Origin of the sequence: Paramixta manurensis (assembly GCF_013285385.1) — a bacterium.
In the GTDB taxonomy this organism is placed as follows: domain Bacteria; phylum Pseudomonadota; class Gammaproteobacteria; order Enterobacterales; family Enterobacteriaceae; genus Paramixta; species Paramixta manurensis.
The window spans coordinates 3,668,573-4,591,318 of record NZ_CP054212.1; the positions used below are offsets into that span (position 1 = coordinate 3,668,573).

Here is a 922,746-nt window from a genome sequence, read left to right on the forward strand (position 1 = left end):
GCGGTTAAATCCACATGCAGCGCGGTGACGGAAACATAGCCCTCATCAACGGCGGAGAAATCGGTATCAGGACCGGCATCCAACTTATCGCCCGGTGGCCCTATCCAATACAGAGTATTACCGCGCGGATCCTGCTGCGGAATAACCTGATCGGAAGGATGACGACTACCGCAACGGGTCACCCGGATGCCCTTGATCTCTTCCAGCGGCAGATCGGGAACATTAATATTCAAAATCCGCCCGGTTCGCAACGGCTCACGCTCCAGGGCGCGGAGCAGCGCACAGGTTACCGCCGCCGCGGTTGCATAATGTTGATGACCGTCAAGCGAAACCGCCAACGCCGGTAAACCTAAATGTCGCCCTTCCATCGCGGCGGCAACGGTGCCGGAGTAGATCACATCATCGCCTAAATTAGGCCCGGCATTAATCCCGGAAACCACAATATCCGGCTTAGGGCGCATCAATGCATTGACGCCGAGATAGACACAATCGGTTGGCGTGCCCATTTGTACCGCAATATCCCCGTTCGGCCAGGTAAAGGTACGCAGCGGTGTTTCCAGCGTCAGTGAATTCGATGCGCCGCTACGATTGCGATCGGGCGCCACCACCTGCACCTCGGCAAATTCGCGCAACGCAGTTGCCAGCACCTGAATACCCGGCGCCTGAATTCCATCATCATTACTTAACAATATTCTCATCGGATTTTTAATGGCATTCTTATGAAAAAGTGAAGCATTCCTTCAGCTTGCGCGTGAATTCCACGCCACACTAAACCTGTGGGGAAAATAGTACTATACAATCCAGGCTGCGCTAAATCATCCTCATCCGTCAATCCTGCCGTTTACCCACTCGCCCCCCTCGCCAGAGGCAGGTAGATTACTCCTTAGTTGGTACGCAAAAGGGTGCCATTTCATTAAAAAATAACAAATTTTTCTCACATTGATCTAACGCAACAGTCCGTTCTGCCAACTTGCTAAGGTCACCCCACATAAAAAGGACAATGACGGGTGAGCAATGAGCATGATCAAGACCAATCGAAGAGGTTTTTTTAAAATTTGCGCGGGAGGAATGGCGGGAACCACCCTGGCCGCGCTAGGTTTTGCCCCCGGCTACGCCTTAGCCGAGACCCGCAGCTATAAATTAATTAAAGCGAAAGAAACACGTAACAACTGTACCTACTGCGCGGTCGGCTGCGGCGTACTGCTTTACAGCATGGGTGATGGCGCGAAAAACGCCAGCGACACTATTTTTCACGTCGAGGGCGATCCGGACCATCCGGTCAGCCGGGGTTCACTGTGCCCGAAAGGCGCCGGGCTGTTGGACTATATTCACAGCAAAAATCGCCTCCACTACCCGCAATACCGCGCGCCTGGCTCCGATAAATGGCAGCGCATTAGTTGGGATGAAGCCATCGAACGCATCGCCCGGCTGATGAAAGCTGACCGTGATGCCAATTTTCAGCATAAAAATCAGCAAGGCACGATAGTAAACCGTTGGACCACGACCGGCATGCTGTGCTCCTCCGCCGCCAGTAACGAAACCGGGCTACTGGATTACAAGTTCAGCCGTTCGCTGGGTATGTTGGCGGTTGATAACCAGGCGCGCCTGTGCCATGGCCCAACTGTCGCCGCGCTCGCCCCCAGTTTTGGTCGTGGCGCGATGACCAATAACTGGGTCGATATTAAAAATGCCGATGTGATAATCATCATGGGCGGCAATGCGGCGGAAGCCCATCCGGTCGGGTTTAAGTGGGTTATTGAAGCCAAAAAACAGCGGAATGCCCGGCTGATCGTGGTCGATCCGCGTTTTAATCGCTCGGCGGCGGTGGCCGATCACTACGCGCCGATTCGCCCCGGCAGCGATGCCGCGTTTTTGTTAGGTGTGGTGCGTTATCTGATTGAAAAAGATGCCATTCAGCACGCCTATGTGAAAGCGTATACCAACGCCGCGCTGATCATTAATGAAAAGTATGACTTTCATGAAGGTCTGTTCAGCGGCTTTGATCACACCACCGGCGCTTATGACACCGCCAGTTGGCAATATGAATTCGATGAGCAAGGCTATGCCCGCCGTGATGAAACACTGGCGCACCCACGCTGCGTATGGAATCTGCTGAAACAGCATGTCGCCCGTTACACGCCGGAATGCGTGGAAAATATCTGTGGTACCCCACAAAGCGACTTTTTGACAGTCTGTGAAATGCTGGCGACCACCAGCGCACAAAATAAAACCACCAGTTTTCTGTATGCGCTTGGCTGGACGCACCACACCATTGGCGGGCAGATTATCCGCGGCGCGGCGATTATCCAGTTGCTATTAGGCAATATCGGGATGCCCGGCGGCGGCATCAACGCCCTACGCGGCCACTCCAATGTGCAAGGTTATACCGACTTGGGTTTGCTCTCACAGAGCTTACCGGGTTATATGCCGCTGCCCTCTGAAAAACAAACCTCTCTGGCCAGTTATCTCAAAGCCGTGACGCCGACGACTCTGCGCGCGGGCGAAGTGAATTATTGGCAAAATACGCCGAAATTCTTTATTAGCCTGATGAAGAGTTTGTACGGCGACAACGCGACGGTCGATAACCACTGGGGTTACGATTGGTTGCCGAAGTGGGATAAGAGCTACGACGTGACCACGCAAGCCGAGCTCATGCTGGATGGCAAGATGAACGGCTATATTGTCCAGGGGTTTAACCCGCTGGCCGCTTTCCCTGACAAAAACAAAGCGTCGCGCGCCTTCTCCAGCCTGAAATATATGGTGGTCATCGATCCGTTGGCGACCGAAAGCGCCTGTTTCTGGCAAAACGAAGGCGAGTTCAACGACGTTAACAGCGCCGAAATTCAAACCGAGGTCTTCCGTCTTCCCTCTTCCTGCTTCGCCGAAGAGAATGGTTCGATCGCTAACTCTTCACGTTGGCTACAGTGGCACCAGGCGGCGGCTAATCCGCCGGGCGAAGCTTTGCATGATTCAAAAATTCTTGGTCGCTTGTTTGTGCGTTTACGCCAGCTTTATCAACAAGAAGGCGGCGCGACGCCAGAACCACTGTTGAACACTCACTGGCCCTATCTCGATCCCGCCGATCCGCTGCCGGAAGAGGTCGCCCGCGAATCGAATGGCTACGCCTTGCAGGATCTCCATGATGAGCAAGGCAACCTGGTGCTGAAAAAAGGCCAGCAACTCAGCAGCTTTGCGCAGTTACGCGATGACGGTAGTACTGCCAGCTTCTGCTGGATTTATGCCGGTAGCTGGACTGAGCAAGGTAATCAGATGGCGTTACGCGACAATGCCGACCCTTCCGGGCTGGGCGCCGTCTCCGGCTGGGCATGGGCATGGCCCGCTAATCGGCGCATCCTCTATAACCGCGCCTCTGCCGATCCGCAAGGCAAAGCCTGGGATCCGCAGCGCAAACTGATTGAGTGGAATGGTTCCGCCTGGCAGGGTTTGGACGTCCCGGATTTCCCGGTCAACAGCGCGCCGGAACAACAGGTTTCGCCGTTCATTATGTTACCGGATGGCGTCGGACATCTGTTCTCGCTGAACAAAATGGTTGATGGCCCTTTTCCGGAACATTATGAGCCGATGGAGTCACCTATTGGCACTAATCCACTGCACCCGGCGGTCGTTTCTAGCCCGGTAGTCCGCGTTTTTGCCCGTGACAAAAAAGCGCTGGGCAGCGCCCGCGAGTTTCCCTATGTCGCCACCACCTATTCCATCACCGAGTTATTCCGCCACTGGACTAAGCACGCCTTGCTGAATGCGATTGCTCAACCGGAGCAATTCGTTGAAATCAGTGAACAATTAGCGCAAGCCAAAACCATTCAGGCCGGCGATATGATCAAGGTCTCCTCGGGCCGGGGCTATATCAAAGCCAGAGCGGTGGTCACCGCGCGTTTGCAGCCGCTCACCATTAACGGTAAGCAGGTCGAAACCATCGGCATCCCATGCCATTGGGGTTTTAAGGGCGCAACGCACAAAGGCTTCCTCGCCAATACGCTGACACACAGTATTGGGGAAGCCAACTCGCAAACGCCGGAATATAAGGCGTTTCTGGTGAATGTGGAAAAGGTGTAAGGGACCATTATGTCTATGCAATCTCAAGATATTATTAAACGCTCGGCCACCAACGGTTTTACACCGCCGCCACGGGCTCGTGACCATAAACTGGAAGTGGCGAAACTGATCGATGTTTCAACCTGCATCGGCTGTAAAGGCTGCCAGGTCGCCTGTTCCGAATGGAACGACATCCGCGCCGAGGTCGGGCACAACATCGGAGTTTACGATAACCCGACCGATCTTAGCGCCAAGGCCTGGACGGTGATGCGTTTTAGCGAAGTAAAAAGTGCGCAAAATAAGCTGGAGTGGCTGATCCGTAAGGATGGCTGTATGCACTGTAGCGATCCGGGCTGCCTCAAAGCCTGTCCATCCGCTGGCGCTATCATCCAGTACCAAAACGGTATTGTTGATTTTCAGTCCGAGCACTGCATTGGCTGCGGTTACTGCATTGCGGGCTGCCCATTCAATATCCCACGCCTGAACCCGCAGGATAACCGGGCGTACAAATGCACGCTTTGCGTTGACCGAGTGAATGTGGGTCAGGAACCGGCGTGCGTTAAAACCTGCCCAACCGGCGCGCTACATTTCGGCAGTAAGCAGGAGATGCTGGCGCTGGCTGAAGAGCGAATTACCGATCTGAAAGCGCGCGGTTTTAGCCACGCCGGGCTGTACGATCCGCAAGGCGTCGGCGGCACACATGTGATGTATGTGCTTCACCACGCCGATAAACCCACGCTCTATCACGGTTTGCCGCAAGATCCGGCAATTTCAACGCCGATTAATTTGTGGAAAGGCATTCTCAAACCGGTCGCGGCCTTGGGCTTTATCGCCACCTTTGCCAGCCTGATTTTCCACTACGTGGGTATTGGCCCCAATACCGAGGAATTAGAAAAAACTGAGGACGATATTCATGAATAAACCGCAGGCTGAAATTTTACGCACCCGCTTCATCGACCGTGCCTGCCACTGGTGCGTGGTGATCAGCTTTTTTCTGGTCGCGCTATCCGGCATTGCAATGTTCTTTCCCACATTGCAATGGCTTACCGAAACGTTTGGAACGCCACAAATGGGGCGTATTTTGCACCCGGTGTTTGGCGTACTGATTTTTTGTCTGTTGGTGTTTATGTTCTTCCGCTTTGTGAAACACAACATCCCGGAGCGGGAAGATCTGCCATGGATCAAAAATATCATTGAAGTTTTGAAGGGCAATGAACACCATGTTGCCGAGGTGGGGAAATATAACGCCGGTCAGAAAATGATGTTTTGGTCGATCATGTCGCTGATTTTGGTGTTGTTAGTCAGTGGCATCATTATTTGGCGTCCGCTATTTGCCCACTGGTTTCCTATCCCTTTAATCCGCCTTTGCCTGCTGATTCATGCCACCGCCGCCATCGTGCTCATTCATGCGATTTTAATCCATATGTATATGGCGTTCTGGGTGAAAGGCTCGATTCGCGGCATGGTGGAAGGAAGGGTAAGCCAGAAATGGGCGCAAAAGCACCATCCGCGCTGGTATCGTAAGCTGATGTCAAAACAGACTAAGTAGCCGTCGATCGCACTCCGCCGGGCGGAGTGCGCTTAACTATTCGTCAATCTGCTGCGCATCGCTATCGGTCTGGAGCAATTCACGCACCAGGCTGGTGGCGAAACTCCCGGCGGGTAGCCAGAATGACAGCTCCAGCGTCACATCATCCCACCAGTTCCAGTGCAAATCGCGCGGCACCACTAACATCGCGCGCCGCGCCGCATCGACGCGCTCCCGTTCCAGCAGCGCAATCAAGTCGGCTTCGGACGCTAAAGCCTGTTGTTCAAAGCACAACGCCTGGTCGCGACTGCCCCACTCACCCCGTCCCGGTAGCGGTGCGGTAATGCGCAACTCATGTTGTTCCACCCGCTGTTGTAATGCCTCTCGTTCGGCCTGGTCGGCAACAAACCAACTGCCGCGCCCGGTCAACTGCAAAGCATCGCCCACCCGCACTTGCATCAGTCCGTCTGGCTGCGCCAGACGATCGCTTACCACTTGGTTAAACAGAGCGCTACGCGCGGCGGAGAGTAAGAAACTGCGTTTGCTACGCTCACGCACAGTAATCTCATTATTCGCCCAACGTTGGGCCTGGATGAGGTTATTGCCGCCACGACCAAAACGCTGCTCGCCAAAATAGTTTGGTACACCGCCGTGACTGATTTTCTCCAGCCGATGTTCAACCTCGGCGCGGTCATCAATTTGGCGCAAAATCAGCTTGAACGCATTCCCCGCTAACGCCCCGGTTCGCAGCTTTCGCCGGTGCCGCGCCGTCTCCAACACTTCACAGCCTTCCAGCGCGAAGGCGGAAAAATCAGGCGCGTCTTTACCCGCCAAACGCAAACAAAACGTTTGTTCAGTGACCGCATGGCGATCTTTCATGCCAGCAAAGCTCACTTCACGGGCATGAATTCCGGCAAATTTCGCCAACGCATCGGCAACAAAACGCGTATTGCAGCCATTTTTACGCAACCGTACCAGCAGGTGCTCACCTTCGCCATCGGCCGCGTATCCCAGATCTTCGACCACCACAAAGTCTTCCGGATTGGCCTTCAGCTTGCCGGTGGCGGCAGGTTTACCGTATAGCCACTCCAGGTTTGCCATATCCATCATACGTCTGCCTTAAAAATTAGCGCCACCGCCTCGCAAGCAATCCCTTCGCCACGCCCGGTAAAGCCCAATTTCTCGGTAGTGGTGGCCTTCACATTGACCTCATCCATATGACAACCAAGATCTTCGGCAATATTGACCCGCATCTGTGGCACATGCGGCAGCATTTTAGGCGCCTGAGCAATAATCGTGACATCAACGTTACCCAGGCGATAACCTTTAGCCTGAATACGCCGCCAGGCTTCGCGCAACAAACCCCGGCTGTCTGCGCCTTTATACGCCGGGTCGGTATCCGGAAAAAGTTTACCAATATCGCCGAGCGCCGCCGCGCCGAGTAGCGCATCGGTTAACGCATGTAACGCAACATCGCCATCCGAGTGGGCGATAAAGCCTTGATCATAAGGAATGCGCACGCCGCCAATCACCAGCGGGCCTTCTCCGCCAAATGCGTGTACATCAAAACCGTGACCAATACGCATTATGCGCTCTCCTTACCGGTTAATTGGGTCAGATAAAAGGCCGCCAGGGCTAAATCTTCCGGGCGGGTTACCTTGATATTATCGCTGCGACCGGCAACCAATTGTGGATGATAGCCGCAATATTCCAACGCTGACGCCTCATCGGTAATGTTGGCGCCTTCAGCCAATGCGCGATGTAAACAATCGTGCAGTAGTTCCAGCGGGAAAAGCTGTGGTGTGAGAGCGTGCCAGAGGTCTTCGCGCTCAACGGTGTGCGCAATTGCCGGTTTGCCCGGCTCGCCGCGTTTCATGGTATCGCGCACTGGCGCGGCAAGGATGCCGCCAACCCGACTAGTGTGGGTTAACGCCAACAGCTTCGCCAGATCACCCGCGTCAAGGCAGGGGCGCGCCGCATCATGGACCAATACCCACTCCGCTTGCCGCGCCGCCTTCAACCCGGCTAATACCGAATCAGCGCGAAGTTTCCCACCAATCACCGCGGTTACGCGCGCATCTTGCGCCAAAGGAAGCTGCTGAAACTGCGTATCGTCCGGACTTAACGCCACAATGACGCGAGAAATAGCGGGATGCGCGAACAGGCGCGCGACACTGTGTTCAAGGAGAGTCTGTTGACCGATTTTGAGATACTGCTTGGGACACTCCGACAGCATACGGCTGCCGATACCCGCCGCGGGTACCACGGCGATAATGTCAGGAAAGGAACCTGCGCTGTTGCTCATGCTTTATCGTTGTTGGTTAGGTGCCTGCTGCGCATTTCGTTTGTTTTGATCTGGCACCAGGCGATAGAAAGTCTCGCCGGGTTTAATCATCCCCAGCTCGTTACGTGCGCGCTCCTCGATCGCTTCCGAACCGCCATTCAAATCATCGATTTCGGCAAACAACCGATCGTTACGCGCTTTTAGCTTGGCGTTATTCGCCTGCTGTACCGCAACGTCATCACTGACGCGCGTATAATCGTGAATGCCGTTCTTGCCGAGCCAGAGCGAATATTGCAGCCAGCCCAATAGCGCAAGTAACAGCAGAGTCAGTTTTCCCATCCCCGCCCCCTGAAAAACGGCTCAATCATCCCATAACTTTCCGCTCGACTCCACTCTACAAACGAAATTGAACCGTCAGACTTGTAAGCTGACGCAAAACAACCATAAACAAAACTTGCCAGCCACCGCCTCAAAATGTATTTTTATGCACTTAAAATGCATAAATCAAGAAAACACCACTTCACCGGGAGAGAGTATGTTGAGAGGAATCGCACTACTGACTGCGGCGTTATCGCTGTTTGCCGCGAGCGTGCAGGCAGAAACCTATATTGTCGGTTCAGGCGGTACTTACCGTCCGTTTGAATATGAAAATAGTCAGAAACAACTGGAAGGTTTCGATATCGACATCATCAAAGCCATCGCTAAAGCGGAGAACTTTGAAGTCAAATTGGTCAATACGCCGTGGGAAGGTATTTTCGCCACCCTTAACTCCGGCGATCGCGACATTATCATTTCCGGCATTACGATTACCGATAAGCGCCAGAAAATGGTTGATTTCTCCACGCCGTATTTCCCGGCAGAGCAAGCCATCGTAGTACCTTCAACCTCAACTATCGCCTCTCTTGCCGCGCTGAAGACCCAAAAAGTGGGCGTGGTCAACTCCAGCACCGGCGATATTGTGGTGTCAGACGAGTTAGGGAAAAGCAGCACGGCAATTAAACGGTTTGATAATACGCCGCTGATGCTGCAAGAGCTGTATGAGGATGGTATTGGCGCAGCGGTCGGTGATGTCGGCGTGGTGAAGTACTACATCAAAACCCACCCAGAGAAACAATTTAAGCTGGTGTCGGATGCGAAATTCGAGCGGCAATATTTTGGGATTGCGGTGGCAAAAGGGAACGACGCATTACGTAATAAGATTAATGCCGGTTTGAAGCAGATCGTCGCCGACGGAACCTACGCCAAAATCTATCGCACCTGGTTCGATAACAACGTGCCGACGCTGCCCGCCCAATAAGTTTGGCGCCGCCGCAAGCGGCGTCTCTTTCACAGGATTGTTGTATGTCAGGGTTTCGCTGGGAAATCATTCAGGAATATTTGCCGTTATTTATCGACGGCGCGCTTATGACGCTCAAGTGCACGGTTATTTGCGTCATTACCGGTACGCTCTGGGGCTTAACACTGGGGCTTGGGCGTCTGGCACAAGCGCCGCATGGCCCATGGAAGCAGGTGCTGCGCTTTGCAGTACAGTGGCCGGTTCGGATCTATATCAGCGCATTTCGCGGTACGCCGTTGTTTGTACAAATTATGGTGGTGCATTTCGCACTGATCCCACTGTTTATTAACCCGCGTGACGGCATTTTGGTCAGCGGCGGCATTATGTCTGCCGACGTTGCCCGTTCATTACGCGCGGATTACGGTGCCTTTCTCTCTTGCATCGTCGCTATCACGCTTAATGCCGGCGCCTACGTTTCGGAAATTTTTCGTGCCGGCATCCAATCCATCGATCGTGGGCAGATGGAAGCGTCACGCTCGTTAGGGATGACGTGGGGCCGCACCATGCGCAAGGTGATCTTGCCGCAGGCATTTCGCCGTATGCTGCCACCGTTAGGCAATAATGCCATTGCCATCGTGAAAGACTCTTCGCTGGCCTCTGCCATTGGCCTGGCGGACCTCGCGTACGCGGCGCGTACCGTCTCCGGCGCCTACGCCACCTATTGGGAACCCTATCTGGTGATTTCCCTGGTGTACTGGGTGTTTACCTTCCTGCTGTCGCTGATGGTTCAATTACTGGAAAAGAGGTTTGGCAAAAGTGATTCACGTTGAGAATTTGCAGAAAAACTTTGGCGATACCCATGTTCTGCGCGGAATAAGTTGCGAGATTAATCCGCAGGAAGTGATTTGCGTCATTGGCCCTTCCGGTTCCGGCAAAAGTACCTTTTTACGCTGTCTGAATGGGTTAGAGAGTATTGAAGGAGGCCGGGCCGAGGTTAATGGTTTCGCGCTGCAAGATCCGAAGACCAACATTAATAAATTGCGCGAATCGGTCGGTATGGTGTTCCAGCGCTTTAACCTGTTCCCGCATATGACGGTGATGGAGAACCTGATGATGGCACCGATGGAGGTGCTGAAATTGTCGCGGCGTGCCGCTCAAGAGCGCGCCACGGCGTTACTGGAGAAAGTCGGGCTGGGCGATAAGCTCACTGCGTGGCCCAACAGCCTCTCCGGCGGACAGCAGCAGCGGGTCGCCATTGCTCGCGCATTGGCGATGCAGCCGAAGATCATGTTGTTCGACGAACCGACCTCGGCGCTCGACCCGGAACTGGTCGGTGAAGTATTAGCGGTGATGAAAACGTTGGCGCAAGAGGGGATGACGATGATTATTGTTACCCATGAGATGGCTTTCGCACGCGAAGTGAGCGATCGAGTGATGTTTATCGATCAGGGTGTCATTCAGGAAATGGGGCCGCCGGAGCAGTTGTTTAGCGCGCCGCAAAATCCACGTACCGCCGCCTTTCTAAGTAAAGTTTTGTAACGCCCGGTCGCACTCTGTCGTCTGGTTGCGGGGGTGATGTGTATGAAACCGCTACCGGATGGCAGGGTGCCCCTACCGTAACCCGCCGCGTCCGACCAACTCCATCACCAGCCGGTCAAAAACGAGAACAGCAGCCAGAACAGGCAAATCACCACCAGCAGGGTGGTAACCGTCGTCCACACTAAATGACCGCGCAACAACAGACTGAAGGTAATGCCAATCAGCACCGAAACCGGCAGCAGCGCGAGAAAGAAAGGCCACGTATAGAGGAAGAAAAACAGCGTATTTGAACCGTACAGCAGAAAAGGGATCGCCAGCGCGAGCCAGTATGAAGCAAAACCAATGACGCCGCCGGGAAAAGACCAGGCGTGGTCGTCCTGGTCACTGTCCTTTTTGCGTGCCAGCATGGGAGTGATATTCTGCATAAGTATCCTGTTGACGCGGTTTACGGCCCCGCGTCTTCGGCGGTTTGCCGCTGCTATCTCAGCAGTTGATAATATCGCGCCCACGCAGCAGGTCTAACAATTGCACCGTCAATTTTGTTACGAATTGTTCGCCATCAAGATGAATTTCAGGCCGGGTCGGCGCCTCATAAACCGCATCAATACCGGTAAAGTTCGCCAGCTCGCCAGCACGCGCTTTCTTATACAATCCTTTCGGATCGCGCGCCTCGCAGATGTCGAGCGGCGTGTCGACAAAGACCTCAATAAAACGCCCTTCCCCCAACATCTCGCGCACCATTTGCCGCTCCGCGCGATGCGGTGAAATGAAGGCGGTTAACACCACTAAACCGGCATCCACCATCAGCTTCGCCACTTCTCCCACGCGGCGAATATTCTCTTTACGATCGGCATCGCTAAAACCCAGATCGCGGCACAAACCGTGGCGAACATTGTCACCATCCAGCAAATAGGTGTTCACCCCTTGCTGGTGTAACGCCTGCTCTAATGCCCCCGCGACGGTAGACTTCCCGGAGCCCGAAAGCCCGGTAAACCACAGTACGACTCCGCGATGACCGTGTTGGCGCTCACGGTCATCACGATTTATCGCATGCGGATGCCAGATGACGTTTTCATCATGTTCCGCCGCCATCTCACTGCCCGCCTAATAGATCGCGAAGGTCACGCGCGCCCCAGTGCGGGAAGTGACGACGCACCAAGGCATTAAGTTCCAGTTCAAAGGCGCTGAAATCCCCTTGCGGCAACGGCTGGGTATCGCTCAGCGGCTGCGCGATCATGCCCGCGCCAACCGTCACATTGCTTAGTCTGTCGATAAAAATCATCCCGCCGGTGACCGGGTTTTGCTGATAGGCATCCAGCACCATCGGCTCGTCAAAAGTCACTTCAACCAGCCCGATGCCATTTAACGGCAGGCTTTCCGCCGCACGCTGCTGCAGGCTGTTAATTTCGACCTGGTACGCAACTTTTTCGACGCGCGCGCGGCTCTTCTTACCGGCGATTTTTACGTCGAAGCTCTGACCAGCCAGCAAAGGCTGTTCCGCCATCCACACCACATTCACCGTCGCGCTCTGCACCGGCTTCAGCGTCTCTTCCGCCGCCACCAGCAGATCGCCACGGCTAATATCAATTTCATCTTTCAGCACCAGCGTCAGTGCTTCTCCCGCGCCCGCTTCATCCAGGTCGCCGTCAAACGTCACAATACGCGCGATGCTGGACTCGACGCCGGAGGGCAGTACTTTAACCCGTTGCCCGACGCGCACCACACCGGAAGCCAGCGTACCGGCATACCCACGGAAATCCAGATTCGGGCGGTTAACGTACTGCACCGGGAAACGCATCGGCTGCTGTTCCACCACGCGCTTTACTTCCACGGTTTCCAGCACATCCAGCAGCGTCGGGCCGCTATACCAGTTCATCTGCTGGCTTGGCGAAGCAACATTTTCCCCTTCCAGCGCCGATAACGGCACGAAACGAATATCCAGATCGCTCGGCAGTTGTTCGGCAAAATCCAGGTAATCTTGTTTGATCTGCTCAAATATCTCTTGCCGGTATTCCACCAGATCCATTTTATTGATCGCTACCACCAGATGCTTGATCCCCAACAGCGTGGAAATAAAGCTGTGGCGGCGGGTTTGATCAAGCACGCCTTTACGCGCATCAATCAGCAAAATCGCCAAATCACAGGTCGAGGCGCCGGTTGCCATATTACGGGTATACTGCTCGTGGCCCGGGGTATCGGCGATGATGAATTTCCGCTTCTCGGTAGAAAAATAGCGATAAGCCACATCAATGGTGATGCCCTGCTCACGTTCGGCCTGCAAGCCATCGACTAACAGCGCCAAATCGAGTTTCTCACCCTGCGTACCGTGACGTTTGCTGTCATTGTGCAGCGAAGAGAGCTGATCTTCGTATATTTGGCGGGTGTCATGCAGCAAACGGCCAATTAAGGTACTTTTGCCATCATCGACGCTGCCGCAGGTTAAGAAACGTAGCAGGCTCTTATGTTGCTGCGCGTGCAACCAGGCTTCAACGCCGCCCTGATCGGCAATTTGTTGTGCAATAACGGTATTCATCGTGGCGGCTCCTTAGAAATAACCCTGACGTTTCTTCAGCTCCATCGAGCCGGCCTGATCGCGGTCTATCACCCGCCCCTGACGTTCACTGGTGGTCGACACCAACATCTCTTCAATAATCGCCGGTAAGGTGCTGGCTTGTGACTCTACCGCACCAGTCAACGGCCAACAGCCCAAGGTACGGAAACGCACCATGCGCGGCTTAATCACTTCACCCGGCTGTAGATCAATACGGTCGTCATCGACCATCATTAGCATCCCGTCGCGCTCCAATACCGGGCGCTCTGCGGCGAGATACAACGGCACAATCTCAATATTTTCCAAAAAGATGTATTGCCAAATATCCAGTTCAGTCCAGTTTGATAGCGGGAATACGCGGATACTTTCGCCTTTATTAATTTGGCCGTTATAGTTGTGCCACAGTTCCGGGCGCTGGTTTTTCGGATCCCAGCGATGGAAACGGTCACGGAACGAGTAAATACGCTCTTTGGCGCGGGATTTCTCCTCATCGCGCCGCGCGCCGCCGAAGGCGGCATCAAAGCCGTACTTATTCAGCGCCTGTTTTAACCCTTCGGTTTTCATAATGTCGGTATGCTTCGCGCTACCGTGCACAAAGGGGTTAATCCCCATCGCCACCCCTTCCGGGTTACGGTGCACCAGTAATTCGGCGCCAATCTCTTTTACCGTCCGGTCGCGAAACTGATACATTTCACGAAATTTCCAGCCAGTATCAACATGCAGCAACGGAAACGGGAGCGTCCCCGGATAGAAGGCTTTACGCGCCAGGTGCAGCATCACGGAAGAGTCTTTCCCGATCGAGTACATCATCACCGGGTTGCCAAATTCCGCTGCCACCTCACGGATGATATGAATACTCTCCGCTTCCAGTTGGCGCAGATGAGTGAGTCGATTTTGATCCATTACCTTTCCTCAAGCCAAATTCACAACGGCAGACTCGCGAGTCGCCGACTGTGCTGAATGTTGAAACCAGGCCAGTTGCGCATGCAGATTGACCACTTCGCCAATCACCAGCAATGCTGGCGTCGGGGCGCTGAGCGCCAGTTGTTCGAGATTCGCCAGCGAGCCGGTCAGTACCTGCTGATCCTGTCGCGTACCACGCCCAATCACCGCGACCGGTGTATCGGCGCCACGACCATGGGCGATCAATTCCCGGCTAATTTCCGCCGCTTTTACCGTGCCCATATAGATAGCCAGCGTCTGCCGCGCACGCGCCAGCGAAGGCCAGTCAATCCCCGCGCCGTCCGTTCGGCAGTGGCCGGTGATAAACAGAACGCTTTGCGCATAATCACGGTGGGTGAGTGGAATTCCGGCATAGGCGGTGGCACCTGCCGCCGCAGTTACGCCCGGCACCACCTGAAAGGGAATACCGGCGGCAGCGGCGGCCTGTAGCTCCTCGCCGCCGCGTCCAAAAATAAACGGATCGCCCCCTTTCAGGCGCACAACCCGCTTGCCTTTTGCGGCGAGGGAAACCAGTAGTTGATTAGTCTCTTCTTGTGCGACGGAATGCGCGCCAGCGCGTTTGCCGACGCAAATTTTGTCGGCGTCGCGACGGGCCAATTCCAGTATCTCCTCGCTCACCAAATGGTCGTACAGCACCACATCGGCCTGTTGCATGACCTGTAATCCACGCAGCGTTAACAAGCCGCTATCGCCCGGCCCGGCACCGACTAAAATAATTTCGCCTTGCCCGCGCTGCGGGTGATCAAGACTGGCATCCAGAGTGCGTTTCGCCCCGTACTCATCGCCGGCTGCGACCTGGCTGGCAAACTGACCATTAAACGCCGTTTCCCAGAAGCGGCGGCGCTCTGACATTTTGCCGAAACGCTGTTTAACTTTATCGCGCCACTGTCCGGCGATCTCCGCCATCTGCCCAAGCCTGGCAGGCAGTAACGCTTCCAGTTTTTCACGCAGTAAACGCGCCAGTACCGGGGCGGTGCCGCCGGAAGAGATCGCCACTACCAGCGGAGAGCGATCAACAATAGAGGGGAAGATAAATGAACATTTCGGCTGGTCATCCACCACATTTACCAACAAGTAGCGCTGGGTGGCGGCATCAAACACACGTGCATTCAGCGCGGCATCGTCGGTAGCGGCGATCACCAGAAAAACCCTCTCAAGCTGCGTTTCGGTAAAGGCCTCCGCCAGCCATGTCACCTCATCACTTTCGACCAGGCGCGCAAGCTCATCGCACAACTCACGAGCGGCAATACGCACGCGGGCGCCCGCGCGACGCAGTAATTCAATTTTACGCGCTGCCACATCGCCGCCGCCGACCACCAGCACCGGTTTCTGTTTCAGATCGGCAAAAAGAGGGAGATAGTTCACATCGACCCTATATAAATAACAAAAAGTTAACGCGACTATACGACCCCGCGCTGAGCGAGATGAAATTACGAATTGGAATGAGTAGTTACCGAATGGAATAACGCTCCAGCTAAGCTGAGAACATTTTGTGCTTAGCGAATGATATTTCGGCAGTTTAGGAACAAATAAAATTGTGTAACCGCCATCACAATTTCATACTATCCGCGCAATTTTTTTCGTGCACGCGTCAGAGGATGACGCATAAGGACATGGGTATGCTTTCCACATTGCGCGCGGCCGCGTGGGTTATATTAGCCGCACTGCCTGCCGAGGTTATCGCTTCATCGGCGCTTCCCGCCGCTCACCCCTACGGCCAGATGGCCGAAGAACAGATTCGCCATATCGCCACTTGGTTTCCGGGGCGCATGGCCGGTAGCCCCGCCGAAATGCTCACAGCTGATTACTTGCGGCAGCAGTTTGAACAAATGGGGTACCACAGCGATACGCGGGATTTCAAAACCCGTTATGCCTGGCATGAGAGTAACGGGCAAACGGTTTGGCATCATGTCACCGCACGTTCCACAATTGCGGCGCGAACCGGCGAAGCGCCTCAAGAGATTGTGATCGTCGCGCATCTGGATACCTGGACACCGCAAAGCGATGCTGATAATCAGAAAAACCTCGGCGGGCTGCGGCTGCAGGGCGTGGATGATAACGCGTCCGGGTTAGGCGTCATGTTAGAGTTGGCCCAACGGCTTCAACCACTTTCGCTCCATTATAGCCTGCGCTTTGTGGCGATTAGCGGCGAGGAGATTGGGCAGCGCGGCACTAGCGACTATATTGCGCGTATGACGGCGCAGGAAAAGAAAAATGTGTTATTGGTGATCGATCTGGATAGCCTGATTGTCGGTGACCGTCTCTATTTTGATAGCGGGCGCACCACACCGGCACCGGTCGTGAAACAGACCCGTGACCGGGCGTTGGCTATCGCGCATCGTTATGGTATCAAAGCCACCCGCCGTCCGGATAATGCGCGCGATGGCTTTCCCGCTAATCCGTTTGAACAAGCAGGTTTTCCACTGCTGTTGGTGCGCGCCACCAACTGGGCGTTAGGCAATCAAGACGGTTTACAGCAACGCGCCGTGTCGCCGCATTTTCCCCACGGCACCACCCGCTATCAAACTGAGTATGATAATCTGCTGTGGATCGATCACTGGCTGCCGGGACGCATTACTGCGCGTGCCCGTAATAGTGTGCGTATTCTGCTGCCGTTAATTATCGAACTCGCTAATCCGGGTAAGAAGGAGGTGAAATAATGTATATCGTTAGCCTGAGTTATCACCGACCCACAGAAGAAGTCGACGCGTTGTTAGCGCCGCATATCGAATGGTTGGATCGTTATTTCGCCGCCGGGGTGTTTATTGCTGCCGGTCGAAAAGATCCGCGTACCGGCGGGATTGTGTTGGTCGATGATATTGGAAGCGATCGGTTGAATACGATTTTGGCGGAAGATCCGTTTGTCGCTGTGGCCGATTATGAGGTGACTAAGGTGAATATTACCCGCGCCAGCGAGGCGTTTAGCCAGTTGGTTAAGGGGTAGGGTTGCCTCTGCCGGGGCTGTCTCTGTGATGTCTCACTGATCTAGCTTTGCTAAAAGCAGCAAAATCAACGGCGTTTCTCTCGCCTGAAGGGCGAGCGAGTTAAGGGCCATAAGCGTGGCCCTTAACAATCCGCGCTTACGGCAGGCGCACCGCCCGCTGCGCGGGTGCCTTCGCCATCGCCGTTTTCCAACGGACCGGTTCAGTCTCAGCGGCGCTAATGCCTCTGGAAGGTCAACACCCACGCTTTAGCACCAGAGTTAAGGTGAGCACCCTGTGTCCGCCATCCGCAGCGCCGAAGGTTGAGTGAAGGCCAGGATGGGGCGGCAGGGAAGCCGCCACAAGGCCGGGCGGGACAGGACGTCACGTCCCGGGCGGTCCGGCAGGCCGGAGTGAAACCTGAGGGGACCGCGCAACGCGCGGCGTGAGGACCAGCGGCACGCGGGATTGTTAAGGGGAAAGGTGCGTTTCCCCTTAACCCGTCCGACGCGGAGCGGTGGCCGGAACGCCGTTGACCTTAATGGAAATTGACGTTCCCTTGCTTATTGAAGCCGGAAAATCAACGGTGTTTCTCTCACCTAAATGGCGAACGAATTAGAGCGTTTCCCCTACTCATGCAACCCACACTCACGCTTCAGCCCGAAGAAACGCGTCTCCTCTTCCGCCATTCCCGGCTCCCACTTCCGGGTAGTATGCGTATCCCCGACCGAAAGATACCCCTCATCCCACAACGGATGGTAGCTGAGACCATTTTGCTGCAAATATTGGTAAACCTGACGGTTATCCCAATCAATAATCGGCAGAATTTTAAAAACGCCACGCTGTACCGCCAGCACCGGCAAGTTAGCGCGGCTACCGGATTGATCGCGCCGCAGTCCGGCGAACCAACTCTGCGCGCCCAGCGTTTCCAGCGCCCGGTTCATCGGTTCAACCTTATTGAGCTGATTATAACGTTCAATGCCTTCTACGCCCTGCTCCCACAGTTTGCCATAGCGTGCCTCTTGCCAGGCGGGAGAGTGCTCGGCGCGAAATACCTTCAGGTTCAGGTTCAACTGTTCGGTCAACGCATCAATAAACTGATAGGTTTCGGGAAACAAATAACCGGTATCAGTCAAAATAACCGGAATATCTGGCCGCTGGCGTGTCACCAAATGCAATGACACCGCCGCCTGAATCCCGAAACTGGAAGAGAGGACAAACTCACCCGGCAGATGTTCCAGCGCCCACGCCACCCTCTGCTGGGCGGAGAGTTTTTCCAGTTGCGTATTAATTTCCGCCAGCGCCATGACACGCTCGACTTTAGGTAACGCATTCAGTTCAGCGAGATTGAGTACAGACATCATCCCCTCCGTTATTGCCAAAAATCACGCGCCGGATCGAGAACCGGGTTAACAATTTGCGCCCGGATAGTGAAATCGCCAAACCCTTCATCAGCTTCGCGCTCTTTCGCCCAGCGACCAATGAGTTCATCAAGATTGGTGAGGATTTCATCTTCAGTGATATTTTCGCGATACATACGCGGAATCCGGGTACCAATTCGGTTACCGCCAATATGCAGGTTATAGCGTCCCGGCGCTTTCCCCACTAAACCTATCTCCGCCAGCATGGCACGCCCGCATCCGTTCGGACAACCGGTAACGCGTAACACTATGTGCTCTTCTCCCACACCGTGCCGCGACATCACTTCCTCCACCCGTGTGACAAACGCTGGTAAGAAGCGTTCAGCTTCCGCCATTGCCAACGGGCAGGTTGGAAACGAGACGCACGCCATCGAGTTTTCGCGCTGCATGGTGACATTTTCCATCAGGCCATGTTGGCGTGCGAGTTGCTCAATTTTTTCCTTTTGGCTTTCCGGCACGCCCGCCACGATCAAGTTCTGGTTCGCGGTCAGCCGGAAATCCCCTTGATGGATCTTCGCGATCGCCGCAACACCGCTTTTTAATGCGCGATCCGGGTAATCCAACAGACGCCCATTTTCGATAAACAGGGTTAAATGCCACTGTTTATCAATCCCTTTCACCCAGCCGAAACGATCGCCACGGGTGGTAAACTCATAGGGACGGATCGGCTCAAATTTAATACCGGCACGTTTTTCCACCTCGGCTTTAAAGGTTTCTACGCCGACGCGCTCAAGGGTATATTTGGTTTTGGCGTTTTTACGATCGGTACGGTTACCCCAATCGCGCTGCGTGGTCACCACCGCTTCGGCGACCGCTAAGGTTTTATCCAGCGGTAAATAACCAAACTCGCTGGCCGTACGCGCATAGGTCGCTTTATTACCGTGCTCAATAGATAACCCGCCGCCAACCAATAGGTTAAAACCGACTAATTTGCCCTTTTCGGCAATCGCCACGAAATTTAAGTCATTCGCATGCAGATCCACATCATTATGCGGCGGCACCACTACCGTGGTTTTAAACTTACGCGGCAGATAGGTTTCACCCAGAATTGGCTCTTTATCGGTGGTGGCAACCTTTTCCTGATCCAGCCAAATCTCAGCATAGGCGCGCGTCTGCGGCAGCAAATGCTCGGAGATTTTCTTCGCCCATTGGTACGCTTCCTGATGCAGTTCCGATTCCACCGGGTTAGAGCTACAGAGCACGTTACGGTTAACGTCATTGGCGGTGGCTAACGCGTCCAGCCCCACTTCGTGCAACATCTGATGCGCCGGTTTGACATTTTTCTTTAAAATGCCGTGAAACTGGAATGTTTGACGGTTAGTCAAACGAATGCTGCCATATAGCGTGTTATCTGCGGCGAATTTATCAATCGCCAGCCACTGCTTCGGAGTAATAATCCCGCCCGGCAGACGGCAACGCAACATCATGGCATGGCGCGGCTCCAACTTCTGCTCGGCGCGCTCGGCGCGAATATCGCGGTCATCTTGTTGGTACATGCCATGAAAGCGGATCAACAGGAAATTGTCGCCATTGAAGCCGCCGGTTAGGCCTTCATTCAAATCTTCGGCGATGGTGCCGCGCAGATAGTTACTCTCTTTTTTCAGGCGTTCCGCATCGGCTAATTTCCCTTCAACCACCAGCGGTCCCGGATGTTTATCGCTCATTAATATACGTCTCGCTGATAACGGCGCTCAATGCGCAGCTCACTTAAAAATTCGTCCGCCGTTTCGGAGTCCATACCCCCGTATTCGGCCACCACGTCCAGTAATGCCTGCTCAACATCTTTCGCCATTCGATTGGCGTCGCCGCAGACATAGATGTGCGCGCCCTGCTCAATCCAGCGCCACACTTCCGCCCCTTTCTCGCGGATTCGATCTTGTACGTATATTTTATGCTGCTGGTCACGGGACCAGGCTAAATCAATATGGGTCAACAACCCCTGTTTAACATATTTCTGCCATTCGACCTGATACAGAAAATCTTCCGTAAAGTGTGGGTTGCCGAAAAATAACCAGTTTTGCCCCTCGGCACCGTCATTCTCACGCTGCTGCATAAAGGCGCGGAAAGGCGCAATACCGGTACCCGGCCCGATCATGATCACCGGCGTGGCCGGATTAGCAGGCAGACGGAAATTATCGTTATGTTCGATAAAGATCCGCACTTCGCCATCTTCTTCCAACCGGTCGGCGAGGAAGCTTGATGCGCCGCCCGCACGTGGTCGGCCATCAATTTCATACCGTACCGCGCTGACGGTGATATGTACTTCGTTTTCGGTTTCCGCCTGCGAAGAGGCAATCGAGTAGAGGCGCGGCGTTAACGGGCGTAACAAGGCCACCAACTGGTCCGCATGCAGTTCAGTCGGGGCCTGACGCGCCATATCGACAATCGGCGTGCTCTGCGCATACTGCTGCAGTTTCGCCTTATCAGCCACCAGCGCTAGCAGGGCTTCATTGCGCGACAAGTGAGCAAACTTTTCGACAATCTGCGGCGTATTCACCGTCAGTTCAAAGTGCTGTTGTAGCGCCTCGGTCAATGACAGCGTTACGCCGTTAACCTCAACCTGTTCATCGCCTTTCAGCCACACTAATTCAACCAATTCCTGAACCAGCGCCGGATCGTTCTCGAACCATACACCTAATGCGTCGCCCGGTTGATAGCGTAGACCGGAGTCGCCAAGATCGATCTCAATATGGCGCACATCTTTATCAGAGTTGCGACCGGTAATTTTCTGGTTAACTGCCAGGCTGGCGGTGAGCGGCTGCTCTTTGGTCCAGGGGCTGCTAAACACTTCATCGACGCTGCCTGCAGCGGTCACCGCCGCCACCGCCGGCGTTTCCGCTGGCAGACGTTTTTTCAGTAACTCGACTACCTGCTTACGCCACTGCGCCGCCACTTCAGCGTATTCCACATCGGCATCAACGCGATCCAGTAAACGCTCGCCGCCGAGTTCCGCCAATTTGGTGTCGAAATCCTTCCCGGCCTGACTAAAGAATTCGTATGAAGTATCACCCAAACCAAATACCGCGAAGGCGGTGTCATTCAGCTTCGGCGCTTTTTTCGACAGTAAAAATTTATGCAGCGCCACGGCTTCTTCCGGCGGCTCGCCTTCGCCCTGGGTCGACGTCACCACCAGTAACAGCTTTTCTTGGGCGATTTGCTTAAATTTATAGTCACCTGCATTCACCAGGTTCACATTCAGCTTTGCCGCCAACAGGTCATCACGCAACTGTTCCGCCAGGCGACGCGCATTACCGGTTTGGGAAGCCGAAAGGATAGTTACGCTGGCGACCGATGCCGGGGCTGGCGCGCTAACGGTGGCGCTGCCCGGCGTTTGATTGAGCATCCCCCAAAAGTAGCCTGAAAGCCAGGCCAACTGCGTTGTGGAGAAATCCTGAGTCGCCGCCTGTAAGCGCGCGAGTTGTTCCGGATTAAGCGGAAGCAGAGAACTTGGGGGAGCCTGAGTCGTCATTGCGTTGAAAATTCCAGTATCAGTAGTCCGGGCCGTTAAACAGACGGAAGAAAGGGTAGGTTACCGAGTCGCATAATAACGACTAAATAAAGGTTAGAAATAATAAATAACCAAAATGCCTAAGCGTTTTTAGGGGTAAGGGATAGCGGTTTAACTGGTTAGTGATTGGGTTTTTAATCAATGAGTTATCTATTGAAACCATCCTCACCGCTTCTTTGACGGCGGTTTTTATGAGAAACGGGTGCGAAAAAAGGGCTTTTCCGGTAGACTTCGCCGGTTTTTTGCAAGATTGAGACCGCAATTATGGCTACCACGCTTTTTAAAGATTTCCAGTTCGAAGCCGCACACTACCTGCCACACGTACCCGCAGGGCATAAGTGCGGGCGCCTGCACGGGCACTCCTTTATGGTTCGGCTGGAAATTACCGGCGAAGTGGATGCACACACCGGCTGGGTGATGGATTTCGCTGAACTGAAAGCGGCCTTCCAGCCGCTGTATGATCAGCTTGACCACCATTATCTCAATGAGATCCCCGGGCTGGAAAACCCAACCAGCGAAGTGCTGGCGCAGTGGATTTGGCAACGCATGAAACCACTGCTGCCTGAACTCAGCGCCGTGCTGGTTAAAGAGACCTGTACCGCAGGCTGCGTGTACAAAGGCTGATGCTTCCGCGGCGCTCTGCCGCGGTGAGACGATTAACGGGCGAAGTGCCCCACTTCATCAGTCATAATCCCTTTTAATAGCTCCACCAGTTCCTCGCGGTTCTCCACTGCTCGGGCGCGCTCCGGCCCGGTGCAGTGTTCAGCCCAAAATGCCGCGCTTTCCACACCATAGTAATCGTAGTAACTTCGGTAGGCGATGTAATAAAACGCCACTTCTTCCGCTTTCGTCTGCGGGCGGGCAAGTACCCCTTGCTCGATTTTCTGACAGAGCTGGTGCCGCCGTAACAAATTATCCGTTACCTGGTTACCACCGTAATCAGTGCCATCCGATATAATAATAAAAACCTTACGTCGGTTGACGCCTTTCATCATCTCCGGCACCGCCCGCACCAGACCCATAGCGATAAACGCCCCTCCTCCTACTCCTGTCATCTGCTGAAGTTGATTCACGCTATCCGGTTGGTTCGTCAACCCGATCAGCCAGGCACGTAGTATCGGAGCCTCAATAGGATTACGACTCGGCGGTCGGTCATAATTCCAGCCAGCTTGACGACACATGTTGTCAAAAAGACGGTGGCCGAGGTCATGTCCGGGTGGCAGATCAATAAAGGTCCACGGTAAGGGAAAGCTGATAAGCGCTTCATCAGTAAACATTTTTTCTAGCGTGGCTTCATAATCTATCGCCTCATCATGTAACAGGGAGTGATAACGCTCATGCTGCGCATGAACCCGCAGCGCGCGGTCATACTCACCGCGAATAATCGCTTGAGAATCGGCGGAAAAAATATCTGACCAGGGTTTATCTTCGGTTTTACAGGTATATTTCCAGCGCCCGTGCGATTCATTAAACGTAATGTCTCCGTTATTAATACACCACCTGTTTACCATCGTGAAATAGTCCATGCCCGGAAAACCGTTTCTAACGAAACTGTTGTAGTACGAGAAACGTCCACGATCCATATAAAACATCCTGGCATTATGCCGGCTTGCCTCATCAAGGCCATTGTATTGATCGGTAATCTGCTTATCGGCCCAGAATCCATAATTAATCGCGTACTCTTTTTTCGGTACTACCAGCATTGAACAATCAAACTCCTGGCCGCCAGCCTCATTACGCCGGTCAGTCCGCAGCGGCACCCCATTGGCGTAGGGTACAATAGCGATTTTATTTTGGTCATTATTAATTAGCACCGACTCACTAATTTCTTTGACTATTGGTCGCACCTCCCGCAGGTCTTCTGAGAAGTTAATCACAAACACATAATCGGCAGGTTTCATACTGTATTTTCTGGCATGAGACGGGCCGGTACTAATATCCAGTTCCCGGCTTAGCCCGGCAATAACGCCAACATCAAACAATAGCGGCACCTTAACCGTCGCGGCTAACTGGTAGTCAATATATTCCAAACCGTTAGTCAGTTCCTTTATTTCTTCAGTATGAATATCTAGTTGCGGCCGCGACAGAATGGAGGGCAGATAGTAGCGAATATAGGCCTCGGTCAGCGCCTGCGCCTCTTCCCGTTCGTTTTCCGTCATGACCTTTTTTCCGTTGGCAGAAATCGCCAACGACGCTTCGCCCACCGCATTGATTAAGCGCGCTTTCTGCGCCAGCGCATTCGCGCTATCGATACCCAGCATCATCATGGCTAAAATAGCCGGGATAATAATCGCGAAAGCAGGCATTATCGCGCCATGCTCAGCCAAAAGTCGTTGTTTAATCTTTTTAATTATTAAAGGCATCGCCTTATCTCCCAGGGCTTTTCAATTTTTTTATACATCGCTTTCCCATTCTTTATGCAGATCAGCGCAGGTATTTCTGACGGGCGATACTTTTCCGTCCACACCCCATTGTTATCCTGTAAGTAATGCGCCGGGCCGTTAAATATTTCGCCAGCGCGATGAATATCAATAAAAGTAACGGTAATCTTTTTCTGTAACTGTTGGCTAAAATAGAGTTGACGGCTAATGTCACGCACCAGGCGGCTTTGCGCCGGGATAGCGGAATCAATAAACACGATGGCTTCAACGTTTTTTTTCGATGTATTTTTCCGCGCGGTTGCCGGGTATGCCGTGAGTAGCAGAAGAAATAACATTATCAGATAGCGTTTGATCGCCATTTCGTCATCCTCCTGATATTAACGACGTACTGCAACCGCAGAAACCACCACCCGCTCTGGTAATATTCTCGCGCCCTGTAGCAGCCGATTAAGCGATCCTTTGGGTACCGGCACGCTAAGCGTAACCTGGTACAACGGCAACCAACGCGCGCGGCTGGTCCACGGCGATAGCGCGACCAGAGTATCAAGCGGTTTAACCGGCGAGAGTTGGCAACCCGCCATGCCGCCGGAGAAGAGCGAATAATTTTCGACCTGTTTCTGCTCTCCGGTGCTAAAAGAGACCATTTCAACCGTCAGGCAAAAGGTCTGTGCGGCGTTATCGGCCAACATGGTTTTTGCCAGTTGAGTGAGTTGTTCCACGTCCATACGGCTGAGCGGGTCAACACCGTTATACAGTGCGCTGCGCTCGCGTATCACCGAAACCAATGAATGACTGACCGCCTCAGTTCTTCCTTTAAAAGCAAGAAAGAACCCATATTCAACCAGTGCCATACACAGAGTTATCAGAACAGTAAAAACCAATGCGGCCTCAATGGTTACCGAGCCGGTACGGCACGCCGCCACACGCCGTACCCTGCGATAGTAATGCTCAATCATCCTTAAATTTCTCATTGAGTTCATACTCCTGAATATAAATCAGTCGACGTGACAGCGAAGCGCGTAACGCGCTAGCAAAGGCTTTAGTGCCGGGAATAACATCGATAAATAACAAGGGGCGGTAATCGTAATCGACCTGATAAAACGCCAGCTTTTTGCGCGTTGAGTCCGCATCGCACGCGCCGTCCACCGCTTGTGCAACGTCTTCGCAAAAACTGACCTTTGCGCTAAGTTTTTTGGGATCAATAAAACCGGCCCATAGGCGGGATTCATGGTCAAGCGTTTGCTGAAAAATCACGTTATAATCGACGCCACGCTTGGCGCTAAACGCACTATTACGCGCCGAGGTGGACAAACTGAGATCGATGGTCGATGAAATAACCATATAACGGCCTATTTCAAAGGCAAAAAATACAAAGAAGAAGAAAATAACCACCACAAACGAAAACTCAATGGTCACCACACCCTGGCGACAATATATTTGCCGAACCCCTGCCTTAAAAAATAACAATAGCCTTGCCATAAACGCTCCCTGTAATTAACACCGCTTAATAACGCACTAAATGGATGCCAGATTGCTCTCTATTTCAAAAAGGGATGAAACTAACGTATCCGGATAATGCGTGAGATTTTCGCGTTTAATCATCTCCTTCGCGTACCGTAAATCACCACTTTTTACCAACGCAAAAATAAGATTATGTGTCATATGATTGTCACGATAGCCGCGTAAATAGAGCGGTAGTAAGAGCTGAATCGCCTGCGTGTAACGCCGCTCAGCAATGTGTACTAACGCCATATTGTTCAATATCTTCTCTTCAGGATAGAAAGCATTACGCGCCTGCTCAAACGCTTTTAGCGCGCTTTTTAACTCACCCTTTTCTGCCAGCACAATACCACGCAAATTTAACCCTTCGGCATTATTAGGTTCACGCTCAATCGCCATGTTTACAAACTTAAGCGCCGAGTCATAATTTTTCTGCGCCACCAAGTTTTTACTTTGCAGAAGATACACCTTAACGGGCGGTCTGTTTTTTAGCAGCGGCGTAAGATAATGCAGCGACGAGTTAAAGTTACCGACCAGATAATAATATTCCGATAGCCGAAAACGAACCTCAGGATCCTCTTTTTTCTGTAGGGACTCGCGATTAAGCGTAATAAGACTCTCATAATTTCGCGTCTTTAACAGTACCCGCTCTTTCTCGGCGCTATTTCGATTGTCCACCCCTGTGGCACCATCAACGCGATAGTTTTGTTGCGTACAACCGGCATTAAAAAATAGCGTGACTAACAGCAACAGATAAGAGAGTAGATTACCGCTTTTCATCATTAAAATATCCTCATTACGCCAGGTGCGGCGACCACAATGACCACGGGGAACATGAAGAATAAAATCAGCGGTACACTCATCTTGGCGCCCAAACTGCCGACTTTCTCTTCCAGAGTCAGTAATTGTACCTCGCGAATATCTCGTGCCAGGGTGATCAGTTGATCATAAACCGAAGAACCATATTGCAGGCTCTGCGCAAGCGTTGCGCACAGCATCCGGTTCTCCATTGACGGGAGTTCCTGATAAAAACGTCGTAATCCGTCCGCCAACCCGCTCACTTCGCTACGCTTTACCAGCCGCTCCATAAAAGGGGCAAAATCAGGATTGATGCCCACCATCTTTTGGCTAAGAAAAACAAATGCCGCTTCCAGACTCATACCGCATTGCACACAAATCGCTAACAGATCCACCAGCCACGGAATCTCACTACTCATTTTTTTTACCCGCCGGTTTACCATCCAACTGCGTAATTTACCCGGCAGTATAATGGCGACCACCAGGGTCAGAGCGCCGGCCATCATTTGCTGGTTTTGGCTCAGTTCAAGTCTGAACAGGTAATTTGCCGCCAGGGCGGAGAAGAATAACAACACCATGAGACCAACTTTATAGATGATACTGGCATCTAACTTACGAAAATAACTGAGCATCCGGTTCTTCTTTTCCAGAATCAGCTCGGCCTCGTGATTATTTTTTAATTGTTGCAACCGTTTTTCTGCGGGATCTTTGGCTAACAACGTAATCATTGCCGAAAGGCGACGCACGCGTTGTCGGCGATGAACCATCAACCAGACCATGCCAGTGCCGGACAGTAACAGGATAATCATCAGTGCTCTTATGAGCATAATTACATTCCCCTCATCAAAAACTTAATAATCATCATGCCGATCAACTCGCTACCAATCAGGTAATACAAAATGACCTGTCCCCTTTCCTCATGCAGAATAAAGTCAAAATTCTCCGGGCTAATAAACTTCAGTAGCAATAAAAAAACAAAAGGTATTGCGCCGGTGATTTTAGCCGCCATACGCATCTCTGACGTCATCGATAACATTTTCTTTTCCATTGCGACCCCGGTAGAAATCGATTTTTGTAGTTTCGTCAACACCTCTTTTAAGCGACCGCCATTCCGTATATTCAGAATGATGGCAACAATGAAAAAGTAATACTCTCGATAGGGATAACGTCGCCATGAATCGTAGAAAACCTGTTCAGGATTATCGCCAAGGTTTAAACGCCGTCCGATAGTACCAAACTCTTTACCCAGTTTTGTCTCGCTGACTAATGCATAATCCGTCATTGCCTGCAGAAACGTGCGCCCCGATGAAATAGCGCCAGTGATCGTGGTCAGCGCTTCATTGAAATTGAGATTAAAATTTTTTCGCTTCCGTTTCTTTAATACTGAATAAAAGAGAAAAAAGGTCATTATTATCACTATGGGCGCGACCCATTGTCTGGGTAATCCGATATAAAGCTGATTAGCCATTATCACCATGCCGCTGATTAACAGTGGCATGAGCATATTGCGTAGAAACCGTTTTTTATCATCCGGTTCAAATACGCTAGCTATCACATAGATCCGCCCGACCAGCAATAAGGTTATTTTTTGCCCAAGCGTCTCGCCAACGGTGCTTTGATGTTGGCCCATTAATACTTTAAGTGAGCGGATACGTCGACCGCGGAAACCGGTGGCGCGGTTGGTCATTAAACGACGTTGTATCAGCACCCAAAAACAGATGAAGGCGAACAAAATCAGGACAATAAATAGACCACGCATAAGGATTATCCAAATAGGGTTTTGAGATACTTTTCACAGCCGTGCGCCATCGCTTTGCGATAAACCGCAGACCGGCTGGAAAGCCCCGGGCTGGCAAAGGCACCGCTAACCTTATCGGCATGAGACGCGCTATCGACCTCGAAGGTAAAAATATCCTGTAATACGATGGTTTCGCCTTCCTGCCCCATCACTTCGCTAATGTGCGTGATCTTTCTTGAGCCATCATGCAGACGCGAAACCTGCACAATGAGGTTGACGGCCGAACTGATATTGCGACGGATCGCCTCAATCGGTAAATTTAACCCCGCCATCATCACCATATTTTCGATACGTGCCAGCGCATCGCGGGGTGTATTGGCATGCAGCGTGGTCATCGAGCCATCGTGGCCGGTATTCATCGCCTGTAGCATTTCGAAAGTTTCACCGCCGCGGCACTCGCCGACAATAATACGGTCAGGACGCATACGTAACGTATTAACCATCAAATCCCGCATTGTGACCTGGCCACTTTGTTCTGCGCCCGCCATGCGTGTTTCCAGCCGCACCACATGCGGCTGTTGAAGCTTTAATTCCGCCGCATCTTCCAGGGTGATGATGCGTTCATCGCTGCCGATATGCTGCGAGAGGGCATTAAGCAAGGTGGTTTTCCCGGCGCCAGTACCACCGGAAATCACAATATTGACCTGACATCTGGCGGCAATACTCAGGAAGTTCGCCATTCGCTCATCCATCGCTCCCCAGTTGACCAGGTCAAGAAAGGTGCGTGAAACCTTACTAAACTTACGAATCGAAATCGCCGTGCCGTCCAGGGCAATCGGCCCGATAACCACGTTCAGGCGGCTACCGTCGCTCATCCGTGCGTCAACCAGCGGCTGCGACTCATCAATACGCCGACCAACGCGGCTCACCAGCCGTTTCGCAATTTCAGTCAGTTGATGATTATCAATAAAGCGTCGGTTGGTTTTCACCAGCTTACCGCCGGTTTCGATAAAGATGCGGTCCGGGCCATTCACCAAAATATCGCTAATACTGCTGTCTTCCATTAACTCACGTAGAGGCCCCACGCCGGCAATTTCATCCGCAATAGCGGCAGCCAGCATTTGCGTCTCTTCAGTCGGTAAATAGCGATTGGTTTCCAGCCCGATCTGCTGGATCACACTGACAACTTCTTTTATCAGCGCTATTCTGTCAGCCATCAACCGCTCAATAACATCCAGATCCAATCGCGGCAATACCGCGTTGCGCATAGTGCGCATTAACTCATCGTAAGTATGATTCATGGTTATTGCTTCCTGGCCGTCAACCCAAACCAATTAAACGCTTTCCCTGCTTCGCTAGACGGTGAATTTCGCCCAAGGGTTAAATTCGTCAACTGCTGTAATATCGCGTTATGCTTGCCGCTAAAACTGAGTGGATTCGCCGGATCGCCATTTCCTTTAATGAAAGGAATCACAATATCCACCGGGCGCCCCAACAGGCTGGCGACCTCTTCCTGATTAATCGCCCCACTCATCATTGGCTGATTTTGGTTAAAACAAATAACGATCTTTCTTACCCGACTCAGGCTGCCTTGCGCGTGTTGGTGATAATCAATTAATTTCTTCGCATTGCGAATGGCGGCCAAATCATGATTACACACTAAAATCACACAATTAGAGTGCTGTAATGCATTTTCAAGCTCGCTGGTTTCGGCGTTATACAGCGTATGGTCAAATAACACGAAATCGTAACCGTCATATAACGGCAGCGAAAACGCCCAACGATGTTCACGCTGTTCATATAAGGCATACAGGTTTTCCTGTAGCTTAGTCACTTCGCTCCCGATCTCTTTTTTCGCAATCAGGTCAAGGTTTAGCGTGCCGCCCAATCCCTGAACCAGTAACAGCGTACTATTACGTTGCTTCACCAGGTTGCTGGCCAGATGGTAACTCAGTGATGAGTTACCGACGCCGCCCTTACATCCCAACACGCTAATTTTGATTGCGCTGCGCGCGGTTTTCAGGATGCCGGTTTCATTATCAAAAATAGCTCCGAGGGCGGAAAATTGTTCCGGATGATAATAAATATAATGAATACCGGCAGCGTGGCATTTACTGGCAAACACTAACGAGTCATGATTACCAATGGCGATGCAAACAGTACTACGCGAGATGAGCAGCTCAATTTTATTAAAAAACCGGTCGCTCTCCGCCTCACTTTCAATATCAAAAATAAAATAGTTAATATTCCCTTGCAGAGTAGCCACATCAAAGGTATTGGGATGGACCGCATAGCGCTCGACCGTAGTGGTTCCTCTAATTTCAAGTTGGCTGCAAATTGCCTCCATCACCTCACTGCGTGCGGATACCACAACTGATATAGATGTATCCCTGGCGACTTTTCCGGGAGTGTGTTGAAAAAGTAGCATGACAAAACGACCTCAACTGAAGATTAAAAAAGCGCCTTATCTTTATTTACTAAAGACATATAAAGATTATTATCAATTGCGCAGCCGATTTTATCCTTATCGTTCAAAGCATAGTTTTGTTGATGATAATGACAAAAGCGGGGAAATTGATGAGGCTCAATCGCCAGCGTTATTAATGCATTGGCACCTTTATTCGCCATCAGCTTATCCATAACAATATCGCTTACCCCGACACCCATCCCGATGAGTCGGGTTTTAAATTGCGTGGCAAGTTCATCAACATCATTGCGCTGCCAGGATAAACGTATCCGCCCACCGAGCAGTTGATAGTGGCTAATTAACTCCGCCAGCACAATTTCTTGATCAACCGTATTACGGCTATTCAGCGGATATTCCCGCCCCAAAGCCGAAAACGCGGGCGCAGAAAAAATCAGCATAAGGAATAAAAAGGTTACTTTCATCATGTCTTTTCCCTGTCAGTAAATAAAGCCGCTCTGTTCCATAAACGCGATGGCTTCACGTCGGGCTTTATCTTTATGCACGCCATTGAGATTAAAAAACCGTGATAATAAGCTGCTGCTACTCACCGAGGGATACATAATATTACGCGGCGATACCGGGCGAACCAGATTAACCGTCGCCACCATAACCAGCTCGGTACGCTCACGCTGCGTGGTCGTATGGCGAAATAGCGCCCCTAAAATCGGCACATCGCCAATAAAGGGGATTTTCGCTAACGCTTCTCTTTCGGTTTCGTTTAATAAGCCGCCCAGCACAAAGCTTTCACCATCGGCAAGTTCAATCGTGGTACGCGCCTTACGGGATTTTAATCGCGGAATCGATAAGACCTCACCGTCTACCGAACTCACCTCTTGCGCCAGGGTCAACCTGACCTTTTGGCTGTTTTCGACTTTTGCCGCGACAAACATTTTGATGCCAAACTCTTTATAAGACACCTCCGTGCCGTCAAAAGAGCGCGTCACAATCGGCATTTCGCCGCCGACCAGAAAGTTCGCGGTTTCACCCGATAACACCGAAATGTTGGGTTCAGCAAGAATACGCGCCACCGACTCATTCCCCAGTGCCTGGATGATGGCAGTCAGTTTTTTGGCATCAAACTTAAACTGGTTAAGGACAAATTCCCCCATTTGCGAGGCCGAACTCCAGTCGATACCCAGGCTGTCGGCGTAGGTTTTATTCACCTCCACCAGCGTAATTTTTACGTTGACTTGGTTCGCCATCGGCAACGTCATGCGGTTTTGTAAATTCTTAAAGCTGACATAGTTCAGCGAGCGCAGGCTGATCTCGCCGACGGAAACCATATCATCATTATTATTGTCGCTCAGTTTGGTGGCGATCACTTCACGCTCTAATCCTAAGGCTTCGCCAACCAATTGATGTATTGAGTCGCGGCTCTCTTCATCTGCCGCCAGCCCGGAAAGAATGTAACTCCCACCAACTTTTTTCAGCTCAATGCGGCTACCGGGAAACTCATCCTGCACCTGCTGAGCCAGCCGCCCGATCAACGGATCAACCAATACCGTGACGCTACGCGTTTTGCCGCCCTGCACCAACAGAACCTCGCCGCGACCATTGGTTAGGCCATAAATCACCACCTCACGATCGCCAATGACCTGGTAATCCACCACATCCGGGCTAGAGGTAAATACGGTGTCGATGGTTTCATTCATTTTCAGCGTACGCGCGGCGCCTTTTTCCAGATAAATGGTTTCCGCACGCACCTGAACCGCGGGCAAAACCAATAAAAAACTGAGGAAAGCAAGGGCTATCGCACCAGCGGTTATCGTTCTCATCGTCCTCCCCTCCCTCTCAGTTCGGTCACCATTCCCGGCACCAATGTCCGCGACTGCCCCACTTTCAGCGGTGAGTTTGCCGACACCACCATCCACTCGCCTAAATGACTAACCGCCTGAATTTTCTCCATATCGGCATTTTCAATTTCCAGGTTATAGAACGGCAACCTCGCTTTCTCATTGAGGACTTTACCAACGCCTTCTAAAGGTTTAACCAGAGAAAAGAAACGCCGCTCGCTCAATACCTTGACGTATTTCACCATCGTTTTATCGACCGTCTGCCCCTGTCGATTGACCAGTTTATAATGGCTATTCATCGGCTCTTTTTGCGCGACAAAATAGCGCAACCAGACGTCGACCTTTTCCCCTTTCGCCAAACTCTCTAACCGAGAAACCTCCTCTGGCTGAACCGGAAACGCGTAGAGGAAAAAATCTTTTTGCACAGAGACCGTCTCTTTGGGTATCTGTTGAATATCCTGACGCGTAACCAGGGTACCCGCTTCAAGATCGCGAACGGCCTGATAGTGGCTTAAGTCAGCCGGCATCGGTTCACTAACCACACTTTCTTGCCCTTCCACCTGATGCGTTTGCTTACTGAAACTTTCCGCGGTTAGCCGTTCGCCGGTTTTAATCGTTTTCTGTGCGGTATAACGCTCTACCGTGGAAAATTTCGGTGTTTCTTCACCTCCAGTGAGGAGTAACCCTGCCCCACCTACTGCTAATAGCATCACGGCAATAATAACCAGCAGCCGTTGGTTCATACTGATACCCTTAATAAAACGACGGTGGCTAAATAGCCAAGGCCGATCGCTACGCCATACGGGACACTTTTTTTCCTGGTCGATTGTGATTTACCCAATGCCGCCAGGCGGACGCATAAAATAATTAACGCTATCGGTAAACCTGCCAGAGAAGTGATAAAGAGAAAAAAAAGGGTGCCGTCACGACTTAATGAAAGCGATAACGCCGCTAACAGTTTACTGTCGCCGGCCCCCATAATATTAAACACACTAAGTAAAAAGCCAATCACAAGGATGTATAACGCAGGTACAACGGTAATATTCCCTAATGTTGTATATCCAAGCGCTGCAGCGAGTACCCCGACCGCCAGTACCGTTTTATTTCCTATGATCCTGTAACGAATATCGGTATAACAGACAAACCCTAACAGCACACATAGCAAACCCACGATCAATGGCATTCAACGTCTCCGCCACACGCTAATCATTACTGGTTAACGGTATTGTTGATATTATCCGTCAATACCGAGAACTTATCGGTAATCGATTTAATGAAACTGCCATCTTCGCTACCAAACACCACCATCAACATACCGCTAATCGCCACGGCAATTACTGCATATTCAATCGCCGTTACGCCATCTTGCCGCTTTACAAACTCTGCCGCTTTATTTCGTAACGTCACCATGTTATTAGTTAATTTAACCGAAGTTAATAATATAACGTTTTTCATTTATTACTCTCGCCTTACAATTAAGATGAAATTTATTCTTACGTGCCACGATGCAAATCAACACTCCCCCAAAGGGTTGATTCGCAATATAGGTTAATCCTGCTCAGGAATAAAGTGACAGAAAGAGATAATTTTTCTGACAGAAAAGAAAAGTCATAAAAATATCATTACGCCTTACCCATTTATTTCCCCTATAATTAATAAAGCACATCAGGGAGAATTAAATAAAATCATTACAGGATTAGTTTAAAGCTCCACGTTAATATTAGTCGCTATAAAAATCGCTAATTAAATATTGCGTTCTGTTTATTTATCCGGGAGGGGTTATGTCCATTATCACACCGCCAATAAGAGGCAGCCTCCGGCATCATCTTATTGAACAGGTGATTGACCTAATATCCAGCGGCGCGCTACAGCCTGGCGATCGTCTTCCCTCAATACGAACGGTCAGTGAACGCGACGGCATCTCTCGCGGTACGGTGGTAGTCGCCTACAAAGATCTGGAAAGCCTGGGATATATCGAGGGTAAAGAGAGAAGTGGTTATGTGGTTAAGGAAGGCGTGATACGCCAGGATTCAGGTAGTGTGGGGGGCACAAAATGCCGTGATAACGCGCTTTTTGCCGAGGACGAATTAGGCGCGCTATGCCGCCGTTTTGCCGTTGCTAACCGACTACAGAGCCATGACACTGCTACGCTTTCAGCACATTTTATTCGTAAAACCATCAACCACTTTTATGCGCATATCGAAAGTAATGCGCGGCCGGAGAGTGGCGCAGCCCTTCAGCATGATTTAAAAAAGCAGCTTGCCCGTTACGCGAAACTCACTCGCGGTATTAGCTGCCAGACTGACAGTATGGTCGTCATGGCCTCCCAACAACAGGCACTCAGCTTAATTGCGCACTATGGTAAAACGCGTAATGCCAACCCAAGTATTATTTTGGAAGACCCCTGCTCTCCACATGTGGTGCACCTTTTCACCTCGCTGGGGTATGAGATTATTAATGTCAGCATCGGTGACAATGGCCTGGACGTCGCGGCTTTTCCTGACCGTCCGGTGGATTTTATCTACACGGCGCCGTCGTACAATTTCCCCTCCGGCATCGCCATCAGCCACGCGAATCGTGTACGGTTGCGGCAATGGAGCGAGCAACAGCATGCCCTGATTATTGAAGATGACGCCTGTTGTATGCCGCAGAACGGGCAGGTGGTTACACCACCGCTACAGCCTGTTTATCCAGCCCACCCTCTTTTCTATCTCCATCCGCTCGGTGAGTTAATCGGTAACAGTATCGATCTGAGTTTACTGGTCGCGCCGCCTGACCTTATTCAGCCGTTACGGCAGTTAAACGCGCTGAATGGCGGGCCAACAGCAATGATTAACCATCAGTTAGCGGCGGTCTTTCTGGGTTCCCATTATTTGATACGGTGTTGGGAGAAAATGCTGAAGGTGCGGCGCCGTAAATTTTGGCTGGCGGTGGAAGGGCTACGGCAATATGATCCGCAGCTTGAGTATCGCGGGTCGCCGCATGCGGCTTTTTTCAGTTTTACGCTCAGTTCCGGCCCTCTGCCTGCTGCGGTCGCCGAAGTTGTCTATCCGCTGGCGCTGTTTTGCCGTAATCCTTCACCCATCGACACGCCGCCGCGTTACGTTTATCCGATCGGCGCGTTAAGCATCAATGAGATTATAAAAATTAACGCCGGGCTGGCACCGCGCTGACCCGGCGCCGACGCCTCAGGCAATATTCAGGTATTTATGGGTCTGCATCGATAAACGCCAGTTACGCGCAATGCAGGTTTCAATACACAACCGCGTCGCCTCCTGTTTCTGGCTAATCGGCTGCAGGGCGATAATGCGCGATTTATCGTCGCTCAAGGTTGCCAGTAAGGCATCTAGCGCATCAACATCGCGCTGGCGTGCAACCGGATGCTTAATTTCATCGGCGCGGGTCAGCGCCTGCTGCAACACATCATAGCCACCACGCATATTGACCTTCGGCGAGACCGTCACCCACGTCTGCGCGCTACAGCGCACTTCATGGGTACCGCTGGTTTCTATCTGGCAACTGAAACCTTGTTGTTCTAACGCGAGGGTCAGCGGGGTTAAGTCATGAATCGCCGGTTCGCCGCCGGTGATCACCACATGGCGCGCGGTCCAGCCATGCTGACGGATAGTTTCGATCAGCATGAGCGCATCGGCGGCGCCCCAGGCGTCACTCTCCACGGTTTTAACCAGGATCTCAGAAAGCCGCGTTTCCCGATTAGCCAGCTTATCCCAGGTATGTTTAGTATCGCACCAGCTACAACCGACCGGGCATCCCTGTAGACGGATAAAGATTGCCGGGACGCCGGTATAAAAACCTTCGCCCTGCAATGTCTGGAACATTTCATTAATCGGGTACTGCATTATTCATTCACCGTGGGGAAAAACAGGGCGCAGATTATGGCAGATAGCGACAATTGCGCCAAATTTAGCGGTAAAAAACCGCACAAAGCGGTTATGGCTCAGCATAACGCTTGCCACTGTGGCGAGTTGGCGAACCAGTCGGCAAGAAAGTCAATCAACGCGCGCAACGCCGGTAATAGCTGGCGCCGTGAGCTATAAATGCCATAGATTCCCATATTGTCTAGTTGGTACTCTGGCAAAATCGGTACCAGTTCCCCGCGCGCCAGCCATTCCGCCGCCGAATGGAGTGGCTGCATACTGATTCCCGCGCCGGTCAATGTCGCGCTAAGCAAAAAGAAGGAGTCGTTAGCGCTGAGATTCCCGCTGACCGCGACAGCGGTTTGCCACTCGTCACGGGTAAAATGCCACAAGCTTTTACCAAAGTTGGAATAGGTCAGGCAATTATGGTGGCGTAAATCATCCGGCGACAGCGGTTGCCCATGTTGCGCCACCCACGCTGGCGAAGCGCATAATACTGAGCGACAAACGCCCAGCGGGCGCGCGATCAGGTTGGGTTCCAGTTCGCTGGCAATACGGAGCGCCAGATCGATGCGCTCTTCAACCAGATTAATACGCTGGTTGCTAATCTGCATATCGATCTGTACGCCGGGATGGCGTTGTTGGAATTCAGTTAGCGCGACCGAGATAGCACTCCAGGCAAGCGAAAATGAACAAGAGACACGTAACACCCCGGTAAGCTCTTGGCTATGATGCAACTGGTCTTGTTCTATCTCCTCCGCCAGCGCCAACAAATCCCGGCAGCGTGCCAACGCACGTTCGCCTGGCGCCGTCAGGCTTAGGCGACGAGTGGTCCGGTGCAATAATCGCGCCCCGGCCCACTCTTCCATTTGCGCCAAATAGCGCGTCACCATGCCGCGTGACATCATCAACGCTTCCGCCGCCGCTGACAGGCTTTTACGCTCAACAATGGTGACAAAGACTTTACTGGCGATCAGCCTATCCATTCTATATGTCCGATTCATTCAACAATCTGTTGCAGATTATCGTGTTTTTCTTTGCATCTGTTCAAATTAGTATACATATCGTATTTTGTTACCGGAAAAAGAAGATGAGACTGCTCCCTTTACTCGCATTAGGTCTGCTGGCCGCTAGTGGTTCTTCCGCCTTATTCGCTGCCGAGACGCTGACTGTCGATGTCTATAACCCTGGCGCGGATAGCCTGTTTCCGGTGAGTTCGGAAATTGTCTCCGGGCCGCATGAAGTGGCGCTGATTGACGCACAATTCCAGCGTAACGACGCGCAAGAGTTGGTTAAACGCATTAAAACCAGCGGGAAAAAGCTGACCACGGTGTTTATTAGCCAGTCCGACCCGGATTTTTATTTCGGGCTTGAAACCATCAAAGCGGCGTTCCCCCAAGCGAAAATTCTCGCCACGCCGCAAACCGTTGAACAAATCAAAAAGACGCAGCAAATTAAGCTGAGTTACTGGGGGCCGCAGCTAAAAGAGAATGCGCCCACCGCCGTGGTTATTCCTGAGCCGTTAAAGGGCAACCACTTTACCGTTGATGGCATGCGCGTTGAGGTGAAAGGCTTAACAGGGCCCAATGCCGCACATAGCTGGCTCTGGGTGCCGTCGCTTAAAACGGTAATGGGCGGAGTGGTGGTTACTGGCGATAATATGCATGTCTGGCTAGCCGATGCGCAGACCAAACAGGCGCGGGCGGCGTGGTTACAAACGCTTGACGCCATTCGGGCGCTGAAACCGGCACGCGTTATCCCCGGCCATTTTCTACCGGGCGCGGATGAAAGCATTCGCTCGGTGAACTTTACGCGCGATTATATCCGGAACGTGGAGCGCGCTTTACCCGGCAGCGCCAACGCCGCCGCGTTGATTAACACCATCAAAACCCGCTATCCCGATCTGAAGGATGAGTCGAGCCTGGCGTTAAGCGCAAAGGTGTTGAAAGGAGAGATGTCCTGGCCCTAGCCGCCATTATTAACGCCCCGGCGGGGGCGTTATCACGCTGGCGCTACATTAACCCATCATGATGGATTTGTTGCAGAGCGGCTTGCGCCACATCGTTGGCGCCGCTTAAGGTAAAGTGACCATAGTCGAAAGCGCTGGGTTGCCCATTACTTGCCAGTGGATGACAGACATCGTGCGGGCAAACAATTTGGTACACCGAAATGTATTCGACTTGCTCACGCCTCATCGCCTGGCGCAATGCAACATCGGTCTGCTTAATCTCTTTATTGATCGATTTCGCCACCAGATCCTTACGCCCATCCTGCTGGTAAGCCAGCAAATCCGGTAATGCTTCGGCATACTCAATGGTTGGCCCCATGACAATAATGTTCTGTGTAACGCCTTTTAACGCCTGTATCGAAGCATGTAAGGCGGCGAAATCGTTATGTAACCAACGTGCGGAAATAATCACGCCATCCACCCGATGCGCGGGCAACCATGATTGATAAACGTAATCCATTAACTCACTGCATTTATTATGCACCGATTGACGCATAACCGGCTTGCATCCCGCCGCCGTCGCTTGCATTAGGTTGATCTCTTTACCGGCTTTATTACTCAACGCCCGCCATAAATGCGCGCCGTGGCTGTCGCCAATTAACAGGTAGTTTTTCGCCTTACCGGACATTTTCAGGCAGCGATCGCGTTGATAACTGCCTTTCGCCTCATTATTGCCGTCAAAGAAGCAAACGCCATTGCGAAATTGATAGTGGTACTCGTCGGTGCCGTGATACTGGGAAAACTGCGCCACGGTTAATGCTTCGTGGGAGAATTGCCCGGCATTATTGTTAAAATGGCCGATATAGAGCGTCCCTAGCGCCAACGCCACTACGCCCCCCGCCGATGCGCTGACAATGCCGCCAGGGCGCAAGGCAGAAAGCTTGTAGCGGAACGGAATCTCAATCAGATAACGTGAAGCAACCGCCAGCCCAAAGGTCGCGGCAATAATCGCCAAGTCGCGCGTACCGTCGCCAAAATTAAAGAACATTTTGCTATAGACGATAATCGGCCAGTGCCAGAGATACAGACAATAAGAGATCATGCCGATATAGACTACCGGCTTTAACGCTAACAGGCGGTTCACCAGCGCTTCACGCCCGGCAAGAATAATCAGGAAGCTGCCTACGCAAGGCCATAATGCATTCCAGGAGGGAAACGGTTTATCGGTATTGAGCCACACAAAACCGAACACAATTAGCGCCAGCCCCACCAGACTGAGGGCATGTTTGGCGCCTTGCCTCACTCTTACCATACTGCTTTCCAGCCCGGAGACCGAGATAATGCCGCCCAGCGCCAGCTCCCAGGCACGAGTGGGTAACAGGTAGAAGGTAAAGTCAGGTCGCTTTAATACCCCGACAATACTCAATAGAAACGATCCGGCAATAATCAGCAGCATTACGTGGGTAAGGCGGTGGCGAAACCAACGCATCGCCAGCAAGAGAACTACCGGGAACACAATATAGAACTGCTCTTCTACCGCCAACGACCACGTGTGTAGCAGCGGTTTTAGCTCAGCGGGCCCGGCGAAATAACCGGTTTGCTGCCAGAAATAGAGATTGGAAGAAAACAGCGTAGCGGCCAGCGCGCTGTTACTAAGCTCGGTAAATTGGGACGGTAAAAGATGGTGATAACCAAATAACAACGTGGCAAACAGCACCACAAACAGTGGCGGCAGAATACGCAGGCAACGCCGCTTATAAAACTCAAGGTAAGAGAATGAATCACGGCTGGCATTTTGATAAATGATACCGCAGATGAGGTAACCCGAAATCACGAAAAAAATATCAACGCCGGTAAACCCACCCGGTAGCGCTTGCAGGCCCATATGGTAAGCAATCACCGGTAACACCGCCAGCGCGCGCAGACCATCTATGTCAGCACGGTATTTCATTTTTACCTCACGTAACAAATACAAAACATTACATAAGGTTTACATACATTAGCGAAAAGGTAACCCTCTGTGGGCATAATTCGGAGATTACTGAGGGTACCAGGATGGTGGGCGCATTCTAACCAGCAAAAAAAAACCCCGTAAATTCACGGGGTTTCATCAAAATAGCCGACGGAAGCACCAGATTCCGCGGTTAAAAAGCCAGAATTACTGACCTTTTACTTCTTTCAGACCGTTAAACGGCGCTTTAGCACCCAGCGCTTCTTCGATACGAATCAACTGGTTGTATTTAGCAACGCGATCGGAACGGCTCATAGAACCGGTTTTGATCTGGCCCGCTGCAGTACCCACAGCCAGATCGGCAATGGTAGCGTCTTCGGTTTCACCGGAACGGTGAGAAATAACCGCCGTGTAACCTGCATCTTTCGCCATTTTGATGGCAGCCAGCGTTTCAGTCAGAGAACCGATCTGGTTGAACTTGATCAGAATGGAGTTCGCAATGCCTTTCTCAATCCCTTCTTTCAGGATTTTGGTGTTGGTTACGAACAGATCGTCGCCCACCAACTGGATTTTGTCGCCCAGCACTTTAGTCTGATACGCGAAACCAGCCCAGTCAGACTCATCCAAACCATCTTCGATAGAAACGATCGGATATTGCTTGGTCAGATCTTCCAGGAAGTGAGTGAACTCTTCAGAGGTAAAGGCTTTGTTACCTTCGCCAGCCAGCACGTATTTGCCGTCTTTGTAGAACTCAGAGGCCGCACAGTCCATCGCCAGAGTAACGTCTTTGCCCAGCTCGTAGCCTGCAGCTTTTACCGCTTCAGCGATAACCGCCAGCGCTTCAGCGTTAGAGCCAAGGTTAGGCGCGTAGCCGCCTTCGTCGCCAACCGCGGTGTTCATGCCTTTAGACTTCAGCACTTTCGCCAGGTTGTGGAACACTTCAGAACCGATACGTACCGCTTCTTTCAGCGTTTTTGCGCCAACTGGCTGAATCATAAACTCTTGAATATCAACGTTGTTATCCGCGTGCTCACCACCATTGATGATGTTCATCATCGGCAACGGCATAGAGAATTTACCCGGCGTACCGTTCAGTTCAGCAATGTGCTCATACAGCGGCATGCCTTTAGCCGCCGCGGCCGCTTTTGCCGCCGCCAGAGAAACCGCCAGAATAGCGTTAGCGCCGAATTTAGATTTGTTCTCAGTACCGTCCAGGTCGATCATGATCTTATCGATGTTCGCCTGATCTTTCGCATCTTTACCTTTTACCGCGTCAGCGATCGGGCCGTTAACCGCAGCAACCGCTTTAGTTACGCCTTTACCCATGAAGCGAGATTTGTCGCCATCACGCAGTTCCAGCGCTTCGCGTGAACCGGTTGAAGCACCTGACGGCGCGGCTGCCAAACCAACAAAGCCGCCTTCCAGGTGTACTTCAGCTTCAACGGTCGGATTTCCGCGGGAGTCGATGATTTCGCGACCGATGACTTTAACGATTTTGGACATTAGGTTTTCCTCAGTACAAGTTACGAAACTTAAGACAAACAACGCCCGAAAAGTTCGGGCGCCATTATGAAAACGTTACTTCGCCTGACGCTTTTGATACTCATTAGCCGCTTTAACAAAACCGGCAAACAGCGGATGACCATCACGCGGCGTCGAGGTAAATTCCGGATGGAACTGACACGCGACAAACCATGGGTGGTTAGGAAGCTCAATAATCTCCACCAGTTGGTCATCACCGGAGCGGCCTGCTACCCGCAGACCGGCGGCTTCAATCTGCTTCAACAGCATATTGTTCACTTCATAACGGTGGCGATGACGTTCCACAATGGTCTCAGCGCCGTACAGTTGGCGCGCCAGGCTACCATCCGCCAACTGGCACTGCTGGCTGCCGAGACGCATGGTGCCGCCCAAGTCGCTATGCTCGCTGCGCTGCTCCACATTGCCATTTTCATCACGCCATTCGGTGATTAACGCCACCACCGGGTACTTACAGTCTGGCACAAATTCCGTCGAATTGGCGTCCGGCATATGGGCAACGTGACGCGCGAAATCCATCAGCGCAACCTGCATACCCAGACAAATGCCGAGATAAGGAATGTTGTTCTCACGCGCGTATTGCGCGGTCATCACTTTCCCTTCTACGCCGCGATAACCAAAACCACCCGGGATCAGGATCGCATCTAACTCTTTCAGCACTTCAACGCCGCGCGTTTCAACATCTTGCGAATCGATAAGCTTGATGTTCACCGTCACGCGATTTTTCAGGCCGCCGTGTTTCAGCGCTTCAATCACTGATTTATAGGCATCTGGCAGCTCAACATACTTGCCCACCATGCCAATGGTGACTTCACCGCCCGGATTGGCCTCTTCATAGATGACCTGTTCCCATTCCGCGAGGTTCGCTTCCGGCACATTCAGGCTGAATCGTTTACAAATATAATCGTCCAACCCCTGAGATTTCAACAGGCCAGGGATTTTATAGATAGAATCAACATCTTTTAGGGAAATAACCGCTTTTTCCGGCACGTTACAGAACAGGGCGATTTTCGCACGTTCATTAGCCGGAACCGCACGGTCAGAGCGGCAAATCAGCACGTCAGGCTGAATACCAATTGACAGTAACTCTTTCACTGAGTGCTGCGTCGGTTTAGTTTTCACTTCGCCCGCCGCCGCCATATAGGGCACCAACGTCAGGTGCATATACATGGTGTGTTCACGGCCAACGTCGACCGCCATCTGGCGAATCGCTTCGAGGAACGGCAGTGATTCAATGTCACCCACCGTGCCGCCGATTTCGACCAACACCACATCGTGGCCTTCGCCACCTTCGATGATGCGCTCTTTGATAGCGTTAGTAATGTGCGGAATCACCTGAATGGTCGCGCCCAGATAGTCGCCACGGCGTTCTTTGCGCAGCACTTCTGAATAGATACGGCCAGTGGTGAAGTTATTGCGACGGGACATTTTGGTGCGAATGAAGCGCTCGTAGTGGCCCAAATCAAGATCGGTTTCTGCGCCATCATCAGTGACAAAAACTTCACCGTGTTGCGTCGGGCTCATGGTGCCCGGATCAACGTTGATATACGGGTCCAGCTTCATAATGGTCACGTTTAGACCACGTGCTTCGAGAATGGCTGCGAGGGAGGCTGCGGCAATGCCTTTACCCAGAGAGGATACGACCCCGCCGGTCACAAAAATATAGTTCGTTGTCATGCTGAACCTGAGAGTTTAGGTTTAAAGACGATGGAATAACCAAGACGGGAAAACAGTATACCGGATTCCCCAATCAGCCACAATTGATCATTCACTTGTCTGCCCGTCGCCACATTATGGGCATCAACATACCCTATCTCTACCGACGTAGGTTTGATTTTAGTCATAGCGGCAGCAAAAGCTGAATCGTGTTAGCCTGGGCGCTTAGCGCCGCGCCGCCTACTCTCCGGCTTTCACTGTCTGCCAGGCCGCTTCCATCTGTTCCGGCGAGGCTTCCGGCATGGTTAATCCCTGCGCGGCGATGATCTGCTCCACCTGACGAAAGCGACGTTCGAATTTAACATTGGCTTTTTGCAGCGCGGTTTCTGCTTTCTTCCCCAGATGACGTGAAAGGTTCACCGTCGCAAACAGCAGATCGCCCATCTCCTCCTCCAGCTTGTCTTCATCTATCACCGCTTGCTGCGCTTCGAACATGACCTCTTCGATCTCTTCATGCACTTTGTCCACCACCGGCCCGAGAGAAGTCCAGTCAAAACCAACATTGCTACAACGCTTTTGGATTTTCTGCGCGCGCATCAAGGCCGGTAACGCCAGTGGGATGTCATCCAGCGCCGAATGCTGCGCTTTATCCGCTCGCTCCGCGCTCTTAATCTGTTCCCAGTTGCGCAGAACTTCCTCACTGTCTGCGACGCTGACCGCGCCGAAAATATGGGGGTGACGGCGCTCTAACTTGTCGCTAATCGAACGACAAATATCGTCGAAAGTAAACCGCCCTTCTTCGCTGCCCATTTGCGCGTAGAACACCACCTGAAAGAGCAGATCCCCGAGTTCATCGCGCAGCGCGGTAAAATCTTCGCGTTGAATCGCATCCAACACCTCATAGGTTTCTTCCAGCGTATAAGGCGCAATCGTATGCCAGGTTTGTTCACGATCCCACGGGCAGCCGTTTTGCGGGGAACGGAGGGTTTTCATGATGCCTAACAGGCGATCGAGAGAAGTCATAAGCGGAACCTTATTGAATGAATTCAGGTAAAACGAGGAGAAGCTTGCGGCGGCATAATCGCGCGCCGCAAGGCAGGCAGGAACGCGTTAGTGTAGACGTTTAGCGTCGATAATATCCGGCACCTGATTTAAACGCGCCAGCACTCGGCTCAGCACCTGCTGGTTATAAATTTCGATATCCATATCGATGGTTGCCAACTGTTTTTTGGTGTCACTCCTGCTGGACACGCCCAGCACGTTCACCTTCTCATTGGCCAAAATGGTGGTGATATCACGCAGTAAACCGCTACGATCATTAGCGGTAACCCGCACCACCAGCGAATAGCCGCTGGAATAGCTTTCGCCCCATACCGCATCGACAATACGCTCAGGGGCGTGCGAGATCAGTTCCGCGAGTTGATCACAGTCGGCGCGATGAATGGAGATACCTCGCCCCTGCGTGATAAACCCGACAATATCGTCGCCTGGGATCGGCTGGCAGCAACGCGCAATGTGATGCATCAAATTGCCCACGCCTTCGACCACCACCCGACCGCTCTCTTTGCCGCTACGCGCCGAAGAAGCGTGGGATTTTTGTGTCAACTGGCGCAAGGCTTCACGATCTTCCTCTTCCGCGCTCGGCTTATTAAGCTGCGACTGAAGGAAATTCACCATCTGGTTGAGGCGAATATCGCCGCCGCCAATCGCCGCCAGTAACTCGTCCAGGGTGCCGAAGTTGTAACGCGGCAACAGTAATTTTTCCGCTTCTTTACTGCTAATATCGAGCTGATTCAGCTCATTATCGAGGATCTGGCGCCCGGCAACGATGTTTTTATCGCGGTCCTGTTTACGGAACCAGGCGTGGATTTTCGAACGCCCCCGGCTGGTGGTTACGTAACCGAGATTGGGGTTTAACCAATCGCGGCTTGGGTTCGGCTGTTTTTGCGTAATGATGTCAACCTGGTCGCCCATCTGCAATTGATAGGTAAACGGTACTATACGACCACCAATTTTCGCCCCAATGCAGCGGTGACCAATATCGCTGTGAATATGGTAAGCGAAATCCAGCGGCGTTGAACCTGCCGGCAAATCAACCACATCCCCTTTCGGCGTAAACACATACACCCGGTCATCAAAGACCTGGCTACGCACTTCATCGAGCATTTCGCCCGAATCCGCCATCTCTTCTTGCCAGGCAATCAGCTTGCGTAACCATGCAATGCGCTCTTCATGACCAGAAGCGCCGCGCGCGCTACTGCTGCCCGGCCCTTCTTTGTATTTCCAGTGCGCCGCCACGCCAAGCTCGGCATCTTCATGCATTTGCCGGGTACGGATTTGAATTTCTACCGTTTTCCCTTGCGGGCCAAGCACCACGGTATGAATCGATTGGTAGCCGTTTGGTTTCGGGTTGGCGACATAGTCGTCAAACTCGTTGGGCAAATGGCGATACAACGTATGCACAATACCCAGCGCGCCATAACAATCCTGTAGGCGTTCAGCCACGATACGCACCGCCCGCACATCAAATAGCTCATCGAACGCTAACGCTTTTTTCTGCATTTTGCGCCAGATGCTATAGATATGCTTTGGACGCCCGTACACTTCGGCCTTTACGCCCTCGGTGGCCATCTCTTTGCGCAGGTTTTCCACAAAACTATCAATATACTGCTCACGATCGATGCGGCGCTCATGCAGCAATTTCGCGATGCGTTTATATTCATCCGGGTGCAGATAGCGGAAACAGAAGTCCTCCAGTTCCCACTTCAGTTGCCCGATACCGAGGCGGTTGGCCAGCGGTGCATAGATATTGGTGCACTCTTTGGCCGCCAACACACGTTCGTCTTCCGGCGCGTCTTTCACCTCACGCAGGTGTGCAATACGCTCCGCCAGCTTAATCACCACGCAGCGGAAATCTTCCACCATCGCCAACAACATCCGGCGGACATTATCCACCTGCTCGGAAGCCATTGAGTCGTTATGGGTAGCTTTTAGTTGGCGGATGGCGTCCATATCGCGCACACCGTGGACTAATGACACAATTCCTTTGCCAAACGCTTCTTCCAGCGTCTCTTCCGACACCACATTGGCGTTGACCAGCGGGAACAGCAGCGCGGCGCGCAAGCTGTCATTATCCATACTCAACATCGAAAGGATTTCCACCATTTCAATGCCGCGCCACAACAACTGCGCTTGCTCAGGATGGTTTTGCGTGGCGGCTTCGCAATAGCGCCAGGCCTCGGCCAGTCGTTCACATGACTGCGGGTTTGCGATCGCCAAACTGGTGATCCATTGGTCGAGCGCAAACTCGCCAGCCGTATTCAAATGTGCACTTCTTACCGCAACCATAACCTCTCCTGGCAAAATAACTATTCAGGCACTTATGCTTTACTAAACAGCACCATGGATTCGAGATGCCCGGTATGCGGGAACATATCGAGCATCGCGACCCTTTCCAATTGGTAACCGGCAGCCAGCAAGGTCTGACTGTCCCGGGCAAGTGTAGTCGGATTACAGGAAACGTAGACAACACGATGCGGTGCGAGTTTGGTAATGTGTTGCATTACACCCGCCGCGCCCGCGCGAGCTGGATCCAATAACACTTTGGTAAATCCCTGCGCTGCCCAAGGCTGGCGCGTCACATCTTCTTCCAGATTGGCGTGAAAAAAAGCAACGTTTTTAAGATAATTCACACCCGCATTATACGCACCCTTATTTACTAAAGCTGTAACGCCCTCCACACCGACAACATTTTGCGCTCGTTTTGCCAACGGCAGAGTAAAGTTCCCCATACCGCAGAACAGATCCAGTATACGGTCGTCGGATTGGATATCGAGCCAGGCCAGCGCTTTCGCCACCATTTGCTGGTTAACCGCCTCATTAACTTGGATAAAATCCCGTGGACTGAACGTCAGCCGGAGATCGTCGACCTGGTAAAAGGGCATCTCGCCGTTAACCTGCTCCAGCGTTTCGCTATCCGGCGCTAAAAACAGGGCCACGCGATGCTGATGCGAAAATCGTTCCAGTTTTTGCCGATCTTCAGCATGCAATGCATCAAGATGGCGTAATACCAGTAGCGGGCCATTATCCGCCTGCACCAGCTCCACATGCCCCAACCGCCGCACTGCGCGCAACTCGGATAAGCAGGCGCGTAAGGGCATGAGTAATGCGTTAAGTTCGGGCTTCAAAATGGGGCATTGCGTGATATCCACCAACTCGGCGGAAGCGGCCTGACGGAAGCCCATTTGTAAGCGGCGGCTTTTGGCCTGGTAGTTCAAGCCGAGACGGGCGCGGCGGCGATATTGCCAGGCACCGTCACTAAGTACTTCATCAATCGGCACTTCCCGTCCGGTTTCGCGGCTTAATAAATGTGCCAGCCAACGCGCTTTACTACGCTGTTGCAAAGCCTGCGAAGCGTGTTGCTGCTGGCAGCCGCCGCAGACGCTAAAATGGGGGCACAATGGCGTGACACGTTCCGGGCTCTGATTCAGCAGCCGGCGAGTTTTGGCACGCGCATATTGACGCTTATCCTCCACGATCTCGACTTCAGCCTGCTCTCCTGGCAATGCGCCGCTGACAAACAAGGCTTTCCCTTGATGACGCGCGACGCCCTGGCCGAACACATCCAGTTCATCAATCGTCACAGTAATCGTTTGTCGGGTCGTCACACGCCGTTTTGCAGAGTAGAATTGCGCCATAATGGAGTCGGTTTCCGGGAATGGTTAAAAACGTGCGTAGCCTACCCTGGAGGGCAAATTAATTCGACCCGTGTCGTGTATTCTGTTAGTAAATTTCCGCATAAGGTTTGCGTGCCGAGGCCAAATGGAATCACACGGCAAAAATACCTGCTGATATTAGGAATGAGGGTGATGGTTCGCCCGCACAGGAAGCTTATGACCAAATATAGCCTGCGGGCACGAATGATGATCCTTATCCTGGCGCCCACGTTGATGATTGGCCTGCTGCTGAGCACCTTCTTCGTGGTGCATCGGTATAACGAACTTCAGCATCAGTTAATTGATGCTGGCGCCAATATCATCGAACCGCTGGCGGTTTCCAGCGAATATGGCATGACCTTTCATAGCCGCGAATCGGTGCGCGAACTGGTTAGTTTGTTACATCGGCGTCATTCCGATATTGTTCGCGCCATCACGGTATTTGACGATCAAAACCAGGTTTTCGTCACCTCCAACTACCATCTTAATCCCGATTTATTGCGTACCCCGGATACCACCAAACTGTTGCCGGGCATTGCCATTGAACGCAGTGGCAATGCCATGATTTTGCGCACGCCGATTGTGTCAGAAAGCTACTATCCGGATGAGTCGCCGGGTCAGGACGCTAAACCTACCGGCAATCCGTTAGGCTATGTCGCCATTGAATTAGATCTACAATCGGTGCGTTTGCAGCAATATAAAGAAGTGTTTGTTTCCACCCTATTGCTGCTGTTTTGCCTCTGCATCGCAATGCTTTTCGCCTACCGTCTGATGCGGGATGTCACCGGGCCGATTCGGAACATGGTCAGTACCGTTGACCGTATCCGCCGCGGGCAGTTGGATAGCCGCGTAGAAGGTTACATGCTCGGCGAGTTAGATATGTTGAAAAACGGCATCAACTCAATGGCCATGTCGCTCACCGCTTATCACGAAGAGATGCAGCAAAATATCGATCAGGCGACCTATGACCTGCGTGAAACGCTGGAGCAGATGGAAATTCAGAACGTCGAACTGGATCTGGCGAAAAAGCGCGCCCAGGAAGCGGCACGTATCAAATCTGAATTCCTCGCCAATATGTCGCATGAGTTACGTACTCCGCTTAACGGCGTGATTGGTTTCACGCGGCAAACGCTTAAAACGCCGCTCAGCGGCACGCAGCGCGATTATTTACATACCATTGAACGCTCGGCGAATAACCTGTTAAGCATCATTAATGACGTGTTGGATTTCTCTAAGCTGGAAGCCGGGCGGCTGATTCTGGAATCGATCCCGTTCCCGCTGCGCACGACGCTGGATGAAACGTTGGTACTGCTGGCGCCCTCAGCGCACGAAAAAGGTCTGGAACTGACCATTCATATTCAAAATGATGTGCCGGACAACGCGATTGGCGATCCGCTGCGCTTGCAGCAGATCATTACCAATCTGATAGGCAATGCGATCAAGTTTACCGAGCGTGGGAACATCGATATTCGGGTAGAAAAACGCTCGCAGAGTACCGGCAAAATGGAGCTGGAAGTCCAAGTGCATGATACCGGCATCGGTATTTCCGAGAAACAACAGTCACAACTGTTTCAAGCCTTCCGCCAGGCTGATGCTAGCATCTCGCGCCGTCATGGCGGCACCGGCCTGGGGCTGGTGATTACCCAGCGGTTGGTGAATGAAATGGGCGGCGAAATCTCCTTTCATAGCCGCCTCAATCATGGCTCTACATTTTGGTTCCACATTAGTCTGGAACTCAACCCGAACGCCGCCAGCGATCCGCGCGCGTTAGCCTGCCTGGAAGGGAAGCGTTTCGCTTACGTAGAAGCCAACCCGGCGGCAGCGGCAGCTACCCTGGATATGCTTAGCACCACGCCAATGCATATCAGCTATAGCACCAATATTAACGGCCTGTCAGAGCCGCATTACGACATCCTGCTGTTAGGGATACCGGTTTCGCAGCGCCATAACCATGACATGTCGCAGGAGCTGATTAATGCGTTGTTGGCGCGCGCCGATTGCGTGATGGTGGCAGTGCCAAGTCAAATGCAGTTGTACGCCGAAGAGTTGAAAGCGCGCGGTATCGGCGTCTGTTTAACCAAGCCAGTTAGCCTAACGCGCCTCTTGCCGGCGGTGCTCGAACTCCACGCGCGCAAAATTTACGATCTGCCCGAACGGCATCGCTTACCGCTTACCGTCATGGCGGTAGATGATAACCCGGCGAATCTCAAGCTGATTGGCGCCCTACTGGAGGAGCAGGTAGAGACAATTTTGCTGTGCGACAGTGGCGAGAAGGCACTATTGCTGGCTCGGGAAAATGCGTTGGACATCATCCTGATGGATATTCAAATGCCTGAAATTGATGGGTTGCGCGCCAGCGAGATGATCCGCCAATTGCCACAGCATGCCAATACGCCGATTGTTGCGGTTACCGCGCATGCGATTGACGGCGAACGCGAACAACTGATGAAAGCGGGCATGAATGATTTTCTTGCCAAACCGATTGACGAAGTAAAATTGAGCCACCTACTGGCGCGTTACGCGCCGGGTATTCAACCCACGCTTCCGGCGGCGCTGCCCGCGGTTTTGCCGTCGCTCGATTGGCAGTTGGCGCTCAGGCAGGCGGCAAATAAGCCAGCGCTCGCTCGCGATCTCTTGCAAATGCTGCTCGATTTTTTACCTGAGGTACGCCAGTTGGTTGAGCAACGTTTGGCGGAAAATAGTGCGCAGGGGCTGGGTGAAATGATCCATAAGTTGCACGGTAGCGCCAGCTATAGCGGCGTGCCGCGTATGAAACAGCTTTGTCAGCACCTGGAGCACAGTTTGCGCCAGGGAAGCGCTCTGGCCGAGCTGGAGCCTGAACTGCTGGAGTTGCTGGATGAGATGGAGAATGTTGAAAGCCTGGCGAAAGCGCATTTACAAGAGGGCGAGGAGCCGGTGTAAGCATCGCGTGAATTGGGCGGGACGTAATGTCCGGCAAGGTTATTGATGACTCTCCGCCAGGCCCATCGCCAGCGTGGCGGCGACATTACGCGCCGTCATACGCAAATTCTCCGCCGCCTGCTCTAGCGCCTCTTCCAGCGAACAAACACGGGAGACAACGCTAAATACCGCGTCCAGCCCATGTTGATGGACTACCGCTACATCGTTAGACAGACTCCCGGCAATACCAATCACCGGCTTGTGATAGCGTTTAGCGACTTTCGCCACGCCGACCGGCACTTTACCCTGTAGGGTCTGGCTATCAATACGCCCTTCGCCGGTAATCACCCACGTTGCCTCTTTCACCAACGCATCCAATCCCAACGCGTCGGTAACGATCTCAATACCCCGGCGCAGGTCTGCCTGACAAAAAGCATGTAACGCGGCGCCCATACCGCCTGCCGCCCCGCCGCCGGGAATGGTCAGAACATCAATCCCTAAATCACGTTGAATAACGCAGGCGTAGTGCGCTAACGCCGCATCTAACTGTTTAACGCGCTCCGGCGTGGCGCCTTTTTGCGGCCCAAAAATCGCCGATGCGCCCTCCTCGCCGGTTAATGGATTGGTGACATCGCACGCCACTTCAAAACGGCAGTGCTTAATACGTGCATCAAGCGCGCTAATATCAATATGCGCTAAGTCTAATAACGCCCCACCGCCAAACCCAAGCGCTTCGCCGCGCGCATTCAACAAACGCGCGCCCAACGCCTGTACCATACCGGCGCCGCCATCGTTAGTGGCGCTGCCGCCGATACCAATAATAAAATGTTTGACGCCGTTATCCAGCGCATCGCGAATCAATTCGCCGGTACCGTATGAGGTGGTGACCCACGGATCGCGTCGGCTGGAGGGCACGCGTTCCAGCCCGCTTGCCGCCGCCATCTCAATAAACGCGCAGCGCTCATCGCCTGACACCCCGTAAAAAGCCGCAACCGGTTCGCCCAATGGCCCGGTGACGTCAAGGTTGATAATACGCCCGTTGGTCGCCGCCACCATTGCTTCTACCGTCCCTTCACCGCCATCCGCCAGCGGCAGCTTTACGTACTCAGCGGTGGGAAAGATCTCACGAAACCCCGCCTCGATCGCCGAAGCCACCTGTAGAGCGGATAAACTCTCTTTCCACGAATCCGGCGCAATGACGATTTTCATCATAAACTCTCAGCCCAGGTTTCAACCCACGGTGAAGTAACGCTCTCTGGTTCAGGATCTTCGCTGGCATCGACGGTTAACACCTCGCCAATACGCGTTGCGCCCTGCTCTTGCAGCAAAGCGTCAAAATTTTTCCCGGCGCCGCAAAAATGATCATAACTACTATCGCCTAGTGCGATCACGCCATAGCGTAATTGTGGTTGATGACCCAGTTGGTCTTTGATCGCCTGAAACAGGTCGGCGATGCTATCGGGAAAATCACCCTGCCCGGTGGTCGAGGTCACTACCAACGCCACTTTATCGCTATAGCGCTGCCAATCACTCAACGAGGGATCTTCAAAAATGGTTACCTCATGGCCCTGCTGCTGCAAAATGGGTTCCGCTTCTTCTGCCACCAACAACGCATTGCCATACACCGTTCCAACGAAAATACCCACCTGCGCCATAATGCTCTCCTTAATCTAATGCTCTATCCTGACGCGCCGACGAGGCAAACTCAACCCCGGCGAGATCAGGGAAACAGCTTTGCCAGCCGAATTGCGCCATCGCTTGTCGCCAGACATCATCCAACCCGGCGCGCAGCGTTAACGGTTCGCCGGTCACTGGATGAGTTAACGCCAGACTGCTGGCATGCAGCATCAAACGATTACAGCCAAAATGCTGCGCCGCGCCACGGTTTTGCCGCAAATCGCCATGCGAGCTGTCGCCGATAATCGGGTGGCGTAAATGGGCCATATGACGACGAAGCTGATGTTTACGCCCGGTTTTCGGCTCCAACTCCACCAAGCTGTAGCGCGCGCAATCATAGCGCCCGATCGCGACCGGCATTTCCGTTATTGCCAGCGAGCGATAGTGGCTAATCGCTGGCTGCGGCGCTTTATCCGCACTGGAAAATTTGTCGGCAATCTTGTCAAGCTCTTCAGTGAGCGGGTAATCCAACTCGGCGGCGCCTTCCAGCCAACCACGCACCACCGCATGATAAGTTTTACGGATTTGGTGTTGTTCGAACTGCTGCGCCAATAAGCGCCCCACCTCGCTGGAAAGCCCCATTAACAGCACGCCGGAGGTAGGCCGATCAAGGCGATGCACGGTAAAAACGTGTTGACCAATCTGGTCGCGTACCGTTTGCATCACCACCACTTTTTCTTTGCGATCGAGCCAACTGCGATGTACTAACCAGCCAGCCGGTTTATTCACCGCCACCAGCCAGGGGTCTTGATACAGTATTTCCAGCATTAGTCGGCCTGCCGGGTGAAAAGCGCATCCAGCGCGGTAAGGCGCACTAATAGCGCGATTCGCCCCGGCAACGCTGCTTCCAACGCCATTTCGTAATACGGTGTGATGGCAAAATTTTGCGGCAACGACGCACCTGCATCCAGTAGCGCCCACATCCGGGGAAGCAATACCCATTGCAGCCACTCAAGCGGCTGCATGGTGTCAACGCAAAAGGGTTCAGTGCTGCTAAATGCCTGGCTTTCCGGCGCGTGGCTTTGCCACAGTTGGTGGGTCTTTAGAACTTGCTCAACGTCCAGCAATGCCTGACGCACCTGTTGTTCGTGGTTCATCCACCACCTCATTGACGGAATCAAAAACGGGCGGCAAGCATAACATTCGTTGCTGAAGGGGTAAAAAAATCCATAGAAAAAGGGAGCACTGTAATAACAGTGCTCCCCGGTTCGTTTGCAACATTCCCGCTGCGATTATGCTCCCTGCTCATCCATGAAAACTTTTCCTGCGCGCCATCCTGACACAGTAGCCGTCATGGCAAACAATCCATTAGCGTCCTGGCCCGCCACCTTTCCCTCAAGTGGCTCTCATTCTCCGTCCTGGAGGTGTCCGTTATCTCTTTCCTGAGATTTTACCGCTCGTCATGAGCCTTCCCAAACACACCATCCTGATGCTGTCCATTCCACGACGTCCTTTTCAATGTGGAGTAGTTTGCCTTACCGACATCATTTAGCAAGACACCTAAATGGACGACAAATGTACTGGTTCAGATGCAAATACCCCTTTAATCACTAAGCGTATGAATTATGGTTGTTTAACGCAATAAAGGGTATTTCGTCCCACAGCTTTAATATTGATCTCGCACAAGCAATGTAAGAGATCACTTACATACCATGCGGCAGATCTCTTTAGTTGCTTACAAAACAGGATCCAATACGTCGAGAAAATGAGGTAAATCAGGCGCCAACGTCTTTCGCTTCGCGGTACCGAGTTGCTCAAGGATGACTTCTCCACTGAGATTACACAGCGAAATCACCTCTAACTCAGAGGAGGTGGTGGCAATAAATAGCGTTGGTGAATGTTTTAAACGCCGTTTCATCACCAAATGCCCAATCAAGTTCTCCTGAACGCGAACAAAATCTTCCTCGCTCCATACCTGAATCAACGTCATGGTGGTTTCGTCCAGCCGCGCCTGCATATCTCCGGCAAATTGCGTGGTGTACCACGCGGTTAATGCCGGCTGGATACGTAAATCCAATGCGCGTTCTACCGCCTCAAGATTTTGCGCCAGGCTAAACGGCACCGGCTGCCAGTAAACTTCATCGCCGCGCGTTTCGGTCACGCAAGGCGATGCCACGCCGTACAGCTCCTCGCTGGCCGGGAGATGGCCATGTTGTTGCTGCCATTGCTGGCAATAGCGCCGGGTAAATTCCCGCAACGCGGCGGAGGTCTCTTCTGTCATTCTCTTTCTCACAGTTAGCTGGCTACGTTACACTTACAGCCTTTAGATGGGCCATAAGGTAATTTTATGTCTTCTCACGAACGGCACCAGGCGCTTGAAGGCCTGAGTTTAGGCAAACCGACGGCGTATCACGACCATTATGACGCCAGTTTGTTACAGGCGGTTCCCCGCAGTATGAACCGGGAACCGCTCGGCCTTTATCCCGATAACCTGCCCTTTCACGGCGCGGATATTTGGACATTGTATGAACTCTCCTGGTTGAACGCCAAAGGCGTCCCGCAAGTTGCGGTGGGAGAAGTAATCCTGCAGGCCAACAGTATTAACCTGATTGAATCAAAAAGCTTCAAGCTTTATCTCAACAGTTTCAATCAGACCAAATTTGCCGATTGGGGCCAGGTACGTCAAACGCTGGAGCGTGACCTTAGCGCTTGCGCGCAGGGCGAGGTCAGCGTTGCGCTCTTCCGCTTACAGGAAGTAGAAGGCCAACCTATCGGCCATTTTGACGGCTACTGTATTGATGAGCAGGATATTGAGATAGAGCGCTATCAGTTCAACGCTGACTATCTCGCGAACGCCACCCATACGGATAGGGTTGAAGAGACACTGGTAAGCCACCTGTTAAAATCTAACTGCCTGATCACGCATCAGCCCGATTGGGGCTCGGTACAAATTCGCTATCGCGGCCCGCGCATTTCACGCGAGGCATTGTTGCGTTATCTGGTGTCTTTCCGTCATCACAATGAATTCCATGAACAGTGTGTTGAGCGTATTTTCAACGACCTGATGCATTATTGCCAACCGGAATACCTTGCGGTGTACGCGCGCTACACGCGGCGCGGCGGTCTGGATATTAATCCCTGGCGTGCCAATGGCGATTTTACCCCCACCCATTCACGCCTGGTTCGCCAGTAATTGCGAAATATCTCGCAGGCCGCATTTCTGGCAAAGGAATCAGGTTGAGAAACGGTAGCAGACAAGGCTACTCTGGATACCGGCGGCGGCTTCATGCCTCTGCCCAGGGATTTTTTCGGCTCTGCGTCGTGCTGGTTATCTTGGTGCGGGCTGGGCTATCAGTCACCCTGGCGGGTGTAAAGGAGTTATCTTGATTACACATATCAGCCCTCTCGGCTCGATGGATTTGCTTTCGCAATTAGAGGTCGACATGCTGAAGCGTACGGCCAGCAGCGATCTCTATCAATTGTTTCGTAACTGCTCGCTCGCCGTACTCAACTCCGGAAGTCAAACCGACAGCAGCCATGAACTGCTCTCCCGCTTCGAAAACTTTGATATTAATGTGCTGCGGCGCGAACGCGGCGTTAAGTTGGAATTGATTAATCCACCGGAAGAAGCTTTTGTCGACGGGCGTATTATTCGTTCTTTACAAGCCAACCTGTTCGCGGTGCTGCGCGATATTCTGTTTGTAAACGGCCAGATCGTGAATGCCGGACGTTTTCAGCATTTGGATACCGAAAACGCTGTCCATATTACCAATTTAGTGTTTTCGATTTTGCGTAACGCCCGCGCGCTGCATGTTGGCGAGTTCCCGAATACCGTGGTGTGCTGGGGCGGTCACTCGATTAATGCCATCGAATATCAGTACTGCCGCAACGTTGGCACCCAGCTCGGCTTACGCGAACTCAACATTTGTACCGGTTGCGGCCCCGGCGTAATGGAAGCGCCAATGAAAGGCGCGGCGGTCGGTCACGCCCAACAGCGCTATAAAGAAGGGCGTTTTATCGGCTTGACCGAGCCATCGATCATCGCCGCCGAGCCGCCTAACCCGCTGGTCAACGAATTGATCATCATGCCGGATATTGAAAAACGTCTGGAGGCGTTTGTCCGTATTGCACATGGTATCGTCATCTTCCCCGGCGGCGTAGGCACCGCGGAAGAGTTGCTGTATCTGCTGGGTATTTTGATGAATCCGGCCAACCACGATCAAGTGCTGCCGCTGATTTTGACCGGCCCGAAAGAGAGCGCGGATTACTTCCACGTGCTGGATGAGTTTATCGTTAGCACGCTCGGTGAGCAGGCGCGTCGTCACTACACCATCATCATTGACGATGCCGCCGAAGTTGCGCGGTTGATGAAAAAAGCGATGCCGCGCGTGAAAGAGAACCGGCGCGAAACGGGTGATGCCTACAGCTTTAACTGGTCGATTCGTATTGCGCCAGATCTCCAGATGCCGTTCCTGCCCACCCATGAAAATATGGCGAACCTTAATTTGTACCCAAATCAACCACCGGAGCAGTTAGCCGCTGCGTTGCGCCGCGCGTTTTCCGGTATTGTCGCCGGTAACGTTAAAGAAATGGGGATACGTGAGATTCGGGAGAAAGGCCCTTACAAGCTCCACGGCGATGCCGACATCATGCATCGTATGGATGATTTGTTGCAGGGCTTTGTCGCACAGCATCGTATGAAGCTGCCCGGCACCGCCTATATCCCATGCTATGAAATCATTAAGTAACCACACTCGGGCGGCGTTGGCGCTGCCCGCATCTGGCCTATGACTATTCATCTTTTAATTGTCGATGCGCTAAACCTTATCCGCCGTATCCACGCGGTGCAGGGTTCACCCTGCCAGGAGGCCTGCGTCAATGCGCTACGTCAGTTGATTGGGCATGCGCAACCCACTCACGCAGTGGCGGTGTTTGATGATGACGCGCGTAATGACAGTTGGCGCCACCGCCTGCTGCCTGACTATAAAGCCGGACGGCCGCCAATGCCGGAAGACTTGCGTGCCGAAATGCCCGCGCTGCGAGAAGCGTTTAGCCGGGCAGGCGTCGCCTGCCGGGTAGCGATAGATAATGAAGCGGATGACCTGGCGGCAACGCTGGCGGTAAAAGTCGCCAACAGCGGCCATCAGGCGACCATTGTTTCAACCGATAAAGGGTATTGCCAGTTGCTGGCGCCCGGAATTCGTATTCGGGATTATTTTCAGAAACGCTGGCTGGACGTGCCATTTATTGAACACGAATTTGCCGTCTCACCACAGCAACTGACCGATTACTGGGCTCTGACCGGTATCAGCAGCAGTAAAATTCCTGGCGTTGCGGGGATTGGCCCGAAAAGCGCCGGTCAGCTACTGCGCCAATTTGGCTCGTTAGATGCAATCTATCAGCGGCTGGAGGAGGTACCGGAGAAGTGGCGCAATAAACTGGAACGCCAGCAGGAAATGGCGCTGATTTGCCGGCAGGTTGCCACCTTACAAACCGACTTAGTGCTGGATGGCAACCTGAAAGAATTGCGGTTATCGTAGCGGCGGCCGCTAGCCGCTAATCATTAGCGCTCATCGCGCCGTCCGGGCACCGCTCCCCAAATACGCCGTATATGCACGGTCACTTCTTCACGGTCGTGATAGAGCTGACGCGCGCGAATCTGTGCATTGATGCCGTTCGCTTTTAGTTTCTCATCAATCATCGCGAGGTTTTGCGACACCTCTTCATAGCGTTTCTTCATCGGCAACTTGAGGTTAAAAATCGTTTCCCGACACCAACCATTAAGCAACCAATCCGCCATTAAATTGGCCACGCGCACCGGTTTTTCCACCATATCGCACACCAGCCAGTAAATATTGGAGCGCGTCGGACGAAATCTAAAACCATCCTCACGGTGGTGCGTCACCTGCCCGCTATCCATTAATGCCGGCGCCATCGGCCCATTATCCACCGCATGAACCATCATGCTGCGCTTAACCAATTGATACGTCCAGCCTCCCGGACAAGCGCCTAAATCAACTGCAAACATGCCGCTTGCCAGGCGCTCATCCCACTCATCCGCCGGGATAAAAACATGGAAGGCTTCTTCCAGTTTCAAGGTCGAACGGCTTGGCGCATCGGCAGGAAACTTCAGGCGAGGAATCCCCATAAAGAAGGGTGAGTTATTGGTCGGGAAAGAGTACCCAACATAGCAATGGCCGGGAGCAATAAAGAATACGTGAACTACCGGGCGCTTCGCGCTCTCATAGTTGAGCAGAATCTTCTCTGCCCGCAGGCTGGCGCGCAGCGGCACGGTAAATTTACGGCAAAATTTTAGTAGCTCTTTTGCTTCATTGGTATCCGGTACTTCCACCCGTAACTCACCGCCCTTCTCTACCGCGCCGGTCAGCATACCGACAATCGGCGTAATACGGTCTTCCGGCGGTAAATCACGCAGTAACTCTCCCACCACCACCATCTGGCGAGCAAAAATCAGCTCATCAAACGGCTGTTCGCGCAGCAGCCTTTCGGCATCTTCGGTTTGATAGCATTCAAACAAAACGTAACCGGCATCCTCTTTTACCCGCGCAAAACCAAAGATTTCACGGCGTGCCGCTTTATCGGTAATTTCCGCCGCGCACTCTTTTTCAAAACCCTGACGGCAGTACAACAAGACTTTATTCATGGCTACCCGCCTTCCTCTTCAGACGCAGTGCGCCAATTAACATCAAAATCCAGCCGATCAAGAAACAGGTGCCGCCTACCGGCGTAACAAATACCCATAAAGTAAGATGAGACAGAGCCAGGCAATACAAACTGCCGCTAAATAACACCGTGCCCAGCGCCAGAAATGCACTGCTCCAGTAAAACCAGATGTTCGCCCGGCGTAACATGGCCGCGCCGAGCCCTAAAATCGCCAACGTATGCCAGGCTTGATAATCAAGCCCGGTATGGATCCACGCCATTTCAGCTTCGCCCAGCGATTTACTTAATACATGGGCGCCAAATGCGCCAAACGCCACCAGAACAAAGCCGCTGAGCGCGGCAAAAATCAGCATTGCACGACTGGACATCAAACAATCCTCAACAGGGTACGCGCCGTGTTAACACCACGCGCAAAATTATGAGTGGTCATAACGAAAGCGAAATTTTTCTTGTTCACTCGCGGCTTTGGCTATTATCCACTGACGAAAGGCGGCTATTTTACCCAGTTCTGCCTGACTGTCATGACAAACCAGATAAAAAGCATTTTTACTCACTAAAACGTCGTTAAACGGGCAGACCAAACGCCCGGCCTCAATTTCGGTCTGCGCCATAACATTATTCGCCAGGGCCACACCTTGCCCGTGTATCGCCGCTTGCAGCACCATCGCGCTGTGGCTAAAAATCGGCCCTTGTTGCACATTAATATGCTGCAAACCTAGCTGGCGAGTATAGGCCTGCCAATCGCGACGCGATGCATCGTGCAACAACGTAAAATGCCCCAAGTCAGCCGGTGATTTTAACGGCACATTGCCGGTAAGCAGCGCCGGAGAACAGACAGGCAATAAGTATTCTGCATAGAGCTTTTCTACCCGCAGCCCCGGCCAGTTGCCACGCCCATAAAAAATAGCCACATCCACATCGTCGGCTAATTTCTCTTCATCGCGGTCAACCGCCTGGATACGCACGTCGATTCCCGGATAAGCTGAATTAAAGCTAGAGAGACGCGGAACCAGCCACTGGATGGCAAAACTGGGCAGTAAACTCACCGTCAATGCGCCTTTCGCGCTGCGCGCCTGTAATTTACGCGTCGCATCATTCAGCGCGGAGAAGATCTCCTTTATATCCAGATAGTAGCTTTGCCCTTCTTCGGTCAGCAAAAGCGAACGATTCCGCCGCCGAAATAGCTTTAACCCCAGAAAATCCTCTAAAGATTTGATCTGATGGCTGACAGCCGCCTGGGTAACGAAAAGCTCCTCAGCCGCTTTGGTAAAACTAAGATGACGCGCGGCGGCATCAAAAACCCGTAGCGCATTCAGTGGGGGAAGACGTTTTGACATGGTTTCCAGCGACTTTTCTGTAACAACCTGACGCAACCGGTAGAGTTGCGTTACCTATTAGATTTTTTTATCCGAGACATTATAAATTGTCCGTTGAGTAAGCTCCAGCAAATACCTATAGTTGCCGCACTTCCTGAGCCGGAACGAAAAGTTGTTTAAGCTGGCGCGAGAAATCGCGAGGTGATGAAGGACTTTTGGCTTGTGGTCGTGATGTTGTGTTTGCAATTGGTCTGACGTTTTTCAGATCGGGTAGCAAAGCTACCATTTAATTCCTGTAGATTTATCCTGTCTGTCCATAGTGATATTAATAGCACCGCAAATTGCGGTGCTTTTTTTTACCTGAAGCGTTTACTGCCCCATTTCTACCATTTCTTTGACATCAGAACGGTTGATTTGCTGCTTATTGCCATTAGCATCTTTGTAGCTGATCATACCGGTTTCATCGTCTACCATAGGTTTGCCATCGGCAACAATGGTGCGTCCATCATTGGTGTGCATTACATAATTACTGGAACAGGCAGCTAAAGCAAAAGTCATGGCCCCAGCGGCCAGTACTGCGGCGAGTTTTTTCATCTTCTATCTCCTTGCAGATAATATTGCGATAAACCACCCGCACAAACGTATTCGCTGGCGTACTGGCATGAATACCAGTCCAGGAAGCAGCTCTTATGCGGGTAATAGTTTAAACCATGCACTATTTAGCTTAACGCGAATTTGCAGCTTTGCCAGTACGATATATCGCTTTCGTCCTGTTCCGAATCCAGAATTAACTACGAGATCGTTATGATGTCATTCAATCCCGCCCTGTTCCGCCAACAATTTCCGGCGCTCTCCGACGCTGGCGTCTATTTGGATAGCGCGGCGACCACGCTGAAGCCTCAAACGGTGATTGACGCCACGCAACAGTTTTATAGCCTGAGCGCCGGTACCGTGCATCGCAGCCAATTCTCCGCCGCGCGTAAGCTGACCGAGCGTTATGAGAACGCGCGCGCTCAGGTAGCCAGCTTATTAAACGCCCACGATGCGCATCAGATTGTTTGGACTCGCGGAACCACCGAAGCCATCAACCTTGTGGCGCAAAGTTGGCTACGTCCACGTTTACGGGCCGGTGATGAGATTGTCGTCAGCGAAGCTGAACACCATGCCAACCTGGTGCCGTGGCTGATGCTGGCGCAGCAAACCGGCGCTCGGGTGGTAAAACTTCCGCTGGCCAGTGACAGGCTGCCGGATATCGATCAACTCGCCACCCTGCTGAATGACAAGACGCGGCTGCTGGCGTTAGGACAAATGTCAAACGTCACTGGCGGCTGCCCCGACCTTCAGCGGGCAATCACTCTGGCGCATGCGGTCGATGCAAAAGTGATGATTGATGGCGCACAAGGCGTCGTGCATTACCCACCGGACGTACAGGCACTAGATATTGATTTTTATGCCTTTTCCGCCCACAAGCTCTACGGCCCAATGGGGATTGGCGCACTGTATGGCAAAAGTGAGTTACTGGCAGACATGCAACCGTGGCAAGGCGGCGGCAAAATGTTAACTGAAGTCAATTTCGAGGGCTTCATACCCCAGCCGGTTCCCTGGCGTTTCGAGGCCGGCACGCCAAATGTGGCAGGCGTGATTGGGTTAAGCGCGGCGCTGGAGTGGCTGGCGCAACTGGATGTTCAGGCGGCAGAACGTTGGAGCTGTAGTCTGGCGACGCTGGCGGAGCAGCAGTTATCAGCGCTGCCCGGTTTCCGTAGCTACCGCTGCGGCGATTCCAGCCTGCTCGCATTTGACATACAGGGCATCCATCATAATGATGTGGTGACGTTACTGGCGGAAAGTGGTATTTCGCTACGCGCCGGTCAGCACTGCGCCCAACCGTTAATGGCGGCGCTTGGCGTCGGCGGCACGTTACGCGCCTCATTCGCCCCCTATAATACGTTGCAGGACGTCGAGGCGCTGACGCGCGCGATGCACACGGCAATGACTCTACTGGCAGATTAATCATGACAACAGCCCTACCCGGCCCCCATCCCTTCGGCAGTTTAATCACTCAGCATAGCCTGCGTGAGAAATTTGCCGCGTTTCAGCACTGGGAAGATCGCTACCGCCAACTGATTCTGTTAGGTAAACAGCTTCCGCCCTTACCCGAGACGCTAAAGACGGACGATATTGAGCTAAGCGGCTGTGAAAACCGTGTCTGGCTCGGCCATCAGCGCCTGCCGAATGGCAGTCTACATTTTTACGGCGAGAGCGAAGGGCGTATTGTGCGTGGCCTGCTGGCGGTTCTGCTGACGGCCATTGAAGGAGAAACAGCCGCCGCGCTGCGTGGCAAAGATCCGCTGCGGCTATTTGATGAACTCGGTCTGCGCGATCAACTCAGCGCTTCGCGCAGCAGCGGCTTACAGGCGCTGGCCGATGCGGTGGCGCGGGCGGTACAGGAATAACGCGGTTTCGGAACCGCGATGCCAGCGTCTTACTGACGCGCCGCCTTCGCCATCATCTTTTTCAACACATGTGAGACGGCAACAAAGCCAAAGGTCGCGGTGACCATTGTCGCCGCGCCAAAGCCGGCCGAACAATCCATCCGTTTTGGCCCCTCCGCTGTGCTACGTGAGGCGCAGACTGAACCATCTGGCTGCGGGTAAACCAGCGCTTCGGTCGAAAACACGCAGTCGATCCCCAATTTCCCTTTACTGTTTTTCACCACGCCAAAATCATGTTTTAGGCGTTCGCGTAGCTTCGCCGCCAGCGGATCCTGAATGGTTTTAGCTAAATCGGCGACTTGGATCTGCGTAGGATCGATTTGCCCACCCGCGCCGCCGGTGGTCACTAACGGGATCTTATTACGACGACACCAAGCCAGTAACGCCGCCTTGGGCCGCACGCTATCGATCGCATCTATCACATAGTCAAAACCGGCGCTCATCAGCTCCGAGGTATTGTCCGGCGTAATAAAGTCATCAACGCAAATCACCCGGCATTCAGGATTAATCGCCAGCAAACGCTCGGCCATCACCTCCGTTTTCGCCTTCCCCACGTTTTCCCGCAACGCATGAACTTGCCGATTGGTATTGGTGACGCAAACATCATCCATATCAATCAACGTGAGCGTGCCAATACCAGTACGCGCCAGCGCTTCCGCCGCCCAAGAGCCCACGCCGCCAATACCAATTACACAGACATGCGCATTGGCGAACAAATGTAACGCGTCCTGGCCATATAAACGCGCGGTACCGCCAAAGCGTTGCAGCCAGGCGTCTGAAAGAACAGTCATGAAAAAACCTTAGCTTGGGAAAAACAGAAAACAGCAAGCGGGCCAGAAACGGCCCGCTGAAGGGACAGTCTAACGGCTGGCGCTCATTAACATTGAACTATTATGGTCGTCTTTCACATTACTGAACAGCGTGGTTCCGGCGCCGGGTGCGGCACGCAATACCCAAACGCGTCCATAATGATTAAAGAAGCCCGCCATATGTCCGGCCTCCGGGCCAATGCCCTGATAAATGTCAAAATGCTGGCCCTTAATTGCGCCGCCGACATCCAGCGCCACCATCACCCGCATTTCATATTTGCCGGTAAATTTGCCGTTATTATCCAGCAAAGGGACTTCGGCAAGCAACACCGTACCCGGCGGAATTAGCGAACGATCGGCGGCTACCGCCGCTTTTGCAATCAGCGGCACCGCGCTGGCGCCGCGCACCGGTGCGAAATCCTCCGGTTTGAAGAACACAAAAGAGTCATTGGTTTCCAGCAGTTCACGCACTTCCTGTGGGCTATGTTCATCGGCCCATTTGCGAATGGCCTGCATCGACATATCTTCACGCTTCACTTCGCCGCGATCGATCAATACCTTACCGATACTGCGATAAGACCAACCGTTTTTTCCGCCATAACCGAAAAACATCAGCGGACGCCCATCGCCATAATCGACATAGCCGCTCCCCTGCACATCCATCAGGAAGTTATCCATTAATGAGTTGCTGTACGCGACGGCGTAGCGCTCATCAAGCGCACCACTATATATCTGCGCGCGATTCGGCAACTTACGCCCTTTGCCACGCGGCGGCATACGATACAGCGGATACTGGAACTCCCCCTGACGGGTATAACGGGCCTGGATCACCGGCGTGTAGTAGCCGGTAAACTGCACATTACCGTAATTATCAACCCCTTCCATTTGGTAAGCATCCAGACCGAACTGGCGCAGTTGGCGCGTGTCACCGCCCGCGATGAGCCAATTTTCCAGCGCGCTATAGGTACTGCTATTACGGGCGTACAAATTCAACGAGGCAAACTTGATTTCGCTGACCTGGTCGCCAAAATCTTTGCCATTCACCGGTCGTCCTTTGGCGTTGGGCTGGTTTACCAGGGCGAGCGGTTGTTCCAGTTTGCCATCAATATACTGTTGCCCACGGTCGGTAGGCTTTGAGGAACATCCTGCCAGTAGCGCGATAAATGCGCCGGTTACTGCATATTTTGCCCAACATCCTTTCATTGCTGTTTATTACCTCTTGTGGTTGCAGGCCGAAGATAACAAAGGCCAAATGAGATTGAAATGCATCAAAGGAAAAAGAGCGACGGGCATTGCACAACAAATAATCAGATGGCGGAGAAATTCAACAACAGGCGGAAAATTAATAACTTTACGGCAAAAAAGGGTTGCATCATCAGCCACTGAGAGTATAGTGCGCTTCCACGGACGCGGGATGGAGCAGCCTGGTAGCTCGTCGGGCTCATAACCCGAAGGTCGTCGGTTCAAATCCGGCTCCCGCAACCAATCACCGTTTAGCGGTGGTGACAAGAAGTATGTCGCGACGGAAGCGACAAAAGACGGACGCGGGGTGGAGCAGCCTGGTAGCTCGTCGGGCTCATAACCCGAAGGTCGTCGGTTCAAATCCGGCCCCCGCAACCAATCAATAAAGCACCTGTAAGGGTGTTTTTTTGTTTCTGGCGTTTGCCAGCCTCCTTGCTGTCTTACTGTATCTTCACTTAAATGCCTCCGCCCGCGCACTGCGGACGAAATAGCATTCACTTATGCGCCAACGCCGCGCCGCTGGCAAAGTAGGCTTTTATACCCGCCAGGATTGACTCTGCGACCTGCTGCTGAAAACGTGGCGTGCGCAACTTACGCTCCTCATCCATATTACTGATAAAGGCCGTCTCCACCAGAATCGAAGGAATGTCCGGCGCCTTAAGTACCGCGAACCCAGCCTGATCGACGCTACGCTTATGCAAATGGTTGACGCGCCCGAGTCTTGACAGCACCTCTTTACCGAATTTCAGGCTGTCGCTGATGGTTTGCCGCTGCACCATATCGAACATGGTATGGTCAAGATAGCGATCGCCGCTCATACTCACGCCGCCAATCAGATCCGACTCGTTTTGCGTTTGCGCTAAAAAGCGCGCCGCCGCCGAAGTTGCACCTTTGGTCGATAACGCAAACACCGATGAGCCGCGCGCGGCGCGACTTGTAAACGCATCGGCATGAATCGAGACAAAGAGATCGGCGCGTTGCCTACGCGCTTTGGCAACCCGCACTTTAAGCGGGATAAACACATCTTCATTCCGCGTCATATAAGCGCGCATCGCGGGCTCTTTATCAATCAACGCCTTCAGCTTACGCCCAATCTTGAGCACAATATCTTTTTCACGCGTGCGCATTTTACCGTGCGCACCGGGATCTTCACCGCCATGCCCCGGATCGATCATGATAACGATCGGACGATCGCGCCCTGCTTTTCCCGGTAGCGGCGCGGGCCCCGGCTGTGATTGCTCTAAATCGCCCTTGTTATAGTCTTCCAGCAGCGCTAATAACGGGTCGCCTTCGACACTGTTTTTTGCCGGATAGAGATCAACCACCAGACGATTTTTGATGCCCGCCACCGGATCAAGGGTAAACAGCTTCGGCGTGACGCTCTGCTTTAACTCCAGCACAATCCGTACCGTATTCGCATCAAACTGCCCTACGCGCGCGCTTTTTATATAGGGATCGTCTTTGCGTACCAGGTCATGCATTCCTTTCAACACCTGGTTCAGATGAAGATGCTCAATATCAATCACCACCCGTTCCGGGTTGCTGAGTGCGAACTGCTTGTATTTTAGCGGTACGCTGGATTCGAGCGTTAACCGTGAATAGGTGGATGAAGGCCAGATACGCGCGGCAACCACATGGCTGCCGGCTGCGAAACCGACCCGGCTTACGCTAAGTAACCAGACCGCACCGACGCCCTGCAATAACCGGCGACGGTTGAGATAAGGATTAGATTCGGACATGCCGCTCCAACAATACTGTGATATGTCTAAAAAAACGCCAAGTATAAAAATATGCCGAAAACTTTAACCAATACGCGTATTCATGTCACCCCAAAAAAGTTAGAAAATGCAGCGTATTAGGGTGGACCGCGCGATTTTTTCTGGTGAAAGCGCCGCTAATTGCCACTTGCATCATTGACAATAAAAGAATAAAAATACAGAAATTACGAATAAAAATGCAATGAGGGTTAGCCGTGAAGGAACGTAGTACCGAATTGGTTCAGGGATTCCGCCATACCGTCCCCTACATCAACGCTCACCGAGGTAAAACGTTTGTCATCATGCTAGGCGGCGAAGCCATTGAGCATGAAAACTTCTCCGGTATCGTGAATGATATTGGCTTATTGCACAGCCTGGGTATCCGCCTGGTCGTGGTGTATGGCGCTCGTCCACAAATTGATAGCAGCCTTGCCGAACACCAACTCGAACCGATTTACCATAAACATACGCGCGTGACCGACGCCCAATCTTTAGAGCTGGTGAAACAGGCGGCTGGCCGTTTACAACTGGATATTACCGCCCGCCTCTCAATGAGCCTGAACAATACGCCGTTGCAAGGCGCGCATATTAATGTGGTTAGCGGTAACTTTATTATCGCTCAGCCGCTCGGCGTCGATGATGGCGTCGATTACTGCCACAGCGGGCGCATTCGCCGTATTGATGAAGAAGCGATCCATCGTCAACTGGATAGCGGCGCGATTGTTCTGCTCGGGCCGGTTGCCGTTTCGGTTACTGGCGAAAGTTTTAATCTCACCTCTGAAGAGGTCGCCACCCAACTTGCCATCAAGCTGAAAGCCGAGAAAATGATCGGTTTCTGCTCCGAACAGGGTGTGATCAACGATGAAGGTGCGATTATTTCCGAACTGTTGCCCAATGAAGCGCAAACCCGGATTGAAGCGCTGGAAGCGCGTGGCGACTATCTCTCCGGCACCGTTCGCTTTCTACGCGGCGCGGTCAAAGCCTGCCGCAGCGGAATACGTCGCAGCCATTTAATCAGTTATCAGGAAGATGGCGCGCTGTTACAAGAGCTATTCTCGCGTGATGGTATTGGTACGCAGATCGTGATGGAATCAGCCGAGCAGGTTCGTCGGGCAACCATTAATGATATTGGCGGCATCCTTGAGCTTATCCGCCCGCTAGAACAGCAAGGCATTTTGGTGCGGCGCTCACGCGAACAGTTGGAGATGGAGATTGATAAATTCACCATCATTGAGCGCGATAATCTGACCATTGCCTGCGCCGCGTTATACCCTTTCCCGGAAGAACAGATAGGCGAAATGGCCTGCGTGGCGGTGCACCCGGACTATCGTAGTTCTTCCCGTGGCGAAATGCTGTTGCAACGCGTTGCGCTTCAGGCACGCCAGATGGGGCTGAAAAAGCTGTTTGTGCTGACGACCCGCAGCATCCACTGGTTCCAGGAGCGCGGCTTTACGCCCGTCGATATTGAAGTGCTGCCAGAGAGCAAAAAGCAGATGTATAATTATCAGCGTCGCTCAAAAGTGTTGATGGCTGACCTGAAATAACCGCGCTTTCGCGCGGTTTATGACAACCGCGCCAGTAACCCGCTGCGACGCTGCGTGCGCGCTCTAACCGCACGGGCAAATACCGCGTCGTCGGCATACAGCGTTAAACGCTGGCGCGCGCGCGTGATAGCGGTGTAGACCAATTCTCGCGTTAACACCGGTAAAAAGTGGTTCGGCAGCACCAGCGCCGTGTGCTCAAACTCCGAACCCTGCGATTTATGTACCGTCATCGCCCATGCGGTGTCATGCACCGGTAAGCGGCTAGGTTGTACCGCTTTGATACTGCCATCCGGCAGCGAAAAAAAGACTTTTATCTCTCCTTCACCATCAGGCATGGCAATACCAATATCGCCATTAAATAACCCAAGCGCGCTATCATTACGGGCAATCATTACCGGGCGCCCGCTATACCACTTGGTCGGCCCCAGCGGGCGCTGAATCAGGTGGTGCCTTGCCAGCGCGCGCTCAATACTGCCATTTAACCCGGCGACGCCAAACGGCCCCTCACGTAATGCGCAGAGTAGTTGATAGCGATTAAAAGCATTGAGAACTTCACGCGGCGGCGCGCCCTCTTTAATCAGCCGGAGCCAGGTGCCGTAGCCTGCTACGCTATCATCCAGCAACTGCTGCCACGCATCGGCACTATTCAGCGAAACACGTGAAATATCAGCAAACCCGGCGTTAAACGTCTGATTAACCCGCGCCACATCACCGGCATTGACCGCCAGCGCCAGTTGGCCGATGCCGGAGTGCTCATCGAAACGGTAACTTTTGCGTAGCAAACAGATACTATCGCGGACGTGGCTTACGCCTTCGCTATCGGTGCCCTCAACCCGGCAGCCGGTCAATTGCGACAGTTGTGCCGCCCACGCCACGCTATAACCGGCCTCCGCGCAGCGGCAAATATCGCCGAGCACCGCACCCGCTTCTACTGACGCCAATTGGTCACGGTCACCAAGGAAGATCACCCGCGCGTGAGCAGGTAGCGCTGAGATCAAATTCGCCATCATCGGCAAATCCACCATCGAGGCTTCATCCACCACCAAGACATCCAGATGCAACGGATTACCGGCATGATAGCGCATGCGCTGACTATTCGGCTGTGCGCCAAGCAAGCGGTGTAAGGTGGTTGCCTCTGCCGGAAATTTCGCCAGTTCACCCTCTTCCAGCGCCAGCGCCCGGAGCGCTTTGCCTAACGACTCGGTTAAACGCGCTGCCGCCTTACCGGTGGGCGCCGCCAGTTGGATACGCAGCGGCGTTGGCGTCAGGCGAATCAACGCCGCCAGTAACTTCGCTACCGTGGTGGTTTTCCCGGTTCCGGGCCCGCCGGAGATCACTGAAACTTTGCGGCTAATCGCCACCGCTGCGGCAATTTTTTGCCAATCTTCCGGTTGTTGCCCGAATAAGGTATCCAGCACACTTCTGAGTGCCGGATAGTCATTGGTGGGCTCCCTCGCTGCCGTGCTGATGAAATCTGCAACGCGCCCCTCGCTATGCCACATACGATTGAGGTAAAGATTTCCCTGCGCCAACACCAGCGGCGTTGCCTGCGTGCCATCGCTGACGGCATGACTACCCAACAATATTTGCGCCCAGGCCGTCGGCGCGCCCGCAGCCTGCCACAGAGCGGATGCCAATGCTGGCTGACGCCCGGCAAAAAGTTGCGCTTCGGTTAAGGCTTCCAGCGGCAGGCAAACATGCCCTTCGCCGGCTTCGGCGCTCAGCCAGGCGGCGGCCAGCATTAAGGCTGGCTGCGTCTCATCCGCCAGCATATGGGCGAATTGCAGATCGAGTGGCCGTATTAGCCGTTTGTCTACCGCTTCACGCAGCAGCCCACTCACACCGGTCATGACACCTCTCCCTGGCCTGCGAACAACCTATCTAACGCCGTCACAAAGGCGACATCTGGCCGCGTGTAAAACACGCCATTTTGCCCTTCCCCTGGCTGTATGCCGCGCAGGAACAGATAAAATACGCCGCCAAAATGGCGCTCGTAATCGTAATCCGCCAGACGATGACCTAAATAGCGGTGTAGCGCCAGCGTGTACAGTTGGTATTGCAAATCATAGCGATGATCAACCATCGCCTGCGCCATGGCCTGTGGCGTGTAGGCCGCCGATTCGCCGCCAAGCCAATTGGATTTATAATCCAGCAGGTAATATTTCCCTTGCCAGCAAAACACTAAATCAATAAAGCCTTTTAGCATCCCCTGAACTTGGTGGAAGTTAAGCGCCGGGGCTTGAGCGGAAAGCGAATCAAAATCACGCATTAACCGATCGAGAGACGGCGCGGTCAACATTTGGCTGAGCGGCAGATAAAACTCCAGTTCAGCTTTACACTGCGACGGCGTCAACTGATTCAGACTGACGCCGTCATCATTCAATGGCGCGCTCAAAATCTGTTGTAGCCACGCCATCAATATCGGTTGCCACTCCAGACTGAACCCGGCCCGCTGTAACTGTTCTGCCAGCCAGGTTTCATCAGGCGGCTGGGTAAAATCCAGGGTTTCAAACAAACTATGCAAAAAGGTACCTGGCGAAGCGCCACGCGGAAAGCTGTGGGGAGTGAGCATGGGCTCACTTACTGCCGCCGACTCGCCGACCGCATCCACATCAAATCGCGGTTGCATATCCACCAGGTTACCGGAACTGTGTTGCTGCAATCCCGAATAACTGGTGACACGCCAATCGTCATTCAAACGTCGCGATAGCACCGAACTACTCAGCCGGGAACCTGGCGCAGTTTGCGGTCGCCACGGCGCGCTATCCGGCTCACGGTTCGCCGCCAGCGCAATGGCTTCATTGGTCATCTCTGCCAGGGTTTGGGCCAGGTCGGCGGCGTTCATCGCCTCACCGCGTTGGATCAGAAACCCCAACGCACTCTTATGCAGATCGCTTTCGCCCTGTTTTTTGCGATTGCCTTTGACCAGCGGAGCAATACCGACGCTGCAGTGCCAAACCGAACGGGTTAGCGCTACATAGAGCAGACGCAAATCCTCCGCTAAGCGTTCCTGTTCGGCCAGTTGACGACTCTCTTCATCGTCTTGCAAATCCAACAACGCCTCATAGGTATCACGGTGGTGATAAATACCTTGCGACGCTTCGCGGAAGTTGGCGGCAAACGGCAGCCAGACCAGCGGATATTGCAGACCTTTCGATTTATGGATGGTAACGATTTGAACCAGATGACGGTCGCTTTCCAGACGCAGTTGCTGATTTGCCGCCTGGTTATTCGGTTGTGCGATTTGCTGCGCCAGCCAACGCACCAGCGCATGTTCGCTATCAAGCTGCGCCGACGCCTCCTGTAATAGTTCACCCAAGTGCAGCACATCGGTCAAACGCCGTTCGCCGCTTTCAGATGCCAGCAGATTTTCCGCAATATGCCGGTTCACCATTAAGTCACGCAGCATGGGTAACACGCCACGCTTTAGCCAGACCTGACGATAGCGGTCAAATTCATCGACCAACCGATCCCACGAGGGTTCATGCTGGCTGAGCGCATCAATAGCGGCAGCATCCAGCCCCATAATACTGGTTGCCAATGCGCTGCGTAGCGCGCGCTCCTGTTCCGGCGCCAAAACCGCCTGTAACAGCCAGAGCAACTCACGCGCCTCGGGCGTGGTGAACACGCTGTCACGATTCGAAAGGTAAACCGACGGGATCGCTAACCCATTCAGCGCTTCGCGCATTACCGCCGCTTCTCCACGACTACGCACCAGTATCGTGATATCCGATGCGCGCACCGGACGGCGTTGCTGCTGGTTGCCAATCAGCGCCGTACCCTGCTGACCGGCACGCAGCCAGTCGCGGATTTCCCCCGCGCACTGCCTCGCCATCCATTGTTGGTACTCACTAACACCAACGCCGTCGCCCGGCTGTAGCCACAGGCGCAGCGCAGGTTGTTGTTTGTCGTTGAGAGTAAAACTCAGCGAACTGTTCGGCGTGGCTGCCTGTACCGGCAGAAAGGGAATATCGCTAAACAGAAACGAATTATCCAGCCGGGAAAAAAGCTGATTAACGCTCGCCACCATCGCCGGAGAGGAACGCCAGTTTGTCTCCAGCGTGTAGTGTGCGCTAACTTCAGAACGCGCGCGCATATAGGTAAAAATATCCGCGCCGCGGAAAGCGTAAATGGCCTGTTTAGGGTCGCCAATCAGTAGCAGTGCGCAGCCTGGCTGGCGCAAATAGAGCGTGCTGAAAATGCGATACTGTTGAGGATCGGTATCCTGGAACTCATCAATCAGTGCCGCCGGATAGCGTTGCCGAATAGCGGCGGCCAGCGCCACACCGCCCGGCTGATGCAGCGCTTCATCCAGCCGGCTGAGTAAATCATCAAACCCCAGTTGCGCGCGTAACTGTTTTTCCTTGCGCGTAGCGAAACGAATTTCCGCCAGCGCACGGGCAATCACCAAATCGCGCAGCGTAAGCGGCTCCGCCAGAAAGTGCTCAATCACCTCAAAGAGCGGATGCTCAGGTGCGGCGCCTTTTTTGGTTTTCTCCCGCAAGATGCTTTGCGTAAACCGCTCCAGCTCTTTCGGCACGCTGTAATCATCGGTTTCTTGCTGCGCCCAGAGGGTTATTTTCTCCAGCCAGGTTGGCAGATGTTTTTTGCTGTAACTGCGTTTATCAACGTCGCTGCCGTCAATAATGCTGTATACATCCTGCGCAGCGCCCAGCCAGGCCGCTTTGAGTTGCTCAATACGCGCCAGCAGTTTTTCATGGCGCTGTTCAATGGTTTCATCACTCGGGGGAGGATATTTTAGCGTCGGTGACTCACCTTGCAGCCACGGCGAAAGCGTAGTGAGTAATTGCTCAGGCCCGCTCCACTGTTCCGCGATAACCCGCGCAACCGTTAACGGTAACGGATAACAGTGACGCCGCCAAAAATCAGCCGCCGCCTGACGCCGTAGCGCGTACTCATCCTCAATCAATTGCTGTTCAAACAGCATGCCAGATTCAAATGCATTTAGATTGAGCATGCGCTGGCAAAAACCATGAATGGTAAAAATAGCGGCTTCATCCATTTGCCGTTCGGCCGCCAGTAACAGTGAAGCGGCCTGAGGCAAATCATCAATGTCATTCAGCAGCGCAGCAAGCATGACGTTGTTACTGCCGCCACGTACACAAGCCAGCCGCAAGTCATGAATATTCTGACGAATACGCCCACGTAACTCTGCGGTGGCGGCTTCGGTAAAGGTCACCACCAGAATCTCTTCGACCGACAGCGGGCGAGAAAACGCGTGCGGCCCGCCAAGGCCGAGCAGTAGCCGTAGGTACAGCAAGCCGATGGTAAATGTTTTTCCGGTACCGGCTGACGCCTCAATCAACCGGTCGCCAAACAACGGCAAGGTAAGCGGATCAAGGCGCTGCGCGCCAGGATTACTTATCGTTGCCATTTTTTACCGGCAAAGAGCGTTGTAAAGAAGAGATGTTTTTCCATGTTTTCCACCCTTTAAGCGGCGCATAATCCGCTTTGCCATGATGGCTACCGGAGATTTGCGACACCAGGGCCAAGCCTTGTTGCGACATAACCGCCTGATGGAAGAAATTCGCCAGGCTTTCCGGCGTTAACTGTTGCACTTGTGCGATGACCTTTTCACGCGTATCAAACTGATAATTCTCCCGATCAAAGTCCTTACCAAAGCGGCTCGCCTCATCATCGAGGGTTTGTGGACGCTGTTTGAGCTCATTGATCAGCGCCTGCTGATACTGCGCGAAATCTTCGCGGCTCATCGCTCGCAGACGTTTTTCCGCCGTGGGGTAAAACGCCTGGTAGCGGGTTAACAGGTAAGCAGGCTGTTTACTGTTGCTTTGTAGCAGGAAACCAATCCCCCACTGCCGCCCTACCGACATCTGGAAAGCAAACACCGCATAGCCCAATTGTTCTTCGGTTCTGAGTTGATTATAAAACCATGGTTGAATAATTTGGCTCAGCATCGCGCTGTTAGCAATACCGGCATATTCACTGTAGCCAGTTGGAATATACACCGCCGCCAGCGCTGAATCGGTACTGCTGCCTGCCTTCGCGATATTGGCTTTCTGCGATTTTTCAATGGAGACATACTGACTGTGCCACCAGTTATCACCGCTGCAATTGAGTTGCTTTTTCACCTCGCGCGCCAGCGCCACCACGTTATCCGGCGCCATATTGCCCACCACCATTAACTCTGGCGTAGCCTGTTGCAGCAGCATCTTGCGGTAATCATTCAGTTCCTTCAGGGTAATGGATGGCAGCAAGTTACGCCGTGCCTTACGTTCGGTATACGGCAGTTGCGAAAGCATCTGTACCGGTTGGATCGCCAACTCAAACGCTTTCCCTTTCTCGGCGGAATCAAGCTGTTCTAAATACCAGGATTTTGCCTGCGCAAGCTGCGCATCGGTCGGCGTGAAATTCGCGTATCCTTGTAGCAGCGACGTTAACAGCTTAGGCAAACGTTGCGTAAAACCGCTGGCGTTGATCGTGACCCCATCATCTTCACTGCTGGAAAAGCTAATACCGCCCACCGAGGCTTGCGAATTAAGCTCATCGAGCGCCACGCCTGCCAGATAATCATTCAGCGCAAACAGTACTTGGTTACGCGCGGTGCTCATGGCCGCTTTATTACGCAGCGCCAGCGTAATGTTTGCTTTCGGATCGTCGGCATAGTATTGGCTGGGCATATAGAATACCCGCAGCCCTTGCTCGTTGACCAACTCTTGCGGATGCGTATATTTTTTGCCATCGGATGGGATCAGACTAAAGTCATCCGGAATGTAGGGGTTCAACAACGGCCAAGCCAGTTTGATCTCCGCTGCCTGCTTATGCCACGCCGCAAAGCGATCTGGTTTGATGCGATCAACCTGATAGGCCGCATTAACAAAGTAGGCTTCTTTGTTGTGCGGTTCATTGGGGCTGATATACCAAATGCGTGCGTTTTCCGGCGTCATACCATCAAGCCGTGCCTGAATTGCCGCCGGGTCATAACGGTCGGCGAGGTAGGGAGCATCCAGCGTATGTTCAACCGGCACCCGCAGCATGGTATCCGCCAACCACTCGATATAATCCATATCACGCGTAATCGACGGATAGCGATAGTCCAGATCGAGTACATGGGAAACTTCATCAAAATAGCGCTTATCAATGCCGCCTTTGCGCAGCATATCAATGTAGCTAAATACTGCCGCGACCACCCGATCGCGCTGCGCTAAACCTTTATCGGTCAGCGAAACGGAGACGGCAAATACCCCACCGTTGCGATCGATCATCGGATCGGCACCCGCATTAATGGAATCTGCCAACCCCTGGCTCTGTAACCAATCAGAAAGAGTATTTTTACTGCGATTACCGATCAAATAACCAATTAGCGTATCGGTTTTACTGCGAAACTTATCGCTGTTGTTATCAATACGAAACTCAATTTTAATCTGCTTACGCGGTTGTGCCGGGATGTAATGGATAATGATGCCTTTCTGCTTCGCGGTAACCACCGGCTGCGTAATAGCAGGCACCGTCGCATCATGGTTTTTTACCCGGCCAAAGGTATCGGCGGCGATTTTCGCCATCTCAGGCAACGGCTTGTTGCTGTAAATAACCGCTTTCATCAGGTTGGCGGAGTAATGCTGCTGATAAAATTGCTTCAGCGCATCATGCAGCTTACTGCCCGGTTTATCGCGTAACGTATCCAGATTACCGCCGGAGAAGCGAGCGCTGGGATGGGCAGGGTTCAGCGTCTCCGCGCCAACCTGCGCCATGCGCAAACCATCACGGGAACGCGCCATCGTTAGCTCGGCATTTACCGCATGCCGCTCGCGATCGGCATTCACCGGGTCAAGCAATGGCTCAGCGATGGCATCCGCCAGCCGGTCCACCGCCGGTTCCAGCGCGTCATTCTCCACTTCAAGGTAAAACGCCGTGCGGTAGGAAGCGGTGCTGGCATTATGGCTGCCGCCATGCTTTTTGAGGAATTCGGCCAAATTATCCGGCTGTGGGTAACGTACCGATCCCATCAGCGACATATGCTCCAAATAGTGCGCCAGGCCCAGTTGTGAATTAGGATCATCCAGCGAACCGATAGGAAGCGTAATCGCGGCGAGGGATTTCGGCGCAACCTGATCGGAGACCAGTAACACTGTCATGCCGTTATCCAACCGGATCGCCTGATACTGACGAGGATCTTTTTCGCTTTTATTAATGGTCTCTTTAATCGGCTGCCAGCCCATATCGGCTAAGGCTAACGTATTAAAAAAACCGGTAAAAATAACCAGACCTGCTACCCAGAGAGCGTATTTACGCATTCAAACCCCTCAACTCTTTCCCCTTATCTTCACGCAACGCGTTAAACGCGGGCGGAGTAAGTACAACAAATAATCAAAGATGTTCTATACCCGTCATACTTCAAGCTGCATCTGCATTAGCGACGTTCGTTCACCCAAATCACTGCCCTAACAGCTCATCGGTATTCCCTCTGTTGCCGCCTTCCTGCAACTCGAATTATTGAGGGTAAAAAAAATCACACTACAGGATGCGACAGGCACTGTCCGGCACTGTTTTTTAATTTATCGCTATTCATCACTTTTCTCTGCCGCGCAATTAAAACGCAATAGCGGCAATAACCACTTTTCGGCCTCATAGATAATCTCGGTGACCCGTTCTTCATCCAGCGTACGGAATAAACGTTGCAACCAGGGATCGCTCCCTTCGCCTTCTAGCTGGTAATTTCCCTGCCATGCACTTAACAACTTTCCGCGCGCAGTAATTTGCGTGGCCTCATCCCACTGCAATTGGTCGCTTTGGCGATCATAGCTGGCCGCAAGCCATGCGCCGCCGCTTTTTGCTAATAATAATAACGGCGTACGCATCCCCTGTTGATAACCGGCGATAAACTCAGCCAGTTGCGCCAACGCCTCATCACGGTTGATGGCGGCAAAACACCATTGGCTCTCTTTGCGCCCCAACATGCGACTGTGGCCTTTGCCGCCCATCGCGCAATAGAGTAGATGTTCCAGCCACAACGTTAGACCATCAGTAAAATTAAGCACGCCGGGGCGCCAACGTAATAACCCTTCCGTTTGCACCTGCGGCAGCCAACCGCTGAGATGAACGCCCCCCACTTGCAGCGAAACTTCAAGGTTATCGCTCTCACCACGGTATTCACGCACGCGTAGCGCCAATGCCGACATTTCCTCTTCTTGCTGTTGCCAAAAAAGCTCGCCAAAAGCACCGTAAGGTAATGCACCCGCCGACCGGTAAAACTGAAACAGCCGTTCCGTTGTCTCACCATTGATCAGCGCATTTAACAAACGCGTATTCACCTGATAGCGATCCAGCGCATCCAGCACAAAAGGCTCTGCGTCAGGCAACTCCATGTCTTCAAGCGTAAAGGCCACGCCCAGCCGCAAGGTAAAAAACGCCCGCACCGGATGGCGCCAGAAACCGATCAACCGTTCAACGTTCAACTCGGTCATCTCAAGCGGCGGCAACGCCTGCATAAAAGGCGGATGTGGCTGCCCTTCCGCGCGGGCGGCGGGTAACCATTCCGCAGCAAAACTGCGGAACTCGCTCTCATCACTAAAATTATCGGCATCAAACGGCATGCGCGAATGCTGATGATGTAAGTGCGCAAGCACATGCTGCGCGCTGCTATCGACGTCTTGCGCTTCATCGCCCGGCAAACAAAAACTTTGCCCGATATACTCCACTAATTCACTGACCAGCACCGACGGATAACGTTCCGTATTATCCTGGATTGAGCGCCCAATATAGCTAATATACAGTTGCTGTTGCGCGGAGATGATCGCCTCCAAAAACAAGTAACGGTCATCATCGCGGCGGCTGCGATCGCCCTTTTTCGGTTTCTGGCTCATCAAGTCAAACCCCAGCGGCGGTAAGGTGCGCGGATAGACCCCGTCATTCATCCCCAGCAGGCATACCACTTTAAAGGGGATTGAACGCATCGGCATCAGCGTACAGAAATTGACCGGGCCGGCAAGAAAGCGCTGACTAATCCGTTGCTGGTCAAGCCTTGAGGCCAACTCATCGCGCAACAGAGTGATGGGCACCGTTTGGTGATAGGCCGCTTCCATACCGTAGCTAATCACCTGTTGCCACTGCTCTTCAATCAGCGCCAGCGCGGCTTCGGTATCGGCATCCGCGCTAAAAAAGGCCTCCAACAGCGAACGGCAAAGCGGCAACCACGCTTCCAGCGTGCGCGGTTGCGCCAGCGTGTGCCGCCATTGATTAAGCTGCATCAGTAATTCCGCCAGATTGCCCGCCAGTTCGGCAATCAACCCGCTGGATTCGTCATAGGGCAAAATGCCTTGCCAGTCGCCGCTCTCGCTCTCCATTGCATAGCCAAGCAGCATGCGTGTAATACCAAAATGCCAGGTATGTTGCCCGGTTGCCGGTAGCGCCAACGCCCGCACCGCCTCATCATCCAGCCCCCAGCGAATACCGGCTTCACTGACCCAATGACGTAAACGACGCAGCCCTTCCTCATCTATCGCAAAACGCGCGGCAACGGCCGGGACCTCCAGCAGTGCTAGTATCTCCTCACTGGCGAAACGACTGTCTGGCAGGCTTAACAAATTAATAAAGGCCAGTAAGGCAGGATGCGCATGGCTGGCGCGCCGATCGGAAATCGCAAACGGCAGGTAACGCTCGGCAGGAGCATTGCCAAACACCGCCTGAATAAACGGCGTATAGGCATCAATATCGGCCACCATCACGATGATATCTCGCGCCGTGAGTTGCGGATCGGCCTCCATCATGGCCAGCAAACGATCCTGTAACACTTCGACCTCACGCTGTGGGCTATGGCACACATGCACAGAGATTGAACGGTCTTGCGGGTCGAGAAGACGCTTTGTCCGGCTACTGGAGAGCGTTTCCGCCGTCAGGCCAATAACCGCGTTATCCTCTAACTCCAGCAGGTCATGCTGCACGCTGTGTAGCAGGTTATCCGCCGGGATCTCGACAAAAGCATCAATTTCGCGCGCTTCCATTTGCGCCAATAGCCAGAGATTATCCCGCCCCAGTTTGCCCCATGATGCCAATAGTGGGTTGGTCAGTTGCTGTTCGCCGTCGGCATTAAACAGTGATGGCGCCTGCGCGGGCTCACGAAACAATGCACTTTCACCCGCCGATTGATGATGCTGGCGACGGCGGCTTTGCAGCTTCGCGAGAAACGCATAATCCTGAATGTCTCCCCAGTAATGGCGGCAAGGATTAGTAAACAGAAGATGAATATCAATATGTTTACCCAGCGCCTGAAGAGCCTGTAAATAAACCGGCGGTAGTGCGGAAATACCGCAAATAAATACCCGGTCAGGCAACCCTGGCGGGCGTTGCGTAGCGGAATCCAGCCGTTGAATAAAACGCGAATACAGATTGGCGCGATGCCATTGCGGTTGGTCAAGCTGGCGGGTGTAGTCAACCAACGCCGCCCAGAGAGGTGCCTGCCATTGCTGCGCGTCGCCAATATCTGCAACCAACTCCCCCTTTTCCCAGCGGTTTAGCCACTCCGGCCGATAGACCAGATATTGGTCGAACAGGTCCGCAACACGCGAAGAAAGTTGGAACAGTTTGCGCTGATCCTGATCATCCGCCAGGTAGTGCCGCAATGCGGAGAATTCAGGTCGATCCAGCATGGCTGGCAGCAACGACATCAGTTTCCAGCTCATAGCAGCTTTGGTAAACGCACTCTCTTCCGGGATATCCGCCAGGACACGCACAAACATATCCCAGATAAAACTGGCCGGTAGCGGAAAAGCAATATTGGCTGCAATACCGAATTGCTGCGCCAGTGACATTTGTAACCATTGCGCCATCCCCGGGCTTTGCACCAGCACCACTTCAGGCTGGAAAGGATCGCGTAACGGCTCATTTTCAATGAGATACGCTGCCAGCGTTTTCAGTACATCAAGCTGATTAGAATGATAAACCGTAAACATTATTACTCCCTTTCCACCTGATAAATAGGTCACTACTGCGCCGACACTGTACCCGCTAAAGAAGACGATGCAAATGCAATCTCCCGATTATTGCAGGTGCGTTAGCGGCGTGCGCTCACAATACAGCGAATCCAGCCGCGCCTCACGACCGCGCGGTGAAATGACCCGCACGGTTACTAACCGACACGCCGCAATTCTGCCGCTCTCACTCAACAGAGTGCGCCACCCCGCCGGCTCATAGCCCTCAAGACGAAGCGCGGCATAACGCCACGCCTGCCGTTGCTGCCATTGCATGAGAAACCCGGCGGTCAACGCCTGGTTATAATGCAATAACGCCACCAAACCGATAGAAAACAGCAGTAACGAGAGCAATATTTCCGGCAGGCTAAAGCCGCTCTGACGAGGTGGTTTCCGCCTCACATCTCTCCTCCTCGCTGAGCGGACAGAAATCAACCCACCCGCCTTTCGCTGCCTGGATACCCCCTTGCGCCGTAGGGATTACCCAGTGAAATAACGCCAGCGTCGCCTCCCCCTGCGTGGGTTGCTCTGCGCGCAATAGCCCGCGATTAGCCTGCGGCCTCAATAAGCACGCCCGCCAGTTATATTGTGCCTGATATTGGCACTGCCATCCTGGCAGCGCCGCCCAACGCAACGTTAGCCCCCAAGTTAATGCGGACTGAGCTTGCCGGAAACCGATAATCGCCTGACGTTCATCCGCCACCAGCGCTAATGAGGCGTTTAACTGCTGCCGGCTGGCATTGAGTAACGCTGTACCAAGCAATAAAATCAGCATAATCATTCCCGGCACTACGCCGCCTTGTTGCCGCCTCATGGCAAGTTCATTCCACTCACCCAAGCTTCCACCACTCGTTTCCGTTGGGGAAACGCCACGGCATACCCTTCTAAACGAATTTTTATTTGTGCTCCGCTGCGCGCGAAGGTTAACCCCGAGATAGCCAGTGTCGAAGGATCGGAAAGGTGTTCCCAACCACTGCCCTCACAGCTATCCACCCCCCGTTGCATTTCAAGGCTGCGTTCCCGGCGCCGGTAGCCGTAAAACTCGCTGTTCTCTCGCCCGCGCCCTTCCCACTTTCCATTACTGTTTTCATCCCACTTAACCAGTAAACAACTACCCTGTTGTCCGCCGATCTGCAGCGGTTCGCCCTGGCACTCGCCGTTGCAATACCCCGCCCGCCGCACAGCTTTCTCAAGGACCATGATCAGTTGTTGTAGCGCCTCCTGTAGCTGAACATCGGCAATTAGTTGTAACGTCTGCCGTTGTAAGAAGGGCAAAATACGTGCGGCGCCGGCGAGCAAAATGCTGCTTACGGCCAGCGCAATTAACATTTCAGCCAGGCTAAACCCACGGATGTTCACAGACACGATTCCTGCTCCGTTTTACATAACCTGATACGACCACGTGATGAGATAACCACGCGCCACGTGACGTGCCCATCGCTAAAGACGATGCTGCCCGGCCTGGCGACATCCCGCAGGCCGAAGAAGCCCGGCTCGCCGATAACCGCGGTAATCTTCACCGTAGGGTGGGGAGCAACCAGTTGCAGACGCCGTCCGGGTTCACATCTGTTTTCAGGCATCATCCCGCTGCCAAGGCACCAACGCGTGCCTTGTTTCAGCCACAGGCGCTGTGCAGTGTTATGCCAACTGGCAAAGATGCGCACACCATGCAAGAAACGCTGAAGTTGCCGGGCGGTGTCATTTAAACGTTGCCGTTGTTGCCAGCTCTGCCAACCGGCCAAGCTGCCGATGCTCAATAGCCCGGCGATGGTCAGCACGATTAGCAACTCGATTAAGGTATATCCTTGCGCAGAGTTAATTTTCATCCCATCAGCTTCGGTTTTTATCGGATTGGTCGCCAGTGGCAGTACGGTGTTTTGCGCAATGCTTTCCACACTTTTCGCTCTCTTCCAGCGTTGGCAATGAGTTTTTGCGGGATATGCCGCATAAGGCAGAGAAAGCATGGCGCCTCGGATTAATCAGATGGATAGTGTGATGCAGGGTCGGATAGAATCGACTCATTGGTGATCAAATAGGTGTAGGCCATGAGCAGTGAAGTTGAGTTAGTCGATATTGCGGTGTCATTCCCGCAAATTCATATTGATTTGAAATATGCCACGCCGGATAACATCACTGGCCGAACACTGTATAGCGAGGCGCGTTGTCTGCTTCATCCGGATGCCGCCCGTGCATTGGCGCGCAGTGTAGAGATTGCCCGCATGGCGGGGTTAATCATGGTAGTTTATGATGCCTGGCGGCCGCAAAAAGCGCAGGAACTCTTGTGGCAAGCCTGTCCGGACCCGCAGTATGTGGTGGCGGCATCGCTGGGTTCTAACCACAGCCGCGGCACGGCGGTTGATGTCACGCTGATGGATGCGCATCAGCAGGTTTTAGATATGGGAACCGGTTTCGACGAAATGACCCCGCGCTCGCACCCCTATCACCCCGGCGTTGCGCCGGAAGCACAGCGCAACCGCTTATTATTAAACGCGATTATGGCGGCCGGTGGGTTTGTCGGTATCAAAAGCGAGTGGTGGCACTTCGAACTGCCCGACTCCTCTCGTTATCCGTTATTAAGCGATCGTTTCGGCTGTCTAACCGTGCCGACGCAACCCACCGCCGATTCGGTTTAAAACCGTACCAGAAAACTCTGTGGGTCAGAATCATGCCCACCGTCGGCAGCCTCACAGCGCTACCGGCGGTGAAAGGCTAACATTATTCGTGATAAAGCTGGCTGCGCCCACCATCCATCACAATATCGGTGGCATTAATAAACCGTGCTTCATCGGAAGCGAGGAACAGTGCGGTATAAGCCACCTCCACCGGTTCGCCAATCCGTTTACAGGGCAAAATATCCGTTTGCCGCTGGCGCTCCGCCGTCGGATCGTCACAGCTTTCCAGCCAGGCTTCCGCCGCTGGCGTCATAATCAATCCGGGCGAAATACTATTGATACGAATTCCCTGGCTGGCGTACTCCACGCCCAGCGAACGCGTCAGGCCAATTAACCCGTGTTTCGCTACCGGATAAGGAAACGCGCCGGGAATAATTTTATGCCCGTGTACCGAGGCAATATTGACAATATGCCCGTATTGACGAGCGACCATGCCGGGCAATACCGCGCGGATACCATTCCACGGCCCTTTTAAATTCACCGCAAGGCAACGCTGCCAGTCCGCATCTTCCATAGTGAGCGGATCGCGAAAGACATTAATCCCCGCACAGTTGATTAAAATATCCACCGGCCCCAGCCGTTCTTCCGTTTCCGCCACGCAACGTTTTAACGCGGCCTCGTCCGTCACATCAGCCTGTAGCGCAATACAGCGTAAACCGGTTTCCCGTTGCAAGGTTTCGGCAAGCGGCTGACTGGCATCCAAATTCAGGTCGATAAGCGCCAACTGCGCGCCCTGCTGAGCAAACAACGTGGCAATCGCGCTACCAATGCCGCTGCCGCCGCCGGTAACAATGGCGGTCTTTCCTTTTAATCGTTCAGACATCTGTTTCTTTCCCGTTTTACAAAACTACACCACCAACCAGTCGGCGAATTCCCGACGCGCTTCACCACGCGTTAGCGTCATCATCGGCCAGTTCCCGGTCCGCGTCAGCCAACTCAATCCCTCGGTGGTCAGTAAGGCGGTATCTTCGCTTTTTACGCCGCTGAGCGTTGGGTTCCAGGCCAACGCCTGATTAACGTGCAACGCCCCTTCGCTCTCCGGCGTCACAATAAAATCCCGGCAACCATAACCGGCAGGACCGCCTTGATGATGAACCTGCCAACCTTCAGCATGCCCATGACGCGCATAGGCCGCCTGAACATCGGTAAAAATGGCCTGCCAACTGCGTTCTGCGCGCGAGGCGACCATAATGTCGGCATGAATTTCCGCCACCGCGCGTAGACGCTGACGTGCCTGCTCACTGGGTTCACCAATATGAACCATGCGCGTCAGGCTGACATTTAACCCCTGCCGCTCCGCGCCTAGCGTAATCAGTAATTGCTGACGTAGGCGCGTTGGGCCTGGCGTTGGGTGCTTGTAAGCGGCGATCCGTTCATCAACGGCAATTAAGGTACATACCGGACGAATCGCGCGTGCCAGGCAATCATGTAAGATACGCGCTTCAATCTCTTGTTCGCTAACCCCCGCGCTAACGCCGCGTGCGATCGCTTCAACTATTTCTGCGGTTTCTCGCCCTAGTTCGGCAAAACGTTGCCTTTCATTTTTATTCAAACCACAGCGAGCGATAACCATTGCCGGTTCGAGATCTTTCGCGCCAGGCAACGGTGTATCGCTACCCAGGCGTGGAATAGCAAGTGACGCCATGGTCTGCTGACGCGAGACATACCAGGGATAACTCAGCGTTTTTGCCGCAAAGGGCAACGGTTCTTCGGCTAAAATCCGCGGTAATTCGTTGTCTGGCGCAATCAGTGTCACCGCATCAGCGGTAATCAGAAGGCTGGCTACGCCTGACTCGGCCCGTTCAACTACGTAATAGCTCGCCCCTTCGGTTAACCAGGCAATATTGTCACGGCGTGTTAATAGCAATGCATCAACTTGCCAATCGGCCAGCGCCTGTTGCAAACGCTTCAACTTTTCCGTCATGCGACTTCTCCTTCCGGTTGTCCGGCGGCAATGTTATCCACCACCTCAAAATTCATAATGAAGTCTGCGGCGCGGTGCGCCACCGCCATCACGATAGCGTTAGTATTGCCACTAATAATGTTTGGCATCATTGAGGCATCCACCACCCGCAACCCGCGTATGCCGCGTACCCGCAGGTCGGCGGTCAGTACCGCCATCGGATCGTCGTCGCTCCCCATACGGCAGGTACCCACCGGGTGATAACCGGTTTTCACCATGCGTTTGCAATGCGCGGCGATCGCTTCATCAGATAGCGTTTCTTCGCCAGGAAAGATCTCTTTTTCGATCATTTCATGCAGCGGCAACGCGTTAACAACCTGGCGGGCAAAACGAAATCCGGCGATTGTCCGCGCCAGATCGTCAGGATGACCAAAGATTTGTGTATCGACATGCGGAAGATCTGCCGGATCGCGCGAGCGCAACCAAACTCGTCCGGTCGCTTTAGGCCGCAGCAACAATGAGTTGACCGTCACGCCATGACCGGGGTCTTGCCCCATCACATCGCGATCAAGGTACACCGTTGGGACACAAAACATTTGAATGGTCGGCGTCGCGTTAAAATCCAGCGGATCGAAGAAAGCACAAGTTTCGACGCCAGTGGTGGTCACCGGGCCGGATTTAAACAGCATATACTGCAAGCCCGCTTTCACCATTGGCCACCCTTTGTCCTGGCCATAATAGCCAAAGGCGCCGTTAGTGGTCGCCACCACCGGGACCTCGTAGTGATCCTGCAAATTCTGCCCGACGCCGGGTAAATCTAAACGCACCGTGATGCCTTGCTCTTCCAGATGCTGCTTCGGCCCGATACCGGAAAGCATCAGGATTTTTGGCGTCTGATAGGCACCCGCCGACAGAATAACCTCGCGCGTAGCGCGGGCAGACTCACTAACGCCCTTACGCTGATAACGCACGCCAACTGCGCGATCGCCCTCAAAGAGGATTTCTTCAACCTGCGCATTGGTCTCAATAAACAAATTAACGTCGTCCCGCAACGGCTCAATAAATGCATCCACCACGCTGCAACGCTTGCGGGTTTTCCAGTCAATGGTGTGCTGCATAAAGCCGACCCCAAACGGGTTTCCGGTGTTGAAGTCTGGGGTATACGGGATCCCTAAGCCCTGCATCGTTTTGACATACGCGCGGCTTAGTGGGCTAAAATGGCCGAGGTGCGAGACCTTCATTGGCCCGCCAACACCGTGATTGGGCGCGCCAAGATGGTCATTATCTTCAATGGCGGTAAAATGCGGCAGCAAGGTTTGCCATGACCAATCAATACCGCTGCCAGCAACGTGCGCATTCCAGTCGTCATAATCCTGAGTATGTCCACGCATATACACCATGGCATTAACCGTGCTGCCGCCACCTAACACTTTTGCCTGCGGAACAATAACGCCGCGCCCATCCAGTTGCGGCTGTGGTTCGGTCTGGTGCATGGTCAGGTAAGCGTCACTGGCCAAATATTTCATATAGCCCGCCGGCATTTTCAGTACCGGATTATAGTGGCCGCTGCCGGCTTCCAGCAGCAGCACGCGCGCGCGTTGCTCCCGAACCAGCCTGGCGGCGACGATGCAACCGGAGCTACCGCCGCCGACAATGATGTAGTCATATTCTTTCATGTACCACCTTAATCCATTATTTTGAAGGAACGGAATCCAGAATGCGTACCCGCAAAGCCGCCGGGTTATTTTGCTCGCCGGGGTCGAGCGGGCTGAGCAGGAAGAACCACGAGAGCAACGCGCTGACGATATACAGCGAAGCGTAAACCCACACCACGCCATTGGTGCCGAACAGTGTATTGAGAATGCCGTACAGTGCCGGTCCGAAAAAGGTCGATAACCCAGCCGCAAAGCAGTAGATCGCCATCGAGTTGCCTTTATCTTTGGTGTCGCACAGGGAGGAAAACAGCGCGGCGGCAGGAACATAACCGCAGAGCGTAATGCCATACAGGCAAGCGAACACCACGCACAGGAAGAAATTGCCATGTGTCCACTGCGGAACAAAATACATCAGCAACATGGAAATCGCCGAGCCAATGCCGCCGAAAAAGGTCAGCACACGGCGCCAGCCAATACGGTCGCTCAGCTTGCCGATAACCGGGTTAAAGCTCATGCCGACCAGCCCCATAATGGTAATTAGCGACAGGTATTCGGTTTGGCTAAACCCAATTTTGTCGGTGAAAAAGCCGGGCAGGAAAATAAAGAAGCCGAAATAAGGCGTGGTGTTGATGATGCGTACCACCGCCGCAGCGGCAATACGCGGACGACGCCACAAAATATCAATACCGCCCATCAGAATGCGCACGGTGCTCTTATCGCGATGCGCTTCATCCAGTAACGGCGCGTAGCCGCTGCGTTCTTTCACCGCCACCAGCATAATTACCACGCCGCAGGCTACTAATCCCAACGACAGCCAGAAAGTAGCGTATTCCCCCATGACACCGATTGAAAAAATCGCCACCAGTGACCCCAGTGTTGGTAGGCCGCCGGTAAAGGAGAGCCAAAACCAGCCGGTGGCGGAGCCGCGCATATCGGTCGGCGCCGCTGCCTGAATCCAAACCAGAAACGCATAGGCAAACATTGGATAGGCCACGCCACGCAAACCGTAGGTCAGTAGCGTGAGGGTAAGGTTTTTGTTAGGTAGCGCAATGCTGAGGAACAGCGCCTCAAAGATCACCCAAATCAGGCCGCCCACCAGCATGACGCGGCGCGGACCAATTAGCGTTGATAGCGAACCCGCCAGCCAGGAACCGATGGTGACAGTAATGCCATAAAAAGCGATGATCGTCGCCGCAATATCCAGCGTGAAGCCATTTTTACTCAGGTAAGGCGCCAGGTAATTTGATTCAACGCCATCGCCAATCATAAAGATCAAGACAGCAATATACCCCCAGGCGAGAGCCGGTGGGATGCCGAGTTTATTCAGCAGGGGATGTTGATTCAGGTCTGATGTTTTCATAATCGCAGGTGTATCCATCATTTATTTATAATATTCAGACAGGCCTGGGACGACATTCAGTTACCCGTCTTGGTGTTTTTTGGGTAATACAGCGCCCTGACGATGCAGGTAAGCACCGCCCTTGCGTAGGATTTTGGTATTCGCGTGCCTTACTTCATGTAGATAAAGCGTTCGCCCGGCATCATCAAATGGAATTTCTCCCCCGGATAATGCGACATCATATAGTCGACGAAATAGCTGGGGTTATCGCTATTGCAGGTAAAGAGATCGAAGTGAAATGGTAATAACAGATCGCTCTGTAGCAGGTGATTTAAATCAGCCGCATCGCGAAAACTCATATTCGGCATAATGCCACGCGCGCCACGTGCATAATCGCCACCGTTAATTGGCAATGCCGCGATGTCGGGCGCTAACTGACTTAGCTCTTGCTGTAATAGATCGGTGACCAGCGTATCGCCGCTGAAATAGAAACCTATGCCATCGCACTGAATGAAATAGCCTAAATAGCGATCGTGTCCTGCGGCATTTTTTTCATATTCGCTGTGCGCGGCAGCAATCGGCTTAATGGAAAACTGACCAACCTGAAAACGTTCGCCGGTTATTGCCAGGCGAACGTTCCTTTCCACCGCGGCATTATCACGGCGCAGCGTTTCTGCATCTGGCGAAGGAATATAAAACGGTAGTGACGCGTTAGCCTCAGCTAACGGTTCCAGCGTCCCCATATCCATATGGTCATCGTGGAAGTGGGAGATCAGTACCGCGTCACACACCGCCAGTGCCTGCGGCGGCAATACCGGCGGGAAACTGCGGGTAAACTCGGTACCGGGGTGATTTTCTTCAATCGCATAACTGAGATAGGGGTCAATCGCTAGCAGGTCACCGGCGGTATTTTTGAGTACCATCCCGGCCTGGCCCAGGCTCCAGATAGCCAACGCGCCCGCAGGAACCTGCGTCTGCTGTAATTCCTGCGCCAGTTGCTGCTGGCTGCGTAGTGAATATGTCATGAATGTTCCCCAGTTTTACCGATGAATGCGACCGGCAAAAATAAATCTCTTCAGACAAGAAATGTAGTGCAAAGGGAAACCGGGGTGTTACAGACGTATCACAAAACATACTAAGCGAAGTTTAGTGAAGGGATCGGGCGATGCACGTATCGCCCGACGGCCATTACACCGCAACCGGAGCTTTAATCGCCGGATGGGGATCGTAACCTTCAATTTCGAAATCATCGAAACAGTAATCAAACAGTGAAGCGGGTTTACATTTAATTTTCAACGTCGGTAATGGACGTGGCTCACGGCTAAGCTGTAAATGGGTCTGTTCAAGGTGGTTACTGTACAGATGCGTATCGCCGCCGGTCCACACAAAATCCCCCACTGCCAAATCACACTGCTGCGCCACCATATGGACTAACAAGGCATAACTGGCAATATTAAACGGCAGGCCGAGGAACACATCGCACGAGCGCTGATAAAGCTGGCAAGAGAGTTTTCCATCGGCGACATAGAACTGGAAGAACGCATGGCACGGCGCCAACGCCATGCTATCCAACTCGCCCACGTTCCACGAGGAGACGATAATACGGCGCGAATCCGGATCGTTTTTCAACTGCTCCAGCACCTTACTCAGTTGATCGATCTGACGGCCATCCGCCGCGCCCCACGCCCGCCATTGCTTACCATAAACCGGGCCAAGATCGCCCTGCTCATCTGCCCACTCATCCCAAATCGACACGTTGTTCTGTTTGAGGTAACCAATATTGGTGTCGCCCTTCAGGAACCACAGCAATTCATGAATAATCGAGCGGAGATGGCAACGTTTGGTGGTAACCAGCGGAAAACCATCTTGTAGGTTGAAACGCATCTGATGGCCAAAAATCGACAGCGTGCCCGTGCCGGTACGGTCATTCTTTGGCGTGCCTTCATCCAGCACTTTGCGCATTAAATCCAGATACTGTTTCATTTTCCCCTCACGAAAGTTGCTGCTGCGGGCGTCGACGATAGGCCCAAATCATCATAATTACACCGGCCAAAATCATCGGCAGCGACAAAATCTGCCCCATACTGATCACGCCATCAAACAAACCTAGCTGCGCATCCGGTTGCCGGAAAAATTCGACAATAATACGGAAAGCGCCGTAGCCAATCAGGAACAAGCCAGACACGCTCCCCATCGGGCGCGGTTTGCGAATAAACAGGTTGAGAATAATAAACAGCACCACGCCCTCTAACAACAACTCATACAGTTGTGAAGGATGACGCGGCAACACGCCGTAGGTGTTCAACAGTGATTGCCACTGCGGATGAGTGGCAATCAGCGCTACATCTTCGCTACGCGAGCCGGGGAACAGCATCGCCCACGGCAGGTCCGGCGCAACGCGGCCCCACAATTCGCCATTAATAAAGTTACCCAGACGCCCCGCGCCGAGCCCAAACGGAATCAGCGGCGCAATAAAATCGGACACTTGAAAGAAGGTACGTTTGGTGCGGTGCGCAAACCAAAACATGACGAGGATAACGCCAATCAGACCGCCGTGGAATGACATTCCGCCATCCCAGACTTTAAATAAATACAGTGGATTATCAAGAAATAGCGGCAAGTTATAAAACAGAACGTAGCCAATACGACCGCCGAGAAATACGCCAAGGAAACCGGCATACAGCAGGTTTTCCACTTCTTCTTTTTTCCAGCCGCTGCCCGGTTTATTCGCGCGCCGTACCGCCAGCCACATCGCGAACAGAAAGCCGACTAAGTACATCAAACCGTACCAGTGTAAAGAAATAGGCCCGATGGAGAAAATTACCGGGTCAAATTGGGGGAAAGCCAGATAGCCGTTATTCATCTTTCACCATATTTATTACCCGTCCAGTCACCGGACGGCTCTGTCGTTCTGCCCACAAAACACCCACCAACACCGCGATGGAAGCCGGGAAACCTCCTCCCATTGATCATGGGAGGCGCAAGGCCGGGCATCATAACACAGGGTTGGTCGCGCGGGTTTGCGGAAATGTAAAAGTCAATGCACGCTTAACGGCCGCCGCGAATCAAGCCGCCCAACCCACGACGCTCCATAAACGCCGCCACCTGTAACCTCACTTCAGCGGCGGTGTGCGCTTGTAAACCACGCTCGGCTAAGGTTATTGCCTCTGCTTTATCAATATGGCGCAACAGATATTTCACGCGCGGCACGTTTTTACCGTTCATGCTCAGGTGGTGATACCCCATGCCAATTAACATCGCCACGCACATCGGATCGCCCGCCATCTCTCCACACAGGCAGAGTTCAATATTGGCGCGCTCAGCTTCAATGGCAATGTTTTTTAGCGCGTGCAGCATCGCCGGATGCAACGAATCATACAGGCTTGCCACGCGGGTATTGTTGCGATCCACCGCTAACAGATATTGCGTTAAATCATTGGTACCCACCGAAACAAAATCAACGCGTGATGCCAGATGCGGCATCATAAACAGCATCGACGGAACCTCAATCATGACGCCAATGCGCGGCGCCGGGATCGGATACCCTAACACTTCTTCCACTTCACGCCCGGCGCGATCGATCAGCCGCCTGGCGTCATCAATCTCGTCAATGCTGGTGATCATTGGCAACAAAATACTGAGGTTACCGGTTGCCACATTGGCGCGTAGCATGGCGCGCACTTGCACCAAAAAGATCTCCGGCTGATCGAGCGTTAACCGGATACCACGCCAGCCGAGGCAAGGGTTTTCTTCGCTGATCGGCATATAGGGAAGTTGTTTATCGGCGCCAATGTCCAGCGTGCGGAGTGTCACCGGCTTATTGAGAAACAACTGCAACATACCTTGATATTGTGCGACTTGCTCCTCTTCCGAGGGGAAACCGCTTTGCAGCATAAACGGGATTTCGGTGCGGTACAGGCCAATGCCATCAACCCAACTGCCCTGTGCCTGTTCATGTTCGGCGCTCAAACCGGCATTCAACATCACCTGCACCCGCTCGCCGCTTTTCAACTCCGCGCGTTGCTCGACGACATCTTCCGCCATCTTGCTCAGCTCGTTCTCTTCGCTGATTAACCGCTGATACTCTTGAACCAATACCGGCTCGGGGTCGACCAACAACTCACCGCGATAGCCATCAACAATCAGCAGACGTTTATTCAGCAGTTCGGGGCGAATATCGGCACCCATCACCGTTGGGATCCCCATCGCCCGCGTAAGGATCGCTGCATGTGAGTTTGATGCGCCGTCGCGTACTACCACGCCGGCGAGGCGATCTTGCGGAAGTTCGGCCAAGGTGGTGGCGGTTAACTCATCGGCAACCAAGATAAAACGCTCCGGCCACGTGTTAGTGCCTTGCTGCGTATCATCAAGATGGAATAACAAACGTTGGCCAAGCACGCGGAGATCGCCCGCGCGTTCACGCAAATAGCTATCCTGAAGGCTGGCGAACTGCGCCGCGAACTTTTCGACAATCTTCTTTACCGCCCACTCGGCAACAGAGCCGGTGTCAATCTCGTCAAAGAGATCTTTTTTGAGCCGCGCATCGCTGATCAGGTGTGAGTAGAGATCGAAAATTGCCGCGCTCTCTTTCTGCACGCTCGCCGAAAAACGTTTACTAAAGCGCCGAAACTCACTGGCGGCCTCAGCCATTGCCAGACTCAGTCGTTCACGTTCGCGCTGTACATCAAGCGTCGAGGCGGCAGAGACCTGGTCAAGCGAAGGTTGCGAGGCATCAACCCAGCCCGGCGCGACCGCCACGCCTGGCGAAGCCGCGATTGCCCGAACACGGGTCTGGCGGAATTGCCCGAAGAGTTGATTAAGCTGTGATTGGGAAAGTAGCGCCGCTAACTGCGTCGCTAAAGTGACCAGAAAAGATTCTTCGCTTTCATCAAACTGACGGTGCTCGCGCTGTTGCACTACCAGCACGCCCAACAGTTGGCGGCGGTTAATGATCGGGACGCCGAGGAAGGAGCGGAAGCGCTCCTCTTTAACCGAAGGAATATATTTGAAACTCGGATGGCTTTGCGCATCGGCGAGGTTAATCGGTTCGGCCCGGCGTCCAACCAGACCGACGATCCCTTCGTCAAACGCCAGCGCGACGCTTTTACCGCGCGGTTTTTTCAAGCCGCGCGTGGCCATCAGGTAATAACAACGACGATCGTGATCGGCGAGGTAGATCGAGCACACCTCGGTATCCATCGCGAAGCAAATCTCATTGACCAGTATTTCCAGTGCTTCATTCAGACGCGGTGCGCCTGCCACCTTCTCTACTATTTCGCGCAACTGAGTGAGCATAATCTACGTGGCTTAACCTCTTTTCCGTCGCCAGGAAGGCGTATTGCGCTGCACAACACTCTCCTGCAATGGCATTACCACGCCAGAAAACTCCTTCATTACACGGCGGTATACATCGCGCTTAAAGGAAACCACCTGACGTACCGGGTACCAAAAGCTCACCCAGCGCCAGCCGTCAAACTCCGGCGTGCTGCTGGTTTGCATATTAATATCCGCCTCGTTGCACATTAATTGCAGGAGAAACCACTTCTGTTTCTGGCCGATACAAACCGGCTTTGTGTCCCAACGCACCAAACGTTTTGGTAACTTATAACGTAACCAGTTACGGGTAGAAGCAAGAATACGGACGTCTTTCCGGTGTAAACCAACCTCTTCGAAAAGTTCGCGGTACATCGCCTGTTCCGCCGTTTCGCCAGGATTAATGCCTCCCTGGGGAAACTGCCAGGAGTGTTGTCCAAAGCGCCTCGCCCACAACACTTGTCCCTGCCTGTTACAGATTACGATACCAACATTCGGGCGGTAGCCATCATCATCGATCACCGGACTACCTCAAACTAAAAATTCAGATAGTCTGATTGTTTCATACTCCTTACAGACGGTAAACCACTGCTTGCGCCTGTAGCAGACGAATAACAATGGGATAACTCACAGATATCATCTGAGTTATAAACAGAAGACGATCAAAAAGCGCGATCTTATTCACGTTTTCTGTGGATAGCTTTGTGCAGAACTTGGTAAATCCGCGAATAACACTAGAAAAACCCACCGATACGCAAATAGTCATTTTTGTGATCAGTCGATTAAAATCAGCAAGATAAAATATATTTACGGTGTTTAAAAACGCGCGATCGCCGCGTGGTTAACGGTTTAGCCCATTGGCTGGTGAAAGATCGAGCGCCGCCGTTTTTATCCACAGAATATGCCAGTAAGTTACGCACAAAATGGGCTAATTCGGCAAAATCGGCGCGCGTCAAGGCTGTAAATCAAAACAGTATTGAGTAAAAAGTCGAGTTATCCCAGTTTTCTGTGGATAACCTGGTGTAAGATCCTGTTCATTGTCGATGACAACATGGGAAAACCCGGTTTTGTTCCATCAGCCCGCGCCGCAAGCGCCGCTAAAAAAGCATGATTTATCATGCTATTATTATGTTTCTGCATGGCGGTCTTCGCTAAAATTTATTCATTGCGCAATGCTGTTTGTTTTTTAACCCCTTTTCAGGATGCATCATGTCAGTTGATTCGCCGCTTGTTACGCCACCGGAAGATGAAGCGACCTTATTGGCCCGCGCACAAGCACTGGCGGGGTATACGCTGGGCGAATTGGCGCTACGGGCAGGGCTAGCTATCCCGGCGGATCTGCGGCGTGATAAAGGATGGGTTGGAACGTTGCTGGAGTTACACCTTGGCGCCAGCGCCGGCAGTAAACCCGAACAAGACTTCGCCCATCTTGGCGTGGAGCTAAAAACCATTCCGGTTGATAGTCAGGGCCGCCCGCTAGAAACCACCTTTGTCTGCGTCGCGCCGCTAACCGGCAACACCGGCGTGGTATGGGAAACCAGTCACGTGCGGCATAAACTGGCGCGAGTGTTGTGGATACCGGTGGAGGGCGACCGGGCCCTTCCGTTGGCTGAACGTCGGGTGGGCGCGCCGTTACTCTGGAGCCCAAGCCCGGAGGAGGAGCATCAGTTGCGTTGTGATTGGGAAGAATTGATGGATCTGATCGTGCTGGGCCAAGTGGAACGGATTACTGCTCGTCACGGCGAAGTGCTACAAATTCGCCCCAAAGCGGCCAATAGCCGGGCGTTAACCGAAGGCATTGGAGAAAACGGGCAGCCGATTATGACGCTGCCGCGCGGCTTCTATTTAAAGAAAACCTTTACCGCCCCGCTGCTGGCGCGCCACTTTTTGCTGTAGCGTTTTCAGTCTTGCCTGACCATGCGTATAATCTTCGTTTACTTTTCGTTTAGGATGCGACGTTAGCATGTTTGACTGGATTGCCGATCCCAATGCCTGGCTGGCACTTGGCACGCTGACCATTTTGGAAATCGTTCTGGGTATTGATAATATTATTTTTCTCTCGTTGGTTGTCGCTAAACTCCCGAAGAATCAACAAAATAGTGCGCGACGCTTGGGGCTAATGGGCGCAATGTTAATGCGTCTCGGGCTGTTGGCCTGTATCGCCTGGGTGGTCAGGCTCACTCATCCTCTGTTTTCCGTTATGGATCATCCCTTTTCCGCGCGCGATCTGATTTTGCTCGGCGGCGGTTTGTTCCTGCTGTGGAAATCCAGTATGGAAATTCACGAGAGCATTGAGGGTGGTAATGAAGAGCATAAAACCAATGTGCATTCATTTGCCGGCGCTATTATTCAAATTATGTTGCTGGATATTATCTTCAGCCTTGATTCCGTCATTACGGCAGTAGGGCTTTCCGATCACCTGTTTATTATGATGGCGGCAGTGGTGATTGCGGTAGGAATGATGATGTTTGCGGCAAAAGCGATTGGTGAATTTGTCGACAATCATCCGTCGGTGAAAATGCTGGCGCTCGCCTTTTTGATTCTGGTGGGTTTCACGCTAATTCTGGAGAGTTTTCAGGTACATGTACCGAAAGGATATATTTACTTCGCTATGTTCTTCTCAATGGCAGTAGAGAGCCTGAATCTTATTCGTAATAAGAAGAACGCCGATTGAAATGATCACGGTCGGGCAACTCCGACCGGAAATAATGCCGAACCGATGTGATAAGTTATGCGTAGATCCCACAAAAACGCTTTTGTCCTTTTATTTTCGGACCCCACCGATTAAAACAACAGAAGGAACGGTTTATTACTACACTCATAGGTTACATCAGTTAGAAGGGAGAAGAAGTGGATGAAGTGGATGTTTAGCGCCGGTGCAATCGCACTCTGCCTGGTATTAAGCGGTTGTAGCAGTGATTATGTCATGGCGACCAAAGATGGCCGTATGATAATGACCGATGGTAAACCGGTGATCGATAAAGAAACCGGCTTGGTGAAGTACACCGATCAACGAGGGCACGAGTTGCAAATTAACGGCGATGAGGTTTCCACCATCATCGAACGCTGATAGCCCTGTTTCACTCTGCCGCGACGGCATTTTCCCGCGGCAGGTGCTCTGACCGCATTTCCCGCACATTCCCCTCTTCCCCCGCCTCCCGACGACGGTTATAGTCGAAAAGGGACTGAATAACGCTTTACTCTTTCCATAAAGAAAAAAAAGGAAGACGGCAAATGCAATATCACCGTATCCCCCATAGTACGCTGGAAGTCAGCCAGTTGGGGTTAGGAACCATGACGTTTGGTGAGCAAAACAGCGAAGCCGATGCGCATGAACAACTGGATTTGGCTGTTCGTTCCGGTATCACACTGATTGATACCGCAGAAATGTATCCGGTGCCGCCGCGCCCGGAAACCCAGGGATTAACCGAAAGTTATATTGGTAGCTGGCTAAAATCACGCGGTAACCGCGATAAGATCGTGCTGGCCTCAAAAGTTGCCGGCCCGTCACGCGGTAATGATGCCTCTATCCGTCCACAGCAAGCATTGGATCGCAAGAACATCCGTGAGGCGCTGGAAGCCAGCCTGAAACGCCTCAACACCGATTATATCGATCTGTATCAACTCCACTGGCCGCAACGCCAAACTAACTGCTTTGGCAAACTGGGTTATCAATATACCGATAACAGCGCGCCGGTGACGTTACTCGAAACGCTGGAAGCGCTTAATGAGCAGGTACGTGCCGGTAAAATTCGCTATATCGGCGTGTCGAACGAAACGCCGTGGGGCGTGATGCGTTACCTGCAATTGGCGGAAAAACATGAGTTGCCGCGCATCGTAACCATCCAGAACCCCTACAGCCTGTTGAACCGCAGTTTTGAAGTGGGCCTGGCGGAAATTAGCCAGCACGAAGGCCTCGAACTTCTGGCTTACTCTAGCCTCGCTTTCGGTACCCTGAGCGGTAAATATCTCAATGGCGCACGACCCGAAGGCGCGCGTAACACGCTATTTAGCCGCTTTACTCGTTATAGCGGCGAGCAGTCACAGCTGGCCATCGCCGCCTATGTTGACCTGGCGCGTCAGCACGGGCTTGACCCATCGCAGATGGCGCTGGCTTACGTGCGTCAGCAACCGTTTGTCGCCAGTACTTTATTAGGCGCAACCACGGTTGAGCAGCTACAGGTCAATATTGACAGCTTTAACCTCACCCTTGATGCCGAGGTGCTGGAGGCGCTGGAAGCCATTCACCGCCGTTACACCTACCCGGCGCCGTAATACCGTAATCACAAAGAATAAACGCCCAGTGATGGGCGTTTTTTTCTGTCCGGCCTATGCGCCGCGCTTCTGTTTACGCTGCCATCCCCACAGCACCGCAATCGCCACGGCAAATAACACGCCAAAACCAACGCCGGTCGCCACTGCCGGAGCGCCCAGCTTAATTGCCAGCGAGTAGAGTCCTAACATCAGCAACATTGCGCCGTTCTCGCCGAAATTTTGCACCGCAATGGCGTTGCCTGCGCCCACCGAGTGTTTCCCTTTCTCCTGTAGCAAGGCGTTGAGCGGCACCACAAAAAATCCGCCGAGTACCCCAATCAACACCAAGAGAACATAGGCGTTCAGCAGGTGATGCTGTAGAGAGAAGAGCGCCACCGCCGCACCAATCAGGATCCCGGCGGGCATGCAACGCCCGACAGTTTTTAGCGTCACCAGTTTGGCCGCCGCCGCCGCGCCAAACACAATCCCAATCGCCACCATCGCATTAAGCAACGTGGGGGTTTTATTGTCGCTAATGCCGAGCGCGACCGGCACCCATAACACCAGCAGAAAACGTAATGTCACGCCAGCGCCCCAAAACAGGCTAGTCCCGACCAGCGAGAAACGTGTTTCTCCATCACGCCATAACACCCGGCAAGCGCTGAAAAACTGCCGCGACATCGTGCGTGGCCGCCAGCTCTGGCCCGGACGCGCGGCGGCCAGTTTTGGAATCAAAACATTAGCCGCTACCGCCAACCCATAGGCCAGCACGCAGGCGAACAGCGCTGCCAGCAGGCTCCAGTCGGCCAAAACTCCGCCAATGACCGAGCCCAACAAAATCGCCACAATGGTGGAAGATTCAATCAAACCATTGGCTTTCACCAATTTTTCGCCGCTGGTAATCTCCCCCAAAATGCCGTATTTGGCCGGTGAGTAAGCCGCCGCGCCAATCCCCACCAGGCTGTAACCGAGGAAGGGATTGATGCTGAAACAGATTGCTAACGCGCCGAGTAGTTTCAGAGCATTGGCAAACATCATCACCCGCCCTTTAGCGAAACTGTCGGCAACTTGCCCGACAAACGGCGCCAGAATGATATAGGTCGCGACGAAAACCATCTGTAATACCGGTTGGCTCCAATCGGGATAGTGCTGATTTTTGAGCACCGCCAGCGTCGCGAATAACAACGCATTATCGCCAAAGGCCGAAAAAAATTGCGCGATAATTACCGCCAACATGGGGCGCGACATCAACGATGCCTGGCGCTGAGCAGAAAGCGTCATGCTGATTCCACCTCTTCTTCCGCCATTTTTTTCAGCGTGACGAAATCCGGCTTCCCGCTGCCTAACAGCGGCAACTGTTTCAGAAAACGAATATCGCGTGGTATCGCCAGTTCGGCGCTGCCTCGTTCACGCGCCGCGCGTTGCAACTGTTCGCGCGTCAGCGCCTCGTCGGTGGTAAATAACACCAATGCCTCGCCACGGTTACCATCGGGTTTAACCGAGGCGGCGTGCTGTTTCTCCGGCGATGCCGCCAGCGCAATTTGCTCCACGCTTTCCAGCGAGACCATTTCACCGGCAATTTTCGCAAACCGCTTAACCCGCCCCTGAATCTGGCAGAACCCGCCTTCATCGAAGCTGACAATATCGCCGGTGTCGTACCAGCCAGCCTCCATTTCACCTTCGCCGTTATCCGCCACCGGCGCTTCGAGTACGCCGGGATGCTCAACGCGCAGATAGCCATTCATGATATTCGGGCCGCGCAACTGTAGCCGTCCGCCCTGCTCAATACCCGGTACTGAAATCAGACGCGAATCCATGCCCGGCAAAATGCGCCCGACGGTATGGACTTTGGCCGCCATCGGCACATTAATGGCGACCACCGGCGCGCACTCGGTGACGCCATACCCCTCAAGAATGCGGATACCAAAACGGTCCTGCCAGAGTTGGCGCGTGCCTTCCTGTAACTTCTCAGCGCCCGCCACCACATAACGCAAGCGCGCAAAGTCGTAGGGGTTGGCGAAACGCGCGTAATTCCCGAGGAAAGTAGAGGTACCGAATAGAACCGTGCAATTACGGTCGTAAACCAGTTCCGGTACGATGCGATAATGGAGCGGGCTGGGATAAAGGAATACCTGCGCACCGGTAAGCAATGGCGTAAACAAGCCAACCGTCAGCCCAAAGGCATGAAACAGCGGCAAAGCCGACATAAAACGATCGCGCGGCGTGAAATCCGCCACGGTACGAATCTGCTCTACGTTTGCCAACAGGCTCTTATGCGAGTGCACCACGCCTTTCGGGTTCCCTTCCGAACCGGAGGTAAACAGAACCATCGCCGCGTTTTCCGGGCGTTGTGGCAGCATCGCCGCACGCGGGAACACCAGATGGCCCAACACCCAGAGCTTGTCTTTCAGGGTGACGGTGCCTTTCAAATCCTCCAGATAAATCCACTTCACCTGGTCGAGCGCCTCCGGTAAGTGCCACAGATTGCCCTTATCGAGAAACTGACGTGAAGTGAAGACGGTTTTGATTTGCGCCGCCGTTAACGCGCTGGTTAACCCATTCACCCCGGCGGTGTAATTCAGCATGGCAGGAATACGCGCGCGCAGCGTGGCGCCGAGAATGGCTGCCGCAGTTACCGTGGTATTCGGCAACAGCAGGCCGATATTTTCCCCCGGTTGCGTATAACGCTCAAGGATTCGCCCGACGCCAAGGCTCTTTTTCAGTAGGCCGTTGTAGCTATCTGGCGCAAAGTTAATGTCCTCAATACAGGGTTTAAACCGGCCATAACGCGTGGCGGCGCTCAGGAACGCTTCATACAACGTTTCACGCGGACGCACCGCCATGCGCGCTTCCATCATGACATGATGTAAATGCTCGCCGGCCAGCACGCGGCGATCTCGCGCACGCGGCGCCTCTGGCATTGGGATAGTGGTTGGTGGCAGCACCGTCAGTGTAATGCGCGGAAACAGGCGACGTTTTACCACCCCGCCCAGCCGACCAAATGGCGTATATTCCGCCCCTTCAATACGTAGCGGTACCACCGTCGCCTGCGATTTCGCCGCCACAAACCCGGCCCCGCTATAAATTTTCATTAGCGAGCCGGTCACGGTAATGCGCCCTTCCGGGAAGATCACCACCGGCCTTCCTTCGCCAATCAAGCGGACCAAATGCTTAATTGACATTGGCCGGGTGGGATCAAGCGGCACAAAGTCAATAAAGGGTTTGAGATAGCGCATGAACCACTTTTCACCGATTGACGAATACACCGCAAACACGGGCTTAATCGGTAAAAACAGGGCTAGCAGAATGCCATCGAGAAATGACATATGGTTTGGCGTAATCAGCACCTTTTCCTTGTATAGCCCTGAAAGATCGCCACGTAATGTTACCCGCCATAATAGCCGGAACAGAAAACGAAAAAGGGTAAACAGCATGCCCGCTCCTTAGCAGCAAAAAAGATTATGCGTACCATGCAGGATATAGGGGCGTAACTCAATAAAAGAGCATGAAAAACGGGCAAAAAAAACCCACGCATCCGCGTGGGTTGGTGCAACTGAACTGAGTGTCAATCTACCGGGATAGATTGCTATTCACCAATCAATACCTCTGGGATCACCATCCTCTCAGGCCGCGCATATCGAGGCCAGCGACAAAACGCAAAAGATTTTCCGTAAGTGAAACCAGGTGTGTAAATCGGGCAGAAAGCGTTACTGACGCCGCGCCCGCAGGCGCGACGAAGTGGATTAACCTTGATTAGTACCAGGGTTGGGACTCGGATTAGGGCTATTCAACGCGTCGGGCGCAATGTTCATATGTTTCAGTACCGGCCCGATAATATTGCCGAACACCGGGGCGGCAACCGAACCACCAAAGTGGTTATCTCCGGTCGGATGGTTAATCATAATCACCAGCGCCACCTGCGGGTTACTGGCTGGCGCGACGCCTGCAGTGTAGTTGATGTAGCCGCCGTCATATTTCCCACTGGCGCCCATTTTCTCGGCGGTACCGGTTTTTATCGCCAACCGATACCCCGGCACGGCGGCGCGCACCCCGGAGCCGCCCGGCAAGGCATCACTTTCCATCATATGGATAATCGATTGCACGGTATTCGCATTCGCTACCCGTGTTCCCAATACCGGCGGCGTGACTTTGGTAATCGACAAGGGACGGTAGAGGCCATATGAGCCGAGCGTGGCATATTCGCGCGCAATTTGCAGCGGTGTTACGCGTAGGCCATAGCCAAAGGAGAAGGTGGCGCGCTCAATATCCGCCCACCGTTCGCGATGCAACGGAAAATAGCCGACACTTTCGCCGGTTAAGCCCAGCCCGGTCGGTTTACCCAGCCCAAAGGCGTGATAGGTATTAACCAGCACTTCCGCCGGCATCGCCAATGCAATGTGCGAGACGCCGATGTCGCTCGATTTTTGCAAAATACCAGTCATGGTCAGACGCGACCAGTGCCCCACATCGCGGATTAAATGCCCGTTAACGCGGTAAGGCGTAGTATCCAACACCGAATCTGGCCGCACCAACTTACGCTCCAGACCTTCCATCACCACTAACGGTTTCACCGTTGAGCCGGGCTCGTAGCTGTCATTAATCGCGGCGTTACGCATCTGGCTCGGCGACACATCCGCGTAATTATTCGGGTTAAATGAAGGATAAGAAGCCATACCGAGAATTTCGCCGGTATCGATTTTCACCAGTACCGCCGCGCCGGAGTCGGCTTTATTTAGCAATACGCCATCGCGTAGTTTGGTATACAGCGTGTACTGGTCGAATTTATCAATACTCAACTGAACCGTTGGCGGCTGTTTCGGCGGATCATAGCTCAGCATTGAGATGATGTTACCATCGCCATCCTGACGATAAACCTCTTTCCCCGGCTCGCCCTGCAACAGCTTATCGTAGCCGTGCTCCAACCCGTTTAGCCCGGTATTATCCGCCCCGACAATGCCGATCAACGGTGCGGCGGCTTCACTCATTGGATAGAAACGGCTGTCGTCATACACGGTACTGATGCCTTTGAGATGCAGTTGGCTGATATCTTTCGCGATACCCAGTTCAACCTTGCGGCCCAGATAGAGAAAGCGACGATGCGGATTAGCGGTGATTTGTTGCTGAAGCTGTTCCGGACGCTCATTTAGCGCGTTGGCGAGATACACCCATTTGGCGCTGGTAAATTCCGGATTGGCTTCCAGCACCCGTTGCGGATCGGCAATAATATCGCGCGACGGAACGCTCAGCGCCAACGCTTCGCCGTTGCGGTCAAGCAACGTCCCGCGGTTGGTTGGAATCGTCACGGTGCGCAGCGAGCGTTGATCGGCTTCATGCTCCAGCATCGGATGATTGATTAACTGTAAATCGGCCACCCGTGCCAGTAACAAGCCCATACAAGCCAGTACGCCAAGGCAAATCAACCGATAGCGGAAGGGATTGAAAGGGGCTTTAATCTGATCTTTACCCAGAAATTTGTTTATGCGGGGCATGCTCGTCAACTGAATCGGTGATGATAACTAGCTGGAAGTTATAAAGAATCCGTTGCCAGGTTAACAGCAAAACTGTGTTTCAGTTCGTTATCGAACGCGCAAATTTCCGGTTCGCTAACAGAATCTTTCGCAAAATCAGCCGATTAAATCAGAAATTTTCAGTAAAAAAAACCTGCGCATCTGCGCAGGTTGGTGTAATCAACTAAAAACGTTTTGATGTTCACCCATCAATACCTCTGGGACTTAAAATTTAACAAGTCCGGGGGATCTCTCGCTATCACAGATTCGCAACAGTTACTCGCAAAGTGTAACCAGCCATGTGATTTTTAGGCAGTTTTGCAAACAAGATGCTTTTTAATCTCCACCAGGCATGACATGGCATTGGGGCCTTGGGTTAATGACGAGGTGCCAATATCCAGCGTTAACACATTGGGATTACCGGCACTATCGTAAGGTCGCCAGGTTTTGCCAAACCCCGGATCAAACCATGCGCCGGTGGCGATAACCACCACGCCAGGCGTCAGGCCATCGGTTAAACGCGCGCCCGCCAGCATGACGCCACGCGCGTTGCTGACCTCGATCTCCTCTCCATCGGCAATATCTCGTAAGCGTGCATCGTGCGGATGCATCCATAAGGTTTCACGTCCGGCGGTTTTATTTCCCTGCACCGTGGCGGTCGCATCAAGCTGGCTATGCAAACGATCCTTCGGCTGGACCGAGATCATATGCAGCGCTGAACGCGCGTTCGGCGCCACGCCCAGCCACTCACGCGGTTCACGCCATTCGGGATGCCCGCTCATATCATCAAGCTGGAAGCCAGCGAGCGTCGCGCTAAACAGTTCGATCTTGCCACTGGCGGTATTCAGCGGATGGCGCTGCGGGTCGGCGCGAAAATCTGCCATAAAAATCCAGTCTCTGTCGGTCGCCGGAATCTCCGCATAACCTTGCTGCCAGAAGGTTTCAAAATCCGGCCAAGTGACACCCTGTCGGGCATGCGCGGTGGCGCCCTGTTGGTACAGATGCTGAATCCACTGCATTTCATTACGTCGCTCGGTAAACGCGTCGCGATAGCCGAGGCGCTCCGCCAGATCGGCAAAAATATCAAAATCATTACGTGCCTGATGTTGTGGCTCGATCGCCTGATGCATCGCTAACAGGTAACGATCACGCGAGGAGCCGCCAAGATCGTTACGTTCCAGCGTAGTGGTGACCGGCAGCACAATGTCCGCCATGCGCGCGGCGGGCGTCCAGACAATATCCTGCACAATCACCGTATCCGGACGTTGCCAGCCTGCCACCAGCCGGTTTAACTGCTGATGATGGTGGAATGGATTGCCGCCAGCCCAGTGCACCAGATGAATATCGGGATAGTGATGCGTTGCGCCCTGAAACGCATACGGTTGACCCGGGTTCAGTAACATATCGCTAATGCGCGCCACCGGAATAGCGAGGTTCGCCGGATTGGCGCCGGTTGCGATACCGGGCACCGGCGTATCAATCCTCGGATTGCCCACGCCATTCATTGACCCATGACCAAACCCGAACCCACCACCCGGCAACCCCGGCTGCCCTAACATTGCCGACAGCGCGATCACCATCCAGTACGGCTGTTCGCCGCGATGCGCGCGCTGCACAGCCCAGGAACAGGTGAGATAACTGCGTTTGCCGATCATCTGTTGCGCGAGCTGGCGAATACGCGTTGCCGGAATGCCGGTAATTTCGCTGGCCCAGGCAGCGGTTTTGGCGATGCCATCCTCTTCACCTAGCAGGTAAGCGCGTAGACGGGCATAGCCCACGCAATGGGTATCGACAAAGTCTTTATCCACCGCGTTTTGCCGCTCAATCTCATAGCCCAGCGCCAGCATCAGCGCGACATCGGTATTCGGACGAATAGGGATCCATTCGGCATTGAGAAACGCCGGGCAATCATCACGCATCGGGCTGATATTAATCACCGGTGTCCCTTTTGCCGCCAGTTGTTGTAGCGCGGGCGCCAGCGTATGTTCCGCCGCGCCGCCTGAGGCGACTTGGGCGTTTTTCAGCGCCAGCCCGCCGAAGGCAATAAAAATATCGGTATGCTCGACAATGTTAGGCCAATCGGTCACGCGTCCGGTGAGCGGTGAGTAGTCGCCAATAATGTAGGGCAGGAAAAACTGTGCGCTACCCCAGCTATAGTTGCCTTGCTGATCGACCCCGCCGCCGCCGCTAAAATAGAAACGACGGATCAGCGTGCGGGCGTGGTTTACCCGCCCGGCGGAAGACCAGCCATAAGATCCGGTAAAGATGCCCGCCGCGCCATAGCGTTCGCGCACCCGGCGGTTTTCCTCCGCCACCAGATCAAGCGCGGTTTCCCAATCGACGGCCACAAAATCTTCCCGGCCCCGCAAGGTGCGGTCACTGTTTTCACGTTTTTTCAGCCAGGAGCGGCGTACCATCGGTTGACGAATACGTTTATCGGAATAGACCAGTTCGGGGATGGTGTTTAGCATCGGCGACGGGTTGCTGTCGGCGAAAAAGGGTTCGCAGCGCGTTAGCCTGCCGTGTTCGGTGATGGCGGTGAAGGCGCCCCAATGGGCAAGGTGCGGCGCTTTTTTGATGGTCATACAGAACCTGGCGGACGAGGGGAATTTGGGTGCCGAGTATAGCATTTTTGCGCATGACGGTACCCGTGGAACGGAAAACCGGTTCCGCGGGCAGTGCATCAATTTCAATCGCCCTTCCCCTGACAAGTAAAAACCGTTATTCCCCAATGAACGCCAGCGAGACAGACCAGAGGCGTTCAGCCTGCTCACGATCGATTGCCCAGCGGCGCACTCCGCTAACATCGGGGCTATCGTCAGCCACTACCGATGAAATATCGCAGTCAGCGCAATACACGCCGCCTTTTCCCGCAAGCTGCGGGCTGGTGGCGGCCCACAGGCTGGTTGAGGCGCCTTGTGCAACCGTCTTTAGAGGCGACGGCACAAAATCCGGGCCGACGTTCGCCGACTGCGCGATTGCCGCCTTCTGCTCGTCGGACATAAAACGGCTCAGATGGGTATCCGGGATCCGGCCCGGATGTACCGCGAAAGCACGGATACCGGACGCCTGCCCCAACTTATCCAGTTGTACGGCAAACAGGGCGTTAGCGGTTTTAGACTGACCGTAGGCTCTCCACGGATCATAGGGGCGCTGCTCATAGTTAATGTCATCAAAATGAACCGGCGAGTAACGATGACCGAGCGATGATAAAGCCACCACGCGTGCCTCGCCGGAAGCGGCCAGCGCGCTCCAGAGCCGCAGGGTCAGTTGAAAATGACCAAGATGATTAGCGGAAAACTGAGATTCGTATCCACGCGCATCGCGTGCCAACGGCGGAGCCATGATACCGGCATTGTTAATAAGAATATCGACGGTGTCGGTTTCAGAAAGTACCTGTTTAGCAAAATTGTCGATAGATTCCGGGTCCAGCAAATCCATGTGTAGCAGCGTTACATCCGGCATACCTGCCAGTGAAACGCGCGCTCTTGCCCTGTCGCGCGCTGGCACAAACACCCGGGCGCCTGCGGCTCGTAACGCACTAACGGTTTCAAGGCCGATGCCTGAGTGGCCGCCGGTAACAATCGCACACTTTCCTTTTAGGAAGGTGCCCTGCATCACCTCCTCCGGCGTGGAGGTAGCGCTGAAACCAGAACCCATCGGGGATTGTGAAGTAAACATACTTATGCTCCAGGACGAATGACTTAAGAGCATGGTAGACTGATGATAACGTACTAAAAAGGTGTTTAAGTTCAATTTTTATGCGCGATAGTTCAATTTTATCTCCCGACCCGCTTTCAGACCTGCTCGATTTCCTACAAGTGAATTGCGACTTGTCGGGACGTATTATCGCAGGCGGCAGTTGGGCACGCCGCTTCGCTAATCTGGATTCGGTTAAGTTTTGCGCCGTCACCAAAGGGAACTGTTGGTATACCGTGGCTGGCAAACCTGAGCCTAGGGAAGTGAAAGCCGGTGATGTGCTGATTACCAATGGTACGCGCACGTTGGTGCTGGCGAGCGAGCGCTCCCTGCTTGCTGGCGCCATCACCCAGCCGCTTGCCCAGGATGATGACGACAATTATCGGTTTGGCGAGGGGGATGATTTCCGGATGCTTGGGGGAATTGTCAGGATTGATGCCGACCGGCACGCACTGCTGTTACAAGGATTGCCGTCGCTAATCCATGTACACGGTACCACCGAGGAGGCCGAGCCTATTTCCTGGCTGCTTAAGCAGTTAGTGATAGAAATGGAAAGCGCCAGGCCGGGAAGATCGGTGGCAATCGCAGGATTAACACAGCTTTTATTTACTCAGACCTTACGCGCTTATTTGGCTCACGCACCGGCTGGTGATGAGGGATGGCTAAAAGGTTTTGGTGATGCGCGATTAGCCATTGTGCTCGGCAGCATTCATGGCGATCCCGCACGGGATTGGGGCCTGGAAGAGCTGGCACGTAAAGCCGGGATGTCCAGAACATCTCTGGCGGTTCGTTTTCGTGAAATGATGGGAGTCCCTCCTCTCACTTACCTGACCCAGTGGCGGATGTATATCGCAAGGCGCGAACTGCTGGCGGGGGCGTCGATTTCCGAGGCTGCCGCTGCGGTGGGTTATTACTCTGAAAGCGCCTTTAGCAAAGCCTTTAAGCGTGTGATGGCGGTAGCGCCCGGACAATACCGCCGAACGGCACGAACTGGCGAAACGCGGTAAAATAATCCGTCGAGGTTGGCGGTTTATTTTACCGGGCTGAACATCTCTTTTCGCCAGTGCCGCCATTTTTGCTGAAGTTCGCGCCTCGGAAGCGTGATTTTCTCTTCCAGCACGGCGAGCCGGACGATGCGATCGACGCGAAAATGACGAAAATCGCCTTTAGACTCGCACCAGGCAATAAGCAGGCAATGGTGTTGGTCATAACCCAGCACCACCGGCCAGATAATCCTGCTGGAGAGCTCACCACTGGCGGCGTGATAGTGCAATAACAGCTTTTTTCCCTGCCGAATCGCCATTCTGATTGGGCGCGTATCGGGTTTGTTATCGCTGCACGGTTCCGGTTTTACCGCGACCGCCGATTCCGTCACCGCACCGATCAGTTTCGCCGGCAACGCCGATAAAATTTTCGTCAGTACGTCGCTGGCATTATTTGCCAGGGTGGCGTCCGGCAATTGGCGCACGAGTTCGACCCCCAGCCAGATAGCCTCAAGTTCTTCGGCTGTAAACATCAGCGGGGGCATATCATAGTCGGCGCTGAGGGTGTATCCGGCACCGGCTGTTCCCTCAACCGGCACTCGCTGACCCGCCAAATCTGCAATATCTCGGTAAACCGTGCGCTTTGAGACCTCTAGCTCTTCGGCCAACCGCGCGGCGGTTACCGGACGGTTTGAGCGCCTAAGTATTTGGATCAGTTGAAATAACCTGTCTGCTCGCCGCATTTTTTATCCTGTTGCCACCACGTTGTCAGCATACCTGGAGGATGATGCTATCAGAAGCGGCGCGGTTCGCCGCCATAATGGAGCCCATCGATGAAATTTGTTTCGGTACGTCTTATTGTTCAAAACCTACCAGCAATGGTTCAGTTTTATGAAAAGGTCACCGGCGTGCGTGCTGAATGGCTGGCACCGGTTTTTGCAGAAATTATCACCTCTGCCGGGGTTATCGCACTGGGCAGCGTTGAGACGGTCGCGTTGTTTAAAGAGGGGAGCGCCCAAGCTTGCTATAACCGGTCGGTTATTCTTGAATTTATGGTGCAAAATGTCGACGCGGAATTTATGCGTTTAAAAGACCATGTCGATCTGGTGCATGCGCCAAAAGAGATGCCGTGGGGGAATAGAACGTTACAGTTTCGGGATCCGGAAGGCTCGCTGGTGTCTCTGTATACCCCAGTGAGCGAGGCGGCAAAAAAGCGTTTTGCGCGTTAAGCGTGCGTTTGGCGTAAAGTGTGGGGCTTCATGATGGCCCCTTTTTATCGGTGCTGGTTCTATTAGAGGTATCATCCTGTAGTGAAACGATAGCCGGATACTTTTTTATTTTAATCTTTCTGCTTAATCAATTTTCCATTTGCTTCTTCAATATAGGACCCCTCTCCTATTTTATATTGTAATCTTCCTTTTCTATTATCTTCTATTGTCATAACCCAGTTTTTATCAATGCAATTTTCCTTTTTTTTCATATCATCAAAACAGAGGCGATCATATTTTTCAACTTCCTTGTAACCCTCTGCAAAATCCCAAATAGAGATATAAAACCTTCCTTCCGCATTCGGAGAGGGAATATTATATTTGTTTTTAAGGAAAGCTTCATTTTTTTGCCACCAGGTAATTTTACCCGCATCTGTTAAGGGTGGATTACTGATAAGCACAATACTCATGTGGTCCACTTTACCCACTTTATGGATAGCAACTAAGGTAGTCGGATATGAATATTGATACCCAATCCAGCCCGCACCGGCTGAGATTAGAATTAATATAGCTATAACTAGATGCTTTTTCATTTTAATCCTTTTGCTTGATAAAACCCCCATTCTGCTCAATATAAGATGTTTCATCTACATCATATTTTATTTTACCATTACGAGACTTGCTTATTGTCATTAGCCAATTTTTATCGATACAGTTTTTACTAGTTTTCATATCATTAAAACAAAGGCGATCATATTTCTCTACTTCTTTGTAGCCATCAGAAAAATCCCATATATAAATGGAAAATCTTCCATCTGGGCGTGGTGTAGGGACGGCGTATTTCTCTTTAAACATTTCCTGATTTGCTTTCCACCATGCCAGTTTTCCTTTATCAGTAAAAGGTGGGTTTTTAATAAGCACATCTGTGAAATCGTTGTCATCAGTATCTTTATGGATAGCCACTATTGTTGTAGGATGCATCTTCTGGTATCCAACCCAGCTCGCACCGGCTGAGATTAGAATTAATATAGCTATAACTAGATGCTTTTTCATTTTAATCTTCCTGCTTAATCAATTTCCCATTTTCTCCTTCAACATATGACACTTCTCCGATATCATATTGCATCCCTCCACCTCTGGTATTTTCTATAGTCATCACCCAATTTTTATCAATGCAATTTTTCTTTGTTTTCATATCATCGAAACAAAGCCGATCATATTTTTCCAGTTCTTTATATCCATCAGCAAAATCCCATATCTTAATATAAAAGAACCCTTTTACGTTTGAGTCCGGGACATTATATTTTTCGCGAAACTTATCAGCATTCTGCTTCCACCAGTTAATTTTACCTTTATCAGTAAGTGGCGGATTCTTGATAAGTACGTTGCTTATAAAACCGTCTCTCCCCATATTATGAGTAGCAACAAGAATAGTTGGATATGTTTTTTGATACCAGATACAACCGGCAACAGCAACAATAATAACCAAAAAGAAAACTGCCAAATATTTTTTCATACTCTCTCTCCCTCAATCTCAATCGTCGCTTCCATATTGGTAAAAAATGGTCGGTGCCCCAGCTTTTCATAGCGTTGCAGAATAAACCAGATGCGGAAGAAGTGAAACTGGTGGAACTGTTTTTTCATCATATCATGGTGATCGAGACCAAAATGGTCCTGTACCTTATAATGTACCACCGCTCGATAACGATTATTTTCAACGTGTAGTGACCGGAGCGTGATATGTGTCGCCCAGGTATCATGCACGCTAATTCCTAAGCCATTAATACTATCCCAGAGACTAATAAATTTAGGCAACACACTAGTTTTCACCCCGTCTTCAAACTGAGTAAAGTTAAAGGCTGGAAAATAGCCACGTTCCCAGTCTATCTCCTTAGCCAAAGTTTTTTTTATTGTTCGTAACGAACTATCTTTGGTCTTATCATTAACTATCTGTTCCCGCAGTGCCAAATCCAGCCAACCATCACGAAACGGCGCGCCATTATTATATTGCATATGGGTAATCATACGATCAATCACCGTACGATAAGGCCCCCAAAACGAAAATAGCCTGGCCTTCACGCGCATCTCGTCAAACAGAATACGTGCGCACTCCTGACGCGTTATCTTTGCGCCACTGCCCGGCGGACGCGAACCGTGAAAGCGTGATTGCGGCAGTTGAAATGGGGTAAGACGCGTTAACGTCCAGGGATCGACCTGCGATGAAACCATCTCCAATAGAAAATGTCGCCGCAGTTGGGTTTCGGTTAAATCTCCGTAGCGCATGTCAACTGCGCCGTGATCATCCATCCACTTTTGCGATCTAAAAATCACACAGGGTAACTGTAATGCTGGCATTGCTTACCTCCTTGTAATAAAAGCGAATTACGCTTTCAACTCATTCCAGTTGGCCGTTTTTCCATCAGGCCGAATCCATTCTAACCATCCGGTTATTCTGCGCAATACCGAAACCACTAACCCAAGCCATTTTGGCTGCACGTTCTACGTTTTTTCCTGTTTGTTCATCCACTTTGCGACGCTGCTGGCATTCTGACAACTTGAAGTCACCGGGCTTTTCCGTAACACTGACTGCATGTGTAAACGCTTACCTGGGAAGAATTCAAGCCGATGGCTACCATAAAGGATGTCGCCAAACTCGCCGGAGTTTCCGTTGCAACGGTTTCCCGCGTGATTAATAACTCACCGAAGGCCAGCGAAAGCTCGCGCCAGGCCGTCACCAGCGCCATGCTTCAATTGCAATATCATCCTAACGCCAATGCGCGTGCGCTGGCGCAGCAATCCACTGAAACCATTGGTCTGGTGGTGGGCGATGTGTCCGATCCCTTTTTCGGCGCAATGGTGAAGGCGGTGGATGAAATTGCCTGGCAGACCGGCAACTTTTTGCTGATTGGTAACGGCTACCACAATGAGCAAAAAGAGCATCAGGCGATTGAGCAACTGTTGCGTCACCGTTGCGCGGCGCTGGTGGTACACGCGAAAAAAATCCCCGATGAAGAGCTGGCTCCGCTAATGATGCAGGTTCCGGGTATGGTGTTACTCAACCGTATGCTGCCGGGCTTTGAAAAGCGCTGCATCGCGCTGGATGATCGCTACGGCGCATGGCTGGCGACCCGGCATTTGATCCAGCAAGGGCATCAGAACATTGCCTTTATTTGTTCTACTCACGCCATTTCCGATGCTGAAGATCGCTTGCAGGGATATTACGATGCGTTAAAAGAACATCACCTGCCGTGCAACGATCGGCTGGTAGCATTTGGCGAACCGGATGAGGTTGGCGGCGAGCAGGCGATGACGGAATTATTGGGACGCGGCAAAAATTTTACCGCCGTTGCCTGTTATAACGATTCGATGGCCGCCGGGGCGCTGGCGGTGCTCAGCGATAATGGCTTAACGGTGCCGGAGTCGATGTCGCTGATGGGGTTTGATGATGTATTGGTTTCGCGTTACGTGCGCCCGCGCCTAACCACTATTCGCTATCCGATTATTACCATGGCGCAGCAGGCGGCCAGCCTGGCCTTAGCGCTAGCGAATAATCAGCCATTGCCGGAAGTGACCAATATGTTTAGCCCAACGCTGGTACGTCGCCACTCGGTTTCCGCGCCGGGCGGCTAATCCGCCGCCAGCGAGCGGTGATACACCCGTACCGGTTTATCCGGGTACTCCAACGCCTCGCCGATATAGCGCCAGCCGAAGCGCTCATAATAATCGGCGAAGGTGGCCCAGAGATGCAGTTGCCGGTAGCCACGCGCACGGCACCATGACATCACATGCTGTTGTAACGCTTCACTCAAGCCCTGCCCGCGCCACGGGTTATCGATATACAGCGCCGCCAGCCACGGAAACAGATCCTGGCGGCTAATTAAATCGCAACGCCAGGCGCCGACTGTCGCCACCGCGCGCTCCCCCACCAGCGCCACAAAAGTCTGCGGAAGATCCGCCTGTTGCAGGCTGCTGTGGATCACGCTGGCGAAAAAAGCGCGGCTGTTCTCACTGCCAAATGCTTGCCACAGCCAGTCAGTCACCTGTTCCGCATGCTGCGGCGCTTCATCAAGCGGCACAATACGCCAGCCGGGCGTAGTCATGGTTATAACTCCAGCGCCAGCAACTGCTGGATAGTTTGGCGGCGACGAATCTCACGCGGCTGACCGTTTTCAAACAATACTTCCGGAATTAGCGGGCGGCTATTGTAGTTGGATGACATTGACGCGCCATAGGCGCCGGTATCGTGAAACACCAGATAATCTCCTGGCCGGGCCACCGGCAGCGCGCGGGTTTCCACCTTGCCGCCCTCCTGCTGGGTAAACACATCGCCCGATTCACACAGCGGCCCGGCGACTACGCACTCGACGGTTTTCTGCGTGTCAATGTGACGCGCATCGCCCGCCAACAGTGAAATATGGTGATAGCTGCCGTACATCGCCGGGCGCATCAAGTCACTGAAGCCGGCATCAACCAAGACGAAGTGGCGGCTACCCATCGCTTTCACCGCCCGCACTTGTGAGACCAGTACGCCAGCCTCCGCCACCAGAAAGCGCCCAGGCTCGATTTCCAACCTAATCGGATGCCCGAAATGCGCCGCAATACGTTCACGCGCCGCGTTCCACAACCCAAAATAGTGTTCGGTATCAATCGCCTCTTCGCCTTGATGGTAAGGAATTGATAAGCCGCCGCCAGCGGAAATCGCCGCAATATCCGCGCCGAAGTGAATCACTTGGTTGACCATTGCATCACACACCTGTTCAAGGTGGCCATAGTCCACCCCGGAGCCGATATGCATATGAATGCCAACCAGTTGGAGATCGTAACGCCGAATGGCCTGTAGCGCCTGCGGCAAATCACTATGCCAAATACCGTGTTTGCTGTTTTCACCGCCGGTATTGGTTTTCTGGCTATGCCCATGCCCAAACCCAGGGTTCACCCGCAGCCATACGCGATGGCCGGGAGAAACGGCGCCAAGTTGATGTAGCATATCGACCGACCCGGCATTGACCGGCACCGCCAGTTCGGCGACTCGCGCCAACGTGGGCGCATCGATCACATCGGCGGTAAACACCATCTCTTCGCCGCCCGGTTCAAACCCGGCCACCAACGCGCGCTCAATCTCACCGAGGGAAACCGAATCCACCTTTACGCCTTCGGCGCGCATCAGGCGCAAAATATGAATATTTGAACAGGCCTTTTGTGCGAAACGGATGGTATCGAACTGGCGTAGCTGTTGAATACGTTGACGAATGATTTCTGCATCATAGGCCCAAAATGGCCCGTCATAATGGCGCGCCAGCGGCAGCAGGTTTTGCGCAGTCAGCGCGGTTTCGGTGTTATCGAGTGAACGTGGCATAACAATCTCCCTGGTAGTCCGTCTATTACGCCATAATCGAGGATTATCGAAAAATATCTGTTTTGAGCCATGCTATGCAAATATGATATAGCTCTGATTAGGGAGAACCTCTTATGGCGGCGATTAATTTACGACATATCGAAATCTTTCATGCGGTAATGACCAGCGGTAATCTGACTGAGGCGGCGGCCATGTTGCACACTTCTCAGCCGACGGTCAGCCGTGAACTGGCGCGTTTTGAAAAGCTGATTGGCCTGCAACTGTTTGAACGTGTACGCGGGCGGCTGCACCCGACCGTACAGGGGTTGCGCTTGTTTGAAGAGGTGCAACGCTCGTGGTACGGCCTTGATCGCATTATTAACGCCGCAGAAGGCTTGCGTCAGTTTCGCCAGGGCGAACTTTCCATTGCCTGTCTACCGGTTTTTTCTCAGTCGCTGTTGCCGCTGCTGTGCCAGCCGTTTTTGCAACGTTATCCTGACCTGAGTCTGAATATCATTCCGCAAGAGTCACCACTGTTGGAAGAGTGGCTGTCAGCGCAACGCCACGATTTAGGTTTAACCGAAAATCTGCAGACACCCGCGGGTACCGATCGCATAGAATTACTGACGCTGAATGAGGTGTGTGTCCTCCCGCAGCAGCACCCTTTAGCCAGCCGGGAGCAGTTAACGCCGCAAGATTTTGCCGCAGAGAATTATATTAGCTTGTCGCGGAGCGATAGTTACCGACAGTTGCTGGATGCGTTGTTTCATGAACAAGGCGTTCAACGCAGAATGGTGATGGAAACGCATAGCGCAGCATCGGTGTGCGCGATGGTAAAAGCAGGGATTGGCATTTCGGTGGTTAATCCACTGACGGCTCTGGATTATGCCGATAGCGGCGTGGCAATCAGGCGTTTCAGCGTGGCGGTTCCCTTCACCGTCAGCCTGATTCGCCCACGCCATCGCCCGGCCTCGGCGCTGGTAGAAGCCTTCAGCCGCCATCTACAGCAGCATTGTGGGCTATTCCGCCAGCGCCTGGAGCATTTATTGCATTAAGCGCGTACCGTCTGAGCCTGCCCGCCAGCACGGCGGAACGTGATGAGACAAATCACCAGCCCCATCGCCGCCAATACCGCAGCAGCCACCGGCACCGTGGTTAAACCTAACCCTTTGCCAATAACCGCGCCGCCAACCCAAGCGCCCAGCGCATTTCCGATATTAAAGGCGGAAATGTTAAGGGTAGAGACCAGATTCGGCGCCTCTTTGCCATGGCGCACCACGTTAATTTGCAAACCTGGTACGGTCGCAAATGTCGCCATCGCCCACAGGAACAAGGTGATTTCTGCCAACCACAGCGCATGGCTGGTCCAACTGAAAATCAACGAGAAAATGGCAATCAGCGAAAAGCTCAACATCAGGCTAAGGGAAACTTTTCTATCCGCCAGCTTACCGCCAAGGATATTCCCCACGGTCAAACCGCCGCCAATCAGGAACAGTGTCCAGCTCACGCCACGATCGCTGATGCCGGTCACCTGCAACAACATCGGCGCGATGTAGCTAAACAACGCAAACATCGAGCCAGCGAAAAATACCGTCATCAGTAGCGATAACCACAGTTTACCGTTTGCCAGCGCGCTAATTTCACTGCCCAGATGGACGGGTTTTTCATTGTTGTTGTTCGGCAGGCTGACAATCAAGGCGATAAACGCCAACACGCCAATGACCGAGACGCCCCAGAAAGTGGCGCGCCAGCCGAAGAGTTGCCCGAACCAGGTGCCTAAAGGAACGCCCAGCACGTTAGCCAACGTTAAACCAGTAAACATCAGCGCGACCGCCGAAGCCTGACGACCCGGCGCCACCAAACTGGCGGCGACCACCGCGCCAATACCGAAGAAAGCGCCGTGACACAGTGCGGTAATCACGCGGGCCAGCATCAGTAAGTTATAGCTATATGCCATTGCACACAGCACATTCCCGATAATGAATATCGCCATCAGCAGCATCAGCGTGCGCTTACGCGGCAGTTTTGCCGTTAACAACGCCATAATTGGCGCGCCGATCGCCACACCTAACGCATAGCCGCTAATCAACCAGCCCGCGGAAGGTATTGAAACCTGGAGGTCTTTCGCCACCTCTGGCAACAATCCCATAATGACAAACTCGGTGGTGCCAATAGCGAACGCGCTTAGCGCTAACGCCAGTAATGAAACAGGCATGTCTCACTCTCCAAAACAGATAATTGCACACGTCAGGCAGGGCTTTTCTCACCGGAAAAGCGGTTTGGGTGACGGATTATAAACGTCACTATAATTTGATCTTCGTCACATTTGCTATTTAACCATAGCCCATCTTTGGCTTACAGCCCGCCCAACGCAAGGGTCTGTTGCTTCTCGCGCAATAATCGCGCCGTTACGGCGATTTTTAGCACGCTTTAGGATGATTCCGCCCGTAACACAGCGTTCGTTTCGCTAAGATTAACGCTGTTTCTCGCCACACGGAGCATGGTTGCACGCTTTTCTCCTGCCCGGCGACCGTCTAAAGATTAGCCGTTTACTGCCGATACCTCGTCAATGGATTCACCAAGCGAAAAGCGGTGCTTGATAATCAATCTCGAGGAGAGAAGATGCGACTTATAGTGGCCTCCCTGGCCTTAATCCTGACCGGATGCTCCGTTGGAAAGTACGAGTACAGTAAGGAAGCACAACAGCGTGTAGACATGACTGTCACCGGTATCCCCACGGTACTTGGGTTGGGGACGTTGGGCACCACCATTCCCTTAACGCCGGAATATAGCCTTACGGCGGCGCATGTCGCCAAATTCTCGCTCTACAAGGTGAAGGCGTATCACCCGGAGTGCGACCTGGCGATTGTCTACCATAAAAATGATGAACAAAATCTGCCGCCGCATTTTCGTAACGGACATATGGGCGACAAGATTAACCTCTATGGTTACAGCTTCTACTCAGCCATGCCTGTCGCCTCGACCGGGACTAATTTGGTCAATACCCATATGCAAAACGAATGGAATAAGATGGGCTGCGTGGTGGTGGCGGCGAACGCTGGGGTCGTGAAGGGCATGTCAGGCGGCGCGGTATATAACGCCACCGATGACAGCATCGGCGGCGTTATTGTGGGTTATACCAGTAAAATCAATGATAAATCCGGGAAGACGCTCTATAAAGATGTGGCGTTATACGTCCCCTACGCACGTTTTAAAGACTGGCTGGATGAGAACATTAAATCGTAAACTACTCCGCCAGCATAAATTCAACGGCGCTGTGTGCATGAATCGCAGTGATATCAAAAACCGGTACCGGGCAGTCATCGGCATGCAATAGCAGGCCAATCTCGGTACAGCCGAATATCACGCCTTGCGCGCCCTGCTCAACCAGCGTAGCGATAACCTGCTGGTAATAGCGTTTCGATGCCTCAGTGATGATTCCCTGACAAAGTTCATCAAAAATAATCGCATTCACTTTCTGCCGGGCGGCCTCATCCGGCACGCAGGTTTCAATCGCAAACTCTTGCGCCAGCCGGCCCCGATAAAAATCCTGCTCCATGGTGTAACGGGTTCCCAGTAACGCCACACGGGCCATACCGCTGGCTTTAATCGCCGCCGCCGTGCCGTCGACGATATGTAGAAAAGGCAACCCACTCTGTGCCACAATCGGTGCCGCGACCTTATGCATGGTATTGGTACAGAGTACAATACCTTGCGCGCCCGCCTGTTTGAGCGCCAGCGCGGCATCCGCCAGCAACTGCCCGGCTTTATCCCATTCCCCGCTGCGCTGGTATGCTTCCACCTCATGAAAATCCACGCTGTAGAGAATCAGTTTGGCGGAGTGCAATCCTCCAAGGCGCTGCTTTACGCCTTGGTTAATCAGACGATAATAAGGCACCGTCGATTCCCAACTCATTCCCCCCAATAACCCCAGCGTTTTCATATGTTTTTTCCTTATTGGTTGCAGGAAGATGGATTTTGGCCGTCAAATTCAGCTTAGCTTTTTTTGCGCCCGGAAACATCTGGCTTTACCGTATGGCAATAATGAAACGGGGCGGATAAACCGCCCCGCGGGAAAGGAATAATTCAGCGAATACCGAATTAGCGACCGGAAGGACGCAGCGCCGGGAACAGGATCACATCACGGATGGTGTGGCTGTTGGTGAACAGCATGACCATACGGTCAATACCAATGCCCAGTCCGGCGGTCGGCGGTAAACCGTGTTCAAGTGCGGTAACGTAATCCTCATCATAGAACATCGCTTCATCATCACCGGCATCTTTGGCGTTAACCTGTTGCTGGAAACGCTCGGCCTGATCTTCCGCATCATTCAGTTCCGAGAAACCATTACCAATTTCACGCCCGCCGATAAAGAACTCAAAGCGATCGGTAATTTCCGGGTTAAGGTCATTACGACGCGCCAGCGGTGAAACCTCTGCCGGGTATTCGGTAATAAACGTCGGTTGGATCAGATGGCTTTCCGCCGTCTCTTCGAAGATCTCAGTGACGACACGCCCCAGGCCCCAGCTCTTTTCAACTTTAATGCCGATTGACTGAGCAATGGCAACCGCTTTCTCAAAGTCATCCAAATCCGCCAGGTTGGTTTCCGGACGATATTTCAGAATGGCTTCTTTCATCGTCAGTTTTTCAAATGGCTTACCGAAGTCAAAAGTTTGCTCGCCATAAGGCACCACCGTGGTGCCTAACACCTCTTGCGCCAGGGTACGGAACAGACTCTCGGTTAACTCAATCAGATCCCGATAATCCGCATAGGCCATATAGAGTTCCATCATGGTGAACTCCGGATTATGGCGCGGCGAAATCCCTTCGTTACGGAAGTTACGGTTGATTTCGAAAACGCGGTCAAACCCGCCAACCACCAGACGCTTAAGATAGAGCTCCGGCGCAATACGCAGATACATATCAATATCCAGCGCATTGTGATGGGTGATAAACGGACGGGCGGAAGCGCCGCCTGGGATCACCTGCATCATCGGCGTTTCAACTTCCATAAAGTCGCGACCAACCATAAAGCGGCGAATGCCCGCCATGATTTTGGAGCGCACTTTAAAGGTCTGACGCGATTCATCATTAGCAATCAGATCGAGATAACGCTGGCGATAACGCGTTTCCTGATCGGCCAAACCGTGGAATTTATCCGGCAGCGGACGCAATGCTTTGGTCAGTAAGCGCAGTTCGGTACAGTGGATCGACAGCTCACCGGTTTTGGTTTTAAACAACTTACCGCGCGCGCCGAGAATATCGCCCAGATCCCACTTTTTAAATTGCTCGTTATAAATGCCTTCCGGCAGATCGTCACGCGCCACGTAGAGCTGGATACGGCCGCCGACATCCTGCAATGTCACGAAGGAGGCTTTCCCCATAATGCGGCGTGTCATCATACGGCCCGCCACGCTGACCTCAATATTCAGCGCTTCCAGCTCTTCATTCTCTTTGCCGTCATACTTCTCATGCAGCACGTCGGCGGTAGTATCGCGGCGAAAATCGTTCGGAAACGCCACGCCATTTTCACGCAACGCGCTAAGTTTTTCGCGACGCGCTTTCAGTTCATTGTTAAGCTCAAGCGCGGCGTCAGCGCCCTGCGGTTGTTGTTCAGACATGTCGGTTCCTTATAACCCTGCTTTCAAACTTGCTTCAATAAATCGATCCAGGGCGCCGTCCAGCACCGCCTGCGTGTTGCGCGTTTCAACGCCGGTACGCAGATCTTTAATGCGAGAGTCATCCAGCACATATGAGCGGATCTGGCTGCCCCAACCGATATCGGATTTATTATCTTCCAGCGCCTGCTTCTCGGCATTTTTCTTTTGCATCTCAAGCTCGTACAGCTTTGCCTTCATCTGCTTCATCGCTTGATCTTTGTTTTTATGCTGCGAGCGATCATTCTGACACTGGGTGACGGTATTGGTAGGAATATGGGTAATACGCACAGCCGATTCGGTGCGGTTAACGTGCTGACCACCGGCGCCTGAGGCACGATAAACGTCAATCCGCAAATCTGCCGGGTTAATCTCAATATCAATATCGTCATCCACTTCCGGGTAGACAAACGCCGAACTGAATGAGGTATGGCGACGACCGCCGGAATCAAACGGGCTTTTCCGTACCAAACGGTGCACGCCGGTTTCTGTCCGCAACCAGCCAAAGGCATACTCACCCGCAATACGGATAGTGGCTGATTTAATGCCTGCGACTTCGCCTTCTGACTCTTCAATAACTTCGGTTTTGAAACCTTTGTCTTCCGCCCAACGCAGGTACATACGTAACAGCATGCTGGCCCAGTCTTGCGCTTCGGTTCCGCCGGAACCGGCCTGCAGGTCAATATAGCAATCGGCGCTGTCGTACTCGCCGGAGAACATGCGGCGGAATTCCAGTTCGCCGAGCTTTTTCTCCAGGCCATCCAGTTCGACGATGGTTTCGTTAAAGGTATCTTCATCGTCAGCTTCGACCGCGAGTTCTAGCAGGCCGGAGACGTCTTCCAGACCCTGGGTCATCTGGTCAAGCGTATCGACTATCGCTTCGAGCGAGGAACGTTCTTTACCCAGCGCTTGCGCGCGCTCAGGTTCATTCCACACGTCAGGTTGTTCTAGTTCTGCGTTAACCTCTTCCAGGCGCTCTTTTTTTGAATCATAGTCAAAGATACCCCCTAAGAACGTCGCTACGCTCCGTCAGGTCCTGGATACGGTTTTTTACCGGATTAATTTCAAACATGGTGTCCAAATCTATTTAAGAAGGAATGACTAAAATTTAATTAGTCAGTTTAACTGAAATAGCAGACGGTTTGTAGAGGATGGGCAGCGCCGCTGATGACATTTTCAGCGCGCTACCGCTCCAGGCTCAGTACCGGGGTTATTTCATTTCGGTCACGGTTAGAGTGGCCATAGATGCTCGATGATCAATTGCACGCTACGGTTGCCGCGGTACTCATTAATATCCAGCTTATACGCCAGTTCAACCTGACGAACGCTAGCATCTGGCCATTGAGTCGTATCAATATTAAACGCGATGCCATCCAGCAGCGGGCCGCCGCCGAGCGGCTCGACCATCACTTTTAAGTGGCGTTCGCCCACCAGCCGCTGCTGTAACAATGTAAACTTACCGTCGAACAGCGGCTCGGGAAATGCCTGCCCCCACGGCCCCGCCTCACGCAGTAACTCCGCAGTGGGGAGCGCCAGTTCCTGACCCGCCAGCTCACCATCAGACCAGATCACGCCCTGCAACGCATCACTGTCCAGCCATTCACCCACTAAGTCGGCAAAACGCTGGCGAAACGCATCGAATTTCGCCGCCTCCAGCGAGAGGCCTGCGGCCATCGCATGGCCGCCGAACTTCAACATCAACCCCGGATTTAGCGTATCTAACCGTTCCAGGGCATCACGCATATGTAGCCCGGCAATAGAGCGCCCGGAACCTTTTAGCGTGCCATCACCGGCGGGCGCAAAAGCAATCACCGGGCGGTGAAAACGCTCTTTTAAGCGTGAAGCTAAAATGCCCACCACCCCTTGATGCCACTCCGGGTGGTACATGGCGATGCCTAGCGGCAACGTTTCGCTGGCGCTCTCCAGTTGCTGACACAGCGCCAGCGCCTCGGCCTGCATCCCCTGCTCAATCTCTTTTCGCGTTTGGTTGAGGGCATCCAGTTCACTCGCCAGCATCCGCGCCTGCCCGAGGTCTTCACTCAGCAACAGCGCTACGCCGACCGACATATCATCCAGCCGCCCCGCCGCATTCAGGCGCGGGCCAAGCGCAAAACCCAGATCGCTGGCCGCTACCTGGCGAGCATCGCGATTCGCCACTTCCAGCAACGCACGGATACCCGGGCGACATTTACCGGCGCGGATACGGCCCAAACCTTGCCACACCAAAATGCGGTTATTCGCATCCAGCGGAACCACATCGGCTACCGTGCCTAACGCCACTAAGTCAAGCAACTCAGCGAGGTTGGGAACCGCGATCCCCTGCTCAAACCAACCCTGCTCACGTAAATGCGCCCGCAGCGCCAGCATCAGATAAAACGCTACGCCGACACCGGCCAGCGAGCGGGAAGGAAACTGACAATCTGCCAGGTTCGGATTAACGATCGCGTCCGCCTCTGGCAACGTTTCGCCCGGCAGATGATGGTCGGTAATCAGGACCGGAATCCCTTTTTGATGAGCGCAGGTTACGCCGGCATGGGACGAAATCCCATTGTCCACCGTAACGATCATTTCCGCGCCGCGCGCCGCCGCCTGCTCAACCACTTCAGGGCTCAGGCCGTAGCCATCTTCGAAACGGTTTGGCACCAGATATTCGATATTGCGCCCGCCCATACGGCGCAAGGCCAGTACGGCAAGCGCGGTACTGGTGGCACCGTCGGCATCGAAATCGCCAACGATCATGATGCGCCGCTGATCCGCCAAGGCCTGATGTAATAGCTCGACGGCCGCCTGAATACCGCTAAGGGATTGGTATGAAAGTAAATTCTTCGCACTGCGATCCAGCTCGCGGTCCTGACAGACTCCGCGCTGTGCGTACAACCGGCGCAATAAAGGGTGCAGTTCTGCTGACAGAATGACATTCGCCGCCGCCTCGCGGCGACGGAGTTGAGTTGACTTATTCACTAAAACTTAGCCACCGCTTTTCTGGCTATCAAGCATCTGTTTCATCTCTTGCGGCCCTTGATAGCCAGGGATCATGGTGCCGTTTTGCAACAGGATAGCGGGCGTGCCCTGAATACCGAACAGAATACCGAGCTTATAGTGCGCGGTAAGATCGATTTTACAATCGATCGGCGAAACGTCATCGCCCTTCATCGCGGCATCAAACGCTTTATTACGATCGGCAGCACACCAGATGGACTTCATCTCTTTTTCCACCTGCCCGTTCAGCCCTTCACGCGGGAAAGCCAGATAACGTACCGTAATCCCCAGCGCATTATAGTCAGCCATTTGCTGATGCAACTTACGGCAATAGCCACAGGTAATGTCGGTAAATACCGTAATCACATGCTGCTCTTTCGGCGCTTTATACACGATCATCTCGTTGCTAAGCGCATCCACTTTCTTTTGCAGCAGTTGGTTAGTCACGTTTACCGGACGTGCGCCGCTAACATCATACAGCGGCCCCTGAATGAAGTTTTTACCGTCTTCCGAAACATACAACACGCCGCTTTCCGTCAACACCGTTTTCATACCCGGTAGCGGTGACGGTTGGATTTCCGCTTGTTGCAAACCCAACTTTTTCAGCGATTGCTGAATAGCCGCATCATCGGCATGGGCGAAACCGGCGAACGCAGCCAGTAGTGAAAACATCGCAAAATGCTTTTTCATCTTATTTCCTTATACTCCGCCGCTCAGGCGCGCGGATGGTGCTGTTGGTGTAACTGTCGCAGGCGCTCGGTGGCAACATGCGTGTAAATTTGCGTGGTCGACAGGTCGCTATGACCTAATAGCATCTGTACGGCACGTAAGTCCGCCCCATGGTTCAAAAGGTGTGTGGCAAATGCGTGACGTAACACATGCGGCGACAGCTTTTCGCTATCAATACCTGCCAGCGTGGCATAATGTTTAATGCGATGCCAGAAGGTTTGTCGTGTCATTTGTTGCGCGCGGTTACTGGGAAACAGCACATCCAGCGCCTGACCATTCATCAACCACGGACGACCATACTCGATAAACTGCTCCAGCCAGTACACCGCCTCTTCACCCAGCGGTACCAACCGTTCTTTATTCCCTTTACCAATCACCCGCACCACACCCTGGCGTAAACTCACATCGCTGACCGTTAACCCAACCAGTTCAGAAACGCGCAAGCCCGTCGCATACAAGAGTTCCAGCATCGCTTTATCGCGTAACTCGATCGGCTGTTCAACGCCAGGCGCCTGTAACAACCTGCTCACTTGCGCTTCGCTCAGATCTTTCGGCAGCCGCTGCGGCAGTTTGGGAGAGGACAACAGCGCGCTGGGATCATCATCACGCAGTTTCTCGCGGTACAGATACTGAAACAGGCGGCGCATCGCACTCAATAAGCGTGCCGAACTGGTGGCTTTGTAGCCGCCCTCCAGCCGCTCGCCAAGAAAGCGTTGCAAACCATCGGCATCGACCTGTTGCAAAGACAACTGATGGTGTCTTAACCACTCGGTCAGCGTTTGCAGATCCTGACGATAGGATGACAGCGTGTTTTGCGCCAGGTTGCGCTCTATCCATAGCGCATCAAGAAACTGTTCAATAAGTTCGCTATCTTGCACGGCTCCCCTCGCAACCTCTGGGTGTGAATTCGTGCTCATTATGCCTGATTACAGCCTCATTCTGATACAATGACGCGATCTGCACTGGAAATGAGCTCTCCCCGTATGAAAATTGGCCTATTTTACGGCTCCAGCACCTGCTACACCGAGATGGCGGCAGAAAAAATCCGCGATTTTATCGGCGAAGATTTAGTGACCTTACACAACCTGAAAGATGACTCGCCTACGCTGATGGAGCAGTACGATATGCTCATTCTCGGCATTCCAACCTGGGACTTCGGCGAATTGCAGGAAGACTGGGAAGCCATTTGGACCGAGATTCCGGCGCTAAATTTGCGCAACAAAGTCGTGGCGCTATACGGCATGGGCGACCAGCTCGGCTACGGTGAGTGGTTCCTTGATGCGTTAGGCATGCTACATGACTTACTGACGCCAATGGGCGTTAAATTTGTCGGCTACTGGCCGATTGATGGCTATGAGTTTACCAGCCCCAAACCGCTGGCGGCGGATGGCAAACACTTTGTTGGCCTCGCGCTGGATGAAGTAAACCAGTTTGACCTCAGCGAAGAGCGCACCGACCGGTGGTGCGAGCAGATTCTGACCGAGATGGCGGCACTGCTGTAACCTCGCCGTTTAATACGGAATAGACGGCGCGTAACGCGCGCCAACTGCCTTCATCCAGACTGTCACGCATCAGCCACAACCGCTCACGCTGGCCGCGCGTATCTTCCAGGGTAACCAACATGCCCAGGGAAACCAGCCAGGGACGACGCACCATTAACCAGCGCCGCCCTCGCCATTCCCACGCATTTCCGGAGTTCACCGACACCGCCCCGACCCGTAAGCCCACCCGACGCAGACTACGCCGACACTCCAGCGCTACCGTCACCACTAACGCCGCATCAATCAAAGGCGCGCCGGTATCCAGGCACAGCAGCAACCCGCCCATCACGCCGCCATGCAACAATAGCGAGAGCCAGTAAGCATGCCGGGAGGCACGTAACTCAGCGCGCCACCGGCCCACGTTGCTGATTACGTGTTTGGATCAGTTTTACCATCCGCTTCAACTCCGCATCGGCGGGCTCGCCATGATTCATCATCCAATTAAACAAATCGGGATCGTCACTGGTCAACAGACGTACAAACAGCGCCTTATCGCGATCGTCCAGCGAATCATACTCATATTCGAAAAACGGCATAATTGAGATATCCAGCTCCAGCATGCCGCGGCGGCAAGCCCAGTGAATACGCGATTTATCATTGATATCCATCTGCTCAATCCATCAGTAAAACGTGGCCGCTAGTGTAGCGCTTTTTACCTGGGCTGTAGAAAGCAAATTACCGCCTTGCGAAACCCCTCGCATAACATCGTCATTAGAGACAGGGTTATCACGCGTTTTGTGCGTCGTTTTCAGGAAACAGGTTGCAAAGCCGCGATGCTCTTTTAACATGAAGGGATTATTGCTACATCAAGATGCAGGATATCAACATGCCAACCTTTACTTTACCTCCTCGCCAGCCTGCTGCGTCCGCACGTTTGCCGCTGACGCTGATCTCGCTGGAAGAGTGGGCGCTCGTCAGCGTACAGGGAGCCGACAGTACCGCTTATTTGCAAGGCCAGGTGACGCTGGATGTTGCCGCGTTAGCAGACCACCAGCATCGCCTTTGCGCCCATTGCGATGCCAAAGGGAAAATGTGGAGCAATCTGCGGCTGTTTCATCGTGGTGAAGGTTACGCTTATATCGTGCGTCGTAGCCTGCGCGATACACAAGTAACCGAGCTTAAGAAATACGCGGTGTTCTCCAAAGTAAACATTGTGCCGGATGAAGATGCCGTTCTGCTGGGCGTGGCTGGCTTTCAGGCGCGGGCCGCGCTGACTAAACTGTTTGACCGTTTGCCCGATGCAGAAACGCCGGTGGTGGTGCAGGAGGACCAAACGCTGCTGTGGTTTGCCGAACCGGCCGAGCGTTTCTTACTGGTTACCACCGAACAAAAGGCGCATGCGCTGCAACAACAGTTGGCGGGAGAAGCGCAGTTGAATGACAGCCAACAGTGGCTGGCGCTAAATATTGAGGCTGGTTTACCGGTTATTGATGATAAAACCAGCGCGCAGTTTATTCCGCAGGCCACCAATCTTCAGGCGCTGGAGGCCATCAGCTTTAAAAAAGGCTGTTATACCGGTCAGGAAATGGTCGCCCGCGCCAAATTCCGTGGGGCGAACAAACGGGCGCTTTACTGGCTGGCTGGCCAGGCGAGCCTGGTGCCGCAAGCGTCAGATTCACTCGAACTGCAAATGGGTGAGAATTGGCGCCGTACCGGCACTATCCTCAGCGCAGTGCGGCTGGATGATGGGGAAGTATGGCTACAAGCGGTACTAAATAATGACCTTGAACCAGATAGCGTGTTGCGGGTTCAGGGCGATGAAACCGGTAAATTAGCCATTCAGCCACTGCCCTACTCGCTGGAAGAGTGATTATCGACAGGCCGCATAAACGCGGCCTTGTTTCATCACGATACGTAAAAATAGATCGCCAGAAAGTGGCAAACACTGCCGCCCAGTACAAACCCGTGCCAAATGGCATGGTTATAGGGGATACGCTTCGAAGCGTAAAAGATCACCCCAAGCGAATAGATTATCCCGCCAATGGCCAGCAGCCAGATACCGCCCGGTGAGAGCTTAATTGCCAACTGGTAAATCACCACCAGCGATAACCACCCCATGAGCAGATAAGTCACCAGTGAAAACGCCTCAAAACGGTGTGAAAACGCCAGCTTAAAGATCACGCCGGCCAGCGCCAGGCTCCAAATGACCACCATCAAACCATGCGCCAATGGCGATTTTAACCCCACCAGCAAAAATGGCGTGTAGGTACCGGCGATTAACAAGTAAATCGCACAGTGATCGAATTTTTTTAGCCAGTATTTCGCCCGTTCGTGGGGAATGGCGTGGTACAGCGTGGAAGCCAGAAACAGCAAAATCATGCTACCGCCGTAGAGGCTATAGCTGGTAATTGCGGTTGTCCCTGCCCGCATGTCTACTGCCTGGGTCAGCAGTAAAACCAAGCCAATGATACCAAAAACACAGCCAATCCCGTGGCTGATGCTGTTAGCAATTTCCTCCGCCAGTGAATATCCTTGCGCCAGTAAGCCTTTACCAGACATAAGACTGGCCTGCGGGGCGGTTAATCATCATATTGCGCATAGCGTTCCTCATTTTCGGTGGAATTACCGTCAATAACAGCACGAATAGCGTAACTGAGAACAATTTCAGTGTACACATGTACGCTTAAATATTCTGTGATCCCATGTAACAGACACGCGCGAACATCGGAACCAGAGCGAAAATCTGCTATGGTAACGCTCCGATTTTTAGCAGCTTACGGAAACGGCCATGTTTACACACACTACCATTGCGAATCTCAACGGGCTGGAATTAATGGTGTACAACTTTGTGATCAAAAATCACGACAAAGTAATGTATATGACCATCCGTGAGTTGGCCGATGCGGCGGGTGTGTCAACCACTACGGTGCTGCGCTTTTGTCGAAAAATGCACTGTGATGGCTATTCTGAATTTCGTATCCGTTTTAAATTGTATCTTGAACAGGAACAGCAGCGCCCGGTTAATTATGGCGTGAACGAAATTGTCAGCTTTTTTAAAAGCATCAACAATGATGATTTTGAAAAGCTGATTACGGAAGCCGTTGAGCATATTATTGCTGCCGAGCGAATTATATTTGTCGGTGCCGGGACATCCGGCACATTAGGAAAATATGGCGCACGTTTTTTCTCCAACGTCGGAAAATTTAGCAGCTATATTGACGATCCCTATTACCCGGTCAGTAGTGATATGTATAAAGATGCGGTAGCGATTATTTTGTCGGTTTCGGGTGAAACCAGTGAAATATTACGCTTAGCCAGCCAGTTTAGTTTGCATCGTTGTAAAATTATTACCATTACCAATAGCGAAAACTCTTCTCTCGCCCGTATGGCAGACTTTAATCTCTCCTACCACATGCCGCAAATTCGCATGTCCGGTGAATATGATATTACGACTCAAGTGCCGGTTATTTATATTTTGGAAACTATCGGCAGGAAATTAGCCAGTCAACTGCCGGAATAAAACACCCTGTTTTACCCAAGTAACAAATTACATCTTGATAGATTTGTTATATCGTGACTTTCTTTTTCGCTTTGTTAAACTCGCCAGTAGATAATAAAGAAAGCCCTACGGAGAATGCTTCTAGAGCATGTTCTCACGGAGGGTTCGTACCCTGGCGAGGAGATAACAGATGGCGATAAATTACGCCCAATCGGCGGTAGAAATTATCGAATTAATTGGTGGCAGTGAAAACGTGATTAATGTCACACATTGCGCCACAAGATTACGTTTTATATTAAAAGACCGGTCAATGGTTGATAAAGAACAATTAAACCGCGTGCAAGGCGTCATTACCGTTATTGAGGCGGGCGGCCAGATGCAGGTGGTAATTGGCAACCATGTCGGCGATGCTTACCGTGAAGTGATAAAACGGGTCAATATTGATGAAAGCGCCGCGATGGCCGCGCCTAACGTCGGTTTGGTTAGCCGTCTAATGGATATTATTTCCAGTATCTTCGCCCCTTTCCTTTATCCACTGGCGGCCTGTGGTGTTCTACAAGGCATTATCTCTTTACTCGCCACGCTCGGTTGGATGGATCCGGCAAGCGGCGCTTACCGGATACTCAACTTTGTCTCCTGGACCGGCTTTACCTTCCTGCCGGTAATGGTGGCGTTTACCGCCGCGAAAAAATTTGGCGTTAACCCCTTTACCGCCGTGATCGCCGCTTGCGCGTTGGTTAGCCCTGACTATATGAACATGTTGACCGCCAACAAGATTGTCCTGGCGAACTCCGCCGATCCGGCGATGCAGCAATTAATGAAAGAAGCCATCAGCAATCCGGAGATTGCCAAAGTGCTGGCCGAGGTAGCCGGCATTCCAATTAATGCGCCGTCGCTGGACTTTTTCGGCATTCCGGTGAAATACCTCAGCTATACCGCTGCGGTGATCCCGATCATTTTAATGGTGTGGATAATGTCTTACGTCCAGCGCTTCTTTGAACGTATTCTGCCGCTGGTGATTCGTAATTTGTTCACGCCGATGTTTTGTATCGCGATTATGGTGCCATTGACCCTGCTCGCTTTCGGCCCAATCGGTAACGCGATTGGCGGCGCGATTGGCGGCGTCTATAACACGCTGTATCACCTTAGCCCTTCGATTGCCGGTTTCGTGGTTGGCGCATTATGGATGCCGCTGGTCACGCTTGGCGTTCACTGGGGGATCACGCCTGTGACTGTCGGCAACTATGCCTCTCTGGGTTATGACACCTTTACCGGCTTGCAGGCTTCACCGGTGTTTGCCATGGCGGGCGCGACCTTTGGCGTATGGTTGAAAGCAAAAGATATGGAGATGAAGCGTATTGCTCTTTCGGCAGGAATGACCGCGCTGTTTGGCATTACCGAACCGGCTATTTATGGCGTGGCGCTGCGTCTTAAACGCCCAATGATTTGCGGCTGCCTGGCAGGGGCAATTGGCGGCTCAATCGCTGGCGCATTTCAGGCTGTTTCCTGGAGCTATTGTCTGCCGGGGATTGCCGTGCTGCCGGTGTTTTTCAAACAGGGACATATGCCGCAATTCCTTGGCTTTCTGCTCTCAATTTGCGTTGCCTTTGTGTTAGGCGCGCTGTTTACCTGGATTGCTGGCTTCAAGGAACAGCCGGGCGTAAAACTTCCGGTTGCCGCAGCGACGCCAGCTTGATTGTTCGGCGGAGTACGCTCCGCCTCTTGGTTAAAAATAGTAAGGACAGTATTGATGAGTACACATCAGCAGTTACCAGCAGGCTTCTTATGGGGCGGCGCAGTGGCGGCGCACCAGGTTGAAGGCGGATGGGATCAAGGTGGAAAAGGCGTTAGCATCGCCGATGTGCTTTCCGGCGGCGCCCACGGCGTAGATCGTGTGATGACCGACGGGGTACAACCTGGCTATAGCTACCCTAATCACCAGGCGGTGGAGTTCTACTCACACTACCAACAGGACATTGCGCTGTTTGCCGAAATGGGTTTCAAGTGCTTCCGTACCTCTATCGCCTGGACGCGTATTTTCCCCAACGGAGATGAAGCGGAACCGAATGAAGCAGGCCTGCAATTTTACGATGACCTGTTTGATGAATTGCTGAAGCATAATATTGAGCCGGTCATTACACTGTCTCATTTTGAGATGCCGTATCACCTGGTAAAAGAGTATGGCGGCTGGCTAAACCGCAAGGTGGTGGATTTTTTTGTTCGCTACAGCGAAGTCGTGATGCAGCGCTATCGCCACAAAGTGAAGTATTGGATGACCTTTAACGAGATCAACAATCAACGTAACTGGAAATATCCACTGTTTGGCTACTGCTGCTCAGGCGTGGTGTTTACCGATCAGCCCGAACCTGAACAGGCAATGTATCAGGTTCTGCACCATCAGTTTGTCGCCAGCGCCAAAGTGGTTGCGCTGGGCCATCGCATTAATCCCGCGTTTAAAATTGGTTGCATGATCGCGATGGTGCCGCTGTATCCCTACTCTTGCCATCCTGATGATGTCATGTACGCGCAAGAGGCAATGCGCGAGCGTTATCTGTTTGGCGACGTGCATATACGCGGTTACTACCCGTCATATATTCTCAATGAATGGGCGCGTAAAGGCTATCACATTGCAATGCATGATGACGATGCGCAAACGCTGCGCGATGGGTGCGCCGATTATATCGGCCTCAGTTATTACATGAGTAACGCGGTACAGGCCAACGCGCCGGGTAGCGGTAGCGCGGTTGCCGGGTTCGAAGGCAGCGTGCCCAACCCACATGTGAAAGCATCCGACTGGGGCTGGCAGATAGATCCGGTCGGCCTGCGTTACACCCTTGCCGCGCTGTATGAGCGTTATCAGAAGCCACTGTTTATCGTGGAAAATGGTTTTGGCGCGATTGATAAGCCTAATCAGCACGGGGTAATTGAGGATGATTACCGTATCGCTTATCTGCAGGCGCATATCGAGCAGATGAAAAAAGCGGTGTTTTATGACGGGGTTGAGCTGATGGGCTACACGCCGTGGGGCTGTATTGACTGTGTGTCATTCACCACCGGGCAGTACAGTAAACGTTATGGATTTATCCATGTTGATAAACACGATGACGGCAGTGGTACGCTGGCGCGGAGTAAGAAAAAGAGCTTTGCCTGGTATCAGCAGGTGATCGCCAGCAACGGCGAACAGCTTTAATCACCCGCCGCAGGCAGTTAATTGTCTGCGGCGATGCAATAACCGCCCGATTATCGGCCGCCGGAAACGTCAATAAAGCTGCCGGTGACGTAGGACGCCGCCTCACTGAGTAGCCAGGCGACAGCTTCCGCAATCTCTGCCGGTTGACCGCCACGCTGCATGGGTACCGCCGGAGCTACTCGATCAACGCGCCCCGGCTCACCGCCATCGGCATGCATTTCGGTGTAAATTACGCCTGGCCGTACGCCATTAACCCGGATACCTTGCGTCGCTACTTCCAGCGCCAGCCCTCTGGTTAAGGTATCTACCGCACCTTTGGAGGCCGCATAATCGACATACTCCCCCGGTGAACCCACCCGCGCCGCGACCGAGGAGATGTTGACAATCGCCCCGCCTTTACCGCCATGTTGTAAGGCCATGCGTTTTACCGCCTCGCGGCAGCAAATAAAAGTACCGGTGACATTGGTTGCAAACACTTTATTAATGCGGCTGGCGCTAAGTTCTTCAACCCGTGTTTGCGAAAACAGAATCCCGGCATTATTAACCAACGCGTCCGGCGCACCAAACTCGGCATCAACGCGCTGAAACAGGCTGACAATTTGCGCTTCATCGGCCAGATCGGCTTGTATTGCTATTGCCCGCCCTCCCGCACGCTGAATTTCGTCCACCACGTCCTGAGCGGTTTGCTGGCGTTGATGATAATTCACCACCACCTGGTAACCACGTTGTGCCAGCAGTAAGGCGGTCGCCCGCCCGATTCCCCGGCCTGCGCCGGTAATAATCACCGTTTTCATTTTCTCTCCTGCCAGTAAAAAGGGCCGATAAAATATCGGCCCTTCAATTTATCGCATCAAATTATAGACTACTGATATTCGCTCATCGGCACACAAGAACAGAACAGGTTACGATCGCCGAACACATCGTCGAGACGTTTCACCGTTGGCCAATACTTATTGTCGCTACCCGCCGGGAATACCGCCAGATCGCGGCTATAGGGATGGTTCCATTCCCCGACGATTTCCATCTGAGTATGCGGCGCATTAACCAATGGGTTATCGTCGGCAGGCCACTCACCTTGGGTCACACGATCGATCTCGATCCGGATAGCGAGCATCGCATCAATAAAGCGGTCCAGCTCAATTTTGCTTTCCGACTCGGTCGGCTCCACCATTAACGTTCCGGCAACCGGGAACGACATGGTCGGCGCGTGGAAACCGTAATCGATCAGGCGCTTGGCAATATCCAACTCGCTGATACCGGTCTGCTCTTTTAACGGACGAATATCCAGAATACATTCATGCGCCACACGACCATCGCGCCCGGTATACAGGATTGGATAGGCTGACGCCAGGCGACTGGCGATATAGTTGGCATTAAGGATGGCGACCGAACTGGCCTGTTTCAGCCCTTCGGCGCCCATCATGCGAATATACATCCAACTAATCGGCAGGATCGAGGCGCTACCGAAAGGTGCGGCGGAAACCGCGCCTTGCTGAGTCAGCACACCATTAATCTGCACCACGCTATGACCCGGCACAAACGGCGCCAGATGCGCTTTCACACCAATCGGCCCCATGCCTGGCCCGCCGCCGCCGTGCGGAATGCAGAACGTTTTATGTAAGTTGAGATGCGAAACGTCCGCACCAATGTAACCTGGAGTGGTAATACCCACCTGTGCGTTCATATTGGCACCGTCAAGATACACCTGGCCGCCGAACTGATGCACAATCTGGCACACTTCACGGATAGTCTCTTCATACACGCCGTGGGTGGAGGGATAGGTCACCATAATACAGGAGAGCGCCTCTCCCGCTTGTTCGGCTTTCTGACGCAAATCGTGTAGATCGATATTGCCCTGTTTATCACAGGCCACGACCACCACCGACATACCGGCCATCTGGGCTGAAGCCGGGTTAGTGCCGTGCGCAGAACTGGGGATCAGGCAGATATGGCGCCCGCCCTCATTACGGCTTTCGTGGTAGCGACGAATCGCCAGCAGCCCGGCGTATTCACCCTGAGCGCCGGAGTTCGGCTGCATGCAGAGCGCGTCATAACCGGTAAGCTGCACCAGCCACTGCGATAACTGATCGATCATCTGCAAATAACCCGCCGCCTGATCCGCCGGACAGAACGGATGCAGTTCGGCGAACTCTGGCCAGGTAATCGGGATCATTTCCGCCGCCGCATTCAGCTTCATGGTGCACGACCCCAGCGGAATCATCGCCTGGTTGAGCGCCAAATCCTTTTTCTCCAGGCTGTGCATGTAACGCATCATCTCAGTTTCACTGTGATGACGGTTAAATACCGGATGGCTCAGAATCGGTTCCTCACGCAGTAATGCCGCCGGAATAGAAGCTTCCCCTGCCGCAACATCGGCATCCAGCGCATCAATATCTTGCGCGTGCTCATCGCCCAACAAAATCGCGAACAGTGTGGCAACGTCTTCCCGGCTAGTGGTTTCATCCAGCATAATACCCACCGCGTGGTGGATGTCGTTGCGCAGATTAACGCCAAAGCTATGGGCGCGTGCCAGTACCGCTGCTTTATCATCCACTTCAACGGTGAGGGTATCAAACCAAGTCGCGTGACGTAGCGTTAACCCGCCTTTTTTCAGCCCCGCCGCCAAAATATCGGTTAAACGATGAATACGGCTGGCAATACGTTTTAAGCCAACCGGCCCGTGATAAACCGCATACAGGCTGGCGATATTGGCTAACAGCACCTGTGAGGTACAAATATTGGAGTTAGCTTTTTCGCGACGAATATGTTGCTCACGCGTTTGCATCGCCATACGCAGCGCTGTGTTGCCCGCCGCATCGCGCGATACGCCGATAATACGCCCCGGCATTGAGCGCTTATGCTCATCGCGCGCGGCGAAGAAAGCCGCATGCGGCCCACCGTAGCCCATCGGCACCCCAAAACGTTGCGCCGAACCAAACACAATATCCGCGCCCTGCTTGCCCGGCGCCGTCAGCAGCACCAGCGCCATAAAGTCTGCGGCGACGCTGACCACGATTTTTCGCGCTTTAAGTTGTTCAATTAACGCGCTGTAATCATGCGCTTCGCCAGTGGTACCCACCTGTTGGAGTAGAACACCAAAAATCCCCTCGTGGTCGAGCACCTTATCCGCTTTATCCACCAACACTTCAAAACCGAAGGTTTCCGCGCGGGTGCGTACCACATCCAGGGTTTGTGGATGAACATCATCCGCGACAAAAAATTTGTTGGCATCCTTAAGCTTACTGACGCGTTTAGCCATCGCCATCGCTTCAGCGGCAGCCGTGGCTTCATCTAAGAGCGAAGCGGAGGCAATATCCAACCCGGTTAAATCCAGCGTCACCTGCTGGAAGTTTAACAAAGCTTCCAGACGCCCTTGAGAAACCTCGGGTTGATACGGTGTATAGGCGGTATACCAGCCTGGATTTTCCAGCATATTCCGCAGGATGACCGGCGGGGTAAGCACCGCTGAGTATCCCATCCCGATCCAGGATTTATAACGCTGATTGCGGCTGGCGATCGCTTTTAACTCAGCCAGCGCCTGATGTTCCGTGGCCGCTTCGCCCACCGCCGGTGGACCGGGCAGTTGGATATCAGCGGGCACAATCGAGGCAATAAGGGCAGAAAGGGATTCGGCGCCAATTGCCGCCAGCATCGTTTCTTGCTGCTGCGACGAGGGGCCGATGTGGCGTTCAATAAAAGCGCCGGTATGTTCAAGCTGGCTGAGCGTCTGGGTCATTAGCGTTCTACTCTTTCTACTTCAGGGAACTCGGTTACTCGTCAATCGCGGCTTTGTAGGCATCCGCATCAAGCAGAGAATCCAACTCGGACTCATCGCTGGCTTTGATTTTGAACAGCCAGCCATCGGCGTAAGGCGCACTGTTGACTAACTCTGGTGAGCCATCCAGCGCATCGTTAACCGAGACGATTTCGCCGCTCAGCGGCGCATAAATATCGGAGGCGGCTTTTACCGACTCGGCGACCGCGCAATCATCGCCAACGGCAAAAGTGGCGCCCACTTCTGGCAAGTCGACGAAAACCATATCGCCCAACAATTCTTGCGCATGCTCGGTAATACCGACGGTATAAGTACCATCAGCCTCTTTGCGCACCCATTCATGGCTTTCACGGTACTTCAATTCATTTGGCACATTGCTCATCGCCACACTCTCCTAAAAGAAAAAAGTTACTGAGCGACCGGTTTACCGGCGCGAACAAAAATCGGTTTGGTCACTTTCACCGGCATTTCCCGGTTACGAATCAACACAATGGCCTGATCGCCAATGCCGGCCGACACGCGGGCCAGCGCGATGCTGCACCCCAAAGTGGGGGAAAAGGAGCCGCTAGTGATCACCCCTTCCTGTTGGTTGCCTTCCGCGTCGGTGAAATGAACTGGCAGCGCGTTACGCAGTACGCCTTTTTCCGTCATCAGCAGACCTACCAGTTTTTCGGTGCCCTTCTCGCGCTGCGCTTCCAGCGCTTCGCGACCAATGAATTGCCGGTCGCCGGGTTCCCAACTAATGGTCCAGCCCATATTGGCCGCCAGCGGAGAGACACTCTCATCCATCTCTTGGCCATACAGGTTCATGCCAGCTTCCAGCCGAAGCGTGTCACGCGCGCCGAGACCGGCTGGTTTCACGCCTGCAGCGAGCAGTTGTTGCCATAAGGCAGCCGCCTGCGCCACCGGCAAAGCAATCTCATAACCGGCTTCTCCGGTATAACCGGTAGTGGCAATAAAGAGATCGTCCGCCTGTACGCCAAAGAAAGGTTTCATCCCGCTGACGGCCTGACGTTGCACGTCGCTAAATAGCGTTTGCGCTTTCTGCTGCGCGTTTGGCCCCTGTACCGCAATTAACGCCAAGTCATCGCGTTCGGTTAGCGTGACGCCAAAGGGCTCGGCGTGCTGATTAATCCACGCCAGATCCTTCTCCCGGGTAGCGGAGTTCACCACCAGACGGAACCAATCCTCACGCATAAAGTACACAATCAGATCGTCAATTACGCCTGCCGATGCATTCAGCATTGCGGTGTAGAGCGCCTTGCCAGGCTGGGTCAGTTTGGCGACATCATTCGCCACCAAATAACGCAGAAACTCGCGGGTTCGCGCGCCATGCAGGTCAACAATCGTCATATGAGAAACGTCAAACATACCCGCATCGGTACGAACAGCATGGTGCTCGTCCATTTGCGAACCGTAGTGCAACGGCATCATCCAGCCATGAAAATCGACCATACGCGCGCCGCAGGCCTGGTGCTGTTCAAACAAGGGTGTCTGCTGAGTCATATCATTCCTGTACTGAGAGCAAGTCTGAAGTTAGACGCCTGCCGGAAAAATCGCCTGACGCAAACGTTACCTTTCCCTCGACGTTATCACCGAATGCGGCGATTAACCATAAGCCCTACGAGGGCGAATTTTTATCTGCTATGGAAAAGTGCTCAATAGTGTGCAGAGTTTTCATCTAAAAAACTGCGTTACATAACACATAACCAACAACAAAATGGTAATAACGCAGAGTAATAATAAAGATTGCTACGCCAGCAGATAAAAAATAACTTCTGCTTAAAACGTCATGGATAAGAAAAAGTAATGCGAAACTCCAGGTAAAATTAGAATAATTCAAATGAGGGTCAAAGATGGGGCAGATGCATCAAGATGGGGCAAACGGAGAAAAATGGACCAGAAACCTAACAGAGGGCAACACCGGGGACGATGCAGGCATCGGCCCCGGCTGCGGGGGAGGATCAGTTCAACCTAACGTAACCAGTGCGGCAAATCGTTCAATCCCATTGCCTGCTTCAATAAACGAGGCTTCACGCCTGGCAGATTATCGGCCAGCGTCAGACCAATATCTCGCAGCAATTTTTTCGCCGGGTTCTCACCGGCAAACAGTTGGCGGAAACCCTGCATACCTGCCAGCATCAACGCCGCGCTGTGCTTGCGCTCACGCTCGTAACGGCGCAAATAAAGATGTTGCCCAATATCTTTGCCCTGTTGATGCAGCCGTTTTATCTCGCCGATTAAAGTGGCAGCATCCATAAACCCGAGGTTGACGCCCTGTCCGGCCAGCGGATGGATGGTATGCGCGGCATCGCCGACCAGCGCCAGGCGATGCCCGGCAAACTGACGTGCATACCGCGCCATCAGTGGGAAGGTTTCACGTTCACTTTCTACCCGGCATAAACCGAGACGCATATCGAATGCCACCGACAACTGTTGATTAAACAACGCCTCTGGCATTGAACGCAGCCGGTCAGCTTCTTGTGGCGGTAGCGACCATACGATCGAACTGAGGTGCGGGTCGCTAAGCGGAAGGAATGCCAAAATACCATCGCCGTGAAACACCTGGCGCGCTACCGCGTCATGTGGCTGTTCGGTACGAATATTGGCGACTAAAGCATGGTGTTCGTAATCCCAAAACGTTAAGGGGATATCGGCTTTTTGTCGCAGCCATGAATGCGCGCCATCTGCCGCAATCATCAAACGCGCGCTCATCATATTGCCATCGGCAAGCGTGATAAAAGCTTCGTTCTCGCCAAACGCGACCTGTTGTAACTCGGCTGGCGCGCGAAGCGTTACGTCATCCAACCCGGCGGCGCGTTGCCATAATGCCTGGTGAATCACCTGATTTTCAACGATATGCCCAAGGTGAGTTAGCGCCTGCTGCTCAGCATCAAATGCGATATGCCCAAAACTATCCCGATCCCAGACCTCCATCGCATGGTAACGGCTGGCGCGCCAGGCAAGAATCGATGACCAGGCGTCAAGATGCTGCAGTAAACGTTCGCTGGCAGCGTTAATTGCCGAGACGCGTAAGGCGGGCGCGGCATCCTGCGCAATCGGGCGCGGTTCAGCCTTTTCCAGCACCACCACCCGCAGCCCACTACCATGCAGGCCACACGCCACCGCCAGCCCTACCATCCCGCCGCCGGCGATCGCTACATCAAATGTTTGCATTAACCATCCTCTCTTAACGCTTTACCCAGCCGAGCGTACGCTCAGCCAGCCTGGTACGCAGAATCGGGAGCTTATCCATCGCCATCAATCCTAAATTTCGCCCGACGACTAACGGGGCGTAGTGATTGGCAAACAGGCGCACCAAACCATCGGTCACGCCGATCGTCGCCTGTTGATCGGCCTGCCGACGCTGCGCATAGCGCTGTAACACAGCGAAGCTGCCGCTATCTTGCTGCTGGCGCCAGGCGGCGGCAACCGTCTCCGCCAGGGACATTACATCGCGCAGCCCCAAGTTGAACCCCTGACCGGCAATCGGATGCAAAGTTTGCTGTGCATTCCCTACTAATGCCAGACGGTGAGAAACATGCCGGGTCGCCGTCTGTAGAGATAACGGATAGCTATAACGCTGCCCGACATGGGTAAAACGCCCCAAACGCCAGCCAAACGCCCGCTGTAACTCTGCCAGAAAACGCGCATCGTCCCAGCTATCCACCGTGGCTTTCATTGCCCGCGCATGGCTCCAGACCAACGAACAACGCCCGGCTGACATCGGTAACAACGCCAGCGGCCCGTGCTCAGTAAAACGCTCAAATGCACGGCCCTGATGAGGGATCTGGGTTGACACATTGGCGATCACCGCAATCTGCTGATAATCCTCAACATGCCATTCCATCCCGCAGGAGGCGGCAATCGGTGAGCGCGTTCCGTCCGCCGCTACCAGCAGTTGCGCGGCCATCCGCTCACCATTTTGTAGCGTGACGCTCACCTTCTCCTGCGTACGCTCAACGTTGGCGACCGTAGCCGGACAACGTAGCGTGACGCCCGGCGCTTTTTTCAGCCGTTGATACAACCTCTCACCGACTTCATGCAGTTCAACGACCTGCCCTAAAGCCGGGATACCGTAATCCCCCGCCGCCATCGACACCGCGCCCGCGTGACCACGATCGCTGACGTGGACGTGGACAATTGGCGTTGCGCAATCTCGCAAGTATGGCCACAGATTGATCGCCGCCAGTTGCTGGCAGGTTCCCTGCGCCAGCGCAATCGCGCGCCCATCATAGCCAGGATGATGGCGTGCGCCAGGCTCGCTGGCTTCGATTAAGGTAATTGGCAGGCGCCCCTCACACAGCGCAGAGAGCGCTAAGGCTAAAGTGGCGCCGGTCATCCCGCCGCCTGCAATGATAATGCTCATGCTTGTTTCGCTGCCGCCATAAAGGCTTCAATCGCATCGGCGTCTTTTACCACGCTATCGGTGAGGTTTTCGTTACCGGTTTCGGTAATTAAAATATCGTCCTCAATACGGATACCAATTCCACGATACTCCGGCGGAACATCGGCATCCGGCGCAATATACAGGCCGGGTTCGACGGTTAACACCATACCGGGCTCCAGCGAGCGCCCGCGATCGGCGGTACCGTAATGACCCACATCATGGACATCCAACCCCAGCCAGTGGCTTAGACCATGCATATAAAATTGACGGTGCGCAGACTCGGCAATCAGTTGCTCAACCTCGCCCTGCATAACACCGAGATCGACCAAACCGGTCACCATCACGCGTACAACTTCTTCGTTGACTTCACGGATACTGGTACCCGGACGAAATAAGGACAGCGCTTTATACAATGATGCCAGGACAATATCGTACACCGCGCGTTGCGCCGGGCTAAACCGCCCGTTAACCGGGAAAGTGCGGGTAATATCACCTGCGTAACCATGGAACTCACAGCCCGCATCGATCAACACTAAATCGCCATCGCGCAGTTCGCTCTCATTTTCGGTGTAATGCAGGATGCAGCCATTATCGCCGCCGCCCACAATAGTACTGTAGGAAGGATAGCGCGCACCGTGGCGATTAAACTCATGCAGGATTTCGCCTTCCAACTGGTACTCAAACAGACCGGGACGGCATTTCTCCATGGCTCTGGCGTGCGCCAATGCACTGATCTTCCCGGCACGGCGTAAAATTTCCAACTCTTCCGGCCCTTTAAATAGACGCATCTCATGCACCCACGGCCGCCAATCGGTCAGCGTATTCGGCGCACTGAGCCCTTGCCGGAAACCACCACGCAAGGTTTCCAACGCGCTAAATACGATGCGATCTGCTTCAGAATACAGCCCCTGCGCGTGGTAAACCACGTCCAGCCCGTTGAGCAGCAGATGAAGCTGTGATGCTATATCATCCCATGGTAACGCGCGATCAACACCGAGTTTCTCCGGCGCCGCCTCTTGACCTAAACGGCGACCAAACCAGATTTCGGCGCTTTTATCGCGCACCCGGTTAAACAACACGCTGTGATTATGCGTCTCATCGCTTTTAATCAGCACTAACACCGCTTCCGGTTCATTGAGGCCGGTGAAGTACCAAAAGTCGCTATTCTGACGGTAAGGGTATTCGCTGTCCGCGCTACGGGTAACCTCCGGCGCGGCAAAAAAGAGCGCCGCGCTGGCTGGCGCCATCTGCGCAAGCAGAGCCTGGCGGCGCTGTAAAAAAGTATCCAGAGTAATCATATTATCTCCCTGTCGCGTCGAACGGACGATGCCGCTCCCGGGCGCCGTGGACAAGTTTCCGCTTCGCCTGACTCGCTCACGTTTAATGTAAGGTTGGTTTTTTCACTTCCGGCGCCGTCGGCGTCACGATATGCGTGAACGTGTCGTGACACAGCAACGCGGCGACACGTACATATTCAATGATCTCTTCCAGCGACTGCTCCAGCTCATCCTGGTCTTCATCTTCATCATAGCCGAGCTGCGCGATAGTACGTAGATCATCAATCGCTTCGCCGGTTTCGCCTTTGACTTTATCCAGCTTCGGCTGTGAGACGCCCAACCCCAGTAAGAAGTGGTTAACCCAGCCCGCCAGCGCATCGGCGCGGTCAAACACGGTGATATCGTCATCATCCGGCAGATAAAGCTGAAACAAAAAACCTTCATCTTCCAGGGTATCAAGAATGTGCTGATGCAACGCTTGCAGGGGCTGAGACAACGTTTGTGAAAAAGCCATCCCTTCGTTGGTTAAATCATGCACCAGCGTTTTCCAACTGTGGTCCAGATTGCCTCCACACACGATGCCGCTGATTAAACCGTGCATTTCTGCCGGCGTCATTCCCACGCCTTGCTGCGTAAGAACCGATGCCAGCGCATCATAGCTTGGTTGTGTATTCTGTATTGACATAGCATTCATCGTCGTTGGCGGAATAAGTTCGTGTTATGCTACCACCAGGTGCCTCAATGATTCCAGAAAGGGCTTGTTTCTTCTCTCAGGGGTATATATAGTGGCGCCCCTCCCAAGCCTTTGAGCGCTAAGGGTGAATGCGGGCGCAGTAATCAGTCAGGAAGGTCGTATGTCTGCACAACCAGTAGATATTCAAATTTTTGGCCGTTCGTTGCGAGTGAATTGTCCACCAGAACAGCAAGATGCGCTGAACCTGGCTGCCGAAGACCTCAATCAGCGGTTGCAAGATTTAAAAGTTCGCACTAGAGTCACAAATACTGAGCAACTGGTGTTCATTGCAGCGTTGAACATTTGCCATGAGTTGGCGCAGGAAAAGGGTAAGACCCGAGACTATGCAGCTAACATGGAGCAACGCATTCGCATGTTACAGCAGACCATTGAGCAAGCATTACTTGAGCAAGGTCGCATAACTGAACGTCAGGGTACAAAGTTCGAATAACACTTCATGGTTGGCTGTGATACAGTAACGGTGAAGTCAATTTTCTCTGAGATGTTTGCAAGCGGGCCAGTCCCCTGAGCCGATATTTCAAACCAACAGAATGCGGTGCTCCGTAACCTGTGAGCATGCTCGGTTCGTCCGAGAAGCCTGATGGTTGCGACGGCGCATTCACCTTGAACCAAGGGTTCAAGGGTTACAGCCCGCGGCGGCATCTCGGAGATTCCCCTTTCTTATCGGTTCCTTCTCCCCTTGTGGGGTACTTTTTCCACTCCGTGCGGTTCTCTTATTAACCTGTGGTGTTATCCTAAAGTAAATATTACGCGGGGCTCGCCATGTCACTATCGCTATTGGATCGCCAGGATCTTCGTACCCATGTTCGTCATCTGCGCCGCGAATTGAGCGACAGCCAGCAAGAACTGGCCGCTGATTTAGTCGCCGAACACGCGTTAAATTTTGCGCCAATTGATCAGGCCCGCCATATCGCACTGTTCCTCTCTTTTGATGGTGAGCTAAATACCCGTCCGTTAATTGCCAAACTCTGGCAGCGCCAGAAACAGGTGTACCTCCCGGTACTTCACCCCTTCTCCGCCGGACAATTGCTATTTATTCGCTATACGCCCGATACCGTTTTGTCGCCCAATCGCCTACGTATCCCTGAGCCGCCATTGGATATTCGGCAGCTCATTCCGCTCGATCGTCTGGATGTGATCATGGTTCCGCTGGTCGCTTTTGATGCCCAAGGGCAACGTCTGGGGATGGGAGGCGGCTTTTACGATCGTACATTACAGAATTGGCAGCAGCATGGGTTGTTACCGATCGGGCTGGCGCATGATTGCCAGCAGGTAAACAGGCTGCCAGCAGCCGAGTGGGACGTACCGCTACCGGCGATTCTGACGCCTTCGCGGCTGTGGCAATGGTAACGCGATAATAACGTCCGCCGGAACGACGGACGCCTGAGGACATTTAGTACAGCAAACGGGCACGGATGGTACCCGGAATGGCTTTCATCAGTTGCAACGCTTTATTTGCTGCTTCCTGCTCCGCATCAATATCAATCACCACATAGCCAATTTGCGGCGAAGTCTGCAGATATTGCGCCGAAATATTGATGCTCTGTTCGGCGAAAATTTGGTTAATCGCGGTTAACACACCTGGACGGTTTTCATGGATATGCAGCAGACGGCTGGCCTGGTCGCTATGCATCGGCAACGAGGCTTCAGGGAAGTTCACCGCAGAGAGCGTAGAGCCGTTATCTGAATATTTCGCCAGCTTACCGGCCACTTCGATACCAATATTTTCCTGCGCTTCCTGCGTAGAACCGCCGATATGCGGTGTCAGGATCACATTATCGAACTCACACAGCGGTGAGTTAAATGGATCGCTATTGGTTGCCGGTTCCACCGGGAACACATCAATCGCTGCACCCGCCAGATGCTTATTAGCCAGCACGTGACAAAGCGCCGGAATATCCACCACCGTGCCGCGTGACGCATTAATCAGCAAGGAACCCGGCTTCATTAACGCCAGCTCCTCGGCGCCCATCATATTTTGCGTCGACGGGGTTTCCGGTACGTGCAGGCTAACAATATCGCTCATATTCAGCAGATCGGACAGATGCCTAACCTGAGTCGCATTACCCAATGGCAGCTTGTTTTCAATATCGTAGAAAAACACATGCATGCCGAGGCTTTCCGCCAGCACGCCTAACTGCATACCGATATGACCATAGCCAATGATACCCAGCTTTTTCCCACGCGCTTCATAGGAGCCGACCGCCAGCTTGTTCCAAATACCACGGTGTGCTTTGGCATTCGCTTCAGGAATGCCGCGCAGTAATAGCAGCAGTTCGCCAATAACCAGCTCGGCCACGGATCGGGTGTTGGAGAATGGCGCGTTGAAGACCGGAATACCGCGTTTTGCCGCCGCATCCAGGTTAACCTGATTAGTACCAATACAGAAACAGCCAACCGCCACCAGCTTCTCCGCTGCGGCGAAAATATCTTCGGTTAACTGCGTACGCGAGCGAATCCCAACAAAGTGCGCGTCGCGAATCGACGCCTTTAACGCATCGCTATCCAGCGCGCCTTTATGAAACTCAATATTGGTATAACCCGCCGCGCGCAAGTTTTCTAATGCGCTCTGGTGAACCCCTTCCACCAGCAAAAACTTAATCTTATCTTTCTCCAGCGATACCTTTGCCATTTCCCGACCCTATTTAGCAGACTTCAGATGAGGCTGAGCGATAAGTCAGCCTTCTGTCAAAATAACAAAAATTACGCTGGCGGCAATACAAACGATTGCACAGCCCCCGGTGTGGAGGAGAGTTTCAATCGAACATTACCGCACAATATAGCGGCCCAGCCGGGCGCTTTAGAACGATAGCGTTACTGAAGAAACTTATGTGACATAAGTCACTAAATTTCCTCTATCGTGGAGAGGGCTTTTTTTAGCGGAAATTTTTCAACGGCGTGCAGCTTGCCCACGCCGTTAACGATCATTTTTCTATCGTTTTCACGCCGGAGGAGGTGCCAATCAACGCCACATCGGCGCCGCGTGCGGCAAACAGCCCCACGGTGACGACGCCCGGTAATGCATTGATGCTTTTTTCCAGGGCGCCGGGATCGAGAATCTGTAAATTACGCACATCAAGGATGACGTTACCGTTATCAGTCACCACATGCTGGCGATATTCCGGCACCCCACCCAGTTTAACCAGTTCACGCGCCACGTAAGAGCGGGCCATCGGAATCACTTCCACCGGCAGCGGAAATTTACCCAAAATATCCACCTGCTTAGATTCATCGGCAATACAGATAAACCGTTTAGCTACCGCCGCAACAATCTTCTCACGAGTGAGCGCCGCGCCGCCGCCTTTGATCATTTGCAGATGGCCGTTAATTTCATCAGCGCCATCGACATAGACCGACAGTGAATCAACCTCATTCAAGTCGAACACCGGAATACCGAGCGCCTTCAACCTCTGGGTTGAGGCCTCCGAACTGGACACCGCACCATCAATTTGATGTTTAATCGTGCCCAGTGCGTCAATGAAATGCGCGGCGGTCGACCCGGTTCCCACGCCAACAATGGTGCCGGGTTTCACGTACTCCAGCGCCGCCCATCCTACTGCTTTTTTCAGTTCATCCTGCGTCATGGTATGTTTAAAACCTGTGCTAATGGTGTGCGCGTAGTATAAATCAAGCGGCGGTCAAAATACGTAACCGATCGGTTTTGATTGACAGGTTTGGAAGACAGCCCACAAAGTGATTGATTCATATGGACAGGGCAAATGCCAAATTTTATGGCATAGTGCTGACTCCACCCCTGAAGGAGAAACCATCCCCCATGAAACGCCCGGATTATCGCACGCTTCAGGCGCTGGATGCTGTGATTCGTGAACGCGGCTTCGAACGCGCGGCGCAAAAACTGTGTATTACCCAATCAGCGGTTTCACAGCGCATTAAGCAACTGGAAAATATGTTTGGCCAGCCATTATTGGTACGTACCATCCCGCCGCGCCCAACGGAACAGGGTCAAAAATTGCTGGCGCTGCTGCATCAGGTGGAATTGCTGGAAGAAGAGTGGTTGGGCGATGAGAATACCGGAACCACGCCCCTGCTGCTTTCGCTGGCGGTTAACGCCGACAGTTTGGCGACCTGGCTCTTACCCGCCTTGAAAACCGTGCTGACCGACTCGCCGGTACGGCTTAATTTGCAGGTTGAAGATGAAACCCGTACCCAGGAAAGGCTACGTCGCGGTGAAGTAGTTGGCGCAGTCAGTATTCAGCCACAGCCATTACCAAGCTGCCTGGTCGATCAATTGGGCGCGTTAGATTATCTGTTTGTTGGTTCGCGTGAGTTTGCCGAGCGTTATTTCCCGAATGGCGTTACCCGCTCCGCTTTGCTAAAAGCGCCGGCGGTTGCCTTTGACCATCTTGACGATATGCACCAGGCCTTTTTACAGCAAAATTTCGACCTCTCGCCGGGCAGCGTGCCCTGCCATATCGTGAACTCATCGGAAGCCTTCGTACAACTGGCGCGTCAGGGGTCGACCTGCTGTATGATTCCGCATCTGCAAATTGAACGAGAGCTGGAAAGCGGTGAGTTGATTGACTTAACGCCTGGGTTATTTCAGCGCCGGATGCTGTACTGGCACCGCTTCGCACCGGAAAGCCGCTTGATGCGGCGCGTCACCGATGCCTTGCTGGCGCATGGGCGCCGCGTACTGCGTCAGAATGATCTCCCCGCGCGATGACGGGGAACAGGACTCAGGGTGGCGCAACCGCCCCCCTGACAGACTTACTGATTGTGTTGCAGTTCAAACACCACGTCGACCTGGTCGTCAAAATGAATGCTCTGCTGCTCATAGGTTTGAGCCGCTGAATTCATTGGCGCGGCATCCGCCGCTTTATACATCCGCGCCATCGGCATCGGTTGATAATTTGAGACATGATAGCGAATGCTATAGACCGGCCCCAGTTTGGCATTAAAACCTTGTGCCAATGCGGCAGCCTGTTTGGTGGCATTCTCAATTGCAGCCTGACGCGCTTTGTCTTTATAGGCATCCGGATTAGCAACGCCCAATTCAACCGAGCGAATTTCATTCAGGCCGGATTTCAACGCGCCATCCAATAAATCATTTAGCTTGTCTAACTTACGTAGCGTCACCTGTACCTGGCGTACCGCCCGGTAGCCTTTCAGAACCGATTTCCCGTCTTTGGTATAATCGTACTCCGGCTGCGTCCGCAGGTTAGCAGCATCGATATCTTTCTTTTCTATGCCATTTTTCTGCAAGAAATCAAAATATTGCGCTACGCGATCGTCAGCCTGTTTTTTCGCTTCCGCCGCGTCCTTCGAAGAGACATTGACTTCAATCGCCAGCGTAGCGATATCCGGTGTGGCATCCACGCTCGCCTGACCAGAAGTGACAACATGCGGGCCATTTGGCAACTCATCCGCCTGTGCGGCCAAGGGTAGCGTTCCTAATCCCATCATTGCGGCTAAAGCCAGCGCTTTTAATTTCACGAAAGGTCCTCCATGAAGACAAATTAACGGTTCTGTGATGCCAACGCGAAATGCGGGGGAGCAGTATCATCTCTCCTCGCTATCTGAGACTGATCGCGTTAGCACGACATATTGTCACACCGACAGGAATGCCAATATGCGTGATGTTCTGAGTGTTCATTTTGGCAAAAGTTTCTTTTTTTTGCCGCTTTTTACCTTACTTTTCATTCAGGATGGCAAAAATCAGGTTAACCCCTGATGCGCCAAATTGAACGCAATTCCCCACATAATAAGACCAACAATCAAATTGATCATCCGCTGCGCTTTGGCGGTACGCAACGCCGGCGAGAGCCAGGCCGCCAGTAAAGCCAGGCCAAAAAACCAGATAAACGAAGCGCTGACCGTTCCCAGCGCAAACCAACGGCGGGCTTCAGTCGGTAACTGACCGCCAAGACTCCCCAACACAACAAAGGTATCCAGATAGACATGTGGATTAAGCCAAGTCACCGCCATCATGGTCGCGATAATGCGCCAGCGCCCCTGCTTCAGCGTTTCTGCTGACGCTAACGCCACGTCACCGCTGAACGCCGTACGCAACGCGCCCCAGCCATACCACAGCAAGAAGACCACCCCACCCCAAGTGACCAGGCTGAGCAATAATGGCGACTGATTCAACAACGCGCTGCCACCAAAGACACCGGCACAAATCAGCACTACATCGCTCAATGTACACAGGGCGGCAGTCATTAAATGATACTGGCGGCGAACGCCTTGATTCATCACGAAAGCATTTTGTGGACCCAGCGGTAAAATTAGCGCTGCGCCTAGCGCAAACCCTTGAAAATAAAAAGCCAACACAGAATATCTTCCCATCAGAGGTAACAATGCGAAGCAGTGTATAGCGTGCCGGTTATTAGCGGAAATGGAAAAATTTAATCAGCCATCAGTAAAGCTAATTAAAAGAAGGTGTGGGTTAACATTCCCCCGGCCAGGCAAGCCGGGGGACGAGCGTTATTGTCCCGGCAGTACCGGCGGCTGAGTTTCCGGTTGTGGTTCCTGTTTATCTAACGCAGTCTGATGCAGGTGCACATCCATCTGTGGATAAGGAATACCAATCCCCGCCTCATCAAGGGCACCTTTAAAGTTTTTCATCAAATCCCAGAAAACATTTTGCAGGTCGCCGCTGTTACTCCAGCAACGCACCACAAAATTGAGCGACGAGGGCGCCATGGCATTAAGCCCTATCTGTATCCCGCGATCTTGCAGCACGCGTGAATCAGCCTCTACCACTTTACGCAGTAAGCTAATTACCTGTTCGACGTCGGCATCATAGGACACACCGATCACAAACTCATTCTGCCGCACCGGTTCGCGTGAAAAGTTAATGATGTTCCCGGCGATAATTTTACCATTCGGCACCACCACCATTTTGCCGTCTGAACTGCGTAGCGTGGTGGAAAAAATCTGCACCTGCAGTACCGTACCGGTCACGCCGCCCAGATCGACAAACTCTCCGGCGCGGAAGGGACGGAAGGTTACCAGCAGCACCCCGGCCGCAAGGTTAGAAAGCGAGCCCTGCAACGCCAAACCAATGGCCAAACCGGCAGCACCCAATACGGCAATCACCGATGCGGTTTGAACCCCGACACGCCCCAGCGCGGCAATCAACGTAAAAGCGATGACACCATAACGCACCAACGCGGAAAGGAAGTCGGCAACCGTGGCATCAATATGGCGGGCCCGTAGTAACCTGTTTACCCCGTTAGAAATCACGCGCGCGACGATCATACCAACGATAATAATAGCGATAGCGGCGATGATATTTACCGCATAGCTGAGCAATAGCGCCTGGTTACGTACCAGCCAGCCGCCCGCGTGGTTAATACTATTGACGACGTTTAAATCTTCCATTTATTGATCCCGTGTTGATCCCAAATGGGGAAATGACAACCATTGCCGACCAGATGTCGACAATCCGTTAACAAAGCGTAATCAACAATCACGGGCTCTGCCAAATAAGCGGCGAAATTGCTTAACCTTTTTCCGAAAAGCCGCATAAAAAAAGGCCCCGCAGGGCCTTAAATTTTATTTCGTGATATTACAGAACGTCGATAGCGTTCAATTCTTTGAACGCTTGTTCCAGACGCACAATCATTGAAGATTGAGCGGAGCGCAGCCAAACACGCGGATCGTAATATTTCTTGTTCGGCTTATCTTCGCCTTCCGGGTTGCCCAACTGGGCTTGCAGATAGCCTTCATTCTTTTTGTAGTACTGCAGGATACCGTCCCAGGTCGCCCATTGGGTGTCGGTATCAATGTTCATTTTGATTACGCCGTAGCTGATAGACTCTTCGATTTCGGCTGCGGAAGAACCTGAACCGCCGTGGAATACAAAATCCAGCGCGTTATGCGGCAGATTATGTTTTTTGCTCACGAATTCTTGGGAGTTTTTCAGGATTTTCGGCGTCAGTTGAACGTTACCCGGTTTGTATACGCCGTGAACGTTACCGAAAGAGGCCGCGATGGTGAAACGCGGGCTGATAGCGTTCAGTTTTTCATAGGCATAATCGACATCTTCCGGCTGAGTGTACAGCGCGGAGCTATCCATATGGCTGTTGTCCACGCCATCTTCTTCACCGCCGGTGCAACCCAGTTCGATTTCCAGCGTCATATTGAGCTTGGACATACGAGTCAGGTATTTGCTGCAAATTTCGATGTTTTCTTCCAGTGACTCTTCAGACAGGTCAATCATGTGGGAAGAGAACAGCGGCTTACCGGTTTTCGCAAAGTGCGCTTCGCCCGCATCCAGCAAACCATCAATCCACGGCAGCAATTTTTTCGCGCAGTGGTCAGTATGCAGAATAACCGGCACACCATAATGTTCCGCCATTTGGTGAACATGGTGCGCACCAGAAATCGCGCCCAGAATGGCCGCTGCCTGCGGTTTATCAGATTTCAGGCCTTTACCGGCGATAAACGCCGCGCCACCGTTGGAGAACTGGATAATAACCGGCGCTTTTACTTTTGCTGCGGTTTCCAGTACCGCGTTAATTGAGTCGGTACCGACGCAGTTAACCGCTGGCAGAGCGAATTTGTTTTCTTTCGCTACTTTAAAAATTTTCTGTACGTCATCACCGGTGACAACGCCAGGTTTTACGAAATCAAAAATTTTAGACATGTTTGTTGTCCTGTTTCGTGACTCTATAAAGGTTCTGCACCCAAAAGATGGGCAATACATTTAGGCAGGGAACTCGCCCTGCCCTAAAGATTTACTGCTTAGCACGCTCTTCCAGCATGGCAACGGCTGGCAGTTTTTTACCTTCCACGAATTCGAGGAACGCACCGCCACCGGTTGAAATGTAGGAAATTTTGTCTTCAATGCCAAACAGGTCGATAGCCGCCAGCGTATCACCGCCGCCGGCGATAGAGAACGCATCGCTATCAGCGATAGCTTTCGCCACGATCTCGGTACCTTTGCGGAAGTTCGGAAACTCGAACACGCCAACCGGGCCGTTCCATAGAATGGTTTTCGCTTCTTTCAGCAGCTTCGCCATGGCCTGGGCAGTTTCATCACCGAAGTCCATAATCTCTTCATTATCCGCTACTTCAGTCACTTTTTTCACTGTAGAAGGCGCGGTTTCAGAGAACTCTGTACCAACGCGAGAATCAGTTGGCACTGGAATTTTATACTCATCACGCAGTTTTTTCGCCGCATCAACAAAATCTGGCTCGTAAAGCGATTTCCCGACATTGTTATCAATCGCCACAAACGTGTTAGCAATGCCGCCGCCAACAATCACGGTATCCGCGATTTTAACCAGTGAATTCAACACGTCGAACTTGGTAGACACTTTAGAACCACCCACTACTGCCACCATCGGACGAGCAGGCTCTTTCAGCGCTTTACCCAATGCTTCCAGTTCTGCGGCCAGTAATGGGCCAGCACAAGCGATTGGCGCAAATTTACCGACGCCATGCGTTGATGCCTGGGCGCGGTGAGCGGTTCCGAACGCATCCATCACGAACACATCGCACAGCGCGGCGTATTTTTTGGAGAGGGCTTCGTCGTCTTTCTTCTCGCCCTTGTTGAACCGCACGTTTTCAAGCACCACCAGTTCGCCCGCATTCAGCTCCAGACCATCAAGGTACTCTTTCGCCAGGGTAACTTTAGTGCCGTTCAGTTTTTCTTTCAGATGGTTAACAACGGGTAACAGAGAGAACTCTTCGTTGTACTCGCCTTCGGTCGGACGCCCCAGGTGCGAAGTAACCATCACTTTCGCGCCCTGTTTCAGAGCCGCTTCAATGGTAGGCAGAGAAGCACGAATACGTGCATCAGACGTCACTTTCCCTTCTTTAACCGGTACGTTCAGATCGGCGCGGATCAGTACGCGCTTACCAGCCAGATCCAGATCGGTCATCTTAATTACAGACATAGTGAACCCTCTCGTTGATTCTCATAAGTTTTGCCAGACGCAAACCCGCGTCTTACCTGAAACCACTGGCGGCCATTGCTAACGTCGTATCAAGCATTCGGTTAGCAAAGCCCCATTCGTTGTCGCACCAGACCAGAGTCTTAATCAGATGCCTGCCACTGACCCGCGTTTGCGTACCGTCCACAATGGCGCTGTGCGGATCATGGTTAAAATCTATCGAGACTAACGGCAATTCCGTATAGTCAACTATACCACTAAATGCCCCCTCTGAGGCATTTCGCAGTAAGGCATTCACCTCACATGCGCTCACCGCATCGCGTACGCTAACGCTTAAATCTATCGCCGTAACGTTAATCGTCGGCACGCGTACTGCAATGGCTTCAAAGCGATCATTAAATTTAGGGAAAATACGTGTAATCCCCGCAGCCAGACGGGTGTCTACCGGAATAATTGACTGGCTGGCGGCGCGCGTACGGCGCAAATCTGAATGATAAGCATCGATCACTTGTTGATCGTGCATCGCTGAGTGAATAGTGGTTACCGTGCCGGACTCAATGCCCCAGGCATCATCCAATAATTTGATAATCGGAATAATACAATTGGTGGTGCAGGAGGCGTTGGAAACCAGACGATCGGTAGGTTTTAGCTCATGTTGGTTGACGCCGAACACCACCGTCGCATCCAGATCGCTCTCGCCGGGATGGGAAAACAACACTTTCTTCGCGCCAGCGCGTAGATGCGCCTCGCCATCTGCACGTCGGCCATATACGCCGGTACAATCAAGCACTACATCCACGTTAAGCGCTGACCATCCCAGTTCATCAATTTCGGCGTGATGGAAAATACGAATGGTATCTTCGCCGACATGGAGCAGATCTCGCTCCTGACGCACTTCCCAGCCAAAGCGCCCGTGGCTGGTATCATACTTCAGCAAATGCGCCATACCGGCGGCATCTGCCAGTTCGTTGATGGCAACCACGGTGATTTCTGCCCGGCGACCAGTCTCGTACAAGGCGCGCAATACATTACGCCCGATACGCCCGAAGCCGTTGATAGCAATGCGAACGGTCATATCACTCCTGCATCAGAACCCACATAATAACTTGCCGATAGCCTGAGCCAGCCGCCATCATTTGTACAGGGAATTATCCCCGTCATACTTCAAGCTGCCGGTGCGTTAGCCGCGTTCGCTCACCCGAACCACTTACTGTAGTAAGCTCATCGGGATTCCCTCGCTTGCCGCGTGATTCGGCCTTAAGGCCTCACCCCTTCGGGGCCAGCGCAGACGCTGTTCAAAACGGCGAACCGTTTTGTCCCGCAACCCGAATTATTTAGGGCATATTCTACGCCACATATCAGCGCTAAAGCCCGTCGACCGAAAACCTGAAACGGTTCAGCCAGAATAATAGTAATCAGGAATAACTGGAATGACAGGGATCAATAACCAAGCGCAAGATTAGATCTACGTCACAAAAATGAAAAAAGTATCGGCTACTGTAGCGCCTCAATCGTATCTCACGGCCCCTTGTCGCGAGTGAAGATGGTCGCCAGGAGTGCGGCCAACCTGCACAACACACGTTATCAGGAAAGAATCGGAGTAATAAGCCAATAATTAATTGAATATATATTGATAAATACAAAGCTTGATATAAGTTTTTTATTTTAATAAGTATTCAACACGCTAATCTCTTAACTAAAAAATAACTTTCCATCTTAAAAATAACGCTAAAATCCTTCAATTAGGCAATGCTGTTAGGCATTAACTTAACTTGTGATTATTTCAAACAAAATTATCTTTTAACGGCACTCAGCTATTGAAAAAAAACGCCATATTGTTTAAAAACAAACAAAGGGAATATTTTATTTTGCCGATCGGTGGGTTTCGATAACAGAACAGCTAATCCCCGCCTCGTCAGAAAACAGGGGGTTATAAAATTCACCCACGCCAGGGATGCGCGTTGAAAGAGGTTATCACGCCCTTCCCCCTGGCTTTATTCAGTGCCGGGATATGAATTACAACTTACTTTGGTTGATTTGGATTATATGGGCGGGATTATTGGCCGTTTATTTGCTGCATCAAGAGAGCCTGCTGACGTTGGCGCATCTTATCTGGCAACCGCCAGTGGTTTTAGTCCCATTAATTATCGCAGCTTACCTCTACCGAAAAAGTCTATTTAACAAGGGAATGAATATGTTTAAACGTAAAGAACTGCCGGTCAAAACATCTGATACCCCGTCGCTCGCAGCAATGGCGTCAGCGGCAAGCGCGCCGCAAGCGCTAACCAAAGAACCGGAGAATAATAATGTCGCGCCACTACCTGGTCCCGCCGATGCCACCACCATCCCGGCGAATTGCGTCATTATCGGAGAAATCAGCGCCTCGGGCGATATTCATGTCAACGGCACGGTTGAGGGCAAAGTCCGCTCTGACCAGACGATTTTTCTACTCAGTCAGGGAAAGGTTTCAGGTGAGGTCAACGCCGATAAGATTGTGGTCAATGGTGTACTGACCGGGCTTTGCAGCGGGCGGGAGGTGGAAATCAACGCCAGTGGTTTGCTGGATGGAACCCTTGAGTGCGATACGCTTTCCATCAATAAGAAAGGGCGTTTTTACGGTATTTCTCGCCCCTTGTCCGGCGGGGATGAAAGCGACATTAAAAAGCCCGTGGACACGCTATCCACGGGCTCATTAACACATATACCGGAGAGCTTTCTTAAGCCAAAAGAGCCGTCAACGGCGCAAGAAAGCTGATTCCGCGAGCCCGCCGAGTAGCGGGCTCAGGCTTACAACAATGCTTGTGCGCGGGCAACGACGTTTTCAACGGTGAAGCCGAACTCTTTAAACAACAACTCAGCCGGGGCTGACTCGCCAAAAGAAGTCATCCCCACTACCGCGCCATTCAGACCAGTGTATTTGAACCAGTAATCGGCAATGCCCGCTTCAATTGCCACGCGTGCGGAAACGGCTTTCGGCAACACAGATTCACGGTATGCCGCGTCTTGCTTGTCAAACGCATCGGTTGACGGCATCGACACCACACGGACTTTATGGCCTGCGGAGGTCAGTTTGTCATACGCGCCAACCGCCAGTTCAACTTCTGAACCGGTGGCGATCAGGATCAGCTCAGGCTGACCGTTGCAATCTTTCAGCACGTACGCGCCACGCGCCACGTTCGCCAACTGTTCGGCGGTACGATCTTGCTGCGCAAGGTTTTGACGCGAGAAGATCAGCGCGGTGGGGCCATCATGGCGCTCAATCGCATATTTCCATGCAACCGCTGACTCTACCTGGTCACACGGGCGCCAGGTACTCATATTTGGCGTTACACGCAGGCTAGCGAGTTGCTCTACCGGTTGGTGCGTCGGGCCATCTTCACCTAGGCCAATAGAGTCGTGGGTATAAACCATCACCTGACGGATTTTCATCAGCGCGGCCATACGCACCGCATTGCGCGCGTATTCAACAAACATCAGGAAGGTCGAGGTGTACGGCAGGAACCCCCCGTGCAACGAAATCCCGTTAGCGATCGCGGTCATACCGAATTCGCGCACGCCATAATGGATATAGTTACCCGCGTTATCTTCGTTGATCGCTTTCGAGCCAGACCACATGGTCAGGTTGCTCGGCGCCAGGTCGGCAGAACCGCCCAGATATTCCGGTAACAATTTGCCAAAGGCTTCCAGCGTGTTTTGCGACGCTTTGCGGCTGGCGATTTTGGCCGGGTTAGCCTGCAGTTGCTCAATGAACTTCTGCGATTCTGCCTGCCAGTTATCCGGCAGATCATTGTTCATGCGACGTTTAAACTCAGCGGCCAGTTCAGGATGTGCCTGCGCATAAGCAGCGAACTTCTCGTTCCATGCGGCTTCTTTTGCCTGACCCGCTTCTTTTGCATCCCACTGTGCGTAAATATCCTGTGGAATTTCAAACGGCGGATAGTTCCAGCCAAGCTGTTTGCGTGTCAGCGCAACTTCATCATCACCCAGCGGCGCGCCATGCGAATCATGTGTACCAGCTTTGTTCGGCGAACCGAAACCAATCACGGTTTTACACATCAGCAGCGTCGGCTTATCGGTCACTGTTTTCGCTTCTTCGATCGCGGCTTTAATTGCATCAGCATTATGGCCATCAACACCACGCACCACATGCCAGCCGTAGGCTTCAAAACGCTTCGCCGTATCATCGGTAAACCAGCCTTCAACGTGACCATCAATAGAGATGCCGTTGTCGTCATAGAACGCGATCAGCTTGCCTAATTTCAGCGTGCCGGCCAGTGAGCAAACCTCATGCGAAATGCCTTCCATCATGCAACCATCGCCCATGAACACATAGGTATGGTGGTCAACAATGTCATGGCCCGGACGGTTAAACTGCGCCGCCAACGTACGTTCTGCAATCGCAAAACCTACCGCGTTAGCGATGCCCTGCCCCAGCGGACCGGTAGTGGTCTCTACGCCTGCCGTATAGCCATATTCCGGGTGGCCTGGCGTTTTAGAGTGCAGTTGACGGAAGTTTTCCAGTTCTGACATCGGCAGATCGTAGCCGGTGAGATGCAGCAGGCTATAAATCAGCATCGAACCGTGGCCATTCGACAGAATAAAACGGTCGCGATCGGCCCATTTCGGGTTGGTCGGGTTGTGGTTCAAATAGTCACGCCACAACACTTCAGCGATATCAGCCATCCCCATCGGGGCACCCGGATGACCGGATTTGGCTTTCTGCACCGCATCCATACTTAATGCGCGAATCGCGTTGGCAAGCTCTTTACGAGAAGACATTTTCTACTCCAGGTCCGATTTTATGCTTCGCCGTCCCTAACCTATTGTAATTAATCAGTTATCAGGCAAAGCCGAAAGAAAGTCGACAATCAATGTACATGAAAACCCGATAAAAAGCACATGGCGCAAGAGGCAAAAAAGGCGGCGCGGCCCGCTGGCTTTCGGAGTACAGGCACCAGACATTTCAGGGTGAAACCGGTATAAAGAGCTGCGCCCGCGAAAACGCGCGCCACGAATTGGTTGTTATCAATGTGTTATTTGAATGGGATAAAATGGAATGAAAATCCGTACCTCTGTGCTGGCGTTGACTACCGCCGCTCTTCTCTCCGGCTGTCAAAATATTGATAGCGCTTCTTTAATGCAATCCGGCGCCCAAGCGTATCAAGCCTATACGCTGAGCGACGATCAAGTAAAAGAACTGAGCAACAAATCATGCCAGCAAATGGACAGCGAAGCGCAGATCGCACCGGCGAACAGTGAATACCAACAGCGTTTGAATAAAATCGCCACCGCGCTGGGTGATAACATCAATGGCACGCCAGCCAACTACAAGGTTTATCAGACCAAAGACGTTAACGCCTGGGCCATGGCCAACGGCTGCATCCGGGTCTATAGCGGCTTAATGGATATGATGACTGATAACGAAGTCGAAGCGGTACTGGGCCATGAGATGGGCCACGTCGCGTTGGGGCACACGCGGAAAGCGATGCAGGTCGCGTTGACCGCTACCGCAGCGCGAACCGCGGCATCTTCAGCGGGTGGTATCATCGCTTCGCTGTCACAATCGCAACTCGGCGATGTCGGCGAAAAGCTGGTTAACTCGCAATTCTCGCAAACTCAAGAGTCGCAGGCGGATGATTACTCTTACGACCTGCTGAAAAAACGCGGTATCGACCCGAGTGGATTAGCCACCAGTTTCGAAAAGCTCGCGAAGCTGGAAGCGGACCATCAAAGCTCAATGTTTGACGATCACCCCGCTTCCGCTGCCCGCGCACAGCACATTCGCGATCGTATGGCTGCTGACGGGATTAAGTAATTCAATTTTCGCGCCTTCCCGCTGCTCGGAAGGCGCCATCTTCAGTTAGCCTTTATTAACTGCCTGCACATGCAGCATATCCAGCGCGATAGTCGCGGCGGCCAACGAAGTTAGATCGGATTGGTCGTAACCTGGCGCGACCTCGACCAGATCCATACCCACAATGTTTAATCCTTGCAGGCCGCGAATCAGCTTCAGCGCTTTATCAGTGGTTAAGCCGCCAATAACCGGCGTACCGGTACCTGGCGCATGCGCCGGATCTAAACAATCGATATCAAAGGTGAGATAAACCGGTAAATCGCCGACAATCTGCTTCACCTGCGCCAAAATATCATCCACGCCGCGATCATTGACCTGCGCCGCGTCCAGCACCTTATAACCGAGGTTTTTATCAAACTCAGTGCGGATACCGATCTGCACCGAATGATCAGGATCGATCAACCCTTCTTGTGGCGCGTGGTGGAACATGGTGCCGTGATCGAACTTGGCGCCATTGGAGTAAGTGTCGGTATGCGCGTCGAAATGCACCAGCGCCATTTTGCCAAAATATTTGGCATGCGCGCGCAGTAGCGGCAGAGAGATATAGTGGTCGCCACCAAACGTCAGCAGCCGTTTGCCATTGGCAAGCAGCTTCTCCGCATGGGCCTGTAATTTATCGGTCAAATCTTGTGAATCCCCGAAGGCATACACCAAGTCACCGCAATCAATCACGTTCAGGCGCTGGCGCAGATCAAAATCCCATGGCCAGCGACAGCCTTCCCACGCCAGGTTAGTTGAGATTTGACGGATAGCGCCAGGGCCAAGCCGGCTGCCAGGACGACCAGACGTTGCGGCGTCAAACGGCACCCCGGTAATCACCCACTCGGCATCGCTGTCGTAAGGCTGGAAATTCACCGGGAAACGCATAAAACCAAAGGCGTTAGAAACCAGTGAGTTATCGTACTGATGGCCTAAGGTATTATTTTTCATAGCTTGTCCTCTTTAGAGTGGGCCGACAGATAGCCCGAAACGTCTCTATGGTTGAGATGAAAAAAAATCCCTTCCGCGTCGTTAAACCCGACGGGGAAGGGATCAGTAGTCTGCCATTTTGCTGCGCTGATTATCGCCGTATCGGCCGCTAACGACAATGTCATTTTGTTGAAATTGCCCGCTGACCAAAACATAAAACCGACATCAGCCTGTCATCTTTTCTCGCCAGCATACGGCATAATCTCTGCTGATGAGGATCAATCCCATGTCGCTCGCCGCCGTTAACCGCCCCAAATTGCAACACACCTTTATCGACGCCAGCGTGCGTATGCGCGAAACACAGATTGGCAAACAGTGTGAAATTCTGGCTCATAGTTACCTTGAATATAGCACGCTGGGTGATTTCTCGTACGCGGGCGAACATTGCTGCTTCGCCGACTGCACGATTGGGAAATTTACCGCCATTGCCAATTACGTGCGTATCGGCGCGCCCAACCATCCGATGGAACGCCCCTCGCAACATCGCTTTACCTACTGCCCGGAGTATTATCAGAACGATGTTGAGCGCGATCGTGATTTTTTTACCGAACGCCGCGCCGCGCAGGTCACTATCGGCAATGATGTCTGGATTGGTCATGGGGTGATTGTCTTGCCTGGCGTTACCGTCGGAGATGGTGCAGTACTGGCGGCAGGGGCGGTGGTCAGTAAAGATGTTGCGCCTTACACCATTGTCGGCGGCGTACCGGCAAAACTCATTCGCCCGCGCTTTCCCGCCGAGATTGCGCGTAGCCTGCAACGTATCGCATGGTGGCACTGGCCGCTGGAAAAACTGATGGCGCATCTTGATCAGTTTCAATCGGGAGATGTGGCCGGGTTTTGCACCCGTTGGGATAGCTAAAAACGCATCAATAATCACGCGTTACAGGTTCTTCTAACCCATTGATAATAATTAATTTACTATTGTTTTCTTACGCCAGATACGTTAAAGATCCCCAACGGTTATCTTTACTATCAGGGATGAGATGAATAGCGTATTTTTGAAAATTGACGGTGTCAGCGGCGAGTCAAAGGATGCGATGCATCAGGGCTGGATTGATGCAGACACCTGGTCATGGGGTACTCAGCATAATGATACCCAAGCCGGGCCGGGTAAATCCCATTTCAGTAACCTTGTTGTTCACTGCCGTGTAGACAAAGCGACCGCCGGTCTGTTGCTCTATTCCGCCAATGGAACTAAACGTCGAAAAGTTGAGATTTCCGCCTGTAAAGCCGGAGATGGGCAGCAAGAGTATTACCGGATAACGCTGGAGAACGTTATGATTACTGATGTGGGTCTGCGCGACAACGGAATGCAGGCCGACGTAACCTATGAATTTCAGGGTGACCGGGTAAAATTCCAGTATTGGGAACAAGCCGACGCAGGCGGCAAAGCGGCAGAAACCCGTATGGGATGGGATATTAAAAATTCATCTTCCTGTTTCTAACCTGATTGAGCAACCCGACATTACAGGATAAATACATATGGATGTTGACGAGGATAGATTATTGCTCTCCGGCTTTAGCTACGAAGAATTGCAACTGATGAAGTATAATGCAGCGTGCTATGACGAAACCTTAGGCGAAGTTGTTCAGCTTTTGGCAAACCGTTTTCGCGCGCTTATTTTGGTCTACTCCGGGTGCCTGCTGGTTTTTCTATCTCTTCTGTTATTTTCGGTAAGAGAAACGATTATCGGTGGTGGTATATCTCTGTTTATCGCTGTCGTAATCGTCTTTTTTATGCAACCGCCAGTCCTTTCTTATAAGGCCTGGCGGTACTGGCGGGCCAATCGCCGTTAGTTAACCTTATCGGTATCCAACAGGTCAAAAATGACTTTCGCTTTTATACCGTAGCCAACAATTTTCAACGTTAACGCAGATCGGTTTATTGTCTCAACCTTGCGGTAATAGTCGTGGCGCAGAGAGTGAAACAAGCGCCACGAGGTTGCTTTTCTCGTCAGCCCGACCAGGCCGTAAACGCTGGCGCTTAGCGTAACGGCTTTATAAGCGGCAAGTCCGGTTTCAGGTGTAAACCCCATATACTGGACAGCTTTACTGACTCCATCGGCAAAAAAGCCTTCAGTTTGGTGATATTCATCATATAGCCGGGGAATAAACTCTTTCGACATTCCATTAATTCCATCGATCACCAGAATCGCGCCCGCTAAAGCGCCGATGGGCGGCATGGTCGCAATCATCAACGCTCCGCCTATCACGGCCAGACCAGAAACAACAACATGCACGGCTGAAATAACGTAACCCACAATTTGGTTATTTTCCCGCACAAACTCGACCTTTGCATAAAGCTGCGCCGCGCGCATTCTCAGCAGCCGATCCTGTTCCCGCAGATTTTCATTTTCCGCGCGCAGCACCTTAATACATTGCAGACGATCTTCGTCGGTTATCGCCTTTCGCGCCTGCGCGAATTGCTCGCCAACCAGCCGCTTAATTTCGCCCATAAAATGGATTCGGGTTAATCCATCATTTAAATGCCCGGCGGAAACCTTATTGGCGGTATTGATTAAGCTGCGCGCTTCGAGATTAATCATGGTCTCGGCCCATGCACTATTCCGGTTACCTGACAGGAATGCTCTATCCATCTATTTTTCCTCCATGAAAATGACTGTCTAATTTTCACTCAACGCGGATACAAACACAATACGGCCAGGAGGCAAATCATCGCGCGGCGCATTAATCAGCGTCGAGACGTAATGGCAAAGCATGGAAGGAGAGAGGAATAGATGAAATGGCAGGAGTAAGTCGGGCACGTTTGCCGCGCCCGACCTTTATTACCGCTTACTCGTCTTCGAGATAGGTATAGCCGTACAGGCCGGACTCGAACTCTTCGAGGAACTGCGCGCGTAGCTCCTCATCCAGATCGGTCTGTTTCACCTGATTGTGGAAATGCGTCAGCAACTCTTTCGGATCAAGCTGCACATATTGCAGCATATCCGCCACGGTATCCCCTTCGTCGGACAACTGCACTTCAACACTGCCATCGGCAAAAGCAAACACATCAACCGCCTCGGTATCACCGAACAGGTTATGCATATTACCGAGGATCTCCTGATAGGCGCCTACCATAAAGAAGCCTAACATCGGTGGGTTTTCCACATCGTATTGCGGCATCGGCATGGTGGTAGCAATACCGTCGCCATCAACATAGTGGTCAATCGTCCCATCCGAATCACAGGTAATATCCAATAGCACCGCACGACGTTCCGGTGATTTATTCAACCCTTCCAGCGGCAGAACCGGGAACAACTGATCGATCCCCCACGCATCCGGCATTGACTGGAACAGTGAGAAGTTGACGTAAATTTTATCCGCCATCCGCTCCTGCAACTCATCAATAATTGGGCGATGCGCGCGGTTGCTTGGATCAAGATGCTGCTGAATATAGTGGCAAATACTCAGATAGAGCTGCTCAGCCCAGGCGCGCTGCGTAAGATCGTAAGTACCCTGTGAGTAACCGGTATGAATATCGAACAGATCCATTTGGCTGTCATGCAACCATTCACGCAACGAACGGCGGTTATTCGGTTCATGCATCTCTTGCCAAGTATCCCACATGCTGACAATTGGGCGCGGCGCATCGTTATCCGGCGCAACCGGGGTGCTGAACTCATTACGCTCGACGCCGATGATGTTAGAAACCAGCACCGTATGGTGCGCAGTCACCGCCCGGCCAGATTCGGTAATCACCGTTGGATGCGGCAACCCATGCTCTTCGCACGCATCGCCAATTGCCCAAATCACGTTGTTAGCGTACTCATTCAAGCCATAGTTCACCGAACAATCCGACTGCGAACGGGTTCCTTCATAATCCACACCCAAGCCGCCGCCAACATCGAAACACTGGATATTAACGCCCAGTTTCGCCAACTCAACGTAAAAGCGTGCTGATTCGCGTACCCCGGTGGCGATATCGCGAATATTCGCCATCTGCGACCCAAGATGGAAATGCAGCAGTTGCAGGCTATCCAAACGCCCTGCGCTGCGCATAATTTCTACCAGCTTTAATACTTGCGTGGCCGACAGGCCGAATTTCGATTTTTCGCCGCCGCTTGACTGCCATTTACCGGAGCCCTGTGAAGCCAGACGCGCACGGATACCTAAACGCGGCACCACATTCAGACGCTCAGCCTCTTCCAGCACCAGCTTCACTTCGGTCATCTTCTCGATCACCAGGTACACTTTGTGCCCCAGTTTTTCGCCGATCAACGCCAGACGAATATATTCCCGATCTTTATACCCGTTACACACGATCACCGAACGCGTCATGCCAGCGTGCGCTAATACCGCCATTAACTCAGCTTTCGAACCGGCCTCAAGGCCCAGCGGCTCGCCAGAATTAATCAGCGACTCAATCACGCGTTTATGCTGGTTGACCTTAATGGGATACACCAGGAAGTAATCACCCTTGTAACCATAAGATTCGCGGGCACGCTTAAAGGCGGCGTTAATTGAACGCAGACGATGCTGTAAAATTTGCGGAAAACAGAATAGAGCCGGTAAACGCTGACCGTCAGCCTCGCGCTCTTTTACCAACTTGGCTAGATCCACACGCGCTTCCGGCACATCCGGATCGGGGCAGACGCTAATATGACCCAGTTCATTGACGTCATAGTAGTTATTGCCCCACCAGGCAATATTGTAGGTGCGCAGCATCTTGCTGGCATCTTGATCGCTCATCGCTACCTCCTGCATGGAGCGTAACCCACCCTGTTCGCCTGCTGACGAACCCTTAATTGTCTTCATGTCGTCAGACATCGCGAACCTCAACTGTCAGTAATGATGCGAAATAGTTAACTACTATCGCAGGACGTTCCTGCGAGAACAACCCATTAGTCGCCGCCGAGGCCAGCATAAAATGCCGTTGGTTCCTCAAAACAGGCTGCGGTAAAGATGCAGTGTAAAACACGTCGCCGAACTCCGTGTTACGGGTCAGAAAAAGCGAAAGCCATCCCTCAGAAAACTGAGCGATCCCCTTTAAAATGTAGCAAAGGTTAACCTGCGCTCGTGTCGTGATGATTACCGAAACGAATAAAACTTCGGCGAGAAAGGTTATGAGAAGAACAGACGGAAAGGAGCTGAAGCACGCCAGAGCAGCGCAGCGAACCGTGAGAAGAAGCGAAAGCCTGGTTCATTACTCGTATCACCTCCACACATGCTGATGGCACGCGGAAATACAGGTCGAGGGTGAAAATCAGATACCAGCGTATCTGACGGGCCTGGCGCAAACGGGCGGCGCCATCCTTTTTTGTGCTGCAAACAGCAGCGGCGTTTTATACAGCCGTCGGGTAAAAAATGCAAAAAATAATTATGCTAAATGCGGCAATCATCAGGAAAAACTTCCACCTGCCGGTGTTGCTGAAAATGCGAAACGCCAAAAAGGGCTGGCAATTCGCTTATTGAGTAACCTAGAATAGCCATCCAGATGTTAATCCGTCTAAACTGGTTAATTTCTCTACGCAGTCGTTTTCAAACCGTTTTAGTAAGGTAAAGAATAAAATGGCTAAACACCTTTTTACGTCCGAGTCCGTATCAGAGGGACATCCTGATAAAATCGCCGATCAGATTTCCGATGCCGTTCTTGATGCAATCCTAACGCAGGATCCGAAAGCACGTGTCGCGTGTGAGACCTACGTTAAAACCGGCATGGTGTTGGTGGGCGGTGAAATCACCACCAGCGCATGGGTTGATATCGAAGAGATTACCCGCAACACCGTACGCGATATCGGTTATGTTCATTCCGATATGGGCTTTGACGCCAATTCTTGTGCTGTACTGAGCGCGATAGGCAAACAGTCGCCGGATATTAACCAGGGCGTCGATCGTACCGACCCACTGGAACAAGGTGCTGGTGACCAGGGCTTGATGTTCGGTTATGCCACCAATGAAACCGATGTGTTGATGCCCGCGCCGGTGACCTATGCACACCGTCTGGTGCAGCGTCAGTCTGAAGTGCGTAAAGATGGCAGCCTGCCGTGGTTGCGCCCAGACGCAAAAAGCCAAGTCACCTTCCAGTATGATGGCGACAAAATCGTCGGTATTGATGCCGTGGTGCTTTCCACCCAACATTCCGAAGATATTTCGCAGAAAGATCTGCAAGAAGCGGTGATGGAAACCATCATCAAACCGGTTTTGCCAACCGAGTGGCTGACGGCCAGCACCAAATATTTCATCAACCCAACCGGCCGTTTTGTCATCGGCGGGCCAATGGGGGATTGCGGTCTAACCGGGCGTAAAATCATCGTCGATACCTACGGCGGTATGGCACGTCACGGCGGCGGCGCATTCTCGGGTAAGGATCCGTCGAAGGTTGACCGTTCCGCAGCCTATGCCGCGCGTTACGTCGCGAAAAATATCGTTGCCGCCGGTCTGGCCGATCGTTGCGAAATCCAGGTTTCTTACGCGATTGGCGTCGCAGAACCGACTTCGATCATGGTGGAAACTTTCGGCACCGAAAAAATCGCCACGGAACAATTGACGCTGCTGGTGCGTGAATTTTTCGACTTGCGCCCATACGGCCTGATCCAGATGCTGGATCTGCTACAGCCGATCTATCGCGAAACGGCGGCCTACGGTCACTTTGGCCGTGAACACTTCCCGTGGGAAAAAACCGACAAAGCTGAGCAATTACGCGACGCAGCCGGGCTCTAATCTCACCTACGCCGCGATTACGTTAGCGCGCGTTCAAAACCTCAGGGCGAATCTACTTCGCCCTTTTTTTATGATTCTTATCCCCCTTCTTACTGCCAATTTTTTTTCTCCGTCTACACTTCATAAGCATTGCAGTGCATTTCAGTGATAACGATTACAATTTGAAACGCTTTATTTATCCGTTAGTTATATTTTTCACCCCTGAAACATCACGAAAAAAATGCGTTATTTTCAGCCTCGTCTGATAGCCATTAATTAGAGGCATGTCAGAAACTTAGCAACTGCAATAGCCAACTGGTTATTTGGCTTTGACCGAGTGATAAATGCTGACTTTGCCAGCAGACACAAGTGTAAGCGATTACACTCCTGTGATCTGTCTCACTTTTTACCTGGCACAGGTCTTCTAACATTTCATAACAACAACGATGGATACTATGCGGAGGCAAAATGCCTGGTAATACACACAACAGCAGAACGTCAAACAAGATGATGACGTTTTTTGTCTGCTTCCTGGCCGCTCTGGCTGGCCTGCTGTTCGGTTTAGATATTGGCGTCATCGCCGGGGCGCTACCGTTTATTGCTAAAGACTTTAACGTCACCAGCCATCAACAAGAGTGGATCGTTAGCTCAATGATGTTTGGCGCGGCAATCGGCGCAATCGGCAGTGGCTGGATGTCTTCTCGTTTGGGGCGTAAAAAGAGCTTGATGGCGGGCGCGATTCTGTTCGTTATTGGTTCACTGCTCTCAGCTACCGCCTCAAACCCGGAAATGCTGATCGTGGCGCGCGTTATTCTCGGCCTGGCCGTTGGTGTTGCCTCCTACACCGCGCCGCTGTACCTCTCTGAGATCGCGCCGGAAAAAATTCGCGGCAGTATGATCTCGCTGTATCAGTTAATGATCACCATCGGGATTCTGGCCGCCTACCTTTCCGATACCGCTTTCAGCTTTACCGGCAACTGGCGCTGGATGCTGGGCGTCATTACTATCCCGGCGATTTTACTGCTGATTGGCGTTTTCTTCCTGCCTAATAGCCCACGCTGGCTGGCGGCGAAAGGTAACTTCCGCGATGCGCAACGCGTCCTTGATCGCCTGCGCGATACCAGCGAACAAGCCAAACGAGAACTGGATGAGATTCGCGAAAGTCTGAAAATTAAGCAAAGCGGCTGGGGGCTATTCCAAAGCAATAGCAATTTCCGCCGTGCGGTGTTCCTTGGCGTGTTGTTACAGGTTATGCAACAGTTCACCGGCATGAATGTCATCATGTACTATGCGCCGAAAATTTTTGAAATCGCCGGTTTTACCAATACCACCGAACAGATGTGGGGAACCGTCATCGTTGGGCTGGTGAACGTGTTGGCAACCTTTATCGCGATCGGCTTGGTTGACCGTTGGGGTCGTAAACCAACACTGACGCTGGGCTTCCTGGTAATGGCAGCCGGTATGGGGATCCTCGGTACCATGTTGCATATGGGCATTCAGTCGCCGGGCGCGCAATATTTTGCGATTGCCATGCTGCTGATGTTTATTGTCGGCTTCGCAATGAGCGCCGGCCCGCTGATCTGGGTGCTGTGTTCTGAAATCCAGCCGCTTAAAGGGCGTGATTTCGGTATCACGGTCTCCACCGCAACCAACTGGATTGCGAACATGATTGTCGGCGCTACCTTCCTGACGATGCTGAGTTCGCTGGGTAACGCCAATACCTTCTGGGTATACGCGGGTCTGAATATCTTCTTTATTCTGCTGACGCTGTGGCTGATTCCTGAAACCAAAGGTATTTCGCTGGAGCATATCGAGCGTAACCTGATGTCCGGTAAAGCTTTGCGTAATATCGGCGCACGCGATTAATCCCTTTCGGGGCGGGAGAAGTGCTTCCCGCCCCGAACAGTATTGTTTTCTCCCTACTAGCGCCGTATTCTCCTTGCCATGAAATCCCCTCGCCTTCCCATTGCTGTACAGCAAGCTGTGATGCGTACGCTGCGTGAAAAATTGCAGCAGGCCAACCAGCGCCTTGAACGACACTATCCTGAGCCCGCCCTTGTCTATCAACAGCGGGGAACCGCTGCAGGCACCGCGTGGCTGGAGCGCTGGGAAATTCGCCTCAATCCGGTGTTGTTAATGGAAAATCAGCAGGCATTTATTGACGAGGTGGTTCCTCATGAATTGGCCCACCTGCTGGTGTGGAAACATTTTGGCCGCGTCGCGCCGCACGGTAAAGAGTGGAAATGGATGATGGAGAGCGTGCTGGGGATCCCGGCGCGCCGTACCCACCAGTTTGAAGTCCACTCGGTACGGAGCCGGACTTTTCCCTATCGTTGCCGCTGCCAGCAACACCACCTCACGGTTCGTCGTCATAACCGAGTGATGCGCGGCGAAACCGAATATCGCTGCCTACAGTGTGGCGATATTTTACAGCCGGGCGAAAAGTGATGCCGTGTCCTCAAGGCGGTCGATAAGATTCGTGCCTGCCTTTTCAATCTGTTACCCTGCGCGCTGATTTAAAAACCGCACTAAAGTTGGAATATGACTCGCAACATTGTAACGCTACTGTCCGGTCTGCTACTGCTCTCCCCGCTCACCGCTTACAGCCTTAATTTGAATAACTACCATCAGAATAGCTTCCAGCAGGCTAAAACCTTTGCGGCAAACATTAATGCCGATGCGCCGGGCTCTTTCTACTGTGGATGTAAAATTAGCTGGCATGGTAAGAAAGGCGTGCCGAATCTGGCCTCGTGCGGCTATCAGGTACGTAAAAATGCCAACCGCGCCCACCGTATTGAGTGGGAACATGTCGTGCCGGCCTGGCAATTTGGTCATCAACGCCAGTGTTGGCAAAACGGAGGGCGGAAAAAGTGTGCCAAAGATGCCGGTTATCGCCGTATTGAGAGTGACTTGCACAACCTCCAACCGGCGATTGGTGAAGTGAATGGCGATCGCGATAACTTTATGTATGGGCAGTGGAATGGCGGCGGCGGACAATACGGCCAGTGCGCGATGAAGGTGGACTTTAAAGCCAAGCGCGCCGAACCGCCAGCGCGCGCACGCGGTGCGATTGCCCGCATCTATTTCTATATGCGCGACCGCTACCAGTTAACGCTCTCCAGGCAACAGACGCAGTTGATGACCGCCTGGAACCGCCAGTATCCGGTCTCTGCCTGGGAATGCGAACGTGATAACCGCATCGCCCGCGTTCAAGGGAATCATAACCCGTATGTTCAGCAAGCTTGCCAGCGCTAAAATCCCTGCCCTACACTAGGCATCTCTATTTTGCCGCACGGTAGCGCCGTGCGGCGGTTATCGATCAGGACTCGCATGCGAATACCCCGCATTTATCATCCCGAACCGTTACAGGTGGGAAGTGAAACCGCGCTAAGCGAAGAGGCCGCCAATCACGTGGGCCGTGTGCTGCGTATGGCCAGCGGTGACACGCTGGAGCTGTTTAATGGCACTAATCTGACTTTTAGCGCTGAAATTGTGCACGCCGACAAAAAGCGCGTTATGGTAAAAATCCTCGCCAGCCACGCCGATGATCGCGAGTCACCGCTACATTTGCATCTGGGTCAGGTCATGTCGCGCGGCGAGAAGATGGAGTTTACCATCCAAAAATCTATCGAGTTGGGAGTCAATGTCATTACGCCCTTATTTTCCGAGCGTTGTGGCGTGAAGCTGGATGAAGAACGCCTGGCGAAAAAGATTCAGCAATGGCAGAAGATTGCTATCTCCGCGTGCGAACAGTGCGGACGCAATGTGGTGCCGTCCATTCGCCCGGCAATGACGCTGGCGGCCTGGTGTGCGGAAGAAGAGAGCGGGTTAAAACTCAATCTCCATCCGCGCGCGCAGCAGAGCATTAACACGCTACCGCAGCCGCTAGAGCGGGTTCGCTTATTAATTGGCCCCGAAGGGGGCTTATCGGCGGAAGAGATCGCCATGACGGCGACCAAAGGGTTTACCGATATTCTGTTAGGGCCGCGCGTGTTACGCACTGAAACCACGGCGTTAACCGCCATTACCGCCCTACAGGTACGGTTCGGCGATTTAGGATGAGGAATTAACATCCTCATTCAACCCGTTGCGTTAAACGGCAACGCTAAATTTATGCGAATCTGCGGCACCAGGACACCGATACTGTCCTGACGAGGAGAATAAAATGATCAAGCTTGGCATCGTAATGGATCCCATTACCTCAATTAACATTAAAAAAGACTCCAGCTTCGCCATGTTGCTGGAAGCACAGCGCCGCGGTTATGAAATTCACTATATCGAGATGGGCGATCTCTACCTGCGGCAAGGCGAAGCGCGCGCGCGTACGCGTCTGTTGAGCGTGGAGCAGAACTATGAACAGTGGTTTACCTTCAACGGGGAGCAGGACATCGCACTGGCCGATCTCGACACGATTTTGATGCGTAAGGATCCCCCGTTCGACACCGAATATATTTACTCCACTTACATTCTGGAACGTGCCGAAGAACAAGGCGTATTGTTGGTTAACAAACCGCAAAGCCTGCGTGATTGTAATGAAAAACTGTATACCGCCTGGTTCCCGGAACTCACCCCGGATACGCTGGTAACGCGCAGCGCGCAGCGTATTCGCGAGTTCTGGAAACAGCATGGCGACATTATTCTCAAACCGCTGGATGGCATGGGCGGCTCTTCAATTTTCCGTGTGAAACAAGACGATCCCAATATCGCGGTGATTATCGAGTCGTTGACCAATCACGGTCGCTTTTACTGCATGGCGCAAAACTTCATTCCGGCAATTAAAGAGGGCGATAAGCGTGTGCTGGTGGTGGATGGCGAGCCGGTGCCCTATTGTCTGGCGCGTATCCCCCAATCGGGAGAAACACGCGGTAACCTGGCGGCCGGCGGCCGGGGCGAAGCGCGTCCACTGACGGAGAGTGACCTGGCCATTGCTCGCCGTGTTGGCCCGGCGCTGAAAGCAAAAGGGTTAATCTTTGTCGGTCTCGACATTATCGGTGATAAACTGACCGAAATTAACGTAACCAGCCCGACTTGCATCCGTGAAATCGAGGCGGCTTTCCCGGTCTCGATTACCGGTATGTTAATGGATGCGATTGAAAAACGCCTGGCCCGTTAGAGTATTCACGGCCTAAAGAGCGCGCGGCGGAGCAAAACGTTGGCGCGCGCCGGTGGCAATAACGTTTAACAACCTATTGCCGCCGGTTATAACCCGCAGACAGAACGAGTGACAATGAATTTACAGCACCATTTTTTGATTGCTATGCCGGCACTACAAGATCCCTTCTTTAAACGATCGGTGGTGTATATCTGTGAGCATAATGATGAAGGCGCAATGGGCCTTATCGTCAATAAGCCGATGGAGAACTTAACCGTGGATGGCATTCTCAAGAAACTGAAAATTTCACCCACGTCACGCGATCCGGAGCAAAAACTGGATAAACCGGTTTTCGCCGGTGGCCCACTGGCGGAAGACCGCGGTTTTATCCTTCATTCCGCGCAACGAACATTTAATTCCAGTATTCGTATTTCCGATAACACAGTCATCACCACCTCGCGCGATGTGCTTGAATCGCTCGGTACTGATGAACAACCACAGCATGTGCTGGTCGCGCTGGGCTATTGCGCATGGGAAAAGGATCAGCTGGAAGGCGAATTGCTGGAGAATGCCTGGCTTACCACGCCCGCCAATAGCAATATTCTGTTCCATACGCCTATCGCCGAGCGCTGGCGCGAAGCGGCGAAAAGTATTGGTATTGATATCCACAATATTACCAGCGAAGCGGGTCACGCCTGATGAATATGACGTTACTGGCTTTCGATTACGGCACCAAAAGTATTGGCGTGGCCATTGGCCAGCAACTCACCGGTACCGCTCGCCCACTTGCTGCGCTCAAAGCACAGGATGGCACGCCGGACTGGCAGCAAATTGAGCGCCTGTTAGCCGAGTGGCAACCTAACCGCGTGGTGGTTGGCCTGCCGCTGAATATGGACGGCACTGAGCAACCTCTCACCGCCAGGGCACGTAAATTCGCCAACCGTCTGCATGGCCGTTTTGGCGTACAAGTTGAGTTGCAGGATGAGCGGCTCAGTACCGTGGAAGCACGGGCAGACTTGTTCGCGCGCGGCGGTTATAAAGCGTTAAATAAGGGCAGCGTTGATTCATTATCCGCAGTGATTATCCTTGAAAGCTGGTTTGAAAATAGCGGGCTACCGCACTCCTCGTAAACCCAATGCAGGCATCGTTCCGGGCGCTGTTTACACCTCTTCCGCCACCAACCCCGCCGAGACTCGCTCACGCAAACACTGTTCGAAACTCTGCATTCCCGCCTGCGCGCCGGTTTGCAGCACTGCCGGTAACTGGTGACTTTTCCCTTCGCGAATCAAATTCGCCACCGCAGGCGTATTCAGCAACAGTTCGAACAATGCCACGCGCCCACCTTGCCTCGCCGGGACTAAACGCTGGGCGATAACCGCTTTCAGGCTCCCCGCCAATTGGCTGCGCACCGCGCTCTTTTCTTCGCCGGGAAAGACATCCACCAACCGCTCAACCGCCTGCGTCGCGCCACGGGTATGTAAGGTGGTTAATACCAGATGGCCGGTTTCCGCCGCGGTCAGCGCCAGACGAATGGTTTCAATATCGCGTAATTCACCAAGCAAAATCACGTCAGGATCCGCGCGTAGCGCAGCACGCAAACCCTGCTGATACGAGCAACAATGCTGCCCAATCTCACGCTGCTGAATCAATGAATGCTGACTGTGATGGACAAACTCAATCGGATCCTCGAGGGTTAAAATATGCCGGGCGCCACGCTGGTTCAGCGCCGCCACCATTGCCGCCAGCGTGGAGGATTTGCCGCTCCCGGTCGCGCCAGTCACCAAAATTAAGCCGTCACGCTCTCTTAATAATTTCTCAATCATCTTTGGCGCCTGCAAAGCCTCAAGAGCCATAGGCGTGCTGGCGATCAGCCGTAGCGCCAACGACAACCCGGCGCGCTGCTCAAACAGGCTGGCGCGCACACGCGCCCCCTCTGCGGCGGAAAAAGCGAAATCCACCTGACCGCTTGATTCAAAGCAAGCCTGCTGTGCCGCAGTCAACCAGCGGCGAGCCCATGATTCCAGCAACGCGCCATCAACTACCGTTTGCCCGGGAACCGCCTCCAGCACGCCATCACGCCGCCATTGTGGTAAATGTCCGCTGCAAAGATGCAGATCGGCGGCATTATGCTTTACACTAAGGGCCAAGATTTCTTCTATATCCATACAATTTCTCCTGACTATGACCTCAATTCAGCACAACTTACAGGAAACGCGCCAGCGCATCGCTGCGATAGCTGAACGCTGCGGCCGTTCTCCACAGGAAATTACTCTGCTTGCAGTCAGTAAAACTAAACCTGCGAGCGCCGTCGCAGAGGCTGCCGATGCCGGGCAAATCGCCTTCGGCGAAAATTATGTTCAGGAAGGGGTGGAAAAAATTCAGGCGTTGAGCGAGCGCAGCCCGCTGGAGTGGCACTTTATCGGCCCGCTGCAATCCAATAAGAGCCGTCAGGTCGCGGAGCATTTTGCCTGGTGCCATACCGTTGATCGAATACGGATCGCCAGCCGCCTTAGTGAGCAACGTCCGGCGCATTTACCACCGTTAAACGTGCTGATCCAAATAAACATCAGCGATGAGCACAGCAAATCTGGCATCATGCTGGAGGAATTGCCAGCGTTGGCGCAGGCGGTTGCCGCGCTACCTAACCTGCGCTTACGCGGATTAATGGCGATCCCGGCGCCGGAAAATGATTATCAGCGCCAACTTACGGTAGCTAAAAAGATGGCCGATGCGCTCGCCACGCTAAAACAAAAACACCCATTCGTCGATACGCTTTCTCTGGGAATGAGCGACGATATGGAGGCCGCGATTACGGCCGGTAGCACCATGGTGCGCATTGGCACCGCCATTTTTGGCGCGCGAAGTTATGCCGCGACCACTCACAACAAGAACTGAGGAACTACATGCTAACGCTGACTTTTTTGGTCAAAACCCTGATCGATCTCTACGTCATGGTGTTGTTACTGCGCATTTGGATGCAGTGGTCACGCTGTGATTTCTATAACCCGCTGTCGCAATTTATTGTCAAGGTCACTCAGCCGATCCTCAAACCGCTGCGCCGCATCATCCCGGCCATCGGGCCGGTGGATACCGCCTCGCTGCTGTTAGCGTTTGTGTTAACGACGTTAAAGTACCCTATTTTGCTGTTGATTCAGGTTGGCGCGCTTTCCGTCGACCCAATGAATCTACTGGTCGGCCTGTTATCATTGATTAAGTCCGCTGGTTATCTGGTGTTTTGGGTCATCATTATCCGCTCGTTAATGAGCTGGGTCAGCCAGGGCCGCAGCCCGATTGATTATGTGTTAATTCAACTGACCGAACCGCTGATGGCGCCGATTCGTCGCATTTTACCGGCGATGGGCGGCATCGATTTTTCAGCGATGATCGTCGTATTAATCCTGTATATGCTTAACTACCTCGGCATGGATCTGTTCCCAGGCCTGTGGTACCTGCTGTAACGCGCAAAGAGAATTTATTGTTATGCAAAAAGTAGTGCTGGCGACCGGCAATCCGGGCAAAGTGCGTGAAATGGCCGATTTGCTGTCGGCCTTTGGCCTGGATATTGTGGCGCAAACCGACCTTGGCGTGGAATCCGCCGAGGAGACCGGTTTAACCTTTATCGAAAATGCCATCCTCAAGGCGCGTCATGCGGCGCAGATTACCGGTTTGCCGGCTATCGCCGATGACTCCGGCCTTGCCGTGGACGTTCTTGGCGGCGCGCCGGGCATTTACTCCGCGCGTTATGCTGGCGTCGACGCCAGCGATCGGCAGAATCTGGAAAAGCTGCTGGATGCATTAAAAACGGTGCCGGATGGTCAACGTCAGGCACAGTTCCACTGCGTCTTGGTTTACGTTCGTCATGCCGAAGATCCGGTGCCGCTGGTGTTTCACGGTAGCTGGAGCGGCGAAATTGCGCGTGCTGAAGCCGGTGCGGGTGGTTTTGGCTACGATCCAATTTTTTATATCCCGTCGCTGGGGAAAACTGCCGGGGAATTAAGCAAAGAGGAAAAACGCGCCGTTTCCCATCGCGGGAAAGCGCTAACGTTGCTGCTGGATGCCTTACGCAATGCTTAATCTGCCTCCGCTTAGCCTGTATATCCATATTCCGTGGTGCGTACAGAAATGCCCTTATTGCGATTTTAATTCGCACGCGCTGAAGGGCGAAGTGCCGCATGAGGAGTACGTGCAGCACCTACTGGCGGATCTTGAACAGGATTTGCCGCTCACCGCCGGGCGCACGGTACAGACGATATTTATCGGCGGCGGAACGCCAAGTTTGCTCAGTAGCGAAGCAATGAGCCAATTGCTGGATGGCGTGCGCGCTCGGTTACCGCTGGCGCCTGATGCCGAAATTACGATGGAAGCAAATCCAGGTACCGTCGAGGCCGACCGCTTTAGCGCGTACCAGCGAGCGGGCGTTAACCGTATTTCGATTGGCGTGCAGAGTTTTAGCCCGGAAAAGTTAACGCGTCTTGGGCGTATTCACGGCCCGCAAGAGGCTAAACGCGCAGCGCACCTGGCCGCCGATTTGGGCTTGCGGAGTTTTAACCTGGATTTGATGCATGGTTTGCCTGACCAGTCGATAGAACAGGCGTTGGATGATTTACGTCAGGCTATTGCGCTTAACCCACCGCATCTCTCTTGGTACCAACTCACCATTGAGCCGAATACGCTGTTCGCTTCGCGTCCGCCGGTGCTACCGGATGATGATGCGCTCTGGGATATTTTTGAGCAGGGTGATAAGTTGCTGACCGCTGCCGGTTATCAGCAATATGAAACCTCGGCGTACGCTAAAGCTGGCTATCGCTGTGAACATAACCTCAACTATTGGCGCTTTGGCGATTATCTCGGTATTGGCTGTGGCGCACACGGTAAGTTGACCCAGGCCGACGGGCGGATTATCCGTAGCGCGAAAACCCGCCATCCACGTGGTTTTATGGCTGGAAATTATCTTGATAAACAGCATGAAGTTGCCAACAGCGATAAGCCGTTCGAGTTTTTTATGAACCGTTTTCGTCTGCTGGAAGCAGCGCCACGTGTGGAGTTTAGCCGTTATACCGGGCTGGATGAATCGGTTATTCGTGCGCCGCTGGACGAAGCGTTGCAGCAAGGCTATCTGACGGAGACCCCGGAAACCTGGCAGGTTACCGAGAAGGGTAAGCTGTTTTTGAATTCGTTGCTGGAGCTGTTTTTGGCGGAATAAATTGGGCGGGATGGGCCTCCCCATCCCTGCACAGAGCCTGGCAGGGCTAAAATTTGAATACGAGGTGAAGCCCGGTTAGTGGTTTCGGTATTGCGCAAAAATCCCACAAGATTAAAATGGCTTTTACCCGATGGAGGGGCACAACATAATGGATTAACTAAAAGCGTAATGCGCTTTTATGACAAGGAAGGTAGCCATGTCGGCATTAAAACTCCCCTGCGTTATATTCAGGTCGCAAAAATGGATGGATGACTACGGCGCTGCAGATATGCGCTGTGGGGATTTAACCGAAACACAATTACGCCGCTGTTTCTTACTTAATAGCGTCTCTTCGCAGGTTGATCCTTATACGCTGACGCGTATTACCCCGTTTCAACTACCGCAATCGCGTTTTCACGGTTCACGTCCGCCGGGCAGTGGCGCCAGTTTAACCCGCCAGCAATGTGCCCGCATTCTGTTTGATGAAATGCGTGTAAGGGCGAAACTGTTTTCATTTTGGGGGCCGTATCGTCATGTTATTGATCGGATGATTACCCATATGCAGTACAGTAATGGGATGCCGTTTCACGATCCGTGGTTAAATAGGGCCTTGCGGGAACAGATAATTAATGACAAGAAAGATGAAAGTTCGCTCCTGATAATAAAAGATGTCTTAGATAAAAAAATTGACTGGAATACTTATACCTTTTCTCAGGATAATTTTAAAATAATTCAAAAAGCATTAAGTTCCAGTATCTTACCAAAGTTCATTCGCTTCCATGATCAGATTAATGGTTTAGGTATCAGTGTACATGATACCTGGTCAACGCAGATCACACTAAGGTCGCTTCAAATTAAAGATAGTGGCTACCAAGCTATTATTCATTATAAAGTACAGGATCACTTCGGCTTGGATCATCATGATATGCTTAAGCAGCAGTTCCACCAGTTCTACTTCTTTCGTATCTGGTTTATTCTGCAACGCTATGAAAAACTGGCTCACCGACCATTTATGACCAATATGGAAGCGACGATAGTGATAGAAGGAAGAAAAGGATGAAAAAATATCTGTTAGTCGCGATATTGATCGCTGCCACAATTGGCTGGTGGGGATATCTTAAGTCGCATCCGACAACGTTAGTTGCCACCCATAAGATGGGAGAAAAGGGCTTTATCAGCGTGGTCCTGATCAAAAACCCGCCCTTAACAGATAGTGGAAAAATAACCTGGTGGAAGGATAATGCAAAATATTTTCGGGATAAGTATGACATCCCAAGCTCTGCCATAAACGATTATTTTTATATAAAGATATGGGATTTCGCCGATGGCTATAAACCTTTGGAAAAATATGATCGACTCTGCTTTGAAGAGATGAAAACCCAATATAACTGTATCGATAAAAACTGGGTAATGACCATCTCTAATACCCGAAACGGGGAGTTGAGATACAGCATGGGTGAATCCGCCTGGCTGGAACAGAAAGACGGCTCGTTGGTGAAAGTAAAATAACCTCAGCCACAGTAGGGGCGATGCACCCACCGCCCACCACCACAGATTATTTCAAACCGGCCTGCAGAGCCTTACGCTGCGCTTCCAGACTGGTCACGCGGTTACACACTTCATGACCAAAGTTTTGGAAATCCTGCTCCTGCTTGTTCCACTCGGTCTGGATAGATTGCTGTAACCCGCCCAGGTTGCCCATAATCGCCTGTAATGGATTATCACTCTTACCAGCTTGCTTCGTCCCCATCTCATTCAGGCTATCCTGCACCACGCCGCCGAGCGCGTTTTGCACCAAGCGCTCGCCATCCTGACGCACCTGATCGATCGCCTGATGGTGAAAGGTCAAACCATCGCTACGATGTTCAATAATGCGGTTCATCTGCTGTTTGAGTTGTTCATCAAGCTTGGTTAGACGGTTACGCACATTACTGTCGGAACCAAGCTTCTGCACGATCACGTTATCCAACGCCGCCCGCCCCTTTTCCAGACGCTGCGAAGCGCCCTGATCGACCCACGGCAAATCGCGACGTAACGCGGTTTGATAATCGATCGCTTTCTGGCGCGTGGCATTATCGACATCGATCTTTTTGCCGTTGTACTCAACATCACCTTGCGGAGAAATCACCAGATTACCGCTGGCCCCCACCACCTGCACGCTTTGTGGCGCAATTACCACATCATCCTGCGGTTTTACGCTACATTCATAAGCGGCCTGTGCCTGCACGGCAACCAGCAATAACGTCCCTGCCAGAGTTTTACCAATCATGATGACTCCTGAATAAAAAAGCGGTATCCCGCGACGCTACTGCTTAGTCCCACCAAACGTCGAACAGTTCAGTAACGGTGACATTTTCCAGATTACGCGCTTCAAGCCACTGGCGAACCTGTTCACGCTGTTCGTCAGTACATTTACCGGTTTTTTGCAAACAAATCAGGCCTTCCCATTGCAGATAACCGCTACCGTCAAACGCCAACCCGTTCGGCTCAATGACCTCATTAATTAACGCATCAACCCCGGCGTCAATATCATCAGTACTGGTACCTTGTGGGAAGCTCCAACTAACGGAAAACCCCAACTCCTGGAACTCATCAATATGCATTTTTTTACGCAAACGACGACTACGTTGTGTGGCCATTATTTCACCCTCTCAAACATTAGATCCCAAACGCCATGCCCCAAACGCTGGCCGCGTTGTTCAAACTTCGTTAATGGACGCGATTCCGGACGCGGCACGTAATCGTGATTTTCCGACAGGTTTTTGAACCCTTGCACGCTATTCATTACTTCCAGCATATGCTCTGCATAGGCTTGCCAGTCGGTCGCCATATGGAACACACCGCCCAACTTCAGCTTACTTAGCACCAGCTCAACAAACGGTAACTGAACAATGCGGCGTTTATTATGGCGCGCTTTATGCCACGGATCGGGGAAGAACAACTGCACCATACGCAGAGAGTTATCCGGGATCATATTTTCCAGCACTTCAACCGCATCGTGACACATGACGCGCAGGTTACTCACGCCGGCCTCTTCCGCCGCGCTGAGACACGCGCCCACGCCTGGCGCATGCACTTCAATCCCCAAAAAGTTTTGATGCGGATTACCGCTAGCCATCGCTACCAGCGAAGCGCCCATACCAAAACCAATCTCTAACACCACAGGCCCATCGCGACCAAATAGCGTGGCTAAATCGAGCGGCATGGGCTGGTATTCCACGCCCATAACCGGCCACAGGGTATCCAGCGCCGCCTGTTGGCCCTTAGTCAACCGACCCTGCCGACGCACAAAACTGCGGATACGGCGCAGCGGGCGGCCATTTTCATCGAACTCAGGGGTAATGACGTCGTTTATCATGTCTCTGCCTGCCTGTGTGCATATTCAGCAAAACGGGCATTATGCAAAGTTATCGCCTGGAAGCAAGCCTTTGCAAAGTTCCGGTTTACACCATTCCGCGACTGTGCTGGAATTCCTGCCTGAGTGTAGAGTAATCACGGAAAATTTCCTTCAAATGATGCAAGCGCAACAGTTCGCGCAACAGGTGCTGGACTGGTATCAGCGCTTCGGACGCAAAACCCTGCCCTGGCAGCAGGAAAAAACGCCCTATAAAGTCTGGCTTTCCGAAGTCATGCTTCAACAAACTCAAGTGGCTACCGTCATCCCCTATTTTGAGCGGTTTATGGCACGTTTCCCCACGGTGGCGGATTTAGCCGCCGCGCCGCTGGATGAAGTGCTTCATTTGTGGACCGGTCTTGGCTACTACGCGCGGGCGCGCAACCTGCATAAAGCGGCGAAAACCGTGGTCGATAAACACCAAGGCATCTTCCCGGAAAACTTTGACGATGTGGCCGCATTGCCCGGCGTTGGCCGTTCAACCGCCGGCGCGATTCTTTCCCTCTCTCTTGGTCAGCACTTTCCCATTCTGGACGGTAACGTGAAACGTGTGTTGGCGCGCTGCTATGCTATTGGCGGCTGGCCGGGCAAGAAAGAGGTTGAAAAACAACTCTGGCAACGCAGCGAAGAGGTAACGCCTGCGGTTGGCGTTAGCCAATTTAATCAGGCGATGATGGATTTAGGCGCGCTGGTCTGTACGCGTTCGAAGCCAAAATGCGAAATTTGCCCGCTCAGCGTCGGATGCGTTGCCCATGCTCACGGCAGCCAAGCGCTCTATCCGGGCAAAAAACCCAAACAAACTTTGCCGGAACGCACTGGCTGGCTGCTACTGATGCAGCGCGGTGACGGCGTCTGGCTGGAACAACGTCCGCCGGTAGGGTTATGGGGCGGTCTATTTTGTTTCCCGCAATTTGTCACCGAGGCAGAATTGCGCCACTGGTTGCAGGCGCGCGGCATTGATGCCACCGCGCTCCACCAGATGACCGCCTTTCGTCATACTTTTAGCCATTTCCATCTGGATATTGTACCAATGTGGCTGGAGCTGCCTTCCGGCGGCGCGGCAATGGATGATGGCGCGGGTCTCTGGTATAACTTAGCGCAACCACCGTCAGTGGGGTTGGCCGCGCCGGTAGAGCGTTTACTGCGTGAATTACGCCAGCCGCGCCAAATGACGCTGCATACCCGCGAGATTGAAGAGGAAGAGTAATGAGTCGTACTATTTTCTGTACATTTCTACAACGCGAGGCTGAAGGCCAGGACTTTCAGCTATATCCCGGCGAACTGGGCAAACGTATCTATAACGAAATCTCGAAAGAAGCCTGGCAACAGTGGATGTCGAAGCAGACCATGCTGATTAATGAGAAAAAACTCAGCATGATGAACCCGGACGACCGCAAACAATTAGAGCAGGAAATGGTTAAGTTCCTGTTTGAAGGACACGATGTCCATATCGAAGGCTACACCCCGCCAGAGGAATAACGCGTTGGGCCTCTCTTGAGGCCCCCATTTGGGACCAGGCACAAACGACGATGAAAAAACTTATTGCCTTGCTAGTGATAGCACCGCTGTTGGTTTCTTGCTCAAGTAATAAAAAGCAGCCATTTCATGAAGAGTGGGTCAAGGATACCAACGGGTTTGACATTTTAATGGGCCAATTTGCCCATAACATCGAAAATATCTGGGGGATCAATGAAGTTCTGATCGCCGGCCCGAAGGACTATGTAAAATATAGCGATCAATACTATACCCGTAGCCACATCAACTTCGATGCCGGTACCATTACCATCGAAACCATCTCCGGTACCGATCCGATGGCGAGCCTGCGCCAGGCGATTATTACCACGCTGTTGATCGGCGATGATCCGGGTAATGTCGATCTTTATTCCGACGCTAATGACATTCAGATCAGTAAAGAACCGTTACTATATGGTCAGGTGCTGGATAACACCGGCCAACCGATCCGCTGGCAGGGGCGCGCGGCGAACTTTGCTGATTACCTGATTCAGAACAAGCTACAACGCCGCGCCTCTGGCTTACACGTCATCTGGTCGGTAACCATTCCAATGGTGCCAAACCATCTGGATAAACGCGCCCATAAATATCTGCCGCTGGTACGTAAAGCGTCAGAAAAATATGGCGTTGATCAGTCATTAATCCTGGCGATTATGCAGATCGAATCGAGCTTTAACCCTTATGCGGTCAGTAATTCAGATGCGCTTGGTCTGATGCAGGTGGTGCAACATACCGCAGGCGTCGACGTGTTTAGAATGAAAGGCAAATGGGGCAAGCCAAGCCGTAGCTATCTGTTCGATCCGGAAAACAATATTGATACCGGCACCGCTTATCTATCGCTTCTGCAGGGGAGTTATCTCGCCGGTATCACTAACCCAACCTCGCGTCGCTATGCGGTGATCACCGCCTATAACGGCGGTGCGGGCAGCGTGTTACGGGTGTTCTCCAGCGATAAGAATAAAGCCTTCTCGCTGATTAACGCCATGTCGACCGATCAGGTCTACGATACGCTGATCAACCAGCACCCTTCTGCAGAGTCGCGTCGTTACCTGTACAAAGTGAGTAACGCGCAACGCAGCTACCATCGTTATTGAGTCATAGCCAAAGAAAAACGGCGAGCCGAAGCTCGCCGTTTTGGTCTTTCCCTGGGTTAGCAAAAATATTAACGCTGAATAGTTTTGAATTGTTTCGTGGTCGCGGTTAACGCAACTTCGGTCGGCAAACGCTCCATTGAACTGGCGCCGTAAAACCCATCGCACTGCGGGCAGTGGTTCAATATGTACTGAGCATCTGCCGGGGAAGAGATCGGGCCGCCGTGGCACAAAACAATCACCTCTTCGCGTACCGCTTTCGCCGCCTGCGCCCATTGATTGATCAACGGGACGCAATCTTCCAGCTTCAGCGCGGTTTCCGCACCAATCTGACCGCCAGTGGTTAACCCCATATGCGGTACGATAATATCCGCTCCGGCTTCGGTCATCGCCACCGCGTCTTCGGCGCTGAACACGTAAGGCGTGGTCAGCAGATCTTTTTGATGCGCCAAACGGATCATCTCGACTTCCAGAGCGTATCCCATGCCGGTTTCTTCCAGATTGGCGCGAAAGTTCCCATCAATCAGGCCGACGGTCGGGAAATTTTGCACGCCGGAGAAGCCCAGCGCTTTCAGGTCATCAAGGAATTTATCGAAATTGCAGAACGGATCGGTGCCGTTGACACCAGCCAGCACCGGCGTTTTCTTCACCACCGGCAGCACCTCTTTCGCCATATCCACCACAATGTCATTGGCGTTGCCGTAAGCCAGTAACCCGGCCAGCGAACCGCGCCCCGCCATGCGGTAACGACCGGAGTTATAAATCACAATCAAATCAATCCCGCCCGCTTCTTCGCAACGGGCGGAAAGCCCGGTTCCTGCGCCACCGCCGATAATCGGCTCACGGCGAGCAATCATGTCGCGAAAGCGCGTTAATAACGCCTGTCGACTATACGCTGGCATTAGCATTCTCCCTGGTGTTGGTATCAATACCGCGAAAAGCGGCAACCGCTGCTGCGGCAAATAAAGGATCGTTGATATTAAAAGGGAGGCGAATGATTTTACGTTGCGCGGTTTGCAGCAACTCGGCCTCCAGTGTGGTAATAAATGCCTGGTTAGCCTCTGGTGACCAGAAGGGGTTGCCCGGCGCATCCAGCGCGGAAAAGCCGCCTTCCGGGATGAGAAAACGCACTTCCCCGGTGCACTGATTAAGTTTGGCGGCAATCCATTTCGCCATCGCGACATTCTCTGCCGGCGTGGTACGCATTAGCGTGACCTGCGCGTTGTGGTGATAAAACAGCCGGTCGGCATAGTGCGCCGGTACGGTGGAAGGATGACCAAAGTTCACCATATCCAACGCGCCACAGGAGATCACCGCCGGAATCCCGGCACGCGCAATCGCCTCAAAACGATCTTCCGCGCAAGCTAATACGCCGCCCGCCAGCAAGTCACACACTTCGGTGGTGGTGAGATCCAACACGCCAGACAACATGCCGCTTTCAGCCAGCTTCTCCATCGCCTTACCGCCGCTACCGGTGGCGTGAAATACCAGGCAATCATATTCATTTTCCAGCGCCTGGCTGACCGCCTGGATACACGGCGTCGTAACGCCAAACATCGTTAGCCCGAGCGCCGGTTTATCCGCCGCATTGTCCGGCACGGAGAACAATACCGCCCCGGCAATCTGGTGCGCCGCGTTGCCGAGCACCCGACGCGAGATGCGGTTAAGCCCGGCAACATCAGTCACGGAATAGAGCATGCTAATATCACTGGCGCCGATGTAACCGGAAATATCCCCGGAAGCCATGGTGGAAACCATCAATTTTGGCACGCCAACCGGTAACGCCTGCATGGCTGGCGTGATTAATGCAGTACCGCCCGAACCGCCCAGCCCGATAATGCCGACGATATCGTCACACTGACTGAGAAAATGCGTAAACGCCTGCGCCATGGCATCAATGGATTTCCCGCGATCGCCACAAAAAACCGCTGAGGCACCAGCCGGATGAAACCCGGCGACCTGTTCACGCGAAACATCCGCCGACGAAGCGCCATTGAGAGGTTGGGTTGAGAGGTCAACCGTTTTAACCGGCACCCCGGCGGCCATGATTAAATCACGCACATAAAACAGTTCTCTTCCTTTAGTATCTTCCGTTGCAACTGCGTAGATGTAGCCGGTGTTCTCTTTCATTTCTGTTACTCAATCCTGTTATTATTGACAATAAAGACTTGATAAAACTGAAATAAAAACCAAACTTTCCATGGCGAGAGTAATAATTCTTTTATTTGAGACAACAGTATCACCTGGCTTATTGATAAATCAAGCAAATGATACCGCCGTCTCATTGTGTTTTTATTTCGCCGTCAAACGGCGGCCCGGCGGCGACATTTGTTATAGTAAAGAACATGCGCTCATCAACGCGCGCACCGACGAAAATGCGATGAGGTCATTGTGGTTCAAAGGGATACCTTGCAAAACATGTCATTAACATCGACTCGCGCACGCACGCGCCAGCTACTGATTGAAACCGCGATGCAAATGTTTGATAGCGGCGCTTTTCCTTCCATCACCGAAGTGGCACATGCCGCACAATTATCACGCGCCACCGCTTATCGCTATTTCCCGACGCAAAGTGCGTTGGTATCGGCGGTGGTGGCTGAAACGCTCAGCCCAATGCGTCACTTTCAGCCCACCCGCCAAGAGGCCACCGAGCGTATTGATGAGTTATTAACCTTCGCCTTTCCCAAAATGTTGCAACATGAAGGTACTTTACGAGCGGCGCTGCATCTCTCACTGACCCAATGGGCGCAGTCACAGTCGGAGGAGACGGTGTTAGTCAAAGAGAAGCTGGTACGCGGTAATCGAAAAAACTTGCTGCAAACCGTGGCAGAACCGCTGGTAGATGAACTGCCGCCTGAGCTTTTTCAGCGGGTGATCCATGCGCTTTCCGTGGTCTATGGCTCGGAGATTTTTCTGGTGATGAAAGATATTTGGGGCTGCGACAACCAGACGCTACAAGATGTCGCTAAATGGATGGCGAAAGCGATAGTGCGCCAGGCGCGCGAAGATGCGCAAAAGCCGCCTGTTGCCGGATAAACGGCGCAGCGGCATCGCCGCGCCGTAGGCTTGTCTTCAGACTTCAGAACCTATCCGCTTTCACCATATGGCCGTACAACCGCTTCACGCCAGCCGCATCGGTCTCGGTATAGACGCCCTGTAATTCAGGGGAGAAGCCGGGCAGTAGATTAATGCCCTCTTCCAGCGCCAGAAAATAACGCTGTACCGCCCCGCCCCACACTTCGCCTGGCACCACACATAGCACGCCGGGCGGATAAGGTAGCGCGCCCTCAGCGGCTATCCGTCCTTCCGCTTTAGCAATCGGCACCAGTTCGGTTTCGCCGCGAATATAAGCGGCGTGCGCATCCTGCGGATTCATTACCATTTTGGGCAGGCTCTGTTGGCGGAACATCGCTTTTTGCAGATCTTTTACGCCATAACTCACGTAGAGATCGTGCATTTCCTGGCACAGACGACGCAATGTGTACCCGTGATAGCGCTGCGCGTTTTTCCGATACACCGTTGGCAACACTTCGCTCAAGAGCGCATCCTGCTTAATATGCTGTTCAAACTGCGCCAGCATCGCCACCAGATGCGCCATTTTCTCTGCGCTTTCCGCAGGCGTGAGGAGAAACAGAATCGAATTCAGATCGCACTTTTCCGGCACCACGCCATTTTCACGCAGGTAGTTTGCCAGTATCGTCGCCGGAATCCCGAAAGCGGCGTATTGACCGCTGGCGGCATCAATGCCCGGCGTGGTCAACAACAGCTTGCAGGGGTCAATCAGGTACTGCCCCTGGGCATAACCATCAAAACCATGCCAACGGGCGCCGGGCGCAAAGCTAAAATAACGCGCATCACGCGCGATGGCCTCGGTTGGCGCATCTTGCCAGGGCTTACCGTCAACGGTATCCGGCAGGAAAGGCTGAATCATTTCGCAGCGCGCTAAAATCGCTTTCCGCGCTTCAATGCCCAGCGTAACGCAGTCATGCCATAAACGGCGGCCCGCGTCTCCCTGATGCATTTTGGCATTCACATCTAACGCGGCAAATAGCGGATAAAACGGGCTGGTCGATGCATGGAGCATAAAGGCGTTGTTCAAGCGTTTATGCGGACAAAAACGCTGCTGACCACGGATGTGATTATCCTTTTTATGGATTTGCGAGGTCTGCGAAAAACCGGCCTGTTGTTTATGCACTGACTGCGTAACAAAAATCCCCGGATCGTTTTCATTCAAATCCAGTAATAATGGCGAACCGGCCGCCATCACCGGAATAAATTGTTCGTAGCCGACCCACGCGGAATCAAACAGGATGTAATCGCAAAGATGCCCAATGCGATCAATCACCTGGCGAGCGTTATACACCGTGCCATCATAGGTGCCGAGCTGAATCACCGCCAGCCGGAACGGACGCGCTTCATCCGCGCGTTGCGGCGCGACCTGTTTAATTTGCTGCCGCAGATAACGTTCATCAAAGCAGTGCGCATCAATACCGCCAATAAAACCAAAAGGATTGCGCGCGGTTTCCAGATAAACCGGCGTAGCGCCAGCCTGAATCAGCGCGCCATGATGGTTAGATTTATGGTTATTACGGTCAAACAGCACCAGATCGCCGCGCGTTAGTAACGCGTTGGTCACCACTTTATTGGCGGCTGAGGTGCCGTTAAGCACGAAATAGGTTTTATCGGCATTAAAGACTTTCGCAGCAAATTTTTGCGCGTGTTTGGCCGACCCTTCATGAATCAGCAAATCACCTAATTTGACATCGGCATTGCACATATCGGAGCGGAAAATATTCTCGCCGTAGAACTCATAAAAGCGTCGACCCGCCGGATGCCGTTTAAAGAACGCGCCGCCCTGATGCCCCGGACAGGCAAAAGTGCTGTTATTCATCGCCACATATTTAGTGAGAGTATCAAAGAACGGCGGCAGCAAATCGGCCTCATACTGTGCGGCGGCACTCTCCAGGCGGACAGCATCCTGTTCGTCGCCATACAGCAAACCGGTGACCTCCGGCAAAGCCGTTGCCTCGTCATCACTCGCCAGCGCGATAAAAACCGGCAGCGCAAAACCGGTATGCCGCAATAGCGCCAACATGCCGCTACGCGAATCGGCCAGCGAGACGACAACCGCCGCGACATCGGTAAAATCAGTATTATCCAGCGTCACAATATCGCGTGTGGTCTGGAGCGTCGGCGCCACCGCAGCGCTGGCGGCAATTTTTAATGGTGTCATAACACAAATCCCCAACGGTCAAGGATGAGTGGGTGCCAAAGGCACGGCAATGGGAAGAGCGTTCCCGGCGAAACGTGTCAGAAAAGGGCGTAGCAGAGTAGGTTCCAGCTTCGACCGATAGACATCAGTAAAATCAGATAAGCTCTGTTTTTACTCATGCCCAACAGTAAGCTTCAGATAGCCTCACCGCATGGTGAGAAGAGGTAACGAAAAGGTGTAACCGATAAGCGTTCGCGCGCGCAGCGACATCGGAAGATGGCGGGTAACAGTGCTCGTTTTCAGCATTGAACCGTTCATGGCGGCGACCTTAATGGAATGGGATGACGCCAGGCGTCGAAAGTGGCGCAATAATGTCACTTTTTTTTCGCCGAGACAACCGCAAAAAGTGAATTAATCACCAAATGCCACCAAGAAGCAACCTATTGATTTATAGTATTTTTTATCATCTGGTAAAATTAAAAACGTTTTATTATCCGAAAGTTATGCAAAGTTATGCACTTACCATAAAAACTTATCAAAATATTGCTGGATCGGTAGCGGACGGATAAACCGTCCGCCAGCAAAGGAGCAGAATGGCAAGTCTATCCGGCCACCAGCACGCTCACGCCCGCTGGCAGAGATTTCACCAGCGACATATTTTCAGCCTTGCTGGTGACGACGTAATTAATATTTTCCCAGCCGGAAACTAAAGTGGTGGCATGACTATTTATTTTATGCCCGTCCGCCAGCACCACGGTATAATTACTGTTCGCCATCATTTTCCGCGCCACCGCCGCTTCATTAATATCCTGATCCATAATACCAATATCCGCATGTACCGCACCGGCGCCAATTACCGCGTAATCAGCAAAAAAGCGCCCTATATTATCCAGTGCGATGGCCCCCACGCATTCAAATTTAGAGTTAATAAATTCACCACCAATCAGAATGACTTTAATCGAGGCATTTTCATGAAAAACACTGGCAATCAGCGGGGAGTTAACAATAACGGTTAAATCATTAATTGCCACCAACTGGCGCGCGAACTCAAGCGTGGTGGTGCCAAAGTCAATAAACAGTGAATCACCGGGTTTGAACAGTGTAGCGGCGCGGATGGCGATAGCTTTTTTCTCATCGGCTGCCAGCTTAGCACGCTGATTAAACTCCATCTCAAAACCAAATTGGCTACTTATCGCCCCGCCGTGGACTTTTTTAATCAAACGTTGTTCTTCAAGTTTATTGAGATCGCGGCGAATGGTTTCTTGCGAAACCTGGAATAATTCCGCCAGTTCATTCACGAAGACTTGTCCATTATCTTTCAATTTATCCAGAATGATTGTTCTTCGTTCTGAAGAGTTCGCCACTTCTGTGCTCATATGATGGTCCTGACCCTAATTTATTGCGCCGAAAATCGCCCGTTGGGAAATATCCTGCATCTTTACCAGCCTGTCAATCTTACCGGCCAGCCCGTTACGCGCTCTGAGCGCCCTGCTCCTCATCGCCAGTCATGGTCACATTATGCTGCATAACAAAAAAGTATGATGTCGGTCACACCTAAATATCATACTGTGTCTTTTATGTTGCTTTATCGTGTTTTATTTGTGATAAACCACACACTAACCACAATAACACCACACACCAGAGTGAGGCTGACATGCTGAACCAGCGCTATGCGGCAATTGACCAGGGCACCACCGGCACGCGCGTAGTGGTCTTTTCTGAAGACGGAAAACACCATTCGCCAGCCAGCCTTTCCCACAAGCAGATTACCCCAAACCCGGGTTGGGTTGAGCATGACCCAATGGAGATACTGCGTAATATCCGCAGTTGTCTGGGTAGTTGTAACGTGGTGGATGCGATTGGTCTTGCCCATCAGGGCGAAAGCATCGTGGCATGGGATGCTCGTAGCGGCCTGCCCCTGTATAACGCCATCATCTGGCAGGATCAGCGTACAGAAAGCGTTATTCGCGGCCTGAAACAAGACGGCGTTGAAGAGATGGTGAAAGCGCGCAGCGGCTTGCCGCTGGACACCTATTTTTCTGCCAGCAAATTGGGTTGGGTAATGCGTAACGTCCCCGGCGCCGAGCAACTTTCGCGGCAAGGTCGCCTACGCCTCGGTACCATGGATGCCTTTTTCCTGTTCCACCTCTGCGGCGAGCACGTTACCGACTATAACTCGGCGTCCAGAACCTCGCTGTTTAACATCCACACCTTAGAGTGGGATGAAGAGTTGTGTCGTCTGTTCGGCGTCCCGATTAATGCGTTACCCCAGGTTAAAGATAACGTGGGTCACTTCGGCGATGTCGAGCTAAACAGCAATAAGATGCCGCTTACCGCCTGTATCGTTGACCAATTCGCCGGAACATACGGCCATGGCTGCCTGCAAGCGGGGCAGATGAAGATCACCTTCGGCACTGGCGCTTTTTTGCAATCCATTGCCGGTCATACGGTGCCGGACGCCGCCGATTCAGGGTTACTTCCAACGCTGTGCTGGAAAATGCCCGGAGAGCAACCGGTCTACGGGCTAGATGGCGGGGTATATAACGCCGCCTCGGCGATTAATTGGGCGCGTAAAATTGGCCTGTTTACCGATCTCGAAGAGTTCAGCGACTTTCCCGACCAGCCAGCGATAGCGCGCGGGTTAGCCTTTGTCCCGGCGCTTTCCGGGTTAGGTTGCCCCTACTGGGACCGTTCCGCCGCGGGCTTATGGGCCGGTTTGTCACTGGAAACCGAACGTAAAGACATGCTGCAATCAATCCTGGAAGGGATCGCCATTCGTTCCGCCGAAGTGATTGCGGCGATGGAGAAAATTAGCCCAGTGGGGGATGCCATTTCCGTCGATGGCGGTCTTTCGTCAAACACCTATTTTCGGCAGTTTTTAGCCAACCTGATTAAAAAACGGGTGGTGGTGCCGGATAACCGCGAAATGACGGCGCAAGGCGTTGCCCTGCTGGCGCGTAAAGGCCTGGGGATTGAACGGCCATTGAAACTCAATGCCCATCATGAAACTACGCACCCCACCGCGAGCGATCTGTCGCCTTTTTACACCAAATATCAGGATATTATCGCGCGCTCCCGTAATCTGCGCGATCAATAAGCGCGCCAATTAACCGGTAGAAACCTTTCTGCCTGACTAAACGTGAGTATTGTATGAGAAAGATTTTTCTTGCCTGCCCTTATAGCCATGCCGACCAGGAAGTGGTGAACGCACGCTTTGTAGCCTGTAATGAAGTTGCCGCCACGATTATTGAATCCGGTAACCTTGTTTTTAGCCAGGTCACGATGTCGCACCCAATTAACCTGGCGTTTACCCACACCGAAAAGAGCCAGGTCGGTAAACGCTGGGCGCCAGTCGACGCGGTATTTATGGCGGCGATGGAGGAGTTAATTATTGTTGATCTGCCTGGATGGGATCAAAGCGCCGGGATTCAGCGCGAAATTGAGTTTTTTAAAGCCCGCAATCAGCGGGTGAGCTTATGGTCAGACGTTAAAGACGAATTTCCGCTACAGGCGTAATATTCGCTGGGGGCCAGTTTTTGTTGACCACTTCAGACTGAAGACAACGAAAAGTAAAGGGGCATTACGCCCCTCTGGTATTAGGCTTGTTTCTTCTCGTTCCACGCATCAGAGTGAAGAATGTTACCGTCTTTATACAGATGGGTGATTTTCTCATAGCTCAAGGAAACCTCTTCCATGTGCCCTGTACCGGTTACGTTTCGGGTATCGTGCATCAGTGGACTATGACTAACACGCCCATGAACATCACAAGATCCCATAATCTGGGAACCGCCATCATCATTTAAGATTAGGTGAACAGGTACCGCCATTTCTTTAGCTCCTTGCGTTAGTCGTATAACCATTTCCCGGCTTTAGCTGAATCGATCAGCATACCGATAGTGAAATCTGGAACGGGGATCGGGGAAAATTTCTTGAACGGATTCCATGAAAAAGGCTCGTCAGGGTAGTATGTTTCAATCTTAAAGTGGCCCCGTTCAACCCGGAACGCTTTGAAGAATTCATCCATCAAATCTTCGGCTTCGCCAACATCCAACTGCATATCAGTATCAAAGTCAGTTTCCAGTGTTAGCCGCTTTTGCTTTTTGTCGTTATTAAACAAATAAACACCGTTATAGCGCCTTGCCAACGCAAATACACGTTGCTCAATGTCATCTACCATAATTTATCGTTACCCCGTGCTACGCGGTTATAGTCACGTATAGCGCAGTAGGTGATCTGTGAGCCGTATTGAAAATAAACACCATGAAAAAGAGTTCAGAGGCGGTAAGATTCGATTTTCCCGCATAGAAGTATGTTCCGTTTAGTTCTTCTACTGTATCCATCAGTAACTCTGTAATCTCTAATGTAATCTCTAATGATTTGCTCGCTTATCGTACACCTTGAGTAATCAGATAGGGGGAAAAATATTTCGGGGAAATTCTGGTTTTAGATGGTAGGGGCCAAACCAGCCCCCACCGCTCTCACCCTTCAAAACTAATCCGCAATGCGCCCGGCGTCATGACTTCCGTTAGATCAACATGCTTCAGCAAAATACGCCGTTCGGGCATACAGTGATGGCGGCGGCGATAGAGCACCTTGTCGCCATTACGTACCACGATATAGCCGTTACCCGGATGCTCGACGCGCAGATTAAATGTCACGTCGTCTAGCGCGCCTGCGCGGCGGATGACGCTGGGAGCGGAGATACGAAAAATATCATCATGCTGTACCGGAATGAGCGAACCCGCTTCCTGCGTCTCATGCAAAACGTCAGCAATATAGCGCCCAACACGCCTCCCTTCCTGGTAACACTGATCGCCCATATCCGCCGGATGCGTCATATTGCCGACCGCAAAATAATGCGGATCGGAACAGCAGCCGTGCTGATCGAACAGCGGACGCCCGGTTGAGCTATCACTCGCTAAATGGCTTTTACGGATCAAGGTATATTCCCCGGTAAATTTACCGGTAAAAATGACGCTATCACAGCGCAGAGTCTTCACTTCACCGGCTTGATTGGTTATCTCAATTCCCTGTACCCGTTCACCTCCCTGTATCGCACTCAGGTGATGACCGAGATAAACCGGTACTCGCAGCAGTTTGGCAAACCACAAGCTTGGCCGCCATGCGGTCGGGCGCGGATTATCATCCACCATCGCCACCGGTCGAATTCCGGCGTTACGCAGCGTCCATAGCGCTGAGAAGCTCACCAGTTCGGTTCCTACAATGACTGGTTGCTCGCCCGGTCTCAAGCCGCGTAGATAAACAAATTGCTGCAAGGCGCCTGCGGTTAACACCCCCTGTGGCCTGACTCCGCTGACCAAACGCGCATGACGCGGCGTTTCACGCACGCCGGTGGCCAATACCACTTTACGCGCCTGCAAGGTTTCCATACCGTTATCAGAAGTTATCTCAATCACGCCGCCGGGTTTCAGCGCGGTCACCGTAGTGTTGGTACGAACCGGATATGCAACGCGTTTAACCAACTTTTCGGCCCACACATGCCCACTCATTGGGCGATGAAATGTTTGCAGGCCAAAAGTGGGATGACGGCAATGTCTCGGCACGCCGCCGGCCTGATTTTCACGCTCCAGCAGCAGAACATCTTTAATGCCCGCTTCATTTAATGCATGAGCGACCGCCAGCCCTGAGGGCCCGGCGCCAATAATAATCACCTCATAAATTCTGCTCATGTTACCTTCCCGGTGACCAGCGTGTTCTCAAAGCGGCCATTGATAATTTCAGCCACGTTGTTACTACAAAAAAAGCCATTACAGCGCCCCATCATGACGCGCGTTCTGCGCCGCAGGCCGCCAATACACTCGGGCGGAACGGCGGAATCAAACGCCGCCTCAATCTCACGCCGGGTCACCAACTCACAGTGGCAGACAATGCCGCCGTTACCGGCACAGGTATAGTCGCGCGCGGAATATTCAGAAAGCATCGGCATCTGCGGCCATGTCAACTCAGCGGGCGGCGCAAGCGCAAACAGCGCCGGGAAGCGCTCGCGATACAGCGTTTCAAGGTGTGCCGCGATCCCTAACGCCGCAGTTAGGCCGGTCGAGCGGATACCGCCCACCGTGATCCATTGGTTTTCGGGATAATCGAAAATGCGATACGCTTTTTTCTCGGTGGCGGGGCGCAGCCCGGCATAGGTGGCGGTAACGCTGTAATCGGTTAGAGCCGGTAAAATACGCTGTCCCTTTTCCACCAACTGGTGCAATACCGTTTCATTCACTTCCGCCTTATCGCGCTCTGGCTGCTCCTCAGCGGTTGGGCCTAATAATAAATTGCCAAAGATGGTTTTTGATAACAGCACGCCTTTGGTGGTCGGCGTTGGTACCGGCAGAATAATCGCCTCAATTTTCTCAGCCGCCGGTTTGTCGAATACCAGAAATTGCCCTTTACGCGGTTTGATCTGAAACTCAGGGTGGCGCCACAACCCATCAATCAGATCGCCATAATTACCCGCACAGTTAATTACCAGTTTGGCGCGATACTCGCCGTCCGAAGTGCTTAACCGCCAGCCATCGTCGACGAAAGTCGCCGCCTGTACTTCACAGTTAAAACGGTATTGGCCGCCATGTTTCACCGCCTGCGTCATATAAGCCAGCGGTGCGCTCCAGGGATCAATCACGCTTTCCCCCGGTACCCACACCCCGCCTAGCGCGCCGGATGCGAGGTTTTTCTCACGCTGATAAACCTCTGACGCATTAATTTGCCGTACATCCGTCACGCCATTTTGGTGCGCCTGGTGAACAATCGCGGGTAACTCAGCCAGTTGCTCCTCGTTCCACGCCACCACGATGGCGCCGGTTTTTAGTAACGGCAGATTCATTTTGGTGTGGATATCCACATACTCGCGGTAACCGGCCTGCATACAATCCAACTCAAGGCTATCGGGCGGCGCATCAAAGCCGGTATGTAAAATCGCGCTATTGGCCTTACTGGCGCCGGAAAGAATATCGCCGCCCTTCTCCAATAATAACGTGCGCGCGCCCATGAGCGTGAAGCGGCGAAAGGCGGCGCAGCCCACCACGCCACCGCCAATGATAATCACATCAACATTGTTGCTCTGCTGTGCCATAAGGATTTACTCACGTTCGGAAGATGCGATAATAACAACATAAAGCCACACTAAAAACAACTAACAACAACACAAAAACCACACAAACAAAACACAATTTGTTTATCTCGCTAACAAAAAAACCGGGTGTGCAAAGCACACCCGGTTTTCCTCACCTCACCCGCGATTTATCAGGCGCCGGGCGCTCGGCGGTAAAATCTCATAGGGAGCAATATAGCCATCGGGGTCAAGACACCAGCCTTGCTGTTGTACCGCGTCCACAATCGCTTTATCCCACACCACCCGCTTACGACCGTCACCACGGGTGGTCACCGTCACTTCACACGCTTCATCCAGCGCGCGATAGCGGCGCCAACTGTTTTCCGGTATGGAGACAACGGAACGCGGCGGTGCGGTTATCGTCACCTCTTCGCCTGCGCGATTGAAAGTGATCTCCAGCGTGCCGCTAAACACCATCAATACCTGAACTTGCTCGCAGCAGTGTGCGCCAACCTGTCCGTCCGCCGGGATTTTTAACCACTCGACCGAAAAGCCATGTGGACGCACGATACGCGGATGCATATCACGATCCTGGCTGATGCCATAACCAATTACTGGCGCCAGTTGTGCGCCGTGTCCCGGCAACACCGCATCGAGGAGCGCGCGTGATGACCAGGCGCGTTGCTCGCCAGTGACGGCAAACTCTGCCATTTGCTGCGGCGAATACTCTTTTAGTTCAGCAATATACTCTGCCGACAGCGGCGGCATCAGATCCGCTTCTTGCGGGATCGCATCGCCGTTATGGGTATCAATCAGCATATTATCGCGGCTGAGATACATACCATATTCTGCCGACGCCTCCAGCACCGAAGGGTGCCAAATAATGCCGCCGGTGTTATCGCCGCCCAACACGGTAAATACCCAGCCGTCGGTTTCCTGCGCGGAAACGTTGGTAAAGCCGCGGAAGATCCAGGTTGGGATAGTTAAAATGGCGGGCGCGCTAAATTCCGCTTCATGCTCGCCCTGCGCGCCCCAACGGAACCGCCAGCTCCCTTCATGGATCAGGAACACTTCAGCGGTAAAGTGCAAATGGAGGTTATTCGTCACGCCTTTCGGCATCGCGGCGGCGCCAATATTAAAGCCGTGCGGCTGTGGGATATTAACCACCTGGCTTGAGGATTGCGTCACGCCAGGTCCAATAAAGGAGTAGTTCTGTTTTAAATCGGAACCGGGCAGACGGCAGTCAATAAACGCCACGCTGCATGACACCATATCATCCGGGGTGACCAGCCGCCGACGCGCTTCTTGTTGGGTCAGGATGTTATCAGTCATAAAACCTCCATTAGTAACCTGAGCCGGAACGGGCCGGGAGTGCCTCACCGCGTGCGTGCGCCACCGCCTCTCGTCCAGCCTGTATCAGTTGCATCACGTCGTTAGCGGGCGTGACAAAATGAAACCCCTGTGCAATACGCTCCGCCGCCGCGCGGCCAGAAGTACAAAAGATTCCGGCGATTTTCCCCGCCGCGCGCGTCTGTGTCAGGACCCGCTCTACTGCCGCCAACATCTGTGGATGTTGCGATTCCGCCGCCGCGCTGCCGGTTAACACCAGCGAAAGATCATTTGGCCCGATGAAAATGCCATCCAGACCGTCAACCGCAATAATCTCTTCGAGGTTTTCTAAACCTTCCTGCGTTTCGATCATCGCCAGGGTAAGAATCTGTTGATTAGCATGCTGCGGATAATCTTTTCCGCCATATAACAAACCGCGCGCCGGGCCAAATGAACGGTTGCCGAGCGGAGGATAACGACAAGCGGCGACAAAGCGCCGGGCTTGTTCGGCGTTCGAGATCATCGGGCAGATAATGCCGTACGCACCGGCATCTAACAGGCGCATGATCTGTGCCGGATCGTTGTGCGGAACGCGCGCCAGCGGGATCGCCGGTGTGGAAGAGAGCGCCTGTAACATGGTCAGCGCGTCGCTGAAACCAATCATGCCGTGTTGCAGATCAACGGTCACTGCGTCATATCCCTGATGACCGACAATTTCTGCGCTATAGCCGGAGGGGATCGCCAGCCAGCCATTGATAATCGGTTTATCGTGGTGCTTTAGCGGGTTAAGTCGCATCTTTGAGCCTCATTAATCCAGTGTTGTAGGGCCGCCGCCGTCAATTCAGGTTCTTCAAGCGGCACAAAATGACCGCAGGCGGGAAAGGTAAGCCAGCGCGCGTCGGGCGCGGCCTGCGCCACCGCCTGGTGGTGCCAGGGCGTACAAATGGGGTCTTCCGCGCCATTCAGTAACGTTATCGGCACGCGCAACTGCCCGAGCGCCGAACGCTGGTCGTGGCGATGCATGGCGATGTCGGTCTGTTCAGCAAACACCGCCAACCCACAGCGTTCCGCCATCGCGGTAATCGTCTGGCACAGCGCAACGTCATCTAGCCGATGCGCCGCGACATAACGCGGCCAGAGCGCCTCGGTAAGGTAAGCGGTCAACCCTACGCTTCGCGCCTCTGCTAACGCACGCCGACGCGGCGCTATATTTTCTGGCGAGTCGACCAACGGGTTCACCGAAATCAACGCCAGTCCGGCCAGCCGCTGCGGCGCAGTCGCCATGATATGTAACGCGACAATCGCGCCGAGAGAAAAGCCGGCCAGTAAAAAACGGGGTGGCAAGGTTTCCAGCAGCACATCGGCCATGCTTTGTGCGGAATGCGCGCCCTGTAACGGAATGCAGCGAATATCGCTCACGGTTAATTTATCGCTTACCGCTTGCCACAAAGCGGCATCGCATAGCGTGCCGCCCAGCAGGATCAGCGGTAAGCCCTCAGAGTCAGGCAACTTCATGTTGCACAGCCTGTGGTTCGCGACGTGCTTCAACCATCCGCATCACATGGCTCACCAATACCACCGACAGGATGGAGATCAGGCCGATCACCATAAAACCCTGAGTCATCGCGAAGTAATATTTGATATAGCCCACCAGCACCGGGCCGAAGAAAATACCGGCAGAGTAGATGCTTTGGTACAACCCGACGCGTGTCGATTGCTGCCAAGGTGGCGTGTGCGTCACAATCAGCGAATTAAGCACGGTAGAGATCATGCCGAACGAGGCGCCCGCTAATGCCTGTAAGCCATACAGTACCCAAATATTGGGCGACCACGGCATCGCAATGGCCACTACGCCCTGCAAAATACCGCCGACCACCGCCGTTTTCCCAAGACCGAAACGGCGGTAAAACACCGGGGCGCACAGCGCCGTGGCTAAGGCATAAAAACCGAGATGGATGCTACTCAACGCCGCCAACGAACTGGCCGCCATGCCAAACCCTTCGGCCAGTAAGGGGGTTAAAGTATCGCGGGTCGCGAAGGGCACCATCATTACCACCGCACACAGGCCGCCGAGATACCATGCCGAACGGTCAGTAAGCTGTAGACGAACCGCAGAGACTCGCTCCTCCTCTTTTACTCGCGCCGGACGCCGTTCGCGAATAAAAAAGGTCAGGACCAATGCCAGGGTCGCGGAGCTGGAAGCGACCAGGAAACTGGATTGCGGGCCAAAATGACGCGCCATAAATCCGGCCAGCGTGATACCGATAAATGTCCCTACCGGCGAGGTGACGCTCAGTAATGCGATAGCGGCAGCGGCTTCCAGCGGCGGGAAAAAGGCGACAAACATTACGTTATAAATCACCCAGGTCGCACTGGTGACGCCATCGGCTAGCTTGGCAATAAACAGCGTTTCCGGCGTCGGGTGCATAAACACTACCGGCCAGGCGAAAATGGTGAATAACAGGCCAATCTGGATGATGCGCTTACGGTTATGAAAGCGGTCAGAAAGGATGCCGGTCGGAAACCGCAGCAGCATTGACGCCAGCCCGGTAGCGCCAATGATCACGCCCATTGAGCGCGCTTCAACATTTAATGAAGTGATATAAGGCGCCAGAAACGGGTCGAAAGCATGGATGCTAACGAAGAACAGCAGGCTGATAATAAAAAACAGCAGCACATCACGACGCAGTAAATGTACGTTCATCGTTTTCTCCAGGTTTAGGTTGCAGTCCAGCCGCCATCCACCAGCAGCGAAGTGCCGGTAATCAATGCGGCAGCGGGTGAAGCGAGAAACACCACCGGCCCCATAATGTCTTCCGGCTCGCCCAGGCGGCCGAGTTTGATGCTACGCATCACATGCTGATGGAAAGCCGGGTCGGCCAGCGAATCACGCGAGAGTTCGGTACGTATAAAGGTGGGGCAAACGGTGTTCACACGAATGCCATCGGTCCCCAGTTCGGTCGCCATGGCGCGGGTTAATCCTTCAAGCGCAAACTTCGAAGCGCAATACACGCTGCGTAGTTCGCCGCCGACATGCCCCATCTGCGATGAAATATGGATAATCGACCCACCGCGCCCGGTCTCGCGCATTCCCCGGGCAATGTATTGGGAAACAAAAAACGTTGCGCGCAGGTTTACCGCCATCACCGCATCATAATTTTCCGGCGTCACCTCAACAAAAGGCTGATGGCGGGCCAGGCCAGCGCTATTAACCAAAATGTCTTGTGCGGGCAGCGTGGAGAGAACCTCCTCGGCTACCGACGTAGCGGTAATATCCAGCACCAGCGAATGGAGGGTCAGCCCCGCCCCGGCGGCATCCGTGACGGCGTTCTGTAATTGTGCCGCATCGCGGGCGGCGATGGTCACCTCGGCGCCCGCCTCGGCCAACGCCAGCGCGGCGGCGAAACCAATACCGCGCGAGCCGCCAGTGACTAGCGCTTTTTTGCCGTCCAGCCGAAAGGTGGGGGTGGAGGGCAACGTTCGCTGCCGGTTATCTGCAAAATGAGCCATGATCGTTTTACCTGCAACAGCGGATGACGGAGAGGTGTATTGGGCGGCTTACCGCCCAATACTTTCGTTTAGGAAACCAGTTGAGTAATCACGCCAAACTCGTTAAAGATTGACCACTCTTGCTGGATCAATCCATCCTGAATACGGAACTGGCTAATGCCCACCAATTTGATCTCTTTACCGGTCGGTTTGCCGTATACGCCATTACCTAAATGCGTACCCTGCGCGCTCCAGCGCGCCGAAACCAGGAAGCCGCTGGCGTCATTCCCCATCCAGTAAATATCGTCAACCGAGAAAGTCAGATCCGGGAACATCGACAGTAATGAAAGAATCCAGGATTTATAATTGCCCAGCCCCTGATAGGTGCGCTCTGTCGGCCCCTGATAAAGGATATTTTCCGAGCAAAAATCGGTTAGCGAACGCAGCATGCGGCGATTCCACACATTCTGATAGAACGCTTTAATAAACTGACGAATATCCAGTTTGGCGCCCTTTTCCAACGCCAACATTGCCGGTTTACCTTGCCCAGGAACGCGGAAAGGCTCGCTGGAGATGAAATCACGCGGTAGCTTGTCAGCGCCGTGTTTTTCCATGGTTTCACGCGCCACATCGAACACGTTGAAACCAAGCTGTTGAATCAGGCTGGCGGTGTTATGCATGACGTGTTCATAAAAGATTTCGTTTTCCAACATCACGCAGTTGGCGATGCACATGAAACGTACTGGCTTATTGGTGGCCGGGCCAAACTCACTGAAACCGGTATTGGTGCCCATAATGTAGCTACGATGCGAAGAGTGGAAACCGACATTTTCATCACCGGCCCAAATCACCTCATCGCCTAAAATTCGCAGGTCCGGATAGGCATTCAACGTACGCGCGGTGCCTGCCACTACCCGGTCACGCCCCACATGCAATCCCACATCATCCCACACGTTACAGTCATGGCTGTAGGTGTCGTAGATATAGCCAATATCGCCCTCTTCCCAAATGCGGTGGGTAATGCGGATAATGTAATCAATAATGTTGACGTATTCGTCCTCAAACCCCTTCATGGAATGGCCTTTGAGGTGCGCCGGTTTTTGCGACAGGAAATGGTCGGTGCCGCCGCGCTTGTAGCTATCCCATGAGATGCTAAAGTCTTTTGGCATGTGGCTATCATCCAACTGACGCGGTAAGCGGTTTGCTGACGGGGTGGCGCTCTTATCTTGCTCGGCAGCGCGCGGGGTTACCGGCTTTTGCTCCCCTTTGTCCTTGCTTTCAACCAGTTCATTCAAAACGTGTGGCTTATTCATTTGTCGCTCCCGTCGTCGCTATGGCGATTAATTGATTGATCAATAAACTAAAAAAACCTGACGCTCGATATTATCAGCGAGAGTTCTTTTGTTGTAATGATGTTGTTTATGTGTTGATTAATCAATTTTATCGCCTTTAATACACACCAAATCAACACAATTATTACAAACAACGCCGATTTAGTGATCAATATCACAACCCTATCTTTTCCTTGGTTACTGTCCATTTGCATTCGAATGCAATTGAGTTGAAATTAAGCCCACCTACTGCTGGCGTCAATCACTCCGCAACAAAAAATTAACGTTCAGTGATACAGCACACATTTTATCCACCAGGCTTGCTGTCCGACGCTGCGCTTCGCATTCCGCCCGGCATCTTCAGGCAAAACCGCAGACGTTGCCAATCTGTGTTATGTGTGGTTTTAATGTGGTTATTGTCAAATAAAATGAAAATTAGTGTTGCTTTTTGTTGTTTTTTTATTGAGGGTAGCCACAGGAAAATGGCCGGGAAGGATCACGTCCGTCTGACAAAGCGCCGTAGCCGGAAATAACACACCAGATAATTTAACCAGGATATGCCTATGTTTAAGCAACTATTTACCCGGAAAGAGACGTGTCTTTTTTTTATTATGAGCCTGCTCTTTTTTATCTGTATTAATGGCTACGACGCGTTTCTCTCATCATTTATGATGAAACGCAATTTCGACCCGGAAATGATCGGGCTGATCATGGGTGCTACCGGGTTAGCGACGGTATTTCTGCGTTTCCCGTTAAGTGTGGTGTCTGGTGTGTTGCATAATCGGAAATTCTTTATGCAAATTAGCCTGATATTACCGATGGTGTTGTGGCCAATTGCCTTTTTTTATACCAATGACGCCACGCTCTATATAGCAAAAACCGCCTCCGGCATCGCGTCGGCAACCTGGGTGCTATATAACATCATGTTTATTCGTTATTTCAGCGCCAAAGAAGCGCCCTCTGCCGTCGCGGTATTAGCGCTGGCTAGCCCGGTCGGCGTCTTTATCGGTAACACTATCTGTAGTTTCATTACGCAAAATTTGAACCCGATGTTTGGTTTTTGGGTTCCTGCCGTTGCCGCACTGCTGGCCTTAGCGATTTCGCTGTTACTTAAAGAGAGCGAGAGCCATCTGGAAAAACCAAAGCTGGATACCTGCCTGCGTAGCGCCTGGGAGCAGTTAACCGATAAAACCATTTGGTTTGTCGGCATCTTATGCGCCACGGTATTGATTGTGCCGTTCGCCACGCGCGATACGTTAACCCCAATCTATATCGTTAAATTAGGCGGCAGCAGTATTACTATCGGGATGTTAAGTAATCTGCATTTATTGTTCTATGCCCTGGCGGTGGCGTTATGTAGCTCACTGTTTTACCCACGTCTGGGCATGGTAAAAACGGCGGTCGTTGGCTCCATTTTGCAAGCCATTGCCGCGTTGGGCGTTTCAATGTCGGAAAGCTATCCGGTTATCTTCTTTTTCCAGGCGCTGGCCGGTTTTTCCTTTGGGATGGCTTTTGCGGTCATGATGTCGTTGAGCGTGTTAAATACCTCACCGGAAGAGCAAACCGCACGCATGGGCTTGTTCCAAACCATTTACTCAACCGGGATGTTCTGGGGGCCGGTATTAATGGGATTGATGCTGAAATATTTTACCATTCACGCCGGTTATCAACTGATTGCCGGGTTAGCCTGCATCGCTGCGGTACTTACCGCACTGGCGGCGAAACTGATTCAGCACCGCAGCCAGCGCTGTGAAATCGGCCTCAGCACCGAGCTAACCAAATAACCTCGTAGGCCGCGCAACGAATACCGCGCGGCCTAAATAACCGCACCTAAAATCGCTACACTTTTACCAGACCATGTTTCTGCCCGGGAACGTGTAAGTATCCTTGTAAAACAACCAATAAACGATCGACTTCCTAAAATAAATTGTCAAAAACTATCAATAAACCATTATCGATCTTTTGCATTAATTGATTAATGCCTAATGGAGCTCATCGGATTGTCACAATCAGCGTGCTTTGTTTAGATGACCGAAAGGTTAAGAAGTGAAGCAGCACATAGGCAGAATGTGAATTACTTAATAATGTTATCAAAGACAATAAAAAAACTGAAAATGTCGCACCCCTACAGAGATATATTATAAAACTTGCTCAGTTAGGCAGATATTTAGCCAGAGCCAACGATCCGCCTCCAGGAAACACAGTGCTTTGGCGAGGACTACGTCGGCTTAATGGCATTCTTTATGGTTTTGAAATTTCGAGAGAATAGATGTGGGTAATTGCAAGTCTCACAGTACGCTTACCGTCATAATCACTGTCTCCTGATATTTATGCAGTGATTATAGTTGCAATATTTGAAATAATTAACAAAATTATCGCAGTCAATGAAATGATTGATATTTCAGCAGGATCGACGTTATTAATGATGCGCCCTTTCAGACGAGGGGGGCACGAGAGTATTACCGGCTTTCTTCATCTCTCAGGGCATAACTCACTTTATCCCTCACCAGTTGAAGAAATTCAGCGGGCGTCGTGCCCCACAGTTCAGGATCAAATTCGTCTCCATATCGTTCCATGAACTCAGCGCCCAGATCATCACTTTCATCTGTTAGCAGATCGATATCAGCAAGCAGACCATACAGATTGGCTCTGTGTGATTCCTGTAAAAAAGCGTCAATCTTCGGTTCTATTTCATCGCTATCGTCAATAAGGTCGTAATCTTGGCCAAAGTATATGGTGATGAAGCAACCCAGCTCATTAAGGTTTAACCTTTTCATTACTATTCCTTTGGAAACGCAGTCAGAACGAAATACGGCTTACCATGCCAGTGTTCAAAGCGTAAGACAACCCGCACTCTGTAGCAGGCTTTGACCTGTGTTGAACCTCTGGACACGAGAATACCCGTCTGGCCAGAGAAGACTCTCTCCAGTTCCATTTTGGCATTCATTCCTGGCGGAAGGTGCTTCACCCACATCTGAATCTGGTTCCGGTTATCGGCGACGACTTTAGATATAAGCTGTTCTGCTTCTCGCAGACTCTTGAAACTGCTGGTTGCTGGTAATGAGGGTCTTCGCTCCAGCCTCGTAAACAGTTCTTCTGGCGTTTTACCAATGTGCCGCTCCAGCGTGTGGCCGCCCCCCGTACGTACTGTCATGGCCTCATGTTCAGCCAGTTTTATACGTCCGCTACGAATAGCCGCTACGCGAACCGCACCGACGGCAATTGCAAAACCAACCGGGATTGCCAGATCTACAGTCAGACCAACTTTCATGGCCGTGTTTCTGTCAGCACCCAGTGATTCGGCAAGAGCGACAGCAGAATTATAGGTATCAGTGTCAGTCTTTCTCCCCGTCCATACCTGACGTACAGATGCCTGGATAACGTCGAGGCTGTGAGTACCGACAAAGACACATCCGGCCTTTGTCAACATGGTAGGTTCAGGCACGACACACATAGCACCAGCACCGAACATTTCAACAACCCCACCGGCTAGACCGAGGCCACCGAATAGCCTGTTACTCAGTGTTTCACCTTCGCTAATGCTCTTATCTGAAAGTACCGCTGCCATCTGGACAGGGGAGAGGGCAATCACCAACCCATTATCATTATCCATAAGCCAATCCATTGCTGTTGAACATGTGCGAAATAATAGCAGCAAAATGAATTTACCCCCCCTGTAAATCTTTTTGCGGTTGCTGTCGGTCTACCCGTCTACCTTTGCGCTATAAATCTCTTCAAAGCCTGTAACTACCCTGAATAACTAAAAATCGCGTTGCCAGCGCGATACCAACCTGGTGATGGCGGCGATGGCAACGCTAAAAAAATGCAGCAATGCTACTCGCACCAGCGATTATGTATATTCTCCAGCATTTCCGTGGTATTAACCGTCATGCGCTCGCTCATAATTGGGCTGGTTAATAAACCCTGGTCGAGGCATTGATGGATATGTTCCACTTCATACGTCAATTCATATTGGCAAGGGAAGCTGAGCACTTCCGTTTCGCCATTATAGTAGCGAATTATCGCTTCGCGCGCTTTCCAGTAATCAGCGATTTCGATATAACCTAACTCGCCATAGATAAAAGCTTTATTAATTGCATTAACCCGCGTCGAGATCTTACTGACCACTAATGTGTCATCACCGACGGTTAAATTAATTACGCACTGCACATCGGCTCCGCCTTCCGCCTTAATCGCGGTACCGGCGCGATAGACCGGCATACGGTCAAACAACCAGGCCAGCATCTGAATGGAATAACTGGCATTGCCGTACAAGCAACCACCGCCTGCTTCCAGCGAACTCAGCCAGTTGTTATAGGTCGCCTCACAGGAGCTGGTGAGATCGATTAAATGCACCTTCCCCAGTTTCCCGGCTTGTAAGCGCGCCTTAATGGCCGCCATCACCGGCAAAAACACCACCTTTTGCGCTTCCATAATAAATAGCTGGCGTTCCTGCGCGAGGCGAAATAGCGTTTCCGCTTGCTGTTTCTTGAGTGCAAACGGTTTTTCGCAAATAACGTGCTTACCATGCTCAAGCGCCATCAAACAGTTGGCGTAATGTTCACTATTAATGGTGGCGACATAAATAATGTTCACCTGCTCATCTTCCATTAATTCTTGATAGCTACCGTAATAACGCCCGATCCCTAATTGAGCCGCCTTTTCTTGCGCTTTATCTAATGAGCGCGAGGCAATAGCAACAATATCCCCCTCGCCGCTATTACGCACCGCATTAACAAAGCGAGGAACAATTGAGGCGGTACTTAAAATGCCGTAATGCTTTTCCATACTTCGCTCCTATTTGGTTATTATCCTTTGGCGATTTTAACCGCCTGATGCGTTTCTAAACTGATGTGAACGGCATCGGCAATTTTTTCCGCTTCCAGGCCATCCTGGGCGGTGGCGATAAATGGCTTATCGTGAATGAGACAATCAATAAAATCATTAATTGGCTCAATACCAAATCCGAACGGACGGCCATTATTATCGATAATAAAATAGGAGTTTGGCGTGCGGCATTTATGCGCATTGTAGAACTCAACGCCACGATTTTGTGAATCGGCTTTTAATAGAGCATGCTCGGTCAGAATTTGTGTGCGGCCATCATTGGCTTTTGGAAAGCCTGACGGGAAGATCCACGAGTTTTCTACCGTCCAGTAACAGCCGTTTTCGAATTTCAAAAATGCCTGCACGGTATCGTATGTATCAATCCCCCTTTCTTTTAAGACAGTTTTACTGCCCACGGCATACACTTCCTCAACCTCGCAGCCCATATACCAGCGAATTTGGTCGTAACAGTGAGTACCCAGAAAGTGAACCGGCGAGGAGTGATGTGCCCAATCAAACCACTTGGTCGGCACATCAATCACGTCATCCATACTCATATAGCCGCGAATTGGCCTACCGGTCGTTGATAACCGTAATTCATTGCGCAGGTTAATTGCCGCTGGGTCCCAGCGTTTATGGTAATCCACCGCGACCCGAACGTTATGCTGTTCGGCAGCGGCAATGATTTTGCGCGCGTCTTCAATGGTGGTCGCTAACGGCTTCTCAATCAGGACATGCTTACCTTGCATAATCGCCGCCAACGCGGGTTCAAGATGGTATGCATCCGGCGTCGCGATGGAGACGGCATCAAGGTTCTCTTGCGCCAGCATCTGGTTAACATCGGTATAGGTATTGACGCCAAATTTTTCCGCAACGGCAGCTAAACGCTCGGGTTTAAAATCACACACCGCGACCAGTTCAACATCTCGATTCCAGGCATAAGCCTGAATGTGATTGGCGCCGTAAATCCCGGCGCCAACAACGGCTACGCGTACTTTATTCATGGTATTACGTCCCTTTTCAGCAATCAGAATGACTTAATCGCAGTCTTCCATAGAATTTTCCGGGCAAATAATGAACAATAAAAAGAAACTGTTCAGGGTTTAACCATGAATACTATTCAACGTTTAGCGCAGTATCAAAAACTCTACAGCGAAGTGGGCGACCGTCCCTGTGGCATTACCGCACGGCGTCTGGCAGAAATTTTTTGCTGTAGCGAAAGACATGTACGCACCATTATTCGCCACTTTGAACAGCAGAGATGGATTACCTGGCAGGCACACTCCGGGCGCGGTAAACAGGCGCAATTACAGTGCCTGCATAATCCGGAAACGTTGAAGCAGCAGTTTATTCAGCAGATGTTGCGGCAAGGTTCACCTCAGTCAGCGCTACGCCTCGCGCATCTTGATACCGATGATTTACAACACCTGCTGATGCCGCATATGGGCGGGCAGTGGCAAGCCGAATCTCCGACGCTGCGTATTCCCTTTTACCGTGAATTAACCAGCCTGTATCCACTCAATATTCGCGGGCGGGCGGAAAAACATCTGGCGCACAATATCTATGCTGGTTTGACCCGTTTCGTCACCGATAACCCTTATCCGCAGCCGGATCTGGCCCATCACTGGACGCATGATGCACACGGAACACGCTGGGATTTTATGCTGCATACCGGTCTGCACTGGCATAACGGCCAGCCAATGAGCACCGAGCAAATTTTACAAATTTTGCGCCAATTAGCCGACGATGCCCGCAGTAAATCGCACTTTCACAGCGTGAAACAGATCTCTTCGCCGCACCCGTTATGTATTCGCTTCGAACTCCATCGCGCCGATTACTGGCTGCCCTATCGGCTGGCGAAAATGCAGTGCTTACTTACCCACCCGCGCCATCCGGAAATGGGCGCCGGTCCGTTTAAGCTGAGCCTGTTTACCTCGCGATTGCTGCGTCTGGAGAAGCACCCTTATTATCATTTGCGCCATCCTTATCTGAACACCATTGAGTGTTGGATCGATCCGCTGCAAAGTAGCGGCGAAAATGAGGAAAACGGTAGCGAATCGGCGCGTATTTTGATTGGTAAACCACCGCGTCATTCACCGGCTCAACCTATTCAGCGTCAAACCAGCCTCGGGTTTTGCTATTTGGCGGTTAACCTCAAACGAAAATGGCTGCGGGCAACGCAAGCGCAACAGTTGCAGCACTTTATTCATCACTCAGGTATTACCTCACGTTTGCCGGTTGAACACGGTATTATCAGCCCAACGGATTCCCTGCTGCCCGGCTGGCCGCTTCCAGCGCCAGCACCGGCTGACCTGGCGCTCCCTCAACGGTTAACGCTACTCTATCCGCCGCAGCCCGAACTCAAAATGATGGCCTTTCAGCTCCGGCGTGAACTGGAAGCACACGGATACCAACTACGTTTACTCGCCGTGCGGCATGGGCACCAGCAAGCACAACTGGCGCAGGCCGATTTACTGTTGGGCGATCGTCTGGTGGGCGATGCGCCGGAGGCCACGCTGGAAAGCTGGCTACGTCAGGACATGATGTGGCCTGCTTTTCTGGCGGAACAGGATGCCGTACCGCTCTATGCCGCATTAGATCATCTACAAGGAAATAGCGATCCTCAGTGGCGCAATCAACAGTTAAAAACGCTCTATTTGCAGTTAATGCAGCAGGGTTATTTAACTCCGCTATTCAACTATCAGTACCAGGTCAGCACGCCGAATCGCGTAAACGATATTAAGCTCACCGCTTACGGCTGGTTTGATTTTTGCCAGGCGTGGGTTCCGCCAGTCATCGAAAACTAGTTGGTCCTGTTACGCTGAAATGATTGATATAAATCAAATTAATAGCAGAATCATCGACAAAAGACTGGTATAGGTCATACCTCGCAAGTAAGAATGCAAATGATAATTAATTGCATTATTACTTTTGGTGATGATAGTGGCCTCTCGAAAATACCTCTTCTCCCTCTTACCTCTATTTGCTGGCGGTGATGCCATCGCCAGCACCGAGTCATCGGCTGAAGAAAAGAGCATAGTAGTGACCGCCAGCCGGTCCGCCGCCTCGCTGTGGGACAGTTCGGCTTCGGTACAAGTAATTAACGCTGAAACGATAGAAAACAGCGGTGCCAACACCATCGCCGATCTGTTACGTGATATTCCCGGCGTGGAGGTGAGCGATGACGGGCTCGCGGGACGCAAGCAAATTCGTATTCGTGGCGAAGCCTCGTCACGCGTATTGGTACTGATCGATGGTCAGGAGGTCACTTACCAGCGTGCCGGGATGGGGTCCGGTCCAGGTCTGTTGATTGATGACTCTGCGCTCGAACGCATTGAGGTAGTAAAAGGCCCCTGGTCCGTACTGTATGGATCGCAGGCGATCGGCGGCGTGGTGAACTTTATCACGCGTAAAGGCGGCGATGCTCCGCTCGCCGGAAGCGTCCGGGCAGTTTATGACAGCGCAACTAACGGTTGGCGCGAATCTGCCGCTGCATGGGGCAGTCTCGGTCAGTTCGATTACCGCATTAATGGCAGCTACGCCGATCATGGCGATCGTCATACACCTGACGGGCGCTTATCCGATACCCATTTCAGTAACAACGCACAGGGACTGTGGTTAGGTTATACGGTTAACCAACACAAATTCGGCCTTTCGCTGGACCGTTATAAATTGGCGACGCAAACCTGGAGTGATGCGGCAGACCTCGCAGAATTCAGTGTTCGTCTGCCAAAACTGGCACGCGAAAAGGTCGGCCTGTTTTACGACTACGCCGCGGAAGGACGCTATCTCCGTAAAGTGCATCTGGATGCTTATCAACAGGTATTAGAGCGTAAGTTTGATAACCGCGTCACGGTGATCACGCCCAGCGGCAGCCCCCTGATTGGCGATCTTACTATCGCCAACCGCACGCAAACTCATGACAAACAAAATACACGTGGCTTAACGCTACAAAGCGATTTTGCGCTACCGGGTGATAATGCGCTGATTGTCGGCACGCAATACCAGCAAGACCGCGTCGCGCAAACCGCCAACACTAATACCGCATCTGGCAGTAGTACTGGCTTCCCCGGCGCGGTTAACTATCAACGCCAGGGCCTGTCGCATAATCATTGGGAACAAAGTAGCCTGGCATTATTTGGTCAAAATGAGTGGGCCATTAACGATAACTGGCGTTGGACGCTGGGCGCACGGCAATATTGGCTGGAATCCAAATCACTGGGCGGCAATGAGCATGTGACGCACTCGCTACAAGGCGAATCCGATGCGCAATACGGCAACCAAACCACCCATGATAAAGCGCTGGTCGCCGCGACCAGCCTGCGCTATTCCGGTTTTAATCACACCTTGCTGCGTATGGGCTTTGCTCAGGGTTACGTTTACCCCACCATTACGCACCTGTTTGGCATCACTTCCGCTGGCGGCGGCGTCACCTATGGTAACCCTGACCTGGAAGCCGAACATTCGAATAACCTTGAATTCGGCGCCCGCTATAACGGCAACCAATGGTTTATTGATAGCGCCCTGTTTTACTCAACCGCCCGCAACTATATCGCTACCCTCTCCTGCTCCGGCCAGGCGGTTTGTCAGGGGAACCGTGCCTCCTCACGTAGCAACTACCAATATTACGCCAACGTCGATCAGGCAAAAACCTGGGGTATGGAACTACATGCCGAATATAACGGCTGGCCGGTTTCTCCTTATCTGAGCGGCACGCTACTGCGGCGTGAACTGACGGGAGACAAGGTTAATACCAGGCACACCGGCGAACCCACTTTAACCGGACGTTTGGGCGTAAAGCATACCCGCCTGTTTAGCCATTTCGATTTAAGCAGCGATCTGTTTTTACGCGCCGCCTCGGCTGCAACAGACGACACCGGCGCAACGCGCATTCGCAATCCAGGCTGGTCTACGCTCAATGCAACGTTGAGCAGTCGGTTCGGGGCGGAAGATCGCTATCAGCTCAGTTTGGATCTGAATAACCTCACCAATCAACGCTATCGAACCGCGCATGAAAGCCTGCCCGCCGCCGGTTTTAACGTGGCAGTCGGCTTTGGCGTGACGTTCTGAGGCTCACGATGAAGACGCTATTTCTCAGCTTATGGCTCAGCTTCGTCTGCGGCCTGGCACACGCACAGGAGCGCGTGGTGGTGATCGGTGGTTCGCTGACGGAAATTGTTTATGCATTAGGCGCGGGCGAACGCGTGGTTGGCGTAGATGAAACCTCCCTTTATCCACCGCCAACTGAGGCTTTACCCCACGTCGGTATCTGGAAGCAGCTCAGCGTTGAAAGTGTGCTCTCACTGCGCCCCACGTTGTTGATTACCTGGCAAGATGCCGAACCGCGCCAGGCGCTGGATACCCTCGCCGGGCTTGGCGTGCGAGTGGTTACCTTGCCGCGCACGCCCGCCACGCCCGATCGCCTGCTGGAAAACATCCGTACGGTGGCCGAAGCGCTTGCGCTACGCCCGCGCGGGGAAGCGTTAGCGGCGGATATTGAGCAACGGCTCGCGCAGGTTGCGCAGCGCATCGCCACAGTGAAAACGCCGGTCAGAGTGCTGTTTTTACTTGCGCCAGGCGGAGGTTCGGCTCAGGTGGCGGGGACCGAGAGTGTAGCGGATGGCATATTGCGGCTGGCAGGCGGTCACAATGTCGCCTCACAAAAGCAATACGCCAGCTGGGGCGGTGAAGCGATGATCGCCGCCGATCCGCAGGTCATTGTAGTAACACAACAAAGCCCGCAAACCGCCGCTCTCGATAGCCTGCCCGGTATTCGCCACACCAGCGCCTGGCGCAACGGACGTATCGTCAGCATCGATCAAGCGCTGATTTTAGGTATGGGACCGCGCGTTGCAGATGCGGTGGAACAGCTTAATCAACGCTTTTATCCGACCTTTCGCGATTAAAACAGAGACCTTTTTATGACATCACCTGCGATCGATTTAACTGCCTGGTATGCCAAAACCGGCGCGCAACCTTTTAGCGAACGCCGGGCAACGATGCCGTGGCGCAGCGCGGTTCCGGTTCCGGCCGAGTCCGTTCAGGAACGCTGGCAGCAACTACTCGCTACGCCCGCCCCACCGCGTAAGAGACTGGTTTATCTGCACATTCCTTTTTGCGCGACCCACTGTACCTTTTGCGGCTTTTATCAAAATAGCTACCGCGCCGAGGCTTGCGCCCGCTATACGGACTATCTGCTGCGCGAGCTGGAATTAGAAGCCCACAGTGCATTGCATCAATCGGCCCCGATCCACGCGATCTATTTTGGCGGCGGCACGCCTTCCGCGCTGGCAGCCAGCGATTTGTATCGCATTATTAGCCAGTTACGTCAGACGCTGCCATTAGCGCCGGATTGTGAAATAACCCTGGAAGGACGGGTAATGCATTTCGATGAGGAACGCATTTGCGCCAGTCTTGATGCGGGTGCCAACCGGTTTTCTGTCGGTATTCAAACCTTTAACAGCGCTATTCGTCAACGAATGGGGCGCACTTCCGATGGGGAGCAAGCGCGGCGTTTTATGGAAAGCCTGGTGCGGCATGACCGCGCCTCGGTGGTGTGTGACTTGATGTTTGGCCTGCCGGGCCAAGATGCGCAGAGTTGGCAACAGGATCTGGCGATAGTGAAGGAGATTGGGTTGGACGGCGTTGACTTATACGCCCTCAATCTGTTGCCTTCCACGCCACTCGGCAAAGCGGTCGCCAACCAACGCGTCACCTTGCCCGATCATCTCGAGCGACGCGATCTCTATCTGATGGGGTGTGAGGTCTTAGCCGACGCCGGATGGAACCACATCAGCAATAGCCACTGGGCGCGTACCACCCGCGAGCGTAATTTATATAACTTGTTGATTAAACAGGGAGCTGATTGTCTGGCGCTAGGCTCGGGCGCAGGCGGCTCACTCAATGGCTATGCATGGATGGTTGAACGTAATCTGGAGCGCTACTACCAGGCAATCGACCAACAACAGAAGCCGCTGATGATGCTGATGGAAAGCCCCGGCAATGACAGCCGCTGGCACCACCAGTTGCAGGCCGGTATTGAAGTAGGACGCGTCCCTCTCAACCAACTCACCGACCATGCCGCGACGTTGCAGCCACTGTTAGATCAGTGGCACCACGCCGGTCTAACGCGCGATACCTCGCACTGTCTGCGGCTAACCCGTGAAGGGCGTTACTGGGCCAGTAATCTTCTGCAGGCGTTGCAACAGTTAATCCCGCTTTTAAACACCAAATAATGTTAATTATTAACCTATTACAAGGAACAAGCCGATGACCGCTTTATCACTCTCTGACCTGATGCAAACGCAGCCGGATGGCACCCTGGAAAGTATCGCCCAACGTTACCAAACCTCATTGCTGGAAGTGGTCAAACTGGTTCCCGACCATACGCTGGTCCCCGGCAGCCGGTTCGATACCGTTTGGGATGCGATTACCACCTGGGGACAAGTGACAACATTGGTGCATACTGCCGATGTGATCCTTGAGTTTAGCGGCGAGTTGCCCAGCGGTTTTCATCGTCACGGTTTTTTTAACTTACGCGGTAAAAACGGCCTTAGCGGGCACATTAAAGCGGAAAATTGCCACGCGATCGCGCTGATCGAGCGTAAGTTTATGGGAATGGATACCGCCTCGGCGCTGTTTTTTAACGCGGCGGGCGAAGCGATGTTCAAGATTTTTATCGGGCGCGATAGCCATCGGCAACTATTAGGCGATCAACTCGCGGCGTTTAGAGCGCTCAGCGCCCAGCTAAAAGAGGAATAATATGCAAACCTGGTTACTGTTTGGCGCCGGCGGTCAAGGCGTTGGCGCTTGCGTGTTGGAACTGGCGCAACAGGAGGCACGCCCGGTGGTCGCGCTGGTACGGAATACTGAGGCGGTGCAACGCCTCAGCGCACGCGGCGTTAAGGTGATACAAGGCGATGCCTGCGATCCCGCCGCTGTTGAACGTGTCTGTCAGTTGGCCGGTTCAGCAGCGGCAATAATATCTACGCTCGGCGGTACAGACGATTATTTGGCGCATCGCACAGTGATTGATAGTGCGGTTAATCACGCTATCTCACGGATGGTTATGGTGACCTCACTGGGCTGCGGAGATAGCTGGCCCACCTTATCGCCACGCGCGAAAGCGGCGTTTGGCGCAGCGGTGCGCGAAAAGTCATTGGCGGAAGTCTGGCTACAAACCAGCCCATTAGACTATGCCATTTTGCGCCCCGGCGGTTTACTTAACGGCGAGAGCAGCGGTAATGCGCGTTGTTATCAACAGCAGGAAGTTCATGGAATGGTCAATCGCCAAGATGTTGCGCTGACTATTCAGGCGTTGCTTGAACAGCCGCGGCTGAATAATCAGGTTTATAGTCTGGTTGATCCTACGCTGTGATGCATTGAAGGGGCCACACTGATGGCCCTTAACCCGCTCGCCGGTAGAATGTAAGAAACGCCGTTGCATTACAGGCATCAAAAAGAACAGAAAGCGCTCATCTATTAATCATAACCTTCCACGCCCCAGAGAAATATCCTTTCCACACGCAAATAAATAATAATATTTTTTAGCGATCGCCATCACACTTAATTTTCCAAGCGGTTATTTTCACTTACCGATATTTATTTTCAGCTACTCCATACCCTCTGAAATTTATTTACTTCTTTACTTTCTTATTCGCAAAAGAATAACGTTTAATAAATTCACTCTTTTTAAAAGGACCACAATATGAAACTGGGTTTTATTGGCCTGGGCAAGATGGGCGGCGCGATGGTTTTACGTTTAAAACAGGCCGGTCACGAAGTCATCGCAATTGATCGCGAACCTGGCGCGCTGGCGGAGGCGCAAAATCAAGGCATTAATGTCGCGTCCAGTATCGAAGAGGCTATCGCGCTATTGCCCGCGCCGCGCACGCTGTGGGTAATGACGCCGCCCGGGCAAGCCACTGAAAACGTCATGCTCTCCCTGCAGTCACTACTCAGTGCCGGTGATACCGTCATTGACGGCGGTAACTCCGATTTTCGCGATACGGTTCGCCGGGCAAAAAACCTAAATGAACAAGGTATTACGCTGGTAGACGCCGGAGTAAGTGGTGGTACACAGGGCGCACGCGAAGGTTGTGGTCTGCTGGTTGGCGCCACGCCTGAAGTATTTGAGCGCTTAACGCCTTTGTTTACCGCGCTGGCCGCGCCTAATGCCTGGGCTCGGGTGGGCAATAGCGCCGCCGGTCACTTTACCAAAGCGGTACATAACGGTGTCGAATACGCGTTGATGCAAGCCTACGGTGAAGGCTATGAACTATTGATGGCGTCGGATATTGAGGTCGACGTGCTAGCAACGCTGGAAGCCTGGCAGAACGGCTGCTCAATTCGCTCCCATCTGTTGGAGAAACTGGTGGAAGCGTTAAAACCCGATGCCACGCTAACCGGTATTAAAGGTTACGCCGCCGATTCAGGCATGGGCCGCTGGACAGTAGAAGAAGCCATCCGGCTACGTGTCCCTACGCCTGCGATTAGCGCCGCGCTACAAGCCCGTTTCAGCTCACAACAAGAAGACTCGCCAACCCTGAAAAGCATCGCCGCCCTGCGCGGTGTGATTGGCGGACACGCCGTGAAACGCAGCGGAGGGCAGTAAAATGACCGCGTTAAATGTTAAACCGCAATTAACCCGCGTAGTGGAGGAATTATCGGCCATGGCCGAGGCGTTGGATGCCACCCAATTGGCAACGCTGGCGGAAAATATTGACCGCGCGCCCCGGCTGTTCTTTAGCGGACAGGGGCGTTCGGGGCTGATGATTAAAGCTATCACCATCCGCCTGATGCATATCGGATTACAGGTCTACGTTGCCGGTGAGAGCAATACGCCAGCGATTGGTCACGGCGATCTCCTGGTTGCGGTCTCCTCTTCCGCCAAAACGCAAACCACGCTGTCCCATATTCGGGCAGCGCGCCAGGCCGGTGCCAAAGTGGCGTTAATCAGCGCCAAACCGGCGCCTGAAGTGGAGACCGATATCGCGCTTTATCTTCCGGCACGCGTTAGCGTCATGACCGATCAGCATGCCGGTTCGTTATTTGAACAAACTCTTTTGATTATCGGCGATGCAATCGCCCGCTTAATTCAACAACGGCGCGGTGAGACTGACGCCAATCTGGATAAACGCCACGCGAATTTGCAGTAACTTTTTTTACCCTACAGCCGAACGCGCCAGCGTTCGGTCATCATTACTTCAATAATAAAATACCAGAGGAAGTTATGAACCAGACACTCTCGCACAATATGTCAGGTGACGATGTTCACAGCATTGAACACTCGACGATTAAAAAAATGCGCTGGAAACTTATTCCCTTTCTATTAATTTTGTATGCCATCGCCTATTTAGATCGTACCAATATTAGCTATGCCGCATTACAAATGAATAGCGAGTTAGGTATTGCCCCCGGTCAATTTGGCATGATCGCCAGTATCTTCTTTATTGGTTATTTTATTTTTGAAGTGCCCAGCAATATCGCACTGCATCGCTTCGGCGCACGTAAATGGATTGCCCGCATCCTGATTACATGGGGCGCGGTAGCGGTGGCAACGGCTTTTGTCACCAGCATTACGCATATCTATATTTTACGTTTCTTATTGGGAGCGGCAGAAGCCGGGTTCTTTCCAGGCATCGCTTTTTATCTGACGTTTTGGTTCCCGCGACGCCACCGCGCAGGCGCAATGGCGACCTTTTTCCTCGCACAAATTGCCTGTAACTGCATTGGCGCGCCATTAAGCGGCTTGATCATGGATCATGTGAGCGGTTTTGGCTTTTCTGGCTGGCGTTGGATGATCTTACTGGAAGGCTTACCGGCTATCCTGTTAGGTATCGCCACGCTGTTTGTCCTGCGTGATAGCCCGCAAGATGTAGCCTGGCTGAACGCCGATGAGAAGAAGTGGATAAAAGAAGACCTGGAACAAGAAACCAAAAATTCGCCGCCCACCGAATTACGTTGGTGGAAGATTTTAGCCAATAAACATGTGTTGTATTTAGCCATTACCTATGTCTGGATCGTCATGGCGATTTACGGCATTACCTTCTGGATGCCGACGTTGATTAAAGGTTTTCAGAATCACTTTTCGAATACGGTCATCGGCTTTCTGGTGGTGATCCCCACTTTAGTGGGCGGCGTAGCGATGCTGGTTAACGGCTGGCACTCTGATAAAACCATGGAGCGTAAATGGCATGTCGTCACCGTGGTATTAATTGGCGCGTTGGGGATGTTTTTACTGGCAATGACCACGAACACTTGGCTTTCAATGCTCTGGCTGTGCCTGATCTCGGTCGCCGCGTATGGCTATATTGCGGTGTGGTGGACCATTCCAACCGCTTTCCTGACCGGCCTCTCTGCGGCGGTTGGCCTCGCGGCAATTAACTCGGTCGGCAATCTGGGCGGTTTCTTCGGCCCGTGGATTGTCGGTATGCTGGTTGACTGGACCGGTACGCCACGCGCGGGCTTATTGTTCCTTTGCGCCTCATTTTTAATTGGCGCAGTGATGCTGGCTCTATTCCGTGCCCCCACTAAAAACCAAGGCGTGTAGATGTCTGAGTCATTAACAGTACTGGCGATTGATATAGGTTCTTCCTCGCTGCGCGCGGCGCTTTTCGACCAACAAGGGCAGCAGCAAGGCCACTGCGCGCGGCGAACCTATCAGTTGGATACCGATGCCAGTGGGAAAGCGACCTTATCGCCGGAAAGCCTGTTTGACGACCTGTTTTCCGCATTGGATGAAGTGGTGGCGACAATCCCGGCAAAAATGACCATCAGCGCCGTGGGCATCAGTACCTTCTGGCATAGCCTGATCGGTATTGATGAGCATCAACATCCGACCCTGCCGGTAATAACCTGGGCTGATGGGCGCGCCGCCCATCAGGCCGCCGCGCTGAAGTATTCCGGGCTGGGACGTGATTTACATGCCATAACCGGCTGCCCGATCCACTCCAGCTTCTGGCCAGCGCGTTTGCGCTGGCTGGCTGAGCATCACGCGGAGGCTTTCCGCCAAACGCGTCAGTGGCTTTCGCTGGCCGACCTGTTATTTCTGCGACTGTTTGGTTGTTTATCAACCTCATTATCGATGGCGTCCGGCAGCGGTTTACTGGATACCAACCGCTGCGTCTGGTCACCTTTAGCGCTCTCTCTGGCGCGTATTGTACCGGAACAGTTACCAGAGATTTCCGATCAGCCACGCCAGGGGCTGCTATCCACTTGGGCGGCGCGCTGGCCGCAACTGGCGGAGGTGCCGTGGTATCCGGCATGGGGCGATGGCGCCTGTTCAAATATCGGCGCCGGTGCTCACGATCAAAATGCGCTGGTACTGATGTTAGGCACCAGCGGTTCGATGCGCCGGGTATGGGCGGCGGAAAAGATGACGCTGCCCGATCCCGGTTTATGGTGCTATCGGGTGGATGCCACACGCTTTGCCGGTGGCATGGCGATGTCTGAAGGCGGCAATACAGCCGCCTGGGCACGGCAACTGATGGCTAACGTCACGCAACCGGAAATTGATGCCCGCATTGCCAACCGTGAGCCAACCGCACACGGGCTGACGGTGCTTCCCTATTTCTTGGGCGCGCGCAGCCCGGAATGGTCGGAAGGTCGTAGCGGCGCGATCCTCGGCATTACCGCCGCCACCGCGCCGGAAGATATTTACCGCGCCGCGCTGGAAAGCGTTGGCTTACGCTTCGCCTTTCTCAAACAGCGATTAGATAGCGCATGGCCCGGCGAACGAAGAATTATCGCGACTGGTGCCGGTTTCTTACGCTCGTCGCTGTGGGCGCAGATTGTCGCCGACTGTATTGGCGAACCGTTGCAACTTTCCGATACCGAAGAGGGCTCGCTACGCGGTGCCGCTTTGCTGGTGCTGGAAAAATATCGCACTATCGATAATCTCGACTTTCCCATTACACGGGTTATCACCCCGGATTTGGCAGCGCATAATAAATACCGTGCGGCACAGGCACGACAGGCGGATTACGATAGCGTGATGATTGCCACCTTAAAACGGCGGCTGGAGGAGTTGGGCGATTAAAGGCGTTTTAGGTATTAATTCTACGCTTGCTGGCCTGCGTATCGGCTTTTTGCGCGAAGGAGGCTGCCCGCTCAAAGTGCGAATAGCCAATAACGGTATACAGAATATCGGCAATCATCAGTTGCGACATCCGGCCGGTCATTGAGTCGCTGGAGAAAACCGTGGTGCGCGCGGAGTAGTTAATGGTCAACGCACTATTTTTCGCCAGCGGCGATAACGGGTCATGGGTTAAGGCCAGCGTCTGCGCGCCCGACTGGCCCGCGTTACTTAGCGCGGCAACCACCGGCTCCGTTCTGCCGGTGTGGCTAATACCAATCGCCAAATCACCAGGTTTCAGCGCGGTCGACGAAATCATCATTAAGTCATTATCGGCGTAGGCCGCGGCGGGAAAACCCAGTTTCAGTAACTTATGGCGCAGATCGATCGCTACCGTTGAACTGCCGCCAATACCATAAATATCGATCCGTCCGGCCCCGGCAATCATTTCCGCCGCGCGCAGTAGCGCGTCAATATTAATCATCGCCCGGGTATCCTGCAGCGATTGCGTCGTGGCGGTAACTAATTTATCGCAAATTACGCTTACTTCATCGCTGACTTTAAGCTCTTCACCACTGGCTGCCGCCGGGATCAGCGCCATATCTTTCGCCAGCAGTACGCGTAGTTGCGCATAGCCGCTATACCCTCCGCTTTGCGCCAGCCGGGTGACAGTGGCGATGCTGACCTCAGCAACGCGCGCCAATTCAGAGATGGTATGGTGAATCACCGTATCGGCATGGTGCAGGATAAACGTCGCCAGTTTTTTTTCGGTCGGCGTCAGAGACGAACGTACTGCTTCCAGACGTAAACGGACCTTTTCCAGAGGAACGGTGATGTCAGCCATAAGCGTTTACCCGTAGGATAATGAGAATATTGATTTTATCCTATTTAGGAAACTATTGCGCCAAAGGCGCAAAGGGAGACGTCATTAATCGGGCAGCCAGGCCGCGTCGCCCTGATACGCTGCTGCCGCCCGACGCAGACGAAAACCGATACGTGGAAAATGTACCACCACCCGCCCGGCGATCGGATCATCACGCTCCAGCGCCACCTGATGCGTCGTGAGCGTCACCAGGCGGCCAACCACCGGATTTCGCCCATAATCATCCGGTGTCACTTCAACCACCTCTCCTGCCATTAAACCTGATGCATCGGTGGAATCAACGCCCTCCGCGGGCGCCGGGCGATGGTTACGCGCAATCGCATGCGCTTCTTGCGCCGAGATTTCGCTACGCTGCCCGTGTCCAATCGCCCCCACTCGCGCTTCCCAGGCGTTCACCTGCGGGAAACTATCCAGCATGGCGCCAAGCTGAGGGACATGCATTCGCGCGGTCCAAATCTCTACCCACGCGTGGAAATCGGCAAGCCCGACATTATCACCAAAGAAAAAGAGGCGACCATCCGCCAATTGTTGTTGCAGCAAGTCAATATGCGCCCGCAATTGAGTGGTGAGGTGCACAATATCGGCATCTAAATGCTTAACGTCGAGAAAATCACCAAAATAGGCTTCGCGGTCGCGCATCAGATCGGCGGGGAACTGATGTTTGTTGACACCAATCGCCAGACCGGAGCTGGCAATATGCAAATCCCGGTCGCTCCAGGATGACAAGGCGAGCGTCACCCCACGGCTGGCGTCTGGGAAGAGGGTCGGTTCCGGGTAACGCTTTTCAAGCTCCAGCGCAATAAGGCGAGAGTCGCAATAAATATCTGCGCCAATCTGCATTACCGGCGTTTTACGATATCCGCCGGTTAAGGCGGTGAGTTTCGGCTTTGGCATGATCAGTTCCGCCTGTACCGAGCGCCACGTCACGTCTTTCAGGCCAAAAACCAACCGCAGCTTTTCAGCAAACGGTGAAGCGTCAAAATGATGCAAAATGATTACCGACATACTCTCCTCCTGTTGCAGGCAACGCGCCATTAGATGAAACGGGCATGAATTAATAAAAGACCGCCTAAGCACTCATTTAATAAATATAAAAAAAAGCGCGTTATTCTGCGCGAATAGCACGCCAAAAGTTCTCCCAGCCAAGTTGGCTGAATTGCATGCTTTGTTGCGGCGTTTGGCGCGAAAGTTCCAGTACCATATTGGCGATGGCATCAATCAGTTCGCCGAGAAAACTTTTGGGCTGTACTCGCAGTAACCGCTGTTGAAAACCCGCCTTTACCAGCGCATCGAATTCGGGAAACAGCGCCCATGCCTGTTGGCGGGTCTGCTCAGTGAGCTTATCCCACGCGTTAAGCGCCCGCGTCGCCTTATACTGGTTGGGAAAAGTGATTCCCCAGTTGATATAACGATCCCAAAACTGATGTAGTTGCGTTTCCACGTCGCCATTCGCCACCGGCTGCAAAGCAGCCCGCAGATCGCACTTGATATGCAAATAAAGTTGGTTAAACAACACCTCTTTATTGGCAAAGTAGACAAACAGTGTTCCATCGCCCACGCCCGCGTCACGGGCGATTTTCGCCGTGGGCGCCGCCACGCCGAGTTCCGCCACCGCAGCGACCGCCGCATTCAGAATTGCAACGCGCTTTTCTTCACTTAAAGGTCTGGCCATGGTTGTTTTTTAGTTGAGTGACTAGGCGGGCATTATATAACAAAATAACCGGGCGGCGCCAGACCGCAGAGGAAACGCAACGGGAGAGAAAGAGAGTGGAGCGGAGAGCTTGCGTTTAGTGCTTCGACGTACCGTCAGGCGGGCCATCGTTAGTGAACATATGAATGACATTATCCCCATCACGCACTTCCTGACCAACCGGTTGAGTCTCTTTAGGCGTGGAGGCGCTATTTCTTACCGCACCGATGGCACGCAAGCAGGCTTTACGGCGCTCTTGATCCACTTCCACCGCCGCCATTGCCTGTAACTGCCGAAGTACCGTTGCATTGGAAATAGGCGTATCGGTGCGCATGATCGCCAAAATAGCCTCACCGAGCAGTGTGTCGGTTAATCTGTCATCTTTGTTTCTATTCATACCAGCTTCTCTGAATCAGTTTGCATCCACCTCTTATACTGTGGGCCGTGAGTGTGCGTGCGAATACTGCATTGCAGATGTTTGCGGGCCGTATTGCGGCAAACCACCGTCCCGGGAGGTCGATACGGCTAAAGAGGTTGTGCTACGCGAGCGGAGCGAACTTTAGCCGTTAAAACATGCGGGTTTATCACCCGAAAACCTAGTCTTCGCGACCAAATAACATGGCGATAAGCTCATGATAATGCTTTTCCATTTCCTCATCTGCCGCTTGTTCAAGGCGTACCAATAGCTTTGAGCAAATGGTCTTGCGATTCACGCTTTTACCGGCACGCAGAATCTCCATTACGACCTGTCCCAGCGTATCTTCTTTGCCGGGAACGCCGTTTTCCGCCTGACTGAAATACAGCGCAATCTCGCGCTCTGTTTTAGGATTAAAATTACCCTGCCGCATGATCAGGTCCTCAAAATGAATAAAAAACGCACAGGTTAAGTTATACAACCAAGCCAGCTTTGTACAGGATTCTGTTCAGGTCGTGAAAGACATTTTTGACAAAAAATGCTACCTCAATGTAAACAATGTGTTACATCGAGCCCTCGCGTACCCACGCCGCCGCAACGTCACGCAGAACACACGAGTGAGTTATACATAGGGCTTATTGCTTTTTATCAGGCTGTATAACATTTTATTTCTCAGCAAATAGCCATAAAGTTTGTTGAAGTTATTGAAGCCGAATTTTTTGACGATATTGTTGCGGTGTGAATACACTGCTTTCTCACTACATTGATAAATCTCAGCAATACGGTGTACCGACAGCCCTTTCATTGAAAGATACAGAACATATTTTTCCCGTGGCGTAAGCTGAACATCGTTAAAGTCCGAAAGCGCGACCGTATCGACAGAATGTAGGATGGCATCATAAATTCGGCTGATCTCTCCTTTAAAAATCCCCATCTCTTGATGTGCATCAATTAAAAAACGCCGTGCTCGCCCGGAAGGCGTAGTGCTCCCTGTCGATAAATTTATCAGTACCGGATACATCTGTGCGTAAATAGCGTTGTAAATGTGCGCCCAAAGATCAATAAAATGCCGGGGAAACCGACTATCAATAAAGAAAATCAGACGCCCATTAGCTCCAGACGCAGGCGATACCAATGGATCATCATCCACCTTTATCAGAGAGAGAGACTGCGCGATATTATCCAGGCCACTGTGTAAGTAAAGGTCCTTCGACAGAAGGATATAACTACATCCTTGCATTCTACCTTCCCTATTAATATTCACCGTAATAGAAACACGCCTACTCACTGTTTCCTAACATTTCTTACCCTGTCAGTTATACTAAAAAACCACCTGACCAACACGAAAAAAAACCGTTACGAAAGGAAAAGTAATAACTTTGAGAGAAGATGAACCAGAAATCAGGCACCTAAAAAGCCCCTCTCTATTGAACCGCTAAGAAAATTCCCACACACCAGCCTAAAATGCTACTCAGCATGGCAATTAAGCAAGGTAAGATAATAGCGAGAAGGAGGCGATGCGTCTTTCCGATACGCGAAGTGGGCTTTAATTTTTATCCCCGACCAACTTCTCCATAAAACAACAGAAGCACAACAAATCATTAACCAAAAAATTATCATATCAAACAAGCCTAAAAATTTATTTATGCAGTCAGCGTAATTATCTGCTGCGGTTCAACATCTTCTCCCGACAGTAATGATAAAAGAAAAGAATCATCCGATCTTTTTTAATCTTATTATTTTTCATATAACCTCATCTGGCGACACAGCCTTATCACTACCCACTATTTTTTTAAATTAATCTTACTTATAACTTACCCCAAATACAACTATATGAAATAGCTAAAAATTTATCAGATCATAATTTTAACCCTCTGTTTTTAAAAACATAAGAGTAGATAAATTGCAAAAAATAGCGATCAAACCACCCCGTTCATCCATCACATAACCTTCACTATTGAGAGAAAAAATGATGAAAATTAAAGCACCTAAGATTTATCAATGATTTGATTGTTTGTAATGCCCAGGTATAATGCGGAGAAATTACGTTGATTTTTAACCACCGCAATTTGTTATACGATATGAATAAATCATAAATAACAAAACCGGAGTTCATTCATGGATGTTAAAGAGAGATTTATATTTACTCTCGACAAGGGAGTTGTATTCTTCCCTGAAAAGCGTTGCTTAGTTGCCCGGGATAGCACAACGGTGGAGTTATCAGAAAACAGTTATCGTTTTCTCCTTTTATTATTAAAGGGGGAGACAGACAAGCAGAGTCTGATTAATCAAGTTTGGGCCGAACAAAGAGGTTCGGTCAGTGAAAGTAGTTACTATGGACAACTGTATCTATTAAGAAGAGCTTTTAACCAAGTAGGGTTGCCACACTCGTTGATTAAAACCATACCCCGTAAGGGCGTTAAATATATTGGGCAGGCAACCCAAAGCCCGTATCACGAAATGGTTGAGCCAGAGGAAGAGTGCACCACATTGCCTGTTCCACCCGAAATGGCGATCGTCGAGAAAATGGCGCCGCCGCCCTCAGAAGCGGCGCCAAAGGATGAGGGTTCATCACCGTTGCCTAAAACGGTGTTAAAAGAGTGGTACCACTCAAATAGTTGGAACATTTTTGTTTCCGCCTTATCTGTTTTGGCGGTGTGCTGGCTTACCACGTTAATTTTAGCCGTTTTATTCTTTTGGAAAGGCTAAGTAAGAGAATAAAACACCTAATAACAACTTTTGAGAATTTCATTAAGGACTTATAGCAATCATGTCGTGTTAGATAAGCGGGTCGCATCGGTAATGCTGATTTAATTTCCCCGTTATGGAAAACGATAAAGTACGCAACTGATGTTCGATACACCATCTATTTAATACTAATTGCCCGGTAAGCGAACCTCGGGAACATGATAAGGTAATACTATGAACAACTTTTTAATCAAATACTATGCCATTGCTCAAACCAATGTTGAGCATTTCATGAAAAACCAACGCGGCGTGACAGCGATTGAATATGCGCTGATCGGCGTGGCAATGGCAACATTACTGGCATTAATTTTTGGCGACCAAAACAGCGGATTCCTTGGCGCGATCGCAACGGCATTCCAGAAAATCGAAGACGCGATTACCAGCGTAACCTTCAGCAAATAAATCAGCCTATTTCGCCACCGTGGCTTATCACCGCCACGGTGGTCAAGATGCACATAAACAGAACACTACCTTTACAGAGCTTACAGGGAAATAACATGGCGTGGCTGATAACAGCGAACTATATCGTGGTTGTTTTACTGTTACTGGTCATCTCTGTGCAGGATATTACCTCACGCTTAATTAGCAACCAGCTGGTGATCATCGTAGGAATCGCCTGCTGTTCGTTAGCTTTGTTAACCGGCCATACGCCCAATCTACTTCTTTTTGCTGCCGTGTTGGTTCCCGGCTTTTTCCTCTGCATCGGCAATATCATCGGTGGCGGTGACGTCAAGCTGATGTCAATGCTGGCGCTGCTGTTTACCCCGTCTCTTTTCTCTCATTTCTTAATCCTTACGGCATTATGTGGCGGCGTTATTGCAGTAGTGGGTTTGATATTTTTTTATAAAAAAACCAGGCAACACGGCATTCCTTATGGTGTAGCCATTTCACTGGCCTTCATTTTTTCTTATTCCACCAATTAAACCATCTTCTGTAGAAAGGAATCGTTGATGAATCACAGAGTGCTTTTTTTTCTCTCAATTATGGCAATCGGCGTGGGTGTCGCCGGTATTTTTTTGCAACAACAAAAAAATAGCCAGATTGAGCATAAAGAAGAAGTAAAACATGAGGATGCTCCTCATTCGATTTTAGTCGCAAAAGCCACGCGCGATCTGCGCTCGGGCGACATATTAGCGCCCCAAGATTATGAGGTTACCTCCTTAAAATCATCATCAACTGTTACCGACCCTCGCGATATCTCAAGTGCTCCTGGTGGAAATATTCGCGGCTATTTGGTGACCAATAACACCCAAAAAGGCAGTGAGCTTACTCTGTCAATGCTGTTGTCACCAAGCCATCCGGACTACGCAAGACGCAGTTTAGGCGTTAATGAAATGCCTTATTCTTTCCCAATTACTTCTACAGATAATTATTTACTCTCGTCAACCAAGGCCGGAGATAAGTTAGCGCTCTACATCAGAATAAGAGAGGTTGAAAAAGGGAAAACAGAAATGGTGGGGCTGGCCGATGAAGGCGCCTCCTCTCTCTCCAGCTCGCACACGCCGAAGTACGTCGTGAGCCGCATCTTTGAGCAGGTCACCGTGCTGGATAGCAAGCGTTTCGAAACGGCTAAAGAGAGTGAGTCTCGCTACGCCCAGGAAAACAAACCTATCGGCATGATCGTGTTACGTCTAAACCAGAAACAACTGGCGATATTAAGAACCATTGAGAAATCAGGCCAACTGTTTCTGCTGCCCGACAGTACCGCCCGGCAAGGCGTTAAACGCATTGGTATGGATGATGTTCTTCCTCAATTACGTTCAGTCAAAGAACTACGAGGGAAAAAGTGACTTTTCAACACTTAACACAGGGAAAGAAAATGGATAAGGCATTTTACCGCGCGCTGATCGGTATGCTTTTGAGTCTGATAACGTTTTATGTGGCGGCGGCGGAAACTTACCTGATGCCGGGGGATTCTCAGGTCATTCAGGTTAAAGAAAATATCGATACGGTATTTATCTCCTCGCCGGATGTTGCCGACTATGAGCTGATTGGCGATAAAAGTCTGGTCGCCTATGCCAGAGAGGAAGGTCGGGCCGACCTGATCGCGTTTGATAAGAACGGCGACCAGGTATTAAAAACCACCTTAGTGGTGGATGCGGTTTTAAGTAGCGTGCACAAACGGGTTAACCAGGAGTTTCCGGATAGTAGCGTGAATATCCAGAAAATGGGTAAGACCTACATTATTTCCGGCACCGCGCCGACTGAAGAAGCCAAAAACCGTATTTATCAAATCGTCGGTGAAGGCATTGGCGCGAAAAGCGTGGTGAACCAAAAGAAAGTGAAGGACAGCGCCACCGATAATAGCGGCAATGATTCCGACAACAATAGCCCGTGGCTGGATGAAGTCGTCTATCAAGGCGTGATTAATAAGCTAGAGCTACCAATAACCAACCAGGTAAACGTCAAACTTTCGGTGGTGGAAGTTAGCCGCGAGTTTATTGACAACGTTGGATTGGATTGGGGCACCGCAGCGGCAGGCAGTGCCATTACGCCCGGTACCTTTCATTTTATTCGTTTTAACGCTGATACATTGAGCAGCATGGTACATGCCATTAGCAATGACTCTGTCGCGCGCGTGCTGGCTGAACCTAACCTATCAGTTCTTTCCGGTGAAACGGCCGAATTTTTGGTCGGCGGCGAAGTCCCGATCGTGACCTCCTCGCAAAATGGTACCAATCTGACCTATAAAGAGTTCGGCATTAAGTTGAACATCGGCGCCAAAGTCAGCAGTAGTAAACAAATTCGCTTATTGTTAGGTGAAGAGGTCAGCAACATTGATGACACCTTCTCCGATCGTGCCGGGAATAGTTTCCCTGCCCTGCAAACCCGTCGCGCACGTACTACGGTCGAGCTGGCTGACGGCGAGAGTTTCTTACTTGGCGGCTTAATCAGTAACCGTGAGCGCGAAGCATTAAGAAAAGTGCCGTTTATCGGCGACGTGCCGATTCTCGGCGCCCTATTCCGTAACGCCTCCACACAGCGTAATCGCACTGAACTGGTGGTGGTTGCCACCGTTAACCTGGTCAAACCGATCGCCTCACGCGATGTGGTTCTGCCGGACTTTAAACGAACTTCTACCGTTGCCCGCTTTTTTAACTTTGACGGCATTAATGAACGTCGCGATCGGACTCGCGCGCAAGAATTTATCGAACAGGGAGGCTTTATCAAATGAATCTGACGGGCGTAAAACTGATTATTTTCATGGTGTTGATGATCCCCGGTTCGCTACTGGCCTCGCACGATAACTACGCCATTGAACCGCAAACCGGCGTCATGCAATTCACTCTCGCCACGCCAGATACCATTAGCCGTGAAGTGGTCACCGGCAAAATATTGGCGCAGGTCTCAAACGATTTTAATGGCGAGATCGAACTGATTTGGACCAATGAGCGCTTTGCCAATAGTGTTCAACTCCTGCGTAGCGCACTCATTTCCCACGGCGTCGCGCCTTACCGTATCAAACTGACGCACGATATTGGCGGTTATCGCGAACAGGGCAGCGATGGCATACAGATTGTGGTTCAGCAATTTAAGCAACGGCTACCCGAATGTAGTGATAAAGGACAAAGCTACCGTTTGGATATTCATGACGATTTAGGCTGCGCGGTAAATAACATCCGTAGCCGGGCATTAGTCAACCCATATCAATACCGTTTTTAGGGAAGAAACATGTTGCTATTCCAACAAAAAGATCGCGCCAGCACTGAGACCAGCGTACGAAAATTTTACGTTTTTTCGGCACGAACGGCAGTCAATGAGCAACTTTGCCAGCAGTTTCGCCTGGCCGGTTTCAATGCCGTCGAAGGTATCGAACAGGATATTACACAATTATCTCATTTTACGATTCCTGATAATGCCAGCGGGGTGGTGGTCGATATCGGCAGTAGCACGGAAGTGATGGAGATGGTGAATACGCTGCAAATGCAGGTGCCGCGTAAAGTATGGTGCTGTGTGGTGGGAGAGAGCGACTCAATCACGCTGGCACAAACCTTCGCACACAATAACGTGGGGTATTTCAATCTCCACATGCAGCAAGATCTGATGGTTCAGGCGGCACTCGGTGGTATTGAACTACGTAATAATCGCTCTGCGGTGAACATCAGCGTGCTTGGCTGCAAAGGCGGCGTTGGCTGCACCACTATTGCCTGGCAGTTGGCCGGCGAAATTACGCGCCTGAAACAACTCCCGACCTTGTTTATTCAGGGCGGTTGTGGCTCACGCGATCTTGATTTATATGCTGGTAAAAAACTGTCGCAGGAAATCACCTCACTGCAAAAAAACCTCGACATTATGAGCAGCGCTGGCGGCGCCTGGCCTGAATTACCGTCAGACATCGCTCAACACTATAATTTCGTGGTCTTTGAACAATCGATCACCACCGCAGATAAAGAACTGATGCGTCAGCTTGCGGAAAAATCACGTTGTCTGGTGCTGGTGATTGAGCGTTCACTGGCTTCCGTTCGCGTCGCGCGCGGCATGATCGAAAATATTGAACTGCTGCGCCGTAGCAGCCATACGCCACGGCGATTATTTGTCTGCCTCAACGATACGCGACCGGTCGCTTTAGATGCCCTGAGTCTGATGGATATTAAAACCTTATTGGGCCATCCCATCGATATCGCCTTTACCTACAACCGTCGTCAGTCACCCCCTAAACAGGCGAAAAAGCGGCTGATTCACTCTCCGCTCGACCGGCTAACCAGCGCAGTATTGGGCGGTGAATCGGCGCGTAAAAAAAGCCGAATTAATCGCCTCTTTTCGCATCTGCGCCGGGGTAACTAATGGATATCGCCATTGAATTACAGGAAAGCCTGCGTGACGCAGTATTGAAAAATATTGAGATTCATAAGATCGAGCATTTAACGACCGATCGCACTTTGCTGATCGCTGAGATGAATCGTCTGCTGGAGCGCGTAACCGACCGGCAAAATATTTATCTGGCAGCGCAGGCCCAATGGCAAATGGCAGAGTTAATGGCCGATGAAATTATCGGCTTCGGCCCGCTACGCGCCCTGCTGGAGGATGATACGGTCAGCGATATTTTAGTTAATGGGCCAGAGCATATTTTTATCGAACGTTTCGGTAAGCTTGAGCTCACCCAGTGTCGGTTCATCAACAATAACCAGTTAACCGATATCGCGAAACGTTTGGTACAGCGTGTGGGAAGACGGCTGGATGAAGGAAGCCCGCTGGTTGATGCCCGTCTGCCGGACGGTAGCCGTTTGAATGTCGCCATCCCGCCAATTGCGTTGGACGGTACCTCTATCTCCATCCGTAAATTCGGTAAACATAACTTACAGCTTACTCATCTGATCGAGGCTGGCGCACTGACACCGCAAATCGCCAATTTTCTGGCGATTGCCGCACGCTGCCGCATCAATATTTTGATTTCAGGCGGAACCGGCTCGGGTAAAACCACCCTGCTTAACGCCCTCTCAAAATATATTGATGAGAATGAACGCATTATCACGATGGAAGATGCTGCCGAGTTACGTCTGATGCAACCTCATGTTTTGCGGATGGAAACCCGACTCGCCGGGGTGGAAAACACCGGGCAAATCACCATGCGTGCCCTATTAATCAACTCATTACGTATGCGACCGGATCGTATTATTGTCGGCGAATGCCGTAGCGAAGAGGCCTTCGAAATGCTGCAAGCCATGAATACCGGGCATGACGGTTCCATGTCGACCCTGCACGCCAATAATCCGCGTGATGCGGTCTCCCGCCTTGAAAACATGGTCATGATGGCGGGGATGAATATTCCCATCGAATCCATCCGCCGTAATATCGCTTCGGCTATCAACCTCATTATTCAGGTGTCGAGATTAAATGATGGTTCGCGAAAAATAATGAATATTAGTGAGATCATGGGAATAGAAGGCGATCGTATTATTTTACAGGACATCTTTTCTTTCCAGAGCCAAAACGATCGGGACGAGAACGGGAAAATAAAAGGCCGTTTTCTTTGCGAGGGGTTATTGATGCGTTCCACCGTGATGCGCAACGCCACTCTGTTTGGTCTGGAAACCGAACTCAAACAGATTTTTAATATGGAGTAAGGTATGGCGTATCTTATTCTGCTCGCAGGCGTGGTGTTGTTGGGCATCAATATTGTTAGCTGGAAGCGTCTAACCCGCTCCATCACCCAAGATGCGCATCGTGCGGCAACCCCTAACATCCCACGCGAGTACCTGCGCGCAATAGTACAAGAGTGGCGTACCTATGCGCTAGGCGATGGCAGTTGGCGTGGACGACGCGGCTTAATCATCGCGTTGCTGACGTTATTGGCGATGTTGTTCATTAATGCCTGGTGGCTCAAGTTCACGTTAGGGTTCTTTTTACCCACCATGCTGGTCATCCTCTTCGTGGCTCAAATTCGTATTGGTCGCAGCCTGCACCATAAAGCATTTGAAGCCACCTTCCCTGAGGTGTTGTCGGTCGTGGGCTCGGCGGTATCGGCTGGCAATAGTATCCATCAGGCTCTACATCGCTGCGGCGAGGACGTTGCCGGTGAGTTGGGCGAGACATTTAACCGCATTGATCGGCGGCTCAACCTTGGCGAAGAGCCAGACCGCGTGTTTCTTGATGCCTGGCGCCGCTATCCTTACCGCGAATTCTATTTCTTTGTGATGGTGATACAAATCAGCATTCAGCGCGGAGGGCAATTACGCACGCTGATTAACCGTCTGGCTCGCATTATTAATAACAGTAAGAAAATGGCTAAACGTAAAAAGGCCATGACCTCCGAGGCCAGGACCTCGGCTAAAATCGTGGCCGCAATGCCGATACTGTTTTTATTTGGTATGAAATACCTTAACCCGGAGAATTTTGACTTTGTTATTCACGACCCGGTCGGGCGGCTTATTCTATATTACGTTATAGGGAGCGAAATTATTGGCATGCTAATAATTTGGCTTCTGTTGAAAAGGGCGACCTAATGAATCTGGTTTATCTTATTCTGTTGGCTTTAGGGATCTATACCATTGCCATTAGTGTATTGCAGCAGCAAAAGGTTCTACGGCAAAAAAAGATCCTTGAACCCCTGAATCATCAATCCGGTAAAAAAGTGGTAGCCACCATCGATTACCACACGCTGATTATAAAAAATAGCCGTTGGCTAAGCCTGCTCGACCGGCTGGATAAACAGTTGCCGCTTAAGTTGCAAATCTTTTGCGGCGTGGCGGGCGTGATTGTCTTAATCAATCTCTTGGGTCTGCTGAGCTTGTCGATGCAAGGGCTGGGCATGCTATTGATGCTGGGCATGGTGCTGGTGATTGTATTACCGGGGATATTGCTGAAACCGTCGATCAAGGGCCGGGTTAAATTGATGATGGATGCACTGCCCTACCTGGTGGACTTGGTGGCGGTGTGCGTTCAGTCGGGTATGACGGTGGAGAGCGCCCTGAAATTTGTTAGCGAACGCTTTCAGCACTTGGATAAGAACCTTGCCAGTTTAATGGCGGTATTAGTGAAGCGAGCAGAAGTCAGCGGCATGGAAGAAGCGCTCTCGGAGTTATATCACTCAATGGAGATGACCGAAATCCGTATGTTCACCGCCACCCTACAGCAAAGCGTCCATTATGGCACCTCGCTGTATGAGCATTTAATTGAGCTTTCGCAGGATATTCGTGAATTACAACTATTAATCACCGAAGAAAAGGTGGGCAGCCTATCGGCCAAGATGAGTGTGCCACTAATTATTTTCATTATGTTTCCCATCACCATATTAATCGTAGCACCAGGTATTCTAAGGATAGTGAAGAATGGCATGTTTTAAACAAACGGCGGTGTTTCTGGTTTGTCTACTGACGCTCGGTGGTTGTGTCGCTCCGCAACCCAAAACCAGCGCGGATTTAAATACCCAGGAAGATATTTTACTGAAGTCGAAAAATTATACCGGGTTAATTAATTTGTATCGGGGATGGTTAAAAGATAAAGATGAACCCGGTATCCGACTGAAACTTTCCCGCTATTACTACCAGGCGGGTGATTACAAGTCATCGCTCTATTATTTGCAGCCGTTATCGACCAAAGCCGATCTGAATGTTTACACCCTGCAAGCACAAAATATGATTGCGCTGGGCGACTATAGCCAGGCAATACGGGTTACTGACCGTATGTTGCAACACGATTCGCAAAATGCGGAAGCCTGGAACCTACGCGGTATCGCCCTTGCCCTTTCCGGTAAATTGCAGGAAGGAGGGCAAGCCATTCAAAAATCACGCGATCTGTTTATTGCCGATGATGTCGCGATTAATAACCTCGCGATGGTCGCACTGCTAGACCGGCGTTACCAGGATGCCGTTAGCCTATTGCTACCGCAGTATTTACGCGGACGCCGCCAGCCGCGCCTGTTGCATAACCTGGTGCTGGCGCTGGTGAAGGTCGGCGATACGCGTTATGCGCGCGATATTATTCAAAGCGAGAGTTTGTCTGACTACCCGAACGAACTGATTGATGCACTGGAGCGAACCGGGCCACTACAAAAAGGAGTCGCCTGATGCGCGGGCTGGGTCGTTTTTACCGTGAACAGCGTGGGGTAGCCACGATTGAGTTTGCGCTCACCGTGGTGCTGTTTCTGTTTATGGTGCTGTTTATCGCCGAAATGTCACGTATGGCATATGTCTCTTCGGTGATCGATTTAGCCATTTCAGAAGCGGCTAAAGAGGGGAAAAACGCACCGGAGGAAAATGGCGGATACCAACGGCGTTTTCGCAATACCTTAACCGAGCAAGGCGGATCGCTGTGGTTTTTCCTCACCAATGAAGATGCGGTCGAGATGTCGATCCATTACGCCAACTCCGTCACAGAAATGGCTGACACCGGCGGAACCGAAGGCCAAGCCCACACCCGTGGTAATGCCCTGGCACGTTACCACTTGCTGTATCACTACCATCCGATGTTTTTCCCCTTCCCCACCAATTGGGCAAGCTCGTTATTTAATCGTGAGGTGATTTTTGTTCAGGAATATGAACGTTCACAGTTTATGGACTGACCGGCGTGGTTCGGTCGCGGTGGAATTCTCCATCATTTCCGTGGTGCTGGTGATTTTTATGTTTTTCCTTGCGGATTTAGTGCTGCGGCAAGCCACGGTAGGCAAGCTGGATCGGCTCTCCTACTCTATTGCCGGCGTGCTGCGCGAACGTATTCAGCTTTACGATAGCCGGGAGGAGTTGAATAGCGATGACGTGACCAAAATCTATCATCTGGCGCAACGTATGGTGCGGGATATGAACCCAACGGCAGACGTTGATGCGCTGAAAATCCGCGTCCAGTCGCTATTTTTTGCCCCACGCGTCGATCTCACGGATAACCAAAAACATCTTATCCCGCAGAAAGAGTGGCTTTTTCATATTCAGGGTAACGAGTGTTATCCGCCCAAACCAATCGAGCAGTTAAAAGAGCTGGCGCCGCGTGGCAGCTATGGTCGCTGGGTGCCGCTTTACCAAGTCACGCTGTGTTTACCGACCGAGAGTTGGTACACCCGCCTGACTTCCGGGAAAGGCAAACAGCCATTACTGTCCTCCTCTTCTGTCGTGATGTTGCGCTAATCCGATGAAAATATTGATATTGATTATGACCGTGCTCTTTGCGCCGCGACCTCTTTTGGCAGCGACGCAGGCGACGCTGTTTATCGATTCAGCCGAACCGCAACAGGCCGCGTTGGCGGCAGAAATTAACCAAGCGTTGTTTTACAGCCCAACGTTGCGCGCAGCGCTAACAGTGACGGTGTTTGATATTAATCCCAACGCCCATCCCTTTAACGGGGAAGTGATTTACCACATCGATAGCGACGGAAAAGCGGTAGCGCAGTACCGTCCGGGGCGGCTGCCCTATCTGTTTTGTCAGGCGGACGGAAAAACAAGGACACACTTTACGGTGAGTAATAAGGATCAACTATGTTTATGCATCAACCTTGGCTAGCGCTGGTGCGGCGTTTCCTCGCCGATAGCCGCGGCGCTTTCGCCATCAGCCTGGCGCTTTTGGGGGCGTTTTTATTAAGCATGGCGGCGCTTGGTCTCGAAGGGTCGCGCTATGTGATGGAACAAGCTCGCCTGTCGGATGCCATGGAGCAGGCGGCGTTAGCGTTAACCGCCGAAGATAATGGTGAAGGCGCGGAGCGCAACTATGCGCTCTCCAGCGATTGGCTGGCTGCCTACATGAATCATGCCGAGAAGGTGGAGAGGCCGGTGATTCGGGTGCTGCATGGCGTCGCCAACAGCGCACACCATTTAGCTTGGGTTGAGTATCGGTTGAGTAGCCATGTTCTACAAAGTTCTTGGTTCTCCTCAGCTTTTTTCCCCTCCTTTAATAAACAGGTCAACGTGGGTAATAACGGGGCGGCGCGTAAATTTCGCTCGAATATAGACGTTGCGTTTGTGGTCGACTTTTCGGGTTCGATGCGCCAATCAATTGATAAGGAGATTGGTAATAAATCCAAACCGTGGAAAATGGATGTTGCTAAACAGATCACCGTGAAACTGGCACGGCAACTCGCCGAGTATGATATTGACAATAAAGTCGCCTTTATTCCTTTTGGTTGGGGAACGCGTAAAGGGAATGTCTGCGCGCCGCAATTTGTTCTCAACGCGCCGATTCCGCCGGAGTTATTCAGTAAAAATGATGCCGGCACTATCGCAAAACTTTATGACTATATTGACTATCCGGCCACCATTAATGCCATTCCTCACCAAGTGAATGATATTCGCATTAATATTAATCAGGTTGATGAACTCCTGTGCCTATCATTTCATAGCCCGGAATCGATAGAAGAGGGTTTAACCATGACGCAGGCTGAAACCATTCCCCTCACCGCCGATCCGGAACAACTTAATAAAGCCATCATTAATATGTCGGCCAGCGATCGTACGCTGGTAAGTTCCGGGATGTTAGAAGGCACCCAAGTGTTAGCCAAAGGTTCGGCGTCGCGTAAGGTACTGGTCATTGTTTCTGATGGACAAGACTGGCCGATGCAGAATGAAGGCATTACGCAACGATTACTGGATAATGGCCTGTGTGAAAAAATCAGAAGTGTATTAACCACGCCACATGCGGTTGGCAAAATTGCTTTTATCGCGCTCAAATATAATCCCACCTCTGACTGGGAAAAATGCGTCGGCTCAAACAACTTTTATACTGCGCAAAACTTTCAGGAATTTGAAGATGCAATGACCCGCGCGGTCTATGAAGAGGTTGGGCACAATACGCTTAAGGATTAATGATCTTTCATTACCCTTATCAAGGGTAATATGAATAACTAATCAGAATTAATAAGGGCCCAAATAAGGATTCACGGCGTGGCACGCGCTACTCTTTTTCGCGCCGTTACTCTCCAGGCCATACGCGGTTACCGTGGGCCTGCGTGTATATCCGTATGACATCGGAGAGTAATTGCATCGCTACCGTTTAAAGGATGTTTCTCTTTATACGGCATGCATGGAAATTAACGTGTTTATCATAGGATTGATATTGAATGAAAACTAAAGTAGCTCTTTCTGTTCTGGCTGGTCTGGCCTTTTCTGCCTCTGCTCTGGCTGATACGCCGGCAAGCTATGACACTAAATTCAACGTTAGCGCTAACGTACCGGACAGCGCTCACATCACCGATCCAAGCGGCAAACCAATCACCGATCTGGATGTAGTATTAACCCCGGCAGCCTCCGGTTTTATGGAAGCCACTACGCCAGTGCTGAAGCTGTGGAACAACGATGTGAGCAAACTGGAAGTGACGCTGATCATGGATGACAGCCAGGCAGCTACCGGTAGCAACTTCACCCTGTACAGCACGCAGGGCGGTGCGCTGAACGACATGACCTACAAAATCAATGCCATCACTTCAGCAGGCAGCAAGCAATTTGCCGCCTCTGGCGCGACCCAGGACTATACCTTGGTGGCTAACGGCACCCACGGCGAACTGCCAATCACCTTTAACTTCGTTTCCGACAAGCAATATACCGACCTTGGCCAGGGTAACTACACCGGCGTGGTCTATGCCAACGTTAACGCTAAAGCATAATTCCTCTAATTAAAGTCCAGGGCCAGTATTCATCACTGGCCCTGTTTGGACCCTCATGATGAAATCTAAATGCGTTCTTCTTGCTCTGCTAACGTTAATGCTGCCCGGGAGCGGCAGCGCACAAACGTCTGGTAGCTCGGTCAGCCTGGATGTCGGCGCTGAATCTGTTGCGCGTGTGGTGGTGTATTACCATGACGTACCCGTAACGGGTAATAATATTAATTTCCCACTACCGATTAACGGCCTTTCACAACATTTTGAACGCGTCTCCGATTTTTTCTATGTCGTGGGCAATGTTGAGCAGGCGGATGTGGTCTTTTCCGATAGCAGCTTTGTGTTGTATTCAACCAGTGGCGCAAATCGAAAAATAAACCTTTCCGGTGAGTTTATTTTTCAGAACAGCCCTTCAAGCGCGCTTAAACCTCTACACGTTCCGGTACTAAAAAATATTAGTGAGGCCACGGTAGCTACAGGATTTAAGGTGCACTTTACGTCGGAATTTTTAGCCGGTAATTACACCCAAGATACCTATGCCAACTCTTTTACGCTGTTAGTTAAACCTATTCCTTAAATAAAAAGCAGGGACGCATGAACAGTAAATTTGCCTTTAGCGCCATTTGCTTAGGATGTGCTATTTCTATGGAGCCTTCATCAGTGGGAGCTTCAGGCGTTGCCTTACCTCCCGGGTTCGAAGATATTTTTAGCGCACGTCAAAATGGTATATTTGATATTGTCTATGGTGAAGCGTCTATCGGCTCGCTGAGTATTGAGTATGACCGTACCAGCGTGTCGCTAAGCTCGCCGCAAACCGTGGTGGAGCAGATAACCGCCGTCGATATGCCCGCGCTCACGCTCAGTAATGCGCAATTGCTAAAAGAACTCTCCCAACCGCTCAGGCGCATTAGTAAGCAGGGATTCACTCACGATAAGATCGCCGCCTGGATTAATGAGTCCGATGCCACGCTGCATTTGATTTTCCCCGCTTCCCTATTTAAAGAACCGAATGCGGCGAATGATCGCACCTATATTCTGCATAAAAGTAAACCCGGTTTTGTGCATAGCCATAACCTTAACTTCTTGTCAGACAGCTATAACGACAGCTTTACGCTGGCCTCAAACGATACGCTTAATCTTACCGGAAATAGCTATATTCGCAGTATCTGGAGCTATTCAGACGATATTAATTTTAATCTGGAAGAGCTGGCGCTCTATTTGGAGCACGGTAACAACCGCTTTAAAGGCGGCCGCCAGCGTTTAGGCGATAACTTTACTTATAGTACGCCCTCGCTTACCTATAGCTTCTTCAACCCGGTCAGCTTTGATGGCGTTTCACTCGGCTATATGACCGATAACTATTTACGCCCCACCGAAGGGGCCTCGTCACCGGTAACGGTCTACATGCCGCAGGCCGGTACGGTAGAAGTCTACCGCAACGGACGGCTGATCGATTTACAACAGTTCCCGGCCGGGATGCAGCAGTTAAACACTAATAGCTGGCCGAGCGGCGGTTACGATGTGAAATTAGTCCTGAAATTAGCTAACGGTAGCCGGGAAGAGAAAATCCAGCCGTTCTTTAAACGCAACGGCATGTTCCGTTCCGGCGATCTGGAGTACAGCTTCCAGCTTGGTCGCTATGATCAGCGCCAGGGCCATTTGCGCTCCAAAGAGGATTACCGCTGTTTTAGCAGCGACTGCGATCCTCGTAGCCAACGCGTTGACAATAATAATCTCGCCAGCGCGACCTTAGGCTACACCACGCAGTCGGCTATCTCCCTCGGCGGCGGCGCGCTGCTGGATGATAACCATCTTTATTACAACGCCAGTATTGATATACCGGTTAACTTTTTGCTGGCCGAACGCCTCTACAGCGACACTTTACTCGGCAACGATGGCAGTTATGGTTACCAGCTTGGCGTCAGTAAGAGCTTATATAACATGGGCTTTAACCTGAGCTATCGTGATAACCGCTATAAAGGCGAGGAGCGCGATTATCGCCGTTTCGGCGTGGTTTCCGCCTATGACTTTAATTATCTCCAGTTCAGTACCAGCCTGTTTCTACCCTATAATATTGGGCTCTCCGCAATCTATAGCATGAATACCCTCTATCAGGATTACGGGCGTCAGGATAAGACCAACTATAAAACCTGGGATCTTAGCCTGAACCGTGACTTTACCTTAAACGACAACCTGAATTTACGCGTCGACCTCGGCTATCATCACGGTAAAAATGAATATATTAGTAGCCGTGATAAGAATAATGCGCGTAATGAAAACACCGATAACCGCGTATTTGCACAATTTACGCTGGGGATGCGTGAGCGCAGCTATAACCATTATCAATCATTATATTTACGCTCAAAACTGAGTGATAAGGGCGCTGACGATAATATCTATACCGCTGACTATGCGCTTGATTTAGAAAACCCGGAATTTGATCGCGGCGGGAAATACTCCGTCAATGCCAGCCTTGGCAACGGACCGGATTATCAAACCACCAGCGGTCTGGGCGCCACCGTCGATAACCGGCTGGGCTACACCTCTGTCGGCGTGAACAAATCCTACGGCAATAATAGCTACCGGCAATATTACCTGTCGCAACGCAGCGGCTTTGCGGTCGGTGATGGCGACATCGCTTACGGCAAAATGGACAATAACGCCGCGCTGATTGTTGATGCGACGGATCTGCCGAAAGATCAATACTTTGAAGTACGTAACCGTGACGCGTCTTCAGTGCTGGTTAAAGGCGGCCAGAAAACAACGCTGTCAGTCCCTGCTTACCAGAAGGTCTCTCCAACGATAGAACAAGTCTATACCGGCGATACGAACGCGTTTTATAACCTGTCCACCAAATCGACCTCCACTTGGGCGATGCCAGGGCAGGCATATAGCGTCAAAGTGAGCGCCACGAAAAACCAAACCGTGACCGGTCGCATCTATTATCAGGGCGCACCAATGGCTAATGCGCGCGTGGTCGGCGGTAACACGCTTACCGATGAGGAAGGGTTATTCGTCGGTGATTTCACTCTCGGTATTGAGAGCAAATTAACCACCCTGTCGGTGAAGAAAGACGGCAGAAACTATGTTTGCCCACTGCGTGACAGCAATATCAAGCAGACTCAGGGCGTGATGCAAATTCGTGAGGTTGAATGTGAAATTGAATAAAACCAAGTCGGCGATATTAACGCTGGGTCTGTCATTAACGCTTACTGCCCATATTGCGCAGGGCATTGAAGTGTTTCCGATTGTCAAAGAAGTAAAAAGTGAAACGCCTCGTGAAAACTACGTGACGGTTAAATCGATGTTTCAAGCCAAAGACAGCATAAAGGAAGATAAAGCTGAAACACAGCAATATGAATTCGTCACGCTGGAGTTATTTGAGGTAAAAAACCCTGGCGCCGATAAAGAGATTTTTGAAAAAGAACTCGGTAAAAAAGATCCGACATTAATGTTCTCCCCTACCCGTCTGATTATTCCCTACGGCGAGGAGAAGAAAGTCCGTCTGTTGCCTTTAAAGCCCGTCAGTCGTGAAAAGGTGTATCGCTTACGCATCCGTCCAAGCTACCCCGAACAGGCGCTGGAGAAAGATAAGATCCGTTTTGCTATCGGCTATGACGTTTTGCTGCGTTACCTGCCGGAAGGGAAACGGACGCAAGGCATTGAGCTACGTTGCCAAAACAATCAATGGACAATAACCGCCACCGGCACCGTGCGTAGCGAAATGCGTAACCTGGTTATCGACGGACGTAAAAATAAAATGCTGTTCAACGTTTATCCCGATTTCCCGCGCACCCTGACGGTAAACCGCCAGTTGGCTTTTGAAATGGATAAAAAAACCTACGTCTACGATCAATGCCAATTAAAGGAGTAATGCATGAAACGTACTGTGCTACTGGCCCTGCTGGCGCTCAATATCGGCCCGGCCAGCGCCGGAGATTGGATCTTCCGGCCGGTCGCCAATGGTCGCTTACAAATATCGCAACAGGGCGGTGCGGAACAGGGTCCGGATATGCTGGTACAACGCCAAGCAGAGCAAGCGTCGCTCACGTTGCAAGTCATGCCTGCCGGTATGGGACATTGTGAGAATGGTGTTTTAACCGGTAGCGGTCCGCTCTCGTCGATTCGTATTCCGCTGGTACCGGTGATTCGTAGCATTGCCCAGCCCGGCCTTAGCGCGCAGTGCGGCGAATCGCTGCAGTTTGATGCGCCCGCGCAAAGCCAACTGGTCGGCGTCAAAGCGGCGCCGCGCAACGAACGTATCGCCACGGCCGCAATCCCGGCGGCCTTGAGCGGGCAGCGTATTTTGCTGGGGTATGTCAACTTTATCCAGGCGAATAGCCAGATGGCATCCAATGCGATCTATCTCGACCTGAGCACCCTGAGCGGCGGCGTTCCATCGTTGCAGGCGGCGTTTGATAAGCCATCCCTGCGCTTTGGCGAAGTTAACGTTCTAAAAAATAGCCTGTACAACGCGAAATTAACCATTCGCAAAACGGCAGAAGCAGGCGATGCCGCGGTACCGTATGAACTGACATTCGAATCACGACAGCAGCGGGAGAACAGCTTCCAACTCAAGGATACGCGCGGTGAGATTTTCGTGCCGTATCAAATCAAAATCGGTAGCTATCAGATGACACCGGGCGCGATTTACACCGGTTTAATTCCGGCGGGCAGCGCCACTGCCGACATTATTGGCATCAATTTTTCTCTGTCCGGTAAAAATATCAGCGGGTTAGCCGCCGGTACGCGATTGACCGACACGCTGACGGCAGTCATTACGCCAACTTCTTAATAAGGAAAGGTAAATATATGGAGCGAAGCAATATCCGTGTCCCGCTGGCTTTAGCATTGCTGTTTAACGCCACGGCGGCGCTTGCGGTACCGGTGACCACCACCATTGATGTAGAGGCGGAAATCAGTACCAGCGTGCGCGTTTATGTCGATGGTAAAGACGTCACCAACGGCAATGTTAGCGTTAAGCTGGACAATCAAGGCGGTTATATGCGGGGCATTACGCCGAAATTTGTGTTTATTGGCAATGCTAGCGTGGTGTCATTAAGGCTCACCCCACCGCCGAATAAAGCGTTGGTTTCTGGCGAGAATACAATGCCAATCAACACCGCCTGGATCCTCGACGGTAATGATAACGGTATTGGCGTAACCACCGGCTCACCGGTCAATAACCGCCCGGTTTATCCCACGCTCGCCGACGTACCGCCGAACGATGTGGGCGTAAAATTACGCTTTGTCTCCGCACAGCGAGCAGAGACCTATCCACTAGGAAAATACAGCGGTACCTATACGGTCATGGTCACGCCTTCTTCTTAACACCGTTTTTTTGCCCAGACCAGAGCGATTCTCTGGCTCTTTGTTTTGCGGGAATGGTCGATTTTCGGCCATCTTTCCCGCTTTTTTTTGTTTCGCCCCCACCCAACAATGAGCATGCCCGCACGCCAGCAAAATAAAATCATTGGCGATCGGAGCATGCTGATTTATTTTACTTATTGTTAACATTAAAATAACCATCGCTTCCTCCAGCAAATCGGCCAGGTTTTCCGCGCAGGAGTTTCCCGATATCCAGAACAATCCCGGTAAGGAGTGGGTGATGGCTAATTACACCTTGCGCCAGCTAAAGTATTTCGTCACCACGGTGGAGTGCGGTAGCGTCGCTGAAACCTCGCGTAAGCTGTATATTGCGCAACCCTCCATTTCCAACGCGATAAAAAGTCTGGAAGAGAGCTTTGGCGTACAGCTTTTTATTCGCCACCATGCGCAAGGTGTCTCATTAACGCCCTCTGGCGCGCGTTTTTACAGTAAGGCGCAGAAGCTGCTACGCATGGCGCATGAGTTTGAGCAAAATGCGTTGGCGGATAACGATATGGTGGCGGGCCAAATTGATATTGGCTGTTTTGAAACCGTCGCGCCGCTGATTTTGCCTAAGCTGATCCGCGGCTTTAAGTCGCTATATCCCGGCGTGGAAATCATCATTCGCGATGGCGAGCAGCATGAACTGGTGCAGGGACTAACCGCCGGTAGCTTTGATTTAGCGTTGCTATACGACCACGACCTCGATAGCAGTATCAAAACCGATCCACTGGTCGCGCCGAGAAAACCCTATATTTTGCTGCCGGAAGATCACCGTTTTGCTCAACAAGCGCAAGTCTCGCTGGCAGACCTGGCGACAGAACCGATGATTTTGTTAGACGTCTTACCAAGCCGCAACTATTTCGTTAACTTGTTTACCCGCGCCGGGATTACACCGAATATCATTTTTAGCTCCCCCTCGATTGAGATGGTGCGTGGGATGGTGGGACAGGGATTTGGCTTTGCGATTTTGGTCACCCGCCCCTATGGAGATCACAGTTATGACGGCCAGCGCCTGGTGACGGTGGCGCTGAAAGATGCGGTGGAAGGCTCCGGCCTCACCGCCGCATGGTTAGCCCGCAGCCAACTCACCAAACCGGCGCAACTGTTCGTTGAGTTTTGTAAGCAGCAACTGGCGCAGGCTCTGTAGCCAATCCGCCTCGGCCCGATTAATGCGTTGCCGTCATCCAGTGCCGCAACCGGCTTAACATTGCCATGCAGCGCTCCAATTGATCGACACTCACATATTCGTCGGGCTTATGCCCTTGGTCCATACTGCCTGGCCCGCAAATCAACGTTGCCACGCCAACCTCGTCAAACAATCCGCCTTCGGTGCCGAAAGCGACGGTGGAAAACGTTTCGCTATCGCACCATTGCGCCAGCCAACCGGCGAAATCCGATTGCGCATCGGTTAATAACCCCGGATACCGGCTGAGCGGCTCAAAGGTAATCTGGCTCTCCGGCGCCACAGCCTGCATGGCGGGCAACAAGGTGCTGGCATACTGCTGCAACGCCTCAACCACCTCATCAACTTTTGCATCCGGTAAATGGCGGATTTCAAAATCGAACCGACAATCCTGCGGCACAATATTGAGCGCCGAACCGCCCTGAATGGTTCCCACCTGTAGCGTGCTGTAAGGCGGATCAAAACGGGCGTCTTGTACCACCGCCAATTGTTCGCCGAGCGTGTCCAGTTTGGCGATCAATTTTGCCGCGTAGGTAATGGCATTAACGCCCTGCGGCGCGTAAGCCGAGTGGCAGGCCTTCCCGCGCAACTGGCAACGCATCGCCAGCTTCCCTTTATGGCCGTACACCGGGCGCATCTCGCTGGGTTCGCCAATGATGCACATCGCCGGTTTGTCCTGCGAGGCGTTGAGGTGCGCCACTAAACTCCGTACCCCGAGGCAGCCGACCTCTTCATCGTAAGAAAAAGCCAGATGCAACGGCATCCGCAAGCGCCGGGCGGCAAAATCCGGCACTGAAGCTAATACGCAGGCGAGGAACCCTTTCATGTCGGCGCTACCGCGCCCGTAATAGCGCCCGTCACGCGCGGTTAGCTCAAACGGTGGCACCGTCCACTGCTGCCCATCCACCGGTACCACATCGGTATGCCCGGAAAGCATCACCCCGCCGTCTCCCGCTGGCCCAAGGCGGGCATACAGATTCGCTTTACTGCCGCTCTGGTTATAAAACCGTTGCGAGGAGATACCCCATTCATCGAGCCAGGACTGGATAAAATCAATCAATTCAAGATTCGATTCGCGGCTGGTGGTATCAAACGCCACCAGCTTCGCCAACATGTCCCGCACGCGGTCACTCATCGCCCGGCACTCCATAGCCCGGTGCCTGACGGGGATCAATGGCACGCGTAATGTAGTCTTGCATCTGTGGCTGGTAAGCCTGCCACAGCCCGGCCAGTTCGCCGATCGGATCGCTAACGGCCCAATCCACCCGCAGATCAACAATCGGCCAGGGGTGATCGCCAACCACTTTGACCGCCGCCGAATGAACCGGCCCGGCTTCGCCGCCCCGCGCCACGCCCGCTTGCAATGCCGCCACTAAACGTTCGGCTAATGGCCCCGCCGTCTGTTCAAATACCTGCACCATCGCGTTGATCACTGCTTTATCCGCCAACATATTGCCCGCCGCAACGCACTCCTCGCCCTGCACCGCATGGTAAGTCCCCAGCGATTTTGCGCCGCTAAATACCGCGGTGGCGCCGTGGCTGTCAATCACCGTCACCTGGCGATATTCGCTAAAGCCGTGGCTGGATAATACGCTCTCCAGCGCGGCATCCGGTGTCATGCCCTTTTCCAGTTCGCCAAGTATCTTCGGCCCTAATACCGGTAAGGTAATGTTCTGGCTGGAAACAGCGCCAATCCCCGGCAATAACCACGGACAGCGTGCGCCCACGGCAATGCTGGAAGAGCTGATGGCAATTCCGAGTTGCCCGCTTTCCGCGCAGCGCGCGGCAATTGAAAAGGTCATGATCCCTCCCGGGCGGCGTCCTCATCAGGGATCACCGCAATAATATCGATTTCCATCAGCCACTGCGGTTGCGCCAACGCCGAAACCACAATGCCGGTAGAGATCGGAAACACGCCCTTCAGCCATTTCCCCACTTCCTGATATACCGGCTCGCGATAACGCGGATCGATAATATAGGTCGTCGTTTTCACAATGTGCGACAGGTCGCTACCGGCTTCTTCCAGCAACTGCTTCACGTTTTTCATCGCCTGCTCGGCCTGCGCACGCGGATCGCCGAGGCCAACCAGGTTGCCGTCAAAATCGGTGCCAACCTGCCCACGGACATACACCGTGTTACCGGCACGCACCGCCTGGCACAGGTCGTTATCCAGCGATTGATTCGGATAGGTGACCTTGGTATTAAACATGCGAATACGGGTGTGGGTCGGTTTACTCATGAACAACTCCTTGAAAGCGAAAAGAGAAGCCTGCGTTAACAGGCGTTCGGCTGACGGCGACGGTAAGCGCTATCGCGGCTCGCCAACCAGTAATAGAGCGGTGATGTCACCAGCAGACCAATCAACCAGGAGAGATCGGCGCCGTTGATATGGGCAGAGATTGGCCCTACGTAGAGAGGCGTATTCATAAACGGGATCTGCACCAAAATCCCGATCGCATAGGCTAACAACGCCTGCGGGTTGTAACGGCCATAGATGCCGCCATCAACGCGGAAAATGGAGGTAATATCGTAGTGGCCTTTATGGATAGCGTAGAAATCGATCAAGTTAATCGCAGTCCACGGCACCAGTACCACCAGCAGCGCTAAGACCAAATCAACAAAATGGCCAATGAAGTCTTCCGAAGCGCCAATTGCCGCAATACAGCAACAGGTCAGCACGATGACCGAGATCGCCGCACGACTTCTGCCGGTGGGGATCCAGCGCCAAACGAAGGTCTGTACCAGCGTAATCAGCGATAGCACCGCGCCGTACAGATTTAGTGCGTTATGGCTAATCACGCTCAACAAGAACAGTATCAGCATCAGCGGCCCAATCGAACCGGTCGCCAGTTTGACCGCTTCCATGGTGTCCATACCAATCGGTGTCGCCAGTACCGCCACGGCGCCAAAAATAAACGCCAGGCTGGAGCCCAGCACCGAACCCAGCCAGGTGGCCCAGAAGGTGGCCGCCACCGGAACATTTTCCGGTAGATAGCGTGAATAGTCGGAAACATAGGGGGCAAAGGCAATTTGCCACAGAGCGGCAAGCGAAACGGTTGCCAGCCAGCCAGAGAGGGTAAAGCCGCCGCGCGTCAGAAAATCGGCGGTATGAATATGGCTAAAGATATAGCCAAAGCCAACCACGATCCCAATCCCTAATACCCAGGTTCCGATGCGGTTCAGGATATGGATAAAACGGTAACCGATAATGCCGATGATCCCGGAACCAATCGCGCCGACCACAATGCCAACCGGCACCGGCACGCTAGCCGCCACGCCATGTAATGACTTACCGGCCAGCACAATATTCGAAGCGAAGAACCCGATATACATAATCCCGGCGATCGCCACCACCAGCAGTGACCCGAGCGAGCCGAACTGGGCGCGGCTTTGGATCATTTGCGGGATACCCATTTGCGGCCCCTGCGCCGAGTGCAACGCCATTAACACGCCGCCGATCAAATGGCCAACAAGGATCGCGACAATGCCCCAGACCAGGTTCAGGTGAAACAGTTGCACGCCAAGCGCGCCAGTCACAATCGGTAATGGCGCAATGTTGCCGCCAAACCACAACGTAAAGAGATCCCTGACTTTTCCGTGACGATCTTCCGGCGGCACGTATCCGATAGTGTGCTTCTCAATAATCGGTGGCGATGATTCAATATTGGGCATGGTGAACTCCCGGCAAAAAGGTCGTTAAAATACCGCCAGATACCTTTAATAATTTGAATGGCGTACCCTCTGGCGGCTATAACCGGCGCGAACGCCGGGGTGACTTATCCGGCTACCAGGAAGTGTGACGCCGCTGCGTCGCGTCCTGGTAATCGAGATATTTGTGTTGGGTGGCGATATGGTCGGCAATGTATTTCGCGTCGTGCCATACCCCCCAAATAAAGGTTGAGCCGCGCCGCGAAAGCCACGGCAATCCGAGAAAATAGATACCGGGTTCACTGGATACGCCACGCTGATGTTGCGGTCTACCCGCCTCATCAACGGCATTGACCTGTAGCCAGCTATAATCCACCGCATAACCGGTCGCCCACACGATAGAGGTAATCCCCGCTTCGGCGAAATTCAACCGCCGGATCGGGTTGGTGAGACACGCTGGATCGGGCAGGATATGGCGCGCTTCCGGTTCTTCCGGCAGATCCAGACCGTTACGGGCAATATACGCATCGGCGGCGTCCAGCAATGCCAGATAGTTAGCATCGCCACGGGCAATGTTCTCGGCCAGGTCATTGGCAAAGGTCACTTCTCCCTCTCGGAACGACTGGGTTAATCCCACCAGGTTGACGCCCTGATGCGCCAGCGCGCGGAAATCAACGGTATGGCCGCCACGCGCGCCGCTCACCGCAATGGTCACGTGTTCTTTACCCGGCTGGCTGGCGGCATCCCACAGCCCCAACACCCCCAGCCACCAACAGAAATCCCGCTGCCGATAGGCGCGCGGTGGGCGGTCGTGCGCGCCAACCGACAGGTAAACCGTCTTACCGGCACGCTGAAGCTCATCGGCGATCTGCACCCCGGATGACCCGGCACCGACCACCAGCACGCCGCCGTCAGGTAGTTGCTGTGGATTACGGTAGTGCGCCGAATGGATCTGCGTCAGGCTGCGATCGGCGGGCGCAATCGGTGGGATCACCGGGCGCTGGAAAGGACCGGTTGCCGCCACCACATGCCGGGCATGGATTACCCCCGCAGAGGTTTCTACCCGAAAACCCGGCTGGCGGTGATTGCGCTCAAGACGTTTCACTTCCACGCCGGTACGGATCGGCGCATTGAACTTGTCGGCATACGCCACGAAATAATCGGCAATCTGCTCTTTGGGAACAAAATCATCAGGATCAACGCCGGGAAAAGTCATTCCAGGGAAACGGTCGTGCCAGGCAGGGCCATTCGCTACCAGCGAATCCCAGCGTCCGCTGCGCCAGGCTTCGGCAATACGGTTTTTTTCCAGTACCAAATGGGGAATACCCAGTTGGGTTAAGTGCTCACTCATTGCTACGCCCGCCTGACCGGCGCCGATCACCAGCGTATCGATTTCTTCTATTTCTCGCGTCATCTCTGCATCCTTAATCTGGCCTTGCGCCTCGTTGCCGCCAGACTAGGGGAAGCGATAAACCACGGTAAAATAGTATTAAGCTAATGACTAAGCATAAAAAAACGAGGTAGCCGCGCTTTTCGGCACCTCAACAGGTTCCTTGTTGATCCTCCTCTCATCGACCAATAGTTGATTTTGTGTCCTCCATCAAATAATCCCACTCCCTCGTTTGACGAAAAAAGCATCGGCACGTTATAGCTATATTGTTTTAAATATAAAACACTGTCTGAAATTTCAGACATATAACAATAAGGGGGGTAAGATGGAGTCACGCATATCGATTGAGCGCACCGGGGAACACGCGCGCTCCGCAGGCCACAAAGTCAAATACCTGGTCCTTCTGATTACGTCATTAGTGCTATTACTGAATTACGCCGATCGCGCCGCGTTAGGCGTGGCCGGTTCAGAGATCATCCACGAATTTAAACTTACCAATACCGAGTTTGGCCTGATCTCCAGTGTCTTTTTCGTCGGTTACGCGCCGTTTTGCTTTGTTGGCGGCTGGCTATCAGATAAATACGGCCCACGCTCCATCATGGCTATCGCGGGCTGTTGGTGGAGCATCTTTACGGCCTTAACCGCCGCAGGCACGGGGTTTCTCAGCTTTATGGTGGTGCGCTTTTTGTTTGGGTTTGGCGAAGGGCCGCAAGGCGCGATTACCGTCAAAACCATGAGCAACTGGTTCCCACAACGCCAAATGGGTATGGCGGTTGGCATCAGCCAGGGCGCGACGCCGCTTGGCGGCGCGCTGGGCACGCCGCTGGTCGCAGCGTTAATCGCCTCGACCGGCGACTGGCGCATCCCGTTTATTGTTCTCGGCGTGTTAGGAGTACTGATGATGATTGGCTGGTGGGTGATTGTGCGCGATACGCCGCACGTTCACCCGTGGGTTGGCCGCCCGGACCAGCTTGAACCGGCGGTGGCGGAGAAAAAACCCACCGAAGAGGAAAATAACCAACCGGCGCGCCCGTTAAGCTGGTATCTGCGCCAGCCGCTGGTATTAGCCACTTCTGCCGCCTTTTTCGCCTACGCTTGGGTACTGTATACCTTTTTGTCGTGGTTCCCGGTCTACCTGGTAGAGGACCGTGGCATCAACCTTAAAGCGTTCGCCTTTGCTGGCGCGCTCCCGTGGCTGCTTGGGATGGTTGGCTACATGGCTGGCGGCGTCATCACCGATAAAATCGCCCTCCGCACCGGTAAACCAGCTGCCGCGCGTCGCGGCATGATCATCTTTGGCCTGCTTGGCACTGCGGCGCTAATGGCGCTATTAGGTAACGTTTCTTCCGCCTGGAGCGCGGTCGCGGTGATGTCGGCGGTGGTGATGCTGCTGTACCTGACCGGTAGCCAATACTTTTTAATTATTTCCGATACCATTCCCGGCAAACGGCTTGGTGGTGTGGTTGGGTTCGTCCATTTTATCGCTAACAGTTCCGGCATTTTGGCGCCGCTGCTGGTCGGGATGCTGGTGGATTACACCAAATCCTGGCCGCTGACCTTTGGTCTGTGCGCGGCAATTTGTCTGCTGGGCGCGCTGGTGATTTTAATTTGGGGCAAACCCCGGAATCTCTCTTAATCATCTATACGGAACGAGGAGTACGCTATGCCGGGCTGGAGTTATGCGGAACGTTATTTTGAAGATTACCAACTGGGCGAGCGCGAACCCGAAAGACGCCGGACGCTCGACCAGGCGGACATTAGCCAATTTGCCGGGTTAACGCTGGATTTCCATCCCGCGCACATTGACAGTACCTATGCCGATCCACGCTATGGCGGTCGGCTGGTACATGGCATGCTGACGTTCTCGCTGGTCACCGGGTTGAACGTCGAATACAACCTGTTGGCTATTTCGTATGGCTACGAAAAAGTACGCTTTCCCAATCCGCTACGCGCCGGTGACACGTTGATCGCCAGCGCCGAAGTGGTGGCATTGACGCCGCATCGCAAACCACATATTGGCTTAGTGACCAAGCAGTACACCGGGAAAAATCAGCACGGCGAAGTGGTATTTAGTTGCCAGCATATCCTGGCGGTTGAGCGACGGGGGGCGGCGGCATGAACCCCTTCTTAGCCGAATACCGTGGCAGTGGGCCGTTGCGCGATATTACCGTGCTTGATTTCACGCAAATGATGATGGGCCCGGTTGCCAGCCAATTATTAGGCGATTTAGGTGCCGTGGTGATCAAAGTCGAGCGGCCGGAGAGTGGCGAATGGGAACGCAGCTACTTGCCACGCGGGCGTCGTATTGAAGGGGAATCGCCCTATTTCCTTGCCATGAACCGCAACAAACTGGCGATCACCGCCGATCTAACCAATGCAGAGGATCTGGCGCTGATTAAATCGCTGGTCGCGCGCTGTGATGTGGTGATGGAAAATTTCCGCCCCGGCGTGATGGAACGGCTCGGCCTCGGCTATCAAGACCTGCTGGCGCTCAACCCGCGTTTGGTATATGCCTCCGGTTCAGGATTCGGCCCCAAAGGGCCGCTGGTCAAAAACCCGGGGCAGGATATGTTAGTACAGGCGATGAGCGGCCTGGCGGCAAACACCGGCGCCGCCGATGGCCCGCCGGTACCGCTGGCGGCGCCAGTATTGGATGCCTCAACCGCTTTTTTGCTCGCCTTCTCAATTGTCTCAGCGGTGATGGATGCGCGTGAGAACGGTACGCCGCACCATGTGCAAGCCAGTTTGCTCGGCACCTCGTTGCTTATCCAGTGCCAAGAGGCTCTAGTGGCGATGAATACCGATCTTACCTGGCAACGTAGCGATACCGGTATCGCCGCGCCCTGGACCGATGCCCCCTACGGTGTGTACCGCACGCAGGATGGTTTCATCGCCATGTCAATGACGCCGCGCGCGCGATTAGCTGCCCTGTTCGACCTGCCCGCCACGCTGGTTGAGTGCAGCGATGAACAGTGGTTTCTGCGGCGTGACGAGGTCAACCTGGTGCTCAAGGAAAAGATGGCGCAAAAAACCAGCCAAAGCTGGCTGGAGATTTTAACCGCAGGCGGGATGTGGGTGGCGCCGGTCAATACGGTAGATGACATCGTTACCCATCCTCAGGTGGCGGAAAACCACTATGTTGAAGAGATTGATGTACCGGGCGGAAAACGGATTAAAGCCGTTGGGTTACCGTTTAGCATCAGCGGCGTCACGCAAGCGAACCGTTTACCGGTGCCGGAAATTGGTCAGCATAACCAGATCATTCGCGCGGCATTAAAAAACGTTTAAATATCGTCAGTAAAACAACAGGAACCGGTATGACAACCTCGGTAACACTGAAAGGCATGACCTGGAGTCACCCACGCGGGCTGGCGCCATTAATGGCGCTGACGAAGGATTTTGCCGAACAAGGCATTGATATTGTCTGGGATGCGCGCTCATTACAGGGGTTTGAAGAGCACCCGATCGCTGAGCTAGCGCAACATTACGACCTGATTGCCATCGATCACCCGTTTATGGGCACCGCATTCTCGCAAGCGGCGTTACAACCGGTGGATGCTTTACTCGACCCCGCGTTTTTACACGAGCTACAACACGCATCGGTTGGCCCGAGTTTTGAGAGTTATTGCTGGCAGGATGCTTTATGGGCGGTACCGATTGATGCAGCCGCACAGGTAGCGGCAACGCGGTGGGATCTGTTGTCACGCCACACCAATGCGATCCCAACGCAGTGGGAAGCGGTTTTCCAGTTAGCAGAGCGTTTACCGGCCGGTAGCATCTCCATTCCGGCTAATGGCACCCATTTACTGTTAACCCTGCTCACCCTCTGCCAGGCCGCCGCGCGAACGCTTAACGGCCATCAGGATATTTGGCCGACGTGGTGGCGTGATGAGGGGCTCGATCACCCGGTCGCCCTTGCCGCGCTGGCCATGTTACGCCGATTAATGGCGAACGCGCACCCGCTGTCGTGGGAGAGCGACCCGATCATGATGTTTGAACATATGGCACGCCACGACGATATTCTCTACGTGCCGGTGGCGTTTGGTTACTCCAATTATGCCCGTCCGCAACAAGGCGAACATGCGCTAACCTTTAGCGGCGTGCCTGGCGTTGCAGGCGACATCGGCAGCGGAATGTTGGGTGGCGTGGGGCTGGCGGTATCGCGTCAATGTCAGCATCGCGACGCGGTCGCGCAGGTGTTGCATGGCATCGCGAATGCCGCAACGCAGCAAGGTATTTATCTGACCTCTGGCGGCCAACCCGCTCATCGTGACGCCTGGCTCAGCCCGCACACGCCGCAGATTTGCCCCGGCTTTTTTGATACTACGCTCACCGCGCTAGACCATGCATTTGTGCGCCCACGCTCAGCAGGCTACCCGCTGTTTCAGAAATTAGGCGGCGAACAACTCCATACTCTCTTCCGGACGCCTGGCGTCAGCGATGAGGAGATTGTGCAAGCGTTGAATGCGCTATGGCAACAGTGCCAGCAGCAGGCGTCAAAACCATGAATAGCGCAGATTTCACCGCCGGGGCAGACGCAAGCTGGGCCGCCTTGTTATGGCAGGCACACCGCCAATATGCCTTACAACCGGCGGTGCGCTGGCCGGGCGGCGGGTGGAGTTGGGACGAGGTCATGACACATGCACGTGGCGTTGCCGCCTGGTTACATCATCTGGGCGTGCGCAAGGGCGACCGGGTGGTGATTGCGCTGGAAAACCGCCCTGAAGTGGTGTGCATTGAACGGGCACTGGCACTGTGGGGCGCGGTACGGGTGGCTACTGGCGCACGTCTGCATCCCCACGAAATCAGCTACATTGCACAAGATTGCAACGCGCGAGTGACCATTGTGGAGAACCGCTTACTTCCCTCGCTGAACGTGCCGGGCGCAATAATTGCCGCCGAACCTTGCGCAGAAGCCGCCTACTCGCTGCCGGAACTGTTTAGCACAGCGCCTCTCCCCTGCCCGCCGACCCCAAAGATTGTTGGTAGCGATCTCTGCTCCTTAATGTACACCTCCGGTACTACCGGGCGTCCTAAAGGGGCGATGAATAGCCACCGCGCCTGGCACGCTATGGCGACGCAATTACGTGCGCTACTGCCGTCGCCGGGGCCTGGCGATGTGCTGTTGCACGCCGCGCCCATGAGCCATTTCAGCGGTTCGGTCGCTGCGGGCTATATTGCGGCGGGCGCGGCGCTGGCGACATTACGCCAGTGGCAACCGGCACAGCTGGCAGCTGACGCTGATGCGGTGGGCGCCACTTGCGTGCCGCTGGTTCCCACCATGCTCCATGACTTACTTGACGCCTTGCGCCACGGTGCGCCTGCGCCGCAGTTGCGTGTACTGCCCTACGGCGGTTCACCGGTATCGGCACGCTTGCTCACCGAGGCCCATGCCCGGCTGGGTGCGGTATTACAACAATTTTATGGCGCCAGTGAAGCGTTAATCCCGCTCACCTCGCTCTCCATAGCGGAACATACAATTAACGATGCGCGTTTAACCAGCGCCGGGCAGCCTCATGCCGGCGTCGAGATTATGCTGCTGACCCCCCGCGATTCTGGTGGTGAAATTTGCGTGCGCGGCGCCAATGTCATGCTGGGTTACTGGAATAACCCGGCGGCAACGGCAGCGGCCATTGATGCCGAAGGCTGGTATCACACCGGCGATATCGGCCGTTTTGACGCGCAAGGACGCCTGCATATTGTGGGCCGTCAACGCGAGATGCTGATCTCCGGCGGGTTTAATATCTATCCGGCGGAACTGGAACGGGTGATCGCCAATCTGCCCGGCGTAGCGAAGGTGTGCGTACTTGGTATTCCTCACCCGCGCTGGGGAGAGGCGGTAAAAGCAATCATTGTCCCCGAACCAGGCTATTGCCTGAGTGAGGAGGAGATCATTAACGGTTGTACGGCGGAATTGGCGCGCTATAAGAAACCACAACAGATTGAATTTGTTAGCGAACTGCCCCTTACCGGAACCGGAAAGGTGGATAAAGTCCGTTTATTGGCGCGGGAAAACGCGTCGCATTCAGAACTACAGGAGAAGGAACGATGAGAATTGTCCCGGCGCTGGATCGCGGATTAAAAATCTTGTCGCTGATCGCGGCGAGCGAAAAAAGGCTGAAGGTTGCGGAAATCGCTAAACAGTTAGGCATTCCGCGTAGCGCAACCTATGAACTGATTTTTACCCTCGCGCAGCATGGCGCGGTGCAGCAGTTCGACAATGGCGAAGTGGCCCTCGGCCATCAGGTGCTGATTATCGGCAACGCCTATAACAGCCGCCTCGACTTTGAACAGTGCGCGCGCAGCGTAGCAGAGACGGTGATGCAAGCCTGTAACGAAACGGTGCAGGTCGGCATTCTGGAAGAGCGCCAGGTGCTGTACATCGCCAAGGCCGACTCAACGCAACGTGTGCGGCTGGTATCCAGCATCGGCGCCCGGTTACCCGCGCACTGTACAGCGCTGGGGAAAGCGTTGCTCGCCTGGCTGCCGGACGCGCAGTGGCAACACTATCTGGCAGCCGGGCCGCTGGAGGCATTGACCGCGCACTCCATTACCGATCCACAGCAGCTTGACCAACAGCGGCGCGATATTGTTGCACACGGCGTGGCCTGGGAGCGTTGCGAGTCAAACCCGGACGTTGCCTGCGTAGCGGCGCCGGTCTGGAACGCCGCCGGAGAAAATATTGCCGCCATGAGTATCTCGGTTCCCATCACGCGGATGTCGGAGACACGTTTTACCGAGCTACAAGCGGTAGTTATTGCTGGCGCGTTGCAGCTTTCCGCACAGTTGGGCTATCGCGGCCTGGCACAAAACAACGCAACCATGCAGGTGGTTTCACCAACCTGATTTTTAGCTAATGGGTGGGATTTAATGATGGATAAGCAAATGCAAAATAACGCCAACCATGCGCCACGCTATGAAGGTGTCTTTCCGGTGGTGCCGACCATTTTTCACCAGAACGGCGCGTTAGATTTAGCCGGGCAACGTCGTTGCGTTGACTTTATGATCGACGCCGGCTCCGACGGGCTGTGTATCCTCGCCAACTACTCGGAGCAATTTTCGCTGACCGATGCGGAACGCGAGCAGCTGATCGCCACGGTGATGAAACAGGTTGATGGGCGCGTACCGGTGATTGTGACCACCACACACTTCTCAGCGCAAGCCTGTGCAGAACGGAGCCTGAAAGCACAACAGGCCGGGGCGGCAATGGTGATGGTGATGCCGCCCTATCACGGCGCGACGATCCGCATCAACGAAGCGGGAATTTATGATTTTTTTCGTACCGTGAGCGAACCGCTCTCTATTCCGGTCATGATTCAGGATGCGCCGGTTGCCGGGACGCCGCTCTCCGCGCGTTTCCTCGCACAGATGGCGAACGAGATCGAGGCGATCTCCTACTTTAAAATTGAGGTGCCGCAGGCGGCGGAAAAATTGCGCCAACTGATTCAGTTAGGCGGCGAAGCGATTATTGGCCCGTGGGATGGCGAAGAGGCGATTACGTTAATGGCCGATCTGAATGCCGGCGCGACCGGGGCGATGACCGGCGGCGGCTACCCGGATGGCATCCAGCAAGTGATGCGTGCCTGGCGTGCCGGCGACCGCGCCGCTGCGCAGGCGGCTTACGCCAAATGGCTGCCACTGATTAACTACGAAAACCGTCAGTGTGGGCTGGCGGCATGCAAAATTTTGATGAAAGAAGGCGGCATTATCGCCTCCGACTACGTTCGCAGCCCGCTGGCGGCGGTACACCCTTCCACGCGTGACGGTTTAATTGAAATCGCACGTCAGCTCGATCCGCTGGTGCTGAACTGGGGACGTTAACGCAAGCTGAACACTATGCTGTCGAAAGGAGACACCATGACACTGATCCGTGGCGAAATGATTATTGGGTTTGATTCTGTAACCGGCCATCAGGGCCAGTTACGCGCGCTAAATCCGGCGACCGGCCAGCAAATCGAACCGGCGTTTAGCCTTGGCGGCACCGCTGAGGTAGAAAAAGCCGCTCAACTGGCAAGCGCGGCTTTCGATACCTACCGCCGAACCACACCGGAGCAACGCGCCCGCTTTCTGGAAACCATCGCCGATGAAATTGTCGCGCTGGGCGACGAGTTACTGACGCGGGCGCAGGCGGAAACCGCCCTGCCGCTGGCACGTTTGCAAGGCGAGCGCGGGCGTACCGTCGGTCAACTACGTCTGTTTGCCCGTGTGCTGCGCGATGGGTTATTCCATGACGCTACCATTGACGTAGCCCAACCCGCACGTCAACCCCTGCCGCGCGCCGATTTACGTATGACGAAAATCGCGCTGGGGCCAGTGGCAGTGTTTGGCGCCAGTAACTTTCCCTTCGCCTTTTCGGTGGCGGGAGGCGATACCGCGTCCGCGCTGGCGGCAGGCGCGCCGGTAATTGTCAAAGCCCATAATGCGCACCCTGGCGTCTCCGAACTGGTCGGGCGCGCCATCCAGCAGGCGGCCCGCGTCTGCGCGATGCCGGAAGGGGTTTTCTCACTGCTGTTTGGCGAAGGCAATGCGATTGGCGAAGCGCTGGTGTCACATCCGGCGATTAAGGCCGTGGGTTTTACCGGCTCGCGCCAAGGCGGCATGGCGCTATTGCGCATTGCCAATGCGCGATCAGAGCCCATCCCGCTGTATGCCGAGATGAGCAGCGTGAACCCGGTCTTCCTGCTGCCCGCCGCGCTGGCAGCGCGCGGCCAGACGATCGCGGAAGAGTTTGCCGCCTCGCTAACGCTGGGTGCCGGTCAATTCTGTACGAATCCCGGTCTGGTAGTGGCGCTGGATACGCCACCGCTGGAGGCCTTTATTACCGCTGCCGCCCAGGCGCTCAACGCGAAACCCGCCACTACCATGTTAACACCGGCTATTTTCGAGGCTTATCAAACTCATGCGGAGAGGTTGGCCGGTCAGCACGGTATCACGGCGGTCGCCAAAGGCGTTGCCCGCGATGCAGAGCAACATAATGCCGCTCAGGCCCAACTGTACCAAGTCGACGCCAGCCAGTTTTTACGCAATCGCGCGCTGCAGGAGGAGGTTTTCGGCCCGGCGGCACTGCTTATTCGTGCGCAAAATCAACAGGAATTGCATGCCGTAGCAGAAGCCCTCGAAGGCCAGCTCACCGCTACCTTACAACTCGATCAGGACGATTATCCCTTGGCGGAAAACCTGCTACCGATTCTTGAACGTAAGGCCGGGCGCATTTTAGCGAATGGTTTCCCAACCGGGGTAGAAGTTTGCCATGCGATGGTACATGGCGGGCCGTGGCCGTCGACCTCTAACGCGATGTACACCTCGGTAGGCGCGGCGGCGATTGCGCGTTTCTTGCGCCCGGTCTGTTACCAGGACCTGCCCGATGCGCTATTGCCCCCTGCGCTACGTGAGGGCAATCCGCTCGACATTCCGCGCGTGGTAGAAGGCGAGCTTCAGCGCTAAGTCATTACTCTGCCCCTCCCTCAACAAGGGGCAGCCGTACTATTTACTCAGGCGACAGGTTCGTCAGGCGCGTCGAAAGCGTCAAACTGACCGCCGGTAAAACGCTGCCGGGTAGCAGGGTCGTTAAGTATGGTGTAAGGGAACACCGGCGCGAGCGCGCTAACATCGTCAAGACGCGTAAGCTGATCGGCCGACAACGTCAGTTTGGCGGCGGCGAGGTTATTCTCTAACTGCGCCAAGCTACGCGGACCGATGATCGGCAGCGATCCCTTCGCGGCTACCCAGGCGATGGCAATTTCACCCGGCGTGACGCCGGTTTCGTCGGCAATCGCGATTAAGGTATCAAGGATTGCGGTACGCTGCGGTGAATTCTCCGGCTGAAAGACTTTACCGCCGAATCCCTCGGCGCGCCCCTTCTCGCCCCGGCGATATTTGCCGGTCAGCATACCGCCGCCAAGCGGTGACCACGCGACCACGCCGAGGCCGAGCGCATGGCCGGCAGGCAGCAACTCCTGCTCGGTGGTGCGCTCCACCAGGCTATGCTCAACCTGCAAACCGGCAATCGGCGCTACGCCGCGTAATTCTGCCAGTGTCGCCGCCCGCGCCACGCGCCAGGCGGGGAAATCCGAAAGCCCGGCATACAGAATTTTACCGGCGCGAACCAGATCCTCGAACCCGCGCACAATCTCCTCCATGGGCGTTACGCTATCCGCCACATGCGCCCAATAGAGATCAATACGATCGGTTTTTAACCGTTTTAGACTGGCTTCAACCGAGGAGATCATCGCCCGTCGGCTGTTACCGGTCACCAGAATATTGGCGTCCGGCCCCGCGCCCATGGTGAACTTGGTGGCCAATACAAACTCATTACGTCGTCCGGTAAGTAGATCGCCAAGAATCTCTTCTGACTGCCCAAACTGGTAGCCATCTGCCGTGTCGATAAAGTTGCCGCCCGCCTCCGCATAGGCCTCGAAAATACGCCGGGCTTCCTGCGGCTCAGCGCCGTGCCCCCAACGCGTGCCAAAATTCCCTGCCCCTAATACCAGTTCTGAAACCCGTAGGCCGGTATGTTTACCAAACAATTTATAGCGCATGTTTTTCTCCCGATTGATCTGGAATGACCGATAGCTTAAACGCGATATGATGAATATCATATATGATGATTATCATATATACGCACTTTGTGCTAACAGTGGGTTGCGCTGGCACGCCACAGGAATATAGATAAAAATTTTTGGTATTTGTCTGCGGCCTCGACCTATGCTCTGATTACCGCAGATAACACAAAAAGGTATAACTTATGTTTGCAAGGAAAATAGTGGCAGGCGCGGTGTTGGCTGCCACGTTACCAATGGGCGCGGCCTGGGCGGCGGCAAATGACACGCTGATTTATTGCACCGTGGCCTCACCGGAATCCTTTAATCCACAGTTAGCCAGTTCCGGCCCCACCTTTATCGCAACCTCACAAATGCTCTATAACCGTTTGGTGATTTTGAAGGACAGTGATAAAACCGCCGCGCCATCGCTGGCGACCGCCTGGGACATTAGCCCGGATGGGAAAACCTACACCTTTACCCTCCGTAAAGGGGTGAAATTTAATAGCAATAAATACTTTACGCCGACGCGCGATTTTAATGCTGATGACGTGATCTTTACCGTGATGCGGCAAAAAGATAGCAATAACCCGTATTACAAAGTGTCTGGCGGCAGTTATGAATACTTCCACGATTTGGGGCTCGGCGAGCTGATCAAAGACGTGAAAAAGATCGATGACTATCACGTCCAGTTTGTGCTGAATAAGCCTAATGCCGCCTTCCTCAACGATTGGTCGATGGATTTCGCCTCTATTTTGTCGAAAGAGTATGCGGATGCCATGCTGAAAAAAGGCACGCCGGAAAACGTCGATAACTGGCCAATCGGTACCGGTCCGTATGCCTTGCAGCAATACAAGGTGGATTCGCTAATCCGGTACGTCGCTAACCCGCACTACTGGAAGAACCCGGTGGTCACTAAGCACGTGATTTTCTCTATCGTGCCGGATGTGCAAACTCGCCTGGCGAAACTGCAGAAAAATGAGTGCCAAATTATCCCGGCGCCGGTTCCTACCCAGTTTGACACCATCAAGCAGGATAAAGATCTCGCGCTGCACAATATTGATGGATTGAATGTCGGCTATCTGGCGTTTAATACTGAGAAAAAGCCGTTTGATAATCCGAAAGTACGCCAGGCGTTAAATTACGCGGTGGATAAGAAAGCGATTATTAATGCCGTCTTTATGGGAACCGGCACGCCGGCAAAATCGATGTTACCGCCAGCGATGTTGGGCTATAACCAGGATGTGAAGGATTACGATTACGATCCGCAGAAAGCAAAAGCATTGCTGAAGCAGGCTGGGCTGGAAAACGGCTTTGAAACCGATTTATGGTCAATGCCAGTGCAGCGTCCTTACAACCCGAACTCACGCCGGGTTGCCGAGATGATCCAAAGCGATTGGGCGAAAGTGGGCGTGAAGGCCAAAATCGTTAGCTACGAATGGGGCGAGTATTTGGTTGGCCTACGCAAAGGCGAGCACAGTACCGCGCTGTATGGCTGGATCTCCGATAATGGCGATCCGGATAATTTTGCCAATGTGCTGTTAAGCTGTGATGCGATTAAGAGCGGTTCCAACGCAGCGCGCTGGTGCAACAGTGATTACGATGCGCTGGTCAACAAAGCGTTGTTAACCACGACGCCCGCCAGCCGTGCGAAGCTGTATCAACAAGCGCAGGTTATTTTCCATAACGATGCGCCCTGGATCCCGCTGGCAAATGGTAAAATCTTTTACGCGACCCGTAGCAGCGTAAAAGGTTATGTGGTGGATGTTAACGGCAGCGATTTCTCGCAGGCTCGTTGGTAAAACCGTTGGCCGGACGTTGATAATGTCCGGCCCGTTTCACTGGGTTCTTGTGAGCGATTATCCGTTATGAGTCGACCTTCCGGCCCGCAGGTTTCTTCGCGGAAACAGCCTAAACAGACGCGTTCCACCGAATTGGTCGCAGCTATTCTTGAAGCGGCCATGCAGGTGCTGGCGAATGAAGGCGCCAGCCGTTTCACCACCGCGCGCGTCGCCGAAAGAGCCGGAGTCAGTATCGGTTCGGTGTATCAGTACTTTCCCAATAAAGCGGCAATTCTGTTTCGGCTACAAAGCGATGAGTGGCGGCAAACCAGCGAAATGTTGCGTCATATCCTTGCCGATCGGCACACCGCGCCGCCTGAACGGTTGCGTAAGCTGGTTCACGCTTTTGTTCGCTCCGAGTGGGAAGAGGCGGAGGTTCGCCTCGCGTTAGATGATGCCGCGCCGCTGTATCGTGATACGCCGGAAGCGAAGGAGGCGCGTTCATCGGCCGAACAAATCATGGGGGCGTTTATGCGGGATGCGCTGCCCGCCGCATCGGATGCAACGCGCCAGCGCACCGGCGATTTAATCACACTAACGCTCAGTAGCGTTGGCAAGCGGATTTCCGCCACTGCGCAAACCGGCGATGAAATCGAACGCCAGGCTGAGGCGATGGCCGATATGTTTTGCGCCTGGCTGCAAGAGATCACACGCCGTGAGTCGCCTTAATTTCTTCCGTATTTCAGGCTACCAATCACGGCAAAACCATCGTCATTACGTACGATCTGTTCTGGCTCAAAGAAGTGTCCTGGGGCCAGCAAGATCTCATCTTCTGAATTTAAACGGCTCTCATCCTGACCAGGATTCGCCGCCCGCTGCGTTGCGTTTACGCTGATTCCCGCGACATTATCGGTTTTGAAATAAAACAATATTGATCCTGCCGCGCACTCTCCCCGATCCAGAGCGCGTAATGTTTCCCGCCGTAGAATTTCCGACTCTGTACTATCGCTAGTTAAATCAACGGTATACATCGCGTTTCCTAAGCCGGTTTGACTCATTTTACCGCTGAATTCTAGCGCAGACTTATAACTTGAAGTGGTGCTCAAAAATCCGTTGAAATTAAGCGCTTGCCCATCAAGCATGGCACGTAGCGTTTTGCCGCCATCCAGTTGCGTGGTTACCGGATTATCTCCGCCCGTTGCGCCTTTAAGTAGTGGAACGCCTGAAATCCGTGGGCTGGTATGGATAAAATTACTCAGTACTTGCGCAGGTTCGGTCAGCCGATCTTCCAGGCGTGTGCGCAACTCCTCAATCTCTTCCTCTTCATCCATCATGCCGGTGATGCCGCCATAACGATAGCCAAATTCGCCGATGAACTCATTGACCTCTTCGGCATCGTTAAATATCGGGTCGCGCGCCTGCAGATAACTCTCAATGGTCGGGTATCCCATCGCGCTAATATTCATCAGGAAGTTATCGCCATATGCACCCTGATAATCATCAATCGCTTCTGAGATTTGATCGATTTGATGCGGCGTAAATTGCTGCACATGCTGTTGGCTCATTGCGTGCAAAATCTCACTGGTGGCGGGAAATTGGTTTAACACCAATTGCTCGATAGCCTGCATATCATTTTTAGCTCGTTCTGCCAGCCCTGCTTGCTGGCTCATTACGTGGTGATGGTGCGTGGGTGCAACCGGAAGATTAGCGCGTTGCGCCAGCCTTCCAGTCCGGGATGTTGAAAAAGCCGAGGTAAAGCCGGACTGATTCATCGCTGTCATGGCTACCGGCTGGCCATGGACTCGCGCCACGCCATTACCGGGTGTGGCGGCAACCGTTTGAGAAGCAAGCTGGGTTGTGTCTTGCCGCACCGCGCCGGATAGCGGGTGAGAGACTGGCATCAGATTATTGTGCGGGAAGTTAGAGATAGAATTAGGCATAGCACCCCCGTGGGCAAATGTAACCAATGGTTAATTTCATTCAGTGCCATTTAACGCCCGCGGGTTCCTTATGCAGAAAAGTAATTTTAATTTTACGTTCTAGGTCAAAAAGACGCGCCGAAAACGAGCATACAACACCGCTTGCAGCACAAAAAACAGCATATGCGCCGCCGCGAACCACCACATCCCCGCCAGCGTGAGATGCCGGCTACCGGCAAACCCTTCGCCGGTGGCAGGTAACACAATCAGCGCATTCGCCAACCATGCGAACACGCCGTAGTACGCGCCACGTCGCCATGCCGGGCCGGACATACGCGGCTCTAATAGCCAGGCGTAAAATAGCGCCATCGCTAAACCCACCACACCATGAAAAAAAAGCTGAAACGCGCTACCTGATGGCACCTTCAGCGCGCCGCCCGATAACATCACCAACAGGCGTAATAACCCACCATGCGCCGTCGCCAGCGGCACCCAATCTGCCGCCGCCAGTGCCGCCGAGTTCAGGACAATCGCTACCCCACCGGCCAGTAATGCCGCCCCTACTTTTGACATATATCCTCTCAGCGTTAAATAGAGCCATCGCGATACAGACGCAGAGACAGCGCCTTTTATTCCGGGCAGCGGTATTTTTTACTATGACCATTAGCCAAGGGCGGATGAGAAAGGGATGCAACGGGGTTATCGTAAACCGCAATGCGCCGGAACAGTCGCGGCGCATATTTTGCGCGGCGAAGGTTAATGCTGCATTTGCTGCAATATCCATTCCCGTAATTGCCTGACATCCGCCCGCTGCGCGCTATCTTCCAGCGTAAGAAATAAATAACGGGCGCCGGGAAGCGGAGCATCAAACGGGGTAATCAACATTCCGCGCCGCAATAGATCACCCGCCAGTAACTCGCTGGCGATAACCACCCCTTGCCCGGCTACCGCCGCCTGTAAGGCATGTGTTTCGTCGCTAAAACGCACACCTTTATTGACATCAAGCCGGTCGGGCCCATACCGTTTTTTCCAGTTCGCCCAATCCGGCGACTCGGCGGGAACATGTCGATTTTCAACATGGAATAGCGGAACATCCAGCAAATCCGACGGTTGTGTTAAGCCAAGCGCCGGGCTCGCGACCACCAGAAACCGATCTTCAAATAACAGGGTGTTGTGCAACCCCGCCTCCTCGGTTTCCCGATAGCGAATAGCAATGTTCACCGTCCTTTGGGTTAAATCCACCCGCTCAACACTGGTATGTAACCGTAAATCAATGGCGGGAAACTGCGTTTTAAAATCAGCCAGACGGGGAATTAACCAGTTAGTTAAAAAGTTCGAAGTGGTCGTAATGGTCAATGCTGGCGATTGTTGGCGATGATTTATTTGCGCCATGGTCTCCTCAAGCGCGGTAAAGGCCTGTTTGGTTCCGGCATATAAAATATTTCCGGTTTCGGTCAGGCTGACTCCTCGCGCGTTGCGCTCGAAAACCCGGCAGTTTAGCGTGCTCTCCAGTAAACGAATCTGATGGCTTACCGCCGTCGCGCTCACATTGAGCTGCTCAGCCGCATGTTTAAAACTCAGCGAACCGGCAACCATATGGAAGGCCCGTAAAGCACCCAGAGGGGGAAGTGACACTTTTTTCATGATGAGTTATTTTCACCTAACAATGAAAACGATGACTTTGAATGCATTGTACACAAAGAATAATATGCGTTCATCGCATCCGGAAGGATGAATTTTAGCCATCATAAAAGATAACCAGTCTGGAGAAGATGATGACCCATTTCCCCTTTCGGCAAGAGACACAAACTGAGATTCAGGCAGGTGGCAGCGCTGAGGTATTAACGTGGAGCGTGCTGACGGCAGAAACGGCATTACTGAGCATGCTTTGTTCGGGCCGAACATTATTATTTAGCGTCAGCCTATTAATACTTCTGGGCTGTGCTGTGGCAGCTGGTTTTATGAGTGGCCGTAACCGAGTGTTCAGCCAAATAAACCCGCTCAGACAGAGCTATTGGGGATTTATTCTCAGCGCCGCTGGCATATTGTTGATAATGCTCTCCCGCCAGGCGTTCACAAGCGAGGAATTACTCTGGTTAGGCGTAGTGATTTCAGGCGTAGGAATAGGAAGCGTTTACCCGGTCGTCTCATTGTGTGGCATCGGTAATCGCCACCCTCGTTTACGACGCCGGGTGCGGATCATTTTATCGGGTCTGGTTACCCTGTCGCTGGTGCTATTCATCCGGTATAAGTGTGGCGGAGTAAGCGGGTTTTCACTGGCAGCCGCGATTAGCGTGGATATTGCTTTGCTGGGCGCGATATTGAGCAAAATCACACTGGATGATCTGCCATGTAACGGTTAAGCGGCGAATGAAATGTGCGCCAGGCAAACCGGGTATTACTGAGAATAACCTGAATATCAGACATGCTGATGCGTGCCTTTATTAGAAGAGTAAGCACGTAATACACTGGGCACAGGTACTCTGTAGAATGAGAAAATTGACGGCTTATCTTCTTTGCGCTGCCAGATGGATCACATTTCGCTTCCATCCAGCTATAGAGTCCGCTATGAGCGAAAAGCGGAAGTACGAATACGAAATTGTGCATATGATTATGGGGCTTTACGCGTAGTGCTCTTCTCCAAGAACATAATCAGTCATGTCGGAAGGTCTCTAAAGTGAATGTAGCGGATTTCAGGGGGACTCTACAACGCCCCCCGGTACCACAACGTCTGCAGGAGCCGTTTACCGTGGTGGTTTTGGATAGCAAAAATCTCGAAGAGATATTGGGGCCTGCATAGTCCCAACTGAGATTTTAGCGTTTTTTTGGAGGAGGATTTTCAACTTGATTTGGTTGGCTTTGGCGTGGAGGCTGGTAACCATTGTTGACTGGTGCCCGAGGAATTTCAGTTGTTCTTGGCGGCTGCCAGCCATCTTGAGCAATTCCTTTACCGACTTTATCTGACATAATTTCTCCGTTTTCTATGGTGTCACTGGTGTACTGGTTATCTCGATAAACTCTATACTTTCGATCTCACTAGTCAAAATGATAATACCAAGTGTATCGCTTAATTTATGATCAAGATCACCATCGACATCTAAAGCCCAATGTTGTTCAAGGTAAATTTGTTCAGGTTCGGGAGAACTTGATGCAAAAGACTCTGAATCATATCGGCCGCCGTATTTCTTCCCGCTTTTAAGCGTCACTATCACCCAACATTTTTTACCTTGCCTAAAATAATAATCCCATGGCCTACCAGTTGGGTGAGGCATATAATGCGTAAACCAACGCCGAGTCCTAATAAGGATCAACAACAATGGCAGCGCAATAGGAAGAATAAAGAAAGTAAACAAATAAAAAAGATAGTAATAGACAGGGTGGTTAACCATCACTGACGAAGTTTCTACGTAGTAGATAGGTATTAATAAAAAAGAGTAGTTTATACAACTATATGCGACAACATCAATTAGTGTTTTAGAATAGTCCTGCCCCGGTCTAGACTGAAACACATCATATATTTTCATACTAATAAACCCAGGCATTACAAACAGTACAAAAATAAGAAGTTTACTTTTTTCCCATATATCCATTTTTATCCCTGCTAGCTAACTTGCAGTTAAGGCCTAGATGAGGCTATGAAGTAGAGTATCTGCACAATATCGAGGTACAGCGGATTGTCAGTAGCACCAAAGCACGCTAGAGTCAGGCAGCTTGTAGTCTTTTTCGCCAAGATTTACAGTCTCTGCGTGCCACAAGTTTAGTTTCACAGGCGCCTACCTCAAACTCAGATACCCGATTATGTACTAGTTTTAAATTGGGATTGCAACTGCAAAAGGCGGATAACTCTGGGTAAACTAAACAGACAACGCTATGAAAAATACCGAAATGGACAAATGAGTATAGTGTGTATGAAACGATGATGTGGGGTCTATCTAGTATACCATGTCCACCCTTGGTTAAAAGTTATCAGAGTTGTCTGCCATGAGCGAAGAGCTGACAACTATAGGGCAGGATCGTCTACCTGTAAGTATCCCGCATAATCGTGCCATTCACATTTAGAGATCATCCGGCATAATCAATCTGCCAACGAAGGAGATCGCTATGCGTAAAGCCCGTTTTACTGAGCATCAGATCATCGCTGTGATTAAGTCGGTTGAAGCCGGACGAACCGGTAAGCTACGCCGAACCGCCAGAAGCTGCGTTTCGGGCTTGGTGGCTCGGATCTGAAGGCTAATGCACGGTTCATTCACGTGGCGATTAGCCTGTGTGCTTTAAAGGACTTGAGCTGGGAGGGCTCATCGCCGGTATGAGCAGAGATTAGACATTGATTGAAGAACATGCGCAAAAGAGAAAAAAGCCGTGGACATCGACCGCAACTTCTGCCGTTAAATACATGTTAGCCTCTTTAAATTTACGCGGGTCCAAAACTAATTATTTCGCCGATCGCTGATCCAACCGGAGGTGCTGTTACTCCTTTTCTCAAATCGATTCTCATCACCATGTCATTACCCTGAGTTTTTCCATTAATGAGATCAATTAAAGTCAATAGGTCCTCATGAAACTCACTAATAGTTTTCGGTTTATTGGGTATTTTTACACTGCTGTGCTCCATGGTAAGCAGGTTAACTTTTGGAAATGTCATTCCATTAGGTAAATTTAGGCTTCTCATTTTCAGAGCGGTTTTACCGTGCTCAAGGAATGGATGTAATTTTAATGCAGCTAGCAGCGCAATTATTTCTATAGGCAATTTTGTGGCATATTTGTTCAGGAAGTCATCGATTCCAGAACTGAATTTTGAGTTTTCCTGATCGATGTAGTTCCCCCATAACATCCTCCCTTTCCCGTATCTCGTTTCATCAGATAAAAAATCTTGCCTGCAAATTTGGTCATAGTAACTTTGATTGAACAGTTCCCGAGGATTAGCGACCAGAGTATCACCATGCTGTGTTGTCGTGACCTTATAGGTTTCAGCAAGGATCCCAAGAAATTCAATGACCACTGGCTTAAGAATCGTTAGCAGTTTAGAAAGGTTCTTCTCTTCAGTTTCTTTCTCTTCTTCTTGTCTGGCAAAGTCCTTCCTGTCACTTAATTGGTGGGAGATGGCATTCAAAAATAGGCCAATAAATACAACACCAAAAACCACCTGTGCTGATATAGTGAGAAGTAATGGAGATGCGTCTAATTTTGGTGTGATATCACCATATCCTAAAGTTGTGATGGTCACGATGCTAAAATATAATGACTGCACGAAACTGATGGGTGAATGGTCAAAGTCGTTTTTAAAACAAAAAGAGTATATAAAAGTGAATACGATAATGTTGATAAGATAAAAAATTGTATATACCAATGGTGAAAAAGAGGTTAATCCAGATCTTTTACCCCGGTTAGCTTTTTTCTCCACGATGCCGTCATGATTCATATCAGTTTCTGTCCTTCGTTTTTTCAACAGACGGAAGGCCTGATTAACAGGCCTGCCGTAGTTAGTGATAGTTTAAACCTGAACACTCTTACACTCGGGTCGATTATTCCTAGCGAACTAGGCCACTACAGGGTCGCCAGCTCGGCGATTTTGGACGCGACAACGGCCATGGTGTCTTCGCCCGTGTCTAAGCCACTACGTGAAGCAAGCAAAGGGCTCACATTACGAAGTTCTTCATAGGTTGTGTTATGCACGATGGGCACAAGTTGGTTACCCGCTAAAAGTGCTGATAGCTCCTTGTCCGCAACGCCTTCTTTGGGAAGCCTGTTGAGCAGCGCCGGCGTTACCAACACAAGTCCGATCCGCGAATTTGCCAGTCCCTTATCGATGGCCCGCATCATCGGTACCCCTAGTCCGAGATCTTTCTCACTGAACCAGACTTTTACGCCAGCTGCTTCAAGTAAGTCATGTAATTCCTTTGCCGCGCCTTGCCTGTCATCCCATGCGTGGCATAGAAAGACGTCGCGAAGATCGGGTTGCTGTGCTGCTCGTGTCTCAACGGTTTCACGTATCGGAGTAAGAGAGCGGATCTCGTTTGGTGTGTATAACACGGATGAACCTGCCGGAGACCAGCGAGGTTTACTTCTGCTGAGTCCGGAAGAGTTACTTCCACCGCCTCCTCCATTGCCTCCGGCAGGAGAATAGGAAGTGGTGGAATAGGAGCGGTAGCTGCTAAAGCGACTTCCGCATGCTGGGCAATTTGCTCGTGCGCTTGCAGAGCGGTGCCCTTGTCTTGGCGCTGTGCATCTGGACATACCTTAATGTTTCCATATGTAATTATAGGATTCATTAAGTTACCTTCATGGTGCCCAATTTTCAATCAATCCATCTCTTTTAATTGAATGGCCAGATGTCTGGGTAATATTAATAACTCTTTTTTATCAAGTTGTTATATTTGAATATATTCTTTTTTTTGCAGGTGATAAGGTGAGGAATGGTCCTGATTACTCAAGTATCAGCCACTTTGCTTAGAGCAAAATGCGCTCAAACCAGTCGCATCGTCAGTTAACAAGAAATAACTTATTCAGATGAGGGTTGCCGAATCCACTGCCCACAATGTGGAGTTCAGCGGCAGTCCTGACGTCGTGCTTTGCTGAGGATTCCATTGAGCGGATACATCGCTGTTTCCTGAAGGTTCTGGGATTTAAGAAGGCGTACCCTGTTGATCAGCTCCCCCCCAACTAAATGTTATTAGCTACTTCCGCTCCTGGCACGGAACGGACAATCCTACTGCCAGCCAGGTCCGCTCTGAGCGAACAGCGGAGGTATAGCCACAAACTAATGCGTTAGTTTTCCTGAAAACAACAATATAAGCAGAAGAGAATGGCTTATATAATCCTCAGTTAGCGGATGGTTAGAATTTCCCGCCTCTACCTCTTTGAAAAAGTAGTGTCAGTCTGGCCTTGATATTAATGACAAAAAACCAAATGCACTTTATATCGGTTCTTTACAGGCTAAGCGGCAACAGGAATAAATTTTCCTTGTTAATTAATAACCTGCCTGACTCCTAACAGCATAATCAACCCACCGCACAGCCTATCAATGACTTTTTTGGCCCGCTGGTAAGCAGAGGAAATGCGAGATTGAGAAAGCGTGATGGCCACAGACCCGTACCAGAGTGATGCAATGATGCCAACCACGCCGAGCATAGCAATAAATGTGCCCGCAGATACGTGCGCCGGAGCGGCAGTGGAAAAGATGGCTGCGTAAAAAGCCATAGATTTCGGATTACCGATATTAGTAACCACTCCCTGGGTAAAGGATTGACGAAAACTTCCTGACAATACTGTATTTTCGTTCGCAGCAGGCTGGCTTCCCGCATTGAGGATTAACCGTAAGCCAAACCACAGCAGATACCCTGCCCCTAATATTTTTACCACCAACGCAACCCACGGGAATGCGGCAAATACCAAACCTATTCCGCCGATGGCACAACCTGCCCAGAATAGGTTAACCACCACAATACCGGCGACCAGCGCAAGGGCGGCCGAGCGCGTAGAAGCGACCGCTTTATGTACCACAGCGACAAAATTTGGCCCTGGTATCACCACGCCAGCGAGATAAATCAGCAGCACGGTAAGAACTGCGTGTGTATCAATCATGTAACCTCCTTATAACTCACTGACGTTAAAAGATTTTAAACGCATCTTCAACCACTGACCACCCATTATGCCATGACATCTCCCGTTGAATGGCATCCACATACTTCGCTGAATATTTCATCCCACGATTAGCCGCTCTAACCCCCACAACCTTCCGGGGTGAACCCTACGGAAATCGTCTTCAGCAGCCACGCCGTTGCCGGGCGCACGCCTCATCATGAAGATGACTCATGTTCAATGAAATTAAATCACTTTTACTCACCCAACGAGTCAGGCATAAAAGATGCATTGTTATTAACTATAGATATATAAAGCCTGCTAAATGAGAGTATCAGAAAACAAATCCTGAAAATCGTGAATAGCAAGCAATAAAACCAGATTTATATCAGAAGTTAGGATACCAGATTACGATGAATAATAAATTTTCCTTCACTATTAAGAGCATTCGTTTCGACGAAAATTATAACCCTTCTCAAAATACGCGTATTACCACCAACTTTGCTAATTTAGCCAGAGGTGAGCAACGCCAGCAGAACTTGCGCAACGCCTTAGTGATGATTGACAATCGTTTCAATGCGTTAGCGCATTGGGATAACCCTAAGGGAGACCGTTACTCAGTCGAACTGGAAATTATTTCCGCTGAATTAAGTATCGATATTGAAGACAACCGTGGCACATTCCCGGTGATTGAAATATTGAAAACGAATATCGTTGATAAGCAAACCAACGAGCGTATTGAAGGTATTGTAGGGAATAATTTCTCCTCTTACGTGCGTGATTATGATTTTAGCGTCTTACTGCCGGATCATAATAAAAACACCGCCCAATTTAGCATTCCTGATAATTTTGGTGTGTTACATGGCAATATATTTAAATATTTTATCGATTCAGAGGCCTACAGAGAGAATTTTAATAAAACGCCGGTTATTTGCTTAAGTGTTTCAAGCAAAAACATCTATTACAGAACGGGCAATGAGCATCCTGTATTAGGCATCGAATATCAGCAAGATGAACCTTCATTGACCGATGCATACTTTAATAAAATGGGGTTACGTGCTCGCTACTTTATGCCACCCAATAGTGTTGCGCCTTTGGCTTTTTATTTTAATGGCGACCTACTGAGCGATTACACCAATCTTGAGCTGATTAGTACCATCAGCACGATGGAGACTTTCCAAAAGATTTACCGGCCTGAGATTTATAATGCTAACTCTGTGGCAGCACAATGCTATCAACCAAGCCTGAATCAACAGGATTATTCTTTAACTCGAATTGTTTATGATCGAGAAGAACGTAGCCAGTTAGCGATTGAGCAAGGGAAGTTTACTGAAGAGAAATTCATTAAACCCTACCAAACCATTCTCGAACAATGGTCTGCTAATTGCGTTCTTTGATTAACCCAAACACAGGGGCATCTCGTATGAAAAAGTTATTACCAACGTCGACTGCTGGCAGTTTACCTAAGCCCTCCTGGCTGGCACAACCTGAGACACTGTGGTCACCGTGGAAGTTGCAAGACCAGGAATTAATTGACGGCAAACATGATGCTCTCCGTTTGTGCCTGGAAGATCAACAGCAGGCAGGTATTGATATTGTCAGTGACGGTGAGCAAACGCGCCAACATTTTGTCACTACGTTTATTGAGCACCTCAACGGCGTTGATTTTGAGAAACGTGAGATCGTTAAAATTCGTAATCGCTATGAGGCAAGTGTACCGACAGTCGTCGGCCCGGTTAGCCGCCAAAAAGCGGTTTTTGTTGAGGATGCCAAATTTTTACGTCAGCAAACCGACCGCCCGATTAAATGGGCTCTACCCGGCCCGATGACGATGATTGATACGCTATATGATAACCACTATAAAAGCCGCGAAAAACTCGCCTGGGAATTTGCTAAAATTCTGAATGAAGAAGCCAAAGAATTAGAGGCCGTAGGCGTTGATATTATCCAGTTTGATGAACCCGCATTTAATGTGTTCTTTGATGAGGTGAACGAGTGGGGAATAGCCACTCTAGAAAGAGCCATTGAAGGGCTTAAATGTGAAACGGCGGTACACATTTGCTACGGTTATGGCATTAAAGCCAATACAGACTGGAAAAAGACGCTGGGCTCAGAATGGAGGCAGTATGAAGAGATTTTTCCAAAACTACAAAAATCTAATATCGATATCATCTCACTGGAATGTCACAACTCGCATGTTCCGATGGAGTTAATGGAACTTATTCGCGGTAAAAAGGTAATGGTTGGGGCCATTGATGTGGCGACCAGTACCATTGAAACACCGGAGGAAGTTGCCGCGACTTTGCGAAAAGCCCTGCAGTTTGTCGACGCCGATAAGCTTTATCCTTGTACTAACTGCGGCATGATTCCGTTGCCGCGTGGCGTCGCCAGAGGCAAGCTGGATGCTTTAAGCGCTGGCGCAGAAATCGTCCGAAAAGAACTGTTGGCTAAATAACGCCGCCAACGATGAGATGAAGGGAACTCAGCCTACGGAGGAGTTGCATGGATGCAACGAACCATCGAACCAAGTTCGATGAAGGGTCCGTATCTCCAAAAACAAAAAACCCGCCTTTATGGAGTGCCCCCGAGTCCGTAGACAAATCTGCTCTATAGTTGGAGTTAGGTCCACATATAGTGGATGGAACCCCACATATAACGGCGTGAAAAACATACCAGCCTCGTCCGCAGAATGTTGATTTACCCCCCGGGATTGAGCTTTAAGTTGATATGTCGGATTAGGCACTTTTAAGATAATATTTGACGACATTGATTATTATTTATTGAATTATATAAATATTTTCCTCTCTTTTTGAAGTGTGGCTATGAGGTTGTTGAGATAACCAAACATCATGGCCCAATTTAATCCCTCAGAACCAGAGCTAAAGATACTGCTCCAAAACCCCCTCTAACTTGCTTACCGCCGCCGCATACTTGGCCGGATTCTTATCATTCAGCACTGCCAGGTTACGCAGTTTCCATCGAATAGCCGGCAAGTGTTGAATTTCAGGATAGCGATACAGCGACCAGTCGGGGCTATTTTGCTTACAACTGAGTAAAAATTGGCGATCTCGATCCGTAAGGTGCGACTTCAACGCCTGCGGCAGCAAAGTGGTTACTGACAAAAGGGATTCCAGCGACGTTTCCTGCTGTGTCATCCCGGAAAATTCCTGTGCATACAACGTAGCAATCTGCGCTGTATTCCAGTTTGGTGCCAGCAGCTCGGCAATGGGTCGGGGATGCCCTGCCAGATAGCAAAGAAAACCGTCAAAGATCTCGCGCGTCATGCCCGGATTCTCCAGCATATTCAGCACATCAAACAGATCACGCGGATGCTGGCGGTCGAGCGCGGCGCAGATTTTTCCGCCGTAAAGATCTGCCAGCGAGACGACATTCATGATGGTGAAGCCATACTCCATTTCCACCTGTTCACATACCGGCATTTCTGTTGATGGCAACAGTAGCCCCCGCCAGACTGGACTAACCTCAATCTTTATCTTTGCGTCATCGGTGTTAACGATGATGCGCTTTTCATCCGCTTTATTCTCCTGCCGGATCGCAGTCATCCCCTCTCTACCGTTCAGCGATTCAGTAATACGCATCAGTGCATCGTTGATAGCCGCCAGATCGGTATCGCGATCCGCATAGGTCTTGTACGCCAGATCGATATCCACCGACAGGCGAGGGAAATCCTGCACAAATAAATTGATTGCCGTGCCGCCTTTCAGGGCGAAGCAGGATTCTTTTGCCACATGCGGCAGAGCAGTCATTAATAGCCTGACCTGTCGGGCATAAATATCACGCAGAGCCATCTTCGACTCCTTCTGGTTTAAATGTGCGGGGAACGGTGATTTGATAATCCGGCTCCAGCCAACCGCCAGGGACGATTTGCCGCTTTCCCGTGCCTGTTTCTATACCGCTGTGATCGAGATACTGAAAATAAGGATGTGCATTGCGTTGGGTAAGATAAAGCATCACCCGGTTGGTTTTAACCGAATGACTGGCGCAGAGCAGTGCCTGTAATTTACGCGGGCTAAGAAGGTTCATTCCCTGAAACAGAGCGTCGGCATGTTCGAACGAGATCAATGTCGGAACGCCGCAGGCGATCTCGTAGGCGGCCAGTTCTGGAACACTGGTCGCTAATTGCCGGTCGCCGATACTAAGTTTTGTCGTGAATTGCGTTATATCGACGGTGAGGCCGGTTGTATATAGCGTGACAAACGTCGCGGATTGTTCAAAGGTGGTAAACCATTCTGGCAGTTTGACGTAAGCAGGAAGCACGAGCCAGATTTGTTGTCTGCCCGGTTGGGTATAGTGAGCAAGGCCCTGTAGCGCAAGGCTGGACAGCCCTGCCACGCGAACTGGTTTTCCCCACTGTGTTTGCAGGCAATAAACAGCGTCCACCCAGTCCGGCTCACGCCCCGTCCGGCAGTATACACCGTGCGCGATCCGCCTGAGCCAGCCATTTTGGACATAGAGGTAGGAGAGCTTACGATCTATGCCGTTGCGGGCGAGCCATGACTGAAGCAATACCTGACCGGGGAGGGTGTTTTGCATCAGCCAGTTTAGATAGTTTGGCAAGTGTCGCCCCTTGGTGGACATATCAGTTAAAATTTAAACTAATTATAATGCTTTAATGAGAAATAATATAGATAGGTGAAGATTGTTTTTTAGTGAATGGGGAGAATTCGTTATCTATGGAAATCATGTGGTTACTATTATAACATGTGTGGAAACTATACCTCTTAGATGGATTTCCAAGGAGAGTTTATGGCTCAATTGCATGTCAGACATATCAAACAAGCAGTATTAAAAGATTTTAATCACTTACTTGCTCAGGATGACTTGAAAAATAAGAGTGATTCAGATAAAGAAGATGCCATATTAACCAGAGCCCAAATGGCCTATGTTCTATCATTTATTTCTGGTTGTGATAATGAGCAAGCAGCAAATTCTATTACTGACGGTTATCTGGATAATGGTATTGACTCTATTTTTTATAGCCGTGTCAATCAGGTTTTGTATTTCGGTCAATCGAAATGGAGAAATAATGGCAATGGAAGCATTGATGTTGGTAGCGTAAGGAAATTTCTTTCTGGTATCAATAAGATAATAAACTCAAACTATTCCAGAGTAAGTGATAAGATTAAAGAGAAACAAGTTGAAATTGAAGACGCACTTGATAATGTAAATATTAAAATTGTTTTTTTGCTTTGTTATACTGGAAATGATAAAGCGTCAGATGATGTTATTGAAGCCTTAGATGATTTTGTTGAAAATTTGAACGATTCATCAGACATATTTAGCTATAAGATCATTAAGCAGCAAGATATTCATAATTCAGTTTCGGCAGGTAAAAAGAAGAAGATAGATTTAGAGGTACTTTTAAGTCATTGGGGAAGCGTAAAAAACCCATATCTTTCTTTTTATGGGCAGGTAGCAGCATCTGATCTTGCACAGTGGTATAAATCACATCAGGAGAATTTATTTTCGCCAAATATAAGAATGTTTCTCGGGTCAACAGAGGTGAATAATAGTATTATAAGCACATTAAAAAGCGAACCTGAGAAATTCTGGTATTTTAACAATGGTATTACAGCATTGTGCGATAAGATCGTAAAAAAAGCTATCGGTGGAGGAACTAAAGAACATGGCCAATTTTGTTGTTATGGCTTAACTATCGTCAATGGTGCTCAAACTGTTGGTTCTATTGCTAGCGCAAATCAGGATATTCCAGAAAAAGTTGAGCACGCAAAAGTACCATTAAGAATAATATCACTGGAATCTTGCCCACCTCAACTTGAAGTTGAAATAACTAAGAAGAACAATACTCAGAATAAAATAGAAAAGCGAGATTTTGTCTCTCTTGACTCAAATCAAGAGCGTTTAAGAGTCGAAATGCTTATGGACGATAAAGAATATAAATACAAGTCTGGTGATGTAGTAAGTAATCCAGAAAATCAATGTGGGTTAGAAGAAGCAACGATTGCCAGGGCATGTGCACAAAGTGATATTAGTCTAGTTGTTGATGCTAAAAGTGGAATTGGTCGCCTTTGGGATGATATCGGTAAAGCTCCTTATACAATACTTTTTAATAAGTCATTGACAGGCCCTCAATTATGGCGATTGATTCAAGTCTATAGATATATAGAAATAAGACTGACTCATCTGAAGAAGACAATTGAGGGAAAAGAAAGAGCTATTTCTGTTCATGGCAATAGATTTATTACTCATATTGTAATGCAGTCGGCTACTTTTGATATATCCAATGGCTCTGAAAAGATTAGTCATAGTGAGATCGAAGAAATCTACAAATTATGTAGCTTTGCTGTTACAACTACGCATAAAAAATTAAATCGCAAATATCCTGATTCATATGTTGCAAATGTATTTAAAAATCAGATGAAAAGCGCTGATCTTAAAGAGTTAGTATTAAAAGACATAATAAAGGAAATGAATAAAAAGAAAAATTAAAAAAATTGTATATATAGTATATGTATCAGTGGTAGGTATGATTATATTAATATTTACTATCGATTCTTTATTTTCGCACATATTAAAATATCCTGGCCGTTATGTTTATATTTATAAATACTGACCCTGTATATATATTTTTAGAAAAAAAACGCTTTGCCATCGCTACAAACCGCAGTATGTTTTACTTGCACCTGCAAAATCAGATGCCGGAATTGGAACCCTGAGAAATGTTAAAGGCGACATATGACGCGTCCGCGTCTTTTTTATATTGTGCGTCTGGCTATACCTCAATGGTGGGCGGGGTGGTCCACATTGAGCCATTCAGATCGATCTCCGTCTAGCGGTCAAAACGCAGCTCGCTAGAGTGAATAAAAATCAGCAGGTAAAGACCTTGCGCGTCACTGAGCTTGTAAGGCTTATCGAGCGGCTTTACATTACGGAGGCGATATCGGTGAGGGACACTGTGGGGATCCAGAGTTTATCTAACCAATAAGTCCAATTAAGCCCAAAAACTCTGGATATCAAAAAACCTGACAAAACTTTTCAGCACCATCATTTTTATTTAACTTACTGATTTTTAATGATTAAAAACTTATAGAAACCCCAGAAAGCAAAAAACCCGCCTTTAGAGCGGGTTTCTTCATAGATGGTGCCCGGACTCGGAATCGAACCAAGGACACGGGGATTTTCAATCCCCTGCTCTACCGACTGAGCTATCCGGGCAACGGGGCGCATTAAACCGTAAAGGCGGAATGTCGTCAAATGCTTTTCAGTGGAAAACCGATCGATTGCACTCTTTTCCATCAGTTGCGCCGCCTGGTCGCTAAAAATGCGCTTATCCAGCGCCTGCGGTTTGCACCGCCGCTGCCGGAGGAGGAGGCGGTGGCAAGAAGATATGGTCGAGAATTTGCCGCACCACCGGTGCAGCCACCACCCCATCGCTACCGCCGTTTTCGAGAATAAATGCCATCGCAACTTTAGGGTCGTTAAACGGCGCAAACGCGGTATAAAACACGTGATCGCGCAACCGAATCGGAATCATTTTAGCGTTATAGGTCTGGTTTTGTTTCAGGCTAAAGACCTGTGAAGTTCCACTCTTAGCGGCAATGCCGTAAGGTGCGGTATGGAAAAACTTATAGCCAGTACCATTCGGCGCATTCGCCATGCCAAACATCGCATGCCGCACTAAGCTCCAGTAAGGCGATTTCGGATCGGCAATTTGCTGCTGCGTCGCTTGCCGATAATACGTCACGCTCTTACCGCGCGACGCGGCATACAGTAAATGTGGCGTCACCACATGCCCGTTATTAATCAGCGCGTCGAGCGCCTTCACCATTTGAATCGGCGTGGCGATCCAGTACCCCTGCCCAATGCCGACCGAGACCGTATCCCCCTGATACCACCCTTTTTTATGCACTTTCTGCTTCCAGTCACGGCTGGGCAGCAACCCGCTGTATTCTTCGTTAAGATCGATACCGGTTGGCCTGCCGTAACCAAACTCACTTAACATCCGATGGATACGATCGATACCCATCTCAAACGCTACCTGATAGAAAAAGGTATCTGCCGACTCTTCAATCGCGCGGGTCACATCTAGCAGGCCGTGGCCGGTTTTCTTCCAGTCACGATAGCGCCGATCGGTGCCCGGTAGCGTCCAGGTCGACGCGCCAAAAAAGGTGGTTTGCGGTGTGATAACGCCGGTCAATAACGCAGACATCGCCATATAGGGCTTCACCGTCGACGCTGGCGGATAGAGTCCCTGGGTAACGCGGTTGATGAGCGGCAGGTTTTTATCGGACAGCAGTTGCTTATACGCTTTGTAGCTGATCCCCTTCACAAACGGGTTGGGGTCATAGCTGGGGCTGGAAACCATCGCCAGTACGCCGCCATCACGCGGGTTCTCGATTAATACCGCCGCGCGTTGCCCCTGAACCAGGCTTTCAACATATTGTTGCAAATGAAGATCCAGCGTCAGGGTGATATTTTTCCCGGCGACCGGCGGCACCTCTTTGAGCACCCGAATAATGCGACCGTGGTTATCCACCTCCACTTCTTGATAGCCGGTTTTACCGTGCAACACCGATTCGTAGTAACCCTCAATACCTTGTTTACCAATGTTATGGTCTGCGGCATAGTTCTCGGCAATCCCCGCCTCGCTCAGCCGTTTCTCATCACCATCGTTGATTTTGGAAACATAGCCAATGACATGCGCCAAATCTGCGCCATAGGGATATTGTCGATCCTGATAGGGCTCGATGGTCACGCCGGTAAATTTGAACTGGTTCACCGCAAAACGGGCGACCTCTTCTTCACTCAATTCCGTTTTTAACACCACCGGCTTATAGCGGCTGTTCTGCTTCAGCGCATGATAAAAGTTATCAATATCTTCCGGCGTTAAATCGACAATCGGCGTTAAGGCGCTGAGGGTCTGCTTCATATCCTCAATGCGATAGGGCGTGATGGTAATGTCATACCAAGTGACATTTTTAACCAGTGGAATGCCATTACGATCAAAGATAATCCCACGCGTTGGCGCAACCGGGATCATTTTAATATCGTTCTGGTTAGATCGTGTTTGGTAGTATTTGTGTTGGCGCACCTGCAAGCGATAAAGGTTGAACACCAAAATCCCAAAACAGATCGTCACCACGCCAAACGCGACAATCGCGCGGCGGATAAAAAGTTTTTCTTCAATTTCAAAATTTCTGAATTTCATTACCTGAACTATCACAACATTTTTTTAATCATTCTGTTGCGTAATGATAGAGCGAATCCCCACCGCGACTACCAAAAAGATGCGTGCGCCGAAGGTAAAGTGTGTCATTTGTTGACGAATGTAACAGAATTGATGCAGAGCGCTGCCGGAAAAAGCGCAAGTTAAATCCGAGGAAAAATAAGAATCAATTGCATTCAATAAGTGAATTAATTCTATTTAAAATCAATGAAATAGATTGTAATTTTTGTTAAAAAAACGTTCCTCTTTGAGGGCAAGTGATGCATAATTCGCCACACTAAATCGACGAATTTCCACCTGCCGGAAAAAAGGAATTGCTATGCTAACCAACGAAATGACCGCCAAATTGAATGACCAGCTTAACCTGGAGTTCTTTTCCGCTAACCTCTATCTGCAAATGAGCGCCTGGTGCAGCGATAAGGGTTTTGAAGGCGCCGCCGCGTTTTTAAAACAGCACTCGCGTGAAGAGATGGAACACATGCAGCGTCTGTTTGATTATTTAAGCGATACCGGCGCAATGCCAGTGCTGGGCAGCATTGCCGCGCCGCCGGTTGCCTTTAACTCTCTGAGTGAAGTGTTTCAGCAAACTTACGAACATGAGCAGCTGATTACCCGTAAAATTAATGAGTTAGCGCATGCCGCAATGACGTCGCAAGATTATTCCACCTTCCATTTCCTGCAATGGTATGTGGCAGAACAGCATGAAGAAGAGAAATTGTTCAAATCGGTGCTGGATAAACTGGCGTTGGTGGGTAACAGCGGTAACAGCTTGTTCTTTATTGATAAAGACCTGGCGAAAATGAATACCGAAAACCACGGCCCATCAGCCTAAGTTTTACCGATTAAAATCCGGGCCGTGAGGCCCGGAGAGTTGCTTAAGCCTCTGCCTTACGCTGGCTCAACCCGTAAACCAGCACCACCACAAAACAGATTACCGGCAACGTGTAAGCAATTGCGGTGCCAAAACGATCGGCCAACGCGCCCATACACCACGGCATAATCGCTCCGCCAACAATCGACATGATCATGATAGAGCTGGCGCGTTTGGTTTGCGCCCCCATATTTTTCACCCCCATCGCAAAGATGGTTGGGAACATGATCGACATAAAGAAGAACACCGCAATCAGCGCCGGTACCGCCACACCGGGTATGCCCGCCACCACCAGTACACAGAGCACGATATTAATTAACGCATAGGCGCTTAGCAGCGTAGCCGGGCGAATGCGGCCCATCAGCCAGGTACTGACAAAGCGTCCAACCATAAAACAAATCAACCCCACCGACAGTAAATAAGAGGCGTAAGCGTTGCTGATGTTCTGCCAGTGTTCCGTCACGTAGTTAATAAAGAAGGCGCCCACGCCGACCTGTGCGGCAATGTAGAAGAACTGAGCGATAACCCCGCCGGTAAAGTGCTTATGCTGCCAAAGCGGACGCGTTACGCCGCGCTCAATATCGCGCGCGTCGCCCTGCTCACGAATATCCGGCATGTTGGTGCGGTAAAACAGGAAGGCGATCAACAACACCAATACCGCGATCCCGACATAGGTAAATTTGACCGAGTCCTGTGCGCTACTGGTCTGTTGCCCGGCGGTAAAGAACAACGAGCCGCCAATCATCGGGCCGAGAAACTGTCCGAGCCCATTGAAAGATTGCGCCAGGTTCAGACGGCGTTCCGCGCCAGACGAGTCGCCCAATACCGTCGCAAACGGGTTGGCGGCGGTTTCAAGGCAGCCAAGGCCAGAGGCGATGACAAACAAGGCAAACAGGAACAGCGCAAAACTGTTCGCCGCCGCTGCCGGGATAAACAGCAACGCGCCCACCGCATAGCACAGCAGGCCAAGGATAATCCCGGCGCGATAGCCACGCTTATCCATAAAGAAACCCGCCGGTAATGCCACGATAAAATAGGCACCGAAATAGGCCGCCTGTAACAAACCGGACTGCGCTTTGTTAACGTGTAGCGTCAATTGGAAGTGCTTATTCAGCACATCCAGCAGGCCATACGATAACCCCCACATAAAAAACAGACTGGTCACCAGCATAAACGGCCAGCGATAACTGATTGGCGCCGACTTTTCCGGTTGGCCGGTCAGCGTATTTTTTCCTGCAAACATCGGGTTTCTCCTCACTCGGTGAAATCATTCCGGTTGTTCGCTGAGGGCGAAAATGCGCCGCATCGGCGCCCATTTCTCTCCGTCAGCCGTCCAGGGTGTCGGGCGCTGATATTTCCACATCAGCGCCTCCCACGCCTGAATCTCCGCAACCTGTTGGCAATGCTCTGCATACTGCTGCCCGTTAAACTGCTGATTAACCTCGACCACCATAAATAACCGGTTACCGAGGCGGTAAATTTCCATATCGACAATACCGAACTGGCGCATCGCCGCCGCTACCGCCGGCCAGATGCGCTGATGGTGCGCTTCGTATTCGGCGATTAATTGCGGATCGTCGACCAGATCGAGCGCCTGACAGAAACGCCGACTCATTCGCCAATCGCCCGATCAAGGTGCACATAGCCGCCGTCAACAAACAGCCATTGTCCGGTGGTATGCGAAGCGCGTGGCGAGAGGGCGAACACCACCGTATTGGCAATCTCTTCCGGCGTGGTCATACGCTGGCCCAGCGGGATCCGCGCGGTAATTTGCGCCAATTTCTCCTCCGGCTGGCTGAAGGTGGCGATCCAACTTTCATACAGCGGCGTCATCACTTCCGCCGGGATCACCGCATTCACCCGGATTCCATCGCTGAGTAACGAAGCCGCCCACTCGCGAGTCAGCGCCAGAATGGCGCCTTTCGACGCGCTATACCCACTGGTGTTCCCCTGCCCGGTTAGCGCGGTTTTCGAGCTGATATTCACAATCGCGCCACGGCTTTTACGTAACGCATCAAGGCTGTAATGCACCATTTGGTAGTAATGGATCAGGTTTTTCTCCAGCGAGCCGACGAAGGCTTCGCGCCCCTCTTCCAGGCCGATACCATCGTTGACGCCAGCGTTATTCACCAAACCGTCAATACGTCCGAAGCGTTTAAGAACCTCATCAACCGCCTGCTGGCACTGGCGCTCATCGCTGAGTTCAGCGGCGATAAACCACGCCTGTGGCTGGCGTTCCTGTAGCTGCGCCATAAAACGTGCGTCGGGGGTTTTATTGGCAACGATAACTGGCGTTGCGCCCTCTTCCGCCAGTTGCAGGCTGATAGCGGCACCAATACCGGAACCGCCGCCGGTGACAATCACCACCTTGTTATCCAAAAACAAATTCATTTAAACCTCCAGTTGATAGATGCGGCTCGCGGTTCCGCCGCGAATGGCGTCCTGTTCATCTGCCGACAGCCCGCCGATCGCCTGTTCGCATAGCGAGTGAACCTGCGCGTAGTCGCCCGCCAGCCGACACACTGGCCAATCGGAGCCAAACATCAGGCGCTCCGGCCCAAACAGCGATAACGCCGCATCAATAAACGGTAATAACGTCTCGGGTTGCCATCCTTGCCCGGCTTCGGTAATCAGGCCGGATAATTTGCACGCCACATGCGGTAACGCCGCCAGCGGAGCAACCTGTTCTGCCCAGTGCCGCGCGCCGCGGGCAATATCCGGCTTGCCACAGTGATCCAGCACCAACCAGTGCGCATCATGCCGACCTGCAAACTCAGCCGCGGCGTTTAAGTCGCGCCAGGTGACCAAGAGATCCCAACAATAGCCTGCGCGCTGGAGCTGGTTGATCCCCCGCGCCACCTCTGGCCGCGCCAGCCAGCCCGCCGGATCGATTTCATCCTGTACCAGGTGGCGAAAACCGCATAACGCAGGCTGTGACCAGCGCGCCAGCCGCTCCGTCAGTTGCGGTGATGTGACATCCACCCACCCCACCACGCCTTTAATGCGCGTCTCCTGTTCGGCGAGCGTTAACAGCCAGTCGGTTTCCGGCTCGCAGGGGCGCGCTTGTACCGCAATGCTGCCGTCGATCGCGTGGGCATCCAGCAAGGGCGTCAATTGCGGCGGCATAAAATCGCGCGCCAGACGCGGGGAGTCGATCCACGGGAAGGCCTCCGGCTGGTAATGCCAGAAATGCTGATGCGCATCGATCCGCGGCAGACGGCTCATGCCTGGCGCCCCCGGAAGCGATATTGCTCAATTGAGGCCGGATACATTTCGATCGAGAAGCCCGGCGCCTGCGGCGGCATATAGGCCGCGCCTTTAATCTCACAGGGATGTTTAAAGTGTTCATGCAGGTGATCGACGTATTCAATGACTCGTCCTTCGTGGCTACCGGCAATCACCAGATAATCGATCATCGACAGATGCTGGACGTATTCACACAACCCCACGCCGCCCGCGTGTGGGCACACCGGCAAGTTGTATTTCGCCGCCATTAACATCACCGCCAGCACTTCGTTGACGCCCCCCAGACGACACGCGTCGATCTGTACAACATCGATTGCACCGCGCATGATTAACTGTTTGAAAATTATGCGGTTTTGGCACATTTCGCCAGTGGCGACTTTGACCGGGTGTACCCCTTCACGGATTTTGCGATGGCCTTCAATATCATCCGGGCTGGTCGGCTCTTCAATAAACCACGGCTTAGCGAAGGCCAATGAATTCACCCAGCGGATCGCATCGTCCACTTCCCAGACTTGATTGGCATCGATCATTAACTGACGATCCGGGCCAATCACTTCACGCGCAATGCGCACACGACGAATGTCATCTTCCAGGTCGTGGCCCACTTTCAGTTTGATATGCGAGAAACCGGCATCGATGGCTTGCTGGCACAGACGGCGGAGTTTCTGGTCGTCATAGCCCAGCCAACCAGCGGAGGTGGTGTAGCACGGGTAACCATGCGCGGCTAATGCCTCCCGGCGCTGTGCTTTGCCTTCGGCGCGTTTTTGCAACAATTGCAGCGCTTCTTGCGGCGTAATACAGTCGGTCAGGTAGCGGAAATCAATACACCGGACTAGCTCTTCAGGCGTCATATCCGCCACCAATTGCCACACCGGTTTACCTTCCGAACGGGCCCACAGATCCCACACCGCATTGACCACCGCGCCGGTTGCCAGATGGATCGCGCCCTTATCCGGCCCGATCCAACGTAATTGGCTGTCGCCCGTGATTTCACGCCAAAAGCGCCCCATATCAGCCGCGATGGATTCCAGCGAACGCCCCACCACCAGCGCCGACAGCGCTTCGATCGCCGCACAACAGATTTCATTGCCGCGACCAATAGTAAACGTCAGACCATAACCGCTCAGGTCTGGACTGTCGGTTTCCAGAATGACGTAGGCTGCCGAATAATCCGGATCGGGGTTCATCGCATCGGATCCATCAAGATGAGCCGATGTTGGAAAGCGCACATCTTCAACGCGCAATTGCGTAATAACGGTCATGGTTACCTCATGTCATGTCACAATTTCGGCCTTAAGGTTCAGCCGACAATAACGGAAGCGACGGTGGCGGCTTTCCTTCTCTGCATGGCCTAATGGTCAGGCCATTGAGTGAGTAAAAAAGCGCTCGTTATTCACCAGCGATAGCGGTACAAAGGTCAGGCCATCAACGGCGTTTTTATGCAGCGTTCTGGTCTAAGCTTTGTTACCATGAAATCTGTCGCACCACTTTTCCTTAACCAAGTAATTACATAAAAACAACAAAAGCACCAAACGATGTCGTCGTAAAATGCAGGCTGAATCGCTTAAACAACTCAAAGGATGGTCGCCGTCATGCCGATAACCAGACTGGAAAACCCAAGAATTTACAGGCAAATAGCCGATCAATTGCGGGATTTAATCGAACAAGGCGAATTTCCGCCCGGCAGCCGGTTACCGGCAGAGCGCGAATTGGCTCGTCAGTTACAGGTGAGCCGCGCTTCGGTGCGAGAGGCGTTAATTGCGCTCGAAGTGGTGGGTTTGGTAGATGTCAAAGTAGGTAACGGCGTGGTGGTCAAGGCTCGGCCTACCGGCAGCGCCCGGCAACAACCCTCGCCTAATTCCGGGCAAGAAGTGGACAATGAGCTAGGCATTGATATTGATTTTAATGCCGAGCTACCGCCCTTTTCACTGTTGCAGGCGCGCCGGTTAATTGAGCCGGAAGCCGCCGCGTTGGCGGCGCGTAACGCCAGTGAAGAACACCTCACCTTGATTCGCGCCGCGTGGGAACAGAACCGCGCCGACAATCTCGCCGGTTCGCACACGCATCCCGGCGATCGCCTGTTCCATATCCGTATCGCTCAGGCCAGCGGCAACCAAACCTATGCGTTTATCATCGCGCATCTCCTCGGGCACCGGTACGGCACCATGTTTCGCATGCTACAACGCCGTTACACGCCACAGGATATGCCGCACCGTTCGGAGATCGAACATCTGGCGATCCTTGAGGCGCTGGAAGCGCGCGATGCGCGGCGTGCGCGCAGCGCAATGAAAAACCACCTCGATCAGGTGATCGCGATTTTTTCGCGTGAATAGCGCCCGCTGGCGCTTAACGCGTGATTACAGGCTGGTTAAGCGCGTCTCCGCCGGTTGCGGGCGGCCAAACAGATAGCCCTGAAAGAGGGTACATCCCTCTTCTCGCAGCTTCGCAAACTGCTCGGCGCTCTCGACCCCTTCGGCGGTAATCTGAATATCCAGACTGCGGCTCATACCGGTAATCGCCCGGATAATCGCTAACGCTTCCCGGCTGTCGGCCATATCGTTAATAAATGACTTATCAATTTTAATTTTATCAAACGGGAACGACCGTAAATAACTCAGCGAGGAGTAACCGGTACCGAAATCATCCAGCGCAATCAATACCCCCAGCGCTTTCAGGCTTTGTAGGGTACGGATATTGCCTAACGTATCATCCAGCAACACCGACTCGGTAATCTCCACTTCCAGCCGGGATGGCGGCAAGCCGGACTCTTGTAACGCCCCTTCAACGATCGAGATTAACCCACTGTTTTTAAACTGTATCGGCGACAAGTTGACCGATACCGTTTGTTCTCCCGTCCAACTTTTGGCTTCACGACACGCTTCATACAACGCATAGGCGCCAAGACTGTGGATTAAGCCCGTCTCCTCCGCAATTGGAATAAAATCGCCGGGCAGAATGATCCCGCGCTGCGGATGGTGCCAACGCATCAGCGCTTCGTAACCGAGGATGGTTTTCAATTCTCCATCGGTGATCGGTTGGTAGTAGAGACGCAATTGGCGTCCTGAAATGGCATCACGCAGATCATTCTCAATGGTTCGGCGCATACGCGCCATCTCATCCATCGCGGCGGTAAAATACTCAAACCGATTACGTCCATTGCGTTTCGCTTCGTACAGCGCCATATCGGCGCAACGCAGCAGATGTTCGGGCGTGGCGAGCTTCCCTTCCGCCAGCGCAATCCCAACGCTCAGCCCAACCGAGAGATGGTGCCCTTCAATATTGACCGGCGGGTGAACCGCTTCAATTAAACGGTTGGCGATAGCATCCACCTCGGCATTCTCCGTTAGCCCCGGTAACACAATCGCAAATTCATCGCCGCCAATACGTGCCAGCGTATCCTGCTCACGCAATACCGCCCGCAAGCGTCGCCCGATTGAGCGCAGTAATTCGTCGCCGATTTGATGCCCTAAAGCGTCGTTAACGTTTTTAAAATTATCCAGATCAAGGCACAGCGTCGCCGTCCGCTTCGCATTGGCGCCGTCCTGACGTAACGCATCGCTCAGGCGCTGCCGGAATAATACGCGGTTGGGTAAACTGGTGAGATTATCGTGATGCGCCATATGATGGATACGCGCATCCGCTTCGCGCTGATCGGTCACGTCATCAACAATCAACATCACATAATGGGTACGCGCATCTCCGCCGTGAATCATCGCGGCACGCGTATGTAATACGCGTTCGCCGTGCGCGGTGAGCAGTTGCTGCTCGCTTTTATGAATGCCTTCGCTGCGTAACGCGGTATCGGCCAGCGCATTAAAATAATCGCTTAATTCCGGCGTCATACACTCATGCGGCTTTTTGCCCTGCATGCTGCTTTTCACCGTCCCGAACAGATGTTCAGCTTTGCGGTTAACCAGCAGAATTTTTCGGGTGATCGCATCTTCCACAATCACACAGGAGGGAATGTTACCGATCACGGTGTCAAGGAAACGCGAAATCGAGGTGACGCTTTCGCTTTGCGCAACGGCTAAATCACGTGCGCGGGTAATCTGCTGCTCGTATTCGCGGCGTTCAGTAATGTCGTGGGTGACCTTGGCAAACCCCAGCAGCCGACGCTGTTCATCATAGATGGCATCGATCACGACATGCGCCCAGAACGCGCTGCCATCTTTGCGATAACGCCACCCTTCGCCTTCATAGCGCCCGGTTTTTAAAGCAATCCCTAAATTGGCATCCGCCGCTTTATTTAACCGCTCTTCATGACTGTAAAACAGGGAAAAATGTTTCCCCAGCACCTCCTCCTCGCGGTAGCCTTTGGCGCGTTGCGCGCCGGTATTCCAGTTGGCGACCGTACCGTCCGTGTTAAGCATATAAATGGCGTAGTCGACCACGCTTTGCACCAGCAAGCGATACATTACATCGGAATTATTATTCATAGTTTGCGCCCGGTTGCGGCTTAGATGTCACCCGTCTCCGCACGCCTGGCTCCGCCGGGCGGATATCAGGAATACGGCGTCTCTATGCGGTTATCGGCGGCGCATGGCAGATATTCAGCGGGAAAAAGATGAATTAGGCTTAACAGTACGCCCTATGTGAGATTCCCGCGCACAAGCACTACGCGGGAACCCGGAGAGATCCGTTAGCGGTGCGCGGACATCGCCGCATCGTGCAGGTTTAGACGCTGCCAGAAGTTTTGTTCACCGACGCCGCCGGAAAGTGGATAACCATCGGCTAACGCGGTGCGTACCATTAACTGGCGACGTTGCGCCGCGCTGAGTTGCGGTAGCGGCCCTTCCAGTAACACTTCCGCGCCATCCGGCACACGAACAGCGGCGCTGGTTGCCGCAATGCGCGGTAAATTGTAGGTCATGGTGAACTGGTAGAAAGTCTTCATTGATGGGTCGCGATACGGATCGTCAGTCGCCGAGCTGGCCGCGCACTGCGCTAAGCGCATACCGCACTCTTTTTCCAGCGCGGCGCGCAGTTCGCTTTTCGCCTGTTCGAACAGTGGACGATAGTGGGCATCATTAAGGTAATGTGCCACGTTGCGTTCAGCCACCATTCGCGAGCCGATCACATCCAGCGGATAATGGACGCCGAGTACAATGCGTGAGTAGCCATAGCGCGCGCCGCGATCGATCAATGGTACGAAGCGTTCCGGGATCATTTCAGCTAACAGTAACGCATCGGTGTAGCCGGTGTTGGTATGTCCGCTCGGAAATGCGCCGCCATCGGCGCCGTAGGGAACATTATCTTTTACCACTACATTGTCCGGTACTGAATGAATGGTATTGCCCGGTTGCAGGAAGGGACGTGGATAGTTGAAATGTTTTTTCGCCGCATTGGTGCTGACTTCCGTTGCCTTAATTAGAGCGGCCGCCTTACGCAATTCGCCCTTGTTATAGGCACGCAAAAAAGCCTGGCCCAGCGTCGGGCCTAAGGCATCGGCAAGGAAATAGAGGTGGTTAATGCCTTCCGCATCCGCCAGCGCCTGCTCACGAGTGCTTTGCGTCGCATCGCGATTAATGGCGGTGACCGTTGCTTCACTTTGCGCTTTGGTTGAGGCCGGCAGCGTGTTAAACGACTCCAGTAGCGCAATGCCGGCCTGCTGCTGGCTTGGGTAGTTAAAATCATAGCCGCTGGCTTTTAACCACGCTTTATCCGCCAGTTGCGAACTTTGGCTGGCTTTTGCAAGCTGGTCGCGCGTGAGGGTCGGCGCGCTGCCGCGTAGCGCGCTACGCAAATCGCTCAGGATCTCGGCTTCCAGCGCGATAAATGACGGGCTATCGCTGGCTGGCGTGGTGTTATCGACAATCGCGGCGACGCGTGCCGGGTCAATCGGCTGCGCAACGGCCAGTTGGCTAATCAGCAACGAACCGGCAATGCATGAAAGAGTGAAACGCATATAACCCCTTATAAAAAAATAAACCTGGCTGAGCCAGGTTAAAGCGTTGTGATGACGTTTTTATTGCAATCACGCTATTTCCGCGCCAAAAAAGGGTGTGCTTGTTTGATTAAGCGCGAGGCGCGGGTCAACAAGGGGCGATAAAGATAAACCGGGCTTTACCGCTGCTGGCGGGCAATAGGATGCCAGATTTCTACTAACGCGCCCTCCCCACCGCTAATCGGGTCAGTTTGCGGCAACGGAACCTGTTTAATCTGCCCGATGGCCTGCGTCAGCTTAGTTTTATCATCACGCCAGGTTTGCGGCTCCATACCGGCCGGATAGGCGCCCACCGAGAAAAAATCATCGCTGGCGGAAATTTGTCGATGCCCAACCCCCGCCGGAATAAGTACCGCATCACCGGCGCGTAATGTCACCATACGCCCGCTTTCGCCGCCAAACAGTATCTCTGCCCAGCCAGCGCTAACACCGAGCAGTTCATGTGTATTGGGGTGATAATGGGTATACGGAAATACCGGATAGCGCCAACGCGGCGGCCAATCATGGCTGGCAAACAGCGCCTCAAACCAGGCGGCAAAATCCTCCGTCTCCTCTGGCACCACTTGCGGATAAATGATCAGCGGTAATGGATTGTTCGGGACACCATTGGAGGGCGCAGCCAACATCAGGTGCTGGGGATTGTTTGAGGTGCCGGAAAAAAAGGTACCGGCAGCAAAAGACATGGTCGCCATCAGTAAACGGTTTGCGGGAAACATAGCGCGTATCCTGGTGAGGAATATTGTTATTGTTAGTGTGGCATCAATTAACAGACAAGCAACAAAATCATTGCAGCCATCTTTACAAAAGTCTTTAAGCAGAATGAGTTAAGTCAAATTACTCCCGGCATACCGCAAACTGTTATAGCTAAACCGGTGCCATCTGTGTCTGCCATAATCGTTAAAAGCATGCTCTACTGTAAACTGGCTATGCGTTCCTGATCGAGGTAAAAAATGGATGCTATTAAACAAATCCTGCTGCGCGAAATCGACACCTTAAATCGCGAGGAGTTACGCGACAATAAACCGCGTTTCAGCTTTAACTTCCTCAAAACGCATCCGGGCTTATGGCTCACCATGTACGTTTGCTACGCGCTGTGCGTGGCATTGATTTTTACCACCGAATTTCTTGGCTGGCCCGCGTTTTGGGGCGCGACGGTGTTTGTCCTGCTGATGAGTTTTTTAATGCTGCTGGACATTAATCCCAAATACCGTTTTGAGGATATTGACACCCTTGACCTGCGGGTTTGTTATAACGGCGAATGGTATTATGTCCGCACGCTGTCCGATGAGGCGGTTAGCGAGATCCTTAACCATCCCACTACGCCAGATAACGTGAAAGAAGGCGTTAAAAAATTACTTTCGCTCAAAGGCGAAGTGGATTTTTATGACGTCTATTCCCTCACGTGGGGCCATGCGCGCGCCGCGTCGGTTTAATTCCTCACATCATGGCGGCAATCAGGCCGCCTAAAATGGCTACCGCCGCTTCTTGCGCGTCATCCCATGCCCAGGCAGCATTAAACCGAAAATAGTTAGCGTACTGCTGCCCGGAGGAGAACATACTGCCGGGCGCGATGCTGATGTTATGCTCCAGCGCGCGGTAATAGAGTTCGGTGGCATTCACCTGCTTCGGTAATTCAATCCATAAAAAATAACCGCCGCGTGAATCATTAATCCGCGCGCCATACGGAAGGTGCCGCTTCAAAGACTGGCGCGCCAAATTTTTGCGTTGTTCCAGTATCTGCCGCAATTTGCGTAGGTGGCTATCATAGCTGCGCGTACCGAGATAATTGGCTAACGCCAACTGCATTGGCGCACTGGTGGACAACGTGCTCATTAATTGCAAACGCTGGATACGCTGCGCCTGTTTCCCCGCCGCCACCCAGCCGACGCGGAACCCGGCGACCAGATTTTTCGAAAAAGACGAGCAGTGCAGCACGTTGCCTTGCTGATCGAAGGCTTTTGCCGGTAGCGGCTTTTCTCCGCCAAAATAGAGCTCGTTGTAGACATCATCTTCAATCAGCGCCACGTGGTGCGACTCCAGCAGCGCCACCAGTTGTTGCTTTTTCGCCTTACTTAAGGTGAACCCGACCGGGTTTTGTTGGTTGGTCATCAGCCAGCAGGCCTTGATCGGCCAGCGTGTTAACGCCTGTTGTAACTCCTCTAAATCCATCCCATGCTGTGGGTCGGTAGCAATCGCCACCACTTTCAACTTCAGCCGCTCAATGGCCTGTAACGCACCATAAAATGCCGGGTTTTCGATCACCACCCAGTCGCCCGGCTCGGTCACCGCTTGCAGACTCAGGTTGAGCGCCTCCATCGCGCCATTGGTAATCACTATCTCATCTGGCGATACCGTCACGCCTTGTTGCGCATAACGCTGGGCCAGCGTTTTACGTAACGCCTCATTACCCGGCGGCAGGTTATGAATAGCATCACCTGGCGTCAGATTGTGCGACACACTGTTCAGCGAGCGCATTAATTGGCGCTGTGGGAACAATTCAGGGTCGGGGAATGCCGATCCGAATGGGATAATCAGCGGGTCGCGGCAGGCTTGTAACACATCAAAAATAAACGCATTAATATCCACCGCTTCCGCCAATTGTACTTTTTGGTGGGAAACCGGTTGGCTAAGAAACTCGGCGCGCGGCGCGACGTAGTAACCTGACTGCGGGCGTGAAGCAATCCACCCCTGACTCTCCAGCACTTGATACGCGTGCATCACCGTCATTAGGCTTAAGCCGCTCAGGCTTACCTGTTCACGTAGTGAAGGGAGTTTTTCGCCCGGTTGCCAAACTTCCGCTTCAATTTGCGCGCGGATTTGATGCACCAGTTGTTGGTATTTTGCCACGGCTGTTACAGGTCAAATGAGGGAGTCAGGAAACTATTATAGGTTTATTTAACGGGTCTGATAAGCCGATGTTGGAAAAAACATCGGCTATTAGTATGTTGCCGTTGCGCGCGGCTACATCGCGGTCACCGGCGCGGTTGCATGGCGTGCGTGGTATTGCTTAATCAACCGCTTAATCACTAACGTCCCAATCAGGCCGCAGATGGCGGAGAACGTCAGCCAAACGCCAGGCATAGCTTTATCACCGGTGGCATGAATCAAGTAGCTGGATACCGCAGGGGTAAACCCGCCAAACAACGCGGTTGCCAGACTGTACGCCATTGAGAAACCGGACGCGCGAACCTCAACCGGCATCACCTCTGCCAAATACACCACCATCGCCCCGTTATAGCTGGCGTACAGGAAGGAGAGCCACAGCTCCGCCTCCAGCAAATGCATCAGCGTAGGCGACCCCACCAACCAGTGCAGCACCGGCCAGGCGGTTAACACGATCAGGATGGTAAACAGAATCAGCAAGGGCCGCCGCCCTACCCGATCGGACAACGCGCCCATTACCGGCAGCCAGAACAGGTTGGAAATGCCGACGCACAGCGTTACCAGAAAACTCGCCTTATCACTCATCATCAAGACGGTTTTACCAAAGGTTGGCGTAAAGGCGGTGATCATATAAAACATCACCGTAGTGGTTACCACCATCAGCATCCCGGCCAGCACCAGCGCCCAGTTACTGGCCACCGAGCGCATAATTTCACTCATCGATGGATGGTGTTTACGTTGGCTAAACGCCTCGGTTTCTTCCAGCATACGCCGGACCCAGAACAGAAAAGGCACAATCATGCAGCCAATCACAAACGGGATACGCCAGCCCCATTCGGTGACCTGGTCTTTTTCCAACACATGGTTCAGCAACAACCCCAACAGCGCGGCGAAGATAACCGCCACCTGCTGGCTACCGGATTGCCAACTAACATAAAAACCTTTACGCCCTTTCGGGGCGACTTCGGACAGGTAAACCGAGACGCCGCCCAGCTCAACGCCAGCAGAAAAGCCCTGCAATAAGCGCCCCAGCAAAATCAGGATCGGCGCCGCCGCGCCCAGCGTCGCATAGCCAGGCACGCAAGCGATAGTCAGCGTACCTACCGCCATCAATCCCAGGGTCACTAACAACCCTTTACGCCGCCCATGATGGTCAATATAGGCGCCAAGCACAATCGCGCCCAAAGGGCGCATCAAAAAGCCGGCGCCAAAGGTCATCAGCGTCAGCATTAGTGAGGCGAAGGGATCGTCTCCCGGAAAGAAGGTTTTGGAAATGGCGGAGGCATAGTAGCCAAACACCATAAAGTCATACATCTCAAGAAAATTACCGCTGGTAACGCTAAAGATGGTTTTCGCACCGCTTTGCGATGTTTTTGATGCAGAGGTCATTGAATATATCCCGGCTTCCTTGTGTTTTTCCCTTTTAGCCTGAGAAGCACGGTTTTAACGTGACGAAAGTCACCATTGTGATTTACAAAAATACCAATTTTAGTAACTAAAAATTAACAAATATGTGGCTAATGGCCTGAAGGGAAAAGAAGAAAAACGAAGCGGGATAAAAAAAACGCCGGAAATATCCGGCGCTTAGTTATTTGTTGGCGGTTTCCATACCCATCAAACCAATTTTTAAATAACCGGCCTGACGCAAAGAATCCATCACATTCATTAAGGTTTCATAATCTACGGTTTTATCCGCCTGGAAGAAAATGGTGGTGTCCTTTTTCCCTTCCGTTTCGCCATTCAGCGTTTCCACCAGGTTCTCTTTGGTGACCGCCTGATTGCCGATATACAGTTGCTTATCGGCTTTAATTGACAGATAGACCGGCTTTTCAGGACGCGGTTGCGGCGCACTGGTTGAAGCGGGCAAATTAACGCGGACGTCCACCGTCGCCAACGGCGCTGCAACCATGAAGATGATTAACAACACCAACATCACGTCGATAAATGGCGTGACGTTGATCTCATGCATTTCACCATCAGTATCCAGATCGTCATTCAATCGCATTGCCATAATGCTTAACCTACCCGCAGTTTCTGGGCGGCATGTACGCGTTGCGACTCGCTTTCGCCGCTGCTGGCGAGATCTAAATCCCGGCTTTGCAATAACAGAACCTGGGCGGCGACATCCCCTAACGATGCCTTATAGCTGGCGATCATACGGGCGAAAATATTGTAAATCACCACCGCCGGGATCGCCGCCACCAGACCAATCGCGGTTGCTAACAACGCCTCGGCAATACCGGGCGCTACGACAGCCAGGTTGGTGGTTTGCGTTTTGGCGATGCCGATGAAGCTGTTCATAATGCCCCACACGGTACCGAACAAACCGATGAATGGCGCAATGGCGCCGATGGTGGCGAGGAAACCGTTACCGCGCCCGGCATAACGGCTAAAGGCCGCCACCCGGCGCTCCAGACGGAAACCGGTACGTTCTTTAATCCCATCGTTATCAGCAGAGCCGGCAGAGAGCTCAAGCTCATTCTGCGCTTCTTTGAGGAGTTGCGTGCTTAAGCTGCGCGGTGAAAAACCGCCGCAGGTTTCCGCTGCCTGACGCAGAGAACGCGCGTCAGACAACGCCAGTTGTTCACGTTTAATGCGGCGCTTTGCCGACGTTAACTCGGCGAATTTACTGAAGAAAATGGCCCAGGTGACAACGGATGCCAACAACAATCCAATCATTACCGTCTTTACCACGATATCCGCATGCTGGTACATGCCCCAAACGGAAAGGTCCGTTTGCATCAAATCACTGGCTACCACGCTGTTTCTCCAACCTTAATTAAGCATTATCAGAACCAGCGCGGATCATACCAAATTAGGCGTGAATTGATAGTAGTTCTCATTATTATTTACAAACATTACGACGCGTCGGCGCGTTTTCGCCGCGCGCAGGTAATGGATATTCAGGACATGTTTTGCTTTTGTGATGCTACATGGAAAATTATTAAAACAACGTTTCAATAATGTGATGAGACTCATCCAATTGACATGAAGCCAATTTTTAACCAGCGCAATTTCTCTATATTAAATCAGCCCTCGTGGCATCAGACCTCATACCTCTACTAACGCTATGGCAAAAAATAGATTCTCATCACGCGCTGGAGAACATTTAATGATGATGAAAAAAAAGCTACTCGCGATTTCCCTGGCTTCCGCCGCTCTGATGGCATCCATGACCTCGGTTGCGGGCGCGGCAACGGTATTTAAAGTTGCCGAAGTACAACCTGCAGGTTACCCCACCGTGGTGGCCTTACAACATATGGGCGAAAAACTAAAAAAAGCCACCGATGGGCGTCTGGCAATGAATGTTTTCGCCGGTGGCGTGCTGGGTGATGAAGACCAGACGCTGCAACAAGTACAAATTGGCGCGGTCGATATGATTCGCGTCTCATTAGCGCCGGTAACTACCATTGCGCCAGAGACCAGCGTGCTGACGCTGCCGTATGTGTTCCGCGATGAAGATCATATGCATAAGGTGCTGGATGGCGCGGTGGGCAAAGAGATTACTGACGCTTTCGATAAAGACCCGAATACCCGCATGGTGTTCCTTGGCTGGACCGATGCCGGGGTGCGGAACATGATCACCAAAAAACCGGTACAGAAACCGGAAGATCTAAAAGGGATGAAAATCCGCGTACAGAATAGCCCCATCTCACTGGCGACCCTGAAAGCAATGGGTACTAACCCCGTCGCGATGGGCGTCAGCGAAGTGTTTAGCGCCATGCAAACCGGCGTGGTTGACGGCACCGAAAATAACCCGCCGACCTTTGTGGCGCATAACTACATGCCGGTCACCAAATATTACACCTTAACCGGCCACTTCATTCAGCCGGAAATGATCCTGTTCTCGAAAAAGTCGTGGGATAAATTGTCTGCCGACGATCAGGCGCTGATGAAGAAATTGGGTAAAGAGGCGCAGGATGAAGAGCGGGTTTTATGGGCGAAATATAACGATGAATCAGTGGCGAAAATGAAAGCGGGCGGCGTCACCTTCCAAAAAGTTGATCGTGACTACTTTGTCAAAGCCACCCAATCGGTGCGCGATCAATATGGCGCTAACTATAAGGATCTGATGAAAAAGATCGCTGACGTTAAATAACCGTTTCCGCGCCGGATTCGCTTCCGGCGCGCCCTGGTCAGGAAAATCGCTATGTCTGCTTATTCACGTCTGATGGATGTGTTGTATTTGTTGTGCATGGTTGTCGCGGCGATTGCGCTGATGATCATGGTCACTGTTATTCCTATCGGTATTTTCGCACGCTACGCGCTGGACAGCGCCCTTTCCTGGCCCGAACCGGTGTCCATTGTCTGCGTGATTATCTTTACCTTTATCGGCGCGCCGGTCGGTTTCCGCGCCGGTACGCATATTTGCGTTTCCATGGTGACCGATCGCTTGCCGCCGCGTGCGCGCCGCGTTGCTGAGATCGTCTGCGATCTGATGATGATCGCCGTCTGCATCATTATTTTCCAGGCAAGCTATAGCCTGTGCCAAGACATGTGGCTCCAGCCGCAGGCCTCGCTGCCCGACGTAACATTTGGCGAAATGTATCTCCCGATTCCGGTAGGCGCGATTTTTACGCTGTTGTTTGTGGTAGAGCGTCTGTTCTGCGGCGAGCAGACCCAGCGTCGTTTGGTTTTACTCGGCGGCACACACTGATTCGGAGTTCATCATGGATGCATTAATTTTAATTGGCAGCCTGTTAGTTCTGTTAGCCTTCGGCTTTCCGGTGGCCTTCGCCGTGGGTTTCAGCGCCTTTATCGGCGCCTGGTGGATCGATCTGCCACTCGAAGCGGTGATCATCCAGATCACCAACGGCATCAATAAATTTTCTCTGTTGACCATTCCGTTCTTTATCCTCGCCGGCGCGATTATGGCTGAAGGCGGCATTGCCCGCCGTTTGGTTAATTTTGCCTATATTTTTGTCGGCTTTATCCGCGGCGGCCTGTCGCTGGTGAATATCGTTGCCTCCACCTTTTTTGGCGCGATTTCGGGTTCATCAATCGCCGACACCGCCTCAATCGGTTCGGTAATGATTCCGGAAATGGAAGCAAAAGGTTATCCGCGCGATTTTGCTACCGCGGTCACCGCCAGCGGTTCGGTCCAGGCGGTGTTAACGCCACCCAGCCATAACTCCGTAATTTACTCGCTGGCGACCGGCGGCGTCGTCACTATCTCCTCGCTGTTTGTCGCCGGTATTTTTCCCGGCTTGTTGCTCGGCTTATGTTTAATGATCATGTGTGTCGGCTTCGCCCGTAAGCGCGGCTACCCCAAAGGCGAACGCGTTCCTTTCAAGGAAGCAGTGAAGATTTTCTTTAACGCCTTCTGGGGCCTGTTCACGATTGTGATTATTTTGGGCGGGATCCTTTCCGGCGTGTTTACCGCCACCGAGTCAGCGGCGATTGCTTGCCTGTGGGCATTTTTCGTCACGATGTTTATTTATCGCGATTTCAAATGGAACCAACTGCATATTTTGCTGTTTCGCACCATTAAAACCGTGACCATTGTGATGGTGTTAATTGCCTTCGCCGCCGGGTTTGGCGCGGTGATGACCTTTATGCAGTTACCACAAATCATTACCGAGTTCTTTACCAGCATTTCGAGCAATAAATATGTCATTCTGATGTGCATCAACATCCTGCTGCTGCTGATTGGCACGCTGATGGATATGGCGCCGATCATTTTGATTTTGACGCCGGTGTTATTGCCGGTCACCACCGCGCTGGGTGTCGATCCGGTTCATTTCGGTATGATTATGATGCTGAACCTCGGTACCGGTTTAATTACTCCGCCGGTTGGCTCGGTGCTGTTTGTCGCCAGCGCGGTCGGCAAACAGAAGATTGAGCAGGTGGTGAGAGCGATGTTGCCGTTCTATTGCCTGCTGTTCGCTGTGCTGATGTTGATTACCTATATTCCGGCTATCTCGCTGTGGCTACCCCATGTGATGGGGGTGATGTAGGCCAAGAGAGGATGATTGCGTCCGAAACGGCGTTCCTGTAACGCCGTTTCGGGCCGGTTACTATTTTTGGCGGCAGATTCCGATAATGAAAAATACCAATGAAACCCCGTTGGTTAAACGTGGTAAGTTACTTAACACGAGTATTCAGGGTTTGGCAGGACGTTTGGCATGTCGACAAAAAAAATCGAGACCACGCTGATAGGCGCGGGTCGTGCAAAAAAATTTACCCAGGGTTCGGTTAACAGCGTTATTCAACGCGCCTCTTCCTTAGTTTTCGATACCGTTGCCGATAAACAGCGCGCGACCGCGGGTCGTGCCGATGGCGCACTGTTTTATGGCCGTCGCGGCACCTTAACCCACTTTTCCCTCCAGGAAGCGATGGTTGAACTGGAAGGCGGCGCGGGCTGTGCGCTCTATCCTTGTGGCGCGGCAGCGGTTTCTAATGCGATTCTCTCCTTCGTGGAGGCGGGCGACCATGTGTTAATCAGTGGCGCAGTGTATGAACCTACCCAGGACTTTTGTACCAAGATCCTCAGCAAGCTAAACGTTTCCACCACCTTTTTTGATCACAGCATCGGTGCGGAGATCGCCGAACAGGTGCAGCCCAACACTAGGGTGGTGTTCCTTGAATCCCCCGCGTCCATCACCATGGAAGTGCAGGACGTTCCCGCCATCGTTGCCGCCGTTCGCAGCAAAGCGCCTGAGGCGATTATCATGTTGGATAATACCTGGGCCGCCGGCGTTCTGTTTCGCCCGCTGGATTTCGGCGTGGATATCTCGATTCAAGCCGGAACCAAATACCTGGTGGGGCACTCTGATGCGATGATTGGCACCGCCGTTGCCAATGCACGCTGCTGGGCGCAACTGCGGGAAAACTCCTACCTAATGGGGCAAATGGTTGATGCCGACACCGCCTATGTCACCAGCCGCGGGCTGCGTACGCTGGCGGTACGGTTACGCCAACATGAAGAGAGCGCGTTGCAGGTTGCCCACTGGCTGGAACAGCGGCCAGAAGTTGCCAGAGTAAATCATCCGGCGCTGGAGCAGTGTCCCGGACATACTTTCTGGAAACGGGATTTTAGCGGCAGTAGCGGCCTGTTCTCCTTCGTGCTCAAGGAGAAGCTTAGCCCATATCAGTTGTCACAGTATCTCGATAACTTCCATCACTTCAGCATGGCCTATTCATGGGGCGGTTTTGAGTCGTTGATTCTGGCTAATCAACCGGAAGAGCTGGCAGCCATCCGTCCGGTTGCCGGGGTGGATTTTACCGGCACACTGGTGCGGCTGCATATCGGGCTGGAGCATGTCGACGATCTGATTGATGATCTAGCCGCCGGGTTTGCCCGTATTAAGGAAGCTGGCGGTCGCTGAGAACGCTTAAAAGTTAACCAAAACCTCAACCTCGCGGCAACGTCATCATACAGATCAAAGTGCCGCCGGGGATTTGCGGTTACACTTGGCCCGAGCCTTACGCGTTTACAGCGCAAGATGAAGTGGAATGGGATACAACATGGGTGTATTACATGAGATTGTTCAGGCGCTCTGGCATCAAGATTTTGCCGCACTGGCCAATCCTGATGTGGTTTGGGTCGTTTACTGTGTAATGTTTATTACTCTCTTTCTGGAGAATGGCTTACTGCCAGCCTCTTTTTTACCGGGCGATAGCTTGTTGTTGTTGGCAGGCGCGATGATTGCCAAAGGCGTGATGGATTTTGTTCCCACCATGGTTATTCTTACCACCGCCGCCAGCCTCGGCTGTTGGTTAAGTTATCTTCAGGGGCGATGGCTGGGTAATACACAAATCGTTAAAAGCTGGTTGATGCATTTACCGGCGCAATATCATCAACGCGCCTGGCATCTGTTTAACCGCCACGGCTTGATGGCGTTGCTGGTTGGCCGTTTTCTGGCTTTCGTCCGTACATTATTGCCCACCATGGCGGGTATCTCCGGCCTGAAAAACAGCCGTTTTCAGATCTTTAACTGGCTGAGCGGGTTTTTGTGGGTCTCGATTGTGGTGACGTTTGGTTACGGCATCAGCCAGGTCCCGTTTATTAAGCGCCATGAAGACCAGGTCATGGCGGTGCTGATTATCCTGCCAGTTGCCTTGCTGTTTATCGGCTTAGCCGGCAGCGTTGCGCTGATCTGGAAAAAGAAACGGCGGCGCGCCTGAGCGCGTGCCGCAGGTTAACCGCTTAGCCGGTTAATCGCATCCGTGTCATCTCTTCCCCCGGCGTAACGCCGAAATAGCGCTTAAATTCACGCGAGAATTGTGAAGCGCTCTCATACCCCACCTTCATCGCGGCGGCGCTCGCCTTCAACCCGCCTTGCAACATCATAATGCGTGCCTGATGCAGACGGTACGTTTTCAGATATTGCAGCGGCGAAGTGCTGGTCACCGCCTTAAAGTTATGGTGAAACGCGGAAACACTCATATTCACTTCAGCGGCCAGCAACTCTACGCTGAGGTTATCGGTGTAATGGTTTTCGATACGTTTTAGCGCGCGGGAAATTTGGCTAAATTGCGTATGACGACTCACCAACGATAACAATGCGCCGCCGCAAGGGCCGGTTAACACGTAGTAGAGGATCTCGCGAATAATATTCGGCCCCAGCACTCGGGCATCGCGCGCGGTCACCATCGCATCCAGCAAGCGTTCCGTGGCGCACAGCATCTCTTCGGTCAAAAATGAGGAGTGAATTCCTTGTGTTTGCGGCTTCGGATGAAAACTGTCGTCCTCGCCTAACTCAATCAACAAATCTTGCAGCCGCAGCATATCCACATGAATCGTCATCCCGGCCAGCGGATCTTCCGGTGAAGCGAAGGTCTCACACTCAAACGGCAGCGGAATGGTCAACATCAGGTATTTGGTGGCGTCGTAATTAAAGGTAGTGGTGCCGATATACCCGACTTTGCTGCCCTGAAATAAAATCACAATCCCCGGCTTGTACATTACTGGAGTACGTCCGCCGGGCGTATCGCCATACAGCAGTGTGACATCGGGCAGTTCAGGAAGCGATGAGCGGCCAGCGTTACGTAAAGCGATAACTTGCTGCGCCAGTCTGGCACAGATAGCGTCACGATCCATTTTCGTCTCTCGTTGTAGATGATATGCAGAAATATTGCCTTTTTACTGCGCAATTCTCCAGCCTTACGCAGAAACAGGCAAGATTCATGCAGAAATGAGCATTGAGGCGCCAGGTCATTATCCTGACAATGGTGTCCAACAAAACCCATCGCTGCCAGATCAAAAGGATAACCACGATGAATAATTTTACCCTCCACACCCCCACCCGTATTTTGTTTGGCGAAGGCCAAATCGTGAATTTAAGCCATGAAATTCCGGCGGGAAGCAAAGTGTTAATCACCTTTGGCGGCGGCAGTGTGAAGAGCAACGGCGTGATGGATCAGGTGTATACCGCGCTGAAAGATTTTGATGTGCAAGAGTTCGGCGGGATTGAACCCAATCCAACCTATGAAACGTTAATGAAAGCGGTTGAGGTGGTCAAAGCAGAAAAGATCGATTTCCTGCTGGCGGTTGGCGGCGGTTCCGTGCTGGACGGCACCAAATTTATTGCCGCCGCCGCTTTCTATACCGATGAGCCCTGGAACATTTTGAAAACGCGTGGCGCAGAAATTAAGCAAGCGCTGCCGATGGGTTCGGTACTGACTCTTCCGGCGACCGGATCTGAATCTAACAGCGGCGCGGTGATTACTCGCCGTGCAACTCACGACAAGCAAGCGTTCCATTCGCCGCACTGCCAGCCAGTGTTCGCAATTCTCGATCCGGTTTACACCTATACGCTGCCGCCGCGCCAGATTGCCAACGGCGTGGTCGATGCTTTCGTCCACACCATTGAGCAATATCTGACTTATCCGGTGAATGCCAAAGTGCAGGATCGTTTCGCTGAAGGCTTATTACTGACGCTGGTTGAAGAAGGCCCGAAAGCGTTGCAGGAACCGGAAAACTATGGCGTGCGCGCTAATGTCATGTGGAGCGCCACCATGGCGTTGAACGGCCTGATTGGCGCCGGCGTGCCGCAGGATTGGGCAACGCATATGCTCGGCCATGAGTTAACCGCGCTACACGGTCTGGATCATGCGCAAACCCTCGCCGTGGTGCTCCCTTCGCTGATGAATATTAAACGTGTGGAAAAACGCGAAAAACTGTTGCAGTACGCGGAACGCGTTTGGGGTATCACCGACGGTGATGATAACGCGCGGATTGATGCGGCCATTGCGGCAACTCGAGGCTTTTTCGAAACCATGGGCGTACCAACCCGCCTGCAAGATTACCAGCTTGACGGCAGCTCGATTCCAACGTTGTTGACCAAGCTGGAGGAGAAAGGTCTGACACAACTGGGCGAGCATAGCGACATTACCCTCGACGTCAGCCGTCAGATTTATCAGGACGCGTGCTAAGCATTCTCACGGATAGAGACATCTCGACTAGACTTAACCTCATCGTTCAACCGATACCGTCGGGTATCGGTTAACCTGCAGAAAGGAGAAGTTATGGCAGATCAACCTATTATCAAACTTCATGATGGCAATATGATGCCGCAGTTCGGCCTCGGCGTTTGGCAAGCCAGTATTGAAGACGCACGCAAAGCAGCGGTAAAAGCCCTCGATGTTGGCTATCGTTCCATTGATACCGCTGCCATTTACAAAAATGAAGAAGCGATTGGTCAGGCGTTGCAAGAAACCGACGTCCCGCGCGATGACATTTTTATCACCACCAAATTGTGGAACGAGGATCAGCTTAATAGCCAGCAGGCGATGGAGACCAGCCTGAAGAAACTCCAGCTTGAGCAGGTCGATCTTTATCTAATGCACTGGCCGTGCCCGGAAAAAGATAACTTTGTTGAAGCCTGGAAAGGCATGATTGAGCTGCAAAAGCAGGGGCTGACAAAAAGTATCGGCGTGTGTAATTTCCAGCAGGCGCATTTGAAACGGCTGATCGATGAAACTGGCGTGGTGCCGGTCGTTAACCAGATTGAGCTGCACCCAATGCTGCAACAGCGTGAACTGCACGCCTGGAACGCGATGCATCAGATTCAGACCGAATCATGGAGCCCGTTGGCGCAAGGCGGGAAAGGGGTTTTCGATCAGGAAATTATCAAAAACCTGGCGAAGAAATACGGTAAAACACCGGCGCAGATTGTGATTCGCTGGCATCTTGATAGCGGTTTGGTGGTGATCCCGAAATCCGTTACGCCGGCCCGTATTGAAGAGAACTTTAAGGTGTTTGATTTCCGTCTGGAGAAACCGGAAATCAGTGAAATTGCCAAGTTGGATAAAGGCCAGCGCCTGGGGCCAGATCCGGACGAGTTTAATTAATCGCTTTTGGCCGGGCATGCCCGGCCAACTCACGGTATCGGCTGCACCAATAATTGACCGGCGCTACCGCGATCCGCCATCTCCAGCGCCTGGCTGTAATAGACAAACGGAAAGTGATCGGACGAAGGTTGAGTAAAAGAAACCAATAGCTCAACATCGCCATCGACCCAAACGGTATCCTTCCAACCGCGATCTTCTCCCATCGGCGACGCGCCATTCACACTCTTAATCAGAAACATCACGCCCTGAATATGCAACGGTTGCGGCATATCCGCATGAATGATCCAACGCTCCCATGTCCCCTGCTGCGCCTGTGTATCAATCCGTGACATATCCCATAACGCGCCGTTAATCCCCGGCAGAGAATCGCCCAGACGGAATTCACGAATGCGGCTTGGGGTACCATCAATTAATTGATCGGCCAATAAACGCATCGGCAAATTATCGGTCACCAAAGGCAACAAGCCAGTAGGACGCAGCGTCAACACCAGCGTGGAGGTCAGGATACTGGAGGGCTCAAACAAACCGCGCAGCCGATCCATAATCCCTGCCGCCGCGCCCGCGGTAATCGACACTTCGTCGCCCTGCGACATATCGATCAAGACTTCACGCCGTTCGCCCGGCGCCAGCGAAAGTTGCTGTACCGCAACCGGTGCCGGGAGAAAGCCCTGATCGCTGGCAATTACGTTAAAGGGGCGATTGTCACTCAGGCTTAACGCATAGCGTCGGGCGTTGGAGGCGTTTAATAAACGTAGGCGCACCCAGCCGCGTGACACCTCGACATAGGGATTCTGTACGCCATTAACCAGCAGCGTATCGCCCACCATGCCGCCATTGTCCGGCGGGTTATAAACCGGGGTACCAAAATTATCGAGCCGTTTATCTTGAATAATCAGCGGAAAGTCATCCACACCGTAATGATTCGGCAACGGTAAGGCTTTACTCACCTCATCTTCAATCAGCCACATGCCCGCCAGCCCATTGTAAACATGCGGCGCCATGCGATTGGGCGTATTAGCATGATACCAACAGGTTGCGGCAGCCTGGCGGATCGGCAACACTGGCGACCAGTCAACGCCTGGCGACATCAGCCGTGGCGCGCCGCCCATCAATGCGCCGGGCACCTGTAACCCGCTGACGGTCATCGCCACCGGTTCGTTCAACCGATTACTGTAAATCAGTTTGACGTCATCCCCACTCCAGACACGTACCGTTGGGCCTAAATACATGCCATTAACCCCCCACACCGGGGCTTTATTACTGTCGCCGGAAAAAGACCAGTGGCTGCGCTGTAGCGTCAAAAATAGCGGCTGACCGCGACGTGACTCCAGCAACGGCGGAACCGGCAACGCCGTCTCTCCTCCTGCCGCCAGAGCGCGAAACGGCACAGCGCTTGCGCACAGGGCAAGACCCGATGCCTGAATAAATTGACGTCGACTGAAAGACATAACGACTCCGTACCCGTAAGCGTGGCGAATAACTCGCCGTCCATTTTTCTGATTATGTGGGAATGCCGCGTCGGTACCAGAAAATACCCGTCATACTGCAAGCTGCCTGTGCGTAGCCGCGTTCCTGCAACCCGAATTATGTAGGGTAAAGTACCTTGATTGTTAGTGACCGATCAGCCCCGGCAATAGAATGCGCCTTCACTGACCGGCCACGATTACTTAAAGCTTACCGCTGGCCTCACGTTCAGCCACTTCTGCGTTTAATTCATCAATCTTCGCCGCCATTAATTCACGGCAATGGGTCGCCAGTTTGCGCACTGATTGATTTTCAAATTGTTTGATATCCACCGGCGGCAGCATTTCAACAATCACTAACCCGTTTTTCCAGCGGTTTAATTTAATTTTGTCATGCGTATTTGAAACCACCACCGGAATAACCGGCACGCCGGCCGCCATTGCCGCATGAAAGGCGCCGGTTTTAAACGGTAACAGACCACGTCCACGACTACGCGTCCCTTCCGGGAACATCCAGAAAGAGATTTTCTTCCGTTTAAACTGATCGATCAGCTCGCCAATGGTACCGTGCGCTTTCGCCCGATTATCGCGATCAATTAACAAATTACCGGTCAACCAGTAGAGTTGACCAAAAAAGGGAACCCATAACAGACTTTTCTTGCCGACGGTTACCGTGGTTGGCTGCACAATATTCGCCGCGGTAATCATATCGTAATTGTTCTGGTGGTTAGCAATATAGATAGCATTACCAAATTGCTCAGCGTTTTCCGGTTTACGCAGTTCGACTTTTACGCCAAAAATGGTAGAAAGACGACCAAAAGCGTGACCAAAAGTCGCGACATGGCGAGGATTGCGCGGCGAAAACAGACAATAAATACAACCAAAAACACAAACCAGTATCGAATAAATAACCACGAAAATGGTACGTAAAATTAACAGCATAGCCACCTCATATTAGCTTCCGTCTCAGTATACCGACTTTCATCCATACCCGTCATACTTCAAGTTGCCTGTGCGTTGCCGCCTTCCTGCCACTCAAATTATTGAGGGTCTAAAACTCGCCGGTATTGTGCCGAACGGCCACGACGCTCTGCGTTACCGTTCAGCAACTTCCTTAGGTAGGTTACTCTTCGCTATCAACCGCGATCGGACGCGCTGGCGCATCCACATCAACCCGATCAATACGCTGCAAACCGCGTGGCAACAGCGTACCGCGACGTCCACGCTCGGCGCGGAACTTCTGCAACTCTTCCGCCCGTAGCGTCAGTTTCCGTTTACCAACGTGCAGGGTAATCGCGCTCCCCGTCGGTAACAACAACAGCCAGGCAACTTTATCCTCGCCCTTCGCCGCCTGCGCCGACGGAATAGAGATAATCTTGTTGCCTTTACCTTTCGATAACTGCGGCAAATCGCCAACCGGGAACATCAACATCCGGCCTGCGGCGGTGATCGCCAACAGCATATCCTCATCACTGTGCACCGCCATTGGTGTAATCACTTTGGCATTATCCGGCAACGTCAGCAGCGCTTTACCGGCACGATTACGCGAGATCAGATCGCTAAAGGTACACACAAAGCCATAACCGGCGTCTGAAGCCATCAACAGTTTCTGCTCATCTGGCTCCATCAGAACCTGTTCGACAACCGCACCTGGCGGCGGGGTCAGCTTACCGGTCAAGGGTTCGCCCTGCCCGCGCGCCGATGGCAAGGTAGAAGGATCGAGCGTGTAACTGCGCCCGGTCGAGTCAAGGAACGCCACCGGCTGATTACTTTTACCACGCGCTGCCGCACGGAAACTGTCTCCGGCTTTATAACTCAACCCGGCGGGATCGATATCATGCCCTTTGGCGCTACGCACCCACCCCATCTGCGACAAAACAATGGTGACCGGTTCAGACGGCACCAATTCATGTTCACTGATCGCTTTCGCTTCTTCACGCTCGCGCAGCGGAGAACGACGATCATCGCCGTACTTATCGCTATCGGCCTGCAGTTCTTTTTTCAGCAGCGTGTTCATCTTACGCTCAGATGCCAGAATGCCCTGCAGTTGATCGCGCTCTTTTTCCAGCTCGCTCTGTTCGCCGCGAATCTTCATCTCTTCAAGTTTGGCGAGGTGGCGTAATTTCAGCTCAAGGATGGCTTCCGCCTGCGTCTCGCTAATACCGAAACGCGACATCAGCACCGGCTTCGGTTCATCCTCACTGCGAATAATATGAATCACTTCATCAATATTGAGGAACGCAACCAGCAAGCCTTCCAAAATATGCAGGCGCTTCAGCACCTTCTCTAACCGGTAATTCAGGCGACGGCGCACCGTATCGCGACGGAATACCAGCCATTCGGAGAGAATTTCCAGCAGGTTTTTTACCGCCGGGCGATTGTCCAACCCGATCATATTCAGGTTAATGCGGTAGCTTTTCTCCAGGTCGGTGGTGGCAAACAGATGGTTCATCACCTGTTCGAGATCGACGCGGTTCGAGCGTGGCACAATGACTAAACGGGTTGGATTCTCATGATCGGACTCGTCGCGTAGATCCTCCACCATCGGCAGTTTTTTGTTACGCATTTGCGCGGCAATCTGCTCCAACACGCGCGCGCCGGATACCTGGTGCGGCAAGGCGGTAATCACCACATCGCCATCTTCTTTTTTCCATACCGCACGCTGGCGCACCGATCCGCGCCCGTTTTGGTAGATTTTGCGGATCTCTTCACGCGGCGTGATGATCTCGGCTTCGGTGGGGAAATCCGGCCCCTGCACAATCTCTAACAGATCGTCCAGCGTGGCTTTCGGATTATCGATCAGAGAAATGGTCGCACGGGCCACTTCACGTAAGTTATGCGGTGGAATATCGGTCGCCATCCCCACCGCAATGCCGGTGGTGCCGTTCAGCAGAATGTTAGGCAGACGAGCCGGCAACATTTTCGGCTCTTGCAGGGTACCGTCAAAGTTCGGCACATAATCCACCGTCCCCTGCCCTAATTCGCCCAGCAACAACTCGGCATAGTTAGACAGGCGCGATTCGGTATAACGCATCGCCGCAAAGGATTTGGGATCGTCAGGCGCGCCCCAGTTCCCTTGACCATCCACCAACGGATAACGATACGAGAATGGCTGCGCCATCAGCACCATCGCTTCATAGCAGGCGCTATCACCATGCGGATGGTATTTACCCAGCACGTCACCCACGGTACGCGCCGATTTTTTGAACTTGGCGCTGGCGTTCAGCCCCAACTCCGACATGGCATAGACAATACGACGCTGAACCGGCTTTAAGCCATCGCCAATGTAGGGCAGCGCCCGGTCCATGATGACGTACATGGAGTAGTTGAGGTAAGCATTTTCCGTAAACTTATGCAGAGCAAGCCGCTCCGCACCATCCTGCGTCAAATCACTCATTGGTTTCATTTCCTCACATTACGACGCGATAACCCACCACTGCGACGCGCCGCATAGCGGTATATTTGGCGAGGATAGTACCTTATCTCGCCGGGTTCTGTCACAGAGAACCGCTCGGCAGCCGTGCAGGACCGTTTTTCGACAGTGAGGCGCTAAGCAGAACGTACCCGTTCTTTAAATCAGCAATTATTGCGATTAACGCAAAAGTGTTGTGATCAATCACTCATTTTTCCCCAGACTTCGCGCGCGTACACTGACGCAAATTTTGTAACGGAGTAAAAGAGATGAGCAAGATTCTGATTATTGATGCGGGTAAAAGCTTTGCCCACTCAAAAGGCGAGTTAAACCATACCCTCGCTAATGTAGCGGCCACCTTCCTGCGCGATAACGGGCACCAAGTCGAGGTTACCGTGGTGGATAACGGGTATAACGTCGCCGATGAGATCCAAAAATATCTCGCGTCTGACGTTGTCATTTATCAAATGCCTGGCTGGTGGATGGGTGAACCGTGGATCCTGAAAAAATATATTGATGAAGTGTTTACAGAAGGTCACGGCGCTCTGTACGCCAGCGATGGTCGCACGCGTTCTGATGCCAGTAAAAAATATGGCTCCGGCGGCCTGATTCAGGGCAAAAAATATATGCTCTCTCTGACGTGGAACGCCCCGCTAGAAGCCTTTACCGATCCGGAGCAGTTCTTTGAAGGCGTCGGCGTGGATGGGTTGTACCTGCATTTCCATAAAGCCAACCAGTTCTTAGGCATGGAAGGTTTGCCGACCTTTATCTGTAACGATGTGATCAAACAACCGGATATTCCGAACGATATTGCCCGTTATCGTGAGCATCTTAGCCAAATTTTTGCTTAACTTATTCTTCTCTGTATCCATAAAGGAAACGCTATGCTGACCGTGATTGCCGAAATTTGTGTGAAACCGGGTCGTCGTGATGACGTGGTGGCGGCGATTGCCGAATTGACGCCACTGGTATTAAAAGAAGAGGGCTGCGGCTCTTACCAAACATTGGTTGATCATCAGGCACAGTTGCCGTGGAAGAAAAACTCGCCGGACTCCATTTTTATGCTGGAACATTGGGAGTCTCTGCGTTTACTTGAACAGCATTTACAACAACCGCATATGGAAACGCACCGCGCCCGTATCAAAGATGATGTGGTTGATGTGAAGATTCAGGTATTAGAACCAGCCTAAGCGCCGGGTTTGTCGAGCGTCCGGGCGCGGGGTAATGCGGCCGGACTGCTAACAAAGTGAGTCAGAACAGTTGGTATTGCGTGATTTTGTCGCGTAAAAAATCAAGAAAACAGGTAATACGTACCGATAGCGTACTGTTGCGATAATAGACTGCATTGACCGGATGGCGCATTTCCCGCGTTTCCGCTGGCAATACTTCTACCAACCGTCCGCTCTCACGGTCTTTGCGGCTGACAAAGTCTGAGATGCGCGCAATCCCCTGCCCGGCTACCGCCAATTGACGAATAGTTTCACCGCTGGAGGCCGCAAGATCGGGCTTCACCTGCAAAAACTCCCCTTCACTTTGCCAGACCGGCCAGATGTTATGCCGTTCCAGTTGCGTAAAACCAATCAATCGATGATCGGCCAAATCAGCCACGCTTTGCGGCTGCCCGCGCTGCGCCAAATAGTCCGGGCTGGCTAACAAACGCAGTTTACTACTGCCTAAAGCCCGCGCGTGAATGGTTGAATCACGCAGTTCACCGATCCGAATCGCGATGTCGGTTTGCTGTTCCAGCAAATCGATCACTACATCATCGGTATTCAGTTCTAACTGAATTAAGGGGAAGCGCTGGCTAAATTCGCCCACCAGCGGCACGATCACATGCAGCATAAAGGGCGTGGCGGCATTAATGCGTAACCGCCCGGACGGGAGCTCGCGGCGGCGGGCAATTTGCTCTTCAGCATTCTCCACCGAGGCCAAAATATCGCGCGCATGTTCGAGGAAGATTTGCCCCTCCTCGGTTAATGCCAGGCGTCGCGTAGTGCGGTGCAAGAGGGTGGTTTGCAGCTTGCTCTCTAACCGACTCAGGGCGCGACTAATCCCTGAACTGGTTTGATTCAGTTGCTCTGCCGCGGCGGTAATCGAACCGGTATCGACCACCACCACCCAGGCACGTAGTTCTTCCAGCGTAATTTTCACCGTGATACCGCCATTGGTATGCCGGGCAACTTACACCTCGATCTCGGCAGTATCACCCTTCTCTTGCAGCCAGTTACGGCGGTCTTCCGAGCGTTTTTTGGCCAGCAGCATATCCATCATCGCTAAGGTTTGCTCGATATCCTGTTCATCAACGGTTAACTGCACCAAACGACGCGTATTGGGATCGAGCGTGGTTTCACGCAATTGTAGCGGATTCATCTCACCCAAGCCTTTAAAGCGCTGAACGTTAGGTTTACCCCGCTTCCGCTTCAGTTGTTCCAGCACGCCCTCTTTCTCTTCTTCATCCAGCGCGTAATACACCTCTTTGCCTAGATCGATACGGTACAACGGCGGCATGGCGACATACACATGGCCGCCTTTGACCAGCGAACGGAAATGGCGCACAAACAGAGCGCACAGCAGCGTGGCGATATGCAACCCATCGGAGTCCGCATCGGCGAGGATACAAATCTTGCCATAACGGAGCTGTGACAGGTCTTCGCTATCGGGATCGATACCGATAGCCACGGAAATGTCATGAACTTCCTGCGAAGCCAACACCTCATCGGAAGACACTTCCCAGGTATTCAGGATCTTACCTTTGAGCGGCATAATCGCCTGGTACTCACGGTCACGCGCCTGTTTAGCCGAACCGCCTGCGGAATCCCCTTCCACAAGAAATAGCTCGGTTTTATTTAAATCCTGCGCAGTACAGTCAGCTAATTTACCCGGCAACGCTGGCCCGCTGGTCAGCTTTTTGCGCACCACTTTTTTCGCGGCGCGCATACGGCGCTGTGCGCTGGAAATGGCCAATTCGGCGAGCTGCTCCGCCGCCTGCACATTCTGATTCAGCCACAGGCTAAAGGCATCTTTCACCACGCCAGAGACGAAAGCCGCGCACTGACGCGAGGAGAGACGCTCTTTGGTCTGCCCGGCAAATTGTGGGTCCTGCATTTTTACCGACAGAACGTAAGCACAGCGATCCCAAATATCTTCTGCGGAGAGTTTCACGCCGCGCGGCAGAATATTGCGGTATTCACAAAATTCGCGCATCGCATCCAACAGCCCCTGCCGCAGGCCATTAACATGCGTACCGCCCTGCATGGTAGGAATCAAGTTAACGTAGCTTTCCGTTAACAACTCACCACCTTCCGGCAGCCAGAGCAGCGCCCAATCCACGGCTTCAACATCTCCGGCAAAGGCGCCGACAAAAGGTATTTCCGGCAGGGTAATCAACCCATTGACCGCTTCGCTCAGGTAATCCGTCAGGCCATCTTCATAGCACCAGCGCTGCTCGGTGTTATTTACCTGGTCTTTAAACAGGATTTCAACGCCGGGGCACAGTACCGCCTTGGCTTTTAGCAGATGGGTTAACCGTGAAACGGAAAAGCGCGGGCTATCAAAAAAGGAGGCATCAGGCCAAAAGTGTACGCGCGTGCCGGTATTGCGTTTCCCCACCGTGCCGCTTACGGTGAGATCCTGCACTTTATCGCCATTTTCAAAGGCCATATCGTACACTTCGCCGTTACGGCGCACCGTCACTTCAACCCGTTTCGACAACGCGTTGACGACCGAAATGCCCACGCCGTGCAAGCCGCCGGAGAACTGATAGTTTTTATTGGAGAATTTACCGCCGGCATGCAACCGACATAGAATTAACTCAACCGCCGGGACACCCTCTTCCGGATGAATATCCACCGGCATCCCGCGACCGTCATCGATCACTTCCAGAGATTGATCGGCATGCAGGACAACCTCCACGCGCTTAGCATGGCCCGCCAATGCTTCATCAATACTGTTATCGATTACTTCTTGCCCTAAGTGATTCGGGCGCGAGGTGTCGGTATACATTCCCGGACGACGACGAACGGGTTCGAGGCCGCTGAGTACCTCAATGGCATCAGCGTTATAGCTGGATTGAGTCATCGTATAAATCTGATTGGTGGTAAAAAAGGTTAAGCTTTTTCAGGCGTGATTCAGACCAATAAAGTCAAGAATCTGCGGGAAAAAGCGTTCGAATCCGACAAAGGCATGGTTACCGCCCTCTTCCACCGCCTGACGGCAGGCATTGTAATAATCCAGCGCCTGGCGGTAATCGAGCACTTCATCACCCGTTTGCTGTAGCAACCAAACTAAATCCGGCGACTCCAGTGGGTCAATCTGCATGACTTTCAGATCGTAAATGTGGCGTGACTCTAACACATATTGCTGCCCGGTGTACGGGTTCTCGTTTTCGCCGAGAAAGCCCATTAACAGTTCGAAAGGACGCACCGCCGGGTTGATGACCACCGCAGGTAGCGTAAAGCATTGTGAAAGCCAGGTTGCATAATACCCGCCCAGTGACGAACCGACTAACCCCAGCGGCTCTCCGGCCCGCTCCATCACCATATTCTCCAATAGCGCCGCCGCCTCGGCAGGATAGGCCGGCAGTTGCGGCACCAGCATTTCAATTGTCGGGTGATGTTCCGACAACCATTGGTGTAATTGGGTCGCTTTGGCCGAGCGAGGAGAGCTGTTAAAGCCATGCAAATAGAGCAAGGTCGCCATCAATCAATAACCTTCTGAATCCAAATCCGGGCTGAATGCCGCGGTTTTCAGACGGCATACCGTGGTTTCGACCCGGCCATCGTCAAACAGATCAAACCAGCGCCAGCCTGGCGGCACTGAGTCAATGGTGAAGTTGGTGCAGTGTGGTTTGAACTGAACGCAGGTGGATGGCGTTGCCAGTAAGCGGCGACCATTCCAGTCAAGATCAAGCTCTTGATGTATATGCCCGCAAATTAACGTTTTCGCCAAGGGGTAATGTTGCAGGATGGCGTCCAGCGCGTGCGGATTACGCAAGCTGTGTTGATCCAGCCAACTGCAGCCGGAAGCCAGTGGATGATGGTGCAGTAACACCAGCGTATGTCGTTCTGGCTCGGCGGCCAGCACGCTCTCCAGCCACTCCAGTTGATAATCGCTCAACATCCCATGCGGCACGCCAAAGACCTGGCTATCAAGTAATACCAGTTGCCAATGTTCACCAAGGAACACGCATTTCTGGTCGGCAATGCTGGTGTTGCCTAGCGTCTCAAACATCGCTGGCTGAAAATCATGATTACCCGGTAACCAAACGCATGGCGCAGGAAGGCGCGCAATGCCCTCAGCGAAATGCTGATAGGCTTCAACGCTGTGATCTTGCGCCAGATCGCCTGTCGCGATAATCAGATCATAGTCTTGCCGTTCGGTCTCAATCGCACTCAATACCGCCTGATAACTGGCCCAGGTATTCACGCCCAGCAGCGTTTCATTTTTACCGGCGAAAAGGTGGGTATCCGTGATTTGTAAAATCCTGAAGTGGGTCCCACTCGCCACAGGAAGTTTTAACAGGCTATCCAAAGAGTTTCCTTAATCTCCACGCCATTTCAGGGACAGATCTCGCGCTGTTAGCCGACCGGGACGGCCATCGCACCATACGCTAAACAGTAGCGCAACCAGTCTGCAAGGAACTGGTTAATCTGATGCTTTTCATCACGCTGATGCAATCTTTTGTTGGGATAATCATAGCGCGCTTTGAAGCGATAGATCTGCTGTGTTGAACACACTTCGGCAACCATCGCATCGTGATAGAGCCTGACCGACATTGACGGCAGACTCCAGTAGCTCACCGCAGGCGCAGTTTGCCGGATTTCGACCAACGTGGTGTAACGCGTCGACTCTTCGATAGTAATGCGATAGCAAGCGCCGTTAACCTGATAACTCACCGTCGCGCCTGCGGTATCATCACGCGGCAGCAAACGACGCAACTGTGCGAAATTCGTTTCGCACAGACGCATCATTTCGGGAAAATCAGGGACATAGCGCTTTATCATTTCGGATTCCACTCTTCTCGTAAGGCTTCATGGTGCAGTGCCAGCCATTGCAAAGCAATGACAGACGCGGCGTTATCAATTTTCCCCTCTTCCACCCACTGGTAGGCCTGTTGGCGGCTAACCACATGGACAAGAATATCCTCATTCTCTTCCTCCAGACCGTGGCATCCCTGTGCCACGCTGGCATCCACTTCACCAACGAATACCGATAGCCGTTCGCTAGTACCGCCCGGACTCGCCAGGTAGTTAATCATCGGTTTGATGCGCCCAACCTCCAGGCCTGTCTCTTCCTGCGCTTCACGCCGCGCCACCTGCTCAGGGCTTTCGCCTGGTTCAATGATACCGGCAACCATTTCCAGCAACCAAGGGGTAGCGCTGGTTTCAATCGCCGGTAGACGAATCTGCTCAATCAGCACCACTTCGTCTCGCTGCGGATCATAGGGTAACAAGACTGCGGCGTGGCCACGCTCAAAAATTTCGCGTACCACCTCTTTGCTCATCTGGCCGTTAAACAAGCGATGACGAAAACGATAGCGGACCAGGGAAAAAAAACCCTCATACAGCGGCTCTCGTGCAATAATTTCTACATCGTTTTTTGTGAAAGTCACCGGGTATTTTTTTTCAGCGCCCATTGTTGAGCCTCCTGTGAGATGGGGGACGAAACCGGGAAATTCAAACTGAATGCCCTGGAAGTGTGGTTCTTTCTGAATTATTTACGTAAATTACGGGAGATGGCACGTTCAGCCAACTTCCTCTCACGGCAGACTCTGCTAGAATCGGCGATTATTTTTTGGCTTATGTCAGCGCTACCATAGCAATATTGCTGCACTACAAGGAATGCAAATGAAGAAACTGCTCCCATTACTTATCGGCCTGAGCCTGGGCGGCTTCAGCGTAGCAAGTCAGGCGGAGAACCTGCTGCAGATTTATCAGCAGGCGCGATTGACGAACCCAGATTTACGCAGCTCCGCGGCCGATCGTGACGCGGCATTCGAAAAGATTAACGAAGCGCGTAGCCCGTTACTACCGCAATTAGGCTTAGGTGCGGATTATACCTACAGCAACGGTTTCCGTGACAATAGTGGTTTGCACTCCAATACGACCAGTGGCTCACTGCAATTAACGCAGACCCTTTTCGATATGTCAAAGTGGCGCGCATTAACCCTGCAAGAAAAAACTGCGGGTATTCAAGATGTTACTTACCAAACCGCGCAACAAAATTTAATGTTGAACACCGCAACAGCCTATTTTAACGTGCTGCGTGCGATTGATTCGCTTTCATTTACTGAAGCCCAGAAACAATCTATCTACCGCCAGTTAGATCAAACCACCCAACGTTTTAACGTCGGTCTGGTCGCGATTACTGACGTACAAAACGCCCGGGCGCAATATGACAGCGTGCTGGCGAATGAAGTGACCGCGCGCAATAATCTTGATAACGCGGTTGAAACCCTGCGTCAGGTAACCGGTAACTACTATCCGACGCTGGCTTCACTGAATATCGATCGTTTCCAGACGGATAAGCCCGACGCGGTGAGCGCGCTGCTGAAAGAGGCGGAAAGCCGCAACCTGAACCTGTTGTCAGCGCGTTTGTCGCAAGATTTGGCTCGTGAACAAATCCGTTTAGCGGAAACTGGCCACCTGCCAACGCTGGATTTAACCGCCTCTACCGGTCTGTCTAATAACAAATATGGCGGTAGCCGCGCGAATCAGAGTACCTCAAGTAGCGACAATATCAGCGGTAACAACCAGGTGGGCCTGAGTTTCACGCTGCCGTTGTATAGCGGCGGTTCGGTGACTTCACAGGTTAAACAAGCGCAGTATGCATTTGTTTCCGCCAGTGAGCAGCTGGAAAGCGCGCACCGTAGCGCGGTTCAAACCGTTCGCTCATCCTTCAACAACATCAATGCGTCAATCAGCAGCATCAACGCCTTTAAACAGGCCGTAGTGTCGGCGCAAAGCTCTTTGGATGCGTCTGAAGCGGGCTATCAGGTTGGTACGCGTACCATTGTTGACGTGTTGGATGCGACCTCTACGCTGTATAGCGCTAAGCAACAGCTTTCCGATGCGCGTTACGACTACATGATTAACCAACTGAACATTAAATCTGCGCTCGGCACGCTGAACGAGCAGGATTTGATGGCGCTAAATGGTCGTCTGGGCAAAGAGATTCCAACCTCACCGGAAACGGTCGCGCCGGAAAATCCACAGCAAGATGCTTCTGCCGATAACGGTGCTCAAACCAATGCGTCGTCTGCGCCGCGAGCTTCCGCGCAGGCAACACCTGCGGCGGCATCACGTCCGGCAGCACGTTCCACCGGCAACCCGTTCCGTCACTAAGTTTACCGGGGCAGCATTCGCTGCCCCTTTCACAATCAAACGTATAGCTACGTAAAGATCCCTGTCGCCGCTCCCCGCATCGCTTCAATTTTCACCATCGATCCCCTATCCTATGCACTACCTTTGGGCACAGGACAGAATGTGATGAAACGGACTAAAAATATTAATCATGCTTCCTTTCGTAAAAGCTGGCGTGCGCGCCATTTAACCCCGGTCGCACTGGCCGTCACCACCGTTTTCCTGTTAGCAGGTTGCGAACAATCAGATGAAACGGTTTCTCTGTATCAAAACGCCGATGACTGTACGAAAGCCAATCCGGGCCAAAGCGCCCAATGTACCACTGCTTACAACAATGCGCTGACAGAGGCCGGGAAAACCGCGCCTAAATACGCCACGCGCGAAGATTGTGTGGCGGAGTTCGGTGAAAACCAGTGCCAACAGGCTCCGGCACAGGCAGGCGTAGGCAATGCGCAGGCGCAACAAAGCGGCAGCTTCTGGATGCCATTAATGGCCGGTTATATGATGGGCCGTATGATGAGCGGCGGTGCCGGCTTCGCCTCGCAACCGCTGTTTACCTCGCGCAATCCGGCCAGCCCGGCGAATGGTAAATTTGTCGATGCCAGCGGTCGTAGCTACGGTAACGCTACCTCCGGCCGTTCGGTAAACGTACCGAAAACCGCGCTGGCGCCAAAACCCGCCACCACCAGTACGGTGACACGCGGTGGCTTTGGTGAAACGGTGGTGAAGCAAACCTCCATGCAACGTAGTAGCGCGATGGGCTCCAGTCGCTCAATGGGAGGCTAATCTCCGCCATGAAGCGTATAGCGATTACGGAACGCCCGGATTGGCAGGAGAAGGCCACTGAATATGGTTTTCGTTTTCACACCATGCACGGTGAACCGTACTGGTGTGAGGATGCATACTATCAGTTCACGCTGCCGCAGATCGATTATCTGGAGGACACGACACAGGAATTGCATCAAATGTGTCTACAGGTAGTGGAGAAAGTGGTGGAAAGCGAAGCGTTGCTGACCAAATTCCGCATCCCCAAACATACTTGGGATTTCGTGCGTAACGCGTGGAAAACGTCGCAACCTTCACTCTATTCACGTCTTGATCTGGCGTGGGATGGTCAGGGGAATGCGCGTTTGCTGGAAAACAATGCAGATACGCCAACCTCTTTATATGAAGCCGCTTTCTTCCAGTGGATCTGGCTGGAGGATCAGCTAAAAGCGGGGAATTTGCCCGTTGGTAGCGATCAGTTCAATAGCCTGCAGGAGAAGCTCATTGAACGCTTTACCGCGCTTCATCAGCAACACGGCTTTAGCTGGCTGCACTTTGCCTGCTGCCGTGATACCGATGAGGACAAAGGCACGGTGCAATATTTGCAGGATTGCGCCACCGAAGCCGGTCTACCGAGCGAGTTTCTGTACATCGACGAAATTGGTTTAGGCGAGAAAGGGCAGTTTACCGACATTCACGACCAGGTCATCAGCAACCTGTTTAAGCTCTATCCGTGGGAGTTTATGTTACGCGAGATGTTTTCCACCAAGCTGGAAGATGCGGGCGTTCGGTGGCTGGAACCAGCGTGGAAAAGCATTTTGTCCAATAAAGCGCTGCTGCCGCTGCTGTGGCAGATGTTCCCCAACCACCCTAACCTGCTGCCGGCATATTTTGCTGAAGATAACCCGCCCTCAATGGATAAATATGTGGTTAAGCCATTGTTTTCCCGCGAAGGCGCCAATATTAGCATTGTCGAAAATGGGCAGAAAATCGCCCATGTCGATGGCCCGTACGGGGAAGAAGGCTATATCGTGCAGCAGTTTCATCCGCTGCCTAAGTTTGGCGACAGTTATACCCTGATTGGCAGTTGGCTGATTGACGATCGTCCGGCGGGTATCGGCCTGCGTGAAGATCGTGACCTGATTACCCAAGACCTTTCTCGTTTCTATCCTCACACCTTTATTGAGTAGCTTAACTGCTTCTGGCCGACGATTAGCGGCAGAAGCAGTCCCTCGCGCAAACAAAATTAACAGGTAAACTTGCAAGTTTACCTGTTAATCGTTATGTTCATGGTCATGAAAAAAACCAAAGAACTCGAAGCGGCGGTGACTGATTTATTGCTGGTAACCGGACAGCTTACGCGCCGCTTGCGCGCGGTATCAAACACGCGGGAACTGACCTGGTCGCAGGTTGCGATTATGGCGCGCCTGGACGAGGTTGGCGCGATGACCACCGCTGACCTTGCCCGCGCCGAAGCCGTCAAACCGCAATCAATGGGCGGCACGCTGGCGGCAATGGAAGAAGAAGGGCTGGTAGAACGCCGAGCGCATCCTAATGATGGCCGACAAGTCCTGTTCGCGCTAACCGCAATGGGACGCGAAGCACGCCAGCAGGTTTCGCTGGCTAAACGCGAATGGCTGATGGCGGCCATGAGTAAGCTCTCCACCACAGAGCGCGAAACGTTAATCGCCGCCGTCGATCTCATCCGTCGGCTGGAAGATTGATGAAAAGGTCGCTGGCGGTAAAAACCCCTCTTTCCTCGCAGGCGCCTTTCGGTTTCCGGTTTGTCACGCCGCTCGCGTTGGGGTCAACGCTAAACCCGATTAATTCCACCATGATCTCAACGGCACTGGTGCCGATTGCGACGGATTTACATGCCAGCGTGGCGGAGACCGGGTGGCTAATCGCCGGGCTCTATCTCGCCAGCGCGATTGCCCAACCGACGATGGGGCGGCTAGCTGACCTGCTCGGCCCTCGCCGCGTATATCTGTTTTCTCTCGTATTGATCGCCATTGCCGGTTTACTCGGTCAGTTTATTCCTTCTCTGACGGGGCTGGTTTTAGTGCGCGTATTACTGGGGATTGGCACTTCCGGGGCTTATCCTTCCGCCATGCGCCTGTTTCGCCAGCGTACAGATAAACTCGGCAGCCCGCCGCCGCGCATGGCAATGGGGGTGCTTTCAATGAGTGGCGTATCAATGTCCGCGGTCGGGCCATTTTTAGGGGGTGTCTTAACCGCCGCCTTTGGCTGGCATGCCATCTTTACCGTCAATGTACCACTCGCGCTCGGCACGATTGTGTTGGTGCTACTATGGATTCCGCGTGATGAGCGACCGGCGGCAACGTTCAAACAGTTGCTGAGCGAAGTCGATCTGTGGGGGATTATTTTATTCAGCGGCTTTCTTCTCAATCTGATGATATTTCTGCTGGCACTCAACAAACCTAACTTACTGGCACTTGCGCTGTCCGTCGCCTTTTGCGCCGCACTCATTTTCCACTCCCAACGCCGCTCCCAGCCGTTTATCGATACGCGTATGTTGGTTAATAACCGTGCGCTTTCGGTCACCTATTTACGCGCCGGATTGGTGTTGATGATGGTCTATTGCGTGTTGTACGGTTTTGCACAATGGCTGGAAAGCGCCGCCGGTTTCAGTGAAGAACAGGCGGGGCTGATTACCATGCCGATGTCGATTATTGCCGCGCTCTCTTCGTTGATGGGGACGCGAACAAAGAGTATCCGCACGCCGTTTCTGATCAGTATTGGCTCCGCGCTGGCAGGCTGTATCTGCCTACTGTTTTTGCACGGCGAAACCGCGGCTTGGGTGATTGCATTGGCCGTCACTTTTTTCGCCGCGCCGCAAGGTATGTTTTCTACCGCCACCCAAGCCGCCGTCTACCTGCAAGCGCCTGCGCAGGAAATGGGTACCGCCGCCGGTCTACAACGCACGGCGCAATATATCGGAGCGATCGCGGCAACCAGCCTGCTTGGCCTGGTCTACGGTCAACACGCTACCGATCATGGTTTGCACACTTTAGCTTGGGTGATGGCCACGCTGAGCGTTTTGCTGTTTATCGCCACCTTATTTGATCGGACCTTACGAAATCCGGTCGAGATGCCTTCCGCCACTGATTGAAAGGAGTACTTATGCCACTTTCCACCCTTGATAACCTGCCTGCGCTGATCGTTGTTGATATGCAAAAAGGCATCGTCGGTCTACCCTTGGCACACCCCACCGAATCGATCATTGATAACAATGCGAAGTTAGCGCAGGCTTTTCGCGCCCGGGGTTTACCGGTTGTGCTGGTTAATGTCACTAGCGGCGCGCCGGGACGCGTTGAGATGGCTCACGACTTCACTCCGCCTGCGGATTGGGCTGAGTTAATCCCGGAACTGGGAGAACATCCTGACGATCACAAAGTCACCAAGCTGCAGTGGGGATCTTTTCACGGCACCTCGCTCGATCTGTATCTTCGCCGTCGCGGCGTCACTCAAGTTATCATCACCGGGATCGCGACCAGTATTGGCGTCGAGTCCACCGCCCGTCACGCTCATGAGCTTGGCTACCATGTTGTGCTGGTGACCGATGCGATGACTGACCTTGAATTGGTCTCTCATCAGCACAGCATTGAAAAAATCTTCCCGCGCCTTGGGGAAAGAGTCACCACCGATGCGTTGCTGCAGTTGCTCGACGAGAAATAAAACAGGCCGCCAGCAACGGCGGCCCATAGACACTGCGGTCTGGGTCTACCCTACCTGGACCGAAAGCATACTGATGGCCCCTAATGTATCGCCATCCACCGGCACGGAAACCGGTTCATCTTTAGCGCGTGCGCCTAGCACATACAATAGCGGCAGAAAGTGTTCCGGCGTTGGGTTGGAGAGCGCAGCGCCTTCATGATCCATAAAGTTGACCAGCGGATGCTGCTCTGTCGGCCCCTGCCAATCCAAATTATCTCGAACAAACTGACTGAACGAAATTGCCCACGGATACGGTTCAGCATTCTCCTGACGACGCATCATCCGTAAGTTATGTACCACGTTACCGCTGGCGACAATCATCACGCCCTGTTCACGTAGCGCGGCCAGTTTGCGCCCCAATTCAAAATGCCAGGCAGGAGGTTTCGTGCCGTCCACGCTGAGTTGCACTACCGGAATATCGGCCTCCGGGTACATTTTTATCAGCACGCCCCAGGAACCGTGATCCAACCCCCACTCTTCGTCGAGATGAACCGGTAACGGAGCCAGCAATTCCGCCACCTGACGCGCTAATTCAGGCGAGCCGGGGGCGCGATAATGGGTATCAAACAACGCCTGCGGGAAGCCGCCGAAATCATGAATAGTACGCGGGTTTTCCATTGCCGTTACCGCAGTGCCGCGCGTGTACCAATGCGCGGAAACCGCCAAAATCGCTTTCGGGCGCGGTAATTGCTCGCCAAGGCTACGCCAGGCGGCGGTAAAGTGGTTTTCTTCCAGTACATTCATCGGGCTGCCGTGACCGAGAAACAGCGCTGGCATACGAGTATGGTTCATGATTAATCCCCAGTCAGAAATGTATTATCTAAGGATTACCTTACGCTGATTTCGCAGGTGATGAACTCGGATAAGCATGATGAAGATTATCAATAAATTTGAACAGGAAGTGGCGGTATTACGCAGAGAGTGGAACCAACGAGCCGATGATCTCGGCTCGTTGCATACGAGCGATTAACTCGCCTGGCGCGTTTCGCGGTGACGGCGATACGCCACCAAATCTTCAATAGTGACGACCGGCATAGCGTGTTGCTTAGCAAACTCCACGGCTTCTGGCGCGTGCGCCATCGTGCCGTCATCATTCGTTAGCTCACACAGTACGCCGTAGGGTTTAAAGCCCGCCAGACTCACCAAATCAATGGTCGCTTCCGTGTGGCCGCCACGCGTCAACACGCCGCCTTCACGCGCCCGCAGGGGAAACACGTGGCCTGGACGGCTTAAATCGGTCGGTTTAGCGTCATCAGCAATGGCAGTGCGAATGGTAGTGATACGATCCTGGGCAGAAACACCCGTGGTGACCCCTTGCGCCGCTTCAATGGTTACCGTGAAGCCGGTGCCGAATGAGCTGGTATTATTCTCCACCATCATTGGCAGATCCAGTTGTTGGCGACGTTCTTCGGTAATGCACAGGCAGACAATACCGCTACCATGACGAATGGTCAGTGCCATTTGTTCAACGGTCATGGTTTCTGCCGCGAAAATCATATCACCTTCGTTCTCACGATCCTCGCTGTCCAACACCATTACGCCTGCGCCTGCGCGCAGCGCAGCGAGAGCACGTTCTACACGCTGTTCAGGCGTGCCAAATTCAGAAAGTAGCGTCTGATTCATGGTAAATAAACCTTATAAAAATGTATGGGTTACCAGAATCAGGGCGATCTTGAGGAGTGTCATGCAGTGACAAAAAGATAACGCATGGCGAGCAAAATACACATCACGTTCACGAACAGCGGGCTATTTACCTGCCGAACCGAAAACCTGTTGGGTATAAAACCCGGCAAGAACCGTTACTCTCTCCCATCCGGACTTTAACCGTCGGCTCTGGAATCTCACCAGATCTGCTGACCTTCTGGCCCAATGGACCTGAAGCGCTCGCGGGCTTTCAGCATATGCTGATTTACCGCCGGTGGGGAATTTCGCCCCGCCCTGAGAATAAGCGAATTAACTATAGCGCCAAAAAAATGCCGGGGCAACGAACAATACCAGCAAATTGTTATGCATTTTACTTCGATACGGTTTTCAGGTTTATCCTTTTGCTTTCTGGCATTACACTTAACCTTTACCCGTTACGATCAGGAAAACGCCATGATTGACCCAAAAAAAATTGAACAACTCGCCCGTCAGGTTCATGAGTCAATGCCGAAAGGCATTCGTGAATTTGGGGATGATGTTGAGAAGAAGATCCGTCAGGTGTTGCAAGCTCAATTAACACGGATGGATTTGGTAAATCGTGAAGAATTTGATGTACAAACCCAAGTGCTGCTTCGTACCCGGGAAAAGCTGGCGGCATTAGAACAACGCCTCGCCGCGCTGGAAAGTGGCTCCGGAAGCAGCGCCAGGCAGCCAACAGAGCAGGCCATCATGCAGACCGAAGATCCGCAATAACGCCGGTTAATTAACCGTCGGATGAGGGAGGCGAAAAACCTCCCTGTGGCCGGTACGAAATCAGGCGGGCCGAACGCCTTAACCCCGGTCGCCGCGTATGGTTTTAATGATATTGGTGGTGGAAATACCATCTTCAAAGTTCAGCACCCGCACCTCACCACCGTTGGCCCACACCTCTGTGCTACCGGCAATCTCTTCCGGCTTGTAATCGCCGCCTTTCACCAGCAAATCAGGCAAAACGCTGGCAATCAAACGCTGCGGCGTATCTTCCTCAAATGGCACCACCCAATCCACTGACTCTAACGCGCCCAAAACAATCATGCGATTAATCAATGAGTTGACCGGGCGACTTTCTCCTTTGAGCCGTTTAGTGGAAGCATCGCTATTGACCGCCACAATAAGGCGGTCGCCGAGTTTGCGAGCGTTGGCGAGATAAGAAACATGCCCGGCGTGCAAAATGTCAAAACAGCCGTTGGTCATCACTACTTTTTCGCCACGTTGGCGCGCTTGCTCAACCGCTTCTTTTAACTGTGCTTCATCCATCACGCCGAAACCGCTCTCCGGACGGGCATGAATCGCATTCTCCAGTTCGACCGTCGTCACCGTCGAGGTTCCTAATTTACCCACCACGACACCAGCCGCCGCGTTGGCGAGGAAGCAGGCTTCTTCCAGTGAATCCCCCGCCGCCAGCGCCGCCGCCAGTACGCCAATCACCGTATCACCGGCACCGGTCACGTCATACACTTCTTGCGCTTGCGTCGGCAAATGTAAAGGGGCTTTGCCCGGTTGCAACAGTGTCATCCCATTTTCGGAACGGGTCACCAACAGGGCGGAAAACGCAAAGTCCGTAATCAGTTTCATGCCGCGTTCAACTAACTGTGCGTCATCCTGACATTTCCCGACTACCGCTTCAAACTCGGACAAATTAGGCGTTAACAAGGTCGCGCCGCGATAGCGCTCGAAATCGGTCCCCTTCGGATCGACCAACACCGGCACCTTCGCTTCCCGCGCCAGCGCAATCATCGTCTGTACGCTGGCTAACGCGCCTTTAGCGTAATCAGACAGCACCAGCGCACCAGCCTGCGGCAACGCAGCAGCAATGCGCTGATGCAACGGGCCAGGATCAACGCCTTCAAACCCTTCTTCAAAATCAAGACGGATCAACTGCTGATTGCGCGACAAAATACGCAACTTGGTAATGGTTGGATGAGTCGGTACGGCAACGAAATCACACTGTACGTTGACGCCGCTCAGCGTGGTGCCCAGTGCAACGGCGGCATCATCCGCACCGGTCAGCCCCACCAGACGTGATGCGGCACCCAGCGCGGCGATATTCATTGCCACGTTGGCGGCGCCGCCAGGACGCTCTTCAATGGTATCCACTTTAACCACCGGCACCGGCGCCTCGGGTGAAATACGGCTGGTTGGGCCGTACCAGTAGCGATCTAACATCACATCACCGACTACCAGCACCCCTGCACGGTTAAAATCGGGCAGCGTTACTTTCATTCCAGACACTCCAGACTACGGTAAAAAATAGTGCGCGGGATAATAGCATAATTGCGCAAAACTCTACTGCTCCCGCGCCTGCCAACGCTGGCCTACTCACCCAGCCAACGTTGCCAACTTTGATTAACACACGCGCGCTCTGCCGCGAAAGCTTGCTCATCAACATGCCCCGGCAACGCTTGCAACGCCAGGTGATGTAACTCATCGCGTAACGTAACGTAGGCCGCCGTGAGCATTTTCGCCTCATCTTCAGGCAGCTTATCGTAACTGGCTAACAGTTCGAGGATGCGCACGTTATCTGACCAACGGGTAAGTTTAGGCGTTTGCGCGGCATAGCGTAGGACGAGATATTGCGTAATAAACTCAATATCCGTAATCCCGCCCTGATCGGCCTTAATATCCCAGCGCCCTTTATGTTTATTGCTTAAATGCGCACGCATTTTCTCACGCATCTCTCGCACCTCGGTTCGCAAAGTATTCACCTCGCGCGGCACGCACAGAATACGGCGGCGGATATCATCAAAACGTTGGCTTAACGCCGACTCACCGAACACGATGCGTGCGCGTACTAGCGCCTGATGTTCCCATGTCCAGGCCTCATCACGTTGATACTCCTCGAACGCCTCGAAGGTGCTGACTAGCATCCCCGCCGCGCCGGAAGGCCGCAGACGGGCATCAACCTCATACAAAATGCCGGATGTGGTGCGCGTACTAAAGAGATGCATCACCCGCTGGGCAAGCCGTAAGTAGAACTGGCGACCATCAATACTGCGCTCGCCATCCGTCACGGCTTCTACCGGGCAATCATGCAAAAAGACCAGATCAAGATCAGAACTGTACCCCAGTTCCCATCCGCCTAACTTTCCGTACCCCACCACCGCAAAGCCGCGCTCGCCCTCTTTCGTCAGGTGCGACGGCGCGCCATAGCGCTGCACCATCATATGCCAGGCTTGTTGTACCACCGATTCAATAATGGCTTCCGCCAGCCAGGTTAAGTGATCGCTCACTTTCATGACCGGCAGGGTTTCCGCAATATCCGCAGCGGCAATGCGGAGCTGCTGCGCCTGCTTAAACTGACGCAATGCTTCCAGTTGCTGCTCTTCATCCTCTTCGGGGATTCGTAGCAAGTACTGGCGCAACTCATCTCGATAGGCATCGGTGGCAGTGGGTTGATAAAGCGTAGCGGGATCAAGCAATTCATCCAGCAACAGCGGATAGCGAGCCAACCGGTCGGCAATCATTGGCGATGCCGCACACAGACGAATCAGATGCTTTAACGCACCATGAAACTCTGTTAGCAACTCCAGATAGGTCGTACGAGTAACCACGCCCAATAGCAGCGGCGTCAAGCGGCTCAACGTGATAGCGGCATCCTCACGCGGGCACACCTCGCTTAATAGCCGTGGCATTAGCTGGTCTAAAGCCAAACGCCCACGTGGGCCGATGGTGCGTTTATCCACGTCTTGACGGAAATCAGTCAGCCCGCGTAACAATGACTGGCGGGCGGCTTCGTCAAGATGCGGCACCAAAGGCGCCAGCTCGCTCTCTTCCAGTTTATCCTGCCACAACACGCCATATTCGGCGGTTTCCTGATTCTCGCCAACTTCCGGCGTATCATCGCCAATCAGTTCATCAAAAATCGCCCGCACGTGAGCCATATGCCGCTCCAGCGCCTGATGCAACGCCTGCCAGTCGGCAAACCCCATGGCCCACGCAAGCCGCGCGCGGTTCAACGCATCGGCAGGCAGCGTTTGCGTCTGCTCATCATTGATACTTTGCAGCAAATTTTCCAACCGGCGTAAAAACAGATAGGCGTGATGTAACTGCTCGATCTGTTCCGGCGGCAGTAAGTTCAGTTCGCCAATCGCCTGCAACCCCGGCAACAGTGAACGCCCCTGTAGAGCACGTTCCCGACCACCACGAATTAACTGGAATACCTGTACGATAAACTCAGTCTCGCGAATCCCGCCTGCGCCCAGCTTAATATTGTCAGTAAGCCCACGCCGCCGCACTTCACGCGCAATCATACTTTTCATATTACGCAGCGATTGGATCACGCTGAAGTCGATATAACGGCGGAACACAAAAGGCCGCAGCATTTGCCGCAACTCCTGGCTCCAGCGATCGCCGGCATCCCCCATTAACCGCGCTTTTACCATCGCATAGCGCTCCCAATCGCGCCCTTGCTCTTGGTAATAATCCTCCAGCGCGGCAAAACTCAACACCAGCGGGCCGCTATCGCCAAACGGGCGCAAACGCATATCGACGCGGTAGACAAAGCCGTCAACGGTTGGCTGATCGAGTACTTTAATTAGCCGCTGCCCCAGACGGGTGAAGAACTGCGCATTATCCAGCTCTCGTCGCCCGCCGCGCGTGACGCCATTTTCCGGCCAGGTAAAAATCAGATCGATATCCGAAGAGAAGTTGAGTTCACCGCCGCCCAATTTCCCCATGCCAAGGATCAGCAACGGCTGCGGCTCCCCCTCAGCATTACACGGTGTGCCAAAGTCATTGCAACAAGCCTGCCACAGCCAGTCACGCGCCGCGACAATCAATGTTTCCGCCAATACGCTCAACTGCTGTAGCGACTGCTCGGTAGTGCTTCGCCCCAAAGTCTGCATCCAGGCAATGCGCGTCAACATATGACGGCGGAACAGACGGAGCTCACGCATTAAGCTGGCTTCGTCATTAACGTGGGTTAACTGCGCCTGTAGCCAGGCAGCGTAATGCTGCCATTCGTCAAAGTGAGGGGCATGCTGCTGTATCTGCTGGCGCCATTGATCATGCTGAGCGAGATTTTCACTCACGAAGTCGCTAAAAGCGAAGACGGCCTGTTCGTCAGGCGTTAAGGGTGAGGATAATTGCGTAAACCGTTCAGCCGCCTTCTCTGCCTGGGCTTGCAGAAGCGACGGCAGTGGCTGAGTTAACAAAGGCAACATAGACACTCCCTGACATGAGTTTAAAACCGGGGACAGGCCAGTTTTCAGACCGGCAGCCCTCCCGCGATGCCGCTCAAACGCTACCGTTAAGCCAGAACACCGGTTGCTTCAATGCCTGGCGGCAAAGGGAATCCAACCGATAATGCTGCTGTTCACGAACCGCCTGCAACAAGTGTTCCCAGCCTTCCAGCCAATTGGTAACCGCCGCGCTGTCATAAGCGCCGGCCAGTAAATGCACCGCCAGTAGCTGCCGCAACAAGCGGGTGGATTTATCCTGATACTCATTCAACTGATGTACCGTACTGAAGGTCTCCCTCAGATCGGCGGCAATGCGCCCCAACATAATATCCGCGAAACGTTTAAAGGAGCCTTGCAACCGAGCATCCGCTTTTTGATCAATAAACTGCCGCCAGCGGGAAGCCACCAGCCAGTTAGTAAGCGCTAACTGGGTATCTAACCAGACCGGGCTATAGCAAAAAGATTCAGCTTCAAGCGCTTCATCATTTAACGCTTCTTCCAGCACCGTAAGCTTTTGCCGCAACTGATGGCTAGCTTTACGCGGCACCAACGCACCAAACAGCGAAAACACCTGCCGCAACGTGTCCAACGCCTCACGAATTGCCGCCAGGGCGCCGGGTTCGCCACGCAGCCACAACTCCTCATGATACTGCCAATGCTCAAGGGCCAGCATAAACGCGGCGCGCATTCCCTCTTCTACCGTTGCTTTAGCCGGTACCATCATTACCGGCACAGGCCGAACTACGCGCGGTGGATTCCCCTGCGCTAAATGGTAGCCACGCGCCGCCTTACTTAGGCTACCCAGGCGCACGCCTTCCATCTTGCTCAATTCAGCCGCGAAGGCCAGCAGATCTTCCCGTTCGCCCTGCTGTAACTCCAGCTCAATTTCACACAGCGGCTCGCTGAACTCCCCGGCGGAAATGTCACCCTGGTCGCAAGCCACTTCAATTTCACTCTGACGGTAACTCACTCGCCACGTTTCACGCCGGAAGTGTGTGCTAAATAGCGGCTTTAGCCGCTGCTGCAACTCGTCCGGCTGGCAGCCTGCCGGCCATATCTGCGCAGGCAGCAAACTCAAATCAAGCTCAGGCTTAGTGAGTGCAATATTGTATTCCGGGCGTTGATGTAAACCGCCAATAGTCTGACCGGCGGTTTTCAGCGTCATTTCATAGCTATCGCCACGGCCACGAATCCGTAGCCCCATATCAAGACGACGTAATTGCTTATCTTCCGTTTCAAAATAGATGTTTGTCAGAGGCAAAGCAGGCTGATGCCGATGGGGCCAGGCAACGAGCCACGTTGCAAGTTGGGCAACGGTATCTGGCTTTGCAATGAACTTTAGTTCGATTTCAATGGTCATAATTTTTCATTCAATTATTCACTGGCGCATGTCACTGAGATAAGGCGAAGAGTAATGCAGATAACCCTCTGCTGTCTCTGCTTTCTTTACGCTTTCGCGAGCAGTCTCCGGATGAAGAGGAGACCAGGATAGTTCTCATTCAGATTTTTGCGAAGCCTATCCAGACTGTGCCCTTAATTTTCCGGATCACATGCAAAAACGACATCTAATGAAAAAATCGACCCTAATTGGCCTGACTTTGCTGGCTTTCAGCGTTACCGTTCCTGCCCACGCCGAAGAGAAGCGCTATATTTCCGACGAACTCTCCACTTGGGTGCGTAGTGGCCCGGGCGACCAGTATCGTTTAGTCGGCAAACTCAATGCCGGTGAAGAGGTGACTCTGTTAAGCACTAATGACAGTACTCACTACGGGCAAATTCGTGATAGCGAAGGGCACACGACCTGGATTCCGCTAGGGCAACTCAGCACCGATCCGAGCCTGCGCACGCGTGTTCCGCAACTGGAGCAGCAGGTAAAAGATCTGACCGATAAACTGGCCAATATTGATGGCAGTTGGAACCAGCGTACCGCCGAAATGCAAAAGAAAGTTGCCGGTAGCGATAGCGTGATCAATGGCCTGAAACAAGAAAATCAGAATCTGAAAAACCAGTTGGTTGTCGCGCAGAAAAAAGTGAGCGCGGCCAATGTTCAGTTGGATGATAAACAGCGCACCATCATTATGCAGTGGTTCATGTACGGCGGCGGCGTCGCAGGCGTGGGTCTGCTGCTCGGTCTATTGCTGCCGCATATGATCCCGCGTCGCAAGAAAAATGATCGCTGGATGAATTAACTTTATTGGTTATTCCCGCTCGCGCCGGGCATCATTAGATGCCCCTTTGCCATGCCCGCAATTTACCCATTTTGTGCGACAATAAGGCTTTAATGATTTTATTGGCGTCAGTTCTGGAGATCCGTAGTGAAAACTTACCTTGTCGGTGGCGCGGTACGCGATGGTTTGCTAGACCTGCCGGTCAAAGACAAAGATTGGGTAGTGGTTGGCGCCACGCCGGAGATGATGCTGAAACAAGGTTATCAGCAGGTTGGGCGTGATTTTCCGGTGTTTCTCCATCCCAAAAGTCGCGAAGAGTATGCGCTTGCCCGCACCGAACGGAAAACCGGTCAAGGTTATACCGGTTTCAGCACCTGGTTTGCGCCGGATGTCACGCTGGAACAAGATCTACAACGCCGCGATCTCACCATCAATGCTATCGCTCAGGATGAAGCCGGGCACTATATCGATCCCTGGAATGGCCGTGAAGACCTTGCGCAACGCGTCTTACGCCACATTTCCGATGCTTTTCGGGAGGATCCATTACGGGTTCTGCGCGTGGCTCGCTTTGCCGCGCGTTATGCCCATCTCGGCTTTCGTATTGCAGGAGAAACTCAGGCGCTGATGAAACAGATGGTCGACAGCGGTGAATTGGCTTTTCTTACCGCTGAGCGGGTCTGGAAAGAGACGGAAAACGCTCTTCGCGCGCCTGACCCACAGGTTTATTTTCAGGTACTGCGCGATTGCGGCGCGCTGGCGGTGTTATTTCCCGAAATCGACTGTTTATATGGCGTTCCGGCCCCGGCAAAGTGGCATCCGGAAATCGATACCGGCATTCATACGCTGATGACACTGGCAATGGCCGCCCGACTAACGCCGGAAATTGATGTCCGTTTCGCCACCCTATTGCATGACGTCGGCAAAGGCCTCACCCCGAGGGAGAAATGGCCCAGCCATCCTGGCCACGGCGCGGCGGGCGTACCGTTAGTAGCCGCGATTTGCCAGCGCCTGCATGTCCCGAACCAATTACGTGATTTAGCGATGTTAGTGGCCGAATTCCATGATGTTATTCACACCATTGAAAAGCAGCCTGCGGAAAATATCATCACTCTGTTTGACCGTCTGGATGGTTGGCGCAAACCCCAACGCATTGAGCAATTGGCGCTCACCAGTGAAGCCGACGCGCGCGGGCGTGCGGGTTTAGAAGAGAACCCCTATCCGCAAGGAGATTATTTACGTGCCGCGTTTGGCGTGGCGCAAAGCGTACCAACCAGTGCGGTCATTGCGGCGGGATTTAAAGGCGCGGCGGTGCGGGAAGAGCTGGCACGCCGACGGGTTGCCGCACTAAACCACTGGCGTGTTGACCACTAAAGCAACACGGGTGAGGAACGTGGCCCTCTCCCGTGTTGCCGGCATCATTACATAAATACCAAGTAAACCGCTGCCGCCACAATGAAACGGTAGATGGCGAACGGAATAAACGAAATACGTTTAATGATGTGCAAAAAGAATTTAATTGCAATCAATGCCACGATGAACGCTGTAATGAAACCTACGCCGAACAAGGGCAAATCAGCCATGGTCAGAAAACCGATGCTTTTATAGAGATCAAGCCCGGTTGCGCCGATCATCATCGGCACCGCAAGGATAAAGGAGAACTCCGATGCGGCATAACGGCTCACGCCCATCAACATCCCGCCAGAGATAGTGGCGCCTGAGCGCGAGAACCCCGGCCACAGCGCCAGGCACTGAAAACACCCGATAATAAACGCCTGGCGATAAGAAATATCATCAATCCCAACCGCTTTTGGCTGCTTTGGTTTCAGCATCTCTGCGGCAATCAACAGCACGCCGCCAACCACTAACGCATACATCACATTGATCGGGTTAAATAAGGTCTTAATTTGATCGTGAAACACCAACCCCACAACCACCGCGGGCACCATCCCTAACAAGATATGAATCAGGGTTAAATGCCCGCTACCGACACCCTCGTGTTTGACTTCGCCAAAATGGATACCGATCAAACCAAACAGGCGGCGCCAAAACATCACAACGACGGCCAGAATGGAACCTAACTGAATCACAACCTCAAACGTTTCTGCCGTATCGCCTTCAAATCCCAACAGATGGCCAACGATGATCATATGTCCGGTGGAAGAGACCGGAAGAAACTCCGTCAATCCTTCGACAATCCCCAAGATTGCCGCCACCCAAAGCTGATGAATATCTGCCATCAAATGTCCTCTACCCTAATATTGAACTCACTAAAAAGGCGGACGCCGCAACGTTACCGCCAGAAAAAAGGCCACAAAGCGTTTAACAGGCTCTATGACAAACAATAATGTGGTTTGGTTTCATTGTGATGGCAATCACATTAGGTTTATTTCGGAATTGTCCCGCGCTGGATGATAACCCCAACCTGCGCGGCTTGCGCCACCGCGCCCGGTTTGCTGACTTTGATGCGCACCCACGGCGAAGCGAAACGGGATAACAGCAGCCCGGCGACCTCTTCCGCCACGCGTTCAACCAGCGCAAACCGCCCATTTTCCACATGCGCAATAATTGCCTCAGACACCTCGGCATAACTCAGGCAATCCTGCACATCATCGCTGGCGGCCGCTTTTTGGTTATCCCACGCCATTTCGACATCGAACACCAGCTTCTGTTGAATGGTCTGTTCCCAGTCATAAACGCCAATGGTGGTGATCACCGTTAACTGCTCAATAAATACAATATCCATGATAACCGTCTTTAGTTTTTACGTTAGCCGGATACCACTTCCGGCGGATTATGCGTATTATCCACAGATGATGAGAATAAAACGACCCTTACAAAACGGAACGGTGTTATGAGTGCTATCGCGCTTGGTATGATTATTTTCGCGTATCTGTGCGGCTCCATCTCCAGCGCGATTTTGGTTTGTCGTCTCGCGGGCTTGCCCGATCCGCGTCAGAACGGCTCCGGTAACCCCGGTGCAACCAATGTGTTGCGCATCGGCGGCAAAGGCGCCGCCATTGCGGTGCTGTTGTTTGATGTTTTCAAAGGAATGCTACCGGTATGGCTGGCATATGCACTCGGCGTCTCACCGGTTTACCTTGGCCTGACGGCTATTGCCGCTTGCCTCGGGCACATCTACCCGGTATTTTTCCGCTTTAAGGGCGGCAAAGGCGTCGCTACCGCATTCGGTGCCATTGCCCCAATTGGCTGGGATCTCACCGGCCTCGTCAGCGGGACCTGGCTGCTTACCGTACTGCTTAGCGGTTACTCATCTCTCGGCGCTATTGTTAGCGCATTGATCGCCCCCTTCTATGTCTGGTGGTTTAAGCCACAATTTACGTTTCCGGTCGCCATGCTGTCATGCCTGATTTTACTGCGGCATCATGACAATATTCAGCGTTTATGGCGTGGGCAGGAAACGCGGCTCTGGAAAAGAAAAAAGAAAAAATCTTAAGCGGCTCCGCTTTTATACACCGTTACTTTCCCCTTCCCGAATCGCGCCAATGATTGACGCTCTATTTGCTTGCTCATACAATAAACAAGCGTAACTATAACTATAGTTACCTTTACTATTGGTAATCAAAAAACAGTAATAAGGATATTGCAAATGAGAGAACTGACCGTGACAGAGTTATCCCACATCGGTGGGGCTGGCTTTATTCAAGATATCAGCGAAAATATTGGCGGCTTTATCGGAAACGGATTATTCCAACTGGTAGAGGGTATCGGCATCGATGTTCCCTTGTTGGGAAGGATTGATTTAAAAACTATTTATCCCGGTTTGGGCAAAGATATTGGTACCTCCATCGGTGGAAGCATCGGCGGTACGATTGAGGGGTTAATTGCAGGAACCCCGGTGCTCGGCAATCTGCTGGACAAACTTCTGGGTAACTGATTGTTATCATACCTGGATTGCGTTAATGCCGGCCGTTGAATGACCGGCATTTTTATTCAATCGATTAATTGCCGGGCGCAATCCTCGGTAGCTCCGCCAGCGGCCAACGCGGGCGAACACTAACGCCAAGCTCACCAAGGGTTCCGCCTTTTAACCGAACCATGCCCGCATACGCAATCATCGCGCCGTTATCGGTACAAAACTCAGGACGCGCATAAAAAACTTCACCGCCGCGCGCCTGCATCATCTCCGCCAGGCGGCTACGTAAGGTACGGTTGGCGCTCACGCCGCCAGCAATCACTAAACGTTTAAACCCGGTCTGTTCGAGCGCACGTTTACACTTAATCGCCAACGTATCCACCACCGCATCTTCGAACGCGCGCGCAATATCCGCGCGGGTTTGTTCATCGCCTTCCGCATGTTCTCGAATGGTGTTAGCTGCAAAGGTTTTTAGCCCGGAGAAACTAAAATCCAGCCCAGGTCGATCAGTCATCGGACGTGGAAAAGTAAAACGCCCCGCAGCGCCTTGCTGCGCCATTTTCGACAACATCGGCCCTCCGGGATAATCCAGCCCCAGTAATTTCGCGGTTTTATCGAATGCTTCCCCCGCCGCGTCATCAATGGACTCGCCCAATAGCACATATTCGCCAATGCCGGTGACGCTAATTAACTGCGTATGCCCGCCGGAAACCAGCAGCGCAACAAATGGAAAGTCAGGCGGGTTATCTTCCAGCATCGGGGCTAATAGATGACCTTCCATGTGATGTACCGGCACCGCCGGAACGTCCCAGGCGAACGCGAGCGCCCGACCCACCGTCGCGCCGACTAATAATGCGCCCACTAATCCCGGCCCGGCGGTATATGCCACTGCATCGATATCCTGCGCCTGTAGCCCGGCTTCGCGCAGCGCGGCCTGGATTAAAGGCACCGTTTTACGCACATGATCGCGCGAGGCCAGCTCTGGCACCACGCCGCCGTAATCAGCATGCAGCTTCACTTGACTATAAAGTTGATTGGCCAGCAAACCGGCGGCATCGTCATAAATTGCGATGCCGGTTTCATCGCAGGACGTTTCGATTCCCAGTACACGCATGTTTTTTACCTCATTCTTGCGGCGCGCAGTGTAACACAGCCCATTTGCTTCCCGGCGCTATTTTCAGCCGCTTCCGCTTATCCATTGAACAATAAGTAAAAAATAATCACGCCTAATGTTGCCGTTTAATGTATACTCAACGCCCTGAAAAAACCGGCAGCCGCACAGGCGCTTCTGTTGGTTTCCTTCTTCTATGGTGCTTTACAACGCAGCCTGTGTTGGAGTAGAATTCCGCACCATTTTGAAATGAGCTGGCACTGACGTCAGCCGCAAAACCGAATTTTATCGAGGTGAGAGTTACATGCCGGTAATTAAAGTACGTGAAAACGAGCCGTTCGACGTAGCACTGCGTCGCTTCAAGCGTTCCTGTGAGAAAGCAGGCGTTCTGGCCGAAGTTCGTCGTCGTGAGTTCTATGAAAAACCGACTACCGAACGTAAGCGCGCAAAAGCTTCAGCAGTTAAACGCCACGCGAAGAAACTGGCTCGCGAAAACGCACGCCGCACTCGTCTGTACTAATTTCCTCCGGAGGTTATCCTCCAGCGCGTGTTAAGCGCAGACAGAGTCATGTTAAGAGGCCGTGCTTTCCGAAAGGAAGCGCGGCTTGTTGTCGTTTATGAGCTGAACAACCGGGGCTTATGGCTGGACGAATTCCACGCGTATTTATCAATGACTTGCTTGCTCGCACGGACATCGTGGATCTGATCGATGTTCGGGTGAAATTAAAAAAGCAGGGCAAAAACTATCACGCATGTTGTCCCTTCCATAACGAAAAAACCCCCTCTTTCACCGTCAATGGTGAAAAGCAGTTTTATCACTGTTTCGGCTGTGGCGCCCACGGCAATGCTATTGATTTCCTGATGAATTACGATCGTCTGGAATTCGTTGAAAGCATTGAAGAGCTCGCGACGCTTTACGGGCTGGAAGTGCCGTATGAAAGCGGTAGCGGCCCAAGCCAACTGGAGCGTCATCAGCGCCAAAGTCTGTATCAGTTAATGAGCGGGCTAAGTACCTTTTATCAACAGGCGCTAACGCAGAGCAGCGCGGCCCAGGCCAGAGAGTATCTGGCAAAACGCGGTTTGAGCGATGAAGTCGTCGAACATTTTGCGATTGGTTTCGCGCCCGCCGGCTGGGACAATGCGCTGAAGCGGTTTGGTCGTAATCAGGAAGATCGCCAATCGTTGATTGATGCCGGAATGTTAGTGACCAACGATCAAGGGCGCAGTTACGATCGTTTTCGTGAACGCGTGATGTTTCCCATTCGCGATAAACGCGGGCGTGTAATTGGCTTTGGCGGTCGCGTATTAGGCGATGGTACGCCAAAATATCTGAACTCGCCGGAAACCGATATTTTTCATAAAGGCCGTCAGCTCTATGGCCTATATGAAGCGCAAAAAAACCATCCTGAACCAACGCGGCTGCTGGTGGTGGAAGGATATATGGATGTGGTGGCGCTGGCGCAATTTGGTATTGATTATGCCGTAGCCTCGCTAGGCACTTCGACCACCGCCGATCATATTCAGCTTCTTTTTCGCAGCACGGATAATGTGATTTGCTGTTATGACGGCGATCGGGCTGGCCGCGAAGCAGCATGGCGCGCTCTGGAAACAGCATTACCTTACATGAATGACGGTCGTCAGCTACGCTTTATGTTTCTACCTGATGGCGAAGACCCCGATACGTTGGTACGTAAAGAGGGTAAAGCAGCCTTCGAAGCGCGGATGGAACAGGCGATGCCGCTCTCAACTTTCCTGTTTGACTCGCTGTTGCCGCAGGTGGATTTGAGTTCACGCGACGGGCGTACGCGTCTTAGCACGCTGGCGCTACCGCTGATTAGTCAGATCCCTGGCGACACGTTACGTATCTATCTTCGTCAGGAGTTGGGTAACAAGCTGGGGATTTTGGATGACAGCCAGTTGGAAAAACTGCTGCCAAAACAGATTGAGAAGAACGCGCCTGCCGCGCCGCCGCAGCTAAAACGCACCACCATGCGTATACTGGTTGGCTTGCTGGTGCAAAATCCGCGTCTCGCAGCGATGGTGCCTTCATTGCAAGGGCTGGAGTTATCGGGGATGGCAGGGCTGCCGCTTTTTGTGGAGTTAGTAAATACTTGCATCGCCAATCCTGGCCTGACAACCGGACAGCTACTAGAGTTATATCGCGGAACAAAATTTAGCCAGCACCTTGAAACCCTGGCAACATGGAACCACATGATAGTAGATGAAGAAGTCGACATCATGTTTCAGGACGCGCTGGCCAGCATGTACAACGCCGCGCTGGAGCAGCGTCAGGAAGAGTTGATCGCCCGTGACCGCACCCAGGGGCTAAATGCCGATGAACGGCGTGAGTTGTGGTCGCTTAATCAGGCGCTGGCGAAGAAGTAACGACATGATTATGCCAGCAGGCGTTAGCCTGTGAAGCAACAGAATTCAGCGGCTTAAGTGCCGATTATCATTCAGGTATTGAACCTGAAAGCCGCAACGAAGGCAGCGGCAATAACCTAAAAGCCTTCAACTGTTATTGTTGGCTGAGAATGGCCGACCGACACCTAACAAATTAACAGAAGTGTGGATACCGTCTTATGGAGCAAAACCCGCAGTCACAGCTGAAGCTACTTGTCACCCGTGGTAAGGAGCAAGGCTATCTGACCTATGCCGAGGTCAATGACCATCTGCCGGAAGATATCGTCGACTCCGATCAGATCGAAGACATCATCCAGATGATCAACGACATGGGTATTCAGGTGGTGGAAGAAGCCCCTGATGCCGATGATCTGATGCTAAACGAAAACAGCGCTGATACGGACGAAGATGCGGCTGAAGCGGCAGCTCAGGTGTTATCCAGCGTAGAATCTGAAATTGGGCGCACCACCGACCCGGTTCGCATGTACATGCGCGAAATGGGTACCGTAGAACTGTTGACGCGTGAGGGCGAAATCGACATCGCTAAGCGTATCGAAGACGGTATCAATCAGGTTCAATGCTCCGTTGCTGAATACCCAGAAGCCATCACCTATCTGCTTGAACAGTATGATCGCGTTGAGGCAGGTGAAACACGCCTTTCCGATCTGATTACCGGCTTTGTCGATCCGAACGCTGAAGAGGATATGGCGCCTACCGCCACGCACGTAGGTTCCGAGCTCTCTGCCGAAGAGCGCGACGATGACGATGAGGAAGATGAAGATAGCGATGACGACAGCTCTGACGATGATAACAGTATCGATCCAGAGTTAGCGCGCGAGAAATTCGTCGAGCTGCGCGATCAGTACGAAACCACTCGTACGGTGATTAAAGCGAAAGGCCGCAGCCATGCTGATGCGCTGGCTGAGATCCAGAACCTGTCTGATGTTTTCAAACAGTTCCGTCTGGTGCCGAAGCAGTTTGATTATCTGGTCAACAATATGCGTGCCATGATGGATCGCGTTCGTACCCAAGAACGCATCATTATGAAACTCTGTGTTGAACTGTGCAAAATGCCGAAGAAAAACTTCATTACGCTGTTTACCGGTAATGAAACCAGCGAAACTTGGTTCCAGGCCGCGCTGGCGATGAATAAACCGTGGTCGGAAAAACTGCATGAAGTGGCCGATGACGTTCAACGTAGCCGCCAGAAACTGTTGCAGATTGAAGAAGAGACCGGTTTGACCATCGAGCAGGTCAAAGACATCAACCGTCGCATGTCAATCGGCGAAGCGAAAGCGCGCCGGGCGAAGAAAGAGATGGTGGAAGCGAACTTACGTTTGGTGATTTCGATCGCGAAGAAATATACCAACCGTGGCTTGCAGTTCCTCGACCTGATTCAGGAAGGTAACATTGGCCTGATGAAAGCGGTGGATAAGTTTGAATACCGTCGCGGCTATAAGTTCTCCACCTATGCCACTTGGTGGATTCGTCAGGCGATCACGCGTTCTATCGCTGACCAGGCGCGTACCATCCGTATTCCGGTGCATATGATTGAGACGATTAATAAACTCAACCGTATTTCACGCCAGATGCTGCAAGAAATGGGACGTGAGCCGACGCCGGAAGAGTTGGCCGAGCGGATGCTGATGCCGGAAGATAAGATCCGCAAGGTGCTGAAAATCGCTAAAGAGCCCATCTCTATGGAGACGCCGATTGGTGATGATGAAGATTCACATCTGGGTGATTTTATTGAAGACACCACGCTGGAACTGCCGCTGGATTCCGCCACCTCGGAAAGCCTACGTTCTGCGACGCATGATGTGTTAGCCGGTTTAACCGCGCGTGAAGCGAAGGTGCTGCGTATGCGCTTTGGTATTGATATGAATACCGACCATACGCTGGAAGAAGTCGGTAAGCAGTTTGATGTTACCCGTGAGCGTATTCGCCAGATTGAAGCGAAAGCGTTGCGTAAACTGCGTCACCCGAGCCGTTCGGAAGTATTGCGTAGCTTCCTCGACGACTAATCGCCTTCCGCAGTTGCATAAAAGGCTTCCCTCTGGAAGCCTTTTTTATTATCAAACGCTAGCGCCCACGCACTGCCAGTGCGGTATCCAACTGACGGTATGCCGCTGCCATCTCTTCTAAAGAGGCGCGATTCAGGCCGCTCGGATTGGGCAACACCCATACTTCCGTAGCGCCAAGGGTCACTGGCTGTTTGCCCCACTCCACCCGGCGTTGACCAAAAGCCCGTTTAAATGCCTCCTTGCCCAAAATAGCCAGCGCTTGCGGTTGATAGCGTTCTATTTTTTCTATCAATACCTTGCCGCCAGTGCGTAACTCTTCTGAAGTCAACTCCGTTGCTTGCTGGGTTGGACGCTCGACCAGCATCGTGATCCCACAACCGGTATCTAACAGCGCCATTTCTTCTTCCGGCTTCAGCAAGCGCGTGGTAAACCCGGCCAGCCAAATGGTTTTCCAGAAACGGTTACCGGGATGAGCGAAATGAAACCCTTTATGGGCCGATGATTTACCCGGATTGATGCCACAAAATACCACCCGCAAGCCGGGTGCGAGAATATCGGTAATCGCGTTATCGCTGTGATTTTCCATCTTATCCTGCCGTGATATTTTCGCCGAGGCCAACACGGTGTTTAATGCTCTGACGCGACACCAACAATATATGCTCCGCATGTTGCTCATGCGGGCAAGCGCGGGCTAACGCCATTGCGCCAATCATTTCCGACAACATTGAGACCGCCAGTACGTCGGGCTGCGGTAATCTCAGCGTAGTTAGGCATTTAGCTAATAGCGCCTGCATTTGTGTTACGCCATTGGCAAAATTATCGCGAGCGGTTCTGGATAAACGCGCGGCCTCGCCAGATAACGCCGGGAGCGGGCAACTCTCACCCGGCGCATTACGAACTGCCATTGAGAGGTAAGCATCAATAAACTGGCTGAGCCCTTCTGCGGTATCCGATTGCAGGCTGCTGCGAAGTTTTTCCAGCGTCTGCTCAAAGATATACGCAATGACATTCGCCACTAAATCATCGCGCGAGGCAAAGTGAGCATAAAAACCGCCGTGCGTTAGGCCAGCCCGCTTCATTAACGCCGCAACACCAATTCCCTCGGTTCCCTGTTCACGCATTGCGACGGCGGCTTCTGCCAGAATACGTTGCCGGGTGCGAGCTTTATGATTAAGTGCTTCCATTATTTTCTCCACGCCGCGCGTCTTCTTCGACATTACGGCCTTATTGACAGCTTTTACCCATCATAATTATTACAACCATCATATTCAAAGCCTGATACAGAGGAAAATGGCGGTTTTGCACCTGTGCTCACCTAAGTTGGCGCAAATGTGCAAAATAAGCCGCCTCCACTGGCAGCTTGAATCAGCGCTATTCGATAATGCTTTAGGATTCAGAGGGTTTCGCCATCGGGCAATTGCTTTAAAAAGCATCAACCGGTCGCGTATTGCTGGATTGAAACGGCGAGTTCCTTTATAATCCCGCCCCGCAGGCCCCTTAGCTCAGTGGTTAGAGCAGGCGACTCATAATCGCTTGGTCGCTGGTTCAAGTCCAGCAGGGGCCACCAAATCTTAAAAAAAAGAAGGCACAACCCATTATATCTATTGACTTTTTTAGCCATTGATAGTAGGTGTCTCAGTAAGAAACTTTTTTTGGCTGGAGGTTAAATAAGATTTTTTGTGAACTTATCGACTGTGTTCGTTATTTGTACAAAATAAATAGCTTGGTTAGGCCAGTTACAGTAGATTAAGTGTTCCAGCCTTCACTTATAGTAAGATTCCTAAAATAGCAATGTTAACTGTTAAGTTTGTAACGACTTCTCTATACGCCACTAAAAGGGGGTATTAAGAGAGGCTTCCACCTTAGTTTAGAAAGTACATTCATAAACGTCTACATGAGACATAACATAACTCTGATAGTTTATCTTTTACTGTAAACTCAACTTACTAGCTCTGATTTATAAAATGAAACTAACAAATATTCAAATCGGAAGGGGAATAGCGGCAATATTGGTTGTTTTCCATCATTTATACATACCTCAATTAAAAAGCATCTATCCCGAATCCTTTATATTTAAACACCTTAACACATCATTTATTGGTGATTTTTCAGTATACTTCTTCTTCTGCATTAGTGGGTATGTAATGATGTTATCATGCCACAGAGGAGACAAAACACCTCTACATTTTATTAAAGATAGAATTAGCAGAATCTATCCAATATATATTTTTTGGACCTTGTTTTTTATTTTATTTTACTTTCTAACTAAAAGCTCATTTCCTTGGTTAATACGACTTAATTATATACCAAAAAATAGCCTAGAATATATACATGCATTTTCTCTTATACCACCACTATTTAATGGTGAAAATTTTGCCACCCCCTTGGCTACTGCATGGAGTTTAGTTTATGAAGTTTTTTTCTATATCATTTTCGCGCTGTTATTAGTTTTCATAGAAGTAAGAAAAATACCCACTTTCTTAATAGTTTTATTTTTTATCTCATTTTTAACGATAAATTCATTATTTGGACCAGGAAGGCACAGATGGGTTTTTCTTCCCTATATAGTATCTGATCTAATAAATATATGTTTTGCGGTAGGTGCTTCATTATTTTACGTGCGAAAAATAAACATAGATTCTAACCTTAAAAAGTACTGCCCTTACATTATTTTTTTGATATTAATTGGGTTAAGCTTATTAAAAAACATTTATAATGAAAAGGTTAGCCTTATCGTATTGACATGTGTAACTTTTTATCTTCTGCTTAACACTGATTTCAAAGATTCTCCGCTTCAGCGTTTTTTTAGCTACTTAGGAGATGCTTCTTACAGTATATATTTAACGCATATCGCATTTTCATCTCTTAGCTGGATTGCAATAAAAAAAGGGTGGGAGTTTGGGCTGATACTTACACTCAGCTCTATAGTTTTCGGTTGTGCGTCTTTTAAATATATCGAGAAGCCACTAACAAAATTTATAAGAAAATTATTTCTCCAACGTACAAATAACATTCCCTATAACACAAACTAGTTAGCGCTAATAGTTAGCTAATGGAACTAGCTAACTATTACTGTACCTAACTCGAAATCGTTTGCCATTAAGAAACAGAATGCTGACACGATACGCCACCAGTGCTACTGTGGCCTGCAGAAAGAAAGCAGTGATCAGATAATCGGTTGCCGTTGAGCTTCCTGGTAATTAGCCGATGAGATACCACGAGGACATAATGAAGATTGAGTCATTACTCAGCCTATCAGAAAGCCATGATCAATTAGTCGCCTTATTAAATGATTGCGTGGAAAGTGGTGCATCCGTTGGTTTTCTTGCGCCACTGGAAGCCGGGGAAGCGGAACGTTACTGGCAAGGTATGGCAGCCGATCTGGCAGAGGGCACTCGTACATTATTGGTCGCGCGTGAAACGGGACGTATCGCAGGTGCCGTGCAGATTAGCTATTGCCCGAAGAAAAACGGCAGTCACCGTGCCGAAGTGGAAAAACTGATGGTGCATACGGCCTTTCGTCAGCGCGGCATTGCTCAGCAATTAATGGCAGAAGTCGAACGTCAGGCGCTGGCTAATCAGCGCACCCTATTGGTATTGGATACGCGCACCGGCGACACGGCATCTATTTTGTATCGGAAAGCGGGTTATCAGGAAGCAGGCCAGATCCCACAGTTCGCCCGCAGTTCGGCAGGAACATTGGACGGCACGACTTTCTTTTACAAGTTGTTATGAAGCCCTTAGGTGAAAGGTAAGTTATTGATGAATATAATTAAAACCCCACTCACCAGAGTCAGCTTAAGATGGCTCTTTTGCTAAATTAAACTCATATTTTGACAAGCACTTACCTCCCCCAAACTCGTTCACAACGTTGTTTGCCTGCTGTTATTCAAAGCGTGATTCTGTACCCTTCACTCCCCCTTATCCACACTCATCGCCACTGCCCGGTTTTCTTCAAGAACATCTAAGCGGGTATTTAATGCCGCGCGAATTGAGTGGTACGCCTTGCTGCCCAAAGCCAGACGGAAAGGCGGCGCATCTGCATCTGTTGCGGTAATGATCGCCTCCACTGTTTTAGCGGCATCACCATTAATAGCAATACTTCCATTTGCCAGCCCTCTGCGCACTTCACCGGCAGGCGTGTTGTCATAACAGGCCATCGGTTCGGCCATATCTACTCCACTAGCGAAATTAGTTTCCGTCGGCCCTGGTTCGGCGATCAAAAAATCAATGCCAAATGGCGCAACTTCCTGGGCAACAGACTCAATAAATCCTTCAATACCCCATTTGGTGGCATGATACAGGCTGAAATTTGGCCACGCCATCTGCCCGCCTTCAGATGAGATCTGAACAATACGCCCTCCTCCCTGCTGACGCAGATAGGGCAATGCTGCGCGAATAAGCTGGATCGGGCCGGTAAGATTGGTCGCAATTTGGCGGTCAATCTGCGCATCGCTAACCTCTTCCGAGGCGCCGAACAACCCGTATCCGGCGTTACTGACCAGCACATCAATACGCATGGCGTGCCCGAACGCCTGCTGTACGACACGGCGTAGAGAGGCCGTATCCGTCATGTCGAGTAACAGGACATGCAATTGCTCACCATATTGCGCTATCAAACTATCCAACGCGCCGGGCTTACGCAAGGTGGCGATCACGTTATCGCCGCGCGCCAGCAGACGCTCCGTCATCAATCGCCCGAGGCCGGTCGAGGTACCGGTAATAAACCACGTTTTGTTGCTCATCATTGTTCTCCACGAAAGGAATTAACCACTCACATAGGTTATGGCACTATGATTGGTATGATAAGGCGCAACAAATTGCATAAAGAGGTGAAATGAAATCACCAATTAAAAGTCCAACGCTTTCTGATCTAAAAGCGTTTATGGCGGTGGCGCAGCAACGCAGTTTTCGCCGCGCAGCCGATTTGTCTGGCGTTACCCGGTCTACGCTAAGCCATGCCATTCGTGGGCTGGAGGCGCGTCTGGGCGTTCGCTTATTGCATCGCACGACGCGCAGCGTGGCCCTGACCGAAGCCGGTGAAGAATTATTACGCCGTATTTCACCCCATCTGAGTGGCCTTGAGCAGGCGCTGGAGGAAGTTGCGGATACGCAAGGACAATTGCTTGGCACGCTACGAATTAATGGCGGCGAAGAAGCCATTCACCAATTGCTACACACCATTGTGCCGGGCTATATGGCGCGTTATCCAGGCGTGGCGCTGGACTTGGTAGTGGATGGCAAACTGGTCGATATTGTCGCCGAGGGATTTGATGCGGGTATCCGGCTGGCAGAAGATGTGCCTGCCGATATGGTGGCGGTGCGTTTTGGCGAGGATGTACGCTTCCTAACAGTCGCTGCTCCATCGTATCTGGCGCGCCATCCAGCCCCCAACGTGCCAGACGATCTGGCGCAGCATCAATGCATTCGCCAACGTCTACCCAGCGGCAAACGTTACCGCTGGGAGTTTTCCCGTCATGGGCAAAGCATCACGCTGGATGTTCCCGGAACCTTGACGTTGAACAGTTCACCATTGATGGTAGACGCAGCGATTAAAGGGCTCGGAATCGCTTATATACCAGCCGTTCATGCCCGGGCCGCGCTAAATGATGGCCGTCTGGTCACCGTTCTGGAACCCTGGTGTCCCCCCATTCCCGGCCTGTGTCTTTGGTTTCCGGCTAACCGCCATATGCCTGCCAGTTTGCGTGCGCTGATCGATATGATTAGAGAAAAATCATGAATCAAAATCCCATTTGCTGATTATTTATCAGCGGCAAATACCAATACCCAACTCTATAAAAGAATGGGTTGGGTACCCATTACGCTATTTTAGCCATGGACCATGGCTGATTAATGATCGCGTTATTGTCCACGATGAGAGTTACCTTGAGCCGCGTTTGAAACCTCAGCCCATTTATCCCATGTTGCTAAACGCTCTGCATAAACTTCACGAATGATAGGCAAAGACATCGACCCCAATAACAAACGAAGAGGAGGATTAGGGGAATCCACCACGGCTAAAATAGCTTCAGAAGTCGCGTTAGGATCGCCAAACACCTCGGGAGTGAACAGCGTATATAAACTTTCACGCAATGCATCGTAATGCGTGATTGGCACCGCATGTTTGATCGACGCGTCACTCATAAAGTCAGTGGTAAATGCGCCGGGCTCAATCAGGGTAACATTGATACCAAAACTACCCACTTCCGAAGCCAGCGTCTCAGCCATACCTTCCACGGCATACTTAGATGCCTGATATAATCCGACAGTCGGGAAAGTAACCACTCCCCCGATACTCGAAACCGGGAGTATATGGCCTCCTCCCTGGAGACGTAATAATGGCAGCGCGGCCTGAATAACGGATAATGTGCCAAAAACATTGGTCTCAAAATTCGCTCTTACATCCTCAAGTGATACTTCTTCAACCGCACCTATAAGCCCATATCCCGCATTACTCAAAATGACGTCTAATCGACCAAAATGCTTATGTGCTTGATTAACGACTTTAAAAACTTCACCACGGTCCGTCACGTCAAGCTGCAGGGCCAAAACAGCGTCCCCATAACTTTCGACCAATCCCGCTAAAGATTTTATATTACGTGCGGTTGCGACAACTTTATCACCACGCTGTAATGCTGCTTCGGCCCAAACGCGGCCAAATCCACGCGATGAACCGGTGATAAACCATACTTTTTGCTTAGTCATTGCAGAATCCTTGTGAATAAAGGGTGGGATGAGCAAACTAGAGCAGTAAGATTTTATGGAAACAAAAATACTGCAGTCACTGCATAAATATATTGCAGTGACTGCAAAAATACAAGGTATGATCTATGGCACGAACCTCTAACACTGAACCAGAACAGCCCCGCAAAGAAGGTCTTCGTGAACGAAAACGACGCGAAACGCTACAGCGTATTGCCGAAACGGGCCTAAAACTGTTCCTGGAACTGGGCTACGACGCCACCACGCTGGAAGCGATAGCCGCCGCTTCAGGTATCTCTCCGCGCACCTTTTTTCATTATTTCAAGACCAAGGATGAAATTTTACAGTACTGGCAAGGTGAAGAATTTTTTGAGGCTTTACGCCCATTGATGTTAGAAGAATCAACACAACAAGCTCCGTTAGATGCTGCGTTTAATTGTCTTTTGAAGCTTACCGAGTTGTACGAAGATGAGCGTTCAATCATGGTCGATCGCATCATGCAATCAAGCAATACGCTCAAGCTACGCAAGCAAACCCTGTTTGTTGAAATGGAAGAAGGGGTATTTACCGCCCTTATTGAATTATGGCCCGAGCCAGGTTCTCGCCCCGCGTTGAAAATAGCGGCGATGGTGGCAATTGGCACGATGCGTTTAGCGGTGGAGGAATGGCGGAGAGAAAGTGGTCAGCGCCCTCTGGCTTACCACTTCAGGGCCACATTTGCGCTATTGAATCGTGTTGGTATTGCCGCGATCTAAATCCGTTTCGTTCTTCGCTGATACAACTTGGCCCATACAAAATACCCGTTTTTGGCTCTATTACCTTAGTCCATTAGGCGACATTATCGAACGCGAACAGGAAGTTTACGGCGGGCGATCGCCAGAAGTCATCACGTGCAGGCGCGGAATGCGGCCCGTTTGGTTCTCTCAATAAGGTAAATAACATGAGTCAACGTCTGGATTATTTTAAAGTTTCCCCGGCACTGGCAAAAAAATATCTCGATTTCAGCACCTCATTGCGCACGGTGCCGGTGATTAGCGAAGTGTCTGATTTAGTGACTATCCGCGCCTCACAAATCAATGGCTGCGGCTTCTGTCTGGATATGCATGTAAAGGAAGCGAAGATTCACGGGGAGCGTGAACTGCGTTTGCACCATATCGCGATCTGGCGCGAATCCACACTGTTTTCCCCGCGTGAACGCGCGGCGCTCGCCTGGACCGAAGCGCTCACCACGCTTTCACCACATGGCGTTTCCGATGCGGTGTATACCCAGGTACGTGAACAATTCACCGAGCGCGAGATTTCCGATCTCACCTTCCTGGTGGTGGGGATTAATGGCTGGAACCGTCTGAGCGTCGCCTTTCAGACCGTTCCAGGATCCTCTGATGCCGCGTTTGGCCTTGATAAAGCCGGGCTAAATTAAGCCGCGCTGCAATCATCCTGCTGCCAGGCCGATACTTACAGTGAAGTTGGCGGCGAGAATTATTTGCCATCCCAGGCTTTTAAGTTCGCCGCGCGCGTTTGTAATTTCTGTTGCGACGAGAGTTTGTTATACCCATCGGCAAGGCCGCTTTCCCAATCACCATACAACGGGTTAGGCAATATAATAAATTGGGTGCCAAACAACCGATGGTTCTGACTTACAAAGCTGCGGCGCTGCGGGTTGCCTTGGTGCCAGGTCGCGCCGCCGAAATCATTCAGGTTATCGCCGATATACAGCACAACGTTGTAGCCTTCGGCCTTAATCGCGTCAAAGCGCGTCTGCTTATTGGAACTGTCGCTACTCAGACGTACGGTTTTCTGATTAACGCCCGGAAAGCCAAGGCGCTGTAGGTTCTCAACCGTGGCGGCGTAATCGTTTTTACTACGATTCGAAACATAGAACATGGTACCGCCGTGGCTATTAACATATTGCGCGAAACTGACAGCGCCGGGGATCGCCGTCGCCTGACGCGCCTGCGTCCAACGAGACCAGGTATCATCCGCAAACGGCTTACCGGCTTTGACTTGCCACGCGCTATAGGCACTGTTATCAATCATGGTTTCATCCAGATCGACCACCACCGCTTTCGGTTTCCCGGTCAGCGATGGCGCGTTATCGAAGGCGAGCGTGGCAAAGTTAAACGCCTGATATGCCAGCGCCTGATATTCGCCCGATTGTTGGAACCAGTTTAACGCCATCACCGATTGTTGATTGAGCTGGTCGGTTGCCTGCTGCTCAGCATTTTGCGCACAACCAGCCAGCGTCAACAGCATCACTACCGATGCGCCACAGAGCGAAACTTTGTTCATTTTTTTCATCCTTTTTGCTCTCAACGGAAAGGGAAAAGCATTGTCACAATGACGCCGCCACAAAAAGCTTTAAAAATGTAGCATTTAACGCGTAACGTATCGGGAACAAATCGTCAGAAATGCGTGTTGGGAGAAAAAATGTATGCATAGCGCGACACATTCACGCTCTTCTGCCCTGCTGGACTCGTTAGGTTGGGTAGAACATGCGTTTTTACCGGCAGGTGAAAGACCGGCGGAACACACCGCCTTTGCGCATCAACGCCACACCGCTACCGTGGTACTCGATGCCGAAGCCTTCCCGCCCAAAAGTCATGAAGCCGATGGCGTCATTAGCATCACCACACGCCCGGTCGCGGTGTATACCGCCGATTGTCTGCCCATTTTAATTGCCGATACGCGTCAACGTCACGTCGCGGCAGTACATGCCGGACTGAAAGGCGCACTGGCTGGCGTGATAGGTAGCGCGGTGGAGCGTCTGCTCACGCTTGGCGCCACCGCAGATAGCCTATACGCGGCGATCGGCCCGGCAATCGGGCCATGCTGTTACGAATTAGGCCGCGATGTGCTGGATAAGATGCAGGAGAATCCACGGGTGATCACGCCAACGTGGCAGGAGATGCAGCCGCTTAATCCACACGCGGTTCGTCCACAGGCCTGCGGCAATAATAGCGGTGTTTGGTTTGATTTAGCCGGGCTAGGTCGACAAATGCTGCAACAGGCCGGTATTCCTGCCCGGCAAATTGATGTCCTTGAGGTTTGTACCTATTGCATGGCGGAACCCAATGCCAGCTACCGGCGCAATACGCATTTTAACCACGGTTATGCATCGCGTTTTTCTTGGATTGGACGGCGAGATTAAGTGAAAGAAGCTGGGGCCGGTGAAACCCGGCCCCCGCTGTTTTGATTAGTGAATTATCACGTTGAGGATCAATACACCTGCCAGGCCAAGGAAAGAGATCAAGGTTTCCAGCACCGTCCAGGTTTTCAGCGTATCAACCACGCTTAGATTGAAATACCCTTTGAACAGCCAGAACCCCGGATCGTTAACGTGTGACGCGATCACACTCCCCGAGCCGACCGCCAGCACCATCAACGCCGGATCGGTATGGGTCACGGCGATAATCGGCGTGACAATCCCGGCAGTAGTAATGGCGGCAACCGTTGCCGAGCCCAACGCCACACGCAGCATCGCCGCTACCGTCCAGCACATCAATAAGGGCGACAGCGAAGAGCCTTTCATCATATCCGCGATATAGTTGCCAACGCCGCTATCCACCAGCACCTGTTTAAAGGCACCGCCGCCGGCGATAATAAACACGATCATCGCGATCGCGCCAATTGAATCACCGCAGATGTCCATCACTTCGTCCATCTTACGACCATTACGCAGCCCGAGGGTAAACACCGCCACCACAATCGCAATAAACAGCGCAACCGCCGGGTTCCCGACAAACTCGAAGAATTGGCGTACGGCATTTTCTTTCGGCATCGTCAGTTCGCACACGGCCGAAATTGCCATCAGGATCACCGGGATTATTGCCGCGAAGATACTGATCCAGAAGCCCGGCATCTCCTCTTCTTTGAAGATGGTCGGATTGAATAACCCTTCCGGCGGCTTTCTTTCAAAGCTTTTCAAAAAGCGCGAGAAGATCGGCCCGGCGATGATCACCGTAGGAATGGTAATGATCATGCCATACAGCAAGGTGGTGCCGAGGTTAGCGTTAAAGATGGTGGCAATCGCCGTTGGGCCGGGATGCGGCGGCAGGAAGCAGTGTGTCACCGACAGGGCTGCAACCATAGGTACGCCGACATACAGCAACGGCATTTGTGCCGCCGCCACGATGGTAAACACCAGCGGAAGCAATAGAACAAAACCGACTTCATAAAACATGGCCAGACCAACAATCAAGCCGGTTAACACCAATGCCCATTGCAGATGTTTTTTACCAAATGCGGCAATCAGCGTTGTGGCGACGCGCTGCGCCGCGCCAGTGTCTGAGACCAGTCTTCCAAGCATGGCGCCAAAACCCAAGATCATCGCCAGCCCGCCCAGCGTACTGCCAATGCCTTTCTGGATCGAGGCCACCACTTCCAACGGCGTCATACCTTCGGCCACCCCGACAATCGCCGAGACGAAGACCAGAGCAATAAAACCGTTGACCTTGAAGACAATCATCAACACCAGTAATAACACGACGCCTATCGCTATTATTGTAATTGGCATGTTGGTTTCCTTTTAGGATGTACAGGTGATAAAAAATCTAGTTGTTTACACGGCAACACGCATGCCGCCATCGACAAAAAGCAGGTGGCCGTTCACAAAATCAGCCGCTTTTGAGGCCAGAAACACCGCCGCGCCAATCAATTCCTGTGGATCGCCCCAACGAGCGGCGGGCGTCCGTTTGGTGAGCCAGGCAGTAAAGTCGGCATCATCGGCCAGCGCCTGGGTCATCTCCGTTTTGAAATAACCCGGCGCAATACCATTGACTTGGATATTGTGACGCGCCAATTCGACGCACATGCCGCGAGTCAGCATCGTGACTGCGCCTTTCGAGGCTGCATAGGGCGTGATAGTGTCGCGGCCTAGCTCGCTTTGCATTGAGCCGATATTGATAATTTTCCCTTGCTTGCGCGCCACCATTTTGCGTGCCACGGCCTGCGAGACGAGGAACACCGCGGTTTGATTGACGGCGATGACCTCATTCCAGTCTTGTTCCGGAAACTCTAAAAATGGCCGACGGCGCTGAATACCAGCGTTGTTCACCAAAATATCAATGGCGCCAATCTCTTCCTCAATACGTTCGACCGCCGCCTGCACCGCCGATGATTGCGTCACATCAAACGCCAGCGCATGCGCACGATGCCCGTCATCACGCAGTTGCGCCGCCGCCCGTTCCGCGCCCTGTTGAGTAGTGGCATTAATAATTACTTCTGCGCCAGCTTCCGCCAGCCCGCGCGCCAGTAAAAAACCGATACCACGACCGGATCCGGTTACCAGCGCACGTTTATTCTCTAACGAAAAAAGAGCACTCATTTGTTTGTCATCCTCAGAACGTCAACTGCACTTTGGCGGCCTGTTGCTTATCGCCGGCAAAAACCAGCGCCGCATCAATATCCTGCCAATGGTACTCACCGCTAAATAGCGGTAACGGGTTCACCGTGCCGTTGCCCAACCACTCGACGGCGGTATTGAATTCATGGGTAAAACGGAAAGATCCCACCAGCTTGATCTCTTTGGCGATCAGCGTCATTAGCGGAAATGCAGGAACCGCGCCGCCCATGCCAACCTGAACTAATGTCCCTCTGGCGCGAGTGACCTCCAGGCAACGCTGGAGTGATGCCGGGTGCCCCGATGCCTCAAACGCCACGTCAAAATAGCCTTTCTCGGCCAGATAAGGCGAAAAATCACCGCTGGCGGCGTGCAATGTCGCGGTAGCGCCCATCTGCTTCGCCAGATCAAGCGCTCGCTCGCTCAGGTCAGTACAGATGATTTCGCGCGCGCCGTGGGCTTTTGCCGCTGCCGCGATCAGGCAACCAATTGGCCCAACGCCCGAGATGAACACCGTCTTATCGCGCAGTTCGCCCGCCTGGTTGGCGGCGTGAATACAAACCGCCAGCGGCTCGGCGAAAACCATCACCTTGTCATCCGCTTCGCTGGCAAAAGGAATGCATTGATTACTGGCAACCACTTTATATTGCGTAAACCCCCCATCGACGTGCGGGGTGTACATTGCGCTGCCAAAAAAGCGCATGGTGGTACATTGGTTCTCTTCGCCCGCCAGGCAATATTTACACTGACCGCAGGGTTTCGAGGGATTGATGGCGACTTTTTGCTCGGGTTTCAGCGCCGGATCGTCGCTTTTCACCACATAGCCAATCACTTCATGGCCGAGGATCATCGGCATTTTCACTTCATAGCTTCCGACCTTACCTTCCTGGTAATAGTGCAAATCGGAACCACAAATACCGCCGCGCGTAATTCGCACCAGGGTGCCGGTGCCATCGTAGTCGAGCTGCTGGGTAATGACCTCGACCTCTTCTTTTCCCTTAATCATGCAGGATTGCGTTTCAACGTTCATGACGATGATAACCTCGTAGCGTTACAGTCTGTGGCACATGAAACCGTTTTCGCCACTATTAAAATGTGAAACAGATCACCGAAATTAGAGTTACAGAGCAATGTTACCGATAACGTTAGCGCCATAAACATTACAGACTCGCCGAACGGAAATCTTGGCTTTGATGCACTTTTATGACCCGCCTCACAGCTTATTCGCTCTCCCCTTTCTTTCTTTATCCCAACGGCTACAGTCAACTCATCCGACCACATAACATTTTTATTACATTCACGGTGAGCAGTATGTCGCGTTCCACGCCTTCTCTGTTTGACCCGCTGGACTTGGGGTTTACCCGGCTCAAAAATCGCGTATTGATGGGCTCAATGCATACCGGGCTGGAAGAACATTCCGATGGCCCGGCGCGGCTGGCGGCCTTTTATGCCGAACGTGCGCGCGCTGGCGTAGCGCTGATTGTCACCGGTGGAATTGCCCCTTCACCGGAAGGTGTGGTGATCGCTGGCGGCTCGGTCCTTAATCATGAGCGTCAATTAGCGGGTCATCGGACGGTCACCGACGCGGTACACCAGGCGGAGGGAAAAATCGCCCTGCAAATTCTGCACGCAGGCCGCTATAGCTATCAGCCGGGGCTGGTTGCGCCCTCAGCGCTCCAGGCGCCGATCAACCCTTTTCAACCGCACGCGTTGACGCACGATCAAATCCTCACGCTGATTAGCGATTTCGCGCGTTGTGCGAAATTAGCGCAGCAAGCGGGCTATGACGGCGTAGAAATTATGGGGTCGGAGGGCTATTTAATTAACCAGTTCCTTACTCCACGCACCAATCGACGGGAGGATGAATGGGGCGGCGATTTTTCGCGTCGTATGCGCTTCGCCGTTGATATTGTGCGCGCGGTCCGCCAGGCGGTTGGTGGTGATTTTATTATTATCTATCGCCTGTCAATGATCGACTTAGTGGACGAGGGCAACACGTTGGCGGAGACCATCACCCTCGCCCGCGCCATTGAAGAGGCGGGCGCGACGTTAATTAATAGCGGCATCGGCTGGCATGAGGCGCGCATCCCCACCATTGCCACCTCAGTGCCACGTGCGGCCTTTGGCTGGGTGACACGTGAGCTACGCCAGCATCTCTCTCTACCGTTGATCGCCACCAACCGCATCAACCACCCGGCCGTCGCGCAGACGCTGCTGGATGAGGGTTGTGCCGATATGGTTTCCATGGCGCGCCCGCTACTGGCCGATGCCGAATTCGTGCGTAAAGCTCAGGAAGGTCGCGTCGATGAGATCAATACCTGCATTGGGTGTAACCAGGCCTGCCTTGACCAGATTTTTGCCGGAAAAGTGACCTCCTGCCTGGTGAACCCCCGCGCCTGCCATGAAACCCTGATGCCGATACAACCGGCGCAACAGGCCAAATCGTTGGCGGTAATCGGCGCAGGCCCGGCCGGAATGGCCTTCGCGGTTAACGCCGCGCAGCGCGGTCATCACGTCACACTATTTGATGCCGCCAGCGAGATCGGCGGTCAGTTCAATATTGCCCGGCAAATCCCCGGCAAGGAGGAGTTCAACGAAACGCTACGCTATTTTCGGCGCCAGATGGTGCTACACGGCGTGACGCTACGTCTAAATCAATGGGTGGAGAGCGAAATGTTAGCGGCATTTGATGAAGTGATTCTTGCCAGCGGCATTTTGCCCCGCCTCCCGGCGATTGAAGGTATCGATCATCCTAAAGTGCTGAGCTATCTTGACGTGCTGCGTGATAAGCAGCCGGTCGGCAAGCGCGTGGCGATTATTGGCGCAGGCGGCATTGGTTTTGATACCGCTGAATATCTGTGTCAGGCACCGCGTGACGGCCAACAAGCAGTGGCTGAGTTTTGTGCCGAATGGGGAATTGATACCACCTTACAACACCGTGGCGGCCTAACGCACCCGCGCCTTCCCGCCAGCCAGCGGCAAATTTGGTTACTTCAGCGTAAAGCGGGCAAACCCGGCGCGACATTAGGCAAAACTACCGGTTGGATCCATCGCGCCAGCCTGCAGGCGCACGGCGTGAAAATGTGGGGCGGCATACACTACCAGCGCATCGATGATGAAGGTTTGCATCTGCTGCGCGATGGCGAACCGCTGGTATTAGCGGTGGATAATGTGGTGATTTGCGCCGGTCAGGAGCCCAACCGTACCTTGGTTGAAGCGTTACGCCAGCAAGGTAAGCCGCTGCATATTATTGGCGGGGCCGACGTGGCGCTGGAGCTTGACGCCCGCCGGGCGATTGCGCAAGGCACTGAGTTGGCATTAAACCTTGGCTAAGCGGAGCCGAACAAGGTTCCGCAGCACGATTAACGCAGTTTCACCGAGCGTAAAATCACAAACTTCTGGTTACTTGCCACCGTGGTACAGTTGCCGAAGAGTTTTTTCATTTTGCGATAATAATCGAGATGACGATTACCGACGATACGTAACTCGCCGCCATATTGCAGGCAACGGCGCGCATCGCGCAACATCTGCCAGGCAATATGGTCAGTCAGGGCATGTTGTTGATGAAACGGCGGATTACACAATACAGCATGGAGCCGGTCTGGTGGAAAACCGCTTAACGCATTGTTGACGCTGAAATGGCTGCGTGCCAAATCGGCCGGGCGGTTGGTTTCAACATTGATACGACTGGAGGCGACCGCCATCCACGACTCATCCACAAAATGCACTTCCGCCTGCGGATTTTTCTCCAGCGCCAGCAGGCCGATGATGCCGTTTCCGCAACCCAAATCGACAATTTCTCCGGCAATATTTTCCGGTAGATGTTGCATAAAAAAACGTGCGCCAATATCCAACCCGCTGCGCGAAAAAACGTTGGCGTGATTATGGATCTGATAGGCGCTACCTTCCAATGGCCAGACCAGCGTTTCCGCCTGTGATGTTAGCGCCGGCGCGCTAAAGTGACTATATACCAGACGCGACTTTTTCCACGCCAGCGAGGTTTTGGTCTCACCCAGAATCGTTTCAAACAGTTGCAAGGTCGAACGGTGCACGTCTTTCGCCTTGGCTCCGGCGATAATCACCGTATCCGGCGTCACCACTTCACGCAATGCGCGTAACTGCTGCTCTAACAGCGCCAGCGTTTTAGGAATTTTAATTAAGACACAACCGGGCGCCTGCGGTAACGCGGCCAGGCTATCAAGCTGCGTTACATTATCCTCATTTAGCCCGTTAAGACGCAGGTTTTGGCGCGTCGCCTGTTGGCTAATCCATGAGTCGCTAACGCTGAACAACGGACGTTCGCTTAACGCGCAGGCCAACGCGCCGAAGCTGTCATTAAAAACCAGCAACGGGCCGCGATCGACGGCTGGCAGCGTTTGTTGCAAGAGATATTCATCTGTCGCGTCCCAGGCCTGTAATGGGCTCTCTTCATTCATTGCTGGGAAGCGCTGCAACGTTAGCGTGCGGTTGCTCAGTTCAAGTTGGCTCATGGAATCTCCGGCGTGGTACACTTTCTGCGTCTCTGCTCCCGCAAACGGGGACGCAAGTATACCCTAAATAGTTCGAGTTGCCGGGGATAATGCTCTTTTTGCCAGGGTCACCCAATGTCGTCATTAATTTATCTACAAGGCTATCCGGAAACGCTGCTCACGCAGGTGCAAGTTCTGATCGACCAACAACGTTTGGGCGAAGTGCTGCAAAAGCGCTATCCCGACACGCATGCAATTAACAGCGATAAAGCCTTATATGCGTATGCGCTTGACCTGAAGAACCGTCACCTACGCAATGCCGCGCCGCTGAACAAGGTCGCTTACGACAACAAAATTAAAGTGATGAAGCATGCGCTAGGGCTCCACACCGCGGTCTCACGCGTGCAAGGCGGCAAGCTCAAAGCCAAGGCGGAGATTCGCGTAGCGACCATTTTTAAACAGGCGCCGGAAGCTTTTCTGCGTATGATTGTGGTTCATGAATTGGCGCATATAAAAGAGAAACAGCATAACAAAGCGTTTTATCAGCTCTGTTGTCACATGGAGCCACACTATCATCAGCTCGAATTTGATACGCGCCTGTGGCTAACCGAGCAGGCGCTGCACGGAAATGTCGGGTAGCGTTCCTCTTTTCCTTATCCTCTATCAAGATAGCTAACAGCTATCACAATATTCATCCGTTACGATTATCGATCCGTCGCTAAACTTCTTAAGATTGCAGGGTTATTTAACGCCGAAAACTGTATCCGACATTTTAAAAATACGGTTCGGTACAATGTCACGAGCCCGACGACATCCTTTCATCACTCCATGCCAGCGGCGATTCCGGACGGTGGATATCCGGTAAGGCAAGGCATATTGAGCACAGGTAGCGACGTATGAGCACTGAAAGCAAATGCCCTTTTTCCGGCAACGGAAATAAACCGACCTCACCAAGCGGCACCACTAATCGTGATTGGTGGCCAAACCAACTCAGCCTAAAAATTCTGCATCAGCACTCTTCCCTTTCCGATCCAATGGAAGCGGGCTTTAACTATGCTGAGGCATTTAATAGCCTTGATTTGGCAGCGGTGAAAAAAGATTTGCACGCGCTGATGACCGATTCTCAATCCTGGTGGCCGGCAGACTTTGGTCACTATGGCCCGTTGTTCATTCGTATGGCCTGGCACAGCGCCGGGACTTATCGTACCGGTGATGGCCGTGGCGGCGCTGGAGCGGGTCAGCAACGCTTTGCTCCGCTTAACAGTTGGCCTGATAACGTTAACCTTGATAAGGCGCGCCGCCTGTTATGGCCGATCAAGCAAAAATATGGCCGTAAGATTTCTTGGGCCGACCTGATGATCCTGACCGGTAACGTGGCTCTGGAATCCATGGGGTTCAAGACCTTTGGCTTCGCCGGTGGACGTGCCGATGTCTGGGAGCCGGAAGAGGATGTCTATTGGGGAACCGAAACCACCTGGCTGGGCGGCGACAAACGTTATTCTGGCGAGCGCGATCTGGAAAAACCGCTGGCGGCGGTACAAATGGGGCTGATCTACGTTAACCCCGAAGGGCCGAACGGCAATCCCGACCCAATTGCCGCCGCGCGTGATATTCGTGACACTTTCGCCCGTATGGCGATGAACGACGAAGAAACCGTGGCGCTAATCGCAGGTGGCCATACTTTTGGTAAGACGCACGGCGCGGGTGATGCAGCGTTGGTTGGTGTCGAACCGGAAGCAGCCGGTATTGAACAACAGGGTTTAGGCTGGAAAAGCGCCTTTGGCAGCGGTCATAGCGGCGATACGATTGGTAGCGGCCTGGAAGTGACCTGGACGCAAACGCCGACGCAGTGGAGTAATTACTTTTTCCAGAACCTGTTCGGCTACGAATGGGAACTGACCAAAAGCCCGGCGGGCGCCCATCAATGGCAGCCGAAAGATGGCGCCGGCGCCGGTGAAATCCCGGACGCGCATGACACAACTAAACGCCATGTGCCGACCATGCTCACCACCGACCTTTCGCTGCGGTTTGATCCGGCCTATGAAAAAATCTCACGCCGCTTCTATGAAAACCCGCAAGAGTTTGCGGATGCTTTTGCCCGTGCATGGTTTAAGCTGACTCACCGTGATATGGGCCCGCGTGCGCTGTATCTCGGCCCGGAAGTGCCGACGGAAGAGCTGATTTGGCAAGATCCGATTCCAGCGGTCGACCATGTGTTGATTGATGAATTAGACATTGAGAGTCTGAAGAGCAAAATTCTGGCAACCGGTTTACCTGGTTCGCAGTTAGTGGCGACGGCCTGGGCTTCTGCTTCTACCTTCCGCGGTTCTGATAAACGCGGCGGGGCAAACGGCGCTCGCATACGTTTGGCGCCGCAGAAAGACTGGGAAGTTAACCAACCGGCACAGTTGGCGCAAGTATTACAAAGCCTTGAAAACATCCGCACGGCATTTAACGCCGCGCAACCCGGCAACAAAAAGGTTTCACTGGCCGACCTGATTGTTCTGGCGGGTTGTGCTGGCGTGGAAGAAGCGGCGCGCAATGCCGGGCATCCGGTTCAGGTTCCGTTTACACCGGGCCGTATGGATGCCTCGCAAGAGCAAACCGACGTTGACTCTTTTGAGGTTATGGAACCGATCGCCGATGGCTTTCGTAACTATCAGAAAGGGAACTACAGCCTGGCGCCTGAAGCATTACTGGTGGATAAAGCGCAACAGCTTACTCTGAGCGCGCCAGAAATGACGGTGCTGTTAGGCGGCCTGCGCGTGCTGGATGTTAATGTGGGTCAAAGCCGTCATGGCGTATTCACCCAGCATCCGCAGGCGCTGACTAACGACTTCTTCGTCAATCTGCTGGATATGGGTACCGAGTGGAAACCGGCGGGTAACGGCGTGTTTGAAGGGCGCGATCGCAACTCCGGCGAACTGAAATGGACGGCAACGCGTGTCGATCTGATTTTCGGTTCTCATTCACAACTGCGCGCCTTAGCCGAAGTGTATGGCAGCGTAGATGCCCGGGCGAGCTTCGTGCGTGATTTTGTCGCCGTCTGGAACAAAGTGATGAACCTGGATCGTTTTGACCTGGCGTAAACCAGCCCAGAGCAGCTAGCCTGCCACCTACGCCACTCTTCGGCCCCCGGAGAGTGGCGTGACTCGCGCCGATGATCACCATTAAATAAACGCTTTCGCCTGTTGAATAAGGCTGGTTTTGGTCAACGCGCCCATAAATTTACGCTCCTGAGGGTTGTTCAACACGGGCAGGCGCTCCAGCGTGACCTGCGCAAATGCCTCCCAGCCTTCGCGAATGGTTTGATACTGATATACACAGGGGAAGTTTTCATCCATGACCTGGCTAACTGGCGAGTCCAGCGTCAGTTCATGCTCAAGAATTTTGTGTGAAATATCGTGGATCGAGACCACACCAAGAAATTGCTCCTGCGCATTGATGATGTAAACGAAGCGTTCGCGTTTTAAGGAGCTGACTGCCAACGCCTTACCCACCGATTCATGCGGTTGTAATGCCGCGCCGGAGACGATGAACTGCGCGATAATGCCATTATCAAAATCAACCCAGGCATCGGCACGGCTAAAGTGACGAGTGACAACCGGATAGCTACTGGTGGTCTGCAGGCGGTAAACCACCATTGCGGCAAGCACGGCGGCAATCATTACCGGAAATAACAGACTGCTGTTCAGCGTCATTTCCAGCACCATCAACATCGCCATTAATGGCGCCTGGCTCACCGCCGCCAACACCGCCGCCATGCCAACGGCGGCAAATAACAACGCATTACCTACCGGCATCCCTAACAACCCGGCGACGGTGGCAACCGATACGCCGAGTAACGCCCCAATCAGCAGTGAAGGGGTAAATAGCCCCCCAACCGCATTGGAACCCACCGAAAGCGCGGTGGCGAGCAGTTTTAGCACCAGCAACAACAGCAAAGCTTTAAGCAACACGCCACCCGCCATCACCGTCACAATGACTTCGTAGCCGTTACCCAAAATATCCGTTGACGCAATAGCCAGTATCCCAACGGCAAAACCCCCAATCCCCAACCGCAGCGGAAGGTTGTTAATCCGCGAGAATAACTGCTTGCTGCGGCCAATCAGGAAAATAATCAGCCAGCCGGTTACGCCCGCTAATACTCCCACCAGCAGAGTGACCGCCAGTGTCGCCGGGCTTAACTGAAATTGCGCTTCGGCAAACGGGTAGATAGCCGAACGAAATCCTAATGACCACATGGTCATTACCGCGACGGCGGAAGAGATGATCAGTGGAATCAGGCGCTGCAAGGCGGAAATACCAAAAGCGATTTCCGCGACAAAAATCGCCGATGCCAGCGGTGCATGATAAACCGACGCCAGCCCGGCGGCGGCGGCCATCGCCACCACGTCGCTATTTTTGAGCGCCAACGACTTGAAACAGTAACGCCCCATCATGCTGCCGCACAGCGCGGCCAGTTGAACCATTGGCCCCTCTTTCCCTACCGAGGCGCCGCTGCCGATACTGGCGATGGAAGAGAGCGCACGAAATAGTGAGGTTTTCGTTGGCACCGCATCCAACCGGGCGTTGATCACTTCGAGATAATCAGTTTTCAGCGTCGCGCTACGCTCAAGAGTGGTGGCATAGTTCAGAAAGAAACCGGCAATCACGCCGCCTAAGCCGACAATCAGCGGCCAGCAAAACCACGGCCATACCGTCATCGCTTGGGTGATCTCTTGTCCACTATGGAACAACAGGTGGTTAATCAACTCAATAACGCCACGGAACCCCAGCGTCACCAGCGAGGCGGCGCAGCCGACAGGAACGGCGACCATTACGCTGGTCCAATTCAGTGCATGTTTAGCGACGCTCACATTCCTTCCTTTCAATGGGTCCGTTACGGAAACTTTTCTGCCAGGCAGTATCATATTGGAATGCCGATCGCAGGATCAAATTCCGGCACATTTTACTCATTGCTCTGATTAATCTGCGTGATACTCTGCCCTTTCCGTTCAGGTTCTGGAGCCAGAAAAAACATATGATTCGCTTCGCTATTGTAGGTACAAACTGGATTACCCGACAGTTTGTCGATGCCGCGCATGAGACCGGCAAAATGAAGCTGACCGCCATCTATTCTCGCACGCTGGAACAGGCTCAAACCTTTAGTAAGGATTATCCGGTCGAACATCTGTTTGTTTCCCTCGAACAGATGGCGGCATCCGATGCGATTGATGCGGTTTATATTGCCAGCCCCAATTCTCTGCACTGCCCGCAGGCGCAACTGTTTTTACGCCATAAAAAACATGTGATTTGCGAAAAGCCGCTGGCGTCTAATCTTGATGAAGTTGAGCAGATGATCGCCTGCGCGCGTGAAAATCAGGTCATTCTGTTCGAAGCGTTTAAGACCGCCGCGCTGCCGAATTTTCTCACGTTACAACAGGCGCTGCCCAAAGTGGGTAAATTGCGCAAAGCGTTGTTCAATTATTGCCAATACTCCTCACGTTACCAGCGTTATCTTGACGGGGAAAACCCCAACACCTTTAACCCCGCCTGGTCTAATGGTTCGATTATGGACATCGGCTATTATTGCCTTGCCGCCACGGTTAGCCTGTGGGGAGAACCTTACCGCGTTCAGGCGCAGGCCGCATTATTGGATAGCGGCGTGGACGCTCACGGCTCGGTGTTGATGGATTACGGTGACTTCGATGTCACTTTGCTGCACTCAAAAGTGAGTGATTCGTTGGTGCCAAGCGAAATTCAGGGCGAGGCCGGTTCGCTGGTGATTGAAAAGCTATCCGAATGTCAGCGCGTTACCTTTACGCCACGCGGCAGTAAAGCGCAGGATCTTAGCCAACCGCAGCATATCAATACGATGTTGTATGAGGCCGCGTTATTTGCTCGTCTGGTGGAAGAGAACGAAGTTAATCATGCCGGGTTGGCGACCTCACGCAGCACCGCCCGGTTATTAACTGAAATACGTCGTCAGACTGGCGTGGTCTTTCCGGCGGATAACCCACATTCGTCAGCGGCTGTGTAAATATTTCTAAATATTACTGCCGCACGTTGCTTCCCGTCTCGGCTGAACGTATCTTAGCGTTCAGCAAAGGGGAGTAACTCTTTAAGCCGAATGATCGTCATTACGGTGCTGACGCACCCGGTCTTCGGGCAATCCGGATCTTATTCCGCGTTGTGAGTGAGACCTTGCCAGAAGGCAAGGTTTTGCTGTTGCGCGATAACACGGCAGCCGTCTTCTGAATCTCAACCGTGTTTGTATACCCTAAAGACTTCGGGCAGCAAAAGTGTGGATTCCGATGAGCTTACTGCTGGTCAGTAACTCGGGTGAGCGAACGCTGCGAAACGCCAGTTTGAAGTATGACGGGTATTACTGGATAAGATTATGCATACCATCGGCACACCGCTTCTCTGGGGCAGCTTCGCTGTCGTTGTACTCATTATGCTGGCGATCGACCTTTTGTTACAGGGGCGGCGCGGCGCACACACCATGTCACTCCGTCAGGCGGCAATCTGGTCGCTGGTTTGGATCACCCTCTCCCTGTTGTTCAGCGCCGCATTTTGGTGGTACCTCGATGGCAGCCTCGGGCGCGCAACGGCAAATACGCAAACGCTGGCCTTTTTGACCGGCTATATTCTGGAAAAGGCCTTAGCGGTTGATAACGTTTTTGTCTGGCTGATGCTGTTCAGCTACTTCTCCGTGCCGGCAAACCTACAACGTCGCGTATTAATTTACGGTGTGCTGGGTGCCATTGTGCTGCGCACCCTCATGATCTTCGCCGGTAGCTGGCTGGTGACACAGTTTAGTTGGATCCTCTACCTGTTTGGCGCGTTCCTGTTATTTACCGGCATCAAAATGGCGCTGGCGAAAGAAGGTCATCAATCTCCGGGCGACAAGCCGGTGGTGCGCTGGTTGCGCCGCCATCTGCGGATGACTGACCGGTTAGAGGGGGAGAAGTTTTTTGTGCGCAAAAATGGCCTCTTATTCGCCACGCCTCTGTTATTGGTACTGGTAATGGTGGAATTGAGCGATGTGATTTTCGCCGTAGACAGTATTCCGGCAATTTTTGCCGTCACCACCGATCCGTTCATCGTGCTCACCTCGAATCTGTTTGCCATTCTCGGCTTACGTGCCATGTACTTCCTGCTGGCGAATGTGGCAGAGCGTTTCTCCATGTTGAAATATGGCCTGGCGATTGTGCTGATATTTATCGGCTTCAAGATGTTAATTATCGACATCTGGCACATCCCGGTTTCCATTTCCCTCAGTGTGATTGGCGCTATTTTAACGCTCACTCTGCTGATTAATGCGTGGGTTAACCACAGGAATGACCGCCGCAGCCAGAGAAAATAATCCACCAGCGGGGCGCCCTTAGCCCCGTTTTTTATTCCGTCAATACGCCAATTATCCCGACGCTAGCGCTGTCACAAAACCCTAAGCCGAAGCTTATAAAAGTTGATCATGCTATCAATGGCAGAATTTACTCTTTTTCTGGCGGCTTAATTCCTTATACTCCACCAGGCAAACGCAACATCCCCTCACTAGGGCTTTAAAAAAACAATTAAGGATTTCGACAAACGATGGATAAAAACCCCTCTGGATTGGCTGCCCGTTTATTACGCGGTAGCCTGGTAAAGCAGATTATTATTGGGTTGATTGCCGGTATCGCGCTGGCTTGGTTTTCGAAAGATGCCGCGCTGACGGTTGGGCTGTTAGGGTCACTGTTTGTTAGCGCGCTGAAAGCCGTTGCGCCGCTGCTGGTATTAGTCTTGGTGATCGCCTCAATCGCTAACCATAAGCACGGACAAAAAACCAGTATTCGCCCTATCGTAATGCTCTACTTGCTCAGCACCTTCTTTGCCGCTGTCGTGGCGGTCGTTATGAGCCATCTGGTGCCGCAAACGCTGACGCTAAGCGCCGCTCAAACCGACATTACGCCACCTTCCGGGATTGCCGAAGTGCTGCATGGGTTGTTGATGAGCATGGTCGCCAACCCGATCGAGGCGCTGATGCACGCCAACTATATCGGCATTTTGGTCTGGGCGATTGGTCTTGGTATCGCCTTTCGTCATAGCAGCGAAACCACGAAGCAAATATTGAATGATGCCTCCCACGCGGTAACCTATGTGGTGCGGGTAGTGATTCGCTGTGCGCCAATCGGTATTTTCGGGCTGGTGGCCTCGATCCTTGCTTCCACTGGTTTTTCCGCATTATGGAACTATGCGCATCTGCTGGCGCTGCTAATTGGTTGTATGCTGCTGATGGCGTTGGTGTTTAACCCTCTGCTGGTGTACTGGAAGCTTCGTCGTAACCCTTATCCGCTGGTGTTTACCTGTTTGCGAGAAAGTGGCGTCACCGCCTTCTTTACCCGTAGCTCGGCGGCAAATATCCCGGTCAATATGGCATTAGCAAAACGGTTAAAGCTGGATGAAGACACCTATTCTGTTTCCATTCCGCTTGGCGCCACCATCAGTATGGCGGGCGCGTCAATCACCATTACCGTGTTAACGCTGGCGGCGGTCAATACATTAGGTATCAACGTCGATGTTCCGACCGCTATCCTTCTCAGCGTGGTCGCCTCACTGTGTGCCTGCGGCGCATCCGGCGTCGCGGGCGGATCGCTTCTGCTGATCCCGGTGGCCTGCAATATGTTTGGTATTCCCAATGAGGTGGCAATGCAGGTGGTGGCGGTTGGCTTTATTATCGGCGTGTTGCAGGATTCAGCGGAAACCGCACTCAACTCTTCGACCGATATTCTGTTCACCGCCGCGGTCTGTCAGGCTGAGGAAGCGCGTGAGATGCAAAAAGCGTAATCAGGATACGCCGGGGCGACATGTTCGCCCCTTACAACGTGACGCCGCTTTTGAAAATGGCGAGTTCACGAAAATCATTTCGCTCATTACAGGTTGCCTCTCCATTGGCAACCGCCACCAGATAATCGACAAACTCATTTAATAACGTCGCCATACTGACGCCATGAATTAAACGCCCGGCATCGAAATCAATCCAGTGAGGTTTCTTCTGCGCCAGCTCGCTATTAGTGGCGATTTTAACCGTCGGCACAAACCCACCATAGGGCGTGCCGCGCCCGGTACTAAATAACACCATCTGGCAGCCGGCGGCGGCTAGCGCGCTGGTGGCAACCGCATCATTACCGGGCGCACTCAACAAATTCAGGCCGCGTGACCGCAACCGCGCGCCATATTCCAGCACATCCATCACTTGGCTTTGCCCCGCTTTCTGGGTACAGCCGAGGGATTTCTCTTCCAGCGTCGTAATCCCGCCAGCCTTATTGCCCGGTGAGGGATTTTCGTAAATCGGTTGATGGTGGTCGATGAAATAGCGCTTAAAGTCATTGATCATCGCCACGGTTTTCCCGAAGGTTTCCTCATCCTGGCAGCGGCTCATCAGCAGGTGCTCCGCGCCAAACATCTCCGGAACTTCGGTTAACACCGTGGTTCCTCCATTAGCAATAACATAATCGGAAAAACGCCCTAACAGTGGATTAGCGGTAATCCCGGACAGGCCGTCCGAGCCGCCACACTCAAGACCAAACCTTAGCTCGCTCAGCCAACCGGGTTGACGCTTATCATGGCGCATTGCCTGATATAGCCGCTGGAGGTGCTCTACACCGGCGGCAACTTCATCGTCCTGTTGTTGGCACACCATAAAGCTCACCCGTTGCCGATCGAATTCGCCCAACGTGTCACGGAACATCTCAACCTGATTGTTTTCGCACCCCAGCCCAATCACCAGTACCGCACCAGCATTCGGATGGTGCACCATGTTTTGCAATAACCGGCGAGTATTTTCGTGATCCTGACCAAGCTGCGAACAACCGAAGGGATGGCTAAACAGATACGCGCCATCAATCTCCGGCGCGCCATCACTCTGTTGTAAAAAACGTTGTAAGACCTGACGAGCGATGCCATTAACGCAGCCCACCGTCGGTAAGATCCAGAGCTCATTGCGGATCCCTGGCGCCCCGTTCGCGCGGCGATAAAGTTGCACCTCGCGATCGACCGCCTGCGGCGGAAGGCATATCTTTTCAGGCTGGTAGCGGTACTCATCGAGGTCGCTGAGATTAGTGCGCAGGTTATCGGTATGCACCCCCTCACCCGCCGCAATAGCGCGTCTGGCATGGCCAATGGGGACGCCGTATTTGATCACTAATGCCTCGGCAGGTATCGCCTGCAAGGCAAACTTATGGCCGCGTTCCACTGGCTGCGTTAGCGTAACCGTTCCCGGCGCAAACGTAACCACTTCTCCGACAGCCAGGTCGCGTAGCGCCACCGCCACATTATCGCCCGGCGCTATTTGTATCGCTGGTCGCATCGCTGTTCTCTCCGCTGGTTTTCGGGTTTACAGCTCAATCGCAAAGTAATCGCGCGCATTATTAAAGCAGATGTTTTTCACCATCGTACCGAGCAGTTCAATATCTGCTGGCGCTTCACCGGCATCAACCCAACCGCCAATCATTTGGCACAGCAACCGACGAAAATACTCGTGGCGGGTATAAGAGAGGAAACTGCGACTATCGGTGAGCATGCCAACAAAGCGACTGAGCAAACCAATTTGCGCTAACTGTGTGATTTGACGTTGCATACCATCCAGTTGATCGTTAAACCACCATGCGGAGCCAAACTGCATTTTGCCTGCCGCGCCCTCGCCCTGAAAATTGCCCGCCATCGTGGCGATCACCTCGTTATCGCGCGGATTGAGGCAGTAAAGGATAGTTTTGGGCAGTGCATTATCGCGATTTTGTGCATCAAGCAGCCGCGATAGCGGCTCCGCCAATGGGCGATCGTTAATGGAGTCGAACCCGACATCTGCGCCAATCAAATTAAACTGGCGGCGATTGTTATTACGCAGCGCGCCAATATGATATTGCTGCACCCAACCGCGGCGGGCGTACTCACTGCCCAGCCAAACCAATACGGCGGTTTTAAACTGCGCCACCTCCTGCTCTGAAGGCGCGTTGCCGGCTAAACGTCGCGCGAGAATCGCATCCAGCGTGGCCTCATCCGCCTCGGCGAACAGCACCACGTCCAACGCATGGTCGGAGACCTTACAACCATGGGCCGCGAAGTGATCAAGCCGACGGCTTAACGCCTGGCGAAGATCCCCGAAGCGCTCGATCGCCACATCGGCAACCGCAGAAAGCGCCTGCATATACTCCGGGAACCCCTCAGCCGCAAGGTTAAAGGCTTTGTCAGGCCGCCAACTGGGCAAGACTTTGACGCCAAAACTGGCATCCTGCGCTAAGGCATGGTGATGGCGTAAATCATCAATCGGATCGTCGGTCGTACCGACCATTTTTACCTTCATCTGGGTCATAATACCGCGGGCGCTAAACGCACCCTGCGTTAATAACGCGTTACACCGATCCCAAATGTGATCGGCGGTTTTCTCTGATAACAAGACATTGGTGATACCAAATGGCCGCCGCAACTCCAGATGCGTCCAGTGGTACAGCGGGTTACCGATGGTATGCGGCACCGTCGCCGCCCAGGCATCAAATTTTTGCCGGTCGCTGGCATCGCCGGTACAGAAAGCTTCCGCAACGCCATTCGCTCGCATCGCGCGCCATTTATAGTGGTCACCTTTTAGCCATATATCGTATAGGTTTTTAAAACGGTAATTTTCGGCGATTTGTTGCGGCGGGAGGTGGCAATGATAATCAAAAATAGGCTGGTCGGCGGCGTAATCATGAAACAGACGACGGGCAAATTCGCCATTAAGTAAAAAATCTTCAGTCATAAAACCAGACATATCAGCTTCCTCTCACCAGATATTTGAATAGCACGTCAACACCTGACATGCCCTAACGCTAAGATGACCATCGCTGGAATAGGGATGTGCGGAACCGCTATCTTGTTACAAAAATGTAAATTAATAGCCTGGCAGTATTTCATATTGTGCCGCCGGGTTTTGTGATGTTATTCAACAGTGGAAAACGCCAGCGGTTAAAAATCGTTTTTTCGACGTTTATCGCCCATACTGAGTCAGAAAAGTTACATTAGTGTCAGCCTGTGTAAAGCTCCTTCCAGAGCGTGCCTTTCAACGGTAAAACTCCCTGTCGACGAACAGTTTCCCCTGTCTCCCTAAAGGGAATTTTGTTACAGTTATCTGCCTTTTCTTACCTTTTGAGGCGCCAGAAAGACGCCGCGCCGGTTTTAAGCGCCTAAAGGCGGACAAATCCTTTTCAGGCAGCGGGCGGAGCCGGGAACAATAATCAAATAGAACCCATCGGCCTTCGCCTCTGCGTATAAACCACAATCCGGTAAGACATTGAAGTTCAGGAACACTTAATGGATATTTTGAAAGCGTTGTTACACGCCTTGTGGCAACAAGATTTTGAAACCCTGGCCGATCCGACGCTGGTCTGGGCGATCTACGGCCTGCTGTTTATGATTCTGTTTCTTGAAAATGGCCTGCTGCCCGCCGCATTTTTGCCCGGCGATAGTTTATTAATTTTAGTCGGCGTGTTGATTGCAAAAGGCACGATGAATTTTCCTTTAACGCTATTTATTTTGACCACTGCCGCCAGCCTGGGGTGCTGGGTCAGCTACATACAAGGAAAGTGGCTGGGTAATACCGCTACGGTGCAAAACTGGCTATCGCATTTACCGGCGCAATATCACCAGCGCGCACATCGTTTGTTTCACCGGCATGGTCTTTCCGCGCTATTAATGGGGCGCTTTATCGCCTTCGTGCGCACTCTGTTGCCCACAATCGCTGGCCTGTCCGGCCTGGATAATACGCGTTTCCAGTTTTTTAACTGGATGAGCGGTTTCCTGTGGGTATTTATTTTGACCGTTTTCGGTTTCGCGTTGGGTAAAACCCCGATTTTCCGCCGTTATGAAGATGAACTGATGTTCTGTTTAATGCTGCTGCCACTGGTATTGCTGGTGTTTGGCCTGTTCGGATCGCTGTACGTGCTGTGGCGTAAAAAACGTAGCGTTAGCCATGATAAGGGGCAGAACTGATGCGCCAGCATACTTTCCGCCACCGCACGTTGCCGTGGTTACTGTTTGGCGTAGCGTTGCTACTGGTGGTCGCGCTGACGCCACGGTTGTTGCGTGATGAAAGCGCACTGCAAATCAGGGTTTCAAGCCAGGGCGTAACTTTGCCTGATGGTTTCTATGTGTATCAGCGATTAAATGCGCAAGGTATACAAATTAAAAGTATTACTCCCTCTGGCGATACGCTGGTAATCCATTTCGACTCCAGCGAAGAGAGTCAGGCGGCGCAAAAAGCGTTGCATGAAATCTTCCCCTACGGTTTTGTCATCGCCCAGATTGAGTCCGGCGCAGACAGACACTGGCTGAGTAAAATTCGTTTCCACTCGTTATGGGTCGGCTAATCGGCCATGTCGTCGCCCACGTTGCGGCGGCGTAGGCGCCATCTTCTTGCTGCTTCCACTTTGAGCTTTAAGCAATTACTGACTATTCTTAACTGACGTTACCCACATTATGGTTCGCCTGATACGGGCATTAACGCTATCACTACCGTTCAAAGGGAACGGGCGGCAACCCAACAAAGGAAGGTCACAATCCAATGAAGCCTCGCTACATGCTCTGTTCCGTTCTTCTCGTCCTCCCGGGCCTGGCACAGGCCGCAGAAACGCTCTGTATGCAGAAAGAGAAGGACATTCAACATGAAATTCAGATGGCGCAACAGCACGATAATCAGCGCCGCGTTAACGGGCTGGAGCGTGCGTTGACCGAGGTGCGTGCCAGTTGTACCGATGCCAAGCTAAAAGCCGCGCATCAGGAGAGGATTGAGGCGAAACAGAAAGAGGTTGCTGAACGCGAGCAGGACCTCAAAGAGGCCAAAGAAAAAGGCGATAAAGACAAAATTGCCAAACGAGAAAGAAAATTACAGGAAGAACGTGACGAGTTAAAGCAACTACAAGCCGCTCCCTGGTAACGTTCTAATCGAGTCATTTAGTTGATTTTAAAGGAGTATAACATGTCAAAAGATACTACATCTGAACACCTTCGCGCTGAATTAAAGAATCTGGCTGATACGTTGGAGGAGGTGCTTAGCACCTCTACCGATAAATCCAAATCTGAGCTGGATAAGCTGCGCAATAAAGCGCGTAATGCGTTGGATGCTTCACGCGAGCGTCTCGGTGAATCGGGTGATCGTATCGCCCAAACCACGCGCGAAGCGGCGGGCCTCGCCGATGATTATGTGCGTGAAAATCCGTGGCATGGCGTGGGTATTGGCGCCGCCATTGGCGTGGTGTTAGGCGTCTTGCTGACACGTCGTTAATGATGGCTGATCCACAGCAAAGCCACGGCCCAGGCAAAGGGGTCATAAACATAGGACAGCGCATCGTTACCACGCTGGTGGGCATGGTGGAAACCCGTGTACGGCTGGCAGTGGTTGAGCTGGAAGAAGAGAAAGCCAATCTCATTCAGATGCTGATGATGGTTGGCCTGACGATGCTGTTTACCGCTTTTGGGCTGATGAGCTTAATGGTATTGATTATTTGGGCGGTGGATGCCCAATATCGTCTAATGGCTATCGGCATCACCACTGGCGTACTGTTCTTATTGGCAATCATTTTTGGTTTATGGAGTTTGCGGAAATCGCGTCAATCCACGTTGTTACGCCATACGCGTAAGGAGCTGGAAACCGATCGTAAGCTGCTGGAGGATGATCACTCATGAGCCGTGCCGAGCGTGAGCAACGTAAAGCGGAGCTACTGGGAGTAATACAGCAGCAACGCCTCGATCTCAGCGCCGCCCGTCGTGATTGGTTACTCGGTACCGCTCATTATGATCGCGGGTGGCTGGCGTTTCTTAACCTGCGCCGCTACCTGGCGATTGGCAGCGGCGCACTGGCGATTTGGTCGGTACGTAATCCTAACTTCTTGCTGCGCTGGGCAAAACGCGGGCTGGGCGCCTGGAGCACCTGGCGCTTGATCCGTAAAAACCTCCCCCATCGTTAACCGCGTAAAGCCATGCATTCACCGCATGGCTTTTCCTCTTCAGAAATATTGATAAAGTTGTGCAGTTAAACTTGCTTACAACCTTTCCTGTTCCTGATTATTATCATCCCCACCGAAGCGCTTCCATGCCGTAAACAGCATGAAGCCTGTAATTTACTGTTCGACAGGCAATGGCCTGCAGACCAATCTTATTGGGGTTGATGATGAAAAAATTAGAAAATATCGTTTTCCTGGTGGCACGTATTCTGATGCCAATTCTGTTTATTACCGCAGGTTGGGGCAAACTGACCGGTTATGCCGGTACACAGCAATATATGCAATCAATGGGCGTGCCGGGTTTCTTCCTGCCGTTGGTGATTCTGCTGGAACTGGGCGGTGGTCTGGCGATTCTGTTCGGTTTCCTGACACGCTTCACATCATGGTTTATCGCTGGGTTTACATTGTTGACCGCGCTGATTTTCCACAGCGACTTCTCCAATGAAGTTAACCAGATCATGTTTATGAAAAACCTGACCATTATTGGCGGTTTTCTCATGTTGGCGGTAACCGGCCCGGGTGCGTTCAGTATTGACCGCTTGCTTGGAAAAAAATGGTAATGCATTGCCTATACTCTACATAATTCGAGCGGCAGAAAGGCGGTAACGCACAGCAACCTGAAATATGACGGGTATAGACTAACTAAATGCGATTAGGGCGAGGGCCACCATCCCTCGCCCAATCTATTTTGGAGGAGTTATGGGACAATTGATTGATGGCGTTTGGCACGATACCTGGTACGACACAAAATCGACCGGCGGGCGATTTAAACGTTCGGAATCGGCCTGGCGCAACTGGATAACTCCCGACGGCAGCGCCGGTCCAACCGGTAAAAGCGGTTTTGGCGCCGAACGCGATCGCTATCATCTGTATGTCTCGCTCGCTTGCCCGTGGGCGCACCGCACACTGCTAATGCGCAAACTGAAAGGGCTGGAAACGTTGATACCGGTTTCGGTGGTGCATCCGTTAATGCTGGAGAACGGCTGGACATTTGGTGATGATTTCCCCGCCGCGACCGGCGACGATCTGTATCAAAATGAATTCCTCTATCAGCTCTACCTGCATGCCGATGACCATTACACCGGACGTGTTACCGTCCCGGTATTGTGGGATAAACATCAGCAAACCATCGTCAGCAATGAGTCTGCCGATATTATCCGTATGTTTAATTCCGCTTTCGATGCGTTGGGCGCGCGTGCCGGGGATTATTATCCGCCGGAATTACGCGACCGTATTGATGAGGTGAATAGCTGGGTTTATGACACCGTCAATAACGGCGTGTATAAAGCCGGGTTCGCCACCACCCAGGCGGCTTACGACGACGCGGTGACCGCGCTATTTGCCTCGCTGGAGCGCCTGGAGCAGATACTTGGACAACATCGTTATTTAACCGGCAGCCGTCTCACCGAGGCCGACCTACGCCTGTGGACGACGCTGGTGCGGTTCGATCCGGTATATGTCACTCACTTTAAGTGCGACAAACAGCGTATTGGCGATTATCTCAATCTCAGCGGCTTCTTACGTGATATTTGGCAGATGCCGGGCATCGCCGCAACGGTCGATTTAGCGCATATTCGCCATCACTACTATTGCAGCCATAAAACCATCAATCCACACGGCGTAATTTCGATTGGGCCGGATTTTGACCTGGATGAACCACACGGCCGCGACGAACGTTTTAGATAACGTTTCCGCTCGGATGGGAGCCTGTATGGCTCCCGCTAATTTTATTGCTGTTTTAAAAACAGACGCGGGATTTCACGCAGGCACCACGCCTTCGCCTCACCCATGCTATCGCGCCGCCAGGCCATAATAATATCGATCTCGCGGGTATTCTCCGCGCTGACTACGCGCAAACGGCCTTCGGCAATATCTTGTTCCACCATTGGCCACGGCATCGTCGCCACGCCTAATCCTGCCAGCAATGCACGACGCTTATCATCCATTGAGCTCACGGTCAGCCGTTGCTGTTTATCCAGCAATTGTACGGTCAGCACCGGCCGCTCACGCGCGGTATCCGCAACCGCGATACCACGGTATTTTATACGCGTGGTTTCTGACAAGGGTTCCGGCTCTTGATGGATTGGATGGTCCGAACTGGCAACGTACACGCTTCTCATGGTGTACAGCTTGCGAGTGTTGATTTCGGTTGAGGCACGAAAATGCATATCCGGCGCGATAACAATGTCTGCCCGCCCCTGCTCCAGGCGTTCCCATGCGCCCGCCAATACTTCGGTCATCAACGAAATTTGCGTATTCGCCTTCGCCGCCAGCTTGACCACCAGCGGAAACAGTAATTCGGTCGGCACCAACGCCTCGATAGCGATGGTCAGATGCGTTTCCCAGCCGCGAGCCAACGCTTCGGCATCGGTGGTGAGTTTGTCAGCGGCTTCCAGCAGAATCCTCCCGCGCTCCAGCAACATTCGGCCTACGTTAGTAAATTTCGTGCGGTGCCCGGAACGGTCAAACAGCACCACATCCAGCTCCTCCTCCAGCTTCTGCATGGTATAGCTCAGCGCGGAGGGAACGCGCCCTAACTCATCGGCAGCGGCGGCAAAACTGCCGCGTCGGTCAATCGCATCCATTACGCGTAGCGCTTCTAATGTTAAGGCCCGGTCTTTCGCCATCGTGGTTCTCTGTCAGGAAATTTGAATATGCCTGGCAGATTAACTGGCTAACAATCCGCCGTCCAGATATTTACCATGGAAAGATAAACCGCGTCCCGCCAGCCCTGGCGAGACGGCAGTAAGAGGCCGAATAATCATGATCACATCTCGTACCGCGCAGGCGTGCGGCAAAGCGGACTACGGCTGGCTTCAGGCACGATATACCTTCTCTTTTGGACACTATTTTGATCCAAACTTATTAGGCTACGCGTCACTACGCGTCCTGAACCAGGAAGTCCTGGCGCCTAGCGCCGCTTTTCAACCCCGTACCTATCCCAAAGTGGATATTCTTAATCTTATCCTGCAAGGCGAGGCGGGATACCGCGATAGCGAGGGGAATTATACCCAAGCCAGCGCGGGTGAAGCACTGCTGCTGGCGACCCAGCCAGGCGTAAGTTATAGCGAACAAAACTTGAGCAAAGAGACACCGCTAACCCGGATACAGCTATGGCTGAACGCTTGCCCGCAACGTGAAAATGCAGCAATTCAGTCGGTCAAGATGCATGAATGCCAGCCCTACACGTTATTGGCTTCGCCCGACGGCGAACAAGGTAGCCTACAGTTGCGTCAACAAGTGTGGGTACATCATCTCAGGCTGGAAGCGGGAGAGCGCCGTACGCTCGCGCTACGCGGCGCGCGTGCCTGGCTGCAATCTATTCATGGCGGTTACCATGCGCTAACGCCTGACGGGGGCGGTGAAACGCTGGCCTGCGGCGATGGCGCGTTTATTCGCGATGAATCACAAATCACGCTAGAAGCGCGTACATCATTGCGTGCATTGGTGATTGATTTAGCGGAGTAAAGTAAAAAAACCGGACGATAAACATCGCCCGGTTTAGCCAGTTATTTCAGAATGGTAAAAGCGGTGGTGACGTGTTGGACACCGCTCACCTGGCTGGCGATATCCGCTGCCGCTTTCGCTTCACTATCCGTGACCAGCCCCAACAAGAACACTTCGCCATTCTCGGTGGTTACCTTCACATTCGACGATTTCACCTGGTCGCTTGAAAGCAGTTGCGAACGCACTTTGGTCGTAATCCAGGTATCGGACGACGCGGTGCCCAGGCTCACTTTCGGCCCCTGGCGGATCTCGTTATACACTTCAGTCGCGCCATCTACACCCATAGTAATTTGTTTCGCCCGCGCGGCAATATCGCTACTGGGCGCCTGGCCAGTTAACAATACTTTACCCTGATAGGCGGTAGCGACAATGTGCGCATCATTTTTGATCTGCTGATCTTTCGACAGCGCGTTGCTGACGCGCAGCTCCAGCGTGCTATCGTCAACCTGCGTGCCGACGGTACGCGGATCGGTTGCGGTTTTGGTCGCCACGGCTGCGCTGCCTACCACCACCGCTGCACAACCCTGTAACATCAGTGCGGTAAGAACCACTGCAAATGCAGATAATGCCTTCATTTATGCTCCTTCAATTATTCCTGGTGGGGAAACAAGGTGTTATCTATCAAATCACACAGACAGTTCACGGTAAGCATATGCATTTCCTGAATACGTGAACTACGGTGCGAAGGAATGCGGATTTCCACATCCTGTGGGCCTAATAAACCGGCAAGCTCGCCGCCATCATAGCCCGTCAGTGCAATAATACTCATATCGCGCGTGACCGCCGCTTCCACCGCTTTCACGATATCGCGGCTATTACCACGCGTAGAGATGGCGAGTAAAATATCGCCCGTTTGCCCAAGCGCACGCACCTGCTTAGCGTAAACTTCGTCATGCAAGCGATCATTACCAATCGCGGTCAACAACACGTTATCCGCGCTGAGCGCCAGGGCTGGCAAGCTGGGGCGCTCAGTTTCAAAGCGATTAATCATACTGGCGGCAAAGTGTTGAGCATTGGCGGCAGAAGTGCCGTTACCACAACTCAGAATTTTATTGCCGTTCAGTAGCGACTGCACCATCGTCATCGCCGCGCGTGAAATCGCGTCTGGCAGCGCTTCCGCCGCCGCAATCTGGGTTTGGATGCTCTCAGTAAAACACGCTTTAATTCTTTCCAGCACGATACCACCTGGTTCTATACATCTGCATTAAACGCATCGGGCAGCCACTCAAGCCGATCGCCGGTAATGGCAACCACGTCAAAGCGACAATCCGTCGTTTCAAAACTGGCGTTACGCGACGCCAGCCAAAGCGCCGCCGCACGCAACAATTTCCGCTGCTTGCGCCACGTTACGCTGGCGGGCGCGCCGCCAAACTCTCCGCTGCGACGGTAACGCACTTCGACAAACACCCAACGTGCTTCTTCGCGCATGACAAGGTCAATCTCACCAACACGATAGCGCACATTGGCCGCCACAAACGTTAAACCCGCCTGTTCCAGATGGCGACGCGCGATGGACTCATAGCGCGCGCCCGTCTGCTGATGGCTCAGGAGGCCGGAACGATTTGCCCTTGGCGATACTGGCTCCATGTCAACTTCCTGTTGATCACACAATCCTGCGTGGCGCTCAGCTTGCCGGTGCTCCCATCAATCTGGAAACCGGGAAGCTGCCGCGCTTCGCTAAAGTGGTTAGCCAGCGTCCAGGCATCAATGCCCATCGCGTAGAGGCGCACCAACGAATAATCATTATTAAAGGCCCGTGCCGCCTGCTGCATCAGGCCCGGATTCGCCCCGGAGAGCAGCGGCATATCGCTGAACTGTAGACCTTCCATCTCCAGACGGAAATCTGGCCCCGCGCCAGCCTGGAAGCTGCGTGAGCTGGCATACAGTGCGATGTTATCGCGGCTGCTGATACGCATCGCAATCATCGGCTTAATCAACTGCAACTCATCCTGCGTGGCCACAATATACACCGCATCCACATTCCCGCCGGAAGAGGACGCCGCCGGTGCTGTATCGCTCGGCGGCGACGGGATAGTTAACCCGGCAATCGTCACGCCCTGTTGTTGCGCAGGCTGCACATTAACCGGTGATCCACTCAGGCGAATGCCCGCCCCGCTATTGATCCCCTGCTTCAACTCTGAGGTCGAACCAAACTGTTGCAACAGTACGGTTCCGCCTCCCAGGGTTTGCCACTCTTGGGTAAAGGCTTTACTCACACGGTCACCCAACGCGCTGCGTGGCACCAGCAACAACGGCGTGCGCTTGCCCTGCTCCCATACATGATGCGCGGCATCGCGCGCTTCGTCTTCAGGAGAAAGCGCAAAGTAGCACATATTCGGACGGTTCTGGATGGTGCCGGGTTCGTTTAACGCCAGCACATTCAGCGAGGTTTGACTGTTTGCCAGTGCTTCAACATTGTTTTTCAGCAGCGGGCCGACGACTAATGTTGCGCCATCTTGCTGTACCTGGGTCAGCAACTGCGGTAGCGGCTGCGTTGAAGTATCGTACACTTTGACCTGGGCGTTACTGGCGGGAGCCGCAGGCGCGGGTGCTGTAGCAGGCGCAGCGGCCGCCGAGGGTTGCGCATCCGCATCGCTGTCGGTGCCGGTATTCGCCGCCGAAGGGCTAACCACCGCATTCGGATCGTCGGACGCCTGCACAGGCTGGGCATTATCCGCAGGCTGAGCAGCCGGTGCGCTGGCAGGCGCTGGCGGCGGCGCGGCGGCGGCCAACACACCGTTGCGCGCATCATCAAACCCTTTCTGAATGGCGTTAGCGAAGATTTGCGCCTGGCCGCTTAATGGCAATAACAGGGCAATTTTTTCGGTTGATGATTGCTGGAAATGTTGCACCTGGCTTAGCGCGCTCGGCAACGTTTTCGCCGCCGGGTTCTGCGGATAGCGGCTTTGCCAATCACTGATCCCTGCCTTCAACATATCAGGGTCGTTGCGATTCGCGCTGTAAACGCCAAGCAAATCAATCCAGCCCTGCAACGTATTTTCATCGGCGTTAATCACCAGGCTATTCGCCTGCGCCGATGACATTTGCGTTAATGCCTGCCAGGTTGCATCAATATTTTTCTGGTGGGCATCGCCCTGCAGTAGCGGCTCTTGAGCAATATACGCGCGTAGCAACGCAAGCGACGGATGCCCCTGACTGGCGGCAATTTCTAAACCGTAGTAACGCGCCTGTTGATCTTTAGAGAGCGAAGAAGGATCAAGCTTGTCTAAAATACCCTGCGCATTATTCACATCTTGCGTACCAATCCGCAATTGTGCGGTCAGCAACTGTAGCTCTTGCCGTTGTGTATCGCTAAGCTGTTGCGGCAGTTGCGACATCTGCTGATTCGCCTGCGGGTATTTCCCCTCGTTTAATAAGGCACGTATAGCGAGTAATTGCCAGTCAGCCTTGTTATCATCCGGGCTTTGCTGCACTTGCTGCAAATAGTAGTCGGAAGTGCCTGTAGCGGGTCCCTGAATATTCACCGACGGTGTTTCAGGCGCCTGACCGGAACATGCGGCAAGGATTAGCGCGGCCAGGAGAACAGGCACGAAGCGTCCTGCTTTATTACGAACGACTTTTGAAGGAAGCATACTGTATCCAGTGATGTTTTTTTCAAGATGCTCAATATTAAATCGGCAATTCGGATGAAACAATGAAACAACTCGATCGGGCAGAGATTTCTGCCAGTACGCTCTACATCGTTCCCACGCCGATTGGTAACCTGGGTGATATCACCCAGCGTGCGCTGACGGTGCTCACGAGCGTCGATCTTGTCGCTGCGGAAGATACACGTCATACCGGGCTGTTGCTACAACATTTCGCCATCAATGCGCGCCTCTTCGCATTGCACGACCATAATGAGCAGCAAAAAGCCGAGCTATTGTTGGCGAAGCTGCAGGAAGGCCAAAGTATTGCTCTGGTTTCCGATGCCGGCACGCCACTAATTAACGATCCCGGCTACCATCTGGTGCACCGCTGCCGGGAAGCGGGTATTCGCGTGGTGCCGTTACCCGGCGCTTGCGCGGCGATTACAGCATTAAGCGCAGCGGGGTTACCGTCCGATCGTTTCTGTTACGAAGGGTTTCTTCCCGCCAAGCACAAAGGCCGTAGCGACCGTTTACGTGCGCTGGTCAATGAACCCCGTACGCTGATTTTTTACGAATCCACCCATCGTCTGCTCGATAGTTTACAGGATATTGCCACTGAATTGGGCGGCGATCGTTATGTGGTGTTGGCGCGTGAGCTCACCAAAACCTGGGAGTCGATTCAGGGCGCGCCGGTCGCCGAACTGCTGGCTTGGGTGCTGGAGGATGAAAATCGCCGTAAAGGTGAAATGGTGTTAATTGTCGAAGGCTTTAAAGCGCCGGATGATGATGCCCTGCCCGCCGAGGCGTTGCGGACTTTGGCGTTGCTACAAAGTGAGCTGCCGTTGAAAAAGGCCGCCGCGCTGGCCGCCGAGATCCATGGGGTGAAGAAAAACGCGCTCTATAAGTACGCGCTTAGCCAGCAAGAAGAGTGACAAATAGGGTAAAACGCTTTACACTCCGCGCCGAAGCTGACCAGACAGTCGCCGCTTTGTCGTCGTCCCCTTTGGGGGAGACGGGCAGAGGGGAGGAAAGTCCGGGCTCCATAGGGCAGGGTGCCAGGTAACGCCTGGGAGGCGAAAGCCTACGACTAGTGCAACAGAGAGCAAACCGCCGATGGCCCGTGTAAACGGGATCAGGTAAGGGTGAAAGGGTGCGGTAAGAGCGCACCGCGCGGCTGGCAACAGTTCGTGGCACGGTAAACTCCACCCGGAGCAAGGCCAAATAGGGGTTCACATGGTACGGCCCGTACTGAACCCGGGTAGGCTGCTTGAGCCAGTGAGCGATTGCTGGCCTAGATGAATGATTGTCCACGACAGAACCCGGCTTACCGGTCAGCTTCAACTTCATTCTAAAAGATCCCGCTGCGGCGGGATTTTTGCTTTGTAAGCCACGATATGAGTTTGACTCATCCGTAATTCAAAAAATGAAAGCGATGGCGTAGATTACCCAACCTCGTCCACCAACGGCTGTGCCAGCCACTGTTCCAATTTCTCAGCCTGGGTCGCAAAACGCTCAAACAATCGTTTCAGCGCTGGCCGATCGAGTAAGATAAAAGGCTGGCGTGACCACATTAAAATCTGTTGTTCTTCAATCAGCGCTCCTACCAAAATAGGTGGATGCTCAAGACCCAACAAATTGGTTTGCAGCAGCACGGCCAGCGTACCCCAATCGTAAAAACGTTCCTCCGGCGCATTAAGCAGACAACTCACGGTCATATGGTCCGCCGGAGATTCCTCAATTTCGACACTGAGCGTCTCACTTAAACTAAGCACATAGCCCTCTGAGGTTTCCGGTAACTCACCCTCTTCAACCAAGTTAGTTAATAGTTGAAACAATCGCGATGAACCCGCCATTGGCGCCTCCTTAGTTAAAATTAGCCGCCAAACAGACGCCGTACTGCGTCAAATACCGATGTCGAACGCGCGCGTGGACGAGTAGAGTTTGTTGATTCACCTCGCGGCTGCCTTCCCCTTCTCTCTTCGGTACGACCCCGTTCATCAACTCGCACATGACGGTGATGCCGATGCGGTTCACGCGCTTCCACCTCACCCCGCGCTTCGCGCCGAGCCCTACCGGAAACACGCGCCGGCGTCGAAGCCTCAACCTCCATGGCGATACGACGCCCCAAGCCCGGCGAGCCGTCCTGCAGCGTACGCACCCCCAGCGGCCCTTCCATACGGCGTAAGAATTGTTCTTCTGATAAGGTTTGATCCGCTTCGGTTGTTATGCCCGCAGAATCTGTCGCATAGTAAGCCGCACCGAGGTTATAAGAGGTATGACGCTGTTCATACATCTTCTGGCGTTTAACCAGATGGGTAGTCAGTTGCCCCGGATCAAGCTGGGCCAGCGCTGGCGCTGCACGCCCAAACTCCTCATTCACTCTTCTCTGACTATATTTTCGCCCGCGCAACAGGGATTCACGTTCGCGGAGATCCGCGCGCGGCGCATAGCGTTGTACCACATCGTACTGATCGGCAAACTGAAACTCTTTTTTACGCATCGCACGACCAAACTCGGGCCACGCATCAACAATGATGGTTCTGTTCCTCTCACGCGCATCGCCAACCTCGACAAAAGCATGGTCAACATTACGGTTCGCCACCATCGCTACCGGTTGGTTTTGATGGGGATCGGTGGCCAGTAATAACGCACTAACCGCTGCCATCTGATAACAGTTACCGGCGCGATAGCGTGCTGCATCGCGGGCCACCGTAGCGATGTCTTGTCCTTTAGTCTTTTGGTAGGTTAATAGCGTGCGCCGGTAGGATTCGCCCTGTGTCGACAGGACATGCTGGCGCTGATTAGCCGATCCGATATCCAAAATGCGCCAGGTATCATCAATCGCCCGGTTACCGAGGCGTAATGCGTTCATTTCCTTCACGGAAACTTCGACCTGGCGTTCACGGTGTGCCCGATTGGTGCCTTCCAGGGCAATCCGCATTGAAACACGGCGGGTCGGATTATTGGTCTGAAAATTGCGCGACTCCAAAGGCCGTAATCTATTCTCGCTAACCGTGGTTAATGGCATGCCCTCTCCTTCCCGTTCGCACAATATCAAATTGTTATCTTACGACAGAAATAACCTGCGTATTTCTGTGGCGAAGAGGAAGAGAAAAGTTCCCTGTAGATTAGGCGGCCTATTGCTTGATTTTGTCGTTCATTCTTCCGATAACGCACTAAAAGCTCTGTCTATCAGTGGCTTAAATAAATAATTCAATAGTGTACGCGAGCCGGTTTTAATAAACAGTTCCACCGGCATACCCGGCTTAAGTTTGTCGCCTGGCGCCCCGTTTATCCCTTCCTGCGTCACGGCAACCTCCAGCCGATAATAAGTCTCACCGCTGTACCGATCCGTCAAGCTATCGGCGGAAACCAACTTAACCACGCCCGGAACCCGTGGCGTGGTGCTTTGATTAAAAGAAACAAACAGTAAACTCACCGGCAAACCTTCAGAAACCTTGTCCGCCAAATCAGTTCTCAACCTCGCTTCCACCACCAAACCATTATCCTCCGGCACCACATCCAACAGCTTTTCACCGACACGCACCACCGAACCCGGCGTAAATACGCCCTGCTCAACCACCCTACCGGCGACAGGCGCGAAAACCGACGTATTGCGATGTTCCTGTTCCACCTGCGTGATCTGGCTAGAGATGTCGGCAAGATCCAACTGTGTTTGCGCCAGTTGGCTATCCACTTCTTGCCGGTACTCAGCCTGACGCAACACGATACGCTGCAACATCTCCTGCCGCTGCTTTTCTAGCTGACTCAGACGCCCGCTCATCTCTGCCGTGCTGCTTTTAACTTCGGCAAGCTGCCGCTGGGTATCCAGCAAGCGATTGCGTGATAAATAGCCCTGTTCCGCGAGAGATTGCATATTTTGGGTTTGTTCACCCAGCACACTAAGCTGCAATCGTTTATTTTTAAGCGCCTGCTTTATCGCCGTGTACTCAGCCAATAAGCCATGAGATTGCTGCTGATAACTCTGTATTTCATTATTAAGGGCTTGCCGACGTGAGTAAAAGAGTTGGCGCTGAGACTCCAGCAGAACATCCCCATGTGCTACCCCTTTTGTTACCGTCAGACGAGGTGAAAAGGTGATTTCGTTGTTACCTCTCTTCTCCGCCTGCAAGCGCTCTTCGATTGCCTGCATGGTCAAATATTTCTCTCGTAGCGCAGTAAGCCGGGCTGCGCTGTGCGTCTGTTCCAACTGTATCAATAATTGTCCGGCAACAACTTTATCCCCTTCCTTTATCAGAACCTGTTCCACCTTACCGTTGTCAGGTGCTTGTACAGTTTTACGGTGGCCCGCGACTATCACCGAACCGGTGGCGGCAACCCCTTTGTCAAGCGGTGCCAGCGCTGCCCACAGAATCAGCCCGAAGAGACCGGCGATAACGATCCAGTACCCCCATTGAACATAGCGTTGTGCATCCTGCGGAACGGCAGGTTCAGCCGGATTTTCTTTTCTGGTCATTTACGTTCCTTCGTCAACGCTTGTAATACCTGTTTCGTCTCACCATAGGCTGTCAGCAAACCATTATTCAGCACCAATAATTTATCCGTCATCATTAACTGAGCGGGTCGGTGGGTAACCAACAAGACGGTTTTATTTCTTTGTTTGAATTGCAAAATGGCTTCGCCGAGCGCTCGCTCTCCGGCATCGTCCAGATTGGAGTTAGGTTCATCCAGTACTAACAATGGCGGCGAGCCAAACAGCGCGCGAGCCAGCCCAATGCGTTGTTTTTGCCCTCCGGATAGCCCTGCACCGCGATGGCCAATTACCGTGTCATATCCCTGTGGAAGCCGCAGAATCAACTCATGCACCCCAGCCATACGGGCGGCCTCAATGATTTTTTCAGCCTCCGCATCGCTAAAACGGGCAATATTTTCTGCTATCGTGCCAGCAAACAACTCAATGTCCTGCGGCAAATAGCCAACAAAGGCGCCCAGCGCTTCCCTGTTCCATTGAGTAATATCGGCCCCGTCTAAGCGCACAACACCCTGATTTGTTGGACAAACTCCGGCAACCACCCGCGCCAGGGTGGATTTCCCGGCGGCGCTGGGGCCGATGATGCCAACCACTTCGCCGGGGCGCACACTAAAGCTAATGTCATTTAACCCAGGTGATACGCTAACTTTCTCTACATGAATAGAACCGCTCGGAGCCGGTAGAGCAAGGCGATCCTCAGGCCGGGGAAACGCATTAAGCAAACTGACCAGCCGTTGCCAGGCCAAACTTGCTGCACGCCAGCTCTTCCAGGCACCAATCGCTTGCTCAATCGGTGCCAATACCCGTCCCATCAGAATAGATCCTGCCACCATCATACCGGGCGTAATCGCCCCCTCGATCGCTAACCAGCCACCCAATCCCAATATTAGCGACTGTAACGTCAGGCGAACGCATTTAGTCAGCGCGGTAATCAACGCGGCGCGTTCACTGGCGCGACACTGACTGGCAAGAAATCCCTGATGTAGATGCAACCAACGTCGCCGCAAATTACTCAGCATTCCCATGGCTTCAATCACTTCTGCATTCCGCAAGTTGGTGTTCGCTAACTGCGTCGAGGCGATCGCCAGTTGGTTAGCCTGCAACAAGGGTCTGCGCGACCAGCGTTCATTGAACATCGCCAGTAGAATGAGTAGCACCGCGCCCACGAATGCAAAGACGCCCATCGAGATATTAAACAGGAAAATAACCAACAAATAGATGGGAAACCACGGCGCATCAAAGAGAGTAAACAAGCCGTTTCCGGTGATAAACTGCCGCAGAGTGGTGAGATCGCCCAGCGCCTGACCGGCCTTATCTGTCGGCCCCTCTTTCAATCCGGCTCTGAAAGCAGCGGTATATACCCGTGTATTTAGCTGCCTATCTATATCATTACTGATGCAGATAACCACCATGCTGCGGATGTACTCCAGTAGCCCCATGATCGCATACATCCCAAGCACCATCAGCGTTAGCATCAGCAGTGTCATACTATTGGCCGAGGGAAGAACACGATCGTAAACCTGTAGCATATAAATCGAGGGAGCCAACATCAGCATATTGATTAATGCTGTAAATATCCCAACCGCACGAAAAAGTGATTTTTTGGTCCGGAGAATATCCAGAATTTCGTTATTTTTACTCACTGAGAAATTGACCGCTTTGGTACCATCATTAAAACATCCTCATATCGTTACCATATTGGAATAGTATTATCTCCTATGAAAAAATATGGCACGCCTTCGAAGGAAGACGTGCCATTTCTTTATGCCAGAACGATATGGCTATTATTTAATTGTGACGCTTCAACCCCCACCAGGGTCACACTGCTTTCACCAAAGTTCAATACCAGGTTATCTCCTTCCGTAGAGAGAAAATCACGATAATTTCCGGTTAAGGCGCCTTCCACACCCATAAAAATCAAGGTATCCGATTGGTCAAAGTGATACAGCGTATCGTGACCAAAGCGTCCACTGAACAAGTAAGTATTATTTTTTCCTGCGCCCTGCAGCTCATCATTTCCGGCGCCGCCCACAAAGGTATTATTGCCTGAACCCATCAGGACATCATCACCATCCTGACCGAACAACCACGCCCCTGTTTCCCCTGTTAAGGTATTATTATTCGCATCGCCATGTACCGACGTCGCGTAAGCGGTATATCCTTTTGATGAAAGCAGCCCGTATTCGCTCACCTTATGATCTACTCGTTGGTTAAATACCCACATGAAGGATTCTTTACTGCGAATGGTATCAATATCGCTGGCAATAGTTATCCCGCCAGATTGATCGCGTAAATAAAGCGTATCGCCATCTTTAGCAATTTCACTGGCGTTCAACGCATGTTGTAAATCCAGGGTATTATGCCCGTCACCGCCAAGGATAATATTAAACCCACCCTCATCGCGGAAAATATCGTTGCCACCACGACCTTCTAAATAGTCATTACCTTTACCGCCTTTAATCAGATCATCTTTATCGCTTCCCAAAATAAAGGTCGGCCCCTCGTGCTTTTGCGCATCACGATTAAGATCTGTCACCCACGTAGAACCCCGTTTCGCATCTGAAAGTGCGGAAACAATTACCGTCGAGTCTTTTTCCGTCAAGGGATAGAACGCCGACTCCATTATCGACGTGACACCTTGCTCATATAAAAAGGGTAAATGAGTAAGCCAAGAGGGAAGATTAAATAGCCCAAACGGCAGTAAATTCCAGACACCCGAGGCATAATAATCATTAAAACTGACGATATTATCGGTAGTTGATTCGTAATTTTTATCATGAGTCAGTAGTGTCGATAACTTAAAGTCGGTTCCATCCAACGTTCTAAATACCGGATCGTTTTCGAAACCAATATTAAGTACCTTCTGACCAACTTCATACTCAATTGGCGTGGCAAAGGAGATATAGTGGGCATCAGAAAAAAAGCCCCCCCACAGGCTTTCGCTTTGTGACGCCACGCTATTGACCATCATCCCGCCAAGGCTATGGCCACTGAACAGAACGTCCTGACCGTTTAAACCATTGGCGGCGGCAAAGCTTGCTACGCTCTCCAGCAGGTTACCAAAGGCGTTTTCCACAAAATGGCTGGAGTAGGACTCTGCGCGAAAAGTTATGCCTAAAATATGTTTAATATCACCTAGCGTATCGCCCAATAGTATTTCGCGTGGCGCACTGGTGCCACGGAAAGCGATCCCTATCTGGATTAACTTTCCGCTATCGTCATACTTACCTATAACTTCAGCTTGCGCGCTTTCGTATCCCTTGCTTTCGCCAAAAAAGGTGCCGTGGCGGTCAACTTTTCCATCGTATCCTAATGCTTCAGCACCGATCACCGTCCAGCCAGCCTGACCGAGTTGTTCCTTTGCCAATGCTTCCGAATCAGGATTCCAAGGGAGCCCCGGCACCACACCTTGAGCGTGCGTGTTGCCCAATAAAGCGTTTGAAATCGTTATTGGCAACCCTGCGCCGATGCCATGTTTTTGGTAGCCATAGGCAAAACCCTGGTCAAGGTTATGATAGGTATAGGTAGTGATAGCAATGGCATCAGATACCAGTGATTGCGACTGGTTCTCCGGGAGGCCGGTAATAGAGAATATTCCCATGATAAGTCCCTTTTATACTTCAACGAAACATTTTTCCGATGAGAAGAATAAACGATTCTATAGGGGATATTAGGAACTAATAATAGAAATGTATTTATTTTAAACTCAAAAAAAAGCCAAAAGTGGCTCTTAAATTGTTGCCAGTTTCCCGAACCGACGTTCCTCCTAATAATAGGATTGTATTTCCCTCTGGGGTAAAAGCGAATATAGGCTGCCGGTTGCCTATACTGCTCTGAAACAGCCTTATAAACGGCTCAAACAATCCATAGCCACCGCTTTAAAACTGGCAAAATCCTGGCTGTCGCGTAGGCGCGTCATCGCCCTTTCACGCATAAAAGTGACGAATAAATCGTAAATAGCCATCGCCTCTTCATACTCGGTCTTGCTGATCGCCAACAGAAAAATCACATAGGCAGTTTCTTCGCCCCAGGCAATACCTTGCGGCGCTAAGACGGTATACACCACCGTTTTCTTCGCCAACAGCCCCAGCGAGTGCGGCAACGCAATACCCTCGCCCAGCATGGTGCTCACAATCGCCTCACGCTCTTCTACCGAAGGATAGAAAGTGGCATCCACAAACCCTTCTTGCTCCAGGCGATCGCAAAGCTTTTGAAAAAGCGCCGAGCGATCCATCGGTTGGTCAATAATGCAGAAGTGCTGCTGGTCAAAAAACTTCTCCAGCATATAGGGCTTAGTGCGATCCACCAGCACCAGTTTCCCAATCTGTTCCAGTTGATAATCGGTTGGAAACGGTGACATTACCACCACCGGTTTGTCTTTCTCGCTGAGACGCGCGGTCGAGATAACAAAATCCTCATCAATGCTGGCCCGCTCTTCATATTCTCGTAGCGAGATGCTGTTCTTCACCACCACCTGCGGATAACGGCGTAACAGCATGGCCTGAATCATACGTACCGTCGAATTACCGGTATCGCAAACCAGTAACACGCGAGGATGGCGCTGATAGCCTACGTTGTAGTGGCGCTCCAGCCCAACGCCGATATGTAACACCAGAAAGCCAATTTCATTTTCATTGATCACGTAGGGCGTATATTTTCCCCAACTGGATACCGCCGCCAGCGTCACGTCATAAGCCATCGGGTAGTGCTGTTTAATATTCGTCAGCAGCGGGTTAGGAATATTAATCTGGTAACGCACGCGGGTAATCATGGTCTTGATATGCGTCAGCAGATCGGCACGCAACTGTGGGTCATTTTGCAGATTAAAATTGTAGTGGGTATTAATGTAATTGAGGATGTAATCCACCAGCGAGTCGCCATCATCGGCGTTAATCGCGCTGGGAGCGATTTCCTGCACGCGTCGTGCGGCAATATTGAGCCGCAACCACGCCTCTTCCGAGGTCGAAATTACTTTACCGGCAATCGGGCGCATAAAGTTGATGATATGGCGCGCGGCATCGCGGGCATCATCATCCACCTCTTCCGCGCTAAAGTCTGACAGCGGGTACCCTTCGCTAATGCGCCGAACCGCCACCGCACAATAGAGCCGCAGCCACAGTTCAGCCTCATCGGTCATACGGATATTAAAACGAGTAAAGCATTGTTGTAGCAGCGGTTCCAGCGTAACCAGCATGCCACTATTGAGCGCCTCCAGGTTTAGCAGCGGGCTCTCATTCGATTCTTGCGCGATTTGGTACAGTAAATCCGTCAGGCAGGTACGAATCGCCACTTCGCTGCCAAACAACTTCATGCCATAACGCGGCTTGGTTTCGATGGCGAGTTGGTAACGATTTAGCCATTCCCTTACTTCAGCCATATCGCTTTGCAGCGTGGCGCGGCTGACAAACCATTCATCCGCTAAGTCTTCCAGTTTTAAGGAGAAAGCTGAAGTGAGAAAACGCGTTAACAGATAATGTACCCGTTCCGCCGAGGTACGTGGAATGCGTAAATGGGCGGGAGAGGATTGTAATAACTGGCCGTAACGAACCGGGTCGAGAATATTGAGCTGATAGCCCTCCCCCCGATTAAGCACCAAGTGAGCGCCATGTTCGGCCAGGATTTCATTTAGCGCAGTAATATCGGTGCGTACCGTGCGCGTCGATACCGCAAAACGGCGCGCCAGTTCATCCTGCGGCAGCGTTTCATTTTGCAAAACATCAAACAGTTGTGCCAGTCGTTGGTTAGGAAATCTCACCGTTACATCCATCGTTGGGTCTATATGCCGGGCAGAACTTCGCCCCGGACCGCGTGCCGGGGCGGCATATGATTAAGGTGTTATCACCATTTGCGACGGCGCCCCAACCGCCACGTATTCATCGCTAAAGGAGAGCGTTCCGTTGGCGTTATCCACGTTGAAACGGGTGACATTATCACTGCGCTGATTCATGGCATACAGCGAATGCCCATCCGGCGATAATGTCAGCGTACGAGGATAATCGCCGCGCGTCCAGATATCGTCTTTGTGCGTCAACGTACCGTTAGCTTCAATAGCGAAGTGGGTGATGCTGTTATGTAACCGATTGGCAACATACAGGTTTTTTCCGGATTTATCCATTACCAACCCGGCCGCGAAACTGGTTCCCTTAAAGCCTGCGGGCAAGGTTGAAACCGTAGCGCCTTCCGTCAACGTTCCCTGATGGGCGTTAAAGGTATAACGCGTTAATGTCGAAGCCTCTTCGTTAACCAGATAAACCGTTTTGCCATTTGGATGGAAGACAAAATGTCGCGGCCCGGCACCGGCCGATGACGCCGGGATCCACGCCGGTGAATTTGGCGTCAGTTTGCCGTCATCGCTCAAACGGTATTGGTAAATACGATCCAGGCCGAGATCGGTATTAAACAAGAATTTACCGCTCGGGTCGGTAGAGATCATGTGCGCGTGAGGTCCGTTATGATCGCTAATCGCGAAACTTCCCTCGACGGCAGCGGCGGGTTTGCCTGCGCCTGCCGGTCCCTGATCCTGCTTGCTATCGCTGGCTTGCGCCAGGCTACCATCGGTATTCACCGGTAACACCGCGATGGTGCCGCTCACATAGTTTGCCACCAGCAAATGTTTACCGTTCGGCGTCAATGTTAAATAGACCGGGCCAGATCCCTGCGAGCTGACTTGGTTAATCAGCGTTAAACCGCCATCATCGCCGATGCGGTAGGCCGCAATCATGCCCTTTTCGCTTTCGCTCCCGACATACAGTACCTTGCCCTGCGCATTTAACGTCATCTGCGCGGCGTTAGGTAAGGTGCTGACCAATGTTTTACCGGTTAGCGCCCCGTTCGGCGCCACCTGAAAACGATAAACCCCTTCGCCGTTCGGATTATAGGTACCGACATAAGCATACTGCGCCTGGGCGGCAAATGGCGCAGCGGCCATCAACCCCAAAGTGAGAACCGAGAATAACGATTTACGCATCATACTTTCCTCATCGGGGCCGAAGCGTGCGAGGCCTGGCCCGTTATTATTACGCCACGAGTTTTTGGGTTATCGCCAGCAAAGTACGCACGTCTTCCGGGCGCGTATTGCCAGAGTCTTTATCAATAATCGAGCTGTAGATATGCGGAATGATTTTGCTCACGCCTGCATCCAGCGCGATTTGGAGAATGGCTTCATAGTTGTCGAGATCGATCCCACCGGTCGGCTCCAGCCAAAAATCGTGTTTGGCGCAAGCTGCGGCAACCGCGCGGAATTCATCAACCGCTTTCAGGCCGCCCATTGGGAAATATTTGATTGAGCTACCGCCCATATCCTTCAGCAACGCAATCGCGGTTTCTACCGGCACAATGCCGTCCGGCGCGCCAGAACTCAGCGGCCCGGTAGAGATTTTTACCTGCCCAACGATACCGGTTGGCGAAACCAAGCCGTTGACCACGGTTTGGTTTTGTCCCAGTAGCGCACGGCTGGTTGCCACGCCGGTAAACACCTGGTTAACGTGCTGCGGCTGTACCTGACGGGAAATTTCACTCACCATGGCCGATTGATTCGGATCGCCCGCTCCGAGGCCAACCGATAGCGCGTTATCAATCAGCGCGGCGTACTCGCGCATGTCGGCAACCGCCGCATCTACGCTGGCATAGTTTTTCGACAGTACCCCAACCAGTACATGGCCTTCAGCCGCCTGCCAAATGTCACGCGCATTCTGTTTTGAACCGGCCAATACATTGAGGCAAACCCGATCCTGATAAAATTTTGGTGTTAGCGTCATGCTTATTTCTCTCCTGCCAGCAAAGCTTTAATACAAACAAAAATGGTGTTCAGTTGGTCGGCGGATACGCTGCGTACATCCGCTTCAATAATGCCTTCATTGGCTTTGTAGCCCCGGAAATAGATAGCGGGTTCGCCGGTTTTCAATGCCTGAACCACGTCCCCGGTGGTGCGACCAATTACTGACTCGTCAAAATGGATTTCGCTACGGGCAATATCACGCCCTGCCGCATCCCACACCACGCGGGCGCTAATCCCATTCAGTGCATTTAGGTTGTCGATAAACGGCGTCATCTTTTCTACCATCTGCGCGCCGGTGGCTTTTTCCTGAGTGAGATAGTTTTCAATCGCCTGTGTCAGGCCAAGGATGCCCTCCTTGCCGACTTTCATCGCCCGGCCAATGCCCGCCGACTGGCGTTTGACCCACTCCACATACTGACGTTTACCAACCACCAACCCGCTGGTTGGGCCTTCAATCGCTTTCGCGCCGCTGTAAATCACTAAATCGGCGCCGAACTGGTAGTAACACTGCAAGTCCTCTTCCGCCGCCGCATCCACAATCAGCGGCACGCCATGTTTGCGCGCCACTACCGCCGCCTGCTCAACGCTAAGGTGGCTTTTCTGCACGCAATGGTGTGATTTGATATACAGAATGGCGGCCGTCTGCGGCGTAATGGCGGCAGACAGTTGTTCTGGTGAGCATTCATTGGCATAACCGGCCTCAACCAAGCGCCCGCCGCCCATCGTCACCATGGTGCCAACCGGCGCGCCAAAATTGACGTTATGCCCTTTGGGAACCACGATGTCATGCGGCACCGTTAGCGGCGCGGCATGCAGATTTTCCAGCAGCCAGTCGTTATCTTTTACAATCACCGCCGCCACTGACTGCGCGATGCCCGCCGAGGCGCAGGACACCACCACCGCGTCTTCTGCGTTCAGTAATTTGGCGATATAGGCGCCGGTCTTATTCACCAGATCCTTTATTTCGAAGTAATGGTTCAGGCCATATTTGACCGTATCAACTACCTCTGCGCTCGGCGTCGATACCCCGAGAATAGTCATTCGTCCTGATGCGTTAATTACCTGTTTCAGGCCATATTTTTCATAAATCGAAGACATGATTCGCTTTCCCTTCATCGGTCACAATCCACTGGCCAGCGACCACCGCCACCAACGGAACCAAATGTTTCTCGCCCTGCACCTCTACGCCTTCCGAATCAATAAACGGACGGCTTTCCTCTGTGACGGTAAAAATCGTCAGATCGGCGTCAAAACCGGGTTCAAGACGCCCTTTACTGGTTAGCCTCAAGCCCTCGGCCGCTTTGTGGGTGACGCAATCAATCACTTGCGGCAGGGTCATCCCGACACTAAAGAATTTCGACATAACATGGGCGAGGTTATGTACCGGGCCGTTCATCCGGTTACGGCAATAAATATCCGAACTGATGGTGTCTGGCAGAATGCCCTGAGCGATAGCCACTCGCGCCACGTCAAAGCTAAAACTGGCGCTACCGTGCCCGACATCCATTCGCACGCCACGCTGAATCGCTTGCTTAATGGAGGCGCGTAGCTCGCCGGAGGGGGTTAAAACGCGGTTGGGTTTGCCATTAAAACAGTGGGTGATAATGTCGCCGGAAGAGAGCAACTGCGCGATCTCATCAAGATCCGGCGGGTTATTACCGATATGCACCATCAACGGTAAACCGCCAATTTCCTGCTGAATTTCTTTTGCGCGCTCAAGCGGCTTAATGCCGTTTTTGCCCACCACACTGCTACTCATGCGTGCCTTAATGCCGACAATAAAGCCCGGTAGACGTTGTACCGCCTCCCGCACGCCAACTTTGTCGATTTGCGCCATATCCGCCAGTTCGTTTTGGGTCACGATGCCGGTACGGGCAATGTTAAGTAAGGCGTACACGTGGGTTGCGGCCTGACGTGTGAGAGCATAAAAATCATCAACGTCGTCGGCGCCGGTGCTGCCGGCATCTACCACGGTCGTCACGCCGGTGGCAACGCCAATCCGATCGGCTTCGTCATGATAAATCGGCGATTTGGGGTAACAATGTACGTGAGAATCAATCCAGCCAGCGCTGAGATAATAGCGTCCGGCCAAATCCTCCTCACGTTTCGCCTCGCCCTCAACCACGCCCACCGCAGCAATTTTGCCGTCGCGCAGCGCGATATCGACCAGGCGTTCATCGGTCAGACGCGCGCGGCGAATAATGAGATCGAACATGACTCTACTCCTTGAAAGACAGCTTGCCTGCGAACAGACAAGCCGGGAGACAACTTAACTAATGGCAACCGGGAAGATAGCGCCAAGCACCATGGCGCCGAGAATTGCGCCGCCGGTAATCGGCTTATTCCACAGGTAAAACAGTAAGGCGCCGACCAATGAACCCAGACCGATAGGAATCGAGGCCGCCATTGCCGAGAGGATGATCAACGGCCCGAGGAAACGCCCGGACGCGTTACCAGCGCCCATCATCACATCCGCCCCGTAGGTAGAATCGCTCTGATTGATGGTAAATTTACGCGCCAGAATGATGATGTAACCGATCGCGACACCGATAATCAGGCCGGTCGCCAGCGAAGCGGCAAAGTTAGTGACCGGGAAAGCGATTCCGGCGCCAAGGAACAGCGCAGGTACGCCAAGACCGATACCGGTTTGAATCGCGCCGCCGATATCCAAAATCCCCACCAACGAACCTTCGATAATGCGCGCGAACAGGAAACTGGCGCCAAAGGCCGCGACTGCGCCATATACACCGGTATCCATACCTGAGCGCAGCATCGACACAAACGCCACTTCGTTAAACGCACCGATACCATACAGGTAGTACATATGGGTTCCGGCAAACACCCCGGCGGAGAGCAGACCGACGAAGATTGGGAAAGACCAATCGGCATACCAGAAACCGCTTTTTGACTCGTCCATTTATAGGCTCCTCGTTACTTTCCGCTCAGGGAGTTGTGGATCATATCCAGCCAGCCCGGGACACCCAGTTGGAAGGATTTCAACAGCGACATATCGAAACCGCGGAAGAAAGCGCTGAGAACAAACAGCAACACGATGACCGACATCATGACTTTGGTCACTTTGTTCCAGCCGCTCTCTTCAACGCCTTTACCGATCAGAATACCCAGCACTAAGCCCGGTACCGCGTTCCCCATGATCATTTGCGCCAGTCCGCCAAAAATGGTGGCCCAAAAGCCTGATTTTCGACCGGCATCAATCGCCGCCAACCAGAAAATGACCGGCATCACGGTGTTGACCAACAGGTTTGCCGCCGGGACCAATACTTTAACTGCCGTCACCTGCAACGCGGCCGGTACCGCAGAAGCGGTTGAGTTAAGAAACGCCACCACGATCATGCCGATGATGCCGCAAGCAATCGCCATGCGTTTCGGGTTATGTAGCGTCTCGGCCAGGTTGCGATTTTTCACCATCAGTGCCGCCGCGCCCCAGTTCGGGATGATGCGGTGATCGACATCTTGGGTGAAAGAACCCGCCGCCACGGAAGAGGCCCAGGCATTGAAGAAGAACCCCAAGCCGAAGGAGAAGTGTGAAGCCGGATCGCCCTCACAGGAATTCAGTTCACCCAGTGTACGAAATGCGCCCATCCCTTGCGTTGTCGGTGCGTGAAACATGCGTGCGGCCCCCGCGCCGACGCCCACCCCGACTAATCCGCCAATGATTAACGACTTAAACAAAATAATTAAAAACATTAGTTTTTCCTTTCGTCTTATCGCCCAACGTTTTTAGTTCGTGTCAAATTGCACCTGATCGGTATCAATGACTGTCATGTTGACGGTAATCTCCAGCTCCACGCTAAAGGTCCGCCTTTCGCGCGCCAAAAAGAAGAACAAAAATTTCTCCGTTTTGACACTCTCCCGCGCATGAATGACGGCCACATCCTGTGGTTCAATGCGCAGCAGAATTTTATTAGTGGAACGTAATACCGTGCTCTGTACGCGGCTTAGCGCATCAGAGAAAGCTTTGGCTTTGGTGTCGCCTTTACCGCTAACCCGCACTGTGGTGGTGGCTTGCTGCTTCATCATTAGCCGCCGTATTTTTTATTCCAGGCCTGTACCAATTTTTCGCCCAGTTCCTCTTTATCCATAAAGCCAAATCCCAGCACCGTGACGCCTTCATTAATCGCCGTTACGCCTTCGTCAACCGAGCGCATGCCGTATTTGGCTTTATAGCCATATTTGTTTTGCGCGGTGATCGCACCAGCGCCGCCGCTGCCGCAGAAAGAGATACCGAAATCGGCGTTTTCCGCTTTCATTACATCGCCCAACTTCATGTCCGCCGCGACGCCCGGCACCACCACGGCACGTCCACCGGCTTTCTCCACACCTGCTGCTACTTTCTGTCCTTTACCTAAACGATCGCCAATGACTACGGTTACCATGATGAATTCCTTAAATAGAGTGGTTCAAAACAAAGGTTATCTACCGACCATCGCCGCCAATAACCTGGTACGAGAATGCTTCCACATCCGGTCACACGCCACATGAACATGGCTATTACGGATTTTCTTTCGCTACCTCAAAGTGCACTGACAACAACCAAGCCTCTTCAACCGGTAAATTACCGAAGATATCCACTACCTGTTGCGCCAGTTCCGTGGATTCCACAGAGATGTCTTCAAACAATTCGGCCTCCACCTCCGGCAAGGATTCGCCGGTTAATGAACGCAGCGCCATTGCCCGTACATGGGAGGACAACATTTGTTGCTGCACCGCGTTAGGATGGATATTACGCGCGGCAAACAGTTCGCCGATTTGCGTCATAACGTTATCGGCCAACGCCTGTATCTCTTCGGGACTTGCCGCATTGTTCACCTGTACCGCTCCGCTATTCACCTTGCTACTCCTGTTCCCGTTACGGACAAATCACATTCATATCGCGTTGAAAATAAGGTAGCGCCCCCGCCACAAGGTTTGTAGAACGACTTTTTCCACTTTGAAACGGAAATCGCGCCGATCGGCGTGAGCGATGTCGCAAAAAAATAAAAAGTCATTCGGTGTAAAGTTTAAAATATTTAACAAAATAGAATGGCAGCAAGTCAGCATATTCTGCTGGCTGATAGACAGGAAATTGCCGTAACACCATCTGGCATAGGAAAAAGTTATTGCTAACGCCGGGTTATTTACCGCCGATGAAGAGAGAAGAAAGCAACCGCATCGCTCAATGGCTGCCATTAGCTGCGCAACAAATAATGACGACTTTTACTATTTCTTTTAACAAGTAAATCAAAATGTCAGACGTTGTTACCTGATAATAATAGGGCTTAAGCCGATAGTTTTCGCTCAGCAAGGTTAAATTCTCTTTGTTTCATGCAAATTAAGCTTAAATTAAGGTTCAGAACTTATTATCATCTGCATCAATTTTCCTCCTCAGACAGAAGCAAGTTTAAAACATGAGTCATCAAACCACCGAGAACCGGGCATTTAGCTGGAAAGCATTGCTCTGGATGTTGCTTTTTATATGGTTTTTCTCCAGCGTGGTGCAGGTACTAATTATTTGCACTGGTTTCAGCGGTACTAACGGCCTACGTGATTCCCTGCTTTACAGCTCGCTATGGCTGATTCCAATGTTGCTCTTCCCGTCACGGACACGCATCATCGCCGCCGTATTAGGCGTAGTGCTATGGGCCACCTCAATTACCGCGCTCGCGTATTACGTCATTTATCATCAAGAGTTTTCGCAAAGCGTTCTGTTTGTAATGTTTGAAACCAATGCGGGCGAGGCTGGAGAGTACTTAGGGCAGTATTTCAGTCTGAAGGTCTTGCTGCCGTTACTGGCGTACACCGTGGTGGCGATTCTTCTCTGGACGCGGTTGCGTCCGGTCTATATTCGTAACCCTTGGCGTTGGCTGATCTCCGCCGCGCTGCTTTATGGGCTGGTACTGAACCCATTAGCTTACACGCTGATTATCAAAAAGTATGATCTGCCAAAATCCTTCGCACGCTTAACGTCGCGCATGGAACCGGCCGCGCCATGGCAGTTGGCCGTCGGTTATTTTCAGTATCGTCATCAGTTAGGTAATATGGAAAAACTGCTGCACGCCAATAATGCGTTACCGCCACTGGCTAATTTACGCGACGCCAATGGTGAAATGCCGCGCACGTTGGTGTTGGTCATTGGGGAGTCAACGCAGCGTGAGCGGATGAGTTTGTATGGTTATGCGCGTAAAACGACGCCAAATCTCGACGCAATGAGCAAAACCGACCCAAACCTCACGGTGTTTAATGATGTGGTCACTTCACGGCCCTACACCATTGAGATCCTGCAACAAGCGCTGACCTTTGCTGACGAGCAGGCGCCTGACCTCTATCTCACCCAGCCATCGCTGATGAACATGATGAAACAGGCCGGTTATAAAACCTTCTGGATCACCAATCAGCAAACCATCACCGAACGTAACACCATGCTGACCGTGTTCTCCAAACAAACGGATGAGCAGTTCTATATGAACCAGCAACGCACGCAGAGCGCGCGTGAATACGATGCCAACGTGCTAAAACCGTTCCAGCAGGTGCTAAACGATCCGGCGCCGAAGAAATTTATTATTGTGCATCTGTTAGGAACGCATATTCGTTATGAGTTCCGTTACCCGGAGTCTTACGATAAGTTTCAGGGCAATGATCATGTTCCTGCTGGTTTAAGTCAGGATGAAGTGGCTACCTATAATCAATATGATAACGCCGAGTTGTATAATGACTTTGTGGTATCTAGCCTGATTAAAGACTACGCCAAAACTAATCCGAACGGCTTCCTGCTCTATTTTTCAGATCACGGCGAGGAAGTGTATGACACGCCGCCGCATAATATTCAGGGGCGTAATGAAGAGGCGCCGACACGGCCGATGTACAATATTCCGTTTATGATTTGGACATCGCCGCAATGGAAACAGGCGCATCCGCGTGATTTCTCTGGCATGGTAAACCGCCCATATAGCAGCGCTGAGTTAATTCATACATGGTCTGACCTTGCCGGTTTGTCGTATGACATGTACCAACCGCAAAGAAGCCTGGTTAGCCCGCAGTTCGTGCCAATGACCCGTTGGATTGGTAACCCGTATAAGAAAAAGGCGCTGCACGCCTACGACAAGCTGCCCTTTGGGCCGACGAAGTAGGTTCAACGCTAATACACTATAAAAAAAAAGAGGGCTGAAATAATTTCAGCCCTCTTCATATTGATTGGTTAACTGCAATTAGCGAAACTTTTTGTGGTTCTCATTACGGATATCAGCCAGCTTTTTAGCAGCATCTTTTGCTTCATCCACTTTACCGGCTTTCGCCAGCGCCATTGAGGTATCGATCTGACCAATCAGCGTGTCTAATCCAGCCTGATAATCCTTCAGTTTCGGGCTATCTTTCGGCTCACTTTCCAGTTTTTCCGGCGTCGCTTGCTTCGCATCAGTCGCTGCATCACGCATCACCTGTAGCGCCTTAGTCAACTCACCCGCATCGGTGGTTTTATTCACCGTTTTATAATTACTGGCAATAATATCCATATCATCGCCCAAATCACGGGCCAGCGCGCTCACGCTGGTACACAACAGGGAAACAGACAACATTGCAATCACATGCTTACGCATCGGTTAGTTCCTTTTTTGTTATGGAAGAGACAGAGCAAACGGGCAGCGCTCTTTGTCGCTACCCGTGATACAGCGCAATACCACTAAAAATCTACCCTATTGACCGGCTATTTTCATTTCAGGTAATAAAACGGAGCCACATTGAATGTTACTACGTGTTTCAATATCGTCTCCGACGGTGACAATGTTACGCCACATCTCTTTCAAATTACCGGCGATAGTAATTTCGCTTACCGGATACTGAATTTCACCGTTCTCGACCCAGAAACCCGCCGCGCCGCGCGAATAATCGCCGGTAATGCCGCTGACGCCCTGGCCCATTAACTCGGTGACCACCAAACCGGTGCCCATTTGCCGCAGCATTTCACGGAAACCAAGCCCTTGCCCGGCAATACGCCAGTTATGAATGCCGCCGGCGTGACCAGTACTGTGTAGGCCCAGCTTACGCGCCGAATAGCTGGTTAGCAGCCACGTTTGTAACACGCCATCTTTAACGATCTCACGCGGTGATGTCCGCACACCTTCGCTATCAAACGGTGTAGAAGCCAACCCTTTAAGCAAATGCGGCTGCTCTTCAATGGTGAGCCACTCTGGCAGAATTTGCGTGCCCATCGCGTCTAATAAAAAGGTCGATTTGCGATACACGCTGCCACCGCTAATTGCCCCAACCAGATGGCCGAATAACCCGGTAGCCACCTCTGGAGCGAAGATAACCGGCGCTTTCATGGTGGCTAACTTACGCGGCGACAGGCGGGATAAGGTACGGCGCGCGCACTCCTGGCCAACCCATTCTGGCGTTTCGAGGTCTTCAATCGCCCGCCCAATTGAGTAAGCATAATCGCGCTCCATATCGCCGTTTTCTTCGGCAATCACGCAGCTTGAAAGAGAGTGGCGGCTGGTGTTGTAGCTTTGTAGCATGCCGTGGCTGTTACCGAACACTTTGGTACCGATATGGCTATTAAAGCTGCCGCCTTCGGTGTTATTGATGCGCTTATCCACTTGCAGCGCGGCCTGCTCTGCCCGCGAGGCCAGTTCAATGGCTCGATCGGGATCGATTTCCCAGGGATGGAACAGGGAAAGATCCGGCGCCTCAAACGCTAACAGGTCGCGCTCTGCTGGCGCCGCATACGGATCGGGAGAGGTATAGCGCGCAATATCGATCGCCGCCTGTACGGTGCGTTTAATCGCTTCCGGGCTCAGATCGGTGGAGGAGGCGCTGCCTTTACGGTTTTGGTGATAAACCGTAATTCCGAGCGCGCCGTCGCTATTAAACTCGACGTTTTCCACTTCACCATATCGGGTACTGACGCTGATACCGGTGGTTTTGCTCACCGCGACTTCCGCGCCATCAGTAGCGCCTTTGGCGTGATCAAGCGCCTGGGCGACCGCTTGCTCAAGCACTTTACGTTGTTCTGCAACCTGAGTGAGTAATTTCATTTACCTACCATACTATGATGAGAGTCAATGTGATGTAGCGATGAGATCCGGCCCCGCGTAAAGCCGGGCCAGAGGTTGAAACCACTACGAAAAACAACGCTCTGGTGATAAGGATGATTTTGAGTCTAACAGACTCAGAGAACAATTTCGCAGTAGCCTAAATTTCCTGATAGCATTAGCCTCTTTTTCTGGAGCCTAACCATGAACAAACAGCCCGAAGACTGGCTCGATGATGTCCCCGATAACCATGAAGAAGAAGATGAAGAGATTATCTGGGTCAGTAAAAGTGAAATTAAACGTGATGCCGAAGAATTAAAACGTCTTGGTGCAGAACTGGTCGATCTGGGTAAAAACTCGCTGGATAAGATCCCGCTGGATGACGACCTGCGCGCCGCGATTGAATTGGCGCAGAAGATTAAAAAAGAGGGGCGTCGCCGCCAGCTACAGCTCATCGGTAAGATGCTACGCTCACGCGATGAGGAACCGATTCGTCTGGCGCTGGATAAACTGAAAAACCGCCATAACCAGCAAGTGGCGCTGTTTCATAAACTGGAAGCGCTACGCGATCGGTTAGTGGAACAGGGTGATGAGGCGATGTCGGAAGTGTTAAATCTCTATCCCGATGCCGATCGTCAGCAATTACGTAGCATGATCCGTAACGCCCAAAAAGAGAAAGCGGCCAATAAGCCGCCGAAAGCTTCCCGCCAAATATTCCAGTATTTGCGCGAACTGGCGGAAGCGTGATGCTACCGGCGGGCTGGCTTATTGCCGCCCGCCGTAGTCAATTACTGCCCTAATCGGGTGAGTAATTTCTGGTGAATACCGCCAAACCCGCCATTGCTCATCACCAGCACGTAATCACCCGGCTGCGCGGCCTTCGCCACCATTTCCACCAACGCATCCACATCGGCGCTCCAGTGCGCAGGCTGCATACAGGCTTCGGCAACTTCAGAAACCTGCCACGGAATATGGTGCGGCTGAAATAAGAACACTTCATCGGCGCGCCCCAGAGAAGGTGCCAGATCATCTTTACTCACGCCCATCTTCATGGTGTTGGAGCGAGGTTCCAGCACGGCCAGAATACGTGCCGTTCCGCCAACCTTGCTGCGCAAAGCCGCCAGCGTAGCCAGAATCGCCGTCGGATGGTGAGCAAAGTCGTCATACACTTTTACGCCACCGGCCTCGCCACGTAATTCCAGCCGACGACGCGCGTTAACAAAATCATTCAACGCCCGCCCGGCGTCTTCCGGCTTCACGCCAACGTGCCGCGCGGCGGCGATCGCCATCAAACCATTATGCATGTTGTGCTCACCTACTAGCGACCAGTTCACTTCGCCAACCGGTTCGCCGTCCAGCAACACTTCCCAATGGGAGGCATCCGGCGTGCGTTTTTTCGCTTGCCAGCGCCCATTTTCACCCGCCGTTTCCTGCTCGCTCCAACATCCCATCGCCATCACCTGCTTCAGGTTGGCATCGTGCTCCGGCAATAAAATTTTGCCCTGACCCGGAACGATACGGACTAAATGGTGGAACTGTTTTTGAATCGCGCGCAGGTCGTCAAAAATATCCGCGTGGTCGAACTCCAGATTATTCAAAATCAAGGTGCGCGGGCAGTAATGCACAAACTTCGAGCGCTTATCGAAAAACGCGCAGTCATACTCATCGGCTTCAATCACGAAGAATGGGCTTTTTCCTAAAGTTGCCGAGACGTCAAAGTTCCCCGGCACACCACCGATCACGAAGCCCGGTTCCAGCCCGCAAGCCTGTAAAATCCACGCGACCATCCCGGCGGTAGTGGTTTTCCCGTGCGTACCGGCAACCGCAACGACCCAACGGTCACGCAGGACAAAATCATGTAGCCACTGTGGGCCGGAGAGGTACGGAATGTTCCGTTCCAGCACCGCTTCAACACACGCGTTACCGCGCGTCATCGCATTGCCGATAATGACCAAATCAGGCGCGGGTTCGAGCTGGCTGGCATCATATCCCTGAATAAGATCAATACCTTGCTTCTCAAGTAGCGTGCTCATCGGCGGATAAACGTTGGCATCTGAGCCTGTCACTTCGTGCCCCAGCGCACGCGCCAGCATTGCTAAACCGCCCATAAAAGTGCCGCAGATACCAAGAATATGAATACGCATAAAGGATCCGTTACTAAAAAAGTTCGGCGCACAGTGTAGCGCCGACTGACGACGGAAGAAACGGATTTGGACTATGGTCTTTGTGCTTCATTCGGCTAAACTGCGTACGCAAACGTTGGCGACATGTAAAGCATGCAGCCATTCCATCGCAGATTCAGGGATTGTGTTATGAAAACGTTAGGCGAATTTATCGTCGAGAAGCAACATGACTTTCCTCACGCCACAGGTGAACTGACGGCGCTCCTTTCCGCTATCAAGCTGGGTGCGAAAATCATCCATCGTGATATTAATAAAGCAGGTTTGGTTGATATTCTGGGCGCCAACGGCGTTGAAAATGTGCAGGGCGAGCAGCAGATGAAACTGGATCTGTTCGCCAATGAAAAGCTGAAAGCCGCGCTGAAAGCGCGTGGTATTGTCGCCGGCATCGCCTCAGAAGAAGAAGATGAGTTTGTTATCTTCGAAGGTGCGGAAAACGGTAAGTATGTGGTCTTGATGGACCCACTGGATGGCTCATCAAATATTGATGTTAACGTTTCGGTCGGGACCATTTTTTCAATTTATCGTCGCATCACGCCGCCCGGCACGCCGGTGACCGATGAAGATTTCATGCAGCCGGGTAATAAGCAAGTTGCCGCCGGTTATGTCGTCTACGGCTCCTCAACCATGCTGGTTTACACCACCGGTTGCGGGGTTCACGCCTTCACTTACGATCCATCGCTCGGCGTGTTCTGTTTAAGCCAGGAGCGCATGACGTTCCCGGCGGCGGGTTATACCTATTCGATTAACGAAGGTAACTACATCCGTTTCCCGCAAGGGGTGAAGAAATACATTAAATTCTGCCAAGAAGAGGATAAGGCAACCCGTCGCCCTTACACCTCGCGCTATATTGGTTCGTTGGTGGCCGATTTTCACCGTAACTTGCTGAAAGGTGGCATCTACCTCTACCCCAGCACCGCTAGCCATCCACAAGGCAAGTTGCGTTTGCTGTATGAGTGCAACCCGATGGCGTTCCTCGCCGAACAGGCGGGCGGCAAAGCCAGCGATGGCAAAAACCGTATTCTTGACCTACAACCTGAAACGCTGCATCAGCGTTGCCCGTTCTTCGTCGGGAACAACGCGATGGTTGATGATGTTGAGCGCTTTATGCGTGAGTTTCCGGACGACGCCTCAGCATCGTAATCTGATCGTGGGATGGGCTCGCCCGTCCCCTCATTCATACCGCCACGCGGAAAGCAGACATGCTCTCGACCAACTGTTTCGACTGTTCCTCCAGCGATTGCGTCGCTGCGGTTGCTTGTTCCACCAGCGCGGCGTTCTGCTGAGCCACCTCATCCATCTGCGTCACCGCCAGGTTAACCTGCTCAATCCCCCGGCTTTGCTCCTGTGAAGCGCTGGAGATCTCTTTCATCAACGAGGTAACGCGCATGATCTCCTCGGAAATTTCATCCATGGTTTCACCCGCGCGGGTCGCCATTTCACTCCCCTCGCCAACCCGACTCTGCGATTCACCGATCAGGGTTCTGATCTCTTTCGCCGCGTTACCACTGCGTTGCGCCAGGTTACGCACCTCACTGGCGACCACCGCAAACCCTCGCCCTTGTTCACCGGCTCGCGCGGCTTCCACCGAGGCGTTCAGCGCCAGAATATTAGTCTGAAAGGCAATACCATCAATCACGCCAAGAATATCGGCAATCCGCGCCGAACTGGCGGAAATTTCCTGCATTTTCTCCATCACATAGCAGACCACCTCAGCGCCGCGATCGGCGGTGTCCGACACGCTACGTGCTAGTTGATGTGCCTGATGGGCATTATCCGCATTCAGTTTTACCGTCGCGGTAAGCTGCTCCATACTGGCGGCGGTTTGTTCCAGCGAAGCGGCGGACTCTTCCGTGCGCTGCGATAAATTGAGATTGCCCGCCGCCAGTTCGCGGCTACCGACATCAATTTGCAAACTGGCATCGCGTACCCGGCTAACCGAAAGTTGCAGCGCTTGCTGCATCATGCTCAGCGCGTTATTCAGACGCCCTAACTCATTCTCTCCGCCCGGCGGTACCGGATGCGTGAGGTCACCATCAGCAACATGTTCGAGGTGCGCGATTGCCAAATTCAGCGGCTTCAGCAACATTAAGCGCAGCGTAAACCAGGCCAACACCACCAGTGCTATCGCCAGCAGGCAACTGACCGCGATCAGCATTTTCATTCGGGTTTCATTACCGGTCGCCCGCTTGAGTTGCGCATCGCTCACTTTTTCGGCATACAGGCTAAAATCACTCACCGCTTGCGAAAAGGTGGCGGAAAGCACGGAAATATCGCCTTCCAGCACCGCGTAATAATCGTCCGGGCTCTGCTTATCCAGCGCCGCCATCATTGGCGTAATGCCTTTATCAAGGTATTGCTTGTAACGGACAGCGATAGCATCCGCCAGCACTTTTCCTTGTGCGGTAACCGTACCTGCTGCCGTAAACCGTGCCAGTTCCTGTTGCGACTGCTTAATGAACATTTCCGACTGTTTGGTACTCGCGGCGCCTTCATCCATCAAACCAATTTCCATTTTGCGTACCGCTAACGCAGCGGTTGAACGCGCCCGCAACAAGTCACCATTACTCCGGTAAAGACTATTCAGTTCAATGCCCTGAATGCGGTTAATCGCATCCAGCGACTGATTGCCTTTATTGATGGCGATAATTCCCATTACGCTGACCAACAAAAGTAACAGCGTAAGCAACGTCAATAACGCCAGTAACCCGGTGCGCAGAGAGAGTTTTTTTATCATAGTGGTTTCCGATATCAGTGAAGGCCAACCCTTCTCGAGCCTTACAGCGCATCAAGTATCGGCAGTTCAGTGGAGAAACTTTAGATTTATTCCCACGGCGCATTGACCTCGACTCCCCCCTTCACCACGCTTACTATCGCTGTGCATTTTATTCCTCTGGAGAATCCCATGAAGAACCCCTTACTCATGCTATGCCTGTTATTGCCGCTGAGTGTCAGCGCGGCGGAAAAACAGCGCCCCATTGATAACGCGCTGGATAGCTGTATGAATAAAACATCCACTACGCTTGGTATGACACAGTGCTATGACGCGGCTTATCATGCCTGGGATAAAGAGATGAACGCCGCGTATCAGGCGGCGCTGGCAAAACGCGATGCCACGCAAAAACAACAATTACGCACCGCGCAGCGAAACTGGTTAACTTATCGCGCTAGCTGGATGACGGCCGCTAAGGGATATGTGTTAAAACAGCAGGGCACCATGGCGGGCCTGACGCTTGGCGCGCAGAATGTTGAACTGGTCAAGCAACAGGCATTGATGCTGAAGTCGTTAAATAGCGCCTGCGGCAACCCGGATGATTGCTAAACACTGTCAATAAATCGCCGGTATGGAGCATTCCGAAACCCCAAAAAGGGGGAATACTTTCGCTGTCAGTTGGCTATAATAGCCGTCACTCGACTTAAGACTAATGAAGGAATGCGAGATGAGTTTGAACCAGGTGCCTGCGGGTAAAGACCTGCCAGAAGATATCTACGTCATTATTGAAATTCCGGCCAATGCCGATCCAATCAAATATGAAGTGGATAAAGAGTCTGGCGCGTTATTTGTTGACCGTTTTATGTCAACGGCGATGTTTTATCCGTGCAACTACGGCTACATCAACCATACGCTGTCTCTGGATGGCGACCCGGTTGACGTGCTGGTGCCAACCCCGTATCCGCTACAGCCGGGTTCGGTCATTCGTTGCCGTCCGGTTGGCGTGTTGAAAATGACCGATGAGTCAGGCGAAGACGCGAAACTGGTGGCGGTTCCGCATACCAAACTGTCGAAAGAGTATGATCACATTAAAGATGTGAACGATCTGCCGGAACTTCTGCGCGCGCAGATTACCCACTTCTTCGAACACTATAAAGACCTGGAAAAAGGTAAGTGGGTGAAGGTTGAAGGTTGGGATAACGCTGAAGCCGCTAAAGCTGAAATCGTCAGTTCTTTCGAGCGCGCGGCGAAGAAGTAACTCTCTTCTTTGCCCGGCCATCAGACAAAAACACCGCTCCTGTGAGCGGTGTTTTTTTATTACTCATGCTGTTCCCGGCGTTACTCGCCGCGCAGCAACCAATCGCCGCTTTCAATACGGCGACGGCCTGCCACTGAGCGTTGATAAACATAGAGCCAGGCACTGCCGTACGGCGTCTGAACCAGTTGGCGTTTATATTCGCCGCCTTTGGTTCGGAGCGCGTCAAGCTCGCCCAGCGTCGCGGCGTCAATGCGATAAACCTCGCAATGAACTTGCCCCTCCCCTGTTATCACGCCGGGATAATGACCAAGGCTGTAAAGCTCGTAGCCGTCGATCTCATGATCGCCAAGCCACTGCGCATTGGTCATCCAGTGACTGTTTCCCTGTTCGCGTCGTAAACTGCCATAGACAATTATTCGCATTGCTAAAACTCAAACTGATAGAGCAAATCCAGTGCCTGATCGATACCTGACACTGCTTCCAAATAGAGTTTGGGCATCAGACGATAACGTAAGGTTAAGGTCGCCAATGAGTCAAAAATACCCACTCCATATTTTACTTGTAGACCCGGCAACACATAGCCACTGACCTGAACCTGTTGGCTATCGCCAACGCCGGTGGTATCAAGCGCAAGGTTACTGACGCCGAACGTCTCGCCGATTTTACCCATAACCTGACCACTTTGTGCAACCCCCAAACCAACCAAAGCTGAAGTTAACGCATTACTGTCACCATCGCTGTTCAGCCCCTGCCCACGTAACAGGTAAGAAAGGGCTTCTTGTTGCGACATCGCCGGATCGGAGAAGACCTCGACTTTTGGCTCGTCGGCGAGGCCGGTGACGCGTAATCCCGCCGTGACATCATCCTCTGTCGCTTCCGGGTTACGAATCGCCTCAAGGTTTAGATAAGGCTGGTCCGGCGGCCCGGCAAACTGCAACTCACCTTTGCGTACCAACAGATCCTGCCCATAAGCATGGAAGCGACCGGACGGAATATTGATTTGCCCATTCAGCCCCAGCCCACGCTTATCCTGCACCAGTTTCAAATCACCATTCAGCTTCGCTTTCAGCCCAAACGCGCTGAGTCGTACATCATCGCCAACGTGAATCACCAGGTTGCTATTAATTGGAATGGCGGCGGTTTTCGGTGCCACGGGTTGTAAGTTTTCATCCAGAATAACTTCATCAGAAGAGACCCCGGTGGCGCTTTCTGGCACCTCTTGCACCGTAATCCGCGCCCACGGAATATCGACACGTCCATCCAGATTAAAGGCGGCGGGCGACGCTTCAAACACCAAATCGGGTGAAACGTCCATACGAACCATCGGCGGCACGGTAACCCGCACTTTGTCGCCTTTGGCCGCCACGCGGGCGCGCCAATTATCCAGTTGGCTCCAATCCGCGTTACCGTTTAGAGCGATTTGGCCTTGCGCGGTCTGAATTAAGCCTTCCAGCGTAGAACTCATGCCGTTGAAGACCATATTGAGGTTGGCGGCGGTGAGATCCACCGGCATGAAGTTACCGTCAATATCAACGTTGTGCAGCCCAAGCTGCCCAAACACTTGCGGGCGCTGAAGATCACCGCCCAATCGCAAGTTACTGTTAAGCATACCGGCCACTTTTTCACCCTGCATCAACGCCGGGTTAAACATCGCCAGCGACAGGTTGGCAATATTTACATTGCCCGAAAGTAGACGGCGGTGCTGCGGGTCGGCGATTTGGATATTGCCATCTAGCTGCCCGTTATGCGCAATTCGGATCAGCCAATCGAGTTGCGCGCGACCATTACGCATTGCAGCGTTAAGGTTCAAAGTATCGAACGCGATCGGCAGGGTATTGCCCTGCACATCTTGTTCAACTTTTACGCCATTACCTTTCAGCGCAACGCGTCCGGTTGGCAACGCGCCGTCTGCCGTCCAGTTCACTTCCGCATCGCCAGTGAAAACGCCGCTCAACTTGGTTTCATCGCCCAGGAACGGCTTAATCATCGCTAAATCAAACCGGTTCAACGTCACTCGGGCATGACCATTTGGCCCGGCTTCAATCGGCTGCGGTACGCAAAGCTGCGCGTTCGGGTTCTGCCAGCAGTGCGCGCCGATGGTGGCGGTCTGTTTGCTATTCAGGTAATCAATGGCCATTGCGCGCGTTAAACGCCACTCGCCAACCGGCGTATCGAAACGGGTATTGTTCAATACCCCTTTCCAGTGTTGTGTCGCCCGATCAAAGCTGCCGCTCAACGCCAATTGGCCTGATACTGGCTCGCCCTGAATATTGAGCTTCAACTGATGCTGCTTTTCATTACCGTCTGCGTTCAGGGTCAGCAAATTGATCGCCAACGTATCCTGTTTCAATTGCTCTACCCGAACCGCCAGCTTACCGGCGATTTGCTCGGCGGAACGCACATCGCCTTCCACTTTCACCCGCCCAATATGCATTTCTTGCCAACGCAGACCGGTAGCGGTTAAATCCGCCAACAACTGCGGCGCCTTCAGGTTGCCGCGCGCACGCAGAGTGCCTTTCGCCACACCGCCCAGCCCCGGTAATGCATTATCCAGATGCTGCGCGTCAATATCAGCGTCCAGATTTAGCGTATCGCCCAACGAACCTTTGACATTAAGATTGTTGCGGCCCAACACCAGTTTGATGCCTGGAATGTTCCACTGGTTATAGCTATTGCCGTACAGCGTACCCTGGGCGGAAACCTCGTTCTGTTTCACATTGCCGTTAAGCTGAAGCTCTGGCACCCGCAACTGCCAACTGCCGCCATACAGACTGCCGCGCGTGGTGATTTTCCCCGCCAGCTTGGCGGGCCAGTCAGGGTACTGTTTGGCGGTGTTGATGCCTGCCAGCGTTAGCTCGCTGCGCCAACTGATCGCTTTGCTCCAATCCACCAGCGCCGTCAGGTCAATATTGCCCTGCAAAGCGGCAATCCGGAGTTTATCGAGGCTGAACTGTTCAATATTGCCTTTGCCATTCAACGTCAGCCCGGCAGGCGGAATCGCATCCCCTTTCAGCGCTGCCTCTAGCGACATCACATAATCGGTGGCTTTCCCATTGAACTGAAAATTAACCTTATCTACTTGATACTGCGTGGCACCAGTTAACGGCCAGCGCAATTGCGGACTAGTGAGATCGATGTGCAGCGGTAACCCCACGGTGGCTGGTTCGGTCTGCACATTTAACTGCGCCGCCAGCGGCCCGGAGAGATTGAGCGCCAGCTTCAGCCGATCGCGCATGCCGCCGCCCAAGGTCATATTGACCTTCTCGCCTTTCAACGGATCGAGGTTGAGTGCGCCATGTAAGGTGAGGTTCACCGGCCAGTTATCGGCCAGCAGCGCCTGCCCGGAAGCATTCAGCTGCCCCATGGAGGAGTCGACCGCCAACGTTTCTAACTGTAGCCGGCGATCTTGGGTATGCGCCTTCACCTGCAGCCGGTTAATCAACACATCAGTATCGCCGGTCAGCCGCAGTTGTTGTCCGGTAATATCCTCAATATTCACATCCAGCGGTAACTGGAAATCCGGCAAGTCAGGGAGCAATGGTTTGGCAAATAGCGCTTTCAGGCTTTCACCCAGTGGTTGCTCGTCTGCCGAGGGTTTTTCAATCTTTGGTTCAACCACTTGCTCATTTGCCACCTGCGCGGCCTTTGGCAACGCAATTAGCAAGCTTTGAATGTGGGTAGGCGTGAGGGTTAGCGACCGGCCCTGCCACTGCATGCCGGTAGAAAAATCTGCCAGCGAAATCGCGGTATTATCAATCTTGACGCTAACATTCTGGATCCCAAGATGGCGCAACGTAATCGGATAAGGCGTACTGATTTCGCCGCCGGAAGACGTCTCAGGTTCTGGCTGGGTTGCCGTGGCTGGCGGTAGTTTTTTACTGTCGACCACCACGTTAATCCCTTTCAGGCTGAGGTCATTCACGCAAAACGCCGAATGTTTCAGACAACCTAATCCAACCGCCAGATGTAATTCATCCGCATTCACACTCACGCCGGGCATTTGGTACTGCACCCCTTTCAGGGTCAGATTACGCCAGCCGCCGTCAACCTGCTTGATGTCCAGCCCCGGTACCCAACGTGCGGCGCCATTCAACACCAGATGCAACCCCGTCGTGGTACCAATCAGGAACCCTACCGCGCCCAATAGCAGCAGCAGAAAAATCAAAATGCCAATCAGGACCTTTTTCCAACGACTCATAGCTCTGGCCCCAACCCAATGTAGAACTGTAATCCATGTTTTTCGTCATCACCCACTGGCCGGGCAATATCGAACTTAATCGGCCCAACCGGTGACTGCCAGCGCACGCCAAAACCGGCGCCGGTTTTAATATCGCTTTGTTTGATGTCATTCACCGCTTCGCCAGAGTCAACAAACACCGCCCCCCACCATTTACCGGTCACATTGTATTGGTATTCCAGCGAACCGGTCGCCAATTTAGAGGCACCGGTCAGTTTGCCGTCGCTATCGCGCGGTGAAATATCTTTGTATTTGTAACCCCGAATGCTGCGATCGCCACCGGCAAAGAAGCGCAGGTCCGGCGGTACACGCTCAAAATCATTGGTTTCAATCCAGCCAAGATTACCGCGCGCCACGAAGCGGTGTTTCTCCGCCACGGTACGGATCCAGACGTTTTGCGCCTGTAACACCAGGAAATCAACGTCAGAGCCCCATGTGGTGTCAGAAATATCAGCGGAGTAGCGCTGCGAATCTCCCCAGGTTGGCATCAGTCCGCCGCGTGAACGCGTGCGGTTGATGCTGACGCCCGGATACAGCAGCATAGTGGTGTTGGTCACGCTACCTTGGGTAAAGTGGTCAAGACTCCAGCGTAGATTGATCGCTTTCTGCCAGCCGCTGCTATTGTCCCAATAACGGGAAACGGCAAGCGTGGTGGAGTCTGCTTTGGTGTCATTAAGATCGGTGCGCTTCAACCCGCCCTGGAACAGATAATATTGCTCCAGCGGGCTTTTCAGTAACGGAACCTTATAGCTAAAATCAAGCTGCTGCTCCGGCGCGGAGAGGTTGGCGCTGGTAGTGAAGCTGTGACCGCGTGAGTTGATCCACGGTTTTTTCCACGTCGCTTTAACCCGTGGCCCAACATCGGTTGAATAGCCGACGCCGGTTTCAATAGTGTTTTCGGTGCGCGGTGAAACGACGCCGGTCAGCGGCAGAACTTTTTGGGTACTCGCTTTCTTGAAATCTGGCGCGACGACCACCGAATTAAACCAGCCGGTAGCCGACAACCGCCGATTGAGCTCCGCCAAGTCGCGCGAGCTGTAATAGTCGCCTTCTTTAAATGGCACCAGATTCTGCAAATACGCTTCACGGATTTGCGAGCCGGCGAAGCTTACGTGGCCAAAGCGATAACGCTGCCCGCTATCGTAATCAATATCCCAGAATGCTTCTCGCCGGGCAGGCGACACGCCCAATTGGCTCTTTTTAAATTCACCATCGAAGTAGCCATTACGTAGCGCAAGGTTGGTAAAGCCATTCTTAAAGCTGTCGTATTTACCGTGATTCAGGATGGTCCCGTTTTTAGGCTTACCCTGTTTTATCCAGTTTTGGTAATCGTGATCGTTACGCGCTTCACCGCGCACAATAATGGTACTCCCGGCGATACGTACCGGCTCGCCAGGCTTCACATGCGCGATCAATACCGGGCGCCCACCTTGTGGCGGAGCCGGGCGGGACTCAAAATCGATGGTGGGATCGTAATAGCCCAGAGCTTTCAGCCCCTCTTTGATCGCCTCCGAAACCCGCGCGCGGAAGCGCCCATCCGCAGAAACTTCATCACCGCTAATGGTGGAAAGACGCGCTCTAACGTTCTTCTGTAGTTCCCCGGATAAGCCATCAAGTTGCAAGCGGATATTCGCGGCCTGTACGGCAGGCGCGGCTATCAGCAGACAGTACATGCAATAAACACGAATTCGTGGCACGCTTACTCCTGTTACTGTTGCCAATCCCTAATCCAGAGGGATAAATGGTTTCTTGAATAGCAAGCCACTGCACGCGATGGATTTTCAGACCCAAAAAGCATAGCGGTTTTTGTCCAATTCTGACTGCTTTTAACTATTCGTAATGCATTAACATAGTTTGCCGACTATTGTCGGCAAAGAAGCTACACGATACAACCCCGATACAACCCGTAATCGCGATCGAAGTAAACAGGAGTATATGCAGGTGACGTCATTCGACAAAACGCAAACTATCGCCCAGGCCGAGGCGCTACCAGGCCGCACAACCCCCATGCCGGTGGCGACCACACATGTGGTCACCGAACGTTCGATGACGCACGTTCCTGACGGAATGGAGGTCGCCATCGTCGCCATGGGCTGTTTCTGGGGCGTTGAGCGGCTGTTTTGGCAGCAGCCCGGCGTGTATAGCACGGCAGCAGGCTACTGCGGCGGCTACACGCCCAATCCCACCTATCGCGAAGTCTGTAGCGGGCAAACCGGCCATGCGGAAGCGGTACGTATCGTTTACGATCCGGCGCAGCTTAGCTATCAGCAGATTTTGGCGTTGTTCTGGGAAAATCACGATCCGGCGCAAGGGATGCGTCAGGGCGGCGACGTCGGCACTCAGTATCGCTCCGCGCTGTATCCCCTGAATGAGGCACAGGCCACGGCTGCGCAGGCAAGCCTGACGCGCTTTAAACAGGCCATGACTGATGCAGGCGATCGGCGTGAAATCACCACCGAAATCATTGAGGCTCCGCTGTTCTATTACGCGGAGGATGAACATCAGCAATATCTGTATAAAAACCCGGAAGGATACTGTGGCTTAGGCGGCACCGGTATTTGTTTACCACCGCAACTACAGAGCTAGCGGCCCGATTGAGGCTACTGCTATAATCCCCCGCACAGGCCGTGACATTTTCGGATTTTTACCGTATGGCGCGGCCTTTTAGAAAGCTTTCTGCCCCGACGTGTTTCACTTTGTCGAACTGGCGCAGACATTTTTGGCACGGATAGCCCAGCAATACTGGTGTGGATACCGATAAACGCGTGTCGCCACCCGCGCTGCCCAGGCCAAAAATGACAAGTACTTAACCCAACGGAAACTTTATGTTAGATAGCTTGCTTGTCATACTCGTGTTGATTGCGGTCAGCTCTTTTTTCTCCCTTTCGGAAATTTCACTGGCCGCCGCGCGAAAAATCAAACTTAAACTGCTGGCCGATGAAGGCAATATCAACGCGCAGCGCGTGCTGAAAATGCAAGAAACGCCGGGCATGTTCTTTACCGTGGTGCAAATTGGCCTCAACGCAGTGGCGATTCTCGGCGGTATCGTCGGGGATTCAGCGTTTTCTCCCGCCTTTCGCTCCCTGTTTGAACACGTTGTGGAGCCGGAACTGGCGGAACAACTCAGCTTTATTTGCTCATTCACCCTCGTCACCAGCCTGTTTATTCTGTTTGCCGATTTGACGCCTAAACGTATCGGGATGATCGCGCCGGAAACCATTGCACTACGGATCATTAATCCGATGCGGTTCTGCCTGTTTATCTTTCGTCCGCTGGTCTGGTTCTTTAACGGCATGGCGAATATGATCTTTCGTCTCTTCAAAATCCCGATGGTGCGCAAGGACGATATCACTTCCGACGATATTTACGCGGTGGTGGAAGCGGGCGCACTGGCTGGCGTGTTGCGTAAACAAGAGCATGAGTTAATCGAAAACGTCTTTGAGCTGGAGTCACGTACCGTTCCCTCCTCCATGACGTCGCGCGAAAATATCGTTTGGTTTGACCTGCACGAAGATGAGACCTCGCTAAAAGAGAAAATTGCGCGGCATCCGCATTCAAAGTTTCTGGTTTGTAATGAAGATATTGACCATATCGTGGGTTATGTGGATTCAAAAGAGTTGCTGTTGCGCGTGCTGGGCAACCAGAGTCTGACGCTTAGTAGCGGTGTGCAGATCCGCTCAGCGCTGATTGTGCCGGATACCTTAACGCTGTCCGAAGCGCTGGAAAGCTTTAAAACTGCCGGTGAAGATTTTGCGGTCATCATGAATGAGTACGCGTTGGTGGTCGGCATTATTACGCTAAATGACGTGATGACCACGTTAATGGGCGACTTGGTTGGTCAAGGGCTGGAAGAGCAGATTGTTGCGCGTGATGAGAATTCATGGCTGGTTGAAGGCGGCACGCCAATTGATGATGTAATGCGCGTGTTGGATATTGATGACTTTCCGCAGTCTGGCAACTATGAAACCATCGGCGGCTTTATGATGTATATGCTGCGTAAGATTCCGAAACGTACTGATTTTGTGAAGTTTGCCGGGTACAAATTTGAGGTGGTGGATATTGATAGTTACCGTATCGACCAGCTTCTGGTCACACGGATTGATGAACGTCCTGTGGCGCTGACCGTGCCAAAAACGACAGAAGAGAACAGCTAGAAACAACAAGGGCGCGGTAACCGCGCCCTGCTCACCTCAATTGAATTCCGTTTGCAAACGAAGCACTTGGCGGTTGACCTCTGACATCACGCTCAAATGCTGCTTGTCCTTCACGCGTGGGATAAGAATTTTCCCTTTATCGAACTCAAACGCGCCAACATCCTTGATATACAACCTTCCTCTAAACAATGTCTTAACGTACTTAGCAACCTGTAGAGGGTTGTAACGTTGGAAGATTTTCATTCTGCTTTTACTCCTAAAAATGAACTACGCCCCGTCGTTGCCAAATTCGGTACGAACTGATGAAGCGCAAATTGCTGATAAACTATAGAACATGATTTCTTTCCTGTGTTCCGAAAATCCTGCTTTTTTACTGAATTGACAGAACATTACAGAATACTCTGTTAACACGATCACATATCGCAGTATAAACCTTCAATCTACATGGATTTGTGCTGTCCGCCGCAAAGCGAGAAACCGGCAGCGACAGACGCATCATCCGTGCTTATTATTTCAGGAACATGACCAAGTGGTCGGATCACCTGCAAAAATGGAGTTCTTATGATAACAACTCGCTCACTCGCCCTCGCACTCGCTTTGTTGTTGCCGCTCGCCGCCAACGCCCATAATTTTGTTGAAGGCCAGCGCGTTGCGCCGGTCGGTGTCGCCGACAAAGGTGAGCTACTCTGGCAACACGATGAGTTTAGCTACCAAAGCTGGAATAGCGCGCAACTGGCGGGAAAAGTGCGGGTGATACAACATATTGCCGGTCGCTCATCGGCAAAAGAAAAAAATGCGCCGCTGATTGAAGCGATAAAAGCCGCACAGTTGCCGCACGATCGCTATCAAACGACCACGATTGTCAATACCGATGACGCTATTCCCGGTACCGGCATGTTTGTGCGCAGCAGTATTGAAAGCAATAAGAAGCAGTACCCGTGGTCACAGTTTATTGTCGACAGCAATGGCGTGGTGAAAAAAAGTTGGAAGTTAGAAGACGGCGGCTCAGCGATCGTAGTGCTGGATAAACTGGGTGAGGTCCGTTTCGCTAAAGATGGCGCGCTGACGCAAGATGAGGTGCAACAGGTGATGGGTTTGCTGCATCAGTTACTGAAAACATCACCTAACTAATTCGAGCCGCAGGGAGACACATCCATCTCCCTGCAAACTGGCTAAAAAATAGAGACACGAAACCCCGGATTCAGGAAGGATTCACGCGGTGCATAATCCAGCGTTTTCCCCTGCCAGTCATGGACATGCGCGCCAGCGGCAATCGCAACGGCATGCCCGGCGCCGGTATCCCAAATATTGGTTGGCCCAAAACGTGGGTAAAGCTGCGCTTTCCCTTCCGCCACCAGACAAAACTTAAGCGAGGAACCAATTGCCGTGGTTTGGTGCTCGCCCATCTGATTTAAATACTCTTTCAACTCTTCATCGCTAGCGGCATGAGAACGGCTAATCACCACCAGCGGCGGACGTGCGTCGCGGATATGGATTTGTTCTTTATTACCGCCCTCTTCCTTCCAGGCTTTACCTTCCGCTGCCGAATACAGGATGCCGAGCGCCGGGGCATACACCACTCCCAGCGTGGGTTTACCTTGTTCGATGAGCGCGATATTCACGGTAAATTCGCCATTGCGCTTCAGAAACTCTTTGGTGCCATCCAGCGGATCAACCAACCAGTAACGCTGCCAATGCTGGCGTACGTCCCAGCCGGGCGGATCTTCTTCTGACAGTACCGGTAACTCTGGCGTAAGCGCTGCCAATCCTTCAGCGATAACGGCATGTGCCGCAAGATCGGCAGCCGTTACCGGAGAATCATCCGATTTGTGAGAAACGTTAAGCGGAGCCTCGCCATCGTAAACCTTCATAATGGCATCGCCCGCCTTGCGCGCCAGTTGGCAAATTTGCTCTAACATTTGTCACCTCGTTATCGATTAACGGCATGTAATATTGATGGTGTCATTACTCGCTATGTAGACGCAAGTATGAGGATAGCAGTTCAGTTATGCGAATCCCCTGACATCTCATTTTTTGCTATAGAACTTTTTAATATCAATAGCATACTCCACTTCCTCGCGCCACGCTATGCCATGCTCCCGGCGATGATCTGCCGCCATCACGGCAACTCAATTTCTGTCACACATCACAATTTTATGAATTAAAAAGTAACATTTGCAGATTATTTTGCGATGTTTGTTGTATTTCAGGATGAATAAAACGGAGAGATACCATGTTTAAGCCCTGCATCACGCTACTGGCGCTGGCGATAACCACCGCAACCTCAGCCGCCACGGTGGACCTACGTCTAATGGAAACCACCGACCTACACAGTAACATGATGGACTTTGATTATTATAAGGATACGCCCACCGAAAAATTTGGGCTGGTTCGTACCGCAACGCTGATCGAAGCCGCACGTAATGAGGTAAAAAATAGCCTGTTAGTTGATAACGGCGACGTTATTCAGGGCAGCCCGCTGGGTGATTACATGGCGGCGAAAGGTTTAAGCAAAGGCGAAATTCATCCGGTCTATAAGGCGATGAATACGCTGGATTATACGGTGGGAAACCTTGGCAATCATGAATTTAATTATGGGCTGGAATACTTACATCAGGCGATTAATGGTGCCCGTTTTCCTTATATTAATGCCAATATCATCTCGCTAAAAACCGGTAAGCCACTGTTTACACCCTATTTGATTAAACCGGTGACGGTCACCGATCGCGACGGTCAGCCCCATACGCTGAAAATTGGTTACATCGGTTTTGTCCCACCACAAATTATGGTCTGGGATAAACCTCGCTTGCAGGGCAAGGTTACCGTGAATGATATTACGGAAACCGCGAAAAAATGGGTGCCGGAGATGCGTAAACAGGGCGCTGACCTGGTGGTCGCCATCCCCCATTCTGGCCTTTCCAGCGAACCCTGGCACGCACTGGCCGAAAACTCGGTGTATTACTTAAGCCAAGTTCCAGGTATTGACGCCATTATGTTTGGGCATGCGCATGCGGTTTTTCCTGGCGAAGATTTTGCCAACATCAAAGGGGCGGATATCGCTCAGGGAACGCTAAACGGTATTCCGGCGGTGATGCCCGGCATGTGGGGCGATCATCTCGGGGTGATTGATCTGGTACTGGCTGAAAATAAAGGCCACTGGCAGGTAAGCTCGGCGAAAGCGGAAGCGCGCCCAATTTATGACAGCGTAGGCAAACGCTCCCTGGCAGCAGAAGATCCGGCGTTGGTGAAAGTGCTGGCTGCCGATCACCAGGCGACGCGTGCCTTTGTGGCAAAGCCCATCGGCAAAGCGGCGGATGTCATGTATAGCTATCTGGCGTTGGTACAGGATGATCCCACGGTACAAATCGTCAACAACGCCCAACGTGACTATGTGAAACACTTTATTCAGGGCGATCCTGACTTGGCCAATTTGCCGGTCTTGTCTGCCGCCGCACCGTTTAAAGTGGGCGGCCGGAAAAACGATCCCGCCAGCTATGTGGAAGTAGAAAAAGGTGAGATGACCTTCCGTAACGCGGCAGATCTCTACCTGTATCCCAACACGCTGGTCGTGATGAAAGTGAGTGGTAAAGAGGTCAGAGAATGGCTGGAGTGCTCCGCCGGTCAGTTCCGGCAAATTGATATTCATTCTCGCCAGCCGCAATCGCTGATTAATTGGGATTTTCGGACCTATAATTTCGATGTTATTGATGGGGTAAATTATCAAATCGATGTGACCCAACCGGCACGTTACGATGCCGAATGCGGGCTGATTGATCGCCAGGCTTTCCGAATTAAGCACTTAACGTATCAAGGGAAACCTATCGATGAGCACGCGACCTTCCTAGTTGCGACCAATAACTATCGCGCCTATGGCGGAAAGTTTGCCGGTACTGGCGATAAGCATATCGCTTTTGCCTCTCCTGATGAAAACCGCGCCATTGTTGCGGCCTACATTAGCGCGCAAACCAAAGCGCAGGGCGAAGTACAGCCACAAGCGGATAATAACTGGCGCCTGGCGCCAATAGCCAGCCAGACGGCGTTGGATATTCGCTTTGAAACCGCACCGACGAAGAAGGCAGACGCATTTATTCAGCGCTATGCGCAATATCCTCTTGAAAAACAAGGAACCGATAAGATCGGCTTTCAAATTTATCGGCTCAATCTCCAGTCATCACGCTAAGCGAATGTCGGCCCGCGCTCGCGGGCCGATCGTTAAGGCGCACATTTAAACACGCAATCGACAAAATTGTGCTGGTCGCCAACAAAAGATGCATTTAAAATACATCTTATAAATGACATCTCAGAGGTATCAACACATGGCAGCACTACGTACAACATCGTTAGGACAATTGGCAATTGAGATCCCCGGCTCGACCGCGCTGTTTCGTAAATATGAGCTGGATTTTTGTTGCGGCGGGAAAAAGACGCTGGAACAACTCGCCAACCAGCGCTCGCTGGATATTGATGTAATTGAAAGCGAACTGGCGGCGCTGTCGCAGGATGAAAACGGCGCGCGTGACTGGCGCACGGCAACGTTAACCGAATTGATCGCACACATTTTAGTGCGTTTCCATCAGCGTCATCGCGAACAATTGCCGGAACTGATCCTGATGGCAGAGAAAGTGGAACGCGTGCATGGTGAGAAGGCCGCTTGTCCGAAAGGGTTGAGCCGCGTGCTGAACCAGGTTTATCAACATCTCAGCGACCATATGATGAAAGAAGAGCGGGTCTTATTTCCGTTAATTGAGCAAGGACAGGGCGCACAAGCAGCCGGTCCAATCTCAGTAATGGAATTTGAGCACAATGAAGCCGGTGAACAATTAGAGGTGATTAAGATGCTCACCAATAATCTTACGCCACCCGCCGGAGCCTGCACGACCTGGCGCGCCTTATACAGTGGAACAAGCGAGTTTATTGAGGATTTGATGCAACATATTCATCTGGAAAATAATTTATTATTCCCACGCGCGTTACGCGGAGAATAATTTTTCAAACGGTAAAATAAAAGCCAGCGCCGTAGACTATCCCGGCGCTGGCTTATTAATACCCAATTTATTGGATATTAACGGCTTTTGAACCAGTCAACGATGCCGCGAATACCTTCGCTCATTTCACGAACAGCGCCAACGACATTCAATTCAATGATGTAGCCAATGCCTTTACCTAATTGCGCGGCGGCCGCACTAACGTCTTCGCTAACCGCATTACCAATTGACAATCCGATTTTTTCGCCGATGTTAGCGATAAAGAACCCACCTGAAATATTTGCAACTTCTTTATTATTTAATTCACGCATTTTATTGTCTCCATGAAGAAATTAGATTTAACCGCTGCTTTCCAATAAAGCGGCAGGGACAATTACACCTAAAATCCGGAAACATATAAATAGTAATCTCTTGATTTTTCTGGAGTGATTTCATTTATAAAAATGAAAAAGCATCCAGAAAAAGGTATAGCATTGCGATTATGCTATACCTCACGTTTACTCCGCGCCGGTATTTACAGAATTTCCAGTAACTCAACTTCAAATATTAGCGTGCTGAACGGCGGAATCGACGCGCCAGCGCCACGCTCACCATAAGCCAAGTTATGCGGAATAGTCAGTTCCCATTTAGACCCGACCGGCATCAGCGTTAATGCCTCAATCCAACCGGCGATGACACCGCTAACCGGAAACTCAGCCGGTTCACCACGCGCCACGGAACTGTCAAACACCGTACCGTCAATCAATTTTCCGGTGTAATGCACCCGCACGCGATCCTGACGCGAAGGGATTTCGCCCTCGCCCTGCTTAATCACGCTGAACTGTAGGCCAGATTCAGTGCTGCTTACACCTTCACGTTTGATGTTCTCATCAAGGTATTTCTGACCTTCAGAGGCCATTTCTTGCTGACGTTCTCGGCGAACGGCATCAGCACGTTCGTGTACTTCACGCAGCGCACGGTGTACAACATCCACCGGCACCGCTGGCGCATTCCCTTCCAACGCATCACGCAGGCCCGCCAGCAGCGCTTCAGGCTGTAGCCCTTGCAAACCCGACTCCAGCAATTGCTGGCCAACCTGTAAACCAATACCGTAACTTGCTTGCGCTTCGACGCTATCAAAAGAAGGGGTGGTCATACTTTTTCCTTTCATGATGGATAAACAACAGAATGGCGCAGCATAACAGCGCTGGCTGCGTGGGTAAAATCGGGTTTAAGGGGGAGATGACTTTTTGTCCGGAAAAGGAAACAATAGCGTTAATGACTTTTGTGAATGTGGGCAGGCACTTCGCGCCAGATTTGCGCATACTAAAGTCACATGTCGTGGTAACGCGACGCGCTAGTTTATGACCGTTCACACTGAGAGAAGAAATATGGGCCAGATAGCCCCAAGACGACGCGGGAAGCGCCTGCCATTTTACCATCCGGTTTTAAAAATGTGGATGGCGAGCCGCCCATCCAGCGCGCGACAAAGGCGCGAGGAGGAGGAAGTTATGCATAAGGAATCTTCGTCACGCGCCATGCCATGGTTCCATAAACTCTGGCATGGTCTGGATAATATTCGCTGGATGGATCCTCTGCCGGCACCACATCGTCGCGGTATTTTGCTCGCGCTGGTGATTATGCTGTTGGCCTTCCTATGGCCTTCTGCTACGCCGCAATATCCGGTAGAAAGGCCGGTTTCCGCGCAGCAGAATAACAGTGATAATCGTGCGCCGATACAGGCGAATCTCGATGATCGCTCCTCGCCAGACCATAATAATAGCCAAGCTCCGGCTTCTCCTCCCGCCCAGCCAGCCGATCGAGGGCAATGGCGTAACTTCCAGATAGCTTCCGGGCAGACGCTGGCGCAGCTATTTCGCGATAATAATCTTCAGGTGAGTGATGTGTTTGCTATGGCACAGGTTGAGGGTGATGATAAACCGCTCAGCAACCTGCACAGTGGGCAGCAAGTGAAAGTTCGCCAGGATGCCCAAGGCGTAGTAACCGGATTGACGATTGATACGGATAACGGGCCGGTGTTATTTACCCGCCAGCCGGATGGCTCATTTATCCGCGCGCAATAATCTCCACCAAGAAATTACGCAGGACTATACACACGTTGTAGGTGGCAACCAGGCTTCATAACGGCGTCCTGTCGATGCGTTACTGCCCGATCATACGCGTGAGCGTCAAAAACAAAAACGCCGGCACAAGGCCGGCGTTTTCATCGGGTAACTAACAGCGATTAAGCTTCAGTAACCACGTTTACAGTCAGCTTAGCGAAGACTTCGCTGTGAACCTGGAAGTCCACTTCGTGCTCACCAGTTGTGCGCAGAACACCGTTCGGCAGGCGAACTTCGCTCTTAGCAACTTCAACGCCAGCCGCGGTAACCGCGTCAGCGATATCGCGAGTACCAATAGAACCGAACAGTTTGCCTTCGTCGCCTGCTTTAGACGCGATGGTAACGGTGCCCAGTGCATTGATTTTCTCAGCGCGAGCATTAGCCGCAGCCAGAACGTCAGCCAGTTTAGCTTCCAGTTCAGCACGACGCGCTTCGAAATACTCAACGTTTTTCTTGGTAGCAGGAACCGCTTTACCCTGTGGAACCAGGAAGTTACGCGCATAACCCGCTTTAACATTAACCTGATCGCCCAGGCTACCCAGGTTTGCTACTTTATCAAGCAGAATAACTTGCATTACCTTATCCTCTTAAAGTCGTTAAATGACAGCAGCCGATTACTGATGACGATCAGTGTACGGCAGCAGAGACAGGTAACGCGCGCGCTTGATAGCACGAGCCAGCTGACGCTGGTATTTTGCGCGAGTACCGGTGATACGGCTCGGTACAATCTTACCGCTTTCAGTGATGTAGTTTTTCAGCGTTGCGATATCTTTATAATCGATCTCTTGAACGCCTTCCGCGGTGAAACGGCAGAACTTGCGACGACGGAAATAACGTGCCATTTGGCTAGTCTCCAGAATCTATCAAATCAATCTGCTCGGCATGCAACACAATTTTGCTCAGGCCATTGCGCCCTTGATGGCAGCTAATGAAACCTTCAACGGTAAGTTGCGTGCCGACCGTTATATGTTGAGTAATGACCTGATGGTCGGCGCCACTAATAATAATGGGCATACGACACCAGGCTTGCCGGGTGAAACCGGCCTCTTCCTGCTGCGAGCGGTGCTCAAGCACAAACTGGCAGTGCGGAATACCTGACGGACTCACTTTTCGAACCGGTGTCTTGCACACAGTGCCAGACAAGCGCAGCCGATTTGCCGTCACGGTTGATTACTCTTCAGAATCCCCAGCATCTGCATCATCAGAGGTTTCGTTGGCAAAATCTTCACGACGCTCACGGCGCTCATCTTTCGCTTTAACCATTGGAGATGCTTCAGTTACCGCGTGCTTAACGCGCATAACCATGCTACGGATAACGGCGTCGTTGAAGCGGAAGTTAGTTTCCAGCTCATCGATCACTTCCTGCGGCGCTTCAACGTTCAGCAGAACGTAGTGTGCTTTGTGCAGTTTGTTGATCGGGTAAGCTAACTGACGGCGGCCCCAGTCTTCCAGACGGTGAATCGTGCCCTGAGCACCAGTGATAGCACCAGTGTAACGCTCGATCATGCCCGGAACCTGTTCGCTTTGGTCAGGATGAACCATAAATACGATTTCGTAATGACGCATCGAATTTGCTCCTTACGGATTATTCAGCCTCCTGTCAGGGTCAACCGCGGCCCATGGAAGCAAGGAACGTTTTTGAAGTGCGGCTGAAAAATTGACGCGTAATCATACTGGCGTAGGTCAGGAAACTCAAGCAATGAAAGGAATTAAATCGCGCTCTGCGCTACACTATTTAAAGACGTCAATAAAGCGGCCTTTCTTGCTTCACGACGTCACAGCGTAATACCTTGCATCGTGGGGTCGATTATGAAAATTATCGCCATCGCCACTTTACTCGGTCTCTTCCTGTCTACGTCCGCCCTCGCCAGCTCCGCTGACTGTGCGCAGCAGATTAGAAGTAACGGCAGCAAAGCGGCTTCAACTTATGTTTATGTCAACCGTATCGCAACGCCTGTCGGTAACCATCACCGCGAAAAACAGTTCGTTGCGCGTGGGTTATCGCAGCAGTTGTGATCGCCAGAACCATGGGCCGGAATACACTTCCGGCCCATGGTCCATCCTACAAATGGTGACGGAAAAACGCGACCAATGCGTTAAGCGCAGGCGGAGTGATGCGATGACCAATGCCTGTCTCGGTCAGCCATGTCAGGTTTTTATCCAGCCCGGCCGCCTGTAACGCGTGCTGCAAACGGACACTTTCAGCCGCAGGCACCACATCATCAGCGTCACCATGCCAAAGTAGCAAGGGACGATCGGCCAAATTAGCCAGTTGCTGACTCGGGTCGTAAGGTTCAAGCGGCGCCATTCGCGCCGCAAAGGTCTCTTTTTGCTCCGGCGTATGGGCCACCAGCGGCGGAAACAGCGTCTGGCTGAGCGACATAAAATAGCCAGAGCCCATCAGACACGCCACGCTATTAATCTGCGGATAACGCGCCATCGCCCCTAATGCGGTCATCCCACCCATCGATGCGCCAGCAACCGCGAAACGCCCGATCGCCACCAGTGAGCGCGCGTGCAGCGCCGCTTCAATCTGCGGAACTTCATCAATATTGCGTTTCAGAATGTCCCAAAAATGGGTTAAGCGATGCTCTGTATCGCCGTTATAGCGGGAACCATGTAAATCCGCATCTGGCAACACGACGCGAAACCCGGCCTGCGCCAGCGCCACGGCGGCCCAAGAATACACCTCTTTAGAAGAGGTGAAACCGTGATAAAACACCACGGTTGGCAGCGCCGTTTGACGTTGACCTGTGGGCGCCGCATGCAGACATTCAATTCCAGCCAACGTTTCCGTAGTAATCTCTATCATATCGGCTCCGGTTAAAAGCGGGCTAAAAGTGAAAAAATAGCATGACTGAGTTTACGATAATAAAAAAACCGGCGGTAAATCAGGGCACGATTAGTGCAATGGCGAGGATACACGCAGCGCGTGGATGGCGTACACTTTACTCCATCCCGACAACGAGGAATGATCATGCGTCCGATACTTTCGCTGGTACTTATACTCTTCCTTAGCGCCTGTAGCGCGCTGAAAACCATGCCTAAACCGCCGCCAGCTCCCACACAGCAGGCACAGGAAATTGATCGGGCGCAGAGTCTCAACCTGCCGAAACTCGGCACCATTAGCGCAGCACAGCGCGGCTCACCGGATGATGTACAACGTACCATCGCCGCCCGGGCTAATGCGGCTGGCGCTACGTACTATCAAATTGTGTCCTTGAGTGAAAGCATCGTGCCCGGCCAGTGGTATGCCAATGCGATATTGTATGGTCCCTCAACTGCCGGTAGCACGCAAAAATAAGCGTTCACTAATTGCGGCGGTCACCGACGCGCCGCCACGCGGGTCTAAAAACTGGCGGCACCAGGCATCCGCTAATGACGGCTCAAGCCGTTTCATGACCTGGACCGCCATCATCAAATGCAACAGACTGGTGGTGATTTCCCGGGCCTCGACTTCCCGCAGATGACGCAAGCGTAATTTTAACTGCCGCCAACGGCTATCGAAGTGGCGGTTTACCCCTTTTACCGACTCAAACTCGCGTGCTAGCATTTCTGCAGCCCCGGACTGCCGGGCCAGGACGCGTAGAACATCCAGACACATCACATTCCCCGATCCTTCCCAGATGCTATTCACCGGCATTTCACGATACAGCCGCGCCAGTTCACTCTCTTCGCAATAACCGATGCCGCCGACCACCTCCATCGACTCGGCAACAAATGAAATACCGCTTTTACACAGGCCATATTTTGCCGCTGGCGTAAACAGGCGGGCAAACGCACGCTCATGCTCATCATGCGGCATCGACCAGGCGCGCGCCAGCCGCATTAACAACGCGGTTTGGCCTTCTAATTGAAGCGCCTGAGCACTGAGTACCTGACGCATTAGAGGTTGATCGACTAAATTTTTTCCCATTATTTGCCGTTGATGAGCGTGATACAGTGCAACTGAGAACGCGCGACGCATCAAGCCATGGCTGCCCAGCGCACAATCAAAACGCGTATAACCGCCCATTTTAAGGATTTGCCGCACGCCTTCGCCTTCATCACCGATCAACCAACCGGTCGCATCGCAAAACTCCACTTCGCTACTGGCATTAGAACGGTTGCCAAGCTTGTCCTTAAGCCGCTCAATACGTACCGCGTTGCGGGTACCATCCGGTAAAAAACGTGGCAGAAAAAAACAACTTAACCCTCCTTTAGTCTGCGCGAGAATCAGATGCGCATCGCTCTGTGGCACCGAGAAAAACCACTTATGGCCGGTGATGCGATACGCTTCGCCGCTGTGTCGCGCATCCAGGGGTTCGGCACGGGTTGTATTGCTAAGCACATCGGTACCGCCCTGCTTTTCCGTCATGCCCATGCCTATTAGCAGGCCGCGTTTCTGATCGCCTGGCTGCAAGTGCGCGTCATAGCGATCGGAAAGTAGCGCGGGTAACCAACGGGTAAACACCTGCGGCAAGGTAGCTTGCAAGAGTGGGGTGGCGCCGAACGTCATGGTGATTGGACACAAGGTACCGGCCTCAACCTGCGCATGCAGGATAAAGCGTGCGGCACGCGCCACAAAAACGCCAGGACGCGCATCTTTAAGCCACGGAAGGTTATGTACCCGATTGGCGAATAGCCCTTGCATTAACAGATGCCAGGCCGGATGGAAGCGAAGATCGTCAAGGCGTTCGCCGCGCGTATCGTAACGTAATAGTTCCGGCGGATGTGCATTAGCCAGCCGCCCCAATTCAAGCGATTCTGCGCTGCCAAGCTGCTGCCCAACCGAGGAGAGTAATTCCACATCCCAGTCAGCGCCTTCACGTATTACCGCTTCACGCAGCGGCGTATCGGAAAGGAACAAGTTGCTATTGCTCAGCGGGCGCGGTTGATTAAAAACGGTGTGAGTTTTCCAGGACATATCCATTCCCTCTCTGCATCAGCATAAGTATGGAATCTCAGCACAGAACTGCCCATTTACCCCCTGGTTTTGTGGCGACGATCACGAGGCATTATTGGGTCGCTGAGGATGAAAGCGCTTGCTAAGATAATTAATCACTACCAACCAGGGAGAAGGAAATGACGATACGTTGTGCCCCACCACTGCAACCTGGCGATACCATCGCCCTATTTTCCCCCTCGTCACCCGCCACCGCTTTCGCCCCCAATCGATATACCCGCGCCAAACACTTTATTCACGCGCAGGGTTATCAAATTAAAGAAGGGAAATTAACCGGGAAAAGCGCGGGCTGGCGTTCAGGAACCATTAAACAGCGCGCCGATGAGTTCAACCAACTACTGCACGATCCGAATGTTAGATGCATTATGTCGACCATCGGTGGTAACAATACCAATGCGATACTGCCTTATATTGACTACCAACAGTTAGTAGCCGATCCCAAAATAATCGTTGGCTATTCAGACGTCACCGCCTTGCTACTGGCTATTTATCAAAAAACCGGATTAATCACTTTTTATGGCCCGGCGATGGTGGCGTCTTTTGGCGAGCTGCCGCCGCTGGTCGATTGGACTTACGATTATTTTTCATCCCTCGTTAACGGGAAAGCGACACCGCCTTTCCCGTTGGAGACTCCCCAACAATGGGCAGAGGAACGGCTTGATTGGGAAACGCAGTCACGCGCCAAAACATTGCTGCCAAATACTTGTCGCTTTTACGGAGCGGGAAAGGTTACCGGACGGCTGATCGGCGGCAATCTCAATACGCTCTATGGGATTTGGGGCTCAGAATATATGCCAGAAATTGTAGCCGGCGATATTCTGCTGATTGAAGACAGTTTGAAAGATGTCGCAGAGCTGGAAAGGGAATATGCCCACCTGGCTCTCTGTGGTGTGTTTGACAAAGTTTCTGCCATTATTCTCGGCAAGCATGAATTGTTTGATGACTTGGCAAGCGGGCAAACGCAACTGGAGACGTTACGCGAAGTGTTGGATGGCAGGAATATCCCTATCGTCGCGGATTATGACTGCGGCCATACGCATCCAATGATAACGCTGCCGTTGGGCGTAACCGCTGAGATTGATTTTACCGCCGAGCGTGTTTCATTAATCTCACCCTGGCTGGCGTAGAACGTTACCGGTTCAGGTCAAACCAACCTGAACCGGTCGCCTTACAATCCGCGCTGCCTGACGGCCTCAAACAAGCAGATACCCGTCGCCACCGACACATTCAGTGAGGAGACGCTGCCAGCCATTGGAATGCTGATTAGCTCATCACAGTGTTCACGGGTCAACCGACGCATCCCTTCCCCTTCTGCGCCCATCACCAGCGCCATCGGGCCGGTCATTTTGCTGTGGTAAAGGTCATGATCGGCCTCGCCTGCGGTCCCGACGATCCAGACATTGGCTTCTTGCAACAGACGCATAGTGCGCGCCAGATTGGTCACCCGAATCAGCGGCACGTTTTCCGCCGCGCCGCTGGCGACTTTTTTCGCCGTGGCGTTCAACTGCGCGGAACGATCACGCGGGACAATCACCGCATGCACGCCCGCGGCATCAGCGCTGCGCAGGCAAGCACCCAAGTTATGCGGATCGGTGACGCCATCCAGGATCAGCAGAAAAGGCTGCTCCACGCTGGTCAACAGATCTGGCAGATCGTTTTCCTGGTACTGACGGCCTGGTTTCACGCGCGCGACGATCCCTTGATGCACCGCGCCCTCTACTTTGCTATCCAGCCATTGCCGATTCGCAACCTGGATCACGATCCCTTGCGCCTCCAGTGCCGCTATCAGCGGTTGCAGGCGACGATCGTCGCGCCCTTTGAGGATAAACACCTCTAAGAAACGTTGCGGATCGCGCTCTAACAGCGCCTTAACGGCATGGATACCAAAAATAATTTCACTCATGTTTTAACCCAATGATTATCTATGCCGTAGTGTCTTTTTTCTTCTTCGTTGCGCGTTTGGCTTTGGTTGCCGCGGCGATTTTACGGGTTTTCTCCGAGACTTTTTTGGCTTTTTTCTCTTTTTTTACCGCCGGCGCGTTTGCGCCGCTGCGGAATGCCGCGTCCGGTTCAAAATTGGCTTTTTTTCCGGCGTCGCGGCGACGTTTACCGGCATTTTTCGCTGGCCCTTTTTTCGTCCGTTCACGCTCAGTTTTACCGGCACCGCGCGGTTTACGCTGGCTTGAGATTAACGCAAAATCAATTTTACGCTCATCCATATGCACGGCATCGACCCGCACTTCTACCGTATCGCCAAGACGATAAGTATGCCCGCCCGATTCACCAATCAAACGCTGCCCCACCGCATCAAAACGATAGTAATCGTTATCCAGCGTGGAAACATGCACCAGCCCGTCGATAAACAGATCGTTCAAACGGACAAAGAAACCGAAGCCGGTTACGCTAGAAATCACCCCGGTAAAGGTATTACCGACCTGGTCCTGCATAAAATCGCACTTCAGCCAATCTGCCACATCACGCGTTGCTTCATCGGCACGGCGCTCCGCCATTGAGCAGTGCTGGCCCAATTGCAGCATCTGATTGAGCTCGTAATGGTAGCCACCGGTTGCGGTTCCATTACCGGTTAGCGTGCCTTGCTCTTTTGCCAACAAATACTTAATGGCACGATGCAGCAGCAAATCCGGATAGCGACGAATCGGCGAAGTAAAATGCGCATAGGATGCCAGCGCCAGGCCAAAGTGCCCGCGGTTCTCCGGGTCGTAAACCGCCTGTTTCATGGAACGCAGCAGCATGGTTTGCAGCATCTCGTGATCGGGACGATCGGCAATTTGTTCCAGTAACGCCGCGTAATCAATTGGCTGCGGCTTACTCCCGCCCGGTAACGTAAGGCCAAGTTCATTCAGCACCGAGCGGAAACTGGTAATGCTATCGTCGCTTGGGCGATCATGATCGCGGAACAGGGCCGGCTCGTTGTTTTTCTCGACAAAACGCGCCGAGGCAATGTTTGCCAGAATCATGCACTCTTCAATTAGCTTATGCGCGTCATTACGTACCGTTTGTTCTACGCGTTCAATACGGCGTTCAGCGTTAAAAATAAATTTCGCTTCTTCGGTTTCGAAAGAGATACCGCCACGCTGTTCGCGCGCCTGTTCCAGCACCTGATACATTCGGTGTAACTCTTCCAGATCCTTCACCAACGGACGATACTGTTCACGCAGTTCTTCGTTGCCCTGCAGGATGTTCCATACCTTGGTATAAGTCAGCCGCGCATGGGAATTCATCACCGCTTCATAGTGCTTATAACCGGTTAATTTACCGCCGGAGGAAATGGTCATCTCACAGACCATACACAACCTATCAACCTGCGGATTCAAAGAACATAAACCGTTTGATAACACTTCCGGTAGCATCGGTACCACCTGCGACGGAAAGTAGACCGAAGTACCGCGATTATGCGCTTCGTTATCCAGCGCGGTGCCGGGGCGGACATAATAGCTAACGTCAGCAATCGCGACCCATAGACGCCAGCCGCCACCGCGTTTCTTCTCGCAGTAAACCGCATCATCAAAGTCGCGAGCGTCTTCACCATCAATGGTGACCAACGGCAGTTTACGTAGATCCACCCGCCCCTGCTTCGCCGCTTCCGGCACCTCTTCGCTAAGCTTCGCTATCTGTTTTTCTACTTCTGGTGGCCAAACATGCGGTATCTCATGGGTACGCAATGCCATGTCCACCGCCAACCCGGTGCCCATATTGTCGCCAAGCACCTCGGTCACTTTACCAATCGCTTTGGTACGGCGGGTTGGGCGCTGAGTCAATTCAACCACCACCACCGAGCCCATACGCGCGCCCATCACCGCTTCTGGCGGGATCAGGATGTCAAAACTCAGACGGCTATCGTCAGGCACCACAAACCCGACGCCCGCGTCGGTAAAATAACGCCCGACGATTTGGCTATTCCGCGGCTCCAGCACGCGAACGACACGCGCCTCGCGGCGGCCCCGACGATCGGCACCCATCGGTTGAGCAAGAATCACATCGCCATGCATACACAGTTTCATCTGCTCGGCTGAAAGGTAAAGATCATCTTTCTGCCCTTCGATGCGCAAGAAACCATAGCCATCGCGGTGGCCAATCACTTTGCCGCGCAGTAAATCAAGGCGTTCAGGTAGGGCATAACATTGACGGCGGGTAAATACTAATTGACCGTCGCGCTCCATGGCCCGCAAACGACGGCGTAGCGCTTCCAGTTGTTCTTCGCCGCTAATCGCCAGCTCATTTGCCAGCTCTTCGCGACTGGCAGGTTTTTCGCGTTTATCTAAGTGAGCCAGGATAAATTCCCGGCTGGGAATCGGGTTTTCGTATTTTTCAGCTTCTCGTTCCTGAAAAGGATCTTTTGACATAGCGGTTCCTCCGTTGTCATCTGCCGTTGCGCACGGGGCTATCAATCAGCAGTAAGGTATAAAGCGGATGGTTATCTTCCACCAGGTCGGCGAGGGTATAGTTATCGAGTTCCTGAAGAAAATGTTGTATGGCCTTGCTTAACGCTATTTTCAGACGACAGGCAGGCGTAATCGAACATTGGTCACAATTAACCAGTTGCAGCGGTTCCATATCACGAACCACTTGGCCCACTATGATTTCTTCCGCCGGTTTTCCAAGGCGGATACCGCCATTTTTTCCGCGCACCGCAGCGATATACCCGAGGCGGCTTAGTTGGTTAATAATTTTCACCATATGATTACGCGATACGCCATAGGTTTCAGTGACCTCGGTAATACTGGTCATTTTCCCGGCGGGTAGTGACGCCATATAGATCAGCGCGCGTAAGCCATAATCGGTAAAACTTGTCAGCTGCACATTAACCTCAGGTGAATATCCGGAGCATTTCATCCGCTTAGATGAATGTTATTGGTAATGATGATAAACCAGCCAGCCTGGCTGGGGGGATTTTTTTCAATCGGCAATCGGTTTGAAGCAGGAAAGGCGGGTTTGGCGAGATAACAGCGCGGATAAACAAAGGCCGGACAATTTCCGGCCAACGATGTTTACGCGTCAAACGGGTCGCGTAAGATCATGGTTTCACTACGGTCCGGCCCGGTAGAAATAATATCGACCGGTACACCCGTGACTTCCTCTACTCGCTTAATATAATCACGCGCAGCCTGCGGCAAACCCTCCAGCGTTTTCACGCCAAAAGTACTTTCACTCCAGCCCGGCAGGGTTTCATAAATTGGCTCAATGCCTTCCCATCCTTCTGCCGCCAGCGGCGTGGTGGTGACTTCACGACCATCCGGCATGCGATAGGCGACACAGATTTTAACTTCTTGCAGACCGTCCAACACATCTAACTTGGTCATGCAAAAACCGGATAAGGAGTTGATTTGCACCGCACGGCGGACCGCTACGGCATCCAGCCAGCCAGTACGACGACGACGCCCGGTGGTTGCGCCAAACTCGTTACCTTTCGAGCATAAGAACTCGCCGGTTTCATCAAACAACTCGGTCGGGAACGGCCCTGCGCCAACGCGGGTTGAGTAAGCCTTCACAATACCCAACACATAGTCAACATAACGCGGCCCTAAACCTGAACCGGTCGCCACGCCACCCGCGGTGGTGTTAGAGGAGGTCACGTACGGATAAGTCCCATGGTCGATATCCAGCAACGTTCCTTGCGCACCTTCGAACATCACCAGATCACCACGCTTACGCGCGCCGTCCAGCAGGTCCGAAACATCAACCACCATCCCGATCAGGATATCTGCGATATCCATAACGTCTTTGAGTACGGTATCGTAATCCACCGCCTCTTCTTTGTAGTAGTGCACCAACTGAAAGTTGTAGAAATCCACAATCTCTTTCAGCTTAACGGCGAAAGTCTCTTTATTAAACAAATCCCCTACGCGCAGACCGCGACGGGCGACTTTATCTTCATAAGCCGGGCCAATGCCACGACCCGTGGTGCCGATGGCTTTCGCGCCGCGCGCTTTTTCACGCGCCAAATCCATTGCGACATGATATTGCAGGATCAACGGGCAAGCTTCAGAGAGCAACAAACGTTCACGTACCGGGATACCACGCTCTTCCAACCCCGTCATTTCTTTCATCAGCGCTGCCGGAGACAGCACCACACCGTTACCGATGATACTGATGACGTTTTCACGCAGGATACCTGAAGGAATTAAGTGGAGGACGGTTTTTTCACCGTTGATAACTAGCGTATGGCCCGCATTGTGGCCACCTTGATAGCGCACAACGTATTTAGCGCGCTCAGTCAGAAGGTCAACAATCTTACCTTTACCTTCGTCACCCCATTGGGTGCCCAGTACGACGACGTTCTTACCCATTTCTCAAAATCACCGATTGCTTAAAAATGGATTCTACCATCGTCATTTGTGTCTTTCAGCACTTTTAGCGTACGTTTGCCGAGTTTTTTTGCTGTTTTAAGCAGCGCCGGAACCTCGGTCTGGTCGGCAGAAAGTGCCGCATGCCATATATTCCCTAACTGCCGCTATGCGCACTCAACATGTAGTAAATCACCACCCCGGCGACCACCAGACCGCCGCCAAAACGGTGAAGTAACTTATCCGGCAGTTGCGCCATCGAAAGGATCATTCGACGCCAGATACGCGGCAATAGCATCGGCCCTAAGCCTTCAAGCACTAACACTAATGCCAACGCCATCAAGATGGTTGTATTCATTAAATTATCCAACAAAAAAGGGCCGGAATGATTTCCGGCCCAGTAAGCGTGATACCTGTCCCTTAACGCGAAGCGTTAGTCGGCGTTTTCATATAGCGGAAAAAATCGCTATCCGGGCTTAATACCATCACATCCTGACCAGATTTGAAGCTGTTCTCGTAGGCACGCAGACTACGAATGAATGCATAGAAATCCGGATCTTGGCTAAAGGCATCGGCAAACAGTTTGGCAGATTCCGCATCGCCTTCACCGCGCGTAATCAACGCCTGACGCTGAGCCTCCGCCAGGGTACGGGTTACTTCGTAATCCGCTGAGGCGCGCAGTTTTTCCGCTTCCTCCTGCCCCTGAGAACGCTGGCTACGGGCCACCGCTTCACGCTCAGCGCGCATACGATTATAAATCGCATCCGACACTTCAGTTGGCAGGTTGATCTGCTTAATCCGCACATCCACGACCTGAATACCTAATGCCGCCATGCTGTTTGGATTTGGCGCCGGTTCGCTACTGTTGGTTTCACGCTCAACACGTGCCGCTGCGCTGGCGATAGCATCATCCGCTGCCGGTGTTTCCACTTCGTCGTCACGACCGGCGCTACCGGTATTCAATGCATCGCGAACATCGGTCGTTAAACGACCGCGCGAATCGGTCACAATATCCTTCACATCCAAACGGCCAATTTCAGAACGCAGACGGTCACTGAATTTGCGTTTCAGCAGCACTTCTGCCTGAGAAACATCGCCGCCGCCGGTCGCCAAATAATAACGACTAAAATCGCTGATACGCCATTTGATATACGAATCCACGATCAGGTCTTTTTTCTCTTTGGTGACAAAGCGATCGGCCTGGTTATCCATAGTTTGGATACGGGCATCCAGTGTCTTCACCGACTCCAGAAAAGGGATTTTGAAGTGCAGGCCTGGCGCATACACTAACGGCTTATTTTCATCGTCGCGCAGCACTTTACCGAAACGCAGCACAATTCCACGCTGCCCTTCTTGCACCACAAATAACGACGTGTAAAGCCCCACCAGCACCACAATTAATAATACGATTAATGGCTTACGCATCGTTTACTCTCTCCCTTCGCGCTGAGTGTCATTGCGCTGAGCATTCGCCCGACGCTGGTCCATAATGTCATCCGGACTGAATGACGAACTACTGCTGGCGTTAGAGTTGCTGGCGGAAGACGGCGGTAAACGCATTAAGTCATCATTCCCGCTATTATCCTGCGCATTGCGCGCGGAAGCCGTCGGTTTACTGCTACGCAGCAACTGATCCAGCGGCAATACCATCAGATTGTTACTCTTATCATTAACCAGGACTTTACGTGTATGGCTCAACACGCGCTCCATGGTTTCGATATACAGACGCTCACGGGTAATTTCCGGCGCGGCTTTATATTCAGGCAGGATTTTGGCGAAACGCGCAACCTCACCTTGCGCTTCCAGCACCGTGCGGGCTTTATACGCACGGCTCTCTTCCAAAATACGCTGGGCCTGACCGTTAGCACGTGGCTGGACTTCGTTAGCGTAGGCTTCCGCTTCGCGCACGTACTGCTCGCGGTTTTCTCGCGCGGCAATCGCGTCATCAAAGGCGGCTTTTACCTCTTCCGGCGGCCGGGCAGCCTGGAAGTTGACGTCCAGCACGGTAATCCCCATATCATACGGACGGATGGTGCTTTCAATCTCACGCTGGGTTTCGCTACGAATAACGGTACGCCCTTCGGTTAAAATACGATCCATGCTGGAGCGACCAATGACACCGCGCAACGCGCTGTCGGTGGCCTGGCTCAGACTATCGTCGGCGCTGGTCACGGCAAACAAGTAGCGTGCCGGATCGGTCACGCGGTACTGCACGTTCATTTCGACACGCACCACGTTCTCATCCGAAGTCAGCATCACACCGCTGGCGGCTAATTCGCGCACCGCTTCAACGTTCACCGCACGAACTCTATCAATGAAAGTCGGCTTCCAGTTCAGACCAGGCTCAACCAAATGGCTAAATTTCCCAAAGCGGGTTACCACGCCGCGCTCGGCCTCTTTAATGGTGTAAAAACCGCTCGCTGCCCAAATTACTACCGCAGCAACCACCACAATACCTGCCAGTTTGCCACCGGTGCCGGATGAGCGCTGACCGCCATTGTTATCGTTATTCTTGCCACCGCCCAGTCCGCCAAGTTTTTTACTCAGCTTACGGAAGATATCATCAAGATCCGGAGGTCCCTGATCACGGCCTCCTTTATTTCCCCCAGAGTTGCCGCCTTGATTATTGCTGCTTCCCCACGGGTCGCGGTCCTGTCCGTTCTTGCCGGGCTGATTCCACGCCATGTTTATACTCCATTAATTGTGTGTGCGGTGGTATCCCACGCCGGGATACACGTTCAGGCAACATCAGTCAAACTACCCCGTACCTCTCCAGGCTGCAGCAATATTGTTTATGCCGCACCCCAAATTATTTCGGGTAGATATAATCCACCAGCGCCGGTTCCTGTTTACACAAACGGCGCCAGTCAACAACCGGCATACGCACGTGTAACCCTACGCTGCCATCTTCTTCATTCCACTCTTGCTCTATCGCCTGAAGCTGATAAAAACGGCTGCGAAGCCGCCCCGCTTCAGGCGGTAGACGTAAATCATACTGCGCAATTTCGCCCGCTAAACGTTCGGTTAATGCCTGGTATAACAGCGACACACCGAGACCAGTTTGTGCAGAAAGCCAGACGCGAACCGGCAAATTTTCATCATTGCGATCAATACGCGGCTCAAACCCTTCCAACATATCAATCTTATTCATCACCAACAGCGTCGGAATCTCATCGGCCTCGATCTCTTCCAACACGCTATCTACCGCTTCGATATTTTCATCAACGCGCAGATCGGCGGCATCAATCACATGCAATAGCAGCGTTGCTTGCCGCGTTTCTTGTAACGTGGCTTTAAACGCCGCCACTAAATCATGCGGCAAGTGACGGATAAAACCGACCGTATCGGCCAACACCACTTCCCCCACATCCGCCACATCCAGACGACGTAGCGTGGGGTCAAGAGTTGCAAACAGTTGGTCAGCCGCATAAACATCCGCAGCGGTAATACAGTTAAACAGCGTGGATTTACCGGCGTTGGTATAACCAACCAGCGATACCGTAGGGACATCAGCCTTAGCTCGCGCCTGCCGTCCCTGATCGCGCTGTTTTTCAACGCGCTCCAGGCGGGAAAGAATTTGGCTGATACGGTTACGCAGTAAGCGGCGATCCGTTTCAAGCTGCGTTTCGCCGGGGCCGCGTAAACCAATACCGCCTTTTTGACGTTCCAGGTGCGTCCATCCGCGCACCAGGCGCGTAGCAAGATGGCGCAACTGTGCCAGCTCGACCTGTAATTTACCCTCGTGGGTACGGGCGCGCTGAGCGAAAATATCAAGGATAAGTCCGGTGCGATCAATCACCCGGCACTCGCACAGACGCTCAAGATTACGCTCTTGAGCCGGGGTTAAGGCGTGATCAAATAACACCACCGATGCGCCGCTGGATTTTACCGCATCGGCAATTTCAACTGCCTTTCCTTCACCGACAAAATATTTGGGATGTGGCGCTTTGCGGCTTCCTGTGACTACGCGCAGCGCTTCGACGCCAGCGGATGAGACCAGCGCTTCAAACTCTTGCAGGTCTTCCGTATCTTTGTCTTGCGAGAAATAGATGTGTACCAGTACGGCCTGCTCACCGGCATCATAACGGTCAAACAAGCTTCAACCTCTCTAAAATAGACACCATAACGAGGAAAAAGCAGTTGCTATCCCTCGTTATGGCTGTGCGGTCATGGCGCTTATTCAGCGTTATCACCGTCTTGTTGCGGCTGCGATGACGCTGCCGGGTTAGTACCGCCGTGATGATAGTTATTGCTACCGCCACCCGCATTATTGCTATGGTGGGAGACAGGACGGGACGGAACCACGGTCGAGATCGCGTGCTTATACACCATCTGGCTAACCGTGTTTTTCAACAAAATGACAAACTGATCGAAAGACTCAATCTGACCCTGCAGTTTGATACCATTCACCAAATAAATCGAAACCGGAACACGTTCACGACGCAGCGCGTTCAAGAACGGATCTTGTAATGATTGCCCCTTAGCCATTCTATCTTTTCCTTATATGCTTGTTGTTTATTACTTAAGAACCCTGCGGCTCTGAAATACAGCGTAAAAAATTTGCGCACGATAACGGATCAATTGTACACAATCACCCATGCTTCGCACTAAGAACCTGTAATACCGCATCACGCGCTAAATCAGGACGTTCGGCGTCAAGCCAGTGAACATTCTGCCAACCGCGTAACCAGGTAATCTGGCGTTTAGCAAGCTGCCGGGTCGCGCAAATTCCTCGATAAACCATTTCATCGTAATCAATCTCGCCGGACAAATATGACCACATCTGGCGATAACCAACACAGCGAATGGAAGGCAAATCCGTATGCAAATCACCCCGAGCAAACAGGCTCCGGGCCTCCGTTTCAAAACCTGACGCTAACATTTGTTCAAAACGAAGCGCAATGCGCTGATGTAACAGTTCACGACTCGCCGGAGCGATAGCAAATTGGTACACCTCGTAGGGCAGTGCTTCGCCCGAAGTTTTAGTCAGTTCTGTTAAAGTTTTACCTGAAATGAAAAAAACTTCCAGTGCTCGCGAAAGTCTCTGCGGATCATTCGGATGAATACGACTCCCCGCAGTGGGATCTATTTCACATAACTGACGGTGAAGCGCTTCCCACCCCTTTTCAGACGCCATTTGCTCAATACGCTGACGCACCTGTGGATCGGCCGAGGGCAACGGCGACAACCCTTCAAGTAACGCCTTGTAGTAGAGCATCGTTCCACCAACAAGCAACGGAATTCGCCCTGAACGGGTGATTTCCGCCATTTCTGCCAACGCATCCCGTCGAAACTCCGCCGCTGAATAAGCTTCAGAAGGATCGCGGATGTCCAGCAAACGATGGGGAGCCTGCGCTAACTCCTGTGCAGAGGGTTTAGCGGTGCCAATATCCATTCCCCGATAAATGAGGGCGGAATCAACACTTATCAACTCAACCGGCAAAATTTTACGCAACGCAATCGCCAACGCGGTTTTACCGGAGGCCGTCGGCCCCATCAAGAAAATTGCCTTAGGCCGGCTCGCCGTCGTACTTTCACTCATGCTTCAGGGCGCCCAACGCCATCTCAATATCAATCGGTTGCAACAGACCGGAAGGCGGCATTTTCAACAACTGCGGACAAAGGCGTTCAACCTCCGCCAGCACTGTGATCGCCTGCGAGTGACTCCAACGCGGATGCTGAACTGCCGTATGGCACGCCAGCCACTGTGCTAGCTGGGTTGGCGAGACATCCTGCTGCCGGGCGAGATAGCCTAACAGTTCTGGAATCAAGATTTGTAAATTTTGTTGGCGCAATGGTAAAGGAACCGCGCGTAACGTCACATGCTGAGCATCTGCCTGTACATCAATGCCCATTAACGCCAGTAGATCCGCATAGCGATTGATCGCTTCGCGTTCTGACTTTTCAATTTTTAGCCGTACCGGGATTAATAGCGGCTGCGGCTTCAATCCATCGTTACCGGGCACCAGTTGCGCCTGCATTAACCAACGTTCCGCGACCGGGAGCGCCAACAGCGCCAACCCCTCTCCTCGCTCCAGCACCGCATAATGTTCATGCACCACGGTCAACACCCGACCAAAGCTTTGCGTATGGCCGCGTAACGGCGCTTCCTGCGGCATAGCGGGCTTTGGCGGTGCCTCTTTCTTTACCGACGGCAACTCGCGCTCGCGCGCTGGCGAGGGCGGCGTTTGCAGCAGTTGTTGATAAACCGCGCCTTCCCGCTTCTGATAACCGGTGTCCTGACGTGACCAGCCCGCCGTACCGCCTGAAGCTTTCACCGCCGGGGCCGAGAACTGGTTACTGCCCGCCGCCTGGCGGTTCTCCGGTTGCCAGCGAGGCGCCGACATCGTAGTTAACGGCAGGCTTTCTTTACCGCTCTCTTGTAACACGCTCACCACGCCCTGATAGATAAAATCATGCACCAGCCGCGACTGGTGAAAACGGACTTCATGTTTAGCCGGATGCACATTCACATCCACTTGATGCGGATCGATCTCAAGGTAGAGCACATAGGCCGGTTGCTGTTCATCGCCCAACTTATCCTGATAAGCCTGGCGGATAGCATGGTTGATCAGCTTGTCGCGCATCATGCGCCCATTGACGTAGCAGCATTGCAGGTCATTCACCTGGCGAGAACCCGCCGGATCGGCCACCCAACCACGCAAGGTCAAATCGCCATGTTGCCACTCAATCGCTAACGCATGCTCCATAAACGGGGTGCCACATATCGCTCCCAGGCGACGCAGACGCTGATTTTCATCGGTCGCGCCGCGATACTGACGCACCAGTTTGCCGTTGTGAGTGAGTGAAATCGCTACATCAAAACGCGCCAGCGCAATGCGCCGAATCACTTCATCAATATGGGTAAATTCGGTTTTTTCAGTGCGCATAAATTTGCGGCGCGCGGGGGTATTGTAAAACAGATCCAGCACCTCTAGCGTGGTACCGGTCGGATGCGCGGCGGGTTTTACCGTTACCGCCATCTCACGCCCTTCGGCGTAAGCTTGCCAGGCTTCACTCTGTTCGGCAGTGCGCGAAGTGAGGGTTAAACGCGAGACAGAACTAATACTGGCCAACGCCTCACCGCGAAAGCCAAGGCTCATGATCGCTTCAAGATCGTCAAGCGAAGCGATTTTACTGGTTGCATGACGCGCCAGCGCCATGGCCAATTCGTCTTTCTGAATACCACAACCGTTGTCGCGGATACGAATCAGCTTAGCGCCGCCCTTTTCGATATCAATCTCTATTCGCGTCGCGCCTGCGTCAAGGCTGTTTTCCACCAGTTCTTTCACTACCGACGCCGGACGCTCAACCACCTCGCCAGCGGCGATCTGGTTAGCTAACTGTGGCGGCAAAACCTGAATGGGCATGAGTGAATTTCCTCACGATGCCGGGATTTTCAGGGTTTGTCCCAACATCACATTAGACGATTTCATATTATTGGCCTGCATAATCGCTTTCGGGCTGACGCCATAGTGCGCGGCGATGGCGGTTAAAGAATCGCCGCGCACCACTTTATGCCGGGCCGGACGTTTTGCCGCGCTGGCGGTACTACTGGCACTGGCGCTGGCCGGCACCTTGAGCCGTTGCCCTACCCAGACGCCCGGCTTCTTCAGCTTATTGAGCGAAACCAGCGTGTTCACCGAAACGCCATATTTGGCGGCAATGCCGGAGAGCGTTTCTCCACGGGCCACTACGTGACGCTGGGTAGCGCCACTATAAGTGGAGGCTGCCGGAGCATCGTGGGTAATTGGGTTAACCGCCGCCGTGGACTCGAGCGGTCGGTTTTCCTCCTTTGGGACAGATTGTAACGGATGCGCCAGGAAGTAGTTACGCAGTCCTTTATAAATCGACTGGGCAATCTTCTCCTGATACGCGCTGCTGCCGAGCAGCCGCTCCTCCGAAGGGTTACTGATAAAACCGGTTTCCACCAACAGCGAGGGAATATCCGGCGAGCGCAAGACGCCCAGGCTGGCATGTTCAGGCAAGCGTTTATGTAGTGCGCCAACAATTTGAAGCTGTTGAATAACTTTGACCGCCACATCATAGCCCACACGCTGCGAGTGACCGAACTGTAAATCCAATACCGCCTGGCTCAGGTAAGGATCGGCCTGGCTGTTAGCCAGCAAATCACCGGCGCCGCCCAGCAGTTCAGACTGTTTCTCATGCTGCTCCAGCCAGTTAGCCATTTCGCTATTAGCCCGCCGGTTAGATAACACCCATACCGAGGCGCCGCGCGCGCTACGGTTAGGCGCCGCATCGGCGTGAATCGAAACCAGTACGTTGGCATTCTGCTTACGCGCCACTTCAGAACGCCCCATTACCGAAATAAAATAGTCGCCGTCACGCGTCAGTACGCCTTTGAACATCGGGTCATTATTCAGCAGCGTTTTAAGCTTCCGGGCGATGGCGATAGTGACGTTCTTCTCTTTCAGCCCATTCATTCCGCTCGCGCCGGGATCTTGACCGCCGTGTCCGGCATCAACCGCCACAATGACGGTATCCGTCGAGGTCGTCACTCGCCCGCCCGGCGCAACGCGCGTATTACCGCTACTGACCGAGGTAACTTGGTTAGCATCAAACGGATTACGAGCCGGTGCGGAAGAGGTAGACGCCGTGGAAGAGGAGGTAACCGGATTGCGCGTTACGGTTGATGACCGCGAGGTAGTGGTGCGTTGCGCCGTCTGCGTGCCGGTGATGGTAAACACCACCTGATAATTGTTGCCGTTACGCTGCGTCGAGGCGCGGGTTTTCCCCGGCTGCGTCAACTCGAACACCAGGCGAATACTCTGGCTATCTTTCGGCTGGCTATTGCGGATACGCTTCACCATATTATTGCCATTAAACGTCAATGGCAGCCCCTGAATGACCCCGGATTGGCGAATATCCAATACCACGCGCTCCGGGTTATGGAGGGGAAAGAAACCATAAATCGGCTGGCCGCTAAAACTCAGTGTCACCGTGGCTTTACTGTCGCCATTAGCCACTTTGATATCCGACAAATTTGCCGCGAAAGCAGAACTGGAAACCAGACAAAGCGCCACTAACAGCCATGTTTTAAACCGCGCAATCATGAACTTTCCTTGTTAGCATTAAGTTGCTGCAACATATCCGCTCCTGCCGGGGAAAGCGCTTCAATCTCCGCCTGCCGTGCATGACCAACATAGCTAAGCGTTAAAGCCAGATCGGGCGGCGGCAACATGCCGGCCCCTTTTTGCGGCCACTCAACCAGACACAACGCCTCGCCGGAAAAGTAATCCCGAATCCCCATAAACTCCAGTTCTTCCGGGTCCGCCAAGCGATACAGGTCGAAATGATAAACCTGATGCCTTGCCAGTTGGTAAGGTTCCACCAAAGTATACGTTGGGCTTTTCACGTTGCCATCATGGCCCAGCGCCTGTAAAAAACCGCGGCTGAAAGTGGTTTTTCCCGCGCCTAAATCGCCATAAAGATAAATGACCGCCGCGCGGCTGCAAACGCGGGCCAGTTGGGCGCCCAATGCCAGAGTGGCCTGCTCATCAATTAATGCGATAACACTGGTTTTCATGCTTTATTATTCGACATCTCAGGATTAACAAATAGATATAGGTTGGAAAACAGATCGGTCGCCAGCATACCACGGGTGCCATAACGTGCAGCAACCGCATCGGCCGTTGCGCCGTGAATCACACAGCCCGCGCAGGCAGCATCATACAGCGAGAGCTTCTGACCTAACAGCCCGCCGATAATGCCGGACAGCACATCGCCCATGCCGCCCGACGCCATACCGGCATTACCGACATCTGCAAAAGCCATTTCATCCGCCTGACTGGCAATAATGGTTCCCGCGCCCTTCAGTACCACCACGCCGCCATAGCGTTTCACCAAGCGTCGGGCTGCATGTAAGCGGTCACTTTCAATTTCAGCGGTTTTAACATTAAGCAAGCGTGCCGCTTCACCAGGATGTGGTGTAATAACGCGATTTTGACGTTTATCCGGGCTGATTGCCAGCAGGTTAAGCGCATCCGCATCCCAAAGCATCGGTTTCTGCGCATTTTCGACACTTTTCAGCGCCTTCTTACTCCAGTCGGTCTGCCCTAAGCCCGGCCCGACCACAATAACATCCGCCCATTCAATCCCATCACGCACCGTCTGCGTAGTGAGCTCCTGCACCATCAACTCTGGGCGCGCCGTAAGTAAAGGGCCAATATTGTCTTTGTGAGTGAGTACTCGCACTAAACCAGCGCCAGTGCGTAATGCAGCTTCGGCGGCCATCCGAATCGCGCCTGCGGTACCATGATCGCCACCAATGACCACCAGACGACCATGATCGCCTTTATGCGCGGTCGGCTTACGCGGTTTCAACCAGCGGCCAAGCGCAGCCGCATCGAAACGCGCCATCGGCGCGGTTTGCCCATTGAGCCAACTTTCCAGCCCAAGAGCATGGTAATGAAGCTGTCCCACCACATCACGCGCTTTGCCGGTAATTAAGCCGGGTTTTAAGGCAATAAATGTCAGCGTATGCGCTGCGTTAACCACCTCGCCGGGAGTGGTGCCATTCGACGCCACTAACCCGGAGGGGATATCCACCGCAAACACCGGCGCGGCGTGCTGATTTGCCAACTGGATTAACGGGGCATATGGCGCCTTCGGCGGACGATTTAAACCGGTTCCCAGCAGCGCATCAATAATAACGTCGACATGTTCGGGCCAGGCAGCATCAGCAGCGTGAATGACACCACCAGCCTCCAGCCAGCTATCGCGAGCGGTTTGTGCCTCTTCCGGCAGCGGTTTACTCCCTTCGCAGGCCAACAGCGTCACCTCAAATCCGGCGGCCTGCGCCAGCCGCGCTATGACATAACCATCACCGCCATTATTTCCGTGACCACACAGAATGAGCCAGTGCCGCGCTTCCGGCCAAAGCTGGCGTACCTGCTCAAACGCTGCGCCGCCCGCACGTAACATCAGCTCATACAACGTGATGCCAAGACTATCCGCGCCCTCATTTTCTAACTGACTCAGCGCCTCCGCAGGCCAGACAGAGTGTGGTAAACTATGCAGGTTTTCTCTCTCTTTATGGTCAGTCATGTCACACCCTCTCGATCTCAATCAACTTGCTCTGGATATAAAACAGTGGGGATTGTCGCTCGGCTTCCAGCAGGTCGGTATCAGCGATACCGATTTAAGCGCTGAAGAGCCGCGTCTCCAGGCATGGCTAGATAAACAATACCACGGCGAGATGGAATGGATGGTGCGCCACGGGATGATGCGTGCCCGCCCTCACGAACTGCAACCGGGCACCTTACGCGTCATCAGCGTTCGTATGAACTATCTGCCGGCGAAAGCCGCATTTGCCAGCACATTAAAAAATCCTCATCTCGGCTACGTCAGCCGCTATGCCCTTGGCCGCGACTACCACAAAGTATTGCGCAATCGCCTGAAAAAGCTTGGCGATATGATTCGAGAACGTTGCACCACCGTCAACTATCGCCCCTTTGTCGACTCGGCGCCGGTGCTTGAACGACCGTTGGCGGTCAAGGCCGGGCTGGGTTGGACCGGTAAACACTCTTTAGTGCTCAATCGCGAGGCGGGTTCGTGGTTTTTTCTCGGTGAGCTACTGATCGACCTGCCGTTGCCGACCGATCAGCCGCAGGCAGAACAGTGCGGGCGCTGTGTCGCGTGTATCACCACGTGCCCAACCGGCGCAATTGTGGAGCCCTACGTTGTTGATGCCCGACGCTGCATTTCCTATCTCACTATTGAGCTGGAAGGCGCTATCCCGACAGAGTTTCGCCCGCTGATTGGCAACCGAATTTATGGCTGCGATGACTGCCAACTCATTTGTCCATGGAACCGCTTTGGTCAATTAACCGATGAAGATGACTTTAGTCCACGCGCGGTACTGCATGCGCCGCCGTTGACCACGCTTTTCGCCTGGGATGAACCCACTTTTTTGCGCGTCACCGAAGGTTCAGCTATCCGTCGCATCGGGCATCTACGCTGGTTACGTAATGTGGCGGTCGCGCTGGGCAATGCGCCATGGAGCCAAGAAAATATTCTGGCGCTTGAACAGCGACAGGGCCAGCACCCGATGTTGGATGAACATATTGAGTGGGCTATTGCGCAACAAAAACTGAAGCGTCAGGCTAATGCGCTCGAGGTTCAGCGCCCGCAGCAAAAACGACTGGTGCGCGCCATTGAAAAGGGTTTACCGCGCGATGCCTAACCGCCCACTGTCCGATCAATCAGACACAAATGACTTTTCCACACGTTGTGAATAAAAATAAAAAATCGTTGTCATTCAAGTGTCATAGAAAGCACAAGTGATCTGCCTAACAAATTGAAATAATATTATAACTATAAGAATCATGGAGTTATAAAAAATCTGTAACAAGGCATGCTTTCGAATGAGAACGGTTATCCGGTATTCATCTGTGGATAAGTCTGTTCAAAAGTTTTTGATGAGGCGGCGAACAAGCGCAGCGTAAGAGCAAACCAGTGTGGATAAAGTAAAAATGAGAAGGGTAAATTTGGAGCGGGAAACGAGACTCGAACTCGCGACCCCGACCTTGGCAAGGTCGTGCTCTACCAACTGAGCTATTCCCGCATAATCGTTGTCTTTCAGGCTACCAGCGTACGGCGTCCTGAAATTCATTGACCAAGATGGCCTGTGCTTAACAGCACGTTCAAATTTTGGAGCGGGAAACGAGACTCGAACTCGCGACCCCGACCTTGGCAAGGTCGTGCTCTACCAACTGAGCTATTCCCGCATAACCATTACCTTGCAAGCTACCACGGAGCGGCAACCTGAAACGCGTTGATTAGGATGGCCGGTACTTAACAGCACCGTTTAAACTTTGGAGCGGGAAACGAGACTCGAACTCGCGACCCCGACCTTGGCAAGGTCGTGCTCTACCAACTGAGCTATTCCCGCTCTACAATACCGACAAATTTCTTCACCGGTACGGGGTGCGCATTATACGAGAATTCCGCGCCTCCGCAAGCCTCACAAAGCAAAATTTTACGCTTTTGGCGCGATTGCTGATTAAAGCGTCAGAATGGCGATTTAATCAACATTGCGCCGTGAGCGGCGACCGTGCCGCTCTCCCATGACGGCTTTCAGGTTAGCATTGAATAAAGTGTTCGCGGTAATAGGCTAACTCAGCCACTGACTCACGAATATCATCCAACGCCTGATGGCTTCCCTGTTTTTTGAAGCCCGACAAAATTTCCGGCTTCCAACGCCGCGCCAACTCCTTCAACGTACTGACATCCAGATAGCGATAATGGAAATAGGCCTCTAGCTCAGGCATATATTTAAACAGGAAGCGGCGATCTTGCCCGATACTGTTGCCGCAGATCGGCGAAGTATTGGCAGGAACCCACTGCTGTAAAAAAGCGATAGTCGCCTGCTCTGCCGCGCGGTCATCATGCTGGCTCGCCTTTACCCGCTCCACTAAACCGCTGGCGGTATGGGTGCGGACATTCCAGTCATCCATCAGCGCCAATTGCGCATCGGACTGATGTACCGCTAGCACCGGCCCCTCAGCCAGAATATTTAAATTCGCATCGGTGACCAAGGTGGCAATTTCAATAATGCGATCGCGCTCCGGGTCGAGGCCGGTCATTTCAAGGTCGATCCAAATCAGATTGTTTTCATTTCCCGTCATGGTTTATCCCGTCGTTAACTGCGTCATCGAATTAAGGTGTATCATAGACGTTTTGCCCGGCGAGGCGAAACGGTCCGAATACTGGTGAGGTAGAGTGAGTAAAAATAAACTGTCCAAAGGTCAGCAACGTCGCGTTAGCGCTAACCATCAACGACGCCTGAAACGACACGAAGAGAAGCCGGAACCGGATGATAGCCTGTTCGGCGAGGCGCGTGATGGCGTAGTGATTAGCCGTTTCGGTATGCATGCCGACGTCGAAGATACGGACGGTTCAGTACACCGCTGCAATATTCGCCGCACCATTCGCTCGCTGGTTACCGGCGATCGCGTAGTCTGGCGTCCGGGGCAAGAAGGCGGCGCGACGGTGAAAGGGATCGTGGAGGCGGTGCATCAGCGTACCTCGGTATTGACGCGCCCCGACTTTTACGATGGCGTGAAACCGATAGCCGCCAATATCGATCAGATCGTTATCGTCTCGGCTATCTTGCCTGAACTCTCGCTCAATATTATTGACCGCTATCTGGTCGCCAGCGAAACCCTTGATGTTGAGCCTTTATTAGTGCTCAACAAAACCGATCTGTTGGATGCCGAGGCCCGGGCGTTTGTTGAAGAGCAGATGGAGATTTATCGCCATATCGGTTACCGGGTACTGATGGTTTCCAGCTATGAGAAAGCCGGGCTAAAACAGTTAGAAGCAGCCTTAACCGGGCGGGTTAGTATTTTCGCCGGTCAATCCGGCGTGGGTAAATCCAGCTTGTTGAACGCCCTGCTCGGCCTCGATTTGGGCGAAAATGAAATTCTCACCAATGATGTTTCCGATGGCTCCGGCTTGGGCCAACACACCACCACCGCCGCTCGCCTTTATCACTTTCCGCATGGGGGCGACGTGATTGATTCGCCGGGCGTGCGCGAATTTGGCCTCTGGCATCTGGACCCCGAGCAAATTACGCAAGGTTTTGTCGAATTCCGTGCATTTTTAGGCGCCTGTAAATTCCGCGACTGTAAGCATGATACCGATCCCGGTTGCGCAATTCGCGAAGCGGTAGAAAATGGCATTATTGATGCTTCCCGCTTTGAGAACTACCATCGGATTTTGGAAAGTATGTCGCAGGTAAAACTGCGTAAAAACTTTGGCACAGACGAAGAGTCATACCCTAAATAACGCGAGTGGCTCGAAGCCAGCAATACACTGGCAACTTGCAGTATGACCGGTATATAACCGACAATCAGCGCTGGCGGACGCCGTAGCCTAATCGTTTCGGCGCTGGTACAATTCGCCCCCTTTTTCTTCAACGTCGTGTGATTAAGCCAGGAGGCTAAACGTGTTGGATCGTATAAAACTCGGCCTGAATTATCTGCTCCCAAAAAAATGGCTAACCGAATTAGCCGGATGGGGCGCCAGTAAACGTGCGGGATGGCTGACTAAAGCCGTGATCGACGTGTTTGTCTGGTTCTATAAGGTCGACATGTCCGAAGCGCAAAAACCGGACACCGCGACCTATCGCACCTTTAACGACTTTTTCGTACGTCCCCTGCGCGATGACGCGCGCCCCATCGAAACCGATCCCAACTTACTGGTGTTGCCTGCTGACGGCGCCATCAGCCAACTCGGTCATATCGAGGGTGACAGCATTTTTCAGGCCAAAGGCCATACTTATTCGTTAGAAGCATTGCTGGCGGGTAATTATCAAATGGCTGGACAATTCCGCAACGGCGAGTTTGTTACCACTTACCTCGCTCCACGCGATTATCATCGGGTGCATATGCCGTGCAATGGCATCCTGCGTGAAATGATCTACGTACCGGGTGACCTGTATTCAGTGAATCCCCTCACCGCGCAGAATGTTCCCAATCTGTTTGCACGTAATGAGCGCGTGATTTGTTACTTCGAGACTGAATTTGGCCCGATGGCTCAGATCCTGGTCGGCGCCACCATTGTTGGCAGCATCGAAACCGTCTGGTCAGGTACCGTCACGCCGCCGCGTGACGGCGTGATTAAGCGCTGGACGTGGCCCGGCGCTGATGATGAAGGCGCAGTGGCGCTGCTGAAAGGTCAGGAGATGGGTCGCTTTAAACTGGGTTCGACGGTGATCAACCTGTTCGCCCCTGGCAAAGTGAAGTTGGCTGAAAGCCTGGAAGCGGAAAGTAAAACTCGCCTTGGTCAACCGTTGGCCATTGCACAGGCGCCTGTCGTCGAGGCGGCAACGCCCGTTTCTCTCCAGCCAGAGTAACGCATGATGCGCCTGCTCCTCTCTTTGCTACTGAGCGGCTGTTTATGCTTGCCGGTAATGGCCGCCAGCGCCCCGGACGCCGCGCAGGTTAGACAAGAGCTGGAACAGGCGAAATCGACCAAAAGCACGCCAGCTCAGGCCGAACTGGTGCAAACGCTGGAATCCGCGCTGAATTTCCTTGATGAACGTCAGGAATCGCTTGAGCGCACCCGGCAATATCAACAAGTCATTGATGACTTTCCGAAACTGGCGCGTGACCTGCGCCAGCAGATCGCCTCCCTTACCGATAGCACCAAACCGGTGCGCAGTAATATGAGCAGCGCCGAGCTGGAACAAGAGATCCTGCAAGTTAGCAGCCAATTACTGGAAGAAGGGCGTCAGGCGCAACAAGAACAAGACCGCGCACGCGAAATTAGCGATTCGCTCTCTCAGCTTCCCCAGCAACAAACCGACGCGCGCCGGGCGATGAGTGAAAGCGACCGGCGCTTGCAGGGGCAACCCGCTGCCGCCTCAACGCCACAAGCACAAGCGCAAATTTATGCGCGTCAGGCGGAATCCGCCGCGCAGAAAGCTCGCGTAGATGAACTCGAACTGGCACAACTCTCGGCCAATAACCGACAAGAGCTGGCGCGTATGCGCGCCGAAGTCCATCAGCGCAAATCGACCCAGTTAGATAATTATCTGCAGGCGTTACGTAACCAACTGAACAATCTGCGCCAACGCGAAGCGGAAATGGCGCTGGAACGCACCGAACAGTTAGCGGAAAACAGCGGTAACTTACCGCCCAATATTACCGAACAGTTCCATGTAAACCGTGAACTTTCCGCTGCGCTCAACCAACAAGCGCAACGAATGGATTTGGTCGCCTCCCAACAACGCCAGGCTACCAATCAAACTATCCAGGTACGCCAGGCACTCAGCACCATTCGCGAACAGTCGCAATGGCTTGGCGCGTCGAACCTATTGGGCGAAGCGCTACGTGCGCAGGTTGCCCGGTTGCCGGACATGCCGAAAACCCAGCAGTTGGACGGCGAAATGGGGCAACTGCGCGTTCAGCGTTTGCACTACGAAGATTTGCTCGGGCGTCAACAACAGTTAAAACAACAACATCAACAAGACGGCCAGCCGCTCACTAACGAACAGTCACGCATTCTGGAAGCTCAACTCAAAACGCAGCGCGAACTATTAGGGTCGCTGATTTCCGGCTGCGACACGTTGATTTTGGAAGTGACCAAACTGAAGGTGGCTAACGGGCAATTAGAGGATGCGTTAAAAGAAATTAAGGACGCCACGCACCGCTATCTGTTTTGGACCGCTGATGTCAGCTCGGTCAGTTTTAGTTATCCGTTGGATGTCGCGCACGATCTGACCCGCTTGCTATCGCTGGATACACTTGGGCAGATGGGCGGTGCGTTAATTATGATGTTTACCAGCCGCGAAACCGTGCTACCTATCCTCGGCGCCGTGCTGTTGGTCGGCCTTAGCATTAGCTCACGCCGTCACTACAACGCATTTATGGAGCGTGCCTCCAGCCGGGTGGGGAAAGTCACGCAAGATCACTTTAGCCTGACGCTACGCACGGTTTTCTGGTCGATCCTCGTCGCATTGCCGCTACCGGTGTTGTGGGCGGCGCTGGGCTATGGCCTGCAACACGCCTGGCCCTACCCGATTGCCGTGGCGATAGGCGACGGGGTTACCGCCACGCTGCCATTATTGTGGGCGTTTATGATTAGCGCAGCTTTCGCGCGTCCTAATGGCTTGTTTGTGGTGCACTTCCGCTGGCCACAGCGGCGCGTGGCGCGCGCTATGCGTTATTACACCCTGAGTATCGGTTTCATTGTCCCGTTAATTATGCTGTTGATTGGCTTTGATAACCTGGAAGACCGCGAATTCTCCGCCACGCTGGGGCGGCTCTGTTTTATCTTGATTTGCGGGGCGCTGAGCCTTGTCACCGTTAGCCTGAAACGCGCCGGTATCCCACTCTATCTGGATAAAGAGGGGAATGGCGAAAATGTGGTTAACCGCATTTTGTGGAATCTGATGATCTGTATTCCATTGATCGCCGCGCTGGCCTCCTGCATCGGCTACCTTGCTACCGCGCAGGCGCTGCTGGCCCGGCTGGAAACCTCGGTGGCGATTTGGTTTCTGCTGCTGGTTATTTACCATATTATTCGCCGCTGGATGCTTATTCAGCGGCGTCGGATCGCGTTTGATCGTGCGCGCCAACGGCGTGCCGATATGTTGGCGCACCGCGCGCGTGGCGAAGAGGAAAACACTAACCAGAGTACCGACAGCGTGGAGATCGATGAACCGGTTATCGATCTGGATGCCATCAGCGCGCAGTCATTACGGCTGGTACGTTCGATCCTGACGCTGATCGCGCTGGTTTCTTTGATCGTGCTGTGGTCGGAGATCCATTCGGCTTTCTCTTTTCTCGAAAATATTACGCTGTGGGATGCCAGCACCACGGTGCAGGGCATTGAGAGTATTCAACCCATCACGCTAGGCTCCTTATTGATTGCGATCCTGGTGTTGATCATTACCACGCAGTTGGTCCGCAATATGCCCGCCCTACTGGAACTGGCGCTGTTACAACATCTGAACCTTACGCCAGGTACCGGTTACGCCATTACGACCATGACCAAATATCTGCTGCTGCTGATTGGCGGCCTGGTCGGTTTCTCTATGATTGGTATCGAATGGGCGAAATTACAGTGGCTAGTGGCGGCACTCGGTGTCGGTGTCGGGATTGGTTTACAGGAGATCTTTGCTAACTTTTTCTCCGGCTTAATTATTCTGTTTGAAAAGCCGATCCGCATTGGCGATACCGTTACCATTCGCGATCTTACCGGTAGTATCACGCGCATCAATACCCGCGCCACCACCATTACCGACTGGGATCGCAAAGAGATCATTGTGCCGAACAAGGCGTTTATCACCGAACAGTTTGTTAACTGGTCGCTGTCTGATTCGGTCACCCGTGTGGTATTGACCATTCCCGCGCCGGTTAGCGTGAATAGTGAAGAGGTGACCAATGTGCTGAAGCAGGCGGCAGAGCGCTGTACTTGGGTGCTGGATACGCCACAGCCGGAGGCGTATCTTGTCGATCTTCAGCAAGGGATACAGTTATTTGAGTTGCGTATTCACGCGGCGGAAATGGGTCACCGGATGCCGTTACGCCACGAATTACATCAGTTGATTCTGCGTGGTTTCCAGGAACATGGCATTGAAATGCCGTTCCCGCCATTCCAGGTGCGGGTCGACACCGTGGAATCCAAAATGGCATCAAACCCAAATCGGCGTATTTTTAAATCCGGCGGCCTGTAACGGCCTCCCGCACCGTCAGGCGCGGGCAACCTTTTGATGGCGAACTAGCAGCGGTCTACCGGGAAAGCGATCACTTCTTGTAGCGACTGTGCTTTCAACGCCAGCATCACTAACCGATCCACCCCGAGCGCCACGCCGGAACACTCCGGCATACCGTGCGCTAACGCATCCAACAGGCGTGTATCTACCGGTTGCTGAGGTAATCCGCGTGCCTCACGGCGCCGATTATCCTGCTCAAACCGTTGACGCTGTTCACGGCTATCGGTCAGTTCACGGAAACCATTACACAGCTCAATGCCTTTAAAATAGACTTCAAAACGTTCGGCAACGCGGTGATCTTCGGTGCTGATTTCCGCCAGCGCCGCTTGGGTCGCCGGAAAGTGATAAATAAAGGTAGGTTTTTCCTGCCCAATTTTGGGTTCAACGCCGAGCATAAACAGCAGTTGCAACAGCGTGTCGCGATCCTCTTCGGCGTTGGCTAAACTCCCAGCGCCCAGTTTATCGGCCACTTCGCGCAATTGTGTTTTATCGGCGGACAAAGGATCGATCTCCAGATGGCGGATAAAGGCCTGTTGGTAGGAGAGGCTTTCCGCACTGCCGCACTCCAAAACCTGTTGCAGCAAATCATCCACTTCATTCATCAGGCGATACATATCGTAATGCGGACGATACCACTCCAGCATGGTGAACTCAGGATTGTGATGACGCCCGGCTTCTTCATTACGGAAACTACGGCACAGTTGATAGATCGGGCCGCTGCCCGCCGCCAGTAGGCGCTTCATATGGTATTCCGGGCTGGTCATCAAATACAGATCCAGCCCATTCGCCGCGCCCGGCCCGACAAAATGCGTCTGAAACGGAAACAGATGGATATCGGTCACCGTCGCCTGACTCATCGCTGGCGTTTCGACCTCTAGCACGCCACGATCGGCAAAGAAACGGCGGATCTCGTTCATGATCGTTGCCCGTTTCAACAAATTGGCAATGGGTGCGCTCGGCTGCCAGCTTGCCGTTTCGCTCATGGTGTACACTCCTCAGTCAGACAGGGGGATGAAGTCTACCCGTATCGCGGTTATCAGACAAATATCCGCACACAAAACGGCCCTGTTTTTACTTTACGCATTGTCCTGTTTTTTTCCAGTGGGTAAAAAAACGTCGAGATCCCCACATTTTTGCCGCTTTTTTCCGCCTCAAATACCCGAACACATCAAAATTTCAGCCCGATCGCCGCCGTATACTTCTAACCACAAATAGGTATCAGAAGAGGCGGTTATCGCTATTCGTCGGCCACCTCTCTTCATCAGAAACCGATTAGCACGACCTAGAAGGGAGGAAACCGTGCAAACCTTTAATTCCGATTTGGTCATTGTCGGCGCAGGAGGCGCCGGGCTTCGCGCCGCGATCGCCGCCGCAGAGGCCAACCCGCGTTTAAACATCGCGCTGGTATCGAAAGTCTATCCAATGCGTAGCCATACGGTAGCTGCTGAAGGCGGCTCCGCTGCCGTCACCCAGCCACACGATAGTGATGATTTCCATTTTCACGATACGGTGGCAGGCGGTGACTGGCTCTGTGAGCAAGATGTGGTGGACTACTTTGTGCGCCACTGTCCACAAGAGATGATCCAACTGGAGCAGTGGGGTTGTCCCTGGAGCCGCAAACCCGATGGTTCGGTTAACGTACGGCGTTTCGGCGGCATGAAGATTGAACGGACTTGGTTTGCCGCCGATAAGACCGGCTTCCATATGCTACACACCCTGTTTCAGACCTCGCTGAAATATCCGCAAATCCACCGCTTTGATGAGCATTTTGTTCTCGACCTGTTGGTTGACGAGGGCCGGGCGCGCGGCATTGTCGCGATGGATATGATGGAAGGTCAACTGATACAGATCCGCGCGAATGCTGTGGTGCTGGCAACTGGCGGCGCCGGGCGGGTTTATCGTTACAATACAAACGGCGGGATTGTTACTGGCGATGGCATGGGGATGGCTTTTCGCCACGGCGTACCGCTGCGTGATATGGAGTTTGTGCAATATCATCCAACCGGCCTGCCCGGTTCCGGCATTTTAATGACCGAGGGTTGCCGTGGCGAAGGCGGCATTTTGGTGAATAAAGACGGTTACCGCTACTTGCAGGATTACGGCATGGGGCCGGAAACGCCGCTTGGCGAGCCGCGTAATAAATATATGGAGCTGGGCCCGCGCGATAAAGTTTCGCAAGCGTTTTGGCATGAGTGGCGGGCCGGGCGCACCATCGCCACTCCGCGCGGTGACGTGGTTTATCTTGATTTGCGCCACCTCGGCGAGAAAAAGCTGCGTGAGCGTCTGCCATTTATTTGTGAACTCAGCAAAGCCTATGTCGGCGTTGACCCGGTAACCGCCCCTATTCCGGTGCGTCCAACCGCGCACTACACCATGGGTGGGATTGAAACCAATACGCAATGTGAAACGCGCATCGAGGGGCTTTTCGCGGTGGGTGAATGCTCCTCCGTTGGTCTACACGGCGCCAACCGGCTGGGCTCCAACTCCCTGGCCGAACTGGTGGTTTTTGGTCGCCTCGCCGGAGAACAAGCCGCGCTACGCGCACAAACGGCATCGGTTGCCAACGCCAGCCTGCTTGATGCACAAGCGCAAGATGTCGAACGTCGGCTACGGGCGCTCGCCAACCAACAAGGTACCGAGAGCGTTGCCACGCTGCGTGATGAAATGGGGCGTTCAATGGAAGAAGGGTGCGGTATTTATCGTACCCCCGAACTGATGCAAGGCACCATTGATAAACTGGCGGAACTCAAATCTCGCTTTCAACATGTTCGTATCAGCGATACCTCAAGCGTGTTTAACACTGAGTTGCTCTACGCCCAAGAGTTAGCGCACAGCCTTGAAGTGGCAGAATGTATGGCGCATTCGGCTTTCCAGCGTAAAGAGTCGCGCGGCGCACATCAGCGTCTTGATGCGGGCTGCACCGAGCGTGACGACGTTAACTACCTCAAACATACGCTGACCTTTTATGCCGCGGATAGCGTACCGCGCGTGGATTATTCGCCGGTGAACATAACCCGTCTTCCGCCTGCCAAACGCGTTTATGGCGCGGAGGCCGAAGCCGATGAGCACAAGGAGCCGCGTCATGTCTGAAATGAAAAGGTTAACCGTTGAAATCCAGCGTTATAACCCGGAGCGCGATGTTGCACCGTACCGTGAGAGTTACGAGGTTCCTTATGATGAGCAAACCTCATTACTCGACGCTTTAGGTTATATCAAAGACCACCTGGCGTTCGATTTAGCCTGGCGCTGGTCTTGCCGTATGGCGATTTGCGGCTCATGCGGCATGATGGTCAACGGCGTGCCCAAACTGGCCTGCAAAACGTTTTTGCGCGAGTATCCCACTGGCATAAAGGTTGAAGCGCTGGCTAATTTTCCTATCGAACGCGATTTAGTGGTCGATATGACGCGCTTTATTGAAAGCCTGGAAGCGATTAAGCCCTATATCATTGGTAACACACGCACACCGGAGCAGGGAGCGCACCGCCAAACGCCGGCGCAAATGGCGAAATACCATCAATTCTCCGGCTGTATCAATTGCGGTCTTTGCTATGCCGCCTGCCCGCAATTTGGTCTTAACCCTGAGTTTATCGGCCCGGCAGCCATCACGCTGGCACACCGTTATAACCTGGATAATCGTGACCACGGCAAAGCACAACGTATGCCGGTACTGAACGGCGATAACGGCGTCTGGCCCTGTACGTTTGTTGGTTACTGCTCGCAGGTTTGCCCGAAACATGTCGATCCGGCGGCAGCCATCCAACAAAGCAAGGTTGAGAGCGCGAAAGATTTCATTATCGCGATGCTCTCGCCACGATAAGGAACCAACCATGATCAGCAAACGTAACGCCTACGTTCGCCCGGTATCGGCAACCTGGTGGAAAAAGCTCGGCTTTTATCGTTTTTATATGTTGCGCGAGGGAACAGCCATTCCGGCCTTGTGGTTCTCTCTGGAGTTAATTTTTGGTCTGTATGCGCTTAAACATGGCGCGGAGAACTGGGCGACATTCGTGGCTTTTCTTCAAAATCCGCTGATGATTATTCTCAACATTGTGGCGTTATTGGCTGCCCTGCTCCACACCAAAACCTGGTTTGAGCTAGCGCCTAAAGCGGCCATCCTGATTGTTAAAGACGAAAAAATGAGCGAAAAACCCATCATAGCGGCACTCCACATCGTAACGGCGCTCGTTACGCTGGGGCTGTTGTTGCTCGCGCTATGGAGGTAAGGAGAACAGCATGAAGCATGATTCGCAACGCTCTAATGAGCCAATTTTCTGGGGGCTATTCGGCGCAGGTGGAATGTGGTCGGCGATTATTTCACCGGTCGTTATTCTGCTCTTTGGTCTGTTATTACCGCTGGGGCTCTATCCTGATGATGCTCTAAGTTACGGCAGAATCCTGGCCATCGCACAATCCTGGCTGGGGCGTCTGTTTATCCTGTTAGCCATTGTGCTGCCGCTTTGGTGCGCTTTACACCGGCTGCATCACGGCATGCATGATATCAAACTCCACCTGCCAGCCAGCCAGTGGCTGTTTTATGGGTTGGCAATGATTCTAACGGTGGTAACCGTTATTGGCGTGGTCACGCTGTAAGTCGGGCATGTGGGCAGGAGCCAGAACCACGGTGCGGAACAGCGTTCCGCACCCTAGATCAGTTGGCGCTTTTCTGAATCGCCTGGCCGCCAGCTTCAACGTCCTCACCCACGCCGCGGGTGGTGTTGCAGGCAGAAAGCAGAGAAGAGAGCACTAAAACGGAAAAAATAGCGACAATACTTTTCTTTAACATGGCAATTTCCTTTTTGGTTGCAGTAAAAGTACAGCGTTTTAAGCATAGCCTGTATTTGGCTTGCCGCTTATACCACGCTGTGAAAAGGAAATATTTCAGAAAAGAAAAGCTATTTTGCTGCGCGCGAGATGGCTCCGCCAAGATGCGAAACGTCTTCACCAAAACCGTGGAAGGTATTACAGGCGCTTAATGCATGGGCCATTAATAACGTAACCGTGATAAAGATAACGCGTTTTCTCATCATCCGGATCTCACTAAAAAGAAACAAGGCGTACCGCCGTTACGATACGCCCGTCAGAAAGTTATTTCACGCGGGAAACGTATTCGCCGGAGCGTGTATCCACTTTGATCACTTCGCCAATCTGCACGAATAACGGCACTTTTACCACGGCGCCGGTGCTCAGTTTCGCTGGCTTACCGCCGGTACCTGCGGTATCCCCTTTCAGGCCAGGATCGGTATCAATAATTTCCAGTTCAACGAAGTTAGGCGGGGTCACGGCGATAGGTTGACCGTTCCACAGCGTCACGATACATTCCGCCTGGTCCAACAGCCACTTGGCGTTATCGCCAATTGCTTTCTCATCTGCCGCTAACTGCTCGAACGTTTCGTTATTCATGAAGTGGTAGAACTCACCGTCGTTGTACAGATAAGTCAGGTTCATATCCACTACATCTGCGCCTTCGGCGGAATCGGTCGATTTAAACGTTTTCTCAACGCGGCTGCCGGTCAGCAAGCGACGCATTTTAACGCGAGCGAAAGCCTGGCCTTTACCCGGCTTAACAAACTCGCTGGACTCGATGGCATAAGGCTCGCCTTCGAACATGATTTTAAGACCGGAACGGAAATCGTTGCTAGAATAAGTCGCCATAAAGGCCCTCTACAATTTAATACTGGTACTTAGCCAAAAAAATGGCACACATTGTAACCCTAAATGCACCAATCAGAGAAGATTGGTTACAGCAACTTGCGGACGTAATCACCGAACCCGATGAATTATTGCAGCTTTTAGCGCTAGATTCCCATCCGGATCTGGCGGCGGGCGGCGATGCGCGACGCCTTTTCGCCCTGCGCGTTCCGCGATCTTTCGCCCAACGGATGCGTAAAGGCGATCCGCATGACCCTTTGCTGCGACAAGTATTGACCGCTAGCCAGGAATTTAACGATGCGCCTGGCTACAGTACTGACCCGCTGGATGAACAGAGTAGCGTGGTGCCGGGTCTGCTCCATAAATACCGCAACCGTGCGCTGCTGTTAGTGAAAGGCGGCTGCGCGGTAAACTGCCGTTACTGCTTCCGCCGCCATTTTCCTTATCAGGATAATCAGGGGAATAAGCGCAACTGGCAACGTGCGCTGGACTATATCAATCAGCATCCGGAACTGGACGAAATTATCTTTTCCGGCGGCGACCCGCTGATGGCAAAAGATCATGAGCTTGCCTGGTTGATCGGCCAGTTAGAAACGATTCCGCATCTGAAGCGGCTACGCATCCATAGCCGCCTGCCGGTCGTGATCCCGGCCCGCATCACCGATCAACTCTGCCAGCGTTTGGCCGCCTCACGTCTACAAGTGTTGTTGGTTACGCATATTAACCATGCGCAAGAAATTGATAATGCGCTATGTCAAAGTATGCAGAGACTCAAAATGGCGGGCGTTACGCTACTCAACCAAAGCGTCCTGTTACGCGGCGTTAACGACAATGCCGCCACGCTGGCAGCGCTCAGTAATGCATTATTCGACGTCGGCATTTTGCCATACTATCTCCACGTGCTGGATAAGGTGCAGGGCGCGGCGCATTTTTATGTTTCTGATGACGAAGCACGCAAAATTATGCGTGAATTACTCACTCAGGTTTCTGGTTATATGGTGCCCAAATTAGCGCGTGAAATTGGCGGCGAACCGAGTAAGACACCGCTGGATTTGCAATTACGCCAGCAATAACCTTAGCCATATAGCATTCGCGACATGGGGTTGCGAGGAGTTACAAGGACGTAATATGCCTGTCATTCTTATCGTTGACGATCATCCGGCAATCTGTTTCGCTCTGAAAGCCACACTAGAAACGGAAGAGCACTTTCACGTCACCACCACTACCGATGGTGGTCAGGTTATGGCGTTAACTCGAGAATTGAATCCCGACCTGGTCATTCTTGATATTGCTCTACTGAAACTGGATGGCCTCGACCTGCTCTCTCGTATTAAACATGCTTATCCCGCCACTCGCGTATTGATTCTTACCGGGCAACCGCCTGAACTGTATGCCGCACGTAGCCGTCAGGCCGGCGCGGATGGCTTCCTCAGTAAACAGCATTTGCTCACCTCAATCGGCGCGGTTTGCCGTCTATTGCTGGATGGCTATTGCTGCTTCCCTTCTCACAGCGTGGATTTACGCCAGCAACCCACCCACCTCAATGGCGAGCAACTACTGGCGCGGATGTCCGATCGGGAAGTCACCGTATTACGCTACCTGGCCGCCGGGAAATCGAATAAAGAGATCGGTGAACTACTGCTACTCAGTAATAAAACCATTAGCACCTATAAGGCACGCATCCTGGAAAAAAGCGGTGCAGAAACGCTGAGCGAACTGTTGGCGCGGCTGGATATTGTTGGGGACGAGGAGTGAGTATGCGCTGGATAACCTTGTTATTGTTACTGGTTTTATGCGGTGGATGCTGGTCAGAAACCGTCACGCCTCCTAACACGCTACAACTACTGCCGCATAGCCAGGCGATCTTGTCGGACTTAGTGCTCAATGACGATGAATGGCGCTGGCTGCGTAAAAACCACCAGCTCCGTGTCGCCACCTGGTCACCGAATGTACCGCCCTATTTCATGAGTGCCGGGCATCATGACTATGTGGGTATTTCTGCCGACTATCTCGGCCTGATTGCCGCCAATCTCAACATTACGCTAGAAATTATTAGCTATACCGATGAACAAGCCGCCTTCGATGCAGTCAACGCAGGCGAGGCCGATCTGATTGCCTGGGCCGATGATAAAGCGCGTAACGCCGGGTTCCTGTTAAGCGAACCCTATATCAAAAAAATTCCGGCGGAAGTGGTTAACTTAAATGCTCTCGCAGCGAATGACGGCACGGTGAGGATGGCGATTGATCCTGCCTGGAAAAACCTCGATGCCTTCCGCAATGCCTGGCCGCAGGCAAACATTGTCTCTTTTAACTCCGCGCGCCATGCACTGGAGGCGCTATCCTTTCACCAGATCGATTTGTTTATCGGCGATGCTACCTCGACGCAGTACTTAATCAATGAGTCGAACCTGAGCGATTTGAAAATGCGTCATCTGCGCGATGTACAAGTCACCGGGTTTTCGTTCGCCGCTCGGCCCGAAAAACAGCGCTTAATCAGCATCATCAATAATATCCTTGGCACCATACCTGATAATATTCATGAGGATATTCGGCGACGCTGGAGCGGCGGCGTGCCGCTGGTGCTCAGCGAACGCCATCTCTATTTCACCCCGCTGGAACAAAAGTGGATTGAAGATAACCCGGAAATCCGCGTCACGGTTCTGAAAGGAAGCGCTCCGCTCAGCTTCTTCGATAACCATAAGCTACAGGGTATTACCGCCGATATTCTCAAATCCATCAGCTTACGCAGCGGTTTGAAGTTCCAGATCCACGCTGAAGATAACCTGGAGAAGATGCTGACCTCGGTCCGTACCGGGCAAAGCGATATGATCGCCAGTATCAATCTCGACAGCGCCAGTTCGGCTAATTTACTCACCACCCGTTCTTATCTGTTTAACTCATGGGTGCTGATTGGCCGCCGCGATGGCACGACACAGAAGTCGGCCAACCGTTTGGTGATGGTTAACGGCGATGCCATTGAAGGCGCGCTCAAACACGCCATGCCTGATATGCAGATTCAGTACGCTAGCACGCTCTCCGCCGGGCTGGATAGCGTGGCCGGAGGGCGGGCGGATTTTATGGTGCTGCCCTTAATTAACGCCAGCTTCTATATCAACCGGGCTTACCGCGACAGCCTGAAAATTATCAGCAGCGTCGAAATCGACCCGGCGCGTTTTTCGTTGGCGGTTGCCGCCAATAACTATCCGTTGGCGACTATTCTGGACAAAGCCTTACTCAACATTCCACCAGAAGACCTGCACGCCATCACCCGCAATTGGTATAGCAACGCGCGCTTTCCTGATAGCACGCAAAATTCAACCAGCAGCCCTACAGCGGAATCGTTGCTGAGTTGGGTTCTGGCCATTTTGCTGGGGTCGGCGACGGTTTGCACTGGGCTATTATTGCTGCAACGCCGTGTCTATCGCCGTTCTCCGCCGCTACAAAACCTTATTGATGCTATTCCGACTCCGCTGTTTATTACTGATTTAAACGGCCAATTAAAAATGGCGAATCGCGCTTTTGCTGAAGCCCTGGCGATCAATGTGGCGGCGAATCGCGGTAAGCCGTTGCAAAAACTACTCACGGCGGCCGGATTGCAAAGCGATACGACTAATGGCCGGGAAATCAAACAGTGGCAAACCCTGTTGCAAATCAACGCGTTGGGATATGGCTATGTCGGCGGCTGGCAGGACATTACCGAGAGCCAGCAAACATTACGTGAATTACAGCATGCCCGGCGCGAAGCAGAAAAAGCCAACCGCGTGAAAACCACCTTTCTTACCACCATGAGCCACGAGCTTCGCACGCCGATCAGCGCCATTATCGGCATGTTAGACTTAATGCTACGTCGCAAAGCCGACTTACCCGCCGATCGCGGCTCGTTGCATATCGCCTGGGAAACCGCGCAATCATTGCTGGCGTTGATTGGCGACATTATTGATGTGGCGCGCATTGAGTCCGGGCGGTTAATTTTGCGCCCGGAGCGTGCTTCAATTCGTACGTTGATCGAATCAGCCGCGACCATGATGGATGGGCTGGCGCGGCAGAAAGAGTTGGCCTTTGTACTTGAAATCGATGCAGAACTGGATGGCGATGTACTGATCGATCCCATCAGGTTCAAACAAATTCTCACTAATATCCTTGGCAATGCCATCAAGTTCACCACGCACGGTCGCGTGGTGCTACAGGCACTGCTGGAGAAAGAAGAAGGCACCCAACTCCATCTGCTGGTCGTGGTGCAAGATAGCGGGCCGGGTATTGACGCCGCTACCCAGGCGCGTCTGTTCAAACCTTTTGAACAGGGCGAAAACCAGCAAAGCATTCAGGGCAGTGGTCTGGGGCTGTTTATCTGTCAGACATTAGTAACCATGATGGGCGGCGAGATCGCGCTGGAAAGCCAACCTGGCATTGGCACCGAGGTGAGCGTACGCCTGCGGTTGCCGCGCATGGCGAAACAAAATACGCCGACTCTCGCCGCGCCAGCCCGGCTAAATAGTGTGGCACCGCGCCGCATTTTAGTGGTGGATGACCATCCCGCCAGCCGTCATCTGTTGGTGCAACAACTGCAATATTTAGGGCATCACGCCATCAGCGCAGCCAGCGGTCAGCAAGCGCTGGCGCTGATCGCAGCCCAGCCGCCCGACGTGATGATTACCGATTGTAATATGCCGGGCATGGATGGTTTTACGCTCGCCCGCACGGTGCGCCGGGAAAATAGCCGTCTGGTCATTTGGGGCGCGACCGCTAACGCTCAAACCGCTGTGCGCGAGGCGTGCCTAAGCGCTGGCATGAATAGCTGCCTGTTTAAACCGATTACGCTACCAGCGCTTCAGGAACGCCTTGCCGCCCTGCCGCCTGGCGCCACTTCCCAACCCGATATGGCCGTATCGTTGCCCGCAGGGCTTGCTTCGCCGCAAAACCAACGCCGCTTTATTGAACTACAACTCATCACCCTGGATGAGGCGTTGGAAAGTATCCGGCGTTGGCAACAGCAACCTACCCCTGAGATAAAAATGGCGCTGCATAAATTGCGTGGTGGACTGATGTTACTCGGCATCCACACGTTGACTGCTCGCTGCGAGGAGTTGGAGCAATGCCCTGATAACGCTGGTTTGCAGGCTTTGGCCGATGGCTTACAGGCCTTGCGCCGCACCCTGCAGGAGCGTTTATCCTAAGCGGACTACAGCCACGTCATCCCGTCCTACAGCCACGCCAGGAAACCCTGCTCTTGTTAGGGATACCAGAAACCCTTATCTTAGCCCCCGCAATAAGGCGTGTCAGAGGTTGGCTCGCGTGTATGTTCGTATTACGTATAAGGAGTTACGATGAAAAAGTTAGCTATTCTTCCGATGGTCATGCTGATGGGTTTCGGTGCCTCTACTTTGGCACATGCGGGTAATCAGGATTGCGCCTCTAAACGCGCAGCGCTGGAAAAAGAGATCCGTATCGCACAGCAATTCGGCAATACCGCAAAAGTAAACGGTCTGAAACAGGCGCTGGCGGAAGTCAAAGCCCATTGTACCAGCGCCAGCGTGATTGCTGATGCACAGAAAGACGTGCGTAAGCTGGAGAAAAAACTGTCTGAGAAGCAGGGTGATATCCGCGAAGTGCAGGCCGACCTGCGCAAAGCTCAGGCAAAAGGCGACCGTCAGAAAATTGAAAAATATCAGCGTAAGCTGAGTGAAAAACAGGCCGATCTGCGTGACATCCAACGCGATCTGGATAAAGCGCGTGCCGAGCTGGCTGCGTTACAGAAATAAGATTTAGCCTCCGCACGATTTTTAACGGAAGTGAAAGCTTCCGTTTTTTCCTTCCGTCGATCTTACCGTGCCGCATGTTGCCTCGTTCACTGCTCCTCCTGTTAGCATTATTGCTCCTCCCTTTCTCACTGGCGCAGGCACAGACGCAACACGTTTTAGTCATCGTCAATAACGCCTGGAAGGGGAATATTTCGCTGGATTTCCAACACGATTTCCCCTGCCTGGGCCGCCCGCTGCTGGAAGAATGGGGGGTTAAATTACGCCACTTTGCCGCCGATGCCTGGAGTCCACAAGGCTGCCTCAGCGAGATCGAACTGCAACGCCATCACATCCGTCTGTGGTACCAGCCAGAGGGTAAACTGCTTACGCTACTCTTTCCACCTGGCAGTATGAACCCACAGCAAAATGGCGTCAGTACCAGCCGTTGGGATGATGGTATCAACGCGGCTTTCGTCAATTATCGGGTGGATTATGACTGGCATCGACCTGAGTATGCTGGCGACGAACGCGGCGCCAACCTGGAGGTTCAACTCGATAACGGACTCAACTATGGCCCGTGGCGTTTGCGCTATCAGAATACACTCTGGAAGGATCGGCAGGGCCAGCACGGTTCTTACACCCGTTCGGCGAGTTTATGGCGGGCTATTCGCCCGCTACGTTCACAGCTACTATTTGGCGATAGCACCACCTCGGATACCTTCTTTGCCGGGATGCCGTTTCGCGGCGTCACGCTGGCGACTGACGAGGCGATGTTTCCCGATAGCTGGCGGCCCTTCTCGCCATGGATCAATGGGTTTGCCAAAACCCAAGCGGAAGTGACCATTCAGCAAAACGGCGAAACGGTCTATCGCATTAATGTCCCGCCCGGCCCATTTACCATCCGCGACTTCTACCCGCCCAATCCGGACGGCTCATTGCAACTCACGATTACCGAGAGCGATGGTACCGAACATGAGCGTGACTTGCCCTACGCCGCGATGCCGGCCTTGGTTCATGAGGATAATCTCAGTTATGAGCTGGTAGGCGGACGTTATCGCACCTGGCATGGCGTCGATAGCGCTACGCCAGGCTTTTTCCAGGCCACGCTCGCTCGCGGTATCGCGCCTCTTTTTACTCTGTATGGCGGTGTTCAGCACGCAGATTCCTATCTGGGTTCCTTAGCGGGCGTCGGCGTTAATCTTAAAGCTTTTGGCGCGCTTTCGGCTGACGTGACTCGGTCTGACTACATTTCATGGCAGGAAACGTTTCGCGGCTCAATGTGGCGCATGCGTTACGCGAAGGCATTTTTTTCCACCGAAACCAGCTTTAGCGCCATGCTGCGTTACTACCCAGCCGGACAAAATTATCGTTCTTTAGAGGAGAAAATTACGCAACCGGCGCCGGGCGATACCTGGCTGTCTGATGAGAGCCAGGCCCGCAAATTAAGTCAGGAACTGTGGCTTAACCAAACGCTGAGTGAAAACAGCAGCCTGAGCCTGAGCTACGCGCAACATAGCTGGCGTTCACCCGATAAACACACGCGGAGTTTTAGCCTCAGCTACGCCAACTCGTTTGATGATATTGATATCAGCATTTGGCTCGAACGCAGCCGCAGCCAATGGGGCGGCCCCGAAACGACGCTCGCCTTCACTATCGGCATTACCCTTCCTGATGCCATCGCCGGCTCGTCTCCTGCCATTAGCTACACCAATAATCTCGCCAGCCATGCCGCGGCGAAACATGGCGTTAACCTGTATGGCACCGCATTGAGCGATTACAGCCTACGGTATGACATTACCGCGGAACATACTGAACATGGCAACGATGCGCTGAATGCCTCAATGGGTTACCAATATAACGGGGGAGAAATGAATAGCAGCCTGGTGCGCTCAGGTAAGCAGCGCGATTACCATGCCGATGTGAGCGGTAGCCTGTTGTTGCATGCCGGTGGGATTACGCCCGGGCAAACCATGAGCGATACCATGGCGCTATTGGTCGTTCCCGACTCGCCGGGAATTGCCAGCTATAACCAGTTTGGCGTAACCACTAACGCGCGCGGCGAAGCATTAGTGGGCTATCTAACGCCGTGGCGCGTTAATCGATTAACGCTGGATAGCTGGAACCTGCCGGATGGCATCACGCTACCGGTAAGTGAACTGGAAACCGTACCAACCAAAGGTGCCATCATCAAGGCAACCTTTCCCCCAACAGAGAAAGCGCCGGGCTCTTAGCACTAGCTGCTCTCTCCCGCTAGCAGAAAAAAGGCGCCCATTTGGGCGCCTTATTCATCAGGCTTGCGGACATTTATAAACCTGACCGGTCATTTTACTGTCCAGCGGGGCGAAGCTGGACCAGAAGTTTTGCGTTGGACTGGTGGCGCCGTAAATCACGTTACCGCCCATTTGTGCCGCGCGATTACGCAAATCGTTTGCCGCGCCGCGTAATGAACTCCCTTCGCCGCCGGAACCACTCAACCAGTTACTCTGTGAACCGGTGATTTCACCCAGAAGTTGACACTCTTTAGCTGGCTGCTGATCGGTAAAGGTGACGCGTTGCCCCGCGGCGTCAAGCTCATTGGTGGAACTACAACCTGCCAGCAGCATAGAAGCGACAAAAAGTCCCGGCAAAACGTTAATCCGCATTTTATTCCCCATTTATTATCATCAGAGTCTGGCAGAAGCGTACCAGAAAACCGCGCGTTTTCTTAAACATCCCTTGCCACGTAACCCATTCAGCCTGGTCTGTTATGCCATTCCGGGCTGGTCGGGCATACCCGAGCACTACTTATACTATTTTCACCGCTAAAAGAAAAACCCCCCGCCATTTCTGACGAGGGGTTTTAAGATTAAGACGTTAGGGCAATTACATCATGCCGCCCATTCCGCCCATGCCACCCATACCACCGGCAGCACCTAAATCTGCTTTATCTTCTTTCGGCAGATCGGTCACCATACATTCGGTGGTGATCATCAGGCCGGCAACCGAAGCCGCATACTGCAATGCAGAACGGGTTACTTTGGTTGGGTCCAGAATACCGAAATCGATCATGTTGCCGTACTCTTCCGTCTGCGCGTTGTAGCCGTAGTTACCTTCGCCACCTTTCACGGTGTTAGCAACGACAGACGGCTCTTCGCCGGCGTTGGAAACGATTTGACGCAACGGCGCTTCCATCGCGCGCAGCGCAACTTTAATTCCGACGTTTTGATCTTCGTTTTGGCCACGCAGCTCGGTCAGTTTAGCGGCAACGCGCACCAGCGCCACGCCACCACCAGCAACCACGCCTTCTTCTACCGCAGCACGGGTCGCGTGCAGGGCATCTTCAACGCGGGCTTTCTTCTCTTTCATTTCAACTTCAGTTGCCGCGCCTACTTTCAGTACGGCTACGCCGCCTGCCAGTTTCGCTACGCGCTCCTGCAGTTTTTCTTTGTCGTAATCAGACGTCGCTTCTTCAATCTGCTGACGAATCTGCGTTACACGACCAGAGATAGCGGTTTCTTCACCCACACCGTCGATGATGGTGGTGGTGTCTTTATTGATCACCACGCGTTTCGCCTGGCCCAGATCTTCCAGAGCGGCTTTCTCCAGCTCCATACCGATCTCTTCAGAGATGACGGTACCGCCAGTCAGAATCGCGATATCTTGCAGCATGGCTTTACGACGATCGCCGAAGCCAGGCGCTTTAACCGCTGCAACTTTCACGATGCCGCGCATGGTGTTAACCACCAGCGTCGCCAGCGCTTCGCCTTCAACATCTTCAGCGATAATCAGCAGTGGTTTGCTGGCTTTCGCTACCGCTTCCAGTACCGGCAGCAATTCGCGAATGTTGGATACTTTTTTATCAACCAGCAGAATGAACGGGCTGTCGAGCTCAATGGCGCCGGTTTCTGGCTTGTTGATGAAGTAAGGAGACAGGTAACCGCGGTCAAACTGCATACCTTCAACCACGTCCAGCTCGTCTTGCAGGCCGGTACCTTCTTCAACGGTGATCACACCTTCTTTACCCACTTTTTCCATCGCTTGCGCGATCAGGGTACCGACGCTCTCATCGGAGTTAGCGGAGATGGTGCCAACCTGAGCAATTGCTTTAGAGTCAGAGCAAGGCACTGACAGCGCTTTCAGTTCTTCAACGGCTGCGATCACCGCTTTGTCGATACCGCGCTTCAGATCCATCGGGTTCATGCCCGCAGCCACGGCTTTCAGACCTTCGTTAACGATAGACTGAGCCAGTACGGTTGCGGTGGTGGTGCCGTCGCCTGCTGCGTCATTCGCTTTAGAGGCCACTTCTTTCACCATCTGCGCGCCCATGTTTTCGAACTTGTCTTCCAGTTCGATTTCACGCGCGACCGAGACGCCATCTTTAGTGATGGACGGTGCACCAAAAGATTTATCCAGAACCACGTTACGGCCTTTCGGGCCCAGGGTAACTTTTACTGCATCTGCCAGTACGTTTACGCCGCGCAGCATTTTCACACGGGCGTCATTACCGAATTTTACGTCTTTAGCTGCCATTTGGAATTTCCCTTAAATTCGTTTCGTTCAGTGAATACCGCGTAAATTACGCTTCGACAATTGCCAGAATGTCGCTTTCAGAGATGATCAGCACTTCTTCGTTGTCGATTTTTTCAGTTTTCGCGCCGTAACCTTCGTTGAAAATGACCACATCGCCCACTTTTACATCCAGCGGTTTTACGTCGCCACTTTCAAGAATGCGGCCATTGCCTACCGCCAGCACTTCGCCACGGGTAGATTTGCCCGCCGCGGAGCCGGTCAGAACGATGCCGCCAGCAGATTTGGATTCAACTTCTTTACGCTTGACGATAACGCGATCGTGCAATGGACGAATTTTCATGTGATAGCTCTCCTTTGAGAAGTCCAATCAGTTTTTTGGGGATGAACGCCGGGCTTTTGGCTTCCGGCCTCGTGACGAATGAGATGGAGACAGGGTGAAAACCTTTCAAGGGGGAAATGAAAAAAAATTTTTAACCGGCGAGAAAAACAACGGGGCAATCAATGATTGCCCCGTACAGAAGAAAAATGCGTACTATTTAAGCTGATCGCGGCGATAACCGCCCTGCCGCTCTAACATCCACTGCGGATATTCCGTTGGTAGCGCGCTAACCTTATCCAACTGCGCCAACTCCTGTTCGGAAAGCTGTACCTGCGTTGCGGCGATATTGTCGGTCAATTGTTCCAGACGTTTCGCGCCAATAATCACGCTGCTCACTACCGGTTGATGTAACAGCCACGCCAGCGCAATCTGCGCCACCGAAACCTGATGCCGTTCGGCGATTTCACGCATCACATCCACGCAGTCCCATGCGCGGTCTTTATTGACCGGCGGGAAATCAAACTCCAAACGGCGGCTGCCCGCTTCGGCCTCCATTTCACGGCTATATTTCCCGCTCAGCAAACCACCCGCCAGCGGGCTCCAAACCATCAGCCCAATCTTCTCGCTCTGCAACATTGGCACCAGCTCACGCTCAAGATCGCGGCCCGCCAGAGTGTAATAGGCCTGTAGCGAACTAAAGCGGCTCAGACCGAGACGCTCGGCGGTGCCTTGCGCTTTCACGATTTGCCACGCTGCCCAGTTAGAGACGCCGATGTAACGTACATGCCCATGCTGCACCAAGGTATCCAACGCCCGCAGAGTCTCTTCAATCGGCGTCGCCGGATCAAAGCCATGCAACTGATACAGGTCAATATGGTCAAGCTGTAAACGCTTCAGGCTGGCTTTCACCGCTTCCATGATATGAAAGCGTGAAGAACCACGCGAGTTAGCAGAAGCGGTGCCCGACTCGCCAAAAACTTTGGTCGCCACTACCACGTTTTCGCGTGGGACGTTCAGGTTTTTTAACGCCTGACCGGTCATGATCTCAGAGCGTCCGCCCGCATAAACGTTAGCCGTATCAATAAAATTGATCCCTTCATCCAACGCTTTCCCTACTACGGTATCGACTTCATTCTGTTGTAACGAACCAATTTTTCCCCACATTCCCTCTTCACCGCCGAAGGTCATGGTACCGAGGCAAAGTTCAGAAACAAACAGACCGGTGTCGCCCAATTTTCTATTACGCATGCGTCTTGTCCTCATAGGGTTAGAGTAACCAACCTTTGGATTATGGCGCGGTTAAGCACACGATAACTGCGTAATCCTACGCGATTATTGCCTGATTCTCCGAAAGGGGGGATGATGCGAACTGCGGTGGACTATCCTGGAGAACTTGCATGTCTTCTGTCGAATTGCTAGAAACAGCCGGGCAACAACGCTTCCTGTTGGCACGCGAAGCGCTAATCGCCACGCTAGATCGCCTCACGCGTTTTATCGTACGAGGCAGTGAAACCGCCATTCCGGGTTTGTGGCTCCATCGGCTTCCTCATCCCGGAGAGAAGCGGCACGCGTTACAAAAACCGGCCTTCGCGTTAATTGCCCAGGGCTCCAAACGCTTACAGATTGGCGACCAAACCTATCATTACGACTCACTTAACTACTTAGTTTCCGCGGTGGATTTGCCGGTCAGCGGTCAAGTTGTCGAGGCGAGTTTTAGCCAGCCTTATTTAGGTATGCGGCTGGATTTTACGCCAAACGAAATCAGCGAACTGCTGCACGACAGCGCAATGCCGCCTCTGCCGAAAGAGAGCCATCAGCGTGGTTTGTACATCTCTCCTCTCGATCCCCATATCGTCGAACTGGCGCTCAGGTTATTAAATCTGCTGGATAATCCAACCGATATTCCGATCTTACTGCCGCAGCTGAAACGCGAAATTCTGTATCGTTTACTGATGAGCCCACAAGGTGGCCCGTTGCGCGCGCTGGCGTTGGAAGATAGCCATACTCAACGCATCGCACGGGCGATTCATCTGTTACGTAATAATCTAACGCAGCCGCTACGCGTCGAGTCACTGGCGAAAGAAGCCTTTATGAGCGTATCGACCTTCCATTATCACTTCAAACAGGTGACGACTCTCAGTCCGCTCCGCTACCAAAAACAGTTGCGGTTGCAGGAGGCAAGGCGTCTGGTCTTCGCGTCAGATGCCGATGTCGCGCAGGTGGCGAATGCGGTGGGATATAAAAGTGTGTCGCAATTCAGCCGGGAATACAGCGCTCTATTCGGCCAGCCGCCACTACGCGACCGCCGCCGTGCACAACCCATTTCCCGGCCTTGATTTGCCATTAATGATCGTGGCGATCGTCATGCTCAATACGGTCGCTCTCTTTACGCTCAAACTCCCCCTCAACGGTGAAGCCGCTATCCGGCCCGGCGCCTGGCCCACGCCAAACGCGTAGCCACGGCATCAGCTTCATGGTCAAATGCTTTTGTACCGGCGGCAACAGCAATAACAGGCCAATGAAATCGGTAAAAAAGCCGGGTAACAACAATAAGAAGCCCGCCAAAATCAGCGAGACGCTCTTAATCATTTCCACCGCCGGACTTTCACCCTTCTCCAGCTTCTGCTGCATCAGCATAAAGTTTTTCACCCCCTGGTTTTTAACCAGCGAGACGCCAATACAAGAGGTGAAAATCACCAACAGCATGGTTAGCAACACACCCAGAACATGAGCGACCTGAATAAACAGGCTTATCTCAATCCAGGCGAGAAGAAAAAACACCAATAACGGTAACCAACGCACCGTACTCTCCTTTTTGGTCAGGCCGCCTCGCTTCATGCGCGACAGCAAAATAAATTGATCGCCAGGCCAACGAAACAACGTTGTTACCCGCTCATTCAAACAGAGATGGGATTGCAGCGCCCCTTTTTCAACCAGCACGCTGAAATTAACCCAGGAACCAATTTGCGACTAAGATCACACATTGTTAATGCCGTTTCGTCAGCAAATGGCCGGAAAGTGATCTACGTTGCTGCTTTTCTCTGGCGACAGAATATGATCGTGCTCGTCAGTGCGATATTGGATAAAATGTCGGCATTGGCATTCCACGACAAAATAAACATACACAAAATCATCACCTGTGTTGTAAACCGGTAGTTATAACAAGAAGGTTCCCATGGCAAATAACATTCGTATCGAAGAAGACCTGCTAGGCATACGGGAAGTTCCGGCAGATGCCTATTATGGTGTTCATACTCTACGTGCGATTGAGAATTTCTACATTAGTAATAGCAAAATCAGTGACATCCCTGAGTTTGTTCGCGGCATGGTAATGGTAAAAAAAGCCGCAGCGATGGCCAATAAAGAACTACAGACCATCCCGCGTAATGTTGCCAATGCCATCATTCAGGCTTGTGACGAAGTGCTGAACAATGGCAAATGTATGGATCAGTTCCCGGTTGATGTTTATCAAGGCGGCGCCGGCACTTCCGTGAATATGAACACCAACGAAGTGTTAGCCAATATCGGCCTTGAGTTGATGGGTCACCAAAAAGGGGAATATCAGTATCTGAACCCTAACGATCACGTCAACAAATGCCAATCCACCAATGATGCCTATCCCACCGGCTTCCGTATTGCGGTTTACAGTTCAATTCTGAAATTGCTGGATGCGATTGGGCAGTTGGGCGAAGGTTTCCAGCGTAAAGCGGTTGAGTTTGAAAATATCCTGAAAATGGGGCGGACTCAGTTGCAAGACGCGGTTCCAATGTCGCTCGGGCAAGAATTCCACGCCTTTAGTGTGCTGCTAAATGAAGAGATCAAAAGCATTCTACGTACCGGCGAGTTGCTGCTGGAGGTTAACCTCGGCGCGACAGCGATCGGTACCCGGTTAAATACGCCGGAAGGTTACCAACAGTTGGCGGTGCAGCGCCTGGCGGAAGTCAGTAATTTGCCATGCGTACCGGCGGAAGACCTGATTGAAGCCACTTCTGACTGCGGTGCCTATGTGATGGTGCACTCTTCACTGAAGCGTTTGGCGGTGAAACTGTCGAAAATCTGTAATGACTTACGCTTACTCTCTTCTGGCCCGCGCGCCGGGCTGAATGAAATCAATCTGCCAGAACTGCAGGCCGGTTCATCGATTATGCCAGCCAAGGTTAATCCGGTAGTGCCGGAAGTCGTGAATCAGGTCTGTTTCAAAGTGATCGGTAATGATACGACGGTTACCATGGCATCCGAAGCGGGTCAGTTACAGTTGAATGTGATGGAGCCGGTGATCGGTCAGGCACTGTTTGAATCTATCCATATTTTGACCAACGCCTGTTATAATCTGCTGGAAAAATGCGTTAATGGCATTACCGCCAACCAAGCGGTCTGCGAAGCCTACGTGTTTAACTCTATTGGTATCGTGACGTATCTCAACCCTTATATTGGCCACCATAATGGCGATATTGTTGGGAAGATCTGTGCGGAAACCGGTAAGAGCGTGCGAGAAGTGGTACTGGAGCGCGGTCTGCTGACGGAAGCCGAACTGGATGATATTTTCTCGATTCAGAACCTGATGCACCCGGCTTATAAGGCCAAACGCTATACTGATGAAAACGAACAATAACGTCTTACGCCGTTAAACATTAAGGCACGTCAGTTCTCCGAACGACGTGCCTTTTTCATTGGTGCTAAATACAACTTACTAACAGTCCATTAGCAATTTTTTTCAAGGAGCACTTTATGATCGGCATTGAACTGATCATTGTCTTATTGGCGATTTATCTCGGCGCAAGAATGGGCGGGATCGGGATCGGTTTTGCCGGTGGGCTGGGCGTATTAGTCCTGACATTGGGATGCCAAATTAACCCAGGCGCCATCCCGTTTGATGTGATTGAAATTATCATGGCGGTTATTGCCGCTATCGCCGCCATGCAGGTGGCGGGCGGTATGGATTATCTGGTGAGTCTGGCAGAGCGCTTGCTGCGCAAACATCCGCGCTACGTAACGTTTTTAGCGCCGCTGGTAACCTACCTGATGACGCTGTTGGCCGGCACCGGTCATACCGCGTTTTCAACCCTGCCGGTTATTGCCGAGGTGGCGAAAGAGCAAGGGGTTCGCCCTTCCCGCCCGCTGTCGATTGCGGTGGTCGCCTCACAAATTGCCATTACCGCTTCGCCGCTTTCGGCGGCGGTAGTGTTTTTCGCCGGCATTTTGGAGCCAAAAGGCGTCAGTTATCTTGGGTTACTGGCAGTGGCGGTTCCATCAACCATGGTCGCTATTTTTATCGCCGCGCTGATCACCAACTTTCTCGGTAAGGAACTGAAAGAGGATGAGATCTATCAAACACGCTTGGCAAAGGGAGAGGTGACGCTACGCGGCGCCAGTGTGTTTGAGGAGAAACCGGGCGCCAAACGCTCATTGGTGCTGTTTCTGATTGGGATTGTGGCGGTGGTACTGTACGCCACCGCCATTAGCGATGCGGTTGGGTTGATAGCCAACCCGGTGCTGCCGCGTAATGAAGCGATTGTGGTCTTTATGTTGACCATCGCTACATTAATTTGCCTGACCTGTAAGGTCGATACCGGCGAGATCCTCTCCGCCAGTACCTTTAAATCGGGAATGAGCGCCTGTATTTGCGTCATGGGCGTCGCCTGGCTGGGCGATACTTTCGTGAAGGCACATATTACTGACATACAAACCCTGGCTGGCGAGTTGCTGCAGAGCTACCCGTGGATGCTGGCGGTGGTGCTATTTTTTGCCTCGACGCTCCTCTATTCACAGGCGGCGACCACCAAGGCATTAATGCCTGCCGCTTTGATGCTCGGTGTATCGCCAATTACTGCCGTGGCTTCTTTTGCGGCGGTGTCGGCGCTATTTGTGTTGCCGACTTATCCTACGCTACTGGCGGCGGTAGAAATGGATGATACCGGTTCAACGCGGATTGGGAAGTTTGTGTTTAACCACTCTTTTCTGCTTCCCGGCGTTATCGCCATTGCTCTTTCGGTGCTATTTGGGTTTATCTTCGGGCATCTGTTTTTATAGTTTCACCTGCTCTTCATACCCACGGCGGGATGGCGGCAACGCACAGGCCGCCTGAAATCCCATCGCTCTGGCGGTCGCCACACGGCGGCCGCACGCCATTTCAGTCCTTCCCTCCGGCATGCTATTATCCGAGCCTTATTACACGGCTAAACCGCGGATTCAGGCGGTTCAACAAGGAGAGAGTGATCCCCCGCCATGGCTCAGCGCATCACCAGGTTAATCTTTAGCGGGCTGTTGATTCTGTTCAGTCTGTCCGTCCACGCCGCACTTTTCGGCCAAAACACCAGCCAGTTTGTGCCGGTGAATCAGGCGTTTGCCTTTGATTTTAATCAGCAAGCCGATCGGCTGACATTAAGCTGGCAAGTGAAACCCGGCTACTATCTGTATCGGCAACAAATAAAAGTCGTGGCGCACCATGCCCGGTTAGCAACGGTGGCGTTACCCGCCGGCCAGCCGCACGAAGATGAGTTCTATGGCAAAACGGAGATCTATCCAGATAACCTCAGTTTGCCGATCGTGATTAAGCAGGCGGATCAGGGCGCCAGCATTACCCTCACTTACCAGGGTTGCGCCGCCGCAGGTTTTTGCTATCCGCCCGAAACGCGTGATATTCCGCTGACGGCAGTGGCCAGTAGCCACACTTCCGCCCCTGCCGCTACGCCGGTAACCATTCAGCCTTCGCCGGTGAACAGCCTGCCATTTTCTCCCTTGTGGGCGCTGCTGATTGGGATTGGCGTTGCTTTTACACCTTGCGTGTTACCGATGTACCCCCTTATTTCCGGCATTATTTTGGGCGGGTCACGTCAATTATCGTTTGGGCGATTATTCGCGCTGGCGATGAGCTACGTACAGGGAATGGCGGTTACCTACACCTTGATGGGGATGCTGGTCGCCGCCGCCGGGTTGCGTTTTCAGGCCGCCTTACAGCATCCGTATGTATTAATCGGCTTATCGGCGCTGTTTATCTTGCTGGCGCTCTCAATGTTTGGGCTGTTCACGTTACAGCTTCCCTCCGCACTACAAACGCGGCTAACACTGTTAAGCAACCGTCAGCAAGGCGGTTCATTACCCGGCGTGCTACTGATGGGCGCGTTAGCCGGTCTAATCTGCTCTCCCTGCACCACCGCGCCGTTAAGCGCCATTCTGCTCTATATCGCGCAGAGCGGAAATATGTGGGCGGGCGGCGGTACGCTGTATCTTTATGCCCTCGGCATGGGCTTGCCATTGATTGCCGTGACCTTATTTGGCAATAAATTCTTGCCGAAGAGCGGCCCATGGATGCAAACGGTAAAGGAAGGGTTTGGTTTTGTGATTCTGGCATTACCGGTTTTTCTGCTGGAGCGCGTGGTGGGCGATACTCTCGGCCTGCGGTTGTGGAGTTTACTTGGCGTCGCCTTTTGTAGCTGGGCGTTTATCATCAGCCTACGCTCAACCAAAGGGCGTGTTCGTGTGCTGCAAATTATTTTCCTTGCCGCCGCACTGGTTGCCGCTCGTCCGTTGCAAGATTGGGCATTTGGCAACCCGGCGCAACCCGCACAGCAGCACACACTCACCTTCGCGCACGTCACTACCTCACAGGATCTGACGCAGGCGCTGCAAAATGCACAGGGCAAAGTGACCATGCTCGACCTGTACGCCGATTGGTGCGTCGCCTGTAAAGAGTTTGAGAAATACACCTTTAGCGATGCTCAGGTGCAAAGTGCGCTGACCGCTATTCAGTTGCTACAGGCTAACGTTACGGCAAATAATGCACAGGATCAGGCATTGCTACAGCATCTGGAGGTGCTCGGCCTGCCCACTATTCTGTTTTTCGATGCCAACGGCAAAGAGATTCCCGGCTCCAGAGTAACCGGCTTTATGGACGGTAAGGCGTTCGCCGCACATTTGCAGAAATTGGCGCAGTAAACGACACTGGTTGCAGACAGAGCTAAAAAATGGCTATCGCGCCGATGTTCAAAAGGAGTCTCACTTGCTACGTGAACAAGTACTCGAGCATGCGCTGAACGTGCTTGAGCAAGATGGTCTGGCCGCGACGACCTCGTTAGAAAAGCTGGCTGGAAAAGTGGAAATACCGTTTGATCAACTGCAACGTTTTTGGCCCGATCGTGATGCGTTATTGTACGACGCGCTGCGTTTTCACGGGGAACAAATTGATACCTGGCGGCGTCAGTTGCTGTTGGATGAAACCCTTACGGCAGAGCAAAAGTTACTGGCGCGTTATCAGGTGCTGGAAACCTCGGTGTCGAATGGACGTTTTCCCGGCTGTTTGTTTATCGCCGCCTGTAGTTTTTATCCGCAGAACGATAACCCTATTCACCAACTGGCTGAACAACAAAAACGCGCCTCGTGGCACTACACTCACGACTTGCTGAGCCAACTGGAAACCGATAACCCAACGCTGGTCGCCGACCAGATGGAATTGATTCTGGAGGGTTGCCTGAGCAAGCTGTTGGTAAAACGTCAGGTGCAGGATGTGGTGACTGCCCGCCAGTTAGCGGAGGATGTATTGCGTTTTGCCCTGTGTAGAAAGAACGGTGCGCTGACCTGAAGGCGCACTTCTGATTGAAAAGCAGCCAGTCAGGCGGGCTTTCGCGTTTTTTTGGCAGAAAGCCGTTGACGGAGTTCAGCCTTTACGGTTTAATGCGCCCCGTTGCCCGGATAGCTCAGTCGGTAGAGCAGGGGATTGAAAATCCCCGTGTCCTTGGTTCGATTCCGAGTCCGGGCACCATAATTTAGAAAAACCAGCCTTAGGGCTGGTTTTTTGCTTTCCGGGGTTCCGGTAGCTTTCAGGTCGCGATGACCGCTGATGTCGCTGCTTTACTTCTTCCATCCAGCCTAAACATTTCTTCTAAGTGGCAACCCCCCTCTGGTCGCGGTAGCCTTGTCTGTCAGACTTCAAATCCCCAATAGACACTATATTTCACATGAGTACCCGGCTGACGGATTCATTTCTGCAAGGCCACATCCGGTCTTTGTCCGGTCGGAAGCCAAACGCAAACCACCAGCACTAACTCTACCTCCCAGCTATCAACAACAACCCCTATATCAAACCGAACATTTTTCACTCCGATTGATTTAGCTTTAGTCATCTTTTGGGTATTATGCCTACGATATCAATATGATTCATGAGGGATTATGACCAGAGCACTGGTAAGGCTTGGAGACAAAACCACGAGCGGCGGTGAAGTGATTTCAGCTTCCTCGACGATTATTGAAGAACGGAATATTGCCCTGAATGGCGATATGGCATGGTGCCCAAAAGAAACCTGCAACGGGCCATTTCAGATCAATGGCACTGCGTATTACTTCGCTGAAGACAAACCCTGCGTAGCCACAGGCGATCGGGTACTTTGTAACTGCAAAAACAATCAGGTGCTGGGCAGTACGACAATTTGGGTGGAAGATAGTCCGAGCGATCCTTTTAAGGAGCATCGCAAGCGGGCAGCGGAATGGCCCATTAACAAAGTAGCTGCCGCCGCTATAATCGCTATCCCGGTGTTCGCAAAGTCTGTCCTGCGTGGTACTGGTAATACCGATGCCGGGGAGTCAGAAGAGCCACAAAGCAACATCGGCGAAATGAGTTTCTATCAGTCACAACCCACTCAGCCAGACCCTGAGCCAGAACAACACGCACAGGCCGCAAAGAAGAAAAATGCACCGCCACCAGAGCCACCGAAGAAATCACTCTTCGATAAAGTCACAGGCTTTTTCTTTGGTGAAGCTGAAGCGATGCCCCTCCCCCCGCCGCCAGTCATTAGTGGGACCGCCGAAGCCGGGATGGCTGCCTCTGCCGGAGGAGCAACAGCTAAAGCCAGTCAGGACGCCGCTACAGCATTAACCCACTCCATGAAACGCCTCTCCGGCCCCGAAGTCTGGAACGGACGGCTGGCGATGAATCTGCCGTTCGTGGTCATGGGTGCCATCATTCAGTCGAATCTCAAAGGCGAGCAGAGCGACCTGCTGACGCCTCAGAACCTGCTGGAAGTGGCTCACAGCAAGGGTACCGTCCCTACCCGCGTCCGTTATAACTGGATCACTGACGACGATAGCGGGAGGCTGAAAGCGGTTGGCTATCACACAACTGCCGCCAGTGGTCGTGATCAGGTGCGAGTCAGAATGCTGGAGAGGCAGACCGATGGCAGCTATGAATTCTGGGGCGACGAGCGAAGTGATAAATCATTAATCACATGGACACCAGCGAACACGCCGGGGTCACAGAACGGCTGGAATACAGGGAATAACAACCCACAGGCAGGAACCGTCACGATACCGGGGCTTGAGCACCCGGATATTCAGAATGTGACCATCACCACCACGCCACTGCCAGAGGAAAAGGACTTCCGAGATTACATTCTGGTGTTTCCGGGCAACGTCCATCCGCCAATTTACATCTATCTCAGCAAGCCTCCAGTAGAACTGCTGGAAGTTGAGCTTTATATCGACTTCAATGGCCGCTCGCGGCAGGGCGAATACGAAGCTGACCACATGCCATCCGCAGCAGCCGTTAGATTGTATTATCAGCGGCTTTACCCCGATGCTGACGAAAAGGAATTAGAAATGTTAGCGAAAGAAGTTGCTGCAATAGTGATTCCAAAGGGTGTGCATAGGAAAATAAGTGAAACCTATGGGGGCCGTAACAGGGAGCCGGGAAGAGTGGAGCGTGATTCCCGAGACCTTCGAGCGGCTGCTGATCGAAACTTTGACGTGATAAAGCCCGCCTTGAAAGAATCTGGTATCACCGAGGAAAAACTGGAAGCAGCAAGGGCCAAAATACACGAGTTGAATGAGAGCGTGGAGCTATATAAAAAATGACAGTCAATGTAGAAAGTCTGATCCGTAACCTCGGGAAAACTTACGAGCAACTCTTTGATGCTGGGTTGATTCCATACAAATCTAAGCCTACAGGCTTCTCTGGTTCTGATGTTGTTACTCTTGATATGGCAAAAGAGGGTGTCTTTTTAGCCTTCCATCGCGACTCCAACACATTGAAAGAAATCACATTAACATTGCTGGACCAAGAAAAGAAGAATTGGGTGTTCCCGAATACGCTACCGACGCCACTGGAGCCTGTGATGGCTCGTCCTTGGGTTCATAATCAGCTAGGTGAACCAGATAAAGCTCTTCCTCCTAGAAAAAGGGGAAGGCGTGAGATTGGCTGGACAGAAAGATTTACGTTACTCGACTTTCATATTCCGCTCACTTTACAGGTTGACTATGAGCTGAACGATTACGCTAGAAAGATAACCTTTCTCCCAACATCAGAACTCCGCTGGTAATTGTCATAGTGGCACCTTTCGGGGTGCCATTTCCAGTGACCCTGCTTTTTCCATCCAGCATGAGCATTTCCTCTAAGTGGCTACCAACCCCTATGGTCGCTGTAGCCTTGTCTGTCAGGTTTCAAAGTACCAATAAACACTATTCCCATCATGTGTAATGAAAAGCCTTTCCACGCGGAGGCCTCACTCATTAAATAATCTATTGCATCATCGGTTCATCTACCGTTACTCAGTCGAGTTTAACCCGCCTCGCCATAATAAACATTAATAAATAATATGAAGTTCACATTAGCTTCACTTTTAATTTTCAACGAGATTTATATTAGTTTTACAGTAAAAACCAATCCATTAATTTATATACTTTGACATTAATTTAACAAAAGAATGAGATTAAGATCGAATATTTACTTAAGATAAATACCGGCAATCTGAACAGATGGTTGGGTGCTTGTCGTTGGTTACAAAAGGCTTACCGTATCCTTGCAAAAGGATAACCATAGTTGCTCAGATAATAATGCCTTTGATATATAGAGTAAGAAGGTTAGGAATTAAATAAAATAAGGATGATTTGACCATGGAATTAAAAATAGCAGCCATTGCATTATCTACACTTATCGGAATGAGTACCGCTCAGGCCGCTGATGCGACTTCTCAAGCAATCGCTACTTGGTCTGCAGTTGCCAAAAAAGATACTACCAGTAAATTGGTCGTCACTCCGTTGGGCAGCCTCACTTTCCAATATGCTGAAGGAATTAAAGGGTTTAACTCACAGAAAGGCCTGTTTGATGTCACTATCGCCGGTGATACGACGGCCACCGCATTTAAGTTGACCTCTCGGCTGGTTGCAAACACCCTGACTCAGTTGGACACTTCCGGCTCAACGCTCGAGGTTGGGGTTAAATACAACGGCGCTCCAATAGAAAAGACTACCGATACCATCATGGTCAACACCGCTTCAGGCATCTTAGGTGGTAATCTCAGCGCACTGTCAGCAGGCTATAAAACGGCGGACCGTACATACGCACAGGACGCCTTCACCTTCTTTATTACTGGCGGGACTGCTGATGGTACGACAGCGATAACGGACTTCAGCAAGTTGCCGGATGGCGTTTGGAGCGGCGATGTCAGCGTACGCTTCGATGCGACCTGGACCCTCTGATTTTCCCTAAGCGCTTGGCAGGGGGAGATTCCTCCTGCTTCCTTTCATGGACCGAACTCTTATGAAAAAACGCATTCTGGCGATTGGCCTGTTGCTCAGCGGAATAACGCCAGCCCTGGCGCTGGATGTCGGTGATATCTCTTCATTTATGTACAGCAATAACACAGTCCTTAGTAAAGAGATTAAAAATACCACCGACAGTGGTCGCTTAATTAATATTCGCATGGAGCGTATTTCTTCACCGCTTGACGACGGCAAAGTCATTCCGATGGATAAACGGGATGAAATCTTATTGACCCCCGCGAGCCTACTGTTACCGGCAAAATCCAGCGATGTCATTCGTTTTTTTTATAAAGGGCCGGAGGACGATAAAGAGCGCTATTACCGTATTGTTTGGTTTGATCAAGCATTGAGCGACCTTCAGCGCGATAGTTCGATCCGTAGCGCGGTAGCAACAGCTTCAGCTCATATCGGTACGATTCTGGTCGTCGCCCCGAGAAAGGTGAATTATCGCTATCGGTATGCCAGCGGCACACTCATTAATACAGGTAACGCTACATTGCGCATCCTGGCCTATGGTCCATGTCTAAAACCAGCAGAGGGCAAAGAATGCAAAGAAAACTACTTCCTTATGCCAGGAAAAGAACGCCGCTTTACACAGGTTAACACTGCTGCAAAAACAGGACGTATTGCGCTTTGGCAGGGCGCGCAATTTGTTCCCGTCAAATAGGCATTTGCACTAATGGATTAAGTCTATGTCTGCACGACGAATTACTTCAGGACTGAAAACGTTCCTTGCCTCCGGCATGGTCTCTTTATCTGTTTCACTTAGCGTTACTGCCGCATCTGATAAAGTACAGCAAATTGGTGGCGTTATTATCCCTCAAGCCTTTAGCAAAGCCCTGCATGATGGGATGAGCATTCCTGTATTTATCCACCTCGAGAACAGTACCGACACGCAGAATGATCAGCGGATCGGCAACGCCTTCATCTGGCTGGATGATGGCATCCTGCGCGTACGGCGACTTCAGTTGGAAGAAAATAGCAACAACGCTACCGTGAGCGAGCCGCTCCGCAAACAGATAACCTCGCTGGCGAATGAATCCTTCAGTAAAGACCTTAAAATTACGTTGACCAACCACGCGCAATTGCAACTTAGCCTGCGTCAGTTACTGCTGCAACTGGTAGTAAAGCGGGAAGCGTTAGGCACAGTGTTGCGTTCGCGCAGCGAGGATATTGGTCACTCCAGCGTTGATGGTATTAGCAGTAGCCTGAATTATAACCTGGGTGTTTATAACAACCAGATGCGCAACGGCGGCAGTAACACCTCCAGCTATATCTCACTGAATAATGTCATCGCGCTACGCGAGCATCACGTGGTGCTGGATGGCTCGCTGTACGGCATGGGTTCCGGCAGCCAAGACAATGAGATGTATAAGGCGATGTACGAGCGTGATTTTGCCGGATATCGCTTTGCTGCCGGGATGTTAGACACCTGGAATCTACAGTCGCTTGGCCCGATGACCGCTGTTTCAGCCGGGAAAATCTACGGTGCCTCTTGGGGAAATCAGGCCAATTCAACCGTGTTCGATAACACGCAGTCGGCCACCCCCATCATCGCCTTTTTACCTGCCGCCGGAGAGGTTCACCTGACTCGCGACGGGCGCTTAATGAGCGTACAGAATTTCGCGATGGGCAATCACGAAGTGGACACCCGTGGTTTGCCCTATGGGATTTACGATATTGAGGTTGAAGTGATCGTCAATGGACGGACGGTCGGCAAACAAACGCAGCGGGTGAATAAACTCTTCAGCCAAGGACGAGGAGTCGGTGCGCCGCTTGCCTGGCAGTTTTGGGCTGGCAGTTTCCATATGGACCGCTGGACCGAGAGTGGCAAAAAGACGTTACCAGCTAAAGATAGCTGGGTAGCCGGCGCTTCGGCTTCCGGTTCGGTGAGCGCCATCAACTGGGCGGCGACCGGTTACAGTTACGATAATAACGCGATAGGCGAGACCCGGCTGACACTGCCGTTAGCTAAATACGTCAACGTGAACCTGCAAAACATGTTAGCCAGTGACAGCTCCTGGAGCAGCATTGGCAGTATCAACACCGCACTACCCGGCGGCTTCAGCTCGGTGTGGGTCAACCATGAGAAAACCCATATCAGCAATAAGTTACGACGTAGTAGCGCCGATAATCGGGCCATCGGCGGTACGCTGAACTTGAATTCGCTGTGGTCGAAACTGGGAACCTTCAATATTAGCTATAACATCGATCGTCGCTATAACAGTCACTACTACACCGCAGATTACTACCAGACGCTTTACGCTTGGGCAGGAGGTTCGTTGGGAATGCGGACCGGCATTCAGCGTTTCAATAACGGCGACAGCAGGGCGAATACCGGTAAATACATCGCGTTCGACTTTTCTCTGCCACTCGGCAACTGGTTTAGTACCGGGATGACGCACCAGAACGGTTACACCATGGCTAACCTGGCGGCGCGTAAACAGTTTAATGAAGGTAGTATCCGTACCCTCGGCGCAAATATTTCGCGCGCGATTTCCGGCGATACCCGCGGAGACAAAACACTCAGCGGCGGCGCCTACGCCCGATTTGATAGCCGCTACTCCTCCGGCACGCTGAACATGAATAGTGGGGCCGATGGCTACGTAAATACTAACTTGACCGCCAACGGTAGCATCGGCTGGCAGGGGAAAAATATCGCCGCCAGCGGACGGACCGACGGTAACGCCGGGGTGATTTTCAAAACCGGGCTTGAGGGTGACAGTAAGCTGAGCGCCAAGGTAAATGGCCGGGTCTTCCCGCTCTCCGGCAAGCGCAGCTATTTACCTTTGTCGCCGTACAGTCGTTATGAAATCGAACTGCAAAACAGCAAAGACTCGCTCGACAGCTACAACATTGTTACCGGACGCAAGAGCCAACTCACCCTCTATCCAGGCAATGTCGCGGTGATTGAGCCGGAAGTCACCCAGTTGGTTACTGTTTCTGGTCGTCTCTATGCCGAAGATGGCACCACGCTAGCCAATGCCGTGATTAATAACCACATTGGACGCACGCGTACCGATGATAACGGCGAGTTTGTCATGGATATTGATAAAAAATACCCAACCATCAATTTCAGTCACGGTAAAAACCAGCGCTGCGAAGCGGTGCTAGAACTCGGCCCGGCGCACGGTGCGATATGGATGGGCGATGTGATCTGCCGTGGTCTTGCCTCCTATGCCAGCATACAACCGACAGGGGAAGAGAGTGAAAGCTAAATGGCTAGTCCGCTTTGCAATATTGGCTGCGGTGTTGTGTGCGTTGCGTGTCAGTGCGGAGGTAAACAAAACCATTCGACCGGATGCGCCAGACAGGCCATTCGTGTTTGTTGAAAATAACGCGGATAATAATTTCTTCGTTACCCCAGGCGGTGCACTGGATCCACGGATTACCGGGGCAAATCGCTGGACCGGGCTGAAATATAACGGTTCAGGCACTATCTATCAGCAGAGCCTGGGCTATATCGACAATGGTTATAACACCCCGTTGCGCGCCAATTGGCAGTTCGATATGTGGCTGGAAAACTCACCTGCATCCTATCCGTTACTCGGTTTGCGCTGTATCAACTGGTATTCAGGTTGCGACATGACAACCAGTCTAATACAGCCACAAATCATCGATGCCAATGGTTTTTATGGCGCGACGGTAACCAGCGGCGGGCAAAAATGGATGCACGGTATGATGTCCGATTCGTTCTACCAATATTTGCAATCCATGCCGGTGGGCGGCAGTTTTTCTATGGTCATTAACACCTGCATGACCTCCATCAGCTATGACGCCAGCAGCGGCGAGCGCTGTAAAGATCAGAACTCAGGAAACTGGTACGTGCGTAATGTTACCCATACTAAAGCCGCTCACCTGAGGTTAATGAATACCAACGCGCTGGCAGAAGTGTTTATTAACACCGACGGCGTGCCAACCATGGGCGAAGGAAGTGCCGACTGCCAGACGCAAACTATTGGGAGCCGTACCGGCCTGGCGTGTAAAATGGTCAACTACAACCTGCAAACAGATGGTCTGGACGCTTCCTCCATCCATATCTTTCCGTCGCTCAACCACGCCTCGCTATCCTCGGCGATTGGTTCCTATGATATGCAGTTTAGTCTCGATGGAAATTCGTGGAAACGCGTCAGTGGCACCACTTACTATTACTCGTTTAATGATATGAAGGCGGCAAATTCCATTTATATTTTCCTCTCCAGTAACTTCTTTAAACAGATGGTGGCATTAGGGATCAGCGACATTAATACTAAGGACCTGTTTAACTTCCGCTTTAATAATACCAAGTCACCAGAGTCGGGTTGGTATGAGTTTTCTAGCTCTAATACGCTGATTATTAAACCACGAGATTTCAGCGTCAGCATTATCTCCGATGAGTACACCACCGTTCCAACTCATGAAGGCCATGTTGGCAATGACCAACCATCGCTGGATTTTGGCTATGTCGTCACCACCAGCGGCAAAACCGCCGCTGATGAAGTGCTGATTAAAGTGACGGGGCCGGCGCAGACCATTGGAGGACGTTCATATTGTATTTTTAGCTCGCCGGACGGAGCGTCCAGAGTACCGTTCCCGGCCACCCTGGCGTTTACCGCCCAAGATGGGGCGATCAAAACCTACGACGCGGGGTGTGACGATAATTGGCACGATATTACTAACGCATTATGGCTGCATACGCCATGGGACAATATTTCCGGTGAGACCGGAGTGATGAACAAAACGACAGTAAAGTTTTCAATTGCCATGGATAACGCTATATCGCTGCAAACGGTAGAACAAACCGGCTGGTTTGGCGAAGTGAGTACATCAGGAGAGATTCATGTCCGTGCGACGTGGCGTAACATCAATTAATTTATTGAGAGCGATCCTTTGCCTGCTGGCACTGTGGTTACCGTCGGCGACACAGGCCATTGCGGTGGGCAACTTAACGTTTTCACTGGCGGCGGAAGATAATTTCGCGGCTAAGCGCGTGGTTAACAATAATAAAAGCGCCCGTCTGTATCAGGTTTCGATCGTGGCTATTGACCGTCCCGGCGGCAAAGAGGCGCGCTTTCGCCCGGCGGACGGCGAACTGCTGTTTACGCCACGTCAGCTAACGTTGCAGGGAGGAGAGAGCGAGTATTTCAAATTTTACTACCACGGCCCCAAAGATACGCGTGAGCGCTATTACCGGGTTTCATTCCGTGAAATTTCGCCCCGCAATTACGTGATGCGCCATGCCAGAGGTACGGAGGTCAGTATGGATCCGGTGGTGGTAATCGAAACGATTTTAGTGGTGCGTCCACGGCAGGTGCACTTTAAGTGGGCATTTGACCGTGCGGCTGGCGTGGTTAGCAATACAGGTAACACTTGGTTTAAGTTGCTCATCAAACCAGGGTGTGGTGCGGCAGAACACGAGGGTGATGCCTGGTATTTACGACCTGGCGACGTTGTCCGTCACGCGGCGCTGCGCAAACCAGGTAATCATTATATTGTTTATAATGATAGATTTATTAAAATTTCTGAATCTTGCCATGACGCGACAGCGATCAAATAAGTGACGTTTTTCACCGGCCATGGCAAGCCATCATTTGGTGTTTACTTCAGGCCGTTCAAAACCACTCTGTTCATCATGGAATACTGTCGTCCACCTCCATGGCGCATACGGCTAAGTTTAGCTACCGTGATTTGCTACACTGAAAATCCAAACGCTTCACTTCACGTAAGATATTTTTAACCAAAAGGCGGAAAAATATCATGTCAGAACAGAATTATCAGCCTCCAAAAGTCTGGACCTGGAATCAACAAGACGGTGGAAATTGGTCCAAAATAAACCGGCCGATTGCCGGCCCAACCCATGACGTTACCCTCCCGATCGGCAAACATCCTCTTCAGCTTTACTCTCTGGGAACACCAAACGGCCAAAAAGTAACAATTTTGCTGGAGGAGCTGTTGGCGCTGGGCGAAAGTGGCGCGGAATATGACGCGCATTTAATCCGCATCAACGAGGGGGACCAATTCTCCAGCGGGTTCGTTGACGTGAACCCGAACTCGAAAATCCCCGCGCTGCTGGATCGTTCCGTGACCCCGGCAGTTCGGGTGTTTGAATCCGGCGCAATCTTGCTCTATCTGGCGGATAAGTTCGGTCATTTTCTGCCAAAAGATCTTGCCGCGCGCACGGAAGCCCTAAACTGGTTGTTTTGGCTGCAAGGCTCAGCACCGTATCTTGGGGGCGGTTTCGGTCATTTCTATGCTTACGCGCCGGTCAAAATTGAATACGCGATTAATCGCTTTGCCATGGAAGCCAAGCGCCAGCTTGACGTACTGGATCGCCAGTTGGCTCAGCACCGCTTTATTGCTGGCGAAGAGTACACCATCGCTGATATTGCTATCTGGCCGTGGTACGGCAACCTGAAAAAAGGCGGCCTGTATGATGCAGCGGAGTTTTTAGATGTTGAGTCGTATAAAAACTTTACGCGCTGGGCGCAAGAAATCAGCGAACGTCCGGCAGTGAAACGTGGACGCATTGTTAATCGTACCTGGGGCGAACCCGGTGAACAGTTACCGGAACGTCACGACGCTTCAGATTTCGATAAACTTGCATAACCCGCCTCCTTTATGAGAACGCCCGACGGTAACCTGTCGGGCTTTTTTGATTTTTACACTGCGCTAACCACGATCGATAAAATTTTCTGCCAGAAAAAATCACAACGTTTCACGATTCTTCATATAAAATTTAACGCAAAAGGAACAGTAGACTCAAAGGAAGAGCACTCCCGGGAACACCATACATCATTCGTACTTTATGTCTGACCAATGGCCTATAGGGCTGTTTACCTAGTTTATGGCAACAAAATAGAGGACAACATTATGGGGAAAGACTCCTCAGCCTTGCGCGTTATACGGTTTCTAACCGTCTTGTTCGCAGTGTTATGCGGCGCGTATCTTCTGATTGGCGGTGCCTGGCTCACCGCTGTTGGCGGCAGTTGGTATTATGTAATCAGCGGTATTGTGATGCTGATTACCGCCTTTTTAATTTGGCGGCGCAGTACCGTTGCGCTGATTATTTATGCGCTGTTACTGCTGGCAACCATGGCATGGGCGGTTTGGGAAGTCGGTTTTGACTTCTGGGCGCTGGCGCCCCGCTCCGACGTGTGGGTTATTTTTGGCATTTGGCTTCTGCTCCCCTTCGTTTATCGTGGTTTCAACGCGACCAGTAAAGGTGCGGCCTCACTGCTGGGGTTGAGCATCATTATTAGCGCTGCGGTACTGGCTTATGCCGTGTTTAACGATCCGCAGGAAATTAACGGAACCTTGCCAACGGCACAGCAACCCGCGCCAGCCGGTGCTTCCGCCATTCCTGACGCCGATTGGCCAGCCTATGGTCGCGATCAGGCCGGAACACGTTATTCTCCGCTGAAGCAAATCACCGATCAGAACGTGAAAAACCTTCAGGTCGCGTGGAGTTTCCAAACCGGTGACCTGAAAACCGCTAACGATCCGGGCGAAATTACCAATGAAGTGACGCCGATTAAAGTTCGCGACACGCTGTATCTCTGTACACCGCACCAAATCCTGTTCGCGCTGGATGCCGTCACCGGTAAACAGAAATGGAAGTTCGATCCGGGTCTAAAACCGAACCCGACTTTCCAGCATGTGACCTGTCGCGGTGTCTCTTATCATGAAGACCCGGCGGCGGTAAGCGCGGCTCAAGGTAACGCATCACCGGCCTTGTGCGCACGCCGCATTCTTCTGCCGGTAAACGATGGCCGTCTGTTCGCGCTGGATGCTGACAGTGGTAAGCGTTGCCCGGATTTCGCCAATAACGGTGAGCTGGATCTTCAGCATAAGCAACCGGTTACCACGCCGGGCGCCTACGAACCAACTTCTCCGCCCATCGTGACCAATAATGTGATCGTGATTGCCGGGGCGGTTACCGATAACTACTCAACCCGTGAGCCTTCTGGCGTGATCCGCGGATTTGACGTCAACAGCGGCAAACTGCTGTGGGCCTTCGATCCGGGCGCTAAAGATCCGAATGCGATTCCGGAAGATGAACATCACTACACGCTGAACTCGCCAAACTCTTGGGCGCCGGCGGCGTATGATGCGAAGCTGGATTTGGTTTACCTCCCAATGGGCGTTACCACGCCGGATATTTGGGGCGGCCACCGCACGCCGGAACAAGAGCGTTATGCTAGCGGCTTGCTGGCGCTGAATGCCTCAACCGGTAAACTGGCTTGGTTCTATCAGACTGTGCATCACGATCTGTGGGATATGGACCTACCGGCACAGCCGACGCTAGCGGATATTACCGATAAAGACGGTAACACCGTTCCGGTCGTGTACGCGCCGGCGAAAACCGGTAACATTTTCGTGCTGGATCGTCGTACCGGTAAAACGGTAGTGCCTGCGCCGGAAACGCCGGTTCCGCAAGGCCCGGCGAAAGGTGACCGCCTGTCGCCCACCCAGCCCTATTCCGAGCTGACGTTCCGTCCGAAGAATAACCTGAGCGGTAAAGATATGTGGGGCGCCACCATGTTTGACCAACTGGTGTGTCGCGTCATTTTCCACAAACTGCGCTACGAAGGGCCCTTCACCCCGCCATCTGAGCAGGGGACGCTGGTGTTCCCTGGCAACCTCGGTATGTTCGAATGGGGCGGTATTGCGGTGGATACCCATCGTCAGATCGCCATCGCCAACCCAATGGCGCTGCCGTTTGTCTCTAAACTGATCCCACGCGGTCCGGGCAACCCGATCGAGCCACCGGCAGACGGTTCAGGCGGTTCTGGTACCGAATCTGGCATTCAGCCGCAGTATGGCGTGCCGTATGGCGTTGAACTGAACCCGTTCCTGTCGCCGTTTGGTCTGCCGTGTAAACAGCCGGCCTGGGGTTATGTCTCGGCGGTCGATCTGAAAACCAATCAGATCGTCTGGAAAAAACGCATTGGTACGGTTCGCGATAGCTCGCCAATCCCGTTACCGTTCAAAATGGGTATGCCGATGTTGGGCGGCCCGGTAACTACCGCGGGTAACGTGTTCTTTATTGGCGCAACCGCCGATAACTACCTGCGTGCCTTCAGCACCAATACCGGTGAGAAGCTGTGGGAAGCGCGTCTGCCAGCGGGTGGTCAGGCAACGCCAATGACCTATGAGGTCAATGGTAAACAGTACGTGGTTATCGCCGCAGGCGGCCATGGTTCGTTCGGTACTAAGCTTGGTGATTACATCATTGCTTACGCACTGCCGGACCAGAAGTAACCGTTAATTAACCGGGGTGTCGCCTCGGTCAATGATCCCCCTTCGGTGCTACTGCACGGAGGGGTTCTTTTATTGCCCTCGCGCGGCTATTGCGCCAACGCCTGCAACCAAGCCAACATTTCACGACCGGCCGGCTTGTTCAGCGTTCGCTTAGGCCAAACAACAAAATAGGGCTTGCTCAGCGGCAAGACCTGCTCATCGATCGCCACTAACCTGCCTTCCGCCAGTTCACGCTGAATTAACCTCCGCTGCCCCAGCAGCATGCCGCATCCCTGTAGCGCAGCATCAATCGCTAGCGAAGTGAGATTGAATGTCAAACCCTTCAATGCCAGCGGTGCCGTTTCCCCTTTCATTTGAAACCACTCCTGCCAGCCAGGTAGAAAACGCCCGTCATTTCCCCAATCAAGATGAATCAGCGGATAATCCGCCGGGTCGGTTGACTCGCCCAAAAGAGACGGGCTACAAACCGCCAGGACTTCATCATGAAATAGCGGCATTCTCTCAAGCTGCGGGTAGTGATGGTCGCCAAAACACAACGCAAAATCAGCGGGCGTTGAAGAAAAATCCACCCGCGCATGGGTCGCGTGCAGGGTAAGGTCACAATCGGGATGCTGCCGCTGCCACGCGCCGATGGCGGGCGTAAGCCATTTGGTCGCCAGCGCTGGTAACGAATACAGCGTGAGTTGGGGCCGGGTCGACTGAGGCTGTAAATTTTGTTGCGCGCGTTGTAACAAGCCAAATGCCTCTCGCACATACCGCAGATAAGCTTTCCCTTCCTCGGTAAGCCGGACGCCGGTTTGCGTACGCAGGAACAGCACCGTTCCCAGTTGCTCCTCAAGCTGGCGGATCTGCTGGCTGACCGCCGCAGGCGTCAAGGCAAGCTGCGTCGCCGCCTTTGCCAGGCTCCCGGCTTCCGCAGCAATACTGAATGCCGCAATGGCATTTAAGCGGGGTAATTTCGTCTGCCTGAGCGACATTAACGCCTCCTGTCGACCGCATTAAATTTTTATTGCTACAGCCTGCCCTCATCGCGCCTGTACAGTAAAGCCATCTTCCTGTTACGCGAGAACATCATGGACACGCTAAGCCCGATTATTCAGCTTGCCCTACACCGTTTAGACGATGCCGACTACCTTGCCGATTGCAAACGGCAGCTTGATGCGCATGGCGCGTTGGTGCTACGCAACTTTCTTACGCCCGCGGCGCTACAATGTATTAAGCACGAGGGAGAAGCAAACCGCCATCGTGCCTTTTACGCCGCCAGCCGCCATAACGTGTATTTGCAACCGCCGGATGAGACCTTGCCGCCCCTACATGCGCGTAACCGTCAGGTGCTCTCTTCGAAGGGCTGTATTACCGACGAGGAGGTACCGTCGGATTCGCCATTACGTCAGCTTTATAACGCTCCTCTGTTCACGCGTTTTCTCTGCACGGTACTGGACGAACAGCATCTCTACCCCTACGCCGATACACTGTCATCGATCAACCTCCATTACGCGCACACCGGTCAAGAGCTTGGCTGGCACTTTGACAACTCCTCTTTCGCCATTACGCTGCTGGTGCAAAAACCGCAGGCAGGCGGCGTATTTGAGTATGTGAGTAACCTACGCGATGCCGACGCGGGCGAAATGAATTTTGATGGCGTACGGGCGGTGTTGGATGGCGAGCGCGCGGTGGAAAAACTGGCGATCGAAGCGGGCGATCTGGTGTTATTTCGCGGGCGCAATGCGCTCCATCGCGTGACACCCACCGAAGGCGAGACGACGCGAATGCTGGTGGTGCTGGCGTATAATGCGCAGCCGAACATCGCCCTGTCGGAAACCGCACGCATGACCTTTTACGGGCGCCTATAGCGCCCTCTGACATAACGCCTGCAATGCGCGAGTAAAAATCTGCCCGGTACGTAAGGCCACCAGCGCCCGCCAGTCAGGATCGGCCGGATAAAAGCTTTCATACAACGCCTGTTTGATCCGTTGCCCTTGTGGTGAATCCGGCTGACCGTACAAATGTAGCCAGTGATCATCACGCACCCGTTGGTGCACGATTTCGCCCGCGTACGTCCCGCACTCAATCACCAGCTGCAGCAGCCGGGCACCAGGTAAATTATCCAACATAAACTGCGATAAGTAGCCGGTCGCCGTAGCGGTAACGCCCGTTTCGCTGTCGCGGTTCGCCCCGGTAATCAACACCGTCAGCCACGCGCCGAATAACGCCTGCGCATCCTCCAGCGCCGGATACGCCCGCTCGGCAATCGCCATCAGCATCGGGTGGCCATAGGCACCCGCTCCGGTATGCAAATCAAACGCAATGATATTGCTGGCGTGGCATAAATGGCGTTGCACAATTTGTTGTAAGGTCTGGTGCGACCAACTGGCCTTCTGCCCGCCATAAAAAATACCGTCAGCAAATTGATACTGCCCAGCCTCAACCACGCGCTTTACCGCAACCCATCCCTGTTCTGCACAGTGTTGGCGGAGCAGAGCATCGGCACGCTGGCGTTGCGGCCCATCGATATCGCGGCAGGTGTAGATTTCATGCAAAGCCGGATAGGCGAGATTAACCGGCGGCGACCGGCTGAAATCAATAAAGTTACGGTTAAGGTCGGCATTATCCTCATTCACCCGCCGCACGTGCGCAGCCCCCCACGGATTGATTAAATGGATTAACACCACGGCACAATGCGCCGGCAAACTCCCTGCCGGGTACGCTTCCAGCCACGCGATTTGGCTATCGGAACCATAATAGCCTTCAACGCCATGCGTGCCGGATATCACCACCATCAGGTTTGCCGCCGACGGGTTCCCGATAACCGCCACATCCGTTGCCAGCGCCTCGCCTTTTGGCCCGCAGAGCGGGTGCGGCCATGAGGTCAGTTGACCGCCCGCGCGTTCTACCGCCGTAATAAACCGCGCGCGCTGCGTGGCATAATCAGGCAACGCCATCATTGCTGTCCCGTCTGTTGGTAAATGCTGAAACTAAAGTAGTTTTTCGCCAGACGATCAAAAGTACCGTTCTGATGTAGCTCCGCCAGCGCCTGATTAATCCGCTTCAGATTGGTGGTGTCATCTTTACGCAGGCCAATCCCAACGCCTTCGCCAAAGTATTGCTGATCAAATAAGGTCTTGCCGTTGATGGCATATTCCTGCCCCTGCGGTGACTTAAGAAAACCAGTAGCCGCAGATGCCGCACTGGTCAGCGTCGCATCAATCCGCCCCGAAACCAGATCGGGGTAGATCTCATCCTGATTCGGGTAGGAGATGACCTGGACGCCCTGTTTTTCCCACAACGCTTTCGCATAGGTTTCCTGCGTGGTGCCCTGCGCTACGCCAACGGTTTTACCTTTTAGTGAGTTCAGTTCGGGTTTCAGCCCGCTATTTTTCCGCGCCACTAACGCGCTCGGCGTGTTGTACAGCATGTTAGTAAAAGCGACCTGCTGACGCCGCTTGGGCGTCATCGCCATGGCCGACAAAATCGCATCAAACTTACGTGCATGTAGCGCCGGGATAGCCGCGTCAAAACCGATTTGCACCCATTCACATTTCACTTTTGCCTGCTGACAAATCGCATTGCCGATATCAATATCAAAACCCTGTAAAGTGCCATCCGTCGCTTTCGACTCAAACGGCGGAAAAGTGGGGTCAACGCCAAAACGCAACACCTCTTCCGCCAGCGCGGAAACGCTAAAACCGCACAACAATACACTGATGGATAAGACAAACTTTTTCATCGCGGATTCTCCCTGGAAAGGCTTCCAACCATAATGTGAAACAAACAATTTGGATAACAGGATTTATCTATGATGAGAGCCCGCTAGCGTTTTGCCGCCGCGCTTTCATCGCTTACCTCAATAATGTGACACGTAACCGTTTGCGTGCACAATTGGCCGCTCTTTTTCCCTGTACTTAGCTTTTCCTGCCTTTATTGGCGGATAAATTGTGATAAGAATCACAAAACAGTTGAATCAAAATGAAACAAACTTTGACAAATGTGAGCAATATCTATTTTCTATCGGCTGGATAAAGGCACCCTACGCGGGCACTTGAATAGGGGCAGTTCGCTTTTCGGATCGGCAAAAAAATTTACCTTCCCGTTCCGCCGGGAAGAGCTCATTAAAAGACCATCGTCCACAGGATAAAATGGTCATCTGGCATGTGGTTATAAAATGAAAACTAAAGTGTTGATGGCTGGCGCACTGCTGGCAGCGTCATACAGCGTCTCTTCGTTCGCAGAGTCGAACAACTCACAATATCTTTCTGACTGGTGGCATCAGAGCGTGAACGTGGTAGGCAGCTATCACACCCGTTTCGGACCACAGTTGAACAATGACCTTTACCTGGAATATGAGGCGTTTGCCCATAAAGACTGGTTTGATTTCTATGGTTATGTCGATGTACCGAAGTTCTTCGGCACCGGTAACCACAATGATAAAGGCATCTGGGACGACGGCTCCCCGTTGTTTATGGAAATCGAACCGCGTTTCTCAATTGATAAATTAACCGGTACCGACCTGAGCTTCGGTCCGTTTAAAGAGTGGTATTTCGCCAACAACTATATCTACGATATGGGTGATAATGCCGCCGGTCGCCAGAACACCTGGTACATGGGTCTCGGTACCGACATTGATACGCATACCAAAATGGCGCTGTCGCTGAACGTATATGCCAAGTATCAATGGGAAAACTACGGCGCGCCGAACGAAAACAGTTGGGATGGCTATCGCTTCAAGGTGAAGTACTTCCTGCCGTTAACCCAACTGTGGGGCGGTAACCTAAGCTACGTTGGCTTTACCAACTTTGACTGGGGTTCCGACCTGAATGATAAGGCTGGGCCGTCTCGTAGCAGCAACTCTATCGCTTCCAGCCATATTCTCTCGCTGGGCTACGATCACTGGCACTACTCGCTGGTAGCGCGTTATTTCCATAACGGTGGTCAGTGGACCGACGGTACCGAGCTGAATTTCGGCAACGGTCCGTTTGAAGTGAAATCGACCGGCTGGGGCTACTACCTGGTGGTGGGTTACAGCTTCTAAGTCGCTACTGCCCGGTTTACATCGCAAGGCCGCCTCATCGCGGCCTTCTTTTTATCCGTTGTAATTAAAATAAAAACCACGCGCTCAGTAACAGCATTTTTCCCTCTGATTCTTATTTTCCCGGAGCTTTATGCTTAATTTTCTTTAGCGGTTAATAATTTAAAAATTTAACTCCGCTCATCAAACATTAGCATGGAAAGGTTAACATGATGTTACTGAGGAAAATAATAAAATGCATTCCACCTGCCCGATAGAAAATGCTTCCCCCACCTATACACACAATAAAAACAATGGATTAGCCGAACGCATTGATGCACTACCTTCATCGAAAGGGCTATGGCTGTTTATTACACTTTTGGCGTTGGGCGGTTTTTTTGAGCTCTATGATTTATTTGAAACCGGATATATTAGTTCAGGACTGGTGGCGGAAAACCTATTTCATCTGGGAAGTGAAGGTGTATTTGGTATATCCGATCAGGCGGCCTTCGCTTCAGCAACATTTTTAGGATTATTTATTGGCGCCAGCTTATTGGCGCCAAATGCCGATCGCTTCGGCCGCCGTATCACTTTTATGTTCGCGCTGGCTTGGTACGGGGTGTTTTCATTACTGATGGCGTTTCAACATCAGGCGGAGTGGATAATCTTCCTGCGCTTTTTAGTTGGCGTTGGTCTCGGCATTGAGCTGGTAACCATCGATACCTATCTAACCGAATGGGTGCCGTCGCATCTGCGCAGCCGCGCGTTTGCCTTCTCATTCTTCGTCCAATTCCTTTCCGTTCCGGCGGTTGCGCTACTCTCCTGGTGGCTGGTGCCACAAACCATCTTCGGTTTATCTGGCTGGCGCTATGTGGTGATCGCCGGTGCGCTTTGCTCATTAGTGATCTGGCTGATTCGTAAAAACTTACCGGAATCGGCGCGCTGGCTGGCGCAACAAGGGCGCCATCAGGAAGCGCACCAGGTACTACGCCGGATGGAGGTTCGTTGTGGCATTACACCCGGCGCGGATTTTCCTTCGGACGATGCGGCGGCACAACTTCCCAAGCGCGGGACGTTCCGGGAAATTTGGGCGCCGGAATATCGCCAACGCACCATCATGCTGGCGGTGATGAACTTTTTCCAGGCCATCGGCTTTTTTGGTTTTGGTAACTGGTTGCCAGCGCTGCTTTCCGGCAAAGGCGCCACCGTCACTCACAGTTTGTTGTATGCCTTTTTCATCACCCTCGCCTATCCATTGGGTTCACTGTTTTGCAGCCGCTACGCCGACAAGATTGAGAATAAGTGGCAAATTGTTCTTTCTTCGTTGATGACGGTGGTGTTCGGTACGTTATTTGCGTTGCAAAGTAACCCACTGCTGCTGATTGCCTGCGGTTTCCTGATCACCTATTCCAACGCCTGGCTGACTTTCAGCTATCACGCTTATCAAACGGAAGTTTTCCCAACGCATATACGCGCGCGCGCAGTGGGTTTTTGTTACTCGTTCAGTCGCTTATCGACAGTGTTCAGTAGCATTCTTATTGGCTTGATTTTGCAATATGCCGGCACCCAAGGTGTGATTGCCTTTATTGTCATCAGTATGCTGATTGTGATGCTGTCGGTGGGGATTTACGGGCCAAAAACCCGTGGGCTGGATTTAGAGAAGATTTAAACGCAAACGGGGCGAGCACTCTCGCCCCGTCGCCACAGAGCGCTTAGGCAATAAGCTCGCGCACAAATGCTTCGATAGTTTTATCCTGGCCGTGCTCAAACAAACATTGTTGGAAACGCGGGCCGCTCACGGCAGTTTTAACCAGTTCAGGATCGATGGCGCGTAAGGTATCCAGATAGTTATCTTTTACTACCGCCGCTTTAACCTGATTGAGGATGCCGGCATTACGGACCTGCGGTTCTTTACGCTCCGGCGGATAACCCTGGCCTTTCGCGCCGCTAAACGCCTTCTCAAAGATAAAGCGCAGGTTCAGTTCCGCGCCCCAACCAAACCCTTTGGCAAAAGGTAGCGCCAGCGCGTTGCCGTTATTAATTTGCGCAAACAGATACGCATCCGCCGGATCAATACAATAGCCACAGGCGACGCCGGGATGAATGTTCAACGACATTAACGCGCCCTGCCCGGTTCCGCAGCCGGCAACCACGAAATCCACCGCTTTGGCATTCAGCAGAATGCTGGCCATGATCCCAAGGTGAATATAGGTTAGGTGATGGTCCTGCTCATCGCTCATGCCTACGTTGAAAACAGAATGCTCCAGCGCACCGGCCACCTGTTGTAGTTCTTTTAGCACGATGGCATTTTTCGCCGCCTGGCTGTTCTCCATCATCAGAGCAATTTTCATGATATACCTGTCAGTTTTTAATGAAACGTCGTTTCATTTTAGCGAAAAGCGGCTATTGTGCCTCTCTGAATTGTGCAAAATGATGTGAATCGATTCACAAAACGGTGGGTTAACCTGGCATTAGCCTGCGTTGTCCGGACGGTGATAATTAACGGGAGGCACTATGTTTATCTTTAAGCAAACAACCACTCTGCAAGATCTGGGTAATGGCGTCACGCGGCGAATTCTGGCACACGGCGGTGGGATGATGGCGGTAGAGGTTAACTTTGAGAAAGACGCGGTCGGGCCGCTGCACCATCATCCCCACGAGCAGTTAACCTACGTCCTTTCCGGACGGTTTGCCTTCACCATTGATGGCGTAACGAAAGAGGTTGGGCCGGGCGATACCTTATATAAAGCACCGAATGTGGTGCACGGTTGTGTGTGTCTGGAGCCGGGTACGTTGTTGGATACTTTTACGCCGCAGCGGGATGATTTTTTGTCGTAAAGGTTTGGCCCCCTCTCTCTGTTACCGGCGGATAACCCGCCGCCACTTTCTGGCTCCTTTGGAGCCACAAAATCCGCTTGATGGGGAGGCCATGCATTTCTGCCTTCCTGCAACTCGAATGATTTCAGGTAGTTATTTGCTAATTATATTCGAATATATAATTAGCATATTAATAAGCCGATATTGATTATCAAAAATAATCTTACCGCATTCCGTTATAGAAACAGTTAATAAATAATCTCAATGCCTACTAATTTTTTATTAGATATTTTTTAGCATGAGAAATTGAGATAATAAAATAGAGACAACTATTCAAAAATAAATTAATCTACTTTCAATATGGAGTCGCAAGCAAGGAATTGCAATGAGTAAACGCGAAGATATTATTGATCCAATTGCCTATAAGTTTGATAGTGGAATTCGTAATGGGCTGATATACACGGAGAATCTTGGCTGGATAGATTTAGGCCATGCCAGAGGTGATGACATCATTAACACCTTGAATTTGATGAGTGTTGGTGAAGCAAGCGCTTCTTCTTATTATTTAATCCGCTATGAACAAACCATGTCGTATGGGCGTATTTCTACAGGCCGCTACGTTCGCTGGAATATAAAACGCGGACGGTCTTTATCAGAACGCCATAGCATCATGCTGGCAATGCTGATGCAAACCGCGCGCGCATTCGAAAATTGGCAAGATATGTCTTTTTTTAGCTGGTTCACCGATAGTGGCTTCAGTGGCGAGGAGCTTGTTTCCGATCTTTTGGGTTTTTATAAAGCAATCCGTCCGGGTAATTACTGGAATTTTTTAAAACCTGTTAGCCGTGAAGCGGCGCTCAGACGCTGGGACTATTATGGTCCAATCGGTAGCTTTAAAAATAGAGGTTTCAGACCATTACTATTTCCCGATCCATTAAATAAAACTAGTAGGCATGTACCTTATAAAGGGCAACTTCCGCAATTTATGACCACCGTTACCCCCTTTAATGACTTTAACTCTGGTATTGTTCAGGTAATTGATCGTGCCAGTGTGGTCAACAAATTTGGCGGAGTGACTCTGGATTGAAAAGCTTTAAACGCATAACGCTGCTATGCATCGTGGGTTTCATTAGCTTTATGTTGATTGATTGCAGCATGCAGCGTGTCGCTGAGAAACGCTCGGGTTTCCAGAAGAGCAACCTGTGGGCGTACTACTTTTATACTGACGCGGATATTCGCAACGCACCGCGAGTTACGGATGACGTGTATTTTCTGTTTCAGGCACAGGATGGCGGAAAGCCCCAAATCAGCAGTATTGTCTATTCCGGTCATCCCGACCCTGCTTTACTGAGGAAATATCTCCAGACGCTTGGTTACCGCCCCGTCTCTATCGTTGACGGAGAAGAACGCTGGGAAAAACCTGGCGTGGTAACGCCCGCTTTTTATCTGGGACGTGATGAAACCAATAATCACCTTGTCCTGAGTAAAACGGGGTATCGATGAAAAAATCGTACCGGAGGCAGCAGGACAGATGTTGTCCTGCCTAAGGCTTTAATCAACCCGCTTGATGGGGAGGCCCGGTATAACCGGCCATCCCCACGTACCTGGCTTCAACGCCCGGCGGATAACGTCTCAATATCCACACTACCCTGCTTATCAGCCACCTGCTTACGCACCTCGGCAACCTGCTTCGCCGTCACGCTTTTCGCCGCGCTATTTCCCCAACTGGTACGGATAAAATTCACCACATCCGCCACCTGACGATCATTCATCCGCCAGCCAAACCCTGGCATAGTGATCGCGGTTGGCGCGCCTTTCACGCCCGGCAAAGTTGCCCCGGTCAGCACGATATGAATCAACGAAGTCGGATCGTCCGCCAATACCACCGGGTTACCACGCAGCGCCGGGAAGAAACGCGTATAACCGCTGCCGTCGGTTTTATGGCAGGCCGCGCAGCTATCAACATACCCTGCCGCGCCCGCTTTGCTATCGTCTCCTGCCCATAACGCTTTCGCGACTTTATCATCTGCGCTAAAGCCAGTCTGATCAGGATCTTTCGCACCCAGCGATTTCAGATACGCCGCAATCGCTTTAATATCCTCCTCACTCAGATGCTGCAAACTGTGTTCGACCACGTCGCTCATACCGCCAAATACTGCGGTATTTTTATTGCGACCGGTACGCAGAAATTGCGCCAGATCGTCTTCACTCCAACGCCCCAGCCCATCACGACTATCGCCACGTAGATTGTTCGCCGTCCAGCCATCGACCGGGGCGCTACTGCCCGCGAGAAAATCGCTGCCTTGATCATCATTGAGCGCCTTCTCCTGTAGCGTAATGCTACGTGGCGTATGGCATGCGCCACAGTGGCCTAGACCCTCCACCAAATAACGGCCGCGCGCTAACTGCGGATCTTCACCAGAATGCGGCGTAAAGGCCTGCACGTCCGGAGCAAACACCCCGCGCCAGATAGCCAGCGGCCAACGCATGGATAACGGCCAGGGAATATCGCTATCGCGATTCGGATGCACGACCGGTTGCACACCATGCATAAAATAGGCGTACAGCGCGTGCATATCCTCATCACTCACCACCGCATACGAGGGATAAGGCATCGCCGGATAGAGCGTATCGCCGTTTTTTGCCACGCCGTGGCGCACCGCCTTCTGGAAATCATCGTAGCTATAATCCCCAATACCGGTTTGCTTATCCGGCGTGATATTGGTGCTATACACGGTGCCAATCGGCGTCGCCATCGGCAAACCGCCAGCAAAGGCTTGCCCGGATGGCGCGGTGTGGCAAGCCACACAATCTCCCGCCCGTGCTAAGTATTCGCCGCGCTGAATTAACGCCGCGCCAGTGTGATCCTCCGCCGAGGCATAACCGGCGACGACGCTCAGTAGCAAGGCCAATAATCCTTGTTTCATGGGTATTCTCCTTATGCCTGTACCAGCGGGCCGGGGTTTTTCAGGTAGCGCTCGCGAATGGCCTTCGCCGACCAAAAGGTTAGCGCCGCCACCATCCCGGTCGGGTTGTAGCCCAGCCCCTGCGGGAATGCCGATGCGCCGGGTACAAATACGTTCGGCACATCCCAGCTTTGCAAATAGCGGTTTATCGCACTGGTTTTCGGATCTTCGCCCATGATCGCGCCACCGTTCATATGGGTGGTCTGGTAAACGGTGGTATCAAAATGCGTTCCCGCCTGTTTTGGCGCGCCAGAGATCAGCTTCGGGTTCATCGCTTCGGCGATTTTATGCATTTTCTGATGCATAAATTGCGACATTTTGATGTCGTTCTCCTGCCAGTCGAAAGTCATCCGTAACAGCGGCTGGCCATAAACATCTTTATAGTTCGGATCGAGATCGAGGTAGTTGGCGCGATAAGATTGATGCGCGCCATGCGCATCCATCGACACATGGTGGGTATAACTGTCGGCGATTGCCGCTTTCCATTGGCTGCCCCACTTCGGCGTGCCTGGCGCGGTCGGCAGGCCGGAAATCGGTTTCACACCCGCCTGGTTTACCCAAAACGGCGAGCCGCCGACAAAGCCGTATTTACCGTGGTCAAAGTTATCGGCATTGAAATCATCCACGCCAACACCTGCGCCGCCCGCGCCAATAAAGGGATTAGTAAAGACGTCTTTATCAAAAAACGCCTTGATGGTGGAGATGTTCTGGTAGGCGAAATTACGCCCCACCACGCCTTCATTGGTGACCGGGTTATACGGCTGGCCGATGCCGGATAACAGCATCAGATGCACATTATGGAACTGGAATGCCGACAAAATCACCAAATCCGCTGGCTGTTCAAGCTGCCGCCCTTGCGCATCGACATAGGTGACGCCGGTCGCGCGTTTTTTATCCTCGGTCAGATTCACCCGCAACACATGCGCATTATCGCGCAGTTCGAATTTGGGTTCCTGACGCAGCGCCGGCCAAATATTCACGTTTGGCGAGGCTTTGGAGTACATGTAACAGGCGTAACCGCTACAGTAGCCGCAGAAGTTACACGGCCCCATTTGTGCGCCATAGGGGTTGGTATAAGGGCCAGAGGTATTCGCCGACGGTAAATCGTAAGGATGGTAGCCAACCGATTCGGCGGCGCTGGCAAAGAGCTGGGCGGAGAAGGTGCGTTTTTGCGCCGGGAGCAGGAAATCATGCGAGCGATCCGGCGCGAACGGGTTACCTTTCCCTTCGCCAACCACCTTACCGTTAATGCTCCAGGCCGAGCCAGAAGTACCAAATACCTTCTCCGCCTGATCAAAGAACGGCTCCAGCTCGGCGTAGCTCACGCCGAAGTCCTGAATGGTCATTCCTTCGGGGATAAATTTTTTGCCGTAACGCTCTTCATAATGGCTACGCATCCGTAGCTCAATCGGGTCGACGCGAAAATGCACGCCAGACCAGTGCAGCCCGGCGCCGCCGGTTCCGGTACCCGGTAAAAAGGCGGCAAGTTGCCGATAAGGCTGTGCGGTTTGCGCAGCGTTGTGGCGGATGGTCACGGTGCTTTTTGACAGATCCTGGAACAGCTTTTTGCGGATGTTATAGGTCAATTCATCAATCACCTGCGGATACGCGCCATCCGGGTAAGTATCGCGATGCGGCCCACGTTCCAGCGCCACCACATTCAAACCGGCCTCGGTCAACTCTTTAGCCATGATCGAACCGGCCCAGCCGAACCCCACAATAACCGCATCGACTTTTTTCATTACCTTCGCCATGGTTACGCCCTCTCCCCACGAATTGATACCGGCGGGAACGGATACCGTTCTCCCCGCTCTACCCAATCCATAAAATCAGCGCGCGCGCCGGGGAAGCCAATCAGCTTCCAGCCCACCATGTTCTGGTTACCGCCATGCAATGGATCGCTGAAAAAACCCTCACGGGTGTTTTGCAACAGAAAGGCGAAAAACACTGCCGCAGGTAACTGCCTAAACGTCACGCTCCCCTTCTCCATCGCCGTCAGCAGGGTATCTTGCTGCTCGCCGGTCAGGGCGGCGAAAGCTTTGCCATGTTGCTGTTGCGCAATGCTGTCTGCCTCAGCAATCCCCAAACGATAAATTTGTTGGGGAACTAACGGCAATTGATAGCCCAGTTCGGCCATCGCATCGGGATCGAAGGGGCCTTGCATATACCAGTTGGCGCCGGTGGCGTATGGCGTATTCATTTGACGATCGATAAACTCCGGCACGCCGGCTTCCAGCGCGCCTGGCCCACGTTCATCGGCGGGAATCAGCCGTGCGCTGGCGGCTTGCAGAAAGGCAAACTCTTCGGCGGTAAACCAGGTGGGTTGGTAATCCCGCGCCGCTTGCGCCTCTGCCAATGGATGTTCTGCCGCTTGCGCGGGTCGGGAGACGGCCAGCGAGCCGAGGCCCGCGCCGCTTAACGCCACAGCGGGCGCCAGAGTGATGGTTTTCAGCAGAAAATCTCTGCGTGAGTTGCCCGTTTTTTCAGTCGACATTGCCTTGCCTTAACGCGCGTACTGCCGGTGCGCGAAATCAGATGAGAATAGCGTTGGGTGATCACCGGCGATAATGATGGTTACAGAGTTTGTTACCGGTAACTTTTTCCGGCATTGTAACAGCAATCAGCGGAAATATTTAGCGTGCCAAAACAAAACCACACTAATTCCTTAACAATTATCTAACCAGCCCGGCGGGCGACTTTGTAACGCCCGGACACATCACACCACAGACTAGAAACAGTTATTAGCGCTATATATGAAGGATAATGACAGCGGAGTGCCTATGTTTACGTCTTTCTTTCCCCGTCCCGGGTTATTTTTCAGCACGGCAGCTATCTGGAGCCTTATCGCAATACTGTTCTGGTTTGGCGCAGGCAGTGGGTTAATTTTCCATTTTCACAGCCTGGCGGCCTATGCCAACAAACCCTTGCCGACTAACGCCTGGCGCTTTATTCAGCCTTCCGAGTTGTGGTTTTACGCTTACTTTGCGCTGACCGTTGCGTTGTTTGCCACCGCCTGGTTTACGTTAAGCCCGCATCCGTGGCAGCGTTGGTCGGTGTTAGGCTCAGCGTTAATTGTGTTTGTCACTTGGTTTGATGTGCATGTCGGCGTGGCGATCAATGCCTGGTACGGCCCGTTTTACGATCTCATCCAGCGCGCGCTGACCAAAGCAGGTTCGGTGAAGATCGAGGTGTTTTATCAACAAGTGTTGGCGTTTCTTGGCATTGCGGTGATCGCGGTGGTGATTGGCGTGTTGAACGCTTTTTTTATCAGCCACTGGGTTTTCCGCTGGCGTACCGCCATGAACAACTATTACATGGCACACTGGCAGCGTTTGCGTAACGTTGAGGGCGCGGCACAGCGTGTGCAGGAAGATACCATGCGTTTTTCCAGCACGCTGGAAGATTGGGGCGTTAGCCTAATTCAAGCGATTATGACCTTAGTTGCGTTTTTACCGGTCTTAATCGCCTTGTCGAAACATGTCCAAAGCGTGCCGATCCTCGGCAATATTCCTTATGCGTTAGTGATTGCCGCGCTGCTTTGGTCGTTATTTGGTACCGCGTTATTGGCCATGGTGGGGATAAAATTACCCGGTCTTGAGTTCCGCAATCAGCGTGTCGAAGCGGCCTATCGTAAAGAGCTGGTGTATGGCGAAGATAACGCCCATCGCGCCGAACCGGTGACGGTGGCGGAACTGTTTCACCGCGTGCGGTTTAACTATTTTCGCCTCTATTTCCACTACCTTTATTTCAATATCACCCGCATTCTCTATTTGCAGGTCGATAATGTTTTCGGCCTGTTTGTCCTGTTTCCATCGATTATCGCCGGTACTATCACGCTGGGCCTGCTCCAGCAGATCACCAATGTATTTGATCAAGTCCGCGGCTCCTTCCAGTACCTGATTTCGTCATGGTCAACGTTAGTGGAATTGATGTCTATCTACAAACGTCTACGCAGTTTTGAGCAAATCTTAAATACTGAACCGCAAGAGGCGTCGATCGTGGAATAACGCAACTTCCCCGCCAGAGCGGGCGGGGAAGAGAGCTTATTTCAGGTGGGCAAAAACCTGCTCAACCGCATACGCGCCGGGATCTTTCACGCCATCAAGGCTTTGCTGATTCAAATAGGACGAGCGCCCGGCTTTCGCCGCTGTCATCGCGGCGGTCGCTTCCGCGCCGTGTCGCGCGGCGTCTGCTGCTGCCGCCAATCCCTTACCTTCAGTTAACGCCGTCAGCGCCGGTTCCAGCGCGTCAATCATGGTCCGATCGCCTGGCTGCGCGCCGCCGTAATGCTTCATGCGCTCCAGGCCGTACCGCAAGGCCTGCGGTAACGCCTCACCGTCAGCCAGCTTTTGTCCGGCGGAGGTAAACAAAATCGACATCAATACACCGCTGGAGCCGCCCATCACCACCGCCAGCCGTTCGCCCACTAAAGTCAGAAGCCGATCGAGTTGGTTCAGCGGCAGTTTTTTCGCTTGGTTTTCCGCGAGAATTTTGCGCGCGCCTGCCGCGAATGTTGAACCGGTATCGCCATCGCCCACCTTCGCATCCAGCTTATTCAACTCGCCTTCGAGGTCGATCAAGGTCTGACACACCGTATCGACCACCTGCCCGACCTGCGGATTGGCTGAAGGCTCAGCCGCTGGCGTTTGCGCAGCCTTTTCGCCTTTGCGCCGCGACAGCGGTTTAATCTCCACCAATGGTTGCCAACCGCTCGCCTCCACCGGGGCCTGTAGCGCGCGGATAAACGTCTCATTCAGGACTAATGTGGAAAGCGAAAAGCCCTTCATATCCAGCGCGCTGACCAATGTCGCCGGGCCAATAAGGTGGCTAAGGTTTTTACCCAGCGGCGAATCCAGCGTTTCGCGCGTTAACACCGCCATCTCCAGCATCGAAAAGCCACCGAGGTTATTCACCAGCAGCGCGGCTTTTTTACCGTTGGGTAGCTGCTGATGTAATTTTTTCGACAAGATCTCAACGATTTCGCGACTGTTTTGCGTTGGGAGCGTCGAGGCGCCCGGTTCGCCATGAATGCCCATCCCCAGTTCGCTGTGCCCGTCAGCCACCCGATCGTCACGCGTTTCGCCGGGAATATGGCAGGTAGAGAAAGCAAGGCCGATACTGGCGGTCGCCTCAATCGCCTGCTGCGCCAATTGCGCCACCTCTTCCAATGCGTTGCCCTGTTCCGCCGCATAACCGGCAATTTTATGCACCAGCGCGGTACCGGCAATGCCGCGCGGCTGTGGGTTATCCGGCAGGGCAATATCATCCTGCACCGTGACCAGTTCTACTTTCAGACCGCGCTGTTTCGCTTTTTCCGCCGCCAGACCAAAATTGAGCCGATCGCCGGTATAGTTTTTCACAATCAGCAGGCAACCCGCTTCGCCGGTAACATTGATAATCGCTGTCAGTACCGCATCGACACTCGGCGAGGCGAAAATATCGCCGCAGACCGCCGCCGTCAGCATCCCCTTCCCGACAAACCCAACATGCGCCGGTTCATGGCCGGAACCGCCGCCGGAAATCAGCGCCACCTTACTTTTGTCTTGATCATTACGCACCACGACCCGCACGCCTGCCTCGGCCTCCAACAGGCTCAGGTTATGGTACGGCGTACTCAATAGCGCCCCTTCTATCGCCTCATTCACCAGGTCGTGTTTTTGATTCATAAAAAACTGGCTCATGTTCATCCTCGTTTCGGTGTTATTTGCGCCATAACGCGGCGGAAAAATTAACTGTAGCCGAAATTGTTGGCGAACATGAGCCATCGACTAACCGGCTGCGAGTTAATCAACCAACCGTTCACCGCTTTGCGCGTCAAACAGATGGATCTTCTCCGCACGAACCGCCAGCGCCAGCCGGGCGCCGGGCTGGGTATCAACCCGCCCAACGGTTTGCACATGCAGCGCATCACCCTGCCAATCCACATGCAGTAAGGTCGATTCACCGGTCACCTCAAGCACATTAACCGTGGCCTGCATCCCCTCTTCCGCCAGCAGAATATCGTGTGGACGCAGCCCCATCGTTACCGGACGCTCGCCCTGCGCTTGCGCTGCCGTCTGCCACTTATCCGGTAATGCAAACCACTGCTGGTGGCACAGTACACCAAACTGACCGTCGCGCGATTCGATCCGCCCCGCTAACAGGTTCATCGGCGGCGAACCGATAAACCGCGCCACAAAAGTGTTGGCGGGCCGGTCATAAATCGCTAACGGCGCGCCTTGCTGCACAATCACGCCATCGCGCATCACCACAATTTTGTCCGCCAGCGTCATCGCTTCCACCTGATCGTGCGTGACATACACCATGGTGGTTTTAAAACGCTGGTGTAGTGACTTAATCTCCGCCCGCAGTTCCATGCGCAGTTGCGCATCAAGGTTAGAGAGCGGTTCATCGAACAGGAAAACCTGCGGATTACGCACCATCGCGCGCCCCATTGCCACGCGCTGCCGCTGGCCGCCAGAGAGCGCACGCGGATAGCGATTCAGCAGCTTATCAATGCCGAGAATGCCGGCAATGCGCGCAATTTTGCTTTGCTGCTCTTCGCGCTTCACCTTTTTGACCTGCATATGAAACGCGAGGTTTTCCGCCACCGTAAGATGGGGATACAGCGCATAGCTTTGAAACACCATCGCAATATCACGATCCGCCGGGTCGAGATTATTAATTGCCTTTTTATCCAGCAGGATTTCGCCTTCTGACAGGCTTTCTAAACCGGCCAGTAAGCGCAACAGGGTGGATTTACCACAGCCAGACGGGCCGACCAACACGGTAAAGCTGCCGTCGGGAATGGTGAGATCCAACGGTTGCAGTACCGTTTGTTTGCCATAGCGCTTGGCTACCTTAATCAGTTCTACGCTGGCCATGGCTCAGCTCTCCTGTATACGTTGTTGTAATGTTTGCCAGTCAGGATAGCGACGCGGCGAGCTACTGATCGCGTGCGCGGCGACTTCAATCCCCCATTGCAACGCCGCATCATGCGATTCGCCGCACAGCACTGCGCTAAGGAAACCGGCGTTAAAACTGTCGCCAGCACCGATAGTGTCGATCACCTCAATATTGCGCGCCGCCGCGTGAAGTTGGCGTTGACGCGTCCAGAAATGCGCCCCTTGCTCGCCGCACTTAACGACACAGCCGCCGCGCCCGCTTAACCGTTCCGCCAGCCACGCCGCCGAGGCATCCAGCGTGGGTTGGTCGGCGAAGCCTAGCGTTTCGACCTGGTTTAATAACAGATAATCGCAATGCGGTAGCCAGACCATCAGTTGTTGCCGCAGCGTGGCGCTCCAGCCTTGCGGCGGCCAGCCGGTATCCACCGCCACGAGAAAACCGCGTTGTTGCAAGGTAGCTAACAGGTGCGGATAGGCGGCAAACAGCGTGGTACAAAGGAAGGTGCCGCACAACAGAACGATGTCGCCGGGCTGTGCGGCGGCGGGAAGTTGATGAAGGACATCCTCGGCGGTCAGGCGCACAATATGCCCCTGATTGCTGATGAATGAACGCTCTTTATCGGGGTGCGTAACGCCAACCGTCAGCGAGCTTTCACAAGCATAACGCGGCCAGGCTGCCGCACTATGCGGAAAGTAACCGGCCAGCCAGTCAGTAAAACCATCACTTCCCTGATTCGCCACCGCGCGGTGCGGCACATGCATCGCCGCCAGCGCCAGCGCACAGTTCCCCGCCGAGCCGCCGGGGCGCAGTTCGCTATGCTCAAGCATGGTTTCAGTACCCGGCTGCGGCCAATGCGCGAGTGTACTCATAATCAGATCGACATTAATGTTGCCCGCCACGTACAGCGTGGCGTTAAGGATTCTGTCCATGCTTATCCCTTACTGCCGCCACTGGCGAGCCCGCTGACCAGCGTTTTCTGCAACCAGATGGCGATAAAGAGCGGTGGAACGGAAGCGAGAATACCCACCGCGGCGATTAATCCGTCATCGGTGGCGCGTCCGGCGGTGAAACCGGCAATGGTCACCGGTAAGGTTTGTGCCTCGATGTTGCTGGTGAACAGCAGCGCGTAGAAAAACTCATCCCATGCCAGCAACCAGCCAAACAGCGCCGAGGCGCCCAGCATGGGTTTCGCGAGCGGTAACGTGATACGCAGCAGCACCTGCCAGAAGCGCAGCCCGTCAAGACGCGCCGCCTGTTCAATATCACGCGGCAGAGCGTCAAACTGGTTTTTCAGCATCCAGGTGAGAAACGGCAAAATCAGCGAGCAATACACCAGCACCAGGCCGAGATGGGTGTTCAACAAGCCCACCTGCTGCAAAACAAAATACAGCGGCAGCACAAACGCGACTGGCGGCACCATGTAGATAGCCAGGCTGCCGAATAGCCAGCCGTCGCGCCCCGGATAACGCGAGAAGCTGAATGCCGCCGGAATCGCTAGCAGTAACGAAATGAGCGTGGCGCCGCAGGCGACCAGTACGCTGTTCCACAAGGCATGCAAAAACAGTGCGCCGGGCTCATCCGGCTGGAGAGAAACCAAGCGCAGGTAGCGGCTGAAATCCCACTGACGCGGTAGCCACTCTAACGGCACGCGGGTTAAATCGCTGGTCGAACTGACGCTCATTAAAAATAGCCACAGCATCGGTCCGAGGATACTGGCCGCCACCAGCAGCGCGGCGGCATACCGCAGCACAGTACGAAGGTTACGTTTCATTGGCGGTACTCCGTCGACGCTGGCGCAGCAGCATAATCATATACAGCGTGATTAATACCCCGCACATTAGCGCCATCAAAATGGCGTAAGCGGCGCCGCTACCGGCGCGTAAATAGCTGAATGACTCTTGATAGACAAAAAAGCTCAGCGTTTTCGTGCTATCCACCGGGCCGCCGCGCGTCATCACATAAATGATGTCGAAAATTTTAAACGCATCGATGGTGCGTAGCACTAACGCCACGCTGAGCGGTGCGACAATCGCCGGAAAAGTGATGGCGCGGAAACGTCGCCAGGCCGAGGCGCCATCCAGCCGCGCAGCTTCAAACAGATCGTCCGGAATCGACTGTAACGCCGCCAGCACCAACAGGGTCACTAACGGATAGTTTTTCCAAATATCCGCCAACATGACGGCATTAAGCGCGGAGTCGGGCGAGCCGAGCCAGCTTCGATAACCGTCAATAATCCCTAATTGCGTCAACAGGGCGTTAACGCTGCCGTAATCCGGATTGAAGTTAAGCCGCCACATCATGGCGTTCACGATGGTCGGCAGCGCCCACGGCAAAATCACCAACACCCGCAGGATATTGCGGCCATAGAAACGTTGATTAAGCAGCAGAGCCACCAGTACACCAATCACCCCTTCTATCGCGACCGAGACCACGGTAAACCACAAGGTGCGCAGAATAGAGGCCTGAAAATCAGGATCGGTTAGCGCATAGAGATAGTTTTCCAGCCCAACGTAACCCGGCGCGCCGCCGCTACCAATTAGCGCGGCATCGGTGAAACTTAGCCAGATAGTGCGGCCCAACGGCCAGGCGGTCAGCAGAAACATCACCACCAGCATGGGTGCTAATAGCACCCATGCCTGTCGATGCTCGCGTTGTTGCAAACTCAGCATCGCTATTCCTTAACGCAGGCGCGCCGCGCTCTTATCCGCCGCCTGTAAACCGGCTTCCGGCGTCTCCTGCCCCTGCAGAATCTGCTGAAGCTGTTGCTGCAACGTATTCGACAAGCGCGAATAGTCAGCGGTTTCCGGCCGGGAGAGCATCACATCCAACGATTTTTTCGCCGCAGCCAGTAAGGATTCCTGCCCTTTCGACACCGCCGGATCGTCATAAGAGGATTTCCAGATCGGCAAGCTCAGTTTGGCGTACTTATTCTGTACCGGCTGCGAGGTCATATAACTGATATATTGCCAGGACTGTTCAGCGTGCTGGCTAGTTTTGGCGATACCCAACCCCATTGAACCATTGACCGCGCCCACTTTGCCCGGCGCGTCGCCCGGTGCCGGAACGATACCGACATCGCCTGCCACTTTGCTCTGTTTCGGATCGTTAGCCATGTTGTACATATAGGTCCAGTTCAGGGCAAAGGCCGCGTCGCCATTAGAGAACGCTTTGCGCACATCCTCCTCAAGATATTCGCGGGAAGCCGGATTAGTGAGCCCTTTGTCCAACGAGGTCTTCATCAGCGTGACCGCATTCAGCGAAGCGGGGTTAGTGAAGTTGAGCTTACCGTTTTGGTAGAACTGCCCGCCATTACCGGAAACTAGCGTGGTGTAATCGCAAATCAACGCCTCTGATTGCGACCAGCTCCACACCAGTGGATACTTCACAATATTTTTGGCCTTAATTTGCTGGGCATCATCCAATACCTGTTGCCAGGTTTGCGGCGGCTGGCTGATACCGGCTTTTTGCAGCATGGCTTTGTTGTAGTAGAGATACTTGGTGTCGAGGATCCACGGCATGCCCAGCGTTTTACCCTGGTAAACCACCGTCTTTAGCGCGCCGGGGAAAATTTTAGCGCGTTCCTCTTTGGCAATGCGGCTTGAGACATCTTGTAGCAGATCGAACTTAGTAAACTCGGCCGGCCAGATAGCATCAAACAGCACCACGTCATAGCCATTACTGCCCGCGCCGCGCGCCGCAACAATCTTGTCGTGCAGCGCCTCATACGGTACAAACTCCAGGTTAACGCTAATATCAGGATGCTGTTTTTCGAAGTCGCTGGTCATGGCGCGGATATCATTTTCGCTATAGGCCGCCTGGGTCATAAACAGCGCATTGATCTGTGTCTTAGCGGCCGAAGCCGAGCCAGCGGCGGCTATCAGGGCGATAAGGCCGACGCTAAGGCGTAGGGTGAATCGACTTTTCATTGTTTCTCTCCAGTAACGCTGCGATGATTTTTGCGATTTATTAAATCAATTTGATTGATTTAATGGAGGTCAAACTAAGGCCTAACTAAAATCCGGACACGGCCGGTGCAGGAAGTAAAGCAAGCCGCGTGCCAGAGAAACGTCAATCAGATAGCGACCGACGATTTTCACTCTGACCGATGGGGGAAATTTGCACAACGCCAGAAGACAGAATTGGGCGGGGGATCAAAGAATTCGTTTGATCGACCGTAAGCGCGATCACATACTGAGTCGTCCGTCGTCAGGGAATTCAACAATGAGAACCTCGGGAACTAACCTGGAACACGCGCGCGCCCATAACCGTCGGGTGATCATTGAGGCCATTCGCCTACACGGCGAGTTAACACGCGCCGAGCTGGCGCGCCTGACGGCGTTGACGCCGCAAACCGTCTCCAACATTGTGGCGGAATTACAACAGGCCGATATTCTCTCCTCACATTTGCCACGCAAGGCGAGCGGGCGCGGGCAACCGGCCATCCCGATTACGCTCAATCCCGCCAGCGCCTGGTCGATCGGGATCCATCTCGATCACCAGACGTTGTTAATTGTGTTGGTCGATCTCACCGGCGAGATTCATTTTCGGCGCCTGATGATGGTGCAAAAGCCCCAGCCGGGTGCAACCCTGAAACTGATCGTCGCGGTGGTCGATGAGATCAAACAACAACTCGGCGCCCAGTGGCGCAAAGTGCTGGGGATTGGCGTGGTCATGCCCGGCCCGTTTGGCGTTGAGGGTATTTCATCAGAAGGCCCGACCACGCTGCATGGCTGGGAACACATTGATGTAGAAGCGCATCTGACGCAGGCCACCGGGTTGCCGGTTACGCTGGAAAACGATGCGACCGTGGCGGCGATTGGCGAACGTTTTCACGGCATCGCCCGCCAGCTTAACTCGTTTATTTATCTCTATATCGGCACCGGTCTCGGGGCGGGTATTTTTACCGACGGCCATATTTATACCGGGCATGCGCACAATGCCGGTGAAGTCGGCCATGTGGTGGTACAGCCTAACGGGCGCCCTTGCTATTGCGGTAATCATGGTTGCCTGGAACGCTATGTTTCGCTGCAAGCCGCCTATGAACACTGCGGTTTAGATCCGATGACGGCACTGCCGGACGATCTATTGCGGATTGATCCGCTGCTGTTCGACAGTTGGATCGAGACGATGCTACCGCCGCTACGCCAGGCGATTAATATGCTGGAGTGCATTTTTGACGCCGAAATGGTGGTGATTGGCGGCATGATTCCGCAGCCGCTGCTGGAAAAAATCCTCCGCCGTTTAGCGCCGCTGCACCAGTCGGTACGTGGGCGCTATCTTGATGATATGCGAGTAAAAATTGGCATGACCGGCAGCGATACCGCGGCGCTGGGTGCCGCCGCGCTGCCGATTTTCGACGAGTTTAATCCCCAATACCAAGTGCTGCTGAAGTAGCGCCGGGCGATTAGCGGAAGACGCTGATCGCTTCGACCAACCGGGTTGCCTGCCGCGCCATTCTCCCCGAGGCTTCGGCCCCTTCCTGCACCCTGGCGGCATTTTGCTGGGTAATCTCATCCAGATTTTCCACCGCTTTGCTCACATCACCTAACGCGCTGGCCTGTTCGGCGGTAGCGGAGCTAATCTGCGCGATTAACGCGGTCACACTCTGCACCTGGGAAACAATCTCCCCCATGGTTCGCCCGGCGCCATTCACTTGGTCGCTGCCGGACTGCACCCGCGCCGCGCTGGTTTCCACCAACGTTTTAATTTCACTGGCCGCCGTGGCGCTACGCTGAGCCAGGTTACGCACTTCTCCGGCGACCACCGCAAACCCTTTGCCTTGCTCTCCCGCCCGTGCCGCCTCTACCGCCGCGTTCAGTGCCAGGATATTGGTTTGAAAAGCAATTCCGTCGATTACACCGGTAATATTGGCGATTTTCTGCGAACTGTCGGCAATTTCCGCCATCATCGCCACCATATCCGCCATCACCTCGCCCCCTTTAACCGCCGAACCGCTGGTGGCTTTCGACAGCGTATCGGCTTCGGCGGCGGTTTCGGTGTTACTGTTCACCGTCGCCGTCATTTGGTTCATGGTGGCCGCGGTTTGCTGCACGTTCGCTGCCGCTTGTTCGGTGCGGCGGCTCAGATCGGTATTGCTGTGGGCGATCGCGTCGCTGGCGCTTAACACATTGATCGCCTGCCCGCTTACATCGTCAACCAGCCAGCGAAACATCAAACCTAACTGCCCGATAGCGCGTAGTGTCATCCCAACTTCGTCGATCCGATCCATCTGCTCAACCTTATGGCTGGCACCGGTTGCCACACTCAATGCCTGCTGACACACCCGCTCAATAGGGCGTGAAATTTGCTGTTCCAGCCAGCAACTGGCGAGAAACAAAAGCAGCGCCATCCCGAGAGTAAAACTGCCTACTGCGGCATGGCTCAGGCCCAATAGCCACACGCCAAGTACGCTTAACGGTAGCAGCGATAACAAAGTGCCACGGATTCGCCAGCGTAACGGTAACGTTTTGAACAATGAGCGCCAGCTTAGCCAACCGGCATAGACCACTAACCCTTTGTGAAAACGGCGATTTTTTTGCTTCCCTTCGCGAAAGCGCCGGTACAGCATTTCCGTTTGCCGCACCTCTTCTTGCGTGGGTTTGGTGCGTACCGACATATATCCCTGCACGCTTCCGGCCCGCACCACCGGAATAGCATTGGCACGCACCCAGTAATGATCGCCATTTTTACGCCGGTTCTTCACTAGCGCGCTCCACGGTTCACCCTGTTTTAGCGTTGACCACATATCGGCAAATGCCTGTGCCGGCATATCCGGGTGGCGCACCATATTATGCGGTTGACCGTTTATCTCTTCAGGCGAAAAGCCGCTGACCTCAATAAATGCATCATTGGCGTAGGTGATGTAGCTATTCAGGTCGGTGGTCGACATCAGGGTGGCGTGTTGATCAAACGAGTACTCTTGCTGGGTGACCGGCTGGTTATTGCGCATGAGTTAATGTCCTTGAAGTGCAGGCAGCGTTTGCGGGGGTAACAGGTTAGCTTTATTTATATTTTCGGCGGCAGAGTGAGGAACTTTAGCGTCGCGCTAACCGATTTTGTGATCGCAGTAACGTTTAAAAACAATCAGATTATAAAAAAGAGGTGCTAACCCCCAGCCGACAGTGCACGGCGGTTGGTTAACTATTTATTTATAATAAACAGAAGGGATGTTTTGAAATAACCCGTTGTTCAGGGGCGAGCCGGTCGCCCCCGCCTGCCATTAGCTTAGATCGACGGTTTTGCTACCAAATAACCAAGTCAGGATAAACCCTGCCAGCCAAGCAACCAGCAAACCCGCGCCATAAACCGCCATACCGGCAAGCATGCCATGGTCGGAAGTCATTAACGGCAATGTCACCAGCCCCGACGGGCCAAACACGGTATTTAGCCCAACCGGTAACCCGAGCCAGGCAACCAGCCCAATAAAGAAGCCGCCAATCGCCCCGCCGCAACAGGCGGTAATAAACGGTTTGACCCGGGGTAACGTCACGCCATAAATCAGCGGTTCGCCAACGCCGAGCAGGCCCGGAATAATCGCGCCTTTAATTTGATTGCGTAGCAGTGAATTGGGCTGCGCCCGCGCCCAGAGCGCCAGCGCGGCGCCCACCTGCCCGCCGCCAGCCATCGCCAAAATGGGGAATAGAGAGTTAAATCCTTGCGCATCCATTAACGCAAAGTAAACCGGGATAAAGCCTTGATGAATGCCAAACATCACCGCAATCAAAAACAGCCCGGCCAGTAGCGCACAACCGAACGGGTTACCGTTCAGATGCATAAACAGCCACGACATTCCTTTAAACAATTCGCCGCCGATCGGCATGATGACCACAAATGTAACTGCGCCGGTAACCAGCAGCGTGACCAGCGAAGTCAGCAACATATCGAGGTTATCCGGCATCACTTTGCGTACCTGCTTCTCAACCCAGGCGCCGAAAATCGCCGCCAGCAATACGCCAATAATATTGCCGCGCGGGTCGATAGCCATGCCAAAGAAGTTATCAATACCACTGTAATACCCCACTTTTGCCGCAGGCGCATAGCCAAGCAGGAACAGTGAAGCAATGATTGCGCCGTTAACGCCTGAGCCGCCAAACGCTTTTTGCGCATTGTAGCCAATCAGGATACTGAGGAAGGTGAACAGCCCTTTGCTAAAAATTTTCATGTAGCCCACGGCATGCAGCAACAGCGCATTATGCTCGCCGGGCGCGGTCAGCTGAAAAATTTGCTCCAGTAAGGTCGCCACGCCAAGCAGCAGGCCAGCGGCGATAAAGCCTGGAATCAAAGGGGTAAAAATGGTCGCAAAACGCGCCAGGAACTGATGCGCGCCACTGGTCTGTTTCGCTTTTAATTGCTGCTTCTTCTGTTGTGCAACCGCCTCTAGCGCGGGATTTTCCGGCGCATCATCGGCGTGCTGCGCCAACAATAGATTCATTTTTTCCGCTGCGGTTTGCGCTTTACCCGGCCCAAGGATCACCTGTAGCTGCTCGTCGCCGCTAACCACACCCATGACTCCCGCCAGCGATTTCAGCCGTTGGTGCTGTACGCGTGTGTCATCCCTGAGCGTAAGGCGCAGACGTGTCATGCAGTTACCGCACACCGCCACATTATTGCGCCCGCCGACCGCCTGCAAAATGTCCATGATTAATGCATCGGTGATCTTCGCCATTACTGTGCTCCCGCCTGTTGTAGCGCCTGACGAATAAAGCCCTGATTATTGGCCAGTAGTGCTTTCGCTTCTGCGGCCTGAAGCTGGCCTAACACCATGACAATGGCGGTTTTACAATGCCCGTCACAGGCAGCCAGTGCCGTTTTTGCCTCTTCCTCCGCGCATTCGGTCGCCTGCATCACAATATTCACCTGGCGCTGAACCAGCTTTTGGTTGGTGGCTTCCACATCCACCATCAGGTTGCCATACACTTTGCCGGTACGAATCATCGCGCCGGTGGTGAGCATATTTAGCACCAGCTTCTGGGCGGTACCCGCTTTCATGCGTGACGAACCGGTCACCACCTCCGGGCCTACCAGCGGCGTGAGAGGAATATCAACGATTTTTGCCATTGCGCTGTCAGGATTGCAGGTCAGCGCGGCGGTCACCGCGCCACATTCACGCGCATAGTCCAGTGCGGCAACCACATACGGTGTACGGCCGCTGGCGGCGATGCCAACCAATACATCCTGCGCGTTAAAACCAATCGATTTGAGATCGTTCACGCCCATTTCACGATTGTCTTCCGCGTTCTCCACCGCCTGCAAAATGGCCGTGTGACCGCCAGCGATCAGCCCGATAACCTGTTCACGCGGCGTTCCGTAAGTAGGTGGGCATTCACTGGCATCAAGAATGCCCAATCGCCCCGAGGTTCCTGCCCCGCAATAGACTAAGCGACCGCCCTGCATAAACGCGGCGGCAATCGCATCTACCGCGCGGGTAATCTCCGGCAAAATGGCCTCCACCGCCAGCGCGACCTTTTTATCTTCGTTATTGATCACCCGCAGCATGTCGGCGGTTGAAAGCTGATCAATGTTTTCACTGGCCGGGTTACGTCCTTCAGTCACCATGGCGTTAAGGTCAAGCTTCATATGGTCTCCAGCGCGATAAGGAGTGGCGTAATGCCTTTCCTGTTTTGTTGTCTTACTCGGTTTCGGCCTGTCGGCCAATTGATACGCTATATTGCGCAACCAGAGGGCGAAACAAAAGGAATAATTTATTCTTTTAATTAATTTGTGTCTGGAATCAAAAATTCCTTTAGATGAAATAAAAAACCCATCCGAAGATGGGTTTTTCAGCATCAAGTCGCGCCGAATCAGGAGACGGCTTCAGCGCGTAACTGCCGCTCATAAGCCTGCGCTTGCTGAGCATCGAACTGGTTTTCCCATTTGGCGACCACCAGCACCGCCAGCGCGTTACCCACCACGTTAAGCGCGGTACGCGCCATATCCATGATACGGTCAACCCCGGCGATAAATGCCAGCCCTTCCAGTGGGATCCCCACGCTGCCCAGCGTCGCCAGCAGCACCACAAAAGAGACGCCCGGCACGCCAGCAATCCCTTTTGACGTCACCATCAGCGTCAGCACCAGGATAATTTCATCGCCTAACGACAGATTAATACCGTACAACTGGGCGATAAAAATAGCCGCGATGCTCTGGTAAAGGGTCGAGCCATCAAGATTAAACGAGTAGCCGGTGGGCACCACAAAACTGGTGATTGATTTCGGCGCGCCGTAAGCCTCCATCTTCTCCATAATACGCGGCAGCACCGTTTCTGAACTGGAGGTTGAATAAGCGAGGATCAACTCATCTTTCAGGATGCGCATCAGCGTGGTAATACGCAGTTTACATGCGCGCGCCACCGCACCCAGCACCACAAAAGCAAAGAATAGAATGGCGGCATAAACCAGAATCACCAACTTCGCTAACGGCCACAGCGAGGAGAAACCAAAATTCGCCAACGTCACTGAAATCAACGCGAAGACCCCTACCGGCGCGTAGCGCATAATCATATGCGTGACTTTGAACATGGTTTCAGAGGTAGAGCGAAATACCTTCACCAACGGATCGCGATGTTCTGCCGGAAGTGAAGACAACCCCAGACCAAACAGCACCGAAAAGAAAATCACCGGCAACATGTCGCCTTTGGCTATCGCCGCGAAGATATTTTGCGGGATCAGCGACAAAATAGTGGTGACCAGGCCATGCGGGCCGTTCTGAACCTGCTGCGTCGTCGCTTCATATTTAGAGATATCCACCGTTGCCAGCGTCGACATATCAATGCCGTTGCCAGGTTGGAACACATTGGCCAGGGTAATGCCTACCACGATGGCAATGGTGGTAATCACTTCAAAATAAATAATGGTCTTAACGCCGATACGCCCCAGTTTTTTCGCATCCCCCACTCCGGCAATGCCGACAATCAGGGTTGAAATAACAATCGGAACGACGATCATCTTGATCAGATGGATAAAAATATCACCGGCTGGCGTCAGGATATTGGTAATGAGCCAGTCACGATTGTCTGGCTGGTTATGCAGCACCGTACCCACCACAACGCCGAGAACCAGAGCAATCAGTATTTGCCACGCAAGGCTGATTTTAAAACCTTTCATAACGCTTAATTCCTTAACAAAACCCCGCATCCGCACACAAGCTTCGGACGCTTTCGCACACAAGGGAGGTGGACAATGTCCAGTAAAAATCGAGGGTTATAGATGGTTGAACCTGAAGTCAGGCGGTTGATTAAGTACCATTTTAACCGGGGCAAAAGCAACCATCATGGGTAGGCTTTTGCGGCAAAAAGTTCCGCCGTTTTAAATTACTTTTAGTTATTTATTATATAACTTACTGTTATAAAAAGTAATATATCGTAAGTCCACACACCAAGTGCGCCATTGACGATTTTTGTTTATTTCATCCGTTTGCTGCTTTTTTCATCGCTTATCTCGCCTTTTACTGCACTTCACGCGCCATAAACCGGCGAATCGCTGCCGGTCAAATCAATAAAAAGCGGTAAATTTCATGATATTCATCATTCTCGTGATCTATAGCGCAAAAAAGAAACAAAGCGCGGCTACCTCTCTTTAATCAACCTTTGGTTGACATATTATTAACATCTTCAAGGAGGCCAGCTATGAGCCAGATAATGAAACATCCCGTTCCCGCGTCTATTGCGGAAAATACCCTGATTAATGAACAACAGTACCAGTCGATGTATCAGCAGTCGGTACAAGATCCCGAGGCTTTTTGGGGAGAGCAAGGAAAAATTCTCGACTGGATCAAACCTTACGAAAAGGTAAAAAACACCTCGTTTTCACCGGGCAACATTACTATTCGCTGGTATGAAGATGGCACGCTGAACCTTGCCGCGAACTGTCTTGACCGCCATTTGCATGAGCGCGGCGACCATCCGGCGATTATTTGGGAAGGCGACGACGCCAGTGAAAGTAAGACATTGAGCTTCCGCGACTTACACCGTGAAGTTTGCCGCTTTGCCAACGTCCTGAAAGAGCTAAACGTGAATAAAGGCGACGTGGTCGCCATTTATATGCCAATGGTGCCAGAAGCCGCCATCGCCATGCTGGCTTGCGCACGCATTGGCGCGGTGCATTCGGTTATTTTCGGCGGCTTTTCGCCGGAAGCCGTCGCCGGGCGGATTGTTGACTCCAGCGCGAAACTGGTAGTCACCGCCGATGAAGGTATCCGCGCCGGACGCGCGATTCCGTTGAAGAAGAATGTGGATGACGCACTCAAAAATCCTAATGTGACCTCCGTCGGCAATGTCGTGGTCTTCCGCCGTACCGGTAAAGAAACCGGTTGGGAGAATGGGCGCGACCTGTGGTGGCATGAACTGATGAACAGCGCCAGCGCCCATCATCAACCGGAAGAAATGAACGCTGAAGATCCGCTGTTTATTCTGTATACCTCCGGCTCAACCGGTAAACCGAAGGGGGTACTGCACACCACCGGCGGTTATCTGGTCTATGCCGCGACAACCTTTAAATATGTGTTTGATTACCACCCGGAAGACGTTTACTGGTGTACCGCCGATGTCGGCTGGATTACCGGGCACAGCTATCTGCTTTATGGTCCGCTGGCCTGCGGCGCAACCACGCTAATGTTTGAAGGGGTGCCGAACTGGCCGAAACCCAGCCGAATGGCGGAAGTGGTTGATAAACATAAAGTGACGTTGCTGTACACCGCGCCTACCGCTATTCGCGCGCTAATGGCGGAAGGGGATAAGGCGATTGAAGGGACTGACCGTTCTTCCCTGCGGATTATGGGCTCGGTGGGTGAACCGATTAACCCGGAAGCCTGGGAATGGTACTACCGCAAGATTGGCGATAGCCGCTGTCCGATTGTTGATACCTGGTGGCAAACCGAAACCGGGGGGTTCATGATTACGCCGTTGCCGGGCGCCACTGAACTGAAAGCCGGTTCCGCCACGCGGCCCTTCTTCGGCGTACAACCGGCGCTGGTGGATAACGAAGGCCATCTGCAAGAAGGCGCCTGTGAAGGCAACCTGGTAATTGTCGATTCCTGGCCCGGTCAGGCGCGCACCTTATTCGGCGATCACGATCGTTTCGAACAAACCTATTTCTCCACCTTTAAAAATATGTACTTCAGCGGCGATGGCGCACGTCGCGATGAAGACGGTTACTACTGGATTACCGGCCGTGTGGATGATGTGCTGAACGTTTCAGGGCACCGTCTTGGTACGGCGGAAATTGAATCCGCATTGGTTTCACATCCTAAGATCGCCGAAGCCGCAGTGGTTGGGATTCCGCATGCGATTAAGGGGCAGGCGATTTATGCCTATATCACGCTGAATCATGGTGAAGAACCGACGCCGGAGTTGTATAGCGAAGTGCGCAACTGGGTACGTAAGGAGATTGGCCCGATTGCCACGCCGGATGTGTTGCACTGGACCGATTCGTTGCCGAAGACGCGCTCAGGCAAAATTATGCGCCGTATTCTGCGCAAAATCGCCGCGGGCGATACCAGCAATTTAGGTGATACCTCTACGCTTGCCGATCCGGGCGTGGTTGAGAAACTACTTGAGGAGAAACAGGCGATTAAACTGCCGTAACCGTAGCGAGAGTTCCACATTTTTTTGTTTATCACCTGTCCTGGAGCGGTGCCTTGCCGCTCCGGATTTTACCGCCCGACCACTACAACAAAGTAACGCTATTTTACTGAAAATTATATGGATAATCCGCCAAATGGACGGCTTTTCCTTACCTCTGGAGTGTCTGTGATGAATGATATTTATCAACGGATAGAAAATAGTGCGCGCTTTAAACAGCTGGTTCACAAGCGTCAAGCGTTCGCAACTCTACTTTCCCTCATTATGCTGGTTCTGTATGTCGGTTTTATTTTGCTGATCGCCTTCGCTCCCGGTTGGCTGGGTACGCCGTTGCATGAAGGTACCAATGTCACACGCGGGATCCCGCTCGGCATTGGCCTGATTGTCATCTCGTTCTTGCTAACTGGCGTCTATGTCTGGCGCGCTAACGGCGAGTTTGATCGTCTGACAAAACAGATTATTGATGAGGCAAAATAATGAGCATACGCAACCCTACGCTGGCGGCGATGGTCGTGCTGCCTCTTCCGGCTATTGCCGCTGATGCAATTACCGGTGCGGTACAAAAACAGGCGACCAATTATCAGGCAATTATTATGTTTTTGCTGTTCGTGGCCTTCACATTAGGTATTACTTGGTGGGCTTCGAAACGTACCCGTTCACGTAACGATTATTATACCGCCGGCGGTAATATTACCGGCCTGCAAAACGGCCTGGCGATGGCGGGAGACTTTATGTCGGCCGCTTCGTTTCTTGGTATTTCCGCGCTGGTGTATACCTCTGGCTACGACGGGTTAATTTATTCGCTCGGCTTCCTGGTCGGCTGGCCGATTATTCTGTTTTTAATCGCCGAGCGGCTACGTAACCTGGGGCGCTACACCTTTGCCGATGTGGCGTCATATCGTCTGCAACAAAAACCCATCCGCACGCTATCGGCCTGTGGCTCGCTGGTGGTGGTTGCGCTGTACCTGATTGCGCAGATGGTCGGTGCCGGGAAATTAATTCAGTTGCTGTTCGGGCTAAATTATCACGTTGCGGTGGTGTTGGTTGGCATTCTCATGGTGCTGTATGTGTTGTTTGGCGGCATGTTGGCGACCACCTGGGTGCAGATTATTAAGGCGGTGCTGTTGTTATTCGGCGCGACTTTTATGGCGGTCATGGTCATGAAAGCGGTCGGTTTTAGCTTCAATACCCTGTTTACCGAGGCGATGAAGGTGCATCCCAAAGGGCCAGAGATTATGCGGCCTGGCGGGCTGGTACATGACCCTATCTCCGCGTTGTCGTTAGGGCTGGGCCTGATGTTCGGTACTGCCGGATTGCCGCATATTTTAATGCGTTTCTTTACCGTGAGCGATGCGCGTGAGGCACGTAAGAGTGTGTTTTATGCCACCGGCTTTATGGGCTATTTCTATTTCCTGACCTTTATTATCGGTTTTGGCGCCATCTTGCTGGTCGGCGCTAACCCGGCATTTAAGGATGCGTCCGGCGTGTTAATCGGCGGGAATAATATGGCGGCGGTGCATTTAGCCAATGCGGTAGGCGGCAGTACGTTCCTCGGTTTTATTTCTGCGGTGGCGTTCGCCACCATTTTGGCGGTGGTAGCCGGTCTGACGTTAGCCGGGGCCTCTGCCGTTTCACACGATCTGTATGCCAGCGTGATTCGTAAAGGTCAGGCAACCGAGCGCGAAGAGCTAAAAGTGTCGAAAATTACCGTGCTGATACTGGGGGTGGTGGCGATTGCGCTGGGGATTTTGTTTGAGAATCAAAACATCGCCTTTATGGTTGGCTTAGCGTTCTCGATTGCCGCTAGCTGTAATTTCCCGATTATTTTGCTCTCCATGTATTGGTCGAAGCTGACTACTCGTGGTGCGATGATTGGCGGCTGGCTCGGCTTGTTAACCGCGGTAATTTTGATGGTTCTTGGCCCGACCATTTGGGTGCAGGTACTCGGTCACGCCACGCCGATTTATCCTTACGAGTATCCGGCGCTGTTTTCAATGTTGGTTGCGTTTATCGGTACCTGGCTGTTTTCCATTACCGACAGTTCGGCGGAAGGCGAGCAGGAGCGCCTGCGTTTTCGCGCTCAGTTTGTGCGCTCACAAACCGGAATCGGTATTGAGCAGGGGAAAGCGCATTAGCAAACGCTACGTGAAGGAGAAGCGTGTGACCGTCGGGTGCCAGGGATGGCGCCGTTAAGAAGTCAGGTGGTTATTATCGGCGTGGTTTATTCTTTTAGCTTAATAAAGAATACTCATAAAACCGTCCTCCCCTATTTTATGGGTATCTATCAACGTTGTCGGATGTGCCTTCAGATACCAGCCCCAGCCAGCGGCGGCGGTAACGGCAATTAACATCGCGATAAGTAGATATTTTTTCATGCTGTGATCTCTTCAACATGCACTATTATTTTATTTTTATATTTTCTTTTATCTTAATAAATTCCCCATTCTTTTCAATAAATAAACCCGACTCAACTCTGTACCATACTTCACCCTCTACTGAATTTCTTATAGTCATTATTCCTTTTTTTTCAACACAATTTTTAGTCGTTTTCATATCATCAAAACAGAGGCGATCGTATTTTTCCAGTTCTTTATAGCCATCAGAAAAATCAAAAACATCAATTATAAAAGTACCATATGATTTTGAAGGTGTAGGGATACCATATTTTTCTTTAATCATCGCGGCATTACGCCTCCACCAGTCTAACTTTCCCTTATCTGTCAGAGGCGGATTTTTAATAAGAATAATACTTATAAAGCCGTCTTCCCCCATTTTATGGGTAGCAACCAACGTTGTCGGATGTGAATTCAGATACCAACTCCAGCCAGCGGCGGCGGTAACAACAATTAATATCACGATAAGCAGGTATTTTTTCATGCTGTTCTCCCTTCAACATGTGCTGTTACTTTATTTTGATTTTTTCTTTTACCTTAATAAACTTTCCGTTTTTCTCGATATAGGTGCTTTCATCCACGTTATACCATACTTTACCACTTCTTGAGCTTCTGATGGTCATTAGCCAGTTTTTATCGATGCAGTTTTTACTGGTCTTTATCTCATCAAAACAGAGACGATCATATCTTTCCAGTTCTTTATAACCGTCAGCAAAGTCAAAAACATCAATAACAAAATATCCAGTACGTCCTGGAGGACTAGGTATGTTATATTTTTCTTTAAACATCGTGGCATTATTCATCCACCAGTCTAATTTTCCCTTATTAGTAAGAGGAGGGTTTTTAATAAGGATTATACTCATAAAATTATCTGTCCCTTCCTGATGAGTAGAAACGAGTGTAGTAGGATGTGTTTTTAAATACCATCCCCAACCAGCGGAGGCTGAAACAAAAATTAATATCGCTGTAAGCAGGTATTTTTTCATGCTGTTCTCCCTTCAACATGTGCTGTTACTTTATTTTAATTTTTTCTTTTACCTCAAGGAACTTTCCGTTCTTCTCGATATAGGTGCTTTCGTCAACATCGTACCATATTTTACCGTTCACAGAGCTTCTAATAGTCATTACCCAGTTTTTATCGATGCAGTTTTTACTGGTCTTCATCTTATCAAAACAGAGACGATCGTATTTTCCCAGTTCTTTATAACCATCGGAAAAATCAAAAACATCAATAATAAAATATTCGTTGGACTTTAACGGAGCAGGTATATTATACTTTTCTTTAAACATCGCGGCATTACGCACCCACCAGTCTAACTTTCCCTTATCTGTCAGAGGCGGATTTTTAATAAGGATAATACTCATAAAACCGTCTTCCCCCATTTTATGGGTAGCAACCAACGTTGTCGGATGTGCCTTCAGATACCAGCCCCAGCCAGCGGCGGCGGTAACGGCAATTAACATCGCGATAAGTAGATATTTTTTCATGCTGTTCTCCCTTCAACATGCATTATTATTTTATTTTTATATTTTCTTTTATCTTAATAAATTCTCCATTCTTTTCAATAAATAAACCCGACTCAACTCTGTACCATACTTCACCCTCTACTGAGTTTCTTATAGTCATTACGCCTTTTTTTTCAACACAATTTTTAGTCGTCTTCATATCATCAAAACAGAGGCGATCGTGCCGTCCTAACTTCTTATAACCCTCAAAAAAATCAAAAATCTCCACAACAAAATCTTCGTTGGGCTCTGCTTGAGCGGGTATATTATACTTTTCTTTAAACATCGCGGCATTCCGCATCCACCAGTCTAACTTTCCCTTATCTGTCAGAGGCGGATTTTTAATAAGAATAATACTTATAAAGCCATCTTTCCCCATTTTATGGGTAGCAACCAGCGTTGTCGGATGTGAATTCAGATACCAACTCCAGCCAGCGGCGGCGGTAACGGCAATTAACATCGCGATAAGTAGATATTTTTTCATGCTGTGATCCCTTCAACATGCACTATTATTTTATTTTGATTTTTTCTTTTACCTCAAGAAACTTTCCGTTTTTCTCGATATAGGTGCTTTCGTCAACATCGTACCATATTTTACCGTTCACAGAGCTTCTAATAGTCATTACCCAGTTTTTATCGATGCAGTTTTTACTGGTCTTCATCTTATCAAAACAGAGACGATCGTATTTTTCCAGTTCTTTATAACCATCGGAAAAATCAAAAACATCAATAATAAAATATTTGTTGGACTTTAACGGAGCAGGTATATTATACCTTTCTTTAAATATTGTGGCGTTACGCATCCACCAGTCTAACTTTCCCTTATCTGTCAGAGGCGGATTTTTAATAAGTATAATACTGATAAAATCATTTTCTCCTCTCTTATGTATATCTACCAACGTTGTCGGATGTGTTTTCAGATACCAGTCCCAACCAGCAGCGACAGAAACAACAATTAATATCACGATAAGCAGGTATTTTTTCATGCTGTTCTCCCTTCAACATGCATTATTATTTTATTTTTATATTTTCTTGTACCCTAAGGAACTTGCCGTTTTTTTCAACATATAGTCTTTGACTAACACTGTACCATACCTCACCTTCCACGGAGCTTCTTATGGTCATTATTCCTTTTTTTTCAACACAGTTTCTGGTCGTTTTCATATCGTCAAAACAGAGGCGATCGTGCCGCCCTAATTTCTTATAGCCATCTAAAAAATCCCAAATTTTTATAACAAAATATCCATTAGTTTTTTGCAAGTCAGGTATATCATACTTTTCTTTAATCATCGCGGCATTACGCTTCCACCAGTCTAACTTTCCCTTATCTGTTAGAGGCGGGTTTTTAATAAGGATAATACTCATAAAACCGTCTTCCCCCATTTTATGGGTAGCAACCAGCGTTGTCGGATGTGCCTTCAGATACCAGCCCCAGCCAGCGGCGGCGGTAACGGCAATTAACATCGCGATAAGCAGGTATTTTTTCATTTTCTTTCTCCCTCAATCTCGATCGTGGCTTCCATATTAGTAAAAAATGGTCGGTGCGCCAGATGTTCATAACGTTGCAGAATAAACCAGATGCGAAAAAAGTGGAACTGATGGAACTGCTTTTTCATCATATCGTGATGGTCCAGGCCAAAGTGATCCTGGATTTTATAGTGAACCACCGCCTGATAACGGTTATTTTCAACCCGTAACGCTCTTAAAGTGATCTGCGTAGCCCAGGTATCATGCACGCTAATACCCAAACCATTAATACTATCCCAATAGCTTATAAATTTTGGCAATACACTGGTATTTAAATCTCTTTTGAATTTATCCAACGAAGCTGTAAGAAAGGTGTCATTATCCCATAAACGAGATTTTTTCAATACTTCCTTTATTAGAAACAATGAACTCTCTTCACTATTATCATTTATTATCTGTTGCCGTAACGCCAAATCCAGCCACGGATCGCGGAACGGCGCGCCATTATTATATTGCATATGGGTAATCATGCGGTCGATAACGGTGCGGTACGGCCCCCAAAACGAAAACAGCTTCGCCTTTACGCGCATCTCATCAAACAGAATCCGGGCACATTCTCGCCGGGTAAGCTTTGCCCCGCCGCCCGGCGGGCGCGAACCATGAAAACGTGATTGCGGGAGTTGAAACGGAGTAAGACGCGTCAGCGTCCAGGGATCGACCTGCGAAGAAACCTGGTCGAGTAAAAAATGGCGTCGTAACTGCGTTTCGGTTAAATCGCCACAGCGCATATCGTCAGCGCTGTAATCATCCATCCATTTTTGCGTTCTGAATATCACGCAGGGGAATTGTAGTGCTGGCATAGCGACACTCCTTGTCGTGAAAGCGCATTACACTTTCGATTAATCCATTATTCGCTGCCCCTCCATCGGGTAATGACCATTCTAACCATGCGGAAATTTTGCGCAATATCGAAACCACTAACGGGCCTGTTGCGCGTGCGGGTTTGCTGACGCGATGCTATGCACTCACCCACATGATATGACCAATCATCGGTGCTAATACCACCGTCACCACGCCGGACAGCATCATCACCAGGCTAGAAACCACGCCCTCCTGCTGACCAAGCTCATAAGCACGCGCGGTTCCGGCACCGTGCGAAGCGGCGCCAAAGCCTGCGCCTTTCGCCATACCTTGCTGCACCGCCAAACGTAAAAACAACACATCCCCGACCGCCATACCAAACACGCCGGTGATCACCACAAACAGCGCCACCAAATCGGGCTGACCGCCTACCTGCTTCGCCGCAGCCAACGCGAAAGGCGTGGTAATCGAGCGAACCGCTAAACTACGCTGAATCTCTTCCGGTAGCGTTAGCAAACGCGCCAGCCACACTGAACTGCTTACCGAAACCGCCGTCGCGGTAATCACCCCGGCGCTTAGCGACATCCAGTGGCGTTTAATAATCGCCATGTTTTCATACACTGGCACCGCAAACGCCAACGTAGCCGGACCCAGTAGCCACAGTAGCCAGTGGCTTTCGCCAATATAGTCCTGCCAGGAAATATGGGTAACCACCAAGATGATTACCAGCACCAACGGCGTCATCACCAGCGGCATCAGCGGTAATTTATGCCACCGCCGATAGAGGCGTTTATTGAGGAAATAAATCAGTAACGTCGCCGCCAGACAAAGGAGACTCAGGATAAGATCATTCATGGCGTGCCTGCTTACGTTGTGCCAGCCGAATTTCAAACCGGTATACTCTGTCCACCACTAAGGCGGTCGCCGCTAGTACTAACAAGGTACTGATCGCAATCACCAGACAGATGCGCCAGCCCTGAACCATCAGCAACTGAGAGTAATTCACTACCGCCACCACCGCCGGAACAAAGAACAGCAACATTTCCGCCAGCAGCCATTTAGAACCGGCCTTCACCCAACTCAGCGGGATGATGCGCAGCATAATCAGCGCCAACAGCAGCAGCATGCCGATAATATTGGCGGGCAAAGGCAGATGTAGCCATGTGACCAACTGCTCTGATAGCACAAACAGACCGGCATACAGCGCCACCTGCAATGGCACCTGTAAAAGCTGTAATTGCCCCGCTCTGCGTGGACTTAACGCCAGTGCCATGATCTCTTTCCCCCTCGGTTTATCGCTGCGAATAGTATAAAGCGGTAACTATGCGTGAAAAAAATGAATTAAAATCATTCAAACTATGCCAGTAAGGAATACTTATGGACGTACGCGCATTACGCTATTTTGTTGAAGTAGTACGCCAGCAAAGTTTTACCCGTGCGGCGGAAAAACTCTTTGTCACTCAGCCCACCATCAGCAAGATGCTGCGCCAGTTGGAAGAAGAGTTGGGGAGTACGTTGCTCATGCGCGATGGGCGTAAATTGCACCTGACCGATAGCGGCCAGGCGGTTTACCAGCGTGGGCTGGCTATCTTGCAAGAGTTCAAGCAGTTAGAAGCCGAAATTGATGATATTAATCAGCTTAAAACCGGCGAACTGCGGTTGGGTATTCCTCCAATGGTAGGTATGCAAATTGCCGGTTCGGTTTCCGCCTTTCGCCAACGCTATCCTGGTATTGAATTAAAAATCGCTGAGTTTGGCGGCCTTACCGTACAGCAGGCGGTACTCTCCGGTAGCCTCGATTTAGCGATCACCGCACTGCCGGTAGCCGAGGATCTGCCGCTTAATACACTCACGTTAATGAGCCATCCGCTCTGTGTACTGGTACAACGCAGCTCGCACTGGCTAACGCGTACCAGCATCTCACTCAGCGAGTTAGCGGAGCATCCTCTGTTAATTTTCAACGAAGAGTTCTCCCTAAACCGGCAACTGGTACAGGCTTTTCATCGTCACGGCGTGACGCCGCACATTGCGGTGCGCAGCGGGCAGTGGGATTTTCTGGCGGCGATGGTTCAGGCGGAGATGGGGGTCGCCATTTTGCCGGAGCCGATTTGCCAACGATTAGATAAACAATCGTTACTCTGGCTACCGCTGGAATCAGAACTGGAGTGGAAATTAGGGATGATTTGGCGTGAGGGCAGCTATCTGTCGCGTAGCGCGCAGGCGTGGATTGCCTGCTGCCGCGAATTCTGGCCCGGAGCCGCACCCACGCTCTCGGTTTAGCACGGTGCGGCTCGGGTGGCAGAGACCTCGCGGCTACTCTTCTTTACCGACCAGTAGCGCTTCCAGCAAATCGAGATCATGCAAGATTTTTTGCATCGTCTCATTACTGATCTGCTGGGTGGCGCGCAAATGGTATAGCTCGCCGCGTTCAGCACGCAGCCCGGTTAACCGGAAACGGCGCTCAAGATCTTCCGCTAACTGCGCGCGCTCAATATCCTCTTTCCCATCAACGCGACGACGCAAGTTACCAATCACACGCGAACTGACCTCTTTCAGCAATTCGGTATCAATGTTCTCTTCCGTGTCCTGCGTTAGCCGCTCTTCCATCTTATACAGGCTCTCGATCGCTACCCCTGCCATTACCGCCCGGGCGCGCTGGATTTCACGCCGATTGCCCGCTTTATCGACACCTTCAATACCGCGCAGCAGCATCGGTAACAGAATAACGCCAACAAATAGCGAGAAAAGAATGACCCCGGTGGCGATAAATACCAGTTCGTAGCGCGCCGGAAAGATATCGCCATTAGTCAGATAGAGCGGAATCGAAAGCACACCCGCTAGCGTTATCGCACCACGCACGCCGGCAAACGAGGCGATGAGCAACTCGCGCATGCTGTAATTACTGAACTCCATCGGTTTTTTCTTCAGCAAGCGTACGCTAATGCGCTGCATACCATACAGCCAGCCGAAACGTACAATCATTAGCGCCACGTAAACCAGAATAATGTCGGTAAACAGCATCCATAACTCGACGTTTGGATCGGCATTCGCCTGAATAATCGAGGTTTCCAGAATGCCCGGCAACTGTAGCCCCAGCATCAGGAACACCATGCCGTTAAACACAAACTCCAGCATTTGCCACACGCTATTAGCACGCAAACGCATCGCCAACGGCGCCTGACGAATGATCCCGGAACGCGCGATGGTCATCCCGGCGGCGACCGATGCCAGAATGCCGGAGACGCCAAGATGCTCAGCAATCAGATAGGAAGCAAAAGGCAGCAGTAACAGCAGCACCGTTTGCGTGGCCGGATCGTCCCCGCTTAACCGGCTAAACAGACGCAGGGATTTACCGTACAGCCAACAGACGGCAATACCCGCCAGCAGGCCGCCAATCGCGACTTTAAAAAACTCGACCGTCGCGCCAGAGACGGTAAACACCATGGTACCCATGGCAACCGCCACGGCAAATTTGAGCGAGACCAAGCCAGAAGCGTCGTTCATCAACGCTTCACCTTGCAGTATCGACATGATTTTTTTCGGGATGCGGCCTTCGCCGACAATGCCTGATAATGCCACCGCATCGGTCGGCGACAGCACCGCCGCCAGCGCAAAAGCAGGGATCAACGGGATACCGGGCACCATCCAGTAAATCAGGTAGCCGATACCGACCACAGTAATTAATACCAACACCAGCGCCAAACCGATAATCTCGCGCCCGTGATGCAAAAACTCGCTGGTTGGCGTTTTCCAGCCGTCGGCAAACAGTAACGGTGGAATAAACAGCACTAAAAACAGTTCAGGGTCAAAATCAACATGTAGACCGAAAGTGGGCCAGGCGAGCAAGGCGCCTGCCGCAATTTGCACCAGCGGTAGGGGTATCTGAAAGGGAATAATACGTGCGGCGACGCCGGAGAGCGACACCACCAGAGTCATAATGAGTATTGTAAAAAAAATTTCCATGCTGTCCTTGAAGCCTCTTCCAACAGGCGCGGTAATCATTAACTGAATCGCATAGCAATACGATCCCTGACCGGCAGTGTAAAACAAAACGCTCTATGGTTTAAAAACAGGATGTGCGTTTAGGAAAATTATGGATGAATCTGTCGAAAAACCCGACAAAGGCAGCCGAATTAATTCGAAAAACAGTTAACAGTAACAGCGACATAAATGAAATAACCCGGCGCGCTTGCCGCGCCGGCGTTTTTCCTTACAGCGCCCAGCCACCGGCGTAAAACGCCACCAGCGCCAGGGCGATAATCACGGTACCCACATTTAGCTTGCGCCATTCGCCGGCAAAAATTCGACCAATCACTAATGCGCCAAAACCCAACATAATGCCCGTAACGATATTGCAGGTTAGAACAATAAAAACCGCAGCCAGCAAGCCCGACATCGCATCGACAAAATCGCTAAAATCGATTTTCGACACATTGCTCAACATCAATAGGCCAACGTACATCAACGCCGGGGCAGTGGCATACGCCGGAACCAACCAGGCTAACGGCGACATAAACAAAATCAGCATAAACAACACACCAACCACAATGGCGGTGAGGCCGGTTTTCCCGCCGGCTGCGGTTCCCGCTGCCGATTCGATATACACCGCCGCCGGTGAAGCGCCAACCAAACCGGCAAAAATACTGCTCACCGAATCGGTAGTCAGTGCTTTACCGCCGCTGATGATCTGCCCATCCTTATCCAATAGATTCGCCTGCCCGGCTACCGCGCGAATAGTACCGGTGGCGTCAAACACCGCCGTCATGACTAACGCCAGTACGCTGGGAAGTACCGCTGGCTTTAACGCGCCTAAAATATCGAGGCTAAACATCAGCGAATGACCGCTATCATCTTTCAGGCTTGGCATAGCAAACAGCCCCTGGAAACGTACCGCCGGATCGAAAATCAACCCCAATAGTGAGATCACGATAATCGTCAGCAAAATACCGCCCGGTACGCGCAGTTTTTCCAGGCCAAAAATGACCGCCAGCCCCACCAATGCCATCATGACCGGGAAAGAGGTAAAGTGCCCTAATGCTACCGGCAAGCCCGGCGCCGGGTTTTTGATCACCAGCCCTACGCTGTCAGCGGCGATTAATAGCAGGAACAGGCCGATCCCTACCCCGGTACCATGCGCAACGCCCATCGGTAAATTACGTAAAATCCAGGCGCGTATACCGGTAGCGGAAATCAGCGTAAACAAGACCCCCATCAGAAACACTGCGCCCAGTGCCACCGGCACGCTAATATGCTGCCCCAGCACCAAGCTAAAGGCCGTGAACGCTGTCAGGGAAATCGCACAGCCAATCGCCATCGGCAAGTTGGCCCAGAGCCCCATAATCAGCGAGCCAAAACTGGCGACCAGACAGGTCGAGACGAATACCGCAGTCGGGGGGAAACCGGCTTTGCCTAGCATTCCCGGCACCACGATCACCGAGTAAACCATGGCGAGAAAGGTGGTCAGCCCGGCAAGAACCTCTTGTCGTACGCTACTGCCGCGTGCAGAGATAGAAAACCAAGCATCCAACGCGCCACCGGCCGGTTTGGATTGTATCGACATAAAAAATAACCCCTGAAATTTCTTATCATGTATCAATGCGCAGGTATTGCATGAGACGCAAACGTTTACTTCACTGCACGCAAGTACCGTTCAAAACGGCATAGAAACCCGCAAAAATTCGTCATCTGGCGAAAGTCTGCGCGCCACGCCCCTGGATGCGTTAAAAAAAGCAAACGATTATCCTGCCTTTGACCAAGTCTTTTCAACTGCTGTTTACCGGGAAATTTACCGATTGATTGATCCAGGTGGGTATGATGACCTTGCGCGGGGAGCGCCGCGAACGGCGCCTGGAAAGCAAAGTGGGCATGGCGGGCAGCGCCCGCACTACTCGCCGGTAAGATCCAGTTCACCGCCCTGCCCGATCGCCCGCTGCCAGGCCGGACGCTGAGTTATCTTTTCCAGCCATTGTTGCGTAGCGGGTTGCTGCGCCAGCCCGCCACGCGCGACGAGCGCCTGCACCGGAAAACTCATTTGAATATCCGCGAGACTGAAATTCGCCCCGGCAAACCACGGGTGCTGCGCCAGATGTTGCTCAATAAACTGCTTATGGGTTGCCAGTTGTTTATCCAAATAGCCTTTCTGCACGCCCTTACCTAACACCGCGCCAACCGGGCGCAGTAACCACGGTACCGGCGCTTTGCCCAGGCGGCTAAACAGCAGTTTCATTACCAAGAGCGGCATTAACGAACCTTCCGCATAGTGCAGCCAATAACGGGCCTGAAGCCGTTCTTCTTCATCGTTTAATGTCAGGCGATATTCGCTGTCATAGCGTTCCGCAAGGTACTCAAGGATCGCCCCCGATTCAGCCACGACGCGATTACCGTCGGTAATAATTGGGGATTTTCCCAACGGATGGATTTTTTTCAGCGCCGCCGGCGCCAGCATTGTGCTCTCGCGCTGATAATGTTTAATCTGATAAGGCGTCTCTAACTCTTCCAACAACCAGAGCACGCGCTGTGAACGGGAATTATTCAGGTGGTGAACGGTGATCATGCGGCTTCTCTTTATGGTGGCAGACACCAGCCAGTATAGACGTTAAGCCTCTTCATCGTTTTCCGGGTTAAGCAAAATCGCGCCGGTTCCCTGCTGAGCAAGCCGATCGCCGGGGTTACGTAATGGGCAATCACGCATCGACAGGCAGCCACAGCCGATACAGCCATCTAGGTCATCCCGTAATCGCGTCAACGTTTCAATACGTTTATTCAGTTCAGCGCGCCACTGCGCGGTTAACGCATTCCACTCTTTAACCGACATTCTTTTATCTGTCGGCATTCCTGCAAGGCTGTCTCCCACGGTTGCCAAGGGAATCCCAATCCGCTGGGCGATTTTAATAATTGCCACCCGGCGCAACACATCGCGGCCATAGCGCCGCTGATTCCCGGCATTACGCGTGCTGGCAATCAGCCCTTTCGACTCATAAAAATGCAGCGCGGAGACCGCCACGCCGCTACGTTTTGCCACCTCGCCTGGTGAAAGCACCGGTTTAGGGTAGTTGCGATCTTTTTTCATTTGGCTCTTTACCTCAAGTTAACTTGAGGAATTATACTCCTCCTCCATCAGAACGCGATATTAAAAACCTCACGATGAAGGATGTGGTCATGATGCATAACGAAATTATTCATTCTCTGACTGACTGGATTGAAGACAACCTGGATAAAACGTTGTCGATTGATGAAGTCGCCGCTAAATCCGGCTATTCGAAGTGGCATTTACAGCGGATGTTCCGCGCAGTAACCCGGCAGACGCTGGGCGGCTATATTCGCGAACGCCGTTTAACACTGGCGGCAGAAGCATTGCGCCAGACACAGCGCCCGGTGTTCGATATTGCCATGCAGTATGGGTACGATTCGCAGCAAACTTTTTCGCGCGTATTCCGCCGCCAGTTTTCGCAAACACCCACCGCTTATCGTCACACCATGCGCCGTCAGACTTTACAGCGCCAGCGGGTTAACTTCGATTGTAGCGACAATCTCACCAGCTATGCGCAACGCACCACTGGCGAATGCTGTCCGCTTATCTAGTATTGGGGGCGGCGATTTCGCCCCGTTACGCACTCTCACTGGCCTGCAGGGAAGAGGTCGATAAATATCCTCCCCCTCCGCGCGCTTTGATACTGTACATTGCGGCATCCGCCTGTGCTAACAGCGCCTGAGGCGAATGGTGGTTTTTCGCCAACGCCACACCAATGCTCAGTGTTTGGAAATGCGCTTCTCCGCCAGGTAATAAAATCGGTTCTCTCATTGCGAGAATTAAGTGATGCGCCGCTTGCGCGGCCTGCTCCGCGCGATCGATATTGTGCAGTAACACTGCGAACTCATCGCCACCGAGCCGGGCCACCAAATCACTGGCCCGCAAATTGGCACGCAGACGCCGGGCCGTCTCGACCAGAACGTCATCTCCCGCCGCATGGCCATAAGTGTCATTCACCTGTTTAAACCGGTCGCCATCAATAAATAGCACCGCCGCGCGCCTGCGCAGACTGGGATCGCTGAGTAAACGTTTTAATTCGCGCTCGAAGAACAATCGATTAGGCAACCGAGTCAGCGCATCGTGAGAGGCCTGGAAAGCCAGCGAGTCATGTTGGCGTTTCATTTGCTGCTGCCACTTCGCCATTTCATCCAGCAAGCCATTAAAATCACTACTGAGTTTGTTCAGTTCAGCAATGTCGGAACCGGGAACGCGTTGCGTAAATATCCGCCTGGCCCGCACATCATGCGCCACGCTGGCAATGTTCTGTAGCCCACGCAAGATGCCCTGATGCATACGGTGCGAAAGTATTGAAGCGAATAATGCGGTGAATAACAGGCTGCCCATCAGCCAACTGATGACCAGGTAGATATAGCGAATAATGGTTTCCGCATTACCGGTTAACCAAACGCGCCCAATCTCTTGATTATGATGCGTTATCGCCACCGAGACCGGGTGCGGAAAAAACCATGAGGCAATAAAACGATGGGCTTTATTTTGCTCAAGAAACCGGCGCGAATGCCAGGCGGCTAACGGATTATTTTGCTGGCGATAAATTTTACCCTGCGCGAATTCGCCATGTTGCCCAAGACCTTGCAAAATATCCTGCGCCGCTTGCTGGTCGTTGGCCAGGACCGCGCCTTTTACTGCATAACTGACGGTTGAAGCCACCAGTTGTAAATTGCTTTCGGCGTAACTACGTAGTGCAAACAGTGAGAGTACTGACAGCGACACACCCGACACCGATAGCGAAACCAAGATAATAATCAAATGGATACGTTGCAATGACTGACGCAATGTCGGCAACGAATGCGGCAACGCAGAAACGAAAGAGTTATGCCGGACCATAGTGGTTACCTGCCCCGTCAACCCTGAAAGAAAACATGAGGCCAGCCGGTGCGGAATAAAAATAGCGCGGTGTATTACGTGGTTTGTGCATTGTTATCATCCTTATGAAACGCAGCTCAAAACCCTCTTTCTCATTACCCTTAATGCTTGATTACGTAATGAGATAGAGGGTTACCTGAAAAAATTCGCTATTTCTCAGGACCCTGTCAAAAGCGGCAAAAAAACTACCATACCAGGCTTAAATTTTGTTCAAATTTTAAAATCCAGTGATATAATGTGAGCCAAGTCACATTACTGCCGTGTCAGTTCATGGGTTGAGAGGGTTCCCTGGCTTCCTCACAACACCTCAGGTGATGCCAATAACCAACGTCAGGGCAGACATCTTCAGAGGTTTTTTACATGGCTACCTTGACCACCGGTCTTATTGTAATGCGCTGGGAATTACTGAGCGCAATCATGATGTTTTTCGCCAGCACTTTTAAAATTAAATGCCGCCAGAGCAGCCATAACCTGATGGCGTTTGTGTTTAGCGGCGTTGGCATTGGCATGTCTTGTTGGTTTGTCACCGGCCTGCTTGGCATTACCCTTAGCATGGAAAACTTCAACAACTTTTTGGACATTTCCAAACATGCCTTTGTGGATATCATGAGCCAGGCTCCTGCCAACTGGCCAATGCCTTAAGCCTGCTCTCCGCCTGCTTTCGCTTCCGGTTGTCATACTTTTTTCAACATTTCCGGAAGCGAAATATCCTCAGACTTTGCGTCAGATTGCGGCACTCGGGTGCGGTCCTGAATCCACATGTCGCCCATGATTTTATCCAGCCCCTGTTCCAGGCCGGTCACCAAACCTGCTCCTGGCGTAAAGGTTAACTCGCCAAAGTAGATCTGATCCCCATGGATGTACCAATCGACACGCACGTAGTCGAACGCACACGCCAGTGTTTTACTCAGTTCCAGCGCCTTTGCTAACTTGTCTTGCTTATCTGCCATATCCAGCCCGGTATCGCGGATACGATGGAAAACCTTGCTCAGATTGTTCACATAAAACTGCATCGATAACGCCGGGCCGCCGCGGTTATAGATCACCTGCAATACATATTCAAAGTTGCCGTCCCGCTTGTTGAACATATGAAACTTGTAGTCCACGGCGGCGCTTTCCCCGTCACCGATATAGCGCTCAACCAAGATATGCGGCTTGATGTAGCGATAGTGAATTTCCCGTACTTCGTTGGAGTAATCTTTTTTCAACCACTCCTGGCAACGGTTAACCAAACGTTGACGACCTTCGGTATCCGGCTCCTCAAGCAAAATCTCCACCATGTTGGAACCGTGGTTTGATTTAATCACCGTATTTCTTAACGACGCCACATTAAGCAATGTTGCGGGGTCGCTGGTTTCATGCACCAACGGGATCAAGTACTGATCGCCAATAATATTGGCAATATAACCACGCACTAAAAACTTATCGGACAACCGTCCGTAACACAGATGATCGCCATTGATGAATTTGCGGTACAGCACCTTTTCATTGAACAGCTTAGGCTCGCGTATGTTCGGTAAGTGTTTAAATTTATAAAAATAGTGCACTCGATCCTGATAGACCCACGGCATTTTTTTAACAAAATAGAGAACGCTTCTTCTCAATTCATTCTTAAAATTCAACATCTTTTACCTCATTTGTAGGTCTTGTAGTTCAGTGAGGAAATTTGCATTTTTATAATGACGCCGTTTTTAAAGAAGTAATTCATTACGGTCAGCGACAATAACTCAATGATAAAAACGCTCCATGCCGCGCCAGATAAACCAAAGCCGTGGATCAAGCCATACGACAGGGGTAAACCAATCAGCATTAAACAGACGATTTTTATCAACAAATAATTAAAGCCACCCTCTTTAACAATGTAACGGTATGCCACCGTTCCCATTGCGGAGAGGCTGGTTGCCACTGAGAGCAACGTAACGAGACTTCCTGATTGTGTGTAGTGGTGCCCGTATAACATTACGATAATCTTCTCGCCATACAGAAAGATGAAAAGAAGCATTAATAGCGAGACGATCATGACATAGCCATTCAACTTTGCCGTTAATTTCAAGGCTACATCCGGCCGCTCTCTAAAAATTTCAGTAAAACTTGATGTAATAAGAGCCAAAGGAATAAATATCCATGAGGCTGAAATGGTGTTTGCAGCAGCGAACAGGCCGAGATCCTGTGCCGAACCAACACCAACTAAGAAAAACTGTGCCATTTTTACCTGTATCGATATAAAAATACTGGATATTGCCAACGGCAAGCCGGCATACAGTAAATAACGCAAATAGAGGCTGCGTTTTCTTCCGGAGACCGCTAATTCACGATTCCCCCGATAAAAGGTATAACGCTTAATTAAATAAGGAACTAACGTTACTGAAATAATAGACAGCGTCAGCCATGACGGATTAAGCCGCCACCAGGCGATAGAGAAGCTGATAGCAAAACTGAGCAGCATACCAACCGAGTTTGCTACCGTATTCAGTCGCGATGCCAGTCGGGCGTTATTGTAGACGCTAAAAGTATCTTGGGTAACAAACAACGCTGAAAAAAATGAGGCCAGCGAAAACAAAAGGAAATTCTGCTTCATGCTATATCCTACCCATGCTAATACGGGTAGCGACAGCGCCAGCAAAATTGTCATACGCATTTTTTTTGCAACGCTCATCAAGCGAATGCCTTTGTGTGCGCTTTTACTTAAGTGCTTAAAAAGTATGGTTTCAGTACCAAAAATCGCTACCGTTTGAACCACCGAAAAAACCGATGCAGAAAAAGCGATCTGGCCAAAGATGGATGGCCCGAAGGATTTTGCCACGTATGAAGTAACAAAAACTACGCCAAAAACAGAGACAATCTTTTCTGACATCATCCACGCAGCATTAGACATTACACTGTATTTCATCGACGCATCCTTTGTGTTTTCTACTACATGCCGCTTTACAGACATCCTTGTTTACTACTGAAAACTGTGCACTATGAGCGCAGGTAAAAATTGAGATAATTTCTCTTTCGGCCAGGTTAACTTGATTAATTATTGGTTTTAACTCTGGCCACTTTGTGGGGAATTAAGACAACCGCCCCTTGTTTTTATCGGACAAACAGCGTCAACGTTAATAATTTGAATTAAACATGGCACGAAACGACTATTTTGTAAAAAACCGCACCCGGGCCATTTTTGAGTCGTGACGTTATCTATCGTTACTGTCTATCGAATCTATAACAAAAACCTACATTGAGAAAGTCAACCCAACCCAAACCAAACAAAATAAGACAAATCTCATCACACTATTTCACCAGTATAATTTAACTTATCTCGTGCAATTTAAAACCAGCACTTAAACACATTGAATAAATATTCCACTTTTACAGTGCCAAATATTATCACAGTGTTTCTCATCCATTCATTGATTAGAAAGGTAAGAGCTTTTATGAGGAAGTCACGATATAGCGAAGAGCAAATCACCAGTGCGATTAAAGCTTCAGAATGTGGCGTTAAAGTGAAGGAGATCTGCGATGAACTAGGGATATCAGAGGCAACATTCTATAGCTGGAAAAAGAAATACTCGGGCTTATCTTCAGAAGAAGGAAGGAAAATCAAAGCATTAGAGGAGAAAGTACAATCATTATTGCGCGAACTACAATCGTTAAATGATGATAAAGAGATGCTGCAAAGCGTGCTTAAAACCTTTTTCACTACCGATGATAAACGCCAAGCCGTTAATTTTCTGCAAAATACATACGACATTGGCACGCGCAGGAGTTGCCGATTAGTGGCGATTAGCCGCAGTGTTTATCACTATCCCGATCAGGTGGATAAACAATAGGCTGTTTTTTTACACGGTATAAATAAGATTATTCCTTGTGATTAACGATGTGCGTTTTTAATTAAAGATCCGGTGAATTAACATAAAATATAATTATGCTCTGATGTTTTAACCATTGAGTTTCGCCCCTCTTTGTCATTAACTGCAGCACACACTTTTAAATTCCGTAAATATCAAACCATTCGCGACACACTTACTCGGTTAAACGAGTAAGTGCCGTCGATCCTTAGTTTACCTTAGTTTAACCTTCAGGCTCTGGCGCGTAAAAACGCGTTAGCAAAGGTGAACAGTCAGTTTGGCCAGCTTATCAGACTGGCGTGGCAAATGAGATTCAAAAAGCCTTCCCGGCGGAACCTTGCCGTTCGACCACAGTGTTAGCATCATTAACGAAACCCGCTTAAATAAACCCTTTAGTATTGCTTACCACTTACCGTGCTTCATACGCAAACGGCTGGCTTCAAACCGCCTCATAGTTGTCAGTGATTTAACTATTCGCCATCTCACTGGCGGTTTACCCTCATTGGGGAGGCCGGTAACTTTATCTAATCCTGGCTCATGTCCCCAACAAATATGCAGGTTTATCGCCAAGCCTATTCAGTAGCGTCGGTTGACCTTCCGCGTGCAGTGCAGGATTCGATAAGCGCCCTTTGTTGGCGACGGCGGGAGGAGAGAGATGACAAACATCGTTAAACATCCAGTCAAAACAATAAGGCCCCGCGAGTGCGAGGCCTTATCTTCAAACGTCAAACATTCCAGCGATACCTGAGGCGAACCTTAGAACGGAATGTCGTCATCAAAATCCATCGGGGGTTCATTATTCGCCGGGGCGCTTGGTTGCTGCTGCTGCGGACGAGACTGCGCGCCGCCGCTGAACTGGTTACCGCCCTGCTGCTGCGGCTGCTGCGGTTGGCCCCAACCGTTATTATTGTTCTGACCGCCGCCCGCCGGTGCGCCACCGCCCTGACGGCCGCCCAGCATCTGCATGGTGCCGCCAACGTTGACCACCACTTCAGTGGTGTAACGTTCCTGGCCACTCTGATCCTGCCACTTACGCGTTTGCAGAGCGCCTTCAATATATACCTGAGAGCCTTTACGCAGGTACTCGCCCGCCACTTCCGCCAGCTTGCCGAACAACACCACGCGGTGCCATTCCGTTTTCTCTTTGGTTTCGCCGGTTTGCTTGTCACGCCAGCTTTCGGAGGTGGCCAGAGTAATGTTGGCAACCGCACCGCCATTCGGCATGTAACGGACTTCCGGATCCTGACCCAGATTTCCGACAAGAATCACTTTGTTAACGCCCCTGCTGGCCATGTTCATGTCTCCCGATGAGTATTTACTAAAAGTCTAAACGGCGAATTCTAACACGCCACCGTGTTGGATCATACTTTCGTTCTGGCTCTCACTAATGATCCGCTGCTTGCAGAGTTGCAATCAGGTACTGGATATTCATTCAGGTTTTTTTATGCCATAATGACATGTTTCGTTCTGGCCATGCCGGGCACAGGCATGGTGAGGTCTGCGTTAATCCGGGAAATGTGAATGGATAAGATCGAAGTCCGGGGTGCCCGCACCCATAATTTGAAAAATATCAACCTGATCATCCCTCGCGACAAACTGATCGTTGTTACCGGATTGTCAGGTTCCGGTAAATCCTCGCTGGCGTTTGACACGCTGTATGCTGAAGGGCAGCGCCGTTACGTGGAATCGCTCTCCGCTTATGCGCGCCAATTTCTCTCCTTAATGGAGAAACCGGATGTCGACCACATTGAAGGCTTGTCACCGGCAATCTCAATCGAGCAGAAATCGACCTCGCACAATCCGCGTTCTACCGTTGGGACCATTACTGAAATCCACGACTATTTGCGTCTGTTATTCGCACGCGTGGGTGAGCCGCGTTGCCCGGATCATGATGTCCCTCTCGCGGCGCAGACCGTCAGCCAAATGGTGGATAATGTGCTGGCGCAGCCAGAAGGCGCGCGTTTAATGCTGCTAGCGCCGGTGGTTAAAGAACGTAAAGGCGAACATACCAAAACGCTAGAAAATCTGGCGACGCAGGGCTATATCCGCGCGCGTATTGATGGCGAAGTTTGCGATCTGTCCGATCCACCGAAGTTAGAGCTACAGAAAAAGCACACCATTGAAGTGGTGGTGGATCGCTTTAAGGTACGTGAAGATTTGGCGACCCGTCTCGCCGAGTCGTTCGAAACCGCGCTGGAGCTCTCCGGCGGCACCGCGATTGTCGCCGATATGGATGACGACAAAGCGGAGGAGCTGTTGTTCTCAGCGAACTTCGCCTGCCCGATCTGTGGCTACAGTATGAGTGAGTTAGAACCACGGTTGTTTTCATTTAACAACCCGGCAGGCGCCTGCCCAACCTGCGACGGCTTAGGCGTACAGCAATATTTCGATCCGGATCGGGTGGTGCAAAACCCCGAGTTATCGCTGGCTGGCGGCGCGATCCGCGGTTGGGATCGGCGCAACTTCTACTACTTCCAGATGCTACGCTCGCTGGCGGATCATCTCGATTTTGATATCGAAGCGCCGTTCAATTCGATCGATGAGAAAGCTCGTAACGTGATCCTCTATGGTTCCGGCAAAGAAACTATCGAGTTCAAATACATTAACGATCGCGGCGATACCTCGATCCGCCGTCATCCATTTGAAGGCGTGCTGCACAATATGGAACGCCGCTATAAAGAAACGGAGTCGTCGGCGGTACGAGAAGATCTGGCGAAATTTATCAGTAACCGCGCCTGCGCGAGCTGCGAAGGGACGCGTTTGCGTCGCGAAGCGCGCCATGTGTTTGTCGAGAACACCACGCTGCCGACCATTTCGGATATGAGCATCGGCCATGCGATGGATTTCTTTCATAACCTGAAACTCAGCGGTCAGCGGGCGAAAATTGCCGAAAAGGTGCTGAAAGAGATTGGCGATCGCCTGAAGTTCCTGGTTAACGTTGGTCTAAATTATCTGTCCATGTCACGCTCCGCCGAAACGCTTTCCGGCGGTGAGGCGCAGCGTATTCGCCTGGCTAGCCAAATCGGCGCCGGCCTGGTGGGCGTAATGTACGTATTGGATGAACCATCAATCGGCTTGCACCAGCGCGATAACGAACGTCTGCTAGAGACGTTAGTCCATCTGCGCGATCTCGGTAATACGGTGATTGTGGTCGAACATGATGAGGATGCGATTCGCGCCGCCGACCATGTTATTGATATTGGTCCCGGCGCTGGCGTACACGGTGGTCAGATTGTCGCCGAAGGCACCATTGACGATATTATGGCGCAGCCCGATTCGTTAACCGGCCAATACCTGAGCGGTAAACGTGAAATCGCGATTCCACCACAGCGTGTACCTGCCGATCCGAATAAAGTGCTGAAGCTGACCGGCGCGCGCGGTAATAATCTGAAGGATGTGACTTTAACGCTACCGGTGGGTCTGTTTAGCTGCATCACCGGCGTCTCCGGCTCCGGTAAATCGACCCTGATTAACGATACGCTGTTTCCCCTTGCTCAGCGTCAATTGAATGGGGCGACCATTGCCGAACCGGCGCCTTATCGCGATATCAGCGGGATGGAACATTTCGATAAAGTGATCGATATCGATCAGAGCCCGATCGGGCGTACGCCGCGTTCCAACCCTGCCACCTATACCGGCATTTTTACCCCGGTACGCGAACTGTTTGCTGGCGTTCCCGAAGCGCGTTCACGCGGATATAACCCCGGCCGCTTCAGCTTCAACGTGCGCGGCGGGCGTTGTGAAGCCTGCCAGGGCGATGGCGTGATTAAAGTTGAAATGCACTTTTTGCCGGATATTTATGTGCCGTGCGATCAGTGTAAAGGTAAGCGCTATAACCGCGAAACGCTGGAGATTAAGTACAAAGGCAAAAGCATTCACGAAGTGTTGGAGATGACCATTGAGGAAGCACGCGAGTTTTTCGATGCGGTGCCGGCGCTGGCGCGTAAACTGCAAACGCTGATGGATGTTGGTCTATCCTATATCCGCTTAGGGCAGTCAGCGACCACGCTTTCCGGCGGTGAAGCCCAGCGTGTGAAGCTGGCGCGTGAACTCTCGAAGCGCGGTACCGGTCAGACGCTCTATATTCTGGATGAGCCCACCACCGGGCTACACTTTGCCGATATTCAGCAGCTTCTGGAAGTTTTGCATCAGTTACGCGATCAGGGTAATACCATCGTGGTGATTGAACACAACCTGGACGTGATTAAGACCGCAGACTGGATAGTCGATCTCGGCCCCGAAGGGGGAAGCGGCGGCGGTGAGATACTGGTTTCAGGCACCCCTGAAACGGTAGCTCAGTGTGAGCAATCACATACCGCGCGTTTCCTTAAACCTCTACTGACACGATAGGTCTCTTTCCGTGCCCTGCGCCGTTCAGCCTTATCAATGAAGGTTGAACGGCGTGCTCGCCCGCGACGGGTTTTGCAGACAAACTTGCAGAAACAGGCAAGATTTATACACATTCAGGCATACACGCCGCGCCATTCACTGTCTATTCTTAATGTTCCACATTTCTGCTTCTTCCGTTTTCTAACGGAGAGGCTGTCAGGGAAAAGTCCGGCGTTTGCCGCCACTGACTTTGTCCATTTTTTAGCGTTTATTTCACGACACATTCTAACTGGAGTCACCATGAATATTACGCATGCCTATGCGGCACAAGATGCGAAATCTAAACTTGCGCCATTCGACTATAAGCCGCGCGAACTGCGCGAGCATGATGTACAGCTTGAAGTCTTATTCTGCGGCGTTTGCCACTCTGACCTTCACCAGGCACGCAATGAATGGAAAAACACCGTGTTCCCGGTGGTACCCGGTCATGAAATTGTCGGCCGAGTCACTGCCGTGGGCGCGCATACCCACAAATACAAAGTCGGCGATCTGGTAGGCGTAGGCTGTATGGTCGATTCCTGCCGTTCTTGTCCAAGCTGTGACGAAGGGCTGGAGCAGTATTGTGAAAATGGTTTCACCGGTACGTATAACGGTGAAGATCGTCAAACCGGCGCCATTACTTATGGCGGTTATTCAACCGACATGATAGTGCATGAAGATTTTGTCCTGCGCGTACCGGAAAACCTCGACCCGGCAGGCGTTGCGCCACTGCTGTGCGCCGGGATCACGACTTACTCGCCGCTGCGTCATTGGGGCGTCGGCCCAGGCAAAAAGGTCGGCATCGTTGGCCTTGGCGGCTTGGGACATATGGGCGTAAAACTGGCCCATGCGATGGGTGCGCATGTGGTGCTGTTCACCACCTCGCCATCCAAAATTGAAGATGGCAAACGTCTGGGCGCGGATGAAGTGGTGATTTCTAAAGATGCCGATCAAATGGCGCAGCATGCTAATAGCTTCGACTTCATTCTGAATACCGTCGCGGCGCAGCACGACCTGAACCCGTTTATTAACCTGCTGAAACGCGATGGTAATATGACACTGGTCGGCGCGCCGGAACATGATCATCCGTCACCGCACGTCTTTGACCTGATTTTCAAACGCCGTAGCGTCGCGGGTTCACTGATTGGCGGCATCGCCGAAACGCAGGAAATGCTCGATTTCTGCGGCAAGCACAACATTGTTTCCGACATTGAACTGATCGATATGAATCAGATCAATGATGCTTACGAGCGTATGCTGAAGAGCGATGTGAAATATCGCTTTGTGATTGATATCGATAGCCTGCGCCAGGAAGCGGCAGCCTAACGGTTACCTCGCTACGGGCGCTTCGCCCGTAGCACTCTTTACCCGGTTACCGATCGTGGTTAACGCCCGGATGATGGGTATCCAACGCCTGCTGTAACGAAGCATCCACCAAATAATAGATCTGCGAATCCTTCAGCGTGCCGTCAAGGTAGAGTGTGCTCCAGTGCGATTTATTCAGATGCTCGCCAGGAGAGACATCGCGATGCTGTTCACGCAACAAATCCGCCAGCGTCGGCGTGGTTTTAAGCGAAACCGCCGGGCGCCCTTTCACCTCATGCACCATAGCGAATAGTACGTCATCCACCTTAATTTGCGTGGCTTTCCAGTCACTGTGAACATACTGTTCAGCGCCAGGTTTACTCATGCAGTAGGATAATAAATCTGAGGTTTTCATCGTTATTCCCCTTGTAATGTTGCCACGATCCGACGTGAGCCGCCGCGAACCCGGTGCTCTCCCAGCCAAATCCCTTGCCACGTGCCTAACACCAGACGCCCATGGTTCACCGGCAGCAATAGTGAAACGCCCAGCAACGACGATTTAATGTGGGCCGGCATGTCATCCGCGCCTTCATAATCATGCTGATAAGGCGCATTTTCCGGAACTTGCCGCAAAAAGTGTTGTTCCATATCGTGACGCACCGTCTCATCGCAGTTTTCATTTAGCGTTAATGAGGCAGATGTATGTTGCAACAGCAAATGTAGCAAACCGGTGCCAACCTCGCGTATAGCAGGCAGCCCGTTAACCACTTCATCGGTTATCAGGTGGAAACCGCGCGGCTTCGCGCTCAGCGAGAGTGTGTGTTGAGACCACATGCAAACTCCTTTGAATAAATCATAAGGCTTAAGTGTGCGACATTTGGCGGCAAACCGGCAAAAAAAAAGCAGCGGAAAAGCCGCTGCTTAATGATTTTTACAGAATGGCTTACATAACCGCGGCGAAAGCCTCTGCGACTTGGTGAACGTTATTGCTATTCAGCCCGGCAACACACATGCGACCGCTGGCGATTAGATAGACACCAAACTCATCGCGCAGACGATCAACTTGCTGCTCACTGAGGCCGGTATAGCTAAACATGCCGCGCTGTTTCAGCAGGTAATCAAAGCTTTTCCCCGGCACCGCCGCGCTCAGCGCGGCGACCAGTGCCTGACGCATCTCCAGAATGCGTAAACGCATTGATTCCACTTCTGCCAGCCAGCTTGCCTTTAATGCCTCATCATTCAGCACGCAAGACACCAGCCGCGCGCCGTAGCCCGGCGGGTTAGAGTAGATGCGGCGTATCGATGCTTTCAGTTGGCCTAATACGCGAGCGGCTTCTTCCGCGCTGTCACAGACGATAGAGAGGCCGCCAACACGCTCACCATACAGTGAAAAGATTTTTGAGAAAGAGTTGCTCACCAGTGCCGGTAAACCCGCAGCGGCAATGGCCCGAATGGCGTAGGCATCCTCTTCCATACTGGCGCCAAAGCCCTGGTAGGCGATATCAAGGAACGGCACCAGTTCTTGCGCTTTCAATACTTCAACGGTTTGATCCCACTGCGCTGGGGTTAAATCCGCGCCGGTTGGGTTATGGCAGCACGGGTGCAGCAGAACAATGCTTTGTTTTGGCAAGGTTTTCAGCGTAGCGAGAAATGCATCGAATTTAACGCCGTTGGTTTCCTCGTCATACCACGGGTAGGTATGCACCTCGAAGCCGGAACCGGCAAAAATCGCCACATGGTTTTCCCATGTCGGATCGCTCACCCATACGGCTGAGTGCGGGAAGTAGCGTTTCAGAAAATCGGCGCCGACCTTCAGCGCGCCCGACCCGCCCAGGGTTTGGATGGTAGCCACGCGCCCCGCCGCCAATACCGGATGATCGGCGCCGAACAGTAACGGTGTAATCGCGCTACGGTAATCCGGCAGCCCTTCCATCGGCAGATAGAGTAATGCGCCGTGGGGTTGCTGTTGCAAACGCTGTTCGGCGGCAACCACCGCTTGTAATTGGGGAATGATGCCCTGTTCGTTGTAATACAGACCGATACTCAGGTTCACCTTATGCGGACGCGGGTCTTGCTTAAAGGTTTCCATCAGCGAAAGTATCGGATCGCCGCCATAGGCATCAACGTTTTGAAACACGGTGCAGATCTCCATGAGTGGTATGTTGTAGGGTTAGGCACCCTTACCATAACTATCCTGCCGTCATCACGCCAGCAGATTGACCGACGCCTGCTAAAAAAGGTTATTCGTCGTCGTATTGCGGACCGGCGTAATTATCAAAACGCGACCATTGTCCGTTAAAGGTTAGCCGTACCGTACCAATCGGGCCGTTACGCTGCTTACCCAGGATGATTTCAGCGACCCCTTTAAGATCGCTATTTTCGTGATAAACCTCATCGCGATAGATAAACATAATCAGGTCGGCATCCTGCTCAATGGAGCCGGACTCACGCAAATCCGAGTTGACCGGGCGCTTATCGGCGCGTTGCTCCAGCGAGCGGTTAAGCTGCGACAGCGCGACAACCGGCACCTGTAACTCTTTTGCCAACGCCTTCAGCGAGCGCGATATTTCGGCAATTTCCAGAGTTCGGTTATCAGATAACGACGGGACACGCATTAATTGCAGGTAGTCGATCATGATCATGCTCAGCCCGTCGTTTTCACGGTAGATTCGCCGCGCGCGCGAACGAACCTCGGTTGGCGTTAGGCCGGAAGAATCATCGATATACATGTTTTTCTTCTCCAGCAGAATACCCATCGTGCCGGAGATACGCGCCCAGTCTTCATCATCTAACTGGCCGGTACGAATGCGCGTTTGGTCGACGCGTGAGAGTGATGCCAGCATACGCATCATGATCTGTTCGCCGGGCATCTCAAGGCTAAAAATCAGCACCGGCTTGTCATGCAGCATCGCCGCGTTTTCGCACAGGTTCATAGCGAAGGTGGTTTTACCCATTGAGGGACGTGCCGCGACAATGATCAGGTCCGAACGCTGCAAACCGGCGGTTTTTTTATTCAGATCCTGATAACCGGTATCCACCCCGGTCACGCCGTCATGCGGGGTTTGATACAGCGATTCAATACGCGATACCGTCGCCTCAAGGATTTGCTCGATATTTTTTGGCCCTTCGTCTTTATTCGCGCGTTTTTCGGCGATTTTAAACACGTTGGATTCCGCGTAATCAAGCAGATCCTCGCTGCTACGCCCTTGCGGATCGTAACCGGCGTCGGCAATCTCATTGGCGACAGAGATCATCTCTCGAACCACCGCTCGTTCGCGCACAATATCGGCATATGCGCCAATGTTGGCGGCGCTGGGGGTATTTTTCGACAACTCCGCCAGATAAGCGAACCCGCCCGCCATTTCCAGTTCGCCCTTTTGCTCCAGCGATTCAGACAACGTAATCAGATCAATCGGCTTACCGGCTTCCAGCAAATGCTGCATTTCACTGAAAATCAGCCGATGCGGGCGGCTAAAAAAATCCTCCGCCACCACGCGTTCGGAGACATTATCCCAGCGCTCATTGTCCAGCATTAGCCCTCCCAACACCGACTGCTCCGCTTCCAGTGAGTGAGGAGGTAGTTTTAGCCCCTCAACCTGGCGATCGCGGGGTTCGTTCGATTTGTTGGTGGGTTTATTTCCTGCCATAGTGAATGCAATACCGAAAATCAGTTGGGAGACGCGCAAGTATACCCGTTTGGCCCGGGCGCGTCCTCTCATCTCTTCTCTAACAGTAACAGGAGTGACAATGGCAAAGCGTGTGCAGTTTCGCCAGCATGGCGGCCCCGAAGTGTTAGAAGTTGTCGAATTTGAACCGAACGCTCCGGCAGAAAATGAGGTACAGGTTGAAAATAAAGCGATAGGTATCAACTACATTGATACTTATGTCCGCGGTGGGCTGTATCCAGTCGCCACCCTTCCCAGCGGCTTAGGTACGGAAGCTGCTGGCATCGTAAAACAGGTTGGCGCGAACGTGACCGCCGTGAAACCGGGCGATCGCGTGGTTTATGCGCATGGCGCGCTGGGTGCCTACAGCACCTTACATAATGTGCCGGTGGATAAAATCGCGCCTCTCCCGGATGCGATCTCTTTTGAACAAGCGGCTGCTTCTTTCCTGAAAGGGCTTACGGTGCACTATTTATTGCGCCAAACCTATGAAATTCAGCCAGATGAGGTGTTTCTGTTCCATGCCGCCGCAGGCGGCGTAGGCCTGATTGCCTGCCAGTGGGCGAAAGCGCTGGGCGCACACTTGATCGGCACCGTCGGCTCTGACGAAAAAGCGGCGATCGCCAAGAGCCACGGCGCGTGGGCGACGATTAACTATCGCCAGGAAAATATTGCGCAGCGCGTTAGCGAGTTGACCGGCGGCAAAAAAGTACGCGTCGTCTATGACTCGGTGGGGAAAGATACCTGGGAAGCGTCGCTGGACTGTTTACAACGGCGGGGGTTAATGGTCAGCTTTGGGAACTCATCCGGGCCGGTTAACGGGGTGAATTTAGCCATTTTGAACCAGAAAGGCTCACTCTATGTCACTCGTCCATCGCTGCAGGGCTATGTCACCACCCGCGAAGAGCTGGCTCACGCCAGTAATGAACTCTTCTCAATGCTCGCCAGTGGAGCAATTAAAGTGGACGTTCCCCGCCAACAGATCTTCGCGTTAGATGAGGTACAACAAGCGCATAAGACGCTGGAAAGCCGCATCACGCAAGGCTCATGCCTGCTCATTCCGTAACGCTAACTATGCGAAAGGGCTTCCCGTAGGAAGCCCTTTTTCTTTTTTATTTATTGTTCGCGCTGTTGTAGGGTCAGCGGCGGTGAACAGGTTTCGACTCAACGAAAACTATCCTGGCAGAAAACATAAGTAAAAAATATGTTTAAATGCGAAAAACAGCTAAGCAATAGTTGAGAGTGTGATCGATTCCACAAAATCATTTTAATAAAAAAACAACCCTTTGATTTTTAAATTATTTTACTATCGACAACAATAAATTTAAGGCGCTAAAAGCACGTGGATAAACCCATTCCGTTTGGTGCCTCACCTTAAAATTAACACGTTAATAACAAACTATGCTGTTACTGCAGCGGGTAATTTATCTGCGACCAGCGCCAACGCCTGCTCGACGACACGCACATCAGCGCCGGGTTTATGGGCATTTTCACTCAGATGACGTCGCCACTGACGAGCGCCTGGAATCCCCTGGAATAACCCCAGCATATGGCGGGTAATATGGCCCAGGTAAGTTCCGAGTGAGAGTTCCCGTTCAATATACGGATACATCGCCCGTACCACCGAAACCGGATCGCACGTCGGTAAAGCGCTGCCGAACAGTTGGCGATCAACTTGCGTCAAAATGCCGGGGTTTTGATAGGCTTCACGCCCCATCATGACGCCGTCGAGATGCTGCAAATGCTGTTGCGCTTCCGCCAGCGTTTTTACGCCGCCGTTAATCGCCATGGTCAGATGGGGAAAATCACGCTTTAGCTGATAAACCCGCGCGTAATCCAGCGGTGGAATTTCGCGGTTCTCCTTCGGGCTTAGCCCGGAAAGCCACGCTTTGCGCGCGTGAATAATAAAGGTGTCGCACTCGCCCTGCTGTGCGACGGTGCTGATGAAGTCGCACAAAAATTCATAGCTGTCCTGCTCATCAATACCAATGCGGGTTTTTACCGTTACCGGTATTGAGACCACATCGCGCATCGCCTTGATGCAGTCCGCTACCAGCGCGGCCTCACCCATCAGGCAGGCGCCGAAACGCCCGTTTTGTACCCGATCAGACGGGCAGCCAACATTAAGATTGATTTCATCGTAGCCACGCTGCTCCGCCAGTTTGGCACATTGGGCCAGCGCCGCCGGATCGCTACCGCCCAGTTGCAGCGCTACCGGGTGCTCTTCTTCGCTGTAAGCCAGATAGTCGCCTTTGCCATGAATAATTGCGCCGGTTGTGACCATTTCGGTGTATAGCAGCGTGTTGCGAGTGAGTTGCCGATGGAAATAACGGCAGTGGCGATCGGTCCAGTCGAGCATCGGCGCCACCGAAAAACGCTGCGCGGAGAAGTGTTGGGTCATGGAAAAAGTAACTCTGTACGATAAGCAAATGACGATATTGTGAGCGATGATAACACAGAGTGGCGCAGGCCCGCGACCATCCAGAACGCAGAGACAGCACTGGATTTCAGGATGAGACGACGCGGGCCTGCCGCGCCGCGCCACCTTGATTAAAAGTTAAAACCAAGCTGCGCCATTGCGCCCCAGGTTTTGTCATTCCCCACCGAGCCACCGAGATCGAGGTGTACGCGATTACTAAACGGTGAAAAACCTAAACCCGCAGTTACCACATTGGCATCGTTTGACTTCATGTCGGCGCGATAACCGCCGCGCAGTTGCAACCAGTCAAGCACACGATACTCCACGCCAACGCCCGCATATTGGCTATCATCTTGTGATTTAAACCGCTTGGTTTGTGTCGCATCAACATCCAGACTGGTGGTTAAACGTTCGGTATGCCAGGATGCGCCCGCCGTGACCAATGGTCGAATTTGGTAGGTATCGTGAAAACCATTGACCGTTTTGGTATCCAAATCGCGTGAAATCAAGTTTTGCCCGCTCAAACCAAACGTCCAGTTTTCTCCCACATCGGTCGACAGACCGGCATCAATGTTGAAACCGGTCTTACTGTTCCTGAACTGGCTATCGGTTACCGAATTTTTATCGAAGTTATAGACGGCAGCGCGATAGTTATACAGATAAGTTTGCTGCAATTTTGGTGTAACACCCAGCGAGACCGGATGCCCGCCAACGCTGAATTGGTGTGCAACCGCGATACCATAATCGGAAACCAGCGCGGCTACGCCGGTTGCGGTAGAGCGCAGACGGTTTTGGTCGCCGGGTAATGGGATAACCGTCCCATCGGCGACGCCTTGCAGATAATCGATGTCGCTTTGCGCCACATTGGTTCGCAAATGTGCGGTGCCATAGGCTTTGGCGACAAACGCAAAGGGTAGCGTTTGATTGGGGATAGTGACCGTAATTGCCGCCCCGGCGGTACCGTTGGCCTTCGCGCCACGTAGTTCGCGTAGCCGGTGCGCCAAGTCGCCCGAGGCCGAGCGTAACTGTTGGAAATCGCCCGGTGACAGATTGGTCAGATCGACGTTATTAATCGCTCGTCGATAATCATCCACGGTGTCACTAATATCATCGATCTTATCCACCATTTTATCTTTATCAGTAAGTTGCACGCCAACCGACGGCAACACAACGCTGACATCATCATCCGGCTGTGCTTTGGTCAACAACGCCGGGTTAGCCAGCGCCGCAGTACCGTAAGTGGAAGAAGCCACCCCGGTGCCGCCCATAGCGTCATTACGCGCATCAAAGTAATTACCGGCAGCAACAGAACTGAATGAGGTTAGCACCAGCGCGGAACAGAATGCAGGCCCAGTGAGCCTGTGAAAGCGATAAATGTATTTTGCCATTTGCCTGACGCCATCCCAATAATCGAGGTTAAAAGAAAACAGGTTAAAAACCACTGTCTGAATCATGCCTGCACAACAGAACTTTCTTTGCTGTGAATTCACTCAATATCATGTGGCTTATCTATAGATTGGCGTTTTTATAATCTGTTATTGGTTACTAATGATGAGAGATGCGATTGTATTGGCGTTGAAAAAAATTGACTCGCTAAGCCTAAGACAAACCTTAGACGGTTATTTTTAGCGCTGCAAACCGGAAAGATTAGGAATTGTACGATTTTTGCCCACGGCAAAGCGGGAGAGATTCAATAAAAAAAATTTATGCGTGGTTTCCGCCTGTCCTGGCTGACGTAGAATTTGGTTTCAGACCTTGCCCTCAAGTGCAGTGTTTTGCCCGATCTGTGATAACATAACATTTCATCAGCGTCCGGAGAGTTATCATGAGCACCAGCCAACCCGAACAGATCCTGCTGCAGGCCGAAAAGCTGTGCCAGCAACGTAATGTGCGTCTAACGCCGCAACGGCTGGAAGTGCTACGTTTGATGTCCGAGCAGAACGGGGCGATTAGCGCCTATGATTTGCTCGATCTGTTACGCGTTTCTGAGCCGCAGGCCAAACCGCCAACCGTCTATCGCGCGCTGGATTTTTTGTTGGAACAAGGGTTTATACATCGCGTGGAGTCAAACAACAGCTATGTGATGTGCCTCCATTTCGACGAGCCGCAACATACTTCAGCCATGTTGATTTGCGATCGTTGTGGGTCAGTTGATGAGCGTCATGCAGAAGGGGTTGAGAAGATATTGCAAAGTCTGGCGGGACAATCTGGCTTCGCGTTACGCCATAGCGTTATTGAAGCTCACGGGCTGTGTGTTTCCTGCTCCGATGTCGAAGCCTGTCAACATCCGGAGAATTGCCAGCACGATCATAATCTGGCAACCAAAAAGCGCGGGCGATAAGCAGCAGGGTTATGGGCGGCACGTTCCATGTGCCAGGGTAGGAGCCTGCCTCTTCCTGAAGAGCGATAATCCAATTTTTTACCAGCGATAATCGCGATTATTCGCTTCCCAATCGCTTACTTCTTTTTCTGCCTGGTCTTTCGCGTATCCGTAACGTTCCTGAATTTTACCGACGAGCTGATCGCGTTTACCTTCTACCACAGTAAGGTCATCATCGGTCAACTTGCCCCATTTTTCCTTCATTTTACCTTTAAACTGTTTCCAGTTACCGCCGGCTTCATCTCTGTTCATAATCGTTTCCTTTAGCTTTTGGGTGATAACAGCTTTGGCTTGTTCCTGTCAGCAACGCTTCGCTGCAAAATAAAACGCTATTTTCTTGCTGACGATAACTTTAACTATAGTGCAAATTACCAACCCTGCCTTAAAATCCAGTTTTTCCATCCAGAAAAGCAGAGAAAGCGGCAGATAAAATTATAAAATAAGAGAAATATCAGTAGGTAAGAGAAGAGTGTGAGGGCGGTAAGAAAATATGTCAGGCATTAAACCAGGTGCCGTGCTGCCAGTGGCGGCGTAACACCCAGCCGAGGGTCAGGCCTCGTAGCGCAAGAAACACCGCTACTGCGAGCCATAAACCATGGTTACCCAGCCACGGCAACGTCAATAATGATAGCCCATACCCGAGCGCCGCCAGGGCCATGCTGTTACGCATTTCACGCCCGCGCGTAGCGCCAATAAACATCCCATCCAACAGGTAACACCAGACCCCAACCAGCGGCAATACCACCTGCCAGACTAGGTAACGGTCCGCCATTACCCGTAATTCAGGTATTGAGGTGAGTAAGGCGACAATCGCACTGCCAAAACAGGCATATATCACTGCGAACAGGCAAGCGACTACGCCCGCTTGCCGGCAGGCAGCTCGCCACACATTGATTAATTGCTTACCGTTGCGAGCGCCCCATGCCTCACCAGAAAAGGCCTCCACTGCATAAGCAAAACCATCCAATGCGTAGGCGGTAAAAGTCAGAAACATCAGCAACACCGCATTAATCGCCACCACATCACTACTAATACGCGCGCCGAGCACCGTCAGCGAGGCGAAGCAAAGTTGTAGTAATAGTGAACGCAGCATAATGTCGCGGTTGAGGCGCAGCAGCCGACGAAAATCCCCTTTCCATCCTTGCCTTAACTGCCTAAGCGTCACGCCACGCAGGCGTAACACATGAATCACCATCAGCACGCCAACCGCCAGTGTGACATATTCCGCAATCGCGGTAGCCGCCGCCGCGCCCTGCACGCCCCACTTCAACCCGATAACAAACCACAAGTCGAGCAAAATGTTCACCAGGTTACCGACAATCAGCAGAATGACTGGCGCACGCGCGTACTGAACGCCAAGTAGCCACCCGAGGATAACCAGATTTGCCAGCGTTGCCGGTGCGCTTAACCAACGAATAGAGATGAATAAATGTGCTTGTTCCAGTACCGCAGGGCTACCGCCAACAATACCGGTCGCTAACTGGCTGAGAGGATTGCGTAATAAGACGAAGAAAAGACCGGCAACCACGGCAATCAGCAAAGGTTGCATCAGGGCGCGCGCCAGTGCGGTTGTGTTGCCCGCGCCAAACGCCTGGGCGGTTAAACCGGTGGTGCTCATGCGTAAGAACAACAGCAACATGAACAGGAAACTGGTCGTCGTAGTGCCAACCGCGACGCCGCCAAGATAAACCGGGCTGTCGAGATGACCAATCACCGCCGTATCAACCAACCCCAGCAGCGGAACGGTGACATTGGAAAGGATCATTGGCAGCGCCAGCCGCCAGAGCTGTTTATCCGTCGCGGTAAAAAGTTGCATTATCGTTTAGAGGCAATGCTCCCGCGGCAGAAACCGGCGAGGAGAGAGGATCAATGCGTCGGCGGCAAAGACCGACGCGTTATCAGATGGCGGTTACAGCCAGTCGCTATTACGGATCACGCCCACCGCCAAACCTTCAATGGTCAGGTTCTGTTGACGCAAGTCGACCACAATAGGCTCAAACTCATTATTTTCCGGCAGCAACTGTACAATGTTACCCTGTTTTTTTAGGCGTTTAACGGTAACTTCATCATCGATACGCGCCACCACCACCTGGCCGTTGCGCACATCCTGCGTTTTATGCACCGCTAACAAATCGCCGTCAATAATACCGATGTCTTTCATTGACATACCGCTAACGCGCAGTAAAAAATCCGCATTGGGTTTAAATAGCGACGGATCAACCTGAAAGCGGCTTTCAATATGCTCTTGCGCCAGCAGAGGTTCACCGGCGGCGACGCGCCCAATCAGCGGTAGCCCCTCTTCCTCTTCCGCCATTAAGCGAATACCGCGCGAAGCGCCGGAAACAATCTCAATCACGCCCTTACGCGCCAGCGCTTTCAGATGCTCTTCTGCCGCATTCGGGGAACGAAAACCCAGTTGGGAGGCGATTTCAGCACGCGTCGGTGGCATACCGGTTTGATTAATATGGTCACGAATCAGGTCATAAACCTGCTGCTGCCTTGCCGTTAACGCTTTCATCCCGCCCCCTGGTTGTTTATACAGTCGCTGTGAGTATATACAGGTATTTACGGATTGAAAACCTAAACGTGGGTAAAAAACAGCGGTTTGTGCATTTTTGGAAGCCTCATCCCAAATGATGCGGCCACAGCAGCATCACCCATACGAAGACCGCCAACAGAATACTCAGCAAGACCGCCGCCGACCCCATATCTTTCGCGCGCCCCGCCAGCGGGTGAATTTCACTGCCAATCCGGTCTACAACCGCTTCAATTGCACTGTTCAATACTTCAATAATAATCACCAGAAATACCGACCCGATGAGCAAGACGCGGGTAATGGCATCAACATCCAGCCAACATGCCACCACGATCGCCACCAGCGCCGCTATCGATTCCTGCCGAAACGCCGCTTCATTTTGCCACGCGGCTCGTAATCCTTTCCAAGAATAACCTGCCGCTTTTATGATTCGCGTCATGCCGGTTACGTTATTTGCCATAATCAGGGAACCCTTTGGAATGTTTAACGTCAATGTGAAGGTGTCGCACACCGTGCAACACAACAGATATTCGAAGCGCTTTCTGGTATGCTTGCGGCGCTTTGCTAACAAGAGGCTTCATGTTGTCTATGTCAGGTTGGCGTAAAATCTATTATAAGTTGTTGAATTTACCACTTACTTTTCTGGTGAAAAGCAAGGCGATCCCATCACACCCGATCGCCGAATTGGGGCTCGATACGTCGCGCCCTATTATGTATGTATTGCCTTATGATTCAAAGGCCGATCTCCTTGCTTTGCGCATGCAATGCCGCCGTTATGATCTTCCCGATCCGCTGGAACCGCTGGAGATTGACGGGACGCTGCTGCCGCGCCATGTGTTTATCCATGACGGCCCGCGTGTTTTCCCCTATTTCGTGCCTAACTTGCAATCGGTCAAACTGTTCCACGACTATCTGGACCTGCACCGCAGTAACGCTGAGTTAGATGTGCAGATGGTGCCGGTTTCGGTGATGTTCGGTCGCGCGCCGGGTCGTGAAATCCAGGGCGAATCGGCACCCCATTTGCGAGTTTTGAATGGCGTACAGAAATTCTTCGCCGTGCTGTGGCTGGGGCGCGATAGCTTTGTACGCTTCTCGCCAACGGTTTCGCTACGCCGTATGGCGACCGAGCACGGCACAGATAAAACCATTGCGCAAAAACTGGCGCGCGTGGCGCGGATGCATTTTGCCCGCCAACGCCTGGCGGCAGTTGGTCCAAGCTTACCGGCGCGTCAGGATTTGTTTAACCGCCTGTTGCAGTCCAAAGCTATCGCGAAAGCGGTAGAAGACGAAGCGCGTAGCAAAAAAATCTCGCACGAGAAAGCACAACAAAACGCCATTGAACTCATGGAAGAGATTGCCGCTGATTTCTCCTACGAGGCCATTCGTCTGACCGATCGCGTGATGGGTTGGACATGGAGCAAGCTCTATCAGGGGATTAATGTCAGCGGCGGTGAGCGCGTTCGTCAACTCGCGCAGGACGGGCACGAAATTGTCTATGTTCCCTGCCATCGCAGCCATATGGATTACTTACTGCTCTCCTACGTGCTTTATCATCAAGGGCTGGTCCCACCGCATATTGCCGCAGGAATTAACCTGAACTTCTGGCCTGCCGGGCCGATTTTCCGCCGTCTGGGCGCCTTCTTTATCCGCCGAACCTTCAAAGGGAATAAACTCTACTCGACCGTGTTTCGTGAGTATCTCGGCGAACTGTTTACCCGCGGCTACTCGGTGGAATATTTCGTTGAAGGCGGTCGTTCACGTACCGGTCGCTTGCTTGATCCGAAGACCGGCACGCTTTCGATGACTATCCAGGCGATGCTGCGCGGCGGTAATCGCCCCATCACATTAGTGCCGATTTATATTGGTTACGAGCATGTAATTGAGGTTGGCACCTACGCGAAAGAGTTGCGCGGCGCGGCGAAGGAGAAAGAAGGGTTCCTGCAAATGGTGCGCGGCCTGCGTAAACTACGCAACCTCGGGCAGGGCTACGTTAACTTTGGCGAACCGTTACCGCTGATCAATTATCTGAACCAACGGGTGCCGGAGTGGCGCGAGGCTATCGATCCGATTGAGGCACAACGCCCGAACTGGTTAACCCCGGCGGTCAATGATATTGCCCAAAAGGTGATGGTACGGATCAATAATGCCGGTGCCGCGAATGCCATGAACCTGTGCGTGACCGCGTTATTAGCTTCGCGCCAGCGTTCGCTCACGCGCGAGCAGTTAATTGAACAGTTGGATTGCTACCTGCAATTACTGCGTAATGTCCCCTACTCGCCGGAATCCACCGTACCGGATGTTACGCCGGAAGCCCTGTTAAACCACGCGTTGGGAATGAATAAGTTCGAAACCGAGCAGGACAGTATCGGTGAAATTATTGTACTGCCGCGTGAGCAAGCGGTGCTGATGACGTATTACCGTAACAATGTGCATCATATGTTGGTGATCCCGTCGCTTATTGCCGCCATCGTGCAACAACATCGGGAAATTTCACATGCCGAATTGCTGCATCAGGTCACCACGCTTTACCCAATGTTGAAAAGCGAGTTGTTCCTCCGCTGGCGCAAAGAGGAGTTAGCGCAAGTGCTGAGCGATCTCACCGCCGAACTAGCACGCCAGGGGCTGGTAGTCAGCGATGAAAACTCGCTGCGTATTAATCCGCCACGCCTACGCTCCTTGCAACTGTTGGCGGCTGGCGTGCGTGAAACATTACAGCGCTACACCATTACCTTCTCCATTTTGAGCGCGAATCCAACCATTAACCGCGGTTCGCTGGAGAAAGAGAGCCGAACCATGGCACAACGCCTGTCGGTGTTGCACGGTATTAATGCGCCGGAGTTTTTCGATAAGGCGGTATTCGCATCGCTGGTTCTAACATTACGCGATGAAGGCTATATCAGTGATACCGGCGACGCGCAGTTAGACGAGACATTACGCGTGTATCATCTGCTGGCCGATTTGATTACCCATGATGTGCGGTTGACCATTGAGAGCGCTGCGGCGCACGAATAGCCGCCGTCGTTGATAATGGTGATAAAAAGGGCGAATGATGAACATTCGCCCTTTTTTATTTCCAACTTAAAACCACGTCCTATGGACGTGGTTATCGCCTCGGTTCTGGCTCTGCCTGTAAAAACCGGCCCATGTCAAACTCCTCATCTGTTGTCCCCACAACTGATAAGGAAATTCAACATGAGCAGGTTTCAAAAAGCTTCCCACGTGCTGTGGCATTGTCAATACCATATAGTCTGGACGCCAAAGTGTCGCTTCAGGATATTAAAAGGAAATGTTGGTAAAGAGGTTTATCGGCAAATCTGGATTTTAAGCGAACAGCTTAAAATCCAGATAGTTGAGTTAAATGTGCAGTTAGATCATGTGCATCTGCTGGTAAATATTCCACCGAAGTTATCAGTATCAGAAGTAATGGGCCATCTGAAAGGCAGAACAGCAATCAGGTTGTTCAACAAGTTCCCCTACCTGCGCAAGCACAAGTTATGGGGCAATCACTTTTGGGCCAAAGGATACTGCGTGGATACAGTGGGCGTGAATGCTGAAATGATCCGTAAATATGTAAAATATCAAGAGAAGCATGAAGTTGAAGATAAACAACTGTCGCTTCATGAGGTGTGAAGAGAGGGCTCTAAGAGTCCGAACTTAGTACGCCCCTATGGGGCGAAAAACAAAGCCGCCTTCTATGAAGGCGGATTTTTACTTCCCGCGCCCTCGCATCAAACCAGGCGGGTAAACGGTGAGGTGTTTAACAATACGCCGATAAAAATCACTAAACCGACGTAATTATTATTCAAAAACGCCTGGAAACAGCGTGCCCGATCCCGCCTGGCAATCAGCTTCTGCTGGTGAAAAAACAGCGTCGCCGCCAACAATAACGCCCAATAAAATGCGCCATTCAGATGCATCAAAATACCGACGATGGTCAACATCGCCAGCGCAGCCATTTGCAATAGGCCGATAATCAGCTTATCAAAACGACCAAACAGAATGGCCGTCGATTTGACGCCAATCCTTAAATCATCATCACGGTCAACCATCGCATATTCGGTATCGTAGGCCACTGTCCAACACATGTAGGCGGCAAATACTAACCAACAGGTTAGCGGTAACGCTTCACTTACCGCCGCCCAGGCCATCGGGATCGACCAGCCAAACGCCGCGCCTAATACCACCTGCGGCAGGTTGGTATAACGTTTCATAAAGGGATAGATAAACGCCAAGGCCAGCCCGGCAAACGAGAGCCAAATGGTCATCGCATTCATGGTTAACACCAGCGCAAATGAGATCAGAACCAGGATAACGAACAACCCTTTCGCTTCTTTCTCGCTCACCATTCCGCTAGGTAACGGACGCCCACGCGTACGTTTTACGTGCCCGTCGATCTTACGGTCAGCAAAATCATTCACTACGCAGCCCGCCGCGCGCATAAAGAACACGCCAAGTACGAAGACTAATAGCACGCCCAGCGGCGGCACCGCCATCCCGGAAAGCCATAGCGACCACAGCGTAGGCCACAGCAATAACAACGAACCAATCGGCTTATCAATGCGCATCAGGCGGCTATACGCCTGAAATTTACTCACTTGCAAACTTGTTTCCACGTCAATCCATCCCTTCTGGCGAATGGCTAAGGTATAACGGCGCCGCAGGCAAAAAAAGTTCGGTCAACAGCAATGGCTTGCCCGACAGACGCAAACGCGAACGCCGCGCCCAGAGTGATGACACCGTGCCGGGCTCGATAAAATCCCGTGTCAGTGTGGAGGTTGAAAACAGATAACGCCCGAGCGGACGCGTACCTAGCTCACGCAGCATGGTTTCCGGCCCGTTCAGCGTCGATTCCGGCACCAGAGTTCTACCCGCCAGCCAAGGCACGCCATCGCCAAACAAGATGACTTCACGCAACCAGTAACGCGTTTCAGTTGGCAGAAATTGAAGGTCATCACCCACTTCTTCAGCAGAAATAAAGCCTTCCCGAATGGGCTCAACGGTCACTTTCCCGCAGTGGCGCTCAAATCGCCTGGTCATCGAATCCTCCTCCATTAACCAACCCAGCAACGCTGGCGATAAAGAGGGGGATGAAGTAGGCAGCCATTCAATTGCTCGTAGCAGGCTAAGCGCGTTATTCGGCATACGGCATCTCCGATAGAAAATCAGGAGCCATAGTGTAGCGCAGTGCATCGCACAGAACACGCAGTGCGGCGGAAAATCCGCATCGGCGAAAGTAAAAAGGGTGCGTCAAATGACGCACCAATCATCCAGCAAGATCAGCAATATGGGGATGAAATCATCCCTTGCCTTTCACACTACTGATAAATGTCGCGCGAGCCGAGGTTGAACCTAAACGTTCAGCTTCATTCATCAGCTTCAGCGCTTTATCAATATCACCGGCTTTAACGGCCTTTTTAATACCATTATTAAAGTAGTTTTCCGTGTCGTTCAGTACCGGCTCGGCTTTTGCCGCCGGGGCAGAAGTGGCAGGCGCTGCCATTGGCGCGGCGGCCGGCGCCGAAGGTGCGGTATTGGCAGCGGCGGCGGTGCTACCGATCACTACCGGTTTAGGGTCTGAGGCGCCAAACAATTTACCGATCATGATGTTGCCGCTGTTCTGTTCGGTTTTAACCTTCAGTGTTAACGTGCCTTGGGTGGTATGTTGTGCAATCGGATCGGCGACGTCAGGAATCGCGTTACTGGCACCTTCCGCATACAACTTGGCGGGGTTAATCACCGTGGTGGTTTCCGCTAAATCACGCGTGGTGGTGTAAACCAGTAAATAGATCTGTCGCTGCCCCAATACTGGCGTCAGCTTCATGGTGTTTTCCAACCGGTTACCCGACATTACGCCCGGCTTTTCATACGGGAAATAGCTGCTCGGGAAAAAGGCGGCGGGCTGCATTTGCTCATCCAGCACCAACACGTTAGGCGCATACACATGCAAATCTTTGATAATGCTCGACAGGGTAATTTCTAGCGATCCCTGATCGGCAGGCAGGGCGATAGCCGCTACGCCGCCGGTGATATTCCCTAAATTAATCCCCACCGAGGAGGCATTCAGAACAATGTCCTGGCTGACCGGCGGCGTGAGGGCCATCCACGGCAGGTTTTGTAACTTATCCTGTGGGATGGTTGGCGCGGTAGCGACATTCTGTGGGTTAACCGTCGCGGCGTAGGCGCCGGGCAGCAGCGAAAGGCTGAGTACCGGGAACAGGCACAGCGCCAGAAGATGTTTTTTCATTTTTTTATCCTCAGGGTCAAGCCCCGTATCCTTCAGGCAAAGAGGATACGGGCTAATTATGATGCTGGCGGACGCTAAGCGTCCGCACAGACTGCTGGTTTACCACCAGGCTTCCATCTGAATACCGAAGGAAACTTCGTCGTCATTACCACGGCTAAAGGTGTGGGTCGCGTTATCGCTATACGCCAGACCAGCCGTCGTACCGGCGATATCGAAGTTACGATCGCCTTCCTGAGAAGAGGCGTAGCCCCATTTCTCATCCCATTTGGCATAGGTTGCGAACAGACGAATGGCCGGACGTGACCAAATGCTGTTACCGGCTTGCCATTGCTGCGCCAGGGTAATTTTGTATTGGTTGTTGGTATCATCGGTACGCTGTGACTTCACGTTGTCATAACCGGCTTCCAACAAGGTGCTCATGGTTTCCGTCCATTTGTACATTGGACGCACGCCCACCGTGTACCAGGTGGTACCGTTGTTATTGTCGCGATCAACGTCCTGATACATACCAACGTACATCAGGCTCCAGGTATCGTTAAAGTCGATGGCGCCGTGGTCGATCACACGAATCATATGGCCGTCACGGTTTTCAGCCGTGTTCGGACGTCCGCTGGTTTCCGTCATTGCATCGGTCGCGTACTGCACCACAAATTTGTTCAGACTAGTGCCGTAGAAGGTCTGGGTGTGTTCTAACGTCGCCATCCAGCCATCTTTGGTATTATCATCCGAGGAGGCCCTGAAACCGTCGGTTTCGTTGGCGCGACCATAGTCAAAGCCCAGTTCCAGCGAACCGCCCGGGTTAACTTGCATCTGCGCTAAACGCACGTCGAAAATATCGTTGGAAAGCGGCTTGGTGTCACGGGGATCAAGTCGTCTATCAATAAAGCCTTCTGAACCGCCGGCTTCGCTGTTACGCGTTGCCGCCAGAGACAGTTTACCGAAGCCAAGATCAACGTTTTCCAGACCGCCGCCAGGACCAGAAACGTCCCAGTAGTAGAAGTCGATCATGTGTACATCGTGACGCTGGTAGTAACGCTTACCGGCCCAAATATTGGCGCCCGGTAATGCGTCGATCAGGTTTTTACCCACCACGTTCATCTGACGTACGCTAGGGCTGGTGGATTCGTCATCGTTAAGCTGACTTACCGCATAACCGATCATGGTATCAACGTAGAAGCTTTTATCGCCCTCTTTCCACGCTTCCTGCCCTAATTCCACTTCAGCGTAAGTTTCACATTCGTTACCCAGACGATATTTTGAATCGGCGCCAGTCGCCTTAAAGCATTGCTGTTCACCGCCGCTCCCGGTCCAGCCAATACCGGAACGTGCGTAGCCTTTAAAATCAACCGCACCGGCTTGCGAAGCCATCAGCGTCGCCGCTGTCGCCACCGCCACGGCCAGAGGATATTTACGCAGCATTATCATCATTGTTCTCCTGTTATCATTGCTATTGCTGTCGTGCTTCAACGCCCGGCTCTTGATGCAGCCGGCGACAGGCGCGACCATCTTCACGGAAGAGATGGCAACGTTGAGGCGGCAGGCCGATGGCGTAATGGGCACTTTCTTCTACCAACACCACGTCGTTCTGGCGGAACACCAGGTTTTGACGCAGCGCGGGGATTTGAATATGGATTTGCGTTTCGTGACCAAGCTGCTCAACCACTTGAACCACGCCGGAAAGCGTGACGTCAGCAACATCGCTGGGCAGCAGATGCTCAGGGCGAATACCGAGCGACATATTGGCGCCGACCTGCACATCGGTGCTGTCAACCGGCAGCCAAATTTGCTGTTGGTTCGGTAGCTCAACCTGGACCTGATCAATGGCGGTACCGGTGACCTTAACCGGCAGGAAATTCATTTTCGGCGAGCCGATAAACCCGGCGACAAAGCGGTTGGCGGGATAGTGGTACAGCTCCAACGGCGCGCCAATCTGCGCGATATGTCCCTTCTCCAGCACCACAATCTTGTCGGCCAGCGTCATCGCTTCGACCTGATCATGGGTGACGTAAATCATGGTGCGTTGTAAGCGCTTGTGCAGACGCGAGATTTCAATACGCATCTGCACACGCAGTGCCGCATCGAGATTAGAAAGTGGTTCGTCTAGCAAGAATACTTGCGGCTCCGCCACCAGTGTGCGGCCAATTGCCACGCGCTGACGCTGCCCGCCGGACAACGCTTTCGGCTGCCGATCAAGCAGGTGCGCCAGTTGCAGGATTTCCGCTACTTGGTTGACGCGTTGCTGGATCTCCGCTTTTGCGGTGCCCGCCAGCTTGAGGCCGAAAGACATATTTTCCGCCACCGAGAGGTGGGGATACAGCGCATAGGACTGGAACACCATGCCGACGCCACGCTCGGCGGGCGGCACTTCATTCATGCGGCGATTATCAATCAGTAGCTCGCCAGAGGTGATCTCTTCCAGACCGGCGATCATGCGTAATAGGGTTGATTTGCCGCAGCCCGACGGGCCGACAAACACCACAAACTCACCGTCAGCGATAGCAAGATTGATATCTTCTGATACCACAACGTCACCCCAGGCTTTGGTGACATTCTTCAGCACAACGCTTGCCATTCGCCTCTCCCGATCGCTCACAACCATTTGAATGGCTGCGAGTGTGCAAGAAGTCTGACGGCGGCGACTCCTCCGCCTTGCGCTTTTTTATGGGGGAGGAGAAAGGAGGATGAAGAGGATGGTTGCCGGGTGAATCCTGAATTCTTCGGCAGATTTTCGTGATCGAATTGGCAAAAAAGCGGGGCTTTTTTTGCGGGGCACTACACAGAAATGGAGGAAATAGCTAGAGCGATCACACTTCGTTAATCGGGGGCGTAGACGTGGGGATGATGAGTCAGCAATCGCTTATCCGCAGACTGCGTGCGTAACAGTCGACCGCTCATGATTAGAGGTAAGAGACATGTCAAAGTTCAAACTGAATGCCAAAACGTTGCTGTTGTGTACGCTCACTACCGCGCTGTTACCGGGTGCTGCGTTAGCAAAAATCGAAGAAGGTAAGCTGGTTATCTGGATTAACGGAGACAAGGGCTACAACGGGCTGGCGGAAGTCGGCAAGAAGTTTGAGCAAGATACCGGCATCAAAGTCACGGTCGAACATCCCGATAAGTTGGAAGAGAAATACCCACAGGTCGCCGCAACCGGCGATGGCCCGGATATTATTTTTTGGGCGCACGATCGCTTCGGCGGCTATGCGCAATCCGGCCTGCTGGCCGAAATTTCGCCCGACAAAGCGTTACAGGATAAGATCTACCCCTTTACCTGGGACGCGGTACGCTATAACGGTAAGCTGATTGGCTACCCCATCGCGGTAGAGTCGCTGGCGCTGATCTACAACAAAGACCTGCTGCCAACCCCGCCGAAGACCTGGGAAGAGATTCCGGCGCTTGATAAGCAACTGCGCGCCAAAGGGAAAAGCGCGCTGATGTTTAACCTGCAAGAACCCTACTTCACTTGGCCAATTACCGCCGCCAATGGTGGTTACGCGTTTAAGAAAGAAGCCAATGGCAGTTATAACCTGAAAGACGTTGGCGTGGCGAATAAGGGCTCACAGGAAGGTCTGCAATTCCTCGTCGATCTGATTAAAAACAAGCACCTCAATGCCGATACCGATTATGCGATTGCCGAGGCCGCTTTTAATAAAGGCGAAACGGCGATGACCATCAACGGCCCGTGGGCATGGGGTAATATCGATAGCGCCAAAATCCATTATGGCGTCACGCTGCTGCCAACCTTTAAAGGACAACCGTCTAAACCTTTTGTTGGGGTGCTGAGCGCCGGGATTAATGCCGCCAGCCCAAATAAAGAGTTGGCGAAAGAGTTTCTGGAAAACTATTTGCTGACCGATGACGGTCTGGCAAAAGTTAACGCCGATAAACCGCTGGGCGCCGTTGCGCTGAAATCCTACCAAGAGAAGCTGGCGAAAGATCCGAAGATCGCCGCCACCATGAATAACGCGCAAAAAGGGGAAATCATGCCAAACGTCGCGCAAATGGCGGCCTTCTGGTATGCAGAGCGTAGCGCGATACAGAATGCATTGAGCGGGCGTCAAACCGTACCGGCGGCGTTGAAAGACGCGCAAACCCGGATCACTAAATAGGCCAATCAGGCCACGGTTAGGCGAACAGGCACAAGGAATTTACCATGGCAAAACCCGCATCGCGGTGGCATAACGCCCTGAAGTGGCTGATGATTGCTTTGTGTACCCTCTTCACCGCCTGGTTGGTGATGTTGATGTACGCCCAGGGAGAGTATCTGTTCGCCATCGTCACGCTGGTGCTGCTTGGCACTGGTCTGGCGATTTTTTCCCGCCACCGCACTTCCGCCTGGCGTTATGTGTATCCGGGCTTGGCCGGGATGGGGCTGTTTGTTCTCTTCCCGCTGGTCTGTACCATCGCCATCGCCTTTACCAATTACAGCAGCACTAACCAGTTGACGTTCGAGCGCGCGCAACAGGTGTTATTGCAAAGCCAATACCAATCGGGAGAGGGTTATACCTTTAGCCTGTATCCACGAGGAAACGCATGGGTGTTGGCGCTGGCGGGAGACAACAGCACGCAATTTGTCTCAGCGCCGTTTACGTTTAACCCAAACGCGCAGCAAACCCTCACGCTCAGCGCCTCAGCTACGCCACCCTCCGGAGAAAAGGCGCTATTGCGTGTCATCACCCAGAATCGCCAGGCGCTGGGGCAACTGACCGCTGTCTTACCGAACGGTTCGCAGGTTCGCATGAGTTCGTTACGTCAGTTTTCCGGTACGCAACCGTTGTATGCGCTTGGCGCTGACCAGCGTTTGACCGATAAGCAAAGCGGCAAGGTGTGGTACCCCAATAATGCCAGCGGTTTTTATCAAACCAAAACCGCAGATGGCCAGTGGAGTAACGAAAAGTTAAGCCCCGGGTATACCGTCACCATTGGCTGGAAAAATTTCCTGCGCGTCTTCACCGATCAAGGGATTCAAAAACCCTTTATTGCGATCTTTTTCTGGACCATCGCCTTCTCCGCGCTAACCGTGGTGTTAACCGTCGCGGTTGGTATGGTACTGGCCTGCCTCATGCAGTGGGAGGCGTTGAAAGGACGTGCGGTTTACCGCCTGCTGCTGATCCTGCCATATGCGGTACCCGCGTTTATCTCGATACTGATTTTCAAAGGGCTTTTTAACCAAAGCTTTGGGGAAATCAATATCATGCTGGCTAGCCTGTTTGGAGTGAAACCGGCGTGGTTTAGCGACCCTTTAATGACGCGCAGCATGCTGATTATTGTCAATACCTGGCTGGGCTACCCTTATATGATGATTCTATGCATGGGGATGTTAAAAGCCATTCCGGAGGATCTGTATGAGGCCTCGGCGCTGGACGGCGCCACGCCACGCCAAAACTTCTTTCGCATTACCTTGCCGTTGTTAATCAAACCGCTAACGCCGCTGATGATCGCCAGTTTTGCGTTTAACTTTAATAACTTCGTGCTCATCCAGTTGTTAACTAACGGCGGGCCGGATCGCCTCGGCACCACCACACCGGCGGGCTATACCGACTTACTGGTGAGTTACACGTGGCGCATCGCCTTTGAAGGCGGCGGCGGGCAGGATTTCGGCCTCGCGGCGGCCATCGCCACACTGATTTTCCTATTGGTTGGCGCGTTAGCGATCCTGAACCTAAAAGCCACACGAATGAAGATTGAGTGAGGGAAAAAGCATGGCTATCGTTCAACCTAAATCCCAAAAGCTGCGTTTATTCCTCACCCATTTGTTATTACTCGGCTTTATTGTCCTGATTATGTACCCGTTACTGATGGTGGTCGCCATCTCCCTGCGCCCGGGTAACTACGCCATTGGCAGCCTGCTCCCGGACCAGATTTCCTGGGATCACTGGAAACTGGCGCTCGGCTTTTCGGTTACGCATGACAACGGTAGCGTCACACCACCACCTTTTCCGGTGCTGTTGTGGCTATGGAATTCAGTGAAAGTGGCGGCAATTACCGCCGTCGGGATAGTGGCGCTTTCCACCACCTGTGCCTATGCTTTTGCACGATTACGTTTTCGCGGTAAAGCCAGCTTGCTGAAAGCCATGCTGATTTTCCAAATGTTTCCGGCGGTGCTTTCACTGGTGGCGCTGTATGCGTTGTTTGATCGGCTCGGGCAATATCTGCCCTTTATCGGTTTGAATACCCATGCGGGCCTGGTGTTTGCGTATTTAGGCGGGATTGCGTTGCATGTCTGGACGATTAAGGGCTATTTCGAAACCATCGACTCCTCGCTGGAGGAGGCCGCTGCGCTGGATGGCGCGACACCGTGGCAGGCATTTCGCTTAATTCTGCTGCCGCTGTCAGTGCCTATTCTGGCGGTGGTGTTCATTTTGTCATTTATTGCGGCGGTAACGGAAGTCCCGGTCGCTTCGTTGTTATTACGTGATGTAAACAGTTATACGCTGGCGGTCGGCATGCAGCAGTACCTCAATCCGCAGAACTATCTGTGGGGTGATTTCGCCGCTGCGGCTGTGCTCTCCGCGTTACCGATTACGTTAGTGTTCCTGCTTGCGCAACGCTGGCTAGTTAATGGCCTGACTGCCGGAGGGGTAAAAGGTTAAGTTTCATTGTTGTTGTTGTTTGCCACTGCTTGTTGTTTATTGCCACTGCGAGATAGACCTGTGTTCATTAGGCGGCCATTCGGCCGCCCTTTTTTTCTCTTAGCGGTAATGAATATCGCGATCGGTAGTCATGTCATACAACTGATACTTCCGACCCAACATCTGCCCGCCATCGCGGGTGAGCGGCGTCCAGTTGATCTGAGCGCGGCCCCGTACCGGCGATACGCTAAACAGATCCAACGGAATGGAAACGTAGAAGCCCTTAGTGAACGAGCCTTCACCATAATCCGCTGCGGAAACGTTGGTTAAGGTAGCGTAGGCGCCAACGGTGATCCCGCTATTAAAGCGTTTCGAAATATCCAGCGTTCCGCCCTTATCTTTCGCCAGATATTGGCCGACGCTCATTTTTACCAATACATCATCGGCAAACCACGGTTGCCAGTAGGCGGTCAGGTTACCGGTTGGCGCTTTGTAATCGGTAAACTTCATCATATTGTCCCAATCACGCTGCTTCACATAGTTTGCATCGAGACCGAATGCCCAGGCAGAATCGACCGGACGATAAAGGATTTCCGCCCCCACGCCGCCATACATGGTTTCCAGATAACCACCGTAAACCTGTCCGTAGAAGTTATTGCCTAAATACTGGAAATAGTTGGCTTGTAAGTTGTTAACATAAAAGTCGTTTTGAACGTACTCTCGGATGTGGGTACGTACACGCGGCAGCGTAGAACCGCTGTTACCAGCTTCAAACTTAAATTTATTGTAGTTGTTCGCCACATTACCAAACAGGCCGCCAGCGACCACCAGATGATCGGTCAGCCAGTAATCGGCGGTACCCAATACGCCAATCTGATACAGGTAGAAATCATCCGGGCCGCCGAGAGATTGGTTTAATACCGGCGCCAGATTGTAATTCAGGCGGCCTTTTTCAATGTAATAACCCTGTTCGGTTTTACCCGGATCGACCGGGTTAACCCGTTGCTGATCCAGCGGTTGCTCATGCCCAAGTGGGTAACCTTCCAGCTGCTGACGCAGACTATCGACACGGGTTTCTGTGGTGACTTGCGGCAGATTGTTACGCGTCTGCGTCACGCGCAGCGTATCAATATTTTCCGGCAGATCATTCATCAGAATCACATTGGCGCGATCTACCCCTTCCTGGGTGTTGTTATATTTGTACTGCTCGCCGGTAACATACATCGTGTTACCTTTCACCTGTAGGTTCGGCGCATCAAACCCGGCATTGTATTTCAGATCGGTCAACTGCTTCGCCGCCACGGTATGCTGCAAAATCGGCGACTGTGGCTGTGGGTTATACTCAGGTTTCGGGCTATCCCGATGCTCAGTATGCAGATCGTTAAAGTTGGTACGCAATGTCACACCAAACATAAAGGTGTTGCCGCGCTCGTAGCTGGCGTTAATATCCGCCCAATCGGTCAGGCGATAAATCGCCCCAACGTTCACTTTGCTACTCTGCTCCAACCTACCGGCAAAATCGTCCTCGTAATCATTCCCTTCATATTCCAGCTTCAGGCGCAGCGGCTGCCAGGGCGTTTGATACTCAATACCGCCAAACAGCGCGGCAGGCCCGCGGAAAAACTGGTTGCCATTGACCGAACCAGAGCGGCGCACGCCGTTCGGACGGCTACAGAATTTATCATCGGCTTCACAGAATGGGTTCTTAATATTGCCGCTGTTACCGAGATAGCCCCATCCCATGCCAAGCGTGAAGTCAAACGGCCCCCAGGCTTTACTCGCCACCAGATATTCACTGTCAAATAGGCCGGACCCGCCAATATCGCGAGAGCCTACCGCCACTTGCGGTAACCAATAGCCCTCTTCCCACAGACGTAATTTGACGTCGAACGCTTTATCTTTAAAGGTCTGATCGCCACTGAAGCTCTCTACGCTACTAAATTGACGCGTACGCACATCGGTATAGCGAATGGTGGCTTCCAGCCAGGGAAACAGCGTGGTTGACGCGGAGTAAAAACGATATTGATCGTTATCTCGATAGTTCAGGTTGAACTCCCCCGCCCGGGCAAAGCGTGCGGTGGGCACCTGCATCAAGCCAACGCCACCAAAATCCGATTGTGATGGCCCGATCGGATCGGGATACGTTGCTGCCTGTGCCTGACAAGCGTAGGCAACGGAGAGAGATAACAGGCTGAGCAGATAGCGTTTTTTCATCAGTCAGGGATCCGGTGTGTCAAAACAGAAATAATGTGTTGATTGAGGTCTTGGTATTCGCCCGGCAGCGCCCAGGAGGAGAAACCCACATAAATAATGCTGCCCGGCTCCGCTTCAACGTGACGGTGGTTCCAGTACGCTATCGGTGCCTCTTTCACTTCGCCATTCGGGGCAATCACCACCGCAATACTGCGCTCTGCGCCCGTCAGCCGGTCATGCCCTTCAAGATAGTCGCGAATATCACGCCCCGGTTGCCATGGCGTTTTGCCCGGATTACCGATCGCTCCGACCAATGTAACGCTGTCAGGTTGCTGCAACGTGTAGACGCTGTACTCCCCCTCCAGACGACGATTCGCCTCCGGACGGAGCCGTATCCAGTCGGGATCGAGAGAGGTGAATTGACGCCCCGTCACCTTTATCGCCGACAATTGCGTGATGACTTGGTTAATCGCCGAGGCTTGGTCGCCCTCTTCGGTCGCGGCCCACGCTCTCAAACGCGCCAGCGTTTGCTGATAGTGTTGTTGCGCGACGACGGTCGCCATTTTTTCCGCAATGACCGTTCCCGGCCACCAAGAGCGATTGGTCAACGCGGGGCTGGCTAACAGTTGCGCGAGATTTTGCGCATGGCTCACCTGCGCGGTTTCGCTGGTTCCCGGGTAGTACACCGTCACCTGGCTATCCGCGCAGGCATTAAACGACAAACCAAGCGCCGCCCCGAGCAATAAGTGGGTTATTTTTTTCATGATTTCGCGGGTTTCAGGATAGTGATATCAAGAGGCAGCGTATCCGCGCCCAACATTTGTCGGCTTTGACGAACCTGACCGGTGAGCGCATCAACCCAGAAGGTGTTTTCCCAAGAGGTGCCGGTCGCATCAATATTGACCTCCTCGTGATAAACACGGCAGGCTACTTTAGTACCGGCAAGTTCTAACACCGCATCTTTATCGCGAGTAAAGGTCGACACGGCAGTGCCCGAACGCAACTGGCCATTTTCCGTCCAGCTCAGCGTGCGCGTCCAGCGTGCGCCATCCTGTATATGCAGGGCATCCGCCAGCGGATCCTGCGACAGGTTATTGACCTGTAACAAGTTATCTTTCAGACCCAGCGTTTTCACCAGGCGACCACGTTGTGTCACCAGCATCACTTTGTCGCGGGTTACCCACTTCTGCTGGTCATTCTCGTCATAGCCTAAGACGACGAAAATACGCTGGCCGTTATCAATACGCAGATACATGCTGGCATAGGGCAGGCTCTGGATTTGTTCGTTGGTCAGCGTGACGTCATCCGTCCCCATGACCGCTAACTTGATGCTTTCGCCAAGGCCCAGTTGTGAAGGAGAACACGCTTGTAGTAGCAAGCACAGAAGCAGCAATGGTATGTGGCGCACCGATATATCCCTGTGTAAATTCTGCCAGATCAAAAAATAACCACACGAACGTGTGGTTATGATTAATTAAGTCGACTTAACGCGTCGTGCCAGTGGTGGTCGTGGTAGTTGTTCCGGTATTAGAACCGTCACCGCCGCCAGAAGCGGTCAGTGCAACCCCCAGTAACGCACCTACTGCGCCAACGCCAACAGCCGTAGAAGTGCCGGAAGACATGGTCTCCGCATTGGCACCCGCTGCTTCACCTGCATCTCCCGGCGCGGCGAACGCGGCGGAGGCTGCGGCGAAATACAGCACGGCTGCAGTCGCACATAGGACTTTTTTCATACTTACTTTCCCTTCATTAGATGAATGGATTGCCTGCCAGGATGGAATCAGGCCAGTTCAGTATAGGGCAACAAATTACCAGAAATCAGAGCATGCGCGCGGGTGAGGAAAGACAACAATAATTAGTTTAAAACTCTTAAAGTTAACAATAAAAGCAAATAAAAAACTAAATAAAATAATTATATAAATTTAAATAATAGAATTTAGAAAATTACCAGAACAATCGCAAAAATGAGCATGTATAAGCGGTAACCGCCATAAAAATAGCGATTATGCAAACACCATAGTTGAAAAACATATTACTATCAATTAATTAACTGACAAAACAATACAAAACAACGGCTTTAAAATGGGAAGGTGATTCAGATTAATCTTGCGTTAAAACATGGCCCTGAGCGAATTTTTAGGAAAAAACCTAAGACAGATTACGCAATTTTTCCAGTTGAGGCGTCTAAAAATGCGCCCACGATCGCGAAAATAAAACCGGGCGAGGTTAACCCCGCCCGGTTCTCATTTAACCACTTACTCCTGCGCCGCAGGATTAACGCCAGCTTTTATAGCGGTTAATCAACCCATTGGTTGAACTGTCATGGCTGGTTACTTTCTCGTCGCCGCCTAACTCCGGCAGAATACGGTTAGCCAGTTGTTTGCCCAACTCCACGCCCCATTGGTCGAAAGTGAAGATGTTCAAAATTGCGCCCTGAGTAAAGATTTTGTGCTCATACAGCGCAATCAGCGCGCCCAGGCTGTAAGGCGTAATGTCGCGTAGCAAAATCGAGTTCGTTGGACGATTCCCCTGGAACACTTTAAACGGCACGATGTGCTCAACCGACTTCGCGTCTTTACCTGCATCGGTGAACTCTTTTTCCACCACTTCACGCGATTTACCAAATGCCAGCGCTTCGGTTTGCGCAAAGAAATTCGACAGCAGTTTCTGATGATGATCGCCCAGTTTATTATGGGTAATCGCCGGTGCGATAAAGTCACACGGAACAAGCTTAGTCCCTTGGTGAATCAACTGATAAAACGCGTGCTGACCATTGGTGCCTGGCTCGCCCCAAATAATCGGGCCAGTTTGATAAGACACCGCCGCGCCGGTACGGTCCACATATTTACCGTTTGACTCCATATTGCCCTGTTGGAAATAGGCGGCAAAACGGTGCATATATTGGTCATACGGCAGGATTGCTTCAGTTTCTGCGCCAAAGAAGTTGTTGTACCAAATACCAATCAACGCCAACAAAATCGGCAGGTTCTTCTCCGCCGGGGTTGTTGAGAAGTGTTTATCCATCGCGTGCGCGCCGCTCAGTAACTTCTCGAAGTTATCAAAACCGATCGACAGAATGATAGAGAGACCGATAGCCGACCACAGTGAATAACGGCCGCCTACCCAGTCCCAGAATTCGAACATGTTGTTGGTATCAATACCGAAATCACCTACCGCTTTAGCATTGGTCGACAACGCGGCAAAATGTTTCGCCACATGCTGCTCGTCGCCTGCGCTTGCCAGGAACCAGTCACGCGCGCTGTGGGCGTTGGTCATCGTTTCCTGGGTGGTAAAGGTTTTTGACGCCACCAGGAACAAGGTGGTTTCCGGGCTCACATTTTTCAGCGTTTCGGCAATGTGCGTACCATCCACGTTGGAGACAAAGTGCATAGTAAGATGGTTTTTATAAGGACGTAGCGCCTCGGTCACCATAAACGGGCCAAGATCGGAGCCGCCGATACCGATGTTCACCACGTCAGTGATCGGTTTACCGGTGTACCCTTTCCATTCTCCGCTAATGATACGTTCGGAAAAGGCCTTCATCTTCGCCAGCACCGCATTGACTTCTGGCATCACGTCTTTACCGTCGACCACAATCGGCGTGTTGCTACGATTACGCAACGCGACGTGCAGGACCGCGCGATCTTCAGTACGGTTAATTTTCTCGCCAGAGAACATGGACTTAATCGCGCCCGCTAAATCGGTCTCTTTTGCCAGCGCCTGTAATTTATCCAGCGTTTCCGCAGTAATGCGGTTTTTAGAGAAATCCACCAGCATCTGATCGTCGAAGGTGGCGGAGAACTTAGCGAAACGGTCGCTATCTTTAGCAAAAAGATCGGCGATTTCAACGTCTTTCATCTGTTCGAAATGCTGCTGCAACGCCTGCCAGGCAGCGGTTTGTGTCGGATTGATATTTTTCATAACAACACTCTTTTTTATTTGAGAACCGTAATTCTGACCGGGCGCCATGTTACCTGGTACAAAGCAAAATCACTCCTTTTCCTGCAACAGGTTACGACTATCGTTCGGGTGGATTGGTTCCACCATTTGCCCGGGGCTAATTATAATTCAGCTGGCGGATAAGATGCCCGCCCAGCGTTTCAGTATGACTACTCTTGCAGTCTAAAGGAAAAATTTTATGACGCTTTCTCCTCCCCTGCTATTGGTGATTATCGGGCTAAGTTCTTTAGCCGCACAGTGGCGAAGGCGCACTGACTTTACGCTTTGATGAAATTCGCGGGCCTGCCGCCGCTGGCCAGTGCCGTGACCGTGGTACTGGCCCAGCGGTTATCGCTGCCTATCTTTATCCTTTTGGTTTTTGAATTCATTGTGCTGCATCAGCAAGCTGAATCGTTAAACCTTTTGTTCTGGACTTTAGGCGTTACGGTCGTGCCCGGTTTGATCATCGGTGCGCTTGACGCAATGCGTAGAGAAAGCGCGCCATCGTTGCCTTGTACTCTGATTGCGCTAGTACAAAATGAAAATTACTCAAACGGCAATCGTTGACAGCGAAGCGATTAACCGATATTTCTAATCCGCTACTTGCGTACCTGTACGCAAGCCAGAAGAGGCGCGTCGCCCAGGTAGTGTGTTGGAGGAGCCGTATCCGGTGAAAACACATAAGGGGGTGCGACGCCGAGGCGGGAGACACGCGGCGTGTTAACCGTCGACCGCAGGGGCTGAATCCCCTGGGTTGTCACCAAGATTGTTCGGCAGTCGGACAATCTATATCCCGCAGTGCTGGCGTTAAAAAAGGCGTCAGCATCGGGGTATACAAGGTGGGGCGCTTCTGGGTGACTCGTAGTAAGCTAACACTGTTCTACGTCTGCCCCGTTTCTGCTCTTCCCTTGTGCCAAGGCTGATGGAATAAAACCTGACACGGGGTACTTTTTTGCATGTCTCAAACTAATCTTATCGTGGCGAAATTCGGCGGCACCAGCGTAGCCGATTTTGATGCTATGAACCGTAGTGCCGATGTGGTGCTGACCAATCGCGACGTTCGTTTGGTGGTGCTCTCCGCCTCCGCCGGGGTGACTAATTTACTGGTCACGCTGGCGGAAGGCCTGGAGCAGCAGCCGCGCGCTTATCTGCTGGATGAAATTCGCCGTATCCAATACGGCATTATCGATCGCTTACAACAGCCAGACGTCATTCGCGACGAAATCGACCGCATGCTGGAGAACATTACCATGTTGTCGGAAGCGGCAGCGCTAGCCACTTCCACAGCGCTGACCGACGAGTTGGTCAGTCACGGCGAACTGATGTCCTCGTTACTGTTCGTGGAAATATTGCGTGAACGCCAGGTTGCCGCCGAGTGGTTTGACGTGCGTAAAGTCATGCGCACCAGCGATCGTTTTGGCCGCGCTGAGCCGGAGATCGCCATTCTGGCGGAACTGACCACCACACAGCTCAAACCACGCCTGCAAGACGCGATCATTATTACTCAAGGGTTTATCGGCAGCGAAGGGAAAGGACGCACCACCACATTAGGCCGTGGCGGCAGTGATTATACCGCCGCCCTGCTGGGCGAGGCGTTACACGCGAAACAGATTGATATCTGGACGGATGTGCCGGGGATTTATACCACCGATCCACGCGTCGTCGCCTCCGCTCATCGCATTGATGAAATCACGTTTGAAGAAGCGGCGGAGATGGCGACCTTCGGTGCCAAAGTTCTACATCCCGCGACCTTATTACCGGCAGTGCGTAGCGATATTCCGGTGTTTGTCGGCTCCAGTAAAGATCCATCGGCAGGCGGCACGTTAGTGTGTAATAAAACGCAGAATCCTCCGTTGTTCCGTGCGTTGGCGCTACGCCGTAAACAAACGCTACTGACCTTGCACAGCCTGAATATGTTACATGCGCGCGGTTTTCTTGCCGAAGTGTTTAACATTCTGGCGCGCCACAATATTTCGGTCGATTTGATTACCACCTCCGAAGTCAGCGTGGCGTTAACGCTGGATACGACAGGCTCAACTTCTACCGGCGACAGCCTTCTGACGCAAGCGTTGCTAACCGAACTCTCTTCCTTATGTCGGGTCGAGGTGGAAGAAAATCTGGCACTGGTGGCGCTTATCGGGAATAAACTTTCACAAGCGTGCGGCGTAGGGAAAGAAGTGTTTGGCGTACTTGAACCGTTTAACCTGCGTTTGATTTGCTATGGTGCCAGCAGCTATAACCTCTGCTTTTTGGTGCCGGGTAACGACGCCGAGCAAGTGGTTCGGGCGTTACACCATAACCTGTTTGAATAATCTTGCAAGCGGGCCGCCCGGCCCGCTGTTTTAGCACGCCTCTTCTCGGTTTTACCCTAAAAAAAATCCTAAAAGCATCCATTTACCGGCAATTCCCGACAAAATATTTGACGAGATATTATTCAAATTCTGATAATCACGCGCACAAAATTTTACTTAAGTAAGGATACATTGATGCACAAGAAACTTTTCGCCGAGCTATTAGGCACATTTGTACTGGTGTTTGGTGGCTGTGGCAGCGCAGTACTCGCCGCGACTTTTCCGCAATTAGGGATTGGTTTTGCCGGCGTCGCGCTGGCGTTTGGTTTAACCGTGTTAACCATGGCTTACGCGGTGGGACATATCTCGGGTGGTCATTTTAATCCGGCTGTCACGCTGGGTTTATGGGTGGGTGGACGAATTAAATTTTGCCAGGTAATCCCCTATATCATCGCGCAGGTGATTGGCGGTCTGCTGGCGGGTGCGGTGTTGTACGTCATCGCCAGTGGTCATGCCGGGTTTGATGCCAGCGCCGGGTTTGCTTCAAACGGCTACGGCGAACACTCTCCGGGCGGTTATTCGCTAATGGCGGGCGCGGTGATTGAAATCGTCCTGACGGCGGTATTCCTGATTGTGATTCATGGCGCGACCGATAAACGTGCGCCAGCCGGGTTTGCGCCACTGGCGATCGGCCTGGCGCTGACGCTGATTCATCTGATCAGTATTCCGGTGACCAACACCTCAGTGAACCCGGCACGCAGTACCGCGGTGGCGCTGTTCCAGGGAAGCTGGGCGCTGGAACAGCTATGGATGTTCTGGGTAATGCCGCTGATCGGCGCCATTATCGGCGGCGTGATTTATCGTTTCCTGTTGGAAGAAAAAGCGTAAACCGTTTCTTGCCTGACTAAGCCCTGCATTTTGCAGGGCTTTTTTATTTCTCCTTCGCCGATTTCTCGCGGGTTTTCACGCCTTTTTTTGATGATATAGTCTAAGCGCGTCTTCCTCGTTCCGGACGACGACATTGTCTATTGGCAAACACAACCTTCACACTATTCTAATAAGGAAGTCTGGCCATGCTCGCCAAAATTACCCGACTGTTCCCTTTATGGGCGGTTTTGCTCTCCCTTGCCGCTTATTACTCTCCAGGTACCTTTCTGCCGATCGGCCCTTGGGTAACCTATCTGCTGATGCTGATTATGTTTGGCATGGGCGTGACCCTGAATATCGACGATTTTAAACGTGTGCTGGTACGTCCGGCACCAGTGATCGCCGGGACTTTTTTGCACTATCTGGTGATGCCGCTGGCGGCATGGGGGCTGGCGAAACTGTTTCATATGCCACCTGATCTGGCTGCCGGGATGATTCTGGTCGGCAGCGTTGCCAGCGGCACCGCCTCTAATGTGATGATTTATCTGGCGAAAGGTGATGTTGCCCTGTCGGTTACCATCTCCTCCGTATCGGCACTGGTTGGCGTATTTGCTACGCCATTACTCACCAAATTGTATGTCGATACCCATATTCAGGTCGATGTCATTGGCATGCTGTTAAGCATCGTGCAGATTGTAGTGGTGCCCATTGGCCTCGGGCTGATTATCCATCACGCCTTCAATCGGCTGGTGAAACGTGTTGAACCTTGGTTACCGGCGTTTTCGATGCTGTGTATTTTACTGATCATCAGCGCCGTGGTGGCGGGCAGCCAAGGCTTTATTGGTTCGGTCGGCCTGGTGGTGATTGCGGCAGTGATTTTACACAATGCCATCGGGTTACTCGGCGGTTATTGGGGCGGGAAACTGTTTGGGTTTGATGAATCCACTTGTCGTACGCTGGCGCTGGAGGTGGGGATGCAGAACTCTGGTCTGGCGGCGACATTGGGCAAAATTTATTTCAGCCCATTAGCGGCACTGCCCGGCGCGCTGTTTTCTGTGTGGCACAACCTCTCCGGTTCGTTGCTGGCCGGTTACTGGTCTGGTAAATCGGTGAAAAAATAGCGGGATTAGTCAAGAAATGATCGGGTGGCGAGGCGGGTTCCGCTTCGCCACCAAACCAGCTTAACACCGTTACGATTTTTCATCCGCTTCATCGTCGTCCGGTTGCTCCAGCACGCTATAAGCCACCGCGCAAAACAGAGAATTTAAGCGCTTCATATCCCCCAGCAGGCCGAGGTGCAGCGAACTGGTTTCAATACTTTGTACGTTCTGCTGATGCAGGCGATCAACATGCGCATGGGAGAAACGCCGATCGGTGAGGCGGAAACGATGCTTGGCGCGGCGCAGGCGGCGGGCGCTGATGGTATCTCGTGATAAAAAGACCGATAACCCCAGGCGCAAATTGTTTAACAGCAACTCGAGCAGCGTCTCCAGCTCTTTCAGCCCCTCTGGTGAAAAGGCGCGGCGTGCCGCCAGCGATTTGTCCGCCACATCCCCGCTCATACGTTCGATGATATCGCCCGCTTGCTCAAGATTAAGCGCCATTTCAATGATCTCCGCCCAACGGCGTGAGTCCTCTTCCGGTAAATCTTCTTTCGGCATACGTGCCAGATAGAGTTTGATCGCGGTGTACAACACATCAACGTCATCGTCCATACGGCGAACTTCACGTTCTTGCCGCGGTTCACCATGCACGACTTTGCTAAAGGTCATCAGCATTTGCTCTAAAACATCGCCGATGCGCAACGTTTCCCGCGAGGCATTTGCCAGCGCCAACGCCGGTGTGTCTAGCGCGCTACTATCAAGGTGCCGGGGTTTGAGCCGGGTATCGGTTTCCTGATCGTCGCGGATGAGGCGTTTGCACAATCTGGCCATCGGCTCGGCAAACGGCACCATCACCAGGCAGCGGATCAGGTTGTAAAAGACATGGAAAAAGATCACCAACTCTTCTGAATTAACCGGCAGCTTACTTAACCCACTGGCGATAACGTTAATCAACGGTAATACCGCCAGGCTACCGATAAATTTAAACAACAAGCTACCCAGCGCAACCCGCTTACCCGCAGCATTTGAGGTACTGTTATTTAGCATTGCCAGTAAACCGCTGCCAAGATTAGCGCCGATCACCAGACAGAGCGCGACCTTGAAAGAGATCACGCCGGTGGCGGTCAAGGTAGCGGTAATCAACACCGCAGCCAGACTCGAATAACTGATAATCGCAAACACCGCGCCAATCAGCGCATCCAACATAATGTCGCCGGTCAGCGAAGAGAAAATAACCTGAACGCCAGACGCTTCGGTAATCGGCCTTGCCGCTTCTACTATCAGTTGGAGCGCCAGCAAAATCAGCCCCAGCCCAATGCTGGCCCTGCCGAGTTGACCTGCACGGGTCTGCTTACGCCCGAGGAAAAACACCACGCCAAAGAAAATAAATAACGGCGACAGCCATGACAGGTCAAAAGTCAGGATCCGCGCCATAATGGCGGTCCCCACATCGGCGCCCAAAATCACCACTAGCGCAGGCGTCAGACCCACCAGGTTCTGCGCCACGAAGGAGGTAACCAGCAGCGTGGTGGCATTACTACTTTGTACCAGCGTGGTGACGCCGATACCGGCCAGAAACGCCATTGGTTTCTTTTCTACGCTGCGGCTTAATACGCGGCGCAAATCCGCGCCATAGACACGCATGATGCCAGTACGCACAATATGCGTGCCCCACACCAGCAGGGCGACGGCAGAGAGTAAATTAAGCAGAGTTAACACCGATATGCGCTCCTTTTGCGTCAGGCTATAACATTATCCACTGCCAGCCTGACGCACAGGAGCAGCCAACAACCTCGTTGCCGACCATGCGCGCCATATAAGAGTTTTTTGCTTATTTTTCAGGCTACTTCACGCAAGGTCGCCATATCTAACTGTAGACCAATCATCTGCCCGTTAGCGTGAAGATCGTCAACAGAACGGTTTAAGACATCGACGGAAAGCTCAACATCGTGCGCATTCACCCGATAACGAATAACGTTTCCCAACAAGCTGTGACTGACTATTTGCGCGGCGACACCCTGTTCAGGCGCACACAGACGAATAGATTCCGGCCGAACGGCAACTTGACCGCTAAATGGCACGCCAGTCAGCCGCGTCGCCTGTTCCGCCGTCAACAAATTGTAATTACCAATAAAGCCAGCGGAAAAGAGATCGACGGGCTGAGTGTACAACGTTTCCGCATTGCCCTGTTGCACAATCTTTCCCCGGTTCATCAACACAATACGGTCAGAAAGCGTGAGCGCCTCTTCCTGATCGTGGGTAACGAAAATGGTGGTGAGATTAAGCTCTTGCTGAATTCGGCGAATTTGATCGCGTAGATGACGGCGTATACGCGCATCCAACGCAGAGAGCGGTTCATCAAGTAACAACAAGCGTGGACGAGTCACCAATGAACGCGCTAACGCTACACGCTGACACTGGCCGCCGGAGAGCTGATGCGGATAACGGCGGGCATATTCATTGAGTTCAACCAGCGCCAGGACCTCTCCAACGCGCTGGCGAATCTCAGCAGCGGTGTGTTTTTGCATCTTCAAACCAAAGGCAACGTTCCCTTCCACCGTCATATTGGGAAACAACGCATAGCTTTGAAACACCATGCCGATCGCACGCTTTTGCGGCGTCAGCGGTACAATATCTTGCCCCTGTAGAATGATTTCACCGTCATCCACCGAGGTGAGCCCCGCTAAACAGCGTAGCAGCGTTGATTTACCGCAGCCGCTCGGCCCCAGCAGCGTCACAAACTCCCCTTCATTTGCTGTGAAATCAATCTGTTGGAAAATTTGCGTTGGGCCGTAACTTTTATTCAGTTGTTTTACATTCAGATAAGACATGCTTAGCCTCGCTCACGATTCAGGGCATTCGCCAGCCAAGTGACCACCAGTACAACAAAGAAATAGGAGATCACCAACGCGCTGGTGAAATGCCCGCTTCCATTGCGCATGTTGTACAGATAAACCTGTAGCGTTTCATAGCTGGTGCCGACTAGCAGGTTAGCAAACACAAACTCACCAATCAGAAAAGAGAAAGATAACAGGACGGCAATGGTCGCGCCTTTACGTAAATTAGGCAGCACCACGAGCCAGGCGGCCTGCCAGGTGCTGGCGCCGAGCAAATGCGCCGCATCGATTAACTCTCTGAGATTAATCGCCTGCATATTGTTGGCGATGGCACGATAGATAAACGGCAACGCGATAGTGAAGTAACAGCCAATCAAAATCCACGGCGTACCGGTCAACGCCAGCGGCTCGGAGGAATAAAGCTGTAATAAACCGACGGAGGAAACCACCGGAGGGATGGCGAACGGTAGCAAAATAAGGATATTCATGACCGCATCTAGTTTTGGAAAATAGTAAGCGATTACAAACATCGCAGGCAGCACCAGTACTAGTGAGAACAGTAACGAACCAAAACAAATAAGTAACGAATGCCAGAGCGCGGTCAGAAAGCGCGGATCGCTCCACAACGCCGTCATCCACTTCAGCGTAAAGCCATCCGGAACAATGGTTGCGCCCCATTCTGTCGCCAGCGCATACAGTAGTGTCACCGCTAAAGGTACAGCCAGAATCAGAAACACCAGCCACACGATGATTCGGTGATAGATTTTTTCAGCGTATCGCATCGCCGCCTCCTGTCATCGCGGGGTTATTGCGCATTGAGATAACTCCGCCTGACCAACCATTGATGAATGACGGTGATTATTGCCATCAGAACCACCAGCAACATCGCCAAGGCGCTGCCGGTATTCGGGTCTAACGAAATATCACCTGATACCAGCGCCGCGATACGTACCGGAATCACGTTAAAATTGCCGGTGGTTAACGCGTAAATGGTGGCATACGCACCCAACGCATTCGCCAGCAGGATAACGAAGGTGCCAATCAGCGCCGGAGACAAAATCGGTAAACCAATGTGCCACCAATAGCGCCAGCGGCTGGCGCCCAGCAACTCTGCCGACTCTTGCCACTCTTTTTTCAAACCATCAAACGCCGGATAAAGCAGTAAAATCCCCAGCGGGATCTGGAACCAGGTGTAGACCACCACCATCCCATCACGCGAAAACAGCCGAAAACCATCCATTACGCCATATTTGCGCATCAGAAGTGTCAAACAACCGTTTAATCCCAGCAAAATAACGAAGGCAAAAGCCAGCGGTACACCGGCAAAATTACTGGTCATATTGGTGAAAGACATAAAAAAACGGTGTAAACGCCCGTTCCCTAATTGATGCAGGGAATAGCCGCCAAGCAGCGCAATGAGCAAACCGTACAGGCTCGACCACAGAGAGATATCCAGCGAGAGACGTATCGCCTGTTGATAAAAAGGAGAAGTGAGAATGTCACTGTAATTATCCCATCCCCACGCTTGGTTAACATCGCTCCAGAAGCTGTTTATCGCAATCCATACCAATGGCGCTATCTGAAAAGCGAGATAAAACAGAACGAAAGGTAACAGACACAGTAGCGCTATACCTTTTCCTCTCATAGGCCTGGCTCCCGTTTTGGTGCCAGTAGCTCACGGCAAACCGGCTTATCGTGCGCTACGCCCAGTACTTCACATAGCGTACCGCACAGCTCAGTCTGCTTCGGTGTCAGATCGGGTTGCAGTGAAAAAGCGGCGCCAAAGACAAATAGCGGCACGCCGGTTTCCTCCGGCAAAATGCCGCCGTGACTGCGATCATCATTCATGCCGTGATCGGCGGTAACCACCACTTGATAACCTGCCGCCAGCCAACCCGGCATCCACTGCGACAGATAGCCGTCGGCCATCCGTGCTTTGTTGCGGTAAGGCGTGGAGGAGAGGCCATGACGATGACCGGCATCATCAATATTCATCGGGTGGATCAGCAAAAAGTCCGGGTGGTGCCGCAGCCGCAAACTTTCCGCATCCTCAAACAGATGAGAGTCCGGATAGGTATCGTCATGATAAAAATGAGCGTGCTGAATCGGCAGAGAGGGCTCATCAGTATGGCGATCGCGTGCCGCGACAAACGGCGAGCGGTTATACAGTTCGCTGACCCAGTGATAAGCCGCCGCCGCTGTGGTTAACCCCGCCTCGCGCGCATAATGGAACAGGCTGCGTTCTTGGCTTAACCGACTGACGCCATTATGAATAATGCCGCTTTTCACCGGCGTAACGCCGGTGAGAATGCATTCATAGAGCGGACGGGAAAGCGAGGGCAGTTCGCAGGTCATGGCGTAGTAGTACCCGTTTCCCTGCGCACACTCCGCGTGCAGATAACCCATCGCAAACTGTGCAACCTGATTGCTTAGGCCATCCAACACCACCAGAATCGTTTTCATCGCCACCTCTTATTGCTGCATATTGATCATCACGTTTTCTTGCCACAGGCGCGGCAGTATTTTTGACGTTTTATCCCATGCTGCCTGGTCGGCTATTGGACGCGCGCTTTTATATTCCGCCGCTGGCAGCAATTTCGCCTGCACATCGGCCGGTAGCGTCAAGTGCTCAGCGCGAATCGGACGAGCATAGCCCTTCGCGAGGTTGGTTTGACCGGCATCAGAGAAGATGTATTCGCGCGCCAGCTTGGCGGCGTTCGGATGCTTCGCGTATTTGTTGATAATAGTGGTATAGCCGGAGGTGATTGAACCATCCGACGGGATCAGCACTTCGAAGCGGCTCTTATCAATCTGATCGCGGTAATTCAGACCGTTAAAGTCCCAGACCACCGCGACGGCGATCTCCCCTTTTTCGATATTAGAGATGACCGGATCGGTCACGCCCAGACGCCCTTCTTTCGCCAGCTGGCCAAAAAACGCCAATGCCGGTTTAAGGTTCTTTTCATCACCGCCGAGCGCGTAGTTAGCCGCCAGCACGCCGTTTGCAGCCTGTGCGGCAATGCCGACGTCACCGATAGTGACCACATACTTCCCTTTTTTCAGGTCAGCCCAGCTATGCGGAATATCCTTCACCAGTTGTTTATTCACTAAAAAGGCGATGGTCCCGGTGTAGGCTAGCGCCCAGTGACCGTCTTTATCTTTTGCCCAATCGGGAATTTGGTCCCAAGTGGTAGGTTTATACGGCTGGGTCACGCCCTTTTGCATCGCGATGGGGCCAAAGGCGGCGCCTACATCGCCAATGTCCGCACTGGCATTGCCTTTTTCCGCCGCGAATTTAGCAATTTCCTGCGCGGAAGACATGTCGGTATCGCTGTGTTTCAGGCCATATTTGCTGCTGATGTCGTTCCAGGTATCTTTCCAGTTTGCCCAACTGTCCGGCATACCGACGCTGTTGATTTGCCCTTCGCTTTTCGCCGCTTTTTCCAGCGCAGAAAGGTCAGGATCTGCGGCATGCGCCGCCGGGAGAGCGAGAAGAATGGCACTGGCTAACACAGATGCGAACAAAGGTTTCATAACTGATGCTCCAGATGATAAGTTGAATGGCCTTCTGGACTAGTCCAGCAAGATCCGAGCCAATCTAGCCTGGCGGTATGACAGTTTTATGTCAGCCGGTGGGTTTGCCGTCTGGTCCAACATCTCTGATAGCATTGGAAATGGCTTTTCGCGCTCTTTTCGATCTGTTTATGTGCAGCTTCGCACCAAATTGAGGCTTTGATGTGATGAAAGCATTAACCGTCGATGTCATTTGCCAGACCATCGCCGCCTGGATTCGTCAGGGGGATTTCGCGGGAAGTGGACGTTTGCCCTCTGAGCGCAACCTAAGCGAGCAGTTCTCCACCACCCGTATTACGTTACGTGAAGCGCTTGGGCAACTGGAGTCGCAGGGATTGATTTACCGTGAGCTACGGCGCGGCTGGTTTATCTCACCGCCACGGCTGGTGTATAACCCGCTACATCGCAGCCATTTTCACGCCATGGCGCAGCGTCAGGGCCGGGCGGCACAGACCGAGGTGCTGGATGCGCAACGGGTGAATGCAAGCCGTAAGCTGGCGGAAAACTTAGGCATTGCCGAGGGAAGCGACGTGTTTCGCATTCGGCGTTTGCGGCGTATTGATGGCCGCGCGGTGCTGTATGTTGAGCACTATTTGAACCCGGCCTGGTTTCCCGGCTTGCTGGAGTTTGACTTAACCCAGTCGCTGACCGATCTCTACGTCAATCATTACAATATTCGTTATGGGCGGGTGCGGTTTACCATGCTACCGGGGCCGCTACCGGCGTTTGCGGCGCCCACGCTCAAAGTCGCCGCCGGAAGCCCGGCGCTGTTTATTACCCGTATTAACCGCGATCAGCATGACAGGATTATTGATTGCGATTATGAGTACTGGCGTTATGACGCGTTGTGTGTCGATGTGGAGGCGTGACGGCGCGGCAAGCCGCGCCCAATAACTCAATCGGCATCATAGCCCAGGTTCGGCGCTAACCAGCGCTCAACTTCGCTCACGCTCATCCCTTTACGCGCAGCGTAATCCTCAATTTGGTCGCGCTGCAGCTGCGCCACGGCGAAATAACGGCTATCCGGATGACTGAAATACCAGCCGGAAACCGCCGCGCCCGGCCACATAGCGAAGGATTCGGTCAGCTTCATGCCGGTATTCGCTTCCACATCCAGCAAGGCCCAGATGGTGGCTTTCTCGGTATGTTCCGGGCATGCCGGATAACCCGGCGCCGGGCGAATGCCCTGATAATTTTCGCGAATCAGTTCTTCATTGCTCAGATTTTCATTGGCGGCGTAGCCCCAAATCACTTTACGTACCCGCTCATGCAGATATTCAGCAAAGGCTTCCGCCAGGCGATCGGCAATCGCTTTAACCATAATCTTGTTATAGTCATCATGCTGACGATCCCAGGCTTCCGCCAGCGCATCCTCTTCCAAACCGCCGGTAACAGCAAACGCGCCAAGATAGTCGGCTTTACCACTGGCCTTCGGTGCCACGAAATCCGCCAGGCAATAGTTAGCAAACCCCGTCTTTTCAGTCTGCTGGCGTAAGTGATGACTTACTTGCAAAATATGCGACCGCGATTCGTCTTGGTAAATTTCAATGTCATCGCCAACCCGGTTAGCCGGGAAAATCCCCACTACGCCGCGCGGCGTGAGCGTTTTTTCGGCACTCAGCTTATCCAGCATCGCATTGGCGTCGGCAAACAGACGTTTCGCCTCTTCGCCTACCACCTCATCTTCCAAAATTCGCGGATATTTCCCCGCTAATGACCAGGTCATAAAAAAGGGCGTCCAGTCGATGTAATTGCGCAGCGTATCGATGCTGGCTTCTACCTGGCTGACGCCTAAACGATGCGCAGGTGGCGGCGTATAGCTATCCCAATCGAACGCCAGGTCATTATCGCGGGCGACCTGTAGCGACACCGGCGGCGTGCGCGGTTTTTTGCGACCATGCTGGATGCGCACCGTTTCGTACTCTTTTCGGGTGCGTGCCACAAATTCCTCTTTCTGCGTTGCGGAAAGCAGCGAAGACACCACGCCAACGGTGCGCGAGGCGTTCTGCACGTATACCGTTGGCCCACTATAGTTTTGCTCAATTTTTACTGCGGTGTGTGCTTTCGAGGTCGTCGCGCCGCCAATCAGCAGCGGCAGCGTAAAGCCCTGACGCTCCATCTCTTTTGCCACGTTCACCATCTCATCCAGCGAAGGGGTGATCAGGCCGGACAGCCCAATAATATCCGCCTGTTCCTCACGTGCCGTTTTGAGGATTTTATCGCCCGGCACCATCACGCCGAGATCGATAATTTCGTAGTTATTACACTGCAATACCACGCCGACGATATTTTTACCGATGTCGTGAACATCGCCTTTAACCGTCGCCAGCACGATTTTACCGTTGCTGCTGCCCTTCTCTTTACTCGCTTCAATAAACGGTTCGAGATACGCCACCGCCTGTTTCATCACGCGGGCGGATTTCACCACCTGCGGCAGGAACATTTTCCCTTCGCCAAACAGGTCGCCAACCACGTTCATACCGGCCATCAACGGCCCTTCAATCACTTCAATCGGGCGGGAAACGTTCTGCCGCGCGGCTTCGGTATCCTGCTCAATAAATTCGGTAATCCCTTTCACCAGCGAGTATTCCAGCCGTTTTTCTACCGGCCAACTCCGCCATTCGGCCTGTTGCTTGGTACTCTCGTCGTCACTTTTACTGCCACGATATTTTTCCGCCAGCTCCAGCAAACGTTCGGTGCCGTCATCACGACGGTTACGGATGACATCCTCCACCGCCTCACGCAGTTCGGCAGGCAAGTCGTCATAAATCGCCAACTGTCCGGCGTTGACGATGCCCATATCCATACCGTTACGAATCGCGTAGTAGAGGAACACCGCGTGAATGGCCTCACGCACCGGATCGTTACCACGGAAGGAGAAGGAGACGTTGGACACGCCGCCGGAGATCATGGCGTGAGGGAGTTCGCGCTTAATATCTTCGCAAGCGCCGATGAAATCCATCGCGTAGTTATTGTGCTCTTCAATGCCCGTCGCGACGGCGAAAATATTCGGGTCGAAAATAATATCTTCCGGCGGAAACCCAACCTCTTCGGTCAAAATTTTATAGGCGCGGCGACAAATTTCGATTTTACGTTCGCGTGTATCCGCCTGGCCGACTTCATCAAACGCCATCACCACCATCGCGGCGCCATAGCGACGAACCAAACGTGCATGATGAATAAACGGCTCGACGCCCTCTTTCATCGAAATCGAGTTAACAATCCCTTTTCCCTGGATGCACTTGAGCCCTTTTTCAATCACCTCCCACTTGGAGGAGTCAATCATAATTGGCACGCGGGAAATATCTGGCTCACCGGCAATTAGATTGAGGAAACGCACCATGGCGGCTTCCGCATCCAGCATCCCTTCATCCATATTGATATCAATGATCTGTGCGCCGCTCTCTACCTGTTGGCGCGCAACATCCAGCGCTTCATTATATTTTTCTTCTTTGATCAAACGCTTAAACTTCGCCGACCCGGTAACGTTGGTTCGTTCGCCCACGTTAACAAACAGCGAGTCGGCACTGATGTTGAGCGGTTCCAGACCCGATAACCGACAGGCCACCGGCACTTCCGGAAGTTGGCGTGGCCTTACGCCGTCAACCACCCGTGCAATGGCGGCAATATGTTGCGGCGTGGTGCCGCAGCAACCACCGACAATGTTCAGGAAGCCTGCGCGCGCCCACTCGCCAATCTGTTCCGCCATAATGTCGGCATCCAGATCATACTCACCAAAAGCATTGGGCAGGCCAGCGTTTGGATGCGCGGTCACATAGCATTCGGCAATGCGCGACAATTCCGCCACATACTGCCGTAACTCATCCGGCCCCAGCGCGCAGTTCAAACCGAAGGAGAGAGGTTGTGCATGGCGCAGCGAGTTATAGAATGCTTCAGTGGTTTGACCGGAGAGCGTACGACCTGACGCATCGGTAATGGTGCCGGAGATCATAATCGGCAGCGCGATCCCCATCGCCTCGAACTCGGTTTGTACCGCGAAGATCGCCGCTTTAGCGTTTAACGTATCAAAGACGGTTTCGATCATGATCAGATCTGCACCGCCCTCCACCAGCGCGCGCGCGGACTCACGATAGGCCTCAACCAGTTGATCAAAGGTAATGTTACGGAAGGCGGGATCGTTAACGTCAGGCGAAATAGAACAGGTGCGGTTAGTTGGGCCTAATACGCCAGCAACATAGCGCGGACGATCCGGCGTTTTCTGCGACCACTCATCGGCGCAAGCGCGTGCCAGCTTCGCGGCAGCGAAATTGATTTCCGCCGAGAGCGCTTCCATATGGTAATCCGCCATCGCGATCGAAGTGGCGTTAAAGGTGTTGGTTTCCAGAATATCCGCGCCGGCTTCGAGGTAAGCGTAATGGATTTCGCTAATCACCTCGGGTTTAGTGAGCACCAGCAGGTCATTATTACCTTGTAGATCACTTTGCCAGTCGGCAAAACGTTCTCCGCGAAAATCACGCTCGGTTAGCTTATAGCTTTGGATCATGGTACCCATACCGCCATCCAATACCATAATGCGTTGCGCGAGCTGCCGTTGCAGCGCTTCTATTCTGTTACTCACTCTTGCCTCATCCGCGTCATTAGGTTGGCAGAAATGCCAGCGAAACAGTCTGGCATAACTTTTGAAACGGTAAAAGGCATGCCGGATGAGACATTTTCAGTTTATGTCGACTGCTCCGACCAGAAAAGCATGCGTTGCAATATTGCTCAATAAAACGAAAATGATTTCCATCAGGTGAAAATAAGGAGTGAGGTATGGCGACACCGGTTACCGCAAAGCGCGGAAAAAAACCTCGTGGCACTGCGGCTCAAGCCGCTCAGCCGGTTGGTCAGGTGCAATCTCTGACGCGTGGATTAAAGTTGCTTGAATCCATCGCCGAGTCCCACGGCAGTATTGCGTTAACCGAATTGGCGCAGCAGGCCGGGTTACCTAATTCAACCACCCACCGTTTATTAACCACCATGCAGCAGTTGGGTTTTGTTCGCCAAGTGGGCGACCTCGGCTATTGGACAATTGGCGCACACGCCTTTGTGGTGGGTAGCAGCTTTATGCAAAGCCGTAACCTGTTGGCAATGGTGCATCCATGGTTGCGTAAGCTGATGGAAACCTCCGGCGAAACGGTCAACCTGGCGGTGCTGGATTTAAGCGACCATCAGGCGGTGATCATCGATCAAGTGCAATGTACGCAGTTGATGCGTATGTCCGCGCCTATCGGCGGCAAGTTGCCGATGCATGCTTCCGGCGCGGGCAAAGCCTTTCTGGCGAATTTGAGCGAGGAGCAAGTAACCGAGCTGTTACATCGTAAAGGGCTGCATAACTACACGCCCAAGACGCTGATGTCACCGCAGAGTTTAAAGGCCGACCTCGCGCAGGTGCGTAAGACCGGCTATTCCTTTGATGATGAAGAACACGCATTGGGGTTGCGTTGCGTTGCGGCCTGTATTTATGACGAGCACCACCAGCCGTTTGCCGCGCTCTCGATCTCAGGCCCGATATCGCGCGTGACCGATGACCGGGTGACTGAGTTAGGGGCGTTGGTGATTAAAGCCGCGAAAGAGATCACCCGTGAATATGGCGGTAGTCATTGATGACGCTGGTTTTGCGCTAAGTCGGGCGCATAGCGTTGGCAAAAGCGCTGGCGGCGGCGGTAAGCAAAAACATCTTCAATATGACCGTGCCGAATTCGTTGTTGCAACGCACGCCAGTAATCGGCGCAAAACAGTTCGCCATGCATCTCATCAAACAGTGCCGCAATCGCCGGGTCGGTACAGAGATAATGGCGAAACTCTTCCGGGAAAACATCTTCCGGCGCCACGCTGTACCACGGTTCAAGGCTTAACTCATCTTCCGGGTAGCGAGCTGGCGGAATGGTGCGAAAATTCATCTCAGTCATGTAATTGATTTCGTCATAATCGTAAAACACCACCCGTCCGTGGCGTGTGACGCCAAAGTTTTTAAACAGCATATCGCCCGGGAAAATATTCGCTGCCGCCAGTTGCTTGATTGCATTGCCATACTCCTCAATCGCTTCACGCCGCTGTGGCTCTGTCGCCTGCTCTAACCAGAGGTTAAGCGGCGTCATACGCCTTTCCAGATAGAGATGCTGAATGACAATCTTATCGCCCTCTTCGCACAGTTTTTCCGGTATCTCCTTGCGTAAAGCAGCCAGTAATTCGGCGCTAATCCGCGCCTTCTCAATGGTAAAGTTTTCAAACTCTTGCGTATCCGCCATTCGCCCCACGCGGTCATGCTCCTTTACCAGTTGATAGCATTGGCGCACACGTTGCGCCGTTACCTCTTTTTGCGGAGCAAAGCGGTCTTTAATCACTTTAAATACGCGATCAAAACCCGGCAGAGTAAACACCAACATCACCATGCCCGGTACACCGGGGGCGATCACAAATTGCTCGGTGGTACGCGCCATGTAATAGAGATATTCACGATAACTTTCCGTTTTACCGTGCTTTTGGCAACCAATCGCCATATACAATTCGGCGGTGGTTTTACCCGGCAGAATTTCACGTAGCCACTCCACCAACGCACCCGGTAGCGGCGCGTAAACCATAAAGTAGGAGCGCGCGAAACCAAACACGATGCTGGCTTCGCTTTTGCGCGTTAGGCAAGTATCAATCCACAATGTGCCCTCATCACTACGGTGGATCGGCACCAAGAAAGCGTAAACGCCGGTGGGCAGACGAAGTTTTGCCACCAGCCAGGCGGCTTTGTTACGATAGAACAACTCGTTTGCTACCTGTAGCCGTGCCTGTGAAAGCGCCTGCGCGCTGAAATTTTCCTGAAGGTGCGCGATGATCCAGCCAATATCCCGCGTGAGATCCTGCCACGGCAGGCGTAGCGGTAAGTCGTTGAGCAGACGGCGTAACAGTTCAGGCCAGCCTTCCGTGGCGCTGAAAGTGCGCGTCAGTGGGCGAGAGAGCGTGCGCAAACGGCGTTCAGGCTGAGAGCTAAAGATAAATAGACGCTCCGGCAACAGCGCCCGATGACCGAATAAGCGGCAATAGACCGAGTTAAAGAAGCTTTCTGCGATCTCAAAACGGGGGTAATCCGGCAACAGATCGGTATAGATCTGTTTAACCCGCGCCAGAAAAGCGTCCTCAAAAGTCTGCCCGCCGGTAATACAGCGTAATTGCTCAACCACCAATCCGACATGGTGATCATACAGATGAATGCGCGCCTTCATCGCCTGTTGTACCGCCGGCCAGTCAGCCTGTTCAAAGCGCTGCTGGGCACCGGCGGTAATCTCCAGGAAGCGACCATATTGCGCGTCAAAGCCCTGTAGGATGGTGTGCGCAATTAGCGTATCCAGTTCCGCCATCTCTCATCTCACTTACGGCTCGAATTAACCAAACTGCTGCTCTTCGGTCGACCCGGTTAATGCCGTGACCGAGGAGACGCCGCCCTGAATAATGGTGGTGACGTTATCAAAGTAGCCGGTTCCGACTTCTTGTTGATGTGAGGAGAAGGTATATCCCTGTTTAATAGCGGCGAACTCCGGTTGCTGCACTTTCTCCACGTAGTGCCTCATACCTTCGCCCTGCGCATACGCGTGCGCCAGGTCGAACATGTTGAACCACATGCTATGGATACCGGCCAGCGTGATGAATTGGTATTTGTACCCCATATCTGCCAGTGTCTGCTGAAAGTGAGCGATGGTGGCGTCGTCGAGGTTCTTCTTCCAGTTGAAGGAAGGGGAACAGTTATACGCCAGTAATTTGCCGGGAAAACGCGCGTGGATCGCCTCGGCAAACCGTCGTGCCTGCTGTAAATCTGGCGTAGAGGTTTCACACCACAGAACATCGGCGTAGGGTGCATAAGCCAATCCACGGCTGATCGCCTGCTCTACCCCGGAACGGGTGCGGAAGAAGCCCTCTGGCGTGCGTTCTCCGGTGATAAACGGGCGATCGTACTCGTCGCAATCTGAAGTCAGTAAATCCGCCGCATCGGCATCGGTGCGGGCAATCAGCACCGTGGGAACCTCCATCACATCTGCCGCCAGACGCGCCGCCACCAGTTTTTGGATTGCCTCTTGCGTTGGCACCAGCACTTTGCCGCCCATATGACCGCACTTCTTCACCGAGGCCAGTTGGTCCTCAAAATGGACGCCTGCCGCCCCTGCCTGGATCATCGCTTTCATTAATTCGAAGGCGTTGAGAATGCCGCCAAAGCCTGCTTCGGCATCGGCCACAATCGGTAGAAAATAATCGACATAGCGTGTATCGCCGGGTTCAATCTGATTGGCCCACTGAATCTGGTCGGCGCGCTGGAAGCTGTTGTTAATGCGCTCGACAACGGATGGCACCGAGTTAGCCGGATACAGCGACTGATCCGGGTACATGCTGGCCGCCAGGTTGGCATCAGCCGCAACCTGCCAGCCGGAGAGATAAATCGCCTCAATGCCGGCTTTTGCCTGTTGTAAAGCCTGGCCGCCGGTTAACGCGCCCAAACTATTAACATAATCTTTTTTCGCGCCACCGTTTAATAGCGCCCAGAGTTTTTCCGCGCCGCGCTGAGCAAGCGTATTAACCGGGTTTATCGATCCGCGTAATTTCACTACCTCGGCGGCGCTATAGGGACGTGTAATGCCTTCCCAGCGTGCATGGCGCCAGGATTGTTCCGTTTGCTGGATTTGTTGGGTACGTGAGGTCATGGCAAATGCTCCTTTTTTCTCAAGGAATCAAGCGGTAGCCCGGCAGAGTTAAAAACTCAACCAGCTCGGGTTCGGTGGTAATACGTTCCATCAGGCGCGCGGCTTCATCGAATCGTCCCTGACAGAACCGCTGGTCGCCCAACTCTTCCTGGATCACCCGAATTTCTTCGGCCAGCAGGTCGCGAAATAGGGCTTGCGTGACAACCTGCCCGTTATCCAGCGTTTTTTCGTGGCGGATCCATTGCCAGATCGAGGTACGAGAAATTTCCGCCGTAGCGGCATCCTCCATCAGGCCGTAAATCGGCACACAACCGTTACCTGAGATCCAGGCTTCGATGTATTGCAGCGCCACGCGGATGTTGGCGCGCATGCCCGCTTCGGTGCGAGCGCCGCGACAAGGTTCCAGCAATTGTGCCGCAGTAATGGGCGCGTCTTCTTCACGCAACACATCGAGCTGATTAGGCTTTTCACCCAACGCACGGTCAAATACCGCCATTACTGTATCCGCAAGACCAGGGTGGGCCACCCAAGTGCCATCGTGACCATTCGCCGCTTCGCGTTCTTTATCCGCCTTCACTTTTTGTAGAACTTGAGCGTTCCGTTCCGGATCTTTACTGGGTATAAACGCCGCCATGCCGCCCATCGCAAACGCGCCGCGGCGATGGCAGGTTTTGATCAATAAGCGCGAGTAAGCATCAAGAAATGCTTGATCCATGGTGACAGATTGGCGATCGGGCAGGACGCGATCGGGATGGTTTTTCAGCGTTTTGATGTAGCTGAAGATATAATCCCAGCGCCCGCAATTCAGCCCAACAATGTGATCGCGCAGATGAAAAAGGATCTCATCCATTTGAAACACAGCCGGTAAGGTTTCGATCAATAACGTTGCTTTAATGGTGCCGCGCGGTAGCGAGAAGCGATCTTCGGTAAAGCTGAACACTTCACCCCACCAAGCCGCCTCTTGCCAGGATTGGGTTTTCGGCAAGTAGAAGTAAGGCCCACTGCCTTTTTGTCGCAGAGCTTTCACGTTGTGAAAGAAGTAGAGCGCGAAATCAAACAAGCCGGCCGGGATCGGCTCATCGCGCCATGTCACATGCTTTTCTGGTAGGTGCAAGCCGCGTACACGGCAGATCAATACCGCCGGATTGGGGTTAAGTTGGTAACGTTTTCCCGCTTCGTTGGTATAGCTGATGGTGCCGTTTACCGCATCGCGCAGATTGATCTGACCGTCAATCACCTTTTCCCAGGTTGGCGATAAAGAGTCTTCAAAATCGGCCATAAATACGTTCACGTTAGCGTTCAGCGCATTGATTACCATCTTGCGTTCTACCGGCCCGGTAATTTCTACCCGGCGGTTTTGCAGATCGAGCGGAATGCCACGAATTTTCCACTCTCGATTTCTAATGGAATAGGTTTCCGAAATAAAATTCGGTAAGGTTCCGGCATCAATTTGCCGTTGCTCCATGGTGCGAGTGGCTAATAAGGCGTTGCGCTTTGCGGTGAAACGCGTCGCCAGTTCGCTAAGGAACGCGATAGCTTCCGGTGTCAGGATCTCTTTTTCTTGTGCGCCAAAGGGTTGTTTAAAGGCCAGTTCAGCGTTAACGGTGGATTGTGTCATTACGGTGCTCCTCTCGATCTTATCTGGTTTGTACTGCCTGATGTGGATCGCGCGCGGCTGTGCAATTTTCATGCGACAAGATCAAGACTACGTTCAGTTATTTATAAAATCAAAAACAATTTCCATTTTTAAATATAAACACACATACATTATTGATAAACAAAGAGTTAAAGGCAGGTTTATGCAGGAAGGAATTTTCATAATAAAAAAGGCGCCATTTGGCGCCGTTGATCGAAGAGAGTGTTATTGAAGGGAAACTTAGTCGAGAGTCGGGTTCATATGCCGTAGATCGAAAGGTGTGATTTGATAGACGTAGTAGTTTAACCAGTTTGAAAACAGCAAATTACCGTGGCTACGCCAGCTCGCGCGTGGCGGGTTTTGTGGATCGTTATTTGGGAAGTAGTTATAGGGAACATCCGGGCTCAGCCCGGCTTCAATATCGCGGAAATATTCGCCTGAGAGTGTAAGCGGATCATATTCCGGATGTCCGGTAACAAACGCCAAGCGTTTATCTTTGCTGGCGAATAAGTAAGCACCGGTTTGGTCAGACTCAGCAAACAACTCCAGATCGGTATAGTCGCGCAGTAATTCAGTCGGGAAGTCGGCATAGCGTGAATGTGGCGCCAGGAAGGTGTCATCAAAGCCGCGTGTCAGCAGAGCGTGCGGATGTAAGATCTGATGTTCGTAGACGCCTGATAGTTTTTTTTCTCGCGTTTGTTTTGGAATGCCATACAAAATGTTGAGTGCCGCCTGTACCGCCCAACAGACAAAAAGCGTTGAGGTGACATGTTCTTTTGCCCAGTGGAGTACCCGCTGAATTTGCGGCCAGTAGGCGACATCATTGAACTCCACTAATCCCAGCGGCGCACCGGTCACGATCAAGCCGTCAAAGTTATCGTGCTGGATGTCTGTAAAGTTACAGTAGAAGTTATTCAGGTGTTCCATCGGCGTATTGCGTGATTCACGGCTATCAATACGCAATAGTTGGATATCGATCTGTAAGGGTGAGTTTGAGAGCAGGCGTAAGAACTGGTTTTCCGTCTCAATTTTTTTGGGCATTAAGTTAAGTACCAACACTTTTAACGGGCGAATTTCCTGCGTGCTGGCGCGTGAAGACGTCATGACAAAGACGTTTTCATTGCGCAAAAAATTGACGGCGGGTAATTCATCGGGAACCCTGATTGGCATAACCTGCTTTCCTCACAACATACGTTTATACGTTTAGACATCCAGATAGCTGAAGATACCTTGAGCACGGGCAAATGTCGAGACTTCATCCGATAGTTGAAAATGTTTCAACACCTTAGGGATAAGGAGGGATTGGCATGTAGATTGAAGCAGGTGTTTATGCTGCCTGATGGCGGTTTATATCGCGTTTTATTATGTGGATGGGGATGGGTAACGCAAACGAAAAAAGCCCCGTACGTCAGTACGGGGCCTCGTTCTTGATATAATGCCTGGCAGTTCCCTACTCTCGCATGGGGAGACCCCACACTACCATCGGCGCTACGGCGTTTCACTTCTGAGTTCGGCATGGGGTCAGGTGGGACCACCGCGCTAGTGCCGCCAGGCAAATTCTTGCTGCACGGAACGAATATAACGCTCTGCTGCTGCGTTGCCTGCGCTTGCAAAGTCAGTCACATACCTTATGTATGCTCCCTCCTTTCCTGCGCTGGTCGCCTTGCTTCAGCACGTTCTCTTTCGTTCCCGCAAATGCTTTTATCCGGTAAACTCGCTGAAAATCAAAACCGCGTCTCTCAAGAACGCCTCTGGCGTTGTAAGGTTAAGCCTCACGGGTCATTAGTACCGGTTAGCTCAACGCATCGCTGCGCTTACACATCCGGCCTATCAACGTCGTCGTCTTCAACGTCCCTTCAGGACCCTCAAGGGGTCAGGGAGAACTCATCTCGGGGCAAGTTTCGCGCTTAGATGCTTTCAGCGCTTATCTCTTCCGCATTTAGCTACCGGGCAGTGCCATTGGCATGACAACCCGAACACCAGTGATGCGTCCACTCCGGTCCTCTCGTACTAGGAGCAGCCCCCCTCAGTTCTCCAGCGCCCACGGCAGATAGGGACCGAACTGTCTCACGACGTTCTAAACCCAGCTCGCGTACCACTTTAAATGGCGAACAGCCATACCCTTGGGACCTACTTCAGCCCCAGGATGTGATGAGCCGACATCGAGGTGCCAAACACCGCCGTCGATATGAACTCTTGGGCGGTATCAGCCTGTTATCCCCGGAGTACCTTTTATCCGTTGAGCGATGGCCCTTCCATTCAGAACCACCGGATCACTAAGACCTGCTTTCGCACCTGCTCGCGCCGTCACGCTCGCAGTCAAGCCAGCTTATGCCTTTGCACTAACCTCACGATGTCCGACCGTGATTAGCTGACCTTCGTGCTCCTCCGTTACGCTTTGGGAGGAGACCGCCCCAGTCAAACTACCCACCAGACACTGTCCGCAGCCCGGATTACGGGCCAACGTTAGAACACCAGCCATTAAAGGGTGGTATTTCAAGGGCGGCTCCACGGGAACTGGCGTCCCCGCTTCAAAGCCTCCCACCTATCCTGCACATCAAGGACCAGTGTTCAGTGTCAAGCTGTAGTAAAGGTTCACGGGGTCTTTCCGTCTTGCCGCGGGTACACTGCATCTTCACAGCGAGTTCAATTTCACTGAGTCTCGGGTGGAGACAGCCTGGCCATCATTACGCCATTCGTGCAGGTCGGAACTTACCCGACAAGGAATTTCGCTACCTTAGGACCGTTATAGTTACGGCCGCCGTTTACCGGGGCTTCGATCAAGAGCTTCGCGTTGCCGCTAACCCCATCAATTAACCTTCCGGCACCGGGCAGGCGTCACACCGTATACGTCCACTTTCGTGTTTGCACAGTGCTGTGTTTTTAATAAACAGTTGCAGCCAGCTGGTATCTTCGACTGCCTTCAGCTCCGTGAGCAAGTCACTTCACCTAACGACAGCGTGCCTTCTCCCGAAGTTACGGCACCATTTTGCCTAGTTCCTTCACCCGAGTTCTCTCAAGCGCCTGGGTATTCTCTACCTGACCACCTGTGTCGGTTTGGGGTACGATTTCGTGTTGCCTGATGCTTAGAGGCTTTTCCTGGAAGCTGGGCATTTGTTACTTCAGCGCCGTAGCGCCTCGTCGTCACACCTCAGCGTTAACGGCCTTCCGGATTTACCTGGAACGCCCGCCTACATGCTTAAACCGGGACAACCGTCGCCCGGCTAACATAGCCTTCTCCGTCCCCCCTTCGCAGCAACACCAAGTACGGGAATATTAACCCGTTTCCCATCGACTACGCCTTTCGGCCTCGCCTTAGGGGTCGACTCACCCTGCCCCGATTAACGTTGGACAGGAACCCTTGGTCTTCCGGCGAGCGGGCTTTTCACCCGCTTTATCGTTACTTATGTCAGCATTCGCACTTCTGATACCTCCAGCAGCCCTCACAGGCCACCTTCGACGGCTTACAGAACGCTCCCCTACCCAACAACACTTACGTGTCGCTGCCGCAGCTTCGGTGCATGGTTTAGCCCCGTTACATCTTCCGCGCAGGCCGACTCGACCAGTGAGCTATTACGCTTTCTTTAAATGATGGCTGCTTCTAAGCCAACATCCTGGCTGTCTGGGCCTTCCCACATCGTTTCCCACTTAACCATGACTTTGGGACCTTAGCTGGCGGTCTGGGTTGTTTCCCTCTTCACGACGGACGTTAGCACCCGCCGTGTGTCTCCCGTGATAACATTCTCCGGTATTCGCAGTTTGCATCGGGTTGGTAAGCCGGGATGGCCCCCTAGCCGAAACAGTGCTCTACCCCCGGAGATGAATTCACGAGGCGCTACCTAAATAGCTTTCGGGGAGAACCAGCTATCTCCCGGTTTGATTGGCCTTTCACCCCCAGCCACAAGTCATCCGCTAATTTTTCAACATTAGTCGGTTCGGTCCTCCAGTTAGTGTTACCCAACCTTCAACCTGCCCATGGCTAGATCACCGGGTTTCGGGTCTATACCCTGCAACTTAGCGCCCGGTTAAGACTCGGTTTCCCTTCGGCTCCCCTATGCGGTTAACCTTGCTACAGAATATAAGTCGCTGACCCATTATACAAAAGGTACGCAGTCACCCCATAAATGAGGCTCCCACTGCTTGTACGTACACGGTTTCAGGTTCTTTTCACTCCCCTCGCCGGGGTTCTTTTCGCCTTTCCCTCACGGTACTGGTTCACTATCGGTCAGTCAGGAGTATTTAGCCTTGGAGGATGGTCCCCCCATATTCAGACAGGATACCACGTGTCCCGCCCTACTCATCGAGCTCACAGCCAGTGCGCTTTTGTGTACGGGGCTGTCACCCTGTATCGCCGGCCTTTCCGGACCGTTCCACTAACGCACAAGCTGATTCAGGCTCTGGGCTGCTCCCCGTTCGCTCGCCGCTACTGGGGGAATCTCGGTTGATTTCTTTTCCTCGGGGTACTTAGATGTTTCAGTTCCCCCGGTTCGCCTCATGCCACTATGTATTCATGACATGATGATGCACCGAAGTGCACCGGGTTTCCCCATTCGGACATCGCCGGCTATAGCGGTTCATATCACCTTACCGGCGCTTTTCGCAGATTAGCACGTCCTTCATCGCCTCTGACTGCCAGGGCATCCACCGTGTACGCTTAGTCGCTTAACCTCACAACCCACAGGCGTCCTGTGCGTTATGAGCATTTGAGAGACTCGAACGCGCCGCTTTCTTTTCTTATTACGGAGAAAAGAAACAGCACGTCGTTTCAATTTTCAGCTTGTTCCGGATTGTTAAAGAGCAAATATCTCAAACGTGACTCTTGCAAGTCAGCTTTGAGATATAACGGCACGCAACTTTCACTCACATACCAGCAAGTGGCGTCCCCTAGGGGATTCGAACCCCTGTTACCGCCGTGAAAGGGCGGTGTCCTGGGCCTCTAGACGAAGGGGACGTGAAATTTGCTTTACGAATCACCGATTCGTTAATTTCACGTAAGGGCGAGGTTTTTCTTCAGAAAACCGAGCGACATTGTCTTTTGTCGCAGCACCCCCAACGTGTAAACGCCTTGCTCATGACTTCTTATCAGACAATCTGTGTGAGCACTTCGCGGGAAAGTATCTTCAGGTAAGGAGGTGATCCAACCGCAGGTTCCCCTACGGTTACCTTGTTACGACTTCACCCCAGTCATGAATCACAAAGTGGTAAGCGCCCTCCCGAAGGTTAAGCTACCTACTTCTTTTGCAACCCACTCCCATGGTGTGACGGGCGGTGTGTACAAGGCCCGGGAACGTATTCACCGTGGCATTCTGATCCACGATTACTAGCGATTCCGACTTCACGGAGTCGAGTTGCAGACTCCGATCCGGACTACGACGCACTTTATGAGGTCCGCTTGCTCTCGCGAGGTCGCTTCTCTTTGTATGCGCCATTGTAGCACGTGTGTAGCCCTGGTCGTAAGGGCCATGATGACTTGACGTCATCCCCACCTTCCTCCGGTTTATCACCGGCAGTCTCCTTTGAGTTCCCGACCGAATCGCTGGCAACAAAGGATAAGGGTTGCGCTCGTTGCGGGACTTAACCCAACATTTCACAACACGAGCTGACGACAGCCATGCAGCACCTGTCTCACGGTTCCCGAAGGCACAAACGCATCTCTGCGTTCTTCCGTGGATGTCAAGACCAGGTAAGGTTCTTCGCGTTGCATCGAATTAAACCACATGCTCCACCGCTTGTGCGGGCCCCCGTCAATTCATTTGAGTTTTAACCTTGCGGCCGTACTCCCCAGGCGGTCGACTTAACGCGTTAGCTCCGGAAGCCACGAGTCAAGCTCACAGCCTCCAAGTCGACATCGTTTACGGCGTGGACTACCAGGGTATCTAATCCTGTTTGCTCCCCACGCTTTCGCACCTGAGCGTCAGTCTTCGTCCAGGGGGCCGCCTTCGCCACCGGTATTCCTCCAGATCTCTACGCATTTCACCGCTACACCTGGAATTCTACCCCCCTCTACGAGACTCAAGCCTGCCAGTTTCAAATGCAGTTCCCGGGTTGAGCCCGGGGATTTCACATCTGACTTAACAGACCGCCTGCGTGCGCTTTACGCCCAGTAATTCCGATTAACGCTTGCACCCTCCGTATTACCGCGGCTGCTGGCACGGAGTTAGCCGGTGCTTCTTCTGCGGGTAACGTCAATGACAAAGGTTATTAACCTTCACCCCTTCCTCCCCGCTGAAAGTACTTTACAACCCGAAGGCCTTCTTCATACACGCGGCATGGCTGCATCAGGCTTGCGCCCATTGTGCAATATTCCCCACTGCTGCCTCCCGTAGGAGTCTGGACCGTGTCTCAGTTCCAGTGTGGCTGGTCATCCTCTCAGACCAGCTAGGGATCGTCGCCTAGGTGAGCCGTTACCCCACCTACCAGCTAATCCCATCTGGGTTCATCCGATGGTGTGAGGCCCGAAGGTCCCCCACTTTGGTCTCGCGACGTTATGCGGTATTAGCCACCGTTTCCAGTGGTTATCCCCCTCCATCGGGCAGATCCCCAGACATTACTCACCCGTCCGCCACTCGTCGGCAAAGAAGCAAGCTTCTTCCCGCTACCGTTCGACTTGCATGTGTTAGGCCTGCCGCCAGCGTTCAATCTGAGCCATGATCAAACTCTTCAATTTAAAAGTGTCTGATGCTCAAAGAATTAAAACTGTTTATAAAATCAGTAGTCACTCTTCAAGACTTGATATTTTGTTGCATCCGCAGATGCTTGCGATATCAATCCTGCGAGTGCCCACACAGATTGTCTGATAAATTGTTAAAGAGCAGTGCGAACAGCGGCTTAACCGCCTGTCGCGAGGTGGCGTATATTACGCTTTCCTCCCGCAGAGTCAACCCCGTTTTTCAGAAGTTTTCTCTTTCGCTAGCCGAATGTTTCCGGCTTTCTCAACCCGGCGGCCTGTAAGCCGTTGTGCCGTGTTGATGGAGGCGCATTATAGGGAGTTTCCCGCCGCCCGCAACCACTAATTTACCCAAAAAAGCCCGTTCGCTGCATTCCACAGCAAAACCGGCGTTTATACCCGGTTATACACAAACTTATCCACATTTATTAACCAGACTAAATTTAGACGAGCATCGCGCAAACGTTTTCGCTACAATGCCTCGCGACGTCACGGATGCCCCTTTTCGGGGCGTTACCTCAAACCTGGCACGCAAATATCGCTAAGCTTGAGGTAACGCTCTTTATTTGCGAACCAAAGCCAAGGGATCAATCACCATGCAACAACCTCGTCCTGTACGCCGCGCTCTGCTCAGCGTGTCTGACAAAGCCGGTATCCTCGAATTCGCCCAGGCACTTTCAGACCGTGGGGTCGAACTCCTCTCTACCGGAGGTACCGCTCGTCTATTAGCTGACGCCGGTCTTCCCGTTACTGAAGTATCCGACTATACCGGCTTCCCGGAAATGATGGATGGCCGTGTTAAAACGTTGCATCCGAAAGTGCATGGTGGAATTTTGGGACGTCGCGGTCAGGATGATGCGATCATGGCGGAACACCATATCTCGCCGATCGATATGGTGGTCGTTAACCTCTATCCTTTCGCGCAAACCGTCGCCCGTGAAGGTTGCTCGCTAGAAGATGCGGTTGAGAATATCGATATTGGCGGGCCAACCATGGTGCGCTCGGCGGCTAAAAACCATAAAGACGTTGCCATCGTAGTAAACAGTAGCGACTATGCGGCCATTATTGCCGAGCTGGATGCGCAGCAAAACTCCCTCACTCTCGAAACACGTTTTGACTTAGCTATCAAAGCGTTTGAGCATACTGCCGCTTATGACAGTATGATCGCTAACTACTTTGGCAGCCTGGTCCCGGCCTATTACGGCGAAACCGACCAGCCATCCGGGCGCTTCCCTCGCACGCTAAACCTGAACTTTATTAAGAAGCAGGATATGCGTTATGGCGAGAACAGCCACCAGGATGCCGCCTTCTATATAGAAGAGGGGCTTACTGAAGCCTCAGTTGCCACCGCCCGGCAGCATCAGGGGAAAGCGCTCTCATATAACAATATCGCCGATACCGATGCGGCGCTGGAGTGCGTTAAAGCCTTTGACGAACCAGCCTGTGTGATTGTTAAACATGCCAACCCATGCGGTGTCGCGGTAGATGCGACGATCCTTAACGCTTACGAGCACGCTTACAAAACCGATCCGACCTCGGCATTTGGCGGCATTATCGCCTTTAACCGTGAATTGGATGAGGCCACAGCGCAGGCAATTATCAGCCGCCAGTTTGTTGAAGTGATTATCGCGCCTTCCGTCAGCGCCGCCGCACTGAACGTTACGGCAACAAAACAGAACGTGCGCGTGCTGACATGCGGAGAGTGGCAACAGCGAACCACAGGGCTCGACTTTAAACGGGTTAATGGCGGTCTGTTAGTACAGGATCGCGATGTGGGTATGGTGACGGAAAGCCAGTTACGCGTAGTTAGCAAGCGTCAGCCTAGCGAAAAAGAGCTGCGTGATGCCCTCTTCTGCTGGAAAGTCGCGAAATTCGTTAAATCCAATGCGATTGTCTACGCGCGCGATAACATGACCATTGGCATTGGCGCCGGTCAAATGAGCCGCGTTTACTCGGCAAAAATCGCCGGTATCAAAGCCAGCGACGAAGGGCTAGAAGTAAAAGGCTCGGCGATGGCGTCCGATGCATTCTTTCCGTTTCGCGATGGCATTGACGCCGCAGCGGCTGTCGGCGTCAGCTGCGTAATTCAACCCGGCGGGTCAATTCGTGATGATGAAGTTATTGCCGCCGCCGATGAACATGGCATTGCAATGATCTTTACCGATATGCGTCATTTCCGCCATTAATTGCCACTGGAGCATTAAAGATGAAAATTTTAGTCATTGGTAATGGCGGCCGCGAGCACGCGCTGGCATGGAAAGCGTCCCGATCACCACTCGCTGAAACGGTATTTGTCGCGCCGGGTAATGCCGGAACCGCGCTGGAACCCGCCTTACAAAACGTCGATATCAGCGCTACGGACATTCCGGCGCTACTGCGTTTTGCGCAGAGCGAAAAGATTGACCTAACCATTGTCGGCCCTGAAGCGCCGTTGGTCATTGGCGTTGTCGATGCTTTCCGGGCGGCGGGCCTAACCATTTTCGGCCCGACGCAAGCAGCAGCACAATTGGAAGGCTCCAAAGCTTTCACCAAAGATTTTCTTGCCCGCCACCATATTCCCACCGCGGAATATCAAAACTTTACTGAAGTCGAACCCGCGCTTGCATATGTGCGTAGTAAAGGCGCCCCGATCGTTATCAAGGCTGATGGCCTTGCCGCCGGTAAAGGCGTTATTGTGGCAATGACGCTGCAAGAGGCCGAAGCCGCAATTCAGGACATGCTGGCAGGCAATGCGTTTGGCGACGCCGGTCACCGTATCGTGATCGAAGAGTTTCTGGATGGTGAAGAAGCCAGTTTTATCGTAATGGTCGATGGCGAACATGTTCTGCCAATGGCCACCAGCCAGGATCATAAACGCGTGGGCGATGGCGATACCGGCCCCAATACCGGTGGTATGGGCGCCTATTCGCCGGCGCCGGTGGTGACTGATGAAATCCACCAGCGCGTGATGGATAGTGTCATTTGGCCGACAGTGCGCGGTATGGCGGCTGAAGGCAACGTCTATACGGGCTTTTTGTATGCTGGCCTGATGATCGATAAAGCCGGGCAGCCGAAGGTGATTGAGTTTAACTGCCGTTTTGGCGACCCGGAAACTCAACCGATTATGATGCGCCTACAGTCAGATTTAGTCGCGCTTTGCCTGGCAGCCTGTAAAGGAGAGCTGGATCGTCAGGATTCGCAGTGGGATCCGCGTCCATCATTAGGCGTTGTGATTGCTGCCGGCGGCTATCCTGACAGTTATACAACCGGCCATCAGATCCACGGACTGCCGCTAGAAGAGCGCGCCGATGGCAAAGTGTTTCATGCCGGTACTCAATTACACGACGATGTCGTGGTTACCCAGGGTGGGCGCGTGTTATGCGTTACCGCGTTGGGAGAGGATGTCGCAGCGGCGCAAAAGCGCGCTTACGCGCTGGCGCAAGACATTTCGTGGGAAGGGAGTTTTTACCGCAAAGATATTGGTTATCGCGCCATTAATCGCCGCTAAGCTGGCCTGCCGCTCTCTTCTGAGGGCGGCAAATTTACCACCACGCCCGATCAGAAATCCGCTTCGTTCGGCTCTTGTTGGCAGTAATCTTCGGCCGTCGCCAACAACAATTGAGTACCTTCCGGCGCATCCAACCAGGCCACGCTTAGCGTTGAGCGGGCAGCACTCTGCTGCTGCATAATATAATTGAGCGCCAAGTTATCCAGCGCCGGTTTCACACTGTCGCCCTGACACGTCTTGATCAGCCCATTCCCCAGCCAATGACCCTGTTTTAAGACTACGCGACCAGTAAGCAATGCATCGCTAATTTTCAGCATCCGCTGCGCATCGAACTTGTAGAGCGCCACCGCATCATTACTCAATGCCTCACGGCGCCCTTCAAGCTGCCGCTGCATAAAACTGAGGCTACCGTCCTGATCAAAGCGTAGCGTGACGTCATCCGGGTGTTTCCCCTGAATATGGCGCTCAATACTGACCAGTTTGCCTTCTGACCAGCCGTAATCGGTAATTTCGCTCACGCCAGCGCTGAAGGGAGTGAATATCGTCATCATATGCGAGACTTGCTGCTGATGATCTTTACGCCAAATACGCACCGCGCCACGATCGGCCAGATAACCGCTGGCAGTAAAGTCCGGTAAGCGCGAATGGGAACTACAGCCCGCCAATACCAAGATTGCCAGGCTACATAAATTCGGTTTAAGCGAGAGAATTTTCATAAACAAAAGGGGCGAAATCGCCCCTCGTCAAACCTTTCACCGCAACGCTATTACTTAACAGCGTCTTTCAGGGCCTTACCTGATACGAATGCCGGTACGTTTGCAGCAGCAATTTTAATTTCTTTGCCAGTCTGCGGGTTGCGGCCAGTACGCTCAGCGCGGTGGTTAACTTTAAAAGTACCAAAACCAACCAGTTGTACAGCATCACCTTCTTTCAGAGACTCAGTAATCGCAGCCAGGGTGGATTCCAGAGCAGCTTTTGCCTGGGTCTTAGACAGATCCGCTTTGTCCGCAATTACATCAATCAGTTGAGTCTTGTTCATAAGTTATCCTTACAGTGTATTTATCGCTTGCTAAGCATCGAGTGCGAGGGAAAAGCCAGATTCTGGCACTCTTCAGCCTGCACGCACCGATAGCCACATTTTTCAGCCCCCCAAATGTAGACCAGACAGGGGGCGAATGTGAAGCCTTTAGGCGCTACAAATCAGGCGTGAAGTCACGTTTTATCGCCTTACCGCTCAAATTTTATACCGATATTACTGATTCCCGCTTCTCGCAGGTCAGATCGCAGCCCTTTGATTAACTCCAGGTCACGTTCCTCACAGGCTGCCAGCAGGCGAAAAATCTCCCACTGGATGTCCCATTCTTCTTCAACCGCCGGGTTATCTTTTAGCTCATCGTCACTCATCTCACGACCGGATTGAGTCATTTCCAACATCGCGACCGTGGTAATTGATGCATCACTCACGCCAATAGCATGTTCCAGCGTTTCACCGCTTAAACGCGAATGCAATAATTCACTTAATGCCACGCAGGCATCAATGGCAGGATAAACACCGTAAAGATCGTAATCTTCGGCGTTAGGAATCGCCTCTTCCAGCTTTTCGAGCTGGCTGTCGAAATTGACTTTCGCCTCTTTCACCGTCAACGTTTCCCACACCAGATCGAGAATGCGGCGATAAATCTGTGCATCGGCAAAGCCGGTTTGTTGGCAGAAAGCCCAATAATTGGGATACATTCGCTCGCACAAGCAGGCCATAAAGGTCACATGCTGCCAACTTTCTAACTTTTCGAGCCGCAGATGGATGGGATTACGTAACATGATGAGATCTCGTCAATACTGTTCGGGCGACAGTGTACCGTAAAAGCGACCGGCTCACACCGTTAACCCTGCTGCAAACGCAGGAAAGCCGGGCGCCCTGAGGCGACCGCATCAGCCCAGCGCGTGGGTTCCGGCAGACGGTAGCCCTGCATACACTGTTGTACCCAATGCAGCGCGCTATCCATCCCGACCCGATGACCGGTAGAGATAAACAAAGGATTGCAGCGCTTTTTACTGCGCCATACCCAGCCTAGCTGCTCGCCTTTATCGTTTAATGGCTGCAACGCGCCGGGTTCAGCGTCCAGCGGCTCAAATTTACCGCACAGGCGCTTCTTAGCCACGCCAATGGTGGGAACATCCACCAGCAGACCAAAGTGGCTGGCGACACCGAGCCGACGAGGATGTGAAATACCATGCCCATCCACGAAGAGTAAATCAGGCTGGTGCTCCAGCATCTGCCAGGCCGCCAATAAGGCGGGATATTCACGGAATGAGAGAAAGCCGGGGATATACGGCATGGTGGTGGCGATACGCGCCACCTTATGTTCGATCAGCGTCAGGGAAGGATATTCCAAAATAACCAGCGCGGCGCGTGTTACCTCGCCTCCCTGCTCAAAACCGACATCCGCGCCAGCGATCAAGCGTGGCGGCATCACCTCAAAGTCATCGTGACGCACCACTTCAGAGGCACGCGCTAGCTGTTCAGCGCGCAATGCCTGCATATCCATAATTACTCCTGGTGATAAGGCCGGGAAAGGGTATGTACCGCCTCCACAAATGCACCGGCATGCTCCGGCGGCACATCCTGATGAATACCGTGACCGAGATTAAACACATGGCCTTCGCCATGACCAAACCCGGCGAGAATAGTCGCCACTTCCTCTTCAATACGCGCTGGCGGCGCATACAGCATGGAAGGGTCCATATTACCTTGCAGCGCCACTTTATCGCCCACACGGCGCCGCGCATCGGCAATATCGGTAGCCCAATCCAGGCCCAGAGCATCGCATCCGGTTTCCGCCATCGCTTCCAGCCACTGCCCCCCGCCTTTGGTAAATAGCGTTACCGGCACCCGCTGACCTTCATGTTCATGCAACAGTCCATCGACGATTTTATGCATGTAATACAGTGAAAATTCACGGTAATCACGCCCGGTCAGTACACCGCCCCAGGTATCAAAAACCATTACCGCCTGCGCGCCAGCACGGATTTGCGCATTAAGATAAAGCGTGACGCTATCGGCCAGTTTGTCCAACATGGCGTGCAGCGTGTGTGGCTCGGCATACATCATCTTTTTAATTTTGGTAAATGCCTTGCTGCTACCGCCTTCAACCATATAGGTCGCCAACGTCCATGGGCTACCGGAGAAACCAATCAGAGGCACTTCGCCCCGCAGGTTTTTACGAATGGTGCGTACCGCCTTCATTACGTAGCCCAGTTCTTGCTCCGGATCGGGTACCGGCAATTTATCCACGTCTGCCCGACAGGTGATTGGCGAGGAAAAACGCGGCCCTTCGCCCGCTTCGAACCACAGCCCTAAGCCCATTGCATCCGGAATGGTCAGAATATCAGAGAACAGGATCGCCGCATCCAGCGGATAACGCCGTAACGGCTGTAGGGTTACCTCACAGGCCAATTCAGCGTTTTTACACAACGACATAAAATCACCCGCCTGCGCGCGCGTGGCTTTATATTCCGGCAAATAGCGCCCGGCTTGTCGCATCATCCACACTGGCGTAACGTCAACCGGCTGGCGTAGCAGGGCACGGAGGTAACGATCGTTCTTCAATTCGTTCATTATAATCAGGCTCTCACAAACACAGGCGGCTAGTGTATCACTCATTCCGTTTCGGCGCGGCATAGCGCGACAGTGTCTTCAATTAACCGCCGCGCGACCGTGCCCGGCGGCGGCAGATGCGGTAATTGGTCATAGCGAAACCAACCGGCGTCGATCAGTTCATGGTTATCAATTTGCAATTCGCCCTCATCGTACTCAGCCATGAACGCCATCATCAACGAATGGGGGAATGGCCAGGGTTGAGAGGTAACGTAACGAACATTTTTAACCGTGACGCTACTCTCCTCCATTACTTCGCGCGCCACCGCTTGTTCAAGGGTTTCTCCCACTTCGACGAACCCGGCTAATACCGTATAAATGCTATTACGGTGACGCGCGTGTTGTGCCAGCAGGATCTGGTCGCCGCGCCGAATGGCGACGATGATACAAGGCGCGATCTGCGGATAGTAACGTTGACGGCAATGCGCGCACAAACAGGCATTTTCGGTTTTGCTCAAGTGCATTTCGTGACCGCAATAGCCGCAAAAACGGTGCGAGCGGATAAACTCCGCCAATTGGACACCGCGCCCCGCCAGTTGGAACAGCCCGGCCTCTTTATCCATGATTTGCCGTACCGAGCCCATATTCTCCGCGCGATCCTCGCGCACCAGCCACACGGTTTCACCCTGCCATTCGCCGATCGGCGACGCTTTCGAACCGGTTAGGTCAAATGTCTCCGCTGTGCCGTACGGTAAATCGCCATTTGGTAACCAAAGTTTCTGCTCATGGCTGACAATCCACCATCCAGCGTCTACGCTTCTAATTTCATGTTCCATAAAAAAGTATCCTGAAGACAAGATATTTGTAGTTTGTAGAGTACCGCTACATATTTAAACATTGCGCTAAAACTATACCCTAAATAATTCAGGTTGCATGAAAGCGGTAACGCACATGCAACCTAAAATATGTCGGGCTATTACTCACATGGAGTCGATCATGCTTAACCATTTAGACGTTCTGACCCAACGCGTAGGTGGCAGTAATGCACTGGTAGATCTTTGGCTAAGTGCCCGTCGGCAACTGCTAGTTGCCTATTATCAGACCGTTGGCATTAAGCCTAACAAGGAATCGCTCACCGCGCTGGATGAAAAGGCATTGGATAATTTTTGCCAAAAACTGGTCGATTATCTCTCTACCGGACATTTCAGTATCTATGAACGCATTATCGAAGAATTGGAAGGCGATAGCCCTCTGACGGCAGCGGCCCAGATTTATCCGGCGCTGGAAGGGAATACCGAGTTGTTGATGAGTTTGTATGATACCCATCTGGAAACGGCCATCGATCATGATAACTATGTCGAGTTTCAGCAGGCATTGTCAGAAGTGGGTGAAACGCTGGAGGCGCGGTTTACGCTGGAAGATAAGCTGATTCAGCTCGCCTGGGAGAACCAGCTTCAGTTACCCGGCGTGGTGGCGAATGAAACTGAACTGGTTAGGCCGGCATAAACATCACGCCATTGCTACCCCCTTGTAGTTTCTACCTCGCCCCTTTATGCTGGAGGGGCTATTTGGGTTGAAGCTGTGACGTAAGTCGCTCTGCATCACCCCACATCTTGTCGGAGTGCCCTACCGGGCTGAGACCGTTAATTCGGGATCCGCGGAACCTGATCAGGTTAGAACCTGCGAAGGGAACAAGAGTAAAGTTGGCTTACGGCGACATTATCCCTTTCTTGACCCGCCGTTTCATTACTCCCTCCGAACTCCAGACAAGCAACTTTCCCTTACTCACAGGAAATGGCTATGTCCGGCAGCGAACCAAAATTTTCCTCTCCACTGGAGAGAGAGACCGCCGCACACGAGAATATTCGCCGCACGGCGGTAAGGTATCAACCTGACTTTCCCACCGTTCCCCTTCGTTTAGGGCTCTATCCGGTGGTAGATAGCGTGGCATGGATTGAACGCCTACTGGAGGCAGGTGTACGTACTCTGCAGTTACGTATCAAAGACCAACACGATCATCACGTGGAAGAGGATGTTCGCGCCGCCATTGCGCTGGGGCAACGTTACCGGGCGCGTCTATTTATTAATGATTATTGGCGGCTGGCGATTAAACATCGGGCATACGGCGTACATCTCGGTCAGGAAGATCTTGCCGAAACCGATCTTAACGCCATACGAGAAGCCGGTTTACGCCTTGGCGTGTCTACTCATGACGATATGGAGATTGACCGCGCGCTGTCCGTGCGCCCTTCCTATATTGCGTTGGGGCACGTGTTTCCTACGCAAACGAAACAGATGCCCTCTGCGCCACAAGGATTAAAGCAATTAGCCGCGCATATGCAGCGCCTGCAAGGCTACCCGACCGTGGCAATTGGCGGCATCAGCATCGCACGGGTACCGGCGGTGCTGGAAACCGGTGTCGGTAGCGTGGCGGTCGTCAGCGCCATTACCCACGCCGCAGACTGGCGCAGCGCCACGCAACAGTTACTGGCGCTTGCGGGAGTCGGGGATGAATGACAGCGATTTTATGCGCTATAGCCGCCAACTCCTGCTGGAGGAGTTCGGTATTGAAGGGCAGGAAAAACTGCAGCGTGGTCGCGTCTTAATCATCGGCTTAGGTGGATTGGGTTCGCCTGCCGCGCTATATCTCGCGGCGGCTGGCGTCGGCAAACTGCTCCTGGCGGATGATGACACTCTGCATATCAGCAACTTACAACGCCAAATTCTGTTCCACCAGCCAGATACCGGCCAGAGTAAAGCGCACCTGGCGCAACGGCGGCTGCGCGCGCTCAATCCACAGGTCGACAGCATCGCGCTGGCGCAACGTGTGGATGAGAAAACCCTGCCATCACTTGTTGATCAGGTCGATCTGGTACTGGATTGCAGTGACAACATGGCTACCCGCCACGCGATCAACCATGCCTGTGTTACCGCCGGAAAACCGCTGATTAGCGGCAGTGCCGTGGGATGGAGCGGCCAGTTAATGGTGATCGCGCCACCCTGGACACAGGGCTGTTACCGCTGCTTGTGGCCTGACGAGAGTGAACCACAGCGCAATTGTCGTACCGCAGGCGTACTTGGGCCCGTGGTGGGCGTTATCGGTACGCTACAGGCGTTAGAAGCACTGAAACTATTGGCAGGCATTCCCTCGCCCTTAAACGGCAAACTACGTCTATTCGATGGCCGACAACAGGTTTGGCGCACGCTGAACCTTGAACGTACGCCACACTGCCCGGTATGCGGAGAAACGCCATGAATATCATCGTTAATGATCGGCAAATGGCCTGTTCCGCGCCATTGACGCTGACCGCCTTACTGAAACAGTTGTCACTGCACCAGCCAAGCACCGCGCTGGCGGTGAATCAAACTATCGTTCCCCATCATCGTTGGGATACCCAACTTCTACAGGAGGGCGATGAGCTGGTGATTTTCCAGGCCATTGCCGGAGGCTGACATGTTACAGATTGCTGATAAAACTTTTTCATCGCGCCTGCTGACCGGTACCGGCAAATTCGCCACGCCGCAATTGATGCTGGCCGCTTTACAAGAATCCGCTTCGCAACTGGTGACCATGGCGATGAAACGCGTTGATTTACGCGGCGGCGATGATGGGATCTTGCTGCCCCTACGACAGCTTGGCGTCCAGTTGCTACCCAACACCTCCGGCGCGAAAACCGCGGAAGAGGCGCTTTTCGCCGCTCGTCTCGCGCGTGAGGCGCTGGGTACACAGTGGCTTAAATTAGAAATTCACCCTGACGTACGCTATTTGCTGCCAGACCCAATAGAAACGCTAAAGGCGGCGGAGCAGTTGGTGAAAGAAGGGTTTGTGGTGCTGCCCTACTGTGGTGCCGATCCGGTGTTATGTAAGCGGCTTGAAGAGGTGGGATGCGCCGCTGTCATGCCGCTTGGCGCGCCAATTGGTAGCAATCAGGGGCTTAAAACACGTGACTTACTGGCGATTATCATCGAGCAGGCCAATGTACCGGTAATCATTGATGCCGGTATTGGCGCGCCAAGTCATGCCAGCGAAGCGCTGGAGATGGGGGCCGATGCGGTGCTGGTTAACACCGCAATTGCCGTCGCGCGCGACCCGGTACAAATGGCCCGTGCCTTTCGTCTGGCGGTCGAAGCCGGTGCGCTGGCGCAGCGCAGCGGATTAGGCACGGTACAACAGCAAGCAGCAGCATCCAGCCCGCTGACTGCCTTCCTCGGACAAGGTGAGGCCTTATCATGAAAGATTTTCTTTCGCGTTGGGAAACATTGAACTGGGATGACATTACACTGCGCATTAACAGTAAAACCTCAGCCGATGTTGAGCGGGCTCTTAATGCCCCACGTGTAGGACGAGAGGAGTTAATGGCATTGCTCTCTCCCGCCGCCAGCGCCTGGCTGGAACCGATGGCACAGAAAGCTCAGCGCCTGACACGCCAACGTTTTGGTAATACCGTCAGTTTTTATGTTCCGCTCTATCTTTCTAATTTATGCGCGAATGACTGTACCTATTGCGGTTTCTCAATGAGTAACCGCATTAAGCGTAAGACGCTGGATGCCGCCGAGATCGCCCGTGAATGCACGGCGATCCGGGCATTGGGTTTCGATCACCTGTTGCTGGTCACCGGTGAACACCAAAGTAAAGTCGGTATGGATTATTTCCGTCAGCATCTGCCGGTGATTCGCCAGAACTTCAGCTCCGTGATGATGGAGGTTCAACCGCTCTCACAAGTGGAATATGCCGAACTTAAAACCCTTGGGCTTGATGGCGTGCTGGTGTACCAGGAAACCTATCATCCGGCGGTTTACAGCCAGCACCATCTAAAGGGCAATAAGCAGGATTTTTTCTTTCGTCTGGAAACCCCGGATCGCCTTGGTCGCGCCGGGATCGACAAGATCGGGCTTGGCGCGTTAATTGGTTTGTCGGATAGCTGGCGTACCGATTGCTTTATGGTGGCGGAACATTTGCTGTGGCTACAGCAAAAGTGGTGGCAAAGCCGCTATTCGGTCTCTTTCCCACGGCTGCGCCCGTGCGCGGGCGGAATTGAACCGGCGTCGGTAATGAGTGAGGCGCAACTGGTACAAACTATCTGCGCGTTTCGCCTGTTCGCGCCGGAGGTGGAACTATCACTGTCGACGCGTGAATCACCGCATTTTCGCGATCATGTCGTGCCGTTAGCCATCAATAGCGTGAGCGCGTTTTCCAAAACGCAGCCTGGCGGTTATGCCGATAATCATCCTGAACTGGAGCAGTTTGCCCCGCATGATAATCGCACGCCGCAACAGGTTGCGGAGGCGTTAACACGGGCAGGCCTACAGCCGGTATGGAAAGATTGGGACAGTTATTTAGGACGCGCCGCGCAATAATTTGCACAGACCGGTAAGGGCGCGCGAAAGTGAGGAACACGCTTCGCAGCCACTGCCAGCGGCGCTGGTGTGATAGCGCGAGCGGATTATAGTAACGCCTGTCAGGTCATTCCGGCCTGGCCAGGGCCGGTTTTTATCCCTTCGCACCGGCCCTGCTTTCAACCGTTTGTGCCGGGTCACGGTGCCGGTTAGTATCGGCGTCCTTTTCAGTAACAACTGGATCCTTTATGCGCTGACGCACATCAATAAGCCATACTGAACATTTATTCTTGCACCGGAGCATTAGTCGGGTAACATTTACGGGGCGACCATATAAATAGCAGGGAAGAAAATGAATAACGTTTTTCTGAAGATGGCTGGTGTGACTGGCGAATCAAAGGATGCCGCCCATGAGGGATGGACAGATGCCGTAACCTATACTTGGGGCAGCCGGCGCGATGATAATGGTTCGGGACCCGGGAAAACATCGTTTACTAACCTTGTCGTTCACTGCCGGGTTGATAAAGCCACTCCGGGTGCGCTGCTATATTCCGCCAACGGGAACAAAATTGCTATATTCCGCCAACGGGAACAAAATTAAGAAGGTAGAAATTTCTGCCTGCAAAGCGGGCGGAAGTCAGCAGGAATATTATCGTATCACGCTGGAGAACGTTATCATCATGGAGGTAACCCTGCGGGAAAGTAGCCCGGAGACTGAGGTTGCCTATGAATTCCAGGCAGACCGGGTTAAGTTCCAGTACTGGGAACAGTCTGAAACCGGCGGTAAAGGTGCTGAAACCCGAATGGGCTGGGATATCAAAAATTCCACGTCCTATTTTTAAGTCTGCTGAACATTCTTACAGGCAGCACCTGGTGCTGAGAACGTCATGGCAATAAAAGAAGAAGCTCTACTGCAGTCAGGTTTTAGCGCGAAAGATATTCGGGTAATACGAAATAACGTCGAAAGTTATGGTGGAAGCCTGGATGAAGCCATACAGGATTTGGCCAGACGTTTTTTACTTCTTGTATGCGTTGTAACTGGTTGTCTGGCTGTGTTCCTTGTCCTCGCTGTATTCAGTAGTACTGATCATGTTATATCAGGTGGTGTAGCCCTGCTCGCCGGTGTGGTCATCGCGCTGTATTCACAACCACCTTTGCTTTCATATAAATCCTGGCGATATCGCCGGGCTTCCAGACGCACAGGCAATTAATCAGGGCTAGCCTCTTCTGACAGGTCAAAAATGACTTTAGCCTTTATGCCCCATGTTATAATTTTCATTGTTAGTTTCGGGCGGCTCATGGTGTCAACTTTTCTGTAATAATCTTTAGGAAGCCAGCGAAATAATCTCCATGCCGCGGGTTTCCTTGCCAAGCCAAAAATACTCCAGACACTGGCTCCGAGAGTCACTGTCTTATAAAACGCAAGACCCTGGTTTGAAGTGAACCCCATAAACTTAGCGAGTTCGATCGTTCCGTCAGCAAATACGCCTTCTGAAGTCGACTGGTCACCAAGCCGAAGATGGTCAACTTCTTTAGATATGCCATTAAGCCCGTCGATAAAAAGAGTGGCTCCTGCAAGAACACCAACTGGCGTCATGCTTGACATCATTGCGATACCACCAAACGCTGCGACGCCCGATATCACAATATGTACGGCTGATATTACATAGCCGACAATTTTGTTATTTTCACGAACCAGCTCCACTTTTGCCATAAGTTGTGCCGTACGCATCCGAAGTAACCGCTCCTGGTCCTGAAGGTTATCGTTTTCTTCTCTTAATTTTCTTATGCACAACAGACATTCTTCGTCCGTTTTTGCTCGCCTGGCGTTCGCAAACTGCTGATCGATTAAATCCTTAATCTCACGCATAAAACCCATGCGAGTTAAACCGTCCTGCAGATGTGCAGAAGCGACTTTATTAGCGGTATTTACCAGTTTCCTAGCCTCAAGGTTAACCATTGTTTCAGACCAAGCTTGGTTTCTGCCGCCTGACAAAAGAAAAGTGTCCATTCCGTTTCCTTAATAATTAACGTTTCGTTAGTCTTACGCATGAATGAAAAAAATACAACAGGAGGCGAGCGTCGTGAGCTAAGGCAGAGTTGGTGCTCAGGCAGGCGAAAGTCACGTTAGAGACGTTCTGATACCTGGTATTTATTTCGATAAATGCGCGCGAAAGTGAGGAACACGTTTCGCAGCCGCTGCCGATGGCGCTGGTGTGATAGCGCGAGCGGATTATAGTAACGCCTGTCAGGTCATTCCGGCCTGGCCAGGGCCGGTTTTTTAACCCTTCGCACCGGCCCTGCTTTCAACCGCTTGTGCCGTGCCTGGCTCAGCGGCGGGTAGCAGTGAGCAGCGCTCCATGGCACTTTCAATCGCGGCGGCAATGGTCGCCAGCGCCTGCTCCGTGCGTGGGTTAAAAGGCATGGCGTAGCTAAGCCGTAAACAGTTACGGTATTTACCCGATGCCGAAAACAGAGAACCGACCGCCACCTGAATATTGGATGCATGTAGTTCACGATTAAGCCGGACGGTATCAAACGCTTCGGGTAGCTCGATCCATATTAAAAAGCCGCCGCATGGGCGCGTTACACAGATGCCGCAGGGAAAATAGTGGCGAACGTGGCAGCTAAAATTGTCATAGTTACGCTGATATTGCTGACGCATACGGCGCAGGTGCGGCTGGTAATAGCCCTGACGTATAAATTCGGCTACCGCCGCCTGTGTCTGCATCGCGCTGGAGCCGGTAACGATGTACTTCATATGGATCACACGATCGAAATAACGCCCCGGCGCCACCCAGCCCACGCGTAATCCCGGCGCTAAGGTTTTTGAAAATGAGCTACAAAGCAGTACCCGGCCATCAACGTCGAGCGACTTGATGGTTATCGGGCGCGGATAATCGTAGGCCAATTCTCCGTACACATCGTCTTCAATAATTGCGGCGTCAAAGCGCTCTGCCAACGTCAGCAACGCACGTTTTCGCGCATCGGGCATGACGAAGCCAAGCGGATTATTGCAATTAGGGACCACTACGATGCCTTTGATCGGCCACTGTTCAAACGCCAGTTCCAACGCCTCAAGACTGATGCCGGTAACAGAATCGGTCGGAATTTCGATCACTCTGATGCCAAAGCCGCGCAATATCTGCATGGTACCGTGAAAAGTGGGCGATTCTACTGCAACGATGTCACCCGGCTGGCATACCGCGCGAATCGCAACCGAGAGCGCTTCATGGCAGCCGGTGGTAATGACAACCTCATCGGCGGAGAGCCGACATCCGCTATCAATCGCTAGCCGCGCAACCTGCTCACGAAGGGGCGGATAGCCGTAAATATTGTCGTAATTAAGTAGGGCGAGATCTTGTTTCTGCCCAATGCGGCTGATGATTTTCCAGAGCGGCTTAAGCGTCGGAGAGGAGACATCCGGCGTGCCGCTGCCAAGTTGGAGATTATCGCGATCAAGACGCCCGTTGATCAGTTCCAGTACCGATTCCCACTGGGTGATTTCGACCGGACGTTGTGCCGGGCGCGTAATCGCTGGCATCGGCGGCGCAGCTTTACGCGGTGTCACAAAGTAACCGGAGCGCGGCTGCGGCGTAATCAACTGTTTCTCCTCCAGCAAGTGGTATGCCTGCTGGACGGTACTAATGCTGACACAGTGTTCTTCGCTCAGCGCTCGCACGGAAGGTAGCCTCTCGCCACTCTGATAAAGGCCCTGCTCAATGCGCTGCGCCAGCAGCGTCGCCAAACGTTGATAGCGAGTCATCGTATTTCACCGCCTACAGGAAAGTAAGGATAACCAGTACAGATTGCTCCTTTTTTTACCATTCAGATACCCGAAAACGCAATCTGTATGTTAATAAAAAGTAATTATTGCATCTGTATTGCCCGTCAATTCCATTCGACAATAGCCCTCAGAAACCCAAATGAGGAGGCCAAGATGGAGTTTTACGAAAATCGTTCAGGCAAGCCGTTTAAAGCATCACCGTTTGTTTTGATGTATCGGCTTCCTTACCGTTTATGGAAAGCATGGCGGCTGCGGACCAAAACCCGCAAGATATTGTCGCAGTTAAGCGCGGAGCAATTGAGAGACATCGGGCTAGATTGTGAGGATTTACGGCGCTACAAATAAAGCAGCTGTCGCGCCGTATACACCAGGGAAGGTTTTCTCTGCCAATTATTCGGGCGTCGCCCAGATTGACGGCCAGTCGCCCGGCTCGCCGCCATCGCAACTCGGCTGGCTGTTATAGCTAATTAAATGAAACGTTTTTCCATCATAGCGCCAACCCGCGCTTTCTCCGCAATCGGCAATACCCCGGCCGCGCGCGGCATGGAACAGTTCGCCGGTTTTCGGATCGTAACTGACTTCAGTAAACCAACTAACGTTATCTGGCTTATCCTGCCCTTCCACCAGCGGCAGCGGTAACGTAAGGAGTTTTGCCGTCTGCGGCGCGGCGCGCGGTGTAATAAACACCAGGCTGGATGATTGATAAGCACCTTGGACACAGTTAATCATGACTAGCGCATTTTTATCATCCAGCGGCTGTGCTTCGTTATGTTGGGTATCGTTATTATCCGCACTTTCGCACTCCTCTTGCTTAAGCATCGTTTGTTGTGACTGAAGTACCGCATCAATCAATGCCTGTGGCGAGCTGAGCGCTACTATCGCCGGTGGATGAATCGACGGTATTGTCGTAAGACGCGGCGGGACGCTATCTGGTTCATCATTACCCACTTTAAATAATGCAGTCTGATTATTGATTCGCCCCTGACGATCATCGACAAACAGCAACGCGGCATTTAGGCCGCTTAATGAACTGGCGACATCCTGATCGGCGGTTAACGTCATGGTCATGGCGTTTTTCGCCGCCTGCAGCAACGCCTGTATTTCCGACAGTTTTTCGCTATGGGCGTTGGCAAAATCGTTATTATCATCGGCATCGGAAAGTGTAATGTCGGAATGCCAGGGTTTGCCATCCAGCCAGATTCCCTCGGCTTTTGGGGCATCGAAACTCATAATATCCAGCGAGACAGCGCCATTTGCGCCAGCCTGATGCTTAATAACTACCCGCATGTTTTCATCAACATTACGGATATCACAATCATTGAGGTTGTTACAGGTGACTTGCCAATCCTTGAAAAGCTTTTGCACCGGTTGATTCAGCTGTGGCTCAGCCGCCAGCACGGGCGCCGTTACACCTAGCGCGCCTGCCGCCAGAAAAGCCAGCACGTTCCTTAACATGGCTTTATTCCTTTATTTAATGACCTGGCGATCACTATAAAAAAACCCTGCCAAAGCAGGGTTTTTATTTCACGATACGCTAACGATTACTCGTCGTCGCTACCACCGAGACCGGCATTCAGCAACTCCGCCAGGCTGGCAGAAGCTTCATCTGCGGTCACCTGCGGTGCAACCGGTACTTCACCGGCTTGACGACGGCGCATACGATCCTGGTGATACGCGTAACCGGTACCCGCCGGAATCAGGCGGCCAACGATAACGTTCTCTTTCAGGCCACGCAGTTCGTCACGTTTACCCGCAACGGCTGCTTCGGTCAGGACACGCGTAGTCTCCTGGAACGAGGCCGCAGAGATAAACGACTCGGTCGCCAACGAGGCTTTGGTAATACCCAGCAAGTCACGCACATAGGTCGCTGCGATTTTGCCGCCGTTCTCCAGATCGCGGTTCGCGATTTTAACGCGAGAGACTTCAACCTGCTCGCCATCCAGGAACTCGGAACTACCCGCGCTAACGATGGTGCCTTTACGCAGCATCTGACGAACGATAACTTCAATGTGTTTATCGTTAATCTTAACGCCTTGCAGACGGTAAACATCCTGCACTTCGTTGGTGATGTAACGCGTTACCGCATGGACGCCACGCAGACGCAGAATGTCATGCGGGGATTCCGGACCATCAGAAACCACGTCACCACGTTCTACACGCTCACCTTCGAACACGTTAAGCTGACGCCATTTTGGAATCATCTCTTCGTACGGATCGCTGCCATCCACCGGCGTGATCACCAGGCGACGTTTACCTTTGGTCTCTTTACCGAAGGAGATGATACCGCTGATTTCAGCCAGAATCGCAGGCTCTTTCGGACGACGCGCTTCGAACAGGTCAGCAACGCGTGGCAGACCACCGGTAATATCCTTGGTACCGCCAGATTCCTGCGGAACACGAGCCAGGGTGTCACCCGAGCTGATCTTCACGCCATCTTCCAACTGAACAATCGCTTTGCCCGGCAGGAAGTACTGCGCTGGCATATCGGTGCCCGGAATCAGAACGTCTTCGCCTTGCGCATCAACGATTTTCAGCGCCGGACGCAGATCTTTACCGCCCGCAGTACGTTCCGCCGTGTCCAGAACTACGATAGAGGACAAACCCGTCAGTTCGTCGGTCTGGCGCGTAATCGTCTGGCCGTCAATCATATCGGTAAAGCGAACAAAACCGTTCACCTCGGTGATAACCGGCATGGTATGCGGATCCCAGTTCGCCACGGTTTCGCCCGCGTTGACCTGCTCACCGTCACCTTTCGCCATGATCGCACCATAAGGAACTTTATAGCTCTCTTTAGTACGACCAAATTCGTCGATCATTTTCAGTTCAACGTTACGCGAAGTGATCACCAGCTTACCGGCCGAGTTAGTTACCGACTTGGCATTGGTCAGCTTGATGGTGCCTTTGTTTTTCACCTGGATGCTAGATTCAGCAGCCGCACGCGATGCCGCACCACCGATGTGGAAGGTACGCATGGTAAGCTGAGTACCCGGCTCACCGATGGACTGTGCTGCGATAACCCCGATGGCCTCACCTTTGTTGATGATGTGACCACGCGCCAAATCGCGACCGTAGCAGTGAGCACACACACCGAAGTCAGTTTCACAACTTACGACGGAGCGCACTTTCACGCTATCAACCGAGTTCTCTTCCAGCAGATCACACCAGTGCTCGTGCAGCAGGGTGTTACGCGGAACCAGAATATCGGCAGTACCGGGTTTCAGCACATCTTCAGCCGTCACACGGCCCAGTACGCGCTCACGCAGCGGCTCTTTAACATCGCCACCTTCGATAACCGGCGTCATCAGGATACCCTCATGGGTACCACAATCGTCTTCGGTTACCACCAGATCCTGCGCCACGTCAACCAAACGACGAGTCAGATAACCGGAGTTTGCGGTTTTCAACGCGGTATCCGCCAAACCTTTACGCGCACCGTGCGTTGAGATGAAGTACTGAAGTACGTTCAAACCTTCGCGGAAGTTCGCGGTGATTGGCGTCTCGATGATCGAGCCATCCGGCTTCGCCATCAGACCACGCATCCCGGCCAACTGACGAATCTGTGCCGCAGAACCACGCGCACCGGAGTCGGCCATCATAAAGATGCTGTTGAAGGAAACCTGACGCTCCTCTACACCGTCGCGGTTAATCACGCTTTCGGTTGAGAGGTTTTCCATCATCGCTTTTGCAACGCGCTCGTTCGCCGCTGCCCAAATATCGATAACTTTGTTGTAGCGTTCGCCAGCGGTTACCAGACCGGATTGGAACTGTTCCTGAATTTCAGCAACTTCCGCTTCCGCTTCGGTAATGATTTCCACTTTCTTCGCCGGGATGACCATGTCATCAATACCGACTGACGCACCTGAACGGGCTGCGTAGGCAAAACCGGTGTACATCGTCTGGTCAGCGAAGATAACCGTCGGCTTCAGCCCCAGAATGCGGTAACAGGTGTTCAGCATTTTGGAGATCGCTTTTTTACCCAGCGCCTGGTTGACGATGGAGTAAGGCAGACCTTTCGGCACGATCATCCACAAAATCGCACGACCAACGGTAGTATCGATCAGGCTGGTTTTGGCAACGAACTCGCCTTGCTCATCCTGCTCATACTCGGTAATACGCACTTTGACGCGTGAATGCAGTTCGGCCAGCCCAGCGCGGTAAATACGCTCAGCTTCTTTCGGGCCGGTCAACACCATGCCTTCGCCTTTACCGTTCACTTTGTCGCGGGTCATATAGTACAGACCCAAAACAACGTCCTGAGACGGAACGATGATTGGCTCGCCGTTCGCCGGAGACAGAATGTTGTTGGTCGACATCATCAGCGCACGCGCTTCCAACTGGGCTTCCAGCGTCAGCGGTACGTGAACAGCCATCTGGTCACCATCGAAGTCGGCGTTATAAGCCGCACACACCAGCGGGTGAAGCTGAATGGCTTTACCTTCGATCAGAACCGGTTCAAACGCCTGGATACCAAGACGGTGCAGGGTTGGCGCACGGTTCAGCAGCACCGGGTGTTCGCGGATAACTTCGTCGAGAATATCCCAAACGACAGCTTCTTCACGCTCAACCATTTTCTTGGCCGCTTTAATGGTGGTAGCGAGACCACGCAGTTCCAGCTTGCCGTAGATGAACGGTTTGAACAGTTCCAGCGCCATTTTCTTCGGCAGACCGCACTGATGCAGACGCAGGTATGGACCAACGGTAATCACGGAACGACCAGAGTAGTCCACGCGTTTACCCAGCAGGTTCTGACGGAAACGACCCTGCTTACCTTTGATCATGTCAGCCAGCGATTTCAGCGGACGCTTATTCGAGCCAGTGATGGCGCGACCGCGACGGCCGTTATCCAGCAATGCATCAACCGCTTCCTGCAACATACGTTTTTCGTTACGTACGATAATATCCGGCGCAGCCAGATCCAGCAGACGTTTCAGACGGTTGTTACGGTTGATCACACGGCGATACAGATCGTTCAGATCTGATGTCGCGAAACGACCACCGTCCAGCGGAACCAGCGGACGCAGGTCCGGCGGCAACACTGGCAGCACGGTCAGGATCATCCACTCTGGCTTGTTACCAGACTGTACGAATGCTTCCAACAGCTTGATACGCTTGGTCAGCTTCTTACGTTTGGTTTCGGAATTGGTTTCGTTCAGCTCTTCACGTAGCTGCTCGCACTCTTGCTCCAGGTCCATGTTTTTCAACAGCGCCTGAATAGCTTCCGCCCCCATCTTGGCATCAAACTCATCGCCAAACTCTTCCAGCGCATCCAGATACTGCTCTTCAGTCAGGATCTGACGCTTTTCGAGATTGGTCATACCGCCTTCGACAACCACATAAGATTCGAAGTACAGTACACGTTCGATATCGCGCAGCGGCATATCCAGCAGTAAACCGATGCGGGACGGCAGCGATTTCAGGAACCAGATATGGGCAGTTGGCGAAGCCAGCTCGATATGGCCCATGCGCTCACGGCGAACTTTGGTCTGCGTGACTTCAACGCCACACTTCTCACAAATCACACCGCGATGCTTTAAACGCTTGTACTTACCGCACAGGCATTCATAGTCTTTCACTGGCCCGAAAATACGTGCGCAGAACAAACCGTCACGCTCAGGTTTGAACGTACGGTAGTTAATGGTTTCCGGCTTTTTCACTTCACCGAAAGACCAGGAACGGATCATGTCTGGCGAGGCCAGCGCAATTTTGATCGCATCAAACTCTTCGGTTTTAGTTTGCGCTTTCAGAAACTTAAGTAAGTCTTTCACGGATTAGCTCCCGTCGGAGTGAGACTTCTCAGCACGCCCGCGAACGGACGTGCTGTAACCAGTACGAATTCGAGTGCTTACTCGTCTTCCAGCTCGATGTTGATACCTAGCGAACGGATCTCTTTCAACAGCACGTTGAAAGATTCCGGCATGCCCGGTTCCATCTGATGATTGCCGTCCACGATGTTCTTATACATCTTAGTACGGCCGTTCACGTCATCAGACTTAACGGTAAGCATTTCTTGCAGGGTATAAGCGGCGCCGTATGCTTCCAGCGCCCACACTTCCATCTCACCGAAGCGTTGGCCACCGAACTGAGCCTTACCACCCAGCGGCTGCTGAGTAACCAGGCTATAAGAGCCGGTAGAACGCGCATGCATCTTGTCATCCACTAAGTGGTTCAGTTTCAGCATGTACATGTAGCCAACGGTAACCGGACGCTCGAATTGCTCGCCGGTACGACCATCAAACAGCGTAATCTGGCCGGAGGTTGGCAGATCGCCAAGCTGCAGCAGTTCTTTGATTTCGCTCTCTTTGGCACCGTCGAACACCGGCGTGGCGATCGGCATACCTTTTTTCAGGTTCTCGGCCAGACGCAGCACTTCATCATCAGAGAAGGTGTTCAAATCCACTTTCTGACGAATGTCGGCACCCAAGTCGTAAGCACGCTGGATGAACTCACGCAGTTTGGCGACCTCTTCCTGCTTTTTCAGCATCGCGTTGATTTTCTCACCGATGCCTTTTGCCGCCATCCCCAAGTGGGTTTCCAGAATCTGACCAATGTTCATACGCGATGGTACGCCCAGCGGGTTCAGTACGATATCGACCGGCGTACCGTTCTCATCGTATGGCATATCTTCGATCGGGTTGATCTTGGAGATAACACCTTTGTTCCCGTGACGACCCGCCATTTTGTCACCCGGTTGGATCTGACGTTTAACCGCCAGGTAAACCTTAACGATTTTCAGCACGCCAGGTGCCAGATCATCGCCTTGAGTGATTTTGCGGCGCTTCGCTTCGAGTTTCTTCTCAAACTCGTGCTTCAGTTCGTCGTACTGCTCCGCCAACTGCTCCAGTTGGTTTTGCTTGTCTTCATCGGTCAAACCGAGTTCCAGCCAACGCTCACGCGGCAGCTTGTCCAGTTTTTCCGCTTCTACGCCGCCGGAAACCAGCACGTAGTTGATGCGGCTAAACAGACCGGCTTCAAGGATCTGCAATTCTTCAGACAGGTCTTTTTTCGCCTGCTTCAGTTGCATCTCTTCGATTTCCAGCGCACGTTTGTCTTTTTCCACGCCATCGCGGGTAAAGACCTGTACGTCGATAACCGTACCGGAAACACCGTTCGGTACGCGCAGAGAAGAGTCTTTAACGTCAGACGCTTTCTCACCGAAGATCGCACGCAGCAGCTTTTCTTCCGGCGTCAGTTGCGTTTCGCCTTTCGGCGTCACTTTACCGACCAGAATATCGCCGCCGGTCACTTCCGCACCGATATACACGATACCGGATTCATCCAGTTTAGAGAGCGCCGCTTCACCCACGTTCGGGATGTCAGCCGTGATCTCTTCCGGCCCCAGCTTGGTGTCACGCGACACACAGGCCAGTTCCTGAATATGGATGGTAGTAAAGCGATCTTCCTGCACCACACGTTCGGAGACCAAAATGGAGTCTTCGAAGTTGTAACCATTCCACGGCATGAACGCTACGCGCATGTTCTGGCCCAGCGCCAGCTCACCGAGATCGGTAGACGGGCCATCGGCCAACACATCGCCACGTTCAATCGGCTCGCCCAAAGAAACACACGGCATCTGGTTGATACAGGTGTTCTGGTTGGAACGGGTGTATTTGGTCAGGTTATAAATATCGATACCCGCTTCGCCCGGATACATTTCGTCTTCGTTAACTTTAATAACGATACGCGATGCATCAACGTACTGAACGGTACCACCACGTTTCGCTACGGCAGTTACACCGGAGTCAACCGCTACCGCGCGCTCCATACCGGTACCCACCAGCGGCTTATCAGCGCGCAGGGTCGGAACCGCCTGACGTTGCATGTTTGCACCCATCAATGCGCGGTTGGCGTCATCGTGTTCAAGGAACGGGATCAGCGACGCACCGACAGAAACCACCTGTTGGGTGGAAACGTCCATGTAGTCAACCTGATCGCGGCTGAACAAGCTGGATTCGCCTTTGCTGCGGCAAGTCACCAAATCATCAACGAAGTGACCTTCGTCATCGAGGTTGGTGTTCGCCTGAGCGATAACGTAGTTACCCTCTTCAATGGCAGAGAGGTAATGAATTTCATCGGTTACCACGCCGTCACGCACGCGACGATACGGAGTTTCCAGGAAACCATACTCGTTGGTCTGCGCATAGACTGACAAGGAGTTAATCAGACCGATGTTCGGACCTTCCGGCGTTTCGATCGGACATACGCGACCATAGTGCGTCGGGTGTACGTCACGAACTTCAAAGCCTGCGCGCTCACGGGTTAAACCGCCAGGGCCGAGTGCGGAGATACGACGTTTATGCGTAATCTCAGACAGCGGGTTGTTCTGGTCCATAAACTGGGACAACTGGCTGGAACCAAAGAACTCTTTCACTGCGGCAGAGATAGGCTTAGCGTTAATCATATCTTGCGGCATCAGGGTATCCAGATCGCCGAGAGACAAGCGCTCTTTCACCGCACGCTCAACGCGCACCAAGCCGACGCGGAATTGGTTTTCCGCCATTTCGCCCACGGAACGGATACGACGGTTGCCGAGGTGGTCAATATCATCCACTTCGCCTTTACCGTTACGAATATCGATGAGCTTCTTCATCACTTCAATGATGTCGTCTTTGCTCAGGATACCGGAACCTTCGATCTCGTCACGCAGCAGAGAACGGTTGAACTTCATGCGACCTACCGCTGACAAATCGTAACGGTCTTCGGAGAAGAACAAGTTCTCGAACAGATTTTCAGCCGCCTCACGCGTTGGCGGTTCGCCAGGACGCATCATGCGGTAGATTTCAACCAGCGCGCTTAAGCGATCGTTGGTTGGGTCAACACGCAGCGTCTCGGAGATATATGGGCCGTGATCGAGGTCGTTGGTGAACAGCGTTTCAATACGCTTATGCCCTGACTGGCTCAGCTTCGCCAGCAGATCCAGAGACAGTTCCATGTTCGCCGCAACAATCAGTTCGCCGGTGCTTTCGTCGATATAATCTTTCGCGACGACTTTACCTGCGATGTACTCCACCGGCACTTCGATATGGCCAATGTTGTCTTTTTCCAACTGACGGATATGACGTGCGGTGATACGACGACCTTTCTCAACGTAGACGTTACCGTTCGCTTCGATATCGAAGGACGCGGTTTCGCCACGCAGGCGCTCAGGCACCAGTTCCATCTGCAATTTGTTATCGCGGATTTCATACACTACTTTTTCGAAGAACAGGTCAAGGATCTGCTCAGAGGTGTAATGCAACGCGCGCAGAATGATACTGGCCGGCAGCTTACGACGACGGTCAATACGGACAAATAAGTTATCTTTCGGGTCAAACTCGAAATCAAGCCATGAGCCGCGGTAAGGGATGATGCGTGCGTTGTACAGCACTTTACCCGAAGAGTGGGTTTTACCCTTATCGCTGTCAAAGAAGACGCCAGGACTACGATGCAGCTGAGAAACGATAACCCTTTCCGTACCGTTAATGACGAAAGTACCGTTATCGGTCATGAGCGGAATTTCGCCCATGTAAACTTCTTGCTCTTTAATATCTTTGACGGTGCCTTCCGGCGCTTCACGCTCGTAGATCACCAGGCGCAGTTTCACGCGCAGCGGTGCAGAGAACGTCACGCCGCGAATCTGACACTCTTTCACGTCAAAGACGGGTTCGCCTAAGCGGTAGCTGACATATTGCAGCTCGGAGTTACCGCTGTAGCTCTGGATGGGGAAAACCGAACGGAATGCTGCTTCCAGCCCGTACTGGCCTTCCGGATCTTGCTCGATAAACTTCTGGAACGAGTCAAGCTGGATAGAAAGGAGATATGGAATGTCCAGAACTTGTGGACGTTTGCCAAAATCCTTACGAATGCGTTTTTTCTCGGTATAGGAGTAAACCATAGGGTTCCTCAGCTAGCTGACAAGTCGACCCATCTGTCCGTCCTGAAGGACAGTTCATGCAACACTATTTTGTTTGCCGGAAAATGCGAAACACTCTCCGCAATACGTCTTTCTATCACTCTTAAATCATTTCATTGCTCTTGTATGGGCAGGGAGCCCCACAGGAAAGCAGTATATTAAGTCGTCGATAGAAAAAGATATTGTGGACCATCAATGGACAAACAATGCGAAACCCCATTGAGGCCCTGTAGCGCAAAAAGGCTGGTGACCAAAAAGTCACCAGCCATCAGCCTAATAACTCAGGCTGCAACCTGGAAGGTTGGCTTATTTAACTTCAACTTCAGCGCCAGCTTCTTCCAGAGATTTTTTGAGAGCTTCAGCGTCATCTTTGCTGATGCCTTCTTTCAGAGCGGCCGGAGCGGATTCAACCAGGTCTTTAGCTTCTTTCAAGCCCAGACCAGTTGCGCTACGTACAGCTTTGATTACGGCAACTTTGTTCGCGCCAGCAGCTTTCAGGATGACGTCGAATTCAGTTTTCTCTTCAGCAGCTTCAGCAGCCGGGCCAGCAGCAACAGCTACAGCGGCAGCAGCAGAAACACCGAATTTTTCTTCCATAGCGGAAACCAGCTCAACAACGTCCATTACAGACATAGCTGCTACTGCTTCCAGAATTTGATCTTTAGTGATAGACATGACAATTGTTCCTAAGAATCAGAAAATAGTTTGTACGTTAAAGTGCGTAAGCAAAGAGGGGACGATTACGCCGCTTCTTTTGCATCGCGAACAGCAGCCAGAGTGCGAACCAGTTTGCCTGCAGCGGCTTCTTTCATGGTCGACATCAGACGTGCCAGTGCTTCTTCGTAAGTCGGCAGCGTTGCCAGACGGTCAATTTGTGCCGCCGGGATCAGCTCACCTTCAAAGGCCGCAGCTTTGACCTCAAATTTTGCATTCGCTTTCGCGAACTCTTTGAACAGACGAGCAGCAGCGCCCGGGTGTTCCATAGAGTATGCAATCAAGGTCGGACCAACAAACGTGTCTTTCAGGCACTCAAACTGAGTACCTTCAACGACGCGGCGCAGCAGGGTGTTACGAACAACACGCATGTAAACGCCAGCTTCACGACCTGCTTTACGCAGTTCGGTCATTTTATCTACGGTAACGCCACGAGAATCCGCAACAACCGCAGACAGCGCGCCTTTGGCTACTTCGCTGACTTCAGCAACAATCGCTTGTTTGTCTTGAAGATTTAATGCCATTAGCTTTTGCTCCTGGATTTTGGCCGGGGAAGGATTTCCCCGGAACTCACTTCACTTACTCGCCCGAGGGAAGGTAAGCGCTAAAACACGGTGAGCAGAATCCAGAAAAGAAAAAATTCTTTAGGCTCTGTCACCGTCTACGCAGGAAAAATTAAGTACCTTACGGTACACCTGCGGTCTTGGACGGAGGTCTGGATTAGGCCAGACTCCAACCGAAAATAGGTCTTCTGCTTTTTTAAGCAACAGAAGAACGGGCGTAAGATTCTAGTTGAAACTTACGCCCGTGTAAAGTGGCGATTAGTTCGCTACTGCGTTCAGACCAGCCTGGTCGATCGCAACGCCTGCACCCATAGTGGTAGACAGGCTCACTTTCTTGATGTAAACGCCTTTAGACTGAGACGGTTTCGCTTTTTTCAGCGCAACCAGCAGAGCTTCCAGGTTTTCTTTCAGTTTGTCAGAATCGAAATCAACCTTACCGATGGTGGTATGGATGATACCGTTCTTGTCGTTACGGTAGCGAACCTGACCTGCTTTCGCGTTTTTAACCGCTTCAGCAACGTTCGGAGTAACAGTACCGACTTTCGGGTTTGGCATCAGACCACGTGGGCCCAGAACCTGGCCCAACTGGCCAACAACGCGCATTGCATCAGGAGATGCGATAACCACGTCAAAGTTCATTTCGCCTTTTTTAATCTGCTCAGCCAGATCGTCCATACCTACCAGTTCAGCACCGGCAGCTTTCGCTGCTTCAGCATTGGCGCCCTGAGTAAATACGGCAACGCGTACGCTGCGGCCAGTACCGTGCGGCAGCACAGTCGCGCCACGCACGTTCTGATCGGATTTACGCGCGTCAATCCCTAAGTTTACGGATACGTCTACGCTTTCAACAAATTTTGCGGTCGCCAGTTCTTTCAGCAGAGCAACAGCTTCGTTGATGTCATACTGTTTAGTTGCATCAACTTTTTCACGGATCACGCGCATGCGCTTGGTCAGCTTAGCCATTTCTTAGTCCTCCACTACCAGGCCCATGGAACGAGCAGTACCTTCGATGGAGCGAGTCATCGCTTCAACATCAGCACCAGTCATGTCCGCAGCTTTGGTTTCTGCGATTTCACGTACCTGAGCACGGGTAACTTTACCTACTTTATCTTTGTTCGGCTTGCCGGAACCAGATTTGATACCTGCCGCTTTCTTCAGCAGAACGGCTGCCGGAGGCGTTTTGGTAACGAAGGTGAAAGAACGGTCAGAATAAACGGTAATAACAACCGGAATCGGCAGGCCTTTCTCAATGCTATCTGTTTTGGCGTTGAACGCTTTACAGAATTCCATGATGTTAACGCCTTGCTGACCCAGTGCCGGACCGACTGGCGGACTCGGGTTAGCCATACCAGCCGCAACCTGCAGCTTAACGTAGGCTTGTACTTTCTTAGCCATGATATTTCCTCTTTTGGGTATAACGCCTTAAACAAGGCTCCCCGTTGTTTAACTTAACGTTTTACGCGCCATTCAGGCACATAAAAACAAAAGGCGCGAAATTGTAGTGTAATTTCACGCCTTCCGCAACCCCTACCCTTCAACTACGCGGTGGGATAATTAGCCTTTCTCAACCTGGCCGAAATCCAATTCTACCGGGGTCGCACGCCCGAAAATAGAAACAGAAACTTTCAGGCGGCTTTTTTCGTAGTCCACTTCCTCAACCACACCGTTGAAATCGGCAAACGGGCCGTCATTAACACGCACCATTTCGCCTGGTTCAAACAGCGTTTTCGGACGCGGTTTATCGCCAACCTGTTGTAAGCGGTTCATGATCGCATCGACTTCTTTATCGCTAATCGGTGCCGGACGATCGGAAGTTCCGCCAATAAAACCCATGACGCGTGGTACGCTGCGCACTAAGTGCCAGCTCGCATCATTCATGACCATTTGAACTAACACATAGCCAGGGAAAAACTTGCGCTCGCTTTTGCGGCGCTGACCACCACGGATTTCAACCACTTCTTCGGTTGGCACCATGACTTCGCCAAACAGTTCTTCCATGTTATGTAACTTGATATGCTCACGCAGCGATTGTGCTACGCGGCCTTCAAAACCGGAAAACGCCTGAACGACGTACCAGCGCTTTTTTGGAGCTTCAGACATCTCAGAACCTCAGGCCAGTGATAAACGATACCAGACGGACCAGAATACCATCCAGCCCCCACAAAATCAGTGACATCACGGCGGTTACCGCGGCAACGATTAACGTGGTGTGCAACGTTTCCTGACGAGTCGGCCAAATGACTTTACGGACTTCAGTTCTTGCCTCACGAGCAAAAGCCACGGTCGCTTTTCCTTTGGTCGTCAGCAGCGCTATGCCACCTGCCGCCGCAATCACGATAACGACAGCCAGCGCACGAAGCGGCAATGTAACATCGCGATAATAGTAATTACCGACAATCGCCGCGATTAATAATACAGCAACTACCAGCCACTTTATCGCTTCCAGGCCGCGCCCGCTCCCTTGAGCTTCGGTATTAGCACTCATAAACCAACCTGCCACAATAAATCAGAAACTGTTTTGCCCCGCATAGCGAGACAACCGAACCGAATGATGCTGTTAGGCGTAACTCGGCATACCCCTTCATCTTTCAAACCACGGCGTTTAGCTACTTTCATTTATCTGGGCCACGTAACCGTCTACGTTCCCAACAATTTTTCCAGTAACCGCTGCGCTACGACCTGAAAATTTATTAGGTCTAACGCCGTGCTACAGAGCCTGTCTCAGCAATGATTATGATAGAAAATCACTGATGAGTCAGGTTCTATGTTACAGCGTGCAAAAAGGGCATCAAATGATGCCCTTTTCTTGTGCGGTGCGTCAAATGTTATCAGCGATTAAGCCATAACTTTAGCAACAACACCGGCACCAACGGTACGGCCACCTTCGCGGATTGCGAAACGCAGACCGTCGTCCATTGCGATCGGGTGAATCAGGGTAACAACCATTTTGATGTTGTCGCCCGGCATTACCATCTCTACGCCTTCCGGCAGTTCGATGGTGCCCGTCACGTCAGTAGTACGGAAGTAGAACTGCGGACGGTAGCCTTTGAAGAACGGGGTATGACGGCCGCCTTCTTCTTTGGACAGAATATAAACTTCTGATTCGAACTTGGTGTGCGGCTTGATTGAACCCGGCTTCGCCAGTACCTGACCACGTTCGATTTCTTCACGTTTGATACCACGCAGCAGAACACCAACGTTCTCACCCGCGCGGCCTTCGTCCAGCAGTTTGCGGAACATTTCAACGCCGGTACAGGTTGATTTCGCGGTGTCTTTGATGCCCACGATTTCAACTTCTTCACCCACTTTGATGATACCGCGCTCTACACGACCGGTAACAACGGTACCACGACCGGAGATGGAGAATACGTCTTCGATTGGCAGCAGGAACGGCTTGTCAATTGCACGCTCTGGTTCCGGGATGTAGTTATCCAGGTGACCGGCCAGTTCGATGATTTTCGCTTCCCACTCGGCGTCGCCTTCCAGCGCTTTCAGTGCTGAACCGTGAACGATCGGCGTGTCGTCGCCCGGGAAATCGTACTGGGTCAGCAGATCGCGAACTTCCATCTCAACCAGTTCCAGCAGCTCTTCGTCATCAACCATGTCACATTTGTTCAGGAACACGATGATGTAAGGAACGCCAACCTGACGACCCAGCAGGATGTGCTCACGGGTCTGCGGCATCGGGCCGTCAGTCGCAGCAACAACCAGGATCGCGCCGTCCATCTGCGCAGCACCGGTGATCATGTTTTTCACGTAGTCGGCGTGGCCCGGGCAGTCAACGTGTGCATAGTGACGAGTCGGGGTGTCGTACTCTACGTGAGAGGTGTTGATGGTGATACCACGTGCTTTTTCTTCCGGCGCGTTATCGATCTGATCGAATGCGCGCGCAGAACCGCCGTAGGTTTTCGCCAGAACGGTGGTGATAGCTGCGGTCAGGGTAGTTTTACCGTGGTCAACGTGGCCGATAGTACCGACGTTGACGTGCGGTTTTGAACGTTCAAATTTTTCTTTAGACATCGATTGTCCCTCTAAGACACGGATAAATCGGTGATATCACCACATCAACCAGGCGTCGCCTGAACTGTTGATTTTTTAACAGAATAAGAATCAGGGAGGGAGATAAAGAAGTGGTGCTGATACCCAGAGTCGAACTGGGGACCTCACCCTTACCAAGGGTGCGCTCTACCAACTGAGCCATATCAGCACATCTGGAGCGGGCAGCGGGAATCGAACCCGCATCATCAGCTTGGAAGGCTGAGGTAATAGCCATTATACGATGCCCGCACTCTGGAACTCGGCTACCTGTTCTTTCTGTAGCATAAGAATAACAGAAGAAGTTTTCCTGCTATTCGAGCTTCGAGTCAACCTGACTTGCTTGCTGACTCTGACTTCGCTAGCGCTCAGTCTGAATATGGTGGTGGGGGAAGGATTCGAACCTTCGAAGTCGATGACGGCAGATTTACAGTCTGCTCCCTTTGGCCGCTCGGGAACCCCACCTGGTACTTGATGGTGCCGGCTACCGGAATCGAACTGGTGACCTACTGATTACAAGTCAGTTGCTCTACCAACTGAGCTAAGCCGGCATCAAGTGACGCGCATTCTAGGAAGAGAGGCTCCGCTATGCAACAAAAAAATCGCGATAAATGTTCTATCGCTTACTATTTGTGCAATTACTCGCAAAATCACCGCTTAATGAAGAAAAATCGTTCAAAGAATCCACGCGACGGCGTAGAAGCCAGGGCTTTGGTCGGCGAAAAACCGTGATTCCGCTTTTTATCGTTAACGTAACGCTTCTCTATTAACGACGTAACAAACAGCGCGTTGCTCAGTTAGCGGCAAACGCGTTGCTCAGTTAGCGGCAAAATAGTTCAAAAGTGCGCTCGCCATTACGATTGCACGGCGACTTTCATCTTTTTCCTTCTTTTTGGCATCTTAGTGGTGTTACCCTCCTGCGCATTGTTTTCTGAAATTACCTCCTGGCGGCCTGCCGTCCGTATCAACACGCGGCTGAGCAACTGGCTATGGGCAAATATTTGCTGGCAGAAGCATGCTTATGAGTAAAAAAGATTCTTTATTGACGACGCCTTATCTGCAATTCGATCGAAATCAATGGGCAGCGTTACGTAATTCGGTTCCGATGACGCTGACAGAAGAAGAGATTGCGCGTCTGAAAGGCATTAATGAAGACCTTTCTCTCGAAGAAGTGGCTGAAATCTATCTGCCACTCTCCCGTTTATTGGATTTTTATATCAGTTCGAATTTACGTCGTCAGGCGGTGCTGGAACAGTTTTTAGGCACTGATGGCCAAAAAATTCCCTATATTATCAGCATCGCGGGCAGCGTTGCGGTAGGGAAAAGCACCACCGCGCGCGTGTTGCAAGCACTGTTAAGCCGCTGGCCGGAGCGACGTCGCGTTGAGTTGATTACCACTGATGGCTTTCTTCACCCCAATGCGGTATTGAAAGAACGCGATCTGATGAAGAAGAAAGGCTTTCCCCAGTCTTACGATATGCATCGCCTGGTCAATTTCGTCTCTGATATAAAATCAGGCGTCTCGCAGGTTACCGCGCCGGTTTATTCTCATCTTATTTATGATGTGGTCCCGGATGGCGATAAGATTGTTCAGCAGCCGGATATTTTGATCCTGGAAGGTCTTAACGTATTACAAAGCGGAATGGATTATCCTCACGATCCTCATCATGTTTTTGTTTCCGACTTCGTTGATTTCTCTATTTATGTTGATGCTCCGGAAGCATTATTAGAAAACTGGTATATCAATCGCTTTTTAAAATTCCGTCAGGGCGCATTTACCGATCCGGACTCCTATTTCCATCACTATGCAAAGCTCACGGAAGACGAAGCGGTAAACACCGCGCAGAAGTTATGGAAGGAAATTAACTGGCTGAATTTAAAACAAAATATTTTACCGACCCGAGAAAGGGCGAGCCTGATCCTAACCAAAAGCGCTAATCATGCCGTTGAGTGTATTAGGTTAAGAAAATAGTAAGCATAAACATGACAAGAGCGCCGGATAGGCGCTCTTTTGATTGGGAAGGTTAACAATAGATTACGTTTGCGGTCGCAACGATATTTCCCCACCCACCCATGATTTTACCTGTCCATCCTGCTCAAGTAATAAACCACCTTGTTGGTCAATACCGCGTGCAATACCGTTAATTTCCCGACTCCCAATGATCAACTTAACCGGACGGTTGATAAAGTTATCCAATGCTGACCAGCGGTTAATAAATGGCGCCAGGCCTTCACGTTCAAACTCTGGCAGCGCAAAGCGTAATTTATTGATCAGCGTAGCCGCCAATGCGTTACGATCGATTTCGATCCCCGCTTCTTGAAGATTGATCCAACCCTGATTAACAACCGAGACGTCCGGCGAACGCATAGCGAGATTGATCCCGGCGCCAATAACGATTTGCGCTGCATCGCCGGTCTTACCGGTTAATTCAACTAAGATGCCTGCCAGCTTACGGTCGTTGAGGTATAAATCATTTGGCCACTTAACCCGGACATCTGCAGCGCCCATTGCCTGTAAAACCTCAGCCATGACAATACCGATCACCAGGCTCAGCCCCATCGCAGCTGCCGGACCCTGCTCAAGACGCCAGTACATTGAAAGATAGAGGTTAGAGCCAAAGGGAGAAAACCACTGGCGGCCGCGACGCCCGCGCCCGGCCTGCTGGTATTCTGCAACACAGGCATCGCCAGATTGCAGAGAATCCATCCGTTCAAGTAAATATTGATTGGTGGAGTCAATGACCGGAATGACAGCCAGGCGCGGCGCATTCAGCTGACTCACTATGTTTTCTTCATTCAGCAGTTGGATCGGCGCGGCCAGGCTGTATCCCTTCCCGGTTACCGTGTAGATATCAAGCCCCCAGTCTTTTAATGTTTGGATATGCTTGTTGATTGCAGCCCGGCTCATCCCTAATGTTTCGCCCAGTTGTTCACCTGAATGAAACTCCCCGTCGGCGAGGATAGAGACTAAAGTGAGTGGAACAGTATTGTCTTTCATGCAATAACCTCTACGGCATCCTTTTCGCCCGTGGCACCGATAAAACGCACTTCCGGCTCCAGCCAGACTGCGAACTTATCCCCTACGCGCTGCCGGACCTCATGCGCTAATGCCACAATGTCTTGCCCGGTCGCGTTCTCTTCGTTAATTAAGACCAAAGCCTGCTGGCGATGTACCGCAGCGCCGCCGATACGGTGCCCTTTCAGTTGGCACTGCTCGATAAGCCAGCCCGCCGCCAGTTTTATTTCTCCTCCCGGCTGAGGATAGCGCGGTGCCTGAGGATAATGACGGCAGATTTCATCCGCTTTATCGGCGCTAACAATGGGATTTTTGAAGAAACTCCCAACATTGCCGGTAACATTCGGGTCGGGGAGCTTGCTACGGCGCATGCGGCAGACGCCATCGAAGATTTGTTGTGGGGTCACTGTCTGAGGATCTAGCTGCGCCAGTTCCCCATAGGTCATCACCGGTTGCCAATGTTTCGCCAGCACCATGCCTACGGCGATAATCGCATAGCCCTCGCGGTACGCGTGTTTAAATATGCTATCACGATAACCAAACTGGCATTCGGCTGCCTGCAGGCGGAAGACCTCCCCATCGCCAAGGTTTATGACATCGACGTATTCGCAGACATCTTTTAATTCAACGCCGTATGCGCCAATATTCTGGATGGGTGCGGAGCCGACACAACCGGGGATCAGGGCGAGGTTTTCCAGACCGGAGAAACCATTTTTTAGCGTATATTCGACTAAGTGGTGCCAATTCTCACCCGCGCCAACCTGCAAATGCCAAGCCTCTTCGCGTTCTTCTACTTTGATGCCTTTCAGGCGATTAATCACCACTGTTCCGCGATAATCCTCAAGGAACAGAACATTGCTACCTTCGCCCAACAAAAGGAATGGCTGACGTTGTTGCTGGCAGCGTTGCCACTCCTGATATAACGTCGCGGGAGATTCCGCGATAACAATTTGATCGGCAACGGCATCAATGCCTAATGTATTAAAGGGTTTCAAAGAGGGGTGCTGGCTGGTCATGGCATGGCCTTAACGAATTTATCTGCCGGTAGTTTACCCGATCGGAGCGGTTCAGGCGGAGTGAATTACGGTTATTTCTGCCGGTCTGGCGGGTAATGCAAACGAAAAAAGCCCCGTACGTCAGTACGGGGCCTCGTTCTTGATATAATGCCTGGCAGTTCCCTACTCTCGCATGGGGAGACCCCACACTACCATCGGCGCTACGGCGTTTCACTTCTGAGTTCGGCATGGGGTCAGGTGGGACCACCGCGCTAGTGCCGCCAGGCAAATTCTTGCTGCACGGAACGAATATAACGCTCTGCTGCTGCGTTGCCTGCGCTTGCAAAGTCAGTCACATACCTTATGTATGCTCCTTCCTTTCCTGCGCTGGTCGCCTTGCTTCAGCACGTTCTCTTTCGTTCCCGCAAATTCGTTTATCCGGTAAACTCGCTGAAAATCAAAACCGCGTCTCTCAAGAACGCCTCTGGCGTTGTAAGGTTAAGCCTCACGGGTCATTAGTACCGGTTAGCTCAACGCATCGCTGCGCTTACACATCCGGCCTATCAACGTCGTCGTCTTCAACGTCCCTTCAGGACCCTCAGGGGGTCAGGGAGAACTCATCTCGGGGCAAGTTTCGCGCTTAGATGCTTTCAGCGCTTATCTCTTCCGCATTTAGCTACCGGGCAGTGCCATTGGCATGACAACCCGAACACCAGTGATGCGTCCACTCCGGTCCTCTCGTACTAGGAGCAGCCCCCCTCAGTTCTCCAGCGCCCACGGCAGATAGGGACCGAACTGTCTCACGACGTTCTAAACCCAGCTCGCGTACCACTTTAAATGGCGAACAGCCATACCCTTGGGACCTACTTCAGCCCCAGGATGTGATGAGCCGACATCGAGGTGCCAAACACCGCCGTCGATATGAACTCTTGGGCGGTATCAGCCTGTTATCCCCGGAGTACCTTTTATCCGTTGAGCGATGGCCCTTCCATTCAGAACCACCGGATCACTAAGACCTGCTTTCGCACCTGCTCGCGCCGTCACGCTCGCAGTCAAGCCAGCTTATGCCTTTGCACTAACCTCACGATGTCCGACCGTGATTAGCTGACCTTCGTGCTCCTCCGTTACGCTTTGGGAGGAGACCGCCCCAGTCAAACTACCCACCAGACACTGTCCGCAGCCCGGATTACGGGCCAACGTTAGAACACCAGCCATTAAAGGGTGGTATTTCAAGGGCGGCTCCACGGGAACTGGCGTCCCCGCTTCAAAGCCTCCCACCTATCCTGCACATCAAGGACCAGTGTTCAGTGTCAAGCTGTAGTAAAGGTTCACGGGGTCTTTCCGTCTTGCCGCGGGTACACTGCATCTTCACAGCGAGTTCAATTTCACTGAGTCTCGGGTGGAGACAGCCTGGCCATCATTACGCCATTCGTGCAGGTCGGAACTTACCCGACAAGGAATTTCGCTACCTTAGGACCGTTATAGTTACGGCCGCCGTTTACCGGGGCTTCGATCAAGAGCTTCGCGTTGCCGCTAACCCCATCAATTAACCTTCCGGCACCGGGCAGGCGTCACACCGTATACGTCCACTTTCGTGTTTGCACAGTGCTGTGTTTTTAATAAACAGTTGCAGCCAGCTGGTATCTTCGACTGCCTTCAGCTCCACCCGCAGGGGGTTTCACCTAACGACAGCGTGCCTTCTCCCGAAGTTACGGCACCATTTTGCCTAGTTCCTTCACCCGAGTTCTCTCAAGCGCCTGGGTATTCTCTACCTGACCACCTGTGTCGGTTTGGGGTACGATTTCGTGTTGCCTGATGCTTAGAGGCTTTTCCTGGAAGCTGGGCATTTGTTACTTCAGCGCCGTAGCGCCTCGTCATCACACCTCAGCGTTAACGGCCTTCCGGATTTACCTGGAACGCCCGCCTACATGCTTAAACCGGGACAACCGTCGCCCGGCTAACATAGCCTTCTCCGTCCCCCCTTCGCAGCAACACCAAGTACGGGAATATTAACCCGTTTCCCATCGACTACGCCTTTCGGCCTCGCCTTAGGGGTCGACTCACCCTGCCCCGATTAACGTTGGACAGGAACCCTTGGTCTTCCGGCGAGCGGGCTTTTCACCCGCTTTATCGTTACTTATGTCAGCATTCGCACTTCTGATACCTCCAGCAGCCCTCACAGGCCACCTTCGACGGCTTACAGAACGCTCCCCTACCCAACGAACGTATCCCTAAAACGCCTCGACTTTAATGAACGCATTGACGTCGCTGCGCTCCGTCAATCGTTAAGCCTTACAAAACGTTTTAAGTGATACGTTCGCTGCCGCAGCTTCGGTGCATGGTTTAGCCCCGTTACATCTTCCGCGCAGGCCGACTCGACCAGTGAGCTATTACGCTTTCTTTAAATGATGGCTGCTTCTAAGCCAACATCCTGGCTGTCTGGGCCTTCCCACATCGTTTCCCACTTAACCATGACTTTGGGACCTTAGCTGGCGGTCTGGGTTGTTTCCCTCTTCACGACGGACGTTAGCACCCGCCGTGTGTCTCCCGTGATAACATTCTCCGGTATTCGCAGTTTGCATCGGGTTGGTAAGCCGGGATGGCCCCCTAGCCGAAACAGTGCTCTACCCCCGGAGATGAATTCACGAGGCGCTACCTAAATAGCTTTCGGGGAGAACCAGCTATCTCCCGGTTTGATTGGCCTTTCACCCCCAGCCACAAGTCATCCGCTAATTTTTCAACATTAGTCGGTTCGGTCCTCCAGTTAGTGTTACCCAACCTTCAACCTGCCCATGGCTAGATCACCGGGTTTCGGGTCTATACCCTGCAACTTAGCGCCCGGTTAAGACTCGGTTTCCCTTCGGCTCCCCTATACGGTTAACCTTGCTACAGAATATAAGTCGCTGACCCATTATACAAAAGGTACGCAGTCACCCCATAAATGAGGCTCCCACTGCTTGTACGTACACGGTTTCAGGTTCTTTTCACTCCCCTCGCCGGGGTTCTTTTCGCCTTTCCCTCACGGTACTGGTTCACTATCGGTCAGTCAGGAGTATTTAGCCTTGGAGGATGGTCCCCCCATATTCAGACAGGATACCACGTGTCCCGCCCTACTCATCGAGCTCACAGCCAGTGCGCTTTTGTGTACGGGGCTGTCACCCTGTATCGCCGGCCTTTCCGGACCGTTCCACTAACGCACAAGCTGATTCAGGCTCTGGGCTGCTCCCCGTTCGCTCGCCGCTACTGGGGGAATCTCGGTTGATTTCTTTTCCTCGGGGTACTTAGATGTTTCAGTTCCCCCGGTTCGCCTCATGCCACTATGTATTCATGACATGATGATGCACCGAAGTGCACCGGGTTTCCCCATTCGGACATCGCCGGCTATAGCGGTTCATATCACCTTACCGGCGCTTTTCGCAGATTAGCACGTCCTTCATCGCCTCTGACTGCCAGGGCATCCACCGTGTACGCTTAGTCGCTTAACCTCACAACCCACAGGCGTCCTTCTCATCCGGTTTCGTAACGACTGCGCGTCGTAAGGGCCGCGTTGTGCAGTGCTCGCAGATGCTCACATACTTCAGTATGCTCCGCCCTGCTGCGCGCTGACGCCTTGCCCTTACTTAGCTCGTTCGTTACTCCTTCGGAGCAGAACCGCTTTCGGGTGTAAGTATTTGAGAGACTCGTGAACAACCTTGCGGTCATTCATCGTTTCAATTTTCAGCTTGTTCCGGATTGTTAAAGAGCATAATACTTCGCAGCATACTGTCGCCAGTACACTCTGAAGTATCGGATTTCACGACGTATATGGTGGAGCTAAGCGGGATCGAACCGCTGACCTCCTGCGTGCAAGGCAGGCGCTCTCCCAGCTGAGCTATAGCCCCATACAGTCACTTGCAGAGACCTTTTTACTACCCACTCGGCTGAGTGCTTTTCTTCCGGAGAAGATAATTTGTGCTCAGGCAAGGCGTGGTACCGCGACGCATAGTCAACTATGCGAGCCGGGGCCACAACGCAGCATGAGTACAAATTTGGTAGGCCTGAGTGGACTTGAACCACCGACCTCACCCTTATCAGGGGTGCGCTCTAACCACCTGAGCTACAAGCCTATAAAGGTATCCTGCTCGTTCTTTTTCATCAGACAATCTGTGTGAGCACTTCGCGGGAAAGTATCTTCAGGTAAGGAGGTGATCCAACCGCAGGTTCCCCTACGGTTACCTTGTTACGACTTCACCCCAGTCATGAATCACAAAGTGGTAAGCGCCCTCCCGAAGGTTAAGCTACCTACTTCTTTTGCAACCCACTCCCATGGTGTGACGGGCGGTGTGTACAAGGCCCGGGAACGTATTCACCGTGGCATTCTGATCCACGATTACTAGCGATTCCGACTTCACGGAGTCGAGTTGCAGACTCCGATCCGGACTACGACGCACTTTATGAGGTCCGCTTGCTCTCGCGAGGTCGCTTCTCTTTGTATGCGCCATTGTAGCACGTGTGTAGCCCTGGTCGTAAGGGCCATGATGACTTGACGTCATCCCCACCTTCCTCCGGTTTATCACCGGCAGTCTCCTTTGAGTTCCCGACCGAATCGCTGGCAACAAAGGATAAGGGTTGCGCTCGTTGCGGGACTTAACCCAACATTTCACAACACGAGCTGACGACAGCCATGCAGCACCTGTCTCACGGTTCCCGAAGGCACAAACGCATCTCTGCGTTCTTCCGTGGATGTCAAGACCAGGTAAGGTTCTTCGCGTTGCATCGAATTAAACCACATGCTCCACCGCTTGTGCGGGCCCCCGTCAATTCATTTGAGTTTTAACCTTGCGGCCGTACTCCCCAGGCGGTCGACTTAACGCGTTAGCTCCGGAAGCCACGAGTCAAGCTCACAGCCTCCAAGTCGACATCGTTTACGGCGTGGACTACCAGGGTATCTAATCCTGTTTGCTCCCCACGCTTTCGCACCTGAGCGTCAGTCTTCGTCCAGGGGGCCGCCTTCGCCACCGGTATTCCTCCAGATCTCTACGCATTTCACCGCTACACCTGGAATTCTACCCCCCTCTACGAGACTCAAGCCTGCCAGTTTCAAATGCAGTTCCCGGGTTGAGCCCGGGGATTTCACATCTGACTTAACAGACCGCCTGCGTGCGCTTTACGCCCAGTAATTCCGATTAACGCTTGCACCCTCCGTATTACCGCGGCTGCTGGCACGGAGTTAGCCGGTGCTTCTTCTGCGGGTAACGTCAATGACAAAGGTTATTAACCTTCACCCCTTCCTCCCCGCTGAAAGTACTTTACAACCCGAAGGCCTTCTTCATACACGCGGCATGGCTGCATCAGGCTTGCGCCCATTGTGCAATATTCCCCACTGCTGCCTCCCGTAGGAGTCTGGACCGTGTCTCAGTTCCAGTGTGGCTGGTCATCCTCTCAGACCAGCTAGGGATCGTCGCCTAGGTGAGCCGTTACCCCACCTACCAGCTAATCCCATCTGGGTTCATCCGATGGTGTGAGGCCCGAAGGTCCCCCACTTTGGTCTCGCGACGTTATGCGGTATTAGCCACCGTTTCCAGTGGTTATCCCCCTCCATCGGGCAGATCCCCAGACATTACTCACCCGTCCGCCACTCGTCGGCAAAGAAGCAAGCTTCTTCCCGCTACCGTTCGACTTGCATGTGTTAGGCCTGCCGCCAGCGTTCAATCTGAGCCATGATCAAACTCTTCAATTAAAAGTCTGATTTGCTTCCACTAGGGAAGCGTGCTCTGTGAATTAAACTTCGTAATGAATTACGTGTTCACTCACGAGACTTGATATTTTTTAAGTCCGAGGACTCTGATATCAATCCTGCGAGTGCCCACACAGATTGTCTGATAAATTGTTAAAGAGCAGTGCCACATTATCGTGTGGCGCGGGTTGCGTATATTACGCTTTCCGCATTATCAGTCAAGTATTTATTTCCACTTAACTGACGAGTTAGTCGGGCTAACTCTCTCACCAATACGCCACTTCGTAAGCCGTTGTGCCGTGTCAGTGGAGGCGCATTATAGGGAGTTCCTGCTGGCTGACAAGCGCTAATTTCAAAAAAAATTCCGAGTGTTGTTTTTTTGCCCAAAACACCTTCAAAGTGGCAATTTTTCCAACTTTCCGAAGCCATATCGTTGTAAAACGGGCAATAATTGTGCGGTCTCTTCGGTAATATCCATACAGAGCGCAATATTATCTTCCGCGGAATAAATTTTCGGAGACTCATGCTCCAATAGCCAGGCGATGCGACGCGCAATAGCCGCGCCGGAATCAATTAAACGCGTCCCTTCCGGCAACACCTGCTGAAGCTCTTCGCTCAACAAGGGAAAGTGCGTACAACCCAGCACCACCGTATCGGGCGGTTCGCTCATCCGCAGCCAAGGCTGTAGAATCCGTGTAACCGCCTCCAAAGATACGCTCTGCCCATGAAGCTTCGCTTCAGCTAACTCCACTAATTCTGCTGAACCCAGCATTTCGGTTTTGCATTCACTGGCAAAACGCTCAACTAATTCATGTGTATAAGGACGGCGCACCGTAGCACGCGTTGCCAGCAACCCAACAATGCCATTGCGCGTTAACCGCGCGGCGGGCTTAATCGCAGGCACCACCCCCACCACCGGGAAATCAAACCGCTCGCGCAAAGCGGGTAGTGTGACAGTGCTGGCGGTATTACAGGCGACAACCACCAGAGAAAGTGGATAGCGCTGTACCACCGCCTCAACAATCTGCACCACGCGTTCTACGATAAATGCTTCGGTTTTTTCGCCGTAAGGAAATGCCACATTATCGAAGGCATAGAGATAATGAAGATCCGGCAGCAATTGCCGGATCTCATCATAAACAGAAAGCCCACCTACGCCGGAATCAAAAACCAGCACGGTGGGGCGCAAGTTAGAAGCTGTAAGTTCCGCTGAGGAAATACTCCCGTCCTGGAGTTTGATAGCCATACGCTGTCTCATAATCTTTATCGAACAGGTTGGCAATTCTACCACGAACGGTAAGTTGAGATGTGACCGGATACGAAACCGCGAGATCCCATAAACTCACGCCGCCGAGCTTAACGGTTTCGCCGTTAAAATCTGAAGAGAAGTCCTTATCATACCGCTGCCCCAGATATTGATAGCTTACCGACCAATCAAAATCGTAGATGTTCCAGTCAAGCTGATATTTCACCTGCTGTTTGGCACGGCGCAGTAACACCTCATGTGTTTCCGCATTGCGCGGATCAACATAATCATACGAGAGCGTATGTGCCAACGGGCCGGTATCAAACGACGCCGTCGCCTCAATACCTTTAATGCTTGCCTTGCTGATATTAAAGTAACTACTCGTGGTGTTATTAAAATCAATCAGGTTATCAATATCGTTACGATACCCGGAAAGATGCCAGGTCACTGGCCCACTCAGCCCCTCAAAGCCCGCTTCCCACTGTTTGCTTTTTTCCGGGTCAAGGCGGTCATTACCGCCAAAGCTGCTATACAACTGCCCAAGCGTAGGCGCTTTGAACGCGGTTCCGTAAGATGCGATAAACCGATAACCGTCAATAAACTCCCACGCGGCACTGGTTTGCCAAGTGTTATGCCAACCGAACTGTGAGTTATCATCACCACGAACCGCGCCTTCAAGAGTAAAGTCACCAAACATCTGTTGTGCGGTGGCATACAAACCGGTATTCCGTAGTTCGCGGCTATCGGTAACGTTCGCCGTTCCCGGTTCAATAGTTTGCTTCTGCCAATCAAGGCCGCCGCTCACATGTCCCTGCGCAACCGCAACCGTATTGCCCCATTGCAGATTGTACTGTTTAGAATCATCCAACGAGGCAGAAGCATCATAGCGACCCAATTGCGGACTGTAGTTGTAATCCTTACTGTGGCTATAGCTGGCGGTCAGTTGGGAAGAATATATGCCCTGGTTAAAACTTAAGCCGGTATCCCACGTCTGGCTGTAAAGCTGGCGAGTGTCTATAAACGTATTCGGTTCGACAAAGGTAGGAAAACCGTCATAGGCCGTTCGGTTATCAAAACCATAGCCGCGAAAAAAACCGCTAAACTGCTGGTTAAATTGATGCTCCAACGCGCCATACAGCGTCTTACTCATAAAGCCATCACGATCATGCTGTGCCGGGTCGCCAAAATCATCCGGTAAACCGGCCACCACATCTATACCTTTGGTATAAGTGTAATTACCCGCCAATGTGCCGCGCGTGTTCGCCCCCAACATTTGTTGCGTTGAGGCATCATAACTTTGATAACCATGTGAGCCGATGCCTGCCGTTAGTGTGGTGCCAGGCTTACTACGACCGGTAATGATATTGACCACACCGCCTATCGCATCTGAACCATAGACTGCTGAACGGGCACCGCGAACATATTCAATACGCTGAACCAGCGAGATAGGGATCTGGCTCAAATCGGTCGAACCGCTGATTCCTGCCTGATTTAGGCGAATACCATCAATTAACAATAAAACGTGGCTAGAGTTAGTTCCCCGAATAAATAACGAACTTTGCTGCCCCATTCCACCATTCTGTGCAATATCCACGCCCGGCAAGCGGCGCATCACATCAGTCAGGCTTTTTGCTTGCCAGCGGTCAATATCTTCACGCGTCACCACCGTGGTCGGCGCTAAAACAGAAGAAACAGGCTGAGCAAAACGGTTAGCGGTGACCACAACAGCATCACCATTCTCTTGTGCAAAACCGTTTTGCGCCCAGAGAGAAATCGCCGTTGCGCCAAAGGCCCACAGCGAGTTTTTAGTTTTAATCATTTTTAACTAAGCATCCAAAAGATGTAGCAGGATGCCGCAGGCATACGACCGATAGCACGCGATGATCGTACGAAGTGCGACGTTACCCCGGCAGGTCTTCGGGCTTGGAATCATAAAATGATGAAGGACTTCCCGTCATAAGACAGTGTCTGCTTACGCTATCACCATGACATTCCTTACCGCTGCGCGTCAGCCCCAGATTTACACTGGATTCCCTCTTCGCTCCGCAAAGGAGACCGGAACGCGCAGTCTACGATTTAGGCAAATAGAAATCCAGACTTCCAGCCTGCTAAGATAACGCTTTTCGCTGCAACGCTGGACATCGGGAGCTGAACCCCTACAATCGCCCGGCGAGTTTGCCCCACAATCAGGAATGCCCATGACGCCCGAACAATTGCCGACAGAAAATTACGCGACTCAGCTTGAAGAGAAAGTCACCCGCCTGCAGGGCATGATGGCGCCATTCAACGCACCTGAAATCGATGTCTTCCGTTCACCGGTTAGCCACTATCGTATGCGAGCAGAATTCCGGGTATGGCATGATGGCGATGACCTTTATCACATTATTTTCGATCAACAAACACGCCAGCGTATTCGAGTCGACCAATTCCCGGCGGCCAGCCACTTAATCAACCAGTTGATGCCGTTGATGATGGAAGCGATGCGTAATAACCCGGTACTGCGCCGAAAACTGTTCCAGATTGACTATCTCTCAACGATGAGCAATCGCATTGTTATCTCATTGCTTTATCATCGTGCGCTCGACGAGGAGTGGCGTCAGGCGGCAGAGGCGTTACGGGATACCGTGCGCAGGCAGGGTTTTGATTTGCATTTGATTGGCCGCGCCACCAAAACCAAGATCTGCCTGGACCAGGATTTCGTCGACGAGTGCTTACCCGTTGACGGCAAAGAAATTATCTATCGCCAGGTGGAAAATAGTTTTACTCAGCCGAATGCGGCAATGAATATTCAAATGCTGGAATGGGCGTTAGAAGTGACGCAAGGCGCGCAAGGTGACCTGCTGGAACTGTACTGCGGTAATGGTAATTTCTCTCTGGCATTGGCACGTAATTTCCGCCGCGTGCTGGCAACCGAAATAGCCAAACCCTCGGTTAATGCCGCACAGTACAATATCGCCGCCAATCAGATCGATAATGTGCAAATTATTCGGATGTCGGCAGAAGAGTTTACTCAAGCGATGAACGGCGTACGTCAATTTAACCGCCTGGAAGGAATTGACCTAAAAAGCTACGAATGTGAAACCATTTTCGTCGATCCGCCACGTAGCGGGCTGGATAACGAAACGGTGAAACTGGTGCAAGCATATCAACAAATTCTCTATATTTCCTGCAACCCGCAAACGCTGAGCGACAACCTTGAAACGCTCTGTGAAACACATCAAATCACACGCGTAGCGCTGTTTGACCAGTTTCCCTACACCCATCATATGGAGTGCGGCGTGCTGCTTACACGCCGCCGTTAACCCTCGTACGCCGGGCGTTTGACCCGGCGCAGATTATTTCCGTGCCCTGATACGCAAACCTATCCAAAAAATGACCACCACCATTAAAATGGTTGGGATAAAGTTTGACCCGATCTCCGGATATTCCGCACGAACCATCGCGCTATACAACAAAATACCCAGTAGGAAGAATGCCGCCGCCAGCGAAGGCATACCTTCCGGCATTGAGCGATTAAGATAACGCTGGTGCAAACACCAAGCCGCCAGGCCGAGCGCAATTAAAGGAAAAATTGAAAACGGTACAAATGCGCTGAAAAGCACTGAAAAGGAACCGTTGATCGACAAGCCGGTAATGAACGCCAATAGCAACGTCCCCTTATCGCGCGTGTTCTGTTCAGTCATGGCATGATCCTTATTTACCTAATTATCTTCAGTTTCCAAAGTAACCGACAGCCTCTCCTGTTCGCGTCGATACCAGTAGTAGGCGCCTTTCGCGATCATCCGTAGCTGCAATACCAGTCGATCTTCCAGCTTGCGGCGTTGCTCAATATCAATATCTAACGCTTCCGCACCGGCGCTAAAAACAATCGTCACCATCGCTTCAGCCTGCGCTTCAGTAAAACTTCGCGGCATCCGGTTTTCCAATTCCAGATAATCCGCCAATTCAGCGATAAAGTGTTGAATCTCGCGGGCGACAGCCGCACGAAACGCTGCCGAAGTACCGGAGCGTTCGCGTAATAACAAACGGAATGCGTTGGGGTTATTGCCGATAAACTCCATAAAGGTCGACACCGAGGTCTTAATTACGCTGCCGCCCTTAGCAATACGCTGCCGCGCCTGGCGCATCAACTGACGCAGCATCAGGCCGCTTTCGTCGACCATCGTCAATCCCAGCTCATCTACGTCGCGAAAATGGCGATAAAAAGAGGTCGGCGCGATTCCTGCTTCGCGGGCGACTTCACGTAAACTCAGGCTGGCAAAGCTCCGCTCAGCGCTTAATTGACTGAATGCCGCTTCGATTAAAGAACGTCGTGTACGTTCTTTTTGTTGCGCTCTAACGCCCATTTTCCCGCCTTTTTGCGTGGCCCGGCTGGCACTATAGCAAAAATTTCAGCGTACAGTCCGCCAAACTTTGTGACCGGCTGTTAACATCACGCTTTGTCAAACCGCGATTAAAAACGCTGATACAATTGGGAGGTGCGCGGCGAGATGTTAGAATCTCGTTGTAAAAATGTATATAAAATATAGGACGTATCGGTATGCAACAGTCTTATGATTACGATGCCATCGTGATTGGCTCAGGTCCGGGCGGTGAAGGCGCCGCAATGGGCCTGGTAAAACAGGGAGCGCGTATCGCGGTGATCGAACGCTACCACAACATTGGCGGTGGCTGTACGCACTGGGGAACCATACCTTCCAAAGCACTGAGGCACGCCGTTAGCAGGATTATCGAATTCAACCAAAATCCGCTTTATAGCGACCACAGCAGACTCCTTCGCTCCTCTTTCGCCGATATTCTCAATCACACAGAAAGCGTGATTAGCCAGCAAACCAATATGCGTCAGGGTTTTTACGAACGTAACCATTGCGAGCTGTATCAGGGTGATGCGCATTTTATCGATGCGAATACGATTGAAATTGAGTGCCATGATGGCTCAAGGGAACGACTAACCGCCGCAAAATTTGTCATCGCCTGTGGTTCACGTCCGTATCGCCCTGCGGATGTCGATTTTACGCATCCACGCATTTATGACTCTGATTCGATTCTTAACCTTCATCACGAGCCGGGGCATGTCATCATTTATGGCGCCGGGGTTATCGGCTGCGAATATGCATCAATCTTCCGTGGCTTGAGTGTGAAGGTCGATCTGATCAATACCCGCGATCGCCTGCTGGCGTTTCTCGATCAGGAAATGTCCGACTCGCTGTCTTATCACTTCTGGAACAATGGCGTCGTGATTCGCCATAACGAAGAGTTTGAGAAAATTGAAGGGCTGGATGATGGGGTAATCATTCATCTTAAATCAGGTAAGAAAGTGAAGGCGGATTGCCTGCTCTACGCGAATGGCCGTACCGGTAACACCGATACGCTGGCGCTGGACAACATTGGGCTAGAGGCCGATAGCCGTGGATTGCTGAAAGTAAACAGCATGTATCAAACCGCACAGCCGCATATCTACGCGGTGGGTGATGTGATCGGTTATCCAAGTCTGGCTTCCGCTGCTTACGATCAAGGGCGTATTGCCGCTCAGGCCATCATTAAAGGTGAGGCAACGGCACACTTGATCGAGGATATACCTACCGGGATTTATACTATTCCTGAAATCAGCTCGGTGGGGAAAACCGAGCAGCAGCTAACCGCGATGAAAGTTCCGTATGAAGTGGGTCGTGCGCAATTCAAACATTTAGCGCGCGCGCAAATTGTCGGGATGAATGTAGGTAGCCTGAAAATACTCTTCCACCGTGAAACCAAAGAGATCTTGGGGATCCACTGCTTTGGCGAACGCGCCGCTGAGATCATTCATATCGGCCAGGCGATCATGGAGCAGAAAAAAGGCGGCAACACGATCGAATATTTCGTGAATACCACCTTCAACTATCCCACGATGGCAGAAGCCTATCGCGTTGCGGCGCTAAATGGCTTAAACCGCCTGTTTTAACGTTGAACCCATATGACTTGTCATATGGGTGCGGATCGCCTCTGCGAGTTGTTCATAACGGCTACGCAGCGGCGAGCCCGGACGATAAACCAGCGCAATCGTACGCTGAGGCTCTGGTTTATAACATGGCAGGTAACATACGCCATCTCTAACACGTTCCGGCGGCACCGCCAGCGCAGGCAACAACGTAATCCCGCTGCCTGCCGCCACCATATTACGCAGCGTTTCCAGACTGGTTGCACGGAAATGCGTATCTTCATCGGCACCGGCCTGGAAACAAAACCCCATTGCCTGATCGCGTAAACAGTGCCCATCTTCCAGCATTAATAATTTTTCGCCCGCCAAGTCTGACATTGGGACGCGATCTCTGTCATGCCAAGGATGATTTTCATAAATCGCCAGCTTCATTGGCTCGTCAAACAGCGGCACTTCAATAAATGCCTCACTCTCTTTGACCAAGGCCAGGATTGCGCAGTCCAGCTTACCGCTATCAAGCTGAGCCAGCAGTTGCTGGGTTTGGGCCTCATGCAAATACATCTCCAGCTTCGGAAACGTTTGATGCAGCATCGGGATAATTTGTGGAAGCAGATAGGGTCCAACCGTTGGAATGAGCCCGATATGCAAGGGTCCGGACATCGCTTCGCCCTGTTGGCTGGCCATCTCTTTCAGCACTTTGACTTCACGCAACACGGTACGCGCCTGATCCACCAGCAGTAAACCCGCTTGGGTGAACAGGACTTTACGACTGGTACGCTCCAGTAGCATCACGCCTAATTCGTCTTCCAGCTTACGAATTTGCCCACTCAGCGTTGGCTGGCTGACATGACACGCATCGGCGGCACGTCGGAAATGACGATGTTCCGCTAATGAAACCAAATACTCCAGATCACGAATGTTCATTTAACCCTCCGAACCACGATAGCCCGTGGCGATAGATAGGATAGCAATCAACGATTGGCCCTATCAAGCGAAGATCATAATAATGATGCGTATCCGTTAAGGCGGATAGCGTAAGGACCTGGAAGCGAGATTTATTATCCTGCTTTCTGATGTGCCAATTACAAGAGAACTATTCTGAAGTTAGAGGTTAGCGGGCAAGAATGCCCGCTCTTTTTTATGATGTTAAACGCTGCTTAGCATCTGCAATCGCTTGCGCAACCTGCTGCGGTGCGACGCCGCCTTTGGCATTCCGCTTATCCAAACACGACTGCAGCGACAGAATCGGATAAACATCATCACCGATGACATCGCTGAATTTCCTCAGATCGGTTAACGCTAGCGCCTCCAGCGCCACTCCCTGATTGATGGCCTCAACGACCACTTCGCCCACGATATGGTGCGCTTCCCGGAACGGAACGCCTTTTGCCACCAAATAATCCGCCAGCTCCGTTGCGTTAGCGTAGCCCTGCTCGGCGGCTTCCTGACAACGCGGACGTTTCACCTGAATACCCTCCAATACCAGCGCCGCCATATGCAAGCAGTCAGCCCAGGTATCCAGCGCATCAAACAGCCCTTCCTTGTCTTCCTGCATATCTTTGTTATACGCCAGCGGCAAACCTTTTAACGTCATCATCATGCCGGTCAATGCGCCCTGTACGCGGCCACATTTCCCGCGAATCAGTTCCAGTGCGTCCGGGTTCTTTTTCTGCGGCATCAAGGAAGAACCTGACGTTACCCGATCGGATAACTCGACAAAGCCAGCTTCCCCGGTGTTAAAGAAAATAAGGTCTTCAGAAAAACGAGAAAGATGCACCATACCGATTGACGCATCGGACAACAGTTCCAGCACATGATCACGGTCAGAAACTGTATCAAGGCTATTGCGAGTCGCGGAAGCGAAACCCAACCAACCAGCCAGTTGCTCACGATCAATCTCATAGGCAGTGCCGGCCAGCGCACCGCATCCCAGCGGGCTGACGTCAAGGCGCTTCAGCGTATCTTGTAAACGGCTTTCATCACGCGCCAACATTTCGACGTAAGCGAGACACCAGTGAGCAAAGGTCACTGGCTGCGCGCGCTGCAAATGGGTATAACCTGGCATAACCGCATCTTGATTCGCTTCCGCAGTCGCGCTCAATGCGTGTTGTAACTGACGCGTCGCCTCTAATAATTCGCCAACCTGCTGTTTACACCACAGTTTTAAATCAGTCGCTACCTGATCGTTACGGCTACGCCCGGTGTGCAATTTTTTACCTAACGCGCCGACTTTCTCGATCAACCGCCCTTCCACCCAGCTATGAATATCTTCCGCATCACTCTCAAGGATTTGTTGTGGGTGGTTATGCACCTCATTCAGCAACGTATTCAACGCCTCTTCCAGTTGCCGTTGTTCATCCGCCGTTAATACATTCACTGTGACCAACGCTTTGGACCAGGCAATTGATCCGACAATATCCTGTTCTGCCAGACGATAATCAAAACGTAGCGAATCGTTAAACTGTTTAAAACGTTGATCCGCCGCCTGGGTAAACCGCCCGCCCCAAAGTGCCATACTCAATACTCCTTTCAAATCATATAATAAGGGCAGCACAAGTGCCGCCCCTACGAATGCCTGTAGGAGCGAGGCAAGCCTCGCCCACCATGGTGAATCACTTTTTCTCGTTCAATGCGCGGATGCGTGAAGAGAGCGAGAACAGACGAATAAAGCCGCCCGCGTGACGATGGTCGTACACTTCATCCTCGCCAAAGGTGGCAAACTCTTCCGAGTAGAGGCTATTCGGCGATTTTTTCTGAATCGCGGTCACCTGCCCTTTATAGAGTTGTAACACCACTTCGCCATTCACCTCTTCCGCCAGTGACGCTGCGGCAGCCTGCAATGACTTACGCAGCGGAGCGAACCAGCGCCCATCGTAGACCACATAAGACATTTCCAAACCCAATTGTTCGCGCCATTTGAAGCTATCGCGATCTAACACTAATTGCTCAACGGCACGTAGTGCGTTGACCATAATCGTGCCGCCTGGGGTTTCGTAACAGCCGCGCGATTTAATCCCCACTAAGCGGTTTTCTACGATATCAATACGACCAATGCCGTGTTTCGCCCCAATAACGTTCAGCTTCTCCAGGCAACCAAACGGGCTCAACGCTTCGCCGTTTACCGCGACTACCAGTCCTTTCTCTACGCTGATCGTCACCTGCTCTGGCGTATCCGGCGCTTCTTGCGGATCAACCGTCCATACCCAGCAATCTTTATTCGGCGCATTCCACGGGCTTTCCAGCACGCCGCCTTCGGTAGAGATATGCCAGGCGTTCTCATCACGGCTGTAGATCTTTTCCAACGACGCAGTGGTCGGGATATTACGTTCTTTCAGATAATCCAGCAGCGCTTCACGCGAACGCAGATTCCATTCACGCCACGGCGCCACCACTTTTAGCTGCGGCGCTAACGCGGTATAGGTGGTTTCAAAACGCACCTGATCATTCCCTTTACCCGTAGCTCCGTGGCATAGCGCATCTGCACCCACTTTTAATGCCAGTTCTACCTGTGCTTTGGCGATAATCGGACGCGCCATTGAGGTGCCGAGCAAATAGGTGCCTTCATACAGCGCGCCGGTTTGCAGCACCGGATAAACGTAATCACGGATAAACTCTTCACGCAGATCGACGACATGACATTCGGATGCGCCAGACTGAAGCGCCTTTTTCTCTACGCCTTCCAAATCGCTACGGTCCTGGCCGATATCCGCCACGAACGCCACCACTTCGCAACCGCCATAGTTCTCTTTTAACCATGGGATGATGGCCGACGTATCCAGACCGCCGGAATAAGCCAGAACGATTTTTTTTATGCCTTGAGTTTGCATCTCTTAATCCTTGAACACTGTTTCGTTATGCGAGAATCCGGGTGCCGATAGACACGCCGCTAAAAAGAACCGGGAGTTGTTCTGCGTGACGCCAACTGGCGATATCCACCGGTCGGCCCAGCGTCCGCGCCGCATCAAGCGCCGCATTAACTTTAACCACCATGCCATCGGTAATAATGCCTTGCGCGATCAGTTGCTCCGCTTTCGCGGCGGTCATTTCAGCAATACGTTGGCCTTTCCCATCCAGAATACCGCTCACATCGGAGAGCAGCACTAAATCTGCGCCCAGCGTCGCCGCCAGCGCCGTCGCAGCCTGATCGGCATTCACATTCATTAACTCACCTTGCGCAGTAATCCCGATCGAACTGATAACCGGCAAAAAACCCGCGCTAAGCAAGGTATTCAGCAATACCGGCGACCCTGGAGTAGCGTTACCAACATGGCCGAGTTCCTCATCGAACTGTTCAACGTTAACGCTACCACCATCACCAAGGCAGAGCCCTACCGCTTCAATATGATGCTTCCTCGCCCATGCCAGCAGCGTTTTATTCGCGGTGCCAGCCAACGCACCGGTAATGATGTCAATCTGGTCGGCCGGCGTTACGCGCAAGCCGTTTTTCTTTTTCACTGGCAGCGCCAGCTTTTTCATCAGTTCATCCACCAGACAGCCACCGCCATGCACAATCAGCACAGGACGTTGATGCGATTCGCGCCAACTGACCAACGCGGTGAACAGGCGCTCTAACGCTTCTTCGCTATCGAGTAACACGCCGCCCAGCTTGATAATAAGAGGATTCGTCATAGTCAATTTCGCCGGTTAAATAAGTGACTGCGTTTCAGGGAAACCGAAACGAATGTTTAAACACTGAACCGCCTGCGAAGCAGCGCCTTTCAGTAAATTATCCTCCGCCGCGACCACAATGAGATGCTCGCCTTGAACATCAAAACCGATATCGCAATACGGTAGGCCCACCACGGCTTTCAGCGCCGGTACGCCTGTTTCATAGAGGCGTACTAACGGCTTGTCGTGATAAGCGTTATGGAATGCTTCAGCCACATCCTCTCTGCTCACGTCATGATTTAAACGGCAGGTGATAGTGGCGAGGATCCCGCGGGCAAAGTTGCCAAGATGAGGCGTGAAAATTACTGGCACGCCAAGGTGGGCAACAATCTCGGGATGATGACGATGATTAAAGATGCCGTAAGGTTGCAGGCTAACTTCACAAAAGCTGTTATTTAACGCCGCCTTGCGCCCGGCGCCGCTGACGCCGCTGGTAGCGTTAATCACCGGCCACTGAGCGGGATTTAATAAATTCGCCTCAATAAGCGGTTTCAATGCTAACTGTGAAGCGGTGGGATAACAGCCTGGCACCGCGATCAGTTGCGCTTCTTTAATCGCACCGTGTTGCCATTCCGCCAACCCGTACACGGCTTTATCCAGCCACGCCGCGTGCTGATGCGAAAAGCCATAGTATTGTTGGTAGAAATCAGCGTCGTTGACCCGAAATGCGCCAGAGAGATCAAACACCACGCAGCCCGCGTCAAGAAACGCTGGTGCTAATGCGTGACTGACTTCATGCGCGGTCGCGAGAAATACTACATCAACCTTACCGGCATACTCTTGCGCAGCGCGCAGCGGCTGCAACGGTAAGTCGAGCACGCCTTTAAGCTGTGGGTGCAGGTCGGAAAGTAATTTTCCCGCATCCGGGCTTTGCGCTGAAACCGCTAAAGCGGTTATGTTCATATGTGGGTGGCGATTCAGATAGGTCGCAAGCTCTACGCCAGCATAACCACTGGCGCCAACAATCAGCGTATTCAACATCAGGCTGTATACCTTCTTACAGTCACAAAATTCCGGGATGGCGCCGCTGCGGCGGCATACCCATGAAGTCAGGCGATGGGAGAGGTCATTTTGCGTTTCCCAGTCGCACCGTGTTAATGTATTTTTATTCACTATTAATGCATGAATATTGATACATCCTAACTCAAGGACCGTCAACAGTGAAGACAAAATTACCGCCTTTTATTGAACTCTACCGCCAGTTAATCGCTACACCATCCATCAGCGCAACCGACAGCGCGTTGGATCAAAGTAATGAAACTTTAATCAATTTACTCGCTGGCTGGTTTCGCGAGCTTGGCTTCAGCGTTGAAGTGCAACCGGTACCCGGCACGCGCCATAAATTCAATCTGCTGGCAAAGAGCGGCAATGGCGCTGGCGGCTTGTTATTAGCAGGACATACCGACACTGTTCCGTTTGATGATGGCCGCTGGACGCGCGATCCATTTACCCTCACCGAACATGATAATAAGCTCTACGGTCTGGGCACCGCCGACATGAAAGGGTTTTTCGCGTTTATCCTTGATACGCTACGCGATGTCGACCTTAGCACCCTGAAAAAGCCGCTGTATATTCTGGCGACCGCCGACGAAGAAACCACCATGGCTGGCGCGAAGTACTTCTCTGAATCCGCTACTGTACGTCCGGATTGCGCCATCATCGGCGAACCGACCTCGCTCAAACCGGTGCGGGCTCATAAAGGCCACCTCTCAAATGCGATTCGTATTCAGGGGCAATCTGGTCACTCTAGCGATCCGGCACGGGGCGTTAACGCGATCGAATTAATGCATGACGCCATCGGTCATCTGATGCAATTACGCAATACGTTGAAAGAACGTTATCACCACGATGGCTTCGCGATCCCTTACCCCACAATGAATTTTGGTCATATCCACGGCGGCGATGCGGCTAACCGTATTTGCGCCTGCTGCGAGTTGCATATGGATATTCGTCCACTGCCGGGTTTAACCCTCAGCGATCTGGATGGCTTGCTAAATGAAGCATTAGCGCCAGTCAGTGAGCGCTGGCCGGGACGTGTCACCATTAGCGAACTTCATCCGCCGATTCCAGGCTACGAATGTCCGCCGGACCATAACCTGGTGCAGGTGGTAGAAAAATTGTTGGGGACGTCAACTGAAGTGGTCAACTACTGCACTGAAGCGCCGTTTATCCAAACGCTATGCCCAACCTTAGTATTGGGGCCAGGCTCGATTAATCAGGCGCACCAGCCGGATGAATTCATTGATACCGCGTTTATCAAACCAACGCGTGAACTCATTGCTCAGGTTGTGCATCATTTTTGTCATCACTAAGTTACAGTTGGGGCATTTAGCTATGAAAATAGCAAGTTGCCTCAACATTGTTCCGTCTTTCGTGATAAGAATAACTTATCCCTCTTCGATGTAATTAAATTTCATAAATTCCGGTTATTTAGCCGCACGATGCGGCCAGATGAAGGCAATTGACGAATGGAAAGTTACATGGCTAGATAAAAGGCGATGTTATGCCCATAAGGGTGAAATAAAGTTACAAAAACAAGAAGGGTGTCAGGGGTCATATGAACGAACAATATTCCGCAATGCGAAGTAACGTCAGTATGCTCGGCAAATTGCTCGGGGATACCATTAAGGATGCGCTGGGAGAAAACATCCTTGATCGGGTGGAAACCATCCGTAAGCTCTCCAAGTCATCCCGTGCGGGAAATGACGCTCATCGCCAGGAATTACTGTCTACGCTGCAAAACCTGTCTAATGATGAATTATTACCGGTGGCGCGCGCGTTTAGCCAGTTCCTGAACCTGACCAATGTCGCCGAACAGTATCAAACCATTTCGCACAATAGTGAAGGCGCAAACCACCCTGAGCTGTTGAAAAAAGCGTTTGAACGCCTAAAAAAACAGCCCGACCTCGACGAAAAAGCTATCCGTGACGCGATTGAGTCGCTCTCACTCGAATTGGTGCTCACCGCCCACCCCACGGAAATCACCCGCCGTACCCTGATCCACAAATTGGTTGAAGTAAATACCTGCTTAAAACAACTCGACCATAACGACCTTTCCGACTACGACCGTAATCAAATTATGCGGCGTTTACGTCAATTGGTGGCGCAGGCATGGCACACAGATGAGATTCGCAAATACCGCCCGTCGCCGGTCGATGAGGCCAAATGGGGCTTTGCGGTGGTTGAAAACAGCCTGTGGGAAGGCGTCCCCAGTTTCTTACGCGAGTTGAACGAACAGGTCGAAGAAGCGTTCGGCTATACGCTACCGGTGGATTTCGTTCCGGTGCAATTTACCTCCTGGATGGGCGGCGATCGTGACGGTAATCCAAATGTCACGGCCAGCATCACCCGTCATGTTCTCCAACTTAGCCGCTGGAAGGCCGCAGATCTATTCTTACGCGATCTTAGCGTGTTGATTTCCGAGCTTTCGATGTCAGAGTGCTCAGAGGAAATTCGTGCGCTCTGCGGTGATGCCGATGCGCAGGAACCCTATCGGGTAATCCTTAAACGCCTGCGCACTCAGTTACTGAATACGCAAACTTACCTGGAACATCGCCTAAAAGGCGAGCGTCTTCCGCGCCCTGCCGATCTGTTAATTTCTAACGATCAACTGTGGGAGCCGCTGTATGCCTGTTATCAATCATTGCAAGCCTGCGGCATGAGCATTATCGCTAATGGGCAACTGTTGGATACGTTACGCCGGGTGAAATGTTTTGGCGTACCGCTGGTGCGTATTGATATTCGCCAGGAAAGTACTCGCCATACCGAAGCGATTGCTGAAATTACCCGTTATCTCGGCCTGGGCGATTATGAAAGCTGGTCCGAGGCGGATAAGCAGGCGTTCCTGATCCGCGAGCTGAACTCTAAACGCCCATTACTGCCACGCCAGTGGGAACCGAGCGAAGAAACGCGCGAAGTGCTGGAAACCTGCCGCGTAGCGGCAGAAGTACCGCGAGGCTCTATCGCCGCCTATGTTATCTCAATGGCGAAGACCCCATCCGACGTGCTGGCAGTTCATTTACTGCTGAAAGAAGCGGGTATCTCGTTTGCGATGCCAGTAGCGCCGCTGTTTGAAACGCTGGATGATTTGAATAACGCCAATGACGTTATGAGCCAATTGTTAAGCATTGACTGGTATCGCGGCTTTATTCAGGGCAAACAGATGGTCATGATCGGTTATTCCGATTCGGCGAAAGATGCTGGCGTGATGGCGGCATCCTGGGCGCAGTACCAGGCGCAAGATGCACTGATCAAAACCTGTCAAAAAGCCGGGATCGCACTAACCCTATTCCATGGTCGCGGCGGTACTATTGGCCGTGGCGGCGCACCGGCGCAGGCAGCGCTGCTGTCTCAGCCGCCAGGTAGCCTGAAAGGCGGCCTGCGCGTAACGGAGCAGGGGGAAATGATCCGCTTTAAATATGGTTTGCCGGAAGTGACCATCGCCAGTCTTTCGTTGTATACCGGCGCCATTCTGGAAGCGAACCTGTTGCCGCCGCCGGAGCCAAAAGCAGAGTGGCGCAGCATTATGGAACAGTTGTCGAAAGTCTCCTGTGATATGTACCGCGGCTATGTACGAGAAAATAAAGATTTTGTTCCCTATTTCCGCTCTGCCACACCAGAGTTGGAGTTAGGCAAACTGCCGCTGGGTTCTCGCCCCGCCAAACGTCGTCCAACCGGCGGCGTCGAGTCGCTACGCGCTATTCCGTGGATCTTCGCCTGGACGCAGAACCGCCTGATGTTGCCCGCCTGGCTCGGTGCTGGCGCAGCGTTACAGAAAGCGATGGATGAAGGTCATCGCGATCAATTAGAAGCCATGTGTCGCGACTGGCCATTTTTCTCAACGCGCCTCGGCATGTTGGAAATGGTGTTCTCAAAAGCGGACCTGTGGCTGGCGGAATATTATGATCAGCGTCTGGTTGATACCTCACTCTGGCCATTAGGCAAAGAGTTGCGCGATCGGCTTGAAGCCGATATTAAAGCGGTGCTGACGATTGCTAACGACGCTCACCTGATGGCTGACGAGCCGTGGATTGCCGAATCCATCGCGCTGCGTAACGTGTATACCGATCCGTTGAACGTATTGCAGGCTGAGTTGCTCTACCGTTCACGCGCCCAGGAAGAACGCGGTGATGAACCAGATGCGCGTGTTGAACAGGCGCTAATGGTGACAATTGCCGGTGTTGCCGCCGGGATGCGTAATACCGGTTAGAACTGGCAGCGGGCCGTTCATTAACGGCCCCGCTTAAATAAAGAAAACGCAACGAAAAAAGCCGCCGCCAGAGTGATTCTGGCGGCGGCTTACTTTATTCATTCGGATTAGGCTGCGGAGGCCGCCGTGCCGGGGCGCACACCCAATGTATGGCAAATCGCATAACTCATTTCCGCGCGGTTCAAGGTGTAAAAATGGAAGTCCTTCACACCTTCACGGCTAAGGATTTTAACCATATCCATCGCCACATTCGCACCGACCATTTTGCGTGTTTCCGCATCATCATCCAGCCCTTCAAACATTGACGTCATCCAACTCGGTACCCGCACGTTGGTCATCGCCGCAAAGCGCTGAAGCTGCTTAAAGTTGGATACCGGCAAAATCCCCGGCACAATTTCAACATCGATACCGGTGGCAACACAACGGTCACGAAAGCGCAGGTAACTTTCAACATCGAAAAAGAACTGCGTGATTGCGCGGTTAGCGCCAGCGTCAATTTTACGCTTCAGGTTGATCAAGTCTGCCTGCGCGCTTTTCGCTTCCGGATGGACTTCGGGATAGGCGGCAACGGAAATATCAAAATCACCGACTTCACGGAGTAACGTCACCAAATCGGCGCCGTACATTTCTGGTTTCCCGCCGCCCGGCGGCAGATCGCCGCGTAGCGCGACAATATGACGAATGCCATTATTCCAGTAATCCTGTGCGATAGAACGCAATTCATCACGAGTAGCATCAACGCAAGTTAGATGTGGTGCTGCCTCAAGCCCGGTTCGCTCTTTAATTCCTTTGATAATGCTGTGCGTACGATCCCGCTCACCCGAGTTCGCACCGTAAGTGACCGAAACGAATTTTGGCTTCAGACTGCTGAGACGATCGATGGAACTCCATAGGGTTTGCTCCATTTCACTTGTGCGTGGCGGGAAAAACTCAAAAGAAACATTAATTTGCCCGTTCAGCTCTGCCAGACTCTGATTCAGCGCTTCGCGCTGGTTGGCGTGAAAAAAGCTCATAACCCATTACCTCATCAATCGCTACTTGTCATATTATTATTGCCATCGAACATCCATACGTTTAGACGTCCAGACACTCAAAATGACGGATCTTGTCTATAACGTCAACAAGAATATGTGTAAGGTGCGTGACAAATCTTCAGCGAAGTTGAAAAAGATTCATTACCGGCGGCATTCAGAGTAGAGAGGAAGCAGGGAAACGGACCGGGCATCTCTGCCCGGCCCTGAGAACTTACAGCAGTTGTGCCAAACGGTTAATGTCTGACTGGATCGCACCGGCGGTCACGTCACGACCCGCGCCTGGCCCACGGATCACCAGAGGGTTGTCACGGTACCAGCGGCTCTCAATCGCAAACACGTTATCGCACGGCAACAGTGATGCCAGCGGGTGCTCCGGGCGCACTGCTTCAACGCCAACCCGCGCCTTGCCATTCGCATCAAACCGCGCGACATAGCGCAATACCAACCCCATCTCCTGCGCCGCCTCCAGCCGTTGGAGCATCTGCTCATTCAATGCTTCACAATTCTCAAAGAAATGATCGACCGAACCCGCTTCACAACCGTGAGGAACGAGCGATTCAACCCGCACATGGTCGGGCTCAACATCATAACCGGCCTCACGTGCCACAATGACCAGCTTACGCATCACATCCTGGCCGGAGAGATCGACCCGAGGATCGGGTTCCGTCAGCCCCTGCTGCCACGCCTGATCAACCAGTTCAGTAAACGGCACCGTGCCGTCAAACTGCAAAAACAGCCAGGAAAGCGTACCGGAGAAAATGCCGCTAATCGCCAAAATGGTATCGCCACTCTCGCGCAGATCGCGCACCGTATGGTTGACCGGCAAGCCAGCGCCAACCGTGGCGTTGTACAACCAGTGACGACCGGTTTTGGCAAAGGCGTCGCGAATTTGGCGCCAGCTATTGCTGTTGGATGATCCCGCCACTTTATTGGCGCTGATAACGTGAAAACCGTGGCTGGCAAAATCAAGATATTGTTGCGCTAACGGCGCGCTAGCGGTGACATCCAGCACCACTAAATCATCAAACGGATGGGCGCGCATCCATAAGAACAGCGCCTCTTCATCCTGCTCTACCGCTTCATCTTCAAAAAAAGCCAGCGCGCGACTGGCGTCTAACCCGTCATAACTCAACAGGCTGCGGCGGCTATCAACCACACCCGCGAGCACAAACTCGAACCCGGTACGTGCCGAAAGCGTTTCCTGTTCACGCGCAAACAACTCCAGCCAACGCGAACCAATATTGCCTTTTCCAAAGAGCATCAGGCCAATACGTTTTTCCGCCCGGAACAATGACTGATGTAACCCCTGGATCAAATGCTCCGTCGGGCCAACGCGCAACACTGCCACCAGGCTAATGCCCTCTTCCGATTGCCAAATAAACTCAACCGGCTGATCTTTAATTTGCTGCCAAAAACGGTGACTGTGCAACGGATTGCGGCTTACGCCGGCGCCGACCAGCGCCACCAAGGCTAAGCCTTCACGTAGCTGCAACTCGCCAGGTAAATTGGCTTCCTGCAATAGCGCCAGCGCGCTGTTCACCACTTCCGAGGTATAACACAACTGAAGTAAATTACGATCCGGATGGACGCCGATCGCTAATGGGCGGATCTGCGCGCGCTTAAGTTGCAGGTCGATCGCTTTTTGTAAGGCGGCAAAATCATGTTGCGCCGACACCAGAACTTCAATCAGGCAAACATCATCATGGCTGGTTACGATGCGCGCCCCGGTTCCTGAAGCCAGTACACGCTCAATACGTGTCGATCCCTGTTCCGGCTGATAGCTACAACGCAATTGCAGATCAATATCACTACCGGATACCGGCTGTAAGGTGCGCGCATGTAATACCGGCGCGGCTAAGCGCGCCAGCTCGCTCGCTTCGTCCAGACGTAGTAACGGCAATAGACAGGCATCTTTTACCTTACGCGGGTCAGCACTATACACGCCAGCCACATCACTCCAAATGGTAACGCGGCTGGCGCTTGCCAACGCGCCGATTTGCGTCGCCGAATAGTCAGAACCATTCCGGCCAAGCAGTACCGTTTCACCCTCATCGTTACGACAAATAAAACCGGTCACCACCAGCCGCTGGTGCGGATGCTGGGCAATCAGTTGTTGTAGCAGCGGCCAGGACTTCCCTTCGTCGACTTGCGGCTGCGCTGCGCGCTCCGCCCGCAAAAAATCACGCGCATCAAGCCAACACGCATCCAAATCGCGCTGCTTTAGTACCGCGGCCATCAAACGCGCCGACCAAATTTCACCATGACCGACAACTTCGGCATAAGCCGCATCGGTAATTTTGCCATCCAGCAGCGCCGCCAGTTTCTCCAAATCATGGATAAACTCGGCAATCAAAGGTTCAGCACTTTCAGCAGGCAACAGGCTACCAATTAATTCACTCTGGTAACGCCGCAACGCTTGTTGCACTTGGTGCGCGGACAACCGATCGGTTTGGCTTAGCTTCAGCCAGCTAATAAGCTGGTTGGTGGTGCTACCGGCTGCGGACACCACCATCAAGTCACCCGGCTGGCTATAATCCGCCATAATACCGGCGACGCGCTGATAACATCGCGCATCGGCCAAGCTGCTACCGCCAAACTTGTGCAGTTGCCTTGTGTGCGCCGTCCCTGCGGCTGCTGAAATTGTCATGACTACCTCTTGGTCGCAACCCGGAATGCATTATCCAGATCGGCTATTAAATCTTCGTGATCTTCAATTCCTACGGATATGCGCAGCAACATTTCGGAGATCCCCGCTTCGGCGCGCGCCTCCGCTGACATCCCGGCATGCGTCATAGTCGCGGTATGGGAAATCAAACTCTCCACGCCGCCCAGCGATTCCGCAAGGGTAAAAAGCGCCAACGCTTTCAAAAAACGACGCAGCGTTTGCTCATCGCCATCCAGTTCGAAGCTCAACATCGCGCCAAATCCGCGTTGTTGCTTAACGGCATACTGATGGCCGAGGTTTTCTGGCAGTGAAGGATGATACAGCTTTTTCACTAACGGTTGTTGCTTCAGATAATCAACAATCGCTTGAGCATTGCGTTGCGCGGCAGCCATACGCGGAGCGAGCGTGCGTAACCCGCGTAGAAGCAGATAGCTGTCAAAAGCCGCGCCGGTTACGCCAATATTGTTTGCCCACCATGCCAACTCGGTGACCATCTCGGGATCTTTCGCGATAACCGCGCCGGCAACAACATCAGAGTGCCCGTTCAGATATTTGGTGCACGAATGAAGTACCAGGTCTGCGCCCAACGCCAGCGGGTTTTGCAGTGCCGGGCTGAGGAAGGTGTTATCCACTACGCTAATTGCGCCGGCTTCACGGGCGGCTTTACAAATCGCAGCAATATCGACAACCCGCAATAACGGGTTACTGGGGCTTTCCACCAAGACTAATTTCGGCTTCTCCGCCAGCGCAGCGTTGAGCGCGGCGGCATCATTCTGATCGACAAATTTTACCCGATAAGCGCCACGTTTACTTTGGCTATCAAACAGGCGATAGCTGCCGCCATAACAGTCATGCGGCGCCACGAGTAAATCTCCTGGCTTCAGGAACACGGTACAAACCAGATGAATCGCCGACATGCCGGTATTGGTCATTACCGCACCGGCTCCGCCCTCCAGCTCCGCCAGCGCACGCTGAACCACATCACGCGTTGGATTACCGCGCCGTGAATAATCATGCGCGCGCGGCTGATTAAAGTCGGTAAAGTTATAGGTACTGGAAAGATGGATAGGTGGGACAACGCAGCCATATTGCTCGTCATCATTCAAACCGCTGCGGACTGCGATGGTTGCCTGTTTACGCGTCATGGTGCTCACTGTTCCTGGAAGCCGAAAAGAGAAGGGCCACAGAATAGCATTCTCGCAATAGACGTCAATACATCTGGACATCTAAATGTCTTTGCGTATAGATTGAGCAAAGCGATAATAACCGCTAAGATTATGCGTCATCGCCTGGCAAAATCGGGCATAATTGGCTGATTTCCGACAATTCCACTTTTTAATGATGATTAAGGTAACCCATGGCTGAATGGAACGGCGAATATATCAGCCCCTATGCTGAGCACGGTAAGAAAAGCGAGCAGGTCAAAAAAATCACCGTGTCTATCCCGCTGAAAGTGCTGAAAATTTTGACTGATGAACGTACCCGTCGTCAGGTCAACAACTTGCGTCATGCCACGAACAGCGAACTGTTGTGTGAAGCATTTTTGCATGCCTTTACCGGGCAACCGCTGCCTGATGATGTAGATTTACGCAAAGAGCGTAGCGATGAGATCCCGGAAGAAGCGAAAAGTATCATGCGCGAGATGGGTGTCGACCCTGATAGCTGGGAATATTAGTCTCTTTCCCTCATCGGCTTTGTTGGTGAGGGAAATCATCGTGCTTCTCTTCAAAAACGGCGGTAATCACTTCAATCGCAGTCATTAGCGCAGAATGCGCCTGTTCTCCCGGCTGCCATAACATCACCAACGGATGCGTTAACCCTGCATTGCCCATTTCCGTGGCGATACTGGTTACTCCCGCTTGCTCCTCCGGCCGCCAATGCTCAGGCAAAAGCGCCCATCCTTGCTCTTCAGACAGTAACGTCAACAACATTGAGCGCTCGCTAACCACCTGAAAACGATCGGCTATTTGCATCCATTGCGCTAACCCCGGCGGCATATCTTCATAAGGAATCAGTTGGTTACGCGCCGCAAGCGTGAGCAGTGAAACCGGCTGCGCGGCAAACCAGTTTCGATGTGCATAGACAGACATCTTTAATGTACCGATAGCGCGCCATTTAAAGCTTTCACTAATTGATTGATTTCTTGCCGGATAAATCCCTATATCCACTTCGCGTTTCAGTAATGCGGCTTCAGCAAGGCTGCGACTCTGGCATAACAGATTAAGCTGAATACCATGCTCGCGCAGTCTTCGTACCAGCAACAGGAGGGGATCGCGAGGAGTAAATACGTCATAGCTGAGCGTTAACGTCTGATCGGTAGGTTGCTCTAGACTGGCGGCAATTTGCCCAAATGCCTGTGCTTCCAGTAAAAACAGCCGAGCTTGGCGATATAACAACTGCCCTTGCGATGTGAGATGCAATGGCCTGGTCGCGCGATCGAATAGTGCATAACCTAAATCAAGCTCAAGGTTTTCCACCAATTCACTGACTGTGGTGCGATCTTTCTTCAACTTTAGCGCGGCACGCGTGAAGTTACCGCACTCATATACGCAAGCAAAAGCCTCGATTTGAGCCAGTGAATAGTGAATTTTCATCCTTGAGTCTCCTGAAAAGGCTGAGAGGGTATCGTTGTTTATTTGATAGTAAGCGTGGCGTACTTACGCCGGGTACGCAACATCCTCTTCACTCGGTTTGACGAATCAGAGCCGCTGGCTATATCAAGCATTCTCCATATAAACCAAACGTCATTTGAAAATATAGCGTTAATTAATCCCGGTTATTACCAGAAACGCAAACCCAAAAGCAAGAAGGATTTCTTTAAATCCTTCCGCGGAATAACTGGATTTATTACGATTGTACCGTTCTCTGAGACTCAGTAGACTCCTTCTAAAAACGGATTAAGAATCAAGCTAATTAATGGATACTATACAAAAAGTTAATTTTATAATTTTCCCAATACTTCTCAGCGCATTCATCCTGACGTCGGGAAAAGTATCCGCCGAGAGTATAAATACGCCTGGTGAGACAATTGGCCAACAAGTTAAAGAGCAAAACAACCATCAAATAGAGCAAGATAAAGCGCGTCAGAGAGCACTCTCTCCTGATGAAAAAATGGCACATTCCCAACAACAAGGAATAAAGCGGAGAATAATAAATTTTCCGATTGAACAACCCTGCTACGACATTAAAAAAATCACCTATACGCAAGATGATACACGTTTAATTTTATCCGATCTTTCGTGGCTTACCCGGCAGGCAGAAGGAAAGTGTTTAGGTACGGCAGGCATTCAGCTATTCGTTAACACGCTGCAGAATGAAATTATTCGCATGGGGTATATCACTACACGCATTAATATACCTGACCAGAACCTGAGTGAAGGCATCCTACAATTTACTATCCTTACGGGTAAAGTAGGTAATATAAACTTGTTGGAAGGTGGCAATAATGATATTAGCCTGAGCAATACGTTGCCTTTTACTTCCGGCGACATACTCCGCCTGCGTGATCTCGAACAAGGGAGCTTTAATTTACAACGCGTACCGGGCTCCACGGTAAAAATAGAGGTTTTACCCGGCGATAAGTATGGCGAAAGTGATATTAATATCCTACGCAGACAAGATAAGTATTGGCAGGTAGGCGCATGGCTTAACGATGCGGGAAGCCGCAGTACTGGTCGTTATCAAGGCGGTGGCGCGCTTTATTTAAATAATATTACTTCACTGAGCGATACCCTCTATTTTTCTTATGGTCACGATGTCGCGTTGGGACACAAAGCCGCCGGCGGAAGTCGCAACCGTTCGCTTGGGTATTCAGTGCCGTGGGGTTTTTGGTGGCTAGATCTCTACGCCAGCCAAAGTTACACCCAGCAAAAGATTGTCGGTAACTGGTCATCATGGATGCTGAATAATAAAAACCAGTATGTTAGCGCCCAGCTGAGCCACCTCATCTCTCAAACCGCCGATCAAAAATCGGTCTTTGGCCTACAAATCTTTAATGCTGCAACGCGTTATTATTTTTACGATGTTGAACTGGCTACCCTGCGTAAATTAAACGCAGGCTGGAAGGCCATCCTGCAGCAGCAGTATCGTTTTGACAATGCCATTATTGATGCCAGTCTGAGCTATCAAAGAAAAATGCCGTGGTTTGGTAGTAGTAAAACCCCTGAGCAACAGGTCGGCCTGATTGATAGTAAAAGCAGAATTATCATGTTAGATCTGCAAGCGTCGACAAATTTCCGCATTGCGCAATCATTATTCAATTATTCACCTCATTTTAATTTGCAACTAACGCCTGACCGCTTGTCTTCGCTGGACTATTTCTCGATCGGAAACCGTTGGACAGTACGAGGATTCGATGGTGAAGCCACCTTGCAACAAAACCAGGGATGGTATTGGCGGAATGATATTAGCTGGATCGTACCGGCTCAAACCTGGCAGCCCTATTTAGGTTTAGATATAGGGAAAATCATCGGCGGCGAAACGTTAAGTGGCTATTCCGGTAAGACGCTAATGGGAAGCGTTATGGGTTTACGCGGTAAGTTCTACCATACTGGCTTTGATTTTTTTGCCGGTACGCCGCTAATACAGCCACGAGGATTTCATACCGATCCCTTTACGGTGGGTTTTTCAATGCAATGGAAATATTAAAAAAAGGAGAAGATCAGCCATAAACACAGTAGTAATTAACAAAACTAATATTTCACTTTAAAGGACTAATACCATTATGAAACATAAATTTAAAACGCTTTTTTTTGTTATGACAGCAGCCATGTCGGTTTTCTCAGCGCATGCTGTCTCTTCCTATACGCACGCTAATGGCTCTCAGATTGTGGATATTAACAAAGCCGATGCCAATGGTCTGTCCCACAATATGTGGAAGCAGTTTGATGTTACCGACAAAGGTATGGTGCTAAATAATAGCCCTCGGGATTTAGTCCGCGCAATGGGGAATATTGCCGGGAACGATAACCTCGATGTTGCGGCAAAAGTGATCCTTAACGAAGTTATTTCTACCAAAGCCAGTTCACTAAAAGGCTTTATTGAAGTTGCTGGTGAGCGTGCGGATGTTATTGTCGCGAACCCGAATGGCATCACTTGCTCGGGTTGTAGCTTTGTGAATACTGGCCGCGTTACGTTAACCACCGGGGCGCCACAGTTCCAGGATGGCGTATTGACTGGCTACAACGTGACCAAAGGCAAGATCAAAATTGAAAAAGGCGGGCTGGAAAACCAAAATAGCTACACCGATCTGCTGGCCAATGCGATTACCATTAACGATAAGGTAGTTACCGGTTCGTTGGATGCCATTGCTGGCGTTTACTCATATAATAGGGCTAATAGCGCGGCAACATCAGATGAAAAAAAACGCAGTGGAGTTGGTATTGATGTCGGTGCGCTAGGTGGTGTAACTGCTGGCGTCATTAGCCTACAAACCACTAATAGTGGTATTGGCGTAAATAATAAGGGTTCACTGGCCGCCAATGCGATTCAAATTTCCGCATCCGGGAATCTGACAACCTCAGGCACGATGCGCGGTGGCGTCGTTCAAGTGTCTACCAATGGCTCTCTCACCAACAGCGGAACCATTGAGGCATCAAATCAAGTTGTTGGCGTTGCGCTAAATAAAATCACCAATAGTGGCACGCTGAGCGGCACCGCAGGTGCGCAATTGGTTTCTTTCATCGGTAATATTGAAAATACCGGCGCAGTGAAGACGGAAGGCACATTCGTCGCCCGTACTGGTTTTATCACCAATGAAAATAATGAGCTTGCTGTGGCTGCTAATACCAGTTTTATCAATAGTGGAAGTCTTACCGCTACCAATGCCAGCCTGCTGGCCTCAAAAGAGATAAACCTTAAAAAAGGAACTTTCTCCTCTGTAGGTACAGTAATAATGCAAGCAGCAAAAGTTAATAATGCCATTGCTCTGACCGGCAACAATATCGCGGTTAGTGCTTACCAGTTCGAAAATAAGGGTACGATTAAAGCCCAAAACCAACTATCCATTAACACTGAGAAGAGTCTGAGTAATAAAGGCAAACTTGAAGGTCAGGTCGTTAGCCTTTCTTCGGCAGGAAAAGTGCAAAACAAAGCCTGTACCTTATTCATTTTCTGCAGCAAAGGCACCATCAGTAGCGAAGTACTGCAAGTGATCGCGCCAAACGTGAGCATCGTGGCCGACCTTGGCGGCACCGTTACCGCGCAAGAAGTGATTATCAACCCAAAACAACCAGAGCAAATCTAATTCTGCTCATGCCATAAAACAAAAAACCCAGCCTTGGCTGGGTTTTTTGTTGCATCCGAAGCTGTTTAAGCTTCGCTTGCCGGTAACCTTACTTGCTACCTGGAATGCTGAAGCGCTTGTTAAAGCGATCAACACGACCACCAGTATCAACAACACGTTGCTTACCAGTATAGAACGGGTGGCATTTACCACATACGTCCAGGTTCAGATCGTGAGCCATCGTGGAACGCGTGTTGATCACGTTACCGCAAGAGCAAGTGATGGTCACTTCTTTGTAATTCGGGTGAATACCTTTTTTCATGGGAAACCTCAGTAAAGGCCGTGTCGCTCTCTGTGCCAGGATTAACCTGCTCAGCACCACACGTAGATTAAACATTTAGGTGATCTTTGCTACGTAACTGCCGTACCAAAGGCGGCGAACTATACAGAAAATTCCTGACTGCCGCAATCGTATCCGCACATTTACGCGCTGACAGTGTACACTAACCCGTCATTTTTTTCATCCGGATGAATTCATGCTCGTCGTACAGGTTGCCCTTCCCGTTCCGCTTGCGCGTAATTTTGATTATCTGCTATCCGGGCAGAAACAACCGGTTATGGGTGGCCGCGTGAGCGTGCCATTTGGCAACCGTAAGGCAATCGGTATCGTCGTTGGATTTAGCGAACATAGCGATGTTCCCGTTGCGCAGCTAAAAGCCATTGATGAGGTTATTGATAACCAAACGCTATTTCCCCCTTCGCTATGGCGACTCTTACAGTGGGCGGCGTCCTATTATCACTATCCCTTAGGAGAAGTACTATTTCACGCCTTGCCGATACTCCTACGTCAGGGGAAACCGGCACGCGAAGCACCGCTTTGGCAGTGGTTTATTACCGAAACGGGGCGCGAAACTGCGCCGGAAAGCCTGAAAAGAGCCCCACGCCAACAACAAGCTTTAGCCGCATTACGCCAGCGGCCATTGTATCGGCATGAAATTGCTCAACACCAGTTAACTGACGCAATGTTGCAAGCTTTACGCGCCAAAGGCCTATGCGATCTGCGCGAACACCCGCGCACGCAAACCGATTGGCGAACAGCGTTCACGGTTAACGGCGAGCGCTTACGGCTCAATACCGAACAAGCCACCGCCGTAGGCGCAATTCGCAGCGAAGACGATCGCTTTTCCACTTGGTTGCTGGCTGGGATTACCGGTTCAGGTAAAACCGAAGTCTATTTAAGCGTGCTAGAAAACGTGTTGAGCAGTGGTCGTCAGGCGTTGGTGTTAGTACCCGAAATCGGCTTAACGCCTCAAACGATCGCCCGCTTTCGTGAACGTTTCTCCGCGCCGATCGATGTCTTGCATTCGGGTTTAAATGATAATGAGCGTCTGGCGGTTTGGTTACGCGCCAGTCGTGGCGAAAATGCGATTGTTATTGGCACCCGGTCTGCGCTATTCACGCCTTTCCTGCGCCCGGGGGTAATCGTTATTGATGAAGAACATGATAGTTCTTACAAACAGCAGGAAGGCTGGCGCTATCATGCCCGTGATTTGGCCGTGTTACGCGCACGCGAAGAGAACATTCCCATCATCATGGGGAGCGCCACCCCGGCGCTGGAAAGTTTACAAAACGTTCAGTCGGGCAAATACCGCCAGCTAAACCTCAGTAAACGCGCCGGTAACGCGCGCCAGGCGACCCAACAGCTTATTGATTTAAAAGGCGTTAAACTTAGAGATGGCCTTTCTCCTGCCTTGATCCAAAAGATGCGTCAGCATCTACAGGCAAACAATCAAGTGTTATTGTTTCTGAACCGGCGAGGCTTCGCGCCAGCGCTCCTCTGTCATGAGTGCGGCTGGGCCGCCGAATGCCAACGCTGCGATCGCTACTACACACTTCATCAGCAACAACGTCAGTTGCGTTGCCATCACTGCGACAGCCAGCGCCCCCTTCCTCATCAATGCCCGCAGTGCGGCTCCACACACCTTATTCCGGTCGGCGTTGGCACCGAACAGCTTGAACAAAACCTTGGCACGCTGTTTCCTGATATTCCGCTTTCGCGCATTGATCGCGATACCACCAGCCGAAAAGGCGCGCTGGAAAAACATCTTGCCGACGTGCATCGCGGGGGCGCACGCATCTTGATCGGCACGCAAATGTTAGCAAAAGGACACCACTTCCCGGATGTCACGCTGGTTTCGTTGCTGGATGTCGATGGCGCGCTATTTTCCGCCGATTTTCGTGCCGCGGAACGTTTTGCTCAGCTTTATACGCAAGTCGCCGGACGCGCCGGTCGTGCGGGTAAACAGGGTGAAGTATTATTACAGACGCATCACCCCGATCACCCCCTACTGCAAACGCTGCTATATCAAGGCTATGATGCGTTTGCCCGCCAAACGCTGGCCGAGCGCAAGGCGGTTTTTTTACCCCCTTATACCAGCCATGCGTTATTTCGCGCCGACGACCATGATAATCAACAGGCCGCTGCCTTTCTGCACCAGCTACGCAATCTATTGGAGTCCAGCCCGTTAAAAGATGAGGCGCTATGGATCATGGGGCCGGTACCTTCGTTGCAGGCTAAACGTAGCGGGCGCTATCGCTGGCAGCTCTTAGTCCAGCATCCTTCACGCTCACGACTTCAACATTTACTGACTGCCAGCCTGGCTTTGATAAATACGCTGCCGCAGGCACGTAAGGTGAAGTGGACGCTGGATATCGACCCGACTGAGAGCTAAAGCCGCGTTCCGGCGGTAAGGTTCTGCGAGATAGATCGAAAAAAGTCGCACAAGTCACAATTTTTATGCAAATTAAGTAACGGCTTAACGTCGCAATCTGTTAAGAATGTGATGGCCGTCAGCTATTGGTACCGATCCCAGGCGCGGCATAACCATTACCAAAACATAATCCGTTGGTCAGGCCGGCGAAACCGGCGTGAGGAGATAGCGTTGGAGCACAATCAAGAGTCGACGACCGCCACCATGAAGGATGTGGCTGAACGCGCGGGCGTCTCTACTGCGACCGTATCGCGCGCGTTGATGAACCCGGAAAAGGTTTCCGCCGTCACCCGTCAGAAGGTGGAGCAGGCGGTTATTGATACCGGATATTCACCGCACGCGCTGGCCCGCAATGCGAAACGCAGCGAGTCGCGAACCATCATGGTGATAGTGCCCGATATCTGCGATCCCTTTTTTAGTGAGATGATCCGTGGCGTGGAAGTCACTGCGGCAAAACAGGGTTACCTGGTACTGATCGGTGACTGTGCCCACCAAAACCAACAAGAAAAGTCATTTATGAACCTTATGCTAACCCGGCAGATTGACGGCATGGTGCTGCTGGGGTCGCAGGTTCCTTTTGATACCGGCGTGGAAGAGCAGCGCAATCTTCCTCCCATGGTGATGGCGAATGAATTCGCGCCGGAGTTGGAACTGCCGACGGTTCATATAGATAACCTAACTGCGGCCTTTGAAGCGGTTAATCATCTTTGGCAGCTTGGTCATCGTCGCATTGCCTGCATTGCCGGCCCGGAAGAGATGCCGCTCTGCCATTATCGTCTACAAGGCTATATTCAGGCGCTGCGCCGCAACGGGCTGACCATTGACCCTGAATATATTGTTCGCGGTGATTTTACCTTCGAAGCAGGCTGTACCGCCTTCAGGCGATTAATGGCGCTGCCAAACCCGCCTGACGCGCTGTTTTGCCATAGCGATATCATGGCGCTTGGCGCAATGTCACAAGCCAAGAGCTTAGGTTTGCGTGTTCCACAGGATATTTCGCTGGTGGGCTTTGATGATATTGAGTTATCACGCTACAGCGATCCGCAGCTTACTACCGTTGCGCAACCGCGTTTCGATATTGGCCGCGAAGCGATGTTGCTACTTTTAGAGCAGTTACAAGGTAAAACCGTCAGTAGCGGCTCCCGGCTGTTGGATTTTGAGCTAAAGGTACGTGGTAGTACCGCCAGAACGGCAAAAAGTGAGTAATCGCAGTGACAAAGTAAGTTTCAGCAGATTCTTAGATGACTCTTCGCTGGTCAAACTTCCGGCCCTTGAGTAACATGGCGGGCTAATCGCCGGGCGTATACAGCGTAAAAATTACGCCTCCATCGCAAATTTTTGTCCGGTATGCTTTTTCTTATTCGATATTAGCGGAACGATAGTGGCACAAAAAGATTATGTAGGCCGCGGGCGTTCGACAGGGACGCGTCGCAAAAAAAGTAACAGCCGCAGCAAAAAGCGTAATAGCGGATCCGGCGTCTCGAAAATAATGATGGTCCTGGCCGTTGCGGTTCTGGTGACGTTTGTCGGCGGGCTTTGGTTTATTGCCCATCATAAAAAAGAGGACACGCCGGAGATCCCCAATCATAAAGCGGTGGGTAACGGTTTACCGCCCAAACCCGAAGAACGCTGGAAATACATCAAAGAGCTGGAAAACCGCCAGATGACGGTTCCCACGCCGACGGAGCCTTCCGCCGGTGGCGTTCAGTCTCAAACGCAGCTTACCGATGAACAGCGTCAGTTGTTAGAACAAATGCAGGCGGATATGCGTCAGCAGCCTACGCAGCTCAACGAAGTGCCCTGGAACGAGCAAACACCGGCACAGCGTCAACAAACACTGCAGCATCAACAACAAATTCAGCAACAGCAAAACCAATTGCAGCAACAGTCTCGTATGCCGCCACGCGTGCAACAGCCACCCGTCGCGCCGGTCACCCGCACGCCGCCACGTGTACAACAACCCGCGTCAACGCCGCCGCAGCAACCAACTAAAACGCAGGAAACGGCGAAGGCAAAAGAGACGCCAAAAGAGAAACCACAGCGCTGGATGGTGCAGTGTGGCTCGTTTAAAGGCACTGACCAGGCGGAATCAATACGCGCTCAGCTAGCGTTTGAAGGCTTCGAAAGCCGGATTACGACCGGCGGTGGCTGGAATCGCGTGGTTATTGGTCCTTATAACAACCGCGCCGGAGCGGACAGTACTTTGAAACGTCTACGGGGTTCTGGTCACTCAAACTGTATTCCGCTCGCCGCCGGGGGTTGAAACCCGTCAAACCCGCCCCATATCTTGTTGCATTATGCTCCGCGCCTGCCGCGGAGCCCTCTTCCCACTGCAACAAGGGGTCTGCCCGTGACAACAATAGTAAGTGTGCGACGCAACGGCCAGGTAGTGATTGGCGGCGATGGCCAGGCTACTCTCGGCAATACCGTGATGAAAGGCAACGTCAAGAAAGTGCGTCGTCTCTACAACGACAAAGTTATCGCTGGTTTTGCTGGCGGTACCGCAGATGCCTTTACGCTGTTCGAACTGTTTGAACGTAAGCTGGAAATGCATCAAGGCCATCTGGTCAAAGCCGCCGTAGAGTTAGCGAAAGACTGGCGTACTGACCGTATGCTGCGCAAACTGGAAGCCCTGCTGGCGGTAGCGGATGAAAACGCCTCGCTGATTATCACCGGTAACGGCGATGTAATTCAGCCGGAAAACGATCTGATTGCGATTGGTTCCGGCGGTCCTTACGCACAGGCGGCCGCCCGTGCTCTGCTAGAAAATACTGAACTCGGTGCGCATGACATCGTTGAAAAAGCGTTGGGGATTGCAGGTGATATTTGCATCTATACCAACCATAATCTCACCATTGAAGAATTATCGTCCAAAGCGTAAGGATCCTAACTATGTCTGAAATGACTCCGCGCGAGATTGTCAGCGAACTGAACAGATTCATCATTGGGCAAGATGGCGCGAAACGCGCTGTGTCCATTGCGTTACGTAACCGCTGGCGCCGTATGCAGTTGGACGAAGAGTTACGTCATGAAGTGACGCCGAAAAATATTCTGATGATCGGCCCAACCGGTGTGGGTAAAACCGAAATTGCTCGTCGTCTGGCGAAGCTGGCTAATGCGCCATTTATCAAAGTGGAAGCGACCAAATTCACCGAAGTCGGCTATGTCGGTAAAGAGGTCGATTCAATTATTCGCGATTTGACCGATGCCGCCATCAAAATGGTACGCATGCAGGCGATTGAGAAAAACAAATATCGTGCCGAAGAGATGGCAGAAGAACGCATTCTGGATGTGCTGATTCCACCTGCGAAAAATAACTGGGGCCAGGCAGAAGCCAACGCGGAGCCCTCCGCGGCGCGCCAGTCATTCCGTAAGAAATTGCGCGAAGGCCAGTTAGACGATAAAGAGATTGAAATCGACCTTGCTGCTGCGCCAATGGGCGTTGAAATTATGGCGCCTCCCGGCATGGAAGAGATGACCAGCCAGCTGCAATCAATGTTTCAAAACCTTGGCGGACAGAAACAAAAGCCGCGCAAGCTGAAAATTAAAGATGCGATGAAACTGCTGATCGAGGAAGAAGCCGCCAAACTGGTTAATCCGGAAGAGCTTAAACAAGAGGCGATCGACGCGGTTGAACAGCACGGCATCGTGTTTATTGATGAGATTGATAAAATCTGTAAACGCGGTGAGTCTTCCGGGCCGGACGTCTCTCGTGAAGGTGTGCAGCGCGATTTACTGCCGCTGGTTGAAGGCTGTACCGTCTCCACCAAACATGGCATGGTTAAAACCGACCATATCCTGTTTATCGCCTCTGGCGCCTTCCAGGTCGCCAGCCCGTCGGATTTAATCCCGGAATTACAGGGGCGTTTACCGATCCGCGTTGAGCTTCAGGCACTGACCGTGAATGACTTTGAACGCATCCTGACCGAGCCGAGCGCGTCGGTTACCGTGCAGTACAAAGCGCTGATGGCAACCGAAGGCGTCACCATTGATTTTACGGATGATGGTATTCGCCGTATTGCCGAAGCCGCGTGGCAGGTTAATGAATCCACGGAGAATATCGGGGCGCGGCGTCTGCATACCGTGCTGGAACGATTAATGGAAGATATCTCCTATGACGCCAGCGATCGCCATGGTGAATCCATTCTCATTGATGCCGCCTACGTTGGTAAGCATCTGGATGAACTGGTGGCGGACGAAGATCTGAGCCGCTTCATTCTGTAACGCCGTATCCATGCACTCTTTGCCGCTGCATTAACCTTAGCGCAGCGGCGCTCTCTGTCTTTAAACTCCAATCAACTTCGATTAATCCCAGCGCGATCAAATTCGCTTTGATCGCCTTTCTTCGCGCAACTTGACGAAGATTAAAACTTCATCAGTTAAGCCCGCATAGACTGTTCGCGTTATCTCTTATTCAATCAGCGATCCTGTTATGGAAAATATTCAATTGTCAGTCGGCATCAGTTCGTCACGCGCGTGGCTGGAAAGCTTACGTTTGCGCACCTTACCGCTGGCCTTTGCCTCGATTATTAACGGCTCTGCGCTGGCATGGTGGCAGGGGCATTTCACGCCGAGTATCGCATTATTGACGCTATTGACCGCCGGGTTATTGCAAGTCTTGTCCAATCTGGCAAATGATTATGGCGATACCCTTAAAGGTAGCGATACGCAACAGCGTATAGGGCCGTTACGCGGTATGCAGAAAGGCGCGATCACACCGATGCAAATGCGTTCAGCATTGGCAATTACCGTCGTGTTGACGATTTTTTCCGGCGTATCACTGATTGTGCTCGCCTGCGAAACGTTAAGCGATATGCTCGGCTTTCTTCTGCTCGGCGCACTCGCCATTTGCGCAGCCATCGCCTACACCGTCGGCAAAAAGCCGTATGGTTACCTGGGGCTGGGTGACCTTTCAGTACTCATCTTCTTCGGTTGGCTGGGCGTCTTAGGCAGCGAATATCTACAAACACAACATTTCAGTAGCCTTGCACTGCTTCCGGCTACCGCCTGCGGCTTGCTGGCGGCTGCGGTGCTAAATGTCAATAATATGCGCGACATCGAAACTGACGGGCAGCACGGCAAATACACGTTAGCCGTGCGTTTAGGTGCGCAGAACGCCCGCCGTTACCATGTTGCATTGCTAGCCGCCGCCTGGCTCTGTTTCGCGCTTTTTGCCTTATTCACCCGTCAGGGCGTAGCCAGTTGGCTGTTTTTGTTAGCAACGCCGCTACTGTATAAGCAAATGCGTTACGTTCTGCGCGAAACCAGCGCGCAAGCAATGCGGCCAATGCTGGAGAAAACGGTGAAGGTTGCATTGCTCACCAACATCCTGTTTGCGCTCGGCGTAGCGCTCAGTTAATCGCGATGTACTTGACCCAAAGCAATTTTTAACAATTGATGATTTTGCCAACATCTGACAGTTAGCGATATACTTAGCGCTCCTGTGGCAAACAGACGAAAATCCTATGAAATACGATACTTCCGAACTCTGCGACATCTATCACGAAGAAGTGAATGTTGTGGAACCGCTCTTTTCGAACTTTGGTGGCCGAACCTCCTTTGGCGGGCAGATCATCACGGTAAAATGTTTCGAGGACAACGGCCTGTTATACGACCTGCTGGAAGAGAATGGCCGCGGTCGTATTCTACTGGTAGATGGCGGTGGTTCCGTACGTCGCGCACTGGTGGATGCCGCCCTGGCGAGGCTTGCGGTGCAGAACGAATGGGAAGGCATCGTGGTATATGGTTCCGTGCGTCAGGTTGATGAACTGGAAGAGCTGGATATTGGCATTCAGGCGATTGCCGCAATACCGGCAGGCGCGGCGGGAGAAGGGATTGGTGAAAGCGATGTTCGCGTTAACTTCGGTGGCGTCACCTTCTTTTCAGGCGACCATCTCTACGCGGACAATACCGGGATGATTCTTTCCGAAGACCCGCTTGATCTGGAGTAACATCCTCTTCATCAGCAGCAAAACGGGTGCCTTAGCACCCGTTTTTCATGCACTAGCGGAATAAGCCTTACACTTCTTCCATTTTGCCCAGCAGCGCGCGTAAACGCTCCTGCCAGACGTGCTGTTCTTCTTTTAGGTGCTGGTTTTCGCGCACTAATGCATCGCTATTACCTGACGCCTGTTGCACTTCCTGTTTTAGCGCACCGTTTTGTTCTTTTAGCTCTTCGATCTCCATCTGTAACAGCGTGATGGTATCAATCGCCTGCTGTACTTTCGCTTCCAGTTTCTCGAACACTTCAAATGACATTTTATGACCTCTCCTAATCGCAAGGCGTTGATGTGCTAACCGCAAAAAGTGAAATATCACTAAAACGCCGCGGGTAACAACGATTGTCCGATTGTAAGTAGCCTCTCAGCCCAAGTCCAGCAGCTATCCACCCTGCCGCGCAGTCTGTAACAATTTTCAGTTTATGCTTAAAGATAGCTACCCATTTTTCGGTATAAATGTAATTTCGCGGTTAACTTTTTGTGCAAATCAAAGCCAGCGCAACGCGAAAAATGATGTTTTAGGAAAGCAAAAACACGCGAAAACGCTCATTTTTTTGACAAGGTACACAAATTTTAAGTTCGCTATTTCTCGTTTATGCTCGTTAACGATAAATTTACAACAGCCCTACATTAGATTTGGGTGGCTCAATGGAATGAGACAACGATTAACATTTAACCTCGCCTTCAGGAATTTCATTATGAGTCTTACAACAAGCACACTCAAAGGTCAGTGCATCGCCGAATTTCTTGGCATCGGTTTGATCATCTTCTTTGGTGCGGGCTGCGTCGCCGCTCTGAAACTGGCTGGCGCCAGCTTTGGACAATGGGAGATCAGTATCATTTGGGGCCTGGGCGTTTCCATGGCTATCTATATGAGCGCCGCCATTTCCGGCGCACACCTTAACCCCGCTGTAACCGTTGCTCTGTGGCTTTTCGCTAATTTTGACGGGCGCAAAGTCTTACCCTACATCGTGGCGCAAGTTGCCGGCGCATTTTGCGCGGCGGCGCTGGTTTACGGCCTTTACTACAACCTGTTTTTAGATTTTGAACAGTCCCACCATATGGTACGCGGTTCGGTTGAAAGCCTCGATCTGGCAGGCATTTTTTCTACCTATCCTAACCCGCACATTAGCGTGGTACAGGCGTTTCTGGTTGAAACCGTGATTACCGCCGTTTTGATGTCGCTGATCATGGCGCTAACCGACGATGGTAACGGCATCCCTCGCGGCCCACTGGCACCGCTGTTAATCGGCCTGCTCATTGCCATTATTGGCGCATCAATGGGTCCGCTTACCGGGTTCGCCCTTAATCCGGCACGTGACTTTGGGCCTAAACTGTTCGAATGGCTGGCAGGTTGGGGCAATGTCGCCTTTACCGGCGGCCGTGATATTCCTTATTTCCTTGTGCCGATCTTCGGTCCTTTAGTCGGCGCCAGCTTGGGTGCATACGGATATCGCACCTTAATTGGCCGCAATTTGCCGAGTGAAATTCACGCAGAGACCAGCGAAAAGGCGGAAAAACCCGTCGCACGGGCTGAACAGCGTAAAGCGTAATCGCCTTCTTCCATTACATCATCAGGAATGAATATTATGTCTACCGATAAAAAATATATTGTCGCGCTTGACCAAGGCACCACCAGCTCTCGTGCGGTGGTACTTGACCATGATGCCAACATTATCGCGGTTTCTCAGCGCGAGTTTCAGCAAATCTATCCTAAAGCCGGTTGGGTCGAGCATGATCCGATGGATATCTGGGCATCGCAAAGTTCGACGCTGGTTGAAGTATTGGCCCATGCCGATATCCGCTCTGATGAAATTGCCGCAATTGGCATCACTAACCAGCGCGAAACCGCCATTATCTGGGACAAAGAGACGGGTAAACCGATCTATAACGCGATTGTCTGGCAAGATCCCCGCACCGCAGATTATTGCGAAAAGTTGAAAAAAGAGGGGCTGGAAGAGTATATCCAGCACACCACGGGTTTGGTCATCAACCCCTATTTCTCCGGCACCAAAGTGAAATGGATCCTCGACCATGTGGAAGGGGCGCGTGAGCGGGCGAAACGTGGCGAACTGCTGTTCGGTAACGTCGATTCTTGGCTGGTCTGGAAAATGACTCAAGGACGGGTTCATATCACCGATTACACCAACGCCTCGCGCACCATGATGTTCAATATCCACAAACTGGAGTGGGATCAGCGCATGCTGGATATCCTCGATATTCCACGTGAAATGCTGCCGGAAGTGAAATCCTCTTCCGAGGTATATGGGCAAACCAATATTGGCGGTAAGGGCGGTACACGTATTCCTATCGCCGGTATCGCCGGCGACCAACAGGCAGCGCTATATGGGCAACTTTGCGTACAACCGGGCATGGCGAAAAATACCTACGGCACTGGCTGCTTTATGCTGATGAACACCGGCACCGAGGCGGTTACCTCCACGCACGGCTTGCTAACCACCATTGCTTGTGGTCCACGGGGTGAAGTTAACTATGCGCTGGAAGGCGCAGTATTTATCGGCGGCGCGTCCATCCAATGGCTGCGTGACGAGATGAAATTAATTAGTGACTCGACTGACTCGGAATACTTCGCGTTAAAAGTGAAGGACACCAACGGTGTATATATGGTCCCGGCCTTTACCGGTCTCGGCGCGCCATATTGGGATCCGTACGCACGCGGCGCAATCTTCGGCCTGACGCGTGGTGCCAATGCTAACCATATTATCCGCGCTACGCTTGAGTCCATCGCCTATCAGACTCGCGACGTGCTGGAGGCGATGCAAAACGACGCCAATACACGCCTACAATCGCTGCGTGTTGACGGCGGCGCGGTTGCCAACAACTTCCTGATGCAGTTCCAGTCTGACATTCTCGGCGCACGCGTAGAGCGGCCGGAAGTGCGCGAAGTGACGGCGCTGGGCGCCGCCTATCTTGCCGGACTGGCAGTCGGCTTCTGGCAGGATTTGGAAGAAGTCCGCGCCAAAGCGGTGGTGGAACGCGAATTCCGGCCGAGCATTGAAACAACTGAGCGTAACTATCGCTACGCGGGCTGGAAGAAAGCCGTTGCCCGGGCGCAAGCATGGGAAGATCAAGATAACAGTTAATCTCTCATCTGCCCGTGAGCACCACGTTCACGGGCATTTTTCTCCCCTCCTCCCCGCTGTGTTAAACTTCCCCGCGTCATCAATCTCTCAAGGCGCACGTATGAAACGAGAACTCGCTATTGAATTTTCCCGCGTTACCGAAGCCGCCGCGCTGGCTGGCTATAAATGGCTGGGGCGCGGTGATAAAAATGCCGCTGACGGCGCTGCCGTTCACGCTATGCGCATCATGCTGAACAAAGTCGATATTGACGGGCAAATTGTGATTGGCGAAGGCGAAATTGATGAAGCGCCTATGCTGTATATCGGTGAAAAAGTCGGAACCGGGCACGGGGATGCAGTTGATATCGCCGTCGATCCCATTGAGGGTACCCGCATGACCGCGATGGGCCAGGCGAACGCATTGGCGGTGCTGGCGGTCGGAGATAAAGGCACATTCCTCCATGCGCCAGATATGTACATGGAGAAATTAATCGTCGGGCCGGCCGCCAAAAACAGTATTGATCTCAATCTGCCGCTGGCAACCAACCTACAAAAGATCGCGACGGCGTTGGGTAAAACGCTCGGTGAGCTCACCGTGACTATTCTGGCTAAACCACGCCACGACGCCGTGATTCAGCAAATGCAGCAGCTAGGCGTGCGGGTATTCGCCATTCCTGACGGCGATGTGGCTGCGTCGATCTTGACCTGTATGCCCGACAGCGAAGTTGATGTGCTGTATGGTATTGGCGGCGCGCCGGAAGGTGTCATTTCTGCGGCAGTCATTCGCGCGCTTGATGGCAATATGCAGGGCCGTTTATTGGCACGCCATGAAGTTAAGGACGATAACGAAGAAAATCGACGCATTGGCGCACAGGAGTTGGCGCGTTGTGCAGAGATGGGGATCCAGGCCAATAAAGTACTAAAACTGGAAGATATGGCTCGCAACGATAATGTCATTTTCGCTGCCACCGGCATTACCAGCGGCGATCTACTAAAAGGGATCACGCGTAAAGGCAACATCGCCAGCAGCGAAACGCTGTTGATTCGTGGAAAATCCCGCACCATCCGCCGTATTCAATCAATCCACTATCTCGATCGCAAAGACCAAAACCTGCATCAGTATCTTTTGTGATGTTAATGTCATAACGCCGACGAATAACATTTGTCGATACGAGCTTTACAGCCGTGCCGGACTGGAAAAAACGCCCCACAGTGGCGAAGATAGTACGGCATCGGTTAGCAGTACGAAAACAACGAGTAAGGAGTGATGATGGCTGAGTGGGTCAATGCAAAAGTGAGTAAAGTTGACAACTGGACGGAGAACTTATTTAGCATCACCGTACAGGCGCCCGTCGCTTCGTTTACCGCTGGTCAATTTGCCAAGCTGGCGCTGGAAATTGATGGAGAGCGCGTACAGCGTGCTTATTCCTACGTTAATGCGCCGAGCGATCATAATCTGGAGTTTTATCTGGTTACCGTGCCGGAAGGTAAATTGAGCCCGCGCCTGCACGCGCTACGGCCTGGCGATGACATTATGGTGACTAAGGATGCAGCGGGCTTTTTCGTTTTGGAAGAGGTTCCCGAGTGCCAAACACTATGGATGCTGGCAACCGGCACCGCCATTGGTCCATACCTTTCGATACTACAAGAAGGCAAAGACCTCGAACGTTTCGATAATATCGTGCTGGTGCACGCGGCACGCTTTTCTACTGACCTCAGTTACCTGCCGCTGATGCAGCAACTGCAACAACGCTACAACGGCAAATTGCGGATACAGACCGTCGTCAGTCGTGAAGAAATGGCAGGATCGCTGACCGGGCGAGTGCCCGCGTTGATTGAAAACGGCCAGTTGGAGCAGGCGGTAGGGCTGGAAATAGATGCTGAAACCAGCCACATCATGCTGTGCGGTAACCCTCAAATGGTGCGCGACACCCAACAGTTACTGAAAGAAACACGCGGTATGCGCAAACATTTACGCCGTAAACCCGGCCATATGACCAGCGAGCATTATTGGTAATCCACGCGCGCGCTTTTTCCTAAAAAGTTCACCGGTTCTGCCGGTGGACCAAAGCGATTGTCTCCCGCCGAGCCGCTAAACACGCCGAGATCAAGCAGTAGCATAATAAAAATCAGCGCCGGAAGAAAACGCCCCAGCGCCCATTGCAGCGTGCCATCCAACATATCCAGGTTAGCGGCCAGCAACATCCACGCAACAATGAGCAATAGCCCCCAATAACCCTTTCGATTACGGTCATGCAACCGTTTAACCACCACCGAACTGGAAGGCCATAGCAAACACACCACGCCAAATGCGGCGTTTTGCGTGGTAAGCCAGCCTCGATCTGCCGCAATAAACAGCAACACCATTGCCGCCAGCCAAATCCCTTGCCAAATCCAGAAGTCACGCCGCCCTATTCGACCACGCCATGAAAAACACCACTGTTGTAAAGTCATTTTTTTTCCAGAAAAAGCAACAAAATGCGCGCCACAGCTTTTGACTTTGGCGGGTAAAAACCGTTTTAATCGTCAACTGAGTTTATTGGTTAGGGCGGAAACATGAAGAAAGCACCAGGCGCCGTACTCGCGTCGGGAATAATCCTGTTCGCTTCACTGTTCGGAACGGCATGGGCCGACCCCGATCCGCAACAACGTACTGAGCATATGCCAGCGGCGCCTTATCTCCTCTCGGGCGCCCCCACATTCGATCTGACCATTGCCCAGTTTCGTGAAAAATACAATCTGGCAAACCCCGACTTACCGCTCAGCGAATATCGGGCGATTGATAGTCGTGACGATAAAAGTAATCTGACGCGCGCCGCGAGCAAAATCAATGAAAATCTCTATGCCTCAACTGCGCTCGAGCATGGCACCGGTAAAATCAAAACGCTGCAAATAACCTGGCTGCCGATCCCGGGTCCGGAAGAACAGGCTGCGCACGAGAAAGCGTTAGCCTATATGACCGCGCTGTTACGCTTCTTTGAGCCAACCCTCTCGGTTGCCGAAAGCAACAAGCGCTTGAATGATTTACTCAATAAAGGGAAAGGCTCGCTCTATTTTGCGCAGAATGAAGGGGCGCTACGTTTTGTGGTCGCCGATAATGGCGAAAAGGGGCTCACGTTCGCCGTTGAGCCATTAAAACTGTCGTTGGCGACGCCATAGCGACACCGGCAAAGATGACGAAAAGCAAAGCCTTTAACGGTTTTGATCTCTATACTGTCTGGCAGACATCGCTGCCTGCTGGCAGTGCACTTTAAAAGTATCGCGTTACGCGTGGAGGATACGATGCGACATCCATTAGTTATGGGTAACTGGAAACTGAATGGCAGCAAACATATGGTCAACGAGTTGATCGATGGCCTGCGCAAAGAGCTGAGCGCCGTTGATGGTTGCGGCGTCGCCATTGCGCCGCCTGTAATGTACTTGGATCAGGCAAAACATGCGATTTCCGGCAGCCACATCGCCTTGGGTGCGCAAAACGTTGATGTCAACCTTTCTGGTGCCTTTACCGGTGAAGTGTCCGCCGAGATGTTGAAAGATATCGGTGCTAAATACATCATTATCGGTCATTCTGAGCGTCGTACTTATCACCATGAAAGCGATGAGTTTATCGCTAAAAAATTCGCTGTCTTAAAAGCGGCGGGGTTGATTCCGGTACTGTGCATCGGCGAAACCGACGCTGAAAACGAAGCGGGTAAAACCGAAGAAGTTTGCGCACGTCAAATTGACGCGGTGTTGGAATCACAGGGCGCGGATGCTTTTAACGGCGTAGTGATTGCTTATGAGCCGGTGTGGGCTATCGGTACCGGTAAATCTGCCACTCCTGCGCAGGCGCAGGCCGTGCATAAATTTATCCGTTCGCATATCGCGAAGAAAGATGCGGCAGTCGCTGAGCAAGTGATCATTCAATACGGTGGTTCCGTGAATGATAAAAATGCCGCCGAGCTGTTTGCTCAGCCTGATATCGACGGTGCGCTGGTTGGCGGCGCTTCGTTAAAAGCCGATGCGTTTGCGGTGATTGTTAAAGCCGCCGCGGCAGCGAAGAAAGCCTAAGTTATTCAGGTCGGGGCTTCCCCGACCTGTTATCTATCAGTTCAAAATAGCGCACTGGTGGTCTTGCAACTCTTCCGCCGATCCACGGTTCAATTTTAACCAATGGCTTTCGATCGCCATTAGCGCTAACCGGCCGTCCGGCAAACGGGCAAGCGCCATACCATATTTCCCCATTTCACCGCGTGCATGCGGCACTTCGTCCGCCAGGCGGATAAAACTGCTTTGCTGTGCTAACTCTTCCGCGCTCAGGGTTCGGACCAGGTAAGTATGACTTCCCAATTTTTCCGCCTGCCAACGCGTATTGAGTGCCGGCGTTAACGTATCGAGTCGCTGACGAATATCCCGGCGCAAACAGGAAATATGGATGTGTAGCTGATTTTGCGTCCGTCCATATTTGGAATTAATCGCCAGCGACAATGCGCTATCAGCAATCGCCGTGCCGTGCCGCTGTGCCAGCAGCGAGCGCTGTTGCCAGGCTTCGGCAAAAAAATTCGGCGTCTGCGGATCAAGAATGCGCGGGCTTTCCATACCGGTAATTTTATCAATTGGCATTAACAAATATTGTAACGGCCCAACCAAATCTTTCAGGATCACATATCCCTGTGCCATATCAACGCGCTGACACGGGGCCGGATTACCTTGCCGCTGGCCTGGCACACATTTCTGACTAATGATTTGCCACAATGCATCGGCATTTTTATGTACGCGATAAGCGGCGGTCGCCAACCCGATAACCAGAATGGCTATCAGTACTACAATCAATTTTAAAACCCGCGGTCGTTCCCGCATCAGTATGGCCCTCTGATTTATCGTTCGCTCAAATCCTCGCCGAACGCCAAAAGAAAGTCACGATCTAATCGCCGGAATTACGGGAAATAAAAAGGCCGGCAAAAGCCGGCCCGAAGAGAAAGCGCTTAACGTTTCATTATCTGGTCGTAAGTGCCGCCATCAGAGAAGTGCGTCTTCTGCGCCTGCGTCCAGCCGCCAAATTTGTTATCAATGGTAAACAAGTTGACCGGCGCAAAGGTATTAGCAAATTTCTTCGCGACCGCAGCGTCACGTGGACGGTAGTAGTTTTCTGCGGCAATGGTCTGGCCTTCTGGCGAATAGAGATATTTCAGGTAATCTTCCGCCACTTTACGCGTTCCGCGCTCATCCACCACTTTGTCGACCACCGACACCGTCGGTTCCGCCAGGATTGATTCGCTCGGGGTGATAATTTCAAACTGATCTTTACCCAGTTTATTCACTGCAAGGTACGCTTCGTTTTCCCACGCGATCAGCACATCGCCGATACCACGCTCAACGAAAGTGTTGGTTGCGCCACGTGCGCCGGAATCCTGCACCTCAACGTTTTTAAACAGGGCCTTAACATACTCTTGCGCTTTAGCCTGATCGCCATGGTTCTGATCTAACGCCCAGCCCCAAGCCGCAAGGTAGTTCCAACGCGCGCCGCCGGATGTTTTCGGGTTCGGCGTAATAACCGAGACACCCGGTTTAATTAAATCAGGCCAGTTGTGAATCTGTTTCGGATTGCCTTTACGCACCAGGAAAACAATGGTTGAAGTATAAGGCGCGGAGTTATCCGGCAGACGCTTAATCCAGTTTTTATCAATACGCCCGCGATCGGCAATCGCATCAACGTCCGACTCTAACGCCAGCGTTACCACATCGGCACGGATACCGTTAATCACCGATGTCGCCTGTTTACCCGATCCGCCATGGGATTGCCGCACCACGACATTATCGCCGGTTTCTTGCTTATAGTGCGCGCTAAAGGCTTTATTGTATTGCTCATAGAGCTCACGCGTTGGATCGTAAGAGACATTAAGCAGTTGAATATCCTTTGCCAGTACACTGGTTGTAACCAGCAACAGGGTCAATCCTACACTCCACTTCTTCATCACACTTTCCCCCAAGTTATCCCGGAAGCAGCGTGACATAAATGTTTGCATGATTTAAAGAATTAAAAAGCAGCCTTTATAACCTGAAGGAATAAAACTTTGCATAAAAAAAGCGCCGACATAAGCGACGCCTGTTTGGATAAACCACATACGGATGGTTTAGTAGAGTTTTTTCGCCGTTTCCAGCCAGTCACCCTTAAAGGGACGCTTCATGTTCTCAATGGCATCGATAATGTCGTGGTGAACCATTTTTTCATTCTGAATACCGACACAACGACCGCCATAACCCTGTAGCAGCAGTTCAATGGAGTAAGCGCCCATACGCGAGGCCAAAATACGGTCATAAGCAACCGGCGCGCCGCCACGCTGAATGTGGCCTAACACCGTGGCGCGGGTTTCGCGTTTGGTTTCCGTTTCAATATATTTTGCCAGCTCGTCGATATCGCAAATGTGCTCAGTAATCGCCACAATGGCATGTTTTTTCCCTTTCGCGATACCGGCTTTAATCTCTTCCACCAACTCTTCGCGGGTGTAGGGGATTTCAGGTAACACGATAAATTCACAACCACCGGCAATCGCGGCGGCCAGCGTGAGATCGCCGCAGTAGCGCCCCATCACTTCCACAATTGAGATACGTTGGTGTGAAGACGACGTATCACGCAGGCGATCAATCGCTTCAACGACGGTTTCCAGCGCGGTGAAGTAACCAATGGTGTAATCGGTTCCCGCCACATCGTTATCAATGGTGCCCGGCAGACCGATACAAGGGAACCCCATTTCAGTCAGGCGCTTCGCGCCCATATAGGAACCGTCACCGCCAATCACTACCAGTGCGTCAATACCGCGTTTTTTCATATTTTCGATTGCAACGGCACGCACTTCCTCATCGCGGAATTCTGGAAAACGCGCAGAGCCCAGAAAGGTGCCACCGCGGTTTATCATGTCAGATACGCTGTACCGATCCAGGTTAACCATACGATCTTCATACAACCCCAGATAGCCATCATAGATACCAAAAACTTCTAAACCTTCACTGAGTGCCGCGCGGACTACACCACGGATCGCTGCGTTCATCCCTGGGGCGTCGCCGCCACTTGTCAGTACACCGATTTTTTTGATCATGACAACCTCTGGACTCAAATGCTAAATGATTAACTCGTTACGCCGGAAAGTAACTGAGAGATAAACATCTAATCTTACCGGCTCATAATGGCAAATAGTATATCAAACACTGGTGGCTGAATTGATTCAGGTCAGGCAACTTTCCAGTAAATATTTTATACGGTACCACGATACGATATTTACGCTCGTTATCCTGGTCATTTTACTGACTAAAGGTGCAAAAAACCTTGCTGACCGCCTGGCACCACAGAGCAAGGGTCTTGATGGATAATCACATCGGAACCCGGGAATTTTCGCAATAGCGCCTGCTCAATCTGGTCAGCAACCAGATGCGCCTGCACTAGCGGTAAATGATCGTCCAACTCAAGATGAAGTTGAATAAAACGCGTCGGGCCAGACTGACGAGTGCGCAAATCATGGGCACCACGTATGCCGGGCCAGCCACTGATAATTTCCACAATCGCTAGCCGCTCTTCATCCGGTAACGCGCGATCCAGTAATGACTGCACCGCTTCATATCCCATGCGCAATGCACTGTAGAGGATCCATACACCGATTCCCAACGCGAATACCGCATCCGCCCAATGAAAACCATACCAACTCAGCGCCAACGCGATAAGGATTGCGCCGTTCATCAGTACATCGGATTGATAATGCAGCATATCGGCACGCACCGCCTGACTGCGGGTACGCCGCACCACCCAGCGCTGGAATGTTACCAGGATCATGGTTGAGAACAATGCGATAACCGTGACGATAATCCCCACCAGCGGCGCGTTTAGCGTATTAGGCGTAGCCAGATGCTGAATACCGGTTAAAAACAGGAATAGCGCGGAGCCGGAAATAAACATACTTTGCGCCAGCGCCGCCAGCGATTCGGCCTTTCCATGTCCAAATGCATGTTCGGCATCCGCAGGCTGCAGTGAATAACGTACCACCAGCAGATTAGTCAAAGAAGCGGCAATATCGACCAACGAGTCAACTAACGCCGCGAGGATACTGACCGAGCCGGTGTACCACCACGCGAAAATTTTTATAATAAGTAGCAGTGTCGCCAAGATAGTCGCAGCCAGCGCGGCCGAATTAACCAAGCGTCCATAAGAAGGATTCATGCCATACCCCGAGGAACATTGAAGCGTAAGTATAATGAATTTTTGGCAAAAAAAACCCCGCCGTCATGGCGGGGAAGACAGGGATGGTGAAGATATTCCGCATGTAACAAACTGTAATAAAAGGATTTATTCTAATTTTCGTCTACATTTTGACTACACTTCGATGTAAGAAATCCCGCCACAGCGGGATTTCTTATTGCTGCCAATTATGCCTGTCTGAAGCGATACGCTGACATGGACACCACATTCGCAGAAACATTTTCATGTTCAAGAGTTGCCACAAGTGCTCCATTCGATAACTCTTCAAGCATTATTGGGGTGATACATAAGCGACGAGCAAGCGAACCCACATCTATAGACATATCATTTATTAGATATTTCATTGCTTTATGAAAAAGCTCTGGAGTTTCTTGTTGGATTAGACAGTCCTCTTTCTCATCAATAGCTTCTCCCTTTCGTTTCAGACCAAAAAATGCCGTTTTATATTGAGCATCCGTTAGAAGGGACAGCTGGTGAGCACGATAGATAATCGCAGCCTTACTAACTTTCCACGTCAATTTAAACTGACTAAGTCCTTGCCAATCAATACGTCCCCCTATAGGACGAGGAAAGTATTTTGCCATCGCTGAGCGTGGCAGCAACAAAGCCGATGCGAAACGATTTGCCTGAGATTCTGTTACTCTATCTCCTGTCGAAACACCTTCATGAAGAATTAGATGTGCAATTTCATGAGCAATGTCAAAGCGCTGACGGCAGGGAGATTTCTTAGCTGTATTCCTTACAATAAAGGGGCGGCTTAGAGGCACAGATAGTGCATCTACATCGTCAGAAACAGAATCAAAGGAAGTAACGAATGCGCCTAATTTTTCGGCCAGTCGGGTCATATTATCAATAGGCCCAAAGCCTAATCCCCAATCAGTACGGCACTTCTCTGCTGCTTTCTCAATTTCATCTTGTGTATACGCCCTCAACTCTGGGAATCGTACTGGGGGTAGATCCAAATATTCATCAAATACTTCAATCAAGCGACGATACAGCTCTGCTTTAGCCAAAGTGGCCCATTTTGTTGCCATTCGCGTTGAGCTACGTTTGCGAAAATGAACAATCTCTTCGTTTACAGGTGATTGGTCTTTAACTTCAAAGAATTCAGGCATGACAAACAAGATAGCCGCTAATTTATTCGCAAGCTCAGGAGTAGGAACTGCAGAGCCGGATTCCAGCCGCTGAATATACTGGCGGGTCTTTTCGACCCGCTCAGCGACTTGCTCCAGTGATAACTCGTGAAACAGACGAGCTAACCGCAAATTAGAACCGTTAAACACTTTTCACCTACTATTCATTGTCGCCGTTCTTTTCCTTCTTTTCAGGAACAGAAGGACGGATATCATCCAACTCAATTTTAACTGCTTCTGGTGGAGTATCATCGGTAGAATGCAGTATTGCCAAACGTTCATCACCGTATGTCCACTTGGATACAATCTCATCAAGCATGTTATAACCGATGAAATGAACGCGCGCACCCTCACCTTCAAATTCAGGCTTTTCTACCACAAAACGATGCAATGTTGGTATTTCTAATTCAGGCTCGAAGAGCTGATCAACCTCATTTCTACGGTAGAAACCTGGTTTTTTAGGACTCTCAGGATCATCGGCAAAGAAACGTACTGGTATGGCATCAATTTCAAAAGTGATATCCATGCCAGCATGCTTAAGGTTCAACCACTTATGTTTACCGCTCATACAGAGTGCTAAGAGCATTTGTCTTTGTCGCCCGAAAGTACAAGTACCCCTGGTATAATTGTCATCATACGGGGTAGAAAGCTGCTCATATGTCTGATCCAAAACAGTAAGCAACTCTTCGGCAATAGTAGATAAACGCTCTTCATTCAATTGTGGGTAGAAATTCCAGGGCAATTTGTGGTCAGCCATCAACTAAGTCTCTCCGTGCAAAAAGTTAAATTTGTCAACCTGGATATTGGTGCAATTTTTTGAATTTGTCAACTAACGCCTGTTAATTTTTACAGTATTAATTAAAGTATACGAAGTAGGTCAATTTTTGATTTTTTCACTATTAAATTGGATGGGTTGCTAACTGAAGTTTGAATTATAGAAGTGTCTACGGAATGTCTACACCAGACGCTCCAGGCACCTTACAACTGCTTATAGCGGTTTTATGATAGGCTGATTTTTAAGGGTTTATTCTAAGTTATTGATAAAAAAACCCCCTCATCATGAGGGGGAAGACAGGGATGGTGTCTATGGCAAGGAAAACAGGGATACTATGCTACTGGGTACTACCGTTACTACTCACTGCCTGCAGCGATGAAACCTGCTGCATATCCGTTAGCTCACGCATTGCGTTCATGCGTTGCTGATGTTTCTGCTGCAAAACGGCCTGTTGGTCTGGCGTTAACAGGTGATACATCTGGTTGCGTACCCGGGCCATTTCGACCTGCCGCGCAACCTGCGCCTGTGCAACTTTTTCCGCCTGAGCCCTTACGGCCGCTTCATCAAATTTGTCTGCAACGATTAAGTCATGCATCGTTTCTAAATCATTCAGGCTAACCGGAGAGCGTTCGTGGCGCGCCTGTTGCATCAAGTCCCGCATTTGCTGACGTTGACGCTCCGTCAGATTGATGCCATCAAACATGTGACTTTGCGGGTTTTGCGTCATACTGCCTGTCGTCAATCCGCCACTTTGATGCATCTCGTCAATCGTCGTTGCGTCCGCTGCCCACGCGGTGGAGAAACTGATGCCCATCGCTGAAGCAATGACGACGGCGGTTACTTTGCGCATCGTTTACTCCCGGATTCGTTTCGTGTTTCGATTCAACGAGGTTCAGTGTACGGCGAATGCTGCAAACATGCGTCAGGGGGTGTAAAACTACGTAAAGCGATAGATTGAAAGTGCAGGATCACGCTATTTTGCCTGCGGAGGGCATGACAACATGAATAAAATCCTATTGGTTGATGATGATCGCGAATTAACTTCGCTCCTGAAAGAACTGCTTGAAATGGAAGGGTTTGACGTCGTGGTAGCCAGTGATGGCGAGCAGGCGTTAAGCATATTAGACAGCTCAATCGACCTGTTATTGCTGGATGTGATGATGCCAAAGAAAAACGGTATCGACACGCTAAAAGAGCTACGCCAACAGCATCAAACACCGGTAATTATGCTGACCGCGCGCGGCAGCGAGCTTGACCGCGTACTCGGCCTTGAGCTTGGCGCAGACGACTATTTGCCAAAACCCTTTAACGATCGCGAATTAGTGGCGCGCATTCGCGCCATCTTGCGCCGTTCCAATTGGAGTGAACAACAGCAGCAGCACGATAACAGTTCCCCTACGCTGGAGGTTGACTGTTTACGTCTGAATCCTGGCCGGCAGGAAGCGAGTTTTGACAATGAAACGCTTGATCTTACCGGAACGGAATTCACGCTACTCTATCTGCTGGCGCAACATTTAGGCCAGGTTGTTTCACGCGAGCATTTAAGTCAGGAAGTGCTTGGGAAACGCTTAACGCCGTTTGATCGCGCTATCGATATGCATATTTCAAACCTACGCCGTAAACTGCCAGAACGTCGTGACGGGCATCCCTGGTTTAAAACCCTGCGCGGGCGCGGCTATCTGATGGTTTCTGCAACATGATAAGTAGTTTGACCACCCGCATCTTCGCTATTTTCTGGTTAACCCTGGCGCTGGTGTTGATGCTGGTGTTAATGGTACCCAAACTGGATTCACGTCAAATGACCTCGTTGCTCGAAAGCGAGCAACGTCAAGGTACGATGATTGAACAACACATTGAAGCTGAGCTGCTACAAGACCCGCCAAACGATCTCATGTGGTGGCGTCGGCTGTTCCGTGCGATCGATAAATGGGCGCCGCCGGGGCAGCGTCTACTGCTGGTTACCAGTGAAGGGCGCGTAATCGGCGCTCAGCACAGCGAAATGCAGATTATTCGTAACTTTATCGGTCAGTCGGATAATGCCGACCATCCGCAAAAGAAAAAATATGGCCGCGTGGAGTTAGTTGGGCCGTTCGCCGTTCGTGACGGCGAAGATAACTACCAGTTGTACATGATTCGCCCGGCCAGTAGTTCACAACTCGATTTTATTAATCTTTTGTTTGACCGTCCGCTGCTGCTGCTCATTGTCACCATGCTGATCAGTTCGCCGTTACTGTTATGGCTTGCGTGGAGCCTGGCAAAACCAGCGCGTAAACTAAAGCACGCTGCCGATGAGGTTGCTAGCGGTAACTTACGCCAGCATCCGGAACTGGAAGCCGGGCCGCAGGAGTTTCTTGCTGCCGGTTCGAGCTTTAACCAGATGGTGAGCGCGTTGGAACGTATGATGACCGCGCAGCAACGGCTGTTGTCGGATATTTCACACGAATTACGTACGCCGCTGACGCGCCTTCAACTCGCTACCGCGCTGATGCGTCGCCGTCATGGCGAGGGGAAAGAGCTGGAACGCATTGAAATGGAAGCGCAACGTCTGGATGGGATGATCAATGATCTATTGGTGTTATCGCGTACCCAGCACAAGAATGCGTTAGTCAGCGAAGCGATGAAAGCGAACCAGTTGTGGAGTGGCGTGCTGGAAGATGCGCAATTCGAAGCCGAACAGGTAGGTAAAACGCTGGAAGTTCCCTATCCTCCCGGTCCGTGGCCGCTATACGGCAACCCACACGCGTTGGAAAGCGCCTTAGAAAATATTGTGCGCAACGCGCTACGCTATTCGAACTCGCATATTGCGGTTAGCTTCTCAGTTGATAATCAGGGCATTACCATCCATGTCGATGATGATGGGCCTGGCGTCAGCCCGGAAGACCGTGAGCAAATCTTCCGCCCCTTTTATCGCACCGATGAAGCCCGCGATCGGGAATCAGGCGGAACCGGGTTGGGGCTGGCGATTGTTGAAACCGCTATTCAACAACATCGTGGCTGGGTAAAAGCGGATGACAGCCCATTCGGCGGGTTACGTTTAACCATTTGGCTGCCGTTATACTCGGCGCGCTAATATTTTGCTATTCTTCGGCCCTCGTCACAGGGGGCCTTATGTTAAACATTGTCTTATTTGAACCAGAAATCCCGCCTAACACCGGCAATATCATCCGTCTATGTGCTAATACCGGGTTTCGGCTGCATTTAATTGAGCCGCTCGGCTTTGCCTGGGACGATAAGCGACTACGTCGCGCCGGGCTGGATTATCATGAATTTACCGCCATTAAACACCATGCCAGCTATGACGCTTTTATCGCGTCGGAAAAGCCCACGCGGCTTTTTGCGCTCACCACCAAAGGGACTCCTGCGCACAGCGCGGTTCATTATCAGACGGGCGATTATTTGATTTTTGGACCGGAGAGCCGTGGGTTGCCCGCGAACGTGTTGGATGCACTGCCCGCAGAACAAAAAATACGCATTCCGATGATGCCCGATAGCCGCAGCATGAACCTGTCTAATGCCGTATCGGTAGTGGTGTATGAGGCCTGGCGCCAGTTAGATTACGCTGGCGCACTGATTAAATCATAACGTGTGCGGGTGGGCTAAATACCGTCGCCAAACTCGAAACCAGGCACCATTCCGTTAAAGTGCTGATCCATATCCATGGAGGGTTTATCACTGCCCGGTTTACCAACGATACGCGCCGGTACGCCAGCCGCAGTAGTATGAGGCGGGACCGGTTGCAACACAACGGAGCCCGCGCCGATTTTCGCGCCGCGCCCAACTTCAATATTGCCGAGGATTTTTGCGCCAGCGCCAATCATTACACCTTCGCGAATTTTGGGATGGCGATCGCCGCTGGTTTTTCCGGTACCGCCCAACGTCACCGATTGCAGGATCGAGACATCATTCTCAACCACGGCCGTCTCACCGATAACAATACCGGTGGCATGATCGAGCATGATGCCGCAACCAATACGCGCAGCGGGATGGATATCCACCGCAAAAGAAACTGAGATTTCGTTTTGAAGATAAACCGCCAACGCCCGCCGACCAACATTCCAAAGCCAATGGCCAATGCGATATGCCTGCAAAGCGTGAAAGCCTTTCAGATAGAGCAATGGAGTTGAGTATTTATCAATCGCCGGATCGCGCTGGCGCACCGCCTGAATATCGCAAGCCGCGGAATCAATCATTGACGGATCTTCCCGATAGGCTTCTTCAATGATTTCACGAATCGTAATCGCGGGCATAATCGGATTAGCGAGTTTATTCGCCAACATGTAACTGAGCGCGCTGCCGAGATTTTCATGTTTTAGCAGGGTCGCATGGTAGAAACTGGCCAGCATTGGTTCACAATCCGCAAGCGCGCGCGCTTCTGCTTTGATGTTATCCCAGACCAGATCTAACTCTTCAGACGCCATTGCTTTCTCCCGGTCAAAAAACAGCGTCCGGTTTGGCTGCGCCGAACGCTACAGATGATGCCGCCGCGCTTCCTGCTTTAGTGAGTGCTATTTTCATCCTTGCGGGCACGGCCCAGCAACGTTAATGCTGCCTCGCGCGCTGATTTTTCGCAATACAATACCTGATAAATTTGCTCGGTTATTGGCATTTCAACGCCACAACGAGCGGCTAACGCTTTGACTTCTTTAGTATTACGATAACCTTCAACCACCTGACCAATGTTAACCTGAGCCCTCTCAACGTCCACGCCCTGCCCTAACATCATGCCAAAACGCCGGTTACGTGATTGATTATCGGTACAGGTCAACACTAAATCGCCTAAACCTGCCATCCCCATAAACGTGGTCGGATCGGCGCCCAGCGCCGCGCCTAAACGGCTCATTTCCGCCAGGCCACGCGTGATTAGTGCCGTACGAGCATTCGCGCCAAAACCAATCCCATCGGAAATACCCGCCCCGATAGCGATCACGTTTTTAACCGCACCGCCCAGTTGCACGCCAATAAAGTCCGGATTGTTATAGACCCGGAAGCTTTTGCCGCAATGCAATAGCAGCTGTAAATCATCGGCAAATTGGGGATCGGTTGCGGCAAGCGCGATAGCGGTCGGTAAACCAGCCGCCAGTTCTTTGGCAAACGTTGGGCCAGAGATAACCGCCAGAGGAATAGTCTCACCGAGGATTTCACGCGCGACATCCTGCAACAGACGCCCCGTTTCACGCTCCAGCCCTTTCGTGGCCCAAACAATGCGCGAGTCGTGACGTAGATAAGGCTGAAGTTGCTGCAAAACGTCACCAAAGACATGACTTGGCACCACCACCAAAATATCCCGACTGGCGCGAAGGGCGGTCGGCAAATCACTCTCGACTTGTAACGTATCAGGAAACGGAACGTCCGGCAGGAAAGTTGCGTTACAACGATCGGCCTTAAGCTGCGCCTGATGTTGCGGATTATGGCCCCATAACGATACAGAGTGACCGTTACGAGCTAATGTGATTGCCAGTGCGGTGCCGTACGAGCCGGCACCGATGACGGTCATTGACGCGTTCACTGTGTCCATCAGGCATCCTGACGAGGTTCAGCACCTTCACTTTCACTTTGCTGCAGATAATTCATAAACAGCGCATCGAAGTTAACCGGTGCAAGGTTCAATTGCGGGAAAGTACCGCGAGAAACCAGGCTGGTGATGCATTCGCGTGCATACGGGAACAGAATATTCGGGCAGTACGCGCCGAGGCAATGCGCCATCTGTGTTCCTTCGATACCGGCAATGCTAAAAATACCCGCTTGCTGCACTTCACACAGGAAAGCGGTATCTTCACCAACGGTCGCCGTCACCGTAACGCGTAAAACGACTTCAAACACCTCATCTGCTAATTGGCTGGATGCGGTATCTAAATCTAATTTAACCTCCGGTTCCCACTCTTTCTGGAAAACCTGCGGGGCGTTAGGCGCTTCAAACGAAATATCTTTAGTGTAGATGCGTTGAATCTGAAATGACATTTCGCTGGTGTTTTGTTCTGACATTTTTACTCAATCCTATGTTTAAAAGTCCATCATCGCGCGGGGGTGGTGATTACTTCAGCAGCGGGTCAAGCCCATCACGGCCATCCAACGCATACAAATCGTCACAGCCGCCAATGTGCTGCGCATCGATAAAAATTTGAGGCACCGTGGTACGACCGCTGCGTTTGATCATCTCTTCCCGCTTATCGGCATCGCCATCAATGGGAATTTCCTGGTACGCCACGCCTTTTTGGCTGAGCAGCGCCTTCGCGCGATGGCAGAAAGGACAGGTTGCTTTGGTGTAGATCTCGACATTAGCCATGCAAAGTACCTCGTTAAGTTTTATTTACCGCGAACGAGGGGTAAATTCTCACCGCTCCAGCCGGAAATACCCTCTTTCAGAACGCTCACCTGGCTAAAGCCTGCCGCGTTCAATTGAGCAGCCGATTCGGAAGCGGAAGTCCCCGTCGCGCAAACCACAATTATGGGCTGAGCTTTGTACTTTTCCAGTTCACCAAAGCTCCCTTTTTTAATGTCTGCCGCCGCAATATTCAACGCACCGGAGATATGACCTTTGCGATAGTCATCGCGTGAGCGAACATCAACCACCACCGCGTCTTCTTTGTTGATTAAGCGCGTTGCTTCGCCACGGCTGATGGTTTTGACTTTGGAGAACATGCCTTTAACAGTGGTCACGATCACCAAAACCAGCAAAACAACCCATGCCAAACTTAAAAGGGTGTGGTTGCTTGCGAATTGCATAATGTCTTGCATGAGGGGTAACAGCTCCCGACAGGGTTAATAAGCCAAAATAAGGTTTCTGAGTATACCTGCGCCACTTCGCATGTACAGTCGCTAAGCCGCCAGAGTTACGTTTTATGCGGCAGATTACGAAAAAAATTGTTCTGTTGCGCGCTTCTGCGCATTAATGCCGCCTTGCTTTGATCTTAAGCGGCTATTTGTTGCACGCTGCCATAGTAAACTCGCGCCAATTTTTTTGCTTTCAGGTTCGAGGAATAGGCAATGTCAATGCACAAAAAACCCACCGTACTGGTTATTTTGGATGGTTATGGCTATCGCGAAGCGCGCGAGGATAACGCCATTCTGAATGCAAAAACGCCGGTTATGGACCGGTTATGGGCTACGCGTCCACATATGCTGATTGAAGCATCCGGATTGAATGTTGGTTTACCCGACGGGCAGATGGGCAATTCGGAAGTCGGGCACGTAAATCTTGGTGCGGGCCGTATTGTCTATCAAGATCTGACGCGGATCGACAAAGCCATTCTCGATGGTGATTTTTTTCATAACGCCACCCTGACGCAGGCGGTGGATAACGCGGTGCAGGCCGGAAAAGCGGTGCATATTATGGGTCTGCTTTCGCCTGGCGGCGTGCACAGTCATGAAAACCACGTTGCCGCAATGATTGAGTTAGCGGCTAAACGCGGCGCGCAACGTATCTACCTGCATGCATTTCTTGATGGGCGTGATACGCCACCACGCAGCGCGGAAGCCTCACTACAAAAAATGGAGGCATTATTCGCGCATTTAGGCACCGGGCGTATTGCTTCGGTTATTGGCCGTTATTACGCCATGGATCGTGATAATCGTTGGGAGCGTGTGCAGCTCGCCTATGACTTGATTACGCAGGCAAAAGGTGAATTCCAGGCCGATTGCGCCCAACAAGCGTTGGAAGAAGCCTATGCACGCGGTGAAAATGATGAGTTCGTAAAGCCCACCGTTATTGGCGGTAATGATGCCGCGCTGCAAGAGGGTGACGCGTTAATTTTTATGAACTTCCGCGCCGATCGCGCGCGCCAGATCACCCGCGCGTTTGTGAATAAAGATTTCAACGACTTCGCACGTAATAGCTGCCCGAATGTCGCTTTTGTTATGTTGACCGAATACGCCGCCGATATTGACACCGCCTGCGCCTTTCCGCCGATGTCTCTGACCAACACCCTGGGCGAATGGCTAATGAAAAAGCATAAAACGCAGCTTCGTATCTCAGAAACAGAGAAATACGCCCATGTAACCTTCTTTTTCAACGGCGGCATTGAGCAACCTTTTAACGGTGAAGAACGCGTTCTGATCAACTCTCCCAAGGTAGCGACCTACGATCTACAGCCGGAAATGAGCTCTGCGGAATTAACCGATAAACTACTTAGCGCCATCACGAGTGGCCAGTACGATGCGATTATTTGCAACTATCCCAATGGCGATATGGTGGGTCATACCGGCGTTTATGATGCGGCAATCCACGCGATTGAAGCACTTGATCACTGCCTGGCACAGGTCATTGATGCCGTTGAACAGGCAGGAGGACAGTTGCTGATCACCGCCGACCACGGTAATGCGGAAAAAATGCGCGATGAAACGACCGGACAGGCGCATACGGCGCATACCAACTTGCCGGTACCGCTTATTTATGTCGGTGACAAACCGGTGAAATCGGTCGCAACCGGCAAGCTTTCCGATATTGCGCCCACCATCCTGTCATTGATGGAAATGGAAATCCCGCAAGAGATGACTGGTAAGCCGCTGTTCATCGTGGAATAATCTTCCCCCTATGAGGGGAAGAGCGACAGTTTCAGATCAACGGACCCAGGGTAACGGAATTGCCATTCGCAGGCCGTTACGCTCAAGATTGTCCACCCTAACTGCCAGCGCGGTGTGCGCTGGCGTTTTGCTATTGCCTTTTTACACCGCCGCCGCGGACGATAGTAAATCCCAGCTAAAATCCATCCAGCAGGATATCGCCGCCAAAGAAAAGAGCGTTAAACAACAAAAAGTCCAGCGCAGCAAGTTGCTCGATCAATTGCAAAGTCAGGAAAAGACTATCGCTGAGGCTAGCCGCAAGTTACGCCAAACCCGCCTGTCGCTCAGCGCGATTGATAAAGAAATCGATGGCTTAACGCGTTCTATTGCTAAGTTGCAAAAACAGCAGGCTCAACAGGAAGATTTATTATCTCGCCAGTTGGATGCCGCTTTCCGTCAAGGCAAACACAGCGGTTTGCAATTAGTGCTAAGCGGCGAAGAGAGCCAACGCAGCGAACGTATCCTTGCCTATTTCGGCTATCTTAATGAAGCGCGTCAAAAAACCATTGGCGAGCTTCAGCAAACGCGTACCGAACTCGGCACGCAAAAAGCCGCGCTGGAGCAAAAGCAAACGCAACAGAAATCGCTATTGGCGGAGCAGCAAACGCAACAAACCAAGCTTGAACAGGCACGAAGCGCGCGCAAACAGACGCTAACTACGCTGGAATCCTCTCTGCAAAAAGATCAGGCCGATCTGGTGGAAATGCGTGAAAACGAAAGCCGCTTGCAGGATAAGATCGCGAAGGCTGAGCGCGAAGCGAAAGCGCGAGCCGAACGTGAAGCACGCGAAGCCGAACAAGTTCGCCAACGTCAGGCGCAGGCGAAAGCCAAAGGTTCTACCTACAAACCAACCGAAAGTGAACGCTCTTTAATGTCGCGTACCGGCGGATTAGGGCGTCCAAACGGCCAGGCGCTCTGGCCAGTGCGTGGCACGATTGAGCATCGGTTCGGCGAATCAATGCAGGGCGAACTACGCTGGAAAGGGTTGGTGATTGACGCGCCAGAAGGGGCGGAAGTGAAGGCTATCGCCGATGGTCGTGTTTTGATGGCCGACTGGCTGCAAGGCTACGGCTTGGTGGTGGTGGTTGAGCACGGTAAAGGCGACATGAGTTTATATGGTTACAACCAAAGTGCGTTAGTGAGCGTGGGAACCCAGGTTAAGGCAGGACAGCCAATCGCGCTGGTAGGTAACAGCGGCGGCCGGGGCACGCCTTCACTCTATTTTGAAATCCGACGTCAGGGACAGGCCGTGAATCCACTACCGTGGTTAGGAAGATAAGCCTTGTTTCCATTTAGAAAAATCACCGGCTTGCTGAGCGGCCTTCTGCTTGCCTGCTCGGCACATGCCGGTAAACTCGCGATTGTTATTGATGATTTTGGTTACCGCCCGCAGCAGGAAAACCAAGTACTGCAAATGCCGGCCACCATTTCGGTTGCTGTGTTGCCCAACGCCCCACATGCGCGTGAAATGGCGACCAAAGCTCATCAGCGTGGGCACGAAGTGTTGATCCACTTACCCATGGCGCCGTTAAGCAAGCAGCCACTGGAAAAAGATACGTTGCAACCCGAAATGAGCAGCGCGGAAATTACACGCATCATCCATGATGCCGTCAGTGACGTACCTTACGCCGTCGGGCTTAATAACCATATGGGCAGCAAAATGACCTCTAGCCTGCCCGGTATGCAAAAAGTCATGCAGGTGCTCGATCACTACAACTTCTATTTTCTCGACAGCATGACCATTGGCAACAGCCAGTCAACGCGCGCAGCCGAGGGAACCAGCGTCAAAGTGATTAAACGCCGGGTTTTCCTCGATGACAGCCAAAACGAAGCGGAGATACGTCAACAGTTCACCCGCGCAGTTCGGCTGGCGCAGCGTGATGGCTCCGCGATTGCCATTGGTCACCCACACCCCACTACCGTGCGCGTGCTGCAACAGATGCTGCCAACGTTGCCCGCGGACATCACCTTAGTTCGCCCCAGCCAGCTTCTGAATGAGCCGGTACACAATGGCCATCTACCGCCGTCCAATTCCACACCGCAGCAGCCGCATAACCCGTTCCGCGGGATCGCAACCTGCCAACGCAAGCATCCGCTAAAACCGGTGCCGGCAACCCAGGCGCTTGGTGTGATTGGCGACAGCATTATGCACAGCCATATCGCGCAAGTTGTCAGCAGCTTGTTTTAGCGCGTTTGATATAACGGCCTAAAGATCAATAAACATCGGCCGGGTAATTAACCCGGCCGATTGCTTAATCCCAACTCAATACCACTTTACCGGAATGCCCGGACCGCATTTCATCGAACCCTTGCTGGAACTCATCAATGGTATAGCGATGTGTAATAATCGGCGTCAAATCCAAACCCGACTGAATTAATGCCGCCATTTTATACCAGGTTTCGAACATTTCGCGGCCATAAATCCCTTTAATAAATAGCCCCTTAAATATTACCTGATTCCAGTCGATCGACATATCCGAAGGCGGAATGCCGAGCATTGCAATACGACCGCCATGATTCATCACATGCAGTAAGGTACGGAATGCCGGTGGCGCGCCGGACATTTCCAGGCCGACATCGAACCCTTCGGTCATACCCAGCTCTTTCATCACCTCATCCAGGCTCTCGTTGTTCACATTTACCGCCCGTGTAACGCCCATGTTACGCGCCAGGTCGAGACGGTAATCATTCACATCGGTAATAACGACATTGCGAGCGCCGACATGTTTACACACCGCCGCCGCCATAATGCCAATGGGACCCGCGCCGGAAACCAGCACATCTTCACCGACCAAATCAAACGAAAGCGCGGTGTGGACCGCATTACCGAAGGGATCAAAAATCGCGGCCAACTCATCGGAAATATTGTCGGGAATTTTAAACGCGTTAAATGCCGGAATCACCAGATACTCAGCAAAGCACCCCTGGCGGTTAACGCCAACACCAACGGTGTTACGGCATAAATGAGTACGCCCTGCGCGACAATTACGACAATGCCCGCAGGTAATATGCCCTTCGCCTGACACCCGGTCACCGACCTTGAAACCTTTAACTTCTTGCCCAAGCGCAACCACTTCACCCACATATTCGTGCCCGACAATCATTGGCACCGGAATGGTCTTTTGCGACCACTGATCCCAGTTATAGATATGCACATCGGTGCCACAAATTGCAGTCTTACGAATCTTAATCAGCAGGTCATTGTGTCCGGGCTCGGGAACCGGCGCATCGGTGACCATCCAGATCCCTTCTTCGGCTTTTAACTTTGCCAATGCTTTCATCGTAATTCCTCTCAGGCGATTGCGCCCAGTTGTTTACCGATACGGGTGAAAGCCTCCACCGCACGAACGATCTGCTCATGGCTATGCCCGGCGGACATTTGCGTGCGAATGCGCGCCTGCCCTTTTGGCACCACCGGATAAAAGAACCCCGTCACATAGATGCCTTCTTGCTGTAACTGCCGGGCAAATTCCTGCGCCAACGTGGCCTCTCCCAACATCACAGGAATAATGGCGTGATCGGCGCCCGCTAATGTAAAGCCGGCTTTGGTCATCTCCTCACGGAAAAATTTGGCGTTATCCCACAAACGCTGGCGTAAACCGTCACCCTCGCTCAGCATATCTAATACGCGGATAGAGGCCGCAACGATGGCGGGCGCCAGCGAGTTAGAAAAGAGATAAGGACGTGAGCGCTGACGTAACCATTCGACTACCTCTTTTTTCGCGGCGGTATAACCGCCTGAAGCGCCGCCTAACGCCTTACCTAACGTACCGGTGATAATGTCCACCCGCCCCATCACTTCGCAATATTCATGCGTGCCGCGGCCGTTATTGCCCACAAACCCCACCGCATGAGAGTCGTCAACCATCACCAGCGCATCATACTCATCGGCCAAATCACAGATGCCCTTCAGGTTGGCAATGACGCCATCCATTGAAAACACGCCGTCGGTCGCAATCATAATATGGCGCGCTCCTGCGGCTTTCGCCTCCTCCAGGCACGCTTTCAGCTCCGACATATCATTATTGGCGTAGCGATAGCGCTTCGCCTTACACAGGCGCACACCATCAATAATTGAAGCGTGATTTAAGGCGTCAGAAATAATGGCATCTTCCGCACCCAGCAGGGTTTCGAACAGGCCGCCATTTGCATCAAAGCAGGAGGAATAGAGAATGGCATCTTCCATACCAAGAAATTCAGCAAGCCGCGCTTCAAGTTGTTTATGAATGTCCTGGGTACCGCAAATAAAACGTACCGACGCCATTCCAAAACCGTGGCTATCCATTCCTTCTTTCGCCGCCAAAATTAGCGCCGGATGATTAGCCAGACCCAGGTAGTTATTGGCGCAAAAATTCACCACATGTTGCCCTTCGCCCACGTCGATATCGGCCTGTTGAGCAGAGGTAATAATACGCTCTTGTTTAAACAACCCCTCCTGCCGGGTCTCGGCAAGTTGGTGATTAATTTGACGATAGAAATCCGCAGGCATCTTTATTCTCCATTAGCGGCTAATTTTCGCTATATCTTACTGAATGATGCGGAGTTAAACGAGAATGCGCGGCATCTATTATCAATTTTGCAGCATATATCACGCCGACAATGAAAAGTTACACTCCGTTACGGACTCATCTGGCTGTCTGCCTGACGATGAAATGTTATGATAAGAGTCATTAGCGTGCGAAACCTACCGTTTCGCTCTCATTGATTAAAGGTTGAGCGCATGATTATCGTAACTGGCGGCGCCGGAATGATCGGCAGCAACATCGTTAAAGCGTTGAACGATGAAGGTTTTAACGACATTTTGGTGGTTGATAACCTGAAAGACGGCACTAAATTCGTCAACTTGGTTGACCTGGATATTACCGACTATATGGATAAAGAAGATTTTATTGCCAGCATCGTTGCCGGTGATGATTTCGGGCCCATTGAAGCGGTGTTCCACGAAGGTGCTTGTTCCGCCACCACCGAATGGGATGGTAAATATATGATGGACAATAACTATCAGTACTCAAAAGAGTTACTGCATTATTGTCTGGAGCGTGAGATCCCTTTCCTGTACGCCTCTTCGGCTGCCACCTACGGCGGGCGCAATGATAACTTTATTGAAGAACGCCAATATGAGCAGCCGCTGAACGTCTACGGTTACTCGAAAATGTTGTTCGATCATTATGTTCGCCAGATTTTGCCCGATGCGGATTCACAAATTTGCGGCTTCCGCTATTTCAACGTTTACGGACCGCGAGAAGGTCACAAAGGCAGCATGGCCAGCGTCGCTTTCCATCTCAATACCCAGTTGCACAACGGCGAAAACCCCAAACTGTTCGAAGGTAGCGAAAACTTTAAACGGGACTTCATTCACGTGAGCGACGTTGCGTCGGTCAATCTCTGGTTCTGGAAGAAGGGTGTTTCTGGCATCTTCAACTGTGGGACCGGGCGCGCCGAATCGTTCCAGGAAGTGGCGGATGCCGCACTGGAATACCACCAAAACGGTCAGATTGAGTACATCCCTTTCCCGGAGAAATTAAAAGGCCGTTATCAGGCGTATACCAAAGCCGATCTCACTAATTTACGCGCGGCGGGTTACGACAAACCGTTTAAAACTGTTGCCGAAGGCGTAGCTGAGTATATGACCTGGCTAAACCGGGACGCATAAGGCGATTGCGGCAATGAAAATTTTGGTGATCGGCCCTTCATGGGTCGGCGATATGATGATGTCGCAAAGTCTCTATCGCACGCTGAAGGCCGAGTATCCTGACGCCGTCATTGATGTGATGGCACCCGCGTGGTGCCGTCCGCTATTATCGCGGATGCCGGAAGTCAATCAGGCGCTGGCGATGCCGTTAGGCCATGGCGCGCTGGAAATTGCTCAACGGCGTCAATTAGGTAAGACCTTACGTAATAGCGGCTATGACCGCGCCTATGTGTTACCGAATTCGTTTAAGTCGGCGCTGGTACCGTTTTTCGCCGGTATTAAGCAACGTGTTGGTTGGCGAGGCGAAATGCGTTATGGCCTGTTAAACGATCTTCGCGTTCTGGATAAACCTGCCTTCCCACTGATGGTTGAGCGTTATGTCGCGCTGGCCTATGAAAAAGGGCGTGTTACTTCAGCGGCTGAACTTCCTCGTCCGTTACTGTGGCCGCAATTGGTGGTTAGTCAGCAAGAACAAATTGAAACCGCGGCCGAATTTGGTCTGTCCGCCGAACGTCCGGTGATTGGTTTTTGCCCCGGCGCCGAGTTTGGCCCGGCAAAACGCTGGCCGCATTATCACTACGCCGAACTGGCTCAACAACTGATTAATCAAGGCTACCAAGTCGTGCTGTTTGGTTCAGCGAAAGATCACGAATCCGGTGAGCAGATTCTGCAATCCTTAACGGCAGAAACGCGCGAACATGGTTGTAACCTGGCGGGAAAAACCCAGTTAGAACAGGCCGTGATTTTGTTAGCGCATTGCCAGGCAGTGGTAACCAATGATTCAGGGCTAATGCACATTGCCGCCGCGCTCAATCGCCCGCTCGTAGCGTTATATGGCCCTAGCAGTCCCGACTTTACTCCGCCGTTATCGAAACAGGCGCGCGTCATTCGCCTAATTTCCGGCTACCACAAAGTCCGCAAAGGGGACGCGGAGCAGGGATACCATCAAAGTTTGATCGACATTCAACCCGCGCGCGTAATGGAAGAACTCACCCAGTTGCTGGCCGATAATCAGGAGAGTCAATGCGGGTACTGATTGTAAAAACCTCATCAATGGGCGACGTGTTGCATACTCTGCCGGCCTTGACCGATGCTATGGAGGCCATCCCCGGCATTCGTTTTGATTGGGTAGTTGAAGAAGGCTTTGCGCAAATTCCGGGCTGGCATCCCGCGGTTGATCGTGTCCTGCCGGTTGCCATTCGGCGCTGGCGTAAACACTGGTTTGGCAGCCAACAGCGTGAAGAGCGCGTCAAGTTCAAACGAGAATTGCAATCCTGCCAATACGATATTGTCATTGATGCACAGGGATTAATTAAAAGTGCCGCGCTGGTTACCCGCTTGGCTAAAGGGGTCAAACACGGGCAGGATAGTCGTAGCGCACGTGAGCCGTTCGCCAGTTGGTGGTTTGATAAGCGCCATGAAATTGATAAAAAGCAGCATGCCGTAGAAAGAACGCGTGAACTGTTTGCTAAAAGTCTGGGCTATGAAAAACCTGCCACAACGGGTGACTATGCCATAGCCAACCACTTTCTTGCCCATCCTCCCGCCGATGCGAATCAATATTTGGTTTTCTTGCATTCCACCACGCGTGCGGATAAACACTGGCCGGAAAGCCATTGGCGCGATCTAATTATACAATTGCGTGACTCAGGATTAGGGATAAAGCTACCGTGGGGATCGGAAGCAGAACGCCAGCGTGCGCTGCGTTTAGCGGAGGGAGTGGATTACGTTGAGGTGCTTCCCAAGCTGACGCTGGAAGAGGTTGCCACACAATTGGTAGGGGCCCGTGCTGTAGTTTCGGTAGATACCGGCCTGAGCCATCTGGCCGCCGCGTTAGATCGTCCCAATATCACCCTGTATGGCCCAACCGATCCAGGTTTAATTGGTGGTTATGGGAAAAACCAAACTGCGTGCTGTTCAGAGACCAAAAGTCTCAATGATTTGGAGCCAGAAAAAGTATTCCTCGCTCTGGCTCCAATTATTTATTGAAAAGGATTTTTTTCTTAACTAAAGGAGATAAACCTTTATCGGGATATCTCCTCAGCCGAAGTATCACTTTCCTTATTATTTGACAGCAATAGGCTAGATAAGAATAAGGTTATTATCCATGAAGCAGGAATCGGCTTGGCATGCATGATGACATCGCTTATACCAAAAAGCATCATGGCTATGGGGAAAATAACTAATAACGCTTTTTTTGACTTAATTGCATAGTAGAACAATGAAAAATAGAACAATACAAGGACAATAACTCCCGAGATTCCTTTAGTCGATAGTGCCTCAATCGTTTCATTGTGCATATGAACGCCAAGATAGGGTATTGCTCCACGATATTGCTTATCTGCCGTTACCAGTTTCTTGATTTTCGTCCCCCGTTCCTCGAGCGATTGCCATGAGAAATTCTTGTCTGCAGTAGCCGAGCCTACATCGAACATAGCAATTCTGGCACCAACGGATGAATTACTATTATTGCTGTAATATAAATCCAAGTCTTTATTTAAATAATCAACACGAGAAGTTATTGTATTCTTAAAAATAAAACCACACAATACAAACCCTATCCCTAATAATAATAAAAGATTAAGAAGTAATTTTTTTTCCTTTCTATAATTAATAAGAAGAGTCAACACGGTTACTAATGGATATGTAAAGATTGCAGAACGCGTGCCAGTCATAACAATGGCTGAGAAGCTCAGAATAAAGTTAGCGAAAAAAATCGGCCATTTATATTTTAGGTTTGATTTTAAAATAACGAATGAAGCGTAAATAGCTGAGAACGTAATCATGTAAGCAGCTATTGTTGCTGCCCCACGCTGGCCAGCAGTTCCACTCATTGCAGACAAAGGAATTCTTGGAACGCCCAAATAGATAAATTGATAGAATGCACGAGCCCAAATGAGCAGCTGTCCGATGAAAACAAAAAACAAATGACAGGATATTTTAATCTTTTTTCTGGAATTAACTAAAATTAAAAAGGAAAAAGCGCTGAAGACAGCCATCTTGCCCATTTCAAGATAGCCTCGATAAGCATTTTTATACACAACTTCTGGTGACTTATAGAACGCATACCAACTTAAGTCTAAAATCCCTAGTACCAACAGGGCATAAAATATTATTTTTCCATCACTATTGAGATATTCTTTGGGCTTAATAAAAAAAATAAATATAGAAGCGAAACCAGAAACATTAATAATCTTATTGCTTACATTAGGGTCTATGGGAATAAAAACAAAACCAATGTAATATAAAAATAATATTGCGCTACTCATAAAAAATACAACTGGACAATTTTTCAATGTTAGTTTCATATCTGAGTTATCGATAGCATGCGGATGGATAATATTTTAAGCGTATTTTTGACATAATACAGAGAAAATGAAAGGTGTTGCAAAGTTATCCCCAATTAAGACTGTTATCGTTGCAAAGAAAAAAACAAAACTCTAATCCATGATCTAATTTTCTTTAAGCCCATTCGGAACTTACTTCTTTTGGTCTTGTAACCAGACAGCATTAGTCTCTCTGACTCGAGGTTACTGTTTAGCGGAGTTACTATTGGGTGAGAAATTATTTCAGACAAATAAAAATCTGTAATAATCCCTTTCTTATACATCAAGTTCCAGTTGTCTGCACGATAAGTTCCAAAACTATCTAATAAGGCAACGAACTCTTGACACATTTGATAACTAATAAGATAACAACAAGCTCTTCGAACCTTTTTTTTATTATAGGTCACCCTTCGTAGGCGAATCCTTCCTATGGAAGCAAAATTAAAAAAACTTACACTTAAAACAGGATATTCATGAAGCCCTTTTTGCCCGCCTAATAAATATAAGTTCTTGCAATCAAGCTTTTTATATTGCCCATAATTTAAATGATTTAATAAGTGTTTTAATCTTTCATCAACCTTAACATCATCCTCCAGAATAATACTCCATTTATGTTTCTTTTCCAGGATGTCATGATAAATTTTTTGATGGCTTATCGTACATGCTATTTCACTATTTGTCATGACAGGGCCGTCGCCTTTTGATTTAAAAGACGATATAATTTCTTTATTGTCATCATTTTTTGCATCGATTGCATCAAAAAAAACGAAATCAATGTCCATCTCACGAAGGTCTTTTTCAATTTTATTTCTTCTTTTTTTATCGCGAGCGAGTGATATAATATATACGGGTATAGTCATTTAGAGGACCTTAAAGTTTAATAAAAAGTATAGCAATTTTTATTAAAATTAAATTATCTCATTATTCTTTTTAGTTTTTCAAAAATATATCTTGAATAAGAAAAGGTTGCAGAAATATAACATCCACTTTTTCTATAATGTCTATATTTTAACTTAAGTTGCTTTTCACCTTTAGCATTAGATAGAGGTATATCACACCATGCCGAACCCAAAAAAGCATCATTAAAAAATTTCTGGCAGGGATAGTCAGTCCAATTATGCCAAGGTTTCGTCACGCCGACATAATGAATCAACTTTGTGTCTTCATGAATGGTTTTTTTATATTCATTTGCGTCTTTGTTCTTAAGCTCATAGTCTAAACCATAAAAGCAATTGTAATTGCCGCTCATAAATAGACAATGGCTAAAAAATAATATATTTAGTATATCTTGATCAAGACATTTATATTTAACATGCATTGGATCATCAGCAAGCATATTTATTGCTTTTTCAGATAATTTACGGCTTTTCCATTCAGACAGCATTATAAATATAACACCAGCATTAAAATAGTTACCCGCTAAATTATCTATATTTAAACGAATTGCAGGCTTTCCTTGCATATAAGGAATATCCCTAACTACTGCTACGAAATGGTTCCGATCAAACTTAATTTCAAATAGTTCATATAAATTTCCTTTGCATATGACATCAGCATCAAGATAGAGCACTTTATCGCATTCGCCACTTAAATACTCGAAAGCAATAAAACGAAAAAAAGTTGCATAAGACCATTGCCTGGCACTAGGAAATATTTTATTAAAACCATCAGAAATCTTATATATTCTTACTAATGTATTTTTCCTCGAATTAGTAAAATCTTTTACCCGTTTTAAGTAATCGTCATTTATAGAGTCAGTAAATATATGGAATCTGAGTAAAATATCACTATTGTGCAACGCTATCGATTGCATCGATATCGCGGCACCAAGTAGGAAATCATTGTCTACGCCATATGCAATATCAAGGATTGGCTTGCCACAATGTTTATCTACTTTACCTAATGTATATATATTACTGATTCCCTCTTTAACTATATCCATAAATTATCCAAACAGTATCGTGAAATTAAAAACTAATGATAAAACTAGAATTAAAAACTATTTCTTCCCTTTTATTTTTTTCATAAAATTACGGAACCGCAACTTATAGATAACTTTATAGTATCCTAGATCTTTTATTTCGTTTTTTATTCCTAAATGCCGTTCCATTGCCATGCGATCCTTTGCTCTTCTCTCAGAATTACAACTTTTCCCTGATAAATCAATAATTCTAACTCCGCTATTACTAATAATAAAATTCCCTTTATGCGGATCCCCTGATAACATACCTACTTGATGCAGTTTCTGCATAGAAAGTTTTATTTCTGATTTAATATTATCTTCAATAATCTCTAAATCGCTTAGCTCTACTCCCTCGACATACTCGATTAGCATAATAAAGACACTTGCATAATTAAATATCTTTCGCTCGGCTAAGAAATAAAAGTCATTCGGGAAAAGCAATCCTGTACTTCTCACCCGGTCAGTTTCAAAAATTAAATTTTTATAATAATCACCTTTAACAAATGACTTTAAAAACCTTTCAACTTTTTTACTCTTGGGAGCAAATACCTTATATACAAATTTTCCATACGATGTTTCTATTAATGAGACCTTAGTATCATCAATATTTCTAAGTACCTTTAAGGTTTTTACTTTATATTTTAGTACATCATCCAAAATGCTTTTATACTTTGAATCATTATCTTTTAGATAAACAAAAAGACCTTTATATCGATAGGAACTTATCATTTCAAAACCATTTATTTTTTAACTTAGAAAGATTATAAGATATAGCCTTATATAGGCCTAACACATATTCTTTTTTTGCTAATCTATGTTTATATTCTTTTTGCTTTTCAGTAACAGAAATTGCTTTTTTTAAACCACTTTTATCCCATGGCGATAATTTAAAAGCATCATAAAAATATTTTGTTGATGGATAGTCAGCCCATTCATGCCAAGGTTTAGTAATTCCCGTATAGTGAATTAATATAGTGTCTTCTTTTATAATATCTCTATAACGTAAATGCGTTCTATCATTCAATTCATTTTTAATCGAGTAGATACAATTGAATTTTTTTGGTAAATAAATAACTTTTTCATTCAAAATAATGTTCAAAATATCTTGATCAGGATATTTAACTTTACCACCAATCTCAGGATCTAACAGCATATCAATGGCAATATTAGTTAGACCACACGCACGCCAAATGGACAAATTAACTAACATGACGCCAGAGTTAAAGTACTCTACTCCAGATAATAGTTCCTGTCCTAACTTAGATGTACTTTTAGTCAGCGTTGATGATAAGTCTTTAACGACTGCAGCAATATTATCTTCTAAATCTAATGTAACTAATTGATCAACGCTACCTTTGCAAAAAACATCAGCATCTAAGTATAAAACTCTTTTTAAGCTTTGGCCCAAATACTCGAATGCAAGAAGTCTGAAATACATAGCATAAGACCAAATTTTAGTACTTGGTAGCTTTGAAAAAAAATCGACGGAGACAATATAAACAACTATCTTTGTATTAAAATATTTTGCAATAGAGTTTAATTTATTACGGTAATCTATTTGACATTCATTTAAAAATAAATGAAAACAGAATTGCTTATCTTTATTATTAGTCAGTAGTGAAACAATAGATATAGCAACACCAAATTGATAGTTCTCATCCACACCATAGGTAACGTTAAGCACATTATCTTGTAAAGGGCTAGAGTAGTCTATTTCGTCAGCAGCACTTACTGAGTCAGCGAGTCTATAATCCATAAATTTCATTCACTTTTTATAATCTTTGACAAAAAATATTTAAAGTAAAAAACAAACCCTCTGAAGTAATTCTTTTTATTTATTTCGTGTTTTGCAGCATAGCGTAATTGACTACTACTTACCGGCTCCAGCAATGGTGAACTTTTCCATGGGGATGCGTTTCTTACTGTAAGAAAAAAATCTGTCACCAAATATTCGTTTGCCCAAGCATGCCATGGTTTTGTAGGCCCAATATAGTGGATGAGCCTTACATCTGTATATAATGGTCGGATGGGGTCTTTTTTTAACTCATAGTTGATACTATATTGTGTATTGTATTTTTTATCCAGAAACATAACTTTTTTGCATGCAACTAAATTTAAAACGTCTTGATCAAAATAAGTTATTTTATTTATGAGATTCTTATCCGAAAGCGCAGCCATCGCTTTTTCAGTTATCTGCTGTTTTTGCCATTCAACAATATTAATGATCAGAACGCCACTGTTAAAATAACCATCGGCTAGAATAGGTTCCCCCAACCTCTCTGCCCTATTTTTCCACCAAACATCATTTCTTTCGGTAGCTGCAGCTAAGACATTATTCTGCAAAGCAATATCAAAAAGTGGATTAATACTCCCTATGCACAACACATCAGAGTCGAGATAGATTACCTTATCTATTTTATGAGCAAAAAAATCAGCAATAATAAATCGATAGTAGATAGCTGCTGACCATAATTTATTAACGGGAAGAAGGGTAAGTTTTAACTTGTCAATGAAATGTATTGTAACTTTTGTTTTATATTGACTCGAAATTTCTTTAAACTTGTTCTTTTCATCCTCATTTAACTCATCAGTGAATACATGGAAATGCAGATTTTTCCCTCTACTCTCTCTCAGTACTGAAACAATTGATACTGCACATCCCATGAGAAAGGCACGATCCGTACCGTAAGTAATATGGCTTACGTTAACCTCATCATAAAAATAATTATCAGAGATAAATTCGATGCTTTCAATTACTATTTCATCTGCATTAAAATACATAGTATTTTTATCCATATCATAGAGACTTTCTGATAGTCCTTTCTTTTATCTTCTCAGCTTTCATGTCGATGTGCCGAAGCAATTCATTTTCTATCTTTAAATTTTCACGGAGACTATCACAAGGAAAATAAGTCATCATAAAGCGGATGTAATCACGCCTTGTCAACCCGATATCCAGAGACGAAAAATATAGGCCAATTAAATCTTTGTCTCGCCAACGACGTGGTACTTTTGTTCGAATTTGTGAGCGATGCAAATCAATAACCGATAGTTTTAATGTATTTTCAGTACCATCAAAGGGTAAATGCAATAAAAAATGACAGATATAACAGTCGCGATGATTAATACCACTTCGGTGCATTTCTCTGACCATCTCTGCAACACGTTTTATAATTGCGCGTTTAACATGTAGTTCCGGAGGGTTTTTGACCCAATCCGCGCAATAGTCTTCCAGGCTAATGGTCGGCGCTAAATCCTCGGTGATGATAAAAGAGGTTCGACGCAACGGGTTAAGCCCTTTCTGACCAAAGCCAATCCCCTTCATTGTATCTACGCCCTGTTCGGCAAGACGATGAATGGCTTTCCACTCACGATCAGCGCCCAAGACTGGCAAGCGCAATGAAAGAAGGTTTTTCACCACCTCTTTGAGAGTCGTACCGTAATGGAGTTTAATAAAATACCCTTTTCCGGCGATCTCAAAACGCAATGTTTTGCGGGTTTCCAGGGCACGGAAAACGTCCCCCTGCAGTTTTTCTGCTTCAGAAAAAGGATCTTTACCTCGCCACAGGGTCGCCAGCGGCTCGTTGAGTTCAACCATGTTGATTATCCGTAATTATATCTGCGGCACGCTCTGGCAAACTGTATAAATCTTGCGTATCGGCGTAAGAACGCGCGTTATCCGCCCATGCCTGACGCAATGCCGGCTTACTTAACGCGTTGCAGAGCACATTATTCAGGCGTTCCTGCCGATATGGTTCGGTAATAACCTCGCCACAATTAGCCTTAGTAAGGTGATGTGCGTAACCACAAACCTCAGTTGCAAGTACCGGTAAACCTGCAGCTATCGCTTCAAGTAACACAATACCTGCGGCTTCCTGATATGCAGGGTGCATTAAGAGGTCTGCCGCAGCCATTAATTCTGCAACATCGTTACGACCAGAGAAAAAGCGTACATTTTTCCCCACGCCTCGTTTTTCCGCGATCGCAGCAAAGCGGGTAGGTTTATCTTGGCCAACAACGTACAACAAGGTGTTTTGTCTAATGGTTTCAGGCAAAGCTGCCACAGCCTGAATTGAGCGATCAACACCTTTACGGGTGAAATCGGAACCCACCTGCAACAACAGATTCTGATGCTCTGTTATCCCATTCTTTTCTCTATATATTTTGCGAGCTTCGGGGATCTGATTACTGTATTTACGGTCGGGATAAATTCCCGGTGGCAGAATAAGAAATCGCTCTGGCTCGGTATCATAGTAGTTTCGGAAATCAGCGATTTGTTTTTCCGTCAACATCAATAACGTTGTCTTGGCGCCCCGCTCAAAAGTCGCTCGCTCAAAAGCCGCATAATGTCGGTAACGCCCGGTCAGCCGATATAAACATCCTTTTTCGCGTGCAACTTTCTCTGCATAGCAAACATCCGCGGCGTAATACACATCAAGTCCAGGCATTTTGTTAAACCCGACAACTCGATCAACTGGGTGTTGTTTGAGATCTGCCTGTACCCATTGGTAATACTCAGCATTACGACCATGATTGGTTCTGGATTTAACAGCCACCTGTATCAATTTGAATTCAGCTGGACACTCTCCCTGCCAGGATTGAACATATACACGAACCTGATGGCCACGTGCAGCCACCGTCTGCGCAATGCGCATAAAATCGCGTTGTAATCCACCAAACGGGAAATATTTGTACAAGCAAAAGGCAACAATCATGATTCCTGATCCATCGATAAAGATGCACGATGTGGCGGCAAAAGGCGTTCCGCTGCGGAGATAACATCAGTAGCTGGAATAACCGAGAGATACCGTTTATTGCGATCCCGCTGTTCACGAGGCGGCATTGGCTGATAATCCCCCGCCCAGAACTGGATCATATTTTTTGACCACGGACGCCAAAACACATGGTCCGTCGCACCAAATAAGCAAATAATCGGGGTGTTTACAGCAGCAGCAATATGACCCGGTGCGGAATCCACACCAATAAAGAGATCAGCATGATCAATCAGTGCGCCCAACTCAGGAAAACTCGTTTTTCCCGCTAAAGCAGTTACCGGAGCGGTTTTACATCCAGTAGCAATGGCATGAACACACGCCAAGTCGCTTTCTCCTGGGCCAGATGTCAGAACAACGTCGTATCCGCGCGCGTGCAAAGCGTCAATAAGCTGCGAAAATTTCTCATCATCCCAGCACTTAAAAATCTGGCGTGCCGTGGGCTGTATCACCACGTAATGCTCGCCGACTCCAAACTTAGCGAGTTCATGTTGAATACGTTGCCAATGCTCAGCTTTATAGCTCATGGTCGTTTCAGTACAGCGTGATTTGAGCTGAAGCACGTCTAATACTGACAGATTACTTTCAACCACATTCTCCCCTTTCAGAGGAGCTAAATGAGTAAAGCTGTTACGCCAGAACGATGCCTGTCTATGGGTATAATCTTGGGATATTTTGACTTTTGCCCTTATCATGCGGACCAACATCGCAACGATCCATTGATCCGTCAGGTTTACGATCAAATCATAGTGATTTTGCCGCAATACCTTCACCAAAGAACAAAAGTTGGAAATTTTCGCTCTTGTTCCTGCGCCTTTATTACTGACGCCATACAGCGCATTGATATCCGGATTTTCCGATAAAATTGGAATAGTATCCTGATACAAAAGCACGTCGATTTTCGCATTAGGGTAACTCTGTTTCAGAGTGCTGATAACCGGCGTCGTCAGCAACATATCCCCATGAAATCGCATTTTAATGACTAAAATTTTGTTAAATCGCTTTTCCACAAGCCGCTCTTCGTTGTTGTTAACGCGATGTTGAGAACCTATCCGGGCACGCTACCGCCCCAGGCTCTCCAGCAACCCGATCACTGACCGATACGTCTTACATTTATAGCCGAGTAGTGTAGCACGGCCTTGATAGCAATCCGATATGAATGTTTTTTAGACAAAAACCCTTTAATATCTTATAAATCAAAGGCAAAATATGACAAACAACTATAATGTACTAAACATCCGAATTCGAATGTTGGCCCTCATGATTAAAAGATCAATCAGCAATATATCTACATTAAAACTCTTTAAATTCAAAAAGATAATAATCAAATTCCTGAAAAAACACTCGCCTCGGGGGAAAAGTAATGGCAAAGCCCCAGTTAAATACATAGAATCCCATGCAACTTTCTAAGATAACCCTATGGCTATGCTGCAAACGCTCTACACTACACTTCTGTACCTTATACAACCGCTAATCTGGATAAGGCTATGGATTCGTGGTCGTAAAGCGCCTGCATACCGTAAACGCTGGGCGGAACGGTATGGCTATTGCCACGGAAAAGTTACCCCTGGCGGTATTGTACTCCACTCGGTCTCCGTTGGAGAGACGCTGGCAGCTATTCCATTAGTCCGTGCTTTGTTGCACCGCTACCCGACGTTGCCGATTACGGTTACGACAATGACGCCGACCGGTTCTGAACGGGTACAGTCTGCGTTTGGCAAACACGTTTCCCACGTCTATATCCCTTACGATCTGCCCGGCCCGATTAATCGTTTCCTTGATGAAGTGAATCCAAAACTGTTCATCATTATGGAAACGGAACTGTGGCCAAACATTATTACTGAACTCCATCGCCGCCATATTCCGCTCGCGATCGCAAACGCTCGCCTTTCGGAACGTTCAACGGCACGTTACCAAAAACTGGGCGTATTTATTAGCGACATCTTGCGACGAATTACCTTAATCGCCGCACAACATCAAACGGATAAAGAACATTTTATCAAGCTTGGCGCACGTCCGGCGCAAATTGCCGTTACGGGGAGCCTCAAATTTGATATTTCCGTCACTCCACAGCTTGCTGCACGCGCGGTAACACTTAGGCGCCAGTGGGCTCCACGCCGCCAGGTTTGGATCGCGGCCAGTACCCATGAGGGTGAAGAGTCCATTATTCTTGATGCCCACGCCCGTCTGCTAGAACGTTTTCCCGACCTTTTGCTGATTCTGGTACCCCGCCATCCGGAGCGCTTTGTGCCGGTGCGTGAACTGGTACAAAAGAAGAAGTTGAATTTCATTATGCGTAGCAGCGGCGAAATCCCGTCAGGTAGCACTCAAGTGGTGATTGGCGACAGTATGGGGGAGCTGATGCTGCTTTACGGGATTGCCGATCTGGCTTTCGTTGGCGGTAGTCTGATCGAACGCGGGGGGCACAATCCTTTGGAACCTGCGGCGCATGCCATACCGGTATTAATGGGCCCCTATACCCACAACTTCACCGATATTTGCCGTAAATTGCAGGAAGCCGAAGGTCTGATTACTATTACGGATGTCACCTCACTGGAAAAAGAAATTAGCAGTCTGTTAACTGACGAAGACTATCGCCTTTACTATGGTCGACATGCCGTTGACGTCTTGCACCAGAACCAAGGGGCGTTACAGCGTCTGCTACAACTTCTGGAACCTTACTTGCCTCCGCAAAGCCACTAAGCTTTGCCGGATACCGAATCACAACCGGAAGAAGGCAGCTTATGAGCACCAAAGCTATCTATCCAGGCACGTTCGATCCGTTGACCAATGGCCATCTGGATATTCTTAGCCGTGCCGCCCTGATGTTCGATAAGGTGGTATTGGCTATCGCCGCTAGCCCAAGCAAGAAGCCCTTATTTACGCTTGAGGAACGCGTGAAATTGGCACAACAAGTCACCGCCCATTTAACCAATGTCGAAGTCGTTGGTTTTAGTGATTTAATGGCTAACTTCGCCAAAGCGCAGAACGCGAATGTGCTCGTGCGCGGGTTACGCGCCGTATCAGATTTCGAATATGAACTTCAGTTGGCGCACATGAACCGCCACCTACTCCCGACGCTGGAAAGCGTATTCCTCATGCCGTCGGAAGAGTTTTCGTTTGTGTCATCTTCATTGATGAAAGAGGTTGCTCGCCACGGTGGCGATGTCAAAGCCTTCCTGCCGGAACCTATCTATCAGGCTCTGTTAGCAAAATTATGAAATGAGGCCTCACGGCCTCCATTTTATTGTGGTGATATGTTAACGCTGGCAACGCCGGCAAAAGAATGTGCTGCGCTGCCCATGCCTGGCGCTCTCAATCGGCGTACCGCATACCCGACAAGGCTCCCCTGCTCGCCCATAAACCTGCAGCTCCTGAGCAAAATAACCGGGTTTACCATCAGACTGGAGAAAATCTTTTAGCGTGGTACCACCCTGTTCAATGGAGCGCAACAACACCGCTTTAATGGTGGTTACCAACAGTTCTGTTTCTTCGATGGTTAAATCCATTGCCTGGCGATCGGGTGAAATCCCGGCGGCAAATAACGACTCGCTGGCATAAATATTTCCTACGCCAACCACCAATTTGTTCTCCATCAACCACGGTTTGATGGCGGTGCGTTTACCACGCGATTTTGCAAACAGATAATCGCCGCTAAAGTCCTCACTCAAGGGTTCTGGCCCCAGGTGCGCCAGCACACTGCTCCCTTCAAGCTCTGGCGTCCACAGCCATGCGCCAAAGCGGCGAGGATCGGTATAACGCAGCACTTTGCCATTACTCATCACTAAATCGACATGATCATGCTTTGCCGCCGGTATCTCCTCCGGCAAAACACGCAAACTCCCTGACATCCCTAAATGGATGATGATCCAACCGGCGGGCAATTCCAGTAATAAATACTTAGCCCGACGCTGCACGCTGAGCACGGGTTGGTCGCTAAGGGCGTGGATCTCTTGCGAGACCGGCCAGCGTAAACGCCCATTGCGTACAATTGCATGTAAAATAGTTGCACCAACCAGATGTGGTTCAATACCACGGCGACTGGTTTCCACCTCAGGTAGTTCAGGCATGCCAACTCCTCATATTACATTTCCCAACCTCATAAAACGAAAAAACCCGGCCAAAGCCGGGTTTTTCTAAGAAGCCAGAATTACTTAATTTTAGCTTCTTTATAGATCACGTGCTGACGGACAACCGGATCGAATTTCTTCAGTTCCAGTTTTTCCGGCTTAGTACGTTTGTTCTTCGTGGTGGTATAGAAGTGACCTGTACCAGCAGAAGAAACCAGCTTGATCTTCTCACGAATACCTTTAGCCATGATTCAGTTCCTTAGTACTTCTCACCGCGGGCACGAATATCGGCTAACACCGTATCAATACCCTTTTTATCAATTACACGCATACCTTTCGCAGATACACGCAGAGTAACAAAGCGCTTTTCGCTCTCAACCCAAAAACGGTGTGAGTGCAGGTTCGGCAGGAAACGGCGTTTCGTCGCGTTCATTGCGTGGGAACGGTTGTTACCCGTCACCGGACGCTTGCCAGTTACTTGGCAGACTCGTGACATGTCAATTCTCCAAAAATCAAATCAGCTCGAGCTTTAAAAATAAGGTCTTGGCCGCCTCGTCAGGCTATTAGCCCATCCAGGCGAGTTCTATGCGAACCCGCTGAGCAGGCCCAAACGCCAAACCCGAGATTCTCAAAGGTGGCGTAGTATACGCCGGTCAGCGCCTGTGCTCAAGTCCCGAACAGATAAAGATCCCTGCGGATCGCGCAAAATAACGGCGGGAGGCGTGAAAAAGACGCAACGGAGTCAGATCACGCCACGAATCACGGCCTTCCGCGTTTAGCATCGCTAAATCCAGCCGCGTTGTGCAAAGGAGACAAATTCACCTTTACCAACCACCACATGATCCAGCACGCGAACCTCCATCAACAGACAAGCTTTATGTACCCGAGCCGTGATAGCCCGGTCAGCACCGCTGGGCTCAGCACAGCCTGAAGGATGATTATGCGCCAGGATCACCGCCGCCGCATTCAGTTTAAGCGCCTCACGCACAATCTCGCGCGGATGCACCTCAACGCTATTGATGCTACCGCTAAACATGGATTGCGCGCTAATTAGCCGGTGCTGATTATCCAAAAACAGCACCATAAAAATCTCCCTCTCCTGATGCGCCAACATGCTTTGCAGAAAATCTTGCGTCATCTGTGGGTTGGTCAACACACTTTCACGCATCATCTGCGTATTGAAATAGCGGCGAGCTAATTCGGCAACCGCGTATAACTGGGTTAATTTAGCAGTACCAACCCCTTTAACATCTTCAAACGCGGTTTTGTCCGCCGTCATCACTTGGTACAACGACCCAAACGTTTCCAACAATTCCGCCGCTAACACTAAAACATGCTTTCCCGCCACGCCGGTACGCAAAAACAGCGCTAACAGCTCCGCATCGCTTAACGCGCTGGCACCCAGTTTTTGCAATTTTTCACGCGGCAGCAATTGCTTTTCCATCGCCTGCATCACCCCATCCTCCCTTTCCGTCATCGCCGCTACTTTGCCTGTAGTAATAGCGTTTAAGCCAGCAGGAAAGCGGCTTTCTTCGAGACTCCTCGCAAAGGTGGCGGTCTGCTAACAAGTGCGTAGGCCGGAATATGGTAAAATAGGTTCATTCTGGCGCGCAGGGGTGCGTCATAACGAATAGCGTAATGGCGGGAAGATATGATGGGATTAACCGGCAAACACATTGTCCTCGGCATCAGCGGCGGCATCGCAGCCTATAAAACGCCTGAACTGGTGCGGCGGTTACGTGAACGCGGGGCGGAGGTTCGCGTAGTCATGACTGATGCAGCGAAAGCGTTTATTACCCCTCTTAGCCTACAAGCCGTTTCCGGCTTTCCGGTATCCGATGATTTACTCGACCCAGCGGCAGAAGCCGCTATGGGTCATATCGAATTAGGTAAATGGGCCGATCTGGTGATTTTAGCGCCCGCCACGGCAGATCTTATCGCACGCGTCGCCGCAGGCATGGCCAACGATCTGGTTACCACGCTCTGTCTTGCTACCGAGGCGCCTATTGCCGTCGTCCCGGCCATGAACCAACAAATGTACCGGGCATTACCCACCCAGCATAACTTACAGGTGTTAGCGCAGCGAGGCGTGAGGATATGGGGGCCGGATAGCGGTAACCAAGCGTGCGGTGATATTGGCCCGGGGCGCATGATAGATCCGCTGGAAATTGTTGAGCGGGCGGTGGACGCATTCACTTCCGTCAACGACTTGCAACATCTCAATATTATGATTACCGCCGGCCCAACGCGTGAAGCACTCGACCCGGTTCGTTTTATCAGCAATCATAGTTCGGGGAAAATGGGGTTCGCAGTGGCCGCCGCCGCCGCCGCACGCGGAGCCAAGGTGACGTTAATCGCCGGGCCGGTAAACCAGCCAACCCCTCCGCAGGTAAAACGTATTGACGTAGTTACCGCGCTGGAAATGCAGAAAGCCGTGATGGCGCACATAACCGATCAGCATATTTTCATTGGTAGCGCCGCCGTGGCAGACTACCGCGCGGCGGATATTTCTGCTGAAAAAATAAAAAAACAGGGTGAAGAAGTTAGCCTCAAGATGGTAAAAAACCCTGACATTGTCGCCGGGGTCGGCGCTATGGCAGAGGGCAGGCCTTATGTTGTAGGATTTGCCGCTGAAACCCAGAATGTGGAAGAATACGCCCAACAAAAACGCGTGCGGAAGAATCTGGACTTAATCTGCGCCAATGATGTTTCAAAAACCGGGCAGGGTTTCAATAGCGACACCAATGCTCTTCACCTTTTTTGGCAGGACGGAGAAAAATGCTTACCGCTCAGCGATAAGACGCTCCTTGGCCAACAATTATTAGACGAGATTGTCAGCCGTTATGATGAAAAAAATCGACGTTAAAATTATTGATGCGCGCGTCGGCACGGAGTTTCCATTGCCAACTTACGCCACCTCAGGTTCAGCCGGGTTGGATCTACGCGCTTGCCTGGATGCGCCCATTGAACTGTCGCCGGGCGCTACGACCCTGTTGCCGACCGGTTTGGCGATTCATATCGCCGATCCCACCTTGGCCGCAGTCATTCTGCCGCGCTCCGGGCTGGGCCATAAGCATGGCATCGTCTTGGGCAACCTCGTGGGTTTGATTGATTCTGACTATCAGGGGCAACTGATGGTCTCGGTCTGGAACCGCGGTCAGGATAGTTTTACCATTCAACCGGGCGAGCGTGTCGCACAGTTAGTCTTCGTTCCTGTTGTTCAGGCCGAATTTAATTTGGTGGAAGATTTTGATGCCAGCACGCGCGGTGAAGGTGGCTTCGGTCACTCTGGCCGTCAATAACGCATAACGTACAGCCCCGCCACATAACCGTTTCATTTTCAATGCCGTGAGACTTTCTCTCACGGATGTTGCGTGGGTATTTGCCCGTTTATGGAGAATTTCAGGGGTCTTTTAAGTCATGGCAGAAAAAAAAAGCGCGAAAAGGAATCGTCGCGAAGAAATATTACAGGCGCTGGCGCAGATGTTGGAATCAGGCGATGGTAGCCAGCGTATTACCACCGCGAAACTTGCGGCGAATGTTGGCGTTTCCGAGGCGGCGCTTTATCGCCATTTTCCCAGCAAAACGCGGATGTTCGATAGCCTGATTGAATTTATTGAAGACAGCTTGATCACTCGCATTAACGCGATTTTGAAAGAGGAAAAAGAGACGTTACCGCGTCTTCGGCTGATTGTGCAGTTGATTCTCGGCTTTGGCGAACGTAACCCTGGTCTAACGCGTATTCTGACCGGTCACGCGCTCATGTTTGAGCAGGATCGCCTACAAGACCGCATCAATCAGTTGTTTGAACGCATTGAGGTGCAGCTACGCCAAGTGATGCGTGAACGAAAAATGCGCGAAGGTGAAGGGTTCGCTACCGATGAAACGCTACTTGCCAGCCAGTTACTGGCATTTTGTGAAGGCATGTTATCGCGCTTTGTGCGTTCCGAGTTTCGCTACCGCCCCACGGTTGAATTTGAAGTACGTTGGCCGCTGCTGGCCGCCCAGTTGGTATAAGCCATTGCCACGGCGCCGCTAACGAAATACGTTATCTGATACGTTAACCACGTTAGCAGCGCCGCCCAACTTTCCCGCCTATCACCGGCGAAGATTAGATACCATACTCGCGCTGATAAGCCCGTACCGCTGCCAGATGGTCAGCCATTTCCGGCTTCTCTTCCAGATACGAAATTAACTCTTTCAACGTAATGATCGCCGTTACTTTGCAGTGATAATCGCGCTCGACTTCCTGGATAGCAGAAATGTCTGCCCGGCCACGTTCCTGACGGTCCAGAGAAATTAACACCCCAGCCAACGTCGCCTCGTGCGCGGCAATAATCTCCATTGATTCGCGTATCGCGGTACCGGCGGTAATCACATCATCGACCAACATAATGCGCCCCTGTAGCGGGCTACCAACCAGCGTTCCGCCTTCGCCGTGATCCTTCGCCTCTTTACGATTAAAGCAATAAGGCACATCGCGATCATGATGGTCAGCCAGCGCCACAGCCGTGGTAGTTGCAATCGGAATACCTTTATAGGCAGGCCCAAACAGCAGATCAAACTCAATATGCGAATCAACCAACGCCTGAGCGTAGAAACGCCCCAGCAATGCCAGATCGCGTCCGGTATTAAACAGACCGGCATTAAAGAAATAGGGACTTTTACGACCCGATTTCAGCGTGAATTCACCAAATTTTAGTACCTGTTTATTCAGGGCGAACTCGATAAATTGGCGCTGCCAGGGTTTCATTCCACTCTCCTCTAAAATAGGTCAAAAAAAGGCGACCCTATGGTCGCCTGTTATCATCAGTTTGTCAGCGCCGCTTTTTGCGCCTGAATCAGGGTTTCAATACCGCCTCGCGCCAGCGCCAGCAGTTCAAGTAACTCGTCATGACTAAACGGTTCTCCTTCTGCCGTTCCCTGCACTTCAATCATCCGCCCATCTTCAGTCATCACGACGTTCATATCCGTTTCAGCCGCGGAATCTTCCACATACTCCAGGTCACACACCGCTTCACCCTGCACGATGCCAACCGAGATCGCCGCCACCATGCCCTTCATCGGATTAGCTTTCAGCTTACCCGTGGCGACTAAGTGATTAAGCGCATCTGCCAACGCGACACAGGCGCCGGTGATCGAAGCAGTACGCGTGCCGCCATCGGCTTGGAGTACATCGCAATCCAGTGTGATGGTATATTCACCAAGCGTTTTCAAATCAATGGCCGCACGTAATGAACGTGCAATCAAGCGCTGGATCTCTAGCGTGCGCCCACCCTGCTTGCCTTTCGCCGCTTCGCGCGCGTTACGGCTATGGGTAGCGCGCGGCAACATACCGTATTCGGCGGTTACCCACCCCTGCCCTTGCCCTTTCAGAAAACGCGGCACACCCTCTTCAATCGTGGCAGTGCACAACACTTTGGTATCGCCGAATTCAACCAACACGGAACCTTCTGCATGTTTGGTATAGTGACGGGTCAGTGTGACGGGACGCACCTGTTGTGCGCTACGGCCTGCTGGACGCATGGTTTCTCTCCGGCTTGCTAATAGTGGCTGCGCATTATACGGGCTTCCGATGCTGCTGCCTACTCACGCTATCAAAGGATGCGTTCACTTTCTTGCTAAAAACAGTGCTTCAACCGCGTAATCACCCGTATTAAAAACGGCGCATTTGTCGCATCAAAGACTTATGCCTATCGTCGAAGAGCCAGGCTCGCTATAATTCCCTCCATCACTTCTTAAAACGGGTACGCAATATGATCCGCAGCATGACCGCCTACGCTCGACGTGAAACCAAAGGAACTTGGGGCAGCGCAGCTTGGGAGCTACGTTCCGTTAACCAACGTTATTTGGAAACTTATATCCGCCTCCCGGAACAATTCCGCAGTTTGGAACCCGTCATTCGTGAACGCATTCGTCAGCGCCTAACGCGTGGGAAGATTGAATGTAACCTGCGTTTTGATGCCGATCCTGGCGCGCAGAGCGAGCTGATCCTCAACGAAACGTTGGCCAAACAGTTGGTAAAAGCGGCGAACTGGGTAAAAATGCAGAGTGATGAAGGAGAAATCAATCCGGTCGATATTTTACGTTGGCCAGGCGTTATGTCAGCGCAGGAGCAAGATCTTGATGCCATTACCGCTGAGCTGCTTTCCACGCTGGATAACGCATTAGATGATTTCATTACCGCGCGCGAAAGCGAAGGCGCGGCGTTGAAAACGCTGATTGAGCAACGGCTGGAAGGCGTGAGCCAGGAAGTGGCGAAAGTACGTGCGCAAATGCCAGAGGTATTGAAGTGGCAGCGGGAACGTCTGGTCACCAAACTCGAGGAAGCGGAAGTTCAGCTAGAAAATAATCGCCTGGAACAAGAGCTGGTGATGATGGCGCAGCGTGTCGACGTTGCCGAAGAGTTGGACCGTTTGGATGCGCACGTTAAAGAAACGTATAACATTCTGAAGAAGAAGGAAGCCGTTGGACGCCGCCTTGACTTCATGATGCAAGAATTTAATCGCGAATCAAACACGCTGGCTTCTAAATCCATTAACGCCGATATTACGACTTCCGCGATTGAGCTGAAGGTATTGATCGAGCAAATGCGTGAGCAGATTCAGAATATCGAGTAACGTTTCACGCGATCTCGCGTAGTCTCACTAAGTCTCGTCAGGATAAAAAGGCCATTGTAAATCATTTGTTTTATATAGTGGACTGACCCGGCATCGCTCTCGGCGGGGCGAGTGAGTACTACCGCAGTGGTCAATTTCGAATACGATTAAACGGCGTCCTGACAGACGCCGGTGAAGCCGGGTTTACTGACGCAGCGTGTGTAACTGCGTCATCCCGGTCGATTCGAACAGCGACTCGCAGAGCGCCAGCCCCTGAGCAGTTACCCCATCGTTCCAGCCGCCATAACGCGCGTTATCACGGAACTTGGTGGTTAACTCATCGGCAGTCAGCGGTGCCTGAACGCCGCCGCGCATCCACGGTTGCTCTTCTTCGTATACCGTACCGTCTTGCATGACCGCACGTAAATGGCCGGTAAAGCGCGTGGGATAAGGATTCGCCGGATCAATTTCATAGCGGATTTTTGCCGCCAGCGATAGCAATTGAGGATCCTGAATGCGTTCCGCGGTGAACTGTGCCAGCCCCGCTTTCCCATCAAAAAAACCCACCGCCATACAAAATGGCGTACTGAATTTGGCAGCATAGGCCGTTGGCGGCCGATGCTTCACTGCCAACTCTTCCCATAGACGATGCACGGTTCCTTCACCAACCTTACACACTATCTCGCGAATCTGTTGCGGATCGATATCTTTCGCCGCTAACGCTATTGCACAATCGATATAGGGTTGGGTCATCGTGCCGCAGGCATAGGGTTTAAATGCAATATCCGACATCAGCCAGTTATCGCCGGGCAGGCCGTTACTCACCGGGGAGAAATCGGGTTCGAGCGAAGGAGCAAACGCCTTGAAAAAACCATGTCGCCCTTCCAGGACCGTACGCGGCCCGTCAAATCCGCCCCGTGCCATTAATGCCGCACGAATGCCTGACTGAGCAGCCCAGCCTGCATGCATACGTTTAGTCGACGTCCCTTCTGCCAGATATTCAATGATGCCGGAAGCCATACTGCCCGCAATACCCAGCGCGGAAGTGGTTTGTGATAAATTCAAACCTAACGCTGCCGCGACTGCGCCCGCCGCCGCGATGGCGCCAATAACCGCCGTCGGATGGAAACCCGCCCGATGAATCGCCCTTGGCGCAACCAGACTCAGGCGGCACAGGATCTCGGCGCCGACGGCAATACCGCGCAGCAACGCCTCACCCGATAGCGCCTCATGCTCGCATATTGCCAGCACTGCGGGCACCACCACCGCGCCGGAATGCACCGGCCCCCCTTCGAAAGTATCATCGTAATCTTCGCCGTGCGCCGCCGTGCCATTGACTAACGCCGCGTCATACAACGTGAAGCCGCCCTCCCTGCCGAGAATGGTGCATTTTCCTACGCCATCCAAACTCTGTACCGTTGCCTGGATATAGGGCTGATGACGGGCGGCAATACACAGCCCAACGACATCAAGCAGCAACCTGCGGGCACTTGCGATAGTGCTAGCCGGATAGGCGGAGGTATTTTGATCGACAATCCACGCAGCGATCTGGGTGGCCATACTGCGAGAGTCAGAGAAACGCGAGCTCATAAGGTGTTTCACTCCTGTGACATGGTAGTGATATCCCTTATGCCGCGATCAATTCGCTGCCGGGATATCCGTTTCAGATAACGCTTCAACTTCATGGGCGCTACACGCGCGTTGATAGCCCTGTTGCACATGCTGGCGCATCATACGGGCAACGGAATCCGCATCGCGCGCAGCGAGCGCGGTTAAAATCATGCGGTGTTCGGTATGCGACGCCTGAGAACTTCCAGCCAGTGAGAAGCCGCGCCGCCGCAGCAAATGCATGCGATTAATCACCTGGCGATACAAATCCAACAAGGTTTCATTACCCGCCATTTCAACCAACCGATCGTGGAAGGCGATGTTCAGGGAAAAATAGTTGTTAATATCATCGTGCGCCGAACTGGACTCTAGCTGTACCAACATTGACTCCAGCTCACGCAATTCTTCATCGGTAATCCTTGAAGCCAGGCGCCGCCCCGCCATTTCATCCAACCCGGCGCGCACCTCATACAACTCCGCCGCTTCTTCATCCGAAATGTTACGGATCCAGGCTCCACGGTTTTTCTCAAGCGACACCAGCCCCGCCTCTTCTAATGCGCGAAAAGCCTCGCGCACCGGACTGCGGCTAATTTGCAGATGCTCAGCCAGATCCATTTCATTTAATTTCATACCGGCCACTAACTGCCGGGTTTTGATGCGACGTAATATTTCTTCCTGCACCAAACCCGAAAGCGTTGCCGTACGCAGTACCGCGATTGAATCCGTTGATTGCGTCATAGCATTACCCGTTGACTGTGAAAAGATGGCGTTTAACGCGTCAATATTGTCGACAGTATTCCATAGTACAATCACGGATCAAACGTCTTTCCTGGCGATCGCTAAGAGGACATGGTTAAGGTAAAAATGCGCCGCCATTACAGTGCAGTACTTGCCCCGTCAGGTAACGTGCGCGCGGGCCGACCAAAAATGCCACCATTTGCGCGACATCTTCCGGCGAACCGCGCCGTCCCACCAATGGCTGGCTTTTAACATGATGCGCTGGCGCACTATGCCCGGTTGCCGCGCCGCGCACGGTATCAATCATGCCTGGCACCACACAATTCACCGTAATTCCTTGCTCACCCAAATCGTGCGACAACGCCCGCGTCAAGCCCACCAGCCCGGCCTTCGCGGCGATGACGTGCGCCCGTCCAGCCGAGCCGGTGTGGGCCGACATACCGCCGATATTGATAATCGCGGCATCTTGCGCCGCCTGTAACGCCGGTAGCGCGGCATGGCAGCAGAGATAAGCGCCATCAAGGATCACTGAGAGTACTTCGCGCCATTGCAACCAATCGAGTTGTTCGAAGGGCACTTCGCGACGTAATGCGGCGTTATTGACCAAAATATTGACGCCGCCAAAGTGCGCCGCCGCCGCGTCAAACAGCCCCTGCGCACCGTCTGGGGTACTAATATCAGCAAGATGAAGTAATGCCCGTCCGCCGCGTTGTTCAATAGTGTCAACCACCTCTGCCGCCGCCGCCGCAGAGTGTTGCGCATTCACTACCACCGCCGCACCGGCAGACGCCAGCTCAAGCGCAATGGCACGCCCAATATTACGTGCCGCACCGGTAACCACCGCGACGCGTCCGTTTAGTTCCAACTTCATGGATTGACTCCCGCTGATTTCATTGATGAAGGATAACGCTTCCCGGCTTGTAACGGATGGTCGGGGCGAATCCAAAACGCCAACACCACGCCACACAACAACAACGCAATCGACATGATAAACGGCAAGCGATAACTGCCGGTGACATCGCTGATATAACCAAACGCCAGCGGAGAAACGACTCCAGCGCCCCCGGCTGCGGTACTGACAAACCCACTGGCAACGCCTGCATAAGAGGGGGCGATATCCAACGGTACAGCCCAGACCGGCCCTTCTGTCAGTTCAAGGAAAAACAGTGAAGCCGCAAGACACAGCGCGATAATGGTTTGTTGATGAATAAACAACACGCACGACATAAACCCGAGCGAACCCAGAAATCCTAAAATAATGATGTTACGCCGCGCCGCATTGAGATTTTTAGTCCGTTTATACCAGGCATCCGTCAGCATACCGCCGGCGGTATTCCCCACTACGCCCGCGATAAAAACGCCAGAAGTAAACAGGGCGGAGGTTTTCAGGTTAATGCCATATTCACCCACGAAGAAACTAGGTAACCAGCTTAAATAGAGCCACAGCGCCCAGGCATGACAGAAAAAGACCAGCGTGACCGGTAAAATACGGCGCGTCAGCGCCAACCAGGGAACCGGAGTACGGTGCGCCGGGCCGGAATAAGCCGGTAATTCAGCGATCTCTTCTGGCGTAACGCCCCGATGCGTGCGCGGGTCATTGCGAAAATAGATCGCCCACGTCACGACCCATACCAAGCTGACGACGCCCAGCGCAATAAAGGCGCCGCGCCAGCCCAGGAAGGGGATTAAGGCCACCATAATCGGTGGAGTGATTGCCGCAGCCGCACGCGCGGCGGAATGGGTAAAGCCCTGAGCGAAACCCCGTTTCTCAACCGGCACCCAGTTCCCCATGGCCCGTGTGGCGTTAGGAATACTCCCCGCTTCGCCAAGCCCAACTAACATGCGGCTAAAGATCAGCGAGACCAGGCCGCCGACAAAACCGGTCGCAATCGTACCGGCCGCCCAAAACAGACCGGAGATCGCCAGCATGCGCCGCGGACCAATCTTATCGCCCAAATAGCCATTGATGATTTGGAAAATTGCATAGCAATAGCCGAAAGCTGACAGCGCCAACCCCAGTTGCGTATTACTCATGTGCATTTCCGACTTAAGCAAAGGCGCGGCGATGGAAATATTTACGCGATCGATATATTCAATAAAATACATCAGGCAAATCAGCATAAAGACTTTGCCTCTCGCGCCCCGGAACATGCCCGTTTTCATTGTCACACTCTCCGTCAAACAGGTAGCCAACCAGCAGCGTACTTGCTGCCTTTTGCCTCACCGTGGGTGATTGCCGATAAAGCTGAATGGCGCTTCATCGGCCCGCATGTAGTCGCGCTATCGCGATTGTCTCCCTCGCTTAGCGCGCTGGTCCGCCGCCCACATCACTGTCGGAAAGCGGTCCCGCTGACATGCCATTCACCGTCCCGGCCCTGGCGAGAACAACCGGAAAATGACAACGTTAAACCGTAAAAATATTCCCCCTTCGCGCACAGGGAGCGCCAGGCGCGCTGTCGGAACCTTGCTAAATTAATTAGCCCTATTGAATATTGTCGACAATAATGACGAATAAAATTACGCCTTCGGCTGGGTTAAACGGGCGATGTCGCTCATATCGGAGCACGATAAAATATCCCAGCCCGCCTGAAGTAGCGCAGCGGCCTGGCTTTCTCCTAATATAGGCGTCACCAAATCGGTAAATTTCGCCGCCAAATCGGCTCGTTCCATCGGTTTCGCTACGCTACCGATGGCATGTTCAACCGTTTTTTCCAGCCGCTGACCATTTTTCAGTAACAGCGTAATTTGTGCGGCATCGGGCGCCAGTGAGGGCTCGATCTCAGCCGTTACCCGTTGACGCAGTTGAACGGTTTGCGCATCACGTACCGCCTCGTCACTGTACTGATGCTCGCCGGCACGCCCCTGCAGTAACGCAACCGCCGCAGAATGATAAACGCTAAACTTTCCATCTAACCCGGTTTGCGGTGTACGTTTGCCGGTAAGCTCCAGCACTAATGGGTGGACGCGTAACTGGACTGCATCAATATCACCGCCAGACAATGAATATTGATTACGTAGCTGAATACAGCCATCAATGACGGGATGGATCACAATGCCACAGGCAAACGGTTTGAAGGTGTTAAGCAAACTTTCATGTCGCTCGCCCAGCTCCCCGGTAATTTCGTGATAACGTTGGCGGGTACTTACCACATTCGCCCAACCGCGTTTCGCTTCTATCGATTGTGGCGAACTGGTATAGCCTTTTGAAGCCAGCAAGGCGGCGGTGAGGCCGTTTTGCGCCGCGCGCCCGGGATGAAAACTTTTTGTCATAGTGCCAAACATTTCCCGTAGCCCCACCGGCTGCGAAGCGGCTAGCCCCAGCGCATTTACCATTTGCTGCTCGTCAAGCCCCAATAGCTTACCCACCGCGGCAGCAGCGCCAAATACCCCGGCAGTGCCGGTAATATGCCAGCCAATATCGTAGTGATCGGGAAATACCGCATTCCCGATGCGGCATTCCGTCTCAATACCTAGCGTTAGCGCATGAATAAATGCCTCGCCATCGATATGCTGATATTCCGCCAGCGCCATAATCGCCGATGCCACCGGGCCGGCCGGATGGATCACCGTTTTCAAGTGCGTATCATCAAAATCAAAAACATGGGAGCTAATACCATTCAATAGTGCGGCGGTTAACACATCGGTACGCGTTTCTCGTCCCAATAGCGTCGCCTGGGGAGCGCCGCTAAATGGGTTGAGCGCGGCAAGTGCGATCTCCACCGCCGGGTGATGCGTACTGCCTACCGCGCATCCCAGCCAGTTGACGAAAGAAGAGATAGTATGCGCACGTACCTCCGCAGGCAGATCGGTCGGCTGTGCATTAACCAGATAACGCGCCAATGTGCGGGTTACCGCGCTGGCCGGATCGTCAGTTGAAGAAGAGTGACGTGAAGAGAGAGTCTGTTCCATAAAACCATGCCGCCCTGATTATTGAATATTGTCGACAATATTCCATGATGCGATCTTGTTGTTAACAAAAATATGCCTTTTATGTTACATAGATCGCATATTTCTTTCGCAGCGAGGTGGGTGAAACGGAGAGAAAAAATAATTAATCTTTTGATTTTATTGTTAAAAAGAAGCGCCCCGAGACCGGAGCGCAGAGAAGTAACACTTAGACGTTACGGAGCATTGGCCGCGGTCACGCGCCAGACAGTATTACCGGCATCATCGGCAACCAACAACGCGCCCTGTTTATCCATCGCCAGCCCGACCGGTAAACCATGAACCTCACTACCATCATCGGTAAGGAAACCGGTAACCACTGGTTTAGGTAGCCCAACCGGTTTGCCATCTTTAAAGGTGACATACGCAACCCGATAGCCGTTTAACGGTTTGCGATCCCAACTGCCATGCTCGCTGATAAAGGCACCGCCGCGGTACTCTTGCGGCAGATTGGTACCGGTATAGAACCACAGAGCCAATGGCGCCACATGTGAGCTCAGGGCATAGTCAGGTTTAATCGCCTTGGCGACCAAGTCAGGACGTTGTGGCTGGACGCGCTTATCAACATGCTGACCGTAATAACTGTAAGGCCAGCCGTAAAACGCCCCCTCCTTCACCGACGTGAGATAATCAGGCACTAAATCCGCGCCGATTTCGTCACGTTCGTTAGCCACCGCCCAGAGTTGACCGGTTTGCGGCTCCCACTGTAAACCGGTTGGGTTACGCAACCCGCTGGCGTAGATGCGACTGGCACCGGTAGCAACATCCACCTCCAGCACGTTAGCTCGGCGATATTCAGCGCCGATACCATTTTCAGTGATATTACTGTTCGAACCCACGCCAACGTAGAGCTTTTTCCCGTCCGGGCTCGCCAACAGCGATTTGGTCCAGTGGTGGTTGATCGGGCCGCCAGGCAACTCGGTTAATTCAGTACCAGGATCGGTAATTTTGGTCTGCCCGGTCTGATAATGATATTTCATCAAACTGTCGGCGTTTGCCACATACAGATCGCTACCGATGAGTTGAATGCCAAACGGCGAGTGCAAATTTTCAAGGAAAGGGCTTTTTTGCCAGGTCACGCCATCCCCACTAGGGTTACGCAGCAATGTAATACGGTTACCGCCCTTCCCGCCGGAACCGGAGAAATTCTGTACCCATCCCATAACTTTCTGCTTCGGTTGCGTAATCGGATCGCCAGGACCATTGGACTCTACAACCAACACATCACCATTCGGTAACACATACAACTGACGCGGATGCTCAAATCCGTCGGCGACTTTTTCAATCTTCAATCCGGCGGCCACTTTGGGTTTTTCTCCCTCTTTCCAGCCGATACCTTTCGGTACTTTCATTGGCGGCAGCAGAAAGTTTTGCGCGGCGGGCAACTTGGGATTAGCGCCAATTTGCTGATCCTGATCGATGGATGACGTATCATCACATCCGGCCAGGATCACTGCTGCAGAGAGAGCCATCAGGGGGAAAAATGCTCGTGTTTTCATCAATTATCCCTCATAAGTTTGGCGAACGCGCAGCGCTAGCTGGATGTTGGTCACACACAGCAGTAACACCACCAGAGTGGAAATAATCACCCCTTGCGGCACCACGGCATAAGCATCCCGGCTATGAATAAAGGCGTTGAAAATCGACAAAATAATCACCAATACATTAAGCCAAAAATCCACTCTGGGCGCTGAAGTTTGGGAGAGATTAGCCCCCACCCATACGTGCACCAAATTGATCAGGCGAGGAATGATAGAAATAATCAGACCAAAAGTGATTAACCAGGTTGCAGCTAACGTCCAGAGGGAGTTGTAGCTGTAGACGTAGATAATGTCGAAAATCCAGGCAGCAATGAAAAATCCCGGTGGAATGGGGTTTAACAACCCATATAGAGCCAGGGCCAAACCGGAATGACGACGAGCAGTACCAGTAGGCGTCATGAAGAGATTCCTTTATCAAAAAAAGATGATGACCGGTCTTGCAGCAATGGGACACCGTATGACCTAACCGAGATAAGATTAGTCAAGCTAATAGTTTCGCGCCTGAAATTATGTTAAAAACACCGCATTCTTTAGCGCAGCTTAAGAAAAAAGACAGAGAAATCAGCAGGAAAGAAAAGATATTTTATATCAAATATCACGCAGACACTTATTCTGCGCGAGCCGGAAATAAAATAATTCGCGATTCAGGAAGGCGGCAACGCAGGGGATCCCGCAAGCGTATCGCGGTAAGTGACTGGCGAGCGTGGGCAAAGCCAGCGTACAAGCAACGTTAAGTATGACAGGTGGTTAGCCTATTTCCATCCCGGTGGTTGCCGTGCGCTGCCGCGAACAATCAACTGGCCTTCTATCTCGCACTGAATTGCTGGCGCTTCGCTATCCAGTAATTGTGCGTTAATGATCGCCACCGCTTGCATGACCATTTCGGCGACCGGTTGGACATAGGTCGTCAGATCGAAAACCGGCCACGCGCTGATTGGCAAACTATCAAATCCAACAATAGAAATATCGCGGCCAGGCTGTAAATCAAATTCATAACGGCTGACATTCAGCGCCGCCAACGCCATCAAATCGTTGGCACAGAACAGCGCGTCCGGGCGTTCAGCGCCAGCCAACAAGCGGCGAGTTGCCGCAGCGGCGGCCTCAAAGTCATAGCCGCCTACTTCACGTTGAATGGCGGTAATATCGTGCTGGAGTAGCGCATTGCGAAAACTCTGTTCACGCTCGGCGCTGGTAGAAGAACTTTCACGTCCGGCCAAAAAGGCGAACCGCTGGTGTCCGCCCGCAATCAAGAACTCGGCGATTTTTGCCCCACCAACGCGGTTATCAGTGGTGACACTGGAGACCGCATCACTATGGCTTTTACGATTAACCAACAACACTGGCATGCCAATTTGTCGGCACTCGTCGGCAAAGCGCGAAGAGAGACTGGCGGATAACAAAATCACCGCCGCCAGTTGATAATGCAGCATCTCCTCCAACACCGGATCGGAATCTTCATTACTGGCGGTTGAGAATAAGAGAACCCGGTATCCCTGCGCTTCAAACGCCGCAGCCAACTGTTCCAGTACCTGAGCATAAAATGGATTGGCCATACCGGGCACCACGACACCAATCAAATTTGAACGTTGGCTAATCAACGATCGGGCAAGGAAATTGGGGCGATAACCGAGTGAAGCCGCGGCGTCCATCACCTTTTGTCGTGTCGCCTTCGACACGCTGGCGCCCGGCGTAAAAGTACGAGAAACCGCCGACTGCGAGACCCCCGCTACACGGGCAACATCATAGGCCGTTACCATTCGGCGCGTTGTTTTTTTTCCTTTTTCCATGCCTCAACCTGAGATTTTCCGCCCATACGCAGCCAGCACTGTATCACAGCCGACTTTCCCCTGCCGCCCCCAGGCTTATGTTAAAAATAAGTGAAATAAAAATGTGATCCGCATCAACATGGTTACAATTAGACATACTTAGCCGCTTGAAAGAGGTGACCTACCTTGAATAACCTCGATTGCATTCGAATGCAAACAAGCGAGAGAGAATACGATGGCAACTTGGTTAAAACGCGGCGCAAATGCAGAAACCGTCAAAAGTATGGCACAGGAAGTACGCGAGTCTGTGGAAAAAACGCTGGCCTTTATTGAGCAGAAAGGCGATGAAGCAATCCGTGAGCTATCCATCCGCTTTGATAAACTGGATCGCGCCAGTTATCAACTTACGCCCAAAGAGATTAATGATTGTCTGGCGCAACTTAGCCGCCGTGATATTAAAGATATTGAGTTCGCACAAGAGCAGGTACGTCGCTTTGCCCAGCATCAACGCAATGCTCTACAGGATATTGAAGTTGAAACACTGCCGGGTGTGATCCTCGGCCATAAAAATATTCCGGTGAGTGCGGCGGGCTGCTATGTACCAGGCGGAAAATATCCTCTGCTGGCATCGGCGCATATGTCGGTGATTACCGCTAAAGTGGCTGGCGTAGAACGCATTATTACTTGCGCGCCTCCTTTCCAGGGCAAACCGGCTCCGGCCATTGTCGCTGCACAACATATGGCGGGTGCTGATGAAATTTATTGCCTCGGCGGTATTCAGGCGGTGGGCGCTATGGCGATTGGTACCGACTCCATCCGTCCGGTGGATATGTTGGTTGGCCCCGGCAACGCGTTTGTCGCCGAAGCAAAAAGGCAGTTATTTGGCCGCGTCGGTATTGATTTATTCGCCGGCCCTACCGAAACATTAGTGATCGCCGACGAAAGCGTTGACGGTGAATTATGTGCCACCGACCTGTTAGGCCAGGCGGAACATGGCCCCGATTCCCCGGCGGTGCTGTTAACCACCTCGGAAAAGCTGGCGAAAGACACGCTAAAAGAGATTGAGCGCCTGCTCACTATTCTGCCAACGGCGGCGATTGCGCGTCAGTCGTGGGATAAATTCGGCGAAGTTATCGTTGCGGAAGATGAAGCGGAAATGCTGGATATCGCCAATGAGCTGGCTTTTGAGCATGTGCAGGTGATGACGCACAATCCGGATTATTTCCTCGATAATATGCGTAACTTCGGCGCGCTATTCCTCGGCCCACGAACCAATGTCGCCTACGGCGATAAAGCGATAGGGACTAACCACACGCTGCCAACCAAAAAGGCGGCGCGCTATACTGGCGGTTTATGGGTCGGTAAGTTCCTGAAAACCTGCACCTATCAAAAAGTCCTCACCGATGAGGCCTCGGCGTTAGTCGGTGAGTACTGCTCACGTCTTTGTGCGCTGGAAGGTTTTACCGGCCATGGCGAGCAAGCGAATATTCGTGTACGCCGCTACGGTCACCAAGACGTTCCTTACGCTGGCGTCGTCGAGTAATCCGTCCGGGACGGGCAACCGTCCCCTATTTTCCCCCTCCCTTTCTCCGCGAAAAAATCTGCTGTACTTCAGAAAGGAAGTTTAATGAGTGTTGTTATCGCTTTATTAGCATTGGTCGTTTTGATGCTGGCGGCTTATCGTGGATACAGCGTCATCATCTTTGCGCCACTAGCTTGTCTCGGCGCTGTCCTTCTGACCGCGCCTGATGCCGTCGCACCGGTATTCAGCAATATCTATATGCAAGGCATGGCCGGGTTTATTAAAACCTATTTCCCGGTATTTTTGCTCGGCGCAGTCTTTGGCAAGTTGGTTGAGCTTTCCGGTTTTTCCCGCGCCATTGTGCAAACCATTATTCGGGCCATGGGTAGCCGTCAGGCAATGCTGGTGATTGTGCTGGTGTGTGCCTTATTAACCTATGGCGGAGTCTCGCTGTTTGTTGTGGTGTTCGCAGTTTATCCGTTTGCCGCCGAAATGTTTCGGCAAAGCCAAATCCCCAAACGTTTAATGCCCGCCACCATCGCCCTGGGCGCGTTTACCTTCACCATGGATGCCATGCCTGGTTCGCCGCAAATTCAAAACATTATCCCGACTACCTGGTTTGGTACCAATGCCTGGGCTGCCCCCTGGCTCGGGCTGATAGGATCACTGTTTATTTTTGGTGGCGGTATGCTGTATCTCGAACACCAACGTCGCCGGGCGCATCGGCGTGGGGAGGGTTATGGTGATAACTTACGTAATGAGCCAGAAACACCGGACGACCAGGTATTACCGCACCCCCTTATCGCACTGTTACCGCTGGTCATAGTTGGGGTAATGAACCTGCTTTTTACCTACGCGTTACCGCACTGGTATCCCGACGTGTATACCCTTTCATTACCGGGCTTAAAGCAACCGATTTCGACCGAGGTGGCGCCGCTTGTATCGGTTTGGTCAATTGAAGCGGCGCTACTCATCGGTATTGCCACTGTTCTTATCTTCAGTTACAAAACCGTCAAAAGCCGACTCGCCGAAGGGAGCCGTACTGCGGTTAGCGGTGCCTTGTTAGCAACCATGAATACCGCCTCTGAATATGGGTTCGGTACCGTTATCGCTGCATTACCGGGCTTTATTACGGTCACCGAGGCGTTAAAGGCCATCCCTAATCCATTGCTAAACCAAGCAATTAGCATCAATATTTTGGCGGGTATCACCGGTTCTTCTTCCGGCGGTATGAGCATCGCCCTCGCGGCAATGAAAGATCAGTTTATTGATGCGGCTAAACAGGCCCATATCCCCATGGAGCTGCTGCACCGGGTTTCCTCAATGGCGGCAGGCGGTATGGATACCTTACCCCATAATGGCGCAATTATTACGCTGCTGGCGGTAACGGGTTTGACGCACCGCCAGGCTTATAAAGATATTCTGTGCATGACGTTATTTAAGGTACTGGCCGTGTTTTTGATTATTGGTATCTATTACACCACCGGCCTGGTGTAAAAGTTGGCGGCCCGTATAAGGGCCGCCAACAGCATGGAAAAACCCGCGGTGAGTTACTTCTCAATGCCGCCAAGGCAGAGGTATTTCACCTCAAGGTAATCTTCAATACCGTACTTCGAGCCTTCACGTCCCATACCGGAAGCTTTCACGCCGCCAAAGGGCGCCACCTCGGTTGAAATTAACCCTTCGTTGATGCCGACAATGCCGTATTCCAAAGCATCAGCTACCCGCATCACGCGACCAATATCACGACTATAGAAATAGGCAGCCAAGCCGAATGGTGTATTGTTCGCCATACGAATTGCTTCTTTCTCGCTGGTAAAACGAATCAGTGGCGCAACCGGGCCGAAGGTTTCTTCATGGAAAATACGCGCTTTTTCCGGCACATCAGTCAAAATGGTGGGCAAGAAGAAGTTTCCGCCTTGCGGTGCGGCTTTCCCCCCGGTCAGAATACTGGCTCCCTGCTGTTGGGCATCGTCGATATGTGCCTTAACCTTATCCACCGCCTCTGCGTTGATAAGCGGCCCAATCGTCACCCCTTCGCTGAAGCCATCTCCCACTTTAAGCTCCTCAACCGCCGCTTTTAATTTACTGGCGAAGGCGTCATAAACATGCTCATGAACCAAAAAGCGGTTGGTACAAACACACGTCTGCCCGGCATTACGGAACTTGGAAGCCACCGCCCCTTTAACCGCCTCATCCAGATCGGCATCTTCAAACACAATAAAGGGCGCATTGCCGCCCAGCTCCATGCTGGTTTTCTTAATCGTTGGCGCGCACTGTGCCAGCAACTTCGCTCCAACCTCGGTACTGCCGGTAAACGAAAGCTTGCGAACATCCGGGTTTTCGGTCAACTCCTGGCCAATTTCGCGACTTGATCCGGTAATTACGTTGCAGACGCCAGCCGGAAGACCCGCTCGCTCAGCCAATACCGCCAGCGCAATGGCGGAAAACGGCGTTTGGCTTGCCGGACGAATAACGCCGGTGCAGCCTGCAGCCCAACCGGGACCCGCTTTACGCGTGATCATCGCTGCCGGGAAATTCCACGGTGTGATAGCGGCAAACACGCCAATCGGCTCTTTCTGAACAATAATCCGTTGCCCACCAAGCGGGGCGGGGATGGTATCGCCGTAAACCCTTTTTCCCTCTTCAGCAAACCATTCAATAAACGAGGCAGCATAGGCAATTTCCCCACGGCTTTCTGCCAACGGTTTTCCCTGTTCGGCGGACATAATACGTGCCAAATCCTCCTGATTTTCCATCATCAGTTCAAACAACCGACGCAGTTTGTTGGCCCGTTCCTTTGCCGTTAATGCCCGCCATGCAGGTTGAGCTGCTTTCGCCGCCGCGATCGCCCGGGCGGTGTCATCTTTTCCCAGTGAAGGAACATGACCAAGTACTGCGCCAGTTGCGGGATTTTCCACCGCAATGGTTTTCCCTTCAGCCGCTTCGATCCATTTTCCATCAATGTAGTTTGCTTCGCGAAACAGCGCCGGGTCGCGAAGCGTCTCAATAAATTGCTTGTCCATCGTGTCTGCTCCTTCAAGCTCTACAATCTGACGCGCCACACGGCCGCCAGTGGCAAAGAGGTGACAGTGCCTCTTGCGAATCTGTTAAGCGTAGTGCACCCGCCGCTAATGTTCCGGTCCGAACGTCTGACCATTAATCATCAAGCCAGGCCGACTTAGGGCACTTCGCCTGCAATTTTTTTTATCTTACCTCGCCCCACACAGGCTTTTTTATCTATTCATAGCGGCGTGACATGGCGATTTCGCATGAAAAAAACTAAACACAGAGGGCATTCCTTAGAAAATTTCAGTCGTCTACACTGTGAGAAGCGCTTAGGCTTGCCGCGAAATTTCAGGAGCTGGCTATGTTACTTACCGTTCTCTACATTCTTGGTATCACCGCGGAAGCCATGACCGGCGCATTAGCCGCCGGACGCCGCAAAATGGATATGTTTGGCGTGATTATTATCGCCTCCGTCACAGCGATTGGCGGTGGTTCGGTACGGGACATGTTACTGGGCCACTACCCTTTAGGATGGGTTAAACATCCTGAGTACATCATGATCGTCGCCGCTGCGGCGGTGATTACTACCTGGCTCGCCCCGCTGATGACACATTTGCGTAAGGTCTTTCTGGTGCTGGATGCGCTGGGGCTGGTGGTGTTTTCAATTATTGGCACACAAGTCGCGCTGGATATGGGCCATGCGCCGATTATCGCCGCTATCAGCGCCGTGATTACCGGGGTGTTTGGCGGCGTGTTACGCGATATGTTTTGCAACCGAATCCCGCTGGTGTTTCAGAAGGAGTTGTATGCCGGTATCGCTTTCGCCGCCGGGTGGATCTATATCCTGTTGCTGAAAACCCCGCTGTCGCACGAATTTGTCATCATTATTACGTTATTGTTTGGCTTCCTTTCTCGTCTGCTGGCGCTGCGTTTTAAGTTGGGCCTGCCCATTTTCAACTATCCGCATCCGGAACATTAATGCCCCTAAACCGGAAAATAGAAGGCGCTATGACGGTGTAAGGTGGTGCTGTAAAAACTGAATCAGTTCTCGCACTTGCGCATTGCTCAACCAAGCGACAATGCGCTCAGCCAGTCTTTGACCAATACCCGGTAGCTGCCGCCACTGCGTAACATCCCTGGCTAATAGCGTTGACCAGTCATCATCCGGCAACGCTTGCAACGCAACTTTTGGTATCGGCACACCTAACGCCTTCACCCAACGCCGAAAGGGTTGCTGGCGGCTAAGGTTAAAATGATGTATCAGCCGCTGCGCCCGTTCCTCCCCAATCCCGGTCAACCTGTTTAACTGTTCTGTGGTTAAACCCAGCCATGAAAACAGATGGGTAAACTGCTCCAACTGCATTAAGCGCTGCCAGGTGCTTTGCTGTACGCCCGGCATATCCAGCGCCTCCTTGTGACTCAGCCAACCTAAACGCGATAGAAACTGCGTGCGGCATGACGCCGTCTGTTGGAAACAACTGAGGGAATGATATTGCTCAACATCCGGCACACTGGGGTAGCGACGTTCGGCCACACGCCAGATTACCTGTTCAAAGCGAGGAATACCCTGCCCGGCGAGACTGATCGCAACCTGGTCGCCCGGCACGATATCCAGCGCCTGCCAACGCGCTAATGACCCGAGGCTTACCCGGCGTACCGTTTTATCATCCAGCCGTATCGGCGCCAAATTCAGCACAGCGCTGATCCTCCCGCTACGCCCAACCGGAAAATCAACGGATTGCACTTCGGCGGTAACTGCCGGCGGCCGATATTTCCACGCCGCCAGTTGATCATTCTGTCCGGCAATCCAGCGTTTCCCTGCTGAGCGCGTTCCCTGATGCAGCACCACGCCATCGGTAACAAAAGGCAGCGGCTGCCGGAACCAACGTTCACGCCATTCAGCCACCTCCTCCACCGAATGAACAGACCGTGTCCATGCGGCAGTTAAACCAAACCCTAATGCTTTCAATGCCGCTAAACGCTCCGGCATCGTCAGCGGCCCATCTGGCCACGCCCAAATGAAAACCCCGATTTTCTCCAGCAACGGTGAATCCGCCTTACGCATCAACACGCCGGCCACCTGTGCGCGGGCATTAAGGCCCCCCTGCACAGCCTGTTGATGACCGGACATCAACAGGAACAGTTCGCCCTGAAGCACGATTTCTTCTGACGATGCCGGAATACGTTGCGGAATCGCCTTAATTTTCCTGGCCTTATCTAACCAGTTTTCGCCATGCACCCCGTTGCCACGACTGATCATGCTAACCAGCAACCCCTGCCGATAAACCAGCGTAACCGCAACACCATCAACCTTTGGCTGTAGCCAGAGAGCGTTTTTATCCCGCATCCAGGCGCGCACCGCGCGTTTATCCGGCAGCTTCCTTACCCCAGTATGCGCGACCGGATGCGCAATTTTCCCGTTATCCGGCAGGTGCGCTCGCCAGGGCGGTAACGCCGGTTGAAAACAGCGTTGCCACTGCTGCAAACGGCTTAACAAACCATCATATAAAGTGTCATCAATTAGGCTCTGCCCATCACGATAATAGCTTTCATCCCACTGACGTAACTGCTGCTGTAGCCGCGCAATCTCCTCCTTTGCCTGAGCGGGAGACCATACCGGACACATGGCGTACGCCGGTAATGTTGCGATCAAAAGAAAAACCATCATCCAGCATTTCCCTGCCATCATGCCGCCCTCTTCAGAATGTTCCGGCAGTAAAGCGTTTTTACCGCATCGACGCGAGTGTGAATGGCTAAAACAGGAAACCCTCTCGCAAACTCTCTTTGCAAGGCGGTAAAACCGGCTAAAGGTCATGAGATAACGCGTAAAAAGAAGAAAAAACACGGTATGAAAGCGCAAACGCTGCATGGCGAGCCCAAGCCGTGTATACTGTGCAGGAAACAGACTCCGCACTTTAAATCACTTCAAGAACAATCATGGCTCAAGGCACACTTTATATTGTTTCCGCCCCCAGCGGCGCGGGTAAGTCCAGTCTGATTCAGGCGCTGTTAAAAACGCAGCCGCTGTATGACACACAGGTTTCGATTTCTCACACCACGCGCGATATGCGCCCCGGCGAGAAACACGGCGAACATTATTACTTCGTTTCAAAAACGGAGTTTGCTTCGATGATTCAGGAAGACGCGTTTCTTGAACATGCGGAGGTGTTTGGTAACCACTACGGCACCTCACGCGAGGCGATCGAGCAGGTGCTTTCTACTGGGGTGGACGTGTTTTTGGATATTGACTGGCAGGGCGCACAGCAAATCCGCCATAAAATGCCGCATGCGCGGAGTATTTTTGTCTTGCCGCCCTCGAAGGAAGAGTTAGACCGCCGCCTACGCGGGCGTGGGCAAGATAGCGAAATCGTTATCGCGAAACGTATGGCGCAGGCCGTTGCGGAAATGAGCCATTATGCGGAGTACGATTATTTAATTGTGAATGATGATTTCGATCTGGCTTTGTCGGATTTGAAAACCATTATTCGCGCCGAGCGACTGCGTATGAGCCGTCAAAAAGCCCGGCATGATGCTTTAATCAGCAAACTGTTGGCAGACTGAAGTCACTTTCAGTATGATGCCGAGTCATTTCTTCACCTGTGGAGTATCACACTTATGGCACGCGTAACCGTTCAGGACGCAGTAGAGAAAATTGGTAACCGTTTTGACTTGGTTCTGGTCGCCGCACGTCGCGCACGTCAGATGCAGGTTGGCGGTAAAGACCCGCTGGTTCCGGAAGAAAACGATAAATCGACCGTGATCGCACTTCGCGAAATCGAAGAGGGTTTGATCACTAACCAGATTCTGGATGTTCGTGATCGTCAAGAGCAGCAAGAGCAGGAAGCCGCTGAATTACAGGCAGTCACCGCTATCGCTGAAGGTCGTCGTTAATTAGCTGCCGGAAGGCTCGCCCTTGTATCTGTTTGAAAGCCTCAATCAACTGATTGAAAAATACTTGCCTGAGGATCAGGTTAAACGCCTCAAGCAAGCTTATCTTGTCGCACGTGATGCTCACGAGGGACAGACACGCTCAAGCGGGGAGCCCTACATTACTCACCCCGTCGCCGTTGCCTGTATTTTGGCGGAAATGAAGCTCGACTATGAAACGCTCATGGCCGCGCTGCTGCATGATGTCATTGAAGACACACCCGCCACTTATCAGGATATGGAACAACTGTTCGGCAAAAGTGTTGCCGAACTGGTTGAGGGCGTCTCGAAGCTTGATAAACTGAAGTTTCGCGATAAGAAAGAGGCGCAGGCCGAGAACTTCCGCAAAATGATTATGGCGATGGTGCAAGATATCCGCGTCATTCTCATTAAGCTGGCCGACCGTACCCATAATATGCGCACGCTGGGCTCTCTGCGCCCGGATAAACGTCGCCGCATCGCGCTGGAAACGTTGGAGATTTATAGCCCGCTGGCCCACCGTCTTGGTATTCATCATCTGAAAACCGAGCTGGAAGAACTGGGTTTTGAGGCGCTATATCCCAATCGCTACCGCGTAATTAAAGAAGTGGTTAAAGCCGCTCGTGGCAACCGCAAAGAGATGATTCAAAAGATCCTCTCGGAGATTGACGGTCGCCTACAAGAAGCCGGTATCCCCTGCCGCGTTAGCGGGCGTGAAAAGCATTTGTACTCGATCTACTGCAAAATGCACCTGAAAGAGCAGCGCTTTCACTCAATTATGGACATCTACGCTTTCCGCGTCATCGTGCGTGATGTGGATACCTGTTACCGGGTGTTAGGCCAGATGCACAGCCTATATAAACCGCGTCCGGGCCGGGTAAAAGATTATATCGCCATTCCAAAAGCCAACGGCTATCAGTCACTGCATACCTCCATGATCGGCCCGCACGGCGTGCCGGTTGAGGTACAGATTCGTACTGAAGATATGGATCAAATGGCGGAGATGGGGGTTGCTGCGCACTGGGCGTATAAAGAACAGGGCGAAAGCAGCACCACCGCGCAAATCCGCGCGCAGCGCTGGCTGCAAAGCCTGCTGGAGTTACAGCAAAGCGCAGGGAGCTCGTTTGAATTTATTGAGAGCGTAAAATCCGATCTGTTCCCGGATGAGATTTACGTTTTCACCCCGGAAGGACGAATTGTCGAACTTCCGGCAGGCGCTACGCCGGTTGATTTTGCCTACGCGGTGCATACCGATATTGGTCACGCCTGCGTTGGCGCGCGCGTTGACCGTCAGCCTTACCCGCTGTCACAACCGCTGAATAGCGGCCAGACGGTGGAGATTATTACCGCGCCGGGCGCGCGTCCTAACGCTGCCTGGCTAAACTTTGTCGTCAGTTCCAAAGCACGCGCCAAAATTCGTCAGTTGCTGAAAAACCTGAAGCGTGATGATTCGGTGAGTCTTGGCCGCCGTTTGCTAAATCATGCTTTAGGCGGCAGCCGCAAGCTGGCAGAAATTCCACCAGAAAATATTCAGCATGAGCTTGAGCGGATGAAGCTTGCCACGCTGGACGATTTGCTGGCAGAAATTGGCCTCGGCAATGCGATGAGCGTGGTGGTGGCGAAAAATCTGGTACACAACGAAACCGCTGCCGCGTCACAACCGCCAGCCGCCGGTTCGCGGAGTAAATTGCCGATTAAAGGCGCTGATGGCGTACTGATTACTTTCGCTAAATGCTGCCGTCCTATTCCGGGCGACCCGATTGTTGCGCATGTGAGTCCGGGTAAAGGGCTGGTGGTACATCATGAATCCTGCCGAAACATCCGTGGCTACCAAAAAGAGCCAGAGAAATTCATGGCGGTGGAGTGGGATAAAGTAATCGATCAGGAGTTCGTCGCCGAAATTAAGGTGGATATGTTTAATCACCAAGGCGCACTGGCGAATCTAACTGCGGCAATCAACACCGCAGGTTCGAACATTCAGAGCCTAAACACCGAAGAGAAAGATGGCCGCGTTTACAGTGCATTTATCCGTTTAACCGCGCACGATCGCGTGCACTTAGCGAATATTATGCGAAAAATTCGCGTCATGCCGGACGTGATTAAAGTTCACCGTAACCGAAATTAATGCATGAATGCTCAACGCTTTGCCCGCATCCGTGAAATGCTGGCCGCGCGCCAGCACGACCTGACCGTTTGTATGGAGCAGGTTCACAAACCGCACAATGTGTCTGCCGTGATCCGGACAGCGGATGCGGTTGGCGTCCATGAAGTGCACGCTGTCTGGCCCGGCAGCCGCATGCGTACCATGGCCTCCGCTGCTGCCGGTAGCAACAGTTGGGTTCAAGTGAAAACCCATCGCACCATTGCTGAGGCGGTGGGCCATCTCAAGAGCCAGCAGATGCAAATACTGGCGACACATCTCTCTGATAATGCTGTTGATTTCCGCGATATCGATTACACCAAACCTACCTGCATACTCATGGGTCAGGAAAAAACCGGTATCACACAAGAGGCGCTGGAGCTGGCCGATTGTGACATCATTATCCCGATGGTCGGTATGGTTCAGTCACTCAACGTGTCGGTGGCTTCCGCGCTCATCCTGTATGAAGCGCAGCGCCAGCGGCAGAATGCCGGTATGTATCAGCGCCAGCACAGCTTGCTTGATGAACAAGAACAGCAGCGGTTGCTATTTGAAGGGGGTTATCCGGTGCTGGCGCGGGTAGCAAAACAAAAAAGACTGCCCCGGCCACATATTGATGAAAACGGCCAAGTCATCGCCGATGCCGAATGGTGGGCGGCGATGCAAGCTTCGGTGAATAAAAAGTGAAAGGCCGCCTGTTGGATGCCATCCCGCTGAATTCACTGTCAGGCGTCGGCGCCAGCCAGGCAACGAAGCTGGCAAAGCTTGGTTTACATACCGTACAAGACCTGCTGTTACACCTCCCTCTGCGTTACGAAGATCGCACCCAGTTATATGCCATTAACGACTTATTACCCGGAATTTGGGCCACCGTTGAAGGCGAAGTGTTACATACCGATATCACTTTTGGTCGGCGCCGAATGCTGGTTTGCCAAATCAGCGATGGCAGCGGTGTTATCACCCTGCGCTTTTTTAATTTCAACGCCGGTATGAAAAACAGCCTGGCGCCGGGCCAACGCGTCACCGCATACGGTGAAATAAAACGCGGGCAGCGCGGCGCGGAAATTATTCATCCAGAGTATCGCGTACAGGGTGAACATGGCGTAACCGAATTACAAGAAACCCTCACGCCGGTCTATTCCACCACCGAAGGGGTCCGTCAGGCGACATTACGGAATTTAACTGAGCAGGCGTTGAAGCTGTTAGAAACCTGCGCCATTGCCGAATTACTGCCGCCCGATCTGAGCCGTGGCATGATAAGCCTGCCTGATGCGTTACGCACTTTACATCGTCCGCCGCCAGACATGATGTTGACCGATCTGGATAGCGGAAAGCATCCTGCTCAACGCCGTCTGATCCTTGAGGAATTATTGGCGCATAACCTGAGCATGCTGGCAGTACGTGCCGGCGCACAGCGCTATCATGCGCTGCCAATGGCGGCGCGGCATACGTTAAGCGATAAACTCTTAGCGGCGTTGCCCTTCAAACCGACCGGCGCGCAGCAGCGCGTAGGGCAGGAAATTGAACGGGATCTGGCGCAGGATTACCCGATGATGCGTTTGGTACAGGGTGACGTCGGGTCTGGTAAAACCCTGGTCGCCGCGCTGGCTGCGCTGAATGTTATCGCGTGGGGTAAACAGGTGGCGCTGATGGCGCCGACCGAGCTACTGGCGGAACAGCATGCCAATAACTTTCGCCAATGGTTTGAGCCGCTAGGGATTGAAGTCGGCTGGCTGGCGGGGAAACAAAAAGGCAAAGCGCGTCAGGCGCAGCAAGAGGCGATCGCCAGCGGGCAGGTGTCAATGGTGGTCGGGACGCATGCCATCTTTCAGGAGCAGGTACAGTTTAATGGCCTGGCGTTGGTCATTATTGATGAACAACACCGTTTCGGTGTTCATCAACGCTTAGCGCTGTGGGAGAAAGGCGAAGAGCAAGGTTTCCATCCCCATCAACTGATTATGACCGCTACGCCGATTCCGCGCACTCTGGCGATGACCGCCTACGCCGATCTGGATACCTCAACCATTGATGAATTGCCGCCGGGGCGTACGCCGGTTACGACTGTCGCGATCCCCGATACGCGCCGGGCGGAAATTATTGCCCGGGTTAAAAGCGCCTGTGGCGAGGAAGGCCGCCAGGCATATTGGGTTTGTACGCTGATTGAAGAATCGGACGTTTTGGAAGCGCAAGCGGCTGAAGCCACGTGGGAAGAGCTCAAAGTCGCGCTGCCGGAACTACAGGTCGGCCTGGTGCATGGCCGCATGAAACCCCAGGAAAAACAGGCCGTCATGCAGGCCTTTAAACAGGGCGAATTACAATTACTGGTCGCGACCACGGTGATTGAGGTAGGCGTGGATGTTCCTAACGCCAGCCTAATGATCATTGAAAACCCGGAACGTCTTGGCCTCGCGCAGTTGCACCAATTGCGTGGACGTGTCGGGCGTGGCGCGGTGGCCTCACACTGCGTGCTACTGTATAAAGCGCCGCTGAGCAAAACTGCGCAGAAACGGCTGCAGGTACTGCGCGACAGCAATGATGGCTTTGTCATCGCGCAGTGTGATTTGGAGATTCGCGGTCCGGGCGAGCTACTCGGCACGCGCCAAACCGGTAATGCCGAATTCAAAGTGGCCGACCTGCTGCGTGACCGAGAGATGATCCCCGAGGTGCAGCGTGTTGCCCGCCACATCCACCAGCATTACCCTGAGCAAGCACAGGCGTTAATTGAGCGCTGGCTTCCGGAAACCGAGCGCTATACCAACGCCTGATCCGGCAAGCTTAATTTTCCACTATCTTTGCGTAGCTATCGGCCAGATGATCAATAAACAGGCGTACGGAGGGCAACAAGCCGCGTCGCGAAGGGAAAACCGCGTGGATAATTTCTCGCCGTGGCGCCCACTCAGGCACAATGCGTATCAGTTTCCCCTCTCCGAGCGGTTCACTCAACATAATCTGCGGCAGTTGTAGCACGCCAATACCGGCAATCGCCGCATGGCGTAATGCCACCATATCGGTAGTCACAAAACGCGGCGTATGGGGCACCAGGGCATGCGCCTCATCAGGTCCATAGAGATCCCAGTAAAAATTATTTTGTGGCGCGCCTAATCCCAGGCTGGGTAAGCCGTTTAAATCAGCCGGTGAAACCGGAAAGCCATGCGATTGAAGTAAATCGGGGCTGGCAACCAGACATTGTCCCCGATCGGAGAGCACACGCATCACCAAATTGCTGTCTTCCAGCGGCGCTGGCCGTACACGGATGGCGACATCGACCGATTCGCCGACGACATCTACACGTCGATTGGTGGCTTCAAGGTGCAGATTGATATGCGGATAACGCAGCATAAACGCCGTCAACATTTCGCCAACGTGTAAATGCAACAGCGCCACCGGACAAGTGACTCGCAATGTGCCCCGAGGTTCCGCCCACTGCATATCCACCGACTCTTGCGCCGCTTCCGCCTCAACCAGCATCGCTTTGCAATGCTCGTAGTATGTCCGCCCGATATCGGTCATTGCGAAGTTACGCGTCGAACGCTGGATTAAACGTACGCCGAGGCGCTCTTCCAGCATTGCGATACGTCGGCTGAGCTTCGACTTGGGCATCCCCAGCGCCCGCCCTGCCGGCGCGAATCCGCCATGATCGACCGACTGGACAAAATAATAGAGTTCGTTCAGGTCAAACACATCCCCTCCACTGTCCTAACAAAGGAACTATGATTTCTATTTTTGCCATCTTTACCGTTCGTCGTTCTATAATTATGCTTTCACCCAGACGAACACGTTGTTTTCAGGAGAAGAGGCATGAAAAAAATTCTGGGTGTTTATAGCGCTCCGCGTCCTCACTGGGTCGGTGATGGTTTTCCGGTTCGCTCGGTATTTTCTTACAACAACCAAGGTAACGCCATTGTCCGGTGAACCACCGCTTATGCCGATTCGCCGGGCAGTATTTAACTAAAGGAGAACGACAATGAGTAAACCTTACATTCGCCTTAATAAAGATGACGCCGCGGTACTATTGGTCGATCACCAAACAGGCTTGCTATCTCTGGTGCGCGATATCGATCCTGATAAATTCAAAAATAATGTGTTGGCGCTGGCCGATATGGCCGAATACTTTAAGCTGCCAACCATTTTGACCACCAGCTTTGAAACCGGTCCGAATGGACCTTTGGTGCCAGAGCTAAAAGAAAAATTCCCTACTGCGCCCTATATTGCACGGCCCGGCAACATTAATGCCTGGGATAACGAAGATTTCGTGAAAGCCGTCAAAGCCACCGGTAAAAAGCAACTGATTATTGCCGGGGTAGTTACCGAGGTTTGCGTGGCTTTCCCTACGCTCTCCGCGCTGGCAGAAGGCTTTGACGTATTTGTCATTACCGATGCCTCCGGTACGTTTAACGAAATGACGCGCAATGCCGCATGGCAGCGCATGTCACAGGCAGGCGCGCAGTTAATGACGTGGTTTGGCGCGGCGGGTGAACTGCATCGCGACTGGCGTAATGATATTGAGGGGCTGGGTACGCTATTCTCAAACCACATCCCGGATTATCGCAATTTAATGACCGCCTACGCGAAGCTTACCGACAATAAACCCCTGGCATAATTTCACCGCCGGAGGAAATTGTCTTACGTTAAGAGGGGCGCCGTGCTCCTCTTTTTCCGCTCCGTTCGTTTTATATCCCTTGTGTTTTACGCGCCCGTATAGCAAACGATTGCTTTTGCCCGACAGAAGATTAAAATCGCCACTTTCTTTCCGAGGGATCAGAAACTATGTCCGCAAGCCCCAGTGAAATCGCCGCATCTGCCGAAAAAGGCAAAGCACAGAGCGAATTGATTTATCGTCTGGAAGACCGCCCGCCATTGCCACAAACCTTGTTTGCCGCCTGCCAACATCTGTTGGCGATGTTTGTTGCGGTTATCACACCTGGGTTATTGATTTGTCAGGCCTTAAGCCTGCCGGCACAGGACACACAGCACATTATCAGCATGTCGCTGTTCGCTTCTGGCGTCGCCTCTTTACTACAGATTAAAACCTGGGGGCCGGTCGGCTCGGGTTTACTCTCGATTCAGGGCACCAGTTTTAACTTCGTGACGCCATTAATTATGGGTGGAATGGCGCTCAAAAGTGGCGGCGCGGATGTACCCACCATGATGGCGGCACTGTTTGGCACGCTGATGGTTGCCTCCTGCACGGAGATGGTTTTGTCACGCGTATTGCACCTGGCAAGGCGGATAATCACGCCATTGGTTTCTGGCATTGTGGTGATGATTATTGGCCTCTCGTTGATTCAGGTCGGCTTGACCTCGATTGGCGGCGGCTTTAGCGCGATGAACGATCACACTTTCGGCGCGCCTAAAAATTTGCTACTGGCAGGTGCAGTGCTGGTAGTGATTATTTTACTCAATCGCCAACGCAATCCGTACCTGCGCGTTGCCTCATTGGTGATTGCCATGGCAGTAGGTTACCTGTTGGCATGGGCGCTGGGCATGTTGCCGGAGACCATTGAGGCAACCAATACCGCCTTGATTGCCGTGCCAACGCCTCTCTACTATGGCCTCGGGTTTGACTGGAACCTTATCATCCCGCTGGTGCTGGTCTTTATGGTGACCTCACTGGAAACTATCGGCGATATTACCGCCACTTCAGACGTTTCGGAGCAACCGGTTAGCGGCCCGTTATATATGAAGCGTTTGAAGGGTGGCGTTCTGGCTAATGGCCTTAACTCTTTTGTATCCGCGCTTTTCAATACGTTTCCTAACTCCTGCTTCGGGCAAAATAACGGCGTAATACAACTCACTGGCGTTGCTAGCCGCTATGTCGGGTTTGTCGTAGCGCTAATGCTGATTATTTTAGGGCTGTTCCCGGCAGTGAGTGGGTTCGTACAACATATTCCTGAGCCTGTGTTAGGCGGTGCCACTATTGTCATGTTCGGTACTATTGCCGCCTCCGGTGTGCGCATTGTTTCCCGCGAACCATTGAATCGCCGTGCGATTATGATTATTGCGCTATCGCTGGCTGCCGGGTTGGGCGTCTCGCAGCAACCCTTAATTTTGCAGTTTGCGCCCGATTGGCTGAAAACCTTGCTCTCTTCCGGTATTGCAGCGGGCGGTATTACCGCTATTATTCTGAACTTGGTATTCCCGCAAGAAAAATAGTCTTCCCGGGGCGGCGCTTATCCGCCCCGATTTTGGAATCCATCTCGCGTTTTATCCGACTTTACAACCGGGCGGTTGAGACCGGGCGGTAATTCAGGCATAACATCCAGTGACCGGAAATTCATAGGGAAGGATGCAATGAAGTTCATCGGAAAATTTCTCTTTACGCTACTGCTACTGCTGCTACTCCTGATCGTGGTGGTATACGTTTTACTGCAAACGCGCTGGGGCGCAGGCTGGGTAAGCCGTTGGATCACGGATAATACGGACTATCATCTTTCCGTAACCAAAATTGAGCATAACTTCTCTAATCCTTCCCACTTTATCCTGGATGATTTTAGCTTCGGTCACGATGGGCAGCCCGCTATTGTGGTGGCGAAGCGAGTCGATCTTGGGCTGGCGTTGACTCAGTTTAGCGATCCGCTGCATTTCGATACTATCACCCTACATGAGGGTGTGCTGAACGCCGCTAATATGGCCAACCGCATCGCCTGGCCAATGCGCGCTAACCGCCTACAACTTAATGAGATGGCGATTAATAGCCCGCAAAGCGCACTGCCGTTCAGCGCCGGGCAAGTGACTGGCGGCGTGATACCGTGGAAACCCGAAGTCGGCGATTTGCTGGGAAATAACGCCAGTTTCCAAATGAGCGCCACAACCATGAAGCTCGATGGTGTAGTGGGAAATAATGTGCTGATTCAGGGGCGTATCGCCAACAATCAATGGGTGTTTAGTAACGTGGGCGCTGATTTAGCGCGGGGTTCAATGACCGGTAGCGCGCAGCGTGACGCGCAGGGTAACTGGAACATCGCCAGGTTGCGTCTGACCGATATCCGCCTGCAAACCGATCGGACGTTACAGGATTTTCTGAAACCGCTCATGGCGCTGCCCTCCATTCATATCGATCGCATGGATATGACCGATGCCCGGCTGCAAGGGCCAGATTGGGCAGTGACCGATCTTGATCTGGCGCTGAAGGATTTCACGTTGCGCGGCGAGGACTGGCAAAGCGACGGCGGCTCTCTCTCGATGAACGCCAGTAACTTTATCAATGGGCGCCTTGAGCTGAATGATCCGATTCTCAACCTCAGTTTCTCTCCGCAGGGCATACAGATTACGCAGTTCAGTTCACGCTGGGTCAATGGGCTGGTACGCGCCGAGGGTAACTGGGCGCGTCAGAATAAACGCTTAACGCTGGATGAGTTGATGCTGGCGGGGCTGGAATATACCTTGCCGGATAACTGGCGTGACCGCTGGATGCAGCCGCTACCGGGCTGGCTCGACAGTGTGGCAGTCACCAAATTTAGCGGTAACCGCAACCTGGTTATTGATATTAATCCGGATTTTCCTTTCCAGATGACCGCGCTGGACGGTAACGGCAGCAATTTGCTGATGGCGCGTAATCACCAGTGGGGCATTTGGTCGGGCTCGCTGAACTTCAATGCGGCGGAAGCGACGTTCAATCGCACCGATTTACGTCATCCCTCAATTGCACTCACCGCTGATGATAATCAAATTAAGGTGACCGAGCTGAGCGCGTTTACCGGTACCGGTATGGTGGAAAGCCTGGCGACGCTTGATCAAGCGCCAACCCGTAACCTGGCGCTAACGCTTAACGGGCGTTCGGTTCCGGCTAACCTCCTGCATAACTGGGGTTGGCCAGCCGTCTCGCTGGAAGGGGATGCGACGATGCAGTTAAAACTTAATGCCAGCCTCGCCGCCGGGACGCCGCTGAAATCCACGGCAAATGGTACGCTGACCATTAATAAGGATCAGCAGTCAGTACAACAAACGCTGCATAACGGCGCGCTACAACCCTAGCCAAACCGCAACGGGCGGCATTCAACCGCCCGTTCGCTGGCCAATTAGCCGCCAGAACCACCGGCTTCCAGCGGGCCATCCGGATCGGCTGGCAACACGATATAAACACCTTCGAATACCGCGCCACACTCATCATTGCCAAACAATTCAACCTCTAGCTGAACGCGCGCTTTGCGCCCGCGCGCTAAACGATCAAGATCGCCACTGAGCGACCCTAAATCCGCCACCGCCCCCGGCCTGCCCATAATCGGATGGCTATAGCGGATATGCGCGTCGGCCAAAATAATCGTGCCGCCTAAGTGGCGTTCGCGTAGCAACAGCCAAATCAATCCCCAGCCGGTCAGTGTAGCGAGTGAAAACAGGCTGCCGGCGAAAAGGGTATGGTGTGGATTCTGGTTGCCGGTTTCCGGCATGGTGGTAATAAATTTCTGGCCGGTATATTGCGTGATACGCACCCCCATCTTTTCACTGAGGGGGATATGGTCATACCATGCCTGCTGCAACTGCCCGCACCAGTCAGCGCGGTGCAAAATATCATCCAGCGTAATCACTGGCTTGATCATCAAAAAATGGCGCACTGGCGTGGTTTGCGGCGCGGTAATTTCCCCTTCGTTGAAGTAACCCAACTTGGCAAAGAAATCCACTGCGTCTTCGCGCGCGCTACACACCACACGCTTTGCGCCTTCCTGCCGCGCCACCGACTCCAGCGTCATCGCTACCAGCGTTCCCAGCCCTTTTCCCTGAACGGAAGGATGCACCGCCAGAAAACGGATCGCGGCTTCATTATCGGCATTGATATATAACCGCCCAATGGCAACCGGCTCGCCCTGTTCGTCCACCACCATTTGATGATGCGCCATCGCGTCCCAGGCATCGCGCTCCGATCCCTGCGGCTGATGTAACGGTTTCCGCAGCATTTCCCAGCGAAATTGATAATAGATAGCCAATTCTTCGGCTGTTTCAGGAACGCGAAGGTGATACATAAAATGATTCTCTCTTTCTGAGCCCGTATGGCCTAACCCTTGCCGTTCAGCTAAATGCCTCACACTTGCAACCAGAAGGTGACTGGGCCGTCATTCACCAGCGCCACTTGCATATCAGCGGCGAAACGCCCGGTTTCCGTGGCAATGCCATGCGCCTGGCAACACGCGGTAAAATAATGGTACAAGCGCTCCGCTTCCACAGGCTCCGCTCCGCCGGAAAAACCCGGCCGCATTCCTTTTTGCGTATCCGCCGCCAACGTAAACTGTGAAACCACCAGCACGCTACCTCCGGCCTGCTGAACGTTTAGATTCATCTTGCCATTTTCATCGCCAAAGATGCGATACCCAAGCACACGCTCAGTTAAGCGCTGCGCTTTTTGTTCGGTATCGCCCTTTTCTACGCCCAGTAAAACCAGTAACCCGGCGCCAATTTCACCCACGGTTTCCCCTGCAACGGTAACGCTGGCATTTAGTACGCGTTGAATTAACGCAATCATACTTCCTCGTGTTTGATTTCTTGCTCTTCTCTTCGCTGTTGACGGTAGTCCGACAATGTGGCGGTGACCTCCGCGCCCAGCAACACGATGCACCACGTCCAGTAAACCCATAAGAAGAGTATAGGTACGACGGCCAGTACACCATAAATTAACTGGTATGAAGGAAACATCGTAACATAGAGCGCAAAGCCTTTTTTGCCCAACTCAAACAGTAGGCCAGCCACCAGCGCGCCGATTAATGCATCACGCGGCGGAACACGTGCAGTAGGAACAATGCTGTAAAGCAGCCAAAACGCCAGACAAGAGAGCAATAACGGAAAGATCCGCAGCACAGAATCAACCAAGCCGGTCACCCCGGTCACCGCCACCCAACGTAGCGACAACAGATAGGAGCTAATGGCTAAGCTGGCCCCCGCCAATAGCGGGCCTAACGTTAAAATCATCCAGTAAACGGCGAAGGAGTAAACCAGCGGGCGCTTTTTACTACTGCGCCAAATCACGTTTAAAGCGCTGTCGACCGAATGCATCAGCAGTAATGCGGTGACAATTAACCCAATGGCGCCGAACACGGTCATTTTATTGACGTTAGCGACAAACTGCTCCAGATAGTGCTGGATAGTGCTACCGGCCGCTGGCATAAAATTAGCAAAAATAAAGTTTTTAAGCTGAACGCTGATCTCTGAAAAGACCGGGAAGGCTGCGAAGAGAGCGAAAACTACCGCAATTAAGGGAACCAGCGCCAGCAAGGAAACAAACGCCAAGTGCCCGGCTAACGTCGTCATCCCATCGCTATCAATCCGATGCCATAATAGTTTCCCCCACGCGACCGCCGCACGCACTCTGCCGCGCTCTGCGTTTCCCCCGGCCATCATGCCAGGCGGCTGGCGAAGTAACCTGGCACCACACCCGCATCCGTCACGTGAACACTGGTAATACCCAATGCCCGCGCCGCTTCAATGTTTGCCAGATTATCGTCAAAAAACACCGCTTGCCCGGCGGTAACGCCCTCTTCCGCCAAGACTTTTTGGTAGATTTGCGGCTCCGGTTTACGCACCCCCATATCCTGCGAGAGATAAAGTTTATCTGCCGCTTGTTGAACTTCAGGGTATTGCGAGGGCCAATATTTGCAGTGTAAACGGTTGGTATTGGAGAGAATGACGACGCGTTCGCCCTGTTCACGCAGGCGAGTCATAATATTGATGACCTCCGGACGCACCCCGACAAAAACCGCCTGCCAGCCAGCGGTAAATTGCTCAAATCCGAGTGCAATATCTAATTCCGCGCACAGGTTAGCAGCGAATTGCTCATCGCTGATTTCGCCCCGTTCATGTTGTTCGAAATTTTTGCCCATCTGAAAACGGCTTTGTAATAACGCTAACGGAACACGACCCAGATCGCTCCAGACACCGAGCACCCGATTGAAATCAATATCAACAATGACGTTACCTAAATCAAAGATATACAGCATGGTCATCTCCTTTTGCTCCGTTTTACTATTCACTCTAGCGGTAAAATGTCTGGCTGAACAGGTCAGACCGCAAAGGAAATCAGAAATCGGAACAGTGCGCAGAGAATAGGATGCAAACGATGATTTTTTATGGCGGGCAGGGATTAACAGGCAAAAAAAAGCCCCGTTAACGGGGCCTTTCAATCAATCTACTAACCAAAAAATTAAACGTCTTTGCTACCGCGAGCGGCGCGTTTACGATCGTTTTCGGTCAGATGACGCTTACGAATACGTACCGATATCGGCGTAACTTCGACCAGTTCATCATCATCAATGAACTCCAGCGCCTGCTCCAGTGACATTTTCACCGGCGGAACCAAGGTCGTCGCTTCATCAGTACCGGAAGCACGCATGTTAGTCAGTTTCTTACCGGTCAGGCAGTTAACCGTCAGGTCATTAGAACGGCTATGAATACCGATGATTTGGCCTTCATAGACTTCTGCACCGTGACCAAGGAACAATTTACCGCGATCCTGCAAGCTGAACAGGGCGAACGCGACCGCTTTACCCTGACCGTTAGAAATCAGTACGCCATTCTGACGCTGGCCAATTTCACCCGGACGAACATCATCGTAGTGGCTGAAGGTGGAGTACAGCAGACCAGTACCGGATGTCATGGTCATAAACTCGGTACGGAAACCGATCAAGCCACGAGCCGGAATCAGGTAATCCAGACGAATACGACCTTTGCCGTCCGGAATCATGTCCTTCACATCGCCTTTACGCTCACCCATCGCCTGCATCACCGAACCCTGGTGCTGCTCTTCGATATCCAGCGTCACGTTTTCAAAAGGTTCTTGCATGCGGCCATCAATCATACGGTTGATAACTTTCGGACGTGATACCGCCAGCTCAAACCCTTCACGACGCATGTTTTCAATCAACACCGACAGGTGAAGCTCGCCACGGCCGGAAACACGGAACGCATCAGCGTCATCGGTTTCTTCTACACGCAGCGCAACGTTGTGCACTAACTCTTTGTTCAGACGCTCAAGAATCTGACGAGAGGTAACGTATTTGCCCTCTTTACCGCAGAACGGCGAGGTATTAACGTTGAAGAACATGGTTACCGTTGGCTCATCCACGCTCAGCGCTGGCAGCGCTTCAACGTTTTGCGGATCGCAAATAGTGTCGGAAATGTTCAGTTCGCCCAAACCGGTGATGGCAATAATATCGCCCGCTTCCGCTTCAGTCGCATCAATACGCTCCAGCCCCAGATGGGTCAGCACTTTGCCGACTTTACCGTTACGGGTTTTGCCTTCGCTATCAATGATAGTCACTTGTTGGTTCGGTTTTACTTTACCGCGTTTGATGCGACCAATGCCGATAACACCCACATAGTTGTTGTAGTCCAACTGCGAAATCTGCATTTGGAACGGCGCTTCCAACTCCACTTTCGGTGGAGATACATGGTCGACAATCGCCTGATACAGCGGCGTCATATCATCGGCCATCTCGGAATGGTCAGTACCGGCAATACCATTCAGCGCGGACGCATAGATGATAGGGAAATCAAGCTGCTCATCGGTCGCGTCAAGGTTTACGAACAGGTCAAAAACCTGGTCGACAACCCAATCAGGACGCGCGCCAGGACGGTCAACTTTGTTGATAACCACGATTGGCTTCAGGCCGTTAGCAAAGGCCTTTTTGGTCACGAAACGCGTTTGCGGCATCGGGCCGTCCATCGCATCAACAACCAACAGCACTGAGTCAACCATAGACATTACGCGCTCTACCTCGCCACCGAAGTCGGCGTGTCCTGGAGTATCAACGATGTTGATGCGGTAGTCGTTCCATTTAATAGCGGTGTTTTTCGCGAGGATAGTAATCCCGCGTTCTTTCTCCAGATCGTTGGAGTCCATTACGCGCTCGGTTGCTTCAGTACGCTCATCAAAGGTACCGGATTGTTGCAACAGTTTGTCGACCAGCGTGGTTTTCCCATGGTCAACGTGCGCAATAATGGCGATGTTACGCAAATTTTCGATCACAGCTTTGCCTCAGGCATTAGAAATAGCGCGCTATTGTACACGGATTAATCGAAGGACTGAACAGGATCACACTTTTCACAGAAAGATTGTCGTCAGGATTGCTTTTAACGCCGTTTCGAGTGCAAAAAATGCACTCAGGCGGCGTTTTGCACCAAAATAGTGCCCTTAAATCACCCCAATGCACCATCATGGTGCGCGACATCCATTATGGTGCAGTTCCCGATTCACGAGAGGGCGCATAATAGCGCCTTTTCGGGTAAATAAAAAAGTTGGCATAGAATTCGCTTTAAACAGATTAAGCGAAAACGGCAGTTTCCATAACGGTTAATAGCTTGTCTGAGAACCCGGCATCGTAGTTGTACGCAACGCTTTACGCCTAACAGCTACATAAAAGTTCTCGAACCACGACGACAATGACAATATCCAGGAGAGTTGAGTATGTCCGCTGAACACGTTCTGTCGATGATGAACGAGCACGAAGTAAAGTTCGTTGACCTGCGCTTTACCGATACTAAAGGTAAAGAACAGCACGTTACTATTCCCGCGCACCAGGTTAATGCCGACTTCTTCGAAGAAGGTAAAATGTTTGATGGCTCGTCTATTGGCGGCTGGAAAGGCATTAATGAGTCCGATATGGTTCTGATGCCGGATGCAAGCACCGCCGTTATCGACCCGTTCTACGAAGATCCGACGCTGATCATCCGTTGTGACATTCTCGAGCCTGGCACCATGCAAGGTTATGACCGCGATCCGCGTTCCATCGCGAAACGCGCGGAAGATTTCCTGCGCTCTTCCGGTATCGCCGATACCGTCCTGTTTGGGCCTGAGCCAGAGTTCTTCCTGTTTGATGATATTCGTTTTGGCAGCAGCACCTCGGGTTCACATGTGGCGATCGATGATATCGAAGCAGCATGGAACACCGGTAAAGAATATGAAGGCGGCAACAAAGGCCACCGTCCGGGTATCAAAGGCGGTTACTTCCCGGTTCCGCCGGTCGATTCTTCACAAGACATTCGTTCTGCCATGTGTTTGACCATGGAGCAGATGGGTCTGGTTGTTGAAGCTCATCACCATGAAGTGGCCACTGCAGGTCAAAACGAAGTGGCTACCCGCTTCAATACCATGACCAAGAAAGCCGACGAAATTCAGATCTATAAATATGTCGTGCACAACGTTGCGCATGCCTACGGTAAAACCGCAACCTTTATGCCGAAACCTATTTTCGGTGATAACGGTTCAGGTATGCACTGCCATATGTCTTTGTCTAAAGGCGGCACCAACCTGTTTGCGGGTGATAAATACGGCGGCCTGTCTGAAACCGCGCTGTTCTACATCGGCGGTATTATCAAGCACGCAAAAGCGATCAACGCCCTGTCAAACCCGACGACTAACTCTTACAAGCGTCTGGTCCCGGGTTACGAAGCACCGGTTATGTTGGCTTACTCTGCGCGTAACCGTTCCGCCTCAATCCGTATTCCGGTGGTTGCCAGCCCGAAAGCGCGTCGTATCGAAGCGCGCTTCCCGGATCCGGCGGCTAACCCATACCTGGCGTTCTCCGCCCTGCTGATGGCGGGTCTTGACGGTATCATCAACAAAATCCATCCTGGCGATGCGATGGATAAAAACCTGTATGACCTGCCGCCGGAAGAAGAAGCTGAAATTCCAAAAGTAGCAGGTTCATTAGAAGAAGCGCTGAATGCACTGAGCGAAGACCGTGAGTTCTTGACTCGTGGCGGCGTGTTCACTGATGAAACGATTGATGCTTACATCGAACTGCGTAAGTCTGAAATGGACCGCGTGCGTATGACGCCGCACCCGGTAGAGTTTGAGTTGTACTACAGCGTTTAATTAAGTTGTTTTTGTTGCCGTGGAAACTTTAGCCCATCCTCGTGATGGGCTTTTTTCTCCATCCGGGCGTGCTTCACGCCGCGCAACCACTATAATGCACCAAAATGGTGCTTATGCCTCCGGGCCCAGGAGAACGCTGTATGGCAACCGGCACGCTGCCCGATGCTGGGCAGATTCTCAACTCGCTAATTAATAGTATCTTACTGATTGATAGCGAATTAGTGATCCACTACGCCAATCCCGCGGCGCAACAATTGCTGGCGCAAAGCTCACGTAAACTGTTCGGTACCCCGTTGCCGGAACTGATGGGCTATTTTTCGCTCAATGTCGACGTGATGCGCGAAAATCTTGATGCCGGGCAGGGGTTTACCGATAGCGAAGTCACGCTGGTCGTGGATAGTCGGGCACACATTATGTCCCTGACGGCTCAACGCCTGCCGGATGGTTTTATCCTGCTGGAGATGGCGCCGATGGATAATCAACGCCGCCTTAGTCAGGAGCAAATTCAACATGCTCAACAGGTTGCAGCACGTGATTTAGTGCGTGGGCTGGCGCATGAAATAAAGAATCCGCTCGGCGGGTTACGCGGCGCGGCGCAGTTGCTCGCCAGAGCGCTGCCAGATCCGGCATTAACCGAATACACCAAAGTTATCATTGAGCAGGCCGACCGTCTGCGAAATTTAGTTGATCGGCTGTTAGGGCCTCAGCAGCCGGGGATGCATGTTACGCAGAGCATTCATCAGGTTGCGGAACGCGTGGTAAACCTGGTTTCGATGGAGCTACCGGATAATGTGTCGCTGGTGCGTGATTATGACCCTAGCTTACCGGAACTCCCGCATGACCCGGATCAGATTGAGCAAGTGTTACTTAATGTAGTGCGTAACGCGCTACAGGCGCTGGGTGAAACCGGCGGCACCATTACCTTGCGCACCCGGACGGCATTTCAACTCACGCTGCATGGCGTACGTTATCGGCTGGTCGCACGTATTGATGTCGAAGATGATGGTCCGGGCATTCCGGCTCAGTTACAGGATACGTTGTTTTATCCGATGGTGAGCGGGCGCGAAGGCGGCACCGGTTTGGGGCTCTCTATCGCCCGCAGCTTAATCGATCAGCACTCTGGCAAGATTGAGTTTAACAGTTGGCCTGGACATACCGAATTTTCGGTTTATCTGCCTATTCGTAAGTAGAGGTTTCTATGCAACGAGGGATAGTTTGGATCGTCGATGACGATAGCTCCATCCGCTGGGTGCTTGAACGTGCGCTCACGGGAGCCGGTTTAAGCTGCGCCACCTTTGATAGTGGTAACGAAGTGCTGGAAGCGCTGGCAACCAAAACCCCAGACGTTTTATTGTCAGATATTCGTATGCCGGGTATGGATGGATTGGCGCTCCTCAAACAAATTAAGCAACGCCATCCGATGTTGCCGGTGATCATCATGACCGCGCATTCCGATCTGGATGCCGCGGTGAGCGCCTATCAGCAAGGCGCGTTTGACTACCTGCCGAAGCCGTTTGATATTGATGAAGCGGTGGCGTTGGTCGAGCGTGCAATCAGCCACTATCAGGAGCAGCAGCAACCGCGTAATCAACCGGTCAATGGGCCCACAACCGATATTATTGGCGAAGCGCCCGCCATGCAGGATGTGTTCCGGATTATTGGACGGCTATCGCGCTCCTCCATTAGCGTATTAATTAATGGTGAATCCGGCACCGGTAAAGAATTGGTCGCTCATGCTTTACACCGTCATAGCCCGCGAGCCAAAGCGCCCTTCATTGCGCTGAATATGGCGGCGATACCAAAAGACTTAATTGAGTCTGAATTATTTGGCCATGAGAAAGGCGCGTTTACCGGCGCCAATCAAATTCGCCAAGGGCGCTTTGAACAGGCGGATGGCGGTACGCTGTTTTTGGATGAAATTGGCGATATGCCGCTGGATGTGCAAACACGTCTGTTACGCGTATTGGCCGATGGTCAGTTCTATCGCGTGGGTGGCTACGCACCGGTAAAAGTTGATGTGCGTATTATTGCCGCGACACACCAGAACCTTGAGCTACGCGTGCAAGAAGGTAAATTCCGCGAAGATCTGTTCCACCGTTTAAACGTCATTCGTGTGCACCTGCCGCCACTACGTGAACGTCGAGAAGATATTCCTCGCCTGGCGCGTTATTTCCTGCAGGTGGCCGCGCGTGAGTTGGGGGTTGAGGCCAAAATTCTGCATCCGGAAACTGAAACCGCGCTAACGCGGCTGCACTGGTCAGGCAACGTACGCCAACTGGAAAACACCTGTCGCTGGCTGACGGTTATGGCCGCCGGGCAAGAGGTATTGATCCAGGACTTACCCGCAGAGTTGTTTGAAACGACGACGCCCGATAATAGCACGGTACAATCGCTGCCTGACAGTTGGGCCACGCTGCTGGCGCAATGGGCCGATCGCGCCTTACGCTCCGGTCATCAAAACCTGCTGTCAGAAGCGCAACCTGAAATGGAGCGCACTCTGCTGACCACCGCGTTACGCCATACCCAAGGGCATAAGCAAGAAGCGGCTCGCCTGCTAGGTTGGGGAAGAAATACCCTGACGCGGAAATTAAAAGAGCTGGGAATGGAGTAAGCGCAAGGAAATTGTAAAAAGGCTACTTATTGCACAATTTGATGCGGTAATTAGTCTTTACAGACCGGTGTCGTTAAGTATTATTCTCAGCGGCTATCGGGAGGAATATCATGTTCGAATCACTCATTAACTTTGTGTCGCAAAGCGCCGAGGCGGGGACGGCAGTAAGCCATTCTCCACAAACGGCGTTAGCCGCCGTGCTTTGCGCAGTGATGATTAATTTGTTCAGTTGAGCATGAAAAGGCCGGGTTATGACCCGGCCTTTTGCTTTCTGGCGATTGCCGCTTATATCACGCGCGAAAACTGCTGCATGCGCGCCTTCTGGCGCAGGTAGACATCAAAACACATACAGATATTCCGGATCAGTAACCGCCCTTTTGCGGTGACCTGCAGCCCTTTCTCATCGCAATCCACCAGCCCATCAGCGATAAATGGGCGCAGTAACGCCAAGTCTTCAGCAAAATAGTCAGTGAAATCAATTTTCCACTGCTGCTCAATCTCGGCAAAGCGCAGCGAGAAATTACAAATCAGCGTCTTAATCACATCGCGGCGCAAACAATCATCTTCCGTCAACGCCAGGCCACGCCAGAGACCATGCTGGCATTTTTCAACGCTGGCATACCAGGCATTCAGCTCTTTCTGGTTCTGCGCGTAGCAGTCACCCAACATACTGATTGCTGACACGCCCATTCCCAGTAAATCTGAATCGCCCTGCGTGGTATACCCCTGAAAGTTACGATGCAATTTCCCTTCACGCTGCGCAACAGCCAATTCATCATCCGGACGGGCGAAATGATCCATCCCGATAAATTGATATCCCTCAGCGGTGAGCGTGGCGATAGTTTGCTGCAGAATATCGAGTTTCTGACTGGCGTTCGGCAACTCTTCTTCTTTAATTTTACGCTGAGCGGCAAACAGTGCCGGGAGGTGTGCATAATTAAACACGCTAAGGCGGTCGGGATTCAGTTCAGCCACTTTTTTTAAGGTAAAGGCAAAACTTTCCGGCGTCTGTTTCGGTAAACCGTAAATCAGATCGATATTGCTGGAAGTAAAGCCAAGCCGACGGGCGCGCTCAATCAAGGCGAAGATGAAGGCTTCATCCTGTACCCGATTAACCCTCTCCTGTACCTCTTTATTAAAGTCCTGCACACCCATGCTAAGACGGTTAAAGCCCGCGGCGCGTAGGTGATCCAGCACATCCAGCTCAATTTCACGTGGATCAACCTCAATCGACAATTCCGCTTCGTCGCTAAAACAGAAGTTTTCACGTAATAAGGTGATCAGGCGAGTAATTTGCGATTTGTTCAGATAGGTCGGCGTACCGCCGCCCCAGTGCATCTGCGTGACGGTACGCTGGTTAAACAGCGGCGCACGATGACGAATTTCCTGCGCCAACACATCCAGATATCGATCGGCTTTATGCTGCTGGCGCGTTACCTGCTTATTGCAACCGCAGAAGTAACAAAGACGATGACAAAACGGAATGTGAATATAGAGCGAAAGCGGGCGCTGCGGATAACGCTGCGCGGCGTGAGTAAAATCTTTCTCGGTGAACGCCTGACTAAACTCTAGCGCGGTGGGGTAAGAGGTATAACGCGGCCCGGAATAGTTATATTTCTGAATCAGGCCCGGATCCCATTCAATCTGTGGCAATGACATGATCACTCCTTCCGTTTACGGCGTATTACCGACCGTGGCAAGGGCGCTGGCGGATGTCGTTGCCGGCTAACGGTCGCTCGGCGCAACCGAGATTTCAGCCGCGCCAGACGCCGTAGTTTAACCAATAACCGGATCAGAAAATACGCCAGAAAAAGGGCCAAAATTGATCCAGGCCAAAACATATCGGAAAACCTTAATAGAGAGACAGAGCGTTTATCAGAACGTCCATCAAATAATGCCTAAAGGCGCTTAATTACCACCTTTAAGCAGACGATACATATCCTCTTCACCTTCATCATCTTCAATATCGTCATCCAAATCGATACCCAACTGTTCCATCAACGCATCAATACGATCGAGTGTTTGATCGAGCCAGGCCTGGTCGCTGGCAGGCAGCGTCTCGCCATTTTCCAGGCGGTCCAACAGCGTATCCAGACGCTCATCGTTTTCCAGCGCCGCCAGCTCTTCTTGTGGATTGAGCGTGGGCTTAGGCGCGGCTTTCGCTTTTGGCTGCGGCTTAACTACCGGCGCTTTATCTTCAGCGATTAATGCAATGGGTTTCTTGCTACCGATACGTGGATCTTTCGTGGCGGCGCCGCGACCTTTATTTTGCCCGGCGACCACTGGATTCGCACGGCTGCCGGATGCATTGCCGCGATGTTTTTTATCACGCTTTTGATTGCGCGCTTCCTGATTGAGTTCTTCGCGCGTTTTACGTTTTGCTTTTGGCGCGGATGTTCGGTTTTGGGGCGCTCGTGCAGGTTGCTTCATGATGTCGACTCTCAGGGTTTTTACTCAGTATATACTCTAAATAATTCGAGCTGCAGAAAGGCGACCAACGCACATGAAGCTTGAAATATGATGAGTATGGAATTGCGGCGGAATCTATCAGAAACCAGGCAAAGAAAAAAGGCGACAGGTCACCCTGTCGCCTTTTTTCGCACCTTCCGTAGAAGGACAGTCTTCCTTTACATCCTTTCAAGCATACAACGTCCCGGTTTTTCCCTTTGCCGTCCACTCTTCCAGAGCGTATCCATTTCCCTTCTGGCCCGCTCCATCAGACCTCAATCCTATTCCCCCCACTCTTCGCCATCATGGCTATCCGTGAGCGCTTCGTTTAAGAAGAGAGCATCAAGCTCTGAGAATTACTTTAGCTTAACTGGTTAAACTAACAATATATAAAAAAGGTTATAAACGCTGTGTTTTACAGAAAAATAAGCAATTTATTGATTAATATAATTAAATTTACAGAAACTTTTGTTTAAAAGCGCTAAAAACTGGCAGTAACAATGGCAAATATCTCACAAAATTGTTGGATAGTAAGCCACCGGGCGCGCCGCCCTCTTTACGGGTATAATGACGCCATTCGTCTCATCGACCTGATCTGGAGTTCCTATTTTGTCTGGCTGGAATTATCACGTAACCCATTTTGTCACCAGCGCACCCGATATTCGCCATCTTCCTGCGGATACGGGTATTGAAGTCGCGTTCGCGGGTCGTTCAAACGCCGGTAAATCCAGCGCATTGAACACTCTGACGAACCAGAAAAGCCTGGCTCGCACCAGTAAGACGCCCGGTCGTACGCAATTAATTAACCTCTTTCAGGTGGCAGAAGGCATCCGCCTGGTCGATTTACCCGGCTATGGTTATGCCGAAGTCCCGGAAGAGTTAAAACGTAAATGGCAGCGCGCGCTAGGGGAATACCTACAAATGCGTGACTGCCTGAAAGGTCTGGTGGTACTGATGGATATTCGCCATCCGCTAAAAGATCTCGATCAGCAGATGATTCAATGGGCGGTGGAAAGCGGCATACCGGTACTGGTGTTGTTAACCAAAGCCGATAAGCTGGCCTCCGGCGCGCGTAAAAGCCAGTTAAATATGGTACGGGAAGCCGCGCTGGGTTTTATGGGCGACGTTCAGGTAGAGATGTTCTCTTCCCTGAAGAAAATTGGCGTGGACAAACTGCGGCTAAAACTGGACCGTTGGTTTAGCGAAATCCCCCCGTCAGTAGAAACACCGGCAGAGTGAGTGGTTGGCGAGCAATGTCTTGCCATCGCGGTTCATTATCTGGCAAACGCCCAATAAAAAACGCCCCAGTCATAACGACTGGGGCGGCTAATATTCAGCCAAATCCGATTACGTGAAGTAAAAGGTCTGAAAGATAGAACATCTTACCTCTGTACCCTACGCCTTGAACTTTACCTGATTTTTTCTGAGCGAAAAAGCGTTTTTTGTAGTTAATTTTCATAAAATGGCAGCATTTTACCGACATCTGTCACAGAAAATGATTCATCCTGTGGCTTAATTACAAAAAAAGTGCTTTAGAGAGAAAAGGTTAGCGCATCCTGTAACCGAAACCCTGATGAAACGGGAAGCTGAAGCGATTAAGTAGATTTTTTTCTTATGGCTGACGGCGCTGCCTTTTATTCTGCGCAGCGCCGGCTAATCACCACCTGACGTTTAGTGCGCCTGATCCCAGTTATCGCCAACGCCCACATCAACGCGCAACGGTACATCCAGTGTCATGCTGCTTTCCATTAATTGACGAATTTTCTGATTAGCGCTTTCCACCACGCTTTGTTCCACCTCAAACACCAGCTCATCGTGAACTTGCATAATCATTTTTACACCGACGGCCTCTGGCGTTAACAGCCATTCGTCTACCGCAATCATGGCACGTTTAATAATATCTGCCGCCGTGCCCTGCATCGGCGCATTGATTGCCGCACGCTCGGCCGCTTTGCGCCGAATCGCATTACCAGACTGAATATCTGGCAGGTACAGACGGCGCCCGTCCAGCGTGGAAACATACCCCTTCTCCGCCGCTAGCTGCCGCGTGTTCTCCATATATTGCAGCACGCCAGGATAACGCTCGAAGTAAAGATCCATATATTTCTTCGCTTCGCCGGCGCCAATATTCAGTTGCCGCGATAAACCAAATGCGCTCATCCCGTAAATCAACCCGAAGTTAATCGCCTTCGCGCTACGTCGTTGCTCACCGCTCACTTTCTCCAGCGCGACGCCAAACACCTCTGCCGCCGTCGCCCGATGGATATCCTGACCTTCGGCAAACGCACCCAGCAACCCCTTATCTTGCGACAAGTGCGCCATGATCCGCAGCTCTATCTGTGAATAGTCCGCCGCCACAATGCGGTGCCCTTTTGGCGCAATGAAGGCCTGGCGAATACGACGCCCTTCTTCATTTCGTACCGGGATGTTCTGCAAGTTAGGATCGGTCGAAGACAAACGTCCGGTCGCGGTAACCGCTTGATGATAAGAAGTATGAACGCGCCCGGTGTGCGGATTAATCATCAATGGCAGTTTATCGGTATAGGTCGATTTCAGTTTGGACAAACCACGATGCTCAAGGATGACTTTTGGCAGCGGATAATCCAGCGCTAGCTCGGCCAATACTTCTTCACTGGTTGAAGGCGCGCCGCCCGGTGTTTTTTTGGTGGGCTTAATGCCCTGTTTTTCAAACAGTATAGTTTGTAGTTGCTTGGTGGAAGAGAGGTTGAAAGGTTCTCCCGCCAACTCATGCGCCTTCAGTTCCAGCTCCGATAGACGGCTGGTTAACTCTTTCGAGTGCGCGGCCAGGATATTCTGGTCGATTAAAACGCCGTTACGTTCAATCCGGGAGATGACCGTGAGTAGCGGCATTTCAATCTGTTCAAACACCGCTTTTGGCCCCGCCTGATTTTCCAGCTCAGGCCACATCTTCAAATGCAACTGGAGCGTCACATCAGCATCTTCTGCGGCATAATGCGCCGCCTGCTCTAATGCGATCTGATTGAAGGTCAGTTGATTTTTACCCTTACCGGCAATCTCTTCAAAGGTAACGGTTTTATGGTTCAACCACCGCGATGCGAGGCTGTCCATATCATGTCTACCCGCCACGCTGTTAAGCATGTATGACTCAAGCATGGTGTCAAATTTAATGCCGCCAAGCTCAATATCGTAGTTCTTCAGTACACCTCGATCGTATTTCAGGTTCTGGCCTACCTTCAGCAACCGGTTATCTTCCAATAATGGTTTCAGCTTCGCCAATACCTGCTTGCGATCTAACTGGTCTGGCGCATCAAGATAATCATGCGCAACGGGCAAATAAGCGGCCTCACCCGGTGCAACGGCAAAAGACAGCCCAATAATTTCAGCGCTGATGGTATCGAGCGAGTTGGTTTCCAGATCAAAGGCAAAAAGACCGCTATTTTGTAGCCGCGCAAGCCACTCATCAAATGTTTTGTCATCCAAAATGGTGACATAACCATCGGCGGAGAGCACGCTCACCGCTTCCGGCTGTACGGTGGTTTTTTCCACCCGTTTTTTTTGCGCAGTAAGGTTACTTTTCTTGCCCTGTAGCCATTTGCCCTCTTCCAGATCGCTTAGCCAACGCTTAAATTCGTAGTGTTTAAATAGCTCTAATAGCGCTTCTACGCTTGGTTCACTGACCGTCAGCTCTTCGCAGGTGACCTCTAATTCCACATCCGTTTTGATGGTGGCCAATTGATAGGAGAGGAAAGCGACCTCTTCATTTTCCGCAAGCTTCGCCGCCATGGTTTTGGCGCCACGGAAGGAAAGCCCGACCACTTTATCTAGCTGGTCATAAATCGCGCTCATTCCGCCTAACCCTTGCAACAAGGCCTGCGCAGTTTTCTCACCCACGCCGGGCACTCCGGGAATGTTGTCCGACGAGTCTCCCATCAATGCCAGGAAATCAATGATCAACTCCGGCGGGACACCATACTTTTCCGTGACCTCTTCCGGACCGAGCACGGTGTTATTCATGGTGTTGATCAGCGTGATATTCGGCGTCACTAACTGCGCCATATCTTTATCGCCAGTACTGATCAGCACCGCGCGCCCCTGTTGTTCCGCCTGAAGCGCCAGTGTGCCAATAACGTCATCCGCCTCCACGCCTGAAACTGCCAGTAGAGGTAACCCCATGGCTTTTACCATTTGGTGTAGTGGTTCTATCTGCGCACGCAAATCATCCGGCATCGGGGGACGATGAGATTTGTAGTGTTCAAATAACTCATCGCGAAATGTTTTTCCTTTGGCGTCAAACACCACCGCGACATGGCTCGGCTTATATTGCAATAACAGGCTACGCAACATATTAAGCACACCGTACATTGCGCCTGTTGGTTCGCCCGCGCTATTTGTCAGCGGCGGAAACGCATGGTAAGCACGATATAAATAAGAGGAGCCGTCTACCAGAATCAGCGGATTTTCTGCGATTTGAGCCATAAGTCGTCACATTCTTCGTTAGTCATTTGAATGGGGTTAAGCATGCCACAGCTTAGGTCTAAAGATGAAATTACCAGGGCAAATAACGCGATAAAGATTGCCTGGTTGCGGGCTCTCTCCCGAGATCCTTCCTGTGGATAACTTTGTGTGTAAATTTACTGGCGCAAGGTTATTTGCATAACCTGACAGTTAATTAAGAAATAAAAAACATATAATTCAATAGGTTATTGTAATATTTCAATTATTTGTAGCATTTAAAATGAAACACATCGATGTGGATATAAATATTAGGGATCCGTTAGAGAGACAACATCTCTGGCTAAAGATCGCATTAATTTACGATATTTATCCTGGTTGAAAGCGGGCTTATAAAGTGCCAATTACCGTAGGGACAAAGAGATATAACGCCGGTTTTACCGGCGTTATTGCGGGAAACTTACTTCTGCGCAACCAGGAATTTCACTACGCTGGCGTATTGCTGAACATAGTTATCCATCGAACTGGTATCCAGACCGCCGTTATTCACCATATATTTGCCGTTTACAAACATGGCGGGAACACCCTGCAAGTTGAAGTCAACCGCGGCTTTTTCTTGCTGCGAAACTAACGCTTTTACCGCGAAGCTATTCCAGGCCGCGTCATATTGTTCAGGCGTAATACCTGACGCTTTTACAAACGCGTCTTTCAGGCTTGCAGCATCAGTGATGGTTTGCGTTTTCTGAATACCGTCAAAGATAGCCGGAGTAACTTTATCTTCAACACCAAGCGCCATTGCGACCGCCCAAGCGTGCGTTACCACCGGGCCAAAATCACCGCCCAAGAAGTCAACATGGTATTTGGTAACCTTTACGCCTTCAGGCAGGCTTTTCTTCACGGTATCGCTGACGTGGTAAACACGTTCAAACTGATAGCAGTGCGGGCAGAAAAATGAGAAGAACTCTGTTACCTGAGACGCTCCCGCAACGGCAGGTTTAACAGCAACATATTGCTGGCCTTCAGAAAATTGCGCAGCGGAGGCGCTAAAGGCCAGAGCCAATCCAACCAGCGCAAACCATAACTTTTTCATCGTGAAACTCTCTCCTTAATGCAAGATCAAAATTCAGGCATTAACTGTAGCGGCGGTTCTTGCAACAGCTTGTCCTGCTCAGTAAAAATAGAAATTTGTCGGCGCCAAAAATCCTCATCCGTCATCCACGGAAAATTACGTGGAAAAGCAGGGTCTTCCCAGCGACGCACGATCCAGGCCAGATAATAAACCATGCGCATCGCGCGTAAAGGTTCAATCAGTGACAATTCGTTAATATCAAAGTCCCGGAATTCGCTGTAAGCCTCCAACAGAATATCCCACTGGATACGTTGTTCACGGCGATCGCCATTCACTAACATCCATAGATCCTGAACTGCCGGGCCATTACGCGCATCATCAAGATCGACAAAAAATGGCCCGTCACGCCAGAGAATGTTGCCGGGATGGCAATCCCCATGTAGCCGTAACGGCACCCAGTTAGTATGCCAGCTTTCATGTAAAGATTTATCTAGCCGTGCCACGCTGCGCAATAAAGCGGGTTTAAGTGAGGCAGGGATCAGGGAACACTGTTCAAGCAGCCGTTGAGGCTCGGTGAGATATTCAGCTAAACCGAAGGTTGGACGATGGCTAAATAGGCGCTGGCTTGAGGTTTGGTGAATACGAGCAATAAAACGCGCAACCCACTCCATTTGGTCCTCATTATCCGTTTCGTACTGTCGGCCGCCTAAACTCGGAAACACCGCGAACCAGAAGCCATCGTGCTGATTGAGAGTATTTCCCTGCAAGCTAAGTGGCGCCGCCAGCGGAATTTCCGCCGCCTGCAGTTCCGCCGCAAGCTGATGCTCTTCTCCGATTTGTTCAGCCGACCAGCGTTGTGGACGATAAAACTTCACCACGTAACGCTTTTTATCTTCATCAGAGAATTGATAAACCCGGTTCTCATAACTGTTTAACGCGGTCAGGCCGGATTCAACACGTAACCCAACATCCCATAATGCATCAACGATGGTGTCGGGATTTAACGTCTGAAAATTAAATGCCGCATGGCTCATATTCGCTGGCCGCTCTGTTCGCTTGATATAGCGTGTAAGGATACCACTAAATGGTAGAAAGCCAGGCGGCGGAGCGGATTTAATCCTTAATCACGCCGCGAGCGCGTAGCAGAGCAGTTTTGAAATCCTCTTCGTAATCCTTTTTCAGGCCAGGGATCACAGCGCTCTTGTCCGTACCGCGCATTTTTAGATGATAAATCAATGTATCATCCGTCATTTCAGCCAAAGCGCCTTTAAAGCCTGACTCATCGGCCAGTTTCTGTAAAAATTGCAGCAGATTAAGATCGGGATCTTGTTGCCATGCGGGCTGTAACAATTCAATCAGTTCATTCAGGCGTTGGCATTTCATATTGGTTATCCTTGAAAGAGTTATTACCCGCTACGTTAACAGGGTTATACAGCGATGAAAAGCGAGGCATCAGGCAATGCGTCAACAATGTAATCAGGTCACCGGCGTTATTCTTGCCGGCGGACGTAGCCAGCGTATGGGTGGTGAGGATAAGGGGCTGATGATGTTCCGTACTCAACCTCTTTGGCAGCATGTCTTGCAACGATTACAACCGCAGGTGGCGCAAGTCGTTATTAGCGCTAATCGTCACCCGCAGCGTTATCGGCAAAGCGGTTTAACGGTGATCGGCGATACATTGCCTGATTTTCCCGGGCCATTAGCGGGTATGCTGGCGACATTACGGGCCATTGATACCGAATGGGCGGCGTTCAGTTCCTGCGATACACCGTTTATCCCTCATGATTTTGTTCAGCGTTTATGGCAGGAAAAACATGACGCGCAAGCTGTGTGGGTGCGTTCTGCCGCACGCGATCATCCGGCTCTGGCATTGGTCCATCGCGATGTTGCCGATCGGCTCGAGGATTTTTTGCATCGCGGTGAGCGTAGGCTAAGGCTATTTTTACAGCAGGTCGGGGGGCGGCCGGTGCTTTTCGATGATGATGAGCGCCTATTTATTAATATCAATACGCCGCAGGATTTACTGCTCTATCAGGAAGAGAAATAGATGGTTCCATTACTTGCTATCGTCGCATGGAGTGGCACGGGTAAGACCACCTTACTCAAACAGTTGATCCCTTTGTTAAAAGCGAAAGGTATTCGGCCAGGTTTAATCAAACATACGCATCATGATATGGATGTTGATAAACCAGGTAAGGATAGTTATGAGCTGAGGAAAGCGGGGGCCGATCAGGTGTTGGTTGCCAGCCAGCAACGCTGGGCGTTGATGACCGAGACGCCTTTCGGTGAAGAGCCGAATTTAGCATGGCTTGCCAGTCGGATGGATGTAACCAAGTTGGATCTGGTGCTGGTTGAAGGGTTTAAAGGCGAAGCCGTACCAAAAATAGTGCTTTGGCGTGAGGGGCTTGCTCGTTCCGTCGATGAGTTACTGGATTCGAGCGTTATCGCCGTCGCCAGCGATAATCATCTGATGAGTGCTTTGCCGGTGCTCGATCTAAATCATCCGTCTTGTATTGCTGAGTTTATTGTCGCGTGGCTGGAGCAGATTCGTTCGCAGCCAGTATCGTGACTGGCTGATTTTACCGCAACGAAAAAAGCCCCGTACGTCAGTACGGGGCTTCGTTCTTGATATAATGCCTGGCAGTTCCCTACTCTCGCATGGGGAGACCCCACACTACCATCGGCGCTACGGCGTTTCACTTCTGAGTTCGGCATGGGGTCAGGTGGGACCACCGCGCTAGTGCCGCCAGGCAAATTCTTGCTGCACGGAACGAATATAACGCTCTGCTGCTGCGTTGCCTGCGCTTGCAAAGTCAGTCACATACCTTATGTATGCTCCCTCCTTTCCTGCGCTGGTCGCCTTGCTTCAGCACGTTCTCTTTCGTTCCCGCAAATTCGTTTATCCGGTAAACTCGCTGAAAACTAAAATCGCGTCTCTCAAGAACGCCTCTGGCGTTGTAAGGTTAAGCCTCACGGGTCATTAGTACCGGTTAGCTCAACGCATCGCTGCGCTTACACATCCGGCCTATCAACGTCGTCGTCTTCAACGTCCCTTCAGGACCCTCAGGGGGTCAGGGAGAACTCATCTCGGGGCAAGTTTCGCGCTTAGATGCTTTCAGCGCTTATCTCTTCCGCATTTAGCTACCGGGCAGTGCCATTGGCATGACAACCCGAACACCAGTGATGCGTCCACTCCGGTCCTCTCGTACTAGGAGCAGCCCCCCTCAGTTCTCCAGCGCCCACGGCAGATAGGGACCGAACTGTCTCACGACGTTCTAAACCCAGCTCGCGTACCACTTTAAATGGCGAACAGCCATACCCTTGGGACCTACTTCAGCCCCAGGATGTGATGAGCCGACATCGAGGTGCCAAACACCGCCGTCGATATGAACTCTTGGGCGGTATCAGCCTGTTATCCCCGGAGTACCTTTTATCCGTTGAGCGATGGCCCTTCCATTCAGAACCACCGGATCACTAAGACCTGCTTTCGCACCTGCTCGCGCCGTCACGCTCGCAGTCAAGCCAGCTTATGCCTTTGCACTAACCTCACGATGTCCGACCGTGATTAGCTGACCTTCGTGCTCCTCCGTTACGCTTTGGGAGGAGACCGCCCCAGTCAAACTACCCACCAGACACTGTCCGCAGCCCGGATTACGGGCCAACGTTAGAACACCAGCCATTAAAGGGTGGTATTTCAAGGGCGGCTCCACGGGAACTGGCGTCCCCGCTTCAAAGCCTCCCACCTATCCTGCACATCAAGGACCAGTGTTCAGTGTCAAGCTGTAGTAAAGGTTCACGGGGTCTTTCCGTCTTGCCGCGGGTACACTGCATCTTCACAGCGAGTTCAATTTCACTGAGTCTCGGGTGGAGACAGCCTGGCCATCATTACGCCATTCGTGCAGGTCGGAACTTACCCGACAAGGAATTTCGCTACCTTAGGACCGTTATAGTTACGGCCGCCGTTTACCGGGGCTTCGATCAAGAGCTTCGCGTTGCCGCTAACCCCATCAATTAACCTTCCGGCACCGGGCAGGCGTCACACCGTATACGTCCACTTTCGTGTTTGCACAGTGCTGTGTTTTTAATAAACAGTTGCAGCCAGCTGGTATCTTCGACTGCCTTCAGCTCCGTGAGCAAGTCACTTCACCTAACGACAGCGTGCCTTCTCCCGAAGTTACGGCACCATTTTGCCTAGTTCCTTCACCCGAGTTCTCTCAAGCGCCTGGGTATTCTCTACCTGACCACCTGTGTCGGTTTGGGGTACGATTTCGTGTTGCCTGATGCTTAGAGGCTTTTCCTGGAAGCTGGGCATTTGTTACTTCAGCGCCGTAGCGCCTCGTCGTCACACCTCAGCGTTAACGGCCTTCCGGATTTACCTGGAACGCCCGCCTACATGCTTAAACCGGGACAACCGTCGCCCGGCTAACATAGCCTTCTCCGTCCCCCCTTCGCAGCAACACCAAGTACGGGAATATTAACCCGTTTCCCATCGACTACGCCTTTCGGCCTCGCCTTAGGGGTCGACTCACCCTGCCCCGATTAACGTTGGACAGGAACCCTTGGTCTTCCGGCGAGCGGGCTTTTCACCCGCTTTATCGTTACTTATGTCAGCATTCGCACTTCTGATACCTCCAGCAGCCCTCACAGGCCACCTTCGACGGCTTACAGAACGCTCCCCTACCCAACAACACTTACGTGTCGCTGCCGCAGCTTCGGTGCATGGTTTAGCCCCGTTACATCTTCCGCGCAGGCCGACTCGACCAGTGAGCTATTACGCTTTCTTTAAATGATGGCTGCTTCTAAGCCAACATCCTGGCTGTCTGGGCCTTCCCACATCGTTTCCCACTTAACCATGACTTTGGGACCTTAGCTGGCGGTCTGGGTTGTTTCCCTCTTCACGACGGACGTTAGCACCCGCCGTGTGTCTCCCGTGATAACATTCTCCGGTATTCGCAGTTTGCATCGGGTTGGTAAGCCGGGATGGCCCCCTAGCCGAAACAGTGCTCTACCCCCGGAGATGAATTCACGAGGCGCTACCTAAATAGCTTTCGGGGAGAACCAGCTATCTCCCGGTTTGATTGGCCTTTCACCCCCAGCCACAAGTCATCCGCTAATTTTTCAACATTAGTCGGTTCGGTCCTCCAGTTAGTGTTACCCAACCTTCAACCTGCCCATGGCTAGATCACCGGGTTTCGGGTCTATACCCTGCAACTTAGCGCCCGGTTAAGACTCGGTTTCCCTTCGGCTCCCCTATGCGGTTAACCTTGCTACAGAATATAAGTCGCTGACCCATTATACAAAAGGTACGCAGTCACCCCATAAATGAGGCTCCCACTGCTTGTACGTACACGGTTTCAGGTTCTTTTCACTCCCCTCGCCGGGGTTCTTTTCGCCTTTCCCTCACGGTACTGGTTCACTATCGGTCAGTCAGGAGTATTTAGCCTTGGAGGATGGTCCCCCCATATTCAGACAGGATACCACGTGTCCCGCCCTACTCATCGAGCTCACAGCCAGTGCGCTTTTGTGTACGGGGCTGTCACCCTGTATCGCCGGCCTTTCCGGACCGTTCCACTAACGCACAAGCTGATTCAGGCTCTGGGCTGCTCCCCGTTCGCTCGCCGCTACTGGGGGAATCTCGGTTGATTTCTTTTCCTCGGGGTACTTAGATGTTTCAGTTCCCCCGGTTCGCCTCATGCCACTATGTATTCATGACATGATGATGCACCGAAGTGCACCGGGTTTCCCCATTCGGACATCGCCGGCTATAGCGGTTCATATCACCTTACCGGCGCTTTTCGCAGATTAGCACGTCCTTCATCGCCTCTGACTGCCAGGGCATCCACCGTGTACGCTTAGTCGCTTAACCTCACAACCCACAGGCGTCCTGTGCGTTATGAGCATTTGAGAGACTCGAACGCGCCGCTTTCTTTTCTTATTACGGAGAAAAGAAACAGCACGTCGTTTCAATTTTCAGCTTGTTCCGGATTGTTAAAGAGCAAATACTTCGCAGTACGCATCGCTGCATACTCTGAACTATCTTTTGGTTCCGCATCTTTCACTTACGTACCAGCAAGTGGCGTCCCCTAGGGGATTCGAACCCCTGTTACCGCCGTGAAAGGGCGGTGTCCTGGGCCTCTAGACGAAGGGGACACTGAAGTCTCAATCGCAAGACGCCTTGCTTCTCTGCATCTATCAGACAATCTGTGTGAGCACTTCGCGGGAAAGTATCTTCAGGTAAGGAGGTGATCCAACCGCAGGTTCCCCTACGGTTACCTTGTTACGACTTCACCCCAGTCATGAATCACAAAGTGGTAAGCGCCCTCCCGAAGGTTAAGCTACCTACTTCTTTTGCAACCCACTCCCATGGTGTGACGGGCGGTGTGTACAAGGCCCGGGAACGTATTCACCGTGGCATTCTGATCCACGATTACTAGCGATTCCGACTTCACGGAGTCGAGTTGCAGACTCCGATCCGGACTACGACGCACTTTATGAGGTCCGCTTGCTCTCGCGAGGTCGCTTCTCTTTGTATGCGCCATTGTAGCACGTGTGTAGCCCTGGTCGTAAGGGCCATGATGACTTGACGTCATCCCCACCTTCCTCCGGTTTATCACCGGCAGTCTCCTTTGAGTTCCCGACCGAATCGCTGGCAACAAAGGATAAGGGTTGCGCTCGTTGCGGGACTTAACCCAACATTTCACAACACGAGCTGACGACAGCCATGCAGCACCTGTCTCACGGTTCCCGAAGGCACAAACACATCTCTGCGTTCTTCCGTGGATGTCAAGACCAGGTAAGGTTCTTCGCGTTGCATCGAATTAAACCACATGCTCCACCGCTTGTGCGGGCCCCCGTCAATTCATTTGAGTTTTAACCTTGCGGCCGTACTCCCCAGGCGGTCGACTTAACGCGTTAGCTCCGGAAGCCACGAGTCAAGCTCACAGCCTCCAAGTCGACATCGTTTACGGCGTGGACTACCAGGGTATCTAATCCTGTTTGCTCCCCACGCTTTCGCACCTGAGCGTCAGTCTTCGTCCAGGGGGCCGCCTTCGCCACCGGTATTCCTCCAGATCTCTACGCATTTCACCGCTACACCTGGAATTCTACCCCCCTCTACGAGACTCAAGCCTGCCAGTTTCAAATGCAGTTCCCGGGTTGAGCCCGGGGATTTCACATCTGACTTAACAGACCGCCTGCGTGCGCTTTACGCCCAGTAATTCCGATTAACGCTTGCACCCTCCGTATTACCGCGGCTGCTGGCACGGAGTTAGCCGGTGCTTCTTCTGCGGGTAACGTCAATGACAAAGGTTATTAACCTTCACCCCTTCCTCCCCGCTGAAAGTACTTTACAACCCGAAGGCCTTCTTCATACACGCGGCATGGCTGCATCAGGCTTGCGCCCATTGTGCAATATTCCCCACTGCTGCCTCCCGTAGGAGTCTGGACCGTGTCTCAGTTCCAGTGTGGCTGGTCATCCTCTCAGACCAGCTAGGGATCGTCGCCTAGGTGAGCCGTTACCCCACCTACTAGCTAATCCCATCTGGGTTCATCCGATGGTGTGAGGCCCGAAGGTCCCCCACTTTGGTCTTGCGACGTTATGCGGTATTAGCCACCGTTTCCAGTGGTTATCCCCCTCCATCGGGCAGATCCCCAGACATTACTCACCCGTCCGCCACTCGTCGGCAAAGAAGCAAGCTTCTTCCCGCTACCGTTCGACTTGCATGTGTTAGGCCTGCCGCCAGCGTTCAATCTGAGCCATGATCAAACTCTTCAATTTAAAAGTGTCTGATGCTCAAAGAATTAAAACTGTTTATAAAATCAGTAGTCACTCTTCAAGACTTGATATTTTGTTGCATCCGGAGATGCTTGCGATATCAATCCTGCGAGTGCCCACACAGATTGTCTGATAAATTGTTAAAGAGCAGTGCGAACAGCTGCTTAACCGCCTGTCGCGAGGTGGCGTATATTACGCTTTCCTCCCGCAGAGTCAACCCCGTTTTTCAGAAGTTTTCCTGCGCCTGACCCGGTACGCTTACCGGTCGCTGCGACCGTTGTGCCGTGTCAGTGGAGGCGCATTATAGGGAGTTCCTGCTGGCTGACAAGTGTTAATTGCAAAAAAATTATCATTCGCGCTATTTTTCGGCAAAGCGTCGTTTTTTACGACGCTTTGCCGGGTAAGTGAGCGAATTCGCTGGCGAAACGCTTCACTTGCTCCCAATCGGTATACTCTACTTCTTTGCTTGGATCGGTTTCTCCACCGGTCATTCGCATAATCAATTGGATCATTACCCGGTCAAACCAACCATAACGAGGATAACGCAGCGCGCCAGCAAAAACGGCGCAACAATCAGGCTGCCAAGGCGATTGAAGTAAAAACTTGCGCGTATAAGCGTTAGTCTGAGGCGTTCGCTTCTCCGGTTTACGCGCAGTCAGGTTTACCGAAAAGAAAGCGGCGGGACGTTGCTGCAACTCACTCTGATAGCGCTTAACAAATTTCGCCAGCGCTGGATGGAAATGCCCATAACGCACTGAGGCGCCAATAACCACGCGGTCATACTGCGACCAATTGAGATTCTCAACACGTAGGATATTGTAAACCTCGCACTCCATTTCTTCTTTTAAATGATTCGCGATAAAAGAAGCAATCTCGCGTGTTTGGCCATCCCGGCTGGAAAAAAGAATTAGCGTTTTCATATTTCTCTACTCTTCGGCTTACTCACGCCAGAACGTTGGGGTAAACAGGACTAACAGCGTGAAGACTTCAAGTCGACCAAATAACATCGTCGAAATTAAAATCCATTTTGCTACGTCATTCATTGACGTGAAATTATCGGCGACAACGCCTAACCCCGGACCAAGGTTATTAAGCGTAGCCGCTACCGCGGCAAATGCCGAAAAATCATCAACGCCCGTGGCAATAATCGCCAACATACTCAGCAGAAAAACCAACGCATAGGCCGAGAAAAACCCCCACACAGCCTCCAATATGCGCTCCGGCAGCGCGCGCGTGCCGAGTTTAATGGTATAAACCGCATTGGGGTGCACCAGACGTTTTAACTCACGCGAACCTTGTTTAAACAGCAATAGAATACGAATAACCTTCAGGCCGCCGCCAGTTGACCCCGCGCACCCGCCTATAAAAGCCGAACACAGCAATAACACCGGCAGAAAAAGCGGCCAACGGGCGATACTGTCGGTAGTGAAGCCGGCGGTGGTCGCCATCGACACCACCTGAAAGAAAGCCTGATTCAGCGTCTGCAACGCACTGGAGTAGACATTATGGAACCACAACACCACGGTACAGATAATAACAAAGGTAAACTGTACCCCGATAAACATCCGAAACTCAGGATCGCGCCAGTAAACACGTAAACTGCGCCCGCTCAGAAGCGAAAAATGTAGGCCGTAATTACAGCCAGAGATCAGCAAGAATATCGCAATAATCGTATTAATGGTCGGGCTATTAAAATAACCAATACTGGCATCATGCGTGGAAAAACCGCCAATCGCGATAGTGGAAAAACTATGTCCAATCGCATCGAAAAGCGACATCCCGGCCAGCCAAAGCGACAACGCACACGCCACCGTCAGCAACACATAGATCAACCACAGCGTCTTGGCGGTTTCCGCAATACGTGGGCGCATTTTGTTATCTTTGAGCGGCCCTGGCATTTCTGCCCGGTAGAGCTGCATACCGCCAACGCCCAAAATAGGCAAAATCGCCACCGCTAATACAATGATCCCCATCCCGCCCAACCATTGCAGCATTTGGCGATAAAACAGAATCGCCTTAGGCAACGAGTCAAGCCCCACTAGCGTTGTGGCGCCGGTGGTGGTTAAACCGGAGAATGACTCAAAAAAGGCATCTGTCACTGAAAGATTAGGCTGCTCGGAAAAGATAAAAGGCATCGCTCCCACGCTACCCAACACCGTCCAAAACAACACCACGATCAAGAAACCCTCACGCGGCTTAAGCTCCTTCTTCTGCTTACGGTTGGGCCACCACAGCAGTGCGCCAATCACCAACGCCATAAAGAAAGTTTGGCTGAACGCCCGTCCGGCGCCATCGCGATAAATTAACGCCACCAATCCGGGTACGATCATCGTTCCGGAGAACAAAATGACCAGCAAACCGACAATGCGGGTAATGGCACGAAAATGCATTCAGCCGTTTCCTTAACCTAAAAAGAAAAAATTATTGTTTTACCGGCAACAGATGTAACCCGCCCCGGCTAATGTCTGACAAATTTTGCGTGAATCCTTCAATTCGCGCAGGCGGTAACGCTAAATTTATCGAGACAACATCCAAAAATTCGCAATTCAGCAGTTGCCCATCAAAACGCGCGATCAGCCGCTCAATATCGGCTAATTGTGCGTAGTCACAGGATAAGGTAAACGCCTGCATCGGTACTTTTTGTTTACGTACCAGCTGTTTCAACCCTTGCTGTACGCCGCCGCCATAGGCCTTAACCAGCCCACCGGTACCCAGCTGGATGCCGCCGTAATAGCGCACCACCACCGCGGTGATTTCACCAATATGGCTGCCCATCAGTTGCGCCAGCATCGGTTTCCCCGCCGTACCGGAAGGCTCACCATCGTCGGAAAAACCCAGTTGCTGAGAATCCGTTGGCGCGCCAGCTACCCACGCCCAGCAATGATGCCGGGCCGCCGGATGTTGCGCCTTAACCTGTTGAACAAATGCCCGAGCCGCTTCAACGCCTTCGGTATGCGCTAATAGCGTAATAAAACGACTTTTCTTGATGGTTTCCTCACTGAGGCTCACCGCCTCAGCGGGAATATCGTAAGCGTTCATCAGGCCAAGTGCAGGTCACGCGTCATATTTTCTACGCGGTTATTATAGATAACCACGTTATCTTCAATACGAATACCGCCATAGGGCTTCAACGCATCAATCCGCTCCCAATCAAAATGCTGGCGATATTGCCCTTCACGCCACGGCGCCAAGAGAGAATCAATAAAATAGAGCCCAGGTTCTATCGTCAATACCATGCGCGGTTCAAGGATGCGCGTGCAACGCAAGTACGGATACTGCTGCGGCGCAGCCAAATGCGTCCCCTTGTCATCCTGCATAAAACCAGCGACATCGTGAACTTGAAGGCCTAGCGGATGCCCTAACCCATGCGGCAAAAACGGCCCGGTCAGATTTTCTTGCACCATCGCTTCAGCGCTAATATCTCTCACCAACTGATGTTTCAAGAGCAGGTTAGCGATACGCAAATGCATCTGTTGATGGTAGTCGGTGTAACGCACACCTGCTTTTAACGTACCAATTAATGCCAATTGTTCATCATTAAGATCACTAACCAGATGCGCATACAGGCTGTCATGCTGTGCGGCATAAGTGCGGGTTAAATCCGCCGCATAACCGTTATACTCCGCGCCAGCATCAATCAGGAAACTTCGCATTTGCTCAGGCGGCTGATTCTCAAGCTGGGTGTAGTGCAACACCGCCGCATGCTCATTTAATGCGATAATATTGCCATAAGGCACATCTGTATCGCGATGGCCGGTCGCGCTGAGATAAGCGACATTAATATCGAACTCGCTCATCCCGGATAAAAATGCCTCTTTCGCCGCACGATGCCCGGCAACCGCCAGCTTTTGCGCTTCACGCATGCAAGCCAGTTCATAATCGGTTTTGTAAGAACGGTGATAGTGAAGAAAATCGATAACGGCCTGGGGATTGATGCGGTCGGCGTCAATCCCCAGTTGGCTGGCTCGTTGCGGAACCGGCCCGATATACGCCACATTTTGGCGCTGCGCCGGTAAGAGCACCGCAATATCATCGGCCTTTTTCAGCGCAATAATCTCAATCTCGGCAGTCCAAAAACTTTGCGGCAACGGTTCCACGTTATGCCAGTAATCCACCGGCGAATAAAACCACAGCTTAGGTTTATTAACTCCGTCGACCCACAACCAACAATGCGGAACGTGGATAACCGGCACCCAAGCCTTAAACTGTGGGTTAACCTTGAAGGGGTAATCATGATCGTCAAGGAATACCGTTAGCGGCTCCCCGGAATGGATTAATAGCGCGTCCAGTTTACCGCGCGCTAATACTTGCTGCGCCCGCTGCTGGAGCGTAGCAATATGATCTTTAAACAGCGTCACCAACGAGTCCATTTCCTTCCTCCGTTGTCGTGAAAAATTGCCCGCATCTTATCACAGCCAAACCCGCGATGGCGTTTTGCCGCACCTGTGATCTTGTTAGCAAATAAGCAAACTTAAGTTTGCAAATTATTAACATCGATCTCACACTCCGATCATCTGGTACGACCAGATCCCTTTATCGCTGTTTCAGGAGATGGACATGCTCTACCAAGGCGACACCCTTTCTCTCGACTGGCTGGACGATGGCATCGCCGAGCTAGTTTTTGATGCGCCAGGCTCAGTCAATAAACTGGATACGCAAACCGTCGCCAGCCTCGGCGAAGCGATGGCCATTCTTGAGCAACAACCCACGTTGAAAGGGGTACTGCTCAGCTCCGCGAAACCAGCCTTTATTGTCGGCGCGGATATTACCGAATTCTTATCGTTGTTTACCGCGCCGGCGGAGAAGCTGGCCGACTGGCTGAGTTTTGCCAACGGTATTTTTAATCGTCTGGAAGATTTACCGGTTCCCACCATTGCCGCAATTAGCGGTTATGCGCTCGGCGGCGGTTGCGAGTGTGTGCTGGCAACTGATTACCGCATCGCCACGCCAGATACCCGTATTGGCCTACCGGAAACTAAACTCGGCATTATGCCTGGCTTTGGCGGCTCGGTGCGTTTGCCGCGCTTGCTCGGCGCGGATAGCGCACTGGAGATTATTGCCGCGGGTAAGGATGTGGATGCGCAACGAGCGCTGGCGCTCGGTCTGGTCGATGCGGTGGTTGCGCCAGAGCAGCTACGCAACGGTGCATTAACGATGCTACGTGACGCCATTGCTCATCCTGATGAGTGGCGTGCGCGCCGCCAGCCGAAACTGGCCCCCCTCAAACTTAGCCCGATTGAAGCGGCGATGAGTTTCACCATTGCCAAAGGTATGGTAATGCAAACCGCAGGGAAACATTATCCGGCGCCCATTACTGCCGTAAAAACAATTGAAGCCGCGGCAGGTTTAGGACGTGATGAAGCGTTAAAACTGGAAACCCAGGCCTTTGTGCCTCTCGCCCGCTCGAACGAAGCACGCGCGTTAGTCGGCATTTTCCTTAATGACCAGTATGTTAAAGGAAAAGCGAAAAAGCTCACCCGCGATCTGGAAACGCCAAAGCAGGCGGCGGTATTGGGTGCAGGAATTATGGGTGGCGGTATTGCTTATCAATCGGCATGGAAAGGCGTACCGGTATTGATGAAAGACATCAATGAGAAATCATTGGCGTTAGGGATGAAAGAAGCGGGCATGCTGCTGAATAAACAGTTAGAGCGCGGCAAAATTGACGGCGTGAAACTGGCCAATATTATTTCTACCATTCAACCAACGCTGGAGTACGCGGGGTTTGAGCGGGCCGATATCGTCGTGGAAGCGGTAGTGGAAAATCCCACCGTGAAAGCGGCGGTGTTAGCGGAAACCGAGCGCCAGGTTACTGAACAAACGATTCTAGCTTCAAACACTTCCACCATCCCGATTAGCCAACTGGCGAAAGCATTAAAACGTCCGGAAAACTTTTGCGGTATGCACTTTTTCAACCCGGTGCACCGCATGCCGCTGGTCGAAGTGATTCGCGGCGAAAAAACCACTGAGGCTACCCTGGCAAAAGTGGTCGCTTGGGCCAGTAAAATGGGCAAAACCCCTATCGTGGTCAACGATTGTCCCGGCTTTTTTGTTAACCGCGTGTTGTTCCCCTACTTCGCCGGTTTTAGCCTGCTATTGCGTGATGGCGCTGATTTCCGCCAGATCGATAAAGTAATGGAAAAACAGTTCGGTTGGCCGATGGGCCCCGCTTATTTGCTGGATGTGGTCGGCATTGATACCGCCCACCACGCACAAAGCGTAATGGCTGACGGTTTCCCTACGCGGATGAAAAAGGACTATCGCGATGCGGTTGATGTGCTGTTCGACGCGCAACGCTACGGTCAGAAAAATCAACAAGGCTTTTACCGTTGGGAAACAGACAAAAAAGGCAAGGCGAAAAAATTGCCTGATGAGACGGTAGATGGATTGTTAGAAAGTGTCAGTCAGCCTAAACGCGTATTTAGCGACGAGGAGATCATCGCCCGCATGATGATCCCCATGATCAATGAGGTGGTCCGTTGCCTGGAGGAGCATATTATCGCCAGCCCGGCGGAAGCCGATATGGCGTTGGTCTATGGCTTAGGCTTCCCACCGTTTCACGGTGGCGCATTCCGCTATCTGGATACCTTCGGTAACGCCGCCTTTGTCGAACTGGCGCAACGTTATGCTGCGCTCGGCGAACTGTACCGTGTCCCCGACGGGCTGGCGGCGAAAGCACAGCGTAATGAAAGCTGGTATCCGCCAGCCGAACCGATTAGCGAAGCCGCACTGAAAACGGCGTGAGGAGATGAAAATGGAAAACGTCGTTATTATTGATGCTATTCGCACCCCAATGGGGCGCTCTAAAGGCGGCGCCTTTCGGCATGTGCGGGCGGAAGATCTTTCCGCACATCTGATGCGGAGCCTGATCAGCCGTAACCCATCTGTCGAGGCCGCCACACTCGACGATATTTACTGGGGCTGCGTTCAGCAAACCCTGGAGCAGGGATTTAATATCGCGCGTAACGCGGCGCTGCTGGCGGAAATTCCACATCGGGTTCCGGCCACCACCGTCAACCGCCTGTGTGGCTCATCCATGCAAGCGTTACACGATGCCGCCCGAGCGATAATGGTTGGCGATGCGCAGACCTGTTTGATTGGCGGCGTCGAGCACATGGGGCATGTACCGATGAGCCACGGGGTAGATTTCCATCCGGGTTTAAGCCGCACGGTGGCAAAAGCGGCGGGAATGATGGGGCTTACTGCCGAAATGCTGGCGCGTATGCACCACATCAGCCGTGAAATGCAGGATCAATTCGCCGTACGCTCTCATCAGCGGGCTTGGGCCGCGACTCAGGCAGGCCATTTCAAAAATGAAATTGTTGCAACTTCCGGTCATGACGCAGAGGGTGTCCTGAAACGTTATGACTTTGATGAAGTTATCCGCTCAGATACGCATCTTGCCAGCCTGGCGGCGCTCAAACCGGCTTTCGACCCGGTTAACGGGACAGTGACCGCAGGCACCTCATCGGCGCTTTCTGATGGCGCTGCGGCGATGCTGGTCATGAGTGAATCTCACGCCCGCGAGTTGGGTGTAACACCGCGTGCGCGCATTAAAGCGATGGCAGTGGTCGGTTGCGATCCCTCCATTATGGGATACGGTCCGGTTCCGGCTTCCCGGCTGGCGCTTAAACGCGCGGGATTGAGCGTTGAGGATATTGGTGTCTTTGAGCTGAACGAAGCCTTTGCCGCCCAGGCGCTGCCGTGCGTGAAAGAGTTGGGGCTGCTGGACCAGATGGACGAAAAAGTGAACCTGAACGGGGGAGCGATTGCGCTGGGTCATCCGCTGGGCTGTTCCGGCGCGCGAATTAGCACCACACTGCTCAATTTAATGGAGCGTAAAGATGTGCAATTCGGCCTGGCGACCATGTGTATCGGCTTAGGTCAAGGCATCGCTACCGTGTTTGAACGCGTCTAATACGTTGACACTTGAAGTAATTGTTATTCTTCCCGCCTGTCAGGGGCGGGTTTTTTTATTGGGAATTTGGGGCAAGCTGACCTCGCCCCGTAGATTAGATAAACGCGAAAGCATCGCCAAACATACGGCTTTCTTGTGCGCCGCGCTCTGCACAAAAACGTTCGCGGGCGATTTTCGCCATTTCAAAACGACCGGCGATGTAGATGTCATGCTCGTTCAACGAGCCATAATCCTGCATCACCGCCGTCAGCACCGTACCGCTGCGGCCCTGCCAACCCTCTTCAGGTTGTTCAACCACCGGCACCACCCGTAAGTTCGGATGTTTCACCGCTAACGCATTCAACTCATCGAGATCATACAAATGCTTAAGCTCACGACCGCCCCAGTAGATGGCAATATCACGTTCCGGCTGCTGTGCTAGCGCGGTTAATAAAATTGAGCGCGCATAGGAAAAACCCGTGCCGCCGGCAATCAACACCAGCGGACGATCGCTGTCTTCCCGTAACCAGGCATCGCCGTGTGGAATATCCACCGACAATTGGCGCTGCTGCTGAATCCGCTCCATTACCGCCATGGCGTACAAATTCAGCTCTGAGGCGCCAATATGTAACTCAATAATGTCCTTTTCCATCGGCGTGGAAGCCAGAGAAAACGGACGTTTATCATTTTCATCCATTACCGCCATCAGATACTGACCAGCGCGGAAACTAAAATTCGCTTCCGGCACCAGGCGCACCCGGTATACGGTATCGGTAATCGCCTCTACGGAGGTGACCTTACAGCTTAACGTTGTCATGCGTTCCCTCTGCGGGTCGTCATTATTTTGATTCGTTCGCCGCCATTAAGGATTCGGCGGCGCATTAAAAATGCCTAATTCATCCCATATCGCATCTACCCGCGCGGTCACGGCGGCATCCTTAACGATCGGACGCCCCCACTCACGCTGCGTTTCACCCGGCCATTTATTGGTAGCATCCAGCCCCATTTTGGAACCCAGACCGGAAACCGGCGAGGCGAAATCAAGATAGTCGATTGGGGTGTTCTCAACCAACACCGTATCACGCGCCGGATCCATGCGCGTCGTAATCGCCCAGATCACATCATTCCAATCACGAGCGTTTACATCGTCATCACATACGATAACAAATTTGGTATACATAAACTGCCGTAAAAACGACCAGACACCCATCATTACTCGCTTGGCGTGACCAGCGTACTGCTTTTTCATCGTCACTACAGCCAGGCGATAGGAACAGCCTTCCGGCGGCAGATAAAAATCGACAATTTCCGGAAACTGTTTAATCAGAATGGGAACCAGTACTTCATTCAGCGCTACGCCTAATACCGCGGGCTCATCGGGCGGCCGCCCGGTGTAGGTTGAATGATAGATAGCATTATGACGTTGCGTAACATGGGTTACGGTAAATACCGGGAAGCTATCCACTTCGTTGTAATAGCCGGTATGGTCACCATACGGCCCTTCGGGTGCCACATCACCCGCTTCAATATACCCTTCCAATACAATTTCCGCGCTGGCAGGCACTTCAAGATCGTTTGACAGGCACTTAACCACTTCGGTTTTCGTTCCGCGCAGTAAGCCAGCAAAAGCATATTCGGAAAGCGTATCAGGCACCGGCGTTACCGCGCCGAGAATGGTCGCCGGATCGGCGCCAAGCGCGACAGCAACCGGAAAACGTTCTCCCGGATGGGCTTTCGACCACTCCTGAAAATCTAACGCGCCGCCACGATGCGATAACCAACGCATAATAACCCGGTTTTTACCAATAACCTGCTGACGGTAAATACCAAGGTTCTGCCGCTCTTTATGCGGACCCCGCGTCACCGTCAACCCCCACGTAATCAGCGGCGCGGCATCCTCAGGCCAGCAAGTCATGACCGGAATGCGCGAAAGATCCACCTCATCGCCTTGCCAAACTTGTTCCTGGCAGGGCGCGTTGCGCAGCCGTTTGGTTGGCATATTCAGCACTTGCCTGAACTGCGGCATTTTATCAAACAGATCGCGAAAGCCTTTCGGCGGCTCTGGCTCTTTCAGAAACGCCAGCAATTTCCCCACCTCGCGCAACGCGCTGACGTCTTCCTGCCCCATGCCCATTGCGACACGTTTTGGCGTGCCGAACAAATTACAGAGCACCGGCATGTCATACCCCTTGGGGTTTTCAAATAACAGCGCCGGACCGCCCGCACGTAGTGTTCGATCGGCGATCTCCGTCATTTCTAACTCGGGAGAGACTTCAAGGCTGATGCGTTTTAATTCTCCGCGCTGTTCCAGCAAAGCAATGAACTCGCGTAAATCGTGGTATTTCATGACATTTCATCAATATGGCCAGTGAATCGGCCATTATAGGGCTGAATCATCAGGCATGCTTATTTTGTTGTGCGTAACAGTGCGCAGTGAGTCTGATACAGATGGACAGGAGACGTCAATTTACAATTACGTTGAATGTGACGGATCAACAACCGAATTCCTGCTAATTTATAAACATGACTTAGGATATTTCGCATATCATTTTGTCTCATCAGCCCTGCAGACAGGCTTGTACGCTATAACTCCGCTAGCAGGTTTGATATTCTTAGCGTTCAAACATTGAAAAGTGACATTATGGAATCCTGGTATCTTCTTTACTGTAAACGTGGCCAGCTATTACGTGCGAAAGAGCACCTTGAGCGACAATCGGTACATTGTCTTAGTCCGATGATTGCTCTGGAAAAAATCGTGCGCGGTAAACGTACGACGGTGAGCGAACCGCTATTTCCCAATTATCTTTTTATTGAGTTCGATCCTGAATCGATTCATACCACGACCATCAGCGCAACGCGTGGCGTCAGTCACTTTGTACGCTTTGGCGCGCACCCGGCTACCGTTCCTAAGGCAGTTATTCACGCGCTGCAGCATGAGACGCCAGGTAATATGGTCGATCCGGAAACGCCACAACCCGGAGACGCGGTTCTGATTACCGACGGTACCTTTGAAGGATTACAGGCGATTTTTACCGAGCCTGACGGCGAGGCGCGCTCAATGTTGCTTTTAACCTTGCTCAATAAGCAAGTAATGCGCAGTGTCGACAATAAGCTATTCCAGAAACTGTAACCTTGCCGAGAAAGGACGATATATATCGTCCGCCTCATGTCGTGACGCTCAAACGGGTTCAATTCAGCCGAAACAGCCGCCGCGCGTTGGCATCCGTTTGCTGCGCTAGCGCCTGAGAGTCCTCCCCCCGCCATTGCGCGACCTGATGGATAATATGCGGTAAGAAGCAGGGTTCATTGCGCCTTGATGGCGGGCGCGGACGCATATCGCGTGGCAATAAATAAGGGGCATCCGTTTCCAATAATAATTTCTCGGCCGGAATCAGCGGCAGCAGTTCCCGCAGGCCTAACCCGCGCCTTTCATCGCAGACCCAGCCGGTAATCCCTATCGATAAGCCTAACGCCAGGCACTCTTCCAGCTCTTCACGCGTACCGGTAAAACAGTGCACCACCGCGCCCGGCAGTTTCTCAATCCACGGCTTCAGTATGTCAATAAAACGCGCGTGCGCGTCCCGACAGTGTAAAAACACCGGCATATCGCATTCAGCCGCCAGCGCCAATTGCGCGTTAAAAGCATACTCTTGCTGATCATGCGCCGAAAAATTGCGGTTAAAATCCAGGCCACACTCGCCGATGGCCGCCACTTGCGGGCTGGTTGCCAGCCGTAATAAGGTCGCGGCAGTTTCCGCCGACCACTCGCTGGCATGGTGTGGATGTACGCCGGCGGTCGACCAGCAAAAAGATGAATGTTGTTGTGCCAGGCTTTGCGCTTGCTGGCTCTCAAGCGCATTAGTGCCGGTGATCAGCATGCCGGTGACGCCCGCTTCGCGCGCACGTTTAACCACGCGATCGCGGTCTTTCGCGAATTGCGTGCTGGTCAGGTTTACACCGATATCAAACATTGTGACTTCCCAAACAATAACCGCCCTGATGCGGGCGGTTTGAATTTAACTCTGCCCCCCGATAGCGGGAAGCGCGGGCAGCCGCTGGCTGCTCAGACAGTCAGGATTCAGCATCCTCTTCCGGAGCCTTGTCCTGACGCCCTTTTCCCACATAGAAACGAGAAAAGAATACGCCGATTTCAAACAAGCAGTACATCGGAATAGCGAGCAAAGTTTGTGAAAAAACGTCTGGCGGCGTTAATAACATTCCCACCACGAAAGCGCCAACCAACACATAAGGGCGTTTCTTTTTCAAATCATCCGGCGAGGTTACGCCGGTCCAACATAACAGCACAATCGCGATAGGCACTTCAAATGACACGCCGAATGCCATAAACAGCGCCATCACGAAATCGAGATAATTATTGATATCCGTTGCGATCAATACGCCCTGCGGCGCGGTTTTGGCAAAGAAGCCAAAAGCTAGCGGGAACACAATGAAGTAGGCAAAAGCAACACCGAGATAAAACAGCAACGTGCTGGAAAACAGCAGCGGCATCACTAAACGACGTTCATGGCGATACAGCGCAGGCGCAACAAATGCCCAGATTTGATACAGGATCACCGGCACAGCAAGAAACACCGAGACAATAATGGTGAGTTTGATCGGAGTGAAGAAAGGTGATGCCACATCGGTAGCGATCATGCTGGCGCCCACCGGCATCTGTTTAATCAATGGCGCGGAAACCAACTGATAGATGTCGTTGGCGAAATAAACCAACGCCAGAAAAATCACCAAAACGGCGATAAGACAGTTAAGCAGCCGTTTACGCAGCTCGATCAGATGGCTGATCAGCGGTTGGGTATCTTCAACTGACATGGTTATCGTTCATCGCTTATAGAAGTGGGCACGGAAGATTTAGCCGCGTGCGGCGGCGTTTCAGATTCAGCGTTGACGACCGTTTTTTCAACCGGCGTTGCCTCACTGTTCATAACCTCGTCCGGCTCAACGTTCGGTGACTGTACGGGCGCACTGGACTGCTTTTCAGCCGCAGCAGGCGTCACGCCGTCATGTGCATCGGGAGATGCTGTCATCAAGGGATTGTGAATGGTGTTCGCTTCATCATCCGCTTTTTCATGATCGCCCAGGTAAGAGCGTTTCATGGATTCCGCCGTTTTCTTTAGCTCCTCCATTGACTCTTTTAGCTCGGGAGACAATGAATCCTTACTGGCCTGTTCAACTTTTTTCAGGCTATCCTGCAATTCCTGTAACTTCAGTTCTTGCGCCAGTTCATTCTGCACATTCGCCGCCAGCGAGCGCATTGCGCGGATCCAACCCGCCACAGTTTTTACTGCAACAGGTAAGCGCTGCGGGCCGAGAACAATCAGACCGATAACAAAAACCAAAACCAGTTCACTAAAACCAATATCGAACACGGTTTACACCTGCTCTTTGTCGTTCCTGGCGTCGTCTTTCTTCGCCGTGGTGGGTGGTTTATCCGCCAAGGGCTTAACCTCGAACTCCGCGTCGTTATCCTGCTGCTTCGCCGCGTCTTTCTGCTCATCATCACTCATGGCTTTCTTAAAGCCTTTGATCGAAGAGCCAAGGTCGGAACCCAAGTTACGCAACTTATTGGTGCCGAACAGAAGTACCACAATCACCGCAATAATTAATAACTGCCAAATACTGATACCGCCCATGTCTTTTGCCTCTAATAATAACCAACATGTCAAAACGCAGTATATAACAGCTTAACCCTCGCTGACGACGCGTGAACCCGGGGCAACATCAATAAAGCGTCTTTTTACCTTTCCTGACAATCAGTTTGAGCGACTCCAGCCAATAATCCAGCAGACGAAACCGCCCGCCATCAACAACGCCGGGAAAATATCCCAATCAGGGCGTTTGAGTAAAATGGCCGTACCACAAACTAATAACGTCGCACCGATACCGAACAAATAACGCGACTGATGCTGCCTCGAACGCTGGTTACCCATATCGGTAACCAACCTATCCACACTATGCTGCAACCGTTTATGTTGGCGCATACTGTCGTAAAACAGTTCAGGTAACTCCGGTAACCTTTCTGCCCAGAAAGGCGCTTTCTCTTTTAAGGCCCGCACAATCGCCGGGATACCAATTTGATCTTTGATCCAATCCTCAAGAAATGGCTTGGCGGTTTTCCATAAATCAAGCTGCGGATAAAGCTGACGCCCCACGCCTTCAACATACAATAACGTTTTTTGCAGGAGCACCAGTTGAGGCTGCACCTCCATATTAAAGCGGCGGGCGGTGTTGAACAGGTTCAATAACACATGTCCGAACGAGATTTCCGCTAAGGGCTTTTCAAAAATCGGTTCACAAACGGTACGAATCGCAAACTCAAAATCTTCAACATTGGTATCTGGCGGTACCCAGCCGGAATCCACATGCAACTCGGCGACTTTGCGATAATCGCGATTGAAAAAAGCAATGAAGTTTTCCGCCAGGTAGCGCTTATCGCCCTTATTTAGCGACCCGACAATACCGCAATCAATCCCAATATATTGAGGGTCTTCCGGATGGTCATAGCTAACAAAGATATTGCCAGGATGCATATCGGCATGGAAAAAACTGTCGCGAAAAACCTGGGTAAAGAAAACCTGAACGCCGCGCTCCGCCAGCAATTTCATATTAACGCCGTGCTGTTCCAGCGCCGCGACATCCGAAATAGGAATGCCGTAGATACGCTCCATCACCAACATCGATTCGCTACAGTAATCGGAATACACTTCCGGGATATAGAGCAGCTTACTGTTATCAAAATTACGCCGTAGCTGAATGGCATTCGCCGCTTCGCGCAGCAGATTTAACTCATCAATCAGCGTTTTTTCGTAATCAGACACCACTTCGACCGGCCGCAAACGACGGCCATCCGGCAACAAACGCGGCACCCAGCGCGCCAGGCGATAGATCAACCTCATATCCGCTTTGATCACCGGTAAAATATCCGGGCGAATAACCTTGAGCACCACCGCTTTACCGTTTTCTTTCAGCGTTGCGGTATGCACTTGCGCAATCGATGCCGAGGCCAACGGTTGAATGTCGAAATCATCAAACCAGTGTTCTACCGGCCCGCCAAGCGACAGTTCAATTTGTTGTTTGGCTTTCTCGCCATCAAACGGCGCCACCCGATCTTGCAGCATGGCTAATTGGTCGGCGATGTGTGGCGGGAAGAGATCGCGCCGCGTCGACATCATCTGACCGAACTTAATCCATACCGGCCCCAGTTGTTCCAGCGCAAGGCGCAAACGCGCTCCCAGCGCCTCATCCCGATGGCGGTTCGGCATCCAAAATATGCAGCGCCGCCACAGGCGCAGCGGCAACGTAATACGCCGGCGAGGAATCAGCTCATCAAGCCCGTAGCTCAAAAATATCTTAATAATGAAGTAAAGACGGCGAATTTCTCCCGGCGTCATTTCGCCTCCAGCCTGGCTAATCTATCGCTTAACGCATCAAGAGAACGCGTTAGCGCATCGACCTCTTCAGCAAACCACGCCAACTCCAGCGCGCCTGGCGCCACTCGCCACTCCTCAGTTAACACTTGAGAGAGGTGTTGCTGTTTATGCCGCAGGTTACCGCGCACCAAGCCGATACCACGCCGGGCCGCCTGGCTCACACCTTGCGCGGCAATATCCCCGATCCAGGGAGCGAGATACTCGGCGGGATCTAACTCGGCTAAATCCATCAGTGCGGAAAATTGCTGAACGACCTGAAGATCGCCCTCCACTTCCAGTTCACCGCGGCGAATTAACCCGGTCAATTGCTGACGATCACGCAGTTTAGGCAACACTGACAACCGTGTTTTCACCGTGCAATCCGCGTCACCCTGCCAGTCACCCACTACATCCACCTGATTTTCACTAAAAACCAAGGTTAACACCGAGGAGAGCTCATGCAGTTGAACGGACAGTACTTTGCCATTCAGACGTTGACGCGCTGCCTTTAAGCCACGGTCGCGATACAAAATATGGTTAAGCGCAGTCTCCAGACCGGCAGTTAACAACGGCGTTAAAGTCATTCGCATTCCTGCTTAAAACTTAAATCCACGATGCAGCGCAACTATGCCACCCGTCAGATTGTAATAGCTGGTATTTTCAAAACCGGCATCGGCCATCATCGACTTGAGCGTTTCCTGATCGGGATGCATACGAATGGACTCCGCGAGATAGCGATAGCTCTCCGCATCCTGCGCCACCAGCTCGCCAATACGCGGCAAAATATGAAACGAGTAGGCGTCATACGCCTTATTCAGCGGCTCAAGCAGCGGCTTAGAGAACTCCAGCACCAGCAAACGGCCACCGGGTTTCAGCACCCGAAACATGGAGGCCAGCGCCTTCTCTTTTTCCGTTACGTTACGCAGCCCGAACGAGATGGTGATGCAATCGAAATAGTTATCCGGGAACGGTAAGGCTTCGGCGTTCGCCTGCACATAGCTGACATTGCCCACCACGCCATTATTGCGTAGCTTCTCGCGGCCCATTTTCAGCATTGAGCTGTTTATATCCGCCAGTACCACCTGCCCGGTATCGCCAACCAGACGCGAAAACTTCGCAGTGAGATCGCCGGTACCACCGGCCAAATCCAGGACACGCTGCCCACGGCGCACGCCGCTACAATCAATGGTAAAACGCTTCCAGATACGGTGAATGCCGAACGACATCAAATCATTCATCACGTCATATTTCGCCGCGACGGAATGGAAAACACCCGCCACCATCTCCGCTTTTTCGCTTTTCGCTACGGTACGAAAACCGAAATGGGTTGTTTCCTGCGATTCATCTGCCATGTGTTTTGCCTGCTCCACAATCAAGTATCCCGGAAGTGTATCAGAGTCACGGTAGTCAGGCACGTTACCCCTCGGTTATTCATTGATACGGCGCAACAGATCGCTTGCCACGGGGGGTAGCGTTTCGTCATCACCATCCGCCTCCTCTTCCGCTGCGGTATCCGGCGCGTCTGCAGCCGCTTGCTCGGCCAGATGCGGATTAATTGGGCGTTTCACTTCAACACCCAGTTGGCGAAACCCTTCAGTCTGCGCAATCAGATTTCCGCGACCCTCAGCCAGTTTTTTCATCGCCTGACGGTAACTCTCCTGTGCCTTATCCAGGTTTTGGCCGATGCCGCTCATATCATCAACAAACAAGCGCATCTTATCGTACAGTTTGGCCGCCCGATCGGCGATACGTTGCGCGTTACGACTTTGATGTTCATAGCGCCAAAGATTGTTAATGGTACGCAACGCGACCAACAGCGTGGTGGGGCTAACTAACATAATGTTCTGCTGCAGCGCCTCGCTAATTAGCTCCGGCTGCCGATCAATAGCTAACAGAAAAGCAGGCTCAATCGGGATAAACATCAACACATAATCCAACGAGCGTAAACCCGGTAATTGTTGATAATCTTTGCGACTCAGCAAACGAATGTGACCACGTATTGCCGCAATATGCTCGTTGATTGCCTGCTCACGCGTAGCCTCATCGTCGCCATTAAAGTAACGCTCATAGGCAATTAAGGTCATTTTGGCATCAATCACTACGTCTTTGCCTTGCGGTAACCTGACAATCACATCTGGCTGCATACGACTATTGCGATCGACCTGCACACTAACCTGGGTTTCATATTCATGCCCTTCGCGTAGCCCCGAAGCCTCCAAAACGCGGCTTAACACCACTTCGCCCCAGTTCCCCTGGGTTTTATTATCGCCTTTTAATGCTTTCGTCAGGTTGATCGCCTCTTGCGCCATTTGCGCATTAAGCTGTTGTAAGTTGCGGATTTCGTGGGAAAGCGTATGGCGCTCACGGGCCTCCTGGCCAAAACTTTCCTGCACCTGACGGCGAAAGCCATCAAGTTGCTCGCGCAACGGGGTGATAAGCGCATTCAGGCTTTGTCGGTTCTGTTCATCCACCTTTCGCCCACTGTGTTCAAAAATGCGATTGGCGAGATTTTCGAACTGGGTGGTCAAACGCTGCTCGCTGTTCGCCAGCATGCGCTGTTTCTCTTCAGCGGCGATACGTGTCTCTTCCAGACGAATAGTTATTTCGCGTAACTCAACTTCCTGGGCACGATTAATCTCCAGTTGGTTACGTAGTTCCCGACCAAGCTGTTCGCTTTCATTACGCCAGTAATCGAAGTGATGTAGCTTTTCTTGCGCCGCGGCCAGCGTGCCGTGCATTTGGCGCAATTCGGTTTCCCGTTCCGCCTGTTGCCGTGCGGCGCGCAGCCATGCCAACGCCCAACCAACCAGCAACCCCGCCAGCCCAAGACATAAGCTTAAAATCAATTGGTTATCCACAGTTCCCCCGCCCGGCACCTTCAACAGGGAAAAGGTAGAGCGCTACTGTATGAATGTCCAGACAAAAATGACCTGACGCCAGGTATCGGCGTGAAGAAAACAGGCGCCGGACGGCGCCTGTGGGCAGAGAAAGGGCTAGATCAGACGGCGCGCGGCTTCAACTACAATTTTGACCGCATCGCTTTCGGTTTGCTTCATGGTTTCCGCATCGGGGATTTCTTTCTGCGTGCGGTTTACAATAACCCCGGCAACCATACCGGCACGCAACCCTTGGCTGGCGCACATGGTCAGTAACGTAGCGGACTCCATTTCATAATTCAGTACCCCCATCTGTTGCCACTCCTTCATCGAATTCTGGAAACGGCTAACCACCCGCCCGGAGAAGGTGTCATAACGTTCCTGTCCAGGATAGAAGGTATCGGAAGATGCGGTAATACCAATATGTGTAGTCGCGCCCACGGCTTTCGCCGCCTCCACCAGCGCGGTGGTGCAGGTAAAGTCTGCCACCGCCGGGAACTCCATCGGCGCGAAGTGCAGACTGGCGCCATCCAGACGTACCGAGCCGGTAGTCACCAGCACATCGCCAACCTGAATATGCGGCTGAATAGCGCCGGTGGTGCCTACGCGTAAGAATGTGCGCACACCCAGTTGCGCCAATTCTTCAACCGCGATAGAAGTAGAAGGGCCACCAATGCCAGTGGAACAAACGATGACGGCTTTGCCGTTCAGCTCCGCACGCCAGGTGGTGAACTCTCGGTGTGAGGCCAGGTGAACCGGGTTATCCATCAACGCCGCGATTTTCTTCACGCGCTCAGGATCGCCGGGCACGATAGCAAGCGTAGCGCCCTGTAAATCAGCTTTGGTGATCCCTAAATGAAAAACATCGGACTGGGCCATAACACGCTCCTGAATTGAAATAAGTTAACTGGCTAATACCGGCTACTCTACGGGAAAAGCGGATAAAATTATGTGAGAGCAATCACTCATAAAAATGAAAGTTACATTTTATCATTCAATAATTGTGATTTATTTCACATAAAAACATTTGTCCGCCCCCTTTTGCCACAAGCTGCCCTGCGCTTTTCATCGCGCCAGTGGTAAAGAAAATATCGCAGCGCTGCACAGAGTCGATGCCTAATCTTGGCTATAGTTACCTGATTGCGCTATTGCTAACACGGAGAGGACGATGAAAACCGAAGATAATATGGCCCATAAAGCGGGCGATCGCGGGTTCGCCCCCGCGGTGTCACCTACCGCCTCAACCACGATTGTTACTGAAAGTGCCGCCATCCATTCTGGCGAAACGTCGATCCCGACCCAGGGCGAAAACATGCCCGCTTTTTATGCCAAACCGAAAGATGCCGATGGCCCATTGCCAGTAGTTTTGGTGGTACAGGAGATTTTTGGCGTCCACGAACATATCCGTGATATTTGCCGTCGTCTGGCGAATGAGGGTTATCTGGCCGTTGCGCCGGAGCTCTACTTCCGTCAGGGCGATCCTAACGATTATGACGATATTCCTACCTTGTTTGCGGAACTGGTCAGTAAAGTCCCCGATGCACAGGTGTTGGCCGATTTGGATCATGTGGCGAACTGGGCCTCCCGCAATGGCGGGGAAATACGTCGCATGGCGATTACCGGTTTCTGCTGGGGCGGGCGCATTACCTGGCTGTATGCCGCACACAATCCACAGCTAAAAGCGGCGGTGGCTTGGTACGGTCGTCTGGTTGGCGAAAAGAGTATGAAACAACCGAAGCATCCGATTGATATCGCCGTCAATCTGAACGCCCCGGTGCTGGGATTGTATGGCGCTAAGGATAGCGGTATTCCACAAGAGAGTGTCGAATCCATGCGTCAGGCACTTCGCGCGGCGAACGCTAAGGCGGAGATCATCGTTTATCCCGATGCCGATCACGCTTTTAACGCAGATTACCGTCCGAGTTATCACGAAGAGTCGGCGAAAGATGGTTGGCAACGCATGCTGGCGTGGTTTAAACAGTACGGCGTTGCACCGCAAGCCTAAGCTAAGTAAAAAAAGGGGCGTTCACCACGCCCCCAATAATTACCACAACACAGAAATATTAAGCGTGTTCCGCACGCAGGTTTTGCGCCGCTTTAACCATGTTTGCCAGCGCTTGACGTGTTTCTGTCCAGCCACGTGTTTTCAAACCACAATCCGGGTTAACCCACAAACGCTCCGTCGGGATGCGCTTCGCGGCTTTACGTAACAATGCTTCCATCCACTCCACGCTTGGCACGTTTGGCGAGTGAATATCGTAAACACCCGGGCCAATTTCATTGGGGTATTCAAACACTTCAAATGACTCCAGGAGTTCCATATCTGAGCGCGAGGTTTCGATGGTGATAACATCGGCATCCAACGCGGCAATCGAATCCATGATGTCGTTAAACTCGCAATAACACATATGGGTATGGATCTGGGTATCATCCTGTGCAACGGCGGCATTTAAGCGGAAGGCATCCACCGCCCAGGCAAGGTAAGCCGCCCAGTCGGACTGACGCAACGGTAAGCCTTCACGTAGGGCTGGCTCATCAATCTGGATAATCCCGATACCGGCCTTTTCCAAATCCTCCACTTCATCACGCAGTGCCAGCGCAATTTGCTTAGCAATAGTTTCACGGGAAACGTCTTCACGCGGGAACGACCAGCACAAAATAGTGACCGGCCCGGTTAACATGCCTTTTACCGGCTTATCGGTCAGAGATTGTGCATATTTTGCCCACTCAACGGTAATCGCTTCTGGGCGGCTAACATCGCCGATAATAACCGGAGGTTTCACACAGCGTGAGCCATAGCTTTGCACCCAGCCGTTTTGCGTAAAGACAAAACCATCCAGGTGTTCACCGAAGTACTCAACCATGTCGTTGCGTTCGGCCTCACCGTGAACCAGCACATCAAGCCCCAAGCGTTCCTGCTCGACGATCGCTTGTTTAATATGTTCGGAAATACCGGTGCGGTAGTGATTACTATCCAGACGCCCTTGCTTGAAATCCAGGCGCAGGCCGCGAATTTCGGTGGTCTGAGGGAAAGAACCGATGGTGGTGGTCGGCCATGCCGGTAAGTTAAAGCGTTGGCGCTGGGCTGCTGCACGCGTCTGATAATCGCTCTGGCGCTCGCTATCTTTGGCGGTAATTTCCGCTAAGCGCTTTCCAACCGCAGCATTATGTACGCGGGCGGAATCACGGCGGGCGCGGATCGGCGCACTCCACGCTTCCAGCGAAGCGGCATCATTATTATTTAATGCTTTGGTCAACAGCGACAGTTCGCCGCACTTCTGCAATGCGAAGGAGAACCAGCTTTTCACTTCCTCATCCAGACGCGTTTCAACGCTCAGATCGATCGGGCTATGCAGTAGCGAGCAGGAAGAACCAATCCACAGGGCATCACGCTGACCAAGCACCGGCTGAAGGCGCTCAAACCATGTGCTCAGATCGGCACGCCAAACGTTACGACCATTGATCACCCCCAAAGACAGCAGCCATTCTGCCGGGACTTTAGCATTCAGTTCAGCAATGTTGTCTTTACCATGTACCAAATCTACGTGTAGCCCCTGAACCGGCAACGCACGCACAGTATCAATATTTTGACCAATGCTATCGAAATAGGTGGTGAGTAGCAGTTTGACCTGCCCTTGCAGTGCATCGTACGCCGGTTTAAACGCGTCCAGCCACGCTTGGGGCAGTTCCAGCACCAGCGCAGGTTCATCAATTTGCACCCACTCAATACCGCGTTTTGCCAGTTCAGCCAGTACCTGCTGATAAACCGGCAAAATGTCGCTTAACAGGCTTAGGCGATCAAATTGCTCACCTTTGACTTTACCCAGCCACAGATAAGTCACCGGCCCTAATAATACCGGTTTCACTTGATGGCCAAGAGCCAACGCTTCGTCCACTTCATCCAGCAATTGGGTCCAGGTCAGTTTAAACTGCTGCCCTTGCGTAAATTCCGGCACCATGTAGTGATAGTTGGTATTGAACCACTTGGTCATCTCCGCGGCGGCGGCAGGCTCGCCGGTTGGCGCACGGCCACGGCCTAAACGGAAGAGCGTATCAAGGTCAACCGAACCGTCTTTATTCTGATGGCGGGCAGGGACATTGCCTAATAACAGACTGGTGGTGAGTACGTGATCGTACCAGGCAAAATCACCCACCGGCACTAAATCAACGCCAGCCGCTGTTTGCTGTTGCCAGTGACGCGCGCGCAGTTCACGCCCCACAGCCAGTAACTCTTGCTGAGTGCTGTTGCCTGCCCAATAACTCTCTTGCGCTTTTTTCAATTCGCGGCGCAGGCCGACGCGAGGGAAACCCAGAGTGTGGCTCAGAATGGTCATCTCAAATCCTCTTCTTCACGATGGCCCGGCGTGCTTAAGTAATAAAATTACCGGGGCAAAAGGGCGTTTAGCCGTCCAGATGTTTACACCGCTATAATCAGAGGGTACTGTATAATCCACAAGCGCAAATTATTCATTGTCGATATGAAGGACTCTCATGATCGAACTTAAACATCTGCGAACGCTACAAGCGCTCCGCCACTCGGGTTCGCTCGCCGCCGCAGCCGCACAGCTTCATCAAACGCAATCGGCGTTATCGCATCAATTTAGCGATTTAGAACAACGCCTTGGGTTTCGTTTGTTTGTGCGTAAAAGTCAACCGCTACGCTTTACGCCGCAAGGAGAGATTTTGCTACAGCTCGCCGAACAGGTGCTGCCGCAAATTCAGCAGGCGCTACAGGCATGCCATGAACCTCATCAAACCACGCTGCGTATCGCGATTGAATGCCATAGCTGTATTCAGTGGTTAACCCCGGCGCTGGATAATTTCCGTCAAGGCTGGCCGCAAGTAGTCATGGACTTTAAATCCGGCGTAACCTTCGATCCGCAGCCAGCGCTGCAACAAGGCGAGCTGGATATCGTCCTCACCTCTGATATCCTGCCGCGTAGCGGTCTGCACTATTCGCCAATGTTTGATTTCGAAGTACGGTTGGTGTTGGCACCCGACCATCCATTGGCGCAAGTTGAGAAGATTTCACCGCAAGATTTAGCCAACGAAGTGCTGATGATTTATCCGGTGCAGCGTCAGCGGTTAGATGTATGGCGTCATTTTCTCCAGCCGGCAGGCGTCAGCCCGGCATTAAAGAGCGTTGATAACACCCTGTTATTGATTCAGATGGTCGCAGCCCGGATGGGGATCGCCGCACTACCGCATTGGGTTGTCGAAAGCTTTGAACATCAGGGATTGATCGTGACCAAAACCTTGGGCGAAGGTTTGTGGAGTCGCTTATATGCGGCGGTACGTGATGGCGAGCAACGCCAGCCAGTGGTGGAAGCCTTTATTCGCTCCGCGCGTCAACACGCTTGTAATCATCTGCCCTTCGTGCGGGATGCTTCACGTCCTGGCGCGGCATTGCCTTCAGTACCCGCCTCTTGAGAGTTCGAAGGGCAGATTTATTCTGCCCTTACGTATAATCCCGGCGCACCCTGCCTTATAATGCGCCGCATCCCTGCCGAATTAACGAGATTTTACCATGACCAATAACGATGTTTTACGTAGCGTTCGCTACATGCTGGACTTAAGTGACGCCAAGGTCGCCTCGATTTTCGCGCTGGCCGAGTGTGAAGTCCCAACGTCGGATGTGCAAGCATGGCTGAAAAAAGAGGATGAGGCGGATTATCGTCCCTGCCCGGACGTGTTGATGGGCTATTTTCTTAACGGTTTAATTTTTTTGCGCCGGGGCAAAAGCGATGACGCGCCAGTTCCCTCAATTGAACGTAAGATGACCAATAATATCGTGCTAAAGAAATTGCGGATCGCCTTCGATCTGAAAACTACCGATATCGCCGAGATCCTGAAAAAGGTTGATTTTGCGGTCTCCCAGGCAGAAATTGGGGCGATATTCCGTAAACCCGGGCATAAAAACTATCGCGAATGCGGCGACCAAATTTTGCGTAACTTCCTCAAAGGGTTGACCTTAATCCAACGTCCGGCCCGCGTGAAAACCGCCTAAATAATTCCGGCTAAAGGCGCCACAATCTGGCGCCCTTTCGCGCATTATTGGCTTACTGTCTGGCCAATAATCCATTTTTTATGCACCCACAGTGAAGCGCAAATCACGGCAGCACCCACAATGAAACTCGGCCAGTGAGGCTGTTCTTGCCAAATGGCGAGGTTGACCAGCAGACCCGCCGGAACGTGCATATTGTTCATAATACCTAAGGTACCGGCATCGACCTGCGTCGCACCATAGTTCCACATAAAATAGCCCAAGCCAGACGCCACGACACCCAGCCACAAGAGAATTCCCCACTGTAGACCGGTGGTCGGCAATTTTTGTGGATTCCCCCACAGATACCAGGCAAGAACCGCCGCCAGTACTGCGCCGAGGTAAAACCAAGAGAACGCAGTATGCTGCGGCATTGGTCGCGTTTCTTGCAAACGCTTATATCCCACCATACCCAACGCGAAACAGAGATTTGCCAGTTGAACCAACAATAAGCCAAACCAAAAATGGTCGCTGACTTTGTCATAACGAATAATGGCCGCGCCCACCACGGCCAGCATCGCGCTCAATGCATAACCAACACGTACACGACGCCCACTAATCACGTCATAAATCAGCGTGACATAGAGCGGCGTCATCACGGTAAACAGCAGCAGCTCCGAGACACTGAGGTAGAGATAAGCCTGAAAGCTAATTAAATACATCACGCCGAGCTGTAACATGCCTACCAGCATATACAGTAACAGCGTCGAGGGCCGGTATCCCCGCCAGCGCAGGAAAGGTAAAAACACCAACGCGGCCAGCCCCAGGCGGACCAAAACCGCGAATACGCTATCCACCTGTCCGGCCAGATAAACGCCAATCAGACTGAAAGAAAACGCCCATAGTACGGTGGTGATAATCAGTAATGGCACATTACATACTCGTCATAAAAAACCAGCGGACATTGTAATCAAACCGGCGAGGTAAAAACCCACTATTTGGTTTACATCTGTTCAGATAAAGAACAATCAAAAAATGAATGATAAAGAAAAAAAACGCGCACCAAACGAAAAATCATAATAATAACGATGGCATTACCGTGACTTAAATCACTTAATATCCTCTAAGACTTTTCGTATTACACCATTTTGTGATGTGCGCAGCATCAAAGTGTAATAAAACTGTAACATTTGAGCGTTTCCTCACAGTTACAAAGCGACTTAATTACTAACATTTGCGCGAATTGGAACATTTCGCCATTAAATCTGGTTAATTACTCCTTTTTATACCCATCCTGCTGGGATTTCAGAACAAAATTGCGCCATTGGAGGCCATTTATGCTCACCATTTTTAAGCCAGCCGCACATCTACCGCGCGTCTCGGAAGATCGCGTCGACCCGCTCTATAAACGCCTACGCTGGCAAATATTTTTTGGGATTTTCTTTGGTTATGCCGCCTATTACCTGGTGCGGAAAAACTTCGCGCTGGCGATGCCGTACCTGGTCGAACAGGGCTTCTCGCGCGGCGATCTTGGCTTTGCCCTCTCGGCGATTTCGATTGCCTATGGGTTTTCAAAGTTCATTATGGGTTCAGTTTCTGATCGCTCCAATCCGCGTGTTTTCTTACCCGCCGGGCTGATCCTCGCCGGCGCGGTGATGCTGTTTATGGGGTTTGTCCCGTGGGCGACCTCAAGCATTATGGTCATGTTCGTGCTGTTATTTCTCTGCGGTTGGTTCCAGGGAATGGGCTGGCCTCCTTGTGGCCGCACCATGGTTCACTGGTGGTCGCATAAAGAACGCGGCAGTATCGTTTCCGTTTGGAACTGCGCCCACAACGTTGGCGGCGGGCTTCCTCCTCTGCTGTTTCTGCTTGGCATGGCCTGGTTTAACGACTGGAAAGCGGCGCTCTATATGCCTGCCTTTGGTGCCATTGTGGTGGCGATTATCGCCTTTGCACTGATGCGTGACACGCCGCAATCCTGCGGTTTACCGCCGATTGAAGAGTACAAAAATGATTACCCGCCGGATTACAGCGAAAAATACGAAGAAGAGTTAACCGCGAAGCAAATTTTCATGCAGTACGTCCTACCCAACAAAATGTTGTGGTATATCGCGCTGGCAAACGTCTTTGTCTATCTGTTGCGCTACGGCATCCTTGACTGGTCGCCGACCTATTTAAAAGAAGTGAAGCATTTCGCGCTTGACGAGTCTTCATGGGCCTACTTCTTTTACGAATATGCCGGTATCCCCGGCACGCTACTGTGCGGCTGGATGTCAGATAAGGTCTTTCGAGGTAACCGTGGCGCTACCGGGGTGTTCTTTATGGTACTGGTCACTATTGCCACGGTGGTTTACTGGTTGAACCCGGCGGGTCATCCAAATGTCGACATGGCCTGCATGATCATCATCGGTTTCTTAATTTATGGCCCGGTGATGCTAATTGGCTTACATGCGCTGGAGTTGGCGCCGAAAAAAGCGGCCGGTACCGCAGCCGGTTTTACCGGGCTGTTTGGGTATCTGGGCGGATCAGTGGCGGCCAGCGCCATTGTCGGTTACACGGTTGATTTCTTCGGCTGGAATGGCGGTTTCATTATTATGATTGGCGGTTGCGTACTGGCAGTCATTTTCCTGGTACTCACCATGCTGAATGAGAAAAAACACAAACAGCAATTACAGCATCAGTAATGGGAGCAGAGGATGAAACTCACAGCATTATTGTCAGTGTTACTGATGGCTACCGCACTGAATGCAGCGGCGGAAACCAACGGGAAAGTCGTGATCGCTCATCGCGGCGCCAGCGGCTACCTACCGGAACATACGCTGGAAGCCAAAGCGATGGCGTATGCGCAAGGCGCAGATTTCCTTGAGCAAGATTTGGTGATGACCAAAGACGATCAGTTAGTGGTGTTGCACGACCATTATCTTGATCGGGTGACGGATGTCGCGCAACGTTTCCCAAAACGGATGCGCAAAGATGGGCGCTATTACGCGATTGATTTCACCCTCGCCGAGATTAAGAGCCTGAAATTTACCGAAGGTTTTACGCTGAAAAACGGCAAAGCGGTACAGACTTTTCCAGGGCGTTTCCCAATGGGCAAATCTGATTTCCATGTGCACACCTTTCAGGAGGAAATTGAGTTTGTACAAGGCTTGAACCATTCCACCGGCAAAAATATCGGTATTTATACCGAAATTAAAGCGCCCTGGTTCCATCACAAGGAAGGGAAAGACATTGCCGCGAAGGTGCTGGCGGTGCTTAAGCAATATGGTTATACCGGTAAACAGGATAATGTTTACCTCCAGTGTTTCGATTTTAATGAACTTAAGCGCATTAAAACCGAGCTGGAGCCGAAAATGGGGATGAACCTGAAGCTGGTACAACTGATCACCGAAACCGACTCGAAAGAGACGGAGGAGTTGAAGAACGGACACTGGGTGAACTATAGCTATGACTGGATGTTCCGCCCCGGCGCGATGAAAGAGCTGGCACGCTACGTTGATGGTATCGGGCCAGATTATCATGAGCTGTTTGGTGCGGATTCAAAACCCGGCGATCTTCATCTGACGCCAATGGCGCAGGAAGCGCATGCTAATAAGCTGCTGATTCATCCCTATACCGTGCGAGCCGACCAGTTGCCGCCGTGGGCCGCCAACGTCGACCAGTTATATGACGCGCTGTATAACCAAGCGAATGTGGAAGGTTTATTTACCGACTTCCCGGATAAAGCGGTGCATTTTCTGCAAACTGAAACCCACGCATCACCTTAGCATCGCCACATTAATCGGCCCCGCAGCGCCTATCTGCGGGGCCTCTTTTACGCCAAAAAAAGCTGGCGTAAATAATGTGGCACCGCATCTTCCGCATTGCTGCCGATCACTTCCATTTCCGGCAACAAATCCTTCAATCGTTGATGGGCATTACGCATGATGCAGCCCTTACCAGACATGGTAAGCATCTCTTTATCGTTCAAACCATCGCCGAAAGCGACGCACTCTTTCAGAGAATAACCGAGCAGTTTTGCCACCTCTTCCAATGCATGGCCTTTCGACACGCCGCCCGCCATCACTTCCAGACAGGTTGGAAAAGAGAAACTTACGTTAACCCGATCGCCCCAACGCGCAATCAGCGCTTGCTCTAACGGAACCAAACGTTCCGCATCGTCGCAGGTGAAAAAGACTTTGCTGATGCCATCCGTTTCAAGCATGCCCGGCTCAAACACGCGATAGGTAAATTCCGACTCGATAAAGTATTTATTCTCTTCCGGACGATGACGGCTTAGATACCACTCATCGTTACGGTAAACGTTGGTCAGGATTTCCGGGTCATCATATTTAACCGCGAACAGATCATGGGCAATATCCTCATCCAGGTTGTGGCTGAAGATCAGATCCCCGGCGGTATTGTGCACACGCGCGCCATTCGAAGTAATCATGAAGGCTTCGATCTCAAGATTGTCGCGCATCTGCGAAACATCAATGTGGTGGCGGCCGGTGGCGAAAACGAAATGCACATCGCGAGCGGTCAGCAACTTCAACGTCTCTTTGGTATACGGCGTCAATCGATGATCGGGTGAAAGCAGTGTGCCGTCCAGGTCGGAAGCGACTATGTGGTACATGAAAAACCTCTGGTAACGAAATGGATAATCAGGTTCAGGATCCCTGAACCAGCATTAATCAATCTGAGTGATGCAAAAATTTAGGGCGTATGCCGTTGGTAAAAATCAACGATGGCATTTAACGCCTCGGCACGCATGCTGTCTTTTTCAAACAAGATCTCATGACGCGCGCCGGAAATCACTTGCGGTTTTCCCCCTTCACAAGGATGCCCGGCCGCACGCATTGCCTGACAAAACAGATCCTGTGAACGGTTATCAACCACCTTGTCTTCTTCCGCTTGTAAGAGTAACAACGGCGTACTGATTACCGCGGCTTTAGTGAGTATATTTTGCCCGGCCTGAATCCCTTCGCGCACCCAGTGATAGGTGGGGCCGCCAACGCGAATTTCAGGATCGTCAGCGTAGAAACGCAAATTGCGACGATAGCGCTCACGACTGTGGGTCAACTGATTCATGCCAAACGGCCTGGCGCGCCATTTGCCGGTGCCCAGCGCATAACCATCACGAAAGGCGGGGCGTTTTTCGGCCCAATTCAGAATGCGATGCGCCATCCATGAAGGCAACGGCAGATAGATGCCAAACATCGGTGAGGCCAGCACCGCAGCATCAAATGCCTGCGGCAGACGCGCCAATAACAATGTCAGGATCGCGCCGCCCATAGAATGCGCCAGCGCATAACGATGCCGATAGTGCTTCGCAGCGATTTCCTGCCAATACAGCGTTTCCAGATCGTCCACATAATGCTCAAAATGGACCACATGACCGCGATGTGAATCCTGCAACAGCCGCCCGGACCGCCCCTGACCACGATGATCGATAATCATCACATCATAGCCACAATGAAACAGGTCATACGCCAGTTCCGGATACTTCACATAACTCTCAATCCGACCAGGCACCAGCAGGATCACTTTATCATGGCGCGGAGAGGTGAAGCGCACATAGCGGATCGGCACGTTTTCCACGCCGGTGAACTCTCGCTCCTCCCGGCGACGCCAAAAATCCAGCAGCGGCCCGGTGGCGAAGGCCGCAAAGGCTTTCTCGCGCGTTGGCCAACTGTTTCTCGGTTGCGTCATCGACAGGTATTCCACTCAAATTAATTGCCGCGAAGCGGTTTTATCATTGTCATAGCGCGACATTACGCAATGCCGTATTGTGTCACAATTCCACGCATCCAGGGAGCCTTACCCATGACCATCGAATGGTGGCTAACTTATCTTTTGACCACCGCCATCCTCAGCCTGTCACCCGGCTCGGGGGCGATCAATACCATGAGTACCGGAATTAGCCACGGTTACCGTGGCGCGGCAGCATCAATTGCAGGCCTACAGGTGGGGCTATCGCTGCATATTTTACTGGTGGGCATTGGTCTTGGCGCCCTGTTCTCCCGCTCCTTAGTCGCCTTTGAGGTATTAAAATGGGCGGGCGCCGCCTATTTGATCTGGCTGGGTATTCAACAATGGCGTGCCGCTGGCGCGATAGATCTTAACGCCGTTTCCGGCGCGATGCCGCGTCGGCATCTGTTCAAACGCGCAATACTGGTTAATTTGACCAACCCGAAAAGCATCGTGTTTCTGGCGGCATTGTTTCCTCAATTCATCATTCCACATCAACCGCAAGCGATGCAGTACCTGGTGCTCGGCGTCACTACGGTGGTGGTCGATATTATCGTGATGATTGGCTACGCCACGCTGGCGCGGCGCATTGCCGCCTGGATTAAAGGCCCACGGCAGATGAAGTTGTTAAACCGGCTGTTTGGTGGGCTATTCATGCTGGTGGGCGCTTTACTGGCCAGCGCGCGTCGTATCGCCTAAGACGGCAATCGCGACGTAGCCACAACGGTGCGTCGCGATCGATAATGCTTAGCGTGAGAGAATTAAATGGAGGCCAAACCCGGCAAACAATACACCGGCCAGACCATCAATCCATTTTGCCAGGCGCTGATATTTACGGCGCATCCACGGTAAAGCAAAAATGGCCGCCACCAGCGTAAACCAGGCAAAGGTTTCACCGACAATCAACAGAAATAACCCCCAACGCTCGCCTGAACCGACATCATCGCCGACGAACAGTGAAAATACGCTACCAAAGTAGATAACCGCTTTAGGGTTCGAAAGATTGGTGAGAAAACCTTTCAGGAAGCTATGGCCTTTTTTCGGTAGCGCGACGGCAACCTCTGGCTGCGGTGAACTCTGGTGCCGCTGCCGCGCCGAGCACAGCAACTGCCAGCCCATCCACAGTAGATAAACCCCACCGCCAACCATAATGATCTGATGCAGCCATGCCATCTTTTGCAGGAGCAGATGCAGGCCCATGAGCGCGACACCGGCCCACACCACAATCCCCAACGAGATACCAAGCACGCCCATCATCGCTTCTTTGCGCGAGCGACTGGCCGCCGTTTGTGAAACAAAGAAAAAATCAGGCCCGGGGCTCATCAGCGCCACTAAATGCACCACCGCCACGGTAAAAAAGAGCGCCAGCATGCTGTTATCCTTCTGGTTTCATTAATAATATTCGCAATTCATCGCCAATAAGCTATCGGCGGCTTATTCCTCACCGTCAACATGCTCACGGATCATGACCATAAACGGTTTACCAAATCGCTCCAGTTTTCGATGCCCCACGCCGTTTACGCTCAGCATTTCTGAGGCGGTCAGCGGCATCTGTTCTGCCATTTCAATTAGTGTGGCGTCATTGAACACGACGTAAGGTGGAATATTCTCTTCATCGGCAATCGCTTTACGCAACTTACGCAGTTTGGCGAACAGTTTACGGTCGTAATTACCGGCATACGATTTCTGGCTACTGTTTTTGGTTTTAATACTGACCAGACGCGGTACCGCTAACCTCAGCGGCGCTTCACCGCGCAACACAGGGCGAGCCGCCTCGGTTAACTGGAGCGCCGAATGCATAGCGATATTTTGTGTCACCAACCCTAAGTGAATAAGCTGGCGTAAGACACTCACCCAGTGCTCATGGCTCTGATCGCGTCCTAAGCCGTACACCGGCAACTTATCATGCCCCAGTTCCCGGATACGTTGATTATTGGCACCGCGCAGCACCTCAACCACATATCCCATGCCGAAACGCTGCCCCACACGATAAATACAGGAGAGCGCTTTTTGCGCTTCAACCAGCCCGTCATAGCGGCGCGGGGGATCGAGGCAAATATCACAGTTGCCGCACGCTTGCTGACGCCCTTCGCCAAAATAGTTAAGTAATACCAGACGACGACAGGTTTGCGCCTCGGCAAAAGCGCCCATCGCATTGAGCTTATGCCGTTCAATATCTAACAATTGCCCAGGCGCTTTCTCTTCCAGACAGCGCCGCAGCCATGCCATATCCGCCGGGTCGTATAACAGCATCGCCTCCGCCGGTAAGCCATCACGCCCGGCGCGCCCGGTTTCCTGATAGTAGGATTCAATGTTGCGTGGAATGTCGAAATGCACCACAAACCGCACATTAGGCTTATTAATCCCCATGCCAAACGCCACGGTTGCGACAACAATCTGCAAATCATCGCGTTGAAAGGCTTCTTGCACCTGCGCGCGGTGGGTATTCTCCATTCCGGCATGATAGGCACCGACGCTAAAACCCCGGCTTTGTAAACGTGCGGCGGTATCTTCGACTTTGGCGCGGCTATTACAGTAAATAATGCCGCTTTTACCGCGTTGATCTTGAACATAGCGCAGCAATTGTTCGGTAGGCTTAAACTTCTCCACCAGCATGTAGCGAATATTCGGGCGGTCAAAACTACTAATCTGGATCAGCGGATCGTTTAGTTGCAGTAACCGAACAATGTCATTACGGGTGGTTTCGTCGGCCGTGGCGGTCAGCGCCATGACCGGTAATTGTGCAAACCGTTGGCGCAATTGCCCCAACGCGCCATATTCAGGGCGGAAATCATGCCCCCACTGCGAAATACAGTGAGCTTCATCCACCGCCAACATCGCCGGGTTCCAGTGCGCCAGCGAGTCGAGGAAGTTATCCATCATCAAGCGTTCCGGCGCAATATACAGCAAACGAATACGTCCACTGCGACAGCCCGCCATGACCTCTTGCTGCTGTTCTCGCGTTTGCGTGGAATTCAAACAGGCCGCCGCCACCCCGTTCGCCAACAGTTGATCAACCTGATCTTTCATCAGCGAGATGAGCGGCGAAACCACTAATGTCAGGCCTTCACGCACTAAGGCCGGGATTTGATAGCAGAGGGATTTACCGCCGCCGGTGGGCATCACCACCAGGCAATCACGACCAGCCAGCGAACTCTGAATAATGGTTTGCTGCCCGGGGCGAAATTGCTGGTAGCCGAAGGTATCGCGTAATACCTGTTCTGCCAGCATTTCCTGGTTGATTACTGCGGCTGTCGACACATCTTCCCCGTCTTATCTTGCAATGATCATATGAACCCGGGCCGCACTTATCTTGCCCAACGATTCGAGGCAGAGAATGGTACCACTCCCCCGCCAGGATTTCGTTAGAATAAATCATTCAACGTCACGCCGACACCAATACGCGTCTGGCGATGGTTGTAATCAATCAGCGACTCGCCATAACCACTAAATAACTGGGTGTAGAAACGAACATGTTCGCTTATCGGGTAACTCCACGCCATCTCGGCACCGCCATAACCGGTATTCCAGTTATAGTTGCCCTGAACGCTGAAAATGCTCTCACCCCATTGATAACCCAATTTCGCACGATAGTAGCCCATATATTTGGTGATATCCGGGTTATCGTCGTTACTTTTACTCTCCGGTAGGCGATACCAGGGTTTAATTTCAGCGAGGAAATTACCGTTCTGCGCCATTAAACGCGCATACACGCGGTTCCAACTGCGAGAAGTAGGATCGGAACGACCATTTGATTCATGATTTAGCCCCATCTCCACATCACGTAGTGTCCAACCGGCAAACTGATAATCGGTCGCCCAGCCGAGGAAAATCTGCGGCTCGTAGTTAGTTTCCCGGAAAGGTGACGAAGCTCCCCGGTTAGAAAGCTGCCACCAGGAGCGTTGCGTATAGGATGCCGCCAGGACCGAGTTATCGCCTAATATGCCGCGCCACAGCGGAAATGCCAGACTTAACTGGAACTTTACCTCATCCTTTTTGGCGCTATCAGCCCAATCATACGATTGAATAGCGTCTTTATTAATATTGCTGGTGTAAGTGTAAAGCAGGTAATTATTTTCATAAGGATAAAGCACAAAAGGGTTATCGTGTTTTTCCAGTAGGTTAGCAATAATGCTACCGCGTACCGCCGGCGCATCATGAATATCTTTGGTTGTCGCTTCCTGTGCTTGTGCCAGAACCGGCAGAAATACGCTTGCCGTCAGCAATCCTCTTAATATGCGCATAGTGTTCTCCGCTGAAGCGCTGTGCGATGAAAGTGTAAAAAAGCAGGTCATTCTACACACAAATTTATAGCAATATCAGCGTGACAGTCTGAAAGTGGAAAGCCTATTACTGGCAGCATAAAATACCCACCTCATTAACATTTTCAGCCCCTTTTTTACTGTTTTAGGAAGGCAAACCATGTCAGGAATTCCGTTATCGCAGGACGCGGCGCGTCATCTGATTGGAGAAATTTTTGTTTATCACATGCCGTTTAATCAGGCGCTTGGTCTGAAGCTGGAACGCCTTGAGGCGGACTACGCGGAACTCAGCTTTACCAATCAGGAGATGTTGGTAGGTAATGCAGCGCAAAAAATTCTGCATGGCGGGGTTATCGCATCAGTGTTGGACGTGGCTGCCGGGCTGGTTTGTGTCAGCGGCTCCCTAACGCGCCAGCAAACGATTACCGAAACGGAGTTGCGACAACGCCTGGCAAAAATGGGCACCATCGATCTGCGCGTGGATTATCTGCGCCCCGGGCGCGGAGAGCGTTTTACTGCCTCCAGCAGTTTATTGCGCGCCGGTAATAAGGTGGCGGTCGCACGCGTAGAGTTGCACAACGATGCCGGCGTCTATATTGCCAGCGCCACCGCCACTTACCTGGTAGGCTAATTCGAGTAACGATTGAGAGTTACCCGCCATTAAATGTGGGTAACCATAGAATAAATAGGCATTTGTCACGATAAGCATCTGTTTACAGAATAGCGGCTAACACGCACGGGCCAGTCTGTCTGAGCCCGTTGCGTCACCTACATGGCTTTTTAACAGTAATGTAAGGAATGCCCATGAAGTTAAGCCGCCTTATTCATCCGAACACCCCACCGCCCAATGAAGCGGAAACGGATAGCACGCGCTCTTTGGGCGCGCAACCTCCCGGCGCAAAACGGGTTGGAAAAGAGGCGGCAGCCCGTGTGCAGGCCGGGCAGGCGAAAACCACCGCTTTGGCCGCGAAAAATAGCACCTCGTTTAAAAATAAGCTGACACGACGCGCGCTGGATTTTTCTGCCGTAGTGCCGGGCAGCGGGCGTACCATTAACCGCCCGTTACGCCAGTCTCCACCGGAAATCGATCTGTTCGAGGGTGAAACAGAGGATGAAATTTCAGCGCTCCAAAAAAGCCAGCGCCTTATCCGCCATGCGCAAGCCCTCGTCGATTCGCTGGAAAAAGAGCCGGTCTCGCTGTGGCAACGTCCGGCGGAATCCCCGCACCGTCGGCGCCTGACTAAACTGATCCCGTGGTTAAAACCTGACACGTTAAAGAACAAGGCCTCGCTGTATGGCTCCGCGACGCCGGATAAGGGCAATGCCGATGAGCGCCCTGACAGGGAGGCGATTTCCCAACAAAGTCAGGCGTTGAAGCAGCATATTGCCGAGCAGCAAACCCAACTGGAAGCCGCCATTGAGGTGCTGGAAAAGGCTTATGGCAGCCGGGCGACCACCACGCCGTCATCGTCAGCAAGTGAAACCCGTATTCAACTGGCTGAGCAGCAAGTCGCCGCATGTAGCGCCGCTCTTCGGCAGAGTATTGAACATCCGGCGGCAATTGCGCTTTTTAAGCTCAGTGACTATGCCGATTTACTGGATAAGAAACTGGATTTTTCTCTGAAACATTTCGCAGAGTTGAAAACCGAAGCGGAAAATATTCAAAGCGGCAGCGAAACACAGCGCAAAACCACCGAGTTACTGTTACTGCTCAACAGTGAAAAAATTCGCCTGTTAATGGATATTGGCGTCAGCATGGATAGCGCCAATAGCGGACTGCAAGAAGCCACGCAAATGCTGGATAAATTGCATCTGGCACTCAATAACCTCGACAACGTTCCTAATAGCGAAAACCAACCGCTGAGACGCGAGGTGATCCTGACTGATATTACCCGTTATCAAGCGCTGCGCGAGGCGGCGGAACAGACCCTGGCCGCCAATATGCGCCATCTGGATAGCCTGGACACCAACGCAGCCGAGGTGGCGTATCAAGTTGATAAGTTGCTGGAGAAACTTAACGCTGACAATAGCATTTTATTACAACAACATGCGGAGAGTCGGCAACAGTGGGTTAATGCTGCGAAAAGCGCGGCGTTACTCAACCAGGCAACGCCGCCAGCGCCCTCTCCCGCCGATGCGCCCCGTCCGGACCAAGCGCAACTTGAACAACTGAAGAAGGATCTACATCTTCGCCTCACCCAAGTCTTGGGCGGCAATGACGCGAAAACGCTGTTAATTCCCAAACTGGATGCGCTGGCTACACGCCTCATTGATAACCCCGCGTTGACCAAACAGCCGCCCTGGCTGGTGGTCGACATTGTGATGTCATCATTGTCTACCGTCACCGGCCTTAACGCCTCGCTGGCAAGCAAGGTGCTTGATGCGTTGGCAGACTACCCGGTAACCCATTGGTTAACCCAACGCGCAGAGGATGACCAAGCAATCGCGCTTACCGCGTTGTGCCGCCAACTCTGTACCCTGCCGCGTGGCGCCGACTTACTACAGCTCCTTTCCAACGCGGGCGACACGCCGCCCAATGCGGATCAATCAAAAGCGCTGCGCACCTTCTGGAACGCCGATTTGGCAATGCAAACCGAACAGGATCCGGCGGTTGTACAGTGGCTCGGTCAGGCACGCAAGGTTGCACAGGCTAAGGCACAAGGTCGCGATGAAAACCTGGATGATGTCGACTTGGCCGCGTACAACGCGGTGCGTAATGGTTATCTCAGTAACGCGCCGGGTTCACTGTATGCGCGCGATAATCAACGCCTGCTCAAAACCACCAACGAATGGGTACTACGCGCACTGGCGCAACAGCCGGACGATGCCGGACATAGCTGGCGGGAATGGGTGCCGCTGCTGAATAAAACGCCGTTCAATGCCAAAACGCTGGAGCGCGTTTTTGAGATTAGCCAAAGTATGGGCATGGACTCGTTGCGTAGTCAGGTGGCCAGATTAATTGATAGCCAACAGCAGACATTGCATCAGCTAATTGCGCACGGTTCTGAGCAAGCCAATAGTGAGAATGGGCTTGCTGAACTAACCACCGCCGCACAAGTGGTGTTAAACCATCTGCAAAAAAAAGACACGCCGCTGGCACACACCACGCTGGGCCGCGCCGATCTACGCGCCATCGAACGCGCGTTAAAAAAACTCTCTCCGCCCTCCACCCACCATCATGCGGGGCGAGACTGGTTCGATAAGTTAACCTCCTCATCCGCACCGCCGTTTATTGCTGAATTATGTCGGCAAAAATTGACCGTTCATGAAGCGCTAAACCGGTTGGATAACGAATTACGCCAAAAGCTCCCGGAAGCGCTATCACACGCCGTTCCGCCTCCTAATATCGATGAATTTGGCACGGCGGTTCGTCTGCTAAAGGAGCGACATTTTCAGGACAAACAGGATATTTTGACCTTTTTCAAGCCACTGATTGAAGGAAGCCGTTTACGCGATCGCGTGCGACTCGGCGGCGGCGGAACGCTGGGGATTGGCCTACCATCATTACCTTATAACCTCGCTTCGGTGGTCGCACCGACGTTTTCAATGGAGGTGGCGCGGAGCGAAGAGGCGTTTGCTCAACTGTTTATGCCGATCCTGGGCATGGAGATGTCCTTCGGAAAAGCCCGGACGCTGGCGGCAGAAGTCAGCCTGGGCGTCTCTGCCGGGGTTGAAATACTGCCCGGTTTATCCGTTCAAGGCGGCTTGACCGGTCGTCTGCGCGGTCAGCAAGCGCAGACAGATGCCACGCTGATGCGCTTTTTCCGCAAGCGCTTCCAGGACGATGAAATGCGCAGCAAGATGTTTAACTGCCTGGACAGTATGGTTCGTTGGGATACGTTAGAGGCGGAACAGGGAAGAGCCTATTCCAGCCCGTTAGAAGCGGTTTTGGCCCGGAACCCGGACGTTTCCATCAGTCACGTCTTTGCCGAAAGCGACACGCTTAACCTCAGCGCGCGCGCCGCGATACGGCTACCTTTCGCCAGCCATAGCGAGCACCATGATATTTCACAGTGGGCCAATAACGAACTGGCGATCGCCGCAGAAAGCGAACGCACTCATGATCGACGCGCCGAACAAAATGGCGCGGTTCATGTGGATAAAGTGCGAGGTGACAGCGCGCAGCAGCGTGTCATTGTCAGCGCCGCCCTCAATGGCTCTCCACTTTCCAACGCCCCGGTTAGCCATGGCGCGGGCAGCAGCGGGCGCTTCTCTGCGCCGCTTCAGTTCGCCATCAATCGTGATATTGCCTGGCACGTAGAACGGCATGAAATTTCCCCGTTTACCATTGATGATAAGCAAGATGCCGATCTTGACCGTCATTACAGTAGCGCGACCGATATGTTGGCGGAAATTTCCGCCAACCGGGAAGAGTGGCTAATGCGCTGTATTGAAACGCTTGAGCCTGACGGAGACCGGCGCGACACGCCAGAGCTACGCCAGCAAGCCGCCGTCATTATGGATGAGTTTGAACAAACCATTACCCAACTGGCAAAACAGAGTAAATATTGCCTGTATAACGTCAACTATTCGCTAAAAGGTGAAGCTGGCGCAGAGATCGACAGCTATCGTGCGCTGATTCAACTGGCACGGAATAGTGGTGACGAGGCGCGGGTCGGCGAATTGGAAAAAGCGGTAGATGAAATATTACAAATGCGCGGAAGCTGGCGGCCATTGATGCTGATTATCCGCGAACGCGCCCGCGATGCCAGCACCAAAGGCCTACGCTATGCGGTGCGCTTTCAATACAACAAGAGTAACGAAGGCCAGCGGACTGCCGCACAGTTTCCGCCACCTTAATCCTATTACAACCAGTTTTTGCGCTTAAAGTAGAGGTAAGGCGCCAGCCCGGCGAGGATCATTAAGCCGATGGCACCAGGATAGCCAAAGCTCCATTTTAGCTCAGGCATAAATGCAAAGTTCATACCGTAACTAGAGGCAACCAGCGTTGGCGGCAGGAACACTACCGAGACCACCGAGAAGATTTTGATAATGCGGTTCTGCTCAATGTTGATGAAGCCCATTGCCGCCTGCATCAGGAAGTTCACTTTCTGAAACAGTGATTCGTTGTGTGGCAACAGCGATTCGATATCGCGCAAGATCTCACGCGCCTGTTCTAACTGATTACCCGGTAAACGCGCCTTCCGCACCAGGAAGTTGAGCGCACGCTGGGTATCCATCAAACACAGGCGAACTTTCCAGCCGATATCTTCCAACTCCGCCAGGGTTGAAAGCGCCTGGTCAAACTCATCGCCTTGTTGCCCTTCCATGATCACACGGCTGAGTTTTTCCAAATCGCTATAGATGTTCTCAATCTCATCCGCTAGCTGTTCAATTTTGGTCTCAAACAAATCAAGCAACAGTTCAAACGCATTGCCGTCGGACAAAATCTGATTACGCGCCCGCATACGATAGAGGCGAAACGCGGGGAGTTCGCGTTCACGCAGCGTGTACAGGCGACCTTCGCGGATGGTAAACGCTACCGTAGAATTCCCGGCGTGATCTTCCGCATCTTCATAGAAAAAGAAGGAGTGGATATGAAGGCCATCTTCGTCTTCGAAGAAACGGGCGGAAGCTTCGATGTCTTCCAGTTCCGGGCGCGTGGCCAGGCTTTGGCCTAACTCGCTCTGAACGCGCTCACGCTCGTGTTCTTCGGGTTCGATCAAATCAACCCATACCGAGGAAACCAGTTTATCCGCAGGCTCTTCCAGCTCCAGACGTGCCAGACGGCTTTCATCCAGTTTAAATGCGCTCAGCATAGCAGTACTCCCAATAGCAGCAACAAGTGGGACAGTACGCTTGAACACGGAAACAATGCTGTTTCGATCAGTTTTCTACGCTGACTCGAGCGACGGGGAAATACAGAGGGTCGCTAACAACCACGAAGGCTATCAGCAAAAGAGGATAGCCTTAGGCGTTGCACCTGCGCAGCAGGTTAATGAGCCAGTATCGACTGGGTGTGTCCAAGGCGAGTGTCCTCTTAGGGTAATCGTGCGCGCATGTTACGCTGAGACGAAAAAGGCGTCAAGCGTGCCTTGCACGCTTTAATTCCCACCAGCCGGAACAATTCTCACCCAACAATAATAGGGTTTCTCGCCCAGACTTCTTCATGCCAAAGTCAATAAAATTACTAACCATTACGACATAAATCACCAAAAAATCTCGAGAAATATAGGTACGATTTTCTTTTCAATTAAATATAGAATCACGCACCTGATCAAAATATAGCCAAAAAAAACACAGGGATATCTAATTAATGAAACAAAATTTTGATAACCATCATTTTCGAGAACAATTTCCGGCAATAAAAAATATCGGCATGGTATATCTTGATAGTGCTGCCACCGCGCTTAAACCTCAAGTAATGATAGATACTATTAATGACTACTTTGCTAATAATGGCGCAACGGTACATCGTAGTCTACACCAAACGGGAAAAGAAACGACTGAACAATATGAAGCGGCACGCTATAAATGCGCAAGCCTGATTAATAGTCCGGCGGTGGAAAATGTCATCTGGACCCGAGGTGCAACTGAATCCATCAATATGATTGCATATGGATACTTACAACATGCAATTAAAGACGGTGACGAAATTATTATTAATGATGCAGAACATCATTCCAATCTCATTCCGTGGCTAATGGTGGCAAAAATTAAAGGCGCAAAGATCGTACGCCTTCCCTTACGTGAAAACGGTACCATTGACGTTCAGTGTTTGGATACGCTAATTAGTGCAAAAACAAAATTTATCGCTCTAACCCAAATGTCGAATGTTACCGGATTCATGCCAGATATACAGGCAGTGATAGAAAAAGCGCACCGAAAAGGGGTGAAAGTCGCGGTTGATGGCGCACAAGGTGCTGCACACAGCCCGCTTGATGTAATCGCCAGCGGCATCGATTTCTATGTGCTGTCGGCACATAAAATGTACGGGCCAACCGGGGTTGGCGTATTGTATTACTCTCCAAATATCGCCGATGAATTTTTTCCTGTATACGGTGGTGGACAAATGCTTTCCACGCTCGAAGGAGAAACCATTATTCCCAAAAAATCGCCGTTTAAATATGAAGCCGGCACACCCAATATCGCCGGTATTCTGGGTTTTGGTGCCGTATTGGATTGGTTGAAAAACTACGATATGGAAGTGCTAAAAAATCACAGCAAACAACTTGTCGATATTATCGATCGCGAACTGCAAAGCACTGTTCCCGGCTATATTCGCTATTCTCAACCGGGAAGTAGTATTCTCTCCTTTAATATTTCAGGGCTACACCATGTTGATTTTTCAACGCTACTTTCTGAATTTGGCATTTCTATTCGCTCAGGAAAACATTGTGCCATTCCACTAATGAAGCATTTTGGAATTAGTGGGACGTTACGTGCCTCGCTGGCGCCTTATAATAATGAAAGCGACGCCTTTCATTTTATTGACGCTATTAAACAAACATTAAAAATTTTAAGACCATAATGAAATCCATTACTATTCCAGATAATCTAATTGATCTATTCAGTCAGTGCGATACGCTTAGCAAAAAATACATCACGATTATGCTTCAGGCTCCGGCGATCCCCCCGATCCCCGACGGAGAAAAAGCAAAAGAGTTGTTTAATTGCCAAAACGTTGCCTATGTATTTACCCGGCAGATGGATAAGCATACCCTCTACTTCGCCGGTGATAGCGATAGTATTTTAATTAAGGGGCTAATGTCGATAATGTTCACCTGCATTAACTACCCGGCAAACCGCGATATCACCCGTTACAATATCGCCCGTATCTTCCAGACGCTGGGGATTGAAAAGCATTACGAAGAATCACTGCCAATGGGACTTGGGCTAGTAGTGGATGAAGTCGAATCAGCCCTCCTCACAGCCAAGTGAAGAAGCGGAAAATGGCTAACTCAGGGTAGCCATAAATTAACAACTCTCCAGCCGGGCATAGGCCGCCACCAGCCATTTGATCCCCTGCCCCTGAAAGGCCACCTGCAACCGGCTATGTTCTCCACTGCCCTCCAGATTGATAATCGTCCCTTCGCCAAATTTGGCGTGGCGCACCCGCTGCCCAAGAGCAAAACCGCTGTCGCTTTTCGTAACCGGGGTGCCCATCCGCTGATGATTGGCCGGGCGGCTAATGCTGGCGCGGAGGCGCACCTCTTCCACACACTCTTCCGGCAGCTCGCCAATAAAGCGCGACGGACGATGGTACACTTCTTTGCCATACAGGCGCCGCGTTTCGGCGTAGGTTAGCGTTAACTTGATCATGGCGCGCGTTACGCCAACGTAGGCCAGCCGACGTTCCTCTTCCAGCCGACCGCCCTCATCCAACGCCATCTGGCTAGGGAACATGCCCTCTTCCATGCCCACAATGAAAACCTGGCTAAACTCGAGGCCTTTTGCCGCGTGCATGGTCATCAGTTGTACCGCGTCCTGCCACTTATCCGCCTGCCCCTCGCCCGCCTCTAGCGCGGCATGAGAGAGAAAGGCCTGCAACGGTAACAAATCTTCATCTTCGTCTTGGTAGCTATATTGCCGGGTCGCGTTCACCAGCTCTTCCAGGTTTTCTATACGCGCCTGGCCCTTCTCGCCTTTCTCTTGTTCGTACATCAACCACAAACCAGAATCCTTAATCACCCGATCGGTTTGTATATGCAACGGTAACTCGCTGGTTTCCTGTGCCAAAGAATCAACTAACTCAATAAACCGTTGTAATGCCGAAGCGGCGCGGCCTGCCAGCGCTTTTTCAACCAAAAGCTCCCGTGTCGCCTGCCACAGCGTTAACTGACGGTCGCGCGAGGTTTGCCGCACCACGTCCAGCGTGCGATCGCCAATGCCGCGCGTTGGCGTGTTCACCACCCGTTCAAATGCCGCATCGTCATTCCGGTTAGCAATCAGGCGCAAATATGCCAGCGCATCCTTAATTTCCTGCCGTTCAAAGAAGCGCATACCGCCGTAAATACGGTACGGCATACTGACCTGGAGCAGCGCCTCTTCCAGCACGCGTGACTGGGCGTTGCTGCGGTACAGAATGGCGCAATCATTCAGCGCGCCGCCGTTTTCCTGCCACACTTTAATGCGGTTAACCACAAAGCGAGCTTCATCCAACTCATTGAACGCACAGTAAAGTGAAATTGCTTCGCCATCGGCACCATCGGTCCAGAGCTCTTTGCCCAGCCGACCATTATTATTTGAAATTAAGGCATTGGCGGCTTTCAGAATCGTGTTCGTCGAACGGTAGTTTTGCTCAAGACGAATAGTCTGTGCGCCGGAGAAGTCTTTCAAAAACCGCTGAATATTTTCAACTTGCGCGCCGCGCCAGCCATAGATGGACTGATCGTCATCACCCACGATGATAACCCGACCAGTGTCCCCTGCCAGCATTCGAATCCAGGCATACTGGATATTGTTCGTATCCTGAAATTCGTCCACTAAAATATTGGTAAAACGTTCGCGGTAATGATTGAGGATGTGCGGTTTGTTCAGCCACAGTTCGTGCGCACGCAGCAGTAGCTCAGCGAAATCCACCAGCCCGGCACGGTCGCACGCTTCCTGATAAGCCTGGTAAATGCGCAGCCAGGTTTGCTCAATAGGATTCCCGTAGCTTTCAATATGCTTAGGCCGTAGGCCTTCATCCTTTTTGCCGTTGATGTACCACATCGCCTGGCGCGCCGGCCACTGCTTCTCATCCAGATTCATGGCTTTAATCAGGCGTTTTAAGAGTCGTAGCTGATCTTCGCTATCCAGAATCTGAAAATCCTGCGGCAAATTCGCATCCAAATGATGCGCTCGCAGTAGACGATGCGCTAAACCATGAAAAGTCCCGATCCACATGCCGCCCTGGCTGGTGCCAACCAATTGCTCAATACGGTGGCGCATCTCCGCCGCCGCTTTGTTGGTAAACGTCACCGCCATTATCGAATAGGGCGAACAGTTCTCGACCGCCAGTAACCAGGCAATACGGTGCACCAGCACGCGCGTCTTTCCGCTACCCGCGCCAGCCAGCACCAGCAGATTGCTGCGTGGCGCCGCCACGGCTTCGCGTTGTTTGTCATTCAAACTGTTGAGCAGATCAGAAACGTCCATAAGCACCGTTCAGTCAGAGAAAACGCTTGCGCGTATTACTGGATATTTATACAGATTATTATATCAGCGTGGTCAGCGATGCCAACTGCGAAATTTCAATATGCGGCAGCAAACGTGAATCCTGAATATGCATCAGGTTCCCTTCACGGAGATTGATCCAACAGGATTGCATACCGCAGCGGAGTGAACCGGCCACATCGGTGGTGAGATCATCCCCCACATGCAGGATATTGCCCAACGGCACACCGAGCCGAACGGCTGCCAGATGGTACATATCTTCGTAAGGTTTAGCACGTCCGTCCGGCCCGGCGCGCAGCACAAAGCGAAAGTATTTGTCGAGCCCGAATAGATGAGGCTGGGCGTTACCATTAGTAATCGCCACCAGCGGCATACGCTCCGCCAACGCCGCCAGCGTGATATGCGTCTCTTCCGGCACCTCAATTTTGCTGCGCCAGTGGGCGAATACCTCCATCACTTTATCCGCCCCTTCTGCGGCTTCTTGCGCCGTCAGGCCGATGTCGCGCATGGCCTGCTCTACCGCGCGCCGCCGCCATTCACTGACATCATGATAGATGTCCGGCTCTTGCGCTAACAGCCGGTTACGCAACGTCTGGTAATCTTCGAGCGAGAAATCCTGCAAGGCAGGATGATAGGCCTGTAAAAAAGCGTGCGACTCTGCGGTAGTTTTCCGAATCACTGGATGATTATCATACAGTGTGTCATCAAGATCGAATGTCATCGCCTTGATTGAATGTAGCGGACGATAAAAATGCATCAGGATTTTCCTCGTTTGGCACGGGGATGTGCGGCATCGTAAACCGAGGCCAAATGTTGAAAGTCGAGGTGGGTATAGATTTGCGTGGTCGATAAATTTGCATGACCCAACAGCTCTTGTACGGCGCGTAAATCGCCGCTGGATTCGAGCATATGCGTGGCAAAAGAGTGGCGTAATTTATGCGGATGTACATGGCTGCTTACGCCCTGCTTGATCCCCCACTCGGCAAAGCGTTTCTGTACATTACGCACCGAAATCCGTCGCCCCTGGCTGGAGAGAAATACCGCTTCATCTTCCGGGGCGAAAAAATCGCGTAATGCTAACCAATGTTCAAGCCAAGTCACCGCCGTGCGACCAATGGGTAAACGCCGCTCTTTACTGCCTTTCCCCATCACCCAGACCTCGCCGGAGGCCAAATCCAGGTGGCGGCAATCAATCCCCACCAGTTCAGAAAGTCGCAACCCGGCACCGTACATAATTTCCAGCATCGCGCGATCGCGTACCGCCAACGGATCGTTTAGATCAATCTCTAACAGCTGGTTTACTTCATCGACATCAATATTTTTCGGCAGATGCCGCGGTGCGCGTGGCGTGGCAATCCCTTTCGCCGGGTTAGCCTTCAATTTGCCTTGCGCGACTTGCCAGTCAAGAAAACTACGTAATGCTGAAAGACGTAACGCCAGACTAGCCGGTTGTAGCCCGGCGCGACGGCTACGGGCCGCCAGCGAACGTACGTGGGCGGCATCCAGCGTGGCCCAATCGGTAATGCCCATCTCATCCGCCAGTGCGCAAAGCGCCGCTAACTGATGGGCATAGCTTTTTTGCGTTAAGGGGCTTAACTGCCGCTCTACTTTCAAATAACGCAAAAAGCCCTCAATAGCAGCGTGAAGAGGCGAATCGCCCTTCATGCCCTTTCGACCCAGCGGGAGAGTAAATCCGGCATCATCAATGCTAAATGCTGCAACAACAGCGTTCCCATCCCGGATTGATAGTGCTGATTATCCCGACTGCTAAAGATTAACAGCCCCAGGTCTCCGTGATCGCCCATTAGCGACATCGCTACGGAACCAATCGCTTTGGCTTGCGGTAACAGTAACAGCAGTTCCGGGCCATTCAGGCTGCCGAGGTAGTGCTGCTCTTTCCCTAACCGTTGAACGCGCACTGCTTCGAATGCCTGACGCGAGAGCGCTAGCTGGGTAAAATCAGACGGCGCGCCGATGCGCCATTTATCGCTAAACAGGCGAACATTGGCTCCCGCCAACCCCATCTCACGCGCCCAACGATGTAGACGGTTCAGCATGTCATGCAACGAAGGCGCGGCGGCGAGGTGCCCCTGTAAAGACAACAAGCGATCAAACAATTGATGGTTAGCGGTCGCTTGTTCCATTAACAGCGTGATCTCTTCTTCCAACTGGTTAATGTGGTTGCGCTGACGCGCCATATGCCACTCAACCAGCGAAACGGTACCGCGCACCGGATGCGGTACCATCATTTGCTCAACCTGGCGCGCGTTGCGAATGAAGAAATCGGGATTGCGCAGTAAATAATCACTTACGGCGCTGTCATCCAGCACACTATCGCTGGTTGGCTGTTCCTGTTCTCCGACATTTTTCATAAATGAATAAACCCGTCGTAAACGTGTGTGGCCGGCCCGGTCATATACAACGGATGCCCCGGCCCTTTCCAGGCGATATACAAACTCCCGCCCGGCAGATCAACGCGGACTTTTTCCGCAAGGAGTGTTTGCTGAATCCCCACCGCAACCGCGGCACAGGCGCCGCTTCCGCAGGCCTGGGTTTCGCCCGCACCGCGTTCATACACACGCAGCCGGATATGTTCGCGATTCACCACTTCCATAAAACCGACGTTCACCCGCTCCGGGAAACGCTCATGGCTTTCCAATACCGGCCCTAACATCTCTACCGCGGCGGTTTGAACGCTATCTACCTGTATAACACAGTGCGGGTTACCCATCGACACCACGCCGCACATTACCGTTTGTTCTGCGGCACGCATCAGATAGAGATTTTCCGCCTTATTGGCGCGAAACGGTACCTGCTGCGGATCAAAATTAGGCTCGCCCATATTAACCCGAACCCGCTCATCTTCAGTGACGCTGAGCACCATCCGACCGGTTTGCGTGCTGACGCGAATATCGCTCTTATTGGTCAGCCCTTTCAGGCGGACAAAACGGGCAAAACAGCGCGCACCATTGCCGCACTGTGCCACTTCACTGCCATCGGCATTGAAAATACGGTAATGAAAATCGAGATCGGGATCGTAAGGCGGTTCCACAATCAATAGTTGATCGAAGCCGATCCCCAGATGACGATCGGCCAGACGGCGAATCAGCTCCGGAGAGAAATAGACGTTTTGCGTCACGGCATCAACCACCATGAAATCATTGCCCAGACCGTGCATTTTTGAGAACTGCATTTTCTGCTCCGCCGATTGCGCCATGATTATTGCGCCGTTTGTGTGCCCGTCAGCGGGTTAGTTTGTGGCTGCGACTGCGACGGCTGTTGAGCAGGTTGTTCTACCTGGCCCGACGGTGTCTGCTGCTGAGTCGGTGACGTGCTCTGTTCTGGCTGAGCCGACGTTTCACTCTGCTGGGTTTGCGGCTGAACCGGTTGTTCTACCGGCTTCTGCGGTTGTTCTTTTGGCGGAAAATAGAGCGGCCCTTTCAACCCGCAGCCGGCCAAACTCGCCAGCGCCAGCGCCAGCGCCAGCCGGCAAATCATTTTACTCATTCTCATTCTGCTCATGATTAATGCTGTATCAGGTTGCTTATCATCGCAGGTGAACTCTGAAAAGCAATAGGAATTGATGATTCGCACCCTTCCGTTATGGCGATAATACCGGTGTATACCCTAAATAATTCGAGCGGCAGGAAGGCGGCGACGCAGCGAGTCCCTGGTCAAAGCCAACGCGCATGCAACTTGAAGTATGACGGGTATATTTTGCAAACCGAGACACCACGTTATACTCAGCCAAACGACAAAGGAAGCAATGATGAACGACAGTGAATTTCACCAACTGGCTGACGGCCTGATGTTATCCATCGAAGAGCATCTCGACGCCTACGATGGCGACAGCGATATTGATTACGAAACGCACGGCGGCATCATGACGCTGAGCTTCGAAAACGGTAGCAAAATTGTCATTAACCGCCAGGAGCCGCTTCATCAAGTTTGGCTGGCGACCAAAGGTGGCGGCTATCACTTTGATTATAAAGGCGACAAGTGGATATGCGACCGCAGCGGTTTTGATTTTTGGCAACTGCTGGAAGAAGCCTGTAGCGCACAGTCAGGCGAGCAAATCAGCTTCAACTAGGCCGCAAGGGCGGTGGTTTCGCGCCGCCCGGCCTTACATCTGGTAGCGCTGGAGATAATCGACGTTGTCATTGTCCGGCATGGTTGCGCACAATTGTGTCAAAGCCTGGCTACGAAAGGGAATGACCTGTAAGCGCTCATCGGCTTTCACAATTTGATAAAATTGCGGCAAATTGAAATTGATAAAGCTAGAGCCATAGGTAAAGCGGTCATGCGAGGAAGAGTAAAAGCGGCTGACATCACGCACCAATTCCTCTTTACTCCCTTCGCAATGGTGGTAAATCTCCACGCGGTTGGCCTCATCCAGAATATAGATATTGAAGCCGCGATCGTCGGTAGTATCTTCAAAGAAGAACTGAATGATGCCTTCGCTGGCGTACCCATTCACTACCGCCGGTAAGCGTGTCTGATCGGTTTCCACCTTGATCGACAGGCCATGCAGTTTGTTATTCGAAATCGCGCCGTAAAATTCCACCGCGTTCTCCAGTTTTTGAACTGAAACGCTCAGGCGCTCAAAAAACAACCCCCAGGTTTGCCCGGCAACGCGTAAGGCTTTAAACCGCCCCGGTTCTTGCCGTGTGCTAGAGAGGCGCAACTCAATACATTCCGATACTAACTGCTGAACGCGCGTGCGAATTAAACCGCGTAAATGCTGGCTGTAGCAAAAAACTTCAACCGCATCCGGCGGCGCGGCATCCTGATGCATTTTGCCAAGAATGGTTTTTAATGCATCGATCATCGCCTGCTCGCCGTTGAAATGTAACGTACGCACCTCATTCCATGAGTTGCGGTAGAGCAGATCGATACTGCCGATCAAGCACTGCTGCTGCTCTCCAAAGCTGAACACATCCAGCTTACGGAAATCAAAATGCACCACCTGATTGCGAAACGCCGCAGTCGGATCATATTCGAGATTGACAATAATCGACAGGTGACGAATCTCGCAGGGGCTATATAGCGCTTTTGGCGTCGGCGCGGGCAAGCGCAGCGGGAAGTGGCTCGAAACATCCGCCACCAGTTCCTGCAAACGCGCCAGGTCGCAAATTTCATTGCCTTTAATGTGCAAACGCGTTTTATCGGTCAACAACCCGTTAAACCAAGCCCACGCCACCAACTTATTCAGGTAACGGTTATATTCGAGCGGCTGGTGGCTAATGATCGAGCTCATATCCGGCGACTGGTTATAAAGATACCAGCCCGCCCGGTTGGCGCGCCCGTTCGGGACATGAATAAAGGTCAAATGCTGTTCAGACAGGTCAGGTGAAATTTGCGGATTGACCAGCGTCACTTTACCCGGCAACGCTTCAAAGGCCGCGTACAACTTACGGGTCAACACCCCAATGTCTTGTGGGCTGGCGCTGACGCTTAAATTGTTGCGCCGGGCAAAACGGATCAGATTACGATAACTCTGCATCATCGCATCCAGCAATTCATTATGCGCCTCGCGTACACGTTCAATCTTCCAGTCCGCCCGGCTATCAAGAATGGTGAGACGCTCAGTATCCCAGCCCCACTCTTTAACCAGTTGGTTCAGGATCTCACGCCGCCATCCAACATGATGCCGGTTCTCTTCCTGCGACAGTTTTTCACACACTTTCAGATAAAAACAACGGCGCACTAAATCAAGACGCGCATGATCGTCAATACTGGTCAAATAGTGCGTCACGCGCTCCAGCATCATGCAGTAAGGATCAAGGCCAAATGAAACGATCTCACCATCATGCAGACGTTGTTTAATATCCATCGCCAGTAATTGCGTGTTGGGGTACTCCCAAGAATACGCTTCCAGCAGCAGCGTTTTCAGCACCGCTTTATACGGTGAATCGATACTTTTATATAACTGCCACAGGCTGGCACCGAAGTACTCTTCGGCAGACAACGTACCCAAACCGCCCAGATCCAGCCACTCATTCGGCGTCAAAACGCCCTGCGCGTAGAGCGTCATAACATAATCGTCGTAATGCTCTTCTTCTTCGCCCGGCACCATATTCCACAGAATACGTTTACCCGCCATGCGTACCGCAGTGCGATAAAACTCATCCAGTAACAGGATATGCTGAGTAGAACCACAATCCTCTGCGCCCAGGCTCCCGCTTTCATTATGGCGGAAGCGGTTTTCATCAATCAGGAAAAAACTCACCTCGACGCCCATTGAGGCACACCACTTTTGCAGCAGCGTACATTTTTTCTGCAAACAAAGGCGCTCTTCATTATCCAGCCATGCCTGATGGCAGACCCAGATATCCAGATCGGAAATGGTATTTTGACCCACGGAGGAGGTGCTGCCCATTGAGTAAACGCCGGTAATCGGCATTTCACCTTTGACCGGCTCGACGACGGCGATACCGGATTTATCCTGTTGGGCGTTTAGCCAGGATTGTTGGTTTTCATCAGGCGTAAAAAAGCTGATGCCATGTGGAACGTTACCCTCAAGGTAACCCGGCATCTGCGGATGATGATAATGTAATAAGGTTGGCAGCAGACTGTAAACCTGTTGAAAAGCAGGTCCCATTGCAGCCAGTGCGCGATCAACACGCAACTGGTTTATGGCATCCAGTCTCTGTTTCAGTGTCTCAATGTAGAGGTACAAGACGTCTCGCCTGATTGTCCCAGTGCTTACAAAAACCCTGTTTCCGAAATCCGCCGCTTAATCTAAAAATAGTCGTGCGAATTATTGCTGGAAACGTGATCAATCTAACACCTGGCAGATTGACCGTAAAGAAAGTTGCGCTACACATAGTCTAGCATGTTTTACAGTCAACCGGCCCGTCTAATCCTTTTGAGCGCTTTCCCTACCCTTTTAAACCCCGTTGAAACTGACAGCGTTCACCTATCAATGATAGGATAATCAGTGAACTGTCAAAAACGGTAACAAGCATGTTAGACAAAATTTTAAGAATTGCCACCAGGCAAAGCCCGCTTGCTTTATGGCAGGCACAATATGTTCAAGAACGCCTGATGGCCTGCCATGCAGGACTACGCGTTGAATTAGTGCCCATGGTCACCCGTGGCGACGTTTTGCTTGATACGCCGCTTGCTAAAGTCGGCGGCAAAGGGCTGTTTGTCAAAGAGCTTGAGCTAGCAATGCTTGAACACCGTGCCGACATTGCGGTGCATTCAATGAAGGATGTACCGGTAGCGTTTCCTGAAGGATTGGGGTTGGTGACCATTTGTGAGCGTGACGATCCGCTTGATGCCTTTGTTTCCAATCACTATCTCTCCCTTGACGATTTACCGCAAGGCGCGGTGATCGGCACCTCCAGCCTGCGTCGCCAGTGCCAAATTAGCGCACGCCGTCCTGACCTGGTGATCCGCTCATTGCGTGGCAATGTCGGTACCCGGCTGGCAAAACTGGATGCCGGTGAATATGACGCGATTATCCTCGCGGCTGCCGGGCTGAAACGCCTGGGGCTCAGCGAACGAATTCGCTATGCCATGCCCGCCGAAGAGTCCTTGCCCGCCGTGGGTCAGGGTGCGGTAGGCATTGAGTGCCGTCTCGACGATCAACAAACTATTACGCTGTTGGCGGCGCTTAATCACGATGACACCGCAACCCGAGTGAAAGCTGAACGCGCGATGAATACACGTCTGGAAGGCGGTTGCCAGGTGCCCATCGGCAGTTACGCGGTCCTGGAAGGCGATACGCTGTGGTTACGCGGTTTGGTAGGGTCGCCTGATGGTAAAACGCTCATTTCTGGCGAGCGGCGCGGCCCGCGTCAGCACGCAGAACAAATGGGGATTTCGCTGGCAGAAGAGCTGCTGGAAAATGGCGCACGCGAGATTTTGCGTGAAGTCTATCAGGGGAATCCTCCCGGATGACGATCCTGGTAACTCGCCCATCGCCAGCCGCCGAGGAGCTGGTCACCCGTCTGCGTACGCTGGGTTTGGTTGCCTGGAGCTTTCCTTTGATTGAATTCACTCCCGGGCGCGAGCTGGATCGGCTGCCCGGCCAGTTAGCCGCCTTGCAGCCGGCTGATTTGGTTTTCGCACTGTCGCAGCATGTTATTCATTATGCACAACCGTTATTACAACAAGCGGGTTTAACATGGCCCGCCAGCCTGAACTATTATGCTATAGGGCGCAGTACCGCGTTGGCTTTACATACCGCCAGCGGATTAGCGGTTGAGTACCCGCACGAAAGCGAAACCAGTGAAATTTTGATCCAATTGCCCGCGCTCAGACGAGTGAAAGGCAAACGGGCGTTGATTTTGCGCGGCAATGGCGGGCGCGAATTATTGGGCCATACGCTGCGCGAACGCGGAGCCGAGGTTCTGTTTTTGGAATGTTACCAACGTTGCGCTAAACATTATGATGGTTTTATTGAAGGGCGACGTTGGCGTGAACGTGGGATCGAGACGTTGGTAGTAACCAGCGGTGAGATGCTGCAACAACTTTACTCGCTATTCCCCGCGATTGACCGTGAGGAATGGCTGCTGCGCTGCCGATTGGTGGTCGTCAGCGAACGTTTGGCTACTCTGGCCAGGGAATTAGGCTGGCGAAATATCCTGGTAGCCGATGGTGCTGATAACGATGCGCTGCTGCGCGCGTTACAATAAACTTAAATATGGGATGTGCCACAATGACGGAACAAAAAGACTCCTCCGCCATGGTTGAAGAGACTACCCCCGCGGTAGAAACCACGACGCCGCCAGAGCAACCAGAACCGCGCAAAAGCAAAAATACCGGCACCGCGCTTGGCGTGCTGGCAATTGTGATTGCGCTGGCGTTAGGTGCCGGGTTGTATATTAACGGTAAACATCAACTGCAATTGCAGGCCGATGCCAGTCAGGCATTGAGTGATAAACTTACCGCGTTACAGCAGCAGGCCAATGGCGATAAACAGCAGTTAACGCAGCAGTTAGCGGCGCAAACCAACGCGTTACAAAGTGCGCAGGAGCAGCAGAAAGCCATTAGTAAGCAGTTGGATGAGCTAAAAGAAAAAGTCGCGACTATCTCCGGCAACGATTCACGTACCTGGTTGCTTGCTCAGGCGGATTATCTGGTGAAACTGGCCGGACGCAAGTTGTGGAGCGATCAGGATGTCACCACCGCTGCAGCGTTGTTAAAAAGCGCCGACGCCAGTCTGGCCGATATGAACGATCCCAGCTTAATTGAGGTGCGTCGCGCCTTAACCTCAGATATCAGTAATCTTTCGGCGGTCAGCCAGGTGGATTACGATGGCATTATCTTAAAGCTAAATCAGCTCTCTAACGGCGTTGATAACCTGCGTTTAGCGGATAATGATAACGACGATACGCCGATGGATACCGACAGTGGTGAACTGACTTCATCGCTGCGCGAGTGGCGGCAAAATCTGGTCAAAAGCTGGCATAACTTTATGGATGATTTTATTACCATCCGTCGCCGGGATAATACCGCTGAGCCATTATTGGCGCCGAATCAAGACGTATATTTACGTGAAAATATTCGTTCTCGCTTGCTGATTGCGGCGCAGGCCGTGCCGCGCCATCAGGATGAAATTTATAAACAATCCATTGATACGGTTTCGGCTTGGGTACGCGCCTGGTTTGATACCAATGATCCCAATACGAAAGCCTTTTTGTCACAGCTTGACGATCTCAGCCAGCAAAGTGTTTCCATGGACGTGCCGGATTCGCTGAGCAGCCAGCCATTACTGGATAAAGTGATGCAAACGCGCGTTCGTAATCTGCTGGCACAGCCTTCCGCTTCCGCGCAGCAGCAGGGAGAATAAGCAATGTTAAAAGTGCTTTTGCTTTTCCTTCTGCTGATTGCCGGTGTCGTGATTGGCCCGATGATTGCCGGGCATCAGGGCTATGTGCTGATTCAAACCGATAACTGGAACATTGAAACCAGCGTCACCGGTTTAGCGATCATTTTAGTGTTGTCGCTGATTATTATCCTGTTAGTCGAGTGGGCGCTAAGGCGCATGTTCCGTACCGGTGCGAAAACACGCGGCTGGTTCCTTGGGCGTAAACGCAGTCGGGCGCGGCGTCAAACCCATGAAGCGCTGGTGAAATTAGCGGAGGGTGATTACAAACAGGTCGAGAAATTACTTTCACGTAATGCCGATCACGCAGAACAGCCGGTGGTGAATTACTTGTTGGCGGCGGAAGCGGCCCAGCAACGAGGCGATGAAATTCGCGCGAATCAGCACCTTGAGCGCGCATCAGAATTGGCCAGTAGCGATCCGCTGCCGGTAGAAATTACGCGAGTGCGTCTTCAACTGGCACGTAATGAAGATCACGCCGCGCGCCACGGCGTTGATCGACTGCTGGAAGTCGCACCGCGTCATCCGGCAGTTTTGCGTCTTGCCGAACAAGCCTATACCCGTACCGGGGCCTGGGGTTCACTGCTCGACATCTTACCTACTATGGAGAAAGTGCAGGTCATTGATGAGGCCCATCGCGACGCGCTACAGCAGCAAGCGTGGCTAGGTTTAATGAGCCAGGCGATGGCCGATCGCGGTAGCGATGGTCTCAAGCAATGGTGGCAAAACCAGCCGCGTAAGACACGCAATGAACCCGCGCTACAAGTAGCGATGGTTGATCACTTAATCGAGTGCGACGATCACGATACCGCGCAGGAAATTGTACTGAGCGGCCTTAAACGTCAATACGATGAGCGACTGGTCTTGTTAATGCCGCGCCTAAAAACCGGTAATCCTGAGCAGCTTGAGAAAGCGCTGCGTCAGCAAATCAAGCAACACGGTACTACGCCACTGTTAAGCAGTACGCTAGGTCAGTTGCTGATGAAGCATGGTGAATGGGAGCAGGCAAGCGAAGCCTTTCGAGAAGCATTGGCGCAACGTCCTGATCCATTTGATTATGCGTGGTTGGCGGATGCGCTCGATCGTTTACATCGCCCTGAGGAAGCGGCCAAAATGCGCCGCGATGGCTTGCTGTTGACGCTGAAAAACAATCCTTAAGCACACGCTTTCTTTCTGTTTCCTAAGCCGGGTTTACCCGGCTTTTTTTCGCCTTACCAAAAGTAGCGGCCAAAAAAAACGCCTGCCAAACTGGCAAGCGTAAAGATCAGGTCGGTAAGACAACCGATTGGTACCCGACTCAACGTAATGTCCGTAGCACCAATAAAGGTTCGAAAACGCTATTGGCTGAGCGGACAACAGGTACCGTAAATGGCTCTGCGTCATTCCCAGGTTTATGAAGCCTTAGCAAGCATAAGGGGCGGAATGAGCATCTACAGCTAGGGTAATGCATAGTGCATGCCAATATAATTGGATTAACTTAATTACATATTTATATAACTGATTTTTAACGTTTTATTTTTAATTTTCGCTTGTTGACAGCGTAAAGGGCGTGTCGCTAAAAACCGACATTGCCGCCTGTTGGCGTCTCTGCATGGCGACAGGCAAAAGCGTTTTGGGTAAACTCGTTTTTTCTCAGTGAGTTAGCTGTCACCGAATTGAGACAATTAGCATCGGCGCAAGGCTGTAGTGCGATTTTGGCGTGGGCTTCAAACGCAAAAAACCCCGCTAAAAAGCGGGGTTTCGAAAATGGTCGGCGAGAGAGGATTCGAACCTCCGACCCACTGGTCCCAAACCAGTTGCGCTACCAAGCTGCGCTACTCGCCGAAATACTGCATAAGATACTGCTTTTTGCGTGGTGCGAAGAGAGGGACTTGAACCCTCACGTCCGTTAAGACACTAACACCTGAAGCTAGCGCGTCTACCAATTCCGCCACCTTCGCATTTGCCATGCAAAATCTGGGGTGGCTAATGGGACTCGAACCCACGACAACTGGAATCACAATCCAGGGCTCTACCAACTGAGCTATAGCCACCACTACTTACTTCTAACGCGGTCAATCTCACCACCGCAGCTCTTGCGCACAGACTTAATGGCGCGCCCGACAGGATTCGAACCTGAGACCTCTGCCTCCGGAGGGCAGCGCTCTATCCAGCTGAGCTACGGGCGCGTAGCGCCGTTGCGGATGTGCATACTACGGATTTGATCCCATGCTGTCCAATGCTTTTTTAATAAAAAAACGCGTTTGATTACGCTTTGTGCATTCCGTCGAAAGTCACACCGTTTTTCGACCGTTTCGCCGGAAAAAACGCCCTGTTAGAACGAAAAATAAGCAACCGAAGAGAAAAATTCACAGTTGCCCGAGGTAGTGGTACTTGAGGTATTTCAGCAACCTGAGCTGCCGCCGCCAACGCGTCGGTTGTAAAATCAGGCGGTAGAGCCACTCCAGCCCCAAATTTTGCCAAATTTTCGGCGCCCGTTTCACCTGCCCGGTAAATACATCATAGGTTCCACCCACCCCCATATATAACGCATCGGGAAACACCGCCTTGCAATCGCGCATTAACAACTCCTGCTTTGGCGACCCAAGTGCGACAGTAACAATTTTCGCACCGCTTTCCGCCACGCGGGCAAACAGCGCCTCACGCTCGGCAGGAGCAAAATAACCATCCTGCGCGCCAACAATATTTACCTTCCACTGACGCCGCAGTTTTTCCACTGTCTCATTCAGCACTTGCGGCTTGCCGCCGATTAAAAATACCGGCGTACCTTCCCGCCCTGCCCGCTCCATCATCGCTTCCCACAGGTCGGCGCCGGCAAGGCGCGCAAGCTGCGCCTGCGGGTATTTTTTACGAATAGAGCGCACAATACTAATGCCATCCGGATATTTAAACTCCGCGTCAGCAATCAATGCGCGGAGTTCATCGTTTCGCTCAAGGGTGAGCATCTTTTCCGCATTGATCGCGACTAAAGTCCCGGTACGCATCGCGCCATCGGTAAAAAGAAAATCCAGAAATTGCGCCATATGCTGAAAACCATATAACGCCACGCCGCGAATCATGAATGGTGGCGTACCCGAGGTTACATCCATCCTCTTTCCCTTACGTCGTTCCGGCGCCGCCGGAGAGAGAAGTTATTATTGTGGTGCCGGCTGAACCGCACGGCGATGGCGCGGACGAATTAGCCCGGCGCTATCAAATAGCCAATACAAAAGCTTGGCAACCAGAATACAAAAGCCAAATACGATACAGAAGAACACGACGCGGCTGGCAAACGCATCCAACCCCTCACGCGCCAGCACGATCATATTGAAAACCGCACCGAAGCAAAAACTTTGCAAAACCGCTGCTTTGTAGCGGTTCTCTTCACGTTTGCCGCGTTCATACAGCCAATCGAACCATTTGATTATCAGGCCGACCGCAATTGCGCCCGGAGCAATAAATGCCGCGCCGCCCATCACCACCAGCGATCCAATCAATGTGGGCGAAATCGCCAGCCCGGAGTGGTTGTTCAGCACTTCCCAGGTAAAGTAATTGGCGCTGTTAAGCACTATCGTCGGACGATGCGGCCATAACCAACCGGGAATAAAGACATAAAAATCCCGCACCATCGGCGCCAAGCCCTGAAAATCAATCTTGTGGTAGTTTTGCAACAATAATGCCAGGTTTTCCCACGGAGAAAAGGTGTCGCGCGTGAGATAGAGAAAAGTGTAAAACGCTTCGGCGCCACTCACATCAAGGTTATAGCGGCGCAACGCCAGAACAAACATACCAACAATACTGAGCGCGCCCGCTACCGCCAACATCCATAACGAGATCCAACCGCGAATAATGCCGATAAACAAAAACAGGGCAAACGCGATGATGATATTAGCGCGCGTACCGCCGACAATCACATAGGTCAGCAAACCGAAGGCCACGGTACTGACGAGGAAAAATAGCCAGCCGCGCAAGTTTTGCTTTAAGAAATAGCAAATCAACATCGCCGGGATAAAGAAGTAGAAGAAACGCTTGAGCGCCACGCCAGACACTTCACTCGAAAAGATTTGGCTATAAGAGTGCAGCCTAAATAACAGAAACCCGTTATGCAGGAAGAAAACCGCCACCGTACCGAGCGCAATCAACGCGAGTAACAGCCAAATGAGGTGCGCTTCAACCCGATTAATGGTAAACAGCGGATGTGTTACCGTTTCTCGTTTGGCGCGCAGACGGGTTTTATAACTGACGTAATAGATGCCGTAAAAACCGGTCGCCGCCAGCAACGCTTGCAACAGATACTCCGGCGGCACCACCGCGACGTTAAAACGCAAGACTAAAATGCAGGTCAGCGGGAAACCAAAATAGAACGTAAGCAGAAACAGTAACGAGAAGAAAACGTTAAAATTAAAACGTACCCGGCGAAATTCACGCCAGGTTAGCGTCAGGATAAAACCGAGTGACAGCAGGTAAACCACCAACAAGCCGCCAAACTGCGCGAGGCTCATACTGTCTCCCCTTCTGCAATGGTGAGCGCCTGCTTCCAGCCCTGCACAAAGGCGGGGTCGAAAAAGGCAATCTGTGACTTATCCAACTGCGTGAACTGGCGACGCGCTTCGGCTACCACCTCTTCACTCAGTGCATCTTCAGTAAAAAGCACCGGCACCTGCTGCTCAACCAAATCCTGCCAGAAAGGATTTTTCCGGCTCAACACAAACGGCACATTCGCCTGTATCAGTAGGCAAAGCGTACCAATGCCTTGTTGGCGTTCAAAAATAAAATACCCCAGATGGCAGCGTGCAATCAGCGCCAGATAGGCGGAGAAATCAAGCTTATCAATGAGCAATTTCACCGTGCCAGGCTGAAATAAGGCATCCGCCGCCTGACGTATGCGTGCGATATACGCCTCATTATTGGCAGGATACCCTAACGGCACCACGACGTTAACGCGATCGCCAAAGCGCTGGCGTATTGCCGTCAGCGCCTCAATGTGGCGGTTACTGGCATCGCCAGAGTTACCCAGCAGAATGGTAAATGGCGTCTCACCGCCCTCCGTGACAGGAGGCAACGCAGGCATTCGTGTGGGAAAATAGAGCAGCGAAGCGGGCACGCGCGCATGGCGCTGCTGATAATGGTTAATATCGCCACGGGTAGCAAACAGATGCGCAATACGCCCCTGCGCCCGGCGTCGTAACCAGTAAAATAACCGGAAATTCAGGCGACGCGACTCCTCATACAGATCGGCTCCCCACACATGCCAGAAAACCTGGCGACGGCGTAAGCGCCCGCTTAACAACGCCAGCCACAACTGTGGATTAAACTGGCCGTGAAAGAAAAAGCGCCTCTGCCGATCCTGCGCGCGGGCGATCACCGCCTGTGCCAGCGTTTTTTTATCAGGAAAGACGCGGATCGAGAGCGCAGGCCAAGTATTAAGATCGAGATTATCAGCGGCCACCACCATAAACTCGCGGGCGGCGGCGCAGGGCTGCTCCACGCTCATCACGTCATTGAAAAAACGCAGGACCGTTTGATTATGATGCGGGATATTCGAGCCCAATACGTGAATCAGTGTCGTCATACTTTCCGGCGATAAATTAAAAAAGTGCAAAAACAGAGCGCGAAATAGACCAAATAGGTTGCCAGATAGGCTTGCGCCGCGCCGGTTGCGCCATGTAGCGGGATCAACCAACGCGAAAAAGCCGTCAGCAAGATGAACTGGCTTATCTCTGTCAAAATATAAAAGCGCAGCGACGCTTTGGCGATAACCAGGTATCCGAAAACATAGGCGCCCACTTTTAACACATCGCCCGGTAACTGCCAGATAAACAGGTCGCGCATGCCGTAAAATTTAGAGGAAAACAGCAGCCAGATGGCAAAATCACGCAATAGCCAGATACAGAAACTGACCGCCGCCACCGCCGGGATCACAAAACGTAACGCCCGGAAAATTTCACGCGAGATTTCCGCTTTACCGGTCAGCCGCGAAAGCGTCGGCAGCAGATAAACGCTAAATGTCGCGGTAATAAATTGCAGATAAGCATCGGAAATACTGGTTACGCCCTGCCATAGCCCAACCTCCTCCCAGCTATAACGGGCGGCCAGGAGATTTCGCATCATCATCCACGCCACCGGCAATGTCACTGAAGTAATCAACGCCATCAGCGTAAACTTCGACAGTGAGCGCGCCAGTTCAGCGTGCCAGCAAGGCATTAAGTAACCCAGCGGTAAATGGTCACGCCTTGCCAATAACCAGGCGGCGGGGATCACCACCAATGCCGGTACTAACGCCAGGCCCAGTAAGGCGCCGCTATAGCCGCCCAGCCAATGACAAATAAACCACGCCAGCACACCAATCAGGCTACCCAATATCACCGCTAACGCATTACCTTGCGCGTCACGAAACCCTTTCATGATAGCCAGCGAGAGGTTTGCCCAGGCAATCCCCATTTGTAGAAAAGCCACCAGACGAATCACGTCCTGGTAACCGTTGTGCCCAAATAATCCCTCGCTGATCGGTTCTGCGGCTAGCAGGAAAACCAGCGCCAACAAGGTTGAAAACCCAAGCACCATCGCTGATGCGGTGCCGGTTACCGCTTTTAAACGCGCAGGCTGTTGCTGATATTCCGCCACATATTTAGTCACGCCGTTAAAGATACCGGCACCGGCGAGTACCCCTAATACTGTAATTAACTGGCGAAAATTCCCCGCTTGCCCCACGCCGCCAGGACCATAACTGACCGCCAGTAATTTCACCACCGCCAGCCCGGTCACAATCTTTACCAAGGTAGAGGCGGCGGTCCATACCGATGCTTTAGCAATAGACATATCAGGAGAAGAAGCTCAGTAACGAGTTGAGCACCGTATTGTGATTATTTTCCGATAGATTATAAAACAGCGGCAGGCGTAACAGCCGCTCGCTTTCTACCGTGGTGTAACGATCTTCACCATCAAAGCGACCAAAACGTTGGCCTGCCGGGGAAGAGTGCAACGGAATATAGTGAAACACCGCCAGGATTTCGGCTTCTTTTAACCAGCGAATCAACGCCGCGCGGTCTTCTTCATCACGCAACTTAATGTAAAACATATGAGCATTGTGGCGGCACTGTGGCGGCACGGAGGGTAGCGTGATGCGCCCACTGGCGGCGATCGGCTGCAGCGCGTCGTAATAACGCTGCCAGAGATGGAGGCGTTGTTGGTTGATGCGTGTCGCAGCATCCAACTGCGCCCAAAGGTAAGCGGCCTGGATATCGGACATCAGATAACTGGAGCCGATATCACGCCAGGTATATTTATCCACCTGGCCGCGGAAAAACTGGCTGCGATTAGTACCCTTCTCGCGAATAATTTCCGCGCGTTCCACCAACGACTTATCGTTAATTAACGTCGCGCCACCTTCACCGCCTGCGGTATAGTTTTTGGTTTCATGAAAACTGAAACAACCGATATGACCAATGCTACCTAACGCTTTACCACGCCAGTTCGACATCACGCCCTGCGCCGCATCTTCAATCACGTACAGCTTATATTTTTCCGCCAGCGCCATGATCACATCCATGTCGCAGGCGACGCCTGCGTAGTGAACGGGCACTATGGCACGCGTTTTAGCGGTAATCGCCGCTTCAATCCGCGTTTCGTCGATATTCATGGTATCCGGACGGATGTCGACAAACACAATGGTGGCGCCGCGTAACACGAAAGCATTAGCGGTAGAGACGAAGGTATAGCTCGGCATGATGACTTCATCACCCGGCTGAATATCAATCAGCATGGCCGCCATTTCTAAAGATGCGGTGCAGGAAGGCGTCAGCAACACTTTTTTGCTGCCGAAATGCTGTTCCAGCCACTGCTGACAACGGCGGGTAAACCCGCCGTCGCCGCAGAGTTTGCCGCTCTCCATCGCCGACTGCATATATTCGAGTTCGGTTCCCACCACTGGTGGCGCGTTAAATGGAATCATCGGATTACCTGTATAACCAGTAAGCGGTGCTTTCAAGTGTTGCACCGCAGCGAAGATAGAGCCGCATCGCGGCTACGTTGCTTAGTTGTGTCGCCACGCGTAACCGCGTTAGCCGATGTGCATTACACCAATCCGCCGCTGCCAGCACTAACCGGGCGCCAACGCCTTGCCCTCGCGCTTCGGGTACCGATGCCAGCAAACCGATTCGCGCTTCATCGTTCGCCAGCTTACGCAGCGAGACAAATCCTTGCAGCCTTCCCTGTTGATCGGTGGCGAGCAAACACTGATGATCGAAAGTACCCTGCACCGCATTTTCCACCCATTGAGCGTAAAAGCGCGCGCTGGCATCCGGCGGATACCACGGTGCACGAAAGCGGCTCAGCGCGAAAGCTTCTGCAGCTACCGCGCGCAACGCCGGAATATGTTCCGCCCGTGCGATGCGAATACCGCTTTGCCGCGTGGTGGTCTCTATCGGCAGCGCCAGGTCGGCTTCGCCCTCAACTAAATGAAAACCACATTGTCCTAGCCAATCTAACGCCGCCGTCTGCTGCGCCGAAACCTTCGCCTGCACCAGATCGAAATCATCCAGACGCGCCAACTCAAGCGCCTGCGTATCATCCAACGTCAGTAGTGCGCTATGGCGGTTAAAAAACTGATTTTCCCACTCCAGCGGTTTAATACTGGCGCGGGCGTGCATGGAGAATATCCAATAAGTATTTACCGTAGCCGGTCTTTGCCAGCGCCTCTGCCGCGATGCGAACTGCGTCATCATCTAACCAGCCGTTGCGCCAACCGATCTCTTCCAGGCAGGCAATTTTAAAGCCCTGGCGCTTTTCAACGGTTTGAACAAAGGTACTGGCCTCAATCAGGCTATCGTGTGTGCCGGTATCCAGCCATGCGAATCCACGCCCTAACAGTTCGACGGTTAATTCACCACGCGCCAAGTACATTTGGTTAATGCTGGTGATTTCCAACTCGCCACGCGGCGAAGGCTTCACCTGTTTGGCGAAATCAATCACTTGATTATCGTAGAAATAGAGACCGGTTACCGCCCACCGGGAACGCGGATTCTGCGGTTTTTCCTCAATCGACAGCGCGCGGAAATTGTCATCAAACTCCACGACACCGAAACGCTCCGGATCCATCACCTGGTAACCAAAAACCGTTGCGCCACGCGTTTGTGCCGCCACTTTTTTCAATTTGGGACTGAACCCTTGCCCAAACCAAATATTATCGCCCAACGCCAGGCAACAGGCATCTTTCCCAATAAAGGTTTCACCGATCAAGAACGCCTGCGCCAACCCATCCGGGCTAGGCTGGCTGGCATAGTGCAGATGGATGCCAAAATCCGAGCCATCGCCCAGCAGACGCTGGAAGTGCGGCAACTCTTCTGGCGTAGTAATGATCAGAATATCGCGGATACCGGCCAACATTAGCACCGATAGCGGATAGTAAATCATCGGCTTATCGTAAATTGGCAGGAGCTGCTTCGAAATGCCGCGCGTAATCGGATGAAGCCGCGTGCCGGAGCCACCCGCCAGGATAATGCCTTTCATCGCTTACTCCTTCGCTGCCGCACTCGGTGGTGGTGAAGATTCGGCCAGGCCGAGGCGCTCTCCCCGATAGCTGCCGTCGAGAATATCGCGCCACCATGTTTGGTGGTTCAGGAACCAGATAACGGTTTTGCGAATACCGCTTTCAAACGTTTCCTGCGGGCGCCAACCCAACTCGCGTTCAATTTTAGCGGCATCAATCGCGTAACGCAGATCATGCCCCGGACGATCGGCCACTCGGGTGATCAAATCACGATATTGACTCACGCCCGCCGGTTTATTTGGCGCCAGCTCTTCCAGCAACTCACACAGCGTTTCGACCACCTCAATATTTCGACGTTCATTATGGCCGCCAATATTATAGGTTTCACCGACGACGCCCGCCGTGACTACGGTATAGAGCGCACGCGCGTGATCGTCGACATACAGCCAATCCCGAATTTGACCGCCGTTACCATAGACCGGCAGCGGTTTGCCCGCCAGCGCATTAATAATCATCAGCGGGATCAGTTTTTCCGGAAAGTGATAGGGCCCATAATTATTGGAGCAATTAGTCACAACCACCGGTAAACCATAGGTACGCATCCAGGCGCGCGCCAAATGATCGCTACTGGCTTTGCTGGCGGAATAGGGGCTGCTCGGCGCATAGGGCGTGGTTTCAGTAAACTTATCCTCCACACCATGCAGATCGCCAAAGACTTCATCGGTTGAGATGTGATGGAAAAGAAAATCGTTTTTTTTCTTCCCCTCCAGCGTTTGCCAGTAATGGCGCGCAGCTTCCAGTAGCTGGTAAGTGCCAACGATATTGGTTTCAATGAACGCGATCGGGCCATCAATAGAACGATCAACATGGCTCTCGGCCGCCAAATGCATAATGCAATCCGGTTGATAACCGGCCAAAACGCGATCCACTGCCGCACGCTGACAAATATCAACCTGTTCAAAAGCAAAACGCGGTGAGTCCGCCACCGTTGCCAGTGAAGCCAAATTGCCCGCATAACTCAGTTTATCTACCACCACCACGTGGTGGTGGGTGTGCTCAATCAAAAACCTGACAACCGCCGAACCGATAAACCCGGCGCCGCCGGTCACCAAAAACTGTTTCATCGCCACACTCCTTTGGTATCCACCACCCAGCGTTGCTTAATCTGTGACGGCGCAATCGCTTTAAACGGCTGATGATCGACCAGCATGACTAAAACATCGGCCTGTGCCAACGCCTGCTCCAGCGTCACCAACGTTGCCTCGCGAGCCAGTTTCGGCGGGATAGTATGCACATTAGGTTCCGTCACCCAGGTTTCACCGGGGTTCCATTCGGCGATCAGATGGGCGACCTCCATCGCCGGGCTTTCGCGTAAATCATCAATGTTCGGCTTGAAAGCCAGACCAAAACAGGCAATTTTCAGGTCGGCGGCGCGTTTGCCCTCGGCAGCCAGACAATCCGCCACGGTGGCTTTTACTTGTTTAAGCACCCAATGCGGCTTGGCGTCGTTAACTTCACGCGCGGTGCGGATTAAGCGCGCCAGGTCAGGGTTTTGCGCCACGATAAACCACGGATCCACCGCGATGCAGTGCCCGCCTACGCCCGGCCCAGGTTGCAATATATTGACGCGCGGATGCCGGTTAGCCAGCCGGATTAGCTCCCAAACATCAATCCCCTGTTCAGCGCAGATAAGCGATAGCTCATTGGCGAAAGCGATATTGACGTCGCGGAAACTGTTTTCCGTTAGCTTACACATTTCCGCAGTACGCGCGTTGGTGACGACGCACTCTCCTTCGAGGAAAATTTGATAAAGCTCGCAGGCGCGCGCAGAACAGGCTGGCGTCATGCCACCGATAACCCGATCATTTTTGATTAATTCAACCATCACTTGCCCCGGCAGCACGCGCTCCGGACAGTAAGCGATGTGGATTTCGGCCGCCTCGCCAGCATCCTGTGGGAAGCGCAAATCCGGGCGAGCCTGTGCCAGCCATTCGGCCATTTGCTCGGTCGCACCGACTGGCGAGGTGGACTCCAAAATCACCAAATCACCTTTTTTCAGCACCGGCGCCAGGGATTCAGCGGCAGCGCGAACCCAAGTCATATCCGGCTGATGGTCGCCTGCAAACGGCGTAGGAACCGCAATCAAAAAGGCATCCGCCGCCAACGGTTGCGACACGGCACGCAAAAAGCCTTGTTCTACCGCCTCCTTGACCACGCGATCCAGATCCGGCTCCACGATATGAATTTCACCGCGATTAATGGTATCAACCGCGTGGGTATTAATATCAACCCCCACTACCGACGTTTTTCTTGAAGCAAACGCGGCAGCGGTTGGAAGGCCAATATAACCCAGCCCGATCACGGAAATAGTTTTAAAACTCATAGCGTTACTCTGTTATCTTTTAGCGCCTGCAAAACCTGCGCGCAGGCATGCCCATCCCCATAGGGATTATGTGCGTGGCTCATGGCATGCCAGGCCGCTTCATCATCCAGCAAGCGCGTGACTTCCGATACAATTTTGGCGATATCCGTTCCGACCAGGCGCACCGTGCCAGCATCAATCGCTTCCGGGCGCTCGGTAGTTTCACGCATCACCAACACTGGTTTTCCGAGCGAAGGCGCCTCTTCCTGAATACCGCCGGAGTCCGTCAGGATCAACCAGGATTTATGCATCAGATAGACGAACGGCAAGTACTCCTGCGGCTCAATTAAGACAATGTTTTCAATATCGCGCAGAATACGGTTAACCGGCTCGCTCACATTGGGATTGAGGTGCACCGGATACACAATTTGTACCTCAGGGTGCGTACGAGCAATCTCCGCCAAGGCGCTGCAAATACGCTCAAACCCGCCGCCGAAGCTTTCGCGCCGATGGCCGGTAACCAAAATCATCTTTTTATTTTCGTCGAGAAACGGATAACGCGCAGCCAGGCTGCGGTACAATGCTTCATCAGATAACACTCGGTCACGAACCCATAACAGAGCATCGATCACCGTGTTACCGGTGACAAAGATACGTTCAGCGGACAAACCTTCACGTACCAGATTTTGCCGGGCATTTTCCGTTGGGGCGAAGTGCCAGGTCGCCAGATGACCGGTTAATTTACGATTGGCCTCTTCTGGCCACGGCGAATAGAGATCGCCGGTTCGCAACCCGGCCTCAACGTGGCCGACCGGAATCCGGTGATAAAACGCAGCGAGGCTGGCAGCCAGCGTGGTGGTGGTATCGCCATGAACCAGCACGACATCGGGTCGAAAGGAGGTAAACACGTCCTTCAGCCCTTCCAGAATACGGCAGGTAATTTCCGTCAGCCCCTGTTCCGGCCGCATAATATTGAGATCATAGTCGGGCACTAGCGTAAACAGGCGCAGCACCTGGTCCAGCATTTCTCGATGCTGTCCGGTTACGCAAAGGCGAGATTCAAAAGCCTCATCCTGGGCTAAAGCATGGACCAGCGGCGCCATTTTTATCGCCTCCGGTCGCGTGCCAAAAACTGTAAGAACTTTCACTGTCATTCTCTTTGTTCGTTTACCGCTGCCGCAATAAAGGCCACGGTAAGCGCGCATTTAAGCACGAGGACGGCGAACCAGTGCAATGCCTGCGCCGATTAGCGCACCCACTGCACCCCACATAATCATTAAAAACATTCGACGCGGACTATCGCGTTTTATGGGCTCTTCCGGGGTCCGCAAATAGCGGTAGGTCTGAAAACGCACGGCGAGTTTCGGCCCGATAGACAGCGTGTTAAGCATCGCTTTATTTTGGTCATAACTCAGGTCGAAACTTGGCCCGCTGGCGCGTAAATTCTCCAGCCGCGCCTGTAACATTGGCCGCCCCAGCAAGAACAACTCCGAATCCGGCAATTGTTCGGAAGGCGTGGTGGTTTTCGCCTGATCGATGCCCTGCTGTTGTGCAATCTTTAACGCCTGCTCAACGCTATGTATTTGCCGTTGGTAGACTGCCGTGGCGACTTCCTCCTGGCGCTGAACCTGGGCGCTCAACTGCTGCGCTCGCGCTGCCCACGCGCCTTTTAACTCAGCGTTCAAATGTGATGCCGCTCGTTCACTGGCAAACGCAACATACTGGCGTAAGAGGTTATTCGCATCAGGCGCGGTTTCTGCCACCAGCTTGACGCTATCGCTAATATTTTTGGTCGCATCGGCTGGCGTAAACTGGATGTTGTTAATCATCTCATCCAGTAACACCGCGTCTTTTCTGGCATTACCGCTTTTATGGTGATCGTAATAATCGGTCTGTAACCAGAAATCACGCCGCGTATCCCACGAGGAGAGTTGCATAACAAACTCTTGATAAGCCTCATCCATGATTGTCGGCTCAGGCGCGGCAACCGCCAGCGTGTTATTACTGGCATCAAGATTGCGCAGAAATTGTTGTTGTGAATAGAACCCACCCAGCATATTTACCGTTGGACGATCGGTAATTGCCGTGGCGCTCCACTCCTGCTTCACCACCAGCGACCATAAATAAGCAACCACGACAAACAGCAGCGCCAACCCAATAATCCAGCGCTTTCCTCGCCATAAGGTGTAACAGAGTCCGCGAATATCCAGCTCGTTATCCACATAGGTAGAGGTCATAAACAAGGTATCCTTTTAAGGCTATCCAAAGGTCTTACGGTATTTTGTTTTCATTAGCATTACGCAAACGACGTTTGATGCGTTTCACCATCCGTGCAACGCGCCATGCGCGTTTCAGGCAGTAGCCGTATAACAAAAAAGCGAACAAAAAGAGCACCAGCATGACCCACTCGGGAATAAATGCCAGATACTCTCCCAGCACCCCGACGCCCGCCAGCAAGGCAGCTGCCAGCGTGATCAGAAGGAATGCCTGACGAGAGGTGAAACCGGCCCGCATAATTAAATGGTGGATATGCTGGCGATCGGCAGAGAACGGGCTCATCCCTTTACGCAAACGGCGATACATGATCGCCACCATGTCCATCAACGGAATGGCAATTAGCCATAACGCGGTAACTGGCGTAATCGGATGACTCTGCCCTTGTGTCGTCTCCAGGAGGATCCAGATAATGGTAAAACCAATCAGCGTGCTGCCCGCATCGCCCATAAACACTTTATACCGTTTACCGAATATACCAAGGTTCAACATGATGTAAGGCAGGGTGGCGGCAATCATCGCAAAACACCACACGGCAAGACTGGGCTGCCCATCAAAATAAAGAATGATGCCCATGGCAGCAAAGGTCACACAGGAGAGACCGCCCAGCAAACCATCAATACCGTCCACCATGTTAAAGGCGTTAATCGCCGCCCAAACGGCAAACAGCGTCAATACATAGCCAAACGGGCCGACGATGAGCTCGACCGGGCCAATAATAAACCCCAGACTCAGTAAATAGAGTTTACCGACTGACATCATCACGATGGCGATACCGGCTTGTACCACCGCGCGAAACTTCACGCTAATATCAAAGCGATCGTCCAATGCGCCAACCAGTACCAGCACCCCGGCGCAGAACAAATACAGTATTGCATGCGGGACATAATAATTAGTGATGGCGAAGGTAAAGCAGATTCCGGCATAAACGGAAATGCCGCCAACCAGCGGAATCAATCCCTGGTGACGTTTTCGATAGTTTGGTTTATCAACCAAACCTATTTTTTTGGCTGCCTTACGAGCAAAAAAGAGAAAGGCCAGTGAAAAAAGGAAGATTAAAGCAAGCTCGGTACTCATATTGAGTAAGTTCACATTAACAGCTCTCAGCTAAGAATCTGAATAACTATAAGCAATTATTATGCCCAATTGATTATCCGAAATCTGAATTCTGCCAAACTACCGGGTTAACCGCTGTTTTTTTGTGCAAACAAGCATGCAACCCAGGCAGTTATGACCGCAGTCTATTTTGTACTCCTGAAACTCATTAATCGTATAGCCCGAAAACGAAAAACGCCACGTCTAAGCGTGGCGTTACCCGAGTTTTCTTGCTTTGTCAGACGATTAAATCACAACCGACCGGTTATGTGCTCAGATTATGAGCGTTTCATCATATCAAAGAACTCATCATTGGTTTTGGTCATCGCCAATTTATTGATGAGGAACTCCATCGCATCGATTTCGCCCATTGGGTGAATAATCTTACGCAGAATCCACATTTTCTGCAGCTCTTCCTGCGAGGTCAGCAACTCTTCTTTACGGGTACCAGAACGGTTGTAATCAATCGCCGGGAAAACGCGTTTTTCAGCGATCTTACGCGCCAGGTGCAACTCCATGTTGCCGGTCCCTTTAAATTCTTCATAGATAACTTCATCCATTTTCGAACCGGTATCAACCAACGCGGTTGCGATAATGGTCAGGCTACCGCCCTCTTCCACGTTACGCGCGGCGCCAAAGAAGCGTTTTGGACGGTGTAAGGCGTTCGCATCCACACCACCGGTCAATACTTTACCGGATGCCGGTACGACGGTGTTGTAGGCACGCGCCAAACGGGTAATAGAATCAAGCAGGATGATGACGTCTTTCTTGTGTTCGACCAGACGTTTTGCTTTCTCGATTACCATCTCCGCCACCTGCACGTGACGTGATGCGGGCTCATCAAAGGTAGAAGCCACAACTTCACCTTTCACCAGACGCTGCATCTCGGTTACTTCTTCCGGACGTTCGTCAATCAGCAACACCATCAATACGCAGTCAGGATGGTTATATGCGATGCTCTGCGCAATATTTTGCAGCAGCATGGTTTTACCGGCTTTCGGCGGAGCAACAATCAGCCCACGCTGGCCGCGACCAATCGGCGACGCCAGATCCAGTACGCGCGCGGTTAAATCTTCAGTTGAACCGTTACCCCGTTCCATACGCAGACGTGAATTTGCGTGCAACGGCGTTAAGTTTTCGAACAGAATCTTACTACGCGCGTTCTCTGGCTTGTCATAGTTAACTTCATTAACTTTCAGCAGGGCAAAGTAACGCTCGCCCTCTTTCGGCGGACGGATTTTACCTGAAATGGTGTCACCCGTACGGAGGTTAAAGCGACGAATTTGGCTGGGGGAAACGTAGATGTCATCAGGGCCGGCGAGGTAGGAACTGTCTGCGGAGCGAAGGAAACCAAATCCATCCTGCAGTATTTCCAGCACGCCATCGCCGAAAATATCTTCGCCGCTTTTCGCATGTTGTTTAAGGATGGCGAAGATAATGTCCTGTTTGCGCATACGCGCCAGGTTTTCCAGCCCCATATTTTCGCCGAGAGTAATCAGCTCAGAAACCGGCGTATTTTTTAATTCGGTAAGATTCATAATGGTGGGTTCTTAAACTCGGGGTAAATCTCGAAATGTTTGTCGTGAATGGTATGGCAAATGTTCTATGCCTGTTAGTGGCACTGTTTCCGTGGTCCACTCGACGATCTTGGGCAGGAAATGCCGATCAGGAAACGAGAAGACGGATGGAACATTATGCCGGAAAAAAGTGATGCTAACCGTCAGATTGCTGAAACGCTGTATCAATCGCAACATCAACAGGATTCGATTCAACAAGGGAAACAAACTACAGGTAAGTTCGTAATGCAGTGATAGTAACTTAGCACGCTTAATGTCGGGCGTCTAGCGGTCTGGTAAAAATTAACCATTAATTGACCGCCAGCGCCGACAGGGCAAGAACCCTTAGCCAAGGTTGGCGTTCAGGAACTCTTTCAACTGCCCTTTAGAAAGCGCGCCAACTTTGGTTGCCGCCACTTCACCATTTTTAAACAGCAGCAGCGTCGGAATACCACGGATGCCGTACTTCGGCGCGGTGCCGGGGTTTTCATCGATGTTCAGTTTGGCGATAGTCAGCTTACCGTCATATTCTTCAGCGACTTCGTCCAGAATGGGGGCAATCATTTTACATGGCCCACACCACTCCGCCCAAAAATCTACCAGCGTCAAACCCTCGGCTTTTAGTACCTTAGTTTCGAAGCTGTCATCGGTCAGGTGAATAATTTTATCGCTGCTCATGTCTTACTCCACAAGATTATGCCTGGCTGGTTGGCGTAAAATCTGCCAACTTAGGTTGACTTTATTTCACCGGATACGCTTTCGTAAAGCAATAGTTAGCTGATATTCTACCACACTATGAGCAAAACACACTTAACCGAACAGAAGTTTTCCGACTTCGCCCTGCACCCACAGGTGATTGAAGCCCTTGAAAAGAAAGGGTTTCATAACTGTACGCCTATCCAGGCGTTGGCATTACCTTTTACGCTCGCTGGTCGCGATGTAGCAGGTCAGGCGCAAACCGGTACCGGTAAAACGATGGCGTTTCTAACGTCAACGTTCCATCATCTTCTTACTCACCCTGCGGCGGAAGGCCGCCAGGTGAACCAACCTCGCGCATTAATTATGGCTCCAACGCGCGAACTGGCAGTGCAAATTCACGCTGATGCCGAACCCTTGGCGCAGGCTACCGGTTTGAAAATTGGCTTAGCCTACGGCGGTGACGGCTACGATAAACAGTTAAAAGTGCTGGAGAGCGGAGTAGATATTCTGATCGGCACTACCGGCCGGTTGATCGACTACGCCAAACAGAATCACATTAACCTTGGCGCCATTCAGGTTGTGGTGTTAGATGAAGCCGACCGTATGTTTGATCTTGGCTTTATTAAAGATATTCGTTGGATTTTCCGTCGGATGCCTGCATCCAATCAACGCTTAAGCATGCTGTTTTCCGCAACGTTGTCGTATCGCGTACGCGAGCTAGCCTTCGAACATATGAATAATGCGGAATATGTTGAAGTCGAGCCGGAGCAAAAAACCGGTCATCGTATTCAAGAAGAGCTTTTCTACCCTTCCAATGAAGAGAAAATGCGCTTATTGCAAACGTTGATTGAAGAAGAGTGGCCGGATCGCGCAATTATTTTCGCCAATACTAAACACCGCTGTGAAGATATCTGGGGCCATTTGGCCGCCGATGGGCATCGCGTCGGCTTGCTGACCGGCGATGTGGCGCAGAAAAAACGTCTACGTATTCTTGATGATTTCACCAAAGGGGATGTCGACATTTTGGTGGCGACCGATGTTGCCGCGCGTGGCCTGCATATTCCGGCGGTAACGCACGTGTTTAACTACGACCTGCCTGACGATCGTGAAGACTATGTACACCGTATTGGTCGTACCGGTCGCGCGGGCGCCAGCGGGCACTCTATCAGTCTGGCTTGTGAAGAGTACGCGCTGAACCTGCCCGCTATTGAAGAGTATATTGGTCACAATATTCCGGTCAGCAAATACAACAGCGAAGCATTGATGGATGATTTGCCGCCGCCGAAGCGTCTGACGCGTAATCGTTCGGGTAACGGCCCGCGTCGAGGTGGCAATCCTAATCGTCGCGGCGGCGCGCCACGTAACAACAACCGTAAACGTCCGGGTTGAGTTTGCCATGCTAAGCGCGTCATCTCTTTATGCTGCGATTGATTTAGGTTCTAACAGCTTTCACATGCTGGTGGTGCGCGAAGTGGCGGGCAGTATTCAAACCATAGCGCGCATTAAGCGCAAAGTTCGGTTGGCGGCGGGGCTAAATAGCCATAACCAGCTTTCAATCGAGGCGATGGAGCGTGGCTGGCAGTGTCTGAAACTCTTTGCGGAGCAGTTACAGGACATTCCTGCGGACCAAATTCGTGTCGTTGCCACCGCGACGTTACGTCTGGCGGCAAATGCCAATGAGTTTCTCGGCAACGCACAAACCATTTTGGGCTGTCCGATTAATGTCATTAGCGGCGAAGAAGAGGCGCGTTTAATTTATCAAGGCGTGGCGCATACCACCGGCGGTTCCGACCAACGTTTAGTGGTAGATATTGGCGGCGGCAGTACCGAACTGGTCACCGGCAATGGCGCACATGCTACTGAATTATTCAGTCTTTCAATGGGTTGCGTCACCTGGCTTGAGCGTTATTTTAGCGATCGTAATTTGGGCCAGGACAATTTTGAACAAGCTGAACGCGCGGCGCGCACCATTATCCATCCGGTTGCCGATGCGCTACGCGCGCAGGGTTGGCAAGTTTGCGTCGGTGCTTCCGGCACCGTGCAAGCGCTACAGGAAATTATGGTGGCGCAAGGCATGGATGAGCGTATTACACTCAGCAAATTGCAGCAGTTGAAACAACGCGCAATTCAGTGCGGTAAGCTGGAAGAACTGGAGATTGATGGGCTAACGCTAGAACGTGCGCTGGTTTTCCCCAGTGGCCTGGCCATTTTGATCGCCATTTTTCAGGAACTCAATATTGAGAGCATGACGTTAGCCGGCGGCGCGCTTCGTGAAGGGCTGGTATACGGCATGTTACACCTGCCCGGCGATCGCGATATTCGCCAACGCACCTTGCAGAATGTTCAACGTCGCTTCGCGATTGATGCCGGGCAAGCGGAACGCGTGCGTCAGCTAGCGGCACACTTTCTTCATCAGGTCGATCAGGCATGGTCGCTGGATGAACGATGTCGCGAACTGCTGGAAAGTGCTTGCCTGATTCATGAAATCGGCCTCAGCGTTGATTTCAAACTTGCCCCCCAACACGCCGCCTATTTAGTTCGTCATCTCGACCTGCCCGGTTTTACTCCCGCGCAAAAAAAATTACTGGCAACGTTGCTGCAAAACCAGAGTAACAGCATCGATCTTCCGCTATTAAGCCAGCAAAATGCCGTTCCACCGCGCATGGCCGAGCGGATGTGCCGTTTGTTACGCTTAGCGATTATTTTCGCCAGCCGACGCTGTGACGATGCGTTACCGGCGCTACATTTGCTGGCACACGATGATACGCTAACCATTACCCTGCCTGCTGGCTGGCTGGAAGCGCACCCGTTGCGGGCTGAACTGCTGGAGCAAGAGAGCCTGTGGCAAAGCTATGCACACTGGACGCTGACATTTATCTGATGGCTGGATAAGCGCGAGAAACCACGCTACGAATTATTTTTCGCCTTATCCAACATTGCACGTAAGCCAGCTACCCGGCTTTGACCGGTCTTCATTCGCTCTTCCGCGCTAACCACTTTACGCTCCGTTTCCCACAGTAAATCATCCTGTGGCAGTTCCAGCAAAAAGCGGCTGGGCTCCGGGCGCACCATTTCTCCATATTGACGACGTTCGCGACATAGGGTGAAAGTTAGCTCTTTTTGCGCACGAGTGATGCCCACGTAGGCTAGCCGACGCTCTTCTTCAACGTTGTTTTCATCAATACTGCTTTGATGGGGTAACAGACCCTCTTCCATACCGACCAGATAGACATAGGGGAACTCAAGACCTTTGGAAGCGTGCAACGTCATCAATTGAACCTGATCAAGATCTTCATCGCTTTCACCGCGCTCCATCATGTCACGCAAGGTAAAACGCGTCACCACTTGCGTTAACGTCATGGGTTCATCCAGTTCGCTGCCTTCCAGCATTTCCGTCATCCACTGGAATAGCGTGTTGACGTTTTTCATCCGCATCTCAGCGGCTTTCGGACTCGGCGACGTTTCAAACAACCAGCTTTCATAATCAATGCCACGAATGAGATCGCGCACCGCCATAACCGGCTCGCGTTCCGCCTGTTGCGCCACTGCCTGCAACCACGCGGTAAAACGTTGCAAATTCTCTAACCCGCGCCCGGTCAACGTTTGCCCCAACCCAACATCAAAGCTTGCCGTAAACAGGCTCTTATTGCGCTGATTGGCCCATTCGCCCAGTTTTTGCAACGTCGCGGGTCCAATTTCCCGGCGGGGCGTATTAATGATACGTAAAAAGGCGCTATCGTCATCAGGGTTGGTTAAGACTCGCAGATACGCCAACAGATCTTTGATCTCCGGACGCGAGAAGAAAGAGGTGCCGCCAGAGATCCGGTAGGGAATACGGTTCTGCATCAGCATTTTTTCAAATACGCGGGATTGATGGTTACCGCGATACAGAATGGCATAATCTTTATACTGGGTTTTATTGATAAAATGGTGCGCAATAAGCTCGCCAGTGACCCGTTCGGCCTCATGATCTTCATGATTGGCGGTGACCACTTTTAATTCCGCACCATAACCCAGTTCAGAGAACAGCCGCTTTTCAAACACATGCGGATTGTTGGCGATCAATATATTCGCTGCTTTCAGGATACGTTCTGATGAGCGATAGTTCTGCTCCAGCTTTATCACCTGAAGCGCCGGAAAATCCTCTTTCAATAACACCAAATTTTGCGGGCGCGCCCCGCGCCAGGAATAAATCGACTGATCATCATCACCAACCACGGTGAAACGCGCACGCGCGCCCACCAGCAGTTTCACCAGTTCATACTGGCTGGTGTTGGTATCTTGATACTCATCCACCAGCAAATAACGAATGCGTTGCTGCCAGCGCTCGCGCACTTCTGGGTTGCGTTGCAGCAACAACGTCGGCAATAAAATCAAATCATCGAAATCGAGCACGTTGCAGGACTTTAAATGCGTGTCATACAACCCGTAACAGTGGGCAAAAATCGTATCGCGCTCAGAGCCTGCCAGCGCGGCGGCAGCGGACGGATCGACCAGATCGTTTTTCCAATTAGAAATGGTCGAAACTAACTGTTGTAATAGGTTTTTGTCATTTTCCAGCCACTGCTCGGTTAGATCTTTGAGCAGCGCCATTTGATCCTGATCGTCAAACAGCGAGAAGTTAGATTTCATCCCTAACGCTGCATATTCACGCTTAATAATTTCCAGACCGAGCGTATGAAAAGTGGAAATCATCAACCCACGCGCCTCTTTACGCCCCAACGTTTGCGCGACGCGCTCCTTCATCTCACGCGAGGCTTTGTTGGTAAAGGTTACCGCCGCAATATGACGCGCCTGATAGCCACATTCGCGGATTAAGTGGGCAATTTTGTTGGTGATGACCCGAGTCTTACCAGAGCCCGCGCCCGCCAGTACCAGACAAGGGCCGGTAACAAATTCGACGGCGTGTTGTTGACTCGGGTTTAAGCGCATAACGGACTCGGTGAAAAGAGGGAGGGTTGAATAACAGCGTGGTAGTATAGCCAGCAGTATACACACGACTCAAGGTACCATCATGGCAAAAACCGCAGCAGCAATGCATATCCTTGTTAAGGAAGAGAAACAAGCGCGCGATATTCTTGAACAATTGCAAAAGGGCGCCGATTTCGAAAAACTGGCGAAAAAACACTCCACCTGCCCTTCTGGCCGTAAAGGCGGTCATTTAGGTGAATTTAAGCAGGGCGCGATGGTGCCAGCGTTTGACAAAGTTGTGTTCTCTTGTCCGTTGCTGGAGCCCTATGGCCCACTGCATACCCAATTCGGTTACCACATTATCAAAGTGTTATACCGTAATTAAAAAAGGCGCCGTTAGGCGCCTTTTTCGACTCGCGTTATCGGGCGATAACTGTCGCCCGATTTTAGATTAACCAGCAACCGCAATGCGTTTCATATCGGTCATATAACCGCGCAGTTTACGGCCCACTTCTTCGATCGGATGCTGACGAATAGCTTCGTTAACATCGCGCAGTTGTGCGTTATCCACGGTGGTTGCCGCTACAGGTTTACCTAAATCTCCCGCTTGTAAGGTACCCATAAACTCTTTCAGCAACGGTACCGCCGCATAAGAGAACAGATAGTTGCCGTATTCAGCGGTATCAGAAATAACCACGTTCATCTCATACAGGCGCTTACGGGCGATGGTATTGGCGATCAGCGGCAGCTCATGCAGGGATTCATAGTAAGCGGACTCTTCGATAATGCCCGCATCCACCATGGTTTCGAACGCCAGTTCAACGCCAGCTTTTACCATCGCGATCATCAACACGCCTTGATCGAAATACTCCTGCTCAGCGATTTTCCCTTCGAACTGTGCTGCGGTTTCGAAGGCGGTTTTGCCCGTTTCTTCACGCCAGGTCAGCAATTTCTTATCATCATTCGCCCAGTCAGCCATCATACCGGAAGAGAACTCACCGGAAATGATGTCATCCATATGTTTCTGGAACAGCGGCGCCATGATCCCTTTCAGTTGTTCAGAAAGCGCAAAGGCGCGCAGTTTCGCCGGGTTGGACAGACGATCCATCATCAGCGTGATGCCGCCCTGCTTCAGCGCTTCGGTCACGGTTTCCCAACCGTACTGAATCAGTTTTTCCGCATAAGCCGGATCGGTACCATCAGCCACCAGCTTGTCGTAACACAGCAGTGAACCGGCCTGCAGCATACCGCACAGGATGGTTTGCTCACCCATCAGGTCAGACTTCACTTCAGCGACGAAAGAGGATTCCAGCACGCCAGCACGATGACCACCGGTAGCCGCCGCCCAGGCTTTCGCAATCGCCATCCCTTCACCTTTCGGATCGTTTTCCGGGTGAACAGCGATCAGCGTCGGAACACCAAAACCACGTTTGTACTCTTCACGCACTTCGGTGCCGGGACATTTTGGCGCAACCATTACCACGGTAATATCTTTACGGATGGTTTCGCCGACTTCTACGATGTTAAAACCGTGCGAATAACCCAGCGCTGCGCCATCTTTCATCAGCGGCTGAACGGCATTCACTACCGAAGAGTGCTGTTTGTCCGGCGTCAGGTTAACGACCAGATCGGCCTGCGGAATCAGCTCTTCATAGGTGCCGACTTTGAAACCGTTTTCTGTCGCTTTACGCCATGAAGCACGTTTCTCTGCAATGGCTTCCGCACGCAGGGCATAAGCAATATCCAGCCCGGAATCACGCATATTGAGGCCTTGGTTAAGCCCTTGCGCGCCACAGCCAACAATGACGACTTTTTTACCTTTCAGGTAGCTTGCTTCGTCAGCAAATTCCGCGCGTGACATGAAGCGACATTTACCTAATTGCGCTAACTGCTGGCGCAGGTTTAAGGTGTTGAAATAGTTAGCCATGGATGCTCCGCTATAAAGTTGTGTTTGCCATTGTTCTGTCGGTAAATGCGTGACTCGCCTTACCCTGAATTTTCCCCATCATATGACAGGAAATGCGTTGCTTAAATTGATATATTAACAACGTGACATTGCAATTACTGCAACGTAAAAATGAGGCCCGCATCGCATGGATTTACGTGACTTGAAATTGTTTCTTCATTTGGCGGAAAGCCGGCACTTTGGGCGTACCGCACGTGCCATGCATGTCAGCCCTTCCACGCTGTCACGCCAGATTCAGCGGCTGGAAGAAGACCTCGGTCAAAGCCTATTTCTGCGTGATAACCGTACCGTCACGCTAACCGAAGCGGGTGAGAGCCTGCGCCTGTTTGCTCAACAAACGTTGTTGCAGTACCAACAATTACGTCATGCTATTGGGCAAAATGGCCCTTCACTCAGCGGCGAACTCCGTCTGTTCTGTTCGGTAACCGCCGCCTATAGCCACCTGCCGCCGATTTTGGACCGTTTTCGCGCTGAGCATCCTCTGGTTGAAATCAAGCTGACAACCGGCGATGCGGCCGATGCTGTCGAAAAAGTGCAATCCGCAGAGGCTGATTTAGCCATTTCCGGGCGACCAGAAGCGCTGCCCGCCAGCATTGATTTCGCTTCGCTCGGGCACATTTCATTAATCCTGATCGCCCCCGCGCTCCCCTGCCCGGTGCGCTCTCAGGCAACGGAAGCACAGCCCGACTGGGCACAGACCCCTTTTATCCTCCCAGAGCAAGGGCCGGTAAGACGACGCATTGACGCTTGGTTTCGTCGGCATCGCATCGTTAACCCATTGATTTACGCCACGGTAGGCGGACATGAAGCGATGGTTTCGATGGTCGCGCTAGGCTGTGGGGTAGCGTTACTGCCTGATATCGTGCTGGAGAATAGCCCGGAACCGGTGCGCAATCGCGTGTTAGTGCTGGATAATGCGGAACCCGGCGCGCCCTTTGAACTCGGAGTTTGCGTGCAGAAAAAGCGGCTCAATGAGCCGCTGATTGATGCTTTCTGGCAATTACTGTAATGACTGACCGGCGAGGAAAAAACGAAACGCCGGGTTACAGGTTTCATCGTGGAAATCATAACCCAAATCGGTTAGGTGCTCTTCAAACCGCGGCTCATTATCACCGAGCTCAAATGCAGCCAACACACGGCCATAATCAGTACCATGGCTGCGGTAATGGAACAGCGAAATGTTCCAATGCGTCCCGAGCGTTTGTAAGAACTTCAGCAACGCGCCTGGCGCTTCCGGGAATTCAAAGCTGAATAATCGCTCTCGCAATGGCTTTGAGGGCCGCCCACCCACCATGTAACGCACATGGAGTTTAGCCATCTCATCATCGGAAAGGTCAACAACCTTGTAGCCGTCGCCGGTTAACTGCGCGATGATCTCAGCACGCTCCTCAAGACCGCGCGTTAAACGAACGCCGACAAAAATGCAGGCATTGTCGGCATCAGCATAGCGATAGTTAAACTCCGTGACCGCCCGCCCGCCAAGGATCTGACAAAACTTCAAAAAACTGCCTTGTTGTTCCGGAATGGTGACCGCCAGCAGCGCTTCACGTTGTTCTCCCAGCTCACAGCGCTCGGACACGTAGCGCAGACCATGGAAGTTAACATTGGCGCCGGATAAGATATGCGCCAGCCGCTCACCTTTGATGTCATGCTGCTGAATGTATTTTTTCATCCCCGCCAGCGCCAGCGCGCCAGAGGGTTCGGCAACCGCTCGCACATCTTCGAACAGATCTTTCATCGCCGCGCAAATCGCGTCGCTATCGACGGTTACGATGTCATCAAGGTATTCCTGACATAAACGAAACGTCTCATTGCCGATACGTTTCACCGCTACACCTTCGGCGAACAACCCCACACGCGGCAAATCCACCGGCTGCCCGGCATCCAGCGCCGCCTTCAGGCATGCTGAATCTTCCGCTTCAACCGCAATGACTTTAATTTGTGGCATTAACTGTTTAATTAACACCGCCACACCGGCGGCCAGGCCGCCGCCGCCGACCGGAACAAACACTCGATCAATATGTGCATCCTGCTGTAAAAGCTCCATCGCTAGCGTCCCTTGTCCGGCGATCACCGCCGGGTGGTCGAACGGCGGAACAAAGGTATATCCCTGCTGTTCCGCCAGTTCGATGGCCTTCGCTTTGGCTTCGTCAAAGTTGGCGCCAAACAGATAAGCCTCACCGCCAAACGCCCGCACAGCATCAACCTTGATATCCGCAGTCGTCACCGGCATCACAATTAGAGACTTAATCCCCAGTTTGCTGGCCGATAGCGCCACGCCCTGAGCGTGATTTCCCGCCGATGCAGTAACGACGCCGCGCGCTTTTTGCTCTTCGTTCAACCCGGCGATCATCGCGTAAGCGCCACGCAGTTTGAAACTGTGCACGGGCTGACGATCCTCACGCTTTACCAAAATGGTATTGCCGAGCCGCGATGAAATTTTTTCCATTTTCTGGAGTGGCGTCACTTGCGCCACTTCATATACTGGGGAACGCAGCACCGCGCGCAGATATTCTGCGCCGCACGGTGCATCGGGTAGCGGTTGAGACTCAGCCATAGTTAGCCTCCCAGCTTACTCTTATCACGTACCGCGCCTTTATCCGCGCTGGTCGCCAGTGAAGCGTAAGCACGCAACGCGAAGGAAACCTGACGCTGACGAGCGTGCGGCGTATAAGCAGCTTCGCCACGCGCCTCTTCGGCTTCACGGCGCGCATGCAGTTCGTTATCCGGCACGTCAAGTTTGATGCCGCGGTTCGGAATATCGATATCGATCATATCGCCATCTTTCACCAATGCGATGGTGCCGCCGCTTCCTGCTTCCGGCGAAGCATGCCCGATAGATAACCCCGAGGTACCGCCGGAGAAACGACCATCGGTAATCAATGCACAGCTTTTACCAAGGCCCATTGATTTCAGATAAGTAGTCGGATAGAGCATTTCTTGCATGCCCGGCCCACCTTTCGGCCCTTCATAACGAATCACCACCACGTCACCAGCCACCACTTTACCGCCGAGAATCGCTTCAACCGCATCTTCCTGGCTTTCGTAAACTTTGGCCGGACCACGGAAAGTCAGACTCTCTTTATCCACGCCTGCGGTTTTAACAATACAGCCGTCTTCCGCCAGGTTGCCGTACAGCACCGCCAGGCCACCGTCTTGGCTGAAGGCGAATTCGCGCGAGCGGATACAACCGTCTTGCCGATCATCATCCAGCGTGTCCCAACGACAATCTTGTGAAAACGCCTGGGTGGTACGGATACCTGCCGGACCAGCGCGGAACATCTTTTTCACCGCCTCATCTTTGGTCAGCATAATGTCGTACTGATCCAGAGTTTCACGCAGGCTTTGACCGAGAATGTTACGAACATTGCTATGCATTAGACCCGCACGATCCAACTCGCCGAGAATACCGATGACGCCACCAGCACGATGCACATCTTCCATATGATATTTTTGCGTGCTTGGCGCCACCTTACAGAGATGCGGCACTTCACGAGACAGGCGATCGATATCGGAAATATTGAAGTCCACTTCGCCTTCTTGCGCAGCAGCCAACAGGTGCAGAACCGTATTCGTCGATCCCCCCATGGCGATATCCAGCGTCATCGCATTCTCAAACGCGGCTTTGTTGGCAATATTGCGCGGCAGGGCGCTTTCATCATCCTGTTCGTAGTAACGCTTGGTCAGGCCAACAATGCGCTTACCCGCGTTGATGAACAGATCCTTACGATCGGCGTGGGTCGCTAACAGTGAGCCGTTACCCGGCTGCGATAAACCGAGCGCCTCGGTCAGGCAGTTCATTGAGTTGGCAGTAAACATCCCGGAACAGGAGCCGCAAGTTGGGCAGGCAGAGCGCTCAATTTGTTCGCTGTCCGCATCGCTGACATTGGGGTTCGCCCCCTGAATCATGGCGTCAACTAAATCCAACTTGATAATTTTATCGGAAAGTTTGGTCTTACCGGCTTCCATCGGGCCGCCGGACACAAAAATAACCGGAATGTTTAGGCGCAGCGCCGCCATCAGCATACCCGGGGTGATTTTGTCACAGTTGGAAATGCAAACCATCGCATCGGCACAGTGGGCATTTACCATGTACTCGACCGAATCGGCGATCAGTTCACGCGACGGCAGGGAATACAGCATACCGCCATGGCCCATCGCGATACCGTCATCCACGGCAATGGTGTTGAACTCTTTCGCAACGCCGCCAGAGGCTTCAATTTGCTCAGCGACCAGTTTTCCCAAGTCACGCAGGTGAACGTGCCCCGGAACGAATTGGGTAAAGGAGTTAACGACGGCGATAATCGGTTTGCCAAAATCATCGTCGGTCATTCCTGTCGCGCGCCACAGCGCACGGGCTCCGGCCATATTACGGCCATGCGTGGTGGTGGCAGAACGGTACTTAGGCATGCTCGGTTACTCCAGTTTGAATAAGTGTGCGGGCTTCATTCGACGCCCGCTTAGAATGTTTTTATGGATTTACCGGATCCAGCCAGCCCCATTTATCTTCGGTCTCGCCGGTGAATAAGCCGAAGAAAGCTTGCTGAATACGTTTGGTGACCGGGCCACATTTGCCCGCGCCAACCTGAATACCGTCGACGCTGCGAACCGGGGTGATTTCCGCCGCGGTACCCGACATAAATACCTCATCCGCCAGGTAGAGTGACTCGCGTGATAGCACTTGCTCACGCACTTCAATCCCCAGATCTTGCGCCAGTTTGATAATCGCGTCGCGGGTGATGCCCGGCAATGCTGAAGAAGTAAATGGCGGCGTGAACAGAATGCCATCTTTCACTTCGAACAGGTTCTCACCGGCTCCCTCGGAGATGTAGCCCTGCGTATCCAGCGCGATACCTTCTTGATAACCATGACGGCGTGCTTCGCTACCCACTAACAAGGAGGAGAGATAGTTACCGCCCGCTTTTGCCGCAGTCGGTAGCGTGTTTGGCGCCACACGGTTCCAGGAAGAAACCATCGCGTCGATACCTTGCTCCAGCGCTTCGGCGCCAAGATAGGCTCCCCATGGGAAGGCGGCGATAATCACATCAGTGTTGTAGCCATCCGGCGGATTAACGCCGAGCCCAACATCACCAACAAAGACCAGCGGGCGGATATACGCGCTTTTTAGATTGTTTTTACGCAGCGTCGAACGACAGGCTTCCATCAATTCATCCACGCTGTAGCTCACCGGGAAGCGATAAATTTTTGCAGAGTCACGCAGGCGTTGCATATGTTCACGATGGCGGAAGACTACCGGACCTTTGTGCGAGTCGTAGCAACGGACGCCTTCGAAAACCGAAGTACCGTAGTGCAGCGCGTGGGACATGACGCTAACTTTTGCCTCTTCCCACTTAACCATCTCGCCATTGAACCAAATGTAGTCTGCTTTCTTCGTCGTCATTCTTATTTCCTTTCGCGACTATGCGCGGATTTGTTGTGATGTCTGTGCTTGGATCTGGACGCATGCAACGTCCATTAATTTGCTTAACTGCGTTGACAGTAAATCGACTGAGCGTTGGCTGGCAACGGTCATTTCAATATTTATATTGTCGGCATTGGCTACCGATGCCATGTTCATTGAACAAACCTGGAACCCACGGTGGCGTACCACACGTAAAATGCGTTCTAATATTTCAGGTCGGAAGCGCGCTTCAATAGACAATTGGTGCTGATTCATGAGGTTTTCTCCATCATATGAGCGTTACTGGCACCGGGCGGTACCAGCGGCCAGACGTTTTCATGTTCATCAATAGCAACATGCAGCATGTAAGGCCCTTCGCTGTTCAGCAGAGCGTCTAATGCGGCGTCGACCTGATCTTTACGGGTGATGCGCTGGCCGGGGATCTCGAATGCGCTGGCCAGCGTAATAAAATCGGGATTATCAGAAAGATTTGTTTCACTGTAGCGTTCTGAGAAAAACAGTTGCTGCCACTGTCGAACCATCCCCAGGCGCTGGTTATCCAGTAATACGATTTTTACCGGTAAGCGTTTGCGTTTAATGGTTCCCAACTCCTGAACATTCATCATAAAAGAGCCATCGCCTGAGACACAGATAACCGTATCCTCAGGACGTGCGACTTGCGCGCCAATTGCTGCCGGTAAACCAAACCCCATGGTGCCTAAGCCGCTGGATGTGAGGAAATTTTCCGGCGCGCTAAAACGCATATGTTGAGCGGCCCACATTTGGTGTTGGCCTACATCAGTGGTAACCACCGCGTTATCCGCTTTTCGTTCAGAGAGCTGCTTCAGAAATAATGGCGCATAAATGGCCTCGCCTGGGTGATCGTAACGCCAGCCGTGCTGCGCTTTTAAGGCCATGACCTCTTCGCGCCAGGCATTAATTTGCGTTGGCTGGTACATTTCTGGCAGCAGACGGTTCAGATCGCCTTGCAAGGCAATGTGCGCCCGGCGCAGCTTGTGCAGTTCTGCCGGGTCGATATCCAGATGGATAACACTGGCGTGAGGAGCAAAGGTATCCAGCTTACCGGTGACGCGATCATCAAAACGCGCGCCGACCGCAATCAATAAATCACATTGCTGAACGGCAAAATTCGCCGCCTTAGTGCCATGCATCCCCAACATGCCTAAATAGCATGGGTCAGTTGCATCTGGGGCGCCTAATCCTTTCAAGGTTGCGACGGTTGGAATACCGGTTTCTTTGGCAAACGCACGTAACGCAGGAACGGCCTGCGCCATACCGACGCCGCCACCGACATACAAAATCGGTTTTTGGGCTTGCGCCACCATCAATCGCGCCTGCTCTAACCCACTATGGGGATGTTCCGGGACTTCCTCAACCGGCAGCAGGTGAGGAGTCAACTCCCCATTGGCTAACTGAATATCCTTAGGAATATCTACCAAGACCGGCCCGGGACGCCCGGATGTTGCAATCGCGAAGGCTTCAGCCATCACCGATGGCAGCGCCTCAAGTGATTCGACCAAAAAACTGTGTTTGGTGCAGGCCAGCGACAGCCCCAGAACATCAATTTCCTGAAAAGCATCGGTGCCAATAAAGGGAGATGCGACCTGACCGGTAATAGCAACGACCGGCACCGAATCCATCATTGCATCAGCAAGACCGGTGATCAGATTAGTGGCACCCGGGCCAGAGGTAGCGATACAGACGCCAACTTTCCCGGTAGAACGCGCGTAACCGATAGCGGCCATCGCTGCGCCTTGCTCGTGACGGCACAGTAGGTGTTCGACGCCACCATCATATAGCGCGTCGTAAACCGGCATAATTGCGCCACCAGGATAACCGAACACGGTATCAATACCTTGCGCACGTAACGCTTGAACCACCCACTGAGCACCTGTCATTGCTATTCTCCTGCCTCTCGCCGGGAACAACAGTATTTTATGCTACTGTTCATAGTTTGTTCCTCTGTCATTCGCTATTGTTATGTCTGGTCGAAAAAAAACCCCCGGACCTTTCGGTGCGGGGGTTTTTTTGAATTCAGACTTGATTTTTAAGCCTTTCTTTCTCCAAGCGTAGCCCCGCACGGTGTGATAATAATCACCACCACGCTAATCACGACTAGGCTAATCACAGATAGAAGGGCTTTCATTGGCTTTTCAATTTTTCGTTTGTTCGAAGTAATGCCTACAGAGTTATCACAGTTAGGGCTTATAACACAACTTTTTTGATCACTTATTTTTATCAAGGATGCCATCAGGCTGAAAAAAATGATGATTATTCAGTGAATAAGTAAAACCTGAATAATATTCATAACGCACCCGTCGTAATGAATATCTCTCCTTAACGTCTTCATTCGAGGAAGAGCACAAAAATAATAAGATGAAACTTTGCGAAGGAAAAAAGCTTCGAGATACCACGCGATTCGGCAAAGGAGAACTGGTGACACCGTATTGATGTTGGATACTGTAATGAACAAGGAGTGGTTATGACGTTATCTCTCGTCTTTACACGTGCGGCGTTGGGCGTTCAATCGCCCGCCGTCACCGTAGAAGTTCATATTAGCCAGGGTTTGCCTACGTTCTCACTGGTCGGGCTCCCGGAGACTACAGTCAAAGAAGCTCGTGAGCGTGTGCGTAGCGCGATCATTAACAGCGGTTTTTCTTTTCCGGCTAAACGTATCACGGTCAATCTCGCCCCCGCAGACTTGCCTAAAGAAGGCGGACGCTACGATCTTCCCATCGCTATTGCGATTTTGACGGCGTCAGAACAAATTCCCGACGATAAACTGGGGCGTTATGAGTTGATAGGTGAGTTAGCATTGACCGGTGCGTTACGTGGCGTAGAGGGCGCTATCCCGGCCGCCATGGCCGCTTTACAAGCCGGGCGGCAACTTATCCTCGCACAGGATAATGCGGGTGATGTAGGGCTGATTCGTGACGGAGAAAGTCTGGTCGCCAGACATTTGCTGGACGTCTGCGCCTTTTTACAGGATAAAACTACGCTTTCAGCGGCGGTTGCAGAGCAGGAAGTCGCTTCGCAATCCTGCGAGGAATTGAGTGATATTATTGGCCAGGAGCAAGGGAAACGCGCGCTGGAGGTGACGGCGGCAGGAGGGCATAATCTTTTGCTCATCGGGCCACCGGGTACCGGTAAAACAATGCTCGCCCTGCGTCTGCGCGGGTTGATGCCGCCGTTAACCGATCGGGAAGCGTTAGAGTGTGCGGCTATTGCCAGCCTCTCGCATACAACTCCCTCTCGACAGTCTCCCTGGCGACAACGTCCTTTTAGGGCTCCACATCATAGCGCAACTTCCTTTGCGTTGATCGGCGGAGGGAGTCTGCCTCGCCCCGGCGAGATCTCCCTCGCACATAATGGTGTCCTTTTTCTCGATGAGTTGCCCGAGTTTGAACGACGAACGTTGGATGCGCTGCGTGAGCCGATTGAATCTGGCGAAATATCAATTTCGCGAACCCGAGCGAAGGTGACTTGGCCGGCGCAATTTCAACTCATTGCCGCCATGAATCCAAGCCCAACCGGGCACTATCAGGGTCATCATAATCGCAGTTCACCACAGCAAACACTGCGCTACCTTAGCCGACTGTCAGGCCCCTTTCTCGATCGTTTCGATATTTCTCTGGAAATTCCTCTGCTGCCGCCCGGCACGCTGAGTAATCAATCGCAACGGGGGGAATCGAGCCGTGTCGTACAACAACGGGTGGTGGTGGCACGAGAGAAGCAACTGGCACGCAGTGGAAAAATCAATGCCCGCTTAAGTAACAGCGAGATCCAGCGGTGGTGTAACATTTCACCTGAAGATGCGCAGTGGCTGGAGGCGGTATTGAATTCTCTGGAACTTTCAGTTCGCGCCTGGCAGCGCATACTTAAAGTCGCAAGAACGATTGCGGATTTAGCGGGAGAAGATGAGATTAACCGGTTGCATTTGCAGGAAGCGCTTAGCTATCGCGGGATTGATCGCATGCTAGTGTACTTGCATAAGAATCTGGCATAAAAATGGGGCCGTAGCCCCACTCAATTAATCGTCGCTATCTGAATAGTCTTCAACGCCTTCCATCTGCGGCTTGCCGCCTGACAGCGTGTGGAAGCGTTTGGGGCGCTTAATCCGCGTCATATATTTGGACCAGACGCGTTCCGCTTCGGTTTGCGGTTCACGCAGACCACGGCATACTTCAATAAATTGACGCTCTTCTTCCGTCACAGGTTCCCGTTTTGCCAAATCCAGCTCATTGAAAGCATACCCATGACGCTCTAATAGCTGTGCTTCCTTAATGGTGAAATCACCGTGACGAGAAAACCCGCGTGGGTAGTGTTTGTTATCAAAAAAACGATTATTTGTTGCGAAGCTATCCGCCATTTTACACGCTCCTAACTCTTCTATGGCCGTGCTATTTATGGCGCGGAGTATTAGATAGGCTTGACAGCGTGTAAAACAAAACATTTAAATCATTACGACAAACATTTTTTTGGGAGATGGCTGTGGATACGGAATTACTGAAAACCTTTCTTGAAGTGAGCCGGACCCGTCACTTTGGGCGCGCGGCGGAGGCGCTTTATCTGACACAGTCAGCCGTGAGTTTTCGCATTAGGCAGTTAGAAAATCAATTAGGTGTCAATCTCTTTACCCGACACCGGAATAACATCCGCCTAACGTCTGCAGGGGAGCGCCTGCTTCCCTATGCCGAGAGTTTAATGAGTACCTGGCTAATGGCCAAAAAGGAGGTCGCGCATACTCAGCAGCATCACGAACTCTCCATTGGGGCCAGCGCATCATTATGGGAAGCCTATTTAACCCCTTGGTTACAAACGCTTTATCAAAATCGGGAAAGTTTACATCTGGAGGCCCGTATTGCTCAGCGGCATTTGTTGGTAAAGCAGCTTCATGAGCGCCAGCTTGATTTACTCATCACTACTGAAGCACCCAAAATGGATGAACTTACCAGCCAGCAGATAGGGCATATTTCGCTAACGCTGTTTCGTTCGCGTGAGAGTGAGAAACGAGAAAAGTATGATTACATTAAACTGGAATGGGGAGCCGACTTTCATCAGCATGAGAGCTATCTGGCGGGCGCGGATGATGTACCGGTACTGACTACCACTTCAGCGCATTTAACGCGCCAGTTGCTGCATACTACCGGCGCTTGTGCCTTTTTACCGGATACGTGGAGCCGCATCTACTCGGATCTGGTGGTAATTCCGGATACGCCAGTGGCCGTGCGTCCGCTGTATGCCGTGTGGCTGCAGAATAGCGATCAACAGAGCCATATTCGTCAGTTGCTGAAATTTCCGGTGATGACGCAGTAGGCTTGACGGAGTACCACCGATTGTTTGGCGTGGTACTCCTTTGCAGCATTTTGTTTGGTGATGAAGCCGCAGAATTGAGGAATTTTGGGCAAAAAAAATCCTTTGCCTAAGCAAAGGATTGTTTTCTGGCAGGGGCGGAGGGACTCGAACCCCCAACACCCGGTTTTGGAGACCGGTGCTCTACCAATTGAACTACGCCCCTAAATAGGGTGGCGGAACGGACGGGGCTCGAACCCGCGACCCCCTGCGTGACAGGCAGGTATTCTAACCAACTGAACTACCGCTCCACCGATTCTGTACTGGTACCAGCGTCTTCATCGCGCTGATATCAGGTATTTCTCCCGCTCCGCGTCACCGGAGGGTCTTATCTGATGCCTGGCAGTTTATGAATAACGTTCGTTATTCATCCTACGGGCCGTCGCAAGCGACGTTCAGAAGGCTGCGCCTTCTGTCCTACTCTCTTACCGAGTAGTGAACTGCCCCGTAAAAGGTGCAAGGTCCTGGTATTTGATGCCTGGCAGTTCCCTACTCTCGCATGGGGAGACCCCACACTACCATCGGCGCTACGGCGTTTCACTTCTGAGTTCGGCATGGGGTCAGGTGGGACCACCGCGCTAGTGCCGCCAGGCAAATTCTTGCTGCACGGAACGAATATAACGCTCTGCTGCCGCGTTATCCCCCGTTCCCGCAAATTCGTTTATCCGGTAAACTCGCTGAAAATCAAAACCGCGTCTCTCAAGAACGCCTCTGGCGTTGTAAGGTTAAGCCTCACGGGTCATTAGTACCGGTTAGCTCAACGCATCGCTGCGCTTACACATCCGGCCTATCAACGTCGTCGTCTTCAACGTCCCTTCAGGACCCTCAGGGGGTCAGGGAGAACTCATCTCGGGGCAAGTTTCGCGCTTAGATGCTTTCAGCGCTTATCTCTTCCGCATTTAGCTACCGGGCAGTGCCATTGGCATGACAACCCGAACACCAGTGATGCGTCCACTCCGGTCCTCTCGTACTAGGAGCAGCCCCCCTCAGTTCTCCAGCGCCCACGGCAGATAGGGACCGAACTGTCTCACGACGTTCTAAACCCAGCTCGCGTACCACTTTAAATGGCGAACAGCCATACCCTTGGGACCTACTTCAGCCCCAGGATGTGATGAGCCGACATCGAGGTGCCAAACACCGCCGTCGATATGAACTCTTGGGCGGTATCAGCCTGTTATCCCCGGAGTACCTTTTATCCGTTGAGCGATGGCCCTTCCATTCAGAACCACCGGATCACTAAGACCTGCTTTCGCACCTGCTCGCGCCGTCACGCTCGCAGTCAAGCCAGCTTATGCCTTTGCACTAACCTCACGATGTCCGACCGTGATTAGCTGACCTTCGTGCTCCTCCGTTACGCTTTGGGAGGAGACCGCCCCAGTCAAACTACCCACCAGACACTGTCCGCAGCCCGGATTACGGGCCAACGTTAGAACACCAGCCATTAAAGGGTGGTATTTCAAGGGCGGCTCCACGGGAACTGGCGTCCCCGCTTCAAAGCCTCCCACCTATCCTGCACATCAAGGACCAGTGTTCAGTGTCAAGCTGTAGTAAAGGTTCACGGGGTCTTTCCGTCTTGCCGCGGGTACACTGCATCTTCACAGCGAGTTCAATTTCACTGAGTCTCGGGTGGAGACAGCCTGGCCATCATTACGCCATTCGTGCAGGTCGGAACTTACCCGACAAGGAATTTCGCTACCTTAGGACCGTTATAGTTACGGCCGCCGTTTACCGGGGCTTCGATCAAGAGCTTCGCGTTGCCGCTAACCCCATCAATTAACCTTCCGGCACCGGGCAGGCGTCACACCGTATACGTCCACTTTCGTGTTTGCACAGTGCTGTGTTTTTAATAAACAGTTGCAGCCAGCTGGTATCTTCGACTGCCTTCAGCTCCGTGAGCAAGTCACTTCACCTAACGACAGCGTGCCTTCTCCCGAAGTTACGGCACCATTTTGCCTAGTTCCTTCACCCGAGTTCTCTCAAGCGCCTGGGTATTCTCTACCTGACCACCTGTGTCGGTTTGGGGTACGATTTCGTGTTGCCTGATGCTTAGAGGCTTTTCCTGGAAGCTGGGCATTTGTTACTTCAGCGCCGTAGCGCCTCGTCGTCACACCTCAGCGTTAACGGCCTTCCGGATTTACCTGGAACGCCCGCCTACATGCTTAAACCGGGACAACCGTCGCCCGGCTAACATAGCCTTCTCCGTCCCCCCTTCGCAGCAACACCAAGTACGGGAATATTAACCCGTTTCCCATCGACTACGCCTTTCGGCCTCGCCTTAGGGGTCGACTCACCCTGCCCCGATTAACGTTGGACAGGAACCCTTGGTCTTCCGGCGAGCGGGCTTTTCACCCGCTTTATCGTTACTTATGTCAGCATTCGCACTTCTGATACCTCCAGCAGCCCTCACAGGCCACCTTCGACGGCTTACAGAACGCTCCCCTACCCAACAACACTTACGTGTCGCTGCCGCAGCTTCGGTGCATGGTTTAGCCCCGTTACATCTTCCGCGCAGGCCGACTCGACCAGTGAGCTATTACGCTTTCTTTAAATGATGGCTGCTTCTAAGCCAACATCCTGGCTGTCTGGGCCTTCCCACATCGTTTCCCACTTAACCATGACTTTGGGACCTTAGCTGGCGGTCTGGGTTGTTTCCCTCTTCACGACGGACGTTAGCACCCGCCGTGTGTCTCCCGTGATAACATTCTCCGGTATTCGCAGTTTGCATCGGGTTGGTAAGCCGGGATGGCCCCCTAGCCGAAACAGTGCTCTACCCCCGGAGATGAATTCACGAGGCGCTACCTAAATAGCTTTCGGGGAGAACCAGCTATCTCCCGGTTTGATTGGCCTTTCACCCCCAGCCACAAGTCATCCGCTAATTTTTCAACATTAGTCGGTTCGGTCCTCCAGTTAGTGTTACCCAACCTTCAACCTGCCCATGGCTAGATCACCGGGTTTCGGGTCTATACCCTGCAACTTAGCGCCCGGTTAAGACTCGGTTTCCCTACGGCTCCCCTATGCGGTTAACCTTGCTACAGAATATAAGTCGCTGACCCATTATACAAAAGGTACGCAGTCACCCCATAAATGAGGCTCCCACTGCTTGTACGTACACGGTTTCAGGTTCTTTTCACTCCCCTCGCCGGGGTTCTTTTCGCCTTTCCCTCACGGTACTGGTTCACTATCGGTCAGTCAGGAGTATTTAGCCTTGGAGGATGGTCCCCCCATATTCAGACAGGATACCACGTGTCCCGCCCTACTCATCGAGCTCACAGCCAGTGCGCTTTTGTGTACGGGGCTGTCACCCTGTATCGCCGGCCTTTCCGGACCGTTCCACTAACGCACAAGCTGATTCAGGCTCTGGGCTGCTCCCCGTTCGCTCGCCGCTACTGGGGGAATCTCGGTTGATTTCTTTTCCTCGGGGTACTTAGATGTTTCAGTTCCCCCGGTTCGCCTCATGCCACTATGTATTCATGACATGATGATGCACCGAAGTGCACCGGGTTTCCCCATTCGGACATCGCCGGCTATAGCGGTTCATATCACCTTACCGGCGCTTTTCGCAGATTAGCACGTCCTTCATCGCCTCTGACTGCCAGGGCATCCACCGTGTACGCTTAGTCGCTTAACCTCACAACCCACAGGCGTCCTGTGCGTTATGAGCATTTGAGAGACTCGAACGCGCCGCTTTCTTTTCTTATTACGGAGAAAAGAAACAGCACGTCGTTTCAATTTTCAGCTTGTTCCGGATTGTTAAAGAGCAAATATCTCAAACGTGACTCTTGCAAGTCAGCTTTGAGATATAACGGCACGCAACTTTCACTCACATACCAGCAAGTGGCGTCCCCTAGGGGATTCGAACCCCTGTTACCGCCGTGAAAGGGCGGTGTCCTGGGCCTCTAGACGAAGGGGACGTGAAATTTGCTTTACGAATCACCGATTCGTTAATTTCACGTAAGGGCGAGGTTTTTCTTCAGAAAACCGAGCGACATTGTCTTTTGTCGCAGCACCCCCAACGTGTAAACGCCTTGCTCATGACTTCTTATCAGACAATCTGTGTGAGCACTTCGCGGGAAAGTATCTTCAGGTAAGGAGGTGATCCAACCGCAGGTTCCCCTACGGTTACCTTGTTACGACTTCACCCCAGTCATGAATCACAAAGTGGTAAGCGCCCTCCCGAAGGTTAAGCTACCTACTTCTTTTGCAACCCACTCCCATGGTGTGACGGGCGGTGTGTACAAGGCCCGGGAACGTATTCACCGTGGCATTCTGATCCACGATTACTAGCGATTCCGACTTCACGGAGTCGAGTTGCAGACTCCGATCCGGACTACGACGCACTTTATGAGGTCCGCTTGCTCTCGCGAGGTCGCTTCTCTTTGTATGCGCCATTGTAGCACGTGTGTAGCCCTGGTCGTAAGGGCCATGATGACTTGACGTCATCCCCACCTTCCTCCGGTTTATCACCGGCAGTCTCCTTTGAGTTCCCGACCGAATCGCTGGCAACAAAGGATAAGGGTTGCGCTCGTTGCGGGACTTAACCCAACATTTCACAACACGAGCTGACGACAGCCATGCAGCACCTGTCTCACGGTTCCCGAAGGCACAAACACATCTCTGCGTTCTTCCGTGGATGTCAAGACCAGGTAAGGTTCTTCGCGTTGCATCGAATTAAACCACATGCTCCACCGCTTGTGCGGGCCCCCGTCAATTCATTTGAGTTTTAACCTTGCGGCCGTACTCCCCAGGCGGTCGACTTAACGCGTTAGCTCCGGAAGCCACGAGTCAAGCTCACAGCCTCCAAGTCGACATCGTTTACGGCGTGGACTACCAGGGTATCTAATCCTGTTTGCTCCCCACGCTTTCGCACCTGAGCGTCAGTCTTCGTCCAGGGGGCCGCCTTCGCCACCGGTATTCCTCCAGATCTCTACGCATTTCACCGCTACACCTGGAATTCTACCCCCCTCTACGAGACTCAAGCCTGCCAGTTTCAAATGCAGTTCCCGGGTTGAGCCCGGGGATTTCACATCTGACTTAACAGACCGCCTGCGTGCGCTTTACGCCCAGTAATTCCGATTAACGCTTGCACCCTCCGTATTACCGCGGCTGCTGGCACGGAGTTAGCCGGTGCTTCTTCTGCGGGTAACGTCAATGACAAAGGTTATTAACCTTCACCCCTTCCTCCCCGCTGAAAGTACTTTACAACCCGAAGGCCTTCTTCATACACGCGGCATGGCTGCATCAGGCTTGCGCCCATTGTGCAATATTCCCCACTGCTGCCTCCCGTAGGAGTCTGGACCGTGTCTCAGTTCCAGTGTGGCTGGTCATCCTCTCAGACCAGCTAGGGATCGTCGCCTAGGTGAGCCGTTACCCCACCTACCAGCTAATCCCATCTGGGTTCATCCGATGGTGTGAGGCCCGAAGGTCCCCCACTTTGGTCTTGCGACGTTATGCGGTATTAGCCACCGTTTCCAGTGGTTATCCCCCTCCATCGGGCAGATCCCCAGACATTACTCACCCGTCCGCCACTCGTCGGCAAAGAAGCAAGCTTCTTCCCGCTACCGTTCGACTTGCATGTGTTAGGCCTGCCGCCAGCGTTCAATCTGAGCCATGATCAAACTCTTCAATTTAAAAGTGTCTGATGCTCAAAGAATTAAAACTGTTTATAAAATCAGTAGTCACTCTTCAAGACTTGATATTTTGTTGCATCCGAAGATGCTTGCGATATCAATCCTGCGAGTGCCCACACAGATTGTCTGATAAATTGTTAAAGAGCAGTGCGAACAGCGGCTTAACCGCCTGTCGCGAGGTGGCGTATATTACGCTTTCCTCCCGCAGAGTCAACCCCGTTTTTCAGAAGTTTTCCCGCGCCTGACCCGGTTCGTTTAACCGGTCGCTGCGACCGTTGTGCCGTGTCAGTGGTGGCGCATTATAGGGAGTTTCCCGCCGCCCGCAACCGCTAATTTAAAAAAAACGTTCAACCGCTCTTTTTTTCGCCAAAGGGCGATAAAACCGCCTTTTCTTGTGTTTTATTCACACAAATTATGGGGAAAAAATAGAAAAACCCTTCAATAACCTAAACCATCAAATGCTATCCTAATCCAGATCTTATCAACGTAACGCGCTTAGTCGCACCTCTTATAAGAAGAAGGATAACCAATGATCAAATCCGCGCGCAGTATGGCCGGGCTTCCCTGGTTAGCGGCGATGGCGTTTTTTATGCAGGCTCTCGACGCCACCATCCTAAATACCGCCCTCCCGGCCATTGCGCACAGTCTTGATCGCTCACCGCTGGCTATGCAATCCGCCGTTATCAGCTACACGCTCACCGTCGCGATGCTTATTCCCATCAGCGGCTGGCTGGCGGATCGCTACGGCACACGAAAAGTGTTTATCGCCGCAGTATCGCTCTTTACCTTTGGCTCTCTGGCCTGCGCGCTGTCCGGTTCTCTGGGCATATTGGTGGTTTCACGTGTGGTCCAGGGCATTGGCGGCGCCATGATGATGCCGGTTGCCAGGCTGGCATTGTTGCGCGCCTACCCCCGCAGCGAACTGCTGCCGGTGCTCAACTTTGTCACCATGCCAGGTTTAGTCGGCCCCGTTCTTGGCCCGTTGTTAGGCGGAGTGCTGGTAACCTGGGCGACCTGGCACTGGATTTTCCTAATTAATATCCCGATTGGTATCGTCGGCATCATCTATGCCCGAAAATATATGCCGGACTTTACTACGCCGCGTCGTCGTTTCGATTTACTGGGTTTTCTGCTGTTCGGATTGGGATTAGTCTTTTTATCGTGCGGCATTGAGCTATTGGGTGAACGTTTGGTAGCAGGCTCGATAGCCACAGCCGTATTGCTCGCAGGCGTTGTGCTGCTATTGCTGTATATCGCCCACGCCCGCCGTCATCCATTTCCCCTCATTAACTTGCCGATGTTTAAAACCCGAACCTTTACCGTCGGGATTGCGGGAAATATCGCTTCGCGGTTGGGCACCGGCTGTGTTCCGTTTCTAATGCCATTAATGCTACAGGTTGGTTTTGGCTACTCGGCAATTATCGCTGGTTGCATGATGGCGCCAACCGCGATCGGTTCTTTATTAGCGAAATCCACCGTTACGCAAGTGCTACGCTGGTTTGGTTATCGAAAAACGTTGGTCGGTATCACCACTATTATTGGGCTGTTTATCATCAGCTTTGCGCTGCAATCGCCCGGAATGGAAGTGATAGTATTAATCCTGCCGCTGTTTATCCTCGGGATGACGATGTCGACACAGTTCACCGCGATGAACACCATTACGCTGGCAGATCTGAGCGATGAAAATGCCAGCGGCGGGAATAGCATGCTGGCGGTATCCCAACAGTTGGCGATCAGTTTCGGCGTTGCGGTCAGCGCCGCAGTACTGCGCTTCTATGAATCTTTTGACGGCACCACGGTGCAGCATTTCCACGCGACATTCATCACTATGGGAGTAGTGACCATATTATCTGCACTGGTCTTTTTGCTGTTAAAACCAGGCGATGGTCGTCATTTGATCACCAACCGCGATAAGCGTAAGAAAAAAGCTTAGCGTATGCCGACTGAATGGCGTTCAACCAATTCCGGCGTGAGAACCAGCGTTTGCTGAGCCACGCCGGGATCGTTAAGGCGATGAATTAGAGTATCGATCGCCAATTCGCCCAACTCATCCTTCGGTTGGTGAATGGTGGTCAGCGGCGGCGTCATATAGCGCGCCAGTTCGATATCGTCATACCCCATTACCGCCATATCCTGTGGAATGGAAAGACCCGCCTGATATAGCGCATGATAAACGCCCACCGCCATTGCATCATTACTGGTGAACACCGCCTGCGGGGCGTTATGCATCGCCAGCAACTGATTCATCGCGTGATAGCCACCCTGGAACTCAAAATCACCGTCAACGATATAACCCGGCAAAATGGGCAGCCCGGCAGCGGACATGGCTTTTTTATAACCCTCAAGTCGCAAGCGCGCCGGTGTTTTATCCTGCGGCCCGGCAATACAAGCAATACGCGTGTAGCCACGCGAAATCAGAAACGCCGTCGCTAATTCACCCCCCAGCAGCGAGTTATCCTGAATAATGTCGCTTTTTCCCTCAAACGGTGCCCAATCCATCATTACGGAAGGAATGCCGGGATAACGATTAATAATTTCAGCCGAAGGCAGATGGCTTTCGGTACACATTAACAACACCCCATCGACACGCTTTTGCATTAGCGTTTCGAGGCTGCGATTCATGCGATCCTCATCACCTTCGGTATTGCACAATATCAGGCTATACCCACGCTCATAGCAGCTATTTTCTACCCCACGCACCACTTCAGCGTAAAAGGGGTTGCTACTGGCGGTAAGCAACATGCCAATCGTCCGCGTTTGATTGATCTTCAAACTACGCGCCAGGGCCGACGGCGCATAATTCAGTTCTCTAATCGCGTTTTCAATCTTTTCACGCACCGCCTCGCTGACGAAGCGGTTGTTATTGATAACATGCGATACCGTTGACGTAGAGACGCCCGCCAGGCGGGCAACATCTTTCATGGTGGCCAATCAAATTTACTCCTGCTGCTGCAAGAAGCTGTCGATCTCTTCACGCCACGGAACCGAGGGTTGCGCGCCTGAACGCGTCACGGCAATGGCGGCGGCGGCATGCGCAAACCGCACGGCTTGCGCCATCGGCTGTTGTTCAAGTAAAGCGGTGATTAACGCGCCGTTAAACGTATCTCCGGCGGCGATGGTATCAATCGCCTTCACGCGGAAACCGGCAATGCGTTGCCCTTGACCATTCTCACTTAACCAAACGCCACGGCTCCCTAAGGTGATCAACACATTATTGATGCCTTTAGCATGGAGCGCCGCTGCCGCGCGCGCCGCATCTTGGTCTGATTTCACCGCGATACCCGTCAGAATTTCCGCTTCAGTTTCATTGGGGGTGATCATATCCACCAGCGACAATAACTCATCGGGTAACTCGGTAGCGGGTGCCGGATTAAGAATCACCTGCGTGTGATGCTGACGGGCGATTTTAGCGGCGGTCAGAACGCTATCTAGCGGCGATTCCAGTTGCATTAGCAATGCGGAAGCTTCGGCGATAATGTGTTGATGGGAGATAACACGCTCCGGCGTCAATGCGGCATTAGCGCCAGCATGAATCGCAATCGCGTTTTCCCCTTCACTATTCACAAAGATCAACGCCACGCCGGTTGAGTTGCCGGCCACCGCCTCTACCGAGGCGATTTTAATCTGGTCTGTTGCCAACTGTTGGCGAATACGCTCGCCAATATCGTCTTCGCCCACGCAAGCAATAAAGGCGATATCGGCGCCACTACGTCCGGCAGCCACCGCCTGGTTCGCGCCTTTGCCACCAAACGCGATTTGATACTGCTTCCCGATCACCGTTTCTCCGGGGCGTGGAAATTGTGCCAGATTAAGAATGTGATCGGCATTGATGCTGCCAAGAACGGCCAGTTTAGCGGTTTTAGTCATCGGGTATCGTCCGGGAAAAGTGCGCCACCAAAGGGTGGCGCGTTGCCCTGCTTTTCGTTGTTTTATTTGGTAACTAGTTTCAAATCAACAGGATTAATAGCCTGTACTTTCTCGCCTTTCAACACTTTATCTGCGGTTTGCACGCCCATCTCACCAATTTTCTCCGGTAACTGGGCTACCGTCGCGGCCAGCTTACCGCCCTGCACCGCTTTAATACCGTCATCAGTACCATCGAAACCGACAACAATGACATCGGATTTACCGGCGGTTTGCAGCGCACGCAGCGCGCCCAGCGCCATTTCATCATTCTGTGCGAAAACAGCCTGCACATCAGGATGCGCGGTCAGCAAGTTCTGCATCACGTTCAAGCCTTTGGTGCGGTCGAAATCGGCCGGTTGGCTGGCTAAAATCTGGAATTTATGCGCATCCGCCGCTTGTTTAAACCCTTCCCCACGCTCACGCGCGGCAGAAGTCCCGGCAATCCCTTCCAGTTCGATAATTTTGGCGTTATCACCCACTTTCTTCGCGATAAAATCACCGGCCATTTTACCGCCGAAACGGTTATCAGAAGCCACATGGCTCACCACTTTACCCTGTGATGCCACACGGTCGAGAGTAATGACCGGGATATTTGCCTGGTTCGCCATTTTCACCGCGTTACCAACCGCATCGGAATCCGTGGGGTTAACCAGCAGCAGTTTGGTACCGCGAACCGTTAAATCCTGCACGTTTGCCAGCTCTTTCGCCGGGTTATTCTGCGAATCCAGCACCACTAAGTTATAACCCAGCTTATCTGCCTCTTTCTGCGCGCCATCTTTCAGAGACACAAAGAAAGGGTTATTCAACGTGGAAATGACTAACGCGATGGTATCTTTCGCCATTGCGCTGGCGCTGAGGGTTGCGCCGAGGATAACAGCCAGTGCAGTCAGTTTTTTCATTTTCATGTCCGATTTCCTGTAAGGATAAGAGTTATTTACTGCTTTTGTTATCAACCAGAACCGCCAGCAAAATAACCACTGCTTTCACGATCATCTGGTAGTAAGAGGAAACGCCCAATAAATTCAACCCGTTATTCAGGAAGCCTAAAATCAGCGCCCCGATTAGTGTTCCAACAATGCGCCCTTTGCCGCCTGCCAGGCTGGTTCCGCCCAGCACGACCGCCGCGATGGCATCCAATTCATAGCCGGTGCCGGCGGTTGGCTGCGCCGAAGAAAGCCGCGCCACTTCGATAGTACCCGCCAGCGCGGCCAACATACCGCACAGCGAATACACAATGATTTTTACCCGGCTGACATTAATCCCTGACAGGCGGGTTGCCGCTTCATTACCGCCCAACGCATAGATATAACGGCCAAGGCGAGTGTGATGCAGCATGTACCACGCCAGCAGAAACACCACCGCCATCAGCCATACCGGCGTTGGGACACCCAGCGGACGACCAATGCCAAACCAGCCAAACAGATCGGCATTATCGTTAAAGCCGGTATTCACCGGGCTACCGTTGGTGTACACCATGGTGACGCCGCGCAGCAGCAACATCATGACCAGGGTTGCAATGAACGCCTGCACTTTGCCTTTCGCGACAATAGTGCCGGTAATCGCGCCAATAAATGCGCCCAGCGCCAGCGAAGCCGCCACCGCAACCAGCGCATTCACTTCCAGACCAACGATCGATGCCCCGACCGCGCCGGTCAGCGCCAGCAAAGAACCGACCGACAGGTCGATACCGGAGGTCAAAATAACCAACGTCATGCCCACCGCCATAATGGCGTTGACCGAAGTCTGCTGTAGAATGTTAAACAGGTTATTCAGGGTGAAAAAATTCGGGCTCATGCTGGACACAATCGCGATCAGCACGATCAACGCAATCAGCGATTTTTGCTCCAGCAGCCACGCTTTGCTAAACCAACGGCGGCGGGCAGGTAAAGTTTGAGTACTCATAAATGTGCTAACTCCTCGCTGTGTTGCTTGCCCACCGCCGCAGCCATCAGGGCCTCCTGCGTGGCTTGTTCAATCGTAAATTCACCGCTGAGACGGCCTTCATGCATCACCAGAATCCGGTCACTCATGCCCAGCACTTCTGGCATTTCCGACGAGACTAAAATGATGCTCAGACCTTCATCTTTAAATTGGTTAATTAGCTGATAAATCTCTTTTTTCGCTCCGACATCCACACCACGTGTCGGCTCATCAAGGATCAACACATTCGGACGCGTCATCAGGCCGCGCGCAATCGCGACTTTTTGCTGGTTTCCGCCGGAAAGCAAGCCAATCGGCTGATCCATTGACGGCGTTTTCACATTAAATAAGCGAATAAAATCGCCCACCGCTAGTTGTTCGGCGGCATGTTTCAGGCTGCCGCCGCCATGGCTGAAATAGCGCAGCGCGGTAAGTGACATGTTCTCTTTTACCGACATGCCTAACACCAAGCCATCACGCTTACGATCTTCGGAGATATAGACGATGCCTTGCGCCAATCCCTCCTGCGGCGAACGCGTCACCACATTTTTTCCGTCAAGCGTGACCTTGCCGCCGGTACGCGGCAAGGCGCCATATAGCACTTTCATCAGTTCAGTACGCCCGGCGCCCATCAGCCCGGCAACGCCAAGAATTTCACCTTTACGGAGCGTAAAGCTCACTTCATCAATGCCCGGACCGCTAAGATTCTCAACCTGCAGTCGCACCTCGCCTGGCGCTTTGGTTAGGCGCGGATACTGCTCTTCCAGCTTGCGACCCACCATCATTTCAATCAGTGATTCTTCGGTTAATGTGTCAACGCTACGCTCGGCGATAAATTGCCCATCACGGAAAATGGTCACATCATCGCAAATCTCGAAAATCTCTTTCATACGGTGTGAGATATAGACGATGCCGCAGCCCTGCTCTTTGAGCTCTTTAATGACGCGAAACAGCGACACCGTTTCAGTATCGGTTAACGCATCGGTCGGCTCATCCATAATGATCACTTTGGATTCAAAGCTCAGCACTTTGGCGATTTCAACCATCTGCTGATCGCCAATCGAAAGATCGCCCACCAGCTTATGGCTGCTAAAGCGTAAGTTCAGGCGTTTCAATAACGCATCCGCTTCGGCGTACATTTTTTTCCACTCAATGCGTCCAAAACGGCCAACAAACTCCCGTCCAAGGAAAATATTTTCGGCAATGGTGAGTTGCGGAATTAAATTAAGCTCTTGATGGATAATACCAATACCGGCTTCTTGCGATGCTTTCGGGCCGCTAAAACTGGTTTCTTTCCCCAGCCATTGCAGCGAACCGGCGTCACGAGTGTAAATGCCAGTCAGCACCTTCATCATGGTCGATTTACCGGCACCGTTTTCCCCCACCAGCGCCATGACGCGACCGGGATAAACCGCCAGCGAAGCGCCATTCAGCGCCTTAACGCCGGGGAATGATTTTTCAATGCCTTGCAGTTGCAGTAACGGTTGCATGACGGCCTCAAAAGGTCACGCCAGCGTTCAGGATGACATTCGCATACGGAGAACACTCTCCGCTGCGAATGACCGCCCGACTACGCTGCGTTAATTGTTTAAACTGTTCGTGACGCGTGTAGTGGATACTGATGGTATTTCCCTGGTGTTGTTGCAATGTTTCGAGCAGCGTAAGCAGTTCGCGATGAAGCTGTGGATTATGTTGCTTAATTTCCTCGGCAATCACGGCACTCTCAACCTGCATTTCTTGGGTTACCGCTTCGGCTACCTGCATAAAGCCGGGCACGCCATGAGTGAGCGCCAGGTCAATACGTTGTGGGCCATCAGGTATCGGCAGGCCTGCGTCGCCAATGGTCAGGCTATCAGTGTGCCCCAGCCGGGAAACCACGTAAGAAATTTCAGAATTCAGTAAGGTGCCTTTTTTCATTTTCCACTCCAGAGCGAAACGTTTCGCTGACCGGCAGTGTAAAAAAAACGCAGCAGAAGACAACGGGGAAATGATGAAAATGTGATCGCTATCGAAACGTTTCGCTAAGCTAAATTAACGTGAGCACATCATCACGACCTGACATCATGAAAACATTAAAGGTTAGATTGTGGAGCAATGCCGCCCATTTCAATATCCGGTGCCGGTTCGCGCTGTCTCAAGGTTTGCAAGCGCTGGCTAAACTGGCGACCAACCTGTTCTCCCAGTGCGCCAACCGCATGAAAAATAGCCTCCGACACCTCTGTCAGTGCCTGTGGCGCAGCCTGAGTTAGCCCCCTAAGTTGGTTATAACCATTTTCCGCCAGACGACCAGGGCTATTTTGTTGGGTGCCATGCAGTAAAGTTTCCCGGTCGGGCTGACGAATATTGGCGATGGCGCTGGCAAACCGGCTACTTCCGTCGGCTTTCGCTTCATTACCGGATTGTTTATTGGCGGTAAACGGAACCAACATCCCCAGCGACTGGACACCATTGAGTACCACCGCCGCCACCTTTCCTCCTGTGTGGGAGGTATCCAATTCGGCCTGCTTTAATCCCAGCGCATAGTAAGCCAACATACCTTCCGTGGTGCTCCAAACCTTACTGGCATAATTTTCCCGCGCTTTGTTATCAAGCGGATTAATCGTTGGTAACGCTTTATCTAGCGTAGCTTTTAAACGCGTTGGCAAAGCGTCTTGCGACGTCTCCGGAACATGGGTCGGAATCGTGTTTCCCTGCCAGGAAAAGGATTTATGCTGTTGCCCCAACGCTTGTACGCCGGAACGTAAGAAACCGCCGCTGAACGAGGCAACCATTCCGGCTACTTGGTGCGACGTATTCAAGCTGGTAGTTTGCCCAAGCGTTTCCCGCACCATTTGTGCGCCAACCTGACCAGCGTAAGTAATTGAGTCGCCAGATAAGCTGCCATCTTTATAATTATTTTGCGCAGTAGTAAACGCCGCACGCGCCTGATCAACCTCATTTTTCGCCGCTTGCATTTCTGTTTCGGTACGCAGGCGAAAACGGCCCTGTTCGGAAACAAAACGAGAAGGATCGGGAATCGCCTCTTCGGGTTTCACTTTCTCCATTTGCGCCATCCCCATGGAAGCCATGACATCCCTGACCGCCGGTTTCAAAAAATTATCCAACGTCTCATGAGCCGCGCCGATAAGCGCACCGCTTCCCAAGGCTTGGGCACCGAGGTTCAACAGAGAAAGTTTCGGATCAACAAAGGCGCGCGCGGTAATAAACTGCAGCATTGAAGCCATTCCCTGAGGTGTAGCCGCAGCAAGAAAGGTTTTAATGCCGTTCTGTGCGCCGTTTTGCGCCTTTAAATCATCAATAAATCGATGATGATTGACCTGGTTCATCGCCTGCGCAACTAGCGTTTGCGGCGCGGATTCAGTAGCCGGTTGTTGGAAAAAATGTTGGATAAAAGACCACTGACTCACCTCGTTCTTTGCTCTCTCCAGCCGCGGCGCGAAATCAAACAGGTTTTCTCCCTGATGTTTCTCCAGGTGATCGACATCCGCCTGAGCTTGCGCCAAATGCGTGGTGGCCTGCTGTAGCCCGTAATTAAGCACGTTCTCTTTCAGATTCCCCGACCAGCGTTGCGCCATCGCCTGAAAAGCCTGATGGCTGACCTCAACGCTGGCCTTATCTTCCGGTGATAACGCGGCATGATCCAATACATCGCGATAAACCGCCTGCTGCGCCTCAAGATGATCGGCAATTTTTCCAAAGGCGTCATCAAGGGAAGTGGAAAGTTGTATCAGTGAAGGGAACTGATGGTGACTCGAAACAGTGAACAACTGCTGAACATCCCCCACCAACTGCTGCAAATTATCGTGGTAGGGCAATGCCGGCAATTCAGCGTGTTCAACCGGACGGGCGAGCAGCATCGCCATTTCACAGGTGATCTCTGGGTTTTGTTGTAATAATTGCCCCTGCAACGTTATTTGACGCGCGTGCTGCTCAAGCAGAGAGGCCGCTTCGCGCGGCGGCGGTTCGGCGGCGGTTAACGCATCAACCGTGGAAGCAGAGGCGCGCTGTAATTGCGCCAACTGTGTAGTAGAAAGGGGCGCCTCGCTTTGATGACCCGCCTGAATCGTATCGCCCGGCCACACTGGCGGCGCGCCAGTTTGAGTTTGGGCCTGATGTTGAGTTGCCGTTTGCGGCGTATTTATCGGCATAGGTGGCGTGTTATCGATCTTCATTCAGCTTTTCTCCTGGGTGAAAAGAGTATGGAGAGAGGGATGGGCGCGTGAGAAGCCGTAAGACGAGGAATCCGAGCGGGGTGGGTTATCAAGAAAGTAAGTTTCGCGCCACAGCGCCGCCATTTCGGCCAGTTGCGTCAGCAGACGTACTATGCCCGTTGCCGTTGCTGCTATTACCGGCAATGAAATACACAAGTTAACTTTTTGTGTTTCCGGGTTAACGCTGCAAATTGGGCTACGAGGTTCGGCAAATAAATGGAAATTTAACTCCAACAGGCGGAATAAAATCGCTGCCTGGTTTTTATTCGGTATCTCTCCCATCTCACAAATAATCAGTAGATTATTTTCCTCGCCAACCGACTGTTCTGTGAGTGTAAAATTGATTTGATTGATGTTGAGATGAGCATATTGATAAAAACTTTCAGGATCGGAAAGCAGCGTTATACGGCATATTTCATCGATTAACTGGCAATATTCTCGACTCGACATAACATTTCCCGATAGATTTTTTCAGATAAAAATCAAAGCATAAAGACTATGATTGTTCAGTGAAATAACCGGGAGATAAGTTTCATGGCGCGCTAAAATTTAATAAAAATGAAATATAGAGGATGAGTAATTTATAAAAACATTAAATTAAGATGAAGGTTTAATGAACTTTTTATTAAATCACCCATTAATATCATCGCAACAGGGAAACCACGCTAGCCAATCAGCCCCAAGGGGGGTTTAAGGTGACCGTTCACTGGACACCTTAAATTATGCTGGCGTAAAGCCAGCAATCTCAGTTGCGTCTGCTACTCAAATTTCGACCTGCGTGCCTAACTCAATAACCCGGTTTGGCGGGATCTCAAACTGATCGGGCGCGCGTAGCGCATTACGTTGAAGCGCAAGGAAGAGTTTGCCGCGTAGACGGAGATACCATGGCCGGTTGCCGATAATCAGCGATTCATGCGACATAAAGAACGAGGTTTCCATCATGCGACAATTAAGCCCTTCCAGGCCGCAGCGGTGGAAAATCTCCTCCACGTTTGGCGTTTCACGCCAGCCATAACTGGCAACTACGCGCCAAAAGGTCGGCGAAAGCTGTTCGATGGTAACGCGACGCACGTTATGCACATAAGGTGCATCCTCGGTACGTAAGGTCAGTAACACCACCCGTTCATGTAACACTTTATTGTGTTTTAGGTTATGTAGCATGGCGAACGGAATGACGTTAAGCGCGCGCGACATATACACTGCGGTGCCCGGCACACGAACCGGCGGCGATTTTTCCAGTGAGGCAATCATCGCTTCCAAAGAATTACCGTGCTCATGCATGCGGCGCAACAGCCGGAAACGTTCGCTTTTCCAGGTGGTCATGATGATAAACATCACCAGCGCCAGGCAGAGCGGCAACCAACCACCGGAGAAAATCTTCACCAGGTTGGCGCTAAACAACGGAACATCAATACATAACAACGCCACTAAAATCAGGCTGACTGCGAAACGGTTCCAGTGCCAGTTTTTGATTGCCACCGTGCAAGAGAGAATCGACGTTAACACCATGGTGCCGGTCACCGCGATACCATAAGCGGCCGCCAGGTTGCTGGAGTGTTGAAAACTAATGATCACAATCAGAACGGCAAAATAGAGCACCCAGTTAATCGCCGGAATATAAATCTGCCCTGACTCCATCTCCGAAGTATGGATGATGCGCATTGGCGGCAAATAACCTAAGCGCACCGCCTGCCGTGTCAGAGAAAATACGCCGGAAATGACCGCCTGCGAGGCGATAACCGTCGCTAGCGTGGCAAGTATCAGCATCGGGATCAGCGCCCAATCTGGCGCTAACAGGAAAAACGGGTTTTTAATCGCGGTCGGATCTTTCAACAGCAGAGCGCCCTGACCGAAGTAGTTCAACACCAGTGAAGGTAGCACCACGGTGAACCAGGCCAGGCGAATCGGAAACTTACCAAAATGGCCCATATCCGCATACAGTGCTTCTACGCCAGTAATCGACAACACCACCGCGCCGAGGGCAAAGAAAGAGATTTGTTTATACTGCAGGAAGAAATGAATCGCCCAAGAGGGGTTGAGCGCCTGCAGTACTTCTGGGTTATTCAGGATACTGCGCGCGCCTAATACTGCCAGCACCAGAAACCATAACAGCATCACTGGCGCGAAAAGCTTGCCAACAATGCCGGTGCCATGTTTCTGAATCACAAATAAAAACGTAAGAACCGCCACGGATAGCGGAACGATCCAGTCATCCAGCGACGGGGCGGCAATTTCCAGCCCTTCAATCGCCGACATGACCGAAATCGCTGGCGTAATCACGACTTCGCCGTAGAAAAAGCTGCCGCCAATCAACCCCATAATCACCAATACGGCAGTCGCACGAGCGCCCGTATTACGGCCCGCCAGCGACATGAGGGTTAAAATACCCCCTTCTCCGGCGTTATCCGCCCGCATCACATAGGTGAGATATTTAAGTGAAACCACCAATATCAGCAGCCAAAAAATAAGGGATAAAAAACCAAAAACTGCGCCGCGTTCGACGCCAAAACCAAACTGGCCGGAAAGGCATTCACGTAAGGTATACAGAGGGCTGGTGCCAATATCCCCATATACTACGCCAATTGCCGCCAAGGTGACGGCGCCAATGGACTGTTTCTTGTCGGAACTCATAAGTTGATCTTTTGTTGGAGCTGAGTGACGTAAAAAAACACACGGCTCAAGCCATCAAAAAGCGCACAGTATGCACGATTTCCCATAAAAACCTACCCTGAAAGAGGGTTTACCCACGCAATTAACGCGTTTCCTTAACCCTTAAAAATAAAAAAGCTGACGACTATCAACGCTTTCAAGCATGATAACTCGTACTGTTTTCGCCCTTAGTGACCGCCATCGGCGCCCGGCAAAAAGGATGATTTATTGATTATGGCTCAATCACACTTACTGGCTGAAAGAATTTCGCGACTGAGCAATGCGTTAGAAAAAGGGCTGTATGAGCGTCACCATGCTATACGCCTTTGCTTGTTAGCGGCGCTGTGCGGCGAAAGTGTCTTTCTGCTCGGGCCGCCGGGTATTGCCAAGAGTCTTATTGCACGCCGTTTGAAATACGCTTTTCAGGATGCGCGCGCCTTTGAATATTTGATGACCCGCTTTTCCACGCCGGAAGAGGTATTTGGTCCGCTGTCGATTCAGGCGCTGAAAGATGAGGGGCGCTATCAACGTCTGACTAAAGGCTATTTGCCCGATGCTGAAATCGTTTTCCTCGACGAAATCTGGAAAGCGGGCCCGGCAATTTTGAACACGCTGCTGACCGCGATTAATGAGCGGCGCTTTCGGAATGGCGATAGTGAAGAAACTATCCCTATGCGGCTACTGGTCACCGCATCAAATGAATTGCCGGAGGCCGATAGTGGGCTGGAGGCGCTCTATGACCGAATGCTGATTCGCCTGTGGTTAGATAATGTGCATGAAAAACACAATTTTCACAGCATGTTGACCCACCAGCAGGATGAAAATACTAATCCGGTCAGCGATACATTACGTATCAGCAATGAAGAGTACGCAAATTGGCAACAGGGCATCGTCCAGATCAGCCTGCCGGACCCGGTTTTTGAGCTGATTTACCAATTACGTCAACAATTAGAAGCGTTGCCAGAAGCACCCTATATTTCCGATCGGCGCTGGAAAAAAGCCATACACTTACTGCAAGCCAGCGCTTTTTATAGCGGGCGTAGTAGCATTAACGCCATTGATATCATCTTGCTAAAAGACTGTTTATGGCATGACGTGGCTTCTATGAAACTGCTTGAGCGGGAAATCGAAACGCTAATCACGCAGCACGCCTGGCAACAACAATCCATGCTGTTGAAATTAAAACAAATTAATACACGTCGGCTGGCCCTACAGCAGCAACACAGCGTCGCACAGGCGATTAAGCTCGAAAAGCACGGCAGCATGTTTAGCCGTAAACCACATTATGAACTTCCCTCCTCGCTTACCGACCCGCAGTTGATGTTGATGTTACAAAAACCGCTTACCTTGCATGAAATCGCGGTAACGCATGTGGTTATCACCCGTGAAGCGTTAACTCACTGGCTGCAAAAAGGGGGCGAAGTATGCGGAAAACTTAATGGCATTGGTTTTGCTCAACCGCTGGATTTACAGGTTGATGGGCAGGATTGTCTGACATTACGCGATGTTAGCCTGGAGACTTCGCGCCTCGCCCTGCCCGGCGCGGCAAGCAACAGCGTACCGGACGAGATCAGTGAAGCTTTAAGCCAACTGGATACGCAACTTCGCGCCCAGCGTGCTTTATTCAGCCAGCAACAGCGCTGCCTGTTTATCAGCGATGACTGGCTGACACGCATAGAAACCAGCCTACAGGATGTAGCCGAACAGTTAAAACAGGCACGCTGATGTTCTCGCTTGAAACGCTAAGCATGCTGCTGGCAATCAGTGAGGAACAACTGATTGAAGATTTGATCCTTGCGCTCACTGCATCGCCGCAATTAGTCCTGTTTTTTGAAAAGTTTCCCCACCTGAAACAGGCCTTACTACGTGAAGTTCCACGCTGGAAAGCCGAGATCGGTGAACGCTTCAAAGCGACGCCGGTTCCCGAGGCGCTGGCACAAGAGTTTCAACTGTTTCAGCGTTACCAAATGCTGAGCGACGACGCGTTTTCCGACCAACTCAACCAGTTATTGAGCGCACTAACTGCGCTGAACTCTCCTTTTGTCGGGCAGGCACAAACGCTATTTTCCCACCGGGACGCCGCTCAATTCAGCCGCGCTCAACATACGTTATTTTTGCAGCGCTGGCGGCTCAGCCTGACGTTGCAAACGCTCACGCTTAATCAGCAATTATTGGATCAGGAAAAAGAAAAATTATTGGCGGAGTTACAGCAACGTATGGCGTTAAGCGGCCAGTTGGCGTCGATATTAGCCGATGAGGATGAAGCTGCCGCCGGTCGTCTCTGGGATATGAGTGCCGCACCACTACAGCGCGGCGACTATCAACTCATTGTGCAATATGGCGATTTTCTGGCACAGCAGCCGGAACTGATGAAACTGGCCTCCCTACTTGGCCGGAGCCGAGCGGCAAAATCTGTTCCGGCACAAGATGCACCGCCAGAGCCATTTTCTCAATCGGTGAGAGAGCCTGATAGCGTACCGGAACAGATCAGCGGCCTTCATCAAAGCGACGATATATTGCGCTTGCTACCGCCGGAACTGGCAACATTAGGCCTCAGTGAACTGGAATTGGAGTTTTATCGGCGGCTAGTGGAAAAACGCCTGTTGACCTATCGCCTACAGGGCGACGCCTGGCGTGAAAAAGTATCACTGCGCCCAGCCAGCCACCAGCAGCAGGAAAACCAGCCGCGCGGCCCGTTTATTGTTTGTGTGGACACCTCCGGTTCAATGGGCGGTTTTAACGAACGCTGCGCCAAAGCCTTCTGTCTGGCGCTACTAAAAGTGGCGTTGGCGGAGCAACGACGCTGCTATGTGATGCTGTTCGCACATGACGTGATTGGCTACGAGTTAACCAGCGAAGACGGCATTAACCAGGCGATCCGCTTTCTCAGCCAGCGTTTTCGCGGGGGAACCGATCTCGCCGCCTGCTTACAAGCGGTGTTGCAACGTATGCAGGGTAACGTATGGCAGGAAGCCGATGCGGTCATTATCTCGGACTTTATCGCGCAACGCCTGCCCGATACCTTGATCGCAGCGGTAAAGCTGCAGCAAACACAACAGCAGCAACGATTCCATGCCGTAGCGATGTCGGCTTATGGCAAACCGGGGATTTTACGCATCTTCGATCATATCTGGCGGTTTGATACCGGGCTGAAAAGCCGCCTACTACGCCGCTGGAAACGTTAAGAAACAATCCTGCAAAGCTTATTTGCTATAGTCATGATTACGCTTTATTCACCTGTAAACCAGGGAGCATGACTGTGACTTTGCGACAATCCGAGCTTTCAACCGGGCTTCCCGCCCCAACTCAAACACTGTTGTTATCTGGCGATAACGCTGAAAAAAAACGCCAGCAGATTGCGGACTATTTTGTTCAGACTTGGGAACTGTATGAACGCCTGTTCGATTGCCTCACTGATGAGCGTGCCTATTTCACTAAGGCGATTTCTCTGCGCCATCCGCTGATCTTCTATTTTGGTCATACCGCTACCTTTTACATCAACAAGCTGATGGCGGGCCGCTATCTCGAGCAGCGGATTGACGCAGGTATCGAAGCCATGTTGGCTATCGGCGTGGATGAAATGAGCTGGGATGATCTGGATAACAGCCATTATGACTGGCCAACGGTCAGCGAATTACGTGATTATCGCGGTAAAGTAAAAGGTAGGGTCGCCGAGTTTATACGTACCATGCCGCTTGAATTGCCTATCACGCAAGATAGCGCGGCGTGGGTGATTTTGATGGGGATTGAGCATGAACGTATCCATCTGGAAACCTCCAGCGTTTTAATCCGCCAGTTGCCGGTTGAGTGGGTTGCGCCGCAGCCGCACTGGCCAACGTGTCAGCGTGCCCGTCATCAGCGCGACGAGGTGCCCTCTAACACTTTGGTGGCAGTGGGCGGTGGCCGCGTAGTACAGGGAAAAACCGATGACACTTACGGCTGGGATAATGAATACGGTTCGCTACAAACCGAAATCAAGCCGTTTAAAGCCAGCAAAATGTTGGTGAGCAATGCCGAATTTTACCAGTTTATTGAGGCGGGCGGTTATCAGGAACCAAGCTGGTGGGATGAAGAGGGCTGGGCGTGGCGAGAATTTTCGACAGCGGATAAACCCACCTTCTGGGTGGGAGACCTCCGGCAGCCCGAGGCATTAAAACTCCGTTTAATGGCCGAAGAAGTGCCAATGCCGTGGGATTGGCCAGCAGAAGTTAATCAACTAGAAGCCGCAGCATTCTGCCGCTGGAAAGCGGATGAAACCGGTAAATCTATCCAGCTTCCTTGTGAGGCGGAATGGTATTTGCTACGTGAACAGGTGGAGGGCGATCAGCCCGATTGGCAGCAAGCGCCGGGCAATATTAACTTGGCCTACTGGGCTTCGTCCTGCCCGGTCGATATGTTCGCTCAAGGTGATTTTTTCGATGTGGTGGGTAACGTCTGGCAATGGACCACCACGCCGACCAATGGTTTCGAAGGTTTCAAAGTCCATCCGCTGTACGATGATTTTTCGACGCCTACCTTCGATGGTAAGCATTCGCTCATTAAAGGCGGCAGTTGGATTTCAACCGGCAATGAAGCGCTAAAATCATCGCGCTATGCCTTCCGTCGCCACTTTTTCCAGCATGCCGGTTTCCGCTATGTGGTTTCGTCGCATCAGGAAACCATGTCACAAAACCCTTACGAAACCGACACCATGGTGTCGCAATATCTCGATTTTCAGTATGGCCCGCGCTATTTCGGCATAGCCAATTACGCTGAAGCATTAGTAGATATCGCGCTGAAGCACACCACCACCCGGCAACGCGCGCTGGATATTGGCTGTGCCACCGGTCGCGCCAGCTTTGAACTGGCCCGCCACTTTGAGCAAGTGGTAGGAATGGACTATTCAGCCCGTTTTATTGACGTTGCGCTTCAGCTCACCAGCGGTGAGGATTTCCGTTACGTTACGCAGGAAGAGGGCGAACTGGTCGAGTATTGTCAGGTTCGGCTAAAAGATTTTAACCTCGATAGCGATCAGGCCAGCCGTATCCACTTCGTGCAGGGCGACGCCTGTAATTTGAAGATCGATAAACAGGGTTATGATCTGGTGCTGGCGTCTAACCTGATTGATCGGCTGCGTCAGCCCACCCGCTTTCTGCAAGATATTACCTCCATGATTCGCCCCGGCGGCATCTTATTGCTCTCTTCGCCTTATACTTGGTTGGAAGACTTTACGCCGAAAGAAAACTGGCTAGGCGGCGTGCGGGAAAATGGCGAAGCGCTCACCACTTATCAGGCGCTACAACGCTTGCTTGCCACCCACTTTGATGAGATAGCCGCGCCGCAGGATGTGCCGTTTGTGATTCGTGAAACCGCACGTAAATATCAACATACCGTGGCGCAGGTGACGCTGTGGCGTAAACGTTAACTCACCAGAAAAATAGTCTGCTATGCATGACGTTATCTGTTAAAAATGTGACAGCATTGAACTTTGCGGCTTTGCCGCAAAGTCCTTAAATGGTTAACGGAGTAAAACGTGGCAGAAAATCTGCAAATAGATAATCTCGATCGCGGCATTTTGAATGCCTTAATGGATAATGCGCGTACCGCCTATGCCGAGTTGGCCAAACAATTTAATGTCAGCCCGGGCACTATCCATGTCCGCGTAGAAAAAATGAAGCAAGCGGGCATCATCAAAGGAACCCGCGTAGAAGTTGATCCCAGGCAACTCGGTTATGACGTTTGCTGCTTTATTGGCATTATTTTAAAAAGCGCACGTGATTACCCGGCGGCGTTAGCCAAACTCGATGCGCTGGATGAGGTAGTCGAGGCATGGTACACCACCGGTCACTACAGCATTTTCATTAAAGTGATGTGCCGCTCGATCGACGCGTTACAACATGTCCTGATCAACAAAATCCAAACCATTGATGAGATCCAATCCACCGAGACGCTGATCTCCCTGCAGAACCCGATTATGCGCACCATTAAGCCTTAATCAGCCCGATTCTGTGTATGAAATCATGCACCGGATAGAGGTACAGCGCATCAGCACGATCCGCAATAATAACCTTACTTATCCACAGGTAGATCCCAAGGTAATCACAGCGTACAATGCCAGCCTTTGTAGATCGGGGGCAACCATGGCAGACATTACGCTTATCAGCGGCAGTACGTTAGGCAGCGCGGAATATGTCGCGGAACATTTGGCGGAAAAACTGGAAGAGTCCGGTTATTCGACCGAAATACTACACGGGCCCGAGTTAAATGAACTGTCATTGCAAGGTCAGTGGCTGGTGGTGTCTTCAACACATGGCGCAGGCGATTTACCCGATAACTTACAGCCTTTATTTGATGAACTGTCCGCTCAGCGTCCTGACCTTTCGGGGATTCGTTTCGGCGCAGTAGGTATCGGCAACCGTGAATATGATCTCTTCTGCGGCGCGATCAAACAGTTCGACCAGTTATTGATCGACTTGGGCGCTCAACGTATCGGCGATCGGTTGGAAATTGATGTTCTGGAACATGAGATCCCAGAAGATCCCGCTGAGGTCTGGCTGGCGTCGTGGAAGGCGTTGTTATAAAAATCCGCATTTTCATTGATGGTCGGCTACTTTCACGCATTGTTTTTGCTGCAATCACAGAGTTTTCATCTGTTTTTTGTAAAAGTGAACACCGCAATCTGTGGATAACCATGCTCAATTCCATCGGATAACCGGTAGTTATCCAAAGAACAACCGCTGATGCTTTTTCGCTCTGTGTATAACTACGCGTTTAGATCCCAGCTTATACGGCGTGGGATCACCGATCATTCACAGTTAACGATCCGGATCATGCTCTTGAAATTCCTCAATAATTGCTGCTTATCCACAAGAGAAGCGGATCCTAATAAGAGATCTAACAGAGAGATCATTTAAAGAATAAAGATCTTTCTTTTAAAACCTAACGATCCCGACGCTTTCGTCATTGCCTGAATTTAAGTAGAATCCACGGCCCAGGGCAGCGATCCCTGATCGAATACTTGCGAGGTGCAGTACCATGTTTTATCCAGATCCTTTTGACGTCATCGTAATTGGTGGCGGTCATGCGGGCACTGAGGCCGCAATGGCGGCTGCCCGAATGGGTCAGCAAACGCTGTTATTAACCCATAACATTGATACGCTGGGACAAATGTCTTGTAACCCGGCGATCGGTGGTATTGGCAAAGGACATCTGGTTAAAGAAGTGGATGCATTGGGCGGCCTGATGGCTACCGCGATCGATCGTGCCGGGATTCAGTTTAGGATACTAAACGCCAGCAAAGGCCCGGCGGTACGTGCAACACGCGCCCAGGCCGATCGGGTACTGTATCGTCAGGCAGTACGTACGGCACTGGAAAACCAACCTAATTTGATGATCTTCCAACAGGCGGTGGAAGATCTAATTGTGGAAAACGATCGCGTGGTCGGTGCGGTAACCCAGATGGGGTTGAAATTCCGTGCCAAAGCGGTGGTATTAACCGTAGGAACTTTCCTTGACGGTAAAATTCACATTGGGCTGGATAATTACAGCGGAGGTCGCGCGGGCGATCCGCCGTCTATCCCTCTTGCCCGTCGCTTGCGAGAGCTGCCGCTACGCGTTAGCCGCCTGAAAACCGGGACACCGCCGCGTATTGATGCCCGAACCATTGATTTCAGCGTCTTGGCGCCGCAGCACGGTGATAATCCGATGCCGGTGTTCTCATTTTTAGGCAATGCTGCGCAACATCCGCAGCAGATGCCATGTTACATCACCTACACCAATGAACAGACGCATGAGGTTATTCGTCAGAACCTCGATCGCAGCCCAATGTATGCTGGCGTCATTGAAGGGATCGGGCCGCGTTATTGCCCGTCGATTGAAGACAAGGTAATGCGCTTTGCCGATCGCAATGCGCACCAGATCTTCCTTGAGCCAGAAGGGCTGACCAGTAACGAAATTTATCCGAATGGTATTTCCACCAGCCTACCTTTTGACGTGCAGATGCAAATCGTTCGTTCGATGAAAGGGCTGGAAAATGCGAAAATCGTCCGTCCGGGCTATGCCATTGAGTATGATTTCTTCGATCCGCGTGATTTAAAACCGACGCTGGAAAGTAAATATATTCAGGGGCTGTTCTTTGCCGGCCAGATTAACGGCACTACCGGTTATGAAGAAGCGGCGGCGCAAGGGCTGCTGGCTGGTCTGAACGCTGGACGTCTGGCGGCGGATAAAGAGAGCTGGGCGCCCTCACGTTCTCAGGCTTACCTTGGTGTGTTGGTGGACGATCTCTGTACGCTCGGTACCAAAGAACCGTATCGCATGTTTACCTCGCGTGCCGAATATCGATTGATGCTACGCGAAGATAACGCTGATCTGCGTCTCACCGAAATTGGCCGAGAACTGGGTCTGGTGGATGACGCGCGCTGGAGCCATTATAACCAGAAGCGCGAAGCGATTGAGCTGGAGCGTCAGCGCTTGCGTGATATTTGGGTGCATCCAAAATCAGACGCTATCAGTGATATCAACGCAGTGCTGAACGCCGGGCTGACGAAAGAAGCCAGCGGTGAGGATTTATTGCGTCGTCCGGAACTGACTTATGCCCAGCTTACCGCCCTGAATTTGTTTGCGCCGGGCTTAAACGATCGGCAAGCGGCTGAACAGGTTGAAATCCAGGTCAAATACGAAGGTTATATCGCCCGGCAGCAGGAAGAAATTGAACGCCAGCAGCGCAATGAAAATACGCTGTTGCCCGCCGATCTTGATTATCGCAATGTCAGTGGGTTGTCGAATGAGGTGATCGCTAAGCTTAACGATCACAAGCCCGGATCGATTGGCCAGGCTTCACGCATTTCGGGGATAACGCCTGCGGCGATCTCTATTTTGCTTATCTACTTGAAAAAACAGGGCTTGCTACGTAAAAGCGCCTGATGTTTTACACCGGGGCGAATCTGTGCCCCGGTAACCACTATTTCCGCAATCACTGGACTTCGCTGTGATCAACAAACTCTCCTCTCTATTAAATGCGGCCAACATTTCGCTGTCCGATCTGCAAAAACAACAGCTTATTTCCTATGTTGAGCTGCTGCACAAATGGAACAAAGCCTATAATCTGACCTCGGTGCGCGACCCTATGCAGATGTTAGTGCGCCATATTCTGGATAGTATTGTGGTTGAGCCTGCACTAGAGGGAAATCGGTTTATTGATGTCGGTACAGGTCCTGGTTTGCCCGGTATTCCGCTGGCGATTGTACGTCCTGATTCGCACTTTACGCTGCTGGACAGTTTAGGAAAGCGCGTGCGTTTTTTGCGTCAGGTACAGCATGAGTTAGGGTTAAATAACGTTGAACCGGTACAGGCGAGGGTAGAAGCTTACCCGGCAGAACCGCCTTTTGACGGAGTGATAAGCCGGGCTTTTGCCTCGTTGAACGATATGGTGAGCTGGTGTCATCATTTACCGGCGGAAAATGGCGCCTTTTACGCGCTGAAAGGCGTGCGTCCGGATGATGAAATGACGGCATTGCCGCAAGGTTTTGCCGTTAAGAAGGTGCTTTCCTTACAAGTCCCGGAGTTAGAGGGAGAGCGTCATCTGGTGATCGTAAAGCGTGCGTAGTTTACAAATACCTCTTTTTTTCCTTTCCAATGCTAAGCTCTTCAGTGGAAGGCTTAGCAAAAATTAGCCTTTCGTGCATTTTTTTCGTTTCATGTACGCCGCGACCGTGTTTCGTCGATGTTAAAAGCCACCATACTGGTGAAATGACAATTTTAGTTACATTTAACCTTAATTTCACATTCCGTTATCATAAAGATCACTTTTTTTGGTGCGTTTTGGAAAATTAATAATCACGCACGAAAATATATCTTGTTTATAAATCGGCGAAAGTAACCTGATTTTTTATTGGAAAAGTTTGCCGTCGATGTCAATAACCGCTTTTTATCATGCTTAACAACAGTTTCTAAAGTAATTCAATTTAACTTTATGATTTTAAATGAAAATATAATATCACGTCATAATAAAATAAGAATAATCTTGCTCAAAAAAAGGTCATTGCATTGTTGAATTGTGATCTGTCGCACGCTTTATAAGCAAGCTTTGGCGGGTATTGCAGGAATTTAACTGTGGTTTACCGTTGGCAACAGTTTTGAAAAATAGCCTTGTCGAAAGAAATTTAAATAATTGTTCACCTTTTCGCTACTTATCGATTGAAATCGCAGGTGCGCCCCGTATAATTTGCTCGTTTTTTGCTGCTTGACTCAAAGGTCTAAAGGCAGTTTTATACGACACGCGACATACCCCGATCGGGTAGGAGAGTTTTAGCGTTATGTCAGTGTCTCTTTATAGTGTGAAGTTTGCCCGAACCCTGTTGCTGATGCAGTTGGTCACCTTAGTGGTAATCGGAGCGTTATTTGCCCTTAAAGATGTCACTTGGGGCGCCTCTGCTATCGCAGGTGGGTTGGCAGCCTGGCTGCCGAACGTGTTGTTTATGATTTTCGCCTGGCGCCTGGAGGCGCAAGCACCGGCAAAAGGCCGTGTCGCCTGGAGCTTCGCCCTTGGCGAAGTGGTAAAGGTGTTTGCCACTATCATTTTTCTCATCGTGGCGCTGGGTGTGTTTGATGCGGTGTTTGTGCCGCTCGGGCTAACCTGGTTATCGGTGCTGGTTGTTCAAATATTGGCACCGGCTGTAATTAACAACAAAGGGTAAGAGGCATCATGGCTGCAGGAGAAATCTCTACTCCGCAAGATTACATAGGCCACCATCTGAATAACCTTCAGTTGGACCTACGTACTTTCGAGTTAGTGAACCCGCACAACGCTCCGGCGACGTTTTGGGTATTAAATATCGATTCCATGTTTTTCTCCGTGGTGCTGGGTCTGATTTTCCTGGTGCTGTTTCGCAAAGTCGCGAAAAGCGTCACCAGCGGTGTCCCGGGTAAATTACAGGCAGCTATTGAGCTGGTGGTAGGTTTTGTCGACGGTAACGTGCGCGACATGTATCACGGTAAGAGCAAGTTGATTGCTCCACTGGCCCTGACGATTTTCGTTTGGGTGTTCTTGATGAACTTCATGGACCTGTTGCCTATCGATCTACTGCCTTACATTGGCGAAAAATTCCTGGGGCTGCCGGCACTGCGCGTTGTACCGTCCGCTGACGTCAACGTTACGCTGTCGATGGCACTGGGCGTATTTATTTTGATTCTGTTCTACAGCCTCAAAATGAAAGGACTTGGCGGTTTTGCTAAGGAACTGACCTTACAGCCTTTTAATCACCCGATCTTCATTCCCATCAACCTGATTCTTGAAGGTGTTAGCCTGCTGTCAAAACCGGTTTCACTCGGTCTGCGACTGTTCGGCAACATGTATGCGGGTGAACTGATCTTTATCCTGATTGCGGGTCTGTTGCCGTGGTGGTCACAGTGGATTTTGAATGTGCCGTGGGCCATTTTCCACATCCTGATTATCTCGTTACAGGCTTTCATTTTCATGGTCTTGACGATTGTCTATCTGTCGATGGCATCTGAAGAGCATTGATTTTTTCTTAACACTACTGCGTTTTAACTGAAACAAACTGGAGACTGTCATGGAAAACCTGAATATGGATCTGCTGTACATGGCTGCCGCTGTGATGATGGGTCTGGCGGCAATCGGTGCTGCGATCGGTATCGGCATCCTCGGAGGTAAATTCCTGGAAGGCGCTGCGCGTCAACCGGATCTGATTCCTCTGCTGCGTACGCAGTTCTTTGTGGTAATGGGTCTGGTGGATGCTATCCCGATGATCGCTGTTGGTCTGGGTCTGTACGTGATGTTTGCTGTCGCGTAGTAACCAAGTGTTCATCAAAAGGCGCTAAGCGCCGGCTGGTGAACGGCTTCTGCGCGTTGTTTTTGATAAGCGTAGAGTAAGTTAACTTAACAAGAGGCATTGTGCTGTGAACCTTAACGCAACAATCCTCGGCCAGGCCATCGCGTTCGTCCTGTTTGTCCTGTTCTGCATGAAGTACGTATGGCCGCCGATTATGGCTGCCATCGAAAAGCGCCAGCAAGAAGTCGCTGAAGGCCTTGCTTCCGCAGAACGCGCCAAAAAAGATTTGGATCTCGCGCAGGCTAATGTGACCGACCAGCTGAAGAAAGCGAAAGAAGAAGCCCAGGTAATTATTGAGCAGGCCAACAAACGCCGTTCACAAATTCTGGATGAAGCGAAAGCTGAAGCTGAGCAGGAACGTAACAAGATCGTCACGCAGGCTCAGGCGGAAATTGACGCTGAGCGTAAACGTGCTCGTGAAGAGTTACGTAAGCAAGTCGCGATGTTGGCTGTGGCCGGCGCCGAGAAGATCATCGAACGTTCCGTGGATGAAGCTGCTAACAGCGACATCGTAGATAAACTGGTCGCTGAACTGTAAGGAGGGAGGGGCTGATGTCTGAATTTATTACTGTAGCTCGCCCCTACGCCAAAGCAGCTTTTGACTTTGCTGTTGAGCATCAAAGCGTTGAACGCTGGCAGCAAATGCTGTCATTTGCCGCAGAAGTCGCTCGAAATGAACAGATGACGGATCTCCTTTCCGGTGCTTTGGCGCCGGAAGCGATGTCGGCGTCTTTCATCGCTATCTGTGGCGATCAACTCGACGAAGCTGGCCAGAACCTGATTAAGGTTATGGCAGAAAATGGGCGTTTGACAGCGCTTCCTGCTGTACTGGAGCAGTTCATTCACTTACGTGACGCGCATGAAGCGACTGCGGAAGTTGATGTGATCTCCGCCAATACACTGAGTGACGAACAGCTGGCAAAAATCAGCGCCGCGATGGAAAAACGTCTGTCACGCAAAGTTAAGCTGAATTGCAAAATTGATAAGTCTGTAATGGCAGGCGTCGTCATCCGTGCGGGTGATATGGTTATTGACGGCAGTGTACGTGGCCGTCTTGAGCGTCTGGCAGACGTCTTGCAGTCTTAAGGGGACTGGAGCATATGCAACTGAATTCCACCGAAATCAGCGAACTGATCAAGCAGCGCATTGCTCAGTTCAATGTAGTGAGCGAAGCTCACAACGAAGGTACTATTGTTTCTGTAAGTGACGGTATCATCCGCGTACACGGCTTGGCCGATGTTATGCAGGGTGAGATGATTGCCCTGCCGGGTAACCGTTACGCTATCGCATTGAACCTGGAACGCGATTCCGTTGGTGCGGTCGTTATGGGTCCGTATGCTGACCTTGCCGAAGGCATGAAGGTTAAGTGTACTGGCCGTATCCTGGAAGTTCCGGTTGGCCGTGGCCTGCTGGGCCGTGTAGTGAACACCTTGGGTGACGCTATCGACGGTAAAGGTCCGGTTGATAACGACGGTTTCTCGCCGATTGAAGTTATCGCCCCAGGCGTTATTGAACGTCAATCCGTTGATGAGCCGGTTCAGACTGGCTACAAATCTGTCGATGCGATGATTCCAATTGGTCGTGGCCAGCGTGAGCTGATCATCGGCGACCGTCAGACCGGTAAAACCGCGCTGGCGATCGATGCCATCATTAACCAGCGTGATTCCGGCATCAAATGCGTGTACGTAGCCATTGGTCAGAAAGCTTCTACCATCGCGAACGTAGTACGCAAACTGGAAGAGCATGGCGCGCTGGCTAACACTATTGTCGTGGTCGCTTCTGCATCCGAATCCGCCGCGCTGCAATATCTGGCGCCATATGCCGGTTGCGCGATGGGCGAATATTTCCGTGACCGCGGTGAAGATGCGTTGATCGTGTACGATGACCTGTCTAAACAGGCTGTTGCTTACCGTCAGATTTCACTGTTGCTGCGCCGTCCGCCGGGACGTGAAGCATTCCCTGGCGACGTGTTCTACCTCCACTCTCGTCTGCTGGAGCGTGCGTCTCGCGTTAACGCGGATTACGTTGAAGCCTTTACTAAAGGCGAAGTGAAAGGGAAAACCGGTTCACTGACCGCGTTGCCGATTATCGAAACGCAGGCGGGCGACGTTTCGGCGTTCGTTCCGACCAACGTTATTTCGATTACCGATGGTCAGATCTTCCTGGAATCCAACCTGTTTAACTCCGGTATTCGTCCGGCGGTTAACCCAGGTATTTCGGTTTCCCGTGTTGGCGGTGCCGCTCAGACCAAGATCATTAAGAAACTGTCCGGTGGTATTCGTACCGCGTTGGCACAGTATCGTGAACTGGCGGCGTTCTCGCAGTTCGCTTCCGATCTGGATGATGCAACCCGTAAACAGCTAAGCCATGGTCAGAAAGTGACCGAGTTGCTGAAACAGAAACAGTATGCGCCGATGTCTGTTGCGCAGCAGGGTCTGGTGCTGTTCGCGGCCGAGCGTGGCTTCCTGAACGATGTTGAACTGGCGAAAGTCGGTAGCTTCGAAGCGTCGCTGTTGGCTTATGCCGATCGTGAGCACGCCGAGCTGATGCAAGAAATCAACCAGTCTGGGAACTACAACAACGAAATCGAAGAGAAGCTGAAAGGCATCCTCGAAACGTTTAAAGCAACCCAGTCCTGGTAATGTCTGGCGGCTTGTCTGAAAAGGCAGGCCGCAAGGCTTTGAGGAGAAGCTAATGGCCGGCGCAAAAGAGATACGTAGTAAGATCGGCAGCGTAAAAAATACGCAGAAGATCACCAAAGCGATGGAAATGGTCGCCGCCTCCAAAATGCGTAAAACGCAAGAACGCATGGCGGCCAGCCGTCCGTATGCAGAAACCATGCGCAAAGTGATTGGTCACATTGCGCTGGGTAATCTGGAATACAAGCACCCTTACCTGGAGGAGCGCGACGTTAAGCGCGTCGGCTACCTGGTCGTATCTACCGACCGCGGGCTTTGTGGTGGTTTGAACATTAACCTGTTCAAAAAATTGCTGGCGGAAATGAAAGGCTGGAGCGATAAGGGCGCCGAGAGCGATTTGGCGATTATCGGTTCTAAAGGCCTGTCATTTTTCAGTTCCGTAGGCGGCAATGTTGTCGCGCAGGTCAGCGGAATGGGGGATAACCCGTCGCTGTCCGAACTGATTGGCCCGGTAAAAGTGATGTTGCAGGCATACGACGAAGGTCGTATCGATAAGCTGTATGTTGTCAGCAACAAATTTAATAACACCATGTCCCAAACTCCAACGATCACGCAATTGCTGCCGTTACCGCCAGCAGAAGGCGAAGAAGATCTGAAGAAGAAAACGTGGGATTACCTGTATGAGCCGGATCCGAAAGTGCTGCTGGATACATTACTGCGTCGCTATGTCGAATCCCAGGTTTATCAGGGCGTGGTGGAAAACCTGGCCAGCGAGCAGGCCGCGCGTATGGTGGCGATGAAAGCTGCAACCGATAACGGCGGTAACCTGATCAAAGAGCTTCAGTTGGTTTACAACAAAGCTCGTCAGGCCAGCATCACTCAGGAACTTACCGAGATCGTCTCGGGGGCCTCCGCGGTTTAACCAGGTATACCCTGCCGAGCGTTTGGCAGGCGGGGTATAAACGAATTAGGTAGAGGATTCAAGATGGCTACTGGAAAGATTGTCCAGGTAATCGGCGCCGTAGTTGACGTCGAGTTCCCTCAGGACGCAGTACCACAAGTGTACAGCGCCCTTGAGGTTAAAAATGGTGATGCTCGTCTGGTGCTGGAAGTACAGCAGCAGCTGGGTGGCGGCGTGGTACGTACCATCGCTATGGGTTCTTCCGACGGTCTGCGCCGTGGTTTGGAAACCGTTGACCTTGAGCACCCGATTGAAGTCCCGGTAGGTAAAGCAACGCTTGGCCGTATCATGAACGTGCTGGGCGAGCCGATCGATATGAAAGGCGACATCGGCGAAGAAGAGCGCTGGGCTATTCACCGTGCGGCGCCCACCTACGAAGAGCTATCCAGCTCTCAGGAATTGCTGGAAACCGGGATTAAAGTTATCGACCTGATTTGTCCGTTTGCTAAAGGCGGTAAAGTGGGTCTGTTCGGTGGCGCCGGTGTAGGTAAAACCGTAAACATGATGGAATTGATTCGTAACATCGCGATCGAGCACTCCGGTTATTCGGTGTTTGCCGGTGTGGGCGAACGTACCCGTGAAGGTAACGACTTCTATCATGAAATGACCGACTCCAACGTTCTGGATAAAGTATCGCTGGTATATGGCCAGATGAACGAGCCGCCAGGAAACCGTCTGCGCGTGGCGCTGACTGGCCTGACAATGGCGGAGAAATTCCGTGATGAAGGCCGTGACGTTCTGCTGTTCGTGGATAACATTTACCGTTATACCCTGGCCGGTACTGAAGTTTCCGCGTTGCTTGGTCGTATGCCTTCTGCGGTAGGTTATCAGCCAACGTTGGCGGAAGAGATGGGTGTCTTGCAAGAGCGTATTACCTCTACCAAGACCGGTTCTATCACCTCCGTGCAGGCAGTTTACGTCCCTGCGGATGACTTGACTGACCCGTCTCCGGCAACCACCTTTGCGCACCTTGACTCTACGGTAACGCTGAGCCGCCAAATTGCGTCTCTGGGGATTTACCCGGCGGTTGATCCACTGGATTCCACTAGCCGTCAGCTCGATCCGCTGGTTGTTGGTCAGGAACACTACGATACCGCGCGTGGCGTGCAGTCTATTCTGCAACGTTACCAGGAACTGAAAGATATCATCGCCATTCTCGGTATGGATGAACTGTCAGAAGAAGATAAGCTGCTGGTGGCGCGTGCGCGTAAGATTCAGCGCTTCCTGTCTCAGCCGTTCTTCGTAGCAGAAGTCTTTACAGGTTCACCTGGCAAATACGTGTCGCTGAAAGAAACCATCCGTGGCTTTAAAGGCATCATGGAAGGTGAATTCGACCATCTGCCAGAGCAGGCTTTCTACATGGTGGGTTCTATCGACGAAGCCGCGGAAAAAGCGAAGAAACTGTAATTACGGTTTCCCGGGAGGTTAACTATGGCTATGACTTATCATCTGGATGTCGTCAGCGCAGAACAGCGTATGTTCAGCGGTGTGGTGCAAAAAATTCAGGTGTCAGGCAGCGAAGGCGAACTGGGGATTTACCCTGGCCATGCGCCGCTGCTCTCTGCCATTAAACCTGGTATGATTCGTATCGTTAAACAGCACGGCGAAGAAGAGTATATTTATCTCTCTGGCGGCGTACTGGAAGTGCAGCCGGGTACGGTTACCGTACTGGCCGATACGGCAATTCGCGGTACCGATCTCGATGAAGCGCGCGCGCTGGAAGCAAAACGCAAAGCGGAAGAGCATATGAACAGCTCCCACGGCGATGTGGATTTTGCTCAGGCCTCAGCAGAACTGGCGAAAGCTATTGCCAAGTTGCGCGTCATTGAATTGACGAAAAAAGCGATGTAATTCAGGTCGTATGGATGTAAAAAAGCCAGCCACATTATATATGGCTGGCTTTTTCTTAGATTATCTAAAAATTAGAGGGCTTAGTTTTTGTTTCTTACATACCGGAGTTAAAGGTTAGACGATAGTCGCGAATCATCTCAGCTGCAGCGTCTTTACCATAAATTACACCTGTAACCATGCCAAATACTGGTCCTACGATAGCGCCAAGAATTGCCCCTACACCTTGTGCAATAATACCGCCTACACCATGTGATTTACTACCCGGGCCGCCGCCAATAATTAGACCTGTCGCTAATCCATCAATGAGGCCAAATACTAAACCTTCGACTGCTTCACCAAAACTCTCAACATAACCACCGCTAACCTGCTGTACTTCGTATACGTTTAATTCTTTCATCATAATTTCCTTATTAAAGTTTTATTTACAGACCCTCTGTCTGTAGAGGAAATATTAAGAACTTTAGGTCATGATGCATATAGTAATTTCTTATAAAATGACAAGGTTAAATTCTTAATTTTCTAAGTGAAATAACATGAGGCTTGGAGGAGTTTCTGACATTACGTGTAGATTTTTGAACGCTATCAGTGTCTAATTTATGGAAATTCTGGTGGTGAATATCTTTATGTCAAATAACCCAATGAGTGTGGTGATCCTTGCCGCTGGCAAGGGGACCCGCATGTATTCGGATCTTCCTAAAGTCCTGCATACGCTGGCAGGGAAACCCATGGTGCAACACGTTATCGATGCTGCAAAACACCTTGGCGCGCGTAAGGTGAATCTGGTCTATGGGCACGGTGGCGATCGGCTGAAATCGGTATTGAATGATGACTCACTGAATTGGGTGCTGCAGGCCGAACAGCTCGGTACTGGCCACGCGATGCAACAAGCGGCGCCGCATTTTGCCGATGATGAAGATATTCTGATGCTGTATGGTGACGTGCCCCTTATTTCAGTCGAAACGCTGGAACGCCTGCGTGCCGTTAAGCCACAGGGTGGCATCGGGTTGCTAACAGTAATACTGGATAACCCGACCGGCTATGGTCGCATTGTGCGTCAGCAGGGCGAAGTGGTCGGGATTGTCGAGCAGAAAGACGCTAATCCTGAGCAACTGGCAATTCAGGAAATTAACACCGGCATTCTGCTGGCCAACGGCGGCGATCTTAAGCACTGGCTAAGCAAACTGAACAATAACAACGCCCAGGGCGAATATTACATTACCGATGTTATTGCCCTTGCCCACCAGCAGGGCCGCCACATTGCAACAGTCCATCCGACACGTAGCAGCGAAACCGAAGGGGTGAATAATCGTCTGCAACTGGCAACCCTGGAGCGTGTTTATCAGGCCGAACAAGCAGAGAAATTGCTATTGGCTGGCGTTATGTTACGCGATCCGGCGCGTTTCGATTTGCGAGGTGAACTGCAACACGGTCGTGACGTGGAAATCGATACGAATGTGATTATCGAAGGCCGGGTCAAACTCGGTAACCGGGTTAAAATCGGTAGCGGCTGCGTGATTAAGAACAGCGTAATTGGCGATGACTGTGAAATCAGCCCTTATACGGTGATGGAAGACGCCGATCTTTCTGACGCCTGTACCGTTGGCCCCTTCGCACGGCTGCGACCGGGGAGCGAATTGGCGGAAGGCGCCCATGTTGGCAACTTTGTCGAAATGAAAAAAGCCTCGCTTGGCAAAGGTTCGAAAGCCGGTCATCTCAGCTATTTGGGCGATGCTGAAATCGGGTCTGGAGTGAATATTGGCGCCGGTACCATCACCTGTAACTACGATGGCGCGAACAAATTTAAAACCATCATCGGTGATGATGTGTTTGTCGGTTCCGACACCCAACTGGTGGCGCCAGTTAGCGTTGCGAAAGGCGCGACGATTGCGGCTGGCACCACGGTTATGAAGGATATTACCGACGCTGCTTTAGTTTATAACCGTAAAGAACAAAACCATAAAACTGGCTGGCAACGTCCGGTCAAAAAGAAATAACACCATAATAATCCCCACCTCTACACGGCTCGGGGAACCGGTTAATACCGGAATAATCAGGTCAGAAGACAATATGGATGGCGGTATTCTCTGAGAGAAACGCCATGGATTCAGGAATACAAACATGTGTGGAATTGTTGGCGCGGTCGCGCAACGTGATATCGCAGAAATTTTGCTGGAAGGTCTGCGCCGCCTGGAATATCGCGGGTATGACTCCGCGGGCTTGGCGGTAGTTGATCAACAGGGCCAGGTTACCCGCCTGCGCCGTCTTGGCAAGGTACAGAAACTGGCTGAAGCGGCGGATGAGCATCCGTTGGTTGGTGGTACCGGGATTGCCCATACCCGCTGGGCGACGCACGGTGAGCCGTCAGAGAAAAATGCGCATCCGCATATCTCCAGCCATATTATTGTGGTGCATAACGGAATTATTGAGAACCATGAACCGCTGCGCGAACAACTGATTGCCCTTGGCTATCAGTTTGCTTCTGAAACCGATACCGAAGTTGTGGCGCACTTGGTTCACCATGAGCAACAACAGCATGGCGGAACGTTGCGCGAGGTGGTTTTACGGGTTATTCCACAACTGCGCGGCGCGTATGGCATGGTCATTATGGATAGTCGCGATCCGTCGGTGCTGGTGGCCGCTCGTTCAGGCAGCCCGCTGGTGATTGGGCGCGGCGTCGGCGAAAATTTTATCGCCTCCGATCAATTAGCCTTGCTGCCGGTTACTCGCCGTTTTATCTATCTGGAAGAAGGCGATGTGGCGGAAGTGACGCGCCGCGAAGTTACGATTATCGATCGCGCGGGTCAGCCCGCGACGCGTAGCGAAATTGAATCCAGCGTGCAGTACGATGCCGGTGATAAAGGTGTTTATCGCCATTACATGCAAAAAGAGATTTATGAGCAACCGTTAGCGATTAAAAACACCTTAACCGGGCGCTTTAGCCACGGTGAAGTGGACCTTTCCGAACTGGGCGCAGAAGCCAATACATTACTGTCGCAGGTTGAACATATTCAGATTGTCGCCTGCGGAACGTCGTACAATTCCGGCCTGGTATCGCGCTACTGGTTTGAAGCCTTAGCCAACGTTCCTTGCGATGTGGAAATTGCCTCTGAGTTTCGTTACCGCAAATCGGCAGTACGTAAAAATAGCTTGCTGATTACCCTCTCTCAATCCGGGGAAACCGCCGATACGCTGGCGGCCCTGCGCTTATCGAAAGAGCTTGGCTATCTGGGTTCACTGGCGATTTGTAACGTTGCCGGCTCCTCGTTAGTGCGTGAGTCTGATTTAGCGCTAATGACCAAAGCCGGTACTGAAATCGGCGTGGCTTCCACTAAAGCGTTCACCACGCAACTGACGGTGTTGCTGATGCTGGTGGCGAAAATGAGCCGCCTGAAAGGTGCCAATCCACAGGTTGAACACGACATTGTTCATGCCCTACAGGCGTTACCGAGCCGCATTGAGCAAATGTTGGCGCAGGATAAGTTGATCGAAAGCCTGGCGGAAGATTTCTCTGATAAGCATCATGCGTTATTCCTTGGTCGCGGCGATCAGTATCCGATTGCGATGGAGGGGGCGCTGAAGCTGAAAGAGATTTCTTACATCCATGCAGAAGCTTACGCGGCGGGCGAACTCAAACATGGCCCGTTAGCGCTGATTGATGCAGATATGCCGGTTATCGTAGTGGCGCCGAATAATGAACTGCTTGAGAAACTGAAATCGAATATTGAAGAAGTACGCGCTCGCGGCGGTTTGTTGTATGTTTTTGCCGACCAGGATGCCGGGTTCAGCGATAGCGAAGGTATGCGTATCATTCCGTTGCCACACGTCGAAGAAGCGATCGCGCCGATATTTTATACCGTGCCGCTACAGTTGCTCTCCTATCATGTGGCGTTGATTAAAGGTACTGACGTCGATCAGCCGCGTAATCTGGCGAAATCGGTCACGGTAGAGTAGCCAACTCACCGGTGATAAAATCAAAATCCGGCGCCTTATCGTAAGGTTGCCGGATTTGCTTGCAGTCTTTGGGTTCCTCTTTATACTAAAAAGACAAGGTGATGGCGTTCCACCTTCCCCAACCGCCCCTTCAGGGCTGATGACGCCTGATATGACTCTTGATTTCCAGGAGATATGTCAGGCCGAATAAAATTCCCCCTCCGGCCCGCGTATTTCCCTTACCGGGGGGCACCTCTTTGATACACGTTTTTGGTCATACCCATCCTGACAGCGATGCTATCTGCACTGCCGTGGTAGCCGCACATTGGCTCACGCTCCGTAACCATCCCGCTCGTGCCTGGCGGCTCGGTGAAGCGAATCGGGAAACGCGCTTTATTTTCGAGCAGGCCGGTATCCCTTTGCCAGAACGGCTAAATATTCCTCTTAAAAATGAACAGGTTTGGCTGGTTGACTTTACTGAGCCTGCTCAGGGGCCTCTCGACCTGCTGCAAAGTCAGATCCTGGGCATCATCGACCATCATCGCTTGGGCGGGTTAACCACACAGTTGCCGCCGGAGGTCTGGATAAAACCGGTTGGCAGTAGCGCCACACTATTGTGGATGCTGATGGATACCGATGCCCGGCACTCCTTGCCGCCAACCCTCGCCATCCTGTTGTTGGGCGCGCTGCTCAGCGACACAGTCAATCTTCACTCACCGACCTCCACGGAGGACGACATTCGCATCGCCACCGAACTCAGCGTGGTGTCCGGTGTGAACCGTAAATCTTTTGCGCGTGAACTACTGCGCGCCAAAACCGATATTGCTGACCAGTCAGCGGAGCAACTGCTGGATAAGGATCTCAAGGCCTTCGTCATCGCCGGGATAGATGTGCGTATTGCTCAGCTTGAAGTGAGCTCGCAGCAGCAGATTGCTCCGCTTATTGATGACCTGCACGCTGCCATGATGGATATGGCAAGCCAAACTGGCGCGGGACTGGTGGTGTTGATGCTTACCGACATCACAGATTGTTATTCCACGCTGTATTTCGCAGGACGGGAGAGCCGCAACATGGCTTCCTGCTCCGTACCGGGCATGCTCAGCAGAAAGAAACAGCTTCTGCCATGGCTTGAGGCCCACCTTAACCAGAGTCGGAGTTAAATCATGAACAGTTACACGCATGCACTGGTACTGGTACACGGTAAAGAGGATGGAAGCCTGCTGCTCGCCGGGGCGGTCGCGTTGGCGCAGCCGTTAAATATGAAAATCACACTTGCTCATATTAGCGATGACTACCGCGAAATGAATTATGTCTCAGATAGCCTGATGGACGATGCCGTTTCGGAAGAAGTTGTGAAAGCGAAAGCACTGCTGAGCGAACTGTCTGCCTCGACGGACCAGGCGGTAGATACCCGCCAACTGGTGACCATGAGGCGCTTTGAGGATGTAGAAAAATGCATTGCCGAACTCGGTATTGACCTCGTTATTGCCGGACACCGTAACCGTCTAATGAGCGCTCTGACGTCCCGTTCGGCTGAATATATCAACCACCTAACCGTGGATGTTCTGATTAAACACATACATGACTAAGCCACAGGAGAAAACTATGAGTTTCACACTGGACAAGGTGTACGCCCGCGAAATTCTTGACTCGCGAGGTAATCCCACCGTTGAAGTCGAGGTATCTACCCCTGACGAGCAGATGGCGCGTGCGTCAGTACCCTCTGGTGCCAGCACCGGTTCACGGGAGGCGGCAGAGCGGCGCGATGGCGATGCCGGACGCTATGGCGGTAAAGGAGTGAAAAAGGCCGTTAACGCCGTAAATACCGAAATCGGTGAGGCCATTAGGGGAATCGACGTCCGAGAACAGCGCCATCTGGATAACCTAATGTTGGCGTTAGACGGCACAGAAAATAAAACCCGGCTCGGTGCTAACGCCATTCTGGCTGTGTCGCTGGCGGTCGCCCGGCTGGCAGCACAAGTCATGCAACAACCGCTGTACCGCTATCTCGGTGGGCTGCGGGCTAATCTATTACCGGTACCTTGTATGAATATTATCAACGGCGGCGTGCATGCCCGTGGACAAGGGGCTGACTTTCAGGAGTTTATGATAGCGCCACACGGTGCGCCGACGTTGAGTGAAGCGGTACGGCAGGGTAGCGAGGTTTACCAGGCACTGCGTCAAATACTGCTGGCGAAAAACCTCTCGGCGGCAGTGGGAGATGAAGGTGGGTTTGCGCCGACTGTTGCGTCCAACCGGGAGCCGCTTGAATTCATCGTTCAGGCGATTGAGAAGGCCGGTTATCGTCCAGGTGAGGATATCAGCATTTGTATGGATCCGGCATCAAGCGAGTTTTATCGGGACGGTAAGTATCATCTTCGCACCGAAAGCAGCGCACTGAGCGCCATTGAGATGACAGATTACTACGGTGAGTTAATGGACCAATTCCCTATCATACTGCTAGAGGATGGTCTGGCTGAAGATGACTGGGACGGCTGGAAGCATCTTTATCAGCAACTTGGCAGCCGGGCAGAACTGGTGGGTGATGATCTGTTTGTCACCAACGTGAAGTACATCCGTCGTGGCATTGAAGAGAACCTCGCCAGCGCAGCGTTGATTAAGCTTAATCAGATTGGTTCGTTAAGTGAGACTTTTGACGCCGTTGCCCTCTGCCAACAACATGGCTGGGGAGCCTTCATTTCACATCGCAGCGGTGAGACCACGGATACCTTTATCGCCGATATGACTGTCGCCCTGCGTGCCGGGCACCTGAAAACCGGCGCGCCTTGTCGAGGGGAGCGTGTGGAAAAATATAATCAACTGATGAGAATTGAGCAGGCATTGGGAGAAGGCGCGCAGTATGCGGGCCTGCAGGCGTTTACTCGTCGCGGATAAACCGTCAATCGCCGGGCGAACCCAGCCTGGCAACATTTCGGGAATGAAAATGGCACCCTCAAAGCTTGTTTTACTGCGCCATGGCGAAAGCGTATGGAACCTGGAAAACCGCTTTACCGGCTGGACCGACGTACCGTTGACCGAAAAGGGCCAGCGGGAAGCCGACAAAGCAGGCATTCTACTCAGAGAGGCCGGGTTATTGCCCGACTGTGTGAGTACTTCGCTGTTGGTTCGCTGTATTCATACCGTATGGCGAGTGCTGGATCAGCTTGATCGTAGTTGGTTGCCGGTGGATACAACCTGGCGGCTTAATGAACGCCATTATGGCGCGCTGCAAGGGCTTAACAAAGAGGAAACCGCCCGTCTAATGGGGGAGGATATCGTCAATCAATGGAGAAAAAGCTTTCGGGGCATTCCCCCTGCCGATCCGGAGTCACCGGCTCGTCTTCATCAGGATGCGCGTTATCGGAATGTTGCGCTGCGTGATTTACCCTCGACAGAAAGCCTGGAGATGACTATTCGTCGCGTGCTTCCCTGGTGGCGGCACGTAGTGGTGCCGCAACTTCAGAGTGGCAAAACCGTACTGATTGTTGCGCATCGTAATTCACTGCGCGCATTGATCATGTTTTTAAACGGGATGGATGAAGAAGCGGTCTCTCACCTTCATGTACCGACGGGAGTGCCGATGGTATATGAAATGGAACAGGGAGGCTGGCGCCCATGTCGGGAGCCTCTGGCGTAAGCCGGAGGCTTTTTTCTTGCCATCCGATGATGACTAAACGGAGACGCCGCACAACTTTTTCATGATCAGGTTAATGTCGCTAATTTGCTCCAGCGTCCAGCACTGTTCTACCAACGCATTGGCTTGATTTGGCTCCAACTGATGACCGATAGCATCCAGTAACTTACCGCTTAATTTCTCATCGCTTAATGGCATGGAAGCGGTGCCCTGATTACGCTCCACTTCATAGTGCGAAACGGTATTATCCGACCAGTGTAGCGTTAGGCGACAACCGCGTTTATCGATCTGATTATCGGATTGAATATTTACCAATGAACAGAGACGCGTAATGATCGGATCATTAATCGTATCCTGTTCAAAATCGCCTAGCCCCAACCCGCCGCGCGTCAACGCCACCGCAATACAGTAAGGCGTGCTAAACCGGGCTTCTGAACCGGTTAATGGGTGTGCCAATGCGGTTACTGCCGCTGAGAAAGGGTGCATACGAATTTCAATACGCGTAATGGTACGTTCCGCACTGACATCCGCCGCTGCCGCCGTCGCCGCTTCAATCGCCGCGTGCGTTAGCGAGGCGGTGGGATACAGCTTGTTGCCGTTTTCTGGCAAATGCCAATGCTGATTCAGCCCCTCGGTTAATAGCGCCATATTGGGATCCAGACTTACCGCTCGCAGCAGGCCGCGTTGGCCCTCAATGGCGGTGTCGGTTGAGGTAAAACCCGCTTCAGCCAGTAATGCGGAGAGCACGCCATCCATGGCTGCTTTTGCCGGATGTAGCGCTTTAGTGTCACTGCCGTACACTTCGCGAATGCCAGCCGCTTGGGTTGCACTACATCCCAGCGCGTGGGTCGTTTCTTGTACCGAAAGCTTTAGCGCGTTAGCTGCCGCAGCGGCAGCGGCGACATGCCCCATGGTGCCGGTTACATGCCAGGCGCTTTGATAATGGCTTGGCCCGGCAGCGCGCGCTACCCGCGCACCGGTTTCAAATCCGGCAACGTAAGCGGTTAACACCTCTTTACCGGTCAACTGGCGCAGTTGACCGATCGCCATAATCGCGGGCCACAAACAAGAACTAAGGTGAATAGTGGTTTCAATCGGATTGAAGACGTCATCGTAATCAAGCAGGTGTGACGCATACGCATTACCTAATGCAGCATAGGGCGCTGACGTGGCAATATTCGTCCCCACCAAGGTGGCGGCACCTTCTTGGCCCAGTGCGGCCAAGACCTTTTGCACTTTCCTGGCACCCGGCTGGCTGGCACCAGCCAATGCCGCCGCGCTCCAGTCTACCAATGCCCGCTTACCATAATGGATCACCTCAGGAGGCAGGTCCTCCCAGCAGAGCGATGACGCAAAGTGACCGAGTTGGCTCGTTTTTGTAACCTCAGAAATGACTTCAGCCATTTAGTTTTTCTCCTTCAGCAAGGTGACCAATTGTTTTATATCGGTGGTGTAAGACGACATTTTTTGCTTTAGCGCATCGCCGGTAACGTATTGCGTCCGATCCCCTTCTTCCGCCATATACTTTTCCCACTCAGGCGACTTAACCAGCTTGCTAAAGATGTTCTGATACCAGGCGATAGTTTCCGGTTTCACGCCAGGAGGTGCGGCGATACCGCGGAATTGCAACTCATCCGGGACGCCATTCATCGGTACGCCCTGTTCAATCAGCGTTGATACGTTGGGGAATTTTTTATTGCGGTCGCTACTCAGTACGCCAATAATCTTCAACTGTCCGGCGGCAACTTGCTCGGAAAAGTCATTTTGCGCACCGATCATCATTTGCGCATCGCCACGCAACAGGGCGGTAATACGCGGGCCGCCGTCGGCGAAAGAGAGGTATTTCCAACTGGTGCCGGTATTTTTCTGAATCTGTAACGCGGCAAGGTTATCAACGGATTGGTAGGCACCTCCTACCTGTACTAACTGGCCCGGATGCTTTTTAGCATCGGCGATAAAGTCCGCGAAAGTGTTGTAGGGCGACTTCGCCGGTACCGCCACCAACTGCTGTTCGTCCGCCAACATGGCGATCACCGTCAGCTTATCAACAGTCGTGGCGGCTTTGTTGCCAGCGGTAAATCCGGTCGAAACCCACTTGGAGGTAAATGCAGAGATGTAATTGGGGTCGTTGGCGTGCTCGTTAAGAAAGTTCATTGCCGCCAAACCACCTCCCTGTGGTTTAGATAACACCGGCCAGTTTTGATCAAGCACGTGCGCCTGCTGAGCGATTTTGACAATTTCACGGGCGAAGAGATCGCTACCGCCGCCCGGGCCGGTATCAACTACCATCTGCACATTATTAGGAATGGCGGCATTTTCCTGCTTATCGCAGGCCACGAGCGAAAAGGCCAAGAAGGCGATGCTGCTCATCAGGGCCAGCGGCCGTAATGTTTTGCTTTTCATCATTGCTCCCGATGTAACGGTTATTTTCGGTTTTAAGCGAGGTATCGGCGATTAATACGCCGACATGGCCCGACGACGATGTTTCGTGCGGCTATAAACCGCAAAGGCGATCAACAATAAAATGGCGGCCACAATGCCGGCTGAAATCGGGCGTTCAATGAAAATAGAGAGCCGGTTATTGGACAGCATTAATGACTGACGAATAGAGCTTTCTGCTTCCGGGCCAAGAACAAAGGCCATCAGCATCGGCGCGGCGGGTATTTCAAGCCGGCGCATCATGTAACCAAAGGCGCTGAATCCCATCAGTAACCACACATCAAAGATTGAGCCGCGCACGCTGTACGCACCGACTACCGCCAGTAGCAAAATGATGGGATAAAGCAGCCAGTAAGGAATACGCAGAATTTGCACCCATACCGGGATCATCGGCAGGTTTAATACCAACAGAACGATGGTACCCAAGTAGAGGCTGGCGATGACCGGCCAGACAATTTCCGGATGGCTGGTAAACAGCAGAGGGCCAGGTTGAATACCGTACAGCAATAGCGCGGCTAGCATTACGGTGGTACTGGCGCTGCCGGGAAGCCCCAAGCTGAGCAGCGGTATCATGGTGCCGCCAGATTCAGAGTTGTTGGCGGCTTCCGGTCCTGCGACGCCTTCAATTGCACCGGTACCAAATTTTTCCGGATGTTTGGAGGTATTTTTCACCAAGGCATAAGAAACAAATGATGCGATGGTGGAGCCGCCGCCGGGAAGCGCGCCGATGAAAAAGCCAACTATTGAACCGAGTAAAATTGCTAAGCGTGAACGCCGGAGATCATCCCAGGTCGGTAGATAATCACGGAAGCGTTTTGGCGTATCCATCGGTTTCGCTTCTTTCATTTTTTTACCGGTATTGATAAGTACTTCACTGATAGCAAACAGGCCAAGCGTCAAAATCAGGAATTCAATGCCGTCATACAGGTTGATACTGCCGAAGGTGAACCTTTCGCTGCCGGTAAAAATATCAACGCCGACACAGGCAACCAGCAGGCCGAACAACATAGAAATCAGCCCTTTAATCGGTGATTTTCCCGCCATGGAGACAACCAGTAGCAGACCAAACACCATTAACATGGCAAATTCAGGCGGCCCGAAATCGATAGCGATTTTCGCCGCCAGCGGCGCGGCGAAGGTGAGACCGATAACGCCGATAGTGCTGGCAATAAAGCCAGAGATAGCCGACATACCCATGGCGGCGCCGGCGCGTCCCTGTTTCGCCAGTTCGTGTCCGTCATAACAGAGCACGACTGAAGAGGTTTCGGTCGGAATATTTAACAAAATTGCGGTGGTCGCACCGGCAAACTTTGCACCGTGGTAGATGCCAGCCATCATAATCAGGCCAGTGGCGGGCGGCAGGCGTAACGTTAGTGGTAACAAAATCGCAAGAGTCGCCGCCGGGTTGCCGAGGCCGGGTAAGATACCAATTAGCGTGCCAAGAACGGCGCCAGCGATTATCCACATGAGGTTCATCAGGGTCAGCGCCCCTTCGAAGCCATCCATTAGGTTGTAGAGTACGGACATGATGATTTCTCTCTTTTATTTGTCTTTGCTATCAAATACCTAATATGCCGGTATGAAACATACCGACAGGTAGGGCGATGCCCAGTAACCGAACGAAGAGGAAATAGAGCACGATGGGCGTGACGATAAGTGCGACCCAAGACGTCAGGCCGCGACGCTTTTCTACGCCGAGCAGAAGCCAGGCCATCAACACGGCGCCGGTCACGACAAAGCCGAATACAGGAAGTAGTGGAACGGCAACCAGATAACCGGCGAAAACCGCGATAGTTTTGCGGGGAATATAGGGCGCATTGGTTTCACGCGGGCCAAGTTTCCCGTGCGTGGTGTGTTCATGCGGTGAAACAGAACCTATCGCCCGGACCTCGGGTCCGCCAGGTCGAAAACCCTGGATGGCTAGCACCGCACCCAAAATAATTAATCCGGTAGAGACGATCAGCGGCAAGAAGCCGGGGCCGGGGACCTGATTAGCGTAAAAGGGCAGTTGCCAGGCGATAATAAATGCCGCCGCGCCGACAATAGCCACGACAATGCCGAGTATCACATCTGTGCGTCGCATTTCTGTTACCCGTATAGCAGACATAATTTCTCCAATGCAGACATTCGTTTCGCTGAGGTATAAAAAATAATCAGAGGGGTGTCAAGAAACCATCAAACAAAATTGCGCGTGATGTGACCGGCTTGTCTTTTCCACGAAAAAAAAGTGACTATTCGCGTGAATAAGCTAGCTGTGTCGTTAAGGTCAGCAGAGGAGAAATCCATCACGCCGAAAGGTAGGGGCTGGCGTGATGGTGAGGCTTACGATGCCACGGTTTAGAAACAGAGAAATGAAGTTTGATCGCACTTTCCGTTAGACAGACAGATCGCGAAATTGCTGACGTATCTCTTTCAGTGCTTTTACCAAATTGATCTGCAGCTCTGGCAACAGACGGGTTACCGGCACTGCGACGGCAATAGAAGCTACAGGCCGATCCGCCGCGTTAACTAAGGCGATAGCGACCGAGCCGACGCCTTCTTCACTCTCTTCATAATTGGTGGCATAGCCCTGATGACGTACATCGTCCAGCGCGTTTTCCAGTGCGGCGAAGGATTTTATCGATCGGGTGGTTTTTATGGTTAACGCTTCATCGGCATACAGCGCGCGGACTTGTTCAGGCGAGAACTCGCCGAGTAAAGCTTTGCCCGCCGAGGTGCAATGCGCGGGTAAAACCTGCCCGGTGCGGGCAATCACGCGTAGAGTGCGATCGCTCTCGACTGAGTCAAGATAGCGAACCTGGCTGCCTTCGAGCGTAACCAGGTGTACGGTTTCGCCAAAGCGCGTCGCCAGGGTTTCGAGGAAGGGTCTGGCCTGTGTTCGGACGTCCATTTTCTGTACCACCGCCAGACCAATATCAACCAGCATTGGGCCGGGGCGGTAAGCGCGGGTCGCGTCCTGACGAACAAACCCGCGATGGATGAGCATCGCCAGTAGGCGATGAGCAGTGGAATGTGCGACACCAAGGTAATTGCATGCATCGGTCAGGCGCATACTTTGCTGCTCTCTAAACAACAGGAGTAGCCGCAATGCATTATCGACCGATGAAATGGGATAACTTGGGGAACCGCCTTCACTGGCTTTATTTTCTTCACTCACGGATAGTCTCTCCTGTTTAATTCCTTATAGCAGACAATATTGACAATATTTATCGAGATTGTCCACATAGGGGTAAATTTTATCTTGACTTGAATGAAAACTGATAACACTATCGAAACTGTTCTCTGTGAGGACACACTTTCTTTAAGTTAGACATCACATAAACGAGAGGAGAAATGGGATGCGTATTCGTCACATTGGTGTTGTTACCAAAGATCTCGAACGAGCAGCCACGTTTTATGAGAAAGTCTTCGGTTTTAAACGCTTGGGCCCGGTACGTACCCCTGGACACTATCCGGGGAAAGCGATTGATATGAGCGATGGAGAGGTGAACTACTCCTTGCTCTGCCCGGATGAGCGTGTGGAGATGGTGCCCTGGCAGCAAGGGACACTGGGTACGAACCACGTTGGAATCGAAACCGATAATATTACCGGTGTTATTGAAGCGCTTAAAGAGTACGACATTGAAATCTACGGTGAAGATAAGCAACAGGTGCCTCCCCGTTTTTTCAAGTTTCTGGATCTGGACGGTGCTGAAATCGATGTAGCTACCATAGATCGTAGCTGGAAATTCTGAGTTCGCCGGATGGCAGACACGCCCAGGCGGGAGGGGGAGTATGCGATCGATTGAATCCAGGCATCGCCGCTCTTATCCTGCCTGGTTGCGCGTTATGGCAGTGTTTGCGCGCATTGGATGTACGGCTTTTGGCGGCGGCAGCGCTACCGTAGCCTCAATGCGCCAGGCCTGTCTGCGCCATCACTGGATGAATGAACAACAATTTGTTTCTACGCTGGTACTTTCGCGCCTGACACCGGGGATTAGCATCCTGGCGCAATCTTTACTTATTGGACGCGCTTCAGCCGGCGTGCCGGGTATGTTTGCCGCTCTGACGGGTTTGCTGACGCCTGCGTTGGCGATTACGTTCGCGCTGACGTGGCTTTATCAGACCATTCATAATCAGCCTGGCGTTGCGGGTCCTCTGCATGCTGTTGTCGCCACTGCCGCCGGGTTTACCGTGGCGTTAACGTTGCAACTAATGCGTGATGTTTTTCGCGGCCAGCGAATTGTCGTGGTATCGCTGGTGCTTATTTTTTACATCGCGTTGGCTTTTTGGGTAAACAATCCTCTCATTGTTATGGGCAGCGCCATTATTACCGCACTCCTTTTCCCTTCACTGTTTGAACCTGCCGCGCCTAAGCCAACATCTGTCGAACCCCGTAATAATAAAGCCGAGGAGCCATGACATTAACGCACCTTTTCTTGGTTATTTTTATGGCGAGCCTTCTGAGTTTCGGCGGCCTGAGTTCACTTCCTATCTTACGCGGACAATTACAAAATGCCGGTTTACCCGCCGATGTTCTGCTACTGAACGCGTTGGCGATTGGTAACATTGCGCCTGGCCCTAATGGGCTCTATCTGGTGGTTATGGGGTATTTTATCGGTGGGATCAAAGGGGCTTGTATATCGGTTGTTGCGCTGATCGCGCCGCCTTTTCTGATTATCGTTCTGGAACGTATTCGCAGCCGTCTGTTACATCTACGCCGTTTTCGCGCGGTGATGTTCTCTTTGAGCCTGGCGGTCGTTGCGGTGTTGGTTCCCTCCAGCGCTTCGCTCGTCAGCCATGCGGCAACGGATGTCCTCGGCATGATAATGGCAGCGACGGGCACACTATTATTATTGGTGCGGCTACCGTCGCTGGTGGGTATTGCTTTGGCAATCGTGGTCGGTTGCCTGGTTACCTAACAACCGACCTGTTTCACTTTGCGGTTTAGTGAATATTTTTATCCAACCAGCTTTGGATAAATTGAGCGGCCTGCAAATTATTCTCTTCCAGCATAATAAAGTGCCCATTCCCTTTTATCCCGGCATCAGGCAGGCGGATAAAATCATTTTTAACCCCTGCCTGTGTGAGATATTTCGAGGTGCAGTGATCAAATGGAACATGATATGACGATGCGCTGCCGACCATTAAAATCGGCACCTGCGCCAGATTAACCAGCTGATGCGCCGGTGTAGCTTGTAGCCAGCAACGGGTAACGTCCGCACTATCGGCTTTCGATTGTAACGTCGGTTTCAGCGCCTCAGGATCGGTGAGGGCCGGGCTGTAGGTTAAAGGGGTTTGCGTAATACCGTACGGACGCACCACCTTCTTGCCATATTTAAACCAGTCCGGCGCGCCGACATCTTTAAGGTTGTAAAACGGCGGGCCGCTGGATTCGACGGCAACTAACGCTTTCACACCTTTTGGTCGATCATTCGCAATTCCCCAGCCGATCGGGCCGGATTGCGAATGGGTCAACATGATTATCGGCCCAATCTTATCAATTAACTTGTCGACCGCTGAGCGATTAAGCGTTTCATTCTGTTGGAGATTCGTCATGTCTTCGACCTGGGCGGCAAAAAATTGGTCGAAAGTTTTATCACCCGGCTTACCCATCCCTGGCCATTGAGTATGTTGCTTCGCCTGCGGGTAGAGATTTTTATCTTGTTGACGAGAAAACCAGCTCATTGAGTACTCGGTACTGGGTTTACGCGTCGGGCCATAACTGTCCGGGTAGTAACCGGAACGGCCTCGCCCAACCTGGTCGACGACGTAGACCGCGTAGCCCTGGCTGAGAAACCAGGTCGCCCATCCTTCGCGTCCATCGGGCGTTTCGTAATAACCGGCTCCGGTTTGGCCGCCACCGTGAATTAAGACAATTGGCCATCGGTGGGTTTGTTTTGCCGGGATCTGATACTGAACGTACATTTGTCCCGCCATTCGCTGCCCATTATCGGTTGGCGTATAACTGCCCTCAACGTAAAAATTTCCCTGGCTTTGTATGGTTATCGGCCCTTTTTGTAGGGTAACGCGTTCGCTGCCCGGCGTCTGGGCCAGCGCGTTTGCCAACGGCAATCCACAGAAAAAAGCGGTAGTACAGAGAAAACCTAACGTATTTCGACCTTTCATTATTACTTACCTTGTTGGTGAGTAGATTTCCTTGCCGAATGGAAAGTCACCCCAACCACAGTCGAACAGGGGAAATAATCCCAGGCAAGCGCCCGGATTACGACACTGCCGGTCATAATCGGTAGATGGTCCTTTAGAGTTATTTCTTTATTAAGGACATCATTTCTACATATAAGATAGTGCTTATCGAGCGTCAATCCGATGGGTAGGCTAATTGTCGATAATGTGAGCTGGTGATGCCTTTTGTATAAAAGACATGCTGTCTTTATGAGGGAAATAACAAGAATGGAGAGACCTCAAGAGAGGAAGATCAACGACCAGTAGGGAGAGGGTGATTGTCTGGCGAGCGGTGAGGTGGCCCGACACCGGGCCACCGGGATAAAGACTTATTCGGCGCCAATTGATGATGAGACGCGCCACCGATCAACATTGCCTTCTTGTGCGTAACGATCGATTTCTTTTAACTCAGCATCGCTAAAACTGAGGTTGTTCAATGCATCCAGTGAGTTATCCAATTGCGCTACCGTGCGTGCGCCAATGAGGGCGGAGGAAACACGCGGATCGCGCAATGCCCAGGCAATGGCCATTTGCGCCAGCGTTTGTCCCCGGCGTTGTGCAATATCGTTCAGCGCACGAATACGCTGTAGGTTTTCCTCGCTGAGCATGCCTTCGTCCAGCGAACCGCCACGCGATGCGCGCGCATCCTGTGGAATCCCTTTCAGGTATTTCTCTGTCAGCATGCCTTGTGCCAGCGGCGAAAAGGCAATGCAACCGGCGCCAATTTCCTCCAGCGTATCCAGCAAGCCGTGCTCGATGGTGCGGTTTAGCATGGAGTAATTGGGTTGATGGATAAATAACGGCACGCCTTCATGGCGTAAAATCTCTGCCGCCTGGCGGGTAAGGGCCGGAGAGTAGGAAGAGA

Annotated in this window: 821 protein-coding genes, 23 tRNA genes, 12 rRNA genes, 2 other RNA genes, 5 pseudogenes and 5 riboswitches (2 of these 868 only partly in view); of the genes and pseudogenes, 352 read left to right on the forward strand and 511 right to left on the reverse strand. The window is 52.1% G+C overall.

Annotated elements, in window-relative coordinates:
* Nucleotides 1-698, reverse strand: partial view of a 5'/3'-nucleotidase SurE gene (surE, locus tag PMPD1_RS17725; protein ID WP_173635280.1) — the 5' portion only. 64 nt of this gene lie to the left of the window's left edge; only the first 698 of its 762 coding nucleotides appear in the window; the start codon lies at nucleotides 696-698; its stop codon lies off the left edge, out of view.
* Nucleotides 699-1,023: 325 nt separating this feature from the next.
* On the opposite strand from surE, the gene fdnG reads away from it, so the two are divergent.
* Genes fdnG through fdnI form a run of 3 tightly spaced genes read left to right on the forward strand, consistent with a single transcriptional unit; the run spans nucleotide 1,024 to nucleotide 5,602 of the window.
* Nucleotides 1,024-4,074 (forward strand): formate dehydrogenase-N subunit alpha, encoded by a 3,051-nt coding sequence (fdnG, locus tag PMPD1_RS17730; protein ID WP_173636274.1) that lies wholly within the window; start codon nucleotides 1,024-1,026, stop codon nucleotides 4,072-4,074.
* Between the two features lie 9 nt (nucleotides 4,075-4,083).
* Nucleotides 4,084-4,974 carry a formate dehydrogenase subunit beta gene (gene fdxH / locus PMPD1_RS17735; RefSeq protein ID WP_173635281.1) on the forward strand — a complete coding sequence of 297 codons (891 nt, stop codon included), beginning with the start codon at nucleotides 4,084-4,086 and terminating at the stop codon, nucleotides 4,972-4,974.
* Nucleotides 4,967-5,602, forward strand: coding sequence for a formate dehydrogenase-N subunit gamma (gene fdnI / locus PMPD1_RS17740; RefSeq protein WP_173635282.1), 636 nt, complete (start codon nucleotides 4,967-4,969; stop codon nucleotides 5,600-5,602). Before fdxH ends, fdnI begins: the two co-directional genes overlap by 8 nt.
* A gap of 36 nt (nucleotides 5,603-5,638) precedes the next feature.
* Here the strand turns inward: fdnI and truD are convergent, their stop codons facing one another.
* The 4 genes from truD to ftsB are packed head-to-tail and all read right to left on the reverse strand — an operon-like array spanning nucleotide 5,639 to nucleotide 8,204.
* Nucleotides 5,639-6,688: a tRNA pseudouridine(13) synthase TruD gene (truD, locus tag PMPD1_RS17745; RefSeq protein WP_173636275.1), complete on the reverse strand. Its 1,050-nt coding sequence runs from the start codon at nucleotides 6,686-6,688 to the stop codon at nucleotides 5,639-5,641.
* Entirely contained in the window at nucleotides 6,688-7,167 is a 480-nt protein-coding gene (gene ispF / locus PMPD1_RS17750; protein ID WP_354292678.1) for a 2-C-methyl-D-erythritol 2,4-cyclodiphosphate synthase, read from the reverse strand. The genes truD and ispF overlap by 1 nt, the downstream gene beginning before the upstream one ends.
* The gene (gene ispD, locus PMPD1_RS17755; RefSeq protein ID WP_173635283.1) at nucleotides 7,167-7,886 is read right to left on the reverse strand and encodes a 2-C-methyl-D-erythritol 4-phosphate cytidylyltransferase; all 720 of its coding nucleotides are present in this window, start codon (nucleotides 7,884-7,886) and stop codon (nucleotides 7,167-7,169) included. Before ispD ends, ispF begins: the two co-directional genes overlap by 1 nt.
* A gap of 3 nt (nucleotides 7,887-7,889) precedes the next feature.
* Nucleotides 7,890-8,204, reverse strand: a complete 315-nt coding sequence (gene ftsB / locus PMPD1_RS17760; RefSeq protein WP_173635284.1) for a cell division protein FtsB — start codon at nucleotides 8,202-8,204, stop codon at nucleotides 7,890-7,892.
* Nucleotides 8,205-8,400: 196 nt separating this feature from the next.
* Between ftsB and PMPD1_RS17765 the strand changes: the two genes are divergently transcribed.
* The 3 genes from PMPD1_RS17765 to PMPD1_RS17775 are packed head-to-tail and all read left to right on the forward strand — an operon-like array spanning nucleotide 8,401 to nucleotide 10,680.
* The gene (locus PMPD1_RS17765; RefSeq protein ID WP_173635285.1) at nucleotides 8,401-9,162 is read left to right on the forward strand and encodes a basic amino acid ABC transporter substrate-binding protein; all 762 of its coding nucleotides are present in this window, start codon (nucleotides 8,401-8,403) and stop codon (nucleotides 9,160-9,162) included.
* A gap of 44 nt (nucleotides 9,163-9,206) precedes the next feature.
* Nucleotides 9,207-9,971 carry an amino acid ABC transporter permease gene (locus PMPD1_RS17770; protein ID WP_173635286.1) on the forward strand — a complete coding sequence of 255 codons (765 nt, stop codon included), beginning with the start codon at nucleotides 9,207-9,209 and terminating at the stop codon, nucleotides 9,969-9,971.
* On the forward strand, nucleotides 9,958-10,680 hold the full coding sequence (locus PMPD1_RS17775; RefSeq protein WP_173636277.1) for an amino acid ABC transporter ATP-binding protein: 723 nt from the start codon (nucleotides 9,958-9,960) through the stop codon (nucleotides 10,678-10,680). The genes PMPD1_RS17770 and PMPD1_RS17775 overlap by 14 nt, the downstream gene beginning before the upstream one ends.
* Nucleotides 10,681-10,784: 104 nt before the next feature.
* Here PMPD1_RS17775 and PMPD1_RS17780 read toward each other — a convergent pair whose 3' ends face one another.
* From PMPD1_RS17780 to cysG, 5 genes are read right to left on the reverse strand one after another with little or no spacing between them, the layout of a single operon-like run.
* Entirely contained in the window at nucleotides 10,785-11,105 is a 321-nt protein-coding gene (locus tag PMPD1_RS17780; protein ID WP_173635287.1) for a DUF3561 family protein, read from the reverse strand.
* Nucleotides 11,106-11,163: 58 nt separating this feature from the next.
* Nucleotides 11,164-11,772, reverse strand: coding sequence for an adenylyl-sulfate kinase (gene cysC / locus PMPD1_RS17785; RefSeq protein WP_173635288.1), 609 nt, complete (start codon nucleotides 11,770-11,772; stop codon nucleotides 11,164-11,166).
* A 1-nt stretch (nucleotide 11,773) separates the two neighbouring features.
* Entirely contained in the window at nucleotides 11,774-13,213 is a 1,440-nt protein-coding gene (gene cysN, locus PMPD1_RS17790; RefSeq protein WP_173635289.1) for a sulfate adenylyltransferase subunit CysN, read from the reverse strand.
* 12 nt (nucleotides 13,214-13,225) lie between these two features.
* A complete protein-coding gene (cysD, locus tag PMPD1_RS17795) occupies nucleotides 13,226-14,134 on the reverse strand; it encodes a sulfate adenylyltransferase subunit CysD (RefSeq protein ID WP_173635290.1) in 909 nt (302 codons plus the stop codon).
* 9 nt (nucleotides 14,135-14,143) lie between these two features.
* Nucleotides 14,144-15,559 carry a siroheme synthase CysG gene (cysG, locus tag PMPD1_RS17800; protein WP_173635291.1) on the reverse strand — a complete coding sequence of 472 codons (1,416 nt, stop codon included), beginning with the start codon at nucleotides 15,557-15,559 and terminating at the stop codon, nucleotides 14,144-14,146.
* Between the two features lie 254 nt (nucleotides 15,560-15,813).
* Between cysG and PMPD1_RS17805 the strand changes: the two genes are divergently transcribed.
* Together PMPD1_RS17805 and PMPD1_RS17810 are read left to right on the forward strand one after the other, a co-directional pair.
* Nucleotides 15,814-16,854, forward strand: a complete 1,041-nt coding sequence (locus PMPD1_RS17805; RefSeq protein ID WP_173635292.1) for an aminopeptidase — start codon at nucleotides 15,814-15,816, stop codon at nucleotides 16,852-16,854.
* On the forward strand, nucleotides 16,854-17,138 hold the full coding sequence (locus PMPD1_RS17810) for a YciI family protein (protein WP_173635293.1): 285 nt from the start codon (nucleotides 16,854-16,856) through the stop codon (nucleotides 17,136-17,138). The genes PMPD1_RS17805 and PMPD1_RS17810 overlap by 1 nt, the downstream gene beginning before the upstream one ends.
* 606 nt (nucleotides 17,139-17,744) lie before the next feature.
* Here the strand turns inward: PMPD1_RS17810 and cysH are convergent.
* From cysH to cysJ, 3 genes are read right to left on the reverse strand one after another with little or no spacing between them, the layout of a single operon-like run.
* Nucleotides 17,745-18,476: a phosphoadenosine phosphosulfate reductase gene (gene cysH / locus PMPD1_RS17815; RefSeq protein WP_173636278.1), complete on the reverse strand. Its 732-nt coding sequence runs from the start codon at nucleotides 18,474-18,476 to the stop codon at nucleotides 17,745-17,747.
* An 11-nt stretch (nucleotides 18,477-18,487) separates the two neighbouring features.
* Nucleotides 18,488-20,200, reverse strand: coding sequence for an assimilatory sulfite reductase (NADPH) hemoprotein subunit (gene cysI, locus PMPD1_RS17820; protein WP_173635294.1), 1,713 nt, complete (start codon nucleotides 20,198-20,200; stop codon nucleotides 18,488-18,490).
* Nucleotides 20,200-22,005, reverse strand: coding sequence for an NADPH-dependent assimilatory sulfite reductase flavoprotein subunit (gene cysJ, locus PMPD1_RS17825; RefSeq protein ID WP_173635295.1), 1,806 nt, complete (start codon nucleotides 22,003-22,005; stop codon nucleotides 20,200-20,202). Before cysJ ends, cysI begins: the two co-directional genes overlap by 1 nt.
* A gap of 303 nt (nucleotides 22,006-22,308) precedes the next feature.
* Between cysJ and queD the strand changes: the two genes are divergently transcribed.
* Complete coding sequence (gene queD / locus PMPD1_RS17830) at nucleotides 22,309-22,668, forward strand: 6-carboxytetrahydropterin synthase QueD (RefSeq protein ID WP_173635296.1); 360 nt, start codon at nucleotides 22,309-22,311, stop codon at nucleotides 22,666-22,668.
* A gap of 32 nt (nucleotides 22,669-22,700) precedes the next feature.
* On the opposite strand, the gene PMPD1_RS17835 is transcribed toward queD, so the two are convergent.
* The 14 genes from PMPD1_RS17835 to PMPD1_RS17900 all read right to left on the reverse strand — a co-directional run bounded on the left by PMPD1_RS17835 (nucleotide 22,701) and on the right by PMPD1_RS17900 (nucleotide 34,176).
* A complete protein-coding gene (locus PMPD1_RS17835; protein ID WP_173635297.1) occupies nucleotides 22,701-24,350 on the reverse strand; it encodes a TadE/TadG family type IV pilus assembly protein in 1,650 nt (549 codons plus the stop codon).
* A gap of 47 nt (nucleotides 24,351-24,397) precedes the next feature.
* A complete protein-coding gene (locus tag PMPD1_RS17840; protein ID WP_173635298.1) occupies nucleotides 24,398-24,784 on the reverse strand; it encodes a hypothetical protein in 387 nt (128 codons plus the stop codon).
* 18 nt (nucleotides 24,785-24,802) lie between these two features.
* Nucleotides 24,803-25,396: a tight adherence pilus pseudopilin TadF gene (gene tadF, locus PMPD1_RS17845; protein ID WP_173635299.1), complete on the reverse strand. Its 594-nt coding sequence runs from the start codon at nucleotides 25,394-25,396 to the stop codon at nucleotides 24,803-24,805.
* A complete protein-coding gene (locus tag PMPD1_RS17850; RefSeq protein WP_173635300.1) occupies nucleotides 25,374-25,904 on the reverse strand; it encodes a TadE/TadG family type IV pilus assembly protein in 531 nt (176 codons plus the stop codon). Before PMPD1_RS17850 ends, tadF (PMPD1_RS17845) begins: the two co-directional genes overlap by 23 nt.
* Nucleotides 25,905-25,940: 36 nt before the next feature.
* On the reverse strand, nucleotides 25,941-26,708 hold the full coding sequence (locus tag PMPD1_RS17855; protein WP_173635301.1) for a tetratricopeptide repeat protein: 768 nt from the start codon (nucleotides 26,706-26,708) through the stop codon (nucleotides 25,941-25,943).
* A complete protein-coding gene (locus PMPD1_RS17860) occupies nucleotides 26,708-27,550 on the reverse strand; it encodes a type II secretion system F family protein (RefSeq protein WP_173635302.1) in 843 nt (280 codons plus the stop codon). Before PMPD1_RS17860 ends, PMPD1_RS17855 begins: the two co-directional genes overlap by 1 nt.
* 2 nt (nucleotides 27,551-27,552) lie before the next feature.
* Nucleotides 27,553-28,482: a type II secretion system F family protein gene (locus tag PMPD1_RS17865; protein ID WP_173635303.1), complete on the reverse strand. Its 930-nt coding sequence runs from the start codon at nucleotides 28,480-28,482 to the stop codon at nucleotides 27,553-27,555.
* 5 nt (nucleotides 28,483-28,487) lie between these two features.
* Complete coding sequence (locus PMPD1_RS17870; protein WP_354292680.1) at nucleotides 28,488-29,762, reverse strand: TadA family conjugal transfer-associated ATPase; 1,275 nt, start codon at nucleotides 29,760-29,762, stop codon at nucleotides 28,488-28,490.
* A gap of 2 nt (nucleotides 29,763-29,764) precedes the next feature.
* On the reverse strand, nucleotides 29,765-30,808 hold the full coding sequence (locus PMPD1_RS17875) for a CpaE/TadZ family protein (protein ID WP_173635304.1): 1,044 nt from the start codon (nucleotides 30,806-30,808) through the stop codon (nucleotides 29,765-29,767).
* Between the two features lie 104 nt (nucleotides 30,809-30,912).
* Nucleotides 30,913-31,353 carry a hypothetical protein gene (locus tag PMPD1_RS17880; RefSeq protein WP_173635305.1) on the reverse strand — a complete coding sequence of 147 codons (441 nt, stop codon included), beginning with the start codon at nucleotides 31,351-31,353 and terminating at the stop codon, nucleotides 30,913-30,915.
* A 12-nt stretch (nucleotides 31,354-31,365) separates the two neighbouring features.
* On the reverse strand, nucleotides 31,366-32,703 hold the full coding sequence (locus PMPD1_RS17885; RefSeq protein WP_173635306.1) for a type II and III secretion system protein family protein: 1,338 nt from the start codon (nucleotides 32,701-32,703) through the stop codon (nucleotides 31,366-31,368).
* On the reverse strand, nucleotides 32,700-33,464 hold the full coding sequence (locus PMPD1_RS17890) for a hypothetical protein (protein ID WP_173635307.1): 765 nt from the start codon (nucleotides 33,462-33,464) through the stop codon (nucleotides 32,700-32,702). Before PMPD1_RS17890 ends, PMPD1_RS17885 begins: the two co-directional genes overlap by 4 nt.
* Nucleotides 33,461-33,904 (reverse strand): A24 family peptidase, encoded by a 444-nt coding sequence (locus PMPD1_RS17895; RefSeq protein WP_173635308.1) that lies wholly within the window; start codon nucleotides 33,902-33,904, stop codon nucleotides 33,461-33,463. The genes PMPD1_RS17890 and PMPD1_RS17895 overlap by 4 nt, the downstream gene beginning before the upstream one ends.
* A gap of 26 nt (nucleotides 33,905-33,930) precedes the next feature.
* Entirely contained in the window at nucleotides 33,931-34,176 is a 246-nt protein-coding gene (locus tag PMPD1_RS17900) for a Flp family type IVb pilin (RefSeq protein ID WP_354292682.1), read from the reverse strand.
* 326 nt (nucleotides 34,177-34,502) lie between these two features.
* Here PMPD1_RS17900 and PMPD1_RS17905 point away from each other — a divergent pair, with 326 nt between their 5' ends.
* Nucleotides 34,503-35,894 carry a GntR family transcriptional regulator gene (locus PMPD1_RS17905; RefSeq protein WP_173635309.1) on the forward strand — a complete coding sequence of 464 codons (1,392 nt, stop codon included), beginning with the start codon at nucleotides 34,503-34,505 and terminating at the stop codon, nucleotides 35,892-35,894.
* Nucleotides 35,895-35,909: 15 nt separating this feature from the next.
* Here PMPD1_RS17905 and queE read toward each other — a convergent pair whose 3' ends face one another.
* Together queE and PMPD1_RS17915 are read right to left on the reverse strand one after the other, a co-directional pair.
* Nucleotides 35,910-36,581, reverse strand: coding sequence for a 7-carboxy-7-deazaguanine synthase QueE (gene queE / locus PMPD1_RS17910; protein WP_173635310.1), 672 nt, complete (start codon nucleotides 36,579-36,581; stop codon nucleotides 35,910-35,912).
* 98 nt (nucleotides 36,582-36,679) lie between these two features.
* Entirely contained in the window at nucleotides 36,680-37,585 is a 906-nt protein-coding gene (locus PMPD1_RS17915; RefSeq protein WP_173635311.1) for a LysR family transcriptional regulator, read from the reverse strand.
* A 104-nt stretch (nucleotides 37,586-37,689) separates the two neighbouring features.
* On the opposite strand from PMPD1_RS17915, the gene PMPD1_RS17920 reads away from it, so the two are divergent.
* Nucleotides 37,690-38,568 (forward strand): MBL fold metallo-hydrolase, encoded by an 879-nt coding sequence (locus PMPD1_RS17920; protein ID WP_173635312.1) that lies wholly within the window; start codon nucleotides 37,690-37,692, stop codon nucleotides 38,566-38,568.
* Between the two features lie 43 nt (nucleotides 38,569-38,611).
* Here PMPD1_RS17920 and PMPD1_RS17925 read toward each other — a convergent pair whose 3' ends face one another.
* From PMPD1_RS17925 to rlmD, 6 genes are all read right to left on the reverse strand, one after another.
* On the reverse strand, nucleotides 38,612-40,498 hold the full coding sequence (locus PMPD1_RS17925; RefSeq protein WP_173635313.1) for an acyltransferase family protein: 1,887 nt from the start codon (nucleotides 40,496-40,498) through the stop codon (nucleotides 38,612-38,614).
* Between the two features lie 207 nt (nucleotides 40,499-40,705).
* Complete coding sequence (eno, locus tag PMPD1_RS17930; RefSeq protein ID WP_173635314.1) at nucleotides 40,706-42,001, reverse strand: phosphopyruvate hydratase; 1,296 nt, start codon at nucleotides 41,999-42,001, stop codon at nucleotides 40,706-40,708.
* 75 nt (nucleotides 42,002-42,076) lie between these two features.
* On the reverse strand, nucleotides 42,077-43,714 hold the full coding sequence (gene pyrG / locus PMPD1_RS17935; RefSeq protein ID WP_173635315.1) for a glutamine hydrolyzing CTP synthase: 1,638 nt from the start codon (nucleotides 43,712-43,714) through the stop codon (nucleotides 42,077-42,079).
* Nucleotides 43,715-43,933: 219 nt separating this feature from the next.
* Nucleotides 43,934-44,716: a nucleoside triphosphate pyrophosphohydrolase gene (mazG, locus tag PMPD1_RS17940; RefSeq protein WP_173635316.1), complete on the reverse strand. Its 783-nt coding sequence runs from the start codon at nucleotides 44,714-44,716 to the stop codon at nucleotides 43,934-43,936.
* Between the two features lie 87 nt (nucleotides 44,717-44,803).
* Nucleotides 44,804-47,041: a GTP diphosphokinase gene (gene relA / locus PMPD1_RS17945; protein ID WP_173635317.1), complete on the reverse strand. Its 2,238-nt coding sequence runs from the start codon at nucleotides 47,039-47,041 to the stop codon at nucleotides 44,804-44,806.
* Between the two features lie 32 nt (nucleotides 47,042-47,073).
* On the reverse strand, nucleotides 47,074-48,390 hold the full coding sequence (rlmD, locus tag PMPD1_RS17950) for a 23S rRNA (uracil(1939)-C(5))-methyltransferase RlmD (protein WP_173635318.1): 1,317 nt from the start codon (nucleotides 48,388-48,390) through the stop codon (nucleotides 47,074-47,076).
* Between the two features lie 195 nt (nucleotides 48,391-48,585).
* On the opposite strand from rlmD, the gene barA reads away from it, so the two are divergent.
* Nucleotides 48,586-51,330 (forward strand): two-component sensor histidine kinase BarA, encoded by a 2,745-nt coding sequence (gene barA / locus PMPD1_RS17955; RefSeq protein ID WP_173635319.1) that lies wholly within the window; start codon nucleotides 48,586-48,588, stop codon nucleotides 51,328-51,330.
* Nucleotides 51,331-51,369: 39 nt separating this feature from the next.
* Here the strand turns inward: barA and PMPD1_RS17960 are convergent, their stop codons facing one another.
* The 5 genes from PMPD1_RS17960 to syd all read right to left on the reverse strand — a co-directional run bounded on the left by PMPD1_RS17960 (nucleotide 51,370) and on the right by syd (nucleotide 55,207).
* Entirely contained in the window at nucleotides 51,370-52,518 is a 1,149-nt protein-coding gene (locus tag PMPD1_RS17960) for a glycerate kinase (protein WP_173636281.1), read from the reverse strand.
* Nucleotides 52,518-52,964, reverse strand: coding sequence for a flavodoxin (locus tag PMPD1_RS17965; protein ID WP_173635320.1), 447 nt, complete (start codon nucleotides 52,962-52,964; stop codon nucleotides 52,518-52,520). Before PMPD1_RS17965 ends, PMPD1_RS17960 begins: the two co-directional genes overlap by 1 nt.
* Before the next feature lie 10 nt (nucleotides 52,965-52,974).
* Entirely contained in the window at nucleotides 52,975-53,754 is a 780-nt protein-coding gene (truC, locus tag PMPD1_RS17970; protein WP_173635321.1) for a tRNA pseudouridine(65) synthase TruC, read from the reverse strand.
* Nucleotides 53,754-54,083 (reverse strand): YqcC family protein, encoded by a 330-nt coding sequence (locus tag PMPD1_RS17975; protein ID WP_173635322.1) that lies wholly within the window; start codon nucleotides 54,081-54,083, stop codon nucleotides 53,754-53,756. The genes truC and PMPD1_RS17975 overlap by 1 nt, the downstream gene beginning before the upstream one ends.
* A 578-nt stretch (nucleotides 54,084-54,661) precedes the next feature.
* Entirely contained in the window at nucleotides 54,662-55,207 is a 546-nt protein-coding gene (gene syd, locus PMPD1_RS17980; RefSeq protein ID WP_173635323.1) for a SecY-interacting protein, read from the reverse strand.
* Nucleotides 55,208-55,273: 66 nt separating this feature from the next.
* On the opposite strand from syd, the gene queF reads away from it, so the two are divergent.
* The 3 genes from queF (at nucleotide 55,274) to xni (ending at nucleotide 58,466) form a co-directional block, all read left to right on the forward strand.
* A complete protein-coding gene (gene queF / locus PMPD1_RS17985) occupies nucleotides 55,274-56,119 on the forward strand; it encodes an NADPH-dependent 7-cyano-7-deazaguanine reductase QueF (protein WP_173635324.1) in 846 nt (281 codons plus the stop codon).
* Between the two features lie 190 nt (nucleotides 56,120-56,309).
* A complete protein-coding gene (gene ppnN / locus PMPD1_RS17990; RefSeq protein WP_173635325.1) occupies nucleotides 56,310-57,674 on the forward strand; it encodes a nucleotide 5'-monophosphate nucleosidase PpnN in 1,365 nt (454 codons plus the stop codon).
* A 39-nt stretch (nucleotides 57,675-57,713) separates the two neighbouring features.
* Nucleotides 57,714-58,466, forward strand: a complete 753-nt coding sequence (gene xni / locus PMPD1_RS17995) for a flap endonuclease Xni (RefSeq protein WP_173635326.1) — start codon at nucleotides 57,714-57,716, stop codon at nucleotides 58,464-58,466.
* Nucleotides 58,467-58,489: 23 nt separating this feature from the next.
* Here xni and rlmM read toward each other — a convergent pair whose 3' ends face one another.
* The 4 genes from rlmM to PMPD1_RS18015 form a co-directional block, all read right to left on the reverse strand.
* Nucleotides 58,490-59,590: a 23S rRNA (cytidine(2498)-2'-O)-methyltransferase RlmM gene (gene rlmM / locus PMPD1_RS18000; RefSeq protein WP_173635327.1), complete on the reverse strand. Its 1,101-nt coding sequence runs from the start codon at nucleotides 59,588-59,590 to the stop codon at nucleotides 58,490-58,492.
* Nucleotides 59,583-59,978 (reverse strand): DUF423 domain-containing protein, encoded by a 396-nt coding sequence (locus PMPD1_RS18005; RefSeq protein WP_173635328.1) that lies wholly within the window; start codon nucleotides 59,976-59,978, stop codon nucleotides 59,583-59,585. The genes rlmM and PMPD1_RS18005 overlap by 8 nt, the downstream gene beginning before the upstream one ends.
* 48 nt (nucleotides 59,979-60,026) lie before the next feature.
* On the reverse strand, nucleotides 60,027-60,947 hold the full coding sequence (locus PMPD1_RS18010; protein ID WP_173635329.1) for a transcriptional regulator GcvA: 921 nt from the start codon (nucleotides 60,945-60,947) through the stop codon (nucleotides 60,027-60,029).
* A 348-nt stretch (nucleotides 60,948-61,295) separates the two neighbouring features.
* Entirely contained in the window at nucleotides 61,296-61,520 is a 225-nt protein-coding gene (locus PMPD1_RS18015; RefSeq protein WP_173635330.1) for a YgdI/YgdR family lipoprotein, read from the reverse strand.
* A 210-nt stretch (nucleotides 61,521-61,730) separates the two neighbouring features.
* Here PMPD1_RS18015 and csdA (PMPD1_RS18020) point away from each other — a divergent pair, with 210 nt between their 5' ends.
* A complete protein-coding gene (gene csdA, locus PMPD1_RS18020) occupies nucleotides 61,731-62,936 on the forward strand; it encodes a cysteine desulfurase CsdA (protein ID WP_173635331.1) in 1,206 nt (401 codons plus the stop codon).
* Nucleotides 62,937-62,938: 2 nt separating this feature from the next.
* Nucleotides 62,939-63,379 carry a cysteine desulfurase sulfur acceptor subunit CsdE gene (csdE, locus tag PMPD1_RS18025; RefSeq protein WP_173635332.1) on the forward strand — a complete coding sequence of 147 codons (441 nt, stop codon included), beginning with the start codon at nucleotides 62,939-62,941 and terminating at the stop codon, nucleotides 63,377-63,379.
* A gap of 29 nt (nucleotides 63,380-63,408) precedes the next feature.
* Here the strand turns inward: csdE and tcdA are convergent, their stop codons facing one another.
* On the reverse strand, nucleotides 63,409-64,209 hold the full coding sequence (tcdA, locus tag PMPD1_RS18030; protein WP_173635333.1) for a tRNA cyclic N6-threonylcarbamoyladenosine(37) synthase TcdA: 801 nt from the start codon (nucleotides 64,207-64,209) through the stop codon (nucleotides 63,409-63,411).
* A gap of 69 nt (nucleotides 64,210-64,278) precedes the next feature.
* Nucleotides 64,279-65,430: a murein transglycosylase A gene (gene mltA, locus PMPD1_RS18035; protein ID WP_173635334.1), complete on the reverse strand. Its 1,152-nt coding sequence runs from the start codon at nucleotides 65,428-65,430 to the stop codon at nucleotides 64,279-64,281.
* 205 nt (nucleotides 65,431-65,635) lie between these two features.
* On the opposite strand from mltA, the gene PMPD1_RS18040 reads away from it, so the two are divergent.
* A tRNA-Met gene (locus tag PMPD1_RS18040) sits at nucleotides 65,636-65,712 on the forward strand.
* 58 nt (nucleotides 65,713-65,770) lie between these two features.
* Nucleotides 65,771-65,847 (forward strand) — tRNA-Met (locus PMPD1_RS18045).
* Nucleotides 65,848-65,963: 116 nt separating this feature from the next.
* Here the strand turns inward: PMPD1_RS18045 and amiC are convergent.
* Nucleotides 65,964-67,208, reverse strand: coding sequence for an N-acetylmuramoyl-L-alanine amidase AmiC (gene amiC / locus PMPD1_RS18050; protein WP_173635335.1), 1,245 nt, complete (start codon nucleotides 67,206-67,208; stop codon nucleotides 65,964-65,966).
* Nucleotides 67,209-67,441: 233 nt separating this feature from the next.
* Between amiC and argA the strand changes: the two genes are divergently transcribed.
* Nucleotides 67,442-68,770, forward strand: coding sequence for an amino-acid N-acetyltransferase (gene argA, locus PMPD1_RS18055; RefSeq protein ID WP_173635336.1), 1,329 nt, complete (start codon nucleotides 67,442-67,444; stop codon nucleotides 68,768-68,770).
* A 17-nt stretch (nucleotides 68,771-68,787) separates the two neighbouring features.
* Here the strand turns inward: argA and recD are convergent, their stop codons facing one another.
* From recD to PMPD1_RS18095, 8 genes are all read right to left on the reverse strand, one after another.
* Nucleotides 68,788-70,620 carry an exodeoxyribonuclease V subunit alpha gene (gene recD / locus PMPD1_RS18060; RefSeq protein ID WP_173635337.1) on the reverse strand — a complete coding sequence of 611 codons (1,833 nt, stop codon included), beginning with the start codon at nucleotides 70,618-70,620 and terminating at the stop codon, nucleotides 68,788-68,790.
* Nucleotides 70,617-74,165, reverse strand: a complete 3,549-nt coding sequence (gene recB, locus PMPD1_RS18065; protein WP_173635338.1) for an exodeoxyribonuclease V subunit beta — start codon at nucleotides 74,163-74,165, stop codon at nucleotides 70,617-70,619. The genes recD and recB overlap by 4 nt, the downstream gene beginning before the upstream one ends.
* The gene (gene ptrA / locus PMPD1_RS18070; RefSeq protein WP_173635339.1) at nucleotides 74,149-77,043 is read right to left on the reverse strand and encodes a pitrilysin; all 2,895 of its coding nucleotides are present in this window, start codon (nucleotides 77,041-77,043) and stop codon (nucleotides 74,149-74,151) included. Before ptrA ends, recB begins: the two co-directional genes overlap by 17 nt.
* Nucleotides 77,044-77,310: 267 nt before the next feature.
* Nucleotides 77,311-80,697 carry an exodeoxyribonuclease V subunit gamma gene (gene recC / locus PMPD1_RS18075; protein ID WP_173635340.1) on the reverse strand — a complete coding sequence of 1,129 codons (3,387 nt, stop codon included), beginning with the start codon at nucleotides 80,695-80,697 and terminating at the stop codon, nucleotides 77,311-77,313.
* Between the two features lie 87 nt (nucleotides 80,698-80,784).
* Complete coding sequence (locus PMPD1_RS18080; RefSeq protein ID WP_173635341.1) at nucleotides 80,785-81,117, reverse strand: prepilin-type N-terminal cleavage/methylation domain-containing protein; 333 nt, start codon at nucleotides 81,115-81,117, stop codon at nucleotides 80,785-80,787.
* Nucleotides 81,083-81,529, reverse strand: a complete 447-nt coding sequence (locus PMPD1_RS18085; RefSeq protein ID WP_173635342.1) for a DUF2509 family protein — start codon at nucleotides 81,527-81,529, stop codon at nucleotides 81,083-81,085. The genes PMPD1_RS18080 and PMPD1_RS18085 overlap by 35 nt, the downstream gene beginning before the upstream one ends.
* Nucleotides 81,526-82,080 (reverse strand): prepilin peptidase-dependent protein, encoded by a 555-nt coding sequence (locus PMPD1_RS18090; protein WP_173635343.1) that lies wholly within the window; start codon nucleotides 82,078-82,080, stop codon nucleotides 81,526-81,528. Before PMPD1_RS18090 ends, PMPD1_RS18085 begins: the two co-directional genes overlap by 4 nt.
* Complete coding sequence (locus PMPD1_RS18095; RefSeq protein WP_354292684.1) at nucleotides 82,071-82,610, reverse strand: prepilin peptidase-dependent protein; 540 nt, start codon at nucleotides 82,608-82,610, stop codon at nucleotides 82,071-82,073. The genes PMPD1_RS18090 and PMPD1_RS18095 overlap by 10 nt, the downstream gene beginning before the upstream one ends.
* A 150-nt stretch (nucleotides 82,611-82,760) precedes the next feature.
* Here PMPD1_RS18095 and ddpX point away from each other — a divergent pair, with 150 nt between their 5' ends.
* Nucleotides 82,761-83,348, forward strand: a complete 588-nt coding sequence (ddpX, locus tag PMPD1_RS18100) for a D-alanyl-D-alanine dipeptidase (protein ID WP_173635344.1) — start codon at nucleotides 82,761-82,763, stop codon at nucleotides 83,346-83,348.
* A gap of 82 nt (nucleotides 83,349-83,430) precedes the next feature.
* Here ddpX and PMPD1_RS18105 read toward each other — a convergent pair whose 3' ends face one another.
* The 9 genes from PMPD1_RS18105 to rppH form a co-directional block, all read right to left on the reverse strand.
* On the reverse strand, nucleotides 83,431-84,210 hold the full coding sequence (locus PMPD1_RS18105) for an SDR family oxidoreductase (RefSeq protein WP_173635345.1): 780 nt from the start codon (nucleotides 84,208-84,210) through the stop codon (nucleotides 83,431-83,433).
* Between the two features lie 24 nt (nucleotides 84,211-84,234).
* The gene (locus tag PMPD1_RS18110) at nucleotides 84,235-85,311 is read right to left on the reverse strand and encodes a M24 family metallopeptidase (protein WP_173635346.1); all 1,077 of its coding nucleotides are present in this window, start codon (nucleotides 85,309-85,311) and stop codon (nucleotides 84,235-84,237) included.
* On the reverse strand, nucleotides 85,308-86,966 hold the full coding sequence (locus tag PMPD1_RS18115) for a GMC family oxidoreductase (protein ID WP_173635347.1): 1,659 nt from the start codon (nucleotides 86,964-86,966) through the stop codon (nucleotides 85,308-85,310). Before PMPD1_RS18115 ends, PMPD1_RS18110 begins: the two co-directional genes overlap by 4 nt.
* Nucleotides 86,967-86,982: 16 nt before the next feature.
* On the reverse strand, nucleotides 86,983-88,305 hold the full coding sequence (locus tag PMPD1_RS18120; RefSeq protein ID WP_173635348.1) for an MFS transporter: 1,323 nt from the start codon (nucleotides 88,303-88,305) through the stop codon (nucleotides 86,983-86,985).
* A 149-nt stretch (nucleotides 88,306-88,454) separates the two neighbouring features.
* Nucleotides 88,455-89,309 carry an MBL fold metallo-hydrolase gene (locus PMPD1_RS18125; RefSeq protein ID WP_173635349.1) on the reverse strand — a complete coding sequence of 285 codons (855 nt, stop codon included), beginning with the start codon at nucleotides 89,307-89,309 and terminating at the stop codon, nucleotides 88,455-88,457.
* 163 nt (nucleotides 89,310-89,472) lie between these two features.
* Complete coding sequence (thyA, locus tag PMPD1_RS18130; protein ID WP_173635350.1) at nucleotides 89,473-90,267, reverse strand: thymidylate synthase; 795 nt, start codon at nucleotides 90,265-90,267, stop codon at nucleotides 89,473-89,475.
* Between the two features lie 7 nt (nucleotides 90,268-90,274).
* Nucleotides 90,275-91,147, reverse strand: a complete 873-nt coding sequence (gene lgt, locus PMPD1_RS18135) for a prolipoprotein diacylglyceryl transferase (RefSeq protein WP_173635351.1) — start codon at nucleotides 91,145-91,147, stop codon at nucleotides 90,275-90,277.
* Nucleotides 91,148-91,332: 185 nt separating this feature from the next.
* Nucleotides 91,333-93,579, reverse strand: coding sequence for a phosphoenolpyruvate--protein phosphotransferase (gene ptsP / locus PMPD1_RS18140; protein ID WP_173635352.1), 2,247 nt, complete (start codon nucleotides 93,577-93,579; stop codon nucleotides 91,333-91,335).
* A 12-nt stretch (nucleotides 93,580-93,591) separates the two neighbouring features.
* Entirely contained in the window at nucleotides 93,592-94,119 is a 528-nt protein-coding gene (gene rppH / locus PMPD1_RS18145) for an RNA pyrophosphohydrolase (protein ID WP_173635353.1), read from the reverse strand.
* A 454-nt stretch (nucleotides 94,120-94,573) separates the two neighbouring features.
* On the opposite strand from rppH, the gene PMPD1_RS22895 reads away from it, so the two are divergent.
* The 5 genes from PMPD1_RS22895 to PMPD1_RS18165 all read left to right on the forward strand — a co-directional run bounded on the left by PMPD1_RS22895 (nucleotide 94,574) and on the right by PMPD1_RS18165 (nucleotide 97,872).
* Nucleotides 94,574-94,708, forward strand: a complete 135-nt coding sequence (locus PMPD1_RS22895; RefSeq protein ID WP_435529699.1) for a hypothetical protein — start codon at nucleotides 94,574-94,576, stop codon at nucleotides 94,706-94,708.
* 98 nt (nucleotides 94,709-94,806) lie between these two features.
* Nucleotides 94,807-95,493 (forward strand): DNA mismatch repair endonuclease MutH, encoded by a 687-nt coding sequence (gene mutH / locus PMPD1_RS18150; protein WP_173635354.1) that lies wholly within the window; start codon nucleotides 94,807-94,809, stop codon nucleotides 95,491-95,493.
* A 67-nt stretch (nucleotides 95,494-95,560) separates the two neighbouring features.
* Nucleotides 95,561-96,271 (forward strand): TerC family protein, encoded by a 711-nt coding sequence (locus PMPD1_RS18155; protein ID WP_173635355.1) that lies wholly within the window; start codon nucleotides 95,561-95,563, stop codon nucleotides 96,269-96,271.
* 180 nt (nucleotides 96,272-96,451) lie between these two features.
* Nucleotides 96,452-96,667 carry a YgdI/YgdR family lipoprotein gene (locus PMPD1_RS18160; RefSeq protein ID WP_173635356.1) on the forward strand — a complete coding sequence of 72 codons (216 nt, stop codon included), beginning with the start codon at nucleotides 96,452-96,454 and terminating at the stop codon, nucleotides 96,665-96,667.
* Between the two features lie 164 nt (nucleotides 96,668-96,831).
* Entirely contained in the window at nucleotides 96,832-97,872 is a 1,041-nt protein-coding gene (locus PMPD1_RS18165; RefSeq protein WP_173635357.1) for an NADP(H)-dependent aldo-keto reductase, read from the forward strand.
* Between the two features lie 54 nt (nucleotides 97,873-97,926).
* Here PMPD1_RS18165 and lplT read toward each other — a convergent pair whose 3' ends face one another.
* The 5 genes from lplT to PMPD1_RS18190 form a co-directional block, all read right to left on the reverse strand.
* A complete protein-coding gene (gene lplT, locus PMPD1_RS18170; protein ID WP_173635358.1) occupies nucleotides 97,927-99,132 on the reverse strand; it encodes a lysophospholipid transporter LplT in 1,206 nt (401 codons plus the stop codon).
* A complete protein-coding gene (gene aas, locus PMPD1_RS18175) occupies nucleotides 99,129-101,285 on the reverse strand; it encodes a bifunctional acyl-ACP--phospholipid O-acyltransferase/long-chain-fatty-acid--ACP ligase (protein WP_173635359.1) in 2,157 nt (718 codons plus the stop codon). Before aas ends, lplT begins: the two co-directional genes overlap by 4 nt.
* 309 nt (nucleotides 101,286-101,594) lie before the next feature.
* On the reverse strand, nucleotides 101,595-103,340 hold the full coding sequence (locus PMPD1_RS18180; RefSeq protein WP_173635360.1) for a penicillin-binding transpeptidase domain-containing protein: 1,746 nt from the start codon (nucleotides 103,338-103,340) through the stop codon (nucleotides 101,595-101,597).
* Nucleotides 103,341-103,666: 326 nt separating this feature from the next.
* The gene (locus PMPD1_RS18185) at nucleotides 103,667-105,943 is read right to left on the reverse strand and encodes a molybdopterin-dependent oxidoreductase (RefSeq protein ID WP_173635361.1); all 2,277 of its coding nucleotides are present in this window, start codon (nucleotides 105,941-105,943) and stop codon (nucleotides 103,667-103,669) included.
* A gap of 136 nt (nucleotides 105,944-106,079) precedes the next feature.
* On the reverse strand, nucleotides 106,080-107,039 hold the full coding sequence (locus tag PMPD1_RS18190) for an oxidoreductase (RefSeq protein WP_173635362.1): 960 nt from the start codon (nucleotides 107,037-107,039) through the stop codon (nucleotides 106,080-106,082).
* A gap of 80 nt (nucleotides 107,040-107,119) precedes the next feature.
* On the opposite strand from PMPD1_RS18190, the gene PMPD1_RS18195 reads away from it, so the two are divergent.
* Nucleotides 107,120-108,064 carry an AraC family transcriptional regulator gene (locus PMPD1_RS18195; protein ID WP_173635363.1) on the forward strand — a complete coding sequence of 315 codons (945 nt, stop codon included), beginning with the start codon at nucleotides 107,120-107,122 and terminating at the stop codon, nucleotides 108,062-108,064.
* Between the two features lie 23 nt (nucleotides 108,065-108,087).
* Here PMPD1_RS18195 and PMPD1_RS18200 read toward each other — a convergent pair whose 3' ends face one another.
* On the reverse strand, nucleotides 108,088-108,783 hold the full coding sequence (locus tag PMPD1_RS18200; RefSeq protein WP_173635364.1) for a helix-turn-helix transcriptional regulator: 696 nt from the start codon (nucleotides 108,781-108,783) through the stop codon (nucleotides 108,088-108,090).
* Between the two features lie 90 nt (nucleotides 108,784-108,873).
* Between PMPD1_RS18200 and PMPD1_RS18205 the strand changes: the two genes are divergently transcribed.
* A complete protein-coding gene (locus PMPD1_RS18205; RefSeq protein WP_173635365.1) occupies nucleotides 108,874-109,269 on the forward strand; it encodes a VOC family protein in 396 nt (131 codons plus the stop codon).
* A 110-nt stretch (nucleotides 109,270-109,379) separates the two neighbouring features.
* Here the strand turns inward: PMPD1_RS18205 and PMPD1_RS18210 are convergent, their stop codons facing one another.
* The 4 genes from PMPD1_RS18210 to PMPD1_RS18225 are packed head-to-tail and all read right to left on the reverse strand — an operon-like array spanning nucleotide 109,380 to nucleotide 111,603.
* On the reverse strand, nucleotides 109,380-109,841 hold the full coding sequence (locus PMPD1_RS18210; protein ID WP_173635366.1) for a DUF943 family protein: 462 nt from the start codon (nucleotides 109,839-109,841) through the stop codon (nucleotides 109,380-109,382).
* A 1-nt stretch (nucleotide 109,842) separates the two neighbouring features.
* Nucleotides 109,843-110,301: a DUF943 family protein gene (locus tag PMPD1_RS18215; RefSeq protein WP_173635367.1), complete on the reverse strand. Its 459-nt coding sequence runs from the start codon at nucleotides 110,299-110,301 to the stop codon at nucleotides 109,843-109,845.
* A 1-nt stretch (nucleotide 110,302) separates the two neighbouring features.
* A complete protein-coding gene (locus PMPD1_RS18220) occupies nucleotides 110,303-110,764 on the reverse strand; it encodes a DUF943 family protein (RefSeq protein ID WP_173635368.1) in 462 nt (153 codons plus the stop codon).
* On the reverse strand, nucleotides 110,761-111,603 hold the full coding sequence (locus PMPD1_RS18225; protein ID WP_173635369.1) for a DUF3289 family protein: 843 nt from the start codon (nucleotides 111,601-111,603) through the stop codon (nucleotides 110,761-110,763). The genes PMPD1_RS18220 and PMPD1_RS18225 overlap by 4 nt, the downstream gene beginning before the upstream one ends.
* Before the next feature lie 270 nt (nucleotides 111,604-111,873).
* Between PMPD1_RS18225 and galR the strand changes: the two genes are divergently transcribed.
* Nucleotides 111,874-112,878, forward strand: a complete 1,005-nt coding sequence (gene galR / locus PMPD1_RS18230; protein WP_173635370.1) for an HTH-type transcriptional regulator GalR — start codon at nucleotides 111,874-111,876, stop codon at nucleotides 112,876-112,878.
* Here galR and PMPD1_RS18235 read toward each other — a convergent pair.
* Together PMPD1_RS18235 and lysA are read right to left on the reverse strand one after the other, a co-directional pair.
* Complete coding sequence (locus tag PMPD1_RS18235) at nucleotides 112,875-113,348, reverse strand: GNAT family N-acetyltransferase (protein WP_173635371.1); 474 nt, start codon at nucleotides 113,346-113,348, stop codon at nucleotides 112,875-112,877. The genes galR and PMPD1_RS18235 overlap by 4 nt on opposite strands.
* Nucleotides 113,349-113,350: 2 nt before the next feature.
* Complete coding sequence (gene lysA / locus PMPD1_RS18240; protein ID WP_173635372.1) at nucleotides 113,351-114,604, reverse strand: diaminopimelate decarboxylase; 1,254 nt, start codon at nucleotides 114,602-114,604, stop codon at nucleotides 113,351-113,353.
* 113 nt (nucleotides 114,605-114,717) lie between these two features.
* Here lysA and PMPD1_RS18245 point away from each other — a divergent pair, with 113 nt between their 5' ends.
* Nucleotides 114,718-115,638, forward strand: a complete 921-nt coding sequence (locus PMPD1_RS18245; RefSeq protein ID WP_173635373.1) for a LysR family transcriptional regulator — start codon at nucleotides 114,718-114,720, stop codon at nucleotides 115,636-115,638.
* Here the strand turns inward: PMPD1_RS18245 and PMPD1_RS18250 are convergent.
* Nucleotides 115,635-116,798, reverse strand: a complete 1,164-nt coding sequence (locus PMPD1_RS18250) for an MFS transporter (RefSeq protein ID WP_173635374.1) — start codon at nucleotides 116,796-116,798, stop codon at nucleotides 115,635-115,637. The genes PMPD1_RS18245 and PMPD1_RS18250 overlap by 4 nt on opposite strands.
* A gap of 407 nt (nucleotides 116,799-117,205) precedes the next feature.
* Between PMPD1_RS18250 and PMPD1_RS18255 the strand changes: the two genes are divergently transcribed.
* The gene (locus tag PMPD1_RS18255) at nucleotides 117,206-117,829 is read left to right on the forward strand and encodes a serine protease (RefSeq protein WP_173635375.1); all 624 of its coding nucleotides are present in this window, start codon (nucleotides 117,206-117,208) and stop codon (nucleotides 117,827-117,829) included.
* 1 nt (nucleotide 117,830) lies between these two features.
* Here the strand turns inward: PMPD1_RS18255 and PMPD1_RS18260 are convergent, their stop codons facing one another.
* The 6 genes from PMPD1_RS18260 to xerD all read right to left on the reverse strand — a co-directional run bounded on the left by PMPD1_RS18260 (nucleotide 117,831) and on the right by xerD (nucleotide 124,827).
* The gene (locus tag PMPD1_RS18260) at nucleotides 117,831-118,526 is read right to left on the reverse strand and encodes an amino acid racemase (protein WP_173635376.1); all 696 of its coding nucleotides are present in this window, start codon (nucleotides 118,524-118,526) and stop codon (nucleotides 117,831-117,833) included.
* A 158-nt stretch (nucleotides 118,527-118,684) separates the two neighbouring features.
* Nucleotides 118,685-120,205, reverse strand: a complete 1,521-nt coding sequence (gene lysS / locus PMPD1_RS18265) for a lysine--tRNA ligase (RefSeq protein WP_173635377.1) — start codon at nucleotides 120,203-120,205, stop codon at nucleotides 118,685-118,687.
* A gap of 9 nt (nucleotides 120,206-120,214) precedes the next feature.
* A protein-coding gene (gene prfB / locus PMPD1_RS18270) for a peptide chain release factor 2 (RefSeq protein ID WP_173635378.1) occupies nucleotides 120,215-121,313 on the reverse strand; the annotation gives its coding sequence in 2 pieces (ribosomal slippage) (nucleotides 120,215-121,237 and nucleotides 121,239-121,313; 1,098 coding nt in all).
* Nucleotides 121,314-121,471: 158 nt separating this feature from the next.
* Complete coding sequence (gene recJ / locus PMPD1_RS18275) at nucleotides 121,472-123,202, reverse strand: single-stranded-DNA-specific exonuclease RecJ (RefSeq protein WP_173635379.1); 1,731 nt, start codon at nucleotides 123,200-123,202, stop codon at nucleotides 121,472-121,474.
* A 6-nt stretch (nucleotides 123,203-123,208) separates the two neighbouring features.
* Nucleotides 123,209-123,910 carry a bifunctional protein-disulfide isomerase/oxidoreductase DsbC gene (gene dsbC, locus PMPD1_RS18280; RefSeq protein WP_173635380.1) on the reverse strand — a complete coding sequence of 234 codons (702 nt, stop codon included), beginning with the start codon at nucleotides 123,908-123,910 and terminating at the stop codon, nucleotides 123,209-123,211.
* 23 nt (nucleotides 123,911-123,933) lie between these two features.
* Nucleotides 123,934-124,827, reverse strand: a complete 894-nt coding sequence (gene xerD, locus PMPD1_RS18285) for a site-specific tyrosine recombinase XerD (protein ID WP_173635381.1) — start codon at nucleotides 124,825-124,827, stop codon at nucleotides 123,934-123,936.
* A 105-nt stretch (nucleotides 124,828-124,932) separates the two neighbouring features.
* Between xerD and fldB the strand changes: the two genes are divergently transcribed.
* Nucleotides 124,933-125,451, forward strand: a complete 519-nt coding sequence (fldB, locus tag PMPD1_RS18290) for a flavodoxin FldB (protein WP_173635382.1) — start codon at nucleotides 124,933-124,935, stop codon at nucleotides 125,449-125,451.
* Here fldB and PMPD1_RS18295 read toward each other — a convergent pair.
* Together PMPD1_RS18295 and sdhE are read right to left on the reverse strand one after the other, a co-directional pair.
* Nucleotides 125,387-125,851 (reverse strand): protein YgfX, encoded by a 465-nt coding sequence (locus tag PMPD1_RS18295; protein ID WP_173635383.1) that lies wholly within the window; start codon nucleotides 125,849-125,851, stop codon nucleotides 125,387-125,389. The genes fldB and PMPD1_RS18295 overlap by 65 nt on opposite strands.
* Nucleotides 125,832-126,098, reverse strand: coding sequence for an FAD assembly factor SdhE (sdhE, locus tag PMPD1_RS18300; protein WP_173635384.1), 267 nt, complete (start codon nucleotides 126,096-126,098; stop codon nucleotides 125,832-125,834). Before sdhE ends, PMPD1_RS18295 begins: the two co-directional genes overlap by 20 nt.
* Before the next feature lie 218 nt (nucleotides 126,099-126,316).
* Between sdhE and ygfZ the strand changes: the two genes are divergently transcribed.
* Nucleotides 126,317-127,300, forward strand: coding sequence for a tRNA-modifying protein YgfZ (gene ygfZ, locus PMPD1_RS18305; RefSeq protein ID WP_173635385.1), 984 nt, complete (start codon nucleotides 126,317-126,319; stop codon nucleotides 127,298-127,300).
* Nucleotides 127,301-127,335: 35 nt separating this feature from the next.
* On the opposite strand, the gene trhA is transcribed toward ygfZ, so the two are convergent.
* Nucleotides 127,336-127,989, reverse strand: coding sequence for a PAQR family membrane homeostasis protein TrhA (trhA, locus tag PMPD1_RS18310; protein WP_173635386.1), 654 nt, complete (start codon nucleotides 127,987-127,989; stop codon nucleotides 127,336-127,338).
* Between the two features lie 229 nt (nucleotides 127,990-128,218).
* Here trhA and PMPD1_RS18315 point away from each other — a divergent pair, with 229 nt between their 5' ends.
* From PMPD1_RS18315 to PMPD1_RS18325, 3 genes are all read left to right on the forward strand, one after another.
* Complete coding sequence (locus PMPD1_RS18315; RefSeq protein WP_173635387.1) at nucleotides 128,219-128,950, forward strand: MurR/RpiR family transcriptional regulator; 732 nt, start codon at nucleotides 128,219-128,221, stop codon at nucleotides 128,948-128,950.
* Nucleotides 128,951-129,119: 169 nt separating this feature from the next.
* Entirely contained in the window at nucleotides 129,120-130,625 is a 1,506-nt protein-coding gene (locus tag PMPD1_RS18320; RefSeq protein WP_173635388.1) for a PTS transporter subunit EIIC, read from the forward strand.
* A gap of 54 nt (nucleotides 130,626-130,679) precedes the next feature.
* Entirely contained in the window at nucleotides 130,680-132,119 is a 1,440-nt protein-coding gene (locus PMPD1_RS18325; RefSeq protein WP_173635389.1) for a 6-phospho-beta-glucosidase, read from the forward strand.
* 50 nt (nucleotides 132,120-132,169) lie between these two features.
* Here the strand turns inward: PMPD1_RS18325 and PMPD1_RS18330 are convergent, their stop codons facing one another.
* The 8 genes from PMPD1_RS18330 to PMPD1_RS18365 all read right to left on the reverse strand — a co-directional run bounded on the left by PMPD1_RS18330 (nucleotide 132,170) and on the right by PMPD1_RS18365 (nucleotide 142,246).
* Nucleotides 132,170-132,913, reverse strand: coding sequence for an SDR family oxidoreductase (locus PMPD1_RS18330; RefSeq protein ID WP_173635390.1), 744 nt, complete (start codon nucleotides 132,911-132,913; stop codon nucleotides 132,170-132,172).
* Nucleotides 132,914-132,981: 68 nt separating this feature from the next.
* Entirely contained in the window at nucleotides 132,982-135,855 is a 2,874-nt protein-coding gene (gene gcvP, locus PMPD1_RS18335; RefSeq protein WP_173635391.1) for an aminomethyl-transferring glycine dehydrogenase, read from the reverse strand.
* A 34-nt stretch (nucleotides 135,856-135,889) separates the two neighbouring features.
* Nucleotides 135,890-136,276: a glycine cleavage system protein GcvH gene (gene gcvH, locus PMPD1_RS18340; protein WP_173635392.1), complete on the reverse strand. Its 387-nt coding sequence runs from the start codon at nucleotides 136,274-136,276 to the stop codon at nucleotides 135,890-135,892.
* Between the two features lie 26 nt (nucleotides 136,277-136,302).
* Entirely contained in the window at nucleotides 136,303-137,400 is a 1,098-nt protein-coding gene (gene gcvT / locus PMPD1_RS18345) for a glycine cleavage system aminomethyltransferase GcvT (protein WP_173635393.1), read from the reverse strand.
* A 468-nt stretch (nucleotides 137,401-137,868) separates the two neighbouring features.
* Nucleotides 137,869-139,071, reverse strand: a complete 1,203-nt coding sequence (gene ubiI / locus PMPD1_RS18350) for an FAD-dependent 2-octaprenylphenol hydroxylase (RefSeq protein WP_173635394.1) — start codon at nucleotides 139,069-139,071, stop codon at nucleotides 137,869-137,871.
* Between the two features lie 13 nt (nucleotides 139,072-139,084).
* A complete protein-coding gene (gene ubiH / locus PMPD1_RS18355; protein ID WP_173635395.1) occupies nucleotides 139,085-140,263 on the reverse strand; it encodes a 2-octaprenyl-6-methoxyphenyl hydroxylase in 1,179 nt (392 codons plus the stop codon).
* Nucleotides 140,260-141,582: a Xaa-Pro aminopeptidase gene (gene pepP, locus PMPD1_RS18360; RefSeq protein ID WP_173635396.1), complete on the reverse strand. Its 1,323-nt coding sequence runs from the start codon at nucleotides 141,580-141,582 to the stop codon at nucleotides 140,260-140,262. The genes ubiH and pepP overlap by 4 nt, the downstream gene beginning before the upstream one ends.
* Nucleotides 141,583-141,664: 82 nt before the next feature.
* Complete coding sequence (locus PMPD1_RS18365) at nucleotides 141,665-142,246, reverse strand: YecA/YgfB family protein (protein WP_173635397.1); 582 nt, start codon at nucleotides 142,244-142,246, stop codon at nucleotides 141,665-141,667.
* Between the two features lie 169 nt (nucleotides 142,247-142,415).
* Between PMPD1_RS18365 and zapA the strand changes: the two genes are divergently transcribed.
* From zapA to PMPD1_RS18380, 3 genes are all read left to right on the forward strand, one after another.
* A complete protein-coding gene (zapA, locus tag PMPD1_RS18370; RefSeq protein ID WP_173635398.1) occupies nucleotides 142,416-142,745 on the forward strand; it encodes a cell division protein ZapA in 330 nt (109 codons plus the stop codon).
* A gap of 40 nt (nucleotides 142,746-142,785) precedes the next feature.
* A non-coding RNA gene (ssrS, locus tag PMPD1_RS18375) (6S RNA) lies at nucleotides 142,786-142,969 on the forward strand.
* Nucleotides 142,970-143,077: 108 nt separating this feature from the next.
* A complete protein-coding gene (locus PMPD1_RS18380; RefSeq protein WP_173635399.1) occupies nucleotides 143,078-143,665 on the forward strand; it encodes a 5-formyltetrahydrofolate cyclo-ligase in 588 nt (195 codons plus the stop codon).
* A 43-nt stretch (nucleotides 143,666-143,708) separates the two neighbouring features.
* Here PMPD1_RS18380 and serA read toward each other — a convergent pair whose 3' ends face one another.
* The gene (gene serA, locus PMPD1_RS18385; RefSeq protein WP_173635400.1) at nucleotides 143,709-144,947 is read right to left on the reverse strand and encodes a phosphoglycerate dehydrogenase; all 1,239 of its coding nucleotides are present in this window, start codon (nucleotides 144,945-144,947) and stop codon (nucleotides 143,709-143,711) included.
* Between the two features lie 292 nt (nucleotides 144,948-145,239).
* Nucleotides 145,240-145,899 (reverse strand): ribose-5-phosphate isomerase RpiA, encoded by a 660-nt coding sequence (gene rpiA, locus PMPD1_RS18390; RefSeq protein ID WP_173635401.1) that lies wholly within the window; start codon nucleotides 145,897-145,899, stop codon nucleotides 145,240-145,242.
* 191 nt (nucleotides 145,900-146,090) lie between these two features.
* Here rpiA and PMPD1_RS18395 point away from each other — a divergent pair, with 191 nt between their 5' ends.
* Nucleotides 146,091-146,999, forward strand: a complete 909-nt coding sequence (locus PMPD1_RS18395; RefSeq protein ID WP_173635402.1) for a LysR family transcriptional regulator ArgP — start codon at nucleotides 146,091-146,093, stop codon at nucleotides 146,997-146,999.
* 44 nt (nucleotides 147,000-147,043) lie between these two features.
* Here PMPD1_RS18395 and PMPD1_RS18400 read toward each other — a convergent pair whose 3' ends face one another.
* From PMPD1_RS18400 to epd, 6 genes are all read right to left on the reverse strand, one after another.
* Nucleotides 147,044-147,769: an oxidative stress defense protein gene (locus PMPD1_RS18400; protein WP_173635403.1), complete on the reverse strand. Its 726-nt coding sequence runs from the start codon at nucleotides 147,767-147,769 to the stop codon at nucleotides 147,044-147,046.
* 222 nt (nucleotides 147,770-147,991) lie between these two features.
* Nucleotides 147,992-148,606, reverse strand: a complete 615-nt coding sequence (gene argO / locus PMPD1_RS18405; RefSeq protein ID WP_173635404.1) for an arginine exporter ArgO — start codon at nucleotides 148,604-148,606, stop codon at nucleotides 147,992-147,994.
* A gap of 153 nt (nucleotides 148,607-148,759) precedes the next feature.
* Nucleotides 148,760-149,659: a small-conductance mechanosensitive channel MscS gene (gene mscS, locus PMPD1_RS18410; RefSeq protein ID WP_173635405.1), complete on the reverse strand. Its 900-nt coding sequence runs from the start codon at nucleotides 149,657-149,659 to the stop codon at nucleotides 148,760-148,762.
* 187 nt (nucleotides 149,660-149,846) lie between these two features.
* Nucleotides 149,847-150,926: a class II fructose-bisphosphate aldolase gene (fbaA, locus tag PMPD1_RS18415; protein WP_173635406.1), complete on the reverse strand. Its 1,080-nt coding sequence runs from the start codon at nucleotides 150,924-150,926 to the stop codon at nucleotides 149,847-149,849.
* Between the two features lie 91 nt (nucleotides 150,927-151,017).
* Nucleotides 151,018-152,181: a phosphoglycerate kinase gene (gene pgk, locus PMPD1_RS18420; RefSeq protein ID WP_173635407.1), complete on the reverse strand. Its 1,164-nt coding sequence runs from the start codon at nucleotides 152,179-152,181 to the stop codon at nucleotides 151,018-151,020.
* 52 nt (nucleotides 152,182-152,233) lie between these two features.
* Entirely contained in the window at nucleotides 152,234-153,253 is a 1,020-nt protein-coding gene (epd, locus tag PMPD1_RS18425; protein WP_173635408.1) for an erythrose-4-phosphate dehydrogenase, read from the reverse strand.
* A 1,119-nt stretch (nucleotides 153,254-154,372) separates the two neighbouring features.
* Between epd and PMPD1_RS18430 the strand changes: the two genes are divergently transcribed.
* The gene (locus tag PMPD1_RS18430; protein WP_173635409.1) at nucleotides 154,373-154,933 is read left to right on the forward strand and encodes a bactofilin family protein; all 561 of its coding nucleotides are present in this window, start codon (nucleotides 154,373-154,375) and stop codon (nucleotides 154,931-154,933) included.
* Between the two features lie 32 nt (nucleotides 154,934-154,965).
* Here PMPD1_RS18430 and tkt read toward each other — a convergent pair whose 3' ends face one another.
* Nucleotides 154,966-156,957: a transketolase gene (gene tkt / locus PMPD1_RS18435; protein WP_173635410.1), complete on the reverse strand. Its 1,992-nt coding sequence runs from the start codon at nucleotides 156,955-156,957 to the stop codon at nucleotides 154,966-154,968.
* A gap of 277 nt (nucleotides 156,958-157,234) precedes the next feature.
* Between tkt and loiP the strand changes: the two genes are divergently transcribed.
* Nucleotides 157,235-157,993, forward strand: a complete 759-nt coding sequence (gene loiP / locus PMPD1_RS18440; RefSeq protein WP_173635411.1) for a metalloprotease LoiP — start codon at nucleotides 157,235-157,237, stop codon at nucleotides 157,991-157,993.
* A gap of 45 nt (nucleotides 157,994-158,038) precedes the next feature.
* Here loiP and speB read toward each other — a convergent pair whose 3' ends face one another.
* Nucleotides 158,039-158,962 carry an agmatinase gene (speB, locus tag PMPD1_RS18445; RefSeq protein ID WP_173635412.1) on the reverse strand — a complete coding sequence of 308 codons (924 nt, stop codon included), beginning with the start codon at nucleotides 158,960-158,962 and terminating at the stop codon, nucleotides 158,039-158,041.
* Between the two features lie 265 nt (nucleotides 158,963-159,227).
* Between speB and PMPD1_RS18450 the strand changes: the two genes are divergently transcribed.
* The 3 genes from PMPD1_RS18450 (at nucleotide 159,228) to PMPD1_RS18460 (ending at nucleotide 160,798) form a co-directional block, all read left to right on the forward strand.
* Nucleotides 159,228-159,860, forward strand: a complete 633-nt coding sequence (locus PMPD1_RS18450; protein ID WP_173635413.1) for a DapH/DapD/GlmU-related protein — start codon at nucleotides 159,228-159,230, stop codon at nucleotides 159,858-159,860.
* 124 nt (nucleotides 159,861-159,984) lie between these two features.
* Nucleotides 159,985-160,446, forward strand: a complete 462-nt coding sequence (locus tag PMPD1_RS18455) for an Hcp family type VI secretion system effector (RefSeq protein WP_173635414.1) — start codon at nucleotides 159,985-159,987, stop codon at nucleotides 160,444-160,446.
* 37 nt (nucleotides 160,447-160,483) lie between these two features.
* Nucleotides 160,484-160,798 carry a hypothetical protein gene (locus tag PMPD1_RS18460; RefSeq protein WP_173635415.1) on the forward strand — a complete coding sequence of 105 codons (315 nt, stop codon included), beginning with the start codon at nucleotides 160,484-160,486 and terminating at the stop codon, nucleotides 160,796-160,798.
* On the opposite strand, the gene PMPD1_RS18465 is transcribed toward PMPD1_RS18460, so the two are convergent.
* Nucleotides 160,795-161,598: a DUF4225 domain-containing protein gene (locus tag PMPD1_RS18465; RefSeq protein WP_173635416.1), complete on the reverse strand. Its 804-nt coding sequence runs from the start codon at nucleotides 161,596-161,598 to the stop codon at nucleotides 160,795-160,797. The two genes, PMPD1_RS18460 and PMPD1_RS18465, sit on opposite strands and share 4 nt — an antisense overlap.
* Before the next feature lie 196 nt (nucleotides 161,599-161,794).
* On the reverse strand, nucleotides 161,795-163,771 hold the full coding sequence (speA, locus tag PMPD1_RS18470; protein WP_173635417.1) for a biosynthetic arginine decarboxylase: 1,977 nt from the start codon (nucleotides 163,769-163,771) through the stop codon (nucleotides 161,795-161,797).
* A 741-nt stretch (nucleotides 163,772-164,512) separates the two neighbouring features.
* On the opposite strand from speA, the gene metK reads away from it, so the two are divergent.
* From metK to ruvX, 8 genes are all read left to right on the forward strand, one after another.
* Nucleotides 164,513-165,664: a methionine adenosyltransferase gene (metK, locus tag PMPD1_RS18475; RefSeq protein ID WP_173635418.1), complete on the forward strand. Its 1,152-nt coding sequence runs from the start codon at nucleotides 164,513-164,515 to the stop codon at nucleotides 165,662-165,664.
* A 447-nt stretch (nucleotides 165,665-166,111) separates the two neighbouring features.
* Nucleotides 166,112-167,509, forward strand: coding sequence for a sugar porter family MFS transporter (locus PMPD1_RS18480; RefSeq protein ID WP_173635419.1), 1,398 nt, complete (start codon nucleotides 166,112-166,114; stop codon nucleotides 167,507-167,509).
* Between the two features lie 78 nt (nucleotides 167,510-167,587).
* Nucleotides 167,588-168,091, forward strand: coding sequence for a SprT family zinc-dependent metalloprotease (locus PMPD1_RS18485; protein WP_173635420.1), 504 nt, complete (start codon nucleotides 167,588-167,590; stop codon nucleotides 168,089-168,091).
* Nucleotides 168,092-168,184: 93 nt separating this feature from the next.
* On the forward strand, nucleotides 168,185-168,898 hold the full coding sequence (endA, locus tag PMPD1_RS18490; protein ID WP_173635421.1) for a deoxyribonuclease I: 714 nt from the start codon (nucleotides 168,185-168,187) through the stop codon (nucleotides 168,896-168,898).
* 75 nt (nucleotides 168,899-168,973) lie between these two features.
* On the forward strand, nucleotides 168,974-169,705 hold the full coding sequence (gene rsmE / locus PMPD1_RS18495) for a 16S rRNA (uracil(1498)-N(3))-methyltransferase (protein WP_173635422.1): 732 nt from the start codon (nucleotides 168,974-168,976) through the stop codon (nucleotides 169,703-169,705).
* Between the two features lie 103 nt (nucleotides 169,706-169,808).
* On the forward strand, nucleotides 169,809-170,756 hold the full coding sequence (gshB, locus tag PMPD1_RS18500; RefSeq protein WP_173635423.1) for a glutathione synthase: 948 nt from the start codon (nucleotides 169,809-169,811) through the stop codon (nucleotides 170,754-170,756).
* Between the two features lie 114 nt (nucleotides 170,757-170,870).
* Nucleotides 170,871-171,434 carry a YqgE/AlgH family protein gene (locus tag PMPD1_RS18505; RefSeq protein ID WP_173635424.1) on the forward strand — a complete coding sequence of 188 codons (564 nt, stop codon included), beginning with the start codon at nucleotides 170,871-170,873 and terminating at the stop codon, nucleotides 171,432-171,434.
* Complete coding sequence (ruvX, locus tag PMPD1_RS18510) at nucleotides 171,434-171,865, forward strand: Holliday junction resolvase RuvX (RefSeq protein WP_173635425.1); 432 nt, start codon at nucleotides 171,434-171,436, stop codon at nucleotides 171,863-171,865. The genes PMPD1_RS18505 and ruvX overlap by 1 nt, the downstream gene beginning before the upstream one ends.
* 30 nt (nucleotides 171,866-171,895) lie before the next feature.
* On the opposite strand, the gene PMPD1_RS18515 is transcribed toward ruvX, so the two are convergent.
* On the reverse strand, nucleotides 171,896-172,900 hold the full coding sequence (locus PMPD1_RS18515) for a type IV pilus twitching motility protein PilT (RefSeq protein WP_173635426.1): 1,005 nt from the start codon (nucleotides 172,898-172,900) through the stop codon (nucleotides 171,896-171,898).
* Nucleotides 172,901-172,916: 16 nt separating this feature from the next.
* On the opposite strand from PMPD1_RS18515, the gene PMPD1_RS18520 reads away from it, so the two are divergent.
* The 6 genes from PMPD1_RS18520 to PMPD1_RS18545 all read left to right on the forward strand — a co-directional run bounded on the left by PMPD1_RS18520 (nucleotide 172,917) and on the right by PMPD1_RS18545 (nucleotide 177,426).
* Nucleotides 172,917-173,630 (forward strand): YggS family pyridoxal phosphate-dependent enzyme, encoded by a 714-nt coding sequence (locus tag PMPD1_RS18520; RefSeq protein WP_173635427.1) that lies wholly within the window; start codon nucleotides 172,917-172,919, stop codon nucleotides 173,628-173,630.
* An 8-nt stretch (nucleotides 173,631-173,638) separates the two neighbouring features.
* Nucleotides 173,639-174,193, forward strand: a complete 555-nt coding sequence (locus tag PMPD1_RS18525; RefSeq protein ID WP_173635428.1) for a YggT family protein — start codon at nucleotides 173,639-173,641, stop codon at nucleotides 174,191-174,193.
* Between the two features lie 22 nt (nucleotides 174,194-174,215).
* Complete coding sequence (gene rdgB, locus PMPD1_RS18530) at nucleotides 174,216-174,809, forward strand: RdgB/HAM1 family non-canonical purine NTP pyrophosphatase (RefSeq protein ID WP_173635429.1); 594 nt, start codon at nucleotides 174,216-174,218, stop codon at nucleotides 174,807-174,809.
* Nucleotides 174,802-175,938, forward strand: a complete 1,137-nt coding sequence (hemW, locus tag PMPD1_RS18535; RefSeq protein ID WP_173635430.1) for a radical SAM family heme chaperone HemW — start codon at nucleotides 174,802-174,804, stop codon at nucleotides 175,936-175,938. The genes rdgB and hemW overlap by 8 nt, the downstream gene beginning before the upstream one ends.
* A gap of 196 nt (nucleotides 175,939-176,134) precedes the next feature.
* The gene (locus PMPD1_RS18540; RefSeq protein WP_173635431.1) at nucleotides 176,135-176,977 is read left to right on the forward strand and encodes a DUF3289 family protein; all 843 of its coding nucleotides are present in this window, start codon (nucleotides 176,135-176,137) and stop codon (nucleotides 176,975-176,977) included.
* Nucleotides 176,974-177,426: a DUF943 family protein gene (locus PMPD1_RS18545; protein ID WP_173635432.1), complete on the forward strand. Its 453-nt coding sequence runs from the start codon at nucleotides 176,974-176,976 to the stop codon at nucleotides 177,424-177,426. The genes PMPD1_RS18540 and PMPD1_RS18545 overlap by 4 nt, the downstream gene beginning before the upstream one ends.
* A gap of 46 nt (nucleotides 177,427-177,472) precedes the next feature.
* On the opposite strand, the gene PMPD1_RS18550 is transcribed toward PMPD1_RS18545, so the two are convergent.
* The 3 genes from PMPD1_RS18550 to trmB are packed head-to-tail and all read right to left on the reverse strand — an operon-like array spanning nucleotide 177,473 to nucleotide 179,275.
* On the reverse strand, nucleotides 177,473-178,186 hold the full coding sequence (locus PMPD1_RS18550; protein WP_173635433.1) for a YggN family protein: 714 nt from the start codon (nucleotides 178,184-178,186) through the stop codon (nucleotides 177,473-177,475).
* A 43-nt stretch (nucleotides 178,187-178,229) separates the two neighbouring features.
* A complete protein-coding gene (locus PMPD1_RS18555; RefSeq protein ID WP_173635434.1) occupies nucleotides 178,230-178,556 on the reverse strand; it encodes a YggL family protein in 327 nt (108 codons plus the stop codon).
* Nucleotides 178,556-179,275 carry a tRNA (guanosine(46)-N7)-methyltransferase TrmB gene (gene trmB, locus PMPD1_RS18560; protein WP_173635435.1) on the reverse strand — a complete coding sequence of 240 codons (720 nt, stop codon included), beginning with the start codon at nucleotides 179,273-179,275 and terminating at the stop codon, nucleotides 178,556-178,558. Before trmB ends, PMPD1_RS18555 begins: the two co-directional genes overlap by 1 nt.
* 154 nt (nucleotides 179,276-179,429) lie before the next feature.
* On the opposite strand from trmB, the gene mutY reads away from it, so the two are divergent.
* Genes mutY through mltC form a run of 3 tightly spaced genes read left to right on the forward strand, consistent with a single transcriptional unit; the run spans nucleotide 179,430 to nucleotide 181,917 of the window.
* On the forward strand, nucleotides 179,430-180,518 hold the full coding sequence (gene mutY / locus PMPD1_RS18565) for an A/G-specific adenine glycosylase (protein ID WP_173635436.1): 1,089 nt from the start codon (nucleotides 179,430-179,432) through the stop codon (nucleotides 180,516-180,518).
* Nucleotides 180,518-180,790, forward strand: coding sequence for an oxidative damage protection protein (locus PMPD1_RS18570; RefSeq protein ID WP_173635437.1), 273 nt, complete (start codon nucleotides 180,518-180,520; stop codon nucleotides 180,788-180,790). The genes mutY and PMPD1_RS18570 overlap by 1 nt, the downstream gene beginning before the upstream one ends.
* A 50-nt stretch (nucleotides 180,791-180,840) precedes the next feature.
* Nucleotides 180,841-181,917: a membrane-bound lytic murein transglycosylase MltC gene (gene mltC / locus PMPD1_RS18575; protein WP_173635438.1), complete on the forward strand. Its 1,077-nt coding sequence runs from the start codon at nucleotides 180,841-180,843 to the stop codon at nucleotides 181,915-181,917.
* A gap of 68 nt (nucleotides 181,918-181,985) precedes the next feature.
* Here mltC and PMPD1_RS18580 read toward each other — a convergent pair whose 3' ends face one another.
* Both PMPD1_RS18580 and PMPD1_RS18585 read right to left on the reverse strand, forming a co-directional pair.
* Nucleotides 181,986-182,816, reverse strand: coding sequence for a phosphoenolpyruvate hydrolase family protein (locus PMPD1_RS18580; RefSeq protein ID WP_173635439.1), 831 nt, complete (start codon nucleotides 182,814-182,816; stop codon nucleotides 181,986-181,988).
* A complete protein-coding gene (locus PMPD1_RS18585) occupies nucleotides 182,803-184,044 on the reverse strand; it encodes a Tm-1-like ATP-binding domain-containing protein (protein WP_173635440.1) in 1,242 nt (413 codons plus the stop codon). The genes PMPD1_RS18580 and PMPD1_RS18585 overlap by 14 nt, the downstream gene beginning before the upstream one ends.
* Nucleotides 184,045-184,332: 288 nt before the next feature.
* On the opposite strand from PMPD1_RS18585, the gene PMPD1_RS18590 reads away from it, so the two are divergent.
* Nucleotides 184,333-184,950 (forward strand): TetR/AcrR family transcriptional regulator, encoded by a 618-nt coding sequence (locus tag PMPD1_RS18590; protein ID WP_173635441.1) that lies wholly within the window; start codon nucleotides 184,333-184,335, stop codon nucleotides 184,948-184,950.
* Between the two features lie 43 nt (nucleotides 184,951-184,993).
* Here PMPD1_RS18590 and PMPD1_RS18595 read toward each other — a convergent pair whose 3' ends face one another.
* On the reverse strand, nucleotides 184,994-187,147 hold the full coding sequence (locus tag PMPD1_RS18595) for an ornithine decarboxylase (protein ID WP_173635442.1): 2,154 nt from the start codon (nucleotides 187,145-187,147) through the stop codon (nucleotides 184,994-184,996).
* A 581-nt stretch (nucleotides 187,148-187,728) separates the two neighbouring features.
* On the reverse strand, nucleotides 187,729-188,502 hold the full coding sequence (locus PMPD1_RS18600; protein ID WP_173635443.1) for a DeoR/GlpR family DNA-binding transcription regulator: 774 nt from the start codon (nucleotides 188,500-188,502) through the stop codon (nucleotides 187,729-187,731).
* Between the two features lie 278 nt (nucleotides 188,503-188,780).
* Here PMPD1_RS18600 and PMPD1_RS18605 point away from each other — a divergent pair, with 278 nt between their 5' ends.
* Together PMPD1_RS18605 and PMPD1_RS18610 are read left to right on the forward strand one after the other, a co-directional pair.
* Nucleotides 188,781-190,223: a glycerol kinase gene (locus tag PMPD1_RS18605; RefSeq protein ID WP_173635444.1), complete on the forward strand. Its 1,443-nt coding sequence runs from the start codon at nucleotides 188,781-188,783 to the stop codon at nucleotides 190,221-190,223.
* A 53-nt stretch (nucleotides 190,224-190,276) separates the two neighbouring features.
* Entirely contained in the window at nucleotides 190,277-190,642 is a 366-nt protein-coding gene (locus PMPD1_RS18610) for a DUF1937 family protein (RefSeq protein WP_173635445.1), read from the forward strand.
* An 80-nt stretch (nucleotides 190,643-190,722) separates the two neighbouring features.
* Here PMPD1_RS18610 and PMPD1_RS18615 read toward each other — a convergent pair.
* From PMPD1_RS18615 to PMPD1_RS18660, 11 genes and pseudogenes are all read right to left on the reverse strand, one after another.
* Nucleotides 190,723-190,875 (reverse strand): annotated as a pseudogene (locus tag PMPD1_RS18615) (type VI secretion system tube protein Hcp); the annotation flags it as partial.
* A 95-nt stretch (nucleotides 190,876-190,970) separates the two neighbouring features.
* Nucleotides 190,971-191,303, reverse strand: coding sequence for a DUF1493 family protein (locus tag PMPD1_RS18620; protein WP_173635447.1), 333 nt, complete (start codon nucleotides 191,301-191,303; stop codon nucleotides 190,971-190,973).
* Nucleotides 191,304-191,364: 61 nt separating this feature from the next.
* Nucleotides 191,365-191,466: pseudogene (locus PMPD1_RS22805) on the reverse strand (STM2901 family protein); the annotation flags it as partial.
* Between the two features lie 138 nt (nucleotides 191,467-191,604).
* A complete protein-coding gene (locus PMPD1_RS18625) occupies nucleotides 191,605-192,816 on the reverse strand; it encodes an NAD(P)/FAD-dependent oxidoreductase (protein WP_173635448.1) in 1,212 nt (403 codons plus the stop codon).
* Nucleotides 192,813-194,210, reverse strand: a complete 1,398-nt coding sequence (locus PMPD1_RS18630; protein WP_173635449.1) for an NAD(P)/FAD-dependent oxidoreductase — start codon at nucleotides 194,208-194,210, stop codon at nucleotides 192,813-192,815. Before PMPD1_RS18630 ends, PMPD1_RS18625 begins: the two co-directional genes overlap by 4 nt.
* Nucleotides 194,211-194,366: 156 nt before the next feature.
* Entirely contained in the window at nucleotides 194,367-195,521 is a 1,155-nt protein-coding gene (locus tag PMPD1_RS18635) for a cupin domain-containing protein (RefSeq protein WP_173635450.1), read from the reverse strand.
* A 10-nt stretch (nucleotides 195,522-195,531) separates the two neighbouring features.
* Nucleotides 195,532-196,314 carry an HpcH/HpaI aldolase family protein gene (locus tag PMPD1_RS18640; RefSeq protein ID WP_173635451.1) on the reverse strand — a complete coding sequence of 261 codons (783 nt, stop codon included), beginning with the start codon at nucleotides 196,312-196,314 and terminating at the stop codon, nucleotides 195,532-195,534.
* A complete protein-coding gene (locus PMPD1_RS18645; protein ID WP_173635452.1) occupies nucleotides 196,296-197,033 on the reverse strand; it encodes an alpha/beta fold hydrolase in 738 nt (245 codons plus the stop codon). Before PMPD1_RS18645 ends, PMPD1_RS18640 begins: the two co-directional genes overlap by 19 nt.
* Entirely contained in the window at nucleotides 197,020-198,222 is a 1,203-nt protein-coding gene (locus PMPD1_RS18650) for an MFS transporter (protein ID WP_173635453.1), read from the reverse strand. The genes PMPD1_RS18645 and PMPD1_RS18650 overlap by 14 nt, the downstream gene beginning before the upstream one ends.
* A 14-nt stretch (nucleotides 198,223-198,236) precedes the next feature.
* Nucleotides 198,237-199,028: an SDR family NAD(P)-dependent oxidoreductase gene (locus tag PMPD1_RS18655; protein WP_173635454.1), complete on the reverse strand. Its 792-nt coding sequence runs from the start codon at nucleotides 199,026-199,028 to the stop codon at nucleotides 198,237-198,239.
* A 68-nt stretch (nucleotides 199,029-199,096) separates the two neighbouring features.
* Nucleotides 199,097-200,320 carry an ester cyclase gene (locus PMPD1_RS18660; RefSeq protein ID WP_173635455.1) on the reverse strand — a complete coding sequence of 408 codons (1,224 nt, stop codon included), beginning with the start codon at nucleotides 200,318-200,320 and terminating at the stop codon, nucleotides 199,097-199,099.
* Between the two features lie 581 nt (nucleotides 200,321-200,901).
* On the opposite strand from PMPD1_RS18660, the gene PMPD1_RS18665 reads away from it, so the two are divergent.
* Complete coding sequence (locus PMPD1_RS18665; RefSeq protein ID WP_173635456.1) at nucleotides 200,902-202,122, forward strand: MFS transporter; 1,221 nt, start codon at nucleotides 200,902-200,904, stop codon at nucleotides 202,120-202,122.
* 675 nt (nucleotides 202,123-202,797) lie between these two features.
* Here the strand turns inward: PMPD1_RS18665 and PMPD1_RS18670 are convergent.
* From PMPD1_RS18670 to PMPD1_RS18685, 4 genes are all read right to left on the reverse strand, one after another.
* On the reverse strand, nucleotides 202,798-203,115 hold the full coding sequence (locus tag PMPD1_RS18670) for a contact-dependent growth inhibition system immunity protein (RefSeq protein WP_173635457.1): 318 nt from the start codon (nucleotides 203,113-203,115) through the stop codon (nucleotides 202,798-202,800).
* A gap of 2 nt (nucleotides 203,116-203,117) precedes the next feature.
* Nucleotides 203,118-203,951, reverse strand: a complete 834-nt coding sequence (locus tag PMPD1_RS18675) for an RNase A-like domain-containing protein (protein WP_173635458.1) — start codon at nucleotides 203,949-203,951, stop codon at nucleotides 203,118-203,120.
* Between the two features lie 221 nt (nucleotides 203,952-204,172).
* Nucleotides 204,173-205,126, reverse strand: a complete 954-nt coding sequence (locus PMPD1_RS18680) for a Gfo/Idh/MocA family protein (RefSeq protein WP_173635459.1) — start codon at nucleotides 205,124-205,126, stop codon at nucleotides 204,173-204,175.
* 20 nt (nucleotides 205,127-205,146) lie between these two features.
* The gene (locus PMPD1_RS18685) at nucleotides 205,147-206,169 is read right to left on the reverse strand and encodes a Gfo/Idh/MocA family protein (protein ID WP_173635460.1); all 1,023 of its coding nucleotides are present in this window, start codon (nucleotides 206,167-206,169) and stop codon (nucleotides 205,147-205,149) included.
* A 105-nt stretch (nucleotides 206,170-206,274) separates the two neighbouring features.
* On the opposite strand from PMPD1_RS18685, the gene PMPD1_RS18690 reads away from it, so the two are divergent.
* The 10 genes from PMPD1_RS18690 to PMPD1_RS18735 all read left to right on the forward strand — a co-directional run bounded on the left by PMPD1_RS18690 (nucleotide 206,275) and on the right by PMPD1_RS18735 (nucleotide 218,204).
* Entirely contained in the window at nucleotides 206,275-207,972 is a 1,698-nt protein-coding gene (locus PMPD1_RS18690; RefSeq protein ID WP_173635461.1) for an SgrR family transcriptional regulator, read from the forward strand.
* A gap of 130 nt (nucleotides 207,973-208,102) precedes the next feature.
* Nucleotides 208,103-210,235: a TonB-dependent receptor plug domain-containing protein gene (locus PMPD1_RS18695; protein WP_173635462.1), complete on the forward strand. Its 2,133-nt coding sequence runs from the start codon at nucleotides 208,103-208,105 to the stop codon at nucleotides 210,233-210,235.
* Nucleotides 210,236-210,243: 8 nt separating this feature from the next.
* Complete coding sequence (locus PMPD1_RS18700) at nucleotides 210,244-211,071, forward strand: heme/hemin ABC transporter substrate-binding protein (protein WP_173635463.1); 828 nt, start codon at nucleotides 210,244-210,246, stop codon at nucleotides 211,069-211,071.
* Nucleotides 211,072-211,086: 15 nt separating this feature from the next.
* A complete protein-coding gene (hutW, locus tag PMPD1_RS18705; RefSeq protein ID WP_173635464.1) occupies nucleotides 211,087-212,400 on the forward strand; it encodes a heme anaerobic degradation radical SAM methyltransferase ChuW/HutW in 1,314 nt (437 codons plus the stop codon).
* A 34-nt stretch (nucleotides 212,401-212,434) separates the two neighbouring features.
* Nucleotides 212,435-212,926 (forward strand): heme utilization cystosolic carrier protein HutX, encoded by a 492-nt coding sequence (gene hutX / locus PMPD1_RS18710; RefSeq protein WP_173635465.1) that lies wholly within the window; start codon nucleotides 212,435-212,437, stop codon nucleotides 212,924-212,926.
* Between the two features lies 1 nt (nucleotide 212,927).
* Nucleotides 212,928-213,542, forward strand: a complete 615-nt coding sequence (locus PMPD1_RS18715) for an NAD(P)H-binding protein (protein ID WP_173635466.1) — start codon at nucleotides 212,928-212,930, stop codon at nucleotides 213,540-213,542.
* Nucleotides 213,543-213,872: 330 nt separating this feature from the next.
* A complete protein-coding gene (gene gnd / locus PMPD1_RS18720; protein ID WP_173635467.1) occupies nucleotides 213,873-214,778 on the forward strand; it encodes a phosphogluconate dehydrogenase (NAD(+)-dependent, decarboxylating) in 906 nt (301 codons plus the stop codon).
* Nucleotide 214,779: 1 nt separating this feature from the next.
* Nucleotides 214,780-215,322, forward strand: a complete 543-nt coding sequence (locus PMPD1_RS18725) for an SIS domain-containing protein (RefSeq protein ID WP_173635468.1) — start codon at nucleotides 214,780-214,782, stop codon at nucleotides 215,320-215,322.
* Between the two features lie 74 nt (nucleotides 215,323-215,396).
* Nucleotides 215,397-216,716: an MFS transporter gene (locus PMPD1_RS18730; RefSeq protein WP_173635469.1), complete on the forward strand. Its 1,320-nt coding sequence runs from the start codon at nucleotides 215,397-215,399 to the stop codon at nucleotides 216,714-216,716.
* Nucleotides 216,717-218,204: a gluconokinase gene (locus PMPD1_RS18735; protein ID WP_173635470.1), complete on the forward strand. Its 1,488-nt coding sequence runs from the start codon at nucleotides 216,717-216,719 to the stop codon at nucleotides 218,202-218,204. It abuts the gene before it with no gap.
* 7 nt (nucleotides 218,205-218,211) lie between these two features.
* Here PMPD1_RS18735 and PMPD1_RS18740 read toward each other — a convergent pair whose 3' ends face one another.
* The 6 genes from PMPD1_RS18740 to PMPD1_RS18765 all read right to left on the reverse strand — a co-directional run bounded on the left by PMPD1_RS18740 (nucleotide 218,212) and on the right by PMPD1_RS18765 (nucleotide 222,378).
* Nucleotides 218,212-219,084: a MurR/RpiR family transcriptional regulator gene (locus PMPD1_RS18740; protein ID WP_173635471.1), complete on the reverse strand. Its 873-nt coding sequence runs from the start codon at nucleotides 219,082-219,084 to the stop codon at nucleotides 218,212-218,214.
* A gap of 84 nt (nucleotides 219,085-219,168) precedes the next feature.
* Nucleotides 219,169-220,128, reverse strand: coding sequence for a glutathione S-transferase family protein (locus PMPD1_RS18745; RefSeq protein WP_173635472.1), 960 nt, complete (start codon nucleotides 220,126-220,128; stop codon nucleotides 219,169-219,171).
* Between the two features lie 100 nt (nucleotides 220,129-220,228).
* Nucleotides 220,229-220,795 (reverse strand): TetR/AcrR family transcriptional regulator, encoded by a 567-nt coding sequence (locus tag PMPD1_RS18750; RefSeq protein WP_173635473.1) that lies wholly within the window; start codon nucleotides 220,793-220,795, stop codon nucleotides 220,229-220,231.
* A gap of 115 nt (nucleotides 220,796-220,910) precedes the next feature.
* Nucleotides 220,911-221,210, reverse strand: coding sequence for a hypothetical protein (locus PMPD1_RS18755; protein ID WP_173635474.1), 300 nt, complete (start codon nucleotides 221,208-221,210; stop codon nucleotides 220,911-220,913).
* Nucleotides 221,211-221,409: 199 nt separating this feature from the next.
* On the reverse strand, nucleotides 221,410-221,661 hold the full coding sequence (gene ycgZ / locus PMPD1_RS18760) for a regulatory protein YcgZ (RefSeq protein ID WP_173635475.1): 252 nt from the start codon (nucleotides 221,659-221,661) through the stop codon (nucleotides 221,410-221,412).
* 189 nt (nucleotides 221,662-221,850) lie between these two features.
* The gene (locus tag PMPD1_RS18765) at nucleotides 221,851-222,378 is read right to left on the reverse strand and encodes a helix-turn-helix transcriptional regulator (protein ID WP_173635476.1); all 528 of its coding nucleotides are present in this window, start codon (nucleotides 222,376-222,378) and stop codon (nucleotides 221,851-221,853) included.
* 968 nt (nucleotides 222,379-223,346) lie between these two features.
* Here PMPD1_RS18765 and PMPD1_RS18770 point away from each other — a divergent pair.
* The 22 genes from PMPD1_RS18770 (at nucleotide 223,347) to PMPD1_RS18875 (ending at nucleotide 242,509) form a co-directional block, all read left to right on the forward strand.
* Entirely contained in the window at nucleotides 223,347-223,937 is a 591-nt protein-coding gene (locus PMPD1_RS18770; protein WP_173635477.1) for a winged helix-turn-helix domain-containing protein, read from the forward strand.
* A gap of 213 nt (nucleotides 223,938-224,150) precedes the next feature.
* Entirely contained in the window at nucleotides 224,151-224,378 is a 228-nt protein-coding gene (locus tag PMPD1_RS18775) for a Flp family type IVb pilin (RefSeq protein ID WP_173635478.1), read from the forward strand.
* A gap of 95 nt (nucleotides 224,379-224,473) precedes the next feature.
* The gene (locus tag PMPD1_RS18780; RefSeq protein WP_173635479.1) at nucleotides 224,474-224,899 is read left to right on the forward strand and encodes an A24 family peptidase; all 426 of its coding nucleotides are present in this window, start codon (nucleotides 224,474-224,476) and stop codon (nucleotides 224,897-224,899) included.
* Nucleotides 224,900-224,926: 27 nt separating this feature from the next.
* The gene (locus tag PMPD1_RS18785; RefSeq protein WP_173635480.1) at nucleotides 224,927-225,766 is read left to right on the forward strand and encodes a pilus assembly protein CpaB; all 840 of its coding nucleotides are present in this window, start codon (nucleotides 224,927-224,929) and stop codon (nucleotides 225,764-225,766) included.
* A 29-nt stretch (nucleotides 225,767-225,795) separates the two neighbouring features.
* A complete protein-coding gene (locus PMPD1_RS18790) occupies nucleotides 225,796-227,151 on the forward strand; it encodes a type II and III secretion system protein family protein (protein WP_173635481.1) in 1,356 nt (451 codons plus the stop codon).
* Complete coding sequence (locus PMPD1_RS18795) at nucleotides 227,148-227,639, forward strand: hypothetical protein (protein ID WP_173635482.1); 492 nt, start codon at nucleotides 227,148-227,150, stop codon at nucleotides 227,637-227,639. Before PMPD1_RS18790 ends, PMPD1_RS18795 begins: the two co-directional genes overlap by 4 nt.
* Nucleotides 227,640-227,648: 9 nt before the next feature.
* Entirely contained in the window at nucleotides 227,649-228,761 is a 1,113-nt protein-coding gene (locus tag PMPD1_RS18800) for a CpaE/TadZ family protein (protein ID WP_173635483.1), read from the forward strand.
* Entirely contained in the window at nucleotides 228,761-230,041 is a 1,281-nt protein-coding gene (locus tag PMPD1_RS18805; protein WP_173635484.1) for a TadA family conjugal transfer-associated ATPase, read from the forward strand. Before PMPD1_RS18800 ends, PMPD1_RS18805 begins: the two co-directional genes overlap by 1 nt.
* A gap of 3 nt (nucleotides 230,042-230,044) precedes the next feature.
* Complete coding sequence (locus PMPD1_RS18810; RefSeq protein WP_173635485.1) at nucleotides 230,045-230,920, forward strand: type II secretion system F family protein; 876 nt, start codon at nucleotides 230,045-230,047, stop codon at nucleotides 230,918-230,920.
* Nucleotides 230,920-231,759, forward strand: coding sequence for a type II secretion system F family protein (locus tag PMPD1_RS18815; RefSeq protein ID WP_173635486.1), 840 nt, complete (start codon nucleotides 230,920-230,922; stop codon nucleotides 231,757-231,759). Before PMPD1_RS18810 ends, PMPD1_RS18815 begins: the two co-directional genes overlap by 1 nt.
* The gene (locus PMPD1_RS18820) at nucleotides 231,746-232,483 is read left to right on the forward strand and encodes a tetratricopeptide repeat protein (RefSeq protein WP_173635487.1); all 738 of its coding nucleotides are present in this window, start codon (nucleotides 231,746-231,748) and stop codon (nucleotides 232,481-232,483) included. The genes PMPD1_RS18815 and PMPD1_RS18820 overlap by 14 nt, the downstream gene beginning before the upstream one ends.
* Nucleotides 232,483-232,977 (forward strand): TadE/TadG family type IV pilus assembly protein, encoded by a 495-nt coding sequence (locus PMPD1_RS18825; RefSeq protein ID WP_173635488.1) that lies wholly within the window; start codon nucleotides 232,483-232,485, stop codon nucleotides 232,975-232,977. The genes PMPD1_RS18820 and PMPD1_RS18825 overlap by 1 nt, the downstream gene beginning before the upstream one ends.
* A complete protein-coding gene (gene tadF, locus PMPD1_RS18830; protein ID WP_173635489.1) occupies nucleotides 232,952-233,533 on the forward strand; it encodes a tight adherence pilus pseudopilin TadF in 582 nt (193 codons plus the stop codon). The genes PMPD1_RS18825 and tadF (PMPD1_RS18830) overlap by 26 nt, the downstream gene beginning before the upstream one ends.
* A 25-nt stretch (nucleotides 233,534-233,558) precedes the next feature.
* Nucleotides 233,559-233,906: a hypothetical protein gene (locus PMPD1_RS18835; RefSeq protein WP_173635490.1), complete on the forward strand. Its 348-nt coding sequence runs from the start codon at nucleotides 233,559-233,561 to the stop codon at nucleotides 233,904-233,906.
* Nucleotides 233,882-235,201 carry a protein TadG, associated with Flp pilus assembly gene (locus PMPD1_RS18840; protein WP_173635491.1) on the forward strand — a complete coding sequence of 440 codons (1,320 nt, stop codon included), beginning with the start codon at nucleotides 233,882-233,884 and terminating at the stop codon, nucleotides 235,199-235,201. Before PMPD1_RS18835 ends, PMPD1_RS18840 begins: the two co-directional genes overlap by 25 nt.
* Nucleotides 235,202-235,455: 254 nt before the next feature.
* Entirely contained in the window at nucleotides 235,456-235,998 is a 543-nt protein-coding gene (locus tag PMPD1_RS18845) for a hypothetical protein (protein ID WP_173635492.1), read from the forward strand.
* Nucleotides 235,999-236,053: 55 nt separating this feature from the next.
* Nucleotides 236,054-236,569, forward strand: a complete 516-nt coding sequence (locus tag PMPD1_RS18850; RefSeq protein ID WP_173635493.1) for a hypothetical protein — start codon at nucleotides 236,054-236,056, stop codon at nucleotides 236,567-236,569.
* 17 nt (nucleotides 236,570-236,586) lie between these two features.
* On the forward strand, nucleotides 236,587-239,160 hold the full coding sequence (locus PMPD1_RS18855; protein ID WP_173635494.1) for a TcfC E-set like domain-containing protein: 2,574 nt from the start codon (nucleotides 236,587-236,589) through the stop codon (nucleotides 239,158-239,160).
* Entirely contained in the window at nucleotides 239,147-239,866 is a 720-nt protein-coding gene (locus PMPD1_RS18860; protein ID WP_173635495.1) for a hypothetical protein, read from the forward strand. The genes PMPD1_RS18855 and PMPD1_RS18860 overlap by 14 nt, the downstream gene beginning before the upstream one ends.
* Before the next feature lie 3 nt (nucleotides 239,867-239,869).
* On the forward strand, nucleotides 239,870-240,787 hold the full coding sequence (locus tag PMPD1_RS18865) for a hypothetical protein (RefSeq protein WP_173635496.1): 918 nt from the start codon (nucleotides 239,870-239,872) through the stop codon (nucleotides 240,785-240,787).
* Between the two features lie 17 nt (nucleotides 240,788-240,804).
* Nucleotides 240,805-241,323: a hypothetical protein gene (locus tag PMPD1_RS18870; protein WP_173635497.1), complete on the forward strand. Its 519-nt coding sequence runs from the start codon at nucleotides 240,805-240,807 to the stop codon at nucleotides 241,321-241,323.
* Nucleotides 241,324-241,600: 277 nt separating this feature from the next.
* A complete protein-coding gene (locus PMPD1_RS18875) occupies nucleotides 241,601-242,509 on the forward strand; it encodes a LysR family transcriptional regulator (RefSeq protein WP_173635498.1) in 909 nt (302 codons plus the stop codon).
* A 19-nt stretch (nucleotides 242,510-242,528) separates the two neighbouring features.
* Here the strand turns inward: PMPD1_RS18875 and argE (PMPD1_RS18880) are convergent, their stop codons facing one another.
* From argE (PMPD1_RS18880) to PMPD1_RS18900, 5 genes are all read right to left on the reverse strand, one after another.
* Nucleotides 242,529-243,680, reverse strand: a complete 1,152-nt coding sequence (gene argE / locus PMPD1_RS18880; protein WP_173635499.1) for an acetylornithine deacetylase — start codon at nucleotides 243,678-243,680, stop codon at nucleotides 242,529-242,531.
* The gene (locus PMPD1_RS18885) at nucleotides 243,673-244,347 is read right to left on the reverse strand and encodes a DUF1028 domain-containing protein (protein WP_173635500.1); all 675 of its coding nucleotides are present in this window, start codon (nucleotides 244,345-244,347) and stop codon (nucleotides 243,673-243,675) included. The genes argE (PMPD1_RS18880) and PMPD1_RS18885 overlap by 8 nt, the downstream gene beginning before the upstream one ends.
* Nucleotides 244,344-244,784, reverse strand: coding sequence for a RidA family protein (locus tag PMPD1_RS18890; RefSeq protein WP_173635501.1), 441 nt, complete (start codon nucleotides 244,782-244,784; stop codon nucleotides 244,344-244,346). Before PMPD1_RS18890 ends, PMPD1_RS18885 begins: the two co-directional genes overlap by 4 nt.
* A gap of 35 nt (nucleotides 244,785-244,819) precedes the next feature.
* Complete coding sequence (locus PMPD1_RS18895; protein WP_173635502.1) at nucleotides 244,820-246,217, reverse strand: purine-cytosine permease family protein; 1,398 nt, start codon at nucleotides 246,215-246,217, stop codon at nucleotides 244,820-244,822.
* A gap of 112 nt (nucleotides 246,218-246,329) precedes the next feature.
* Nucleotides 246,330-247,607 carry a flavin-containing monooxygenase gene (locus PMPD1_RS18900; protein ID WP_173635503.1) on the reverse strand — a complete coding sequence of 426 codons (1,278 nt, stop codon included), beginning with the start codon at nucleotides 247,605-247,607 and terminating at the stop codon, nucleotides 246,330-246,332.
* Nucleotides 247,608-247,908: 301 nt separating this feature from the next.
* Between PMPD1_RS18900 and PMPD1_RS18905 the strand changes: the two genes are divergently transcribed.
* Genes PMPD1_RS18905 through PMPD1_RS18940 form a run of 8 tightly spaced genes read left to right on the forward strand, consistent with a single transcriptional unit; the run spans nucleotide 247,909 to nucleotide 257,027 of the window.
* Nucleotides 247,909-249,219: an MFS transporter gene (locus PMPD1_RS18905; RefSeq protein WP_173635504.1), complete on the forward strand. Its 1,311-nt coding sequence runs from the start codon at nucleotides 247,909-247,911 to the stop codon at nucleotides 249,217-249,219.
* Between the two features lie 27 nt (nucleotides 249,220-249,246).
* The gene (locus tag PMPD1_RS18910; protein ID WP_173635505.1) at nucleotides 249,247-249,702 is read left to right on the forward strand and encodes a MaoC family dehydratase; all 456 of its coding nucleotides are present in this window, start codon (nucleotides 249,247-249,249) and stop codon (nucleotides 249,700-249,702) included.
* Nucleotides 249,699-250,871 (forward strand): CaiB/BaiF CoA transferase family protein, encoded by a 1,173-nt coding sequence (locus PMPD1_RS18915; protein ID WP_173635506.1) that lies wholly within the window; start codon nucleotides 249,699-249,701, stop codon nucleotides 250,869-250,871. The genes PMPD1_RS18910 and PMPD1_RS18915 overlap by 4 nt, the downstream gene beginning before the upstream one ends.
* Before the next feature lie 29 nt (nucleotides 250,872-250,900).
* Nucleotides 250,901-252,091 carry a type 2 periplasmic-binding domain-containing protein gene (locus tag PMPD1_RS18920; protein ID WP_173635507.1) on the forward strand — a complete coding sequence of 397 codons (1,191 nt, stop codon included), beginning with the start codon at nucleotides 250,901-250,903 and terminating at the stop codon, nucleotides 252,089-252,091.
* Nucleotides 252,055-253,635: a class I adenylate-forming enzyme family protein gene (locus PMPD1_RS18925; protein ID WP_354292687.1), complete on the forward strand. Its 1,581-nt coding sequence runs from the start codon at nucleotides 252,055-252,057 to the stop codon at nucleotides 253,633-253,635. Before PMPD1_RS18920 ends, PMPD1_RS18925 begins: the two co-directional genes overlap by 37 nt.
* On the forward strand, nucleotides 253,632-254,429 hold the full coding sequence (locus tag PMPD1_RS18930; RefSeq protein WP_173635508.1) for an IclR family transcriptional regulator: 798 nt from the start codon (nucleotides 253,632-253,634) through the stop codon (nucleotides 254,427-254,429). The genes PMPD1_RS18925 and PMPD1_RS18930 overlap by 4 nt, the downstream gene beginning before the upstream one ends.
* Before the next feature lie 24 nt (nucleotides 254,430-254,453).
* Nucleotides 254,454-255,404 carry a dihydrodipicolinate synthase family protein gene (locus tag PMPD1_RS18935; protein WP_354292689.1) on the forward strand — a complete coding sequence of 317 codons (951 nt, stop codon included), beginning with the start codon at nucleotides 254,454-254,456 and terminating at the stop codon, nucleotides 255,402-255,404.
* Nucleotides 255,405-255,440: 36 nt separating this feature from the next.
* Entirely contained in the window at nucleotides 255,441-257,027 is a 1,587-nt protein-coding gene (locus PMPD1_RS18940; RefSeq protein ID WP_173635509.1) for an aldehyde dehydrogenase (NADP(+)), read from the forward strand.
* A 47-nt stretch (nucleotides 257,028-257,074) separates the two neighbouring features.
* Here PMPD1_RS18940 and PMPD1_RS18945 read toward each other — a convergent pair whose 3' ends face one another.
* The gene (locus PMPD1_RS18945) at nucleotides 257,075-258,121 is read right to left on the reverse strand and encodes an aldo/keto reductase (RefSeq protein ID WP_173635510.1); all 1,047 of its coding nucleotides are present in this window, start codon (nucleotides 258,119-258,121) and stop codon (nucleotides 257,075-257,077) included.
* Between the two features lie 206 nt (nucleotides 258,122-258,327).
* On the opposite strand from PMPD1_RS18945, the gene PMPD1_RS18950 reads away from it, so the two are divergent.
* Together PMPD1_RS18950 and PMPD1_RS18955 are read left to right on the forward strand one after the other, a co-directional pair.
* A complete protein-coding gene (locus PMPD1_RS18950) occupies nucleotides 258,328-259,923 on the forward strand; it encodes an ABC transporter substrate-binding protein (RefSeq protein ID WP_173635511.1) in 1,596 nt (531 codons plus the stop codon).
* 66 nt (nucleotides 259,924-259,989) lie between these two features.
* Complete coding sequence (locus tag PMPD1_RS18955; RefSeq protein WP_173635512.1) at nucleotides 259,990-260,631, forward strand: TetR/AcrR family transcriptional regulator; 642 nt, start codon at nucleotides 259,990-259,992, stop codon at nucleotides 260,629-260,631.
* Here the strand turns inward: PMPD1_RS18955 and PMPD1_RS22810 are convergent.
* The 3 genes from PMPD1_RS22810 to PMPD1_RS18970 all read right to left on the reverse strand — a co-directional run bounded on the left by PMPD1_RS22810 (nucleotide 260,628) and on the right by PMPD1_RS18970 (nucleotide 263,465).
* Nucleotides 260,628-261,842, reverse strand: a complete 1,215-nt coding sequence (locus tag PMPD1_RS22810) for a hypothetical protein (RefSeq protein ID WP_354292691.1) — start codon at nucleotides 261,840-261,842, stop codon at nucleotides 260,628-260,630. The two genes, PMPD1_RS18955 and PMPD1_RS22810, sit on opposite strands and share 4 nt — an antisense overlap.
* A gap of 99 nt (nucleotides 261,843-261,941) precedes the next feature.
* Nucleotides 261,942-262,394, reverse strand: a complete 453-nt coding sequence (locus tag PMPD1_RS18965; protein WP_173635513.1) for a hypothetical protein — start codon at nucleotides 262,392-262,394, stop codon at nucleotides 261,942-261,944.
* Between the two features lie 183 nt (nucleotides 262,395-262,577).
* The gene (locus tag PMPD1_RS18970; protein ID WP_173635514.1) at nucleotides 262,578-263,465 is read right to left on the reverse strand and encodes a LysR substrate-binding domain-containing protein; all 888 of its coding nucleotides are present in this window, start codon (nucleotides 263,463-263,465) and stop codon (nucleotides 262,578-262,580) included.
* A gap of 128 nt (nucleotides 263,466-263,593) precedes the next feature.
* Here PMPD1_RS18970 and PMPD1_RS18975 point away from each other — a divergent pair, with 128 nt between their 5' ends.
* Entirely contained in the window at nucleotides 263,594-264,184 is a 591-nt protein-coding gene (locus tag PMPD1_RS18975) for a hypothetical protein (RefSeq protein ID WP_173635515.1), read from the forward strand.
* A gap of 451 nt (nucleotides 264,185-264,635) precedes the next feature.
* On the opposite strand, the gene PMPD1_RS18980 is transcribed toward PMPD1_RS18975, so the two are convergent.
* Both PMPD1_RS18980 and PMPD1_RS18985 read right to left on the reverse strand, forming a co-directional pair.
* Nucleotides 264,636-264,788 carry a hypothetical protein gene (locus PMPD1_RS18980; protein WP_155954365.1) on the reverse strand — a complete coding sequence of 51 codons (153 nt, stop codon included), beginning with the start codon at nucleotides 264,786-264,788 and terminating at the stop codon, nucleotides 264,636-264,638.
* A 14-nt stretch (nucleotides 264,789-264,802) separates the two neighbouring features.
* A complete protein-coding gene (locus PMPD1_RS18985; protein WP_173635516.1) occupies nucleotides 264,803-265,411 on the reverse strand; it encodes a DUF6338 family protein in 609 nt (202 codons plus the stop codon).
* Nucleotides 265,412-265,922: 511 nt separating this feature from the next.
* Here PMPD1_RS18985 and PMPD1_RS22815 point away from each other — a divergent pair.
* The gene (locus PMPD1_RS22815) at nucleotides 265,923-266,048 is read left to right on the forward strand and encodes a hypothetical protein (protein ID WP_354292941.1); all 126 of its coding nucleotides are present in this window, start codon (nucleotides 265,923-265,925) and stop codon (nucleotides 266,046-266,048) included.
* A 184-nt stretch (nucleotides 266,049-266,232) separates the two neighbouring features.
* On the opposite strand, the gene PMPD1_RS18990 is transcribed toward PMPD1_RS22815, so the two are convergent.
* The 3 genes from PMPD1_RS18990 to PMPD1_RS19000 form a co-directional block, all read right to left on the reverse strand.
* Nucleotides 266,233-267,240 carry a potassium channel family protein gene (locus tag PMPD1_RS18990; protein ID WP_173635517.1) on the reverse strand — a complete coding sequence of 336 codons (1,008 nt, stop codon included), beginning with the start codon at nucleotides 267,238-267,240 and terminating at the stop codon, nucleotides 266,233-266,235.
* Nucleotides 267,241-267,365: 125 nt separating this feature from the next.
* Nucleotides 267,366-267,851: a toll/interleukin-1 receptor domain-containing protein gene (locus PMPD1_RS18995; RefSeq protein ID WP_318438390.1), complete on the reverse strand. Its 486-nt coding sequence runs from the start codon at nucleotides 267,849-267,851 to the stop codon at nucleotides 267,366-267,368.
* A 933-nt stretch (nucleotides 267,852-268,784) separates the two neighbouring features.
* Nucleotides 268,785-269,402, reverse strand: a complete 618-nt coding sequence (locus tag PMPD1_RS19000) for a LysE family translocator (RefSeq protein WP_173635519.1) — start codon at nucleotides 269,400-269,402, stop codon at nucleotides 268,785-268,787.
* A 410-nt stretch (nucleotides 269,403-269,812) separates the two neighbouring features.
* On the opposite strand from PMPD1_RS19000, the gene PMPD1_RS19005 reads away from it, so the two are divergent.
* Together PMPD1_RS19005 and PMPD1_RS19010 are read left to right on the forward strand one after the other, a co-directional pair.
* The gene (locus PMPD1_RS19005) at nucleotides 269,813-270,796 is read left to right on the forward strand and encodes a DUF1852 domain-containing protein (protein WP_173635520.1); all 984 of its coding nucleotides are present in this window, start codon (nucleotides 269,813-269,815) and stop codon (nucleotides 270,794-270,796) included.
* A gap of 26 nt (nucleotides 270,797-270,822) precedes the next feature.
* Nucleotides 270,823-271,854 carry a methionine synthase gene (locus PMPD1_RS19010; protein ID WP_173636286.1) on the forward strand — a complete coding sequence of 344 codons (1,032 nt, stop codon included), beginning with the start codon at nucleotides 270,823-270,825 and terminating at the stop codon, nucleotides 271,852-271,854.
* A gap of 424 nt (nucleotides 271,855-272,278) precedes the next feature.
* Here PMPD1_RS19010 and PMPD1_RS19015 read toward each other — a convergent pair whose 3' ends face one another.
* Entirely contained in the window at nucleotides 272,279-273,208 is a 930-nt protein-coding gene (locus PMPD1_RS19015) for a nucleotidyl transferase AbiEii/AbiGii toxin family protein (protein ID WP_173635521.1), read from the reverse strand.
* Nucleotides 273,195-273,977 (reverse strand): type IV toxin-antitoxin system AbiEi family antitoxin domain-containing protein, encoded by a 783-nt coding sequence (locus PMPD1_RS19020; protein ID WP_173635522.1) that lies wholly within the window; start codon nucleotides 273,975-273,977, stop codon nucleotides 273,195-273,197. Before PMPD1_RS19020 ends, PMPD1_RS19015 begins: the two co-directional genes overlap by 14 nt.
* A 189-nt stretch (nucleotides 273,978-274,166) precedes the next feature.
* Between PMPD1_RS19020 and PMPD1_RS19025 the strand changes: the two genes are divergently transcribed.
* A complete protein-coding gene (locus PMPD1_RS19025) occupies nucleotides 274,167-275,870 on the forward strand; it encodes an AIPR family protein (RefSeq protein WP_173635523.1) in 1,704 nt (567 codons plus the stop codon).
* A 650-nt stretch (nucleotides 275,871-276,520) separates the two neighbouring features.
* On the opposite strand, the gene PMPD1_RS19030 is transcribed toward PMPD1_RS19025, so the two are convergent.
* Together PMPD1_RS19030 and mrdA are read right to left on the reverse strand one after the other, a co-directional pair.
* Nucleotides 276,521-276,596, reverse strand: a tRNA-Phe gene (locus PMPD1_RS19030).
* Between the two features lie 112 nt (nucleotides 276,597-276,708).
* Nucleotides 276,709-278,589 (reverse strand): penicillin-binding protein 2, encoded by a 1,881-nt coding sequence (mrdA, locus tag PMPD1_RS19035; protein ID WP_173635524.1) that lies wholly within the window; start codon nucleotides 278,587-278,589, stop codon nucleotides 276,709-276,711.
* Between the two features lie 337 nt (nucleotides 278,590-278,926).
* On the opposite strand from mrdA, the gene ftnA reads away from it, so the two are divergent.
* Nucleotides 278,927-279,439, forward strand: coding sequence for a non-heme ferritin (gene ftnA / locus PMPD1_RS19040; protein WP_173635525.1), 513 nt, complete (start codon nucleotides 278,927-278,929; stop codon nucleotides 279,437-279,439).
* A gap of 43 nt (nucleotides 279,440-279,482) precedes the next feature.
* On the opposite strand, the gene fucP is transcribed toward ftnA, so the two are convergent.
* From fucP to PMPD1_RS19065, 5 genes are read right to left on the reverse strand one after another with little or no spacing between them, the layout of a single operon-like run.
* Nucleotides 279,483-280,721, reverse strand: a complete 1,239-nt coding sequence (fucP, locus tag PMPD1_RS19045) for an L-fucose:H+ symporter permease (RefSeq protein ID WP_173635526.1) — start codon at nucleotides 280,719-280,721, stop codon at nucleotides 279,483-279,485.
* Nucleotides 280,722-280,745: 24 nt separating this feature from the next.
* The gene (locus PMPD1_RS19050; RefSeq protein ID WP_173635527.1) at nucleotides 280,746-281,093 is read right to left on the reverse strand and encodes an L-rhamnose mutarotase; all 348 of its coding nucleotides are present in this window, start codon (nucleotides 281,091-281,093) and stop codon (nucleotides 280,746-280,748) included.
* Nucleotides 281,090-281,869, reverse strand: a complete 780-nt coding sequence (locus PMPD1_RS19055) for an L-fucose dehydrogenase (protein WP_173635528.1) — start codon at nucleotides 281,867-281,869, stop codon at nucleotides 281,090-281,092. The genes PMPD1_RS19050 and PMPD1_RS19055 overlap by 4 nt, the downstream gene beginning before the upstream one ends.
* The gene (locus tag PMPD1_RS19060; RefSeq protein ID WP_173636287.1) at nucleotides 281,870-282,694 is read right to left on the reverse strand and encodes an amidohydrolase family protein; all 825 of its coding nucleotides are present in this window, start codon (nucleotides 282,692-282,694) and stop codon (nucleotides 281,870-281,872) included.
* A 5-nt stretch (nucleotides 282,695-282,699) separates the two neighbouring features.
* Nucleotides 282,700-283,986 (reverse strand): L-fuconate dehydratase, encoded by a 1,287-nt coding sequence (locus PMPD1_RS19065; RefSeq protein WP_173635529.1) that lies wholly within the window; start codon nucleotides 283,984-283,986, stop codon nucleotides 282,700-282,702.
* Nucleotides 283,987-284,316: 330 nt separating this feature from the next.
* Here PMPD1_RS19065 and PMPD1_RS19070 point away from each other — a divergent pair, with 330 nt between their 5' ends.
* Complete coding sequence (locus PMPD1_RS19070; RefSeq protein ID WP_173635530.1) at nucleotides 284,317-285,057, forward strand: FadR/GntR family transcriptional regulator; 741 nt, start codon at nucleotides 284,317-284,319, stop codon at nucleotides 285,055-285,057.
* Nucleotides 285,058-285,081: 24 nt separating this feature from the next.
* Here PMPD1_RS19070 and PMPD1_RS19075 read toward each other — a convergent pair whose 3' ends face one another.
* From PMPD1_RS19075 to PMPD1_RS19085, 3 genes are all read right to left on the reverse strand, one after another.
* Entirely contained in the window at nucleotides 285,082-287,160 is a 2,079-nt protein-coding gene (locus PMPD1_RS19075; RefSeq protein WP_173635531.1) for an EAL domain-containing protein, read from the reverse strand.
* A gap of 203 nt (nucleotides 287,161-287,363) precedes the next feature.
* Nucleotides 287,364-288,629 carry an acid phosphatase gene (locus tag PMPD1_RS19080; RefSeq protein WP_173635532.1) on the reverse strand — a complete coding sequence of 422 codons (1,266 nt, stop codon included), beginning with the start codon at nucleotides 288,627-288,629 and terminating at the stop codon, nucleotides 287,364-287,366.
* 158 nt (nucleotides 288,630-288,787) lie between these two features.
* Nucleotides 288,788-289,384: a cupin domain-containing protein gene (locus PMPD1_RS19085; RefSeq protein WP_173635533.1), complete on the reverse strand. Its 597-nt coding sequence runs from the start codon at nucleotides 289,382-289,384 to the stop codon at nucleotides 288,788-288,790.
* Nucleotides 289,385-289,618: 234 nt separating this feature from the next.
* Between PMPD1_RS19085 and PMPD1_RS19090 the strand changes: the two genes are divergently transcribed.
* Nucleotides 289,619-290,101, forward strand: coding sequence for a YlaC family protein (locus PMPD1_RS19090; protein ID WP_173635534.1), 483 nt, complete (start codon nucleotides 289,619-289,621; stop codon nucleotides 290,099-290,101).
* 4 nt (nucleotides 290,102-290,105) lie between these two features.
* On the opposite strand, the gene PMPD1_RS19095 is transcribed toward PMPD1_RS19090, so the two are convergent.
* From PMPD1_RS19095 to exbB, 4 genes are all read right to left on the reverse strand, one after another.
* Nucleotides 290,106-291,515, reverse strand: coding sequence for an aminotransferase-like domain-containing protein (locus PMPD1_RS19095; RefSeq protein WP_173635535.1), 1,410 nt, complete (start codon nucleotides 291,513-291,515; stop codon nucleotides 290,106-290,108).
* A 114-nt stretch (nucleotides 291,516-291,629) separates the two neighbouring features.
* On the reverse strand, nucleotides 291,630-292,940 hold the full coding sequence (locus PMPD1_RS19100) for an MFS transporter (protein ID WP_173635536.1): 1,311 nt from the start codon (nucleotides 292,938-292,940) through the stop codon (nucleotides 291,630-291,632).
* 199 nt (nucleotides 292,941-293,139) lie between these two features.
* Complete coding sequence (gene exbD / locus PMPD1_RS19105; protein ID WP_173635537.1) at nucleotides 293,140-293,562, reverse strand: TonB system transport protein ExbD; 423 nt, start codon at nucleotides 293,560-293,562, stop codon at nucleotides 293,140-293,142.
* A gap of 5 nt (nucleotides 293,563-293,567) precedes the next feature.
* Nucleotides 293,568-294,293, reverse strand: a complete 726-nt coding sequence (exbB, locus tag PMPD1_RS19110; protein ID WP_173636288.1) for a tol-pal system-associated acyl-CoA thioesterase — start codon at nucleotides 294,291-294,293, stop codon at nucleotides 293,568-293,570.
* Between the two features lie 370 nt (nucleotides 294,294-294,663).
* Here exbB and PMPD1_RS19115 point away from each other — a divergent pair, with 370 nt between their 5' ends.
* From PMPD1_RS19115 to PMPD1_RS19135, 5 genes are all read left to right on the forward strand, one after another.
* Nucleotides 294,664-295,650: a TRAP transporter substrate-binding protein gene (locus tag PMPD1_RS19115; RefSeq protein WP_173635538.1), complete on the forward strand. Its 987-nt coding sequence runs from the start codon at nucleotides 294,664-294,666 to the stop codon at nucleotides 295,648-295,650.
* A 51-nt stretch (nucleotides 295,651-295,701) separates the two neighbouring features.
* A complete protein-coding gene (locus PMPD1_RS19120; protein ID WP_173635539.1) occupies nucleotides 295,702-296,208 on the forward strand; it encodes a TRAP transporter small permease in 507 nt (168 codons plus the stop codon).
* A 13-nt stretch (nucleotides 296,209-296,221) separates the two neighbouring features.
* On the forward strand, nucleotides 296,222-297,508 hold the full coding sequence (locus PMPD1_RS19125) for a TRAP transporter large permease (protein ID WP_173635540.1): 1,287 nt from the start codon (nucleotides 296,222-296,224) through the stop codon (nucleotides 297,506-297,508).
* A gap of 168 nt (nucleotides 297,509-297,676) precedes the next feature.
* The gene (gene metC / locus PMPD1_RS19130; protein WP_173635541.1) at nucleotides 297,677-298,879 is read left to right on the forward strand and encodes a cystathionine beta-lyase; all 1,203 of its coding nucleotides are present in this window, start codon (nucleotides 297,677-297,679) and stop codon (nucleotides 298,877-298,879) included.
* Nucleotides 298,880-299,018: 139 nt separating this feature from the next.
* The gene (locus PMPD1_RS19135; RefSeq protein ID WP_173635542.1) at nucleotides 299,019-299,678 is read left to right on the forward strand and encodes a DedA family protein; all 660 of its coding nucleotides are present in this window, start codon (nucleotides 299,019-299,021) and stop codon (nucleotides 299,676-299,678) included.
* Between the two features lie 22 nt (nucleotides 299,679-299,700).
* Here PMPD1_RS19135 and PMPD1_RS19140 read toward each other — a convergent pair whose 3' ends face one another.
* Nucleotides 299,701-300,594, reverse strand: a complete 894-nt coding sequence (locus PMPD1_RS19140) for an AraC family transcriptional regulator (protein WP_173635543.1) — start codon at nucleotides 300,592-300,594, stop codon at nucleotides 299,701-299,703.
* 176 nt (nucleotides 300,595-300,770) lie between these two features.
* Between PMPD1_RS19140 and yqhD the strand changes: the two genes are divergently transcribed.
* Both yqhD and dkgA read left to right on the forward strand, forming a co-directional pair.
* Nucleotides 300,771-301,928, forward strand: coding sequence for an alcohol dehydrogenase (yqhD, locus tag PMPD1_RS19145; RefSeq protein WP_173635544.1), 1,158 nt, complete (start codon nucleotides 300,771-300,773; stop codon nucleotides 301,926-301,928).
* A gap of 93 nt (nucleotides 301,929-302,021) precedes the next feature.
* Nucleotides 302,022-302,846 carry a 2,5-didehydrogluconate reductase DkgA gene (gene dkgA / locus PMPD1_RS19150; protein ID WP_173635545.1) on the forward strand — a complete coding sequence of 275 codons (825 nt, stop codon included), beginning with the start codon at nucleotides 302,022-302,024 and terminating at the stop codon, nucleotides 302,844-302,846.
* A gap of 29 nt (nucleotides 302,847-302,875) precedes the next feature.
* Here dkgA and ftsP read toward each other — a convergent pair whose 3' ends face one another.
* From ftsP to parC, 3 genes are all read right to left on the reverse strand, one after another.
* Nucleotides 302,876-304,294: a cell division protein FtsP gene (gene ftsP / locus PMPD1_RS19155; RefSeq protein ID WP_173635546.1), complete on the reverse strand. Its 1,419-nt coding sequence runs from the start codon at nucleotides 304,292-304,294 to the stop codon at nucleotides 302,876-302,878.
* A gap of 219 nt (nucleotides 304,295-304,513) precedes the next feature.
* Entirely contained in the window at nucleotides 304,514-305,251 is a 738-nt protein-coding gene (locus PMPD1_RS19160) for a 1-acylglycerol-3-phosphate O-acyltransferase (protein WP_173635547.1), read from the reverse strand.
* A gap of 181 nt (nucleotides 305,252-305,432) precedes the next feature.
* A complete protein-coding gene (gene parC, locus PMPD1_RS19165; protein WP_173635548.1) occupies nucleotides 305,433-307,706 on the reverse strand; it encodes a DNA topoisomerase IV subunit A in 2,274 nt (757 codons plus the stop codon).
* A 284-nt stretch (nucleotides 307,707-307,990) separates the two neighbouring features.
* Between parC and PMPD1_RS19170 the strand changes: the two genes are divergently transcribed.
* Both PMPD1_RS19170 and PMPD1_RS19175 read left to right on the forward strand, forming a co-directional pair.
* Entirely contained in the window at nucleotides 307,991-308,572 is a 582-nt protein-coding gene (locus PMPD1_RS19170; protein WP_173635549.1) for an NAD(P)H-dependent oxidoreductase, read from the forward strand.
* A 33-nt stretch (nucleotides 308,573-308,605) separates the two neighbouring features.
* Entirely contained in the window at nucleotides 308,606-308,911 is a 306-nt protein-coding gene (locus PMPD1_RS19175; protein WP_173635550.1) for a putative quinol monooxygenase, read from the forward strand.
* Between the two features lie 61 nt (nucleotides 308,912-308,972).
* On the opposite strand, the gene PMPD1_RS19180 is transcribed toward PMPD1_RS19175, so the two are convergent.
* Genes PMPD1_RS19180 through nudF form a run of 6 tightly spaced genes read right to left on the reverse strand, consistent with a single transcriptional unit; the run spans nucleotide 308,973 to nucleotide 314,355 of the window.
* Entirely contained in the window at nucleotides 308,973-309,872 is a 900-nt protein-coding gene (locus PMPD1_RS19180; protein WP_173635551.1) for a LysR family transcriptional regulator, read from the reverse strand.
* Nucleotides 309,873-309,902: 30 nt separating this feature from the next.
* On the reverse strand, nucleotides 309,903-311,798 hold the full coding sequence (gene parE, locus PMPD1_RS19185; RefSeq protein ID WP_173635552.1) for a DNA topoisomerase IV subunit B: 1,896 nt from the start codon (nucleotides 311,796-311,798) through the stop codon (nucleotides 309,903-309,905).
* 39 nt (nucleotides 311,799-311,837) lie between these two features.
* On the reverse strand, nucleotides 311,838-312,419 hold the full coding sequence (gene yqiA, locus PMPD1_RS19190) for an esterase YqiA (protein WP_173635553.1): 582 nt from the start codon (nucleotides 312,417-312,419) through the stop codon (nucleotides 311,838-311,840).
* A gap of 3 nt (nucleotides 312,420-312,422) precedes the next feature.
* Nucleotides 312,423-313,250 carry a 3',5'-cyclic-AMP phosphodiesterase gene (gene cpdA / locus PMPD1_RS19195; RefSeq protein WP_173635554.1) on the reverse strand — a complete coding sequence of 276 codons (828 nt, stop codon included), beginning with the start codon at nucleotides 313,248-313,250 and terminating at the stop codon, nucleotides 312,423-312,425.
* Nucleotides 313,251-313,297: 47 nt separating this feature from the next.
* Entirely contained in the window at nucleotides 313,298-313,723 is a 426-nt protein-coding gene (locus tag PMPD1_RS19200; RefSeq protein ID WP_173635555.1) for a DUF1249 family protein, read from the reverse strand.
* Complete coding sequence (nudF, locus tag PMPD1_RS19205) at nucleotides 313,720-314,355, reverse strand: ADP-ribose diphosphatase (RefSeq protein ID WP_173635556.1); 636 nt, start codon at nucleotides 314,353-314,355, stop codon at nucleotides 313,720-313,722. Before nudF ends, PMPD1_RS19200 begins: the two co-directional genes overlap by 4 nt.
* A gap of 211 nt (nucleotides 314,356-314,566) precedes the next feature.
* Between nudF and tolC the strand changes: the two genes are divergently transcribed.
* From tolC to PMPD1_RS19235, 6 genes are all read left to right on the forward strand, one after another.
* On the forward strand, nucleotides 314,567-316,063 hold the full coding sequence (gene tolC / locus PMPD1_RS19210) for an outer membrane channel protein TolC (RefSeq protein WP_173635557.1): 1,497 nt from the start codon (nucleotides 314,567-314,569) through the stop codon (nucleotides 316,061-316,063).
* A 144-nt stretch (nucleotides 316,064-316,207) separates the two neighbouring features.
* Nucleotides 316,208-316,867 carry a DUF1190 family protein gene (locus tag PMPD1_RS19215; protein ID WP_173635558.1) on the forward strand — a complete coding sequence of 220 codons (660 nt, stop codon included), beginning with the start codon at nucleotides 316,208-316,210 and terminating at the stop codon, nucleotides 316,865-316,867.
* 8 nt (nucleotides 316,868-316,875) lie between these two features.
* A complete protein-coding gene (locus tag PMPD1_RS19220; RefSeq protein ID WP_173635559.1) occupies nucleotides 316,876-318,036 on the forward strand; it encodes a glutathionylspermidine synthase family protein in 1,161 nt (386 codons plus the stop codon).
* Between the two features lie 105 nt (nucleotides 318,037-318,141).
* Nucleotides 318,142-318,570 (forward strand): MarR family winged helix-turn-helix transcriptional regulator, encoded by a 429-nt coding sequence (locus PMPD1_RS19225; RefSeq protein ID WP_354292693.1) that lies wholly within the window; start codon nucleotides 318,142-318,144, stop codon nucleotides 318,568-318,570.
* Entirely contained in the window at nucleotides 318,570-319,979 is a 1,410-nt protein-coding gene (locus PMPD1_RS19230) for an MFS transporter (RefSeq protein WP_173635560.1), read from the forward strand. The genes PMPD1_RS19225 and PMPD1_RS19230 overlap by 1 nt, the downstream gene beginning before the upstream one ends.
* 11 nt (nucleotides 319,980-319,990) lie before the next feature.
* Nucleotides 319,991-320,545 (forward strand): isochorismatase family protein, encoded by a 555-nt coding sequence (locus PMPD1_RS19235; RefSeq protein WP_173635561.1) that lies wholly within the window; start codon nucleotides 319,991-319,993, stop codon nucleotides 320,543-320,545.
* A 45-nt stretch (nucleotides 320,546-320,590) separates the two neighbouring features.
* Here PMPD1_RS19235 and ygiD read toward each other — a convergent pair whose 3' ends face one another.
* Entirely contained in the window at nucleotides 320,591-321,376 is a 786-nt protein-coding gene (gene ygiD, locus PMPD1_RS19240) for a 4,5-DOPA-extradiol-dioxygenase (protein ID WP_173635562.1), read from the reverse strand.
* Between the two features lie 174 nt (nucleotides 321,377-321,550).
* Nucleotides 321,551-322,207, reverse strand: a complete 657-nt coding sequence (gene ribB, locus PMPD1_RS19245; RefSeq protein WP_173635563.1) for a 3,4-dihydroxy-2-butanone-4-phosphate synthase — start codon at nucleotides 322,205-322,207, stop codon at nucleotides 321,551-321,553.
* 174 nt (nucleotides 322,208-322,381) lie between these two features.
* Nucleotides 322,382-322,534: riboswitch (FMN riboswitch) on the reverse strand.
* Between the two features lie 147 nt (nucleotides 322,535-322,681).
* Between ribB and ubiK the strand changes: the two genes are divergently transcribed.
* Nucleotides 322,682-322,981 (forward strand): ubiquinone biosynthesis accessory factor UbiK, encoded by a 300-nt coding sequence (ubiK, locus tag PMPD1_RS19250; RefSeq protein WP_173635564.1) that lies wholly within the window; start codon nucleotides 322,682-322,684, stop codon nucleotides 322,979-322,981.
* 78 nt (nucleotides 322,982-323,059) lie between these two features.
* Here ubiK and hldE read toward each other — a convergent pair whose 3' ends face one another.
* The 3 genes from hldE to PMPD1_RS19265 form a co-directional block, all read right to left on the reverse strand.
* A complete protein-coding gene (gene hldE, locus PMPD1_RS19255) occupies nucleotides 323,060-324,490 on the reverse strand; it encodes a bifunctional D-glycero-beta-D-manno-heptose-7-phosphate kinase/D-glycero-beta-D-manno-heptose 1-phosphate adenylyltransferase HldE (protein ID WP_173635565.1) in 1,431 nt (476 codons plus the stop codon).
* A gap of 92 nt (nucleotides 324,491-324,582) precedes the next feature.
* The gene (gene glnE, locus PMPD1_RS19260; protein WP_173635566.1) at nucleotides 324,583-327,429 is read right to left on the reverse strand and encodes a bifunctional [glutamate--ammonia ligase]-adenylyl-L-tyrosine phosphorylase/[glutamate--ammonia-ligase] adenylyltransferase; all 2,847 of its coding nucleotides are present in this window, start codon (nucleotides 327,427-327,429) and stop codon (nucleotides 324,583-324,585) included.
* 73 nt (nucleotides 327,430-327,502) lie between these two features.
* Nucleotides 327,503-328,807 carry a CYTH domain-containing protein gene (locus PMPD1_RS19265; RefSeq protein WP_173635567.1) on the reverse strand — a complete coding sequence of 435 codons (1,305 nt, stop codon included), beginning with the start codon at nucleotides 328,805-328,807 and terminating at the stop codon, nucleotides 327,503-327,505.
* Between the two features lie 208 nt (nucleotides 328,808-329,015).
* Between PMPD1_RS19265 and PMPD1_RS19270 the strand changes: the two genes are divergently transcribed.
* Nucleotides 329,016-329,636 (forward strand): TIGR04211 family SH3 domain-containing protein, encoded by a 621-nt coding sequence (locus PMPD1_RS19270; protein ID WP_173635568.1) that lies wholly within the window; start codon nucleotides 329,016-329,018, stop codon nucleotides 329,634-329,636.
* A 126-nt stretch (nucleotides 329,637-329,762) separates the two neighbouring features.
* On the forward strand, nucleotides 329,763-330,986 hold the full coding sequence (locus PMPD1_RS19275; RefSeq protein WP_173635569.1) for a multifunctional CCA addition/repair protein: 1,224 nt from the start codon (nucleotides 329,763-329,765) through the stop codon (nucleotides 330,984-330,986).
* Between the two features lie 47 nt (nucleotides 330,987-331,033).
* On the opposite strand, the gene bacA is transcribed toward PMPD1_RS19275, so the two are convergent.
* Nucleotides 331,034-331,852 (reverse strand): undecaprenyl-diphosphate phosphatase, encoded by an 819-nt coding sequence (gene bacA / locus PMPD1_RS19280; protein WP_173635570.1) that lies wholly within the window; start codon nucleotides 331,850-331,852, stop codon nucleotides 331,034-331,036.
* A gap of 146 nt (nucleotides 331,853-331,998) precedes the next feature.
* The gene (gene folB / locus PMPD1_RS19285; protein WP_173635571.1) at nucleotides 331,999-332,358 is read right to left on the reverse strand and encodes a bifunctional dihydroneopterin aldolase/7,8-dihydroneopterin epimerase; all 360 of its coding nucleotides are present in this window, start codon (nucleotides 332,356-332,358) and stop codon (nucleotides 331,999-332,001) included.
* A 108-nt stretch (nucleotides 332,359-332,466) separates the two neighbouring features.
* On the opposite strand from folB, the gene plsY reads away from it, so the two are divergent.
* Nucleotides 332,467-333,069 (forward strand): glycerol-3-phosphate 1-O-acyltransferase PlsY, encoded by a 603-nt coding sequence (plsY, locus tag PMPD1_RS19290; protein ID WP_173635572.1) that lies wholly within the window; start codon nucleotides 332,467-332,469, stop codon nucleotides 333,067-333,069.
* A gap of 153 nt (nucleotides 333,070-333,222) precedes the next feature.
* Nucleotides 333,223-333,510, forward strand: a complete 288-nt coding sequence (locus PMPD1_RS19295) for a hypothetical protein (RefSeq protein ID WP_173635573.1) — start codon at nucleotides 333,223-333,225, stop codon at nucleotides 333,508-333,510.
* Nucleotides 333,511-333,574: 64 nt separating this feature from the next.
* Here the strand turns inward: PMPD1_RS19295 and tsaD are convergent, their stop codons facing one another.
* Complete coding sequence (gene tsaD / locus PMPD1_RS19300; RefSeq protein WP_173635574.1) at nucleotides 333,575-334,603, reverse strand: tRNA (adenosine(37)-N6)-threonylcarbamoyltransferase complex transferase subunit TsaD; 1,029 nt, start codon at nucleotides 334,601-334,603, stop codon at nucleotides 333,575-333,577.
* Between the two features lie 301 nt (nucleotides 334,604-334,904).
* Between tsaD and rpsU the strand changes: the two genes are divergently transcribed.
* The 3 genes from rpsU (at nucleotide 334,905) to rpoD (ending at nucleotide 339,027) form a co-directional block, all read left to right on the forward strand.
* A complete protein-coding gene (gene rpsU / locus PMPD1_RS19305; protein ID WP_001144069.1) occupies nucleotides 334,905-335,120 on the forward strand; it encodes a 30S ribosomal protein S21 in 216 nt (71 codons plus the stop codon).
* A gap of 119 nt (nucleotides 335,121-335,239) precedes the next feature.
* Nucleotides 335,240-336,985, forward strand: a complete 1,746-nt coding sequence (dnaG, locus tag PMPD1_RS19310) for a DNA primase (RefSeq protein ID WP_173635575.1) — start codon at nucleotides 335,240-335,242, stop codon at nucleotides 336,983-336,985.
* Nucleotides 336,986-337,182: 197 nt separating this feature from the next.
* Nucleotides 337,183-339,027 (forward strand): RNA polymerase sigma factor RpoD, encoded by a 1,845-nt coding sequence (rpoD, locus tag PMPD1_RS19315; RefSeq protein ID WP_173635576.1) that lies wholly within the window; start codon nucleotides 337,183-337,185, stop codon nucleotides 339,025-339,027.
* Between the two features lie 58 nt (nucleotides 339,028-339,085).
* On the opposite strand, the gene mug is transcribed toward rpoD, so the two are convergent.
* Together mug and PMPD1_RS19325 are read right to left on the reverse strand one after the other, a co-directional pair.
* Nucleotides 339,086-339,613 (reverse strand): G/U mismatch-specific DNA glycosylase, encoded by a 528-nt coding sequence (mug, locus tag PMPD1_RS19320; RefSeq protein ID WP_173635577.1) that lies wholly within the window; start codon nucleotides 339,611-339,613, stop codon nucleotides 339,086-339,088.
* Nucleotide 339,614: 1 nt separating this feature from the next.
* A complete protein-coding gene (locus PMPD1_RS19325; RefSeq protein WP_173635578.1) occupies nucleotides 339,615-340,211 on the reverse strand; it encodes a TetR/AcrR family transcriptional regulator in 597 nt (198 codons plus the stop codon).
* Between the two features lie 307 nt (nucleotides 340,212-340,518).
* Here PMPD1_RS19325 and PMPD1_RS19330 point away from each other — a divergent pair.
* The 3 genes from PMPD1_RS19330 (at nucleotide 340,519) to PMPD1_RS19340 (ending at nucleotide 342,762) form a co-directional block, all read left to right on the forward strand.
* Nucleotides 340,519-340,594 (forward strand) — tRNA-Ile (locus tag PMPD1_RS19330).
* Between the two features lie 397 nt (nucleotides 340,595-340,991).
* Nucleotides 340,992-342,059, forward strand: a complete 1,068-nt coding sequence (locus PMPD1_RS19335; RefSeq protein WP_173635579.1) for an acyltransferase family protein — start codon at nucleotides 340,992-340,994, stop codon at nucleotides 342,057-342,059.
* A 196-nt stretch (nucleotides 342,060-342,255) separates the two neighbouring features.
* Entirely contained in the window at nucleotides 342,256-342,762 is a 507-nt protein-coding gene (locus PMPD1_RS19340) for a GNAT family N-acetyltransferase (protein ID WP_173635580.1), read from the forward strand.
* Nucleotides 342,763-342,938: 176 nt separating this feature from the next.
* Here the strand turns inward: PMPD1_RS19340 and PMPD1_RS19345 are convergent, their stop codons facing one another.
* The gene (locus tag PMPD1_RS19345; RefSeq protein WP_173636290.1) at nucleotides 342,939-343,772 is read right to left on the reverse strand and encodes an SDR family oxidoreductase; all 834 of its coding nucleotides are present in this window, start codon (nucleotides 343,770-343,772) and stop codon (nucleotides 342,939-342,941) included.
* A gap of 92 nt (nucleotides 343,773-343,864) precedes the next feature.
* On the opposite strand from PMPD1_RS19345, the gene PMPD1_RS19350 reads away from it, so the two are divergent.
* Nucleotides 343,865-344,767 (forward strand): LysR family transcriptional regulator, encoded by a 903-nt coding sequence (locus PMPD1_RS19350; RefSeq protein WP_173635581.1) that lies wholly within the window; start codon nucleotides 343,865-343,867, stop codon nucleotides 344,765-344,767.
* A 122-nt stretch (nucleotides 344,768-344,889) separates the two neighbouring features.
* On the opposite strand, the gene PMPD1_RS19355 is transcribed toward PMPD1_RS19350, so the two are convergent.
* Nucleotides 344,890-345,732 carry an SDR family NAD(P)-dependent oxidoreductase gene (locus PMPD1_RS19355; RefSeq protein WP_173635582.1) on the reverse strand — a complete coding sequence of 281 codons (843 nt, stop codon included), beginning with the start codon at nucleotides 345,730-345,732 and terminating at the stop codon, nucleotides 344,890-344,892.
* A 125-nt stretch (nucleotides 345,733-345,857) separates the two neighbouring features.
* Here PMPD1_RS19355 and PMPD1_RS19360 point away from each other — a divergent pair, with 125 nt between their 5' ends.
* Both PMPD1_RS19360 and PMPD1_RS19365 read left to right on the forward strand, forming a co-directional pair.
* Nucleotides 345,858-346,484, forward strand: coding sequence for a TetR/AcrR family transcriptional regulator (locus PMPD1_RS19360; RefSeq protein ID WP_173635583.1), 627 nt, complete (start codon nucleotides 345,858-345,860; stop codon nucleotides 346,482-346,484).
* 185 nt (nucleotides 346,485-346,669) lie between these two features.
* Nucleotides 346,670-347,149 (forward strand): carboxymuconolactone decarboxylase family protein, encoded by a 480-nt coding sequence (locus tag PMPD1_RS19365; RefSeq protein WP_173635584.1) that lies wholly within the window; start codon nucleotides 346,670-346,672, stop codon nucleotides 347,147-347,149.
* Between the two features lie 59 nt (nucleotides 347,150-347,208).
* On the opposite strand, the gene PMPD1_RS19370 is transcribed toward PMPD1_RS19365, so the two are convergent.
* Nucleotides 347,209-348,018 carry a 5'-nucleotidase, lipoprotein e(P4) family gene (locus PMPD1_RS19370; protein ID WP_173635585.1) on the reverse strand — a complete coding sequence of 270 codons (810 nt, stop codon included), beginning with the start codon at nucleotides 348,016-348,018 and terminating at the stop codon, nucleotides 347,209-347,211.
* A 142-nt stretch (nucleotides 348,019-348,160) separates the two neighbouring features.
* On the opposite strand from PMPD1_RS19370, the gene PMPD1_RS19375 reads away from it, so the two are divergent.
* Complete coding sequence (locus PMPD1_RS19375) at nucleotides 348,161-348,877, forward strand: purine nucleoside phosphorylase YfiH/LACC1 family protein (RefSeq protein ID WP_173635586.1); 717 nt, start codon at nucleotides 348,161-348,163, stop codon at nucleotides 348,875-348,877.
* A 45-nt stretch (nucleotides 348,878-348,922) separates the two neighbouring features.
* Here PMPD1_RS19375 and PMPD1_RS19380 read toward each other — a convergent pair whose 3' ends face one another.
* The 3 genes from PMPD1_RS19380 to idnD are packed head-to-tail and all read right to left on the reverse strand — an operon-like array spanning nucleotide 348,923 to nucleotide 352,097.
* Nucleotides 348,923-350,242, reverse strand: coding sequence for a gluconate:H+ symporter (locus tag PMPD1_RS19380; protein WP_173635587.1), 1,320 nt, complete (start codon nucleotides 350,240-350,242; stop codon nucleotides 348,923-348,925).
* A 45-nt stretch (nucleotides 350,243-350,287) separates the two neighbouring features.
* Nucleotides 350,288-351,052, reverse strand: a complete 765-nt coding sequence (idnO, locus tag PMPD1_RS19385) for a gluconate 5-dehydrogenase (protein ID WP_173635588.1) — start codon at nucleotides 351,050-351,052, stop codon at nucleotides 350,288-350,290.
* 13 nt (nucleotides 351,053-351,065) lie between these two features.
* The gene (gene idnD, locus PMPD1_RS19390; protein ID WP_173635589.1) at nucleotides 351,066-352,097 is read right to left on the reverse strand and encodes an L-idonate 5-dehydrogenase; all 1,032 of its coding nucleotides are present in this window, start codon (nucleotides 352,095-352,097) and stop codon (nucleotides 351,066-351,068) included.
* A gap of 281 nt (nucleotides 352,098-352,378) precedes the next feature.
* Between idnD and PMPD1_RS19395 the strand changes: the two genes are divergently transcribed.
* Nucleotides 352,379-354,400, forward strand: a complete 2,022-nt coding sequence (locus tag PMPD1_RS19395) for an NADPH-dependent 2,4-dienoyl-CoA reductase (RefSeq protein ID WP_173635590.1) — start codon at nucleotides 352,379-352,381, stop codon at nucleotides 354,398-354,400.
* A gap of 29 nt (nucleotides 354,401-354,429) precedes the next feature.
* Here PMPD1_RS19395 and rlmG read toward each other — a convergent pair whose 3' ends face one another.
* Nucleotides 354,430-355,557, reverse strand: a complete 1,128-nt coding sequence (rlmG, locus tag PMPD1_RS19400; protein ID WP_173635591.1) for a 23S rRNA (guanine(1835)-N(2))-methyltransferase RlmG — start codon at nucleotides 355,555-355,557, stop codon at nucleotides 354,430-354,432.
* Nucleotides 355,558-355,671: 114 nt separating this feature from the next.
* On the opposite strand from rlmG, the gene PMPD1_RS19405 reads away from it, so the two are divergent.
* Complete coding sequence (locus PMPD1_RS19405) at nucleotides 355,672-356,175, forward strand: M48 metallopeptidase family protein (RefSeq protein ID WP_173635592.1); 504 nt, start codon at nucleotides 355,672-355,674, stop codon at nucleotides 356,173-356,175.
* Nucleotides 356,176-356,432: 257 nt separating this feature from the next.
* Entirely contained in the window at nucleotides 356,433-358,625 is a 2,193-nt protein-coding gene (gene katG, locus PMPD1_RS19410) for a catalase/peroxidase HPI (protein ID WP_173635593.1), read from the forward strand.
* A gap of 81 nt (nucleotides 358,626-358,706) precedes the next feature.
* Here katG and PMPD1_RS19415 read toward each other — a convergent pair whose 3' ends face one another.
* Nucleotides 358,707-360,395, reverse strand: coding sequence for a chloride channel protein (locus PMPD1_RS19415; RefSeq protein ID WP_173635594.1), 1,689 nt, complete (start codon nucleotides 360,393-360,395; stop codon nucleotides 358,707-358,709).
* A 164-nt stretch (nucleotides 360,396-360,559) separates the two neighbouring features.
* Between PMPD1_RS19415 and PMPD1_RS19420 the strand changes: the two genes are divergently transcribed.
* The 3 genes from PMPD1_RS19420 to sstT all read left to right on the forward strand — a co-directional run bounded on the left by PMPD1_RS19420 (nucleotide 360,560) and on the right by sstT (nucleotide 364,347).
* Complete coding sequence (locus tag PMPD1_RS19420; protein ID WP_173635595.1) at nucleotides 360,560-361,558, forward strand: Gfo/Idh/MocA family protein; 999 nt, start codon at nucleotides 360,560-360,562, stop codon at nucleotides 361,556-361,558.
* Between the two features lie 360 nt (nucleotides 361,559-361,918).
* Nucleotides 361,919-362,887: a TerC family protein gene (locus PMPD1_RS19425; RefSeq protein WP_173635596.1), complete on the forward strand. Its 969-nt coding sequence runs from the start codon at nucleotides 361,919-361,921 to the stop codon at nucleotides 362,885-362,887.
* Between the two features lie 227 nt (nucleotides 362,888-363,114).
* Nucleotides 363,115-364,347 carry a serine/threonine transporter SstT gene (gene sstT / locus PMPD1_RS19430; RefSeq protein WP_173635597.1) on the forward strand — a complete coding sequence of 411 codons (1,233 nt, stop codon included), beginning with the start codon at nucleotides 363,115-363,117 and terminating at the stop codon, nucleotides 364,345-364,347.
* Nucleotides 364,348-364,378: 31 nt separating this feature from the next.
* Here the strand turns inward: sstT and PMPD1_RS19435 are convergent, their stop codons facing one another.
* Together PMPD1_RS19435 and uxaC are read right to left on the reverse strand one after the other, a co-directional pair.
* Nucleotides 364,379-365,869 carry a UxaA family hydrolase gene (locus PMPD1_RS19435; protein ID WP_173635598.1) on the reverse strand — a complete coding sequence of 497 codons (1,491 nt, stop codon included), beginning with the start codon at nucleotides 365,867-365,869 and terminating at the stop codon, nucleotides 364,379-364,381.
* A gap of 27 nt (nucleotides 365,870-365,896) precedes the next feature.
* Nucleotides 365,897-367,306: a glucuronate isomerase gene (gene uxaC, locus PMPD1_RS19440; RefSeq protein ID WP_173635599.1), complete on the reverse strand. Its 1,410-nt coding sequence runs from the start codon at nucleotides 367,304-367,306 to the stop codon at nucleotides 365,897-365,899.
* Nucleotides 367,307-367,845: 539 nt separating this feature from the next.
* On the opposite strand from uxaC, the gene PMPD1_RS19445 reads away from it, so the two are divergent.
* The 8 genes from PMPD1_RS19445 (at nucleotide 367,846) to PMPD1_RS19480 (ending at nucleotide 372,218) form a co-directional block, all read left to right on the forward strand.
* A complete protein-coding gene (locus PMPD1_RS19445; RefSeq protein WP_173635600.1) occupies nucleotides 367,846-368,523 on the forward strand; it encodes a DedA family protein in 678 nt (225 codons plus the stop codon).
* A complete protein-coding gene (gene mzrA / locus PMPD1_RS19450; protein ID WP_173635601.1) occupies nucleotides 368,523-368,900 on the forward strand; it encodes an EnvZ/OmpR regulon moderator MzrA in 378 nt (125 codons plus the stop codon). Before PMPD1_RS19445 ends, mzrA begins: the two co-directional genes overlap by 1 nt.
* A gap of 194 nt (nucleotides 368,901-369,094) precedes the next feature.
* Nucleotides 369,095-369,466, forward strand: a complete 372-nt coding sequence (locus PMPD1_RS19455; protein WP_173635602.1) for a DUF1090 domain-containing protein — start codon at nucleotides 369,095-369,097, stop codon at nucleotides 369,464-369,466.
* 42 nt (nucleotides 369,467-369,508) lie between these two features.
* Nucleotides 369,509-369,814 carry an ElaB/YgaM/YqjD family protein gene (locus PMPD1_RS19460; RefSeq protein WP_173635603.1) on the forward strand — a complete coding sequence of 102 codons (306 nt, stop codon included), beginning with the start codon at nucleotides 369,509-369,511 and terminating at the stop codon, nucleotides 369,812-369,814.
* 2 nt (nucleotides 369,815-369,816) lie between these two features.
* Complete coding sequence (locus PMPD1_RS19465) at nucleotides 369,817-370,215, forward strand: phage holin family protein (protein ID WP_173636291.1); 399 nt, start codon at nucleotides 369,817-369,819, stop codon at nucleotides 370,213-370,215.
* Entirely contained in the window at nucleotides 370,212-370,496 is a 285-nt protein-coding gene (locus PMPD1_RS19470) for a YqjK-like family protein (protein WP_173635604.1), read from the forward strand. The genes PMPD1_RS19465 and PMPD1_RS19470 overlap by 4 nt, the downstream gene beginning before the upstream one ends.
* Nucleotides 370,497-370,699: 203 nt before the next feature.
* A complete protein-coding gene (locus tag PMPD1_RS19475) occupies nucleotides 370,700-371,092 on the forward strand; it encodes a DoxX family protein (protein WP_173636292.1) in 393 nt (130 codons plus the stop codon).
* 139 nt (nucleotides 371,093-371,231) lie between these two features.
* Nucleotides 371,232-372,218 (forward strand): glutathione S-transferase family protein, encoded by a 987-nt coding sequence (locus PMPD1_RS19480; protein ID WP_173635605.1) that lies wholly within the window; start codon nucleotides 371,232-371,234, stop codon nucleotides 372,216-372,218.
* A gap of 41 nt (nucleotides 372,219-372,259) precedes the next feature.
* Here PMPD1_RS19480 and PMPD1_RS19485 read toward each other — a convergent pair whose 3' ends face one another.
* Complete coding sequence (locus tag PMPD1_RS19485) at nucleotides 372,260-373,159, reverse strand: LysR family transcriptional regulator (RefSeq protein WP_173635606.1); 900 nt, start codon at nucleotides 373,157-373,159, stop codon at nucleotides 372,260-372,262.
* Between the two features lie 136 nt (nucleotides 373,160-373,295).
* Between PMPD1_RS19485 and PMPD1_RS19490 the strand changes: the two genes are divergently transcribed.
* On the forward strand, nucleotides 373,296-374,000 hold the full coding sequence (locus tag PMPD1_RS19490) for a pirin family protein (protein WP_173635607.1): 705 nt from the start codon (nucleotides 373,296-373,298) through the stop codon (nucleotides 373,998-374,000).
* 41 nt (nucleotides 374,001-374,041) lie between these two features.
* Here PMPD1_RS19490 and dolP read toward each other — a convergent pair whose 3' ends face one another.
* From dolP to PMPD1_RS19510, 4 genes are read right to left on the reverse strand one after another with little or no spacing between them, the layout of a single operon-like run.
* Nucleotides 374,042-374,614, reverse strand: coding sequence for a division/outer membrane stress-associated lipid-binding lipoprotein (dolP, locus tag PMPD1_RS19495; protein ID WP_173635608.1), 573 nt, complete (start codon nucleotides 374,612-374,614; stop codon nucleotides 374,042-374,044).
* Nucleotides 374,615-374,628: 14 nt separating this feature from the next.
* Entirely contained in the window at nucleotides 374,629-375,216 is a 588-nt protein-coding gene (gene diaA / locus PMPD1_RS19500; RefSeq protein WP_173635609.1) for a DnaA initiator-associating protein DiaA, read from the reverse strand.
* A 14-nt stretch (nucleotides 375,217-375,230) separates the two neighbouring features.
* On the reverse strand, nucleotides 375,231-375,626 hold the full coding sequence (locus PMPD1_RS19505) for a YraN family protein (RefSeq protein ID WP_173635610.1): 396 nt from the start codon (nucleotides 375,624-375,626) through the stop codon (nucleotides 375,231-375,233).
* A complete protein-coding gene (locus tag PMPD1_RS19510) occupies nucleotides 375,584-377,632 on the reverse strand; it encodes a penicillin-binding protein activator (protein WP_173635611.1) in 2,049 nt (682 codons plus the stop codon). Before PMPD1_RS19510 ends, PMPD1_RS19505 begins: the two co-directional genes overlap by 43 nt.
* 62 nt (nucleotides 377,633-377,694) lie before the next feature.
* On the opposite strand from PMPD1_RS19510, the gene rsmI reads away from it, so the two are divergent.
* Entirely contained in the window at nucleotides 377,695-378,561 is an 867-nt protein-coding gene (gene rsmI / locus PMPD1_RS19515) for a 16S rRNA (cytidine(1402)-2'-O)-methyltransferase (RefSeq protein WP_173635612.1), read from the forward strand.
* Nucleotides 378,562-378,593: 32 nt separating this feature from the next.
* Nucleotides 378,594-378,972: RNase P RNA component class A (gene rnpB / locus PMPD1_RS19520), an RNA gene on the forward strand.
* 99 nt (nucleotides 378,973-379,071) lie between these two features.
* Here the strand turns inward: rnpB and PMPD1_RS19525 are convergent.
* The 16 genes from PMPD1_RS19525 to PMPD1_RS19600 all read right to left on the reverse strand — a co-directional run bounded on the left by PMPD1_RS19525 (nucleotide 379,072) and on the right by PMPD1_RS19600 (nucleotide 395,088).
* Nucleotides 379,072-379,482, reverse strand: a complete 411-nt coding sequence (locus PMPD1_RS19525) for a CesT family type III secretion system chaperone (protein WP_173635613.1) — start codon at nucleotides 379,480-379,482, stop codon at nucleotides 379,072-379,074.
* A gap of 20 nt (nucleotides 379,483-379,502) precedes the next feature.
* The gene (locus PMPD1_RS19530) at nucleotides 379,503-380,657 is read right to left on the reverse strand and encodes a hypothetical protein (protein ID WP_173635614.1); all 1,155 of its coding nucleotides are present in this window, start codon (nucleotides 380,655-380,657) and stop codon (nucleotides 379,503-379,505) included.
* A 129-nt stretch (nucleotides 380,658-380,786) separates the two neighbouring features.
* Nucleotides 380,787-382,106 carry an HlyD family type I secretion periplasmic adaptor subunit gene (locus tag PMPD1_RS19535; protein WP_173635615.1) on the reverse strand — a complete coding sequence of 440 codons (1,320 nt, stop codon included), beginning with the start codon at nucleotides 382,104-382,106 and terminating at the stop codon, nucleotides 380,787-380,789.
* The gene (locus PMPD1_RS19540; protein WP_173635616.1) at nucleotides 382,103-383,764 is read right to left on the reverse strand and encodes a type I secretion system permease/ATPase; all 1,662 of its coding nucleotides are present in this window, start codon (nucleotides 383,762-383,764) and stop codon (nucleotides 382,103-382,105) included. The genes PMPD1_RS19535 and PMPD1_RS19540 overlap by 4 nt, the downstream gene beginning before the upstream one ends.
* Before the next feature lie 119 nt (nucleotides 383,765-383,883).
* Entirely contained in the window at nucleotides 383,884-385,722 is a 1,839-nt protein-coding gene (locus PMPD1_RS19545; RefSeq protein WP_173635617.1) for a polyurethane esterase, read from the reverse strand.
* A gap of 243 nt (nucleotides 385,723-385,965) precedes the next feature.
* Nucleotides 385,966-387,876, reverse strand: a complete 1,911-nt coding sequence (locus PMPD1_RS19550) for a BglG family transcription antiterminator (RefSeq protein ID WP_173635618.1) — start codon at nucleotides 387,874-387,876, stop codon at nucleotides 385,966-385,968.
* A gap of 72 nt (nucleotides 387,877-387,948) precedes the next feature.
* The gene (locus tag PMPD1_RS19555; RefSeq protein WP_173635619.1) at nucleotides 387,949-389,091 is read right to left on the reverse strand and encodes a lactonase family protein; all 1,143 of its coding nucleotides are present in this window, start codon (nucleotides 389,089-389,091) and stop codon (nucleotides 387,949-387,951) included.
* Between the two features lie 46 nt (nucleotides 389,092-389,137).
* Nucleotides 389,138-389,878 carry a 2-dehydro-3-deoxy-phosphogluconate aldolase gene (dagF, locus tag PMPD1_RS19560; RefSeq protein WP_173635620.1) on the reverse strand — a complete coding sequence of 247 codons (741 nt, stop codon included), beginning with the start codon at nucleotides 389,876-389,878 and terminating at the stop codon, nucleotides 389,138-389,140.
* 2 nt (nucleotides 389,879-389,880) lie between these two features.
* A complete protein-coding gene (locus PMPD1_RS19565; RefSeq protein ID WP_173635621.1) occupies nucleotides 389,881-390,996 on the reverse strand; it encodes a DgaE family pyridoxal phosphate-dependent ammonia lyase in 1,116 nt (371 codons plus the stop codon).
* On the reverse strand, nucleotides 390,980-392,113 hold the full coding sequence (locus PMPD1_RS19570) for an amidohydrolase/deacetylase family metallohydrolase (RefSeq protein ID WP_173635622.1): 1,134 nt from the start codon (nucleotides 392,111-392,113) through the stop codon (nucleotides 390,980-390,982). Before PMPD1_RS19570 ends, PMPD1_RS19565 begins: the two co-directional genes overlap by 17 nt.
* Nucleotides 392,114-392,167: 54 nt before the next feature.
* Nucleotides 392,168-392,815 (reverse strand): DUF4310 family protein, encoded by a 648-nt coding sequence (locus PMPD1_RS19575; RefSeq protein WP_173635623.1) that lies wholly within the window; start codon nucleotides 392,813-392,815, stop codon nucleotides 392,168-392,170.
* Nucleotides 392,816-392,829: 14 nt separating this feature from the next.
* Nucleotides 392,830-393,606, reverse strand: a complete 777-nt coding sequence (locus PMPD1_RS19580; RefSeq protein ID WP_173635624.1) for a DUF4311 domain-containing protein — start codon at nucleotides 393,604-393,606, stop codon at nucleotides 392,830-392,832.
* A gap of 33 nt (nucleotides 393,607-393,639) precedes the next feature.
* Complete coding sequence (locus tag PMPD1_RS19585) at nucleotides 393,640-393,936, reverse strand: DUF4312 family protein (RefSeq protein WP_173636293.1); 297 nt, start codon at nucleotides 393,934-393,936, stop codon at nucleotides 393,640-393,642.
* 2 nt (nucleotides 393,937-393,938) lie between these two features.
* Nucleotides 393,939-394,295, reverse strand: a complete 357-nt coding sequence (locus tag PMPD1_RS19590) for an SFCGS family glycine-rich protein (RefSeq protein ID WP_173635625.1) — start codon at nucleotides 394,293-394,295, stop codon at nucleotides 393,939-393,941.
* 115 nt (nucleotides 394,296-394,410) lie between these two features.
* Nucleotides 394,411-394,749, reverse strand: coding sequence for a glycine dehydrogenase (locus PMPD1_RS19595; RefSeq protein WP_173635626.1), 339 nt, complete (start codon nucleotides 394,747-394,749; stop codon nucleotides 394,411-394,413).
* A gap of 36 nt (nucleotides 394,750-394,785) precedes the next feature.
* On the reverse strand, nucleotides 394,786-395,088 hold the full coding sequence (locus PMPD1_RS19600; RefSeq protein ID WP_173635627.1) for a hypothetical protein: 303 nt from the start codon (nucleotides 395,086-395,088) through the stop codon (nucleotides 394,786-394,788).
* A 218-nt stretch (nucleotides 395,089-395,306) separates the two neighbouring features.
* Here PMPD1_RS19600 and PMPD1_RS19605 point away from each other — a divergent pair, with 218 nt between their 5' ends.
* Nucleotides 395,307-397,025 carry a phosphoethanolamine transferase CptA gene (locus tag PMPD1_RS19605; RefSeq protein ID WP_173635628.1) on the forward strand — a complete coding sequence of 573 codons (1,719 nt, stop codon included), beginning with the start codon at nucleotides 395,307-395,309 and terminating at the stop codon, nucleotides 397,023-397,025.
* A gap of 78 nt (nucleotides 397,026-397,103) precedes the next feature.
* Here the strand turns inward: PMPD1_RS19605 and cybC are convergent, their stop codons facing one another.
* Nucleotides 397,104-397,490, reverse strand: a complete 387-nt coding sequence (gene cybC / locus PMPD1_RS19610) for a cytochrome b562 (RefSeq protein WP_173635629.1) — start codon at nucleotides 397,488-397,490, stop codon at nucleotides 397,104-397,106.
* A 96-nt stretch (nucleotides 397,491-397,586) separates the two neighbouring features.
* Nucleotides 397,587-398,927 (reverse strand): metalloprotease PmbA, encoded by a 1,341-nt coding sequence (gene pmbA / locus PMPD1_RS19615; protein WP_173635630.1) that lies wholly within the window; start codon nucleotides 398,925-398,927, stop codon nucleotides 397,587-397,589.
* Nucleotides 398,928-399,128: 201 nt separating this feature from the next.
* Here pmbA and yjgA point away from each other — a divergent pair, with 201 nt between their 5' ends.
* A complete protein-coding gene (gene yjgA / locus PMPD1_RS19620; protein WP_173635631.1) occupies nucleotides 399,129-399,671 on the forward strand; it encodes a ribosome biogenesis factor YjgA in 543 nt (180 codons plus the stop codon).
* A 41-nt stretch (nucleotides 399,672-399,712) separates the two neighbouring features.
* Here the strand turns inward: yjgA and mpl are convergent, their stop codons facing one another.
* A complete protein-coding gene (gene mpl, locus PMPD1_RS19625) occupies nucleotides 399,713-401,068 on the reverse strand; it encodes a UDP-N-acetylmuramate:L-alanyl-gamma-D-glutamyl-meso-diaminopimelate ligase (RefSeq protein WP_173635632.1) in 1,356 nt (451 codons plus the stop codon).
* Nucleotides 401,069-401,236: 168 nt separating this feature from the next.
* Here mpl and fbp point away from each other — a divergent pair, with 168 nt between their 5' ends.
* Nucleotides 401,237-402,247: a class 1 fructose-bisphosphatase gene (gene fbp, locus PMPD1_RS19630; RefSeq protein ID WP_173635633.1), complete on the forward strand. Its 1,011-nt coding sequence runs from the start codon at nucleotides 401,237-401,239 to the stop codon at nucleotides 402,245-402,247.
* Between the two features lie 34 nt (nucleotides 402,248-402,281).
* On the opposite strand, the gene PMPD1_RS19635 is transcribed toward fbp, so the two are convergent.
* Nucleotides 402,282-403,838 carry a methyl-accepting chemotaxis protein gene (locus PMPD1_RS19635; RefSeq protein ID WP_173636294.1) on the reverse strand — a complete coding sequence of 519 codons (1,557 nt, stop codon included), beginning with the start codon at nucleotides 403,836-403,838 and terminating at the stop codon, nucleotides 402,282-402,284.
* A 171-nt stretch (nucleotides 403,839-404,009) separates the two neighbouring features.
* Between PMPD1_RS19635 and PMPD1_RS19640 the strand changes: the two genes are divergently transcribed.
* Nucleotides 404,010-404,426, forward strand: a complete 417-nt coding sequence (locus PMPD1_RS19640; protein WP_173635634.1) for a lysozyme inhibitor LprI family protein — start codon at nucleotides 404,010-404,012, stop codon at nucleotides 404,424-404,426.
* 118 nt (nucleotides 404,427-404,544) lie between these two features.
* The gene (gene ppa / locus PMPD1_RS19645) at nucleotides 404,545-405,075 is read left to right on the forward strand and encodes an inorganic diphosphatase (protein ID WP_173635635.1); all 531 of its coding nucleotides are present in this window, start codon (nucleotides 404,545-404,547) and stop codon (nucleotides 405,073-405,075) included.
* Between the two features lie 80 nt (nucleotides 405,076-405,155).
* On the opposite strand, the gene PMPD1_RS19650 is transcribed toward ppa, so the two are convergent.
* The 3 genes from PMPD1_RS19650 to tamA are packed head-to-tail and all read right to left on the reverse strand — an operon-like array spanning nucleotide 405,156 to nucleotide 410,985.
* Nucleotides 405,156-405,497, reverse strand: coding sequence for a gamma-glutamylcyclotransferase family protein (locus PMPD1_RS19650; protein ID WP_173635636.1), 342 nt, complete (start codon nucleotides 405,495-405,497; stop codon nucleotides 405,156-405,158).
* Between the two features lie 2 nt (nucleotides 405,498-405,499).
* Nucleotides 405,500-409,273, reverse strand: a complete 3,774-nt coding sequence (gene tamB / locus PMPD1_RS19655; RefSeq protein ID WP_173635637.1) for an autotransporter assembly complex protein TamB — start codon at nucleotides 409,271-409,273, stop codon at nucleotides 405,500-405,502.
* Nucleotides 409,270-410,985 (reverse strand): autotransporter assembly complex protein TamA, encoded by a 1,716-nt coding sequence (tamA, locus tag PMPD1_RS19660; RefSeq protein WP_173636295.1) that lies wholly within the window; start codon nucleotides 410,983-410,985, stop codon nucleotides 409,270-409,272. Before tamA ends, tamB begins: the two co-directional genes overlap by 4 nt.
* 268 nt (nucleotides 410,986-411,253) lie before the next feature.
* On the opposite strand from tamA, the gene msrA reads away from it, so the two are divergent.
* Both msrA and paeA read left to right on the forward strand, forming a co-directional pair.
* Nucleotides 411,254-411,898 (forward strand): peptide-methionine (S)-S-oxide reductase MsrA, encoded by a 645-nt coding sequence (msrA, locus tag PMPD1_RS19665; RefSeq protein ID WP_173636296.1) that lies wholly within the window; start codon nucleotides 411,254-411,256, stop codon nucleotides 411,896-411,898.
* A gap of 239 nt (nucleotides 411,899-412,137) precedes the next feature.
* Entirely contained in the window at nucleotides 412,138-413,466 is a 1,329-nt protein-coding gene (gene paeA, locus PMPD1_RS19670; RefSeq protein WP_173635638.1) for a polyamine export protein PaeA, read from the forward strand.
* 36 nt (nucleotides 413,467-413,502) lie between these two features.
* On the opposite strand, the gene PMPD1_RS19675 is transcribed toward paeA, so the two are convergent.
* Nucleotides 413,503-413,709: a DUF1107 domain-containing protein gene (locus PMPD1_RS19675; protein ID WP_128176228.1), complete on the reverse strand. Its 207-nt coding sequence runs from the start codon at nucleotides 413,707-413,709 to the stop codon at nucleotides 413,503-413,505.
* A 321-nt stretch (nucleotides 413,710-414,030) separates the two neighbouring features.
* Here PMPD1_RS19675 and PMPD1_RS19680 point away from each other — a divergent pair, with 321 nt between their 5' ends.
* On the forward strand, nucleotides 414,031-414,597 hold the full coding sequence (locus tag PMPD1_RS19680; protein ID WP_173636297.1) for a YtfJ family protein: 567 nt from the start codon (nucleotides 414,031-414,033) through the stop codon (nucleotides 414,595-414,597).
* Nucleotides 414,598-414,638: 41 nt separating this feature from the next.
* On the opposite strand, the gene cysQ is transcribed toward PMPD1_RS19680, so the two are convergent.
* A complete protein-coding gene (gene cysQ / locus PMPD1_RS19685) occupies nucleotides 414,639-415,385 on the reverse strand; it encodes a 3'(2'),5'-bisphosphate nucleotidase CysQ (protein WP_173635639.1) in 747 nt (248 codons plus the stop codon).
* 314 nt (nucleotides 415,386-415,699) lie between these two features.
* Here cysQ and PMPD1_RS19690 point away from each other — a divergent pair, with 314 nt between their 5' ends.
* Together PMPD1_RS19690 and ytfE are read left to right on the forward strand one after the other, a co-directional pair.
* Nucleotides 415,700-417,646: a bifunctional 2',3'-cyclic-nucleotide 2'-phosphodiesterase/3'-nucleotidase gene (locus tag PMPD1_RS19690; RefSeq protein ID WP_173635640.1), complete on the forward strand. Its 1,947-nt coding sequence runs from the start codon at nucleotides 415,700-415,702 to the stop codon at nucleotides 417,644-417,646.
* Nucleotides 417,647-417,782: 136 nt separating this feature from the next.
* Complete coding sequence (gene ytfE, locus PMPD1_RS19695; protein WP_173635641.1) at nucleotides 417,783-418,451, forward strand: iron-sulfur cluster repair protein YtfE; 669 nt, start codon at nucleotides 417,783-417,785, stop codon at nucleotides 418,449-418,451.
* Between the two features lie 77 nt (nucleotides 418,452-418,528).
* On the opposite strand, the gene PMPD1_RS19700 is transcribed toward ytfE, so the two are convergent.
* Both PMPD1_RS19700 and bamJ read right to left on the reverse strand, forming a co-directional pair.
* Nucleotides 418,529-418,762 (reverse strand): hypothetical protein, encoded by a 234-nt coding sequence (locus PMPD1_RS19700; protein WP_173635642.1) that lies wholly within the window; start codon nucleotides 418,760-418,762, stop codon nucleotides 418,529-418,531.
* 203 nt (nucleotides 418,763-418,965) lie between these two features.
* The gene (gene bamJ, locus PMPD1_RS19705) at nucleotides 418,966-419,586 is read right to left on the reverse strand and encodes a BamJ family beta-barrel-assembly machinery protein (RefSeq protein WP_173635643.1); all 621 of its coding nucleotides are present in this window, start codon (nucleotides 419,584-419,586) and stop codon (nucleotides 418,966-418,968) included.
* A 355-nt stretch (nucleotides 419,587-419,941) separates the two neighbouring features.
* Here bamJ and PMPD1_RS19710 point away from each other — a divergent pair, with 355 nt between their 5' ends.
* The gene (locus tag PMPD1_RS19710) at nucleotides 419,942-420,514 is read left to right on the forward strand and encodes an OapA family protein (protein WP_354292698.1); all 573 of its coding nucleotides are present in this window, start codon (nucleotides 419,942-419,944) and stop codon (nucleotides 420,512-420,514) included.
* Between the two features lie 161 nt (nucleotides 420,515-420,675).
* Here the strand turns inward: PMPD1_RS19710 and rplI are convergent, their stop codons facing one another.
* Genes rplI through rpsF form a run of 4 tightly spaced genes read right to left on the reverse strand, consistent with a single transcriptional unit; the run spans nucleotide 420,676 to nucleotide 422,119 of the window.
* A complete protein-coding gene (rplI, locus tag PMPD1_RS19715; RefSeq protein WP_173635645.1) occupies nucleotides 420,676-421,128 on the reverse strand; it encodes a 50S ribosomal protein L9 in 453 nt (150 codons plus the stop codon).
* Nucleotides 421,129-421,167: 39 nt separating this feature from the next.
* Nucleotides 421,168-421,395 carry a 30S ribosomal protein S18 gene (gene rpsR / locus PMPD1_RS19720; protein WP_000135199.1) on the reverse strand — a complete coding sequence of 76 codons (228 nt, stop codon included), beginning with the start codon at nucleotides 421,393-421,395 and terminating at the stop codon, nucleotides 421,168-421,170.
* A gap of 4 nt (nucleotides 421,396-421,399) precedes the next feature.
* Nucleotides 421,400-421,717 carry a primosomal replication protein N gene (priB, locus tag PMPD1_RS19725; protein WP_173635646.1) on the reverse strand — a complete coding sequence of 106 codons (318 nt, stop codon included), beginning with the start codon at nucleotides 421,715-421,717 and terminating at the stop codon, nucleotides 421,400-421,402.
* A 6-nt stretch (nucleotides 421,718-421,723) separates the two neighbouring features.
* The gene (rpsF, locus tag PMPD1_RS19730) at nucleotides 421,724-422,119 is read right to left on the reverse strand and encodes a 30S ribosomal protein S6 (protein ID WP_173635647.1); all 396 of its coding nucleotides are present in this window, start codon (nucleotides 422,117-422,119) and stop codon (nucleotides 421,724-421,726) included.
* Between the two features lie 243 nt (nucleotides 422,120-422,362).
* Here rpsF and PMPD1_RS19735 point away from each other — a divergent pair, with 243 nt between their 5' ends.
* Nucleotides 422,363-422,569: a hypothetical protein gene (locus PMPD1_RS19735; RefSeq protein WP_173635648.1), complete on the forward strand. Its 207-nt coding sequence runs from the start codon at nucleotides 422,363-422,365 to the stop codon at nucleotides 422,567-422,569.
* 46 nt (nucleotides 422,570-422,615) lie between these two features.
* On the opposite strand, the gene yjfP is transcribed toward PMPD1_RS19735, so the two are convergent.
* Entirely contained in the window at nucleotides 422,616-423,365 is a 750-nt protein-coding gene (yjfP, locus tag PMPD1_RS19740; protein WP_173635649.1) for an esterase, read from the reverse strand.
* 165 nt (nucleotides 423,366-423,530) lie between these two features.
* On the opposite strand from yjfP, the gene bsmA reads away from it, so the two are divergent.
* Nucleotides 423,531-423,857 (forward strand): biofilm peroxide resistance protein BsmA, encoded by a 327-nt coding sequence (bsmA, locus tag PMPD1_RS19745; protein WP_354292700.1) that lies wholly within the window; start codon nucleotides 423,531-423,533, stop codon nucleotides 423,855-423,857.
* Here bsmA and PMPD1_RS19750 read toward each other — a convergent pair.
* On the reverse strand, nucleotides 423,831-425,459 hold the full coding sequence (locus PMPD1_RS19750; RefSeq protein WP_173635650.1) for an isovaleryl-CoA dehydrogenase: 1,629 nt from the start codon (nucleotides 425,457-425,459) through the stop codon (nucleotides 423,831-423,833). The genes bsmA and PMPD1_RS19750 overlap by 27 nt on opposite strands.
* A 158-nt stretch (nucleotides 425,460-425,617) precedes the next feature.
* Here PMPD1_RS19750 and PMPD1_RS19755 point away from each other — a divergent pair, with 158 nt between their 5' ends.
* On the forward strand, nucleotides 425,618-426,625 hold the full coding sequence (locus PMPD1_RS19755) for a S66 family peptidase (protein WP_173635651.1): 1,008 nt from the start codon (nucleotides 425,618-425,620) through the stop codon (nucleotides 426,623-426,625).
* 41 nt (nucleotides 426,626-426,666) lie between these two features.
* Here the strand turns inward: PMPD1_RS19755 and rlmB are convergent, their stop codons facing one another.
* From rlmB to nnr, 14 genes are all read right to left on the reverse strand, one after another.
* Nucleotides 426,667-427,401, reverse strand: a complete 735-nt coding sequence (rlmB, locus tag PMPD1_RS19760) for a 23S rRNA (guanosine(2251)-2'-O)-methyltransferase RlmB (RefSeq protein WP_173635652.1) — start codon at nucleotides 427,399-427,401, stop codon at nucleotides 426,667-426,669.
* Between the two features lie 19 nt (nucleotides 427,402-427,420).
* Nucleotides 427,421-429,862, reverse strand: coding sequence for a ribonuclease R (gene rnr / locus PMPD1_RS19765; protein WP_173635653.1), 2,442 nt, complete (start codon nucleotides 429,860-429,862; stop codon nucleotides 427,421-427,423).
* A 16-nt stretch (nucleotides 429,863-429,878) separates the two neighbouring features.
* The gene (gene nsrR / locus PMPD1_RS19770; protein ID WP_173635654.1) at nucleotides 429,879-430,319 is read right to left on the reverse strand and encodes a nitric oxide-sensing transcriptional repressor NsrR; all 441 of its coding nucleotides are present in this window, start codon (nucleotides 430,317-430,319) and stop codon (nucleotides 429,879-429,881) included.
* Nucleotides 430,320-430,507: 188 nt separating this feature from the next.
* Nucleotides 430,508-431,806 carry an adenylosuccinate synthase gene (locus tag PMPD1_RS19775; protein ID WP_173635655.1) on the reverse strand — a complete coding sequence of 433 codons (1,299 nt, stop codon included), beginning with the start codon at nucleotides 431,804-431,806 and terminating at the stop codon, nucleotides 430,508-430,510.
* Between the two features lie 154 nt (nucleotides 431,807-431,960).
* The gene (locus PMPD1_RS19780; RefSeq protein ID WP_173635656.1) at nucleotides 431,961-432,161 is read right to left on the reverse strand and encodes a DUF2065 family protein; all 201 of its coding nucleotides are present in this window, start codon (nucleotides 432,159-432,161) and stop codon (nucleotides 431,961-431,963) included.
* A gap of 62 nt (nucleotides 432,162-432,223) precedes the next feature.
* Complete coding sequence (gene hflC, locus PMPD1_RS19785) at nucleotides 432,224-433,228, reverse strand: protease modulator HflC (RefSeq protein WP_173635657.1); 1,005 nt, start codon at nucleotides 433,226-433,228, stop codon at nucleotides 432,224-432,226.
* Between the two features lie 3 nt (nucleotides 433,229-433,231).
* Nucleotides 433,232-434,488: an FtsH protease activity modulator HflK gene (hflK, locus tag PMPD1_RS19790; protein WP_173635658.1), complete on the reverse strand. Its 1,257-nt coding sequence runs from the start codon at nucleotides 434,486-434,488 to the stop codon at nucleotides 433,232-433,234.
* 124 nt (nucleotides 434,489-434,612) lie between these two features.
* A complete protein-coding gene (gene hflX, locus PMPD1_RS19795) occupies nucleotides 434,613-435,899 on the reverse strand; it encodes a ribosome rescue GTPase HflX (RefSeq protein ID WP_173635659.1) in 1,287 nt (428 codons plus the stop codon).
* An 80-nt stretch (nucleotides 435,900-435,979) separates the two neighbouring features.
* Nucleotides 435,980-436,291, reverse strand: coding sequence for an RNA chaperone Hfq (hfq, locus tag PMPD1_RS19800; RefSeq protein WP_173635660.1), 312 nt, complete (start codon nucleotides 436,289-436,291; stop codon nucleotides 435,980-435,982).
* 103 nt (nucleotides 436,292-436,394) lie between these two features.
* The gene (miaA, locus tag PMPD1_RS19805) at nucleotides 436,395-437,345 is read right to left on the reverse strand and encodes a tRNA (adenosine(37)-N6)-dimethylallyltransferase MiaA (RefSeq protein ID WP_173635661.1); all 951 of its coding nucleotides are present in this window, start codon (nucleotides 437,343-437,345) and stop codon (nucleotides 436,395-436,397) included.
* A complete protein-coding gene (gene mutL / locus PMPD1_RS19810; RefSeq protein WP_173635662.1) occupies nucleotides 437,338-439,173 on the reverse strand; it encodes a DNA mismatch repair endonuclease MutL in 1,836 nt (611 codons plus the stop codon). Before mutL ends, miaA begins: the two co-directional genes overlap by 8 nt.
* Nucleotides 439,174-439,185: 12 nt before the next feature.
* Entirely contained in the window at nucleotides 439,186-440,877 is a 1,692-nt protein-coding gene (gene amiB / locus PMPD1_RS19815; protein WP_173635663.1) for an N-acetylmuramoyl-L-alanine amidase AmiB, read from the reverse strand.
* Complete coding sequence (gene tsaE / locus PMPD1_RS19820; protein ID WP_173635664.1) at nucleotides 440,874-441,350, reverse strand: tRNA (adenosine(37)-N6)-threonylcarbamoyltransferase complex ATPase subunit type 1 TsaE; 477 nt, start codon at nucleotides 441,348-441,350, stop codon at nucleotides 440,874-440,876. Before tsaE ends, amiB begins: the two co-directional genes overlap by 4 nt.
* Nucleotides 441,347-442,870 (reverse strand): bifunctional ADP-dependent NAD(P)H-hydrate dehydratase/NAD(P)H-hydrate epimerase, encoded by a 1,524-nt coding sequence (gene nnr / locus PMPD1_RS19825; protein ID WP_173635665.1) that lies wholly within the window; start codon nucleotides 442,868-442,870, stop codon nucleotides 441,347-441,349. The genes tsaE and nnr overlap by 4 nt, the downstream gene beginning before the upstream one ends.
* Here nnr and queG point away from each other — a divergent pair.
* Nucleotides 442,869-444,008, forward strand: a complete 1,140-nt coding sequence (queG, locus tag PMPD1_RS19830; RefSeq protein ID WP_173635666.1) for a tRNA epoxyqueuosine(34) reductase QueG — start codon at nucleotides 442,869-442,871, stop codon at nucleotides 444,006-444,008. The genes nnr and queG overlap by 2 nt on opposite strands.
* A 305-nt stretch (nucleotides 444,009-444,313) precedes the next feature.
* Here the strand turns inward: queG and PMPD1_RS19835 are convergent.
* The 4 genes from PMPD1_RS19835 to orn all read right to left on the reverse strand — a co-directional run bounded on the left by PMPD1_RS19835 (nucleotide 444,314) and on the right by orn (nucleotide 445,452).
* Nucleotides 444,314-444,389, reverse strand: a tRNA-Gly gene (locus tag PMPD1_RS19835).
* Between the two features lie 87 nt (nucleotides 444,390-444,476).
* Nucleotides 444,477-444,552: transfer RNA gene (locus tag PMPD1_RS19840), tRNA-Gly, on the reverse strand.
* A gap of 88 nt (nucleotides 444,553-444,640) precedes the next feature.
* A tRNA-Gly gene (locus PMPD1_RS19845) sits at nucleotides 444,641-444,716 on the reverse strand.
* A 190-nt stretch (nucleotides 444,717-444,906) separates the two neighbouring features.
* A complete protein-coding gene (gene orn, locus PMPD1_RS19850; protein WP_173635667.1) occupies nucleotides 444,907-445,452 on the reverse strand; it encodes an oligoribonuclease in 546 nt (181 codons plus the stop codon).
* A 94-nt stretch (nucleotides 445,453-445,546) separates the two neighbouring features.
* Here orn and rsgA point away from each other — a divergent pair, with 94 nt between their 5' ends.
* The 3 genes from rsgA to mscM all read left to right on the forward strand — a co-directional run bounded on the left by rsgA (nucleotide 445,547) and on the right by mscM (nucleotide 451,010).
* The gene (gene rsgA, locus PMPD1_RS19855) at nucleotides 445,547-446,614 is read left to right on the forward strand and encodes a small ribosomal subunit biogenesis GTPase RsgA (RefSeq protein WP_173635668.1); all 1,068 of its coding nucleotides are present in this window, start codon (nucleotides 445,547-445,549) and stop codon (nucleotides 446,612-446,614) included.
* 160 nt (nucleotides 446,615-446,774) lie between these two features.
* Entirely contained in the window at nucleotides 446,775-447,683 is a 909-nt protein-coding gene (gene asd, locus PMPD1_RS19860) for an archaetidylserine decarboxylase (RefSeq protein WP_173635669.1), read from the forward strand.
* Nucleotides 447,684-447,686: 3 nt separating this feature from the next.
* Nucleotides 447,687-451,010 (forward strand): miniconductance mechanosensitive channel MscM, encoded by a 3,324-nt coding sequence (mscM, locus tag PMPD1_RS19865; RefSeq protein ID WP_173635670.1) that lies wholly within the window; start codon nucleotides 447,687-447,689, stop codon nucleotides 451,008-451,010.
* A 44-nt stretch (nucleotides 451,011-451,054) separates the two neighbouring features.
* Here mscM and epmA read toward each other — a convergent pair whose 3' ends face one another.
* The gene (epmA, locus tag PMPD1_RS19870) at nucleotides 451,055-452,032 is read right to left on the reverse strand and encodes an elongation factor P--(R)-beta-lysine ligase (protein WP_173635671.1); all 978 of its coding nucleotides are present in this window, start codon (nucleotides 452,030-452,032) and stop codon (nucleotides 451,055-451,057) included.
* A 316-nt stretch (nucleotides 452,033-452,348) separates the two neighbouring features.
* Here epmA and frdA point away from each other — a divergent pair, with 316 nt between their 5' ends.
* Genes frdA through frdD form a run of 4 tightly spaced genes read left to right on the forward strand, consistent with a single transcriptional unit; the run spans nucleotide 452,349 to nucleotide 455,639 of the window.
* The gene (gene frdA, locus PMPD1_RS19875; RefSeq protein ID WP_173635672.1) at nucleotides 452,349-454,139 is read left to right on the forward strand and encodes a fumarate reductase (quinol) flavoprotein subunit; all 1,791 of its coding nucleotides are present in this window, start codon (nucleotides 452,349-452,351) and stop codon (nucleotides 454,137-454,139) included.
* Nucleotides 454,132-454,866 (forward strand): succinate dehydrogenase/fumarate reductase iron-sulfur subunit, encoded by a 735-nt coding sequence (locus PMPD1_RS19880; RefSeq protein ID WP_173635673.1) that lies wholly within the window; start codon nucleotides 454,132-454,134, stop codon nucleotides 454,864-454,866. The genes frdA and PMPD1_RS19880 overlap by 8 nt, the downstream gene beginning before the upstream one ends.
* A 10-nt stretch (nucleotides 454,867-454,876) precedes the next feature.
* Nucleotides 454,877-455,272 carry a fumarate reductase subunit FrdC gene (gene frdC / locus PMPD1_RS19885; RefSeq protein WP_173635674.1) on the forward strand — a complete coding sequence of 132 codons (396 nt, stop codon included), beginning with the start codon at nucleotides 454,877-454,879 and terminating at the stop codon, nucleotides 455,270-455,272.
* Nucleotides 455,273-455,282: 10 nt separating this feature from the next.
* Entirely contained in the window at nucleotides 455,283-455,639 is a 357-nt protein-coding gene (frdD, locus tag PMPD1_RS19890) for a fumarate reductase subunit FrdD (protein WP_173635675.1), read from the forward strand.
* A 58-nt stretch (nucleotides 455,640-455,697) separates the two neighbouring features.
* On the opposite strand, the gene PMPD1_RS19895 is transcribed toward frdD, so the two are convergent.
* The 3 genes from PMPD1_RS19895 to efp form a co-directional block, all read right to left on the reverse strand.
* Nucleotides 455,698-455,832, reverse strand: a complete 135-nt coding sequence (locus PMPD1_RS19895; protein ID WP_173635676.1) for an entericidin A/B family lipoprotein — start codon at nucleotides 455,830-455,832, stop codon at nucleotides 455,698-455,700.
* Between the two features lie 109 nt (nucleotides 455,833-455,941).
* Nucleotides 455,942-456,073, reverse strand: a complete 132-nt coding sequence (locus tag PMPD1_RS19900) for an entericidin A/B family lipoprotein (RefSeq protein ID WP_173636299.1) — start codon at nucleotides 456,071-456,073, stop codon at nucleotides 455,942-455,944.
* 61 nt (nucleotides 456,074-456,134) lie between these two features.
* Nucleotides 456,135-456,701 carry an elongation factor P gene (gene efp / locus PMPD1_RS19905; RefSeq protein WP_173635677.1) on the reverse strand — a complete coding sequence of 189 codons (567 nt, stop codon included), beginning with the start codon at nucleotides 456,699-456,701 and terminating at the stop codon, nucleotides 456,135-456,137.
* Between the two features lie 41 nt (nucleotides 456,702-456,742).
* Here efp and epmB point away from each other — a divergent pair, with 41 nt between their 5' ends.
* The 5 genes from epmB to PMPD1_RS19930 all read left to right on the forward strand — a co-directional run bounded on the left by epmB (nucleotide 456,743) and on the right by PMPD1_RS19930 (nucleotide 464,667).
* Nucleotides 456,743-457,771, forward strand: coding sequence for an EF-P beta-lysylation protein EpmB (gene epmB / locus PMPD1_RS19910; protein ID WP_173635678.1), 1,029 nt, complete (start codon nucleotides 456,743-456,745; stop codon nucleotides 457,769-457,771).
* A gap of 55 nt (nucleotides 457,772-457,826) precedes the next feature.
* Entirely contained in the window at nucleotides 457,827-458,453 is a 627-nt protein-coding gene (locus PMPD1_RS19915) for a response regulator transcription factor (RefSeq protein ID WP_173635679.1), read from the forward strand.
* A 2-nt stretch (nucleotides 458,454-458,455) separates the two neighbouring features.
* Entirely contained in the window at nucleotides 458,456-461,872 is a 3,417-nt protein-coding gene (locus PMPD1_RS19920) for a response regulator (protein WP_173635680.1), read from the forward strand.
* 150 nt (nucleotides 461,873-462,022) lie between these two features.
* On the forward strand, nucleotides 462,023-462,457 hold the full coding sequence (locus tag PMPD1_RS19925) for a DUF1090 domain-containing protein (RefSeq protein ID WP_173635681.1): 435 nt from the start codon (nucleotides 462,023-462,025) through the stop codon (nucleotides 462,455-462,457).
* A 74-nt stretch (nucleotides 462,458-462,531) separates the two neighbouring features.
* Nucleotides 462,532-464,667 (forward strand): fimbria/pilus outer membrane usher protein, encoded by a 2,136-nt coding sequence (locus PMPD1_RS19930; protein WP_173635682.1) that lies wholly within the window; start codon nucleotides 462,532-462,534, stop codon nucleotides 464,665-464,667.
* A gap of 57 nt (nucleotides 464,668-464,724) precedes the next feature.
* Here PMPD1_RS19930 and PMPD1_RS19935 read toward each other — a convergent pair whose 3' ends face one another.
* The 4 genes from PMPD1_RS19935 to PMPD1_RS19950 all read right to left on the reverse strand — a co-directional run bounded on the left by PMPD1_RS19935 (nucleotide 464,725) and on the right by PMPD1_RS19950 (nucleotide 468,512).
* Nucleotides 464,725-465,078, reverse strand: coding sequence for a DUF4156 domain-containing protein (locus PMPD1_RS19935; protein ID WP_173635683.1), 354 nt, complete (start codon nucleotides 465,076-465,078; stop codon nucleotides 464,725-464,727).
* A 220-nt stretch (nucleotides 465,079-465,298) separates the two neighbouring features.
* On the reverse strand, nucleotides 465,299-466,945 hold the full coding sequence (gene groL / locus PMPD1_RS19940; RefSeq protein WP_173635684.1) for a chaperonin GroEL: 1,647 nt from the start codon (nucleotides 466,943-466,945) through the stop codon (nucleotides 465,299-465,301).
* A gap of 46 nt (nucleotides 466,946-466,991) precedes the next feature.
* Nucleotides 466,992-467,285, reverse strand: a complete 294-nt coding sequence (locus PMPD1_RS19945) for a co-chaperone GroES (RefSeq protein WP_173635685.1) — start codon at nucleotides 467,283-467,285, stop codon at nucleotides 466,992-466,994.
* Between the two features lie 192 nt (nucleotides 467,286-467,477).
* A complete protein-coding gene (locus tag PMPD1_RS19950; RefSeq protein WP_173635686.1) occupies nucleotides 467,478-468,512 on the reverse strand; it encodes an aldo/keto reductase in 1,035 nt (344 codons plus the stop codon).
* 149 nt (nucleotides 468,513-468,661) lie between these two features.
* Between PMPD1_RS19950 and PMPD1_RS19955 the strand changes: the two genes are divergently transcribed.
* A complete protein-coding gene (locus PMPD1_RS19955) occupies nucleotides 468,662-469,600 on the forward strand; it encodes an AraC family transcriptional regulator (RefSeq protein ID WP_173635687.1) in 939 nt (312 codons plus the stop codon).
* Nucleotides 469,601-469,607: 7 nt separating this feature from the next.
* On the opposite strand, the gene PMPD1_RS19960 is transcribed toward PMPD1_RS19955, so the two are convergent.
* On the reverse strand, nucleotides 469,608-470,066 hold the full coding sequence (locus PMPD1_RS19960) for an FxsA family protein (protein WP_173636300.1): 459 nt from the start codon (nucleotides 470,064-470,066) through the stop codon (nucleotides 469,608-469,610).
* 373 nt (nucleotides 470,067-470,439) lie between these two features.
* Between PMPD1_RS19960 and aspA the strand changes: the two genes are divergently transcribed.
* The 14 genes from aspA (at nucleotide 470,440) to PMPD1_RS20030 (ending at nucleotide 489,032) form a co-directional block, all read left to right on the forward strand.
* On the forward strand, nucleotides 470,440-471,876 hold the full coding sequence (gene aspA, locus PMPD1_RS19965; RefSeq protein WP_173635688.1) for an aspartate ammonia-lyase: 1,437 nt from the start codon (nucleotides 470,440-470,442) through the stop codon (nucleotides 471,874-471,876).
* Between the two features lie 116 nt (nucleotides 471,877-471,992).
* On the forward strand, nucleotides 471,993-473,294 hold the full coding sequence (locus tag PMPD1_RS19970; RefSeq protein ID WP_173635689.1) for an anaerobic C4-dicarboxylate transporter: 1,302 nt from the start codon (nucleotides 471,993-471,995) through the stop codon (nucleotides 473,292-473,294).
* A gap of 195 nt (nucleotides 473,295-473,489) precedes the next feature.
* Nucleotides 473,490-475,199, forward strand: a complete 1,710-nt coding sequence (locus PMPD1_RS19975) for a protein-disulfide reductase DsbD (protein ID WP_173635690.1) — start codon at nucleotides 473,490-473,492, stop codon at nucleotides 475,197-475,199.
* Nucleotides 475,200-475,263: 64 nt separating this feature from the next.
* Complete coding sequence (gene dicD, locus PMPD1_RS19980; protein WP_173635691.1) at nucleotides 475,264-475,842, forward strand: division control transcriptional repressor DicD; 579 nt, start codon at nucleotides 475,264-475,266, stop codon at nucleotides 475,840-475,842.
* Nucleotides 475,843-475,946: 104 nt separating this feature from the next.
* Nucleotides 475,947-476,022 (forward strand) — tRNA-Phe (locus PMPD1_RS19985).
* Nucleotides 476,023-476,429: 407 nt separating this feature from the next.
* A complete protein-coding gene (locus PMPD1_RS19990) occupies nucleotides 476,430-478,106 on the forward strand; it encodes an S-type pyocin domain-containing protein (RefSeq protein ID WP_173635692.1) in 1,677 nt (558 codons plus the stop codon).
* Nucleotides 478,103-478,570, forward strand: a complete 468-nt coding sequence (locus PMPD1_RS19995) for a DUF6392 family protein (protein ID WP_173635693.1) — start codon at nucleotides 478,103-478,105, stop codon at nucleotides 478,568-478,570. The genes PMPD1_RS19990 and PMPD1_RS19995 overlap by 4 nt, the downstream gene beginning before the upstream one ends.
* A 574-nt stretch (nucleotides 478,571-479,144) precedes the next feature.
* Nucleotides 479,145-479,729, forward strand: coding sequence for a common pilus major fimbrillin subunit EcpA (gene ecpA, locus PMPD1_RS20000; protein ID WP_173635694.1), 585 nt, complete (start codon nucleotides 479,145-479,147; stop codon nucleotides 479,727-479,729).
* A gap of 61 nt (nucleotides 479,730-479,790) precedes the next feature.
* The gene (locus PMPD1_RS20005; RefSeq protein WP_173635695.1) at nucleotides 479,791-480,459 is read left to right on the forward strand and encodes an EcpB family pilus assembly chaperone; all 669 of its coding nucleotides are present in this window, start codon (nucleotides 479,791-479,793) and stop codon (nucleotides 480,457-480,459) included.
* Nucleotides 480,460-480,484: 25 nt separating this feature from the next.
* Nucleotides 480,485-483,010 (forward strand): TcfC E-set like domain-containing protein, encoded by a 2,526-nt coding sequence (locus tag PMPD1_RS20010; RefSeq protein WP_173635696.1) that lies wholly within the window; start codon nucleotides 480,485-480,487, stop codon nucleotides 483,008-483,010.
* Nucleotides 482,970-484,643, forward strand: coding sequence for a fimbrial adhesin EcpD (gene ecpD / locus PMPD1_RS20015; protein ID WP_435529701.1), 1,674 nt, complete (start codon nucleotides 482,970-482,972; stop codon nucleotides 484,641-484,643). The genes PMPD1_RS20010 and ecpD overlap by 41 nt, the downstream gene beginning before the upstream one ends.
* Nucleotides 484,612-485,328: a fimbrial biogenesis chaperone gene (locus tag PMPD1_RS20020; protein ID WP_173635698.1), complete on the forward strand. Its 717-nt coding sequence runs from the start codon at nucleotides 484,612-484,614 to the stop codon at nucleotides 485,326-485,328. Before ecpD ends, PMPD1_RS20020 begins: the two co-directional genes overlap by 32 nt.
* Nucleotides 485,329-485,528: 200 nt before the next feature.
* A complete protein-coding gene (yghU, locus tag PMPD1_RS20025) occupies nucleotides 485,529-486,377 on the forward strand; it encodes a glutathione-dependent disulfide-bond oxidoreductase (RefSeq protein WP_173635699.1) in 849 nt (282 codons plus the stop codon).
* A 264-nt stretch (nucleotides 486,378-486,641) separates the two neighbouring features.
* Entirely contained in the window at nucleotides 486,642-489,032 is a 2,391-nt protein-coding gene (locus PMPD1_RS20030) for a glucose/quinate/shikimate family membrane-bound PQQ-dependent dehydrogenase (protein ID WP_354292702.1), read from the forward strand.
* 86 nt (nucleotides 489,033-489,118) lie between these two features.
* Here PMPD1_RS20030 and PMPD1_RS20035 read toward each other — a convergent pair whose 3' ends face one another.
* A complete protein-coding gene (locus PMPD1_RS20035) occupies nucleotides 489,119-490,009 on the reverse strand; it encodes a LysR substrate-binding domain-containing protein (RefSeq protein WP_173635700.1) in 891 nt (296 codons plus the stop codon).
* 96 nt (nucleotides 490,010-490,105) lie between these two features.
* On the opposite strand from PMPD1_RS20035, the gene PMPD1_RS20040 reads away from it, so the two are divergent.
* Nucleotides 490,106-490,885, forward strand: a complete 780-nt coding sequence (locus PMPD1_RS20040) for a HalD/BesD family halogenase (RefSeq protein WP_173635701.1) — start codon at nucleotides 490,106-490,108, stop codon at nucleotides 490,883-490,885.
* Here the strand turns inward: PMPD1_RS20040 and PMPD1_RS20045 are convergent.
* Together PMPD1_RS20045 and PMPD1_RS20050 are read right to left on the reverse strand one after the other, a co-directional pair.
* Nucleotides 490,880-491,974, reverse strand: coding sequence for a DUF2817 domain-containing protein (locus tag PMPD1_RS20045; RefSeq protein ID WP_173636302.1), 1,095 nt, complete (start codon nucleotides 491,972-491,974; stop codon nucleotides 490,880-490,882). The two genes, PMPD1_RS20040 and PMPD1_RS20045, sit on opposite strands and share 6 nt — an antisense overlap.
* On the reverse strand, nucleotides 491,974-492,759 hold the full coding sequence (locus PMPD1_RS20050) for an ABC transporter substrate-binding protein (protein WP_173635702.1): 786 nt from the start codon (nucleotides 492,757-492,759) through the stop codon (nucleotides 491,974-491,976). The genes PMPD1_RS20045 and PMPD1_RS20050 overlap by 1 nt, the downstream gene beginning before the upstream one ends.
* A 435-nt stretch (nucleotides 492,760-493,194) precedes the next feature.
* Here PMPD1_RS20050 and PMPD1_RS20055 point away from each other — a divergent pair, with 435 nt between their 5' ends.
* Both PMPD1_RS20055 and PMPD1_RS20060 read left to right on the forward strand, forming a co-directional pair.
* Nucleotides 493,195-494,061, forward strand: coding sequence for a nucleoside-specific channel-forming protein Tsx (locus PMPD1_RS20055; protein WP_173635703.1), 867 nt, complete (start codon nucleotides 493,195-493,197; stop codon nucleotides 494,059-494,061).
* Nucleotides 494,062-494,293: 232 nt separating this feature from the next.
* Complete coding sequence (locus PMPD1_RS20060; protein WP_173635704.1) at nucleotides 494,294-495,706, forward strand: MFS transporter; 1,413 nt, start codon at nucleotides 494,294-494,296, stop codon at nucleotides 495,704-495,706.
* Nucleotides 495,707-495,749: 43 nt separating this feature from the next.
* Here PMPD1_RS20060 and PMPD1_RS20065 read toward each other — a convergent pair whose 3' ends face one another.
* Nucleotides 495,750-496,388 (reverse strand): RpiB/LacA/LacB family sugar-phosphate isomerase, encoded by a 639-nt coding sequence (locus PMPD1_RS20065; protein ID WP_173635705.1) that lies wholly within the window; start codon nucleotides 496,386-496,388, stop codon nucleotides 495,750-495,752.
* 163 nt (nucleotides 496,389-496,551) lie between these two features.
* Here PMPD1_RS20065 and PMPD1_RS20070 point away from each other — a divergent pair, with 163 nt between their 5' ends.
* The 3 genes from PMPD1_RS20070 (at nucleotide 496,552) to PMPD1_RS20080 (ending at nucleotide 498,357) form a co-directional block, all read left to right on the forward strand.
* On the forward strand, nucleotides 496,552-496,875 hold the full coding sequence (locus PMPD1_RS20070) for a cupin domain-containing protein (protein WP_173635706.1): 324 nt from the start codon (nucleotides 496,552-496,554) through the stop codon (nucleotides 496,873-496,875).
* Between the two features lie 364 nt (nucleotides 496,876-497,239).
* Nucleotides 497,240-497,941, forward strand: a complete 702-nt coding sequence (locus PMPD1_RS20075; protein WP_173635707.1) for a hypothetical protein — start codon at nucleotides 497,240-497,242, stop codon at nucleotides 497,939-497,941.
* A gap of 68 nt (nucleotides 497,942-498,009) precedes the next feature.
* The gene (locus PMPD1_RS20080; RefSeq protein ID WP_354292704.1) at nucleotides 498,010-498,357 is read left to right on the forward strand and encodes a hypothetical protein; all 348 of its coding nucleotides are present in this window, start codon (nucleotides 498,010-498,012) and stop codon (nucleotides 498,355-498,357) included.
* A 107-nt stretch (nucleotides 498,358-498,464) separates the two neighbouring features.
* Here PMPD1_RS20080 and PMPD1_RS20085 read toward each other — a convergent pair whose 3' ends face one another.
* Genes PMPD1_RS20085 through PMPD1_RS20095 form a run of 3 tightly spaced genes read right to left on the reverse strand, consistent with a single transcriptional unit; the run spans nucleotide 498,465 to nucleotide 502,314 of the window.
* Nucleotides 498,465-499,781 (reverse strand): c-type cytochrome, encoded by a 1,317-nt coding sequence (locus tag PMPD1_RS20085; protein ID WP_173635709.1) that lies wholly within the window; start codon nucleotides 499,779-499,781, stop codon nucleotides 498,465-498,467.
* Between the two features lie 11 nt (nucleotides 499,782-499,792).
* A complete protein-coding gene (locus PMPD1_RS20090; RefSeq protein ID WP_173635710.1) occupies nucleotides 499,793-501,574 on the reverse strand; it encodes a GMC family oxidoreductase in 1,782 nt (593 codons plus the stop codon).
* A gap of 2 nt (nucleotides 501,575-501,576) precedes the next feature.
* On the reverse strand, nucleotides 501,577-502,314 hold the full coding sequence (locus PMPD1_RS20095; protein ID WP_173635711.1) for a gluconate 2-dehydrogenase subunit 3 family protein: 738 nt from the start codon (nucleotides 502,312-502,314) through the stop codon (nucleotides 501,577-501,579).
* Between the two features lie 286 nt (nucleotides 502,315-502,600).
* On the opposite strand from PMPD1_RS20095, the gene sbmA reads away from it, so the two are divergent.
* A complete protein-coding gene (sbmA, locus tag PMPD1_RS20100; RefSeq protein WP_173635712.1) occupies nucleotides 502,601-503,827 on the forward strand; it encodes a peptide antibiotic transporter SbmA in 1,227 nt (408 codons plus the stop codon).
* 36 nt (nucleotides 503,828-503,863) lie between these two features.
* Here sbmA and PMPD1_RS20105 read toward each other — a convergent pair whose 3' ends face one another.
* From PMPD1_RS20105 to PMPD1_RS20130, 6 genes are all read right to left on the reverse strand, one after another.
* Complete coding sequence (locus tag PMPD1_RS20105) at nucleotides 503,864-505,501, reverse strand: dihydroxyacetone kinase subunit DhaK (protein ID WP_173635713.1); 1,638 nt, start codon at nucleotides 505,499-505,501, stop codon at nucleotides 503,864-503,866.
* A gap of 102 nt (nucleotides 505,502-505,603) precedes the next feature.
* Nucleotides 505,604-506,683, reverse strand: a complete 1,080-nt coding sequence (locus PMPD1_RS20110) for an ABC transporter ATP-binding protein (RefSeq protein WP_173635714.1) — start codon at nucleotides 506,681-506,683, stop codon at nucleotides 505,604-505,606.
* Between the two features lie 3 nt (nucleotides 506,684-506,686).
* Nucleotides 506,687-507,634, reverse strand: coding sequence for a carbohydrate kinase family protein (locus PMPD1_RS20115; RefSeq protein ID WP_173635715.1), 948 nt, complete (start codon nucleotides 507,632-507,634; stop codon nucleotides 506,687-506,689).
* Nucleotides 507,635-507,636: 2 nt separating this feature from the next.
* Nucleotides 507,637-508,476, reverse strand: coding sequence for a carbohydrate ABC transporter permease (locus tag PMPD1_RS20120; protein WP_173635716.1), 840 nt, complete (start codon nucleotides 508,474-508,476; stop codon nucleotides 507,637-507,639).
* Nucleotides 508,466-509,374 (reverse strand): carbohydrate ABC transporter permease, encoded by a 909-nt coding sequence (locus PMPD1_RS20125; protein ID WP_173635717.1) that lies wholly within the window; start codon nucleotides 509,372-509,374, stop codon nucleotides 508,466-508,468. Before PMPD1_RS20125 ends, PMPD1_RS20120 begins: the two co-directional genes overlap by 11 nt.
* 9 nt (nucleotides 509,375-509,383) lie before the next feature.
* Entirely contained in the window at nucleotides 509,384-510,631 is a 1,248-nt protein-coding gene (locus tag PMPD1_RS20130; protein WP_173635718.1) for an extracellular solute-binding protein, read from the reverse strand.
* 295 nt (nucleotides 510,632-510,926) lie between these two features.
* Here PMPD1_RS20130 and PMPD1_RS20135 point away from each other — a divergent pair, with 295 nt between their 5' ends.
* Entirely contained in the window at nucleotides 510,927-512,099 is a 1,173-nt protein-coding gene (locus PMPD1_RS20135) for an ROK family transcriptional regulator (protein ID WP_173635719.1), read from the forward strand.
* A gap of 10 nt (nucleotides 512,100-512,109) precedes the next feature.
* Here the strand turns inward: PMPD1_RS20135 and PMPD1_RS20140 are convergent, their stop codons facing one another.
* The 4 genes from PMPD1_RS20140 to gltP form a co-directional block, all read right to left on the reverse strand.
* Nucleotides 512,110-513,654, reverse strand: a complete 1,545-nt coding sequence (locus tag PMPD1_RS20140; protein WP_173635720.1) for a methyl-accepting chemotaxis protein — start codon at nucleotides 513,652-513,654, stop codon at nucleotides 512,110-512,112.
* Nucleotides 513,655-513,924: 270 nt separating this feature from the next.
* Entirely contained in the window at nucleotides 513,925-515,370 is a 1,446-nt protein-coding gene (gene murP / locus PMPD1_RS20145; RefSeq protein WP_173635721.1) for a PTS N-acetylmuramic acid transporter subunit IIBC, read from the reverse strand.
* Entirely contained in the window at nucleotides 515,370-516,281 is a 912-nt protein-coding gene (gene murQ, locus PMPD1_RS20150; protein ID WP_173635722.1) for an N-acetylmuramic acid 6-phosphate etherase, read from the reverse strand. The genes murP and murQ overlap by 1 nt, the downstream gene beginning before the upstream one ends.
* A 224-nt stretch (nucleotides 516,282-516,505) precedes the next feature.
* On the reverse strand, nucleotides 516,506-517,807 hold the full coding sequence (gene gltP, locus PMPD1_RS20155; protein WP_173635723.1) for a glutamate/aspartate:proton symporter GltP: 1,302 nt from the start codon (nucleotides 517,805-517,807) through the stop codon (nucleotides 516,506-516,508).
* A 521-nt stretch (nucleotides 517,808-518,328) separates the two neighbouring features.
* Between gltP and acs the strand changes: the two genes are divergently transcribed.
* From acs to actP, 3 genes are all read left to right on the forward strand, one after another.
* Nucleotides 518,329-520,284, forward strand: a complete 1,956-nt coding sequence (acs, locus tag PMPD1_RS20160; protein ID WP_173635724.1) for an acetate--CoA ligase — start codon at nucleotides 518,329-518,331, stop codon at nucleotides 520,282-520,284.
* 168 nt (nucleotides 520,285-520,452) lie between these two features.
* Nucleotides 520,453-520,758, forward strand: coding sequence for a DUF485 domain-containing protein (locus PMPD1_RS20165; protein ID WP_173635725.1), 306 nt, complete (start codon nucleotides 520,453-520,455; stop codon nucleotides 520,756-520,758).
* Nucleotides 520,758-522,416: a cation/acetate symporter ActP gene (actP, locus tag PMPD1_RS20170; RefSeq protein WP_173635726.1), complete on the forward strand. Its 1,659-nt coding sequence runs from the start codon at nucleotides 520,758-520,760 to the stop codon at nucleotides 522,414-522,416. Before PMPD1_RS20165 ends, actP begins: the two co-directional genes overlap by 1 nt.
* Before the next feature lie 99 nt (nucleotides 522,417-522,515).
* Here the strand turns inward: actP and PMPD1_RS20175 are convergent, their stop codons facing one another.
* The 10 genes from PMPD1_RS20175 to PMPD1_RS20220 all read right to left on the reverse strand — a co-directional run bounded on the left by PMPD1_RS20175 (nucleotide 522,516) and on the right by PMPD1_RS20220 (nucleotide 527,781).
* A complete protein-coding gene (locus PMPD1_RS20175; protein WP_173635727.1) occupies nucleotides 522,516-522,656 on the reverse strand; it encodes a hypothetical protein in 141 nt (46 codons plus the stop codon).
* A 25-nt stretch (nucleotides 522,657-522,681) separates the two neighbouring features.
* Nucleotides 522,682-523,158 carry a DUF943 family protein gene (locus PMPD1_RS20180; protein ID WP_173635728.1) on the reverse strand — a complete coding sequence of 159 codons (477 nt, stop codon included), beginning with the start codon at nucleotides 523,156-523,158 and terminating at the stop codon, nucleotides 522,682-522,684.
* A 25-nt stretch (nucleotides 523,159-523,183) separates the two neighbouring features.
* A complete protein-coding gene (locus PMPD1_RS20185) occupies nucleotides 523,184-523,660 on the reverse strand; it encodes a DUF943 family protein (protein ID WP_173635729.1) in 477 nt (158 codons plus the stop codon).
* 25 nt (nucleotides 523,661-523,685) lie between these two features.
* A complete protein-coding gene (locus tag PMPD1_RS20190) occupies nucleotides 523,686-524,162 on the reverse strand; it encodes a DUF943 family protein (protein ID WP_173635730.1) in 477 nt (158 codons plus the stop codon).
* A 25-nt stretch (nucleotides 524,163-524,187) separates the two neighbouring features.
* Nucleotides 524,188-524,664: a DUF943 family protein gene (locus PMPD1_RS20195; protein WP_173635731.1), complete on the reverse strand. Its 477-nt coding sequence runs from the start codon at nucleotides 524,662-524,664 to the stop codon at nucleotides 524,188-524,190.
* Between the two features lie 25 nt (nucleotides 524,665-524,689).
* On the reverse strand, nucleotides 524,690-525,166 hold the full coding sequence (locus PMPD1_RS20200; RefSeq protein ID WP_173635732.1) for a DUF943 family protein: 477 nt from the start codon (nucleotides 525,164-525,166) through the stop codon (nucleotides 524,690-524,692).
* 25 nt (nucleotides 525,167-525,191) lie between these two features.
* Nucleotides 525,192-525,668 (reverse strand): DUF943 family protein, encoded by a 477-nt coding sequence (locus PMPD1_RS20205; RefSeq protein WP_173635733.1) that lies wholly within the window; start codon nucleotides 525,666-525,668, stop codon nucleotides 525,192-525,194.
* The gene (locus PMPD1_RS20210; RefSeq protein ID WP_173635734.1) at nucleotides 525,665-526,507 is read right to left on the reverse strand and encodes a DUF3289 family protein; all 843 of its coding nucleotides are present in this window, start codon (nucleotides 526,505-526,507) and stop codon (nucleotides 525,665-525,667) included. Before PMPD1_RS20210 ends, PMPD1_RS20205 begins: the two co-directional genes overlap by 4 nt.
* Nucleotides 526,508-526,664: 157 nt before the next feature.
* Entirely contained in the window at nucleotides 526,665-527,363 is a 699-nt protein-coding gene (locus PMPD1_RS20215) for an LrgB family protein (RefSeq protein ID WP_173635735.1), read from the reverse strand.
* Nucleotides 527,356-527,781, reverse strand: coding sequence for a CidA/LrgA family protein (locus PMPD1_RS20220; RefSeq protein ID WP_173635736.1), 426 nt, complete (start codon nucleotides 527,779-527,781; stop codon nucleotides 527,356-527,358). Before PMPD1_RS20220 ends, PMPD1_RS20215 begins: the two co-directional genes overlap by 8 nt.
* Before the next feature lie 104 nt (nucleotides 527,782-527,885).
* Here PMPD1_RS20220 and PMPD1_RS20225 point away from each other — a divergent pair, with 104 nt between their 5' ends.
* On the forward strand, nucleotides 527,886-528,788 hold the full coding sequence (locus tag PMPD1_RS20225; protein WP_173635737.1) for a LysR family transcriptional regulator: 903 nt from the start codon (nucleotides 527,886-527,888) through the stop codon (nucleotides 528,786-528,788).
* A 33-nt stretch (nucleotides 528,789-528,821) separates the two neighbouring features.
* Here the strand turns inward: PMPD1_RS20225 and PMPD1_RS20230 are convergent, their stop codons facing one another.
* The 4 genes from PMPD1_RS20230 to soxR form a co-directional block, all read right to left on the reverse strand.
* Complete coding sequence (locus PMPD1_RS20230) at nucleotides 528,822-530,471, reverse strand: Na+/H+ antiporter (protein ID WP_173635738.1); 1,650 nt, start codon at nucleotides 530,469-530,471, stop codon at nucleotides 528,822-528,824.
* 247 nt (nucleotides 530,472-530,718) lie between these two features.
* A complete protein-coding gene (locus PMPD1_RS20235) occupies nucleotides 530,719-532,068 on the reverse strand; it encodes an NCS2 family permease (RefSeq protein ID WP_173635739.1) in 1,350 nt (449 codons plus the stop codon).
* 324 nt (nucleotides 532,069-532,392) lie between these two features.
* Nucleotides 532,393-533,061: a glutathione S-transferase family protein gene (locus PMPD1_RS20240; protein ID WP_173635740.1), complete on the reverse strand. Its 669-nt coding sequence runs from the start codon at nucleotides 533,059-533,061 to the stop codon at nucleotides 532,393-532,395.
* Nucleotides 533,062-533,103: 42 nt separating this feature from the next.
* Complete coding sequence (gene soxR / locus PMPD1_RS20245; protein ID WP_173635741.1) at nucleotides 533,104-533,577, reverse strand: redox-sensitive transcriptional activator SoxR; 474 nt, start codon at nucleotides 533,575-533,577, stop codon at nucleotides 533,104-533,106.
* A gap of 89 nt (nucleotides 533,578-533,666) precedes the next feature.
* Here soxR and soxS point away from each other — a divergent pair, with 89 nt between their 5' ends.
* A complete protein-coding gene (gene soxS / locus PMPD1_RS20250) occupies nucleotides 533,667-534,089 on the forward strand; it encodes a superoxide response transcriptional regulator SoxS (protein WP_173635742.1) in 423 nt (140 codons plus the stop codon).
* 25 nt (nucleotides 534,090-534,114) lie between these two features.
* Here the strand turns inward: soxS and dgcN are convergent, their stop codons facing one another.
* Nucleotides 534,115-535,383: a diguanylate cyclase DgcN/YfiN gene (gene dgcN / locus PMPD1_RS20255; RefSeq protein WP_173635743.1), complete on the reverse strand. Its 1,269-nt coding sequence runs from the start codon at nucleotides 535,381-535,383 to the stop codon at nucleotides 534,115-534,117.
* A gap of 399 nt (nucleotides 535,384-535,782) precedes the next feature.
* Here dgcN and PMPD1_RS20260 point away from each other — a divergent pair, with 399 nt between their 5' ends.
* Complete coding sequence (locus PMPD1_RS20260; RefSeq protein WP_173635744.1) at nucleotides 535,783-536,064, forward strand: YjcB family protein; 282 nt, start codon at nucleotides 535,783-535,785, stop codon at nucleotides 536,062-536,064.
* Nucleotides 536,065-536,096: 32 nt separating this feature from the next.
* Here PMPD1_RS20260 and PMPD1_RS20265 read toward each other — a convergent pair whose 3' ends face one another.
* A complete protein-coding gene (locus tag PMPD1_RS20265; RefSeq protein WP_173635745.1) occupies nucleotides 536,097-537,047 on the reverse strand; it encodes an ATP-grasp fold amidoligase family protein in 951 nt (316 codons plus the stop codon).
* Nucleotides 537,048-537,055: 8 nt separating this feature from the next.
* A complete protein-coding gene (locus PMPD1_RS20270; protein WP_173635746.1) occupies nucleotides 537,056-538,312 on the reverse strand; it encodes an MATE family efflux transporter in 1,257 nt (418 codons plus the stop codon).
* Between the two features lie 526 nt (nucleotides 538,313-538,838).
* On the opposite strand from PMPD1_RS20270, the gene PMPD1_RS20275 reads away from it, so the two are divergent.
* Nucleotides 538,839-539,234 (forward strand): transposase, encoded by a 396-nt coding sequence (locus PMPD1_RS20275; protein ID WP_173635747.1) that lies wholly within the window; start codon nucleotides 538,839-538,841, stop codon nucleotides 539,232-539,234.
* 774 nt (nucleotides 539,235-540,008) lie between these two features.
* Here PMPD1_RS20275 and ssb1 read toward each other — a convergent pair.
* Nucleotides 540,009-540,545, reverse strand: a complete 537-nt coding sequence (gene ssb1 / locus PMPD1_RS20280; protein ID WP_173635748.1) for a single-stranded DNA-binding protein SSB1 — start codon at nucleotides 540,543-540,545, stop codon at nucleotides 540,009-540,011.
* 228 nt (nucleotides 540,546-540,773) lie between these two features.
* On the opposite strand from ssb1, the gene uvrA reads away from it, so the two are divergent.
* Together uvrA and PMPD1_RS20290 are read left to right on the forward strand one after the other, a co-directional pair.
* The gene (gene uvrA, locus PMPD1_RS20285; RefSeq protein ID WP_173635749.1) at nucleotides 540,774-543,602 is read left to right on the forward strand and encodes an excinuclease ABC subunit UvrA; all 2,829 of its coding nucleotides are present in this window, start codon (nucleotides 540,774-540,776) and stop codon (nucleotides 543,600-543,602) included.
* 279 nt (nucleotides 543,603-543,881) lie between these two features.
* Nucleotides 543,882-544,946 (forward strand): NAD(P)-dependent alcohol dehydrogenase, encoded by a 1,065-nt coding sequence (locus tag PMPD1_RS20290; RefSeq protein WP_173635750.1) that lies wholly within the window; start codon nucleotides 543,882-543,884, stop codon nucleotides 544,944-544,946.
* Between the two features lie 46 nt (nucleotides 544,947-544,992).
* Here PMPD1_RS20290 and PMPD1_RS20295 read toward each other — a convergent pair whose 3' ends face one another.
* The 4 genes from PMPD1_RS20295 to dnaB form a co-directional block, all read right to left on the reverse strand.
* Nucleotides 544,993-545,340, reverse strand: coding sequence for an MmcQ/YjbR family DNA-binding protein (locus PMPD1_RS20295; RefSeq protein WP_173635751.1), 348 nt, complete (start codon nucleotides 545,338-545,340; stop codon nucleotides 544,993-544,995).
* A gap of 2 nt (nucleotides 545,341-545,342) precedes the next feature.
* A complete protein-coding gene (locus PMPD1_RS20300; RefSeq protein ID WP_173635752.1) occupies nucleotides 545,343-545,759 on the reverse strand; it encodes a secondary thiamine-phosphate synthase enzyme YjbQ in 417 nt (138 codons plus the stop codon).
* 109 nt (nucleotides 545,760-545,868) lie between these two features.
* Entirely contained in the window at nucleotides 545,869-547,062 is a 1,194-nt protein-coding gene (locus PMPD1_RS20305; RefSeq protein ID WP_173635753.1) for an amino acid aminotransferase, read from the reverse strand.
* 103 nt (nucleotides 547,063-547,165) lie between these two features.
* Nucleotides 547,166-548,572 carry a replicative DNA helicase gene (dnaB, locus tag PMPD1_RS20310; protein WP_173635754.1) on the reverse strand — a complete coding sequence of 469 codons (1,407 nt, stop codon included), beginning with the start codon at nucleotides 548,570-548,572 and terminating at the stop codon, nucleotides 547,166-547,168.
* A gap of 100 nt (nucleotides 548,573-548,672) precedes the next feature.
* On the opposite strand from dnaB, the gene PMPD1_RS20315 reads away from it, so the two are divergent.
* Nucleotides 548,673-549,656, forward strand: coding sequence for a quinone oxidoreductase (locus PMPD1_RS20315; RefSeq protein WP_173635755.1), 984 nt, complete (start codon nucleotides 548,673-548,675; stop codon nucleotides 549,654-549,656).
* Between the two features lie 333 nt (nucleotides 549,657-549,989).
* On the opposite strand, the gene dusA is transcribed toward PMPD1_RS20315, so the two are convergent.
* Both dusA and PMPD1_RS20325 read right to left on the reverse strand, forming a co-directional pair.
* The gene (gene dusA, locus PMPD1_RS20320) at nucleotides 549,990-550,991 is read right to left on the reverse strand and encodes a tRNA dihydrouridine(20/20a) synthase DusA (RefSeq protein WP_173635756.1); all 1,002 of its coding nucleotides are present in this window, start codon (nucleotides 550,989-550,991) and stop codon (nucleotides 549,990-549,992) included.
* 149 nt (nucleotides 550,992-551,140) lie between these two features.
* Nucleotides 551,141-552,397 (reverse strand): conjugal transfer protein TraF, encoded by a 1,257-nt coding sequence (locus tag PMPD1_RS20325; protein ID WP_173635757.1) that lies wholly within the window; start codon nucleotides 552,395-552,397, stop codon nucleotides 551,141-551,143.
* Between the two features lie 437 nt (nucleotides 552,398-552,834).
* On the opposite strand from PMPD1_RS20325, the gene zur reads away from it, so the two are divergent.
* On the forward strand, nucleotides 552,835-553,350 hold the full coding sequence (gene zur, locus PMPD1_RS20330; RefSeq protein ID WP_173635758.1) for a zinc uptake transcriptional repressor Zur: 516 nt from the start codon (nucleotides 552,835-552,837) through the stop codon (nucleotides 553,348-553,350).
* Between the two features lie 78 nt (nucleotides 553,351-553,428).
* On the opposite strand, the gene PMPD1_RS20335 is transcribed toward zur, so the two are convergent.
* The 4 genes from PMPD1_RS20335 to PMPD1_RS20350 all read right to left on the reverse strand — a co-directional run bounded on the left by PMPD1_RS20335 (nucleotide 553,429) and on the right by PMPD1_RS20350 (nucleotide 556,385).
* The gene (locus PMPD1_RS20335; RefSeq protein WP_173635759.1) at nucleotides 553,429-553,641 is read right to left on the reverse strand and encodes a CsbD family protein; all 213 of its coding nucleotides are present in this window, start codon (nucleotides 553,639-553,641) and stop codon (nucleotides 553,429-553,431) included.
* Nucleotides 553,642-553,882: 241 nt separating this feature from the next.
* Nucleotides 553,883-555,205 (reverse strand): MATE family efflux transporter DinF, encoded by a 1,323-nt coding sequence (dinF, locus tag PMPD1_RS20340; RefSeq protein WP_173635760.1) that lies wholly within the window; start codon nucleotides 555,203-555,205, stop codon nucleotides 553,883-553,885.
* 93 nt (nucleotides 555,206-555,298) lie between these two features.
* Nucleotides 555,299-555,907, reverse strand: a complete 609-nt coding sequence (gene lexA / locus PMPD1_RS20345) for a transcriptional repressor LexA (RefSeq protein WP_173635761.1) — start codon at nucleotides 555,905-555,907, stop codon at nucleotides 555,299-555,301.
* Between the two features lie 106 nt (nucleotides 555,908-556,013).
* Nucleotides 556,014-556,385, reverse strand: a complete 372-nt coding sequence (locus PMPD1_RS20350) for a diacylglycerol kinase (protein ID WP_173635762.1) — start codon at nucleotides 556,383-556,385, stop codon at nucleotides 556,014-556,016.
* A 128-nt stretch (nucleotides 556,386-556,513) separates the two neighbouring features.
* Between PMPD1_RS20350 and plsB the strand changes: the two genes are divergently transcribed.
* Together plsB and tnpA are read left to right on the forward strand one after the other, a co-directional pair.
* Entirely contained in the window at nucleotides 556,514-558,937 is a 2,424-nt protein-coding gene (gene plsB / locus PMPD1_RS20355; protein ID WP_173636303.1) for a glycerol-3-phosphate 1-O-acyltransferase PlsB, read from the forward strand.
* 180 nt (nucleotides 558,938-559,117) lie between these two features.
* A complete protein-coding gene (gene tnpA, locus PMPD1_RS20360; RefSeq protein WP_173635763.1) occupies nucleotides 559,118-559,555 on the forward strand; it encodes an IS200/IS605 family transposase in 438 nt (145 codons plus the stop codon).
* Between the two features lie 98 nt (nucleotides 559,556-559,653).
* Here tnpA and ubiA read toward each other — a convergent pair whose 3' ends face one another.
* The 5 genes from ubiA to malK form a co-directional block, all read right to left on the reverse strand.
* Complete coding sequence (gene ubiA / locus PMPD1_RS20365; protein ID WP_435529745.1) at nucleotides 559,654-560,520, reverse strand: 4-hydroxybenzoate octaprenyltransferase; 867 nt, start codon at nucleotides 560,518-560,520, stop codon at nucleotides 559,654-559,656.
* 19 nt (nucleotides 560,521-560,539) lie between these two features.
* On the reverse strand, nucleotides 560,540-561,067 hold the full coding sequence (gene ubiC / locus PMPD1_RS20370) for a chorismate lyase (RefSeq protein WP_173635765.1): 528 nt from the start codon (nucleotides 561,065-561,067) through the stop codon (nucleotides 560,540-560,542).
* A gap of 154 nt (nucleotides 561,068-561,221) precedes the next feature.
* Nucleotides 561,222-562,169, reverse strand: a complete 948-nt coding sequence (malM, locus tag PMPD1_RS20375; protein ID WP_173635766.1) for a maltose operon protein MalM — start codon at nucleotides 562,167-562,169, stop codon at nucleotides 561,222-561,224.
* A gap of 99 nt (nucleotides 562,170-562,268) precedes the next feature.
* Nucleotides 562,269-563,597: a maltoporin LamB gene (locus tag PMPD1_RS20380; protein ID WP_173635767.1), complete on the reverse strand. Its 1,329-nt coding sequence runs from the start codon at nucleotides 563,595-563,597 to the stop codon at nucleotides 562,269-562,271.
* 19 nt (nucleotides 563,598-563,616) lie between these two features.
* Entirely contained in the window at nucleotides 563,617-564,741 is a 1,125-nt protein-coding gene (gene malK / locus PMPD1_RS20385; RefSeq protein ID WP_173635768.1) for a maltose/maltodextrin ABC transporter ATP-binding protein MalK, read from the reverse strand.
* Between the two features lie 340 nt (nucleotides 564,742-565,081).
* Here malK and malE point away from each other — a divergent pair, with 340 nt between their 5' ends.
* Genes malE through malG form a run of 3 tightly spaced genes read left to right on the forward strand, consistent with a single transcriptional unit; the run spans nucleotide 565,082 to nucleotide 568,762 of the window.
* On the forward strand, nucleotides 565,082-566,278 hold the full coding sequence (malE, locus tag PMPD1_RS20390) for a maltose/maltodextrin ABC transporter substrate-binding protein MalE (RefSeq protein ID WP_173635769.1): 1,197 nt from the start codon (nucleotides 565,082-565,084) through the stop codon (nucleotides 566,276-566,278).
* 44 nt (nucleotides 566,279-566,322) lie between these two features.
* Nucleotides 566,323-567,861 carry a maltose ABC transporter permease MalF gene (gene malF, locus PMPD1_RS20395; RefSeq protein WP_173635770.1) on the forward strand — a complete coding sequence of 513 codons (1,539 nt, stop codon included), beginning with the start codon at nucleotides 566,323-566,325 and terminating at the stop codon, nucleotides 567,859-567,861.
* 10 nt (nucleotides 567,862-567,871) lie between these two features.
* Nucleotides 567,872-568,762, forward strand: coding sequence for a maltose ABC transporter permease MalG (malG, locus tag PMPD1_RS20400; RefSeq protein WP_173635771.1), 891 nt, complete (start codon nucleotides 567,872-567,874; stop codon nucleotides 568,760-568,762).
* 99 nt (nucleotides 568,763-568,861) lie between these two features.
* Here the strand turns inward: malG and PMPD1_RS20405 are convergent, their stop codons facing one another.
* The 5 genes from PMPD1_RS20405 to pgi form a co-directional block, all read right to left on the reverse strand.
* Nucleotides 568,862-570,955 carry a YjbH domain-containing protein gene (locus PMPD1_RS20405; RefSeq protein WP_173635772.1) on the reverse strand — a complete coding sequence of 698 codons (2,094 nt, stop codon included), beginning with the start codon at nucleotides 570,953-570,955 and terminating at the stop codon, nucleotides 568,862-568,864.
* Nucleotides 570,955-571,698, reverse strand: coding sequence for a capsule biosynthesis GfcC family protein (locus PMPD1_RS20410; protein WP_173635773.1), 744 nt, complete (start codon nucleotides 571,696-571,698; stop codon nucleotides 570,955-570,957). Before PMPD1_RS20410 ends, PMPD1_RS20405 begins: the two co-directional genes overlap by 1 nt.
* A complete protein-coding gene (locus tag PMPD1_RS20415; RefSeq protein WP_173635774.1) occupies nucleotides 571,695-572,342 on the reverse strand; it encodes a YjbF family lipoprotein in 648 nt (215 codons plus the stop codon). Before PMPD1_RS20415 ends, PMPD1_RS20410 begins: the two co-directional genes overlap by 4 nt.
* Nucleotides 572,343-572,418: 76 nt before the next feature.
* A complete protein-coding gene (gene yjbE, locus PMPD1_RS20420) occupies nucleotides 572,419-572,667 on the reverse strand; it encodes an exopolysaccharide production protein YjbE (RefSeq protein ID WP_173635775.1) in 249 nt (82 codons plus the stop codon).
* 541 nt (nucleotides 572,668-573,208) lie between these two features.
* Nucleotides 573,209-574,855: a glucose-6-phosphate isomerase gene (pgi, locus tag PMPD1_RS20425; RefSeq protein WP_173635776.1), complete on the reverse strand. Its 1,647-nt coding sequence runs from the start codon at nucleotides 574,853-574,855 to the stop codon at nucleotides 573,209-573,211.
* Nucleotides 574,856-575,158: 303 nt separating this feature from the next.
* On the opposite strand from pgi, the gene PMPD1_RS20430 reads away from it, so the two are divergent.
* From PMPD1_RS20430 to panS, 4 genes are all read left to right on the forward strand, one after another.
* Complete coding sequence (locus tag PMPD1_RS20430) at nucleotides 575,159-575,440, forward strand: hypothetical protein (protein ID WP_173632123.1); 282 nt, start codon at nucleotides 575,159-575,161, stop codon at nucleotides 575,438-575,440.
* A 51-nt stretch (nucleotides 575,441-575,491) separates the two neighbouring features.
* A riboswitch (Lysine riboswitch) is annotated at nucleotides 575,492-575,731 on the forward strand.
* Nucleotides 575,732-575,829: 98 nt separating this feature from the next.
* On the forward strand, nucleotides 575,830-577,185 hold the full coding sequence (gene lysC, locus PMPD1_RS20435; protein ID WP_173635777.1) for a lysine-sensitive aspartokinase 3: 1,356 nt from the start codon (nucleotides 575,830-575,832) through the stop codon (nucleotides 577,183-577,185).
* Between the two features lie 174 nt (nucleotides 577,186-577,359).
* Nucleotides 577,360-578,052 (forward strand): aquaporin Z, encoded by a 693-nt coding sequence (aqpZ, locus tag PMPD1_RS20440; protein ID WP_173635778.1) that lies wholly within the window; start codon nucleotides 577,360-577,362, stop codon nucleotides 578,050-578,052.
* A 185-nt stretch (nucleotides 578,053-578,237) separates the two neighbouring features.
* Entirely contained in the window at nucleotides 578,238-579,152 is a 915-nt protein-coding gene (gene panS / locus PMPD1_RS20445; RefSeq protein WP_173635779.1) for a ketopantoate/pantoate/pantothenate transporter PanS, read from the forward strand.
* Nucleotides 579,153-579,221: 69 nt separating this feature from the next.
* Here panS and PMPD1_RS20450 read toward each other — a convergent pair whose 3' ends face one another.
* From PMPD1_RS20450 to PMPD1_RS20475, 6 genes are all read right to left on the reverse strand, one after another.
* The gene (locus tag PMPD1_RS20450; protein WP_173635780.1) at nucleotides 579,222-580,853 is read right to left on the reverse strand and encodes a Na/Pi cotransporter family protein; all 1,632 of its coding nucleotides are present in this window, start codon (nucleotides 580,851-580,853) and stop codon (nucleotides 579,222-579,224) included.
* A gap of 119 nt (nucleotides 580,854-580,972) precedes the next feature.
* Complete coding sequence (locus PMPD1_RS20455; RefSeq protein ID WP_173635781.1) at nucleotides 580,973-581,965, reverse strand: ABC transporter ATP-binding protein; 993 nt, start codon at nucleotides 581,963-581,965, stop codon at nucleotides 580,973-580,975.
* Nucleotides 581,966-581,967: 2 nt separating this feature from the next.
* Entirely contained in the window at nucleotides 581,968-582,753 is a 786-nt protein-coding gene (locus PMPD1_RS20460; RefSeq protein ID WP_173635782.1) for an ABC transporter permease, read from the reverse strand.
* Between the two features lie 23 nt (nucleotides 582,754-582,776).
* Nucleotides 582,777-583,616: an ABC transporter permease gene (locus tag PMPD1_RS20465; RefSeq protein WP_173635783.1), complete on the reverse strand. Its 840-nt coding sequence runs from the start codon at nucleotides 583,614-583,616 to the stop codon at nucleotides 582,777-582,779.
* Nucleotides 583,613-584,434 carry an alkaline phosphatase family protein gene (locus tag PMPD1_RS20470; protein ID WP_173635784.1) on the reverse strand — a complete coding sequence of 274 codons (822 nt, stop codon included), beginning with the start codon at nucleotides 584,432-584,434 and terminating at the stop codon, nucleotides 583,613-583,615. The genes PMPD1_RS20465 and PMPD1_RS20470 overlap by 4 nt, the downstream gene beginning before the upstream one ends.
* A 9-nt stretch (nucleotides 584,435-584,443) precedes the next feature.
* Complete coding sequence (locus PMPD1_RS20475; protein ID WP_173635785.1) at nucleotides 584,444-585,505, reverse strand: ABC transporter substrate-binding protein; 1,062 nt, start codon at nucleotides 585,503-585,505, stop codon at nucleotides 584,444-584,446.
* Nucleotides 585,506-585,711: 206 nt separating this feature from the next.
* Here PMPD1_RS20475 and PMPD1_RS20480 point away from each other — a divergent pair, with 206 nt between their 5' ends.
* Entirely contained in the window at nucleotides 585,712-586,413 is a 702-nt protein-coding gene (locus tag PMPD1_RS20480) for a UTRA domain-containing protein (protein WP_173635786.1), read from the forward strand.
* Nucleotides 586,414-586,439: 26 nt separating this feature from the next.
* Here the strand turns inward: PMPD1_RS20480 and metH are convergent, their stop codons facing one another.
* Nucleotides 586,440-590,123: a methionine synthase gene (gene metH, locus PMPD1_RS20485; protein WP_173635787.1), complete on the reverse strand. Its 3,684-nt coding sequence runs from the start codon at nucleotides 590,121-590,123 to the stop codon at nucleotides 586,440-586,442.
* A gap of 194 nt (nucleotides 590,124-590,317) precedes the next feature.
* On the opposite strand from metH, the gene iclR reads away from it, so the two are divergent.
* Complete coding sequence (gene iclR, locus PMPD1_RS20490; protein ID WP_173635788.1) at nucleotides 590,318-591,151, forward strand: glyoxylate bypass operon transcriptional repressor IclR; 834 nt, start codon at nucleotides 590,318-590,320, stop codon at nucleotides 591,149-591,151.
* Here the strand turns inward: iclR and aceK are convergent.
* The 8 genes from aceK to PMPD1_RS20530 all read right to left on the reverse strand — a co-directional run bounded on the left by aceK (nucleotide 591,145) and on the right by PMPD1_RS20530 (nucleotide 602,531).
* Nucleotides 591,145-592,896 carry a bifunctional isocitrate dehydrogenase kinase/phosphatase gene (gene aceK, locus PMPD1_RS20495; protein WP_173635789.1) on the reverse strand — a complete coding sequence of 584 codons (1,752 nt, stop codon included), beginning with the start codon at nucleotides 592,894-592,896 and terminating at the stop codon, nucleotides 591,145-591,147. The two genes, iclR and aceK, sit on opposite strands and share 7 nt — an antisense overlap.
* 24 nt (nucleotides 592,897-592,920) lie before the next feature.
* On the reverse strand, nucleotides 592,921-594,228 hold the full coding sequence (aceA, locus tag PMPD1_RS20500) for an isocitrate lyase (protein ID WP_173635790.1): 1,308 nt from the start codon (nucleotides 594,226-594,228) through the stop codon (nucleotides 592,921-592,923).
* Between the two features lie 19 nt (nucleotides 594,229-594,247).
* Nucleotides 594,248-595,846, reverse strand: coding sequence for a malate synthase A (gene aceB, locus PMPD1_RS20505; protein ID WP_173635791.1), 1,599 nt, complete (start codon nucleotides 595,844-595,846; stop codon nucleotides 594,248-594,250).
* A gap of 258 nt (nucleotides 595,847-596,104) precedes the next feature.
* Nucleotides 596,105-597,034, reverse strand: a complete 930-nt coding sequence (gene metA, locus PMPD1_RS20510) for a homoserine O-acetyltransferase MetA (protein WP_173635792.1) — start codon at nucleotides 597,032-597,034, stop codon at nucleotides 596,105-596,107.
* A 267-nt stretch (nucleotides 597,035-597,301) separates the two neighbouring features.
* A 5S ribosomal RNA gene (rrf, locus tag PMPD1_RS20515) occupies nucleotides 597,302-597,417 on the reverse strand.
* Nucleotides 597,418-597,625: 208 nt separating this feature from the next.
* Nucleotides 597,626-600,532: ribosomal RNA gene (locus PMPD1_RS20520) — 23S ribosomal RNA — on the reverse strand.
* A gap of 207 nt (nucleotides 600,533-600,739) precedes the next feature.
* Nucleotides 600,740-600,815, reverse strand: a tRNA-Glu gene (locus PMPD1_RS20525).
* Nucleotides 600,816-600,989: 174 nt separating this feature from the next.
* Nucleotides 600,990-602,531, reverse strand: a 16S ribosomal RNA gene (locus tag PMPD1_RS20530).
* Together the 16S, 23S and 5S rRNA genes with 1 tRNA gene alongside form the textbook arrangement of a ribosomal RNA operon.
* A gap of 596 nt (nucleotides 602,532-603,127) precedes the next feature.
* On the opposite strand from PMPD1_RS20530, the gene purH reads away from it, so the two are divergent.
* On the forward strand, nucleotides 603,128-604,717 hold the full coding sequence (purH, locus tag PMPD1_RS20535; RefSeq protein WP_173635793.1) for a bifunctional phosphoribosylaminoimidazolecarboxamide formyltransferase/IMP cyclohydrolase: 1,590 nt from the start codon (nucleotides 603,128-603,130) through the stop codon (nucleotides 604,715-604,717).
* 20 nt (nucleotides 604,718-604,737) lie between these two features.
* Nucleotides 604,738-606,018 (forward strand): phosphoribosylamine--glycine ligase, encoded by a 1,281-nt coding sequence (gene purD, locus PMPD1_RS20540; protein ID WP_173635794.1) that lies wholly within the window; start codon nucleotides 604,738-604,740, stop codon nucleotides 606,016-606,018.
* A gap of 50 nt (nucleotides 606,019-606,068) precedes the next feature.
* Here the strand turns inward: purD and PMPD1_RS20545 are convergent, their stop codons facing one another.
* The 6 genes from PMPD1_RS20545 to nudC form a co-directional block, all read right to left on the reverse strand.
* The gene (locus PMPD1_RS20545) at nucleotides 606,069-606,734 is read right to left on the reverse strand and encodes a DUF1481 domain-containing protein (protein WP_173636304.1); all 666 of its coding nucleotides are present in this window, start codon (nucleotides 606,732-606,734) and stop codon (nucleotides 606,069-606,071) included.
* A 50-nt stretch (nucleotides 606,735-606,784) separates the two neighbouring features.
* The gene (hupA, locus tag PMPD1_RS20550) at nucleotides 606,785-607,057 is read right to left on the reverse strand and encodes a nucleoid-associated protein HU-alpha (protein WP_002438605.1); all 273 of its coding nucleotides are present in this window, start codon (nucleotides 607,055-607,057) and stop codon (nucleotides 606,785-606,787) included.
* A 188-nt stretch (nucleotides 607,058-607,245) separates the two neighbouring features.
* Nucleotides 607,246-607,836, reverse strand: coding sequence for a YjaG family protein (locus PMPD1_RS20555; RefSeq protein WP_173635795.1), 591 nt, complete (start codon nucleotides 607,834-607,836; stop codon nucleotides 607,246-607,248).
* A 62-nt stretch (nucleotides 607,837-607,898) separates the two neighbouring features.
* Nucleotides 607,899-608,564: a deoxyribonuclease V gene (gene nfi / locus PMPD1_RS20560; RefSeq protein WP_173635796.1), complete on the reverse strand. Its 666-nt coding sequence runs from the start codon at nucleotides 608,562-608,564 to the stop codon at nucleotides 607,899-607,901.
* 2 nt (nucleotides 608,565-608,566) lie between these two features.
* On the reverse strand, nucleotides 608,567-609,634 hold the full coding sequence (hemE, locus tag PMPD1_RS20565) for a uroporphyrinogen decarboxylase (RefSeq protein WP_173636305.1): 1,068 nt from the start codon (nucleotides 609,632-609,634) through the stop codon (nucleotides 608,567-608,569).
* A gap of 41 nt (nucleotides 609,635-609,675) precedes the next feature.
* Nucleotides 609,676-610,449, reverse strand: a complete 774-nt coding sequence (gene nudC / locus PMPD1_RS20570; RefSeq protein ID WP_173635797.1) for an NAD(+) diphosphatase — start codon at nucleotides 610,447-610,449, stop codon at nucleotides 609,676-609,678.
* Nucleotides 610,450-610,609: 160 nt separating this feature from the next.
* Between nudC and rsd the strand changes: the two genes are divergently transcribed.
* From rsd to PMPD1_RS20610, 9 genes are all read left to right on the forward strand, one after another.
* Nucleotides 610,610-611,119 carry a sigma D regulator gene (gene rsd / locus PMPD1_RS20575; protein WP_173635798.1) on the forward strand — a complete coding sequence of 170 codons (510 nt, stop codon included), beginning with the start codon at nucleotides 610,610-610,612 and terminating at the stop codon, nucleotides 611,117-611,119.
* 101 nt (nucleotides 611,120-611,220) lie between these two features.
* Nucleotides 611,221-611,321: riboswitch (TPP riboswitch) on the forward strand.
* 92 nt (nucleotides 611,322-611,413) lie between these two features.
* Nucleotides 611,414-612,130, forward strand: a complete 717-nt coding sequence (gene thiE, locus PMPD1_RS20580; protein ID WP_173635799.1) for a thiamine phosphate synthase — start codon at nucleotides 611,414-611,416, stop codon at nucleotides 612,128-612,130.
* Complete coding sequence (locus tag PMPD1_RS20585) at nucleotides 612,123-612,869, forward strand: HesA/MoeB/ThiF family protein (RefSeq protein WP_173635800.1); 747 nt, start codon at nucleotides 612,123-612,125, stop codon at nucleotides 612,867-612,869. The genes thiE and PMPD1_RS20585 overlap by 8 nt, the downstream gene beginning before the upstream one ends.
* Nucleotides 612,866-613,066 carry a sulfur carrier protein ThiS gene (gene thiS, locus PMPD1_RS20590; RefSeq protein ID WP_173635801.1) on the forward strand — a complete coding sequence of 67 codons (201 nt, stop codon included), beginning with the start codon at nucleotides 612,866-612,868 and terminating at the stop codon, nucleotides 613,064-613,066. Before PMPD1_RS20585 ends, thiS begins: the two co-directional genes overlap by 4 nt.
* 1 nt (nucleotide 613,067) lies before the next feature.
* Nucleotides 613,068-613,847, forward strand: a complete 780-nt coding sequence (locus tag PMPD1_RS20595; protein WP_173635802.1) for a thiazole synthase — start codon at nucleotides 613,068-613,070, stop codon at nucleotides 613,845-613,847.
* Nucleotides 613,844-614,971: a 2-iminoacetate synthase ThiH gene (thiH, locus tag PMPD1_RS20600; protein ID WP_173635803.1), complete on the forward strand. Its 1,128-nt coding sequence runs from the start codon at nucleotides 613,844-613,846 to the stop codon at nucleotides 614,969-614,971. Before PMPD1_RS20595 ends, thiH begins: the two co-directional genes overlap by 4 nt.
* Before the next feature lie 331 nt (nucleotides 614,972-615,302).
* The gene (locus PMPD1_RS22820) at nucleotides 615,303-615,551 is read left to right on the forward strand and encodes a type VI secretion system tube protein Hcp (RefSeq protein WP_354292707.1); all 249 of its coding nucleotides are present in this window, start codon (nucleotides 615,303-615,305) and stop codon (nucleotides 615,549-615,551) included.
* A complete protein-coding gene (locus PMPD1_RS22825) occupies nucleotides 615,520-615,792 on the forward strand; it encodes a type VI secretion system tube protein Hcp (RefSeq protein ID WP_354292709.1) in 273 nt (90 codons plus the stop codon). The genes PMPD1_RS22820 and PMPD1_RS22825 overlap by 32 nt, the downstream gene beginning before the upstream one ends.
* A 45-nt stretch (nucleotides 615,793-615,837) precedes the next feature.
* A complete protein-coding gene (locus tag PMPD1_RS20610) occupies nucleotides 615,838-616,161 on the forward strand; it encodes a hypothetical protein (RefSeq protein WP_173635804.1) in 324 nt (107 codons plus the stop codon).
* Here the strand turns inward: PMPD1_RS20610 and PMPD1_RS20615 are convergent.
* Entirely contained in the window at nucleotides 616,158-616,961 is an 804-nt protein-coding gene (locus PMPD1_RS20615) for a DUF4225 domain-containing protein (RefSeq protein WP_173635805.1), read from the reverse strand. The genes PMPD1_RS20610 and PMPD1_RS20615 overlap by 4 nt on opposite strands.
* A gap of 270 nt (nucleotides 616,962-617,231) precedes the next feature.
* Entirely contained in the window at nucleotides 617,232-618,716 is a 1,485-nt protein-coding gene (locus PMPD1_RS20620) for an aminotransferase-like domain-containing protein (RefSeq protein ID WP_173635806.1), read from the reverse strand.
* Between the two features lie 174 nt (nucleotides 618,717-618,890).
* On the opposite strand from PMPD1_RS20620, the gene PMPD1_RS20625 reads away from it, so the two are divergent.
* Nucleotides 618,891-619,082, forward strand: a complete 192-nt coding sequence (locus tag PMPD1_RS20625; protein WP_173635807.1) for a DUF1127 domain-containing protein — start codon at nucleotides 618,891-618,893, stop codon at nucleotides 619,080-619,082.
* Between the two features lie 45 nt (nucleotides 619,083-619,127).
* Here PMPD1_RS20625 and PMPD1_RS20630 read toward each other — a convergent pair whose 3' ends face one another.
* From PMPD1_RS20630 to PMPD1_RS20695, 14 genes are all read right to left on the reverse strand, one after another.
* A complete protein-coding gene (locus tag PMPD1_RS20630; protein ID WP_173635808.1) occupies nucleotides 619,128-620,192 on the reverse strand; it encodes a DUF1176 domain-containing protein in 1,065 nt (354 codons plus the stop codon).
* A gap of 86 nt (nucleotides 620,193-620,278) precedes the next feature.
* Nucleotides 620,279-624,502 carry a DNA-directed RNA polymerase subunit beta' gene (rpoC, locus tag PMPD1_RS20635; protein WP_173635809.1) on the reverse strand — a complete coding sequence of 1,408 codons (4,224 nt, stop codon included), beginning with the start codon at nucleotides 624,500-624,502 and terminating at the stop codon, nucleotides 620,279-620,281.
* A 77-nt stretch (nucleotides 624,503-624,579) separates the two neighbouring features.
* Complete coding sequence (gene rpoB, locus PMPD1_RS20640) at nucleotides 624,580-628,608, reverse strand: DNA-directed RNA polymerase subunit beta (RefSeq protein ID WP_173635810.1); 4,029 nt, start codon at nucleotides 628,606-628,608, stop codon at nucleotides 624,580-624,582.
* A gap of 324 nt (nucleotides 628,609-628,932) precedes the next feature.
* Nucleotides 628,933-629,301 carry a 50S ribosomal protein L7/L12 gene (gene rplL, locus PMPD1_RS20645; protein WP_173635811.1) on the reverse strand — a complete coding sequence of 123 codons (369 nt, stop codon included), beginning with the start codon at nucleotides 629,299-629,301 and terminating at the stop codon, nucleotides 628,933-628,935.
* A 65-nt stretch (nucleotides 629,302-629,366) separates the two neighbouring features.
* Nucleotides 629,367-629,864 carry a 50S ribosomal protein L10 gene (rplJ, locus tag PMPD1_RS20650; protein WP_012772934.1) on the reverse strand — a complete coding sequence of 166 codons (498 nt, stop codon included), beginning with the start codon at nucleotides 629,862-629,864 and terminating at the stop codon, nucleotides 629,367-629,369.
* A 297-nt stretch (nucleotides 629,865-630,161) separates the two neighbouring features.
* A complete protein-coding gene (rplA, locus tag PMPD1_RS20655; protein ID WP_173635812.1) occupies nucleotides 630,162-630,866 on the reverse strand; it encodes a 50S ribosomal protein L1 in 705 nt (234 codons plus the stop codon).
* A 3-nt stretch (nucleotides 630,867-630,869) separates the two neighbouring features.
* Nucleotides 630,870-631,298 carry a 50S ribosomal protein L11 gene (rplK, locus tag PMPD1_RS20660; protein ID WP_024524934.1) on the reverse strand — a complete coding sequence of 143 codons (429 nt, stop codon included), beginning with the start codon at nucleotides 631,296-631,298 and terminating at the stop codon, nucleotides 630,870-630,872.
* 159 nt (nucleotides 631,299-631,457) lie between these two features.
* On the reverse strand, nucleotides 631,458-632,003 hold the full coding sequence (gene nusG, locus PMPD1_RS20665) for a transcription termination/antitermination protein NusG (protein WP_004154985.1): 546 nt from the start codon (nucleotides 632,001-632,003) through the stop codon (nucleotides 631,458-631,460).
* Between the two features lies 1 nt (nucleotide 632,004).
* Nucleotides 632,005-632,388: a preprotein translocase subunit SecE gene (secE, locus tag PMPD1_RS20670; protein WP_173635813.1), complete on the reverse strand. Its 384-nt coding sequence runs from the start codon at nucleotides 632,386-632,388 to the stop codon at nucleotides 632,005-632,007.
* A gap of 350 nt (nucleotides 632,389-632,738) precedes the next feature.
* Nucleotides 632,739-633,923 (reverse strand): elongation factor Tu, encoded by a 1,185-nt coding sequence (gene tuf, locus PMPD1_RS20675; protein ID WP_173635814.1) that lies wholly within the window; start codon nucleotides 633,921-633,923, stop codon nucleotides 632,739-632,741.
* A gap of 111 nt (nucleotides 633,924-634,034) precedes the next feature.
* Nucleotides 634,035-634,110: transfer RNA gene (locus tag PMPD1_RS20680), tRNA-Thr, on the reverse strand.
* Nucleotides 634,111-634,115: 5 nt separating this feature from the next.
* Nucleotides 634,116-634,190 (reverse strand) — tRNA-Gly (locus PMPD1_RS20685).
* Between the two features lie 128 nt (nucleotides 634,191-634,318).
* Nucleotides 634,319-634,403, reverse strand: a tRNA-Tyr gene (locus PMPD1_RS20690).
* A gap of 10 nt (nucleotides 634,404-634,413) precedes the next feature.
* Nucleotides 634,414-634,489, reverse strand: a tRNA-Thr gene (locus tag PMPD1_RS20695).
* A gap of 470 nt (nucleotides 634,490-634,959) precedes the next feature.
* On the opposite strand from PMPD1_RS20695, the gene coaA reads away from it, so the two are divergent.
* Nucleotides 634,960-635,910 (forward strand): type I pantothenate kinase, encoded by a 951-nt coding sequence (gene coaA / locus PMPD1_RS20700; RefSeq protein ID WP_354292711.1) that lies wholly within the window; start codon nucleotides 634,960-634,962, stop codon nucleotides 635,908-635,910.
* Between the two features lie 63 nt (nucleotides 635,911-635,973).
* Here coaA and birA read toward each other — a convergent pair whose 3' ends face one another.
* The 9 genes from birA to btuB all read right to left on the reverse strand — a co-directional run bounded on the left by birA (nucleotide 635,974) and on the right by btuB (nucleotide 646,730).
* Nucleotides 635,974-636,936 (reverse strand): bifunctional biotin--[acetyl-CoA-carboxylase] ligase/biotin operon repressor BirA, encoded by a 963-nt coding sequence (birA, locus tag PMPD1_RS20705; protein ID WP_173635816.1) that lies wholly within the window; start codon nucleotides 636,934-636,936, stop codon nucleotides 635,974-635,976.
* On the reverse strand, nucleotides 636,933-637,970 hold the full coding sequence (murB, locus tag PMPD1_RS20710; protein ID WP_173635817.1) for a UDP-N-acetylmuramate dehydrogenase: 1,038 nt from the start codon (nucleotides 637,968-637,970) through the stop codon (nucleotides 636,933-636,935). The genes birA and murB overlap by 4 nt, the downstream gene beginning before the upstream one ends.
* A 149-nt stretch (nucleotides 637,971-638,119) precedes the next feature.
* Nucleotides 638,120-638,235, reverse strand: a 5S ribosomal RNA gene (gene rrf, locus PMPD1_RS20715).
* Between the two features lie 208 nt (nucleotides 638,236-638,443).
* Nucleotides 638,444-641,434: ribosomal RNA gene (locus tag PMPD1_RS20720) — 23S ribosomal RNA — on the reverse strand.
* A 320-nt stretch (nucleotides 641,435-641,754) separates the two neighbouring features.
* Nucleotides 641,755-641,830 (reverse strand) — tRNA-Ala (locus PMPD1_RS20725).
* Nucleotides 641,831-641,978: 148 nt separating this feature from the next.
* Nucleotides 641,979-642,055: transfer RNA gene (locus tag PMPD1_RS20730), tRNA-Ile, on the reverse strand.
* Between the two features lie 71 nt (nucleotides 642,056-642,126).
* Nucleotides 642,127-643,668 (reverse strand): 16S ribosomal RNA (locus PMPD1_RS20735).
* Nucleotides 643,669-644,059: 391 nt separating this feature from the next.
* Nucleotides 644,060-644,911 carry a glutamate racemase gene (murI, locus tag PMPD1_RS20740; RefSeq protein ID WP_173635818.1) on the reverse strand — a complete coding sequence of 284 codons (852 nt, stop codon included), beginning with the start codon at nucleotides 644,909-644,911 and terminating at the stop codon, nucleotides 644,060-644,062.
* Nucleotides 644,856-646,730, reverse strand: a complete 1,875-nt coding sequence (btuB, locus tag PMPD1_RS20745) for a TonB-dependent vitamin B12 receptor BtuB (RefSeq protein WP_173635819.1) — start codon at nucleotides 646,728-646,730, stop codon at nucleotides 644,856-644,858. Before btuB ends, murI begins: the two co-directional genes overlap by 56 nt.
* Nucleotides 646,731-646,802: 72 nt before the next feature.
* A riboswitch (cobalamin riboswitch) is annotated at nucleotides 646,803-646,986 on the reverse strand.
* Between the two features lie 123 nt (nucleotides 646,987-647,109).
* Here btuB and trmA point away from each other — a divergent pair.
* Nucleotides 647,110-648,213, forward strand: coding sequence for a tRNA (uridine(54)-C5)-methyltransferase TrmA (trmA, locus tag PMPD1_RS20750; protein WP_173635820.1), 1,104 nt, complete (start codon nucleotides 647,110-647,112; stop codon nucleotides 648,211-648,213).
* A 33-nt stretch (nucleotides 648,214-648,246) separates the two neighbouring features.
* Here the strand turns inward: trmA and PMPD1_RS20755 are convergent, their stop codons facing one another.
* Nucleotides 648,247-648,594, reverse strand: a complete 348-nt coding sequence (locus tag PMPD1_RS20755) for a YijD family membrane protein (RefSeq protein ID WP_173635821.1) — start codon at nucleotides 648,592-648,594, stop codon at nucleotides 648,247-648,249.
* An 18-nt stretch (nucleotides 648,595-648,612) separates the two neighbouring features.
* Nucleotides 648,613-649,257 (reverse strand): HTH-type transcriptional repressor FabR, encoded by a 645-nt coding sequence (gene fabR, locus PMPD1_RS20760; RefSeq protein ID WP_173635822.1) that lies wholly within the window; start codon nucleotides 649,255-649,257, stop codon nucleotides 648,613-648,615.
* Between the two features lie 194 nt (nucleotides 649,258-649,451).
* Between fabR and sthA the strand changes: the two genes are divergently transcribed.
* On the forward strand, nucleotides 649,452-650,852 hold the full coding sequence (gene sthA / locus PMPD1_RS20765; RefSeq protein WP_173635823.1) for a Si-specific NAD(P)(+) transhydrogenase: 1,401 nt from the start codon (nucleotides 649,452-649,454) through the stop codon (nucleotides 650,850-650,852).
* Here sthA and oxyR read toward each other — a convergent pair.
* The 5 genes from oxyR to argC form a co-directional block, all read right to left on the reverse strand.
* Nucleotides 650,835-651,752, reverse strand: coding sequence for a DNA-binding transcriptional regulator OxyR (gene oxyR, locus PMPD1_RS20770; protein WP_173635824.1), 918 nt, complete (start codon nucleotides 651,750-651,752; stop codon nucleotides 650,835-650,837). The two genes, sthA and oxyR, sit on opposite strands and share 18 nt — an antisense overlap.
* Nucleotides 651,753-651,966: 214 nt before the next feature.
* On the reverse strand, nucleotides 651,967-653,343 hold the full coding sequence (gene argH / locus PMPD1_RS20775; RefSeq protein WP_173635825.1) for an argininosuccinate lyase: 1,377 nt from the start codon (nucleotides 653,341-653,343) through the stop codon (nucleotides 651,967-651,969).
* A 97-nt stretch (nucleotides 653,344-653,440) separates the two neighbouring features.
* Entirely contained in the window at nucleotides 653,441-654,655 is a 1,215-nt protein-coding gene (locus PMPD1_RS20780; RefSeq protein ID WP_173635826.1) for an argininosuccinate synthase, read from the reverse strand.
* A 25-nt stretch (nucleotides 654,656-654,680) separates the two neighbouring features.
* Entirely contained in the window at nucleotides 654,681-655,457 is a 777-nt protein-coding gene (gene argB, locus PMPD1_RS20785) for an acetylglutamate kinase (RefSeq protein WP_173635827.1), read from the reverse strand.
* A gap of 15 nt (nucleotides 655,458-655,472) precedes the next feature.
* Nucleotides 655,473-656,477 (reverse strand): N-acetyl-gamma-glutamyl-phosphate reductase, encoded by a 1,005-nt coding sequence (gene argC, locus PMPD1_RS20790; RefSeq protein WP_173636306.1) that lies wholly within the window; start codon nucleotides 656,475-656,477, stop codon nucleotides 655,473-655,475.
* Between the two features lie 179 nt (nucleotides 656,478-656,656).
* On the opposite strand from argC, the gene argE (PMPD1_RS20795) reads away from it, so the two are divergent.
* Nucleotides 656,657-657,808, forward strand: coding sequence for an acetylornithine deacetylase (argE, locus tag PMPD1_RS20795; RefSeq protein WP_173635828.1), 1,152 nt, complete (start codon nucleotides 656,657-656,659; stop codon nucleotides 657,806-657,808).
* A 245-nt stretch (nucleotides 657,809-658,053) separates the two neighbouring features.
* Nucleotides 658,054-660,705 (forward strand): phosphoenolpyruvate carboxylase, encoded by a 2,652-nt coding sequence (gene ppc / locus PMPD1_RS20800; protein WP_173635829.1) that lies wholly within the window; start codon nucleotides 658,054-658,056, stop codon nucleotides 660,703-660,705.
* A 107-nt stretch (nucleotides 660,706-660,812) separates the two neighbouring features.
* Here the strand turns inward: ppc and metF are convergent, their stop codons facing one another.
* The 3 genes from metF to metB form a co-directional block, all read right to left on the reverse strand.
* Nucleotides 660,813-661,718, reverse strand: a complete 906-nt coding sequence (metF, locus tag PMPD1_RS20805) for a methylenetetrahydrofolate reductase (protein WP_173635830.1) — start codon at nucleotides 661,716-661,718, stop codon at nucleotides 660,813-660,815.
* Between the two features lie 232 nt (nucleotides 661,719-661,950).
* The gene (locus PMPD1_RS20810) at nucleotides 661,951-664,386 is read right to left on the reverse strand and encodes a bifunctional aspartate kinase/homoserine dehydrogenase II (RefSeq protein WP_173635831.1); all 2,436 of its coding nucleotides are present in this window, start codon (nucleotides 664,384-664,386) and stop codon (nucleotides 661,951-661,953) included.
* Nucleotides 664,387-664,388: 2 nt separating this feature from the next.
* Nucleotides 664,389-665,549 carry a cystathionine gamma-synthase gene (gene metB, locus PMPD1_RS20815; RefSeq protein WP_173635832.1) on the reverse strand — a complete coding sequence of 387 codons (1,161 nt, stop codon included), beginning with the start codon at nucleotides 665,547-665,549 and terminating at the stop codon, nucleotides 664,389-664,391.
* 212 nt (nucleotides 665,550-665,761) lie between these two features.
* Between metB and metJ the strand changes: the two genes are divergently transcribed.
* Nucleotides 665,762-666,079: a met regulon transcriptional regulator MetJ gene (gene metJ / locus PMPD1_RS20820; RefSeq protein ID WP_173635833.1), complete on the forward strand. Its 318-nt coding sequence runs from the start codon at nucleotides 665,762-665,764 to the stop codon at nucleotides 666,077-666,079.
* A 10-nt stretch (nucleotides 666,080-666,089) separates the two neighbouring features.
* On the opposite strand, the gene PMPD1_RS20825 is transcribed toward metJ, so the two are convergent.
* The gene (locus tag PMPD1_RS20825; protein ID WP_173635834.1) at nucleotides 666,090-666,998 is read right to left on the reverse strand and encodes a LysR family transcriptional regulator; all 909 of its coding nucleotides are present in this window, start codon (nucleotides 666,996-666,998) and stop codon (nucleotides 666,090-666,092) included.
* 322 nt (nucleotides 666,999-667,320) lie between these two features.
* Between PMPD1_RS20825 and PMPD1_RS20830 the strand changes: the two genes are divergently transcribed.
* Nucleotides 667,321-669,051 carry a ShlB/FhaC/HecB family hemolysin secretion/activation protein gene (locus tag PMPD1_RS20830; protein ID WP_173635835.1) on the forward strand — a complete coding sequence of 577 codons (1,731 nt, stop codon included), beginning with the start codon at nucleotides 667,321-667,323 and terminating at the stop codon, nucleotides 669,049-669,051.
* Nucleotides 669,052-669,127: 76 nt separating this feature from the next.
* Nucleotides 669,128-670,648 (forward strand): filamentous hemagglutinin N-terminal domain-containing protein, encoded by a 1,521-nt coding sequence (locus tag PMPD1_RS20835; protein ID WP_173635836.1) that lies wholly within the window; start codon nucleotides 669,128-669,130, stop codon nucleotides 670,646-670,648.
* 88 nt (nucleotides 670,649-670,736) lie between these two features.
* Here the strand turns inward: PMPD1_RS20835 and rpmE are convergent, their stop codons facing one another.
* The gene (gene rpmE, locus PMPD1_RS20840) at nucleotides 670,737-670,949 is read right to left on the reverse strand and encodes a 50S ribosomal protein L31 (protein ID WP_173635837.1); all 213 of its coding nucleotides are present in this window, start codon (nucleotides 670,947-670,949) and stop codon (nucleotides 670,737-670,739) included.
* A 214-nt stretch (nucleotides 670,950-671,163) separates the two neighbouring features.
* Between rpmE and priA the strand changes: the two genes are divergently transcribed.
* The 7 genes from priA (at nucleotide 671,164) to rraA (ending at nucleotide 679,349) form a co-directional block, all read left to right on the forward strand.
* A complete protein-coding gene (gene priA / locus PMPD1_RS20845) occupies nucleotides 671,164-673,359 on the forward strand; it encodes a primosomal protein N' (RefSeq protein ID WP_173635838.1) in 2,196 nt (731 codons plus the stop codon).
* Between the two features lie 210 nt (nucleotides 673,360-673,569).
* Entirely contained in the window at nucleotides 673,570-674,604 is a 1,035-nt protein-coding gene (gene cytR / locus PMPD1_RS20850; protein WP_173635839.1) for a DNA-binding transcriptional regulator CytR, read from the forward strand.
* A 175-nt stretch (nucleotides 674,605-674,779) separates the two neighbouring features.
* Entirely contained in the window at nucleotides 674,780-675,661 is an 882-nt protein-coding gene (ftsN, locus tag PMPD1_RS20855; protein WP_173635840.1) for a cell division protein FtsN, read from the forward strand.
* A gap of 87 nt (nucleotides 675,662-675,748) precedes the next feature.
* Entirely contained in the window at nucleotides 675,749-676,279 is a 531-nt protein-coding gene (hslV, locus tag PMPD1_RS20860) for an ATP-dependent protease subunit HslV (RefSeq protein WP_173635841.1), read from the forward strand.
* An 11-nt stretch (nucleotides 676,280-676,290) separates the two neighbouring features.
* Nucleotides 676,291-677,622 carry an ATP-dependent protease ATPase subunit HslU gene (hslU, locus tag PMPD1_RS20865; protein WP_173635842.1) on the forward strand — a complete coding sequence of 444 codons (1,332 nt, stop codon included), beginning with the start codon at nucleotides 676,291-676,293 and terminating at the stop codon, nucleotides 677,620-677,622.
* 208 nt (nucleotides 677,623-677,830) lie between these two features.
* Nucleotides 677,831-678,757 carry a 1,4-dihydroxy-2-naphthoate polyprenyltransferase gene (locus PMPD1_RS20870; RefSeq protein ID WP_173635843.1) on the forward strand — a complete coding sequence of 309 codons (927 nt, stop codon included), beginning with the start codon at nucleotides 677,831-677,833 and terminating at the stop codon, nucleotides 678,755-678,757.
* Between the two features lie 106 nt (nucleotides 678,758-678,863).
* A complete protein-coding gene (gene rraA / locus PMPD1_RS20875; RefSeq protein ID WP_173635844.1) occupies nucleotides 678,864-679,349 on the forward strand; it encodes a ribonuclease E activity regulator RraA in 486 nt (161 codons plus the stop codon).
* Nucleotides 679,350-679,416: 67 nt separating this feature from the next.
* Here the strand turns inward: rraA and zapB are convergent, their stop codons facing one another.
* Nucleotides 679,417-679,656, reverse strand: a complete 240-nt coding sequence (zapB, locus tag PMPD1_RS20880; protein ID WP_173635845.1) for a cell division protein ZapB — start codon at nucleotides 679,654-679,656, stop codon at nucleotides 679,417-679,419.
* 439 nt (nucleotides 679,657-680,095) lie between these two features.
* On the opposite strand from zapB, the gene PMPD1_RS20885 reads away from it, so the two are divergent.
* From PMPD1_RS20885 to fpr, 4 genes are all read left to right on the forward strand, one after another.
* Nucleotides 680,096-680,950, forward strand: a complete 855-nt coding sequence (locus PMPD1_RS20885; RefSeq protein ID WP_173635846.1) for an MIP/aquaporin family protein — start codon at nucleotides 680,096-680,098, stop codon at nucleotides 680,948-680,950.
* 36 nt (nucleotides 680,951-680,986) lie between these two features.
* Complete coding sequence (gene glpK / locus PMPD1_RS20890; protein ID WP_173635847.1) at nucleotides 680,987-682,501, forward strand: glycerol kinase GlpK; 1,515 nt, start codon at nucleotides 680,987-680,989, stop codon at nucleotides 682,499-682,501.
* 100 nt (nucleotides 682,502-682,601) lie between these two features.
* Nucleotides 682,602-683,612: a class II fructose-bisphosphatase gene (gene glpX / locus PMPD1_RS20895; protein WP_173635848.1), complete on the forward strand. Its 1,011-nt coding sequence runs from the start codon at nucleotides 682,602-682,604 to the stop codon at nucleotides 683,610-683,612.
* Between the two features lie 138 nt (nucleotides 683,613-683,750).
* Entirely contained in the window at nucleotides 683,751-684,497 is a 747-nt protein-coding gene (gene fpr, locus PMPD1_RS20900; RefSeq protein ID WP_173636307.1) for a ferredoxin--NADP(+) reductase, read from the forward strand.
* Here the strand turns inward: fpr and PMPD1_RS20905 are convergent.
* Nucleotides 684,488-684,934, reverse strand: a complete 447-nt coding sequence (locus tag PMPD1_RS20905) for a DUF805 domain-containing protein (RefSeq protein WP_173635849.1) — start codon at nucleotides 684,932-684,934, stop codon at nucleotides 684,488-684,490. The genes fpr and PMPD1_RS20905 overlap by 10 nt on opposite strands.
* A gap of 102 nt (nucleotides 684,935-685,036) precedes the next feature.
* Here PMPD1_RS20905 and PMPD1_RS20910 point away from each other — a divergent pair, with 102 nt between their 5' ends.
* Complete coding sequence (locus PMPD1_RS20910; protein WP_173635850.1) at nucleotides 685,037-685,639, forward strand: DUF1454 family protein; 603 nt, start codon at nucleotides 685,037-685,039, stop codon at nucleotides 685,637-685,639.
* 123 nt (nucleotides 685,640-685,762) lie between these two features.
* Nucleotides 685,763-686,530, forward strand: coding sequence for a triose-phosphate isomerase (gene tpiA, locus PMPD1_RS20915; protein WP_173635851.1), 768 nt, complete (start codon nucleotides 685,763-685,765; stop codon nucleotides 686,528-686,530).
* A 36-nt stretch (nucleotides 686,531-686,566) separates the two neighbouring features.
* Here the strand turns inward: tpiA and PMPD1_RS20920 are convergent, their stop codons facing one another.
* The 7 genes from PMPD1_RS20920 to cpxP form a co-directional block, all read right to left on the reverse strand.
* The gene (locus tag PMPD1_RS20920; RefSeq protein WP_173635852.1) at nucleotides 686,567-687,319 is read right to left on the reverse strand and encodes a CDP-diacylglycerol diphosphatase; all 753 of its coding nucleotides are present in this window, start codon (nucleotides 687,317-687,319) and stop codon (nucleotides 686,567-686,569) included.
* A 125-nt stretch (nucleotides 687,320-687,444) separates the two neighbouring features.
* Nucleotides 687,445-688,434 (reverse strand): sulfate ABC transporter substrate-binding protein, encoded by a 990-nt coding sequence (locus PMPD1_RS20925; protein ID WP_173635853.1) that lies wholly within the window; start codon nucleotides 688,432-688,434, stop codon nucleotides 687,445-687,447.
* A gap of 159 nt (nucleotides 688,435-688,593) precedes the next feature.
* A complete protein-coding gene (gene pfkA, locus PMPD1_RS20930) occupies nucleotides 688,594-689,556 on the reverse strand; it encodes a 6-phosphofructokinase (RefSeq protein ID WP_173635854.1) in 963 nt (320 codons plus the stop codon).
* Between the two features lie 209 nt (nucleotides 689,557-689,765).
* Entirely contained in the window at nucleotides 689,766-690,668 is a 903-nt protein-coding gene (fieF, locus tag PMPD1_RS20935) for a CDF family cation-efflux transporter FieF (protein ID WP_173635855.1), read from the reverse strand.
* Nucleotides 690,669-690,874: 206 nt separating this feature from the next.
* On the reverse strand, nucleotides 690,875-691,990 hold the full coding sequence (locus PMPD1_RS20940; RefSeq protein WP_173635856.1) for an XRE family transcriptional regulator: 1,116 nt from the start codon (nucleotides 691,988-691,990) through the stop codon (nucleotides 690,875-690,877).
* A gap of 10 nt (nucleotides 691,991-692,000) precedes the next feature.
* Entirely contained in the window at nucleotides 692,001-692,597 is a 597-nt protein-coding gene (locus tag PMPD1_RS20945; protein ID WP_173635857.1) for a hypothetical protein, read from the reverse strand.
* 355 nt (nucleotides 692,598-692,952) lie between these two features.
* A complete protein-coding gene (cpxP, locus tag PMPD1_RS20950; RefSeq protein ID WP_173635858.1) occupies nucleotides 692,953-693,465 on the reverse strand; it encodes a cell-envelope stress modulator CpxP in 513 nt (170 codons plus the stop codon).
* 151 nt (nucleotides 693,466-693,616) lie between these two features.
* Between cpxP and cpxR the strand changes: the two genes are divergently transcribed.
* From cpxR to trmL, 3 genes are read left to right on the forward strand one after another with little or no spacing between them, the layout of a single operon-like run.
* Nucleotides 693,617-694,315: an envelope stress response regulator transcription factor CpxR gene (cpxR, locus tag PMPD1_RS20955; protein WP_173635859.1), complete on the forward strand. Its 699-nt coding sequence runs from the start codon at nucleotides 693,617-693,619 to the stop codon at nucleotides 694,313-694,315.
* On the forward strand, nucleotides 694,312-695,685 hold the full coding sequence (gene cpxA / locus PMPD1_RS20960) for an envelope stress sensor histidine kinase CpxA (RefSeq protein WP_173635860.1): 1,374 nt from the start codon (nucleotides 694,312-694,314) through the stop codon (nucleotides 695,683-695,685). Before cpxR ends, cpxA begins: the two co-directional genes overlap by 4 nt.
* A 38-nt stretch (nucleotides 695,686-695,723) precedes the next feature.
* The gene (trmL, locus tag PMPD1_RS20965) at nucleotides 695,724-696,197 is read left to right on the forward strand and encodes a tRNA (uridine(34)/cytosine(34)/5-carboxymethylaminomethyluridine(34)-2'-O)-methyltransferase TrmL (protein ID WP_173635861.1); all 474 of its coding nucleotides are present in this window, start codon (nucleotides 695,724-695,726) and stop codon (nucleotides 696,195-696,197) included.
* Between the two features lie 14 nt (nucleotides 696,198-696,211).
* Here trmL and cysE read toward each other — a convergent pair whose 3' ends face one another.
* From cysE to PMPD1_RS20990, 5 genes are all read right to left on the reverse strand, one after another.
* Nucleotides 696,212-697,033, reverse strand: coding sequence for a serine O-acetyltransferase (cysE, locus tag PMPD1_RS20970; RefSeq protein WP_173635862.1), 822 nt, complete (start codon nucleotides 697,031-697,033; stop codon nucleotides 696,212-696,214).
* A gap of 77 nt (nucleotides 697,034-697,110) precedes the next feature.
* A complete protein-coding gene (gpsA, locus tag PMPD1_RS20975) occupies nucleotides 697,111-698,130 on the reverse strand; it encodes an NAD(P)H-dependent glycerol-3-phosphate dehydrogenase (RefSeq protein WP_173635863.1) in 1,020 nt (339 codons plus the stop codon).
* Nucleotides 698,130-698,597 carry a protein-export chaperone SecB gene (gene secB / locus PMPD1_RS20980; RefSeq protein ID WP_173635864.1) on the reverse strand — a complete coding sequence of 156 codons (468 nt, stop codon included), beginning with the start codon at nucleotides 698,595-698,597 and terminating at the stop codon, nucleotides 698,130-698,132. Before secB ends, gpsA begins: the two co-directional genes overlap by 1 nt.
* A 49-nt stretch (nucleotides 698,598-698,646) precedes the next feature.
* Nucleotides 698,647-698,898, reverse strand: coding sequence for a glutaredoxin 3 (gene grxC / locus PMPD1_RS20985; protein WP_173635865.1), 252 nt, complete (start codon nucleotides 698,896-698,898; stop codon nucleotides 698,647-698,649).
* Nucleotides 698,899-698,918: 20 nt separating this feature from the next.
* Nucleotides 698,919-699,350, reverse strand: a complete 432-nt coding sequence (locus PMPD1_RS20990) for a rhodanese-like domain-containing protein (protein WP_173635866.1) — start codon at nucleotides 699,348-699,350, stop codon at nucleotides 698,919-698,921.
* A 249-nt stretch (nucleotides 699,351-699,599) separates the two neighbouring features.
* Here PMPD1_RS20990 and gpmM point away from each other — a divergent pair, with 249 nt between their 5' ends.
* From gpmM to PMPD1_RS21005, 3 genes are read left to right on the forward strand one after another with little or no spacing between them, the layout of a single operon-like run.
* Entirely contained in the window at nucleotides 699,600-701,135 is a 1,536-nt protein-coding gene (gene gpmM / locus PMPD1_RS20995; protein ID WP_173635867.1) for a 2,3-bisphosphoglycerate-independent phosphoglycerate mutase, read from the forward strand.
* Nucleotides 701,136-701,145: 10 nt separating this feature from the next.
* Nucleotides 701,146-702,453 carry a murein hydrolase activator EnvC gene (gene envC / locus PMPD1_RS21000; protein WP_173635868.1) on the forward strand — a complete coding sequence of 436 codons (1,308 nt, stop codon included), beginning with the start codon at nucleotides 701,146-701,148 and terminating at the stop codon, nucleotides 702,451-702,453.
* A gap of 3 nt (nucleotides 702,454-702,456) precedes the next feature.
* Nucleotides 702,457-703,362: a divergent polysaccharide deacetylase family protein gene (locus tag PMPD1_RS21005; protein ID WP_173635869.1), complete on the forward strand. Its 906-nt coding sequence runs from the start codon at nucleotides 702,457-702,459 to the stop codon at nucleotides 703,360-703,362.
* 64 nt (nucleotides 703,363-703,426) lie between these two features.
* Here the strand turns inward: PMPD1_RS21005 and tdh are convergent, their stop codons facing one another.
* Nucleotides 703,427-704,455, reverse strand: coding sequence for an L-threonine 3-dehydrogenase (gene tdh, locus PMPD1_RS21010; protein ID WP_173635870.1), 1,029 nt, complete (start codon nucleotides 704,453-704,455; stop codon nucleotides 703,427-703,429).
* Nucleotides 704,456-704,466: 11 nt separating this feature from the next.
* Nucleotides 704,467-705,663: a glycine C-acetyltransferase gene (locus PMPD1_RS21015; RefSeq protein ID WP_173635871.1), complete on the reverse strand. Its 1,197-nt coding sequence runs from the start codon at nucleotides 705,661-705,663 to the stop codon at nucleotides 704,467-704,469.
* A 231-nt stretch (nucleotides 705,664-705,894) separates the two neighbouring features.
* On the opposite strand from PMPD1_RS21015, the gene rfaD reads away from it, so the two are divergent.
* From rfaD to rfaC, 3 genes are read left to right on the forward strand one after another with little or no spacing between them, the layout of a single operon-like run.
* The gene (rfaD, locus tag PMPD1_RS21020) at nucleotides 705,895-706,827 is read left to right on the forward strand and encodes an ADP-glyceromanno-heptose 6-epimerase (protein ID WP_173635872.1); all 933 of its coding nucleotides are present in this window, start codon (nucleotides 705,895-705,897) and stop codon (nucleotides 706,825-706,827) included.
* A 13-nt stretch (nucleotides 706,828-706,840) separates the two neighbouring features.
* Nucleotides 706,841-707,902, forward strand: coding sequence for an ADP-heptose--LPS heptosyltransferase RfaF (rfaF, locus tag PMPD1_RS21025; protein WP_173635873.1), 1,062 nt, complete (start codon nucleotides 706,841-706,843; stop codon nucleotides 707,900-707,902).
* Nucleotides 707,890-708,855, forward strand: coding sequence for a lipopolysaccharide heptosyltransferase RfaC (gene rfaC / locus PMPD1_RS21030; RefSeq protein ID WP_173635874.1), 966 nt, complete (start codon nucleotides 707,890-707,892; stop codon nucleotides 708,853-708,855). Before rfaF ends, rfaC begins: the two co-directional genes overlap by 13 nt.
* A gap of 35 nt (nucleotides 708,856-708,890) precedes the next feature.
* On the opposite strand, the gene PMPD1_RS21035 is transcribed toward rfaC, so the two are convergent.
* The 9 genes from PMPD1_RS21035 to rfaQ form a co-directional block, all read right to left on the reverse strand.
* Nucleotides 708,891-710,174 carry an O-antigen ligase family protein gene (locus PMPD1_RS21035; RefSeq protein ID WP_173635875.1) on the reverse strand — a complete coding sequence of 428 codons (1,284 nt, stop codon included), beginning with the start codon at nucleotides 710,172-710,174 and terminating at the stop codon, nucleotides 708,891-708,893.
* Nucleotides 710,175-710,278: 104 nt separating this feature from the next.
* A complete protein-coding gene (locus tag PMPD1_RS21040) occupies nucleotides 710,279-711,052 on the reverse strand; it encodes a glycosyltransferase family 25 protein (RefSeq protein ID WP_173635876.1) in 774 nt (257 codons plus the stop codon).
* Between the two features lie 53 nt (nucleotides 711,053-711,105).
* On the reverse strand, nucleotides 711,106-712,134 hold the full coding sequence (locus tag PMPD1_RS21045; RefSeq protein WP_354292714.1) for a glycosyltransferase family 8 protein: 1,029 nt from the start codon (nucleotides 712,132-712,134) through the stop codon (nucleotides 711,106-711,108).
* 57 nt (nucleotides 712,135-712,191) lie between these two features.
* On the reverse strand, nucleotides 712,192-712,884 hold the full coding sequence (gene rfaY / locus PMPD1_RS21050; RefSeq protein WP_173635877.1) for a lipopolysaccharide core heptose(II) kinase RfaY: 693 nt from the start codon (nucleotides 712,882-712,884) through the stop codon (nucleotides 712,192-712,194).
* Nucleotide 712,885: 1 nt separating this feature from the next.
* A complete protein-coding gene (locus tag PMPD1_RS21055; RefSeq protein ID WP_173635878.1) occupies nucleotides 712,886-713,911 on the reverse strand; it encodes a glycosyltransferase family 8 protein in 1,026 nt (341 codons plus the stop codon).
* A 5-nt stretch (nucleotides 713,912-713,916) separates the two neighbouring features.
* A complete protein-coding gene (locus PMPD1_RS21060) occupies nucleotides 713,917-714,951 on the reverse strand; it encodes a glycosyltransferase (RefSeq protein ID WP_173635879.1) in 1,035 nt (344 codons plus the stop codon).
* Between the two features lies 1 nt (nucleotide 714,952).
* Nucleotides 714,953-715,753 (reverse strand): lipopolysaccharide core heptose(I) kinase RfaP, encoded by an 801-nt coding sequence (gene rfaP / locus PMPD1_RS21065; protein ID WP_173635880.1) that lies wholly within the window; start codon nucleotides 715,751-715,753, stop codon nucleotides 714,953-714,955.
* A complete protein-coding gene (locus tag PMPD1_RS21070) occupies nucleotides 715,746-716,870 on the reverse strand; it encodes a glycosyltransferase family 4 protein (RefSeq protein ID WP_173635881.1) in 1,125 nt (374 codons plus the stop codon). The genes rfaP and PMPD1_RS21070 overlap by 8 nt, the downstream gene beginning before the upstream one ends.
* Complete coding sequence (rfaQ, locus tag PMPD1_RS21075; RefSeq protein ID WP_173635882.1) at nucleotides 716,867-717,937, reverse strand: lipopolysaccharide core heptosyltransferase RfaQ; 1,071 nt, start codon at nucleotides 717,935-717,937, stop codon at nucleotides 716,867-716,869. The genes PMPD1_RS21070 and rfaQ overlap by 4 nt, the downstream gene beginning before the upstream one ends.
* Nucleotides 717,938-718,355: 418 nt before the next feature.
* Between rfaQ and waaA the strand changes: the two genes are divergently transcribed.
* On the forward strand, nucleotides 718,356-719,630 hold the full coding sequence (gene waaA, locus PMPD1_RS21080; RefSeq protein WP_173636309.1) for a lipid IV(A) 3-deoxy-D-manno-octulosonic acid transferase: 1,275 nt from the start codon (nucleotides 718,356-718,358) through the stop codon (nucleotides 719,628-719,630).
* A 41-nt stretch (nucleotides 719,631-719,671) separates the two neighbouring features.
* A complete protein-coding gene (coaD, locus tag PMPD1_RS21085; protein ID WP_173635883.1) occupies nucleotides 719,672-720,148 on the forward strand; it encodes a pantetheine-phosphate adenylyltransferase in 477 nt (158 codons plus the stop codon).
* A gap of 39 nt (nucleotides 720,149-720,187) precedes the next feature.
* Here the strand turns inward: coaD and mutM are convergent, their stop codons facing one another.
* From mutM to radC, 4 genes are all read right to left on the reverse strand, one after another.
* The gene (mutM, locus tag PMPD1_RS21090) at nucleotides 720,188-720,997 is read right to left on the reverse strand and encodes a bifunctional DNA-formamidopyrimidine glycosylase/DNA-(apurinic or apyrimidinic site) lyase (RefSeq protein ID WP_173635884.1); all 810 of its coding nucleotides are present in this window, start codon (nucleotides 720,995-720,997) and stop codon (nucleotides 720,188-720,190) included.
* An 80-nt stretch (nucleotides 720,998-721,077) separates the two neighbouring features.
* Nucleotides 721,078-721,245: a 50S ribosomal protein L33 gene (gene rpmG, locus PMPD1_RS21095; RefSeq protein ID WP_001051798.1), complete on the reverse strand. Its 168-nt coding sequence runs from the start codon at nucleotides 721,243-721,245 to the stop codon at nucleotides 721,078-721,080.
* Between the two features lie 11 nt (nucleotides 721,246-721,256).
* Nucleotides 721,257-721,493 carry a 50S ribosomal protein L28 gene (rpmB, locus tag PMPD1_RS21100; RefSeq protein WP_173635885.1) on the reverse strand — a complete coding sequence of 79 codons (237 nt, stop codon included), beginning with the start codon at nucleotides 721,491-721,493 and terminating at the stop codon, nucleotides 721,257-721,259.
* A 288-nt stretch (nucleotides 721,494-721,781) separates the two neighbouring features.
* Complete coding sequence (radC, locus tag PMPD1_RS21105) at nucleotides 721,782-722,450, reverse strand: RadC family protein (RefSeq protein ID WP_173636310.1); 669 nt, start codon at nucleotides 722,448-722,450, stop codon at nucleotides 721,782-721,784.
* Between the two features lie 198 nt (nucleotides 722,451-722,648).
* On the opposite strand from radC, the gene coaBC reads away from it, so the two are divergent.
* The 3 genes from coaBC to slmA all read left to right on the forward strand — a co-directional run bounded on the left by coaBC (nucleotide 722,649) and on the right by slmA (nucleotide 725,014).
* Nucleotides 722,649-723,863: a bifunctional phosphopantothenoylcysteine decarboxylase/phosphopantothenate--cysteine ligase CoaBC gene (gene coaBC, locus PMPD1_RS21110; RefSeq protein ID WP_173635886.1), complete on the forward strand. Its 1,215-nt coding sequence runs from the start codon at nucleotides 722,649-722,651 to the stop codon at nucleotides 723,861-723,863.
* Entirely contained in the window at nucleotides 723,841-724,299 is a 459-nt protein-coding gene (gene dut / locus PMPD1_RS21115; RefSeq protein ID WP_173635887.1) for a dUTP diphosphatase, read from the forward strand. Before coaBC ends, dut begins: the two co-directional genes overlap by 23 nt.
* A 118-nt stretch (nucleotides 724,300-724,417) precedes the next feature.
* A complete protein-coding gene (gene slmA / locus PMPD1_RS21120) occupies nucleotides 724,418-725,014 on the forward strand; it encodes a nucleoid occlusion factor SlmA (RefSeq protein WP_173635888.1) in 597 nt (198 codons plus the stop codon).
* A 94-nt stretch (nucleotides 725,015-725,108) separates the two neighbouring features.
* Here slmA and pyrE read toward each other — a convergent pair whose 3' ends face one another.
* Together pyrE and rph are read right to left on the reverse strand one after the other, a co-directional pair.
* Nucleotides 725,109-725,750 carry an orotate phosphoribosyltransferase gene (pyrE, locus tag PMPD1_RS21125; RefSeq protein WP_173635889.1) on the reverse strand — a complete coding sequence of 214 codons (642 nt, stop codon included), beginning with the start codon at nucleotides 725,748-725,750 and terminating at the stop codon, nucleotides 725,109-725,111.
* 56 nt (nucleotides 725,751-725,806) lie between these two features.
* Entirely contained in the window at nucleotides 725,807-726,523 is a 717-nt protein-coding gene (gene rph / locus PMPD1_RS21130) for a ribonuclease PH (protein ID WP_173635890.1), read from the reverse strand.
* A gap of 230 nt (nucleotides 726,524-726,753) precedes the next feature.
* On the opposite strand from rph, the gene PMPD1_RS21135 reads away from it, so the two are divergent.
* Nucleotides 726,754-727,617 (forward strand): YicC/YloC family endoribonuclease, encoded by an 864-nt coding sequence (locus tag PMPD1_RS21135; RefSeq protein WP_173635891.1) that lies wholly within the window; start codon nucleotides 726,754-726,756, stop codon nucleotides 727,615-727,617.
* Between the two features lie 183 nt (nucleotides 727,618-727,800).
* On the opposite strand, the gene PMPD1_RS21140 is transcribed toward PMPD1_RS21135, so the two are convergent.
* The 8 genes from PMPD1_RS21140 to PMPD1_RS21175 all read right to left on the reverse strand — a co-directional run bounded on the left by PMPD1_RS21140 (nucleotide 727,801) and on the right by PMPD1_RS21175 (nucleotide 737,215).
* Nucleotides 727,801-729,186, reverse strand: a complete 1,386-nt coding sequence (locus tag PMPD1_RS21140; protein WP_173635892.1) for an MmgE/PrpD family protein — start codon at nucleotides 729,184-729,186, stop codon at nucleotides 727,801-727,803.
* A 48-nt stretch (nucleotides 729,187-729,234) separates the two neighbouring features.
* On the reverse strand, nucleotides 729,235-729,942 hold the full coding sequence (locus tag PMPD1_RS21145) for an FCD domain-containing protein (RefSeq protein WP_173635893.1): 708 nt from the start codon (nucleotides 729,940-729,942) through the stop codon (nucleotides 729,235-729,237).
* A gap of 115 nt (nucleotides 729,943-730,057) precedes the next feature.
* The gene (locus PMPD1_RS21150) at nucleotides 730,058-730,813 is read right to left on the reverse strand and encodes an SDR family NAD(P)-dependent oxidoreductase (protein WP_173635894.1); all 756 of its coding nucleotides are present in this window, start codon (nucleotides 730,811-730,813) and stop codon (nucleotides 730,058-730,060) included.
* Nucleotides 730,810-732,105 (reverse strand): MFS transporter, encoded by a 1,296-nt coding sequence (locus PMPD1_RS21155; RefSeq protein WP_173635895.1) that lies wholly within the window; start codon nucleotides 732,103-732,105, stop codon nucleotides 730,810-730,812. The genes PMPD1_RS21150 and PMPD1_RS21155 overlap by 4 nt, the downstream gene beginning before the upstream one ends.
* Before the next feature lie 354 nt (nucleotides 732,106-732,459).
* Entirely contained in the window at nucleotides 732,460-733,851 is a 1,392-nt protein-coding gene (locus PMPD1_RS21160; protein ID WP_173635896.1) for an MmgE/PrpD family protein, read from the reverse strand.
* A gap of 212 nt (nucleotides 733,852-734,063) precedes the next feature.
* Nucleotides 734,064-735,386, reverse strand: coding sequence for a PQQ-dependent sugar dehydrogenase (locus tag PMPD1_RS21165; protein WP_173635897.1), 1,323 nt, complete (start codon nucleotides 735,384-735,386; stop codon nucleotides 734,064-734,066).
* 3 nt (nucleotides 735,387-735,389) lie between these two features.
* Nucleotides 735,390-735,827: a DUF2231 domain-containing protein gene (locus PMPD1_RS21170; RefSeq protein ID WP_173635898.1), complete on the reverse strand. Its 438-nt coding sequence runs from the start codon at nucleotides 735,825-735,827 to the stop codon at nucleotides 735,390-735,392.
* 353 nt (nucleotides 735,828-736,180) lie between these two features.
* Complete coding sequence (locus tag PMPD1_RS21175; protein WP_173635899.1) at nucleotides 736,181-737,215, reverse strand: LacI family DNA-binding transcriptional regulator; 1,035 nt, start codon at nucleotides 737,213-737,215, stop codon at nucleotides 736,181-736,183.
* Nucleotides 737,216-737,429: 214 nt separating this feature from the next.
* Between PMPD1_RS21175 and hisD the strand changes: the two genes are divergently transcribed.
* Together hisD and PMPD1_RS21185 are read left to right on the forward strand one after the other, a co-directional pair.
* The gene (gene hisD / locus PMPD1_RS21180) at nucleotides 737,430-738,737 is read left to right on the forward strand and encodes a histidinol dehydrogenase (RefSeq protein ID WP_173635900.1); all 1,308 of its coding nucleotides are present in this window, start codon (nucleotides 737,430-737,432) and stop codon (nucleotides 738,735-738,737) included.
* Between the two features lie 84 nt (nucleotides 738,738-738,821).
* Nucleotides 738,822-740,213: a GntP family permease gene (locus PMPD1_RS21185; RefSeq protein ID WP_173635901.1), complete on the forward strand. Its 1,392-nt coding sequence runs from the start codon at nucleotides 738,822-738,824 to the stop codon at nucleotides 740,211-740,213.
* Between the two features lie 53 nt (nucleotides 740,214-740,266).
* Here PMPD1_RS21185 and PMPD1_RS21190 read toward each other — a convergent pair whose 3' ends face one another.
* Nucleotides 740,267-741,742, reverse strand: coding sequence for an NAD-dependent succinate-semialdehyde dehydrogenase (locus PMPD1_RS21190; protein ID WP_173635902.1), 1,476 nt, complete (start codon nucleotides 741,740-741,742; stop codon nucleotides 740,267-740,269).
* Nucleotides 741,743-742,086: 344 nt separating this feature from the next.
* Between PMPD1_RS21190 and PMPD1_RS21195 the strand changes: the two genes are divergently transcribed.
* The gene (locus tag PMPD1_RS21195; RefSeq protein WP_173635903.1) at nucleotides 742,087-742,704 is read left to right on the forward strand and encodes a trimeric intracellular cation channel family protein; all 618 of its coding nucleotides are present in this window, start codon (nucleotides 742,087-742,089) and stop codon (nucleotides 742,702-742,704) included.
* Here the strand turns inward: PMPD1_RS21195 and ligB are convergent.
* Nucleotides 742,618-744,411, reverse strand: a pseudogene (gene ligB, locus PMPD1_RS21200) (NAD-dependent DNA ligase LigB). The gene PMPD1_RS21195 and the pseudogene ligB sit on opposite strands and share 87 nt — an antisense overlap.
* 251 nt (nucleotides 744,412-744,662) lie before the next feature.
* Here ligB and gmk point away from each other — a divergent pair.
* The 5 genes from gmk to recG are packed head-to-tail and all read left to right on the forward strand — an operon-like array spanning nucleotide 744,663 to nucleotide 750,536.
* On the forward strand, nucleotides 744,663-745,286 hold the full coding sequence (gene gmk, locus PMPD1_RS21205; RefSeq protein WP_173635904.1) for a guanylate kinase: 624 nt from the start codon (nucleotides 744,663-744,665) through the stop codon (nucleotides 745,284-745,286).
* Between the two features lie 54 nt (nucleotides 745,287-745,340).
* Nucleotides 745,341-745,616, forward strand: coding sequence for a DNA-directed RNA polymerase subunit omega (gene rpoZ / locus PMPD1_RS21210; RefSeq protein WP_016191359.1), 276 nt, complete (start codon nucleotides 745,341-745,343; stop codon nucleotides 745,614-745,616).
* A 22-nt stretch (nucleotides 745,617-745,638) separates the two neighbouring features.
* The gene (spoT, locus tag PMPD1_RS21215; protein ID WP_173635905.1) at nucleotides 745,639-747,756 is read left to right on the forward strand and encodes a bifunctional GTP diphosphokinase/guanosine-3',5'-bis pyrophosphate 3'-pyrophosphohydrolase; all 2,118 of its coding nucleotides are present in this window, start codon (nucleotides 745,639-745,641) and stop codon (nucleotides 747,754-747,756) included.
* 3 nt (nucleotides 747,757-747,759) lie between these two features.
* Entirely contained in the window at nucleotides 747,760-748,458 is a 699-nt protein-coding gene (gene trmH, locus PMPD1_RS21220; protein ID WP_173635906.1) for a tRNA (guanosine(18)-2'-O)-methyltransferase TrmH, read from the forward strand.
* On the forward strand, nucleotides 748,455-750,536 hold the full coding sequence (gene recG / locus PMPD1_RS21225) for an ATP-dependent DNA helicase RecG (protein ID WP_173635907.1): 2,082 nt from the start codon (nucleotides 748,455-748,457) through the stop codon (nucleotides 750,534-750,536). Before trmH ends, recG begins: the two co-directional genes overlap by 4 nt.
* A gap of 10 nt (nucleotides 750,537-750,546) precedes the next feature.
* Here the strand turns inward: recG and PMPD1_RS21230 are convergent, their stop codons facing one another.
* On the reverse strand, nucleotides 750,547-751,452 hold the full coding sequence (locus PMPD1_RS21230) for a LysR family transcriptional regulator (RefSeq protein ID WP_173635908.1): 906 nt from the start codon (nucleotides 751,450-751,452) through the stop codon (nucleotides 750,547-750,549).
* A gap of 117 nt (nucleotides 751,453-751,569) precedes the next feature.
* Between PMPD1_RS21230 and PMPD1_RS21235 the strand changes: the two are divergent.
* The 4 genes and pseudogenes from PMPD1_RS21235 to PMPD1_RS21250 all read left to right on the forward strand — a co-directional run.
* Nucleotides 751,570-751,674, forward strand: a pseudogene (locus PMPD1_RS21235) (pirin family protein); the annotation flags it as partial.
* Nucleotides 751,675-751,735: 61 nt separating this feature from the next.
* The gene (gene ycaC, locus PMPD1_RS21240; RefSeq protein WP_173635909.1) at nucleotides 751,736-752,371 is read left to right on the forward strand and encodes an isochorismate family cysteine hydrolase YcaC; all 636 of its coding nucleotides are present in this window, start codon (nucleotides 751,736-751,738) and stop codon (nucleotides 752,369-752,371) included.
* A 167-nt stretch (nucleotides 752,372-752,538) separates the two neighbouring features.
* Nucleotides 752,539-753,924, forward strand: coding sequence for a nucleobase:cation symporter-2 family protein (locus PMPD1_RS21245; RefSeq protein WP_173635910.1), 1,386 nt, complete (start codon nucleotides 752,539-752,541; stop codon nucleotides 753,922-753,924).
* A 138-nt stretch (nucleotides 753,925-754,062) separates the two neighbouring features.
* Entirely contained in the window at nucleotides 754,063-755,745 is a 1,683-nt protein-coding gene (locus PMPD1_RS21250) for an AsmA family protein (protein ID WP_173635911.1), read from the forward strand.
* A 44-nt stretch (nucleotides 755,746-755,789) separates the two neighbouring features.
* On the opposite strand, the gene fabY is transcribed toward PMPD1_RS21250, so the two are convergent.
* From fabY to typA, 5 genes are all read right to left on the reverse strand, one after another.
* Entirely contained in the window at nucleotides 755,790-756,728 is a 939-nt protein-coding gene (gene fabY / locus PMPD1_RS21255) for a fatty acid biosynthesis protein FabY (RefSeq protein WP_173635912.1), read from the reverse strand.
* Between the two features lie 59 nt (nucleotides 756,729-756,787).
* Nucleotides 756,788-757,225 carry a D-aminoacyl-tRNA deacylase gene (dtd, locus tag PMPD1_RS21260; protein WP_173635913.1) on the reverse strand — a complete coding sequence of 146 codons (438 nt, stop codon included), beginning with the start codon at nucleotides 757,223-757,225 and terminating at the stop codon, nucleotides 756,788-756,790.
* Nucleotides 757,222-758,094, reverse strand: a complete 873-nt coding sequence (locus PMPD1_RS21265; RefSeq protein ID WP_173636312.1) for a virulence factor BrkB family protein — start codon at nucleotides 758,092-758,094, stop codon at nucleotides 757,222-757,224. The genes dtd and PMPD1_RS21265 overlap by 4 nt, the downstream gene beginning before the upstream one ends.
* Nucleotides 758,094-758,693: a glucose-1-phosphatase gene (gene yihX / locus PMPD1_RS21270; RefSeq protein ID WP_173635914.1), complete on the reverse strand. Its 600-nt coding sequence runs from the start codon at nucleotides 758,691-758,693 to the stop codon at nucleotides 758,094-758,096. Before yihX ends, PMPD1_RS21265 begins: the two co-directional genes overlap by 1 nt.
* Before the next feature lie 203 nt (nucleotides 758,694-758,896).
* Nucleotides 758,897-760,720 (reverse strand): ribosome-dependent GTPase TypA, encoded by a 1,824-nt coding sequence (gene typA / locus PMPD1_RS21275; RefSeq protein ID WP_173635915.1) that lies wholly within the window; start codon nucleotides 760,718-760,720, stop codon nucleotides 758,897-758,899.
* 438 nt (nucleotides 760,721-761,158) lie between these two features.
* On the opposite strand from typA, the gene glnA reads away from it, so the two are divergent.
* The 4 genes from glnA (at nucleotide 761,159) to PMPD1_RS21295 (ending at nucleotide 765,412) form a co-directional block, all read left to right on the forward strand.
* Nucleotides 761,159-762,568 carry a glutamate--ammonia ligase gene (glnA, locus tag PMPD1_RS21280; RefSeq protein ID WP_173635916.1) on the forward strand — a complete coding sequence of 470 codons (1,410 nt, stop codon included), beginning with the start codon at nucleotides 761,159-761,161 and terminating at the stop codon, nucleotides 762,566-762,568.
* A 140-nt stretch (nucleotides 762,569-762,708) separates the two neighbouring features.
* Entirely contained in the window at nucleotides 762,709-763,758 is a 1,050-nt protein-coding gene (glnL, locus tag PMPD1_RS21285) for a nitrogen regulation protein NR(II) (protein ID WP_173635917.1), read from the forward strand.
* An 8-nt stretch (nucleotides 763,759-763,766) separates the two neighbouring features.
* A complete protein-coding gene (gene glnG, locus PMPD1_RS21290; RefSeq protein ID WP_173635918.1) occupies nucleotides 763,767-765,179 on the forward strand; it encodes a nitrogen regulation protein NR(I) in 1,413 nt (470 codons plus the stop codon).
* Between the two features lie 110 nt (nucleotides 765,180-765,289).
* Nucleotides 765,290-765,412, forward strand: coding sequence for a YshB family small membrane protein (locus tag PMPD1_RS21295; RefSeq protein ID WP_173635919.1), 123 nt, complete (start codon nucleotides 765,290-765,292; stop codon nucleotides 765,410-765,412).
* Nucleotides 765,413-765,464: 52 nt separating this feature from the next.
* On the opposite strand, the gene hemN is transcribed toward PMPD1_RS21295, so the two are convergent.
* Nucleotides 765,465-766,838 (reverse strand): oxygen-independent coproporphyrinogen III oxidase, encoded by a 1,374-nt coding sequence (gene hemN, locus PMPD1_RS21300; protein WP_173635920.1) that lies wholly within the window; start codon nucleotides 766,836-766,838, stop codon nucleotides 765,465-765,467.
* 249 nt (nucleotides 766,839-767,087) lie between these two features.
* Nucleotides 767,088-767,609, reverse strand: a complete 522-nt coding sequence (gene yihI, locus PMPD1_RS21305; protein ID WP_173635921.1) for a Der GTPase-activating protein YihI — start codon at nucleotides 767,607-767,609, stop codon at nucleotides 767,088-767,090.
* Nucleotides 767,610-768,236: 627 nt separating this feature from the next.
* Here yihI and yihA point away from each other — a divergent pair.
* Entirely contained in the window at nucleotides 768,237-768,866 is a 630-nt protein-coding gene (yihA, locus tag PMPD1_RS21310; protein WP_173635922.1) for a ribosome biogenesis GTP-binding protein YihA/YsxC, read from the forward strand.
* Between the two features lie 94 nt (nucleotides 768,867-768,960).
* On the opposite strand, the gene spfP is transcribed toward yihA, so the two are convergent.
* From spfP to PMPD1_RS21330, 5 genes are all read right to left on the reverse strand, one after another.
* Nucleotides 768,961-769,008: a small protein SpfP gene (gene spfP / locus PMPD1_RS22950; RefSeq protein ID WP_071892919.1), complete on the reverse strand. Its 48-nt coding sequence runs from the start codon at nucleotides 769,006-769,008 to the stop codon at nucleotides 768,961-768,963.
* A 290-nt stretch (nucleotides 769,009-769,298) separates the two neighbouring features.
* On the reverse strand, nucleotides 769,299-772,085 hold the full coding sequence (gene polA / locus PMPD1_RS21315; protein WP_173635923.1) for a DNA polymerase I: 2,787 nt from the start codon (nucleotides 772,083-772,085) through the stop codon (nucleotides 769,299-769,301).
* A 436-nt stretch (nucleotides 772,086-772,521) separates the two neighbouring features.
* Entirely contained in the window at nucleotides 772,522-773,151 is a 630-nt protein-coding gene (gene dsbA, locus PMPD1_RS21320; protein ID WP_173635924.1) for a thiol:disulfide interchange protein DsbA, read from the reverse strand.
* A 26-nt stretch (nucleotides 773,152-773,177) separates the two neighbouring features.
* Nucleotides 773,178-774,164 (reverse strand): serine/threonine protein kinase, encoded by a 987-nt coding sequence (locus tag PMPD1_RS21325; RefSeq protein ID WP_173635925.1) that lies wholly within the window; start codon nucleotides 774,162-774,164, stop codon nucleotides 773,178-773,180.
* 79 nt (nucleotides 774,165-774,243) lie between these two features.
* Nucleotides 774,244-774,513, reverse strand: coding sequence for a YihD family protein (locus PMPD1_RS21330; RefSeq protein WP_173635926.1), 270 nt, complete (start codon nucleotides 774,511-774,513; stop codon nucleotides 774,244-774,246).
* Between the two features lie 76 nt (nucleotides 774,514-774,589).
* Here PMPD1_RS21330 and mobA point away from each other — a divergent pair, with 76 nt between their 5' ends.
* Both mobA and mobB read left to right on the forward strand, forming a co-directional pair.
* Nucleotides 774,590-775,177: a molybdenum cofactor guanylyltransferase MobA gene (gene mobA, locus PMPD1_RS21335; RefSeq protein WP_173635927.1), complete on the forward strand. Its 588-nt coding sequence runs from the start codon at nucleotides 774,590-774,592 to the stop codon at nucleotides 775,175-775,177.
* Nucleotides 775,178-775,699 carry a molybdopterin-guanine dinucleotide biosynthesis protein MobB gene (gene mobB / locus PMPD1_RS21340; RefSeq protein WP_173635928.1) on the forward strand — a complete coding sequence of 174 codons (522 nt, stop codon included), beginning with the start codon at nucleotides 775,178-775,180 and terminating at the stop codon, nucleotides 775,697-775,699.
* 66 nt (nucleotides 775,700-775,765) lie between these two features.
* Here mobB and rrf (PMPD1_RS21345) read toward each other — a convergent pair.
* The 8 genes from rrf (PMPD1_RS21345) to pepQ all read right to left on the reverse strand — a co-directional run bounded on the left by rrf (PMPD1_RS21345) (nucleotide 775,766) and on the right by pepQ (nucleotide 785,274).
* Nucleotides 775,766-775,881: ribosomal RNA gene (gene rrf, locus PMPD1_RS21345) — 5S ribosomal RNA — on the reverse strand.
* Nucleotides 775,882-776,089: 208 nt separating this feature from the next.
* Nucleotides 776,090-778,996: ribosomal RNA gene (locus PMPD1_RS21350) — 23S ribosomal RNA — on the reverse strand.
* 208 nt (nucleotides 778,997-779,204) lie between these two features.
* Nucleotides 779,205-779,280 (reverse strand) — tRNA-Glu (locus PMPD1_RS21355).
* An 85-nt stretch (nucleotides 779,281-779,365) separates the two neighbouring features.
* Nucleotides 779,366-780,907: ribosomal RNA gene (locus tag PMPD1_RS21360) — 16S ribosomal RNA — on the reverse strand.
* A gap of 380 nt (nucleotides 780,908-781,287) precedes the next feature.
* Nucleotides 781,288-781,824 carry a menaquinone-dependent protoporphyrinogen IX dehydrogenase gene (gene hemG, locus PMPD1_RS21365; RefSeq protein WP_173635929.1) on the reverse strand — a complete coding sequence of 179 codons (537 nt, stop codon included), beginning with the start codon at nucleotides 781,822-781,824 and terminating at the stop codon, nucleotides 781,288-781,290.
* Between the two features lie 18 nt (nucleotides 781,825-781,842).
* A complete protein-coding gene (gene trkH, locus PMPD1_RS21370; protein WP_173635930.1) occupies nucleotides 781,843-783,294 on the reverse strand; it encodes a Trk system potassium transporter TrkH in 1,452 nt (483 codons plus the stop codon).
* Nucleotides 783,295-783,325: 31 nt separating this feature from the next.
* Nucleotides 783,326-783,943 (reverse strand): IMPACT family protein, encoded by a 618-nt coding sequence (locus tag PMPD1_RS21375; protein WP_173635931.1) that lies wholly within the window; start codon nucleotides 783,941-783,943, stop codon nucleotides 783,326-783,328.
* Complete coding sequence (gene pepQ, locus PMPD1_RS21380) at nucleotides 783,943-785,274, reverse strand: Xaa-Pro dipeptidase (RefSeq protein ID WP_173635932.1); 1,332 nt, start codon at nucleotides 785,272-785,274, stop codon at nucleotides 783,943-783,945. The genes PMPD1_RS21375 and pepQ overlap by 1 nt, the downstream gene beginning before the upstream one ends.
* A 187-nt stretch (nucleotides 785,275-785,461) precedes the next feature.
* Here pepQ and fadB point away from each other — a divergent pair, with 187 nt between their 5' ends.
* Both fadB and fadA read left to right on the forward strand, forming a co-directional pair.
* Nucleotides 785,462-787,648 (forward strand): fatty acid oxidation complex subunit alpha FadB, encoded by a 2,187-nt coding sequence (fadB, locus tag PMPD1_RS21385; RefSeq protein WP_173635933.1) that lies wholly within the window; start codon nucleotides 785,462-785,464, stop codon nucleotides 787,646-787,648.
* Nucleotides 787,649-787,658: 10 nt separating this feature from the next.
* Complete coding sequence (gene fadA / locus PMPD1_RS21390) at nucleotides 787,659-788,822, forward strand: acetyl-CoA C-acyltransferase FadA (protein WP_173635934.1); 1,164 nt, start codon at nucleotides 787,659-787,661, stop codon at nucleotides 788,820-788,822.
* Nucleotides 788,823-788,916: 94 nt separating this feature from the next.
* Here fadA and fre read toward each other — a convergent pair whose 3' ends face one another.
* A complete protein-coding gene (gene fre / locus PMPD1_RS21395) occupies nucleotides 788,917-789,618 on the reverse strand; it encodes an NAD(P)H-flavin reductase (protein WP_173635935.1) in 702 nt (233 codons plus the stop codon).
* A 45-nt stretch (nucleotides 789,619-789,663) separates the two neighbouring features.
* Nucleotides 789,664-791,148, reverse strand: coding sequence for a 4-hydroxy-3-polyprenylbenzoate decarboxylase (gene ubiD, locus PMPD1_RS21400; protein ID WP_173635936.1), 1,485 nt, complete (start codon nucleotides 791,146-791,148; stop codon nucleotides 789,664-789,666).
* A gap of 294 nt (nucleotides 791,149-791,442) precedes the next feature.
* Between ubiD and rfaH the strand changes: the two genes are divergently transcribed.
* The gene (gene rfaH / locus PMPD1_RS21405; RefSeq protein WP_173635937.1) at nucleotides 791,443-791,931 is read left to right on the forward strand and encodes a transcription/translation regulatory transformer protein RfaH; all 489 of its coding nucleotides are present in this window, start codon (nucleotides 791,443-791,445) and stop codon (nucleotides 791,929-791,931) included.
* A gap of 58 nt (nucleotides 791,932-791,989) precedes the next feature.
* Here the strand turns inward: rfaH and tatD are convergent, their stop codons facing one another.
* From tatD to udp, 9 genes are all read right to left on the reverse strand, one after another.
* Nucleotides 791,990-792,772, reverse strand: a complete 783-nt coding sequence (gene tatD, locus PMPD1_RS21410) for a 3'-5' ssDNA/RNA exonuclease TatD (RefSeq protein ID WP_173635938.1) — start codon at nucleotides 792,770-792,772, stop codon at nucleotides 791,990-791,992.
* A 100-nt stretch (nucleotides 792,773-792,872) separates the two neighbouring features.
* Nucleotides 792,873-793,631: a Sec-independent protein translocase subunit TatC gene (gene tatC / locus PMPD1_RS21415; RefSeq protein ID WP_173635939.1), complete on the reverse strand. Its 759-nt coding sequence runs from the start codon at nucleotides 793,629-793,631 to the stop codon at nucleotides 792,873-792,875.
* Between the two features lie 2 nt (nucleotides 793,632-793,633).
* A complete protein-coding gene (tatB, locus tag PMPD1_RS21420; RefSeq protein WP_173635940.1) occupies nucleotides 793,634-794,188 on the reverse strand; it encodes a Sec-independent protein translocase protein TatB in 555 nt (184 codons plus the stop codon).
* Between the two features lie 3 nt (nucleotides 794,189-794,191).
* Complete coding sequence (gene tatA / locus PMPD1_RS21425) at nucleotides 794,192-794,452, reverse strand: Sec-independent protein translocase subunit TatA (protein WP_173635941.1); 261 nt, start codon at nucleotides 794,450-794,452, stop codon at nucleotides 794,192-794,194.
* A 120-nt stretch (nucleotides 794,453-794,572) separates the two neighbouring features.
* Entirely contained in the window at nucleotides 794,573-796,210 is a 1,638-nt protein-coding gene (gene ubiB, locus PMPD1_RS21430) for a ubiquinone biosynthesis regulatory protein kinase UbiB (RefSeq protein WP_173635942.1), read from the reverse strand.
* Entirely contained in the window at nucleotides 796,207-796,812 is a 606-nt protein-coding gene (gene ubiJ / locus PMPD1_RS21435; protein ID WP_173635943.1) for a ubiquinone biosynthesis protein UbiJ, read from the reverse strand. Before ubiJ ends, ubiB begins: the two co-directional genes overlap by 4 nt.
* A gap of 12 nt (nucleotides 796,813-796,824) precedes the next feature.
* A complete protein-coding gene (ubiE, locus tag PMPD1_RS21440; RefSeq protein ID WP_173635944.1) occupies nucleotides 796,825-797,580 on the reverse strand; it encodes a bifunctional demethylmenaquinone methyltransferase/2-methoxy-6-polyprenyl-1,4-benzoquinol methylase UbiE in 756 nt (251 codons plus the stop codon).
* A 75-nt stretch (nucleotides 797,581-797,655) separates the two neighbouring features.
* Entirely contained in the window at nucleotides 797,656-799,086 is a 1,431-nt protein-coding gene (rmuC, locus tag PMPD1_RS21445) for a DNA recombination protein RmuC (RefSeq protein WP_173635945.1), read from the reverse strand.
* A 135-nt stretch (nucleotides 799,087-799,221) separates the two neighbouring features.
* A complete protein-coding gene (gene udp, locus PMPD1_RS21450; RefSeq protein ID WP_173635946.1) occupies nucleotides 799,222-799,983 on the reverse strand; it encodes a uridine phosphorylase in 762 nt (253 codons plus the stop codon).
* A 289-nt stretch (nucleotides 799,984-800,272) separates the two neighbouring features.
* On the opposite strand from udp, the gene PMPD1_RS21455 reads away from it, so the two are divergent.
* Nucleotides 800,273-801,109: a dienelactone hydrolase family protein gene (locus PMPD1_RS21455; RefSeq protein WP_173635947.1), complete on the forward strand. Its 837-nt coding sequence runs from the start codon at nucleotides 800,273-800,275 to the stop codon at nucleotides 801,107-801,109.
* A gap of 58 nt (nucleotides 801,110-801,167) precedes the next feature.
* On the opposite strand, the gene metE is transcribed toward PMPD1_RS21455, so the two are convergent.
* A complete protein-coding gene (gene metE / locus PMPD1_RS21460) occupies nucleotides 801,168-803,438 on the reverse strand; it encodes a 5-methyltetrahydropteroyltriglutamate--homocysteine S-methyltransferase (protein ID WP_173635948.1) in 2,271 nt (756 codons plus the stop codon).
* A 157-nt stretch (nucleotides 803,439-803,595) separates the two neighbouring features.
* On the opposite strand from metE, the gene metR reads away from it, so the two are divergent.
* Together metR and PMPD1_RS21470 are read left to right on the forward strand one after the other, a co-directional pair.
* The gene (gene metR, locus PMPD1_RS21465) at nucleotides 803,596-804,534 is read left to right on the forward strand and encodes an HTH-type transcriptional regulator MetR (RefSeq protein WP_173635949.1); all 939 of its coding nucleotides are present in this window, start codon (nucleotides 803,596-803,598) and stop codon (nucleotides 804,532-804,534) included.
* Between the two features lie 97 nt (nucleotides 804,535-804,631).
* Nucleotides 804,632-805,111, forward strand: coding sequence for a YehS family protein (locus tag PMPD1_RS21470; protein WP_173635950.1), 480 nt, complete (start codon nucleotides 804,632-804,634; stop codon nucleotides 805,109-805,111).
* Nucleotides 805,112-805,155: 44 nt separating this feature from the next.
* On the opposite strand, the gene PMPD1_RS21475 is transcribed toward PMPD1_RS21470, so the two are convergent.
* Nucleotides 805,156-806,019, reverse strand: coding sequence for a carboxylate/amino acid/amine transporter (locus PMPD1_RS21475; RefSeq protein WP_173635951.1), 864 nt, complete (start codon nucleotides 806,017-806,019; stop codon nucleotides 805,156-805,158).
* 405 nt (nucleotides 806,020-806,424) lie between these two features.
* Here PMPD1_RS21475 and glpT point away from each other — a divergent pair, with 405 nt between their 5' ends.
* Nucleotides 806,425-807,771, forward strand: coding sequence for a glycerol-3-phosphate transporter (gene glpT / locus PMPD1_RS21480; protein WP_173635952.1), 1,347 nt, complete (start codon nucleotides 806,425-806,427; stop codon nucleotides 807,769-807,771).
* A gap of 12 nt (nucleotides 807,772-807,783) precedes the next feature.
* Nucleotides 807,784-808,854 (forward strand): glycerophosphodiester phosphodiesterase, encoded by a 1,071-nt coding sequence (glpQ, locus tag PMPD1_RS21485; RefSeq protein ID WP_173635953.1) that lies wholly within the window; start codon nucleotides 807,784-807,786, stop codon nucleotides 808,852-808,854.
* A 47-nt stretch (nucleotides 808,855-808,901) separates the two neighbouring features.
* On the opposite strand, the gene yigL is transcribed toward glpQ, so the two are convergent.
* Nucleotides 808,902-809,702, reverse strand: coding sequence for a sugar/pyridoxal phosphate phosphatase YigL (gene yigL, locus PMPD1_RS21490; protein ID WP_173635954.1), 801 nt, complete (start codon nucleotides 809,700-809,702; stop codon nucleotides 808,902-808,904).
* 80 nt (nucleotides 809,703-809,782) lie between these two features.
* Complete coding sequence (gene pldB, locus PMPD1_RS21495; RefSeq protein ID WP_173635955.1) at nucleotides 809,783-810,778, reverse strand: lysophospholipase L2; 996 nt, start codon at nucleotides 810,776-810,778, stop codon at nucleotides 809,783-809,785.
* A gap of 114 nt (nucleotides 810,779-810,892) precedes the next feature.
* Here pldB and rhtB point away from each other — a divergent pair, with 114 nt between their 5' ends.
* The gene (gene rhtB, locus PMPD1_RS21500; protein WP_173635956.1) at nucleotides 810,893-811,516 is read left to right on the forward strand and encodes a homoserine/homoserine lactone efflux protein; all 624 of its coding nucleotides are present in this window, start codon (nucleotides 810,893-810,895) and stop codon (nucleotides 811,514-811,516) included.
* Nucleotides 811,517-811,564: 48 nt separating this feature from the next.
* On the opposite strand, the gene rhtC is transcribed toward rhtB, so the two are convergent.
* The 3 genes from rhtC to pldA all read right to left on the reverse strand — a co-directional run bounded on the left by rhtC (nucleotide 811,565) and on the right by pldA (nucleotide 815,061).
* Nucleotides 811,565-812,188: a threonine export protein RhtC gene (gene rhtC / locus PMPD1_RS21505; RefSeq protein ID WP_173635957.1), complete on the reverse strand. Its 624-nt coding sequence runs from the start codon at nucleotides 812,186-812,188 to the stop codon at nucleotides 811,565-811,567.
* A gap of 63 nt (nucleotides 812,189-812,251) precedes the next feature.
* Nucleotides 812,252-814,078: an ATP-dependent DNA helicase RecQ gene (gene recQ / locus PMPD1_RS21510; RefSeq protein ID WP_173635958.1), complete on the reverse strand. Its 1,827-nt coding sequence runs from the start codon at nucleotides 814,076-814,078 to the stop codon at nucleotides 812,252-812,254.
* A 104-nt stretch (nucleotides 814,079-814,182) separates the two neighbouring features.
* Entirely contained in the window at nucleotides 814,183-815,061 is an 879-nt protein-coding gene (gene pldA, locus PMPD1_RS21515) for a phospholipase A (protein ID WP_173635959.1), read from the reverse strand.
* Nucleotides 815,062-815,239: 178 nt separating this feature from the next.
* Between pldA and PMPD1_RS21520 the strand changes: the two genes are divergently transcribed.
* Together PMPD1_RS21520 and PMPD1_RS21525 are read left to right on the forward strand one after the other, a co-directional pair.
* On the forward strand, nucleotides 815,240-815,710 hold the full coding sequence (locus tag PMPD1_RS21520) for a thioesterase family protein (protein WP_173635960.1): 471 nt from the start codon (nucleotides 815,240-815,242) through the stop codon (nucleotides 815,708-815,710).
* Between the two features lie 173 nt (nucleotides 815,711-815,883).
* Nucleotides 815,884-819,879, forward strand: a complete 3,996-nt coding sequence (locus PMPD1_RS21525; RefSeq protein ID WP_173635961.1) for a type III effector — start codon at nucleotides 815,884-815,886, stop codon at nucleotides 819,877-819,879.
* Between the two features lie 5 nt (nucleotides 819,880-819,884).
* Here PMPD1_RS21525 and corA read toward each other — a convergent pair whose 3' ends face one another.
* Nucleotides 819,885-820,838: a magnesium/cobalt transporter CorA gene (gene corA, locus PMPD1_RS21530; protein ID WP_173635962.1), complete on the reverse strand. Its 954-nt coding sequence runs from the start codon at nucleotides 820,836-820,838 to the stop codon at nucleotides 819,885-819,887.
* Between the two features lie 497 nt (nucleotides 820,839-821,335).
* Between corA and csdA (PMPD1_RS21535) the strand changes: the two genes are divergently transcribed.
* The gene (csdA, locus tag PMPD1_RS21535) at nucleotides 821,336-822,550 is read left to right on the forward strand and encodes a cysteine desulfurase CsdA (RefSeq protein ID WP_173635963.1); all 1,215 of its coding nucleotides are present in this window, start codon (nucleotides 821,336-821,338) and stop codon (nucleotides 822,548-822,550) included.
* The gene (locus PMPD1_RS21540; RefSeq protein WP_173635964.1) at nucleotides 822,550-822,960 is read left to right on the forward strand and encodes a SufE family protein; all 411 of its coding nucleotides are present in this window, start codon (nucleotides 822,550-822,552) and stop codon (nucleotides 822,958-822,960) included. The genes csdA (PMPD1_RS21535) and PMPD1_RS21540 overlap by 1 nt, the downstream gene beginning before the upstream one ends.
* 36 nt (nucleotides 822,961-822,996) lie before the next feature.
* Here PMPD1_RS21540 and uvrD read toward each other — a convergent pair whose 3' ends face one another.
* The 6 genes and pseudogenes from uvrD to lptM form a co-directional block, all read right to left on the reverse strand.
* The gene (gene uvrD, locus PMPD1_RS21545) at nucleotides 822,997-825,159 is read right to left on the reverse strand and encodes a DNA helicase II (RefSeq protein ID WP_173635965.1); all 2,163 of its coding nucleotides are present in this window, start codon (nucleotides 825,157-825,159) and stop codon (nucleotides 822,997-822,999) included.
* A 58-nt stretch (nucleotides 825,160-825,217) separates the two neighbouring features.
* Nucleotides 825,218-825,934 (reverse strand): 5-amino-6-(5-phospho-D-ribitylamino)uracil phosphatase YigB, encoded by a 717-nt coding sequence (gene yigB, locus PMPD1_RS21550; RefSeq protein ID WP_173635966.1) that lies wholly within the window; start codon nucleotides 825,932-825,934, stop codon nucleotides 825,218-825,220.
* Nucleotides 825,934-826,842 carry a tyrosine recombinase XerC gene (xerC, locus tag PMPD1_RS21555; RefSeq protein WP_173635967.1) on the reverse strand — a complete coding sequence of 303 codons (909 nt, stop codon included), beginning with the start codon at nucleotides 826,840-826,842 and terminating at the stop codon, nucleotides 825,934-825,936. Before xerC ends, yigB begins: the two co-directional genes overlap by 1 nt.
* Entirely contained in the window at nucleotides 826,839-827,549 is a 711-nt protein-coding gene (locus PMPD1_RS21560; protein WP_173635968.1) for a DUF484 domain-containing protein, read from the reverse strand. Before PMPD1_RS21560 ends, xerC begins: the two co-directional genes overlap by 4 nt.
* Nucleotides 827,546-828,370 (reverse strand): diaminopimelate epimerase, encoded by an 825-nt coding sequence (gene dapF / locus PMPD1_RS21565; protein ID WP_173635969.1) that lies wholly within the window; start codon nucleotides 828,368-828,370, stop codon nucleotides 827,546-827,548. Before dapF ends, PMPD1_RS21560 begins: the two co-directional genes overlap by 4 nt.
* Nucleotides 828,371-828,507: 137 nt before the next feature.
* Nucleotides 828,508-828,684, reverse strand: a pseudogene (gene lptM, locus PMPD1_RS22900) (LPS translocon maturation chaperone LptM); the annotation flags it as partial.
* A gap of 262 nt (nucleotides 828,685-828,946) precedes the next feature.
* Between lptM and cyaY the strand changes: the two are divergent.
* Nucleotides 828,947-829,267 carry an iron donor protein CyaY gene (cyaY, locus tag PMPD1_RS21575; RefSeq protein WP_173636313.1) on the forward strand — a complete coding sequence of 107 codons (321 nt, stop codon included), beginning with the start codon at nucleotides 828,947-828,949 and terminating at the stop codon, nucleotides 829,265-829,267.
* Nucleotides 829,268-829,300: 33 nt separating this feature from the next.
* Here cyaY and PMPD1_RS21580 read toward each other — a convergent pair whose 3' ends face one another.
* On the reverse strand, nucleotides 829,301-831,856 hold the full coding sequence (locus PMPD1_RS21580; protein ID WP_173635971.1) for a class I adenylate cyclase: 2,556 nt from the start codon (nucleotides 831,854-831,856) through the stop codon (nucleotides 829,301-829,303).
* Between the two features lie 287 nt (nucleotides 831,857-832,143).
* Between PMPD1_RS21580 and hemC the strand changes: the two genes are divergently transcribed.
* From hemC to hemY, 4 genes are read left to right on the forward strand one after another with little or no spacing between them, the layout of a single operon-like run.
* Nucleotides 832,144-833,085: a hydroxymethylbilane synthase gene (hemC, locus tag PMPD1_RS21585; protein ID WP_173635972.1), complete on the forward strand. Its 942-nt coding sequence runs from the start codon at nucleotides 832,144-832,146 to the stop codon at nucleotides 833,083-833,085.
* Nucleotides 833,082-833,822: a uroporphyrinogen-III synthase gene (gene hemD / locus PMPD1_RS21590; RefSeq protein ID WP_173635973.1), complete on the forward strand. Its 741-nt coding sequence runs from the start codon at nucleotides 833,082-833,084 to the stop codon at nucleotides 833,820-833,822. The genes hemC and hemD overlap by 4 nt, the downstream gene beginning before the upstream one ends.
* A gap of 23 nt (nucleotides 833,823-833,845) precedes the next feature.
* Complete coding sequence (hemX, locus tag PMPD1_RS21595) at nucleotides 833,846-834,979, forward strand: uroporphyrinogen-III C-methyltransferase (protein ID WP_173635974.1); 1,134 nt, start codon at nucleotides 833,846-833,848, stop codon at nucleotides 834,977-834,979.
* Nucleotides 834,980-834,982: 3 nt separating this feature from the next.
* Nucleotides 834,983-836,173, forward strand: coding sequence for a protoheme IX biogenesis protein HemY (gene hemY, locus PMPD1_RS21600; protein ID WP_173635975.1), 1,191 nt, complete (start codon nucleotides 834,983-834,985; stop codon nucleotides 836,171-836,173).
* A gap of 589 nt (nucleotides 836,174-836,762) precedes the next feature.
* On the opposite strand, the gene PMPD1_RS21605 is transcribed toward hemY, so the two are convergent.
* From PMPD1_RS21605 to trxA, 18 genes are all read right to left on the reverse strand, one after another.
* Nucleotides 836,763-836,839, reverse strand: a tRNA-Pro gene (locus PMPD1_RS21605).
* Between the two features lie 29 nt (nucleotides 836,840-836,868).
* Nucleotides 836,869-836,955, reverse strand: a tRNA-Leu gene (locus PMPD1_RS21610).
* A 17-nt stretch (nucleotides 836,956-836,972) separates the two neighbouring features.
* Nucleotides 836,973-837,048 (reverse strand) — tRNA-His (locus tag PMPD1_RS21615).
* A gap of 58 nt (nucleotides 837,049-837,106) precedes the next feature.
* Nucleotides 837,107-837,183, reverse strand: a tRNA-Arg gene (locus PMPD1_RS21620).
* Nucleotides 837,184-837,363: 180 nt separating this feature from the next.
* Nucleotides 837,364-838,104, reverse strand: a complete 741-nt coding sequence (gene wecG / locus PMPD1_RS21625; RefSeq protein WP_173635976.1) for a lipopolysaccharide N-acetylmannosaminouronosyltransferase — start codon at nucleotides 838,102-838,104, stop codon at nucleotides 837,364-837,366.
* Between the two features lie 45 nt (nucleotides 838,105-838,149).
* Nucleotides 838,150-839,496, reverse strand: coding sequence for an ECA oligosaccharide polymerase (gene wzyE, locus PMPD1_RS21630; protein ID WP_173635977.1), 1,347 nt, complete (start codon nucleotides 839,494-839,496; stop codon nucleotides 838,150-838,152).
* Nucleotides 839,493-840,566: a TDP-N-acetylfucosamine:lipid II N-acetylfucosaminyltransferase gene (gene wecF / locus PMPD1_RS21635; RefSeq protein WP_173635978.1), complete on the reverse strand. Its 1,074-nt coding sequence runs from the start codon at nucleotides 840,564-840,566 to the stop codon at nucleotides 839,493-839,495. The genes wzyE and wecF overlap by 4 nt, the downstream gene beginning before the upstream one ends.
* On the reverse strand, nucleotides 840,563-841,813 hold the full coding sequence (gene wzxE, locus PMPD1_RS21640) for a lipid III flippase WzxE (protein ID WP_173635979.1): 1,251 nt from the start codon (nucleotides 841,811-841,813) through the stop codon (nucleotides 840,563-840,565). The genes wecF and wzxE overlap by 4 nt, the downstream gene beginning before the upstream one ends.
* A gap of 1 nt (nucleotide 841,814) precedes the next feature.
* Nucleotides 841,815-842,945, reverse strand: a complete 1,131-nt coding sequence (gene rffA, locus PMPD1_RS21645) for a dTDP-4-amino-4,6-dideoxygalactose transaminase (protein WP_173635980.1) — start codon at nucleotides 842,943-842,945, stop codon at nucleotides 841,815-841,817.
* A gap of 4 nt (nucleotides 842,946-842,949) precedes the next feature.
* On the reverse strand, nucleotides 842,950-843,642 hold the full coding sequence (rffC, locus tag PMPD1_RS21650) for a dTDP-4-amino-4,6-dideoxy-D-galactose acyltransferase (protein ID WP_173635981.1): 693 nt from the start codon (nucleotides 843,640-843,642) through the stop codon (nucleotides 842,950-842,952).
* Complete coding sequence (gene rfbA, locus PMPD1_RS21655; RefSeq protein WP_173635982.1) at nucleotides 843,620-844,501, reverse strand: glucose-1-phosphate thymidylyltransferase RfbA; 882 nt, start codon at nucleotides 844,499-844,501, stop codon at nucleotides 843,620-843,622. The genes rffC and rfbA overlap by 23 nt, the downstream gene beginning before the upstream one ends.
* A 3-nt stretch (nucleotides 844,502-844,504) precedes the next feature.
* A complete protein-coding gene (gene rfbB / locus PMPD1_RS21660; protein ID WP_173635983.1) occupies nucleotides 844,505-845,605 on the reverse strand; it encodes a dTDP-glucose 4,6-dehydratase in 1,101 nt (366 codons plus the stop codon).
* A complete protein-coding gene (gene wecC, locus PMPD1_RS21665; RefSeq protein WP_173635984.1) occupies nucleotides 845,602-846,864 on the reverse strand; it encodes a UDP-N-acetyl-D-mannosamine dehydrogenase in 1,263 nt (420 codons plus the stop codon). Before wecC ends, rfbB begins: the two co-directional genes overlap by 4 nt.
* Nucleotides 846,861-847,991: a non-hydrolyzing UDP-N-acetylglucosamine 2-epimerase gene (wecB, locus tag PMPD1_RS21670; protein ID WP_173635985.1), complete on the reverse strand. Its 1,131-nt coding sequence runs from the start codon at nucleotides 847,989-847,991 to the stop codon at nucleotides 846,861-846,863. Before wecB ends, wecC begins: the two co-directional genes overlap by 4 nt.
* Nucleotides 847,992-848,048: 57 nt before the next feature.
* The gene (wzzE, locus tag PMPD1_RS21675; RefSeq protein ID WP_173635986.1) at nucleotides 848,049-849,080 is read right to left on the reverse strand and encodes an ECA polysaccharide chain length modulation protein; all 1,032 of its coding nucleotides are present in this window, start codon (nucleotides 849,078-849,080) and stop codon (nucleotides 848,049-848,051) included.
* Between the two features lie 34 nt (nucleotides 849,081-849,114).
* Nucleotides 849,115-850,209, reverse strand: coding sequence for a UDP-N-acetylglucosamine--undecaprenyl-phosphate N-acetylglucosaminephosphotransferase (wecA, locus tag PMPD1_RS21680; protein WP_173635987.1), 1,095 nt, complete (start codon nucleotides 850,207-850,209; stop codon nucleotides 849,115-849,117).
* Between the two features lie 281 nt (nucleotides 850,210-850,490).
* On the reverse strand, nucleotides 850,491-851,750 hold the full coding sequence (rho, locus tag PMPD1_RS21685; protein ID WP_038628983.1) for a transcription termination factor Rho: 1,260 nt from the start codon (nucleotides 851,748-851,750) through the stop codon (nucleotides 850,491-850,493).
* Nucleotides 851,751-852,113: 363 nt separating this feature from the next.
* On the reverse strand, nucleotides 852,114-852,446 hold the full coding sequence (gene trxA, locus PMPD1_RS21690; protein WP_173635988.1) for a thioredoxin TrxA: 333 nt from the start codon (nucleotides 852,444-852,446) through the stop codon (nucleotides 852,114-852,116).
* A 117-nt stretch (nucleotides 852,447-852,563) separates the two neighbouring features.
* Between trxA and rhlB the strand changes: the two genes are divergently transcribed.
* Both rhlB and gppA read left to right on the forward strand, forming a co-directional pair.
* On the forward strand, nucleotides 852,564-853,856 hold the full coding sequence (gene rhlB, locus PMPD1_RS21695) for an ATP-dependent RNA helicase RhlB (RefSeq protein WP_173635989.1): 1,293 nt from the start codon (nucleotides 852,564-852,566) through the stop codon (nucleotides 853,854-853,856).
* A 7-nt stretch (nucleotides 853,857-853,863) separates the two neighbouring features.
* On the forward strand, nucleotides 853,864-855,348 hold the full coding sequence (gene gppA / locus PMPD1_RS21700; RefSeq protein WP_173635990.1) for a guanosine-5'-triphosphate,3'-diphosphate diphosphatase: 1,485 nt from the start codon (nucleotides 853,864-853,866) through the stop codon (nucleotides 855,346-855,348).
* 26 nt (nucleotides 855,349-855,374) lie between these two features.
* On the opposite strand, the gene rep is transcribed toward gppA, so the two are convergent.
* Nucleotides 855,375-857,399 carry a DNA helicase Rep gene (gene rep / locus PMPD1_RS21705; protein WP_173635991.1) on the reverse strand — a complete coding sequence of 675 codons (2,025 nt, stop codon included), beginning with the start codon at nucleotides 857,397-857,399 and terminating at the stop codon, nucleotides 855,375-855,377.
* A gap of 82 nt (nucleotides 857,400-857,481) precedes the next feature.
* Here rep and ppiC point away from each other — a divergent pair, with 82 nt between their 5' ends.
* A complete protein-coding gene (gene ppiC, locus PMPD1_RS21710; RefSeq protein ID WP_173635992.1) occupies nucleotides 857,482-857,763 on the forward strand; it encodes a peptidylprolyl isomerase PpiC in 282 nt (93 codons plus the stop codon).
* A gap of 66 nt (nucleotides 857,764-857,829) precedes the next feature.
* On the opposite strand, the gene ilvC is transcribed toward ppiC, so the two are convergent.
* Entirely contained in the window at nucleotides 857,830-859,305 is a 1,476-nt protein-coding gene (gene ilvC / locus PMPD1_RS21715; protein ID WP_173635993.1) for a ketol-acid reductoisomerase, read from the reverse strand.
* Between the two features lie 166 nt (nucleotides 859,306-859,471).
* Between ilvC and ilvY the strand changes: the two genes are divergently transcribed.
* Nucleotides 859,472-860,353 carry an HTH-type transcriptional activator IlvY gene (ilvY, locus tag PMPD1_RS21720; RefSeq protein ID WP_173635994.1) on the forward strand — a complete coding sequence of 294 codons (882 nt, stop codon included), beginning with the start codon at nucleotides 859,472-859,474 and terminating at the stop codon, nucleotides 860,351-860,353.
* Here ilvY and ilvA read toward each other — a convergent pair.
* The 6 genes from ilvA to ilvL all read right to left on the reverse strand — a co-directional run bounded on the left by ilvA (nucleotide 860,345) and on the right by ilvL (nucleotide 866,912).
* Complete coding sequence (gene ilvA / locus PMPD1_RS21725) at nucleotides 860,345-861,901, reverse strand: threonine ammonia-lyase, biosynthetic (protein ID WP_173635995.1); 1,557 nt, start codon at nucleotides 861,899-861,901, stop codon at nucleotides 860,345-860,347. The genes ilvY and ilvA overlap by 9 nt on opposite strands.
* 2 nt (nucleotides 861,902-861,903) lie before the next feature.
* Nucleotides 861,904-863,754, reverse strand: coding sequence for a dihydroxy-acid dehydratase (gene ilvD / locus PMPD1_RS21730; RefSeq protein ID WP_173635996.1), 1,851 nt, complete (start codon nucleotides 863,752-863,754; stop codon nucleotides 861,904-861,906).
* Between the two features lie 61 nt (nucleotides 863,755-863,815).
* Entirely contained in the window at nucleotides 863,816-864,745 is a 930-nt protein-coding gene (locus PMPD1_RS21735; RefSeq protein ID WP_173635997.1) for a branched-chain amino acid transaminase, read from the reverse strand.
* Nucleotides 864,746-864,763: 18 nt separating this feature from the next.
* The gene (gene ilvM, locus PMPD1_RS21740; RefSeq protein WP_173635998.1) at nucleotides 864,764-865,021 is read right to left on the reverse strand and encodes an acetolactate synthase 2 small subunit; all 258 of its coding nucleotides are present in this window, start codon (nucleotides 865,019-865,021) and stop codon (nucleotides 864,764-864,766) included.
* Nucleotides 865,018-866,664, reverse strand: a complete 1,647-nt coding sequence (ilvG, locus tag PMPD1_RS21745; RefSeq protein ID WP_173635999.1) for an acetolactate synthase 2 catalytic subunit — start codon at nucleotides 866,662-866,664, stop codon at nucleotides 865,018-865,020. The genes ilvM and ilvG overlap by 4 nt, the downstream gene beginning before the upstream one ends.
* A 149-nt stretch (nucleotides 866,665-866,813) precedes the next feature.
* The gene (gene ilvL / locus PMPD1_RS21750) at nucleotides 866,814-866,912 is read right to left on the reverse strand and encodes an ilv operon leader peptide (protein WP_173636000.1); all 99 of its coding nucleotides are present in this window, start codon (nucleotides 866,910-866,912) and stop codon (nucleotides 866,814-866,816) included.
* A gap of 336 nt (nucleotides 866,913-867,248) precedes the next feature.
* Between ilvL and PMPD1_RS21755 the strand changes: the two genes are divergently transcribed.
* Entirely contained in the window at nucleotides 867,249-868,772 is a 1,524-nt protein-coding gene (locus tag PMPD1_RS21755; RefSeq protein WP_173636001.1) for a YifB family Mg chelatase-like AAA ATPase, read from the forward strand.
* 24 nt (nucleotides 868,773-868,796) lie between these two features.
* Here PMPD1_RS21755 and PMPD1_RS21760 read toward each other — a convergent pair whose 3' ends face one another.
* Nucleotides 868,797-869,135, reverse strand: coding sequence for a MaoP family protein (locus PMPD1_RS21760; RefSeq protein ID WP_173636002.1), 339 nt, complete (start codon nucleotides 869,133-869,135; stop codon nucleotides 868,797-868,799).
* Nucleotides 869,136-869,257: 122 nt separating this feature from the next.
* Here PMPD1_RS21760 and hdfR point away from each other — a divergent pair, with 122 nt between their 5' ends.
* The gene (gene hdfR, locus PMPD1_RS21765) at nucleotides 869,258-870,082 is read left to right on the forward strand and encodes an HTH-type transcriptional regulator HdfR (RefSeq protein WP_173636003.1); all 825 of its coding nucleotides are present in this window, start codon (nucleotides 869,258-869,260) and stop codon (nucleotides 870,080-870,082) included.
* A gap of 126 nt (nucleotides 870,083-870,208) precedes the next feature.
* Here hdfR and PMPD1_RS21770 read toward each other — a convergent pair.
* The 6 genes from PMPD1_RS21770 to PMPD1_RS21795 form a co-directional block, all read right to left on the reverse strand.
* Nucleotides 870,209-870,284, reverse strand: a tRNA-Trp gene (locus PMPD1_RS21770).
* Nucleotides 870,285-870,292: 8 nt separating this feature from the next.
* Nucleotides 870,293-870,369, reverse strand: a tRNA-Asp gene (locus PMPD1_RS21775).
* A gap of 225 nt (nucleotides 870,370-870,594) precedes the next feature.
* Nucleotides 870,595-870,710, reverse strand: a 5S ribosomal RNA gene (gene rrf, locus PMPD1_RS21780).
* 129 nt (nucleotides 870,711-870,839) lie between these two features.
* Nucleotides 870,840-873,746 (reverse strand): 23S ribosomal RNA (locus PMPD1_RS21785).
* Between the two features lie 207 nt (nucleotides 873,747-873,953).
* Nucleotides 873,954-874,029: transfer RNA gene (locus PMPD1_RS21790), tRNA-Glu, on the reverse strand.
* A gap of 174 nt (nucleotides 874,030-874,203) precedes the next feature.
* A 16S ribosomal RNA gene (locus PMPD1_RS21795) occupies nucleotides 874,204-875,745 on the reverse strand.
* A 529-nt stretch (nucleotides 875,746-876,274) separates the two neighbouring features.
* Between PMPD1_RS21795 and mdtD the strand changes: the two genes are divergently transcribed.
* On the forward strand, nucleotides 876,275-877,678 hold the full coding sequence (gene mdtD / locus PMPD1_RS21800) for a multidrug transporter subunit MdtD (RefSeq protein WP_173636004.1): 1,404 nt from the start codon (nucleotides 876,275-876,277) through the stop codon (nucleotides 877,676-877,678).
* Here the strand turns inward: mdtD and rbsR are convergent.
* From rbsR to kup, 9 genes are all read right to left on the reverse strand, one after another.
* Nucleotides 877,675-878,676 carry a ribose operon transcriptional repressor RbsR gene (gene rbsR, locus PMPD1_RS21805; protein WP_435529702.1) on the reverse strand — a complete coding sequence of 334 codons (1,002 nt, stop codon included), beginning with the start codon at nucleotides 878,674-878,676 and terminating at the stop codon, nucleotides 877,675-877,677. The two genes, mdtD and rbsR, sit on opposite strands and share 4 nt — an antisense overlap.
* Nucleotides 878,677-878,682: 6 nt before the next feature.
* Nucleotides 878,683-879,612 carry a ribokinase gene (gene rbsK / locus PMPD1_RS21810; protein ID WP_173636005.1) on the reverse strand — a complete coding sequence of 310 codons (930 nt, stop codon included), beginning with the start codon at nucleotides 879,610-879,612 and terminating at the stop codon, nucleotides 878,683-878,685.
* Between the two features lie 62 nt (nucleotides 879,613-879,674).
* Nucleotides 879,675-880,556 (reverse strand): ribose ABC transporter substrate-binding protein RbsB, encoded by an 882-nt coding sequence (gene rbsB / locus PMPD1_RS21815; RefSeq protein WP_435529703.1) that lies wholly within the window; start codon nucleotides 880,554-880,556, stop codon nucleotides 879,675-879,677.
* 25 nt (nucleotides 880,557-880,581) lie between these two features.
* Nucleotides 880,582-881,553, reverse strand: coding sequence for a ribose ABC transporter permease (gene rbsC, locus PMPD1_RS21820; RefSeq protein WP_173636006.1), 972 nt, complete (start codon nucleotides 881,551-881,553; stop codon nucleotides 880,582-880,584).
* The gene (gene rbsA, locus PMPD1_RS21825; RefSeq protein WP_173636007.1) at nucleotides 881,550-883,061 is read right to left on the reverse strand and encodes a ribose ABC transporter ATP-binding protein RbsA; all 1,512 of its coding nucleotides are present in this window, start codon (nucleotides 883,059-883,061) and stop codon (nucleotides 881,550-881,552) included. The genes rbsC and rbsA overlap by 4 nt, the downstream gene beginning before the upstream one ends.
* A 7-nt stretch (nucleotides 883,062-883,068) precedes the next feature.
* Entirely contained in the window at nucleotides 883,069-883,488 is a 420-nt protein-coding gene (gene rbsD / locus PMPD1_RS21830; protein ID WP_173636008.1) for a D-ribose pyranase, read from the reverse strand.
* 155 nt (nucleotides 883,489-883,643) lie between these two features.
* Nucleotides 883,644-885,743: a hypothetical protein gene (locus tag PMPD1_RS21835; RefSeq protein ID WP_173636009.1), complete on the reverse strand. Its 2,100-nt coding sequence runs from the start codon at nucleotides 885,741-885,743 to the stop codon at nucleotides 883,644-883,646.
* Nucleotides 885,744-886,232: a CesT family type III secretion system chaperone gene (locus tag PMPD1_RS21840; RefSeq protein ID WP_173636010.1), complete on the reverse strand. Its 489-nt coding sequence runs from the start codon at nucleotides 886,230-886,232 to the stop codon at nucleotides 885,744-885,746.
* Between the two features lie 312 nt (nucleotides 886,233-886,544).
* The gene (gene kup / locus PMPD1_RS21845) at nucleotides 886,545-888,413 is read right to left on the reverse strand and encodes a low affinity potassium transporter Kup (RefSeq protein WP_173636011.1); all 1,869 of its coding nucleotides are present in this window, start codon (nucleotides 888,411-888,413) and stop codon (nucleotides 886,545-886,547) included.
* A 252-nt stretch (nucleotides 888,414-888,665) separates the two neighbouring features.
* Here kup and ravA point away from each other — a divergent pair, with 252 nt between their 5' ends.
* The 16 genes from ravA (at nucleotide 888,666) to PMPD1_RS21925 (ending at nucleotide 905,713) form a co-directional block, all read left to right on the forward strand.
* Nucleotides 888,666-890,156 (forward strand): ATPase RavA, encoded by a 1,491-nt coding sequence (gene ravA / locus PMPD1_RS21850; protein WP_173636012.1) that lies wholly within the window; start codon nucleotides 888,666-888,668, stop codon nucleotides 890,154-890,156.
* Nucleotides 890,156-891,616, forward strand: coding sequence for an ATPase RavA stimulator ViaA (gene viaA / locus PMPD1_RS21855; RefSeq protein WP_173636013.1), 1,461 nt, complete (start codon nucleotides 890,156-890,158; stop codon nucleotides 891,614-891,616). Before ravA ends, viaA begins: the two co-directional genes overlap by 1 nt.
* Before the next feature lie 68 nt (nucleotides 891,617-891,684).
* Nucleotides 891,685-893,835, forward strand: a complete 2,151-nt coding sequence (gene ovoA / locus PMPD1_RS21860; protein WP_173636014.1) for a 5-histidylcysteine sulfoxide synthase — start codon at nucleotides 891,685-891,687, stop codon at nucleotides 893,833-893,835.
* Nucleotides 893,836-893,943: 108 nt separating this feature from the next.
* Complete coding sequence (asnC, locus tag PMPD1_RS21865) at nucleotides 893,944-894,405, forward strand: transcriptional regulator AsnC (RefSeq protein WP_173636015.1); 462 nt, start codon at nucleotides 893,944-893,946, stop codon at nucleotides 894,403-894,405.
* 145 nt (nucleotides 894,406-894,550) lie between these two features.
* Complete coding sequence (gene mioC / locus PMPD1_RS21870; protein ID WP_173636016.1) at nucleotides 894,551-894,991, forward strand: FMN-binding protein MioC; 441 nt, start codon at nucleotides 894,551-894,553, stop codon at nucleotides 894,989-894,991.
* 454 nt (nucleotides 894,992-895,445) lie between these two features.
* Nucleotides 895,446-897,335, forward strand: a complete 1,890-nt coding sequence (gene mnmG, locus PMPD1_RS21875; RefSeq protein WP_173636017.1) for a tRNA uridine-5-carboxymethylaminomethyl(34) synthesis enzyme MnmG — start codon at nucleotides 895,446-895,448, stop codon at nucleotides 897,333-897,335.
* 64 nt (nucleotides 897,336-897,399) lie between these two features.
* Nucleotides 897,400-898,017, forward strand: coding sequence for a 16S rRNA (guanine(527)-N(7))-methyltransferase RsmG (rsmG, locus tag PMPD1_RS21880; RefSeq protein ID WP_173636018.1), 618 nt, complete (start codon nucleotides 897,400-897,402; stop codon nucleotides 898,015-898,017).
* A gap of 709 nt (nucleotides 898,018-898,726) precedes the next feature.
* Nucleotides 898,727-899,107 (forward strand): F0F1 ATP synthase subunit I, encoded by a 381-nt coding sequence (atpI, locus tag PMPD1_RS21885; RefSeq protein ID WP_173636019.1) that lies wholly within the window; start codon nucleotides 898,727-898,729, stop codon nucleotides 899,105-899,107.
* A gap of 8 nt (nucleotides 899,108-899,115) precedes the next feature.
* Complete coding sequence (gene atpB / locus PMPD1_RS21890; protein WP_173636020.1) at nucleotides 899,116-899,934, forward strand: F0F1 ATP synthase subunit A; 819 nt, start codon at nucleotides 899,116-899,118, stop codon at nucleotides 899,932-899,934.
* A gap of 49 nt (nucleotides 899,935-899,983) precedes the next feature.
* Nucleotides 899,984-900,223 carry a F0F1 ATP synthase subunit C gene (gene atpE, locus PMPD1_RS21895; protein ID WP_003849523.1) on the forward strand — a complete coding sequence of 80 codons (240 nt, stop codon included), beginning with the start codon at nucleotides 899,984-899,986 and terminating at the stop codon, nucleotides 900,221-900,223.
* Nucleotides 900,224-900,329: 106 nt separating this feature from the next.
* Nucleotides 900,330-900,800, forward strand: coding sequence for a F0F1 ATP synthase subunit B (gene atpF, locus PMPD1_RS21900; protein WP_173636021.1), 471 nt, complete (start codon nucleotides 900,330-900,332; stop codon nucleotides 900,798-900,800).
* 14 nt (nucleotides 900,801-900,814) lie between these two features.
* Nucleotides 900,815-901,348 carry a F0F1 ATP synthase subunit delta gene (gene atpH / locus PMPD1_RS21905; protein WP_173636022.1) on the forward strand — a complete coding sequence of 178 codons (534 nt, stop codon included), beginning with the start codon at nucleotides 900,815-900,817 and terminating at the stop codon, nucleotides 901,346-901,348.
* A 14-nt stretch (nucleotides 901,349-901,362) separates the two neighbouring features.
* Nucleotides 901,363-902,904 carry a F0F1 ATP synthase subunit alpha gene (atpA, locus tag PMPD1_RS21910; protein WP_173636023.1) on the forward strand — a complete coding sequence of 514 codons (1,542 nt, stop codon included), beginning with the start codon at nucleotides 901,363-901,365 and terminating at the stop codon, nucleotides 902,902-902,904.
* Nucleotides 902,905-902,956: 52 nt separating this feature from the next.
* Nucleotides 902,957-903,823, forward strand: coding sequence for a F0F1 ATP synthase subunit gamma (gene atpG, locus PMPD1_RS21915; protein WP_173636024.1), 867 nt, complete (start codon nucleotides 902,957-902,959; stop codon nucleotides 903,821-903,823).
* A gap of 63 nt (nucleotides 903,824-903,886) precedes the next feature.
* Nucleotides 903,887-905,269 carry a F0F1 ATP synthase subunit beta gene (gene atpD, locus PMPD1_RS21920; RefSeq protein ID WP_173636025.1) on the forward strand — a complete coding sequence of 461 codons (1,383 nt, stop codon included), beginning with the start codon at nucleotides 903,887-903,889 and terminating at the stop codon, nucleotides 905,267-905,269.
* 24 nt (nucleotides 905,270-905,293) lie between these two features.
* Nucleotides 905,294-905,713: a F0F1 ATP synthase subunit epsilon gene (locus PMPD1_RS21925; protein WP_173636026.1), complete on the forward strand. Its 420-nt coding sequence runs from the start codon at nucleotides 905,294-905,296 to the stop codon at nucleotides 905,711-905,713.
* Nucleotides 905,714-905,807: 94 nt separating this feature from the next.
* Here PMPD1_RS21925 and PMPD1_RS21930 read toward each other — a convergent pair whose 3' ends face one another.
* Nucleotides 905,808-906,113 carry a DUF5862 family protein gene (locus PMPD1_RS21930; RefSeq protein WP_173636027.1) on the reverse strand — a complete coding sequence of 102 codons (306 nt, stop codon included), beginning with the start codon at nucleotides 906,111-906,113 and terminating at the stop codon, nucleotides 905,808-905,810.
* Nucleotides 906,114-906,336: 223 nt separating this feature from the next.
* Here PMPD1_RS21930 and glmU point away from each other — a divergent pair, with 223 nt between their 5' ends.
* From glmU to PMPD1_RS21960, 6 genes are all read left to right on the forward strand, one after another.
* A complete protein-coding gene (gene glmU / locus PMPD1_RS21935; RefSeq protein WP_173636028.1) occupies nucleotides 906,337-907,707 on the forward strand; it encodes a bifunctional UDP-N-acetylglucosamine diphosphorylase/glucosamine-1-phosphate N-acetyltransferase GlmU in 1,371 nt (456 codons plus the stop codon).
* Nucleotides 907,708-907,831: 124 nt separating this feature from the next.
* Nucleotides 907,832-909,664, forward strand: coding sequence for a glutamine--fructose-6-phosphate transaminase (isomerizing) (glmS, locus tag PMPD1_RS21940; RefSeq protein ID WP_173636029.1), 1,833 nt, complete (start codon nucleotides 907,832-907,834; stop codon nucleotides 909,662-909,664).
* Nucleotides 909,665-909,752: 88 nt separating this feature from the next.
* A riboswitch (Fluoride riboswitch) is annotated at nucleotides 909,753-909,820 on the forward strand.
* An 80-nt stretch (nucleotides 909,821-909,900) separates the two neighbouring features.
* Nucleotides 909,901-910,803, forward strand: a complete 903-nt coding sequence (locus PMPD1_RS21945; RefSeq protein ID WP_173636030.1) for a DHHA2 domain-containing protein — start codon at nucleotides 909,901-909,903, stop codon at nucleotides 910,801-910,803.
* Between the two features lie 3 nt (nucleotides 910,804-910,806).
* Complete coding sequence (locus tag PMPD1_RS21950) at nucleotides 910,807-911,232, forward strand: universal stress protein (protein WP_173636031.1); 426 nt, start codon at nucleotides 910,807-910,809, stop codon at nucleotides 911,230-911,232.
* Between the two features lie 16 nt (nucleotides 911,233-911,248).
* Complete coding sequence (eno, locus tag PMPD1_RS21955) at nucleotides 911,249-912,538, forward strand: phosphopyruvate hydratase (RefSeq protein ID WP_173636032.1); 1,290 nt, start codon at nucleotides 911,249-911,251, stop codon at nucleotides 912,536-912,538.
* A gap of 49 nt (nucleotides 912,539-912,587) precedes the next feature.
* Nucleotides 912,588-913,280 carry a 2,3-bisphosphoglycerate-dependent phosphoglycerate mutase gene (locus tag PMPD1_RS21960; RefSeq protein WP_173636033.1) on the forward strand — a complete coding sequence of 231 codons (693 nt, stop codon included), beginning with the start codon at nucleotides 912,588-912,590 and terminating at the stop codon, nucleotides 913,278-913,280.
* A gap of 33 nt (nucleotides 913,281-913,313) precedes the next feature.
* On the opposite strand, the gene PMPD1_RS21965 is transcribed toward PMPD1_RS21960, so the two are convergent.
* The 5 genes from PMPD1_RS21965 to PMPD1_RS21985 form a co-directional block, all read right to left on the reverse strand.
* Nucleotides 913,314-914,681, reverse strand: coding sequence for an MmgE/PrpD family protein (locus tag PMPD1_RS21965; RefSeq protein WP_173636034.1), 1,368 nt, complete (start codon nucleotides 914,679-914,681; stop codon nucleotides 913,314-913,316).
* On the reverse strand, nucleotides 914,682-915,683 hold the full coding sequence (locus PMPD1_RS21970; RefSeq protein ID WP_173636035.1) for a tripartite tricarboxylate transporter substrate binding protein: 1,002 nt from the start codon (nucleotides 915,681-915,683) through the stop codon (nucleotides 914,682-914,684).
* 48 nt (nucleotides 915,684-915,731) lie between these two features.
* Nucleotides 915,732-917,243: a tripartite tricarboxylate transporter permease gene (locus PMPD1_RS21975; RefSeq protein ID WP_173636036.1), complete on the reverse strand. Its 1,512-nt coding sequence runs from the start codon at nucleotides 917,241-917,243 to the stop codon at nucleotides 915,732-915,734.
* A gap of 31 nt (nucleotides 917,244-917,274) precedes the next feature.
* On the reverse strand, nucleotides 917,275-917,799 hold the full coding sequence (locus tag PMPD1_RS21980) for a tripartite tricarboxylate transporter TctB family protein (protein WP_173636037.1): 525 nt from the start codon (nucleotides 917,797-917,799) through the stop codon (nucleotides 917,275-917,277).
* A 291-nt stretch (nucleotides 917,800-918,090) separates the two neighbouring features.
* A complete protein-coding gene (locus PMPD1_RS21985; RefSeq protein ID WP_354292717.1) occupies nucleotides 918,091-918,873 on the reverse strand; it encodes an IclR family transcriptional regulator in 783 nt (260 codons plus the stop codon).
* A 181-nt stretch (nucleotides 918,874-919,054) separates the two neighbouring features.
* Between PMPD1_RS21985 and PMPD1_RS21990 the strand changes: the two genes are divergently transcribed.
* From PMPD1_RS21990 to PMPD1_RS22000, 3 genes are read left to right on the forward strand one after another with little or no spacing between them, the layout of a single operon-like run.
* The gene (locus PMPD1_RS21990; protein ID WP_173636038.1) at nucleotides 919,055-919,450 is read left to right on the forward strand and encodes a VOC family protein; all 396 of its coding nucleotides are present in this window, start codon (nucleotides 919,055-919,057) and stop codon (nucleotides 919,448-919,450) included.
* Nucleotides 919,451-919,490: 40 nt separating this feature from the next.
* On the forward strand, nucleotides 919,491-920,117 hold the full coding sequence (locus PMPD1_RS21995) for a chromate transporter (RefSeq protein WP_173636039.1): 627 nt from the start codon (nucleotides 919,491-919,493) through the stop codon (nucleotides 920,115-920,117).
* Entirely contained in the window at nucleotides 920,114-920,617 is a 504-nt protein-coding gene (locus PMPD1_RS22000; protein WP_173636040.1) for a chromate transporter, read from the forward strand. The genes PMPD1_RS21995 and PMPD1_RS22000 overlap by 4 nt, the downstream gene beginning before the upstream one ends.
* 25 nt (nucleotides 920,618-920,642) lie before the next feature.
* Here PMPD1_RS22000 and PMPD1_RS22005 read toward each other — a convergent pair whose 3' ends face one another.
* The gene (locus tag PMPD1_RS22005; RefSeq protein ID WP_173636041.1) at nucleotides 920,643-921,824 is read right to left on the reverse strand and encodes an alpha/beta hydrolase; all 1,182 of its coding nucleotides are present in this window, start codon (nucleotides 921,822-921,824) and stop codon (nucleotides 920,643-920,645) included.
* Between the two features lie 386 nt (nucleotides 921,825-922,210).
* Nucleotides 922,211-922,746: the 3' portion of an L-glyceraldehyde 3-phosphate reductase gene (gene mgrA / locus PMPD1_RS22010; RefSeq protein ID WP_173636042.1), read on the reverse strand. 505 nt of this gene lie beyond the right edge of the window; 536 of the gene's 1,041 nt are visible here — the last part of the coding sequence; its start codon lies beyond the right edge, outside the window — the gene reads right to left on this strand; the stop codon is at nucleotides 922,211-922,213.

Excerpts from the sequence above, each read along its gene's own strand:
- PMPD1_RS17880 (WP_173635305.1), bottom strand. The coding sequence starts at position 31,353 with ATGATGAAAGTAACCTTTTTATTCCTTATGCTGATTTTTTCTGCGCCC.
- PMPD1_RS18010 (WP_173635329.1), bottom strand. The coding sequence starts at position 60,947 with ATGTCAAAACGTCTTCCCCCACTGAATGCGCTACGGGTTTTTGATGCC.
- rhtB (WP_173635956.1), top strand. The coding sequence starts at position 810,893 with ATGACCATCGAATGGTGGCTAACTTATCTTTTGACCACCGCCATCCTC.
- PMPD1_RS18670 (WP_173635457.1), bottom strand. The coding sequence starts at position 203,115 with ATGAAAAGGTTAAACCTTAATGAGCTGGGTTGCTTCATCACCATATAC.
- idnD (WP_173635589.1), bottom strand. The coding sequence starts at position 352,097 with ATGAACGTTGAAACGCAATCCTGCATGATTAAGGGAAAAGAAGAGGTC.
- orn (WP_173635667.1), bottom strand. The coding sequence starts at position 445,452 with ATGACGGGAAATGAAAACAATCTGATTTGGATCGACCTTGAAATGACC.
- PMPD1_RS20270 (WP_173635746.1), bottom strand. The coding sequence starts at position 538,312 with ATGAAATACAGTGTAATGTCTAATGCTGCGTGGATGATGTCAGAAAAG.
- wzxE (WP_173635979.1), bottom strand. The coding sequence starts at position 841,813 with ATGTCTATTGCTAAAGCATCGGTATGGACCGCCGCCTCTACCTTGGTA.
- PMPD1_RS19265 (WP_173635567.1), bottom strand. The coding sequence starts at position 328,807 with ATGACCATTGAAATCGAACTAAAGTTCATTGCAAAGCCAGATACCGTT.
- rlmB (WP_173635652.1), bottom strand. The coding sequence starts at position 427,401 with ATGAGTGAAATTATTTTTGGTATCCATGCCGTTAAGGCGCTGTTAGAG.
- PMPD1_RS18900 (WP_173635503.1), bottom strand. The coding sequence starts at position 247,607 with ATGACGCGAGAAATAGAAGAAATCGATACGCTGGTGATCGGCGCCGGT.
- PMPD1_RS20295 (WP_173635751.1), bottom strand. The coding sequence starts at position 545,340 with ATGAAAACCTCAGATTTATTATCCTACTGCATGAGTAAACCTGGCGCT.
- ftnA (WP_173635525.1), top strand. The coding sequence starts at position 278,927 with ATGCTAACCAACGAAATGACCGCCAAATTGAATGACCAGCTTAACCTG.
- atpA (WP_173636023.1), top strand. The coding sequence starts at position 901,363 with ATGCAACTGAATTCCACCGAAATCAGCGAACTGATCAAGCAGCGCATT.
- PMPD1_RS18775 (WP_173635478.1), top strand. The coding sequence starts at position 224,151 with ATGAACAACTTTTTAATCAAATACTATGCCATTGCTCAAACCAATGTT.
- lysA (WP_173635372.1), bottom strand. The coding sequence starts at position 114,604 with ATGCCACGTTCACTCGATAACACCGAAACCGCGCTGACTGCGCAAAAC.
- PMPD1_RS18225 (WP_173635369.1), bottom strand. The coding sequence starts at position 111,603 with ATGCCAGCATTACAGTTACCCTGTGTGATTTTTAGATCGCAAAAGTGG.
- ptsP (WP_173635352.1), bottom strand. The coding sequence starts at position 93,579 with ATGCTCACTCAGTTGCGCGAAATAGTAGAGAAGGTGGCAGGCGCACCG.
- PMPD1_RS21135 (WP_173635891.1), top strand. The coding sequence starts at position 726,754 with ATGATCCGCAGCATGACCGCCTACGCTCGACGTGAAACCAAAGGAACT.
- PMPD1_RS20610 (WP_173635804.1), top strand. The coding sequence starts at position 615,838 with ATGGCAATAAAAGAAGAAGCTCTACTGCAGTCAGGTTTTAGCGCGAAA.
- coaD (WP_173635883.1), top strand. The coding sequence starts at position 719,672 with ATGAGCACCAAAGCTATCTATCCAGGCACGTTCGATCCGTTGACCAAT.
- ubiJ (WP_173635943.1), bottom strand. The coding sequence starts at position 796,812 with ATGACTTTAACGCCGTTGTTAACTGCCGGTCTGGAGACTGCGCTTAAC.
- PMPD1_RS18005 (WP_173635328.1), bottom strand. The coding sequence starts at position 59,978 with ATGTCCAGTCGTGCAATGCTGATTTTTGCCGCGCTCAGCGGCTTTGTT.
- PMPD1_RS18950 (WP_173635511.1), top strand. The coding sequence starts at position 258,328 with ATGTTTGCAAGGAAAATAGTGGCAGGCGCGGTGTTGGCTGCCACGTTA.
- PMPD1_RS19025 (WP_173635523.1), top strand. The coding sequence starts at position 274,167 with ATGGCTCAATTGCATGTCAGACATATCAAACAAGCAGTATTAAAAGAT.
- thiH (WP_173635803.1), top strand. The coding sequence starts at position 613,844 with ATGAAAGATTTTCTTTCGCGTTGGGAAACATTGAACTGGGATGACATT.
- cysE (WP_173635862.1), bottom strand. The coding sequence starts at position 697,033 with ATGGCGTCTGAAGAGTTAGATCTGGTCTGGGATAACATCAAAGCAGAA.
- fdxH (WP_173635281.1), top strand. The coding sequence starts at position 4,084 with ATGTCTATGCAATCTCAAGATATTATTAAACGCTCGGCCACCAACGGT.
- rsmI (WP_173635612.1), top strand. The coding sequence starts at position 377,695 with ATGAAACAACTCGATCGGGCAGAGATTTCTGCCAGTACGCTCTACATC.
- PMPD1_RS18195 (WP_173635363.1), top strand. The coding sequence starts at position 107,120 with ATGCGCGATAGTTCAATTTTATCTCCCGACCCGCTTTCAGACCTGCTC.
- PMPD1_RS19530 (WP_173635614.1), bottom strand. The coding sequence starts at position 380,657 with ATGCCATTAACCACGGTTAGCGAGAATAGATTACGGCCTTTGGAGTCG.
- PMPD1_RS18835 (WP_173635490.1), top strand. The coding sequence starts at position 233,559 with ATGACCGTGCTCTTTGCGCCGCGACCTCTTTTGGCAGCGACGCAGGCG.
- PMPD1_RS18945 (WP_173635510.1), bottom strand. The coding sequence starts at position 258,121 with ATGCGCTATAAATTGTTTGGTAAACATACCGGCCTACGGGTTTCAGAA.
- PMPD1_RS18910 (WP_173635505.1), top strand. The coding sequence starts at position 249,247 with ATGCCGGGCTGGAGTTATGCGGAACGTTATTTTGAAGATTACCAACTG.
- pyrG (WP_173635315.1), bottom strand. The coding sequence starts at position 43,714 with ATGACAACGAACTATATTTTTGTGACCGGCGGGGTCGTATCCTCTCTG.
- PMPD1_RS19590 (WP_173635625.1), bottom strand. The coding sequence starts at position 394,295 with ATGGTAACCGTAGTCATTGGCGATCGTTTAGGTAAAGGACAGAAAGTA.
- PMPD1_RS18610 (WP_173635445.1), top strand. The coding sequence starts at position 190,277 with ATGAGAAAGATTTTTCTTGCCTGCCCTTATAGCCATGCCGACCAGGAA.
- PMPD1_RS20265 (WP_173635745.1), bottom strand. The coding sequence starts at position 537,047 with ATGTTGAATTTTAAGAATGAATTGAGAAGAAGCGTTCTCTATTTTGTT.
- PMPD1_RS20925 (WP_173635853.1), bottom strand. The coding sequence starts at position 688,434 with ATGAAGAAGTGGAGTGTAGGATTGACCCTGTTGCTGGTTACAACCAGT.
- mdtD (WP_173636004.1), top strand. The coding sequence starts at position 876,275 with ATGATCAAATCCGCGCGCAGTATGGCCGGGCTTCCCTGGTTAGCGGCG.
- rbsK (WP_173636005.1), bottom strand. The coding sequence starts at position 879,612 with ATGACTAAAACCGCTAAACTGGCCGTTCTTGGCAGCATCAATGCCGAT.
- PMPD1_RS18645 (WP_173635452.1), bottom strand. The coding sequence starts at position 197,033 with ATGAAGTTGCCTGACTCTGAGGGCTTACCGCTGATCCTGCTGGGCGGC.
- atpB (WP_173636020.1), top strand. The coding sequence starts at position 899,116 with ATGGCTGCAGGAGAAATCTCTACTCCGCAAGATTACATAGGCCACCAT.
- ovoA (WP_173636014.1), top strand. The coding sequence starts at position 891,685 with ATGACTGTGACTTTGCGACAATCCGAGCTTTCAACCGGGCTTCCCGCC.
- hflC (WP_173635657.1), bottom strand. The coding sequence starts at position 433,228 with ATGCGTAAGCCATTAATCGTATTATTAATTGTGGTGCTGGTGGGGCTT.
- uvrD (WP_173635965.1), bottom strand. The coding sequence starts at position 825,159 with ATGGACGTTTCTGATCTGCTCAACAGTTTGAATGACAAACAACGCGAA.
- ubiE (WP_173635944.1), bottom strand. The coding sequence starts at position 797,580 with ATGGCAGATGAATCGCAGGAAACAACCCATTTCGGTTTTCGTACCGTA.
- gcvT (WP_173635393.1), bottom strand. The coding sequence starts at position 137,400 with ATGACTCAGCAGACACCCTTGTTTGAACAGCACCAGGCCTGCGGCGCG.
- dusA (WP_173635756.1), bottom strand. The coding sequence starts at position 550,991 with ATGACCCAACACTTCTCCGCGCAGCGTTTTTCGGTGGCGCCGATGCTC.
- rlmM (WP_173635327.1), bottom strand. The coding sequence starts at position 59,590 with ATGAATAAAGTCTTGTTGTACTGCCGTCAGGGTTTTGAAAAAGAGTGC.
- PMPD1_RS18450 (WP_173635413.1), top strand. The coding sequence starts at position 159,228 with ATGTCGCTCGCCGCCGTTAACCGCCCCAAATTGCAACACACCTTTATC.
- PMPD1_RS18570 (WP_173635437.1), top strand. The coding sequence starts at position 180,518 with ATGAGTCGTACTATTTTCTGTACATTTCTACAACGCGAGGCTGAAGGC.
- PMPD1_RS19950 (WP_173635686.1), bottom strand. The coding sequence starts at position 468,512 with ATGCGTAATAGAAAATTGGGCGACACCGGTCTGTTTGTTTCTGAACTT.
- tadF (WP_173635489.1), top strand. The coding sequence starts at position 232,952 with ATGAACGTTCACAGTTTATGGACTGACCGGCGTGGTTCGGTCGCGGTG.
- PMPD1_RS20835 (WP_173635836.1), top strand. The coding sequence starts at position 669,128 with ATGAAACATAAATTTAAAACGCTTTTTTTTGTTATGACAGCAGCCATG.
- ytfE (WP_173635641.1), top strand. The coding sequence starts at position 417,783 with ATGGCAGCACTACGTACAACATCGTTAGGACAATTGGCAATTGAGATC.
- PMPD1_RS20630 (WP_173635808.1), bottom strand. The coding sequence starts at position 620,192 with ATGTTAAGGAACGTGCTGGCTTTTCTGGCGGCAGGCGCGCTAGGTGTA.
- PMPD1_RS18940 (WP_173635509.1), top strand. The coding sequence starts at position 255,441 with ATGACACTGATCCGTGGCGAAATGATTATTGGGTTTGATTCTGTAACC.
- csdA (WP_173635331.1), top strand. The coding sequence starts at position 61,731 with ATGATGTCATTCAATCCCGCCCTGTTCCGCCAACAATTTCCGGCGCTC.
- PMPD1_RS20105 (WP_173635713.1), bottom strand. The coding sequence starts at position 505,501 with ATGAGCCAGTTTTTTATGAATCAAAAACACGACCTGGTGAATGAGGCG.
- sstT (WP_173635597.1), top strand. The coding sequence starts at position 363,115 with ATGGATAAAAACCCCTCTGGATTGGCTGCCCGTTTATTACGCGGTAGC.
- mpl (WP_173635632.1), bottom strand. The coding sequence starts at position 401,068 with ATGCGTATTCATATTCTTGGTATCTGCGGCACTTTTATGGGCGGTTTA.
- PMPD1_RS20380 (WP_173635767.1), bottom strand. The coding sequence starts at position 563,597 with ATGATGATAATGCTGCGTAAATATCCTCTGGCCGTGGCGGTGGCGACA.
- PMPD1_RS19175 (WP_173635550.1), top strand. The coding sequence starts at position 308,606 with ATGCTGACCGTGATTGCCGAAATTTGTGTGAAACCGGGTCGTCGTGAT.
- PMPD1_RS20335 (WP_173635759.1), bottom strand. The coding sequence starts at position 553,641 with ATGAACAGAGATGAAGCCGGCGGTAACTGGAAACAGTTTAAAGGTAAA.
- pyrE (WP_173635889.1), bottom strand. The coding sequence starts at position 725,750 with ATGAAACCCTGGCAGCGCCAATTTATCGAGTTCGCCCTGAATAAACAG.
- xni (WP_173635326.1), top strand. The coding sequence starts at position 57,714 with ATGACTATTCATCTTTTAATTGTCGATGCGCTAAACCTTATCCGCCGT.
- rpmG (WP_001051798.1), bottom strand. The coding sequence starts at position 721,245 with ATGGCTAAAGGTATTCGTGAGAAGATCAAGCTGGTTTCTTCTGCTGGT.
- PMPD1_RS20585 (WP_173635800.1), top strand. The coding sequence starts at position 612,123 with ATGAATGACAGCGATTTTATGCGCTATAGCCGCCAACTCCTGCTGGAG.
- lexA (WP_173635761.1), bottom strand. The coding sequence starts at position 555,907 with ATGAAAGCGTTAACGGCAAGGCAGCAGCAGGTTTATGACCTGATTCGT.
- PMPD1_RS18825 (WP_173635488.1), top strand. The coding sequence starts at position 232,483 with ATGCGCGGGCTGGGTCGTTTTTACCGTGAACAGCGTGGGGTAGCCACG.
- rplI (WP_173635645.1), bottom strand. The coding sequence starts at position 421,128 with ATGCAAGTTATTCTGCTTGATAAAGTAGCAAACCTGGGTAGCCTGGGC.
- PMPD1_RS19755 (WP_173635651.1), top strand. The coding sequence starts at position 425,618 with ATGACGATACGTTGTGCCCCACCACTGCAACCTGGCGATACCATCGCC.
- PMPD1_RS18520 (WP_173635427.1), top strand. The coding sequence starts at position 172,917 with ATGACCTCAATTCAGCACAACTTACAGGAAACGCGCCAGCGCATCGCT.
- ubiI (WP_173635394.1), bottom strand. The coding sequence starts at position 139,071 with ATGCAAACATTTGATGTAGCGATCGCCGGCGGCGGGATGGTAGGGCTG.
- lysS (WP_173635377.1), bottom strand. The coding sequence starts at position 120,205 with ATGTCTGAACAACAACCGCAGGGCGCTGACGCCGCGCTTGAGCTTAAC.
- sbmA (WP_173635712.1), top strand. The coding sequence starts at position 502,601 with ATGTTTACGTCTTTCTTTCCCCGTCCCGGGTTATTTTTCAGCACGGCA.
- PMPD1_RS19085 (WP_173635533.1), bottom strand. The coding sequence starts at position 289,384 with ATGTTTCCCGCAAACCGTTTACTGATGGCGACCATGTCTTTTGCTGCC.
- PMPD1_RS17870 (WP_354292680.1), bottom strand. The coding sequence starts at position 29,762 with ATGAATCATACTTACGATGAGTTAATGCGCACTATGCGCAACGCGGTA.
- PMPD1_RS21155 (WP_173635895.1), bottom strand. The coding sequence starts at position 732,105 with ATGAAAACGGGCATGTTCCGGGGCGCGAGAGGCAAAGTCTTTATGCTG.
- epmB (WP_173635678.1), top strand. The coding sequence starts at position 456,743 with ATGGCACACATTGTAACCCTAAATGCACCAATCAGAGAAGATTGGTTA.
- PMPD1_RS19880 (WP_173635673.1), top strand. The coding sequence starts at position 454,132 with ATGTCTGAAATGAAAAGGTTAACCGTTGAAATCCAGCGTTATAACCCG.
- PMPD1_RS18460 (WP_173635415.1), top strand. The coding sequence starts at position 160,484 with ATGGATGTTGACGAGGATAGATTATTGCTCTCCGGCTTTAGCTACGAA.
- rep (WP_173635991.1), bottom strand. The coding sequence starts at position 857,399 with ATGCGCTTAAACCCGAGTCAACAACACGCCGTCGAATTTGTTACCGGC.
- ilvC (WP_173635993.1), bottom strand. The coding sequence starts at position 859,305 with ATGGCTAACTATTTCAACACCTTAAACCTGCGCCAGCAGTTAGCGCAA.
- PMPD1_RS17865 (WP_173635303.1), bottom strand. The coding sequence starts at position 28,482 with ATGCGTGGTCTATTTATTGTCCTGATTTTGTTCGCCTTCATCTGTTTT.
- tamA (WP_173636295.1), bottom strand. The coding sequence starts at position 410,985 with ATGTACTGTCTGCTGATAGCCGCGCCTGCCGTACAGGCCGCGAATATC.
- mscM (WP_173635670.1), top strand. The coding sequence starts at position 447,687 with ATGATGCGCCTGCTCCTCTCTTTGCTACTGAGCGGCTGTTTATGCTTG.
- PMPD1_RS18465 (WP_173635416.1), bottom strand. The coding sequence starts at position 161,598 with ATGGATAGAGCATTCCTGTCAGGTAACCGGAATAGTGCATGGGCCGAG.
- PMPD1_RS19090 (WP_173635534.1), top strand. The coding sequence starts at position 289,619 with ATGGATGCTATTAAACAAATCCTGCTGCGCGAAATCGACACCTTAAAT.
- polA (WP_173635923.1), bottom strand. The coding sequence starts at position 772,085 with ATGGCTCAAATCGCAGAAAATCCGCTGATTCTGGTAGACGGCTCCTCT.
- rfaD (WP_173635872.1), top strand. The coding sequence starts at position 705,895 with ATGATTATCGTAACTGGCGGCGCCGGAATGATCGGCAGCAACATCGTT.
- radC (WP_173636310.1), bottom strand. The coding sequence starts at position 722,450 with ATGCAGGCGATGGAAAAGCAATTGCTGCCGCGTGAAAAATTGCAAAAA.
- PMPD1_RS18745 (WP_173635472.1), bottom strand. The coding sequence starts at position 220,128 with ATGTCGGTAATCATTTTGCATCATTTTGACGCTTCACCGTTTGCTGAA.
- PMPD1_RS19340 (WP_173635580.1), top strand. The coding sequence starts at position 342,256 with ATGAAGATTGAGTCATTACTCAGCCTATCAGAAAGCCATGATCAATTA.
- PMPD1_RS19930 (WP_173635682.1), top strand. The coding sequence starts at position 462,532 with ATGTTGCCTCGTTCACTGCTCCTCCTGTTAGCATTATTGCTCCTCCCT.
- ribB (WP_173635563.1), bottom strand. The coding sequence starts at position 322,207 with ATGAATCAGACGCTACTTTCTGAATTTGGCACGCCTGAACAGCGTGTA.
- PMPD1_RS18015 (WP_173635330.1), bottom strand. The coding sequence starts at position 61,520 with ATGAAAAAACTCGCCGCAGTACTGGCCGCTGGGGCCATGACTTTTGCT.
- PMPD1_RS18930 (WP_173635508.1), top strand. The coding sequence starts at position 253,632 with ATGAGAATTGTCCCGGCGCTGGATCGCGGATTAAAAATCTTGTCGCTG.
- eno (WP_173636032.1), top strand. The coding sequence starts at position 911,249 with ATGAGTTTCACACTGGACAAGGTGTACGCCCGCGAAATTCTTGACTCG.
- PMPD1_RS19600 (WP_173635627.1), bottom strand. The coding sequence starts at position 395,088 with ATGGCAGCCATTGAGCGATGCGGTTGCTTTCTTCTCTCTTCATCGGCG.
- recB (WP_173635338.1), bottom strand. The coding sequence starts at position 74,165 with ATGGCAACGATAAGTAATCCTGGCGCGCAGCGCCTTGATCCGCTTACC.
- PMPD1_RS19070 (WP_173635530.1), top strand. The coding sequence starts at position 284,317 with ATGCCGATAACCAGACTGGAAAACCCAAGAATTTACAGGCAAATAGCC.
- actP (WP_173635726.1), top strand. The coding sequence starts at position 520,758 with ATGAGCATACGCAACCCTACGCTGGCGGCGATGGTCGTGCTGCCTCTT.
- PMPD1_RS19735 (WP_173635648.1), top strand. The coding sequence starts at position 422,363 with ATGAAAATTATCGCCATCGCCACTTTACTCGGTCTCTTCCTGTCTACG.
- hemG (WP_173635929.1), bottom strand. The coding sequence starts at position 781,824 with ATGAAAACGCTAATTCTTTTTTCCAGCCGGGATGGCCAAACACGCGAG.
- PMPD1_RS20175 (WP_173635727.1), bottom strand. The coding sequence starts at position 522,656 with ATGAAAAAATATCTACTTATCGCGATGTTAATTGCCGTTACCGCCGCC.
- PMPD1_RS20905 (WP_173635849.1), bottom strand. The coding sequence starts at position 684,934 with ATGACTTTACAACAGTGGTGTTTTTCATGGCGTGGTCGAATAGGGCGG.
- PMPD1_RS19010 (WP_173636286.1), top strand. The coding sequence starts at position 270,823 with ATGAAAAAGTTATTACCAACGTCGACTGCTGGCAGTTTACCTAAGCCC.
- PMPD1_RS20460 (WP_173635782.1), bottom strand. The coding sequence starts at position 582,753 with ATGCGATACGCTGAAAAAATCTATCACCGAATCATCGTGTGGCTGGTG.
- PMPD1_RS20625 (WP_173635807.1), top strand. The coding sequence starts at position 618,891 with ATGGAGTTTTACGAAAATCGTTCAGGCAAGCCGTTTAAAGCATCACCG.
- mltA (WP_173635334.1), bottom strand. The coding sequence starts at position 65,430 with ATGAAAGGATGTTGGGCAAAATATGCAGTAACCGGCGCATTTATCGCG.
- trmB (WP_173635435.1), bottom strand. The coding sequence starts at position 179,275 with ATGATAAACGACGTCATTACCCCTGAGTTCGATGAAAATGGCCGCCCG.
- PMPD1_RS21455 (WP_173635947.1), top strand. The coding sequence starts at position 800,273 with ATGAAAACCGAAGATAATATGGCCCATAAAGCGGGCGATCGCGGGTTC.
- amiB (WP_173635663.1), bottom strand. The coding sequence starts at position 440,877 with ATGATTGCGCGGTTTAAAACATGGCTGTTAGTGGCGCTTTGTCTGGTT.
- PMPD1_RS18660 (WP_173635455.1), bottom strand. The coding sequence starts at position 200,320 with ATGAATAAGCCACACGTTTTGAATGAACTGGTTGAAAGCAAGGACAAA.
- PMPD1_RS19355 (WP_173635582.1), bottom strand. The coding sequence starts at position 345,732 with ATGACTAAGCAAAAAGTATGGTTTATCACCGGTTCATCGCGTGGATTT.
- argH (WP_173635825.1), bottom strand. The coding sequence starts at position 653,343 with ATGGCACTTTGGGGCGGGCGGTTTACCCAGGCGGCGGATCAACGTTTT.
- PMPD1_RS18740 (WP_173635471.1), bottom strand. The coding sequence starts at position 219,084 with ATGGCTGACATCACCGTTCCTCTGGAAAAGGTCCGTTTACGTCTGGAA.
- PMPD1_RS18770 (WP_173635477.1), top strand. The coding sequence starts at position 223,347 with ATGGATGTTAAAGAGAGATTTATATTTACTCTCGACAAGGGAGTTGTA.
- PMPD1_RS18330 (WP_173635390.1), bottom strand. The coding sequence starts at position 132,913 with ATGAAAACGGTGATTATTACCGGCGCAGGCCGGGGAATCGGGCGGGCG.
- cysH (WP_173636278.1), bottom strand. The coding sequence starts at position 18,476 with ATGTCTGTACTCAATCTCGCTGAACTGAATGCGTTACCTAAAGTCGAG.
- dkgA (WP_173635545.1), top strand. The coding sequence starts at position 302,022 with ATGGCAGATCAACCTATTATCAAACTTCATGATGGCAATATGATGCCG.
- PMPD1_RS20230 (WP_173635738.1), bottom strand. The coding sequence starts at position 530,471 with ATGGAAATTTTTTTTACAATACTCATTATGACTCTGGTGGTGTCGCTC.
- gltP (WP_173635723.1), bottom strand. The coding sequence starts at position 517,807 with ATGAAAGGTTTTAAAATCAGCCTTGCGTGGCAAATACTGATTGCTCTG.
- dnaB (WP_173635754.1), bottom strand. The coding sequence starts at position 548,572 with ATGGCAGGAAATAAACCCACCAACAAATCGAACGAACCCCGCGATCGC.
- PMPD1_RS18850 (WP_173635493.1), top strand. The coding sequence starts at position 236,054 with ATGATGAAATCTAAATGCGTTCTTCTTGCTCTGCTAACGTTAATGCTG.
- cysQ (WP_173635639.1), bottom strand. The coding sequence starts at position 415,385 with ATGTTAGAGCAAATTTGCCAACTGGCGCGCAAGGCGGGCGATGCCATT.
- cybC (WP_173635629.1), bottom strand. The coding sequence starts at position 397,490 with ATGCGTAAGCATGTGATTGCAATGTTGTCTGTTTCCCTGTTGTGTACC.
- PMPD1_RS18325 (WP_173635389.1), top strand. The coding sequence starts at position 130,680 with ATGAGTACACATCAGCAGTTACCAGCAGGCTTCTTATGGGGCGGCGCA.
- rho (WP_038628983.1), bottom strand. The coding sequence starts at position 851,750 with ATGAATCTTACCGAATTAAAAAATACGCCGGTTTCTGAGCTGATTACT.
- PMPD1_RS19465 (WP_173636291.1), top strand. The coding sequence starts at position 369,817 with ATGGCTGATCCACAGCAAAGCCACGGCCCAGGCAAAGGGGTCATAAAC.
- rfbA (WP_173635982.1), bottom strand. The coding sequence starts at position 844,501 with ATGAAAGGCATTATCCTGGCGGGTGGCTCCGGCACGCGGCTTCATCCG.
- PMPD1_RS19405 (WP_173635592.1), top strand. The coding sequence starts at position 355,672 with ATGTCGTCATTAATTTATCTACAAGGCTATCCGGAAACGCTGCTCACG.
- btuB (WP_173635819.1), bottom strand. The coding sequence starts at position 646,730 with ATGATTAAAACTAAAAACTCGCTGTGGGCCTTTGGCGCAACGGCGATT.
- rlmG (WP_173635591.1), bottom strand. The coding sequence starts at position 355,557 with ATGAGCCAACTTGAACTGAGCAACCGCACGCTAACGTTGCAGCGCTTC.
- gpsA (WP_173635863.1), bottom strand. The coding sequence starts at position 698,130 with ATGGACACAGTGAACGCGTCAATGACCGTCATCGGTGCCGGCTCGTAC.
- PMPD1_RS21190 (WP_173635902.1), bottom strand. The coding sequence starts at position 741,742 with ATGGACAAGCAATTTATTGAGACGCTTCGCGACCCGGCGCTGTTTCGC.
- truD (WP_173636275.1), bottom strand. The coding sequence starts at position 6,688 with ATGGATATGGCAAACCTGGAGTGGCTATACGGTAAACCTGCCGCCACC.
- PMPD1_RS18815 (WP_173635486.1), top strand. The coding sequence starts at position 230,920 with ATGAATCTGGTTTATCTTATTCTGTTGGCTTTAGGGATCTATACCATT.
- ftsB (WP_173635284.1), bottom strand. The coding sequence starts at position 8,204 with ATGGGAAAACTGACTCTGCTGTTACTTGCGCTATTGGGCTGGCTGCAA.
- tatC (WP_173635939.1), bottom strand. The coding sequence starts at position 793,631 with ATGTCAGTTGAAGATACCCAACCGCTGATCAGCCATCTGATCGAGCTG.
- PMPD1_RS19365 (WP_173635584.1), top strand. The coding sequence starts at position 346,670 with ATGAGTCAACGTCTGGATTATTTTAAAGTTTCCCCGGCACTGGCAAAA.
- mioC (WP_173636016.1), top strand. The coding sequence starts at position 894,551 with ATGGCAGACATTACGCTTATCAGCGGCAGTACGTTAGGCAGCGCGGAA.
- frdC (WP_173635674.1), top strand. The coding sequence starts at position 454,877 with ATGATCAGCAAACGTAACGCCTACGTTCGCCCGGTATCGGCAACCTGG.
- PMPD1_RS19585 (WP_173636293.1), bottom strand. The coding sequence starts at position 393,936 with ATGAAGCAGCAAGCCACCACCACAGTGCGGGTTAGCGGTAAAGGCGAC.
- mltC (WP_173635438.1), top strand. The coding sequence starts at position 180,841 with ATGAAAAAACTTATTGCCTTGCTAGTGATAGCACCGCTGTTGGTTTCT.
- PMPD1_RS20300 (WP_173635752.1), bottom strand. The coding sequence starts at position 545,759 with ATGTGGTCTCAACACACACTCTCGCTGAGCGCGAAGCCGCGCGGTTTC.
- envC (WP_173635868.1), top strand. The coding sequence starts at position 701,146 with ATGAGGGGAAGAGCGACAGTTTCAGATCAACGGACCCAGGGTAACGGA.
- bsmA (WP_354292700.1), top strand. The coding sequence starts at position 423,531 with ATGCGTCCGATACTTTCGCTGGTACTTATACTCTTCCTTAGCGCCTGT.
- PMPD1_RS19120 (WP_173635539.1), top strand. The coding sequence starts at position 295,702 with ATGTCTGCTTATTCACGTCTGATGGATGTGTTGTATTTGTTGTGCATG.
- slmA (WP_173635888.1), top strand. The coding sequence starts at position 724,418 with ATGGCAGAAAAAAAAAGCGCGAAAAGGAATCGTCGCGAAGAAATATTA.
- PMPD1_RS19170 (WP_173635549.1), top strand. The coding sequence starts at position 307,991 with ATGAGCAAGATTCTGATTATTGATGCGGGTAAAAGCTTTGCCCACTCA.
- udp (WP_173635946.1), bottom strand. The coding sequence starts at position 799,983 with ATGGCCCAGTCCGATGTTTTTCATTTAGGGATCACCAAAGCTGATTTA.
- ygiD (WP_173635562.1), bottom strand. The coding sequence starts at position 321,376 with ATGAACCATACTCGTATGCCAGCGCTGTTTCTCGGTCACGGCAGCCCG.
- PMPD1_RS17885 (WP_173635306.1), bottom strand. The coding sequence starts at position 32,703 with ATGAGAACGATAACCGCTGGTGCGATAGCCCTTGCTTTCCTCAGTTTT.
- PMPD1_RS19555 (WP_173635619.1), bottom strand. The coding sequence starts at position 389,091 with ATGATGCGTAAATCGTTATTCTCGGTTCTCACTTTGGGGTTGATGGCC.
- PMPD1_RS20165 (WP_173635725.1), top strand. The coding sequence starts at position 520,453 with ATGAATGATATTTATCAACGGATAGAAAATAGTGCGCGCTTTAAACAG.
- fadA (WP_173635934.1), top strand. The coding sequence starts at position 787,659 with ATGGAAAACGTCGTTATTATTGATGCTATTCGCACCCCAATGGGGCGC.
- aceA (WP_173635790.1), bottom strand. The coding sequence starts at position 594,228 with ATGACCTCACGTACCCAACAAATCCAGCAAACGGAACAATCCTGGCGC.
- glpQ (WP_173635953.1), top strand. The coding sequence starts at position 807,784 with ATGAAACTCACAGCATTATTGTCAGTGTTACTGATGGCTACCGCACTG.
- PMPD1_RS19005 (WP_173635520.1), top strand. The coding sequence starts at position 269,813 with ATGAATAATAAATTTTCCTTCACTATTAAGAGCATTCGTTTCGACGAA.
- dnaG (WP_173635575.1), top strand. The coding sequence starts at position 335,240 with ATGGCTGGACGAATTCCACGCGTATTTATCAATGACTTGCTTGCTCGC.
- malF (WP_173635770.1), top strand. The coding sequence starts at position 566,323 with ATGGCAAAACCCGCATCGCGGTGGCATAACGCCCTGAAGTGGCTGATG.
- PMPD1_RS19115 (WP_173635538.1), top strand. The coding sequence starts at position 294,664 with ATGATGATGAAAAAAAAGCTACTCGCGATTTCCCTGGCTTCCGCCGCT.
- ecpD (WP_435529701.1), top strand. The coding sequence starts at position 482,970 with ATGCCAGCATACAACCGACAGGGGAAGAGAGTGAAAGCTAAATGGCTA.
- PMPD1_RS19000 (WP_173635519.1), bottom strand. The coding sequence starts at position 269,402 with ATGATTGATACACACGCAGTTCTTACCGTGCTGCTGATTTATCTCGCT.
- PMPD1_RS22820 (WP_354292707.1), top strand. The coding sequence starts at position 615,303 with ATGAATAACGTTTTTCTGAAGATGGCTGGTGTGACTGGCGAATCAAAG.
- PMPD1_RS21160 (WP_173635896.1), bottom strand. The coding sequence starts at position 733,851 with ATGGAACAGACTCTCTCTTCACGTCACTCTTCTTCAACTGACGATCCG.
- dgcN (WP_173635743.1), bottom strand. The coding sequence starts at position 535,383 with ATGGTCCGGCATAACTCTTTCGTTTCTGCGTTGCCGCATTCGTTGCCG.
- PMPD1_RS20135 (WP_173635719.1), top strand. The coding sequence starts at position 510,927 with ATGAGAACCTCGGGAACTAACCTGGAACACGCGCGCGCCCATAACCGT.
- PMPD1_RS18430 (WP_173635409.1), top strand. The coding sequence starts at position 154,373 with ATGTTTAAACGTAAAGAACTGCCGGTCAAAACATCTGATACCCCGTCG.
- priA (WP_173635838.1), top strand. The coding sequence starts at position 671,164 with ATGCTCGTCGTACAGGTTGCCCTTCCCGTTCCGCTTGCGCGTAATTTT.
- PMPD1_RS19080 (WP_173635532.1), bottom strand. The coding sequence starts at position 288,629 with ATGCGTTTCACTCTTTCATGCATTGCCGGTTCGTTGCTGATTAGCCAA.
- PMPD1_RS20020 (WP_173635698.1), top strand. The coding sequence starts at position 484,612 with ATGTCCGTGCGACGTGGCGTAACATCAATTAATTTATTGAGAGCGATC.
- ravA (WP_173636012.1), top strand. The coding sequence starts at position 888,666 with ATGGCTCAATCACACTTACTGGCTGAAAGAATTTCGCGACTGAGCAAT.
- PMPD1_RS18200 (WP_173635364.1), bottom strand. The coding sequence starts at position 108,783 with ATGCGGCGAGCAGACAGGTTATTTCAACTGATCCAAATACTTAGGCGC.
- PMPD1_RS20885 (WP_173635846.1), top strand. The coding sequence starts at position 680,096 with ATGAGTCTTACAACAAGCACACTCAAAGGTCAGTGCATCGCCGAATTT.
- folB (WP_173635571.1), bottom strand. The coding sequence starts at position 332,358 with ATGGATATTGTATTTATTGAGCAGTTAACGGTGATCACCACCATTGGC.
- aqpZ (WP_173635778.1), top strand. The coding sequence starts at position 577,360 with ATGCACAAGAAACTTTTCGCCGAGCTATTAGGCACATTTGTACTGGTG.
- PMPD1_RS20225 (WP_173635737.1), top strand. The coding sequence starts at position 527,886 with ATGGACGTACGCGCATTACGCTATTTTGTTGAAGTAGTACGCCAGCAA.
- PMPD1_RS21470 (WP_173635950.1), top strand. The coding sequence starts at position 804,632 with ATGACCAATAACGATGTTTTACGTAGCGTTCGCTACATGCTGGACTTA.
- PMPD1_RS17840 (WP_173635298.1), bottom strand. The coding sequence starts at position 24,784 with ATGGCGATCAAACGCTATCTGATAATGTTATTTCTTCTGCTACTCACG.
- PMPD1_RS19460 (WP_173635603.1), top strand. The coding sequence starts at position 369,509 with ATGTCAAAAGATACTACATCTGAACACCTTCGCGCTGAATTAAAGAAT.
- speB (WP_173635412.1), bottom strand. The coding sequence starts at position 158,962 with ATGAAAAATAATACCTTAGGCCATCAGTACGATAACTCACTGGTTTCT.
- trmH (WP_173635906.1), top strand. The coding sequence starts at position 747,760 with ATGAATGCTCAACGCTTTGCCCGCATCCGTGAAATGCTGGCCGCGCGC.
- xerC (WP_173635967.1), bottom strand. The coding sequence starts at position 826,842 with ATGAAGGGCGATTCGCCTCTTCACGCTGCTATTGAGGGCTTTTTGCGT.
- ftsP (WP_173635546.1), bottom strand. The coding sequence starts at position 304,294 with ATGTCTTTCAGTCGACGTCAATTTATTCAGGCATCGGGTCTTGCCCTG.
- PMPD1_RS20920 (WP_173635852.1), bottom strand. The coding sequence starts at position 687,319 with ATGCGGGAACGACCGCGGGTTTTAAAATTGATTGTAGTACTGATAGCC.
- rbsD (WP_173636008.1), bottom strand. The coding sequence starts at position 883,488 with ATGAAAAAAGGCACCTTACTGAATTCTGAAATTTCTTACGTGGTTTCC.
- pgi (WP_173635776.1), bottom strand. The coding sequence starts at position 574,855 with ATGAAAAATATCAATCCGACACAAACCGCTGCCTGGCAGGCGTTGCAG.
- thyA (WP_173635350.1), bottom strand. The coding sequence starts at position 90,267 with ATGAAACAGTATCTGGATTTAATGCGCAAAGTGCTGGATGAAGGCACG.
- metB (WP_173635832.1), bottom strand. The coding sequence starts at position 665,549 with ATGACGCGTAAACAGGCAACCATCGCAGTCCGCAGCGGTTTGAATGAT.
- PMPD1_RS19220 (WP_173635559.1), top strand. The coding sequence starts at position 316,876 with ATGAAGCGTATAGCGATTACGGAACGCCCGGATTGGCAGGAGAAGGCC.
- glnG (WP_173635918.1), top strand. The coding sequence starts at position 763,767 with ATGCAACGAGGGATAGTTTGGATCGTCGATGACGATAGCTCCATCCGC.
- PMPD1_RS19955 (WP_173635687.1), top strand. The coding sequence starts at position 468,662 with ATGTCTTCTGTCGAATTGCTAGAAACAGCCGGGCAACAACGCTTCCTG.
- PMPD1_RS17960 (WP_173636281.1), bottom strand. The coding sequence starts at position 52,518 with ATGAAAATCGTCATTGCGCCGGATTCGTGGAAAGAGAGTTTATCCGCT.
- PMPD1_RS21170 (WP_173635898.1), bottom strand. The coding sequence starts at position 735,827 with ATGACGCCTACTGGTACTGCTCGTCGTCATTCCGGTTTGGCCCTGGCT.
- rplL (WP_173635811.1), bottom strand. The coding sequence starts at position 629,301 with ATGTCTATCACTAAAGATCAAATTCTGGAAGCAGTAGCAGCTATGTCT.
- PMPD1_RS19525 (WP_173635613.1), bottom strand. The coding sequence starts at position 379,482 with ATGGCGGGTTCATCGCGATTGTTTCAACTATTAACTAACTTGGTTGAA.
- mutH (WP_173635354.1), top strand. The coding sequence starts at position 94,807 with ATGTCAGTTGATTCGCCGCTTGTTACGCCACCGGAAGATGAAGCGACC.
- PMPD1_RS19200 (WP_173635555.1), bottom strand. The coding sequence starts at position 313,723 with ATGATAAAGCGCTATGTCCCTGATTTTCCCGAAATGATGCGTCTGTGC.
- PMPD1_RS17765 (WP_173635285.1), top strand. The coding sequence starts at position 8,401 with ATGTTGAGAGGAATCGCACTACTGACTGCGGCGTTATCGCTGTTTGCC.
- PMPD1_RS20470 (WP_173635784.1), bottom strand. The coding sequence starts at position 584,434 with ATGAAAACGATTCTGGTGGTGTTGGATGGCCTAAGCAATCAGGTTGCA.
- yjbE (WP_173635775.1), bottom strand. The coding sequence starts at position 572,667 with ATGAAAAAAGTCCTATGTGCGACTGCAGCCGTGCTGTATTTCGCCGCA.
- ecpA (WP_173635694.1), top strand. The coding sequence starts at position 479,145 with ATGGAATTAAAAATAGCAGCCATTGCATTATCTACACTTATCGGAATG.
- PMPD1_RS21375 (WP_173635931.1), bottom strand. The coding sequence starts at position 783,943 with ATGAACGCTTACGATATTCCCGCTGAGGCGGTGAGCCTCAGTGAGGAA.
- birA (WP_173635816.1), bottom strand. The coding sequence starts at position 636,936 with ATGAAAGACAATACTGTTCCACTCACTTTAGTCTCTATCCTCGCCGAC.
- grxC (WP_173635865.1), bottom strand. The coding sequence starts at position 698,898 with ATGGCTAATGTCGAGATCTACACCAAAGCAACCTGTCCTTTCTGCCAT.
- PMPD1_RS18805 (WP_173635484.1), top strand. The coding sequence starts at position 228,761 with ATGGATATCGCCATTGAATTACAGGAAAGCCTGCGTGACGCAGTATTG.
- ubiB (WP_173635942.1), bottom strand. The coding sequence starts at position 796,210 with ATGACGCCGGGAGAAATTCGCCGTCTTTACTTCATTATTAAGATATTT.
- serA (WP_173635400.1), bottom strand. The coding sequence starts at position 144,947 with ATGGCAAAGGTATCGCTGGAGAAAGATAAGATTAAGTTTTTGCTGGTG.
- PMPD1_RS20195 (WP_173635731.1), bottom strand. The coding sequence starts at position 524,664 with ATGAAAAAATATCTACTTATCGCGATGTTAATTGCCGTTACCGCCGCC.
- metC (WP_173635541.1), top strand. The coding sequence starts at position 297,677 with ATGTCGACAAAAAAAATCGAGACCACGCTGATAGGCGCGGGTCGTGCA.
- zapB (WP_173635845.1), bottom strand. The coding sequence starts at position 679,656 with ATGTCATTTGAAGTGTTCGAGAAACTGGAAGCGAAAGTACAGCAGGCG.
- ubiC (WP_173635765.1), bottom strand. The coding sequence starts at position 561,067 with ATGCCGAATAACGCGCTTAGCCTGCTACGAGCAATTGAATGGCTGCCT.
- PMPD1_RS19050 (WP_173635527.1), bottom strand. The coding sequence starts at position 281,093 with ATGAGTCGGCGTTTCTGTCAGGCGCTCGATCTGGTCGACGATCCGCAA.
- PMPD1_RS21250 (WP_173635911.1), top strand. The coding sequence starts at position 754,063 with ATGAAGTTCATCGGAAAATTTCTCTTTACGCTACTGCTACTGCTGCTA.
- relA (WP_173635317.1), bottom strand. The coding sequence starts at position 47,041 with ATGGTTGCGGTAAGAAGTGCACATTTGAATACGGCTGGCGAGTTTGCG.
- mobA (WP_173635927.1), top strand. The coding sequence starts at position 774,590 with ATGCGTCAACAATGTAATCAGGTCACCGGCGTTATTCTTGCCGGCGGA.
- PMPD1_RS19640 (WP_173635634.1), top strand. The coding sequence starts at position 404,010 with ATGAAGAACCCCTTACTCATGCTATGCCTGTTATTGCCGCTGAGTGTC.
- PMPD1_RS18540 (WP_173635431.1), top strand. The coding sequence starts at position 176,135 with ATGTCGGCATTAAAACTCCCCTGCGTTATATTCAGGTCGCAAAAATGG.
- PMPD1_RS18220 (WP_173635368.1), bottom strand. The coding sequence starts at position 110,764 with ATGAAAAAATATTTGGCAGTTTTCTTTTTGGTTATTATTGTTGCTGTT.
- PMPD1_RS17770 (WP_173635286.1), top strand. The coding sequence starts at position 9,207 with ATGTCAGGGTTTCGCTGGGAAATCATTCAGGAATATTTGCCGTTATTT.
- PMPD1_RS20990 (WP_173635866.1), bottom strand. The coding sequence starts at position 699,350 with ATGCAAGACATTATGCAATTCGCAAGCAACCACACCCTTTTAAGTTTG.
- PMPD1_RS18920 (WP_173635507.1), top strand. The coding sequence starts at position 250,901 with ATGACAACCTCGGTAACACTGAAAGGCATGACCTGGAGTCACCCACGC.
- secB (WP_173635864.1), bottom strand. The coding sequence starts at position 698,597 with ATGTCAGAACAAAACACCAGCGAAATGTCATTTCAGATTCAACGCATC.
- rraA (WP_173635844.1), top strand. The coding sequence starts at position 678,864 with ATGAAATACGATACTTCCGAACTCTGCGACATCTATCACGAAGAAGTG.
- paeA (WP_173635638.1), top strand. The coding sequence starts at position 412,138 with ATGTTAGATAGCTTGCTTGTCATACTCGTGTTGATTGCGGTCAGCTCT.
- speA (WP_173635417.1), bottom strand. The coding sequence starts at position 163,771 with ATGTCTGACGACATGAAGACAATTAAGGGTTCGTCAGCAGGCGAACAG.
- murI (WP_173635818.1), bottom strand. The coding sequence starts at position 644,911 with ATGGCTATCAAACTCCAGGACGGGAGTATTTCCTCAGCGGAACTTACA.
- aceK (WP_173635789.1), bottom strand. The coding sequence starts at position 592,896 with ATGGCGGAACTGGATACGCTAATTGCGCACACCATCCTACAGGGCTTT.
- PMPD1_RS18255 (WP_173635375.1), top strand. The coding sequence starts at position 117,206 with ATGCGACTTATAGTGGCCTCCCTGGCCTTAATCCTGACCGGATGCTCC.
- PMPD1_RS21560 (WP_173635968.1), bottom strand. The coding sequence starts at position 827,549 with ATGAAAAATGTCGGAGAACAGGAACAGCCAACCAGCGATAGTGTGCTG.
- PMPD1_RS19125 (WP_173635540.1), top strand. The coding sequence starts at position 296,222 with ATGGATGCATTAATTTTAATTGGCAGCCTGTTAGTTCTGTTAGCCTTC.
- PMPD1_RS21245 (WP_173635910.1), top strand. The coding sequence starts at position 752,539 with ATGTCCGCAAGCCCCAGTGAAATCGCCGCATCTGCCGAAAAAGGCAAA.
- aas (WP_173635359.1), bottom strand. The coding sequence starts at position 101,285 with ATGCTGTTTACCCTTTTTCGTTTTCTGTTCCGGCTATTATGGCGGGTA.
- ubiH (WP_173635395.1), bottom strand. The coding sequence starts at position 140,263 with ATGAGCATTATCATTGCAGGCGGCGGGATGACCGGCGCCACTTTAGCC.
- atpG (WP_173636024.1), top strand. The coding sequence starts at position 902,957 with ATGGCCGGCGCAAAAGAGATACGTAGTAAGATCGGCAGCGTAAAAAAT.
- rffA (WP_173635980.1), bottom strand. The coding sequence starts at position 842,945 with ATGATTCCATTTAACGCGCCACCAGTGGTGGGAACCGAACTCGAATAT.
- glnE (WP_173635566.1), bottom strand. The coding sequence starts at position 327,429 with ATGTTGCCTTTGTTAACTCAGCCACTGCCGTCGCTTCTGCAAGCCCAG.
- PMPD1_RS18620 (WP_173635447.1), bottom strand. The coding sequence starts at position 191,303 with ATGGTAGATGACATTGAGCAACGTGTATTTGCGTTGGCAAGGCGCTAT.
- panS (WP_173635779.1), top strand. The coding sequence starts at position 578,238 with ATGCTCGCCAAAATTACCCGACTGTTCCCTTTATGGGCGGTTTTGCTC.
- wecF (WP_173635978.1), bottom strand. The coding sequence starts at position 840,566 with ATGACGACACTGATTCACGTATTGGGCTCGAATATCCCGCATCATAAT.
- parC (WP_173635548.1), bottom strand. The coding sequence starts at position 307,706 with ATGAGTGATTTGACGCAGGATGGTGCGGAGCGGCTTGCTCTGCATAAG.
- trmL (WP_173635861.1), top strand. The coding sequence starts at position 695,724 with ATGTTAAACATTGTCTTATTTGAACCAGAAATCCCGCCTAACACCGGC.
- PMPD1_RS19900 (WP_173636299.1), bottom strand. The coding sequence starts at position 456,073 with ATGAGAAAACGCGTTATCTTTATCACGGTTACGTTATTAATGGCCCAT.
- ilvA (WP_173635995.1), bottom strand. The coding sequence starts at position 861,901 with ATGGCTGAGTCTCAACCGCTACCCGATGCACCGTGCGGCGCAGAATAT.
- PMPD1_RS19425 (WP_173635596.1), top strand. The coding sequence starts at position 361,919 with ATGCATACCATCGGCACACCGCTTCTCTGGGGCAGCTTCGCTGTCGTT.
- galR (WP_173635370.1), top strand. The coding sequence starts at position 111,874 with ATGGCTACCATAAAGGATGTCGCCAAACTCGCCGGAGTTTCCGTTGCA.
- PMPD1_RS18245 (WP_173635373.1), top strand. The coding sequence starts at position 114,718 with ATGGCGGCGATTAATTTACGACATATCGAAATCTTTCATGCGGTAATG.
- PMPD1_RS22815 (WP_354292941.1), top strand. The coding sequence starts at position 265,923 with ATGCGTAAAGCCCGTTTTACTGAGCATCAGATCATCGCTGTGATTAAG.
- PMPD1_RS19605 (WP_173635628.1), top strand. The coding sequence starts at position 395,307 with ATGAGTCATCAAACCACCGAGAACCGGGCATTTAGCTGGAAAGCATTG.
- coaBC (WP_173635886.1), top strand. The coding sequence starts at position 722,649 with ATGATGGGATTAACCGGCAAACACATTGTCCTCGGCATCAGCGGCGGC.
- hisD (WP_173635900.1), top strand. The coding sequence starts at position 737,430 with ATGGCAACTTGGTTAAAACGCGGCGCAAATGCAGAAACCGTCAAAAGT.
- PMPD1_RS20065 (WP_173635705.1), bottom strand. The coding sequence starts at position 496,388 with ATGAAAATTGCTCTGATGATGGAGAACAGCCAGGCGGCGAAAAATGCC.
- PMPD1_RS21930 (WP_173636027.1), bottom strand. The coding sequence starts at position 906,113 with ATGATGAAAGAATTAAACGTATACGAAGTACAGCAGGTTAGCGGTGGT.
- glnA (WP_173635916.1), top strand. The coding sequence starts at position 761,159 with ATGTCCGCTGAACACGTTCTGTCGATGATGAACGAGCACGAAGTAAAG.
- PMPD1_RS19015 (WP_173635521.1), bottom strand. The coding sequence starts at position 273,208 with ATGGCTCTGCGTGATATTTATGCCCGACAGGTCAGGCTATTAATGACT.
- PMPD1_RS20090 (WP_173635710.1), bottom strand. The coding sequence starts at position 501,574 with ATGGCGAAGGTAATGAAAAAAGTCGATGCGGTTATTGTGGGGTTCGGC.
- PMPD1_RS19570 (WP_173635622.1), bottom strand. The coding sequence starts at position 392,113 with ATGTTCGATCTCATTATTCGCCGCGCGCGTCTGACCGATGAACGCCTG.
- glpT (WP_173635952.1), top strand. The coding sequence starts at position 806,425 with ATGCTCACCATTTTTAAGCCAGCCGCACATCTACCGCGCGTCTCGGAA.
- cpxR (WP_173635859.1), top strand. The coding sequence starts at position 693,617 with ATGAATAAAATCCTATTGGTTGATGATGATCGCGAATTAACTTCGCTC.
- PMPD1_RS17805 (WP_173635292.1), top strand. The coding sequence starts at position 15,814 with ATGCTTTCCACATTGCGCGCGGCCGCGTGGGTTATATTAGCCGCACTG.
- PMPD1_RS20240 (WP_173635740.1), bottom strand. The coding sequence starts at position 533,061 with ATGATCACCGTTCACCACCTGAATAATTCCCGTTCACAGCGCGTGCTC.
- efp (WP_173635677.1), bottom strand. The coding sequence starts at position 456,701 with ATGGCGACTTATTCTAGCAACGATTTCCGTTCCGGTCTTAAAATCATG.
- lgt (WP_173635351.1), bottom strand. The coding sequence starts at position 91,147 with ATGAATAACGGCTATCTGGCTTTCCCCCAATTTGACCCGGTAATTTTC.
- gppA (WP_173635990.1), top strand. The coding sequence starts at position 853,864 with ATGCTAAGCGCGTCATCTCTTTATGCTGCGATTGATTTAGGTTCTAAC.
- PMPD1_RS18875 (WP_173635498.1), top strand. The coding sequence starts at position 241,601 with ATGGCTAATTACACCTTGCGCCAGCTAAAGTATTTCGTCACCACGGTG.
- cysD (WP_173635290.1), bottom strand. The coding sequence starts at position 14,134 with ATGGATCAAAATCGACTCACTCATCTGCGCCAACTGGAAGCGGAGAGT.
- PMPD1_RS22005 (WP_173636041.1), bottom strand. The coding sequence starts at position 921,824 with ATGAAAGGTCGAAATACGTTAGGTTTTCTCTGTACTACCGCTTTTTTC.
- PMPD1_RS18655 (WP_173635454.1), bottom strand. The coding sequence starts at position 199,028 with ATGGCTCATTTTGCAGATAACCGGCAGCGAACGTTGCCCTCCACCCCC.
- ygfZ (WP_173635385.1), top strand. The coding sequence starts at position 126,317 with ATGCCAACCTTTACTTTACCTCCTCGCCAGCCTGCTGCGTCCGCACGT.
- PMPD1_RS18965 (WP_173635513.1), bottom strand. The coding sequence starts at position 262,394 with ATGTCAAAAGTAGGGGCGGCATTACTGGCCGGTGGGGTAGCGATTGTC.
- mobB (WP_173635928.1), top strand. The coding sequence starts at position 775,178 with ATGGTTCCATTACTTGCTATCGTCGCATGGAGTGGCACGGGTAAGACC.
- PMPD1_RS18205 (WP_173635365.1), top strand. The coding sequence starts at position 108,874 with ATGAAATTTGTTTCGGTACGTCTTATTGTTCAAAACCTACCAGCAATG.
- endA (WP_173635421.1), top strand. The coding sequence starts at position 168,185 with ATGACTCGCAACATTGTAACGCTACTGTCCGGTCTGCTACTGCTCTCC.
- PMPD1_RS18260 (WP_173635376.1), bottom strand. The coding sequence starts at position 118,526 with ATGAAAACGCTGGGGTTATTGGGGGGAATGAGTTGGGAATCGACGGTG.
- PMPD1_RS20555 (WP_173635795.1), bottom strand. The coding sequence starts at position 607,836 with ATGTTACGTAATCCCATCCATCTGCGGCTCGAAAAGTTAGAAAGTTGG.
- hemD (WP_173635973.1), top strand. The coding sequence starts at position 833,082 with ATGACGATCCTGGTAACTCGCCCATCGCCAGCCGCCGAGGAGCTGGTC.
- tatA (WP_173635941.1), bottom strand. The coding sequence starts at position 794,452 with ATGGGCGGTATCAGTATTTGGCAGTTATTAATTATTGCGGTGATTGTG.
- PMPD1_RS18685 (WP_173635460.1), bottom strand. The coding sequence starts at position 206,169 with ATGAATAAAGTACGCGTAGCCGTTGTTGGCGCCGGGATTTACGGCGCC.
- fadB (WP_173635933.1), top strand. The coding sequence starts at position 785,462 with ATGCTCTACCAAGGCGACACCCTTTCTCTCGACTGGCTGGACGATGGC.
- PMPD1_RS19380 (WP_173635587.1), bottom strand. The coding sequence starts at position 350,242 with ATGCCAATTACAATAATAGCGATAGGCGTCGTGTTATTACTGGTGTTG.
- wzzE (WP_173635986.1), bottom strand. The coding sequence starts at position 849,080 with ATGACCTCTACCTATGTGGATAACGAGCTGGATATTCGCGGACTCTGT.
- PMPD1_RS19350 (WP_173635581.1), top strand. The coding sequence starts at position 343,865 with ATGAAATCACCAATTAAAAGTCCAACGCTTTCTGATCTAAAAGCGTTT.
- coaA (WP_354292711.1), top strand. The coding sequence starts at position 634,960 with ATGAGTAAAAAAGATTCTTTATTGACGACGCCTTATCTGCAATTCGAT.
- PMPD1_RS19065 (WP_173635529.1), bottom strand. The coding sequence starts at position 283,986 with ATGACCGTTATTACGCAATTGCGCGTTGAAGATGTGCGCTTTCCAACA.
- nudF (WP_173635556.1), bottom strand. The coding sequence starts at position 314,355 with ATGGGCGCTGAAAAAAAATACCCGGTGACTTTCACAAAAAACGATGTA.
- PMPD1_RS19505 (WP_173635610.1), bottom strand. The coding sequence starts at position 375,626 with ATGGAGCCAGTATCGCCAAGGGCAAATCGTTCCGGCCTCCTGAGCCAT.
- pgk (WP_173635407.1), bottom strand. The coding sequence starts at position 152,181 with ATGTCTGTAATTAAGATGACCGATCTGGATCTGGCTGGTAAGCGCGTA.
- PMPD1_RS20005 (WP_173635695.1), top strand. The coding sequence starts at position 479,791 with ATGAAAAAACGCATTCTGGCGATTGGCCTGTTGCTCAGCGGAATAACG.
- PMPD1_RS19235 (WP_173635561.1), top strand. The coding sequence starts at position 319,991 with ATGCCACTTTCCACCCTTGATAACCTGCCTGCGCTGATCGTTGTTGAT.
- PMPD1_RS21015 (WP_173635871.1), bottom strand. The coding sequence starts at position 705,663 with ATGCCTGCGGATTTCTATCGTCAAATTAATCACCAACTTGCCGAGACC.
- PMPD1_RS19575 (WP_173635623.1), bottom strand. The coding sequence starts at position 392,815 with ATGGACGAGTCAAAAAGCGGTTTCTGGTATGCCGATTGGTCTTTCCCA.
- rph (WP_173635890.1), bottom strand. The coding sequence starts at position 726,523 with ATGCGTCCAGCAGGCCGTAGCGCACAACAGGTGCGTCCCGTCACACTG.
- wecG (WP_173635976.1), bottom strand. The coding sequence starts at position 838,104 with ATGGATGTAACCTCGGGTACGCCACCATTCATGATTCGCGGCGTGGCG.
- hutX (WP_173635465.1), top strand. The coding sequence starts at position 212,435 with ATGACCGCTTTATCACTCTCTGACCTGATGCAAACGCAGCCGGATGGC.
- PMPD1_RS18795 (WP_173635482.1), top strand. The coding sequence starts at position 227,148 with ATGAATCTGACGGGCGTAAAACTGATTATTTTCATGGTGTTGATGATC.
- PMPD1_RS17905 (WP_173635309.1), top strand. The coding sequence starts at position 34,503 with ATGTCCATTATCACACCGCCAATAAGAGGCAGCCTCCGGCATCATCTT.
- ptrA (WP_173635339.1), bottom strand. The coding sequence starts at position 77,043 with ATGCGTAAATACGCTCTCTGGGTAGCAGGTCTGGTTATTTTTACCGGT.
- hemY (WP_173635975.1), top strand. The coding sequence starts at position 834,983 with ATGTTAAAAGTGCTTTTGCTTTTCCTTCTGCTGATTGCCGGTGTCGTG.
- rfaH (WP_173635937.1), top strand. The coding sequence starts at position 791,443 with ATGGAATCCTGGTATCTTCTTTACTGTAAACGTGGCCAGCTATTACGT.
- yihI (WP_173635921.1), bottom strand. The coding sequence starts at position 767,609 with ATGAAGCAACCTGCACGAGCGCCCCAAAACCGAACATCCGCGCCAAAA.
- PMPD1_RS20085 (WP_173635709.1), bottom strand. The coding sequence starts at position 499,781 with ATGAAACAAGGATTATTGGCCTTGCTACTGAGCGTCGTCGCCGGTTAT.
- PMPD1_RS18905 (WP_173635504.1), top strand. The coding sequence starts at position 247,909 with ATGGAGTCACGCATATCGATTGAGCGCACCGGGGAACACGCGCGCTCC.
- PMPD1_RS17835 (WP_173635297.1), bottom strand. The coding sequence starts at position 24,350 with ATGCCTGCTTTCGCGATTATTATCCCGGCTATTTTAGCCATGATGATG.
- acs (WP_173635724.1), top strand. The coding sequence starts at position 518,329 with ATGAGCCAGATAATGAAACATCCCGTTCCCGCGTCTATTGCGGAAAAT.
- PMPD1_RS21055 (WP_173635878.1), bottom strand. The coding sequence starts at position 713,911 with ATGGATTATAGACTCGCTGACTCAGTAAGTGCTGCTGACGAAATAGAC.
- PMPD1_RS18380 (WP_173635399.1), top strand. The coding sequence starts at position 143,078 with ATGTCACTATCGCTATTGGATCGCCAGGATCTTCGTACCCATGTTCGT.
- ilvM (WP_173635998.1), bottom strand. The coding sequence starts at position 865,021 with ATGAATCAGCACCAATTGTCTATTGAAGCGCGCTTCCGACCTGAAATA.
- PMPD1_RS19935 (WP_173635683.1), bottom strand. The coding sequence starts at position 465,078 with ATGCGGATTAACGTTTTGCCGGGACTTTTTGTCGCTTCTATGCTGCTG.
- PMPD1_RS21195 (WP_173635903.1), top strand. The coding sequence starts at position 742,087 with ATGTTACTTACCGTTCTCTACATTCTTGGTATCACCGCGGAAGCCATG.
- yigB (WP_173635966.1), bottom strand. The coding sequence starts at position 825,934 with ATGCATTTTTATCGTCCGCTACATTCAATCAAGGCGATGACATTCGAT.
- fre (WP_173635935.1), bottom strand. The coding sequence starts at position 789,618 with ATGACAACGTTAAGCTGTAAGGTCACCTCCGTAGAGGCGATTACCGAT.
- PMPD1_RS21060 (WP_173635879.1), bottom strand. The coding sequence starts at position 714,951 with ATGGATAAAAATACTATGTATTTTAATGCAGATGAAATAGTAATTGAA.
- PMPD1_RS19970 (WP_173635689.1), top strand. The coding sequence starts at position 471,993 with ATGATCGGCATTGAACTGATCATTGTCTTATTGGCGATTTATCTCGGC.
- ddpX (WP_173635344.1), top strand. The coding sequence starts at position 82,761 with ATGAGCAGTGAAGTTGAGTTAGTCGATATTGCGGTGTCATTCCCGCAA.
- PMPD1_RS18315 (WP_173635387.1), top strand. The coding sequence starts at position 128,219 with ATGTTTACACACACTACCATTGCGAATCTCAACGGGCTGGAATTAATG.
- PMPD1_RS18185 (WP_173635361.1), bottom strand. The coding sequence starts at position 105,943 with ATGACCATCAAAAAAGCGCCGCACCTTGCCCATTGGGGCGCCTTCACC.
- PMPD1_RS21165 (WP_173635897.1), bottom strand. The coding sequence starts at position 735,386 with ATGAAAACACGAGCATTTTTCCCCCTGATGGCTCTCTCTGCAGCAGTG.
- argB (WP_173635827.1), bottom strand. The coding sequence starts at position 655,457 with ATGACGAATCCTCTTATTATCAAGCTGGGCGGCGTGTTACTCGATAGC.
- epd (WP_173635408.1), bottom strand. The coding sequence starts at position 153,253 with ATGACCGTTCGCATTGCTATCAACGGCTTCGGGCGTATCGGGCGTAAT.
- PMPD1_RS18725 (WP_173635468.1), top strand. The coding sequence starts at position 214,780 with ATGACCGCGTTAAATGTTAAACCGCAATTAACCCGCGTAGTGGAGGAA.
- PMPD1_RS18885 (WP_173635500.1), bottom strand. The coding sequence starts at position 244,347 with ATGACCTTTTCAATTGCCGCGCGCTGCGCGGAAAGCGGGCAACTCGGA.
- rpsU (WP_001144069.1), top strand. The coding sequence starts at position 334,905 with ATGCCGGTAATTAAAGTACGTGAAAACGAGCCGTTCGACGTAGCACTG.
- PMPD1_RS21525 (WP_173635961.1), top strand. The coding sequence starts at position 815,884 with ATGAAGTTAAGCCGCCTTATTCATCCGAACACCCCACCGCCCAATGAA.
- PMPD1_RS21980 (WP_173636037.1), bottom strand. The coding sequence starts at position 917,799 with ATGCGACGCACAGATGTGATACTCGGCATTGTCGTGGCTATTGTCGGC.
- glpX (WP_173635848.1), top strand. The coding sequence starts at position 682,602 with ATGAAACGAGAACTCGCTATTGAATTTTCCCGCGTTACCGAAGCCGCC.
- gcvP (WP_173635391.1), bottom strand. The coding sequence starts at position 135,855 with ATGACCCAGACGCTCAGCCAGCTTGAACATACCGGCGCTTTTATTGAA.
- PMPD1_RS21040 (WP_173635876.1), bottom strand. The coding sequence starts at position 711,052 with ATGACTATACCCGTATATATTATATCACTCGCTCGCGATAAAAAAAGA.
- cysI (WP_173635294.1), bottom strand. The coding sequence starts at position 20,200 with ATGAGCGATAAACATCCGGGACCGCTGGTGGTTGAAGGGAAATTAGCC.
- idnO (WP_173635588.1), bottom strand. The coding sequence starts at position 351,052 with ATGAGTGCTCTTTTTTCGTTAGAGAATAAACGTGCGCTGGTAACCGGA.
- PMPD1_RS19395 (WP_173635590.1), top strand. The coding sequence starts at position 352,379 with ATGTCGCGTTCCACGCCTTCTCTGTTTGACCCGCTGGACTTGGGGTTT.
- PMPD1_RS20130 (WP_173635718.1), bottom strand. The coding sequence starts at position 510,631 with ATGAAAAGTCGATTCACCCTACGCCTTAGCGTCGGCCTTATCGCCCTG.
- katG (WP_173635593.1), top strand. The coding sequence starts at position 356,433 with ATGAGCACTGAAAGCAAATGCCCTTTTTCCGGCAACGGAAATAAACCG.
- PMPD1_RS19565 (WP_173635621.1), bottom strand. The coding sequence starts at position 390,996 with ATGTCTTCGATTTATGAAAAATATGGCCTGAAACAGGTAATTAACGCA.
- mug (WP_173635577.1), bottom strand. The coding sequence starts at position 339,613 with ATGGAAAATCACAGCGATAACGCGATTACCGATATTCTCGCACCCGGC.
- PMPD1_RS20325 (WP_173635757.1), bottom strand. The coding sequence starts at position 552,397 with ATGGCAAAATACATTTATCGCTTTCACAGGCTCACTGGGCCTGCATTC.
- PMPD1_RS20010 (WP_173635696.1), top strand. The coding sequence starts at position 480,485 with ATGTCTGCACGACGAATTACTTCAGGACTGAAAACGTTCCTTGCCTCC.
- rplA (WP_173635812.1), bottom strand. The coding sequence starts at position 630,866 with ATGGCTAAGCTGACCAAGCGCATGCGCGTGATCCGTGAAAAAGTTGAT.
- ilvG (WP_173635999.1), bottom strand. The coding sequence starts at position 866,664 with ATGACAGGTGCTCAGTGGGTGGTTCAAGCGTTACGTGCGCAAGGTATT.
- PMPD1_RS18210 (WP_173635366.1), bottom strand. The coding sequence starts at position 109,841 with ATGAAAAAGCATCTAGTTATAGCTATATTAATTCTAATCTCAGCCGGT.
- viaA (WP_173636013.1), top strand. The coding sequence starts at position 890,156 with ATGTTCTCGCTTGAAACGCTAAGCATGCTGCTGGCAATCAGTGAGGAA.
- PMPD1_RS20220 (WP_173635736.1), bottom strand. The coding sequence starts at position 527,781 with ATGGCACTGGCGTTAAGTCCACGCAGAGCGGGGCAATTACAGCTTTTA.
- PMPD1_RS19995 (WP_173635693.1), top strand. The coding sequence starts at position 478,103 with ATGACAGTCAATGTAGAAAGTCTGATCCGTAACCTCGGGAAAACTTAC.
- argC (WP_173636306.1), bottom strand. The coding sequence starts at position 656,477 with ATGTTGAATACGCTGATTGTTGGCGCCAGTGGTTATGCTGGCGTAGAG.
- tuf (WP_173635814.1), bottom strand. The coding sequence starts at position 633,923 with ATGTCTAAAGAAAAATTTGAACGTTCAAAACCGCACGTCAACGTCGGT.
- syd (WP_173635323.1), bottom strand. The coding sequence starts at position 55,207 with ATGACAGAAGAGACCTCCGCCGCGTTGCGGGAATTTACCCGGCGCTAT.
- PMPD1_RS20910 (WP_173635850.1), top strand. The coding sequence starts at position 685,037 with ATGAAGAAAGCACCAGGCGCCGTACTCGCGTCGGGAATAATCCTGTTC.
- rhtC (WP_173635957.1), bottom strand. The coding sequence starts at position 812,188 with ATGCTGGCGCTCTTTTTTACCGTGGCGGTGGTGCATTTAGTGGCGCTG.
- PMPD1_RS19270 (WP_173635568.1), top strand. The coding sequence starts at position 329,016 with ATGAAAAAATCGACCCTAATTGGCCTGACTTTGCTGGCTTTCAGCGTT.
- PMPD1_RS18925 (WP_354292687.1), top strand. The coding sequence starts at position 252,055 with ATGGCAACAGTGCCAGCAGCAGGCGTCAAAACCATGAATAGCGCAGAT.
- truC (WP_173635321.1), bottom strand. The coding sequence starts at position 53,754 with ATGCTGGAAATACTGTATCAAGACCCCTGGCTGGTGGCGGTGAATAAA.
- PMPD1_RS19650 (WP_173635636.1), bottom strand. The coding sequence starts at position 405,497 with ATGCGAATAATTGTCTATGGCAGTTTACGACGCGAACAGGGAAACAGT.
- PMPD1_RS20070 (WP_173635706.1), top strand. The coding sequence starts at position 496,552 with ATGTTTATCTTTAAGCAAACAACCACTCTGCAAGATCTGGGTAATGGC.
- purH (WP_173635793.1), top strand. The coding sequence starts at position 603,128 with ATGCAACAACCTCGTCCTGTACGCCGCGCTCTGCTCAGCGTGTCTGAC.
- PMPD1_RS17975 (WP_173635322.1), bottom strand. The coding sequence starts at position 54,083 with ATGAACCACGAACAACAGGTGCGTCAGGCATTGCTGGACGTTGAGCAA.
- PMPD1_RS17965 (WP_173635320.1), bottom strand. The coding sequence starts at position 52,964 with ATGGCGCAGGTGGGTATTTTCGTTGGAACGGTGTATGGCAATGCGTTG.
- dsbA (WP_173635924.1), bottom strand. The coding sequence starts at position 773,151 with ATGAAAAAGTTATGGTTTGCGCTGGTTGGATTGGCTCTGGCCTTTAGC.
- nusG (WP_004154985.1), bottom strand. The coding sequence starts at position 632,003 with ATGTCTGAAGCTCCAAAAAAGCGCTGGTACGTCGTTCAGGCGTTTTCC.
- PMPD1_RS21840 (WP_173636010.1), bottom strand. The coding sequence starts at position 886,232 with ATGTCGAGTCGAGAATATTGCCAGTTAATCGATGAAATATGCCGTATA.
- PMPD1_RS18820 (WP_173635487.1), top strand. The coding sequence starts at position 231,746 with ATGGCATGTTTTAAACAAACGGCGGTGTTTCTGGTTTGTCTACTGACG.
- trmA (WP_173635820.1), top strand. The coding sequence starts at position 647,110 with ATGACGCCCGAACAATTGCCGACAGAAAATTACGCGACTCAGCTTGAA.
- PMPD1_RS19140 (WP_173635543.1), bottom strand. The coding sequence starts at position 300,594 with ATGGATCGTGACGCTATCTGTGCCAGACTGGCGCAGCAAGTTATCGCT.
- PMPD1_RS20035 (WP_173635700.1), bottom strand. The coding sequence starts at position 490,009 with ATGTCGCTCAGGCAGACGAAATTACCCCGCTTAAATGCCATTGCGGCA.
- atpI (WP_173636019.1), top strand. The coding sequence starts at position 898,727 with ATGTCAGTGTCTCTTTATAGTGTGAAGTTTGCCCGAACCCTGTTGCTG.
- gshB (WP_173635423.1), top strand. The coding sequence starts at position 169,809 with ATGATCAAGCTTGGCATCGTAATGGATCCCATTACCTCAATTAACATT.
- PMPD1_RS18120 (WP_173635348.1), bottom strand. The coding sequence starts at position 88,305 with ATGAAAACATCAGACCTGAATCAACATCCCCTGCTGAATAAACTCGGC.
- PMPD1_RS18840 (WP_173635491.1), top strand. The coding sequence starts at position 233,882 with ATGTTTATGCATCAACCTTGGCTAGCGCTGGTGCGGCGTTTCCTCGCC.
- ilvL (WP_173636000.1), bottom strand. The coding sequence starts at position 866,912 with ATGAAAGCCCTTCTATCTGTGATTAGCCTAGTCGTGATTAGCGTGGTG.
- mzrA (WP_173635601.1), top strand. The coding sequence starts at position 368,523 with ATGCGCCAGCATACTTTCCGCCACCGCACGTTGCCGTGGTTACTGTTT.
- PMPD1_RS18915 (WP_173635506.1), top strand. The coding sequence starts at position 249,699 with ATGAACCCCTTCTTAGCCGAATACCGTGGCAGTGGGCCGTTGCGCGAT.
- PMPD1_RS18990 (WP_173635517.1), bottom strand. The coding sequence starts at position 267,240 with ATGAATCATGACGGCATCGTGGAGAAAAAAGCTAACCGGGGTAAAAGA.
- rlmD (WP_173635318.1), bottom strand. The coding sequence starts at position 48,390 with ATGGCGCAATTCTACTCTGCAAAACGGCGTGTGACGACCCGACAAACG.
- PMPD1_RS21140 (WP_173635892.1), bottom strand. The coding sequence starts at position 729,186 with ATGAGCTCGCGTTTCTCTGACTCTCGCAGTATGGCCACCCAGATCGCT.
- rnr (WP_173635653.1), bottom strand. The coding sequence starts at position 429,862 with ATGTCAAAAGATCCTTTTCAGGAACGAGAAGCTGAAAAATACGAAAAC.
- rplK (WP_024524934.1), bottom strand. The coding sequence starts at position 631,298 with ATGGCTAAGAAAGTACAAGCCTACGTTAAGCTGCAGGTTGCGGCTGGT.
- PMPD1_RS17780 (WP_173635287.1), bottom strand. The coding sequence starts at position 11,105 with ATGCAGAATATCACTCCCATGCTGGCACGCAAAAAGGACAGTGACCAG.
- PMPD1_RS19470 (WP_173635604.1), top strand. The coding sequence starts at position 370,212 with ATGAGCCGTGCCGAGCGTGAGCAACGTAAAGCGGAGCTACTGGGAGTA.
- PMPD1_RS20475 (WP_173635785.1), bottom strand. The coding sequence starts at position 585,505 with ATGAAACCTTTGTTCGCATCTGTGTTAGCCAGTGCCATTCTTCTCGCT.
- oxyR (WP_173635824.1), bottom strand. The coding sequence starts at position 651,752 with ATGAACATTCGTGATCTGGAGTATTTGGTTTCATTAGCGGAACATCGT.
- PMPD1_RS20060 (WP_173635704.1), top strand. The coding sequence starts at position 494,294 with ATGCATTCCACCTGCCCGATAGAAAATGCTTCCCCCACCTATACACAC.
- parE (WP_173635552.1), bottom strand. The coding sequence starts at position 311,798 with ATGACTCAATCCAGCTATAACGCTGATGCCATTGAGGTACTCAGCGGC.
- rpmE (WP_173635837.1), bottom strand. The coding sequence starts at position 670,949 with ATGAAAAAAGGTATTCACCCGAATTACAAAGAAGTGACCATCACTTGC.
- PMPD1_RS18085 (WP_173635342.1), bottom strand. The coding sequence starts at position 81,529 with ATGAGGCGGCAACAAGGCGGCGTAGTGCCGGGAATGATTATGCTGATT.
- rfbB (WP_173635983.1), bottom strand. The coding sequence starts at position 845,605 with ATGAAACAGTTTTTGGTGACCGGCGGCGCCGGGTTTATCGGTTCGGCG.
- pfkA (WP_173635854.1), bottom strand. The coding sequence starts at position 689,556 with ATGATCAAAAAAATCGGTGTACTGACAAGTGGCGGCGACGCCCCAGGG.
- PMPD1_RS21145 (WP_173635893.1), bottom strand. The coding sequence starts at position 729,942 with ATGACGCAATCAACGGATTCAATCGCGGTACTGCGTACGGCAACGCTT.
- ssb1 (WP_173635748.1), bottom strand. The coding sequence starts at position 540,545 with ATGGCCAGCAGGGGCGTTAACAAAGTGATTCTTGTCGGAAATCTGGGT.
- rsmE (WP_173635422.1), top strand. The coding sequence starts at position 168,974 with ATGCGAATACCCCGCATTTATCATCCCGAACCGTTACAGGTGGGAAGT.
- PMPD1_RS19075 (WP_173635531.1), bottom strand. The coding sequence starts at position 287,160 with ATGAATAATAATTCCGATGTAATGTATCGCTTGCTGGTGCAAAGCGTG.
- rfaF (WP_173635873.1), top strand. The coding sequence starts at position 706,841 with ATGAAAATTTTGGTGATCGGCCCTTCATGGGTCGGCGATATGATGATG.
- PMPD1_RS18190 (WP_173635362.1), bottom strand. The coding sequence starts at position 107,039 with ATGTTTACTTCACAATCCCCGATGGGTTCTGGTTTCAGCGCTACCTCC.
- PMPD1_RS19915 (WP_173635679.1), top strand. The coding sequence starts at position 457,827 with ATGCCTGTCATTCTTATCGTTGACGATCATCCGGCAATCTGTTTCGCT.
- PMPD1_RS19160 (WP_173635547.1), bottom strand. The coding sequence starts at position 305,251 with ATGCTGTTAATTTTACGTACCATTTTCGTGGTTATTTATTCGATACTG.
- PMPD1_RS18625 (WP_173635448.1), bottom strand. The coding sequence starts at position 192,816 with ATGAGCAGAATTTATGAGGTGATTATTATTGGCGCCGGGCCCTCAGGG.
- csdE (WP_173635332.1), top strand. The coding sequence starts at position 62,939 with ATGACAACAGCCCTACCCGGCCCCCATCCCTTCGGCAGTTTAATCACT.
- PMPD1_RS20140 (WP_173635720.1), bottom strand. The coding sequence starts at position 513,654 with ATGCGCAATAACCAGCCGGTCACCCAGCAAGAGTACTCGTTTGATCAA.
- PMPD1_RS20755 (WP_173635821.1), bottom strand. The coding sequence starts at position 648,594 with ATGACTGAACAGAACACGCGCGATAAGGGGACGTTGCTATTGGCGTTC.
- argE (WP_173635499.1), bottom strand. The coding sequence starts at position 243,680 with ATGAGTGACCGCGTGCGGGACATGTTGGCGAAGCTGGTGGCGTTTGAT.
- PMPD1_RS20180 (WP_173635728.1), bottom strand. The coding sequence starts at position 523,158 with ATGAAAAAATACCTGCTTATCGTGATATTAATTGTTGTTACCGCCGCC.
- PMPD1_RS20075 (WP_173635707.1), top strand. The coding sequence starts at position 497,240 with ATGAGTAAACGCGAAGATATTATTGATCCAATTGCCTATAAGTTTGAT.
- hflK (WP_173635658.1), bottom strand. The coding sequence starts at position 434,488 with ATGGCGTGGAATCAGCCCGGCAAGAACGGACAGGACCGCGACCCGTGG.
- PMPD1_RS21960 (WP_173636033.1), top strand. The coding sequence starts at position 912,588 with ATGGCACCCTCAAAGCTTGTTTTACTGCGCCATGGCGAAAGCGTATGG.
- PMPD1_RS18215 (WP_173635367.1), bottom strand. The coding sequence starts at position 110,301 with ATGAAAAAGCATCTAGTTATAGCTATATTAATTCTAATCTCAGCCGGT.
- PMPD1_RS17925 (WP_173635313.1), bottom strand. The coding sequence starts at position 40,498 with ATGAAATACCGTGCTGACATAGATGGTCTGCGCGCGCTGGCGGTGTTA.
- PMPD1_RS18320 (WP_173635388.1), top strand. The coding sequence starts at position 129,120 with ATGGCGATAAATTACGCCCAATCGGCGGTAGAAATTATCGAATTAATT.
- PMPD1_RS21295 (WP_173635919.1), top strand. The coding sequence starts at position 765,290 with ATGTTCGAATCACTCATTAACTTTGTGTCGCAAAGCGCCGAGGCGGGG.
- exbB (WP_173636288.1), bottom strand. The coding sequence starts at position 294,293 with ATGCAAACGGACCTTTCCGTTTGGGGCATGTACCAGCATGCGGATATC.
- rpiA (WP_173635401.1), bottom strand. The coding sequence starts at position 145,899 with ATGACGCAGGATGAACTGAAAAAAGCAGTAGGATGGGCGGCGCTGGAG.
- PMPD1_RS18790 (WP_173635481.1), top strand. The coding sequence starts at position 225,796 with ATGGATAAGGCATTTTACCGCGCGCTGATCGGTATGCTTTTGAGTCTG.
- PMPD1_RS20190 (WP_173635730.1), bottom strand. The coding sequence starts at position 524,162 with ATGAAAAAATATCTACTTATCGCGATGTTAATTGCCGTTACCGCCGCC.
- PMPD1_RS21950 (WP_173636031.1), top strand. The coding sequence starts at position 910,807 with ATGAACAGTTACACGCATGCACTGGTACTGGTACACGGTAAAGAGGAT.
- tamB (WP_173635637.1), bottom strand. The coding sequence starts at position 409,273 with ATGAGTCGTTGGAAAAAGGTCCTGATTGGCATTTTGATTTTTCTGCTG.
- loiP (WP_173635411.1), top strand. The coding sequence starts at position 157,235 with ATGAAAATCCGTACCTCTGTGCTGGCGTTGACTACCGCCGCTCTTCTC.
- PMPD1_RS20315 (WP_173635755.1), top strand. The coding sequence starts at position 548,673 with ATGGCAAAGCGTGTGCAGTTTCGCCAGCATGGCGGCCCCGAAGTGTTA.
- PMPD1_RS20870 (WP_173635843.1), top strand. The coding sequence starts at position 677,831 with ATGGAAAATATTCAATTGTCAGTCGGCATCAGTTCGTCACGCGCGTGG.
- PMPD1_RS20480 (WP_173635786.1), top strand. The coding sequence starts at position 585,712 with ATGAAAGCATTAACCGTCGATGTCATTTGCCAGACCATCGCCGCCTGG.
- metA (WP_173635792.1), bottom strand. The coding sequence starts at position 597,034 with ATGCCAATCAGGGTTCCCGATGAATTACCCGCCGTCAATTTTTTGCGC.
- PMPD1_RS20410 (WP_173635773.1), bottom strand. The coding sequence starts at position 571,698 with ATGAAAAAAATAACCCACTTATTGCTCGGGGCGGCGCTTGGTTTGTCG.
- hemW (WP_173635430.1), top strand. The coding sequence starts at position 174,802 with ATGCTTAATCTGCCTCCGCTTAGCCTGTATATCCATATTCCGTGGTGC.
- corA (WP_173635962.1), bottom strand. The coding sequence starts at position 820,838 with ATGCTGAGCGCATTTAAACTGGATGAAAGCCGTCTGGCACGTCTGGAG.
- PMPD1_RS18640 (WP_173635451.1), bottom strand. The coding sequence starts at position 196,314 with ATGCGACTTAACCCGCTAAAGCACCACGATAAACCGATTATCAATGGC.
- PMPD1_RS20810 (WP_173635831.1), bottom strand. The coding sequence starts at position 664,386 with ATGACAATTTCAGCAGCCGCAGGGACGGCGCACACAAGGCAACTGCAC.
- PMPD1_RS19375 (WP_173635586.1), top strand. The coding sequence starts at position 348,161 with ATGCATAGCGCGACACATTCACGCTCTTCTGCCCTGCTGGACTCGTTA.
- PMPD1_RS17895 (WP_173635308.1), bottom strand. The coding sequence starts at position 33,904 with ATGCCATTGATCGTGGGTTTGCTATGTGTGCTGTTAGGGTTTGTCTGT.
- PMPD1_RS19895 (WP_173635676.1), bottom strand. The coding sequence starts at position 455,832 with ATGTTAAAGAAAAGTATTGTCGCTATTTTTTCCGTTTTAGTGCTCTCT.
- PMPD1_RS20290 (WP_173635750.1), top strand. The coding sequence starts at position 543,882 with ATGAATATTACGCATGCCTATGCGGCACAAGATGCGAAATCTAAACTT.
- PMPD1_RS21265 (WP_173636312.1), bottom strand. The coding sequence starts at position 758,094 with ATGGCCGGGGGAAACGCAGAGCGCGGCAGAGTGCGTGCGGCGGTCGCG.
- rhlB (WP_173635989.1), top strand. The coding sequence starts at position 852,564 with ATGAGCAAAACACACTTAACCGAACAGAAGTTTTCCGACTTCGCCCTG.
- PMPD1_RS20235 (WP_173635739.1), bottom strand. The coding sequence starts at position 532,068 with ATGTCGATACAATCCAAACCGGCCGGTGGCGCGTTGGATGCTTGGTTT.
- PMPD1_RS18785 (WP_173635480.1), top strand. The coding sequence starts at position 224,927 with ATGAATCACAGAGTGCTTTTTTTTCTCTCAATTATGGCAATCGGCGTG.
- PMPD1_RS18550 (WP_173635433.1), bottom strand. The coding sequence starts at position 178,186 with ATGATTGGTAAAACTCTGGCAGGGACGTTATTGCTGGTTGCCGTGCAG.
- ispF (WP_354292678.1), bottom strand. The coding sequence starts at position 7,167 with ATGCGTATTGGTCACGGTTTTGATGTACACGCATTTGGCGGAGAAGGC.
- PMPD1_RS18975 (WP_173635515.1), top strand. The coding sequence starts at position 263,594 with ATGATGACCCATTTCCCCTTTCGGCAAGAGACACAAACTGAGATTCAG.
- PMPD1_RS20040 (WP_173635701.1), top strand. The coding sequence starts at position 490,106 with ATGGACACGCTAAGCCCGATTATTCAGCTTGCCCTACACCGTTTAGAC.
- rbsB (WP_435529703.1), bottom strand. The coding sequence starts at position 880,556 with ATGAAAATGAAAAAACTGACTGCACTGGCTGTTATCCTCGGCGCAACC.
- trxA (WP_173635988.1), bottom strand. The coding sequence starts at position 852,446 with ATGAGCAGCGATAAAATTATTCACCTGACCGATGACAGCTTCGAAACT.
- PMPD1_RS19750 (WP_173635650.1), bottom strand. The coding sequence starts at position 425,459 with ATGTCCTGGAAAACTCACACCGTTTTTAATCAACCGCGCCCGCTGAGC.
- PMPD1_RS18700 (WP_173635463.1), top strand. The coding sequence starts at position 210,244 with ATGAAGACGCTATTTCTCAGCTTATGGCTCAGCTTCGTCTGCGGCCTG.
- yghU (WP_173635699.1), top strand. The coding sequence starts at position 485,529 with ATGTCAGAACAGAATTATCAGCCTCCAAAAGTCTGGACCTGGAATCAA.
- PMPD1_RS20545 (WP_173636304.1), bottom strand. The coding sequence starts at position 606,734 with ATGAAAATTCTCTCGCTTAAACCGAATTTATGTAGCCTGGCAATCTTG.
- PMPD1_RS18555 (WP_173635434.1), bottom strand. The coding sequence starts at position 178,556 with ATGGCCACACAACGTAGTCGTCGTTTGCGTAAAAAAATGCATATTGAT.
- ycgZ (WP_173635475.1), bottom strand. The coding sequence starts at position 221,661 with ATGCGGCAGGGTAATTTTAATCCTAAAACAGAGCGCGAGATTGCGCTG.
- PMPD1_RS20080 (WP_354292704.1), top strand. The coding sequence starts at position 498,010 with ATGCAGCGTGTCGCTGAGAAACGCTCGGGTTTCCAGAAGAGCAACCTG.
- PMPD1_RS17810 (WP_173635293.1), top strand. The coding sequence starts at position 16,854 with ATGTATATCGTTAGCCTGAGTTATCACCGACCCACAGAAGAAGTCGAC.
- mscS (WP_173635405.1), bottom strand. The coding sequence starts at position 149,659 with ATGGAAGATTTAAACGTCGTCAATAGTATTAACCACGCGGGCGGCTGG.
- mrdA (WP_173635524.1), bottom strand. The coding sequence starts at position 278,589 with ATGAAATTCAGAAATTTTGAAATTGAAGAAAAACTTTTTATCCGCCGC.
- gpmM (WP_173635867.1), top strand. The coding sequence starts at position 699,600 with ATGTCAATGCACAAAAAACCCACCGTACTGGTTATTTTGGATGGTTAT.
- tadF (WP_173635299.1), bottom strand. The coding sequence starts at position 25,396 with ATGAGAAATTTAAGGATGATTGAGCATTACTATCGCAGGGTACGGCGT.
- cpxA (WP_173635860.1), top strand. The coding sequence starts at position 694,312 with ATGATAAGTAGTTTGACCACCCGCATCTTCGCTATTTTCTGGTTAACC.
- uxaC (WP_173635599.1), bottom strand. The coding sequence starts at position 367,306 with ATGTCTGGTTTTATGACTGAAGATTTTTTACTTAATGGCGAATTTGCC.
- fieF (WP_173635855.1), bottom strand. The coding sequence starts at position 690,668 with ATGAATCCTTCTTATGGACGCTTGGTTAATTCGGCCGCGCTGGCTGCG.
- PMPD1_RS17875 (WP_173635304.1), bottom strand. The coding sequence starts at position 30,808 with ATGGAGGCAATTTGCAGCCAACTTGAAATTAGAGGAACCACTACGGTC.
- secE (WP_173635813.1), bottom strand. The coding sequence starts at position 632,388 with ATGAGTGCTAATACCGAAGCTCAAGGGAGCGGGCGCGGCCTGGAAGCG.
- PMPD1_RS20405 (WP_173635772.1), bottom strand. The coding sequence starts at position 570,955 with ATGAAAAAACGCTATCTGCTCAGCCTGTTATCTCTCTCCGTTGCCTAC.
- rsd (WP_173635798.1), top strand. The coding sequence starts at position 610,610 with ATGCTTAACCATTTAGACGTTCTGACCCAACGCGTAGGTGGCAGTAAT.
- kup (WP_173636011.1), bottom strand. The coding sequence starts at position 888,413 with ATGAGTTCCGACAAGAAACAGTCCATTGGCGCCGTCACCTTGGCGGCA.
- rbsA (WP_173636007.1), bottom strand. The coding sequence starts at position 883,061 with ATGCAACCGTTACTGCAACTGCAAGGCATTGAAAAATCATTCCCCGGC.
- PMPD1_RS18855 (WP_173635494.1), top strand. The coding sequence starts at position 236,587 with ATGAACAGTAAATTTGCCTTTAGCGCCATTTGCTTAGGATGTGCTATT.
- ubiD (WP_173635936.1), bottom strand. The coding sequence starts at position 791,148 with ATGAAATACCACGATTTACGCGAGTTCATTGCTTTGCTGGAACAGCGC.
- PMPD1_RS18125 (WP_173635349.1), bottom strand. The coding sequence starts at position 89,309 with ATGACATATTCACTACGCAGCCAGCAGCAACTGGCGCAGGAATTACAG.
- PMPD1_RS19990 (WP_173635692.1), top strand. The coding sequence starts at position 476,430 with ATGACCAGAGCACTGGTAAGGCTTGGAGACAAAACCACGAGCGGCGGT.
- queG (WP_173635666.1), top strand. The coding sequence starts at position 442,869 with ATGTCACACCCTCTCGATCTCAATCAACTTGCTCTGGATATAAAACAG.
- ppc (WP_173635829.1), top strand. The coding sequence starts at position 658,054 with ATGAACGAACAATATTCCGCAATGCGAAGTAACGTCAGTATGCTCGGC.
- PMPD1_RS19535 (WP_173635615.1), bottom strand. The coding sequence starts at position 382,106 with ATGACCAGAAAAGAAAATCCGGCTGAACCTGCCGTTCCGCAGGATGCA.
- PMPD1_RS20260 (WP_173635744.1), top strand. The coding sequence starts at position 535,783 with ATGGCTACCTTGACCACCGGTCTTATTGTAATGCGCTGGGAATTACTG.
- tpiA (WP_173635851.1), top strand. The coding sequence starts at position 685,763 with ATGCGACATCCATTAGTTATGGGTAACTGGAAACTGAATGGCAGCAAA.
- hslU (WP_173635842.1), top strand. The coding sequence starts at position 676,291 with ATGTCTGAAATGACTCCGCGCGAGATTGTCAGCGAACTGAACAGATTC.
- gnd (WP_173635467.1), top strand. The coding sequence starts at position 213,873 with ATGAAACTGGGTTTTATTGGCCTGGGCAAGATGGGCGGCGCGATGGTT.
- PMPD1_RS18165 (WP_173635357.1), top strand. The coding sequence starts at position 96,832 with ATGCAATATCACCGTATCCCCCATAGTACGCTGGAAGTCAGCCAGTTG.
- PMPD1_RS21835 (WP_173636009.1), bottom strand. The coding sequence starts at position 885,743 with ATGAAGATCGATAACACGCCACCTATGCCGATAAATACGCCGCAAACG.
- hemN (WP_173635920.1), bottom strand. The coding sequence starts at position 766,838 with ATGTCATTGCCACAGATTGAATGGGATCCGGGCCTGATTCAGAAATAT.
- PMPD1_RS21325 (WP_173635925.1), bottom strand. The coding sequence starts at position 774,164 with ATGAGCCATGCGGCATTTAATTTTCAGACGTTAAATCCCGACACCATC.
- fbaA (WP_173635406.1), bottom strand. The coding sequence starts at position 150,926 with ATGTCTAAAATTTTTGATTTCGTAAAACCTGGCGTTGTCACCGGTGAT.
- PMPD1_RS20945 (WP_173635857.1), bottom strand. The coding sequence starts at position 692,597 with ATGGCTGACCACAAATTGCCCTGGAATTTCTACCCACAATTGAATGAA.
- PMPD1_RS20115 (WP_173635715.1), bottom strand. The coding sequence starts at position 507,634 with ATGGACAGAATCCTTAACGCCACGCTGTACGTGGCGGGCAACATTAAT.
- PMPD1_RS19490 (WP_173635607.1), top strand. The coding sequence starts at position 373,296 with ATGATCACATCTCGTACCGCGCAGGCGTGCGGCAAAGCGGACTACGGC.
- PMPD1_RS21520 (WP_173635960.1), top strand. The coding sequence starts at position 815,240 with ATGTCAGGAATTCCGTTATCGCAGGACGCGGCGCGTCATCTGATTGGA.
- tsaD (WP_173635574.1), bottom strand. The coding sequence starts at position 334,603 with ATGCGTGTACTGGGAATCGAAACGTCCTGCGATGAAACCGGCATCGCA.
- tcdA (WP_173635333.1), bottom strand. The coding sequence starts at position 64,209 with ATGACTGTTCTTTCAGACGCCTGGCTGCAACGCTTTGGCGGTACCGCG.
- soxS (WP_173635742.1), top strand. The coding sequence starts at position 533,667 with ATGATGCATAACGAAATTATTCATTCTCTGACTGACTGGATTGAAGAC.
- yqhD (WP_173635544.1), top strand. The coding sequence starts at position 300,771 with ATGAATAATTTTACCCTCCACACCCCCACCCGTATTTTGTTTGGCGAA.
- iclR (WP_173635788.1), top strand. The coding sequence starts at position 590,318 with ATGGCGACACCGGTTACCGCAAAGCGCGGAAAAAAACCTCGTGGCACT.
- queF (WP_173635324.1), top strand. The coding sequence starts at position 55,274 with ATGTCTTCTCACGAACGGCACCAGGCGCTTGAAGGCCTGAGTTTAGGC.
- cyaY (WP_173636313.1), top strand. The coding sequence starts at position 828,947 with ATGAACGACAGTGAATTTCACCAACTGGCTGACGGCCTGATGTTATCC.
- PMPD1_RS20215 (WP_173635735.1), bottom strand. The coding sequence starts at position 527,363 with ATGAATGATCTTATCCTGAGTCTCCTTTGTCTGGCGGCGACGTTACTG.
- PMPD1_RS18605 (WP_173635444.1), top strand. The coding sequence starts at position 188,781 with ATGCTGAACCAGCGCTATGCGGCAATTGACCAGGGCACCACCGGCACG.
- pldA (WP_173635959.1), bottom strand. The coding sequence starts at position 815,061 with ATGCGCATATTAAGAGGATTGCTGACGGCAAGCGTATTTCTGCCGGTT.
- PMPD1_RS18650 (WP_173635453.1), bottom strand. The coding sequence starts at position 198,222 with ATGAACGTACATTTACTGCGTCGTGATGTGCTGCTGTTTTTTATTATC.
- nfi (WP_173635796.1), bottom strand. The coding sequence starts at position 608,564 with ATGGATATGCAGGCATTGCGCGCTGAACAGCTAGCGCGTGCCTCTGAA.
- PMPD1_RS18545 (WP_173635432.1), top strand. The coding sequence starts at position 176,974 with ATGAAAAAATATCTGTTAGTCGCGATATTGATCGCTGCCACAATTGGC.
- wecC (WP_173635984.1), bottom strand. The coding sequence starts at position 846,864 with ATGAGTTTTAAAACTATTTCCGTGATCGGGCTGGGTTATATTGGCCTT.
- dut (WP_173635887.1), top strand. The coding sequence starts at position 723,841 with ATGATGAAAAAAATCGACGTTAAAATTATTGATGCGCGCGTCGGCACG.
- hemE (WP_173636305.1), bottom strand. The coding sequence starts at position 609,634 with ATGAACGAATTGAAGAACGATCGTTACCTCCGTGCCCTGCTACGCCAG.
- PMPD1_RS18865 (WP_173635496.1), top strand. The coding sequence starts at position 239,870 with ATGAAACGTACTGTGCTACTGGCCCTGCTGGCGCTCAATATCGGCCCG.
- rpoB (WP_173635810.1), bottom strand. The coding sequence starts at position 628,608 with ATGGTTTACTCCTATACCGAGAAAAAACGCATTCGTAAGGATTTTGGC.
- plsY (WP_173635572.1), top strand. The coding sequence starts at position 332,467 with ATGAGTGCTATCGCGCTTGGTATGATTATTTTCGCGTATCTGTGCGGC.
- mazG (WP_173635316.1), bottom strand. The coding sequence starts at position 44,716 with ATGACTTCTCTCGATCGCCTGTTAGGCATCATGAAAACCCTCCGTTCC.
- PMPD1_RS18525 (WP_173635428.1), top strand. The coding sequence starts at position 173,639 with ATGCTAACGCTGACTTTTTTGGTCAAAACCCTGATCGATCTCTACGTC.
- bacA (WP_173635570.1), bottom strand. The coding sequence starts at position 331,852 with ATGGCAGATATTCATCAGCTTTGGGTGGCGGCAATCTTGGGGATTGTC.
- dtd (WP_173635913.1), bottom strand. The coding sequence starts at position 757,225 with ATGATTGCGTTAATTCAACGCGTACTAAATGCCAGCGTTACCGTTGCA.
- PMPD1_RS21755 (WP_173636001.1), top strand. The coding sequence starts at position 867,249 with ATGACGTTATCTCTCGTCTTTACACGTGCGGCGTTGGGCGTTCAATCG.
- fdnI (WP_173635282.1), top strand. The coding sequence starts at position 4,967 with ATGAATAAACCGCAGGCTGAAATTTTACGCACCCGCTTCATCGACCGT.
- glpK (WP_173635847.1), top strand. The coding sequence starts at position 680,987 with ATGTCTACCGATAAAAAATATATTGTCGCGCTTGACCAAGGCACCACC.
- PMPD1_RS21990 (WP_173636038.1), top strand. The coding sequence starts at position 919,055 with ATGCGTATTCGTCACATTGGTGTTGTTACCAAAGATCTCGAACGAGCA.
- sdhE (WP_173635384.1), bottom strand. The coding sequence starts at position 126,098 with ATGGATATCAATGATAAATCGCGTATTCACTGGGCTTGCCGCCGCGGC.
- bamJ (WP_173635643.1), bottom strand. The coding sequence starts at position 419,586 with ATGACCACCCCTTCTTTTGATAGCGTCGAAGCGCAAGCAAGTTACGGT.
- PMPD1_RS18800 (WP_173635483.1), top strand. The coding sequence starts at position 227,649 with ATGTTGCTATTCCAACAAAAAGATCGCGCCAGCACTGAGACCAGCGTA.
- rpoZ (WP_016191359.1), top strand. The coding sequence starts at position 745,341 with ATGGCACGCGTAACCGTTCAGGACGCAGTAGAGAAAATTGGTAACCGT.
- trhA (WP_173635386.1), bottom strand. The coding sequence starts at position 127,989 with ATGTCTGGTAAAGGCTTACTGGCGCAAGGATATTCACTGGCGGAGGAA.
- PMPD1_RS18715 (WP_173635466.1), top strand. The coding sequence starts at position 212,928 with ATGCAAACCTGGTTACTGTTTGGCGCCGGCGGTCAAGGCGTTGGCGCT.
- PMPD1_RS19435 (WP_173635598.1), bottom strand. The coding sequence starts at position 365,869 with ATGCGACCAGCGATACAAATAGCGCCGGGCGATAATGTGGCGGTGGCG.
- metF (WP_173635830.1), bottom strand. The coding sequence starts at position 661,718 with ATGAGCTTTTTTCACGCCAACCAGCGCGAAGCGCTGAATCAGAGTCTG.
- atpE (WP_003849523.1), top strand. The coding sequence starts at position 899,984 with ATGGAAAACCTGAATATGGATCTGCTGTACATGGCTGCCGCTGTGATG.
- glmU (WP_173636028.1), top strand. The coding sequence starts at position 906,337 with ATGTCAAATAACCCAATGAGTGTGGTGATCCTTGCCGCTGGCAAGGGG.
- PMPD1_RS18515 (WP_173635426.1), bottom strand. The coding sequence starts at position 172,900 with ATGGATATAGAAGAAATCTTGGCCCTTAGTGTAAAGCATAATGCCGCC.
- PMPD1_RS20045 (WP_173636302.1), bottom strand. The coding sequence starts at position 491,974 with ATGGCGTTGCCTGATTATGCCACGCAGCGCGCGCGGTTTATTACGGCG.
- thiE (WP_173635799.1), top strand. The coding sequence starts at position 611,414 with ATGTCCGGCAGCGAACCAAAATTTTCCTCTCCACTGGAGAGAGAGACC.
- PMPD1_RS19975 (WP_173635690.1), top strand. The coding sequence starts at position 473,490 with ATGGCTCAGCGCATCACCAGGTTAATCTTTAGCGGGCTGTTGATTCTG.
- zur (WP_173635758.1), top strand. The coding sequence starts at position 552,835 with ATGAGCACCAGCCAACCCGAACAGATCCTGCTGCAGGCCGAAAAGCTG.
- atpD (WP_173636025.1), top strand. The coding sequence starts at position 903,887 with ATGGCTACTGGAAAGATTGTCCAGGTAATCGGCGCCGTAGTTGACGTC.
- PMPD1_RS19370 (WP_173635585.1), bottom strand. The coding sequence starts at position 348,018 with ATGAACAAAGTTTCGCTCTGTGGCGCATCGGTAGTGATGCTGTTGACG.
- recD (WP_173635337.1), bottom strand. The coding sequence starts at position 70,620 with ATGACCGGTGTGAGTGGGCTGCTGCGTGAAGCGGTAGACAAACGGCTA.
- gmk (WP_173635904.1), top strand. The coding sequence starts at position 744,663 with ATGGCTCAAGGCACACTTTATATTGTTTCCGCCCCCAGCGGCGCGGGT.
- ubiK (WP_173635564.1), top strand. The coding sequence starts at position 322,682 with ATGATTGACCCAAAAAAAATTGAACAACTCGCCCGTCAGGTTCATGAG.
- uvrA (WP_173635749.1), top strand. The coding sequence starts at position 540,774 with ATGGATAAGATCGAAGTCCGGGGTGCCCGCACCCATAATTTGAAAAAT.
- PMPD1_RS20050 (WP_173635702.1), bottom strand. The coding sequence starts at position 492,759 with ATGAAAAAGTTTGTCTTATCCATCAGTGTATTGTTGTGCGGTTTTAGC.
- atpH (WP_173636022.1), top strand. The coding sequence starts at position 900,815 with ATGTCTGAATTTATTACTGTAGCTCGCCCCTACGCCAAAGCAGCTTTT.
- yqiA (WP_173635553.1), bottom strand. The coding sequence starts at position 312,419 with ATGGCGACCTTGCTCTATTTGCATGGCTTTAACAGCTCTCCTCGCTCG.
- thiS (WP_173635801.1), top strand. The coding sequence starts at position 612,866 with ATGAATATCATCGTTAATGATCGGCAAATGGCCTGTTCCGCGCCATTG.
- ycaC (WP_173635909.1), top strand. The coding sequence starts at position 751,736 with ATGAGTAAACCTTACATTCGCCTTAATAAAGATGACGCCGCGGTACTA.
- glmS (WP_173636029.1), top strand. The coding sequence starts at position 907,832 with ATGTGTGGAATTGTTGGCGCGGTCGCGCAACGTGATATCGCAGAAATT.
- yjfP (WP_173635649.1), bottom strand. The coding sequence starts at position 423,365 with ATGATAGAGATTACTACGGAAACGTTGGCTGGAATTGAATGTCTGCAT.
- hfq (WP_173635660.1), bottom strand. The coding sequence starts at position 436,291 with ATGGCTAAGGGGCAATCATTACAAGATCCGTTCTTGAACGCGCTGCGT.
- PMPD1_RS19100 (WP_173635536.1), bottom strand. The coding sequence starts at position 292,940 with ATGACCTCTGCATCAAAAACATCGCAAAGCGGTGCGAAAACCATCTTT.
- PMPD1_RS18365 (WP_173635397.1), bottom strand. The coding sequence starts at position 142,246 with ATGTCAATACAGAATACACAACCAAGCTATGATGCGCTGGCATCGGTT.
- PMPD1_RS18695 (WP_173635462.1), top strand. The coding sequence starts at position 208,103 with ATGATAGTGGCCTCTCGAAAATACCTCTTCTCCCTCTTACCTCTATTT.
- PMPD1_RS19920 (WP_173635680.1), top strand. The coding sequence starts at position 458,456 with ATGCGCTGGATAACCTTGTTATTGTTACTGGTTTTATGCGGTGGATGC.
- PMPD1_RS19690 (WP_173635640.1), top strand. The coding sequence starts at position 415,700 with ATGTTTAAGCCCTGCATCACGCTACTGGCGCTGGCGATAACCACCGCA.
- PMPD1_RS19055 (WP_173635528.1), bottom strand. The coding sequence starts at position 281,869 with ATGAATTTGTTTTTGGATAACAAGGTGGTGATTGTCACCGGCGGCGGT.
- cysJ (WP_173635295.1), bottom strand. The coding sequence starts at position 22,005 with ATGACGACTCAGGCTCCCCCAAGTTCTCTGCTTCCGCTTAATCCGGAA.
- PMPD1_RS21150 (WP_173635894.1), bottom strand. The coding sequence starts at position 730,813 with ATGAAGTTGGAACTAAACGGACGCGTCGCGGTGGTTACCGGTGCGGCA.
- frdD (WP_173635675.1), top strand. The coding sequence starts at position 455,283 with ATGAAGCATGATTCGCAACGCTCTAATGAGCCAATTTTCTGGGGGCTA.
- PMPD1_RS18250 (WP_173635374.1), bottom strand. The coding sequence starts at position 116,798 with ATGCCTGTTTCATTACTGGCGTTAGCGCTAAGCGCGTTCGCTATTGGC.
- PMPD1_RS18635 (WP_173635450.1), bottom strand. The coding sequence starts at position 195,521 with ATGACTGATAACATCCTGACCCAACAAGAAGCGCGTCGGCGGCTGGTC.
- pepP (WP_173635396.1), bottom strand. The coding sequence starts at position 141,582 with ATGATTACTCTGGATACTTTTTTACAGCGCCGCCAGGCTCTGCTTGCG.
- gcvH (WP_173635392.1), bottom strand. The coding sequence starts at position 136,276 with ATGAGCAATGTGCCAAATGAATTGAAGTACCGTGAAAGCCATGAATGG.
- PMPD1_RS18675 (WP_173635458.1), bottom strand. The coding sequence starts at position 203,951 with ATGGATAATGATAATGGGTTGGTGATTGCCCTCTCCCCTGTCCAGATG.
- murQ (WP_173635722.1), bottom strand. The coding sequence starts at position 516,281 with ATGAAGCTTGACCTTAACGCCATGGTGACTGAAGGACGTAACCCGGCC.
- PMPD1_RS19710 (WP_354292698.1), top strand. The coding sequence starts at position 419,942 with ATGCATAAGGAATCTTCGTCACGCGCCATGCCATGGTTCCATAAACTC.
- yigL (WP_173635954.1), bottom strand. The coding sequence starts at position 809,702 with ATGTACCACATAGTCGCTTCCGACCTGGACGGCACACTGCTTTCACCC.
- PMPD1_RS21175 (WP_173635899.1), bottom strand. The coding sequence starts at position 737,215 with ATGGAAAAAGGAAAAAAAACAACGCGCCGAATGGTAACGGCCTATGAT.
- PMPD1_RS21070 (WP_173635881.1), bottom strand. The coding sequence starts at position 716,870 with ATGATTGTTGCCTTTTGCTTGTACAAATATTTCCCGTTTGGTGGATTA.
- rfaC (WP_173635874.1), top strand. The coding sequence starts at position 707,890 with ATGCGGGTACTGATTGTAAAAACCTCATCAATGGGCGACGTGTTGCAT.
- PMPD1_RS18870 (WP_173635497.1), top strand. The coding sequence starts at position 240,805 with ATGGAGCGAAGCAATATCCGTGTCCCGCTGGCTTTAGCATTGCTGTTT.
- hupA (WP_002438605.1), bottom strand. The coding sequence starts at position 607,057 with ATGAACAAGACTCAACTGATTGATGTAATTGCGGACAAAGCGGATCTG.
- PMPD1_RS21925 (WP_173636026.1), top strand. The coding sequence starts at position 905,294 with ATGGCTATGACTTATCATCTGGATGTCGTCAGCGCAGAACAGCGTATG.
- dapF (WP_173635969.1), bottom strand. The coding sequence starts at position 828,370 with ATGCAGTTCTCAAAAATGCACGGTCTGGGCAATGATTTCATGGTGGTT.
- dagF (WP_173635620.1), bottom strand. The coding sequence starts at position 389,878 with ATGACGCTAACACCAAAATTTTATCAGGATCGGGTTTGCCTCAATGTA.
- PMPD1_RS18580 (WP_173635439.1), bottom strand. The coding sequence starts at position 182,816 with ATGCCAGCGTATAGTCGACAGGCGTTATTAACGCGCTTTCGCGACATG.
- PMPD1_RS21735 (WP_173635997.1), bottom strand. The coding sequence starts at position 864,745 with ATGACGACGAAGAAAGCAGACTACATTTGGTTCAATGGCGAGATGGTT.
- PMPD1_RS21330 (WP_173635926.1), bottom strand. The coding sequence starts at position 774,513 with ATGAAATGCCAACGCCTGAATGAACTGATTGAATTGTTACAGCCCGCA.
- metJ (WP_173635833.1), top strand. The coding sequence starts at position 665,762 with ATGGCTGAATGGAACGGCGAATATATCAGCCCCTATGCTGAGCACGGT.
- PMPD1_RS18160 (WP_173635356.1), top strand. The coding sequence starts at position 96,452 with ATGAAGTGGATGTTTAGCGCCGGTGCAATCGCACTCTGCCTGGTATTA.
- cysN (WP_173635289.1), bottom strand. The coding sequence starts at position 13,213 with ATGAATACCGTTATTGCACAACAAATTGCCGATCAGGGCGGCGTTGAA.
- PMPD1_RS18665 (WP_173635456.1), top strand. The coding sequence starts at position 200,902 with ATGTTTAAGCAACTATTTACCCGGAAAGAGACGTGTCTTTTTTTTATT.
- barA (WP_173635319.1), top strand. The coding sequence starts at position 48,586 with ATGACCAAATATAGCCTGCGGGCACGAATGATGATCCTTATCCTGGCG.
- cysC (WP_173635288.1), bottom strand. The coding sequence starts at position 11,772 with ATGGCGGCGGAACATGATGAAAACGTCATCTGGCATCCGCATGCGATA.
- PMPD1_RS20275 (WP_173635747.1), top strand. The coding sequence starts at position 538,839 with ATGAGGAAGTCACGATATAGCGAAGAGCAAATCACCAGTGCGATTAAA.
- PMPD1_RS18690 (WP_173635461.1), top strand. The coding sequence starts at position 206,275 with ATGAATACTATTCAACGTTTAGCGCAGTATCAAAAACTCTACAGCGAA.
- purD (WP_173635794.1), top strand. The coding sequence starts at position 604,738 with ATGAAAATTTTAGTCATTGGTAATGGCGGCCGCGAGCACGCGCTGGCA.
- PMPD1_RS20125 (WP_173635717.1), bottom strand. The coding sequence starts at position 509,374 with ATGCTGAGTTTGCAACAACGCGAGCATCGACAGGCATGGGTGCTATTA.
- PMPD1_RS18985 (WP_173635516.1), bottom strand. The coding sequence starts at position 265,411 with ATGGATATATGGGAAAAAAGTAAACTTCTTATTTTTGTACTGTTTGTA.
- ruvX (WP_173635425.1), top strand. The coding sequence starts at position 171,434 with ATGAATATGACGTTACTGGCTTTCGATTACGGCACCAAAAGTATTGGC.
- hemX (WP_173635974.1), top strand. The coding sequence starts at position 833,846 with ATGACGGAACAAAAAGACTCCTCCGCCATGGTTGAAGAGACTACCCCC.
- PMPD1_RS20615 (WP_173635805.1), bottom strand. The coding sequence starts at position 616,961 with ATGGACACTTTTCTTTTGTCAGGCGGCAGAAACCAAGCTTGGTCTGAA.
- PMPD1_RS21760 (WP_173636002.1), bottom strand. The coding sequence starts at position 869,135 with ATGGCGGATAGCTTCGCAACAAATAATCGTTTTTTTGATAACAAACAC.
- PMPD1_RS18235 (WP_173635371.1), bottom strand. The coding sequence starts at position 113,348 with ATGACTACGCCCGGCTGGCGTATTGTGCCGCTTGATGAAGCGCCGCAG.
- PMPD1_RS18585 (WP_173635440.1), bottom strand. The coding sequence starts at position 184,044 with ATGAAAGAGAACACCGGCTACATCTACGCAGTTGCAACGGAAGATACT.
- PMPD1_RS20455 (WP_173635781.1), bottom strand. The coding sequence starts at position 581,965 with ATGTCTTATCTGAATGTAAAACAACTGAATAAAAGTTACGGCCCAACG.
- PMPD1_RS17900 (WP_354292682.1), bottom strand. The coding sequence starts at position 34,176 with ATGAAAAACGTTATATTATTAACTTCGGTTAAATTAACTAATAACATG.
- rpsF (WP_173635647.1), bottom strand. The coding sequence starts at position 422,119 with ATGCGTCATTACGAAATCGTATTTATGGTTCATCCTGACCAAAGCGAA.
- PMPD1_RS18750 (WP_173635473.1), bottom strand. The coding sequence starts at position 220,795 with ATGGCCAGACCTTTAAGTGAAGAAAAGCGCGTTGCAATTCTGAATGCG.
- yjgA (WP_173635631.1), top strand. The coding sequence starts at position 399,129 with ATGAACAAACAGCCCGAAGACTGGCTCGATGATGTCCCCGATAACCAT.
- murP (WP_173635721.1), bottom strand. The coding sequence starts at position 515,370 with ATGGCGAAGATCACCGATGCATTAATCATGGACATTTTGCAGGCGGTC.
- ppiC (WP_173635992.1), top strand. The coding sequence starts at position 857,482 with ATGGCAAAAACCGCAGCAGCAATGCATATCCTTGTTAAGGAAGAGAAA.
- PMPD1_RS18155 (WP_173635355.1), top strand. The coding sequence starts at position 95,561 with ATGTTTGACTGGATTGCCGATCCCAATGCCTGGCTGGCACTTGGCACG.
- rffC (WP_173635981.1), bottom strand. The coding sequence starts at position 843,642 with ATGCACGCCCGCGCCAGTATTAAACCGCTGGAGTGGGAAAATCAGTTT.
- PMPD1_RS20210 (WP_173635734.1), bottom strand. The coding sequence starts at position 526,507 with ATGCCAGCACTACAATTCCCCTGCGTGATATTCAGAACGCAAAAATGG.
- csdA (WP_173635963.1), top strand. The coding sequence starts at position 821,336 with ATGAAACAAAATTTTGATAACCATCATTTTCGAGAACAATTTCCGGCA.
- PMPD1_RS18755 (WP_173635474.1), bottom strand. The coding sequence starts at position 221,210 with ATGAATAGAAACAAAGATGACAGATTAACCGACACACTGCTCGGTGAG.
- PMPD1_RS20465 (WP_173635783.1), bottom strand. The coding sequence starts at position 583,616 with ATGAGAGGAAAAGGTATAGCGCTACTGTGTCTGTTACCTTTCGTTCTG.
- tdh (WP_173635870.1), bottom strand. The coding sequence starts at position 704,455 with ATGAAAGCATTGGCAAAGTTAAAAGCCGAAGAAGGGATCTGGATGGTC.
- PMPD1_RS18970 (WP_173635514.1), bottom strand. The coding sequence starts at position 263,465 with ATGAAAAAAGTGTCACTTCCCCCTCTGGGTGCTTTACGGGCCTTCCAT.
- mutY (WP_173635436.1), top strand. The coding sequence starts at position 179,430 with ATGATGCAAGCGCAACAGTTCGCGCAACAGGTGCTGGACTGGTATCAG.
- queD (WP_173635296.1), top strand. The coding sequence starts at position 22,309 with ATGGCTACCACGCTTTTTAAAGATTTCCAGTTCGAAGCCGCACACTAC.
- PMPD1_RS19335 (WP_173635579.1), top strand. The coding sequence starts at position 340,992 with ATGAAACTAACAAATATTCAAATCGGAAGGGGAATAGCGGCAATATTG.
- PMPD1_RS19345 (WP_173636290.1), bottom strand. The coding sequence starts at position 343,772 with ATGAGCAACAAAACGTGGTTTATTACCGGTACCTCGACCGGCCTCGGG.
- PMPD1_RS18455 (WP_173635414.1), top strand. The coding sequence starts at position 159,985 with ATGAATAGCGTATTTTTGAAAATTGACGGTGTCAGCGGCGAGTCAAAG.
- PMPD1_RS19945 (WP_173635685.1), bottom strand. The coding sequence starts at position 467,285 with ATGAAAATTCGTCCATTGCACGATCGCGTTATCGTCAAGCGTAAAGAA.
- PMPD1_RS19360 (WP_173635583.1), top strand. The coding sequence starts at position 345,858 with ATGGCACGAACCTCTAACACTGAACCAGAACAGCCCCGCAAAGAAGGT.
- PMPD1_RS20030 (WP_354292702.1), top strand. The coding sequence starts at position 486,642 with ATGGGGAAAGACTCCTCAGCCTTGCGCGTTATACGGTTTCTAACCGTC.
- sthA (WP_173635823.1), top strand. The coding sequence starts at position 649,452 with ATGCAACAGTCTTATGATTACGATGCCATCGTGATTGGCTCAGGTCCG.
- PMPD1_RS19480 (WP_173635605.1), top strand. The coding sequence starts at position 371,232 with ATGGGACAATTGATTGATGGCGTTTGGCACGATACCTGGTACGACACA.
- fpr (WP_173636307.1), top strand. The coding sequence starts at position 683,751 with ATGGCTGAGTGGGTCAATGCAAAAGTGAGTAAAGTTGACAACTGGACG.
- PMPD1_RS18595 (WP_173635442.1), bottom strand. The coding sequence starts at position 187,147 with ATGACACCATTAAAAATTGCCGCCAGCGCTGCGGTGGCGCCGACGCTC.
- amiC (WP_173635335.1), bottom strand. The coding sequence starts at position 67,208 with ATGTCCGAATCTAATCCTTATCTCAACCGTCGCCGGTTATTGCAGGGC.
- PMPD1_RS19700 (WP_173635642.1), bottom strand. The coding sequence starts at position 418,762 with ATGCGTGAATTAAATAATAAAGAAGTTGCAAATATTTCAGGTGGGTTC.
- metR (WP_173635949.1), top strand. The coding sequence starts at position 803,596 with ATGATCGAACTTAAACATCTGCGAACGCTACAAGCGCTCCGCCACTCG.
- PMPD1_RS20620 (WP_173635806.1), bottom strand. The coding sequence starts at position 618,716 with ATGACTCGCTATCAACGTTTGGCGACGCTGCTGGCGCAGCGCATTGAG.
- PMPD1_RS19215 (WP_173635558.1), top strand. The coding sequence starts at position 316,208 with ATGAAACGGACTAAAAATATTAATCATGCTTCCTTTCGTAAAAGCTGG.
- murB (WP_173635817.1), bottom strand. The coding sequence starts at position 637,970 with ATGACCAGCCAGCACCCCTCTTTGAAACCCTTTAATACATTAGGCATT.
- malK (WP_173635768.1), bottom strand. The coding sequence starts at position 564,741 with ATGGCAAGCGTTGTGCTGAAGAATGTCACCAAAGCCTGGGGTGACGTT.
- PMPD1_RS20830 (WP_173635835.1), top strand. The coding sequence starts at position 667,321 with ATGGATACTATACAAAAAGTTAATTTTATAATTTTCCCAATACTTCTC.
- metE (WP_173635948.1), bottom strand. The coding sequence starts at position 803,438 with ATGACCATTCTGAGCCACACTCTGGGTTTCCCTCGCGTCGGCCTGCGC.
- PMPD1_RS19675 (WP_128176228.1), bottom strand. The coding sequence starts at position 413,709 with ATGAAAATCTTCCAACGTTACAACCCTCTACAGGTTGCTAAGTACGTT.
- aspA (WP_173635688.1), top strand. The coding sequence starts at position 470,440 with ATGGCAAATAACATTCGTATCGAAGAAGACCTGCTAGGCATACGGGAA.
- PMPD1_RS21975 (WP_173636036.1), bottom strand. The coding sequence starts at position 917,243 with ATGTCCGTACTCTACAACCTAATGGATGGCTTCGAAGGGGCGCTGACC.
- PMPD1_RS20185 (WP_173635729.1), bottom strand. The coding sequence starts at position 523,660 with ATGAAAAAATACCTGCTTACAGCGATATTAATTTTTGTTTCAGCCTCC.
- metK (WP_173635418.1), top strand. The coding sequence starts at position 164,513 with ATGGCTAAACACCTTTTTACGTCCGAGTCCGTATCAGAGGGACATCCT.
- PMPD1_RS18955 (WP_173635512.1), top strand. The coding sequence starts at position 259,990 with ATGAGTCGACCTTCCGGCCCGCAGGTTTCTTCGCGGAAACAGCCTAAA.
- PMPD1_RS19295 (WP_173635573.1), top strand. The coding sequence starts at position 333,223 with ATGAGAGAACTGACCGTGACAGAGTTATCCCACATCGGTGGGGCTGGC.
- PMPD1_RS18730 (WP_173635469.1), top strand. The coding sequence starts at position 215,397 with ATGAACCAGACACTCTCGCACAATATGTCAGGTGACGATGTTCACAGC.
- groL (WP_173635684.1), bottom strand. The coding sequence starts at position 466,945 with ATGGCAGCTAAAGACGTAAAATTCGGTAATGACGCCCGTGTGAAAATG.
- PMPD1_RS21965 (WP_173636034.1), bottom strand. The coding sequence starts at position 914,681 with ATGGCTGAAGTCATTTCTGAGGTTACAAAAACGAGCCAACTCGGTCAC.
- PMPD1_RS21185 (WP_173635901.1), top strand. The coding sequence starts at position 738,822 with ATGAGTGTTGTTATCGCTTTATTAGCATTGGTCGTTTTGATGCTGGCG.
- PMPD1_RS18115 (WP_173635347.1), bottom strand. The coding sequence starts at position 86,966 with ATGAAAGAATATGACTACATCATTGTCGGCGGCGGTAGCTCCGGTTGC.
- PMPD1_RS18935 (WP_354292689.1), top strand. The coding sequence starts at position 254,454 with ATGATGGATAAGCAAATGCAAAATAACGCCAACCATGCGCCACGCTAT.
- tnpA (WP_173635763.1), top strand. The coding sequence starts at position 559,118 with ATGAGCAGGTTTCAAAAAGCTTCCCACGTGCTGTGGCATTGTCAATAC.
- PMPD1_RS19780 (WP_173635656.1), bottom strand. The coding sequence starts at position 432,161 with ATGAATACAACCATCTTGATGGCGTTGGCATTAGTGTTAGTGCTTGAA.
- PMPD1_RS18480 (WP_173635419.1), top strand. The coding sequence starts at position 166,112 with ATGCCTGGTAATACACACAACAGCAGAACGTCAAACAAGATGATGACG.
- exbD (WP_173635537.1), bottom strand. The coding sequence starts at position 293,562 with ATGGCAATGCGATTGAATGACGATCTGGATACTGATGGTGAAATGCAT.
- pmbA (WP_173635630.1), bottom strand. The coding sequence starts at position 398,927 with ATGAAATTACTCACTCAGGTTGCAGAACAACGTAAAGTGCTTGAGCAA.
- PMPD1_RS18600 (WP_173635443.1), bottom strand. The coding sequence starts at position 188,502 with ATGAGCACAGAAGTGGCGAACTCTTCAGAACGAAGAACAATCATTCTG.
- PMPD1_RS18110 (WP_173635346.1), bottom strand. The coding sequence starts at position 85,311 with ATGACGGAAAAGTTGAAGCGTTTGCAACAGGCGCTGGCCGATTGGCAA.
- PMPD1_RS18395 (WP_173635402.1), top strand. The coding sequence starts at position 146,091 with ATGAAACGCCCGGATTATCGCACGCTTCAGGCGCTGGATGCTGTGATT.
- pldB (WP_173635955.1), bottom strand. The coding sequence starts at position 810,778 with ATGACGCAACCGAGAAACAGTTGGCCAACGCGCGAGAAAGCCTTTGCG.
- PMPD1_RS18980 (WP_155954365.1), bottom strand. The coding sequence starts at position 264,788 with ATGTCAGATAAAGTCGGTAAAGGAATTGCTCAAGATGGCTGGCAGCCG.
- PMPD1_RS17855 (WP_173635301.1), bottom strand. The coding sequence starts at position 26,708 with ATGATGAAAAGCGGTAATCTACTCTCTTATCTGTTGCTGTTAGTCACG.
- PMPD1_RS19325 (WP_173635578.1), bottom strand. The coding sequence starts at position 340,211 with ATGGAAGCACTTAATCATAAAGCTCGCACCCGGCAACGTATTCTGGCA.
- PMPD1_RS20095 (WP_173635711.1), bottom strand. The coding sequence starts at position 502,314 with ATGTCGACTGAAAAAACGGGCAACTCACGCAGAGATTTTCTGCTGAAA.
- PMPD1_RS18485 (WP_173635420.1), top strand. The coding sequence starts at position 167,588 with ATGAAATCCCCTCGCCTTCCCATTGCTGTACAGCAAGCTGTGATGCGT.
- epmA (WP_173635671.1), bottom strand. The coding sequence starts at position 452,032 with ATGAGCGAAACGGCAAGCTGGCAGCCGAGCGCACCCATTGCCAATTTG.
- PMPD1_RS17850 (WP_173635300.1), bottom strand. The coding sequence starts at position 25,904 with ATGGCAAGGCTATTGTTATTTTTTAAGGCAGGGGTTCGGCAAATATAT.
- fabR (WP_173635822.1), bottom strand. The coding sequence starts at position 649,257 with ATGGGCGTTAGAGCGCAACAAAAAGAACGTACACGACGTTCTTTAATC.
- rpsR (WP_000135199.1), bottom strand. The coding sequence starts at position 421,395 with ATGGCACGTTATTTCCGTCGTCGCAAGTTCTGCCGTTTCACCGCGGAA.
- malG (WP_173635771.1), top strand. The coding sequence starts at position 567,872 with ATGGCTATCGTTCAACCTAAATCCCAAAAGCTGCGTTTATTCCTCACC.
- PMPD1_RS19775 (WP_173635655.1), bottom strand. The coding sequence starts at position 431,806 with ATGGGTAAGAACGTCGTCGTACTGGGCACCCAATGGGGTGACGAAGGT.
- PMPD1_RS21540 (WP_173635964.1), top strand. The coding sequence starts at position 822,550 with ATGAAATCCATTACTATTCCAGATAATCTAATTGATCTATTCAGTCAG.
- miaA (WP_173635661.1), bottom strand. The coding sequence starts at position 437,345 with ATGAGTGAAAGTACGACGGCGAGCCGGCCTAAGGCAATTTTCTTGATG.
- PMPD1_RS19580 (WP_173635624.1), bottom strand. The coding sequence starts at position 393,606 with ATGTTTTTAATTATTTTGTTTAAGTCGTTAATCATTGGCGGATTAGTC.
- recC (WP_173635340.1), bottom strand. The coding sequence starts at position 80,697 with ATGTTTACGGTTTATCATTCTAATCAGCTTGATGTACTGAAAACGCTG.
- ispD (WP_173635283.1), bottom strand. The coding sequence starts at position 7,886 with ATGAGCAACAGCGCAGGTTCCTTTCCTGACATTATCGCCGTGGTACCC.
- PMPD1_RS19485 (WP_173635606.1), bottom strand. The coding sequence starts at position 373,159 with ATGGCGAAAGACCGGGCCTTAACATTAGAAGCGCTACGCGTAATGGAT.
- PMPD1_RS18590 (WP_173635441.1), top strand. The coding sequence starts at position 184,333 with ATGTCATTAACATCGACTCGCGCACGCACGCGCCAGCTACTGATTGAA.
- mnmG (WP_173636017.1), top strand. The coding sequence starts at position 895,446 with ATGTTTTATCCAGATCCTTTTGACGTCATCGTAATTGGTGGCGGTCAT.
- ilvD (WP_173635996.1), bottom strand. The coding sequence starts at position 863,754 with ATGCCTAAGTACCGTTCTGCCACCACCACGCATGGCCGTAATATGGCC.
- hldE (WP_173635565.1), bottom strand. The coding sequence starts at position 324,490 with ATGAAAGTAACGCTGCCCGATTTTAACCGTGCAGGGGTGCTGGTAGTC.
- PMPD1_RS18505 (WP_173635424.1), top strand. The coding sequence starts at position 170,871 with ATGAATTTACAGCACCATTTTTTGATTGCTATGCCGGCACTACAAGAT.
- tatD (WP_173635938.1), bottom strand. The coding sequence starts at position 792,772 with ATGTTTGATATCGGTGTAAACCTGACCAGCACGCAATTCGCGAAAGAC.
- mutM (WP_173635884.1), bottom strand. The coding sequence starts at position 720,997 with ATGCCTGAACTACCTGAGGTGGAAACCAGTCGCCGTGGTATTGAACCA.
- PMPD1_RS19545 (WP_173635617.1), bottom strand. The coding sequence starts at position 385,722 with ATGGGAATATTCTCTATTACCGGCCTCCCGGAGAACCAGTCGCAATCA.
- eno (WP_173635314.1), bottom strand. The coding sequence starts at position 42,001 with ATGTCCAAAATCGTTAAAGTCATCGGTCGCGAAATCATCGACTCCCGC.
- PMPD1_RS19475 (WP_173636292.1), top strand. The coding sequence starts at position 370,700 with ATGAAAAAATTAGAAAATATCGTTTTCCTGGTGGCACGTATTCTGATG.
- PMPD1_RS18630 (WP_173635449.1), bottom strand. The coding sequence starts at position 194,210 with ATGGCACAGCAGAGCAACAATGTTGATGTGATTATCATTGGCGGTGGC.
- PMPD1_RS21045 (WP_354292714.1), bottom strand. The coding sequence starts at position 712,134 with ATGGATATAGTTAAAGAGGGAATCAGTAATATATATACATTAGGTAAA.
- PMPD1_RS20350 (WP_173635762.1), bottom strand. The coding sequence starts at position 556,385 with ATGGCAAATAACGTAACCGGCATGACGCGAATCATAAAAGCGGCAGGT.
- PMPD1_RS20055 (WP_173635703.1), top strand. The coding sequence starts at position 493,195 with ATGAAAACTAAAGTGTTGATGGCTGGCGCACTGCTGGCAGCGTCATAC.
- PMPD1_RS19445 (WP_173635600.1), top strand. The coding sequence starts at position 367,846 with ATGGATATTTTGAAAGCGTTGTTACACGCCTTGTGGCAACAAGATTTT.
- hutW (WP_173635464.1), top strand. The coding sequence starts at position 211,087 with ATGACATCACCTGCGATCGATTTAACTGCCTGGTATGCCAAAACCGGC.
- fbp (WP_173635633.1), top strand. The coding sequence starts at position 401,237 with ATGAAAACGTTAGGCGAATTTATCGTCGAGAAGCAACATGACTTTCCT.
- tsaE (WP_173635664.1), bottom strand. The coding sequence starts at position 441,350 with ATGAAAACCAGTGTTATCGCATTAATTGATGAGCAGGCCACTCTGGCA.
- rpoD (WP_173635576.1), top strand. The coding sequence starts at position 337,183 with ATGGAGCAAAACCCGCAGTCACAGCTGAAGCTACTTGTCACCCGTGGT.
- PMPD1_RS21035 (WP_173635875.1), bottom strand. The coding sequence starts at position 710,174 with ATGAAACTAACATTGAAAAATTGTCCAGTTGTATTTTTTATGAGTAGC.
- PMPD1_RS21970 (WP_173636035.1), bottom strand. The coding sequence starts at position 915,683 with ATGATGAAAAGCAAAACATTACGGCCGCTGGCCCTGATGAGCAGCATC.
- PMPD1_RS19135 (WP_173635542.1), top strand. The coding sequence starts at position 299,019 with ATGGGTGTATTACATGAGATTGTTCAGGCGCTCTGGCATCAAGATTTT.
- PMPD1_RS22000 (WP_173636040.1), top strand. The coding sequence starts at position 920,114 with ATGACATTAACGCACCTTTTCTTGGTTATTTTTATGGCGAGCCTTCTG.
- PMPD1_RS18105 (WP_173635345.1), bottom strand. The coding sequence starts at position 84,210 with ATGTCTGAACGATTAAAAGGAAAGACCGCCATTGTTACCGGCGGCGGC.
- cpxP (WP_173635858.1), bottom strand. The coding sequence starts at position 693,465 with ATGCGCAAAGTAACCGCCGTCGTCATTGCTTCAGCGATGGGCATCAGT.
- malM (WP_173635766.1), bottom strand. The coding sequence starts at position 562,169 with ATGAAAAAACATCTTCTGGCGCTGTGCCTGTTCCCGGTACTCAGCCTT.
- fucP (WP_173635526.1), bottom strand. The coding sequence starts at position 280,721 with ATGTTTGCAGGAAAAAATACGCTGACCGGCCAACCGGAAAAGTCGGCG.
- fabY (WP_173635912.1), bottom strand. The coding sequence starts at position 756,728 with ATGTATCACCTTCGCGTTCCTGAAACAGCCGAAGAATTGGCTATCTAT.
- PMPD1_RS18895 (WP_173635502.1), bottom strand. The coding sequence starts at position 246,217 with ATGCCCAATATTGAATCATCGCCACCGATTATTGAGAAGCACACTATC.
- PMPD1_RS18810 (WP_173635485.1), top strand. The coding sequence starts at position 230,045 with ATGGCGTATCTTATTCTGCTCGCAGGCGTGGTGTTGTTGGGCATCAAT.
- PMPD1_RS18780 (WP_173635479.1), top strand. The coding sequence starts at position 224,474 with ATGGCGTGGCTGATAACAGCGAACTATATCGTGGTTGTTTTACTGTTA.
- rfaP (WP_173635880.1), bottom strand. The coding sequence starts at position 715,753 with ATGGTTGAACTCAACGAGCCGCTGGCGACCCTGTGGCGAGGTAAAGAT.
- PMPD1_RS20120 (WP_173635716.1), bottom strand. The coding sequence starts at position 508,476 with ATGAAACGTAACCTTCGTACTGTGCTGCGGTATGCCGCCGCGCTGCTG.
- rfaY (WP_173635877.1), bottom strand. The coding sequence starts at position 712,884 with ATGATAAGTTCCTATCGATATAAAGGTCTTTTTGTTTATCTAAAAGAT.
- trkH (WP_173635930.1), bottom strand. The coding sequence starts at position 783,294 with ATGCATTTTCGTGCCATTACCCGCATTGTCGGTTTGCTGGTCATTTTG.
- rpmB (WP_173635885.1), bottom strand. The coding sequence starts at position 721,493 with ATGTCACGAGTCTGCCAAGTAACTGGCAAGCGTCCGGTGACGGGTAAC.
- PMPD1_RS18845 (WP_173635492.1), top strand. The coding sequence starts at position 235,456 with ATGAAAACTAAAGTAGCTCTTTCTGTTCTGGCTGGTCTGGCCTTTTCT.
- rplJ (WP_012772934.1), bottom strand. The coding sequence starts at position 629,864 with ATGGCATTAAATCTTCAAGACAAACAAGCGATTGTTGCTGAAGTCAGC.
- dsbC (WP_173635380.1), bottom strand. The coding sequence starts at position 123,910 with ATGAAAAAGCATTTTGCGATGTTTTCACTACTGGCTGCGTTCGCCGGT.
- rdgB (WP_173635429.1), top strand. The coding sequence starts at position 174,216 with ATGCAAAAAGTAGTGCTGGCGACCGGCAATCCGGGCAAAGTGCGTGAA.
- dinF (WP_173635760.1), bottom strand. The coding sequence starts at position 555,205 with ATGCAACTTTTTACCGCGACGGATAAACAGCTCTGGCGGCTGGCGCTG.
- yihX (WP_173635914.1), bottom strand. The coding sequence starts at position 758,693 with ATGCTGTATATCTTTGATTTAGGTAACGTCATTGTTGATATTGATTTC.
- PMPD1_RS20200 (WP_173635732.1), bottom strand. The coding sequence starts at position 525,166 with ATGAAAAAATACCTGCTTATCGTGATATTAATTGTTGTTTCTGTCGCT.
- aceB (WP_173635791.1), bottom strand. The coding sequence starts at position 595,846 with ATGACACAATCCACCGTTAACGCTGAACTGGCCTTTAAACAACCCTTT.
- zapA (WP_173635398.1), top strand. The coding sequence starts at position 142,416 with ATGTCTGCACAACCAGTAGATATTCAAATTTTTGGCCGTTCGTTGCGA.
- PMPD1_RS20780 (WP_173635826.1), bottom strand. The coding sequence starts at position 654,655 with ATGCAAACTCAAGGCATAAAAAAAATCGTTCTGGCTTATTCCGGCGGT.
- tolC (WP_173635557.1), top strand. The coding sequence starts at position 314,567 with ATGAAGAAACTGCTCCCATTACTTATCGGCCTGAGCCTGGGCGGCTTC.
- PMPD1_RS17915 (WP_173635311.1), bottom strand. The coding sequence starts at position 37,585 with ATGGATAGGCTGATCGCCAGTAAAGTCTTTGTCACCATTGTTGAGCGT.
- PMPD1_RS18735 (WP_173635470.1), top strand. The coding sequence starts at position 216,717 with ATGTCTGAGTCATTAACAGTACTGGCGATTGATATAGGTTCTTCCTCG.
- nnr (WP_173635665.1), bottom strand. The coding sequence starts at position 442,870 with ATGACTGACCATAAAGAGAGAGAAAACCTGCATAGTTTACCACACTCT.
- PMPD1_RS20205 (WP_173635733.1), bottom strand. The coding sequence starts at position 525,668 with ATGAAAAAATACCTGCTTATCGCGATGTTAATTGCCGTTACCGCCGCC.
- PMPD1_RS21995 (WP_173636039.1), top strand. The coding sequence starts at position 919,491 with ATGCGATCGATTGAATCCAGGCATCGCCGCTCTTATCCTGCCTGGTTG.
- PMPD1_RS22810 (WP_354292691.1), bottom strand. The coding sequence starts at position 261,842 with ATGCCTAATTCTATCTCTAACTTCCCGCACAATAATCTGATGCCAGTC.
- tkt (WP_173635410.1), bottom strand. The coding sequence starts at position 156,957 with ATGTCTTCTCGTAAAGAGCTTGCCAACGCGATTCGCGCATTAAGTATG.
- PMPD1_RS18680 (WP_173635459.1), bottom strand. The coding sequence starts at position 205,126 with ATGGAAAAGCATTACGGCATTTTAAGTACCGCCTCAATTGTTCCTCGC.
- PMPD1_RS19455 (WP_173635602.1), top strand. The coding sequence starts at position 369,095 with ATGAAGCCTCGCTACATGCTCTGTTCCGTTCTTCTCGTCCTCCCGGGC.
- PMPD1_RS17860 (WP_173635302.1), bottom strand. The coding sequence starts at position 27,550 with ATGCTCATAAGAGCACTGATGATTATCCTGTTACTGTCCGGCACTGGC.
- queE (WP_173635310.1), bottom strand. The coding sequence starts at position 36,581 with ATGCAGTACCCGATTAATGAAATGTTCCAGACATTGCAGGGCGAAGGT.
- PMPD1_RS20110 (WP_173635714.1), bottom strand. The coding sequence starts at position 506,683 with ATGGCCAGCGTAGAACTGATTAAGGTAGCCAAGCGCTATGGCAAACAA.
- lysC (WP_173635777.1), top strand. The coding sequence starts at position 575,830 with ATGTCTCAAACTAATCTTATCGTGGCGAAATTCGGCGGCACCAGCGTA.
- nudC (WP_173635797.1), bottom strand. The coding sequence starts at position 610,449 with ATGGAACATGAAATTAGAAGCGTAGACGCTGGATGGTGGATTGTCAGC.
- lplT (WP_173635358.1), bottom strand. The coding sequence starts at position 99,132 with ATGACGCTTTCTGCTCAGCGCCAGGCATCGTTGATGTCGCGCCCCATG.
- PMPD1_RS20825 (WP_173635834.1), bottom strand. The coding sequence starts at position 666,998 with ATGAAAATTCACTATTCACTGGCTCAAATCGAGGCTTTTGCTTGCGTA.
- PMPD1_RS20595 (WP_173635802.1), top strand. The coding sequence starts at position 613,068 with ATGTTACAGATTGCTGATAAAACTTTTTCATCGCGCCTGCTGACCGGT.
- mutL (WP_173635662.1), bottom strand. The coding sequence starts at position 439,173 with ATGCCCATTCAGGTTTTGCCGCCACAGTTAGCTAACCAGATCGCCGCT.
- PMPD1_RS17890 (WP_173635307.1), bottom strand. The coding sequence starts at position 33,464 with ATGAACCAACGGCTGCTGGTTATTATTGCCGTGATGCTATTAGCAGTA.
- malE (WP_173635769.1), top strand. The coding sequence starts at position 565,082 with ATGTCAAAGTTCAAACTGAATGCCAAAACGTTGCTGTTGTGTACGCTC.
- PMPD1_RS19420 (WP_173635595.1), top strand. The coding sequence starts at position 360,560 with ATGATTCGCTTCGCTATTGTAGGTACAAACTGGATTACCCGACAGTTT.
- PMPD1_RS17920 (WP_173635312.1), top strand. The coding sequence starts at position 37,690 with ATGAGACTGCTCCCTTTACTCGCATTAGGTCTGCTGGCCGCTAGTGGT.
- PMPD1_RS19230 (WP_173635560.1), top strand. The coding sequence starts at position 318,570 with ATGAAAAGGTCGCTGGCGGTAAAAACCCCTCTTTCCTCGCAGGCGCCT.
- PMPD1_RS19225 (WP_354292693.1), top strand. The coding sequence starts at position 318,142 with ATGAAAAAAACCAAAGAACTCGAAGCGGCGGTGACTGATTTATTGCTG.
- PMPD1_RS19925 (WP_173635681.1), top strand. The coding sequence starts at position 462,023 with ATGAAAAAGTTAGCTATTCTTCCGATGGTCATGCTGATGGGTTTCGGT.
- glnL (WP_173635917.1), top strand. The coding sequence starts at position 762,709 with ATGGCAACCGGCACGCTGCCCGATGCTGGGCAGATTCTCAACTCGCTA.
- hemC (WP_173635972.1), top strand. The coding sequence starts at position 832,144 with ATGTTAGACAAAATTTTAAGAATTGCCACCAGGCAAAGCCCGCTTGCT.
- ilvY (WP_173635994.1), top strand. The coding sequence starts at position 859,472 with ATGGATTTACGTGACTTGAAATTGTTTCTTCATTTGGCGGAAAGCCGG.
- ppa (WP_173635635.1), top strand. The coding sequence starts at position 404,545 with ATGAGTTTGAACCAGGTGCCTGCGGGTAAAGACCTGCCAGAAGATATC.
- dolP (WP_173635608.1), bottom strand. The coding sequence starts at position 374,614 with ATGAAGGCATTATCTGCATTTGCAGTGGTTCTTACCGCACTGATGTTA.
- plsB (WP_173636303.1), top strand. The coding sequence starts at position 556,514 with ATGTCAGGTTGGCGTAAAATCTATTATAAGTTGTTGAATTTACCACTT.
- fldB (WP_173635382.1), top strand. The coding sequence starts at position 124,933 with ATGAAAATTGGCCTATTTTACGGCTCCAGCACCTGCTACACCGAGATG.
- pepQ (WP_173635932.1), bottom strand. The coding sequence starts at position 785,274 with ATGGACTCGTTGGTGACGCTGTTTAAAGATCATATTGCTACGCTCCAG.
- soxR (WP_173635741.1), bottom strand. The coding sequence starts at position 533,577 with ATGAAAAAAGATCGCAACTACCCTAAACCGGTGCTTTCACCAGGCGAG.
- rbsC (WP_173636006.1), bottom strand. The coding sequence starts at position 881,553 with ATGAGTACTCAAACTTTACCTGCCCGCCGCCGTTGGTTTAGCAAAGCG.
- PMPD1_RS18890 (WP_173635501.1), bottom strand. The coding sequence starts at position 244,784 with ATGAGTAAACCGACCCACACCCGTATTCGCATGTTTAATACCAAGGTC.
- wzyE (WP_173635977.1), bottom strand. The coding sequence starts at position 839,496 with ATGAGCCTCGCGCAGTTTGGCGGCTTGTTGGTGGTTTACCTGCTGTCA.
- PMPD1_RS18180 (WP_173635360.1), bottom strand. The coding sequence starts at position 103,340 with ATGCCCCGCATAAACAAATTTCTGGGTAAAGATCAGATTAAAGCCCCT.
- PMPD1_RS19510 (WP_173635611.1), bottom strand. The coding sequence starts at position 377,632 with ATGCTTCCTTCAAAAGTCGTTCGTAATAAAGCAGGACGCTTCGTGCCT.